Source organism: Spirosoma arcticum (assembly GCF_054779955.1).
The window spans coordinates 229,622-1,012,289 of sequence record NZ_BAAGXG010000001.1 but is presented as its reverse complement, the minus strand read 5'-3'; the positions used below and the strand labels follow the sequence as shown (position 1 = coordinate 1,012,289).

Genomic DNA, 782,668 nt, shown 5'->3' with positions numbered 1-782,668 from the left:
ATGGTTACTCCCGCCTGATTGAGTAAAAGGGCACGGCATTTTTCTCTAAATTCAGGTTTGGGATGGTATTTTGCTCCTTCTTGCAAGGTAATCAGCTTGGCTTCAACAAGATCAATATGCTTTTCTTTGCGGCTCATGCCGCTAAAATAGTTGATCTATTCTAAATTTGCCTAATTACTTATAAACGCAAATTATATTAGTCTGAGCCCTAAACACAGACTTTCAGCTATTGATCGGAGCCGTACTTCGATATTCCCATTCCAAGACAGTGCCATCTTCTTGATCCCAAATAGTACCGACACACTCAAAACCGTTTTTCTTCAAAATACGCGTTGAATAATTTTCTTGCTCTAATGTTCGGGCTGTAATCTTGATTGCCGGATTGGTTTGTAAGGCAATTACTACCAATCGTCTACACATTTCGCTGCCTAAACCTTGTCGTTGATACTGAGGAAATGTGCTGTAGGCAACTTCTACTTTACCCTCTTTGGGTTCACTTTTAAAACCAGCACTCCCTACTAATTTATTGTCAATTTGGGCAAAATACCCTATCCATGGTGGTTTATAACCAATTTTATCGAAGTAATCTATAGTCAAAGAAAGACCGACCTGACAGTCGGGATGATCAGCGAATCGCTCATTTTCATTGATGGTTGCCCCAATTGGTAGTAGCTCCATGATTTTATTTTGTAATCAGAGTAATGTAAGCTTATGTGGGGGTGGCCCGATGAAACATATCGTACGAATGTGGGCCACCACCCTGTTTTATTCCACTAATTATCAACTTGGACTGGATTACGTCCCGATTGTAGAGTACTACCCACCGGGAACCTATTCAGCTTCTCAACTTAAGAAGCAATTCAAGCTTAAAGACCCACAAATCAAGTCAAGGTCATAGCACCGCTTGCCTATTTTTAGGTATACCCCATGTTCGCCCCCAAACCGGTCGAGGTAGCCGTGCGGCTCACCCGTCCGGGCGGCCGCATCGTGATGGACAACTGGATTCCCGGCGACCCCACCCTTACAAATTCACGAATTAAAACCGTACGATGCCGAAGTGATTCTTAAGTTTCTGGCGAGATGACAGCCTCAACTAACCCTCAGCACCCGCTCTACGTCTTTTTGATACAATCGGCCAATAGGTAGCTCCTGACCCGCTACCTCGACGTGGCGGGGTGTATAGGTTGTGACATGGGAAGCAGCCGCGATGAATGACCGATGCACCCGCACAAACTGATCGGCAGGCAGCATGGCTTCGAGGGCGCTGATAGTTTGCTTCACTACCAGTGGCTTGCCGGTTACCGTTATAATTCGGACGTAGTCTTTCAGGCTCTCCACGTACAGAATGTCGCTGGTGAGTACCTTCACTAACTTGCGGTCAGCCCGAAAAAACAGAAAACCAGCTTCCGAATGACGGGAAGGTCCTTTCTCTGGCAGGGAGACGGGCAGTGTACTGTCAGATGTTTTCAGCACTTTGCCCACGGCCCGCAAAAACCGGTCGAAGGGAATGGGTTTGAGCAGGTAATCCACTACGTCTAACTCGTAGCCATCGAGGGCGTACTCGCGATAGGCGGTGGTAATGATAACCGGGGGCGGACTCCGCAGCGTCCGCAGAAAATCGGTCCCGATCAATTTCGGCATCGTAATATCCAGAAACATCAGGTCGATGGGTTGCTGTTGCAATACCTGAAAAGCTTGCAGGGCATTTTCGCAACGGGCAGCTACGGCAAGTCCCGCTACGGACTCGATGTAGAGTTCCAGCACATCTAAAGCCGGTGGCTCGTCGTCAACGATTAAGCAGCGTAGGGTCATAGTCAGGTGAGGAGTGAGGATTTACCAATCGACTGGCTGGCGATTCGGCTGATAGAATGAATGGCAGGGTCAGCGTAACGATATAAGCGTCCGGTTCTGGGTATACCTGGAGATCATAGCTATCGGCGTAGTGAAAGTATAATTGTTTCTGAATATCAGCAAGTTGATTTGAGTTATCGGCCCGGTTATTCATCTGCCCGTCAATGACTTTCAGCGTTAATTGTGTTTCGGTTATAGCCAGATCAATGCTTACCCAATCGGGTTCGTCAGTGTATGGATTATCCCGTTCAGCAGGGAGATCGCGAAAGGCATGTTCGACGAGTTGAAACAGTAATAGGGATCCCACCGTCCGATTACTCAGATTTCCCCGAACAGAAAACGATACATCCAGTCCCGCCGGATGAATAGATCGCTGTAGTGATACGTAGTTTTCAATAATTTCTATTTCTCTGAGCAGAGGCATTCTATCGCTCTGGCTTTCGTAGAGGACGTAGCGCAGAAAATGGGCGAGTTTCAGCACGACTTCGGGAGCCAGTGTAGACTGTTGCTGGATAAGCCTGTGTAAGGCATGCAGGGAGCCGAACAGGAAATCGGGATTTAATTTCAGTTTGAGCAGTTGGAGTTCATTCTGTAGTTTTTCGCGTTCGAGCCGTTGGCTTTCCTGCTGTTTCTGCCGCCATTGGTCGAATAATTTAATACCGGCCATTAAGCCGGCAACTAAGTTGCTTTCAATGAAAATAGGACTTAAAAATGGATTAGTAAACTCAATTGCATTCACAAAACGGGATGAGTCGTAACCTATCCAATGCTGGAAGAATTGCTGTACATATCCCAGAGCATCGTACAACATCGGAGCCATTATATTCAGACCCAATAAACCCACCGCAAACCAACCATATGCTCCCCTAAATAACAGAGGCAATAAACCATAGATCAGTATGTAGGTATAGAACAATAAGGTTAATAGACTGGCAAAAAATAGTTCGACCAAAAAAGGAATGGGATTAAAGGGATAGACTTCCGGCTGAGTGAAAAAGCCGATGAAAAAGAAAAGGTTCACTCCTGCCCAGAACCGCAAGTGTCGAATGAATCGGTTGATAGGTCGTCGCTGCACCATGTTTTAATAGGGAGAGCTTATGGCTGATCGGGGCTGTTGAATCAATACAGCTTTTTGATCGAGTTGAATCGTTAGCTCAACAACAAACCGCTCCCTTTCGGGGCGAATGAGCAATTTGTGCGCGTCGGGATAAAGCAGCATTAGTCGCTTCTGAACATTAGCCAGGCCAATACTTCCTGTGTTTTGCCAGGTGTGGGATACTGTTTTTTCATCTTTACTATTTTCAACTCTAAACAGCATTTCACGGCCAGTCATAACCAGTACTACCTCGATGTGGGCCTGACCAGTTTGCTGGGCCGATCCGTGTTTAAACGCATTTTCTACAAATGGAATGAGCAATAAGGGGGCAATTAGGTTTGTACTGATCTCACCCGTAACAGTCATCGAAACGATTAACCGAGGGCCATAGCGTAGCTTTTCGAGCTCAATATAGTTTTCCAGAAAAAGCACTTCCTTCGCCAGTGGTACGTCCGGCCTATTACAATCATGAATCATGTAGTGCAACATGCCTGACAATTTCAGAACCATATTGGGAGCTTGGGGCGAGTGTTTGAGTATCAGCGAATACAAATTGTTGAGGGTGTTAAACAAAAAATGGGGATGAATCTGCGCCTTCAGCACCTGCAATTCTATAATCAGTGTTTCGTGGGCCAACTGCTGGTTAGCCCGCTTCCGATGATACCAGAATCGGTACAGTCTGATTCCTACTGCCACGCCCACGATCACAAGTGCAATGTACCAGTCCAACAGAGCAATAGCTTCCTGGTAGCTCGGGAATAGTCTTAATTTACCCGTTAGGAGTGGAATCACTACGTAGCCACGGTATAGACCCATAAGAATCCAACTCCCAAACACATATATTACCGCCCAACGCACGAACCGATCATGCCGACCCGCTAAAGCCGACGGTAGTACCCAGACTAAAGCCAGGTAGGTAAGCCCCATTGTATAGGGCCACATAATCGCTGTTGCCTGCAGACTCTCCAGCCAGTTACTTTCTGGTCCACGCAGGGCATAAGACAGATACGAATCCCCTACCATCACCACCAGCCAGAACAGCAGATGCCGCCCCAGCCAATGGCGAATCTCCGTTTTAGAAGTTGACATAACCCACTCCATGGTAGCTGGTGGTTTTGACCCAAAAGGTAACAGTCTTTATGTCGGTAATCTATTAATTATCAAGTTTTTAGGCAGACTATTCGTTTTAGGTGATCAATGCCGTTCGTCGGCGACAAACGACAATAAAGGGTACCCAATGTCACTCGACCCGTGTTGCGCACGATGTGTCGATCATGCGTCTGCATCTGACGAATAAGCAAGCGCGAGCCTTGTCGGGCACTATACTTTTGGTTCAGCAAGTCGGCACAAAGCCGGATGATTTAACCAAATTATAGGCAACTACAATCATGAAAACGAACCGCTTTTTTCTGCACAATCTTAGTTATGCTGCCTTCGTATTGCTAATGGATATCGGACTCATTTTGCCAGCCACCCATGCCCAGACGCTTACCGGTCAGGCAAAATTGACCGAATCGCCATCGACTGGTTTTCAGGCTCTTGTGTATCCAGTTGCTACCAAACCGTCAACTATCAGAATTAACTTCGATAACAAAGCACGTGGCTCCGTTCGGGTTCAAATTCGCGATCAGCGGGAAAAAATAGTCTACGACGAATTTGAGTCGTCAGTCTATTATCGCCAGTATTTCGATCTGTCGTCAGTACCCGCCGGCGTCTATACGATTAGTCTGAGCAAACCCTATGCTGTCTATACCCAAACGTTTCGTATCGAACCGCCAACACCTGGTCGTGTGGTTTCCGTTTCAGAACCATCTGCAACGGAAACGCTGATCGTGAAACAATGAAATTTCGGTCGGTTACGTTTATCGAACTGCCGATGTGGTAAGGCCGTTTTCGGGCAAAGGCTTAGGTACTGCGAGGTCGGGTTGCGGTACTGCCGACAACGGCAGCGTCAGCGAAATAATATGGGCATCAACGTCTGACCGCACTTGCAGGTCAAAGCTCTCCTCATAATAAAAGTGGAGCTGTTTTTGAACATCAACCAGCCAGGCGGCTTCGTCGGGCTGGTTGATGGTTTGCCCGTTGATGACTTTCAGGGTCAGGTGCGTTTCGTTAATGGCCAGATCAATGCTCACCCAGGCTGGCTCATCGGGTTGCTCAACCGGTAGTTGCTGAAACGCGTTTTCAACGATGGGGAATAGTGATGAGGGCGCAATAGAGTGGTCCTCAGTATGCCCGCGAACCGTGAATGATACTTCCAGATTGGTCGGGTGTATAATTCGTTGCAGGCAAACGTAGTGTTCAATCATAGCTACTTCCCTCGCCAGTGGCACAAGTTCGGCCTGGCTTTCATACAATACATAACGTAGTAAGCGCGCTAATTTCAGAACCAGTTCGGGGGCCTGCTTCGACTTCTGCCGGATCAGTGTATCTAATTCATTAAGTGAACTGAACACAAAATCAGGGTTGACCTGCGTTTTAATCAGTTGAATTTCGGTGCTTATTTTTTCGCGTTCCAAGCGGTTGGCTTCCTGCTGTTTTTGCCGCCAGTTAGTAAAGAATTTGTAAACAGCCAGAACCAGAATAATGGTGCTGTATTCGTGGATATACACCTGATCGAAGAAATAATCATCAAGATAACGGCTGTCGAACGGGCGGAACGGTTTGCCCTGCAGGAGTGGGTCTATTACGGCCATATGTAATCCTTTGGCGATCCGGGCTACGTAACAAACCACAACCGTGATGAGCAGATATAGCCCAAGGCCGGTTCCATAGCGGCCATTCAGCAAAGGGGGCATAGCCCACCGCAGGAACGCATATGCATAGAGCATACCAACGTCTAACCCATTGAGGAACAGAATAGTCAGAAAATAGGGCGAGTGCTGATAATCGAACGGTCCGCCGTTGCGGTTGACATAGTAATGGGTAACCGTGTCGATGTAATCAGGATAAATCCATTGAGGAATAAAAAAATACGCTGCCACGACCAGCCAGAACAGCCCGTGTCGATAGAAGCGATTTTTGGGTAAAAACGGGAACATAGGCTTAATTCAGCTGAATCGTTAATTCGACTAAATACCGGGTGGTTTCCGAACGAATAGCCAACCGATGCCGGTCCGGGTAGATCAATGCCAGCCGCTTCCTGACATTTGCCAGTCCTAACCCACTGTGTGGCGTTTGTGCCTGGATAAGATCGGTACTTCGGCTATTTTCTACCCTGAAATTCAGTTCATTATTCATCATCAATAAACTGAGTTCAATAGTGGCCTGGTCGGTTTGTTGCGAGGCACCATGCTTAAACGCGTTTTCTACGAACGGAATTAGCAATAGAGGAGCAATCTGTTTACTGGTCAGGTCGCCCCGAACGGTCAGGTCGATAGTCAGGCGATTGCCGTAGCGGATTTGTTCGAGTTGGGTGTAGTTTCGGAGCAGTTCGATTTCTTTACTCAGTGGCACTTCCGGGGCATTGCATTCGCGAAACATGTACCGAAGCAGACCTGATAGTTTCTGCACGATTTCTGATGCGTTGCCGGACTGCTGCAGCGTCAATGAGTAAATGTTGTTGAGCGTATTGAAGAGAAAATGCGGATGAACCTGGGCCTTCAACACCTGCAATTCCATGAGCAGTGTTTCCCGCGCCAGTTGCTGGTTGGCCTGTTCTTTCCGGTACCAATACCGAAACATCTTCATCGAAGCCGCCAGGAATACGAAACAATTATTCATCATAAATCCTGTATCAAACATTATCTGAAACGGATTGTGGGGAAAATCGGTCTGCGATAGGCCCGCCGGGGATTCACCCACGATGAGAAACAGGCGAAACAACAGAAAAGTCAGCATCCAAAGTAACAGCCGCCATAGAAACTGACGGTACTGCTCCCGCATTAATGCCGGTTGAACGAAATAGAGAAAAAGGTACGTGCCCGGCACACATTGAGGGAGACCCATGAACACACCCCGCAGTGCTTCCGGAAAGCTGCTGAACCAGTTGATATTCGCAACCGACAAACCAACCGTAAACACTGTCCAGTACAGGCCGTGCCGCAGGAGCCAGTTCCGGGGCGTATCGTCGGTTTCGAGTAATTGCCTGAACCAGTTCATGCGACGGCTGTTGAGAGAATATCCGAAAACTTCATGAAAAGATAGCGACTAATTCTGTATCTAATTAATTCATTATCAATACCATCGACCGATAATGTCATTTCAGCGATGAATGTCGTTTATCGCCGACGAACGGCATTGGTCTTCGTGACTACGTTATCTGACAAGCCCGTTCTTTGTCTGGTCGAATAAGCCAGCAGGCCCTGTTCATACGTACTACTTTTCGACCAAATCTAAAACCTATCATCCAATGAACCGGTTTACACACCCCCGACGCTTGATGCCGCCCTTACGCTGGCTGCTCGTTTGTTCCCTGCTGATAACTTCCTGCCAGGACCATCAGCAGCCCGTAACGCCCGACGCTTCAGATTACTCCGCCGATGTGGTTACCTCTTGGTTAACCCTGCAACTCAAGCTCACCCAAACCACTCCGGCTGCCGCCTTCCTGATACCCAGGCGGTTTGCCTATGCGGCTATCTCGGCCTACGAATCCATCGTGCCGGGACTGCCTGGTTATCAGTCTATTGCCCCCCAGTTAAACGGGCTGACCAACCTGCCAACCGTTACGCCTGGGCAGAACTACTACTGGCCTGCCTGCGCCAATGCGGCCTTAGCCGCCATGAACCGCAACTATTACCCGACGACGTCAGCCGCCAACAAAACGTCCATAGACTCGCTGGAAACGTTATTCACCAACCAGTTTCTGAAAAACCGCACGGCAGACGAACTGACCCGCTCGGCTGATTTTGGCAAAAAAATAGCGGCCGCAGTCTTCGACTGGTCCAAAACCGACCGATACGATGACGCTACGCCGTATACGGTGCCGGTTGGCGTGGGGCTGTGGGTGCCTACTCCGCCCGCGCTGGCCGCGCCGGTAGGTGTCAACATCGGGAAAGCCCGCCAAATTCTGCTCAACAGCGATGCCGGAGCCGATCAGGGGCCGCCCACGCCGTACTCCGAAAACCCCGCTTCGGCCTACTACGCTCAGGCCAAAGAGGTGTATGACGTATCGCAGAGCCGGACCGCCGGGCAGCAAACGATTGCCCTGTTCTGGGCCGACAATGCCGACGGAAAGAGCTTCATCAGTGGCCACTGGCTGTCGATCCTGAACCAGATACTGCTGGTCCAGCAGCCAAAATTAGACGTGGCCACGACGGCCTTTGTGCAGGCCAGCATCGCCCTGTCCGACGCGCAGATCAGTATTTTCAAGAGCAAGTACCTCTACAACACCGTACGGCCCATCACCTACATCCGGTCCACGCTGAACCAGCCCACCTGGAACGCCCTGTTTGCCACACCCCCGCACCCCGAATACCCCTCGGCCCACGCCGTGCAATCGGGCGCGATGTCCCAAACCCTGACTATGTTTTTTGGGGCCAACTATAAGTTTACTGACAACTCGTATAATCTGGTCGGGTTCAGCCCGCGTTCCTACAATTCGTTCGAGGAGACAGCTACCGAAGCGGCCAACTCGCGGCTTTATGGCAGCATTCACTACCGCAAAACCAACGAGACGAGTTTGTTGCAGGGTAAAGCTATTGCCAATAACGTAGCACAGAAATTGACGTTTAAGAAGTAAGGTATCGGGAGATAGAACGCGCAATCAAACGGCAAATCATTGAGGTGATTCCACCAGTACAGTAAATCGCATCAAAAAAGTCGCGCTCAGATCGAACTGGCGCGACTTCTTTGATAAATGACTTTTTCGGTACACAGGTGTTGCTCTACTGATTTCAATACACTCTACTAATTACGCTACTTTTATCCGAAAACAGTTGTGAATGGTCCGCCGTAGCGGTCGGAAGTTTGCCGGCAGCGGCCGTCCGTCTCTCTGTTTAGTTATGCCTAATAATGAAAGAAAATTCGTGCTGATTCGTATGATCTGTCGGTCCGCCGATACGGTTCCATCCCTTTTCAAAAAGGTAACTTCCCCAAGTCCACGTTGCCGCCCGTCAGGATGATCCCTATTTTTTGTCCGGCGAACTGGTCGGGGTGTTTCAGTACGACTGCCAGCGGCACGGCGCAGGACGGCTCGATGATGATCTTCATCCGCTCCCAAACCAGCCGCATAGCCGCGATGATTTCCGCGTCTGAAACGGTCAGAATATCCGTTACGTGCGCCTGGATAATGGCCAGCGTCCGCTCACTCAGGTTCGTCAGCAGCCCGTCGGCAATGGTGTTGACAAACGGTGCTTTCTCAACCTGCCCGCTCCGAAACGACAGCACGGCATCGGCGGCTCCCTCCGGTTCGCCAGCAATAACGCGGGTCGCGGGCGACAGAAAATGCGTGGTTAAAGCCGTTCCGCTTAGCAGTCCACCCCCACCGACCGGAGCCAGAATTACGGCAAACGGATCGTCGCTACCATAATCTTCGATGAGTTCTTTGGCGGCCGTAGCTTGCCCGGCAATAACGCGGTCGTCGTCGAAGGGGTGTACCAGCACGGCACCGGTCCGGTCGATGACGGCCCGCACGCCGGCTTCGCGGGCATCGAGCGTCGGTTCACATTCGATCACCTCGGCTCCGTAACCGCGAACGGCATCTCTCTTGACCTGCGGGGCCGTGCGCGGCATCACAATATGGGCGGGCAATCCCACTTGCCGGGCCGCAAACGCTACCGCCTGCGCGTGGTTACCCGACGAATGGGTCGTTATACTTGTGCCTTCGCGGTTAGCCGCCACCTGCAGCACGGCGTTCAAACCACCCCGCGCCTTAAACGCCCCGATCTTCTGGAAATTCTCGCACTTAAAAAACAAGCTGGCCCCGGCCCGTTCATCAATCGTCTGATTGGTCAAAACGGCGGTGCGGTGAATATGCGGGCGGATGCGGTCGTGGGCATCACGAATGGTACTGAGTTCGATCATGAGTTTCGGTTTGTTGTTTGTGGTTTGTTGTTCGTAGTTTAGCACCGAACTCGAAAACTACAAACTACAAACTCAAAAACCCACAAACCAACATGACAACCAATCGCCGTTCATTTATAAAACAGGCCACCGGAGCCGCTGCCAGCCTCACGCTGATGCCAGCCGCTTTTGCCGAAACCACTAAGAAAAAGATGTTCTTCGATATTTCATTAGCCGAGTGGTCGCTGCACAAAGCGCTGTTCGCCAAAAAAATTACGAACCTCGATTTTCCCGGTATTGCCCGCAAAGAGTTCGACATCAGCATTGTTGAGTACGTCAATCAGTTTTTTAAAGACAAGGCGCAGGACAAAACGTACCTGAACGATTTGCTGGCCCGCTGCAAAGACAACGGCATTACCAACCACCTCATCATGATCGACGGGGAAGGCAACTTAGGCGCTACTGACGCGGCCGAACGAATGAAAGCAGTCGAAAATCACCACCGCTGGGTCGAATGCGCCAAAGTCCTGGGCTGTAAAACCATCCGGGTCAACGCAGCCGGGCAAGGCACCGCCGAAGAGGTTCAGAAAGCGGCCATCGAAGGACTGGGCAAATTGGGTGAATTCGCTAAAACGATGAACATCAACGTCATCGTCGAAAACCACGGTGGTTACTCGTCCAACGGGCAGTGGCTGTCGGGCGTGATGAAGCAGGTGAATATGAAAAACGTCGGCACCCTGCCCGACTTCGGCAACTTCTGCATTAAACGGGGCGCTGCTGGCTGCGAGGATCAGTACGACCGCTATAAAGGCACGGGCGAACTCATGCCGTTTGCCAAAGGTGTATCGGCCAAAACCTACGACTTCGACGAGGCTGGCAACTGCATCGAAACCGATTACAACCGCATTATGAAAGTTGTAAAAGACGCCGGTTTTAAAGGCATTGCGGGTATCGAATACGAAGGCAATAAGGACGATGAATACACCGGCATCCGCAAAACCAAAGCCCTGCTGGAACGCGTCGGGCCAACGGTGTAACCAGCAAAAACCAATGACTACTCAACGCCAACTCAACGCCAGTTTCGTCGGTAACGAAGCTGTTTCGGGCGAAGCCGATCCGTTTCACGCCTTTGCGCCCGCTCTTGGCGAAGCGCTGCCCGACGAATTCGTCAATGTGTCGGCCGCGCAGGCTGATGAGGCCATTGACAAAGCTGCCGCAGTCTCTTCGACGTATGCCCGGCTTTCGTCGCACCGTCGCGCCGATTTTTTAGACGCCATCGCGGCTGAAATCGACGCAATTGGCACTGACCTGATCGACCGGGCCGTGCTCGAAAGCGGCCTGCCCGTGGGCCGCATCACCGGCGAACGGGGCCGCACCACGGGTCAGCTCCGGCTGTTTGCCAACCTGCTACGCGAAGGCTCGTGGGTGGATGCCCGCATCAACAAAGCGCTCCCTGACCGGACACCCCTGCCCCGCGTCGACCTGCGCCGGATGCTGGTGCCGCTGGGTCCGGTGGTCGTGTTTGGGGCGAGTAACTTTCCGCTGGCGTTTTCGGTAGCGGGGGGCGACACGGCTTCGGCGCTGGCCGCTGGCTGCCCGGTGATCGTGAAGGCGCATCCGGCCCACCCCGGCACGTCGTCATTAGTGGGTCAGGCCATCGTGTCGGCCGCGCAGAGAACCGGGATGCCCGATGGCGTCTTCTCGCTGCTCCACGCCGACAATGAGGTAGCCCAGGCCCTGGTGGCGCACCCGGCCGTAAAAGCCGTTGGCTTCACCGGTTCGCGGGCGGCTGGACTGGCGTTGTCACGAGTGGCTCAGGAACGACCCGAACCCATTCCGGTTTACGCCGAGATGAGTTCGGTGAACCCAGTCGTGATTTTGCCGGGTGCCCTTGCCGACAACTCAGCGAAAGTAGCCGACGGATTAGCGGCTTCCGTCACGCTGGGTGTGGGCCAGTTTTGCACCAATCCCGGCCTGGTTTTCCTGCTCGATTCGCCCAAAACAGCCGATTTCCTAGATGCAGTCGGCGAGAAAATCCGGGCGTCGTCCCCGGCAACGATGCTCAACGCAGGCATTCACAAAGCCTTTCAAAAGGGAATTCAGCAGATCCGGGTCATCCCCGGCGTACACGTGCTGGCCGAGAGCGAAACCGACCCCAACGAGGACCGGACCGAAGGACGCCCCGCTGTGCTGACGACGACCGCCCAGTTGTTTTTGCTCAGTCCCGACCTGAGCCACGAAATCTTCGGACCGAGTTCACTACTTGTCGTCTGCGAAACCGAAGCTGAACTGGCCGAGTGTATCCAATCGCTCGAAGGGCAGTTGACGGCGACGCTTTACGCCACTGAAGCCGAATTAGGTGAATCGGGGTACAACTGGATTGAGCTATTACAACGTAAAGCGGGTCGGGTGCTGTTTGGCGGTTTCCCGACGGGCGTGGAGGTAAGCGAAGCCATGACCCACGGCGGACCTTTCCCGGCCACCTCCGACGGCGGGCGCAGTACGTCGGTCGGAACGGGCGCGATTCTGCGGTTCGTGCGCCCCGTTACGTACCAGAGCTTCCCGGATGCGCTGCTGCCCCCGGCTCTCCAGAACGCCAACCCGCTGGGTATCTGGCGAAACGTAGATGGCGAACTGACAAAAAACTGAGGACTGCCGTTCTGCCGTCATCCGGCACCTGATCATCTCGCCGATGTTGGCCCGCTAACGGCCGTATATAGACTCAACTGGTCTGTTCATGATACTATTCTCAGAACGGGGGCTATGTGCTGACCAAGTAACTCAATGGATTTCAGCAGCTTGGCCTGCGGTAACAAAGCAGTGTCCATCTGAAACATAACCCGGTCGATGCCGCCCAGGGCTTCACTGTGATGCTGTATTTTTTCGGCTACTTCCTGCGGGCTACCGATTAAAAAAGCACCTTCCGGGGCGGTCTGATAGTCGAATTGAGGGCGGGTAACGGGTGGGTAGCCCCGCTCGCGGCCAATTTTGGTGAACGACTCGGCGTAACCGGGATAAAACTCGTCGCGGGCCTGCTGACTGGTTTCAGCGACGTACCCCATTGAGTGCAAGCCTACTTTTAGCTGCTCTGGTGGAAAACCGGCCTGTTTGCCTGCTTTCCGGTAAAGATCAACGAGTGGGCGGAACCGGCGCGTTTCACCCCCAATAATCGCCACCATTAGCGGCAAACCCAGCGTACCCGCCCGGACAAACGACTCGGGCGTGCCGCCCACGCCTACCCAAACTGGCAGCGGTGACTGCACGGGTCGCGGATAAACCGCTACGTTATTGAGCGCAGCCCGGAACCGGCCTTTCCACTGCACCACCTCCTGATCGCGAATGGTCAGCAGCAATTCCAGTTTTTCGACAAACAGGTCATCGTAGTCGTGGAGATTCAATCCGAACAGCGGATAGGCTTCGACAAACGAACCCCGGCCCGCCACGATTTCAGCCCGGCCCCGCGAGATGATATCCAGACTGGCAAATTCCTGAAACACCCGCACCGGATCGGCCGCGCTCAGTACGGTCACGGCGCTGGTAAGCCGGATGGTTTTGGTGAGGGCAGCCGCAGCCGACAGAATGGTGATGGGAGCCGAGTCTAAAAACTCCCGCCGGTGGTGCTCGCCGATGCCAAACGCGTCTAAGCCGACCTCATCGGCCCGCTTCATCCGTTCCAGAATGTCGGCCATGGCGGTCATGTTCTGGTCGGGACTGGCCGATTTTCCGGTAAAATTTGAGGCTGCAAAACTATCAATGCCAACTTCCATATCAATTTTTAGGTGATGCGTTTAAACCACTCCGTCACACTGGTAAGCCGGTATGACAGAGTGGTAAGTACGAATTAAGCAGGTGAAACAGACAAACATCGGTCAGCAATGCCCACCGGAAAAAGATCATGGGCACCTGAAAAATTCCGCAAGGATTTCCTGAAGCGTTTTGGGTGTTAGGCGGTTACTCGTTGTTTTAAGCTTCTGCCGATGAAATAAACAAGGACAAACGCCACGACTAAATGCATCACGCAAAGCACCAGCGAGTAACCCATCGTCACATTTACTGGCACCGTGAACGTGCTGAACAGCGACAACACCGCCAGCACAATAGCCAGAATACTGAATATCCGGTAGCCGTTGCTGGTGAATTTCTCGATCAGAAAAAATACGATACTGCCGATCAGGGACGGTACAATGGAGGCCATGATGACCGGCACGATGGTGAGCGGCTGATTGGGCGGCTGTACAAAAACAGTATCAGCGAGAATACCCGTCGCGTGGAAAATGAAAAACAGGATCGCGTTGATAACGGTGGACACGACACCGGCTAAAAGCCCGGCCTGAATGCATTGGACAAAGGTGAGTTTTGAATTCATGACTTTTTATTGTTTTGGTTTATTGAAAAATTGATTACGCTTGCTTTATCAGTCCACTGTTAGAGGAGGGCCTACGATAGACATGCCGTGGGCCTCGAAGAGGTTAACAATCTCTTCTTTGGCAGGCTCTTTTAGTTTGGCCATCGCCACAAAACAGGCTTCGAACGTACCCGCCGGTTGAAGGATAATGGTCATGCGGGCCTGCTCACTGACCTGCGCCCAGGCGTGCGGCACGTTCCGGGGCAAAAACACCGTATCGCCAGCCATAAGCCGCATTTTATCGCCCCCGACGATCAGGGCATATTCGCCCTCCTGCACTATGAAGGTTTCGTCCTGCTGGTGATGGACGTGTAAGGGCGGACCCTGTTTGGGCGTGCGGGTGGTTAAGTCAAACACGGCCAGATTACCACCCGTATCGACACCCGACACTTTCACATCAAGGATATTGGCGTTGGGCCCCCGCTGTTTAATGTGGCCGTGGTAGCGTCCCTCCCCCTTTTTTACACTAAAGGGGTTGGGTGTCGGTTGTCCGGTTGCCGGTTTGGGCTGGCTGGCAGCGGCCAACGGTGCGGCTGCCAGCGTGATTTCGATGAATTTTCGACGTTTCATACCCGTAACATTCAATGGATGAGGCACTTGAATCAACAGCTCAGGCTTCTCTCTGTTAACGGTCCATTTGTGTTCATTTGGATTTGTACTGGTGCAACAAAAGTGTTCCTTATTTCAGTACATTTGTTACTAATTACAAAAAGAATAGCGGTTACAAAAAGGATAGTGAGATGAACAAATTTTTGGAACAACCCTGTAAAGCCAGAAACCGCGCGCTTCAGGATACACTGGAGGTGATCAACGGCAAATGGAAATTAGTCATCATTGCGACGCTGATGGAACGCAAAATGAGATTCACAGAACTGAGCCGGGAGATCGGCATTTCGCCCCGTATCCTATCTAAAGAGTTACAGGAGTTAGAAATAAACCGGTTGGTGAAGCGGACGGTACACGACACCAAACCCGTAGCGGTCGAATATGAAATGACGGAATACAGCCTGACCCTGAGAGAAGTGATCCAGGCTATGATGAATTGGGGCACGAATCACCGGCGTGAGATCACCGGCAAAATTCAGGTGCCAATTCCCCCGATCTTAGCTGAATGATGAAGATAGAGTAGGATTACAGTAGTCACACGGCAACTTGTCCCGGCCGTAGTCAAATTTAGTTCGTTTCCTGCACGAACCGAACCGGACCCAGCAGTCCCGATGGCGTGGGTTTCCACTGCGTGGCGTCGAAGGGACGGTAGCGAATATCGACGATGTTGATGTCGTAGAACTTCTTCCAGTCGGGTAACTGACCGTCCCGCAGCCGCATGTAATTGGCCGACAGGTTAACCACTTCAATCACTAATCGATTGCCGGTTGGCCGCAGTAATTTCGCAGGAATCGTCACTTCGAATGGCAGCGACCAGGCCAGCCCTATTTCCTGCCCATTGAGCCAGACGCGGGCCGTCTCGCGCACGTCGCCGAGCGAAAGCCGGTACGTTGCCGCTGGGTTTACAGGATCAGCCAACCGGAACGTCGTTTCGTAACGGGCAGTACCCGAAAAATAACCCGCCGAATCAGACAGCGTTGTCCAACTGGCTAACGCATTCATCGTAGCCGATGGAAGCCCGGCGGGTTTACCAGAGACAAACGTGAGCGACCAGGGGCCGGTCAGTTCGGTAACAACGGGCGGTGCGCTGGGCGGGACCGGGGCGTTTTGCCCACTAACCGATTGAGCGGGCGGTGCCGATGTCAGAAAACACGACTGCCCCGGCAACAGCCGCAGCCACACCTGCGTGGATGCATTGGCCGTTCGGCGGATGGGCACGGCGGTAGTCTGGTCGGAGAGCGGGTCGTATCGGTACCAGCGCGTACCCGGACTTGCCAGCGAAATCCAGCCCGACTGGAATTGATTGGCCAGGTTCGCGATGAAATAAACGGGTTTACCTCCGGCCTGCCTGCGGATAAACGACAGCCCCAGCGTGGCTATTTGTTCGGCGGGTACGCGCAGCGCAGCCAGCGTCTGCCCCGCATCGGTCGCCACCCGAACGGTCTTCATCCGTTGCATTTCCCCACCCAGTTCCCGAACCTGTGCATTTCGGCGCTCGAACGCGTTGAATCCGGGTGCCTGCTGCGGCAGGGTTTGCTCAAAAACGATGGTTGCGCCCTGTTTCGCCAAATCCCGCAACCGGCGCAGCGTTGTCTCCGGCATGTACTGACAAGCCGGAATCAAAATTACCCGGTAGCGCCCACCCGGTGCCGTTACCCGGCCCGCCGACACCGAAAGCTGGTTCAACTGCTTATCCGACACGTAATCGAAACTGTAGCCCCGTTGCCGCAGCGTGTCGCATAAGCGGCCGAAGGGCAGCGGCAGCAGCCACCGGTCCACGTGGTGAACTTCCAGTTGATGCACCCCGCCCGCCGATTTCGCCCGTGTCGCCCACAGGTCGTGGATGGGGAAATAAACCAGCACGTCGTTGTCGGGACGACTCGCTTGCAGGCGGGTCTGGCAGCGTTCGACGTACCGGTTCAGGGCGGGCAGTTCGTTCCAGAAGTGCGACGAGGGGCCGTAGTTCGTCGATGCGTAGAACAGCCAGCCCGGCCAGAGTTCGCTGCCGGGCGAGTAGGTCGTGCCGTGGTAAAAAATATGGTTAATCCCCGCCGTGAACAACTCGTCCATCTGCGGTTTCAACTGGGCGAGCGACACGTTGAAATGGTTGGCCAACCACGTGCCCGTTTCCGAACTGACCAACCGCTTGCCCGTCAAGTGCGCGGCCGACGAAGCAAACTTCATGGCCAGCGGGTGGGGCGTACCGAACCGGTCCACTTCGTAGCCTTCATCGACGCGCAGGCCCGGAATGGGAAACTGGCTGCTGCCAAACGATTCCGTTTCGGGAATGTCGGCTAAGGCGTACAGGTCGAGCAAATTACCCGGCGATCCGTGCGCCTGATTGCGGGTCAGGTAGCGGTGTTTGGTCGCCCAGCCCGTCCAGGTGGCGGTGAAGCCGTCGGTGAGCAGGTCGGACAGGGTTTCGTGGTAATCCTGCCGGACGCGGATGCTCGCTTCTGTTCGAGTCGTATCCAGAAAAGACCGCAACTGCGAATCCAGCGCGTAGCCCCGGCGTTTGCGGAACTCACCCGGAAAGTCACGGGTCCAGTTGGCTCCGTATAATTCGTAGGAGTCGTTATAGACCGCACGGGGGCGTTCGGGCAGGGTGACCAGCGTCGAATCGAACCGGCGCAGATACTGTTCGGTAGCACTCCGGTCGAAGTAATCGAGGGCGGGTCCGGCCCCACCCGGCGCGGGGCGTTTCACCTGCTGTTTGGTCAGCGCGGTGGTCAACTGAGTACCCGTCAACTGCCACTGGTGAGCGGCCATGTCGGGCGTCACGTTGGGACCGCCAAACGGCCAGCCCGTGCCCGCCGTGAGGTCGACGCCCAACCCGAGCCGGTTTGCTTCCCGAACCGTGTGCGAAAAAACGGCTAACCAGCGTTCGCTCAGGAACGGAATAAACTGATTCTCCTGACCTTTAACGCCGTAAATAGGAATGATGTGAACGCCCCCCAGTCCTGCTTCGGCAAATTGCGTCAGTTGCCGGGTCAGTTCGGTCTCCGTGACGGCGCTGCCCATCCACCACCAGAACGTCCAGGGGCGAGCCGTGTTTACCGGTTTGGCCCGCACAGTCGCGGCCGGTTGAACCGATTGCGCAACAGTTTTCGTACCGCCGTGAGCCAGAAACCAGGCCGCAACCACAAGGCAACGCAGGAGAGGAGAACTATGCATGGGTAATCAGATTAAACGCAAATCGGCAAACCAACCGCTGATGCAGTTCGCGGGGCCATTCGTCCGTAAAGCCAACCGGACGCGCACACTACCCGTTTTCACGGATGTTTCCAGGGGATGTAAGCCAAGTTTGTCGGGCCTGGAAAATGGCGGTGCAAAGCCCTGAATTGCTTACGCAAAGTTCTTACAGGTCTTCTAAAATGGCTATTTTTGTCGATATGCTTAGCCCCCTTCGCTCTTTCCTGAACCGACCCCTTGCCGAAGAATTCAGCCTCAGGAATCACTTGCCGCTGGCGTTGCAGGCCGGTGTGTACGTCTTTCTGTTTGTGTGTTTGTTGAACAGGAGCTTTAACGATCCTGGCAGTATGGGCGTCGTGGCGGGGCTATCGGTGGGTATGATCGTCGTCGTTCTTGTGGCGAATGTGCTTGTTCCTAAACTATGGCCCGCATTCTACGACGAAGACCGCTGGACCGTGGGGCGCCACATTCTCCAAACGCTTTTTGTGTTATTTGGCATCAGTTGCAGCAATCAGCTCATTCTGGAATTGCTCCATGTTGGAGGGCCAACGTTTGGGCAGATGTACCTGCTGGTTACGGCCATCGGCTTTTTCCCCATTATGCTGGGCGTGTTCGTGGCTGAGCAACGGCGGTTGAAACGAAACCTCGCCCATGCCCAGACGCTGAATAATCAGTTAGCCCATCGTGGCGAACCGAGTCAGATGGCGCCAATCCCATCCCAGCCAACTCCGCAGCCCCCGCCGGACGGAGTACCGGCGCAGCGTCTGTTGCTGCTTTCAGAAAATGGCAAAGAGCGGCTGAGTCTGCTGCCCGACCAACTGTTGTACGTGGAGTCGGTCGGGAATTACGTGGACGTGCACTGGCTGAACGTAAACCAGCCGCAAAAGACGGTACTGCGCTCCACACTTAAAGAAGTTGAAACGGCGCTGACCGGCTATCCGCAGTTTTTTCGTTGCCACCGCGCGTTTGTGGTCAACCTGAACATGGTGAGCCATACGGAAGGTAACGCCCGTGGTTACCAGCTAACGCTGACCGGCACGAGCATCACCGTGCCCGTGTCGCGCAGCTACTTAGCCGCCTTCGATGCGCGGCTGGCGGCTGTTCAGTAGGCTTCCCATTCGTCCCCAAAACGGTCCAAACAACCCAGATTCCGCGTTTTTATCCCGTCCGGCTTGTCACTCATCCCACCCTATTGTGGGGGCGAATTTGACCGGCCATGTTTGTCTCAGCAATTCGCCACGACAAACTTGACCGGCCATGAAACGTGTCCATCTTTACCTGCTACCTGCTCTGCTGATTTTACCGCTGACGCTCCTGGCGCAAACCACCCGTGTATCAGGAACCGTTACGTACAACGGCATCCGCCCCCTTGCCAACGCCAGCCTGACGCTCGACGGAACCTACGATGGCGCGACCACGAATGCGAAAGGCGAGTTTTCCTTTGAAACGTCAGAAACCGGTTCGTTCACGCTCACGGCCAATGCGCCCGGCTTCGTCGCCGTTGCCCCGACGGTTGAACTGACCGGCAAGCCGACGCTCAAACTGTCCGTTATTTTCACCACCAAATCGCTCACCCTCGCCGACGTAACGGTCCGGCCGCGCCTGTTCGACCTGACCGACAAGAACAAATACACCGTGCTGAGTCCGCTGGAGGTGCTCACGACCGCTACCGACGGCAATATTACCTCGGCGTTGAAGACCATGCCGGGTGCGCAGGCCATCGGCGAAAGTGGCGATCTGTTTGTGCGGGGCGGCACCGGTACCGAAACGAAAGTATTTATTGATGGGCTGGCTGTGAGCAATTTCACCTACAGCAGCCCGTCGAATATGGCGGCCCGCAGTCGGTTTTCGCCGGGTCTGTTTAAGGGCACGTTTTTCTCGACCGGTGGCTATTCGGCGCAATACGGGCAGGCGCTGTCATCGGCCTTAGTGCTCGAAACCGAGGATATGCCGGTCAAAAGCAGCGCCGAGTTCAGCCTGTCGCCCATTCTGGCGAGTGCCGGGCTGACGCAGGTGAGCCGCGACCGAAAAACCAGTTACGGCGGTGGCGTCAGTCACACGAATCTGGGTTTGTACAACACGCTGGCACCGGGGACGGTCCCGTTTTTGCAGGCACCGCGCCTTTGGGACGGCAACGCCTTCGTCAGGCGGCAGTTTCGCAGCGGTGGTTTGTTGAAGGTATTCGTTAACGGCGGCATTGGTCAGATGACCCTCGACCGCCCAAACCTCAACTATGCAAATGTGACAAACCGCATTGGGCTGCGCAATCAAAATCTGTACAGTAATCTAACCTACAAGCAGTTACTGCCGAACGGCTGGACGTGGAAAGCCGGACTTTCTTACAGTCGCAATGCCGACCAGACCGACGTAGCCGCCCGGTTTGACCAGGAATACCGCCCTGATTCATTAGTGTTTGTGGCTGACAATTCGTCGCTTTATCAGGTCAGGAACGTGTTCTCTAAATTGGTGCTGTCCCGGACGCGGCTACACGTTGGGCAGGAGTTTCAGCGAGTGACGGAGAGCCGCAACACCATGCGGTACGCTGATTCGTTCGGGGCGGTATTCGCCGAAACGGAATCGTACCTAACCGACCGATTGTCGGCGCGGGTGGGTGTGCGGGCGGAGTATTCGTCGCGGCTGAACCGGCTGAATGTGGCTCCCCGGCTGGCCCTGGGCTACAGCGCGGGGGACAACGGGTTGCTGTCGGTGTCGTATGGGCAATTTTATCAGAAACCCGACCGGCCCTACCTGCTTCAATCGGCCCATCTGAACTACACCCGCGCCGATCACTACATTGTCAGCTACCAGCAAACCGCCAACGACCGCACGTTTAGGACGGAAGTCTACGCCAAACGCTACGCGAATCTGATTCGGACGCAGCCCACACTCGAAAGCGGTGGACGGGGCTACGCGCGGGGCTTCGAGTTGTTCTTTCGCGACAAGAAAACGGTGAAGGGTGTGGATTACTGGCTCTCGTATTCTTTTCTGGACACCAAACGGCAGTTTCTGGATTACCCAATGCTGGTGCAGCCCTCGTTTGCGGCCCGGCACACGGCGTCGGTGGTGGTCAAGCGGTTCTTTTCGGGCATCAAAACCAACGTCGGGCTGGCCTACACTGTCGCATCCGGGCGGCCCTATGCGAACCCCAACCGTTCGCGCGACCAGTTCATGACCGACCGTACGCCTGCTTACCACAATTTGGGTTTGAACGTCGCGCACCTGATGAGCATCCGCAAAACGCAGTCGGTACTGGTGCTGACGGTGAGCAACGTGCTGAATAACCGGCAGGTGTTCGGCTACACCTACTCAGCAAGAGACCCGCAGCGCCGGGAAGCCATCGTGCCCAACAATAACCCGTTTGTCTTCGTGGGTTTGTTCGTCAACCTCGGCGTGGACCGGCGGCAGGAAATCATTAACAGTCAATTATAAATTCACCTAAAAACCAGTTTACCATCATGAAAACCCTCATCACCATCATTGGCCTGTTGGCCGTCAGTTCAGTTGGCAATGCGCAGTCGGCCAAGTATGAGAAAGCCATGGAAACCGCCGTCGCGACGTATGACACGGCGCGGTCGGCCGCAACGATTCAATCGCTAATTGGCCAGTTCAGCCGCATCGGGCAGGCGGAAAAATCGCTTTGGCTGCCCCACTATTACGCCGGTATGTGTGCTATGAGTATGGCCAATAAAGAACCGGATAAGGCCCGCGTGGATGGCTGGGCCGATCAGGCCGAAACGTTCGCCCACCGGGCCGATTCGCTTAGTCCGGCCAATTCGGAGGTGTCGTGCCTGATGGCGACGGTCCATTTCGCCCGCATCAACGTCGATTTCATGGGGCGCGGCCCCAAATACTCCGCCCTCGGTGCCGACGCGCTGCAACGGGCCATGCAGCAGAATCCCAACAACCCACGGGCGCTGGTGTTGCTGGCTCAACTCCGCAACTCGGCTCCAGCCGGTTTCGGGGGCGACAAGCCGATGGCCTGCCAATTAGCGATCAAAGCACTGCAACTGTACACCACCGAACCGACAACGGGCATTGAGCCGCACTGGGGCCGCACCAGTGCTGAGCGGATTGTGAGCAAATGCGGGGAAGCGGGGGCTGGGAAGTAAGTAGGAATCAGGTGGTTTTGGGTTCTGTCTCAAACCCCTGAACCACCATGACTCCCCAACCGCAACCGTCTTTACGTTACTCATGGTCCGTTGTTTTCGTGCTGATGCTGGCCTACGTCTCGTCGTTCATCGACCGGCAGATCCTGAGTCTGCTCGTTGGGCCAATCAAGCGTGATATGCACCTCACCGATACGGAAGTGAGTCTGCTGATGGGCCTGAGTTTTGCCTTGTTCTACACCGTGCTGGGCATCCCCATTGGCCGTTTGGCCGACCGCGCCAACCGCCGGAATGTCATCGTGCTGGGTATTGCGGTTTGGAGTTTGATGACGGCACTGGGGGGCATAGTGAAAACCTACACGCAGTTTTTTCTGGTACGGGTGGGCGTTGGGGTGGGGGAGGCCGCGCTTTCGCCCGCTGCTTATTCCATGCTGAGCGATTACTTCCCGAAGGAGAAATTAGCCACCGCTATCAGCGTGTACTCTGCCGGTGTTTACCTGGGTTCGGGCATCGCCGTGCTGATCGGGGCCGCGCTGGTGGGCATGGGCAGCGGCCCCGCCACGGTGACGCTTCCGCTGGTTGGAACGGTCTTTTCGTGGCAACTGATTTTCTTTTACATTGGCCTGCCGGGGCTACTGCTGGCTCTGTTGGTGCGGGTTGTGGTCCGTGAACCGGCCCGTCGGAACCTGCTCACCAACGCAGCCGGACAAACCGAAACGCTGTCCATTGGCGACGTGTTCCGGCTCATCGGACAGAAACGGCGGGCGTTTTTCGGCGTCACGCTCGGCATCACGTTCGTGTCGCTCGTGGCCTACGCCAGCACCGCCTGGATGCCAACGCTGTTCGTGCGCCGGTTCGGCTGGACCAGCGGTCAGATCGGTCTGCTCTACGGACTACTGATTACCGTTTTCTCCACGGCGGGCATCATGACGGGCGGGCGGCTGGCTGACTGGTTCACACGTCGGGGCTATGCCGATGGCAAACTGCGCGTCGGCGTCATTGCGGCTGTGAGTATTCTGCTGAGTTCGGGCATTTGTCTCATCACGAACCCGAACGTAGCGGTGGGACTGCTGGCCATTCCGTGCTTTTTTGTGGCGTTTCCGCTGGGTGCGTCGTCGGCGGCCATTCAGGAAATCATGCCCAATCAGGCGCGGGCGATGGCCTCGGCGGTGTATCTGCTCATCCTGAATATGATCGCGCTGGGCTTCGGCCCGACGCTCGTGGCCCTGCTGACGGACTACGTTTTTCAGGATGAGTTGCAGATTCACAAATCCCTGGCCATCGTCATGGTGGCGGGCAGCACACTGGCGCTGGCGAGTTACGCGTGGGGAATGGGCGCGTTCCGAACGGCAGTACGGGCGGAAGTAGCGGTGTGAGGGACTACTTTGGTCCCGGCACAATTCCGGCTGCGTTCGTTTTGATCCGGCACAGGAACATTTCCGACGCGATGTACAGCGTACGACCATCGTCGCCCCAGGCGCAGTTGGCGACTACTTCGCCCGTGTCAATTCGGCCGAGCAGTTTCCCCGTTGGCGCGATCACCAGCACCCCGCCCCGCCCGGTGGCCCAGAGGTTGCCGCCCTGGTCGGCTTTCAAGCCATCGAACACTTCTTTCGGGCGAAGTTTCGGCAGTGAGGCCCCGTTGAAATAGACGCGTCCCTTGCCCAGCGAACCATCCGCCAGTATGGGAAAAGCCATGATGAGTGGTTTCGTTGAGTCGGACTGCGCTACGTACAGGGTTTTATAGTCCGGCGAAAACGTCAGTCCGTTGGGCAGCAGTACGTCATCCGTCAGCAGCGTCGCCGTGCCCGTGGCCGTCAGCCGATACACGCCGTTGGAGGTCGATTCGCGGGTGGGGTCGTCAGCTTTGAGGGGCAGGCCGTAGGGCGGATCGGTGAAATACAAGCTGCCGTTTGGGTGCGCCACCACGTCGTTGGGGCTGTTGTAGCGTTTCCCGGCCACGTTGTCGGTCAGGGTTTGTTTGCCGCCTTTGCCGCGCAGGGGCATAGCCGCGATGCGCCGGTCGCCGTGGTCGCAGACGATGATCCGCCCCCGCCCATCGACGGTCATGCCGTTGGAGCCGGGTTTCTCACCGTAGGGCAGCCGACCCGTGTAACCGGTATGCTCAACGAATTTCGAGAGGCCCTCCGTGGGCGACCATTTGTAGGTGATCTGCGCTTTGGTGTCGTTGACCAGCAGTAGATTACTGTCTTTTACCCAGACTGGTCCTTCCAGGTGCCCAAAGCCCGACGCGATGATTTCGATCTTCGCGTCGACCAGAATCAGCCGGTTCAGTTGCGGATCGGTACGCACAACCTGACCGATGGTGGCGTATTGGGTGGGTTGGGCAAAGGCCGATGCGCTGACGACGCAAAGTACTAACGAAAGCAGTCGACAAAAACTCAATGGACTCATAACGTTGCAGAGACGGACTAACCGGGTCGGTTCTCCAACCGCGTGACCGACCCGAAGGTTATCAGAACCGGGTAAGATTAGCCAACGGCACTGGCAACGTTCATTAACGCATTTTTCTGAAACCTTGACCGACAGCCGACGTTACATATGGGTTGTTTATCAAGTGCAGTCTACCCATGAAAACCGTCTTATTTGTCAGCATTAGCCTAATGAGCGCATTAACCAGCCCGGCTCAACCTGCCATCTCGCCCAAACTCGAACAAGTTGCCGAGTTTGGCAAGCACCAGCCCATCGGCGTGGGCGTGTCGAAGGAACGGCGCATTTTCATAACCTTCCCCAAAACACCCGAAAACTACGAGTATGGCTTAGCTGAGATTGTTGCTGAGCAGCGACGGCCGTACCCCAACTCCGAATGGAATCAGTGGGATTCGCTGAAGCCGCAGGAACGTTTTGTCAACGTGCAGGCTGCGGTGCTCGATCCGGCCAATCCCGGCGAAGAGCCGCCCATTGTTGCGGGTATCAAGTTGCTGAAAATTAACTTAGCTACGAATCAGGTCGAGAAAGTTTACCGCTTTGAGGATTTGCCCCGCGAACGCACGGGCCTGAACGATGTTCGGGTTGATACGCGCAGGCAGGTGGCGTATTTGTCGGACGCCAAACGCGGGGCTATTGTGGTGCTGGACCTGAACACGGGCAAAAGCCGGAGCGTACTGGAAGGGGATAAATCGACCAAAGCTGCCCCGGAATATAAACTCACAATTGACGGGCAGGAAGTGAAGGATGACAAAGGTAAATCGTTCAGCAGCAACGTTAACGGTATTGCCCTGACCGACGATTTCCGGTATCTCTACTACCGGCCCATTACCCAGACCAAGCTGTTTCGCATTGCAACCGAGCACCTGACTAACCCCGCCCTGTCGCCCGCCGAGGTGTCGTCGCACGTAGAGACGATGGCCGAAACGGGCGTATCGCACGGTATGATTGCGGTTGCGAAGGGGAACGTCTACCTAACCGATTCGCCGACCAAAGCCGTTCGGTACCTCGCGCCGGACCGTCGGCTCGAAACCCTTGTGCGCGACAGCCGCCTGCTCTGGCCCGACAGTTTTGCCGTTGGGGCGGACGGCTACCTATACCTGACGGCCGCGCAGATTCACCGCACCAAAAAATACAACAACGGGCAGGACAAAGTCGATTACCCCTTCCGGCTGTATCGGATAAAACTGCCGTAGCATAATTTGATATACGGCACGAAACCAGTGATTTCACCACGAACAACAACCGGCCTGACGCATTATGGTAGTGGAAGAAACGGCAACGCGCCTTTACACCGTGGACGAATATCTGAAACTCGAACTCACGTCCGAGGAAAAGCACGAGTTCGTTGATGGAATCTTAATTGAAATGCCGGGAGAATCGAAGAAGGAAAATGAGATTGCTGGAAACGTCTATGCTGCTTTGCGTAGAGTTCCGAAAGGAAAATCAGTTAATAGTTTCACTCATAACGTCAAACTGCGCACCGTTCCCGGCCGGAAATACCGCTACTCCGATATCATGGTCGTCCCCGCTGACGACACTGAGCATACGCACGTAGCGAACCGGGCGGTGCTGACTGTCGAAGTAATGTCCGAGAACTCGTCAGGTGTTGATCACGACCAGAAATTTCATGAATACGTTGGCATGCCGTCGGTGGAATGTTACCTGATCGTCTCGCAGGCCGAACCGCTGGTTGAAGTCTATCAGCGCACGGGCACCAAATGGGAATACGCCTTCACCGACCTGAACGACTCGTTTGCGGTGACTTCGCTTGACATTACAATACGCATCAACGAAGGGTACGAAGGCGTTTTCTGACGCAGAAACCTTGCTGGTCCAAGGAAAACGACATACGGGATAGTACTCAAAAAAAGGGGTGATTCATCCCGCACAAATACGGGAATTTCCCTGGTGCTTACCCCGAATTCGTGCGCTTATTTTGGCATTGAAACGGCCTGATCTTGATTTAACGAGGTCAGAATAAACCTTCTTCTGCCATGACAAAAGCTCAATTACTCGAAAAGTTTATCGACAATCTCAGCTTACCCAACTTCCAGGGGGCTGAGTTCACACCGTACTGGTCGAAGGTCAGAGATGGACAGAAAAATTCGGCTCCTCCCGATTCGCTGTGGCTGAACATGGTTCCCACCTTAGTCGTACTCCAGCGGCTCCGTACAGAACTCGGAGCGCCTATATTTATAAACAGCAGCTACCGCTCTCCGGCCTACAATATGGCCATTGGCGGAGCAGCCGCTTCGTTTCACATTAAATTTATGGCTATCGACTTTCATTGCAAATCAGGTACAGCTCAGGATTGGGGTCAAAAACTAAACTCGTATCGAGGAGACGAGTTTAACTTACCCGAAGTTCACGGTTCATTTGCTTTTCGTGGGGGTATTGGTGTTTATCCAACCCAAAACTTTGTCCATCTCGATACGCGGGGTTCCGACGCTGACTGGCTGGAATAAGCAGGTTGCCAAGCTGTAGCCGACTCAGAAAATACCCTCGTACACCTCTCTCTTTCACCGGGACTTCGCTCAGGTAGGAGGGGTGTACGAGGGTGTTTTCTAATGAAGAAACCTTGCCGGTCTCACGGCCTCACTTTACCTTTGCGCCCATGATCTCCAAACGGGCTACCGCTTCCTCCTTCCGACATCGTCGCCATTCTCGCGGCTGCTGAGCCAACGCGAACCGTTTGCCGTCCCGTTTTTCCCGTACTTTTGCCCTGCTTTACTGAACCGTGCTCTGCTTCAATGGTAGACGGCGTTGGTTTCTGTCAGAAAGCGTTAGAACATGTAATGTGTGAGCGCCATCACACCGCACGGGCGCCCCCGATTATACATCATACATTTCCTTCATGTCTTCCCTACTTCGCATTGCCCTTCAAAAATCCGGTCGCCTGAGCGAGGATTCCTACCAGCTTTTTAAAGAATGCGGTATCCGCTTCGACTACGGAACCGGTAAACTCAAATCCGTTTCGTCCAACTTCCCCGCTGAATTTCTGTTCCTGCGCGACGACGATATCCCCGGCTACGTCGAAGATGGCGTGGCCGATTTAGGTATCGTTGGTGAGAACGTGGCTGTGGAAACCGGTCGGCCGCTGGAGACCGTTCATAAACTGGGCTTTTCTAAATGTCGCCTGAGCATTGCCATTCCGCGCGGCATTGAGTGGACTGGTATTCAGGATCTGGAAGGCAAAAACATTGCTACGTCTTACCCGAATCTGCTGGGCAGCTACCTCACCGGGCAGGGCGTCCGTGCCCATATTCACGAGATTAGCGGGTCGGTGGAGATTGCGCCAAGCATCGGGCTGGCCGAAGCTGTTTGCGACATTGTCAGTTCGGGGAGTACGTTGCTCAGCAATGGCCTGAAGGAAGTGGAAACGATTTTCCGGTCGGAAGCCATTCTCATCGCCCGGCCCGAACTGGATACCGACAAACGGGCGTTAGTCGATAAATTGCTGTTCCGAATCAAGTCGGTGCAGGCGGCTAAGAACAACAAATACATTGTGCTGAACGCGCCCAACCACGCCCTCGGTCAGATCACCGCGTTGCTGCCGGGCATGAAAAGCCCGACTGTTACGCCGTTGGCCACGGAAGGCTGGAGTTCGGTGCATTCGGTGCTGAACGAAAACGAATTCTGGGAAAACATTGAAGCCATCCGGGCCGCTGGTGCCGAGGGTATCCTGGTGATCCCGATTGAGAAAATGATTTACTAAAGAATGAATAATGACAACATACGGAGTCATTGTGCATTAACCATTATTCATTCTACATTAGCCATTATTCATTTATGCAAATCATTCCTTTCCCCGACCGCGCTGAGTGGCCCCGTTTGCTGGCCCGCCCTGTGCAGTCGACGCAGCAGATTGAAGCAGTCGTTGCCCCGATTCTGGCTCAGGTTCGGGCCGGGGGCGACGGGGCGCTGGTTGAACTGGCGCAGAAATTTGATAAGATCGAACTGGCCAAGAACCAACTGGAAGTTGGTTCTGACGAACTCGACGCGGCTGAGGACCTGCTGAGCGACGAACTGAAAGCGGCCATCCGGCAGGCGTACCAGAACATTCGCACGTTTCATGAAGCGCAGCGGCAGCCCATCGAAAAGATTGAGACGATGCCGGGCGTCGTGTGCTGGCGGAAGAGCGTGGGCATCGAAAAAGTTGGGTTATATATTCCGGGTGGCACAGCTCCGCTGTTCAGCACGGTGCTGATGCTGGGCGTTCCGGCGCAGTTGGCGGGTTGCCGCGAAGTCGTGTTATGTACGCCCGGTAATCACCCCGCCATTTATTTTGCTGCCCGGCTGGTGGGCGTCACGAAGGTGTTTCGCCTTGGCGGGGCGCAGGCCATCGCAGCAATGGCGTATGGAACGGAGTCGGTGCCGCGCGTTTACAAGATTTTCGGGCCGGGTAACCAATACGTTACGGCGGCTAAGATGCTGGTCGCCAAAGAAGGCATGGCCATCGACATGCCCGCCGGTCCGAGCGAAGTAGCCATCTACGCCGACGATACGGCCGTACCATCCTTCGTGGCGGCTGACTTGCTGTCGCAGGCCGAACACGGAAGTGACAGTCAGGTATTGCTTGTGTCGACCAGCAAACGCCTGATTAATAGTGTTAACCTGACGCTGGACACGCAGTTGAACAAGCTGTCCCGGCGTGACCTGGCGGCTAAAGCACTGGAAAATAGCAAGGCGATTCTGGTTGATACGGCCGCCGACGCGATTGACCTGCTCAACGCCTACGCTGCTGAGCACTTAATCCTGAGCGTCGAAAACGCCGAAGTCGTGGCGGAGCAGATCATCAACGCCGGGTCTATTTTCCTCGGCAACTACACCCCCGAATCGGCGGGTGACTACGCATCCGGCACGAACCACACCCTGCCGACCAACGGGTTTGCACGGGCGTACAGTGGCGTGTCATTGGACAGTTTTGTTAAGAAAATCACTGTGCAGCACATCACGCCAGCCGGTTTGCAGCGGCTCGGACCGGTGGTGGAAGCAATGGCCGAAGCTGAATCGCTCGACGCCCATAAGCGGGCCGTGAGCATCCGGTTAGCGAGTTTGGCGGAGACGGTCGCGGGCTGATTTTTTGTTAACTTGCTGGAAAATAAACTTACGATTATAGTGAGATTACTTATCGAAGTGCCGGATGAGGAAGTTGATCTCTTGCTTGCTCTGCTTCCAAAACTTGGTGCACGGCTCATTTCGAGAACTAATACAACAGTAGGTAAGTCTGAAGGGACAAACATCATCGAGCCTTTTGTGAAATTTGATGGTCAGTATTTCTACGATACTATTGAACTCGACCAAACGAGGTATGACGAACTGAAGGGGAAATATTCGAATGCGATCAATAAGAATAATAGCGATGTTGGAAAAGTAGCGGTCGAAATCGTAGCTGATTATTTGATAGCGAGGATTCCCAACTCAAAAATTAGAGCGGGCATCAAAGGCGCAGATTTGGAGTTAGTGGTTGGTGACAATGTTGAGCCACTTGAAGTAAAAGGAACTACGGCCAGTAATATTTCTTGGCCAAAAATTAAGGTATCAAGCAAAGACTGCCACGACGGATTGGTGAGCGGGATGACGATGGTAAGGGTAGTTAATGCAGATACGAGATTGCCTATATTATATTTTCTAAAACACGGCAGAGATTTTAGGATGGCTCCTGAGGATCGCTGGTCAGTTCATCCCATCAAAGCTGCTCGTTTGAACGAATGACAGTTGTCCTCAATGATTGATCTTGACACGCTCCGCGCCGATACGCCCGGCACCCGGCACGTCGTTCACCTGAACAATGCCGGAGCGTCGCTCATGCCGAAGCCCGTGGTCGACGCCATTATTAACCATATTGCCCTGGAGACCGAACTGGGTGGCTACGAAGCGGCCGAGTTGCGCCAGGCTGCCATCCAGGGATTTTACACCACCACCGCCGATCTGCTTAACACCAAACCCGAAAACATTGCGGCAACGGCCAATGCGACCGATGCCTACGCCCGTGGATTGTCATCCATACCGTTCGAGCGGGGCGACGTTATCCTGACCACCATCAACGATTACGTATCGAATCAGATCGCGTTCCTGTCGCTGCAAAAGCGGTTTGGTATCAAGATCGTGCGGGCAGATGATGATCCCCAAGGTGGCGTTTCGGTCGAGGACATGGCCGCCAGAATCAAGTCGTTGCGGCCCCGGCTGGTGGCCGTTACGCACGTACCGACTAACTCGGGTTTGGTCCAGCCGGTGGAGGCCGTTGGCCCGCTTTGCCGCGAATACGACGTGTTGTATTTGGTCGATGCGTGTCAGTCGGTGGGGCAGTTGCCGGTTGATGTGACTCAAATTCAATGTGATTTTCTGACCGCTACGTGCCGGAAGTTTCTGCGCGGGCCGCGTGGCATGGGCTTTCTGTACGTATCGGATAAAGTCCTCTCGGAAGGATACGCGCCCCTGTTCATCGACCTGCACGGGGCATCGTGGGAGTCGGCAAATGAGTTTCGCTCGGTGCCAACGGCTCTTCGGTTCGAGGATTGGGAGTTTCCGTACGCGCTGGTGCTGGGAGCCGCCGAAGCCCATCGCTACGCCCTGAACGTAGGTTTGGACAACATCCGGGAGCGCAACGCCGAGCTGTGTAACTACCTGCGGGATTCGCTAACCAACCTACCGGGTTTGCGGTTGCTGGACGAGGGCGAACACCTGTCGAGCATCGTTACGCTATTCAGCGACCGCAAACCGGCGGAGGACATCAAAGCTGCCTTGTCAGCCGAGCGCATCAATACGTCGCTCAGTACACACGGAGCCGCTATCTTAGACTACGACCGCAAAGGAATGACCACGAGTGCATTACGAATTTCTCCGCATTACTTCAACACGAATCTGGAAATCAATACGCTGATCGAAACGCTCGAACGGATTTTGGCATGAAACACCTCGCCGATCTATTGCTACTGGGCGACTCGCGCCTGTACGAAACGGGCGAACCCGTGCTGGAGTCGGAACGGCCGCTGGTGCCGGGCTGGGTCGCTGATCTGCACAATGTGATGGAGGAGATCCGGGCCACGTACCAGTTTGGGCGCGGCATTGCGGCCCCACAACTCGGCATTATGAAACGGCTGATTTATATTAACATCGACAAACCCGTCGTCATCATCAATCCTGAATTCACAATCCTCAGCGACGAAACAGCCGAACTTTGGGATGACTGCATGAGCTTTCCCAACTTGCTGGTACGCGTTCGGCGACACCGCAGCCTGACCATGACCTTCCGCGACGAACACTGGCAACCGCACACCTGGAATGTGACGGACTGGAGCCTGTCGGAACTGTTACAGCACGAATACGACCATCTGAACGGCGTTCTCTGCACCATGCGGGCCGTCGATGCACAATCGTTCCGGTGGCGACCAACGCCGGTAATGGATCGGGTGGCAGGATGACTTACCGGTTCTGCCAAAGTTGTGCTGACGAAAAATGTCCGTATATTTGGAGAAATTATTCCATAAAACACAATGACACCCGCAAAAGTGTATCAACGATTAGGTGGTCAACAGTTTATTCCGGTCCGTTCAGGAGTCCAGACTGGAACTGATCTGGCTCATTTGGTGAGTAGTGGTTTGCCAAAGCAAACCATAAAGCGATTGGCTGATTCGTTAGGTGTCGATGAACGTGAGATTATCCAGTTGTTACCCGTGACCCCCCGCAATCTGCAACGTTATAAAGACACCGATAAATTGAGTGAAACCGTTGCTGACCGACTTGTGACACTGGCTTCTCTTTTTGAGTGGGGCGAACACGTACTTGGTAAAGACTATTTTAATGACTGGCTGCACACGCCGAGTCTTCCATTGCACGATAAGCCAATTGGGTTATTAACCTCGAATACGGGTATTCAGGCCGTTAAGGATGAACTCATTCGGATTGCCTATGGTGTGCTGGCCTGATGGAAGTCTACCGCGTTTCAAAACGACAATACCAGCAGGACTTAATCGGAACGGGTGCTTACTTAGCCGGTGGACGCTGGAACACAGCGGGTAATTACATGCTGTATACGGCAGCAAGTCGCTCACTGGCTATTCTGGAAGTTTTAGTGCATATCTCCCGCAATCGACCCATTGATGACTATTCAATTATCGTTCTGTATGTTCCTGATGACCTTTTCATCAACGCGGTCGATCCGGCGGCTTTGTCCAATACCTGGCGGGAGGAATATACGCAAACACAAACTATTGGCGATCAATGGCTTGTTAGTGAATCTTCAATTCTGTTGAAAGTTCCCTCGGCGTTGGTAAAAGCCGAGCATAATTATTTGTTGAATCCCAGTCACGGGACGTTTAAATTGATGAAGGTACTGGACTTTGAACCACTTCATTTCGATGAACGCTTCTTTGGTCATTAATAGCCCATTTGCGTACGTAGTATGTTTCAACTCACTCAACTCCTCCGTCCTCACATCCTGACCTTGACGCCTTACTCCTCCGCCCGCGACGAGTACACCGGCACAGAGGGCGTGTTTCTGGATGCTAATGAAAATCCCCTCGGGTCAACTTCGTCGGAAGGGGATTTCAGCCGCTACCCCGATCCCCACCAATGGGCCATCAAGCAACGGCTGGCTCCGATCAAGGGCGTCCGGGCAAAGCAGATTTTTCTGGGTAACGGTTCCGACGAACCCATCGACCTGCTCGTGCGGGCCACCTGTACGCCCGGCACAGATTCCGAATCGTCGGACCGTATCCTCATCATGCCGCCCACCTACGGCATGTACGAAGTGTCGGCCACGATCAATGACGTGGCCGTGACCAAAGTGCCGTTGACGCCCGATTTTCAGGTCGATGTACCGGCGGTGCTGGCGGCAATCAGTGAAACGACCAAGCTGATCTGGCTTTGTTCGCCCAACAACCCGTCGGGTAATCGACTTCACGATGACGCGATCCGTACAATACTCCAAGCGGCCGATCACTCGTTAGTGATTGTGGATGAGGCTTACATCGACTTCTCGGATGCGCCTTCCTGGACGAGCGAACTCGACAACTATCCCAATTTAGTGGTCCTGCAAACGTTCTCGAAAGCGTGGGGGCTGGCGGGACTGCGGCTGGGCATGTGTTTCGCGAGCGAAGAACTGATTCAGGTAATGAACAAAATCAAGCCACCCTATAACATCTCGGCCCCAACGCAGGCGCTCGCTCTCGAAGCACTCGATCACGAGACCGATAAAGAGATAATGGTGCGTGAAATCTTGATTGAACGGCAACTATTGGCCGATAACCTGCGTACTTTGCCTTCAGTGCTGGCCATTCACCCATCCGACGCCAACTTTCTGTTAGTGCAGTTTACCGATCCTGACCGTACGTTTCACCAGTTGATCGCTCATCAGGTGATTGTGCGGGATCGCTCGAAAGTAACTGGTTGCGCCGGTTGTCTGCGCATCACCGTTGGTACGCAAGCTGAAAACAACCGACTGCTGGATGTGCTTAAACACCCTGATAACGCATCCACGCCAATGGATTTACCACTGGGTACGGGTGAATCTGCGACGAAACCGGAGTTAGTATCGAACGCGTAGTGACTGGAACGTGTGAAAAACGAATAGTAGCGTACTTATGAAAAAGTCGATTCTGTGGTTTACACTGGTCCTGTTGGGCTGGCTCATCGCGCCGAACCGGGCGCAGGCGCAGTACAACAACTGGTCGGTGGGTTTCCGGCTGGGCGAACCAGCGGGGGTGAACATCCGCAAATACTTTGGCAGCAACCACGCCTTCGACCTTAATTTTGGTACGTATGGCGGACTCTACGGCAACCGGCGCAACTACCGCGACGGCGATTACCGAAGCGTCGGCCTGAGTGTTCAGGGTCATTATTTGTGGCATAAAGCCCTGACCAGCAGCGAAAGTCTGCGTGGTTACTATGGATTTGGCGGGCAGGTTAACACACGCCGGTACTACGCCAACCGGCTCAACGGTCAGTACGAAAGTGCCCTGTCGCTGGGCGGCTCCGGAATTGCGGGGCTGGAATTGTTCCCGGCCAGCAAGCCGTATTCGTTCTTTCTGGAAACCGGCCTCTATGTCGAACTTCTTCAGGCTCCGTTTTTCCTGAACCTGAATACGGGGCTGGGGATACGGTATAACTTTTAAGATCCGTCAATCAGTTGGTGAGTTAGTCAGTCGGTGAGTAAGTCAGTTGGAAAGTCGGGCAGTAACTGACGCAACGCTGCTGACTAACCAACTGATTAACTCTCCAACTGACTTACTCACCGACTGTCCAACTCACTGACTGTCCGACTGTTTTCATGTTCAAAGTCTACAGTGCCTCCGCCGGGTCGGGCAAGACGTACACCCTGACAAAGGAGTATCTCAAACTGGCCCTGCGACCCGGCTCAACCGACGATTATTTCCGGCATATTCTGGCAGTCACGTTTACCAATGCGGCTGCCAACGGGATGAAAAACCGGATTCTGGACCGGCTGCGCGACCTCGCCGACCCCGACAAAGACATCCCCCTGCTCAGCGATCTGACCGCAGAACTGTACCAGCATGCGCCCGGCACCGATGCGTTTGCCGTGGCTAAGGGTGAACTGCGCCGGAAAGCCGCATCGGTGTTTAGGACTATTCTGCACAAATACGCCGATTTTTCGGTCACCACCATCGACTCGTTCACGCAGCGAATTGTGATGGCGTTTACCGATGAACTCGGTCTGCCGTATTCCTTCGAGGTCGAACTGGAAACTGACGAAGTGCTCGAATTAGCCATCGACAACCTGATCGAAAAAGCCGGTCTGGAGGAGATGGACGAGATTACCACCATTCTCAGTGATTACTACACCAACACCGCCACCGAAGGCAAAAGCTGGAATCAACTCCCCGAACTGCTCAAAGAATTCGGCCGTAACCTGACCTCCGACCAATTTTACGAAGCCGTCAATGCCGCACAGGAGCTTTCGCCGGGTGCCTTGCGGGCCATCCGTCAGCAACTGATGGCGCACAACCGGCAAGCCGAAACCGATATTGTGTCGCACGGGCAGCGGGCCTGGCAGTTAATTGCCAATGCGGGTTTGTCTGATGCTGACTTCGCTTATGGCGATAAAGGCGTGGGTGGTTTTATACGGGCCATCGCGGAGGGCAATGCGACCAAAGAAGCGGGCGTGCGGGTGCAAAATGCCACTCAGCAAGGCGACTGGTACACCAAAAAAGCGCCCAAACTGGTGCAGGGTATGATTGATGCAATGGCCGACGAACTGTGCGACTGCATCAGTCAGATCAATGCCGTCCGCGACGAACGCGGGCTTCAGGTGGCCCTGTTCGAGTGCCTGCTGCCACATTTGCAGAAATTGGCCCTGCTGAAGCAGATGCGGATCGAGTTCGATGAACTGCTGCGCAAAGACGGGCGCGTTCACATCTCGGAATTCAACAAGAAAATTCTGAGCATCGTGGCCTCGGAGCCGGTGCCGTTCCTCTACGAACGGCTCGGCGTGAAGTACCACCACATCCTGATCGACGAGTTTCAGGATACCTCGAAGCTTCAGTTCGCCAACCTGATGCCACTCCTGGAAAACGCGCTGGCGTCCGATCACTTCAATATGGCCGTGGGCGACGGAAAACAGGCTATCTACCGGTTCCGGGGGGGTGACATGGACCAGATCGTTTCGCTGCACCGTCAGGATCTGGACAGCCTGAAAGTGGCGCACAACCCTAATTCCTTCACTGCCGACCGCATCGACATGCTCACCGGTCAGATCAGTTCCGACACGCTCGATACCAACTGGCGCAGCGCCGAGCCGATTGTCCGGTTCAACAATGAATTTTTTGATTTTGCCGCCCGCAAGTATGAAGCCGATCACGCCAAAATAGCCGACGTGTTCGACGTGGAGCAGGTGTTTCGGCAGAAGACCCAGCCTGCCGCCCGCGCCGAGGGCCACGTGCAGATTGATTTTGTGGCGAAGGAAACCGCCGAGGATGGCAAAGACCTGACGGCGGTGATGCTGGAGAAAACCATCGAACACCTACAGCAGGCACTGGCCGACGGCTATCAGTACGGCGATATTGCGATTTTGTGCCGCAAAAAAGCCCACGCCCGCGCGTTGGCCAACGAACTCAACGCTCGGCGCATCCCGCTGGTCTCGGCCGATTCGCTGTCGCTGGAGTTTTCGGACCCCGTCAAGTGGCTCGTCACGCTCATGCGGGTACTCCAGCAACCCGATCAGAAACTGCTGCGCTACGAACTGCTGTACCTGTATCACCGCGTGGTGCGGGGCGTTTTTCCGAGCGACGCGCTGACCGAACAACTGCGTACCGTGGCCGAGGGCGACAGTATGGGCGTTTATGACTACCTCACCAAGGAAGGCTACCCACTCGATCCTTACGCGCTGGGCCAACTCAATCCCTACGAACTCGCCGAGCGGCTGACGGCCCAATTCAACCTGTTCAGCCAGGCCGACCACAACCCGTTTCTATTCCGATTCTTGGATGAACTGCTGACGTTCAATCAGAAACGGAGCGGTCACCTGAGTGACTTTTTACTGTACTGGGATGGCGTCCGGCAGCGAATTTCGGTAGAGGGTGCGGCCCGTAACGCGGTGAGCATTCAGACCATTCACAAGTCGAAAGGGCTGGAATTTCCGGTCGTAATAATTCCGTTCGCCAACTGGGGCGTTGAGCCGAACCGGAACAGCACCATCTGGCTCGATCTGTCCGGGGTGCCAACCGATATGCTTTCGCACCAGGCCACAACGGGTGAGGTGACACGACTGCTGTCGGCTCCGGCCACCACGAACGGTACCCTGAGCCGAACGCCCAAAGCGGTGGCGGCTCAGTATCAGGAGGAACTGACGCGGACGTTTCTGGAGAATATGAACCTGCTCTACGTAGCGCTTACGCGCCCCACCGACCGGCTCTACATTATCAGCAAATCGTCGGATTTTACGAAGCCGGGGAGTCAGAAAGATATTAGCTACTGGCTCCACGCGTTTCTGCGCGATAGCGACGTGGCCCGGCAGTGCGGCTGCGCATGGCAGGAAGGCGTTTCGTCGTACACGATCAGTCTGTGCGCCGATTCGATTGAGCATCACAAGCCAGACGAAATACCCGACGAGATTTTCCTAGACGACGTCATTAGCGGCCACCGCAAGCAGCAACTCAACCTGCGCCGACAGGCCGACCGGGTGTTCGACGTGGCGACGTTTGAGCGCACCCGCGAACGTGACAGCAAACTGTGTGCGGCCCTGAGCCTGATAAAAGGTCCCGGCTGCATCGACAAAACGCTCCGGCAACTCGTTGGCGAAGGCATGATTCGCACGGCCGAATGCGATGAACTGCTCCAACGCCTGACCCGCATCGTGTCGCACCCGGCGTTGTCGGCCCTGTTTGATGCCTCGCTCCGAATTGATACGGATCGGAGTATATTGAGCAACAAACGAATGCACGGTGCCCCCCACCGGGTAGTGCATCGCTCCAACGGCAGCGTCGTTTTGGTGCAATACGAGTCGGTGGTGCCAGCGAATGGAGCATCGGGAACCACGCCCGATCCGATCAGTGGACTGCGCTATTTCACCGGTTTATACCGCGATATGGGCTTCGCTGAAGTGGAAGGGCGGTTGGTGTACTTAGCCGACGAGTTGGACGTAGTGGTTGTTTAATAGAAATGGGTAATGTAAAAATGAATAATGTAAAATAGATAATGAAGGACTGGCAAGGGGGAGACTTTTGGCAAAAGAAGCGAATAGGTCGGGCAACCGCATTGTTCATTGTTCATTATTCATTATTAATTAACGTTTTTGCCCAGTCGCCCTACGCCTTACGCACGGGCCGGGAACTGGTCATTTTTGGCGTTGGGGCGGCCACGGGCGTATCAGCGCTGGTGCTGGAGAACGGGCTTATTTCACTCACGGAAGCTCAGGTCATTAACCTCGACCGGTTGGGCATAAACCGCTTCGACCGGGGCGCTACGAACCAGTTCAACCCCAACGCCGACCGGCTCAGCGACGTTACACTGGCGGGTAATGCCGCGCTGCTGGGGCTGCTTACGATTGGCACCAAACCCATGCGGCAGGACATCCAAACGGTAGCCGTCATATACCTCGAAACCGTCCTGCTGGCCAACGGCATTCAGCGGTCGATCAAGAACGTGAGTCAACGCACCCGGCCGTTCGTTTACAATCCGGCCGCACCCTTAGCCGAAAAGCTGGACCGGAACGCCCGGCAGTCTTTTTTTTCGGGCCACACTACCAATTCGTTTGCTACGGCGGTGTTCACGGGGGAAGTGTTCCGGCATTATTTCCCCGACTCGAAGTTAAAGCCCGTTGTCTGGGTTAGTTCATTAGGATTAGCCACCGCCACGGCCGTTTTGCGCTACGAAGCAGGCAGGCATTACCCCACCGATTTGCTGGCCGGGGCCGCATTCGGGTCCTTAGTGGGGTGGGGGATTCCGAAACTGCACGAGGTCAAAAATCAGAGGGAACTGGGGCGTCGGCTCGACGTTCAACCGTGGAGCAACGGGCAGGCGAATGGAATTTACGTTCGGTTAGCCGTGTTCTCGCGTTAACTTTGGTATTGCAATTAATCAATCGGGCCATGATTACGGAATACATTAAGGCGGCCTTGCACCGGGCTAAATATGAGATCGAGGATGGTGTCTACTATGCCGAAGTGTTGGAACTGCCCGGCGTTCTGGCATACGGTAGTACGTTAGAAGAGTGCCGCCAGCAGTTAATCGAAGTGATTGAAGGCTGGTTAATTGTCGGTTTTCGTCATGGTGACACGTTGCCTATTCTGGATTCTATTGACTTGAACGCCGTAGCGGAAGCAGCCTGATATGCCACCACTCCGTTCTATTTCCAGAAATGATTTTATACGCATACTTCGATTAGCTGGTTTTGATGGGCCATTTTCGGGTGGTAAACATCAATTTATGCGTAGAGGCAGTTTTAAACTGACAATCCCAAATCCACACCAGGGTCTTATCGACATCAACTTACTTAATCGCTTGCTCAAACAGGCAAATATTAGCCGGGAGGAGTGGAGTATTTTGCTAACCAATGACTAAAATTACCGATCACATCCGTAACGCGAACGGCAAGCCGATTTTTTCCATCGAAGTGATTCCGCCCATCAAAGGCGATAACCTGAAAAGTCTGCTCGACAATATTGAGCCGCTGATGGAGTTTAAGCCGCCGTTTATCGACGTAACCTACCACCGCGAAGAATACATCGAACGGCCGCTGCCCGATGGCACCATTCAAAAGATTGTAACCCGCAAACGGCCCGGCACGGTCGGTATTTGTTCGGCCATTATGCACCGCTTTGGTGTTGACCCCGTGCCGCACGTGCTGTGTGGCGGGTTCAGCCGCGACGAAACCGAAGATTTTCTGATTGACCTGCACTACCTCGGCATCGACAACGCGCTCGTGCTCCGGGGCGACCCGGCTAAGCCGTTCAATACGTTCAAAGCCAAAGAAAACGGGTACGCTTACGCCAGTGATCTTGTGGAGCAGGTGGCCAACATGAACCGGGGCGTCTACCTCCACGAGGAAGATACGGCACTGGCACCCAGCAACTTCTGCATTGGCGTGGCGGCTTATCCCGAAAAACACTTCGAGGCCGAAAACCACGATATTGATTTTGACTATCTTAAACAGAAGGTCGACAAAGGCGCGGACTACATTGTGACGCAAATGTTTTTCGATAACAGCAAGTACTTCGATTTCATCGACCGCTGCCATCAACACGGCATCACTATTCCAATCATTCCGGGTCTGAAGCCGATTAGCACCCGTAAACAACTGCAAATTCTACCCAAACTGTTTCACTTAGAAATACCACAGGATCTGGTCAGTGCGGTAGAAGCCTGCGAAAACGATCAGCAGGTGCGGCAAGTGGGCGTAGAGTGGTGCATTCAGCAATGCCGCGAACTGACCGCCCACGGTGCGCCCGTGCTGCACTTTTACACGATGGGGAAAGCCGACAACGTCATGAAAGTGGCGCGGGACGTATTTTAAATTTCCTCCAAATTTTCCTTGTACCACTGCGCCTGCTTTAGGGTGGCTTCGCGAACGTCGGGTGACATCCGGTCCCAGATTTTGTACATCATGCCGATGCGCGGATTGCGTTCGAGTTTGGCGCGGTGCCGGTCGTAAAAATCCCAGTACAAACTGTTGAACGGGCAGGGCGGCCGACCCGTACCCGGCGCGTCGGGGCCATCGGCTGTTTTCTTATCCTTGTCGTAGTGACAGCTCTTGCAGTAGCTACTCATTTTGTTGATGTAAGCCGCCGACGACACGTAGGGTTTCGTACCGACGATCCCACCGTCGGCGTGCTGACTCATGCCCCGCACGTTGGTAATCTCGACCCACTCAATGGCGTCGATGTACACGCCTAAGTACCACGCATCGACTTCGTCGGGGTGGACGCCCGCCAGCAGCGCAAAATTACCCGCCACCATCAGCCGCTGAATGTGATGGGCGTAGGCGTAGCGGAGCGACTGCCCGATGGCGTGGCTCAGGCAGTTGGCTTTGGTGTTGCCGGTCCAGTAAAAACCGGGCAATTTAGCCGTGTGATCGAAGTAGTTGAGCTGCGCAAAGTCGGGCATTTGACTCCAGTAGATACCCCGCATGTATTCGCGCCAGCCCAGAATCTGCCGCACAAACCCTTCAATCTGCGCGTAGCTGACCCGGTCGCGGTGGTTCAGAAAGTAAGCTACGGCTGCGTTGACGACTTCTTTGGGCGAAATTAGCTTGGTGTTCATGCCGAACGACAGCCGCGAGTGGTATAGCGACCACGCATTAGGCGCGTTCGACATGGCGTCCTGGTACGTGCCGAAGTAAGGCAGACAGTTCTCGCAGAAAAAGTCCAGCATTTCCAGGTACTCGCCCCGCGTCACCGGCCAGATAAAGTGACTCGTGTCCACCGTGCCCATCATAGCGACACCTTGTTTGACGAGCATTCCATGCACATCCTGAATCTCACGTTTGTACAGTTTCGGCGGTAGCAGGGGTAGGTTTTTGGGCAGAGGCTTGCGGTTTTCCTCGTCGTAGTTCCAGCGACCCGTAACCGGCTGAAGCACTGCCCCTGTGCCTTCCATGAGTACGTTGTGTTTTTGGCGTAACGCCCGGTAAAAAAACTCCATAATGAAATTTTTTGAGCCATAATGTTTGGCCAGTTCGTTGCGGGTGGTATAGAAATGCTCGGTATCGTAGGCTTGCGCCGGAATGGGCAGGCTTCCGGCGAAGGTACGGAGTTGGTTGTCGAGCCGGAGTTCGTCGGGTAGCAGGTACTCGAACCGCCCAACCGAGACGCCGTCCCGGTCATGGTCGGCGATCAGGTTCAGCAGGTTTTGGGTCAGGCTCTGCGTATTGGCGGGGTCGTCGAGGTTAATGTAAACGACCGTGTGCCCTTCGGCCCGGCGCTCATCGGCGAAGTGGCGCATGGCCAGAAAAAACGCAATCACTTTCTGAACGTGGTGGTGGGCGTAGTCGGTTTCCTGCCGGATTTCCATCTGCACGTACAGAACATCGTCCGAAACGGTCCGAAACCACGAATGCTGACTGTTCAACTGATCGCCCAGTACTAAACGAAGAATTTTCATGCAGGCAGTACGGGCCGTTGATGCGTTTTGTTCGCTGTAAATGACAAACCTGTAAGGTCTTGGAGACCTTACAGGTTTAGGGAAATAGACGCGAAGGGTCACCGGTCCCGCTCCGGTCGGTGCGCCGGTGCGATACCGGCCGGTGCGGTCTCTACGCCGGAATCAACTGATGCGGGTTGATCACGAACTTCTTGGCGACGCCACTGTCAAACTCGGCGTATCCTTTGGGCGCGTCATCGAGCGAAATGACTTCCACGTTTACCGCTTTGGCAATTTGAATTTTGTCGTACAGAATCGCCATCATCAGTTGGCGGTTGTATTTGATAACTGGTGTTTGGCCCGTAAAAAACGAGTGACTTTTGGCCCAGCCCAGTCCGAACCGGATGGACAGGTTACCCGTTTGCGCGGCCTTCTCTTCGGCACCGGGGTCGGCGGTTACGTAAAGCCCCGGAATACCGATGGCTCCCCCGGCGCGGGCAATCTCCATGAGTGAGTTGAGCACGGCCGCCGGTACTTCCTTGTTTGTCTCACCCCCGTGACCACGGGCCTCGAAGCCTACGCAGTCAACGGCGCAATCGACTTCGGGAACGCCCAGAATCTGCGCAATCTGATCGGCCAGCGTCGCACTTTCGTTCAGATCGACCGTTTCGCAGCCAATGGAGCGGGCGTGGGCCAGCCGCGCTTTGTTCATGTCGCCGACGATCACGACGGCCGCGCCCAGCAGTTGCGACGAGGCCGCAGCCGCCATGCCCACCGGACCGGCCCCGGCAATGTACACCGTTGTGCCGGGACCAACGCCCGCGTTGACGGCCCCGTGGAATCCTGTCGGGAAAATGTCGCTGAGCATAGTGAGGTCGCGGATTTTTTCCATTGCCTGCGCTTTGTCGGGGAAGCGCAGCAGATTAAAATCGGCGTAGGGCACCATCACGTACTCGGCCTGCCCGCCAATCCAGCCGCCCATATCGACGTATCCGTAAGCACCACCTGCCCGCGAATCGTTGACATTCAGGCAGATACCGGTTTTCTGTTCCTTGCAGGTCCGGCACCGCCCACAGGCTACGTTAAACGGCACGGAGACGATGTCACCCACGTTGAGAAACTCCACGTCGGAGCCGATTTCAATGACTTCGCCGGTGATCTCGTGGCCCAGCACCAGCCCGGCCTCGGCCGTTGTCCGGCCACGAACCATGTGCTGATCGGAGCCGCAGATGTTGGTTGAAACCACTTTCAACAACACCCCGTGATTGATTTTTTTACCTTTAGGATTAACCAACTCAGGAAAGTCGATGCTCTGCACCTCCACTTTTCCCGGTTCAATGTACACGACACCACGATTGCTTGCCATACCGATTTACTGGTTTTAAGGGTTAGGAATCAGAAAAAAGTCTCGCTACGCTAAAGCATCCACCCCGGCCTGTGCTACCGTATGGTCGTCGTCGACGGTGCTGCCCGACACGCCGATGGCCCCAATCACCTCGTTGCCATTTAGAATGGGAATGCCGCCCGGAAACGTAATCAGGCCACCGTTAGAGTGCTCAATGTTGAATAACGGACCACCCGGCTGCGACAGTTTTCCCAGTTCACCGGTGGGAATGTCGAAATAGCGGGCGGTTCGGGCTTTCCGCATCGAAATGTCGAGCGAGCCAAGCCATGCTCCATCCATGCGGGCAAAAGCGGTCAGGTTGGCCCCGGCGTCGACCACGGCAATATTCATTTTCAGTCCTAACTCCTGCGCCTTCTGCTTGGCGGCTTTAACGGCGGCTTCGGACTGTTCCAACGTGATACCCATTCGTCTGTGAGGTCGGTGGTTTAAGAGCCGACGTTGCAAAGATTGGCGAATTAGCGGGCAGACTGTAGTGGAATAGTCTCAATAAGTTGCGTAAAAATCTTATGTTGCCCTAAATCAGTATAGTTATAAAATAGAGTAAATGCATATAAAAAAATACTATTAGTAACTAATGTAACTAAAGTTATAATTTTAACACTGCAAAAAATAGCTGAATATTTGCGTATAAATAAAACTATGTATTGCATATTAAAATTTAATCCGTATATTTTATATGTTTTTTATCAACCACCAGTATATCTTGTATGTATTATGAATAGTATTGAAATAAACCTTGAATCGTTGTTGCGATACAGCATAACGCCCAATCAGTACGTTTTTCTGTTTCTGACGCACACGCGCCAATACGCGGCCATGTACAAATTCGGGCAGGAGGGGCCGAGCTTTTCGGCGGAAGAAATCGGTAATCTGGTTGACCGGGGCCTGATCCTGAACCTTAACAAGGCGGGCTACTACTATATGGATTTCTTTGTTCTGACCGATAACTTAGGCCGCGATCTGTTCGATCAGGACCGCGAAAAAGCCGCGCTGGAGTTCTGGAACGCCTACCCAATCCTGCTCCGTGATTCCCGGACGGGCGAAAACTTCTCCCTGCTGACCACCGACAAGCAACAATTTCTGAAAGACTATTATATCCGCGTAGGCCACTCGGAGTCAACGCATCGGCGAGTGATGGAAGCCATCGACTACGCCATTGACAAAGGGCTGATCGACATGACCATCCGGCAATGGTTCGACTCCGAGCAGTGGACCTTACTGCTGGAGCTGAAGGGGCTGGAAGAGGTAGTGTAATCAGCTCACACGTCTGCCTGGCCGGGCATTTTTTCAACATCAAGCCAGTCCAGCGGTTGAAAAGTGCGTCGCTTCCGCTGGTCAATTGGCGTTGACGATTTAATTACCTGTCCTCCATTTCCTAAGGGTTGGTTATTGGGATTAGCGTAATAAATCGCTTTGGCCCGTCGAATCAACTTTAGCGCAGCCGCTAACCGCTCCTGTGGTGTTTTGGCCCACCAGTATTCTTTGTCGTAAGCGGGAATATTGGTGAACGTGCTTGATTTGTGGATTCGGCTCATAGAGGCTGTAGAGCAAAAGTCTAATAGGCATTCTGTGTCCAGTGTCAGCCAAAAAAGTAAGCATCGAGAATTGGTTTTTTGAGCATCTTAGCTATTTGATAGGCGAATACCAGTGCCCAGACGAGATATCCCACTGTAAACGCAGTAGTGTTTCTTTTGGATTTGGTGCGTTCAAGTATACCGAGAATGTTGTCAAGTTCAGCACACTCTTCATCGGTAAGTTCGCCTTGTACATCTTTTCGCTTCAAACTATCTCTACGTTTGAAAATCTCAATTGCACGCGCTTTGGGCTCTGATTGAACAATTGCATAGTAAAACAGCGCGAATAACCCAATAAGACCCACCAAAGAGGGTAAACTGGCACAAGTCAACGCACCTACAATCAACCATCCACCTTTATTATTTAATTCGACATCCCATTCATTCCAAGGTTGTCGTGATCGATACGGGGACTCCTGCAAATTCATGATCTAAACTTATTGTGATAGTAGTTTTCAATGTAACAGTAGATAAAACTCAACAGAAATGCTGATTTTAAATACAAATCGCTACCACTTTTTCTGCTCCTTTGCCCACGCATCTTTCAACGTCACTGTGCGGTTGAACACGGGCCGGTCGGCGGTGGAGTCGGGGTCTAAAATGAAGTAGCCCTTGCGCATGAACTGGAAATTGGTCTGCTCACCGGCGCGGGCGGCTTCGAATAAGGCCGGTTCCACAAACGCCCGTACGACTTCCAGCGAATTTGGGTTTAATAACTCGCGGAACTCAAGCTCGTCGGCGGCTGGGTTCTCGACCGAGAAGAGCCGGTTGTAGAGTCGCACCTCAGCTTCAATGGCGTGGGGCACCGATACCCAGTGAATCGTGCCTTTGACGTTGATACCCGACGTGTCGGAACCGCTCCGACTTTCGGGAACGTACGTACAGCGCAGTTCGGTAATCTCGCCCGCGTCGTCTTTTACGACTTCATCACACTTGATAATGTACGCGCCTTTCAGCCGCACCATGCCGCCCGGAAACAGCCGGAAGAATTTCTTGGGCGGTACTTCCATGAAGTCGTCGCGCTCAATGTAGACCTCGTGGCTGAACGGCACCCGGCGGTAGGTCATTGTTTCTTCTTCGGGGTTGTTCTCCACATTCAACCATTCTTCGCGGCTTGCTTCGTAGTTCGTGATGACGACTTTAAGGGGCTGCTCATCCAGTACGGCCATCACGCGGTGGGTCGTTCGGTTCAGTTCCTCGCGGATACAAAACTCCAGCAAACCCAGATCGATGAGGTTCTCGCGCCGGGCAATACCAATGCGGTCGGCAAACTCGCGGATGCTGGCGGGCGTGTAGCCCCGTCGCCGAATGCCCGCGATGGTCGGCATCCGGGGGTCGTCCCAACCGCTCACGTGTCCTTCCTCCACCAGCTGCTTCAGCTTGCGCTTGCTCATCACCGTGTAGGTCAGGTTGAGCCGCGCAAACTCGATCTGGCGGGACGGGAAGATTTCTAACTGCTGAATGAACCACTCGTACAGCGGCCGGTGCACTTCAAATTCCAGCGTACAGAGCGAGTGGGTGATGTGCTCAATGGCGTCCGACTGCCCGTGGGCGAAGTCGTACATGGGGTAAATGCACCACGCGTCGCCCGTGCGGTGGTGATGCGCATGTTTGATCCGGTAGATGATCGGGTCGCGCAGTTGCATATTAGGCGACGCCATATCGACTTTCGCCCGCAGCACTTTTGCCCCGTCGGGAAACGCCCCGGCCCGCATTCGCCGGAACAGATCGAGGTTTTCGTCCACGCTGCGGCTGCGAAACGGGCTTTCCTGACCCGGCTCGTTGGGCGTTCCTTTCTGGGCCGCAATTTCTTCGGCAGTCGAGTCATCGACGTAGGCTAACCCTTTCTGAATCAGTGTTTCGGCGAAACCGTAGATCTGCTCGAAATAATCAGATGCGTAGAACTCGTTTTCCCACTCGAAACCGAGCCAGCGCACGTCGTTCTTGATTGAATCGACGTATTCGGTGTCTTCGGTGACGGGGTTGGTATCGTCGAAACGGAGGTTGGTTTGTCCGCCGTATTTATCGGCTAATCCGAAATTTAAACAGATGGATTTGGCGTGGCCGATGTGCAGGTAGCCGTTGGGTTCGGGCGGAAAGCGCGTGTGAACACGTCCGCCGTTTTTACCAGCCGCCATATCATCTTCAACAACTTGTTCAATAAAGTTAAGGGAGCTTCCAGCATTGCTGCTGTCTCCGGTGGTATTACTGGCCCGGCGGTGCAGGTCTTCTGCTTCGTTCAGTACTTCGTTCATGGTATTCAGGCGGCTAATCGTAGCCCGAAATTACGGCGATTGGGCGGGTTTGTCAAACTGCGGCCGTGAGGTAGCTTAAAATCAAAAGCCAGCACTGATCAGTGCTGGCTTTTGATTCAATTTATAATCATAAGCTAATCAGCCAAATGCGTTGATGTGCTTCTGGAAGATCGCATCGTATTTATTAGCGGCCGCCGTCTGTTTGGCTTCCTTGCAGGCTTCAACAATGGTTTGCAGGATGTACAGGTCCGCATCGGGGCTGCCAAAGCGACCATTACCGGATTTGTTGTACAGCAGGTTCTGATCGGCGCGGGTTGCCATCGTATCCGCAATTTCCAGGGCCTTCTTCGTATCACCCACTCCGAAATAGAACCGCACGTAGTTCGACGAGATCTGGTCGTAGGGGATGCTCTTGTCGGGGATTACCCGCAGCGAATAATCCAGTACTTCCTTCGCTCTGACGGGCTTGTCTTCCCGGATGAATTGATCGGCTAACCGGAAGAACGCGATCCGGGCCGAAACCACGGGTGGCCCTTTGTAGGTCTCGTCGTAATACACGTCCGGGTTGTTGAACTCGCGCCAGAACGTCTTCTTCGTCATATTAGTGTACATAATGTCGGAGTTCACGTAACCGTCCGTCGCACCGGGTATCGCCACCGGCATCAGGCGGTAAGCGTACCCCTCCAACTGCATATAGTTCTTCAGGCTCAGGTAGTTCTCACTCGCCAGCGTACTCGAAAAATAGATGGGCCGCTTCCAGTTGTTGGTCGCGATCATGTCGAGCATAATGAGGTCGGGCTTGTAGAGGTCCTTCTTGCCGATGGTCCACTGCAGGGTATCCCTCATCAACGGCTTCAGCCCGGCCGGAACGAAGTTGGCCTTGTCAACGGCGGCCCGGTCGATGGGCAGGAAGAGCACCGACGAGGGTAATACGCTCGTCATGTCGCCGTTGGTAAGCGGCACCTGAATGGCGGGGCTGTTGGTTTTGATTAGGTTAATATACTGTACCAGGTCGATCCCATTCTTAACGCCCGGCACTTCATAAAACGGCACAATGTCGTTTTTGCCTTTGTTGAACTGATCGAATTCCAGCGAAATCGGGAGCGCATCCGACTGGTAGGTCCGGCGCTTCATTTGCTGAATGTACCACTCCGTACCGAGCAGACTCAGGTTACACACCCGCACGTCGGTTCGGAAGCCCTCAACCTCCTGCACGTACCAGAGTGGAAACGTGTCGTTGTCGCCACCGGTGAATAGAATGGCGTTCGGTGCGCAGGAATTGAGCAGGTTCTTGGCAAAATCGACCGACTGGTAGCGGTTATCGCGGTTGTGGTTGTCCCAGCTTTTCGCACCCATCATCACCGGCACGAGCAGGCTCAGACCAATGACCAGTCCGTTGCGCGTCGTATCCGACTTCAGGTACGCCCGCAGCCCTTCGGCAATGGCCATCACACCCAGCCCAAGCCAGATGGCGAAGAAATAAAACGAGCCGACGTAGATGTAATCCCGCTCACGCGGCTCGGCCGGGGGCGAGTTCAGGAAAATTTGCAGGGCTATACCCGTAAACAGGAACAGTAGCCCCACAATCAGGAAGTCACGCCGACGGCGGGAATACTGAAACACGATGCCGAACAGGCCCAGCGCAAACGGCAGCATGTAAAAGTTGTCGCGGGCTTTGTTGGACTTCAGCAGGTCGGGTGCTCCTTCATTCGACGACCACGGCAGGAGATAACCCGCGCCTTCTTCGTCACTCTCGCGGCCCGCAAAGTTCCACATTAGGTAGCGCCACCACATGTGACCCAACTGGTGGCTAAACAAAAACTTTAAGTTGTCGCCCATTGTGGGTTTCTGCCCTTCGGCTAAGCCGAGCATCTGACGGTACAACTGCGGGTGATTTTGCTGACTGCTGTAGACGCGGGGAAACAGCATCTCGTCGCCAGGGGCGTAGATATACTCCGGCTGGTAATCGAAAATAACGTACCGGCTGCCTTCTTTTTTCCACACCGCTGCACCCTGCTTCTGGTCGACGGGGCGGGCCGTGAAGACGGGTCCGTAGAGCAGCGACCGGCTGCCGTACTGCTCCCGGCGCAGGTACGACAGGAAGTTCAGCGCGTCGTCGGGTTTGTTTTCGTTGATGGGTGGGTTAAAATCGGCCCGCACCAGCACCTGCATGTACGATGCGTAACCGATCAGTACAAACGCCAGGGCCAGCATGGCCGTGTTCAGAATAGGCTGCTTCCGCCGGGCCGACCAGATGATGCCGTACGCCACGGCTGCCAGGAAAATGACCGTAAAGAACGTCATGCCCGAATTAAACGGCAGTCCAAGCGTATTGACGAAGAACCGCTCCACGAAGAAAGCCATGCCCGGCAGACCCGGAATAATACCCGAGTTGATGATGCCGAGAATAACCAGTCCAATGCCAAAGGCCGTTGCACCACCCCAGAACGTGGGTTTAGGGTATTTCTTGAAATAATAAATCAGCGCCAGTGCGGGCAGCGTCACCAAGTTCAGCAAGTGAACGCCGATGGACAAGCCCGTCAGATAGGCAATGAAAATGAGCCAGCGGTTGGCGGCTGCCTCGTCCTCGATGCGCTCCCATTTGAACGCGGCCCAGACGACAATGGCCGTGAAGAACGACGACATGCCGTACACTTCGGCTTCAACGGCCGAGAACCAGAACGTATCGGAGAAGGTGTAGGCGAGCGCACCCACGGCTCCCGTGCCAATGACCAGCAGCGTGTCGGCAGTGCTGTAATCACTTTCCGGCCGACCAAGCAGTTTCTGGGCCAGCATGGTGATCGTCCAGAACAGGAACGCAATGGTAAATGCACTCGCCAGCACCGATCCCATATTGACCCAGTAGGCCACGCTGGTCAGGTCGCCGAAGGAAAACATCGAGAAAATTCGCCCCAGCAGTAGGAAAAACGGCGCACCGGGCGGGTGAGGCACCTGAAGTTTAAACGAACAGGCAATGAACTCGCCACAATCCCAGAAACTGGCGGTGCGTTCGACGGTGCTTGCGTAGGTAAACAGCGCAACGGCAAAACCGAACCAGCCCGTGAGGATATTCAGGCGTTTGAATGAGGGCATACGAATTGAGTTTTACAAACGGCTTTTGTGTAAGTAATAGCCCAAAATTACGCAAAAAGAGAGCAACGCCGGGTTCGGAAGGGTTGTTAAAGTTTGTTAAGCTATGAACGAGAGGGCTCTCAGACTGGGACGCGTAGTCCTTATAGGTATCCATACACCTCACCCCGCGCGGCCTTCAGCGTATTCTGCATCAGCGAACAGATCGTCATCAGGCCGACGCCACCGGGCACGGGTGTAATGAAACTCGTTTTAGGAGCCACCTCGTCGAACTTCACGTCGCCCTTGAGTGAGAAGCCGCTTTTCTTGCTGGCGTCCGGCACCCGCTCCAGCCCTACGTCAATAACCACGGCCCCTTCCTTAACCATGTCGGCCGTGATGAACTCCGGTCGGCCGAGAGCCGCGATCAGGATGTCGGCTGAATGGCAGATTTCGGGTAAGTTTTGCGTCCGGCTGTGGGTCAGTGTGACGGTGCAGTTGCCGGGATACGTGTTGCGCTGCATCAGAATCGACATGGGCAGGCCCACAATCTGGCTCCGGCCCACCACGACGCAGTGCTTCCCGGCGGTTTTGATGTCGTAGCGTTTAATCATTTCCAAAACGCCCTGCGGAGTCGCCGACACGTAGGCGGGTAATCCTTTGGCCATCCGGCCGATGTTGATGGGGTGGAAACCGTCTACGTCTTTAGCCGGGTCGATGGTTTCCATCACGCGGTTCGGGTCGATGTGGTCGGGCAGGGGAAGCTGCACGATCAGACCGTCCATGTCGGGGTTGTTGTTGACGGTGCGGACGGCGTCGAGCAGTTCGGCTTCGGTTACGGTCGGCTCGAAGCGAATCAGCGTGGACGCCATCCCGACTTCTTCGCAGTTCTTCATTTTGGAGGCTACGTAGGTTTCCGACGCGCCTTTGGTGCCAACCAGAATGGCAACGAGATGGGGAATCTTGCCGCCCTGTTCGCGAATTTGCGCGACCTCAGCCGCAATTTCGAGTTTAATTTGTGCTGAAAGAATCTTACCGTCAAGGAGTTGCATAATCTTTGGGAATCGCTGTGTGTTCCGTCCATCGCTGGATAAAAAAGCAGTTCGTGCCGGAGGAGTGCAAAGATACACTGCAATGACAGACCGGGCGATGCATCTCTATTCCCGCCATTCTCTTTTCCCGTTGCCTGCCCATCACACCGTCCCAATCGATGCAGCCGCGCAAAACCCATCACGCCACATCGGTTTTTGCCGAATAATAAATTGTACGATACGCTCCGTAAATAGTGTCGGAGTCGGTTTGCGTCAGCGCGGTAACTTCCGACGAATAGCGAAAGCCAACTACAGCCTCCATCAATTGCATAAACGCCCCCGTCATGCCAACATCCATTCGCAGCAATGCCGTACGAACAGTTTTAGAGAATGCAGCCACCCCTCAGCAAAAGAGTGTCGTCGTTGGGGACCGCACCGTTGCGATAACTACCCCCTTTGCCTCTCCACCAGACTGGCGCGACGTATCCATTTACTTCCTGCTCCTCGACCGCTTCAACAACCCCCTTGCTCCGCCCCGTCACCTGCCCTTCGATGGGCAGCACGGGACTTTCCAGGGCGGCACGTTCAACGGCGTTCGCGAGCAGCTTGATTACCTCCGGGAACTCGGCGTTGGCGCCATCTGGCTGTCGCCCGTTACCAAAAACTGCCAGTATGAAGATACAACGTTTCATGGCTACGGCTTTCAGGATTTTTTGCAGGTGGAACCGCGCTTCGCGTCTGATCCACTGGCGGCCAAAGCGAATCCGCAACTGGCCGAAGATGAGTTAAGGGCCCTGATTGATGCTGCCCACGCCCGCAACATCTACATCATATTCAATATAGTGTTAAATCACGCCGGTAATGTGTTTGGGTACGTTGTCAATGGCAACGACAACGCGGCCAGTGCCGCAGGACGCAACGAAGTGTACCCGATTCGCTGGCACGACGAGCAGGGAAACCCCGCCTTCGCTGATTTTGCCAGTGCCCCGGCCCCAATTGCCGATGATGCGGCCGTGTGGCCGGTAGAGCTACAGCGCAACGAACTGTTCCGGCGGAAGGGGAAAGGAGCCGAAGCTGGTGGTGATTTCGAATCATTGAAAGAAGTAGTGACCGATTTCATTGAAACCGATAGCTTAGGCCGGTCGTTTCCGGTGCGCGAAACCCTGATTCTGGCGTATCAATACCTGATTGCCAAGTTCGATATCGATGGCTATCGCATTGACACCCTGAAGTTTATCGAAGCTGATTTTGCCCGGACGTTTGGGAATGCCATGCGCGAATTTGCCCTGAGCATTGGCAAGCGGGACTTTTTCACGTTTGGGGAGGTCTTTGACGAAGAAGAGAAAATTAATGAGTTCATTGGCCGCACGACGAGTCAGGGCGACGAGCCGATTGGGGTGGATGCAGCCCTCGATTTCCCCTTATTTTTCCGGCTTCCGTCCGTTACGAAGGGTCTGTCGGCGCCCGCGTCGATCAAGGATATGTACGTCCGGCGCAAACGAGTGCAGAGCAACATTCTCAGTACGCACGGCGATGCAACCAGTTTCTTCGTGACGTTTTTGGATAACCACGACATGAAGCAACGCTTCTACTTCCGGGATGCTGCTGACCCGCACCGCTTCGACCGGCAGGTGACGCTGGGGATTGCCTGCCTGTTTACGTTGCAGGGCATCCCGTGCCTTTATTATGGAACCGAGCAGGGCCTGCACGGCATTGGAAACAGTGATGCCGCCGTGCGCGAGGCCCTGTGGGGCAAACCTGATGCGTTTGATGCGCAACATCCGTTCTACGAAGCCATTAAGCGGATAAACGAAGTCCGACGGACCCAGCCCGCCCTTCGGTACGGACGCCAGTATTTCCGGCCACTCTCCGGCGATGGCGTGAACTTTGGTATATCGCCCTTCAGTCCGGGTGTGTTGGCTTTTTCGCGGGTGTTGAACGACCAGGAAGTGGTGATAGTCGCCAACACGCAAACCAATGGTGATTTTGCTGGTGAGGTGATTGTTGATGCTCGGCTGAACCCGGATCAGGCCCCTTACACCATTCTGTTCAGTAACCACGACCAACCTCAGCCACCGGGACTGGTTGCCACAAAAACGGGCGGCAGCGTCACCATTAACGAAGCCGATGGCAAACAGACGAATGGCCCGGCGCGGGTGCTGCCCGTGCGGTTGCACCCAATGGAAGTCCAGATTTTACGTCGACGAAAGTCGTAACGTACCGTTTTACCGATCACCCGTACCTGGCCTGCCAATCTTTTTTCAGCTTTTTGTACTCTTCGTCTTCCCGCGCTTCCAGGTATTTGGCGTAGAAAATTCGGGCGGATTCGGCTTTGATGGGGTCTTCATCGCGGGGCAGTTGGTCGCGGCCATGGGCACCCGATTGCCCTTTTTTATCGTCGGGCACGGGGCCGTCGTATTTTTGGCCGCTGGCGTGATTGGCGTACCGCCTGGCTCTGGTGTAGCCCATTTGCAGAAACTTCCGGGCCATGTCCATGCCAATGAAGTCGCCGTTGGCTTTGTAGTTGAGAAAAAGCTGGTAGATTTTCTCGGATGACTCGCGGGCGATGTCCGGCGTTTTGAACCGCCAATGAGGGAGAATCTCTGACTTATACGGCATTGCTGTCAGGACGCCCATTTCCCCGACGCTTACTTTGTATTTCTCAGGGTGTTCCCTAAAATCGATTCCATAGTAATCAGAATTTGGCTTCGTCGTCGCCATATTGACTCAGTATAGTTTTTGCCCAGCTAATTAGATCGCTCACACGTTGTCCACTGGGATGGGATTTGGACCATAACTCTAAATTCTCTGAACGGTTATCTTCTCTATCTCCATTTCTGTGATGCACAAACTCTCTTGTTGTTAATAATCGGCCTATAACCTGCTCCATAACGTATCTGTGTTCTCTGACCCATTTTCCGCGGTTTTTGATGCCTTTCACATATACGAGAACATAGCCAGTTTTATCCACCGTCTGACTGCCAAGGTTTGCTTTTTTACGCTCTACACCACAGGTAGGATCTTTGTATAGTTTGAATTTTTGGTAATGCTTCTCACATAAGCCCAAGGCTTTCTTTTCTTCATAACAACCTGCTACTCTACATTCTTTAGTGGTGAAATCACGCAACGGAATATGAGCTTGTACATTCCCTGTCTGAAGCCACCGTTTATGGTGAGCATCACAATTTCCGTTTGCTTTTGTCTTTCTGCCACATCCCTCAACGTGACATGTGACTTTTGTGATTGCTTTCTTTTTGACTGGAATATGGCTTAAAGGGTCTGCGTGCTTTTTGAATCGCTCGTAATGAGCGTAGCAGAAGCCATGACCTATATGTTTACCAGTGCAGCCCTCAACGGTGCAGTGGGTACGCTTTTCAATAACGTTGATTGGCGTTAGTGATTTGTCTTTTGCGTACTTAAAGCGGTGATAGTGGGTGTTACAATAACCTTTTGCTACAACTTGCCTATCGCAAGCTTCTATTGCACATGTGCCTTTCATCAGGCTAATTAATCGTGTTTACTGATTAAATGCAATTTATACTTAATCGCCTATTTCCCCTTTGCCAACGCGGTAGAGTTCGGGCTGTTCGCGCAGGTTGAGGATGCAGTAGTCAAGGTCGTAATTAAACGCGCGGTCGTTGGCTGGCATCGGTAATCCGTCTGTTGGTTAGGAGCCATACTAACAAACGACTCCCGACGACTGTTTGGCCAGAAGCAAGTCAGCGGGTCAAACGCGGGTCGAACGAATAGGGTAGGTTGTCGGTGGTGCGGACGTCCGAAAAGCGGGAATGGGCCGGGTTGAGCAGGAGGTTGAACTCGCCCGCTACAACCGCTGACGGGACTTTGAGCACTAAAAATTTGTTTTCTGCGACCCACATCTCAGTTATATCTTTGATGGCGGGCGGTGGGGCCAGACCATTCCAGCCATCGGGCAACTGGTCGAGCGGAACGGTCTGCATTGAATCTTCGGGAATGCGTATGGTAACCATTCGGTAATAGTCCGGTACGTACGACAACGGGCTATGAACCAACACCTCCAGCGTGGCTAATGCTCTTGAACTGGCTGTGTACAGCACGGGTGTCCCTATATAATTCCATCGACCACCTCCTATTTTAGAGCCAGTCCCGGTCAGGTCATCAGCCCGGCGGGCGTTAGACAAACGATATACGTCCATCAGGCCAGTACACCGTAGTCGATGCGCACCAATTCATCCTGAACGGCCTGGAATCCAAATCGTGAATCCAAAAGCTCTATTGGTCTTTTACCCCCAAAAATTGGACTTGGATGATTCATCCATCCTTTAAACTTCTCCGAATTGCCAAATACTCCTTCCCCGTGTGTGTATAAAGTTGCTAGTTGCAACGCGTTTGCCGTCACCTCCTGCGGTAATAGTTTATCGCTGGAGTAACGCTGCCACGTTCGGACCGAGATGTGGAGAATGACGAACAAATCGGCCAGCGGAATCGACAGGTGCCGGGCCATGTTGGCCACCGCTTTTTTGGAAAGCCCCGTACGGCTAACCTCAATAAGATCAAACACCGAGCGGAGGGGAGGGGCGTTCTTTTCGCCAAAATAAGTGGCAAGTGCGGCCGTGTTCATACGTGGAAAGCGTTAGTTGTCGTAAATATAACGACAATTGACGCTCATTGATTCTCACCCTAAGCGAGTCAGGTGGTAAACTTTTTCAGGGCCAATCGGCTTGCCTACCAATAAACAGTTCCAACTGCATGACTATCGGACAGCCCAACAATCCCCTCCATGGCAAGACCCTGGAAACCATCCTGCTGCATTTAGTAGACAACTACGGCTGGGATGAACTCGGCGACCGTATTCCCATCAACTGCTTTCGCCATGATCCGAGTATTAAATCGAGCCTGGCGTTTTTACGCAAAACACCCTGGGCAAGGCAAAAAGTAGAGGAACTGTACGTGAATTCAATCGCTATCTAAAAAGATTTGCGAATTTTGTCCTTTCATTCCGAGCCAGTCATCTGTGCTGACCAAACCCAATCGAATTCATGATGAAAACGTCCTTAGGTCTACTACTTAGTTTGTTGCTTAACTCCATCACCTACGGGCAATACGGTCAGTATGGGGGCGGAATGGGTCGGCAGGGTATGGGCAACAGTCAGTATCAGCAGATGCCCAGCACGCCCCCCTCCGCGTTCAGCAACATGCCCGGCGTGCTGGCCGACCGCGAAACCAAATGGCTCAGAGACAGCCTGTCGCTGACGAAAGACCAAACCAAAGCCGTCAAAAAACTCAACAACGAGTTCGCCAAGCAACAGCAGGACGCCATCAAAGACATCGTTGGCACGGGAACCGGGCGTCCGTCGCCGGAAACGATGGAGCAGGTTCGCGAAACAATGCTGATGATTAATGAAGAAAAGGAGGATAATCTTCGGCCACTACTCACCCCGGAACAATGGACGCTGTACCAGGGCAAGCGGGAGAGTATGCGAAAGAGTACTGGCGGTTTTCAACCAAAAGTGGCCACCAAGGCACCGTAGAGAAGTGTACAGATGTATGAGTGCTTTAGTGTTTAGGTGTTTGCCCGTCAGAAACATAAACACTCAAATACCCACACACTTCGCTTATGGGGCCAGCCACGTCAGTTTTCGTTCTGGTTCGTACTGAAACCGCGCCCGCGTTTGCCCACCGCGACTGAGGTGCAGGTAGTCCATCGACAACACGCGGCACTCAATAACGGCGAAGTTTTTGCGCCCGGCTTCACTCTCGGCTTCGGTAGGCAAGCCCTCGCCCAACTCCACCGGAAAACCGGGATACGGGTCGGGTTGCTCGCTGCCGGGTACGCGCTCGGAGAGGTACGTTTTGCGGCCACCCACCCATAAATTTTCCCACTGTTCATCCGCTATGTAATCGTCGGTGTGAAGCCGGGTTTCGGCCGTCAGGCGAAGCTGCACCTGGCTCTTTTCGTCCCAAAAAAGCAGCGTAGCATTCGGAAACGCTTCGAGCTGCATCACCTTACTGGCGCGGGCGTCGGTATGAAACCAGATGTACCGGCGCACCGAATCAACCTGCCGAAGCACCACCGTTCGGGCATCGGCCCCGTCGGCGGTGTTGGTGGCAACCGTCAGGGTCTTGAAGTTTGGTCCGGCACCCCGGTCTGATTCCTGTTCGGGAGCCGAAACGAGCTGTTGCCAGCTATCGCGTTCGAGATTGGACAACGTGTGGAAAATGTCATTGGGTAAAGGGGGTGGGGCTACGGGCTGGTTCATGAACAAATAACGGGGAGATCGGTCTATTGGAAGACGTTTGGCATAACCGGATGCGCCGTTCGTTTGTTTAACTGTTGAACCTGGCAGTCGCTCACTGCCTGAGACTCACTTGCCATGTGCTACCATAAATCACTTGCCGTTGCGGCCCCTGAACTTGAAGCCCGCTACGAGGCCGTTATGCCCGATGCGGCTAATTTCGGGCCTGTTTACCACGCCAATGCATACAATTTTCCGGCCTGGCCCATTGTGACGCGGCAGGAACCGAATAAGCTACAACTGATTAACTGGGGACTGATTCCGCGCTGGGCGAAAACCGCCGATGCTGCGGCCGACATTCGGGCCAAAACCATCAACGCCCGTTCCGAAACCATCTACGAAAAACCCTCATACCGAACGGCCGCCCAAAAAGGGCAGCGCTGCCTGATTCCAGTAACGGGTTTTTACGAATGGCATACGGTTGGCAGCAAAAAATTCCCATTCTACATCAACACCACCGACCAGAAAATTACATCCGTCGCGGGGCTGTGGGACGAGTGGCCTGACCCTGATACCGGCGAACTGATTCCGACGTACACGCTGCTCACCACTGACGCAAATTCATTGCTGGCAGCTATTCATAATACAAAAGAGCGAATGCCCTGCCTGCTGACGGCAGAGGCCGAACGGGCGTGGCTGCGCGATGATTTGAGCGAGGCCGACGCGCTGGCCCTGCTGTCGGCACCTTACCCGGCCAACCGCATGCACAGCTACAGCATCAGCAAACGAATCACGTCGCGAACTGAGCCGAGTGACGTGCCGGACGTGATGGCCCCGGCTACCTACCCGGAACTGAGCAAAAACCCTCAATTGTTCGCCTGAGTACTGCCGCCCATCTGTCCCAGTAGTAAACCGTTTATGTAAAATTCTGGGGAATACCCTACATTAACTAAAGCCACGCCGAAGAAAATTGTCTTTTTCCGTGAACAAACGTATTCGTAGTCTGTTCATAAAAAATAGTATTGCTATTCTGCAACCTGATTATGAAATCAACAATACCTTATCTTTTCGTCGGTTTTTTCCTTCTCAACAGCGTAGCGCAGGCGCAGGTACCATCGCTGCCCGGCGGGGGTGAACCGCGACCGGCCGCAGCCCTGCCCGGCGCATCGACTACCGACATACCACGGGGCAACGCCAAGTTAACGGGCGTTGTGATAGATTCGGCCAGCGGCAAACCCGTCGAATTTGCCTCGGTAGCGCTCGTCAATACGCAAACTAAAAAGCCGATTGACGGAACTGTAGCGGACGATAAGGGCCGGTTTACACTCAATAAGCTGCCGCAGGGCGACTTCCAGCTCCTGATTTCGTTCGTTGGTTACCGCAACAAAACCGTGTCGAGCGTGAAACTCGACCGCCGGGGCGACGTGGCGCTGGGCACTGTTAAACTCGCGCCGGACGTGCGTACGCTCAACGAAGTACAGGTGGTTGGTCAGCAGGCCATGATTGAAGAAAAAGTGGACCGCATCGTCTACAATGCGGATAAAGACCTGACGGCCAAAGGGGGTGACGCTACTGATGTGATGCGTAAGGTGCCGCTGCTGTCGGTTGACCTGGACGGTAACGTGAGTTTGCGCGGCAGCAGTAACGTGCGGGTGCTGATTAACAATAAACCGAGTACCATTGTAGCCAGTAGCGTGGCCGATGCGCTGAAGCAGATTCCGGCCGACATGATTAAAACGGTGGAGGTTATCACCTCGCCCTCGGCCAAGTACGACGCGGAAGGATCGGCGGGTATTATCAACATCATCACCAAAAAAACCACGTTGCAGGGCTTGACGCTGAATGTCGATTCGGGGGTGGGCAACCGGGGCAGCAACCTCGGCCTGAACGGGAACCTGCGGACGGGTAAAATGGGTTTCAGCCTGAGTGGCTTCGGGCGGGCCAACTACAACGTTCGGGGTGCATTTGCCAATACCCAACAGATTTTCGGGGGCAGCGGCACCACCACCACTGAGCAGTCGGCCAGCACCCGCAACCAGGGGGTGTTTGGAAATTATCAGGTAGGCTGGGACTACGACATCTCCAAAACCAGTGCCATTACGGCCAGCCTGCGCTACGGTGCCCGCAACAATACCGTATTTCAGGACAACTTCCTGACCAGAACGAGTGGTATGTATTTTCCCATTTACAACGCCCGCAACGTCAAGACCGACGATTTATCGGGTACGGTGGATGCCAACGTCGATTATGTCCGCACGTTTAAACCCCAGCAGGAACTGACCCTGTCGGGGCAGTACAGCCGCAACGACCGCAACAACGATTTTGTCGCCGACATTCTCAGTTCGGCCGACTTCGCCACCATCATTGCCCGCCAGCAGAACCTGAACGACAGTCAAAACCAGGAGTCGACGATCCAATTAGATTACGAAACGCCGATTGGCAAGAACCAGGAAATTGAGTTTGGCGGGAAAGGTATTTATCGGCAGGCCGAAAGCAGCTTCCGCTACAATTTCGCAACGGGACCCACCGGCGGGTTTCAAACCGACGCCGACCGCCCAGGCAACACACTGAACTACGACCAGACCATTGGGGCCGCTTATGTGTCGTACACGATTACGACCAAAAACAAGTTTACCATCAAGGCCGGTACGCGGTACGAGTTTACCAATATCAACGCCAATTATTCCCGTACGCAGCCCGGTGAGCAGGGTGGAGCCGCCGGTGAGGATCTGGGGATTCCGAGTTACGGCAATCTGGTGCCGAGCCTGAACATTTCGAAGTCGCTGGCCAATGGCCGAACTATGAAACTGGCGTATAACCGCCGGTTGCAGCGGCCCGGCATCCGGTTTCTGAATCCAAACGTCAACGTGGCTAACCCCACCAACATCACGCAGGGAAACCCGTTGCTGGCGCCCGAACTGACCGACAATTTTGAGTTCAGCAACAGTGCGTATGTCAAAAACGTGTACATAAACGCGACCTTGTTCTACCGGCGCACGAACAACGAAATCACGAGCGTTCGCGACACAATTACCGATAGTATAGGCGAGGTGACCAACCCCACGCTGCCCCGGCCCATCCGCACCACCTACCTGAATATTGGTCGGCAACAGGCGTATGGCATCAACCTGTTCGGCAACATAACCTTATTCTCGAAGTGGCAGATTGGCGGGGGCGTCGACGCCTACTACGCCTACCTGACCAACAACGGGGCGCAGGCCATTTACCGGGCCAGCAATGCCGGGTGGGTCGTTAGTGGTCGCTTCAATACGAGTCTGAACATTAAGAACGGCTGGGGTGTGCAGGGATTCGGATTTATTCGGGGCCGCGACGTTCAGTTGCAGGGGTACCAGGGTGGGTTTGCGTTTTATAGTTTCGGCGTCAAGAAAGACCTGAAAGACAAACGCGGCAGCTTCGGTATTGCGGGCGAGAACTTCTTCAATAATCCGTTTACCATTCGCTCCGAATCGTCGTCGCCCATCTTCACCCAGAGCAGCCTGACGAGTCTCTACAACGCCGGGGTACGCGCCAACTTCAGCTATAAATTCGGCAAGCTAAGTTTCGACCAGCCGCAGCGTCGGCGGGGCCGGGGCGGTAATGATGATGTCAAAGACGGTGGCGAGGGCGGTGGTGAAGGCGGTGGCGGTCAGCAACCCGCTCCCGCAGCCCCGGCGGGTGGAGCGCCCGCTGGCAACCGGGGCGGTGGGCGGCCGAGGTAAATAGTCGCAGCAAGGGGTGAGGGCACACGGAAGCAACTTGTGTGCCTTACCCCTTGCCGCGTTTTCGACCTACGCCTTTGCCAATCAACAACTTTAGCTATCGTTCGCTATCATTAATTATGAGATTTATACTGGTTCTGTTGATTGCAACAGTGACGTTTCCTTATTCCGTACGGGGCCAAAATAATCAAACGCAGATTATGCTGGTGGGCTGTGATCATTTGCAGCAAGTTTATAAAAAAGACAATCCTAATACGGACGCGTTCACGCCGGAAAAGCAGAAAGAACTGGCTGATATAGTGACTCGCATTGAGAAATACCGGCCAGATTTAATTGTTGTAGAGCGGCTACCCGAAAATCAGCAAAAACTGGATAGTATTTATACTCTTTTTGTAAATGACAAGCTCAAGCTTAGTGATCTTCGGGATGGTCGGGGAGAAGAGTATCAGCTTGCTTTCGTTTTGGGTAAACGACTCGGCCTGAAGAACATAGTCGGGGTTAACGCACCAGGGGGCACTTCGCAAAGTATTCTCAGCAACGGGCAGAACATTGAGTTGTATAAAGCAGAAGGGCTTCAAGTGCGGAGCATAGCTACTGCTAAATACGAACAGATTCAGAATGGAAGTTTATCATTTAGTGAGTACATCAAGTTTTTGAATCAACCGGAGATGATTCAAAAGATTTACCATCTACGCTATATAACCCCCGCACGCGTGACGAACGGTCGGTTTACTAACCCGGACAAAATGGTAGATACTACATTTATTAATCCTAAGTACATTGGAGCAGAACTCACATCAGTTTTTAAAAACAGGGATTACAAAATTTACTCAAATATTGTTACCACTCAATTAGCGCAACAGGCTAAAAAAATAGTAGTTATCATTGGGTTGGCGCACGTTGGCTCGCTGCAAAGCATTTTTCGGGATGATCCGGCCTATAAACTCGTTGATGCCGCTTCCTATTTAAAGTAACGGTAGAATCTGCTTGTTCCCTGATTCCCGTTTACACCGTTGTGTGGAGCAGGTTGAGATTGGCGAATGTTGAAGCTGCCCAGCGTAGTATCAGTACGGATAAGCTCATAGTATAAAAGTAGCAATGGCCTGCCCACTGACAGGATCAACTAATCAGCCTATTAGCCGTATAATGTATTGATTTGTAGCGAAAAACAGGTAGGTTTACCCCATATCGCTCCTTCATACTTCCTGATTATACGCTATGACTACGCGCAGAACCTTCTTCCGGCAGGCCGCAGCCGCTGGCGCACTAACCTTACCCACGTTTACGCCCGAAACGTACGCTAACCCGTTTCCACTGGCCGATACCGCCCTGAAGTCGCCGACGGAGTGGGCACGGGACGAGGATTTCTGGGCGTGGGTAAAATCAGAATACACGGTGTCGCCCAATCTGCTTAATCTCAACAACGGCGGAGTCTGTCCGCAGCCGAAAGTCGTGCAGGACGCCCACATCCGGTTCTATCAGTATGCCAACGAAGCACCATCCTATTATATGTGGCGCATTCTGGATCAGGGCCGCGAAGCCCTGCGCAGCAAACTGGCGGACCTGGCGGGTTGCTCGTCGGAAGAAATCGCCATCAACCGTAATGCCACTGAAGGACTGAACACGGTCATCTTTGGACTAAATCTGAAAGCGGGTGATGAGGTCGTGCTGACCAAGCAGGATTACCCGAATATGCTCAACGCCTGGAAGCAGCGCGAAAAGCGCGACGGCGTCAAATTGGTTTATCTGAACCTGGAGTTGCCCACCGAGGACGACGACGCCATTGTGGCGCAGTACGTGAAGGCGTTCACGGCCAAAACGAAGGTGGTTCATGTTACGCACTTAGTCAACTGGGTGGGGCAGGTGCTGCCGGTCCGTAAAATTGCCGACGAAGCCCACAAGCGCGGCATCGAAGTGATTGCCGACGGTGCGCATTCGTTCGCGCTGTTCGACTTTAAAATTCCTGATCTCGGCGCTGATTATTACGCCACCAGCCTGCACAAGTGGCTGTGTGCACCTTTCGGCAGCGGAATGCTGTACATCCGGCAACCCAAAATTCGCAACGTATGGGCCTTGCTATCGAACAACGAACCCGACGGTCCCGATATTCGTAAATTCGAGAGTTTGGGAACGCGGTCGTTTGCCTCGGAAATGGCCATTGGCACGGCGGTTGATTTTCACAACAGCATTGGCACGGCCCGCAAATTTGCCCGGGCGCACTACCTCAAAAACTACTGGGCCGAGCGCGTTCGTGATTTGCCGGGGGTGAGAATTCATACGTCGCTTAAACCCGAATACGCCGGAGCCGTCGCCCTGTTCTCCATCGACGGTATGAAACCCGCCGAGATCGATGGCCAACTGTATAATCAGCACAAGATTCACACCGTCGCCATTGATTGGGAGAACATTCACGGCATCCGGGTAACGCCCCACATCTACCATTCGCCCAAGGACCTCGACCGGCTCGTGACGGCCATCACGGCAATGGCCGAGAAACAAACGGTAGCCGGTAAGCAGAAGAAGAGCTGATATGGATCAGGTGAACTGGGGTATTATTGGTTGCGGGGACGTGACCGAAGTGAAAAGTGGCCCGGCTTTTTCGAAAGTGACCCATTCCCGTTTGGTGGCGGTTATGCGCAGGGATGCCACGAAAGCCGCCGATTATGCCCAACGACATAATGTACCCACGTGGTACGATGATGCCGATGCACTGATTAACGATCCGGCCGTGAACGCGGTCTACGTGGCTACCCCACCCGATATGCACGCGGACTATGCCATTCGGGCAATGCGGGCCGGGAAACCCGTGTACGTGGAAAAGCCAATGGCGTTGAATGCGGCCGAATGCGCGGCCATGAATCAGGTGAGCCGGGAAACTGGGGTGCCGCTTTTTGTGGCGTTTTACCGCCGGGCGCTCCCATATTTTGTAAAGGTAAAAGAGCTGATCGACCAGCACGTAATCGGCGATATCCGGCATGTTCGAGTTGAACTGAACTGGCAACCTGATGACCGGGAGGTTGGTGCACAACCGAACTGGCGGGTGTCGCCCGCAATTTCGGGGGGCGGGCTTTTCCACGATTACGCAGCGCACCAGTTCGATTTTCTGGAATACGCCCTCGGACCAATAAAAAACGCTACCGGCATCGCCCGGAATCAGGCTGGCTTGTATGCCGCCGACGACATTGTTGTGGCCACGTTTGAATTCGAGTCGGGCGTGCTGGGAACCGGGAGTTGGTGCTACACGGCAAATAGGGGGCAGCGCGTTGAGCAAACGCAGCTCATTGGTTCAAGGGGGAAGATTACGTTTTCTTTCTTTGAGAAATTCATCATCCGGGTAGAAACCGAAACGGGTTCGGATGAGTACACAATTCCGTTCCCGGAACACGTGCAGCAGCCATTGATCGAGCTAATTGTGGCTGAATTACGCGGTGGACCAAAAAGCCCCAGTACGGGTGAAACCGGGGCGCGGTCCAGCGCCATCCTTGACCTGATAACCGCGCGGTAAACATCCTCATTCGAGTAGAAAGGCTTTCCGGTAGTTACAGAAACTACCGGATAATAAATACGCTCCCCAATGAATTGCACATTATCCGGGAAGAGCGACTTTTACCGATAATTCACTCACTTACAAATCGTTAAAATGCCGCTTCTCCACGCATTCATCAAAAATATGAGAAATCTGCGTCGTACTTATCTGCTGTATGCGGCTATTTTGATCTCGTTAGTCGTTGGCATGGCTACGGCGCAACCCAGTCCGAAGAAAATGAAAATACTCGTCCACGTCACCCACGGTCCGGCCGACGCCACTCGGGCAGCCCTGGCTTTTTTGGTCGCCAAAACCGCCCTCGACGAAGGGCATACCGTTTCGCTCTTTCTGGCGGGCGACGCGGCCGTGCTCCTGCGCGATGCCGAGTTGAACGCTGTAACCGGACTTGGCACGGGCAAACTGCGCGAACACTACGACGCTATTGTGAAAGCAGGTGGTAAGTTTTATGTGTCAGGCATGTCGGCCAAAGCGCGAAACGTGACCGACGCCGATATCGCTGGAAAACCCGCCGAGTTTGCCCTGCCAACCGTATTGGTCCGACTATCTATCGACAGTGACCGGATGTTTACGTACTGATTTGCCTTGTTAAACCACCCTTAGCATGAAACCGCATTCACGACGTTCGTTTCTGAAACAAGGCACTGTTGCCTGTGCTCTTTCCCCATTTCTGGTAACAGCACTACCTACCCTCTCTCAGGACGATGAATTCACTCCCAAAGAGGTTCAACTGTTGCAGGATATGGCCGCTTGGGAGTATAAGTCGCTTTGGGGGAATCTGAAAGGAATTACGGAAAAGGAAGCTGACTGGAAGCCCAATCCTGAGTCAAATCCTGTTCGCTGGGTACTTGGGCATATCTGCTGGTATGAGGAGTGGATGGCCGATGCCATCGAAAACAAAGGCCGCTACCTGACCGATAAAAATCCCATGTCGGTTCAGGAACCTACCATTGAAGCCATGAAAGCGCGTTTCGATGCGGCTCGTACCCGGTCAATAAGCGTTATTAACGGCTTAACGCCCGATATGTTAGCGAAGAAGGTCATCTTCGTGGGTCGGGTAGAGACCCCTATCTACAATTTGCTTAAAACCCAGACGACCCATATGTCCGGGCACCGGTATCAGATCCGCTACATTCGCGGAACGTACAGCCGGGTTTATCACATCACCAGCAAAGCCGATTTCGACCCGTGGTGAGCTTTACCAGACTTATATGCCTGTTATTGGCTATTCTATTTCCTGTTACCAGTAGCCTGGGTCAGGCCAAGCCTTATACGGCTTCTTTTGTGGGGAAATTAGGCCCTGATACGGGCTTTGTAGAGACCTACACTATGGTAAATAATCACCTCTACGGCAAGGTTTTGTTTCGCATGTTCGACCCCTACATTGGAGAATTTACCATCCATTTTTACCCGAATGGAACCATAAGGGAATTTAGCATGGCTGCTATGGATCCAGTAAACAGTTCTATTCCTCTCCAGCCTATTGTTGGCTGGCGGTTTCCATTCTGTCGAACAATGAGTTGCTCAGCCGATACGTGTACGTTCTATATTTCCAGTAAAGATAATTCAACTGAAATTGTCCGAAAGCAGGCCGTGGCCGGTATGGATTTCTATGGTGGTACGAATCCATTATTTTCACTCGTCGAATGGAACTGTATACGATTGGCTAAGTCGGGTAAACAAATGCTCGGGCCGTTGAACATGACGAATAGTGGAACGGCAAGCAAAATCAGTGTTCGTTACACCGGCGAAGACACTATGGTTTTTGGCGGACCATTTATCGAATACACGAAGGTACAGGCTACTGCCGAAGGCCGTGTAATCAGTACGGATGGTATCGGAACCCCTTATAACTTTTTGGTAACCAAACACCCGCCGATTGATATTGACCAGCTTGCTAAACGGATGGCGAAGTCGCCTGCTATTGGCTTTCCATCTCCCCGAGATACCCTGCAGGCAACCATTCAGAAAAACCGGGTGAAAGTTGACTACGGTAGACCCTATAGGCGCGGCAGAAAAATATTTGGCGGTGTAGTACCTTATGATTCACTATGGCGAACAGGAGCCAATAATGCCACCATTTTAACGCTCCCGTACGACATTCAGATCGGAAAATCTATTATCCCAAAGGGTCAATACAGTCTTTATACAATTCCCCGACCCACCAATTGGCTCCTGATCTTTAATACCGACACAACGACATGGCCTACTGATCCGGATAGACGTAAAGATTTTGCCCAGGTTGCTCTCCAGGTGAAAAGACTGGACACGCCTAAAGATCAGTTTACAATTGACATTCAGGAGACAAAAACAGGCGGAGTGCTAAAATTTCAATGGGATGATGTCGAAGCGTTCACAGATTTTAAAGAAATAAAAAAGTAGCCTTCTATCAATCAATTACGTTAAACTCCAGGAACCATGAAAACCCTTAACTGCCGCGACGCCGGTTTCGACTGCGACGCTCAAATTAAAGCCAGTACGGACGAAGAAGTACTGGCGCAGGTTGCCGACCACGCCAGTAGTGTCCATGGCGTCACGGTGACGCCCGAACTGGCTGAGAGCCTGAAACCGCTGATTCACGAAAGTGTGAACTAACGGGTCTTTCACGTCTGACAACCGGGATGTTCGATCCAGTTGAGCGGTTGCCAATCGACTCGTTACTTAGCGTCCCGCTACAAGCAGGGCGCTTTTCTTTTGACCGCTACTCCAATGGATCCCAGCCAGCCAACTGCGCCCCACACTACCAACGGCAGGCCAAACATGATCGACAGCAAGCCAATAATGAAGCCCCAGAATACCGCTGTTTGCCAGCGATCCGGCGACACATCGCGCCCGTAGGCCAGTCCGTGCAATAGCAGCAGCCAGCCCCAGCCGGTCAGCCAGAGGCTGCCGACGTAAGCGAATTGAATTTCTGATGGACAGTTGCGCAGCAGGATGAGTAATTCGGGAAGCCAGATCAGGCCGTAGATCAGCGCGTACCGGCCGAAGCGTTGCCCAACGGACAGCGGCAGGTTGGGTAATAGCAGCAAGTAACGCTGCTCGAACGCACTGAACTGCCGCCCCACCTGCGAATGCGTAATGACGGCCAGCATCAGGCCAATCAACAAGAGCCGCTGGTCGTAGTCGTCGGTGGGGTAGAGCCGACAAACGCCCACCAGCAGCCCACCCGATAGTAGTTTTGTCAGCAGCAGCGACAGCGGTTCGTGGCGGAGCCAGTACGTTGGAAAAAACAGCGGATAAGGCAGGCGGAAGCGTAGGCGAGGGAGTCGAATGGCGTCCGGGGCGTGGTGCCGCAGCCGGTAGTCAGCCGCCTGCACACCCGCTATAATCAGGCCCAACACTGCCAGCACAATTACTACGAGCGGTCCCCACGTTTGGTAATGAACGGCCCGCGCACCCATCCAGCCCGCGTACAAAATCACGGGTGATAGTAACTGGATGAACAGAATCCCCCAGAGCATGCGCCGGAGTTGCGTCGGTATGAGCCGGAATGTTTGCAGAAACAGGTTTTCCGGCGCGGCCAGCTGCCCCCGAACAAACCCAACCGTCCTCACTGCATACAGCACCCATACTAACCCGAACAGCCCCAGCAAAAATGGCGAGCCAAGTGCGGCCGTAATCAGCGCTTCGTGGTCCATTGGCCGCATGAACCCAAACGCGAAGTAAAACCCAACCGCAAACGTACCGGCGTTGCGGACGAAAAACGGCAGGACCAGCAGACGATATAGCGTAGTCAGCATAGCCGCGTCAGGGTAGAGGCTTGATAAGGCCGTCGCTCACTTGATAAATGCCGGTCAGGGTGAGACCGGGCCGCGAATGGCCTGTGAGGCTAACGTCCTGGTGCGAAGTAAGCCAGAACGACACGTCCTGCTCGGTACGGAGCTGCCGCACCAGGTCAAATAGTCGGTCGGCCGTCGCTACGTCCAGCGTCGTTAGCGGTTCATCAAACAGCACCAGGCAGGGCGTTCCCAGCAGGGCCAGCAGCAGCGACAACTTCTTAAGCATCCCGCTCGAAAACTGACCCGTCGGCTGCGTCCAGAACGCGGTTACGCCGAGCGTTTCCGCCAGCGCATCGACCTGACCCGCTGGTGCCTGCTTGGCCCGACCCACGAACCCGGCGAGGTCGCGGGCGGTTAGAAAATTGGGGTAGAGTGGTTCCGCTTCGGCGTAGTTGACCCGCATCCGGTAGGCCACCGGGTCACGGTTGATTTCATACTGACCATCGAGCGTAATCTGCCCGCTAAATGGCAACAGCCCCGCCACCGTACGAAAAAACGTGGTCTTGCCCGACCCATTGCCCCCCCGGAAGTAATGAATACCGGGGGGTAGCTGCAGCGACGGCACGGTCAGTACGGTGTGGCCGTTGTAAGCCTTTGTGAGATTGGCGACGGTGAGCAAGGGAATTACAGTTTTTTTGGCTGGCTGGTAAATCCAGATCGGATCAAAAGAATTGTGATGAGCCAGAAGAAGGCGGGTACTATGACAAGCCAATAATCAGGCCCGTAGTTGATTGACATAAAATCATTGACGGACTCGTTGTAGTAAGCCTTCAGCGTGTCGTTGGGCTTTACCGTCTCAAAGTCAGCCTCGCTGATGGGAATCGCGCGTTCCTGCGCCTGATATTGTATCGTAGCTTCGTAGCGATACCAGTGCGTTCTGCGGGAGCCCCTTCCTCGCCCAACTGACCACCGGTTGGTATCCATAACCCGAACGGCTACCTCCCGACCGTCTATTTTCAGGCGCTGGTAATACTGATAATAATGGTAGGTGTCATACGTGAAGAAAGCGGCCCCGACCGCGACGGCAGCAACGAGCATAAGCCGGGCTATGTCCTGAAGGAATGGTATGGGAACAATGGTTACGATGACCCCGGAAATAAGGAAAAAAGAAGCCGCAGAAAGAATCAGACAAAGCAACAACAGCCGATTTTCGTCCGTAAACGACCGGATGGTCGTCCACCCGATCAGGCGGGATTTGCGGATGGACTGATCAAACCGAACGTCGTTGCGGGGTTGCCGTAACGCGTTGTATGCCGGGTGATACAACAACTGAATGCGGTCGCCGTCGCTGACGTAGGTGCTGTCCGTCACGAACCGGCTTGTGTAGGCCTTTCCCTTATATCGAAAAGTCAGGTAGGCGCTGTTACCCAATATATCCCGCCACGTTCGTTGGTCGTGCTCGGCCCGGTCAACCGTCACCGAAAGAAGCTGCCCTTCCTTCGCAAACTCACCCTGCAGCCGCGCATCCTGATAAAGCCCCCAAAACGCCCAGGTCGTAACCCCGAGAATGGCTGCTACGATCAGCGACATAACAAAGGAATACACGCGGCCTAACCTCGTGAATAACTTCTGGATCATGAGGTCTGGTTGATGTTTGGTGAGGTTAGCGGAAAATCTACCACTTCATACTTACCCGCACACCGCCCACAAAATTCCGGGTTGGGGCCGCGTTGTAATAGCGGTTGGCGATGGCGTTCAGGTCGTAACCTAACGAGTACGTCCGGTTCAGCAGATTGTCGCCACTGAGGTAGCCGTCGAGGGTCCAGTGCTGTCCCAGCGTCCGGCGGAAACCGAGCGTTGCCTGCAACAACTGGATGGGGGAGGACTGGACGGTGTTGGCGTCGTTGAGCGGAAACGGGTTCAGAAACTGGTACGTCCCGTGAGCGTATAAGCCCGGTCGAGTCTCGGCATCTATCCCCGTAACGAACGTAGTTGGCGCTACGCCCGGCAGGCGGTTGTTGGAGAGGTCGGCGGTGCCCTGCTGGTAGTCGCGGAACCGGTAATCTGTCAGGGTCAGGCTGTTCCACGAACGGAGCAGTGAGAAAAAGCCCACATTGCCGGATGACGGGGCAATGAAATCATAAGACAGTTGCGCTTCCAATCCGCGCTGGTCGGTGCGGCCCGCGTTCACGAAGAACTCCGCCCCGGCTGCGTCGGACCGCCGAACGATGGTTTCGCGCAGTTCAAACTCATACACCGTTACGTCGAATCGCAGCTTGCTTTGCAGCGCTGATCCGCGCAGCCCGGCTTCGTAGCTCGTGCCGCGTTCGGAGTTGAGCGTGCTGTTGAAGCCGCCCGCCGAAGGCCGCACCTCCTGACTCGACGGGGCCGAGTAGCCCGTACTGATACTGACAAACCCCGATACATTCTGACCAAAAGTGCGTTGGAGCGCCACACGCGGTAACCAGACCGGCGTAAGATTGCGGGCTATGACCTGGGCGGGCAGCGCGTTGAGTGCCCGCGTCGGGAACCGCTGGAAGTCGTAACGAACGTCGTTGCGGCTCAGACCCGCCGTCAGCCGGAAACGGGCAGGCAACTCGGTTTCGGCCTGGGCAAACAGCGTCGACTGCCGGGCGGTCAGTTCTTCGTCGGTCTGAATAGTGTCGGCAATGCCGCGCCGGTTGCCGAAATTGCGGTCGACGGTGAACGTGCGGAGCAGTTCCGCCCCAACCGTAAACGTCGTCGGCAGCGGGCCGTTGGTTAATCTGATTTGCGTGACGGTCCGGCCACCGATGCCCTGATCGGCGCGTTTTTCGTAGTTGGTGATGAACGGGTTTGCAAAATCGGTAGTCGAGCCGTAGATGACCGTCGTATTTTGAATCCGGTCGCTCCAGCGATATTCGTGCGAGAGACCGAGGTAGCCAACTTTCTGGTATATACCGGCTTGTTGCTCGGCGCTGCCGGGCAGGGTTCGGGTGGCGGGGCGCGATGCCCTCGGATTGGCCCGGAACTGCGCGTCGGTCAGGCCACCGGGCGTCTGGTAATGCAGATCGGAATACAGGCCCAGCACCGAGATAGTCCGCTTGTCGCTCACGGCGAAGGACCCAATCAGGCTGACGTTATCGCGCACCAACGCGCTGTGATCGCGGTACCCGTCCGATTGTAAGTGATTGTAGCTAAGCGAGATGGCCGAATTATTCTTACCCGTTTGCACCGACACGCCGTTGCCATACAGTCCGTAGCTGCCGCCCAGCCCGGAGACTTCAACGTTCGTCTGATTTGCCGGAACGGCCAGCCCGCTGAACAGAATCGTGCCACCTGTTCCGGCCCCGTACAAACTACCCGACGGTCCTTTGATAACTTCGATCCGACCCAAAGCCCGCACGTCGAGCGCGTTGAGGGGCGTGTTGCCGCCCGCGTCGGTGAGGGGCAGCTCGTTCCAGTAGGCCTTTACGTTGCGCACCCCGAACGGCGACCGGATGGCACTGCCCCGGATGGCCAGCCGGTAACTCCCCGGCGACCGTTCGTCGGCCCGCACACCCGGCAGCGTGTTGAGCGCGGGAACGAGGGTGGGCGTGCCAAACCGCTGATTCAGGTCCCGGCGCGTAAGCAGCCCAATGGAAGCCGGAGTTTCGAGCAGCCGCCGGTTGGTGGCGTAGCCCCGCACGACAACTTCATTAAGCTGGAGCGTATCGTCGAGCGAGGACGACGCGGGCGACGACGTGGACTGGGCGAGGGCACCCGTCAACGGGACAAAGCAAAGAATAACCGCAATTCGGGCAGACACAGGTAGCATCGGGCAAAGTTAGGTCCGTTTGACCCGAAACAAGTATACAGGCGGTCTGGTTTGCTGGGTGTGTACCGGCCTGGCCGGGAATGGCACTTTATCCAGCCGCCACCTATGACCAACGCAAGTGACGATTTACACGGTAATGCGCCCGATTCCGCGCCGGTTGCCCTGCTAATTATTGACATGATTAATGATTTGGAATTTCCGGAAGGCCCGGATTTTCTGGAACCCACGCTCAGGGCAGCCGACTGCATTGCCGACCTTAAACAACGGGCCAAAGCCGAAGGAATTCCGGTTATTTATGCCAACGACAATTTCGGGCGCTGGCGGTCCGATTTCAACGAAGTTCTCGCACACTGCCTGAACGACGGCGTACGGGGTCAGCCTTTAGCCGAACGCCTGCATCCCGACCCCGACGATTACTCGGTGCTGAAACCCAAAAACTCGGCTTTTTACGCCACCACACTCGACACGCTGCTGGTGTATCTGAACGTCAAAACGTTAATTCTGACCGGCATCAGCGCCGATGCCTGCGTGTTATTCACCGCCAACGACGCGTACGTCCGCGACTATGAACTTTACGTTCCATCCGACTGCGTGGTAGCGGCATTGCCCACGTATACCCACGATGCGCTGGCGTACATGAAACGCGTACTCAAAGCCGACACGACGCCTGCCGCCGACCTCGATTTAGCGCAGTTGAAGGCGGATAGCTGACCCGTCTGTTTCTGGGAGATGCTACATTCATCGCTCAGCAGCAAGGTAATTCTAACAAGGTGACTGTCTGTTTGTATTCAATAGCAGACTTATTCTATAGAAATGGGCCGGTTAAAAACATTTGCACAATTTTATTAGTGAACATATTGCATTCATGTCATATTGATTCATTTTTGGCGCTATCAGTTGGCTACCGATACGTTGCTGATGCACACGCTTTGCTTCTTATCGGCTGGTCGACTGCTGCTATTTTTCATATCAATACCGGTAAACAAAATTTACCTTAACTAACCCATGTATGTTTAAACAAGTACGTTCCTGGCTTGCCAGCTCGGTGCTGGCATCATTACTGTTATGCGGGCCTTTGGTGGGCCTGGCTCAATCGCCCAAAGTAGTGCCCGATCTGCTTCGGGTGCTGCAAACAAACGGAGCGCCTGCTCAGTCGCCCGTCAGGGGACTGGAAGCGGATACCCGTATCCAGTTTAGTAACGGTCTGGTTGCCATTGAAGCCGTTGTTACGGCCGGTGAAAACAGTGCTACGCTACTTCAGCAATTGCAGGCACTGGGTTTGCGCAATGGCGTTGCCTACCGGCAGATGGTGGGTGGATACCTGCCCATCGACAAAATTAACGACCTTCAGAACGTGGGTGCGCTTCGATTTGCCCGCCCCGTCTACGAACCAATTCACAATGTCGGCCGGGTGACTTCGCAGGGCGACCGGGCCATGCGATCTGACATTGCCCGTCAGGTGAGCAGCCTGACAGGGGCAGGGTCTAAAGTTGGTGTCCTTTCGGATACGTACAACGCACTGGGGGGCGCGGCTGCGGGTGTCACATCGGACGACCTACCCGCTAATGTGCAGGTGCTGGACGACCTGCCAACGGGCAGCGACGAAGGCCGGGCTATGGCCGAGATCGTGCACGACGTAGCGCCGGGAGCCGCCATTGCTTTTCATACGGCTTTTCGAAGCCAGGCGTCGTTTGCGCAGGGTATTCGCAGCTTAGCGGCAGCGGGTTGTAATATTATCGTGGACGATATTATTTACTTCGCCGAACCCTTTTTTCAGGACGGCGCCATTGCCCAGGCCGTTGATGATGTGACGGCCAATGGCAGCGTTACGTACTTCTCCTCGGCAACTAACAATGGTCGCTCGTCCTACCAGAGCACCTTCAACAGTGCCGGTGAGCAGGTCCTGCCGGGTTATGGCGTGGGAACGCCCCATAACTTCGGCGGGGGGGATATCTACCAGCGGTTTACGCTGCCACCTAACAGCACGGTCCGCATTGGCTTCCAGTGGGACGATCCGTTTGCGTCCGTGAGTGGGGGCAATGGTGCCCGGACAAACATGGACTTCCTGGTGTATTTTGAAGGCGAATACCTGGGGTTCCTCTCATCGTTGACCGATAATATTGGGGGTGACCCATTTGAATTTATTGGTATCCGCAATTCAAACGCTACCCCACTCGACATCGACCTGGTGCTGGTTAAGAAGGCGGGTCCAGACCCAAATCTGGTGAAGTGGATATTCTACGGCAATGGCCTGACGACGAGTTATGAGTACGATACCCGCAGTTCAACCGTATTTGGTCACCCCAACTCCGACCGGGTGGTGTCGGTGGCGGCTGCCCGCTATGACCGTACGCCAGTGTTCAATGCCAACCTGACCACTGCCGTTGCCGAAGGGTTCACAGCGCTCGGCGGCACGCCCATCCTGTTCACAACGACGGGTGAGCGCATCAACGGCGCAACGGGCATCGTCCGCCGGAAACCCGACATAACCGGTCCTGACGGTGGTGATAACACGTTTTTTGGCGGCAACGATTTCGATGGTACCGGCTTCCCTAATTTCTTTGGAACGTCGGCATCCGCCCCGCACGTGGCAGCGGTGGGTGCCCTGATGCAGCAAAAGTCGGGGAACGGACTGGCCCCCAGCAGTGTGCTGAGTCTGATGCAGCAAAACGCCTTGGACATGGATGATCCCGTTACGCCGGGTTTCGACACGGGATTCGACTTCTTGACGGGCTACGGCTTTCTCCAGGCCGACCGGGCCATTGCCGCCGTTGGTCAGCCGCTGGCCTTAGTGCAGCCCGAATACAACTGCGCCACGGGTCAGATTACCTTCCAGACCACCGGGGGCGATGGTACACTGATCGAGTACCGGGGCATTGGCATCACCGACTGGAGTGCCAACCCGGTGCAATTTATCGACGCGGCCGTGCGGGCTGATCCCAACTCGACGACCGTCTACTTAGTGGCGCGTCAGAGCGGACGGGAGGTGACCTACACGTTCAATTTCCGGGCTTATTGCCAGGGCAGCAACGGCAACCAGCCGCCCGTGCTCAACACGCCCATTCCGACGCAGTTTGCCCGTCAGGGTCAGTTTTTTGATTTCCAGTTTCCGACCGGCACGTTCTCCGACCCCAATAACGACGCCCTGACGTATTCGATTGTGGGGTTGCCCGATGGCCTGACCTTCGATGCCGCCAATCGCCGGATTTCGGGTACGCCCACCCAGGCGGGTACGTTCCCGGTCGTGATCACCGCGACGGACCCCGGCAATTTGTCGGCCCGCGCCCTGTTCAACCTCGTCGTGTCGCCAACCGGCAGTACGCAGCCGCTGGCGCTGATTGCTCCTTTGTACGACTGCTCGACCGGAACCATCACCTTCCGCACGATCAACGGCGACGGCACGCCCATTACCTTTACGGCCATTGGCGTACGACGCAATGCTGAAACGGATGTTACGGGCATTGTAGAAGCCGAACTGCGGGCAGACCCCAAGCCGATCGTCATCACGGCAACGCAGAGTGGCGTGTCGGTAACCTTCGTTTTCGACCTGCCCAGCGCCTGTGGGGGCGGAACTCCGCCCGCCGGAACGTTTGTGCTGATTTCTCCTGCCTACGACTGTGCCACCGGCGTTTTTACATTCCAAATAGCCAATGCAGCACCGGGCAAAACGGTTGAGTATTACGCCGTGCCGGGCATTACCGACTGGACCACTAATCCCACGCATCAGTTCAACAACGACCTGCGGACGGCGGGCGACGTGAAGCCATTCACGCTGCGGGCACGCTACGTGGGTGAGCCAGGTTTGGAGGTGACGCTGGAGTGGGTACGGCCCGCGCCCTGTTCGCCGGGTGCACGGTTGGCCGCCCGTGAGTTGAAGAGTGAGCTGCGGGTAACGGTGCTGGGCAACCCGGCCCGCGACGAGCAGGTTGAGATCGACGTGACGGGGGCTACAGGTAAGTCGCTGCAACTGCGCGTCAGCAATGGCCGAGGTGAGTGGGTCAGCGAACAGACCGTTGAGATGAGCGGAGCCACCCAGCGCCAGCGCGTTTCGATTGGCCGTTCGCTGGGGATCTACCTGCTGCAGGTCGGCACGGACCGTGAACGTAAAACGGTGAAAATCGTCCGTCAGTAACCGATTGCATTCTTTCCTAATAAACAGCAAAAGCCCCGACATTCGGGGCTTTTGCTGTTTTGTGTATCCTGGTGGTGTATCCTGGACGGCCACGTCCGGGCGTACGGTTCTTTTCTATAAGTTCAGTACTCAGATTTCACGCCCGGGCGTGGCCGTCCAGGATACACCATCAGGATATCTTACTCTAATTTCGTCACGATCTTGCTGTATTTCTCCCGCTGGTGTTTCCATCGCTTGTGCGACCAAAGCCAGTCGGCGGGGTAGCGTCGGATGGTTTCTTCCAGCAAATCGCGATACCGTTCCAGAATCAGGCCGGGCGGCACGGCCTCGTAGGGCGGCTCGGCAATCAGCGTAAACGTAGCTTCGTAATAACCTCGGCGCAACCGCACCAACTGCAAGTAAAACACGGCGAATTTCCGGCTGCGGGCCAGCCGCTCGGTGCCGGGATAAAATGGCGTGTCGCGGTGCAGGAAGTTGGTCCAGTAGGCGTGTTCCGGCGCGCCGGGCATCTGGTCGGACACGAGCGCGATGATGCGCGGCACGTCTTTGCGAACCACCAACTGGCGGGGCAGGCTGGTCATGGGCGTAGGCACCGCTCCGAAGCTCGACCGGACGGTGCGCATGATTTCCTCAAAAAACGCATTGTTCAGCGGTTTATAAACGCTGTCGACCGGCATATCGTTGAGCACCGACGCTGACGGTATCCACTCCCAGTTGCCTTGGTGCGACGCCATGCCGATTACCGTTTGCCCGGCCCGCAGCCGGGTTTGCACCAGTTCGGCGTTGGTGAACCGGACACGCTGCCGCAGCTCATCGGGCGATAGGGCGGGCATCTTGATTGTTTCGACAATCAAGTCAGTGAGGTTGCGGTAAAACCCCCTCGCAACGGCCTGAATTTCGGCCGCTGTCTTTTCAGGGAACGACGAGCGCAGGTTTTCCAGCACCACCCGTCGCCGATAGCGCACGACGTACAGCAACAAAAAGTACAAGAAATTTGAAATAATGTAGAGGAAACGAAGCGGCAGGCGCGACAGCAATCGGAAAAACAGCATGCGGTAAGGAGGGCGTGTCAGAGAGCAAAACGACGCTTTCTGTCTATTGATACCCCAACATTAAAAATTTCTAAAATTGGTAGGAGGTATTGATTTTTTGCCTTACTTGTGAACGGATACCATTGTTGTTATTGGAAAAGTACCAACCGAAGCCTGTTCTGGCCGGGCCACAACTGGTCGGGACACCAAAGGCCGAACTACTGATCGAACTGCATTATTTACCCTGTTTGGATTATGTATCGGGGTTATTGCAGTTTGACCGGGTATGGATTGAAGCATACGAACAGTACCAAAAGCAAAGTTACAGAAATCGGTGTTACGTGCTGACGGCAAACAAGGTAGATGTGTTGACGGTGCCGGTGCAGCGGGGAACGCACCATCCGCCCATCCGCAGCCTCAGAATTGACAACGGGCAGTCGTGGCAAATGCACCATTGGCGCTGTTTGCGGGCCGCCTACGCCAAAGCGCCGTTTTACGACTACTATGCGCCTGAGTTTGAGCCGGTGTACCGGAAAAACTGGTCGTTTCTGTTCGATTTGAATTGGGAACTGCTGACAATTTGTCTGAAAACGTTGGGGGTGAAGACACCGGTCGGCCTGACAGAATGGTATGAGAAAGAGCTGGTTTCCGGCCGATTTGACGCCCGCTCGACGGTAAATCCGCGAAACACATCGGGAGCGTATGTATTCCATCAACCGGTGCCATACGGACAGAACTTTGGCCTTGATTTTGTACCAAACCTGAGTATCATCGATTTATTATTCTGCCAGGGACCAGCGGCAAAACAGTTTTTGACTACCGTTCCGCGTGTTGATTTAGCCGTTTTAAACCGGCAACTGACCACCTGATACCGTGTACTCAATCCCCTGGCGTGAGTGAACAAATCCCGCAAACGCTGCGTTAAACCAGTATTACGCTTACCTAAGGAGACTCAAAGCGAATGGAAGCAAAATTCTCAAATCGCGTAAAGGAAGTTATCTCGCTGAGCCGGGAAGAAGCCTTACGCTTAGGCCACGACTACATCGGAACGGAGCACCTGCTGCTTGGCATGATCCGCGAGGGTGAGGGTGTGGCGGTCGGGCTGCTGAAGAAACTCGGCATATCGCTTGACGAACTCCGGGTCACTATCGAACAGGCAACGAAGGGAACGGCTACCAACAACGTAAAAAACCTGGCGAATATCCCGCTGACCCGTCAGTCAGAGAAAACGCTGAAGATTACGTATCTGGAAGCCAAGATCTTCAAAAGTCCGCTCATAGGGACCGAGCACTTGTTGCTGTCGATTCTGCGCGATGAAGATAACGTCGCCACGCAGATCTTAAACAAATTCAACGTTAACTACGAAGTCATTAAGGAAATGCTGGAATATCAATCAACGGGAAGTCGCCCGACGATGGCGAGCGAGACCGACGATGACGACAACGACCGGGGCATGTTTGGCGGCAGCGGCAGCGCTGGTACCGGCAAAGATCCCAAAGGGTCCGAGAAGTCGCGGACGCCGGTGCTCGACAACTTCGGCCGGGACCTGACTAAGTTCGCCGAGATCGGCAAGCTCGATCCGATTGTTGGTCGGGAGAAGGAAATTGAACGCGTGGCCCAAATTCTGAGCCGCCGGAAGAAAAACAACCCAATCCTGATCGGTGAGCCGGGCGTTGGTAAAACGGCCATCGCCGAAGGTCTGGCCCTGCGCATTGTGCAGAAGAAAGTATCGCGGGTGCTGTTTGGCAAGCGCGTCGTCACCCTGGATTTAGCCTCGCTGGTAGCTGGTACAAAATACCGGGGTCAGTTCGAGGAGCGGATGAAGGCCGTGATGAACGAGTTGGAGAAGTCGCCCGAGGTGATTCTGTTCATCGACGAGTTACACACGATCGTTGGGGCGGGTGGTGCATCAGGTTCCCTCGATGCGTCTAATATGTTCAAACCGGCTTTGGCGCGGGGCGACATTCAATGCATCGGCGCCACGACATTAGATGAGTACCGCCAGTACATTGAGAAAGACGGTGCTTTGGCCCGTCGTTTCCAGATGGTCATGGTCGATGCTACGTCCATTGACGAAACCATTGAAATCCTGAATAACATCAAGGATAAGTACGAAGATCACCACCACGTCAACTACACGAAAGAGGCCATTGAAGCCGCCGTGAAGCTGTCGGAGCGCTACATCTCGGACCGGTTCCTGCCCGACAAAGCCATCGACGTGATGGACGAAGTAGGTGCCCGGGTTCACATCCTGAACATCACGGTGCCCGACGATATTCTCAAGCTTGAAGAGCAGATTGAGAATATTAAGAAAGAGAAGAATCAGGTTGTTAAGAGCCAGAAATACGAAGAAGCCGCTCAACTCCGCGACAAGGAAAAGCGCCTGATCGACCAGCTCGACCGCGCCAAGCAGGCGTGGGAGGAGGACACCAAGAAGCGTCGCTACACGGTCAACGAAGAAAGCGTAGCCGAAGTAGTCGCGATGATGACGGGCATTCCGGTCACGAGCGTCTCGAACGACGAAGGCAAGAAACTCGTCAATATGGGCGGGGAACTGAAAGGTAAAGTAATTGGACAGGCCTCAGCCATTGAGAAATTGGTGAAAGCCATTCAGCGTACGCGCGTCGGCCTGAAAGATCCCAAGAAACCCATTGGTTCGTTTATCTTCCTCGGCCCGACGGGCGTGGGTAAAACCGAATTAGCCAAAGTGCTGGCCACGTATCTCTTCGACAAAGACGACGCCTTAGTGCGGATTGACATGTCGGAGTACATGGAAAAGTTTAGCGTCAGCCGGTTGGTTGGTGCCCCTCCGGGCTACGTCGGTTACGAAGAAGGTGGTCAACTGACCGAGAAGATTCGCCGGAAACCGTACAGCGTCGTGTTGCTTGACGAGATTGAAAAAGCGCACCCGGACGTGTTTAATATCCTGCTTCAGGTGCTCGATGACGGTATCCTGACCGACGGTTTAGGTCGCCGGGTGGACTTCCGCAACACAATCATCATCATGACCTCGAACATTGGGGTGCGTGACCTGAAGGACTTCGGTGCTGGTATCGGTTTTGCGACCAAGAAGTCGGAGAATCAGGATGAGCTGATGAAGAGTACGATTCAGAGTGCGTTGCGGAAGGCATTCTCGCCGGAGTTCCTTAACCGTCTGGACGATGTGATTGTGTTCAACTCGCTGCTGCGTGAAGACATCCACAAGATCATCGACTTGATGCTGGGCAAACTGCTCGGCCGCGTTACCAACCTCGGTTACCACGTCGAACTTACGGAGAAGGCGAAAGATTTCTTAGCTGAGAAAGGCTACGACCCACAGTACGGTGCCCGCCCGCTGAGCCGAGCCATTCAGCGCTACCTCGAAGACCCCGTTGCTGAAGAAATTCTGAAGGGCGAACTCAAAGAAGGCGACGTGATCCAGGCCGACTTCGGTGGCGAAGGCGAACTACTGACGATCTCAGTAAAGAAGCCCGAAGCGGTTGTTGAGTAATCGATTATAGAATTTTTACAAAAAAGACCGGGCAGAAATGCCCGGTCTTTTTTGTTGCGATCAGGCTTGTGCAGTAAGACCCGTTAAGAGTTCGTTAAGCTACTTTTGCTCAGGTTCATCTATCACAAACTCTTTTGCTTCACCTGTTCAATCAAATACTCACTCGTGCGCATGGAAGCGGCCAGAATGGTCCAGGTCACGTTTTTGTCGCCCTGCGAAACGAACGGCGCGGCATCGACAACGAACAGGTTTTTCACGTCGTGGGCTTGCTGGTATTTGTTGAGCGCTGATTTCTGCGGGTCGTTGCCCATGCGGACCGTGCCCACTTCGTGGATGATCCGGCCGGGAGCGGCTAAGCCGTAGCCGTGGGCGGTATTGGGACCGGGTTTGGGGCCGAGGGCAATGCCGCCCAATGCGTGAATGATCTCCTCGAAGGTATCCTGCATGTGTTTGGCCTGCTTCACCTCGTAGTCCGACCATTTGTAGTGAAAACGCAGCACTGGAACACCGTACTTATCGACCGCGTTCGGGTCAATTTCGCAATAGTTGCTTTCAAGGGGTACCGGCTCGCCCCGGCCCGACATGCCGATGTAAGCACCGTAGAAGCGCCGGTAATCATCCTTCAGGCCCGCGCCATAACCACCGCCGGGCTTCATCTTGCCGTCGCGGCCGGGGACAGCACCGTGCATCGCTTCGATACCACTACCAAAGCCGTAACCCGGCATCCCCATGCCCCCCCCGTATTCGATGTGGTAGCCGCGCGGAAAATCCAACTTCTTGTTGTCGAGCCACCAGGGTGTGAACACGTGCATCCCGCCGACACCGTCTTCGTTGTAGCGTTTGCGGTCCATCAGGGCTGGTATAAAACCGGACCGGCTGGCACCCGTCGAATCGTTGAGGTACTTGCCCACCACGCCACTGCTGTTGGCTAATCCGTTGGGGAAACGGGCTGACTTGGAGTTCAATAAAATCCGGGCCGACTCGCACGTACTCGCCCCCAGCATGACGGCTTTGGCCCGCACGGTGATTTCCTGCATGGTGCGGGTGTCCACATAACTCACGCCCGTGGCTAAGCCGGTTTGCGCGTCTGTCAGGACTTCGCGGGCCATCGCCCCGTTGATGAGCGTTACGTTGCCGGTTTTGATGGCCGGAATACACAGCACCGACGACGCGGAGAAGTCGGCGTAGGCTAAGCAACCCCGCCCGCACTGATGGCAGTAGAAACAGGAACCTCGTTCTTTGTTGATGGGCTTGGTCAGAATGCTCAACCGCGAGGGTACGACCGGTACGCCGATGCTTTTGCCCGCCTTTCGGAGCATCAGTTCGTGCAGCCGGGGTTTGGGTGGGGGCAGGAAATAACCGTCTGGTTCGTTGGGGAAATCGGGCAGGTTGGTGCCAAATATCCCAATGAGCTTGTCGGTTTTGTCGTAATACGGCTTCATCTCGTCGTAGCCGATGGGCCAGTCGTCGCCGACGCCGGTGATCGAACCGCGCCGAAAATCATCGGGGCCGAACCGGAGCGAAATGCGCCCCCAGTGGTTGGTGCGACCGCCCAGCATTCGGGACCGGAACCAGTGGAATTCGGTCCCGTCTTTGGCCGAATACGGTTCGCCGTCAATGTCCCAGCCACCCCAGGCCGCGTCAAAGTCACCACCCGAACGAGCAGCCGTGGCAGCACCCCGCCGGGGCGACTCATAGGGCCATTTTAGTTGCGTGATGTATTTAGGATCGGCCGGGTCGTAGTAACCACCCGCTTCGAGCAGCACGACTTTGGCACCTGCTTTGGCGAGCATGTAAGCCGCCATACCGCCCCCCGCACCGGAGCCAACAATGGCAACGTCGTACACGAGTGGGGCCTTCCTGAGTTGTGGGATATCCATCCGATAAACGGGTTAGGGGAGGAGATGAAGGTTAGGAATCTATAAGGTGGGTATTGACAAGGTTTACTGATAGACGACAGACGAGCCTTTATTTTTCGGGTGGTAAAAACCGTCGATCATAACCAGGTCAGGGTCAGGCAGCAGCAACCGTTGCAAAAGCGGGTTCCCGACTGTTCTCCGCCAACACCGGCTCCACGGTGATGACCACAAACTTCGAGGTTGGCGTATTGCTGACGTAAGCGACGCTGGCTACCGGCACGAGCGGGTTGGCTTCGGGGTAATAAGCCGCCGTGTTTCCCTTCGGAATGTCGTACGGGATGGCAATGAACTTCTCCAGTCGGCGTTGCTGGCCTTCAAAGTGGCTGGTGATGTCGACCAACTGCCGGTCCGTAATGTTCCGGTCGGTCATGTCCTGCGGGTTCATGAAAATAACGCGCCGTTCGTTGTACACCCCCCGGTAGCGGTCGTTATAGTCGTAAATAGTGGTGTTGAACTGATCGTGGCTGCGGATGGTCATCAGCACTAACTGGTCAGGGGCGATGTCGTGCATCACCATATCGGTTACCGAGAAGTTAGCCCGGCCGTTTTCGGTCGTGAAATTGCGTTCGCGGGGGCCGTTGGGCAGGTAGAAACCGCCGGGTTTGCGAATTTTCTCGTTAAACTGCTCAAAGCCCGGAATTACCCGGCTGATGGCATCGCGGATGCGGTCGTAGTTTTCGGTAAAGCCCACCCAGTCGACCGTTGAGCGCTGGCCGAGGGTTGTCAGTGCAATGCCTGAAATAATAGCCACTTCGCTCAGCATTTCGCCTTCTAACGGCCGCAATACGCCTTTGTTCAGGCTGACGACGCCCATCGAGTTTTCGCAGGATGTAAACTGCGGACCGGACTTTTGCCTGTCAATGTCCACGTGAGTCAGGCATGGCAGAATCAGCGAGGTGCGACCGGTGACTAAGTGGCCCCGGTTGAGTTTGGTGCTCACAAACGCCGTCAGGCTTTGTTTGCGCAGCCCTTCGGCCACGAATTCGGTATCGGGCGCGGCTGACAGGAAATTGCCGCCCAAGCTGAAGAACACCTTTGTTTTCCCTTCGTACATGGCCTTGATAGCCTCCACCGTGTCGAAACCGTGTTCGCGGGGCGGGGCGAAGCCAAACTCGTTCTGGAGGGCGTCCAGAAACTCGTTGTGGGGGCGTTCCCAGATACCCATCGTGCGGTCGCCCTGAACGTTGGAGTGGCCGCGCACCGGGCAGGTACCCGCGCCGGGCTTGCCGATGGCTCCTTTGAGCAGGTGCAGGTTCACGATCTCCTGAATGCTCATGACGCCGTTTTTCTGCTGCGTCAGGCCCATGGCCCAGCACGTTATGATTTTCTGCTTCGGCGCAATCAGGTCGGCGGCTTCCCGGAGTTGCTCACGGGTCAGACCACTCATCTGCTCAATGGCGGCCCAGTCGGTGTTGCGGATATTTTCCAGAAACGCGTCGTAACCGGCAGTGTATTCCTTGATGAATGCGTGGTCAACGACCTTGCCAGGATTAACTTCGTCGGCTGCCAGCAGGTGCTTCATAATACCCCGCAGCACAGCCATGTCGCCGTTGACCTTTACCTGCAAAAATAGGTCGGTAATGGGCGTGCCTCCGCCCAACAGCGTCCCCACGGCCCGGAAGGGATTCAGGAAATCCTGCGGGTTTTTGAAGTGGCTCAGTCCCACTTCGCGCAACGGATTGACGGCGATGATCTTGGCTCCGTTGCGCTTAGCTATTTGCAAAGCGGTCAGCATCCGGGGGTGGTTGGTGCCGGGGTTCTGCCCCATGATGAGGATCACTTCCGCTTCGTGGATGTCGTTGAGCGTCACCGAGCCTTTGCCCAAACCCAGCGTTGGGCTGAGGGCCGACCCCGAACTCTCGTGGCACATGTTCGAGCAGTCGGGCAGGTTGTTGGTGCCAAACTGCCGCACGAACAACTGATACAGAAAGGCCGGTTCGTTAGGTACCTTACCCGACGTATAAAAGAGCGCTTCGTTGGGCGACGGCAGCGCGTTCAGCTCATCGGCCACTAATTGAAACGCGTCGGGCCACGAAATGGGCGTGTAGTGCGTGGCACCGGGGCGCAGCACCAGCGGGTGCGTCAGGCGACCGGCGTTGTTGAGGTCGCGGTCGGTCATGCGCGACAGATCGACTAAGCTGTGTTTGGCGAAAAATTCGGGGTCAGCCCGTTCCGAGTCGGCATCGGATGCCGTTGCTTTGGCGCCGTTCTCGCAGAATTCGACGATGGAACGGTGGCCGTCGGGATCGGGCCAGGCGCAGGACGAGCAGTCGAAACCGTCTTTCTGATTCAGTTTCAGCAGTGCCTGTGTACCGCGCCCTACCCCCGCTTCGCCCCATGAAAACGCCATCGACTTCAGCACGGCCGTTACGCCAGCGGCCACCGTAGCGGGCTTACCCAGCGTAAGCCCCGTGAACGCTTCGGGTGGTTGTGCCAGCACGGGATTCCGGTCTTTCGCACCGATATTGTCAGGGGCTGGGAATATGCGCTTATCTGAGTCGGGCTTGCCCTGCGGATCGTAATGATCGGCGGCTGGCAGCGTACCCTCGCTGGGGCGGTCACCACTTTGGGGCCGATTGGTAGCGGCCAATTGTCCGGCCGGGTCAACCGGCTGCTGATTATTTTGATTGGGTGTCTTCTCCATAAACGTTGAGAATGCTGAATGACCAGGTTAGGATACGAATAAACCGCCACTAATTGGCTGAATTTAACACCGTCGTCGAATTTACCCCCGACAACCCAACTTAGCGTAGGAATGCCGTTGCTTCCGTCACTTTGTCGGTATTAATAATGTCGACGCCGATCTTTTTCAGTTGCTTCCAGGCGTTGGGTGTGTCGGGAATGGACCAGAATCGGATGGGTTTATTATCGCCGTGGGCGCGTTTGATGACACGTTTCAGTTTCTCCCGGTCAAGGTCGGGTAGGTCGCCGGTGCCATCCCAGCGCGAATAGGAGCGGAAATTATCGCTGATGAGCGCTACCCGTTTGAGCGTTTCGTCGTCGTAGACCTCACTCGGCCGCCCGTCGAACTGAAGCAGGAGGGGATAATCGAGGTAGGTGTCGATTTTTGGCCGGTTGCCACTGATGATGATTTGCACCGCCTTTGGGTTTGCCGACCGGTTGAACGCCGTCAACCGCTCCTGCAAGGACGTAATCAGCTTAGGCAGTACTTCGGCGGGACTGTCTTTTACGTCAATTACTAAGCTAAACGTATAGTCCCGCGCCGGACTCACTTTGTCGGTGTACTGACTGAATAAGTTGACAATCGGTTTGAGGTACAGCGAATCGAGCGTGGGCGCCCCCGCCTGCGGTTTGTTGTGCGATACCACCAATACGCCGTCCTGCAACCAAACATCCGCTTCGATGAAGTCGGTCCGCTGTTCATAGGCATTGGCAAAGGGGCGGGGCTGGGCGTAGTCGTTGTGGGCGTGAATTTTCTGGGCCGACAGGTTGGCTGAGACCAACCAGCCGAGGACGAGGAGACTGTAGCGGATCATAGGTGGAAAATCAATTGGAGTGATCGGATGGAAAGTTAAGCAACTGCGCCCGATTGTCGACGGGTACAGCGTGGGAGTTTTAACATTTTTTGAACCGAAACGCTGTTCGACGCATGACTGAAATGATTTACTCTTCGGCGTACAACGCAACCACCAACCAGAATGATTAAACGACTATGTACGCTGGTAAGTTTGCTCCTGACTACCATTGCCGGAGTGCGACACAGAAGGGGAACGGGTTGATTGCTGGACATCGACCGGCTGACGCCCTACACCTGGCCGAGTGTTGCGTATGTTATTTTGAGCGATAAGCTCACAAGTAGCCAGAGTAGCACCAAGTCCGATCCGTACTAACGCGGCTCAACTGACCTTGCCGTTTGCCCCTAAACCGCTATTTTTGCCAAACTTCGTAGAGAATGAATAATGGTCAGTGGATAATGTAGAATGGATGATGACCCATACGGAGACACATTATCCATTAATTTTCAAGAATGGATTTACTCAAAGGGAAAGTCGTATTGATTACCGGCGCGTCGCGCGGAATTGGCCGGGCCATGGCGCATAAGTTTGCCCAGGAAGGCGCGTCCGTCGCGTTCACGTATCTGTCGAGCGTTGAAAAAGGACAGGCGCTCGAGGAAGAACTTCGGGCGTTTGGCGGGCAGGTGAACGGCTACCGTTCGGACGCGTCGGATCACAAAGCTGCCGAAGAACTTGTTAGTCAGGTTATTGCTGATTTCGGTAAACTCGATGTCCTGGTCAACAATGCGGGCATCACCAAAGATGGGCTGCTGATGCGGATGACCGAAGAGCAATGGGACAGCGTAATTGCCGTTAACTTAAAGTCGGTCTTTAACCTGACCAAAGCGGCCATTAAACCGATGATGAAGGCTAAAGTTGGTTCCATCATCAACCTGACGTCGGTGGTGGGTATCCGGGGCAACGCCGGGCAGGCCAACTACGCGGCCTCCAAGGCAGGAATCATCGGCTTCACCAAATCGGTCGCGCTGGAACTGGGGTCGCGCAATATTCGCTCCAACGCCATTGCACCCGGCTTCATCGAGACTGAGATGACCGGCGAAATCAACGAGAAAGCCGTGGAAGAATGGAAGCAGCAAATCCCACTGAAACGCGGTGGCCAACCCGAAGAAGTGGCCGACTGCGCCGTTTTCTTAGCCTCTGACCTGTCTCGCTACATCACCGGGCAAGTGCTGCAGGTGGACGGGGGAATGTTAACCTAAATAGTCGGTTAGTCAATCAGTTAATGAGTTGGTGAGCATTATGCGCCAGCTACTGAGAGACTGACCGACTCAACGACTTACTGACTTTCTTTTCATGCGTTCTGACGTTATTTTTCAATCCTCCCCGTGGTGGATTTTAGTGTGTCTGCTGGTTGGGGCGGTTTATGCCGTTGCCATGTACCAGCCGCTGCCACCTTTGGCCGGGTCGGTTCCGACCGGGTCACGGGTTGCGGGCAGCGGTGGGGCGGTGGGTGGCTTCGACAAACGGACAACCTACGGGCTGTCCGCCCTGCGGTTTGTGGTGGTGAGCCTGTTGTGTTTTCTCCTGCTCAACCCCCTCATCCGCAGCCTGCGAACGCTGACCGAAAAACCAAAAGTCGTGCTGGCCGTCGACAATTCGGAGTCGGTGGCGGCAGCGGGGCGGCCCGCGCTCAACCGGGCATTAGCGGGTTTGCAGGCCATTCGGCAGCAACTGACGGCCAAAGGCCTTGATGTGTCGGTCCGCACCTTTGGCGATACGGTGGCCAACGACGGCGGGGCCGATCTTACCCAAATTCCGTTTACCTGGCGCACGACCGATCTGTCGGGGTTGCTGTCGGGCATTCGTTCGGACTACGAGGGTCGTAATCTGACGGACGTGGTGCTGGTGTCGGACGGTATTTTTAATCAGGGCGTATCGCCCACTTTCGGGCAGTATCCCTTCGCGGTGCAGACGGTGGGGCTGGGCGACACGATTCCCAAACGCGATGTTCAACTGAAGGGCGTGGTTGCCAACCGGATTGCGTACCTCGGCAACCAGTTTCCGGTGCAGGCCGAAGTGGTTAGCAACGGGTTTTCGGGACGAAGCGCGACGGTAGTCCTGCGCCAGAATGGACGCGAGCTGGGTCGGCAGTCGATTAGTTTCAAAGGTAATGACTCCTTTAATCAACTGACGTTCCAGACGACGGCTACCCAAAAAGGTGTTCAGCATTATGTGGTAGAGGTATTGCCGCAGCCGGGGGAATTTAGCACCCGTAACAACCGGCAGGACGTTTATTTAGACGTGATCGACGGCAAAGAAAAAGTGCTGCTGCTGGCTCTGACGCCCCACCCGGACGTGAAAGCCATTCGTAACCTGCTGGAGAAGAACCAGAATTACGAAGTCGATGTCCGCATCCTGACGGGCACGACAGACCCAAATCCACCCGCCGATAAGACGTATGATCTCCTGATTTTGCACCAGATTCCCGACAATGCCGGGTATGGTAACGACTTGGTTCGGCGGTTTTTAGCCACAAATACGCCGGTGTTGTTCGTGCTGGGTGGGCAGTCGGCACTGGGTTCGTTCAACACGTTGAATCCGGTGATGCAGGTAAGCGCTCAATCGAACCAAAGCGACAGGGTAACGGGGTTTTTTAATCCGGAATTCAAGCAACTCAACCTCGACCCGGCCCGGCTCGATCTGTTGAGCAAATTGCCACCGATGGCCGTTCCCTACGGCGATTTCAAGCTACAGGCTGGCAGCGAGGTAGTGCTGTGGCAGCAGGTTGGCAGTGTGCGCACCACCAAGCCGTTGCTGGCCATTAACGTGGCGGGGGGGACATCGGACCGGGCACGCAAATCGGCCGTGCTGGCGGGCGAAGGCCTGTGGGCGTGGCGGCTCGAAGAATACGCCCTGACCGACAAGCAGGAGGTGGTGGATGAGTTGGTGCAGAAAGTGATTCAACTCATTTCGGTGAAGGAAGACCGGCGCAAACTCCGCGTGTACCCTATCCGCAACGAGTTTGTCGCGGGCGAGAAGGTCATATTCGAGACTGAACTTTACAACGACATCTACGAGCGGCTGTACGACAAACCCGTCCGGCTCGAAATCGTTGATGAGAAAAGTGTCACTCGGTCGTACAATTACACACCCACGGCCGCCAACAGCCGGTTCGAGATCAGCCGCCTGCCGCAGGGGGCGTACCGGTTTCGGGCCAGTGTGAGCGTCAACGGCAAAACCGAGCAGTCGGCGGGTCAGTTCGTCGTGCGTGATCTGCAACTCGAAGCCCTCAACACCACCGCCGACCACGGTTTGCTCCGGCAGTTGGCCCAGCAGACGGGCGGACAATTCTACGGACCCACCCGCATCGACGACCTCGTGCGCAACCTAACCGCCAGCCCGCGCCCCGCCCGCCTGACGAGCACTGAAGAGATGAACGAGATCATCAACTGGCGGTGGCTGTTCTTCGTCGTCCTGACGCTGGCCACCGTGGAGTGGGGGCTGCGCAAGTTCTACGGTGGGTACTAAACCGCCAGCGCGTCCATCTGCTCAGCGAGTTGCTGCCGTTTCTGGGCAAAGTAAATCTCCCAGTTCGTTAACTGACTGATCGTTTGATACGTCTCCGATTGGTGGAGCGTTTGCACGTCGGTTCGGAGTTGAGCCGCGAGGAATTGCAACCGGTTTCGCTCGTTTTTAAGCAGTGCTTTCCCGGTGATGGATTCCGAGCGGGGCACGAAGGTGTCACCCTGTTCGAGCGTTTGGTGAATCTCCGACACGCGTTTCAGGTCGTTGCGGTCGTTGGCCATTTTGAGTTCGGCGAACAGACTTTCGGCCTGGCTTTTGAGCGCTTCGGCTACGACGTCGGGGTGGCAGAGTTGGGCAGCTTTACGGAAGTTACGTTTGAGGTCGCGCTGCTCATCGTCCGATAGTGCAAAGCGGAGTTGCTGGCGGGTTTCGGTGTATTGCCGGTTGTATTGATCGTAATCCGCGTTGGCTTCAGTGCGTTCAGCGTCGGTAATGGCCTGCGCCCGGCGGAGTTCGAGCAGTTTCAGAATCAGGTCGCCGAGCCGGAGCGAATGCTGTACGCTGAACTCGTGGAGCGTCTTTTCGATGTCGGCTTTTTCGGCTTCCAGCGCCTGCACCTGCAATTCCAGAATGCGAATCTCGATTTTTAACGCGCTCAGTTCAACATCGACGTAGGCCACGAGCGTGGTATGCTGCTTCCCAAACTGGTCAATCTGACCGACGGCTTCGGCGTATTGCCCGCGATGCAGCAGGCTAACAATCTGTTCTAACTCGTCGGTGAGGTGTTGCTGCGATAGCTTGTCGAGGTGCGGGGCGAGTTCGTCGGGCTCGTCTAAGGCGATGAGCGTTTTGATGAGGTCGAGCCGTTTGAGCACCTTGCCCAGATCGAGCGGAGCTTTATCGGGAGCAGGGGCGTAGCGGTCGCGCAACTGCCGGAACTCGGTCGTGAACTGCCCGGCGAGTCGCCCGGCCTCGGTCGGGATCGTGGTGTTTTCGTGATTCTGCCGCGCTTTGTAGCTCCAGTTGAACGAGCCGGTGATGACTGTTTGCCCGTCGATAACGCAGAACTTGTTGTGCATGAAGTTTTTCTTCTCACCACCGACGATGTCAACATTACCTCCAAACCGTTTCAGTTCATCAAAATCCAGTCCGTTATCACGGAAATTTGTCTTACCACTTGAAATGAGCAGGTTAACTAATACACCCCGACTGGCTAAGTTGCAAAGTTTTTGAAAGATTTCCCGGTCCGTAAACCACGCCACCGCTATATACACACTTTGCTGGGCTTTCTGCAACTCGGCGATGATGTTTTCGTGGATATGGTCGAAGTGGGCGGTACTTTGCATAGAGTTGGATCACAATTCACCGTACAAGTGAGCATACTGATTCGTGGGCATCAAACTGATCAAATCTTTTATCGTCAACATAATATTTAGCAGCACTGTATAGCCCCATTAGCATTCTGAAAGAAGAAGCATTGAGTTGGACATGGGTGCATTTCTCGAAATCATTTGTTAAGCTCGAAAAACTGTATTTATCTGTTTCAAGCCAATCGTTCACGTAGTGGCAACAAATCCCTAAAAGCTCTTTGCCTGAATCAGAGGCTATTGAGTAGTTTGTAAATATTCTTAAACCGTTCTCGCGTTTACTCAACAATTTTTGTGTTAGCTCTAACTGTGCTTTAGCACATATCAAAGCAGTGTTTTTATCAATTATAGATATTTCGTTCGTTTTCATTATCTCAATCTTCCCAATACTCAGTGCCTTCTTTATCAACATAGCCATAATAAGAGGTTGCAGGTATCGGTATTAATTCTAATCCAGCAGCCCAATATTGTTTCTCATAAAACTCCGTCCAGCCAAAATCTGAATCAGAAAATTTTCTTACAACTTCGTCTGACTTGTTGATAATAAGCCATGAATCATTATACATCACTCCGGCGCAACCGCCTTCAAAACAAAAAGAAGTGGCGTTCTCATAAACGATTGAAATTACTACTTGGCCTTTTTTGTCAATATGGCCATAACGATCATTTTTGACTACTACTGCTAACCCTTCTTCAAACGGTTCTACCAAAAAATACACACAATCAATTACAATATTCTTATTCCGATCACAAAATCCCCATTTATCACCCTTTCGGTACGGAATTAAAAACGGTTCTTCGGGTTTGGTCAGCAGTTTATCCGTCAGGGCGAGTTGGTTGGAGACGCGGGCTAAGGCGGGAGATTGGGCGGTTTTGACGAGGGCGGTGGTGGGGTTTTCGGGCATGGTCAGTTAATGGCTTCTATCTTGTTTTTGAACACAGTTACCAACTTGTAGTCATTGCTCAAGGCTTTTACCTCGTCCCAGATGCTCCCAACAATCCGATGGAAGTCGCGCATGGATACGTTGCCCACCCGCACATGGATAACGGGCGGGGGCGGATTGCTGAAGAGGATACGATCTGAGAAATCCGAATCTTTCGTGACAACCGTCATGCTTCGCTCTCTGGCATACTGCCAGATCTCGTAATCCTCCGAGTCATTCTGGATATCCAACTGATGCAGGTAGTCAGGATTATTCCACGGACTGAAGTAGTATGGCAGATTGACATCAATTAGATAGGTAGCCATCTATCAGGCAGCGGCTTTGATGTCCCGGATGACATACTTCCGGTCCATAAGTTCAATGGTAAACTGTAAACAGGCGTCAAAATCTTCCGGCTCCAGCATGGGGTATTGGTGCAACAGTTCCTCACGGGGCGTTCCGGCAAACAGAAATTCGAGTACCGTCTGCACCGTTATACGCATACCGCGAATGATGGGTCTGCCGTTGCAGATATCCGGGTTAATGGCGATTCTCTCAGCAATGTACGTTGTCATGCGGTTGTGGTTATAGTGGCAGGAGATAGGAAGTATGAAGAAGCGCAAATGTGTAAATTCCTTCAACTGCGTTTCAGCTTTTCCCGGCGATGTTCGAGACTTTGAATAGTCAGTTCGTTTGCAATCGATGGTTGACGTTGCTGACTTTCACGAGCTTTGGCAATCACCTCGTCGGTTTGGCGTATCCGTTCGGTTGCCAGCCCTTCAAACCGTTTTTTGATTTTGCTCGGTGACATAGTAAAATTAATTCATCGCTTTTCGCCCGTCATTTGAGTTTAAAAAAGCGTTGCGTCGTGTATCGCCGTGTTGCCGACAATTTCTTTATTTCCCGAACTGTTCCGTCTAATGTTACTTCTACTACGCTGTTGCCGAGTGTGATAGCGACCGGAAAGTCCGATTGCAACGCCCGTTCGTAAGCCTCGCGGGTGGCGAGTTCAGCTAAGGCTGGAATCTGCTCCTTGAAGCGTTCATAGTCTTCGTCGGTGAGGGGGACTTTGGGGAGATCGTTCATACCCAAAGTTAACAAAACTTCCGGGGATGTTTCTTTCTCATCACGCTTCCTCCGCCCGCATCGCGTTGTAGACGAACCGGATTTCGCTGTACGTAACGTCGTCACCCAGAGCGTGTTTGGCTTCGCCCAGCGTTTGGGATTTATTCTCGGTCAAGTAGGAGCGAATGGCCGACGCTTTGGCCGGTGGGAGCAGGGCGTCGATAGTCAACTCGCCCGAACTGATGGCCTGCGCTAAGTGCGACTCGACCGTCGAAACGGCCAAGCTGCGTTCTTCGGCGATGTCGGCGATGCTTTTGCCGGACCGGAAATAAGCCAGCGTGACGGCGGGGGAGAAGCCTTTCGGGTCTTTATCCTTCTTCGATCTTGGCGAACTTTGCGCTTCTGTAGACACATCCGCCGACCGGCCTGCTTTGCTGCCACCCGCGTATTCCTGAATGATGGCCAGCACTTCGTGACCAATCTGCTTGACTTTGGTTTTGCCGAAACCCTTGATGGTCAGCAGTTCGGCCACGGTGGTTGGGCGGACGCGGGACAGTTCGATAATGGTTTTCTGGGGCATCACCATGTAGGCCGTCGCGCCGTGTTCGCCCGCTTTGTCATTGCGCCACTTCATCAGCGCGTTGTACAACCCGTTACCGCGCGAATCATTACCCGATGTGTTCACTTCACCTTTCCGGCGTTCGGGGCGGAAGTCGAGTTCGGCGAGGTTGCGCGTTTGCAGGTACGCCAGCGCGTCGAACCCGTTGCCCAGCCCGGCGAAACAGCGTGACTTGCTGAACAATTCTTTTTCCAGTTCGTCCATTACCTCCAGCAGCGATTCGCGCACCTGCTTGTTGTCGGAGTCGGTGGGGCAGCGTTGCAGCAACGGCAGCAGTTCGTCGGTCAGCAGCGCTTTAAAATAGGGGCCCGATTTGCGGACGCGCTCCTGCAACGGCTCGTTGGCTTCGGGCAGGGCTTCGTTGTTGAAGTACGTGGGCAGTTGCCCAACGAACCGGCGCGACACGTCACGTGCCCTGGTTTGCAGGGCGTCGGTGAGTTGGGTGAGCAGCGGCATCAACTCCTCGGACAGGCTGCCCGCATGTTCGTTGGCCACCCGGCGGCAGCGGTACGCGAGCGAATGCGCCTGCTCAAACGAGAACAATTCCTGTAACAGACTTTCCTGGTTGGCGCGTTTCGAATCGTGCAGGTGCTGTTCGGTGGGGGTTTGCTGCTGCACCTGCTCGTGAAAATCTTCCAGCGTCTGCTCGGTTTTGATGCTGTGCGACGGAATGGGCGTTCGGAGCACCAGCCCGCCGAGGGTTTTGCAGCGGCTGAGGGCCACATACACCTGCCCATGTGCAAAAGCCGCCGACGCGTCGATGATTGCTTTCTCAAACGTCAGACCCTGGCTTTTGTGGATCGTGATGGCCCAGGCGAGTTTCAGCGGGTACTGCGTGAACCGGCCGATTACCTCGTTTTTGATTTCTTTCGTGGCCGGGTCGATGGTGTAGCGGATGTTTTCCCAGTCGACGCGGCTGGCGTAAATCATCTGCCCGTCCGAGGTGGCTTTAACGTGGATTACTTCTTCGTCAATCGCCGTGATCCGCCCGATTTTGCCGTTGTAATACAGTTTCTCGCGCGAAATATCGTTTTTGATAAACATCACCTGCGCCCCCACTTTTAGTTCTAATTTGGCTTCGGTGGGGTACATGTGTTCGGGAAATTCACCTTCGGTCGTGGCCGTGAACGTGCGCACTTTCGGCTTCAGCGCCTGTAGTTTCTGACTATTGATCTGCTGGGCGGTGTTGTTGTGCGTCGACAGCGTGATGTAGCCTTCATCGTCGGCGGGCGAAAAATCGGGGACGTAGCGCTGGTTGAGTTCAGCAAACTGGTCGGCCGTGATGGTCTTCTCCCGGACGCCGTTGAGCAGGTCGATGAAGCGCTGGTCCGATTGCCGGTAAATGTGCGTTAGCTCAATGGATACGTAGGGAACCTGACGCAGGGCGCGGCTGCCGAAAAAGTAGCCCGTGTCGTAGTAGGGGCGGAGCATCGCCCAGTCCTCGTCGCGGATCACGGGCGGCAACTGCTGCATGTCGCCGATGAGCAGCAACTGCACCCCGCCAAATGGTTGCCCATTGCCCCGGTAGCGACGCAGCACATCGTCAATACCATCGAGTACGTCGGCGCGGACCATGCTGATTTCATCGATCACAAGCAGGTCGAGGGTGCGCAGCAGGTTGATTTTTTCCCGGCTAAACCGACGCGCTTCTTTCTGAGCCGCACCCGGCACGATGGGTCCGAACGGGAGTTGGAACAGCGAGTGAATCGTGACGCCCCCGGCGTTAATGGCCGCTACGCCCGTTGGCGCGACCACGGCGAGTCGTTTGGCGTTCGACTGCCTGATCTGGTGCAGAAACGTGGTCTTGCCGGTTCCGGCCTTACCCGTCAGAAAAATGTTCCGGTTCGTGTGGAGGACAAAATTATGGGCGAGGTGAAGTTTCTCGTTGACGGGAGTGGACATCGGAACGGTGGTTTTCAGGCTGGACAAAGCTAATCGTTGTACATTTGAAAACCCATACGTTTGGTTTGTGGTTCGTAGTTGATGGTTTGTAGTTAGCCGACGCGAACCCTACCGGCGTCAGCTAACTGCAAACCATCAACTACGAACCACAAACCACAAATCGAAAAAATGAACATTGGCGATAAAGTCCGGCTATTGCGGGCGAAAGAACAGGGCGTCATCTCGCGGTTTCTACCCGGCGACATGATTGAAATTGAGATTGAAGACGGTTTCCGAATTCCCGTGATGCGCTCCGAATTGGTGGCGGTTTCGCCCTTAGAGGCCGAACGACTGCTGAAAACAAGTTCGTTCGCTCCCCAAAAACCAATGGCCGCAACGGCCCCGGCCATCCTGTCGAATCAGGGTATTTATCTGGCGTTTGTGCCCGTCAACGACCGGGAGTACACCCTGCACCTGATTAACAACACCGACTGGGAGTTTCCCTACATGCTGGGCGAAGAATCGGCCCCTGCGGGTAGTGGCGTGCAGTTTCGGGGCATCGGCAGTGGCGTGTTGAAACCTAAATCGCAGCAGAAAATGAACGACCACTACGAACACGCCAAATTTGATGAGTGGCCCACGTTTGTGGTGCAGGGATTGTGGTTCCGGGCCGGGAAGTCGTCGCTACGGGCACCACTCATCAAGCGATTTAAAGGCCGGGCCGCTACGTTTTTCAACAAGAAAACCACTGTTCCTATCCTGAATCAACCCGGTTTCCTGACCCAGTTGGACGCAGAAGGTACCGAAACCGGCCCGCCGACGCCGACCAGCAACCGGCCCAAACCCGTAACGATCCGGCCCGATGAGTTGAAGGCCGAAATGTTGAAGCCTAAATCCGATCCCGTTGAGGTTTCCGTCGAGCGGCCAACGTCGGTGGTGGATTTGCACACGGAAGCGTTGCTGCCTAACGGGACGGGTAATCGCACGCCATCTGATCTGCTGACGCTGCAACTGCACATTTTTGAGAAAAGCCTTGAAAACGCCATTGCCAGCAGCATGAGCGACATTACGTTTATTCACGGCGTCGGGAGCGGTGCCCTGCGGACGGAGTTGCACCGCCGGTTGGGTCAGCACCCGAACGTTAAATTTTTTGAAGACGCGCAAAAACAGAAGTTTGGCTATGGTGCCACGAAGGTCACGATTAAGTAAGATTTTGAGTGACTATTATCGCATCGGCCGGTACGCCCGAGCGGGACCGACAGAGATGCCCAGACCAACACGGAGATACACGGAGTTTTTCCATACCACTTGGTGTATCTCCGTGTTGGTCTGGGCATCTCTGTGCAACAGCTTCTTAATCTCTTGCCAGCCAGATAACCGCCTGAATCCGAAGGCGCCCAAAGAAGCCTATACTACAACCACCATGGAAGTCCGTAACGACCGCTTTTTGTCCACCGTGCACGTTCCCGTTTCCATTGCGATGGCCGACGTAGAACGGCAGATCAATGCACAGGTCAATGGGCTGATTTACGAGGATAGCAGCTTAGACGACAATAACAAGGACAACTTCATGGCTAAGGTCTGGAAGCGTGGAACAATCATCGTCGATGCGCAGGATAGTCTGTTTCATTTCACGGTGCCACTGCGGATCTGGGCCAAAGCGGGCGTGTCGGTGCTGGGCTTTACGCAGTACAAAGAGACGGAGTTTGAAATTGACCTACGCTTCAAAACCAAGTTTGACCTCGACCGTGACTGGTCAGTCAACACCCAGACGCAGGCCGACGGTTACGCCTGGGTACGTCGCCCCACGATCAGCGTGGTAGGGTTCAACGTGCCCATAACGAACTTCGTTAGCCGGATGATCGACAAAAATTTAGGTACGATTACCAAAACGCTGGATCAGCAGATTCGCCGGAATGTGGACCTGCGAACACCCGTTCTGAACGTTTGGAACACGTTGCGCGACCCGTATCTGCTTTCCGATAAGTACAGGACTTATTTGCAGGTTGTGCCGAAGCGGGTGCTCATCACGCCCCTGCGCTTCGAGGGCCGCACCGTTCGCGCGACCATTGGCATTGAAGGCTTCACGCTCACCACCACCGGCGCCAAGCCCGACGTTCGCCCGGCGGTGTCGCTGCCCGATCTGACGGTGGTGAACCGGGTGAAAGACGATTTTCAGATTGGTTTACTGAGCGAAATCAGCTATTCTGAAGCGGCAAAATTAGCGGCCGACGAGTTTGTTGGTAAAACGTTTACCTTCAGTAATGACCGCTATACCATAACCCTGACGAGCATGGATCTGTATGGCCAGAACGACAATCTGATCATCAAAGCGGGTCTGAAAGGCACCATCTCCGGCGACATCTACCTGCGTGGCCGACCGTATTACGACGCACAGTTGCAGACAATTTCGCTCAAAAATCTCACTTACGATCTGGACACGAAAAACGTGCTTCAGCGATCGGCAAGCTGGCTGCTGCAGGGTACATTCACCCGGACACTGGAACAGCAATTGACCATTCCGGTTGGCTCCTACATCGCCGACATGCAAAAATTAGTGCAGGAACGACTCAAAAACAATCAGTTAGCCAAGGGCGTAACCATCAACGGCCGCATCGACGAAATCCGCCCTGACCAGGTATACCTGACGCCTACCGCCCTGCTGGCCGTTGTCAACGCACGGGGCCGCATCGACGTGACCGTAGCCGGACTATAGTCGTTCCCGTCGGCCTAACGGAAATAGCCGTACCTTTGCCCTCCCCAACCAATCCAGACTGGCTTATCGCGTCCCGCCCCCGGCGGGATGAGGAAAGTCCGGGCAGCACAGAGCACCTTACTTCCTAACGGGAAGGCGGACGGCTGGGAACGGCCGTTCGACAGCCAGTGTCACAGAAAACAAACCGCCGAAAGGTAAGGGTGAAAAGGTGGGGTAAGAGCCTACCGCCCGTCGGGCGACCGATGGGGCAGGATAAACCTTAAGGGCTGAAAGACCAAATAAGCGTCGGACGCGCGGCTGCTCGTCGCCAGCGGCCCGAAAGGGTCAACACCGACGCGGGTAGGTCGAACGAGGTGACCGGGTGACCGGCATCCCAGATAAATGATAAGCCATTCGGAAACGGAGGACAGAACCCGGCTTACAGGTCTGGATTGGATTGGGGAATTTTTAAACGATGGGCGAAATCAGTGAACGTAACGACCAGCGCTTTAACCAAAAAGGGACCCGGAGAAGCTTCTCCGGGTCCCTTTTTGGTTAAAGCGCTGGTCTCAACAAGTCAACGGCGCTACTTTTTTAGCGTTAGTAGAAGCTCGTCCAACCCTTCCATTGCCATTGTTAATCCTTCTTTGAAGCCCATTTGAAGTGTCGTTTCCAGTTGAGCCAGATCATCATAGGTAATCAGGTGTTCGACAAGGGTTACCTCTCCCTGGTCGGCAAATGATACGTTCCATCTTGATTGTGGCAAATCCTGATTGACAACACCTTCCGCATCAGCGAACCCGTCAAGCCCGGTAAAGCTTTTTTGGGGTTGAATAGTTTTATAATTGGCTACTGCCCAATGTTCTTCGCCGTCTGGTCCAACCATAGCGTAATGCCATGAGCCGCCTTCCCGAAAATCCATTGTTTTGGTCCGGGCCTTCCAGGGTTTGGGTGCCCACCATTGGTCAAGTAATTCGCTTTTTGTGTACGCGTCCCAGACCAAAGCGCGTTCGGCCGCAAATTCGCGCTTTACTACGATTGTTTTATTTTCCTTATCCACGGAAAAGTCAAACGCTAAGGTGTTACTCATTTTTTATTGGATTTGAGGGTTGATAATACGTTGTCAAGTTCGTTGAAACGACTTTCCCATATCGTTCTGAACTGGTCAAGCCATTGATCAATTTCCTGCATTTTGGGTACGTCAAGCAGGTAATAAATCTCCCGTCCCTGTTGGTCCTGCTTCACGAGTTGGCACTCGATCAACACATGCAGATGCTTTGAAACAGCTTGTCGGCTGGTGTCAAAATGTTCAGCAATCGCGTTCGGTGTCATTGCCTGTAAAGCAATTAGTCCAATAATGGCTCTGCGGGTTGGGTCGGCAATTGCCTGAAAAATATCGCGTCTCATTGTAACTCGTTTACTTGCTGCCAATCAGTTGCAAATGTAATCGCAACTATTCGGTTGCGCAAATTTTCTTAATTATTTTTTGAGATAAAATTTATGCGCAGGCACATCTTGTCAATGGCTCAAAAAGGAAATTGATTGTGGTGTTTGGTAAATACATAGTGAACCAGGACATCCCATGAAGCCAGCTGGTAGAATCTAAGCCATTTTTCCGTACCTTTGCGGCCACGTTTTACGAGGGAGTTCGTCTCCCGTCAAAACTAACCAAGCACAAATGGCTGTTAAAATTAGATTAGCGCGTCGTGGACGCAAAAAAATGGCGATGTACGACATCGTAATCGCGGAATCTACTTCCCCCCGCGATGGCCGGTTTATCGAGAAAATCGGTTCGTACAACCCCAACACCGACCCATCGACGGTCGTATTAAAGTCGGAGCGGGCCGTGTATTGGCTCATGGTGGGTGCCCAGCCGACCGATACCGCGCGTTCGGTATTGTCGCATGAGGGCATCATGTATCGCAAGCACCTCCAGGTTGGCGTCAACAAAGGAGCCATCACGCAGGAGCAGGCCGATGAGAAGTACACAACCTGGAAAGATGAGAAGCAGAATCGCAGAGACAACGCTGCCGACACCAAAACCCAGACCAAAGAGCAGGCACGTGCGGCCCGTTTAGAGACGGAGAAGAAGGTGAACGAAGCCCGCGCCGAAGCCATTGTTAAGAAAAACAAGGTAGAAGAGCCTGAGCCGGTAGTGGCTACCGTTGCTCCCACTGTTGAGGAAGCCCCGGTTGCTGAGGCTGCTGCTGTCGAAGAAACGCCGGTTGCCGAAGCCGCTCCGGTTGTTGAGGAGACTCCAGTAGCTGCGGTACCTGTCGCTGAGGAAATACCCACAGTGGACGCTGCCGCAGTGGATGCTGCCGCAGTGGATGCTGCCGCAGTGGACGCTACGGTTGCTGAAACCGAAGCTGCTCCCGTTGCTGAAACTCCGGCCCCCGAAGCAACTGCCACTGAAACGCAAACGCCCGATGGAGAAACGGCGGCCGTTCAAACCATAGCGGAAGCGGCTCCCGAAGCGGCTGCGACCCTGGATGAAACGCCTGCTGCTGAGACTCCCGCCGTGGACACGGATGAAACGAAAACGGCGGAATAATTTCCCAATCAAATCTGTTATAAAAGAGCCTGTTCGTGTTTGGACAGGCTCTTTTTATTCCTTCTCCATTTCTCCATACTGTGACTAAAGACGATTGCTACCAACTGGGCCACATCACCAAAACGCACGCCGTCAGTGGTGAATTGGTACTTTATTTAGACGTCGACGACCCCAAAGAGTACGCCGATCTGGAATCGGTGCTGCTGGAAGTGAAGGGTGAGTTGATTCCGTATTTCATCGAATCCATTGCCATCGTGAAGGGCAGCCGCGCCATTGTGGCCTTTGAGGATGTCGACACCATTGAGCAGGCCGAGCGGCTGATTAACTGCCCGGCTTACCTGCCATTGGACGAACTCGAACCCATCACCGACGAAACCCGGTTTTACTTCCACGAAATCGTAGGGTATCAGGTTGTCGATGCCGAAGTGGGTGAGCTGGGCGCGGTGCGGGGCGTGTATGCCATGAACGCCCAGGATCTGATCGCGATGGATTACCAGGGCAAAGAAGTGCTGATTCCTATCAACAGTGACATTGTGCGGACGGTGGACCGGGCCAATCAGAAATTGAACGTTGTCCTGCCCGACGGTTTGCTGGACATTTACATGGCCGAGGACGATAAAACGGATCGCAGCGCAAGCAATGGTAGTGAAGTAGAAGGCCACGCGGAGAACACGGATGAGGATTGATATTATCACCTGCCTGCCCCGCCTGTTGGACAGCTTTTTTGCGCACTCGATCCTACAGCGGGCGCAGACGGGCGGCTACGTGACGGTGGTTGTGCATGACCTGCGCGACTACACCGCCGACAAGCACCGGCGCGTGGACGATTACGCCTTTGGCGGAGGTGCGGGCATGGTCATGCAAATCGAACCCATTGCCCGCTGCATCCGCGCGTTGCAGGCCGAACGCACCTACGATGACGTTATTTATATGACGCCCGACGGCGAACGACTCAATCAGCAAACGGCCAACACGCTGTCACTGCGGCAGAATCTGATTATTCTCTGCGGTCACTACAAGGGTGTCGATGAGCGGGTTCGTACTTTATTCGTTACCAAAGAAATCAGCATCGGCGACTACGTGCTCAGCGGGGGTGAACTGGCGGCCTGTGTCCTCGCCGACGCCCTGATCCGGTTGCTGCCGGGCGTGTTGAACGATGAGACGTCGGCCCTCACCGACTCCTTCCAGGATAACCTGCTGGCCCCGCCGGTATATACACGTCCGGCTGAGTTTGAAGGGCATCGGGTTCCCGATATTCTGCTGTCGGGCCACGAAGCGAAGATTGACGACTGGCGGCACGAACAGGCACTGGAGCGAACCCGCCTGCGTCGGCCGGATCTGCTGGAACCGGGGCACTAACGGTGCCTCATCGTTTAAACTAACTGCACAACTGCACAGTTTGCCGGTATGTATGTATATGCCTACCATGAACCAACTGATTCTGTGAAGGATACACTGTACATTCTGTTGGTCGAGGACGATCAGGACGACATAGAACTGTTCCGCTATGCACTAAAACTGAATGGAATAGCCTGTCACCTGAGCGTGCTGATGACGGGCGATGAAGTAGCCCCGTACCTGCTCACTGTGCCTACGCTGCCGGATGTAATCGTGCTGGATTTGAGCCTGCCCAAGGTGAACGGCCGCGACGTGCTGCGGCAGATTAAGGCCAGTCCGGGCTTCAAGGTTATTCCAATGGTGGTGCTGACTACCTCGTCGGCGCGGGAGGATCGGGACTATTGCCTGGCGCTGGGTGTTAACCAATTCCTGACCAAACCCACCACGGCTACGGCCTTCACGGCTACGGCCGCCACCATCGTTGGTCTTGCGTTGATGAACAAACACGGCTGACTGCTCCGCGTTACGCTGACCCGTTCGTTGGGTCGCTACTCTCCTGTACTTCTTTTTCTTCGCGCTCCCGGCGCTTTTGTTCGCGTCGTTCCTGACGCAGTTGTCGGCGGGTTTTGACGGTGTCGGCGGGAGCCACTTCGCCCGGAATGGCGTCGGGCCGGTTGGGGCTGCGCCGGTCCGGCTGGGTCGATGGCTGGGTACCATCGTTGCGGTTTTCGTCCGTTTTGTTGCCTTTGAAGAGTCGCCGGAAAAAATTGTCGAGACCATCCCCGCTTTCCTCATCAATCTGTTCTCCCATCGGGTCGGTCAGCAGACTATCGCCCTCAAACAACGTGTCGACCGGGACCACTGGTCGGCGCAGACCCTCGCGCAGCCGGACGTCGTAGAACCCGTAAGCGCCTGAATCGGGCGTTGTCAGGCCGCGCCGGGCCATGATGCGGCCAATGAGCTTGAAGTACCCCCGCACGTTGCGAACCTGTAGCAGGCCACCAGGTACGAACCAGTTCAGAGCCGCTTTGGGACGCGGTACTACAAAGGCCAGAAAAATACTTTCGCCCAGGTTCAGATCGGCCGGGCTTTTGGCGAAGTAATAGCGGGCCGCTTCGCCAATGCCGTAGATATTGCGCCCCCACTCAATGATGTTCAGGTACACCTCATACATCCGGTCTTTGGGAACGATGTGTTCGTTTTCGATCAGCCAGACGATCAGGATCTCTTCGATCTTGCGCGAAATGGTTTTGTTGCGATTGAGAAACGCGTTTTTAACTAATTGCATCGACACCGTACTGGCCCCGCGCTTAAAGGATTTCTCCTTGAAATTCGTGGCTATCGACACCCGAAAGGCCTTTTCGTTAAATCCTTTATGGGTGAAAAACGTGTAATCTTCCGACGTCAGCAGGGCATTGCGCAAATCGGGCGAGATCTGGTTCAGGGGCGTGAAATCGGAATTCTGGGGGCCAACCGTGATGGACCGGACGGGCTTTCCTTTTTCATAGGGCGTATATACGAACGGCCGGTTAATGGCCCCAAAATCGGTGTGGCCCATCTTCAGAATCCGGAAGCCGTCCTGCGTCAGGCCGGAGTCAAACCGGACCGAGTCGGGCAGCGACGTGTCCAACTGAAACGCCAGATCGTACTTAAGTTTACCCGCCACCTTCATGCCTTCGAGCGACTCGAACAGGCCTTGGGGAAACGAATTAAACAGCGCCTGCGCGTCGAGTTGATCCGTGTGGAGTTGCAGTTCGTAGATTTTGCCCGGTTGTTTCGTGCGGTCCCCGTCGGCCGGGTTAGCCGCAGCGAGCGTGTATTTAACGAACGGCCGGGCACTTACCGTCCCCAGATGCAGCGTCGAGGAACTGTCGACGCCCACGTAATTCTCGCCCACGAATACGTTAGCCTCCATCGACGCCGTGGGCACCAGCACGTCGGTGCGGGCAATGGCGGGGTGATTGATGCGCAGGTTACGGACCGAGCCAGCGCCTTCGAGCCGGAATTCACCCCCGTCGCGGTCCACGTCGCGGAGTTCGACCCGGATCGTGTCGGCCTGTAGTTTGAGGTCAAATTTCTGCTGGATATACTTCAGTTCGAGGGGTTTGGGTCGTCCATCTTCGCCATCGGCGTAGAACGCCAGATCATACTCGCGGTCGGCGGGGTCGGCCGTACCCGCAATGTGCCAGGTGGCTTCGCTGCCGTTGAGTTTAAGCGTCGACATCACGACTTCATTCTTGATGTATGCCGTTTGCGTCAGCAGGCTGATGGTATCAGCATCGTCCATGCCCTTAAACTCTAAGTTTCTGACGTTGAGGTCGTCGGGAATTTTCGACAGGATGTTATCAATTAGGTTTTCGGCGACGTTGGCGAGGTTGGCCCGGCGGGTCGTTTCGACGGGCTGATTGGCGGTGCGGGTTGAGTCCCGCTGTTTGCGACGAATTAGGAAGTCGATGTTCGTCAGCGAGTCGCGCCGGATAACCTGTACCAATCCGTTTTCCAGCGTCATCCCCGACAGGGCAATCTGACCAGCCAGGAGTGGCCAGAACCGGACACCAACCTCCACGCGTTCAATGCGGGCTAAGCTGTCCCGATCTTGCGGAACTACCGAAACGTTGGTAAAGGCAATCGAGTTAATGCCGGTAAAACGCGCTGAGCCAATGCGGACGTCGAGGTTATAGTCCCGTTTTGCTTTGCGAACGGCCCGATTCAGTGCGGTTTTCAGCAGACTCTCGCGTTTGGAATAGGCATAACTGCCACCGATGGCCGCGATGATAAAAAAGATTAATACGGCCCAGCCGGTGATGCGTAAGGCGCTGCGTTGACGATCCGTCATGCTCAATTACAAAGTCCAGGAAGCGCAAATATAGGGAAAAGGGGAGGAAAGGGAAGAGAAGGAGGAAAGGGACGAAAGGGATTAGTAGTTCCTTTATTACCTGACTTCCCCCTCGTCCCCGTCCCTTTCCGCAACGTCGCACCGCTCTAAAAATCTAAATGACAGTTCGTCCAGCCGTTGTCGAAGCGGGTGCCGAACTGCTGATAGAAGCCGATGGCCGGTTCGTTCCAGTCCAGCACCTGCCACATCATGCCCGTGCATCCCGTTTCCTTCGCCATATCAATGGTTGCGTCCAGCAGCAGTTTGCCAATGCCGTAGCCCCGAAACGCTTCCGTCACGACAATATCTTCGAGATACAGCCGCTTGCCTTTCCAGGTCGAATAGCGAAAGTAATACAACGCCATACCTACTATTTTCTGCCCGTCAGAATCTTCGGCGACGAGCATCCCGAAGACTGGATTTGGACCGAAACCGTCTTCGGCCATCTGGTCGGCGGTGTTGGAAACCTGATCGGCGGCTTTCTCGTAAACAGCTAATTCGGTCACTAAATCAAAAGCCTGCGGAATGTCGGCGCGGGCACCGGGGCGGATGGCGATCATGGGTGGGAAGGTCAATGGATTATTCGTCCTTTTTTATCAATTTCTGCCACTTCTCCAGCGCGGCCCGAAAGTCATCCGGCAGGGGCTGCTCAAACTGAAGCCACGCGCGGGAGCGGGGGTGGGTGAACCCCAGCGACTTGGCGTGCAGGGCCTGCCGGGGAATGAGTTTAAAGGCGTTTTCGACGAATGTTTTGTAGGTTCCGTTGGGCATGCCGCGCACGATCCGGTCCCCGCCGTACATGGCATCGTTGAACAGCGGGTGGCCAATATGTTTGAAATGCGCCCGAATCTGGTGGGTCCGTCCGGTTTCCAAGTTGCACTGCACCAGCGACACGTAGCGCATCGGTTCCAGCGTTTTGTAGTGCGTGATGGCCCATTTACCCTTGGCTTCGTCGTCGTAGATGGCCTGTACTTTGCGGTCTTTCAGCGCCCGGCCAATGTATCCGGTGATGGTGCCGTCGGTGGGTTCGGGAACGCCCCAGACGAGCGCATTATACGTTCGTTCGATGGTGTGGTCGAAAAACTGCCGGGCTAAGTGCGTCATGGCGAACTCAGTCTTGGCAATTACCATCAGTCCCGACGTGTCCTTGTCGATCCGGTGAACCAGGCCGGGTCGCGCTTCGCCGTTGCGGCCCGTGGGCAGGTTCTGAAAGTGATACACCAGTGCGTTGAGCAGCGTACCGTCCCAGTTGCCGTGGGCGGGGTGGACGACCATGCCGGGCGGTTTGTTGAGCACCAGCAGATCGGCGTCTTCAAAAACAATGTCGAGCGGAATGTTTTCGGGCTTAATGTCGGTGTCGCGGGGCGGGTGCGGCAGCGACACCGTAATCACATCCAGCGGCCTGATTTTATAGCTGGCCTTAGTCGGGGTGTCGTTCACCCGCACCGACTCCGATTCGATACCGGCCTGAATTTTGGTGCGCGTGGCGTTTTGCAGCCGGTCCATCAGGAACCGGTCGATCCGCAGCGGGCTTTGCCCTTTATCGACCACAATGCGGTGGTGTTCGTATAATTCGTCGTCTTCCTCTAAAATTTCGTCGCGTTCGTCCGTCACGTATTGCCCTGATTAACGCAGATTTAGGCCGTCAACCAAGTCACGAAGATAACACATGCCCGACATAACGCAGCAATTGGCCCAGTTTGCGGTTCAGTCACCGGTCCAGTTTTTACCCGATCCATTTCCGGACCGAGTACCCATCCGGTTGTATCTGAAGCGCGACGACCTGCTCCACCCGCTGGTGTCGGGCAACAAATGGCGCAAGCTCAAGTACAACCTGCTGGCGGCTCAGCAGCAGGGGCATCACACCCTGCTGACGTTCGGCGGGGCGTATTCTAATCATTTGTACGCGACGGCCGCAGCCGGTCCGGTCTTTGGCTTCAGCACCATTGGCGTTGTGCGGGGTGAGGAACTGGCCAACGCGCCCCTGAATTCAACACTGACGTTTTGCCGGTCGCAGGGAATGCGATTACGGTTCGTGAGCCGGGCCGATTACCGGCGCAAAGACGACCCGACGTTTTTGACCCAACTAATCGACCAGTTTGGGGCCTGTTACATCATCCCCGAAGGCGGCACCAACGAATTGGCCATTCACGGTACCGCCGAAATCATGCCGGAGATCATCGAACAGTTGGGACGCGCCCCGGACTATGTTTGCTGTTCCGTCGGGACGGGCGGTACGGTGGTGGGACTGGCCCAAACGGCTCCGCCCCACACCACCGTCCTGGGGTTTCTGGCCCTGAAAGCGGCCCACTTTCAACTGCCTCAACCAGTCAGGTGCCGTTTAGAAACGGCATATCACTTCGGCGGTTATGCCAAAACTACGCCCCAACTGCTCGATTTCATCCGGTTGTTCGAGCAGAAAACCGCCGTGCTGATCGAGCCGGTGTACACGGGCAAACTGCTGTACGGTATCTACGACCTGGCCCGGCAGGGTTATTTTCCGGAGGGCGCGACGGTGGTGGCGTTGCATACGGGCGGCCTGCAGGGGCGGGGTGGGGCGTAACTCCGGAATTGGTAGACAAAATTCCATCGGAACCGTTCGTCTTTGATCCACGCATCAAAATCGAACCGGGTTCGTAGGGGAGGGGTGTGCTGATTATTTCCTCAATGGGTCTATACGTTTTGGTTGAAATAGAATTGTATTTGATTTAGATGATAGTGGTTTGGTACAGACATCGGTTTAGTGGTCGTTGGCGACCGGTTTTTTCAGGTCAGTATGGGCTATACGGTGTATTTGCGGCATTATTTCCTTTTTCTCCCAAAAATTTGTATATTTGTCTATACAGCGGTTTACGCATCAAGTGTGAATCGAAATAGTAATTTTCTGCGAAACTCCAAGTAAACATGGCGGACGAAACTCCCGACCTCGAACCAGTCAGTAACATTATTCCCATCAACATTGAGGACGAAATGCGCGGGGCATACATCGACTATTCGATGTCGGTTATCATTTCCCGCGCCTTGCCCGACGTTCGGGACGGCCTGAAGCCGGTGCACCGCCGGGTCTTGTTTGGCATGGCCGAACTGGGGGTCAATTACAACAAACCACACAAGAAATCAGCCCGTATTGTCGGAGAGGTGCTCGGTAAGTACCACCCCCACGGCGACTCGTCGGTGTATGACACTATGGTCCGCATGGCCCAGGATTGGTCACTGCGCTACCCGCTCGTGGACGGTCAGGGTAACTTCGGCTCCATTGACGGCGATTCACCGGCGGCCATGCGGTACACCGAGGCCCGCCTGAAGCGCATTGCCGACGAACTGCTGTCGGACATTTACAAGGAGACGGTCGATTTTCAGCCCAACTTCGACGATTCGCTCGAAGAGCCGAGCGTGATGCCGGCCAAGCTGCCCAACCTGCTGCTCAACGGCTCTTCGGGCATTGCGGTAGGCATGGCCACCAACATGGCTCCCCACAACCTAACCGAAATTGTGGACGGCATCATGGCGTACTTAGACAACTACGACATTACGGTGGAGGAGTTGATGCAGCACGTTAAAGCGCCCGATTTTCCAACCGGCGCGACCATCTACGGTATGGAGGGCGTGAAATCAGCGTTTATGACCGGCCGGGGGCGCGTGGTGATGCGGGCCAATGCGACAATTGAAGAGAATAAAGGCAAAACCCAGATCATCGTATCGGCTATTCCGTACATGGTCAACAAAGCGGTAATGCTCGAAAAAACGGCGGATATCATCAACGAAAAGAAGATCGACGCGTTGTCGGGCATTATGGCGTTCCGTGATGAATCGGATCGCGACGGGATGCGGGTAGTGTATGATCTGCGCAGGGATGCTATTCCGAACGTCGTGCTCAACAACCTGTACAAGCACACCGCCCTGCAGTCGTCGTTCAGCATCAACAACGTGGCCTTAGTGAAGGGTCGGCCGATGGTGCTGAACCTCAAAGACATGATCCGGTATTACGTCGAGCACCGGTTTGAGGTGATCACGCGCCGGACGCAGTACGAACTGCGGGAAGCCGAAAAGCGGGCGCACATCTTGGAAGGTTTGCTGATTGCGCTCGACAACATCGACGCCGTTATCAACCTGATCCGGTCGTCGCGCGATCCTGAAGTGGCCCGGACGGGCCTGATGGAGCAGTTCTCGCTGAGCGATTTGCAGGCCAAAGCCATTCTGGAGATGCGCTTGCAGCGGTTGACCGGTCTGGAGCGCGACAAACTTCAGGCGGAGTACGACGAGCTGATGATCGAAATCAACGGTCTGAAGGAAATACTGGCCAGTGAGGAGCGCAAGCGGCAGGTGATTAAAGAAGAACTGACCGACATCCGCGCCCGCTACGGTGACGCCCGCCGGACGCAGATTAATCCGCTCGGAGACGGCAACATCAGCGACTTGTCGCTCATTGCCGACGAAGATATGGTGATCACCATATCGCACGAAGGTTATATCAAGCGGACGCCAACTACGGAGTACCGGTCGCAAAGTCGGGGTGGAGTGGGCGCAAAGGCCGCCGGGTCCAAAGAAGAAGACTTCACGGAGCACCTCTTCACGGCGACCATGCACAACACCCTGCTGGCGTTCACCCAGAAAGGGCGGTTGTACTGGCTTCCCGTTTATGAACTGCCCGAAGGCTCCCGGACCTCGAAGGGTCGGCCGCTGGCGAATTTCATCAATATCGAGTCGGACGACAAGGTGCGGGCCGTCATCAACGTGACCGACCTGAAGAACGAGGATTACATCAACAATAATTACATTGTGATGTGTACCCGTAAAGGAACGATCAAGAAGACGATGCTGGAAGCCTACTCCCGGCCGCGTCAGAACGGTATCATCGCCATCACCATTGATGAAGACGATCAATTGATTGGCGTGTGTATGACCAATGGCGATAACCACATCGTGATTGCGTCGAGTGCGGGCAAAGCGGTTCGTTTTCACGAAAGCCGCACCCGCCCGATGGGTCGCACGGCGGCTGGCGTACGGGGCATATCGCTCGACGAGGACGACCCGACCGACCATGTCGTCGGTATGGTTTGCATTAATTCCGTTGATGCCCAGTTGCTGGTTGTATCCGAAAAAGGCTACGGCAAACGGTCGGACATTGAAGGTTACCGCATAACGAACCGGGGTGCAAAAGGCGTTGGTACGCTGAAAGTAACCGAGAAAGTAGGGCGGTTGGTGGCCATACTCGACGTGGCGGATAATGACGATCTGATGATTATCAACAAATCGGGCATTGCGATTCGTACCCCGGTGGATGAAATCAGCGTGATCGGCCGTAACACGCAGGGTGTGCGCCTGATTAACCTGCGCGATGGCGATGCCATTTCGTCCGTCACTAAAATCAAGCGCGAAGAAGGGGAGGAGGTGGCTCCGGTTGAGTCAATTGAGCCGGTTGACACGCTCGATTGATAAACGATTGATTGTACGTTCGTTGAGCCACCCGTTCTGCTGTTTTTGTCAGGCGGGTGGCTCAAACAATTTAGGGCGAACCATGCTTATACGGATTGATTCCGTAATTTCGTTCTTGAAAACAAAAACACACAACCCCAATTTACTCATGAAAGCAATCATTTTAATGTTGCTATGCTGCTCGTTATTTATAGATGGGTATGCCCAGCAGGCGCAGGGAACAGCGAATACGTTGGATGCTGCGATGGCCGAGTCTATGAAAAAAGACAAGGAGAAAAGTGACAAGGACATTACGGATGGCAAAGCGTCAACAAAGGCAAGTACTTGGATGGACCGGGCCAAGACCTACCAGAATATTGCCATTCAGAACATTAAGCTCGACTCGAACGCGGCCATGGTTGCCATGGAGGCTTACAACAAAGTGGTTGAGCTGGACAAAGACAAAAAAGGGGGACCGGGTAAATTAGCTAAAGAAGCGACCGAAACGCTGAAAAGCAAGGACATGTATAATGCGATCATGCAGCAGGGCGTGGCTAAGTTCCAGAGTAAAAACTACCCCGAAGCCGTCAAACTAATGTCAATGGCTGGCGATATACTACCCCAGGACACCTTAGCTCCGCTTTATACGGCCATCGGTGCGCAGCAGATTAAAGACAACGCCACCGCCAAAACGCAGTTAGAAAAGTACGTGACCAACGGCGGTAAAGATGCTTCAATTTACGGATCGCTGGCTATGCTCTACCGCAATGACAAAGAGATTGATAAAGCGCTGGCGGCACTCGACAAGGGAATTGCCATGGCCCCGACCAACAAAGATTTGTCGAACGAGCGGATTAACATCATGCTGGCGTCTAACCGCATGGACGAAGCAATTTCCGGTATGAAGCAATTGGTTGATAAAGAGCCGAACAACGTACAGAATATTGTTAACCTGGCTATTCTGTACGATAACGGTGCCTCTAAAATGGGTGAGGAAATTCGTAAATTAGGGGGGGATGCCAAGCAGGGTAATAACTCGGCGAAAAAACTGGCGGCTGAGAAAGACGCGCTGAGCGCCATCACCGGGGAGGTTGCCCGCCTAAATGCAGCTATTAAGAAGAAGCCTACTCCAGAATTGAAACGGCAGTTGGCCGAAGTGCAGAATCGTCAAAAGGCTGCTACAGCCAGTGTAGCTCAATTGGAAACGCAGGCTAAGGAAGCAGCCAGCACGGCTGGGGCAGCGGGTGAGAATGCAACCAAGGTGGCTGACTTACAGAAGAAGCAGACAGAGCAGCGCGATTTAGCTAAGCAGTATTACACTAAAGCCTTAGCGGTTGATCCGGCTAACTACGACGCCAACTACAACATGGGCGTGTTCTTTTTCAATGATGCCGTTGAGATGAAGAAGGCCGTCGATAACATGGATATGGCTGAGTATAACAAGCGGGGTAAGGAAGTTGACGGGCAGGTGTGCGGTAAATTCAAGCAGGCCTTGCCGTACTTTACGAAAGCTAAGAGTGTGAAGGAGGAAGCAGATCTAACGGAGAACCTGACAAACTTACAGAACATCCTCAAGCAGTATGAGGAGCGTAAGGTTGTATGTGTGGAGAGCAACTAACAAGTGACGCATTCTAATCAATAGGGCTGGCTTATTCATGCCAGCCCTATTGATTAGGTTTTCTACTTAACATAATATAAATTATACAACAAATTGAATTGCCCTGAAATAGCTTGACAGTAACCGTACAAAACCCGTCTGCCGCTGAGGTATAAGTAGTTAATCCACGTGGAACACTAACGTACTGCTTTACAGGGAGTTACGTAAAACACCCTAAAATAGGCCTGTACGCATCCGTATGGCCCTTTTGCAGCTAAATCATTGAAGCAGAAGTGGAATAGGAAATCAACAATAAAGCATAGAGAATTGCCGTAACTGGTAGGCAGATTCACGGTCAGGCCGAGGGGCTGTATTCACGAAAAGAGCCGTCAGTATAAAATATAAGAATCCGTTCTACTTTCTTTTCCGTGACGGCTACCGGTGTCGATTCAGTAGTAAAAGCTATATCTACGGGAGAAGCAATTCCTTGCTGTGATATTGGTGGTATCTCATTCCGTTGATTTCTATTGCTCACTGGTGAAGCTGATACCGGAGAAAAGGATGGCTGGTTGGTGAACCGGTCACGCCGATCGATTGGTGAAGGCTGTACGTTTCTCTGCACACCATAATTAACCTGACCTGTCTGGTTGTTCAACTGAGCATCTTCCTCCATTATCCACTCGTAACCCAACTCGGGAAAACGGCGAATTATTTTTTGTATAATATCAAAACTGGGCCTGTTCCGACCAGATAATATGTGAGATATACTGGAGCGTTGTACACCAATCTCGTCCGCGAAATAAGACGGCGTTAAATTCTTATCAATAAGTATATGTTTAATTTTGTCATTGATATTCATGTCTTTTTACAAAAGTGATTATACAAATATACGTAAATAGTACGACAATAATACAATTTACATTAATACTGTTAAATTACAGTTGTTATTGATTGATGTAGTTTAATTATATTAATGTAAATTGTATGAATATACAAATAATATTGTTAATTAATTAACAAGTTAAACTGATAGGTTATTATCCCGGAGAGCCTCATTCAGCGAGGTCTTTAAATCAGTCGATGATTTGCGTTGCCCAATGATTATGGCGCAAGGCACTTGGTAGTTTCCCGACGGAAACTCCTTAGCATAACTCCCTGGAATAACAACCGAGTTAGCAGGTACGTACCCTTTGTACTCAATTGGTGTAGGACCCGTTACATCAATTATTTTCGAGGACCCGGTTATGGTAACCCCCGCTCCCAGCACAGCCCGTTTACCAATTCGTGCGCCTTCTACAACAATACAGCGTGAACCAATAAATGCGCCATCTTCAATAATTACCGGAGCAGCTTGTGGTGGTTCGAGCACCCCTCCTATTCCAACTCCACCGCTTAGGTGAACGTCTTTCCCAACTTGAGCGCAACTACCAACCGTCGCCCATGTGTCGACCATTGTGCGCTCATCAATGTAAGCGCCTATATTAACGTAGGATGGCATTAGTATGACACCAGCCGCCTGGTACGATCCGTACCGTGCAACGGCGGGAGGAACTACCCGTACATTAGCTTCGGCGAAATTGTTTTTGAGCGGAATTTTGTCATTGTAGGTAAAGATGCCTACTTGGTCGGGTTTCATTTGCCGGGTCACGAAGTAAAGCAGAATTGCTTTCTTTACCCACTCATTCACTAACCACTCGTCACTTCCGTGCACGGGTGGATTGGCCACCCGCAATTCCCCTTTATCTAATTGATTTATAACGTTCTCGATGAGTTGCCTATTTTCAGAATGAGCCAACATTGTATGGTCATTCCACAAACTGTCGATTGTATCAATCATTTTTATTAAAGTAATAGATGACTAAACGATGATTAATGTGCTCATTGTGAGCATGTTGTAATTTATCCAAAATTATATGTTGTATATTGATGAAATACAAAGATTCGGTAAATGCAAGTTGATCAAAGGTAATACCGGGCATGTATAGTTGAAACATAGGCAGGAAATATTTTTTAGATGGCTTATATGGGCAGTCAATCCCGTGGTGTACATCAGCACCGGTATTGTATAATGCCAAGAAGGTTCATGGAAGCGACTGACATTGTTTTATATGAATTTACGAGACCGGGGATGTGTTAGACCAAGCTTTAGGAGCAACTCACAGTGGGTATTAAATTATCAAGTAGTAGCCGCTCCTGACTTAATAAGACACTGGGTACCAGAATTAGGTGGTCGGGTTTTGCCAGACAGTACTATCCCTTATTTTGAGTCTCGAACTGCATCGGCCTACGGTAGCCTAAAGATGAGTGCAATCGAATCGTATTGTAATAATTGTCAATATACTCCCCGATTTCAAGACGAGCATCTGGTAAGCTCAGGATGCGCCGTTTTCTATCAACTCAGCCTTCAAGCGGCTCCACAACGACTCGGCAAATGCATTATCGTAAGCATCATCAGCCCGGCTCATACCAACACGCTAAATATGTCCATCGGCCCTCGGCCAGCATAATGTAGGGGATGTCACTCACCTATACTTGGTCACGTCCGGTGGGCATCTGTTTGGTAAGCAGCAGATTCGGAAACCCCACCGTATGCCGACTGTCGGTGGTACGGGGCACAAAGCTCTGCGGCTGAATCGCTGACAACCCAGTGTGCCCTGTACTACTTTACGAACCTTCCTATTACACTGCAATACGAAAGAGATCATTGGCAATAATTATCGTATTAGAACATATGCTATCTGCTATTTGCTAAATACATACAATTTAGTAATTCATCCTCCCCCACCATAAAATTAGTAATGTTGAATAAATTTAGCATAACTTTTAGTATATTACAATAATTAAGCTAAAATGTGCTAATTTTTGTAGCATTATAGCGCTCTTTTGCTAAAATACATGCTAAAATTTTGTATTTACTAAATTGGTATGATCTGCTTTACTAAAATATGACTTATTCGCTTACAGCTTGGATTCCGTATATTTGGGGCGAAAACAAACCTAATACTGTTCATGGAAAAAATACGCATTGCTATCAACGGTTTTGGTCGCATTGGGCGCTTATCGTTCAGAAGACTGCTCGAAAAAGAAAACATTGAAGTCGTTGCCATAAACGACCTAACGGATAATGCCACGTTAGCACACCTGCTTAAATACGATTCAGTTCATGGCAAATTTAGTGGTGACGTCAGTTCAGATGGCGAAAGTTTAACCGTTAATGGTAAACGTATCAATGCCTACGCTGAGCGGGATCCTAAAAACCTTCCCTGGAAGCAACTAAATATCGACGTTGTTCTTGAATCAACCGGTCGTTTTGTCGACGAAGCCGGTGCCGGTTTGCATATTCAGGCTGGTTGTAAGAAAGTAGTCATTTCAGCACCCGCCAAAGGAAACATACCAACAGTAGTGCTGGGCGTCAACGATGATACCCTGACTGGTCAGGAAACAATCGTCTCGAACGCTTCCTGTACTACTAATTGCCTTGCCCCGATGGCTAAAATCCTTGACGACGTTTTTGGCATCGAAAAAGGATACATGACAACCATCCACGCCTACACTGCTGACCAGAATTTGCAGGATGCTCCTCACTCCGACCTGCGCCGGGCACGAGCGGCTGCGCTGTCCATTGTTCCCACCTCGACCGGGGCAGCAAAAGCAGTTGGTCTGGTGTTGCCTCAGTTGAAAGGAAAACTGGACGGAAATGCGCTGCGCGTTCCCACACCGGACGGCTCGCTGACTGACCTCACTGTTATACTAAAGCGGGAAACGACCGTTGACGAAATTAATGCGGTAATGAAGCAGGCATCAGAGGGAGCCATGCAGGGAATCATCGAATATTGTGTCGATCCCATCGTCTCGATTGATATCGTCGGTAATCCTCACTCCTGCATTTTCGATTCACAATTGACAGCCGTGAATGGCAATCTCGCTAAAGTGGTGGGCTGGTACGACAACGAATATGGGTACTCAAGCCGCGTCGCTGATCTGATGTCAAAGTTATTTTAACGAATGAGCTTCAGTCACTTATGTAAGTGATTATGTAAATTTACATAAGTACATAACTAATAATATTTAACTAAGACAACGGGTGTGATACATTAAGTCACACCCGTTTTACATTGTAAATAGTTTATTGTAAATCCCTTATCAAAGAACAATTGTTCGTACTTGGTTTTGATACCAAGGTGTATATCGTTCAATGGTGAATTGTACAAATCGGTTGTACATTGTAAATCCGTAAAATTCTTCTCCTTAATTTTCTCAATACTGTAGGCGAACAGTTCAGGATTGTCGGTCTTCAGATGGAATGTCCCGCCGGGCCTTAACAGGCGTTCATAGACGGCCAGAAATCGGGGATGAGTCAGGCGATGCTTTTCCTGCTTAGGACGTGGCTGTGGATCAGGGAACGTGACCCAGAGTTCATTTACCTCACACACGTCAAAAAACTCGGTTAGGAAGTTGATGTCCGTGCGCAGGAATGCTACATTGGTCAACCTGAGTGCCTGAGCCACTTGTGAACCACGCGCAATCCGATCCCCCTTTATATCGACACCAATGAAATTAGTCCGTGGAAACGCCTGCGCTAAACCAACAGTATACTCGCCTTTACCGCAAGCCAATTCGAGGACAATCGGGTGATCATTACCAAAATAATCCGTTCGCCAGCGTCCTTTTATGGTTTTGTAGTGCGGTTTACCAACTTCAATCACATTTGCACTGTCCGCATTTTGTAGGAAACGGTGTTGTTTTCGGCGAGTCACGGTCTATAAATCGGTTAATTCAGCAATGATGTAATTACTCCCCGTTATCAGAATCAGATCGTTAGGTGATGATTGGTGGAGTGCGGCTGTTAGAGCTGTATCGACATCCGCATAGGCAAGACCCGTTAAACCGGCCTGCGCAGCTTCCACCCGTAAGGTTTCGGTAGGTAGCGAACGGGGCGTATGGGCCTGACAAAAGTAATAAACGGCTTGCTGAGGCAGGCAGGCGAGCACCTGCGCCCGGTCTTTATCGGCTACTAAACCCAGAATCACCCGCAGGGTTGTGTGGGCGTAAACGGATATCGTGTCGAACAACGCCAGCAGGCCCGGTGGATTGTGAGCCGTGTCGGCAATTACCAGCGGTGATTGACGCATCACCTGGAAACGCCCTTTTAAGCCGGTCGATGACACGACTGTTTTCAAGCCGGCTTTCCGGGCTGCGTCCGAAACGGGCAGTATCGGCTGGAGTTGGGCGATAGTTGCCAGCACGCCCGACACGTTGCGGAGTTGATACCGGCCCAGTAGATCGAGTTCATACGGAACGGGCGGCAGAACGCCCTCAGCGACAAGTAGCTGCCGCAAACCGTCACTGATTCCTCGATCCTCGACTAAATACTGTTGATCAGCGAACAGGATTGGGGTATTTGCTAAAGCAGCCGTCTCCCGAAAAACGGGTTCCGTTTCTGGCTGAGTTTCGCCGACGACAACGGGTACGCCGGGCTTAATAATCCCCGCTTTTTCATGAGCGATCTGCGCTAACGTATCACCCAATATATCGGTATGGTCGAGACCAATATTGGTAATGACTGAGATCAGAGGGGTAATGACGTTGGTGGAGTCTAAGCGTCCGCCTAAGCCAACTTCGATGACGGTAATATCAACTGCTTGCCGGGCAAAAAAATCAAACGCCATGGCGACCGTCACCTCGAAAAAAGAAGGTTCGACGGCTTCGATTGACGCCCGCTGTTCCGTCACAAACCGGGCCACCTCCTCCTCAGCGATGGGTTGCCCATTTAAGCGGATGCGCTCAGTAAAAGATTTTAAATGGGGCGACGTGTACAAGCCAACTCGGTACCCAGCTGCCTGATACACCGAGGCCAGCATGTGTGAGGTGCTGCCTTTGCCATTCGTGCCCGCTACGTGAATGCTCCGGAACCGATGCTGGGGGTTTCCTAAAGCCTCGCACAGTTTAAGGGTATTGCCCAGGCCAGGTTTTAATGCTTTGGGGCCAATCCGGTGAAAAACGGGGAGCCGACTGTACAAATAGCCGAGCGCTTCCGAATACTGCATTAATTTTAGTCTTTGGCCTTGATGATAAACGTGATGGTACCCGTCGCCGTTGGGGGCGTAGCGCCCCCTTTGGGCCGGAGCCGGAGCCGACTAACCGCCCGCCGGTACAACTCGCTCACCGACGGACTGACCGTGCTTTGTAGCTGACGAACGCTGGTGATTTCCCCACTGCCATCAACCCGGATCTGAAACACGATCTTACCCGTCTCGTCGGAGTCATCGCTTACACTCGGTCGGCTGGCCATCGCCCAGCCCGATACGTCGAACGCTACCCCTGACGATGACCCACCGGGCGTTCCGTAAAACTCTTTAGCATTGATTTTACCGTTCGGGTTCCCTTTGTCACCCACCCCACTGGCGTCGTCGCCGTTGTTGTTGCCCCCCGTTCCGGCCACCTTTCCGACGGTGCCGTTTGAACCTCCGCCACCCGACGATTTCTTGAAAAGTGCGTCATTATTAACGGTTTCCACTTTCTTCGGGGGTGCCGGAGGAGCGGGGCGTTCTACCGGAGCGGTCGGTTTGGGCGACTCAACCCGCTTGGGTTCCGGCCGTTCGGCTTCCGTAACCGGGCTTTCGGTCTTGCTGGTGATAACGGGTTTTTCGCTTGGCGCTTTGGCCACCTTCACGTTCTCAACCTTCGGCACGGGCGTAGGCGTCGACTTTTCTAAACGAGGAGTTGTGTTTACTTTTGGATTAGGCCGTTTCTCAGCGGCTTTGACATCGATGGGGTTCGGCGAATCCGACGCTTTGTTATACGTCTGAATTTTGCCGCTGCCCCGCGCATCAGTTCCAAAGTTAACTTCGATAAACTCAATCGGTGGCGGGTCCGGCATGGTCTGCTTCAGGTGAATAAACAACAGAACAAACAAGAGCAGCAAATTAATAGCAGCAGCCCCGGCGAAGGACTTTACCCGGATCTCTTTCTCGTTATCGAAGATGATGCGATTCATAGCTACAAGCAATTTCGGTAGTATAACGTAGCTTTCGGCTGCTTCGTTTATCCAGCGTTGGGCAAATCGGACGGGTTGTTCTAAACAAAGTAACGTAAAATCGTGGATACCGCCGGGTAAACAGAATAAATTTGCCTCCTGATTTGACTGATCGAGCATCGACCCTCTTCAACAGAATGCCATGAAACAGTTGCTCGTGTACGTAGCCCTGGTTGGTTTATTATGTTCGTTTCACCCCAACCAACTTACGTGGGTAGCCATCGGTGACTCCATTACCTATCTAAATGAGCATCTGGACGAAACGGGCAATCGGGTTAGCAAAGGCTATATGACCAGGGTGGTTGAGCAATTACCTTATGTGCAGTACATCAACCAGGGTCATAATGGGTGGACGGCGGGCCGTATTGCCCAGCAGATCGACACGTTAGGCTTAGTGAAGGCCGATCTGTATTCGGTCTTTCTGGGTACCAACGACTGGTGGGCTGGCCGACCCCTGGGCCAGTTGACCGATTACCAGAACAACACCGGCAACACCACCGTGTACGGCTCGTTCCGGCTCATTATCGCCAAACTACGCAGCCTGAATCCCCAGGCCTCCATTATTCTCATTACCCCCATGCAGCGGGCGGACTTTGTGTATCTGTCTAACGCCAAAAATAATGCGCATGGATCCTACAAAGCGAAGAATGGGCAGACGCTGGAAGCCTTTGCGAAGGCAGTCGATTCAATTGGTCGCTACGAAAAGCTGCCCGTCGTGGACCTTTACACGATGCAGGGTCTACGGCTAACGAAGTTAGTCCGGTACAAACGACTGAAAAATCCAAAAACCGGGGTGTATACCCGGTATCGGTATCCGAAGTTTATTGCTGTTCCATTTAATCCGCAAACGGATGAGTATCCCTATCCACCAGAGGCCATCGACCGAACGTATGATGGCCTGCATCCTTCTGATAAAGGCTACGCGCTGATTAGCAAAGAATTAGTCAAAATCATAAAAAAGTATTGAAACCATTACGTTTTACATCATACTATGCCCATTCTACAACCTATCGTCAACATCGCCGAACTTCTCTACCAAAAAGGCATTACTGACGTTGTTGTCAGCCCCGGTTCGCGGTCGGCCCCCCTCACGCTGGCCGTAGCCCGGCACCCCCAACTGCGGGTCCGGGTGATGGCCGATGAACGGTCGGCGGGGTTCGTAGCCCTCGGGATGGCCCAGCAAAGCCGACGGACGGTAGCGGTGATCTGCACCTCGGGCAGCGCGGTTTATAACCTGGCCCCCGCCGTGGCCGAAGCTTATTTTCAGCAGGTGCCGCTCCTGCTCCTCACCGCCGACCGCCCCCACGAATGGCTCCACCAGCAGGACGGGCAGACGATGGACCAGATCGGCGTTTTTGGCGGGCAGGTCAAACGGGGCTATGACCTGCCCGCCGACTACACCCACGCCGACGCCCGCTGGACCATCGAACGGACCGTCAACGAAGCCATCAACCTGAGCCAACTGAGTCCGACCGGACCCGTTCACATTAACGTACCCCTGCGCGAACCGTTCTACCCCACCGCCGACGAAACGGTTCACTACCAACCGGTGCGAGTAATCACTGTACTTCCTGCGCAGCCAGCCCTGCCCGCCGATACCTGGCATAACCTGCTGTCGACTTGGGATGGGAGCAACCGAACGCTGATTGCCGTTGGCCAATTACCCCGCAATCCGGCTTTGCTGGCTGTGCTCCGAAAATTCAGCGAAGAACTCGGAGTACCCATCGTCGGCGAAATTACCGGAAATATACCAGCCAATGAGGTGTTCATTACCAAAGCGGATACCTTCCTGTCCGGGTTGACGGAGCAGGCGGGCAATGCCCTCCGGCCAGACCTGCTGGTTACGATTGGCAACTCATTCCTGACGCGCAATCTGAAAACCTTTTTTCGCACGTACCCTGCCCGGCAACACTGGCACGTTCAGCCAATCGCCGACCGGATCAGCGATCCGTTCCAGAGCCTGACCACGCTTATCCCGGCCGAGCCACTGGCCTTTTTAGAAAAACTGTTTGCCGATCTGGATTACCAGCGGTTTTTGCAGGGCGACGATGACGACGAAACCGACGGATTCCTTTCGCAATGGCAAACCGCCGACCGGCAAGCCGCTAAGCTCGTTACGCAAACCCTCTCCAATGCGACGCAGCCCCTGACCGACTGGTCGGTGGTGGAGCGTGTACTGGAGCAGTTGCCCGATGGATCGGTTCTGCAGTTAGCCAACAGTATGCCCGTTCGGTACGCTAACCTGTGCGGGGTCGATGAGCGGCAGCAGATCAGCGTGTGGGGCAACCGGGGTGTCAGCGGCATCGACGGTTGTTTAAGCACGGCCGTGGGCGCGGCCCTGATGACCGATCAGATCGTGACGCTGCTCATCGGCGACGTGGCGTTTTTCTACGACCGCAACGCGCTGTGGTCGGCCCCGGTCCCACCCAACCTGCGGATTGTGCTGCTCAACAACGACAGCGGGCACATCTTCCGAATGATCGACGGTCCGAGCCGCCAGCCCGAACTGGAAATGTACTTCGAGACACCCCACGGCTACACCGCCCAACGCACGGCTGAAGATGCCTCAATAAACTACCAGGTGGGAGACTCGATTGAATCGCTCCGATCCCTCCTACCCGACTTCTTCCAGCCGGGACAACGAGCGATGCTGCTTGAGGTGACGACGGACAAGCTGGCCAATCAGGCCCAGTTTGCTACCTATAAAGAGCGGATCAAAACCGAAGCGACCAACAAACTAAACCGATAGTTATAGTTATTCGGTCAATTATTTACCCTCTGAGCAAGATGAGGGGTCCAATTGGAATAAGAATTACTTTTCTCTCGACGGTCAGGCTTTCCAAGGCACCATGTCTATCTAACTGTAGTGGGCTATTTCGGGTTGAATCAGCCCACTGCACGCTATCTAATCCGTTCAAGAAGTAGTGTTAACGAATTAGATACTCCTTCGTATCAATCTACAGCCGGGCGGCCAGTGCCGACGAGGTCGACTGTTACGCGTACGCCCGACAACGCAGCGTTGCCCGTCAGTTCGTCCATCAGCGTTTCGTCGGTCAGGTCATTAATGCTCACGCCCGCGTGCTGCTCAGCGATGGCCAAACGGGTACCCCGCCGGTTGTGTCCGTAACCGTGCGGCATACACACCACCCCCGGCATCATGTCGGGCGTTACCTCGGCGGGCAAGTTCACTTCGCCCACCCGTGAGCGAACCCGCACAAGCTCCCCTGTTTTTATACCGAATTGCGCGGCATCGTCCGGGTTGATTTGCAGGGTGCAGCGATTTGGGCCTTTCACTAAGCGATGCGCGTTGTGCATCCACGAGTTATTGTCCCGCAGGTGACGGCGGCTAATCAGCATCAAATTACCATCGGTTGGTCTGGTTATCAGAAAACTAGCCCGAACGCGGTCGAGGTCGTGCAGGAACGGAGCCGGAGTCAGGTTAATGCGCCCGTTTTCGGTCATCAGCCGACCCGGCAACTGCGTCAGTAAGGGGCCGAGGTCAATGCCGTGCGGATGATCGAGCAGGGTTTGCAGCGACAGCTTAAAATCGGTGGCATTGGCAGCACGATCCTGTCCATACGGGCCAGCACGCAGTCCTTTGTCCAGTTTGGCGACCGGGTCCTGGAGACTGGGAGCCGTTGCCTGATCGTAGGTGTCGGTCTCCAGCCGCAGCCGAAGTTCCTCGAAAATCTCCCAGTCGTACTTAGCCCCGGGCGCTTTGTCGATCATCGGCACCGAATACCGGGTGGTATTGCGGATGGCCAAGGCATGAAAAGTGAGGTCGTAATGCGCCGTTTCGAGGCCCGTCGCCGGGGGCAGAATGTAATCAGCGTGGCGGGTGGTTTCGTTGAGAAATATGTCGATGGAGACCATGAAGTCGAGCGTATCAAAAGCCTCGTCTAACCGGCGGCCGTTGGGCGTCGACAGCACCGGGTTGCCGCAACTCGTCACCATCGCCCGAATGCGGGGCCACCCAGTCCAGGGTGGCCCCGCTCCTACTTCTTCCCCGGCCGATTCGGTCAGGATTTCTTCGGCTAAGCACGACACGGGCAGTTCGCCCATGAACTCGGGCCGGTTGCTCACCCGGCTCCGAAACCGGTCGTAGCGTTGGTAAGGTTTCTTCGTCGTTCCGGTACTGGCACCGGCGACTAAGGCGTCAATGGCCGGGGAGGTAAACATCATTCCACCGGGTTCATCGAGGTTTCCCGTCAGTAGATTCAGTACGTTGATAAGCCATAAACAAAGTCCACCAAATTCCTGCACCGATACGCCCACCCGGCCGTAGCAGGCCGCCCGTTCGGCCCCGGCAAATGCCCGCGTCAGTTGCCGGATCGTTTCCGCCGGTATACCCGTCAGCAGGGCAGATTCGTCGGGGGTGAATTCGGCGACGGCCTCCCGCAGCGTCTCGAAGCCATCCGTAAAGGCCGCCAGCCGACCCGGCCGCACTAAGTTCTCCGCAAACAGGGTCTGCACCATCGCCAGCAGCAGGTATACGTCGGTGCCGGGCCGGATGAAGTGGTGTTCGTCGGCGCGATTGGCGGTTTCGGTCCGGCGCGGGTCAATGACAATCACTTTACCCCCGCGTTGCTGAATGGCCTTCAGCCGGTTGGCCACGTCGGGCGCGGTCATAATGCTGCCATTGGACGCAATGGGGTTGCCGCCGATGATAAGCCAGTAGTCGGTTCGGTCAATATCGGGGACGGGCATCAGCAGCGGATGACCAAACAGTTGCCAGGCCGCGAAGTGGTGCGGAAACTGATCAACCGACGAGGCCGAAAACAGATTGCGGGTGCCAAGGGCCTTAATGAATCCCGGCGCGGCCATGAACGTACCCGAATTATGCACCGACGGATTACCCGCGTACACCCCAATGGCACTGGGACCGTGCTCCGCGCGAATTTGCCGGAGCCGGGCCGTCACCTCATCGAAGGCCTGCTCCCACCCAATTTGCTGCCAGCCAACGGTGCCGTCGTCGGCAACCGTGCGTTTGAGCGGGTGCTTGAGCCGGTTCGGGTCTTCGTAAATATCCTTAAGCGCTACCGCTTTGGGACAGATGTGCCCCCGGCTAAACGGGTCTTCCTTATCGCCCGTGATGCTGACTATTTCCGTCCCGCCCGGACCCGTTCGGTACGTGATGGCCAGCCCGCAAATGGCTTCGCACAGGTTACAGGCACGGTAGTGGGTTTGGAGTTCCATGAAAATAAAAGGGGTAAGGGGTGGAAACAGGGATAAGGAGTAAAGGATGGCGAGGCTATCCCCTACCCCCTTTAGGCCTTACCCCTGTTTGCCACACCGTTGCTGGTAAGCCTCTTTAGCCCGTTCGTCGCCCGCTGAACGTCCGCGTTGCCAGGCCGTGCAGGCACCCGCCCGGTTGCCCGTGGCCAATTCAGCCATTCCAATGTAATAATACAATTCATCGACCGACGCATCGAGCTTCTCGGCCTGCCGAAATTCGGGCAGAGCGTTGGCGGGTTGTCGTTGGTTCAGGTAGTAGATACCCAGCGTCCGGTGTGCCCATGCATTTTGACTATCCAGCCGCAGCGATTGCTGAACCAGCGGCAGAGCCTCGGCCGGTCGGTTGAGCATGAGCAGCAGGTACGCCCGGTTGTTCAGGTAATACGGTTGCGTGGGCTGAATGGCTAACGCCCGCTCCACGTACAGCAGGGCGTCGGCGTAGCGGCCAGTGCGGGCCAGTAGTAGGCTCTGGTTGTTCAGAGCCGCATCCTGCTTTGGGTTCAGTTGCAGTGCCCGCTGAATGTCCGCTTCGGCCTGCTCGTAGGCTTTTTGGCTGTAGTACAACGCGCCCCGGTTCGTGAGCGCTTCGACATTGTTGGGAGCGAGTTGCAACGCCCGGTCGTAGGCGGCCTGCGCCTGGGACGGGTTATTGAGCCGAACGTAGGTATCGCCAAGCCGGGTCTGGTAGCCCGTTGAATCCCGGTATTCTTTCTCAATGCGTTGCAGATCGGACAGACTCCCGGCCGCGTCGCCCGTCTCCAGCCGTACCTCGGCCCGGTTTAGGTAAGCCGCCCCAAAAGTCTCATCCGTCTCAATGGCGCGGGTGTAATCCACCAGCGCTCCGTCCCGGTCGTCATCGCGGAATTTAGCTAATCCGCGATTGTTGTAGGCATCAGCAAAGTCCGGTTTCTTCTCCAGCGCTTCCGAATAATACCGAATGGCCTCGCGGTACTCGCGCTTTTGAAGCTGCACATTCCCCCGCAAAAAAAACTGAGCTGCTTCCTCCGTCCGGTCGTTGGTGCAGCTTTGAATGATGAATGATGAATGATAAACGATAAATGCCCACACTACCAGACGACGGGCTGCGTAGCCTATCTTTGCAAAAACACAGTTGGCTTTCTGAAAATCATTCATCGTTCATCATTTATCATTCCCTCACGTGCGTTTCGTTCACGACATCCCGCATCCTCAGTTCCGCATCGGGCTTTACGCTTGGAATGGCAAATATATCGTCAAAATCGAAGCCGGTCCGTATGAGCAGACGTATAAAGTGAGTGAGATGGATGTAGCGGAAGCCGACAGTGTACAGGCAATGCTCGACGAACCGTTTCTGGCGGGGGTCGCCCGGCGCTTTCAGGAGATGGACGCCGACTGGCAGGAGACCGGTGAGCGGAATGATGCGTTTTGAAAAACACAAAACCATCGAAAAGCATAATCGGTGCTTCCCGATGGTTTTGGCAGTTGTGATTCACCCGAATCAATCCGGCAGCTTGTAGGCCCGCTTCACGGCCGCGTAATCGGAGCAGTTAATGGCAGCCGCCCGACCGCCAGGTGTGCTGCCGTTGACAACCACAATGCGGTACTGCGGCAGGTCTTTCACCATATCCCGGAAAAACTGGGCGTCTTTACCCACCAACTCGGCAACGGGGATCATCTTGTTCTGCGCCTGGTCGTACTGCTGGGTGTACAAACGCAGGTTGAAGCGCAGGTAGTTTACGCCTAAGTAATCATGGCTCACGCTATATCCGGCAAAATCCTCGTACGTGCTGGTTGTACGGCCCGGTATTTTAACCTGCCCGTAGGCGTTGCTGGCCTGAATCCGTTCGACTAAAGAAAAAGCCCCCGAGGCATTGTCGTACAACGCCTGACCAAATTTAAAATAAACGTAGACCAGCGATTTGTTCATGACATCGGTCGTCAGCAGCGCGTTGGCCGTTTTTTGGTCATTCCCTAAATCAAGTTCGAGATTGGTGGGATACCGGTAGTAATTACCGCTCAGGTCAACGGCTTTCCACGCGGTATACACGACGTTGGCATTACCCATGGCCCCGGCAACGCCACTCACACCCGCCGGGCCGGTGGCCCCCGTTGCCCCACTTACGCCCGTGGGGCCGGTGGTTCCCGCCAATCCAGGCGTACCCTGGGGACCGGCGGGTCCTTCCGGCCCTTTGCACGAACTAACAACCATGAACAGCAGGGCCACGAAGCCTGTACCGATGTGGAGAAAAAGCGAAAAACGTGTTTTCATGTGTGTACTAAGTTTGATTGGATAGACGAACACTAAAAAAAGTAAAACTGGGTGTGGATAGAAACGGAACACCCCGGCTGCGACCACGTCTGAACCGCTTCTAATCGAATTCAAAATTGGGGTGCCCCCCGCCGGGAAACCATCCCCCAATTGGGGGATTTTTTTGGGCCAATCGCTTGATTACCTTTGACTAAATCGTTGAGGGTTCAGGTATGCGACGGATGCTGATTGGGGGTCTGCTGTTGATTGCCCTCGTCGGACGGGGGCAGCCGGACGCGCGGGCCGTGCGGGTGGATCGTTCCTTCACGAACTCGGCGCTGTCCGGTTGCCTGCGGCTGTTTACCGACTCCACCAACCGGCTGTCGGTTCAGGACGTCCGCACGAAGCGGTTCCGGCCGTTGACCGACAAGCAGCCTAATCTGGGAAGCAGCGCCCTGGTTCACTGGGTGAGTTTTCGCTGTAGCAATGCCGACGATCAGCCGAAACACGTTGTAGTGGACCTGGACAACATCTTTTTCGATGAAACCAGCTTTTACGCCATGGACAACGGACGGCTCCTCCAAAAATTTGAGCATGTGAGCTGGCACACCGCCCCCCGGCACCGCCCCGTTGCCTCCCGCTATTATGCCTTTCCCCTGACGCTGGCAGCTAAGCAGTCGGTGCGGGTGTTTGTCCGAATGCAGTACAAAGGCGGCATTTTCGTTTGTCCCATTACCCTTTGGGAGCGCAGCCACTACCAGCAGCAGTACCAGTTGTACACCCTTATTTACGTCGTCCCGATTTCGGTACTGGCCATCCTTACACTCCTGAGTCTACTGTTCTGGGTGGCTTACCGAAAACGGATTCTGCTCTATTACGCGCTCTACACGGGTGGTATTCTTGGCTTTTCCTTGAATATCGAAGGGTTTGTAGTCCAGTATGCCGCCTGGCCAGTCGCCGGTCCCCAGGGGTGGGTCGTCTGCACCAGTCTGGCCTGGATTGGCAACCTGCTGTTTACCGAACACTACGTGTTTCGCCAGTACACCCTACCCCACACGGCCTGGCGTCGGTACAGTTTTGGCGCGGTCCTGTGGTTCATCAGTACCGTGCTGGGCATCACCCTGCTCGTTCCGTTTACGGGTGCCCTGGCGTTCACCGCCGTAGTCATCAACTGCCTGGCGCCCCTGTTTGTCTTCGGCTGGCTCCTGCTTGGATTGCGCTACCGCCTGCCCGAAGCCCGGATTTACGTCGTGGCGGTTCTCCCGGTTATGCTGTGCGTGACGCTCATTGCCCTGGGGGGCGAGGGCGTTTTACCCAGTGGCGATAAGTTATACGTATCGCTGTATTACGCCCCGCCCGTCGAAATCATTATTCTGGGCTTTGGCGTCATTCGTCAGTTCTTCCGCGAACGCGAAACGCTCCTGCTCACGGTGCAATCGGCCCAGGATGAGTTGATCAACGCCCAGGAAGACGAACGGCGTCGGCTGGCTGCCGACCTGCACGACGATGTGGGTACGTCGCTCGTGGCGCTGCGGGGCAAACTGACCAACAACCAGGATGCCGAACAACTCTTGGACAAAATCATCGGCGATGTCCGCACTGTTTCGCACAACCTCATGCCCATCGAACTTCACGATCTGGGTCTCGCCGACGCCCTCAGTGAAGTGGCCCGGCGGCTGGAAACAATGTCGGGTATTCAATTCCTGTTCATCCGCTCGGGCGAACCGGTCGCGCTGGGACCGTCCGCCGACCTGATCCTGTACCGATTAGTGCAGGAACTGCTGCACAACATTGTTCGACACAGTCAGGCGACCTCGGCGGTGGTGCAGCTGGTGTATCACCAGACAAACCTCAATATCACCGTTGAAGACAATGGCACCGGCTTTGACCACCGTTCACTAAACTCAGCCCCCGGTATTGGCCTGAAAAACGTACATTCCAGGATGGAATGGCTGGGGGGACAGCTTGCCGTCGATTCGGGACCGGCCGGCACCACCGTTCGCTTAGACATTCCGTATCCACCCCACACCCCATCGTGATGAGTCTCACCCAAAAAATTCGCGTGCTGCTGGCCGACGACCATACCCTGTTCAGCGACGGGCTGGCCATGCAGCTTACCGTTGAAAACTCGCCCGTGGAGGTGGTTGGGCAGGTATTCCGGGGCAACGATGTGCTGCCCGCCATCCAGCAACACGCCCCCCACGTCATCCTGTTAGACATTAATTTGCCCCAGCAAACGGGCATCGTCTGCGCCCAGCAGGCCATGCTGGCGTTTCCCGAGCTGCACGTGGTGATGCTGACGATGTATGGCTATCGGAAATTCGTGGATCAGTGCCGCAGCATCGGGGTGGCGGGGTATCTGCTCAAACACGAACGGGCCGAGGTGATTATTCATACCTTGAAACAGGTTCAGGCCGGGCAGCGCTGTTTTCCCACTGACCCGACCAGCAACCGCCACGAAGCCGATTTCTTTGTGCGGCAGTTTAAATTAACACCCACTGAACTCAAAATTATTGGCCTCATTCGGACGGGGCTATCCAGCCAGCAGATTGCCGACCGGCTGTTTATCAGTTTTGAAACCGTGCGCTCGCACCGCAAGAATATCTACCGGAAATTAGACATTACCCACCTGTCCGAGCTGCTAAATTTTGCCAGCGAATACGCCCTGTAAGTAATCCTTATTCATAACCTGTCGTTATCCACCATAAGCAATAGCTATGGGCTGAATGAACCGGATGAGACTAAATTTGGGTTAATCTTGTAGGCACAAACGACCACCCGACGCCGGTACTACCCGGCGTTTCGCATTAAGAAATAGCCTTTAAATCCCATAGAATTTATACCTTATGTCGATTCAACTCACCGATTCCGTTAGCGCAGCCGCCCGGCGGGATATTCTGGACCTCGACCACAAGATCAGTTCGTTCCGGTCGGGCGACATTGCCGATGAATCGTTTCGTAAGTTCCGGCTCACGCGCGGGGTGTACGGTCAGCGGCAGCCGGGCGTACAGATGATTCGCATTAAGCTACCCTACGGACGCATCACGGCCAATCAGCTCATTCGTATTGCCGACCTGTCGGACAAGTTTGCCACGGGGAATCTCCACGCCACCACCCGGCAGGACATCCAGCTTCACTTCGTCAGGCTCGAAGACTCGCCCCAGCTCTGGGCCGACCTCGAAGATGCGGGCATTACGCTCAAGGAAGCCTGCGGCAACACGGTCAGGAACGTGACGGGATCGGCCCGGGCGGGTATTGACCCCGACGAACCGTTCGACATTAGCCCCTACGCGTTTAGCATTTTCGATTATTTTCTGCGTAATCCTATTTCGCAGGATATGGGTCGCAAGTTCAAGATTTCGCTTTCATCGAGTGAAAAAGATTCGGCCTACGGATTCATGCACGATGTTGGGTTGATACCCCGTATTCAGGATGGGAAACGCGGCTTCAAGGTCATGCTCGGCGGTGGTCTGGGGGCGCAGCCGTTCCCGGCCCAAACGGCCTTCGAGTTTCTGGCCGAAGACAAAGCGATTCCGTTTATCGAGGGGGTTATCCGGGTGTTTGACCGGTATGGGGAGCGCGTTAAACGCCACAAAGCCCGCATGAAGTACCTGCTTAACGACATTGGTCTGGACGAACTGCTCCGGCGCGTTGATGAAGAAACCCCGGCGCTGCGGAACCGGACGCTTGCCGTCGACACCACCGAATCTCCGGTTGTCTGGTCGCCTGAGTCGGTGGTCAGCCACAAACCCGCGCCCACCGACAGCCGCTACCAGGCCTGGCTCAAAACTAACGTGTTCGAGCAGAAACAGGCAGGTTGGTATGCCGTGCAACTGCGGGTGCTGCTGGGCGACATGCAGTCGGACACGGCGCGGGCGCTGGCACAGATTGTCAATTCGTACGCGGCCGACGACATCCGGGTGACGGTAAACCAGGGCTACCTGCTGCGGTACGTCCGGCCCGAAAATTTACCGGCGATCTACGAATCGTTAAACGCGCTGGGATTAGCCGAACCGGGCTTTGACACCACCGCCGACATCACCACCTGCCCCGGCACCGATACGTGCAACTTAGCCATTTCGAGCAGTTACGGCATCACGCGGGCGCTGGAGCAATTGATGCGCGATGAATTTCCGGACATTGTGTTCAACGACGACATCAAGATCAAGATTTCGGGTTGCATGAACGGCTGCGGGCAGCATTCGGTGGCCAATATCGGCTATCATGGCTCATCCTTGAAAAACGGAGCTTACGTCCTGCCTGCGCTACAGGTGCTGTTGGGCGGGGGCTTCAACGGCAAGGGCGAAGGGCTGATTGCTGATAAAGTCATCAAACTACCGAGCAAACGCGGACCCGATTCGCTGCGGGTGTTGCTGCGCGACTACGAAGCGGCCGGGTTCGACGGTGAGTATTATTCGGACTACTACGCCCGGCAGGGTAAGAATTATTTCTACCAGTTACTGAAACCCCTTGCCGACCTGAAGACCCTCGTCGACAGCGATTACATCGACTGGGACCATACCGAACAGTACGTCACGGAAGTGGGCGTGGGTGAGTGCGCCAGTGTGCTCATCGACCTTGTAGCCACTACGCTAACCGAGGCTGAGGAAAAACTAAGCTGGGCGCGGGAAAGCCTGGCCGAAGGCCGCTGGGCCGATGCCATTTACCACGCCTACAACACCTTCATCACGGGAGCCAGAGCGGCCCTGATGAGCCGCGACATCCCGACCAACACGCAGCATGGCATCGTCAGCGACTTTGACCGGACGTTCGCCGGTGAGCCGGATTTTCATCAAACGGAGGGTGACTTTAAAGCGTTGGTGTTCGGCATTAACAAGCAGGAACCATCGGAAGAATTTGCCCGCCGGTTTGCAGCTCAGGCCGAAGCATTTCTACCCGCCATTCAGGCGTACCGCGAAACCCAGATTGAACGGGAAGGCGCCCCGCATTTGCAGGAGTTGAGCCAGGCCCACGACAGCTAAATTAATGAGCAAATGAGTGAGTTAGTGAATGAGCGAATTTAGCTGCTCACAAACATTCACTAATTCGCTCATTCACTAACTCACTCATTAGAAAATGAAACTTACCCTCGTAGGAGCCGGTCCCGGCGACCCCGATTTGATCACGCTAAAGGGCGTTCGTGCCCTGCAACAGGCCGACGTAGTCATGTACGACGCGCTCGTACACCCCGACCTGCTCGACCATTGCCGTCCCGACGCACTTAAAGTTTACGTGGGCAAACGCCGGGGTGCCTACTCCTGTATGCAGGAAGATATCAACCCGCTGATTGTGCATTACGCCCGGCAGTACGGCCACGTTGTGCGCCTGAAAGGGGGCGATTCATTCGTGTTCGGGCGGGGTTACGAGGAGATTGAGTTCGCCCGGCAGCACGGCATCGAAACGGCCGTTGTGCCGGGTTTATCGAGCAGCTACGCCGTGCCGGCATCAGCCGGAATTCCGCTCACCACGCGCGGTGTTTCGGAGAGTTTCTGGGTTGTAACGGGGACGACCAAAGCGGGGCAGCTCTCCGCCGACTTGCAGTTGGCGGCTCAGTCATCAGCGACGGTGGTGGTACTGATGGGGATGCACAAGCTCACCGAGATCATGGCCGTCTTTGCCGGTCAGGACAAGGCCGATACGCCCGTCGCCATTATTCAGAATGGTACGCTGCCCGAGGAACGCATTGTAATGGGGCGGGTGCATGACATTCAGCAGAAAGTTACCGAATCGGGTCGGTTCGGCGCTCCGGTAGCTAACCCAGCCATCATTGTCATCGGCGAAGTGGCTGCACTAACCGCCGGGGAGCGACACGCAGAATTAGTCGGGATTGTCGCTACGCATACTGTTTAATTTATTCATTTTGTAAAGGCCTGGTTAGCTCACCATCCCCACCACCTCAGTAGCGGTTAGTTTCCTCTGCTCGCCCGTCACCATGTTTTTGAGGGAAAGCATACCTGTTTGTACCTCCTCCGAACCGATCAGTACGACATAGGGAATCTGTTTAGCATTGGCGTAATCGAGCATTTTTTTCACTTTCGTCAGGTCGGGATACACTTCAGCCGCAACGCCCGCCCCCCGCAGTTGACTCAGTAACGGCAGAGCGACTGCGCGGGCCTCACTGTCGAAGGGCACAATAAGTACCCGTGTCCCCTGCCCTGCTCCGACCGGAAACAGCTTCAGTTCGTCCATCACGTCGTAAATCCGGTCGACGCCGAACGAGATGCCCACACCCGATAGCCCCGGCAGGCCGAACGCGCCTGTCAGGTTGTCGTAACGACCGCCCCCGCTGACGCTGCCGATTTGTACATTATTGACTTTTACTTCAAAAATGGCACCGGTATAGTAGGACAAGCCCCTTGCCAGCGTCGGGTCGATCTGTACGCGCGGTTCTGCCACGCCGTACTGGTCGACCAGACGGAGCATTTCATCTAATTCAGCAATGCCCGTTTGGGCTAATTCAGACGAAACCAGCCAGCTTTTCAACCGCGCTATGGTTCCGGCTACGTCGGTCGCTTTGTCAAACAGCGGGTCGAGTTGGGCAATAGCCGTATTGGTAAAGCCGCGTTCGCGCAGTTCGTCCAGCACTTTCTCCCGGCCAATTTTATCTAATTTGTCAATCGCCACGCTCAGCGTTCCTTCCCCACCCGGTGCGCCAATCACCTCGGCGATACCTGCCAAAATCTTGCGGTTGTTGATTTTCAACGTGAAATCAGTAATGCCCAGATTGCCGAACACTTCGTGGATCATCAGGACAATTTCGGCTTCGCACAGCAGCGAATCCGTGCCCACCACGTCGGCGTCGCACTGGTAAAACTCGCGGTAGCGGCCTTTTTGGGGGCGGTCGGCCCGCCAGACGGGCTGCATCTGGTAGCGTTTGAAGGGCATCGTCAGGTTGTTGCGGTTCATGACCACGTAGCGGGCGAAGGGCACCGTCAGGTCGTACCGCAAGCCCTTTTCGGCGATTTTTGGGGTGAGCTTTTTCGATCCCGAGGCAATATCGAGTTCGGTCAGGTCGGCCGCGTAATCACCGGAATTTAGAATCTTGTACAGAAGTTGGTCGCCTTCATCGCCGTACTTGCCCGTCAGCGTCGACAGGTTTTCCATGGATGGTGTTTCGAGGGGCTGGAAACCGAACCGCCGGAAGGTTTGCCGAATGGTATCAAAAATAAAAAGCCGGTTGCGCATCTGCTCCGGCCCAAAATCACGGGTGCCTTTGGGTAAGGTGGGTTTTTGCATAGGGCGAAATTAATAGATGCGGGCAGAATAAGGTAGCGGTGAGTTGCTGCCTTTATCGTTCCAGCCCGTTGACTCAAGCGAAGTTTCGCCAAAAATTTGCTGCTTGCGCCAACCTGTTTCGCCAATAATGGGTCTTACCAACATCCACTTGCTCCAAACGAATCGCATACTATGAAATCTGTACATATCGCATTACTTAGTGGTCTGACGTTCTTACACGCTTGTAGCCCAAAAGATCCGGAAGCCAATTTATTGATTGGTTCATGGAATCAGATTGAATCAAAATCACCCACTGACCCAGCGTGGCAAAAGACCGATCCAACTCGAAAAATTAACGTGATTTTTAAGCGTAATGGCACAGTAAGTACTGAAAACTCAATGCCATTTTATGGCGGCTGGTGCAATCACGCTGAACGGTACACGGTCGCGGATAAAACCATACAGTTTGACTATGGTAAGCCAAACTGTATTCCCTTCATAGATCCGCAAGTTCAGTCAGCAGCAAAAATACTCGACATCACCGCTCAGAGCTTACTCATCGATTATGGTGGATATTTATTAAAGTTTAGGCGAAAATAAACCGCAACTCCCCCTAAGCAATGGTAACAATCGGTCGCCTGACCGCTAATTTTAGGGAATCGGTTACTAAGTATGGGCTCCTACTATCCGTGACAATAAAGCTTTTAAGTAAACTATAGCGAAAAGCAGCCCTTTTTGACCAAAAATTTCTTATTTTTGCGGCTCAAAAAGTGAAACGACACGTTAATAGATACCACGACAATGGGAGTAACAGAATTAAAGCGCAAAGCTCGCCGGAACCGGGCCATTGCCACCAATAAGGTTAGCGCCATCAAACAATTGCTGCGAAAGCCCACCATTAAAAATGTGGACGTAGACGCGATTAAGGCTTCTTTCGCCGAGAAAAAAACTGCGTAATGAGCACTTCGTTCAGTCAGCCAGTCGGTCAGTAATGAGTGTCAGTCCACTGACTGTCAGACTGAATACTGACCGACTCAGTTAACCCCGCCCTTATCCGGCGGGGTTTTTCGTTTCCAGCGTTCCCACTCGCGGTCCCTTTTTTTGAGTTCCCGGCGCACAAACCGCCGATAGTCCAACTGCGCCCGGAAGCGCACCGCCTGTCCAAACAGTGACAATCCGCCGTTGACTAAAATCAGGCTATAGGTCCCCCACAAAAACCACTGCCGGAACGGAGCACCGGTATGCTTGGCGTGGGCCGCTTCGGTCAGTACGCACAATCCCGCTCCAATCAGTACCAGGCTCAGCGGAGCCAGAATTAGCCACTTCGTACGGGTGCTCATCCGGTTAACCAGCCGACGACCGGGGGGTTGGGCCATTTTCGCCATGCTTCGTCTATGGTTTATGGATTTAATAGCCTAACGGCGGGCCAACCGACTTTGTTAATATTTACTTAACATTTGGGTAACATTAGGACGGATACTCCATTGCCGCGCCCGTTTCGCGGAAACCGCCTGGTTCGCGCAGTCGTTTCCATCCTTCGCTTAAAAAACCCACGCCGTAGCCAGTCAGTTGCACAAAAGCCGCCACTACGCTCAATAAACCAACGGTTAAGCTCTTTTCTTTCCGGGTCGCATCAAACAAAATCAATGCCGAGAATAGGATTAGCGCACTAACCGCCAACCCGAAGAGCACCGGACTGACCAGCGCCCAAACTGGCACCGAAATCAAGAACAGGGTGAACAGGGCCGGAAAGGCGTGAACGGGTTTTAGTTCTTTTGGATAATAGCGCGAAATGTTGATTCGGGCGCGGCCAAAGAATCGCAGTTGCCGGAAAAACTGCCCAAAGTTTGTTCGGCGCTTATGATAGATAAATGCGTCGGGAATCAGGGCGGTGGTGAAACCGTTTTCGATAATGCGGATGGCAAATTCGATGTCCTCCCCCATCCGGCTGAGTTTGTAGCCACCGATTTTCTCCCACACCTGGCGCGACAGGCCCATGTTGAAACTGCGCGGATGGTAGGTTCCGCCGAGGTTTTTCTGATTGCCCCGGATGCCGCCCGTCGTGAAGACCGACGTCATGGAGTAGCTGATGGCCTTCTGAACGGGGGTGAAATTGGGATGGGCCGCGTCGGGACCGCCATATGCATCGAGCCACTGGGTTGACAGGTGCTCGTTTACGGTGCCGAAGTAATGCGGGGGAATGAGTGCGTCGGAGTCGAAAATCACGAAAAAGTCGCCCGTTGCCCGCTCAAACCCACAATTGCGCGTGAAGCCCTGCCCGGAGTTCTCTTTGTAGACGTATTGAATGGTCAGGTTGCCGGAAAACTCAGCCACCACCCCATCAGCTTTATTTTTCGACCCGTCCTCGATGACCAGCACCTCAAAATTTTGGTACGTCTGCTGCGTCAGACTCACCAGCAGTTCACGCAGTTCGTCGGGACGGTTGAAGACGGGGATGATAATAGAGAAACGCATCAGCTTTTTTGACGAAGTAGTTCAATGCCTTCCGCCCGAAGTCGCATTCCCCACCAGTTGGGGAAAGTGCGGTTTATGAAGCCAACAAAAAGGCCATACAGCACGCAGGCTATAAAAACGGGCCAAATCCATAGTAATATATTGACGGCGTAAATCAAATAGCAAATTGCCCCGTAAAAGCCACCATCGAAGAGATAGTGCCATCTTTTTGTGAAAAAATAGCTCGTCAGGCCAAATAAAATGCCGGGGATAATTGCCAGACCAATACCAACAACAGGGCCATACACCAACAAAACAAAAAACTTACCTATGTCATCAGGCTTTACCAATAAACTGGGCATAACAAATAGCCCAGCTACACAAAACCCGGCAAACGCACCGGCTACCACCCCACACACTACACCGAATAATACCAACAGAAAAAAGCCGTTCACTTTAGAATTGACGAACATGCCGGGAGTGTTAAGTAAACACTGATTATCAGGACAACCGACCCAGTAACCATTCTCTGAATGCAACGACCGACTCAAATAGCGCATCCGGCTTCATAGCGACTAATGCGTCAGGTTCGGCAGTACTGGCCCAGGCCGCGGCCGCAATCGGCACGCCCGCCTGTCGGCAGGCGACAATGTCGCTCGGGGCGTCACCAACGTACAGGACCTCATCGGGCAACAGGCCCCAATCGGCGACGATCCGGTTGATGTTGCGCGTTTTGCTATTAATTTCCAGATCGCCGTAGCCAAACGCGCTGAAATACGGCGTTAACTGGTAAAACGTTAGCGAGAGCACGGCGCTACGCTCCCCTTTGCCCGTTACCAATGCCAGCCTGACATGTTTGGCTTGCAGTTCGGTCAGCAATGGCTGAATACCCGGAAACAGTTCGGGATAGTCGACGTGGTACTGCTCATAATGCGTCAGGTAGGCCGCAACGCCAGCGTCATACTGGTTCGGTATCAACGCCTTGATCGTGCCTTCCTCAGCGGGACCGAACGTCGCGATGATTTCTGCGTCGCTGACAGATCGGCCCAGGTGCGGTTCGATGGACGAGCGAAACGCCCGGATGCAGAGCGGCAGCGTATCGGCTAAGGTGCCATCGAAATCAAAGATAACGCCGTTGATCGTCATGCCGGTACGAGTGCTTCCGCCAGGCTTTCTTCATTCGCCCGGATCACCTGCTCAATCAACGCATCGGTCAACGCGACCGACACGAACAGGCTCTCAAACTGCGACGGAGCCAAATACACCCCCCGGTCCAGCATGGCGTGGAAATACCGCCCGAACAGGGGCAGGTCGCAGGATTTGGCCCCGGCGAAGTTGGTCACGGGCCGCTCGGTCATGAACAGGGTGAACATCGAACTAAGCTGATTGATTGTGTAGTTCAGGCCCAATTTCGTCAGGCTATCGCGAAAGCCAGTGTGCAGTTTCTCGCCAATCTCGTCTAAGCGCGTGTACACCTCAGGATGGTCGTTGAGGTGGTGGAGCATAGCCAGACCCGCCGACATGGCAATTGGGTTGCCCGACAGGGTTCCGGCCTGATAGACGGGCCCGGCGGGCGACACCACGTTCATGATGTCGGCCCGGCCTCCGTAAGCGCCGACGGGCATGCCGCCCCCGATGATTTTGCCCAGCGTGGTCAGGTCGGGCGTGATGCCGAAGCGTTCCTGCGCCCCGCCCTTCGCCAGCCGGAAACCCGTCATCACCTCGTCGAAAATCAGTATGGCTCCGTGTTTGGTGCACAGATCGCGCAGTCCGGCCAGAAAACCAGGTTCCGGCAATACGCAGCCCATGTTGCCCACCACCGGCTCCAGAATCAGAGCCGCAATCTGGTTAGCGTTATTGTCGAAGAGTTGCTCCACAGCCGCCAGATCGTTGTAAGGCGCGGTGAGCGTATCGGCAGCGGTGGCTTTGGTGACGCCGGGCGAGTCGGGAACGCCCATCGTCATGGCCCCGCTCCCGGCCGCAATCAGGAACGAGTCGCCGTGGCCGTGGTAGCACCCTTCAAATTTAATCATCTTGTCGCGGCCGGTGAAGCCCCGCGCCACCCGAATGGCCGCCATGGTCGCTTCGGTGCCGGAGTTAACCATCCGCACTTTCTCCACCGACGGCACCATGCTCACGATCAGTTCGGCCATTTCAACCTCTTTTCGGGTCGGTGCCCCGAACGAGAACGAGTGCTGAATGGCATCGCGCACGGCCTTCTCGACCGGCTCAAACGCGTGACCCAGAATCATTGGCCCCCACGAGTTAATCAGTTCGATGTACTGTCGGCCGTCCTCGTCGTAGACGTACGGCCCTTTGGCCGACTTAATAAAAACGGGGGTGCCCCCCACGGCCCGAAACGCCCGCACCGGCGAATTAACCCCACCGGGAATTAACGTCTTGGCTTTTTCGAAGAGTTGTTCGCTAGTTGTCATAAGTTAGTTGTACGTAGAGACCGCACAGGAGACGCAAAGTGTTGCCGGTCCGCCGGTGCGGTCTCTACTAATTAATCTTCACAAACCGCCCCCCATCGTATTTCACGATGGGAACGATCTGGTTGTCGTTCGTTTGTGAGTAATCGAAGCCCGACAGCACGTAATCGTCGTCCGTATCGGAGCCGGAGCGCAGGTTGGTTCTACTACGGAATGGTACGCCATTTCTGGCCATCTGCCGCCCAAAAAACAGCATCAGGTCGTAGCCTTCGTGGGCAAACACCGACGGAATGGTATTGCGTTTAGTCACGTACTCCTCCTGAAACGCGACGACCGGTTCGCGAGTGGTGTCGATGTAGTCGGGATACAGCAGGTACAAGTTCCGGCGGGTAAATGTTGACATCGAATTTCGGTAATAGTCAAAAGCCCCGGCGGTGGCAATCAGCGGACCGGACACGTGCCGACGGCTCAGCGCGTCGAGCATCCGGGGACCGTCGTCGTCGTTGCTGCTGGCGAAGAAAACGTGACTCACGGTAATGGCCGTCAGGGCCGTTGGGGGTGTGGTGGTACTAACGGGCCGGTTTGCCGTTGATGCACCGGAAAACCGCATGGCATCAGCCATGGCCTGGGCTGGGCCGCTTACCTTCTGAAAGTCGACAATCTGGTAATTCTGCCGCAGCAGTTCGGCCTGGTAGGCGGAAGCTACCAGTGAATCCTTGCGCGACGTACCGAAATAGATGGCCGCCCGACGCACGCCGACGCCACCAGCTATGGTTCGCGCCTGTTCAGCGGCTTTCTGGGCCTGCCGGTTTACCGACGGCTGCGCCAGAAACGACATGGGCTGATTAGTGACCAACTCGCTGCTGGTTGCAATGGGATTCACCAGCAGAATGTTATTCTGATTTGCGTAGGCCGACGCAATTCGGTTTGGCTCCACGTAAAGCGGGCCAATAATGAGGTCCGTCTGGGCAAAAGTAGGGCTGTTGACCAATTCCAGCGTTTTGTTGGCGTCGTTCTCTACGTCGTAAGCAAACAGGTTCACGGTAATCCCTTCTTCCTGTAATTTCGCTCTGGCCATTTTGATGCCGTCGTACAGATCATACACGTACTGGTTGGTACGCACCCGCTTGTCAGCGTCGAACTCGTCTAACCGAAACGGAAACATCACCGCCACGTTATAGTATCCCTTAGCCCGGTTCGGCCGCGTCACCACCGCTGTCGGGCGATTGACGGGCGTTCCGGTGGTCGTTGGCGGGGCGGGCGTTGGCGGACGGGTCGTTGCCCGGCCCGGTACGCCAAAGCGGTTGGTTAGCCGGTCCGACAGTTCCAGATCGTCTTTATCAGTGGCCATCCGCTGAATCAGGTCAATCAACGCCAAACCGACGATCCGGTCATCGGGAAACTCCCGGTTTAGCTGCTTCAGTTGGTTCAGGTCCGTAAGGCGACCAATGAAGTTCTGCTTTAGTTTAACAGCATCCGCCTGAATAACCGGGTCGCCAATGCGCTGCAGGGCCGTCAGTCCGTCCTCATACTGGCCGGTTTCCATGCAAACGGCCGCCAGCAGATAGTGCGCGTCGTCCATCTTTCGCCAGTCGGGAAAGCGGGTCATCAACTGCTTCAGCATCAGCCGCGACTGGCTATAGTTTTTCTGCCGGAAAACGGCCAGCGCGTAATAGTAATTTGCGTACGGGGCCAGCGGTCCGCCCCGCTGAATAAAGCCATTCAGGTCCGCCTTAGCCCGCTCGTAATCGCCGGTTTGCACCAGCCGAACGGCAGCTTTATATCGTTTTTGGGCATCCGGCGACACCTGCGCCGTAGCCGGTAGCCAACAAGCCACCAACAGCCAGCCAGCGAAAAGAAATCGGTACCAACTCAACGTTGCGTTCATACTTATTGAATTAATGGATAATGTAAAATGTGTAATGGATAGTGGCTGCCAACCCCATTATCCATTACACATTTTACATTATCCATTAACCTTTATTTCTTCTGTTTGGCTTTCCGGCTGGCTTCGTCGGCCTGTTTGCGGGCTTCATCGGCGGCCGCTAATTGTTTTTGCAGCATTGCCTGGAAACCACCGGGCTTCTTGCCCTGACCCGATGCGTTTTTGCGCCGGTTTTCGTCGAGCACGGCTTTGAGCTTGTCTTCGTCCACGAACCGGCGGATGATCTGCTGCTGCGCAATGGTCACCACGTTCGAGACGAAATAGTAAAACGTCAGGCCCGCCGGGTACGAATTCAGCACGAACATAAACATCAGCGGGAACACGTAACTCAGCGCTTTCATGTTCACCGGTCCGGGCTGGGTCGGCGTCGTCTGGTTGTTGTAATACGCAAACGCAATGGAGGAAGCCGTCATCAGCACGGTGAACAGGCTCAGGTGACTACCGACAAACGGGATGGCCGGAAAGGTGATGAAGGCGTCGTAGGTGGAGAGGTCACTGGCCCACAAAAAGGGCTTCTGCCGCAGTTCGATCAGGTTCGGAAACAGCATGAACAGAGCGAACAGAATCGGCATTGTCGCCAGCACGGGTATACAGCCGTTCAGCGGACTCACGCCCACCTCCTGGTAGATTTTCATTTGCTCGGACTGCTGCTTGGCCATGTCGTCGCCAACGCGCTCCTTCATCTCGTTCAGTTCCGGCTGCAGCACCCGCATCTTGGCCATACTCACGTAGGACTTGTAAGTTAACGGTGTTAGCACCAGCTTGACGAACACGACCAGCGCAATAATCAGCAGGCCATAGTTGCTGATGAACTTCTCCAGGAAGTTGAAAACCGGCACGAAAAAATACTTGTTGATCGGCTTCAGCACGGAGTAGCCTAAGTATACGTTCTGGTCAAACTCCGGCGCTACGTCGCCCAGCAACTGGAAATCGTTGGGTCCATAATAGAACTGGTAGCTGCCCTTTCCGGCTTTCACGTCGGCCATCGGCAGCATCACGTCGGCGAGGGCCGTTTTAACGACGCTCGAATCGGCGGGGTCCACGAGGGCTTTGAAACTGGCCCGTTGCAGCGGAGCGTTCTTCGCCACGAAACCCGACAAAAAGTACTTATGCTTGATGGTGAACCACTTCACCGGTTCCTCCAGCGTGGCTTCTTCACTGGCTTCGCTTTCCTTTAACTGGTCGAAGTTCTCGTCGGCGGTGAGGTAGTTGACCGTAGCCGCCCGCCGGTTGTTAGCTAAGTCGTTTTCGTACTGCCGCATCTTATCTTGCCACAAAAACCGGATATTGTCGTTGGTGACAAGGGTGTTCAGCCCGTTAAGTTTGAGATCGTAGCCCAGCACGTAGCCTTCGGCGGGTACGGCATAAACCTGCTCCACTGACTGCCCCGGCCCAACTTCCGCCCGAAAGACAATCCGTTGCGGCTGACCGCTGACCGCGCCGTTCTGCGCCGTTGTCTGGTAATACAGTTTGTGCAGATCGACCTTAGCCCGGCCCGTTGGCAGTTCCAGCGACGTCTGGCTGCTCGTCTCATCAATCAGCACTAAGGGTTTCTGGTCGTAGGTTTTGTACTTCTTCAGCACAACCTTTTTCACCCGCCCCCCCAACGTGCTGAACGTCACGGTCAATTCGTTGTTTTCGATGACGATGTCGCGGGCCTGCCCCGTGGCAACCGTGGCAAATTCGCCGTATGCTGCGGTGGCTGCCGCCGTGGATTCGGCCGAGTCGAGCGGCTGTACCGCCGTAGCCGAGCCGGGGCGGCTTACCAACGTACCAGTCCCGGAGGTTGCGGTCGGTTTAGTCGTCTGCGTAGTTTGGGCGGGTTCTTTCTCCGGCGCGGGCTTTGGCACCAGTAACTGGTAGCCAACCAGCATCGCCATGATCAAGACAATGCCAATAATTTGATTACGATCCATTTGGTAGGTTTGTGGTTTGTAGTTTGTGGTTTGTGGTTGGCTGACGCGTAAACACGGGCGCGTCAGCCAACCACAAACCACAAACTACAACCCGAATTTTGGGCAAAATTACGCCAATCCAGCCGCTTAACCAACCACCTCAGCGGTTTCTACATGGGCGGCACTTTCGCGTTTTTGCTGGTTATGACTAAGGGCAGCGTGCACAAACGCCACAAATAGGGGATGCGGGTTCATCACGGTGCTTTTGAGTTCAGGATGAAATTGCACCCCCACGAACCAGGGATGGCCGGCCAGTTCAACGATCTCGACTAAGCCCGTTTCGGGGTTGATACCCGTTGGCCGCAGCCCCGCCCGCTCAAAGGCGTCTAAGTAATCGTTATTGAATTCGTAGCGGTGGCGGTGGCGTTCGCTGATCTGCCCCTTCCCGTAAATCTGGTGCGCCTTCGAGTCGCGTTTGAGCTTACAGGCGTAGGCCCCCAGCCGCATGGTACCCCCCATGTCGGTCACGGCCTTCTGGGCCTCCATCATGCTGATAACCGGGTTGGGCGTGTGCGGCTCCATCTCGGTCGAGTGGGCGTCGTCAATGCCCATCACGTTACGGGCGTACTCGATTACGGCCATCTGCATTCCCAGGCAAATGCCCAGAAACGGGATGCCGTGCTCCCGGACGTAGCGCACGGCGTTAATTTTTCCCTCAATGCCGCGCTCGCCAAAACCCGGTGCGACTAAAACGCCGTCCAGCTTACGCAGGACATCGGCGCAGTGGTGCTCATCAACCAGCGTCTCAGACTGAATCCACTCAAGTTTCACTTTGCATTCGTTGCTGGCTCCGGCGTGAATAAACGACTCGGCAATGGATTTATAGGCGTCGCGCAACTCAACATACTTGCCCACTAAGCCAATGGTGACCGTATCGCCCGGATTCTTAAGCCGCCCCAGAAAGCTCTTCCAGGCGTCTAAGTCGGCATCTTTGTCGTTGTAAATGTCGAGCATGTAGAGCGCCCGCTGATCGAGCCGCTCTTTTTGCATCAGCAGCGGCACGTCGTAAATCGTTTCGGCGTCGATGGCTTCGATCACCGACGCCACCTGCACGTTGCAGAACTGCGCGATTTTCCGGCGGATGTCCTGCGGCAGCGGGTGCTCGGTGCGGCAGGCGATGATGTCGGGCTGCACGCCGTTTTCGAGCAGCATCCTGACCGAGTGCTGGGTAGGCTTGGTTTTCAACTCCCCCGCCGACTGCAGGTACGGGATCAGCGTCAGGTGAATAACGAGCGTATCCTTCTCGCCGAGTTCAAATTTCAACTGCCGCACGGCCTCCACAAACGGCAGCGATTCGATGTCGCCCACGCAGCCCCCGATTTCGGTGATCACAATGTCGTACTCGCCCGTATCGCCCAGCAGCCGGATGTTGCGTTTGATTTCGTCGGTGATGTGGGGCACCACCTGCACGGTTTTCCCCAGGAAATCGCCCCGTCGTTCGCGGGTGATGACGTTGTTGTAGATGCGCCCGGTGGTGATGTTGTTGGCCTGCGAGGTGGGGCGGTTCAGGAATCGCTCGTAGTGGCCGAGGTCGAGGTCGGTTTCGGCCCCGTCGTCGGTGACGTAGCATTCACCGTGCTCGTAGGGGTTGAGCGTACCGGGGTCGATGTTGATGTACGGGTCGAATTTCTGAATCGTTACCGTAAGTCCCCGTGCCTGGAGGAGTTTGGCTAATGAGGAGGCAATGATGCCCTTGCCGAGTGATGAGGTAACTCCGCCGGTGACGAAGATATATTTTGCTGATTTGGGTCCCGTAGCTGCCATGACTGAAACCTGTTTAGGTCGTTACGGGGAATAAAGGTACGCAAGTTTTGGGTGGAACGGGGTTGTGCAGGCCGGAAAAAGTTACGGCGGTACAGTATCCGGCTGGGGTTCAGTCGTTCGACGGGCTTAGCCGTGTACGATTCTGAACACGCGCGGCCCGCTTCACGGGCGTTGTACCGATATACCCGGTTAAAGTCGATAAAGCCCGCTTGCCGAACGGTAAGCCCATGCTATTTTTGTCTTTCTGCGGTAACTACCCAAGCCCCGTTGTTGCATGCCCACGTCTACCCTTCGTCTTTGTCTGGCGATTGCCCTGCTGTTGCTGCCTGGCCGGTTGCTGGCCACGCACCAGGTGGGCGGTCAACTGGAGATGCGGGCCGTGGGCGACCGGCCAGGCCATTACCGAATCATCGTTACCAACTATTTCGAGGCCGGTCCCCGCGCCGACCAGCAGGTTGGAGGGCAACTGGGCATTTTTCGCCTTCGCGACAACGTTCAGATGCGCACGTTCCAGGTTCGGGAAACCGGTCAGCGCCAGAACGTTATCTACGCCAATGAATTCTGCGCCGAACTGCGCAACCTGAAGTTCATTGTCGCCACCTTCGAGGCCGATCTGCAACTCGACCCGGCCACCTACGCCGATCCGCAGGGGTACTACATCTCCTACCAGACCCGCAACCGCAATGCCGGGATCGACAATATCGTCAACCCGGTTCAGACGGGGTTTACCTTTTACTTGGAATTTCCAGCCCTGCAAAAGGCCGGAATCAACGTACCGTATTCATCGCCCCGCTTCCCGCTCATCAACGGCGAATACGTTTGCATCGGCGAACCGTTTACGTTTCCCTTCGGCGGCACCGACCCCGACGGCGACGAACTTCGCTACTCGATGGTGACGCCCCTCAGCCCCAGAAATGCGGGGCAGAATCAGGCACCCTCGCCGGGACCGTATCCCGACGTAAGCTGGCGGTCGGGCTTCGGGGCCACCAGTGCCATTCCGGGTAGTCCGGCGCTGAACGTCGACGCCCAAACCGGGCAACTGTCGGTGACGGCTAATCAGTTGGGTTTGTTCGTCTTTGCCGTTAAGGTAGAGGAATTCCGGGCGGGGGTTAAAATCGGCGAGGTCCGGCGCGATTTCCAGTTTTTGGTGGTGGACTGCCCGCCCGCTACGACGCCCAACCCGGCCGTTCAGGTCATGAACCGGCCACTGGGCCTGCGAAACGTCTCGCTTTGTCAGGGCGATTCGGCCCGGATGCAGGCCACCTTCGATTCAACCTGGAATTACCAGTGGCGCCGGGATGGCATCAACCTGCCCAACGCAACCGGCTCATCCCTGACGGTGCGCGAAGCGGGCGACTACACTGTTCTGGTATCGCCCAAACGGGCGTGCAGCAAGGTCGGCAATTCGGAAACGATAACGGTTCGGGTCGTTGGGAAAGAAGCCAGTTTGCGGGAAACCGGGCACCTGTGCGCGGCCACTGGCTCAGTCGATCTGACAGTGACGAGCGACACCGGCGTTGTCTACCAATGGTACCGAAACGACCAGCTTCTGGCGGGCCGGGTTACCGATTCGGCCCGTATTGAGCAGGAAGGCCGCTACCGGGCCGTACTGACCTACACCACGCTGGGCTGTACCGTCCCGTCCAACACGCTGTCCATCAACCGGTCGGCGGCTGTGCGGCCAACCATTACGTCGGCAACGGGGCGGAACCGGCTTTGTCCGCAGGATTCGCTGGCCCTCGAAAGCAATGGTGGCATCCGGTACGTCTGGCAGCGGGACGGGCAGGTGCTTCCGGGAGCTGCCACCGCCCGCTACCGCGCCCGAACCACCGGAAATTATGTGGTGACGGCCATCGACAGCTTCGGTTGTCAGGGCGTTTCAACGCCATTTGTGGTCGTAGCGGTGCCGCCCGTAACGGTGCGCTTCGACTCGATACCGGGCGTATGCGGCCCCAACGTACCGGCTTACGCACTTCAGGGCAGTCCGGCCGGGGGCGAGTTTGCCGGGCCGGGCGTAATCGACGATACGTTTAGTCCCCAGCAGGCCGGGGTGGGCAATCATCCCCTCACCTACACCGTCAGGCCCGCGCCCGAATGCGCCGGGGTGATGGCCAGTCGCACGGCCGTGGTTGCGCCCATTCCGACCATTCAACTGCCCGACAGCCTCGTTACCTACCGGGGCAGTACCGTTCCGCTTACCCCCGTCTACAGCGGCAACCCGGTCACGTTTCAATGGTCGCCACCCACGTATTTGGATAATGCGTCGGCTGGTAGTCCATCGGCGGTGGGCCTTGTGGGTGATATTACCTATACGCTGGCGGTGGCCAATGCAACCGGCTGCATCGCCCGCGACACGATACATATGACGGTGTACGAGCAGGTCTGGGTACCCGACGCTTTCTCGCCCAACGGCGATGGCCTGAACGATGTGTGGGTATTATTGGGCATTGGGGCCTTTCCCGACGCCAGGGTGACAATTTTCAACCGCTGGGGCGAAGTTATTTACCGGTCGGACAAGGGCTATCGGGAACCCTTCGACGGAACAGCGGGCGGGACGAATTTACCCGCCGGTATGTACCCTTACACCCTGCACACCGTTCCCGAGCGGCCCATGCTGCGCGGCAGCGTCGTTATCGTGCGATAGCGAACCGGGCGTATGGTCGTCGCGATTCATTCTACGCGGCTGAATACGACACGATGCTCAGGTTCTCCTGCATTGCCACCATGAACGTATCTACCCCATCTGTAGCATTTCGCCCGTCGTCGGCCGCCAGCAGCAGATAATGGCCAACGGTGCCGAGCCAGGTCAGCGTGGCGGTCAGGTAGGTCAGGGCGACGCGGTGTTTGGTTCGGTCGGTGATGTCGGAGTCGAGCAGGGCAAACTGGTGTTCGGTGAACGCGACGGGCTGCCCCAGCGCATCGATCAAACCGGGAATCTGCCCGTTCAACTCACCGACGTATAACCCAACGGCGAAGCCAACCCGGATGGACAGCGTTGGGTCGGAGGAAGGGACGGCCGCGCGGACCTGCTGCCAGGCCGTAAACTGGTTATCAGCGTTGTAGCTCTGAATCTGCACCCGAAATTCGTGGTACGAATCGGCAAAGACGGCCTTCTCGAAGTCGGTGTGGACGGTATGGGAGTCAATTACCTGCCGGAAGGCGAGCCGGATACGGGCGGGAGTCATAGCGGACGGACTAATTCAGTGGGTATGCTTTCCAACGGGAGGTTTCGGCTCTTCGGATGCGCAAAGAAGTAGCCGCACGCCACCGAGGACGGATCATCGACATCGTCGGAACCACCATCGACCGCCCAATCCGCAACATTCAGCAACTGAAGCAGTTTGGCTTGTCCGGTCCGGTCGGGGCCGTCCAGCCCGGAGCCATCCAGCCCGGTGCACTCGCGTCCCCCAATGTCAACCCGGATTCCCTGGTGCAATCCCGTGAGCACTTCCTCGTTGCTCAGATCGTCGTCGTCGCAGTAGGCCCAGACAAATCGCCGGAGCCGGTAGTGCAGGTAATCGACCACGGCCGAGCGGTAGAGGTTGCGCAGATCAGCAGCTAACAGGGACCGGTACTCGTCCGCAACGAAGGGCCCAATCGGTTCCCCAATATCCTCACGCAGCCGAACGGCGTAGCCCCCCAAGTAATCCGACTCACCCACTTTCAGTGCAGCCGCTGGCTTAATAAAATCGGCCGCGCAGTATGTCGATGCATTTGGTAAGGGCAGGCGCGGAAACGACAACCGAACCGCCTGGCTACCCAATGCCGCATCACCCGGCCGAACCACAACCTGACCACCCTCGGCGCTGGCTTGCCAGATCCCAAACACAACCTCGGCCCGGAGTTTCCCCTGAGCCAGCCAACCGGTCAGCAGGATGTTGGCGTCATGGAATAAATTCCGGGCCGCGTCGCCCCAGTCGGCATCATCCAGCGCATCGGGGAACGGAACGGGTATGTCCCACGTCCGAAACAGCACAGCCCAATTCAGGTACGTCCTGACCCGGTCGGAATCCGACGCATCGAACGACGAAACACCCAGAAAATGGCTCGGAAACGGCTTAAAACCGGCCCAGTCGATGGCCGGTGGACCGGACGTGGCGGGCGATTCGGACGGAGCGGATGGTGCTGGAGTCATCAGGCCTTTACCTTCAGGGTGTGCGTCAGCGTGTAGCCGCCCGTCGCGCTGTTAGCCACGACCGTTGCCAGTTCGTTGTCCAGCGAATCTCGCAGGATGTTGTCGCCGGAGTTTTTCAGTGAATTCTGCCCGTGCGCTTTGTACAGGTCGGTATTGTAAACCGCCGTGTTGATGGCTTCGGGAAAGGCAATCTGCGAGGTCAGTTTCAGCGTGTTGTCCAGGTAAACCTGCACGTGCAGGTGCGTGGCGCGGCCCTGGTACCAGCCGGGGTAGATGCCCGTAAATTTCACCTGTCCGGCCGCATCGGCGTACTGTAGCCCCCGCAGAAACGTCTTAGTCGTGTTGTTCTGCGTACCGAAGTAGCCCGAATTGCTGTAACCCGAGTAGTAGCCGTCCTTGTCGCAATACCAGATGTCGACGCGGGCGTTGGGCAGCACCGCGCAACTGTTGTTGACGTTTTGCACCGTAATGGTCATGTCGAGTTGCAGGCCGGTTTTACCTTCCCGAATATCGACCCGTTGCAGGGCCGATCCACGGGCATTGTAAAGTGGATACGGTCCGTCGGTCTCCGTATCGGTTACCACACAACTGCCACTCGTCGTACTGGTCGTCGTAGTGCTGCCCGGTGTCGTCGTGCCGCCGGTGGTCGTTGACGGCGTAATATCGGTGTCGTCGGACGAGCAGGCCTGCATGACCACCGGCGTCAGGACGGTGCCCGCTATGGCTCTGCGGAGAAAATCTAATCGGGAAATGGGTTTGCTGGTCGCCATGATAAATAAAATAGGACAGGTTCTTTCTTGTGTTCTCTGTCTATAATACGCGGCATAGGGGCAATTCGTTGCGGGGGTACGGGGGTGTGTAGAGCAAACGCGCAGATGTGTCGACAACCGAACGCACGTCGCTTCTTGACCCAAAAACGGGGTGGATAGGCCCCAAAACAAATCGCCCCGTGCTTAGCCATTAACAGGCACAGGCACGGGGCGATTACGACGCAAAACGTTTACTTCTTATCCGCTACGGACCCATCCTGCTTAGCGAATTCGCCGTTCACGTTGATGGCAATCTCTTCGCTGACCACGGCTCCCCCGGCCTTGCCAACGCCGAAATCCACCCGATTCAAGGTGCCCGTAACTTTAAGACCGGCTTTCTCCTGCTTGCCTTTAGGATTTTCCTGCGTGATCGGGCCGTTCAGCGTCACGTCGAGCGTTACCGGCTTGGTCACGCCGTGCATGGTCAGGTCGCCGACAGCCTTGTATTTTTTGCCTTCTACTTTCTTGAACGACGTGCTTTTAAACGTCACCGTCGGGTATTTGGCCGCATCGAACCAGTCGGGGCTTTTCAGGTGCCCGTCGCGTCGTTCGTTTTCGGTGTTGATGCTGTTGACGTCGGCGGTCATTTCCATAACCGCATCGGACAGATCGGGTTTGGCCGAGGTGATTTTGGCGTCGAACGTTTTGAAGTTACCATCCACTTCCGACAGCAGCAGGTGGGTAATGGTGAAGCCAACTTTGGAGTGGGCCTTATCAACCGTCCAGGTTTGGGCGTAGGTGGCCAGTGAGCCAAGGACAACGGCAATGGTCAATGTTAAACGTTTCATTGGTTTCGAGATTTTTAAGGTAAGACAAGTGAACTCTCGTGGATAAAGATACCAACCCGTACCTGCCAACCAAAACGGATGAGGTCGAATGCCGATTTTTACCGGGTGAGTTCCCGTTTACGAACGCTCAGTGGGACGGACCACCACCGGGTAAACGTAGTGGCATGTCAGCGCGTTTAACGGTGCTTACCAGTGCAGCGTTTTTAAAGTCTTGACCATGCGTGCTCCACCCGCTTTGCGCTGGATAGACGACCCCAGCGACGAGAGTGGATTGGCGTTGGTAGCGCCAATCCTGCCCGTTGCTGCATTACCCGAAATCTGACCCAAAGCCGCACGCAGCAGCGCTTCGTTCGTGTCGCCGAGGGGCAACAGGCTTAGCGGTTCTTCGACTTCTACGTTGGGCGCGAAACCGGTTGCGTAATCCGACTGACCGGCGCTGTTGAATGATTTAAACACGATAGGCTGGATACCCCACTTGATCTGACCCGTATCGTCGGTGATGGTGATGGAGCCGACGTTTTTGCCGTAGGTCGTGGTGCCAATGGTCGTGACGGTCATGTACGGCCGCAGCCCGTTGATCATCAATTCACTGGCCGAGGCCGTGTAGTCGGTCGTCAGCACGAACAGCCGCGTGAGGTTGCCACCGATGTTCTGGGCTTTGGTCAGAAAATTCTGCACGAAGAAGCTGTCGCCGTATTCCCTACGCAGGCTCGGCGTGATTGTCGCGTTCCATTCTTCGCGGAAGAAAAGCTTGCTGGCGTTGACGCCTTTGCCGATCAGACTGGCTAAGTTCGCCGATGAAGACGTGTAGCCGCCGGGATTGTAGCGCAGGTCGAGCACGAGTTCGTTGACGCCTTTGGCTTTGAAATCGCTGAAAATAGCGTCTAACTGCGCATCATACTCGTTGGCGTCGCTGTTGTTAGCCCCCGGCACGAACTGGTTGTAGACTAAATAACCGACGGTCTTGCCGCCAACGGTATAGATGGAATCTAAGAACACCGGGTTTTCCTGAAACACCGTCGCCGTCACGGTCTTGCTCACGTCGCTATCGACAATGGTGCCGTTGCTCACGCTGGCCAGCCCGAAGCTGAACGTCGTGCTGCTGCCAAACAGCAGGTCGGCGTAGTTGCTGCGGCTGAGCACTTGCCCGTTGACTTTGCTGATAATGTCGCCCCGCCGGATGCCCGCCCGCTGAGCCGGAGAGCCGGGCAGCACGTAGAACACCTGCGCAATCACATCCTCGGAACCCGCCGAACGCAGAAACAGGCCGTATTCCATACCGGTGGTGGTGGTTTCGCCACTCAGGCTGGCTTCCAGTTCTTCGGCACTTTCCTCGATCCACGAAAAGCGGTCCCCGTCAGGATTGGTCGTGGCGTTATAGCTGTACAGAATCGAATCGAAAAAGTCCGACGGACTTCGCGTTTTGTCGGGATTGGCCGGAATTTTATCGTTCCAGTAATACAGGTCCTGCATATTCTCCAGAATCCAGTCGTTGACCTCTTCATTTTCGGCGGTCGACGTTGTCGCTTGCGGAGTTACCTCATCGGCTTCTTTGTTGCAGGCCGCCAGCGACACAACAATTCCGGTCAGCAGCAACCACCGCAGTGGCCGTAGTGTAGCGCCCAGCGGGCGAATAAGATTCAGACGGCCGTTGTTCATAACGTTATTTTTCATTTTGATCTGTTGATTAGACGGTAGAGTGATTTGTTTACTCCCCGATACGAGCGTCGCTGACCAACTGTTGCACACGGAAAGGAGAATTTCCCGGCGTTAAAGCCGATTGGGCGGTTTGTGCCGACGTAGCCGTCGGAGGTGTAGATGATTCGTTAGAAGCGGTAATTCATTGCGCGGGTAGTCATCATGTCGACCGAAAGCAGCCATACGTCGGCAGATGGTCATCAGTATGGCTGTCGTTCCGGGCAACCTGCGTATTTTGCTTCCGCCATGAACTTCTTCCAACGTTATCAAGGGGGGCTGCACGCCATTGGCTGGGCCGTTTTCGTCAGTTTGCCGTTGTTGACGCTACCCGATTTCCTGCGTAACCGGCAGGATTTAATTAGCCTCGGCATGGCACAACTGCTGACGAGCGTACTGATGATTACCTTTTTCTATGTCAACCTGCGGGTGCTGACGCCAAGGCTGCTCCGTCGGCAGAACACCCGGCAATTCATGCTGGCAGTGGGGCTGATGGCGCTGAGCGTTGTGGGGGTTAAGGTGGTCAGTTTCTACGCATTTCCGCCTGCCCGCCCCGACTTCTCCGCGCAGTCCCCACCCCCACCGGGGGGCAGTCCGGGCCAGCGACTACCCGGCCCCGGCATGGGTCGTGGACCAGGACCCGGCCCGCGCAGCCCCTGGCCGGGGGTGCCGGGCACGGTGATTTCGCTGGGCGTTGCCCTGTTGGTCAGTTCGATGATGGCGCTGTTTCGCTACCACACCCGTTCGCAGGAAGTTCAACAGCGGATGGCACTGGAGAAAATATCGGCCGAGCTGGCCATGCTCAAGCTGCAGGTTAGTCCGCATTTTCTGTTCAACACGCTCAACAACATCCGCTGGCTGGCGCGGCAGAAATCCGACCAAACCGAAGCGGCCGTGGTGACACTGGCCCAATTGCTGCGGTACATGATTTACCAGGCCCAGCAGGACAGCGTACCGCTACGTAAGGAGGTTCAGCACCTACAGGACTACATCGACCTGCAAAAAATGCGGCTCACCGACCGCAATACCGTTAGCTTCCGCTGCACGGGCGACATCGACGCCCACCAGATTGAGCCGCTGCTATTCATTCCATTCGTCGAAAATGCCTTCAAGTATGGTGTTCACAGCCAGCAGCCCGGCCACATTGACATCTCTCTGGACGTGACGGATGATACGCTAACCTTCAGCACGGAGAATCCGACGTTTGACTCACCAACTGGACAACCAAACGGCACGGCCATCACCGACTCAGGTCAGACCAATCCAGGCGGGACTGCGTCAGGGATTGGTATTGCCAACGTCGAAAAAAGATTAGTACTGCACTATCCCGAACGGCACGAACTGCGTTTGACGAACGAGCAGAACCAGTTCCGCGTCGTTTTAACGTTACACCTGCACCATGACACCGTTGCGCTGCCTCGCCATTGACGATGAGCCGTTTGCGCTGGAAATCCTCGCCGACGACATCCGTAAAGTACCGTTTCTGGAATTAGTTGGCCAGCTTGCCAGTCCGTTCGATGCGTCGGCGGTGCTCCGGCAAGAACCAGTTGATTTGCTGTTTCTGGATATTCAGATGCCCACGCAGACGGGCATTCAGTTTCTACGAACGCTCTCTCAGCCGCCGATGGTGATTTTCACGACGGCTTACGAGGAATACGCGCTGGAAGGGTATGAACTGGCGGTGGTCGATTATTTGCTCAAACCCATTCCGTTCGAGCGGTTTCTGATGGCGGCCAATAAAGCCTATGACCTGTTTACGCTTCGCCAGGCTGCGGCCGATCAGGCCACAGCGGTCAGCCCGGCACCGCCCGCATCAGCCGGGCGCGGTTATCTATTCATCTTCTCGGAGTACCGCGAGATCAAAATCTTCCACGACGAAATTCTGTACGTGGAGGGGCTGAAGGACTACGTCAAAATTTTTACGACGCAGCAATCCCGGCCGTTCCTGAGCCGCCTGACGCTGAAAGCCATCGAAGCCAAACTTCCGGACGACTTCTGCCGGGTGCACAAGTCGTTCATCGTCCCGCTGGCCCGGATCAGTTCGTTCCAACGCACGAAGCTCTTCGTGGGTAAGCAGGAAATCCCAGTCGGCAGCAGCTACGTGGACGCGTTTGAGCGAAAGTATGGTGTCGGTTAGTGAGTCAGCCAGCCACTGACCGACTCACTAACCGACCGACTAACTTATTTCCCCTGTGTCATTTCGCGTTCTTCGTAGGCGAGGCCGTACTGCTTAAGCACGTCCTCCGGTACACCGTCCCACTGGTTGGGGACGTTGCCGACGTAGCCGATGTCTTTGATGCCCATGGCACTGGTGTAGAAGCCCGTGGCGGTCATGTTGCGCATCATACTGAAAAACGAAGCGCCTTGGGTCATGTCGGGTTTGGCCAGCTTGGGATACGCAATCTGCTCAACCATGTCGATCTGCTGAGCTTTGGTGCATTGCACGAACTGCTTGCCGTAGCGTTTCATGCAGGTGTTGTCGAGCCAGCGAATACCCCCGCGCATGGGCGTCTGGTTGCGGGGCTGGTCTTTCATCATAAACTCGATGAAAGCCGGAACGCCCGCCTGCGACGCACTACCCGACCGTTCGTCGGCGGGAATAATAATGTCCGACAGCACCGTCACCGTTTGCAGTTCGTGGGGCGTGAAGAACTTCTCGCTCATGAGTTTGGCGTCGCGCTCAGCCTCAAACTTCTGCCGCCCGCCCGGTACTTTGAGCGGCTTGGTATCGGGTGGGGCAGGAACGGCGGCTTCGGCGGGCGACACGGCCAGGCCAAAACCGGTGAGGGACAAGGCTTTTAGGGAGTCTCTGCGTTTCATAGTCCGTTATATATTCTTCTTCTTCACCTCATCAATCAAATATTCACTCGTGCGCATGGAACTGGCCAGAATCGTCCAGGTTACGTTTTTGTCGCCCTGCGAGGGAAACGCAGCCGCGTCGACGACGAATAGGTTCTTCACGTCGTGGGCCTGCTGATACTTGTTCAGGGGTGACGTTTTAGGGTCGCTGCCCATGCGGACCGTGCCCACTTCGTGGATGATCTTACCCGGCTCGGCCAGGCCGTAGTCGTTGCTGGCGTCCGGCTTTTTGCCGAGGGCGATGCCGCCCATCGAGTGGATGATTTCCTCGAAGGTGTCCTGCATGTGCTTGGCCTGCTTCACCTCGTAGTCGCCCCATTTGTAGTTGAAGCGCAGCACCGGAATGCCGTATTTGTCGACCACATTGGGGTCAATTTCGCAGTAGTTGCTTTCGAGGGGCACCGGCTCACCCCGACCGGCCATGCCCACGTAAGCCCCGTAGAACCGGCGCAGGTCGTCTTTCACCTTAGCGCCGTAGCCACCGCCCGCGTTTTTACTGCCGTCGCGGGCCGCAATCATGCCGTTCATGGCTTCGATGCCCCAGCCGAATCCGTAGGACGGCATGCCCATGCCGCCCGAATATTCGATGTGGTAGCCGCGCGGGAAATCTAATTTCTTGTTGTCGAGCCACCAGGGCGTAAACACGTGCATCCCACCAACGCCGTCTTCGTTGTAGCGTTTGCGGTCCATCAGGGCCGGGATGAACGCCGACCGGCTGGCCCCCGTCGAGTCGTTAATGTACTTGCCGACGACCCCGCTGGAGTTGGCTAATCCGGTTGGAAAGCGGCTGGATTTGGAGTTGAGCAGCAGCCGCGCCGTTTCGCCGGTGCTGGCGGCCAACACTACCGTTTTGCCTTTCACGGTCACTTCCTGCATCGTGCGGGTATCCACGTAACTCACGCCGGTGGCTAAGCCCGTAGCCGGATCGGTGAGTACTTCACGAACCATAGCGCCGTTAATGAGCGTTACGTTGCCGGTTTTCATGGCGGGCTTTACCAGCACCGACGACGACGAGAAGTCGGCGTAGGCCTGGCATCCCCGGCTGCACTGACTACAGTAGAAACACGCCCCGCGCTCCTCGTTAATGGGTTTGGTCAGGATGGACAGCCGCGAGGGAATTACCGGGATGCCAATACTTTTGGCTCCTTTCCGGATCATCAGCTCGTGCAGGCGCGGCTTGGGTGGCGGCAGAAAAATACCGTCCGGTTCGTTGGGAAAATTCTCAACCGAGCCAAAGACGCCGATCAGTTTGTCGACCCGGTCGTAGAACGGCTTGATGTCGTCGTAGCTAATGGGCCAGTCTTCACCAACGCCGGTCATGGTTTTGCGCCGAAAATCGTCGGGGCCGAAGCGCAGCGAAATGCGCCCCCAGTGGTTGGTGCGTCCGCCGAGCATCCGGGACCGAAACCAGTGAAATTCGGTGCCGGGCGCGGTGGTATATGGTTCGCCGTCAATGTCCCAGCCGCCCCAGGCCGCGTCGTTATCCCCAAACGCACGGGTCGTTCCCGCCCCACGCCGGGGCGACTCCCACGGCCATTTCAGTTGGGTAATGTATTTTGGGTCGGCGGGGTCATAATAGCCACCCGCTTCCAGCAGCAGCACTTTAGCTCCGCCTTTGGCCAGCGTGTAGGCCGCCATGCCGCCCCCGGCTCCCGAACCGACAATGACCACGTCGTACTGAGTCGGGGCTTTCTGAATCTGAAACAAGTCCATGCTGAATGTTCGGTTATTGGTAATACTCAAGAAATAATCAAGAACTGCTACCTACTTTTTTAAGCCATTACTTATGGTCAGGGCAATTCTTCCAGGTTAATGCCCTTGTAGGCCGCTTCGGCTTTGCCGCCCCCGTGAATTTGCAGACCAATGAGGCCCGACTGCGCGATGGCCGGATCTGTCTCTACGTAATCGACGGTGGGCTGGTCGTTCAGCCAAATCCTGATTCGGGACCCTTCGCACCGGATTTTATAGTCGTTCCAGTCGTTGACGCGTACTGTGCGTTTAACCAGACCGGAATCGGGTTGAACCAATGTTTTGTTCCGGCGCGATTCGTCGTATAAGCTGCCCCAGTAGCCATTTCCCAAATCAGCCTGATACCCAATCATTTCGTAGGCCGGGTTGGTCAGGCGTTGGCTGCGAAACTGCACCCCCGCGTTCACAAATCCCGTACCGATCAATTTCCAGCGCAGCGTCAGTTCAAAATTAGTATACGGGCGGGTTGTACAGATAAAATCATTGTGTAGCACTGTTTTGTTTAACGCCCCCCCCATCAGCGCCCCCTCACGAATCCGCCACAGCCCCGACGTATCGCCTTCCCACCCCCGAAACGTTCGCCCGTCGAACAAGGGCGTTGACGCGGTTGACGAATTAACGGGTTTGCCGAAGAAACTGAGTAAACCCAGCACGAGTAGGATGAGTGAGCCGTTTGGCATTGCATTTACGCGGGAAGTGATGACCGTATAAGTCGTAAACCGGTTGATTTTACCCGAAACGCAAAATCAATCGAAGAGATACCAGTCGACGCCAAAGGAAAAGCCCCGGCGCATCTGCAAAAAGTCGGGAGCAACGAAATACCCCGGCGAAAGCACGCCCGCTACCTGCCCGATGTTGGCACTGGTCAGTTTAATGAACAGCCGCGTTCGGTTCACCCGCAGGTTGGCGTACAGGTCGGCCAACACGTTGCCTTCCACTTTTTGGCGGTTTTGCAGATAAAACTGCTGCGTAACGGGCATGTAAGCATCGGCGAAGTAGGCCGACTTGTAATGCAGATCGACGCCCACCTGAATGTAGAGCACTTTGGCGTACAGTAACTCGTATTGGAAGCGGGCGTTCATCAAAAACGGTGGGGTCCGCAGAATGTCCGTCCGCGACTGTACCGTATAATAGGCCTGCCCCGCCAATAGCAGTTTACCCACGCCCAACTGATAGCCTAATCCCGTCCTGAGTACACTAAACGAGCCGGACGCCTGCCGGGCAATGGCATTGGTGTCGAAATAAGTATAGTTACTAAGCAACTGATAATCGAGGCCCGGCTCTAAGCGAAGCTTCTTGTAGCGCAGGTTTAATTTACCATACGCGTGGTTGTAGCCGCGCAGCCGGAAATTATTGCGCCAGAAGAAAACCGTGCTCTGGTAGCGTTCCTGGAGGAGGGTCGGGTCAACGAGCATCGTGGTGTAGCCCGCCGTCAGAAACCGGCTTTCCAACTGCCCCTGCAACCGAAACCCGCCCCCAACCTGGTATTCGGCTTCGGCGGTGATGCGCGACAGGCTATCGGGCAGGTAGTAACCTAACCAGCCGCCAAGGAACGTTTCATTTCGGCGGGTTTCGTATTCATTGAAGCGGGTGCCGGACGTGGCATAGCGGGTGTATTGCCCGTAAATCCGGCTGCGCAGGTAGGCCCGGTAGTTGAACGCCGAGCCGCGACGCTCGTAGATGCCTTTCAGCCCAACCAGGTTCTCGACCAACCGAAAGCGGGCGTCCTGCTCAATGCGCGACGAGTCGCCCAGCGCGGTCAGGTTAAGTTCAGTGGGTCCGGACGGGGATGGGTAAAACCCGTTGGGGAAGCCCGGCACTGGCTGCTGGTTCAGGTTCGGCGTATTGTCCTGGTAAAAGTTCTTCTGCCGCCGGTAATCGAACCGGTGAAAGAGCTGGATACCCTGATCTAATATGTACTGATGATATATGTGCCAGTCATTGCGAATTTCGCGCCCGTTTGGTCCCTGAAGTGGGCGTTGTGGAGGGCCGCCCCCCGTCAGCCGGGCGTCGCCTTCGTAATTGTAGACAACAGCCAGTGTATCGCCCTCCGAATCGACCCGTTGCCCCCGCAATACGCCCCCCTGCTCGTCGAGGCTGTGGTTCATGTTGATAAAATGCAGCAGCAGCGTGTATTTATCGTTTTTGGATCGGTAGTTTGTGTGGCCCAGAAAGCCCCAGTCCTGCGCCAGCAGTTTAAACGGGTCGTTGGAACCGCTGGTGCCAAACTGTTTCTGCGACGTGAACCGCTGCACGTTGAAACCGGCGTTCAGGCGGGGGGTAATGTTCTGCGTGAATTCGAACCGCAGGATGTTCTGGTTGCGCCCACCGAGCGCTAAGTACATGTCGGAAAACGGCGACTTGGTGTCGAAATACCGTACGCCCATCGTCTGGAATGCATACGGTGTAAACACGTAATAGCCCGTCTGGGCACCAAGTTGCTGGGGCACCTGCACGAAGATTGGCCGCATAGGCGTACCCAGATTCCCCAGATCCTGGTACTGATTCTGGCTGCGCTGCACGTAGGTAAACCGGTGAACGTCGTCCATCGTCGTATCGACGGTGTAGCGCCGGGTGCGGTTGTTAAAAATATCGTCTTCGAGCGTATAGCGGGTGGTGGTGGGACCATAAATAACCCGCGTCGAATCGTCGATGCCCGCCCCGCTGCCCGTACTGCTACTACCGCCCTGACGCCCCTGCTGCCCGCCAAAGCCACCCGGAAAACCGTTGGGCAGTTGGCTCCCGCCCGGAAACTGCTGCGCCTGGGCAGCGAAGGAAAGCACGATAAATAAAAGAAGTATCCTAAAACGTCGGTTCATTGGGGCAAAAGTACGCCAAATCGCCGGACAGCCCGAACAATGCCTGTCTGGTTAACGAAATTTAAGGGTGCGTTATTCAGGGTTCCCAACGCTAAAGCGGTGGGCTGATACAGGGTTCGCGTTTCACAGCTGCGAATTCCGTATCAGCCCACCGCTTTAGCGTTGGGAACACGCGATAGTCAAAAAGCGGTTGAAGCTGTCTTCATCTTCACCCAAAAACACCATCTGAACGGGCAGGTAGAACAAGGGCAATGCCGTGCGTTCGCCGGGCGTCACCAAGGCGTCGAGTTTAACCCAGTCCTTCTCGGTTGTCAGCAGACTCACACCCGGTGTCAACTTGGTCAGGAGTTGATCGAGGTCAGTGCGGGTATAGGCACGGTGATCGGGAAACCGGTCGTGCTGTTGCATCGAGAACGCCTGCATAACATACTGTTCCAGCGAATCAGCATTGGCTAAACCCGACACCAGCAGGACGTCGCGCAGGTTGTTAGCGGGTTGCTGCGTAGCGAAGGAGATGGGTTGATCGTACTGCAATCCGGCAAAAAAAACGGGTGTTCCCAGCCGGGTGTACCGGCTTATTTTCTCGCTAATTGCTTGCTGTTCAGCTATTGACAAGTTAGTGGGACATTTGGTAACGATAACGGCGTCGGCGCGGTGGGCACCGTGTCGGCGTTCGCGCAGCCGCCCGGCTGGGAATGGATGATCAGCGTAGAACGGCCGGTTATAATCCATGAGCAGCAGATTCAGGTGCGGTCGGACGGCCCGGTGTTGAAAGGCGTCGTCGAGCAGAATCCGGCCCGTTGCGGGGTAACGCGCCTGAATGGTCTGGATGGCGTCGGCCCGGCGTTCGCCCACGCATACCCGCACGGTCCCGTGCACCGGTGGATTCGGGTGCCGTCCGAATTTGCGGTAAAGCTGTAGCGGTTCGTCACCAATCGTGTCAGCGGTATCTGAATCGTTGGCGAGCCGGAACCCGGTTGTTTGCCGACCGTACCCCCGGCTCAGCGTGACGATCTCGGGCGGTGGCCCGGCCGGTGATGTCGACAGCCGTTTAATCAAATATTCAATCATGGGCGTCTTCCCCGTGCCGCCCACGGTTAGGTTTCCTACGCTGATGGTGAAAACAGCGGGACGATATTCAGTTAATAAGCCGTTGCTGAACAGCCAATTACGAACATCAGCAATAACTCCATATACTCTACTGAGCGGCAATAGTAGCCAGGTGAGGAGGGATGAGTTCACTAATAATTTGATAACATTGGCTTTTTTGAGCGTTCAAAAGTAGTACTTTTAGGACTGTGAACGCCCGCCATCACTTACCGGTCCGATGAGTTTAAAAGCCGACTATCTGAAACACACCCTGCATTTTCGCTTTAGGGCGGGTACGTCGCGCGGCACCCTCACGGAAAAAACAACGTACCTCATCCGGCTCTTCGACGACGACAATCTGTCCGTTGTTGGCTACGGTGAGTGCGGCCCGCTCAAGGGGCTGAGCTACGACGATCAGCCTGATTTTGAGGCTCATCTGGACCAGTTCTGCCGGGATTTCACGACAATGGATCTTGAGTTGTTTAGCTGGAATCTGCCCATTATTCTCAACCAGGTGATTGGCCAGGAGTTTCCCAGCATTCAGTTTGGCTTCGAGACGGCCATGCTCGATTTTCTGGCGGGTGGCCGACGGATTCTTTGGGAAACCGACTTCAGCAACGGTCATCGGAGTATTCCCATCAACGGCCTGATCTGGATGGGTAGTCCGGCCTTTATGCAGCAGCAAATTGAGGAAAAGCTGCAAGCGGGCTTCAAAACCCTTAAATTGAAAATTGGGGCCATCGACTTTGAGCAGGAATGCGCCCTGCTGGCCCAGGTTCGCGACCGGTTCACCCCGGAGCAGATCACCCTGCGGGTCGATGCGAACGGCGCCTTTCAGCCCAACGAGGCTATGGCTAAACTCGAACGGCTGGCAACCTATGGCCTGCACTCCATCGAGCAGCCCATCCGGGCTGGTCAGCCCGACCTGCTGGCCGACCTGTGCCGCCACACCCCCCTGCCCATTGCTCTCGACGAAGAGTTGATTGGCCCGATGGAATACGTCCATAAATTCCGGCTGCTCAAAAAAATTCAACCGCAGTTCATCGTTCTCAAACCGACGCTGTTGGGCGGCATGGGCCACTGCGATGAGTGGATTGAACTGGCCGGACGGCTCAACATCGGCTGGTGGGTGACCTCGGCGCTGGAATCGAACATTGGCCTGAGCGCCATTGCGCAGTACACGGCTCAGTTCAAGAACCTACTGCCCCAGGGATTAGGTACAGGACAGCTCTACACCAATAACTTCGACAGCCCACTCCTGATTCAGGATGGGCAACTGCGCTACAACCCCGCCGAACCCTGGGACCTAAGCCAGTTTACGATGGGGAATAGGCAACCCAAATAAGTCAGTGAGTCAATAAGTTGGTGAGTCAGTGAGTATGGTTAGTCCCGGCGGGGAACCGCACTCATCGACTAACCAACTGACCAACTCGTTGACTGTTTTACCACTCCACCCCCTTCCTGAGCAACGCCAGCGTTTGAGCCTCGGGGCTGTTGGGTTCGGGCTGAAAATCGTAGGTCCAGTTGGCCTGCGGGGGCATACTCATCAAAATCGACTCGGTGCGGCCGTTGGTTTCCAGCCCAAACTTGGTGCCCCGGTCCCAGACTAAGTTGAACTCCACGTACCGGCCCCGGCGCAGCAACTGCCAGTTTTTTTCGCGTTCGGTAAATGGCAGATCCCGGTTTTTGTGCATGAAATGCGTATAAATCGGCGCAAAGGCATTCCCCACGTCCTGCACGAAAGCGAACAGATGGGCTTTGTGGGCCGCGTCAGCTGGTTTGAGGTAATCAAAGAAAATTCCGCCGATGCCGCGCGTCTCCTGCCGGTGGGGAATGAAAAAATAATCGTCGGCCCACGGTTTAAATTTCGGGTGATAAGCCGGGTCGTGGCGGTCGCAGACGGTTTTCAGGTACTGATGGAACCAGCGGGCATCATCGTCCGCGACGTAATGGGGCGTTAGGTCGATACCCCCGCCGAACCAGTTGTGACCCCCAACGGATCGGTCCGCCGAAGCGGTTGCCGTGCTCACCTCGAAATACCGGACGTTCATGTGAATAATCGGCACCATCGGGTTGCGCGGATGCAGCACAATCGACACGCCCGTCGCGTAGAATTCCGCTGGTTCGGTGAGGTTCAGTGAACGCAGCGTGGCTTCGGTGGCTTCGCCATGCACGACGGAGTAGCCCACGCCCCCTTTCTCGATCACGGCCCCGTCGACCAGCGTTCGGGAGCGCCCTCCTCCCCCACCCGGCCGCTCCCAGGCATCTTCGCGAAAGGTGCCCACGCCGTCGGCTTCTTCCAGCGCCCGGCAGATGCGGTCCTGCAAATCGGCGAAAAACGCGGTGATAATTTCTTTGGTAATGGTTTGTTCAGACGTCATAACGGGGTAAAGGTCGGGAAGACTAACCAACTTACTTACTCTACTCCGTCAGTTTCAGGGCGTAGCGCACCGGCCGTTGTTTGTCGATCAGCAGCAACAAGCCCTTCTCGGCGAGTTCGCGCAGGATTTTACCCGCCCGGTAGTCCGATACGTTGATGAGTTTGGCAAATTTATCAGCGGTGATGTGGTCAGTTTTGCGCAAATATTGAATCAGCAGCCGCGTTGTCGGTTGTTTCAGCAGGTCGCCGTCCGGAGATTCGGGCGTTATAATGAGTTTGCTGGTTGGCACCGATTTGTCTTTCGCCCGGACGTAGATGGTGCGCTTCCCCGTCTCGTCCAGCGCATAATGCGGCTTCTCAACGCTCTCTGCAACGTTGACGATCAGCACTTTCCGGCCATCGGGCGATATAGTCTCGTAAGTAACCGACAATGCCGGGTCAGATAGTCGGTCGGTGGCTTCCTCGATCCGGTACATCTCGCGACTTTCCGACGCCACCCCCGCAATAGTGCCGTCGTCGGCTACCCCAATCAGCAGCGTCCCACCCGTTGTGTTGGCGAAGGCCACCAGCGTCCGGGCGATGCGGTGAGCCGCCGAAATCGAGCGTTTGAACTCTAATCGAGCACCTTCACCCTGCGCAATCAGATCATCGAGTTGGTTACGGGACATAGTCTTAAAACAATGACAGCCCCGATTGACATATCAATCGGGGCTGTACAAATATATCACTACGTTGATGAGTGATTTCAAAACTTATTTGTGGACTGTTTCGCCCTTATTCGGTTGACAGTAATCAACTAATTTTTCACGCTGTACCTCGGCCCAATATCCAATTACGAAGCCAACAAGCAATCCGCCAATCGCTCCGGCTACCCCAAACAGGGCTGCTCCTATTGAGCCAATTCCTATGGCACCAGCCAGCAACGAACTTGACTGAATGTGTTGTCGGTTAATTTTCACAAGGCACTTTTATATTTTGTTCAAATCTACGTCATACCCCGCATTCTTCAACTCCTTTCCAAGTTGGTATTTCCAAGCACCACCGTTGTCAAGCGGAGTGTATACAATTCCGGCCAAGTCACTTGGTAGCTCAACTCCTTCTTCATAAAGTGGTACAACTTTTTCTCGGCCAAGTTTACCGATAAAATAGCCAAGTTCTAATATTACATTCTGACGTGAACGTGCTTTATATTCTGTTTCGGCTTTTGCTTTTCCATCATCGTCATTTGTCAAAATCACTACTGCAAAACCCACATCAGCGGAGTTGCTCTCAAATTTTTCTATAACAGTTTTTCCGCCGTTTGCTTGTTCATGAAGTATTATTGCTTTCAAGCCAAATTGTTCAATAGTTCTCGCTACAGATACTTTTGCCAAATCAGCGTGTCCGTGAACAATGAATACTTTCGTTTTATCAACAATTTTATTTAAGGAGTTTGTTTGCGGAGTAACAACCGAAACTGTGCTCTGGAGTAAGTCTGTTTGATCAACTAACTGCTCAAGTTTTCTCAACTTTTCATCAAATATGTCGAGAATTGTCTCATATTCTTTCTGTGGATTATCTGAGCCAAAGCCGAAAAAACCGATGTAGCTGGTGTCATAATCGGTTTTGTAGTAGCTATTCGGGTTATCAAATGCATTTGTCAATAATACGGAATTATATGAATCCCACTTATAATATCCTCTATTCAAGGATTCGATATCACTTACAGTAGTGACGGTTATACCCACCAGCTCTTGACCCCTCGCTATACATTTTTCGAGTTTGGTTTTAAATTCCTCTTTCGATATAATTAGTTTAGTATGTTCAGGTGTATCTGAGTTTTTAGCCTTTCTTGTAGCCATCAAAAATATAAAATATAGTAAATTACAATAGCATCATATTTTAAAAAGCAACAAGTTTCTCAAAAAGAGAAACTTGTTGCTTTTCGTGGAGACGGAGAGATTCGAACTCTCGTCCAGTCAAGGAACCCGTCGTGCCTTCTACATGCTTAGCCGCGATTGGGATTGTCGGGAATCGGGCAGGCTCGCGGCCCGCCAACCCTCATCCGTAGATGCTTTTGTCTCGTCTGTTGTCAACATCATTATCCAGACCAGCGCTGCGAGTCGATGCCTCCTGATCCAGCCAGCAGCACGTAGGCCGGGGAGACAATGGCTATTGCTTAATCCTCCGGATTAGGCAGCCATGGCGTAGTTATATTCGCCAGTTATTGTTTTGACGATTTGTTTGGGCGGGAAATACCGTCAACTCCCGGCATGCTTACACGCGACCTCTACAAGCTGTCAATTCCGGTCGTCCCCAGAACGACGTCTTATCCGACGCGCTTTTAATAAACCCAAATCAACCCGTTTTGGTTCGGTAATCGCTGGCACTGCGAGTCGGCGCTATGAGTTGATTCGGTCAAACCAATTCGGTCTGAATTAGTTATGCCGTCATTCAACACGGCTACTTTTTTGTGTCATGCCCCTACCACAATGACGCTCACACCCTTTGAAACGAACCTGTATTACCGCCTGACGCCGTTCTTCACCAGGCACCAGTACGCGTTGCTGCCCGAACGCAGGCAGTACCGGCGCATGACCAGCTCCGGGTTTCAGAACGTGATTCTGTCCCCGGCGTTCTATGGCGACGAAACCATGCTGGACGTTAATTTCGGGTGCCGCAATGAGCAGGTCGAGCAGATTGCCCAGCAGTTCCTCAATAACCTGACCGACTATCGCCCCGACGCCAACACGCTCATTATCTCCATCGGCAAGTTCAACGGCCTCCAGTATTTCCGGTATAAAATTCACTCCGACGACGAATTGGCCGACGCCTGCGGGCAAATCGAGGATTTCTTTATAGACAAAGGATTTGATTTCCTCGAAGCCTCCTGTGCACTGCCCGCCCTCGATCAGCTGTTAAACGAACACCCCGGCACACCCAGCCTCTACGTATATAATCAGACGCACCGCTGCTACAAAGGACTGATTGCCGCGCGGTTGAATCACAATCCCCATTTCGACGGCCTCATCGACAGTTACCGGCATCTACTCATCCGTCAGACGCAGAATCCTTACGAGCAACTGCATTTCGAGCGGCTGATTACGTATTTGCAGCACTACTCGCCGAACTGATGACAGCACGAACCGCCGGTTAATGGCATCTACTTCTTTTTTTCGATAACGCTGACGTTACCACTACCCTCCAGATAACACAGCCTCACGTCGGTCGGATCGGCGATGCCGCTTTCGCGCAGGAGACCCCGCAGTTCTTCTTCCGACATTAGTTCACGCTTCATTGTTTGCTTCTGCAACACGCCATCCTTAATCAACAGGGCGGGTTCGGGCGAGTTCAGACGCTCGAAAAGAACCGACCGGTAGCCTAACCAGCTCAGGGCGAAATCCCAGAAAACCAGCACACCTACCAGCACGGCACCCTCCGTCACCGATTCGTACGTACCCGCCATGGCGTTTTGGGCCGCGTCGGAGATGAGCGTGATGAGCAGTACATCGCTGATGCTAAGCTGGCCCGAGCTTCGGCGGAAAAACCGGATGTAGAGGAAACAAAACCAGTAGGTGATGGTCCCCCGAACGATCATTTCGGCAACCGAACTGCTGGGAACGAACATCGCTTCCCAGTCGATTTCAATTAATTTGTCCATTGTTTGTGTAGCTATGTCTGTTTCTTTCAACGCAATTTAGACCTTTGAATTTTGATTGAGCAGTACAGTCTACTGCACTTCATTCACCTTATGCACGATTTACATCAGCTCAGCCCGTTAGAAAATCGCCTTCGTCACCGCATCGATAACAAAACCAAGCCGCTCGGCGCGCTGGGTCGCTTAGAAGAACTGGCCCTGCAAATTGCTCTGATTCAGCAAACCGAAACGCCCGTTCTCACCAACCCGCACCTGATCGTGTTTGCCGCCGATCACGGACTGGCGGCCGAGGGCGTCAGCGCGTATCCGGCTACCGTAACCCACAGCATGGTTAACAACTTCCTGGCAGGCGGGGCCGCCATCAACGTCTTCTGCCGACAAAATGGACTTCAGTTACTGATCTGCGACGTAGGCGTAAATGGCACGTTCGAGCAGAACTCAGCGAGCTTGGTTAAATATAAAATCAGGCCCGGTACCCGTAACATGCGCCATGAACCAGCCATGACCGTAGACGAGTGCAAAGCGGCCTTAGATGCCGGAAAAACGCTGGTTAACGGTGTTAAGTACCGCAATTGCAACGTCGTCGGCTTTGGCGAGATGGGAATCGGCAACACGTCCGCAGCCGCGCTGCTCATGCATCGGCTGATGGGGCTGCCACTAACTCAGTGCGTAGGGCGGGGCACCGGTCTGGACGACGAGGGGCTGGCCCGCAAACTTGCCGTATTACAGGCCGTCGCCGACCGGTATGCCCATCTGAACGATCCATTGACCCTGTTAGCGGCAATGGGCGGTCTGGAAATTGCTGCCATTGTGGGCGGAATGGGGCAAGCCGTCGAAGATGGGATGATTATCTTAGTTGATGGATTTATCGCTACTTCTGCATTATTGGTCGCCCACGCCTTGAACCCCAGCGTATTAGCTAACTGTATTTTCTGCCACCAATCCAATGAAGCGGGCCACTGGCTGATGCTGGATATTCTTCAAGTTAAAGCTTTACTTTACTTAGAACTACGGCTGGGTGAAGGCACCGGCTGCGCCCTCGCCTATCCACTCATCCAGGCCGCCGTCGCGATGTTGAACGAAATGGCGACGATGGATAGTTTGTGAGTTTATATGCGTCTCTTCTACACCGCCCTCATGTTTTACACCCGCCTGCCGGTGCCGAAGCACATCGACCACTCGGCCGACGCGCTCAACCGGGCAACGGTGTATTTTCCACTCATTGGCTGGATCGTCGGCGGCATCGGCATTGGTACCTACTGGCTCGGTACGGTGCTGTTCCCCCCCGCCTATCTGCCCGTTCTGTTCAGCATGGTGGCGACGGTCTGGGCAACGGGGGCGTTCCACGAAGACGGGTTTGCCGACGTTTGCGATGGCTTTGGGGGCGGCTGGAACAAGGCCCAGATTCTGACCATTATGAAAGACAGTCGGCTGGGAACCTATGGCACTATTGGGCTGGGGCTGTTGCTGGCGATGAAGTTTTTTGCCTTGCAGGCCATGCTCGGCGTTGAAGCGTTTGGCTGGGCGGTGGCTCTGAAGTACATTTCGGCGCACAGCCTGAGCCGCCTGACGGCCGCAACGGTCATCCGTGCCCTCCCCTACGCCCGCGAGGATCTGGACGCCAAAGCCAAACCCATTGCGCAGGGCATCACATCCGGGCAATTGTCCATTGCTGCGCTGCTGGGCCTACTGCCGCTGCTGGCCTTGGTTGCCCACACCGGTTTGTGGATTTATTTAACCTTCCTGATTCCACTGGCGTTGATTTGTTGGCGGCTGATCGGTTTCTTTAGAAAATGGCTCGGCGGCTACACCGGCGACTGCCTCGGCGCAACCCAGCAACTCGCCGAAGTCATTGTCTATCTATCATTCGTCTCGTTATTGTGGATTTCAATTTAATTCATGGACATTTACCTTATTCGCCATACCGAAGTTGCCGTGGGGCGGAGTATAGCCTACGGCCAATCGGATGTTGACCTGGCCGATAATTACGACGAACAACTTGAGCGGTTACGGGCACATTTGCCCGATGATCCATCGGCTATCTTTTCCTCACCCCTGAGTCGTTGCCGCCGGTTGGCCGACGACTTAGCCTCAACGCTGGCTGCGGGTAGTCAGATCGAAGTGGGCGGTCCGTCGCTACGGCCGGGGCAAACGGCCGGGGTCGATGCGCACCGGCCGGTGGTGCAGTTCGACGACCGGCTGAAGGAGTTTCACTTCGGCGATTGGGAGATGGTTCCCTGGGCTGACATCGGTCGCGACGCGCTGGACCCGTGGATGGCCGATTTTGTGAACGTCTCGACGCCCAACGGCGAGAACTTTCGGAGCGTGTTTGACCGGGTCGGCGCGTTTTGGCATGAGCAAATCGGGTCAATGGCCGAACAAGCGCATGGGCAACCGGTGTTCATCGTTTCGCACGGGGGCATTATTCGGGCTTTGCTGTGTCTGTTTCTGGATTTATCTTTGCAGAATGCTTACCGCATCAACCTCGACTACGGGGCCGTCACTAAACTAACCCTGACGGGCCAGTCGTACACGATTCAATACATCAACCGCTGATTTACCCAATGAAGTCGCTCCCCATTCGCCTGATTACCCTGATCACCATCATCCTGACTGCGGCTTTGTTTCGGCTGGTGCCGCACTGGCCAAACTTCACGCCCATCGCGGCCCTCGCACTGTTTGGTGCCGCCACCTTCGAGCGTAAATGGCTGGGGCTGGTAGCGCCCCTGGGAGCCATGCTCCTGAGCGACGCTCTGATTGGTTTCCACGGCAGCATGGCTGCGGTGTATCTGAGTTTCGGACTGACGTGGTTGCTGGGCGTATGGGCGCTTACGGGTCGGGGTTCCGGAAAGCTAACGGCTGGTCGCATTGCGGCAGCTTCAGTTACGGCCTCTGTCGTGTTTTTTTTGATCACCAATTTTGCCGTCTGGTACGGCAGCTCGTTCTACCCGCAGAATCTGCCGGGCCTGATCACCTGCTACGTGTCCGGCCTGGCGTTTTACAATGGCACGTCGTTCTTCCTGAACGGGCTTCTGGGCGATCTCTTCTACAGCGCGATTCTGTTTGGTGGCTATCACCTGCTGCAACTACGGTTCGGTGAACTGAGGCCGGTGCGGGTGCGGAAGTAGTAGCATTGAACCCAACGCCTGATTTACAGCAACACCCCCGCCAGCAAACCGCCCAAAATGAGCAGGTAGGGCGGTGTTCGGGTGTATAGCAGTAAGACCATCGTTGACAGCACCACCACCACCGACGGCCAGTGGGGGGCCATTGGTTGAAAGAGAATAATGGAGGCTGCGGCCGTCAGGCCCGTACTGGCCGCGTTGATTCCCTCCAGCGAGGCTCGAACGACCCGGTAGCGTTTAAGCTGCTCCCAAAACCGGTATACAAAGAAGATCAGGAACGTGCCGGGCAGAAATATACCGGCCGTCGATACGAAACTACCCCAAAGCTGGCCGCTGACCCCCTCGTGGCGCATCGACAGCGTTCCAATGTAGGACGCAAACGAGAATACCGGCCCCGGCACGGCTTGCACTAAACCCAGTCCCGACAGAAACTCCTCGCGGCTGAGGTAGTGCTTAAAAGCCACAAACTCGTTGTAGAGCATGGGCGTCAGCACCTGTCCCCCGCCAAAGACCAGACTGCCGTTGCGGTAAAAGTTTTCAAAGAGCCGCACGGGCAGCGACTGCGTCAGCGCACCCAGCCCGGCAGCGGCCATAAGGACGCCAAACCACAAAAAAAAGTTAGCCCACTGCACCTGCAAAGGCTTTTTATCCATGCGCTCCTGCTTCGCGTAGGTGAGCGCAGTGGTGAGGCCACCAACGGCAATGACTAAGGGCGTCATGACCGGCGATCTGAAAAAGTAAGCAATCAGCGTCGCAATCAGCGTTAGGGCTAAACTGACCTTGTTTTTGATTACTTTCTGACCAATTCGGTATCCCGCCACGACCAGAAACCCCACCGCCATCGGCTGAATGAACCTGGCAAAATCCAGCGACAGGTTGCGCTGCTCCAAGTAATACATACCCATTCCGGCGGCCGTCATGATGGAGACGCCGGGTAAAATCCAGATCAGCAGCGTGATGTAAGCGAGGTTGGGACCGCCGATTTTGTACCCAACGGCCGTGATGGTCTGCGTGGAAGTTGGCCCCGGCAGCACCTGACAGAGGGCATTGAGTTCCATCAGTTCGTCCTCCGTCAGGTACCGGCGCTTCTGCACAAACCGCTCAAACAGCATGGCCAGGTGCACCTGCGGTCCGCCAAACGTCGTCAGCGCCAGAATCAGCACGTCCTTCAAAAAGATGACGTAGCGTATTCTACGAACCGGCTGAATGTGGGGCAGGGTTGGGCGCATCATGGGGTGGACTGAAACGGGCACTCGAATAACACTAATTACGCTACCAGCCACACCAGCGTAGTCCGGCGCAAGTAATTACCCCTCCAGACAATCATTCGCGCCGGACGGTCGGCTGCGGCCGCTTCATCCTGGTGTAGCCAGCAGCTAATTAGCAATGACTACTTCTTCAGTCCCAGTTCCATCAGCCGCTCATTAAGAAAATCACCGGCGGTCATGTCGACATAAATTTTCGGGTGCTGCTGATCGATGCAGTTGTCGAGGCTGCTCAGGTTCATGTCGGCGCGGGGATGCATAAAAAACGGAATCGAGTAGCGCGACTGGTTCATTCGCTCGCGGGGTGGGTTCACCACCTGGTGAATAGTTGACTTCAGCTTGTGGTTCGTCAGCCGGTCGAGCATGTCGCCCACGTTCACAATCACCTGATCGGGTAGGGCCGTGATGCCAATCCATTTGCCGTCGCGCCGGAGCACTTCCAGCCCATCCGCCGAAGCACCCATCAGCAGCGTAATCAGGTTGATGTCGCCGTGGGCCGCGGCCCGCACGGCACCGTCGGGGGTGGTGTCGGGGTCGAGCGGAAAATAATGCAATGCCCGCAGGATGCTGTCGCCGTTCTGAACTTTGTCATCGAAATAGTTTTCGGGAAGATCCAGGTACAGCGCAATGGCTCGTAACAGCATTTTCCCGGCGTTTTCCAGCGTCTGGTAAGCCGTCAGGGCGGCATTGCTAAACTCGGGGTGTTCGGCAGGCAGCACGTTGGCGGGCATGTCGCCCACGGGTTCGGGCTGGCCGATGTGGTAAAACTCTTTCAGGTCGGCTACTTTAAATCCTTTGGCGGTCTCCTTGCCCTTGCCAATGTAGCCCCGCTGCCCGTTGAGTTCGGGGTGTTCATACTGTTGTTTGATGGCGTCGGGGGCGGAGAAAAACGCCTGAGCCGAGTCGTACAGGCGTTTGGTGAGGTCCTCGGTCAGGCCGTGATTACGAATGGCAACGAAACCGATCTGGTTGAAGGCCCGACCCAGATCCTGCACAAAACGGGCTTTCCGGTCGGCATCGCCCGCCGTGAAATCGGCTAAATCCAACGAGGGAATCTCGTCGTACAATTCTTGTGATTGCATAGACTATACTGTTTTTACAAAAGTATAAAAGATTGGCGAACGGACGGTGTTGGTTCGTTCGCCCAACCATTGCCTGCATACGGTGTTTAGTAAAAAAACAGTATCTTCCCCTTCAATTTATAGGTTCTCCAACGACTAACTGTTCTAACCCAGCGCACCAATGCCCGTATTTACCCTCGGTATCGAAGAAGAGTTTCAGACGATTGACCCCCAATCGGGGGAGTTGCGCTCTCACATGTCGAAAATCGTTGAAGGCGGCAAAATTGTCCTCCAGGAGCGCGTAAAAGCCGAAATGCACCAGGCGGTGGTGGAGGTCGGCACCGACATCTGCAACAATATTCAGGACGCCCGCAATGAGGTGACGTACCTGCGCAAGATGATTATTGAACTGGCCGATCAGCAGAACCTGAAAATTGCGGCCGCCGGAACCCACCCCTTCTCCGACTGGCAGCAGCAACTCATCACGCCCAACGAACGCTACGATCAACTCATCGACGAACTGCGCGACGTGGCCCGCTCCAACCTGATTTTCGGACTGCACGTGCACGTGGGTATCGAAAGCCGCAACGAAGGCATCCAGATTATGAACGCCGTGCGGTATTTCCTACCCCACATTTACGCCCTCTCGACCAATTCGCCGTTTTGGCGGGGTCGCAATACGGGGTTCAAATCGTACCGCTCCAAGGTATTTGACAAATTTCCCCGCACGGGCATCCCCGATTATTTCTCGTCGGCGGCCGAATACGACGAATATTTGGCACTGTTAGTGAAGACCGGCTGCATCGACAATGGCAAGAAAATATGGTGGGACATCCGCCTGCATCCCTTCTTCGACACCATCGAGTTCCGCATCTGCGATGTACCGATGCGCGTGGACGAAACGATTTGTTTAGCGGCCATTATGCAGGCATTGGTGGCTAAAATCTACAAGCTGCACAAGCAAAACCTGAATTTCCGGCCCTACCGGCGGATTCTCATCAACGAGAACAAGTGGCGGGCGGCTCGTTATGGTATTGAAGGCAAGCTCATCGACTTTGGCAAGCAGGAAGAAGTGCCAACCCACGAGTTGATCCACGAACTGCTCAATTTCATCGACGACGTGGTGGACGAACTGGGTAGCCGGGCGGAGTGCGAATACGTGCTGAAAATTCTTGAAATGGGCACCGGGGCCGACCGGCAGCTCGCTGTTTTTCAGCAGCATAACGACCTTAAACGCGTGGTGGATTATATCGTTGACGAAACTTGTTTCGGCATCAGGTAGTTGATAATAAGGCGGCTGGAAGGTCGCTATTACTATAATTCATCCGCGTGGCGTTTCATCAGGCCCGCGTTTCACCGGGCTGGCGTTCCAGCCGTTTTACCGTTTATGAAGCTTACAAAAATTGCCGTTCTGGACATGAACAACAACCACGCCAACGAAGGTATGCGTTGTATTCTGCAAGCCATTCGGAACGTACAGGGAAACGACTGGCAGGCAGACCTGCACGCTCAGCTCGCGTTCGATGTGTTCAACGTCCGGGGCAGCAACGAAATCCCCGATCTGAACTACGACGTCTACATCTCATCCGGCGGGCCAGGTAGCCCAATGGCGACTGACGAAGCCTGGGAGAAGCCCTATTTCGACCTGATCGATCAACTCTTCGACTGGAATCGGCGTCATGAGCAGAAAAAATTCGTGTTCCTGATCTGCCATTCGTTTCAGTTGGTGGTGCGGCACCTGGCGCTCGGCACGCTGAGCAGACGCCGGTCAACTTCGTTTGGCATTTTTCCGATTTATAAAGTTGGCGAGGGCTATACCGACCCGCTGCTGGCGGACCTGTCCGACCCGTTCTATGCCGTCGATTCGCGCGACTACCAGATCACCGCGCCCGACCAACCGCGCATGAACGCCATAGGGGCCACGACGCTTTGTTTAGAAAAACCCCGTCCCCACGTACCGCTCGACCGGGCCGTGATGGCCATCCGCTTCTCCGATGAAATCGTTGGTACGCAGTTCCACCCCGAAGCTGACAACGAAGGAATGCTGCGGTACTTTATGACCGACGTAAAACGCAATCAGGTGGTCGCTAATTTCGGCCAGCAGAAATATGACGAGATGGTCGCTTATTTGCAGGACCCCGACAAAATTGCCCTGACCGAGTCGGTTATTCTGCCGGGCTTTTTGCGGCAGGCAATTGGGTCGTTTTCGCCGGAGCTTGTTATTGGATAAAGTTAAATGAACGGATGGAAAGCGGATTAATCGCCGTTCCATCCGTTCTTCATTTCCTGGTTATCAGATGATTCAGTCCTTACGTCAAGCGTATAACGAAGCTTTTAGTCCGGAGAAGTACCGGGCATTTCTGGATACAATCGACCACGACCTCCCCGGTCAGTTGGATTTCCGCGTGGCCGAAACGCCAGTATTCGTGCCTAAAGTGCTGACCGACAAACTCCTTGAAGCCTGTAATGATATAGTTACCGTTATTACGCGGGACGATTTTAAAGAACTGACGGAACGGGCCATTCCGGCCGAACAGCGGGTGCCGAACGAACCGCCCGATAGCCATACGGAGTTTCTGGCCGTGGATTTTGCCGTTTGCCGGGACGAAACCAACGGTGAACTGATTCCGCAACTGATCGAGTTACAGGGGTTCCCCTCGCTCTCGGCATTTCAGCCGTACCTGGCCGATCAGTTCCGTGCTCATTTTCCGATTCCCGATACGCTGTCGCCTTTGTTTCACTCGGTCGATACGGCGGGTTACATTGCCGAATTAAGGCGGCTGATCGTTGGTGATTGTGATCCTGAGGAAGTGATTCTGCTGGAAATATACCCCAAAGGCCAGAAAACCCGCATTGACTTTGCCCTGACGGAGAAATACATCGGCGTGGCAGCGGTTAGCCTGACGGACATCAAAAAAGACGGGCGGCAGTTGTTCTACGAGAAAGGCGGGCGGCTGATTCGCATCAAACGTATCTACAACCGGCTGATTTTCGACGACCTACAGAATTTCCCCGGTCTGCAAACGGAGTTCCACCTCACCGACGACGTCGACGTGGAGTGGATTGGCCACCCGAACTGGTTTTTCCGCATCAGCAAGTACACGCTGCCGCTGCTGAAAAGCCCATACGTACCGGCCAGCTACTACCTGTCGGACCTGACCGAGTACCCCGCCGACCTCAACAACTACGTACTCAAACCGCTGTTTTCCTTCGCGGGCAGTGGCGTTAAACTGCACATAACCTCCGCCGACCTCGACGCGATCCCGGCCGAGCAGCGCAATGGCTACCTGATTCAGCGCAAGGTCCGGTATGAACCAGTGGTGCAGGCCCCCGACGGCTTGATTAAGTGCGAAATCAGGATGCTGTTTACCTGGCCCAAAGGCGATGATAAACCCACGCTCGTAACCAACCTCGGCCGCTTAAGCCGGGGCGAAATGATCGGCGTCCGCTTCAATAAAGATTTCGACTGGGTGGGCGGCACGGTGGGCTTTTTCGAGAAATAAACCCTTACTATGGAAACCCAACCCAGTTTAACTACCGAGAAAGCCGTATTTGACCTTACCGGCAAGGTCGCCGTCATTACCGGAGCCAGCAAGGGCATCGGCGAAGACATTGCCCGGCTGTTCGCCCGCTTCGGCGCTAAAGTCGTAGTGAGCAGCCGCCGACAGGAAACACTCGATCAACTCGCCGACGATATTAAAGCACAGGGTGGAGAAGCCACCGGCATCGCGGCCCACACCGGCGACATGGAGCAGATTCGGCAGTTGGTCGACAAAACCATTGCCGTCTACGGCGGCATTGACATTCTGGTGAACAACGCAGCGACGAACCCCGTCTACGGCCCCTCCCTCGACTGCGACGCGTCGGCCTTCGACAAGATCATGGGCGTCAACGTGAAGTCGCCGTTTGAGCTGAGCAAGCTGTGTTATCCCAGCATGAAAGCGCGGGGCGGGGGCAGCATTATTATGATGAGCAGCATTGCCGGGCACACGCCCGATCCCGGCTTGGGCATGTACAGCGTGAGCAAAGCCAGTATGAATATGCTCACCAAAGTACTGGCCAAAGAGTGGGGACCAGACGGCATTCGAGTCAACGCCATCTGCCCCGGCCTGATCAAAACCAAATTTAGCCAGGCGCTTTGGCAGGACGAAAAAACGCTGGCGCACTTCACCAAACGAATTCCCATTGCCCGCATGGGCACCACCGACGAAATCAGCCCACTGGCTCTGTTCCTGGCCTCGGATGCGTCATCCTACAGCACCGGTAGCCTGTTTTACGCCGATGGCGGCACGGTAATCTGAGCAGCCGTTTATTCCTGGGTTAGTTGCTAAAAACAAAGAAGTGGCGATGTTCGTTAGTACGAAAAAAGCCGTTTCTATGAATGTCTATTCGATTTTCCTGTCGTTGGCCTTAACAGTCGGCCAAACAATGGCTCAAATACGGGGTATTCAAGTTGGAGGACCTATTACCGTTTATGGGGTTGACATTAAAGAAGGTGATACACTGCATTTGGGGTTTGGAACGCTACCAAACGGAGGCTTCAAGTTTATTCAGCAACCATCTAATGGTCTTACCGGTGCTCCGAGACGGGTGCTGGGACCTGATTTCAGCAACCTTGTTTTAGTTGTTAAACACTTTAAAGAATTCGAGAATCGGAAAGTTGGGAAGAAACTTTACGCGGTTGCCAGTCCTCGACAGGGAGCACTGAATGTAGCGGTTGATCTGCCGCTGGCTGTTGACGTTGGCGAAGTCACGGGAGTTAACAGTTTGTCTTTTGACAAAAAACCAGTTGGTCAGCAACCGGTGCCATCCGTAGCGGATGAGCTATTGAAACTGAAACAACTATTGGATACTGGTGCTATCACCCAAAAAGAATATGATACCCAGAAGGGAAAGCTACTGAACTGATAAGCTCAGTGTTTCTCCGATACCATGCCGATTTCTACACCATCCGAAATTCCCGAAGTGTGGCTGCGCGGTCCGCTGCCCGACGTGCCGCCCCTGCTCCAACCGGTTGCTCATGCGCTGATGCAGGCCCGCGAAGAAGTGACTGCACTGATGGGTGGCTTTCCCGACGAGCGGCTTTGGGAGCGCCCGCACCGGCGGACCGCAGCAAATCGGTCCGGTCAGTCCGCCAATGCAGTCACGGTCGCATCGGTTGGGTTTCATTTGCAGCACCTGACCGGGGTGCTCGACCGGCTTTTTACCTACGCACGGGGAGAAGCGCTCTCTGCCAACCAGTTAACCGCGCTGGCGCAGGAGGGAAAGGACAACGCCGAATCACCAGTAACCGTTGCCGGGTTAGTACGGCGATTTGATGCGCAAGTGGACACTGCCCTCGCCCAGCTTCGCCGGACCGACGAGCGGACCCTGACGGACGTACGGATGGTGGGGCGGGCGCAAGTACCCTCGACCGTAATGGGTTTGCTGGTTCACTCCGCCGAGCACACCACGCGACACGTTGGCCAGTTGCTGGTAACAGCACGGTGGGTAGGTGAATACGGAATGGATAATGCAGAATGAACGGTCAGGCTGTGCGAAGCCGCGTCTCGGGGATATGGAGCCGAAAGAGTACTCCGTTTTGCTGGATGAACTCGAACTGACCCTCTAACTGGTCACTCAGCGAAGCAATCAGCCGCTTACCGAACGACGGCCGGCCACCCCGTTGCTGCCAGTTGGTTTGGTCGATGCCGGGTCCGTTGTCCTGCACTTCCAGCGTGAGGCCGTCGCGGGTGTGCAGCCCAATCCGCAGCCGGGGGTGCTGAGCGCCCGTGTAGGCGTACTTAAACGCATTAGTAATCAACTCGTTGGCGATCAGGCCGAGCGGTATGGCCACGTCGACATCCAGTTCCTGCTCTTCGGCGTCAATGACAAGGTCGAAGTCTGCGGCCGCGTATCCGTAAGCGTGCAGGAGACTGTTGGCCAGGTCGGTCAGGTATTCCTGAATGTTGATGGTGGTAACCCGGTCGGTTTGGTAGAGCCGCTGGTGAATCAGCGACATGGCTTCGACCCGCTGTTGCCCCACCCGAACGGCCTGAATCGCTTTTTCGTCCCGTAAGCCGCTGGCCTGCAGGCTCAACAAACTGGATACGATGGCCAGGTTGTTTTTCACCCGGTGGTGCAGTTCTTTCATCAGCGTACGTAACTGCTCCGACTGACCAACAAGCTGCTGACTGCTGGCCGTAATGATCTGGTTCTGCGCGGAGAGCTGGCCGTTCCTCCGCCGAATAATGGTGTACTGCCCAACTAAACTACTCAGCAAAATCAGCAGCGTTCCCAAGCCCCCCACCAGGTACTCGATCTGCCGGGAACGCTGTTTATTCCGCTGGTCGAGCGTGGCAATTTGCTGCACGTTACGCTGGGTTTCGTACTTCGTTTGCAACTCCGCCACCGCCCGCGCTTTCTCAATGTCGGCGGTGGCTTTGATCTGAGCCACCCGGCGGTTCTCTTCCGCCTGAATAGCTGCTATTTCTTTCACTTTCCGGGCTTCAACCTCGGCCACAGCCCGCGTTTTGGCCAGTTCCAGATTTGCCCGGACGGTTGCCAGTTCATTCGCCTGCTGCACCGCATACTGGCCCTGCAACTGCGCAATGGTGCGGGTTTTGGCTAAGCTCATCAGCGAATCGTCCATCCGTTTGTGTTCCGTTACGGCTGCGTACGCTTTGTCGTACTGCCCGGCCGACGCGTAGATTTTGGCCAGCACCCGGTACACTGAATTGGCCAGCGAAGCATCCCGGCACAGTTTGACCTGCTCCACGGCTTTGTCGGCGTAGAAGAGGGCTTTGTCGGTTTGCCCCAATCCCCCGTAGGACGTGGCTAAGTTTCGGTAGTTATGAACGAGGCTGCTGACGCGGTTGAGCGCCCGGTTGATGGTCAGTGATTTGTTCAGGTAAAAAATGGCCTGCTCGTACTGACCGGCTACGTTGTAGTTTTTACCGAGGTTGTTATAAATTATCCGGGCATCTTCGGTCGATGCAGGCACGGGGTCGGTGACAGTCAGCGCCTTCAAAAAACACGACCGGCCAAGCCCAAACTCCCCTAAATCTTCGTAGAGAATACCCAGGTTGATGTAATTACCGCTCAACAGCGAAACGGCCTTCAGGCGCTGATTGATGGCGATGGCCTGCTGCATGTAAATTACTCCCTGCCGGGTGTAGGCCAGCACGTGCTGGCTGTCGCCCATCATTTTGTAAAGCAGGCCCAGGTTGTGGTAGACCTTCCCCACAGACTTCAATTCATTCGCTTTAGTGTATTGGTTAATGGCCGTCTGATAGAATTTCAGCGCGTCGCCAAACAGGCCCTGGTGCGCACAAATAACGCCGTTGAGCCGGTTGTAATCCCCCAAACCAGCGACGTAGTTGACCCGCAGACACACGGGGGGCATTGCTTTCAGGTAGTATCGGGACGAGTCGAACTGACTTTGCTTAAAGAACGCGTTGGCTACGTCGTAGTAGGTATTGGCGCGGGTCGTATCCGGCAGTTTCTGGTTTAACGTCGTTTTCAGACTATCGATAAGCCCGCGCTGACCCAGCACGGGCTTACAGAACACGGTGAACAGCACGGCAATACTGACAGCTAACCAGGGATAAGTTTTCATAACGTAGATCAATCGCGTTGCGCTACCGGTAGCTGAACTGCTGTAGAAAATAGTCTTTATAGCCCCGGCTTAGTGGCAGAAGCTGCGCCCCAATGCTCAGTTCGGCATCGTTGAAGGAGTCTACCTGGTGAATGTTGACGGCGTAGGAGCGATGAACGCGCACGATTCCCGGCCGGTTGATGCGCTCCAGAATACCGCTCAGCGTCAGGCGCAGCACGTATTTACGAGTGGCCGTTACCAGCGTCGTGTACACGTCGTCCGCTTCTAAATACAACAGATCACTCAGGCTGACTTTCACAAACTGGTAGTTCTGCTTGATGAAAACGTCGTCGCCAATCTGTAGAATCGTTTCCCGGCTCAGGTGGTCGCGCTCGGCCGGGGCGGGCACGGCTACCGGTGTGGTGCGGCCCGTGAAGTTATGAATGGCCAGTTCAATGGCCATCCGCAGGCTGTGAACCTGATACGGTTTGTTGAGGTAAGCCGCCGGGTAGGTTTGCTTGGCTCGCTCCAGCGTGTCCCGATCCGAATAAGCAGTCAGGTAGATAACCGGCACGGGCCGCACGGCCGTCAGGTGGCGAACCGTTTCGATGCCGTCCCAATCCCCTTTGATAACAACGTCGCACAGTAGCAGGTCCACCCGCTGACGCCGGAACTGGTCGAGCGCCCGGCGCCCGTTGTTGGCTACGCCCACGACGTAGTATCCTTCGTTTTCCAAGCGATCACTCAACTCCATCGCCAGGATCGCTTCATCCTCCACAATCAGGATGTGAACGTGTTCTTCGGTACTGTTCATCGGTTCAGTTTGAGGAAAGTCAACCGGTTGTCTGGCTGCTCAACAAGCCGAAGTCCGTCCGTACTGACCCCTGACAACGGGATTCAGCAGGAACTGGCTTTTGGTTGTGAATTTTTATATTCGCCAACATCAGGTCCTTAAAAATAAGAGATTCACTGGTGTCCTTTAACCACGCAGACTCGTTAATTAACGTTTATTTATTAGTCGGTATATCCTACTGAATGGGTAGTTTGCACTTCACCGATCAAACTAAGTCATTCACCCCGTCCCCCTGACGACTGGCCTACATTACCGCCACGCTTTCGACAGATGAGCTACTTTTGATTCGATCATTGACGCTCGCTGATCGAATTAACCATCCTCTTTTTCACTAAAAATTCCTCGCTACTCATGTCGCAAACCCTTACCTCCTTCCGCACGGCCAGCCTGAAACGGGCCGTTGGCGATGCCGCCGTCAGCGCGGTGCAAATTGACTTGTATGCCACGGCCGTTACGGCTCAGTCCACGTTCAACATCGACGGTCTGCCCGAACTGGACACCCACCTCACCAACGCCCAGAAACACGCCAACTACTGGACGGGAACACTGACGCAGGAGTTGAAGAACTCATTTGCCGATGTCATCGGCTTCGGGCAGACGTTCACTACCTATTATGACCAGTTGAGCGTTCAGGCCGGTCGAATGGCGACTGACCCGGACGCCCGGACTACGTTTCTGGACGGTATGAAAGACCTCAAAAATCAGATTCAGGCCCGGTTGTACGGGCACGCCAACGCTAATGTTACGTACGTCGGCATTTATGGGCTGCTGGCCGACCTGAAAGATTTCCAAAACAACCTGAATACGGACTACGCGGCTTTTCAGGCGGATAACAACCGGCTGGCGGCCCTGATCCAGGCCAGCCCCGACGTTCAGGCGCAACTCGATCAATTAGCCATCGACCGCCGGACCGCCGTGGCCAAGATAACCGTTGACTGCGTTGTCATTGGGGCGGGCGTTGCGTTGATCATCATTGGCGCGGTGGCCACCATTCCCACCGCTGGGGTAGGTGCGGGCTTGATTGTCACGGGGGCTACCCTGGTGCTGGGTGGCGCGGGCGGGGTCGTTGCAGATGGCGTTGGGCTGGCCGACATCGACAAGCAGTACGGCGTTTTGATAAAAAAGCTGGCCGAACAAAACGACCGCAAGGCGGCCCTGGCCCATACCCAGACCATCATCACTGATTTCGTTACCAAAGCGGGTGACGCCCAGGAGGCCATCAGCAATGTCATTGCGGGTTGGGAAGCCATCTCCGACGACATCGACCAGGTAATCACCGCGTTGAACGAAGCGAAAGATGATGTCCGGGGCGGCCTCTACAGCCAGATTCAGAGTGACCTCGACAATGCCCGCGACGAGTGGAATGAGCTGATTACCTTCGCCACCGACCTGCAAACCCGCACGAAGCTGAACGTAACCTCCTCAACTCCAGCCTAACCCGCTCTATGCCAGCCACCGCCATCCAGTTCAGCATCGACCCGGCGTTTGTGTCGATGCTGAACCAGCAGCCCGCCAGCCGTTCGTCGCTCCAGTCGGCGCTGCAGAACACCCGAACCGTCTTCGCGCAGCAGGAGGATGCCCTGCGCAGCGGCAATGACATCGGCGTTCCCGTGCTGCCGACCGTTGAGCAAACCGACCATATCTTGGCTAATCTGCAAACCAATACCCGCCAGTGGGATGATCGCCTGCTGGCCGGACTGACCAGCCTCGTGGCGGACTTTGGCGCATTTTGCCAGTCGATTGATCAGCAGGCCGACGCGTCGACCATTCAGGCCAACTGGCGCACCAGCGTGACTACCGCCCGCACGGTGAGCGATGAACTGGGTACGCTGAGCGGACAGGTAACGGATACCTACCTGCAACTGCCCGATCAGGTGCGTCAGCTAAACGCCTTAACCCAGGCCGTTACCAGTCAGCTTAACGCGAGCCGCGCCCAGATTGAGCAGACCCGGCAGGACATCGACGCGCAGCAGCGCCAGATCGACAAAGTCAAACACAACGAAGAAATCGCCGGTTGGTTCGTTGGGTCAACCATCGCCAACTCACTGGGCGATCTGTTCACGGGCATGGCCGACAAGCAGAATATCCTGAACAGGCTGTATCAGCAGGCCGGTAACCAGGAGCGGGTAGCCAATGGCCTCAATCAGTACGCAACCGCCCTGAGCAGCCTGACCAGCAATCTGCAAACGTTCACCCAGCACTACGCCGACATCAGCAACCAGTGGACCGCGCTGGGTGTCGATCTGGACAACTTCGACGAAGGTCTGGCCGACCGAATTCACACCGACGGTCCCTTTTTCAAGTCACAGGTGCGGGCGGCTGCCGACAACCTAAACACCGTGTTGCGTCTTTTTGCCAGTTGACTGCTAGTGTGTGGGTATGTTGAGTGTTTAGGTGTGTACGTGCTGGCTACCAGCGCAACTAAAGCACATATACACTTAAGCACCCCAAAACGCACACACTCAAAAACGCACACACCCAAACCCCTCAATGTAACTATTTTCTTCCTCTTTTTTAACCAATAAACTCAAACCAAAATGACTACGGAAGCTAATCCTTCTACGGCCACCGACGCACCCGGCTCGGCTCAGGTCGACACGGCCATGCGGCAGGTGTCCAGCAGTTCAATTGTCGTGCAGACCTGTATGCAGACCATCCTCAACCAGCCCGACATCGTGCTGACGGAACTGCCCTCGCTGCCTGGCCACCAGCAAACGGCCCGTCAGCATGCCGATAACTGGTTTAAAGACATCAATCCGTCGATTATTAAAATCACTGCCGACATTGTCGACTTTGGCAACAACTGGCAGGAATACTCCGACCCGCTGTTTGCGCTGGCTGACCAACTGCACACCGACCCAACCGCCAAAGATCAGATCAACGATGGGCTGAATGACCTGCTTAACCTGATCAACCAAAAGCAACAGGGCGCTACGGCCGTCGTCAATCAACTCGATACCTTCCGGCAGGGACTTGAAGAAGACGGCCGGAATTTTACGGCCGACCAGCAAACGGCCGAGCGGGATATCCTCGGTGACAAAGGAACGCTGGCGCGGATGAACGAAGACCTGAAAACCTACCAAAGCAACCGCAGCAAAGCCATCGGTGAAATTGCGGGCGGATCGGCTATGGAAGTGGTCGGTGGGCTGATGGTCGTGGTGGGAGTCGTGGCCGAAATTGCGACGGCGGGTGCCAGTACGGCTTTGGTCGTTGGGGGACTGGCCGTGGCGGGCGGGGGCGTTGCCCTGACGGTGATCGGGGCCAAAGCTCTCAAACAGTCCGAGTCCGACATCGCCAGTGCCATGCAACAGATCAGCCAGATCAACGAAAGCGTCACTGCCCTAACCCACGTGGATGGGCAGATCAAGGATTTGTCCGCTGCGGTGGCGACGGCACTGGAATCGGTCCGGGCGATGGAAAAAGGCTGGCAGGTGCTGAACGCCGACTTCAACGAATTGCTTCAGGACGTGGCCGACACCGAAAGGGCCAGTTGGGTAAAGGTCAAGCTGCAGGCAACGGGCAAAGCCTGGGCCAAGATGCTGACGGACGCTACCGCGCTCCAAACCTACGGCCGACTCGACGTTCAGGTGTCCACCGACGTGTCGAACCGGCAGAACTAATAGTTCTACAATTCTCATCCAGCCCGTCACAATCGCCCTCTCCTCATGAACTCGCTAACGATTGAACTGAAACTAAACTCGATTGAGTTGAACCACGTCCGGAAGGAGCGAAATCTTTACTTCGTTCTGGCGGCTACCAGCGCCGAAAATCCGGGCAGTCTGGCCGTAACGCACCTGCCCGACACGGGATCACTAACGCTGGGCAAACACCAGACCGAATACGATTTTGCCCCGCCGGGCGACGCCGGGGGCGGGCTGTTTCTACTTTCCATGCCGATGCCCGCCAGCCAGACGCTTTACGTCCGGGTGTGGGTGATGGAGTCGATGGACAAGCGCAAAGACATAGGTAAGGTGCTGGCGGGGGTCGCTGATTTCGTGGGTACAACGGTGGAAAAAAGCGGGATCGTTCAGGTTATTGGTGGTATCAATCCATTGGTTATCACGGGCCTGAAAACAGCGAACGACGGCCTGTCTAAGCTGGGGGGTGCCCTGTCCCAATCGGGCGACCGGCAGGTAGGGTTCGTTTCGATGGACCAGTCGTTCGACGCCGTAACGCTGCCCCTGACCTGCACCCAGGTGATGATGTCGGGTGAGGGCAAGCTGAGCTGGAGCTGGTTAGCCCGCCCCGCCAGCCAGCCCGTCACCGAACAGCCGCAAACCGAACCCGTTCAGCAGACAGCCTGACCGGTGCCCTATCCATTTCCTCAATTCTGGTTTCGCATGACCCTCGGACAAGCCAAAGAAGCAACGGGCGCGGCCCTATCCTGCGCCGAGAAGTTTTTGCCTTACCTCAGCGATACCTGCGTCCGGTACGCGATTGATACGCCCGCGCGTCAACTGTGTTTTTTTGCGCAGGTTGGTCACGAAAGCGGTGGGCTGTACTACACCGAAGAACTGGCCAGTGGCCAGGCCTACGAGGGCCGGGTGGGGCTGGGCAACACCCAGCCCGGCGACGGAGTGCGCTTTAAGGGGCGGGGCCTGATTCAGATAACGGGCCGCGCCAACTACTACGCGCTGAGCACCGCCCTGACCATTGACCTGCTGGCCAACCCGACGCTGCTGGGCGGCAAAAATGTGGAGCACTGCACCCCGGACCAACTCCGGTACGCGGCCCTGAGCGCGGGCTGGTTCTGGAGCAAAAATGGACTCAATGCCTTAGCCGACAAGATTCTGCTGACGCACCCCATCGACGAAGGACCCAACTTAGACTATTTCAAGCAGATAACCCGCCGGATCAACGGGGGCTACAATGGTCTCCCCGACCGGCTGTTTCGCTTCAAAAATGGGGCAAAGCATTTTCTGGACATCTGAACAGACCTCAATTTCTTCCTTTTCCACCGATGCCTACCGCGTACTACCTGCTTCAGATGCCGCCGGTACTGCTGCTCTTCCTGCTGATCGGCCTGTTTATCGGCATCAGCACTGGCAGCACGCTGTTGTTCCGAAGGTACGTTCGGCTGACGACCCGCCACGCCGAAAACCAGGGCGTTGGCGACGTGTTTGCCCTGGTAGGCGGCCTGTATGCCCTGCTGCTTGGCTTCGTGGTGTTTTTGGTCTGGGACTCGTTCAACGAAGCGCAGACCAACGCCGACCGGGAAGGCAGCTTAGCCAGGGGACTCTACCGCACCATCCGCTACTACCCGGACTCGGCTAAAGTGGCTCCGCTGATGAGCGCCTACCTGACCTACGTGCGGCACGTGACCCGCCACGAGTTTCCGCACATGGAAACCATGCAGCCCTTTACCAAAGAAGACCGGCAGGCGTTCAACGGGGTGTTTCGTCGGCTGGAAGCCATGAACACCGGCGACTTGCGGACGGATCAGATGTTCCGCCACCTGAATGACCTCGCTACCTACCGGAATCTGCGGCAATTAGACACGGTCAGCGGCATTCCGGGACCCATCTGGATGGCGCTCATCATCGGGGGTGTCGTCCTGCTGTTGTTTGCCATGCTCCTGGACATCGCCAGTCTGCGCCTGCACCTGATCGTCAACAGTGTGCTCAGCACGTTCATTGGTCTGGTCGTTTACATCATTCTAATACTGGATCACCCGTTTACGGGCCAGATAAAGATTGAACCCGAAGCCTACCGCCAAATCCTGACGATGGCTGACGAAGACCGGTGATGTTCCCCGGTCCGTAACGCACAGCCTATCCCGTAGCGGATCCATCAACGCCATTAATCGTCCCAAACCACGCTATGCCCACACTCGGAACCATTCAACCAACCCGCAAACTGTTAGCCCTCGACGGGGGCGGCATCCGGGGTACGATTACCATCGAGATTCTGGCCAAAATGGAACGGCTCCTCCAGCAGCAACTGCAACGGGACGATACGTTCGTGCTGGCGGATTATTTCGATTACATCAGCGGTACCAGTACGGGGGCCATCATCGCCACCTGCCTGTCGCTGGGAATGCGAATCGACACCATCCGGGATTTCTACCAGGCCAGCGGATCAGCCATGTTCGACAAAGCCAGTTTGCTGGATCGGTTCCGGTATAAGTACCACGACGAGAAGTTAGCCGAAAAGCTGAAAACCGTCATCGGTGCGGACACGACCCTGGGAAGTCCCAAACTCAAGACCCTGCTGTTGCTGATTATGCGGAATGCCACCACCGATTCGCCGTGGCCGGTCTCCAGCAATCCCCGCGCCGAGTATAACCAGCCAACGCGCCCGGACTGTAACCTTCACTTCCCGCTCTGGCAATTGGTGCGGGCCAGCACGGCTGCACCCACCTACTTCCCGCCCGAAACGATAACCATTGGTCAGCACCATGTCATTTTTGTGGATGGGGGCGTTACGATGTACAACAATCCCGCCTTCCAGCTTTTTCTGATGGCCACTATCCCCGCCTACCGGCTGGAGTGGCCCACTGGCGAGGACCGGCTACTGCTGGTTTCGGTCGGCACCGGCTCCGCAGCCAACGCCAATGCCAACCTCGCTCCCCACGAAATGAACCTGCTCTACAACGCCGGTTCCATTCCGTCGGCGCTGATGTACGCAGCCGCCAATGAGCAGGATTTTCTGTGCCGCGTGTTTGGCCACTGTCGCTACGGGGCCGTGCTGGACCGGGAGGTGGGCGACCTGTGCGCCGTAAAAGGGCCGGGCGATACGAAGCTGTTTTCTTACGTGCGCTACAACGCCGACCTGTCGGAGCGTGGTCTCGCCAAGCTGGGACTGCCCCACATCCGGCCCGAACACGTTCAGCAGATGGACTCCGTGGCCTACACCGGCGACCTGCAAACGGTGGGCCGGGCGGTTGCTGACCGGGACGTGGACGCGGGCCATTTCTCGCGGTTTATCGGGTAAACAAGCGTCTATTTATGTACGTCTTCATTGTGCGTCCGTTCGGGATAAAGCAGGACATCGACTTCGACCGGATCGAGAAAGAGTTGATTCAGCCTGCGTTGCGGGCGATTGGCATAGCGGGCGAAACAACGGTGGCCATCACCGAAGCGGGCAACATCCGCGAGGATATGTTTGCCAAACTGCTCACCGCCGATCTGGTCATTGCCGACATATCGGTTCACAACGCCAATGTGTTTTATGAATTAGGCATCCGCCACGCCCTACGCGACAAAAAAACGCTGCTTCTGCGCTGCTCCGACGACCGCATACCCGACGTTCCCTTCGACCTCAAAACGGACCGTTACCTGAGTTACACCCTGCCGACGCTGAAAACGGACAGCCTGCGACTCAAACAGGCGCTGCTGGAAACGCTGCACTCGGACCGGAAAGACAGCCCCATTTTTTCGCTGCTGCCCCACCTCAAAGCGCAGGACCCCGAACAGTTTCTGGTGGCACCGGCCGGGTTCTGCCGGGAAGTGGCGGAGGCCCGGCTCAACAGGCACGAAGGGAAGCTGGCCCTGCTGGCGGCCGAAACCGCCAACTTTCCGTGGGAACTGAGCGGCCTGCGGCTGGTGGGCGAAATTCAGTTCGAGATGAATTCGCTCACGGGTGCCCGCCTGACCTGGGAACGAATCAGCGCCCTCGCGCCCGACGACGAGCTGGCCAATGACCGGCTCAGTACCATCTACCAACTGCTGTCCGAGCAGTACGCCCCTACCCTGGCCGACGCCAACTCGCCCTGTCTGCCGTTGCTGGCCCTGTCGGACCAGGCCATCGGTCGGTTGCTGGCCAGCAGCGAGTTGAGCGCGGGCAAGCGGGCCGAAGCGTATTCGCTCAAGGGCCGCAACGATAAATTCCGGTGGGTAAACGAATGGCAGTTTGCCCCGCCCGCCGAGTTTCGGCAGCGGGCGCTGGAGTCCAGCTACCTCTTACGCGCCTACGAAGCCTACGCCCAGGCCTTCACCGAAGACCTGAACCACTTTATCTCCGGCATCAACGCGTTAGGCTTGCTGACAATCATCCTGAACCTGGCCGAGACCCAAAAACCGACCTGGGAAGAGCATTTTGATGATGCCGGGGAGGCCGAACTGGCACTGCAGGTGATGCAGCGGAAATACCCGGAGATGGTAACCGTGGTAGGGGCATCGCTCGACGCGGCCCGGCACCGGAAATACAGCCACGGGGAGCGGGACCGCTGGCTGGAGTTGACGGTGGCGGATCTGCGCTGTTTGACGCTGGACAAGCCCCGACGCATCCTGCGGCTTTACCAGGACGTAATGAGTAGTGCCGACCCGTTGTTCGCCCACGCCACCCGGCGTCAACTGGAACTCTATCACAAACTACAGATACGCGCCGACATTGTTGACCCTATTTTGGCACAATTAGCCCCGGCCACGGCTCCACTGGTCGACGTAGAACCCGGCTTTGTCGTCTTTACGGGCCACATGATTGACCGGGACGGCCACGCTCCCCGGTTTCCGGCGCATCAGGAAGAGCGGGCGAAGGAAGAGATACGCCGGAAACTGCGGGCCATCCGTAACCGCGTCAACGGTCCACTGATCGGCGTGGCGGGTGGTGCCTGCGGGGGCGATATTCTGTTTCATGAGGTTTGCCAGGAGGACGATATCAACATACCGACCCGGTTGTTTCTGGCGGTTCCCAAACAACAGTACAGCAAGGAATCGGTCGCTTTTGCGGGCCAGCCGTGGGTCGACCGGTTCGAGCAGCTTTATCGAAATCACAGTCAGGCCGATGATTACCGGCTGCGCATATTGTCGGCGAATCGAAAAATGCCGTTCTGGCTGGGGCCGAAGAAAAATTACTGCATCTGGGAACGAACGAATTTATGGATGCTTTATCACGCGCTGGCCTACGGGGGCGAGGGCGTAACGCTACTCGCACTTTGGGACGGCAAGAGCGGCAACGGCCCCGGCGGTACGCAGGATATGGTTCGTAAAATGGAAGAGTCCAATGCTGATTTAGTGCTGATCAACACAACAACGCTGTTTGATCTGTAACACCGTTAACTTAGCCAATGCGTCAAATCAATGCCCCGATGAACAGCCAACCTGGGCTGGTTCACAGCCGTTTGTCTGTTGGGATGTGGACGATGTACCGCTGTGAATCAATGGCAGGTATGTCCACGATTTCGATCCGACGGGTAATCATCTGCCGACCGTCACTCACTTCGACTACGTAGACCCCCGGTTCGGACCCCTCAAAATCGAATCTTCGCCAGTAGCCTCTCGATCCCCTGCTGACAATTTCACGGTAGAGTACCGTATTGTCAGAATTCCGGATGATGATCGTGATTCGAACGGGCCGGGAAATATCCATCATCAGATTCAGCTTCCACTGAGGCCCCAGATACGTGTTCACCTCGAACGATGTCACTTTTGCTACCGGATCGCCCGGTTCGGCGCTGGCAGCTAATGCACCGCTCATGGCTGTGGTTAAAAGCAGGCTCACCATTAAAGCGTTGACGGTTAATTGTGCGGTTGTTTTCATGGTTTATGTTGTCCCCTGGTACAAGGACCATTTAGTAGGTGGATCAAAGGTGAGGTAATTGGATATATTAGTAAAGCGAATTATTTTTGTCGAAATCATGAATACTATTCATCATGGAATTACGACATCTTCAGATGGTGCAGGAAGTAGCCGCCACCGGCAATCTGACCAGAGCCGCCGACCGGCTGTTTCTAACCCAGTCCGCGTTGAGCCACCAGTTGAAGGAGTTGGAGAGTGACCTCAATACACAGCTTTTCATCCGCGACAAAAAACAGATGCTGCTCACTCAGTCGGGGGAGGTCGTGTTATTAGCAGCCGGGAAAATTCTACAGGAAGTGGCCGACACGCGGGCTAAAGTCCGCTGCCTGACCGATAGCGAAGCGGGTCAGGTGCGGCTCTGCACCCAGTGTTATACGTCCTACCACTGGCTGGCCGGTTTTTTACGAACGTTTCAGCGGCTTTATCCGAAGGTAGACATCAACGTGGAGTTGGAGGCTGTTACTCAGGATGCGGACCAGTATTTATTAACCAATAAGATTGACGTGGCGATTACGGAAGGGGACGAAAATCCGAAGTTTGCGTATACCCCGCTTTTTCAGGATGAATTTATGGCGGTCGTTGCCCCCGACCATGCCTGGGCGGCCCGTTCGTGGGTTGAGATTGATGAATTTGCCGACCAGAATTACATCATGTACAATATCCCGGATGAAGAAAGCCAAAACTTCATGATGCTTTTCAAGCACCGACGCCCCGCGAAAGTCTATAAAATCACGCTGACCGAAGCTATTGTGGAGATGGTTAAGGCGGGGCTGGGCGTTGCGGTATTGCCGAATTGGATCATAAAGCCTTATGTACAGTCCGGTCAATTAGCGGCAATCCGGCTTACAGAACAGGCGTTCCGGCGAACGTGGTACGCAGCTACGCTAAAAACCAAACAGCTCCCCCCGTACACAATCGCGTTCATTGAGCAGTTGGCGTTGTACATGCAGTCAAATGAAAAGTGGTCAGTCGGTCAGTTAGTAAGTCGGTCAGTGACTGGCGCGAGTAACACTCATGCGCCAGTCACTGACCGACTTACTAACTGACCGACTTCTATTGCACCGCCACAACCTTAAACTCGGTTCGGCGATTCTGCTGGTGCTGTTCTTCATTGCAGTTCACCCCGTCGTCGCAGCCATTGACGATTTCGGTTTCGCCGTATCCACGAGCCACAATCCGGCCCGCCTGAACACCGCGCGACACTAAATAATCTAAAGCGGCCCGGGCGCGGTTCTCCGACAGCCGGATGTTGTACATATCCGTGGCGCGGGCGTCGGTATGCGACCGCAGCTCAATCTGCATCTGCGGGTACTCCTTCAAAACCGTCAATACCCGGTCGAGTTCGCGGGCGGCATCGGCCCGGATGAAAAATTTATTCAGGTCGTAGTAAATGTTTTTTAGCTGAAACACGTCGCCAACGCCGTACAGGCCTATCGAGTCCGTGACAGCTTTACCATTATTCCGCTTGGCCTTACCAAACTGCGCTTTTTTGGTTGCATACCGCTCTTTTTGGGCTGTAATAGTGTAAGGCGCGTTGGGCTTCGTATTGAACTCGTAGCCGCCATCGGGGCCGGTGATGACGGTCTGCTCCGATTTGTCTTTTTCGTTGCGCAGGGTCACCTTCACGCCCGTTGCGGGCTTCTGGTTGACTTCCGTTTTCACCACCCCTTTCACCAAGGTATTTTCCGTCCGTTCGAGATAAATCGACACGTTCAGAATTGGTTTCGGCGACTGGGTGAGGGTCGAAAAGCGGACGCTGTTCAGGGCAAACCCTTCTTTAATTACTTTGAACTCGTACTCCGTATTGGCATCCACGCACAAATCGGCCCGGCCCGCCACGTTCGTCAGGCGCAGGTCCTGATTGGCCCCGTTGCGCAGGATACGAACGTCAGCGCTTTCGAGTGGCGTACCCGTTTTGGCGTCGTAAACAAAGATGTTAAGTTGTCGGCACGACCGCCGAAACGAATAAATGTCATCGTCGCTGACGCCTTTTTTACGGTTGCTGCTGAAATAACCACTCGTCCGGCTGCGGTCGGTGATGAAGCCAAAATCGTCTTTTTCGGAGTTGATCGGTGCGCCCGCGTTCTCCACGCCTTTGTAGGCCACGCCATCCCGCAACTCGGCAAAGAAAATGTCTAACCCACCCAAGCCTTCGTGACCATCTGAGGAGAAGTGCAGGTTTCCGCTCTCATCCGCAAAGGGAAACATTTCGTTGCCTTCGGTATTGATTTCTTTACCCATGTTAACGGGCGTACCCCACTGACCACCCGCGTACTCAACGACGTAAATGTCGGTGCCCCCGTAGCCGCCGGGCATATCCGACACAAAATACAGTTTGGTATTGTCGGGCGAGAAAGCCGGGTGCCCCACCGAATACTCGTTGCTGTTGAACGGCACCTCCTGAATATCGACCCATTTCCCGTCCTTATTTACGGACGTATACAGTTTCAGTTTCTTGATTCCGTCGGCGCTTTTGCCCGATTTACCTTTGCTGGAGTTGTTCCGGGTGAACACGATGAAGTTCTCATCCTTCGTGAACGTCATGGGTCCCTCGTGGTATTTGGTGTTCAGCGTCCGGCTGAAAATTTCGGCTTTGGTAAGCGGCTGGGTCTCGGCCACGACCTCGGCTACCTCCGTTTTTTCGGGGCCACCCCCACCCAGCACAGCCGCGCTGACCGGCCGGGCCGACTCCCCACCGGGTGCCCGCAGTTGGGCCGTGTCGGGGTGAAAATACAGATCCAGAAACGGCGTTTGGTTCCAGTTGAACACGCGCTTCACCACCCCGGATTCGTCGCGGGCGGACACGAACACCAGCCCTTTTTTGAAATACATTGGGCTAAAATCGGCCTGCCGCGAGTTGAGGGCCAGCGGCTGAACGCGGTAAGATGAGGAATCCTGATAGAACCGGTTCATGTCCATGTACGAAACCGTGAACCGGCGCCCCCGCAGGTCCTGCGCCTGTTTTTCGCCGTACTGGCTGTACTGTTTCTGCGATTCGCGGTAGCGGCCATTGGACGCCAGCGACTGCGCGTAGTATAAATACACTTCACTGTCTAAATCGGGGTACGCCTTCACTAATTCACCATAAACCCGTTCGGCGTTGCGGCTGTCCTGCAATTTCCGGTAGCTGTAACCCAGTTTGGTCATGGCCTCACGGGTTTCGACGGGGTCTTTTTTCTTGTCGGCCCTTATAAACTCTTCGTAAGCCCGCACCGCGCTGACGTAGCTAAGGTTGTCGAATTGCTTGTTGGCTGCCCGCAACCGGCTGCTTTGCGCCTGCGCAATCTGGCACCCCAACGCCATTCCTGCAATGAGCAAAACCTGTATAATTCGATTCATGATGGAAAAGTAAAATAAAAGACTGTCAGTCTATGGCTACTTGCATCAAATTAAGTGCCAAAAATACCTAAATCAATGCATCTGTTGGTCCCATCCGTAAACAACCACCCCTACCAACTCCTGGTTAAGGCGGCTAAGGCGGCCCAACAAATTCAGCAACGTGACCGGGTATTTAGCGGTTGCTCCCCGGTAGACAACTTGTTTTTTTTGGCCTTCAGCCGCCTTGCGCCCAGTGCTGGTAAGGCCGTGAGCGTCAGTACGTTTCTACAGGACGAGCTTCAATCAGGATTGTTCATATAGCCAACTTTCATGCATACTATTGATAATCAACAAACTAAACCGTTTACTCAAAACGTTAGCCAGTCTTACCATCTACTTTATGTCTTGCTCAAACGTGTTGGATTCTCTTTGTTAATGACCGCCATTCGGCCGGCCGTTACGGTTGCCGCCCGGCTGACGGCCACTCCCCTGTCTCAATTTAGTCAATCGGGCATCAATGCCATCGTTACCCCCGACGCTACCCAGTCTGGGACGGCCCGACGTTCCGGGTTTCGTTTTGACTTGGACTTGACAACGGCCCAATTATCAGGTGTTGTCAACAACGCCCCCGATCTGCCCCTGCTCGACGTTGATTTTTGCGGGGAGTGCCTGCCCCTCGACCAAACCCACGTTGCCGACCGCTGGAAACGCGTATTCACCCTGTTTCGGTCCCACGCCAGCGACCTCGGCGACCTACAGCGACGGGCCGATTCGTTCTTCCCCATCATCGACCCAATTCTAAAAAAACACGATATTCCCGCCGATTTTCGGTACGTACCGTTAGCCGAGAGCGGGTTGCGGCCCAAAGCCGTTTCGCGGGCCGGAGCGGCCGGTTACTGGCAACTGATGCCCGGCACCGCCCGTTCGCTGGGCCTGAAAGTAAGTGGCAAAACCGACGAACGGTTCAACGTCCGCAAGGCTACCGAAGCCGCCTGCCGCTATCTGCGGGCGCTCTATACTCAGTTGGGGTCGTGGTCATTGGTGGCGGCCGCCTACAACGTGGGGCCGGGCTACATTGCCGGGCAGTTGAAACGGCAAACCCACCGCGACTATTACCGGATGCGGCTCCCCCGCGAAACGCAGTACTACCTGTTTCGGGTGCTGCTCTACAAAGAAGTGATGTCGCGCCCCGACGATTACTCGTCTTTTCTATCGCCCGCCCCCGCCTGGCAATCGTGAAAGGGTGAATGAGTGGATGAGCGAATTGAACGGAACGCTCATTCACTCATTCACCCTTTGTAAAACCCTATTCTCCTAAATCAGTTTATAGACTACACCACAGCCGGGGGCGCATCCGGCTGGCACCACCATTACATCCCGCGTTTGAATGCAGTCTGACACGATAAAGCCCCCCAACCGTGTACCCGACCGGCCCGTTGTTACCCGGCGGCTCGACCGATTTTTCCTGAATTTAGCCGACGTAGCCTCGTTTATCGGTCGTTTTTTTCGGGAGTTGTTCCTGCCACCTTATGAGTTCAAAGAGATCATCCGGCAGTGTTACGAAGTTGGCTATCGGTCGCTGCTGCTGATTTCGACCACGGGTTTCATCGTCGGAATCGTCTTTACGAATCAGTCGCGGCCGTCGCTCGCCGAGTTTGGCGCGGCCTCGTGGTTGCCCTCGCTGATCGCCATCGCCATTGTGCGGGCGCTGGGGCCGCTCGTTACGGCCATTATTGCGGCTGGTAAGGTGGGGTCGAGCATTGGGGCCGAGCTGGGGTCGATGAACGTGACCGAGCAGATCGACGCCATGGAAGTGTCGGGCACCAACCCTTTCAAGTTCTTAGTCGTGAGCCGGGTATTAGCCACGTCGATTACAATTCCGCTGCTCACGATGTACACGATTTTTGTGGCCCTCATTGGCGCCTACATCAACGTCAACCAGAACGAACAAACCAGTTTCACATCCTATATTCAGGAAGTCTTCGGAGCCATTACGTACGTAGATATCTTTGCGTCGCTGCTCAAATCCATGGTGTTCGGCTTCACCATCGGCATGGTCGGCTGCTATAAAGGGTATTATTCGTCCAAGGGCACAGAGGGCGTTGGTAAAGCAGCCAATGCGGCCGTTGTTACCTCCACATTTTTGGTATTTATCGAAGAACTGATTTCGCTTCAGATTGTCAGCGCAATACGAGGCAGTTGACCAAAGGGTGAAAGGCGAAAGAGTGAATAACCGGGCTGGCACGGTCCGCTATTGCGGCTCCAGCGAAACAAAACGCGTCAGATAGAATGGCGGACCACACTCTTTCGCTCTTTTCATTCTTTCACTCTTTAATTTTATGACCGACTCCATCATCACCATCCGGGGCTTAACGAAATCCTTTGGCGATCTGCACGTGCTGCGGGGCGTCGATCTGGACGTGTACCGGGGCGAGAACGTGGTTGTGCTGGGCCGTTCGGGAACGGGCAAGTCGGTGCTGATCAAGATTATTGTCGGCCTGCTCAAACCCGACGCGGGCCATGTTACGGTGCTGGGGCAGCAGGTTGACACGTTGCGCAGTCGGGAATTGGACGCCTTTCGGCAGCAGGTGGGTTTTTCGTTCCAGAGCAGTGCGCTCTACGACAGCATGAGCATCCGCGAGAATCTGGAGTTTCCCCTCGTGCGGAACGTGCGCAACCTGAGCCGGTCCGACGTCGACCGCGCCGTTGAAGAAGCCCTCGACGACGTGGGCCTGTCGCAGACCATCAATCAGATGCCGTCGGAACTGTCGGGCGGGCAGCGCAAACGCATTGGCATTGCCCGGACGCTGATTCTGAAACCCGAGATTATGCTGTATGACGAACCCACGGCCGGGCTGGACCCGATTACGAGTATCGAGATCAATAAATTAATCAACGAAGTTCGGGAACGCTACCGGGCGACGTCCATCATCATCACCCACGATTTGACCTGTGCCAAAACCACCGGCGACCGCGTGGCGATGCTGCTGGATGGTCGATTTGAGCGCGTTGGTACGTTCGATGAAGTTTTTGCCGATCCCGACGAACGGGTTCAGCAGTTTTATAATTACAATTTTGTAAACTGAATAGAGTTTGTGGTTTGTAGTTTGTGAGTTTGTAGTTGGCTGACGCCCGAAGGCTATCGCGTCAGCCAACTACAAACTTACAGACCACAAAATCTCAATTGACACGCTACACTCAATGAGCACCGAATCCAATAAACGCTCCGTCGTCGTCGGCATATTCGTCCTGATGGGCATTCTTATTTTCTTAGCCGGGGTGTTCGTCCTGGGCGGTCAGCAAAAGCGCTTCACTAAGAGCGTTCGCATCATTGCTGTTTTCAATGACGTGGCCGGCCTCAAAGCGGGCAACAACGTTTGGTTTTCGGGCGTCAAAATCGGCACCATCAAGCGGGTTAAATTCTTTGGTACGGCACAGGTCGAAGTCGACATAGACATTGAGCAGAGCGCTCAGGCTTACATCCGAAAAGATGCTCAGGCAACCATCAGTTCCGACGGGCTGATTGGCAATAAGATCGTTCAGATTTTTGGCGGCACGCCCAAATCGGAACCCGTTGAGGAAGGCGACCGGCTTAAAACGATGGAAGCGCTGAGTTCGGATAAGGTGCTGGAAACCCTGCAGGAGAACAACCAGAACCTGCTCCGCGTCACCAACGATTTCAAAGCGCTGGTGGGCAACATCCGGAGGGGCAAAGGCACGGTGGGCGCGGTGCTGACGGATTCGGTCGTGGCCGACAATTTTAAGCGGGCGATGGAAAACTTGCAGAAGGCGTCTCAGAATACCGTTAAAGTAACCGGTTCAGTATCCGCGTTTGCGGCCAAGCTAAACACGAAGGGATCGCTCGCCAACGAATTAGTGACCGACACAACGGTGTTCCGGCGACTGAGCCGGTCGGCATCGAAGCTCGAAGGGGTGGCCAATTCGGCGGGTGAGGTCGTTGGCAACCTCAATAAGACGTCGGAGAACGTGAACCGGGCGTCGGAGAAGCTCAACAACACCAACAGTCCACTGGGCGTGTTGCTCACCGACCAGGAAACGGCCACCAACCTGCGCACGACCCTGCGTAACCTCAACCGGGGCACCGAACTGCTGAACGAAGACCTCAAAGCCGCTCAGGGCAACATTCTGCTGCGGGGCTATTTCAAGAAGCAGGCAAAGGAAAAAGCAAAGCAGAAGGTGGATAGTACGGTGGTGGTGCAACCGTAACATCACAGCAGTTCCTGCCACGAAATAAGCCCGATGGCCAGCACGGCCAGCGCCAGTCCGATTTTGTTGGCCGCCGAGAGCCGTTCGCGAAAGAACAGCGCGGCCATGCCTGCGGCCAGCAGGATGACACCGATGTTGTAGAGCGGATACACAAATGCGCCGTTACCCCCAAAGGCCGACAGCGCCAGCAACAGCGTATAAAAGCTCAGGAAGTTTGGTACACCTAGCGTAATAGCCCCCACCAGACTCTTCGGCTGGAACGTCTCTTTTCCCTGCACCAGCCTCACGGCCAGCATCAGCAGCCCGGCCGCAACGGCCCCGACGACCATCGTGAGCGTGACCTGCACGGTTTTGTCGGCCGAAGGAATGTAGCGCAGGTTCATGTAATTAATCAGGGTGTTGGTAGCGCCATAGAACAGAAACACGGCCACCGGCAACAGCACGTTTGCCCCCACCCGACGGGATTTCGCGTTCGCTGGGGCCTGTGTCTCCCTTTCTTCCCGCTCGTCCCTTTCCTCCCTCTTTTTATACGTACTCAATCCCACGGCTACCACCGCCAGCCCTAAGCCGAGGTAGTTGAGCACGTCGAAACCGTTGCCGACTTTGGTGCCCGCGTTGAATACGAACAAACTAAAGCAAACCGGGATCACCAGCGAGAGGTTGTTAGCCAGCGACGTGGCCGTAATACCCATTCGCTGGGTACTGGCCCCCGACAACAAAAACGTCAGAACAAAGCCCACGCCTAACCCAAAGGCCAGCCACGTCCAGGTTTGGGTAAAATCAATCGAGAACGACTGGCCCGCTGGCAGCAGCAACAGGCCCGTCAGGAAACAAATGGGGTAGTTGAACACGATAGCCTGGAACGTATTGACGTCGTAACGGGGAAACAGGCGAAAGTTCAGCAGCAGCAAAACCGACAGGGCAATACTCAGAATGAGAAACAGCATGATGGGTGATACCGATAAATTTGGGCGAAACTACACGTTGCCGCTTACAATGCAGCTTATCGTCATCGTGTCAACACTCTCATTCGGTGTTAATGAGTTGGGGGAGCGAGCAACTGTACCGCAAACGCGTCGATCAGGTGGATCAAGTCCTGCCGGGTCTGCAGGTCAATAGTTTCAGCCCCTACCTTGTTTCGGGCGGTCTGAATGAGTAGCTGCGTCTGCGGGTCAAAACGAGCGCCTATCGTGTTCATGAGCAGGGCTAACTGTTCACTTGCTTTTTTGCCCAACGTAGACGCGGTAATCAGCGCGACGGGTTTATCGGAGAAAACGGTCGTAGAAACGGTCCATTCCAACGCATTTTTCAACACACCGGGTATACTGAACACATATTCAGGTGTGCAAATGAGTACCCCATCGGCCTCGTCTATTTCGCGTCGGAGTTGGGCAACCGAGTCAGGCAGTTGCTCATTGTCCAGGTCAGGATTAAAATGAGGGAGTTGATCGATTGGCGTGCATAGCTCAATGTCGAATTGAGCAGGAGCCAGTTTCCTGATCCACGCCAGTAGGTAGGTGTTCGTTGACTGCAGGCGTGTGCTGCCCGAAATAGCCAGGATTCGCTTCCTGTTCATTTCCATAGTAGGTGTCGTTCTTTGCTGATACACGTTTCACGCAGACACCGTTCCCGCAGCCGATACTGAAACAGCCCGTGAACCGTTTTACCCAACGTACGTCGCGACGCCCGCATCTGATTACGACTGATCCGTTTGCTCCTGACCAACCATGACGAATTCCTTTTTTCGCCGACTCTGCTTTGGGCTGCTGTTACCCGCATCGGGGTTAGCCCAGCAATCAGCCGACTCTAATCAATTGACTGGGGTAGCGAAAACGGTTGACTCGGTATTTGCCGACTGGAATAACCCACATACGCCTGGAGGAGCCATAGCGGTCCTCTATCAGGGCAATGTGGTGTTCAAAAAAGGGTATGGGATGGCCAATGTTAGCCGGAAAATACCAATCTCAACGACCCATCTGTTCAACATAGCCTCAACGGCTAAACAGTTCACCGCCACCTGCATTGCGCTATTAGAGCAAGAGGGAAAACTATCGTTCGACGACGATATCAAGCGCTACTTCCCCCTGTTTCAATTGACAAAGACGGTCACAATCCGGCACCTGCTTAGTCATACCAGCGGCTTGCGGGAGGGGTATGTACTGGCGGCACTATCGGGGAAAGTGAATCTGAAAGGGCAAGTAAAAAGGAAGTATAAAACAACACATAGCCTGCTCACGGTAATGGCCAAGCAACGGGACCTTAATTTCAGTCCGGGCGAGGAATTTGCGTACACCAATATCAATTATATTCTGCTGGGCGAAATTGTTCGTCAGGTGAGCGGACTCAGCCTCCGGGACTACGCGGATCAGGTGCTGTTCAAGCCTCTGGGAATGAGCCATACGTATTTTAACGATCTGGATGCTGCCCCAAACCCCAATCGGGCCATCCCGTACCAGTATGCAGACAATGACAAACAAACATTCAGGCGTAAACCGATCAAAAACGATCAGGGCGTTGTCGGTGACAACAACCTGATTACCAGCGTGGATGATCTGATTTTGTGGATTAAAAACTTCGACAACAACCGATTGGGAACCGGCAAGTCCTCCTTGTTGAAAACGCTGCAAACCCGACACGTGCTCAACAACGGGGATACGACCCACTACGCGTTTGGTCTGAACATTACCCCCTACAAAAACACCGTATCCGTTGGCCATGGGGGTGACGATTACCGATACACCTCCTTCATGGTCCGTTTTCCCGATCAACAGATTGCTATTATTTGCTTATCAAACCAATCGCGCTACGAGAATACGCAGAGCAAGGTGTTTGCGGTTGCCAACGCGTTGTTACGCGTACCCGCATCCCCGGCCAACATAACCGGTCGGCCCGGTACCGTTCCGTTTAGGGCGGATAGTTTAGGGAAGAAATTGGGGCGATATATGGGCAACAGTTCCAAGAATCGCTACAGTTTCCGGGAGCTATTTATCAGGAATAATAAGCCCTATCTCTCGTTTCAACCCCAACCGGCCAAAAACGCCTTTGAACTTGTACCAATTACGCACGGCCACTATCTGTTCAAGGTCGAAGAGCCAGCCGTGTACGTCGAACTATGGATTGAAAAATCGAAGCAATCAGCTAACTATCAAATAGTTGAACGGTTTAAGCAAGATACCCTCCGTTTTGATAAAACGGTAAGCAACTCATTACCCGCCAAGTGGCTCATGGATTACGCGGGAACGTATACGAGCCAGGAACTGGACGGTCAGCTTAAGGTCAAGGTCGGACGGGATGGTTTGAGGGTGGTTCGGGGGGTGATCAAAATCAGGACAATACCGGTCCACGAAGACACTTTTTATGCCCCTGAGAATAGAACCTTATTTTACTTCAAACGGAACGAGTCCGGTTCAGTTAAGGCGCTTTCGATCAACGCAGTTGATTTCCGAAACGTACTGTTCAGTAAATGAAGCGTACTGCCACCAGTGTTAAAGATTGGCTCCGGCTAACGAATACCTCATGCCGGGAGGCCAGAAGCAGGTCCAGTTTTAGTTTGCCCGCCGAGTAGGTATGGAGGGCGAAGCGTAAGCCGATGGTCATGAGTACCCAACCCAACCACTCATGACCATCGGCTTAGTACGTATGCACGATTCCCTGCTTCAGCGCATCGTCGTAAGTTTCCTTCTCAAACTGGTATAGGTAGGGCGAACGGTGCGGTCCAATGGCCCGTTGTTCGTCTAACTTTTTAATCAGACCCAGGGCCGTGAGCTTTTTAGAAAAATTACGCCCATCCAGCTTTTTGCCCAGAATCGTTTCATACAGCGTGTGGATTTCGGGCAGGGTGAATTTTTCGGGCAGTAGATTATAGCCAATCGGCTGATGATAGATCTGGTGCCGCAGGGTTACCAGAGCCTTTTCCACGACTTCATTCTGGTCGAATAAAAGCGGGGGAATGTCATTCACGTCGCACCACTGGTAGTCTTCCGTGAAAAAGTCCGTTCTGACGGTAACTTGGGAGTAATCCACCAACGCGAAGTAGCTAATCGACAAGGTACGCTCGAATAGCCAGCTATTTGGGTCTACTTCACGACCGTGGGTTTCGCTAAGTTTACGGGCACTTTGACCTTGTCCCTCAAGCCGATAGGGCGAATCGCCAAACGTGTGGAATTGCTGAAGAAATATATCGGTTAAGCTTGTTCGCTCCTGAAGAATCCGGTGGGCCGCCTGGCTCAGGGGTTCTTTCCGCCTGATAAACCCACCGGGTAGCCCCCAGCCCTTATACCCGATCCATTTGAGGAGTAAAATTTTGAGCTGTTGATCGTGGTAGCCGAAAATGACCGGGTCAATGGTCACGTGGGGCAGGTACTGCACATGACCGTTTTTGACAAAGTCCGCTACTTCTTCCTCCAAGTTCATACGACAAAGATAAAAAATACTATTCTGTAAATTTTACGAATTAATAAAAACCAATTACCTTTATTCCGTAAAATTTACTTATTAGGGGTTGCTTCCATTTTATTCGGCTAACAATCAGTCCGACATGAATGAGGCAACTCTCCCGGTTCACTTTCTAAACAATTCAAATCATGAAAAAAGTAAGCTTGTTTCTGTTCGTATTTCTCGTCGGCATCGCCTTTAACGGCTTTTCACAAACAACAACGTCGACAACCACTACGCCGACAACGACGACAACGTCAACCGACTTTTTTGCCGGAAAATGGGAGATCACCATAACGGGTACACCCAACGGAGACGCTAAAATGGTTACTGACCTGATCCGCAAAGACGGCAAACTAACCGGCGAATTGAAGGACCCAACCGGCACCAACCCTGTTACCCTAATTACGAAAGTGGAAGAAGAACCGGGCAAAAAAATCACAATCTACTTTGATACGGCCCAGGCTGGCGAGATTGGGGTTGAGCTGGCTAAAGTGGATGATGATCATTTGAAAGGGCAACTGATGAATATGTTCGACTCAACAGCGGTGCGGATTAAATAATAGGGTTGTCTGACAATTTTTGCGAACACAGGCCGGGGATGTGGACGACGCTTCGTCCACACCTTCGCCAAACCAGGTACGTACTTCCCCACCCTGCGGGCAACAGCGCAACGGCAGGGTGATGCTAAAACCCTACGCCCGCATTCAGAATCTCGGCTGGGTGCGGGTAGTGGTCAAATAGAACTTCACGATCCATGAAACGAGTACATCCCTTCATCACCCTGCTGTGCTCGTTCCTGGCGATTGGCACGTATGGACAGGCATCCCGAACGGTATCGTTTGACAGCGTTGGCGGTTCAAAAAGGATAGCAATATCCAGGCTGAAAGCCCAACGTATAACGATACCGGTTGGCGAGAACTGAACATACCCCACGACTGGAGCATCGAAGACTTGCCGGTTCAGATCCCGGATAGTCTGGTCGGGCCTTTCTCGAAAGGAGCCGTATCGGGGCGGGATGGCGGTTTTCTGGTCGGCGGAACGGCCTGGTATCGCAAGCACTTTACGCTGGACAAGGGGTCGGCAGCTAAGAAAATCTTTATTCAGTTTGACGCCGTCTACATGAATGCCGACGTGTGGATCAACGGACATCATTTGGGCAATCACCCGAATGGATACACCTCCTTTTCGTATGAATTAACGCCATACCTGCTGCCACCAGGACAGGCCAATGTCATCGCCGTTCAGGTAAAAAATGAGGGAGTTAACAGTCGGTGGTATTCGGGTTCGGGTATTTACCGGCATGTCTGGTTAACCACGGTCAACCCGCTGCACATCGACTTGTGGGGCACGTACATCACCACGCCGTTGGTAACGGATCAGGCAGCTACGGTTTCCGTTGAGACTACGGTTCAGACTCCTGCCCCTAAATCCTCATACACCGTACTGACCCAACTGTATACGCCTGCTGGTAAACTGGCCGGAACGGATATACAGCGTATTTCGGCTTCTAAAGACCTCATTAACCCGATTACACAAACCATTTTGGTTGCCAAACCAGCTTTGTGGTCTATAGAAAAGCCCCAGTTGTACCGGGCAACTGTGCAAATCATCCAGCAGGGTAAACGCATAGATGAGACGACCACGCCGTTTGGCATTCGCACCATTCACATTGACGCCCAAACCGGTTTTACGTTAAATGGCAAGCCGATCAAGCTCAAAGGGGGCTGCATTCACCACGACAACGGCCCGCTGGGGGCCGTTGCCATTGACCGGGCGGAGGAGCGTAAAATTGAACTGCTCAAACAGCAGGGCTACAATGCCGTGCGAATGAGCCACAACCCGCCGTCACCCCATTTGCTGAATGTTTGTGACCGGCTGGGCATACTGGTCATTGACGAAGCGTTCGATATGTGGGTGCGCCCGAAAACTCCGCAGGATTATCACCTGTACTTCAAGCAGTGGTGGCAGAAGGATCTGGAGTCAATGGTACGCCGGGACCGCAATCACCCGTCGATCATTATGTGGAGCATCGGCAATGAGATTGCTGAGTCGGCTGATTCGCCGGGCTATGCCATCGGCAAACAGCTTTCCGATGCGGTACGTCAGCTGGATGCCACCCGACCCGTTACCCTGGCCATACCACTGTTTATCACCTATTTTAACAAAGGTAAAAAATGGGAGGATACGGCCCCCTCGTTTGCCAATGTGGACGTAGCGGGCTATAACTATGCCGATTCTAAGTATGAAAGTGATCACTCGACGTTTCCCAACCGGGTAATGTATGCGTCGGAATACTTCCCGACCAGAGGTATTGATAACTGGCTGAAGGTAGAAAAGCTGCCGTATGTCATCGGGACCTTCAGTTGGACGGCTATGGATTACTTGGGCGAAGCCGGTCTGGGCGCACCGAGAGTAGTGAAACAGGAAACTCAGAAAAGCACAGGGGGCGGTTTATTGGGTGGCTCCGGTTCGGATCTGTTTCTGAATCCTGCCTGGCCCATTTTTAATGCCTATACGGGTGAGTTGGACTTGATTGGCAACAAAAAGGTAAATTCGTACTACCTGGATGTGGTCTGGAAACGAAGTGCCGTCGAAATGTTGGTGCATACGTCTCTACCGGACGGATACAAAGAAGCGAACTTCTACTACAACTTTCCAGACCAGTTGAAAAGCTGGAGCTTTCCGGGCCAGGACAGGAAAACGATGCAGGTGTTCGTCTATTCAAGAGCGCAGAAGGTAACCCTCGAACTGAACGGGAAGGTAATCGGCGAACAAACCCTGCCGCCCAATAGCATTACCGCCACCTTCGATGTACCTTATGAGCCGGGTAGGTTAGTAGCCAGAAGTTACACGGAGGGTAGACAGACCGGAGCCGATACCCTGCGGACGGTTGGCAAACCGGTTGCCATTCGGCTGATAGCCGACCGGAAAACCATCCGGGTCAATGCCAATGACTTGTCGTATGTGAATGTCGAGGTCGTTGATGCAGCCGGGAATGTGGTACCCTATGTGGACGACCTGCTCGTTAACTACCAGGTTTCGGGAAGCGGTCGGATTGCCGGAGTCGGTACTGGTAATCCTGCTGACGCTTCCAGTTTCCAGCGACCCCAAAAAAAGGTATTTCATGGGCGGGGCTTAGTAATTGTACAGCCTAAGGGCATACCGGGAACGGTTACGATGACCGCAACGGCCAATGGCTTGAAAGCGGCACAAGTGCAAATCACCCTGAAATAAAATGCGTACGTACGAATACCCCCTGCTGAAAGCTGACATCCGGCAACATTTTCACCTGGGTGATGCGATTCAGTAATAATACCATGCCTGCCAGGTGCTTACCGCTTCACGCCGACAGCAGGGTCTGGTTATCGGCCAGCAACCGCATCCGGTAGGCGTTCATGGCGGTGCGGCCAAGTTGGTTGACGAGCCGGTAATTGACCACAATACCCACGGCCGCCCCAATGCCGGGAATCAACTGCGCCATCTTGGCTAAGTCGATGTAATCGCGGTATTCCTGCTGGAACGTCTGCCAGTCGAACTGGTTGATGTCGTCGGGTAGCTGGCGGCTGTGTTCCGCCCAGTCGGCCACGTTCCGGTACACAGTCTGGCGACGCTCCTGACTCGAAAACGCCAGTTGAAATACGTACAGGATGAAGACCCGTTCGCGGTAGTCACTGACGGGGAACCCGTACAAAGCCGCAATCTCGAACAGCATTTTCAACTTCAGCGTGAGCAGTGCCGGGAAGTCAGCCAGGGCCAGCACGAAGCCCCCCGCCCCGGCAACGCCCCCCTCGGCCGCACCCGCTTTTCGGTAAAAGTTGATGCGCCCGGCTACGGCGGCATCGCGCTCGGTCAGCCCCAGCCCCAGGGCAGGCTCTTTGGTCAGGAATTCGGCCCCAAACAGCACCGCCCGCGTCATCTGCTTGATGGTGGCCGTGACAATGTCGTGAATCCGCTGCGGAATGACGCGGTTGATCCGGCGCTGTAGGCGGGTAGCCAGTTTTCCGAAGGGCGACGGCGCTTGCTGCATGGCCCCCTGCCAGCGGGTTAGTTCGGCACGGACGGCTTTCTCGTAGGGTGTCATGATCTGAATTTTTGGCAAAAAGCATTACTTTTAACGAATTAAAAAACAAGCTCCACCGTTTTTTCCGTAACCTTCCGACAACACCCGTTCGCCGTATGAAGAGATTATGCCTTCTGCTGATTGCCCTGCTGAACATCGCCAGCACCAGTCCCGACGCTCCCCGACTCACCGATAATCTCCTCAGCAGTACCAGCAAAAAGTCGGTTCCAACTCACTCAGTTGACGATTCCACCCTCTACGATCAGCTTAACCTGGGCCAGTTTGGTCTACAGCGCGACGTGTTTGACTACGCCCTGCGCGGCTGGCAAAAAATGCGCACCACCAAACCCGTGCTATCCATTGTGGACCTGAGTCAACCATCAACAAAAAAACGGCTGTACGTGGTCGACCTGTTGAACAAAAAAGTGCTTTTCAACACCTACGTATCCCACGGTCAAAAGTCTGGGGGCTTGATTGCCACCTCGTTTTCTAACGTCAACTCCTCGTTCCAGACCAGTCTGGGATTTTACAAGACGCTCAACACGTACATGGGCAAGCATGGCCTGTCGCTGCAGTTGAAGGGGCTGGAGAAAGGCTTTAACGACCAGGTGCAAAACCGCAACATCGTCCTCCACGGGGCCGATTACGTTTGCGAGGAATTCATCCGCAAAACGGGTCGGCTGGGTCGCAGTCAGGGATGCCCCGCCGTGCCCTACGCCGAATCAAAGAAGATTATTCAGGTCGTCAAAGGCGGCACCTGCCTGTTCGTTTACTCCCCTAACACCGACTACCTGACCAAATCAGCTTACCTCGCCGAACCCGTAGGGGCGCTGTAAATGATTTGGATTGATGAGAAAAGTACAATACCCGGTCTACTGCTACAAGTAGACCGGGTATTGTACTTTAGAAAGATTTATTTTACAAGCATCCTTATAGTAAGAAAACTATACCAAGATGCTCGTAGCAGCCCACCATGTATTTAGCGTCATCATGTTTACGGCTCAGCTAAACCAGTTGTGTTGTGTTTCGTTTTGCCTGTGCGATATGCCGTTCCGTATGAACCACCATGAATTCTAAAATGTCGCCCAATGGGAGTCTCACCCAAGCGGCAATGGACAGAGGAACCCGAACGGTGTTCAAATCTGCTTTTCGGGCTATTCTGAGCAGACGGAGTAGTTCTTCTTGCTGGTCAATGAATTCCGCAACTACCTGATGTGGAAATAAGGTATCGGCTGGTAGGTGACGTTTAGCCGCTTTAAGTTTCCTACTATTCGCTTTCGAGTCCATGAGCTTCGTAAGATACGCGCCCAGCCATGAACTGACGAATGTATCGGCTGGGTGCCTACCCGGCTGCTGTTTTTGCAGCCCTTGTTTCAAGCGGGGCAGATAATAGTGACCGTAGGTAATCAAATGGGCTAAACACTGTGCAATACTCCAGCCACCGGTTGGCGAGGGATTGTGCAGTGTGTTTTCATCCAAATTTTGAAAATGCTGCACCGCTTCCTGAATTTGCCCTTCGACCTGTTGTTCCAGTGAAGCCAGCCAAGATGTCTTATCAATAGTCTTCATATCAGGGGATTTAATACGATGCAAAATTGATTGGTCTTCGGGTATTGATTATTGGTATTTACCAAGATTTCAGGACTTGATGCGGTTAATGAACTTACTAAAATTAGTGGGATCGACCCCAATGTAATTCGCTAAATATTTGTGAGGCACCACCTGTAAAATGTGGGGACTGCGCTGGAGTAGCTTTCTGAATTTATCGGCCGAAGAGTAGCATTGTAACTCAACCAATCGTTCCAGGACTCCCGACAGCGCCTGCGTGATGCCCAACCGAATCGTAGTTTCAATTACTGGCCTGCGTTGCATAACCGCCTGTAAATCGTGAAAGGAAGCCCGCAGAAAAACGGAGGGGGTCAAGGTTTCATAATAGTAGCGGGAGGGCTGCTGTAGCATCAGCGAATCGACCACGCCCCCAAAAGAGGGAGCATACGAGAAGACCAGCGTGGCCTCACGGTCCTGTTCGTCCAGATAGTACACGCGCTGAACGCCTTCTGCAACAAAATATATGTAGTTTTCTATCTCGCCCGCTACCGTTAAGAGGGACTTTCGCTCGGCTGAAACTGGCCGCCAAATGATAGAAAAGTCATCCCAGTCCGGTCCAGAAATGGGATGGATAGCTTGTATAAGCTGTTTTAATTGATGAAAAGGCATACCGTCTGAAGGGATAGAGCAATGAACTATTGATTGACAACTAAACATCTATTAGAGTTTGTTCATTGTGTAGTTTACTTGCTACGTTCACCCTAACACCGACTACCTGACTAAATCAGCCTACCTTTCCGAAACTATAGGTTCGCTGTAATGTATCTGTAATTCATAAAAAAGGCGTCGTTCTGAGAGAACGACGCCTTTTTTATGAATTACAGATACATTACCGTGTTACTTTTTCCAGGCTACCTGATTTACCCGGCGGCCAATGACGTACCCCATCCGCAAACCTTCTTCGCAGTCCATCCGGTAATGAACACCCAACACAACCCGCGAGTAGGCATTCTCCTGGGCCATTTCGTAGAAGTTATTAAAATTGCGGGGGGCACCATTGAACTCCGTGCGGTCTTTGTGACAATTGTCGGTCATGGCGTACGTGGCGCCGTAGATGTCGGTCAGAATTTCCGCAGCCACGGCTCCGAAACAGGAATGCCCGGACGGGTAAGCGGGGAAAGGTGGTGTAACGCCTTCCTGAATGGCAATGGGGTTATTCAGCCGGGTACGCCAGGTCGGATCAATAGTCCGTCGAATGTAGGTAATGGGGCGCTCAATGTTATACAAATACTTGGAGTTCCAGCACGCTACGCCCGTATCGCTCAGGCCAATACCCAGTTTAGCATAGGTGTAAACGGCCTTGTCCAGCGGGACATTTTCTTTACGAACGACCTGTTGAGCAATTGCCAGCCAGCGCCCCGCCGGTTCAAACGTCAGTTTGTAGATGTCATCGCTCCAGAACTCGCCAATCCATTGCTGCTCCTTCGAGAGTGGCGTCGTTGCCGAATAAATTTCCAGCCCCTGGGCAAACAGAGTTGATGTTACGTTGGTGTTGTACGAGAGCGGGGCCTTGGCTACTTTGTCTGCTTCGGTGGCGATGAACGTCCTGACCTTACCCCAGTAGGGCAGCAGTGCCCGGCTGAAGTCAGGAGCGGTGGGTTGCCACTTACCAAGGCCTTTGGGCGGCACATAATCGGCCGGTTGATTGCGCAGGTAACCGGCATCACCGGCAACGTCGGTCTTCGAGTAAGCAAATACGGCCGCTGCCATAGCCTGACCAAACGCTTTCGAGCGCGTCCGTTCATCCGCCGAACCGACGCTGGTGGTCAGGTCGGCGTACAACCGCTCGATCTTCACCTTGTCGGCATCGACCACGTGCGGGAAGAAACTTTTCATCAGGGCGTAGTACGTCTCGTTAACGGCCACATCCCAGCGGTATGATTTACCCGTTTCAGTTTTAGGCACCGTCAGGCCCGCAAACCGGGGCGCTACCGACTGGTAGTCCATTGAGCCGGGGACGACTGTTTCGTACGCCCCCAAACTAATGTAGCCCAGCGTTCGGGCGGCAACCGGGGGGCGGTAGCCGGGCGCGTACCGCTCAATATCCAGGAACAGATCCATCCACTGGATTGCCACTGCCGCGTCGGTTGTGGCCGCGCCGGGGCTTGGCGTTACGGTATCGTTCGTGGGCTGGCAGGCGGCCAGAACCCATAAAGAAGCGACGAATAGAGTGACTTGTAAACGCCGGGATCGGATAGTGAGATTGACCGTACGGATAAGTGCGTGCATATTTTTGCTGAATTGCGGTGGTCACGGTCGAGCGTCTTTTTGCCCCAAATGAGTACTGCAATTCAAACAAAATTGATGCCAACCCGCCAAATCAGTAGTGCCTGAATTGTTCGGCAAAAGCCTGCCCGCCTTACTTATCCAGCGCGTACACGTCGCGGTAGAACCGCAATTTTCCGGCTGCATCTACATCCGCCGTATTGTAAGCGATGAACACCGGAACGGGTTTAGGAATGACCAGCGTCTTCGGCTTCTGGTCGACTAAGCAGCGATTCATGAACCCGGCGTCGAAGGTCGGCTTACCCAGCACTAAGTTGGCTAACTCGACGGGTTTCTGCACCCGAACGCAGCCGTGACTCCGCCAGCGGTTGGCGGTGAGCGTGAACAAATCGCGGCTGTTGGTGTCGTGCAGGTAGATCGCCAGCGGGTTTTCTAATTCAAACTTGATCAATCCCAGCGAATTGTCGCAGCCCGACGCCTGCCGGACGCGGTACGGAAAATTGGTCGTGGACAGGCCTTGCCAGTCGATTTCTTCGGGGTCTACTTCCTGATCGCGCTCATCCAGAATTTGCAGGTTCTGGTTGTAGATGTACGACAGGTCGCGCTGCATCCGGGGCAGCATCTCCTCCAGGGCAATGCCCCGCGGTACGTTCCAGTACGGGTATGCCACAATGCCTTTGATGTAGGTGGTCATGCAGGGTGTCCGCTTGTCGGCTTTTCCGGCAATCACCTGCATCGGCAGCAGTCGTTTCCCGCTTTGGTCGAACACGTTCAGTTCGCCCGCCGGGATGTTGACGACCACGAATTTATCGGCGGCAAACCGGTTGGTGTAGCGGTAAAAATTGAGCGTTTGCCGAATCAGCCGGAGCGAATCGGCAATGGCGGGATTTGGGTTAGCCCGGTTGCGCAGGCGGTTGTAATGCCCAACCAATTGATTGTAAGGCGCGAACGACGAAACGTTTTGGAGCAGAGCCGGTGAGAATGCACTGTCTGTTTTCGCGGCCCAGGCCGGGTCAATGGTTTCTTTCAACCCGGTGTAGGCCAGCCGCGAGGGTTTCTTACCGTACCGCACTTCGATGAGCAGACGCGCTAATTTATCGCTCAACATCGCTTCCGAATCGGTGGGTTTTGTGGCGTAGCGGCTCGTGTCGATCCCGACCGAATCCGCGTAGCGGCACACCTGATGCAACGTCAGGCGTTCCTGTTTTATGGTTTTCTCCGCTCGTTCAGCCTGTTGGCGGGCGGGGGAAACGGTGGTTTTACCAAGGAAGGTGCGGCCAATAAAGAAAACAAGCAGCAGTCCGGCGAGTATGGCTACGCCGATTAATAGATTCCGATTATTCCTGTTCATTTGTCGAGTGAATGGTAGTTACTAAACGTCGGCGGGCGGGGAAAATTAGCGGTAGCGATCCACGAATCAGACAGGCGTCTCTTCGGGGGATGCCTGTCTGATTCGTGAATTCTTAACTGTACGACGGTTTATCGAGATCGACTTTACCGTCGCGGTTTCGGTTCGGATGGGTTGTGGGCACATCGTCCTCTTCGGCATCATCGGCCGGGGTGGTGTCCAGGCCACTAACGGGCGTGTCCTCGGGCGAGTCGTTGCCTGGCAGCGTCGTTGCTTTGTCGGAGCGGTCGCCTAAGCCAGCGGGTGAGATCGCCTGTTTAGCCCGGACGATGGCTTCTTTGTCTTCTTCTTGATTTTCCATAACGGTGCCCAATCGAGCGTTTAGGTTGATTCGTTAAGCTTATTTGCTTTACGTTAACTGTCCGTCATTTGTATTGTTTGCCGACAAACCGGTTGCCGCCCGCTCGGTCGATAGTGGGCCTGCCGACCTGAGAAGCGCAGATCAGGCAAGGTAATTTCAGAACGTGATGCGCCAATTAATAGAATATCCCCGATCTGTATTCTCACAGATCGGGGAGTGCTGGCAAAAAAGAGGAAGGTAAAGGTGTGGATAGAAGCCAACGCGCCTACCGTTTCGCCAGTCCGTCGAGGGCGATATCCTGACTGCCGTCGGCGTTGGCACGGATGCTGTAGCGTATGGGTTAGTAGTCAACAGTTCAATTTTAAGCGCGTGTCCTGTAACTTATCCCGTGTCCGTTTCAGGCGCATCTTCACCGCGCTTACCGACAGTCCGTATCGCTCACTAATTGTTTGAACGGTTAAGCCCTGCTCATACTTGAGTTGCAGCAGCGTTAATTCGTCTTCAGGCAATGTGCGCAGAATGGCCTCCCGGACCTGCATCTGCCGTTCCAGCAGTTCAGCCGAGCTGCTATCCGGAATCCGGTCGGCTAATTGGTCGTCAATCAGGTCATCGGCCAGCGGCTCCAGTTGCAGCCGTTTATTGATCCGGATTTGATCCAGACAATAGTGATAAGAGATGGAATAGAGCCAGGTAGAGAACGAAGACCGGCTCTGAAACGAATCCAGCCGATTGAATACTTTGATGAAAATATCCTGGGTATAGTCCTGAGCCGCGACCGAGTCCTTTGTCATCGTGAGGCAGGTTTGATACACTTTACTGGCGTATCGGTTGTAAAGCACCTCGAAGCTGTTGTCAGAATTCGTATTTAGAAAGCGGCTTATCAATTGTTCGTCGGCAGGTCCGGTTTTTTTCATAGGGGTAGACGAGTAGTGATTCGGTTGTCAGGTTACCCCAACGGCTTATGGGTTGTCAATAAGTGGGCAAGTAGCACCACCGCCCGTTGATCCGCTAACACCCTCGTTGCATTCATTAACACGCTCGTTGCATGGCCCAAAAAAAGCCCGTCTCAGCGGGCTTTTTCAAACAGATTATTCAGCTAATTCAGGAAACCGGCGTTTCGGATTTGCCATACTGGGAGGGCAGTACACCGTGCTGCTCCTGAAATACTTTGGCGAAATACGACAGGTTATCGTACCCAACGGCGTAGGCCACCTGCGTCACACTTTCGTCTCCCCGGCGCAGCAGTTCGGCCGCCTTTGCCAGCCGGAGGTCCCGGATAAAGTTGGTCGCCGACGTGTTGGTGAGGGCTTTTAGCTTGCGGTGCAGTTGGGTCCGGCTCATGTGGACGCCTTCGGCCAGAGCCTCGACCGTGAAATCGGCATTGTCGATCTGCTGCGTCACCACCCCCGTAAGCCGGTCCAGAAACTGCTGTTCGGCCCTCAGCAGGGGGGGGTCGGACGGCCCGGCAGCGGGCGCGTGGCCGTTCAGCGTCCGGCTGGTGGCAAAACGCTGGTAGAGTCGTTCGCGCTGTTCCACCAGATTCCGCACCCGCGCCCGCAGCTCAGCCCGGTTAAAGGGTTTGGTCAGGTAGTCGTCGGCCCCCAGCTCAAAACCTTCGATGCGGTCACCAACGGTCGCTTTGGCCGTGAGCATCACCACCGGAATGTGGCTGGTGGCGTCCTGCGTCTTCAGCGCCCGGCAAAAGCCAAACCCGTCCAGCCGGGGCATCATCAGGTCACAGATAACCACGTCGGGCAGTATAGCCGTAGCCTGTTCCAGTCCCTGCTGCCCATCGGCGGCTTCGATAATCTGGTAATCAGCCCCGAAGATGCTGCGCACGTAAGCCCGGATGTCGGCGTTGTCGTCGATGACGAGCAGGATGCTGTTGGCCGGAGCTATGCCAATCGGGCCACCGGGTACGTGAAGTAGTTCGGTGGCCGTTGAGGCCATTGGCCAGTCGACGGGTGGGTCGATGTCGGCCAACGCAGGGGCCGGTGAGGATACGGGGGCCAGGGCAGGCTTGTCGACGTTCACGAAGGGAAGCGTCACCGTAAACGTCGTTCCCTGACCCACCGTGCTGGTTACCCCCACCCGACCGTCGAGTACCCGAACCAGTTCGTGCACCAGGGCCAGCCCAATGCCGGTGCCCTCGTGCGGCCGGTTGGTCGGCCCGTCGGCCGCATCGGTGGTCCGCTGATAAAATCGCTCAAAAATGTGGGTCAGGTGTTCCGGCGCAATCCCAATACCCGTATCGGCAATGGTGAGGTGCAGTTGCTGGGCTTCGTCCGGCTCCGGGTAGCGAACGGTCATGCGCACGTCGTTGCCCGGCGGGGTAAATTTGACGGCATTAGCCAGCAGATTAGTCACGATTTTTTCGATCTTATCGGCGTCGAAGTCGGTCCAGCATTCAGCTTTATTCTGCGCAAACGTGAATTCAAGCTGCTGGCTCGCGGCCAGCGATGTAAAGGAACTGGCCAGTGTGCGCAGGAAAGCCGCAATATCGCCCCGTTTGGGTTCGGGCCGGAGCTGACCCGCTTCGAGTTTGCTCAGGTCGAGCAACTGGTTGATCAGACTCAGCAGCCGCCGGGCATTGCGCTGAATCAGCGGAAAGCGGCTGTCGTGAGCGTATTCTGTCACCACATCCTCAACCGGCCCCAGAATCAGCGTCAGCGGGGTGCGAAGTTCGTGGGAGATATTGGTGAAAAACTGCGTTTTGAGCCTGTCCAGCTCGGCGAGCCGACCCGCTTCCTGCTGCTCGAACGCTACCCGTTGCTGCAACAGCAGCCGCCCCCGCTGAAACCGGTACAGTTGCCAGGCGATGGCGCCAATCGCCAGGGCGTAGAGTAGATAGGCCCACCAGGTGCGGTAGACCGGCGGGCGAATCTGAATCTGCAGCGTAGCGGGTTTGCTCCATACTTCGCCATCGGCCGAGCCGATCATCTGAAAGGTATAGTCACCAGCGGGCAGTTGGGCGTAGTTGGCAAATCGGTTCGTACCCGCTTCTACCCAGTCCCGGTCAATACCGTTCAGTCGGTAGCGGTAACGGTTTTTGGCCGAATTCGTGTAATCCATCACGCCGAATTCAAGCGTCAGCCCGTTTTGGGTGTGCGCCAGATCGAGCCGTTGGGTGTGTTCAATGCGTTCGGGCAGAATGCCGTCGCTCCCCCCAGCCCCCACCGGTTCGTTGTTGACCTTCAGCCCGATGATGTGCGCCTGAGGGGCGGGACCGGTCCGGCCCACCACTGCCCCGGACCGGAAGGCCGTCAGCCCGTTGACACCCCCAAAGAGTAGTTCGCCCGAAGCCGTTTTAAAGTAGGAACCCGTATTAAATTCATTGTCCTGCAGGCCGTCGCCATCGGTGTAATTGCGGAACTTACGGCTGCGGGGGTCGTACTGCGCCAGTCCCCGGTTGGTGCTTAGCCAAAGGTTTTTGAACTCATCGACCAGGATGCCATATACCACGTTGTTGGGCAGGCCCTGGGCCTCGGTTACGTGTTCAAACTGGCCCGTTTGTTTGTCCAATCGCTCCAGCCCACCGCCTTTGGTGCCTGCCCAAAGGTAACGGGCGGGTTGGTCGGGATCGTCAATCAGGCTCGACACGACGTCGTAGCTTAAACTTCGGCGGTTTGTCCGGTCGTTTTTATAGCACGTGAAGGTGGGCGTTGTCTGGTGATGATCGGCCCGAATCAAACCGGCCTGGGTACCGATCCAGAGCGTTCCTCCCTGGTCGAAATACAGCGCGTACGTTGCAATTTCGGCTTCGCCCTGCGGAAGCAGCGCCTGGTAATCAAACACCGTGAAGGCTTCGGTTCCCGGATCGAACCGGAGGAGCTTTCCATTGATGCCGCCAATCCAGAGCCGACCGGCCTGATCTTCAACGGTCTGATTCACAAAAAACCCAAACGACGTGTTGGCGGGCATGGGGTACTTTTTGAGCAGTTGCCAGTTGGACGAGAACTTGAACAAATGCTGCACGTGCGTCTGGAAGTGCACGTTGGAGGCCCAGAAATTGCCCGCCCGATCCTGCATCAGAAAGCGTTGCCGTTTGTCGGCGGCTGGCAGGGTGTTGCTCAGGAAGGGTTCCATCCGGTTAGTGGCCCGGTTCAGCCGCCCGTACGCAAACTCGTGCCGCACGTAGGTGTTGCCCTGCCGGTCGGCAAACAGGTACGAGAGCGTCGTGTTGGGCAGATAGGCCCCAAACTGTTTGACCCTGGGATTGAACTTGCGCAGCCCGTAGCCGCTGGTGCCTACCCAGATGCTGCCGGTTCGATCCTTGATCAGGTCGGTGGTGGCATAAACATGTTCCGGCAGGGTGGCAAACGCATTGCGGCTCGTCAGGCTGTCCTGGCGCATGAGTTCATCGGGCGACATCATCCAGAGGTAGTCGGACGTGGCAACGACCACTGTATGTTCATCGAGTAACCGCAACGTGGTCGCGGCATACTCCTTTTTCGGCAGGGCAATGGTTTTCCGGATGCCGCGTTGCCAGCAGATGATGTATCCCATGGTGACGGCCGCCCGGAAATCCTGCTTCGCATCGCCGTAAAACGCATATACCAGGTCAGGTACATTGGCCGTTGACTCGTTCAGCCTCGTGGATTTAGCGGGCCGACGCCAGTTGATGCCAAACAGGCCGACGGTGCTCCCAACAACCGCCTGACCGTCGGGCCGGAACCGGATGTGCTGGACAGTGCTGCTGATTCCGGCCTTCGTCTCCACGAGAGAAACCGGGTCGAGCCGCACCTGATCCGTAAAATCAGGCTGGTCGGGAAAGCCCGTCTTAATGGATTCGGGCAGGCGGATTCTAAACAACCTGCCTTTGTCGGTGCCCACCCAGATGTCGCCATCGGGGTCCTGGGCGAGACACTGAATTTCGTAATTGCCCGCATTGGGTGCCGTCCGGTCGGTAATGTTGAGGTGATAGAACCGCCCGCTGCGGTCATTGAACAGGTTTAATCCCTGATTGAGCGTTCCAATCCAAAGCCGTCCGTTCCGGTCGGTCATCAGGGCCGAGCAGGTATTGTCAGAAATACTGAAGGCGTTGTAGGGATCGTGGGTAAAAACGGTGAAGTTATGACCATCGTAGCGGTTCAGTCCGTCTTTGGTGGCTACCCAGATAAATCCGTTGCGGTCCTGCTCCAGATCGAAGATCATCCCCTGCGACAGCCCGTCGGAGATGGTCAGCTCCTGCCAGCCTTTGGCAGTCCTGTGGCTGGCTGACTGAGCGAACAGGGCGAATGGAATCAGAAGGAGCAGGAAAAGAAGGCGCATCTCGGCGGGAGTTAACCACTACATACGAAAATAAGGATATTTTCGATTGACTGGTAACCACAGCTAAATGTAACGTTACTCTCTACGCATAGTCAACCCAAATTTGATTACAATCGCGCGGTTGATTAGACACCGTTCGTGCCCTGAATTCCGGCCTCCACGCGTGTTTTTCATCAGAAGGTCCTCTCTATTCATGCAAAAAGACCGGACATGATCCGGTCTTCTTTGAATACTAATCAAAATTAAATTCAGGTAGACAACCAGCCGCCTACACACCTAAAAACCTACTTTCCACCGGCCGCCATGAGCACCGCATCGACCGAGTGAACAACGCCGTTGGTGGCTTCGATATCTGCTTGGTTAACCGTTGCGCTGTTGCCCGCCCCGTCGACTATCGTCACCGTGTCGCCCTGTTTGTTTACCGTCAGCGTACCGCCCGTCACGGTTTTCAGTTTCTGGCCGTCCTGCAGGTCAGCGGCCTTGAGTTTACCCTTCACCACGTGATAGGACAGCACCTTCACTAATTTGGCCCTCGCGGCTGGTTTCAGCAGTTCGTCGAGCGTACCGGCTGGGAGTTTATCGAAAGCCTCGTTGGTGGGGGCAAACACGGTATAAGGACCTTTGGCGCTGGACTGATCGGTCAGGCCCGATACCCGCAGCGCCCGAAACAGGGTTGTGTGACTGGCCGACTTAGCCGCGCTGATGGTTAAATCCTTGCCCGTCATGCCACCTGGTTTCATGGTGCTTTCGGGCATGGTGGTCGTCGACGTTGTGGTGGGCTGAGCCGTCGTATTCTGATTCTGAGCGACCACGGTCGCCGAGGTTCCTGCGAGAAAGGCAACCGAAAGTGCCCATGAGAAACACGAATTTTTAATCATGTTGGGTATAGTTTGAACAAAAAACTGGATCACCCAATTGGGCAACCACGGAGCAACGCACCCCGATTTGTTGATTAAACGGTGGATGTATGACGGCAGATTGCGTTGACGATGATAAATTGAGCGAGTGGGCCAACCCCGGCTTAGCGCATCAGGGTCACTTTCCCCCGATATGTCGTGTTTAGCAACCCTTGACCAGTTGAAATGTGGTAGGTGTAAACGCCCGCCCCAACCGGCTCCTGCCGGTAGGTGCCGTCCCACGGCTGAGCGTACCCTTTGGAGAAGAAAACCAGTTCGCCCCAGCGGTTGTACACGGCCACTTCGCAGAGCGGAAACGATGCGACGTTCGGAATCAGCCACGCGTCGTTCAGGCCGTCAGCGTTAGGGGTAAACCCAGAAGGAATGTAAATTGATTCGATCACCTCCACCCGCACCGACAGCGTACCCAAACAACCGGCTGCGCTCACGGCGGTGAGCTGGTAGGACGTCGTTCGGGCCGGACTGGCCAGGGGGCTGGCCACGTCGGCGCGGCTCAGGTCGGCGGGCGGGTCCCACTGGTAGCGGCCAACCGGCTCGGTAGTCTGGGTCTGAAGCCGGACGCTGTCGCCCTGCACGATCTGGTACAGCGTGGGTCCCGTCAGGGTTGGCCCCACCGTCACTGTAACCGACCCCAACTGCTCCGTCCGGCATCCGTTGGGGTCGGTTACACTATAGATTAGCTGGTGCTGCCCCGTTCCCGCCACCGACGGGCTGAAGCGGTCGCCCGTCACGCCCGGCCCGGCAAACACCCCACCAGTCGGCTCACCGCGCAGCAGCACTGAGGGGCCGATGGTGCCGCAAATCGGCGCAATGGAATCTAATCGCACGGTGATCGGCTCGTAGCGGATCATAGCCAGCCCCTCCGAAATAGCCGTGCAGCCCGCCGGATTAGTTACTGTAACCTGGTAGATACCCGACTGCCGTACGATCAGGCGATTGGTCGTATCCGAAAGCCGGGTGCCATCACGTTGCCAAACGTACCGGTCGCCGGGACTCTCGGATGCCCGTAGCTGCGCCGACCCATCGGGGCAGAAGGTGGTCGCTGAAGCGGTTAGTTTGGCCACCGGCCGGGCATTAACTGTAACCTGCACCGTATCTTTCCCCTCGCAGGCGGCCGCAGCGGGCCGGGCCAGCACCACGTACTGACCCGGCCCGCTGACGCGGAGCGTGGCCTGCCTTTCGCCCACGATATCCTGCCCGTCGCGACGCCAGCGGTAGACGTACCCGGCCTGCCCCCCCGCCCGGAGCGTAACAGTATCGCCCGCGCAATAAGGCGGCTGACTGACTAGCGACAGGGTAACGGAAGGGGGCGTGGTAATCGTGACCTGAACCCCCGGCGAGATAGTCTCGTTACTGCACACGTTGGTTTGTATCGTCGCGACGGTATAGCGCCCGGATTCCTTTACACTTAGGGTGGGCAGGGTGTCGCCCCGCAGGTTCGCCCCGTCTTTCTGCCATTGGTAAGCGTAGCGCGGATCGGGGGTAACGGCCAGCGTCAATGGCTCACCAGGGCACGACACAACGTTGGTTTGCGGAACGTTATCGACTCTCACCACGGCGGGCGGGGGTGTTTGCAGCACGCAGTCGATGACGGGTAGCTGGAAATCTTGGCGCACCAGCCCAATGCGCTGCCCATTCCTGAACTCCTCACACTGCACGGCAAACAGAAAAAGTCCCTGTTGGGTGGCCTGCACCCGTAGCTGACCCGTGGCCGGGTTGATGCTCAGGGCTGGATTACCCGGTATGATATTGGTCAGGCCAATGCCCGGTGCCCAGGTGATAGTGGGGTAGCTCGCTTTGACCGACCGGTTACCTATCGTCGTTGTGTTGCTGGTATTGCCGTTGAGGGGCGTCACGAGCGAGTAACGGAGTTGATCGCCGTCGGCGTCGGTAGCCCCCACGTCGAAGGTAAAGAGTTTGTTGATGCAGATGTAGTCCCCGTTGGGCAGGCCAAAATCGGGCGACGAGTTGACGAACGGCTGGCTGCTGACCTGCATAGGAGGAAACTCCAGATAGAACACCAGTCCCGCGCCCGCCGTCCCACTACTGACGATGTTCGTGAGGGCATCGTTGCGGCAGCAGCGCTCCCATACCATGTAATAACCGCCCGGATCGGCGTACCGGGCCGGATCGAACTGATACGTTCGGACGTATTGCCCCCCGGTAAAATTCGTGTTGAGTCGTTTGGCGCAGGCCGATTCGTTGACTATGAGGGGAATGACAGCCTGCAAATCAATCGTGAGCGAATCGATCAGTGCCGGATTCTGCCTACGGTAAATAAATACGGTTACGGTAGGGTCGCGGTTGGCCACACCCGTCTTCATTTCGTCCCAGTACTGATTGAGCTGAATGCGAAACAGGCCTGGCGTAGTACCAACGGCCCGCATACTGATGTCGCCCCCAATGATGTGATTAGCGCGAAGACTGGTCGATATCAGCAGCAGAACGGCGGCCCAACTGATCCATAGTGGCAACCGGCGCAGCATTTTACTGATATTTCCCATGATAAAAGCGTAGCGGGTTCTGGAACGAGCGCAGCAACGGTGAATACAGATCACGACCGAAGCCGAAGTTCATTACCCGAAAACAGCTACCTGTAGTAATCCTCGGCTTACTTACGTTCAGTTGGTATGGGTAGATTTACGCCCACAGAATTACTACAGCGATGCGGGAAGTAATCAGCCGCCGGTCGGGCACAGCGAAGCAGATGGTAAGGATACGTTAGCTGGCCGACCGGGAAACGAGCAAAAGAACCACGAGCGACTCAGTGAATTACGGTCACTTTTCCCCGGTAGGTGGTACGGAACACGCTCGAACCAGTCGAGACGTGGTAGGTGTAGACGCCCGCCCCAACAAGCTCCTGCCGGTAGGTGCCGTCCCACGGCTGGGCGTATCCTTTGGAGAAGAAAACCAGTTCGCCCCAGCGGTTGTACACGGCCACTTCGCAGAGCGGAAACGACGTAATGTTTGGAATCAGCCAGGCGTCGTTCAGCCCGTCCCCATTGGGCGTGAAAGCCGAGGGGATATAGATCGTCTCCATCACGTCGACTTGCACCGACAGGGTGGACAGGCACCCGGTTGCGCCCACGGCGGTGAGCTGATAGCGCGTTGTTTGGGTCGGGTTCGCCACGGGGCTGGCCACGTCGGTGCGGCTAAGATTGGCGGGCGGGTCCCACTGGTAGCGGCTGATGGGTTCGCTGGCCTGCGTCTGGAGCCGAACGCTGTCGCCCTTCACGAGTTGATACAGCGTCGATCCGGTCAGGGCCGGACCCGGCGTCACCAACACCGACCGGGATTGTTCCGTCGGGCACCCGTTCGGGTCGGTCACGGTGTAGGTTAGCTGGTGCCGCCCCACACCCGCCACCGACGGGCTGAACTGATCACCCGTTACGCCCGGCCCGGCATACACGCCCCCGCCCGGCTGACCACGCAACGGCACCACGGGGCTACTGCCACAAACCGGCGCAATGGAGTCGAACTGCACCGCAGGCGGCTCATACCGGGTTAAGGCTAAGGTCGCCGATGCTGCCGTGCAGCCCGCCGGGTTCGTCACCCTCACCTGGTACTTGCCCGACTGCCGCACGGTCAGACGAATGGTCGTATCGGGAAGCCGGGACCCGTTGCGTTGCCAGACGTACTGATCGCCGGGGCTGGTCTGCGCCGTCAGCTGCGCCGACGCATCGGCGCAGAATGCAGTCGCCGATGCGGTTACGCTCACCACCGGACGCGCTCCGATGAGGACCTGCACCGTATCGGCTCCGTCGCAGACGGCCGAAGCAGGCCGGGCCAGCACCACATACTGACCTGACTGGCTCACCCGGAGTGTGGCCTGCCGTTCGCCCACGAGGTCCCTCCCATCGCGACGCCAGCGGTACACGTACCCGGCCTGCCCCCCAGCCCGGAGCGTAACAGTATCGCCCGCGCAGTAGGGCGGCTGATTCACCGCCGACAGCGAAACGGATGGGGGCGTGGCAATGGTTACCTGTACTCCCTGCGAAACCGTGTCATTGCTGCACACGCTGGCCTGGCTCGTCACGACCGTGTAGCGCCCCGATACCTCAACGTTGAGCGTAGGCAGGGTGTCGCCCCGCAGGTTTGCCCCGTCCCGTTGCCATTGGTACGCATAAAGCGGGTTCGGCGTGATGGCCAGCGTCAGGGTCTGACCGGGGCACGAGACGACGTTCGTTTGCGCGATCTTATCGACTGTCACGACGGCGGGCGGGGGCGTATTTGGGGAGCAGTCGATGACGGGCAGTTGAAAATCCCGACGCACGAGACCAATGCGTTGCCCATTTCTAAACTCTTCGCACTGCACCGTGAACAGAAAAAGCCCCTGTTGGCTGGCCTGCACCCGTAGCTGCCCGGTTGCCGGGTTGATCGTCAGGGGCGGATTCCCCGGTATGACATTGGTCAGGCCAATGCCCGGTGCCCAGGTAATAGGTGGGTAGTCGGCTTTGACGGATTTGTCGCCGAGGGTCGTTGTGCGGTCAGTGTAGCCGTTGAGGGGCGTCACGAGTGAGTACCGGAGCTGGTCGCCGTCGGCGTCGGTAGCCCCCACGTTGAACGTAAAGGGCTTGTTGACGCAGATGTAATCGCCGTTTGGAATGCCGAAGTCGGGCGACGAGTTGATGAGCGGCCGGTTGCTGACCTGCATGGGCGGAAACTCAAGGTAGAACACCATGGCAACGCCCGCCATCCCAACGCTGACAGCGTTGGTCAGCGCGTCGTTGCGGCAGCAGCGCTCCCACACCATGTAGTACCCACCGGGGTCGGTGTAAAGCGCCGGATCGAACTGGTACGTCGCAAAATACCGGGCTTCGGTAAAATTAAGTGCAAGGGATTTGGCGCAGGATGCGTTGTTGAACGTGAGCGGCAGCGCTTCCTGAAGGTTGAGCCGCAGGGTATCAATCAGCCGGGGATTCTGCTTCCGGTAAATCAGCAGCGTCACAAACGGGTCGCGGTTGCCCGTACCCGTCTTTGTCTCGTCCCAGTACTGGTTGAGCTGAATGCGAAACAGGCCCGGCGTAGTGCCAACGGCCCGCATACTGATGTCGCCCCCAATAACGTGCGTCGCGCGAAGATCGGCCGACGTCAGCAGGAGCAAAACGACGGTCCACCCAATCCACAAGTGCACCTTGCCAAGAGCTTCTCTGCCGTCTCTCATGCTAACATCACCCGTTTGTCAGATCGCTTCAAGGATCGCTCCAAAAATAGACACTGGTTGTACCGTTCCATTTACACCGACAGAATTCCCTTGGCAATCAGGTATGGAATCAGCAGCCACAGGAGTCCTTTGATCAGGAAGAAAAAGAACCCTAACCAGCCTACACGTTTAAGCCACACTTTGAAGCGCTCATTCATACAGCGAAGATAGCAAACAGGTTCAATAAGATGTCCAGCGGGCGGCAGGAAATCGGAAACGGGCCAGCGCATGGGAGTGGCGTGTTTGTTACCACTAACCTGTTCATCGGGTAGTGGGGCACATTTTTGTTCTCCCGGCTACCAACCGCGTCCAGACACGCCCGTTGCCCGGCAGCCCCGCACGAACGGCGTCCAGGTTGACACAGGATTTACAGCGCCGTTACCGGTTCGTGTTCGTGTAACTGATTAGCGTGGGCCAGGTGGCTGGGAGTGACTGGAGCGGGCACCGGCTGGCCAAGCAACTTCAGGATTTTGTAGTGAGAAACCAGCGCGGAGGCAAAGGTTGGATTTTCTAAGTAAGGCAGGTCGAACTCGTGAGCCGTTTGCTTAACGATGGCGGCAATGGCCGGGTAATGGATATGGCACACTTTGGGAAACAGGTGGTGTTCGATCTGGCGGTTCAGCCCTCCGCACAGAAAGGAGGCTAACCAACTGCGGGGTGAAAAATTAGCCGTTGTCCGGACCTGATGAATGGCCCAGGCTTCTTCAATGGTGTTGTGCTCGGTTGGTACCGGAAACGTGGTTCCTTCAACCACGTGCGCCAACTGGAAAACAAGGCCAAGCACCAGCCCTTCGACCGCGTGCATCAGCACAAAGCCCAGAATCAACTGCCCCAGAGTTATATCCAGCACCACATAAGGCAACACTAAGAAGAGGATATAATACACAAATTTGGAAGCGAACAGCGTCACGTATTCCCGGCGGGGGTGCACATTTTCGCACTGACCAATCTTGCGCTTAAAAAACTTCAGGTAGTCCTTCCGGAGCACCCACGAGAGAGACGCCAGGCCATACAGCGGGAACGCATACCACTGCTGGTAACGCTGCCAGGGGCGCCACGCTTCGTCCGAGTCTAAGCGAATCAAACCGGGAGCCACCTCAATATCCTCGTCGTGGCCGGGAATATTGGTGTAGGTATGGTGAACGATGTTGTGGGTAATTTTCCAGACGTAAGGGCTGGCACCGAGGATGTAAAAGCTACTCCCGAACAGGTTGTTGACCCAGGCCTGCTTCGAAAGTGACCCGTGCAGGGCGTCGTGCGATACGTTAAACCCAATGAATGAAGCAAACATGCCCAGCACCATAGCCATGCCCAGCATCGTCCAGAGTCCGAATTGATTGGACATAATCAGGCCATACAGCACGACGTAGCCCGTCAGAAAAAAAGCAACTTTGGCCCACATGGCCCCATTGGCATTCGGGGAAAGATTATTTTCTTTGAAATAAGCATCAACGCGCTTCCGGGTAGTGACAAAAAATTGGGAACGGCCGGTGTTAGTGAATTTCAGGGGAGTCAGCATTAATAAAGTTTTGTTAAACATACGCCCAATCCTCCAAATATAGATTCAGGATTGGCTAATTTGTCCATTCCAGGTAAGAATATGCTATGTAACGGGAATCGCCCGGAGGCAAAGGATGAAGTTAATGCAAAAAGAATTTTACAAAGTCAAACTCCTCATGCGAAGCGGTCAGACGCGGTCATCAAATAAGTTCTCACGTTAGGCCTGTTACTACTCACTTAACGAAATTATACAGAAGTTTCGTTTGGCCAAATTTAATTTTGTCAACTTATTCTGAGAAGCCCATATAATCCATTTTCCCTTACAAGATTTGTGTACCGAATCTACATTAAGTCAACATACCGAGCCGATCGTAGTTCACCAATTTAGTTTACTTCATGTATGAAACAATTGTTTTGGCGGAACGACTATTTATTCGTAGCCAAATGAGTTTGCCAGTTGTTGTGGTAAGAAAGAAGCATACAACCGAAACAGCGTTATGGACATTACAAAACACAAAGTAGCGGCTATCCACTACACCCTGCGCGACAGCAACGGCACCGTGCTCGACTCCAGCGAAGGCCAGGACCCACTCTATTATTTACACGGTGAAAACAACCTGATTCCGGGCATGGAAGAAGGATTGGAGGGGCGCACCGTTGGCGACAAACTGCACCTCGACGTTACTCCGGAGAAAGGCTATGGCCGCCGGGACCCGCAACTGGTTGAGGACATACCCCGCCGGGCCTTCGGCAGTCAGACTATCGACGTTGGGATGCAGTTCGAAGCGAACGACGGGCAGATTATTACGGTCACGGCCGTGAAACCGGATACGATCACGGTAGACGCCAATCACCCGCTGGCCGATCAGCACCTGCATTTCGACATCGAAGTACTCAACGTTCGAGAGGCCACCCCCGACGAACTCGCCCACGGTCACGTCCACGGGCCGGGCGGGCATCATTAAAGGTTTGTAGTTTGTAGTTGGCTGACGCATCAAGCATATGCGTCAGCCAACTACAAACCGCTCCGGCGGCACGGCACAAACTACAAACCAAGCCCCTATCTTTGCCGCACACAATGGCACAGATTGGGACAGATATAAGGGCGGCAAGGACTTACTTAGAGGCAGGAAGCGTCGTTGGCATTCCTACCGAAACGGTGTATGGGCTGGCGGGCAACGCCCTGGATCCTGACGCCGTGCTAACAATTTTCCGGGTTAAGAACCGACCAGCGTTCGACCCGCTTATTATCCACACCGATTCGCTCGGAAAGATCGAGCAGTTCGTTACGGCCATTCCTGATACGGCCCGGCGGCTGGCCGAGGTGGGCTGGCCCGGTCCGCTCACCCTGCTCCTGCCCAAACGCGACCTGATTCCTGACCTCGTCACGTCGGGCTTGCCCACAGTTGCCGTCCGCATTCCGGCTCATCCGTTAACGCTGTCACTGCTGGAGTCGCTTAACTTTCCACTGGCGGCCCCAAGTGCCAATCCGTTTGGTTACATCAGCCCAACCACCGCCCGGCACGTGGCCGATCAATTAGGTGACCAGGTACCGTATATTCTGGACGGTGGCCCGGCCCAGGTAGGGCTGGAGTCGACGATTGTTGGGTTCGAAAACGCGGTTCCCGTCATCTACCGGCTCGGCGGCATGGCCCCGGAACAAATTGAGCGGTTGATTGGACCAGTAACAATACGCACGTATTCCACATCCAACCCGCAGGCACCGGGTATGCTCAGCAGCCACTACGCCCCGCGGAAACCTCTGCTGTTACTGGCCCCCGGCACCACGCCACCACCCGGCGAACGAACGGGGGCGCTGGCGTTCCGGGAACAGTTCGGCGGCCTGCGCTACGAAAACCAGCGCGTCCTCTCCCCCACCGGCAACCTCGCCGAAGCCGCCAAAAATCTGTTCGCTCACCTGCGGGCGCTCGACACCCTCGACCTCGACGTGCTCTACGCCGAACCATTGCCCAACACGGGTTTGGGACAGGCCATGAACGACCGATTACGCCGGGCGAGTGTGCGCTAAGACCGCGTATCTACGAACGGCTCATCCAGCAGTTAGTAGATTGAGCGACTTTATGCACTTACTGCACGGCTTTCCAAACCTCCAGCGGCCGGTCGGTGCTCATCACGTCGGCCCCGTTTTCGGCGAATGTACGGTACACCTGATCGCCTTTGGCAGCGGCCTGTTTGTCTAAGTTGCCAAGCGTACCCAGAATGCAGGCAATCCCTTTCTGATGCAGAAACTGGTACAATTCCCGATCCGGCTCCTTGACGCCCACGAAAGCAATCATGCGGTTATCGGGCAGGCCGAGGTCGTGCAGCCGGTCGTATTCGGCGCGGTTCCGAATCGTGACCGAGATCATCAGGGCGGGGTCGAGCCGGTGGACAAGGATCGCGTCCGGCGCGTTGTAGGTGATTAGGGCCGCGTAATCGCCCGCACCGGTTTTGTGAATCATGTCCACTACCTTCGCAAACGACACGTTACGCTTCACGTCGAGGGTGAACGTCACCCGGTTTTTACCCCAGCGCAGTACGGCCTCCAGCGTCGGAATCTGGTAGTTGGTCACGTTACCGGCGTTGTCTTCTAAGCGGTACTGCTGGGTTTCGGCGTAGGTTTTGTCGATGAGCTTACCGGTGCCGGTGGTCGTCCGGTCGAGGGTGGCGTCGTGCATCATCACCATCACGCTGTCGCGGGTCAGGTCGATGTCGCACTCGATAATAACGGGCAGATTTTTGGCTAAATACGCAAACGACTCGATGCAGTTTTCGGGATAGCCTGCCAGGTCTCCCCCGCCCCGGTGCGCCGATATTTTGGCGATGGCCCGCTTATTCGGTTGACTGGGTTGGTATCGAAAGAAATCGTACGCCCCGTTAGCCGGAACGCGGGTATACGTTCTGGGCGAACAGGCTGCGAGAAAAACACTCAGACTAAGCAGCACAATTTGTTTTTGAATCATAGCAATGTTTGATTGTCGGTGGCGGGCAGCCGGGGCACATGCAGGAACCGTTCTGACAGGCAACCTTGTTGATATTTTGTTCCCAGCGCTAAAGCGGTGGGCTGATACAAATCAGTCGATGCAATTAGACTGATGGTCCGGCAGGCTCGGCAGGTTGCCGGACTATCAGCCCACCGCTTTAGCGTTGGGACCTTCGTTAGTCGTTTATACCGCAAAAATAGATCAACCAACCGTACCAACGTATTATGATTCCCTTTTCAATTCTGGATTTATCGCCCATTGTGGAAGGCAATTCGGCTACCCAAGCGTTGCATAATACCTTAAACCTGGCTCAACACGCCGAACGGTTGGAGTATCACCGCTATTGGTTAGCCGAACATCATAACATGCCGGGCATTGCCAGTGCCGCCACGTCGGTGGTGATTGGCTACGTAGCGGGTGGTACCCAAACGATTCGGGTCGGTTCCGGCGGCATCATGCTGCCGAACCATTCGCCCCTGCTGATTGCCGAACAGTTTGGTACGCTGGAGTCGCTCTACCCCGGCCGGATCGACCTGGGACTGGGCCGGGCACCCGGCTCCGACCAGGCAACGGCACGGGCGATTCGTCGCGATGCCAACGGACCCGATACGTTTCCGCAGGACGTGGTTGAGTTGCAGCGTTATTTCCAGCCCGACGAGTCGAATCAGTTCGTGCAGGCCGTGCCCGGCAATGGCCTGAACATCCCCATCTGGATTTTGGGGTCGAGCCTGTTTGGGGCGCAATTGGCCGCGATGCTGGGGTTGCCATACGCCTTTGCGTCGCATTTTGCTCCGGCAGAGTTAATGAGGGCGCTGCACGTGTACCGGACGCAATTCAAGCCGTCGGCGCAGTTGAACAAACCGTACGCGATGGTGGCGGTTAATGTGGTTGCCGCCGACACGGACCGGGAAGCGGAGCGTTTGTTCACGTCCGTGCAGCAGCAGTTTCTGTACATCCGGCGCGGAAAAGCCCGCCAGATGCAGCCGCCGGTCGATGACCTCCCGTCACTATGGCCGGATTACGAACTGGCAGGTATCGAGCGCGTATTAGGTTGCTCGACGGTGGGTTCGCCGGAGACGGTGCAGCGCGGGCTGGCCAGCCTCATCGACCAGACGCAGGCTGACGAGTTAATCATTTCAGCCCCCATTTTCGACCATCAGGCCCGGAAGTATTCGCTCTCACTTACTGCGCAGGTACGCGATGCGCTGGCAATTCAGCAGTCGGAAACAGTGGCGGCATAATGCGATCAGGGGCCGAATGGCAGTAGCCCGTGGGATTGTCCCGTTTTCTTAAAAACCAATTGCATCCCGCCCCCGGATGCTGTATTCATCCTTCGGAAACAGGTCGGTATTGATTTCGGCCGACGCAGTGGTGCCAGCGGGCAGTAGTCTCAAGTTCGGTCGGTACCGGGTTAACAACGCCTGAACATCCACCCCCGACCGGCCGTAATGACGCTGGCTGAACGCACTACCGGCCCGCTGATTTATCTTCGTCCAGTCGAGTTGAATGGGTTGATTACTGCCGATCAGGACTAACTTATCGCAGTAGGCCACGTAGGGAAACACTGTTCGGAACGTATTCAGCACCCGGGCCGTGGGGCACCAGGTCACGGCCAATCCATTCGGTTTGAGCCGCGAACGGATCAGTTGAAAATATTCCTGAGAGTAGACATTGCCCGAATAGGCTGAAGTGGGGCGCAGGGCATCGGCTTCAATAACGTCGTAGTAGACATCCCGGTTGCGAATAGCGTAGCGCCCATCCCGAAAAAGCAGGCGCAGACGCGGGTCGCTCAGCACCGCACCAACGGCCGTATCACCAGCCTGGGCTGCGTAGTCGGCCAGTACCAGTGCCTGATTGCTGGCAATCTCGAAACAATCAATCTGTCGCGTTTCGGCCCGCCCGCCGATGCCGTTGACCGTTCCCGCCGATCCTAAACCAATAACGGCGACGCGTTCGGGATTCGGATGAATCATCACCGGCAAAGCGCCCAGCAACGTATGCACCTCGTCGTGGTGATACGGCATTCCGCTCTGACCCAGACCGTTGACAAACACGATGCCGGTTTTCCGGTCGGCACCCATTTTGATCACCGAGAGGGCCGACTCATTTTCGTCGAAGAGAAACGTGTCGGCCCGTTCCAGTCCGTTGAGCAACTGCCAGAAACGGGCGTTACCCGGAATGGACAGCAGCGCCACCAGCAACGCCACCGCTACCCCCACCGTGGGCAGCACCGACCAGTGCCGCCGGACGAACAGGATGATCAGGTACCCAAAACTCAGCGCTGCGATGCCTTTAAGCAGGGCGGCCGTGCCGAAAAGAGGAAATCCAATCCACGTAATGGCCCACGCGCCCAGTGCCGAGCCGACAATATTGACGAACTGCAACCAGCCTATTTTGCGGCCTACCTCGTCGTATTTATCCTGAATGAGCGACTGGGACAACGCAAAGCTGAGGCCCATCAGGAACGTGGGCACGAACAGCAGGAACAGCGGCACCGCTCCGTAGATGTACACCCCAAAACGGGGCGTTAAGTTAGGATCGTAGCTGCCGAAATAATCCCACAGAAACCGCAGCGACGGAACCTCCCCAATGATGTTGACGAACACGGCAATCGACAGGGCCGTGTAGCCGTAGAGGGCGGTTTGCGCTACCAGAAACGCCCGCTCTCGCCAGGCTACCGTTCGTATAGTATCGGGCCTGCATAAATACGTACCGAACGCGGTGCCAACCGCCATCGACCCTAAATAGATGGCCAGCAGAACGGCAAACGTCAGCGAAACCGATTTAATCAGCGTTTCGAGGATGCGAAACCAAATCAGTTCCAGCGACAGGGCCGCAAAGCCCGACACGGCATACTGAACAGACCAGGTACTGAGGGCAGGCGTGAATTTCAGCGGGCCAGCGACAACAGTCCCGGTTCCTGTTGCTTCGGCGGACTGCGTTAGCCAGCGACGCCCCAGCAACAGGGCCGAAACCGCGCAGATACCGTTGCATACCGCACCTACCCAGATCGCTTTGTCATAGCCTACCTGGCGCACCAGAAAGAAGCCCGTCAGCAGTGCTCCAAACGACGCGCCGAGCGTGTTTACGAAGTAAAGCAGGCTAATGTAGCGGGCCTGCTCGCTGATGTCGCCGAACCGAAACGCCCGCGACAACACGGGTAGCGATACCCCCATCAGAAACGTCGGGATCAGCAGCACCGCGAATACGATGCCGTAAAGAATCAGCGGCACATCGCCAAACGGCGGAGCAGACGCATACAGAAGGTCGTACAGGATAAACTTGCTGAAGGCGGCAAACACCATGATGCCCAGTTCCGCCCCGACGAAGTACCGCAGGTTAACCCCCGGCGATGATCGGTCAGCCAGACGCCCGCCGACGAGGTAGCCGACGCCGAGACCGGTCATGAACGCCGTTACAATCAGGCTGATGCTGACGGTATCCGAACCAGTATAGAAAACCAGCAACCGCTGCCAGATGACCTGGTACAGCAGAGCCGCAAAGCCGGACAGGAAGAAAAGAGCCAACAGGCCAACGATGGGTAACGACAAACGGGGCCGGGTAACGGGTAGCTGTTCAATCATATTCGTGTCAAGCGTCTATCAGGCGAATTATTGGGACATAGAGTCTAAATTTTTCGTCTGATGAAATGACCGCAACCTTTTCTACCAACGCCGTGGCCAATAGCAGCCGGTCAAAGGGATCGCGGTGGTCATCAAAAAGGGGAATCTGCTCGTAGGCAGCAATGTGCTTTCTATCGACAGGTAATAGGTAAAACCCATCCGTGAGTAACTGGGTGGCCAGTTCATCCACCGATAAAGACAGTCCGGGTAGACGGCCGATCTTTTGCTTGACCGCGATTTCAATCAGGCTTATCTCACTAACCACGATCGAATTTTCCTGAAGAATCAACTGGACAGATGGTTTAATTTTCGACGGACTGACAACGCTCCAGATAGCAACCTGCGTATCGGCCAAGTAGAACTCTGCCATCACATATACTCATTAAGATCATCCAATGGCGCGTTGAAATCATCAGGAATGCGGTATTTACCGGCCAAACTTCCTAAACGCACACCGGGTCCTGTGGCTATAGAATCGGCCGCCGGTTCATCCAGAAACAGAATCACAACTTTCGTCCGGCGGGTTGTTGGTGGGCGCTCCGTCAGCGTCAACTGGCCATTTTCATAAATACCATTTATTGCAGTGTACATCACAGCGTCTGTTTACAGAGTCAAATCTACCGCATTTCCAATAATCTAAGTCACGACATTAACAATCCGTTTCGGTACGACGACCACTTTCTTCGGCGCTTTGCCCTCTAACCATTTTTGCACGATTTCATCAGCCAGCACCTCGCGCTCGATTTCGGTCGGGGCGCGGTCGATGGCGAAACTGATCGTGGTGCGCACTTTGCCGTTGATCTGAATCGGGTACTCGAACGCGTCCTCGACCAGAAAATTCGGGTTGAACTTGGGAAACTCCGCTTGCGAAACCGTCCCCGGCTCATTGCCCAGTGCGGCCCAGAGTTCTTCGGCGATGTGGGGCGCGTAGGGCGACAGCAGCAGCAACAAATCCTGCAACACCGCCCGCTTGTGGCAGTTGAGCGTGGCTAATTCGTTGACGCAAATCATGAACGCGCTTACCGACGTATTGAACGAGTACGTTTCGATATCGTCCTCTGACTTTTTAATAGTCCGGTGCAGCACTTTCAGCTCAGCGGGCGTGGGCTGCTCGTCGGTAACAATCCACTGACTTATTCCGTCGGCATTATCTTTGTAAAACAGCCGGTAGAACTTGCGGATGAATCGGTAAACGCCGTCGATACCGTTAGTATTCCACGGTTTGGCCTGTTCGAGCGGTCCAAGAAACATTTCGTACAACCGCAGCACGTCGGCCCCGTACTTCGTCACGATATCATCGGGATTCACCACGTTGTACTTCGACTTCGACATTTTCTCAACTTCCGCCCCAACGATGTAGCGCCCGTCTTCTTCAAGAATAAACTCGGCTCCTTCGGTCAGATCTGGCCGTGCTTTCCTAAAAGTGTTAATGTCTAACACGTCGTTTTCTACGATGTTGACATCAACATGAAGGGGCGTCACCTCATGACCGTTTAACTGGTTCAACGATACAAACACGGCCGGTCGGCTTTCTGTACCGGTGCCGGTTACACGATATACAAAGTTGCTTCGCCCCTGAATCATGCCCTGATTGATAAGCTTTTTGAACGGCTCATCCTGCGGCACATAGCCCCGGTCGTGCATGAACTTGTTCCAGAAACGGCTGTAGAGCAGGTGTCCCGTCGCGTGTTCGGTGCCGCCGATGTACAGGTCCACGTTCTGCCAGTAGTCAACGACTTCCTTGCTGGCAAACTCATGGTCATTCTGCGGATCCATGTAGCGGTACCAGTACCACGACGACCCCGCCCAGCCCGGCATAGTGCTCAGTTCGTAGTCATATTCCCCTTTATACCGCCACCCCTCCGCCCGGCCCAGCGGGGGTTCGCCAGTTTCGGTCGGCAGGTATTTGTCAACGGCGGGCAACTCCAGGGGCAAATCGGCTTCGTCGATCAGGTACGGCAATCGTCCTGATCGACCGTCTTTGAAATAGACCGGCACAGGTTCGCCCCAGTAGCGCTGTCGGCTGAATACCGCGTCGCGCATCCGATAGTTGATTTTACCCCGGCCCAGGTTGCCGTGCGACGGACCGTGCTCCTCCAGCCAGCTAATAAGCGTATCAGTCGCTTCTTTATAGGTCAGGCCATTGATGATGCCCGAGTTAATATAACGTCCTTCTTTGGTGTTGTCAGCCTGCTTGTCAATGTCTTTCTGCCCGTCTAAGATCGGGACGATAGGCAGGTTGAAATGCGTCGCAAAGGTCCAGTCGCGCTGATCGCCGGAGGGCACGGCCATTACCGCACCGGTGCCATAACCCGCCAGCACGTAATCGGCTAAGTAGATCGGCACCGGCTGCTCAGTCAGCGGATTGGTGCAGTAACTGCCCGTAAATACGCCCGAAACGGCTTTTGTGTCGGCCATGCGGTCGCGTTCGGAGCGCAGCTTGGCCGCGTTCACATAGGCATCCACCGCGTCGCGCTGTTCGGGTGTAGTCAGTTGCGATACCAGTTCGTGCTCAGGAGCCAGCACCATAAACGTTACGCCGTAAATGGTATCGACACGGGTGGTGAAAACTTCAATGAACTGCTTGCCGTCAACCGTCAGTGGAAACTTAACGCTCGCCCCCACACTCTTGCCGATCCAGTTGCGTTGCTGCTCTTTAATGGATTCGGTCCAGTCGATTGTGTCTAAGCCGGTTAGCAGGCGGTCAGCGTAGGCGGTGATGCGCATCATCCACTGGCGCATGAGTTTCTGCTCCACGGGGTAACCGCCCCGCTCCGATACGCCGTCCTTCACCTCGTCGTTGGCCAGCACCGTACCCAGCGCCGGGCACCAGTTCACAACCGCGTCGGCGAGGTAGGTCAGCCGATACTGAAGCGTGATGGCGTACTGCTGCGTTTCGGATAGGGCGTTCCACTCGTCGGCCGTAAACCGGGGTGTAGTGTCGTCGCAGACGGCCTGAACGCCGTGGGTGCCATTGGCCGTGAATTTAGCCAGCAGGGTTTCAATGGGTTCGGCTTTATCAGTTTCTTTGTTATACCACGACCGGAATAACTCCATGAATATCCACTGCGTCCACTTGTAGTACGATGGGTCGGAGGTGCGAACTTCTCTCTGCCAATCGTAGCTAAACCCAATGTTCTTCAACTGCTCGATGTAGCGGGTGAGGTTGGCTTCGGTCGTTACGGCGGGGTGCTGCCCGGTTTGGATGGCGTACTGCTCAGCGGGCAGACCGAACGAGTCGAAGCCCATCGGGTGCAACACGTTGTAACCCTTCAGCCGTTTGTAGCGGGCCACAATGTCCGACGCGATGTAGCCCAGCGGGTGACCCACGTGCAGCCCCGCCCCCGACGGATAGGGAAACATGTCGAGAACATAGTACTTTGGTCGGGCCGCGTCCGGCTTATTTGTTTTAGTCCCGGTACGGTACGTCTGGTTGTCCTCCCAGAAATCCTGCCACTTCTTTTCAGTATCGCGGTGGTTGTATTCAGCCATATGTCAGTCGGACCGCCGAAGCGGTTGTAATGGATCGTTTAGCCCGTTTTGATGCTTCGTTGTCAGTCCGGCAAGTTGGCCTGTTGGCCCGCCGGGTTGGGACACCCAGCGTACGGACTTGCAAAAATAGCCGTTTACGGAGACTTTTGCCCGCCTACCCGTCACGCATCACCCGAAATTGCGCATGAATCGCCCCCACCCGCTCACTACTTCACCCGTTCAATCCGCTTTTTACGTAGCGATCTGGTTCTGGGCGGTCACGCTGGCACTACTAACGGCCGCCCTGACCGTCGCCATTGTGGGCGATTTTCGGCACCCGCTCTCCGACGGCAACGACACCGATCAGTACGAGTACGTAGGCTATTTTTTCAGTAAAAATCTGTCCTTCCAGCCGTTTCCGCACCTGAATCTGCTCAACAACCAGACATTTTATCCCTACGGTCTGAATCAGGTGTTTTTGGACTGGGGTTTCGAGCGGGATTATTGGTACGCAGGCTGTTACTGGCTGTTCGGTGGCGCCGGGCCTTACATACAGTTTTATTACGTATACAGCTTAGTAATCACGGCCGTGGGTACGTTTGCGCTGCTGCAATCCCGGTTTGGTCTACCTAAAGCGTTCATCGCCGGGCTGATTGTTTCGGTGTTCAATTTTTACGCGATTTACAAATTTCCCGTCCACCTGAACGTCTGCGTGGGGCACTGGACAACGCTGTGCATCGTGGCCACGTACCGGCTGCTGTATGACGTGATCCACAAGAACTCCGTTTCGCTGCCGTACGTGCTACTATGGATCTGGTTTCACGTTCAGATTCTGGGACAGGAACTGGCCTACGTAGCCGGATTCGCGCTGACCTTCACCACCCTCGCGCTGCCCGTGCTGGCGGTCGTGATGTACCGTCAATATGCACCGGTTGGTACGTGGCCAGCCTTATTGACCAACTACGTTCGGGAACAGTACGCTCAGCACCGTGGCCGGGTTATGTTGGGAGGCCTCCTGATTGGCGTGAGTTTGTACCTGTTTCTGCCCCTGACGCTGCAAATCGCATTCACGGCCTGGCAGTTTAACTTCGGCGCGGTGCCCGAGCTGCGGGCCTGGTCGCACCCGGCGCGGCTACTGATTCCGTACCTGCCGGGCCTCGACACCGACGCCATTCCGTACGGGCGATTTTTGCGCGATACGTTCGAGAGTTACGGGCAGGGCAGTCCGGGCTTGTACCTAAGCATCGGGGCGGGCGTTGGCCTGTGGCAAACCCGGCGTCGGGTGGCGCTGTGGCTACCCATCGTGGCCATGCTGCTGTTGTGCCTGCTCTACCACCCGGTGCTGTTTCCGACCCTCAAATTGTTCCCATGGTTTACGTTTAACCGGCACGGGGGCCGGGCCAGTTTGGTGTATCCGGTGCTGCTGGTGCTGCTGGCATTACCTATTCGGGGTTCCCCGACTGGAGGGTCATCCAGTCGGGTTGGGATTATAGCCGTGTGCGGACTGGCGCTGCTAATGATGAGCGAATGGACCCACGCGCTTCGGTTACGGATCAGTTTACCCGTTAACGTGGCCTCCGCCGACCTGCTGCGCTACTGCGCCGTTGTCCGGCAGCAACCCGGTGCGGCCGTGCTCGACTTTCCGTTCTGCACCGTGGGAGCCGACGGTGTAGGGATGCAGGAAGGCCTTTGCCCCTACTACAAGCAGCAGAACGCGGTATTCACGTTCCGGCGGTTCTACGACAAGAGTGTCGTTGGGCAGTATTTCGGGCGGCTTCACCCCGACCAGATTAAGCCGTTCCTGCGCGACGGCTGGCCCCGGCTGCTGACGCCGGGCCGGGCGTTTACCGCTCAGGACTGGCAATTTCTGGACACGTTTCTGCGGAAAAACAACTTCGCCGGGATCAACGTATACCCTGACCTGCTGACAGCCAAACAAACGGCCGGATTTTACCAGCGATATGGCTCACCCATTGCCGAAACCCGGTTCCCGGCTGCGGGGCGGGTCGTGTTTATTCCCCTTCATCCCAAAAAATAGGTTGACAATGTAAGAGATGCAACAGCTACTTCGTTTTCAACGTATAGTTACTAAACGCACTCCCCCGATCAGCACATGGTGTAACGTTCTACGATTTACCATTTTCATCTATTGTTTCTCGTACCCACGTTATGCGTCAATTTATTCCGTTCGCCACGCTTACGAACGTCGCTATTATCGGATTTAGTTTATTCGGTTGTCAGGCCGACCGCGACGTACTGCCCACCAGTCTTGCCGCCGACTGTTTGGTCAAAGCATCGGCTAATAACGGCCAGACCATTGCCGGTGCTTACATTGTTACCTACCAGCCGACGTCACCAGCGACAGCATCGCCCACTGGTCGGGTTGCTGCGGCCGAAACTGCAATCGCGCAGTTGCTGACGCGCCACCGCATCACCGACGACCAGGCCGAACTACTCGCTACCGACGAACAGACCAGTTTCCTCGCACACCTAACCGCCGGGCAAGCTGCCGAACTGCAGCAGGACCCCGCCGTGGCGATGGTCGAACCCGACCGGGTGATGTCGATCTGTAGCTGCGTCGATGTGGCAACGTCGGGTACGCTGCTCTGGAATATTAAGCAGACGGGCTTTGGCCGGGGCGATCTGCAAACCACAAAAACCGCCTGGGTTATCGACACGGGCGTCGACACCGACCACCCCGACCTGAATGTCGATACGCAGCGCAGCCGTTCATTCGTCAGCGGCCAGACCTCGGTGGAGGATGAGAATGGTCATGGAACGCACGTGGCGGGCATTATCGGCGCAAGAAATAACACGGTCGGCGTGACGGGCGTGGCATCCGGGGCGCGGTTGGTAGCGCTGAAAGTGTTGAATCAGTTGGGCGAAGGTCGGCTATCTGGTATTATTCAGGCGGTGAATTACGTAGTGCAGAACGGCCGTGCGGGCGACGTGGTAAACCTGAGTTTGGGCGGTGAGGGTACTTCGGCTACGCTGGACCGGGTTATCCGGCAGGCGGCCGACGCGGGTATTCTGTTCGCCATTGCGGCTGGAAACGAAGGCGAAAACAGCGACAATTACTCCCCGGCGCGGGTGAACCACCCAAACGTGTTTACCGTCTCGGCCATGGACCGTACCAATCAGTTTGCCAGTTTCTCTAATTTCGGCTCCAGCGTCGACGTGGCCGCTTACGGCGTACGCATCTCATCTACCTATAAAGATGGCCGGTACGCCACGCTGAGCGGCACCAGCATGGCGGCACCCCACGTGGCCGGGTTGTTGCTAATTCGGGGCAGCAATCTCCCCACGCGCGGCTTCGTCACCGGCGACCCCGATGGCAAAGCCGACCCGGTGGCGGGGGAATAACGTTGCGTCAATCAACTTTGGTAATGTTTTAAACGTTGCCGAACTTGGTTGCCGGAAGATGTCCTACTGATGAAAAACCCGCTCGCCGACTTCCCGCTTTTGTACTTTATAATACCTGGCAGCGTGATCGTTAACCTGATCACGCTACGTTTGGCGTGTCTCGTGTTAAAAAGTAAAAGAAAGGGGCTGATCATCTGGGGGAGCGTTATATTAGTACAGTTAGTAGTGATAGTCTACGTGTATTACTTTATCTGGTAATGCGGAGCCAGTTATTTCAAATAAAAAAGGTGCGGATCAAGTCCGCACCTTTTTTATTTGAAACCAGTGATAAATCTACGGATTAAAGGTATCCCAGTTCACTTCGGCAAGCGGGGGTTCGAGTTGCTCCAGCACTTTCATGCCGGCGGGGACCACGATTTCGCCCAGTTTGCTGTACCGACGCATATCAACCCAGCGGTGGCCTTCGTAGAACAGCGAAAAACTCCGCTCTTTCAGGATGGCGTTGACGAGCGCGTCTTTCGTGGTGGCACCCGCATAATTCGGTAAGCCAGCCGCCGTCCGGACGATGTTGATATTCCGGGTTGCTTCGGCCGCGTTGCCCTGCTGGGCCGCAATCTCAGCTGCAATCAGGACCAGTTCTTCGTTCCGAATAATGGGCACCGGATCATTCGCCAGCCTGTAGATGTTGGTTAGGTACGGCGAACTGTACGTTATGCCCGACGTGTAATTAAGTGGCGCTGCCTGCTTTGTTACTTTCGACAGACGCCGGTCGCCCGCTTCGGCGGTATCCCACAACTCTTTCGCGCCTACAATCTGGCTTGATGATGTGTTCAGCAACGAGTTAGGGCGGTCGGGGGGCGTTGCGCTGAAGGTGTGACGCGGACCAACAGCCAGATCACCGGCAGCGTTGTAGAACGTCTGAGGCAGCAACGTAGCCGCTTTAGCCCAGTCGGCCTGGTAGATCGCCACGCGCAGGGCAATGGCCCGGTTAAACCGCTTGAATGCAGCGGGCGTGTTGAAACCGGCAAAGCCGCTCGGCAGCGTATAGGGAAACTCGGCACCGGCCTGGTCTAACTGCGCGGCTCCGTCATCCAGAAACTTGGCAATACCCGCCAGCGACTCGGCGTAGCCGACCGCTTTGCTGGGTTTGAACGGGTCTTCCACATTCAGCCGGACGCCGTTTTTTCCCTGTACATTAAGCATATACAGGTATGACAGGGCTTTCATAGTGTTGGCAATGCCTCGGTAGCCGTTCTTTTGTGCGTCCGTCACCGAAGAGGTGTTGTCTAAGGACGCCAGCGTGATGTTCGCCTGACGCACCGGCAAGCCGAATGCCGTGGTCGCGCCGTTGTAGAAAGCCGAGTTGTCAATCGGGCGTACGCCGTTTAACTCCGTCATCCAGCGCGATTCGGTGCCGTTGAAGTTGAACAGTTCTTTCCCGACCGTGCCCGTTACCCACAGATACGTTTGAATTCCGTCGCGAATAAGCGAAAACTGACCGATGGAAAGGGCATCCAACTGCGATTTGGAGGCATTGTTGGTAACCGCACCCACACTCGGAAAGTTAGGGTCAATGACCTCTTCCGTTTGTAACGGATTACAGGCCGTAAAGCCACCCACCAGCAGGCTGGTGAGCAAAATTTGGGTATGTTTTTTCATGTTTTTCATCTCTATACTAACGATAGAACAAAACGACAAGTGTCTTAACAAGTTAAAAATCAACGGCTACGTGGAACATCATCCGGCGAACGGCCGGCGTCGAGCCAAGGTCGACGCCACCACCCAGAGCCAGCGAACCAAAGTTCGAGTTTTCGGGGTCGTAACCCGCCGTATAATCGGTCCAGCGCAGCACGTTATTACCTGACACGCCCACCCGGATGCTGCTCACCACGTTACGGAACGCGCTCTTGGTCACAGCCGCTGGAAGGCGGTAATACAACGACACCTCGCGCAGTTTCAGGAAGCTGTAGATGCCGGGGTTTACGCCCGGCTTGGGAGTGCCTAACTTGTCTTCTCCATCCCGACCGTTTGCGCCCTGCCGGTATACACCGTTGGGCTTTGTACCGTCGTTCCCTAAATCGTCGGTTTCGCTCCAGTCAGATGTGTTGCCACCCTCGTCCCACAGTAGCCGCGTCAGTGATACCACTGTGAACCGGTGCCGGTAGTTGAGGAGGGCCGAAAACTCAAAGTTTTTCAGGAACGTGATCCGGTTATTAAGCGATAACTCGTACCGTGGCTGCGCGTCGCCGTAAGTGGTCCAAGAAGTAGCAAAACCGGGGTCGGTGGCTGGCAGCGTCCGGGGCTGACCCACAATTTGGGTTGGTGAGAAACCTTCTTTGACGCGCCACTGGCCAAAGGTAGCACCGAAGCCGCCCACCAGCCGCTCTGGAATGGCTAACCGGGTGATTTCCGAGCGGTTAAACCAGAAAATTGGCTGCACAAACCAGTTGAAGTTACTGCTCCGTATCACGTCAGCCCCAAGCGAAAGCTCGACGCCCCGGTTGGTGAGGTCAGCCGCGTTAATCTGCGTGGAGGTTACGCCCGTAGTGGGGGCCGTTGTCAGCGGCTGAATCAGGTCGAATACCTTTTTGTTGTAGATCGTAAATTCGCCCGACACCCGCCCGTTGAATAAGCCGAAATCAAGGCCGTATTCGAGTTCAGTAGCCCGTTCAGGCCCGATGGCTGCATTACCCAGAATAGTCGACGGAACCAGACCACCCAAACCGCCAACGGCTTCGACCTGTAACTGTGAGTAGGTAGTGCCAAACGTGGGCAGACCCGCCGTTTGTCCGTAGGCCACGCGAAATTTCAGTTGGCTGAAGGTGTTACCGGCCCAGGAGCCAAACTTGGCCGCGTTAACGGCCAGTGAAGCACGGGGGAATGCGTAGAACTTATCGAAGTCAGAATTCAGCGTCGATTTGTCGAAACGAATGCCCACCGAGCCAATAATTTTATCTTCGTAGTTAGCGTCCTGCTGAGCAAACACACCCACGTCAGTGTTGCGCTGGAACTCGCTGAAGCCGTCTTCCACCCGAGCACGCGACGGGTTCGATACGCCCGCTGGCAGACCTGTACCGCGCACGTAATTCGCCCGCAGGTACTTGTACAGGCGAACTGCACCCACAGAACTGGTCAGATTCAGACGACCATCCAGAGCCGCTTGGGTGTAAATGGCCGATACCTGCACGTTTGAATTAAATACTTCCGTGCGGGTATCCTGGGCAAAACCGGGGTTGGGTTCAGCCTGCTGCGATTGCAGGTCATCGGGCAGGTAGATCAGGGCAAAGCCATTTTGATAATCAAGCCCACCGTTGACCCGGAATGTCAGCGACGATTTGGCCGTGTTGAGGGCGCGGGCATTCACCGTAAAACCCTGCAAAACCCGGTTGTTTTTCTGGTTGTTGATGGCCCGGTCGCGAATAGCCAGCGGGTTTTCGCCCACACCGGAACCGTTGTTGGGGTAGCGCCCCTGTGCATCGGGATACAGGTTGATATACGGCTTCGTGTAGGGCAGTGAGTAGCCGTAGTTAACGTATGAGTTGTCGTTACCCGTCCAGCCCCGGTCGTTGTTGCTGACGATATAGTTCGAGCTAATGCCGAAGTCGAGCCAGTTGGTGAGTTTATGGTCAATGTTGGCCCGAACCGAATACCGCTGAAAACCCGTGTTTTTGATGATACCCGTCTCGTCCGAAATACTGCCGTTGACGTAAAATTTCGTCCGCTCGTTGCCGCCCGTCACGCCGAGCCGCGTATTCTTAATAGCGCCCGTGCCGCCGTAAATAACCCGCTCCCAATTGGTATAGGTGCCGTTGGCTCTGGCGGCCTGCAGCAATGGGATATCAGCCGCCGAGAAATAATCGGTTAGTTTCTGCTCCGTCCAGTCGGCTCCGCCGAAGTAGCTCAGCGCTTTGCTGAAACCAACATCCTGCCCGAACGAGACCGTTGTTTTGCCGCCTTTGCCGCGCTTGGTCGTGATAATGACAACCCCGGCGTTGGCGCGGGTTCCGTAGATAGCGGCCGCCGACGAGCCTTTCAGTACTTCGAGGCTTTCGATGTCGTCGGGGTTGAGGTCGGCTAAGCGGTTGGCATTGTTATCCTGGGAACTGGCAGCCGAACCGGCCGCTGCTTTATTAGCTGCCGAACGGCCGTTGGAATACTGACCATTGTCGATGTAGACGCCATCGACAATAAACAGCGGCTGCGAAGCCGACGCGCCCAGCGTCGAAACGCCCCGGAACTGAAGGTTGAAGCCACCACCCGGCACCGAACTGTTCGAGACAATGTTGGCACCGGCAATTTTTCCCTGCAGGGCACCATCCGTCGTCACGGGGCTGGTTACGCCGGTCAAATCCTTCGCGTCGAGCCGGGTTACGGCATTGGCGAGGTTGGAGCGCTTAACCGTCGTTGCCAAACCTGACACGACGACTTCTTCCAACTGCCGGGTATCTTCAGCCAGTGTAACATTGACCGTGGTCTGGTTGCCCACGGCAACTTCCCGGCTCAGGAAACCGATGAAGCTAAAGCCTAACCGCGCATTGGCCAGGGCCGATATCTGATAATTCCCGCTGGCATCCGTTGTGGCCCCCTGGTTCGTTCCCCGAACAACGACCGAAACGCCCGGCAACGGCGTGCCGCTGGCATCTGTCACTTTACCCGTCAGGGTTTGAGTTTGTGCGGCCACTGTGCCCACAAGGCCGATCAGTAGACAGAAGCACATGAGTAATTTTTTGTTCATTTGCGTTTAAGTGAGTTAAATTTTATAATTCAATTTGCCACAAATTAAACGTTTGTTTCGCAGATAACCAGAAAGCCTCTATAGTATTTTAGTATTTTACCCGGAAGCTCCATATTATTTTGGACCAATAACCTGCTTAGCAGCTTCTTAATGAAGTTTTACTTTTGATTTCATAGTGTATTTCCAGCATTTTAGGTTTCTCTTGTGTCAATAGTGCTGTTCATCGTTTGCGTCCATTGTCTCAACGTGGTTATTAAGAAGTGCCCCTCCAGAGAACTGGACTCTGCTCATCGTGTGTTAAAAATTCTGGCAACGGCGCTGTCGTTTGGCACTGCGGCCCTTCGTGCTGCTAAACTGAAATAACGAGTCGAGGCCGTACCAGATACTGAGTTCGTGCGCTCCGCCGGTGGCATAGCGCAGGGCCGAAACGGTGATGTCGTAACTGTACTCGACCAGAAACCGGTCGAACTGGAACGCCACAATGCCGATCAGGGCATCGTTCTGGAACGTTTTGTCGAATCGGCGAATGGGAATACCCCGGTACCACAGCCCCACCATCACGGGCGAGTAGGTCAGGTTGAGTCCCGTGTCCAACTGAAGACTGTTGCCCTGCTGCTGGAGCAGGCCCGTTAGCCCGATGGACTGATCGCGGTTTTGCTGATGGGCCAGCCCGTTGTTCCACAGCCCCCCCTCAAACGGTAACCGGACACCCGCCATCGCGCTGATGCGCTGCCCCAGCCAGTCGCCCCGGACCTGCGACCGGTAGATGTGGTGAACGGCAACCCCGGCCCAGTATTTGGCCAAATTGTCGCCGAGGTCATGCTCAAACAGCATTCCACCCGAAAAATCGATGCTGTTGCGGGACAGCGACCCGCCCGTGGCCAGCGGATCGCCGGTGGTTTGGCTCACGAGGCCGCCCACGTTGAACTGGTCGGCAAAGGTCATCCCACCGGGGGTAAACTGGCTGCCGATGTAGGCCGCCTGCAAACCAAAAATAAACCGGGCTTCCCGGTCGGCGTCCTGCATCAATGCAGTATGTACGACGCCTGACCGCTGAACTGCGTGGTGCGGAAGGCGTTGCCCTGCCAGTCGCCAACGACCTGCGCCCCCAGCCCCAGGCGCGTGTCTTCCTTCCGAAACGGCACCTGCCCGCTCACGCCCGACATGAAGTTCCTATGGACGTTTGGCGACGGCACAACGTCGGCCAGCCCCTCGCCATCGCACACCTTCCCCACGACCCAACCCGCCTATACCGTCACGCTGAGCGCCACCAATACCTGCGGCACCGACTCGAAACAGGTCTCCGTACCCATCAAAAAAACGCCCGTCGCCAATTATACCACTACGGGTTACACCATCACCAATCAGGATACCGTCGTTTGCCTGAACAATGGCGGTACGCTTACGCTCGACGGCACAATTTCGCTCGATGAATCCCGCTACCGATGGACAATTTCGCCCGGCACCTATAAATTCATCGGCAACACCAACAGCAGTTCATCCGTCGTCAAAATCCAGTTTGAGCAGAGTACCGACTACACTATCACGTTAGTGGCCCTCAACGACTGCGGCACGTCGGCCCCGATGATTTGTAAGCACCGCGTTGTCAATGTGCCATCCGTACTGATTATGCCCCGGCTGGATGCCTGCGAAGCGACAACCTATACGCTGACCAATCCAACGCCGAATGCCATTTATACGCTCAATAATGGCCCCAACAGCCAGACGCTCGTTCCGAACCAGCCGGTTGCGGTGCCGGTATCGGCCAGCCCCTACGTTGTCCGGGGCGATTTGAGCAACCAGTGTGGGCCTGCCCAAGCCCGGCCCGACACGTTTTATGTACAGGCCCCGGCGACCGTGCAGATCATGACCCCCGCCCGGCAGTCCGCGTTATGCGTGGCCACGGCGCGGGTTCCCTTAACGACTAACTTGCCGGGCGGTTCGTGGGAGGGTTCAGGAAAAGCGCTGATTGAAACGCAGAATGGCAACTCGTTTTTCAACCCGAAGACGGTCGGTCAGTACGAGTTGATTTACGTCCGGGGAACGGGCGTATGCCGACGCGCGGATACGGTTCGCATCACCGTCGATGGGGGGCAGGTGACGGCGCAGAGCGTGAGTAGCTGCGACAAAACCGGGTTCGTCAAACTACAGGGAAGCCCGGCAGGGGGTACCTGGAGCAGTGCCGCCTTCCCCGGTGCCGTTCGCCGGGACACGCTTTTTCTGGCGGGTATCACGGCCGCGCAGGTCGAGCTGACGTACGAATTAAATTTTGGTACGGCGGGCTGCCCGGCCAAAACCACGGCCACCGTCACCATCGGGCGACCCAAAGCCGCGTTCACCGTTGCCGATGCCTGCGCCGGAACGCCCCTGACGCTCGCCAATCAGTCCACCGGGGCGGGTGCGTTTCAGTGGTTCGTGAACAACGTGGCCACCTCGGCTGAGCGGGAACCGAAACTGACACCTACGACCGGTGAAGTTCAAATTAAGCTGGTGGCCCTGTCGGGCGGCTGCGCGGACACCCTCAGCCGGTCGGTGACTATCACCGCCACGCCCGTTTCACCAACGGTAACGCCCAACACCATCGCGGGCTGCGCTCCCCTCAACGTTACGTTCGGTGTGGCGGGCCTGGGGCAGCGGGGCGTTACCTACCGCTGGGATTATGGCGACGGCAGTACGGCGCTCCCCGCTCCAGCCAGCCAGCACACCTACCTCAACCCCGGCCGGGTTACCCGTACCTACACCGCTACCCTGACCGCTTTTAACAGTTGCGGCACCACCGCCCAGTCAACTATCCTCACGGTTCGACCGTCGGCTTTTGCCGAAATTGGCGTCGACTCCACCAATGTCCGATGTACCCCGGCCACGATTCGCTTTTCGAACCGCTCCGTGGGCGAAGGCCAGACAAGCCAGTGGAATTTTGGCGATGGCACGACCCGGCAAACGCAGCAGGACACCCTACTGCACCGTTTCTCGGCCACCGATTCGGCCCGAACGTTCCGGGTTAGTCTGGTTGTGGAAAACAGTTGCGGGCGCGATACCGACGCCGTCAGCATCCGGGTGTATCCCAACCTCGTCCGACCGTTGTTTAACCTGACCAACGCCCGGCCCTGCGCGGGTGAACTCGTGCAGTTCACCGACGCCACCGTGCCACGCCCAACGGCCTGGGTGTGGCAGTTCAGCGATGGCACCACCGAAACCACGCCTAACCCACAGCACCGTTTTGCGGAACCCAACAAAGTGTATTCCGTAACACTGACGGCCTACACGCCCTGCGGCTATAGTTCGCTGCCCCGCAGCCTGACCACGACCAGCCCCCCACCCGTTTCGTTCAGTATTTCGGCACCGTTTATCTGTACCGGACAAGCGGCTACGCTCGTCAACCGCAGTAATCCGGCTAATCAGTTCCGCTGGAATTTTGGGGATGGCTCACCCATCGACTCGGTTAATTTTTCGCCCCGGCACGTTTTTGTGGGTAATTCGCCAAGTTCCATCGTGAGCCTGACCGTTATTGGCGCCACGCCCGGCTGCTCATCGACGCTGGCCCAGCCCGTTAGCATCCGTCCGGTTCCGAAACCCGATTTCACCATCGAGGGGGGCGTAGAGGTGTGCGCCCCCGGCCCGGTCCGACTCGTGGCGACCGACGCCAGCGCCAGTCAGTTTCGCTGGGCACTGAGCAATGGGCGTGTGTTTACCGCACCTAAACCGGAAGTAGCCTTGCCGCCCGGCCAGTATGATGTAAAACTAACCGTCAGTTATGAGCAGGGCGTTTGTGCCGATTCCAGCAGCCGTGCCAATGCGTTCCGGGTGCTCTCGTGCCAGGCCGTCACCCCGGAAGCGTTTACGCCCAACGGCGACGCATTGGGTGACACCTGGACGCTCTTCGGTGAGGCAGGAATCGGGCGGGTAGCGCGGCTGCGCATCTGGAACCGCTGGGGCGAAGTTATTTTTGAAGCGTATGACATACCGCTCAACAGCAAAAATCCGGGCGAATGCTGGGATGGCACCAACCGGGGCGTTCCGATGCCCGCCGGGCAATATACCTACGAAGCCGACGTGCTGTTGCAGGCCGACCGGCACCAGAAACAGTCGGGTAGCATTGCCCTGATTCGGTAAGTATGGGTGCCCTCAGGAAACGAATTTGCATATGCAGCCCTTCCTGCCGTACCTTTGTCCGGTTCAGAACCGGTAACCGGGCAAAATAGGCGGCACTTGACTGTGCCGCTTTTCGTACAAAAAATAATCCATTAAGTCGATATACTATAAACACTATGCAAGTAGATGAGGGCGTTTCAACCGGTTCGGTGGCGAAAGTTCCGCTACAAACACCCTTCCCTTTCGACCTGAACGGGTTGACGATCAGCTTACCCGGCGATGAGACTCAGGCTACCGAGAAGGCTGCGGCCATTCGGGCGGCTTTCCCGCACGTCAACATCATCACCCCCGACATTAAGAAGGCAAACCCGCTGCTCCGGCGTCGCACCCGCACCGAAATTGCCATCTACGTCTTCGCATCGCTGGCGCTGATGGTGGTGGGGCACCTGTTGTTTAGCTATTTTACGCTGGACCGACTGACCCTGATGGCCAGTTCTGTAGATATCACACCTGACATTTTTTACTTTATCATGGCCGGTTTCGTGGCCCAGTTAATCGACGGGGCGCTGGGCATGGCGTATGGCGTAACGGCCACCACGTTTCTGACGAGCGTGGGCATCAGCCCGCTGTTTGCTACGGCCAGCGTTCATAGTTCCGAGATCTTCACGTCGGGCGTGTCGGGGTATATGCACCTTAAGTTTGGTAACATCAACAGCCGACTCTTTAAAGCGGTGTTGATACCCGGCGTTATTGGAGCCGCGCTGGGGGCGTTTCTGATCACCAAATTAGCCGATCTGGATATCGTAGCAACGTATATGTCTCCGGCAATTTCGGTTTATACGGCTATTCTGGGAATTTTGATTCTTAAAAAAGCCTTAACTAAACGGATCAAGAAACGGCCCGTCCGCCGAATTGGCCTGCTGGCGTGGTTTGGCGGCTTTGTCGATGCTATCGGCGGGGGCGGCTGGGGACCTATCGTCAACTCAACACTGATTGCTGCTGGTCGGCATCCGCGTTACACCATTGGGTCGGTCAACTTGGCCGAGTTCTTTGTATCGTTTGCGTCGTCGGTGGTGTTCGCTTTGTTTGCCGGATTGGGCAATTACGGCTTAGTCATTCTGGGCCTGATTCTGGGCGGTATGATTGCCGCCCCGATTGCCGCCCACCTGGCACAACGGCTACCCGTTAAAACGATGATGGTGCTGGTCGGCATCGTTGTCATTGCAGTGAGTTTGAGGAAGATAATCTTGTTTTTGTAATGCCGAACCGCACAGGCGCTCCGGGTTCGGCGATGGTACTATTCATTTCAGTAGCCTGACGGCTCGCCCGAACCCGCAGGTTCGGCTCTATAGCATGAAAAAACAAACAAAAGCCATTCGCATCCAGGCCGACCGGTCGCAGAACCGGGAGCACTCCGTACCGCTGTACCTAACGTCGAGTTTCGCCTTCGACAGCGCCGAGCAGGGCAAAGCACTGTTTGAGGAAACCGAAGACGGCAATATCTACTCGCGCTTTTCGAACCCCAACGTGACGGAGTTTGTCGAGAAGGTATGTATGCTGGAAGGAGCCGAAGACGGCATCGCAACAGGTACGGGTATGGCGGCCGTGTTTGCCAGCATGGCCGCGCTGCTAAAATCGGGCGATCACCTCGTGGCCTGCCGCGCCTTGTTTGGGTCGGCCCACCAGATCATCACCCAGATTCTGCCCAAGTGGGGAATCACCCACACCTACGTCGACGCTACCGCCACCGAAGCCGAATGGGAAGCCGCCATGCAGCCCAACACCCGCATGGTGTATTTGGAAACGCCCTCTAACCCCGGCCTCGAACTGGTCGATCTGGCGATGCTCGGTCGGTTGAAGGAAAAGTACGGCTTCATTCTGAACGTCGACAACTGCTTCGCCACGCCGATTTTGCAAACGCCAATTGATTTTGGCGCTGATTTATCCGTTCACTCGGCTACCAAATTCATGGACGGTCAGGGGCGCGTGCTGGGGGGCGTTGTTGTGGGCCGGGCCGACCTGATTCAGCCGATCCGATTCTTCGCCCGGCACACGGGACCGTCACTGTCGCCGTTCAACGCGTGGGTATTGTCGAAGAGCCTGGAAACGCTCGACCTGCGCATGGAACGCCACTGCCGCAACGCGCTGGCGCTAGCTGAAGCCTTAGAAGCGCACGAGGACGTAGCGCGGGTGCTGTACCCGTTCCTGCCCTCCCACCCGCAGTATGACTTGGCTAAGGCGCAGATGTCGGCGGGCGGGGCCATTGTCACGATTGAACTGGAAGGCGGTTTTGAGCGGATCAGCGCGTTTTTCGATGCGTTGCAAATTGCGACGCTGTCGTCTAACCTCGGCGACTCGCGCACCATCGTCACCAACCCAAACACCACGACTCACGCCAAACTCAAACCCGACGAAAAAGCCGCGCTCGGCATTACGCCCGGACTGGTGCGCATTTCGGTCGGTCTGGAAGCCGTCGAGGATCTGATTGACGATTTTACGCGGGCAATAACAGTAAGTGCGGAGCTATTGAAGGAACGCGTTTGAATGAATTGATGAGTTGAATGGTTTTACATTAAAATCAGACCGCCATGAAAACGCTGACCATCAACCTACCCGATAACCTCGACATTGAGGAGTTCGAGGCCAAAATGCTTTTCGCGGGTCAACTGCACGCGAAAGGAAAAATCACGCTTGGGCAGGCCGCCGACATTGTCGGCATCAGCAAGCGGGCGTTTATGGAAATCATGGGTCGGTTCGGGTTCTCGGTGTTTAATTACTCGGTAGAAGACTTAGAACATGACATTAGAGTCGCTCTTGGAAATTGACGCCGTCATTTCTGACACGTCCTGTTTTATTCTGCTTGAGAAAATAGACGAACTGGCTTTATTAAAGGAATGCTTCCGAGCTGTTTATACCACGCCTACCGTAGCTGCCGAGTTTGGCATTAGTTTACCGGATTGGGTTCAGGTCCGGGAGGTGATCGACAAAGCATATTTGAGGGGCATATCAACTTTAGCTGACCCCGGTGAGATTAGTGTGATTGCGTTGGCAGGCGAGTTACCAGACTGTTTGCTCATTCTGGATGATGACAAGGCGCGTAAAGTAGCCGAATCGTTTAACCTGCGATTTACCGGAACATTAGGTGTACTTGTTCGGGCAAAAGCATTGGGGAAAATAGCGGAAGTAGCTCCCATTGTCGCTAAGATTAGAGAAACCGACTTTCGCGCCAGTGAATCCTTACTGACTAAAATACTCAAAAGCGTTGGCGAATAAGATGCGTGTCCACCCAATTTTTGTTGTAGTACTCCTTCTGTTAATCATTGCTCATGTCAGAGGAGGTTCAGCCCAAACTGCCCAAAAGCCGCTTCGGGTGGGCGTAGTGGGGCTGGTACATACGCACGTTCACGGCATTCTCAGGAAGACCTATAAAGAAGCGGGGCAGAAAGATATCGACATTGTGGGCATTGCCGAGCCAAACCGCCCCCTCGCCGAACGATACGCCAAACAGTATGGCTTTCCGATGAGCTTAGTCTACCCAACCATCGCCGAGATGCTGGAGAAGACCAAGCCCGAAGCCGTTACCGATTTCGGCCGCATTGTGGATCACCTGCAAACGGTGAAGGCCTGCGCCCCGCGTGGCATTCACGTCATGGTTGAGAAACCGCTGGCCATTAGTTTTGAGCAGGCGAAGCAGATGGAAGCGCTGGCTAAGAAGCACAGCGTTCAACTACTGACGAACTATGAAACAACTTGGTATGGCAGCAACCATAAGGCTTACGCGCTGGCTAATGATGACAAAGCCATTGGCGATCTGCGCAAGATTGTCGTTCATGATGGGCACGAGGGTCCGAAAGAAATTGGCGTGACGGACGAATTTCTAAGCTGGCTCACCGACCCTGTCACCAACGGCGCGGGTGCCCTCTTCGACTTTGGCTGCTATGGGGCCAACCTCTCAACCTGGCTCCTGAATAACCAGCGGCCAACCTCGGTGCTCGCCGTAACCCAGCAGATCAAACCCGATGTGTACCCAAAGGTAGATGACGAAGCCACGATTATATTGACGTACCCCAAAACGCAGACCATCATCCAGGCGTCGTGGAACTGGCCGTTCTCCCGTAAAGACATGGAAGTGTACGGCCAAACCGGCTACGTACACACCATCGACGGCACGCGGATGCGTCTTCGGCTGAAGGGCGATAAAACCGAACGCACCGACAATGCAACGCCCGCCGACGCCCCCGCCACCGACCCATTTGCGTACTTTGCCCGGCTGCTGCGCAAGGAAACGAAACCCGACGCGCTGACGTCATTGGAAAATAACATGATTGTCATGGAAATCTTAGACGCGGCCCGCCAGTCGGCAAAGACGGGTAAGGCCGTATTGTTGAAACAAAAGCTATGATTGCCGAACCTACTTCACACACCCTCGCGTCGCTTGCCGAACGGTTGCGCAATTTGAACAACGTAGATGCCCTGCGGACGCTGGCCGACCTGTTTCCCGGCGAAGTCATCTTCTCAACCAGTCTGGGCTACGAAGATCAGGTAATTACCGACCTGATTCTGGCCAATGACGTCCCCATTCGCATTTTCACGCTCGATACGGGACGGATGTTCGCGGAGACGTATTCGGTCTGGAAAAAGACGAACGACCGCTATGATACGAAGCTCGAAGCGTTTTTCCCGGACAGGGCAGCCGAAGAAAGCCTGATGACTGGCAAGGGACCGTACAGCATGTATGACTCCGTCGAAAACCGGAAAGAGTGCTGCTTCATCCGCAAGATGGAGCCACTAAACCGGGCGTTGGCGGGTCAGAAGGTTTGGATTACGGGTATCCGTGCCGAGCAGTCGCCCAACCGCCAGACCATGACCCAGCTCGAATGGGACGACGCGCACAGCCTGTTCAAGTTCCACCCGCTGATGGACTGGACGTTCGACGACGTGAAGCAGTACGTTCGTGATAACAACGTGCCGTATAACCCGCTCCACGACCGGGGTTTCGTCAGCATCGGTTGCCAGCCCTGCACCCGCGCCATTCAGCCGGGTGAGGATTTCCGCGCCGGGCGCTGGTGGTGGGAAGACAACTCGAATAAAGAGTGCGGATTGCACAGCCACGAGGAAGTATTTAAACCATGATGAGCGAATGTTCTGGACCCCCCTTTATTCACTCATTCGCTCCGGTCCGGCGTTCCGGTTCGCTCTTTCACTCATTACCAAATGAAACTCGATTATTTAGATCAGCTCGAATCCGAAGCCATCCACATTATGCGGGAGGTAGCCGGGCAGTTTGAGCGGCCCGCGCTGCTGTTCTCGGGCGGCAAAGACTCCATTACGCTCGTGCATCTGGCCCTGAAAGCGTTCCGGCCGGGCAAATTTCCATTTCCACTCGTGCATATCGACACGGGCCACAACTTTCAGGAAGCCCTTGATTACCGGGATGATCTGGCAGAACGGATCGGCGAAAAGCTCATCGTTCGCTACGTTGAAGACACCATTCGCGAGAAGAAGCTGAAGGAACCAACCGGCCGCAACGCCACCCGCAACGGCCTGCAAACGTTTACCCTGCTCGACGCCATCGAAGAGTTCGAGTTTGACGCCTGCATTGGCGGGGCACGGCGCGATGAGGAAAAAGCACGGGCCAAAGAGCGGGTGTTTTCGGTACGCGACGAGTTTGGCTCGTGGGACCCCAAACGCCAGCGTCCCGAACTCTGGAACCTCTACAACGGCCGGATTCACAAGGGCGAAAACGTGCGCGTGTTCCCCATCTCGAACTGGACCGAACTCGACGTGTGGAACTACATCCGGCGCGAGAAAATCGCCCTGCCCAGCATTTATTTTGCCCACGACCGCGAACTGATCGTGCGCGACGGCAAGCTAATGGCCACCGCCGGGGGCGTTATCAAACCCGAAGCCGACGACCACATCGTGACGCGCCGGGTCCGGTTTCGAACCGTTGGTGACATTTCCTGCACGGCCGCGTCGGAGTCGCAGGCGGACACGCTCGATGATGTTATTGGTGAGATTCAGGCCACGCGCATCTCCGAACGGGGGGAAACCCGCATGGACGATCAGCTCAGCGAAGCGGCCATGGAAGACCGGAAGAAGGGCGGGTATTTTTGATCAGTTTTTGAGTACGTTTGCGGCAGCTCATCCGTAACTACTCAGAACGTAATGCCGGTTATTGCCTTGCTCGATGGTCTCAAAATCGAGATGTATTTCAACGACCATGCACCTCCTCATATTCACGCCAAACACGCTGAACACGAAGTGTTGATAACGATTCAAGAGTTCGCCGTGTTTGCGGGGTATCTACCAGCCAGGCAATTAAAGCAAGTGCAGCAATACGTGACCACTAATCAGGAAAAACTCTTAGCCCGATGGAAACAATACAACCCAAAATGATCCGTGTTCGTGAGGTGCTGGACGTTCAACCTTTCCGTATAATCTGTCGATGGTCGAACGGAGAAATCCGGGTCAATGATTTCACGCAGGAAATTATCCGCTGGCAAAAACATAGCAACAAAGAATTAGCTCAGTTAGCTAATCCAGAGAAATTCAAATCAGTATTTGCCCAAAGTGGCACAGTTGCCTTCGCGGGTATCTTAATTGACATGGGTGATATGGGATGGCAACCGTTGGACCTGGACCCAGACGTGTTATTTGCTACGAGCAAAGAGTTAGTACAAACTATAAATGAACCCGTTTCGTAAATTAAATTGGACATTCTTCGATTTATAACCGCCGGTTCGGTTGACGACGGCAAGAGCACGCTCATCGGGCGGCTGCTCTACGACTCTAAATCCATTCTGGCCGATCAGCTCGAAGCCATCGAACGCGCCACCAAAGGCCGGGAGGATGGTATGGTTGACCTCGCCCTGCTGACCGACGGTCTCCGTTCCGAACGGGAGCAGGGCATCACCATCGACGTGGCGTACCGGTACTTTCAGACGCCCGCCCGCAAATTCATTATTGTCGATGCGCCGGGGCACATTCAATACACCCGCAACATGGTCACGGGCGCGTCGAACTGCCAGTTGGCGGTCGTGCTGGTCGATGCGCGGCATGGCGTGGTGGAGCAAACCCGGCGGCACTCGCTCATTGCCAGTTTGCTGGGTATTCCGCACATTGTGGTAGCGGTTAATAAAATGGACCTGATGGGCTATTCGCAGGACGTATTCTCAGACATTTGTATTCAGTACGCTGAACTCGCCAAAAACCTGAACGTTCCCAATGTGACGTATATTCCGCTCAGTGCGCTCAACGGCGACAATGTGGTCGACCGGTCCGGTGCAATGCCGTGGTACGACGGCCCCACGTTGCTGGAGCATTTAGAGACCGTAGAAATTACGGATATTGTTGCGGACGGGGGACGCTTTCCGGTGCAGTACGTCATTCGTCCGCAAACGGCCGACCGGCCCGATTACCGGGGCTACGCGGGCAAAATTACCAGTGGTACATTTCGCAAAGGCGACGCGGTAACGGTGCTGCCCTCCGGTGAAACCTCGACCATCGACGCCATTGAAATTGCCGATCAGCACTACGACGAAGCCACCGCGCCGATGTCGGTCGTGCTTCACCTCGCCGACGACCGCGACATCAGCCGGGGCGACCTGGTTGTGCGCTCCGACAGCCTGCCAGTCATGGGGCAAACCGTGGAAGCGATGCTGTGCTGGATGGACGCGAAGGAGTTTAAAGTTGGCAACAAATACGTGTTGCAGGTCGGCACGGCCCGAACGCGCTGCTCGGTACGGAAAATCACCTACCAACTGAACGTAAATACCTACGAACACACCGAGGGCGTTGAGAATCTGAAGCTAAACGACCTGGCGAAAGTGGTGTTGCGCACGGCCCAGCCCGTCAGTTTTGATCCGTACACGTACAACCGCGCAACCGGCGGGGCCATCCTGATTGACGAAACCTCGAACGTAACGGTTGGGGCACTAATGCTAATTGGGGAAGCATAGATGCCGCTTTTTCGTAACTTTGGGTAAATACTTTGGAATGAATGTCCATGACTGAATTAGCCGCCCAACTGCTCGAATCACCGAAAGCCCCGCAGATTATTCAGCAGGTGCAGGCCATTCTGAACGACGAAAAGAACCGACGTCAGGCTTTCTACGAATGGATGGACGGCGACATGAAAGCCGAATTCATTAACGGCGAAATTGTTGTACATTCACCGGCTTTGGAGAAACATAATGCCGTGGTTCTTCGCCTTGGTACACTGCTAAGTGTGTTTGTAGACGCACGAGAGTTGGGAATAGTTCGGGTGGAGAAAGCGCTGGTTGAACTGACACGTAACAGCTACGAACCAGACATCTGCTACTTCGGTCCTGCCAAAGCCGCAACAATTCAGCCTGAGTTGCTGTATTATCCCGCGCCTGATCTGATCGTAGAAGTGCTGTCAAAAAGCACCCAGAAAAACGACCGGGAAGTAAAGTTTGAGGACTACGCAGCCCACAACGTAGCCGAATACTGGATCATTGACCCCACCCGCCAAACTGTTGAAGTGTTTGCCCTCGACGCCGACACGGAAGCCTATGCGCTGCTTGGCCTTTTTCGCGTGGGACAAACCGTTGGCAGTCAGCAGTTAGCGGGCTTCACCATTCCCATCAAAGCGGTTTTTGACGCAGGTGCGAACGTAGCCGCCCTGCGGACATTGCTGGTGGAGTAAATTCCCACTACAACAGCCGATCCAACCGAATGGGCAGGTCGTGGACCCGCTTGCCGGTGGCGTGAAAAATAGCGTTGGCGATGGCGGCTGGCATGGCAACCAGTCCAATCTCACCCACTCCCTTCACGCCTAACGGATTTACAATATCGTCGTGCTCGTCCGTAAAAATCACGTCCAGATCGTGAACATCGGCGAATACGGGGACGTGATACTCGGCTAAATTATGGTTCATGAAGCGGCCGAAGCGATGGTCCATGGCGCTCTCTTCCTGCAAGGCGTGACCGATGCCCCATGCCATGCCACCGATGACCTGACTGCGGGCCGTGCGCGGGTTGAGAATACGCCCGGCCGCAACGGCACTAACGGCCCGCGTCACTTTAACCGTGCCTAAATCCTCATCAACCTGAACCTCCACGAACGCAGCGGCATGGGCATTGCGCGATTACTGCTTGTTTTTCAGCATATTAGGAATCGACGTAGCCGTTTCGCTAACGGCCCGCCCCCCGTTCTGCTCCACGATAGTCAACAGGGAAACGCGCATCGACGGATCGACTTTAAGCTGGATAAAGCCGTCGCTAAACAGCACATCATCGCGCTTTACCTTCGCCACTGGTGAGCCGGGCATTTTCTTAGCCATTGCCAGGAGTTTGTCACCCAACGCGTCGCAGACAGCTTTTACCGCCACCCCACCGTCGAAGCCGCCCTGAATTGGAGCGAGCGGCATGTCGGTGTCACCCAGCCGAAATACAACATCTTCAATGGGCATTCCCAATGTTTCGGCAGCGATTTGGGTCATAGTCGTGTAGGTGCCGGTACCAATGTCGGCGGTGGCACTGCTAACGCGCAACTTGCCGTTGACGGTTAGCAGCGCTTCGGCACGGGCGGGCATGTGACTGGCGTCCCAAATGCCGGTCACATGCCATATCCAATAAGGTTATGCCCTTCGCCCCGCATTGAACGGGGAGCGGGGCTGCGCTTGCTCCAGCCAAACCGTTCGGCTCCCTGCCGGTAGCATTCGCGCAGTTCCTTGCTCGAAAAAGGCTTATCGTTTTCGGCCTGATCGCGTTCGGCGTAATTGCGCAGCCGCAGTTCGAGCGGGTCGATACCGAGTTCATACCACAACTCATCCATCACACATTCAATGGCGTGGACTCCTGTTACGCCCCCCGGTGCCCGCATGTCGAGGGGCGTGTAAAGGTCCAGCGATTTGAGTTTATACGTCAGCGCCGTGTTGTCGCAAGGATACAGTTTATTTGACCAGTTCACCACCGTTTCCATATAATCTTCAAACTGCGAGGTGGCGGCAATCGCTTCGTGGTTCATAGCGGTCAGTTTCCCATCCGGCGACGCGCCTAAGCGGACGTTCTGCACCGTAGCCGGGCGGTGGCCAAATGTACACATCTGCTGCCGGGTGAGCGTCACGCGCACCGAGCGTTTGAGTTCACGGGCGGCCATCACGGCCAGAAACAACTGGTATTGCGGCCGCAGCCCGGACCCAAACCCGCCACCCACGTAGGGCGAAACAACGCGCACGTCGCTGAATGGCATATTAAAAGTTTGGGTGATGTACAACTGGCTATTGAGTGCGCCTTGCGTCTTATCATAGATCGTCGGTTTGCCACCCCTATTATCATATTCCACCGTGGTGCCAAACATTTCAATTGGGTTGTGGTGCTGCGCCCCGTGGACGTACTGCGCCGACATCCGCGCCGGAGCCTCGGCTCATGCTTTCCGGGCATCACCACGCGGCTTGGGAGGCAACGGCTTCAGCGGGTTCATGATGTCGGGGTCGCGGGCTTCGGACAGACGCGCTTCCAGATCCGTTTTGTGTGGTTCCTCCTCGTAGGCAACCCGCACCAGCGAAGCTGCATACCGGATCATTTCAAACGTTTCGGCCACAACCAGTGCAACGGGCTGACCGCTGTACCTGATCGTTTCGTCGTGCAAAGGTCGAAACGGCGAACCGGGTGGGGCATCCTGGTCTTTGTAGCTAATGTCGAATCAGGCCGTGTGGGGGCGATTTTCGTGCGTAAACACCTGCAAAACACCGTCGAGCGCGAGTGCGTCGGCCGCATCGATGTTCGTGATTTTCCCCTTGGCAATACTGTTCGACACCACATAGCCGTACGTGAGGTCCGGCACGTTGAACTCGGCAGCATACTTCGCGGCTCCCGTTACTTTTTCGGGACTATCGACGCGGGGATGGGTTTTTCCAATGACGTTATTCATGATGTATGATATATGGTAGAGGGCATAGGTGAATCTACACCCTATATCATAGCGCACGGGCAGCCCCGATCATATATCTTTAGGGCTACCTGACCCAAGGCGCGGATGATGGCGCGGTGTGCCAGTTCAATTTTGAACGTGTTGTTGCCGTAGCCGATGGCACCTTCCAACAGGTTGTCGGCAACGGGCCGGAAGTTCTCTTTGGTGGCCGTTTTCCCCACAAGTAACGCTTTGGCGTCGGGCTTACGCCACGGCTTGTGAGCCACCCCGCCGAGCGCGATTCGGACATCTTTTATCGTATCGCCGTCCAGTTCTAACCCCACCGCGGCCGACACCACCGCGAAGGCGTAGGAAGCCCGGTCGCTGAGATGGAATGTTTAGCTGCCGCTACCGGATCGAGTTGAGTGAGCATAAAGATATCAGGCGATACGGTTCCTGTCGTTCAAACTCGATTTGTCCCTCAAGAAAAGAGGGTAACTTATTTTGCGGTTCGTGCAGGATGGCAAATCAATAAACAAAAATGACCGCCTACTACTAAGCGGTCATTTTTATAGAGTAGGTTCTCGGCAAGACATATCGTCTCACGAAGCAAGCAGTTATCACCTTATTTCAGCGTTCCCATGCCCCCGTCGACGCCAATAATCTGGCCCGTAATCCACGCAGCCTGATCGGAAAGTAAGTAAGCGGCCATACCGGCGATGTCCTGCGGGGAGCCGTAGCGGCTGAGCGGATGGCGTTTGTTGGCCGCGTCGCGCTTGGTGTCGTCGGCGAGCAGAAACTGCGCCATTGGCGTATCTGTCAGCGAGGGAGCAACGGCGTTAACGCGCACGTTGAACGGGGCCAGTTCGGCCGCGAGCGATTTAGTCAGACCTTCAACCGCCGACTTCGCCACCGACACCGACGAGTGCATTCCCATGCCTAATTTGGCGGCTACGGTACTGAATAGCACAATGCTCCCGGCTTTTGATTTCTTGATGGCCGCGTAACAGGCATGAATCGTAGCAACCGCACCCAACACATTAATTTCCAGATCGTTGCGGTAATCGTCGACCGTGAGTCGCTGGAAAGGTTTGAGGTTGATGGTACCGGGGCAATAGACAATGCCGTGCAGCATATCGGGCAGTTGAGTAAGCACATCGACGGCGGGCGTCCGCGTAACGTCCCACATCATGTGGGTCGATTGAATGCCTTCGGGCTGGGTGCGGCCTGCGGTGAATAAGGTGGCACCCTGTGCCTGAAGTGACTCAGCCAGCGCGTGACCAATGCCCGAACTCGCCCCAACGATGAGAATATTCTTGCCTTGCATGAGATTGGTTTGTGGTTTGTAAGTTTGTGGTTATCGCAGCCGAAGGAACCGCAACGGCCGGTACGCCGGTGCGGGACCGTCACAAACTCACAAACCACAAACTCCTTATATGGTTACGTCCGACGAGGAAATGTAGCGCAGTAGTTCCTGCCGGGTGGCATCGTTTTCAAACTTGCCGCCGTAGGACGAGGTAACGGTGGCGCTGTTGATGTCGTGAACACCCCGCATCGAAACGCACAAGTGCTTGGCGTCGATGATGACGGCCACGTCTTCGGTTTCGAGCACTTTTTTCAACTCCTCAGCGATCTGCACCGTCAGGCGTTCCTGCACTTGCGGCCGCTTGGCGAAATAGTCGACAATCCGGTTCAGTTTCGACAAGCCAATGACTTTACCGCTGGAGATGTAGGCCACGTGCGCCTTGCCAATGATGGGGACAAAGTGATGCTCGCAGTAGGTCTGAACGGTGATGTCTTTCTCCACCAGCATTTCGTTGTACCGAAACTTGTTGTCGAACAACGTAGCCGACGGTTTGCTGTCGGGATTCAGACCTCGAAAAATTTCTTTTACGTACATCTTGGCCACGCGCCGGGGCGATCCTTTCAGGCTGTCATCGGTCAGGTCGAGACCTAAAACGTTCATAATTTCCCGAAAATGCTCTTCGATCAGGTCAATCTTGAGGTCGTCGTCCAGGTCGAACGCGTCGGGGCGCATGGGCGTGTCGATGGACGAGGTGTGGTGGTCATCGCCCATTTCGTCGATTAGCAAGTGGTCCACGTTCGTGCCGTTATGATCTTTGCCGTTAGGCGGGGCGTCGTTAGACGGGATATTCGACGAAGTTCCGTTCAGTTTCATACAGTTTTACTTTGAGATCTAAGGCGGGGCTTAGCTGATTGCGTAGAATATTGTGAATAACGATGGCAATGTTTTCGGCCGAAGGGTTCAGATCCGCAAACTCATCGGTGTCGAGGTTCAGATTTTTGTGGTCGAAGCGGTTCGTGACGTGTTCCTTGATGATGTCGCCAAGGTACTTCATGTCAATAACGTAACCCGTTTCGGGATCAACTGGACCGGTTATCTGAACAATCAGGTCGTAGTTATGGCCGTGGTAATTCGGGTTGTTACACTTACCGTAGACGCGGGTGTTTTTTTCGTCGGACCAGTTCGGATTGTTTAATCGATGTGCCGCATTGAAATGTTCTTTACGAAATACGGCCACGCGTGGTGCGTCGGGCGGGGAAAGATCCACTCCGGGAGCATCCACTCTGGGAGTATTCATCATACAGTGGGGAATCGAAAAAGGGTTCGATCAACCTGTCGTTACAAAGTTTGTGTACAACACAGGCAGACGGAAGAGCGTGGAGCTTAAGCGCTCATTCGTGTGCGATTGTGGATTGAATAACCTCAATCCAGCTCAGTTTGTTCAACTTTATCCACATAATTGTTAAACAGACTTTACGGTATTAACTGATAGAACGTCCAGCCCTTTGGGTTGGTTCCGCGCCGAAGGAACCGGATATACCGACCCGTAGTTTGCCAGGTATGAAGTTTTTAAAACGACTGATGATCACCACCGTACTTATCCTGTTGACGCTCGCTTTTCTGACTTATTTATTTTTGCAGCAGGGTGTTTTTGGAGCTAATCCAGCGACTACCCGCCTGGCCCAAATTACTCAGTCGAAAAACTATCGGGACGGATCGTTCCAGAACCTGTCGCCGACGGAAGTAACCCGCCCCGGTGTATCACCGGTCAAGATGATGCGCGACTACGTGAACAAATCGCCCGCCAACGTCCCGTCCGCTCCCCTTCCGTCCGTACGAACTGATTTGCTCGCCCTGCCCGATGACAAACTTACAGTTGTGTGGTTTGGCCACTCATCCCACCTCATTAAGTCGAAAGGCGTCACGGTGCTGGTGGACCCGGTATTCAGTGGCAACGCATCACCCGTAACGTTTTTTGGCAAGTCGTTCCCGGGTTCAGATGTCTATAGCGCAGCCGACATGCCAGCGATCGACCTGCTCATTCTCTCGCACGACCACTACGACCATCTTGACTACAAGACGATTACGCAGCTCATTCCCAAGGTAAAGAAGTTCTACACGGCCCTCGGTGTCGGTGCCCACCTCGAACGCTGGGGCGTCCCGCCCGACCGAATTGTGGAGTTCGACTGGTGGGAAAGCCAGCCTGTTAGCGACAGTATCCGCCTGACGGCCACGCCCGCACGGCACTTTTCGGGCCGCAGTTTCGCGCGGGGCAAAACGCTCTGGGCCTCCTTCGTGCTCAACATTCACGGTTATACGCTGTACCTCGGTGGTGACTCGGGTTACGACACGCATTTTGCCGAGATCGGAGCCAAATACGGCCCTTTCGATCTGGCGATTCTCGAATGCGGGCAATACGGCGATGACTGGCCGCTAATTCACATGTTTCCCGAACAAGTCGTTACGGCTGCACAGGACCTGCGGGCCAAAGCCCTTTTGCCTGTGCACTGGGGTAAATTTGCGCTGGCCTACCACGCCTGGAACGAACCCATTCAACGGCTTGTAGAAAGCGCAGCAACGGAAGAACTGCTGGTAACGACGCCAAAAATTGGTGAGCCGGTCGTGATTGGAACAGCTTACCCACGGGCGGTGTGGTGGGGTTCTGAAACAAAAACCGGCCAAAAGGTCTTATCGGAAAAGTAATCAGTAACCCGTTTAAGTAACGTTAACAACCCAACAATCATGGCAGGAATCAAGCGTACGTCCGAAGCTGTCTGGAACGGCACGGGCATGGAAGGCAGTGGCACTCTCTCCTCAACGAGCGGTGTGCTGAGTCAGACTCCGTATTCATTCAAGGCCCGTTTTCAGAACGAAGACGGTAAAGCAGGCACTAATCCCGAAGAACTGATTGCAGCCGCCCACGCCGGTTGCTTCGCGATGCAACTGAGCTTTATGCTCACCGGCGCGGGCTTCGCGCCTACGTCGCTCAACGCGAAATCATCCGTCGAGATGGAGCAGGCGGGCGCTGGTTTTAAAATTTCGGGCATCAAATTAGTGGTCGAAGGCAATGTTCCGGGCATTTCGGCCGAGCAGTTTGACCAACTCGCCAACGAAGCTAAAACGGTCTGCCCCGTGTCGCAGGCGCTATCGGCGCTGCCCATCACGCTCGAAGCGAAACTGGCATAAGCGGACCAGCTTAAGTTGGTGTGTGCATGTGTTTGGGTGTTTTGGTGCGTTAGTTACCCTGTCAGTCAAACACGTAGGAACAAAAAACGTACAAGCGAATAGTTGATTTTAAACAACGGACCGGAGGCATCTGCTTCCGGTCCGTTGTTTTTTGCGCTATATTGTCGTCCAAATTCCAGCACTGCTATGAGTCATCCTACCCGACGTCGATTTATCCGTACGGCCGCCCTCACCGGCGCGGCAACGTCTGTTTTTCCCAAGTTTCTGACGAATGCTCAGCCTGCCGACCCGAACGTTCGCTTAGGGTTCATCGGCGTGGGTGAGCGGGGGCGCAGCCACGTTCGGCAGGCGCTCTACCGCGACGATGTCGTGATTCCCGCCATTTGCGACGTGTCGGCCGACAGCATTGCCAAAACCAACGCGCTGATTCAGAAAGCGGGCCACAAACTGCCCGAAGCATACGCCAACGGCGACGAAGCATTTTTGCAGATGCTGAAGCGCGACGATCTCGACGGCGTGGTTATTTCTACGCCCTGGGAGTGGCACGTGCCCATGGCCGTAGCCACCATGAAAGCGGGTAAATACGCGGCCGTGGAAGTTTCGGCGACGGTCAAGCTGCAGGAATCCTGGGACTTGGTTAATACCTCGGAAAAAACCAAAATGCCGTGCATGATTCTGGAAAACGTGTGCTACCGGCGCGACGTGCTGGCGGTGCTGAATATGGTGCGGCAGGGTCTGTTCGGCGAGATGACCTACGCCCACTGCGGCTACCAGCACGACCTGCGCGAAGTGAAGTTCAACAGCGGCAGCCAAACCTACGGAGGGGGTGTCGAATTCGGCGCGAAAGGCCAATCCGAAGCCCGGTGGCGGACGCAGCACTCCGTCGACCGCAACGGTGATCTGTATCCGACGCACGGCCTCGGCCCGGTGGCGCACTGGCTCAACATCAACCGGGGCAATCAGTTCGTGCGGCTCACCAGCATGGCCACTAAAAGCCGGGGCCTGCACAAATACGTCGTGGACAAAGGCGGGGCCGACCACCCGAATGCGAAGGTCAACTTCAAACTTGGCGACGTAGTGACGACTATGATCGAGTGTGCGAACGGGGAGAACATAATGATTATCCACGATACCAACTCGCCCCGCCCCTACTCGCTGGGATTCCGGGCGCAGGGCACGGAAGGAATCTGGATGGATGACAATGATATGATTTACTTGGAAGGCAAGTCCGCCAAACCACACACGTGGGAGCCGTTTGCCGCGTATCAGGACAAGTACGACCACCCGCTCTGGAAACGGCACGTTCAAACGGCCGAAAATGCCGGTCACGGCGGCATCGACTTTTTCGTGCTGCGGGGCTTTATCGAAGCGGTCAAAGCCAAAGGCCCCGTGCCCATCGACGTGTATGACGCGGCCGCGTGGAGCGCCATCAGTCCCCTGTCTGAGCAGAGCATTGCGGGCAACAGCAAGGCTATTGACATTCCCGATTTCACTCGGGGCAAGTGGAAGACGAACAAGCCTATTTTCGGACTGAACGACGTTTATTAATGGATAATGTACCGCGCGGGCGGCCCTGAATGAAAAATGCATACAGTGCCCGCTTTTCAGCTATTTGCGTTATCCCTAACTACCCTCGTGAGTCCATTATTCATTGTACATCAGCCATTATTCATTAACCAAACATGGTCTCCGCCCCTCCCAAAACCCGCTCCTATACTGGCCCGCTGCTCATTATCGGTGCGCTTTTCTTTGTTTTTGGCTTCGTTACGTGGGTCAACAGCGTGCTGATCGCTTTTTTCAAGCAGGCCTTCAACCTGAGTACCGTCGGGTCCAACTTAGTCGCTTTTGCGTTCTTCATCTCGTACACGATGATGGCCATCCCGTCGTCGGCGCTGCTGAAGCGGACGGGCTTTAAAAATGGGATGTCAATGGGTTTGCTCGTGATGGCAGTCGGCACGATTATTTTTGTACCCGCGGCCAGGGCACTTTCTTACCCGCTCTTCCTGGTGGGTCTGTTCCTGATCGGCATTGGCCTGACGGTGTTGCAAACAGCCTCGAATCCCTACGCCACCATCCTCGGCCCCCGAGAGAGTGCCGCCCAGCGCATTAGTTTCCTGGGAGTAGCCAACAAATTGGCGGGCATCATTAGTCAGTTCATTTTTGGCGGCCTGCTGCTGACGGGTGCCAATGCGGTTTCGGGCACCGCCACGCTGGAAAAAGTGGTAACGCCCTATCTGATTCTGACCGGTGTGCTGGTGGTGCTGGCGGTCCTGATCCGGTTCTCGAACTTGCCCGAAGTGTCCGAAGAGCAGGACGACGTACCCGCCGGGGCAACCCTGCGCACCAGCGTCTGGCAGTTCCCAAACCTTGTGCTGGGGGTTGTGGCGCTGTTCTGCTACGTTGGGGCGGAAGTCATTGCGGGCGACACAATCATCAACTACGGCAGGGCTATTGGCTTCACCAACGACGAATCCAAATACTTCACAACCTACACACTCTACGGTCTGCTGGCAGGGTACATACTCGGTATCATCGCCATTCCCCGATTTATCTCGCAGCAGATGGCCCTGCGGGTCGGGTCAATTCTGGCGCTGGTGCTAACGGTAGGCGCTATCCTAACCGACGGCTTTGCGTCCATCCTGTGCGTGGCATTGCTGGGTTTTGCCATTTCGCCCATGTGGCCTGCCGTGTGGCCACTGGCGCTGAACCGGCTCGGCAAATTCACCAAAATAGGCTCGGCGCTGCTCATTATGGGTATTTCGGGCGGTGCCCTGCTCCCGCTGCTACACGGCTACCTGACCGATACCGTTAGCCCCAAAATAGCATACGCCCTGTTGCTCCCCCTGTTCGCGTTTATCCTTTATTACGCGGTGTCGGGCCACAAAAAGACGGACTGGTAATGGTGTAAAGCAACAATGAACCACTTTATAGCTTTCGCTCATATTACCAAACAAATTCCTTCCATTTCGCTATTTACTACGTGGTATCAACGTTAATCATAACGAACGAATGGAAGGACAAGAATTTCGGCCAACAGCCGACCAACTCAAAACGGACGTACAGGAGTTTCCGGCGATTCAAGCCAAAATGACGCCCGAACCCGACAGCGATCTGTCAAATTACAAGGCGGCTGGTAAGCTAACCGACAAAGTAGCCATCGTCACCGGTGGCGATTCGGGCATTGGCCGGGCGGTAGCCGTCGCCTTTGCCAAAGAAGGCGCTAACGTCGCCATTGTATATTTGGCGGAGGAAGAAGAGGACGCGCAGGAAACCAAACGGCTGGCGGAGCAGTTTGGCACCCGTTGCCTGACGATTCCGTCGGATGTACGGCAACCGGAAAAGTGCCGCGAAGCCGTTGAACAGACGGTTGCCGAGTTCGGGAAATTGAATATCCTAGTCAACAACGCGGCTTATCAGCACATTCAGCAGAAGATTGAGGACATCACCGAGGAGCAGTTGCGCCGGACGTTCGAGACCAACATTTACGGATACTTTTTCATGGTTCAGGCCGCCCTGCCGCACCTGCACGAAGGCGACTCCATCATCAACACGGGCAGTATTGTGGGCAAGATGGGGGCACCCATCCTGGTCGACTACGCGTCCACCAAAGGGGCCAATCACGCCTTTACCCTGTCGCTGGCGGCTCAGCTTGGCGAACGCAAAATCCGGGTGAATGCCGTGCTGCCGGGGCCCATTTACACGCCGTTCCTGCCGGGAGCCGGTATGGAACCCGAAGGCGTTGAGCAGGCAGCCGCTAAAACGATTCTGCAACGCCCCGGTCAGCCCGAAGAACTGGCTCCGGCCTACGTGCTGCTGGCCTCCACGGATGGCAGCTACATTACGGGTAGTTTGCTGGACGTAAACGGGGGGAATGCCTGATCGTTCCGAGTTCAGTCTACGGCACGGAACGCTGGTACGAAAATGCCGTTCCGTGCCGTAGACTGAACCATTTGGTTTGCTATACTTGCCCGCTTTTAGCCGCTCGCTGCGCCGGAAGCCACGATGTCAGGATGGTAATCAGAATGACCAGAACGCCCGTCAGTACAATATCCCGGCTGGACAAACGAACTGGGTAAGCGTCGATGATGGAGCTGACCGTGCCCATTCGGATAAAGCCATACCGCTCCTGCGCCACGCAAATTACGATGCCCAGTACCAAACCCGCAACGGCCCCCGTCAGAGCGATAATGGCGCCTTCGGTCAGGAAAATCCGGCGCACCAGGCCCGTTGTGGCACCCATCGCAAACAGGATCTTGATGTCTTCCTTCTTTTCGATCACCAGCATCGACAGCGAGAAGAAAATATTGATGGACGCAATCAGGATAATGAACCCCAGCGTCAGCGCCACGAAGAGTTTCTCAACCCGAATGGCCCGGTACAGGTCGGTGTTCAGGTCGTCGCGGCTTTGCACCAGCAGTTGATCGCCCGCTGCGGTTTGCAAGGCCCTTTTGGCCGCGTCTTCGTCGGTGCCGGGCCGGAGCTGTAGCTCTAAACTCGTTACCTCGTTGGCTTCGTAACCAAACAGTTCCCGCGCCGTGGCCAGCGGTGCCAGCACAAAATTGTCGTAGCGCGACTCAATGAAAAAGACACCCGCTACCGTCAGCGACTCACTGCTGAACGCATCGGGATTGAGCACACTAAACGACTTCCCGCTTTGGGGGTAGAGAACTTGCAGCGGGGTCAGAATGTCGATCAGCGAGATGGTCAGGTCACTGCGGATGCCATCGGCCACCATCGCGTAGTTGACGCCATCCCGGCGCAACAGCAGCTTGCCTTCGAGCAGGGCGGAGTCGAGTTGCTGGCGCTGTAGGTAGTTATCATCCACGCCTTTGAGCCGCACCACTGTTTGCCGGTCGTCGTATTTGGCCAGCGCATTGTCCTGCGCGATGGCCGTCAGCAACGACACGCCGGGCGTCTGGCGCAGGCGCGACAGCAACTCAGGCGAGGCCATAAACCGTTTTCCCTGCTTCGGGGAAATAGTCATGTCGGACTCGAACGTCTTGAAAATCTGCCGGTTCAACTCTTCCATCCCGTTGAACACCGACAGCACAACAACCAGCGCCATCGTGCCCACGCCCACGCCGAGCATGGACAGGATCGACAGCCAACTGATGAAACTGCGCTTCTTCTTCGAAAAAAAATACCGACGGGCAATCCAGGTGGGGAGGTTCATGTCTTAATGAGTGAATGACTGAATGATTGAATTAGCGAATGGTCGACAGCTACTTTGTTGGCTATTCGCTCATTCACCCATTCACTAATTATCCTCTTCGTCCTCGGCCGGGGCGGGCGGAATGTCCAGACCGTGGAAAAGCTTATCCATCTTGTCGGCATATTCGACCGTATCGTCCAAATAGAAGCTCACATCCGGCACAATCCGGAGTTGGTGCCGGACGCGGTCACCGAGGTGCTGGCGGATCACTTTGCTTTTTTCCTGGATGCTTTCCAGCAACATATCCTTGTTCTTGGTCGCCAGAAAACTCAGGTATACGCGGGCTACGCTCAAATCGGGCGAAATGCGTACGCTGGTGACGGTGATGAACGCACCACCAAACAAGTGCGGCACCTCGCGCTGAAAAATTTCACTCAGGTCTTTCTGTAGCTGCCGGGCTACTTTCTGCTGTCGTTTCGATTCCATAATAGCTGTCTGTGGCTGAGTGTCACCGGTAAAGTCCCCGCCGGTTAACGCGTTGTTAGGGGTAACCGGCTCCCGGCGGTCACGGCCCTATGTGCAAATATCCGTACCTTTTTCCGTTCTGCCGAAATTGACCGTAATTTTGGCAAACAGTGAACAGTTAGCAACCAACAGCCAGCAGTGGTCTCGGTTAAATAAACTGCTGGCTGTTGGTTGCTAACTGTTCACTGAGTTTTGCTTAGTTTTTTTCGCTCTTACTTTCCGTATCAGTACATCAGTCTGCTGGCCCTGTTGCTGCTCATCCGGCTACCGCTGCTCCTGCACCCAATGCCGCTGCTGATTCCTGAACTAAACTGGCTGCTGGTTGGGGAGCAGATGAGCCGGGGAAATTTGCTGTACCGCGATGTCTGGGACAGCGTCAGCCCACTGTCGGGTCTGATCTACTGGGGACTGAATCTTGTGTTTGGCCGGTCGTTGCTGGCCCTGCACGGGGCGGCTACCCTTGTATCAATTTTTCAGATTGTCTATTTCAATTACCTGACCAACAACCGCGACGTGTACTCGGACCGCACGTTCTGGCCGGGTTTAATTTATATGCTGTTCCTGCACCTTTCGTTCGACTGCCTGACGCTGTCGCCGGTGCTGATGTCAACGAGTTTTTTGCTGCTGGCGTTCGGAACGCTCATCAAACAGATGGAACGCCGGGGTGCCACCGACGAAGTATTTGAAGTAGGCTTTTACATCGGCATCGCGGCTTTGTTCTACCTGCCGTCGGCGCTGTTCATCCTGTGGGCGGCCCTGTCGCTGCTGCTCTACACGGGCGCTACATTCCGGCAGCATTCGCTGTCATTGTTCGGGTTTCTGTTTCCCGTTGCCGTTACGGTCCTGTTTTATTACCTCAACGACAGCCTCGACGATTTCAACCGAAACCTGCTGGCGTCGGTATTTCGGGTGCGGCAATATTCGCTATCCGACTTTCAGTCGCTGATTGCGGCCCTGCTGATTCCGCTGGGGCTGGGCGTTTTAGGATTTTTGAGTTTGTTCAACACCACGAGCCGATACGTCAATTTCCAACAGCGCATCCAGCAGATTATGATGCTTTGGTTCGGAACGGCCGTGCTGACCATTGCGCTGATGCCGTTTCTGGCCCCGATGGCGTTTCTCAGCTTTGTGCCGCCGATGGCTTATTTCAGCGTCTATTACTTCGAGAATACCAAAAAAGAGTGGCTGGCCGAAGCCGGCTTTTCGGTGGCGTTTGGACTGATGTTGCTGCTATTTTACCAGGGTGCGGTCGGGCTGATTCCCCGGGCGGAGCTGGGACGCCTGAGCAGCCTACAGGTAAAGACATCACCCCTGCCCACCGACATCCGAAACCGGCACATCCTGATTATCGGTGAGGATTTGAGTGCCTACCGACACAATTACCCCGCCACACCCTACCTGAACTGGGATCTGGCTAAGTATGATCTCGATAACTTAGACAATTACGAGGCCGTTATCAACGTGTTCGACCATTTCCGACAGGACCCACCCGACTACATCGTTGACCACGAAAACGTTGTTGAGAAGCTGTTTCAGCGTGCCCCCGCCTTAGCCGTCCGCTACGAAAAAACCGCTGTGGCGGGGGTGTATAAACGGAAATGAGCGTTTGAGTTTTTAGGTGTGTGGGTGTTTAAGTACCTTCCCCGGTTCAAACACATGCACACCTAAAAACTCAATAACCAAGCACTTTTTATCATGCCCGCCCACGCCTTTACCAACAAACGCACCAGCCTCTACGTCTTCCTGAGTGCTGTATTCCTGACCAACGCGCTGATTGCCGAGATTATCGGGGTGAAAATCTTTTCGGTCGAAACGCTGCTCGGCACCCAACCCGCCCAGATTCACCTCTTCAGCGACTTTGTGTTGGATTTTAACCTGACGGCGGGGGCGGTGATCTGGCCGTTCGTGTTTATCACCTCCGACATCATCAACGAGTATTACGGCAAGGCGGGTGTCCGGCGCATTTCGTTTCTGACGGCCGGATTTGTGGCGTATAGTTTTCTGATTATCTACGCCGTTACCACGTTGCCTCCCGCGCAGTTCTGGCTCGATGTCAACGCCAAAGACGCGGCCGGTAACGCCATCAACATCAACAATGCGTTCGGCATGATTTTCCGGCAGGGACTCGGCATTATCATCGGCTCACTAACGGCGTTTCTGATTGGGCAGATTCTGGATGCGTCGGTGTTTCAGTACCTGCGCAAAATCACCGGTAGTCGCAAGATCTGGCTGCGGGCTACGGGGTCGACGCTCATTTCGCAGTTAGTCGATTCGTTCGTGGTGCTGGGCATCGCCTTCTACGTTTTCGGTAACTGGTCGCTGGCGCAGGTATTGGCCGTTGGTATTATCAATTACCTGTACAAAGCGACGACAGCCGTACTGCTAACTCCGGTGCTGTATGCAGCCCACTATTTCATTGACCGGTATCTGGGCAAAGAACACGCCGAAGAACTGGCTAATGAGTCAGCCATGAGTTCATTTATGTGAAGGGAAATGCCCTCCGCCAGTTGTCCAGCAGCACAGCCGTAGCAATACCCACATTCAACGACTCGGCATTTCCATAGCGCGGTATCGTGACCCGTTGCGTAACATATTGTTCCACCACCGGGCTGATGCCGTTCGACTCGTTACCCATCACTAAATAGCCCGACGGCTCAAACGACAGCGTGTGTACGTCGGCCCCATCTAAAAACGCACCGTATACCGGAACCCGACTTGCCAACTGACTGACCGACCGACTCAAAAACTCACCTACGTCACCATACCACCACTGCACCCGCGTGAACGAGCCTTTGCTGGCCGAAATGACTTTCGGGTTATACACGTCGGCTGTGGTTTCGGAGCAAAGAATTGTGCGGATACCGTACCAGTCGGCGATGCGGAGGATGGTGCCGAGGTTGCCCGGATCGCGGATATCGTCCAGGATCAGGGCTATTTCGCCCGGACCGGCCACTAAAGGGCAGTTTTCTTTCGTTCTGACCACAGCGAGGGCCGCGTTATTGCTGTCGAGCGTACCGATGCGTTCGAGGTCGGCCACTGACGCGATTTCGACCGGTGTTCGTTGGGGATCTGTCAGCCGACTGTTTTCTTTGTAGAACGCGTCGGTCGCCACGACCAACTCCGTCTGGAAGTCGGATTGGAGCACCTCCTGAACGCTCTTGGCTCCTTCGACTAAAAACGCGCCGTGCTGCTGCCGGTATTTTTTCTGGTGCAGCGACTGAATGTATTTGACCTGATTTTTGGAAAGCATGAAGATACTATATGATATACGATGTATGATGTATGATAATCTTACCGGTTATATACTATACATCATCCATCATACATGGGTCAAATGTGTCGCCATTGCGCTATTACTTTCCTCATCCGGTTGTCTAACCTCGCAACGCCTGCAACCCGTTGATCCGATCCTAACGGCGCAGGTTATTCGGGGAAACCGGACCATTACGACCGCAGAACTTGAAAGCCTGATTCCGCAAAAACCCAACAGCCGATTTTTGGGCCTGCCCATCACACCTAAGCTCTGGTGGTATCAGGTGGGAGCACGCCGGTTTGACCGGGATGCGGCCGTTCGTGAATTGGCGGCTAAAACTAATGAATTCGAGCAGCAAAGTCAGCAACTCGCCAATCAGCCCAAAGCCCTCAAACAACTGAACCGACGCTTCGCCCGCCGGGCCAAACGGCTGCGCCTGGAGATAGAGGAGGGCAATGGGACGATGCGTAACCTGGGCGAACCCCCGGCTTATTTTTCCGAACAGGACGCCCGCACCAACGCAGCTAAAATGCAGCGTTACCTGTCGGATAAGGGTTTTTTTAACGCACAAACGGCCTACACGCTCGATACACTGAGAAATAACCAGATTCGGGTTAGCTACATCATCACCGAAAATGCGGGGTTTTACCTGCGAACCATCGCCTACGAAATCAACGATCCGCGCATCGACTCGCTCGTGCGGCAGTCACTGTCCCAGTCGACGCTGACTGCCGGTGACCGGTATGATTCCCAAAAAATAGCCGCCGAAAAAGTGCGGATCGAAACTGCTTTGCGCGACAAGGGTTATTATGCGTTCTCGCGGCAGTACATACCCAACCCGGATGTGGACACAAGCCGCCGAAGCAGCGAGCGTCAGTTAACAACCGACTCCCTCCGCCGACCGGTCGATTTATACCTGGCCATCAGAAACCCACCCGGCCGGGCCGCGCACCCACTTTATCGAATCGGTGACGTAGAAGTGCGCGTTACCGCCGATGAACCGCAGCCAACAGCAGTAGCAACCGGGGTGGACACCGTGCGTCGCAATGGCGTGATGTACCTGCTGGGTGGCCGTAGTATATCCTCGCGGCTGCTGGACGGCAAGATCACCCTGCGACCGGGTGCGCTGTACAGCCAAACGAATTACCGCGACACGCAACGCCAGTTATTCCTGCTCAATCAATTCAAGTTCGTTAACCTAAACTTTATCGATACGACCAACCGGCAACTCCGAACACTCATTACGGCTACGCCCTTAGACAAATACGAAGCTACGGCGGAAGGGGGTCTTACAGGTTTGCTCTACGAAGGCAAACCTTTCCCCGGCGGTTTTGGCAGTCTCATTTTTCGAATGAGAAACATGTTTGGGGGTCTGGAAACGTTTGAGATTTCAGGGCGCTACGGCTTGGAAGCCCAAACTGGTTTTGCCAACAGTGCCAATACGAACAAGTACGTTTACACATCTCAGGAACTGGGTATCATCAGTTCGATTACTTTTCCCCAAATTCTCTTTCCGGGACGTTTTCGTTTCAACTTCAACCGCTACAATCCCCGTACCCAAATTAGTGTAAGCTTTAATAATACATTCCGACCCGATTTCCGCCGATCATTACTGCGGGCAACAATGGCCTACAATTGGCAAACTACTCCTGCGAAACAATTTAGTTTCCTCATTGCTGATGTTAACCTGATTAACGCCAATTTCGACACGGAACTTGGCGCTCTTTTCAAACGGCAATTAGATTCGCTGACTAATTTAGGCAACACAATTGGACTTAGTTTCAGGCGGTCGTTTGCTTCAGGTGTTAGTTTCGCTTATACATACAATACCAACCTGATCGGACAAAATCGCCGGGCCAATTTTTTCCGAACAGTAGTTGAGTCGGGCGGAACAACGCTGAATTTGTTCTCAGAGTCGCAATTGCGCCAATTCTTTCGTTCAGCCGATCCAACCGGGCTACAGTATTACAAATACCTTCGATTCAACATCGACTATCGGCATTACGTCCCAATTCGGACATATGCTACGCTTGCTTTTCGAGTCAATACTGGGTTAGTATACAGCTACGGACAGAACCGAACGGCTCCTTATGAAAAGCTTTTCTTTGCGGGTGGCAGCAACAGCATTCGGGCTTGGCTACCACGTCGGTTAGGCCCCGGCGCCGATTATCCCCAACCGTCATCAACAAATCCCAGTGGGCCAGCATTTAATACCGACCCGACCCGGGCGGAACAATTCCTGTATACGTTTGAGAAGCCCGGCGACTTTCTGCTGGAAGGTTCAATTGAATTGCGTGGCCGACTGTTTCACCTGCTGACTGACGTGAATGGAGCCATTTTTGTTGATGCAGGCAACGTATGGCGACTACCTTACAGCGCAAGTAGTACAAAAAGTACGTTCCGGTTCGATTCGTTTGTGTCTCAAATCGCCGTTGGAACGGGCGTTGGGCTACGGCTCGATTTCTCGTTCATCCTGATTCGGCTTGACGGTGGTATTAAAGTTTGGGACCCCGCCCATCGGTATGTACGTGAACAGGACGGCCAGATAGTTGATGACCGATTCATTCTACCCCAGTTTTCACTGCGTCGACTATCGCGCGGACCTAATCCAATGGTTGTCAACTTTGGCATTGGTTACCCATTCTGACAAAAATACGCTGGAATTAGCAACGCGGTTTAAGAGAATTTAACGACCGCATTCCTGCCAAAATGACAGCATTCTTGCCCTTTCTTCGTAAATTTGCATCTTATAAAAAGCGGAATGATGAACAGGTTATGACGGAGACATTCGTTATAACCTGTTCATCACCCGTTGTTTACCGTCATTATTTATGGAACGCTTCGCCGAATTAACGATACTCCAACCCGCTGATAAGGAACAGATTGAATTGCCGCGCACTTCGGAAGATGAGGTAGCCGTGGGCAAGAAGCGACTTTATATTGAAAGTTACGGTTGCCAGATGAACTTCGCCGACAGCGAGATCGTCGCGGCTGTGATGCGCAATGCAGGCTTTGCTACCACGGCCACTGCCGAAGATGCCGACCTTATTTTTCTTAACACCTGCGCCATTCGCGACAATGCCGAGCAGAAAGTCCGTCACCGGCTTAAGCACCTTGCCGGTCTCAAACGCCTGAAACCCGGTCTGCTGGTTGGGATGCTTGGTTGCATGGCCGAACGCCTGAAAACGCAATTGCTGGAGGAGGAGAAAGTGGTTGACATTGTGGCGGGTCCTGACGCCTATCGCGACATTCCAAAATTGGTGGAAGAAGCCGAATCCGGGCAGAAAGCGGTGAACGTGTTTCTGTCGCGGGAGGAAACCTACGCCGACATTTCGCCCATCCGCCTGCATTCCAACGGCGTTACGGCGCTGGTGTCCATCATGCGGGGCTGCGACAACATGTGCAGTTTCTGCGTCGTGCCGTTCACGCGCGGCCGGGAGCGCAGCCGCGACCCGCACAGCATCATCCGCGAAGCGCAGGACCTCTTCGACCGGGGCTACCGAGAAGTCACGCTGCTCGGGCAAAATGTGGATAGTTATAACTGGCGGTCCGACGGGTCGGAAGCGATCACCTTCGCCCATCTCCTCGAACAGGTTGCTCAAATCCATCCCAACCTTAGGGTGCGGTTCTCAACCTCGCACCCTAAGGACATTACGGACGACGTGCTTCACACAATGGCCCGGTACGACAACATCTGCAAGTATATTCACCTGCCTGCTCAAAGCGGCAATAGTCGGGTGCTGAAATTGATGAACCGGACGTATGACCGGCCGTGGTACATCGAGAAAATCAACAGCATCCGCCGAATCTTAGGCGATAACTGCGGTATATCGACCGACCTGATTTCGGGGTTCTGCTCCGAAACCGAGGACGAACACCAGGATTCGCTGTCGCTGATGGATTTCGTGCGTTACGATTACGCCTACATGTTTGCCTACTCGGAACGCCCCGGTACGCTGGCAGCTAAAAAATATGCCGACGACATTCCGGAAGCCACCAAAAAACGGCGGCTGGCCGAAATCATCGACCGGCAATTAGCCTACTCCGCTGAGCGTAATCAACGCCACGTCGGGCAGGTGCAACGGGTGTTAATCGAAGGTCCCTCCAAACGCTCCGCCGACTTCCTCAGCGGCCGAAATGACCAGAACAAAATGGTCGTGTTTCCGAAAGGGAACCTGCAAAAAGGGCAGTACGTCAACGTGTTAGTCACTAACTGCTCATCGGCCACGCTACGGGGAGAGGTAGTCAGTGAACCAATAACAGTCCCAGCGGGGAACTGCAACAGATAACAGTGAGTAACCTACAGTGAATAGTTGACCTGTTCGTTGTTGGCTGCTCACTGCTCACTGAAATTATGAACAACCAGGAAATACTCAGCGTTAAGCAGCGCTTCGGCATAATCGGGAACGCGCCCGCCCTCAACTACGCCATCAACGTAGCCATGCAAGTGGCCGCTACCGACCTCACCGTACTCATCACGGGTGAAAGCGGCAGTGGTAAGGAATCATTTTCCAAGATTATTCACAGCCTGAGCGCCCGCAAACACGGACAGTTTATTGCCATTAACTGCGGGGCCATTCCCGAAGGCACCATCGACTCCGAACTGTTCGGCCATGAGAAAGGCTCGTTTACGGGGGCCGTCGATTCCCGCAAGGGCTATTTCGAGACGACCAACGGCGGTACGATATTCTTAGACGAGATCGGCGAAATGCCGCTCGGCACCCAGGCCCGGTTACTGCGGGTACTGGAAAACGGCGAGTTTATCCGCGTTGGCTCCTCCAAAACGCAGAAAACCGATGTGCGCGTTGTGGCCGCTACCAACGTCAACCTGATGGACGCCGTTGATAAGGGCAAATTTCGGGAAGACCTGTATTACCGGCTCAACACGGTACCGATTTTTGTGCCGCCCCTGCGCGAACGCGGCACCGACATTGAACTGCTGTTTCGCAAGTTCACGACCGATTTCGCCGAACGATACCGCATTAAGCCGCTCCAACTCACCGAGGGCGCTAAAGAACTGCTGATTAGTTTTCCATTTCCGGGCAACATCCGGCAGTTGAAGAACATCGCCGAGCAAATATCCATTCTCGAATCGGAGCAGAATAAGCCTCTCGAAGCCGATACGCTGGCCAAATACCTGCCGCAATCGCAGCAGCCCAATCGGTCGCTGGCGCTTTTTCCGCAGGCACACGGCCCCGGTGCCGAGAATTTCTCGGAACGTGAACTGCTCTATAAAGTGCTGTTCGACATGCGCCGGGACATGAACGACCTCAAAAAACTCGTTCGCGATGTGCTGGGCAATGAGCAGGACGGTCGGCAGATTCTCAATAATCACAAAGACCTGTTCGACTCCATGCCACCCGACGGGGAGGTTCGTCAGCCGGGCGATGGCAGCGTAACGCGTTTTCTGCCGCCTGCTAACGGCGTTCCCCACCCGGAAGCCCGAACAGCCGTATCACCGGCTACTGAAACGTACGGTAGTCACCCACCGGTTCAAATTTATGACGATGTAGATGGCGACGTGAACGAGGTGACCGTGGAAGATGTGACCCACGAAACCGAAGACGACGATTCATTGTCACTCGAACGGCAGGAGAAAGAAATGATTCTGAAGGCGCTCCGGCGCAACAACAATAAACGCAAATATGCCGCTCAGGCACTCGGCATCTCCGAGCGGACGTTATACCGAAAGATCAAACAGTATGAAATTGATGAAGAATAGATTTCGGTTAACAGCTAACAATGAGCAGCCAACAGTAAGCTGGTTGTCAACTCGAAACTGGATGAGTTTACTCATAGCTGTTGGCTGCTCACTGCTCACTGTTAGCTGTGGAGTGTACTCCTTCACCGGCACAACCCTGTCGCCGGATATTAAAACCGTAACGGTCAATAACTTTACACTGGCAACGGCCGGTGGCCCGGCTAACCTGCCGCTGACGTTCAACGAGAAGCTAAAGGAATATTACCAGCGTTATACGAGCCTGAAGGTCGTTCCAAACAACGGCGACATGGTGATCGAGGGCAACATTACCGGCTACGACCTGTTGGCCGTTGCGCCCACGGCGTCCGATCAGGCGGGGGTTAACCGGCTGCAAATCACGGTGCTGGCCCGCTTTTACAATAATAAAGACGAGACCAAGAACTTTGAACAGTCGTTTTCGTTCTACCAGGATTTTCCGCAGAATCAAACACTCAGCCAGAACGAAAGCCGGTTAGTCCCGAAAATCCTGGATCAGATTGTGCTGGATTTATTTAACAAAACAGCCGCCGACTGGTGATTTCAGTGAGCAGTTATCAGCCAACAGCGAACAGTAATCCGGCTTATTTTTTACTTTTGGGTTTGCAAACCAACTGCTGCGGTTCCCCGCCGGGACTGTTGGCTGATAACTGTTCACTGATATGCAGGCTCTCGACAAAGAAACGTTTTCCTACTGGGTCACCCATCCTGACGACCTAAGTGCTACTGACTTCGTGCAGTTGCAGGAAAGTCTGCAAACGTATCCGTACTGCCAGGCCCTGCATACATTGACGGCTAAAGCGGCTTCGGTACACCTCAAAAGCCAGACGGTGCCGTTTGTGCGGCAGGCAGCGGCTCACGCCCTGAGCCGTAACGCCCTGCGCAAGCTGATCGACAACGAATTTCAATGGTCAGAAAACCTGCTGATCAAACTCAACGAACTTTCGGCTAAGCACGTGCCTATTCCCGACGATTACCAACAGGAGAGCTACGCGCTCTTTAAGTTGAAAGCAGGGGTTGGCAGCAGTTTTCCGAGGCTATCGCTGCTGGGTCTGCCCGGTCAGGCACCGGTTAGGTTAAAATCGGCCGAAACCGTTCCGACGCCCGAAGACCCTACCCTGTCCGAAACCAACCTGCGAAACGATCTGGCGCAAATTGCCGAAACTATGCCACCAGTGCTGTCCCCAGCCGACTTGGAACGACAGCGCCAACTGGACCTGATCGACAGCTTCATCAAAAAGGAGCCACGCATTCCGCCGGTGCAGGCCAAACCCGGCGAACCGCTTCAACAGGAGGACCTCACAAAGCGCAACAAACCGACTGGGGGTGGTTTCGCGACGGAAAGCTTCGCCAAGATCCTGGCTAAACAGGGTAAGGTTGACAAGGCCCGTGAGATTTATGAGAAATTGATGGCAAAAAATCCCGATAAAAAGGCGTACTTTGCGGCAAAAATCAGTGAATTAACAGGCGGTCAGCGTTCAACACCTGAATGATTCAGGTTTCTCTCCCTCCTAAAAACGCATTAATCGAACATTTAGAAACTTCCCTATGGTAACGACAGTAATTGTCCTTATTTGCATTCTCACCGTCCTCTTGATTCTGGTTGTGCTCATTCAAAACTCCAAAGGCGGAGGGCTGACGGGCGAATTTGGTGGATTAGGTTCCAATCAACTCATGGGCGTCAAGAAAACGACCGATCTGCTGGAACAGATCACCTGGGGTCTGGGCATCGGCATTATGGTACTCTCACTGACATCCTACATTCTAATCGACCGCAATCAGGCCACCGGTATTAACAGCGCTAACGTTGACCGGGCGCAGACCCAAACGCTGCCCGGTGCGGCTGCTCCGGCTCCAGTACCGGGTGCGGCTACTCCGGCCGGAACACCGGGAACACCAGTGCCCAGCGCAACAAACGGGGCCGCACCGAGTCAGGCCGCTCCAAGTGCTGCTACATCCGGCGTTTCGACATCGGCGTTAACACCCCAGCGGTAAGCAACTATATTAGGATAAAAAAAGGCTCTGACATCGTATCAGAGCCTTTTTTATACTCAGGTTGATGTTAGTCCCGTAAGGACGTGACAGCGAAGCGTCGGTAGGAAAACGTGCCCATTCCTATTCCATCGTTCCGTAGGGACATGACAGCGAAGCGTCGGTGAATGAATGCTGTTATGTCCCCCATCCCCTACGCCACGGCCTGCGCCAGCAACTGCCGGGCAATGGGCAGCAGCGTTTCCTGAACGGGGTACGTTCGCGTTGTTTCTAACCGATACGTAGCCGGGTTTGGCAACTGGCGGTGCCGACGAATAAGGTCGAGTTTGATGTTCTCGAACGTGTTGACCAAACTCGTGCGCACTGCTTCCACGTAGCGAAGCTGCACCATCCGACCGCCCGGCTCCTGATCGGAATAAAGCGTAAGTGAAAACTGATACACCTGCGCTTCGGACTGATTGGTTACGTACAACAGCAAATAGCCTTCTTCGGGGCGCAGCGGCATCAGCCCTACCGGCGCGAGTGTCAGCGATCCGGCAATGTCGGCCCAGCGTTGTTGACCCTCCGTGAGCATTTTCTGAAAACGGGGCAGGGCAAAATCCATGATGGCATCCATTTCGGTCATAAACGCCGGGTCGGTTACCTCCGGCTGGTACTCAATCCGGGGTGGCGGCCCGGCAATCCTGCTCACGCGCTTGGGGAAAGCAGCATTTAACGTACCTTTGCCCCTCGAAAAACGAACACCGTCGGCATAATGACTGCGCAGATCGGGCAAGTCAGGGCAAAGTTTATCAGCCGTAAAGTTCTGCTGAACGGCCTGTAAGTATGCCATCAAGACATATTTTTGATACTCAGCGTCGAGCCAGTTTTGCGTAAACCAATCAGACTGCAATTTTTTCATAACTCAGGCAAGCCACTTTAACTGCGTTTAACAGGATCAACTTAATGAACGCCGGGCAATCTGCCAAATTATGTTATGCAGGGACGCATAATTACCCGAACGGAGTGGTGGAAACTTGTCGAACGGCAGTATGTCAGGTAAAAGCCGGAAATTTTGACAGTCCGGCGCGTTGGCACAGTAATTGGCGGGCGGTTCGTTGTCGTGTAATGCATTACACAAGTAAATGTTAACCTTAATCATCTCATTATCATGGTAGCAGAAACGGAAAGCGTTAAAGTGAACGTGAAACCGATTGCCGACCGCGTGTTGGTCGAAGCCGCTCCGGCTGAAGAAAAAACCTCATTTGGCATCATCATCCCCGATACGGCCAAAGAAAAGCCGCAACGCGGGACGGTTATTGCCGTTGGCAGTGGCAAAAAAGATGAACCAATGACGGTTCAGGTCGGCGATACGGTATTGTATGGCAAGTACGCCGGCACCGAGATTACCGTCGAAGGTAAAGAGTATCTTATCATGCGCGAATCAGACATTTTCGCAATCCTGTAAAGCTTTTGTGTTTTCGAGTGCTTTTGTCTTTGCGTTGCAATTACCGAACCACTTAAAAACGAATCACCCAACAACTTTAAAAACCAAGCTACAATGGCTAAGAAAATATTTTTCGATACCGAAGCGCGGGAGCGCATCAAGAAAGGCGTTGACACCCTTGCCGACGCCGTTAAAGTAACGCTCGGACCTAAAGGCCGGAACGTTATTCTGGACAAGAAATTCGGCTCGCCGGTGATCACCAAAGATGGTGTGACGGTAGCTAAAGAAATTGAACTGAAAGACGCCATGGAAAACATGGGCGCTCAGTTGGTGAAAGAAGTGGCGTCGAAAACGGCCGATTCGGCAGGTGACGGCACCACGACGGCAACAGTATTAGCGCAGGCGATCTACTCGATTGGTGCAAAAAACGTAGCCGCTGGTGCTAACCCGATGGACCTGAAGCGGGGCATCGACAAAGCCGTATTAGCCGTGACGGCTAATCTGGCCGAGCAGGCGCAGACCGTTGGCGACGACTTCAGCAAAATCACGCAGATTGCTACCATTTCGGCCAACTACGACGAGGAAATTGGTACTATGATCGCCGAAGCCATGCAGAAAGTAGGCAAAGAAGGCGTCATCACAGTGGAAGAAGCCCGCGGAACCGAAACGGAAGTGAAAACCGTGGAAGGGATGCAGTTCGACCGGGGTTACCTGTCGCCGTATTTCGTGACGAACACCGAGAAGATGGAAGTTGAACTGGAGCGCCCGTTCATCCTGATTTCGGAGAAGAAAGTGTCGTCGATGAAAGAACTGCTGCCGGTGCTGGAGCAAGTGGCTCAAACGGGCCGTCCGCTGCTGATCATCGCCGAAGACGTTGATGGCGAAGCCTTGGCTACGCTGGTGGTGAACAAGATCCGGGGTGCCCTGAAAGTAGCCGCCGTGAAAGCGCCGGGCTTTGGCGATCGCCGGAAAGCGATGCTGGAAGACATTGCAACCCTGACGGGTGGCCAGGTTATTTCGGAAGAGCGCGGGTTCAAACTCGAAAACGCCACGGTTGATTACTTAGGCCAGGCCGAGAAAATTCTGATCGACAAAGACAACACGACGGTTGTGAACGGCGTCGGCGAGAAAGAGGACATCACAGGCCGCGTGAACCAGATCAAAGCGCAAATTGAAAACACGACATCAGACTACGACCGCGAGAAATTGCAGGAGCGTCTGGCTAAGTTGTCGGGTGGCGTTGCCATTCTCTACATCGGTGCAGCTACCGAAGTAGAAATGAAAGAAAAGAAAGACCGCGTTGACGACGCCCTGCACGCAACCCGTGCGGCTGTGGAAGAAGGCATCGTAACCGGTGGTGGCATTGCCCTGATCCGCGCCATTTCGTCGCTGGACGGCATCAACGCCCTCAACGAAGACGAGAAAACGGGTATTAACATCATCCGGCAGGCGCTGGAGTCGCCCCTGCGGACGATTGTTGCCAACGCCGGTGGCGAAGGTTCAGTGGTGGTGAACAAGGTAAAAGAAGGTACGGGCGGTTATGGCTACAACGCCAAAAACGACACCTACGAAGACCTGTTTGCAGCCGGTGTCATTGACCCGAAAAAAGTAACGCGTCTGGCGCTGGAAAACGCAGCCTCAATTGCGGGTATGTTGCTGACTACCGAGTGCGTCATTGCCGACGAGCCGGAAGAAGCATCAGCCGGTGGCGGTGGTATGCACGGCGGTGGTGGCGGTATGGGTGGCATGATGTAAGATCAGGTCAGCTTACAAGTTACCCACAAGTAGTATACGGCCCGGTTTCGAAAGAGACCGGGCCGTTTTTGTTATATTTAACTAAAAAGCAACTCGATGGAAGCAATCGAAGAACCGTCTGTAATGGCCTGGAACACCTTCTCCGACGAGGAGTTCTACGCCTTCTGCCAGCGCAATCCCGACCTCCGTTTTGAACGCGAACCCGACGGGAAACTAACCGTCGTGCCCAATACAGGCGGTAAGACTGGAAAACCAATTTTAAGCCTTATAGCTTGTTCTTTCCTTGGCTGGAAGAAAGTCAGAGTGGTAAAATGTTCGATTCATCAACGGCATTCCGGCTCCCGGACAGCAGTACCCGTTCGCCCGACGTAGCCTGGGTACGGCTTGACCGCTGGAACGCCCTCACCGAACGGCAACAGGAGCAGTTTCCGCCCCTTTGCCCTGATTTTGTAATTGAGTTGCTCTCGGCAACCGACGCGCTCAAAACGGTTAAGGCAAAAATGCTCGACGTGTGGATGCAGAACGGCTGTCGGTTAGCGTGGCTCATTGACCCTAAGTCACAAACAACCCATATCTTCCGCGCCAACGGAGAAATTCAAATCGTTGAAGGTTTCGACAAAACACTCTCAGACGAGGACGTTTTGGCAGGGTTTACAATGCTGCTGAGTCGGTTGTTGTAAGGGAGGCATGTTTGTTTCAAACAGCGTGAGGTAAGGATAAGCTACTACTATACAGCACTTTATAAAAATCTTTAGAAACCTTCGCAGTTGAATAACGTATGGAAACCGAAAAACGTAAACGCGGGAAACTCAGTCGGCAGGTTCCAGCTCGCATCGCGCCCCAACAACGTGCCCGTACCTTGAACCAAATGTCCATAGCCGACGCCTTGGAAGCTAAAGGCTGGAGCAAGAGCGAGTTTGCCTCCCGCATGAATCAGCGGCTTAGCGGTACGCAAAACTTCACCATCGACACACTATCTGACATTGAGGAAACGCTGGGCGTTCAATTGCTCGTGACGGATTGCAAACCAGCCGCTGACGCATCGGGGACTGGTGGTGCTTGAAGCATCAATCCGCCGGGTATTTGGGATAATGTGAGTCAGGCCCGGCGAATCGCCGGGCCTGTTGTGTTTCTCTACTTGATATACAACCACCGCTTATACAACGCCTTCTGCGCTTCGGTTTGGGTAGACAGCGGTTCCAGCCGGTAGCTGACTAATGGATTTTGCGTGAGTTTGACGGGCAATTCGCGGAGTTGGCCCGAACGGTTGATGAGCAGATTAACCACGTCGCCCACGCGCCGACCGCTGATAAACCGCAGCAGATCGTCGCCGACGCGGAAGCCGTTGACCGAAATAATCTCGTCGCCCACGTTCAGCCCATCGGTGTAGGCGGCTGAGCCACGCCGGACGCCCGCAACGGTCACTTTGCCGTTGACGACACTCGTAGCAGCGCCGAGGTAACCATCCTGCGCTTTAGCGGCCACGTTGATCAATTGAAGACCTACCGGCTCAAAGTAAGCGTTGTAGTTGATTGGGTCGGCGGTGTTGAGCGCAGTGGTGAAGAAGTCGGTCAGGGGGCGACCCGCAATTTGCTCGGCCGCCCGCCGGAACTCGTCATCGGTGAAACCGCGCTTCTGTTTCTTGTAATATTCCGCATACAAATACCGCATCAGGTCGTCCATGCTGCGTTCGCCGTTGCTACCCGCCAGAATCGCGAGGTTCAGCAGGCTACCGAGCACACTGCCCTTGCTGTAGTACGAAATCGTGGTGTTGGATGAGTTCTCGTTCGGGCGATACGCCTTTATCCACGCGTCCCAGCTCGATTCGGTTACCGGCTGAACACGGTTGCCGGGCTGATTTTCGATCTGCGTGATGTCGTTAGCTACGATGCCGAGGTAGGCGTCGGGCGTGTGAAAACCAGCCCGACGCAGAATATAATCTTCATAAAACGACGTGCAGCCCTCCGACAGCCAGAGCATGTGCGTGTAGTTTTCAGTCTCGTAATCGAACGGACCGAGGGCGATAGGCCGGATGCGCTTCACGTTCCAGAGATGGAAATACTCGTGCGCCACCAGCGTCAGAAAACCCTTGTAGTTCGATTCGGAGATGTAGGCTAAGCGGTTGGTTTCGAGCGTGGTCGAGTTGAGGTGTTCCAGCCCGCCCCCACCCGGCGGAATGTGGTGGACAATAAACGTATAATCGGTGCAGGGATGTTCACCGACGACCGTAGCCGCCGTTTCGCACACACGTTTGTAGTCAGCCGACAGGCGCTGCTCATTATACTCCACGTCGCCGTACATCGCCACGGTGTGCGGCACGTTAGCGGCCGTGAACGTAAACGTCTTATGGTTCCCAATCTCGATGGGCGAATCGACCAGAATGTCGTAGTCCGGCGCTTCGTACGTATAACCGGACCCGGCAACGGGTTTGAGACCGGTGGCGACGGCCTTCCAGGTTTTGTAAGGCTGCACTACTACCCGATGCGGCCCGTTTTTGAGCGCATCGACGTACATAAACACCCCGGCGGGCGTCACGTAGCCGTGGTCAACGTCTACAAAACTCGTGCGCACGGTCAGTTCGTTGGCGTAGACCCGGTAGCGAATCGTGAGGTCATTGTCGGCTGAATACACGCGCCAGGCATTTTTACGGATTTTGTCGCTCACGACGGGTTTGCCCGCAGCGGTGGCCGTAAAGCCTTCCACGTTTTTGGCGTATTCCCGAATCAGGTACGAACCCGGTGTCCAAACCGGCATTTTAATATCGACGTACCCTGGATTCTTTTTAGCATTGGCGGCAGCACTGTTTTTGATCTGCATTTCTACCTCAAAGTAGTGCGTTTGCGGCTCCGGCATCGAGAGTACGTACGTCACGCCGGACGACGGAGCCGGGGGTGTATCGTCGTCGGGTGGGATGGTAGCAGCGGGCGAGCGGTGGGGGGCAAAAAGTGTCCAGACAGTAAGTAAATACAGGAGCCGGGCGTTTTTTTTCATACGGAAACGTAAATAACTTCGTTTTTTGTCCAGATTTGACGTGGAATCTGCCAATTAGTCGGCGAAACTACGACGCATTCCAAGCATTCACAACCCTTGATTTCGTTTATGCCTCATTCTCAATCCCAGCCGGATCGACACCCATCAGGACAGTGCCCGTTACTTTCTTTTTTGGCTAACCAGTTGCTGTGCGTACTGATCCTTGGGTTGCTGTTTTCGCGGTCCGCTTTAGCCCAGCGGACGTTGAGTTACTCCGAACCCGATTACCACTACCGCAACGGCCTTGAATTGTTCGAGAAAGCCAATTACGCAGCCGCCCGCTACGAGTTTCGGCAGTACCTCGAACCCCGCCGGGGCGACGGCTCCCGAACATTGCTCAACACCACCGATCAGAACGCCGTAGAAGCCGAATACTACGTGGCCCTCACGAGCCTGTACATCGACGAGCCGGGGGCCGAACTGCTGGTCGACCGTTTCGTTAAAAACAACAGCCAGCACCCCAAAGCCGGGCAGTTGTACGGCGATCTGGGTACGTACTATTACACCCGTCAGGATTACGCCAAAGCGATTGACTTCTTAGAGAAAGCGGTGGCACAGGGCGGCAGTAACACGCGCCAGACAACGTACAAATACCAATTAGCCATCGCGTATTACAGCACCCAGGATTTGCAGAAGGCGCTTCCGCTGCTGAACGAGGTTAAAACAGACCCTAATTCGACGGATGCACCAGCCGCGTCGTACTACGCGGGCGTCATCAACTTCCGTAATAAGAACTACAACGAAGCGGTGGCTGACTTCCGGCGCGTGGCGACCAATCCGATCTACCAGAACCAGGTGCCCAACTGGATTGCGCAGGCGTTATACCGGCAGGGACGTTACGACGAATTGCTGGCGTACACGGAACCACTGCTCAAACGAAACAACGGTGCGAGTTTGGGCGAAGTGGCGCTGTTTACGGCTGAGGTGTTCTACGGGCAGAACCAGTTCGCCAAAGCGATTCCGTATTATAAACAGTATATCAGTTCGGGCAGTGCCAAAGCGCCCAACGCCGTGAAGTTCCGCTACGGGCAGTCACTGTTCAGGACCGGAGCCTACGCCGACGCCATCACGCAGTTAAAACCATTAGCGGGCGGCAAAGACACCACGGCCCAGTACGCAGCCTACACCCTGGGAGTCAGCTATTTGCAAACGCAAAACCCGACCTACGCCCTGACGGCGTTTGATCAGGCGGGACGGCTGTCGTTCAACCGGGCCATTCAGGAGGAAGCGCAGTTTAACCACGCCAAACTACAGGTCGACCAGAACAACGGGGCCGAGGCCGTGCGCGAACTGACGACTTTCCTGAAGCAATATCCCGACAGTAAATTTGAGAACGAAGCCAACGAGCTGGTTGGTGAAGCGTATTTCGCGTCGAACAACTACCCGGCGGCTATTGCCTACATTGAAGGATTAAAACGTCGGACGCCTAAGATCAACGCGACCTATCAACGGCTGACGTATAACCAGGGCGTCAACGATTTCAACGCCGAACGGTATCCGCAGGCGGTGGCCAATCTGGACAAGTCGCTGCGGTTTCCGGTCGACAACACCCTGCAACAGGCGGCCCAGTTCTGGAAAGCGGAGTCGTACTCAGCGGGCAAACAGTATGATACGGCCATTCCGCTCTACGCCAGCATCTCCAAAAGTAGTTCGCCGGAGTACGCCAACAAAAGCCTTTACGCACTTGGCTATGCGTATTACAATAAAAAAGACTACGCCCGCGCCCTCCCCTATTTCCGCGATTTTGTGAGTCGCGGGGGTGACGATACGGACGATGTAGCGCAGGTCCAGGATGCCACGATCCGGCTGGCCGACGCCTATTTTGCCGGTAAGCAGTACGAGAATGCCATGCGCTACTACGATCAGGCGATTGCCCGGAACGCGCCCGATAAGGATTATGCATCGTATCAGAAAGCTGTTATTCTGAGTTACGTCGGGCGCGATGTGGAAGCCAAAGCGCAGTTTGATCAGGTGCAGCGGCAGTATCCGAACTCGCGGTTCGTGGACGAATCCATATTTCAGACGGCCAATGTCGATTTTGAGAAGGGCGCGTATCCAGTCGCCATCCGGGGATTCACGCGCTTGATTCAGGACAAACCGAACAGTTCGCTCGTCCCGGCCGCGCTGCTGAAACGAGCTATTGCCTACGGAAACCTGCAGCAGTACGACCCCGCCGTAGCCGACTACAAACGCATTCTTGACGACTTTGGCGATTCGGAGCAGGCAAAAAGTGCCCTGTTAGGTATTCAGAACACGCTGAACGATGCCGGTCGGCCGGAAGAGTTCTCGCAGGTACTGGGTGAATACAAAAAGGAAAACCCGGGCAGCACCGACGTGCAGCGGGTTCAGTTCGAGAACGCCAGAAACATTTATTTCAGCCAGAAATACCCCCAGGCCATTCAGTCGCTGCTGGCGTTTATGCGGGAGTACCCCAGCAGTCCGGGCACGAACGAAGCACGGTATTACCTCGGCGAATCGTACCGGCAAACCAACGACCCGGCCAATGCCCTGCGTTACTACAACCTGGTCGTAGCCGACAACCGGTCCGACTTTTTGGTGCGGGCGGCTACCCGGGCGGCAGAACTGGAGTCGAAGCAGAAAAACTACCCCCGCGCCATCCAAAACTATGGAGTTATTCTGAGCAAGGCGGATGACAAAGCCGAGCAGGTGGCGGCTCAGTTGGGCTTGATGGATACGTATTTCGTCTACCCGAAACCCGATTCGGCGGCTGCCTTAGCTCGCGAGGTGCTGGCCGCTGGCAACGTGGTGCCGGGCGCTCAGAACCGGGCGCAGTTGATGCTGGGCAAAGTGGCGTTCGGGAAGGCCGATTACAAAACTGCCCAGACCGAACTGGAAAAAACCATCGCGCTGGCTAAGGATGTGAACGGAGCCGAAGCGCAGTATTATCTCGGCGACATCTTGTTCCGACAGAAAAAATACAAGGAGTCGGTCGCTACACTACTCAAATTTAATGAGTTATTCGCCGACTTCGAGTACTGGAAAGGTAAAGCGTTTATTCTCGTCGCCGATAATAATGTGGCTTTAGACGAACTGGCGCAGGCTAAAGCCGTGCTTAACTCAATCATCGAAAACTCATCCGACCAGACCGTCGTCGCCGAAGCAAAGCAGAAGCTGGCGGGGTTGGTGGCTAAAAATTAAATGATGAATGATGAACAGGTAGGTGATTTGGGCTGATGCCAGCCAATCACTCATCCGCACAGGCGGCCCCGATTCATAATTCATCATTAGAAATTCGTCCTACATCCACTATGATTGTACGTCCCCTAACCACCCTATCCCTTCTCATCTTTTCCACATCCCTCCTTGCCCAGCAACAGCCGCGCCCGGTGAAAGAAGGTGAAGTCGATAATCAGGAAATCACGGTTGAGAAAAGCCGGAAAATCGAACTGCCGCCCGCCAACCGGCTGTTCAACAAGATTCCGTCGGTTAAACCGTCGGCCGAGCAGCGCAAACTGACCTACGAATTTGAGGATCGGAAGCTGACCATCGGTGATCCACGAATCAACACGACGGTGCTGTCTCCCGCCACAACCCAACCCGACGAAACACCCGCCTATACTAATTACGTAAAGCTGGGCGCGGGCAATTACAGCTCATTTTTTGGTGAAGGATTCGTGGGCTACAACGCCCTGTCGAATGTGGCGCTGGAAGGTTCGCTGCGGCATTTGTCGTCGGGAATCGGCCCAGTCGACGGAAAAAATTCGGCCCAGAGCGACACGCGGGCGCGGGTAACGGGCAAGTACTTAACCGACGCGTTTAAGTTTCAGGCCGATCTGGGTTTCGACCGCAACGCCTACCGGTTCTACGGCTACAGCCGGGCATTTTCGGAACGGCCGGGTTTTAATCCAGAGTCGATCAAGCAGCGACTGAACACGGTCAACTTCCGGCTCGGCATCGAGAACGCCAACAGCGACAACGCCATCGACTACTCACTCCGCACTGGCATCACGAACCTGCGCGACCTCTTCAACGCATCCGAAACCGACTGGGGCACCAACTTCGCCGGGTCCCTGAGTATCACCGACAACGTGTTCGCGCTGATAGCTGCCGACGCCTACGTGACGCAACGGTCCGACGGTCCGCTGGTGGATAATCGTAACCTGTTTCGGGTAAAGCCAACGTTCAAGTACGTGTCGCCCAAGCTAACGGTCACGGCGGGTTTAAATGCGGTGAACGAGACCGACAAACGGCGGGGTGTCAACAGCACCCGCGCCTTTCCGGTGGTTGATATTGACGTGGCCCCGGTGGCCAATGTTCACTTTTTCGCGGGCGTTGATGGCGACATTAACCGGAACACACTGCGCTCGTTTCTGACTGACAACAAGTGGCTTGCACCCGAAATACAATTGCGTAACACCGTTAAGTCGCTGGATATTTACGGCGGCTCGAAGGGCGCGCTGGGGGGCGGCTTTTCCTACGAAGGCAAAGTATCCTACGCCACCTACCGGAACTTCTCGACCTTTAATAACGGCATTCCCGACACCACAAAATTCGCGATCCTTTACGACGGCGGCACCTCGCGGGTGCTGACCATTTCGGCCCAGTTGGCGTACGCCCAGAAAGACAAATTCCGGTCGACGCTCAAAGGCGACTTTTTCCGCTATGGTCTCGACCTCCTTCCCGAAGCCTGGGGGCGCCCGCGTTTGGCCGGAACCTGGACCAATTCATACATGCTGAACAAAAAATTGTTCGTCACGGCTGATTTGTATTTTTACGAGGGTATCAAAAACCGAAACCTGGTTTCCAACCGCACCTACACCCTGAAACCTATCTACGACGCCAATCTAAAAATTGACTATTTCTTAGGGAAGCAAGTATCGGCTTTCGTGTCGATCAACAACATCTTTGGCCAGAATTACCAGCGGTATTTGTATTATCAGCAGCAGGGGCTTAACTTTCTCGGAGGAATCAGTTATTCGTTCTGATCACCCACCCCTAACCGCCTGCTGCGATGGCTTCCGTAAAAGACTACCTCAAAAAACTGCTGTACCAGTATGACTGCGTCGTTGTACCTGAATTAGGTGCTTTCCTGACCAACTACCAGTCGGCCTCGTTTACGGAATCGAGCGGTCTGTTTTTGCCCCCCCGCAAACGCGTTGCGTTTAACGAAGCACTGCGGCTGGACGACGGCATTCTGGCCAATTACATCATGCTCCATGAGCCAGTTACCCGCGAGGGCGCTCAACAGCACATCAGCCAGTTTGTGGCTGAACTTCGTCAGCAGGTAACGGAAGCGGGCCGGTTTGACCTCGACGGCATTGGTACGTTCACGGGCAACGAGGAAGGAAAATTGCAGTTCGATCCCAGCCTGCGGCATAACTTTTTTGGGGAAGCCTACGGCATGAGCGCCATTTCGGCCCAATCGCTAACGACGCAGGCGCTCGACGCGGTCGTTGTTTCAGCGTCGACGGCGGTGGGACCGGTTCTGGTACAGGACGATGCAACCACACTAACACCACTGCCCCGGTCACGGCCTTATTGGTATGCAGCGGCTGCTATTTTGCTGGTTGGATCGCTGGGCCTGATCAGCTATTTTTCGGTAATTAAGCCGGGGCAACCATCGCAAAGCAGCCTCGATCCGGGAACGCTGCTCCGTGCACCGTCTTCGTTCTTCGAGCGTTCGGCTGGCGCACCAAAAGCGGTTAAGCCGGTCAAGCCATCTACAGCGACAGCCGACAGGAAGCCGACACCGGTGGCAAAAGTTCCGGAATCAGTCATTGTTGCCTCTGTTCCCAAACCAACGGCACCGGCGACCGCAGCCCCAGTACCAGTGGTCACCACGGTCAACCAAAAACCGGTTGAGGTTACTCCGGCTGCCGTTGCCAAATCGACGCGGACAACGCCCTATTTCACGGTCATTGCCGGTAGTTTTTCGAGCAAACGTAACGCCCTCCGGCTAAAGCGTCAATTGCAAAAGGCGGGTTACGCGGACGCCTTTATCCTTGTACCCAGTCAGAAAGGTCAACTGTATAAAGTAGCCGCAGCGGGTTCAGCCAATCGGGAAGAAGCGATGGCCGGTGTCAGCGCTGTCAGCGGAATCGCGGGTACGGCAGCCTGGATTTATAAGAATTAGTCAATAGCATCAAACGCACCACGTAAAAAGGCCAGCCGGTTCGGCTGGCCTTTTTACGTGGTGCGTTTGTACTGATTCGATTACAGCTTCAGTAGTTTCACCTCCTGCCGCTGGGTTGCCGTGCTTACGTTCAGCAGGAACAATCCGGTGCCATTGCCGATGGGCACCCTAACTCGCTCGGCCGATCCGGCCTGATTGATAAAATGCCGGTGGAGCACTCGCCCCTGAAGGTCGATGAGGTCAACTTGCACGGCCTGATTAACGGCACCCCTGATTTCGATTTCAGCCGAGTTACCTTCTACGGGATTGCCCAGCACGGAGACGCTCAACCTGGCTTCCCGCTCACCGGCCCCTAGCCGGGCCTGACTCCGCCCGCAGGCCGCTTTCAGGTCCCACTCGTAGCTCACCATCACCCCGTTCTGGCGGGCCATCAAGGTGAAGGGCTTCACGTCGTTGGCCGTGCGGCTATCCTTGTCGACAAACTGGTTGGGGTTGCTCGTCCAGTCGGTGATGCCCGGTACGGCCCGGTACTCGATGGAGGAGCCGTTGCCCCCGCTGGTGCGGAAGGTGAACGCACCACTGACACAGTCGTAGGTGGGGGCCAGCAGCGTTAGCGCAGCACCCGTGGGTGGAGTGGGTGGGTTGACCGGGGGCGGGGTGCCCGTGCAGAACGCCCCAAAGTCAAAGGTGTAGCTGACGGTCTGTCCGCTTTGGGTGGCGGTGATGAGGATGGGCTTGGGGTCACCCCGCAGGCCCGGCTCCACGGTGCCGCTGTTGCTGGTGGCCGACGAGCGCATGATGCCGGGGGCATTATACGTAATGGTTGACCCATCGCCCCCGGTAGTGTTAAAGGTGATGGCTCCGGTCTGGCAGTTGTAGGTGGGCTGGGTCAGCGCCAGCGTACCACCCGTGGGGGGCGTGGGTGGAGTTGGCGGATCAATCGGGGGCGGGGTACCACTACAGAACGCTTTCAGGTCGAAGCTGTAGGTAACGGTGATACCATTTTGAGTAGCGGTGATGGGAATCACCTTGGGGTCACCCCGCAGGCCCGGCTCCACGGTACCGCTGTTGCTGGTAGCCGACGAGCGACTGATGCCAGGGGCACTGTACGTGATAGTTGACCCGTCGCCCCCGGTAGTGTTGAAGGTAATAGCTCCGGTTTGGCAGTTGTAGGTGGGCTGGGTCAGGGCAAGGCCGGTAGCAGTTTTGGCTAATTTGACCACCCAGGTCGCCAGCGCATTTCCTTGTTTGCCCTGCACGTCACCATCGGTCGAATTAGTCGTTCCCACCAACAGGTAGCCGTCCCCGGTGGCGAGAACAGTTTGGGGCGAGTCGGTGCCGGAGCCACCCAGCCTTCGCGTCCAGACCACCTGGTTCTGTTGATCGTAGCCCCTCAGGAGAAAGTCACTATTTGAAGTAAACGCAGTAGCTAAGGTTACGAAAAACGGCTGGCCCGTGCCGTCGCTGGCCATGATCGGCGTTGGCGGAAAGTGGGGCGCAGGAGAAAACTGGGGACCAACCAGCGTACTTACTAAGTCACCATTCGGCAAAATAAGCGCAAATCTATCGCCATCACCGGTAGTAACAATGAACGAACCACTTCCGTCCGGGTTAGAAATAATGTCACGAAAGATAGTCGTAGAATACCTCCTGGCGGTTACCACGTTTCCCTGAGCGTCAAGTCGGGTCATGGTGGCCGAGGAAGAGAAATTTCCCGGACTGAGATTATCAGTGGCTCCAATCTGTATAAATCCACCATCGGGCAGGGCAAGACGCCGGTAGGTTGGATTGTTAGCCGGAGGCAAACCATTTATTGAAGGTGAGCCTAATGCTCCCAGGAACCGTATCCAGACAAAATTACCGTCCTGATCGAGTTTGACCGCTACCATGTAGCCTCTGCCATCCAATTCAGAATAGCCAATGGACGATACATAACCTCCATCGGCTGTTTGAATCAAGTCCAGCCCGTTGAGTCCCGGCCTTGCTCCCGCAATAATGGGATTTATAACCTTACTCCATACCCGGTTTCCGTTTGCGTCTTTCTTAATCAAATACAGGTTAGCTTCATCATTGGCCTGCACCAGAAAACTACCATCCGGCGTTGCAATCAGACCCGACGTGCGCAGTGCCGTTGAATACGTCAGTGGGGTGGTAGACAGCACAACCGATCCTTCGATAAGTCCCGACCCTTTCACGGCTCCCGACGCGGTCAGGCGGGTTAGCGTGGTTCCGGTCAATACGCCAAACTCACCCGTAGTGGACTTAGCTGCGTAGATAGTCGAATTAAAATTGACATCACCTTCAAGCGCCCGCTGCCACTGGAGCACCGGGGGCGTCGTTGTTTGAGCCGGGGCGGAGAGCGTCAGGCTCAGCAGCCATACTACGGCTAACCCCCATCGGATAGCCATTCCTGTATACTTATTTTTCATGTGCATGATACGTTAAAAAAAGTGAGGACAGAATACCCGTCGCTGCCTGTCGACTTCCAGAAATAGAATGAAGGGTGAAAAGGTCATTGTCCCGAAGGCCAAAACAAAACATGACGTAGCATCAGGAAAAGCAGATCACAACGACCCGCCTTTCCTGATGCTACGCAATTGATCTACTGCTTGAGAATCTTAACCGTTTTGGTCTGAGTGCCGCTGGTGGCCCGCAGCAGCAACACGCCTGGCCCTTGTTGAGGCAGTTCAAAGCGCTGCTGCTCGACCACTCCGGCCTGCTCCACCGACCGGCTCTCCACCAACCGGCCCCGTAGATCAACCAAACCCAGCACCAAGGGCTGGCCCTCGGCTCCCCGAATCTCTACCGTAACCGCGTCACGCACGGGGTTGCCCAGTACCAGAACGCTCAACGTAGCTTCCCGCTCACCGGCAACACCTAACCGGGCCTGAGTCCGCCCGCAGGCCGCTTTCAGGTCCCACTCGTAGCTCACCACCACCCCGTTCTGGCGGGCCATCAAGCTGAAGGGCTTCACGTCGTTGGCCGTGCGGCTGTCCCGATCCACAAACTGGTTGGGGTTGCTCGTCCAGCCCGTGATGCCGATAGCCATGTACTCGATGGTGGAGCCGTTGCCACCGCTGGTGCGAAAGGTGAACGCACCACTGGCACAGTCGTAGGTGGGGGGCAGCAACGTCAGCGTTCCGCCGGGGGGGGGCGTAGGTGGATTGACCGGCGGGGTAACCGGTGGCGGGGTGCCGGTGCAGAAGGCCCCGAAGTCAAAGGTGTAGCTGGCAGTCTGTCCGCTCTGGGTGGCGGTGATGGTGAGGGGCTTGGGATCACCCCGCAGGCCCGGCTCCACCGTACCGCTGTTGCTGGTCGCCGACGAGCGGCTGACGCCGGGCGCATTGTAGGTGATGGGCGAGCCGTCGCCCCCGGTGGTGTTGAAGGTGATGGCCCCACTCTGGCAGTTGTAGGTGGGCTGGGTCAGGGCCAGCGAGCCGGGCGGGGTAACGGGCGGGGTGGGGGGATTGACCGGTGGCGGGGTAACGGGTGGTTGTCCATTCGGCGTCACAGTGATTGTGAAGGTCGTCCGAATGGGGTAGTCGCGATACCCTGCCGTACTGGCCGTAATGGTCACCGTGTAGAGACCTGCTGTGCGTGGATTTCCCAGGATCCGTATGTTAGGAACGCCGAAGGGAAAAAAGCCGTAATCCAGTCGCAGGCCATCTGGCAGCCCTTCCACGTTAAATACCCAACCCGGATTGTAATTCGGACTGGTACTTGTTGGGTCAAAAATGTAAGGACTTAACAGAAGTTCTACCGACTGACCAACTGTATAGGACTGACTTGGGATAGGATAACTCACGGGCGGCTTGGTGCCGGGTATACTGCTACAGGCTGCTTTTAGGTCGAAATCATACGTGGCACTGATGCCGTTTTGGGTAGCTGTGATTGGAATAATTTTGGGGTCATTGCGCAGCCCCTGCTCCACCGTACCGGTGTTACTGCTGGCCGAGGATCGTATGATGCCGGGAGCGTTGTAGGTGATAGTTGACCCATCGCCCCCAATGGTGTTGAAGGTGATAGCCCCGGTCTGACAGCTATAGGTGGGTTCAATGAGTGCAATGATTTGCGGCAGGAGTTTAACCACTTGATTTCCAGTACTGGCGAACACCAGACCACCATCACCCGCTACGCCAATGGCGACTAAATTACCATCGTCTGGCCCATTGAATGTTCGCCGGGCAGCAACGTTAAATAATGCGGGATCACTCAGGGGTAAACTTGCCGGGTCGATTAGTAAAATTTGTGGGTCAACCCCGTTTTGCAGGGATGAATTACCCACTGCGTAGTACTTTTTGACACCGCTGCCCGTGTAGGTTGTGATAAAGGACTCGGTAGGTGGCTCCCCGGTTGATCTGGCCCTTTTGAAACTTCCATCAAGATTCAATTCGAGGATGGCTCCTCTGGTGGGGCCAACAGCCATGGCACTGGGGCCAATAGCGGTTCCAACCAGCGCATAGCCATTCCCATCGGCCGCCACTATAACATCAGTAACGGAGCGCATTTGTATGATTGATCCCGGAGGAGGGCCATTGATATTCATCGAAAGAGGTAAACCGTTCAGTAGTTTTTGCCAGGCCACATTCCCCTGCCCATCGAGTTTGGCAACCCAGCCTGCTTCACCCCCGCTATTGCCGCTTGCGTTAAAATACCCCGCGATGAGATAGCCGCCGTCCGGTGTATTGATTACTGATTTTCCTTTCGTTAAACTCTGGTCCGGCGTAGTGGGGTTGGGCGTTGGATAGGCTATTTCTCTCGTCCAGGCAACGCTGACGTCGGCGTTATACTTTCGAATGGACACCGTGGTCTTGCCGCCGTTTGATGCATTGGTAGCCAGTAGCAGAAATCCCCCGTCAGGTGTGCCGATTAAGTCATCGAAGCCACCGGAAAACCCAACGCCATCACTGTCCGACCATCGTCTGGCGACACCCGCTGCGCTGATTTTAGTTACCACATTTACGTTTCTGAGCGATGTTCTTCCCACTACGGCCACGCCACCGTCTGAGAGGGCCGCTATATGAGAAACCTGAATTACCTCATAATTATACCCCTGTATCTGTCCACCGATGTAGTTACCTCCCTGAATGGGTCCCGTACTCCAGATCAAATCTCCTTGGGTCGAGTATTTTGAAACAGTACTTCCTGTTCGCGAAGGCCCATTGAAGGGATTGGGTTCGGTAACCAGCCGGGTTGTTACAATGCCGCCGTCGGTGGTGATGGCCAGCGTTGTGCCGAGCCGCGCAAATTGACTGTCGGGAACCGACTGCGCCCTACCCGTTTGACTTATTAGGCCCGCCCAGAGCAGAACCAGCCAAACCCGTTGTATTCCGTGTACACAGTGATTTTTCATCCGAATAAAGTAAAAAAGTGTGAATAGAAGACTCGTCGATAACTGTCGACCTCTGTGAATAGGACGAACCTCGATAAGGTCAGTGGCCAGAAGGCAAAATCAGGACGTAGCACCGGGGAAAGTGGATTACGATAGCCCACCTTTCCCGGTGCTACGTGTCAGGTTACTGCTTAAGGATCTTAACCGTTTGGATTTGGGTGCCGCTGCCGACCCGCAGCAACAACAGGCCCGGCCCCTGCTGAGCCACATCGAAAATCTGTTGCTCAGCCGCTCCGGCCTGCTTCACGAACCGGCTCTCCACCAGCCGCCCTCTCATATCCAGCAAGCGTAGGGTTAAGGGTTGACTTTCTGCCCCCCGAATCTCTACCGTAACAGCGTCACTGACCGGGTTACCCAGCACCGAGACGCTCAACCTGGCTTTCCGCTCACCGGCAACACCCAACCGGGCCTGGCTCCGCCCGCAGGCCACTTTCAAATCCCACTCGTAGCTCACCACCACCCCGTTCTGGCGGGCCATCAAGGTGAAGGGCTTCACGTCGTTGGCCGTGCGGCTGTCCCGATCCACAAACTGGTTGGGGTTGCTCGTCCAGCCCGTGATGCCCACAGCCATGTACTCGATGGAGGAGCCGTTGCCCCCGCTGGTGCGGAAGGTGAACGCACCACTGACACAGTCGTAGGTGGGGGCCAGCAGCGCCAGCGTTCCGCCGGGGGGGGGCGCAGGTGGATTAACCGGCGGGTTAACGGGTGGGGGAGTACCCGTGCAGAAGGCCCCGAAGTCAAAAGTGTAGCTGGCAGTCTGCCCGCTCTGGGTGGCGGTGATGACGAGGGGCTTGGGATCACCCCGCAGGCCCGGCTCCACAGTGCCGCTGTTGCTGGTGGCCGACGAGCGGCTGACGCCGGGGGCGTTGTAGGTGATGGGTGAGCCGTCGCCCCCGGTAGTGTTAAAGACAATGGCTCCCGTCTGGCAATTGTAGGTGGGCTGGGTCAGGGCCAGCGTACCGCCCGTGGGGGGCGTGGGCGGAGTTGGTGGGGGGTTGACTGGTGGGGTAACGGGGGGCGGGGTGCCCGTGCAGAAGGCCCCGAAGTCAAAGGTGTAGCTGACGGTCTGTCCGTTCTGGGTGGCGGTGATGGTGATGGGCTTAGGATCACCCCGCAGGCCCGGCTCCACGGTGCCGCTGTTGCTGGTAGCTGACGAGCGCATAACACCGGGAGCATTATACGTAATGGGCGAACCGTTGCCCCCCGTGGTGTTGAAGGTGATGGCTCCGGTCTGGCAGTTGTACGTAGGCTGGATTAAGGCCAGCGTACCAGTCGGAGGGGGTGGGGTAGCCGTTTCCGGAGCGAGTTTAACCACTTGATTGCCCGAACTGGCGAATATCAGACCACCGTCACCCGCTACGCCGATGGCGAGTAGCGTACCGTCGTCCGGCCCGTCGAACGTTCGTCGGGCTTCAATCTTAAATAAATCCAGATCAGTCAGCGGCAGCGGTGCCGGATTGATGAGCGAAATCTCGGGATTGACACTATTTTGTGACCGGCTCCCGACCGCATAGTATCTCCGGCCACCACTGCCGGTATATAACGTCACAAACGACTCGGCGGTTGTCCCCAAAATTGTTCTGGCCCGTTTGAAGCTGCCATCCGTATTTAATTCTACAATACTCCTGGTGATGGGCGTGAACCGGGTACTGGCCGGGTAACCGGCTCCCACGAGCGCATACCCGTTTCCGTCGGCGGCCAGCGTAGCGTCGGTAGCGGTGAGCATACGGTCGACTGATACGTTATAGGCGAGGTCGTTAGGCCCCGGCGCAATGGGCAGGTTAGTCAGCAGCTTCTGCCAGCTTACGTTGCCCTGCCCATCGAGTTTGGCCACCCAGGCTGTATTGCGGGTCAGGCTCTGCCGGAGCAGATCATCGAGGGATTCAATTGTGTTGTTATACTCGGGTATGTACAGGCCCGCTACCAGAAAGCCGCCATCGGGCGTGTTGATGAGGGTTTCCCCCTTTGTCAGGCTCCGGTCCGGCGTAGCGGGGTTGGGTGTTGGGTACGCTATTTCTTTCGTCCAGGCAACGCTGACATCAGCGTTGTACTTCCGTAGGTATACCGTCGTTTGGGCACCGTACGTCGCCCGGGTAGCCAGCAGTAAAAATCCCCCGTCGGGTGTGCCGACTAAATCGTCGAAGGTAATGCCATCCGGGAACTTGAAAAGGTCAGTCTCCTCCCACCGTCTGGGGACACCCGTTGCGCTGATTTTTGTCACTACTTCTTCCCCTCTGAGCGATGTTCTCCCGACTACCGCCACGCCACCGTCTGTGGTTGGGGCGATCAGGCTGGCCTGAATTACTTCATAACTATACCCCGGTATTCTTCCACCGATGAAGAAACCTCCCTCCAAAAATCCCGTCTGCCAGCGTCGGTCGCCCTGCACGGAATATTTAATGACATTACTTCCTGACCGCGTAGGGCCAATGGTGGGATTGGAAATTATTTCGGTTGTTACGAAGCCGCCATCGGTAGTGATGGCCAGCGTTGTGCCGAGCCGCGCAAATTGACTGTCGGGCACCGACTGTGCCCAGGTCGTTTGGCTGAGCAGGCCTGTCCAGAGCAGGACCAGCCAAGTCCATTGTGTAACCGGTAGGTAGTAGTTTTTCATAGTTGTAAATCGTAACAGGTGGTTTGTTTTTACGTGAGAGTCCGGCCAGTCTGACCACGCGCCTAAGGTAGCGTACTGGGGCAACAGGTACCTTACCGTATACCATATTGTCCCCTAACTGACAGGAATAGTCCCAGATCTGACAGCAATTCGGATCATGAATAGTAGTCAGGGGTAATCCGTTTAGGCTTTACTTAAGCCACCGGCGGCAAACTCAGTTGGCGTTTTGTGGTAAAACTCTTTGAAAACCAGTGTGAAATATGAAGGCGTTTTGAAGCCCGTCAGATGGGCCGTTTGGGATGGGGTGTGGCCCGCCCGCAACAGGTCGGCGGCTTTGCGCAGCCGGTAGTGACGAATTAACTCGTGCGGGTTCAGTTGCACGAGACTGTGCACTTTTCGGTACAGAGTTTTACGACTCATGGCCAGTTCATCGGCCAGCCAGTCGACGGTAAGTAACGGGTCGTTGAGGTGGCTCTCCAGGAGTTCATAGACCCGGCGCAGAAACACATCGTCTACCCGGTTTATCGGGCTGGGCATATCGGGCTGAGTAAACTGCTGGCGATACTGATCGCGCAGGTTCTGCTGCCGGATCATCAGATTTCGTAATCGCAGGTGTAGCTCGTCCAGATGAAAGGGTTTCGGTATATAATCGTCAGCACCTTCCTGTAGGCCTTCAATGCGGCTGCTGTGAGCGGCTTTAGCCGACAGTATAATCACCGCAATATGGTCGGTATCAGAATGGTTTTTGATACGATGCGTTAGTTCATACCCATCCATGCGGGGCATCATCACATCAGAAACAACGATATCCGGCAGTTCCGTTTGTGTCAGATGCCATCCCGCTTCACCATCAGCCGCCTGCAAAACCCGGTAAGTAGCCGAGAGTGAGTCTGCCAGAAAATCCCTTAGTTCAGCATTATCTTCTACAATGAGGAGCAGGGGCGTTTGCCCATTTTCAATGGGCTGATTACCCGACAGGTCCAAGGCAGGTAATTGCGTTAGTAGGGCAGATTTTTTGCCGGACAAGACCACTTTTGGTGATTCGGTATTGACCGACGCGGGCTGAACGGGCAGCGTCGCGACAAACGTACTGCCAACGCCCGGCTGACTGTCAACGCTGATGGCACCGCCAACCAGATCAATCAATTCCTTTACCAGCGCCAGTCCAATACCCGTGCCTTCATAAGCGCGGGTATGGGACGTGTCTACCTGATAGAACCGATTAAAAATATGAGGAAGGTCTTCGGGGGTAATGCCAATGCCGGAATCAGCAATACGAATGCTTACGCTAAAACCATCGCTGACCGCGGGGGCAGGATCGACGGTGAGTGTGACGGTTACGTGCCCACCACTGCCCGTAAATTTCAGGGCGTTCGACAGGAGATTCGTCAGAATTTTCTCCCATTTGTCGGCATCAAATAAATATTCATGCGCCGAACCCTCCCCTATATACGTATACGTCAGGCGTACTCCTTTCTGCTCAGCTAATTGATGAAATGACTCAACCAAGTGGCTCACGAATTCGGTTACCCCACCCCGCATCAGCGATACGAGCATGTGGTTTGCCTCCAGTTTAGAAAGGTCCAGTAATTGATTAATCAGGCGAAGTAGCTGGTCAGCGTTGCGCTGCACTAAGGCCAGCGTCCGGCGGGTCGGCCCGTTGACCTGGTTTTCCTGAAGCAGTTTCTCAACCGGCGATATAATTAGTGATAAGGGCGTCCGAAATTCATGGGTTATGTTAGAGAAAAAACGGGTTTTCAGTTCATCAACCGCTTTAAGTTGCTGGGCTTCCCGCCGATTGAGTTCCAGGGCCTGCTGCTGCCGGACCCGATTGGTATAAACCCGAATGTAGCCCCAAATGGCTCCGCCAACCAACAGCGCATAGAGACTGTAAGCCCACCAGGTTGCCCACCACGGCGGCTGAATCAGTAACTGGACAGCGGTTTCTTTTTCATTCCAGACACCATCGCTGTTTGCCGCCTTGACCCGGAACGTGTAGGTGCCCGGCGACAAGTCGGTGTAGCTAACAAATTGGCGTGTTCCGCTGTAGACCCAGTTCTTATCCACCCCAACGAGCTGATGCGCATACTGATTCTTTTCGGGTGACTGGTAGGAAAGGGCGACAAATTCGAACGCTATAAAATTCTCGTCATGCCGGAGTTTGAGTCGGTCGGCAGTCAGTGGACGGTTCTGGTCGAGTACGCTGAACTTTGAAATATAAACCGGGAATGCAGCCCTGCTGTAAATGCGGTCGGGATGCACAATGGCGACCCCATTCAGGCTACCGAACAGAAGGTCGCCATTACGCCCGTGGCAGGCTCGGCTCCTGAACCAGTTATGAGGCAGGCCGTCATCGGTGGTATAATTATGGAATGTTTTCGTCTTCCGGTTAAACCGACAGATGCCACGCGTGGTGCTTATCCACAAATGGCCGTGCCGGTCGTTAATGATAGCCGAAACGTGATTGTCGGGCAGACCGTGCCGGGTGGTCAGGGCCGCGAACCGGCCGGTAGCCGGATCATACCAATTTAAGCCGCTTTTATTGGTACCAATCCATACCACGCCGTCGGTATCCTCGTAAAAAGCCGTCACGTACGTCTCATTCAACTGACCGGCTGGTGCCGGTAGAACAGGGTGGTGTCGGGTGAACCGACCCGTTTTGGGCTGTAGCCGACTGATTCCTATCCCCCTGATGGCCATCCATACATGGCCAGCCCGGCTAACCATCAGGTGCTCCACAGAGCCGCGCCGGTCGGTTGTGTCTTTGGGATGATAAAAATGATACCTGAACTGCCCGGTTTTAGGGTTAAGCCGGGCAATTCCACCCTCTCCGCCCAGCCAGAGCAGGCCGGATGGGTCTTCGGCGATGGAACGTATTCGGCGAATGCGGGTAGAATACCGGACAAAAGCGCCGGTTACGCGGTCCATGCGCAGCAGGCCACCCAGTGTACCAACCCACAACTGTCCGGTACGATCTTCGTATATCGTTTCAACTTGATGCTGTTCGGCCAGACTCTCCGGGTTTGCCGGGTCAACAGGAATAAAGGTTATCCGCCCCTGTTTGGGGTCATATCGGTAGAGCTTTCTGTAGTTGGAGCCAATCCAGATGATTCCTGTACGGTCCTCAAGCAGAGCCGTTACGATGTTCTCAACCGGCGGGTCCGCGCCAGAAGCGGATACGACCTGAACCGTGTTAAATAGGGCTGATGTACCGACTTGCTTATTGACACCCTGATCCGTTCCGAGCCAGAGCGTGCCGGACCGGTCGTGATAGACCACCCGCACCTGGTCGTTGCTTAGTCCCGAGAGTAACCCCGGATTGGACTGGTACGTAATTACCTCACCGGTTCGGGTATCAACCTGTTGCAGCCCTTCGGCTGTTCCAAGCAACAAGTGTCCATCCTGACTCTCAAGGATAGCTTTCGTGAAGATGTGGCGATTGATCGGCTTCCTGGCAGCATACCGAAAAAGGCCGACCGGTTTGCCTCTGGGATTAATCTGTAGCAGGCCATCCTTATTGGTGCCTGCCCACAGATTACCCGCTTTATCCTGATACAGGGTACTGACCCAGGGCTGATAACCGGCCGGAGCGGATTGAAGTGGAACCAGCGTAAACCGTCCCGACCGGCGATCAAATCGGTAAAGGCCCTTCTTACCGCCAACCCAAAACTGATTTTGCGTATCCTCAAGAATACAGATAACCTCCGCGTTTATTTGGGGAAACGGATATAACACATACCGCCCCGTTTTTGGATTATACCGCATCAAACCGGCCCATGATCCAATCCATAAAATACCCTGACGATCTTCATGAATAACTAATGTCTGGGTCCACTCGACCGAGGGGACCTTTATCCCCACCGGCGTAGCGATACCCGTCCGTTTATTCACCTGGTGCAGGCCCCCTCCCCCACCCATTATGCCGCTCACGGTCGTTACCCAAAGTTTACCCGAGCGATCTTCATGCAGGTCTAAAACGTGATTACTGTGAAGGGAAGAATCGGGGCTGTTCGGATCATGTTGAAGAATGGTAACCGTATGCCCATCGTATTTATTGAGACCGTCGGTGGTGCCGATCCACATAAACCCTTCGCGGTCCTGCAAGATGCACGTGACTGAATTATTGGATAGACCGTTCTTTACAGACAGGTACTCAAATTGATTGGTGATCGGCTGGTCGTTCACTGCCGAGCGATTGGGAAATGGGTACGGTTGTGCGACTCCCTGCGTCAGGGAGGTTATCAGAAGTAACAACAAACATGCACGTACCATATCGAAATGGTCTGTATCAACTAATAGGAAACCCATCCGTACGAATTAAGAATAGCTGTGCTCTATGCATTAGCCGACCATCAACTGTAAATAGTTATTATTACTCATAAGCTACTACGTATTATTGACTATAAGACAAATATAAGGCAAGCAGGCAATTACTCTACTGTAGCCACTAACAAAAACGGCTTCTACTTTCGCAGGAGCCGTTTTTGTTGCAGACAAACAGAGTCAACTTGTTAGCCTAAGTACGTCTTGAGCGCCTTCGACCGGGAGGTATGGCGCAGCCGACGAATGGCTTTCTCTTTGATCTGCCGAACCCGTTCGCGGGTCAGGTTAAATTTCTCACCGATCTCTTCGAGCGTCATGGCATGTTCGCCGTTCAAACCAAAGTACAATGTGATCACGTCGGCCTCACGCTGGGTCAGTGTCGAGAGCGCCCGTTGTACTTCTTTCCGCAGCGAGTCGTTAATCAAACCCGAATCCGGCTTGTCTTCACCGTCGTTCTCAAGCACGTCGAGCAGGCTGTTTTCTTCACCCTGCACAAACGGTGCGTCCATCGACACGTGCCGACCCGAAATTTTCAGCGTGTCGACTACTTCAGCGGCCGAAATTTCCAGCACAGCCGCCAGCTCTTCCGGCGACGGCTCCCGCTCGAACTTCTGCTCAAGGTCGGAGAACGTCTTGGAAATCTTGTTCAGCGAACCAACCCGGTTGAGTGGCAGGCGCACGATTCGGGATTGCTCGGCGAGCGCCTGCAAAATCGACTGACGAATCCACCATACCGCGTAGGAGATGAACTTAAAGCCCCGCGTTTCATCAAACCGCTGGGCCGCTTTAATCAAACCGAGATTTCCTTCGTTGATCAGATCACCCAGCGAGAGTCCCTGATTCTGATATTGCTTAGCCACCGACACCACAAAGCGCAGGTTAGCTTTTGTCAGGCGTTCCAGGGAGAGTTGGTCGCCCTCCCGAATTTTCTGGGCCAGCGTTACCTCTTCATCGGGGGTAAGCAGATCCACTTTACCAATTTCCTGCAAGTACTTGTCTAACGACTGGCTCTCGCGGTTGGTAATTTGTTTCGATATTTTTAGCTGTCTCATGATCCGTTTTGCCGGTGGAGTAATTGTATAACGCTCAGGTATGACGTTGCATTACACAAAAAAGTAACAATGCCCTATGCAGTTTTGTTCTCCGGCTTTAGCAGCAGAACTTTACGTGACAAGCGGTACTTTCCCGTCTTTTTATCCACATCCACCAACTTAACCGTTATTTCTTCACCCACCTGTAATACCCCGTCCATCGTTTCCAGCCGCTCCCACTTAATCTCGGAAATGTGCAAAAGTCCGTCTTTACCCGGCATGAACTCAACGAACGCGCCAAAGGGCTGAATCGTCTTCACTTTGCCCACGTACACTTCACCCACTTCGGGCACGGCTACGATGCCTTTCACGCGCGACACGGCCTTATCCATGCTTTCTTTGCTGGTCGCAAAAATGCTGACCCAACCCGCGTTGTCGTGTTCGTCGATGTTGACCACGGCACCCGAATCCTTCTGGATGTCCTGCACAACTTTACCGCCGGGCCCGATAACGGCGCCAATCTGATTGGTGTCGATGCGGATAACGACGGCGCGGGGGGCGTGTGGTTTCAGGTCACTGCGTACCTCAGCAATGCCCTTTTTCATCTCACCCAGAATGTGCAGCCGACCCGCCCGGGCCTGCTCAAGCGCCTGCGCCAGCACGTCGTACGATAAGCCTTCGACTTTCAGGTCCATCTGGCAGGCAACAATGCCTTTCTCAGTACCCGTCACTTTGAAGTCCATGTCGCCGAGGTGATCTTCGTCGCCCAGAATGTCCGACAGCACGGCAAACTTGGCACCGTCCGCGTCCGAGATCAGACCCATCGCAATACCGGCCACGGGTGCCTTAATTTTGATACCAGCGTCCATCAGAGCCATCGTACCGGCGCAGACCGTCGCCATCGACGATGAGCCGTTCGACTCTAGAATGTCCGACACGATCCGAATGGTGTACGGATTATCCTCGCCCGACGGCAACACCTTCTTGAGCGACCGGTGGGCTAAGTTCCCGTGACCAATCTCGCGCCGACCGGCTCCCCGGTTGGGCTTCACCTCGCCCGTCGAAAAGCCGGGAAAGTTATAGTGCAGCAAAAATTTGCTGTAGCCCTGATACATCGTCTGATCCACAATCTGCTCGTCGGTTTTGGTGCCGAGCGTTACGGTCGTCAGCGACTGGGTTTCGCCCCGCGTGAACAGCGCCGACCCGTGCGGACCGGGCAAATAACCCGCTTCGGCCAAGATGGGACGGATCTCATCCAGCGCCCGACCGTCCAGACGGGCACGCTCGTCGAGCACCAGCCGACGCGACGCTTCTGACTGCAAATCGTGAAAATACGTTTTAATCAAGCCAACATTCACGCCGGAACCTTCGGGGAACGTGGCGATGTACTCATCGCGAATGGCTTTGAAAGCGTCCGATCTTCCTTTTTTATTGGGGTTCTGGCGACGGGCTACTTCGTAAATTTTATCGTAGCAGTACGCCCGAACGGCCGCCCGCAGTTCTTCATCGTGCGTTTCGTGGCTGTACTGGCGCTTTTCAGTCTTTCCTACGTTAGCTTCGAGTTCTTTTTGCGCCCGGCACTGCACCTTGATGGCTTCGTGGGCTATCTTGAGCGCTTCAAGCATTTCGCTCTCCTGGCATTCACTCATTTCGCCTTCCACCATGCAAATATCTTTCTCAGTCGCGGCTACAATCAGATCGAGCGTGGCGCGTTCGAGTTCCGACGTTTTCGGGTTGATCTTATACTGCCCGTCGATTTTAGCCACGCGCACTTCCGAAATCGGCCCGTTGAACGGAATGTTCGATACGGCGATTGCCGACGAAGCGGCTAAGGCAGCCAGGGCGTCGGGCTGCACCTCAGGATCAGCCGAGATGAGTGTAATCATCACCTGCGTGTCGGCGTGGTAATCATTGGGGAAAATGGGCCGCAGCGCACGGTCGACCAAACGACTGATCAGGATTTCGTGGTCGCCCAACCGACCTTCGCGCCGTTGGAAACTACCGGGAATGCGACCGGCCGACGCGAACTTCTCTTGGTAATCAACTGATAAGGGAAGAAAATCGACGCCTTCCTTTGCGTCTTTACTCGATACGACGGTGGCCAACAGCATGGTGTCGCCCAACCGTACAACCACCGCTCCGTCGGCCTGACGGGCCAGTTTGCCGGTTTCGATGGTAATTTCCCGCCCGTCGGGCAGCGCAACGGATTGCGTGGTAATTTCAAACATACAGTAGATTATTAGATACGCCCTCGTACAGCTTTAAAACAGCAAAAATCCCCTCGTCTACCGCTCTTACCGCAGCAATCACCGTTTCAGCAAGGAAACCACAAAAATGAGGGAATCTACCCGGCCTGAACTGGCAGATTGGCAGATTCCCTTCGTGTAACCGGTCAATTATTTCCGTAATCCAAGCGCGGCCAAAATAGCTCGGTACCGCATGATGTCGGTCTTGAGCAGGTAATTCAGCAAACGCCGACGCTTACCAACTAATTTTAATAATCCCAACTGAGTGCCGTAGTCGTGCTTGTGAACTTTGAGGTGCTCAGTCAGGTGACTGATCCGGTAGGTAAACAGCGCGATCTGGGATTCGGCCGACCCGGTGTCCGTTGCGCTTTTGGCGTGGCCCGAGGTGGAGAATATCTCCTGCTTCTTTTCGGTCGTTAGATACATCTTCAGACAGCTTAATTTAATGAAAAAATGAATTTGGGTGCAAAGATAAGGAAAAAAGTGGATAAGTAAGGGAAGGGAGTCGTAAGTCGTAAGTGGCTGACGCGTAAGCGTAGGATGCGTCAGCCACTTACGACTTACGACTCCCTTCCCTTACTTACCACTTTTTTCTTCCACCGCTCCCACGCGATGATGTACACGTCTTTGTCGAACAGCCGCGAATCGTGACGGGCGCGTTGCATGAGGAACAAGCCAACCGGAAACAGTACGATGTTGGCCAACCACGCACCAATTGGCACCCACAGTACGCCATCCTTCGCATATTTGTCGCCCGCGATGGTCAGGACATACAGAAAAATAAAGAATACAATGGCAATCAGCACCGGCAAACCAAATCCCCCCTTCTTGATAATGGCCCCCATGGACGCGCCAATCAGGAACATGACAAAAATGGCAATCGCCTGCGTAAACTTGTGGTGTGTTTCCAACTGGTATTTCCACACGTTTTTTTCCTTCTCCGTCAAATACGACACGTTAGAGGTAGCGTAAGAGAGAATACCCTGCGCCTGACTCAGGGCCGCCTGGGTCAGGTCCGGCCGGTTCACCTCCTGTTTTTTCAATACGGCATCGATCCATTTTCCATCCGTCACCTTCTTTTGGGAAACCGCAAGGTCAGCCTTGAACTGGTAATTGTAGTACTGCCGCGACGTACTGGCCACGCTGAGGCTGGTGTTTTTATAATCTTTACGCAGGGAGTCAGTCAGCGTAGATAGCTCCGTCAGGTTCTTCATATACTCATGGTACTCGAACTGATTTTCGTCGGTGCGCTTCAGCCCAAACGACTCTAAGCTGATAACCAACCGGTAGTCTTTAAACCCATTACGCATGAACTGAGAACTCCGTTGCTGCCCTCCGCTGCTGGCGTAACTGGTGCTGCCGTTGTCCGAGTATTCCTGGTAATCGTTGCCGTTAAAAAGCTCGAAGACCAGGTAGCTGCGATCCTTGCTGGTGTACATCCGCCCGGAGTCGGCCAGGATAATTTCACGGTTGCCCGTTTCGATACCACTCGTCGGGTGTTTGTAGATGACTAATCCTTTGAGCAGGTCACCCGTTACGCTGCCTTCGGCGGCCTTTACTTTCCGGTCGACCTTGATGCTATAGCCCGGCAGATCGTTATAAAAGATACCTTCTTTCAAGTTCAGGGTGGCCTTAGCCGTTTTTATGTCATACAGCAGGCTGTATCCTTTGAGGTTAGCCCAGGGCGAAACGTTGTTGTTGAACCAAAACGAAAAGGCACTGATAAACACCGCGACGATCAGCAGCGGACGCATGGCACGGGTAAGCGAGATACCGGCGCTTTTGAGAGCGGTCAGCTCAAAAAACTCACCGAGGTTACCAAACGTCATCAATGACGACAGCAGCACGGCCAGCGGCAGCGCGGTTGGAACGGTGAGCAGGGCGAAGTAAAAGAGAAGGCGGCCGAACGTGGCCAGGTCAAGGTCTTTGGAAACGAACTCGTCGATGTAGAACATCAACAGCCGCATCAGGAAGATAAAGATAACGACGCCAAGTGTCAGAAAAAACGGCCCCCAGAACGAGCCAAGTACTAATTTGTCAATTTTCTTCATTACAATGTATAATGGCTAATGACCAATGTATAATGAGTGTGCACGCTGCTATAACGTTCGCTCCCTTATTCATTCTTCATTGGGCATTATTCATTAACCTTTTTTAACTGCCAACGATCTCCTTGAGCTTATCCATTAAACCGTCCCAGAGGTCTTTGAGTTCGTCTTCGTCGCTGGTGGAGGAGTAGTCCGTAACGCGCAGGTAGGTAGACTGGGTAAGCTCAGACTGGTCGACGCGGAACTCGACGTAGTTGTTGTCGTGGCCATTTTCGGCCGTGTCTAAAAACTCGAACCGGACCCCCTTATTTTGCCGCATAGAGACCTGCCGGGCCACGTGGCTTTCATTGTCCCACTGAAAGTCGAACCGCTGTTCGGGCATGGTATTGACCTTACTGGCGAACCACTGCGACAGCCCGGATGCGGTGCTGATGTACGGAAAGAGCATTTTTGGAGACGCCCGCAGTTCGTATTCAGCAACAAATTTTAGTTTCTCCATAGCGATTCTGGTGGCAAAGGGTCATGGGCAAAGGTAAACGAAAATTTTTGCGAATGTCAACGCACTTTTTTGCGCCGGGTCAATTTTTGCGTACTTTTGTGGCATCGACCCGGCGGGGTAGCTCAGATGGTTAGAGCGTAGGATTCATAACCCTAAGGTCGGCAGTTCGATCCTGCTCCCCGCTACCCGTATCCACAGCCAATATACTACTAATCAGTGTATTGGCTGTTTTGCGTCAGAACCTATAAACTGCGTACTCAGGTATGAATGCTAATCTTAATGAAGAACAGGTGGCTAAGCAGGTGGCCGAGGAGTACACCCAGGCGCTGAACCGCAAGATTGAAGAGCGCTTTCGGGCCGCTCTGTTCACGGTTGATCCGGGCCTGGAAATGGATCAGGTAACGGTCATCAGCAACGTCGACAATGACAACGAGCTGATCGTGGATGGGGTGGATGATGAGACGATTGACCAGGCAATGGCCATCTTTGAGCAGGAGCAGTAACATTCCAACGAATCCGAATCTGCCGGTATGAACGCGAAGGCGTTATTCTTGATCTATCAGGCAAAGAAAACCAGTGCCCGGCCGTTCAGTCAGCCGGGCACTGGTTTTTACAGTAAGATACTGAGCCTAATCAAGTTCAGCCAGCTACTGACTGCAAACTACGTCAGCCGCCCAGTCGGGCGGCTGACAGGAATAATCGGACTACCCATTGAACAAATTGCAGGCGGCTTACAGCGGCCAATTACCGCCGGGTTCTTGCCTGCACAAACGTGCCGTCGGCGGCAAACAGCAGTTCGACGTGTCGGCCCGTGGTGGGCTGCACAATTACTTTAAACTGCCCGGTGGCGTTGGTGCCAGCCGCCCGGATGGTAGCTCCGGCGTAGTTGGTCGTGATATAGCTGGTGATGGCGGCTGGTAATGCACTGGCCGCTACCGCCGTGTAGTTTCCTTTCAGGGCCCGCACAATCGCCTGGTTAAATGTACCGTCGGCGTTGAACAACAGCGTTTGCCGCTGGCTGTTCTGCGTAATCATGACGAAGTAGCCGCGCGTGGCGTCCAGGGCCGCTGCCGTAATGGTCGCGCTGGCGTAGTTGGTCGTGATGTAGCTCGTGATGGCCGCTGGCAAGTTAGCCACGGCTATGACCGTCAGGCTGTCCCGGCCGCCCCGGTGTCCATGACCGCCACCGTGCCCTTTACCACCTCCGCGCAACGACAACTCCCGATTAAAGGTACCGTCGGCGTTAAACAGCAACGCTTTCCGCTGGCTGTTCTGCGTAATGGCAACCAGGAAGTTGCCCGCATCGTCCTTAGCAGCGTAGTTGACAGTGGCACCGGCGTAGCTCGTCGAAATATAGCTGGTCACGGTAGCGGGTAACGTGGCAACATCAATTCTCGTCAGGCTGTCGCGGCAGAAAAAGCCGGTCGTGTCGGAACCCAGCCGGGCCGCATTGATGGTAGAATCAGCATCGACAGAGACGGCTTCATTTTGATTGCAACTCCATAGGCCAGCGCCAAACAAGGCGATCAGGCCCGCTAAAATTAATTTTTTCATGGTTGTTTTGTTTTTATACTCATTACGCTAATCCTGCCCGGCCTGTTGCAAACACCTCTGTCAAATTCCTGTTTTCAGGGTGTTCACCCTTGACGGACTGGGTTTTAGCTGGTCATTCAGGGACAAATGCTTAGCTTTGTGGTCAGGTTAGTCATTGATTAACGCACATTTATCCCCCATGCCCCTATCGACGCAACGACTACTTTCCCTTTCCTGTTGGCTTCTTTTATCCCCATCGGTGTGGGCGCAGTTGAGCGTATCCTATCCCCTGCCGCACATGGTTATCCAGCGTGACCGGCAAAATCAGGCTCCCCTTTACATTGCGGGTTTCTTTTCATTACCCGTTGACCGGGTGGAAGCCCGGTTGGTGCGCTTATCGTCGGTCCCCAACCAGGCGGCCGACAATCGCCCGGCCGACTGGATGCTGGTGCAGGACCGCCCGAGAAATGGACAGTTTCGGGGGGTGCTGACGGCCCCGGCGGGTTTCTTTCGCTTAGACGTGCGGGGCGTGCGCGACAATCAGACCGTCAGCACGACGTCGGTGACGCAGGTGGGTGTGGGCGAGGTGTTTCTGGTGGCCGGACAGTCCAATGCCATGGGTATTCCTAAACTGGGAGCCAAAAGTGCTACCGACCGGGTCGTGTCGTTTAACGCCTGGAACCGCTTCTGGAACAAAAATGACGTGTTTGAATCGTCGGACAACCCATTTCCTCATCCCACCTTTTCGCCCTTAGCGGCTACCAACCTGATGTTTCCGACCGGCGAAACGGCCTGGTGCTGGGGTGAACTGGGCGATCACATAGCCGACCGCTACAACGTGCCGGTGGCTTTTTTCAACGTGGCTATGCCCGCAACGGTGGCCGAAAACTGGAGCAGCACCGCGAATGGCAAGACCGCCGTCAACATCTTTGTCAGCAAGCCCTGGCCGTTCCTCCAGCCCTACTCGAACCTGCGCAACGCGCTTCAGTATTACCACAATCTGTTCGGTATCCGGGCCGTGTTGTGGCACCACGGCGAATCGGACGCGGTGCCACTCCGCACCGAGCAGGCAGATTATCGTCGGTATGTGCAGGAGACCATCGACCATAGCCGGGCCGATTTTGGCCGCAATCTGACGTGGGTAGTAGCGCAGTGTTCCATCTCGCCCAAAGGTCCCGTTTCCAGCATGGCCGTTGTGGGTGCGCAGGTGCAACTCGCCCAGTTGCCCGGCAACAACGTGTGGCTCGGCCCCAACACCGATGTTATCCAGTCGCCCCGACCCGAACACGGCCACTTCGAGAACATCGCTGGGGGTATTCAGGGCATCTCCACCGTTGCCGACGCCTGGAATCGCAACCTGACCAGCGCGTTCTTCGAGCAGTCGCAGCCTCACCAACCCCGCCAGTTTATCCAGACCGGACTGGTGCCCAGCGAAATTCCGGTGGGTACGGAAGTCGCCGTTCCCTTTGAAACACTTGGTTTCACGGCCCCGTCGCCGGTTGTTATCCAATTACTTAACGAACGGGGCTGGTACGTCTCCGAGGTAGGAAAAGGCTGGACTAACGCCCCCCTGCGGGTCAAACTTCCCGATACGCTATCGACAGGACTGTATCGGCTGCGCGTTGTGGCGACAGCGCCAGTGCTGGCGGGTGTGCCGTCGTTACCGTTTCGGGCAACGGCGTCGTGGCGCGACATCCGGCCCTTTATCGACGTGCAGAGTGAACGCATCGACTCCACCGTGCAGGTCTACTGGCTGTCGGCTCAGGAGCCGCCTAATTCGCGCTTCAGTATCGAACGGCGTGACGACGCGGGCAATTTCCAGCCGGTCGGCAGTTTAGTCGCCCCCACGGATGGCCAGTTGTCGCACCTGTACGCCTTCAAAGACCCCGTGGCCCGCTCTGGCGAGAATGTGTACCGGATTCGGCTGGAGTCGCCAAACGGCCGGGTTCAGTTCAGCAACGACAACGCCCTGATACTGGCCCTGCCAAATGAACCGGTCCCGGCACCGGTCATCTACCCCAACCCCAATGACGGCCGCTCGCTAACGGTGCGACTGCCCCGCTCTGGCGTCTGGAATTATCAACTACGGGACCTAACCGGACGGCTTGTGTGGCAGCAAACCGTTTCGGCAACCGCCAATCAACCCCAGACAACGCCCCTACCCCCCACGCTGACCAATGGTTTGTACATGCTGCACCTGCTGCGCGACGGTCAGCACCACGCTCAGCGGCTCCTGATCAAAAAGAATTGACGTAGCGCCTTTGATCCCTGCCGAAGCCGCGAAAAAATCCTTTCCGACCGTTCCAACGGTTTGCCCATTAACAGGATCTACTTAGCGGAGAAAAGCTATCGTTTAATCAGTAGATCATGAAAATTTCTAAAACCCTGCTCCAGACCATTGCCGTGGCGGTGGCGGTCACAACGGTCAGTTCGTCGTGCAGTAGTCTCGATGTGATTAAACCCAAGAAAAAGGAACCCGAAAAAGACCAGCAGCCGTACAGTTGTCCGGGTTGTGGTATGGGCTGATAACGCACCGAACCTATGGCTTCTATTCGCTCGTCGGTGGCCTGCAACGCCGACCCGAACAGTATGCGGGCCTGTTTGCCCCTGTTTGAGTCCGAAGAGATACAGGCCATCGAATGGGCTTTCGATTCGCTCTTTACCCACCAGGAGCTTCCCGGCTGGTTTGACGAACTGTTGCGAACATTCGGCGAAGCGGGTCGGCTGATCGGCCACGGTGTGTTCTTCTCGCTCTTTTCGGGCCGGTGGACGCCCGATCAGCAGGCGTGGCTACGTCAGTTGACATCGCTGTCGTCCACCTATCAGTTCGACCACATTACCGAGCATTTCGGTTTCATGACCGGGGCCGATTTCCACACGGGTGCTCCCCTGAGCATTCCCCTCACCCAGTCCACGTTGGCCATTGGTCAGGACCGGTTGGCGCGTATTCAGGAAGCGTGTCGCTGTCCGGTTGGATTGGAGAATCTGGCCTTCGCTTACTCGCTCGATGACGTAAAGCGGCAGGGCGATTTTCTGCATCAGCTATTAGAGCCAGTCAACGGCTTTATCATTCTGGATCTGCACAACCTATACTGTCAGAGCCAGAATTTCGACCTGAGTGGGGATGACTTACTGGCCATGTACCCACTGAACCGGGTCCGCGAAATGCACGTATCCGGGGGAAGCTGGAGTTCGTCGGTCAGCACACCAACCCGGACAATCCGGCGGGATACGCACGATGATGCCGTACCTGCCGATGTGTTTGCGTGGTTACCGAGCGCCATAGACCGCTGTCCAAATCTAAAATACGTAGTGCTGGAGCAGTTAGGAAGTGGGCTGACAACGGAAGAGGACCAACGCGCATTTGGCGCCGATTTTCTGACGATGGACGGTATTGTACAGGCTAAAAATGGGGCATTGCCAACCCACCTGCCTAACCCGTTTGAACCGCCAGCGTCTTTGTTGCCCAACTCCTGTCCGCCGGAAGACGCTCATCTTTATAGCCAGCAGCGGGAGCTTTCGATTATTCTGGAAACGGCCAGCGACTACAAGCAGGCACAAACCCGGCTGGCAGCGTCCAGTTTAGCCCATTCGGCCTGGAACGTTGAGCATTGGGAATCCGCCATGCTGGAAACGGCGGTGGCCATTGCCCAAAAGTGGCAGCGTGGTTTTACCCCTACGGCCCTTTAATATTGATTTACGCCGTCGGCCGGGACCCATTTCTGCCGCCTGCTGACGATTCACTTCCGTCCAGAAGGTTTCGGCTGGCCCTTCCTTTCCCAACGCTTCGCCCCCGGCACTCCGACGTTTCGCCCCCGAACGACTTTGGTTGCGCTCATTCATCCGCCAGTTTTGATTCGTCAACGGATAAAAACAGTTCAATCAAACGGCATACACATCATGAGAAACACAATTACCCTCGTCGCCCTCGTGGCCATCAGCGCTGGTTCAGCCGCATTCGCGCAGGATCAGCCCACCCGCCGGACGGAGTTCCCGTATTCCAACCGTTTTACGCTCGGCGGGGGCATTAGTCAACTGCTACTGGGCGGCTTCAACGTGCAGGCCGAATACACCACCCGGCGACTGGTGTTCGATTATTCGCACGGGTTCAACATCAACCTGAACGGGCAAACTGCGTCGCTGACCGCTCAGGATCAGCAGCTTAACGAGAAGTTAGTATCAACGTTGGGAATCGGCTTTGGCTACCGCATCACACCCGCGTTTGACATTCGGGTTGAACCCAAACTTCACTTTTACGAGGTGAACTACAATGGGCAGACCGAGGCTGGAACCAGTCGGCTCACGAGCTACCGAACCGCGACCCTTGGGCTGGGCGCTTACTACCGCTACTACCCGTTCCGCAAAGCGAACAATGGGCTGGCGGGTATTTTGATTCTGCCGAGTGTGCGCTTCTGGCCCAACGTGTGGAGTTCGCTGGAGAATGACAAACTGACCTACCTTAACAAAGCGACGAACCGCAGGGAGACGTACAAAGCTGCCCCGCAGGGTTTTCCGGGCACCAATGGTCTGCTGGCCAACGTAACGATTGGCTACACGTTTGGCTGGCGCAAAGATTGAGCAATACCCCCGGAAAGTGGTATCTTTCAGTGCCAGCCCACTCAAACGCTTTATTACCTGAACCAATGGACGCTACGCCCTACACACTCAACGACAGCCGGATTCGGCTGATTGGGATACCGCTACTCAGCATTGTGATCCCGGCCACGATGCATTTCGACGACTTCCGGCAGTTTAACACGGCGTTCGCCACCAACTGGCTCATCGGCCTGTGCACGACGCTTATTGTGTGGGAAGGCAACCGGTACGTCATTCTCAAAATGCGCCGGTCACTGCCCGCTTATAATCAAACTACCCGACGTCTGGTCTATCAAACGGCGCTTGGCTTCTTATACACGTTCGTGGCTACCTACATACTGGATGAAGTGATTTGTAAGGCTATTCTTGGCAAGAACCTGGCTCTGTTCACGGGATTTCGCATCAGCATCATTCCCATGATCGTCGTTTACCTGGTGTACGAAGCCGTGTATTTCTTCGAGGCCTGGAAAATGAACGTCCGCAAAACCGAGTCGCTGGCCCGCGAGAGTGTGCAGTCGCAGTTGGATGTGCTCAAAAACCAGCTCGATCCGCATTTTTTGTTCAACAGCATGAACACGCTGGCGGCCCTGATCGACGATGAGAACAACGATGCCCAGCAATACCTCGAACGCCTGTCGGACGTGTACCGCTACGTGCTCGTCAGCCGCAGCAAGAACACGGTGCCGCTGGAGGAAGAAATTGCGTTTCTGGATGCCTACGTGTACTTAAACAAAATCCGGTTCCGCGATAATCTGCAGGTCGAAACGAAGCTTTCGCCGGATGCCTACCGCCAGTACGTCACTCCGTTGAGTTTGCAAATGCTCATCGAAAACGCCATCAAGCACAACGTTGTCTCGAAGGAAAATCCGCTGAAAATTAAGATTCATCAGCAGGACAACGGGTATTTAGTGATCGAAAATAACATTCAGGAGAAAACGATTCTGGAAAAGTCGACGCGGGTGGGTTTGCAGAACATTATCAACCGCTACAGCCTGCTCACCGACCGGCAGGTAGAGGTTATCCGCAACGCCGATTTATTTACCGTTAAGATTCCACTCTTACTTAATTAGTGAATGGCGAATAGTGAAACCGGGCCGCCGGTGCGGAGCGAAAGCAAGCACTCCTCACCCTTCACTCCTCACCCTTCACTCTTCGCTCTTCACCCTTCACCCATGAAAGCCCTCATCATCGAAGACGAGTATCCGGCGGCTGAGCGGCTCGAAAAGCTCATCCGCAAGCTCGACCCCCGCGTTGAAATTGCCGGAGTGCTCGAAAGCGTGGAGTCGGCCAAGCGGTGGTTTGCCACGGGCCAGTCGGTTGACCTGATCTTTTCGGACATTCAACTCTCCGACGGGTTGAGCTTTCAGATTTTTGAAGCCTTCCCGGCCCACAGCCCCATCATTTTTACCACTTCATACGATGAATATGCCATCAAAGCATTCCGGGTCAAAAGCATCGACTACCTCCTGAAACCCATAAAATTGCCCGAACTGGCTGACGCTATCCGAAAGTACCAGGAACTGAAGCAGGAGTTTTCGCCCCAGGTATACGCCCGTAAAATAGAGTCGCTGTTAGACAGTCTGGAGATGAGCCGCCGGACGCACAAAACCCGTTTTTTGGTTAAAAACGGCGAACAGCTCATTCCCATCGGGCAGGATCAGGTGGCTTATTTCTACACGGCCAACGAATTAGCCTGCTTAGTCGGACGCGACGGACGGCAGTACTTAGTCGACTACACGCTGGAGGAGTTGGAGTCGCTGGTGGACCCGCTCCATTTCTTCCGGCTCAACCGGCAGTTCATCGCCCAGGTAACGGCCATTCAAAAGATCCATACGTATTTTAACGGCAAGCTCAAAGTCGAACTCCGCCCCGAAACGACCCAGGAAGTGCTCGTCAGCCGCGAAAAAGCCCCGGCTTTTAAAGCCTGGTTAGACGGGTAGGTTAATTACCCCACCCAACATCTTACTGAAACACACTTCGCAGGCGGCTCAACGCGCTGTTTGGGATTGCTCGTGCCCTGTTTAATCAACTATTCTGATGAAAACGATTTTCCTTTTCTTTCTTCTTGTAGCCACCGGAGTACCGGTGATGGCTCAGCAACCGCTCAGGAACGCGCGGTCCGCCGTTGCGGTCTGGGTGGATGGGTTGGTGAACCCGCAACTGCCGAAGTCCAGCTTTTATTTGCTGGGAACGGGTCTGCGGGCTGAAGTGAGCAAGCCACTGCGCCACTCCCGCAATGCGCTGTTCGCGCAGCTTGGGTACGGCCGATTTTTTCAGAAAACGACCAGTGCCTTCGTCGCTGACATCGGTCTGGTGAACGTCGGCTACCGCTACCAGTCGCGCAGGGCGTTCACGGCATCGGTGGGCGTCGGGGCGCAGTACTGGCGCGAACGAATGCAGGTTCGCTTCCCGGATTATACCTTCAACGAGACGTTTAATAACCTCATTCCCAGTGCGACCGTCGGCGTTGGCGTTCGCCTGAAGCCGCGCTACGCCCTTGGCTTTGAGTACCGGGGACTGTTTAAGCCCGAGAACGGCACAGTTGTCCTGCGCAATACCCTCGCTCTTTCCGTCGGGTACACCTTTTAATTCAATCGTCATGAAATCACCCAAACTATACGCCCTGTTCGCCAGCATCCTCGTGTTCGGGCTGACGGTCTATGCCTGCCAGCCGACGGATTTGGACGTGAACCCAGCCGAGAATTTTGGGGCCTTACCCCAAACCGTGATCGACCCGGCCGACAACCCCCGTACGCCGGAAAAAGTGGCCCTGGGCAAACTGCTGTTCTACGACCCGGTGCTGTCGGGTAACAAAGACGTAGCCTGCGCCACCTGCCACCACCCTACCTTCGGCTATACCGACGGCCTGGACCTACCTATCGGCGTGGGGGGCGAAGGGCAAGGCATTAACCGACGCTTCCGGCCGACGAACAATGGTACACTGACCAACCGCAATGCCCCTACCCTGCTCAATGTGGCATTCAACGGCATCGACGTACACGGCAGCTATAACCCAGCCACCGCCCCCATGTTCTACGATTTGCGGGCAAAATCGCTGGAAGCCCAGTCGCTGATGCCCATTGCCCAGTTTGAGGAAATGCGGGGCGACGTGTTCTCGGAAGCCAATGCCATCGACAGCGTGCTGGCCCGGCTACGCGCCATTCCAGCGTACCGAACTCAGTTTAGCCAAATTTTTGGTGGAGCGAACGCCGTGACGGCCCAGAATCTGGGGAAAACTATCGCGGCTTACGAGCGGACGCTGCTGGCCAACAACGCCCCCTTCGACCGCTACCGGCGGGGCGACAAATCGGCGATGACCGAAGCGCAGAAACGCGGCATGGTGCTGTTCATTCAAAACGGCTGCGCTACCTGCCACAACGGCCCCATGTTCAGCGACTACAAAACGCACGTGCTGGGCGTGGTGGATAACGAGAAACTAAGTTCCACCGACAAAGGAGAAAAAGGCAAGTACGCCTTCCGAACACCTACGCTGCGAAACATCGAATTGACCGCGCCGTATATGCACAGCGGCAAGCAGCAGTCGCTGGCTGATGTGCTGAATTTCTACGATGTCGTAAAAGACGGCGACCAACTCAACCCGAATGTATCCGTCAGCCAATTGGATTCGCTGCTGCGGCCCCGCGTAACCCAGAGTAATGACTTAGTGCAGTTTCTACACGCCCTCACCGACGAGAGCTTCGACAAATCCGTCTCGACCAGCGTACCCAGTGGCCTGGCGGCTGGCGGAAAACTCAGCCGCGACTGACGGGCAGGCAAAACAGTGAAGCGATGCTACGCAGCAACTCACCGGATCAGCAGCACGGAACCTTTCAGGGACGGGCTGTTGGGCGCTGGATGCAATACATAGGGATACGTGCCCATTGGTAGCGACTTTCCGCTGTTGGTACCATCGAACGGGCGGTCGTATCCCACCGACTGGTACACAGCCTGCCCCCATCGGTTATAGACGATTAGCCGGGCCTGCGGATACGCTTCAATGCCGGTCAGTTGCCAGGTGTCGTTTAGCCCGTCGCCATTGGGGCTGAACGCGTCCGGCACCCAAAGGCGCTGGAACACCCGAACCCGTACCGAATCCATGCCCCGGCAACCGGCTTCGTCGGTGGCGGTCAACGTGTACAGGACATCAGTGTCCACGCTGACCGCCCGAACAGCAGGCTGGTCAGAAGCGGTCAGGTAAATGGCTGGCTCCCACAAAAAACGCACCGGCTGACCGGTCATCGTAGGTTGCAGGTCCACACTGCCCCCTTTGTCAACCGTCAGTTCGGCGGGTAACTCAACGATTGGTGCTGATCCGATTACAGCCCGGCGCTGAGCCCTTCCACTGTAGCACTGATTCGCGGTACTTTGCAGGGTATAGGCTAATTCATGCGTACCCACGCCCGCCACGTCCGGGTAAAACAGGTCGCCCTCGATACCCTTACCCGAAAATACACCACCGGCGGGGGTTCCTTTCAGTTGGACCGGTGGCTGATCGGCACCACAAAACCGGGGGATTGAGTCGAAGGTTATTGGGGTGCTCGCTGACGCGTCATTGATGCGCACGTTCCCCGAACGCAGCCGTTGACTGCACCCGCTTGCCAACGCTACGGTTACGCCATACTCGCCCGGTTCGAGTACACTCAATTCAGAATTAGTCGCCCTGTTGATCGGAATACCGTTTTTATCCCATTGATACGTCCAGTCCGCGTTGGCCGTGGTTTGCAGCATAACCGGTTTGCCCGCGCACAACAGGGCTTCGGTGGTGCCAACGGGTTGATTTTGGATCTGAATAATTGGCGTCGATAACGCAGTGGTGGGGCAGTCAATAACCAGCAGTTGAAGATCGCGCCGAACCTCGCCAATTTTCACCCCATTGCGCAACTCCTCCACCCGCACCGAGAACGCAAATAACCCCTGTTGGCTGGCCTTCACCGAAAGCAAGCCGGTGCGGGCGTCTATTGCCAGGGCCGGGTTGCCCGGTATTGCCTGCTGCGCGTTGAAGCCCGCCCGCCAGTTAACCGCTGGGTAAGGGGCTGGCTTTATGACTGCCGTATTGGCGGTGAATGTTCCCGCCAGTGGCGATACCAACGAATAACGCAGCGCATCGCCATCCGCATCGCGGGCAGCGGTCGAGAACGTGAAGGGACTCCCCACGCATATATAATCGCCGGTGAGAGGCAGAAAAACGGGCGATGAATTAACAACGACCTGACCCGTAATGAGCAAGGCGGGAAATTCGAGATAAAATAAAAACGGGGTAGTCTGCGGATTAATCAGGTTAGCAATGGTTGCATTCCGGCAGCAGTTTTGTTGAATTAAGTAATACCCCTGCGGATCGGTGTACTCATTGGGGTCAAGTTGAATGTCGGCTTTATAGACCACCTGACTAACCTGCAGGTTATTTTGCCGGGCGCAGTCTGGATTAGTAAAAGCAACGGCTGGTCGATTGGTCAGGGTCGTGTTGGGCAGCGTAAACTGAGCCATTTGCTTCCCGTCCGATTTACGAAAAATCACGACGTCACTACTGGCTAAGGGCCGATTGGCGGTCTGCGCTTCGTTGTAATAATAGGTCATGATAACGCTGAAATGACCGGGCTTATCGCTAACCGCAACCATCTCAAGCTGCCCCCCGACGATGTGCGTAGCCAGCGCAAACGTCGGTACGATTGACCATAATAAAGTGTATGCTAAACCTCGAACGAATGGATTAAAATGATCTGTCATCACAGCTAATTCAGTAAATTAGACGTCAGTGAAGATTTTAATTTTTAGTGCTGTTGGTAGTATATTTTAAATAGGTAGTGAAAAAATAATTTTATTAACAGCCGTTAATTACTATAAATTCAGGCTAAATTATTTCATATAAACCTTATTATTCTTTAATCAATTATGGCCTATTTAAGTAGATTTTTCAAAAAATGAAAGTACGTCCATTTCACTACAAATCTACAGTTGATAGCAAGGTTAAGCAGAAAAATCAGATTGGAGAAATTAATTTATTAACGAGCCGACTTAGGTAGTGTATGCTATCCTGAGACAATTATTATTGCTTAGTAAACCGTCCCGACAGAACTTTTGAATTAGCCGTAACCACCCGAATCAGGTACGCTCCAGTGGCTATGTGGCTGGTTTGCAGCGTAACGCCACGCGTAGAAAGCGGGGGGGTAACGTGCAGCAACCGGACCCCTTGCAGGGTGTAAATTCCAACTTCCGAAATACCCGAATCATCCCCAATCCTAATCGACAAGTTATCGGTGCAGGGCGAGGGAAACGAATGAAGTCCAATCAGGTCAGCTTCGTCGCCACCAGTAACCGGATCAATAGTCCAACTGGTCCCGCTGTCTGCTGGTGCGGCCGAGCGGGCGTTACCCCATGATTGATACTCGTAGGCCCCGATATCCATACCACCTCCCTGAGGACGCGATTTACCCTGAAGATCGGCATTAATCCGCCAGTACTGATTAACCATTCCCCGATCAACCAACGGTGATCCGGGTAGAGGTTTATACGCAGCATCAATGACTTTATTGGTCAACGCATTGCCGAGCCAATCGTGGTAATAATTTGCTTCCTGAGTAACCTGCATGCCCGGAAAATGACGTACCAGTTTCCCCGTACCCGCCTGAATGACAGCGTTATTCGTCAGCGTGATTACGTCGGGGTCATTGTACAAAACAAATCCATCCGAACCACAATTGACGATTGTATTATTGGTAAAAATAATCGTGTTGCCACGGGGCGTTCGGGGGCGATCATCACACAGTATACCGGCTTCTCCTACATTGGTAATCAGGTTGTTATAGATCAGATTTGAACCTGAGTGACCCATAATAATGATCCCACTACCGGGAACGTGCTGAATCATGTTATTATACAGGCGGCCACTTACGTTACCCGACGCCTGAATGCCATTGTTCTGGTAAATGTCAAAGGGTGAAACGCCCGAAAATTTAACAACGTTATTGTACACTTCAGCCTCCGGAGCGCAGGCGTACTGAATACCTTCGCAGCCTGTGCGCTCCGTCCTGTTATTGTATATTTTTAAGCCGTATATAGTATGTGGATAGACTTTGGTGGCCGCGCCCTGACAGATAAGCGTCATTCCGTTGTTCCAAAATGAACTGCCAATGTATATTCCTTCGCCACCGGTATCGTGCGCGTAATTATCGTGAACCAGTATATTATGCATAGCAAACGCATGTTGCCAGGTGGCCGGGTCACAATTGGGATCCTGTTTAATTAATATACCGGCAAAACCGGTTCCCGAAACCTCTACTTTTTCAATGTCAAAATCGGTACTGAAGCCCGTCACTACTATACCCGAATGATTGGCTGGTGTTTTGTTAACCCTAAAACCGTATTTGTATCGACTATCCCCACTACCAGTTAATTGTACGTATTTACAGTCGTTAAATCGAATTCCATTTTGTCCGGTTTCCGTGCCTACCGTTACTTGCCCACCACAATTAATTAGTTTAATGGGCTGGGCAACTGCGGCTACAATATTTTTAAAATACAGGTATTTATAATTGCCTGCTTTTATACAAATCGTTTGCCCGGCTTTCCAGCCTAAATAAGTGCCATCGTAGATACCCTCTTTTGTTATAGTGACATTACAATTGCAGGATTGAGCGAAAACGTTAACTGTTAAAAGGGAGGATAAAGCAAGAAGCACATGTATTCTCATTACGCAGATCATTGGTCAGGCAAACCTATTCCATTTGATCGTCAGAAAAGGAGCATACTACTTGAGCAACCTTATATAAGCCAGTAATTTATTTCACAACATGGTAATACTGACGTTTTATAGAACATAATTTAGAAATTGTTAAAATCAAGCTTTTTAATCAGACGTGCGTCGGCTCGTGTCGGTTCATGCATCAGTACAACTGCTTTCGGAACAAACCTCACTAAATCGTGACCTCAGCTACATTTATTGCCTGCCCAAACTGGTCAACGGCTTCAGCCATTTCGTTACCCCGTTCCAGCGCACCCATGTGACCACTGGGCTGGAGAACAATTAGTTGAGCGTTTGGTACGTGCTGAGCAATGTACTCGCTGGCCTCCCGTTTGGTAAGCCGGTCCTGAGCAGCAGCAATAACCAGTACCGGTACGTTGATCGTCGGCAGCACGGCCGTGGCGTCGTAGTCGAACATGGCTAGCATACCCCGGGCAATAACGCCCACCGGACTACTGGCGCTCAACCGCGACACGTGATCCAGCTGCCCCCGCGTTTCCGTACCAGCAAAACCGGTGAAGTGATTCGTCAAGTGCTGGGAGCCGTTCAGGTATTTCATGTAGTTACTGATTTGCACCAGCGGGGCAAACCAGATGAGTAACCGGCACAACGGCCGCAGAACGGGCCGCTCCAACGCCGTCAGCAGGCCGCTTAGTATGGACGTTTTGACCGGGTTGGTGAACGTCGTATGAACCAGAACTAAGCCCGCCACCCGATCTGACAACCGGGCACTCAACTGCTTGCAGTACGTAAGAATGGTCATGCCGCCAATGCTGTGACCCAGCACAATTGGCTTGCGGGAGCCAGCCAGATCAATGACCGCATCGAGGTCGCGGGCAAACTTATCGAGCGAGTAATCCTTGTTTTCGGGTTTCCCCGACTTGCCCAGACCCGGCAGGTCCATCAGCATAAGCCGGTAGGATTGAGACAGCCGCTTTTTAAGGTAATACCACTGCGTACTGTCGCTGCTCCAGCCGTGAATCAAAATGAGGGGCTGCGCATCTTTGGGACCCGCGAATTCGATAAACAGCTTGTGGCCTTCCGGCCGGTCGAGTGTGGTTGTTTCCTCACTTCGTTCCATAGTCGGCTCGTCGGAACCGGACTTACCTAACAAAAACTTAATAATGAATCCGCCCAGAAGAGCGAGCACAACCAAGCCGATAGCCCAGATCAGATACCGCTGAGCGTCGTCGCGGGCGTAGTCATACGGACTGTCTTTGAGCCGGTACCATTCCCGAAATAAATAAACATCGGTGCCCAGCAGCGCCAGCGTAAACAGGTTTGACAGGACTCCAATCAATAAATGAACAGGTTGCATGAGTGCATAAGTTGAGTAAAAAAGCCTTTGTTCGGGACAGGTTACGAATTGAATTACCGTCGCCTGCCTATAAAAATAACCACCGTCATGGTGCACCGTCCGCACTCTGTTCGTGAGCTGATCGGGATATTTATTAAACGGGATCCGGTGAAAAGGCAGCTAACAATTCCGTAATGCCACTCACTCAATATGCTGAACAATCGTTACCGCATGCCGTTGAATTACCGTCCTCCGACTACACGGATGGCCTATTAATTTTTAACTCAAACCAACAAAACCATGGCAGAGTACACAGATCAATCCTCCACTAACACAACGTCAGCAGGTCAATCTCAACGGATTATGACCACGATGTACAACGACCGCGATAGTGCCGAGCGTGGTTACTCAACCCTGCAGGGCCGGGGATACACCGACAAAGACATTAACCTGCTCATGTCCGACGAAACGCGTGACAAGCATTTTGCTCGTCAGCACGACAGCGACGACACGGAGTTGGGCAATAAGGCAATGGAAAAAGCGGGCATTGGCTCGGCCATTGGCGGTACGGTAGGTGCCGTGGCAGCCGCTATTGCGGCTATTGGCTCCAACCTGATCCTGCCGGGCTTAGGATTGGTGGTGGCCGGTCCGCTGGCAGCGGGCTTGGCCGGTGCGGGTGCAGGCGGGCTGACGGGTGGCCTGATCGGTGCGCTGGTCGGTTCTGGCATACCCGATGAACACGCGAAGGAATATGAATCGGGCATCAAACAGGGCGGCATTGTGATGGGTGTGCAGCCCCGCGATGAGGAAGATGCCCGGCACCTGCAGCAGCAGGGTTTCCGGTAGGCATGGCCACCTGAATAAACCAACAGAGCCAGAATACACCGTGTATTCTGGCTCTGTTGGTTTATTCAGGTGGTTAACCGGTTAGTCACCACCCTCTGATTAACTTACTACTTTGTCGGGCTGCGCCTGGAGATTTCTCTTTTGTTTGCGCCGGTTCAGCAGCACATTCCGCAGTTCATACTTGATACCCTGCACCTCAGCGATTTCTTTGTAGTCGTGCAGCATATTGTAAATGTCGTGGTCGATGAACCGGGCTTTCGACCCGTCGACGATGACCTCATCGCCGGGCTGGAGCGTTCCGAGGGCTTCTTTCAACTGAGGTTTGCTCAGGAAAAACAAATCTTTTTCAAACTCAATCGTCACTAAGCGGCCATCGCGGACCATGCGAAACGTGGTTTGGAAATTTGTGTACAGCACGTAAATAATACCGATTACAGTTCCCAGTACAATACCTTTCAGCAGGTCGGTGAAAATGATGCCCAGCACCGTCACAATGAACGGCACGAACTGATCCCAGCCGTCTTTGTATATTTTTTTGAAGATGCTCGGTTTAGCTAATTTGTAGCCCACCATAATCAGCACAGCCGCCAGACACGAAAGCGGAATCAGGTTTAGCAGCGGTCCACCAAGGAAAACGGCCACCAGCAGGAGCACACCGTGGGCAACCGCCGATACCCGCGTTTTGGCCCCGCCATACACATTCGCCGATGTCCGCACCACGACCGAGGTGATGGGCAAACCACCAATCAGGCCGGAGAGCGTGTTGCCCACACCCTGCGCAATCAGTTCCTGATTGGTCGACGACACCCGCTTGCCGGAATCGAGCCGGTCAGACGCTTCGAGGTTTAACAGCGTTTCTAAGCTGGCTACGATGGCGATGGTAGCGGCAATGACGTAAATCTGCGGGTTGTTGAGGACGCTGAAATTCGGGAAGTCGAAAATCGAAAACAGACTCTTGCCGGGGGCAATCGTCGGCACCTGAACCATGTGCTGATTGGCCGTGTCGCCCAGATAAAAGGCCGGTACGCTGACCCGGAAAAATTCGTTTAAGGCGATTCCGATAAGGACGACGACCAGCGCACCCGGAAAATTTTTGAAGAAGGCGCGGGTACTGCGCCCCGCCGTGCGCTCCCAGATGATGAGAAACGCCAGCGACACGGCGCTGATAATAACCGCCCCGGTACTGGCCGTTTCGACAGCCCGGTAAATTTCAGAAATTGTATTCTCACCGTCGGCTAACTGCTGAAATTCAAACTCACCTTCGTAATCATTATCGCGGCCGAGGGCGTGCGGAATCTGCTTCAGGATGATAACCAGACCAATGGCCACCAGCATTCCCTTAATGACGCTGTCGGGGAAAAAACTGCTGAACCGGCCCGCTTTGATCAGGCCCAGAATCAACTGCATGATACCCGCCAGCACGACCGCTACCAGAAATGCCTCATACGACCCTATTTTTGCGATGGCGTCGGCCACGATCACGGCTAAACCAGCCGCCGGGCCACTCACGCTGACTTCGGAACCAGATAGCAGCCCGACAACAATACCACCGATTATGCCGGCCACCAAGCCCGAAAACAAGGGTGCTCCCGACGCAAGCGCGATGCCTAAGCAGAGGGGCAACGCTACCAGAAAGACGGATAGACCGGCCGGGATGTCCTGACGAAGCCAGGCAGCTTTGTAAGAAGCAAGGGTTTGAAGCGGGTTAACTCGTTGCATAAAAGGGTGTTTTCTTGGCGGTTATACAGGTTTGACAACGTAAAAGTGAGGTGTTGCGTTGCGTAAAAATAGTGAAGACTGTGAAAACAAATTAATAGCCATCACCTTGATTTTGCTCACGCCAACCGAAAAGCAGTTTATTCAGGACCACCTGACCGACGACGTGCGTCAGGTGGTCCTGCGCACTCACCCCGCCGGAATCGACGTCCGAAAGCTGGCGGGTCAGCTCGTAGCCCGCCAGAAAGCCCGCGACAAACTCCCCTCTTGGTACGCGAATGAGCACGTGCTGTTCCCGCCCGCGCTGTCGGTGGAGCAGGCGTCGTCGGAGTGGACGGCCCACTACAAAGCGGCCCTGGTCAGTGGTCAGCGGCTTTTCGACCTCACGGGGGGCATGGGCGTTGATGTGTGGGCGTTTGCGCAGCGCGTGGAGCAGGTGATGTACGTAGAGCACCAGCCCGACTTAGCAGAACTGGCCACCCATAACCTCCCGGCCATGGGCGTCGCCAACGTAACAGTTCGGGCGGGGGATGGCTTAGCCGTAGTGGAAGAACTGACGCAGCCCACCGACTGGATTTACCTCGATCCACACCGGCGCGACGGGCAGGGCAGTAAAGTTGTGCGGCTGGAAGATTGCGAGCCGAACGTGCTGGACGTTCTACCCGTGCTGACCCAGAAAAGCCGACACCTGCTGCTGAAGGTATCGCCCATGATCGACCTGAAGCAGGTAGGTCGGCTGCTGAACCCGGCGCAGATTCACGTGGTAGCCGTTCAGGGTGAGGTGAAAGAGGTACTGGTCGTGCTGAACGCTGACCGGACGCCCGAACAGCAAACTGAATTTACCGCCGTCAATATACTCCCTGATCGGGAAGACCGGTTTGCGTTTACCGGGACGGATGAACAAGCCGCCAACGCGCCGTTTGGCGATCCGCAGCGGTACCTCTACGAACCTAACGCAGCCGTGCTGAAAGCGGGCGCATTTCGGCTGGTCGGTAGTCGGTTTGGGCTGACCAAACTCGCGCCGAACAGTCATCTGTACACCAGCAACGCGCTGCGGTCAGACTTTCCGGGCCGGATTTTCGTTTGTGAGAATAGTCTCAAACCGGACCGTAAAACGGTGCAGTCGCTCCTGCCCACGATGAAAGCGAACCTAACCGTGCGTAACTTTCCGCAGTCGGTGGCCGAGTTGCGGAAAAAGCTGGGCCTACAGGACGGGGGCGACTGCTACCTGTTTGCCACAACCTTACTGAACGGCGACAAACGCCTGTTGATTTGCCGCAAAACGGATACCCCGTAAGCTTGCCATTAAGTGGTAAAACCCATGAAGTCTATGAGAAACGTGAAACACCTTACAGTCCTGATTTGCCTAATTGGGCTAACCAGCGCAGCGCACGCCCAAACCGTTTACGCGGGCGAGAACACCATCGAAAAAACCAAAATGCCGGGTCTCTATCTGACAATCCAGGGCGACGGAAAACAAATTGAAAAAGACTGGGAAGCGCAACTCAAAACGTACGGTCGGTTAACCGCGTCGCGCGGTCTTTACCGGGTGCCCAATGCGAACATTCAAGCCATTTCACCGGAGCCGATCAACGTTGCCAGCACCGTGAAATCGTCGCGCAACTCGGCCACAATCTTCGCGGGCTTCGATCTGGGCAGCGGCAATTTTATAACGCCGGGCGGCACGGGCTACTCTGCAGCCGAGCAGATGCTGAAAGATTTCGCCAACAAAAGTCTGTTCGGGCAGGAAGTACGCACCGCCGAGGGTGGTTTTGAGGACGCCCAGAAAAAACACCAGCGGATGGTGAAAACGGGGGAGCGCCTTCGGCAGGAGATTGAGCAGAACGCCAAAGAAAAAGAGCGCCTGCTGAAACGCATTGAAGACAACGGAAAGGAACTGGAGAAGCTCGAAAAAGACCTCGAAGCCAACAAAACCGACCAGGCCAACGCCCTCACCGAATTGGAAAACCGCAAAGCCAACGTCGAAGCGGTGAAGACGAAGAAAGAGTAAGGCAGTCGGTGAGTTAGTCAGTTCCCTTCCTTAAAAAACACCCGCTTCACCCGTTCGCTGACGCCGGTTAGGATTTCGTAGGGAATGGTGCCCATCTGCTGGGCCAGTTCGGTGATGGGTAGTTCGGGGCCGAAGATGATGACGTCATCCCCTTCCGCAGCCGATGCCCCCGTCACGTCGACCATCGTCATGTCCATGCACACGCTGCCGACGGTGGGGCAGCGTGTTCCGTTGACCCAAACCTGACCGACGCCGTTGCCGAGTCGCCGGTCGAAGCCATCTGCATAGCCAATGGCCAGCGTGGCAATGCGGGCATCATGGTCGAGCAGACCCCGGCGGCTGTAGCCCACCGATTCGCCCGCCGGTACGGTTTTGAGCTGGCTGATGATGGTTCTGAGTGTTCCCACGGGCTGCACGGCGGCTTTGTCGATCCGGCTCGGCTCCACGCCATACAGCCCAATGCCCAGCCGGACCATATCTAATCTGTAGTCCGGGAAGCGCACGATACCGGCTGAGTTGAGCAGGTGACGCGTCGGCCGGTAGCCCAAACCCGCTTCGAGCACGGCCGTACTCCTCAGGAACGTCTGGTATTGCTGCTGCGAGAAATTGTTGAACTGCGCTTCGTCGGCCCCCACCAAATGGCTGAACACGGTGGCCACGCGCAGGTTCGGGTGATCGTTAAGGTAGGCAATCACGTCGGGCAGTTCACTTTCCAAAAATCCCAGCCGGTGCATCCCCGTGTCAATTTTGAGGTGGATCTGGCAAGGAAGATGTTGCTCCTCCTCTCCTCTCTCGTCTAAAAACCGCCCCCATTCCCGCAGGATCTTCAGGCTGTAGAGTTCCGGTTCTAAGCCGTATTCGAGCAGCGTGGCAAACGTTTCCTGGGCCGGGTTCATGACCATTATGGGCAGCGTAATACCATTTTGGCGCAACGATACGCCCTCGTCGGCGTAAGCGACGGCGAGGTAGTCTACCCGGTGGAACTGGAGTAGCTGGGCCACTTCCGCGCTTCCGCTGCCATACGCGAACGCTTTTACCATGACCATAATTTTCGTTTGCGGCCCCACTTTTTCGCGGTAGTAATTCAGATTGTTGGTCAGCGCGTCGAGGTTAATTTCGAGAACCGTACCGTGGGCTTTCCGCTGTAGTCGGCTCACAATACGCTCGAACGAGAACGACCGGGCACCCTTCACCAGCACGGCCGCATCGCGCAGGTCAGCAACCGGAAACTGGGTCAAAAACGCGTTGGTGTTGGGGTAGAACTGACTGTCGCTGGCGAAGAACCGGGCGTTTCGGCTCACCACCGGGCCAATACCAACAAACTGAGCCACCCGCCCCGAACGCATCAGATCGGCCACCTGCCCATAGAGTTCGTCTTCGCGCTGACCCGACTGCAACACGTCGGACAGAATGACAACCGTCCGGGTACGCGTGGTTTGCTGATTCAGAAAACCAAGGGCGAGTTGCAGCCCCGCCACGTCGTTGTTGTACGAATCGTCGATCAGGACGCAGTTATTAATGCCTTCTTTCAGTTCGAGCCGCATCGACACCGGCCGAAGTCGATTCAGGCTGTTTTGCACCGCTCGAACATTGGGTGTCGTCAGGGTTTTAACCGCAATCAGGCAATGAATCAGGTTTTCGACCGAGGCTGCATCATCAAACGGCAGTTTGTATGTTTCAATTACTGCCTTTTCCTGGCCCGTTTTTATCTGTAAAAAAGTGCCATTTCGCTCAATTTGGTACTCGGCATCCCGGCCTTTCGTGCGGTGCCCCGCCGGGACCCGACCCGTCAGCGACCAGGTAATGAGCCGTAGGGCGGGGTTAACGGCGGGCAGCAGCAGCCGGGCCTCCTCATCAATATCGGCGTAATCGGCGCAGTAGATAAGCGCATCGGCGTGGGTGAAGAGCCGGAGTTTTTCGGCAATTTTCTGTTTTCGGCTCCGGAATCCTTCGTCGTGGGCGGTGCCAATGTTGGTAAAAATGCCGAGCGTTGGGCGAATAACGGCCTCCAGCGCGGCCATCTCGCCCGGTTTGGAAATACCGGCCTCAAAAATTCCCAGCGTATGCTGCTCACTCAGTTCATGCACCGACAGCGGCACGCCCAGTTGCGAGTTGTAGCTTTTGGGGCTTTTGGCGATCACGAATTCATCCGACAGCAACTGTGCCAGCCACTCTTTCACGATGGTTTTGCCATTGCTGCCCGTAATACCCACCACCGGAATCGAAAACTGCTGCCGGTGCTGAGCAGCCAGGGTTTGCAGGGCTTGCAGGCTGCTGTCAACATCAATAAACCGCGCGTCGGCCGGTGCGGCATTGGCCCGTGCGGGTCCGGTGAGGGCGTCCCGTTCGACCACAAATTGCCGAACGCCTTTCCGGTACAATTCACCGATAAAGGCGTGACCGTCGTGGTGTTCACCTTTAATGGCGAAGAATACACTGTTAGCTGCCTGTTCGGCAGAGAGCGTTTGCCGGGAGTCGGTCAGCCACCGCAAATTAGCCATTAGCTGTTGGGGGTTGGTCATGGCATCACATCCAGCCGCGTCGCTTGAAATAGATGATCTCGCCAACGGCAATGGCAGCCATCGCGCCCAACGTCCAGAAGTACCCGGTTGGGGTGCGCAGTTCGGGCATGTTATCGAAGTTCATGCCGTAGATACCGGCGATAAACGTCAGCGGAATAAAAATGGCCGATATGATAGTCAACGTTTTCATAACGGAGTTCATCCGGTTGTTGACGATAGAGTAATACACATCCATCAGCCCGGCAATGAGTTCGCGCTGTGAATCGAGGGTTTCGATAATTTGGTTGATGTGGTCGGCCAGGTCGCGCAGGTAAGGCACCGTCGTTTTCTGAATCAGGTCGGATTCTTCGCGCAGCAACGTGCCCACCACGTCGCGCAGGGGGTTAACCATTCGTCGGATGGTCGCCAGTTCGCGCTTCAGGATGTAGAGGACGGCGAGCGTTTGCTGATTGGCCCGCTGCTGAACGATCTGCTCCTCCAGTTCGTCTGCCTTTTCGCCAATCCGTTCGGCAATCACAAAGTAATGGTCAACGATCACGTCCATCAGCGCATACATGAGGTAATCGGGTCCGTTGCGCCGGGTTTTACCCGCCGACGCTTTGATGCGCTCGATCACCGGCTCGAAAATATCTTTCGTCCGCTCCTCCTGAAACGAAATCAGGTAGTTTTCGCCCAGCACTAAGCTAACGTGTTCTGGATCAATTTCCTGGCGCTGTCGGCTGTGGTGCAGCATCTTAAGGGTCACATACACCACCGGCTCGGTCTTACCGACGGGATAATTCGTACTGACACCATTACCGTTGGCAGATTCGACGGGTGGCGTCGGCGTATCGTCATACAGGTCAATTTTAGGTTTCTGCCCGGTGTTCATTACGTCTTCCAGCAGCAGGGGGTGCAGGTGGTATTGCTGCCCCAATGCGGCTATCACTTTCGGATCGTGAATACCGTCGACATTGAGCCAGTTGACATAGGGTGTTCCGGCGTGAGGCAACTGGCAGGCGCTCAGTTTGCTGCTCTCATCGACGTGGTAGTCGGTAACGTTGTATTCGATGCGTTTGATTTTGATCGCGTGTTCAATTTCCTCACCCACGTAGGTAAGCGTTCCGGGCGAGGTACCGAGGTTTTTCTCGGCCGAACGATAACGTTGCTTTTTTGACATGCGGATCACAAAAAAAGAAGTAGTCAAAGATAAACGGAATACCACGTTCGTTGTCGAATGTTCAGAAATTCGTATCTTATCAGCGCTTTCCTGATGGGTATTAATAGGGCTGGCAACCGTAGTGCATATGCCTGTTGAGCGCTTAAAACCGGTATCACCATGATCCGCTTCCTTCTTTTCATCAACCTCCCCGTGCTGCTGCTAACGGCGTGCAGCAGCGGCAAAACCGCCCTCATGCAGGGTAATTATGACGTAGCCGTAAAAAAAGCCGCCGAGCGCCTTAACCAGCCCCCCGGCCTGTCGAAACGCGGCCATGGCACGGCCTCTTGGGTGTTGCAGCGGGCGTTTGTTCGGGGCTACGAGCAGCATCAGGCCAGCATCCGGCGGCTGTCGGCGACCACCAACCCGCTGCCGTTCCGGTGGGAAGCCGTTCACGCTGAGTACCAAGCGCTGCAAACCCTGACCGACGATGCCCTGAAGTGCCCCACCTGCGCCGATTGGTTAGCCCCTTACCCAATCTCCTACCACGACCGCCAGCGCGACACCCGCGAACTGGCCGCTGCCGACCGCTACGAAGCGGCCGAACTGGCCTTTCCGTACCGCGAAACCGACCGGCTGGCGGCTAAAGACGCCTACCTGAACTACCGAAAGGCCGCCGAATGGATCCCTAACTACCGGCAGACCCTCGCCAAGTCGGAAGACGCCCTGCCGTTTGCCATCCTGCGCGTGGTGGTGGAGCCACTCGGCCCAACGGGGCAGATCAGCCCCGAAGATAATATCCAGTTGGAAGGGCTGATTCTGCAACACATTGGCCGAAACCCGGCACCGTCGGCGTTCGTGCGGCTCTATGCCCCCACCGAAGACGCGGGTGATGGCTATCCCCTTCACCAGGCCATTCAGATGCAGGTCACGGACTACGACTCCTACAACGATCACACGTCATCGTCCAGCACGTCGGTCGAAAGCAGTCAGGAATATAAAGTCGGCGAGAAGAAGATCAATGATTCCACCAAAGTGGACATTATGGAAAAAGCAAAGGGAACGCTGACGACCTACCGCCGGGAAATCAGCGCCAGTCTGACCCTGCGGATGCACGCCGTCGACATTCAGAGTGGGCGCGAGTTGTGGAACGACAGCGTTTGGGAGCGCGAAAGCTGGACGACTGAGTGGCAAACGTTCAGTGGCGACGACCGCGCTCTGAATGGCAGCAGCCTGAAATCGGCCGATATGTTCCCGCCCTCGCGCTGGTCACTCTACACCAGTATGCGCGACGACCTGGCCAGCGACGTAGGTCGGCGATTACGAAAGCGGTACGAGCGGGATTGATGATGGTCGTTTATCAATCGATCTTCTTTATACTTTAGTGATTCAAAACCGCCTGGCAATCATGCAGCTCGGACTCGATGACACGATTATCAACAGTACCGGCCTGACGGATGACCAACTCCGACTGGCGCTGGCCGTGCAACTTTATGCCACTGGACAGCTAACCAAAGCACAGGCCCGGCTACTTACGAATCTGGATCGTATTGCCTTCGCCAACGAACTTGGCGAGCGGGGCTTAGGGCAGGAGTACACCGTCGAGATGCTTGAAGAAGATCTTAAAACGCTTGTGTTGACATGATTGTCGTCAGTGACACATCATCGCTCAACGCCCTTCACAAGATTGGTCAAATTGCCCTGCTGCCCGCTTTATTTCGGCAAGTGTTGGTCCCGGAGCGGGTACGTGACGAAATGCTGCGCGATCCGTTCATGCGCAATTGGCTGGAAAACTTTCCCAACTGGCTCGTAGTGCGGTCGATACAGGACCGTCAGCGGTATCTGGATATGCTTGTTTTCATGGACGAAGGCGAAGCGGAAGCCATTGTGCTGATGCTGGAAACGGGAGCGGATAAACTACTGATGGATGACCAGGAAGGGCGTTCCAAAGCGTCGAATTACAGTTACCAGTCATTGGAACGTTGGATATTCTGCTCATAGCCAAGCAACTGGGTCTGCTGGAAGTAATAAAGACGCAGGTGGAAGCCTTAATCACTACCACGAAATTCAGAATCGGTTCATCCTTATTCAATCACGTATTGACCCTCGCCGGAGAATCGTAGCATTTGGTAAGTAATATGCCCCATCCACCCGGCGATGTGAGAGTGCATCATCCGGCAGAGTAAAGATTCAAATGCAGTTATGTATCCAGCCGAGTAAGATTTAATACTGTCTATAGAATCATCGAATAGTATATCATCTCCGAGTTAGCGACCGTTTCTTGACAAATGGGGAATTGAATTCCTAAATTGTCAAGAAAAAGCACCGTGACTGACCGTCAGTTAACCGAGCTTCCGAATTGCTCAAAAAATACTCGCTCATTACCATTACAGGACCACGTCAGTCGAGGAAAACTACGCTGGCAAAGCTGCTCCGCCCCACTTACCGGTATGTCGGCCTGGAAAGCCCGGTCGAGCGGAATTTTACCCGGCAAGACCCTAAGGATTTCTGGAAACTTACCAGCATGGCGTCATTTCGGATGAAGTGCAATACGTGCCTGAACTATTCTCATACCTACAGGTGGTAACCGACGAGCGGCAGCGTACCGGCGAATACATCCTGACCGGTTCGCAGAATTTTCTGCTCATGGAACAGATCACCCAATCGCTGGCCGGACGGGTAGCCGTGTTCAATTTGCTGCCCCTGTCGTGGGCTGAGTTACGCGGAACAGCCTACGTGCCAACAGCTTGGGAAACTCATTTAGTGGGTGGAAGCTACCCGCGCCGAATCGTGCAGGACATTGATCCAACGGGTTTTTACGACAGCTATCTGCAAACCTACGTGGAGCGCGACGTGCGTCAGGTGAAGAACATTCTGAACCTGGGCCTGCTTCAGCGATTCATCCAGTTACTGGCGGGGCGGATTGGGCAGTTGTTCAATCAGCAGAGTCTGGCCGTTGAGTTGGGCGTCGATAACAAGACCGTGAATGCCTGGTTATCGGTCCTCGAAACGTCGTTTATTGCGTACCGGTTACCGCCTTACTACCAGAATTTCAGCAAGCGGATTGTGAAAACGCCGAAAGTTTATTTTTACGATACGGGTTTGGCAACTTATTTACTGGGCATTCGGTCGGTGGCTGATCTGGCCGTTCATTTTGCGCGGGGATCGCTGTTCGAGAACCTGATGATTAACGAGTTGACTAAGAACTGGCTGAACCGGGGGTCAGCGACCGCCGTTTTATTTCTGGTCGGATCAGTCGAACCACGAAGTCGATTTACTCATCGACCGGGGAACGAGCCTGACCGCCGTAGAAATCAAATCGAGTAAAACTATCCAAACCGACTTTTTTAAAGGGCTTCAGTATTTTGGCAAATTAGCCCCAGCAACCGCACTGACGTTACTCTACGGCGGAGACAGCCCGCAGTACCGGATGGGAGTTAGCGTATTGACCATGAATGAGTTGGAGGAGTTGAATTGAAAGACAGCTAAAAGAATATACGAATTAGTGTCGTGGACAGTACCCATGCACACGCTCCCTCACAACCGCTCCAGCTTTCGGTTCAGCAATTTTTTTTCGGCCGTGGATGGGGTCAGGTGCCACGCCTGCTCATAATGCTGCCGGGCGGAGTCGGGCTGGTGATTTCGTTCGTACAGATCACCCAGGATGGCGTGGTAATAGTGATTTTTGTCTAATCCGGGCAGGTTCGTTACCGCTACGATGGCCGTTAACGGACCGTCCACCTCCGCCAGCGCTACCGCCCGGTGCAGAGCCACCACAGCCGAAGACTTTTGGGCCAGCAGCAGGTCGTAATACAGCAGCACGGTCGGCCAGTCGGTGGCCGCGTGGGTTGGCGCAAGGCAGTGGAGCCGGGCGATACCCGCTTCGAGGTGGTATTCACTCAGGGCATCGCCCCCGGCCGAGCGGTTCAGGTAATCATGCCCTTTCTGGATCAGGTCGGGGTTCCAGCGGCTGCGGTCCTGATCGGCCAGCAGGACAATGGCCCCGCTCTCATCGATGCGGGCGTCGAAACGGGCCGACTGAAAGCACATCAGCGCCAGCAGGGCATCGACGGCGGGGGCCTGCGTGCGGGGCGTCTGGGTTAGCAACAACGCCAGCCGAATGGCTTCTTCGCACAAATCGCGCCGGATGAGCGTGTCGGGATGCAGCGAATTATACCCTTCGTTAAAGAGCAGGTAAATGCTTTTTAGTACGCCGTCTAAGCGACTGAACAGGTGCGGACCACCCGGCACTTCGAGCAGGATGCCGTCCTGCCTGATTTTCTCCTTCGCCCGGTAGAGCCGCTTCGTAATCGTTTCTTCGCTGGTCAGAAATGCCCCGGCAATCTCGCGAACGCTTAGACCGCACAGAATCTTGAGGCACATCGCCATCTGCGACTCCGGCGCAATGGCCGGGTGGCAGATGGCGAATAGCATCCGTAACTGACTGTCGGTGATGTCCTCGTCGAAGAAAAGTGACTGATTCATCGCGTCGGTTGCCTCCTGCTGATGCAGATAATCGGCGTCTGAACTAATTTGCCGAAACCGGTTTTCGCGCCGGACCACATCCAGCGCCTTATTTTTGGCTACCCGGTAGAGCCAGGCCTGGGGGTTATCGGGAATACCCTGAAACGGCCAGCTTTGCAGCGCCTGCACCATCGCATCGTGGACGATGTCTTCGGCCAGATCGAGCCGGTCGAAACCCAGCATACAAGTCAGCACCGACGCCATCCGGCCCGCTTCGTGGCGGAACAGGTGGTTAACTAAGTGGTTGGATTCATTCGGAGCAGGCATAAAAGCTCCCTCCGGCGAGCCGGAGGGAATGCGGATGGTTTACCCAAAGTTAACAATTGGCCGGACTTCCACCGACCCATTCATAGCGAAAATGGGGCATCCGTTAGCCAGCTCAACCGCTTCATCAAGATGAGCCGCACTGACAAGGGCGTAGCCGCCGATAATCTCTTTTCCCTCCGTGTAGGGTCCATCCGTAACGACCTCCCCGCCTTTGCTCATGATTTTACCAAACGGCATGAGCGCTTCCGTACCGAGCATTTTGCTCTGGGCCGCAATGCCGCCGATCCAGTGGTTCCACTTTTGCATTTCAGCCTGTATTTCTTCGGGCGATTGTAGATAAGCCGTTCCCTGATCCTGGGTTGAGTGAAAAATGAGCATGAACTTTTCCATGATGATTGATTTGGTTTACGTGATAAATTAACTGATTTGCCATTAAGACGAATGAGTTTCCGTAAACCGGACAGAGCATTGAAAAAAAACAGGAAATTGTTCTTCCGATACCGTACGCTCTAGATCAAAGAGATCAATTATGGTCAGAACATGGCTTTATTTATACTGAAGTGACACCTTATGCAGGGCGTCCAACACCAGTGCGAAGTCCTTCACTTTATCCTGATTGGTAAGAATTGTCAGGCATACTCCCGATTGCGGATCGTAGGCATTATCGTTGACACTACCGGGGACATAGCCGTTGTGCGAAAACACCGTTCGGCCATTGTATTTATTAACCTGTTGCAACAGACATAATCCGTAGCTTTCATTCGGAAAGCCCGTCGGCATAAACTGTTTCATCAACGCCAGCGAATTCCGATTTATAATCCGGCCCTGCATTAAACCATCCCAGAAACGGACGTTTTCTTCGGCCGTACTAACCATACCGCCTGCCGCATTATCGGCACTGCAAAATGCCCTTCTTGAATAGCCATACGTTGCATCTAAGTCTTCCAGTTTTCCGGCATCGTTGTAATCCGCTGACCAGGAATGAGGCATAATCAGCGATGTATTCTCAAAAGGATAGTAAACGGTATTATTGAGGGCCAATGGTTTAAGCACTAAATCGCGAAGCGAAGCCTCAACGGGTTTGTTGGTGGCTGCCCTGATGACCAAACCAGCCAACACCGTATTCTGGTCGGAGTACGCATAGCTGCTGCCCGGTGTTGAGAAGGTAGGCGGAGCGAAAAACTGGTACATCTCTTCGGCCTGCCACACCCGGTTGAAATCGCCTTTGATGGCCTCAATAAAGGCGGGGTTGAAGCTAAAATCACCGAAGCCACTGGTGTGATTCAGGAGTTGTCTGATCGTGACTTTCCCATTGACGTAGGGCTTGTTTTTGAGCCACGTACCAATGGTATCATTCAGGCTTAAAACGCCATTTTCCTGAAGTTTGAGCATAAGCGTAGCCACGTACGTTTTCGTATTGCTGCCGATGGTAAAGGCCATATCGGTGGCAATCGGCACGCCCTGGTGCGAAACGCCGTAAGCCCTTTTCCAAAGGCCAACGTTGGGCACCAGCACAGCCGCCACCGCCCCCTTCAACTGTAATTGTTGACAGGTACTGTCGAAGACAACATTCAGCCGGTTTGTGTAGGCAGCCGACAACGAACTGGTCATGCTGTCAGACGGGACAGTAGATTCCTGCCGACAAGCGAAAAAGAAGACCAGCAAAAACAGGGAACAAAATAGTGTTTTCATGACAGTACAGCGATTAGTTTTAAAATCTGCTGCAATGTTCGCGCCCCTCGACCGAAGCCGCGTTCTGACTTATCCAGCCGAACAACTACGCTGAAAAAGGCCGTTCGTGTTTATAAAGTCGGGCAAAAACGATCCGTTCAGGCAGGAGACACAGGAGCCAACGGCTTGGTTTTGAATCCGGAAGGCGACAATCCGGTCATTTTTTTGAACGTGGTGTTGAAGACGGTTTTGGAGTTGAACCCGGCTTCGTAGGCAATGCCTTCCATGCTTAAATGGCTCTTTTTGGGGTCACTGAGGAGACTTTTTGCCTCCTCGATTCGGAAGCCGTTGACGAACTGGTAAAAATTCAGACCGAAATCGTTGTTGAGCAGATACGATAATTTGTGGATGCTCAACTGAGTCACTTCGGCTAATTTCGGCAGCGTTAACTCATTGTCTAAGTAACGTTTGTCGGTGAGCATCGCTGCCATCAGGCGTTCTTTAGCTTCGTGCCGTTCGTGGGGGAGCAACAACGCCTTTTTTGTCTCTTCATTGGCCGATGGATTCGTGGCTTCGGCAAGTACGTCGGCAATCGCCATTTTTTCAACCTCCGAGAACGGAAATAGCTCGCGCTGATTCAGGGCAAAATAAGCTAAGTAAAATACCCCGGCGAAATAAAAGACGGACATGTAGCCAGTGAGCAGCGGAAAAAACAACGTTATAAGCCACACGCCCACGAAGAAACACACGCCAAAGAGAAAATAGCGTAGCCACAACAGATCTACCAACTCAGGAGACGAAACAAAGGCAGTTAGCGTTTGCCGGTGTTTATTGAGTAAGCGAAGGCATGAAAAGCAATACACGATGAGCTGACCCACGTTGAACGTCAGCATCAACAGGGTAACCAGATCTCCACCAATGGTACTCAACTGCGTTTTCAGGAAGGTTAGCTGATCCTCCACAAATACAAGGGAGACAATAAGCATGCTGAGGATCAGGAATGGTAAAAAATGAAAAAAAGCAGCCCGGAGTCGGATGGGTTGTGGGTGCGTAAACGAACGCACACTTAAGTAGAAGGTAGGCCCAACGATTAACATGAACAGACCCAGAAACTCGGACGAGAATGGAATCTCCTGAGTAAGATGCAGAATACTGAAGCCTTCATCTAAAAAAACGGCACTCAGTGACCACAGAAAAACAGCGAGCCAGCGGTTAGCGTACCGGTTCGTGTAACGCGGTTTGGCGAACAATAGGAAAGCGGTTAGGACCAAGCTGCCGGTCGTCAGCAAATGGATGAGATCAGCCATTCGGGAAATCTGTAGGGTATTGCACAAATATATCCAAAATACCAGCCCTCGACAAAGCAGCCCATCGGCCCCTGTTTCTACGCTCTGTGTGCTCACAGGAAGGCTCACCTTTTTGAAGCGGCCATCTATGCAGAATACTCGGCGCAATGGCATCGCTCGATCCGGGTAGTTTCTGGCAGAGTTGCGAAATTCCCTTCTTTTCCAGTCCGTTCGGCTGTCGGCCCAACTCGTCAACGGCCTGCAATCCGTTCTGCCCGTACCGACCGGCAACCCCGTTGGTCGGAGAGTACTGTTCGCGCAGTTTTCGGCACGCCCCTGGAAAGTTCCGGCCCCGGTGGCCCTCCAAGAACTACGGACGGGCAGTACTCGGCGTGAACGAACAGTTGGCAACAACGATTACGTACCTTCGCGCCATGCAACCCGCCGACTCCAATCTTTCCCACGCCCTTGTTCACCTCGCTCAGGACCCCGTGATGGCCCGCCTGATTGCCGAAACGCCTAATCCTAAAATTTTCACCGATTACGAGAATGACGTGTATCTGGCCCTGCTCGAAAGCATCGTGTCGCAGCAGATTTCGGTGAAAGCGGCCGATGCCATTTTCGCCCGGCTGTGCGGCCTGTTCCCCAATAACTACCCCAAACCCGATGCGCTGCTGGCCCTGTCCTTCGATGAGTTGCGGGGCGCGGGGCTGTCGGGTCAGAAAGTGAAATACGTGCAGAGCGTTGCCGATTTTTCGCTGACCCACCGGCTCGACAGACCGTTCTTCGACCCGATGACCGACGAAGAAATCGTTCAGTACCTGATTCCGATCAAAGGCGTTGGCCGCTGGACGGTGGAAATGCTGCTGATGTTCGTGCTCGACCGGCCCGACGTGTTTCCCATCGACGATCTGGTAATCCGCCAGCGCATGATGCTCGCCTATCCCGACCGAACCAACAATCTGACCGGCAAAGCCTTATATAACGTGTTACAGGAGATTGCCGATACCTGGCGGCCCTACCGCACCACCGCCAGCCGGTATTTGTGGCGGTGGAAGCCAGTTTAAATTTGTGGTTTTTGAGTTTATGGTTTGTAGTTTCGGTTCCCCGCCGGGACTGACGCATCTGGCTTGCGTGCGTCAGTCCCGGCGGGGAACCGAAACTACAAACCATAAACTCAAAAACCACAAACTTTTTTCATAACCGCTTAACGGCCAAATCGACTTTCGATTCTACTTTGATGAGGATCTCGATGCCTTCGGGTCGGACCACGATCCGCAGGGGTACCAACCGAAACGCGTCGACGTCGAGGGCGGTTTTTTTACCGGCTTTTCCCCGCGCAAACGCCGATTCAATCTTTTCGGGCAGTGTGTCGACCTCGTAGCGCAGCGGCACCACCAGCACCGACTGAAGCGTGTCGCGGAGGTGATCGTGGAGGAGCCAGTCAGCCGTGGCAAACAGGCGCTCTTTGGTCACCACGTCGAAATCGACGTTCTGAACGCGCAGGGTGTTGGTAAGCGTGTCGTAGGTCGGCAATCCCCGGAAATAGAGCGTCCCATTGACCGACCCGCCCACGTCGGCTTTCAACACTAATGACCGCCCGCCCCCGTACACCGTCGCGTTTTTGATGCGGATGGTTCCTCCTGCCAAATCGAGTTTTTGCTGGTTAAGCTGCCGGGCCAGCACCCGGTTCAGGTCGGCGTAGGGTACGCGGGCCAGCACCTGCAAGCGCGATGCATCGGGCAACCGGTCGCGACGAAGCAGGCGGGGCAACCGCTCAATACGCTCCACAACCGGCATTGCTCCAAATCGGGTATCGACCCGAAAGGCAACCTGAATGGGTAGCGTGATGCGCCGGGCGTTGCCATAAACGGGAGCTACCGCCACACTGAATGGACGGGGAATCAGCCAGATCTCTTCAGGTGTTTTGTTCAGGCGCAGGGGCTTCTGCATGTCCCGCCAGATACGGCGCACCTCGGTGTCGAGCCGCAGTTCCTCATGCACCGCTTTGTCAATGGCCAGCTCAATATCGGCCCGCCGTTTATCGAGGAGGTTCTCCGCCATTTTTTTCACGCTGATCTTCAGTCCAATCAGCCGAACGGTTGGCTCCTTTATCCAGCGATAATCCTGTAGGCTAACCCGTGTTGTAAGCCGCCAGTTGGCAGCAACACTCAGGGGACTAACGAAGTTAACGGCGAGGGCACAGAGGGGGCGGCTCTTTTTGTCTTTGCGCAGGCCAATTGGATTGCTATACCACACTTGCAACGGCGCGGAAAACGATACTTTTCGGTTCGCATACCGAACGCGCACGGGTCCGGTACGTTCGACCCGCAACCGCCAGGCCTCGCCTTTTTTCCCCTCGAACGTTTCTTCCGTAACGAGCACCGGATTCAGGGCTTTGTTGATCTTATGCTCCAGATCCCGGATGTTGAAGGTAACGTCGGCCGACACAAACGACACGGGGTCGGCAATGGCCGGGTCAAAACTCTGCGTAGCGGGCGTCTCCGTTTTGACGCGCTGGCAACTGACGGCACCGGTCAGGGCCGCGAGAAAAAACAAAAAACCGGTGATTTGTTGCGCGTTCACTGCTAAACTAACGACCGGATTGGCAAAATGTTAGCCTACTTAACTTATAGGTTTTTTATTATCGGCAGTTTTGCCGCCTTAGAATCGGCCTCACAACCACAGCCTTTTCCACACCCGGCCTCTTTCTTCGAGAAGCTCCGGTAAGCCCGATTGCCGAGGTAAGCAACCGCAAGGGCGAAAACCAGCAGTATGATTAGTTCCTGCATGACGTAGAGAATGTATAATGGTTAATGAAGAATGGGGTTCCCGATTGAGTATCCATTATTCATTCTTCATTAATCATTATACATTATTCATTAACCATCCGTTCCGCCCGGCAAGCCGGTAGATGTGCTGGTAGTGGTGTTCGCCATGCCAGGCGTAGTGGGCCACGTGCTCGGCAAGCGTAAACGTGCGCCCACTGCCGGGATGTAGGAATGTACGTTGCAAATCACTCTCGGTAAGCGAGTTGAGCACGACCACCCAGCGCTGGTGCAGGTTACGCAGGATCACTAATGACGGGGCCACGTCAAGCTGGGAGTCGGGCAGGTTAGCCCACTCGCCTTCTTCGTAGGGTTTTATGCTCGGGTTGTCTTCGGTCAGGGCCAGTTTGGTGCGGACGTAGCCGTTCAGGTGGCTGTCGGCCACGTGATGCACCAACTGCCGGACCGTCCAGCCTTCGGGACGGTACGGCGTATCGAGCCGGTCGTCGCCCCACTTGCCAACGAGTTCGGTGAGCTTAATGGGAAACTCGTCGATGGCTACAATGTGCTGTTTGGTGTCGGCAATCGAAAATGACTGATCGAAATTGAAGTTGCCGAGCGGATACCGGAGAATATCGAGGTCTTGCATGGGTTAGACTGGTTTGTAGTTTAAGGGTTTGTGGTTAGCTGACGCTTCCAGGTTGAAGCCGGTCCGCCGGTGCGGTCAGCCAACTACAAACTGACCAACTCACTGACTCATCAACTTTTTTGTCCAGTATTCCTGAATCACCCGAATCAGTTCGGGATGGACGCCACAACCGGCAATCACGTCGCCCCGGAACAGAAATTCGTCGCCCCCCGTGAAATCGGTAACGATGCCGCCCGCTTCGCGAACGAGCAGCACCCCGGCAGCCATGTCCCACGAGTGGAGGTTGTACTCGTAAAAGGCCTCGAACCGCCCGGCCGCCACGTAGGCCAAGTCGATAGCCGCCGACCCCATCCGGCGCAGGCCGTGGGTCTGCTGCATGAGCGACTCCAGGATGCGCAGATACTGGGGCATCTGCTCAAAGGTGTAGTAGGGAAAGCCCGTTGCAATCAGGCTCTCGCCCAACTGGGTGGCGGGCGATACCCGAATGCGGTCGCCGTTGCAGTAGGCTCCCCCACCCTGCCAGGCCGAAAAGCACTCGTTGCGGTTAGGGTCATACACCACGCCAGCGATAGGTGTTTTGCCCTGCGCTAAGCCGATACTCACCGAAAAGACGGGCAGGTTGTGGATGAAATTTGCCGTTCCATCGAGCGGGTCGATGATCCAGTTGAGGGCGGTGGGGTCGGCTTCGGTTCCGGTGGTGCCTTCTTCGGTGATGAAACCGGCTTCGGAAAGCAGTTTACCCAGCCGCTCGACCAACTGCTTCTCGGTTTCTTTATCGACGTAGGAAACAAGATTATTCAGGCCCTTATATTCGATGGCGTCACGCCGAAAGCGGCTGCGTTCTTGGAGCAGAAACGCCCCGGCATCGGTGGCGATGGCAGCAATTTCGCGGGTAAGGGCGGATAGGTTTTGAGTCATATGTCAGGCCATTATTTTTCCCAGTGCGTTGTCATACAGATCTTTAGCCTCATCCGTTGTCAGAACTGAAACGCCGTCCACGACAAAGTCAGACGCCGTTACGGTGCCCAAGTGTGCGAACGGAGTGCCTTCTGTCAGGTACGACTCAACCTCGTTGCGATACGCGTCCGCTACCGAAATGACGACCCGGCTCTGGCTCTCACCGAATAAAAACGCGTCCGCGCGGTAGCGGTCATCGGGTACAATCGAAAATCCTTTATCACCCGCCATCGCCGATTCAGCCAGCGTCACAAACAGCCCCCCGTCCGACACGTCGTGCGCCGACTGGAGCCAGCCGTTGCGGATCATGGTTTTGATACACTCCTGCACGTGCCATTCGGTCTCAAAATCGTAGTTCGGCGCGGGCGATGCCTTGATGCCCCGGTACGAATACAGGTACTCCGACGAAGCAATATCATTAGTCGACGGGCCAATCAGATAAATCGCGTCGCCTTCGGCTTTGAAATTGAGCGTCATGCAGTGGTCCGGGTTTTCCATCAGCCCCAGCATCCCAATAGTCGGCGTGGGAAACACCGGCCCGTCGTCGGACGACTGATTATAAAAGCTTACGTTGCCACCCGTAACGGGTGTACTGAATTTGAGACAAGCCTCACCCATGCCCTGCACGGCCTCCACAAACTGCCAGTACACCTCCGGCACGTAGGGATTACCAAAATTGAGGTTGTTGGTAACGGCAATCGGTTCGCCCCCGGAGCAGACGATGTTACGGGCAGCTTCGGCCACGGCAATCATTGCCCCCTGGCGCGGGTTAGCGTTCACGTAGCGGCCGTTGCAGTCGACCGTAATCACGATGGATTTGTCAGTAGCGGGCATACCAATTCCCGGCGCTTTCACCCGCACCACAGCCGCGTCGGAGGGCGCGTTGGTGCTGCGGTTTGCCGTGCCCACCATCGAATCGTATTGTTCATAGACCCACCGCCGGGAACAGATGTTGGGGTGCGCCAGCAGGTGTTGCGCTACTTTCCTAACCTCATTTATGTCAAGATCGTCTACGTCCGACGGGTCGAATTTGGCGTATTCCTTAATATAGGCCGGTTCGCGATACTCGCGGTGGTACTGAGGGGCACCCCCGCCCAGCACGAGATCGTAAGCGGGCACGTCGGCCACGAGCTGGCCGTAGCGGTAGAAATGCAGACGGCCCAGATCGTTTTTGCCCCCTGCCGTCACCTCGCCGATCTGGGCGCAGTTCAGGTCCCACTTATCAAAAATCCCCTGAATAATGTGTTCCTTACCTTTCTCAATGACAACCAGCATCCGCTCCTGCGATTCCGACAGCAGAATCTCGAACGGAGCCATGTTGGGTTGGCGGGTCGGCACTTTGTCGAGGTCGATAATCATGCCGTGCTCTCCTTTGGCGCTCATTTCTGAAGTGGAGCAGATGATGCCTGCCGCGCCCATGTCTTGAATGCCAATGACGTAACCCGTGGCGATGATTTCCAGCGTTGCTTCGAGCAGCAGTTTCTCCATGAACGGGTCACCCACCTGCACGGCGGGGAGTTTATCGGTCGAAGCCGCTGAGATATCTTCCGACGCGAACGTGGCCCCGTGGATACCGTCTTTGCCCGTTGCCGAACCAACGATGAACACCGGATTACCCACGCCGTAGCTGGTTGCTTTGGCCACTTTGCCCACCTCCACAATCCCCGCCGAGAAGGCATTCACGAGCGGGTTGGTATTGTAACTTTCATCGAAATAGAGCTCGCCACCCACGGTTGGAATACCAAACGCGTTGCCGTAGTCGCCAATCCCTTTCACAACGCCCCGGAGCAGCCGCTTCGTTTTGGGCAGATCGAGACTACCGAAACGCAGTGAATTAAGCTGGGCAATGGGCCGGGCACCCATCGTGAAAATGTCGCGGTTAATACCACCAACGCCCGTTGCCGCACCCTGATACGGCTCCAGCGCGGACGGGTGGTTGTGAGATTCAATTTTGAACGAGCACGCCAGCCCATCGCCGATATCGACCAAACCCGCGTTTTCATCGCCTGCTTTAGCCAGCATCCGGTCCGAATCGCGGGGCAGGGTTTTGAGCCAGACGATGGAGTTTTTGTAGGAGCAGTGCTCCGACCACATCACCGAGAAAATGCTCAGTTCGGTAAAGTTGGGCTGTCGACCCAGAATCTGACCAATTCGGTCGAATTCGTCAGGCAGCAGGCCCAATTTCTGGGCAGTTTCAAGCGTAGGGAGAGATTCGAGCGTATCCATAAGGAGCGAGAAGGGCGAATTGTGAATGAGCGACGGTCCGGCGTTCCGTTGAGCGACGGTCCGGCGTTCCGGTGAGGGGTAGAGTCAATTCGTCTGTTCGCTCACCGGAACGCCGGACCGTCGCTCATTCACAGTTCACTCATTCACCCATTGATTATAGCGCAAAACTACGGTTTTTGGCCTAAACTGGCCCGGCGTGGGTTGACAAATCTCCAAACGCTCGTATATTTGCACCATCAAGAGAGCTGGCAGAGTGGTCGATTGCGTCGGTCTTGAAAACCGAAGACTGTAACAGGTCCGGGGGTTCGAATCCCTCGCTCTCTGCAAAAAAGAAAGCCCTCAGGACACAATGTCCTGAGGGCTTTCTTTTTTATACTCGTGGTGCTATATTCGATAGTTTATCTATACTCTTACTTTATTTTATTATTTCTGGCGATCCTAGTAGACGAACTACGACGACGATGTACAATTCTGTTTTGTGCCTTATTCAGTACCTTCATAAAGTTTTATGTTTTTAGGGATAATTTAGCTGCGCTTTATTCTTCCTGCCATTAACCTCTATTTATTCTATAGACAATTAAAGAAACAATTAAACCCTGCTTCATGCCAACTACTTGTCGTATTCGTTTGTAAAAATAAACGGTATGAAATTATTGGTGAGAAAAAAAACAAAATTTATAGTATAGATTTGCATTGTTTACCAACATCTATAATTTCTATATCATGAAAGCAACATCACTCCGTTTTTTTTCTCCTCAGGATAATAGTGAACAAAAGGCGAAAAGTGCGCCGAAATCCGTAACGCTCACGGGTTATCTGTCACCAGCCGGTAAATTAGTATTTCCGGCCAAGACAGTAAGCCAACTGGATTTCAATCCCGACACAACGCGCTTTAAAATTGGCACGCAGGAAGGTAAGCGAAAGATAAAATCGCTATACTTAGTTCCCGCCGATGACGATTCGGCGGAGACGTTCGAGATGGTGAAAGCCGCCAAAAGTTATACCATTTCACTGGCCCTTATTCTACAGAAAAGCGGCATTGATTACGCCAAAGCGAAATACATGTTCACCATCAAACCGTTTACGTATGAGGATGGTGTATCGGGCTACGAGCTGCAATTGAACGATTCGGCTCCTAAGCCTGCCTATACGGGAAAACCGCGCGGACGCAAACCCAAAACCAATGAGATTGGGGCGTAACGTATGAAGCATTTTCGGTGAACTTTTGCTTAAAACAGTATTGAATAAGTGAAAAAACACGGGTGAAAGACCGCATAATAGCACAACATAGCCGTTGTTGCACTGGCTTATAATTTCCTTCATTTGACTCTTCCTGCCGATCATATTCGCCTGCTGTTTGGTCTGAAACTTCGCCAGTTACGACTCGATAAAGGCTTGTCCGTTAGCGAACTCGCTCAGCAGTCGGGCCTGTCTGTTTCGTACGTTACGGAAATCGAAAAAGGGCGAAAATACCCCAAAGCCGATAAAATATCGGCTTTGGCTAATGCCATGCAAGTCGATTACGACTCATTGGTATCGCTGAAATTGAGCAAGAAATTAGAGCCTATTTCTGACTTCCTACGCTCTAAATTTCTGACTGAAATTCCCCTCGAACTTTTCGGCATTGATCCGTCCGATCTGCTCGAATTGTTAGTTGAAGCACCGGCTAAAGTGAGCGCCATGCTCCGAACGTTCATGGACATTGCGCTTACTTACAACATGAGTGTGGAGCGATTGTACCTGACAATGCTACGGTCGTATCAGGAAATGCACGACAATTATTTTCCTGATATTGAAGCTGACGCCGACCGGTTTCTGGACGAGTTTGCCGGACAAAAACAAGTGGTGAACGAGAGTTTATTAACGAATCTTCTTAAAACGCGTTACGATGTCCGCATCGAGTCGTTTGATCCCCTCACCCAACCCGAACTGACGGCGCTGCGCTCGGTGTATCGGCTGGGGAAGAAGACGCTGCACCTGAACGCCGGGCTGTCGGCCGAGCAGCGGTCGTTTATCCTGGCCCGCGAAGTGGGTTTCCAGTTTATGAGTCTCAAGAATCGGCCTTACACCTATTCATGGGTCGAGGCTGAGTCGTTCGAGCAGATTCTTAATAATTACAAGGCGTCTTACTTTGCCGGGGCTATCCTGATCCGGCGCGACGACTTAGTGGCCAAACTGACCGAGCTGTTCGCCCGTCCTACCTGGAGTAACGACGCGTTTCTGAATCTGGTTACGGCCTTTGAGGCCACCCCCGAACGGTTCTTTTACCGGCTGAGTAACGTGCTGCCCAGTCAGTTCGGCATTGACCAGTTATTCTTTTACCGATTTAATCACACCGCCGGGCAAACCACTTTTCAGTTGACGAAGGAAATGCACCTGTCGCGGCAGCAGGGGCCTCGCGGCATTGTCGATGAGCATTACTGCCGCCGGTGGATCGCCCTGACGAGTTTGCAGGAACTCCAGTTTTTGCAGCAAAACAAAGGATTTGATGGTGCCCTTTGTCGGGCGCAATTGTCCGAATACGCCGATTCGGGTCAGCAGTACCTGATTATATCAGTGGCCCACCCGTTTCAACCGGCTCTTCAGCAGAACATGAGCGTGTCGATGTGTTTCGCCGTTAATGACGCCCTGCGGAGCAAAATGAAATTTCTCACTACAGCCTCGAATGATGTACCGTTTCGGGTGGTGAACGAAGCGTGTGAACGCTGTGGCATTTTCGACTGCCGTGAACGCGTAGCAGCGCCAACAGTGCTCCAAAAGAAACGGCAGTTTGTGAGCATGAAGCAGGCCATGGACAAACTCAGGTAAGCGCTCCGCCAAACGATCTGTTTACTAACCCAATGCGTGAAAAACTACCTATGACTTTCACGCACTGAATGTACTTATACAACTGACCATATCATGTTACCATATATAAAATAAAGATGAACTAAGTAAACACTTTAACGATACAAGACAATACATAATTACCATATTCTTCCATCGCAAAAATCTTAGACTCAATTAACACGGTACTTATTGTACCCTGTTTGTTACGTCCCTAATATTATAGTGAATAGCCGATTGCCGTGAAATTATACTGACTTATTCTACATTGATCAGGTTAATTGGAGCAACTGGTTTTTCTATTCAATCCGTAATAAAATCTACTTTTCGCTTGTCGAAATACAAGTCAATTGTCACTTAAAAAATAGTTTATAATGCGTCTTTTCACAATACCAGCCTGGGTACGTTCACACAATACCATATTTAAACCGGAGTCTGCTACAAACGCGGATACACTACATTACCTAAAAACAAACTTGCAGCGTTTTAACATACGAAATCCTGAAGTGTCAATTGTTATTCCAGCTTATAATGAAGAAGAAAACATCCTTCGCACGTTATCGTCGATTGCTACGTTAACAACCTCCTATCGCACGGAGCTGATTGTTGCTAATAATAATTCAACCGACCAAACGCAGCACTTGTTGGACCTGTGTGGAGTAAAGTCTGTTTTTGTCGCTGAACAGGGAATAAGTTACGCCCGGCAGGCCGGACTTGAGAAGGCAAAGGGTCGTTATATCGTTAATGCCGACGCCGACAGCCTTTATCCGCCCACCTGGCTCGACGCGCTTGTTGAACCGCTACAGCAAGCAGACGTTTCCTGTTCTTATGGTTTGTACTCATTTATTCCAGGTACGGGAAATAGTCGCTTTACACTAAGTCTGTACGAAATCTCTTCCGAAACATTTAAACGAATCAAGCGTAAAAATCGCGAATGCGTTGATGTTATGGGATTCAACTTTGCGTTTAGACGGGAGGATGCAATAGCAGTCGGTGGCTACCGGCATGACCTGAATCGTAAAGTAACCAGCCGCAGCGAAGATGGCTGGATGGCTTATTGTTTATTGGCGAAAGGACGAATTCAACGAGTTAGCTCTGTTAATGCCCGAGCCTGGACAAGTGATCGACGGTTGATGGAAGCGGGTGGTTTGGCAAAAGCGTATCTAATGCGGGTTAAGAAAGAGTTGAAGCGATTAGATTTATACTTCACTAAAAAGGGAGTTTTGACCCATGTTGAGCAACAAAGTCAGTAGCTAATTTTAGTCGACGGAAGTTAAACATGCTTACACTACCCGACAAATTAGCTTCTTACGCCTGCGAAGATTTATCAATGAAAAGTACCACAATGATTCAATCAAACCTTTTAATCAACTCATGGTCAACGTTTTATAACAAATATTGTTTTTAATAGATTTTGAGACTATCAAGATTAACAATCTACTTCAAAAGCTATTTGTGCTTATGCGCAAGGTAGTTTTAAGTATTACACAGCGAAGCCATTAGAAAATAAATGTTTCTCTTATTTGTGTTGTCTACTGCATTAGCAGGTCCTTACCGAACTACTTAAAATTCTCCGAAAGTTCGTTAAAAAATCGCTCTATTACTCGTCTATAATCGAAAACTACCGGGCGTTGGATAAATAGGCTAATCGTTCCTTAGAGCCACAAAAAGTAAGTATGTATTCACATTCGCCGAAATTAGCGTTCCGATTCGTACCGACCTTGTTCATTCGATATCTTCCGGCGAAAAACTTGTCGATAAAAATGCTATGTCTCTACATAATCAATAATAGTGTAAGATTTATATTTTTCATACTACTTATCCGTTTGGCGTTCACCTACTCAGACGATAAACTATTCAGTCCGTTGGTTGCGTTTAATTTCGCGGTATTGTATACCTGAAAAAGTATTACCACGATACGTATTTATGGAATGATGGCGTCGCTTTTACGCTTTTTATCGCCAGTTTACCCAACAGAAACGCACTGCTTATCCTCTTATGTTTGCTCGGTGCTTATTTTACGGATGAATGGGTTATTTTTGGTGGTCTACTGGTTTACATATATCAGAAAGTAGTCAACATTAATCCAGCTAAACGCTACTCGTCGGTAACCTTTAGCGATTTTCCTTATATTGCATTATTTATACTATATGGTGTAATCATGTTCGCTCTTACCTATCACCTTGGATTAGCAACGCCTTCCGGAAGCCAGAGCGGAGTTGATTTATTTATCCGGTTCAAATGCGGGCATCTATTTTTGATAAATGCAATAGGATTTCTGCTGACTTATAAATTAGCCTGATTTTTAATCATTTTATCAGCGTGGTGGTTACGAAAAACGAAGCTTCTTCTGGCAGTATATAATTTGGGAACACTGGCTATTACAACAATAAGTTTTTCGGTGGAAGACCTGACAAGAAGTTTATCCTACAGCTTCATCTCATTATTAGTGGGCTTTTTTCTATTCTACAGAAATAGCAGCGAAATGACCCAAACCAATCGCAATTATGTTATTTTTAGTTTGCTGCTCCTGAATTTTTGCCTACCCACTGTTTCCATTATGGGCAACATAATCAAGATCCTGCAGCCCATTGATCGGTTAGTTGCCTGCCTTGGTATGAGCTGAACGGCTACTTCGTCAAGTTTAGCTTCGGCATCAACTGTGAATGACTTTGTTAGTCCAAAATAGCTTCCTTTTTCAACAACGAAATAAGTTGATAGCTGCCTTTCACGTTGAGGTGCTGATAATCAGCAAATTGTTCATTACCCTGCACGGCATTTGAGTAGTCGGTGATGGGTAGTCCGGTAGCATTGCTGATCTGTGCCTTCCACGACTCTAAATGAGCTAATTTAGCCACAAAATCCGGTTGGTACGGATTCACGACTAAGTGCACCCGAATACCTTTCGACTGAGCCAGTTTCACCGTTTTCACCAGACTTTGTAATATATCGTTGGAAGCAACTTTCAGGTTGTGCGGTTTTACCGAACCAATCGTATTAATCATAGTCTTCGAAATAGTGCGGTTAACTATCCAGTTTTCATCGGACCGTTTGAGGTGGTACAAAGCCCGTTGAAACACCTCACTGTTGTAGCGAACCAGGTTAACTACCTGGCCAGCAACGCCCATTTTGCGATCATAGGCGTTGATCAGCCGGGTTAGTTCCGGCGAATAAGGCGCGTAGCAGCCGAAGCTTACTACCAGCTCTTTGTTAAGCCGGTTGCACATGGACACTTCAATAATTAGCGTACTCGGGGCGGGATTGCGACGGAGGTAATCCTGAAAAAGGGTATAGCCCAAATCCATCGGCATGGCGTTGTAGCTCAGGTTGAAGCTCGTGCGCCCGGTAAGCTGACGTACGTGAGGCTCGTAAAATGATAGCCCGCGCGAGTTTCCCATGAATACGATGTCAGCCCCAGCCCGGCCATTATACAGCCGTGAATAGCGAAATTGACTGTCGTCGACAACGTGACGAAGGAGCGCCCCGCCTAAGCGGTCGCCGAGCAGGGTAACGCCAATGAGTGCAATAATCCAGAGAGCATGTTTCATAGGATGAGGAAGCGAAGAGACTACGGTTAAAACTGAAAATAAATAAATGAACTCGAGCCAAACGTGCCCATCAGCGCGATGAGCCAGAACAGACAGGCGTAGGCGACAAGTCGCAGAACCGGCCGCTGAACCAGTAGCTGCGCGTAGTGAAACCGGAAATTGGTAACCTCGACCAGCAGTAGGATTCCAATCAGCAAAAAGCCCCGGATGGCAATGAATTTGTTGGTTACGCTCGCCCAGTTAACGTTTTCAAACGATAGCAAGGTGCTGATTACCTGGTTGGCGACGGCAAACGTGGGGCTGCGAAAGAAAATCCAGGCGAAGCAGGTTAGCAAATACACGATGAGTATATCCAGCCCCCGCCCCAAAAACGGGGGAAAGCGCAAAGCCCCGTACATCTGCCGGGCGTAGGGCTGAATCATTCGCTGAACAACCTGGTAGGCCCCGTGCAGAAATCCCCAGAACAGAAACGTCCAGTTGGCCCCGTGCCACAGCCCGCCAATGAGCATGGTCAGCATGATGTTGCGGTACATGCGGAGTTTACTGCCCCGGTTGCCACCCAGTGGAATGTACAGGTAATCGCGCAGCCACGAAGACAGCGAGATGTGCCAGCGCGTCCAGAATTCGGTGAAACTGCGCGAGAAGTAAGGCGTTTGGAAGTTTTCGATGAAGGTGAACCCCAGGATGCGGGCCAGCCCAATGGCGATGTCCGAATAGCCCGAAAAGTCGCAGTAGATCTGAAACGAGTAGAAGAAGATGCCAATGAAAATGTGCAGCGACGAGACCGTGGCGGGCATGGCGAAACAATGTTCAACAAACGGGGCGAGGGAGTCGGCAATGGCTACTTTTTTGAAAAATCCCCACAGCACGCGCGTCAGGCCCGATATGAACCGGTCCCAGTCCCAGGGCTTGTCGCTACGGAACTGGGGCAAAAAATCCCGCGCCCGCACAATCGGCCCGGCCACCAACTGCGGAAACAGCGATACGAACGCGGCAAACCGGACCAGATCCCGTTCGGGTTCGATTTCGCGCCGGTAGATATCGACCGTGTAGCTCATCGACTGGAATGTATAAAACGAAATGCCGATGGGCAGAATGATGTTGAGCGTGGTATCGCTGGGCTGGAAACCCGCCAGTTCCACCATGCTCCGAAATGAATCGGCGAAGAAGTTGAAGTACTTAAAGAACCCCAGAAACAGCAGGTTAATGGTCACGCTAAAGTAAATCAGCCGTTTGCGGTCGCGCTCGTCGGTGGCACGTTCCATCAGGATACCCAGCGAATAATCCATGAGCGTCGTGAGCGCAATAAGTCCCAGAAAACGCCAGTCCCACCACCCGTAGAAAAGATAACTCCCCAGCAAACAAAGCCACAGCCGTGCCCGGCCGTGCAGCGAGAAATACAGCAGTAGAAATACAGTTATGAAAACCAAAAACTCTAAACTATTGAAAATCATTGCACTACGGTTTATGTTGATGATCGGCGTGAGTACCTCACGTTGCCCGGCGCACTTTGTCCCAGATGCCGGTGTCGTTGCCGCGCCGGTAGCGCAGGTAACCCAGCAGGGCGCACCCGTTCATGAAGGAGAAATAGTAGGGTACAAACAGCATTTTGACGCGGATACGGCGGTCTTCGAGGTAGTAACCTAAGAGTGCCGATGCGTAGAACACGACCTGCGCCACCAGCAGGCCCTGGTACAGCCAGGACGGAAACAGACCGGCTCCCGGCAGCAGCAGCAGGGCGTTTAGCAGCAGAATGAGCGGCAGGCAAAACGGGGCCACTGCCCACCGCATGACCCGGTGCGAGGTGTACTGAAAAGACAGCCAGCCGTGGCGAACGATGTTCAGCAGCGGGTGCAGCCGGGCAATGGCCTGGAAGCCGCCGGCCGCAATCCGCACCTTTCGCTTTTTCTCCTCGCTTACCGAAAACGAAGGCCGCTCCAGCGCGTAAGCTTCCGGCTCATACACCACCCGATACCCCTGTTCGGCAATGCGCAGTGAAATCACGAAGTCGTCGAGCAGGGTGTCTTTTTCAACGGGTTCGTAGAGTTCGGTGCGCACGGCAAACAGCTCACCGGCGGCTCCCACCACGCTGTGCAATTCGGTGTCGAGCTTTTTCAGGAACGATTCGTACCGCCAGTACAACCCCTCACCCGACCCGGCAGCCGCTTCGCTGCTTAACACCTGAATGCGTTTTTCACCCGCTACGGCACCAACCTGGGGGTCGGCAAAATGCCGGATAATACGCCGGATAGCTTCGGGGTTCAGCGTCGTGTTGGCATCGGTAAATACCACGAAAGGCGCGTCGATTTGGCGCATCGCCCGGTTCATGGCCTCAATTTTGCCGAGCCGCTGCTGCCCGCCCATCACCAGAATTTGCGGGTTCGCCAGCGCCTGCTGCTGGAGTAGCTCGGTCGTGCCGTCGGTGGACCCTTCGGTTACGAAAAGCAACCGAAGTTTGTCGGATGGGTAGTCGAGCGTGAGCGAATTGCGCAGCTTTTCGGCGATGCAGTCCCGTTCGTTGTAGGCCGGTATAACCAGCATGACCTCGGGCAGAAACGTGGAGTCAGCCGGTTTAGCCCGAACCCGTCCCGTTAGCCGCCGTAGTTTCACCAATCCAAAAATCAGGAGACCGTAGCCGAGGTAGGTGTAAAAAACGGCCAACAATAGGACCCAGAACACGATTTCGATACCAGCTTTCATGACGACGGGCGCAGTGATTTAATAAATTTAGCCGGTACGCCACCCACCATCGTGTACGGAGCCACGTCTTTCGTGACCACGGACCCGGCCGCTACGACGGCCCCTTCGCCAATACGAACGCCTTTCAGCACCGTGCAGCGGGTAGCTAACCAAACGTTATCTTCCACAATAATGGACCCCGGCTTGGCGGCCCGCTGATGATCGGCCGCATCGTGATAGTCCGTGTCCATGAGAATGACCTGATTGGCAATCTGACAGTTACGCCCAATTTGAATCAGTTTACCGGCCGATAGGACGCAGGCGGTATTGATGAACGTGTCGTCCCCAATTTCGATGGAAGCCCCGGACGACGCATAAATTTCGGTCGTGCCGAGGTGCGACCAGATTTTAACGTTTTTACCGATGCTGATTCTTCCCTTTCCGTGCACCCAGGGCCACCCCTTCACCAAGGTCATCGCCCCCACCTGCGCACAACGGCGCAGGACATAGCGGGTAGTCAGGTAGCGGGTGCCGCCATCAAGCAGCCGTTTAAGAAAAGCCAGCAAAACACCCTCATCGGGGCGCTGCTCGCGTATTTTCTGGAGTTCGAGGTACACGGTTTGTTGGATCATGGCATTAAAAAAAGTAGATAAAGCACATCGTCAGGCGGCTGACAACCTGATTGTGTCAGATGATGGATTCAGAACTGTTCCCGTGCGACGTGTGCAAAAACTGCTTACGCGCCCGACGAAAATGGAGGACTGACCGGGAGAAATGAACAAACAACACGGGGATCATCAGCAAAACATCCACCCCGATAAACCGCCGTAGATAGGCGGGCAGCGTAATGGCGAGCGTAACAATTAACAGAAGCAACTGCCCGCCCAGGAACTGAGAAAACCAACCGGAGTGTAGCAGTAGACTTACCCCAAACCCAAGTACTAATGAACCCAGCAATAAAATTCGGGGCAACATAAGCGTCTGAAACACTTTTTCGGCGTAATCAAAATTCCGGTTTAGCAACTGACGGATACCCTGCCGCCAGTGTAGCTGCGCCTGCCTGATCTGCGCTTCGACCCAGCGGGTGCGCTGGTGCTGGAACATGAATGACGTTTGCACTTTTTCGTCGAAGATGTAGGCATGTTCTAAGTAGCCAATCCGCACTTTGTTCAGTAATAATCTCATCTCCAGCTCTTTATCGTATCCACTAATGGTATCAATCGACAGCAGGTGCTTTTTCAACAGGCCAAATTCAAAGGCCATACCCGACCCGATCAGCGCGGCCGAAAAGCCCAGTGCCCGGTGCCCTTTGCGAAACAGATGGTTGTTGATTTCTTCACTGATGGCGTCGAGGATGGCGACAGGGGTATTCATATTTTTAGCCACCCGATGTCCCTGAACCGCCCGCCACCCAACGGTAAAGGCATCATTGACGCGCCTTAGAAAATCGGGCGCCATGTGATTGTCGGCATCCGAAACGATCACTACATCATAAGCCTCATCGGGAAACAACCGCAAACCAGCCTTCAGCGCTTTGCTGACGGTGGAGATAACCCAAGACACTTCGATCACGGTCACGGGTAGCTGATGGAGCTGCTGAATCGTGTCCGGCTTAAAAGAGTCGGCAATCACGGCCAGATCGTACAGATGGCGGGGGTAGTCCTGTTTCAGATTAGCCCGCACCGAGTCGATAATGACCGCATCTTCTTTGTAGGCCGGAATCAGCACCAGAATGCGCCGGAGCACACGCGGTGTTCCAGCGCTGAGTGCGTCGTCCGGCCCAATGGGAGTTTGTACGTCGTCGGCCCGGCCAAACAGGCCCGCAACCGACCACACAAACAGGTACAGCGTATTGATGGCGGTGTATCCCCCGATGAGAAAAGCAATCCAAAAGAATAATTCTGCCATGCGGAGGTTTGGTTTAACCGGTAAAAACTGGTTTAGTGGTTTGGAGTGTGGGTGTGTGATTGTATTGGTAGGTACGTTGCTGATACATAAGCCCTTACGCCTAAACACCCACACACTCATCCACCTTTACGCTCCACAAGCCCGCCCGTACACAGCAGGACGATACTGACGGACATGATGGAGTTGGTTGGAAACTGCCCGAAAACCGGGTTGCCGTAACTGGCCGCCAACACGCCCACATATCCGCACAGGAGCGCCAGCAGCATCGACTGGAGATCCGGGTCGGATACCCGCATAGTTCGGTAAGCGCCTACCCCAAAAAAGTACAGCAGCGAACCGATATGCAACAGTAATCCCACAATGCCGGTTTCGGTCCAGACTTTTACGAACCAGCTATCGGGTGGCGTTTGAGCGAGGAACGAACCCGGCGTGAACCGTTTTGCCAAATCACTGGAACTGCCGATGCCGCAGCCAAAGGGGCGGGTGGCTAAATAATCGGCTAACTTTTTCTGGTTATCCAACCGGACCTGAAACGAACTCTCCTCAGGATTAAGCGCTGAACGCATCCGGTTGATGTCGTAAGAGCCGCTGCCCGCCGACGTGTACTTCAGCAGGCCAAACCCGGCCACCCCAACAAGGACTCCTACGCTCAGAATAAGAAGATTACGCCGTAAGAGCAGGTAGACGGGAAAGCCAACCAGCACGACGAACAACGCACCCCGCGTACCCGACAGGGCGTAGCCCCAAAACACGATGATGCCGATGAGCAGAAAAATGAACTTACGGGTGACCGAACGGTCTTCGAGCACTTTGATGATGCAAAGCAGCGCAGCGTACGCCATCTCGACGCCAAACTGCCCGGCGTCGGAGTAGAACGAAAAGCAGCGCAGGTGCCCGAACAGCACGTGCGTGATGCCAGCCCCCTCATCAAGCCAGGCCTGTTCGCCCCCCGTCAGACCAATGTAGCGCTGTTTGAAGGCCCATACTGCGGCCAGTACCGACCAGATCAGCCACAGGTTGATGAGTTGATTGATGTCCTTTTTTGTTCGGATCAGCAACAGGGTAAGAATGGTAAGCTGAATCCAGTAAAATGACATTAACCGGATACCAAACACCCAGGCCATTGGATAGGCGGCTTCCGGGTTGAACAATTCCAGCAGCGTATACAAGAACCAGAGCAGCACTAAGTAAAAAACGGGGTTGTGCAGCCGCCCCCACTCCGACCGGCGGGCGTTCAGCAAAACGCCCAGCAAAACCAGCACCAACAGCCCGTCGGCCAGCAGCCCGAACGGTGCCTGAACGGGTGAAAAACGGCTGATGCCATTCACCACAAACGAGAACTGCACGTAAATAAACAGGCCCAGTTTGGGTTGATACAGGCAGAGGGCAACCACAACACCGACAATGGGCAGGGTCAGCAGCAAACCAATTCCTTTCATGCCCGAATGCGCAATGATGAACCCGGCCCCAACCGCACTAACGGCTCCCAGCAACGCGAACAGCACCGTTTGCCGGTCAATGGACGCTCTTAACTCCTGGACGTATCCATTCATGACGAAGTCGGTTAAAAAGACCCACAAATTCGATCCACCCAGCCTGAACACTGCCCGTCAGGGACACCGGAACGTGCCGGTTCATCAATCGAAATCCGATAAACATACCGAGCATGAAGGTGACAATACTGACGGTGGCCAGCGCCGTTGTCGATTGGATGGTCACTAAGGCCAGCAGGGACCCCAGCACCTGAACCACGAGCATAACCAGCACTTTGAACAGATTGGCACCGGGCTTTCCAATGGCATCCAGCCCGGCCCCGGAATAGCGGTCGAGGGGCAGAAAAGCGCCGTAGATCATGAAGCAGCGCATGAGGGTAGCCCCGTCGCGGTATTGTCCACCGCCCAACAGCAGCACCAAAGGTTCGGCCAGGACGAACCCAGCAACCGACAACGGCAGCAGCGCCACCCAGAGCAGCCCGGCGCTCCGCTGGAAATAGGGCGTGAAGGCACTGACCTGACCCTGGTTGTGGAGTTTAACCAACTGCGGCATGGCCGTAACAATCACGCTCCGCACGGGCAGGTCGAGGAGTTGCATGAGCCGTCGCGGAATGGCGTACACCGCCACTGCTTCCGGCCCCAGCACCGCGCCCAGCAGCAGCGTGTCGACACTGCGCAGCAGGTTGGACCCCACCAGCGTGCCGATGGTGAATTTACCGAAATGCAGCAGGGCCGACCGTTCGACCACCGTTCCCCGGCGAACGGATTGCCAGCGGCTCCACCCGCTCACCACCGTCCAGGCACTGACGAGGGCGTTGGCGAAGGCATACAACACGTACAGGTTGTAGTCGGGCAGCCGTCCCAGCCAGTGAATCGGCACAATCAGGAACAGGAACAGCGCCTGCGACAGGATGCGCACCCACTGCAGGGGGCCAAAGCGGGACCGGGCGTGCAAAAACCAGGTGGCAATGTTGGCGGGTAACGAAACAAGGCTGATGATCCAGAACCAGACCACCGTCTCGGAACTACCAATCCAGTCGCGGAGGAGGGGAAACCAGTGCACCAACCCAATCAGCAGCGGCCCCACGCCGAGCGTGAAACACAGACCAAGCTGCCAGACGGCCCCTTCCCAGCGGTTCATGGCGGATTCTTTTTCGACGGACCCGGCGGGCAAGTCGGTGGTGTACTGGATGATTCCATTCAGCAGCAAGCCCGAGCGCAGGGTGTCGAAGAGGGTGTAACTGACCAGAAAAAGTATCCAGTTCCCAAACGACTCGCGGGGAATCCAGCGGGCCAGCAGGCCGGTGGTAAGCAGCGACAGGACGGCGGCTACCCCATTACCCACCAGCGACACGGCGGCATTTTTCCGCATAATCGCCTGGAAAATCGTGACAGTTCGATGAAGCATTAGCTAAACAGTTTCTCGGGTGGTGCTGACCGTGGATGCCGCGTTTGGCGCCGTCACCGCCACCGGTGACGGATGGCTGACCGGCTGGCTCACCTCGATCAAACCGGTTGAAACGTGGTTGAGAACGGGCAGAATGGGCGCATTCGTTGCTTTGCGGTAAAGCTGATACAAGTTTTGATCTTGGGGCTTCCAGGTGATTTTAGCACTCGTTATCAGCAACAGGAGATTACTCTGCGCCACTAAATGAGTGGCAATGGGGGTCTCGCCCAGGTCGGGCAGTTCCAGCAGCACGATGTCGTAATCCTCCGGGCTAAACCGGTCGTCAACGAGTTCATCGACCCGTTTGGTGTAGGCAAAATCGCTTCGGATGGCGTAGCCGATGGAGGTTACTTCTTCGGGCAGGGTCAACGCGTTGCCGGTCGGGTGCGGATGCAGGTAAGCGACCCGTTTGCCTGCTAAGCCGTAGCGTTCGGCCAACTGATTGGCTAACCACGTTTTTCCCTGCCGGGGACGCGTGCTCCAGACGGTGATCAACTCATAGGGGCGGTAGGTCGGTACGGGCGTGCTATCGATGGCCGCCGTGCTCCGCAACTGCTCCAGCATGTACTGCGCCACGGCACGCGCCCGGAGGCCCCGCATTCGCCGGGGAACGGTGGGAAACGAAGCCGCCACCGGCAGACCCGTCACGGTCGTGAACCGGGCGGGCGAGTACAGGCGTCCGTCGGCTAAATACCGGATCAACAGCAGCAGCAGGGCCAGTACCAGACCAACGCCCAGCGCCCCGCCAATCAGCAGTCCGCGCTTGGAAGGCAAGGGTTGCTGCGGAAACTCGGGGGCATCGAGGAGCCGGAGCGGGCCGGTCATCTCGGCGTTTTTCTGGCGGGTCTGGGCCTGGTTCAGCGCCGTTAAGTTGGCTAAATAATCTTTCTCGGCCACGCTCACGTCGCGCTTCAACTGGCTGAGGGTGGTGCCCAATGGCGCAAACCGCGCGGCCATTTCGTTGAACTTCTCCAGCCGGTCTTCGTACACGTTCAGCCGCGCAGCCGACTCCTCATACTGCACTAATTTATTGAGCCACTCGTCCAGCAACCGGGTCTGGGGCAGCGACTCCACGCTGTTTCCGGTTTTGTAGTATTTCTGAGCCGCCGTTTTCAGTTCGTCCGACAGCCGGGCCGCTTTGGCGGAAAGCTGCTCGATGTTTTCCCGCGACCGGCCGCGTACCTGCGCCTGCGCTAATTGGTTGGTTGCGGTGGTTAGTTCGGTGCGCTTGGCAATTAGTTCGTCATTGGTCTTCAGCACCGTCATCCGATCTTCTAAGCGTTTGCCCAGCGTCTCCATCGACGCTTTGGCCGCCCGGGACTTCATCAGCTCTTCGTTGTACTGGTTGAGTATGTCCTCTTTTTCAACGGCAATGGCCCGGCTTTCCTCGTCGTAATTAATGATTTTGTTGTCTTCTTCAAACGCCTTTATGCGCATCTCCGCCTGCTGAAGTTTACGCGTTGCCTTCCGATTGGCGTCGTTGTAGTACCGCACCACCGGGTTGGTTTCCGACGATTTAAGGCTGGCGTAGCGATTGCTGAACACCGCAATCAGTTCGGTCAGCGTGGTGTGGGTAATGGCGGCATCCTCCGATTCGTAGCTTAGTTCGAGCATGTCGCTGTCTTTCTTGCGAACGGCCTTCAATCCTTTCTTAATTTTCGCCGGGCCATACCACGAGGCCGGGTTGTTGAGCAGGGTCTTCACGGGATTCGCACCGGCCGCCTGCGCCAGGGCCTCAACGCGCTGATAAACAGCCTGCTCGTTCCGGTCAACCGTCAGGGACCGGCGCAGGTCCGCCGGAATGGCCCGCTGGAGTTGGGCGAACCCCTGACTGCCCAGCACGAGCGAGTCCGGCCGGTTGAGCAGCAGGTGACGACTCAGCAACCGAAGCCCCACCTCGGCAATCGTTTGGCGCGAGGTGACGGTAGAAAGCAGATTCTCGAACGCGTTCGTCACGGCATTATGATCAACCCGGGCGTTTTTGTCGTCGCTCAGGATGGAGTAGCCCGAGGCCAGACCCGTGTATAAAACCGCCGATGACTGGTAGGTGCGGATCTGATTACGCGTGAAGTAAAACGCCGTAGCAGCGGTTAACGCCGGAATCAGGAGCAGCCATAGGCTATTCTGACGAAGCAGGCGAAAGAGGAGTTGCGCGTTCATAGATGAAATCGAGTAATTGGGAAAGAAGGACAAAACCAGTTTCATGTGCCTGGTATCGGTCGGGTTGCGTGCGTTATTATCGTTGTCATTTAATCATCAGCGACTGGAGCGGAACCCCGACCAGGGCTTCCAGATCGTAGAAATTAATCATGAAATCCCCGCGTGCCCGCTCGGCGAAGGTTTTAGACAGCGCGTAACTATTACTGACTAAAGCGAACTGCGACGGATCGGCCTTGCCCTGCTGTAGTTCGACCTCCACGACCTGGTAAGCCGTCAGGGCCACCTGCTCATCGCGCGACCGGGCCAGCATGATGCGCTGGCTAACCACCAGGTTCTGATAAATGACGATGAGTTCGCGCTTCAGGCTCAGGGCAATCACGTCTTTCTGGGCCAGTGTAACCTGGTAATCGGCTTTTGCCTGCTGGGTCAGGTTGCGCCGACCCAGAATGGCCGACAGCGGCACCTGCACGTTGAACCCCCACCGGGTTCCATTGCTCAACTGAAGCGCGTCGCTGGGGTTGGTGCCGGTGGCAATGAGCGTCTGGTTGCCCTGCGCGTAGTTGACGAACGGATAAATATTATCCAGCACCAGCACTTTAGAGTACCGGTACGCTTCCAGCTTGCCAGTAGCCACCGCGTTTTGAACGTGCAGGGCCGGTGAATACTGAAGCGCTGCCTGATAGATAGTCTCGAACGGAACAAGCTGTTCAGTAATGTCCTTATTGAGATCGAAGAAAGCGGTGTCGCTTACTAAGGCACCCACGTTAACGGGTGAACTGGATTTCGGTTGGGGTTTCTGAGCCAGGCCGGGGAGGGCAGCGCAAGCGCTGAGACTGAAAAATCCCCAAAGAATGAGTTGCCTGCGTGCTAAAAGATGCGTCATCAGATTGAAAGTAGTCGAGTTGATTGAGCAGGATGGCCGCTGAACGCAGCCCGTCAGTACGTCAGGGCTTTCTTTAGGCACTGCCCCCCCACGACATTGACGGTGCCACTCCATTTAATATCGTTAGATCCCGTTTCGCGGGCGGTAAACGTGTGTTCGCCCTCGCGCAGGTTATTGGCCTGAACGCACCCATTGGTGCCGCAGTAGGTGACTCCGTTCGGAAAAAAGTTGTAGATCGTTCCCACCCGGTTCTCCCCCATGAACACCTCCACGGTGTTGGAGCCTTTGGGCATCCAGAACATGACCGACCCGCGCACCCCTGTTACACTGAGTGGATTGGTCACGGTGGTGGCTCCCCAGGGTCCGGTGGCTTCGAGTTTCACGGTATAAGTCCCGTTAGCACTGTAGCTGTGGGCGGCATTTTTCTCCGTACTGGTCGAACTGCCATCCCCAAAATCCCAGAGGTAGCTGCTGGCATTCAGCGCTTTGGTGGTGAACCGAACGTAGCCTTTCCCATCTTCGTCGGCCACAAAACTTACTTCGGGCGGGGGCAGGTCCCGCTGACAGCCCATTACTACCATCAGCAGAAGAAAGAGCGATTTTTTCATGTCCTTTCGCGTAGGTACTGTTTTTGAAATAGTGCGTTTAACTTACTTTTTCGAGGGCAGGGGTCGTTTTCACGCGCAGCCACATCTTTTGGTCGGCATCGTACCGTTTGATGATCCGGGCCGGATTACCCGCCACGACCGAATAAGGCGGAACATCTTTGGTGACCACACTACCCCCGGCCACGATGGAGTGCTTGCCAACCCGGACGCCCGCCGTAATGGTGGCATTGGCCCCAATCCAGCATTCGTCCTCAATCACGATAGGCTTGGTGCTGACGGGCTGGAGCCGGATGGGCACGTCGATGTCCTCATAATCGTGGTTCAGGCCCGACATCACCACGTTCTGGGCGATGATGACCTGATCCCCGATATGGGTTGGCCCGATGACGACCGAACCGATACCCACGCGGGCATTGGCCCCGATGATCACGTCGCCCACTCCATTGTTAACCGTGACGTAGTCTTCGATGGTGGCCCCGGCTCCCAGTTTGAACAGCCGGAAGGGCAACACGTCGAGCCGGACCGTTCGGCAGATGACCGACGTTGGGTGGCGGTGATGCACGAACGGATTGACGAACCAGCTTACCCAAAGCCGGGGACGGGCCTGCCGGGGCGGAATGAGCAGATAATGCACCCAACGCTTGAGGGTCGAATGCTGATTGATGAATTGAGAAGCGGTCATAGAAAGAAGCGTTAGATAGGCGTAAAGACTGTGTATTGTTAGTGTAAGGCGGCTTGCCACTCCCGTTCTTCGGGTTTGGACTGGAGCACCTGCTGAATCACTTCCTCAAATTCCAGTGCTCTGCGCACCCAGGAATTTGTTTCGGCGGTCCGGGTAAACTGCTCAATGCGATCCGGGCTAACGGCGGTGCTGGCGGCACGGATACCCGCCACGAACTGGGCGGGGTCGTTGGTAAGCTCAATTAACCCGTCAAAATCAGTCAGGATCGAGAACCGCGTCGAGATGACGGGAATACCGGCCGCCAGATACTCATTGATTTTCAGCGGGTAAATCGTGTACGTATGTTCATTGCATTCAAACGGAATAATTCCGGCCCGCAGCCGGGCCAGTAGTGGCGGCAGTTCATCCGGGGGTACGGGTTTGACAAACTCCACGTTGGCATACGGAGCCAGCCGGTTGGTCACCGCCGGGTCAGTAACCCGGCCAATGAACTGAAAAAGCGTATCGGGCAGGTTTTTCAGACAGTACTCGATCAAATTCAGATCAAGGCGGTTGTCAGCCGTGCCGAGGTAGCCGACAATTTTCTGCTCCCGATCTGCCGTAAGCGCTAATTGACGGGCCTGGTTGAAGAGCGCATAGTTGGCCCCGTTTTTCACGCAAAACGCGTTGGGCTGCAATTGTCCTTTCACGGCCTGCAGCGTTTCGGACGTTGTCACGACCGCATCTACTTTGGGCAGGTAGTCGCGCTCACACCGCCCGCCGTGCCGGGCAATCCACTTCTCAGCCGTAATCTCATCGTAGCAGTAGTAGATGGTGCCCCGCTCGTTGAGCTGCCCCAGCATGGACAGTCCCCAAACGGGATTGAATGAGTTGATGATGAGCGGGCGTTTGGCGTCGGCATCTACCTGGCTCACTGCTTTTCGCAGGCTCTTCAGCAGCCAAGCAGTATTCCACTTCATGAAGTAGTCGTGCCAGGCATCCGGCATCCAGTTAACGACCAAGGCCATTGGCGGCACCCAAACGTGCAGTTCCCCGCCATGGGCCAGCGTCTTTTTGACGAGCGGATTTTTCAGCCGAAGCACCGCCCCCACCGGAATGTCTGCCCGTCCCAGCACACCCAACACCAGATCTTTCACCGTATACTGATAATCGACAAACAACACCTGATGACGGGAAGCCAACTCCGTCATCAACTGGACGACGGCCTTTTGGTATCCCCCATCCCAGGAGGTATGACTTACGCAGATAATGAAATCCTGATTATGCACAAAAGAGGAAGCAAGAGTGATACATTTATTTTTGGCGCGAATAACCGTCACGCCGTAACCGGACTACCGGAGGTAGCGTTTGTGGTCTGCTCAATGGCCTGGTGGATAGCGTCAACGCAGTTTTCCCACGAATGCCCCTGGGCAAACCGGATGCGCTGCTCCGCCGAAGAGGGCATCTGGTTGGTGAGCGCCCGCTCCACGCAATCGACAAACTGCGTGGGCGAATCAGCCAGTAGCACGTGGTCCCGGAACATGGCCATCGCTTCGGTTCGCACCGCCACCACGGGCTTCCCCATCGCGAGGTATTCATCTACTTTGCGCGGGTAATTACCAATCGTTATGGGGTTGACGACCTGCGGGTTAATCAACACGTCGAACGCCCGAACGTAGGCGGGCACGTCGTCGATGGGCTTCGTTCCCAAAAAATGCACGTTGGGCAACTGGTGCAGCCGACTGGCGCGGAACGCGTCATCCTCAGGCCCAACCAGCACCAGATGCCAGTCGGGGCGCTGCCGCGCAACCGATTCGAGCAGGGCGATGTCCAGCCGCATACTGATGATGGCACCCGTGTAGCCAATGCGCGGGTACGGAATAGCCACCAGATCGGCTGGCTCCTCATACGGGGCATCGGCCATGAACTGCGACAGATCGCAGCCCTGACCAATGTCCACGGCGTTGGCGCTGTAGCGAGCCGCCATAGAAGTCAGGTACGCCGAATTGGCGACGGTTAAATCAGATTTCTGAATCAGCATTGGTTCGAGCCGCTCTCCGTGCCGACGCCAGTAGTCAACGGCCAGCGTGTTGTCGCGGATGTAGTAGACATACAGCGCCGGGTTGAGCAGTTCTTTCAGATAAAACCCCCGAAACATTTCGGTGTCGTTGAAGAGTACGTAGTCGTTCATGTTCAGTTGCCGAAGCGCCCATTGGATATCCTGGGCCAGCCGCACGTTGTTACGCTGATTGAGCCAGTCGAACAAGGCGTTGTCGGGCAGCCAGTTGATGGACGTGAGCACGACTCGGGGATAAAACACCCAGATGTTAGGCTCCACCTCAACCAGGCGTTTACCCCCACTCTGGCGGAGACCATCCCGTTGACTATCCGCTTTTTGATTACTCCGTCGCAGTGTTGATACCCAGTCGAGGGGCGGGTCAATGAGTAAGACCCGGCTTTTTCGGGCCAGGGCGCGGGCAATGTCGCGGGAGTTGGTGCCAATGGGCGTCCCCCAGGACTGCACGGTCAAAATCAGATAGTCGTAGTTGATCACTTTATGGGTTGTTTAATTAGGAAGCAATTGAGAGAAGCGACGCGATGTGGTGAAATGGGCGGCTCTTCACCCCTCGTTAATCGCGGTGCGGGTGGTGGTGTGCGGGGTGTTGATGAACCGCTTACCCGCTTCACCAATGCGGGTGATGGAGCGGAGAAATCGAAAAAACAAGGCGGGCACCTGACTGACTTCCTTCCAGGTAAGGCATTTCAGGAGGCTAACCGGAATGGCTACGTAAAAACTAAACAGCAGCATACCGAGTTGAGCACCAATCAGAACTAGCAACTCCGCTGATCCCAGCAGCAGGGCCACCAGCAAACTGATGCTTAAAAACCCCAGCAGGATTACCCGTGGCAGAAACAGGGTCAGAAAAACCTTGTCGAAGTAGTCGAAATTACCCCGCAGCAACTGGCCAATTCCCGACGGCAGGTTCCGGCGCAGGTACTTAAGCTGCGCGGCAATCCAGCGGGTGCGCTGCTTCTCAAACACGGCTAAACTCTGCACTTTCTCGTCGTAGCACAGGGCATCGTCGAGGTAGTCGATCCTGAAGCCGTCGTGGATGAGCCGCATTTCGAGTTCTTTGTCGAAGCCACCCGTCGTGTTGATCTGACTCATGTGGTGTTTGAACAGGCCGAAGTCGAACGCCATCCCCGATCCCATCAGGCTGCCCGACAGCCCCAGCACGCGGTGCCCCCGCCGGAAAATATGCGTGTTTATTTCTTCGCTCACCGCGTCGAGAATGGCGATGCTGGTGTTCGTATTCTTGGCCACCCGGTGCCCCTGTATCACCGTCCAGCCCTGGTCGAAGGCCGCATTGATGCGCGTCAGGAAGTCAGGCGCCATTACGTTGTCCGCGTCGAGCACGACCGCCACGTCGTAGTCTTTTTCAAGGCGGTCTAAGGTGGCGTTGAGCGCTTTGGCTTTGGTGGAGACCTCAAAACTCACCTCCACCACCTGCACGGGCAGTCGGGACAGTTTTTGTAAGGTTGCCGCCTGCAGCGAATCGGCAATGATGATGACATCGTAGAACGCACGCGGGTACGTCTGACCAAGCGCCTGCTGCGCCGAGTCGACGATAACCATATCTTCTTTGTAAGCGGGCACCAGCACCGCCATTCGCCGGAAGTACGGGGAGCGGCTACTGGAGTCGGCGGGCGCAGGCAACCGTCCCAACCGCCCGGCTAAGGCAAAAACAAACAGATAAATTGTTTCGACGGCGGTTATTCCGAAGAAAACCAGTAAGCAGTTGATGACCATGTTCATGGGTAGAATGAGGAGTTAGATAACGATGATTTGTGGGTGACATTCCACAGGAGACCACTCCAGAACGCTTTCAGGTAATCGAAGCGACGGGAGAGCAGAAAAGAAAGCGAATTTTTAGGAACCGAAACCAGCGTGAAGAAGCTCAGGAACAGCAGCCGTTGGGCCAGTGGAAAATTACGGCGCATGAAAAACAGCCGGTTTCGGGTGTGGTAGTACATTTTTAGTGGACTATGCTTACCCGTTGACACGGACTCTTTGTGCCAGACAACCGACTGCGGTACGTACCAGGCCCTGAATCCGTCCCGGTGAGCGCGGGCGCACCAGTCGACTTCCTCGTAGTAGAGAAAGAACCGCTCGTCCATCAGGCCCGTCGTTTCCACCAGTTTGCGGGAGACCAGCATGGCCGCCCCATGCACGAAAGGCGTAAGTGTTGTCTGGTCAAATTGCCCTTCGTCGACCTGCCGATTACCAATAAAATGCCCCCGGCCGGTGTACGGGTTTATGCCGCTTGAACCGGCGTACTGAATGAGGTTCTCCTCGTGGAAAAACTTGATTTTAGGGCTGACCATCCCCGCGTCGGGCTGCGTCTCGAGACAATCCACTAAGGGCTGTAGAAAATCGGGGGCCACCTCAGTATCGTTGTTAAGAAAAAGCAGGTACTTACCCCGGCACTCCCGAACGGCCAGATTGTTGCCGCCCGCAAAACCAAGATTAGTATCACTCTTTAAGAAACGAACTGTGGGAAAATGGCTACTAACAGCATCAATTGTCTGATTCTGACTGCCATTATCAACTACGAATACTTCTATATTCGGGTATTGAATACGTTGCAGCGATTTAAGTAACTCATAGGTTACTTGCGCCTGATCGTAGTTAACGGTGATAATAGAGACCAATGGTGGCATAAGAGTTAGCGTATTGATGCCGGAATAATTTCAGGGGAGAGCACACGATATCACCTACTTTTGCGCGAAATTTTTCGCAGAATTTGCGTGACCATTTTCACACGTTTTCCCGCTGCCAAACAGCCGTTACGGTCTTAAACAGGATGTCTAAATCCGTGCGAAACGAGAAATGCTCGGCGTATTTAATATCGAGTTGAACCCGCTCTGAATCGGATACCACACCCTGCGACTTACCCCGTTTTGTCACCTGCCAGAGTCCCGTTAGCCCGGCTGGTGCCGCAAAGCGCTGCGCACAGGTGGCCATGGTGAGCCGCTCGGCCTCATAAAAGGGCAGCGGACGATTGCCAACCAACGACATGTCGCCCCGCAGAATATTGAAAAGCTGGGGCAGTTCATCAATGCTGCTATTGCGCAAAATGCTCCCTAAACGCGTGATACGGGGGTCATTGCGAAACTTAACGAACACGGCCCCTGCTTTTTTGGCCCGTAAATGCTCACGCTCGCAAATCAGCGTTTCCTGCAGGAACAATGGATTCTGACACGGTATATCCAGGCGCTGGCAATTTTCGCAGCGGGTGTTCGGAGCGATGGCGGGTTCGGCGGAATTGTAAATGTTATGCGCAGCCATTCCCGAAAGTAATTTGTCCGCATTAAGTCGCATACTGCGGAATTTGTACATATTGAATACCTTAAAATCCCGGCCAACTCGTTTTGAACGGTATAAAACCGGACCAGGCGATTCAATGAAGATCAGCATTGCCGCCGTAATTAATACGGGAGAAAGGGCCGTTAAAACAGACAGTGAAACGACCACGTCCAAAAACCGTTTCCAAAAAGGCATTTGTGCTTTCGGTAAATCCAGATCGGCCAGTTGCGTTGCTGAGTTGAAGTATGCTTTTTTCTGAATTAAGTAGTCAACCCGAAACTTGAGTTTTTCGGTATCTGATTCGAGAGAAAAAACCTCAAGTGCCTGTAGGCGGTAAGCACTCTCCTGTAGCTCAGGCGTCACAATTTTAGCAGTCAGGATAACCGGCAGAAAATAAGAACCGCCGTCAGTCTGCATTTTTTCGAGCAGCGCTATTCCTCCCAGACGATTGTTTGCAATTACCAAATCAGCCCAATTACCTGCCTGAATCCATTCTAACGTGTCATCGGTAGTATCAAACAGAATTATGGATGCCTGTTGACCAAAATTGTATACAAACTGAGCGATGAGCGCGGGATTTTGCTCAAGATAAACGATCAGGAATTTAGTAGCTGATAATGGAAGTCCGTAGGTTTTCATAAGGAGAGGATTATAATTCAGCTTTTGTTCAACGTTACCGGGCAGCCACCCACAACGTTGAAGAAGTACTGCACCAATGCAAACTAATTTACAGGCCGGATTGAGAGCGACGAAGTACGGCACGGACTTTTGCTTTCACTTCGAGCGGATTAAATGGTTTAGCCAAATACCCATCGGCTCCACTTTCAAGACACTCAATACGGGTAGTGCTGTCATCATTATCCGATAGAACAATAATTGGTAAATCTTTAAAGAAAGTACTATCCCGAATGAGCCTGATAAGCTTTCGACCATCGAGCTGGGCCATGTTTAACTCCGTGATTATTACATTAGCCGAATTGCCCTGTTCGAGCCAGTGCATGGCTTCTATTCCATTCTGAGCGTGTTTAATTCTGAACTCTGAATTTAGGGTTTGACCCAGAATACGGGCAATAAAATGATCTTCATCAACTAACAACAATGTTTGTAATAGCGACGATTGAGAAGAGAAATAATGTTTCATCTTTCAGGGTGAGTTGATGTGTAAATTTTAATTTTTTGTTAATTAATGACAACTAAAAAATGCTTGTTACTCCTGATCAGCGTTTGGCAAAACGTTTAGAGACGTATCCCGTTGCTGTTTTTGCACGCAGTATATATACACCAGTGGGCAGTGACTGTAGTGATAAATTAAACGCATCGGCAGGTGAGACATTAAATTGAATCAACGTTGTACCCGATAAGTTGAACACGGAGATTTGATCTAACAACTGATTCGACCATACGTAAAGCTGATCATCGCAGGGAGATGGGTACAGTGTGAAAATCTGATCTGTTACGGGATGATATTCGTAGGCACCAATGTCAACGTTTGATCCAATAAGTCGTTGATTACCGTCGAGATCAAATGCAAGCTGGTCGACAAATTGGCCAGAACCTTTGTCTATTAGTGCTGATGTGTTAGCCAGACGAAAATCACCTTTATTACGATCAGCGAATCCCACCGAATCAGTAACAGCGGTCATAAAATTAGCATTTTGCTTAGCCGTAGCGCCCTGACTAAAACTCACAAATTTCCGACCTTTGCCAACAGCCGACATGATATTGTTTGAAATTATATTGTTGTTAATTTCATTATACAGCTTTATTACTTCTTCACCGGAATTAACAATCGTGTTGTTCAGAAATTCCATTGGTGCATTGACAATCGAGCCGGGACGGTCGTCACAAAAAATACCATTTGTGCCGCTGTTTACGACTAAGTTGTTAAACACCTTTGTGTTTCCCAAGTTGCCTATTAATATAATTCCGACGCCCGGTGTATCGAATATCTGGTTGTTGTAGAAACGGCCACTTACCCCTCCTCCTATCTGTATTCCATTGTTCTGAAAAGTGGCAAACGGTGACCGGCCACTCGCCCTGACAATGTTATGGTGTACTTCAGCATCAAAAGCCGCTGCATACTGAATTCCCTCAGCACCAGTACGTTCCGTGATGTTATGATGAATTTTTAACCCGTAGATGTTATGAGGAAGCACCCGCTTATCAACTCCGTTGCATTTCGTTTGGTGGCCTTCATTCCAGAACGCGCTACCCACATACATCCCTTCAGCATCCGTGTCATGAATGTAGTTGTGATGAATGTCCACGTTGCGCATCATGAAGCGGTCACGCCAGGTAGTTGAGTCACACGTTGGGTCAGTTTTGACCATTATTCCGGCAAACCCGGCACCGGCAATTTCTACGTGTTCAATCTCACAGTCTGTACTTTTATTTTCTACACGAAGCGCCTGAGTGCCCGGTGCTGATTTTACGATTAATAATCCATACGTATGTTCGGCTGATCCGGCACCGGAAACAACAAAATTCTTACAACCGTAGAATTGAAGACCTGCCGGAAGTTTATCAGAATTTAGCACTACCTGTCCACCACAGTTCACAAAGCGAATCGGTTTTTTGTCCGTGCCGATGAAATTATTGAAGTATAGATGGGTGTATGTCCCTGCCTGAATGCAGACGGTCTGGCCAGGTTGTATTGCCGTATCTTTTCCCGAATAGATGCCGCTTTTGGTTATTGTCAAATCACAATTACAATTGATCTGACCTTGCCCGTAAACCATCGTCGTAATTTGAACTACGAGATTAACTATGATAATTAAGTGAGTAAAAAACAATTTCATAATCTATTTTTATAACTTAGTTGAGTTTAGCTACAAATTTTAGTTGAAAACTTGTAGCTGCTTTAAAACTGCAAAATTTTCGTTAACGAGTTCTCTTGGGCATTAACGTGAATAGTTAAACGCTACTTGACGATGATAACACTGATGACAAATCAGTCATCCGATTCTATTTCTTTATATCATCTGTTTAACAATCGATTCTCAGGTGTTTTTTAATTGATTTTACAAAAAACCAACTATTCAATCTATCAGCTTTCGATTAGTCGAAATAACCTTGACAGCCCGTCTGAAAGATCAGGTTTGTCTAAAAAGATCCTTGTACGAAATCAGCCTTGTACGCGTTTTGCCTTACTATCAGCATTCAGGTAAAGGCATATTCAGTTTCACGGCAGTTTGGTGAATTCGTTTTCGGGAAACTGACAATATCTGCCCACTGCTCAACCTTACATAATAATCTCTGTATCCTCTACTCTTGAGTTCACCCACGTATTGTGGATTTACTAAGCTTGATTTATGAACCCGCACGAAATCAGGTAATTTACTGGATAAAACTTTCAATGTCCAGGGCAACAACTCAACTCTTCCAGTTGATAAGTGTACACGCGTGTAATTTCCGTCTCCTTCCATCCAGACAATTGAAGGAGTTGACATTGAGAATAGAGCTTTGGGATACATCTCTGTCATCATGAGCGCAATCTTTAAGTTGGATGATTATAATTATTCAACAATAAATTCAATTAACACTTATCTAATAAGTATTAATTTCTCAGTTTAGACAGCTAAACGGTCTGATTCATAGTTGAATACATTGACTATTAATTGATCACACTATTATATAAACGCCTGGTTACTTACACAGCCATTATATCCAATGTGACTATAGTTAGTTTTTTTGAATAGATAATATGGATTAAATCCATTTATCAGGTTATAACCGTATATATAACATACGATTAAAATTAAATTAGTGGCACCATTGTTATTTCCTTTTCAACATAATATTAGAGCTATGCCTGTTTGCGCACAATCTTTAATTGATAAATTGATTTTAGAGTTTTTACTATAAAATTATTTGGTAAATCTAACTATAACTTATTGAACTATATATAGTCTATAATTTTACTTATTATTATATACAGTAACATAAAAAAACTATTATATTTAATAATTTATGGTTTAGTATTATACTACTTTTCATAAGATTATTCACAATTCTGATAGTTGTGTGAATATTTGTCAACATGGAGTCACACAAAATCAGTTTTGATTAACCTAAATTCCATTTGCAGCCTGATTTTAAGCATGATTGGTAGAATTCCTGACTCAGACGATGGCGTTACACAGTTTGGATGCTCTGTAAAGTATTCTGCTTGTGGGTGGCTTCAAATAGGGTTCGCTTGTTGATACTAACTGGTGAAAAACGAAGGGGCTCCCCGAAACAGCCTATTGGCCTGTTTCGGGGAGCCCCTTCAATAGTTATATCCACTCACGCCAAAAATTAGCGATAAGCGCAGCTTTTGATGTTCATGGTCAATTCGAACTGGTAGACAAGGGTATTCAGCGACTGTTGGCCAGCACCAGCGGCCACTTCAGTATGAGCATAACCGTGCGCCCCGGCTCATCGGCGAAATACCGGAAACGATCCAAGTAGTCGCGGTAGGCCCGGTTGAGCAGGTTTGTGCCGGTTAGAATGACGTTCACCGACTGGCGGTTCACTCGCCATGAGAAACCAGTTTCAGCCCCCACAAGGGCATAGGCGGCCGGGGGTGGTGCAAAATCACCCGTAAAGATGATCCGTCCGTTCTCCTGTTGCTGCGCCACAGTTGGCACCCGATTCTGTTGTGCCACATACTGATTCGTCAGGCTAATAAAAAGGCCTGATATGCGCTTTACACCGGTTATCTGCCGGTTACCTAACTCGTAGCGCAGCCCATTATCCGTGCGATTTGGGGGGATGTAGACTAAGTAGTCGCGGTTTGTATGATCGTAAGCGAATAGCAGCGACGTTTTAGAACTGAATGTCAGCCGGTTCGTTAGTTTATAGCGGATTGTGGCATCAACTCCCCGGAAGGTAGCCGCCACCTGGCGGTAGGAATACGCCGGGAATGCCCCCCGCTGCCGCACGATGGGAACCGAATCGGGTTTGAGGTAGATATAATTCTCGATCCGATTGGCGTACAGATTCAAGTCTACATAGAGCCGCTGACTCGTGTATTCAACCGACACGTTCATGTTATACGCTTGTTCGGGTTTCAAATTCGGGTTGCCCCGTTCGTAGGCAACGGCGCTCTGATGCAGCCCATCGGAATACAAATCACTCACGTTGGGAGCCCGCCAGGCGGTGCTGAGATTGCCCGACACGGATAGCTGCGCATTAACTTGATACGTAGCCCCCAGCGAACCCGTCGCGTTGCGCCAGTTGCGGGTGCGGGCGGTTACGGTGTTAGTCGGCTGGTCCAGAAAGAACGCCCGCAGCCAGCGGTAGTCGTATCGAATTCCAGCTTCAACCGTCCACTGGTTACGGATGTACCGCTCAATGGCGAAGAGACCCGCGCCGTAGTTACGGTAGTTTGGGATCAGGAACAGAAACCGCCGGACATTTCCCTGCGTGATGCCATTGAAACCAACACTGCCCGAAAACCGACCAACGTGCCGGGGGTCTCCGTCGGCGGTCTTGACGGGGCTGTGCTCCCACATCAGATCGGCGGTTTGAGTCACTAATTTCAGATACAGCTCCGGGTCGGTCGAGCGGCTAAAGGCCAGCACGTCGTATTCGCGCCGGAGGTTTTGCTGCCGCGCAACGGTAGCCGTCAGCGTTCCCCACCGGTCGAACCGCATAAATGCCCGCACCTTCAGTAAATTATGCTGCACCTGCTGGTAGGGCCGGTTCAGGGCGTAGGAAAAACCCGGCTGACGGAGCGGTTCGGAGCGGGCAATGGCTGCGTAGAAATCAGCCAGACTACCAACCTGCGCCCCGCTGAACAAGCCAACTTTAGTGTAGAACTGCGAATAGAATACCTCAGCGCCAATTCTATGGCGACTGTAGCTGAGCGTACCGGATACGTTGTTCTCGTGGTAACTGCTGTTTTCGAGGTAGTAATTTGGCGTTTTGGCGTAGCCAGCGCGTTTCAGTGTGCCCTGTAACCGCCAGCTCAGGCCCGGTGCGCGTGTCAGCGCCTGCTCAACGTAACCGGACAACGTACCCTGCCGCCCGTTGGTACCACCCACAACGTTCAATTCGCCCCCAAGACCGGGCACCGTCGGCATCGCTTTAGGTTCCACCAGAATTACCCCGCCAATGGCATCGGAGCCGTAGCGGATGCTGGCCGCGCCTTTGATAACCGTCAGCCGCGACGCCAGAAATGGGTCGATTTGCGGGGCGTGTTCGCTGCCCCACTGCTGGTCCTCCTGCCGAACGCCGTTGTTAAGCGTCACGATCCGGTTGCTGTACAGTCCGTGAATGACAGGCTTAGAAATGGACGGCCCCGTTTGAATCGTGTATAAGCCGGGCAGCGTCTTTAGGCTCTCCCCAAGCGACTGCCCGCGCGTGGCGTCGAGCGCGGGGCCGGTTAGGGAAGTTTGCACCTGAAGAAGCTGCTGCGCTTCCGAGCGTCGCTCCGTCACGACGACTTCCTGCAAGGTTTGATTATCCGCAACCAATTGCACGGGAGCCAGGACCATCGCCGAATCGACACCCGGCCGGTCCGCCGGTGCGGTGGATTCGCCAACCGTCACTACCTGAGACGTCGGTTTATAGCCTACAAACTGGTAGTCGACGATGTACTGTCCGGGGCAGAGCGCAGGCAGCCGAAAGTACCCCGCCGTGTCGGCAACGGTACCGGTGGTCAGTCCGCGAATCGAGGCCGTTGCGCCCACGAGCGGTTCGTGGGTATCCCGCGCCACAATCTGGCCGGTCAGGGTCGTTGAGCAGGTCGTTTGCGCCTGACTGTTGTGGCTAATGATGAATGCAATGACCAGGCAGATTTGACCAACAAACACCGCTACTCGTTTCATAACCTACTGCAAAAGCGCACCGTTCAGTGCAACACAGTTGCAAAAATAGTACAAAATGGGATAATTGTCGCGAACGATGGGTTATTTACCAGTACTGACAAGCCCATTGGGTGGCTGTTTGCCTTAACAAACGAAGCCGCCCCAGTTATTGGGAGCGGCTTCGGGCATTCGTTTATCATCGTACGCCTACATATTATGACGCTTGTACCAATCCTTGTTGATTTCGCGGTCGTCCTTCTCAACGCCCCTCAGAAACCACAGAATGATCCCGGCCATTGCCAACAAACCGCTCACACCAACCACCTGACCTATTAGTAACTCATTCATAATTACAACCGGTTAAGATCATCAATCAACCTATAAATTACTCTGTGCTTTCGACGCAAAACGGCAACGATCGCGGCTGAAATTAACGTCCCAATGAGGATGACCAAGCCGTCAAGCCAATTTGTCGTGCTCACAAACCGAACGAAAATAGTGCGTCGTTCCAGACCCAACTAACAAAAACAGGGTGGCTGATTGCTTGAAAAATTCAGTTTCAAACTTCAAACGTTCCTTAATGTAATCGGGCTTATCAACGGTGGGTTCCATCATTGGCCGACAAGGTAACGCATTTTTCGCACCTTCCGTTTAGTGCAGCACCTCGAACACCAACTCGCGCAGAATATCGCCCTCGGTCATGGTGGGGGCGTCGATGCCCTTGCTGCGGGCGTCGGCGATGCGGATGGCGTGAAGAATAGCGGCTACTTTGGGGAGCGGAAACGTGCGGGCCGCCGACAGGTAGTCCTTCACGAAAAACGGGTTCACACCCAGCAGCGGAGCCAGGCCCTTGTCGGTTTGGTCTTTGCTGGCCTGCACCTGCAACACCTTGCTGAAGTACCCGAACAACTGCGCCAGAATTACGACCAGCGGGTTGTCTTTGGCATTCCGGGCGAAATAGTCAATGATACGGTTAGCTTTGAGCACATCGCGCTGGACGAGCGCTTTTTGCAGTTCAAACACGTTATACTCTTTGCTGATACCGACCAGCCGCTCGACCGTAGCAGCCGAAATTTCCTCGCCGACGTGCAGGTTAATCAGGATTTTGTCGATCTCGCTGGCCAACCGCTTGAGGTCGTTGCCGATGTGATCGGCCAGGAGCTGGCAGGCTTTGGGACTGACTTTGGCGCCCTGCTCGCGGCAGTACTCCCCTACCCAATCCGGTATCTTATTGTCGTAGAGTTTTTTGACGCCTAATAGTTTGCCCTTCGCTCCGAAGGCTTTCACCCAGGCCTTGCGTTCGTCCAAAGCCGACTTGCCTTCTTCTTTGGTGAAGCACAGCATCAGAATCGTGCTGGACAGCGGGTTCAGGGCGTAATCTTCGAGCAGCGTCTGAGCCGACTTATCGTTGATGCCGGTCAGTTGCTGGGCTTCTTTAACGAGCACCAACTGCCGCTCAGCCATGAACGGATAGCGCCGGGCGTAGTTCATAACGGCCCCAACGTCGGTGTCCCGTCCAAATAACACAAACTGGTTGAATCCACGCTCAGCTACCGGCACAGCCACTTTTTCGAGTTCGTCGGCAATGCGGTCGAGGTAAAACGGCTCGTCGCCGTGAAGGAGATAAACGGGTTCGATCCGCTTGTTGCGGATGTCTTTGAGCAGGGCGTCGACGGCGGGAATCAAACGAGTACTAATGATTAGTAAGCAGACAGCACAAAATTAAGCCAATTGAAACGTCATGCAGCAGTTCTCGGCCAGGAACTATGCGAAGCCTCGGTTCGCGGGGCAGTTTGTGTCCGGGTTAGCTTGCGAGTGTCCGCACAAAACGTTCATTTCCGAACAATGGCTGTCCGATTTCGTACAAAAAATACAACGCGAAATGTAGCACATTACTGATAATCAACCAGTTGATTTTATGGCACGTCGTTTGGCATAGTAAGGAAGAACAGTAAACAACAAAAAACAACTAAAGCCATGATTAACTTCCTTACCCAAGCCAGTGCGTTAACCGGTTGCAAAAATCTGATCGGTGGACTCTTTATTAGTGCCACCACGCTCTTTGCCAATCCGGAGGCTCCCACCAAACCCACCTCGTTCGATACCAGTGTCTTTGTAACACGGCAGGGAAAAATTAGACTGGCCGTGCAGAAAACTGTTCCCGGCACCGTATCGGTGCAGTTGCTGGATCAAAAGAAACACATTTTGTTCAGCGGTATCGTTGCCAAGAAAGACGACAAAGCGGCCCTGTTGTTCGACATGAGCGAGGTGAACGACGGGATTTACACGCTGGAAATCAAGTCGGCTGAGGGTAGCATTCTGAAGCAAGTTAGTGTGTTTACGCCGAAATCAGTGCGTACCATTGAGTTCAGTGAGTAGTCACATCCCAACAAAGTACAGTTGGTCTGCATTTAGGTTAAGAAAAAGTGATGAAAGCCCCTTCGCCCTGCGGAGTGGCTTTTTTGTTGTCTAATCGTAAATAAACCCGGCCAATCGCCCTCAATGGGTAATCAGCCGGGTTTATACCGTCAGCATTACTAAAGTCACTTACACACTTTGCTTCATCCGGATAATGTTCAGGGCGGCACCCGCTTTGAACCACTCGATCTGACCTTCGTTGTAGGTGTGATTCACCATAAACTCGTCCATGCTGCCATCGGCGTGGTGCAGCACGATTTCGAGCGGGCGGCCCGGCGCGAACTCCGTCAGGCCCTCGATGTCGATGGTATCGTCTTCTTGCACCTTGTCATAGTCGGCGGGGTTGGCAAAGGTGAGGGCCAGCATGCCCTGCTTTTTCAGGTTCGTTTCGTGAATCCGGGCGAACGACCGCACCAGTATGGCCCGAACGCCGAGGAAACGCGGTTCCATGGCCGCGTGTTCGCGGGAGGAACCTTCGCCGTAGTTCTCGTCACCCACCACGACTGATCCAATTCCGGCCGCTTTGTAAGCCCGCTGCACGGCCGGTACTTCGCCATATTCGCCCGTTAGTTGGTTTTTGACGCTATTGGTCTTTTCGGTGTAGTAGTTCACCGCGCCAATCAGCATGTTGTTCGAGATGTTGTCTAAGTGCCCGCGGTACTTCAGCCACGGCCCGGCCATCGAAATATGGTCGGTGGTACACTTGCCCTTGGCTTTGATGAGCAGTTTCAGCCCCGTCAGGTCCGTGCCCTCCCAAACCAGGAATGGGGCCAGTAGTTGAAGCCGGTCGGAGGTGGGCGAAACCAGCACATTCACGCCGGAGCCATCTTCGGCCGGAGCCTGATAGCCCGCATCATCGACGGCGTAGCCTTTCACGGGCTGCTCAATGCCTACCGGCTCGTCGAGCATAACCTGCTCCCCGGCTTCATTGGTCAGCGTGTCGGTCATGGGATTAAACGTCAGGTCACCGGCAATGGCAAAAGCCGTCACGATTTCGGGCGACGCCACGAAGGCATGTGTACTGGCGTTGCCGTCGTTGCGTTTGGCGAAATTGCGGTTGAACGAGGTGATGATGGAGTTTTTACGGGTTGGGTCGTCCATGTGCCGCGCCCACTGTCCAATACAGGGACCACAGGCGTTGGCCAGCACGACTCCTCCCATCTCTTCAAACGTGCCCAGCAGCCCATCGCGCTCAGCGGTGAACCGCACCAGTTCCGAACCGGGTGTTACGGTGAACTCCGACTTCACCTTCAGCCCTTTGCTCGTGGCCTGAGCGGCTATCGACGCCGACCGGGTCAGGTCTTCGTAGCTGGAGTTGGTGCAGGAACCAATCAGACCGACTTCTAATTTCTCGGGCCAATTATTATCGCGAACGGCTTTGGCAAAGTTCGATAGCGGCCACGCCAGGTCAGGCGTGAAGGGACCATTAACGTGCGGCTCCAGTTCGGACAGGTCAATTTCAATGAGTTGGTCATAGTACGTGGCCGGGTCGGAATAGACCTCGTCGTCGGAGCGCAGATGCGCCCGCACCGCATCGGCTGCGTCGGCAATGTCAGCGCGGGAGGTAGCCCGCAGGTAGTCGGCCATCTTCTCATCGTAGCCGAAGATAGAGGTCGTGGCGCCAATTTCAGCGCCCATGTTGCAGATGGTGCCTTTACCGGCCGCCGACAGGGTTTCGGCACCCTCGCCAAAGTACTCCACAATGCAGCCCGTACCACCTTTCACGGTCAGGATACCGGCCACCCGCAGAATCACGTCTTTGGCCGACGACCAGCCGCTCAGCTTACCAATCAGTTTAACGCCGATTAGTTTTGGCATTTTCAACTCCCAGGCCAGCCCCGCCATCACGTCGCAGGCATCGGCCCCACCAACGCCAATGGCAATCATGCCCAAGCCGCCGGCCATGGGTGTGTGCGAATCGGTACCGATCATCATGCCGCCCGGAAAGGCGTAATTTTCCAGCACTACCTGGTGAATGATGCCCCCGCCGGGTTTCCAGAAGCCAATACCGTATTTATTGGATACGGACGCCAGAAAATCATATACTTCCCGGTTTTTGTTCCGGGCAACATCCAGATCCTCAACAGCCCCTACTTCGGCCTGAATCAGATGGTCGCAGTGAACCGTAGAGGGTACCGCCACCTTCGGACGACCGGCCTGCATGAACTGCAACAGGGCCATCTGAGCCGTAGCGTCTTGCATAGCCACCCGGTCGGGCGCGAAATCCACGTAGGCTTTTCCCCGCTCAAAAGCCTGAGTAGGCAGCGCCCGATTCGGCTCACCGGACACGGCGCCACCGCCCCCCGTTGTTTCGGGACCTGCAAAGAGGTGACTATATAAAATCTTTTCCGATAAGGTCAGCGGTTTGCCCACTGCCTGCCGGGCTGCGTCTACGCGTTCGCCGAGATTGGCGTACACACGCTGAATCATATCCAAGTCAAAAGCCATAATAAGAAAGGGATAACGGTTACTGAATGAGGTTATCTACCAAAATAACCCACGAACGGGGAGAATGAATTCCGGTTCGCGGGTCAAAATTAGAAGATTATCACTCGTTTTAGAAGTTCTGTGAACGATGAACCGAAAACGATTCACAAAAACCAGTCTGCCCAAGCAACCATTCTATCACTATTCACGTACATACTGTGTACATTACACAACTTTACGAATTCACAACCTTACCCAATGAGCCAAAAAACTACATTTCTGTCCGTGGCTGCGCTGTTGGCGCTATGCCTGACCCTCACCAGTTGCAACGATCACCAATCGTTTCCGGCTGACGCAAAAATTTCGCTGGTGGCCACCCTGAGCGGGGCCGCTGAGCGACCAACGTCGGTGCCGACGGCCGCGACGGGCTCGTTTGTCGGGGTTATTGACCGGGCTACCCGCGTGTTGAGCTATACCGTGACGTATTCGGGTTTAACGCCCGTTATGGGTCACCTGCACCGGATTACGCCCAACTCAACAGTCGGCAACGGCCCGGTCGAAATACCGTTTGCCAGTTTAGGCTCCCCAATCACCGGCACAACTACCCTGACAACGATGGGCCGGGTGGATAGCCTCATCAATGGGTTCTATTACGCCAACCTGCACACAACAGCGTACCCGGCGGGTGAAATTCGGGGCAATATCCGGGTGAATGGACCGATCAAGTTAACTGCCACTCTGAGCGGGGCCGCCGAACGTCCAATGGCGGTACCCTCATCGGCTACGGGTGCGTTTGTGGGCGTAGTTGACCCGGCCACCCGTGTACTGAGTTACACGGTGACGTATTCGGGTTTGACGCCCGTTATGGGTCACCTGCACCGGATTACGCCCAACTCAACAGTCGGCAACGGCCCGGTTGAAATACCGTTTGCCAGTTTAGCCTCTCCCATTACCGGCACAACTACGTTGACAACGAACGGGCGAGTTGACAGTTTGCTCAACGGCTTCTACTACGCTAATCTGCACACAACGATGTTTCCGGCGGGTGAAATTCGCGGGGACATCAAGTAGCGGACTGCATTGCGTTTCTTGGACCAAACCAAGCCGGGTCATCTCGTAGTGAGATGACCCGGCTTGGTTTGGTCCTCCTGGTGGTTAAGCCCTGCGGAGCTACTTTTTCACGGAATTTCGTCGCCAGCGCGTAACGAGCCAGACCACACCGGCAACGAGTAAACCAAGGGGCAGCAGATAAAATACGTTAACGAACAGGTTACCAACCAACCGAAAGCCATCGGTCAGGTTGTTCACAATCTGCCGGTAAAACGGTTCTTCGGGCTGTAGTGCGGCTTCGGTTTGCTGGTAGTAGGTCAGGTTGACCGTGCTTAGCGCTACCTCATCCTTCAGTTGACGAAGTTCGGCCTCCTGCACTTCGCGCTCCTCCCGAATCTGGCCCAACTGCTCCTCTATCTTCAGCACGTCCTCCACATTGCGGGCCTGTTTAAGCAGTCGCAGGTAGGTTTCTTCCGTCACCTTTTTGCTCCGAATGCGGGCTTCAACATCCACATACCGGCGCGTAACGTCCTCAGCCGTAATGGTTTTCGTATCCTGATAAATAGATTCCTTCAACACAAGGCCAATGAAAGCATCCAATCGGGCGGCCGGTACGCGGATGGTCAGGCTATTTTCAATGGTATTGTCCGACTTGGTTTCGTTGGAGCTGGCAGTCTGCCCACCTACCTGCCGAACGGCCTGGTCGATGGCCCGGCCCGATGCGGCAAAGTCACTCACGCGAATGCGCAGTTGGGCGTTACGAATGATTTTACGGTTGGTGGCTACCGGACCCGGCGGTTGCCCAGACGGTTCAGGAGCCAGTTCGTCCACCGCCGGTGGCGGGGCTTCCTGATCGGGAGCAGCCAGTTTTTGGGTAGCCTGCTCCAGGGTTTGTGCCCCGGTGGTATCATTCGGCTCCGGTTTGGAGCAGGCGGTAAGCAAAAGCCAGCAGACGAGGGTCAGAGTTTTGTTCATAATGCATTGATGCGTGGTCAGAGCAAGTTGCACAGAACCCGTCATTTATTTTTAAAATGCCCGGAATAAAGCGTTTAAACGGTGATTTGCCCGCAGCTTACCGACCACAAAACGAACGTTGCCACGGCATACAGCGTTACTTATACACAAGCAATCCTCCGGTCTTTTCCTGTCGTACGTAGTTTATGCGTTTGCATAAGTCAAGTTGTTTGCGCCTATATTTGGCCCCGCCTGGATTGGCCCGGCCTGAATTAGATAAGCGCAAACTGGTTTCAAATCTGGACGTACGTTACGGTGGAACAAGAGTTCGGATCCCGTATCAACCTGAACACACAACATGTCGAAAAACTTAGTCATTGTAGAGTCGCCGGCGAAGGCAAAGACCATCGAAGGTTACTTGGGCAAAGACTTCACGGTGAAGTCCAGTTTTGGTCACGTTCGCGATTTACCCAAAGACGGGCTGGCCGTTGACGTATCCAATGGATTCCGCCCATCCTACGAAGTGTCGCCGGACAAGAAGAAATTAGTTAGTGAACTTAAAGCACTGGCAAAAGGGGCCGACGAAGTGTGGCTGGCAACGGACGATGACCGCGAGGGTGAAGCTATCTCGTGGCACCTGAAGGAAGCCCTCGGCCTGCGCGACAACACCAAGCGCATTGTTTTCCGGGAGATTACGAAAACAGCCATCCTCAACGCCATCAAATCGCCCCGCACCATCGACGTCGACTTAGTCAACGCGCAGCAGGCCCGGCGCGTGCTTGACCGCTTGGTTGGCTATGAACTTTCGCCGGTGCTGTGGCGCAAAATTAAAGGCGGACAGAGCCTGTCGGCGGGCCGCGTGCAGTCGGTGGCGCTGCGGTTGGTGGTCGAGCGCGAACGCGAAATCGACAGCCACCAGTCGAAGTCGTCGTTTAAAGTAACGGCGCAGTTTATCGTGGACGGCAGCAAAGTGCTCAACGCCGAACTGCCCAAAAACTTCGCGACGTCGGGTGAGGCTCGTGCGTTTTTGGAACAGTGCAAGGGCGCGATTTATACTATTAAAAGTTTAGAGACGAAGCCCGCCAAGAAAACGCCCGCTCCGCCGTTTACGACGTCGACGCTCCAGCAGGAAGCCTCCCGCAAACTCGGCTACTCGGTGGACCGGACCATGCGAATTGCCCAGGGGCTGTACGAAGCCGGTAAGATTTCGTACATGCGGACCGACTCGCTGAACCTCTCGCAGGAAGCCGTTGACAAGGCCGTAGCCGAAATCTCGACCGAATTCGGTGATAAATACATTCAAACCCGACACTTCAAGAATAAGAACGAGTCGGCGCAGGAAGCCCACGAAGCCATCCGCCCAACGAACTTCAACGACCGCAACGCCGGGGGCGACCGCGACCAGAAACGGCTCTACGAACTGATCTGGAAACGCGCCATTGCGTCCCAAATGGCCGATGCCCAGCTCGAACGCACGACGGTCACAATTGGCATTAAGTTCGCGAACGGCAATACGACAACGATTCAGGCAGATGCTTCGGTTGACGATAGCCCATTTGCCGAAATCAACGACAGCCAAAGGCTATCTGAGACAAAGCGCTTCCCCACCGAGCTGATCGCGCAGGGCGAGGTCGTTAAGTTTGACGGTTTTTTACGCGTGTACTTTGAGTCGAAAGACGACGAGGAAGACGAAGATGCGAAAGGAATGCTGCCCCCGCTTAAGATTGGGCAGGATTTGAACCTCGGTCAGATGAAAGCCACCGAGAAATTTACCCGTCCGCAGCCACGCTACGCCGAAGCGTCTTTAGTGAAAAAATTAGAGGAAATGGGCATTGGCCGTCCGTCGACCTACGCGCCAACGATCTCTACGATTATCAACCGGGGTTACGTGGTGAAGCAGGATAAGCCCGGCACCGAGCGCAAATTTGTGGAGTACACGCTGCAACGCGACCAGATCAGCGAGACGAGCGGCAAAGAGAATTTCGGTTCCGAGAAAGCTAAACTCTTCCCGACCAACACGGGTATTGTCGTCAACGATTTTCTGGTCGAGTACTTCCCCGACATCGTCGATTTCAAGTTTACGGCGACGGTGGAGAAGGATTTCGACGAAATTGCCGATGGCAAGATGAACTGGCAGACGATGCTGGAAGGCTTCTACGGCGATTTTCATAAGAACATTGAAGATGTTCAGGGGTCGTCGGGCGTGTCGTTTAAGACGGGTGCCCGCGAGTTGGGACTCGATCCGCGCTCGGGCAAGAAAGTGTCGGCGCGGTTGGGCAAGTACGGGGCCTACGCGCAAATCGGCGAAGCAACCGACGACGAAAAGCCGCAATATGCCAACCTCCGCGACGGGATGCTGATTGAAACCATTTCGCTGGACGATGCGCTGAACCTGTTCTCGCTGCCGCGCGAAGTAGGATTCTTTGAGGATCATGCCATGACCATTGGCATCGGTAAATTCGGGCCATACGTGAAGCACGACAACAAATACGTATCGCTTACGAAGGAAGATGATCCGTATACAATCCCCGCCGAACGCGCCATCGAACTCATTCAGCAGAAGCGGGCCGAGTCGGTGAGTGAAGCGCTGGGTGAGTATGAAGGGACGCTGGTAGCCACCGGTAAGGGTCGTTTTGGACCATATGTAAAGCATAACGACAAGTACATATCCATTCCCCGCAACGAGTCGCTGGCGACGCTCTCGCTCGACCGGGCCATTGAGTTGATTCAGCAAAAGCGGCAGGCTGAAGCCAACAAATACATTAAGGAGTTTCCGGAAAACCCGGCCGTAAAAGTTGTCAATGGACAATACGGGCCGTATCTGGCGGTGGGCAAGCGCAACGTCAAAATCCCGAAGGATACCGACCCCGCCACCCTCACGCTGGAGCAGTGCTTAGAGCTGGCCGGTGGCGAGCCGACTCCGGCAGCGGGGAAAGCACCCGCTAAGAAGGCCGCTCCGGCAAAAGCGAAAGCAGCTACGGCGACCCGGAAGCCCGTGGCAACCGCGAAGAAACCGGCCACGACCGCCAAGAAAGTTGTTGCTAAAAAGAAGTAAATGTACAAGTGAATAATGCCGGTCAACGTTGCCAACGTTGACCGGCATTATTCGTTTAATTGGCCGGGTTCGCGTCCGCATTTTTTGTATCTTTTCCCTATGAAAACACGTCAGAAAGTAGTCGTCCTGTCGGGGGCGGGCATCAGTGCGGAGAGCGGCATTCCCACGTTTCGCGCATCGGACGGACTGTGGGAAAATCACCGCATTGAGGACGTAGCCACGCCCGAAGCCTGGCAGCGCAACCCCGATCTGGTACAGGATTTTTATAACCAGCGCCGGAAACAGGCGCTGAGCGTTCAGCCTAATGCGGGTCACTTAGCCTTAGTGAAATTAGAAGAACAATATGATGTAACGGTGATTACCCAGAACGTCGATAACCTGCACGAAAAAGCAGGGTCGTCCTACGTGATTCACCTCCACGGCGAACTCTTCAAGTCACGCAGCACAACCGACGAATCGTTAGTGTACGACATCGACGGTTGGGAAATCAAAGAAGGCGACTCCTGCGAAAAAGGCTCCCAACTGCGCCCGCACATCGTCTGGTTTGGGGAGGCTGTGCCGATGATGGACGTGGCACTGGAAACCACCAATGAAGCGGACATTCTGATTGTGGTCGGTACGTCGCTGAACGTGTACCCGGCGGCCGGACTTGTTTACGCCGTTCGGGCGGGCGTGCCCATTTACGTCGTTGATCCAAACACCCCGATCATGCACCAGAAAGCGAACGTAACGTTCATTGCCGAACCCGCCACGGTCGGCCTGACGCGATTAGCCGAACAGCTTTTATCGGGTCACGTGTGAGTTCGGGACGAATTTGGATTTGATCTTAGCAGCTCAATGAACTGGTCATATTGAGTTGACCAGTTTATCTCATCCAGGTCAGAACTGCTTTAGATACGTCAGTTTGCCAATCACCTGCTCAGCGCGGTTGAGGTCGGGGCGCAAACCACTGTTCTGGAGTTGTTGCTGGGCGTTGCTGTTGTAGACGATGTACAAAAACGACAACGGCTGAAACTCACACGCCAGCCGCACGTTCCACACGTCGCGCTGGGAGGCCGTATTTTTCTGGTAGAAACCAATCAGTTGCAACCGGGGGTTCAGGGCCAGCCGAATGTTGGGGGTGATGAGTTCCGTGACGCGGTCTTGTTGTTCGATACCCAGCCCGTTGGCGATGTTACGGGTATAATCCAGCGCAAATGAAGCCTGCGGCACGGGCGAATAGCGCACTGACGCCGTATGGGACCGTAACCGGCCGTTGTAATACCCGCCCCACTCGTTGAACAGTTCGTAAGAAAATTTCTTCGATTGGTCGGCCGTGAAATTGAGCTGGTAACGGGTATAGTAATACCGCCCGGCGGCTACGTCGATACCCAGCGGGGCAAAGCCTTCATCGAGCCGCTGCCAAGTGGGAACGACGTAAGCCGATGCCACCCAGCCCGTTACGCCGATCACGTACAGCGGAAAAATCCGTAGTTCGGCCTGCTGAAAAGCCCGGTCGCTGGTGCGGTGGTACATACCAAAGGTGGCACCGGGGTCGGCCTGCCGCACTCCTTTCGGTCGCCAGCGCGGTCGCAGCATCCGGTACCCTTCAAAATAAGTATTAATCAGGTTGGGGGCGTAGATAAAGCCCGCCCCCGGCGTGTAGCGTTCGCTGATGAGCGTCTGATTGTACAACGCCACCCACTGATTATTGGTAAAATTAAGCTGACTTACCGCCGATACCCCATTCTCGGCCCCGTCGCGGCCCGTTGATCCGCTAACCATGTAGCTCCACGACAGCGACTGATTGATGCGCACAAAACCGTCCACCGACGCCGTCAGGTTGGTGCTGGCCGGTTGGTTTTGTTCTGTTACCCCTTCATCAAAGCGGGCCGTGATTAACCCTCCGATCCGGTTCTGTTCGCCGTAGTTGCGGCTGAAGCGGCCCACCGCAAAACTCGCTGCCGGAGTCAGGCCAGTAGCCCGCTGCCGCACCAGCAAGGCTCCCACGTTTTGTTTCAGTGTCCGGCTGACGAGCCGCAACCCAGCATCGAGCGGAATGGGCGTACCGGCATCCGACAATCCAATTCGGCGACTGAAAAATGGCTGAATGGCCCCTTCCTGCCCCACCCCGAACAAACTGGCGTTTTCCAAGAAAAACTGGCGTCGTTCGGGGAAAAACACGGAGAAACGGGTCAGGTTCTGCACCTGCCGGTCAGCATCAGCTTGGGCAAAGTCGGTATTGGCCGTCAGGTCGAGGACGGTCTGGGGCGTAATGGCCCATTTGAGTTCCCCGCCGAATGTAACGCGCGGGTTTTGCGCAAGCGTTGCTCCGTTGCGGAGCGTGCGGTTGTACTCATACAGCACATACGGCTGCACCCGGATGTTGGCCGACGGCGGGGGCGGTGTCAGGCCCGTGAGCAGGCCCGCGTAAGTCATCCGGTACACGGTGTAGGCCCTTGGCACGGGCGACCAGTAGGTTTGCTCGTTAATGCGACGACTGATGCGAACAAAATTAACGCCCCAGCTTTGGGCCGTACTGTCGGGGCGGGGGTAGCGCAGCGTGACCCAGGGCAGTTGCATCTCGGCTACCCAACCGCTGTCGGTGCGGGTGGTGCGCACTTTCCAGAACCCGTCCCAGTCCCGGTCGAAGAGTGCATCATCGGCGCAAAGCAAGTCGCGTTGTGCCCCAAATGGGTTGGTTTGGAAGGCCTGCGCGTTGCGCTGGTCGCGGAACGGGTCGAAGCTCACACCAACGAGGTCGTTGGCGAAGTAGTCAAAATCGCGCCGGAGGTCGGGGACGCGCAAGGCTCTGCGGCCCAGCGAATCGGGGCAGAACGCGCCGATATAGATATTTTTGTTGTCGAACATTACCCGGATTCGGGTGTCGTTGGTGGGTATTTTGCCCTGCTCGGGCTGAGCCTGAAAGAAGCCCGTTGTTGCCGGTGCCCCCTGCCAGTCGGCTTCATTGAGCCGCCCGTCGATGGTCAGCGGCCCGGTGGCCCGCACGGCGTGGATTTGTTTGGGCGGCTGCACCGGCTGGAAGATGGAGGGATCGGGCGTTTGGGCGTGAAGTGCCGAACTTGTTAGCCCAAACCCAACCGTGAAAAATCCCGTTTTCCAGGTATTGATCAACTGCTTCATGTATAGGCTGGTACAGTGCCTCAAGTTTGCCATCTGTTTTCGCTATCGTAGCCGAACCCATCCCATCCCAAACACCACCCCCATTAGCAGCAACAATTTCAATAGCCCCCCGCCCACCGAAAAACCGGGCGCGGTGGACTGAAACCGCCAGGCGGGAAAACGGGGATAATCGCTGGGAGTAAGCAACTCATTTTTAAAAACTTTGGGCAGAAAAAAGTCGTTCCAACGGCCATGAAAAGCCCGAATCTGCCGGATATAATCGCGGTGGGCCGCTGCCGATGTACCCGCCAGCCCGTTAAACAGTTCCAGTGCATTAACGGCGGGTAGCAGCCAGTTCCAGCGCGAGACGGTAGCTTCGCGGGCCGTTACGGCCGCTTCGTATTGCCCAACCAGCGGGGCCAGCGTGAGGTCAACCTGCTCGTTACGGGCGTAGTAGGGGCGTAAGTCAGGTGGTCCGGTCTGCCGGGGCGGTTTGGGCTTATTTTCGGGGAAATAATAGGTCGGATGGCGGGCGTAGTAAGGTTTCAGCACCACCGAATCGGGTTGGTCCTGACTATATTCGTCGCGCACGAGGTTCTCGAACGTCGTCCGGTCGATGGGCTGGCTGACCGTGAGTACCTGTTGCAGGAGTGTGGGTAAGGCCAGCACCAGCACGAGCCAGCAACCCAGCAGGGTCAGCGCGTTGAATGCCGAGGTTTTCTGAAACGATACCACCGCGAAAATGACCGCTCCCCAAAACAGTCCGTAGGCTACCGAAACAAGGAGAAACCGGGCGAGCAATCCGCCGTTTTCGGCCAGATTAGTGCCTAATACCGGCACAGCCAGCAGGGTAATGCCCACCAAAAAGCCCAACACTAACAAAAGCCGAAGCGATAGTTTAGCTAGTACAATCTGCCGGAGTGTGACGGGTTGCGACCGTAGCAGCGCGTAAGTTCCCAGTTCGTTCTCTGATGATAAAAGATTGTATGACAGGGCAATCAGGAGCAGCGGGAGAAGAAAAATGACGACAAACGCCCAGTCAAAGTGCCCAACCGAGAGCTTTTGCGGGTTAGCGATTTCCTGCTGAAATACCTGCCGGAAAATAGCCCGGCCCCACACGTCCTGATAATACGGAAACAAATCGCGCATACCGAGCGAGAGCGGGGTCAGGGCCGACGGTTCGTGCACGGCGAAGCGGTAGCCTTCGGGTACGTTCACCTCGTAGGCGCTGGTAGCTTTAGCCCACTTTTCTTTATTGCCCGCGATGCTCGTATCAAGCCGCGCCCAGGCCGCCAGCGAGTCGAGCCGGGTACGTTCATCCAGCTTCAGTTCGGCGATGGTGGTCTGTTGCCGACGGACAAAGGTTTGGCCGTACACCAGTGCATACAGCCCTGACAGCAGGGCCAGACCCGCGAGTAGTTTCAGCGACCGGCCCCGCAGCAGCAGCAACCAGTCGTTTTTCAGAATTAGTAAAAATACGTTCATGGTAGGGAGGTTAAACAACCGTAATCGTTTTTAAGCCCCGCTGGATGGCCCAGATGAGCACCCCGCCGAACAGCAGCAACGCCAGTATTGACCCTACGTGGCGACGCAACGCCCAGCCCACCGACGGAAGCTGGTAAGCAAAATCAGGCGTTTTGGCCCAGAAATCGCGGGATACGGTTTTCTCCCAATCGCCGGTTTTAGAGAAGGTTTTCATGTGGTTGTTCAACCTTTCCACCAGCTCAAACCGGTACTGTTCGGCCTTGCCCTTGAAGTCCAGATAATGGGCGTAATCAGACCCTGACAGGCCCATCGACAAGTCCCGCACGGCCAGAAACGGATTCACAAACCCAGCAACGGTGGCCAGACTGTTCTGCCGTTGAAACTGATTCTGCAAGGCTCCGAAGTGTTTTTGGTAGACCCTACTGGTGTATTTCTCGCCTTCCTGCATCACAATCCCATCAAAATTAACGGGCAGTTTCGACACCGAATCCACGCCGTATTGGGCCAGAATCTTTTTCTCCAGCTCTTTGGCGCGGGCGTTCGAGGGGTTATGTCCGTCGATGCCTTTTTCCTCATCTTCGTGAATCTGCCGGTTGAAGGCGTAGTTCGAGGGCACGCTGAACAGGCTTTCGCCGAGGTTGGCGGTGGCTTTGGGCAGGATCACGCAGGCCACAATCCACACGCCCAACAGCGTCAGCAAGCTACCCCGCGAACTCGCGCTCCGCGCCGAGACGAACACGCTCCCGGCCACGAACAGAAAGAAATACAGGGCGTAGATGACCGCAAACAACGTCAGCCGCAACACGGTATCGATGGTGGCCTGAAAGCCCGTCTGAGCAAACAGCAGCCCAGCCGCCAGCAACAGGGCCGGACCCACCACTAACCCAACAATCCGACTGTATCCCAGTACTTTACCCCAGTATAAATTCGCCATCGACGCGCCCTGACTAACCAGCAGCTTCAGCGTGTTTTCTTCGCGCTCACGAGTGAACGTGCTGAAACAGAGAAAGATGATAAGCAGCGGAATGAGCAGTTGTAGTACAAACGCCACGGTCATTTCGCCGAACCGAATCAGCACCGTCGCGTCTTCAGCGGCACTGAATCTAGCATCGTTTTGCCGGTGTCCTTCCAGATAGATGCTGGCTCCGGTGTAGGTATCGAGGCCAAAATCCAGAAAGCTCAGGTCCGATTTGGGCCGGAAGGCAAAGGTGCCGTAGTGAGCCGCCGAGTGCGGATTCTTTTCGGGTTGGCCGAGCCAGCCCGCCCGCGCTGTCCGGTTGGCTCTTTCGCGTTTGTCGGCCAGCGACTGGTAGTTGCGGAAGCCCGTCCAGATAGCCACGAACAGCAGCAGCAACACGACCCCACCGGCCATCACAAACCGGCGGTCGCGCAGGGCCTGGGTAAATTCATTGCGGGCGATTATATTTTTCATATTTTTGATAAATAGTCAACTGATTGAGGTTAAGATGAACGCGGTACAAATTCCATTAAGCGAACCGGCAATCGAGCGATTTCAGCAATTGCCCAAGCCCAAGCAGGCGCTCCTGAAAATCAAGGTGGCGGCCCTGCTGGAGCAGGAACTTGGTCTGGCAGCTACCACATCGGAACATCTGACCGCTTTTCAGGAAGCCATGCAGATGACCGATGAGGATATGCTTCTGACGTTTGGGGCTGATTATCTGTCGGCCCGAAACTGGGTTGCCACTCATGCCTAAAACTTACGTTTTAGATACAAATACCCTGATAAGCGCACCCTTCTGGCCGGATTCAATTCCCGCCTTAGCCTTCTCCCGCCTTAGCCTTCCGAAAAGCCCAGGCCGAAACTATTGTCGTCTCTTCCCCCATTCTCGACGAATGGATGGAAGTGATTCACCGATCGAAGTGCGACAAGCTCAAACCACTCGAAGCCCGGTTAGCCTTACTCGAAGCCGCCATTGCCCATTGTCAGCTTATTCCAGTAGAACTATCCATTCGTGTTTGCCGCGACCCAAAAGATGATAAATTCCTTGATGTCGCGAAGGCTGCCAACGTCACACTCATTGTTTCGGGCGATAAAGACCTGCTTGACCTGAATCCGTTTGGGGGCATTCCGATCATCACCGCGCGGGCTTTTATTGAACAGGCCTAATCACACCGTTTGCAGGTAAATCGCTTCGAGTTCGTTGGCCGTCAACTCGGTCGTGGGCAGGGTTTCAACCAACCGCCCCGCCCGCATGATGCCGATTCGGGTACCCACTTCTTTAGCCCGGAAAATGTCGTGCGTGGCCATTAGAATGGCAGCTCCGCCCGCACTCAGCGTCCGCAGAATGTCCGAGAATTCGTTGGCCGCTTTGGGGTCCAGCCCGCTGGTGGGTTCGTCGAGGAGCAGCACCTTCGCCCGTTTGGCCAGGGCAATGGCGATCCCCACTTTTTGGCGCATCCCTTTTGAATAGGCACCCACCCGGTTGCGGTGCGCATCGGCTTGCAGACCGGCTAAGCTCAGGCACTGCACCAGTTCGGTATCATCGTAGCGAAAACCGGCCAGCGACGAGAAAAACCGGAGGTTTTCTAACCCCGTCAGGTTGGGGTAAAGCATGACCGTTTCGGGCAGGTAAGCCAGGAACTTCTTGGTTTCGAGCGGGTGTTCGGCCACGTTCAAGCCATTGATGAGGGCCTGCCCGGAAGTCGGTTTGAGAAAGCCTAAGAATAGATTAATCGTGGTGGTTTTGCCCGCCCCGTTCTGGCCCAGCAGACAGAAAATCTCGCCCGGCTGAACGGTCAGGTTGAGGGTATCGAGAGCGGGTGCGGTCCGGCGATCCGGAACGTCGATGGTTCCGCGTTCAGGCGTGTAGCGTTTGGTCAAATTTTGGGCTTGCAGCATAGCAGTCGTTGGTTTACAGTTGATAGAGAGTTCGGCGCAGCCTGACCCAGCTCATACCGGCAAACAGACCGATGAAGGCTAACAACGGCAGCAGCCGGGCCGCGTAGTCGATGGGCTGGTCGTCGCGGAAGGTGTCGACGGGGAAGTCGGCCCACTTTTCGGCCTTGACGGGCGCGTTGCTGAATATTTTGGGGTAGAAATAAAGCCGTATTTTCTCGTGAAACCGGGTTGTTTCATCCAGAAAGCGTAGCTGATTGCCCAGTCCCGACCGGGCCAGTTCATTGAGTTGGAGCTGGGTGTGCAGCGTGGGAATAAAGTGAGCAATCATACGGCTGGCGGCTTCCCGCTGCCCTAACTTTGCCCGCAGGTCGGCCGACTCCCGCGCCGACTCGTCATCGCCCAATTGCTGCATGGCGTAGTACCACCGCCACTCGGAAGGGGTGTCGGTGGGCGGATTCTGCCGGAACTGTGGGTAATGGGCGTAAAACTTTTCAACCGTTGCTCGCTTGTCCATGTCCCATTTTTCGTGGTAGCCTTTTCGTTGTTTCAGCGTGGTGGCCAGCGCTTCGGGGACGGGGTAGCGGGTAACGATGTAATTGTTGACGGCCGCCGGTAGAATCACGATCAGACCCAGCCAGATAGCAACCAGCAGGATGGCGTTGTCGCTGGAACTCTGCTGCTGCGAAGCCACCCAGAAGCAAACGCTGAACCAGAAAAGCAAATACAGTACCGACGTAGCTATGAAAGCCCAAAAAGCCCCGTCGGGCGGGATGCCCAGCCACGGAATGGCCAGCCCACTGATTACTCCCAAAACGCCCAGTACAACCGCCACCCGAACAGCGAATAGTTGCCGGATATGGGCAACTAAATTGGTACTCTGCACGGCCACGATTCGCCAGGTGCCGTTTTCTCTCTCTTCCGAAATAATATTGTACGTGAAGGCGATAATCAGCAGCGGAAACAGGTAGATCAGGACGAAGCTGAAGTCGAGATTACCCAGTAGCAGATTCGTGGGATTCGTCAGGTCGGCATCGTATTTCTGGGCTTCCAGCGCCCGGATCGTGACGCTCTGAATCGACGGGTTCACGTCGCGCTGACCAATGACTAAGCTGCTGAGCGGCACCGTTTCGTTAACCAGCGAGAATTTCAGGTAATACAAGAGGAGTCCCAGATCGTCGGCATGAACGGCGGCCGTGCGCACAAATTCGTTGCGCTGGACAGCGCGGGCTTCGGTGGCCATTTGTCGCTGACGGTCGATAAATTGTCGGCCCACCAACAGGCTGGCTACCCCGGCCGCCAGCAAAAACAGCAGTCCGATTTTTACCCCGCCGGATCGGACAAAATTGCGGAATACGAGTGCGAACATCTTATGCGGCTTTTAAAGTTTTGGCCAACATCCGAATCCCGAATCCCAACCCCACGAGCCAGAAAACAAACGCCAGCAGCGAAATCCACTCACCGCGCAGCACCGACGAAACGCCCGACGGCTGATACGTAAATTGGGGTACGTCTTCCCAGTGTTTTTTGTCAATCTGATACGGTTTGTCCGTTGGTTCCGGCTTCTGATTTGAGATAAATTCCATCTGCAAGCCGTTCATTTTCTGGGCCATGTCATACCGGTACTGTTCGGCCTGCTGCTGAAAATCAATGTAACTGGCGTAGTCGGTGCCAGACAGGGCCATCGACAGGTTTTTGATGGCCATGAACGGGTTCACAAATGCCATCGCCTTTGAGAAGCTGTTTTGCCGGGCATGAATCGCCAGGACATTCCTAAAATGCCGGTTGTAGATACTCGCGCTGATCCGTTCGCCTTCGGCCATGATGAACCCACTGAAATTGAACGGCAGTTGCTGCACCGAGTTAATTCTGTACGTGGCCAGCACTGAATCCTTGAGGGCTTTGTAATGCGGGTCGCTGGCGTTGTGGCTGTCGCCCGCTTTTAAAATATCGCGTTGAATGTCGGCGAAGAACTTCACCTTCGATGGGGCCGGATACAGATACGACCCCAGTGCCTGCGACGCTCTCGGCAGCACAATCGTCAGCATCAGCCACAGGCCAATCAGCGAGACTAAGGCGGTTTTTGCCGTCCGGCTGACGGCGGAAACAAGCACCGCCAGCACGCAGAAAATGGTCAGATACCCGAAATAAGCCAGCATGAGCAGCAGTAGCCGGGCCGTTTCATTCCCGGTAATGGGTCCGCCCACCACTACCCGGAGCAGGCCGGTAACGAGCACGACCGGCACGAACGAGGTCATCGTCACCGCCAGCAGGCCCGCGCTTTTGCCCACGATCAGTTGTCGCCAGCTTACGCCCTGGCTCAGGATGATTTTCAGCGTTCCGTTCTCGCGGTCGGCGGCAATGGTGCCGAAGCCCAAAAAAAAGATGAGCAGGGGCAGGAGGATTTGCAGCACCATGGCCAGGCTGATTTCGCCAAACCGCAGCAGCCCGGTCGAGAAACCGGCTTCTGAGAAGTTGACCGCGTTCTGCTTGTGGGCTTCTAAGTAAATTGTGCTCCCCAGGAAGCTCTCCATTCCGAAATCGAACAGGCTTAACGGCGATTTGGGCCGGAACGCGAAGTGGCCGTAGTGGGCCATGCGGTGCGGGTGCTTGTCGGGGTTGCCCAGCCAGTCCTGCCGGGCCTGCTGCTGGTAGTTGGCCCGGATTGCGTTTTGCGTTCGGAAGGTTGTCCAGCCCGTGACGGCCGCGTAAGCCAGCAACAGGCCAATGCACCCCGTCAGCCCGAAAACGGCCCGGTTTTGGAAGGCCATTCGTGGCCCGGCTGTTCGCCAGACGTGGCTGGCTAAGAGTCGTTCGGTTCGTAGGCGCATAATTGCGAATCAAAAACGATACGTAAGCGTAAGCATGGTGTTGCGCGGGGCACCCGGAAACAGCCGGAGGTAATTTTGAGCACCCACCCAGTAGGTTTGATTGGTCAGGTTGTTGACGTTCAGGGCCACCTGCACGTTGCTCTGGGCGGGCGTGTAGTACAGGGCCATGTCGAGGGTGGTGTAGGCGGGCACTTCGAAAGCCCGCGTGAACCAGGGAATTTTGCTGCCGCTGTGCTGGAAGCCCAATCCGATGCCCAGATCGGCCAAGGCAGAGTTCGGCGCGAAATTATAGCGCGTCCACAGGTTGGCACTGTTCACGGGCGTGTTCTGCTTTCTGGCACCAATCAGACCCGCTTCGCGGTCGTTGACGATAATCGCATCGATGTAGCTGTACGACGCATTGATCTGCCAGTTGGGCGTCAAGTAGCCAGCCGCGTCAAGCTCGAAGCCCCGGCTGCGTTCGGCCCCGCGCGTCACTAACAGATCGGGGTTAGCCGGGTCATTGGCGTTCATGAGCAGGTTGCGCTGGTTAATTTCGTAGATCGCCGACGTAATGCGGAACCGCCCCCCGAACAGATCCGCTTTCACGCCCACTTCTTTGAGGTCGCTTTCGAGCGGGTCGAACGTGCTGCCCGCCGGGGCCGCTACGGGCAGCAGCGTCACGGTGTTCGACTGGGGCTGGTACCCGCGCAGGTACGTGCCGTAGACGCTAACGTTCTGATTCACGGCGCACGTAATGCCTAAGCGGGGCAGCAGAGCCGACTTATTGACCACGATGGGATTAGGCGCTTCGTAGTTGGTGACGTCTTCAAACCACTCCTGCCGCAAGCCCAGCAGCAGCGTCAGTTTGTTCCATTTCAGTTGTTCCTGCACGTAGATCGCATTCGTCGTGGTCAGGGCTGGTTGCAGGGCGGTACGGACGTTGAGCACGTAGTCGTTGACGTTGCGGATGGTGTAATTCGAGTTCGCTAAGTCGAAATGCGCTACGTTGGGCCGGGGAATCACGACGCCCGCCACCGTCTGAGTCTGGTAGTTGGCCGCGTTGGCCAGCACGAACGTACCCGCCACCGACCCGTCGCGCAGCAAAAAGCCACGGGCGGCATTTTGCCCCCCGCCTTTCCGCTTTTGCCAGCGGTGCAGGTCATACCCCAGCACGAGCTTGTGATTGAGCCGCCCCGTGTTACCGTCAATGTTGAAATAGCTGCTCAGGTTGTCGATGTTCCAGGACTGCTGACGCTGCACAAACTGCATGGCCGCTAATGAGGTCATGGGCTTACCCGTGAGGTCCATTGCGAAGGCATTGGTGGTGCGGTGCTCCTGCAAATCTTCCGTCCAGGTTTGCTTCATGTACGCCGTGTTGAAACGGATGTGGTTAGAGAAACGGTGGGCTACGTTTCCCGTGATGATGAGTTCTTTCGAGCGAAAAAAGTCGTTCGATGCGCCCAGATTCAGGCTAATCGGCGTACTGTTGAGGTCGGTTGCTCCGGCGACGGCCCCAAAAATGGGCTGGCCCCGGTCGAGGTTACCCGCCATGTTGCTCACGATCAGTTCGGCGTTGATGGCGGTTTTGTCGTTGGGGAGATAGGTGAACGAGGGCGAGAACAAAAAAGAGTTGTTGCGCACTAAATCGCGGTAGCTTTTGGCTTCCTGATAGGCCCCGTTCACCCGGTAGAGCAGCGTTTTAGCGTCGTTGAGCGGCCCCGTAAAATCCAGCGTTCCCCGAATCGTACTGAAACTGCCCACACTTAAACCCACTTCCCGCCGGTTGACAGCCAGCGGTTTTTTGGTAACCAAATTGATGCTCCCGCCCGGATCGACCGACGAGAACGAGGCAGTGGCGGGTCCTTTGATGACTTCGACCCGCTCGATGTTGGTGGTCAGCGGTTGCAGGAAATAGTACTGCCGGGTCCGCATTCCGTTGATAATCTGCCCTTCTTCGTTTTGGCTGATGCCCCGGATGGCGTATTGATTGTAGAAGCTCGACGGAATCACGCCACTGACGATTTTTACGGCATCGGCCAACTGAAACGCCTGCCGGTCGGCAATCAGTTCTTTGGTTACCGTGCCGATAGACTGCGGAATGTCTTTGGTCAGGGCAGCAATCTTGGTGGCCGAAAACGAGTATTCGCTGTTATAATCCTTCGCCACCCGGCCTACTACCTCAACGGTCTGTAATTCAGTCGTTTCGGGTATCAGGGTAACGGTCAGGACGCGGGCCTTCGACTTTACGCTGACCGGTTTGTAGCCCAGAAACGACACCCGAACAGTACCCTGACCGTCCAGCGAAAACCGGCCGACCGAGTCGGTGATGGTGCCCCGTTCGCTGTCGAGTAACCGTACCGATGCACCCACGATGGGTTGGCCCGTGTTAGCATCCGATACGTTTCCGGTGATGGTCTGCGCCCGTAAATAGAGCGAACTGAGCAGGAGCAAAATCGTAAATGACTGTTTCATTGACGTTTGATTGTATAAAATTCTCACTAACGCTAACCCCGCTGTTACAAACGTGAGTTAGTTACGGCATTGAGCCGAGCCTGAATCTGGCGAATGCTGTTCAGCGTTTCGCGCTGCAAGTCGCGCATCTGTTCAGCGGGCAGATCCTTCAGGGTGGCATCACTGTGATTATGATGTTGACCCTTGCCGTGGTCCGGCATCCCGGTGCGATGCGAATGGTTGTGCGGCATTCCCGGCACTTCGACTAAGTTCTCTTCCCATACCTCAAAAGCCGTTTTCAAGCTGTCAAGCGTGGTAACAGTGGCCTGAGCAACGGGCGTTTTGCGAGCCAAAAACACCGACTTAAGTGAGTCGATCTGTTCGATTTTCGGCTCTACGACGGTCTGAATTTTGGTAGCTTCGTTATGGTAACGGGCCGCTTCGTTCAGTAACGGATCTTTTTCGTCGGACGATGAACAGGCAAATAACAGGTAGCCGGTCAGCAGAAATGCCTGAGCATGACGAATTGGGGACATGGTAAGCAGAATTAGGTTGCTATTAATGAGCGTGTTGAGTACGGCAGAATGAAATGTTAACAACGTGCGTAACGACCAACCCCAGCGATGCTGCGTAGGCTAAATACTCGAACCCTGCGTGTACGTCTTCGAGTAGCAGCCCAGTGGCAAACAGGATCAGAAAACTCCACAGAGTCATGGCAATCCGGTGGGATGTGTGCCGTGAGGCCGACCAGACCGCTGCGATGTTGACACCGATAAACAGGTAGTCAAGGCTTAGAAAGCTCACCCGGACGGTAGCGTGATTGAGTAGTGTGGAGGTCATTACCAATACAGGTGTAACGAGGCAGTGGATAATACAGAGTACCGAGCCAACGATGCCGACATAATCTGCTTTTTGCTTGAGTTGAGCGATTTTCATACCCTGAATGCAACTCGTTGAACGAGCAGGTGAACGAATGCCGGATGGCTTCAATGCAACTATGTTGCAAATAGTAAAGAATTTTATCGACAACCAAGACTAAATTGATATTTTTGCAACAACGTTGCACGTAACGCCGTTTTAGGCATGAACTCATCTTCCATCAAATCAATCTGAATGCTATGCGCGTATTTAAGCAAAACCTGTGGTTCGTAGTAGCCGTTTCGCTACTGGCCGGAGCCTGTAACAACGATGAAGAAACCCCCGCCCCAACTGAGGAAAACGAAGCTATCACGACGGCTACGCTGACCCTGACAAGCCAAACGACGCCGGTACAGACCGTGACGGCGACCGTTGAGAACCTGAATATGACTGCTGACTTAAGCCGGGCCACCCTAACCCTGCGGGCCAACACAACCTACACGGGCGCGATAACGTTGCTGGATAAAACCAAAACGCCAGCGTTCGACGTGTCGGCGGAGGTGAAGAGCGAAGCCAATGAGCACCTGTTTGTTTATACGTTTACACCCGCGACGGGTTCGCCGACATCCATGACCGTGACGGCAACGGATACAGATACCAACCCCGCGCCGGGGCCGTATCCAATCGGCTTAACCACTCAGGTCAGAACCGGAGCCGCCGGAACGGGTCAATTAAACGTGGTGCTTAAACACCAGCCGAATGCAAAGAACGGTACCGCTTCGCCCGGCACGACCGACCTGGATACCCGATTTACCGTGACGATTCAATAAGACAGCCGCTGCCATAACCGACTGAATATAATGACAGGTTTGACAAGCAAACCTATCATTATATTCAGCAATAAATAGCCAATTTTGTTTACTGAACTAACGTGAATACGGTATCAGTTTGATCGCGTAGGTACGGCACTTAACCACTTGAAAATTAACAAATTTAATTCTGTATTCACGTTAAACTAAGTGGCCATGCAGACGATTAAAATTCTGACAATCACAGCATTGCTGGTTTGGGTAAGTCTATTGGCGCAGGCGCAAACCGATTCCAGACACTTACCCGCCCAGCAGGCTGCGCAGTGGTTAAAGACTGATAAAAACGTTGTTGTGCTGGACGTTCGTACGCCAGCCGAATTCCGGACGGGGCACCTTAAAAATGCGGTTAATATCGATTATACCGCACCTGATTTTGAGCAGCAACTGGCCAAATTGGACAAAGCGAAACCGTATCTGCTGCACTGCGCCGTGGGTGGACGAAGCACAAAAGCCCTGCCCGTGCTGCAAAAACTTGGGTTTCGGGATGTCCGGCATCTGGATGGCGGCCTTCAGGCGTGGCAAAGCGCAAAGCTGCCGGTTGTGAACTAAGCCCAATGGACTACTCCGCAACTTTTTCCGACTATTGAGGTTCAACAGGAACGTTTCCTGTTGGCCGTTGAGCGCGGTCTTTTTTATGAACCCCGCCCCTATTCCCAATTTAGCCGCTAAAACGCTTGACGCCCATGAGCGGCTGAACGAGCACTACGGCGTTCAGGCCATTTACGGCCGCGTTGACCCGATGCACGAACTGATCGGCACGATTCTGTCGCACCGCACCACCCATGCCAACGAAGTAACCGCGTACCGCACCATGCGCGAACGATTTCCAACCTGGGAAGCCGTGCGTGACGCGACCCTCCCCGATTTGATCGACGCCATAAAAACGGCCAACTACCCCGAAGTCAAAGCACCCTACATTCAGAATCTGCTCACGCACCTGATTCGCGAAACCGGCGCGGCCAACATCGACTTTCTGCGTGAGCTGTCGACCGAGGCTGCTATGAAGTGGCTTACCGATTTGCCCGGCATTGGCCTAAAGACGGCAACCTTACTGTTGCTTTTCAACTTTCAGAAACCCGTTTTGCCGGTCGATACGCACGTTCACCGGGTTACCCAGCGCATTGGCGTCATCGGCCCCAGGGTGAGCGCTGAGAAAGCCCACGCCATTCTGCTGGCCTGCTTACCTCCTGACGCAACCGTGTTGTTCAATTTTCACAAGCATTTCTACTGGCACGGGCAGCGAATTTGCACCTGGTATTCACCAAAGTGCGGGGAGTGTGTGCTGCGGGACATGTGCGATTTCTACCAGTCGGGCGGCAAGGCGGTGTTGAGCAGCACACCAAAAAAGCCCACCAATAAATTGGTGGGCTGATACAAAGAGATTTGTGGATACATGATTTTGGATGCGGGTGGTTGTCCGAACTTAGTATTCAGAAGGGAACCCCCAACAGTATCTTTGTATCAGCCCACGAATTTATTCGTGGGTTTCTTAATCACGCTTGCCGTGCTTCTTCTCGTAGAAGACTTTGGCCTGATCGACCCAGTTGTCGCGCTCGATGCGGCCGGGGAAAAACTCAATAATGCTATTTACCTTGTCTACGTCTTCTTTCGTGAAATTGGCAATCTGCCGAAATGTGTAGATACCAAGACTATGGAGTTTACGCTCCAGAAATGGACCTACACCAATAATATCCTTTAGATCGTCGGCTTCAGCGGCCGACGCGTAACCGATCCGGTCAAAATTAATTTCGTTGGCACGGGCCGCAATGCGACTCAGCACGGCCGCTTCCGAATTCCCCACCATCGGCACTTCAGGAGGCACGGGCGAATCTACGGCGGGCGACAGAATCGACGGCACCCCTATCGGTCCGTCGCTATGACCGGGTACCGAATCGTTGGACCGCTCAGCGACCACCGGGTTCATTAGTAATTCATCGGCAACTGGAATCTGGTCAGGCGTATCGTCATGGCTGTAAGCGGGTAACAGCGGATCGGCCGGTACGTAGGCTACAGGCGTCTCAATCACCGGTTCGGAACTGAAGGCGATTGGCGCTATTGGTGTGTTAAGAGCCGGATCGACAGCCGCTTCTGAGTGATTTACGCCCGCCTGAGTCGTTTTCGACCGGCGGCAGTCGTCCAGTTCAGCTTCCTTACCGGCGACCGACGCCCGAAGCGCGTTGATGCGGCCGTTCAGCACCAACCGGCTCAATAACCAGCCCACAAAGGCCGCAAACGCCAGTAGCAACAGCATTTCGGCAATGGCAACGGGCCGACTCAACGGATCCAATCCAAACATGATTTTTAGCGATTTAGAACTACTTATCTTTGGCTAATTCTGCCGCCTGTCCAACCCAGTTTTCGCGTTCGATGCGGCCGGGGAAATACTCAATTACATCATTTACCTGGTCGATGTCGTCCTCGTTGAAGTTTGCAACCTGCCGAAACGTATAAATGCCAATGGCGTGAAGTTTCTTTTCCAGAAACGGACCGACGCCCACGATGTCTTTCAGGTCGTCGGCTTCAGCAGCCGATGCATAACCGATCCGGTCGAAATTCAGTTGGCTGGCACGGCTGGCAACCCGGCTTAACACGGCAGTCTCTTCGTTATTGCCTCCAATTACCACTGGAGTCGCCAACGAGCGGTGGCAGTCGTCCAGTTCGCGGGTGGTGCTGGCCAGATCGCCTTCGAGATGACGGGCGGTTCGCTGACGGGAAACGTAGCCAATGATAAAGCCCAGCGTGCCAGCCACAAACAGCATAATTAACTGCTGTAGCTGAGCATCGGGCAGGTTAAGAGGATTCATGTCGAACATGGTTTCTTACGTTTGTGCCGGGTCGCCGGCGCGGTTTCACTGTACGACTACCGTTACGCGCCGGTTGGCCCGGCGGCCTTCGCGGGTGTTGTTGGGGACTTTCGGAGCGGTTTCACCTTTAGCCTCCACAACGATCTGGTTCTGGCCGATTCCCGACCTGCGGAGTTTGACTTTAACGTCGTTCGCCCGGTCGCGCGAGAGCCGCAGGTTAACGGCATCCGGGCCGGAGTTGTCGGTATGGCCCGTCAAAAGCAGTTTTTTATCGGTGTGGGTGGCTAAATATTTCGTTGCTTCGTCAAAAAATTTCGTCGTCTCCGGCGTTTGGATGTAGTTGGCTTCTCCCAACGGAAAATACAGGTTGATTGGCTCAAAAACCGAGGTGTATCGCTCGGCAGCCGCCAATCCTTCTTCGGTGGCGGGTAGCGGGGTGACGGCTGCTGCTGATTGAGCAACCGTCATGCTGGCCATTGGCGTACCGGCTGCTCCGGCAAAAGCAAAGTCTAAAGCCCCGTAGAGCGAATCCCCTTTCGGGGTGAAGGTCAGGCCGGTGTATTTGGAGCGGACAGCCCCTTTGGTTGTGATCGACGCGACCGGAACACCCTGCTGCACTAAGTATTGCTTTACACCCTCGGCGCGGGCCAGGCCCAGATTAGCGAACGAGGTGCTGTTGGTTTCGTCGGTGGCGTAGTAGCCCGTGATGGTTAGTGTGCGGCCGGGCACCTCCATGCCGGGCACCTTCATGCCGGGCCGTGACGACGGACCGCTGCCTTTCAGATAAGCAGTCAGCGAATCGAGCGACCCCATCAGGGTGTTCATATTGGCGTTGGCACCCGATTGGGCAAAGCTGAAATCACCGGGCAGCGCCAGCCGAAACTCGTTGCCGTCGGTGATGAGCAGTGAAGGCACCTTGCCATCATTCACCGACGAGCTGGTTTGGGGGGTTGCATCGCTACATAGCTGCTTAATCTGGCAAACGTGCCACCAGGTTGCGCCCATCATCCATACCGCCAGCAGGATAATCCAGGGTGTTTTTGAGGAGAACATACCGTATGGAGAAAGTTAAGGGGTTTGACGCGGCCCTGGTGCCCGACCAGCGCAGTTCCGGGCGGTCGAATGGGCGGTCTTCGATTGCCCAAAAATACAAGTATGTCGCATAAATACAAGAACCCCGGCATCTCAGCCTCAGCAACAACGACTACTACGCCCAGCTAAAACCAGTTATCTTCGGCGGATGCTTTGGGAACAAGGGCCGGGCTTATTTATCTTTGTTTTCCGATCATCCTCCGTTACCCCATCCACCACGTTATGCATCGCCACCAGGCAATACGGCCGCTTTTCTACTCCTTCCTGCTGACCAGCGGCCTGCTGACCTGTCAGTACCGGGAAGGGGTCCGGCCAACCATCGATTCACCCACCGCGCCTAAACCTACGCTGCCGACGCTCCCGCCCAGCCGCCAGCCGTTTATTTACCAGGTGCCAACTGCGCAATCGCCCTGGTCGGCCTATAACGGGTATCTCATTCATAACCGGGCAATAGGCGACATATCGGTTCAGGAATCGACCATGCTGCGGATCGAAGTCCGCAAAGAATACGGCGCTTCGATTCAGATTTATGACAAAGCCACCAAACAGTCGCTCTTCAACTTCAACGACCTCGGCAACGAGTCGGGCATGAGTTCGTACGGGGGTCCCCGCAGTTTCGCCGACGATTCGCCCAAGTGGAAAGGCATCGGCTACAATCCGCTGCAGGCGGGCGACGATGGGCACAACCCTTCCCCCATTCTGTTCCACGGCTTCGTCGACGGCTGGATTTACACCAAAGCGCAGTGCCTGTCGTGGGCACACCGGGATGCCCGCCGACTGCCGTTTTTTTATGAGCAGTGGGCACGCGTGGACGGCAACAAAGTACACGTCCACGTTCGGCTGACGCACCAGCGGCCCGACAAGACGTTTTACGAAGCCGAATCGCAGGAATGGCCCATGATGATGGTTAATGGGGCTGGAAAGGTCCATTTTTACAACGGCTCAGCCCCGTTTACCAACGACCCGACGACGGTGACCAACGGCATCGAAGGGACCCGGCCCGATGGTTCCTACGTCCTCCACCAGGGAACGTCGTTTGCGCTGACCGAACCCTGGATTGGAACGGAGATCGGCACCACACCCGCCGGACTGACCAATGCCGGAGAAGCCCGTATGATTGGTTTATACACGCCCGGCTTTTTCAAGACCAATTACAATATGACGGCCATTACGGCGAGCGAAAACTGGGAGGGTGGCGGCACGCATACCTACACCGCCAACCAGCCCATGATTCACTTAGACAGCGACAATACGTGGTACCGGTCCTACACGTACATCGTTGGCTCGGAGCGCGAAGTGCGCGAATACGCCTATGCGCAGGAGCGATCCTCTACCCCCGACTTCATTTTTAATACGTTCAACGGCCGCAACGGCTGGTTCATTCAGGACGGTGGTTTTGATCAGAAAGAGCCATTTGCTACCAATAACTGGCGCGTTACGTTCACGGGCAAAGCCGACAATGGCCCGGTGAATGCCCAGGGCACCAAACTTATTTCACCCTACGGCTGCTGGCCCGCCAGTGGATTCAGGGACATTTACATCCGTATGGCGTATTCGGGACCGCCGGGCACCCCGGCGCAAATGCCGCTGGAATTGGTGTGGCTGCTGAACGGACAGGCCCCCGACGGCACGGACGATAAATACCCCAATCAGAACCGAATTCGGTTTGCCAGAGGTATCCGTAAACAGTCGGAGCAGTCGGTTCCGCTGGTTGTTGCCAACGACGGCAAGCTGCATACGTATAAAATCAGCTTTGCGAATCAGCCGATGTGGAAAGATATTATCCAGCAGTTTGAAATTAAGCACGGGTCCACGTCTACTTACATTGCACCGGGCGAGGTGCTCGAACTCGCCTACTTTGGCATCCGCAATCCGGGAGAATAAATTACCCCTTTTTCATGCTTATCGACCTCCGTAGCGACACCGTTACGCAACCCACGCCCGCCATGCGCGAGGCTATGTTTTCGGCCCCGCTGGGCGACGACGTTCTCGGCGACGACCCAACCGTTAATGCCCTCGAAGCCAAAGCCGCCACGCTGTTCGGGATGGAAGCGTCCTTGTTCTGTGCGTCGGGCACGATGACCAACCAACTCGCCATCCGTACCCACACGCGCCCCGGCGACGATGTGATCTGTGATTACCTCTCGCACGTGTATCAGTACGAAGGCGGAGGCATTTCAGTCAATGCGCTGGCATCGGTAAGTCTGACCCATGGGCAGCGTGGCAAACTCACGCCCGACCTCGTCCGCGAGTTGATTTACCCTCCCGCCGACCCGCACAAACCCCTGTCGCGGCTGGTGGTGCTCGAAAACACGGTGAACAAGGGCGGAGGTTGCTACTATACCGTGCCGGAGATTGCGGCCATCCGGCGCGTATGCGACGAGCACAATCTGATTCTGCACTTAGACGGGGCGCGGCTGTTCAATGCCCTCGTTGAAACCGGCGACCACCCCGAGGCTTACGGGCAACTGTTTGACTCCATCAGCATCTGCCTGTCGAAGGGATTAGGCTGCCCGGTGGGATCGCTGCTGCTGGGCAAAGCGGACATGATTCGGCAGGCCCGGCGCTACCGCAAACTGATGGGTGGAGGCTGGCGGCAGGCGGGTTTTCTGGCGGCTGCGGGCATCTATGCACTCGACCACCACATCGACCGGCTGAAAATGGACCACGCCCGCGCCCGCAAAATCGGTGCCCTCCTCGAACGGTTGCCCGAAGTGGAAGAAATCCTGCCCATCGACACGAACATCGTCATTTTCCGGCTTCCCGAAACCATCTTAGCCGCCGACTACGTTGCTCAGTTAGAAACCAAGGGCATTCGGGGTATTGCATTCGGTAAGCATTTGGTGCGCTTTGTGACGCACTTAGATTTTACGGATGAACACTTAACAAAAATGGAAACTCTTCTGAACCAGGATTTTAAGGTGATTTTGTAGATTAACAGGATTTATAGCGCACAGCAAGTCCCGTTAATCGTCTAAATCACCTTAAAATCCTGGTTCCGACTTATTTATGCATATTCAAACCAGACCATTACAAAAGGACGATTACCATGACCTCAAAGAGGCCATGATTGAGGTGTATAGCGGCATTGGGGGTGATTATTGGGAGAAAAGCAAGATTACTAAACTGCTCAACATCTTTCCCGAAGGTCAGTTCTGCGTGGAGGTCGACGGCAAAGTCGTGGCCTGTGCGCTCGCCATCCGGGTCAAATACGATCAGTTCGGTGACAACCATACGTACTACGAAATCACTGGCGGCTACACGTTTAAAACGCACAACGACGCGGGGGATTACCTCTACGGCATTGAGGTGTTTGTGCATCCCGACTACCGCGACCTGCGGCTCGGTCGGCGGCTCTATGACGCCCGGAAGGAACTCTGCGAAACGCTGAATCTAAAGGGTATTCTGGCGGGCGGGCGCATCCCGAACTACAACAAGTTTGCCGACGACCTGTCGCCCCGCGAGTACATCGCGAAGGTGAAGCAAAAAGAGATCTACGACCCGACGCTGACGTTTCAAATCTCCAACGACTTCCACGTCCGTAAGGTCCTGCGCGGCTATTTACCCGGTGACAGCGAGTCGAAAGAGTACGCCACGCTGCTGGAGTGGATCAACATTTACTACGTTGCCGAAAAGGATAAACGCCCGCATACGGACTCCATCATTCGGCTGGGGGTGATTCAGTGGCAGATGCGTCTGTTCAAGAACTTAGACTCGTTTCTGGATCAGGTCGAGTTCTTCGCCAACGCCGTCAGCGACTACCGGGCCGATTTTATGGTGTTGCCGGAGTTTTTTAACACGCCCCTGATGGCCGACTTCAACGATCTGCCCGAGCCGGTGGCCATTCGTAAATTAGCCGACTTCACCGAGCCGGTCCGTGATAAACTCTGCGAATTAGCCATTTCCTACAATGTCAACATTGTGGGGGGCAGTATGCCACTTGTGGATGAGGACGGTAAACTCTACAACGTGGCGTACCTGTGCCGACGCGACGGCTCCTACGAAGAATACCGCAAGGTTCATATTACGCCGAATGAGGTGCGGCACTACGGCATGGTGGGTGGCAATGAAATCCGGGCGTTCGACACCGACTGCGGCAAGATCGGGATGATGATCTGTTACGACGTTGAATTCCCCGAACTGGGCCGAATTTTAGCCCAGCAGGGCATGCAAATCCTGTTCGTGCCATTCCTGACTGACACCCAAAATGGCTACTCGCGGGTGCGGCACTGCGCCCAGGCCCGCGCTATTGAAAATGAATGTTACGTGGCTATTTCGGGTTGCGTGGGCAACCTGCCGAAGGTGCACAACATGGACATTAACTTCGCGCAGTCGGCGGTGTTCACGCCCTCGGATTTCCAGTTCCCAACCAACGCGGTGAAAGCCGAAGCCACGCCCAATACGGAAATGGTACTCATTGCCGACGTCGACCTGAGCCTGCTCAAGGAACTCCACGAACACGGCTCGGTACAGGTGCTCAAGGACCGCCGGACGGATTTATACGACGTGACGCTGAAAAAAGCGGGCCGCAAAGCCTTCAAACCCAAGAAAGCGTCGGCCGACAACGACCCCGAAGAGGTAGCCCCCCTGATTGTGGTAGCGGATTAGTGTAATCTATCAATGCAGAAATCCGGTCTGTAGCAAGTGGCTACAGACCGGATTTCTGGTATTTACGGATGTGATTACTGCTTCTTTTCTTTATTTCTTGAAAACAATAGATCGAGTGATTCTTGGCTCAGTTTGGCCAAATCTTCATTAGCCTGATCTAATTTCTTCTGAACGACTGGTGAGCGTTGCGAACGAGCGGAGGCAACGGGTTTGCCTTCTACAATTTGGGGATTTTCTTTCAAACTTTCCATATTTTCAACGTTTAAGTGAAATCAAAAATCGTACGTAGTCAGCATTTGGTTTGAAGGGTTCGAGTTGACCATCTTGAAACTCACCGAAGACCATGAACCGTTGCCGAATCGCATTAAGCTCCCGACCGATAACGATTCGATACAGCCGAGTACGTCGCCTATCGCTTCCCCTGACGGTAACAATCTTCTGGGGAAATTTAGTCAGGAAATTGTCGATAATTCGCATGACGGTCGCCAGCACAGTGCGCAAATCATTATTGTCGGTGACGCTTAGGTCGCTCTCGGAGCCATCGTCGAGCAGGTCCAGCAAGGCGAGGTTGAAAACATCCAGCAGGCTTGTTTCGGTCAACCGGACTATCTTTTTAACAAGTTTGGTATCGCTGACACTGTTGAAATCATACCGAACTTCAATCGGTTCAGCAGAAAAAGAAGAAGGGGATTCGTCCATAGCACGGTGGTATTCCGCGCAAATACAACAAAATAAGGCAACCTGGTTACTTCACGGTTTGCCATAGTCAATGTCATCGGCTAAGGTGTACCACCGCAGCGGATTGGTCACCTGCTCGTAGTGATACGTCTGCAAGGGCGTGGCACACCATTCGTCAAGTGCTGATTGGGCAATGTCGTCGGCCCAGTCGAGATAGGTGCGGCATTCGACGGCGGGTTCAGTGGTGTTCCCGCGTGCTGATGTTGGTTCAGGCTGGAGAAACGTACGAAGCGAACCAACCGGCGCAACGTAGCCCGGCGGCTGCCAGAGCGCATTCCGATCATCAAATTGGTAGTACTTGAGCAGTTTCCAGCCGTTGGCGACTACCCACAGCACAGCGTCGACGATGAACTGAAATTCAGTTTCCGGAATAAAGTAGTTGAAATTTAACCGCACCCAGCCCGGTTTACTGCCCACGTTTCCGGTGGCCAGTTCCACCATGTACGCCCGTGACGTTTCCTCGCTCAGCGCCATCAGGTCATGACCATACGGCCCGGCGCAGCTACACCCGCCCCTTGCCTGAATACCAAACAGATCATTGAGTAGAGCGACCACAAAATTATGATGCAGGAAACGACCCGCGCAGCGGACGTGAAAGGCCACGATCCCCAGCCGGGCCACATCGGTGTTGCCCAGGATATACAGGTCAGGCTGCTGCTTAAACTGATTGATGGCCCGGCTGATGTAATCGCTTTCCCGCATTTGAATGTATTCGGTACCAACGGCGTCTTTTAAGCCAAAAACCAGGCCCGCCCGTATGGAATCAACGATGGCCGGCGTACCGCCTTCCTCCCGAACCTCAACAGCTTCGTAATAACACTGCTGAGTTTTAGTAACGAAATGCACGGTTCCTCCACCAGGAGCGGTGGGTACTTTTTCGGTGAAAAGGTGTCGTTTGGCAACTAAGATACCGGGCGTACTTGGCCCCCCAGCTACTTTATGGGCGGACATGAAGATGGCATCCTTGTTGGTATTCCCACCCGGATTCATATCAATTTTCATGTAAGGAGCACCGGCGGCATAGTCCCAGAACGAAAGAGCACCGTATTGGTGAAGCAGGCCCGTGATCAGATTCACCGGCGACATGACGCCCGTTACGTTGGAAGCGGCCGAAAAGCTACCGATCATCGGCCGGGTGTGTTGATACCGGTGAAGGTTCTCTTCCAGAAATGCCACATCAACAAGACCATCCTGCGTTATAGGCACCGCGATGACCTCAAAACCACCCTCCCGCCACGGCAAAATGTTGGAGTGATGCTCGTAAGGACCCAGTAATACCACCGGCCGGTGAGACGGGTGATCACATTGCAGTCGGCGAACTACTTTGTCGATGGCTCCCGTGGAGCCTGACCCGCAAAACACCAGAACGTCATCGGCTCCGGCGTTCACAGATTTTTTAATCAGTTGGCGGGCTTCTTCGCGGTAATGGCCCGTCTGCCGTCCCGTAAAAGACGCTTCGGTATGCGTGTTGGCGTAAGTCGGCAGAACAACCGCCCGAAGGTAGTTTTCAATGAACTTCAGGGGTTGCCCCGAAGCCACATAATCGGCGTAGGTAATCAGGCGCTCACCGAAGGGACCCGGAATCTGATGACCGTGGCAATACTGCTCCCGATAAATTTGGTTCACTAAGTCAGTGTGAGTTACCGTTTCCATACGTTGCGCAGTGTGAGGAGAGAACCACAGAATGAGACACGATGCCAAAACATACTCAGCACCTCTGCCCAACTCTGTTAGTCGGCAAAGTGGTTGAATATCAAGCCCTTTTAACCAATTTCTTCATATGCTTTATTGAACGGTACGCTGAGTAAGTGCTTCGCATCTTTACCAGACTAAGTGTATACAAACGCGATTATGATTGGTGAAGCCTGCTCTTCTGGCAACGCGAAGAATCGAAGACAGGCCGACTGACTAACGAAGCGCTGAGGTCTACTTCTCATTAAATATGTATTCAGCCATGAATCTTTGCGATTAAAAAGAGAAGAGAAAGCTTGGTGATGAACTTCACGTTATTTTTATAGGCAACAGCTTAACACAAACTACATCCCATTTTTATGCGTCATCTACTTGTACTTTTCCTGTGTCTGGGAATGGGGCATTGCCATGTCCATGCTCAGGTAACCACATCGTCCATCGCGGGTATCATCAGCGACGGGAGCGGTAACGGCCTGCCCGGTGCCACCGTATCGGCCATTCACCTGCCCACCGGCACACAGTACGGCGTGTCGACCCGCGCCGAAGGGCAGTTTACCTTGCCGAACCTGCGCGTGGGTGGCCCCTACCGCGTCGTTATCTCGTACGTGGGCTACCAGAGCGAAACCATCGAAAACGTGTTTCTGAGCCTGGGCCAGAAATTACCGCTGAACCGGACGCTGCAAAACGAATCGCAGCAACTGAGTGAGGTGGTCATTCGCTCCAACGCCAACGACGTGCTCAACAACAACCGCACCGGGGCGCAAACCAACATCAGCAGCGAGCAACTGCGCGTGCTGCCGACCATCAAGCGCTCCGTGTTCGACTATACCCGCCTGAACCCGCAGGCCGGTGACGACGGCACGTTCGGCGGACGGTTCAACCGCTTCAACAATTTTTCGCTCAACGGGGCCATCTTTAACAACCCCTTCGGACTGGATGCCAGCACGCCGGGCGGTCAGTCCGATGCGCAGCCGGTTTCATTAGACGCCATTGAGCAGGTGCAGGTGGCGCTGTCGCCCTTCGATGTCACGCAGTCGGGTTTCACCGGGGCAGCCGTCAATGCCGTCACTAAATCGGGCACGAACCAGTTTCACGGTACGGCGTTCGGCTTTTACCGGAATCAGGATCTAACGGGCAAACGTGTAAAAGGCACCGATATTTTCGTGCCGGAGTCGGATCAGACGCAGTTCGGGTTTAGCCTGGGCGGGCCGATCATCAAGAATAAGCTGTTCTTCTTTATCAACGCCGAAGCCGATCTGCGGTCGGAGTTGGGAACCAACGGCTGGGTAGCCCGGCGGAGTGGGCTGGAAGGCGCCAACGTCTCGCGCGTTCAATCGGCCGATCTGGAGCTGGTATCGAACACCCTGAGCAGTCTGTACGGCTACGAAACCGGACCGTACGAAAATTTCACCTACAAAACGCGCAACGCCAAGTCCATCGTCAAGCTCGACTGGAACATTAATCGGGTCCATAAGCTGTCGGTGCTGTATAACTTCTTGGACGCCTTTCGGGATAAGCCCGCCCACCCCTCGGCCATTGGTCGCCGGGGACCGGATTTGCTGACGCTGCAATTTCAAAACTCCGGCTACCGAATTAATAACAAATTACAGGGCGGCATCATCGAGCTGAACTCCAACTTCAACGGCCGTTTCGCCAACAAGCTTCAGGTCGGCTACACGCGGTTCCGCGACACCCGCGACCCGTTTTCGGCTCCGTTCCCGGTCATTAACATCAACCGCGACGGCGTTCGCTACATCGTGGCCGGTCATGAGCCGTTCTCAATCAACAACACGTTGAATCAGGATGTGTACCAGTTTACCGACAATTTCAACATCTACGCGGGCAAGCACACCATCACGCTCGGTACGTCGTTCGAGAAGTTTGATTTTGACAATTCGTTCAACCTCAACGCCTACGGTGGCACGTTCGGGCCGGGCTACGCATCGGTAGCGGATTTCGTGACGGACGCCAGCACACCCGAGTTTAAGGAAGCCGTTGCCAAAGCCCGCGGTACGTACGCAGCCGGAAACTGGGCCCTGGCCGAGACCAACGTGGGGCAGTTGGGTTTCTACGCGCAGGATGAATTTTTAATTACGCCAAAGCTGAATGTGACCGTCGGGGTTAAAGTAGACATGCCGCTTTATTTCGATACGCAGCAAAAGATTGAGGAGAATATTGCCCGCAGCAATGGCGGCTACATGGGTGATATCCAATATTATAACGAAGCGGGAACGCCCGTCAAGCTCGATTCGCGGCAACTACCCACGACGGCACCCCTATTTTCACCCCGCTTTGGTTTCAACTACGACATCACCGGCACGGGCACCCGAAAACTGCGTGGTGGCACGGGCGTGTTCACGGGTCGCTTTCCGTTCGTGTGGGTCGGCAATCAGGTGGCTAATCCAAACTTCTTTTTCTACTGCGTAACGGACCCCGATTTCCGGTTTCCGCAGGTCTGGAAAAGCAGCCTCGGCTACGACCACAAGTTCGCGGGTGGCTGGATTACGTCGCTCGATTTACTGTTCAACAAAGACATTAACGCGATGATGGTGCGGAACTACGGGCTTAAACTCCCTTCGGGCCGCCTGACGGGGGTCGACAACCGGCCGGTGTACACGGCTTCTGACCGCGCAACCGTCTTCGGCGGACCAACCAATGCGTATGTTTTCACCAACGTCAGCTTAGGATACTCGCTCAACGCCAGCGCTCAGGTGCAGCGGACGTTTGCCAATGGTACCTACGTCAGTTTGGCCTATAACTACCTGAACGCCAGGGATGCCTCATCGACGGACTCTGAGATCTCGTCGGACGCCTTCGACCGTCAGCCAACCGTTGGCCACGCGAACACGCCGATACTGGCTCCGTCGCAGTGGGGCAACACGCACCGGGTGGTCGGGTCATTAGCCAAGCGCTTTGCCTACTCGGGCGGGGCCTGGGCCACTACGATTTCGGCCGTGGCAGAGTACGCCAAAGGGGGCCGCTACAGTTACACCTATTCGGGTGATTTGAACAACGACGGCTCGGGCCTGAACGACCTGCTCTTCATTCCAACCGATGCCCAGATCGACCAGATGCGGTTCAGCGGTAACGACGCGGCCCGGACGGCGCAGCGGGCGGGTCTGAAAAGCTACATTGCGCAGGATGATTACCTGAGCAGCCGCCGGGGGCAGTACGCCGAACGGTACGCTTCGTTGTCGCCCTGGTACTCGAACTGGGACGTTCGGGTGTTGCAGGATTACCGGTTAGCCAACAAGCACGTGATTCAGTTTAGCGTTGACCTGCTCAACGCGGGCAACCTGCTCAATTCGAACTGGGGTGTTCGGCAAACGGCTTCCTATAGCGGACTGGCCCAGCCGTTGGGTGTGCAACTGGACGGCGTAGGCGAACCGATCTATAGTTTCGACACGACTCAGCGGTCAACCTTCTTCAATGACACGCAGTTGACCTCACGCTGGCGGATGCAGTTCGGATTGCGGTATTCATTTTAGGGGCTTCGCCCTTCGTGTCGATCTTATCAAAACAGCCGGGCCCTGTATAGTCCGGCTGTTTTGGCAAAATTAAGTACCCACGCACCAGCCGTGGTTAAGCTGTCAATACACGATAATGTTCAGGCTGTTCGCAGGACGTGCAGCTTCTTTTTAATGTTGGCTAACTCGGCCAGCAGTATGGCCTCATAGGCATTACTCAACTCAAAATACTCCTGATCCGATTCCGCATTGGCCATCTTCTCGTTAAAATACTCGTCTACCCGGTTGGGAGCAAAATTTTCCAGATCCTTAACAAATTGTCGACGCAGGTGAGCGATTTCCAGTCGTAAGGATTGGTTGTCGTTACCCGTATCCTCCTGCAATTGGGGGGTAAGTTCATCGATAAGCGAGGTGTAATGCGCGACTACTTCCCGGCTGGAGGTGAACACGGGTTCCTTGGTTTGTTGTACATGTGGCGTCATACTGTGTAGTTTGTAAGTAAGGTAAACAACGTTTTTTAGTATCAGGTGATACCCGGCGGTTGTATTCTCAAGCTTTATAAGTTGTGGGGAGCGTGGAATTTCTGTAGTAAAGACGGGTAACGTTTAACAAACGGGCAGCTTAAAAGACGTTAAATAGATGCTCAGGTATTTAGTGCTGGCCGGAACATCGGGGTAGTGATTCGCTGAATACAGCCGCCACTGAGTGGACTGACCAGGACGCTCTTTTGCGCAGTAACTGATCTCTATGAAATGGCCCTGGGTATAATAAAGCTCCAGTTTAACCGATGACTGAACTACCACAGCTAAAAAGGTAGCTGACGCGGCAGCAAAATCAGCTAATTGATTAGAGGTCAGCCGGTTCAATGTATATTCGGTCATGACTTTACGAATTGACGACACCTTGTTTGGCTATAATACGTGCAACTATCAGGTGTGGATTGAACCAGTAGTATCATTTGTAAAAAAAAAGTTGCATGTATAATAGATAAGCAATAACGATGACAAAATGTATTGTCACTTTCAGCCCCTGATGAATAGAATAGTTGGTCAATTCAATTAAGAATAATTGATAATGGACTTACCTCGCCAGCACCTTCACAAATCGCGTGCCACTCGCTGCCAACGGGTCATCGTTAGTCAGCACAATCAGGTTCGGATGTGCAACAGGCGCAATCTGTTGCGAACGGCCGATGCGCTCTTCAATCTCGGCGGGGGTTTCGCACCCCCGGTCAGTCAGACGTTGGCGGAGTACGTCGGGGCTGACGTCGATCAGCACGACGCGCATGGTGGGGAAGCGTTATGCGCCTGATCGACACCTATTTTTCGTGTGACGTAACCAAAGTAGTTATATAAAGCTGGTCCGCTGCGGTAAGGCTGTTTAGGCCCCTTATGGGCCTTTTTTTATGCAAAGTATTTCGCTGAATAGTTCAGTAAGCCAGAAACAACCTTCTCCATTATACGCTATTGGCCTTATAGCCTGAAAAGACGCACCTCTACCCGAAAATACAAACAAGTTAGTATGGATTCAGCCCTACTCAATCCGCCACCTTTGTCCTACCAAACCAACGCAGCAGCAACCTCCTGAACCACTGCGAACCAATTCGTTAAACCCAACCAATTCGTATGAAAACGACAAAGACAGTAGCAATCATCGGGGCCGGAGTGAGTGGCTTAGTAACGGCCAAAACCATGCGCGAACACGGCTTTTCGGTTGTGATGTTCGAGAAAGAAGCGGAACTGGGTGGTGTCTGGACTACTACCCGGCGCTACCCGAACGTGACCACGCAAAACACCCGCGACACCTACACGTTCTCTGACTTTCCGATGCCCAAACACTATGCCGAGTGGCCCACCGGTCAGCAGGTTCAGGAATACCTCACCAACTACGCCCGTCATTTCGGCATTCTACCCTTCATCCGGTTTAACACCACCGTTGAGCGGGCCGAACCGGTTGATGGTGGACACGGAGGCTGGGTCATTCACACGGCGCAGGATGGCAATACAACTACCCTATCGGTTGATTTTCTGGTGGTCTGCAACGGGGTATTCAGCGAGCCAAACATGCCCCAAATTCAGGGCCGGGATCAGTTTACGGGTCAGGTGATGCACAGCACCCAGTTTCGGCCGGAGCACCTCGAAGCGGCTAAGCACCAGAAAGTGGCCGTCGTGGGGTTTGCCAAGTCAGCCCACGATATTCTGTCGCAGGTGAGCAACGTGTCTGAGAAGCCGGTCTGCATCTATCGAGAAGCCAAGTGGAAGATGCCGCGTATTTTCTGGGGCCTTAATTTTAAGTACCTGCTGCTCCACCGCTTCGGCGAATCGCTGTTTCCGTACCGGACGCTGTTTGGCATCCACAAGTTTCTGCACGGACCGCTGGGCAAACCGGTCACCAATCTGTTAGTGAAAGGGATTGGCAACTTAGTTGCGGCTCAATTAAAGCTCAAAAAAAGCGGATTGCTGCCCGACAAGCCGTTCGACAGCATCGCCAACTGCTCCATTGGCCTAACCTCCGACCAGTTTTATGAGCGGGCAGCCACCGGCGATATCCAGCTTGAAAAAGGCGAAATCGCCCGTTTTGACAGCGATGGTGTGGTGCTGACCAACGGCAAAAAAATAACGGCGGACATCGTTGTTTTTGCAACGGGCTTCCGGCAAACAGTGCCCTTCTTCGACCCCAGCGTTAGCCGTCAACTCCGCAACCCGAAAGGCTGGTTTCAGTTGTACCGCAACGTACTGCCGGTCGATGTTCCTAACTTGTCGTTCGTTGGCTACAATCCGTCGCTGTTTACGCCGTTTACCTCCGAACTGGCCGCGCAGTATTCGGCTCAATACATTAAGGGGCAACTCAACTTACCCAGTGCTGATGACATGAAGGACGAAATCGCCCGCCATCAGGCGTGGCTGCTCAAACGCGCTCCGCACGGCCATTCGTCGGGTACGTGCGTAATTCCCTTCTCGTTCCACCACGCCGATGAGTTGATGCGGGACATGCGCCTGAAGACCCGCCGTACGGGGAATCCGGTAAAAGAATTTATGGCTCCGTTTAATCCGGGCATTTACAAAGGACTCACGCAGGAATTAAACGCGCTGCCCCAGCAACCGGACGCGCAGGGCCAACGGCCAATCCCAGTTGGGTTGGTTTCACCAATGATCCACGAGACGGCGTAAGCGGGCCACCCGCACCGAACTGCTCAGGTAAACAGGTCGCGACTGCAGGGTAAAGAGTTTTTAATGCGGTCTGTCAATTATTACTACGACTTAGCACAAAACGCAAAAAGGGGGGTCAGTTCTGAATTCAGAACTGACCCCCCTTTTTATCTACTTTAACACTCCGGAGAAATTAATACCCAGGATTCTGCGTCAGTACGTCCTTACCCTGGATGTCAATCTGCGTTTGTGGAATTGGCAGGTATTCATCCTGACCTTTCGTGAACTTAGCGCCTAAGAAGCCCGTCGGTAGTTTAGGCGACTCATACGCTAAATACGCGTTAAGCACCGTGTCGGCAATACCCCAGCGAACCAAGTCATAGAACCGGTGGCCTTCGCCCGACAGTTCCAGCTTACGCTCGAAATAAACAGCCGCTCGGGCTGCTTCTTTGCTGGCGAAAGCAGGGTACGGGCTGATGACGTAGTTAGCAGCCGCTTTGCCACCCTGTTGAACGAATCCTGCTGGGTCAGCCGCCCGCGCCCGAACCAAGTTGACATATTCAAGTGCTTTTGCTAAAGTACCTACTTCAACTTCGGCTTCGGCGGCCATTAGCAATACGTCGGCGTAGCGAATAATGTTGTAGTTAATGGCCGAGTAACCATCCGTCCAAGAGCTACCATCGGTCAACACTTTACTCTGCGTTTTGTAGAAGACAAACTTCTTGGGCGCGTAGGGTCCGCCGAAGCCCTGATCCCGAATCCAGTCGAGGCCGGGGTGAGGCTGCCAATCCAAATATTGGATACCCCGGCGACCGATAGAGTGATCCAAACGTGGGTCAACCGGACCAGCATCGGGTGTGAACGCATCGGCGGACTTAACGCCCTGATCCGTCACCAACTGATTGGCGCCTACGTTGTACGAACCGTCCAGCAGCGGCAAGCCACTTGCGCTGGTGCGGAACGAGTTGGCCAATTCAAAGCTGGGCTGGAAGAAACCGCAGCAACCCGCCGGACCGTTTGAACCCGTGTTATACGGAAAGTTCAGAACCAGATCAGGGTTAGCGTTGTCCGAGCTACCGGCGTTTGCCGCAGCCTGAATCGCGAATATCGATTCCTCGTTGTTATCAAACTCAGCGTTAAACAAGTTCGAATACTTTTGCACCAGCGCGTACTTCTTACCGTTCGCAGTTTTTCCACCGGCAATAATCAAGTCGAAAAGGGCTTTTGCTTGGGCAAACTTCTTCTGATACATGTAAGCCTTTGCCAAATACGAAGCAGCGGCCCATTTGTTAGCACGTCCGGCAGCACCCGGCAATTCAGCTAAGTTATCATAAGCGAACTTGAAATCGGCTTCTATCTTAGGCCAGATGTCTGCATTGTTCGCTACTTTGTCAATGCCAGCGCCGTAGTCCACAGTCTCGTCCACGTAAGGAATCATGTTGAAGTCGCGCTTCAACTCAAAGTAGTAGTGTGCCCGCAAAAAACGAGCTTCACCTTCGATGCGCTTCTTGATATCAGCCGAGACGTCAGCACCGGCCGTGGCTAATGTCCGCAAGGTAGAGTTTGCCCGGCTAATACCTTCGTACATAGCTTGCCACTTCCCGTTGACCTGCCCACTGGCAGCTTCAACCTCGTAGCGTTGAAATGGAGTCAGCGCATTGAAGTCACCCGAGTTAGAGCCTTTATTGGCTTCCCCGCCCGAAATACTACCCCGTAGCCAGTTGTTCGAACTGGCCGATTGAGTGAACCCCCTTGCGTTTAGCTGGGAATACGATGAAAGCAGAAGGCCTTCCAGACCAGCCGCCGATGTCAATTGCGAACCGGCTAATTGGCCGGTGGGTTGTACCTCCAGAAACTTGTCTTTACAAGCAAATGTGATACAGGTGAGCACTACAATCAGGCCCGCTCCTTTTTTTATCGTGTTTCTCATTTTTGAAGTTTACGAATTATTAACGAAACCAGAATTAGGTTAGGCGAAGGGGTAATCTATTAATTACCCCTTCGGCCCAACGCTGTTCATTAATTAAAAGCCAATGCTTAAGCCAACGTTATAGCTCCGGGTTACGGGATAGTTACCTACATCGATACCGAAGTTCTGATCAGCAGCACCGCCAACGGCCGGATCTAAACCAGTATAGCCACTGATCGTCAATATGTTGTTTGCCGAAGCCGATACACGAACCCGCTGCAAACCAATAGCACTCAACATATTGGCTGGCAGGTTGTACCCAACCGAGATATTCTGCAAGCGCAGGTACGAACCATTTTCAACGTAATACGAGTTTGCCTGTGTGTTCGTGCTGAAGTTCGAGACACCTTCAAAAATGGGGATGTCCGTGTTCATGTTCGTAGGTGTCCACGAATCTTTCACACGGGCACTAACGGCCGCCCCGGTGAAGGAGGGGTAGAAGTCAGTGAACCATTTCGAGTTATTGAAAATCTTGTTGCCCAACGAGGTGTACGCATAGGTGCTGAAATCGAAGCCCTTATAACGTAGCGTCAAGGTTACGCCACCATTGAATTTCGGAACCGGGCTACCTAAGAACGTACGGTCATCCGCCGAAATTTTTCCGTCGCCATTAATGTCCGCGTAGCGGAAGCGACCTACACCGGCTCCTTCCTGCGTGGGCGCAGCAGCAACTTCTTCTTTGGTGTTAAACAGGCCAAGCACTTTATAGCCGAAGAACGACGAGATCGACTGACCAGGCTGGTTGCGGACAACGTTTGTGCTCAAGCGAGTACCGCCCACGTCAAAATACGGTGAACCAGGGGCCAGCGACTGAATCTTATTTTGCAGGAAGCCGCCCGTGGCATTGAGTTCATACGTCAGATCATTGACGACCTTACCCCGGGTGATGACCTGAATGTCGATCCCCTGGTTACGCATACTGGCGATGTTCACAGCCGGTGCACTGGCCCGCACACCAACTACCCCGGCGAGCGGAACCGTATATAACAGGTCACGGGTATCTTTCCGCCACAGGTCGAAAATAACTTCTAACCGGTTATTCAGGAACGCACCGTCGATACCGAAATTGGTCGTAGTACTGGTTTCCCATTTAGCGTCTACGTTACCAATCCGACTCCGGAAGAAACCAGGGCTGATGGATGTGTTGGCTCCGTTGATATCGTAGCCATTGCCCGGATTGGACGCAAACAGGCTGTACTGGTTGTTGGGGTTAACGTTGTTTGAGTTACCCATCAGGCCATAACCACCCCGAACTTTTAGGTCCGTCACCCACGGCAGATTTTTCATGAAATTCTCCGACGAAAGACGCCAGGCGGCCGAAACGGCCGGGAACACGCCGTACCGGTTGTTAGCGCCAAAACGCGACGAACCATCGCGCCGAACAACCCCCGTCAGAATGTATTTGTCGTTAAAGATGTAGTTGACCCGCCCAAATATGGAATAAAAATTCACTCCATTGAACAAATCGCTGTTCGCCTGACGACCCGTGGTTGCCAGATTGCTAAGCGTTACGTAGGAGATGTCTTCCGAAAATGGATTCGTACCGTTGCCAAATAATTGACGGCCCTTTCCGGTGTTCAACGCTTCTATACCCCCTAACAGGTCGATCTCGTGAATACCAAATTTCTTCTTATACTGCGCCTGATTCGTGAACGTGTATCCCAGGAAATAGCCCGACCCTTCGCTGAAGGTATACGTCGTGTTGTTCTCCGAGTTTTCGTATTGTCTTGGGCCGTAGCTGTTGAAGTAGAAGTTTCCATACTGCAAACCAACATTGCTACGCAGGGTCAGGCCCGGAATCACATCATACTCTAAGTAAAAGTTACCAAAACCCAGCGTGTTGAAGTTGCCGTTGTTTTTTATCCGGTCGCGGTTGGCCACCGGGTTGCGGGGGTTGTTAAAGCCGGGAGCAGCCGTACCCGCATATCCACCAAACTCGTCGTACACCGGAATGATCGGCGGCATCCGGAACGCTTGCAGCACATCGTTCTCATCGCTCGATACGCCCCGGCCACCATCGCCACCCGTTATGCCTTTGTTAGACAGGTAGGTAAGCTGCAAATTCTGACCAAATCGCAGCTTTTTGGTGACGTCGAACTCCGTGTTAACCCGGAAATTGTAGCGCGACTGGCTGTTATTCAACAGGATTCCCTGCAAGTTCTGCATGCCCAGGCTTACATAGTACCGGCTGCTCTCGGTGCCGCCCGAGAAACCGAGCGTCTGCCGGAGAATGGGCGCCACGCGCGTAATGGCATCATACCAGTCGGTGCCCTGCTTGTTGGCCCGCACAACTTGATAAATGGCCCCATTACTTTGATTCGTATTGTACTTAGCCTGCGCAGCCGCCAGATCAATGTTACCCACGATACCACCGACGCCACCGACGTTGATGAAATCCGGTAGAACGGGCGTCTCTCCTTTACCGTACTGACCACCGGCCACGTTGCTGAAGTCAGGGGCAACGCCATTGGCAAGTGCCGTGTTCCGAATTGCCTGCCAGGTATAATCGGCCTGCTCCTGGGGATTCAAAATCGTCTGGCCTTTGCCCGGATCAGTGAAGCCATACAGACCATCGTAGCTAACGCTTAGCTTCTGTGCCCGGCGTTGCCCTTTTTTGGTCGTGATAACAATTACGCCGTTAGCGGCCCGCGCACCATAGATAGAGGCAGCGGCAGCATCTTTGAGTACCGTTGTCGACTCAACATCATCGGGTGCCACGAAATTGATTGCTCCCGTCGGCACGCCATCAACAACGTACAGCGGCTCGTTACCGCCAAAGGCCCCAAAGCCCCGCACCCGGACAATACTGGTTGTGCCAGGCTGACCATTGGTGATAACAGTTACGCCGGATACGCGACCTTGTAACTGCTGTTCTACGTTACCCGATGGGATGGCTGCCAGATCTTTGGCTTTTACCGTCGAGACAGACCCCGTGTTGTCACGCTTTGTGTCGGTGGTATAGCCCGTTACGATAACTTCGTCCAGTGCGGTGGCGTCGTCAGCCAAGGTCACACTGATGGTTGAGCGGTTGCCGACAGTTACTTCCTGCGTCTTGGACCCAATGGCCGAGATAACAAGAACCGGGTTAGCTCCGCGCACATTCAGCGTAAAATCGCCGTTTGCGTCGGTGGAGGTACCCGTGGTGGTGCCTTTCAGCAAGACGTTAGCACCGGGAAGAGGTCCATCGGTACCGATAATTTTACCCGTCACACGACGGTCCTGGGCGGATGCGTTCAGGCTGAACAGCAGCATGAATGCGCCCAGAAAAGCGGTCTGTAAGAACCGGTAGAGCATTGCTTTCATAGGGTGATATAGGTTTTAGAATACAGTAAACGCATCAATATTAAGGGTTTTAAATTATATTTCAAAAAGGAATTTTAATACAAACTTTACTCCATACTTACTTAAAGTGAGATTAATCTAAGAATAATACTGTTTTAACGATTGTTAACACATTGATAATTAATGAATTGACTGGCACTGTTTAATTATTTCGTAGTCAACTCATTCTCCGATAGTTAGCTCATACCATACGTTAAAATTACGATGCATCAACAGTGACTATGAATCAGCGGGTATATTTACCCACGTATGCACACTAATTTTTACTTTCTGCGTCAGCTTGCGCCCGCTCTTGCGAACCGCCTGACGGGCCTCCGGTTCATGGCTTGCTTTAGTCAGGATCGTGACGAAGTCGTGCTGGTGTTTGCTCAGGCAAAAGGTAAACTAAACTACTACAAACCGTTCTACATAAAGGCCCAGCTCCGACCGGACTTTTCGGGCCTGGCGTTTCCCGAAACGGTGCAGCGTGCCCGCGCCAACAGCGTCGACCTGTTCGATGACCTCACGAATCCGGTTGCTCAGGAGGAACATCAGTCAGGTCAAACTGATCCGGTTCAGGACCGGCCGGGCGAATCCACGCTGGGCGAATCCACGCTGGGCGAATCCACGCTGGGCGAATCCACGCTGGGCGAATCCACCGTACCGGCCGGTACGCCGGAGCGGGACCGGCCGGGCCGCGCTGTTGTGGGTGTACGCTCGTTCCTGAATGAACGCTGTCTGGCTATTTTACTGGACGATGAGTGCACCCTGCTATTCAAGTTTTTTGGTAACCGGCCCAACCTGCTGGCGTTCCGGGGCAACACCGTTATTGATCTGTTTAACCATAATCTGACGTCCGACTGGCAACTCGCGCTCAGTGCGCTCGACCGTCCCATCGACCAGTCCTACGAAGCCTTCGAGCAGGCGGGGGCCGACTACCGGAAGCTGTTTCCTACGTTTGGCAAAGTGGTGAACCGGTATCTGGAGGAGCAAAAGGAACCGGACGGGGCGGTAACCTGGGCGCTAATCCAGGATGTGCTGCGCCAACTCGAACAGCCGCGTTATTACCTGACTCGTATCGACCACAAACCTACGCTTAGCCTGTTACCAGTTGAGCAGCCGGAAGGCCCGGACCAACCAGTGCCGATTCGGGAGTTTGACGAGCCAATCGAGGCTGCCAACCGCTTCTTTATCGCCTATAACGGCCTGAGCACATTTGAACACGAAAAAGCTGAATGGCTGCGGCTCCTCGACAAACGCCGAAAGCGGGCACAAGCCCAGATCGAAGGCAACATGCAACGGCTGGTGGCCCGCGATGAAGGAGCCAGCCACGAAGAGATGGGGCATATTCTGATGGCCAATCTGCACAACATTCCCGAAGCGCCGGGTGCTAAGTCGCCCGAACGGGTATCCCTATACGACTTCTACCGGGACCAGCCGATTACGATTAAGCTCAAACCGGATCTGAGTCCTCAGAAAAACGCGGAGAACTATTACCGCAAATCAAAAAACGAGAAGATTGAAGAAGAACACCTGACGAATCAGGTAGCCGCGCGGGAAGCCGAAATTGAGCGGATGAAGCGTCAACGAATGGAACTCGAACCGATTACCACGCTCAAGGAACTTCGTCGGTACGTGAAACAGGCCAATCTGCTTCTGGATGCACCGTCGATGGCGTCGTCAGATGGTACGCAGGCTCAGCTATTTAAGGAAGTGTTGATTGATAACTTCCGGATTCTGATTGGTCGGAATGCAAAAAATAACGATCTACTGACCAAGAAATACACCCACAAAGAAGATTTGTGGCTGCACGCCCGCGACGTAGCCGGTTCGCACGTGGTTGTGAAGTACAAAGCGGGTAAAACATTTCCGAAAAATGTGATTGAACGGGCGGCTGAACTGGCAGCCTGGTATTCCAAGCGCCGGACCGACAGCCTGTGCCCGGTGACGGTGACGCCTAAAAAATTCGTTCGCAAGCCAAAAGGATTAGCCGAAGGGCAGGTTATTGTCGAAAAAGAAGATGTCGTGATGGTGGTGCCGAGAGGAGAATAAATCGATAGTAGTCGTAAGTCGTAGAGTCATAAAAGTCGTAGGCGGCTGACGCGGAAACATCATTCGCGTCAGCTACTTACGACTTTTATGACTCTACGACTTACGACTACTATGAACTACTGTTCAATAGCAAGCCGCATTTGAGCCACCATGAGCCGGTTCATTTCGCTCCAGGTATGATTCCAGGAGTTTTCGGCCAGGAACGCATTGATGGCTGGCCAGTTACTGGGATGGTTGCCGTTCAGCGCCGTCTCAAGGGCTGCTTCAAACTCGTCGGCCGTTGCAGCAATCTGCACAAAATCCTCACTGCCGTACGTACGTACCACATCGCGGATGGGCGTCGATACGACGGGTAAACCAGCCGCTAAGTATTCCGGTGTTTTGGTTGGGCTGATGTATTTCGTTGAGTCGTTCAGCGCGAAGGGAAGAATGGCCGCATCCCAATTGCTGAAATAAGCGGGCAACTCCTTGTAAGCCTTCATGCCTAAGTAATGCACGTTTGGACTGTTTGGCAGCAAAGCGCGGTCTATCTTAACCACCGGGCCAATCATAACAAACTGCCACTCGGGCCGACGCCGGGCTACTTCGCCCAGCAGTTCATAATCGAACCGCTCGTCGATAACGCCACTGAATCCAATGCGCGGGTTAGCAAGACTACGCTGGTCGGCGGGGTCAGGCTGCGGGTTGCGGGCAGCCGAGAAATGGGTGAAATCAATGCTGCTCGGAAAGGCAAACACGTGGGGATGGCGGTTTTGCTTTGCTTCATACAGGCTATAGCCACCCGTGAATACGATCCCGGCCCGATGCATCAACTGCTTTTCCTGCTCTAATAGTTGCCGGGGCGCTCCCCAGAAAGCGGACAACTCATCCATACAATCGTAGACGGTCAGCCGGGGTTTCAGGTGATCGGTAAATTGCAGCGCCATCGGCGTGTAATACCAGGCAATGAAGTCGGTGATGCGCTCACGCTGCAAAAATTCATCAATTAGCTGACGTTGTAAGCGCAGGACATCCTCCGGGCTGGTACCGTGGGGCAGGTGAGGCACCAGCACGGTTAATCCATCCGTTTGCTGGCAAGTAGTCATTCGTAATTCATTGTCCCAAATTGGCTCCTCAATGAACCACACCCGGTACTGCCTGGAAGCCCGGCCGAGCAGATGTTGAGGACGCTGGTAGACGAAGTTCCAGCGCAGGTGCGAAAAACACACCAGGTCATGAACGTCGCCGGTTGAAAAGGACCCGGCTCCGTTCACCGTACTAATCGGTTGGCTAATGGAGCGGGTAGTAACTGTTGAGTTGGGCGTTGAATCGGGCACTTTCATAAATAGTATTAAGAGAGGGTACATAAAAACAGCCCGGTTTTAACTTAACCAGACTGAATCAGCTATACAGTAAAACCCTCTTTTTACTAAAATGTTAAGACCAGTAACCGACAACTGATTGAGTGGCCCCAATGGATTAATGGCTGAGCGCAACAAGGCAGTGCCAGCGCTTCCTGTTTAAGTTGTCTGGTTCCTGATAAGTCATGGTAACGCGTTTGTTTCTCCGTGCTTCACAACGCACCTAATTGCTACCTGTCAGGCCGGTAACGTGCTGATTTAATGCGACAATAACCATTTACGCACCCGGAGATTGAAGTCTCCAATGCACTCCCAGTGAAAGGCGTGTCCGGCGTTCTCATACAAGTGGAGTTCACTGTTCGGAATGGCTCCGGCCACTTCTTCACTCATCCAGACGGGGGTGAAAACATCCTGCCGCCCGCCGACAACGAAGCAAGGCTGCTCAATCTGGGCCAGATCGGTCAGGGTATTGTGCGTAATGCAGGCTTCGGCCTGTCCTTCAAGGCCGTGCAGAGGCTGGGGGTGGGCATCAACGGCCGCCTGCTGCCGACCCGCCAGTAGCCCGGCGAAAATGGCGTCGTCGTCCCAGCTTCGCTTGGCATAAATCAACAGTTGAATATAGTTTGCAAATTCTTCGGGGCGAAGCCGGGCTTTAATGGTGGCCATGTGCCGGAAAATGGCTTCGGCGGTGCGGTCGCAGCGTGCCCACGGACACATCAGCACCATCGAGCGCACTTTGTCAGGATGCCGCAGCGCTAACTGCTGAGCAATGGTACTACCCATCGACACGCCCACCACCCGCACGGTTCTCAACCCAAGTTTGTCGATCAGTCCGGCATAATCGTCGGCCATTTGCGCAGTGGTGTACGGTCCCGCTGGCTTATCGGACTGCCCCACGCCCCGGTTATCGCCCATGATGCAGCGGAAATGATGCTGCCAGTCGTCGGCGTGTTTTTCCCAGACGGAGCCGGGGGCCGTGATGCCCATAATCAACAGCAAGGGTTCTCCCGACCCACACTCATCGTAATACAGGTTGATGCCGTTGGTTTGGACGAATGGCATATTTAAAAGAGTGAATGAGCGAAAGAGTGAATGAGCGAAGTCATCCGGCGGATTTTCGCTCATTCACTCTTTCACCCTTTAAATGAAGGTAATAGTGTTTCGTACACCCAGCGTCCGTCGTGCAGCGTCACACCGTCGGGGTCGTCCATCGCTTCGGGGCCTTCGTCTTCGCAGATGATCCAGCCGCCGTACTGCTGCTCAATCAGCCATTGGGTGATGTTCACAAAATCGACCTTTCCCTTGCCCAGCAGGGCAAATTCAGGCTCCCCGTTCCAGTCTTTAAAATGAACCAGATTAATGAGCGACGCGTACTCTTTCATTTTCGTCAGCGGGTCCATGCCGCCGTTGATGAGGTGGCCCACGTCGGGGGTCCAGCCCGTCACCGACTCGTCGAGCGACTCGATAATCACGCGGTAATCTTCTTCCGTGCGGGTAATGGACGAATGGGGCGAATTCGGGTGAAATGTACACGGCACGCCCTGATCGACCGCCCGGCGCGACACCCGGTTGACGATGTTCACCAGATTTTGTCGGCGCGTTTCGAGATCGTGCCGCCCCGTTGGTTTCTGAACGGTGCAAAGCAGGGCACCCGGAAAGTGTTTGAGCAGCGCAATGCACCGGTCGGCTTCGTAGCGCTCCTGCTCGGTTTCATCGGTGCCGTTCCAGTCTAAAGCGAGCGCAATGGCGGCTAATTCAACGCGCTGTTCGGCCAATTTCTGGGCCAGCGATTCAGCATCGGGCAGGTCGCCCATCCAGTTGTGAATGGGTTCGATACCCGCAAAACCCGCCTGCGCCGTAATGTCGATCATATGCCCCAGCCGATTGGCGTGGGTTTGACCGTTGTTGTTCATGAACCAGGTGTAGGCTTCGGCGCCGAAGCGGAAAGGGAAGGGCATGGGAAACTTAGTTAAACTACAAACTATGTATATTTAGCCTGCATGGCTTTGATGAATTTGAGGCCGTTTTCGGCGATGTCCCAGGGCTTGCTGAACTCACGCCAGACGTTGATGGAGTTGGCGAAGTCAATGTCGTTGCGCGTGAACGCTTCAATCGTCATCCAGCCGTTGTACTTCACCTCGGCCAGCGTTCGGAAGGTGTCGTCCCAGGGAATGTGTCCATCGCCGGGCGTTCCCCGGTCGTTTTCACTAATGTGAACGTGCGCCAGATACGGTGCAATCGTCCTGATCGCATCGGGAAAGCGTTTTTCTTCCATGTTGGCGTGGTGCGTATCGAACATGGCCCGCACGTTTGGGTGATCGGCCCGGCGTACTAAGTCCGACAACTGCACCATCGTGTTGCACAGGTAACACTCAAAACGGTTCAGGGCTTCCAGCGTCACCACAATGCCAGCCTGTTTCGCGTAGTCGCCGACGGCGTGGAGTACTTCGGCGCTGTGGGCGTATTCATCGGGTTGCGGCTCCCGGCGGCTGAACTGAGCAAAGGTGGAGTGAAACGGACCGCAAATTACCGTTGCGCCCATCGCGTGCGCGCGGTCGACGACTCCCTTCAGATGCGTTACCGCCCGTTCACGTACGCTGACCGAATCGCTGGCCGGGTTTTCGTCCGGTCCTACTACCGTAACGCAGGTGCTTTGCAAACCCAACTGGTTAAGATGAGCACCAAACTTCTGATAAACAGCAACATCCTGCGTGTCGATAAAACATTCGACGCCGTCGTAGCCAATTTCTTTAAGACGGTCCGCAATCGGATTCATTTTTTCGGAGATGGCGGCCGTCCAGACTAACAGGTTAAATCCAATAGGCATAAAAACAAGTTTTTTAGTCGGTAAGTCGATGAGTCGGCCAGCTACTGACCAACTCACTGCCTGGCCAACTCACCGACTGATTATCACTTCTCCATTGGATGTTCCTTCAACAACTGTTCGGACGAATAGAGGTCTTTTTTGCTGTCGGTAGCGGCTCTCACTTGCTTAACTTTGTCGGGACGAATCGCCGGGGCCTTGTTGCCAAACGAATTCCTGACGTACGTTAACACGGCGGCTATCTCGTTGTCTTTCAACAAACCGCCGAATGGCGTCATAGGCACTTGGCCGGGGTAGGTCCTGCCTGCCACCTCAATGGGTCCCATGAGTCCTTTTAACGCTAATTTTATCAGCCGATCTTCATTGCCCAACACCCATTTCGTGCCGGTAAGTGGCGGAAACAGCGAAGCAGATAGCCCTTTCCCATCCGATTGATGGCAGGTGGAGCAATACCCTTCACGGGCGTAGATTTCCTTACCCATCGTAAACAGCGCCAGTTCTTCGCCTTTCAACGTCGATTTAACCAGCTCGTCTTTTACCTTCTGCACCGGTACGCCGTTCAAATGGGCAACGGCCGTTTCGTGTGCGTGAATCATCCAGTCGTCCAGGGGTCGGTTCGGCGGTCCGATCTTCTGGGCTTCGGCCAGAATGGGCAGTCCTTTTTCTTTTCCGGTCCAGGATGCGGCTACAATGGCGGCTAACCGAACCCGGCTGTTATCGTCCCGCACCGCCTGCATTAGTAGGGCAGACTGGTCAGGCACTTGATGGCCCGTGTGGCGAACAACGTCAATGGCCGCGGCTCGGGCGTGAAAGTCTTTGGCGTTCAATACCTGCCGGAGCAACTTCTGGTCGACTTTGTTCATCCCCCAACTCACCCACAACCCTTCGAGCAGATGGTGTTCGTAACGGGGATCGTTCTTATCCAGTTTGGCTACCCACGCGTTTAACCCGGCCAGCACCTGATTAGCGTCCCGTCCCCGGAGTTCGCGCCGGGTGCGGTATCGAGTGCGGTATTCGGGCAGTTTGAGGTTATCCAGCAGTTGGTCGATACTGGCACCGTCTATTTTGGCCGGTGTCACCAACGGTCGCGACGGGTACGTAATTCGGTACACCCGGCCGTGCGAATGGTCACGCAGCGGGTCGCGGGCGTTGTGCTGCATGTGGCCGATCAGGATGTTGTGCCAGTCGATCAGGTAGAGCGACCCATCGGGCGCAAACTCCATATCGACCGGCCTGAAGTTCCGGTCCTCACTCACGACGAGGTCCGCCCGGTGCTTGCTTTTGTAGCCGGTGCCGTCGTCAACGAGCGTGTGCTGTTTCATACCCAAAAAACCGATGGTGTTGTTGATCAGGAAATCACCCTGAATCTCGTCGGGGAAGTGGCGGCTCGACACAAACTCCAGCCCGGAGGTAGGCCGTACCCGGTGAGCCTCTTCCACTAACTGAACCGACTTGTGAGTAGCCTCTCCGTACCTCGGCAGTACCGAACCCGGCATCATCCAGCGAACGTCGGGGCTGGATGTCTCGGCAAAAAACGGCTGTCCCCAATCATCAAAAGCAATGCCCCAGGGGTTCGGAATGGACAGTTGCGCGGTGCGCTCCAGCTTTTTACGCTGCGGAGTGTACCGGTAGAATCCGCCGTTGGTGGCCCGGACCGGCCCGTAGGAGGTTTCGACGTTGGTGTGCAGAAAAACGCCCTCGCCCGAATAAATAGCCCCCGACGGATCGACGCAGAACGCGTGGCTGTTGTGGTGCGTATCGTGGTCGTCGTATCCGCTCAGGATAATTTCGCTTTTGTCGGCTTTGTCATCCCCATTCATATCGGTGTATAGCTTCAAGTTAGTGCCCTGCGAGATAAAAACACCCTCGTGCGTAATTTCAAAACCAAGCGGCAGGTGCAGCCCATCAGCAAAAACCGTTTGCTTGTCCGCCTTGCCGTCCCCGTTGGTGTCTTCCAGAATCAGGAGTTTATCGTTGGGTTTGGCATCGCCCGGTTTATAGTGCGGGTAGCTGGGCATCACCGCCACCCACAGCCGCCCTTTGCCATCGAAGGACATCTGCATCGGTTTAGCCAGGTCCGGAAACTCTTCTTCCGACGCAAAAAGCTCGATTTTGTAGCCCTCAGGCACTTTTAACTTGCTTAGTGCTTCCTGACCGAAGAGGTATTTCAGGCTACCGTTTTCCTTCGGGTTAAAGTTGGTTTTCACCGGGGGCAGTTGCCGGGTATTCTTATCTGCAGCGGCAAGGTCCATTTTCTGACCGCTGGTAGCGGCTAACCAAACGGCCTGATCCCTGATGGCGGTCATCTGCCGGATCTTCTCAATCTCAGCCGGGTAGTTGTCCGGTCCGAACGGATTGTACCGACGACCGTAGGCGTGAACCCCATTAGGAATCTTGTAGTCGCTGTGCCACAGCCAGTTTTTCTCCGATACGGCCTCATACACCAACTGCCGGTTGGCCTCCGCTTTGGGTGCCGTTTTGCCGAAAACCTGGTCGGCCAGTAGAACGCCTAATTTCCGGTAGCCGGCGTCGTTGAGTTGGGAGCCGTCGATGGTCAGTGGTTCGTTACTGTCAGCGTACCATTGTTGCGAAGGTGCGTACGCGTCAACAAAGAGTACCGGTTCGGCGCTCCGAGGTACGGCACTCCGGCGGTCGGCGGCTGCGTTGTTTTGCTCAACCACCTCACGCATAGCATTGGTGTACAGGGCAAGGTTCGCGTTTTCGGTTTTGCCATTAGGAAGGTCGTACGTAGCCGACAAATCCTCGAACGCAATGGGCGACACGATGGCTAATTGCGGGGCGGTAGTTCCGTTGTATTTCTGATTCAGCGTGTGTTTAATAAACGCGTCTAATTCGGCCTTGTAATTCGCTAATCCGGCTGGGCCCTGGAACGATTCATTATAGCCGAAGAACGCCACAATCACATCGGTCCTGAGCCGGGTCAACCACTGATCGGGCGTATCGAAATGACCTTCACTGCCGGAATTTGTGGCTAATTCGGTCTGAAATTTTTCCGCACCGGGAAACGCCCAGGGTGAGTTCCGGCTGGCGTGGGGCCGGAATCCGGGCGTATCGCCCCCATCGCACATATTGCGGATAAATAGCGAGTCACCCGGATACCGAACCTGCATTTCAGTCTCGAAGTGGTCATAATTCAACATCCTCGACCCCAGGTTATTACCGACCAGGACGATGTGCGATCCCTTACCAATTTTTAAGGCTTCGGATTTATTAACCCGAAATCCGCTGAATGTGATAGCGACCAGCCCCACTACAGTGAGAAATCCGACGACGCTTTTGTTCTTGGCTGTGAGCGATTTCATACGATTATACTTACTTTACGATGCCCCGGTACGCTACGTTGATGTTCAGTTTAGTGCTGCGGTTTTTGGGGACTGGTTTGCCAAGTTCCCAGTGAATGGCGTTGATAACCAACCGCTGAAACGACTCTACCTGAAAATCTTCAGGATGGCCCAGCGTCGTAAAAAACGTTCGGCCGCCCCACTGATTTTTCCCCGTCCAGGCAACCGGGTTGTCAACGGCTTCTTTGTCAGGATTAACGGATTTACCCATCAGCAGCGGGACTGCCCCTTTAACCGGATAGTCAGGTAACACCCGGTATAGCCACGACGACGCATGAAACGCCGGATCAACGCCCGTCAAAATCGGATGTTTGGCTGCTTCGGGAATAACCGTTACGTCGGTGGTGCTCTTGTGGCCGTAGTGGGTATGTTTAGCCACTCCACCCCAGCCCGGTGGACTACCGAACGCAAACTCACCGAAGGCATTCCAGCGCTTCCGCTCGTCGCCTTCGGGGTAGTTGAAGGCGTGGGTCGTTGTTCGGAAACCCATAACCGGCTTCCCCGATTTCAGATACGCATCAAAGTAGTCAAGCTGATTCTGAGGAAGTAGCCGCCAGCGCAGGAAGAAGACCGCTAAGTCAGCCTCGCGTAGTGCCTCCAGCCCGGGAATGTCTTTCTCCCCGTTTTGGTCCGGCGCAGATTTCAGGACCTTCGTCCGCATTCCGTAGTTCTTTTCCAGTTCAGCGGCAATCAGCGGCAGCGTCAGTTCACCACTATACTCGTGGTCACCGGTGACGAACACCACGTACGGTTTATCCGCTTTTCCGGGGATCAGATTACGTGTCAGCGCTTCGGCCCGGCTTAGGGGACCAAGAGCCAGCAGGGCGGCAACGTATTGCAGAAACGTTCGGCGTTGGGTCTTCATCAGGGGCGGTTGTAGGCGGGCTAATCAGATTTCTAATTTAAGGAAAATGAGCGCTGAATTTACTTGGATTGACGAGTAAATCCGCGTTATCATATGAGTGATTCGGTTCTTACCCAACAAAAATTAGCGTAAAAAAGCCTGACAACATCCGTCATCAGGCTTCTTAAATTTGTCAAATCAGCGCTACTGTAAATTTGCGTCCTCGCGGGTGTTGAACGTGTCGCCCTGGTTGATGTCACCGGTCTGGAATCCTTTTTTAAACCAGTACACGCGCTGGGCTGATGTACCATGCGTGAAAGCATCGGGCACCACACGGCCCTGCGTTGCTTCCTGAATCCGGTCGTCGCCAATGGCGTTGGCGGCCGTGAGCGCTTCTTCGATATCCGACTGATCCATCTGCAAATTCTTGGCGTGGTGCGCCCAAACGCCCGCAAAAAAATCGGCCTGTAGTTCGAGCCGGACGGACAGGCGGTTGTTTTCAACTTTGCTTAACCGGCCACGAGCCTCATCCACCTTGTCCATGACGCCAATCTGTTTTTGCACGTGGTGCGCCACTTCATGGGCAATTACGTAGGCCATAGCCGCGTCGCCGGGTGCACCGAACCGCTTGGCCAGATCGTCGTAGAATGACAGGTCGATGTAGAGTTTCTGATCGCCGGGGCAGTAGAAAGGTCCCGACGCTTCCGACGCCGTGCCGCAACCCGACTGCGTAACTCCCCGAAACAGGACCAGCGTCGGTTTACGGTACTGCCCGTTTTGGGTGGCAAATAATTGCGTCCAGACGTCTTCGGTACTGGCTAATATAACCCGCGTAAATTTGGCGGCTTCGTCGTCGGCCTGTGGGTCGGCCGGTCCCTGGGTGGCTACCTGACTCGTACCGCCCTGATTGAGTATTTCTGACGGATCTCCGCCGAGCAGCATCACAATGACCGCGATGACGACGGTGCCAATACCACCGCCCACGAGGAGTCCGCCCCCTCCGCTACCCCGTCGGTCCTCGACGTTGCCACTTTCCCGTTGTCCTAACCAGCGCATCGGTAGTTCATGATTTAAGGTGAATGATGTGGGTATAACCCCAAATCACGGGAATTGTCTATTGAAAGTTATCAACGCACAGCAGGCTCCTCTAAAAATAATTCGCGGGGCACGTTAAAGTGGGCCAGCAATTCCGGCGACAAATAGAACGCCGTTGGGTCGTCGTCGATCAGGCGCGTCACCTGCGAACGATGAGCTGCAATGGCCCGGTCACGCTGCGCCATCACCGACGCAATCGGTACGCGCCAGACAATCATTTCGTCGCGGACGGGCATATCGGCATCATTGCCCAGTTCCCAAAGCCAGATCAGGTATTCAAGAACGCGCGGCCGAATTGGGCATTGCTGGACCGCTGCGTTCAGTAGCTGCCACGACGCCCGGTGATCGCGGTGGGGGTCGCGTCGCCATGGCACCAGCACAGTCGTCGGGTTAACGGACAAGAGCAATTTTCGGATAAAGGAAACGGCGTCAGCGAAAGCGGGGCTATCCGGCGTGACAACCTGCGTGTCTTTCTGCCGCATAAACGTGACCTCTTCGGGCGGCACGTTCAGAATGCGCAGGGCATCCAATGCTTCCGATTCGCGCAACTGCCGAAGTCGGTCTGCGGGATACGTGGGCGAGTTTGGATGCGACACCGTTCCATCGCTCACGAATAGCACGTGCACGGCGAAACCCCGCTCCCGCAACAGCGCAATGGTGCCGCCACACCCCAACGATTCGTCGTCCGGATGCGGAGCAATGACCAGCACGTTGCCGATTGTGCCGAGTTGATCCGGGTCAATTGTCCGGGCCAGTTCGTCCAGAACAACCGCTTTGTCAACGCCAGAGATCATGGCCATCCGTTTCGTTTTTGAGCACGTACTGGCCAATATCCAGCAGGGTTGCGTCGGGAGCGGGCTGGCGCAGGTAAAAGGTCAAGTCGCGGTGAATCCGCTCGAACGGCAGTGGTCGCATTAGCCCCCGTGCCCCCACTGAGCGTTCGGCGAGTTGCATCACGCGCAGGCATATTTCTTCGATAGCGGTCCGGGTCATGTTAGCATAAGCCACAATTCGGTCGGCTTCGGCACCGCGTTGGCACCACTCGTCGGCTTTCTGTCCAGCCGCGTCGATCCACTGATTTCCCGACTCAATCAAGTACGCCATTTCGGCCAGACGAGTCTTCTGAAATACATCATCAGTACGGTTCATTGACACCAACAGCGCCCGCGTCGCATCGAACAGGGCTTCGGCCCCGCCCAACTGAACGGCCGCAAACCGGATGGCGCCCCCGCTAAAGTACGGTTGCCGAAAGTAATCACCGGGCTGTCCCAATAGGTCATCGTTGCTCAATTCGACGCCCGTAAAATCGAGTTTATAGCTAACCGATGCCCTCATGCCCAACGGTTGCCAGAACCGGGCATCCTGCGGAATGGCTTTCACCCGCTCGGTTGGAATAATGCACATCTGCCAGCCGGTCTGCTCCCCGCCGATCAGTTCGCCGGTGACGAGCGGCCGCCCAATCCAGCCGGAGCCGGAACAGAACGTTTTTGATCCCTCCAGCACGTAGCGGCCGCTCCCCACCCCGTGGATGCGTACCCCATCAGTAGCCTGAGTATTCCAGACGCTGAACAGCCGGTGATGCTGAGCCGCGTCGTTGTACCAGGCCCGTTTCTGGTCGGGCGTGGCGTATAAGCCAATCAGATCCAACGCGTTGATGTGGCCTTCGTAGACTCGTCCAACGGCCAGATTTCCGGCACCAATTCGCTTAAGCAACTGTAACAACCCGCCCGTATTTGGCAATCGGTCGTCCAGATCACCAACAGGCAGCGTCACCGATAGTAAACCAGCCTCGGCTAACCAGCCAAACACCTGTTCGGGAAACGTACCGTCGTCGTCCGTTTTGGGAGCCGCGTCGGCTATTCGGCGAATTAGCGTGTTCATTTTCTCAGAATCCGTCAGCCACGACGAATTCATTTCGGCTTCACCAGCCGACGTTGCTGTCGATATCATAGCTAACAAAATCGGTTGAACCGCAATATTGTTTACGGGTGTCCCAACGCTAAAGCGGTGGGCTGATACGGTTGCCAGAACCGAAGGCGCAGCCACATCAGCTCACCGCTTTAGCAGTGGGGCTGGGAACGACACCATTTTTTCCGTATCTTTGCGGGAAATTTGTCCAGTACCAATGGCTTCGTTCAATCCGGTTAAGATCTTTTCGGGGAGTCAATCCTCCTACTTAGCCGAAAAAATCGCGCATCATTACGGCAAAGAACTTGGCGGCTACACCTGCCGCCGGTTCAGCGACGGCGAGATGTCGCCCAGTTTTGAGGAGTCGGTTCGGGGTTGCGATGTGTTTTTGATTCAGTCGACGCCCCCGCCCGGCGACAACCTGCTGGAACTGTTACTGATGGTGGACGCGGCCCGCCGGGCTTCGGCTCACTACGTTACCGTCGTTATTCCCTACTTTGGCTACGCCCGGCAGGACCGCAAAGACAAGCCCCGCGTGGCCATTGCCGCCAAGTTAGTAGCCAACATGCTGGCCGCGTCCGGGGCCGACCGGTTAATGACGATTGACCTCCACGCCGGGCAAATTCAGGGCTTTTTCGATTTTCCGGTCGATCACCTCGAAGGAACGTCGGTGTTTGTGCCGTACATTAAAAACCTGAATTTAGAAAATTTAGTGGTGGCCTCGCCCGACGTGGGTGGTGCTAACCGCGCCCGCAACTTTGCCCGGCACTTCAACGCCGACATTGTTCTGTGCGATAAACACCGCAAGCGGGCCAACGAGATTGCGTCGATGCAGGTCATTGGTGACGTGGAAGGAGCTAACGTGGTGCTGGTCGACGATTTGATCGACACGGGCGGCACGATGGCCAAAGCGGCTCAGATTATTCTGGAAAAAGGGGCGCTGTCAGTGCGGGCGGTGTGTACGCACCCGGTGATGTCGGGCAAGGCGCACGACAACATTGCGAACTCCGTGCTGGAGGAGTTAGTTGTGGCTGATACACTGCCAATGCAACAAAAGAACGCCAAAATTAAGGTACTGTCGGTGGCGGAGTTGTTTGGCAAAGCCATTGGCCGCATTCGGGATCATGAATCTATTAGTTCGTTGTTTATAAAATACTGAATGAGTGAATTGATGAATGAGCGGATTAGCGAATAGTAGTTCGCGGCTGTCATTCACTAATTCACTCATTCGCTCATTCACCAGTTAAATTTTGTCATGAAAAAAATCGAGATTGTAGGGTATCAACGAGCGAATCTCGGCCGCACGGAATCACAAGCGATTCGGGCCGAGGGCAATGTTCCGTGCGTATTGTATGGCGGTCAGGAGCAGGTGCATTTTTACGCACCGGCGATTTTGTTCCGTGATTTGTTGTACTCGCCCAACATTTACGAAGTAGCCCTGAACATTGAGGGTGATCTGTACCGGGCGATTCTTCAGGAAGCCCAGTTTCACCCCGTGAGCGATGTGCTGTTGCACGCCGACTTTCTGTTGGTTGCCGACGGAAAAGCCATCAAAATTGCCGTTCCCGTTCGTACGGTTGGTACGGCTCCGGGCGTTCAAAAGGGCGGTACGTTAGTGACCCGTGTGCGCAAACTGCGTGTGAAAGGTGTGATCGAGAACATCCCTGATTTCATTGATGTGGATGTATCGGGGCTGGACTTAGGCAAGTCGGTTCGGGTGGGTCAGATTCCGGTATCGGGTATCGAAATGCTCGAAGAAGCCACGAATCCAGTTGCCAGCATCGAGATTCCGCGTGCTTTGCGGGGTACGGTCGCTAAGTAAGCATAGCCGCAAGGCCGGGTTTAGTATAGATAATAGATACAAAGAAGTCCTCCCAACGTTGGGAGGACTTCTTTGTTTTTTGCCACAGTTATAACAGGTTTAACGCAAAAAGCCCACCTCTCCGGGCGGGCTTTTTGCATTCTTGTTAGGTGATCGATACGGGAATCGAACCCGTGTTACCGCCGTGAAAGGGCGGTGTCCTAACCGCTAGACGAATCGACCGTCTTTGTGAAAAGACCCAGCAAATTGGCGGTTAAGCCACTCCGTTGGCGAATCGTGGTGCAAAGGTAAGGCGATGATTCAATAATGCAATAAGTACCGCTAAAATTTTCCAAAGAACCGGTTCCTGTGCGTTTTACTCCTATTTTTGAGTTCCATAGGGCGATGCCTTATGGTATCGATAAAGCCCCTTCAGGGTGGCTACTTTATACCCCAATTTATGAAACACGTTTTGTTGCTGGCGGGTCTGGCCCTTGCGTCGCTGTCGGCGCTGGCTCAGACAACCGCCCCCTCATCGACCACCGTATCGTCCCCGGCTCAGTTCCTGGGTTATAAAATCGGCGACCGCTTCACACCCCATCATCGCGTGCTGGCCTACGCCGAACAAGTTGCCCGGCAGATGCCTAATCGGGTGAAACTTCTCCCCTATGGCACTACCTACGAAGGCCGTCAACTGATGGCGGTTGCGATTGCGTCCGACGCGAACATGAACCGGCTGGACGAGATTCGCACCAATAATCTCCGGCGTATTGGCATGCTGGAGGGCAACCCCGCCACTACCCCCCAGCCCGCTATCGCCTGGCTTAGCTACAATGTCCACGGTAACGAAGCCGTTAGTTCCGAAGCGTTCATGGAGGTGCTTTACCGGCTGGTAAGCGGAACCGATGCCGTCACGCAGAAAGTCCTGAATACCTCTGTCGTCATTCTCGATCCCGGTCTTAACCCCGATGGGCACGACCGCTACGTGAACTGGTACAACCAGATGATGGGCCGTGCGGGCGATCCGACGCCCGCTGCCCGCGAACACAACGAACCCTGGCCGGGTGGTCGCTACACGCACTACCTCTTCGATCCGAACCGTGACTGGGCTTGGCAAACGCAGGAAGTTACGCAGCAGCGCATGGCCCTCTACCAACAATGGATGCCCCATCTGCACGGCGACTTTCACGAGATGGGCGTCGAAAGCCCCTATTATTTTGCGCCTTCGGCCAAGCCGTACCATGAAGACATCACTAAATTTCAGCGCGATTTCCAGCAAACCATTGGGCAGTATTGCAGCCGGTATTTCGACAAAAACGGCTGGCTCTACTACACCCGCGAGCGCTTCGACCTGTTTTATCCCAGCTATGGTGATACGTACCCGACTTACAACGGAGCCATCGGCATGACCTACGAACAGGGCGGCAGCGGCCGGGCGGGGTTAGCCATCGAAAAGGCCGACGGCGACACACTCACCCTCCGTCAGCGCATCGACCACCATGTAGCGGCCAGTATCGCTACGCTCGAATCCGTTGCCGACCGTGCGCCCGACGTAGTAAAAGAGTTTGGTCGATTTTTTGACGACGCCCGTAACAAGCCCATCGGCATCTATAAAAGCTACGTTGTCAAAGCCAACGGCGATGTGGGGCGGATGAAGGCGCTGCAACAGTTGCTCGACCGCAATAAAATCAGCTATGGTTACGCGGGTAAGGCGCAAACGCTGCCCGGCTTCAACTATACAAATCAACAATCGGAGAAAAAAGTATCGGTGGCCGCTGAAGACGTAATTATTAGCGCGTATCAACCCAAGTCGACGCTGTTAAAAATTTTATTCGAGCCAACGTCGGCCCTGGAAGATTCGGCTACGTACGACATCACGGCTTGGTCGTTGCCCTACGCTTTCGGCTTGCAAACCTATGGCCTAACCACACGCCTTACCCCGGCGGCTACCCAGCCCGCCCCAGCTCCACCGGCTTCCACAACCCAGACGGCGGCTTCCAACGCGTATGCGTATTTAGTGAAGTGGCAGTCGATGCCAGCCGTGCAAACACTGGCGTCGCTGTTGAAACAAAAAATTAAGGTGCGGGTGGCCGAGAAACCGTTTGAGCTAAACGGCAACACGTATCCATCGGGTACGCTGATTGTGACGCGGGCGGGCAACGAACGGGTTGGCGACCAGTTCGGCGCGCTGGTCACTCAGGCCGCCACGCAGTCGGGAGCCGAGTTTGTGGCGGTACAGACGGGCTTTGTGACTAAGGGATCTGACTTCGGGTCTGATTTCGTAACGGGCTTGAAAGCGCCCCGTGTGGGTGTTGTCGTTGGCGAGGGGGCATCGGCCCCGGCGGTGGGTGAGGTCTGGCACTACTTCGATCAGGAACTGAACTACCCCGTCTCGCTCATCGACGGCAATACGCTGGGCAACGTTGAATGGAATAGGTTGGACGTGCTGGTGCTGCCGACGAACTACAGCTACGGCCGGTTTCTGAACGACCGCACACTAACGGCCCTCAAAGAATGGATCAGGGCGGGGGGGAAACTCATTGCCATGGAGCGGGCGGCTTCGTTTCTGGCGGGTAAAGATGGATTTGACCTGAAAGAGAAAGAAGCCGACAAGGGCAAAGGTGACGCTGTTAAGAAAGGCAATCCGGCCGACTCGCTCAAACTCTACGGCGACCGCGAGCGGACGGCTATTTCGGACGAGACACCGGGCAGCATTTACCGCGTCAACATCGACACGGGCCACCCGCTGGGCTTTGGTTTAACGGGCGGTTATTACGCGCTGGTTCAAAACGCTTATAACTTCGATTTCCTGAAAGACGGCTGGAACGTCGGGTATCTGAAAGCGGATAATTACGTAGCAGGCTTTTCGGGCAAGAACGCGAAGAACAAATTAAAAAACACCCTGCTGATGGGTGTTCAAAACGTCGGTCGGGGCAGTGTCGTGTATCTGGCCGATGATCCATTGTTCCGGGGATTCTGGTACAACGGCAAACTGCTGTTCGGCAACGCGGTATTCATGGTGGGAAACTAACCCCATATCATCCCATCAACACAGGGCGATGCTCCACCAGACTCATAGGGCGTTGCCCCATGGATTCGTCATGATGAGGCAACGCGTCATGTTTCGTTCGGATAATATAGCAGCAAACCAATCGGCATTTTTCGACAACGGGGTATAAATTTCAAACTATGACTTTTGTCCATAGTGACTTCTACTCATTTTCACCAAGTGCGCCTTTTACTGCTTTTACTCAATTATCTTCTGCTCTGCCTCCCCCTGCTGGGGCAGAAAAAAAACGAAGCCTACCAGCTTAATATCAGCCGCATTGCGTCGCCCGTGGTAGTGGATGGGTTAGTGGATGAAGCTGCGTGGCAAGCCGCTGACGTGGCCGGTGACTTCTGGATGGTGCTGCCGATGGATACCAGCAGGGCAGCCGTTCGCACGGACGTACGAATGACTTACGATGACAAAAACGTGTATTTGAGCGCCGTTTGCCATCACGGGTCTGTGCCGGGTCCATACATCGTTGAGTCGCTCCGGCGTGACTGGAATTTCGGGCGCAACGACAATTTTATTTTCTTTATGGACACCTTCGACGACCAGACCAACGGCTTCACGTTCGGCACCAATGCGGCCGGGGCGCAGTGGGACGGGCTTCTGTACGAAGGCAGCAAGGCGAATCTAAGTTGGGACAACAAGTGGACGTCGGTGGTGCGCAATTATCCCGACCGGTACGTAATTGAACTCGCCATTCCGTTCAAAAGCATTCGTTACAAACAGGGCGTTACGCGGTGGGGCGTCAACTTTGGTCGGCAGGATTTGAAAACGACCGAAAAATCATCTTGGACACCCATACCCCGTCAGTTTCCAACGGCTTCGCTGGCCTACACGGGCGTGCTGGTCTGGGATCAGCCCCCACCCCAACCCGGCCCTAATATCTCGCTGATTCCGTACGCGCTGACGGGTCTGTCGCGGGATTATGCGCGTAGCATTCCTAACAAAAACCGATTCGATGCGGGCCTGGATGCTAAAATTGCCATCACCTCATCGCTCAACTTAGACCTGACCGTCAACTCCGATTTTTCGCAGGTCGACGTCGATCAGCAGGTGACCAACCTCGACCGCTTCGAGCTGTTCTTCCCCGAACGGCGGCAGTTTTTTCTAGAAAACGGTGATCAGTTTACCAACTTCGGCTACACGAATATCCGCCCGTTTTTCAGCCGCCGGATTGGGCTGGGTGGCGTACCGATTCGGTTTGGTGCTCGGCTGAGCGGCAAGCTGAACAAAGACTGGCGCATCGGGCTGATGGATATGCAGACTGGCCGTGTGGATGATCTGGCACTGCCTGCGCAGAACTTTGCGGTTGTTGCCCTACAGCGACGGGTGTTTGCCCGCTCCAACGTCGGCATTCTGTTCGTTAATAAGCAGTCGCTGAACTATGAGCCGGGCGCCACTCCGGCCGTGCCCGAAAAGCCCATCTACTCGCAATACAACCGCAACCTCGGATTTGAGTATAACCTGGCTTCGGCGAATAACTTGTGGACGGGTAAGGCGCTCTATCTCAAATCGTTCAGTTCGATGAGCCAGGCGAACGTATCCACCGCACCGGCGGGCCGGTCAGACGACGCCGTTTATGCCGCTAATTTGCAGTACACCAGCCGCCGGTGGTTACTGGGCGGGCAGCTCGAATCGGTTGGTAAAAACTACACCGCCGAAGCGGGCTATGTGCCGCGCCGGGGCTACCGGCGGGCGCTGGCTACGGCGGGTTACACATTCCTGCCGACGGGCGGTGGAATCCAGAGCCACGGCCCGCTGGTGCAGTCTACCTACTTTTTCGACCCGGCCGGGCGGCAGAGCGACAGCGAGAGCATTCTGAGTTACCTGCTCACCTTCCGCAGCCGGGCCACGTTGCTGGGCTGGGTTGCCACCGACTACGTTCGGCTATTGCAACCCTTCGACCCAACTAACACGGGCCGTCAGACACTATTGGCTGGCACCGAACACCGCTGGCGGGCCTGGGGAACGCAGTTCACCTCGAAACCGCAGAGTCTGTTTACCTACGGATTCTCGTCGCGTTACGGCGGCTATTATGCCAATGGCACCCGCCTAAATCTGACCGCCGATGCGGGCTACCGGTTTCAGCCCTACGTCAGTTTAGCCGTCAGCACGAGTTACAACGACATCCGGTTACCGCAGCCGTGGGGCCGCACGAGGTTTTGGCTCGTTGGCCCGCGCTTCGACGTGACCATGACCAACACGCTCTACCTGACCACGTTTGTGCAGTATAACGAGCAGCAAAAAAACATGAACCTGAACGCCCGGATTCAGTGGCGTTACAAGCCCGCGTCCGACTTATTTCTGGTATACACCGACAACTACCTGCCTTCCTTTAGTTCCCAGATTGGCCAAGATGTTGCAGGCCTGTTGGCGGTCAAAAATCGGGCGCTGGTGCTTAAATGGACGTACTGGTGGAATATCTAAGTGTGGCATCCGTAGAACAAATTGAGACAGAGCGGGTTAATTGGGCAACTACCGAAAATCGGCTGGTTGTTCGCTCCCACAAACCAACTTAATCAACGTTTATGAAAACTTTGCTCCGCTTCTTCCCAATGGCCGTTGTGGCCCTGTTTCTGACGCTGTTCATGACCAGTTGCGAGGCCATTGGCGACATCTTCGCAGCCGGTGCTTACACGGGTATTATCGGTGTCGTTCTGGTGGTTGCCGTTCTGATCTGGTTGGCGTCTAAGTTCCTGGGTGGTGGCCGGAACCGGGGGATATAATCAGCACACAGACAACAAAAAAAGCGGCACCTTTTTGGAAAGTACCGCTTTTTTATCGTCCACATACCTATCTCACGCCACTAATTCCAGCAACCCGTCGCGCTGTAACACGGCCCGCTGACGTTCGCTCAGGTCGTCAGACGCCCGCATCAGCGGCAGGCGCACTTCGGCGGACATCAAGCCCATAATTTCCAATATATTCTTGACACCCACCGGATTACCCTCTTCATAAAGCAGCGAGTCGATGCGCAAAAAATGACCAAGTTCGCGCTGGGCGTGGGTGAAATCACCGTGCAGCGCGGCTTCGATCATCCCGCAGAATTTAGCCGGGAATGCGTTGGCAATCACCGACATGACCCCCACCCCGCCAATGCTGATAATGGGGACGCCCTGCACGTCGTCGCCCGAAATGAGCAGGAAATCGTCGGGCTTGTCGCGGGCAATTTCCATGCACTGCTCGATGACGCAGGAGGCTTCTTTCACGCCGATGATGTTGGGGTGCTGCGCCAGTTCGACAATCGTCTCGGCACTCATATTAATGCCGGTCCTGAACGGAATATTGTATAGAATGACCGGCACGGGACTGGCATCGGCCACGCGGGTAAAATGCTCGATAACACCCCGTTTGCCGGGCTTGTTATAATACGGACAAACCGACAGAATTGCTGAAACACCGGAGAAGTCAATGTCATTCATGCCTGCCACCACATCAGCCGTGGCGTTACCCCCTACCCCATACACGATGGGCAGGTTTTTCGGATTATTTTCCTTCAGGTAGTGTAGCAGTTGCACTTTCTCCCCCTTTGTCACCGTCGGCGATTCGCCCGTAGTGCCTTGTAGAACAATATAGCGAACGCCCCCGTCGGAGACGTGCCGAATGATACGGCCGAAACCGTCGAAATCAATGGAATGATCGGCCTTGAAGGGGGTCACAATGGCAACGCCAACGCCGTGAAATTGAGTACGCATAGTATTCCGTAACGGGGTAGTCGGTCAAAGTTACGGGAATTTGTACGGGAAAACGCGTTCAAGCCGCAGCGGACGTTTGTGAAAAGTCGCGGGGAACGAAGAAAGCTGGGGTCTTCAATTCAAATACTTCATCATGAATAGAGGCAACAAATAGTCCCGCCTTTTGTGCCTCTTCTCGCTGCTCTTTAGAGCCGCTTACGCAGGCGATAATGCCGTATAATTTCTTAGTAGCGTGTTCTGGATGCAAACGTCTAAACCGCTCGATGGTTTTAAGCGTCTGCTCAATGTCTCTTCGTTTCAGATGGCTTTTTACTTCCACAATAACGGCGGCATTGACGTCTCCATTAGCCAGTCCAAGAACATCAATCTCCAGGGTGTCGGAACCAGCTTCGGTCGTAAAATTCGTGGTGACGGTTTTCATACCGAACTGTTTCCGCAACACTTTGTCCATCGACGGAAAGGCCATTCCTTCGGGGAACGAACCAAATTTGTTGCCAATCTCGCCCACTATTTTGGCCACCCGGCTTAACTCCTGCTCGTTGTTACGCTGCTTCTCGGCAATCTCCTTTAAGATTGCCCGAACTTCATCAAAGCTGTTACTCGCTTCCATATTAGGTGGGTTTATACACCCGTAAAGCTAACGAATTTAGAGACAGTACAGTTTTGCCTGTCCGACTCGGCCATATAGACCTAAAATTCTTAACGAAGCGACTCCTCCGCCGTTCGCGCGTAGGCCCTGGCCGGATCAATCGTTTTGACCTGGCTCACGACGAACCGAATACCCTGAAAAAGGTGGTTGACAAATATGGGATCGTCGTAGTCGGTTTTGTCGTGGCCGAGCAGGGTGCACCACGTGTGGCCACCATCGAAATCGTAGTACCAGGCCGCTGGGTAAAGATCAGTGTACGCGCCAGCCGAGGTTCTGACTTTTTCAGCTTCGTTGGGGTTGAGCGATGCCAGTTCACTGGCCAGCACGGCGGTGGGGCCGGGCGACAATTCTTTCAGGAAATAGCACTCGTCGGATTTGGCCCAGACAGTTGGTACATCTTTCATGGATGGGTGTTGCGCAGCCAGGACCCGCAACTGATACGGCTGAAATTTAGCGTGCCAGAGAAACGTGCCGCCCATCAGCCGCTTGAACCAGGTCCAGTTGCGCTCGGTGCCCACCACCGAATGGACGCCCACAAACCCACCGCCCGACTCGATATAACGCCGGAACGCCAGCCGCTGCCCATCAGAGTCGAACACGTCGTTGTTGGTGCTGGCAAAAATCAGGGCGGAATACTGCCGGAGGTTAGCTTCAGTGAAAACGTCCGCACGGGCCGATGTGTCCACGCTGAATCCGTGCTCTTGTCCCAGCCGCTGAAGGCACCGCACGGCCGATGGTATATTATCATGAACGTAGCCCTTGCCGTTCTTGGTGTAAACCAGCACCTTCACCCGTTTCCAGTTAACGTTTGAAGCGCTTTGGTTTGATTGAGATTGGCCCCAGCCCGTTTCTGGCTGGAGCAGCCAAACAAACACAATAGTTAGTCCTGCCTTGATAAGTTGGTTCATTCGGACTACGTCAGTTTGATACGCTGGGCTTGTTTCTGCGCTTTCAGAGCCAGTTCGGTGGCCAAAAAACAGTGCGCCTGTGTCATGGCCGTTTCGGTGCGGTTCAGAATATCGTCAATGAGTTGACCGCCGTACGGGAGGAGTTGCTTGGTACAATCGACGTAACGCGTTTCTTTCTTGTCGACCAGAAACAGGTGGTTGCCTCCCTCGCGCCCGGCGATGTCGACGTTCTTGCGAATCTCGATGTATCCCTCGGTGCCGAGGATCGTCAGGCGTCCGTCGCCCCAAGTGTTCAGGCCGTCGGGCGTGAACCAGTCCACTCGGATGTAGCCCGTGCCTTTATCGCCCCGCACCGTCAGGTCGCCGAAGTCCTCAAAGTTCGGATGTTGCGGGTAATGCACGTTGCCCGTCTGGGAAGCCACCACATCAGCTTTTGTGGAACCCGTGAAAAATAGAAACTGGTCACACTGGTGTGAGCCAATATCCGTAATGATGCCGCCGTAGCGTTTGCGGTCGAAAAACCAGTCCGGGCGCGAACTCAGGCTAATCCGGTGCGGCCCCAGCCCAATGGTCTGAACAACCTGCCCAATGGCCCCGGCTTTCACCAGTTCACCTGCTTTGACGGTCGCCCGGTTCTCGAACCGTTCGCTGTACATGATGGAGTAGATGCGCCCGGTTTCCTTTTGCACCCGACGCACCTCGGCCAACTGATCGAGGGTGGTGATGCCGGGTTTATCGCCCATGAAATCCTTCCCCGCCTTCATCACGCGGATACCGAGTGGCGCACGTTCGTCGGGAATGGCTGCGCTGACAACGAGTTGAATGCTTTTATCGCCCAGAATCTCGTCTTCCGAGCGGGCGAGTTTAGCCTCCGGGTAACGCTTGGTGAAGGCCGCAGCCAGATCCGGTTCTTTCGCGAAGAACGATACCAGCTCACCGCCCCCGCGCACCACCGCTTCGACTTGTCCGTAAATGTGACCGTGGTTGAGCCCAATAGCCGCAAACCGTATCCGGGCGGGCGCTTTGGATTGGGCGTATACGCTCGACGGCAACGCTGATAGCGCGGCTAAGCCGGTGGTTTGCTTAAGAAATATGCGTCGGTTGTTCATAAATTTTTCTTTGCCAGGGCCAATGACTGCGTCGTGGTGTAATATTTTGTCAGCATGTTAGGTACTTCCCAAGCGGGCATCTTCCCCGCTTTCAGGTAGTTGAGGTAGTTCTGCATCACGCGACCGAAATGGGCTTCGTGGCCCTCATTGTAGCGTTCGGGAACGACAACGATCCAACCCGTACCGTTTTGCCGGACCTCGACGCCCGGAAACTCGCGCTGAATGGCGGGCAGCACCGTTTTCAGCGACGCGGCCAGTGTGGTATTACCCGCCACCGGCTCCAAATGAAGCGTGGGCTTGTACTGCTGTTCGGCACCCTGCCGGATGACCAGGTTGGCCTTCGTGCCGCGCATAGTCGACTGATGCGTATCGCCCCCACCGGATGGGGCTGCGTAGGCCCAGATGACCGACACTTTCGCATGAATACCCCGCAGTTGGTAGTTGATTTCGCCGTTGCTGAACACCCGCAGAATGCTGTCCTGCACCACGTCTTTCTTTAGATAATCAGGAAAGGTCGGCAACTTCGTGATGGCTCGAAACTGGCTCAGGCGCATGTCGGTTGGCCAGCGCCGGGCGGAAATCAGCCGGACGTCCTTCCGATAATCGAGCGCTTGTTCGGGGAAACAGGCCCACTGCACAAGGTCGACCAAATGGGTTGTTACGTCCACGATGCCTTCGCCCTGCTGAGCTACGTCCATGAACCAGGCCGGGCGGGTGAGAACACTGCCCGACACATTTTTGTAGAAGTGATGAACGCTTTCCTTCGTTACGGCGGGGTTGTCGGGCGTACCGCGTTCAAGGGTTCCGAACAGAGCGGGCTGCCGCGAGAACGCCCGTTGCAGCATCGTCGTGATCTCGAACCGTTCCGTCATGATGTCGTACAGCAGGACCTTGTTTTTAGCTGCCGTTGCAAACGATTCCTCCAGTTTGCCAAACTCCGGACCGCTGATGACCATCGGCTTATCAGCCAGCACATTGAACCCCGCCCCGACTGCCTGCCGGATGTAGTCCGTTTTCAGGCGATTATTACCCGACATAACGACCACGTTCCCAAGCTTCTGAGTTAACATTTTAGTCAGAAAATCAGGGCCACGATAAACTTCTTCCTGCCACTTCGTTGGGTTGTCGGATCGAGTGTTGTAGGCCTGAATGCGGTCGAGGTGCATCTGTAAATCAGAACCATCAGGCGCGTAGACGTGAACGACCGGATCGACACCTTCGTACATCGTCTTCTGAACCAGAGCCGCGTGGAAATGGCCGGGGTCGAGGGTAATCAGCCGGATTGGGCCGTCAGCTGTTGAGTTGGGTAGTCGCAAGGAAAGCAGCAAAGCTACCACGAGCAGACCAGCCATTGGCAAGTAAAATTTCATGCGTATTCTGCGTGATGGTGTATTCTGTTACTCAACGTCCTTTGCGTGCTTCCATCGCCACAATCGCGTATTCTTTCCGCTGCGGACGCGACAGGAGTTTGGTGGCTTCGGGGTCGTTGATGAACTGCTCCTTATCGGGATTCCAGTACAGTTTTCGATTCAGCTTCATAGCCGCGTGGTGGAGCAGACAAGCTGAGCACGAACGGTGGCCAACCTCGGCGGGCGCAATGGGTTCTTTGCGGCTCACGACGCTCTCTAACCAGTTGCCGTGGTGCTCTTTGCTGACGGTCAGGTGCGTTTCGTTCGGCCCAATTTCGGAAGTCAGGAGCTTCGGATCGCTGGCATCGAGTGCTTTGGCTGCATTTTGTTTGGCGACCGGATCGCTGGCCGTGACGGCGGCATCGCCCCGCGAAACAAAGATCCAGCCGTTGGTTCCCTCGAACCGGATGCCGTTGGGTATTTCGTTGCTGACCACCATACGGACGCCGTTTTTATACAGCGCTTCCGTACGGAAAATACCGTGCACGTCCCACAAACCGCTTTTCGGAAAATCGGCTTTACCCGAAATTTCCACCGGCCCCGTGTGTTCGGTATTCATCGCCCAGTGGGCGCAGTCGATGTGGTGCGATCCCCAGCCGGTAATCATGCCCGCCCCAAACTGCTCGCAGCGCAGCCAGCCCGGCCGGTCGTAGTCTGCCTGCGGATGCACCCGTTTTTCGGTGTAATACATTTCCGGCGTGGTACCGAGCCACATATCGTAGTTCAGGTTCTTGGGGACCGGCATTTCCTTTTCCTCATCGCCCGATGGGTCGCCGGGCAGGCCGACATAAATTGTTTTCAGATCACCAATCCGGCCGTTGCGCACCAGTTCGGCCGCGTAGCGAAACTGCCGCGACGACCGTTGCTGACTGCCCACCTGCACAATGCGGCCGGAGCGTTTCACGGCGTCGGCCATCATCCGGCCTTCGGCAATGGTGAGCGATGCCGGTTTCTGCATGTACACGTCCTTGCCCGCTTCCACGGCGTGAATCACAATCGGCGCATGCCAGTGATCGGGGGTGCTCACCAGCACGGCGTCAATGTCCTTATTGGCCAGCAACTCGCGGTAATCGGTGTACACCTGCACCCCGTCGTACGCCTTGCCCGTTTTCTTAGTGTAGAAATCGTTGACTAATTTTTTGGTGTCGTTGGCACGGTTACTGTCCACGTCACACACGGCTGTAATAAGCGCGTTATCATACTGCCACACGCCGGGAATATCATGCGTTCGCGAGATTCGGCCCGTGCCAATGGCCCCGATGTTGATCCGGTTACTGGGCGCGTTTTTGCCGAATACTGATGCCGGAACGATGGTTGGGAATCCCACCACAACCGCCGTTGCTTTAGCGGAGAGGTCCAGAAAAGTTCTGCGGGAGAATGCCTGGTTTGTCATGATTGTACTGATTAATAATTACCAAACGAGAATCTATTTTAACCCGGCAAGCCGGATCGTTGAATTTTGCGTGCTGGTCCAAATACAAATAGGTACAGCATGGCCCACGCGAGCAGGTAAGCGAAACTGGCAATGTTAAACACAACATTATAGCCCTGAGCCAACTGCCCGATACCTTTGTAATGGTCCAGAATGCGCCCCACAATCAGCGGAAAAATACTGCCGCCAATGGTTCCAGCCATCGTACCAAAGCCCACCACCAAGCTCAAGCTTCGCTTTGGAAACACGTCCGACGCTACCGTAAACACGTTGGCCGACCACGCCTGATGCGCAGCCACCGCCAGACTCAGCACGACGATGACGGGCCAGATTTCACTGAACTGGCTAATGCTGAGCACGGGCACTACACATAAGGCAAACAGCAGCATGGCATACTGTCTGGCTTTGGTGGGTGGCCAGCCCTTACTAATCAGCCGCGACGACAGCCAGCCCCCGCCCAGACTGCCAATGGTTGCAGCTAAGTAGATGATAATGAGTGGCGCACCTAATTTCTTGAGATCGAGGTGATACACATCTGAGAGGTAAGCCGGAAGCCAAAACAGAAAAAACCACCAGATCGGGTCGGTGAACAGCTTCCCAAACATGAATCCCCAGATAGCCCTTTTGCGGAACACCGACCGCCAGCCTTCGGGAGTCGCCGAAGCCAGGTCGTCGGCCGTTTGAGGATCGCTGACAATGTGGGCCAGTTCTGCCGGGTTGACCCGCCGGTGCCGCGCTGGTACGTCGTAATAAAGCCACCAGACAACGATCCAGGCGAAACCAATCAGGCCCGTAATCACGAACGTCATCTGCCAGCCAACGGCCAGCGCTAAGCCCGGCACCACCGCCGGGGCCACCACCGCACCAATATTTGTCCCGGAGTTGAAAAAACCCGTAGCAAAGGCCCGCTCTTTCTTGGGAAACCACTCGGCCACGGTTTTGATCGACGCTGGGAAATTACCCGATTCGCCGATGCCCAACAACGCCCGTGCTACCATGAAACCCGTGGTGCCGCCCGCCAGCGCGTGGGCCATTGCGGCCACGCTCCAAACCGCAATGGACACCATGTAGCCGGTTTTGGTACCGATTCGGTCGATGACGTACCCCGCCAGCAGCGCACTCATGCCGTAGGCTAAGGTAAACGCCGTTACAATGCCCGCGTAATCAGATTCTGTCCAGCTAAACTCGGCGGTCAGCATGGGTTTGAGTAAACTGATTACCTGTCGGTCGAGGTAGTTGATGGTTGTGGCCAAGAACAGCAGCCCGGCAATTACCCAGCGGTAGTTGGTTCGGGTCTGGTTCAGGTCCAGCGCGGGCGAAATTGGAGCGGTATTTAGCATCGATTTTTAAGGAATACGGTGATTACGTTTACAAGTTAAATCCATTCCAGCCTTCGGCCCGGCAGATGCCCAGTTCCAGCCCCCGAAGTTCGGCTAAGCCGCGCAACCGGCCAATGCACGAATAACCCGGATTGGTCCGCTTCTGCAAATCATCGAGCATCTGATGGCCGTGGTCGGGCCGGAACGGAATCGGCTCCGCCACCCGCTGCTGAACGGCCAGTATCTCGCGCATCACGGCGTACATGTCCACGTCGCCGTCCAAATGATCCGATTCGAAAAAGTTGCCGTGCTCATCTTTCCGGACGTTGCGCAGGTGAACAAAGTGAATTCGTTCGCCGAGTAGCCGGACCATTGCGGGCAGGTCGTTGGCGGAGTTCGCCCCCAGCGACCCGGTGCAGAAACACACCCCATTGCTCAGGTTCGGCACGCTGGTCAGCAACTGGTTGTAATCCTCGGCGCGGGACATGATGCGGGGCAGACCGAAAATTGGAAACGGTGGATCGTCGGGATGAATAGCCAGCCGGATACCTACCTCATCGGCTACTGGGGCAACTTCGGCCAGAAAATCAATCAGATTCGCGCGCAGGGCGTCGGCATTGATATCGGCGTAGGTATCGAGTTTGGCCCGCATTCCATCGAGTGTTTGTTTTGCCTCGCCCGGTATGCCAAACATCACAATGTCAGCCAACTGCTCACATTCGGCTGGGCTGTATTTTTCAAAACGTCGTTCGGCTTCCGCCAGCACCTCAGCCGGGTAATCGTCGGCAGCGTTGGGGCGTTTCAACAGATGAATATCAAACACCGCCAGATCGAACCAGTTGAAGTACAACGCTTTCGAGCCGTCGGGCATGGTATAGTTCAAATTCGTGCGCGTCCAGTCGTTGACCGGCATGAAGTTATACGTCACCACCCGCAGTCCGCAGGCAGCTAAATTCCGCAGACTCTGTTTATAATCCTCAATGTTTTGCCGAAATGGCCCCGTCCGGGTTTTGATGGACTCTGAAACGGTAAGGCTTTCGACCACGGCCCAGTGCATCGGGGCACCAGCCGAACCGACCGACTCAATTTCGGCCTGCCGGGTCCGAATGGCGTCCACGGGCCACACTGCCCCGTGCGGGATCTGGTGCAGCGCCGTCACAATACCGGTCGCACCCGTTTGCCGAACATCAGATAATGTCACCGGATCGTCCGGCCCGAACCACCGCCAGGTTTGTAGTAGGTTCATTTTTTGAATGATGAATGATAAACAATGAATGATAAATGGCTTTCGGTGCCCGTGCATCATGTCATCGTTCATCATTCATCGTTTATCATTCATCATTAACTTATACGCCCGAGAAAACATGAAATCCACCATCCACGCACACGACCTCGCCGTTGACGAAGCGCGACGCCCCCGACAGCAGCCAGATTAGGGTGCCGTTTAATTCGCTGGGCTGACCAAACCGCCGGTAGGGTGTGTTGCGGATGACGGCTTCGCCCCGCGTCGTGTGCGAGCCGTCGGGGTTGGTAAGCAGATGCCGGTTCTGCTGGGTGATGAAAAAGCCGGGAGCCAGCGCGTTGATGCGCACCGCGTCGCCGTACCGGTTGGCCAGCTCAACCGCCATCCAGCGCGTGAAATTATCCACGGCCGCCTTCGCCATCGAGTAGCCCAGCACGCGGGTAATGGCCGACTGCGACGCCATCGACGAGATGTTGACGATGCTCCCACCTTGCCGGGCAATGGATGGTCCAAAGGCAAACGTCGGCATCAGTGTACCGTACAAATTCAGGTCGAATGCGGTTTTGATAGCCGCAATGTTCACTGAAAACAGATCCTGATTGGGCTGAATCACGGCTTCGGCGACATTGCCGCCAGCCGCGTTGACCAAATTGTCGATCTGCCCGTATTTGGATAAGACTTCGTCACACGCCTGCTTTATGTCGTCAGCATTAAGTACGTCGGTCGCGATAAAGTGGGCTTCGTAGCCGCTTCGGCGCAGGTCGGCGGCTCGCCTTTCTCCAACGTCCGTGTTCCGGCCGAGGAGTATGACTGTGCCACCCGCCTGCCCGATGGCATCGCAAAAAGCCTCCCCCAACACACCCGTCGCGCCCGTTACGACAGTAACCGTACCCGTTAGATCGAACGGATTGACTTTTGGCGCTGGCGCTTCGGTCACTACCAGGTCGGCTGGTTTATGCGAGTTTTGATTACTTATAGTCATGGTGTTTAATTCATCCTTCCCGTATGCGCAGGCAACTGTTCAGAAGGGCAAATCAGAAAGCCATATCCGTTGGCAGTTTACTGAGTTTGTAATGTTAAGTGCATCAGCCAACCATGAACCAAGCCTTATCAAAAGTAGGTATCAGATCAAAACGCCTTCGTTTATACGAATTTTACACCTGTTTTATGAGAACCATTCTCTTGTCCGTAACGCTGTGTCTGCTAAATATTACTCTCGTTGCCCAGCCGCTCCGGCTTCTCCCCCAAAACCCGCACTATTTCCAGTACCAGAATAAACCCACGGTGCTGGTCGGCTCCGGTGAGCACTACGGCGCGGTACTGAATCTGGATTTCGACTACCAAACGTACCTGGTGGCCCTGCACACCGATAATCTAAATACAACTCGTCTCTTCACAGGAGCCTATGTCGAAAAGTTAGGCGATTTTGGCATCCAGAAAAACACGCTGGCCCCTAAAACTGGGCGGGTTGTACTACCGTGGGCACGAAGCACTCAGGACGGCTACACGCTCGGCGGCAACCGCTTCGATCTGAGGAAATGGGACGACGCGTATTTTACCCGGCTGCGCGATTTCGTGGTCGAAGCTCAGCGGCAGGGCGTCATTGTGGAGATTACACTGTTCTCGTCGCACTACGGCACGGGTTGGCCCTACAGCGCCTTCAACCCGGTCAACAACGTTAACCAGACCGACGACGTCAAGCCACTACTAGTCAATACGTTGCAAAACGGTAACCTGCTGGGCTACCAAGAGCAGTACACCCGCAAGATCGTGCGCGAACTGAATGGGTTTGCCAACCTTTACTTCGAGATTCAAAACGAGCCGTGGGCCGACCAGAAAGACACGATTTTGATCCGCAACGAATACCACACATCGGAAAACGGCAAGCCCGACTTCCGGGCAACGCTCGAAGTAACGAGTCAGGCCGCTAACGACTGGCAGCGACGGGTGTCGTCGTGGATTGTGGACGAAGAGAAACGGCTCCCGCAAAAGCACCTGATCTCGCAGAACATCGGCAACTTCCGCTACCCCGTTGTCAATCCCGATCCGAACGTGTCTATTGTCAATTTTCACTACGCCCTGCCCGAAGCCGTGACCGATAACTACGCGCTGAACCGGGTGGTGGGCTTCAACGAAACAGGCTTTGCGGGACAGTCCGACGTGACATACCGGCGGCAGGCGTGGCGGTTTCTGATGGCGGGTGGTGGCCTGTTCAACCAACTCGACTACTCGTTTGCGGTGGGGGCAGAAGCGGGGCAGGATACGACCTACCGGGGTGGCACCACGCCCGGTGGCGGCAGCCCGGCCCTGCGCAAACAGTTCGGCATCCTGAAGCAATACGTCGAGCGGCTGGATTTAGCGCGACTAACTCCCGATCCAGCCGTGGTGCGGGCTTCGCCGGGGGCTATGACATACGCTCTGCGTAACGGCCCGGTCGGCTGGGTCATCTACGCCGAGCCACTCGCACTCAAGCCATTTACGCTGCAACTCAACCTACCGAAAAGCAACTACCGCGCCGAGTGGACCGACGTCATGACCGGTGTCGTGCTAAAAACCGAATCTGTTGCGCCGGGTGGCGTGCTAACGGCTCCGGTCGGCAAGCGGGACGTGGTGGTGCGGGTAACGGGGAACTAAGGCTTCGTGTTTGAGTATGTATGTGTGTGCGTGTTTACAGTGTGTAGGCACTGACATACCCAAACACTAAAAACTTTCCCCTACTTCGCTCCGGTCAGCACCTTTTGCATCTGCTCGGCCACGAACTGGTTGCCCAAGTCGTTGAGGTGAACCCGGTCGGTGGTGAGGATACCCCGGTCTTTATTGTCTGAGTTATTTCTCAGGTCATGCTCCAAGAACGCCTTCCGCAAATCGACTAACGGCAGGTTCTGGCGCGTGGCCAGATCACGAATAAACTGGCTGTATTGGTTCAGGTCGCCGTCCTGCTGATTGGTCATGTCGGTTTTTTCGCCGATGGCTGCTGGCGTACACAGCACCACGCGGACGTTGGCCGCCTGTAATTTTTTGACCACCGCTTCATAGAACTTCACAAACTTATCGGGGTCGGTACCGGTGCCCGATGTGGCTTTGTGCCAGACATCATTGACGCCCACCCAAATCACGACAACGTCGGGCTTCTGGGCCAGCACGTCGTCGTCCATTCTGAGGAACAGGTCATAAATTTTATTGCCTCCAATGCCCGCGCCAATCAGTTCATACTGCTCAGCGGGGAGCATTGCTTTGAGCCGGTCGATGTAGCCGCCGGGTTTAATGCCCGCCTGGGTGATGGAATCGCCGAAGAAAACGACGCGCGTGGGTTTGGCCGCGCTCATAGCGAGCAAAGCGGCTACTGATAGAAAGAGAAGAAAGCGAGAGAATGTAGTCATGGCTGTAAAAGGAGGAGAGTATTGGCTGTTACTTGTCTGTTTCTACATCTGCGCATAGAGCAAAAGGCCGGGTATAGCCCTAACCACTTCTACTGGCAACCGGAGATACACATCCTAACTTGTTTGAACATCTGACTACCGCTGACGTTGTGTGGTGACTCAACTAAAACTTTGTTCATCAAGTAATACGCCTATGTTAGCCATGAGTTACCGGGGACCCCGACGGGTTCGTATTGAGCACAAACCTGACCCACGGATTGAGCATCCCGAAGATGCCATCGTCCGGGTTACCCGCTCCTGTATCTGCGGGTCTGATTTGCATTTGTACAATGGCAACGTGCCCGACACCCGCGTAGGCATGACGTTTGGGCACGAGTTTACGGGTATAGTAGAAGAAATAGGGCCCGAAGTGCAAAAGCTGAAGGTGGGCGACCACGTGCTGGTGCCTTTCAACGTAGCCTGCGGGAAGTGCGTTTTCTGCAAACAGGGACTTTTCGGAAATTGCCACGAATCGAACACGCAGGCTACGGCCGTCGGCGGTATTTTTGGCTACTCCCACACGGCGGGTGGTTATGACGGCGGACAGGCCGAACGGGTTCGGGTACCCTACGCCGACGTTGGCCCCACGGTTATTCCGCCGGGTATGGACCCGGACGATGCCGTTTTGCTGACCGACGTGGTGCCAACGGGCTACTCGGCTGCCGAGATGGGCGGCATTCAACCCGGCGACACGGTCGTGGTTTTTGGGGCGGGTCCCGTGGGTATCATGGCCGCCAGGTGTTCGTGGCTGTTTGGCGCAGGCCGCGTTATCGTCATCGACAACGTGGATTATCGCCTGGAGTTCGTCCGAAACTACGCGAACTGCGAAGCGTATAACTACAAAGAAATGGACGATGTCGTCCTGTTTCTGAAAAAAGCAACTGACTGGCTGGGGGCCGACGTTTGCATTGATGCCGTTGGAGCCGAGGCAACCGGTAGCGGGCTGCAAACCATCACTGGCCGGAAACTTCTCCTACAGGCGGGTTCGGCCACGGCGCTCCACTGGGCGATCAACTCCGTCCGGAAAGGCGGCATTGTATCGGTTGTGGGGGTCTACGGACCTACCGACAACTTGGTGCCCATTGGTAACGTAGTGAACAAAGGCCTGACCATCCGGGCCAATCAAACCCCGGTGAAGCGGTTGTTGCCGCGCCTGATCGAGCATGTGCAAAACGGTGTTCTCAACCCAAAAGGGCTAATTACACACCGCGTTCCGTTAGACGACGTTTCGGATGCATATTACATGTTCTCCAACAAGCTCGACAACTGCATCAAGACTGTGCTCACCATGCCATCTGCCACCATTTAACCTCGTATTCTCATGGAAAATATAGCAGAAAAGTACGCGCACATAAAAGGCTGGGGTATCGATGCTAATCCGAAGAACGACCCAACCTATCCCATGAAACACCACGTCAGCGACGAACACAATGGCTACACTTGGGAACGGCCTGAGCAGCAACCGGTAACCATCGAGGTGTTGCAATCTACCGAACGCCCGAACGTAAGTGCGGTCTTCGGTACGTCGGTTCCCCCGTCGGGGCTGAGTGGCCAAATCCGGCGCTTTGCCTTTAAATACAGCGAAAACGAATATGGCCACTGGCTTCCATTGCTGATTGCCGACCGTGTCAACGTTGTCGAAGGTATCATTGACGACTTGAGACAGGGGCACGTACCGAATATCTTTGCCGAAAAAGGCTTCGCTGCGGAGTGGAAACACGACCGGGCCGGTTTCGTGCAGCGGGCGCTTGTTACTGCTCTGGTGTCGACAGCAATTTTCAGTCTGTTCTACGGAAGGAGTAAAGCGAAGAGATCGCGCTTAAGATAAACCAAACGTCAGGCAGAAACGGGATAGGGCGGACTAATTAGTCCGCCCTATCCCGTTTCTGCCTGATTTAAACTGTCAGCCCAATCAACATACCCTCAATAGCCACTCTTTTTCGGAGTAGTTCTGACTGACAGCGAATCGTCATATACAGCAATGTCCAGTTGACTGTCAAGCGGATACCCGTTGGTATAATAACCGAACGTTTCGGTCAGTATATCGGGCGAAGCCGCGATCTTGTAGCGTAACCGGTATGAACCATCCGTTTTGTCGACGTTAGCAAATTCAAAATTGAAGGCCAGTGTCTGCTGCTGTTTCAACCCAGGCTTTTGTACGCTTCCCTGCCCCCGATTTGTTGAGAAGGACAGGTATCCAATCTGTTTGCCGCTGCGGTTCACAATCTGAACAGCAACGTTGTTGGCGGGGCTTACCTCCCGGCACCCAACAAACAGTATGACAAGTGTTAGCAACAGCAGTAAGTTAATTTTGCGCATGTGAAAATCGTTAGCGTAGCGACGCATGAATGTCAGTTTAAAGCTACGGAAACTTGGGGAACTTGCTGAAGTCGGGTTTGCGCTTTTCCAGAAACGCATCCTTGCCTTCTTTAGCCTCTTCCGACAGATAATAAAGCAGCGTGGCATCGCCCGCCAATTGCTGAATACCGGCTTGCCCGTCTAACTCGGCGTTTAACGACGCTTTGAGCATTCGGAGGGCAATCGGGCTTTTTTCGAGAATCTTGCGGCACCACTCAATCGTCGTTTCTTCCAGTTTGTCGAGCGGCACGACTTTGTTCACCAAACCCATGTCCAGCGCTTCCTGCGCATCGTACTGATCGCAGAGAAACCAGATTTCACGGGCTTTTTTCTGGCCCACCACCCGCGCCAAATAACTGGCACCAAACCCACCGTCGAACGAGCCGACTTTGGGGCCGGTCTGGCCAAAGCGGGCGTTGTCGGCGGCAATGCTCAGGTCACAGACCACGTGCAACACGTGGCCTCCGCCAATGGCATACCCGGCCACCATCGCGATCACGGGCTTGGGAATGCGCCGAATCTGCATCTGCAGGTCCAGTACGTTCAGGCGTGGCACCTGATCTTCACCCACGTAGCCGCCGTGCCCCCGCACCGACTGGTCACCCCCTGAGCAAAAAGCTTCACCCCCCTCGCCGGTTAGAATGATGACGCCGATGCGCACATCCTGCCGGGCAATCTCCATCGCTTCCGACATTTCCTTGACCGTCTGGGGCGTAAACGCATTGCGCTTGTGGGGGCGATTGATGCTGATTTTGGCGATTCCATCGTAGTAGCTGAACAGAATCTCTTCGTATTCTTTAATCGGTTGCCAGGGGTAGTTGCTCGTCATGAATAAAGAGTGAAAGAGTAAAAAGAGTGAAAGAGCGGAAGCTGATGCACCGGCCAACGTCAGTTACGGCACTCTTTCGCTCTTTCATTCTTTCACTCATTGAATGAAACATCGTGATACTGCACGTCCCAAGTGTGGTCGGCCATCATGCGGACGGTGGCCAGGCAGCGCTCGAAGGGAAATTTGCGGCCCCACTCGGTTGGGCCAATCATCGACAGAACGTCAGTGCTGTTATGACCCTTGCGCTGGTAGAAATAATAGGTGTGGCCCACAACCGGCTCGAAATTCATCTGGGCCGAATAGATACGCTCTGACACTTCGACCCGGTTACGGATGGCGGTGGCCTGCTCGGCCAATAACTGCATTTGCTTATACAACTGCGTCAGTTGCATGTCGGTCTGCTCCCGCATGGCCGACACCGCCCGACCGGTTATTTTTCCCTTGTCTTCGGGCCGGATCACCGCCCCGCCAGCCGTGTGGGCGTAGGCCAGCAGACCCGGTGACTCAGCAACTTTTTCCGGCGAAATCGGATTGATAATGACCTTCGCTTCTTCCATACGTATATGACTGACTGCCCGTGATGAGCCGTCTAAATTAACCCCCCGATGAACGTCTTTGTTTGGTGGGTTGAGGACAACAAAAAAAGGTACATTTACGGTAGAAAACCGGCTTTCAACCGCAAAAGTACGTTAAAACCACTATGGAAACCACCTTCTCGACAACAGACCAGCCGCTGATGAACCGGCACGAATTTTTCCGCTTCGTTGGAATCAGTGTCGGGGCGGTTCTGCTACTGAGCTGCACGTCGGCCTGCGACGGAGCCACCAACCCGGACCTCACCGCAGCGGCTAACCAGCCCCAACCAGCCCGCAAAATCGACTTCACCCTCAACCTCAGCGATAAGGCCAACGAAAGTCTGAAAACGAAAGGCGGCTACGTCATTGTCAACGATGTTATTGTGGCTCAGACCAAAGACGGGGTGTACATTGCAGTGTCGGCCAAATGCACTCACGAGGGTACTCTGTTGGTATACAAGCCAGTCGAAAATCAGTTTTATTGCCCTCTCGACCTGTCACGCTATGATGCGAAGGGCAAAGTGGCTACTGGCCCTGCCACCCAGGCTCTGCAGCAATACCTGATCGTTGCCGAGCCCACGGCCGGTGTGCTTCGAATCAGCAACTGACTCTTGTCATTTACCTGATGGCTACTCAACGGCCTGCCCTATTTCTCGACCCTGCCACACCCCAGCACTGGCCGGTATTCCAAACGCCGTACGAAGCAGAAGCACTCGACTTCTGCCGGGCCTGGATGAGTGGCCAGCCGGAGTTTGTGCTACAAACGTCGGGGTCTACCGGTGTTCCCAAAGCCATTACCCTTACGCGGGCGCAGATGCGGGCCAGTGCGCACCTAACCGGTCAAACGCTGGGCTTAAAACCCGGTGATGCCGCGCTGGTGTGCCTCAACATTCGCTACGTAGCCGGGGTAATGATGCTCGTGCGGGGACTGGAGTTGGGGTTACCCATGACAGTCATCGAACCGTCCGGCAACCCACTGTCAGGCTTTGACGCCGAGCAAACGAGGTTCGCTTTTGCGGCTTTCGTCCCGCTCCAACTTCAGACCATTCTGGAGCAGACACCCGACAAATTGCCCATTCTGAACGCAATGAAGGCTATTCTGGTCGGAGGAGCGGCAACCAGCCCCGCGCTGGAACAGGCACTACAGGTGATCGAATCCCCCGTTTTTGCGACGTATGGCATGACCGAAACCGTGTCGCACGTCGCCCTTCGGCGGCTGAATGGCGCCGACCGTCAGGAGTGGTTCACCGCCCTCGACGGCGTCGACCTCGGCACCGACGAGCGGGGCTGCCTGCATATCACCTCGGCCGCAACCAACTTCGTCCGGGTGCAAACCAACGACGTGGTCGAACTGAATGATCCCGCCCATTTTCGATTGCTGGGCCGGGCCGACCGGATCATCAACAGCGGGGGCGTGAAAGTGCAACCCGAACAAATTGAGCAACTTATTGAACACCTACTGGCCATGTCGGGTATAGCAGCCCGGTTGTTCGTGGCGGGTCTGCCGAGCGAGCGGCTGGGACAGCGGGTGGTGCTTTTTTGCGAAGCATGGACACCCACCGATGAGCAATGGCAACAGATACAAGAGGCAGTCCGGACGCAAATCGGCCCGTATGCCGTACCCAAAGAAGCCATTACGGTAGCGCAGTTTAATGAAACACCCACCGGAAAAATTGATCGGGCACGGACAATCGACCGATACCGCTAATTTTACGTCCCGTTAACCACGCGCTGATGCTTTTCGCCAACCTCAACGTTCGCTATCAAACCGCCCGGTCGCTGCCCGCGCCTTACGCTTATTTCTACACACTTACGGCCAGGCCCACTGGCAACGAAGTTCAGATCGACCTCACCATCACGTATCCCGACCGCGACGACATTGACGACGATGAGTTGATAGCGGAAGGCTTTACGCGCGACGACGATTTCAGTTGGTCGGGGCGGTTGCCCAATGCGTGGCTGCGGGCGTTTGGAGACGTGGCCGACAAAACGCGGCTTCAAGCAGTTGATGAGGAGCAGTTGGGCGAAGATGACGACTTTTGGGACATAACGTTCGATGGTAGCCAAACGGGGAAACCCGCGAACGCCGACGACTGGCAGTACCTGATCCAGGAGTTGATCCAGGCAACCTACGAAGCCGACAAACGCGAACGGTCGTTTGAGTTGACGTTTCTGGACAGTCGCGGGCCGGGCCGTGAACTTGTCCTGACGGCTTCGTTCTTTGACCGGACGGTTATCATCCGGGACCGCAGCCACCGCGACGGCTCCCGAACATTGCCTTGGTCGACCCTGCAACGCGTGATGAGCACCGTCTACAGCGTCGATTTTGACCCTGACACAACCCTCAACCGACGCCCCAAAACCACCGGCCAGTGGCTCAACTTAGGCACCGACGACTGGTATGAAGTCAGCAAGTTTCAGGACCTGACGGCGCTGCTGTCAAACCTGTAAGCCTCCACACCTCCGCCGATACTAATCCGTCAAGCTGTAAACTGCGTTCCTGAAGCGTCAAGTCCATTTCGGCCATTAGGGATTGCCAATCAGCTAACTGGCGCGATTCGATGTTCGCCGTTAGCCGAAAGAACCAAATCATCGTCTGGATCAGCGTCCTTTTACCCCAATCAGTAGTGGGTACAAAATCGGTAACGAGCCATTGACCACCCGGTTTAAGAGCCGTTCGGAGCCGGGGAAGCAGCCGCGTCCGCAACGTTTGCGCGGTGAATAAATCCAGCACGAAAGGCGTGATGATCGTATCGAACTGGTCGGTGGGCGGCAACGTGGCTTCGTCGCCCACCCGAAACTCGACCGTGCCCAGCAGTTGGCGCTTCAGTACCCGCCGACTGGCGAGAGCGACCATCCGGGCCGACGCGTCGAGATACACGATCCGGGCGAGCGGGTTCGTGGCCAAGAGTGGTTCGAGCAGCCAGCCCGTTCCTCCACCCATAATCAGCACTGATGCTCCTGCCGGAATCCGGTTGAGAAACACGGCTTGCGCCCGTTGCAGTGACTGCCCAAACACTATGGACACCAGACTGTCGTATACGGGTGCAATCCAATTAAAATTAGTGGTTGAAGAAGCCACTCGTTGAGTGTATCTATTGATTTGAGAGAAATGTACGGTGCTCAGTCATTATGTATGGACGGAGTTAACTGTACGTTACCTTAGCTTAATTTAAGTCCGTACAGCCAGCCGCGAAACCGATTGATTAGTGGGTGGCTCCTGCCAGCGTTTGCAGATCCGGCCACACGTAGCGCAGCACAATGCCGTGTTCGCCCCGCACCGCTTCCTGATTGATAGCCCCCAGATTGTCATAAAAAGCTCGGGCCGGGTGATTCTGTTCGTACACCCACAGGAAGAAGGGCGAGGACGCATCCTGTTGCTGCACCCACTTGGCGGTCTGCCGGATGAGAGCCTGACCAATGCCCCGGCCTTTGTACGCGCTGGCTACGTGTAGGTTATCCAGTAACGCCCCGTAAACCGGATCGCTGCCCGTGAGCACGCAGGCAAACCCAACGAGTTGCCCCCCGTCTTCGGCCACGATAATCTGCCGGTTGAACGGCTGCTCAGCGAACCGCTCCTGCCAGACGTCCAGCCGCTCGGCCTCGACGTCTTCATCCAGAAACTCGTCGGGCATGATGCCCCGGTAGGATTCCTGCCACGAACGGGCGTGGAGAGCCGCTATCCGATCAACATCGGCAACGGTGGCGGTGCGGTAAGTGATGGGCTGAACCAATGACTGGAACATGACGCAGGCATCGACAAATCCCAGCGTTGCGTGCCGAAACGCACCGGGCAGTTCGCCGATGATCTGAAAGCCCAGCGATTGCCAGAGGTTGATGGCCCGCACGTTGGTTTTGATGACAATGTTGAACTGCATGGCCCGGTAGCCCAGGCGCCGGGCTTCGTCCAGCGAGAACAACCCCATCTGCCGACCAATGCCCTTGCCCGCGTGGGCAGGGTGAACCATATAGCCCGCGTTGGCCACATGCGACCCTAAACCCGGCTGGTTATTTTTCAGAAAAAACGTCCCGATAACCTCACCCGACAGTTCGGCGACGTAGGAGATCACGCCCGGACCGAGCCAGAATGCCAGCATCTCGTCTTTGGGCGTGTCAGGCGCGAAGGCCCAGGTATCGCCCGCGGCAATAATGGGACGAATAATCGCCCAAAGTGGTTCGCGGTCAGCGTCGGTGGCGCGTCGAATGGTCATCATCGGGACGGTCAGACTTAAACGGCTACGGGTGCTTTTACGGTCTGCTGGCTCTCACCGGCCACCGTCACCTCTTCACCGTGCATCAGAATTGTGATGGGCTGGGTCGAAAAGCTTTTCACCGTTACATCCTGCTGCGTGGTTGTCACCTGGAGCAACGCCCCCCGGAAGCGGATTTTGAACGCCAGCGACTGCCAGTTGTCGGGACAGTACGGGCTGAACGAAAGCCCATCTGTGCCAACGCGCATTCCACCAAAACCCTTTACCACAGCCAGCCACGTACCGGCCATGCTCGTAATGTGGCAACCATCTTCGGTGTCATTATTGTAGTCGTCGAGGTCGAGCCGGGCCGTGCGCAGATACATTTCGTAGGCCTTCTCCTTCATACCGAGTTTTGACGCCTGAATGGAGTGAACGCAGGGTGACAGCGACGATTCGTGCACCGTCATTGGCTCGTAAAAATCGAAGTTGTGCCGGAGCGTATCGGTGTCAAATTCATCTTCAAAAAAGTACAGTCCCTGCAACACATCGGCCTGTTTAATGAAGCACGACCGCAAAATCCGGTCCCACGACCAGTTTTGGTTAATGGGCCGCTGCCCCTTCGGAATGTCAGAGACCGGCATCAGGTCCTTGTCTAAGAAACCTTCCTGTTGCAAATACACCCGCCGTTCTTCATCGTAGGGCAGGTACATGTTCTCGATAATATGCGTCGCTTTTTCAATCTCCTTATCCTCGCGAAAGTGAATTCGGTCGATCAGGTCGGCGTATTTATCGGCATCCAGCGCCTTTACTTTGGCGACGGCTTCGATGGTGTAGCGCAGGGTCCAGGCGGCAATGTAGTTCGTGTACCAGTTGTTATTGACGTTATTTTCGTACTCGTTCGGACCCGTCACGCCCAGCATTACGTACTGCTCCTTGGCTTTTGACCAGTTGACGCGCTGACTCCAGAACCGGCTAATGGCGATGAGTACTTCGAGGCCGTAATCGGCTAAGTACTGCTCGTCGCCGGTGTAGCGGACGTAGTCGTAGATGGCGTAGGCAATGGCACCGTTGCGGTGAATTTCCTCGAAGGTGATTTCCCACTCGTTATGGCACTCCTCGCCGTTCATCGTCACCATCGGATAAAGCGCGGCTCCGGCTCGGAAACCGAGTTTCTGCGCGTTTTCGATGGCTTTCCCCAACTGCTTGTAGCGGTATATCAGCAGATTGCGGGCTACTTTCTGGTCGGCGGTGGCGAGGTAGAACGGCAGGCAGTAGGCTTCGGTGTCCCAGTAGGTCGAGCCGCCGTATTTTTCGCCGGTGAACCCTTTCGGGCCAATGTTGAGCCGCTCGTCTTCGCCGGTGTACGTTTGGTTGAGTTGAAAAATGTTGAACCGGATTCCCTGCTGAGCCGCCGTGTCTCCATCAATGATAATGTCATTGGTTTTCCACTTATCAGCCCAGGCCTGTTTCTGCTCGTAGAGCATCTTGTCGAATCCTTTCCGCATGATGGTCTGAATAGCCTTGCGGGCTTCTTTCATCAACTCATCCGAGTCGTAGTTGAGCGATGAGAGATTGACGGCATACTTGAAGATAGCCGTTTCCTGCCCCTGCCGACAGTCGAGCGTAATGCGGTTGGCTACGTATTTTTCGTACTTGATCGGCTGCGACTGATAATCAATCTTCACGCCGTCCTGCTCAATGGCAACGCACATGCCCGTTGCGACGTGGAAGCCGGTTTTGCGGGTCCGCAGTTCGATGTACGCTTCGCCGTAGGCGGTTTCCTTGCGCACTTCATCCCAAAACGTCTCGTCGTAGTTGGCGTCGCGGTTGCGGATGGCCCCGTCAATGTAGGGCGTAATCGTGATTTTGGCGTCGAAATTGAGCGGGGAGACGGCGTAGCGGATGGCTCCGGCTTCATCGTCAACGATGGAGCAGAACCGTTTGGCGTTGACTTTCAACTGCTTGCCGCTTTTCAACGTAGCCACAAACTCGCGTTCGAGGTAGCCTTCCTGCATGTTCAGCACCCGCCGGAAATCGCGCACGGCGCAGGTGTTGAGGTCGAGGGTTTCGTACTCGACGTCGATGTCGATACCGATCCAGTTAGCCGCGTTGAGCACTTTGGCAAAGTACTCCGGGTAGCCGTTTTTCCACCAGCCGACGCGGGTTTTGTCGGGGTAATAAACGCCCGCCACGTAGTTGCCGGGGAGTGTCTTACCCGTGAACTTCTCTTCAAACGAACCGCGCCCGCCGTGTCGGCCATTGCCGAGCGACATCACGCTTTCGGTTACTTCATTGAACTCGGAGTGAAAATCGGTTTCGATGATACACCACGGGTCATGCTGCAAATAGTGTTTCATTCAATTACTTAGATCGTTGCGCGAAATTAAAGCGAACGACGGGCAGTTTTCGCTTTTTTTCGTCGAAACAATCTAAGCAGGTGCTCCAATTCATACCTCCGGCTGATTACTGACCGGGTTTTGCGGCTTCCAACTCATCCAGCAGCCAGGGCTGAGTTCGATGGGCCGTTTCCTGACGCAGCTTAGCGACTTCCTCCGCCTTAATAATCGACAGCGTCCGCCGGGAACCGCCGGGACCCCGTCCCGCCGTGGCCGATGCCGACGAGGGGCCAGCCGCAGCACCCGCTGGTCTGGCGTTCTGAGCCGGTTGCCGGGCCGGAGGTGGGCCAGTAGGTGTACCAAATTCATAACGGACATAATTGGCCACGGAGGCAATCCACTCGTCGTTATTATCGGCCATCGACGGCATAATCGTTGGGTAGCTCTTTCCGTCAATTGGGCCGGATAGTCCCTGCAATAAAATCTTAAGCAGCAACTCATTATCGGCCAAGTGTTTGGAACCTGCAATGGGTGGAGCAACCTCGTTCGCCAATCCTTTTCCGTCGGTGCCGTGGCAGGATGAACAAAGCGACTTGAAAATCTCAGCTCCTCTCAACACGGAATTACGGTCGGCTGCGGCCAGACTGCCCAATTTTCGTCCGTATGTCTTGAAATCAACGTTTTTCTGAATGCTGGCTTCTACAGCCGTCAGTACGGGATGCGCTGCGTTCTGGGCCAGAAACTCCTGAATTACCGCTTTCGCTTTGTCGGCGCTGCTGTAATGCAGGGACTCCAGCAACTGAATCCGCACGTCGTCGCTCGGGTCGTTCCGTAGCTGCGTAACCTGCTGAATCATGGCTTCTTCGTTCTTTTTCAGGTAAGGTTCGCTTAGCCAGATGGCGGTTCGGCGCACCTGCGCATCGTCGTCCCTCAGCGCCCGGCTAATGGTAGCCTGATCCATGGCATCCAGTCCTTCCAGCGTCCACAGGGCATGGATTCTGGCTAACGCGCCGGGCTTTTTAATCGACTTGGTTGGCTCACCAGCCGCCAGTTGCCGCAGCGTGGGCACCACCGATTTATCCCCCAGAACGATTAGTTGTTTCTGAGCATTGTCGCGCCACCAGCCGTTGGGATGGTCTAAATAAGCCACCAACTGCTGGGCCGACTCGTCCAGCATCCGGGGTTTGGGTCCGGGCTTCACCCCGTCCTGAACCAGCCGCCAGATTCGTCCGTGCTGAATTTGCTTATCCAACCCCAACCGCTCAATCTGGGGGCGAATCCAACTGCCTCTGGGCGTCCACTGCGATTCCTGGATGATACCCCGGTTCATATCGACAATGTAGAGATTACCGTCTGGTCCGGTATAGGTATTCACCGGCCGGAAGTGAAAGTCCGACGAGGCAATAAATTCTTGTTCTTTGTAGACGTTAGCTAACTGCGTTTTGCCCTGCTGATTCACCACGTCGGCGCGTCGGACAATGCGGGCTACCGGCTCACAAATGAGGTAATCGCCCACTAAATCGGCGGGTAGTTTATCGCCCCGGTAAATGGATTGTCCGCAGCCCGCCGTAAAATGATTCAGCGTACTGTCGGCCCGTAATCGCTTCCCTCCGCCCTGGGCATCGGGATTCGCGATGATGGACCAAACCGGGCTGAATGTCTGCTCATCATAAGCATCGGCAAATTCGAGCGCACCGTATTTGGGGTTGATCTGGAAGCCGGAACCCGCATTTTCACCGCCCCCCCGGCTGAAAAAGAGCCGCCCGTAATTATCGTGCGTCAGTCCCCACTGACCGTTGGAGCCGCTCGGCAGTGAATCTACGATAACCGTTCCGTTGGTATAACGAAAGCGGACCGGGTCAACCGTCACGTAGATCCAGTTGTCCACGTTCCAGTCCAGCCCGCTGCGCTGGTGTTCCAGATTACCGGTTGCTTTACGGTCAACGTGATAAATCCGCTTTTTATCGTCGGCCACACCGTCCCCGTTGGTGTCTTTATAACTCCACAGGTCATACGTATGCGTTTCGTTGACAATCAGCTCGTGGTTTACGCACAGCAGCATCCGGGGCAGGAGCAGCTTGTCGATGAAGACCGAACTTTTGTCCATTTTTCCGTCTCCATTAGTGTCTTCCAGCAGCATCACCCGGCTCACGGGTTCGTGCTCGCCGGTGGCCTCGGCATCCTGCATGTAGGTGTCCATTTCGGCCACGTACATTCGGGCGTTGCCATCCCAGGCAATGGCAACGGGTTCGTGAATCATGGGGTCGCTGGCCACCAGTTCCATGTGGTATCCTTTGGGAACCCGGAAGGCGTTCAGGCTCTGCGTTGGCGTTAGCTGCGTGGGATTGGCAACGGGATTAACGACGGGCTTTGCGCCAAAATCACCTTCTACCTGAGCAGCCTGCTGGGGAGTCGTTCTGGATGCAGTGCAGGTGACGACTAAAGCAGAAACTACCAGTAAGCTTCCGATCCAGAATTTCTTTTTCATGAGAGACAAACGGTTTAACCGGGAAGACAACAGACGGCCGTTAGCTACTGACTATTCGGCAAAAAATAAGACCATTGGGACTATCAGTGCTCTGGTACTTAATGTGTTTGCGTCAGAGTGCTCATTTCCGCCCGTATGCGCATCGCCTGATTCATATGCCGCTCCGTGTGGGCCACCAGCATCCTGAGGGCATCGCCAAGCCTGATTTTCAGCCAGTTGCCGTACATCGTCATTACTTTCTCCTGATTCCAGTCGAGGTACACGGCTTTGTCGAGCAGGTCGCGCAGGGTGCTCTGCAGGTCAATGAACTGATTGAGCACCTCGGTTGGGTTTAGTTCGCCGGGCCGTCGGGGGCGGGTCATACCGGGAGCGGGCAGTTTGATGTTCATCGCCGGGTCAATGGCGTACAACATCGCTTTACCCAGCCAGTCCGATTCGATGGTCTGGTCAATGGGATTGGTTTGCACTACGCCCAGCGCATCAACCTTGTGCTGAATATTACGGATGTAGAACCGCTCGGCTAAGTTCAGGTGTTGAAGGCACTCCAGAACGCTCCAGCGGTCGGGCGCCGGTTTCCAGCGAAATTGCGGGTCAGACTGCGGTCTGAATTCGCGTTCGGCCGTGACGATTACGGCTGACAGGCGATGTTGAAGATCGTGGGCGGTAGCAAGTTTTTGCATGAGTTGGCTAATAACGTATGCGTATTCTGTTGATTATGTACGTGACCACGCCGTTGATAGATTCACGCCCATTCAGGCTTTACGCTCAATCTACACCCATTATACAAGTGCCTGAGCCTGCGTGAACAGCGCAACGTCGCGTTTAGAATCCAGGTCAATAGCGCCAGCCTCGAAGGGCACTTCAACGCAGTCGCTGCGGTGTTTGACAATTACCCATTTCACGCCTTTGTCCCCTTCCAATTGCAGCAGTTGAGCGATGTAGTCGCGGCTGAATAGGGCCGGCACACTCACCTGCGTGTCGTAGCGGCAAGCGACAATACCGGTACCGTGATCTTTCCAAACGTCCAGCATGTGAATCAGCAAACCTACCGATACCATCGGCTGATCGGTATGCAGCACCAGCACCGCGTCAATGTCTTCTTTACGCGTCAGATACAACGCGGCTAATCCAGTTTTGAGCGACGACGCCTGCCCCGTCGGCCACGCTGGGTTATCGACTAACGTAACGGGCAGACCCGCCAGTTCGGGCACAATCTGGTCGCGGTTAGCACCCAGCACCACAACAACCGGACCACGTTGCAGCGCCAGGGCGGTTTCAGTTACCCGGCGCATTAGCGACTGACCCTTATAGGCCAACAACTGCTTCGGCTCACCACCCATTCGTGAGGAGTCGCCAGCGGCTAATATAATCGTTCCAATTTTCAATAGATGAACGTATAGGTGTATAAGTGTTGGAGTGTACGCGTATTTGGGTGTGTAGGTGTTTAGGGTTTTAAGTGTATATGTGTGTGAGGATGGTGTTTACGGTACTTACACACGCATACACCTACACACCGTTGCTTTCTCCAACAATCTGCGTTCCAGTCAAGTTCTGCCGCTGGCTAAACACATCGGATGGGTACCCGACGGCAACGAGTGACAATCCTTCGGCCGGAGCCGACCGCCCGGCCCGCTGTCGGTCTTTAGCGTCAATGATCTTTTCAAACTCTATTACGCTCAGCCGCCCTTCTCCAACGGACAGCAGCGTACCGACAATGGTCCGCACCATACCCCGCAGAAACCGATCGGCCCGGATATGAAACGTCAGATCGCCGTTGACCTCCGGTTCCCAGTACGCCACGTCGATTCGGCAGTTAAACGTGTTGACGTCGGTTTTGACCTTACTGAAACTTTTAAAATCGCGGTAGCCCAGCAACTGGTTAGCAGCCTCGTTCATGCGTTCCACATCGAGCGGCAGCGTAAACACGTAGGCCAATCCGTCGCGAAACGGATCTTTCCGGCGACTAATCTGGTACCGATACTGCCGGAACGTGGCGGTGAAGCGGGCATGATCGTCGTGCCGAACCGGAAAGCAGTCGTACACGGCAATGTCACCCGGAATCAAACTATTCACTGATCGAATCAGGCTCGACGGCAGTGAGTTTTCTGTTTCAAAATGGGCGAACTGCTGCCCGGCATGAACACCCGTATCGGTCCGTCCGCTGCCAACAAGAGCGACGGGTTCCCGCAGAACGGTCAACAGCGCGGTTTCCAGCACTTCCTGCACACTCACTCCGTTCGGTTGTCGCTGCCAGCCGTGGTAGCGGGTGCCCCGGTAAGCCAGTTCGAGAAAATAGCGCATCGCATGGCAAAGCTACAACGCCCGCCGATATTGCCCTAAAAATAGTGAGGGCTTCAGCTTCGGGAGACTACCCAAACCCAAAGCCCCTACCACCGTGCAAACGTGTTTTGGTGTCTATGTGTGGGTGTCCGAACTGGCATCCACCGCAAAAACGTGTACATCCAAACACTAATATACCCGTTACTGCAACTCGTCACCAAACTTTTCGTTGCGGCCTGTTTTGTCAGTGTCACCGGTAATGGCTCCTTTCGCCATCTCGAACAGTTTTACCATTTTGCCACCCGGCCGGTCCCAGTATTCGCCCCCGTGAATGCTTACTTTAAGCAACCCTACGTTGGGGTCGTCTTTACCGCCGGGAAACCACGTTTTCAGAAAATCCGACCACAACTCGTTGATTTTATCGCGGTCGTTTACTACCTGGGCTGTGCCCTTGGTTGTCACGTACAACTCCGAACCGGGGTCCGAAAACGCTAAGCTGATGCGCTCGTGGTGCTGAATTTCGTCTACCTTATTGGAATCGTTGTACGTGAAAAACCACATTGTCCCGTCTGGTTCCATCTCGTGGGTTGCCATCGGACGCGTGTGAAAATCGCCATCGGCCTCCAGCGTGGTCAGCATGGCGATGCGAATGTCTTTAATTTTGTCTTTGAGCTTCTCCAGCTCGACGGCGTTCAGCGTGTGTTGGGCTTGCATAATTATACGATGATTGCTTATGCAGCATTAACCCCAGCGAAACAATAGAGTTTTGATAACCCACGCTAATTTCGGCAAAGTTGAGCAACTGGCTCACCGCCCTCACTCATAGCCGCTCCACCTCGAACCGCAACTCATCGACCAACTGACGCAGCCGGTCGGTGTTGGGCGCGGGCGCGGGTAGTTGCTGACTCACGAATGCCCTAATTTCCCAAACCTCCAGCACCTCTTTCAGCGCGGCCTCCCGGTTGGGAATGTCGGCCCGGTCGGCCGTGAGCAGCAGCGTCCCCTTTATCTTTACTTGGTTATAAACCCGGCGGCAGCAGACACCGGCGTTTTGCAGTAACAGCACGTACAGTTTTCCATCGGCAATGTCGAACCAGTTACGCGTAAACTGCCCAATGAGCAGCGCCCCCGGAAATGAGAAATCATCACCGGCTTCAAAAGCACGGTATTGACCATCGGGCAGCATCGGCAGGTGCATGGCGGGGAGCCGGTGCAGGAAATCGGCCTGCTGATGGCGTTGGCTATATTCGCCAAACTGGGACTGCATCACCATCGAAATTGTTGGTGCCACCGGTTGCGCGGGCGAATTTTGGTGCGCACTGTCTTCCCGGCCAGCCGTGCCGCGCCCTTCATACACATTATTGAACGTCAGCGGCTCCACCCGGCGAACGGTGACTGGATGGGCGGAGCCGCTGTCTGAAGTGCGGCTATCTGAGGTCCGTGGTCCGGCACTCCGGCTTTCCGGCTGCTGGTCGAAGAGCCGGTCGACGGGCGAACTCGGCTGCACGGGCTGAAACCCTGAAACGTCTGGCCGCTCTGGTGACCGAATAACGGGGACAGACCGGGGCGTGTCGCGGGAATCGTCCTGCGTCCGATAATATTTGCTTAAAACCGACGAGAGGGGTTGAGGCTCCGGCTGAGCCGGGGTTGGCTGCGCAAAAAAATCGGGGAAATCGGGGTGTTGAAACGGGTCGTCGCTGTCATCAGAAACAAGTTTACCATCGGAGCGAAGTGTCGGCTCACCCGGCTGCTCGTGCCGGATTCGGACGTCGGGCGCTTTAGCAGACTGCCCAAGTGGAATACTAAGATTAGGCGTTTCGCGGAGTTTGCGCAGGTCCTGACGGGTGAGCAGTTCAATTGTCGTATTAAAAGCTTTAGCAATTGCCTGGATGTTCTGCTGATTCGGATTGGCCCGAGCCTCTTCATAAGCGCCTAATAGCGAACGTTTTATGTTTATTTTTCGGGAGAACTGCTCCTGCGTCAGGCCGTTCAGCTTGCGCAGGTAGCGGATGTTTTCGCTGACAAGTGTCATCCGGTTAGTGTTTACTAAAGTTTGGGCTAATATAAACCAATCCTGTTTTAAATGCCAACGTCACCGGTTTCGTCCATTATTTTGTACTTTTAGCCTATTCATTTGACTAAATCATTCCCCATCAACAACCGATGAACACAACTTTCCTCGAAACCGACCTCCGTTTAGACCTGCAGGCAGTTTTTGCCGCCCAACGCAAACACGCGCCCCAAATGGCGCTGACAACCGTCGATCAGCGCATCGAACGCATCCGACGCGTTCAAACCTGGATGCTAAGCCACCAGGCTGACTTAGAAAAAGCGATGTACGACGACTTTCGCAAACCTACCGCCGAAGTAGGTCTGGGCGAGTTGATGGCGGTCAACGCCGAGATCAAGCACATTATCAAAAACCTGAAACGGTGGATGAGCCCCCAGCAACTACCCACCCCGCTGAGTTTGGTGGGGACGCGCTCGTCCATCCGTCACGAACCCAAAGGCAACGTGCTCATCTTTTCGGCCTGGAACTACCCGTTTTCGTTGATCGTGAAGCCATTGGTATCAGCCATTGCGGCCGGAAACGTGTGCATCCTGAAGCCGTCGGAGATGACCCCGAACACGGCGCGGTTTATGAGCCGGATGATCAAAGAGCTGTTTCCGGCGGAGGAAATTGCCATTTTCGAAGGCGATGCCACAGTGTCACAAGCCCTGTTAGAACTGCCCTTCAACCACATTTTCTTCACGGGAAGCCCAGCCGTGGGTAAAATCGTGATGGCCGCAGCGGCTAAACACTTAGCATCCGTCACGCTTGAGTTGGGGGGCAAATCGCCGTCCATTGTTGACGATACGGCCAACCTCAAAACAGCGGCCGAGCAAATTGCCTGGGGCAAGTACCTCAACAACGGCCAAACCTGCATTGCCCCCGATTACGTGCTGGTGCATAGTTCGGTGAAGGAGCCGTTTCTGGCCGAGTTCAGGCAGGTTGTCAAGCGGATGTATAACGCCGAAGGGCAGGGCGTCGAAGCCTCCGACAGCTACGCCCGCATGGTGAACAACCGGCACTTTCAGCGCGTCCGTGCGCTGCTGGACGACGCTGTGGAGCAGGGTGCCCGCGTAACGATGGGTGGCCAGATGAACGATGATCAGAACTTCATCGAGCCAACCGTGATTGAAGGAGTTACGGACGATATGCGTATCATGCAGGAAGAGATTTTCGGCCCCGTGCTGCCCGTTATCACCTTCGCGAACCGCGACGAAGCGCTGGCTATCATTAACAGGAAAGAGAAGCCCCTCGCGTTGTACATTCACAGCCGCAGCCGCCGGAACATCGACTACCTCATGGAGCGCACTTCCGCTGGTGATACCATTATCAACGACCTGATGCTGCAATTCGGCAACGTCGAACTACCCTTTGGCGGGGTCAACAACAGCGGCATCGGCAAGTCGAACGGCTTCTTCAGCTTCCAGGAACTTTCCAATCAGCGGGGGGTGATGGAGCGTCGTTTCGGCACCATGAAGTTTCTCTATCCGCCCTACACCGACCGGGTAAAAAAGCTCATTAACTTCGTGATTAAGCATTTGTAGGAGATAGTCGGTGAGTCGGCCAGTAAGTGAGTTGTTCAGTCGTGCGCCAGCCACTGACTAACTCGCTGACTGGCTGACTCACCGACTGTTCAACTGACTTACTTATACGCCGGAATGCCGGTTATCTCCGCGCCCAGAATCAGCAGGTGAATATCGTGGGTGCCTTCGTAGGTACTTACCGATTCGAGGTTCATCAGGTGGCGCATCACGGGAAAGTCGCCGGTGATACCCATTGCGCCCAGAATCTGGCGGGCTTCGCGGGCCGTGCGCAGGGCCATCTCGATGTTGTTGCGCTTCGCTAAGGATATCTGCGCGGTGCTGGCTTTATCTTCGTTTTTGAGCATACCCAGCCGCCAGCACAGCAATTGCGCCTGCGTGATGTCGGTAAGCATTTCGGCTAACTTCTTCTGCACCAGTTGAAAACTCGCAATCGGCTTATCGAACTGAAGGCGTTCGAGGGCGTAGCGTCGGGCCACTTCGTAGCATTCCATGGCGGCTCCGAGCGCACCCCATGCAATGCCGTAGCGGGCCTGGTCGAGACATTTTAAGGCACTTTTTAATCCAAATGCCTCAGGAAGCAGGTTTTCTTTTGGAACGCGCACATCCTGAAAAACCAACTCGCCCGTGGTGCTGGCCCGCAGCGACCATTTGTTCCCAATTTCGTTGGTGGTGAATCCTTCCATGCCGCGCTCCACAATCAGCCCCCGAATTTTACCCTGCTCGTTTCTGGCCCACACAATGGCAATATCGGCAATGGGGCCATTGGTGATCCAGAGTTTGGACCCGTTGAGCAGGTAGTAGTCGCTGCGCTCGATGAAGTTGGTTTCCATACCACCCGGATCGGAGCCATGGTTCGCTTCGGTCAGGCCGAAGCAGCCGAGCAGTTCTCCTTTGGCCAAGCGGGGCAGATATGTTTGCTTTTGCTCTTGTGATCCGAACGCCAGAATCGGGTACATGACCAACGAACTCTGTACCGACACGCACGAACGGCAACCCGAGTCGCCCCGCTCAATTTCCTGGGTCATCAGGCCGTAGCTAATCTGGTCCAGCCCGCCCCCGCCGTACTGAGTCGGGATGGTGGAGCCAAACACACCGATCTGCCCGAATTTTGGCACTAAGTGCGCGGGAAATTCACCCCGCTGGGCGTACTCTTCCACGATGGGCGTAATCTCGCGCTTAACAAAGTTGCGCACCGCTGAGCGAACCAGTTTGTGCTCGGCCGTGAGCAGGTCATCGAGGCAGTAAAAGTCGGGCGACTCGAAGGTGTCGACCTTATTACGGGGCGGAGTTAGGGTTGGGGCTTGCATACGGGTTTAACTCCGAATGGCACTTCTTGTTAGGTGAGTTAGCTTATTTCTCGCATTGGTCGACAACGCAATGTTGACCCCCGAACTATTCGAACGAGTAGTCAATTTCTTTATGAACAAAATTAGTTTTGGTTTACCTGCCGTGAACGTTTCAATTGAGTTCGTATAATTCGACCAAACATTCTGTACCGATAAAATTAGGTTAATCAGCAATAAGGCTGTTGATTTAAAGATGCCAGCAATCTGTTATTCTTAAGCTTATAAGTAGTTGTACCTAAATACAACTTTTGCTATCAAAAAGCTACTTCAGGCACATTATTTGGTACTTATCCGGTAGTTAACCATTTTCAACCCTTCTCAAACTCAATGCACCTATATTCTACCAATAGTACCAATCAGCACTGGTATTGGTCGGCATTCATTACACTGACTGCCTTTGTTACATTCGTCACTCAATTGTCAGCCCAGTCACTCCCACCCGGCTTTGTCAACAGTCAGCTTCAGGGAGGCTACAACACCCCGGTTGGCCTTGTCTTTTCGGCCGATGGGCAACAGTTTTTCGTCTGGGACAAGTCGGGCCGGGTTTGGGTCTCCACCTGGAACGGAACTACCTACACGAAGCAAGCCACGCCCGTTGTCGACATTCACGAGGAAGTTGGCAACTGGGGCGATGGTGGTTTCCTCAGCGTTTGTTTAGACCCTGATTTCAGCCGTACCGGTCTGCTCTATCTGTTTTACGTCGTAGACCGCCATCACCTGCTGTATTATGGCACTCCACAGTACAACCGGGACGCCGACGAGTACAACAGCGCCACCATCAGCCGGGTAACCCGCTATCAGGTTACCAATGCTGGTGGTGTGCTTACGGCCGACGGCAACAGTCGCCGGGTATTACTGGGGGAAACAAAAACCACCGGCATTCCCATGCTGTACCCATCGCACGTAGGCGGCACCCTGCTGTTCGGTCGCGATGGTACGTTACTGGTTTCCACCGGTGACAACGCGTTCTACGACGGGGCCGACGTGGGCAGTAACGGAAACACGTATTACGAGATGGCGCTTAGGGAAGGCATCATGCGGCCGGCCGAAAACGTAGGTGCGCTACGGGCGCAGATGGTAGGCTCCCTGTGTGGCAAAGTGCTGCGTATCAACCCCACCACTGGCGACGGCGTATCAGGCAACCCGTTCTTCGACGCGGCCAATCCCCGGGCGGCCGGGTCGCGGGTGTATACGCTGGGGTTGCGCAACCCCTACCGCATGACCCTCCAGCCCGGCACGGGCAGCACCATCCCCAGCGAAGGCAACCCCGGCACGATACTGATGGGCGATGTGGGCTGGTCGACGGCCGAGGACTTTCACTACATTGACCAGGCCGGGCTGAACTGCGGCTGGCCCCTGTACGAAGGCATGGATCGGGCATCTCAGTATTACGGACAAAACAGGCGTAATGAAGACGAACCGGGCCGACCTACTTTCGAGAGCCTATGCCAACAGCCCACCTCCCCGGCCAACGATGCTGACCCGGCCCGTCGTCGGTTCACTCATTCCCGACCCGCTCTGGACTGGCAACACAACGCCCCGGTGGCCCGAGTACCAGCCTTTGACGGCAGCACCCCCGTAGCCCGCACCATCGGTACGCCCGGCGCTCCGGCCGGAGTACCTTTTAGCGGAAAGGCGTCGATAGGGGGCGCTTACTACGTGGGAACGGGGTTTCCGGCGGCTTATCAAAACTCCTATTTCTTCGCGGATTTCGATCAGAACTGGATTCGTAACCTGGTTCTGCACGACCACGGCGACCATGTGGTGCATGAGGTGCGCGAGTTTGCACCCAGCGGCACCGGCCAGGGCATTGTCGATCTGGAGGTGAACCCACGGGATGGCTCCTTAGTCTACGTTAACGTCAGCGGCCAGATCATGCGCATTAGCTACGGGGGCAATCAACCGCCCGTAGCGCGTCCCTCGGCTAATCCTACGTTCGGCTTCTCGCCCTTAAACGTCAGCTTTTCGGGCAGTTCTTCAACCGATCCCGAAGGCCATTCCCTACGTTTCCACTGGGACTTCGGCGATGGCACTACCTCGGAAGAAGCCAATCCCGAACACACCTTTGTCAGTACCGACGAACGCCAGTTTACCGTTACCCTGACAGTAACCGATGGGGGTCAGTTGACAGATACCAAACAACTGACTATCTCGCTCAACAGCGTAGCACCCACCGTGCGCATCACCAGCCCCGCCGACAACACGCTTTATCCCCTCGACCGGACCAGCTACTACAACCCGACGGCCGAAGTGACCGGCAGCAATCTGACCTACGAATGGCAGGTGTCGCTGCTTCACAACACCCACGAACACCCCGAAGCCATCATCACCGAGATCAGCCCGCAGATACGGATAGCTCCGGTGGGCTGCTCAGGCACCGACTCATACGCCTACCGCGTCAGCCTTAAAGTAACCAACCGGAGCGGGCTGAGCGCCACAACCGCTATCCACCTTTATCCCGACTGCCAGTCGGACAATGGGGCGGTTAGTCAGGTAACGACCGTGCCCGGACCCAATACCGTACGAGTGAACTGGCAGAATCCGGCTATTTCCTTCGATGAGGTGCTGGTAGCCGCTCGGGCCAGTTCGGGCTTTCAGGCTCACCCGACCGGCACCAATTACGTAGCTGATGCTAACTTCACGGGTAATGGAACGCCTTTTGGAGGGGGCAAAGTGGTGTATCGGGGGCAGGGAGGGGAAGTTACCGTGAGCAACCTGAGCGCATCGGTTCCCTACTATTTTCGACTCTACACCCGTGTTGGTGAGACGTGGAACGAAGGTGTCGAGGTAATGGCAATTCCCGATGGGGCAGCCGCCTTTGTCATCACCGGCGTCACCTTGGTGCGCTGCGAGCCGGTCAGTGCTGGTCAGCGCCAGCTCACCTTTGCCCCCCAATACAGCGGACTCAACGGGCAGGCCATCAACTTCTCGGTGGTCAATGAGTTGTCGCCTACGACCAACCCCGGCCCTTACACGCTGAATCTGTATACCGACAACCCCACCATTCGACTGGGGGCGGAGCAGGGCGGTTCGGCGGGGCAGGCCAGCTTTACCTACAACTGGCTTTCGGCCTGCACGGGCACACCCCCACCCCCGCCCACCAACCAGCCGCCAACAACGGCCCAGCCCATCGCTAATCAGCAGGCGGTGGTAGGTCAGCCGTTCCGCTTGGTGGTTCCGGCCAACACCTTCACCGACCCCAACGGCGACGCCCTGACCCTGTCGATGAGTGGGCTGCCCAGTGGGCTGAGCTTTGACGCTAACGCAGCCACCCTCAGTGGCACACCCACAGCAACGGGTCAGACAACGGTTACGCTCCGAGCTACCGATCCGGGCAATCTCTGGGTCAGCACCTCGTTTCTGATTACCGTCAACTCAACGGTTACCCCGCCTGACCCTAACCCGACTAACTTTGCCATCACCGGCGTCACCTTGGTGCGCTGCGAGCCGGTCAGTGCAAACCAGCGCCAGCTCACCTTTGCCCCCCAATACAGCGGACTTAACGGGCAGGCCATCAACTTCTCGGTGGTCAATGAAATGGGGAGCACCACCAGCCCTGGCCCCTATACGCTGAATCTGTACACCGACAACCCCACCATTCGACTGGGGGCTGAGCAGGGCGGTTCGGCGGGACCGGCCAGCTTTGCGTACAACTGGCTCTCAGCCTGCACGGGCACACCCCCACCCCCGCCCACCAACCAGCCCCCCATAACGGCTCAGCCCGTCGCGAATCAGCAGGCGGTGGTGGGTCAGTCCTTCCGCTTGGTGGTTCCGGCCAACACCTTCACCGACCCCAACGGGGATGTCCTGACTTTGTTGATGAGTGGCTTGCCCGGTGGTCTGAGCTTTGACGCTAACGCGGCTACTATCAGCGGTAGCCCCACGGCAGCGGGTCAGACGACGGTTACCCTAACGGCCATCGATCCGGGCAATCTGGCCACCAGCACTTCATTTCTGATTACCGTCAACTCAACAATTACTCCGCCTGACCCTAACCCGACTGGCTTTGCCATCACCGGCGTCACGCTGGTGCGCTGTGAGTCGGTCAGTGAGGGCCAGCGGCAGCTCACCTTTGCGCCCCAGTACGCCGGACTCAACGGACAAGCCATTAGCTTCTGGGTAGCCAACGAAATGGGGAGCACCACCAACCCCGGTCCCTATACGCTCAACCTCTATACTGACAACCCCACCATCCGACTGTGGGCCGAGCAGGTCGGCTCGCCCAATGGAGCCAGTTTTGCCTATAACTGGCTGGCCGCCTGTGCGGGCACTGCTGCCCGGCGGAGCGCGGAGTCAATCAAGCCGTTGACCGTGCGCGTGCTGGGAAACCCCGTTCTCACCGGAACGCTGGAGGTAGAAATTGGGGGGGGAACGGGCCAGTGGCTAAAACTACAAATCTTCGACGGACGGGGGTTACGTACCGGGGAAACGGTTATCCGTCAACCCTCGTCGGTGGAGCGGACGAGGGTGCCACTGAGCGGACCGGCGGGGCTGTATCTGTTGCAGGTAAGCACCCCCACGCAGCAGCACACGGTGAAAGTGGTCAAACCGTGACGCTTACGAACCCAAACCCCCACCTGCCTGTTATTCCACCGGCAGACTTTCACAGTGGATTTTGCCTTTGCCCGGATAAATACCGGGCCACGTTTTGTCATGATTCAACAACTTACGTTAACCCTTGCTCCCGAACAGGCCTACGACGATGCGGCTTTTCGGGAACAGGCATTACGCTCCTTGCACTTACCCCACGACAGCCCCGCCGTGGTGCGCAAACGTCGCCAATCAGTTGACGCGCGGGGGCGGCAGATTCGCGTTCACGTCGAGGCCGAGGTATTCATTGGCGAAACGCCCACGGCCCTGATTCGCTACCAAAAACCAGTACAGGATGTTAGCGGAGCACCAATTGCTATTGTGGTTGGAGCCGGACCGGCGGGTATGTTTGCGGCCCTTCGGCTGATTGAACTGGGAATTAAGCCCATCGTGCTGGAGCGAGGCTCCGACGTGCGCGGCCGGCGTCGCGATTTGGCCGCTATCAACAAAGAGCACATCGTTAACCCCGAATCGAACTATTGCTTTGGCGAGGGCGGGGCGGGTACGTACTCCGACGGAAAGCTCTACACGCGTTCAACCAAACGGGGCGACGTTCGGAGAATTCTCGAAATATTTGCCGCACACGGGGCGACGGAACAGATTTTGGTCGATGCTCACCCGCACATTGGCACCAACAAACTGCCCGCTGTGGTCGCCGATCTCCGCGAAAGTATCCTGAACGCGGGGGGCGAGGTCAGGTTTAACACCAAAGTTACCGACCTGATCTTTAGCAGTCGGACCGCCAGTGGTAACGAGCTATTCCAACCGGGTGAGCTGCGCGGAGTGATTACGAACGCGGGTGAGGAACTGATCGGCATTGGCGTTATTCTGGCGACGGGTCACTCGGCGCGGGATATTTTCCATCTGCTTCGGAACCGCAACGTGCTGATCGAAGCCAAGCCGTTTGCAATGGGCGTTCGGGTGGAGCACCAGCAGTCGCTGATCGACCAGTTCCAGTATCACCTGCCAACCGGGGCCGCGTCCGGCCGTGGTGACCACTTACCGGCTGCATCGTATAGTTTAGTGACTCAAACGCGGTTTAACGGGGTAGAGCGGGGCGTTTTCTCATTTTGTATGTGTCCGGGCGGGTTCATTGTTCCGGCGGCAACAGCCCCCGGCGAACTGGTCGTCAACGGCATGTCGCCCTCGCGCCGGGACTCCAAATACGCCAATTCAGGTTTGGTCGTTTCCATTACAGACAATGACCTGAAACCGTACGCCGATGAAGGGCCACTGGCGGGATTAGCCCTTCAGCAGGACCTCGAACGCTGGGCCTGCCGGGCGGGGGGCAGCACCGACGCGCACCCGTCTCAGACAGCCCCAGCGCAGCGGGTGGCCGATTTTGTAGACGGACGCGTGTCTGATTCGCTACTGCCGACGTCTTACCAGCCGGGTCTGGCATCGGTGGACCTGTACGACGTGCTGCCTGATCACATTGCGCAGCCGTTGCGGCAGGGTCTGCGCGATTTTGGCAAAAAGATGCGTGGTTACCTGAGCAACGACGGACAACTGATTGGTATTGAAAGCCGAACATCGTCGCCGGTGCGGATTCCCCGGAACCGCGACACGTGTGAGCATGTGGCCGTCCGGCGGCTGTTTCCGTGTGGCGAAGGCGCAGGCTACGCGGGCGGAATTGTCTCAGCCGCGATGGACGGCGAACGCTGCGCGGAAGAATTGGTGAAGTTGTATAAACGTTACTGAGTTTGTGGTTTGTGCGGTTCCCCGCCGGGATTTGTAGTTGGTTAGCCGCAAATCCTGGCGGGGAACCGCACAAACCACAAACTACGAACCCAGAACATGATCGACACCTCGTTCCACACCTTTACTGAAGACCTGCGCCAACGGTTGCAGCAACCCCTGCCGGGCGAAAGAGCCCATAGCAAAATGGCGTCGGCGTCGCGCTACCGGCTCGGCATCAAGCCCAACGAACGGACGCGCCGGTCGGCGGTGCTGATCTGTTTTTACCCCTATCAGCACTCCATATACCTGCCGCTCATTCTGCGCCCGCAGTACGATGGCGTTCACGCGGGGCAGATGGCGTTTCCGGGCGGGCGCATGGAGCGCATCGACGAGAACCTAACGCGCACCGCCCTGCGCGAAACGCAGGAAGAAGTTGGTATTCGGGTGTCGGACGTGAAGGTGCTGGGGCTGCTGACGGAGTTATTTATTCCGCCGAGTAATTTCTACGTGCAGCCGGTGGTGGGCGTACTCCCCTACCGACCGGATTTTTACCCGGACCCGCGCGAAGTGGAAGCCGTGGTGGAGGTAGAATTGAACACGCTGCTGGACGAAACCATTGTGGGCGACAGCCAGGTGGAAGTGCGCGGCATGACCGTTGATGCGCCGTATTACCAGATTCAGGATTACCGGGTTTGGGGTGCTACGGCCATGATGATCAGCGAGTTGCTGATGGTGCTGGGGACGTAATATTTACTGCGTTGTCCCGGCCACGAAATAGAGTTCGGCCATGGCTTTCTGGTATTTTGTTTTCAACTCCTCCCCTTTCACCCGTAAGTCGATCAGCTTGGTTTCGCGTGCGTTGATGAGGAACAGCGAACTCTCGCCCAACTCAAATTTTTGCTGTTCAGCCCGAAGCAATAGCTGCTGATTCTCGATTGTCTGCTGTTGAACCGCCACTTGCCGCTCCAGTGCCCGAAGCTGATTGTAAGCCGACTGCACGGTGTTGGCAATGTCGCGGCCCGTTTGCTGCCGTTCCAGCACCACCCGCTGACTTTTGACCTGCACTTCCCGCAGCTTCCCGCGCTCTTTTCGCAGGAACAACGGAAACACCATATCCACGCTGATCTTGTGGTTTTGCGGCCGGAAGGCGTAGTAACTGCTCCAGTCATACTGAACGTCGGGGTTGGGCGTCTCGCTGAGCAGGCTGGCGTTGAGCATGATCTGGGGTTGAATCATAGCCCGCCGGAAGCGTTCTTCGAGCGTCAACTGCGCTGTTTTAGTGGCCAATTTCAACAGTTCGGGGTGCTGACGAGCGGCCTGATCGAGCAGCGTTTGAAACAGAGACTCATCGGGGAGGGTCAGTGAAGGTTGCTGCGGCTGAGCCGTGGCGGGTAGTTCCACCGGCTGGTTAGCGTCATTCCATAAGAACGTGCTGACGAGCAGCCGGGCGTTTTGCTCGGTCACCTCGGCCTGCTGCCGTTGCACGAGCCGGTCCTGCATCGTAATGAGCGCTTCGGTGGTGTCGATACCGGCGGCATCGCCAAGCAGCGCCCGTTCGCGCACGGCCCGAAACCGCCGGTCGGCCAGCTCGTAGCCTTCCGTCAGGAGCCGCCGTTGCTGGTGGGCAAAAAACCACTCCCAGTACGTTTTGGCGGCCTCAAACAAGGTTTTGTTTATGAGTTTGAGTCGGTCGGCTCCGGCTAAATCCCCCGCCAACCGCGCCTGCCGGACGGCGTTGCGCCGGGCGTCGATGAGCAACCCCTGCCCGATGGGCACGCTCAGGCCCACGCCCGTCAGCCCCGACGGTGGGGTGCGTTCTTCGGGATTGATATACCGGCCCTGGTTGCTGTTGCGGTCATACGACACGCTCAAATCGACGCCACCGGGCCAGAGGGGAACCATCAGTTTGCTCTGCCAATGGTCGAAATACAGGTCGCGACCAAACTCTTTGCGGTCATAATACGAGGCTAATTTCGGGTCGAACGCGCCCCGCGCCTGCACCAGCACCTGCCGGGCTTCCTCACCAAATAACCCCGCCTGCTTCACAATAGGGTGATTTTGACGAATCAACTCAAAAAACAATGACGCCGAAAACACAGCGGTATCGGGTGAAGTAACCGTGTCGGTTGAAGTGGTTGTGATCTGTGTCGGCGTGGTCTGTGAGGATCGGATCGCCGACTGCACAGACCATAGCGGACTAAAAACCGATAGAAAAATACCAACAATTACGCTCCTCATTTTTTCACTCCTTTTTCGTCCTTCGGCTCCTGCTGCAGGCTCGGTGGGAAGCCGTTCACCTGCCGCCAGAGTTCATACCAGATTGGTACATCGTCGAGCATTACCCAGCCGTAAGCCCGCGATCCCACCCGAAGCTGCGTTGGCCAAGGCTGGTCTCCTTTGGTGGGTTTGGGCGTTATCAGCAGCCGATACGAGCCGTTGGTGCTGCTCACGGCGTCGATCACGGCTACTTCGCCCCCAAACGTACCAACGGCCACTAATGGCCAGCCCGAAAACTGCACGGCCGGCCAGCCATCAAACTCGATCCGAACGGTACGGCCGCGCTGAATCAGCGGCACGTCCATCGCCCGAACGGCTAAGTCAACCGCCACCTGCGGGTTCTCAGGTTGCAGCGTGACGATGGATTCTCCTTCTTTGATGGTTTCGCCGATACCCGCTTTCAGCGACCGCACCACGTAGCCCGACTGCGGAGCACGCACCACGTATAGTCCCTGTCGCACGGTTACACTGCTGATTTTATTGCGCAGCTTGGCAATTTCACCCTCGGCGTCGGCGCGGTACGACGCGGCCGAGCTACGGTCGGAGCGTGCTTTGGCCGCTTTGTCCAGATAGTCGGCCTGAATCGCGCCGAGGTCGAGCCGGGCGTTGAGAAGTTCCTGCCGGGATCCGTTCAGTTTAGCTTCCTGAGCCACCACCTTCGCTACGTCCTCCTGTAACTTGAGTCGACGGGTTTCGAGGTCGGTCAGCGAGAATAGCCCGTTCCGGTAGCCCTTCTCGAAGCGGTCGAGCCGGTCGACGGCAATTTTATAGTTCCGCTGCACGGCCACCAGATCGGCGCTGTCGCTGCGCACCTTAAATTCACCCTGCCGCACCTTGTTGCGGGCCGATTGCAGCTTGATTCGCAGTCCCGTTTCAAGCGCCGACAATTGCCCATTTAGGGCGGCTATCTTAGCGTCGGTGGCCGTCAGGCTCCCCCGCTTGGCGATAAGCTGTTCGTCCAGCCGCTGTTGTAAGTTCGGGTCGAAATACTCGTCTTTAATGTCGGAAATGACCAGCAGCGTATCGCCTTTTTTAACCAGTTGCCCCTCGCGCACGTTCCAACGCTCAATGCGGCCCGGAATGGCATTCTGAACCGTCTGGGGACGATCCTGCGGGGTCAGGGCGGTTACAACGCCCTCACCGGTGATGTTCTGCTGCCACGGCAAAAACAGAATACCAACCGAAAGCAAGAGTAAAAGCAGTACCCACCGACCCAGTCTCTGCCCGTTGTTGGGCTGTTTCAGGGTCCGTAACGTTCGGAGTGGGTAATGTTCAAACAGCGCTTCGTCGACCCGCTGATTCGATAAGTTGAGCATGAATGATGAATGATGAATGATGAATGATGAATGATGAATGATGAATGATGAATGATTTGCCTTGTAGCGCATTCATCATTCATCATTCATCATTAATTTCATATCCGTAACGGTGCCAATTTTTTCAACGGCGGTGAGCAGATCGAATACCGTGTCGACGCCCGACATCAGTTTATCGACCGAACTGGTAATGAGAACGATCACTAACTCGGCCGCCACAAACTGCCCCAGCGTCATGTCGCGGCCCACCACCAGCACCGTTCCGATGACGAGCAATCCACCGGTCACCACCATTTTGAAGGCAACACCGTAGTACATAATCTGCTTCAGAACGCCGAAGTGCTGTTGCCGGTGTTTCAGATACCCCGCCACCAAGCCGTCCATGTGGTCGATGGTCTCAATTTGATCCCCGCGATGCCGAAAACTGGGTAAATCACGGGCAATATCCTCTAACCAGGCCACCACCCGGTATTTGTCTTTCGACTCACTCAGGCTGGTGCGCAGGCCAGCCGGGCCACTGATGAGCACCACGGCCACAACGGTCAGCAGGGTAACTAAACCGAAAGCCAGAAAAACCGGGTGGTAGAACGACAGCAGGATGATACCGAACAAAATCTGCACCGTAGCCGCCGTCAGGTCGATCAGTAGTTTGGGCAACCCTTTCTGGAGCGTCAGCACGTCGAAAAAGCGGTTCATCAGTTCGGGCGGGTAATAACTCCCGAAAGCGTCGGGTTGAATGCGGGGCACCCGATACGCAAACTCGAAGGCCGCTTTGGCAAAAATACGTTGCTGAAGCACCTCCACCAGCGTTGTTTGCCCGATGAGCAGCAGACCCGTGATGAGCACCCCGACAATGACCAATCCAATCAGCACGTACACCGAGCTGAATACTAACCCACTCGATACTAAATTAAATACGGCCTGAATACCCAGCGGCAGCGACAAACTGATCAGACCCGTCACTATCGCGTACAGGTAAATGTAGCCAATGTCTTTTTTCTCGTTCCCCAGCAAGCGCATGAGCCGCCGTAACGGCGATGGAGGGGGCACATCAACAGCAACCGAAGCCATAGTTTGTCTACTATTATATTTGATAGTTTTACTATCTTATTTGCAAATATAACTTCTAACACTGAAAGTATGTTTACTTTGCAGCGACATTTTGGGATTAACGGTAGGCAGGTGAGACAAATGGACTATTCAGTACACGTCCGCATGAATGAGCGGCTTTTTCTACGCGACCCCGAAGGGTCCGATTTGGGGCGACGGATTGTCCGGCAGGGCATCGTGCTGTTCGATGAAATTGGTTTTGAGGATGCTACGTTCAAAAAACTTGCCGAACGGATGGGTACTAAAGAAGCCAGCATCTACCGGTATTTTGAGAATAAGCACCGGCTGCTGGTGTATCTGATTGCGTGGTACTGGCAATGGCTGGATTTTCAGTTGCTTTTCCAAACGAACAACCTCACCGATCCGCACGATAAACTGGAGCGTTTACTGCACCTGTTGCTGCTCAACGACCCCGACCAGTCGCTGACCGACGGAATTGACCTGCGGGCGCTGCACCGCGTTGTGGTTCGGGAAGCCAGCAAAGCGTACCTCACCCGGCACGTTACGGAAGACAATCGCCAGCAGTTGTTTAAACCCTACAAGGACCTGTGCGCCCGTATCGCCGACATTATTCTCGAACTCCGGCCCGACTACCCCTACGCCCGGTCGCGGGCGAGTTCGCTGATTGAGACGGCGCATTACCAGACGTTTTTCATGCAGAACCTACCCTCGCTCACCGACTTTGGACTGGAACCGGGTTATCAGCACGCCAGCGACCGCAAGCTCCTCAATTTCATGCGGCACCTGCTCTATTCGTCGTTAGATGGACCGGTTGTCGTTGAGGAGTAACGCTTCCTGCAGGTACGTTCGTACAACGTCCTCCTCCGGGTTGCCCACGTTGCGGATTATAAGCGACTTTATCTTTTTTCGGCCCCGGCTTTCCAGCAGACCCGCTTCATCAGGCAGACCGCTGCCCTGCACAAACGCCAGATCAACCTCCATCGGTTCAGAACGCACCACGTTCAGGTAGCACAGGTGCGTTGCGTGGCAGGTATAAAAAGGAACCTTCCAACTTATTCTCTCCCGTATGTCCGAATCCGATGTCAGGATCAGTTGCCGAAGCCAGCGCAAAATTCGCTGGTGATCGGACATTTGCTGGTTGATATAATCGTCAACGGTCATAGCTTTACTGGTTGTAACAAATAACGTCGTTCAGACGTTAAAATCAAGTTCTCCCCTGCAAAATATTAGCCTGTGAAAAGATGGATTGCTATCGGCCTCGTCGTTATGGTACTCGGCGGGATAATTGTGTATAATAAGGTATTACACCCCGCGCCCGGAGCCGGTGGACCCGGTGCGCCCGGTGGCGGAGGAAACGCGGGGGGTGGGGGTGCCAACGCCGGAAAAGGTGGACTTGGCCGGGCGGGTGGCCCGGCACCGGCCGTTGACGGTTTTGTGGTTATATCGAAAAATCTGAAAGAAGACATCGTCTCCAGTGGATCACTGCTGGCGGCTGAGCAGGTCGATATTTATCCTGAAATCTCGGCCCGCATCACCCAGCTTAACATTCAGGAAGGTCGACCGGTTGCCAAAGGGGCCTTGCTGGTTAAGCTCTTTGACGCCGATTTGCGGGCGCAACTTCAGAAACTTCAGGCCCAGGCCGACAACGCCCGGCGCACCGAAGACCGGAACAAGCAGCTTCTGGACCGGGGCGGCATCAGCCAGCAGGAATACGACATTGTGACCACGAATCTGCGGTCGTCGCTGGCCGACATTGAACTGGTCCGGGCAAATTTGCAGCGAACCGAAATCCGGGCACCTTTTTCGGGAATTATTGGTCTGCGCAACGTCAGTTCAGGAGCGGTCGTGTCGCCTAATACGCTGATTGCCCGGCTACAGCAGATCACGTCGCTTAAACTCGACTTCTCGATTCCCGAAAAGTACGGTCAGTCCGTGCGAAATGGCAGCCTGATTTCGTTTTTAGTCGATGGTGCTACTAAACCCAGCCAAGGCGTTGTGTATGCCATTGAGCCGGGGGTGGAAGAGCAAACCCGCAATTTGCGCATCCGGGCGCGGGTCAGCAATACGACGCTGCAGTACCGGCCCGGCACGTTCGCACGGGTAACGCTCACGATCCAGAACGAAAAGAGTTTGGTCGTTCCCACGCAGGCCGTCATTCCTCAGACCCGCACAAATCAGGTGGTGCTGATTAAAAACGGCAAAGCGTTATTTAAAGACGTTCAAACCGGGCTTCGCACGGCCGGCACCATCCAGATTCTGTCGGGTGTGCAAGTAGGCGATACGGTAGCCACAACGGGCCTGCTGTTTCTCAAGCCCGATTCGCCGGTCAAGATTGGCCGGGTCGTAACGCTGCCAGCCAGTGGCGTGAAAGTAGCTTCAAATTGAGTCAATGAGTCAGTGGGTCGATCAGTCAGCTACTAATGAACTGATCGACTCACTGACTGAACAACTATACAACTCAACACACAAATGTCTCTTCCCGAATTAAGCCTCAACCGACCCGTTTTTGCGATGGTGATGTCCATCGTGATTGTGCTATTCGGTGTTATTGGTTTCACGTTCCTTGGCGTTCGTGAGTACCCGGCCATTGACCCGCCAGTGATTTCGGTGCGGACCAACTACACCGGTGCCAATCCCGACATTATTGAGTCGCAGATTACCGAACCCATCGAAAAGTCGCTCAACAGCATCGAAGGCATCCGGACAATCTCCTCGAACAGTTCGCTCGGGGCCAGCACCATTACGGTGGAGTTTAACCTCGATGCTAACTTAGAGCAGGCTGCCAACGACGTGCGCGACAAGGTAGCGCAGGCCCAGCGGCAACTTCCGCAGGACATCGACTCGCCCCCGGTCGTGACCAAAGCCGATGCTAATTCGGAGCCGATTATTTTCATGAACGTGCAAAGCACGACCCGCAATCCGACGCAGTTGTCGGATTACGCCGAAAACGTGCTTCAGGAGCGATTGCAGACGATTCCGGGCGTGAGTCAGGTTCAGATTTACGGCTTGAAACGCCAGGCCATGCGGCTCTGGATTGACCCCATCAAACTGACGGCCTACCGCCTGACGGCCCAGGATATTCAGGCGGCCCTGACGGCGCAGAACGTCGAACTGCCGGGCGGTAAAGTCTACGGCAACAACACCGAACTGACGGTGAAAGCGGTGGGACGGCTCACGACGGAAGAAGATTTCAACAACCTGATTCTCCAGCAGACGGCCAACCAGATTATCCGATTTAAAGATGTGGGTTATGCCACCATCGGAGCCGAAAACGAGGAAACCATCTCGAAGCAAAACGGCGTGGTGGGTGTATCAATGGCCCTGATCCCGCAACCGGGTGCTAACTATGTGAGCATTGCCGATGAGTTTTATAAGCGGTTCGGCCAGATCACAAAAGACTTACCCGCCGACATCATCGTGTACATTGGCGTTGACCGCACAACCTTTATACGGCGGGCCATCGAAGAGGTCGGCGAAACGCTGATTATCTCGTTTATACTGGTGGTGCTGGTCATTTACTTCTTCTTCCGCGACTGGTTAGTTGCGTTCCGGCCCCTGATCGACATTCCGGTATCGCTCATCGGCGCGTTTTTCATCATGTACGTGGCCGATTTCAGCATCAATGTACTCACGCTGCTGGGCATTGTGCTCGCTACGGGCTTGGTGGTCGATGACGGCATTGTGGTGACGGAAAACATCTTTAAGAAAATTGAGCAGGGCATGGACACGAAGCAGGCGGCTAAGGAAGGCTCCAACGAGATTTTCTTCGCCGTCGTCTCCACCTCCATCACGCTGGCAATTGTGTTTCTGCCCATTATTTTCCTCGAAGGCTTTGTGGGTCGGCTGTTCCGCGAATTTGGCATTGTGGTGGCCGGAGCCGTCCTGATTTCGGCCTTTGTATCGCTCACGCTGACCCCGGTGCTGAGCGTAAAAATGACCAGTACCAATCACGGTCGGTCGTGGTTCTACCGAAAAACGGAACCCTTCTTCAACTGGCTCGACCAATCCTACCGGTCATCGTTGACGGGTTTCATGCGTCGCCGGTGGTTGGCATTAAGCATGGTGGGGGCCTGTCTGCTGCTGATTGTTGGGGTCGGCTCACTGCTTAAATCGGAATTGGCTCCCCTCGAAGATCGCGGCCGGAGCCGCATCTCAATCACCTCACCCGAAGGCACCAGCTACGAATCGCAGGCGGCTGTTACCGACCGGGTTATGCAGTTTGTGATGGATTCTATTCCCGAAAATAAGCTGGCCTTCAGCGTGGTAGCGCCTGGATTTACAGGTTCAGGCTCGGTAAACTCGTCGTTTGTGATGGTTAATATGGTGGATGCTTCTGAGCGGAAACGTTCGCAGCAGGAAATCGTGGATTACCTCACCAAAAATCTCCGCCGTTTCAACGAAGCCCGCATGTTTCCCAACCAGGACCAGACTATTCAGGTGGGCCGGGGTGGTGGACAGCCGGTTCAGTTCGTGGTTCAGAACCTGAATTTTGAGAAGCTGCGGGAGCGACTACCCGTTTTCTTGGATGAAGTGCAGAAAGACCCGACCTTCGTCAACCCCGACACCGACCTGAAATTCAACAAGCCCGAACTGAACATCAGCATCGACCGCGAAAAAGCCACTAACCTCGGCATTTCGGTGCAGGATGTGGCCCAGACGCTCCAGTTAGCCCTGAGCAACCGGCGATTAGCTTACTTCCTGATGAACGGCAAACAGTATCAGGTGATTGGGCAGGTGGACCGGCGCGACCGCGATGAACCCGTCGACTTAGCCGCTTTCTACGTCCGTTCAAGTCAGGGTCAACTGATCCAGTTGGATAACTTGGTGAAGTTTCAGGAAGTGAGCAGCCCCCCGCAGGTGTACCACTACAACCGCTTCAAATCGGCCACGGTATCGGCCAGTCTCGCCCCCGGCAAAACTGTTGGCGACGGTGTAGCGGCCATGCAGGCCATTGCCGCCCGCACCTTCGACGAGACGTTTCAGACGGCGCTTTCCGGTCCCTCCCGCGACTACGCCGAGAGTTCGTCGAATACGCTGTTTGCGTTTGGCTTAGCACTGATTTTGATTTATTTAGTGCTGGCCGCGCAGTTCGACTCGTTCATTGATCCGTTCATCATCATGATTACCGTACCACTGGCCCTGGCCGGGGCGGTATTCTCGCTCTGGATGTTCAACCAGACGCTGAACATTTTCAGCCAGATCGGCATCATCATGCTCGTGGGATTGGTGACAAAAAACGGGATCCTGATTGTCGAATTTGCCAACGAACAGCGGCTGACGGGCAAGAACAAGTTTGAAGCCGCTGCCGAATCAGCCGCGCTGCGTTTGCGCCCTATTTTAATGACAACCCTCGTGGCCGCGTTTGGTGCGCTGCCGCTTGCTCTCGCGCTGGGGTCAGCTTCCAAGAGCCGCGTACCGCTCGGTATCGTTATTGTGGGCGGGCTGCTCTTCTCGCTCATCCTGACGCTTTACGTCGTACCCGTTATTTACACGTACCTGAGCCGCCGGAAAGACGTTGAACCAGGTGAGCCGACCAGTTCCGAAAAACGCCCATTACCCCAGCCGGAAGGTCGCCCGACTGGCGATACGACCAAGCCCCAGGAGATGGCGGTGCAGGTGTAAAGCAGGCAGAACAGTGCTGATAAGGAATCGGGATTGAGTTGGAAATATTTCCGGCTCAATCCCGATTTGTGTTTTGTGAGCAATGGCAACTACCACGGTCAGCGTCATAAACAACGGCTACTGTGGTAGTTGCGACGTAGTCAATACCAGAAATCTGCTTTATCGTCGCACTGGTCTATAATCTCTATAGCATAGCAAAAATATAATAGAACAATCATCCTGAACACTTCCTTTCACCTACGTAACAATCCTTAAAACAACCCAGGTATGACTTCTCAAAATCAAGGCGCGTCGGCGTTGATCGACCAAACCGTACAGGCGCTGAATGGCAGCCCTTCGAATGTATCGCCCACGGATGGCACATCGGTTATTGACAGCTGGATCAGTACGCTCGGCTCTGACAGCCCCGTATCGAGCAGCCTGAGCCAACTCAAGCAGGCGCTGCAAAGCAGTTCGCCCGATGGGGATGAGATCTCGTCGATCCTCATGAGCCTGTCGGAGCAGACGGAGTCGGCAGCATCGTCGGCCGATGGCAGTACGCAGTCATCATTACAAGAATTGGCCCAGTCGCTGAAAAGCTTCAGCCAGCAATTGTAAGCCCGATCAGGGCTAATCTGTTCCGTTTTGCCCGCTGCCTAAGCAGCCTTTTCAGGTGTAATAACTATTAAAAATCCCTGGTAAGCTGGCCTTACCGGGGATTTTTTACGCTGTTTGACCAGCACGAATTGTTCATGTTTGTTAACTAATAACAGATTATAATTTACATAACGATGTAAATAGTTTTGCATTCACTACGCTTGTTTCGTTCTAAATTAATTATTTTTAATTTTTCATACAGTTTAGCTTTAATGTTTACTGAGTCAATTAACCGGTCACTATGCCCCCTTCGTCGCACGCCATAGAAGTCAATCGCCTGGAAGCGCTGGATAGTTACGGCATTCTTGACACGCTCCCCGAAGCAGATTACGATACCATTACTCAGATTGCTGCCTACATCTGCCAGACGCCCATATCCTTGATGACGTTGCTGGACGAGCAGCGCCAGTGGTTTAAATCGGCTCATGGGCTGCTCATCCGTCAAACGCCCCGTGAGATAGCCTTTTGTGATTACGCCATTCAAACCCCCGGACAGTTGATGGAAATCAGCGACGCCCAGGCAGATGAGCGCTTTGCGGCTAACCCACTCGTTACGGGAGACCCACACATCGTTTTCTACGCGGGCGTTCCCTTAGTCGATGGCGACGGGCACACGCTGGGCACCTTGTGCGTAATCGATCATCGGGTTCGCCACCTCTCGGCTGAACAGGCAACGGTGCTTAAAGCCTTAGCCCGGCAGATCGTTGTTCAACTTCAGTTACGCCGGAGCCAGGTTCAACTGATCAAAGCAGGGCAAACGCTGCAACGGCTCAATGGCGAACTACACGAACGCAATCGGGTGCTGAAAGCGGTGGTTGACACCTGTCCGGTCGGGATTGTACTCTGGCAGGCCGTTCGGGAAGAAACGACCATCATCGACTTTGAGTATGTGTTCACGAATCCGGTCAAGTCTGTCCTCGCCGGGTTGCCGGGTGAGCCGATGCCGGGAGACTCGCTGAAAAAGTTGTTTCCCGAGGTGGTCAGCAGTGGCTTGTTCGACCGCTTAGTGGACGTAATTAACACCGGCCAGCCCCAGCATTATGAGCAGCCACGTGGTCAGTTGGATCACCCCATTGGGTGGGGCAAGGTGACGCTTTCTCCCTGTGGCGATGGGGTCCTGTTCACGGCTCAGGATATTACGCATCTGAAGGAGACAGAAAACCAGTTACGCATCCACTCCGATACGCTAAATCAACTGGTTGCTGAACGAACCGCCGAAATTTATCAGATATCCGCCCTACAACACGCCATTGTGCACCATGCCGGTATGGCAATTGCGTCCATCGATAGTGCTGGGCTGATTCAAACCATGAATCCAGCGGCTGAGCGGTTAACGGGTTACTCGGCCAGTGAATTGATAGGCACCAGCCCTACGTTGCTGCTCGACTTTCCTGAACCGGAAAACCAGACGCAGGAACTCGCTGACCACGCGGACCAGTTGGTGCGGGATGATTTTAGTTTGTTCAAGCTGCTGGCCGACAGCCAGCCCCACGAATCCATTGTGCGGAATAAAGACGGCCGTCGGATACCAATTCTGTTGATAAGAACTCCCCTGCACGACCAGGCAGGCAACATAATGGGTTATGTAAGCATGGCCATCGACGTAACCACCCAGAAAGAAAGCGAACTGATTCTGGAACAGTCGCTGCAGCGGGAGCAGGACCTGAATAAACGGAAGCTGCAGTTTATCACCACCGCATCGCACGAGTTTCGCACACCATTAACAACGATTCAGTCGAGCGTGGAACTGGTCAGGCTGTACCTGGAACGGCCGTTGGCTGACTCAACACCCGCCGTTCAGCGGCAATTAGACATTATCCAGAAGCAGATTGTCGATTTCAGCGACCTGCTGTCCGATGTGCTGTCGATTGGCAGGATCGAGGCCGGACGCGTTAGCTACAGCCCACAATGGGTTGATATGGTGGCCCTGATTACGGAGGTAGTCGGCACACATTACGCCAACCGGCACGACGGGCGAAGCGTGGAAGTTGCGGTTACGGGACGGCCCCGGCTGGCTTATTTAGACGCCCAGCTAATCACGCACGTACTGATAAATCTACTGTCTAATGCGTTCAAGTTTTCTACCCACAACCCCAGTCTGCGCATCACCTTCGACGCCCGTCAAGTAGTGCTGCACGTCAGCGACAATGGCATTGGCATACCCGCTAATGAGACCGCTCAGTTGTTCGACACGTTCTTTCGGGCCAGTAATGCCGCCAACGTGCCGGGAACGGGGCTGGGCCTGGTCATTGCCCGCCAGTTTGCCGCGCTCCACGGTGGTTCGCTCACGATTGGGAGCGAAGAACACGTTGGAACAACCTGTACCCTGACGCTGCCTGATCCACCGAGCGCGGTCCTGCGCTGATTGGAGACAATCTCCTGCCGAACCCGGAAACGAGCGCATTTGATTCCTTCTCTTTCAACTCCACCAACGTTCCAATGGCTACTCCACTTCTATTGATCGAGGACGATTTACAAATCCGGGAAAACATGGCCGAGCTGTTGACCCTGAAAGGCTACTCCGTCGAAACGGCATCGGACGGTCGGGAAGGTATTGCGCAGGCGATGCTCCACCGGCCCGACCTGATCCTGTGCGATGTAATGATGCCGCACGTTGACGGCTACCAAGTGCTGGAGGCCATTCGCACGAACCGCTCATTGGCCACGGTCCCCTTTATTTTTTTAACGGCCAAAGCCGACCGAACGGACTTACGCCGGGGAATGAATTTAGGAGCCGACGACTACCTGACCAAACCATTCACGAGCAGCGATTTATTAGCTGCCATTGAAAGTCGGCTTGGGCAGGAACAACGGCGGGCCGTGGCCATTCAGGCGCAGGTAGAAAAACACTGGAACCAGTTGACTAAAGTGTCTACTCACGAATACAACACGCCCCTGACCGGTATTATGGGCTTTGCGCATTTGTTGATGGACTACGACGAGAGTTTCGACAAAGCGCAGGTGCAGTCGATGCTGGGCATGATTATTACCAGTTGCTGGCGGCTAAAACGCACCCTCGACAACACCCAGCTAACCCACGAACTCCTGCGTACCCCTCCGGCCACAGCGCCCTCCATAGCAACGGGCAGTTCCTTTTTATCGGCGGAGGTGGTCAACACGATTTTGGTAGATACCGCCAGCCGGTATGAACGGGTCATCGACGACCGGACTGATGTTGTGGAAGCGCACCTGTACATCGGAGAAGAACACCTGCACAAAGTGCTGGAGGAGTTAATTGATAACGCGCTTAAATTTTCACCGGTCACCAGCAGCATCCAAATCAAGGGCCGCCAAACCGCCGGTACCTACCAACTGACCATTACCAATCAGGGACGGGGCATGACGGCGGAAAACGTGGCCAACATAGCGCCCTACACCCAGTTCGACCGGAGCATTCACGAGCAGCAGGGCATTGGGGTGGGCTTGTTCATTGCCCGGAGTCTTATTGAATCAGCCAATGGGCGTTTGTCGATCAGCAGTCAGGTAAACGGACCAACAACGGTAACGGTTGACCTGCTGGCCGTGGCTCAGTGCTCTCGTTAAAAAGCCACGAACCATGCCCACCAAACTATTACTAATCGAAGATCAGGCAACCCTGCGGGAAAACATAGCCGAACTCATCAGCCTGCATGGTTACCAGATTACCACGGCTGGCGATGGTCGGCAAGGCATTACTCAGGCCCTGCTCGACCCACCAGACCTGATCATCTGCGATGTGATGATGCCCCAGTTGAACGGGTATGAAGTGCTGGAAATTGTCCGGGCTACTCCCGTTCTGGTCCGAACGCCGTTTATATTTCTAACGGCCAAAGCCGACCGGACCGACTTGCGGGTAGGCATGAATCTGGGGGCCGACGATTACCTGACCAAACCGTTTTTAATCACCGATCTATTGGCAGCCATCGAAGGTCGGCTCCTGCATAAACACCAGTGGCTGAACTCAGAAAAGCCATTAACCTCTTACCTGACCAGTATCCAGGGCTATAACGACCGGGGCAGTATGATGCTCAGCACCGATGCGTGTTTTTACTTTTTCACCCAAAACCGGAGCTACCACGTACTGCACCCGTTAGGAACCTTTAGAATCAATAAAAACATAGAGAAATTAGTTACGCAACTGAACCCGCTCCAATTTTTTCGAGTCAACCGAAACGCGATCATCCATCGAAGCACGGTTCACTGCTATGCCTACTGGCAGGATGGAAAGTACTGCCTGACTCTATTGGCTGGTAGGCAAAGCAGCGAGGTTATTTTACCCAGAGCGCGGTATCGGTCTTTTCTAACCTGGCTACAATCGGGTGCCGGGAAACCGTAGTTACATTCACAGGCCGGGCAAACTACCGGATCCTAATCATTCATCGTATTTGTAATGGCTGAAAAGGGTAGAAAAAGACCTTATGGGTGCTTATTCAGGCACAGACTAAGCCCTCAAATCCATCCTGAAAATCCTTATGAAGCTGGCATTCATTACCACGGCTATGCTGGGTCTGCTTGGGCAGGCCACGGTGTCATTGGCACAGCAGATCTCCCGGCAGGAACTCCTTTTTATGACACCCGAATGGAAGGGCGAACGTTTTCCCGATGGTCGCCCGAAAGTGCCGGATGCCATTCTCAAACGCATGAAACTCGTGACCCAGGAAGAAGCCTGGTCGGTGCTGAAAGGCGAAAACTACAAGTATCAGTTTACGGGCGACTGGCAAACCATCAACCCCGACAGTGTGCTCGTTGGCCGGGCGCTGACCGCGACATTCATGCCGGGTCGGCCCGATGTTCACCGGGTTACCGACGAGAAAGGCCACAACCAGGACGGGCGGGTGAAATCGCAGAATGCCTGGCCCATTGATATGCTGGTCAAAGGTGACGTGTACGTAGTCGATCAGTTTGGGATGCACGAAGACGGCCCCACCATTGGCGATAACTTAGGCAACTCGATTTATGCCAAAACGGGCAATGGCATCGTCTACGAAGGAGCCGTTCGGGACGTGGCCGGTCTGAAAGAAATTGGTGGTTTCACCTCGTTTTACCGCAGCTATCACCCATCGCACCACAACCCCGAAGGCAATCTGAACACGACGCTGGTAGGAATCAACCGCCCGACCCGCATTGGCAAGGTGATGGTGATGCCGGGCGACGTGGTGCTGGGTCGTGATGGGGGTGTTATTTTCATTCCTCCCCACTTGGCCGAAAAAGTCGTGAAAACGTCCGAGATCGTCCGGCTGCGCGATATGTTCGGCCACCTGCGGCTGAGGGAGCAAAAATACACGCCCGGTCAAATCGACTCCCGCTGGTCAGACGCCATCGAAAAAGACTTCTCGCAGTGGCTCAACGCCCACGTCAGTGAGTTGCCCGTTCCTAAAGAACAGATTCAGGAATTTCTCAAAACCCGAACCTGGTAAATCAGCAGCCTAACCCCCTACCGCCATGAACGTTGCATCCTCCCGCCCTGACCTCGGTCGGCGTTCCTTCCTGACCAAGAGCGCCATTGCCAGTGCGCTGGCCGCAGCTTCACTATCTGGCCCGGCCGCGCTCGGGTTTGGCCAGGGGCTGGAAACGGCCGTTGATCGTGCTCCGCTGTCATCCAGCCCGTCGGACCTGAAAATTACCGACATCAAATGCGGCTACACCCGCAACGGGCACAGCTTATTCGTCAAAGTGCATACCAACCAGGGAATCTGGGGGTGTGGCGAAGCAGTCGATGCATCGGTTGGCACGTATCATCTGGTAAAACTGATGGGCGAACGCATCCGGGGAAAAAGCCCACTCAACGTTAACCGGCTGTTTGAAGACGTCCGGCGATCAGGTTTTTTCGAGGGTGCTCAGGCCGGTATTTATATTTCGGTCCTGTCGGCCATTGAAACAGCCCTCTGGGATTTGGTGGGTAAGACGCTCGGTATGCCGGTGTACCAGTTATTAGGCGGAAAATTCCGGGATCGGGTGCGGGTGTATTGCGACACGGGTGCGTACCGCGAAAAAGATACCAGCCCGGAATCGTTCGGTAAAAGCGCCAAACGGGCGGTCGACATGGGCTTCACGGCCGTGAAATACGACATCGACGAACGCAACGACCCGAACAAATACGATGCCTACAACTGGACCGCCAGCCAGGGCGAACTGGAGCGGATGTACAACCAGATAGCCAGCGTGCGCAAGGCCGTTGGCCCGAAGATCGACATCTGCGTCGACATGCACGGTCGGTACGACGTGACCACTGGCCGACGGGTGGCCAAGATGATGGAACCGCTGAACCTGCTGTTTCTGGAGGAGCCGATCCCCGCCGAAAATCCGGAGGCTTACCAGCAGATTCGGGAGGCATCCAACACGCCGATCTGCGCCGGAGAGAACCATTACATGGCGCACGGATTTCGGAAACTACTCGAAATTGGCGCCGTGGACATTATCATGCCCGATCTCCAGAAAGCCGGGGGATTGGGCGAAGGCCAGCGCATTGCCAACCTCTCCAATCTATACTACGTACCGTTTGCGCCCCACATGGTAGCCTCGTACCTGGGCGCGATGGCGTCGAGTCACGTGTGCGCGTCGGTGCCCAACTTCCTGATTCTGGAGTGGCAGATTTACTTCCACGAGGAACCGATGTTCAAGGAAGTCGTCACCTTCGACGGACCGATGGTGAAGGACGGGTTTATTCCGCTGTCGGAGAAACCAGGCATCGGCGTAGAGATCAACGAAGAAGGAATGCGTAAATACGCGCCCAAAGACGTACCGTTTTTTGTGTAGCAGTGCCTAACTCCTTTCCGTGACTTTCCGCCTACGGCCGCAGTTGTCCGGCTTTTTTCAGGTAGTCGATCACTTTCTGTTTAGGCAATTCATCAACCCGGTGCCCCTGATCGCCGGTCATCGTCGTGGCCGCAAAAAGGGAGTTAATGATGGCCTCCTCCGTCGCTTCAATTGCCGCCATGAACAGGGGCGACACATTATCATTGCGAAGCAACTTTATCTGCTCGAAGGAGTTAGCCGTTTCGTGCGGAATCTGATAGGCAGTTGACACGGCAATTACATAGTCCCCACTCCCATTCGAGGCAATGCCACCCGTTTTGGCCAAACCCATAAACGCCCGTTTGGCCAATCGTTTCAGGTTACGGGCATCCAGCGGGGCATCCGTCAGCACAACCATCATGCACGAACCGTCGAGTTGTTCTTTGAACGCGTACTTGCCTAATTCCACCCCAACGGGCATCCCCGCGATCTGCAATACGCCACCAAAATTCGTTTGCACCAACACCCCAACGGTGTAGCCACCCAACGAAGCGGGCAGTTTCCGCGACGAAGTGCCGATTCCCCCTTTGTAGCCAAAGCAGACCGTACCCGTTCCGGCCCCCACGTTTCCTTCCGCAACCGGCCCGGCTTTAGCGTCCCGAAGCGCGTCCAGCACATGCTGTTTGGTGAGATGTCGCCCACGAATGTCGTTGAGAAAGCCGTCGTTGGTTTCGCCCACGATGGGGTTCACCGACCGGACCTGCTCGTTGCCCGGCTGGCTCAGGGTATAGTCGATGACGGCATCGGCTGCGGTTGGAACGCCAAGCGTATTGGTCAAAATAATGGGCGTTTCGAGCATACCGAGTTCCTCCACCTGACTGTAGCCGGTTAACTTGCCAAAGCCATTACCGATATACATGGCCGCCGGGCTTTTTTGTTGAAATAGATTGCCAGCATGGGGCAGAATCGCGGTGACGCCCGTGCGCACGTTTTGACCCTGCTGGAGCGTCACCTGCCCCACCTGCACCCCGGCCACGTCGGTGATGGCGTTGAGCGGACCCGTCGGCACCACCCCAAACGGAATTCCATACGCACGCGGGCGTTTATTGGATTGAGCCATTGAATCGGGCATGGTAAGGAGCACGAAAGCCATTAGCAAGGGATAAACACGGAAGCAAAATACCATTGGATTGGGCAGTGATGAGATTAGGAAACTATTAAGCAAGAGTACGTATATTTACGAAAGAATAAAAAAATTATACGTATATGAGCAAAGTGAAACTAACGCTCACTGTCGAAGAAAGAGTTGTGATGGACGCCAAACGGCTGGCCCGCAAGAAACAGCAATCGCTATCGGCAATGATTGAGCAATTACTAACCACTGCAAACGTTGATTCCGCTGGAAACGAAGCAGAAACAGTGCCCAATGCTCTGGCCCTGCGGGGAATTGCCAAAGGTTCACTGAGTCGCAAAACCGATAAGCAGATTCGGGATATGATGCACAAAGACCGATACGGGCTATGACCATTTTTCTGGATACAAACGTGGTTCTGGACTGGCTTTTAGATCGCGAGGATACATTTGCTCAGGAAGCAACAGACCTGTTTTTGGCAGCCGAACAAAGTCGAATTACCATTTACGTCTCAGCAGGGTCCCTTTACACCATTGCCTATGTATTGCATCGGGCCGGAAAGCGTGGAGAGGCACTTCGGAACGCGTTGAGCAGCTTTCTGGCGTTGGTAGCAGTGCCCACTGCTAATAGAGACACGTTTGTCAAAGCTAATCAACTAACTGACATCAGCGATTTGGAAGATGCCTTTCAGTACCAGACCGCGTTGAGTAATCCAGCAATTCAATACCTGGTTACGGGGAACACCAAGGATTTCCGATTAACGGATCAATCGCGACTACCCGTGATAACACCAACCGAAATGGTAAAGCTGTTATCTGCGTAATTGGTGCATCTCACTTAAATTACCGTATGCTTCATCTGGCCCCTGTCATAGTTACTTCCCAATGCAGAACTTACTGAAAATCGAATCCAGCAGATCGTCGGTTGTGATTTCGCCGGTTAGCTCACCGAGGTGTTGCAGGGCCACCCGCAGGTCCATCGCCAACCAATCGGGGGTGACGCCGGAGTCTAATCCGGCAAGGGCGCGGGCGAGGGCATCGTCGGTGCCGGTGAGGTGTTCGTAGTGGCGGGCGTTGGTCACGACGGCACTGCCCGTCTGCACGGCGGTATCAGTTCGGACGCGGGCCGACAGCGCGGCTTTCAATTTGTCTAAGTGCGTTTGCTTTGCCGCCGAAATCCAGACGATCTTTTCGTCCGCAACAAATTCCATTTGTTGCCGTTTGGCGTCGTCAATCGCGTCTAATTTATTGCCAACCAACAGATACGGCTTGCCCGATTCGCGCACTTCAGCCACCGCGTTCCGTAATTCATCAGGCGAAATATTTAGCCCGTCGAACAGGTACACGACCAGCGCGGCATCCCGCATTTTCTGCTGCGTCCGCTCAATACCAATCGCTTCGATGGAGTCGGTGGCTTCCCGCAGTCCGGCCGTGTCGATCAGTCGAAAGCGAATACCGTCAATGAACAGTTCGTCTTCGATTACGTCGCGCGTCGTACCGGGAATGTCGGATACGATGGCTTTTTCTTCGTTGAGCAGGGCATTCAGCAGCGTCGATTTACCAGCGTTGGGCTTGCCGACGATAACGGTTGGCACTCCATTCTTGATGACATTCCCCGCCGAGAACGACTCGATCAGCGGATGCAGCACCCGCCGGATGTCTCCCATCAGTTGCCGCAGTTGATCGCGATGGGCAAACTCCACGTCTTCCTCGCCGAAATCCAATTCCAGTTCCACCAGCGCCACAAAGTCAATCAGTTGCTGGCGGAGCACTTTCAGTTGCTTGGAGAAGCCCCCGCGCAGTTGGGTGAGCGCGGCCCGGTGGCTGGCGTCGGAGTCGGACGCGATCAGGTCGGCCACGGCTTCGGCCTGCACCAGATCGAACTGCCCGTTCAGGAATGCCCGCTGCGTAAACTCGCCCGGCCGCGCCAGCCGGACGCCTTCCTGCGTCAGACGACGCAGAATCTGCTGGATAATGAACTCCGAACCGTGGCACGAAACCTCGACGGTATCTTCTTTGGTAAATGACTTTGGCGACCGAAACACCGTTACCAGTACTTCGTCAATAATGCCGTCCTGCTTATTCCGCAACGTACCAAAATGGGCCGTGTGGCTGTCCTGCTTCGTCAGGTCTTTTCCCCGAAACATGCGGTTGGTCAAGTTAATGGCTCCTTCACCCGACACCCGGATAACAGCAATGGCGCCAATACCCGGCGCGGTGGCAAGGGCAGCAATTGGATCTAACTGATACAAATTGAGTTTGTGGTTTGTAGTTTGTAGTTCGCTACTAACACGAAATCACAAACCAGGAATGGTATTCGGAAAAATGGGTAGACGGCTCACGATACCGGCAAGCCGTTTTTCAACGGGTACGGCTGGAATACCGAGCGTGTCGGCGGGAACGTCGCCCAGGAAGAAACGCATCTGAGCCGCTGCGAGGTTCCGCACTGTTTCTGGCCGGTCAGTTGCCGCCCCGCCCACCTCGGCAATAGCGTTGAGCAGCGACCGGGTCAGGCCAATACCCGCTTCCGACGAGCGAAACTGCCGCCGAACAATGGCTCGGTCGAGGTGATAGGCTTCGCGCAGGTTGGTTGGCAGCAGTTCCTCCACGATACCATTCAAATAGCCAATCACGTTGCTGTGATGCAGGTAATCTTCCTCCTCCTGTTCGGTAGCCGTAACGCCCGCTTTACGCAGGCCGCGCAGGACGATGTAGGAAAACGCCAGATTCGTCCCGGCCATGTCCTCCTGATTAACGGGCATTCCCCAGTTCATGTTCCACCGCCCCGACTGTAATCCGAACCACCGTGCCCCCGCATGAATCAGCCGGATTTTGAGGGTGCGGGCGATGGCTTTCGCGGTCCCCTCACCGGGTCGTCGGACCGCCCACTCCTTTGGATTATTGACGCCAAACACCCACTCGCCCGTTTCCTGCAACCGGCGGGCCGTGTCATTCTTGATCCGTTCGGTGAGCCACAGTAGTTGAACGCCGTCGGCACCCATGTAGGTGTAGGGCAGTGAATAGGTGCCCAGTGCCAAACCAATCAGCCCGGCGTGTTTCTTAAAAAATCCCATGCCCCGCTTCATCCAGTCCGGGTCGGCCCAGTTAGGTAGTTTGGCGTAGTCAGCAAAGAAAGTTTGAACAGGCTCGGGCTGTTTGTCGATGGTGAAATCGCTCGTATCGGCCAGCCACTGCATCAACGCGCTGATGCCCTCGCGCCCGGCAGTTTTGGCAATCGTTGCAATGACCGCGTCAGCAGACGAGTCGCCCTGCTGACGGTAGCGGGTCAGAAGTTCATCAGAGAATGTTCGGGAAGGCTTGATTAATGTCGGCATCAGCGTTATGTTCTATGCCGGTAACGTTGGGTGGAAGGGATTGGTTTGGCCCTACAATTTGATCTGCAATCCATCGTAGCCCAGCCGGATGTTGGCTGGCAGTTCGTTTTCCACCTCGCGGTGCAGGCCAAGTTTGTGGCTGATGTGGGTGAAATACGTTTGGTCGGCCCCGATGCGCTGCGCTAACGCGACGGCCTGATCGAGCGTGAAGTGCGAAATATGAGCCGTTCGCTGAAGGGCGTCGAGGATCAAAATTCTAGTGCCGTAGACCTTTTCCAACTCCGCGTCGGCGATGTAGTTTAGGTCGGTGAGGTAGGTGAAATCGCCGATGCGGAAGCCAAAAACGGGTAGTTTATGGTGCATCACTTCGATGGGCGTGAACCGGACGCCCAACACGTCAAACGGCTCATTGACGATTTCGGTGGTCCGCACGTGCGGAACGCCGGGGTACTTGTGTTCGGCGAAAATATAGGAAAACTCGCGTCGTAGCTGCGCCAGCACGGTCGAACGGGCATAAACCGGCATATCCTGCCCCGACCGGAAGTTATAAGCACGAACTTCGTCTAACCCTGCCGTGTGGTCTTTGTGTTCGTGAGTGAACAGAACCGCATCGAGTTGCTTGAGCCGCAGCCGCAACACCTGCTGCCGGAAATCGGGACCGGTATCGACTATAAAGCTCCTGCCGTTGATGGCAATATGGATTGATGACCGGAGCCTTTTGTCGCGGAAATCGACAGACTGGCAAACGGCGCACTCACACCCAACCAGCGGCACCCCCGACGATGTTCCCGTTCCCAGTAGTGTGATGAGCATAAAGAGCGAAAGAGTGAATAAGCGAAAGGGTGAATGAGTGATGCGTCAGCCGGAATGCCGGACCACCGCTCTTTCACTCATTCACCCTTTCGCTTATTCACTCTTTATTTATCCGTAAGTTGATTGACCACCTCTACCAACCGGTCGAAATTGAGGGGTTTTACCAACACGTCGTTGAAACCAGCCGTTTTAAATTCTTCTTCGGTGTAGTTTTTGGCGTTTCCCGTGATTGCCACGATGGGAACGGAGGCTTTTTCTTTTTCCGGCATGGCCCGGACGCGCCGAACGCACTCCATGCCATCCATAACGGGCATGTTAATATCTAACAGGAGGATACTGAAATCTTCTTTCTCCAAGATTTGAATAACCTGTTCGCCATTCTTGACAGCGGTGATATCGTAGTTTTGAAATTCAAGGATTTTGCGGGCCAGATTCTGAATAACGGAACTATCTTCGGCAATCAGGACGCGTTTGGAAGCAGACATAAGGCGTTGGGGATCGTATTTGTTTGACGTGGTGAAATTATAGAGTTAAATCGGCAAACACAAAAAAGAGACAGTCAGTAAGTTGATGAGTCGGTCAGTCAGTGCGTTAACAAGTTAGGCACTCACTGATTGACCGACTCATCAACTTATTGACTGTTTTTAATACCGATCATCGTCGTCCTCTTCCTCGCCGAAGCTGCTGTTCGGGTCGAACATGGAGCCGAGCAGGTCCTTGAACGACTGACCCGTATCCATTGCTTTTTTGCCCACGAGTGAATGTTCAGCCAGACCATGCAGGGCAAATTCCATCATGAACAACTTCTCGGCTTTGGCTAATTTTGGATGATATTGGTCCACCATGTCGTCGAGGCCGTCAATTGTTTTCAGACGGGCTTCGTAGTCCCGGTTGGTCAGATCGTTCAGAATATCCATCGTGTTGCCGTCGCCGAACCAGTCCGTTATTTTCTTATACGGATTACCGCGCTTGTCTTTCTTGGCTTTCTCCGGGTTCGGAAAATATTGCAAAAACTGGTTTCTTATGGCCTTGCCAATCAGGTTTTGCGCCACAATTACCGGCCCTTCCACTTCGCCTTCGTAGACTAACTCAACTTTGCCGCAAATGGCCGGGATAACGCCATACAGGTCAGCAATGCGGACGTAGGTGTCCTTCTCGCCGTTGAGCAGTGTCCGCCGTTCGGCCGAGGACAGCAGATTTTCGTAAGCCGAGATGGTCATCCGGGCCGACACGCCACTCTTGGCATCTACGTATTCACTCTCACGGGCTTCGAGGGCCACCTGCTCAATCAGGTCGGCGGTGAGGTCGTTGGTTTTCACCATGCCCTTCTGCTCGTTTTTGACAACGGCTTCCTGCATCGTAATTTTCTTACCGATTTCGATGGATTTCGGGTAGTGAGTCACAATCTGCGAGTCGATCCGGTCTTTCAACGGCGTCACAATGCTGCCCCGGTTGGTATAATCCTCCGGGTTAGCCGTAAATACGAACTGAATATCGAGCGGCAGGCGTAGTTTGAAACCTCGGATCTGAATGTCGCCTTCCTGCAAAATGTTGAACAGCGACACCTGAATGCGGGCCTGCAAGTCGGGCAGTTCGTTAATAACGAAGATGCAGCGGTGCGAACGCGGAATCAGCCCGAAGTGGATTGTCCGCTCGTCGGAATACGGCAGTTTCAGCGTAGCCGCTTTAATAGGGTCCACGTCGCCGATGAGGTCAGCCACTGACACGTCGGGCGTGGCGAGCTTTTCGGTGTAGCGGTCGTTGCGGTGCAGCCACGAAATAGGCGTTGCATCGCCCTTCTCGGCAATCAGGTCGAGGGCGAAGCGGGACAGCGGTTCCAGCGGATCGTCGTTCAGCTCAGACCCGGCCACCACCGGAATGTACTCGTCCAGGAGGTTGACCATCAGGCGGGCGATCCGGGTTTTGGCCTGCCCGCGCAGCCCCAGCAGGTTGATGTGGTGCATGGACAGTATCGCCCGTTCCACGTCGGGAATTACGGTATCCTCGTAGCCCCAGATGCCGGGGAATACTACTTCTTTTTCCTTAATTCGTTCGATGAGATTTTCCCGCAGTTCCTGCTTAATTGGGCGGGGTATGTATCCGGCGGCTTTGAGTTCGCCAAGGGTGGTAATTTTGACTAAATTCGATGATTTCAGGCTGCGGTAGTTCATTGAGATTTAATGAATAATGGCTAATGAATAGTGAATAATGAATGCGCCTGCGTTGAAGGCCATTTTTCATTGTCCATTCTTCATTGTACATTTCTACTAACAGGCTTTGGAAAGAAATGGTTTTTGGACGCTGAAAATGGCTAATTTTACCAGGCTTTACCAGGTCAGTGCCCGCCTTTGCCGTTTATGAAACCACGTTTGTCGCTTCTCGTTTCGCTCCTGTTCCTACTTATTGTACTGAGTTGCCGCATTCAAAACAATCCACCTGAATTAACCGGCCTGACGCCAAATAAGGCGTTCGTCGGTCAGGAAATTGGCCTGACGGGCTACCAGTTTGGCCCCGATCCAGTCGTCACGGTCGGCATTGGCGCAACGGCGGTAACGGCGGCCATTAAAACGAAAGATGACAATTCGATTCAGGCCGTCGTACCACTCATTGCGCCCGGCAAGATGATTCCGATCCGGGTTAGTAACGACGAAGGCACCTCCGATCCGCTGTTTCTGGATGTTCAGCAACCCGCGCCTACCCTCTCCGACATTACACCCGGCAACGGCCTGCCCGGCACGGCGGTCGTGCTGACGGGCAGCTACCTGAACCAGCTTAAACAAATCCGTTTCGGCGACGCCGTCGCGGTGGTTCGGGACAGTTCGGATCAGAAACTAACCGTTTTAGTGCCCGCTAACCTGCCGCGCGGCCCGCTCATGATTACGGTTGAAACCGTAGGCGGAATTATGTCGGGCAGCTTCATTGTGGCTGGTACACCCCAGATTACCGGCGTTTCGCCCAAAGTGACCCGACCCGGTAGCGAGATTATTATTCAGGGAATCAACCTGACGGACGGCGTCGTGCGCATCAACGACCAGCAGATGGACCGCAGCCGAACGACGATCAAAGATACGGAGATCAGGACAATTATTCCCCAGTTTGCTCAATCAGGCCGCATTACCGTCACCGTTTTCGAGAGGCTGATTGCCACCAGCGCCGATTCGGTGCAGATTGTGCAGCCGCCGTTCATCACGAATCTTGGTGCACAGGATGCCATCGCGGGTGAAAAACTGCCCGTGTTTGGCCGTAACCTGCTCGACGTGTCGGCGGTGTCGCTTGGCAACGTTTTGGTTCCGTTTCGTATTCTGAGCAGCACCCAAATCGAAGCAACCGTCCCGGCATTGCCTACGTCAGGGGCGGTGGCGGTTTCGGTCAGCGGGGTCGGTGGTAGCCACACGGCAACGGACCCACTGTTTTTTTTCCTGATGCCCAGCAATATCACCGTCAACCCAACACGCCAAGGACGCAGCAAGCCCATCAGTATTTCGGGTCAAAATCTGTACCGTATTACCGACGTACGCATCAACGGCCAGTCGGTTCCGGTTACAGAGCGGGTTGAGGGATCTCAGTTGTTCGTAAATATACCGGCCGATGGCACCAGTGGACCTGTTACCATTGTTAACCGGGCCGGTTCGGCTCAGTCGGCCCCGTTGGTGGTGGTTCAGAAACCCGTTGTTACCGATATTATACCGGCGAAAGCCAAGCCCGGTGACCGAATCGTACTGCGGGGTGATTTTCTGCTTAATGCCCAGGTATTTTTTACCGGAACCACAACGACAGCCGCCGAGGCTGGCAAGAACGAGGACCCCGAACGGTGGGTGCTGGTGCCCAATGGCGCACAAACCGGGCCACTGCGCATTGTCAATAGTGCGGGCGAAACAGCCACAGGTTCAGTTACGGTGCTGCGGCTGGTGTCGGGCATTGACTTTTCGCCGAAAACGGCTAAAGTGGGCGATATGATCGTGCTGACGGGCCAGAATCTGACGTCGGTGCAGGAAATTCGCTTTGGCAATGGTACGTCGCCGGGCGGCAAATTTCTCATTGACGGCGCAGGTCAGTTCGTCGTGACGGTACCGACCGGGGCCACCACCGGTCAGATTTGCCTGACCAACGAAGCCGGAACTGCCTGCACGAGTGCGAATTTGACAGTGACGAAATAGAGCTTTTAAGTTTGTAGTTCGTGGTTTGTAGTTGGCTAACGCTTGTGGCTTTGCCGGTCCGCCGGTGCGGTTCCCCCGCACCTACAAATCACGAACTACAAACTTAAAAACTCAACTCTTTCAATTGCCTCACCAGCACCTCATTGATTCGAATGTAGCTTTCGTGGGTCCAGCCCGCCACGTGGGGCGTCAGCACGATCCGGTCCGACTGGCGCAGGAAATCGAAGGTGGTTTGCTGGTCAGGGGTCAGTTTACTTAATTTCTCGTTTTCGAGTACGTCAAGGGCAGCTCCACGGACCTTACCCGTTTGGATGGCCTCACACAGGTCGGCAAGTGACACAATCTCGCCCCGTGCAATATTGAGCAGGTAAAACGGTTTGCTCATTCGACCGATAAAGTCAGCATTAATCATCATCCGCGTTTCTTCCGTTAGTGGCACGTGCAGGCTAATCACATCGGCTTCGGCAATGATTTTCGCCATTGTCGCTTCCTGAGCGGAGTTGTCGCCGTAGTTGGTTAAGAACTTATCGTAGGTCAGTACCCGGCATCCAAAACCACTGAGCCGCCGGGCCGTAGCGCGGCCATTGTTGCCGTAGCCAATAATGCCCACCGTCAAGCTTCCCAGTTCATACCCCCGGTTGCCCTCACGGTCCCAAACACCCCGGCGTACCTCCCGGTCAGCCTTCACACTATTTGTCAGCAGCGCCAGCAACAGGCCAACGGTGTGTTCGGCTACGGCGTCGCGATTTCCTTCGCCCGCGTGGAAAACCCGGATACCGAATTGTTGAGCCGTGTCAAGATCAATCAGGTCCAGCCCCGCCCCAGCCCGGCCGATGAAACGCAGATTTGACGCCCGGCCGAGCAGTTCCGCGTCGACGGTTGTTTTACTGCGAATAACCAGGCCGACAAACGGGGCAATCTGTTCAATCAGCTCCGTTCTGGTGATTTTGGGCTGGTATTCATACGTAAAACCGGCTTCGCGGAGCAGGTCGAAAAGTGACGGGTGCATCTCGTCGGCAATGAGAATGGCGGGCGGAGTCTGGGACATCTGTGGTGTTTTCGTAACTTGCGGGTCGTAATGAATAATGTAAAATGGTTAATGTATAATGCATCCAGCATTCTTAGTAGAGAAGGGCGAAGACTTACCCGGATGCCCATTAAACATTTTACATTCTGCATTTTACATTCATTACCGGCGAAACTAACAAAAGTACATGGAACAACGCCAACCCGACGAATCGAACGAACCCCGTACCAATCCGTCACCTGAGCAACTGTCTGACAGCCAGCCCACCAATACGCAATTATCGGCTGAACAACTACCGACTGAAGATCGGGATGCCGCCCAGCGGGATGCCGCCCAGCGGGATGCCGCCCAGCCAAACCCCGATCAACGAAACGACCGCCAGCAAAACAGCCGTGCCAACGGCGGACCACGCGATGGCGGACCACGTAATGACCGGTCCCGCGACGGCGGACCGCGCGACGGCGGACCAGCACAAAAGGGGCAGAACCAACGGGATGCTGCTCCTCGTGGAGACGCTCAGCGGGACCGGGGCCAGCGGGATGCTGCCCCCCGTAATGAAGGCAATTCCAATACACGCGACCGTACAACCGATGGCCGTGAGCGCGGCCGAAGCGACAGCTCGGAAAACCGCACTCGTGACGACCGGTCCGGCCGTGGCTCCGCACAGCAACGTCCGGCAATCCGGCCCTCCGATGCAGGCCCCGACAGTGTGGATGACTTCCGCGATGCTGATGGTCCCGACAACCAGACGACCGACTCACAGGGACGCGATGAGCGGCTGGTGATCGGCATCTCGCTCGGTGACTACAACGGTATCGGGCCGGAGGTGATCCTGAAAGCGCTGCAGTACAATCGCTTACAAAAACTGTGTACACCCGTCATTTACGGCTCGATGCGCATTCTGAACCGGTACCGGAACCTGCTCGATCTGAAAGACTGGAACCTCAATGGGGCACCAACCGTCGGGCAAATCAGCCACAAACTGACCAACGTCATCACGTGCTGGCCCGACCAGAGCCAGGACATCCAGCCGGGGCAAGTGACACCCGAAGCCGGGCAAGCCGCGCTGGCCTGCTTGCAGCGGGCAGTCGATGACCTGAAAGACGGCAAATTGGATGCGCTCGTCACGGCTCCTATCAATAAGTACAATATCCAGTCGGAAGAATTTCAGTTTCCGGGTCATACCGAATACTTAGCGCAGCAGTTTGGCATCACGGACAACCTCATGTTCATGGTCAGCGACATTCTGCGCGTCGGGGTCGTAACGGGTCACGTACCGCTGGGGCGCGTCCGTCAGAACGTCACCCGCGAACGCATCGCGCAGAAGCTGGCGCTGATGATGCAGTCCCTGAAGCAGGATTTCGGTATTGAGAAACCCAAAATTGCGGTGTTGGGTCTCAACCCCCACGCCGGTGAAGAGGGGCTGCTGGGCAACGAAGAGCAGGACATCATCAAGCCCCTGCTGACTGACTTACGCAACAAAGGTCAGTTGGTGTTTGGCCCCTACCCCGCCGACGGGTTCTTTGGCACCCGGAATTACAAAAATTTCGACGCCGTGCTGGCCATGTATCACGATCAAGGCCTGATTCCATTTAAAGCCATTGCGTTTGAAGAAGGCGTCAATTTCACGGCGGGGATGCCCGTTGTGCGCACCTCGCCCGATCACGGAACGGCCTACGACATTGCGGGCAAAGACCTCGCCGACGAATCGTCCATGCTTCAGGCTATTTACACCGCCATCGACGTAGCCCGTCAACGGAAGGAGTTTATGGAACTGGAAGCGGGAGCACTTAAAAGAGTCAGCAAGTAAGCCAGTTGGTCAGTCAATCAGTGGCTGACGCACGAGAACACGACGGCGGGCCGCCGGTGCGGTCAGCCACTAACTGACTGACCAACATACCGACTAATCATCTCCATAACTATGTTAAAATCAATGACCGGCTTCGGCAACGCAACGGTAGAAGCGGACGGTCTGGCCGTAACGGCCGAAGTAAAAACACTGAACTCTAAGTTCTTAGATATTTACTGCCGAACGCCCCGGCAGTTTTCCGATAAAGAAATCGAACTCCGCGCCTTGCTGACACATAAGTTGGAGCGCGGCAAAGTCGAACTGTCGCTTAACCTCGCCCGGACTAATGCCGTGCGACCCGGCACGACTATCAATCGCCCGCTGGTGGCGGCCTACGTCAACGACCTGAAAGAAACTGCCAACAGTATGCTGATGTCGTTTTCGGACAGCGATGTACTACAATTAGCGCTGCAACAGCCCAATGCCTACCTGACCGAGTCGCCCGATTCGTCCGCCGACGCGTCGGACTGGGTTACGGTTCAGGCGGCCGTGACGGAAGCCATCCGTCGGTGCGACGAGTTCCGGCGTCAGGACGGAGCTGTGCTGGAGAGTAAGTTTCAGGAGTATATTCAGATCATTACCGACCGGCTAACCGACATTGAAGCGCAGGATGTCCGGCGGATTCCGGCCGTGCGCGACCGGATGCGCAACTCGGTGAAAGAGCTTTTGGACAGCGAAACTTTCGACCAGAACCGCTTCGAACAGGAGTTGATGTACTACGTCGAGAAGTTCGATATTTCGGAAGAGAAAGTACGGCTAAAGAACCACCTCAGCTACTTTCTGGAGGTGCTGGCCACGGAGGAAGCCAACGGCAAAAAGCTAAACTTCATCTCGCAGGAAATTGGCCGCGAGATCAACACCATAGGCTCTAAAGCCAACGACGCGGCCATTCAGCGGTTTGTGGTGCAGATGAAAGACGAGTTAGAGAAAATTAAGGAGCAGACGATGAACGTGATTTAATTCTGGGTTCCAACCCTGAAGGGGTGGGCTGATACAAACCGCTCCTTCATTAGACGCTGTTTTACAGACTGAATCTGTTATGCAAAAACTCCCCCTCGACTTCTACCAGCAACATGACACGCTCACCCTCGCCCAACTTCTGCTCGGCTGCGAACTCGTGCATGAGTCAGCGGAGGGGACAACGGCGGGGATTATCGTAGAGACGGAGGGCTACATCACCGGCGACCCGGCCTGCCACGCGTACCGGCGCGAAACCAAACGCAATGCGGCCATGTTCGGCCCGGCCGGAACGCTCTACGTCTACCAGATTTATAACCACTACAACTGTGTGAACGTCGTGATGGGGCCGGAGGGAATTGGAGAAGCGGTGCTGATTCGTGCCCTCGAACCTACGGAAGGCACTAAAATGATGGAAGTTCGACGCAACGAAGCCTTTAAAACGGGCTTTGAACGCTACCGTAACAACACCATTGATGCCCAAACGCCCGATGGGTTAAAGAATCTCGCTAATGGCCCCGGCAAGTTGGTGATCGCACTGGGCATCAGCCGGACGGAACACAATTTCTCGTCACTGACAACGGGTGCTGTTTCTATTCGCGGGCCAGTGCTTCACGACTTCGAGATGATGACGACAACGCGCATTGGTATCAAATTCGGTGCTGATTTGCCGTATCGGTATTATGTGAGGGGAAACCGGTTCATAAGTCGAAAATAATGGGAAGACAGAATGAGCCTGCGTCAATACGTGAATTCAAGCAGATTTAGTAAATTGCAAAAAGAGTAATTTTTATTTAATAACCTCTGCGAAGGAAGTTAATTTAATCTGCGGATTTCCCTCAAACATATGGCGTAATGCTTCCGTGTGTCCAGTTCCGTAGATGATCATAACCCGCTGGTCTGAGATGGTTATACTACTTATAATATTCGAGTAAATCTGTAGATTACGAGTCATGTTGAGATTAGCACTGGTAACGCCGTAATCATAAGCGTTTTTATCCATCAACATTATATTATTTGCGTAGTAATATTTCTTCTGAATTTCCGGCGAATTAAGCATCAATAAAGCTTCTTTAACAGGTAGTTTAGCAACTACATCATTTATCTTTTTAATCTCGGCGATCACCAATCTTGCGTTGTCAGTATACATAGCGTTAAGGTTTGATTCTAACGCTCCATACTGCTTAATGATGGCTTTCCCATAGTCTACGTATAGGTTATCAAACGCGGAATTGTTAGTTGAATCAAATAACTGCCAATCTACGCACACGACCATCTTTGGTAATTTTAACCGTTGAGCCAGTTTAGTGCCAAGTTGGTAAGATTCACTGCTTACCATAACGTCGTTGGATAATAGGCCCTTCTCGCTCAGGACGTATAAGCTATCCCAATACGTTTGTCTGGAAGGAGCACTTTCAATAAATATTTTCGTGGGACGGTACTTCTGTAACAGATCGAGTAATTCGTTTATTTCTTTTTGGCGCTTAGGGAGCAACATGTTGTCCGAGTCAACCTTAATAGCATCGCTGGTTCCTGCCATATGGTACGATCCCACCAAAAGGACCTCAGTTTTTGATTGAGCGGCACAATTGAACGTCATCCCCACGGTGAGAGACAACAGCAATAGGAATAGTCTGTTTTTCACCTGAAATTTCGTTAAGAGTAAATAATGTTGTAGTGCTACGCCTGCTAAGAAATCAACCGTTCTTGTTTTCCATCAACACGGACAGCGGCTCGCTCTATTTTGCCGACCAGAAAAATGTAAGAACAGGCCCCCAGTAAGGCTATTGCGCCGATGAAGACCAGCGCCGGTTTGAAATCACCGTCCTGAACCAGAATTCCGATACCGATTGGGACAACGATGGACGCCAGATTGCCCATAAAGTTGAATATCCCACCAGTTAGTCCGATCAGGTGCTTCGGGGATAAGAGCGATACGAAAACCCAGGTAATAAGCGACATACCAGCGCCGAAAAAGGCCAGCGACATAAATAGAATAATGAGGGTCGGGTCGTCCGTATAATTAGCGCCGACAATGCTTACCGACAACAGCAGCCCGGCGATAATGGGCGTTTTTCTCGCCATGCTCACTGACTTTCCCTGTTTAACCAGCCGGTCAGAAAAGTAACCCGACAGCAACACACCAACAGCAGCCGCCAAGAAAGGCACGGAGGTCGCCCACAGGCTGGATTTGATAAAAATCAATCCCCGGTATTGCACCAAGTAGCTTGGGAACCAGGTCAGAAAAAAGTAAAGCGTGGCATTAACGGCAAACTGCCCGATGTAGACGCCCCACAACGTCCGGCTGGCCAGTACCTGCTTAAGATTATCCCAGTGCCACAGCGAAAGCTGACCGGCTTCGGATTTCCGGCCTTTGGGCGAACCGCCCCCGGTTTCGATATAGTCCAGTTCAGCCGCATTTACCCCTGAATGTGCAAGGGGATCGCGGTAAAAAAAGTACCAGACCACTCCCCAAACTATACCCACCAGGCCAGTAGTGACAAACAATCCCTGCCAGCCTAAGTGCGTCTGAATAATGAACAAAACCGGAGTCAGCAGGCCCAGACCAATGAACTGACCGGATACATAGATGCTAATGGCAAACGCCCGTTCGTGGTCGGGAAACCAACTGGTAACAATCCGGTTGTTGATGGGGTACGAAGGCGCTTCAAACGCACCCGTCGCCAAACGCAGCGCAAACAGTTGGGCAAATCCCCTGGCAAATCCCTGAAACAAGGTAGCGAATGACCAGGCAATCAAACAGATACCGTACAGAATACGAGGCCCAACGCGGTCGGCGAGCAGCCCCCCCGGAATTTGTAAAAAGGCATACGTCCAGCCAAAAGCCGAGAAAATCAGCCCCAGCTCGACCGACGACAAGCCTAAATCTTTGCTAAGTGTGGCACCGGCAACCGACATATTACTGCGGTCTAAGTAGTTGATAACCACATTGACGAATACCAGCGCTAACATGCCGTAGCGTGCACGGGTGGGTTTGACGCTGCCAATTGACTGTTCCATTGAAAGGTTTAGGGTTTGGGAGTTTAGTGTATGGGTTTGTAGTTCTTGAGTTTGTAGTTGGCTGACGTGTGCGTGTTTTTACCGGTCCACGTGTGATGCGCCAGCTAACAACAAACTCAAGAACTACTTTGCCGTCCAGCCGCCGTCGACCGTGAGCATTGAGCCGACCATATAGCTGGCGGCATCGCTGGCCAAGAAAATGGCAGCTCCCTGAATCTCGCGCAGGTGTCCCCAGCGCCCCAGCGCCGTGGCACCAACTACAAATTTCTTACCCTCTTCGGTATCGGCAATGGGCACGTTCATGTCTGTTAGAAACGGCCCCGGACAAATGGCGTTGACGTTGATATTAAACGGGGCCAGTTCCAGCGCCAGCGCGCGGGTCATCTGAACAACGGCTCCTTTACTGGCCGTATACGGCGTCCGGTTGGCTAAGCCGACTAAACCAAGAGTACTGGCTAAATTAATAATCTTACCGCTCTTCGCCTGTTTCATAGATGGCGTTACGGCCCTACAGCAAAGCCAGGTGCCGTGCACATTCACCTCCATCACCTTGCGAAAATCGTCCGGTGTCAGCTCATCTATGGCTCCCCGGATGTTGATGCCAGCGCTGTTGATCAGAATGTCGATTCGCCCAAACCGGGCCAGGGCCTCATTAACCATCGCTTCGGTCTGGGCCGGGTCGCTGATGTCGGCGGGAAACGAGATGGCCTGAACGCCGAAATCGCGGCTCAGTTCTTCGGCGGCTTGAGCGCCTTCGTCAGCATTGCGGTTAACGAGCATCAAACGGGCACCCGCCGAAGCCAGTCCGGCGGCCATCGCTAAACCCAGCCCTTTGGAGCCTCCCGTGATGATGGCGGCTTTGCCACTCAAATTAAACTGGTTGATTCCCGGAAGTAGCTCTTTGCTCATTCGTGCGTACTGACAATCGGCGTGTGGGTCTATTTAAGTCCTAACGTGGCCTGACTATACGTTAAGCAGGCGCGAATATTTTTTTCTTCGGCCGCCAGCCGATCTTCGGCGCTCAACTGAGAAACCCTCGGCAGCGCGATTGCCGATTTCTGCTGCTTAACGGTGCGGAGCATTCGGGCCAGTTCGGCACCGGGTACGCTCCCAAACGTAGCCCAGTAATCCGTTTTCAGACAGGGAATTTCCAGCGGATCACGGGTAATCATCTCCAGATTGAACGTAACCGCCGGGTTGTGTTTCCGGCACAGCGCAACCATAGCGGGCAGGTCCAGCATCCCTTTCCCCAACGGCACCTCCGACAGCAGAAACCCATCCGCGTACTCTTCGACACCCATGTCTTTCACGTGCGTACTGAACACGTACGGAGCCAGGGTTTGAACCACTGCCATGGGGTCTTCGACAAGGGCGATGTTGTTGCCAAAATCGAGCGTTACGCCTACCCACTCGCTGCTGAGTTGTTTCAGCATTTGAGCCAGTTCGGGTGCCCGCCAGTCTTTATGATTCTCGACTCCCAGTTTAACTTTATGCTTCCTGAGGACAGGCTCGGCTAATTTCAGCGAAGTCATTGCCGTTGTCTTCATCTCATTGAAGGCTTCGGACGAGTGCAAATTCTCGTAACGCCGTCCGCTCGAACAAACCGTCCGCAGCACTTGCGCTCCGGCTTCTTTCGACCGGATAACGGTCTGCTGGAAGACCGCAACATCATCCGGTTTTTTGGGTAAACTAATGGACCCTTCCAGATACAGTCCCAACTTCTCCCGCTTGTCGCGCACGTTTTTGGCGAAGTCGGCCGTCCAGCCGTTAACGACTACCTGCGCACCACCCGCATTAATCTGGTGGCAGTGATCGAGCAAATCGAGCGCCGTTGCGAAGCTGGGATAACTGACACTGGCGGTCTTTGAATTCCAGCGATTACCGTAGGAATGAACCACCACACCCATCCGCGATTCGTTGGCAAATCCTGCCATATCAGGCATCGCAAAGGCCAAAGCTCCAGCGGTAGCCCGCTGTATAAATGCACGTCTGTCCATTCGGTTTATGGGTGTAAGTGTCTCTGTGTTTGGTATTTTAGGTTTAGCCGGTCCGCGCAGACCCGTCACTTGCCCCCAGGCTCTTCTTTGGATTCGAGAACGTATTTGTTGAGTTCTTTAGCTGTCCAGGGTATTACCCGCCCCTGCGACGTGATGCGGGTCATCCCCACAACGCGTTTGCCGACGGGGCCGGCCTGATTGCCCCATTCATTGCGGATGTACGTCAGGATAGCGGTAATCGAAGCGTCGTCCATCGTTGAGTGAGCGGGCATAACGGGCAGTATGTCCGGAGCGTTGTAGACCTTGCCCGCCACGTCTACAGGTCCCTCCATGCCGTGCAGGAGAATCAGCGCCAGCCGCTTGCCATCTCCTAACACCCAGTCGGAGCCAATCAGGGGCGGAGCGAACCGGGCCATGCCCGCGCCATCAGTACCGTGGCAACCCGAACAGGTGCTCAGGTAAAGTTGTCGGCCCGAGGCAAACAGTTTCTGGTCGGCTTCGCTCAATGGGGTGGTTTTGAGCGAACTGGCCTGACCAGCGTCCTGTCCTTGTGCAGCCCGGCCCGGCCAGTTGAATAGGGATGTTAGTCCCGCCAGGCGTGATGCGTCGATGGTGCCGTTTGCCGAGGTCAGGATGCGGGGTGCCGACGCGAGTTCAACCGGCTTTTGTTTTCCCGTGCTTCCACCCATCGACATCCCGGTGAGCACCGCCTTTTCGGCCCAGCCTAACGTACCTTTTTGCGTGTCCAGCCTCGTCAGTAGCGCCGTTAATTCAGCCGGATTTCGTTTGTGAACGATGGCGGTAGTCAGCATCTCAACGAAAATCTCCTTGGCTGGCTCCCGCGTTTGCCAATACGGTTTCTGCCACAGTCCCTGTAAAAGGGCAAACTCTTCGTCCTGCAAACTACTCAGAACGGCATCACGAATCAACGGGGAGCTACCGTGCCGTTCCACAATGTCAGCCAGCAGGGCTTGTGAACTGACCGGGTCAAGAACCTGAGCCGTCAGGGCCATTTGAAGGATTTGGTCAATGGGCGCTTGCTTCACGTCATTCAGCAATTGCTTCCCCAGTCTCATCCTGACGACTTTGTCCGCTTTGGCGAACGGTTCCAACAGGCGGATAGCCGCCGTTCGGACGAGTGAGTTTTGGTCCGATAGTGCACGATAAAGAACGTCCGGCTGGCTCCACTTCAGCCCATCCAGCGTCCACAGGGCATGGAACCGACCCAAAGAACTTTCTCCCGTGAGCACTACTTCCGTTAGGGCCTGGCGCGTCGCTTTATCGTTTCGCTCGATCAGCAGCCGCTGGGCCATATCGCGGTGCCAGCCGTCCGGGTGCGATAAACCGCGAACCAGTTCATTAGCCGATGCACTGGAGAGTTTGGCCGGTTTGGACGCCCGCCAGTTTTGGGGAACAACGCGCCAGATGCGGCCCCGGTTAATGGGCTGAACCAGCTTACGGGCCAGCGTTTGCTCCTTCAGGTAGGGCGTTACGTAGGCCGCGTGCTGCACCATACCCCGGTACATATCGGCCACGTAAAGCCCCCCATCGGGACCCGTCGCCAGATGCACCGGCCGGAATCGTTCGTCCGTTGAGGCCAGAAATTCCCGGCCGGGATGGGGGTCCCGTGCCGTCAGCAGGGCTTCGTTTTCGGCCACTACATTGCGTTTGACTAAGTTGCCGGCCGGTTCGCAGACAAAAATATTACCAGCATAATCAGCAGGCAGGGCCGTTGCCCGATAAACCAGTGGCGAACAGGCAGCCGTGAACTCCAGCAGGCGACCCTCTTTATCTAATGTACCCGGTATGTAGCCCCGGTTAACGGCCGGATTGGGCCGAATGGGGTAAATTCGCCGGTCAATGGTTAGCCCATGGTCAATACCCGTGGTTGGTTTGTGGTGTTTGTTACGGGACAGGTAATTGGGCGGAACCAGGTCGGCGTGGAGCTGCGACCAGTTGTAATTGTACACTAAGCGGCCTTTGTCGTCGTGGCTGATGCCCCATTGCCCGCGAAACTCCGTGCTGTCGCGTTGCCAGGTGCCGTCTACCAACCGGTAGCGAAAGCGCGACTTGGCGTTGTAATACCAGTTGTCCATACTCCGCCACAGTCCGTTTCCGGCGTGTTCGGGCAAGGCATTACCGGCATAGTCTTTGTCGATCAGGACTTTAGTATCCGCTTTGAGGTCGCCGTTCGTGTCTTTGGTTAGCCACAACGCGCCGTTTTCGGCAATTAACGCACCACCCGGCACCAGCGCCAGCGCCCTCGGCATAATCAAGCTATCAATGTAAACGGTGCTGACGTCCATCTGCCCGTCGCCATTGCGGTCTTCCAGCACCGACACCCGACCGACCGGCTTGTTTTCGCCTTCGCCGTCAATCGTCGGCATGAATCCCCGCATCTCAACCACCCAAAGCCGACCATCTTCATCAAACGTAATGACGACCGGATCCTGAACCATCGGCTCAGCAGCAACGAGCTGAACGGTCAAGCCCGGTTCAACCTGGAAGGTGGTCAATTCTTCGGCTGGTGTTCGCACGGGCGAGGGGCCATCGTCCAGCGAATTACTGACGTTAACCCGGGAGCCTACTAAGCTCAACAAGCCAACGCCCAGCAGGCAGATGTAATAAGCAGGCTTAATCATACGATACGAGCGGCTTTACTGGATTGAATTAATCACGGGTTGATTACAGCCTAACTATCCAGTAGTACCCATCTGGGTAAAGCCCGGCGGGTTTGGCAAATACTCCTGATAAGTAGGTAAAAATTATAATAATTACAAGATATAATAACGATTTGTTCACCTTTGGATGGATAAAGATTGCATGACTCCACCAATGGAACACGCTAATTTCAGGGCAAACCGATTCATAAATCAGGCAGCAATTATTACGGGTGGGGCTGATGGTATTGGAAAAGGCATTGCCGGACGACTCGCTTCCGAGGGCGCTGCGGTGGCCCTGTTCGACATCAACGGCGTGCTGTTGCAACAGACCGTGACTGAATTTACCCGGCAGGGGCACAACGCAACAGGCTACGTGGTGGACATTGCAGAGGAGGACGCGGTGGAAGAAGCCGTCCGAACGGTGGTAGAATCAGCGGGCCGGTTAGACATTATGGTTAACTCGGCCGGTATTATCGGCCCGAGCAGTACCAAAATAACCGACTACGCCGTGACCGACTACGATGCCGTGTACCGAACCAATCTGCGGGGCGCTTTCCTGATGACTAAGTGGGCGATTAAGGCCATGGAGACCAATGGCTACGGACGAATTCTGCACTTGGCTTCCATTGCGGGCAAAGAAGGAAACCCCTTCATGGCCGGTTACTCGTCGATGAAGGCGGGCGTTATCGGCTTGGTGAAAGGGGTTGGCAAAGAATATGCCGAGACGGGAATCACGGTCAATGGGCTGGCACCGGCGGTTATTAGAACGGCAATGAACGAACACACCGCTCCTGAACAATTAGCGTACATGACAGCCAAAATTCCCATGAAGCGCTTAGGTACGATTGAGGAAGTGGCCGCCCTTGCCGCCTGGATTGTGTCGGAGGAATCGAGTTTCACAACGGGATTCATTTTCGATCTGTCGGGCGGCCGGGCTACCTATTGATTACTTCGTGACCAACTACCGGCTGTCCTTTTTTCGGCGGATGGACGTCCGGGCAGCTACTTCGGACTGAAATTTAATTTTCAACTGCCGATCAAGTTCTTTATCACGGGGCACATAAATACTGGTTTTACCATCCCAAAATTTAAGCATCCAGTACACGTTATCTGTTGTTGGAGGAATTGATGTATAAACGGGTTTTGTCATGATTGGGGTAATAAAATGAAAACTATGAATGAAATGCTCAACGGAAGACGGCGTTTGTGGGTGAGCCAGTGTCTTACACGAGTTTCTTAACGTCAATCGCGTTGGCCCCTTTAGGCGTCATGGTGGTAGAAAAGGTCACCTTATCCTGTTCATTAATTGGATCAATCAGAGCGTTAATATGCACAAAAACGCTTTCCTGACTTTGCAAATCTCTGATAAAACCGTACCCCTTCGAGGTATTGAAGAAGGTCACGATTCCCTGACGAATTACGTCCTCAACGGGGCCACTCTCGTGTTTAGTAGCGCCAAGCTGAATGTCCTCTTCGTTGATTTGTTTCTTTTTTCTGGGGTCGGGGGGAACAGACGAAATGTTGCCATTTTCGTCTACATAAGCCAGCATCTGGTCAAGGGGTTGCCCTTTTTGAGCGTTTGCTTTGCGGTCTTCTTTTTTTTCCTCTTTATCCTTTCTTTTCTTTTGCCTTAATTTCTCTTTTTCCTTCTTACTGTACGTTTCCATAGTTTGTATTTAGTCTCGTGGGCGTATCGGGCGGATGAGCGCACAATTTTAGTTCGAGAATGATGCCCGATTCTGATTGGATGTCCTGATTATGAATACCAATAAATCATCTCTCCATATATTGAACCATAGGTAACCGAAATAAGTTGTTCGTTGCCCATTTATTGCCGCAAACTTCCCGATTTATCCATTACAAAAGCAGAAACGCATACCGGAAAGCATCGCATACGTCTCTATATACTGTACCAACTCATTAATCGACCCGATTCCAGGCAGGGGGTGAACAACGCCCCCCTTACGCCGTGTTCTGAAGCGTATGCGATCCAGTTCTTTGGTGCTTTCCCAAACCCGAACCCTTCGATACGGTACATTTCTGTACCTCTACGTCATGCAGGGCATTCCGTCGGGCTTTGCGCTGACGGCCGTAACCAACTACCTGACCGCTGAAGGCCTGACGCCCCAGGCCTTGGGTACCTTCGGCGCAGTGGTTGGCCTGCCGTGGGCCTTCAAGTTCGTGTGGGGGCCGCTGGTCGACCGTTTTCAGGCGTCGGCGATGGGGCGTCGGCGGCCGTGGGTGCTGATGGCGCAAACAATGGCGTTCATTGCGTCGCTGGGTATTTTACTGACAGACGATCCCGTAGCCAACTTCAGCTACCTCGCCGGAGCCTTTGCGCTGCACGGTGTCTTTGCGTCGTTGCAGGATGTGAGCGTCGATGCGCTGGCCATCACAATAGTACCGTCCGCCGAACGGGGACGCGTCAACGCCTTCATGAAGGGCGGTATGGTCATTGGTCAGGCTGTTGGGGCTGCCGGATTGTCGATTCTGATACGCACGGTGGGTTTTCACCAGGCCGCCCTGACTCAATCGGTTATTTTGCTCACGTTCACCGTCCTTACGTTCTTCATCCGCGAACAGCCCACCGACGCGTTGGTATCCTTCCGCCGACACCCGCCAACCCATTCCGCTCATAATTCCAATCCGCTCCGCCCCGATTGGTCATTTGGGCCGTTGCTCCGCGCGTTGTTCGGAGCCATTATCACGCCACGCAACCTGCTCATTTTTGGTGCAATTGCTCTGGTATTCATCAGTGAGCGGCTCTTTCAGCGCGTGTACTTCATTCATTTGATTCGCAACCTGAACTGGAGCGACACATCGGTTTCCGTGCTGAGCGGCACCTACGGAACGGTGCTGGCGGTCGTTCTGACGCTGGCGGGCGGGCGGCTGTCCGACCGCATTGGGGCGCACCAAATGCTGATTGGTGTGGCGTTCGTCATGGCCGTACTGCACATTGGTTTTTCGTCGGCTGCCCCGCTTTGGGCCAATGAGAACATTGCAACGGCGGGTCTGGTAGTCCGACAAACCCTCGAACCCATCTTCAGCATCTGTGCTCTGCCGGTACTGATGGGTCTGTGTCGCAAAAGCATTGAGGGATCACAATTCGCGTTTTACATGGCAATCAGCAACCAGGCCGACGTAGCGGGTATCCTGCTTTCGGGCCAGTTGCTGCCCTACTTTTCGGCTCCGACCATTGGCGTTGCCTGCGGGGTAACGATGGCGGTTGCGATGGTATTGGCGTGGACGATGTTGCGTCGTGGAGAGGTCAGTACGACCGTTGGACAGGCAGTTTAATTAGTCAATACCAAATACGTAGTCAGCTCCGTAATCGACCTGATCCCCAACTGCCTCGCCTGCTCCCGGCGCATCATCAGCGAGTAGCTGTTGTTGAAGCCCAGCGGCTTGAGCCAGGTTAATTGGTACTGCTTGGTAAACTGCTGACTGACAAACTTATACACTGAATCCGACTGCATGGGCAAGGTCTTGAGCGTGGCGGCTGATGGTTGCAAAATCACGAGTAGGCCCGTACCAGTGTATTCGGGGTAGAAATCGATGGCCCCGGTGCGGAGTGCGTCGAAGCAGATTTGGGTGCCCCCCAGACCCGTGCGACCGACGACGCGCAGGCGGGTTTGCCCTTCGATGAGCTGACGGTAGATTTCGGCCAGGATGTACTGCTCCGTGAACACCTTCGATCCCATCACTACGGTTTCCGTACGGTCACCGGGCGCAGGAACTCTGTACAAACCCACTTTTTCCAGAAAATCACGGGCGATGGTTTCGGGCGATTGGTGCAGATAGTCAGCGCGGTAGTTCAGGTCGGTCATTACCGAATCAGTCAGTTTTCCGGCGATTCGATTCAATGTCGGGCCGAGGTCGGGATAGCGGTTCAGCGTGGCCTGCCGAACGACCGGGGCCGCGCCGTAGGGTGGAAACGCGTGCCGGTTATCAGCCAGTACCAGCAGATCGAACGCCCGGATTCGGCCGTCGGTAGAGTAGCCGCTGATGATGTCGACCTGTTCGCGGTGAATGGCCTCATACATCAGATTCTGGTCGATGAGCCGGGGATTGAGTTGTAGGCCGTACGTTTTCTGCAAACCCGGGTAGCCATCGGCACGGCCGTAGAACTCGTGCGCAAAGCCCGCAGTAAGCTTATCTGAACTTCTGGGAAGCAAATAAAACGCCGACAGAAACGGCACCAGCAATACCAGTGCTACCATACCGACGCGGACATTCCGGCCCGAAAGTTTTTGCAGCCGGGCCAGTCCAAAATCAAAACCAATGGCCAGCAACGCGGCCGGAACAGCCCCTGCCAATATCATGTTGGTGTTGCTGAGGGCGATGCCGCCGAAGATAAACTCCCCTAGCCCACCAGCCGCCACGTAGGCCGCCAGCGTTGCCACGCCCACGTTGATGACCGTTGCCGTGCGAACGCCCGCAAAAATCACCGGCAGGGCCAGCGGCAGTTGAACCTTCGTCAGAATTTGTCGGTCCGTCATACCCACGCCCTTAGCCGCTTCAACCACCGAGGGGCTAACTTCCGTGATGCCGACGAAGGTATTGCGAATGATGGGCAGCAACGCATATAGAAACAGCGCCACCAGCGCCGGGCCGATGCCGATACCCAGCAACGGAATCAGAAACCCCAGCAGGGCCACGCTCGGTACCGTTTGCAGCACACCCGCCACGCCCAAAACGCCACTCGCCAGCCGCGTTTTACGGGCAATCAGGATTCCCAGCGGCAACCCAGTTAGCAACGCCAGCAACAGCGACACAAACGTCAGACCAACGTGCGTGAGCGTTTGCTCCAGGAGTTTATCGGCGTTCTGACGGAGAAATTCGAGCATATTCTTTTAAACCGGACCGCCGGACCGCCCTGTTTGGAGGTTTATTTTATATCCAGAAAATCGTTTACAAACGCATTTACCGGGTGATTCAGTAGTTCGTCGGGTGGGCCGATCTGGACGATGTGACCTTTGTCCATAAGCGCAATCCGGTCGGCCAGCTCGAGCGCTTCGCCTACATCGTGCGTGACGAGCACGACGGTCGTTTCCTGCAATTCGTTCAGGCCAAATAACTCCCGCCGAACGTGCCGACGGGTATACGGGTCGAGCGCACCAAATGGCTCGTCCATCAGCACCACCGGCGGGCGAACCGCCAACGCCCGCGCTAAACCCACGCGCTGCCGCTGCCCTCCGCTGAGTTCGGCGGGGTAGCGGTTTAAAAGAGATTCGGGCAGTTGCAGTTTGGCAATCAGTTCCCGAATACGGTCCTGAATCTGGTTGGGTGACCAGCCAATCAGCTTAGGGACAGTGGCAATGGCCTCAGCAATGGTGTAGTGCGGAAACAGCCCGCCATCCTGAATAACGTAACCAATACGTCGGCGCAGGTCCGGGCCGGGTTGCTGCGAAACGTCGGTGCCGTCCACAGTAATTGAGCCACTACTGGGTTCAATTAATCGGTTAATCATCTTGAGGGTGGTGGTTTTACCGCAGCCGCTCGTCCCCAGTAGCACCAGCGTTTCACCCTTCTCCACGTTCAGCGAAACGTTGTCCACGGCTGTGTGACCGGCAAATCGCTTCACTACGTTTGTGATGGCAATCATCGTTACGCTACGACCTGAACACCTTTCCAGAACGCCACATGGTCTTTAATTTGGCTTGCCGCTGATTTAGGTTCGGGATAATACCAGGCCGCGTCGGGGTTCGTCTTGCCGTCGACGTTCAGCGAGTAATACGACGCCAGACCTTTCCAGGGGCAGGTGGTGTGGGTTGCACTATCCGCCAGAAACTCGGCCTTCACCGACTCCTTCGGAAAATAATGATTGTTCTCAACGACGATTGTATCGTCACTTTCGGCAATGGTTTGACCGTTCCAGATAGCTTTCATAATTGATTTGTTCAGGTGGCCACGCCCGCGTTCAAATCACGGGCGCGTTGTCCATCAAACAACCGCTTTCTGAGCCATTTCGTTTATAATCAGGACTTGTATAAGGAACAAGCCTACTTGAAACGGTTGGCGGCCCGGCGCATCGGCTCAATGAATTTATCGAAGTTTTCAATGACGTAGATGTTCTCCACCAACGGTTTTCCGCGTTGGATACGGCTGAAATACAGGGTCTTTGCAGCCCCCTCGTTGGGGTTGGCGGTGAGCGTTGGCGCAAACTCGGCGTCGGGCGTGTTCAGGTCGGGGCCGAAGTGCTGCGGCTTTGTCCAGCGGCCCTTTACGTTGAAGGAAATGTAGAGATCACTGTCGCCGAAACTGTCGGGTCGGCGCGACGAGAAGATCAGGTAATCTTCCTGCGGGCTGATGCACGGGTTCGATTCGTCGCCGGGCGTATTGATGGCGCTGCCTAAGTTCTCGGGCGTCTGGTACGCGCCATTGCGGTATACCGACCGCCAGATATCGGTAGTACCCAGCCCGCCGGTACGGTTTGAGGTGAAATAGATTGTTTGGTTGGCGGCTGCGGTGGCATAATAATCCGATGAATCAGAGTTGATGACCGGACCGAGATGATACGGCTCACTCCAGCCGCTGCCCGTTTTGCGAATGGCCCAGATATCGAAGTCCGCAGCCGTCAACTTACCGGGCCGGGGGCGGTTCGAGTTGAACAGCAGTACGTTACCGCCGGGCGTAAACGCCGGGTCAATGTCTTTGTGTTTACCCGAGAAGGCGGCTTTACGGGGTTTAGCCCAATGGCCGTCCTGCCAGTCGGTGGTGTAAAGATGCACCGAATCGCGCCCGCCGTAGGACCGGACGAAGTAAGCCCGCTGGCGGTCGGGGGAGACGGTGAAGCCGAACACGTCGCCAGTCGAGATCGTGTCTTTAGCCACCATCGGATGAACAACCTTTGCCATCCGGCTCGTGCCGCCGTCTATCCCTTCACGGTCGGTTTTCTGGGCGAATGTCAGGGTCGACAGGCAGGCTGTCAGCCCTAAAAGTGTGATGCGTAAGCGCATAGCGAATCGTAAGATTGGTTTAGGATAGCAAAGTAGGCCCGCATCTGGCTCGCCGTCAACTTTATTCGACGGTTAGCCCCATCTTTTCGACGCCCGCCCGGTTGAAGCAACGGTCGAAAAAAACGCCCCGCCGGTCGAAAAAGCGAATTTACTTTAGAGCGTTTCGCGCATCTTTGTCGATATGCATAAAACGCGGACGCTACTGATTCAGGCGACGCTCTGGCTGATTTTCGGGCTGTTGCTGCTGACCTATAATCTGCAACGAGCACAGCCCGCCTGGCTGGTTGCCATCCTGAACACGACCGTGGGTGTGGCTTCCTACGCCATGGCAGTCTATGCCAATACGCTTTGGCTCATCCCGCGCTATTTCCACCAGAAACGCTACCGCTACTATGGCTGGTGGGCGGTTGGGCTACTGGGTCTGCTCATTGTTGGGCGGATGGCTCTCGAACGTGAACTGTTCGAGAAACGGCTGCTCTTCCATTCGTTCTACGGCTGGAACGTGGCCCACTTGCTCTACACGGCCGTTACGGTGCTACTGGCCTTTTTGTTCGGGTTTCTGCTCCGCATCGCTTTCGATTATGTGACTTTACTAAGGCAGCAGGAGCAACTTCAGCACCAGCAGGCCACGTCCGAATTAAACCTGCTAAAAGCCCAGGTGCAGCCCCATTTTCTTTTCAATACGCTCAACAACATCTACGCCCTGGCAGTGGCCCGCTCGGCCGATACGCCGGTGATGGTTGCCAAACTATCCGACACGATTCGGTACTTCGTCGACGAAGCCCCCAACGACCGGGTACCGCTCCAGACCGAAGTGGCGTTTTTACGTAATTACGTCGAACTGGAGCAGATTCGGCTGCGCTATCCGTTCCAGTTCGCCATGCAGATCGACGCTCCCAGCCTACCCCACACGCTGCCCCCGATGCTGCTGATTCCGTTCGTTGAAAACGTATTTAAGCACGGCGTGGACCGCAGCCGCCCCGACAACGAAGCCCGTTTGTGCCTGTCGCTGACTAATGAGCAGTTGCAATACACGGTCACGAACCGGGTGTTTAGCCCCACCAACGGCGACTGGCGCGGGCTGGCCAACCTGCAAAAGCGGCTGACGCTGCTGTACCCCGAACGCCATGAATTGCGCACCTACCAGCAAGACGGTTATTTTTACGCCACCCTGCACATCCACCGCCCATGAGTATTTCGTGCCTGATCGTTGATGATGAACCGCTGGCCGGGCAGCTTTTGGCCGGGCATATTGCCCAGACGCCGTTTCTGACGCTGGCCGGAACCTGTTACGATGCGCTGGAAACGCTCACCTGGCTGAAACAACACCGGGCTGACGTTATTTTTTTAGACATCAATCTACCCAATTTGTCGGGTATGCAACTGAAGACACTGCTGCCTGCCGGGCAAAACGTGGTGTTCACAACTGCCTACTCGGCCTATGCGGTGGAGAGCTACGAGCAGAACGCGGTGGACTACCTGCTCAAGCCCATCACGTTCGAGCGGTTTCTGAAGACGGCTCTGAAGGTGCGGCTATTAATCAGCGATGACGAAACCCCGGCCGACCTACCCGCGTCAGCGGATGGGTCCGTTTTTGTAAAATCCGGCAAAGAGTTCGTTAACGTGGCCTTCGATGACATCGAGTACATTGAAGGCCTGAAAGATTACGTGACGCTGGTGACGGCCCACGGCCGCATTATTACGCACAAGCGGCTGAAAGACCTGACGCTGGTGTTGCCAGAGTCATTCAGCCGCGTGCATCTGTCCTATATCGTCAATCGGCACAAGATTCAACGCATTGCCGACAACCAGCTTTGGATTGGCGCGGCCCGGATTCCACTGAGCGATACGTACCGGACCGCATTTATGCAACAGATCGAACAGCGGTTATGGTAGCGGATTACTTCGTTTGAGCAGCGACTACCGGCAGGCGGATTATAAACTCCGTTCCTTCGCCTTCTACGCTCTGCATCCGCATCTCGCCACCGTGTCCTTTGGTCACGATGTCGTAGCTCAGGCTAAGTCCCAGACCCGTTCCTTCGCCGGTGGGTTTGGTTGTAAAAAAAGGCTGAAAAATTTTGTCTTTCACCGCATCGGGAACGCCGGTGCCGTTGTCGCGGACGGAAATAACGGCCCCCAACCCTTTCGTCAGTGCTTTAGTGCTTACCCAAACCGTCGGCCGGTACGCTTTCCCATTATCTGTGCTGCCTGACTCCTTTTGGTGTTGCTGAACGGCGTAAAACGCGTTGTTGAACAGATTGAGCAGCACCCGGCCCATATCCTGCGGTACAATAGTCATCTCGGGCAGGGTAGCGTCGAAATCGGTAAGTAAGGTAGCGTTGAAGCTCTTGTCTTTGGCCCGAAGGCCGTGATAACTCAGCCGCAGGTATTCGTCGCAAAGCGCGTTGAGGTTGGTGGGCTGTCGTTCGCCCGCGCTGGTCCGGGAGTGCTCCAGCATACTGTGAATGATGGCCGACGCACGGCCCCCATGGTGCGTGATTTTCTTGATATTCCGGGCCAGGTCGCCCAGCAGTTCGTCGTGCAGGCTTTCGTCCCGTTCCTCAGCGGCCTTTTTCCGCTCGTCCTGAATTTCCTCAATCATCTCCTGACTGATCTCTGAGAAGTTGTTGACGAAGTTGAGCGGATTTTGAATCTCGTGGGCAATGCCCGCCGTCAGTTCGCCTAAGCTGGCCATTTTCTCTTTCTGAATAAGCTGGTTTTGGGTGGCTAAGAGCTGTTCATTTTTTTCAATAAGGCTGTCAATGGCCCGGTTTTTTTCCTGATTGAACGCCACCGTTATGATGTAGAGCACAACAATGATTCCGATGTTGGCCCCAAACAGGTACATGCTTTTTTTCTGGAGGTCGTAATGTACCGGTAACTGCCCAACGAATTCTTCATAAACGAAGAAGAAGGTCAGGATACCTAAGGCAATAAGAAGCCAGACGGTGGCGCTTCGTTTGCCCGCCAGCAACATGGCAACCGTCGGCAGCAGAAACAACGATGTCGTGGCGGGCGACTCCAGCCCCCCACCCCACCACGACTGCAGAAAGAATCCAACGGCGTGGTAGCTCAGGTTTATGTTGGTACAGGCGACAACGGAAAGGCCCCGTTTAAACAAAATCAGGAGGACAAAATTGAGCAGACCCGATGCGAGTAATATGTACTCGGCTTCGGCATACTGTAGATAAGCGCCGTTAGAAACGGAAATCAGCTCGGCCAGTGCCGCATAAATTAACACCAGCACCAGCAGGCGGGCCGAACGCCGGTCTTCTGGATGGTCGTTGTAATAAGGCGGAATAAAATAATCTGCAATTCCCGATAGCATGGGGTACACCGTTTAGACCAGTTTGCCGTGTCGTCGCCAGAGGAAAAAGATATAGGCGTTGTCCAGAACGAGACAAGACAGGCCCAGCAACTGCACAAACTGGTTTTTGGGGAAAAAGAAAAATAGGGACACCGTAATAAAACCCGTACCCAGCATTTTGCACCACGCCAACGCCATCGAGAACTGGGAGGTATCTTTGGTTTGGAGCAACAGAAAGATGCACTGCAACGACAGAATCACGTTGATGATATAACCAGAGTTTGCCCCATTGAGCGTGTCAAATCCTTCGTCGCGGTAGGTCAGGCAGAACAAAATCCAGAAACCAAAATTAATCAGGCAAAATAGTTTGAAGTACTTCATCATATCCGGATTCATGGGCTGCTTGGTACCATAGCGGAGGGTAGCGTAAAAAATGTAGCAGTCTAAGAAAAAGGCGGCCTGGTAGCTCAGGGCGTAAAGAAGTCCGGTGTTGGGATGGTAAAAAAAACTCCACACTAACTCCCAGCCGATGTTAGCCCCTGCGACGTAGGCAGGCATCTCGACGAATTTCTTCAGTCGGATTTCCCGCACCAGAATCACATAGGCCGCTACCCAGAGCAAACAACCGATACCGTTGAAAATTAAGCCCGTGGTGGAGTAATCGTTGAAATTAATGAGCGGTTGATTCATGGGGCTACGCGGTTTGGGCCGTTGGCCGGGAACCCCCAGTCTTTGGTAAGCGACTCGGGGATGTAGAAATCGAGGACCTCATTTTTGTCCATATAATTGATCTGAGCCTGCAACAGGGGTTTGCTGATTCCCTGAATAAGCATCGCCAGCAGCAACGTGTGGTCCAGCACTTCACCCACTTCGGCGACGAAGCGTACTTTCCTGGCCAGTTTCTCCACGTCCTGCGGGCTGGCGGGGGGCACACCGAGTTTGTCGGCGATGTCGTTGCCCATCGTGAAGCGCATCATGTCGACAGTGGTTTCGGGGGTGATGAACGGGGGAGCGAGTTTGTGCAGAAAATCGAGTAGTGCTCTCATAAGTGATTGCCCCTGCTCACTGGCGGCAATCTGATTGTCCAGAATGGCGTGTCCGAGAGCAAGGGCGTCGGCGGCATTGTTGGGCAGCAAATCATCGTCTAAGCCCATAATATGCCCAATCACCCGCCAGCAGTGCATATACGCTTCCTTTTCGAGGTCAGTCAGGTGAACGTTGAGCAGTTGGAGACCCTCCAGCACCAGCGCCGAAAACGACATCAGCGTACCGGCCATGTCCTCCTGATTGATGGGTTCGTCGTATTGAGCGGCATCCCAGTTCTGCTGGCGCAGGTAATACCGGATGACGCCGTGGATGAGCCGCACTTTCTGGGCCGCCCGGATACCCCGCCCCCTTGGCGACAACCCGCCCGGCGACATGGCGTAGAGCACAAACTGCGCGGTTTCGGCAATGCGTCTGGAGTAGGCATCCATCGAGCCGCTTTGTTCGTTGAGCCGGGCCGTATGAAACAGCACCATTGCCCCCTTGGCGCAGGCGTAGCATTCGGGCAGGGATTTGAACGACAGCAGCAGACTAATCAGCATCCCGTGCCGAATATAAATCTGCTGCCCCATAGCAATCAGGTCTTTGTCGGCCCAGGGTGGCAACTGGGCCGTTTGCTCGAAGTAGTCCCGCACTTCAAGGGGCAAATCGGCGGGCAGCGAGCCATCGTCATCGACAATGATGCTGAACAGCCGGTTGACCTGATCTTTTTGCCCACGGTTGATGATCTTCCTCACCACATCGTCAGCAACGGGGTCGGTGCGGTGCCGTTTGCTTTCGAGAAATTCCGGTGTCCAGTCGTGGAGGGGTGCCTGCTCAACTGGCACCGCTTTCTGGGCAGCCCGGCGTTTCATTCCGTAATACCAAACGGCATAAACAGCAAATACCGCAAGCAATAAGATGAGTAGGAATAGCAGCATATTTCTGGGGAGGAGGTGGCATGTGTATTGAGGACAATAATACGGGGCAAAACAGTCAGTTGCAGTAGTTTGCCTAACATTTATAGGATTAGCAAATTCACCCTAAACAAACCGCAGTTCATTCCCGGCATGAGCGGTGATGGAAGCACCGAGCCGGGAATGAACTGCGCACGAATTCTGACCAGAAGCAGAGCCTGACTACTTCACCAACTGCACCTCAATCACCGAGTTATCATACACCCGGTGGGTGGCTTTCTGAAAATCTTTCTCGTCCGCCTTAAAAATATTGTCGACGTACGTCTGCGGGTTGCGGTCGATGAGCGGAAACCACGTACTCTGCACCTGCACCATCATCCGGTGTCCTTTTTTAAACGTGTGCAGCACATCCTGCAACTGGATGTTCACATCGGTAATTTCGCCGGGTTTGAACGGTTCGGGCTTCTCGAACGAGTTGCGAAACCGCCCCCGCATCACCTCCGACCGCACCATCTGCTGGTAGTTGCCCAGCGTAATGTTTTTGTTCGGCATGTAGGCATGATTCGGTTCGTCAGGCGGGTACACGTCAATCAGTTTCACGACCCAGTCAGCGTCGGTGCCGGTGGTGCTCACCTTCAGCTTCGCCCTAATTTCCCCGCCCAGTGTCAGGTCTTCGGTCAGCACGTCGGTCTGGAACACCAGCACATCGGGTCGGCGACCGGCAAACCGCTGATCTTCCGACATGTAATTGAAGGGCGTGAAACCCTGCGTGGTTGTGATGTCTTCGGTATACGGAACCGGCTTTTTAGGGTCTGATACGAACTCAGAGAAACCGTTACCGCCCGGATTGGCAGACCCCATAATTTTGTTGGTAGCCAGCATTCCGTCCGAATTCAGAAAATATTGCTTTGCCTGAGCGTCGGGCGCGGGCCACTTGTCGAAGGTGCGCCACTCGTTACGGCCCGTATTAAACAGGTACGCTTCGGGCAATCCCGTTTTGCCGTCGCCCACGCCTTTGAGGAAATGGCTGAAGAACTTCGCTTCGATGTTCCGCTGGTAGAACGTCGCGACGCTATCGCCAAAATAAACGTTGCTGTGCAGCGTATGGCCCGTCTCGCGCGACCACCGCCCGTGCCCGAACGGACCCATCACGAGGGTATTGTACGCGCCGATGTTGTTTTTTTCGATGGTCTTGTAAATGTTCAGCGGCCCGTACAAATCCTCCGCATCGAACCACCCGCCCACGGTCATCACGGCGGGCCGAACGTTTTTGAGGTGTGGCAGGATGCTGCGCTTCTGCCAGAACTCGTCATAGTTTGGGTGTTCGACGGTTTCCTGCCAGTAGAAATTGTCTTTGTAGTATTTCTGGGCGTTTTTCAGCGGGCCGAGGTCATACTGAAACTGGAATCCGTCGTTGGAGCCGGTTTTGATAATCGCGTCGTTGTACCACGATTTGGTCGTTGGACCGCCCGTTTGAATGCCGAAAACCGGGTAAGTAAACAGATACGCCTGAATGAACGCGCCATTGTGGTGGAAGTCATCAAAGAAAAAGTCCGACACGGGGGCTTGGGGCGATGCGGCTTTCAGGGCTGGGTGCGCATCGGGTAAAGCTGCCGCTGTGTAGAAACCGGGGTAGCTAATGCCCCACTGTCCCACACGGCCGTTGTTGCTGGGCACGTTTTTGAGCAGCCACTCGATGGTGTCGTAGGTGTCGGAACTTTCATCGATTCCCGTTCCCACCGCTGAAGCGGTGGGTTGAGATTTTTTACGTCTGTTTTTGGCTGGGGTGGCGGGGTCGGGAATGTTGGGCGTCATGTTGGTCCAGGTGCCTTCCGACGCCCAGCGCCCGCGCACATCCTGGTACACAAAAATGTACTTGTCGCGCATGAGGGTTCCCGACGGCCCGATTTGGCCGGGATAGGCATCGGCACCGTAGGGAGCCACGCTATAGCACGTCCGCTGCATTAGAAACGGGTATTTCGTAGTTGCTGAGGCATCTTTCGGCACATAAACGGTCGTGTGCAGTTTGGTGCCGTCGCGCATCGGAACTTTGTACTCGAACTTCTGAAAGCTATCGCGGACGTAGTTTCCGGTGGATTGCGATTGAGCCTGGGCTTGCAGAAACAGGGAAAGAATAAACAGGCAGCAGAGCCAGATTTTCATATTTTCAACAGGTTATAGAATTGGCGATAGTAGTCGTAAAGATAGCGATGCACCCGAAATTGACTGCCAACAGAAAACGCCCGGTTGACGCAGGCGTTTGGATGAAACGTTAGTTTTTCTGAAAAAAGCAAAAGCGTCACAGGTCGCGGGCCTTAACGTGAACAATTTTACCATTACGTTCAATGACCAGTGTATCATCATCACGCTTTGCTTTCTCAACTAACCGCTTGTGGGCCAGCCGAAAACCATCCATAACTTTCTTGAATATATCTTCTTTTTTAGTTACCGTTTCCATATCTGTTCAATAAAGAGTTCCACAAAGCTTGATCCGTCACCGTACTCTGCATGAGTAAACCACCTTTTGCTATTTCAACGGGCTCCTCCCCACTGTTGTTGATTATCAGAAAAGAATCGCAGATCGGCAGGTAGAGCGTAAACAAATTATGTAAGGCCCGTTCGTACCTACGGTAAACGATGTCAGCCGGAATATTGTGCCCGCCCATAGCAACTCGTTTCGCCACCCGATTAACCGCCATTTCTGCTGATGACAAATACACAAAAAGAAGTGTAATAGTATAGCCAGTTTCTTTAGCCCGACGAATCGTTTGTACGTAAGAACGGGTCGACAGGGTCGTCTCAAAAGCAAAGTCAGTACCTTTTCTGAGTAGATAATCAATGCGTTGTAACATTAATCGTCCCGCTTCAAACGCTACGGAATCAACGTTGAACGGTGACAAGCCCCGTGCTATCTCATCCGCATTAACAAATTCAATAACGTCTAAAAACTGAGGCAGCAGTGTGTAGGCGGCAGTTGTCTTGCCCGCCCCGTTTGGTCCGGCCAGAATGTACAAGTTCGGCATGGATGGGCAAACCCATTCGGTTACTGATTTTGGGGCAAGTTAATCAGTTTCCTCCAACTGAAACACCTGCTCCACCGACCGCCCAAACACTCGCGCCAGTTTCAGGGCCAGCATAGTCGACGGTACGTAACGGCCCGTTTCAATCGAGTTGATCGTTTGCCGGCTGACGCCAATACGATCCGCCAAATCAGCCTGCGACAGATTGTGTTCAGCCCGCTCTACTTTCAGCCGGTTCTTCATACCAGCAACAGATTACCGTTGCGATGAATTAGCCACCGGAAACGCAGGATAAACACCAGCAGCACGGTGAACATATTGTAGATCATTATGCTAAAAAAAGCGGTGTCATAAACGGCTACAATAGCAATCGCCAGGACAATGTAATTGGCGTACACGCTCCATTGCAGGGCTTCGAGCCGGAGTTGGCCAATCATCTCATCTTCAACTTTTTCACGCGAGAAGGCAATCAGCAGCAAACCAATGATGACACCAATGGCCGCAAATTCGTCGGTTAGGTTTTGAACCTCATCCAGGTTTGCTACCGATGTGCCTACGTCAATTGTTATTGAACTGTTCAAAACAGTGGCCACAAGCCAGCCAAGCTTAAAATCAATATACATGTTAGCCAGCCCAAGAACAGCCGACGGAACAAAAATGAGCCAACCGATGAATCGGAAGCGATGCGGAAAAAGCCATTTCGTTTTCATAGAAATGTAAAGTTTGTTTGACAACACAAACGTAAAGCTAACTTATCAATATGTCAAGTTTATTTTACATATTATATAAAAAAATTGGTCAGCGTTCGAATGCTGACCAACCGATTCATTTCAACAATGCTCTGTTTCAGATGCTTCAGAGTTCAAACACCTTCTTCATCACCACCCATTTCTGACCGGGTTTGGCGCTGGGCAGGGCTTCCTGATAGCGCCACATGAGCGTTTCCCACTCCCGCACCTTCGGGTTGGCAGCGTCCATCTCAGCTTTGCGGTCGAGGCTGAAATCATCCGCCGTATCCATCACCAGCACCAACCGGTTCTCGACACGGTAGATTTCCATATCGGTGATACCAGCGTTATGCAGGCTTTGCAACACCTCTGGCCAAACGGCCTCGTGGTAGCGTTCGTATTCGGCGATCAGAGCCGGGTCGTCTTTGAGATCAAGAGCAAGGCAGTAGCGCATGGGCTAAAGAGTGAATGAGTGAAAGGGTGAATGAGCGGATAGCTGGCGCTGGATGGTATTCACTCTTTCACTCTTTCACTCACCCGGTAGCCATTCATGGCGTAGTACACGATGAATCCAAAGCAAATGAGGGGTACAATCAGCGCAAAAACGGCTCCGTAAGCAAACAGCGCCCCCGCCACTAATGGCATCAGCGCTCCACCTACAATGCTCATAATGACCAGCGATGACGCTATTTTCGACTCGACTCCTAAACTTTTTGTGGCCAGCGCGAAGATGGTTGGGAACATAATCGACTGGAAGAAATACGTGAAACTAAGCGCGATGACTGCCGTAACGCCCCCTGTCAGCATAGCCAGTATGACCATCGCCACCGATCCGGCCGAAAAAATCGCCAGCACCACATTCGGCCGCATCCGCGTCATCATGGAAGTTCCAATGAAGCGGCCGATCATGAACAGAACCAGCGCAAACGATGCGTGAAAGCCCGCGATCTGCGTCGGCGACAGGTCCGACGGCGATCCGGTCAGTGCGTTGATGGCGTTCATGTAGCCCTCGGCCAGCGCCCAGTGGCCATCGCGGGAGAAGTCGAGTTTAAGATCGACAAAGTAACCCCAAAGCGTAGCTTGTGCCCCCACATTGGAAAACTGCGCAATAACGCCCAGCGTTAGGTGCCGGTGCCGCAACACGCTCAGGATGGGAATATTACCAGCGGCCTGCTCTTCTTCCGCCCCCACTTCGGGCATCTTCGTGATAGCGAACAGCACCGTCATAAACGCAACCATCAGGCCGATGACTACGTACGGTCCCTGCACCGACAGAGCCTCCTGCACCCGGATCGCTTCGGCGGCTGCGGGGGCCATGGCCGTCAGCATTTCGGGCGTGTATTCGGTTTTGGAGAAGATGAACAAAGCACCGATGATTGGCCCCAGAATGATGCTGATGCCGTTGAACGACTGCGAAAAGTTGAGCCGCCACTCCGATTTTGCCGGATCGCCGAGTACCGTTACGTAGAGGTTAGCGGCCGTTTCCAAAAACGCAATGCCGCAGGCCATCGTGAACAGAGCGAACAGGAAAAAGCTATACACCCGCGCTTCGGCGGCCGGGTAAAACAGAAACGCCCCGCCCCCGTAGAGGAGCAACCCAAATAAAATACCGCGTTTATAGCCGAATTTCCGCATGACGTAGCCCGCTGGAAGAGCCATAAAAAAGTAGCCGAGGTAAAACGCAAAATCCACGATTCCGGCCTGAAACCGGTCAAGGTCCAGTGCAATTTGAAACTGCTTGATGAGCGATCCGTTGAGGCTGTTGGCCAGTCCCCACAGGAAAAATAAACTCGTGACGAGCGCAAAGGCAATGCCGTAGTTACCGGCCGAACCGGGCTTAACAATAACGGGGTTGGTTGGGGCTGGAAGCGCCATTCGTTGGTTTGGGTTTAGGAAAGTGAGTTGCTGCGCAAAATAAATCGTTTTCTGTTGATACGCATTTGATCGAATCAATAGAGGTAATTTAATTCATCATACCGGATCTCAATACGTCATAGTTTGTAAAATTTCACCGCGTTCCCACCAAACACCTTCGCCCGCACCTCGTCGCCCCAGGGGTGCACATATTCCTCAATCAGCGTTTTGACCTGGGTGTAATTGGCCGCTACCAGACACACCGGCCAGTCAGAGCCGAACAGCAGCCGGTCGGGGCCAAAGTAATCGAAGACCACGTCCAGATAGGGAAAGAAATCCTTTTTGCTCCAGTTCTGCCAATCGGCTTCGGTCACTAAGCCCGACAGCTTACAGGTGACATTCGGGCATTTCGCCACTTCGGCCATGTAGTTCGACCAGCGGATGATGTCCTGTTTTTTGATGTACGGCTTGGCTAAGTGATCGACCACGAAGTTTACCTCCGGCACAGCCCGCACTAAATGCAGGGCGGCTTTGAGTTGATTCGGATAGATCAGAATATCGTAGGTCAACCCAAATTCGGCCAGCCGACGAATACCCTGCACAACGGCCGGGCGAATCAGAAAATCGATGGGTTCTCCCTGCGCTACGTGCCGGTAGCCTTTTATTTCGGGATGCTCCGCCAAGGCTGTCAACCGCTCGGGCAGCGTGTCGGCCTGTAAATCGACCCAGCCAACCACGCCCTTCACGATGTCGTACGTCTGGGCCATGCTGACCAGAAACAGCGTCTCCGCTTCCGACTGCGCAGCCTGCACCGCCACGCACCCATCAACACCGTTCTGCGCCAGCACTGGCTCCAGATCAGCGGGCAGAAAGTCGCGCCGGAGAGCGGCCATCTCGTCCGTAATCCACGTGTCGCGGTCGGCGTCGAAATGCCAGAAATGCTGGTGCGCGTCGATTGTCATTATCCATTAAAAGAAACCGCCGTCTGTTTCTGCTCACCCAATCCTTCAATGCCCAGCTCGACCACGTCGCCGGGATTCAGATAGCGGGGTGGTTTCAGCCCCAGACCAACGCCTGCCGGGGTGCCGGTCGAGATAACGTCGCCGGGAAGCAGCGTCATAAACTGGCTGATGTAACTAACGAGCGTGGGCACGTCGAAAATCATGTCGTCGGTGTTGGAATCCTGCAACCGTTCGCCGTTGACGCTGAGCCACAGGTGCAGCGCGTTCGGGTTGGGCACTTCGTCCTTTGTGACGAGATACGGCCCCAGCGGTGCAAACGTATCTGCGCTCTTGCCCTTCACCCACTGCCCGCCCCGCTCCAGTTGCCACGCCCGCTCGGAGTAGTCGTTGTGCAACGCGTAGCCTGCCACGTAGTCCATCGCATTGTCTAATTCGACGTAGCTGGCCCGTTTGCCGATGACAATGGCCAGTTCAACCTCCCAGTCCGTTTTCTCAGATCGTTTCGGAATTACTACGTTGTCATTAGGACCACAGAGGGCGGTGGTCGCTTTGAAAAATAGAATCGGCTCAGCGGGGCTGGGCGCTCCGGTTTCGGCCGCGTGTTTGGCGTAGTTCAGCCCGACGCAGATTAGTTTAGACGGACGCTTGACACAGGGGCCGAACCTGACGTCGGATGCTATTTCGGGGCAATGTTGGGCGTGACTTTGCAGCCAGTGTGCGAGTCGTTCTACGCCATTCGTAGCAAAAAAAGATTCGTCATAATCTTCGCCAAAGTGGGTGACGTCGATCTGCTGACCGGTGGAAAGGACGACGCCGGGATGTTCGTGACTGAGTGGGCCAAAGCGGAATAATTTCATGCAGGAGAATCAGGTTTTCATCAAAAGTAAACGCCTGGTTCTATTTAACCATGCCTATTTTTCCGCTTAAAACGGTTTATCATTTTTTTGTTAAATAATAGTACAGTATCAGCAAAACAATTAGCAGTAAGATACCTTTATACTGAACAAGTTAGTGACTCCTCATCTAAATTGCTTTATTTAATGAAAACGTATACATTCCTTCTAATCAGAACGTTCTGTACTTTCTGTGTTCTGCTTATCGCAATGGCTGGCGCGGTGGCTCAGTCGCCCACACCGGTAACCGCTAATGGTCGGCTGAAACTCGTCGGTAAGCAACTCAGCAACGAAGCAGGCAACCCGATTCAACTCCGGGGCATCAGTTCGCACGGTTTGCAATGGTTCGATCAGTGCTACACGCAGGGTTCCGTGCAGGCGCTGGCCACTCAGTGGGGGGCCGACCTATTCCGGGCCGCTATGTACGTCGATGAGGGCGGTTACCTGAACAACCAGAGCGGGCTGCGGGCTAAAATCAACCAGATTGTCGACTGGACCGGGCAGGCGGGCATTTACTGCATCATCGATTGGCACGTGCTCAACCCCGGCAATCCCAACGACCGACTGTCCTACGCCATCGACTTCTTCCGGACGATGGCGCAAACCCACGCCGGTAAAAAGCACGTCATCTACGAGATCTGTAATGAACCCAACGGCGTCGACTGGAACACGATCAAAGCCTACGCTGATCAGGTGATCCCCGTTATCCGGCAGTACGATCCGCAGGCCATTATTCTGGTCGGTACGCCCCAGTGGTGCCAGCGACCGCAGGATGTGCTCGCCAACCCGCTCACCGGCGCGAACGCTTACAACGTGATGTATACGTTCCACTACTACGCCGGGTCGCACTATTTTCAAAACGACATTCGGTCGGTGAGTGGACAACTGCCCTTGTTCGCGTCAGAGTGGGGCACCAGCAGCTACACCGGCGACGGCGGGGGCGATTACAACAACGCCCAGGCATGGGCCGACCTGATGGCGGGGCAGAATCCGGCGGGCCAGAAAATAAGCTGGGTCAACTGGAGTTTTGCCGACAAGGCCGAATCATCAGCGGCTCTGAACCCCGGTGCCTGTAGCAACAGCGCCTGGAACAACACCACATATTCGGGAACGTGGGTGAAGGATCACATGCTAAACCCGGCCGATAGTTGGGCCGGAACAACGCCCCCGCCCACGAACCAGCCGCCAACCGTTTCATTAACCAGCCCAGCCAATAACGCACAGTTCACGGCCCCAGCCAGCGTCAACCTGACCGCTTCGGCCGCCGACGCCAACGGCACGGCCAGCAAAGTGGAATTCTTCAATGGCGCAACGAAATTGGGGGAAGATCTGACCGCACCCTATACGTTTAACTGGACTAACGTCGGCGCAGGCACGTACACACTGACGGCCAAAGCCACCGACAATCAGGGAGCCGCTACGACATCGGTGGCCGTTACCGTCCAGGTTACCAGCGGTACGCCCCCTCCCAGCAACCAGCCGCCAACCGTTTCGCTAACCAGTCCAGCTAACAACGCCCAATTTACGGCTCCGGCCAGCATCAATCTCACCACTTCGGCCGCCGATGCTAACGGCACTGTCAGCAAAGTGGAGTTCTTTAACGGGTCAACTAAATTAGGGGAAGATCTAACTTCACCTTACACGTTTACATGGGCTAACGTTGGCGCGGGTACATACGCGCTAACGGCCAGGGCAACTGACAATCAGGGAGCCACAACCGCTTCGGCAACGGTGACCATCCAGGTCAACGGTACAACGACCCCACCGAACACGGGCGCTGATTTGGTTGGTCCCGACTGCGTGCGGCCCAACGACGTGAAGGTTTATGAAATGAACGCCCGCAATCTGCCCAACGCAACGGCTTTCTCGTGGTGGGTCAACGGCTCAACGCAGAGCATTACACCGACATCGGCGGGCAAAGTCAACATCAACTTCGGAGCGAACTATACGGGTGGCAACGTCTGCGTGGGCGTCAACTACTCGGCTGCTCCGTGGTACGCGCAATACTGCAAAAACGTAACAGTCTGCGCACCCGGTGCCCGCACGGGTGCCAAGGATGTGGCCGATGGTCCCGTGTTCCCCAACCCAACAACGGACCGCTTCTCGTTCGTGGCGGAGCGAGACATTCAAGCGATGAACGTGGTGGATGAACTGGGTCGCGAACGGCTGCGGCTCGGAACGGCGCGGGCTGGTCAGACCGTAACCTTCGGCGAGCGGCTATCGGCCGGAACGTACCTGTTGCACATTCAGTACGAAGTCAATAACCGGCGCGTCGTAAAGTTGCTCAAAGCGGGTAAATAAGCGGTCGATTGCCTTGTGTTCAAACCCCAGCTGGTTCTCCCAAAACTGGCTGGGGTTTGTTATATTTGTCCATAAATGACAGGCCAATGAACGCACTCGATGAACTGCTGCAATCACCCAATTTACGCGAACTCTTAGACGAGGGTGAACGGGCCTGGAACGAAGAGCAGAAACGTCGCCACGAATTCTGGGCCGACGCCGACGAGGGCGTAAAAGCCGAATTCGTTCTGGGCGAAGTTATTTATCACTCACCTATTTACGGTCGGCACTGGATGGCTTCTACTGCTATCTCGCGACGCCTTCTACCCTATGTGTACGACAATAAGTTGGGGATGGTCGGCTACGAGAAGGTAATGATTCGGTTAACGCGTAACGATTACGAACCGGATATCTGCTTTTGGAACACCGAAACAGCCGCCGGTTTCGGCCTGAAACAATCGGCCTTCCCTCCTCCCGACTTTATTATTGAAATTCTGTCCGACAGCACCCAGCACCGGGACTATGGCATCAAAATGACGGACTACGCCCTGCACGGTGTGAAAGAATACTGGATTGTGGACACCAGTCTGGAAACCATCGAGCAATATCTGCCAGACGACAACGGTAATACGTTTTTTCTGGCGCAGAAACTAAAAGACGGCATGTTGGAATCCGAAGCTGTACCGGGTTTTAAGATCGGCGTAAAATCAGTGTTTGCGGAATGACCTTCACTTAATTAGTTGCTTTATGAGACTTATCTGTTTGGTAGCTCTATTCATCTCTCTTAGTACGCTCAACGCTTCTATTGCCCAAAAAAGAATCAACGTCAGCTATAATCGAAACGTCGAAATTCTGAACGCGCTGTCCGTTCAGACCAGTGCAGACTGGCTGAAGGATACCCTGACCAGCCCCTGGTTTATGGAAAACAGCGTCCTGATGCGTCGGTCGTACCGGCATTTTCAGCACGCTCAGCAACACCCTTTTTTCAAAACATACGAGCGCCTGGTCAACAAGATCGGTACGGGTGTTTATCTGTTCAGTTTTTATTATACCGATGCTCCGAATGCCCGGCGCAAAGCCCCGGTCAGTGACATCTTGCTCTGCGAAGTGCACCTGAACCGAGATTCCGCGCAGTACGTGGTTGATCGCTTCATGGGTCAGCTCAACCAGTTCTACAAAGACGTAAACTTTGACAAGTTTCTGGCCGATAACGCGCACATGTACCAAACAGCAACTGCCGAAGTAGCCCGGAATCTCCCGGACGTGTCATTTATTCCGGTTTTAGAAACGTATTACGGAGCTAGGAAACACAGTTACAACATCGTCATCAATCCTTTCTACAAGACGGACTGGGGCATGGGCTGGGAAACGACTTCGCCCGAAGGCATGGACATTTATAACATTTCGGCTCCGCTCTCGAAGGCAACCATCGGTGAAGATCAGCGGGTCATTTCGCCGGGCTTTAATAACCCAACGGAAATCCGCCGACTGTCGGTGCATGAGTTTGGCCACTCTTTCGTCAATCCATTAGCGAATCAAACTACCTACAAACCACAGATCGAACGGTTCAACAACTTATACGAACCGATTGAGGGCGAAGGTCAGTACCAAGATTGGCATACTCAATTCTGCGAATACGTCGTGCGGGCGGGCGAAGTCAGGATTGGGTTAGCGATGAATGACCCGGCTGCTGACAAAGCGACTGAAGCACGCAATTCAAAGTGGCGCTATCTGTCCCACTTCGCAGACCAACTGGCCCACTACGAACAAAACCGAACGAAGTACCCAACGCTTGAAGCGTTCTTCCCGGCCCTGATTGATTCGTTAGCTGATTTAAAAAAATAGCGCTATGTGTTCAGCCGTGTGAAGCCCCCGTCCAGCGGATAGTCGCAGCCCGTGACGAACCCCGCTTCGTCGGAGCACAGGTACAGGGCCAGCGCCCCTACTTCGGACGGCTCGGCCATGCGACCAATGGGCTGCGTTTTCGATAATTTCTCGAACATTTCCGCTTCCTGACCGGGGTAAGTTTTGGCAATGAACCCGTCGACGAATGGCGTATGCACCCGCGCCGGTGAGATGCAGTTGCAGCGAATCTTGTCGTTCAAATAATCTTTCGCCACCGACAGCGTCATGGTCAGCACGGCACCTTTGCTCATCGAATAGGCAAAGCGGTCGGCCAGGCCCAGCGTGGCCGCCACCGACGCCATGTTCAGGATAACGCCCCCACCGACCGCCTTCAGGTGCGGAATTGTGGCGAACAGGCAGTTGTAAACGCCTTTGACGTTGATGCGAAAAATCCGGTCGAAATCGGCTTCGCTCGTCGTTTCGACCGTGCCAATGTGCGACACGCCCGCGTTATTGACCAGGATATGAATCGGCTCTTGGGCGGCAATTCGACCAATCACCTCTACCGTCTGGGGCTGATTCGACACGTCCACAGCGTGGCCCGTAGCATTGCCCCCACCCCGGCGGATATCGCTGGCGACCTGTTCGGCCTGCCCCCCGTTGAGGTCGAGGATGTGGACGTGAGCGCCCGCCCTTGCGAACGTCTGCGCAATGGCCAGCCCGATACCACTGGCTCCCCCGGTGATGAGGGCGGTTCTATTTAGGAGTGAAAACATTGTTGTAATGCCGAATCTCCAGATTCGGCCGTAAATTCGTTGCCCTCACAGCCGAATCTGGAGATTCGGCACTACAAAGAAACCCCCCGTTTCCAGGGAATGAAATCGTCCTGACCCAGTCCTTCGGCTTTGGTGATCTCCTCCCCCGATGCCAGCCGAATGACGTAGTCCAGTAGTGCGTCGGCGTTTTGGTCAATGGTTTGTTCGCCGTCGATGATGGGGCCACTGTCGAAGTCGATTACGTCAGGCATTCGGTTTTTGAGGATCGTGTTGGTCGACACCTTCACAACCGGGCAAACGGGGTTACCGGTAGGTGTGCCAAGGCCCGTTGTGAACAAAATCACGTTGGTGCCCGAACCCGCCATGCCCGTGGTGGCTTCCACGTCGTTACCGGGTGTGCACAGTAGGTTTAAACCGGGCGTGATGGCGGGTTCGGCGTAGTCCAGAACGTCGGCAACGGGAGCCGTACCGCCTTTTTTGGCCGCCCCCGCCGACTTGATGGCGTCGGTAATGAGGCCATCTTTGATGTTGCCCGGCGAGGGATTCATGTCGAAACCCGACCCGGCAGCTACGGCCGAAGCCGAGTAGCCCCCCATGAGGTCGATGAACTTCTGGGCTTTGGCCGTGTCAGCCGTGCGGTTGATGAGTTCCTGCTCTACGCCGTTCAGTTCGGGGAATTCGGCCAGCACGGTTTTGCCGCCCAGCGCCACGACCATGTCTGACAACTGCCCAAGCACCGGATTCGCCGAAATACCCGAAAACCCATCTGAGCCTCCGCATTTCAATCCAACTGTGAGGGCGCTCAGCGGGGCCGGTTGCCGTTCCAGTTCGTTGGCTTTCGCCAGTCCCAAAAACGTTTGAGTCACCGCCTGCGACATCAGCGCGTATTCGGTACCGGCCTGCTGCTCAAACAACAGCAGTGGCTTATCGAACTTTGGATTCTGCCGTTTAATTTCGGCAGCAATCGTATCGACCTGTAAATGCTGGCAACCCAGACTAAGTACCGTGGCGCCCGCGACGTTAGGGTTGTTGATAAACCCGGCCAGCAGCGAACCGAGGTAAGCCGAGTCCTGCCGGGTGCCGCCACAGCCCATCTCATGGGTCAGGAACTTGATGCCGTCGATGTTTTTGAAAGGTTTTTCCAGAGTCTGGTGAGGAAGCGTCTGATTCTGCTCCGGGTCCACGAAGGCCTGCATCTTTTTTATGACGTCCGTTTGGCCCGCCCGGTACAGGCTGAGCAGTTCATGCACCTGTTGACGGTAGGTTTCGGGCTGGGCGTAACCGAGTTCGCGCTCAAACGCATCTTTCAGGATGAGCACATTGCGGTTTTCGCAGAACACCAGCGGCACCACCACCCAGTAGTTGCGTGTACCGACGCTGCCATCGGCGCGGTAGTAGCCCATGAACGTGCGGCCCCGCCAGCGCGAGACGTTGGGGGGTTGCCAGGTAGCATAAGGCTGTTTTTTATCGAGACCGTAGCGGTCGGCGTCGTGTTTGAGGTTGAAGGTCGTGATGGGTTCGCCCCGCCGAATGGGTTGCGTGGCCTTGCCCACCAGCACGCCATACATGTGGATTGGGTCGCCGGGAAAGCGGTCTTCGGTCACGAATTTATGCTTGGCCCCAACGGCGTAGGGCAATTCGTAAATAGTATTGTCAAAATCAATTCGCTCCCCGGCCGACAGATTACGCAGGGCAACAATCACGTTATCGGTGGGGTGAACTTTCAGTACACGGGCGAGCATCGAAAAAGAGCGTTTTTGGGTAAAGAGACCGGTTAATCCGAAATATACCACTCATCACCAAAAACTTTGATCGGCATTGTTGTAAATCTGACCAGCAATGCCAAGTTTTGGCAACCGGAGTTTCACCCTCAGCCATGACTCAGCCACCATCCAACGCTGCCCATAACCCACCGACTCCCGGCCTGACCGCACCGTTGGTGATGCCCGGTGACCGGAACGGTCAATCCGAACCGCCATCTGGCCTAACCCGGCCGGGTCGTCTGGCGTCGATGGATGCGTACCGGGGTTTTGTAATGGTGCTGATGGCCGCCGAAATCCTGCAATTTCACCGGTTGTCGGAGGCCTTTCCCAACAGTGTGATCTGGCGATTCCTGGCCTATCACCAAAGCCACGTTGAGTGGGCGGGCTGTTCGTTGCACGATTTGATTCAGCCGTCGTTTTCGTTTCTGGTTGGGGTGGCCCTGCCCTACTCCATGGCCAGCCGGGCGACCCTGGCGCAGTCCTTTGGTACGCAGTTCGGCCGTGCGCTCCGGCGATCATTGATCCTGATTTTGCTCGGTATTTTTCTGCGGTCCATTCACTCGAATCAAACTTACTTCACGTTTGAAGACACACTGTCACAAATCGGACTGGGCTATCCGTTCTTATTTCTAATCGGTAGTCGCCAACATCCCCGAACGGTTTGGATTGCGCTGGGCATTATTCTGGTTGGCTACTGGCTGGCGTTTGTGCTGTATCCGGTCAATCCAAACTTCGACTACGGTGCGGTTGCGGTTCCAAGTAACTGGCCCGAACACTACACCGGGCTGATGGCGCATTTCAACAAAAACAGCAACCTCGCCTGGGCGTTCGACACATGGTTTCTGAATTTATTTCCGCGCGAGACGCTGTTTCGGTTTAACGAGGGCGGTTACGCCACGCTGAGTTTTATTCCCACCCTGAGCACCATGTTGCTGGGCCTGATAGCGGGTCGCTGGCTACGCATGGACCGGGACCGCACCGGCGGTGATGCGGCAGCCCGACCGGCCGGACCGCTCCCAGTACGCACTATACTAAAACGATTTCTGATTGCTGGAATTGCCGGTATTGCACTCGGCGTATTACTACATGTAACGGGCGTCTGCCCAATCGTCAAGCGCATCTGGACGCCCGCCTGGGTGCTGTTCAGCGGGGGACTGTGTTTCTGGCTGCTGACGCTTTTTCACTATGCGATTGAGGTTGCCAGCCGTGAGCAGTGGAAACGGTGGGCATTCCCGCTGATCGTCGTCGGCATGAACTCCATTGCGATCTATTGCTTAGTGCACCTCATCGACCGATTCATTATCAATTCGTTCTACATCCATTTCGGTCACGGCCCTTTTCTCCTATTCGGCCCGGCCTTTGAACCGCTGCTAACCGGCATGGCTACGCTGGCCGTCTTCTACGCTATACTCTGGTGGATGTACCGCCGGAACCTCTTCATTCGTATCTAATCGGTTATCCTGAACGATTAGCTTCACCCATCATTGCCCTCGCCCGGCAACACTCCTTCTGTATGCCAACTGCCAATATTGTCAATCTCTTCGACCAGACGATCTCGTACGGTACGCTTACCATTGAAAACGGACGGATTGCCCGCATCGAGTACCTCGGCCCGGAGCGCCCTGGTGAACCGTATATGCTGCCTGGTTTTGTGGACGCTCATGTTCACATTGAGAGTTCGCTGCTGACGCCCCCGCAGTTTGCGCGGCTGGCGGTCGTTCATGGCACCGTCGCCACCGTGTCCGACCCGCACGAGATCGGAAACGTACTGGGCGTGACGGGCGTTAGTCAGATGATTTTTGAGGGATCGAGAGTGTCGTTTAAGTTTATGTTCGGTGCGCCCTCCTGCGTCCCCGCTACTACCTTTGAGACGGCCGGTGCCACCATCGACGCGGCTGACGTGCGCTACCTGCTGGCCCGCGACGATGTGGGTTACCTCGCCGAAGTGATGAACTTTCCCGGCGTGCTGAATCACGACCCGGACCTGCTGGCAAAAATCGACCTGGCAAAAGCGGCTGGCAAACCCATCGACGGGCACGCACCCGGCCTGACCGGCTCTGATGCTCAGCGCTACTTCGACGCGGGCATCAGCACCGACCACGAATGTTTCACCTATGAAGAAGGGCTGGACAAAGCCCGGCGCGGCATCAAGATCCTGATTCGCGAGGGTAGTGCGGCCCGCAACTTCGACGCGCTGATTCCGCTGCTGGCCGAGTTTCCAGAACAAATCATGTTCTGCTCCGACGATAAACACCCCGACACGCTCGTAGAAGGTCACATTAACCAGTTGGTAGTGCGGGCATTAACAGCGGGGCATTCGCTCTGGAACGTGCTGCGGGCCGCCTGTCTGAACCCGGTGATGCACTATGCCATGCCGGTGGGATTGCTGCGCGAAGGCGACCCGGCCGATTATATCATAGTCGACAATCTGACCAACTTCCGGGTGCAACAAACAATTATTGACGGCCAGACAGTTGCCCAAGACGGTACGTCGCTTATTTCTGATTTACGCAGTGAACACGTTAACCAGTTCAACTGCTCGGTGAAAGAGGTCGAGGAGTTTGCGGTGACATTAACCCCACCCCCGGTCCCTCTCCTTGAAAAAAGGGGAGGGGTGAATGCTGAGTTCGCACCCCTCCCCTTTTTTCAAGGGGAGGGACCGGGGGTGGGGTCCATCCGCGTCATCGAAGCGCTCGACGGGCAGCTTATCACCAACGAACTGCACCTCGAAGCACGGGTCAAAAACGGTCAGATCGTGGCCGATACTGAACGCGACATTCTGAAATTAGTGGTTGTTAATCGTTACCACGACGAGCCACCGGCCGTCGCCTTCATCAAAAATTTCGGACTCAAACACGGGGCCATTGCCTCGTCGGTTGGGCACGACTCGCATAACATCACTGCCGTTGGCTGCGACGATGAAAGTATCTGCCGGGCCGTCAACCTGGTGATCGAAGCATGGGGCGGGCTATCAGCAGTGGCAGGAACGGTTCCCCACCAACATGACAGCGAGGTGATGAGCCGACGCGCGTTTCTGCACATCACGACTACGCCCGAAACGCAATTACTTTCATTACCCGTTGCCGGACTGATGAGCGACGCCGATGGATATGACGTAGCAGCACAGTACGCCCGGCTCGATCAGTTTGCCAAACAGGAGTTGGGAAGCACCTTGTCGGCTCCGTTTATGACACTCTCCTTTATGGCGTTACTGGTCATTCCATCGCTTAAGCTCAGTAATATGGGCTTATTTGACGGAAAAGTGTTCGATTTTACCCCATTGCGTATCATGTTATAGTCCTACAAAAAATTTTATTTGTCTACCTTTTTAAATTCAATTAAATATCAATATGTTTACACAGTTCAAAACCCATCTCAACCATCTCCTCTCTCGCTTATGGCTCGATCCCGTACGCAAACCGGCCCCGACGACGAAACGCTTTGGAATATGTTTCGCAGTGGCGATGAAAATGCTTTTGCCCGCTTGTATCAAAATTACGTTCAAACACTCTACCATTATTGCGCCCACTTTGCTACCGACCGGGCGCTGATCAAAGACTGCATTCACGACCTGTTTGTTGAACTTTGGAAACACCGCACCACCATTGGCCCTACTACGTCGGTGCGGTTTTACCTGATGGCTTCCATCAAACGCAAGCTTGTTCGCCACCTCACCGCTGAGCAGAAGTTTGTTAGTCAGGATGAGGTCTTGAATGGTCGGCGCATTGGCGATACACTGCCCGGTGCCGATCCGTCCCACGAAAACCGGCTCATAGCCCACGAAGAAGATTCGTTCATGAATGATTGCCTGCATCAGGCGCTCGACAAACTCCCCCGCCGTCAGCGCGAAGCTGTTCATCTGCGGTATTTTCAAAACATGAGCAATGAAGAAATTTCTACGCTGATGCAAATCAACATTCAGTCTGTCTATAACCTGATCTTCGGAGCGATGAGCAATCTCAAGCGCTACGTCACGCCCGAAACAGTATCGTTTTAACCCTGACTACTCCTAAACCTGACCCGCGCCTGATAGCCCTTCAACCGGCCATCAGGCGTTTTTTATGAGTGGCTTACCATCTCATTACCAGTAGCTTACCTGCTTATAAATTATCTACGAATCGGACCTAAACGGCCCGATTTTTTGTTGATAAAGTATGCAGTTTCACACCGAATTTTCGCCCGAACCACTCCCCCATCGCATTGGTCTCCATAGCCGGATTGTGACCATTGGGTCGTGCTTTGCCGAGGTTATGGGGCACCGGCTGGCCGATCATAAACTGACTGTGCTGAACAATCCGTTCGGCACCATTTTCAACCCGGTTTCCATTGCCAAGCTGTTGACGACGGCGCTTAATGGAACCGCTCCCGACGAAAGTCGCTACGTTGAGCGCGATGGCATCTGGTTCCATTACGATTTTCACTCGTCGCTTTGGGCCACTACGCAAGACGACCTGCGCGAAAAACTCACGCGTCGTCTAACGCAAACGGCCGATGCCATCCGTAAAGCCGATTTTTTACTGCTAACCTTTGGCTCAGCCGTCGTGTATCGACACATTGAAACAGGCAAAGTGGTGGCTAACTGCCACAAAATGCCGGGTACGTTGTTCGAGAAATACCTGTATCAGTACGAGTACCTACACGATGACCTGAAATGGTTGATGAAGACGGTACACAAGGCTAATCCGAAGTTGACGTTGTTGCTGACCGTTAGCCCCGTGCGGCACACCCGCGACACGCTTCCGCTCAATCAGGTAAGTAAATCAACCCTGCGGGTAGCGGCCCACGAATTAGCCGTCTGGAACGATTGGGTGCAGTACTTTCCGGCTTATGAGTTGATGGTCGACGACCTGCGCGATTACCGGTTCTACGAAGCTGATTTAGTACATCCTAATGCCCAAGCTCACGACTATATTTTCGGTAAGTTTGCCGATAGTGCATTTGATAGCGACCTTCGTGGTTTTGTTGCCCAATGGGCGCAGGTGCGCAAATCGCTGGCCCACCGCCCGCTCTACGGCGAAAACAGCCCCGCGCATCAACAGTTTCTGGCTAAGCTTCAGACGCAAATAGAAATGTTGTCGAAGCATACGGACGTATCGGCGGAACTGGCCGACGTGCGGGGTCGTTTAAATGAATGTACAGAAAATGCATAATGTAAAATGAATAGTGGAGAATGATGCTCCGTAAGTAGGGCCGGATGGCTCTTTCATTATACATTACCTATTACACATTATTCATTAACCATGTCGGATTACCGATTAAGTAAAGAAACTGTCCTGCGGGCGCTGAGCACCGTTGAAGAGCCGGATTTGAAGCGTGACCTCGTTTCGCTCAATATGGTGAAAGACATCGTGCTGGGGATTGGATCCGTCCGGTTTACGGTTGTGCTCACCACCCCCGCCTGCCCGCTCAAAGAAGTGATCAGGAAGCGGTGCGAAGACGCTATTCACGCGCACATTGGCCCGGACATTACGATTACCATCGATATGACGTCGGACGTGACGTCGACCCGGATGAACGCGCCAACGCTACCGGGGGTGAAGAACATCATTGCCGTATCGTCGGGCAAGGGTGGAGTTGGCAAATCGACTGTCACGGCCAACTTAGCCATTGCTCTGCATAAGTCCGGCGCAAAGGTGGGCATCATCGACGCCGATATTTACGGCCCTTCTATACCAACTATGTTTGGGGCGGAGGACATGCAGCCACGCATTTTTCAAGTCGACGGGCAAACCCGGATGGAGCCGATTCAGCAGTTCGGCATCAAACTCCTCTCAATGGGCTTTCTGGTTGCGCCGGGGCAGGCGGTCATCTGGCGTGGCACGATGGCCGGACGTGCCCTGCAGCAGTTCTTTTCCGATGCCGACTGGGGTGAACTGGACTACCTGCTCATCGACCTGCCTCCGGGCACGGGCGACATTCACCTAACCTTGGTGCAGACCGTACCCGTTACGGGGGCTATCATCGTGACGACGCCCCAACGCGTGGCACTGGCCGATGCTACGAAGGGTCTGGCGATGTTCCGGCAACCGCAGATCAACGTGCCGGTGCTGGGGGTGATCGAAAATATGTCGTATTTCACCCCCGCCGAGTTGCCAAATCATAAGTACTACATTTTTGGCAAGGGCGGTGGACGGCAGTTGGCCGACCAGTTCGACGTGCCGCTGCTGGGTCAGATACCACTCGTGCAGAGTATCCGCGAAGCGGGTGACGAAGGCCGACCGGCCATCAGCATCGGGGAACCCGTGGCGAGTGAAGCCTTTTATTCAACGGCCGAAGCCCTCGCCCAGCAAATCGCGATTCGCAACGCGACCGTCGACCGGACCAAGCGCGTAGAAGTTGCATAAAACTGCGTTATACTGTAAATTTACCGTAAATCAGAAAATTGAATGGAAACGGCAGTCCACAACGATCAGCTTATTGAAAAAATTGAGCGGGCACTCGACAGCATGAGACCGTACTTAGCGGCCGATGGCGGCAACGTGCGCGTACTCGATGTAACGGATGACAAAACGGTCCGGCTTGAGTTGATGGGTTCGTGCGGCTCGTGCCCCATGTCGGCCATGACGTTTAAGGGCGGCCTTGAAGAAGCGATTTTGAAAGCGGTGCCGGAGATCAGGAAGGTTGAAGCAGTCAATATCACACCACTGTTTTAAACGGCACTGGCGTATAAATTCCAGCGATTAGCTGACATCGACCCTCAACTGGCGGACAAAGCGCCAGTTTCCAGAAAATATTCCCAGTGATTTAACTTATGCGTCCCCAGTTGTTGTCGGTTTGCTTGAGGCTATCGACATGATTACGGATGGGCGCGTGCTGGGGCAGCACCAGTTCGGGGTCTTCCAGCAAAATAGCTTGTGCCGACTCGCGGGCGGCTGCCAGAATAGCCCCGTCTTTCGCTAAGTCAGCAATCATCAGGTCCATTACACCACTCTGCTGGGTCCCGGTCAAATCGCCGGGGCCGCGCAGTTGCAGGTCCACGTCGGCAATCTCGAAGCCGTTGTTGGTCCGTACCATCGTGTCTAAGCGGGTGCGGGTGTCGGTGCTGAGTTTATAGCCCGTCATCATCACGCAGTACGACTGGTCGGCACCCCGCCCCACGCGCCCGCGCAACTGATGCAACTGCGCCAAGCCAAACCGCTCGGCGCTCTCAATGACCATCACGCTGGCGTTGGGCACGTTTACGCCTACCTCAATCACGGTCGTAGCGACCAGAATCTGCGTTTCGTTTTTGAGAAACCGCTTCATCTCGTCGTCCTTTTCGTAGGATAGCATCTTGCCGTGCAGAATCCCGATCTCGTATTTAGGTCGCGGAAAAGCCCGCTGCATCCCCTCGAAGCCGTCCATCAGGTCTTTGTAATCCAGCGTCTCCGATTCTTCGATGAGCGGATACACGACGTACACCTGCCGACCGAGTTCGATCTGCTGGCGCATGAAGCCAAACACTTCGGAGCGGTGCTTGTCGTATTTATGAACGGTTTTAATAGGTTTGCGGCCCTTCGGCAGTTCATCGATCACCGACACGTCGAGGTTGCCGTAAAGCGTCATGGCCAGCGTCCGGGGAATGGGCGTAGCCGTCATCACCAGGATGTGCGGGGGTACGACCTCGTTTTTGCGCCAGAGTTTGGCCCGTTGCGCCACGCCGAAGCGGTGCTGCTCGTCGATGATGCACAGGCCGAGGTTTTTGTACTGCACCACGTCCTCCAGCAACGCGTGCGTACCGATCAGGATGTGCATCGTGCCGGTTTGCAGGCTTTCGTGCAGCGTCCGGCGGGCTTTGGTGCGGGTCGAGCCGGTCAGGATACCGATGGACAGGCCAAGTGCATCGGCAAAGGGTTTCAGACCGTTGTAGTGCTGATCGGCTAAGATTTCAGTGGGGGCCATCAGGCAGGCCTGTGCGCCGTTGCCAATGGCCATCAGGCAGGCAATGAACGCCACGATGGTTTTACCGCTGCCCACGTCGCCCTGCAACAGGCGGTTCATTTGCTTGCCCGACAGAAAATCCTGGTAAACCTCCTTCAATACTTTCTGCTGAGCGCCCGTCAGTTCAAACGGCAGACAGTCGCTGTAAAAGTGCTTCACCAAGGCGGTATCCCGGAAAATCTGTCCCGGAAATTCTTCCTTCTGAATGAGTTTGTTCTTGATCAGCCGAAGCTGGTTATAGAACAGTTCTTCAAACTTCAGCCGTCGCTGCGCCTGCTTGAGCCACCCCTGATTCTGGGGCAGGTGAATGTTCCACATCGCTTCGCGCTTGCCAATGAGCCGGTATTGCTGCACGAGCGCGTCGGGTAGGGTTTCGCGGATGTGCGGCCACGACTGTTCCAGCAGTATCCGCATGGCTTTACCAAGGATTTTGCTGTCGAGGTGACGCTTACGAAGTTTTTCGGTGAGGTTATAAACGGGCAAGAAACCCGGCTCATTCTCCGACGCCGTAGCCGTATTTTCCAGTTCGGGATGAACGATGCTGAACTGCCCGCCGAACGACTGGGGCTTGCCATAGGCAATGTACTCACCCTCGCGCCGGAGATTTTTTTCGATATAGGCAACGCCCTGAAACCACACTAAACTCATGGAGCCGGTGCCGTCGGTAAACGTGGCAACCAGGCGTTTTTTAGGACCTTCACCTTCTATATACCAGTCGCGGAGCCGCCCCCGCACCTGCGCCGACGGCATGGAATCCATCAGTTCGCTGATGGTGTAGTAGCGCGTCCGGTCGTCGTAGCGAAAGGGATAATATTGAATCAGGTCGCCGTAGGTGAACAGGTTCAACTCCTTGTTGAGCAGTTCGGTCCGCTGCGGGCCTAAGCCTTTGAGGTAACTAAGAGGTGTATCGAAAAAGGTCGTTCGTTCGGTCATGGCAGACCCGGCAAACCCCGGTTTACGAAATAGTCTGTTACGGGCGGGGTTCGATCAAATTTACGCATTTCTGCCAAAAACAAGTCTGTTACTCTTCCTCCGCGCGTGCCCGGCCAATGCCGAACGCGATTCCGCCGTACACATCCAGGCCGCGTGGTCGGATGCCGACGGTGCTGTTACCAACCAATCCCAGCAGGTTGTCGGTGCCGAGCCAGGCGGGGCCAACCCGCACCGATAAGCCCGCCGTCAATCCCCGATTCAGGTAAGCCAGCGGTACGGCTATACTTAGCCAGCGCGTCTCGTACCGGGGCGTCAGAGCCAGCAGCGTCGGCTGGTGAATGGCCGTTGCTTGCGCCGACCGGATGTCCTGCAAATATGTTACGTTCAGGCCGAAGCCCTGCGGCAGTTGGTAGTCGAGTGTGAGGTTAAGCGAGGTGGGCAAACCAGCGCGGAAACTGCTTCGGTCCGCACTGCGGCCGGTGGTTAGTTTTTGCTGAATACGCCGGGCGATTCCAACGCTGCCGTCAAGATCGTTGAAGTCGCGGCTGGTGAACTGAACAGGATTGTCGCCAATGTCCGAATAGCCGTATTCCTCGCCCCGGTACGTCAGTCCGCCCATGTCGGTTACGGCAAAGCCAAGTTGCAGAGCCGGGCTGTAGCGGTCATACTGACTAATGTAGGTAAATCCAAGATCCAGCCCAACACCCCGGCCGGGCGACGAGGGGCTAACGAGCGTTCGGAGACCAAGCGTTCGGTTTTGCAGAAACGTAGTGTAACCGAGGGTAGCGTCTAAGCGGGTGACTTCCAGAATGGCACTGTTGGGGTTTGTGGAGTCGGCAACGATGCGGTAGTCCAGCCCCCGGTTAATGAGGTGCTGCGCATTATAGCCCAGCAGCACTTTGACGGTGGCCCCCATCAGCAGTTTACGCCCCTCGCCCTCCCACACCGTTCCGGCATAGGTCAGTCCCAGTTCGGCGTAGGTATTGGTGTTGGCGCTGAACTGGTTGTTGGTGCTGGGAATGCCCAGTAAAACGCCCTCGCCCAGCCCCGCCCGCACCGACGACAACACGCCCTCCGACGCTCCGGTCACTTGCCCAACCGCCCGAAACCGGGTTGTTACCCCGATAGCACTCCGGGTGCCGGTGCGCATCAGAATTGCCGGACCGCGTATTTCGCCCGACAGCGTACCACTTTTGGGTTTACCATCCAGCAGTTCTTTGGTGTAGTCAACTTCAAACGCAACCGAGCCGTCGGGTCGCCGGTAGGCATCAGGCACCGTACCACTCAGCAACCGCAATAGCGAAAACGGGGCCTGATACCGCAGAAAGTTGTTGTTGAGGTGGGCGCTGCCCACAAAGCCATTCAGGTAGATAACCTGGGGAGAAGCGGCCGCAAAGGCAGGATTGATGTATAGTCGGTTGGTGCCCCCGTAGCGGCTCGTTGAGATGCCCAGCATATTCTGGGAAACACTGGCTGCGGTCGTTCCCAACAGCGCCCCAAGCAACAGTAAATATTTCATGAAATGGCAGGTTGAATGGTAGATTGTCCTGCAAAGTAAACGCCAATTGTGCGGGGCGGATGGAAAATAAAGCTATTTATTGACTAAGTGGAGACAATACGTACGCATCAAAAAGCGGTGAGCAGTCGGTCGGCCATCTGTCGATACCGTCCGATTACTCACCGCTTTCTACCTGTAAATCAGACAATTTACACGCCTTCGGCCTCTACCAATTTCACTTCGGGAACCAATCGGGTTAATAAGTTTTCGATACCCGCCTTCAGCGTTAATGTCGACGACGGACAGCCGCTGCATGACCCTTGCAACAGCACTTTAACAGTGCCACTTGGCTCATCGAACGAGTAGAAACTGATGGCTCCGCCGTCGGTTTCAACCGCCGGGCGTATGTATTGGTCGAGCACGGCCTTTATCTTCTGAACCGTTTCCGAATCCATATCCACCTTCGTCGTGTTGGCGTCCATGGTCCGCTGGGCAAACACCGGCTTCTGTTCGCCGAAGTATTCTTTCAGGAACAATTTCACCTCGAACAGAACCTCGTCCCAGTCGGTCTCGTCGTCTTTGGTGATCGTGACAAAATTGGCCGAGATGAACACTCGCTGCACAAACTCGAACCCGAACAAGGCCACAACGAGGGGCGACGCTTTACCATCGAGCAGGGCATCGCCCGGCGTGGCATAATCGAAGGACAATCCGGCGGGCACTAATTCAAAATTGACGACGAACTTCATCGAGTTCGGGTTGGGGCTTCCTTCCGTGAAAATGGATACCGGGCGGTTCAAGGTGGAATTCATATCGAATACGTTTATACAGTTCTTTCCTGTTCTGTCTCTCAATTGGATTACTGACTTAACAGTACCATCGTTTTTTTAGTTTTGTCCCCAAAAAAACCCGCCTGGCAATAGTCAGGCGGGTCTGATTCATTCAGCTATAAAACCGGTAACAAACACAGGTTGCTTACTCAGTTGGCTTGTTCTCTGCCGACTCAGCTTCAGCCGGTGCGTCAGTGGCCGGGCTGATAACGTCTTTCACCGTATCTACGGTTGTTACAACGGCGGCTATTACGGCAGCGGCTGCCGTGACAAATGATGATGTCTCGGGCGTTGCTTCCGTAGCCGTTCCGGGCGTTGGTGCTGCCGTTTCCGGGGTCGCTGCGTCAGTTGTCGTTGCGGGTGCCTCTGCCGGAGTAACGGCAACGGCTTCAACGGGCTTCTCCGTTGGGGGCGCTACCGAAGTTGTCGTTACGGTTGCGGGCGCTATGGCGGTTGTTGTCACCGCCGACGGACCTGCCGGGATAATGTCAACGTAGGAGCGGCTATCGCGGCCCGGACGGAACTTAACCGTGCCGTCGACCAAGGCGAACAGCGTATAATCTTTACCCAAGCCAACGTTTTTGCCGGGGTGGTGTTTCGTACCACGCTGGCGGATAATAATATTGCCGGCAATAGCCGACTGGCCACCGAACAGTTTCACGCCCAAGCGTTTACTGTGCGAATCACGGCCGTTTTTGGAACTACCTACACCTTTCTTGTGTGCCATTTTCTTTTAAGTCGTTAGTAGTCAGTCGTCAGTCGCCAGTTTTAGAACACTATCGACTAACGACTATTGACTGATTACTATATAGTGATGTCTTCAATCATGACTTTCGTCAGATACTGACGGTGGCCGTTCTTCTTTTTGTATCCTTTCCGGCGCTTCTTTTTGAAGATAATCACTTTCTCACCTTTGAGGTGTTCCATGATTTTGGCCGATACTGTCGCCCCGGCGACGGTTGGAGCACCAATGCTGATGCTCCCTTCGTTGTCAACAAGGAGAATTTTCACCTTGTCGGAGGCAAGTGCAGCGTCCACGTCGCCCTCTAACCGGTGGGTATAGATGGAGCGACCCTTCTGGATCTTGAATTGCTGCCCTGCGATCTCTACGATTGCGTACATGATTATTTATGAAATTGGAAATGAGGGTGCAAAATTAGTTATAAAAGTTGTAAGTCAAAAGTAGTCAGTTGCTAACGCACGATATATTACTTGGGTGTCAGCAGCTGACTACTTTTGACTTACGACTATTGTAATCGCACCGACGTCTGAATCAGGTTCGTAACGCATTTAGCGATGATTTTCCCGTCGCCCGCGACGATACGCCCTTCGCAGTGAATGATGTTCTTACCAGCCCGTACGACTTCGGCCGTTGCCGTGACGGTTTCACCCAGGCGGGCTGCGTGCAGAAAATCGACATTCAGATTCACAGACGTGAAAGCGAACTCGCGCCCAAGTGTAAACACCATCGCCCCAATCAGGTCGTCTAACATAGCACTTGCCGCACCGCCATGCATGACCCCGGCGGGGTTAGTCAGTTCGTCGCGAACAACGTAGTCGGCAACCAACCGGCCGTAGTCGACGGCTCGAATTATACCATTCAGCCAGCGGCCAAGGGGCGAGATACTGGCGCTCATGTTCTGACCAATCAAAGACCGGAAGAAGTCAAGGCGTGGATTGGGGAGATTGTCCATAATGGGCAAAAATAGTATTAAACCAAGTAAAACCCGTACCAGACGCTATTATTGGTGGACTTTCTTGGGAGGTTATCGGGACTTTATGCTACTTTTGGGCGATTTAAACGCGTTTACACAGTCAGCACGAATGAATTATACGCTTACCCAAATTCCCGAGCGCACGGCTAAACCCCGCCAAAGTGGATTGACAATGGTAATGGATAAGGGGCTGAGTCTGCGTGAAGTGGAAGATTTTTTATCCACATCCGCTCAGTACGCCGACATTATTAAATTAGGATGGGCAACCTCATTTGTTACCCCAAATCTAAAAGAGAAAATTGCCATCTACCACGAGGCCGGTGTTCCGGTTTACTTCGGCGGAACCCTCTTTGAAGCGTTTGTAGTCAGAAATCAGTTCGACGATTACCGGCGAATGCTCGACGAATTCAAGCTCGACTACGCCGAAGTGTCGGATGGTTCAATCGACATGAAGCAGGATGATAAATGCGAGTACATCAGAACGTTAGCCACGCAGGTAACAGTACTTTCAGAAGTTGGGTCTAAGGATGAATCCAAGATTATACCGCCCTACAAGTGGATTCAGTTAATGAAGTCCGAGTTGGAGGCTGGTGCCTGGAAAGTGATCGGTGAAGCGCGTGAGGGCGGTACGGTCGGCCTGTTCCGGGCGAGTGGCGAAGTTCGGCAGGGCCTGGTCGAAGAAATTCTGACGCAGATTCCGGCGGAGGACATTCTGTGGGAAGCTCCGCAAAAAGAGCAGCAGGTATGGTTTGTTAAGTTGCTCGGAGCAAACGTTAACGTCGGCAATATTGCTCCCAATGAAGTAATTCCCTTAGAAACCATCCGGTTAGGGCTGCGGGGCGATACGTTCACGCATTTCCTTGATAAATAACGATTCAAGATTAACAGACGCAATTATGCGTCTCTACACACATGGATGTTATCAAATCATTGCTCGATTTTCTGCTCCATCTTGATACCTACCTTGATGCGTGGGCAAATAACTACGGCGTACTTCTGTACGCGATTCTGTTTTTGATTGTTTTCACCGAGACTGGGCTGATTGTGATGCCCCTGCTGCCCGGCGACTCACTCCTGTTTGCGGCCGGTGCATTAGCCGCCCGCGACACCAATGAATTGAGCGTTTGGGTCATTATCCCCTTGCTCATAGTGGCGGCACTACTGGGCGATAACGTCAACTATTTCGTGGGTAAATTTCTGGGTAGCCGCATTAAGCAGCGTGAACGCATCCTGTTTTTCAAGCGGGAATACATCACCGAAACGGAAAAATTCTACGCCAAACACGGCGGCAAAACTGTTATCATGGCCCGCTTTATTCCCATCGTGCGGACCATTGCGCCGTTCGTAGCTGGGGCAGGCAGCATGAACTACGGAACGTATATCCGCAATTGCATTGCCGGGGCCATTCTGTGGGTGGTGAGTATCACGCTGCTGGGCTACTTCTGCGGGAACATTCCCATTGTGCAGAAAAACTTTGAGTTGGTCGTCTTCGGCATTGTCGGTCTGTCCATCATGCCGGTGCTCGTGCAGCTTCTCAAGAGAAAACTGGCCCGGTCAACCACAGTATAGTATGACCCGCTACGGTCTCATCGGTTTCCCCCTAACGCACTCGTTTTCGCAGCGGTATTTCACCGAAAAATTCGTCCGCGAAGGCATTACCGACAGTCAGTACGACCTGTTTGAACTTCCCGACATTACAGCGCTCCCTGCGCTACTACAGGTTCCGAATCTGCGTGGTCTCAACGTTACCATTCCGCACAAGCAGGCGGTGCTGCCCTACCTCGACCGGCTCGACCAATCGGCCGGGAAAGTGGGTGCCGTAAACGTAATCCGAATTGGGGAGGACGGTTCACGCGTGGGCTTCAACTCGGACTACTACGGTTTCCGGCAGTCGCTAATGGATTGGCTCCTATCGCTCGACCGAACGACGGACGACTTACAGGCGCTGGTACTCGGCACGGGCGGGGCTTCAAGGGCGGTTACGGCTGCGCTCTCGGACCTGGGCATTCCCTATCAGTCGGTGTCTCGTGGTAAAATAGAAAATACCAGTACGTATGAGGAGCTACCCGGACTACTCGCCGATTATGAACTAATCATCAACTGCTCACCCGTCGGTACGTACCCACACTCCGACGAAGCCCCTTCCCTCCGCTACGACCAACTTACCGACCGCCATCTGCTCTACGATCTGGTCTATAATCCCGCCGAAACGCAGTTCATGAAACGGGGCCATGAGCGCGGAGCCGCCACCCACAACGGTCTCCGAATGCTGGAACTGCAAGCCGAAAAAGCGTGGGAAATCTGGCAGGAAAAGAAGTAGAGCGTGGAAGGGGTAAGGGGTTGACGCGAGAACAGTACAAGCGTCAGCCCTTACCCCTTTTTTTACAAGCAAATCTCCCGCATTCGGTTTTCGTCCATTACAAACACGTTGAAATCGACGCGCCCCCGGATGCCCTTTACCCAACCGGTTTGGCTGTGTTGCCAGAGGTAAAGCTTATCGGCGTCGTACCGGCGGAGGTGTTCGGTCGAATAGTCGGCGATCCAGAGCGGATATTCGTCAAGATTGTTTTTGATGTAGCGTCGGTACAGATTGCCGTTGGTGTAGATGATTGGCCGGGCACCGTAGTGCGCTTCTACCGTTTCGAGCCAAAGCCGCAAGCCTTCAATAATGGTGTCGTCGGATTGGCCGTTGACAACTTCAAAATCTACAACTGGCGCAAAATCGCCCTCGCTCAATTCGACGGTTCGGATGAAGTTGGCCGCTTGTTTGAGCGGGTCGCGGGTGGGGTGATAAAAATGGTAGGCTCCCCGTCGCAGAGACGATTTTTTGGCTTCGCGCCAGTTCTTCACGAAGTGCTTATCCGCCAGGGTCGCTCCCTCCGTAGCTTTGACGAATACAAACTGGAGTCGCACCCCGTCGGCTTCCATCTGCCGCACCCGCTTCCAGTCGATGCGGTCGTTGTGGCGCGATACGTCGATGCCGTGAATGCCGTAGCGCATGGGGAGCCGGATACCAAACGCCCGCACAAATCGCCAGTCCATGTCGTCTTTCCGGGACGACCGGGCAACCAGAATCAGGACGAACAACACCAGCAATGCCGAAATCCATAGACCGTATCGTTTAAACAGAAAAATGACCAGAACGCGGGTTTTCATGCAGATGCCTTGCTTTCAATGCTCAAAACTACGGCTTTGCCAGCAAATAGTATACGTACAAAAAAGGCCCTCCTGTCGAAACAGAGGGCCTTTAAGGTGTGTACCAGCAATTTAGTGTCTTGATACTAATCACTGCCTTCGAGCTTAACCAATTTATTATAAAGTCCCAGAATCAGGAAAGGAGCCGCCCACTGCCCAACAAACAGGCTCTTGTCGCGCTCACCCTGAAACTGAAAGTAAAGCGAGGCCGCCATCGATCCCAGCGCCGACCACAGAAAAATGTCGGACGGTAGTTTCGCAGTTTGCTGCTCAATGGCCGTGGCAACTGGCCCTTCACTATGCTCCGGATTCGTATTCTTTTGCTTCGCCATAATGCTGTTTTGATTTAGTTAATTACGAAGCAGTTAACCGCGCAATAAAGTGGTTTGTTTAACCACAAGCGTCGAACCTATTTGTCAGGCTGTGGCGTGGTGCGCAGATACGGCTTCACAAACGTTACACCTTTGGGGAACTTAGCGTCCAACTGATCGTTCGTCACGGCGGGCGTCACAATCACGTCGTCGCCCTGTTGCCAATCGGCCGGGGTAGCTACCTGATAGTTAGCCGTTAATTGCAGCGAGTCGATCACACGAATCAGTTCGTTGAAGTTGCGGCCCGTTGAGGCCGGATACGTCAGCGTCAGTTTGATTTTTTTGTCGGGACCGATCACGAACACTGAGCGCACCGTCGTTTTTTCGCTGGCATTGGGATGGATCATGTCGTAGAGCGTGGCCACGGTGCGGTCGGCGTCAGCAATAATCGGGAAGTTCACTTCCGAACCAGTCACGTCCTTAATGTCGGGCGTCCAGCGGTTGTGCGACTCCAGATCATCGACCGATACGGCAATGACCTTTACATTGCGCTTACCAAACTCATCTTTCAACAGCGCCGTCCGCCCCAGTTCGGTGGTGCATACGGGTGTAAAATCGGCCGGGTGCGAAAATAACATACCCCATGAACCGCTAAGCCATTCATGAAAATGGATGTGGCCCTGGGTGGTGTCGGCCTCAAAATCGGGAGCAATATCGCCTAAACGAAGTGACATGATGAACGGGTTTTTAGTTTATAAACTCTATCTAATAAATATAGTAATCTGAAATTTGAAAACCGGCTCAGCGGCCGGTTTCAGGAGCAAACGTACTGAAGCGTCAGGAAAGTTTCAAATTAATTTATCTTCGACGGCTATCCGTACCAGTTCAGCCGCGTTGCGAACCTGCAACCGGCGCATCATATTGGCGCGGTGGTTGTCGACGGTCCGGACGCTGAGCTGGAGTTTTTCGGCGATCTCGCGGCTACTCATGCCATCGACCAGAAATTGCAGAATCTCCTTTTCCTTATTCGACAATTTCGACGGGCGTTCGGTCCGGGCGTGTTTATCGCCTTTTTTCAACTGCTGCATGTAACCGCTCAAAATGATTGAAGCCACTGGTGAGCTGAAGTATTTTTCCCCGGCGGCAACCGTGCGAATGGCTTTAATCATTTCATCCGACGACGAATCTTTCAGGATATAACCGAATGCACCCGCTTCTACCGACCGCAGGATATAATCTTCATTGTTGTGCATCGACAGCATCAGCACCCGAACACCCTTGTATAATCGGCTGATGACCTGTGTTGTCTGAATACCGGACATACCCGGTAGTGAAATATCCATCAATACCAGATCGGGCAGGGTTTTCGGCTTTCCGGTTGCCGGTGTGTCGATCCGCTCGCTTTGGTGGCTTTTGAGTTTGTCGAGGGCCTCCTCGCCATCATTGGCTTCGTCGATGATCTCTAATCCATCCGCTTGTTCCAGCAGGAGCCGGATGCCGTCGCGTACGATGGAATGGTCGTCCACCAGCATTAGTTTAATAGGTGTCATGATGAGCGGGATGCAGGTGATGGGGAATGCTTACCTGAACTCGGGTGCCTCTCCCCGGCGTTGAGTGAATCTTGAATTTACCGTTGAGCAGTTTTGCCCGTTCCTGCATGTTGTGCAGCCCCTGCGAAGGAGGCCGGTTAGTCGTGATCGCATCGGGAGAAACAGTCTCACTGCTCTTATTCTGCCCATTGGCCAAGTGCCGACGCGGCATTTGAAATCCCCGTCCATTGTCCTTAACCAGCAACTGCAAGGAATTTCCCCGGTCTATTAGCTCGATATGAATGTGTGACGGGTTAGCGTGTCGAACGGCATTGCTGACGGCCTCCTGCGTCACCCGGTACAGCATGATCTCGACGTTTTTGTCCAAACGTGGGTCAGCGGCCGTCAGATTCGTTTCAAACGTAACGTCCACGGTTTCACTACGGTCGTTTTCGGCCAGCATTTTAATGGCCGGGATTACGCCAAAGTCACTTAACACGCTTGGCATTAAGTTGTTGGAAATTGTCCGGGTTTCCTGAATTGTCTGAGTCACCAAATGCTTCAGAATCTTCAAGTTTTGGGGGTACGTTACCTTCCCATCCTGGTCGGTGGGGGTCATGCGGGTCAATCCGATCTCCAGCCCTTCAATTTGTAATTTTATGGCCGTCAGCATCTGCCCCAGCCCGTCATGTAACTCGCGGGATAGCCGCTTGCGCTCTTCTTCCTGACCGGTAATGAGGTATGACGTCTGCATTTTCTGCTCGTCGATCTGCTGCTGATACTGCTCTTTCTGGGCCTCAAATAACTGCTGACGCGTTTTCTTGAGTGATCTATTGAGGCTGAGCAGTTTCTGGTTAGCAGCTGTCGTACGGCTTTCGGCTTCAATCAACTGGGCAACCGTTTCCCGGAGTCGGCGGGCAGCGGGCCTGAAAATCAACAGTCCAATACCAAGCAATACCAGCATCGTGAAGATGTACAAATAAAATTCAACCGCCTGCAACAGTTCGAGTTTAGCCCGTAGCTCGCCCGTATATTCCCGAACAATTCCGTCAATTTTATCCAGAAACGGTTTTTCATTGGCCAGTAGCAGTTCCAGACTCGCCTGTACGTCCGGCCGGGAGATGTCTGTTGATTGCCGGAGGGTCATCAGCCGACGGGCACCCTGCTGGAATGCCATAAATTCAGGACGAATACCCGTATAAAGCCGTTGAACGGTATCGGAGTTGGGAATGGCCACATTATGTTCGTCAACGCGCCCCTCGCGGCCCTGCAAATGATATCGCTCAAACGTGGGAAACACCTGCCGAAGCTCGGCAACGGTAGTCGTGAACTGATCCTGTTCGTCAGCATCGGTGAGTTGCAGCGCCTGTTTCACAATCTGCTGACTCTGATGGCGCTGTAAGGCTGCGTAGCGGATAATCCAGAGTTCATCCTGCACCGCCCGAAGCCGCCACTGCGTCAGCCCCTGCCCCACTGTTAGCAACACAGTCAGGACAAGCAGCAGCGTGGTATAAAGCCGGGTGAATCGAACGGGAATTGCCGGGCCTTCTTTTTTGTTGTGGAGTGTGTCGGACACGATTTGTGTGATCGAAACAAAATGAGTTTATAAAAGTAATCTTTTTTGTAGTTTTACCCTTGGTTCACCCTGTCTATATGTCCAATACGTCCAACGCTATGACTCGTTTGCTGATTACTCTGTTGATTTGTTTCGTTGCTACAGCCTGGACGTATCCGAGCCGGACTCGGCCAGTCGACCCCACTGCCCGCCCGTTGGTATCGGTTCCAAACGAGCCGGTGAAACTGTCGTGGGAGACGCTGCGGGACGTTACCTTCAAGAAGAAATGGTACGCCGAAGAGTCAGTTTATATGCTGTATCCAACCTTTGGCCCCGGTGTTCAGAAGCTGAGTGGCAAAACCGTTGAGTTAACGGGTTACGTCCTGCCGGTTGATCTTGAATCGAACCTCTACGTTTTGTCGGCGTTTCCATTCAGCGCCTGCTTTTTCTGCGGGGGTGCCGGGCCGGAGTCGGTCGTTTCACTCAAGTTCAAGAAAGCCGGTAAGAAGTTTAAAACCGATGAACGCCGGACGTTTCACGGAACGCTTAAACTCAATGCCGATAATATCTACGAGATGAACTACATCCTGGCCGACGCCGAGATGGTTGACCAATAAATTAAAGTAGTCAAAAAACAGCAATCCCCGTCAATGTATTTATTGACGGGGATTGCTGTTTTTTGACGGGCTACGGGCTATTTAACCAAAAAACCACTTCGCAGGCGAAGTGGTTTTTTGCTGTTGTGGAGAATATCGGAGTCGAACCGATGACCTCTTCCATGCCATGGAAGCGCTCTAGCCAGCTGAGCTAATCCCCCAGTAGACGCCGTTAAAGCGTATTGAGGGTGCAAATATGGGTAAAAAAATAGTATGTCCCAAATCACCGTTCTAAATTTTCGCGGTCATCGGCCAAACTATCCACTCGCTCGAACAGGATTTGTTTTCTGTTAACAAAGCTGTAGTTTTGATAATAGTCCCAACATTCCATGCATACTGTCTATATTATTTACAGCCCCTCTGCCGACCGGTATCACGTTGGTCAGACGAAGAATCTGCCTATTACGCTCTGGCAGCACAACGCCAAAACGAACCCCGCTACCGCCGATGGCAAACCGTGGGAAGTGAAGTTCACGCAGCCGTTCGACACCCGGAACGAAGCGCTTAGTCTGGAAATGAAATTAAGAAACAAGAACCGGGCACACATTGAGGAGCTAATCAGCGCGGCTCAGCCAACAACGTAAGTTGGTGTCAACAATGTGTCTGAGTTTTTCAGTGCATACGTTTGTGTGTTCCCGACAGTAGACACGCAGGCACAGAAAAGTAAACAGCACAACTCCTTTTTCCTAAAACGGACGTAGTGCCTTCACAAACCGGCCTTTGAAGTAGTCTGCATACAGATTGTCTTCCCGAACGCCCCGCGACGAAGACGCGTGGATAAACCGAATGTTGTTTTCGCCGTTTACTTCCGTCACAATTCCGGTGTGTGAAACGTAGCCTGCCTGTCCCTTGTCGGGCACGAAGAATATCAGATCGCCGGGCAGTATCTCGTCCACCTCCACTTCATGACCCACCTCCGACTGCTGCCAAGAAATACGGGGCATCTTCAATCCCACGCTGCTGAAAACCGCACAAACTAAGCCTGAGCAGTCAATACCCTCAGCCGTGTTGCCGCCCGTGCGATAGGGTGTTCCGGTGTAGGCACGAGCAATCTTGACCACTTCCGGCACGTAACGAGTCTTGTAGGTACGGGAATCGACTACTTTGCCAACCGATTTAGCGGGAACAGCCGGTGGCCGGGTGGGTGTTTTGCCCGTCGGCGTTCGGCGGGCAACGGGCTTGGCAGTCGTTGGGCGACGGCTTACTGAGTGCGACGGTCCCGACGATTTAAGCGCCGAGCATGAAGTTAACAGGAAGAGCAGGCAGGGGAAAGACAAAATGAGCCATACGGTGGCCCGAAACCAGCGTTGTTGCATACAGGCAGGGTTAGTGAATACGTGCAACCTATTAAATTTTCATTGATAACGCAATCCGTTTGCGGGCCGTATCTACCTCCAGCACTTTGACTTTTACTTTCTGGTTCACACTTACGACGGTTTTAGGGTCCGAGACGTAATGAGTAGCCAGTTGTGAAACATGAACCAGCCCGTCCTGCTTCACGCCAATGTCGACAAACGCCCCAAACGCCGTGATGTTCGTGACAACGCCATTGAGGATCATTCCTTCGTGCAGGTCCTCAACCGACCGGACACGGGCATCATACTCGAAGACAGAAAGCGGGTCGCGGGGGTCGCGGCCGGGCTTTTCGAGTTCGGCCAAAATATCGCGCAATGTCGGCAGGCCAACCGTGCCGGTCACGTAACGTTCGGGACTGATTTGTTTCCTCAGTTCAGTTTTACGCATGAGATCGGCCACGGTACTGCCCGCATCGGCCGCCATGCGCTCCACAACGGCATAGCGTTCGGGATGAACCGCACTGTTGTCTAAGGGATTGGCGGCTCCTTCAATCCGCAAAAAGCCCGCACACTGCTCAAAGGCTTTTGGCCCCAGACGCGGCACTTTTCTGAGCTGATCGCGGGAGGTAAAAGCGCCGTTTTGCGTCCGGTAGTTCACGATACTACCCGCCAATTGCGGTCCCAGCCCCGACACATAGCGCAACAGATACGCACTGGCCGTGTTGAGCGAGACACCCACCTGGTTGACGCAGCTTTCCACGACCGCATCCAAACTGGTTTTCAGATCCGTCTGATCTACGTCGTGCTGGTATTGCCCAACGCCGATGGATTTGGGATCGATCTTTACCAATTCGGCCAGTGGGTCCATCAACCGTCGGCCAATGCTAACGGCTCCACGCACGGTCACATCGCGGTCAGGAAATTCTTCTCGGGCCACGTCCGAAGCGGAATAAATAGATGCGCCCTGCTCACTGACCATAAAAACGGGTTTGCCAATGGTCAGGCTCTGCACAAATTCTTCCGTTTCGCGCCCGGCGGTGCCGTTTCCAATGGCGATAGCGTCAATTTTGTACTGGTCAATGAGTTGCCAGATGGTATGGGCGGCTTGCGTGCGATGGTTCTCTGACTGAGACAAATACAATACTGTATCGGTCAGTAAATTGCCCTGTGCGTCTAAGCAAACAGTTTTGCAGCCCGTTCGGTAGCCGGGATCGATGGCCAGCACCCGTTGCTGACCTAAAGGCGAGCTGAGCAGTAGCTGGCGCAGGTTGTCGGCAAAAATCTGGATGGCTTCTGCATCCGCTTTTTCTTTCGACCGGTTGGCAAATTCGGTTTCGAGAGCGGGCTTGAGCAGTCGTTTGTAACCGTCATGAATGGCCAATTCCAACTGCTGGCGATTGGCGGGTACGTTTGTGCGGATAAACTGCCGGTCGAGCCGGTCGATGGCGGCCTGCTCGTCGGGACCAATGCTAACGGTCAGGAACCCTTCTGCCTCACCCCGGCGCAGGGCCAGCAACCGGTGCGACGGTACGCGCCGGAGTGGTTCGGCAAAATTGAAATAGTCTTTAAATTTCATGCCATCAGCTTCCTTGCTTTTTTTGACCACGGAGCGGATGGTGGCCTCGCGCTCGAACAGGTTGCGAACGCGCTGACGAGCGTCGGAGTCTTCGCTGATGCGCTCGGCCAGAATGTCGCGGGCACCCTGCAAGGCATCGGCTACGGTTGGAACGGCGTCAGTAAGATACCGCCGGGCGGCTTGTTCAATGACCGTTTCGCGCTGGGCAAGCAACAACGCAGCTAATGGTTCAAGGCCCCGCTCGATGGCAACGGTGGCACGGGTTTTGCGCTTTTGCTTGTAAGGAAGATAAAGGTCTTCGAGATCGGTGAGCGAATGGACCGTTTCGAGTTTTCGGCGCAGGTCGGGCGTCAGTTTACCCTGCTCGTCAATGGCTTTCAGAACGGCATCCCGGCGTTTGTCGAGGTCCAGCAGTTTCTGGTGCGTGTCTCTGATCTGAGCGATTTGTACCTCATCCAACGGTACACCGTTGGCCAAAGCGGTGGCTTCTTTTCGGTAGCGGGCGATGAACGGGACGGTGGCTCCGCCTGTCAGGAGTTCAATGGTAGCCAAAACGGACCGGGCATTCAGACCTAAGCGGGTGGCAATGCGTTGAGCAAAGTGGGCAGTGGTGTCTGGTGTAGGTTGAGTCATGCAGTTGAGCGGGGTAATCTGACCGCAAAAATGGCCCGGCGAACCGACAGAGCAAAAAAAAACATGCCGACTGGCATGTTTTTTACAACGGGTGTCTTGGTATATCTTACGATTAAGCCATTTCGACGTTTACGGCGTTTAAGCCTTTCTTACCGCGTTCGACATTGAATTTAACTTTGTCGTTCTCGCGAATTTGATCGATGAGACCGGAAGCGTGTACGAAGATGTCTTCACCACCGTCATCGGGCTTAATGAAACCAAATCCTTTGGTTTCATTAAAGAATTTAACTGTTCCTGTTTGCATTGCTTGTTAAAATTTGAAACAAAGAACGGCGCAATATCTATAACTTCCAAATGTGTTGTAAAAAAAAGTCGGTTTACTGTACAATATACTAAACAGGGGGCGGGCGGAAGTGGCGACCTCGTTGGCAAATGTCCATCAACTAATTTGCGAATAACTAATCAGCCACTTATTTTTGCTACATGACACCAATGTTTTGATTAACCGCCCGGCACCCACCGGTTTCGCCAAGGAACAATACACTGTTCTGTTGGCCATTTTGTCTTCTTCTCAAAGGGGCTAATCAACCACTCATTGGTTTTTTCTCCATTCATGCTCAACAGTTTACGCCGGTTTGCCATGCTGTTTATCGGCATAGGTACGCCCATACTTTCTCATTCCCAATCCCTGCACGTTGCGCCAACCGATTCGCTGATTCGGGTGGATGGTGAGTTAACGGAGTCAATTTGGCAACGGGCCGAAGTAGCAGGCGACTTTATTCAGAACTTTCCCAATGATACGCTCCCGGCTTACAACCGGACCGACGTCCGAATGACGTACGACCGAAATTATCTATATGTGGCCGTCGTATGCTTTGACAAAAACCGTGATAAACGATTCATCGCCAGCTCGCTGAAGCGCGATTGGGAATGGGATTTTAATGACAATTTCACCGTCTACATGGACCCCTTCGGCGACCGCATCAATGGCTTCACCTTTAACATAACCCCTTTGGGCGTAGAACGCGAAGGCCAAATGTTCAACGGGGAGCGGGTTGCCCCGGAGTGGGACAATAAATGGCGGTCGGCGGTGAAATTATTTCCAGACCGGTGGCAGGGTGAGATGATGATTCCGCTCAAAAGCATCCGATACCGGCAGAACACCACCTATTTTTTGATGAACTTCGCCCGGCACGACCTCAAAAATAACCAGCGGACGGCCTGGCGACGGGTGCCGGTTGCCTACAGTATTTCGGCGCTGGCGTTTGCCGATACGGTTCGATTTCAGACGGCGTTACCTGGTGTTGGTCCCAACATTTCGCTGATTCCGTACGTCAGCGGCCGCATGACCGACAATCGCAACGAGGGCGGGCAACAGACCTACAAACCTACGATTGGGTTCGACGCCAAGATCGGCATTACCCCCTCGCTGAACCTGGACCTGACCGTGAACCCTGATTTCTCGCAGGTTGAAGTTGACCAGCAGGTGACGAACTTAGACCGATTCGAGATTTTCTTTCCCGAACGGCGACAGTTTTTCTTAGAAAACAATGACCTCTTCAGCGACTTTGGCTTCATGCGCAACCGACCGTTTTTCAGTCGGCGGATCGGTATCGGACGGGATACGACTACAGGGACCATTATACAAAATCCGATTCTGTACGGAGCGCGGCTGAGCGGAAAGTTAGATAAAAACTGGCGGGTCGGTCTGTTGAATACCCAAACCGCCCGGCAGGTCGACCGGGGCATTGAACCCCAAAATTATACGGTAGGCGTGTTGCAGCGACAGGTATTCGGCCGCTCGAATCTATCGGCCATCATTGTAAACCGGCAGGGTGGCATTGATCCCAACGACCGGTTTACGCGGCTGGCGGGGTTGGAATACAAGCTGCAAACGACTGACAATCGCTGGAGTGGCAAGGCTTTTTTCACGAAACTCTTCCGCCCCCAAACCTTGTCCGACGCCTACACGCACGGGTTAAATCTGGCCTACAGCATTCGAAATCTGACGGTTAGCTGGACGCAGGAGTACGTTGGTGAGAACTACCAGATTAACGACGTTGGTTTTGTGCCCCGGCAGCAGTTTCGCAGCCGTACGGACACTGTTTCGCCCCGGCCGGGCTTTTGGTTGTTCGCACCCGAACTGAAACTAACGTTCTTCGTGAAAGGCGAACGCCAAATCGTGTCGCACGGCCCGTTTGTGGATATGTTGTTTATCCGTAACCTCAACGGTCGGTTGCTGGACCGGGAATTTAATGTGGGCTACGCTTTCCAAGCCCGGAACACAGCCGAGGGAGGCATGGGTTTCTACCGGTATTACAGCTACTTATTTTTCGGGTTCGACCCAACAAACTCCAACGGACCGGAACTGCCCTCGGGATCAGCTTATCCGACGCGGGGCCTGTTTGCGTTCTATAATTCCGACAAGCGAAAGCTGTTCAACGTGCAGATGGAAGGCTATGGCGGTGGGTATTACAACGGCTCGAACCGGAATCTTCAGGCGCTGGTGCAGTATCGGTTTCAACCTTACGGAGCTATCAGCGTCAATGCCGAATACAACGATCTTCGCTTTCCAGCTCCTTACAAATCAGCGCGGTATTTGCTGTTTGGACCACGGGTCGATCTAACGTTTTCGCGTAGCCTGTTTCTGACAACCTTCGCCCAGTTCAATAATCAAACTCGGAACACAAACCTCAACGCGCGGCTTCAATGGCGCTACGCTCCGGTGTCGGACCTATTTGTGGTCTACTCCGAAAACTACATTCTTGGCTCTTTACAAAGCAAGAACCGGGCGCTGGTCCTGAAGTTGTCGTACTGGTTGAACGTATAAGCAAGTCTATGCCAGGTAGGGCAAATACGGTTCCAGTTTGTCGGTATCACGAAAGGCGGTAACCTGATGGAGTTTGTTGTTGTAGGCGTCGTAACGAAGTTCGACGTAAAAGCCATTCAGGTTGTAAAGCAGAAAGATATTTTCGCCCTCGTAACGATTAGCGAGAATGTCGCCGGTGAAGTAAAGGGTGTCGAGTTGCCGCTTGGCGGGGAGCTTGGTGAAATCGGCGAGTTGCATGGCTGACGGGGTTGACAGGCGAAGTAAACGAAATCCCGGCGTCTCGCCAAACTACTAATTCGACTTTATATACTGCAACAAAAACAGCCGTAACATACAACTAAAACAGTCGGAACGTTAATGTGCTACAAAACAGATTAGTTTCGGTCCGGCCAATGAGTTGGCCGGACCGAAACATTTTTCAGACAATCTTCACTTCGCGACCCGTGCGGGCGGCCTGGTAAATGGCTTCCACGATTTTGATGTCGCGCAGTCCCTCCTCGCCCGGCACGAGCATCGGTTTGTTTTTCATGATGGATTCGGCGTCATCGTCCATCTGTTTGGTTTGCTGCCAAGGTGTTTGGTACGGGTGGTCGATTTTGCCGCCCCCTCCACCCATGAACTCGCCTTTGACGCCGTTGTAAGGTGAGTATGGCTCCATCCGTAACGTACCTTTGTTGCCCGTCACGTGCAGGTAATTCATGTTCATGCCGTAGCTGGTTTGCACAGCCGCCCGCGCTCCACTGGGGAAGATGAGTTGAGCCATTGTGGTTTCGTCAAGGCCGTTTTTGTAGACTTCGGGGCGGGATGTAAACTGCTGAGCCGTCACCAAAATTGGCTCCTCGCCGGTGGCCAACCGGGCACCCTGCAACACGTAGACGCCCATGTCGTACATGACGCCCCCGCCCATCTCTTTCTTCTGTTTCCAGTGGTCGGTGCGGCCGTCGTAGTAACCCGCCGAGCAACTGACCAGTTGTATCTTACCGATTTTTCCATCGCGTAGCCCTTTCACGTACTCCTGCGTATTCGGTTCGTGGTGAAGCCGGTAGCCCACCGTGAGCGTGACTTTATTTTTGCGGCAGGTGTCAATCATGTTTTGGCACTCCTTCGCTGTAACCGCCATTGGCTTCTCAACCCAGACGTGCTTGCCCGCTTTGGCCGCCCGCACCACGTATTCCTCGTGCATAGACGGCGGCAGTACTACGTAGACCACGTCGATGTCGGGGTTGTTGGCGATCTGATCGAAGGTCTGGTACGAATAAATGTTTTTGTCGGCGATGTTGTACTGCTTTTTCCACTTCTCGGCTTTGGCGGGCGTACCGGTCACGATGCCGACGAGCGAACAGTTTTTGGTTTGTTGGAGGGCCGGTGCCAGCAAATCGGTACTGTAATAACCCAAGCCGACGAGCGCCACGCCGAGTTTGTCTTTGGCAGGCCGGGTGGCCGACCAGAGCGCATTCGGTAAGATAGTAGTGGCCGCGCCAGTCAGAGCGGCCGTGTGCAGAAAGGTTCGTCGATTGAGCATGAGTTTGTGGGTCTTGAATTCGTTCGTAAGTTACAAGCTATCAACCACTCCCCGAACCCGCCCGCTAAGACTTTTGTTAGAAATAGGCGTTGACAATCCCGAAAGCCCTATTTTTGCCTCATGTCCAAGAACGTCAACATCGGTTTAGTGCAGATGAGTTGTTCGGCTGATGTCGAAACCAACATTCAGAAAGCTATGAATGGCATCCGCGAAGCTGCGCAAGAAGGGGCGCAGATCGTGTGTTTGCAGGAACTGTTCACGTCGCTGTACTTCTGCGATGTTGAAGATCATCATAATTTCAGCTTGGCCGAAGCCATTCCCGGCCCCACAACGGAGCGGTTGGGGGAACTGGCGGGTGAGTTGGGCGTGGTTATCGTAGCGTCGCTGTTCGAGAAACGGGCGCAGGGACTATACCACAACACAACGGCCGTGCTGGATGCCGATGGTGCCTACCTCGGCAAGTATCGTAAGATGCACATTCCCGACGATCCGGGGTATTACGAAAAATTCTACTTTACCCCCGGCGACCTCGGCTATAAAGTGTTCGACACGAAGTTTGCCCGGATTGGGGTGCTCATCTGCTGGGATCAGTGGTATCCCGAAGCGGCCCGCATCACGGCCCTGATGGGTGCGGAGGTGCTTTTTTACCCCACCGCCATCGGCTGGGACACCACTGAGCCGGACCCGAAGCAGAACGAAGAACAATACAACGCCTGGCAGACTATTCAGCGGAGCCACGCCATTGCCAACGGCGTTCACGTGGTGGCGGTAAACCGCGTTGGTGAGGAGAACGGACAGCAGTTTTGGGGTGGGTCGTTCGTTGCCAATCCGTTCGGGTCGCTGCTGTATCTGGCCCCGCACGAGGGCGAAGTCGTTCACGTGCAGACGGTCGATCTGGCGTTGTCGGAGAAATACCGCACCACTTGGCCTTACTTTCGCGACCGGCGCATCGACTCGTATCAGCCCATCACGAAGCGGTACATCGACGACTAACTAAACAGGCTTATCAAAACACAATCCGAGTTATTTATGGCAGCTATCGTATTTAAAGCTCAACTTGTTGATGAAACCGGAAACTACCCGGCAGATTTTGTACGAATACTGTTTGGTGCTGATTCATTAGAAGAAAAAGAAAAGTCTTTCAGGGAAATCTGTAAGCAGAACTACCCTGATTTGACCATTGAAGAACCGATTACTATTGCTACGTCTAAACTCGGCTAACCGGTATTTAGTATTCGTTCGGTCGCCCTACACATTCCGTCCTGTGAAGTCTGGTATGAAACTGATTGCTTTGCTTATAGTAGCCAGCGTGGGTAGCCTGGGAATTTGGTTGGCGCGTCCCTCTGTTCTGCCCGACCCGGTCATTATGCCACTCCAGGGTCCTGTACCTGCCCTTACCCCCCTGTTACCCACACCCCGCGCCCGCTTCACGCCCACGACCCGCAAAGGATACTACAACATCGACGTGGTGGACGATTTCACCCTACCCGCCACCAAGTCGGTTAGCTTCTGCGGGGCCGGTCGCAATCTGCACGTGGAACAGGACTGGAGCAAACTATTCCGGCGGGGCTTTTCGTCCATCGACCAGACGCGGATGATCCCCGATGCCGAACGGTGGATGTCTACCGGCTACCCACCAAAGGGCTGGAAAAGCCGCCTGTCTTTCAACCAGCGGTCAATGATTATCTACCAGAATCATTTTACCGATGCATTTGGCATTAAATGGGCAAAAGACGGCAACCTGGCGGACCAGACTACGTTTCGGGCAAGTCCTGGCTCGCCCAACCGCAGCACTATCTACGAGTCGCTGGTATCACTGGTGGGCGGGTGCGTTGGCTTCGGTGACTGTCCACCAAGTGGCTGGAAGAGTACGTATGGCCTAATTTATTTAGATATTGAGAACGACGGCGTATACAGCGGTAATGAGCAGGAACAGGCCAACATGTATACGTATCTGGCAAAGACACTCAAAGAGAACGTAACCCCGCAAACCCTGATCGGCTCCATCACGCCCGTGCCGCACAACAGCTATGGCAACTCCAAAGCTGAGCACTACACGGCCGGTCCCGACTGGCTTTGGAGCATGCCCGCCAAGCAAACGGCTACCAGTCAGCAACGGGGAATGCCCAATGACATTGTGGGTAAGTCGTTCGCTGACTACGTCGATTTTCAGATGCCAGGCACGTACTTCCTTTACCCTGAATTCGACTATTCGGCCAGTCACACCGCCGATGGTGACCGGCATTGGCTGGCGGCTGTGCTGGGCGAACAGGAAGTGAACATGAAACTGTCGCCTAAAAAGAGGATCGCGTGGCAGTGGGTCTTCAACACCCAAAACGGTGATTACCCCAATAGCGCCAAAGCTGAGCACCCGGCTCCCCCGGCCGTAGCCGAGGGCATGGCTATTTTTTACTGGTTCACGGGTGCCTACGGGGTGCTGTTCTGGGACGACCACAAAGACCTTGTTCCCGATCAGCCTTCTCCCACCGACCCGGCGCTGCAAGGCTTAAACAACGACCGGAATTACGCCTGTTACGAGCATTATATTCATGGTCTATGGCGGCTGTTTCGTCACCACAGCGATCTGTTCAACGGCCGCGAAACGTACCTCAACGAAAACACGGAGTGCTCCTTCGATGGGGGCAAAACGTGGGTCGGTTACAACGCGAACCAGATTAAAACCCGCGACCTGCCGTTTGTTCGGGCCATCGTCAATGGCAATCAGATTCTCATTGCGGCCACGAAAGCGTACGCCCAACCGGAGCAAACGAATACCGTTATGGTGCGGTATGTGAAAGACGGCTACTCGTTTTATACGACAATCGGGCTGAAAGGGGACGCTATCTACCTCGGCCGGGCCACCATGAAACGTGCGGGAAAAGCGCAGCAGGGTTAGAAAAGCGTATGGGTTCGTGTCTACGTGCGCACGTGTTTGTCGCTTACTGATGCGCTTCATAGACGTTAACACCTGAACCTACCTGTTATTCCTATGAACCTTGGCATTGAGATTGGCGGCACGAAACTACAGGTAGTCACGGGTGATGCGTCTGGCCGGATTGTGGAGCGCTATCGCCATCGTATTAATCCGGCAGGGGGTGCAGCGGGTATCCTGGCGCAGCTCGACACTATTCTTGCCCAACTTCCCGAACTACCCAATGCCATTGGCGTAGGGTTTGGTGGGCCGGTTGACTGGCAAACGGGACGTATCGCTATGTCGCATCAGGTTAACGGCTGGGCTGGGTTCGACCTGGCCGGGTGGCTGGGCGAACGTGTACCAGGGGCCGTTGTGCGGGTTGAGAACGACGCCAATGTAGCTGCCCTTGGCGAAGCACGGCAGGGTATAGCTACAGGTTTCCGGCATGTGTTCTACGTTACGCTGGGCAGTGGTGTTGGCGGAGGCATGGTCGTTGATGGGCAACTCTACCACGGCGCATCACCTGGCGAAGCAGAAATTGGGCATCTGTGGCTTGTACCGCCCGATGCCAGCTCACCGGGTCAAACGATTGAGCGCACGGTATCAGGATGGGCCGTTGACCAGCAGATTCGCGATTTACTGCCCCAACTACCGGCAGATTCTATCCTGAAAAGATTGGTGCTGGACGCGCAGGCTACTGAGTTAGCGAGTCAGGAGCGGCCCGCCGGACCGGCAATGTTCTTGCATCCGGCCTACGAACAGGGCGACCCCGTGGCCCGAATGCTGATTGAGCAAATCGGGTCGGTGCTGGCGTTGGGATTGTCGCACATGGTGCACTTATTTCACCCCGATGCTATCGTACTCGGCGGGGGGCTGTCGCTCATTGGCGAACCGTTGCGGGCGGCCGTCCGGCAGGCCCTGCCGCGTTTTGTGATGCCCACTTTTCAACCCGCTCCAATTATCTTATTGGCTAAACTTGGCGAAGACGCTGTGCCGGTGGGGGCGTTAGAACTAATGATGAATGATGAATGATAAATGCGCTACAAGGCTTATCATTTATCGTTCATCATTCATCATTCCTTTACCCATGAACCAACCATACCTTCAAACCTACGTCGACCGGCAGAAAGCCGCTTACGACGCCATTCCGCTCGATCAGGTGGAGCACATCATTAATCTGGTTCACCAATGCTGGGCTGATAACCAGCAGTTGTTCGCCTTCGGCAACGGCGGCAGCGCATCCAACGTGTCGCACTTCATCACCGACCTCGGCAAAAGCGCATCCGACAAAATGGAGAATCAAAGCGACCGGACTGCCGGACCGGGCCGACGTTTTCGGTGTCTGTCGCTAAACGAAAACGTATCGTGGATTACTGCCCTTGGCAATGATTACGCTTACGAAGACATCTATCTGCGGCAACTTCAAAACTACGCCCAGCCCGGCGATCTGGTATTGACGCTGAGCGTCAGCGGCAATTCGCCTAACGTCGTAAAAGCCATCGAATGGGCCAATGACCACGGACTGACGACTATCGCGCTCGTTGGCGGCAAACGCGGCCGGGTTGCCGATCTCGCTCACGAAGTCATTGTCATCGATGACACGCACTACGGCCGGGTCGAAGATGCCCAAATGACCATCTGCCACATGATTTGTTATTCGTTTATTGAGTCAGTCAGTTAATGAGTCGATTAGTCAGTAAGTGGCTAACGGCGTCAGCTACTTACTGACTAATCGACTCGCTGACTCGTAAACTGTCAACTATACCGATCATTCCGCCACGGGTAAGCCGTGTTCGAGTAGCCGCGTTCTTCCCAGAATCCGAGTTGATTTTTGGTTAAAAACTCGATTCGCTTGATCCATTTGGACCCTTTCCAGGCGTAAAGCTGGGGCGTAATCATCCGCAGGGGACCGCCGTGTTCACGGGTTAGTGGCTGACCATCGGCCGTGTGCACCAGCAGCACGTCGGGCTTAAGAGCTTCTTCGAGCGATACGTTGGTTGAGTAGCCGTCGTAGCCGTAGCACATCACATGCGTAGCCGTCCCTTTCGGGTCCACCAGGGCGGCTAAGTCCATAAACCGGACGCCTGCCCAGGGAACGTCCAACCGCGACCAGGTCGTGACGCAGTGAAAATCGCTGGTGTCTTCCACCTGCGGCAGGGCCATCAGGTCATCCCATTTCAGCCGGATGGGATTATTAACTTCCCCATCAATATTAAGCTGCCACTTATCGAGCGGAATACTCGGCTGATAACCCAGATCGAGCACCGGCCACTTATTGGTCACGGTTTGCCCTACTGGCACGGCGGGCATCCCATGGCGGTTAATTAGTCCGGAACCGCGTGGCTTCTCGTCCTGCATGGACGGTGTCTGCGCCATTTTGTCCTCAAACCGACGTTTGAGCTTCATCCGGGCTTCAATAATTTTATCAGTTTTATCGCTGGATTCCATGTCAGTTGTAAGGCCTTGCTGACCTTGTTTCAGTTACTAAACTGTAGATTGTAATTTGTAGTTTTACACAAACGAAAATCAGCCGTTATGGTAGCCGAAAAAGTGTATGCTACGCCCGATGAGTATCTCCGGCGGGAACGGGAAGCTGAATACAAAAGTGAATACGTCAACGGGGAAATTATCCCGATGGGCGACCACTACCCCACCTTAATGGCCGGAGCATCTACCAATCACAATTTGATCAAAGAGAATGTAAGTTTCCACATCAACTCCCGCATCCGCAGAACGGAAAAGGTTGCCGCAGCATGTCCAGCGATCAACGGGTGAACGTACCAACCAATTCTATGTACGCCTATCCGGACATTGTGGTTGTTTGCGGGCCATGCCAGTACCACGACGACGCACTCGACACGATTACGAATTCGATGCTGATTGTGGAAGTGCTATCGCCCGGTACAGCCGCCTTCGACAAAGGAGACAAGTTCGCGCTCTACCGCCACTCCCCCATGTTTGTGGAATACGTACTGATCGACTCCGAAAAAATAGGAGCCGAGGTGTACCGGAAACACGAGCAGGGAAACTGGTTTCTGGCCTCCGAAGCCGACAAATTAGACGAAGCTATCGAATTAACCAGCATCAGTTTATCGCTACCCATGTATACTGTTTACACCGAAACAGAAGGAATTCTGCGTTGATTACGACACCCGCACGTAACTTCCCAGCAACTTTACTTCAGCCGCGTGGTGGTGCAGAATTTCCTGCAAATCGGGGTCGCTGGCATGGCCTTCGCATTCGAGCAGAAACCAGTAGCGAAACGTGGCCCCATCGCGCAGGGGGCGGCTTTCGATCTTAGTCAGGTTGATTTTCCGGCGGTTGAATTCCTGTAAAAACTCCGCCAATACCCCCGGCGACTCAGTGTTAGGCAGGCGGGCGATGAGCGTAGTTTTATCGCGGCCGCTGGGCTGATTCACAAAATCTTTGGCTAAGATCAGGAAACGCGTCCGGTTCAGGTCGGAGTCTTCAATGTTATCGAACAACACCGGCACGTCGAACAGTTTAGCCGCAATGTGCGAACAAAGGGCGGCCGTAAGGGGCTGCTGGGCCGCCAGCTTGGCCGCCTTTGAGGTCGATTCAACGGGCACCAGTTCCGCTTTAAACCCGTCGAATGAATCGCTCAGGAATTTACTGCACTGCCGAAACGCAATGTCTTTTGAGTAGATATGGGTGATGTCGGCGAGATTTTCGGTTTGAGTAGCAAACGTAAAGTGCACCGGAATCTGGGCCTCGGCGGCAATGCGCAGGTCTTTTTCGAAGAGTAAATCAATCGCTTCGCTGACAACGCCTTCCTGATTGTTTTCGATGGGCACGACGCCAAAGCGCACCCGCCCCGTTTCGACACTCTCGAACACCGACCGAATCGTGGGCAGAGCCATGTACGAACTCATTGCCCCAAAACGGCTCTCGGCGGCCTGATGCGTAAAGCTTCCCTCCGGCCCCAGATAGGCCACCCGTTCGGGTAGTTCGAGGTTGCGCGATACGGCAAAAATCTCCAGAAAAATAGCCTCAATGGCCGAGCGGTTCAACAGCCCGGCGTTCTGCACGTGCAGCCGGTCCAGAATCTGCTTTTCACGTTCGGGGCGGTAAATGACGGTGTTGGTCGTGCGTTTGAGTTCACCCACCCGACGCACCAGTTCCATACGCTGGTTGAGCAGCGTCAGGAGTTGATCGTCGAGCAAGTCGATGTCGTTACGGAGGGATTCGAGGGTCATTTTGCAAAAATGAATAATGGCTAATGAATAATGCACAATGCCAGAGAAAATATATCTCACATCCTCAACCCCGACACTCCATTGTGCATTATTCATTAGCCATTCAAACCAAAGCCGCATCTTCCACGTCCTTCTCCACGCGCAGGTTGTCGATGATGAACCGCTGACGGTCGGGTGTGTTCTTGCCCATATAATAACTGAGCAGTTTCGGCACCGACGTTTCTTTCTCCATGATGACCGGTTCCAGCCGCATGTTTTCGCCAATAAACAGGCCAAACTCCTCCGGCGAAATCTCGCCTAAGCCTTTGAAGCGCGTGATCTCAACTTTTTTGCCGCCCTTCGTCAATTTGTTGATTGCTATCTGCTTTTCTTCTTCCGAATAGCAATACGTCGTTTCCTTGTGGTTCTTTGGATTGCGCACCCGGAACAGGGGCGTCTCCAGAATATAGAGGTGGCCGTTGCGCACTAAATCGGGGAAAAATTGAAGAAAGAAGGTCAGCATCAGCAGCCGGATGTGCATGCCATCAACGTCGGCGTCGGTCGCAATTACGATTCGGTTGTAGCGCAGACTTTCCAAACCTTCTTCAATGTCGAGCGCGTGCTGAAGCAGGTTGAACTCTTCATTTTCGTACACCACTTTCTTGGTCAGCCCGAAGCAGTTGAGCGGCTTCCCGCGCAAACTGAACACGGCCTGCAACTGCACGTTGCGCGATTTGGTGATGGAGCCACTGGCCGAATCTCCTTCCGTAATGAACAGCGTCGTCTGGTAGCGGTCGTCGGCCTTCAAATCGGACAGGTGATTGCGGCAGTCACGAAGTTTTTTGTTGTGTAAACTCGCCTTTTTGGCACGATCATTGGCTAATTTCTTGATACCGGCGAGTTCCTTGCGCTCCCGCTCCGACTGCTCAATTCGTTTCTTGAGCGCGTCGCGCACGGCGGGGTTCATGTGCAGAAAATCGTCTAAACGTTCTTTGACGAAATCTTTAACGAACGAGTTAACCGACTGCGCATTCGGCTCGGGCGACATGTTGAGGGAACCTAATTTGGTTTTGGTCTGCGACTCGAACACCGGCTCCTGCACCCGAACGCTGATGGCTGCAATAATGCTGGCCCGGATGTCGGTGGTGTCGTAGTTCTTGTCGAAGTGCTTGCGGAGCGTTTCCACGAGGGCTTCTTTGAGGGCGTTCAGGTGGGTGCCGCCCTGGGTTGTGTTTTGCCCGTTCACGAACGAATAATACTGCTCGCCATACTGGTTGCCGTGGGTCATGGCAATCTCGATGTCATCGCCTTTGAGGTGAATGATTGGATAGCGAAGGGCGTCTTCCTCGGTGCTGTTGCGCAGCAGATCGAGCAAGCCATTCTGCGATATGTACTTCTGCTTGTTGAAAACGATGGTCAGACCCGCGTTGAGGTAGCAGTAGTTCCAGATCATTTTTTCTAAGAACGGCTGTACGTAATGAAAGTGCCGAAAGACCGTCTCGTCCGGCTCGAAGCAGATCAGCGTACCGTTGCGCTCATTGGTGGGTTCGTCGCCTTTCTGTTTAAGGTCGCCCCGGTCAAATTCGGCCCAGACGGTACGCCCCTCGCGGTACGACTGCACCCGAAAATAACCCGACAGGGCGTTGACGGCCTTTGTACCAACGCCGTTCAGTCCCACCGACTTCTGGAACGCCCCGGAATCATATTTGCCACCGGTATTGATTTTGGAAACAACCTCAACCACCTTACCAAGGGGAATACCCCGACCATAATCGCGCACCTCGACGCGGTGATCCGTCACACGAACGTCGATGGTTTTGCCGTTGCCCATCACGTGCTCGTCGATGCAGTTGTCGATGGTTTCTTTGATGAGAACGTATATACCATCGTCGGCGGCTGAGCCATCGCCGAGTTTACCGATGTACATGCCCGGCCGGAGCCGAATGTGTTCGCGCCAGTCGAGCGAACGGATACTGTCTTCGTTGTATTGAACGGGTTGGTTTATTGATTCTGCCATTGCAGTTTTTTGAGTAAAAGGAGTAAAACAGGGTAGAACAGTGGGTTAGCAGCTTGGTCAACACATTGGAAAAATTATACCCTGACAATCAAAGTAGAAAAGTTTCCACAGAATAGGAAACTGTTTAGAATCCGGCAAAAGTTCGTTTACTTTGCCGACTAAAACTACGTCACGTACTACGTAGCTTACAATGTCGTTTACTACTGGTCTCCATTACCATTCTACAGAAGCTGTGCGGTATCTTAAAAATATGCAAAATCTGCGAATTAACCACCACTTCCCACCAAAAAAATTTTATTATCCTGTATCGCCTTTTCTCCGCAGGGCTGGCGTTGGCATGGCTGCGCTTTATCTGCTGTTAACTGGGCTAACGGTGCAGGCGCAGGTTGCTCCATCAACGGGGGGCGCAACCACAGCACCCGCTACCCCGCGCGGAACTCCCACGCAGCCGGGTAACCAGCCGGGCCGGGGTAACGCAGTGCCGGGCAACATAAACCCGGCCACCCTTCCACCTAACGTTCAGCGGGAGATTCAGCGCCGAACAGGGCAGCAGCCCGGTCAGCAGACGCCAACGGGCCGCACCACCGCCCAGCCAACCAACCAGCCAGCTACGGGCAATGGTGTACCCAACAACGGCACAGGTAATCAAACCAATGCCGACGGCACACCGGTTGACCCTAACAACCCCAACGAGCGGCAGATTGAGGAAACAAATCAAAGCTCAGAAGAGGTTATTGAAGAAGGCTACGAAGCCGCCCGCCGTCGCGAACGGGAAGAGATTCGCCGGAAGATTTTCGGCACCACGCTCTTCAACGATCCGGCAGCCGCCAACCCATTCCAGCCGAATATTACGATGGCCACTCCCCGCAATTACATTGTGGGGCCGGGCGATGCATTAAACATCCGGCTGTACGGCTTCTCCGAAAGCGACTTCAGCCAGTCCGTATCGCCGGAAGGGTCCGTTTATTTTGGACAGGCCACGGGCATCGGTCCGGTATCTGTTTCCGGGTTGTCGGTTGAGCAGGCTAAAGACCGAATTACGAATCGTTTAGCCAGCAAGTACGTTGGTCTTCGGTCAGGGCCGTACGGTCCAAAAAACACGTTTCTGGAGATCTCACTGGGCGGCATTCGCAGCATCCGCGTCACGGTAACGGGCGACGCCATTCGGCCAGGCACCTACACGCTTTCGTCGCTCTCAACGGTGATGAACGCCATCTATCAGGCGGGTGGTCCCAACGAACTCGGTTCGTTTCGGAAGGTGCAGCTCATTCGTAACAACCGGGTGGTTGCCACGCTCGATTTGTATGATTACCTGCTCAACGGCACCCAAACTAACGACTTTCGGCTGCAGGATAATGACAACATCCGGTTCACGACGTTCATTCAACGGGTCGAAATAGTAGGAACCGTCAAGCGAAATAATATTTTCGAGATGCTGAAGGGCGAAACGCTCGACCGGCTCCTGTTCTACGCCGGTGACTTCGCGTCCAATGCCTACAAAGGACGGGTTAAGATAACGCGCCTGACCGACCGCGAACGCAAAGTGATCGACGTGACAACGCCCGAATACAAAACGTTTGTGATGCAGGACGGAGACTTAGTTACGGTTGAACAGTTGCTGGACCGTTTTGAGAATCTGCTCACCATTGAAGGAGCCGTGTACCGGCCGGGTCAGTATTCGCTCGATCAGAACAAGACGCTGAGACAGTTGATCGCTTCGGCCGAAAATCTCAAAGGAGACGCCTTCACGGGTCGGGTGAGCATTGTCAGGACGCGCGAGGACTTAGCCATCGAAAACATCACGGTCAACCTGACCAACATCCTGGCCGGGACCGAACCGGATATCACCCTTCAGCGCGAGGACCAGATCATTATTCCATCGCGTTTCGACCTGGCCGAATCGGCGCTGGTATCGGTGCAGGGGGAAGTGAACATCCCTAAGGAAGACATCCCGTTCATGGCCAACATGACGCTTAACGACGCCCTGCTCCGGTCGGGCGGTTTGAAAGAATCGGCGGCTGCCTCGCAGGTGGAGGTCGTTCGCCGGAAAAAAGACGTTGATCCCCGCTCGGCCTCGGCGCAGGTGGCCGAAATCATCCGCTTCAACGTTAACCGCGATCTGTCGATCAATACGGACGAAAATAAGTTTATCCTGGAGCCGTTCGACCAGATTATCGTGCGCCGGTCCCCTAACTACGCGGTACAGACGTATGCCAACGTGGAAGGGGAAGTGATTTTGCCCGGTGCGTATGCCATTCGGAGCAAGGACCAAAAGGTTTCGGACCTGGTTGGCCTGTCGGGCGGACTAACGCCCCAGGCGTATGTAGAAGGCGCTACGCTGATTCGACGCGTTGCTTTGAGCGCGGATGAGATCGCCCGCCAGCAACGGGCCGTTACTGAGTTAGCCGACGATGTCACAAAGGCTACTGTTGACGTCGAAGCCATTTCGCCCGAAAAGCCAGAGTCGATTGGTATCAACCTGAAAAAAATTATGGCTAGTCCGGGTTCTTCGGAAGATATTCTGTTGCAGGAAGGCGACATTCTGCGCATTCCAAAGCTGCTCGAAACGGTCCGTGTCCAAGGGGAGGTGCTGTTGCCAACAACGGTGAAGTACCGGGCCGGGCAAACCTTCCAGGACTACATTGCGCAATCGGGCGGCTTCACCGGCAAGTCGCAGCGGAAACGCTCGTATGTGGTCTACGCCAACGGCTCGGTTGACAGGACGCGCAAGTTTATGTTCTTCAACATTTATCCACGCGTGGCACCGGGTTCGGAGGTTGTGATTCCCCGTCAGACAACGTCTGCACTGTCGCCCCAGCAGATTTTGGGTCAGGCAACCGCGATCACGTCCTCCATCATGACGTTGATTTTGGGGGTGCTGGCCTTCCGCAGCATCCGGTAATGATCTATTTGTTTTGACAATCCATTCAATGCAACCGACTACCCCAACCACGAACCAAACCAATCTGGTTACCCGACCACTGCCCCCCGACCAGATCTCGCCCAAAGCGGTGGTACTGCGCGTATTGGGCATTAAAAACGTGTTTCGGCGCAACTGGAAACTGCTAATCCTGCTAACGGTCCTCGGCGGTGTTATTGGCTACATTTACGATATCACCCACGAGAAAAAACCCATCTATAATGCATTCATAACGTTCAACATTGGCGGAGCCGGGGGCAGTGCTAATTACGGGGGCGATTTGGGAGCGCTGGCGGGTGCCTTCGGGCTGAGTCAGGGAGCCGCCGACGCGAACATCTTCACGGGCGACAACTTTATCATTTACGCCATGTCGCGGTCGGTGATTGAGAAAACGCTGATGAAAACGGATACCATCAACGGCAAAGACACGCTGCTGGCTAATTATTACGTCCGCCACAGTGGCATTCGTGACAAGGAATGGGAGAAAAATGACTCCCTGCGGGCTTTTGCCTTTACGCCCGGCAAGAAAGTGAGTGACTTCAATAGAATGGAGCAGCAGGCGATGTCTGAAATTTACGCCCGCATCAAGTCGGAGATGGGCGTGACGCAGCCCGAACGTAAATCGTCGTTTATGGAACTGCGCTGCGGTATGCAGGATGAGAAACTGGCGGCTTCCCTGCTGGCAACGCACCTGAAAACGATTGAAGACGATTATAAACGAACGCAGACAAAAAAAACCCGGGAGATGTACGAGTTGCTCAACTCCCGTGCCGACTCGCTGCTTCGCGTTCTGACCGGCACCGAAAACCGGCTGGCGCAGTATACCGATCAGAATCAGCAGATTGTGGTTGCGCAGGGGCGGCTCACGGAAACCAAGCTGACGCGCAACTCCGCCTTTCTGACGCAGTTATACTATTCAGCGCTGGGGCAGGCCGACAATATGCGCCTGTCCATGATTCGGGAGGCTCCGCTCTTCAACATTATTGATCCGGTCGCTTTCCCACTTTATAAAGAAGTAAAAACACCGGTAGGCAGGCGTATTGGCATTGCTTTCGGTCTCCTGCTGTCGGTGATCGTCATTTTCCTGCGCGAAACATACCGCTCCGTTATGCGGGAAGAATAAGGTCACAGTCGGTGAGTCAATGAGTCGGTGAGTTAATCAGCAGTCAGGTTTGCGCACTTATCAACTCACTGACTGACCAACTCACCAACTGAACAACTGATTTTGAAAACACACGAGGTAGTTATTCAACCCGGTCGCGCCGAGCGGCATTACTGGCGCGACTTGTGGCGCAACCGCGAGTTGATGTACATTCTGTCCATGCGCGATGTATCGGTGCGCTACAAACAGACGGCACTCGGCATGGCCTGGGGGCTGATTCGGCCGCTAACAACTATGTTGATTATGGTGTTCGTTTTTAGCCGCATTGCCAAGCTGCCCGGTGATCCAGACGTGCCTTATCCGCTCATGGTGCTGGGGGGCATCACCGTCTGGACGTTTTTCGCTACGGCCTTCACCCAAATCAGCAACAGCGTAACGATGAATTCAAACCTCGTCACGAAGGTGTACTTCCCCCGACTCATCATGCCCATCAGCGCGGTAGCCGTCAGCTTCATCGATTTTTTGGTGTCGCTGGGTTTATTCATCCTGCTGGCCATCTGGTACCGGTTCGTGCCCGACTGGCACCTGCTGCTGGTGCCGGCATTTATGGTGCTGGCAGTACTGGCCGCGTTCGCGTTTGGCTTATTTTTTGCCGTCGTTAACGTGCGGTTTCGTGACGTGGGCCAGTTAATTCCGTTTATAGTGCAGGTGGGTTTCTACGCGTGCCCAATTGCCTACAGCAGTCGGTTAGTAGCCGACGACTGGTACTACCAATACTACATTCTGAATCCGATGGTGGGCATCATCGACGGGTTTCGGTGGGCGTTGCTCGGTGGTAAGGCTTACTTCAATCCGCAGAGTTTGCTGATGTCCGTTATCATTATATCAATTTGCCTGAGTATGTCGCTTTACTTTTTTCGGAAACGGGAGAGTACTTTTGTCGACGATATTTAAGATAAAGCAGTAAAGTCATAAGTCGTAGAAGTCGTAAGTGGCGGACCAGCCTACATCAATGACGCGTCAGCCACTTACGACTTATATGACTTACGACTTACTTCCACGACTATAATTAAACTATGTCCGTCATTACCGTCGAAAATATTAGCAAGCAGTACATCATCGACCACCAGAAGGGAAAGGGGTCCAATACCCTGCGTGACGTTATTTCGGCGAATTTCCGGCAACTGTTCAACGGGCAAAAGAACGAGAACACGCTGACAAAAGAAGAGTTCTGGGCCTTGCGCGACGTGAGTTTTTCCATTGAACAGGGCGACCGGGTGGGTATCGTTGGCCACAACGGGGCGGGCAAGTCCACGATGCTCAAGATCCTGAGCAAAATCATTGTGCCAACCACCGGCAGCGTTCGCATCCGGGGTCGGGTAGCGAGTTTGCTGGAAGTTGGAACGGGCTTTCACCCTGAGCTGACCGGCCGCGAAAACATTTACCTCAACGGGTCGCTGCTGGGCATGAGCCGCAGCGAAATCAAAAAGCAGTTCGATGAGATCGTTGCGTTTGCGGGTGTCGAAAAATTTTTAGATACGCCCGTCAAGCGGTATTCGTCCGGGATGTATGTGCGGTTGGGCTTTGCCATCTCGGCCCACCTCGACCCCGAAATCATGATCGTTGACGAGGTGCTGGCCGTGGGCGACGCCGAATTTCAGAAGAAGAGCCTTGGCAAAATGCGCGATAATTCCGCCAGTGGCCGAACCATCATTTTTGTCAGTCATAACCTGACGGCCGTGCAGGCCCTGTGTAACAAGACGCTCTATTTTGAGAAAGGGCAACTGATTGAGCAGGGCGAAACCAACCAGGTCATCGCGTCGTATTTGAGCAAGGTCTCTAAAACCCGGCTCCGGCGTCAGTGGGACACCCCCGAAGACGCCCCCGGCAATGACCTGGTCCGCATCCGGCGCATTGAACTGACGCCCGACTATCAGGACGACCTGACGCACATTGACGTGAGAACGCCCATGAAACTGCGGTTTGAGTTCTGGAACCAGATGGACCGCGCTAACCTAAACCTGAGTATGCACCTCAACTCGCTGACGGGTGAGTGTATTTTCAACGTCGGCACCCAATCGCGGCCGTACGGCAAGGGGCTTATTGCGGGCGAGTGTACGATTCCGGGCTATTTTCTGAACGATGGTTCGTACACAATTTCGGTTATGGTGGTGAAAGACACGGTCACCCCTCTATACACCATGGAAGAAGGCATTACCTTTGACGTAGAAGACTACCGCGAAGGCATTGCCTGGTATGGCAAGTGGCCGGGCTACGTTCGTCCGCAGTTTCCGTTCGAGATTGGGATGCTGGAAGAAGTGATAAAATGAGTTTGTGGTTTGTGAGTTTGTAGTTGGCTAACGCGAAGTGAATGCTGGTCCGCCGGTGCGGTCAGTCCCGGCGGGGAACCGCAACTACAAACTCACAAACCACAAACTCAAAAACTTAATTATGATTAACGTCACCAAGTCCTATTTACCGGATTTCGATGAGTACACCAACTACCTGAGAGGCATCTGGGAGCGGGTTCATCTCACCAACGACGGCCCGTTGCTGCGCGATCTGGAGACTCAGATGAAGCAGTTTCTGGGCGTGAAGCACCTTAAATTCTGTACCAACGGCACCATCGTACTCCAGATGGCCCTCAAAGCCATGGACATTACGAAGGAAGTTATCACGACGCCTTTCTCCTACGTAGCCACCACTAACGCCCTGCTTTGGGAGGGTTGTACGCCCGTTTTCGCCGACATTCGTTCGGACGATTTTTGCCTCGACCCCGATAAAATCGAAGCGCTCATTACCGAAAACACGCAGGCCATCATGGCCACGCACGTGTACGGCAACGCCTGCCAGATTGAGCAGATTCAGGCTATCGCTGAAAAACACGGGTTGAAGGTTATTTACGACGCAGCCCACACGTTCGGAGCGACTTATAACGGTCGTTCGATTCTAAGCTATGGCGACGTCAGCACGTGCAGTTTCCACGCCACCAAAGTGTTTCATACCGTCGAAGGGGGCTGCATCGTGACGGATGACGATGAGCTGGCTCAGAAGCTGCACTTTTACCGGTCGTTCGGACACCGCAACGATGACTATTACAGCATCGGCATAAACGCAAAAAATTCGGAGTTTCACGCGGCAATGGGCTTATGCGTGCTGCCAAAAGTGCCCGCCCTGATTGCCGCCCGCAAACAGGTTTTTGGCTACTATGACGAACGGCTCGACTTCAGCAGAATCACCCGCCCGACGCTAACGCCCGGTGTCGATTACAACTACGCTTATTACCCGGTTGTGTTCGACTCGGAGGAAACGTTGTTGCGGGTGGTCGATTCGCTGCGGGCGCAGGATATTTCGCCCCGGCGCTATTTCTTTCCCTCGCTCAACACCCTGCCGTTCTCGGTTGGGCATCAATCCTGCCCGGTTTCGGAGGATGTGGCGCTGCGCGTGTTGTGCCTGCCGCTCTACCCCGACCTGGCCGAAGACGACGCGGACCGGATTGCCGGAGTCGTTAACGAAGCTGTTGCTTTGGTACACATCGACTGATAAATGACGTTCATCTACCTCCTGTCGTTTTTCGTTTTTCTTTTCTATGTTGGTCGGCTTTCGGCGCGAATCGCTCGTCGGTCACTGACGGAGTGGCTATTGACCACGTTCCTGCTGGGAGCGGGCAGTATCATTCTAACGGGCTTTATTCTGTCGAGCCTTTACCTGACCGCTAATTCGCTGGTTTGGGCCATGGCGGTATTCGTTACGGCAACGGCACTTGGGCTCGTGCTGATCCGCCTGTCCGCAATGACACAAACCACCGATGCCCAATATGACCCCTTCGCGCATCGTCACTTCTCGGTATTGCTGCTCATCCGCGACCGTATCACAACGTTTAGGCAGTGGTTTGGGGGCTTAACCGCTTATTCTAAGTTTCTCTTCTCAACCCTCTTCGTTACGCTGGCAGTCATTGCCGTCACGAACCTGCTGCTGGTGCTGTTCACCGTCCCGAACGAATGGGACAGCATGACCGGCCATCTCAACCGGGTGATGCAATACGTGCAGCGCGGCACCATGCGGCATTTTGGCGGCACAAACTGGAACATGGACACGTATCCCAAAAGTGTCTGTACGTTGCAGATCTATTCATTCCTGATGACGGGCCGCTTCGAAAACGGATTCAAATTTATTCACCACCTGAGTTACTGGACGGCCATTGTCGCCGTGTTTGGGATTGTGCAGCGGATTGGTCAGCTAAGTCGCGGACAAGCTTCGCTCTCGGCCAGTTTCTTCTGCACATTGGCCTACGCCCTGCTGCCCGACTTTTTGATGCAGGCCATCACCACCGAAACCGACATTGTGCTGACGGCTTACCTGAGTGTACTGCTTTACATGCTGTTCACCTACAAGCAAACCGTATCGACGGGCCGCGCCGACGTTCGATATCTGTGGCTGGCGGGTATGGCGTTCGGCATTGCCTTTGGCCACAAAATCACGTTTGCGCTGCTGCTCCCGTCGGTGTTCGTGGTGATGATTTACACAGTGTTCTGGTCAGAATCAGTGGCGGTTTCGTTTGGGCGGATATGGCGGCTGGGTGCGGCTATCGTCGTGGGGGTTTGCCTGTGGACGCTGCCGACTGGCTATTTGAAGAATATTGAGGTGTTCGGCCACCCCATTGGCCCGCCAACGGCCCTCAAACACCAGTCGGTGGAGCGGGCGGGGTCGCTGCCGAATCTGCTTGAACAGGGCAGCCGTAATCTGATTCGCTACGGCTATGACCATGTAAACTTAGACGGTATCCGTAACCTCGAACCCGGTATGGACATCAACCGCGTTATGCGCAAACCGCTGGTGCTGCTCGAAGATATACTGCACCTGCGGTTAGATGAGGAAACCGACTTCTCGATTCAGCCCTTCGCCTTCAACCGGAAGTTTGTGTTCTATAACGCCAATCCGTACTGGGGCGTGTTCGGTTTCGGGCTGATTTTACCGCTGTTGTTTCTGGTGCTGACGGGTATTGTCCGCTCGACACCACATTTATTTTTGGGGCTGGCCTTACTCCTGCATTTTGCGGCTCTGTCTTATTCTGCCCCCTACGACCCTTTCAAAGGACGTTATTTCATCGAAACAGGACTGTTTGGCATTCTATTTTTATCGTTGCTGTTTCTTCACCCCCGCACAACGATGGATGTTTCTGGGGTGGATTCTCCCGGCCGGATAATCGGGAAGAGTTACGTTGGTTTCGTTACGGTGCTGGGCTGCATGTCGGCGGTGCTGTGCGTGTACGGGAACATCCGCGCTCTGCCGTTTAGCTGGACCGCCCCGGATGGGAAAACGTACCCGTCAGCCTTCGCGTCGGGCCGAATTCGGCAAATGGCCGTTGGCCGACCCGATATTTACGTGCCCTACAAACGCTTCGACGAACTCGTACCCGATACGGCAACGGTGGCGCTCGGAACCATTAACGACGACTATGAATACCCACTTTATGGTCCGAAGTTGTCGCGTCGGCTCATCGCCATCAACCCGTTTGAGCAGGGCCTGAAGCCCATACCCGCCGAAGCCGATTACCTGTTTTTTGATAGAAGCGTGATGCAGCCGAAGCCCGGCGACATCCGATTAGGAACCGACACCACGCTTCGCCGGGCGATGATCGTCCCGGCCGAAGATTATTATTTACGAAAACTAAAGTAGAGACCGTACCGGCGGACCGGCAACCCTTTGCGTCTCCTGGACCGGATGGTTTTGCTGACGCATAGAAGACGCAAAGGGTGCCGGTCCGCCGGTGCGGTCTCTACAAATCCGCCCTATGACGCTGGCCATCATGCAGCCTTATTTTCTGCCCTACATCGGCTACATGCAGTTGATGAACGCCGTTGATACGTTCGTGCTCTACGACGACGTGGCTTTCATCAATCGGGGCTGGATTAACCGCAACCGATTGCTGATTAACGGGCAGGAATACCTGTTCACGGTGCCGCTGAAAGACGCCAGTCAGAACAAACGCATCAATGAAGTCAGGCTGGCCGACGATCCCAAGTGGCGCAGCAAACTGCTGAAAACCGTTGAACAGGGTTATCGCAAAGCCCCCTATTACGGAACGGTAATGCCGCTAACCGAAAAAATTGTCAATTTTGCGACCGATTCCATCGCTGATCTGGTGTACAATAGCTTAGTCGAACTGAATCAGTACCTTGGCCTGACAACCCGGTTGGTGGCGTCCTCATCCGTATATGAAAATAGTCACTTTAAGGCGCAGGAACGTATTTTGGATATCTGCCGACAGGAAGGTGCAACGCGCTACATTAACCCCATCGGTGGCCTTGAACTATACGACAAACCAACCTTTGCGCAGGCAGGCATCGAGCTAAATTTTATTCAGGCAAAACGAGTCGATTACCCACAATCAAAGGACAATTTTATACCGTGGCTGTCCGTGCTCGATGCACTGATGTTTTGCGACGTGCCAACGGTCCGGGCAATGCTGGGGGAATATGAACTGATGTAATATTGAATGATGAATGATAAATGATGAATGATTTGCGCCGACAGACATTCATCGTTCATCGTTCATCATTCATCATTCAAGAAAGCATGGCAAAAATTATAATTTTCGGGGTAATGGACACGGCCGAGCTGGCTCATTTCTACCTCACCCACGATTCTGAACACGAGGTAGCCGCGTTCACCGTTAACCGCGAGTACGTAACCGAAGCGGAGTTTCGGGGATTGCCACTGGTGGCATTCGAGGACGTGGAGACGCTGTTTTCCCCGCAGGAATACAAGTTTTTCGCGCCGATGACGGGCCGGAACATGAACCGGAACCGCGAACGAATTTACAACGAAGCCAAAGCTAAAGGCTATGAGTTTATCTCCTACGTCAGTTCCAAAGCGACGCTGTTTGGCAACAAAATTGGCGAGAACTGTTTCATTCTCGAAGACAATACCATTCAGCCCTTCACCACAATTGGCAACAACGTTGTGCTCTGGAGTGGCAATCACATCGGTCACCACGGCCAAATCAAGGACCACGTCTTTTTCACCTCACATGTGGTTATGTCCGGGCATTGCGTGATTGATTCCTACTGCTTCTTTGGCGTCAACAGCACTATTCGCGATTATTTGTACCTCGCTGAAGGTACGCTGGTCGGCATGGCAGCCGCCGTCACCCGCGATACCGAAGCTTGGGGGGTTTACGTAGGCAACCCCGCCATAAAGAAAGGGACAAGGCCCAGCTACGAGGTGTACTAAGGAAGTTGGTTAGTCGATGAGTTAGTCAGTGCGGGTACGCTGGAGCGTCCGGGACTAACTCACCAACTGATCGACTGACCAACTCATTAACTGATAACTCCATAGTTGAAAACGCTCCTTTTCATCGGCCACGACGCCAACCGCGCGGGTGCCCAATACCTGCTGCTTCACCTGCTGACGTACCTGCACGAAACCGGCGTTAAAACGGGGTTAGTACTGGGCGACGGTGGCCCGTTGCTACCCGATTACGAGCGCGTTACGACAGTTTACCGGGCTATTACGCCAATACCCGTCCAGACGGGCAGCCTGACTGGACGGGTGCTGGCAAAGTTGGGCGTTGGCCAGCCCGCCAATGGGCAGCGAACGATCCCGGCCGAAGTGATGCAACGCATCCGGGATGGTCACTATAATGCAATTGTGTCCAATACCATCGCTAACGGCGGCCTGCTTCGACTGCTGGAGCCACTGGAACTACCCTTTGCGCTTTACGTTCACGAACTCGAAAACTCAATTCGGATTTACGCCCGTCCCGATGAGTTGGCCTACGAACTGAGCCGCGTCAGTCACGTGTTCTGTGGTTCGGAAGCCGTTCGGCAAAATCTCATTGCGCACCACGGGCTGACAATCAGCAACACCTCGGTTTTAAACTCCTTGATGCACACTCAGGCCCTGCTGACTAAACTCGCGGCTGTTGACCGGCGGGTGGTGCGCCAGACATTGGGTATTCCGGCCGACGCTATTGTGGTAGGCGGCTGCGGTAATGCCGAATGGCGCAAAGGCGTAGACCTGTTCCTGCTCATAGCCCGGCAAGTGCTCAATACGCATCCCGACACACACTTTATTTGGGTGGGCGTAAACGAGTCAGGTGAAGAAAGTGGGCGGCTGCGTTATGACCTCGACCGGATGGGCATGGCGGATCACGTTCATCTGCTGCCCCCCGGTGGAAATTATTTAGACTACGTAGCCTGCTTCGACCTGTTTACGCTTACCTCCCGCGAAGACCCTTACCCGCTGGTAATTTTGGAAGCGGGCCTGAACCGCATTCCAGTGCTGTGCTTTGCGCAGTCAGGTGGCAGCCCGGACTACGTCGGAACCGACACGGGTTGTTTAGTGCCTTATTTAGACCTGTCGGCGATGGCCGCTGGCATTGGCCGATTAGCCGACGACAGGGCCGAGCGCGACCGGTTGGGGGCTATTTTCTACGAACGGGCTATGCGTCACGACGTCGCCGTGCTGGTTCCTCAACTGCTGACGCGACTCGATTCAGTGCTCGTTCAGCCAACCGCCGATCAGCATGGTAGTCGGTAACGGCATGATTGCCCGGCGGTTTAGCGACTTTGCGGAACGGAACGACGTTGTGATTTTCGCGTCCGGCGTTTCCAATTCCAAAGAAATTCGTCCCGAGCCGTTCGACCGGGAGCGCCGGTTGGTGGAGGAAACGCTGTCGCAGACCATCGGTAGCCTGTTTGTTTATTTCAGCACGGCCAGCGTCGACGACCCCACGGAGCAGGGGTCGCCTTACGTAACTCACAAACTGGAACTGGAACGACTCATTGCCAGCCAGGCCACCAATTACCTGTTGGTCCGGGCGTCTAACGTAGTGGGCGGGCCGGGCAATCCGCACACGATCCTCAATTTTTTCGTGGATCGTGTGCGGCAGCATGAGCCGTTCACAATCTGGCAGCACGCCAGCCGCAATCTGATCGACCTCGACGACGTTTACCGGGTAGTGACCGGCTGCATTGCCGAACCGACAACCTGGAACCGCATCGTTCTGGTTGCCAATCCGCATTCCATCAGCCCACTAACTTTAGTACAGGCGATTGAAACGCATACGGGCCAACGGGCGCGGTATGAACTCGCAGACAAGGGTGTACCATTCGCGCTGTCGGTGGATAGTCTCAGTGACCGATTACAGGTAACTGATTCTAACTGGCAACCGGAGCAGTACGTGGCGCAATTACTCAAGAAATACTACCCATGACCCTTGCTTTTACCATCTGTTCGGTCAACTACTTAGCGCAGGCCCGAACGCTGGGTGACTCGCTCCGCAAAACCAACCCGAACTACCAATACATCATCGGCTTAGTTGATAAGCTCAGTCAGGCTAAGCTGCCCACCGACCTGATGCCGCCTTATCCCATGCTGGAAGTGGATCAGATCGACATTCCCGATTTCGCGGCCATGTGCGACCGCTACGACATCACGGAATTGAACACGGCCGTGAAGCCTTTCTACATCGACTACCTGTACGAAACGTACCCGGACGCTACACAAATCATTTATTTCGACCCGGACATCATCGTTTATCAACCCCTGACCAAGCTGAGTCACGATCTGACAACGTACAGTATGGTGCTGACGCCCCATTGCTGTTCGCCCACGCCGGACTGGGAAACGCCCAATGAGCAGCATCACCTGAATACGGGCATTTATAACCTCGGTTTTATTGGGCTGCGCCGGGATGCTACCGCCCGGCAATTTGTGAACTGGTGGAAAGAGCGGTTGGTGTATGAATGCCGGATCGACCTGTGCGCGGGCCTTTTTGTCGATCAGCACTGGGTTGATTTTGCGCCCATCTACCACGACAACGTGCTGATTGAGCATCATCCCGGCTATAACGTTGCCTATTGGAACCTGCACGAACGGTGGTTCTCGACCGACGAAACCGGGCAGTGGCACGTTGGCCATCAACCCGAACCAGATGCTCCAGTCACGCCATCCGGGCCACTACAGTTTTTTCATTACAGCGGTTACAACCCCTACCGCCCCGATGACATCTCAAAGTACCAGACGCGCTATTCGTTTGACGAACGCTCCGACGTAAAGCCGTTGTTTGAGTTGTACCGGCAGCGGTTATTGGCGAATCACAACGAGCAGTATCGGCAGTATCCATGCGTTTACATCAAACCCCCGGTAGTGCTGCGGTATCAGCGGGTTCGGAAGGCGTTTAAGATGCCGTTTAACCGAATTATTGCCCTGTTAGAATCGTAGGTTAGTGCATTGTCATTTTTTTACCCTGTTAATTAGACACGTATGCGCTCAAAAACGCATACACACGTTTCTTTGGTCATGACGTCGCGCTTCCAGTCACTTTGGACATACCGGTTTCACAAAATCACCCACATTCTGGGTAAGTTCTGGTCGTTTGCCCTGAAATACGGTCAACTGCGCCTGCTAAAACTACGGATTGGTAACCGCCCGCTGGTGGCCATCATTCTGTCGGAGCAGATGGGCGACATTATTGCCTGCGAACCGGTAGCCCGCGAGGTCCGTCGACGGCATCCCAACGGTTACATTATCTGGGTCGTGCGCAAACCGTACATCGAACTGGTCGAACACCACCCAGACCTCGATGGCTATCTGGTGGAAAAATGCCCCAGCGAGCGCGTCTATCTGCTGCGGTCGGGCATTTACGACGTCGTGTACAACATGCATATCTCCCACCGCAAGTGCCGCTACTGTACCGATGATCCCGTTAACCCAACGGCCGACCAGATCGGGCTGACCTTCGACAACTACCTGAACCGGGGCGATCTGCTGTACACCTTCTCGCAGGCTGCCGGACTACCCGCCCTCACCGACGATCCCCGGATTTACATTCCTGACACCGTTCGCCAGCGGGTTGCCGCGCTGAACCTGCCCAAATCGACTATCGTCATCCACTGCCAGTCGAGCTACGTCCCGCGCGACTGGCCCACCGAACACTGGAACCGGCTGGTAAGCTGGTTGGCAGAAACCTACCCCTACTCCATCGTTGAGGTTGGCGTGAACCCCGTTGTGACGCAGGAACACCCGCGCTTTCGGAGCCTGTGCGGGCAACTGAGCCTGTTGGAAACCGCCGACGTAATCCGGCAGGCCCGGCTGTTTATTGGCATCGAAAGTGGCCCGGCCCACATGGCCAACGCGGGGGGCACAACGGGTATAATTTTGCAGGGCCAGCTCTTTAATTTCCGTGACTACCTGACCTATTCGGGTCGTTACAAACGCGGAGAAGGTGTCACCTTTGTAAAAAATCAGGATGGTCCCTGCGTCGACCTGCCCTACGCCACCGTGCAGCGGGTGGTGCAGCAGCAATTGGGCCAGCCCAAGCTCGTATGAAGCACCCTTCCCCCGTGAGCGTTGCGGTCGTTATTCCTGTTTACAAACCGCAACTGACCGATTATGAGCGTATTTCGTTAACCCAGTGCCTGCGCGTATTGGGTAGCTACCCCATTTATTTAGCGGCACCCCACTCGCTTGCTCTTTCGGCCTACCAGGAAATTTCGCCAACGCTACAGGCCCGAACCTTCGACGACTCTTTTTTTACGGACATACAGGCCTACAATCGGCTAATGCTGTCCGGGCAGTTTTACGAAGCCTTCTCCGACGTGGAGTATATGCTGATTTATCAGTTGGATGCGTTCGTCTTTCGCGATGAGCTGGCCGACTGGTGTCGGCAAGGCTATGACTACATTGGCGCTCCCTGGCTCCGGGATCGCGATGTTACGGGTTGGCGCGAACGGGTTGAGTTTCGCATCAGGCAACGCATTGCCACGGTGCTCGCCCTGAAAAAAGAGGATGGTGTGACACCCCGCGAAATTATTAGCCTCAACGGCGTTGGCAATGGGGGGTTGTCGCTCCGGCGCGTTCCGGCCATGCTGCGGTGCCTGCGCCGATTCCGCCGGAAAATCGACGAGTACGAGCGCATTCACCACCATCAATACAACGAAGATGTATTCTGGGGTATTGAAGTGAACCGGTTCTGGCCAATGCTGCAGGTTCCGGCTTACCGCAAAGCGCTCCACTTCTCGGTCGAATTTTATCCGCAGTGGGCCATCGAACATTATAACAACGGCCAGCTACCGTTCGGGTGCCACGCCTGGGATATTCACGAAACGGCATACTGGCGACCAATCTTCGCCCGCTACGGCTACCAAATCTAAGCAGTACATGACCCCACCGGCCCGACTAACCTGCTCAATTGCCCTTTGCACCTACAACGGCGAAGCGTACCTGCCCGCCCAATGGCAGAGCCTGCTCGACCAGCAGCGACGACCGAACGAAGTAATCATCGGCGACGACCAATCCACCGATGGTACGGTTGCGCGGCTGCGTCAGTTAGTAGCCAACGCGCCGTTTCCCGTTCGTATTCTGGAAAACAACCAGCGGCTCGGCTCCACCAAAAACTTTGAGCAGGTGCTGTCGAAATGCACGGGCGACCTGATTTTTATCTGCGATCAGGATGATTACTGGCTTCCAGACAAAATCAGTACGATGACCGGCTACATGGCCGATCACCCGGCTGCTCAACTCGCCTTTTGCGACGCCTGGGTAACTGACGAGCAGTTACAGGGTCGTCGGGGCCGGTTTTGGGAGGAGGTTCGGTTCGATAGCCGGGCGCAGCAGCGCTGGCGGGCGGGTGAGTCGATGGATGTTTTGCTCGACGGTAACCGGGTGATGGGCTGCGCTACCGTAATTCGGCGGTCTTTCCTGCCGACCCTGCTCCCCATTCCCGATCAGATTCCGGGTTACATCTACGACGGCTGGCTGGCGTTAGTCTCGGCGGCCTGCGGAGCCATTCACTTCATCGACCAACCCCTCCAGCTCTACCGAACCCACCCGCAGCAACAGGTGGGCGTGCGTCCGGTAGCGTCCAGCGAGCGCATCCGGGTGCAGGATCGCATTGCCCGCCACCGTGCTCAAAAACTAATTCCGCTCCGCGAAAAACAGGCTCAGTTAACCACTATTGATCAGCTTTTGGCCGACCGCGTACCCGCCGACGCACCCGGTTTGACCCAACTCCACCGGCGAATGGCTCACTTCACCATGCGCAGTCATCTGCCCCATTACCGGGCACAGCGGCTGTTGCCGGTGCTGCAAAGTTTGCAGCGGGGTAACTACAAACGATATGCCGATGCCTCGGCGAACTGGTACGCGCCTTACTTAGCCGCTTTGGGCGATTTGCTCGAATAAATTAGCTTTGTCCCACTGTGTTCGTAACCATCTGTACCATTCGCCAGTTGCCCCAGGCCTTCGCACTGGGTGATAGCCTTTCGCATCACGCCCCCAGCACCGACGGTCAGCCGGAGCCATTCCTGATTGGCTTAGCCGACGACCCGACCCACCTGCCCCCCGATTTCGCATCACCTTATCCGCTGCTGCCCCTCGAAACGGTGCTATCAGCCGATACATTAACGGCGCTCTCGGCAACATACACGCCAACCGAGTTTGCGGCTGCCTGCAAACCGCTGTTCATGGCGGAGGTTTTCCGGCGGTATCCCACTGTGCTCCGGCTGGTCTACGCTGACCCGAACCTGTTGTTTCTGCACCCGCTGACGGCCGTGTGGGACCAGTTTCATGACGCCAACGCCCTGCTGACGCCCCACATTACCAGACACCCCGGTGACAAAGCGTGGCCCGACGAAAAGTTTTTTCAGAACGTTGGTCTGTACAGTGCTGATTTTTTGGCGGTCCGGCGGTCGGCCGAAACCGACCGGCTGCTGGCGTGGTGGCGGGACCGGGTCCAAGAGCGGGCTTATGTCGATTTTTGCGCTGGGCTGTGCACCGACCAACTCTGGCTAATGCATGTGCCCGTGTTTTTTCAGGGCACCCAGATTATCAAAAACCCCGGCTGGCACGTGGCCCTCTGGAACCTGCCCGAGCGAACCCTGCAACCCGACGGAACGGGCTGGCGGGTAACCGGCCCCACGGATGCCAGCCAACCCCTGGTGTTTTTTAATGCCAAAGGTATTTACAACGCCGATGAAGGCTTTTTCCCGCATCAGAACCGGCTGCGGTTGTCGAACCGGCCCGACGTGCGGGCGTTGCTGGCAACGTATCGGCAGGCCGTTGCCGTTCATGCAAACCCGGCGCTAACCAGCCGGGCTACCGCCTATGGTCAGCAGCCGGAGCCGGTTGTGCTGCGGGGCTGGCGCCGGACAACGGTCCGCTCCATGCGAGCCATTATGCGCTTTCTCGATCAGGTGCCGCTGCCTGCCATTCGCTAAACCGGGGCGAACCCCGCTGGCCGATTAACGTAGTTTCATCAAATAAAACTGTATTTTTGCCGACTTATTTCCCAGAAAAATACAAACGCCGGACTGTTTGTAGCTTTCCTTTTATGAAAGTTCTTTACGATCATCAATCATTCACTGGCCTGACCTACGGGGGCGTTTCTCGATACTTTTTTGAGTTGATGCGTTCGTTTTCCAGGCAGCAGAATATTGACTTTGAGTTGTCCTTACGGCTTTCCAACAACGAATACCTCGACCAGGCATCGTTCAGCCGTCATTTGCGCTACCCGCGTTTCGCGCAAGTCCGCCATGTGAACCGCGTAGCGTCCGTGCTGAACCGGCTTTATAGCCTGAGCCGGATTCGGGCGGGACAGTTCGATGTTTTTCATCCGACTTACTACCACCGCTATTTTCTGAATTCGCTCGGCGCTAAACCGTTTGTGCTGACGTTTCACGACGCGGCCAGCGAACGCTTCGGCGACCTATATCCTGATCTGGGCGAGGGACTGTACGAGGTCAAGAAGAAACTGATTGAGCGGTCTGATGCGGTCATTACCGTGTCGGAATTCTCGAAACAGGAGATTCTGACTTATTTCCCGATTAATCCGGAGAAGATAACTGTCGTTCACTTAGGCACGGTATTTGGCACCGAGCTGATGAATGAGACCACCAATTTATCCGTTTCCGCTGAACCTTTTTCGTATGTGTTGTACGTTGGCAAGCGAAGACTGTACAAAAATTTCGACGGATTTTTCCGGGCCATGCAATCGGTACTGCGTCGGCACCCCGACCTGCACATTATCTGCGCCGGGGGTGGGGTGTTTGACCGCATTGAGCAGTCCATGTTCCAGACTGCGCGGCTTAGTGAGCGCGTTCATTACCGACCCGTTACGGATGCCGGGCTGCTGTCGCTTTACCGCAATGCCCGTGCGTTTGTGTTTCCTTCACTAAACGAAGGGTTTGGCATTCCGGTGCTCGAAGCCTTCAGTGGCGGTTGCCCCGTTGTTCTCAGCAACTGTACTTCGCTGCCCGAAGTAGCGGGTGAAGCGGCTGTGTACTTCAATCCCGAAAACGATGATTCTATTGCCGGTGCTGTGGAGCGTGTGCTGACGGACGAGTTACTCCGCAATGATCTGATTCAGAAAGGAACGGAACGGTTGCGCCATTTTTCGTGTGATAAAACCGCCCGGCAAACGCTGGCCGTCTACCAAACGTTATGCTAACGGTCGTCACCCGGCAACCCCGCCGACTGGCAGCAGTGCCGGGGGGACCGGGCGTGTGTCAGCGCATCATCGCCAATAGTTGTCTTAACCGTTAAGTAAGTCAATCAATGAAGAAATTTCTCAGTCTGCTGGAAACGCTCGATTACATGCGAATGGTTGTCGGCATCTGCATATTGGTGGACGGCTACCCACTCATCTTCTTCTTTCGGGAGACGCTCCGGCTGGCCCCCGGCAGTACGGTGTTCACGGCTGCGGCCTTAGCCGTTGGATTAGTGCTGATGGTTCCGTTTACCATTCTACGGCGGTTGTACCGGCCTAATATGACCATGCTGGCGATGGGCGTTGGGTTCTTGTTGTTCTGCATTTTTTACATGTACGTGTACATGGGGGATACGGCATTCAAGGAGTACAACAAGGAAATGATTTATTACACGTATATCCTGCTGTTTCTGTTTCTTCTCATTAACACGCCCAACGAGATCATCCGCGTATTTATTCCGATTGTCGTGCTATTCACGCTGGTATCCAATCTGGGACTTCTTTATTCTCTGCTGACCAACCCAAGCTGGGCTATTGGTATGCGGGCGGCCATCACGATTGGAGGTAACGATGAAGCAACGGGCAACCCGCACTCGTTCTCGCGCAATGCCTTTATGGGTGCAATTGCCTGCGCCATTTGGCTGCTTCATCCCAAAACCAGCATTGTATTCCGGTTACTGGCTTTTTTCGCTGGTATACTCAATGTAGTCGTGCTGGTGCTTACTCAAACGCGGTCGGCAATTCTTGCCCTGATTATAGCTGCCGCCCTGTTCATTTACTTCAACGTCCGCCCGGCCCAGATTCGCCACGCCGTTCGTGGGCTGGTGACACCCGTTCCGCTTATTGTTATGGGCGTTGGATTCATTGGTATCATCTACCTCACGCAACGCTTCAGCTACGGGTACTCCATTCTCTACGGCTATGCCATGAGCTTCATGGAACGCAACTTAGACAATGTGTACGCCCTGCTGGGCTTGAATGCCGCTGGCGCTAACTACCAGGCTACGTTAGACGATTCGGCGGCTTACCGGTCCATAAGCGCCCAGTTCTTCAGTAATGTACTCGAAGGACACGCGCACGAGTTAATTCTGGGCTATGGCTACAAATACATTTATTTAGACGTTCCGATTCTGGAATCGCTGACCGATCAGGGAATCTTTGGCTTCATTCTGTTTGGCGGTCTCAACGCCCTGTGCGTCTACCACGTGGTGGGAATTATGCGACGCAATCCAAACCAACTGAGCATTTTCTTAGCTTATTTTTACATGTTAATTTTGGTTCAGCTACTTACCAACGGGCGTCCGTACGACACGTCGTTCTGGTTTCCACTGGCCCTGATGATTCGGTTTATGGGCGTCGATCACCTGTTTCCGGCTCACCTGTCGGATCACCCGGCCGACCAGCCGAGCGAATCGTTCGAGGTTGTTCCCAATCCATCCTGACCCTGTTTACTCCTAACCTTTGAGGCCCGGCCAGCCTACGCGGCCCAACCCCTGCGGCCTGTCTGATGCGTATTCTGATTGTTCACAACTTCCTCTGGGCGCACTACAAAGCCAGCGTATTCCAGGCCCTCCAGCGGGCGGTCAATCAGCGGCCGGATACGACCCTGAAGGTACTGCAAATTGCCCGCAACGAGCGGTCGCGGGCGAGTCTGGAAACCACCGGTATTAACGCGGCAGTTCCCGTTTATCTATACAACTACGAATTGCTTTTCGACCGTTATATGGAAGACGTCAGCCTGCGCGAACGGGCTGCTGTACTGCTCCAGCGCGTGAGGGCCTTCCGGCCCGATGTTATCAATTTGACCGGCTACTACGACCCGGCGCAGATTCTGGTGCTCCTGTGGGCCAAAGCAACCGGCATTCGGGTAGTGATGCAGGTCGAAAGCACCGCCACCGATCACCAGCGCGGGGGCTGGAAAGAGCAATTCAAACGCTGGGTTTTCGGTCGATGCGACGGTTTTTTCTGTTTCGGTGAACAATCGGCAAACTACCTCATCAACTTAGGCGTTGCGCCAGTCACCATTCTGCTTCGCCGGAACGCCGTCGATAACAACGCCCTCCGAGTCGCATACGACCGGGCGTTGCCAACCCGTGCCCAACAGCAGCAGGCACTGGGTTTACGACCGAATAACTTTGTTTTCGTTGGCCGTTTAATTGCCTTCAAAAACCTGCCAGTGTTGCTCACGTCATTTGCCGAAGCCCGACTACAATCAGCCAACGCAGCCGACTGGAGCCTTATTCTGCTCGGCGACGGTCCTGAAGAACCGGTGCTTCGCCAAAAAGTGGACGAATCAGGACTGGGTGATGTGGTTAGATTTCTGCCGGGTCGACCCTGGTTTCGGGTGCCTGATGTACTGGCCCTGAGCAACGTACTGGTGTTACCGAGCATTTCGGAACCCTGGGGACTGGTGGTCAACGAAGCAATGGCCTGCGGCTTGCCCGTGATTGTCTCGAACCGCTGTGGCTGCGTACCGGATTTAGTGCACCACGGCCAGAACGGTTTCGTCTTTGATTCCAATGAACCCGCCGAACTGACGCTTTATCTGACGCAGTTTATGGACGGCAGCGTCGATATTGAGCAGATGGCCCGGTCGGCGCAGCAGTTGATTGCGCCGTACGCACCTGAGGCCGTTGCGCGGGAAATGCTCGCCGGATTTGTAAAAGTCAATTCATAATTGATTACTTCGCGGCACCTATGCGAATTCTGAACATTTGCGCGTACACCTGGGAGGCTGGTGGGCCGTCGAAAGTAATCTTTGACCACACGCAGGTGGCCCTGCGCTACGGTCATCAGGTGGATATTCTCAGCCCCATCACTAAGGGCGAGAAACCGTATCCGGTGCCAGCGGGAGCCCGGCTGATTCTGTGCCAGCGAACGCCGGTCATCAGCCGGTTCTTCCGCGAGTTTTCGGGCGAGTTGTTCAGCTACCTGCAAAAAAATATCCGGGCGTACGACATCATTCACTGCCACGGTCTATGGCATTTCGGCACGTTAGCCCCATTTTTTATTGACCGCAGTGTTGCCAAAGTAATAACCCCACACGGCGTATTGGACCCCTGGGTTTACGCCCACAATCGCTGGAAAAAGACCCTTATCGACACTCTCGCCCAAAAAACGTACCTGCGCCGGGCCGACTTGGTGCACGTGCTCAGCACCGACGAACGGCGCGATGTGGACAATTATTTAGCGGCTCCTCATCCCAACGTAGTGGTGATTCCGAACGGTATCCGATTGAGCGATTTCGCCCAGCTACCGCCCCGAGGAACGTTTCGCAGTCAAATCGGCCTTGCCGACGACCAGCCGCTGGTCTTGTTTATGAGCAGGCTCAACGTCAAAAAGGGGTTGGGCCTGCTGTTGCCTGCTTTCCGCGATTACGTCCGTACCCATCCCCATAGTGTGCTGGTTTTGGCAGGCCCGAATGATGGCTACGAAGACACGGCCCGCCAATTTATCGACACCCACCAACTGAACGACTCAATCCGATTGGTCGGCATGTTAACCGGCGATACGAAAAAAGCGGCCCTCGCCGAAGCCGACGTATTTGTGCTTCCTTCGTTTTCGGAAGGTTTTTCGATGGCCGTTTTGGAAGCAATGGCCGCCGGTACGGCAACATTAGTATCGGATAAAGTGGGCTTTAGCGACGTTATTCGTCAGCATCAGGCCGCCGGTGTCATCGCTGAATTAACGCCCGACGGCGTCTGGGCGGGGCTGAAAAACCTACTCGACGACGAAACTCTGCGGCAGCGCATCAGCCAGAATGCCACAGCTCTGTTACAGGCGCAGTATGACATTGACGTCGTAGCGAAACGGCTACTGGATGAATATGAAAAGGTTTTAATGAAGAATGGTTAATGTATAATGAACAATGGTGCGTTAAGCAGACGGTCTCTTCATTGTGCATTTTCCATTAATCATTATTCATTAAAATTTCCGTCCGGCTCACTTTATTCCAGTCCACTTGGCGGTCCGCTTCGGTGAGGTCGATGAATGGAAAATCGGTGAGCAGTTGTTTGAGTTTGGGCCAGCATCCCTTCAGTCCGTAGTACGATTTAAACTGCCGCGCCCGGCTCAGACCGGGAATCATGGGTTGTTCGGCGTCAAAGTCGCGGGGGTGAAAATACGTCATCACATAGTCGGACCGGCGCATCAGTTCCCGGATAACGGCGTACGGCAACAGCCGAAAATACCCCCCGCCCGAAAAAATCAGGTCCTGACCCAGCACGGCGGCCGTGTTGATGGGAAATTCTTTTAACAATGTACCACCCACGTTCAGATACCCCGGCTCGAATAGGCCCATAGAGGCATCGCCCCCGTGCGACCGGCGGGCCGAAAACACCGAGCAATCGACTTCAATGCCCTGCTCTACTAAGATTGGGAACACCCAGCGATTGTATTCTTTAATGGAGAAACCCGGTGCCCGGTAGGAGCGGATTTTTTTGCCCGTTATCTCCTGTAAATGGTTGATAGAGCGTGTCAGATCGATCTGAAATTCGGCGGGCGTTTGCTCGTAAGCAAGTTGGTGAGCGTAGGAATGCGTAGCAATTTCGTAACCGGCCGCGTCGATTCGGCGGATCACGTCGGGGTGCTTGTCGGCGACCCAACCCAGGCAGAAGAACGTAGCCCGGCTGTTGGTTTCGTCTAAAAGCTGGAATATACGGTCCATATTCCGGTAAATCCGCGTGTCGTACCGGCCCCACTCGGCTTCGGTCCGCGTCGATGCATTGTCCAGAATATGGAACCACTCTTCAATATCGAACGTCAGGATGTTCATAGAAAGTCGTTAGTCGATAGTCAATGGTAGTAGAAATGTGGGTTGCTGACGACTATTGACTATCGACTTTCATTAATAGAATCGCTTGCCAGCCGCCAGAAAATCCTGCACGTCGGCACGGGTGGGGAATGAGAAATAGGTCATCTGGGCCGCGTCGTTCTCGATCAATTCCGGGTTACCCGCGTGAATTTTTTCGATGGACTCCAGAATAGCATCCATACCCATTTTCTTGGTAACGTCGATTAATTCGGCCTGGGTCATGTTGCCGATTTCGAGTTTGTTCTGCACTAAGATTGGACCGCTGTCGATGCCTTCGTCCACAAAAAAAACGGATACGCCCGTGTGCGTTTCGCCGTTCTTGAGCACCCAGAACGACGGCATCAGCCCGCGATATTTAGGTAGCAGGGCCGTATGGAGGTTGATACAGCCGTGAGTGGCTACGTCCAGCAGTTTGCGTTTAAATATCTGATTTCCCGCAATAGACACCAGCAAATCGGGTTTGTAAGCCCGTAGCTTGGCAATATTCTCGTCCTTATTAATGGTCCCCTCGATCTGAATCAACGGGATGTTTCGGTCGGCCAAGGTCTTGCGGACGTTGTTGCGGCTGTCTAATTTCGACGCCACAAATTTGAACCCGTAGCGCATGAAAAAGGGTAACCCGAAGATGTCGTACGTCTTTTTTATCTTGTCCCGAAAGCTTTCCCGCTTGCCGAAGGGTGACACGTCGAACACCACCGTCGCGACGACTTCGGCGTAGGGAGGCAATTTTTTCAACAGGTAGTCGATGTTGCGGGCGAGGTAGAAAGGATCGTCCTGCGTCAGAATGACAAGGCGCATAAGTAAAAGGGTAAAGAGAACGTTGGTTGCGGGCGCAAAAATACGGAATCCAGCGCAAAGCCAACGCCCACCTCTACCGAACAACAACCTTCTGGCGCAAAATTGGGCCGTCGGCGGTTTGCAGATCTACCACGTATAACCCGGCTTCTACGTTATCCAGCCCGATGGCAATGGTGTTGCGGGCGGTTCCAGCCCACCGTTTCACAGCCCGGCCCAGCAAATCACGCACGACCGCATCGGTAACTGTCATCCGCTCTACGTCGATGTAAAGCATTTGACCGGCCGAAACCGGGTTCGGGTACAGTCGCGCCAACGGCATAATGGGTTCGGCACCCAGCACCAGCGGCTGCGAACGAATGACGTTGCTATACGCTGACTCCGACAGGTCGCTGGCGGTTCGGAGCCGGTAATAGTAGGTACCAACCGGGTTGGGCAGGTTGTCGTCGGTGTAGGTAGTGATGGCACCACCCAGCGTGGCAATGGGCTTGTAGGTAGCGGGCGTTTCGTCGGCGCGTTCGAGGTACTGCACCGTCGCCGTCGCCGACGCGGTCCAGGTTAGCTGAATCTGCTTTTCAGTAACGGGTCGGGCTGCGAGCGTCGTCACAGGAGTGAGGGCGTCGGCAATCGGCACATTATCGAATGAAAAAGCCCGCATTCCCCGCGTATTTTTCAGTACTGGTCCGTCGTAGAATTTCGATTGTGCATCAGAAAAGTACGCGGGCAAATACCGGATAGTTTTAGCCGAAACGGGCTGCCGCAGGGCCAGCGTGACGCGGTTACCAGTAGCTGAACCTACCGAGACCTGGCCTGCCTGACCGTCTAAGTACAGATAATCCGTTTGTTTCCGGCTGTATAGTATGGCGCCCGTGGCAAAACTATAGAACGTAGTATCAGGTCGGTACACCATCTGCATTCCTTCGTCAAAGACCATCGTGATGGAGTCTTTGCGGGTATTGTAAAACACCTTTTTAACATCCGGCGAATTGATTTGCAGCGTGTCCTTCGATCCATAAAAATCGCGGGCAATTTGCCGAAACTGCTCCAATGCTAACTGCTGATGCCCTCGTCCACCGTAGTGAATGCCGTCGTTACCTAAATCGGGGGTTCCAACTGTAGCAATGGCCCCCACGTTGCTGTATATGGACTGCGTCCGTCGCTGAAAGTCGCGCAGCGCAGCCGCCCCTTCCACCCTGTCGCCCAGAATATTAATCTGACCAACGTATATACGTGCGTTACCGTAATCTTCGCGGAACTGAGCATATAATTTACTGAATTTTTCGGCGTAGCCCTCCGGGTTGTTGCCCGCTTCGTCCTCACCTTGCTTCCAGATAATTGCCTTCACGTTTTTGGCCACACCCGCCCACTGCGTCCGAAACAGCAGTTGCCCGTAAAAGGTAGTCAGATTGGCTGGGTTAGCGGCATCGCGGAACGCCAGCGGGCCGATACCCGTGCCCCCCTGTGCGCCATTGATCACAACGGTTGGAATACCGTAGGTTTGCAGAATGAGTCGCTGTAGGGTAAGCCCAAACCCGCCCACACTGCTGAACGGCTGTTTAGCCGGATACCACTGAATCTCGGCCGGGATGTTGGATGAGTTGTAGGGAAATGTACAGTTGCGCAGGTATTTGTCATCAAAATCGAACGAATAGAATTCCTCTAATCCGCCCAAAGCCAGCGCGTTCGACTGCCCGTAGAGGATGTACACGTCACCAGAAACGATTCGGCTGCGCGTTACTATTTCCGTTGAATCATTGTTTTTGTACAATAACACCCGTACCGAATACTCCGCGGGTTCAGCCTTGATCTGAGCCTGAAACTGGAACGCCGTGTTTGTGGATGCCGGGGCAATCGTTTGGCTTAGCTGCTGACTCACCTTCCCTTCCCGCAGCACCTGCACCCCAATTTTAGTCCAGCCCGCCGTGGTCACCTGCCCGCTGATGGGCACCTCAGCCTGATTCGTCGCGTTGCGTGGATAGAGTTGTAAATCGTGGGGCAGTTGATCAAACGTTACCTGCCCGAATGTCGGAAGATAGTACAAAAACAACATGAATGCACTGTAAAGTCTCTTCATCAGCTTTTTCCCGTCTAAAAAAAGTTATAATATTGCGTGATTGATTGACTCCTGAACGGTATTGTAAAAATAAGGTCTTTTTCGACACAAAGAGCGAAAAAACTCTTGTTAAAAGCCATTTTAGTGTGACCACATGAGTGACGTATCCGTCATCATTTTAACGTACAACGAAGAAAAACACATTGCCCGGTGTTTGGAAAGTCTTCTGTTGTTCACGGACAAAATTTTTATTGTCGATTCGTTTTCGTCCGACCGTACCGTCGACATTGCCCAGTCGATGGGGGCTATGGTCGTTCAGAACGCGTGGGTTAACTACGCCACTCAGTTCAACTTCGGCATTGCCCACACGCCTTTCCAGACCACCTGGCTCATGCGGATGGACGCCGATGAGTACGTGCTGCCCGAACTGGCGGCTGAGATTAACGGGCGGCTGGCAACGCTCCCGGCCGATGTGGGGGGGGTGTACGTGAAACGACGGGTCATATTTCTGGACCGCTGGATGCGCCACGGCAGTTACTACCCGATCTGGCTGCTGCGCGTGTGGCGACGGGGTGATGGCTTTTGTGAGCAGGTCTGGCACGATGAGCATATCAAACTAACCAAGGGTCAGCCCATTCGCTTCGACCACGATATTGTTGATCATAACCTGAATAACCTAACGTGGTGGACGCAGAAACACAACCATTATACCATTCTGGAAGCAATTAATCTGCTCAACTACCGCTATCACTTCGACAAAGCAGAAACGGTGCAGGCCCGACTCTTTGGCACGCAGGACCAGCGGATGCGCTTTCTGAAAGAACGGTATGCGTCCTTACCGCTCTTTACCCGGCCCGTGCTGTACTTTATCTACCGGTATTTTGTGCGGTTAGGGTTTCTGGACGGACGTGCGGGTTTTGTCTGGAGTGTGCTACAGGCCCTGTGGTACCGTTTTCTGGTCGACGCCAAGCTAATGGAGGTGATCCTGCGGGCCGGTCGCGACAAAGAGGCAATTATTGATTATTTCCTGAAAGAGTATGGCAAAGATCTCAGACCCGCTCAACCCCGGAAGATTGGTCAGGACTGAACCGGTCCCGTCCGATCAGCCCCGGCCCGAAACCAATGGTCAGACGGATTTCTCCCGCTTCAATATTAGTTGGTATAATCCCGGTCCACGCTGGAAGGTGCTGCTGTGGTTTCTGACGAATTCGTTTTTTTTGAATACCTACCTACCCATCCCAATGACGCTCAAAGTCAGGGTGCTGCGGCTGTTCGGCGCTAAAATTGGCAGCAGTGTGATCATCAAACCAGCGGTTAATATTAAGTACCCCTGGTTACTTCGGGTGGGCAATCACGTCTGGATTGGGGAGCAGGTCTGGATCGACAACCTTAGCGAAGTCGTCATTGGCAACCATGTCTGCCTGTCACAGGGGGCTATGCTACTAACTGGTAATCACGACTACCGGCGATCTACATTCGACCTCACGACCCGGCCTATCACAATCGACAACGGCGTCTGGATTGGGGCTAAATCGGTGGTGGGGCCGGGGGTGCATTGCCAGTCGCACGCGGTATTGGCGGTTAATTCGGTAGCCACTCATTCGCTCAACCCGTATGGCATTTATCAGGGAAACCCGGCCGTTTGGATTCGGCAGCGAAAAATCGATTCGTAAGAGCAACTGATTGCGGATTGTTACTCACATAATTACCCTTGCTCTTATTCACTACTATTACACCTGTTTATAGTGAAAGTTTCCATCATTACGGTTGTCTACAACGGAGCTCAATACATCCGGGATTGCATTGACTCCGTAGTCAATCAAACGTACGCGACCATCGAGTATATTATTATCGACGGGAAGTCGACGGATGGAACCGTGGAGATTGTTCAGTCATACGGCACGAAAGTTGCCCGTTTTATATCGGAATCCGACCAAGGGTTGTACGATGCCATGAATAAAGGCATTCGTTTAGCTACGGGAGACGTTATTGGCTTGTTGAATGCCGATGATTTCTACCGGCACACGGAGGTTGTCGCGAACATGGTTGCTGTTTTTAAGCGAACTGCCAGCGACGCGGTCTACGGTGATATGATCTACGTAGACCGCAACGACACCCAGAAACTGAAACGCTACTGGCGGTCGGGCTGGTACCGAAAAGACGCGTTTAAATGGGGTTGGATGCCTGGCCACCTGTCGTTCTTTGCGAAGCGGGAGTTATACGAAAAATACGGCTCGTTCAGACTTGACATGAAAAGCGCGGCTGACTATGAACTGCTCCTGCGTTTCATTCATAAGAATAAGATTAAACTGGCCTATATGGACGAAGTGACAATCGTGATGCGGGCGGGCGGGATTAGTAATAGTAGCCTGAAAAACCGGCTTCGGGCCAACCGCGATGACCACTTAGCCTGGGAGTTGAATGGCCTGAAACCGTACTTTTTCACGCTTTGGCTGAAGCCACTGCGTAAGCTTAATCAGTATGTGAGCAAGCCGCCTGCCCTTGAAAACCAGTCGTAAACGAATATTGGACGCCGTTAACTCAAATTTTAATTGTAAAACAGGACAAACCAGTCACTTTTACGCCCCTTCTGATGCCACTGCCCGTCCAAGCGGAACTTTAGCAACAGAGCGGCTTTCACCCGCCTTTTCGGCAAACGTACCTGACCGGTGGAATGCCAGATAAACGACCAGCCCTATGAACATTGACCTTTTTATAGCTTACCTCCAGCACAAATTTCAGGATGACCTATTCACCCTGGGTCTGTACCAATGCATTTTATCATTCTTAGTAGCCTGCTTTGTCGCCGTTGTCGCCATTCCGGTCATCATCAAAATTTCGGAATTAAAATCCCTGATGGAGAAACCCGGCGAACGCCGGTCGCATACCACGCCAACACCAACCTTTGGCGGCATCGCCATTTATGCCGCCCTTCTGATTGCGTATTTTTTGTGGCCCAGCATTGACCAGACCGACATTTACCGCACGAACCTGTCGGTTGCGGGCATGACGATTTTGTTTTTTATTGGCATAAAAGACGACCTGGTCGGCATTGACCCTAATAAAAAGATCCTGTTTCAGGTGCTATCTGCGCTGATTTTAATTTTCTTCGGCGACCTGCGCGTCGATTACCTGTATGGCATTATGGGCTTCCACCACATCGAAGAAATTGTCAGTATTCTGCTGACGTGCTTCATTTTCATTGCCCTGACCAACGCGATTAACCTTATTGATGGCATCGACGGGCTGGCGGGGGGAATTGGCACCATTGCCAGTGCTACGTTCGGCGGCTGGTTTTTAATGACCAATCACTTTACCATGGCTTGCTTGGCGTTTACGCTGGCGGGCGCGCTGATTGGTTTTCTGCGGTTCAACTTTTCTCAGACCAGCAAGATATTCATGGGCAACACGGGCTCGTTGATTATTGGCTTCATGCTGGCGTTTTTCGCAGTTCGGTTCGTTAACCTCAACGCATCATTCCGGTACGAAGCAACGGCTTTTTTCAACGCACCAATTGTGGCAATCGTCATCCTGATTATCCCGATTTTCGATACGCTGCGGGTGTTTCTGGTCAGGATTCTGGCTGGCCGGTCCCCTTTTTCAGCCGACCGCAATCACATGCATCATATTCTGCTCGACAGCGGCCTGTCTCACATTCGGGCTACGGCCGTGCTGTGCGGAATCTCCTTAGCGAATACGGTCTTGTTTTTTCTGTTGAACCGCAACATCACCAACACCGAATCACTGCTGATTCTGGCCAGTCTATTCGGTCTCTACATGGTTGTCAGCTTTCTGCTTAAAATGCGCATCATGTACTTGTCAACGCATCCGCGTCGCCGGAGAGCAGTGCTGCGTCGGGAATTACAAAGCGGCTTGTTCGGTCGGCGGCTGGTCGATTACCTGTAACTCAAATCAGCGCTACCAAAAACGGCTTCCCCATGCGTAGGGGAAGCCGTTTTTGGTAGCGCTGATTTGAGTTACTGCAGCCAGTTTTCACAGATGTGATCGACAGATTTACGTATGGCTGATTGATCGGCTGTCTTCGATAAAAAGTAGCTGCTACCCCGCAGGCTGCTTTGCTCAATCTCCTCCTCACTGGCCGAATGCGACCAAATTACTACGGGCACGTCTCTCAGACGGTTGTGGCTACGAATCCAGGCCAGTATGTCCAAACCGTTCGTGGCGGGTAAGCGCAAGTCTAAGAAAATTAAATTGGGGGTCGGCAGGAAGGTGTCAGCGAAGGTAACGGCCTGTTCAAAATGCCTCACCTGATGAACTTTGGCCCGTTTGGTACACTGCTGCAGGACCATTTCCAACAGGATGGACTCATCCTCATCATCGTCGATTAAGAGTATATGGTTCTCCATTGCGCGTAGTCTACTGTCCCCTGATAGCGTATCTTTATGGGTCAACCCAGAAAAGTTACCAGTTGTTTTATAGATAGCGACAATAGTACTATCAGGCGTAAACCATTGACCATCAACAACAAATAAGCCAATCAGATTAAATACTGACTGGCTTATTAACGATGTGACCCCGATTGGATTCGAACCAATGACCGTCTGCTTAGAAGGCGTACGATTTACCCAAATTATAGCTTATTATTACTTATTACTTATCTAATAATCAGACTGTTGTGATATATTAATTTATTGTCCTTTAGTGTGGGTACAACATAACTTGTTATATTTGTTGTACCTAACGTTGTACCCAAAAGTTAGGTACAACAAATGGCACGGACAACGGAACACAAAGAAGGCAAGGCAACTGTAAAGGTCATTTACCGAACCGCTAAAACGCTTGCCGATGGGTCACACCCGTTCTGGTTACGCATTACCAAAGATCGTAAAAGCACGTTTGTAGCTACCGGCTTAAGTCTGTCTCCTAAGTACTGGAATGACAATTATACTGGCTACAAAGAAGCTGTTCGTAAAAGCTACCCCGAACCCTACCGGAACGAACTGATAAAAAAGCTGCACGAATGGGAACAGAAGTACAGCAATGCCGCTGATACGTTGGCCGATGGTGACGAAATGCACGACGCTAAAGCCGTTGCCAGCAAAGCCATTGAAGGCCGCAAGCAAGCCCGTAGGGTCACCTTACTGGCTTACATAGATGAGTTAGTTACCGGAATGGTAGCCGCCCGGCAAAAAGGGAATAGCATCATTTATAGAGACCTTAAAAACCAACTTGCTGACTTCATTCAGGATCACTACCGGAAAGAAGACATATCATTTAGTGAGGTAACGATACGGTTCTGCAACCAGTTGGAAACGTTCTTTCGGGAACGGGGTAACTCAGATACGACCCTGAGCAATCGCTACCGGACACTACGCGCTGTTCTCAACAAAGCTATTGCTGAAGGTGTAGCCAAACCAGACCACTACCCTTTTGCCCGCAACGTAGCCGAAAAGCACAAATTCAGTATCGGCAAGTTCGATACCTCAACGCAAAAGCGGGCAATCGGCCGGGATGAGGTACGTAAGATAGAAGACTTTACCCCTACTGGCAGCTTTACCGGCCCTCATGCCCACTTACGCAATGCCGTTGAAGTCGAACGCCTGACATTGGCAAAGAATGTATTCCTGTTCAGTTTCTACGTTGGCGGTATCAACTTTGTCGATCTGGCTAAACTCCGTTGGCGTAACCTGACTACCGACAGTGAGGGAAATCAGCGGCTCACTTACATACGACAGAAAACAGGCGGTAAGTTCTCTGTTCGGTTGTTGGCCCCCGCCATTACCATTATTGAGCAATACCGCCCCGATACGGGTAACGGGCCTGACGAGTACATATTCCCCATCCTCAACGGGAAACAGCATCAGACACCGACGCAAATTCACAACCGGACGCACAAGGTTTCTGCAATGGTCAACGCCGATCTGAAGACAGTAGGCCAGCGGGCCGGAATTGACACACCCTTAACTACCTACGTTGCCCGGCACTCATTCGCTACGGCCTTACGGCAAAAAGGCACCGCTACGGCCGTAATTAGTCAAATGATGGGCCATAAGACCGAAGCCGTTACCGCTATCTATCTGGATTCTTTTGCATCCGAAACCGTTGATTTAGCTTACGATGCTTTACTTTAGATTAAACTTCACAAATCATGCAAGGCGTATCACTCATCACTGACCAACAGGGGAACCCCCGAATTTTGACCATTGACGTACAGCAACACGACAGCCAGCTAAATCCGTTGATTGCCGGATTATTAGACCTCATTCGCCAACAGGATGAGGACACGGAACGAGCCGATTTTTACGCACAATCAATACAGGGATTAGCCCGCGCCTACGGAGACGATGAACCAGACTACTCGGACGCTGAACTGACCTGGACCAACCCCAACTACAAACCATGAACGAGGGGGATATAATTATTTGCCCGATTGCGTCCGTTACCGGCTCTGCCAAAGTACGGCCCGCGCTTGTGTTACGATCTTTGCCAACCTACAGCGATTTCCTGACGTGTGGTATTTCGTCGCAACTCTGGCAGGAAATATCCGGCTTTGACGAAGTACTAACCCCTGACCGTAGCAACAACCTACGAACCTCATCGGTAATACGGCTTAGTTTTCTGGCAGTGGTAAAACCATCCGACGTTCGGGGCGTAATTGGCCGGGTTCCTGATTCAGTACTCAATACCCTACGACGACGGTTAGCCGACCACTTAACAAAAACCCTGTAGCAATTGAATCGACAACTCTATCAGAGTCGATTTCATCGGAAACTGTTGATTCATCCTGTGGTACTTCGTTGTAACTTTTAATCATACTAAAATGAAATACGTTTTTGATTTAATGAATGAGGATAGTATCAAAAATGGACTTAAAGAGATGTTACAGGAATCCGTTCGCAATGCTGCTTATTATGATGGAGACCCTGAACAAGGTGGAAAAAGAATTACCCGTAACGAATCACCTGTATTCAATGGAATAATTGAGGCAATGGTAGCAGCAACAGGGCTACCCTATGTACCAACTGACGACGCCGAAAAGATGATAGTAGCCCGTCAGGAATTCTATATAAAGCAACTTGCGAAAACGAAAGAACGGCGAAAATGGAATTCAGGAAAGGAAAGTACAGATAGTGATATTAAAGAATATCGCCAGCTATGGTTAAAAGAAGAGTTAGAAAATATTGATCGTTGGAAGACACAAGCCCCGCAGGACAGACCAGAGATTATTATCGAGTTAGATAAGTACAAGAACTATGTATCAAACGAAGTCAACATGATTCAGACTGGTACACCCCCCGAAATCTACAGTCTTTGCACTGCCGAAACATTCAAAACTGATATTGGTGAACTGTGCGATAAATGCCCTTTGCCGGTATACATACGGACTAAAATAAAAGCGCAGATAACATTTCAAGCTCAACAGCAAAGAGAAATCCTAACTAATCTTCAGTTTATTGAATACTGTAATGATGAGATTAAAAACGCACAAAAATCTATGATGGAGACAAGCCTTTTTGTACAACAGGACAAAGATTCGCCGATATTTCGCAATGCCAGAACGCTTGTATTTATCTGGAACAAGGAGCGTATAAAAGAATTAAACAGAGTACAGATAGAGGCCGCTCCTACCTCCATATCCCACCAAACAAGCACCCCAGTCAATTCAACACCAACGATCACCGATGAGCGAAGTAAAGAACGTAAACAGCAATCAGGCACTAAAAAGCGGTATGAGCAATACAAAGCCGACTTTAATAATTTTCAATTATTAGAGAGTAAAGGCACAAGTGAAGCGACGCGACTTGCAGCCAAAAAGCATGGTGTTAGTATTGATACAATAGAGCGGGCATTAGGTTTTAAAAAGTAAATGGTAATGCAACTTGCCTTTTGCCCCGGTGCAACTTGCCTTTTGCCCTCTCATTCTTTGATTTTACCGAAAAGTTTCTAATTTCTTTGTGGCTGAACTTTAAACAAGTCAGCCATGAGCGATTTAACCGATGTAAAGTTTTTTCTGGCTTCTTTGATTCGCCCAATTGTCAAAGAGGCCGTTCGAGAGGAGTTTAGCGCCCTCACTACTACCAGCCACACCGCACCTGATGAAGTTGGCGGTATCGAGTTGGCCCGGCAAGTCACCCGACTGAGTGCCGCCCGTATCTATACGCTCGTATCAGAGCGAAAATTACCCCATAAGAAACGCGGTAACCGGTTGGCGTTCCGTCGTTCTGAACTTTTGAACTGGTTGGATGAGGGCAACCGCGAAACGATAGGAGGGCCGGACGCATGAGCACAGCCCTTGCCCACCTCAACACCCTGGCCGATCAGCATAAGGCGCAGCGATCTCCCAACTTTCCGGCCAAATACATTCCCCGCAGCAAGTACAATGACCGGGACGCCAACGGCCTGACAAAGTGCATTGTCGATTTTTGCAACTTGACAGGCCATTTTGCCACCCGGCTACAATCTACCGGAACGTACCGCGCTGATGTGAATAAGTACATTCCAAGTCAGCAACGGGCCGGACTGCCAGACGTGTTCGCCGTTATCGAGGGCCGCGCTGTATTTGTCGAGGTCAAGCACGGATTCGACCGGCTATCTGAAGTACAAAACGAGACCATTAGCGATCTGCAAAGAGCAGGGGCAAGCGTCTACATAGCTCGTGACTTTCAGAGCTTCTATAACTGGTTTACGGCTCAATTCCTGACCCCGCCCTTTGTATGAATCCATAACTAAAGCAGGCCGATACCCCACAGTATCGGCCTGCTTAACTCATCAATTATATGGCAACTGAACTCCATAAAGATACGCTAACCGCGTCGGATATAACAGCGCAGATCACCGCCGATGCCCACCGGCTTAAACATACGGCCTTTGTCTGCCAGCCACACGCGCAGCTAATGACCAATTTGTTAGAGCAGGTGCAAAGAATTGATTATCGGGAGCGGGCCGGGTTTGAACCTGATGATGAGGACGCGAAACTTAAAAAGCCCCACTATCTCATTATTACCGTTGAGGAAGTGTTAGCCCTGGCCAGCCGCAACCGGTGGGACTTATGCCAGCGTGAAGGCTTTTTCTATTCCTACAACGGGGCATACTGGAAACCGTTCGGGAAAGACGACCTGAAAGCATTCCTACGGCAAGCCGCCGAACGCATGGGCGTTGATAAATTTACGGCCCGATACGTTGAGTTTTCCAAAGACCTGTTCGAGCAGTTCACCGAAACGGCCACCTTACCCGCCCCGCCCGTCAACCGTGAATCTGTCCGTATCAACCTGACCAATGGCACGTTCGAGATCAGCACCGATAGCCAGGATATACGCGCCCCCGCTGCCGCTGACTTTCTGACCCATCAGTTACCCTTTGCCTATGACCCCACAGCGACCGCCCCACAGTTTGAGCAGTTTCTAAACCGGGTACAACCCGATCCCGATTGCCAAAAGCTGTTAGCCGAATATTTAGGCTATGTCTTTATCAGTCCGGCAAAGTTGAAATTGGAAAAGACCCTACTGCTTTACGGTTCAGGGGCAAATGGCAAATCAGTATTTTTTGAGATTGTTACGGCCTTGCTGGGACCGGATAATGTGTCTCATTACTCCCTGCAAAGTTTGACCAATGAACCCGCTTATTGCCGCGCTCATCTGGCTACGAAATTGGTCAACTATGCCAGCGAGATAAACGGCAAGTTAGAAGCTGACACGTTCAAACAGATGGTTTCGGGCGAACCCGTCGAAGCCCGCTTACCCTACGGTCAACCCTTCATTCTGACTAATTACGCCAAACTCATCTTTAACTGTAACGAGTTACCCGCCGATGTGGAACACACACCTGCCTATTTTCGGCGGTTCCTCATCGTACCGTTCGGCGTAACCATTCCTGAACACGAACAGGATAAGCAGTTAGCTAACAAGATTATTGAGTCGGAGCTATCGGGCGTGTTCAACTGGATACTATCGGGTTTACGTCGGCTACTGGCACAGGGCCGCTTTACCGACTGTGAAGCGGTACGGACGCAACTGGAAACCTACAAGCGACAGTCCGACACCGTGCGGCTATTCTTGGATGAGCAAGGATATCAGGTCAGCACCAATCCTATACCCTTGAAAGACTTGTATCGAGAATATAAGGCGTATTGCATTGAGGATGGATACCGACCGGTGAACAACCGCAATTTTCAGAAGCGGCTAAATGCCAACGGTGTACAAACCGAACGCGCCCGGTTTGGCTATGTAGCTTATGTGCATAGAACTGACATGCCGTACTAAAAATAAAAGTTGTTTTCAAGCCTGCACAACCTACACAGCCTACACAGATCAGCCCCTCGTATTTTTTTCTGATACGTGTAGGCTGTGTAAGCAGTGTAGGCATAAACAAACCTTTTTTTCCTATGTCGACACAAACCAAGCCTTACCGCTATCAACTCCCTAAAAAGGCAATCAAAGCTGATTGCCCACAGTGCGGGCCACGTCACCGTAAAACCCTAAGTCGCTATGTGGACAGCCGGACGGGTGAAGCCTTACCCGAACTCTACGGCCGTTGCGACCGGGAAAGCAATTGCGGCTATCAGTTAAGCCCTTATCAGAAAACAGCGTCGGGCATGAGTTACGCCGATGAGGTCAACCAGTATAGCCAGATGCCACCCATACCGAAATTATGGTTTCGTATAGCCGGGAAATGGAAACGCAACGGCTGCGCTCGTGAAGGTGTGGTAAGTGGATTTCAAGACGCTTTGATTGGCGCAACTCCTGAACAGGCCGAAAAAGTAGCAAAATTTATTTTCGATAAAGCTACACGTTCTACACAACCTACACTGACCACCCCCATCTATTGCATTCCTGATGAGGTGTTCAGCCCAACGTTAGGCCACTACCAGCATAACCAGTTTGCCCGCTTACTTAGTAGGCAGTTCGGAAACTCTGAAGCTCTTACGCTATTACAACGGTTCCAGATTGGCACGTCGGCACGTTGGCCGGGTGCATGTGTGTTCTGGCTGAAGGACGAGCAGCACCGCGTTCGAGCGGGGCAAGTCGTGTTGTTTGCTAACGACTGGCATAAGGCTAATTACGCCGATCAGGAAGGCAATCAAAAGGTTTGCATTAGCTCAGTCAGTCATGGTCTGTTACGCCGATATCGTCAGCAGGAACAACCCGCGCCGGACTGGTTGACCGATTACCACAAAAACGCCCCCCGTTGGCCTATCTTGTTTGGTTTGCACCAAATAGCAACTGCCCCGGTAGATCAGCCCGTTGCTATCGTAGAAGCCCCCAAAACGGCCGTTGTGTGTTCGGCCCTAATACCGGATTTTGTCTGGTTGGCTGTTGGTGCATTATCCTACCTCAACGCCGAACGATTAGCCCCCCTTCGTGGCCGCGCCGTAAAACTGTTTCCTGATTTGTCGAAAGATGGGAAAGCGTTTGCCCGTTGGAGTAAGGTTGCGGACGACCTAAACACGAAATGCTATCAGATCAGCGTATCAGATTTGTTGGAGCAAGGGGCTACCAACCAACAGAAAGAGCAGGGGTTAGACCTGGCCGATTTTTTGCTAAACACACCGGTTGTCGTTCATACTTTGGCAGAATGGGCCACGAACCCTGGCAGTATCTGTCGTCCTTACGAATCCCAACTTGAGCGGTTGATTGTTGAGCCATGCGATACGTACCCAGCCGAATGGGATAATTAAAAGCTGTTTTGAAACTATTAATTAACAACATTAAAATGCTTAATTAAGATGTTCATAAAGTTAACTTTTGATCTCTAAATTAAGCAGATCGACTACTAAATCTAAATACGCATTTAGAATTTTCTCATTGGTAATTTCATTTCCGTTAAGCGAATTTTTTAATATAAAATCTTGCAAGTTTTCGGGAATAAGAGTTTTAAGATGAGAATTTTTGACAAAGCTACGAACTTCATCATCACTCATTTTCTGATTATCAGGTTTAAATAAAAGAAGCTTCAAATCGTCGTATTCTTTTCTGTTTCTAAATGGAGAAATTATATAATGCGTTATTGGTTTTAATCTAAAGTTTGGGGTAAATTCATCAAAACTGTTTTCAACTGACAAGTATTTGAAATATTTTTCAATAGGATACATTGAAGTACGCCTTTTTCCATCCGAAAAGTTTTCAAGTAAACCTTTTAAAATTTCCTGTTCCGATAGCTCATTGCATAATACTGGTAAGCCTTTTTGTAAGTTTTCTTCAAAAATCATAACTGAATACAGTGCCTCTTCCGTTTTAAAAATCTTGTAATCCTTAAGATAGAAATTATTTAAAAGCATATAAGAATCAAAATAAAAATTATCCCATAAAACCAAGTCTGCAATGAAATTTTCAATTGCGTGAAAATTTCCAAATGCATCTTTAGTCTTTTCGATAGTATCTGGAAGTAAACTTTTATATTTATGAGTAAACAAAATACTTTTCGAATGAATAAATTCGAACAATTTTACAGGTGACTTGTCTAAATTTGTGCATATTTCTTCCGGCAAAACAGCAAGACCATATATTTCAGCTTTTGAATTTATGGGGATTTTTGCCATTTTAGCCGTAAGTTCAAGATGAAAATATTGAAATGCGATAATTTCATCGAAAGTTTTGCAGTTAGATTCAAATAAATTTATAATCTCACTTAACGTTTTTGGTAGAATATTATTAAGAAAATCATTATCAATCTCTCTTTGTTTTTTTCTAATAAACCCATCTCTTGAAATAGTTAGAATTTTGTCTGATTCTGGACTTTGTAAATTCCACATAATGTTGCAATATGTAAGCTTATAGTAATGCGGAAATTCAACATCTACTTTTATATCTCTAACAAGATATTGATCTTGATAATATTGACCAGGATGTGGATGCCTTTTATTGTTAGTAAAACTATCTAAAAATGCGATCCTAAAGTTTGATCCGACTGCAATTCTTTCGTCTACAATAAAAGAATATCGATGAAACGATAGATGTGGTCGATATAATGTCACCTGATATAAATCAGTGCGAATTTTATCAGAATTGTATAAACTTTTGAAATGATCTCTATCGAGATTAGAGTTTGTTTTTTTGATTTTTTCATTTGAAATAATTATTTCAAGTACATTAACCTGTTTAAATTCTTGCAGGAGAAATTCAATAATTTTGTAGAAATATACTTCACCATATTTATCACTAAATGTATCAAACTGCTCGACAATTGCATTGTTAAAACTTTTTGGAAACAATTCAGAAAAGTTAGATTTAGAAAGAGTAAAAGAAATTTCTGTTCCTCTTGACATAGGAGGATTCGAAGAGGTCACCTTGCAGTATTCTCCGTTTTTTGCAGAATGAAAAATAATCTCTTTTGACGGTTCAGAATCTGTTTTGGTTCGAACTGTAAATTTGTTAGTTACCAAAAACAAAGATTGTAACCCTATACCGAAAGCGCCAGTGGGCTTAAGCCAATATGGCATAGTTTGTTTTATATCTTGGAACGATTTGTCCTTACTTCTACTTTGACCTACTTTATTCGTCATTCTTATTAAATCACTATCTGATATTCCTGTCCCATTATCTTTAACTTTGATAACTACATATTGCTTATTGTCATCAAGCCAATCTATATTTAATTCTATTGGAAAGTTATCCCAAATTTCATTAGGTAAATCTCCAGGAAATAAAATAGAGTTTATTACATCTTGATGAGTTGTGTTACTTTCCATACCTAAATGCTTCTTTATGAGAAAATCGTACACGCCTGACTGTACGAGTCTCCATATCTCAATTTTTGATGCGTCAAAAGCGTTTTGTATCAGTTCCCTAAAAAAAACAAATTCAGCGTTTTGATATATTGCTGATCCTTCGAAAATTTCAAAAACTTTTTCATTTGATATACTAAAACGAAGGTTCATGAAATCCCTTTTTGACTCACTACCCTGAAACAAAACCTTCAGCTTTCCACGTGATATAGTTGGCGCAATACCTATTAATTCTATTGGGGCTATGTACGACCATTCTTTACTTTGATCTTCAACTTCTTTTTGAAGCCAATCAAACCAATCACGTGCAACCCTATATACTCTGTCATCACTACAGTCCGCTGTGATCTCAATGGATTTAGGTGAAATAAGCAAATGCTTTATTGATGAATGCTTCTGGTAATGGTTATCAGACGTTTCAGGTAAGTTTTCATCAATAACTTTACTTTGAAATAAATTAAATCTTTTATCATCTACATCTAATAAATCACCTATTCTTAATAAACAAGCAATAAATCTTGGGTGCATTTTATCGCTTGAATAACCGTCAGATATATATTCTAAATTATCAATTACTTGATAAAAATCAATACCATGTGCAAAAGCAATGTCAGATAACACAACTGAAAATCTATTGGGTATCCCTGTCAAGTTAAATCCATTCATTAAATCATAAAATTCTTTATCCTTACCTAATAGAATATTTTTACTTCTTAAATGGTGATTTTTACGGTAATAGTCAGCAATTATAAGTGTAACAGATTTTCTTATTTTTAAAGGAAGGTTTGAGTTATAATCATTTTCACTTTTCGTATTAGAGCTTATATCTAACAAAAGTATGGCTGATTCTTGTAAATCTTTATCATTACTTAAAATACTAATATCATTCAAGTAAGCTTGAAATTCTTTTTCCTTCCAATTCTGCTCTAAAGTACTGTAAAATACAACCATCCCAAGGTCATGAGTAAAAGCTGACATTAAGATTAGCCATGTATCTGTTGGGCTTAGTTGTTTAATTCTTTCTTCGCCTAATAATGATTCTATATTTTTTATTATAGTTTCTGAATGACTATTATCATGTAAACTATAGTGAGGAAAGTTTATGCTAATTGCATTTTGTGCATTAGGAACAAACTTTTTATTTAATTTCCAAATTGAATTCAATAATTCAACTTGTTGATTTTCATTACTGATAGATAATAAGTGTTTCTCAAGTGTGTACATTGTTGTGACTTTGTTTCTAAATTTAAAAATGACTTTTAGTTTTCGATACTTCTTATTTCCTCATCCGTCAATCCATACAACGCGTAAACCAGTCGGTCTATCTCTGCTTCTAATGCCAACGTATCAGCGATTGAGTTATCAGCTTTAGCAGTCAAAATTTGGTCAACAGCGATTTCAATGGTTTTCTTCTCGACGTTTGTGGCAATGGGAATAGGAATCTGTTCAACGTACTGTCTAAAGAATCTTAAATAGCCGCCACGAATTGCGGTTGACAGATTGATGTAAAAGTATAAAACGGCATTTGAGTTCAACAGAGCTAATAGATATTTATCATCTTTAGGAATGAAGTAAGCCGTATTTACACAGTACGTTCCTACATTATCATACATAGCTTGAACCTTAATCCCAATGTCAGGGAAAGATATTTTATTACCTTCAAACTCTTTATAGTAGGCACATGCCCGAAACTCCCACCAATATTCACCTTTGTCTGAACGAACTTTAGCTTTAGCTTCAAATGGTGCGAGATGTTGGCAAATAGCTGGATAACTACTTTGCAGATGTTGCCATCCTGTTTTTTCATCCACTTTACCGAATTGTTTGCGAGTGCTGCCACTTGGAAAAAGGAGTAGGTATTTATCAACGGTCGGCGTTTGATACCGTTTAATATCCCGACCCGCCAAAAATGGTTTGATTACCTCAGTACTACGTGGGTCTTCAGCAATCAGCTTGTTTTTAGTAGCGGCATCAATAACGAAGGCTTCGTTTAGCCCGGTTAAGACACCCCGATAGATTTTACCGTTTACATATTCGCCCAATGGCTTACCCGCTGCCCGTAGTTTAGCCATTAGTTGCTGAACTGCTTCGTTGGTTAACTGCCAGCCCTCATCCTGCAAATTGGCGGTTGTTACGTCGAACCGATTAGCCTGGATAAGATTGGCTAATCCATCGGCATATTGCAACGTATCAATCTGAACCGCCCGAAAACTCCCGGTAGCCAGTGCCTTACGAATGCTCAGAATGCTGGGATACGTGGTCGCTTCGTCAAAAACGGGCAAATCGCCAAAGTCAGCAATTTGCTCAATAGCCAGCGTTTTTAGCCACCTACGCAGGTTGCCCCCGTAGCTCGCTCTCATCCACTTATTTGGAATGATAAAAACGAACTGACCATTGGGCCGCAAAATTCGTACGCCATGCTCTATGAACATGACGTATAGATCAGCAGTACCCGCGTATGTTTTAGTAAAATCCTTTTTCAGTAACGCTTTCGATTCGCCTAACTCCTCTTGCCGGATATATGGCGGATTGCCAATGATGGCATCAAAGCCGACGTAATTCCCTTGCTCGTTGAGCACTTCGGGAAATTCAAACCGCCATTCAAATGACCCCCGGTATAGGGCGTTATTTTCAACGTTGGCTATTTCCGTTTCAATCAGGTCAATGTACTTATTCGTTCGGATAATTTCAGCAGCGACCAATTTCGGGTCTTTCATCGGGTTGCCGAAAATATCAATGTTGTTATCCAACAGCACCCGCTGCCCGCGTAGGTCGGCTAACTTTTTTCGTTTTGGGTCGCGGTTGGACACCGTTTCGCGGAACTGGCTTTTTATCTCATTAATGAAGCGTTGCAGTTCGGCTTTGGCTTCTTTACTCTTAGCGTCTTTGTAAGCGGCTACTGCGTCTTTGTATGTCCGTAGCGAAAATTTTTGCTTTATGAATACCTCGCTGAGGTCTTCGGTAAGACTAAACTTGCTTAACAGGCTGTTACCCTGTTTGATGTTAATATCAATGTTGGGCAGCGTTTCCAGTTCCACAAAACCGGATTCGTCGGTGTAGTAGGCGTTTTTCAAAAGCTCAATCCAGAGCCGCAACCGGCAAATCTTGACTGAGTTGGGGTTAATGTCTACCCCAAACAGGCAATTTTCAATGATGGTCTGCTTTTCATGGAATAGCGTCTTTTGCACCCGTTGTCGTTCGGCTGTTGGCTTGCCCGTCGCTTGTAGCACGTACTGAAACGGCGTTTCGTCCTCATCCTGTACAATCATTTCATCGTTTAGAATGCTAACCGTATAGTCCTTTATCCGCTTGCCATTCTCATCCTGCCAGATGCCCAAATCTGACTTCACCGCTATTAGTTCGTTGAGAGCCGATACCAGAAAATGCCCCGAACCAACGGCCGGATCACAAATGCGTATTTCGTTGATGAGTGCGTTTGCTTCAGCCCGGTCAAGGTCTTTGTTTTCGAGGGCTGTAAAGTCGGCACAGTTCCATCCTTTGGCATCGTTGAACTTTTGAACAACGGCCTTACGGATGGTTTCCCGGCACATGTATTCGGTAATGAATCCTGGCGTATAGAATGACCCGTCTTTGTAGCCGTTGATTTTCTCAAAGATCAGCCCCAACACACTGGCATTGATGAGCGTCCGGTTTTTCTCCTGAATCGTTTCCCGGCTTTCCGACGCAAAATCATAGGCATCCAAAAACGCGAATAGGTACGACAGGGTAGACAGGTCTTTTGTCATCCGGTAAGCCGGGTTGTCAGTCAGGACGCTGTTACGCAGTACGGGCAACGTTAGACCATTATCTAATTGATTGATGCCGATGGTATCGTTTTCTAACTCCGTCGACTCAAACAATGAACTATTGAGGTAAGGAACCTTGCCAAACTTAGTTTGTATCGACGCTTGCCGTTCGGATGGCTTTTTAGCCAGTACCCGAAAGAACAGTTTGTTGAGTTCGTCAAAGTCAGGTATGATGCCGCTGTTCAGAAAAGAATATTCCTTATTGCCAGCATGGTACTTGACCAACTGCGATTCTAACAGCTTTAGGAACAGTACCCGGTTAACCCACGTAATGCACAGTTCTAATGCTACGCTAAATAGCTGTTCGTCGGCCGTTGCCCCGTACTGTGCCCGGTCGTGCAGTTGGTAGAACTTACCTGACGAGTCGAGCTCGATCAATGCGTTTTCCAATAACGACCCTTCATCCCGCTTGCCCGCTTCCTTGCGTCGAATGACTTTCTTACCCCCGTCTTTTACCTCTTCTAAACCGATCAGGTGCAAAAGCTCGGAATAGAATTTGGGATTAAGCCGGTTGCTATCGGTCGCCGTTGGCAGCTTTAGCAGGTGCGTAGGAGATAGCACCTTATAAAGCGGTAACAGAGCTTTGTCATTGGCCGTATCGTCGTCAGCTACGATTTTCTGAAAGTCCCGTAGGTCGAAATAGGTAAAGGCTATTTCCTCATCTAAGCCCGCCAAAAAGGGTTTCGCGATTTCATTGTAAAACAGTTCGTTATTAGTGCTGACTTTTTGCTTTGATGCCCAGGCTTTGTACTCTTTGGTTAGATGAGCGTCCCGAAAGAACAGCCGATCAATTAGGGCCGCGTCAAAGATGAACCATTCGTAAATATTGGTAATGACGCAGTATCGAATGTCGCTGTTTTGCCCGTCAATGCGTTCGCGGAAATAGTACAACAGCAGTTCGTGAAAGGCTTTAGCATTGAGGTTTTGGCGGCTTATCATTTCGCCTTTGTTGGCGGGTCGTTTCACCTCAAATAGCACCCCGGCTGGAGCAGTTGCGTCTTTACCCGAATGAATTACAAAATCGGTTCTCCCCTTTGGCGCAACCAAGTACAACTCCTTGTAATAGACCTCTTTTAGTAAGTCCATTAAATGCCCTTTTGCGTTTTCCTCACTTTCCCGTTCATTGATGAGACTGAGCAGCTTTGTGTAATTTGTTTTGAAACGGTCAATCTGTTCCCGGTTGCCGGATTGGAGCCGATAGGTTTTTTCAAGGGATTCGGTAGGTGTAAGGGCCGTAAGCAACATTTTTTGTATCTTTAAGAACAGCAAGTAACGAACCGTTTGACAGTCTGACAAATGAATCAGGATAAATACGTTAAGCGGTCGGTATTCTAAAATAGAACAAAAATAGAGCCATGTCATTCGAGAAGGGGAGAGCCAAAACCGGGGGCCGTGAAGCTGGAACACCGAACAAAGCGGTGAAGGAGTTGCGCCAGCAATTGCAGGAAATTGTTCAGACAACCTTAAACGAGTTGCCCCAAACATTGGCCGCAATGGAACCCACCGACCGGGCACGGTTGCTGACAGCTCTACTACCTTATGTGATGCCGAAACTGAACAGCGTCGAACTAAAAGCCGAACAACAGGACGATTTACCAAAGAAGGGGTTACCGCCCTGGCTTAGTCGTCCCTTGCCTACCTCAACTACGGAACTCACTTCTAATTAACTGCAATCATGTCATTCGAGAAAGGACGCGAAAAGACCGGGGGCCGTAAAGCGGGTAGTACTAACCGAACCAGTTCCGAGATAAAGAGTAAGATTGCCGCCCTCATTGACGATCAATTTGATATGATTCAGGCGGACTTAGAGACGTTGGAGCCAAAAGACCGGGTCAGTGCCTATCTGAAATTTATGGAGTACGTGCTACCCAAACAGCGGGAACAGAAAATAGACCTATCGACGCTTACTGATGAGCAGATAGACGACCTGTTAGATAAGGCACTGGCTAAAATTGAGTAATGCTATGAAGCGGGTTGAAAAGTTAAAAGTATTGCAGGATGTTTTGCAAGGCCAAACCAGTCAATTACGCCTGTTGCATCGCCAACAAGGTATGAAGTCTTTGCCATACCTAAGTGTGGCCGGTATTGTGGATATTCGGCAATGCCCCCCGGCTTTATATGAGTTACCTGTTTTATACAGCTACTATCCTACATTAAGCGGATACGAAGAATATTACGAGCCGTTACAAGAGTGTTTACGGCGTTTTGATGAAGTAGACCCTAAACTACGATTTTTGTTCGGTTCGGCTTTTGGCCTGATTTGGCCTACTGACAGACAGTACGATGATGTGCCCTTGCAGTACATTCAGGTGGGGTGCCGAGACTACCAAGAACGCTATGTGCCGGGGGGAACAGTAAGGGACTTACGCCGATATTTCAATCAGTCGACCGACTGCTTTGACGAACGCCCTCATTTGTCAATATTCATTGAAACTAAGTCCGAACAATTTGATTGGTACGTTAAAAGACCTCTTTTGGAGTAGTAGCTATGAGACGAGCACACAACCGCGCCGAAAAGTTGGCTCTACTATCTAAAATTGTCGAGGGTAGACTAACCAATAAAGTCGTTAGCGACATTCGCAAAAGCCGCGAACCAATGTATATAACCCTGGATTTAACAGACGGTGAAAATGTGTTGGAGCCAAACGACCCTACCTACCATATTGAGGTTTTCGACGACTGGAAACACACCCGATGCTACTGGCAATACGCAGACGGACGTATAGAAGAAGCTCAACAGATCAATAACTATTCATGAGCCGCGTTAACCTAAACATCAAACGTCAACTACTTGCAGACTTATTCGAGGGCAAGACGGACAATTTACGGACGTATCAACGTAAACAGGTTATTTCTGCTTTTCTTTTCCGATGGGTCATTGATGCCAGAGCTATAGACGGTACTATTACGACCATTGATAAGCAAGGCAATAAAAGCCTGATGAGTGAACAGGATTTTGAGCAAATACCTACCCGCGCCCCCATTTGGCGAGTTGTCGACCATACAGGCGGGATAAAGACACCCGAAATTGATGAGGAATACTAAGGGCCGTAATTGGCCCTTTTTCATACTTATAAATGAGGAGCAGTAAGTTTGTTGTACCTAATGTTGTACCTCAAAACAAAAAAGCACTCAACATAATTGTTAAGTGCTTGATAATCAATGTGACCCCGATTGGATTCGAACCAATGACCGTCTGCTTAGAAGGCAGATGCTCTATCCAACTGAGCTACGGGACCAAAATAGATTAGGAACTTTCAAAAAACAGAAAACCGCCCTTTTCGATTGAAAAGGGCGGTTTCTGGTGTCGGGGTGGCAGGATTCGAACCTACGACCTCCTGCTCCCAAAGCAGGCGCGATACCGGGCTACGCTACACCCCGAATGTGTTAAGCTTTTCCGCTCAACGGGTGCAAAGGTACGAATAAAAACATCGTAACCGCATGTCCACTGAACTAATTATCTTAACGCTGCGGAGAGAGAGGGATTCGAACCCTCGGTACCGTTACCAGTACGACAGTTTAGCAAACTGTTCCTTTCGGCCACTCAGGCATCTCTCCAAAACCGATTACCCGCTCAACGGTTAATCAGGGCACAAAGATAGAGCGATTCGCTGTTTTCGGCAAGTAGTGTTCTGCAAAATCTTTTGGCATTCGCTACTTTCGCTTTTTCGGTGCCAATCTACGCTTATCAGCCGGGTTAGCATTCGTCCATCTGAGGTTGCTCATGAACTGGCTTTATTCGTTTTCTTCTACCGAATTCATTTTCACCGGCCTGTTCCTGCTGTTCTACGCCCTGTATGTACGGCGTACGTTCCGGCTGGCGCAGCAGCTTAATACGTCAGCCTGGGGCGTCGTTCCAAAGTTTTTTTTGCGCGGGACCTACCTGAGCCTGCTAATTATTGCGCTGCTTGGTCCATCGTTCGGTGAAGCCGACAGCGAACTGGCGACGGCGGGCCGGGATGTGTTTCTGTTGGTCGATGTTTCCCGCTCAATGGACGCCGGGGATGTGGTGCCAACCCGGTTAGAACGGGTAAAGTATGACGTTCAGCAACTCTGTGATACGCTGGCGACCGACCGCTTTGGCCTACTTCTAACATCCTCAGAATCAATTCTTTTGTCGCCCCTGACGGCCGACCATGACGCCCTAAATCAGTTTATACGAAACATTCGCACGAGTGATGCGTCCGTGGGCGGCACCGACCTGTGCACCGCCATTGAGCTGGCCCGCCAGAAACTGCTGGCCGACCCCTCAACCCGGCAACGGGTAAAAGTCATTGTACTGTTTAGCGACGGCGAAAACTTCGGCTCCTGTGAGCGTACCAATCTGGTCAGGCTGCGCACAGCGGGTGTGTCGCTCATTACGGTGGGCGTAGGCACCGAAGCAGGGGCGTCTATCCGCGCGGGGCGTGATTTCATTCGTGATAATGACCGGCAGATCGTTCGCAGCCGACTGAACCGGGGCTTTCTGCAGGGTCTGGTCAGCGACGGGCGTGGCCAATACGTAGAAGCCGATGCCAGCGGCCAGTACGTCAATGAACTGGTCAGCGTTATCCAGTCGATAAAAGGCCGCGTAGTCGACCAGCAGCGAATAGCCGTATCGACCAATAAATATTACTATTTCGTGTTGATTGCCCTGGGACTGATAGCTCTGGATCTGATTGTGACGGTACGAACATTCAGGCTGTGAGTTTGTCTGGCGGTTTCCACTTATTTTTGACCGGTCGTTGAGTACCGTAGCATGATTTATCTGTTCCTTATGGCGTGGCTGTGGTGGACACATCCACTCGCCAATCAGATTTCCCGCAACAATCAAGCTCGTCAGGACGCCGAACGGGCCTATCATGCGGGGCGGTTTAATCAGGCTCTGGCCTTGTACGCCGGGTTAAGCCGGACAACCACAACCATTGACCCGGCTGTGCGCCTGAACTTAGGCCACACGTATTTTCGGTTAGGACAATATGCCAAAGCTAAACCACAGTACGAAACCCTGCTCCGATCCGACCGTCAGGATTTGCGGGCGGTGGCGGCCACGCAACTCGGCGTCATGGCCTGCTTCGACCGCGACAGCGCCACGGCACTCATGCTGTTTCGGCAGGCACTGCTTGAAAACGCCGATAATGAACCTGCCCGGTATAATTTTGAGTTAATAAAGAAGCGTTATTCCGGCAAACCGCTTTCCATAAACCAGCAACCGAAGCGAGCGGCCCGTCAGCCGTTGCTGGTCAATAAATCCCAGCCAGCGGGCGGGCAGGTAGAGCGGTCGGCACGTCAGGACGAACTGCTGCGCCGGTTTGGGCAACTGAACCTGAGTGAAGAACAGGCATTGCAGTTACTCAATGCCATGCAGCAGGATGATCTGCCGTATGCACTGACCCGCTCGGCCCGGCGTTCGGGAGCGAAGCCAGCCGCGAATGCGAACCGCTGGTAAATACACTGAATCAACAGCACGCATGAACGAAGTTGTTATTGTTGCCGCCGTCCGAACGCCCATTGGCTCATTCGGGGGCGTTTTATCTACCCTGTCAGCTACCGACCTGGGCGCAGCCGCCATTCAGGGTGCGTTAGCCCGCGCCGGGGTTCAGCCCGACCAGGTGCAGGAAGTGTACATGGGCAACGTGGTGTCGGCCAATGTTGGTCAGGCCCCCGCCAAACAGGCAGCGCTCAAAGCAGGCCTGCCCGCCAACATTCCCTGCACAACCATCAATAAAGTATGCGCATCGGGCACCAAAGCCATTATGCTGGCGGCTCAGGCCATTCAGTTAGGTCAGGCCGACGTGATTGTAGCGGGTGGCATGGAAAGTATGTCGAACGTGCCTTATTATGTGCCGAAAGCACGATTTGGCTATAAATACGGCAATGCCGAGTTAGTGGACGGTCTCGCCCGCGACGGGTTGGTCGACGTGTACGACCAGTGCTCAATGGGCGTTTTTGCCGACCGAACCGCCGAAAAGTACGCCATTAGCCGCGAAACGCAGGATGCTTATTCGGTGCAGTCGTACCGGCGGGCGGAGGAGAGTACTCAGAGCGGCCGGTTCAGCGCCGAAATTGTACCGGTTGAGGTAGCCGGGCGCAAAGGCAGCGTGACGGTAAGCGAAGACGAGGAGTACAAAAACGTTATTTACGACAAAATTCCGACCCTGAAGCCCGCTTTTGGGGCAGGCGGCACGGTAACGGCCGCCAGTTCGTCACCCATCAGCGACGGGGCATCGGCATTGGTCGTGATGAGCCGCCGGAAAGCCGACGAACTGGGACTGAAACCATTGGCCCGGATTCTGGCCTATGCCGATGCCGAGCAGGAGCCGCAGTGGTTCACCACAGCCCCAACTAAGGCCGTGCCGCTCGCGCTCGAACGCGCCGGACTAACCGCCGATGATATTGATTTCTTCGAGATCAACGAGGCCTTTGCCGTGGTGCCGCTGGCATTCAGCGAGGTGCTGAATGTACCGCAGGAAAAGCTTAACGTTTTTGGCGGAGCCGTGTCCATTGGTCATCCATTGGGCGCGTCGGGTGCGCGGATCGTAACTACACTAACGAACGTGCTCCACCAGAAGGACGGTCGTTACGGGGCCGTTGGTATCTGCAACGGCGGGGGTGGCGCTTCGGCAATTGTATTGGAGAAGTTATAAGATAGTTTGTGGTTTGTAGTTGCAGTTCCCCGCCGGGGCTGACGCCCGAAGGCTCTCGCCGGTCAGCCGGTGCGGTCAGTCCCGGCGGGGAACCGCAACTACAAACTACAAACCACAAACCCTACCCCTGTGCTTATTCAGGAAACCAACTTCCAGTTCCCCGGCCAAACGGCCTTTTATCGCGGTAAAGTCCGGGATGTTTATTCATTCCCAGATAAACTCGTCATGATTGCGTCGGACCGGATTTCGGCGTTCGACGTGGTGCTGCCCCGGCCAATTCCGTTGAAAGGGCAGGTGCTGAACCAAACAGCCGCATACTTTTTAAAAGCGACCGCCGACATTGTGCCTAACTGGCTGCTCGACGTGCCGGACCCCAACGTGAGCATTGGCCTGAAGTGCGACCCATACTCCGTTGAGATGGTGGTGCGGGGCTATCTGGCGGGCCACGCCTGGCGTGAGTACCACGATGGCCACCGGATGCTCTGCGGGGTGGCGTTGCCCGATGGCCTGCGAGAGAACGACCGCCTGTCTCAGCCCATCATTACCCCGAGCACCAAAGCCCACGAAGGCCACGATGAAGACATCAGCCGCGAGGAGATTCTTAGTCAAAACATAGTCAGCGAAAGCGACTATGTTCAGTTGGAACGCTACGCCCTCGCCCTTTTTGAACGGGGCACGGCGATGGCCGCCGAACGCGGGTTAATCCTGGTCGATACCAAATACGAATTTGGCAATCTGGATGGTACGGTTTATCTGATCGACGAGGTGCACACGCCGGATTCATCGCGGTATTTTTACGCCGATGTCTACGAAGCCAACCAGCGGGCCGGGCAGCCGCAGAAACAATTGTCCAAGGAATTCGTTAGAGAATGGCTTATTACAAACGGATTTCAGGGGAAAACAGGCCAAACAGTACCGATAATGTCCGACGAGTGGGTGGCCCAGATTTCGCAACGTTATATCGAACTATTCGAGACCGTTACGGGTCAGTCGTTCCAACCCGCCGATGGGGCCGATCCGCTCAATCGGATTGAAACCAACGTCCTTCGTGCGTTGAGGTAGTAACGCACACTGATTAATTATGACGTATACGATTGAAAAAAACGAGCAGTACGCGCTGATCCGTTTAACCGAAAGCGCCTTCGAGGGTGAAATACCCCAGGAGTTTGAAACCCTCAGCCGGGTTCTGTTCCGGGAAGGATACAGCAACATCATTGTGGATATAGACCCGGTCCAAACGGTTGATCCGGCGGGAGTAAGCACCATCCGAAAGATAAACCGCCAGTGCATCCATGAGGTAGGACTGCTGATTTTGGTTACCAAGAACGATGACTTGATTGAGTTTTTAGATACGGCCAACATCAGCGACCTGACCATTCTACCAACGGTTGAGGAAGCAATAGACGCCGTGTTTATGAATGAACTGGAGAATGATTTTCGAAGCGAGAGCGATGACGAATACGACGCAGGAGGTAGCATCGGCCGCGACGAAGCCTGATAGCACCACTACCCACGACCCGGAGCACCACCGGGCGGCAACCCAGCCCTTTGCGCTCACGATTTTGGGGGCTGGTTCAGCCACGCCCTCACTGCGAATGCACCAGACGGCCCAGTTGCTCACCGTGGGCAACGACTACATGCTGATCGACTGTGGCGAAGGCACTCAACTCCGACTGATTGAACAGAAAATCCGGCCGGGTCGGTTGCGCTATATTTTTATCAGTCACCTGCACGGCGATCATTACTTTGGGTTGGCTCCGCTCCTGTCGACGCTCAATCTGTCGGGCCGGACCGAGGATCTGTACCTGTTCGGGCCACGCGGTCTGGATGAGGTGCTGACCACCATCTTTCGCGTGTCCGATTCGCGGTTGGGCTACAATCTGCATTTTCAGGCCGTTGATCCAGCCACGCCAACCCGGCTGCTCGACCATCCGCAGGTGACGGTTGAGTCGATACCGCTTCAGCACCGAATCGACTGTTCGGGCTACCTGTTTCGCGAGAAGCCGCATAAACCGCATCTACTGCGTGAGAAGCTGCCCGCCGAAGTACCGATCCTCTACTTGAAACAACTCAAAGACGGCCAAGATATCCTGGATGAGACCGGGGATATTCTTTACGCAGCGGCCGACTATACAGTTCCTGGCCAACCGCCCCGCTCCTACGCCTTCTGCTCCGACACGCGCTACGTGGCCGAACTGGTTCCTCAGTTGCAGGGCGTAAATCTGCTGTACCACGAAGCGACGTTTCTGGAAGATAATGCCGAACGGGCCACCGAGGTGTACCATTCAACGGCCCAACAGGCGGCTGCCATTGCCGCCAGCGCCGGAGTCGGCCGGTTGTTGATTGGTCATTTTTCCTCGCGCTACAAACAGTTTGACCCGTTTTTGGCCGAAGCCCGGACGGTGTTTCCCGAAACGTACCTCGCCGTTGAGGGCGAAACGTTCGTTATTTAATCCATCAATCACAAGACAGGCACCCCAACAGGCGTTGTCATTGGTAGATAGTATCCTGCTCCTACCCTGTTCCTTTTCCAGTATGCTTGGTTTTCGCCTGGGTTTCTTAGATGTCGGCTGGCTCGACCTGCTCGACATTCTCTTTGTCACAATTCTTATTTACCAGATTTATAACCTCGTTCGGGGCAGCGTAGCCAGTCGGGTATTCATTGGCTACCTGCTGGTATATCTGGCTTATTTAGTGGTGAAAGCCCTCGGTCTCAACCTGATGACGACCATTCTGGAGTACTTTATCAGCGTGGGTGCACTGGCTTTAATCATCATTTTTCAGCAGGAAATCCGCCGTTTTCTGCTGCTCATCGGTAAGTCCACCAACGTCACGAACAGCCGCTGGATTCGGCGATTATTACTGCGGCAGGCCGACTCAGCCGAATCGCATACCCACCTCAAACCAATCGTGGATGCCTGCAAATCGCTGGGCAGCGAGTTTTCCGGGGGGCTCATTGTTATTCAGAAAAATGATGATTTGGAAAAATTTGCGCTCTCGGGCGAACTCGTCAATGCAGATCTCTCCAAACCGTTGCTACTCGCTATCTTCAGTCAGTACAGTCCTTTGCACGACGGGGCCGTTTTGATCAGCGATGGCCGGATTCGGGCGGCCCGCTGCATCCTGCCCGTTTCGGACGACGATGAACTACCTCCGGCGCTGGGCTTCCGGCACCGGGCCGCGCTGGGTATGAGTGAGGCTACGGACGCGGCCGTAATTGCCGTTTCGGAAGAAAGCGGGCGGATAGCGCTGGCCCTCAACGGTGAGTTATTCACCAGCTTAAACCTGTCGGAGTTGGAAACGCGGTTAGAAAGCTACCTGCGGGAGCCGAAACGATTGAATCAGTTACTGTAAACAAAGTCGTAAGTGAAGAAGTCGTAAGTGGCTGACGCGCGAAAGCAACATGCATGCGTCAGCCACTTACGACTTCTTCACTTACGACTCTTTTTCTAATATTCCAGCATAGGAGGCAGACTTTTTGCCTGCTCAACAAAATCACTTACCTGCTCAACCGAGGGCGGACGCTGGGTGAACTGACGGGTGGTGTTGATTTCGATTAGCTTAGCGTGCAGGTTCGCGGGCGACCGTCGAGCGAGTTCTTTTACCGTATCAACGCCTGCTTCTTCCATAAGATCACTGTAGACCCGGCCAATCCCTTTGATGCGGGCCAGATCGGCGCGATTGGCTAATTCCAGAATGATGGTTGACTCGACCTCAGCCGCCAATGCCAGCGACTTTCGACCCTGGGGCGTTTTGGCCGCTTCGAGCAATGCATCACTGTCGCTCAAGCCCTGGCCTTTCAGGGCAATTAAAACCGCGTCTGTAATACCACGGAGTTCACCTATCGTAACACTCATATCGAAAAGAGTTGGGTTATTGATTACAAGAATCTGACCTTCAGACCGCTAAATATAGAATTAACGAACGAGATACTTTCTCCGAATGTCGTTCAGGAGAAATTTTTTCTGAACGGTGAAGCTCGCCGGACTCATCTGCTCAAACTCGCGTTTCCACTCCGCATACTGCTCTGGGTCGATCTGTTGGAACTGACTCACATCTATTTTCTTCTGTACTAAGTACTCCTCAAATTCCATAATCTACGCTGACTTTTTTACCGATTATATTTTTATTGGTTCTTTAATGGCCACCAATTTTTTCTTTTACCCTACATGTACCGCAAGAATATGACATAATGACGGAAGTCTTCGTTAAAATTCGGGGTAAACAACTATTGGAACAGATCGTGAAGGTGGCTCATTCTTTCGTAAACAATCATACGTATGGATACGTACTTTGTCAATTTTAGTGGGTCGGCCGGGCAGTCCGGACAGCCGGTCAATCAGGATCCAGCGCTGTTGGATGCTTACTCGGGTACAGTTGTAAATGTAGCCAAAAAAGTTAGCCCATCGGTCGTTCAGATCAAGGTCAGCGGCCGGCCGGCGGCTGGTAATACGTCAGCATCAGGACGCCGACGGCCAAACGGCGATGGCGAAGGCACCGGATCGGGATTCATCATCTCAACTGACGGCTACCTCATCACCAACAACCATGTGGTAGCCGGTGCCACCCAAATCGACGTGAATCTACCAGACCGTGGCGACGGACCGGGGCATGAAGTCGACGCCACGCTGATTGGGCGCGATCCGGCGACCGACATTGCCGTGCTAAAGATTGATGCCGACGGGCTGAAGGCCATTCGATTTGCTGACTCTAAGCAGGTGCAGGTGGGTCAGATTGCCATTGCCATTGGAAATCCGTATGGTTTCCAGTATTCGCTGACGGCTGGTGTCGTGAGTGCCCTCGGCCGGACACTGCGTTCGGAGTCGGGGCGACTCATCGACGACGTCATTCAGACCGATGCGGCCCTGAACCCCGGAAATTCAGGTGGGCCATTGCTCAATTCCAACGGCGACGTAATTGGCGTTAACACGGCCGTGATTCTACCCGCGCAGGGCATTTGTTTCGCCGTATCATCAAATTTAGCGGCATTCGTTGCGGGAAAACTTATTCTGGAAGGGCGCGTTCGACGGGGTTATTTAGGCATTGCCGGCCAACTTATTAACCTGACGGAGCGGATTAAACAGTATAACCAGCTATCGGCCAAAACGGGTGTAATGGTGGTCAGCGTCGAGGCCGATGGCGTAGCCGGTAATGGCGAGTTACTACAGGGTGATATCATTGTGGGCTTCAACGGTCAATCTGTCGCTACGGTCGATGATTTGCACCGGCTGCTGACGGACGACACCATTGGCCGACGCGTGCAACTAACCGTGCTACGCGAGAATCGCCAGAAGGGCATAATGGTGACGCCGGGGGAGATTAGGTGAGATTGCTACGCTGGTGCGGCAGATTTTAGTACCTTTCGCGCTTCGTGGAATCATTTGCGTCGCCCGGCCTTTCGTTGTCAGCTACGGATCGGGCGACGTCACCCAATCGCATGAATCAGCAAGCCACCATTGACCTCATTAATCAGCTTGACGCGCCCAAAATCAAGTTTGCTTTCACCGATATCGACGGTGTTTTGCGGGGCAAAGTCATTAGTCGTCAAAAGTTTCTGGACGGGCTGGCCGATGGCTACGGCTTCTGCGACGTGGTTTGGGGATGGGATTCGGCTGATACCCCCTACGACAACGGCCGCACAACCGGCTGGCAGTCAGGCTATCCTGATGCGTCGGTGCGGGTTGATCTGGCCACGTTCCGGCAAATTCCGTGGGAAGACGACATTCCGTTTTTTCTGGCTGAGTTCGACACCGTAGCGGCCTGCCCGCGTTCGCTGCTCAAACGCGTCGCCGAACAGTGCCGCGCCATGGGCTACCACCCAGAATACGCGCAGGAGTTTGAGTGGTTTAACTTTCGCGAAACACCGCATAGTTTACAGGAAAAAGGCTTTCGGCAGTTGGACCCGCTCACGCCCGGCATGTTTGGCTACTCCATTCTGCGGCCCTCGCTCGAAAGCGCTTTTTACCACGATCTGTTCGACCACCTAACTCAGTTCGACATTCCCCTCGAAGGGCTGCACACCGAAACCGGACCGGGTGTTTACGAAGCGGCCATTGCGCACGATGAGGTTGTTCGGGCGGCCGACAAAGCGGCTTTGTTCAAGACGTCGGTTAAAGAAATTGCGTACCGGCACGGGATCGTGGCTACGTTCATGGCCAAATGGAATGCCGACCTGCCGGGGTGCAGCGGCCATATTCACCAGAGCCTATGGAACCCGGAGCAGACGCAAAACCTGTTTTTTGAGACAAACCAGCCAAACCGTATGAGCGATTTGATGCGGCAGTTTATTGCCGGTCAGTTGCATTGCCTGCCCCATATTACGCCCATGTTTGCCCCTACCATCAACAGCTACAAGCGACTGGTGGAAGGTGCGTGGGCACCGACGACACTAACCTGGTCGGTCGATAATCGCACCACGGCGTTGCGGGTGCTTAACCGAAACGAAGCCCTCACCCGCGTGGAGCACCGCGTGTCGGGGGCCGACACGAACCCGTATCTGGCGCTGGCTGCTGCACTGGCGTCGGGGCTATACGGCATTCGGCACCGGCTTACCTTAGAAACTCCGGCGTCGATGGGTAACGGATACGCCGACAAGCAGTACGGGGTGCTGCCCGCCAACTTAGCCGAAGCTACCCGCGCCATGACTGGCTCTGTTATTGCGGCCGAACTGTTCGGTGCGGAATTTGTTGACCACTTCGTTCGCACCCGCGACTGGGAGTGGCGGCAATACGCCCGGCAGGTCAGCGACTGGGAGTTGAAGCGGTATTTTGAAATCATATAAAAACGGTTTGTGGTTTGTAGTTGGCTGACGCCGGAGGAACTACAAATCCCGGCGGGGAACCGCACAAACTCAAAAACCACAAACCCCAACCTCTTTCATGCGTCTCGTCGATTACCCAACCATTATCCGGAAAGCCTGGGCGGGCTTCGATGCGTCCGGGCTTATTCACACCATCGAGGACATCAGCGCTCGTGTTTCGACTAACCACGTGTTCAAAGTTACGTTTGAGGACGGCGACACGATCATTGCTAAGTTGTCGTATTTTGGTAAATACGAACACTTTCTGGAAGACCATCGAATCATTCACGTGCTGGCTAACAATCTGCTGTATCCGTTCGAAAACGTGCTGGCTAAATCATTGGTGCGTGACGGGCAAGTCTATACATATCGCCATCAGGATGGTTTTATTGATGCGTGGGTCGTGTTTTATAATCCCATCCGCATTCAGCAGAAACTGCCCCGCCGGTTAGACGAACACCACATTCGGGAATTAGGCAGGCAGATTGCCCGATTTCACAAAGCCTGCTCACGAGTAAGCCCGGTACTGCCCAAATCATCGAAGACGCTGCGCTCCGACATCTGGGATCTAATTGACCTGTTAGACACCGAAACGGGGCAGTTTGAGCACCGGATGCACACCGACGAACTCAAGCGTCAGTGCGAGCTGTTCCTGACCAACCGTCAGAAACTCGTGGCCGGTACGGTTGAAACAATGCCCGTATTTATGGATTGGAACATCGGCAACTTTTCCGTAACGGATAACCTCGAACTGTATTCGCGCTGGGATTATGACTGGTTCCGCATCAGCTACCGGGTCATGGATTTTTATTTTTTCAGCCGCGTTGTATCGGACCTTGGCGACCGAACCGTGTTTAGCTACGGCATCGGCCCGCTGATGGAAGACCGGTTCATGCTGTTTTTGCAGCAGTACCACCGGGTGTATCCGCTCACGGAAAACGAGATCCGGTTTCTGCCCGAAGCGTTCCGGTTTTTTATTCTCAACTACGTCATCAAATACGGCCGCTATTTTTTTCACCGTACCTACGCCATCAAGCTGCAACAGGAAGCCTACGAAATCTACTTCCCGTCCATCGAGCAGTTCGACGCCGAGAAGATTTTGAAGGCGCTGGGTATTTGATGAATTTCTGTAAGCATCCCTCAGCGGAACGCCGGACCGCCCCGGCCCCTCTCCCATAGGGCGAGACGGTCCGGCGTTCCGCTGAGGGAAATACGTCGAATTAAATCTTACACGAATTTCTATCCGCGTTACCCCATGCAACTCGATGATTTTAAAGCGGTAGCATCTGGCTACAAAGTAATTTTTTTCGATGCGTTTGGCGTACTGAAAAACTACGAAGGATTATTGCCCGGAATTGAAAACACCTTTGCCTGGCTGCGGTCGACGGGGAAAGAATTTTACATCCTGACCAACGATGCTTCGCGCAGCCCGCAGGAACTCGCCGAATCATACCACCGGACGGGTTCCTACGCCATCTCACCCGACCGGATTATTTCGTCGGGAATGCTGGCGCGGGAATACTTAGACCTGAAAGTAAATCACGGTACGGTGGCGTACCTCGGCACGGAAAGCTCGGCCCATTACCTCGAAACGACCGATCTTAAAACACTGCCCATTAGCCAGGTTGACTTGGGTGACGTAGGCGACATCAACGCGCTGGTGCTGTTGGACGACGAAGGTTTCGACTGGAACACCGACCTCAACAAAACCGTGAATCTGCTCCGTAAACGCAACATTCCGGTTATCGTAGCCAACACCGACGAGACGTATCCGGTCTCCAAAACCCGCATTGCCATCGCCATCGGGGCCGTGGCCGAAATGATCGAAACCATCGTGGGTAAGCAGTTTATCCGGTTTGGCAAACCCGACGCGCAACTGTTTATGTTTGCTTACGAACGGCTGGAGCACCTTACCCTCCCCGGCAACGGTTCGGCCAAACCCATAAGCAAACGCGACGTGCTGATGGTGGGCGATACGCTCCGCACCGACATTCTCGGCGGCAACAAATTTGGGTTAGATACGGTGCTGGTGCTCACCGGTAACACCCAGCCGCAGGACGCCGAAATCCAGATTCGTAGCACAGGAATCATTCCAACCTACGTCTGCGAATCGGTGGTTATTTCGGAATGAACTGGCGCAAGGATCTCGGATTCATTTCAGCGGTCAACAACTGACGGGTTTGAACAAGATAACGGTGAGTGTAGTTAAACAGCCCATAACGTCACGTAGGCGTTTACCATTCACAAATAAATCATTCACAGTTATGAAAAACTACCTTGCAGGACTGTTCATGCTGGCCGCGCTGTCGGCTGCCGCTCAGGAGTATAAACCGTTTAAAGTAAACCTATCAGTAGGTGTTGCTAAGCCCCTCAACGCCGGTGTTTCGGGTGGCTTACTGTTGGCAGTGGAGCCTAAGTACGGTATCACTGACAATTTTGATATTGGTCTTCGACTGGAAACGGCTATTGTAGCCCGAGGAATTCAGGTAAGCGGCAACACAACGACCAGTGATGTGGGCGCGTTTAATTCGGCTTTAATCACGGGCAATTACTTGTTTGGGAAAGGAGGTATCCGGCCTTTTCTGGGGGCTGGCATTGGTGTTTACAGCGTCGCGGCCGCTGGTACGGTAGTTGTTGACAATAATGCACAGAATCCTCAAACGGTCAATTTTGTCAGCGATACCAAGTTTGGTGGGATGATCCGGGGCGGTATCAAAGCAGGCCACTTCGTGGCGGCTGTCGAATACAACGCAGCACCCACTACGTCAGCCACATTAGGAACGACGAGAGTAACCAGTGAAAACGCCTACTTAGGCGTTAAAGTTGGCTTTGACATCGGCGGTGGCCGGAAGTAAAGAGTAAAAGGGTCAACGAGTGAAAGAGCGAATGGCACTGACTGGTTTTCGCTCTTTCACTCGTTGACCCTTTCACTCTTTAGATAAAAGCAGTGGATGAAACCGGACGCCTTTTATCCGATTAAACTCCACCGATGGAGCCGGAATTTTGAAGAACTGCGCCGTGCCGATAAACCGCTGTAGTGAGGGAGAGAATGTACCGATGCGTGACAAATCAGCGTCGGGCGAGACAAAGAATTGCCGGTACCGCTCAAATTTAATTTCGTTACCGGCTGCGTCGAACGCTTTAGGATTTTCGTGGCCACCAATCATACCGCTGCCGCTGTAGCCCACATCCAGATTGAGCCAGCGTGGAAATTGGGGGCCAACCGGTAGTACCGACGCCAGATTGACCGATAGCCAATACTGCTGCCCATTGTAATCTTTGAGCATCTGCTGACCTGTTGTTTTACCCAGCAAGTTGGGTCGGTACGGCGGAAAAATCGTTTTTCGAAATCCGTATTTCATGCTCACTATCTGTTGCCCGGCTCCGTACTGCTGCCCCATGAAAAGAGCCGTACCGGCAACGTTGGCCAGCATGTCCCCTTTAGAAAACCCCCATCCTTCGGCGTGGCCGTCGTACACTTCGAGCGTTGTCTGGAACAGCAGTGCCAGCAAACCACCCGTCAGAATACTGGCCCGCTCGTTAACGCCACTCCAGCGCATAAGTTCATAGCCGCCCCGGCTCATGCAGTAAGCCGTAGCCGTGTGACCCACCTTGTCCATCTGCAGCCATTCGCCATTGTCGTTGAAACTATGAAACGGCACCCGCTTTTTGTACCACTGCTTACGAAGCACCAACAATGTAATGGCATAAAAGGCCGCCGTGCCAGCCACTACGCCAATGAATCGCCCCTGCCGAATGCCCGACTGATCGGTTGAGGCAGGTGAGGAAAGCGGTAGCGGCACCGGTTGCGCCCTAACGGACACCATCAGCAACCAGCTAAGCAGGAAGGCATAAAGCCGTTGTTTCATGGGTCAAAAGTACGTCTCATTGTGACCGGTTTTAGGTCTCCCCAGAGTTCATTCTTTCCCCTGAGGATCACGCGGCAGCGAAATAACGAAAGTAGTGCCGACGTTGAGCTGGGATCGAACCGCGATGGAGCCGCCGTGCAGCTTAATAATTTTTTCGGTTAGGGATAGACCAATGCCATTGCCTTTAATAACCTTGGCGTTAGTGGCCCGGTAAAACGGCTGAAAAATATAGTCGAGTTCAGAGACAGCGATACCAATGCCCCGATCTTCAATGGTGGCTTCTACCGTCGCGGGGCTGATTACCAGCCTAATGCGGGCCTGATGGTCGGGCGAGAATTTGCAGCCGTTTTCGATCAGGTTTATGAAAGCCATCGTTAATAATGACGCTTCAGCCCTGATTTGTACTGACGGCAGTGATGCATCCTCATCCTGCAAATCAGTCATAAACGTGACGTTGTAGTCGGGGTGTTTGTGGAGTATAGTGGCCACCGCTTCGTAAAGCACTTCGTCCAGATCAAGCGTTGACCAGGTGACCTGCATGTGTTTTACGTCAAACTGAGCCAGTTCGAGCAAGCCGTTAGACAGCGCATTGAGCTTATCAATATCTTCGAGGATGGACCGCAGCATTTCCCGGTATTCTGCATCCGTTCGGGGTTTGATCAGGGCAACCTCAATTTGATTGGTAATCAGGGTAAGCGGTGTCCGCAGTTCGTGAGATGCGTTCGAGACAAAGCTTCGCTGCATTTCGAAGTTTGAAATCCGGTCGAGCATCTCATTAAAAGTAGCCGCCAGACGGGCCAGTTCATCCCCATTGTTCCGGGAGACCAGGCGGGCTTCCATATTCGACACGCTGATTCGTTCAATCTGCTGAATCATATCGGCGATGGGCTTGATGGACCGCCCGGCGAAAAGCTGGCTCAGCACAATCACAACCAAAAACGCCACCAAAAAAGAAGCTGCCGATACCAAAATAGCCCCCCGGAGTTTATTCCTTCCGTAGTCGTCAATGGCATACGAGACAACTTTGTGGTAATAGCCATTTGGTTGATGCAGTAACAGACCGATTCCCGAACGGGGTCCGTCAGCAATCTGTACCTCTTTCTGCCGGGCAATTTGAGCCAGCAGGGCGGGTGTTATGATGAGGCCAGCCTTACCCTTATGCAGGTTGTTTAACTCACCACTGTCATACAACAACTTGTCGTGCACATCGTATATGGCAACCCGCCGGTTAGAGTACGTCGTGTACGTGTCTTCGTCGATGCGCCGAAGCAGGGACCCACTAAACGCCTTTTTTTCTAACAGAAGATGGGTCATGGTGATACCCCGATTCCTGAGCGTATCGGAAAAATCCTCCTGCATTGAGCGGTAGAAGTAATAGTAGAAATAAGCCAGAAACAGCAGCAGTACGGGTGATACGGCAATGATAAACGTGAGTGCAAGTCGAGTCCTGAGGTTCATACCCGTGTCTTAATCAATAACTTCTTTCATCATAAATCCGATGCCTTTTCGGGTGTGAATCAGCTTGGCCGGGTAGTCTCTGTCAATCTTTTTTCGGAGCGAGTTAATGTACACGTCAATCAGATTTGTCCCGCTATCGAACGGGGTGTCCCACACATTTTCGGCAATCTCACTCCGGCTTAGCACCATTCCGGGATTACGCAAAAAATACTCCAGCAGGGATAACTCGCGCGGTGTCACATTAATGGGTCGCCCCGCCCGACTCACTGTTTTTTCGCGCAGATCAAGCAGCAGATCGGCCATTGTCAGTTGGCTGCTCCCCTCCAGACTGTAGGGTTGCAAACTGCGTTTCCGATTAACCTGGATACGAGCCAGCAACTCACTAAACTCAAAAGGCTTCAGTAGGTAGTCGTCGGCCCCGGCATCGAACCCCGACAGCTTATTTTCAATCGTGCCCAGTGCCGTCAGCATAATAATGGGCACGGGGTTATTGCGGGCACGAATATCCCGGCAAAGATCATAGCCATTAACATCGGGCAAATTCACATCCATAATAATCAGGTTTATCTCACCGAACTCGACGGCTTTTCGGGCAGCGGCACCGTCCAAGGCTACGGATGTTTGGAAGCCGTATTCCTCCAAGCCCCTTTTTAGAGACATCGCCAGCTTAATTTCATCTTCTACCACCAATATCTTCATGATTTGTAACAGCTTGGGAAAGTACCAAAATTAAGGTGGGCTTTTCCGTAAAGAAGTCTCTTTAAGAACTTCTAATCCGGCCTTAAGGATTCCTTAATCCCGGTAAGAGCAGAGAAACATACTTTTGAGGCAGTAAACAGAGCGCGTAAGAGAATATAAATTTAGTACAATTTATTTTTGATTCTACACAATTGGAAGCTGAACTGTTAACCCGCTGGGTCATTTGGTACGGACCCGGACGATTAATTCATCAGCACGGACTCTGCTCATAAACGTACGGACACGGAGTGAAACTGTAGGCAAATCATTTTTTTAACAATAAGACCAGTATGAAAAGAATTCCTATCCTCCTGAGCTTGTGTGCCGTGCTGTACACGACTGGCTGCTCAACAAACGCAGAAGAAAAAAAGGAAGAAGAGGTCAACTATTTGGTTACCAGTCCTTTGAAGAGGGATACGACAATCACTAAGGACTACGTGTGCCAAATTCATGCGATACGCCACATCGAATTAAGAGCGCAGCAACGGGGCTACATCCAGAACATTTTTGTTGATGAGGGCCAGCGCATCAGCCAGGGGCAGCTCATGTTTCAGATCATGCCCAAGCTGTACGAAGCCGAACTGCACAAAGCCCAGGCCGAAGCTAAGTTTGCCGACATCGAATACCAGAACACCAAAAAACTGGCAGACAGCAAGATTGTGGCTCCCAACGAACTGGCCATGTCTGACGCCAAATTAGATAAGGCAAAAGCCGAAGTAGACCTTGCCGAAACGCATCTGGGATTCACCAGAATCAGGGCACCTTTTCCGGGCATGATGGATCACTTTCAGGTTCGGCAGGGAAGCCTCGTCGATGAGGGCGATTTACTGACGACGCTGTCCGACAACAGCAAAATGTGGGTGTATTTCAACGTACCGGAAGCCGAGTACCTCAACTTCAAAACCCACACCCAGAAAGACAACATAACGCACGTAAGCCTGATGATGGCGAATAACGAACTGTTTCCCCATCCCGGCCAGGTGCAAACTATCGAAGCCGACTTCAACAACGAAACCGGCAACATTGCGTTCCGGGCCACGTTTCCCAACCCCAATGGCCTGCTGCGCCACGGCGAAACTGGTAATGTCCGCATGACCGTGCCGCTTAAAAATGCGCTGATTATCCCGCAGAAAGCCACCTTCGAAGTTCTGGAAAAAAAGTATGTGTACGTGGTGGATAAAGACAACGTGATTCGATCGAGGGAGATCACCATAGCCGCCGAAATGCCTCACATTTTTGTCGTTAAATCTGGTCTAAAGAAAGAGGACCGGATTCTGCTCGAAGGCTTACGTCAGGTAAAAGAAAACGAAAAAATACACGTCAAATTTATGCAGCCTGACGCTGTTATCGCTCACTTAAGTCTGTACGCCGAGTAACCAGCTATCCTAAAAAAGAGCAGACATGTTTTCAAAATTCATACGCAGACCAGTATTTGCCATCGTCATATCGATCATGATCGTCTTTGTCGGTACGCTGGCGATCACGAGGTTACCCATCTCGCAATTTCCCGACATTGCCCCCACCACGGTCAATATATTTATTGCCTATCCCGGCTCCAGTGCCGACGTCCTGGTTAAATCCACGTTGATTACCCTGGAACAGGCAATCAACGGCGTTCAGGACATGCGGTACATCGCTACGGATGCTACCAGTGCCGGTGAAGCAACCCTCCGAATTATTTTTGAACCGGGTACGGACCCAAACGTCGCTGTTATTCGGGTAAAAACCAGGGTGGATCAGGTGATGCCGCTCCTGCCCGAATTAGTACAAAGGGAAGGGGTTATTATTTCGCCCGTTCAGCCCAGTATGCTGATGTACGTCAACCTCTACTCCAAGGAAAAGAGCATTGACGAAAAATTCCTGTTCAACTACGCTACCGTTAAAATGATCCCTGAAATTCAGCGGACCAAAGGGGTAGCCAGGGCACAAATATTGGGCAGTCGGCGCTATGCCATGCGCGTTTGGCTAAACCCGGAGCGGATGCGGGCCTATAACATCTCCGTAGACGAAGTGATGAAGGCCATTGGGGAGCAAAGCATTATTGGCCGACCCGGCCGAATTGGTCAAAGCTCTGGCATCGCGGCTCAGTCGCTCGAATATGTGCTCACCTACAAGGGCCGGTATAACAAGCCGGAGGAGTATGAAGGGATCATTATCCGGGCCAATGCCGCTGGCGAAAGCATTCACCTGAAGGATATAGGCCGGGTAGAACTGGGGAGTGAATTCTTCGATATCTATTCCAACTTAGATGGCCATCCGTCGGCCGCCATTGTGTTGCGGCAAAACTATGGCAGTAATGCCAGTGATGTCATTGCCGAAGTAAAAGCAAAGCTCGACGTCATGAAAGCCTCGTTTCCGCCAGGCGTAGACTACAAAATCAGCTACGACGTGTCCAACTTCCTCGATGCGTCAATCGAGCAGGTAATCGATACACTGCGCGATGCGTTTCTGCTGGTTGCCTTAGTTGTTTTTATATTCCTGGGCGACTGGCGTTCGACCCTAATACCGATTTTGGCGGTGCCGGTATCGCTGATCGGGGCGTTTTTCGTGATTCAGTTTTTTGGCATCTCCATCAACCTGATTACGCTCTTTGCCTTAGTGCTGGCCATTGGTATTGTAGTCGATGATGCCATTGTGGTGGTCGAGGCCGTGCACGCCAAGATGGACGAAGAGCCGCATCTAACGCCTTTTGGTGCGGTTAAAAAGGTGCTTGGTGAGATCAGCGGAGCCATCATCGCGATCACGGCCGTCATGGTGTCGGTGTTTCTGCCCATCTCCTTTATGTCGGGTCCGGTTGGTACGTTCTACCGGCAATTCTCCATCACCATGGCCAGTTCCATTGTGATCTCGGCCCTGATCGCCCTCACGCTTACCCCCGTATTGTGCGCCATGCTGTTGAAAAATCATCACGGACACGTTCGGAAGAAAAACGGGCTGGCCAAAGCACTCGACCGGTTCAACCAGGGATTCGATAAAATGACCGGTTGGTACGTGGGTCTGTTAAAATTAATCGTCAGCCGACGCGTCGTTACGTTCGGCGTATTGGTGGCGTTCTGTCTGGGAACCGTATTCGTGAATAAAGTGCTGCCCGCCGGTTTTATTCCCAACGAAGACCAGAGTACGATTTACGCCATTATCCAGACGCCACCGGGTTCTACTTTAGAAAAAACCAACGAGGTTTCCCGACGGCTCCAGAAAATTTGTGAGGAAGTTCCGGGCATCGAATCCGTATCGTCGCTGGCTGGGTATGAGATCATGACCGAAGGCCGGGGGTCCAACGCCGGTACATGTCTGATTAACCTGAAAACCTGGTCGGAACGTGAGCACAACGTGAAGGAGATTATGGAAGAGCTGGAACAGAAATCGAGAAACCTCGGGGCTACCGTCGAATTCTTCGAGCCGCCCGCTATTCCGGGATTTGGTACGTCGGGCGGTTTTTCGATGCGCTTGCTGGACAAAACCTCCGATACGGACTACAGCGAGTTCGATAAGATCAACAAGCAGTTCATGGACAATCTGGGCAAGCGGAAAGAGCTTACCGGCCTGTTTACCTTTTTTGCCGCCAATTATCCACAGTACGACCTGGAGATCGACAATAACTTAGCCATGCAGAAAGGCGTGTCAATCGGCAAAGCGATGGATAACCTCAACATTCTGATTGGCAGTACCTACGAGCAGGGGTTTATCAAGTACAACCAGTTCTTTAAAGTGTACGTGCAGTCCGATCCCAGTTTCAGACGGCTTCCGTCGGATCTGTTGAAGCTTTTTGTCAAAAACGATGCGGGCGAAATGGTGCCCTACTCGGCCTTCATGAAGCTGAAGAAAGGCCAGGGACCCAACGAAATTACCCGGTTCAACCTGTATAATTCAGCCGCTATTCAGGGGCTACCGGCCAAAGGATATACCACGGCCGACGCCATACAGGCCATCCGGGAAGTTTCCGCCAAAACGTTGCCAAGAGGGTACGATATCGCTTTTGAAGGCCTTTCCTACGACGAAGCAGGCCGGGGCAATGAAGCGCTGTATGTGTTCCTGATTGTGCTGGCCTTCGTTTATTTTGTGCTGGCTGCTCAATATGAGAGCTTTATCATTCCGCTGGCGGTGGTGCTCTCGCTGCCGGTTGGGGTATTTGGTTCGTTTCTGTTGCTGAAGCTCATGGGGCTGGAAAACAACATCTACGCCCAGATCGGGCTTATCATGCTGGTCGGGCTGCTGGGTAAAAACGCCGTTCTGATCGTCGAGTTTGCCGTGCAGAAGCGCCAACAGGGAGCCACTATTCTGGACGCAGCCATTGAAGGAGCCAGGGTTCGTTTCCGCCCGATTCTGATGACCTCGTTCGCCTTTGTGGCTGGCCTGATCCCGTTAATCAGTGCAACGGGAGCCGGTGCGATTGGGAACCGGACCATTGGCGCGTCGGCCATGGGGGGTATGTTGTTCGGAACCATTTTTGGGGTCATCATCATCCCTGGCCTGTATTACATCTTTGGCTCGCTGGCCGATGGCCGTCAACTAATTAAGGATGAAGAAGACCATTCGCTGACCGAAGGCCTGGTTCATTCGGTAGACACGTTTTCACAACCTGAAGAAAGTACGAATCATGTTGACAAAATTCATATATAAACGCCTGATCCGCGTCGGTGTACCGATTGCTTGTTTGTCGCTCGCTTTTGCGGCCTGCAAAACCCCGGCGTTGATTCTCCAGAGAGAAAACCGGGAGGTGCCCGGTACGTATGCCAATGCGTCGGCGGATTCGCTCAATTCGGGGAATGTGGCTCGGCAGCAATTTTATGCCGACCCGAACCTGAGAGACCTGATTGAGCTGGCCCTGAAGAACAACCAGGAGCTGAACATCACCACGCAGGAACTCCAGATTGCCCAGAACGAGGTGCTGGCCCGGACGGGAGCGTACCGCCCGTTTGTGGCATTGCAGGGCGGGGCAAGCGTCGATAAAGTGGGGCGTTATACCCTGCCCGGCGCAACGGTAGACGCTACCGAAATCAAGCCGTCTGTGCGCACCCCCGACCCGCTGACGAATTTCATGGTCGGGCCGGTGGCTACGTGGGAGGTAGACATCTGGCGCAAGCTTCGGAACGCCAAAAAAGCGGCCGTCACCCGCTATCAGTCGAGTGCGGAAGGGCGGAATTTTATGGTGACCAATCTGGTGGCCGAGATCGCAACCGCCTACTACGAATTGCTGGGGCTTGATAATGAACTGGCTATCGTTCAGCAGAACATTGGCATTCAAACCAACGCCCTGCAATTGGTACGAACGCAGAAAGAAGCGACCCGCGTTACCGAACTGGCCGTACGCCGGTTTGAGGCCCAGGTGCTGAACACGCAGGGCCTTCAGTACGGTATTCAGCAGCGAATTGTGGAAACCGAGAACCGGATCAATTTTCTGGTGGGTCGGTTTTCACAGCCGCTGCAGCGGAGTTCGCCCGACTTTAGCACGCTGGTTCCTCAGACCATGCTGGCCGGTATTCCGTCGCAGCTATTACTGAATCGGCCCGACGTTCGGCGGGCCGAACTCGACCTGGCAGCCGCGAAATTAGACGTGCAGGTGGCACGGGCCAACTTCTACCCGACGCTCAACATTTCGGCGGGTTTGGGCTTCAGCGCCTATAATCTGATGCTGCTGCTGAAAGCCCCGGAGTCGCTGATTTTCTCGCTGGCTGGTGCGCTGACCGGCCCTTTAGTGAACCGGTACGGCATCACGGCTGAGTACAACAGTGCAACGGCTCGCCAAAAGCAGGCCGTGTTGAACTACGAACGCACGGTGCTGAGTGCCTACGTCGAAGTGGCCAATCAGCTATCCAATATCAGTAACTTAGAAAAAAGTTACGATACCAAAGCGAAGCAGGTAGAAGCCCTTACGCAGTCGGTAACGATCTCCAATACGCTTTTCAACTCGGCCCGGGCCGACTACACGGAAGTCCTGTTTACCCAACGGGATGCGCTGGAGTCCCGATTTCAGCTTATTGAAACCAAAGTGCAGCAGTTGAACGCCATGGTCAGTATGTATCGGGCATTGGGTGGCGGCTGGAAGTAGTTAAGCGATTGACTTAACGAATTGGACCGCAAAACTCTCTTAATCACCGGATCAACTGCGCCAGTTCCGCACTGGATACGGTTAGCAATCCGACTTTGGGTAACCGGCGGGTCAGTTCGCGCCAGTTGGCATCCTGGGCGTAGATACCGCGCAGCATTCCGGCCGCTTTCGGAACCTGCTTCGTGTTTGCCAGCGCAATGGCCGTCCAGTACTGCATTTCGAGATTTTTAGGGAAGAGTTTCATAGCCGCGCCGTACTCCTGCATGGCGGCTTTCATATCGTTGGTTTCCGTTGCCAGATCGCCCCTGTTCATATGCTCGTAGGCCCGGTGAACCCGCAGCAAACGAGTTAGTTCGGTGAGGGGTTGGTCGGCGTCGTCCACGCGCAGGTCCACGAGGTGATTATCGTCCCAGGGCGCACCGGTCGCTTTCCCTTTCACCACCAGCAACACCGCCGACTGCCGACCGCGAATGTCGCCCCCCGCTGCCTGTGCCGCGTTGAGTGCGCTCAGTACCCGCTCCGGCAGGGGCAGGCTGGCGTTCTTCTCGAAGGCTTTGGCCATTGCATCCGGGACGGTGTTGTTCAGCATCATATTAGCCTGGACGCTGTAATTTTTGCCTTTGTGATGCCCGGCAAAGTCAATGCATTTTTTGCCGGTATGCACCGCTACGTTGCCTTTTGCATCGGCGATGGCCACCTGCCGAACGTCGCGGCCTTCGTCGGTACGGAGCAGTTCGTCCAACGCTTGTTGTGCCGTTTTACCCTTTTTCAGCAGTTGCAAGCCGCGAATGCCAAACGATTTGTTGGTAAATGACTGCGTAGCTACGACGCCCACGCCCGCTTCGCCCCACGACACCGACGTGCCCACCGAAAACCAGTGGCTTTGCACACCTACCGCTAAGTCGCCGGTCTTCTCGTCGCGGGCAACGATTGAAAAGGTGTGGGCAAAGGGATCACCCGAGCGCGTATGCTGGGCAAAAACAGACAGTGGGAAAAGCAGAAGGATGAGAAAAAGAGTACGCATGAGGGCTGCTGATTATAGCCGTCAAATGTACGGGTAAGGCGCAATTTCACAAGGGCGTAACCGTCCTCGTGGGCCGGACCACGTAACTTGCGTCCAAATACCGCTCCGCTACACAGCATCATGAACGACCAACAATCGCCCCCGCTCACCCGTGCTCAGGCATCGCGCGTGGCCATCGAACGACTTTATATCACCATGCGGCACCTGTTCAACCGGGGCTTTTATAAACCGTCGGGCATTTCGGGCGAGGAGATTCGCCGGGCCTTGATCACCCTGCAACCGGAAATCTACGGACTCATGGGCGACCCGCAACGCGTTGAATTAGACGGTCTGGTCTACGTCATGGACCGGCTACCGAAGGGCATCGAAGCCTGCCGGGTTATCACACTGGCCTCGCGCGAAGGGTTCGAGCACGCCCATTTTCCGGTGCTCGTACCGGCCAAACGCCGTCGCAACTGCTACCGCATCGACCAGGAGCAAATGGTGATCGAAGTAACCAACGGCCGCAGCGAAATCTACGACATCCTGACCCACCTGACGTTTATGTTCATGGAAGCCGACAAAATTCGGCGCAACGCGTTTCAGGAACGGGGTAGCAAAACCCGCGAATGGGAGAAACTGGAAGCCATTATTCAGTCGGGCGGCACCGTTTCCGACGACGAGCGTGAACTGGCGCTGACGTACCTCAGTTCGATTCTGGGCCGGACGTTTGAGGAAACGCAACGGGTTTACCAGCGCTTCGAGGAAACGGCCGGGACCAACAACGGTCTGTTCCAGATCGTGTACGGTCTGGGCAGCGTGTCGATCAGGGAGGTGCGCGAATCGAATGCCGACCGCGAAATCAATTTTACCCTCATGCTCCGCGAACGCGTTGGGCAGCACCTTTACGGCGAACGCTGGGCCACGCGCATCAAGGAGTACATCTGGGAAAATGGGTTGCAGGATCGGCCACTGCACATCATCAGTGCCAATCCGCACAGCGTCATGAACTGCCTGTATGCCCCGGCCGCCCTCGCCGGACTCACCACCTGGGATAACCTCTACGATCTGGCCATAACCCTGAGCCAGCCGACACAACGCGACCTCCGGCAGCGCGTGGTCAGTTACGCGGCCGAACACGGAATGCACATGCTGAACGACAAAGCCGGAACCAGCCTGTTAGTGCAGTTAATCGACCTGGCGAACTGCGACGTGGCGCGGCTACCCGCCGACCTCAATCCCGATCCTGCGTATATCAACGCCAATCAGCCGCTGTTGTTGGTTATGGACTACGCGTTTGGCGAACAGGCGTTTGAGACAATGGACGAACTCCTGAAACCATTTGACCTGAACGGCGAATCGTTAGCGCTAAAGGTGGCGTCGGTCACGATTATGGGCAAAGCGGGTATTTTGACGGGCGGCAAAGGCGATTTGATGATCCCAACGGCGCACATTTTTGAAGGCACCGCCGACAATTATCCCTTAGACAACGACTTCCGGAAAGAAGATTTTGAGGGCAACGGGCTGGCCGTTTACGAGGGGGCCATGATTACGGTACTCGGCACGTCGTTACAGAACAAAGACATTCTGAGCTACTTCCGCAACTCGTCTTGGAAAGCTGTGGGGCTGGAAATGGAAGGCGCTCATTACCAGAAAGCCATTCAGGCGCACCTGAAAATTCGCAACAGCGTACCGGCTGACGTCAAAGTCCGCTATGCCTACTACGCATCGGACAATCCGCTGCTGACCGGTGCAACATTGGCCTCCGGCAGTCTCGGTACGCAGGGCGTGAAACCGACGTACCTGATTACGATGAAGTGGCTGGAAAAGGTGCTTCGGGAAAATTGATGACCCGCTACGTAATCATAGTATAGCGTTCGTACACCGTTGTGATGACAACCTCTTTTACACCCGCGCTGGTGTACAGACGCCGTTTGTTCACAACCTGAATGGTATCCGTATTTTTATCAACCGTGACGCTTTGGGGAAATACCCACCGAAATGCGTTTTCGGCGGGTGATGGCTGTACCTGAAGTTGACCTAAATCCGGCGAAAATGAGAACGTACGGGTGAGCGCATTGCTCAGATAATTTACAATCAGGCCAGGCTGGTATTCGATGGGTTCGCCTTCCCACCGCTGTGTTTTATTGGTTGGAATAAAGATTTCCTGCTCAGGCCAATACTGCATAAAGTAGAACGCCCTTCTTGAGTTGTTCTTGTTAGGGCCATAAATACGTATCTCAAGCTGCTGACCGTATTCTGGGGCTAACTGAAGAATTTCTTTAGTCATGTCGGTAGAGACTTTGCCGTCCAGATTGACGTCGATTGCTTCGTTGCTGACCGAACTGATTACATTGTACTTACCGTGAAATTTTTCATGGAGCGTCGGTACATCGTCATAAGGCGCGGGGTCCTTGGGGGCGCAACTGGCTAACCACATCCCACCCAGCAAGCAAATAATCCAGTTGATTTTCATAACGTAAACGCGAGTTTTTACAAAATCAGAGAATGCAATTGCTATCAACTACGCTACGTACTCATCGTGTAGCGTTCGTACACGGTTGTGATGACAACTTCTTTCACGCCCGCGCGGGTGTACAGACGCCGTTTGTTCACGACCCGAAGGCGACCGGCTTCTTCTACCGTGACCGACTCAGGCCGCACCCAGCGGAATGGGTTTTCTTTTTCGTCCGGCTGTACGGTGATTTGCTTTAGGTCGGGCGACAACGAAAAATTACGGTAACTGCCCTGGTTGAGGTAAACCACCTTGTAATTGGAGTTATAATCAAGTAGCTGGTTACCGTCCCATTCTTGGCTTCCAAGTCGTATGTACTGCTCAGGCCACCATTGTGTAAATATAAAACTCGGTGTTGAGCTGTACTGAGAAGGACCATAAATACGGAGTTCTGTATAGTACTGCTGACCCGTTACCAACTCAGGTATCTCCAGCATCATATTAGTGGAAGCAATTCCGTCTAAATTAACATCCAATGCTTCACTGCTGATAGACGTTATTACCTTGTACTTACCGTGAAACTGTTGATACAGTGCACTAACGTCTTCGTTTGGCGCAGGCGCCACTACAGAAGCTGGCGCGAGATCTTTGGGTGAACAACCAGCCAGCCATAAACCAGCCATGAGGGTAATGATCCAGTTCTTTTTCATAGTGTGTGAGCGTTTATTTTGTTGACTAAAATTTAGCTATAAATGTTTAAAAAACAAGCACTCCGACCTCTATGAGCCATTTATCACAAAAATACAGAACATCTAACCCATTAAATTTGTAGATAACGGAAGAACTCCCAGCTACGATAATGGCAAGACGTACACATACTACCGAAAAAGGTCCCGACGTCATTCTGATCGGTGCGGGCATCATGAGCGCTACCCTCGGCGTGATGCTCAAAGAACTACAACCCGACCTGACCATCGAGATTTACGAGCGGCTCGATAGTGCAGCCGCCGAAAGCTCCGACGCCTGGAACAACGCCGGAACGGGTCACTCGGCTTTTTGCGAACTCAATTACACGCCCGAACGCGAAGACGGCACCGTTGACGCGGCAAAGGCAGTCAAAATTGCCGAATCGTTCGAGCAGTCCAAGCAGTTCTGGTCGTTTCTGGTCGAGCAGGATTTCCTGAGCGACGCCCCGAACTTCATCCGCTCCATTCCGCACATGAGCTTTGTATGGGGCGAAGAGAACGTGAACTACCTGCACAAACGCTACGACGCGCTTCAGCAGAATTACCTTTTCCACGGGATGCAGTACTCAGAAGATCCGTCGCAATTAGCCGAGTGGATGCCCATCGTGATGGAAAACCGCGACCCGAATCAGCCCGTGGCAGCTACCAAAATGGACATTGGCACCGACGTAAATTTTGGTTCGCTGACCCGCTGTATGTTTAGTCAGTTGCAGAAGATGGATGGCGTCACGATGCACTTCGGCTACGACGTGCGCGATTTGTGGCGGTCGAAAACGCTGGGTGGCTGGAAACTCAAAGTCGAGAACTTGGCCGATGGCCACACACGCGAAGTGCAAACGAGTTTCCTGTTCATTGGGGCCGGGGGCGGTTCGTTGCGGCTCCTCGAAAAGTCGGACATTCCCGAAGCCCGTGGCTACGGCGGCTTCCCCGTGAGCGGGCAGTGGCTTAAATGCCTCAACCGCGACGTGATCGAGCGGCACCACGCCAAAGTATACGGCAAGGCGTCGGTGGGTGCTCCGCCCATGTCGGTGCCGCACCTCGACACGCGCATGATCGACGGCAAGCAGGAACTGCTATTCGGACCCTACGCCGGTTTCTCGACCAAATTCCTGAAAAGTGGTTCGTATTTAGACCTGCCAAAATCAATTCAGTTGGGCAATATGGCCCCGATGCTCATGGCGGGTCTGCACAATATTTCGCTGACCAAATACCTGATTCAGCAGGTGTTACAATCGCCGGAGGACCGACTGGAGGCCCTGCGCGAGTACTTCCCAAACGCCAAAATGGGCGATTGGGAACTGGAGATTGCCGGTCAGCGGGTGCAGGTTATTAAGAAGGATGAGGAAGAAGGGGGCGTACTCGAATTCGGCACGGAAGTCGTGAGCGCAGCCGACGGCAGCATTGCGGCTCTGTTGGGTGCCTCGCCGGGGGCCTCGACCGCCGTATCGATTATGCTTGATTTGCTCAAAAAATGCTTCCCCGAAAAGCTGGCTTCGGCCGAGTGGCAAGAGAAGCTAAAGGAAATGATTCCGTCGTATGGGCAAGTACTGGCCAACAATCCGGAACTTGGTCATCAATTGCGGAAGCACACCAGCGAGGTATTGGGGCTTTCGGTAGAAGAGCAGATGCCGGAAGTGACGCGATAAGGTTTCAGGTGTATGAATTTCTAAGTGTGTACGTTTCGAGACAGACATACTTAGAAACCCATACCCCTGAACACCCCAAACATTACTTAGCGGCCATAGCAGGCGGGGTGTTAGTATTCCAGATGTCGCGGTGAAGTTTCCACTGCCCACCCTCCTGTTTCCAGATCACAATGTACTTACCGGCGTCCATCTGCGCGTCGTTGGCTCCGTAGAGTGTGTAGCGACCTGTTTCAATAACCTGACTACCTGCCATTTCAGCCTCGATGGTTTCGAGTTTGGCCCGCTTTACGCCCGATTCATATCCCCCTTTCCAGTATCCACCAATGGCGGTGTTACCCTGGATGGGTTCGCTGCTGGGCGGCATCAATGTAGCGTTACTCGTGTAGTAGCTGCCCATGGTTGTTGCTCCTTTTTGAAAAGCGTCCATGAATTTTTGGTTGGCCGCCATAATATCGGCTTTCATGTCTTTCTGGGCAAAGACCGACAGGCTCGTAAATAAGAGTAGTACAGATAAGGAAAGTGCGTTGCGCATGGTGGTAAGTGTTTGATTGTGAATCCAAATTTCACCAAATAATGAGCAACCTCATCTCTTTCATGGCTCTGAAGTCAGCCATGTTAGTAAACGGTAGCATCAGTAATCGCTACCGGCTACTAATGGCGGTTTGACTTACTGCTTTTATCAGTTGCTCGCTGGTCTCCCACAAGTCGCGGGCTTTGGCCAAATCGTACGATTCCGGCGACGAGGGCTTTTCGCGCCGGTCGCTGGCGTGGTAAAAATAGAAGTACTTACCCGTTACGGTAGCGAAGGCTGGATCGCTCACCAACTGCGCCAGCAGCGGCCCGGACGTTTGAACGCTACCGACGTTGGGAAACAAACGTAATACAGGAAGGATATTTCGCCAGGCCCACTGCGCCAACGCCGGGGCCTGACGCGCCAAACCGGAGCCGGGCATCAAACCCGGATCGTAGGCATTGACGGTCAGGTCGGTGCGCCCCTGCTTTTCCAACCGGCGAATCAGTTCATACGCAAACAGGAGATTACAGAGCTTCGAGGTCGCGTAGCGCTCGGCACCTACTTTATCTGGCTTTTCGGTCGCAGGTTCCGGGTGCATCAGTTTCCCGGCTGTTGTGTAGGCCGGGGGCGGCACACCCAGCGCTTTTGCAAATGGCTCGTCGGGGTAGTGCGTTCCACTGCTAACGACCACAATGCGGCCATTTTTGGCGAAGTGCGGCAGCAGCAGATTGGTGAGCAGAAAGTGGCCGAGGTGGTTCACCCCGACCGTCATTTCAATGCCATCGACGGTGTATTCCGTTGGACCCACAATCTGCAAACCCGCATTATTGACTAAACCGAACAGGGGCGGCAGATCGGTGCGGGCCGTGAAATTTTGGACAAACTGCCGCACCGATGCCAGCGACGCCAGATCGAGAGGCATGGCGTGGACGTTGCGATTATGGGTCGCTTTACGGATGGTGTCGGCGGCTGCTTCGTTCCTGGGTTGATTGCGGCCCGCCATCACGACGGTGTATTTCTGTTGCGCCAGGGTTTGAGCCGTGTAGTAGCCAAGTCCCTGCGTGGCGCCGGTGATGATGATTGTTTGAGATGCCATGAGTTTGCTGTTTTGTTCAGGCAAACTTCCGGCACTTAGGATTCTCGTTTTTTACCAAATGGCAATTAATGAAATGAATAATGTAGGATGAATGATGGATAAAGGAAACCGGTCTCGTTGTCCATCATTCATCCTACATTATTCATTATTCACTCCATCAGGCATGTTCGACGGACAGTTGCTTGCGAAGTCGGCTCAACGACGGGAGCGTGATGCCGAGGTAGGATGCAATCATACCCAGCGGCACTTGTTGCGCAACTTCGGGTTGTTCAATCAACAGTCGCCGATAGCGGGTCTTGGCATCTTCGTAGAGGAGTCGGCTGCGCTTGTGTACCTTCTCCAGCAATACGCGTTCGGTAATGCGCTGAATCGTGGGGGTCCAGTCCGGAATTTGCTCAGCTAATTGCTGAAATCCGTCATAACTGATCGCCCACGTCTGGCAGTCGGTCACGGCCTGTATGTTGTAGACTGTTGGCTGATGGTGGTTAAAACTCTCGACATCGGCCGCGAACTGTCCCGAACTCACGAAGTAAAACGTATGCTCGACACCATCTTCCGACTCTTCGTAAACACGAACAACGCCTTGCTCAACAAACCAGATGTGGCGATCCGTTTGCCCGGCCTGTAGCAGAAACTCGCCTTTTCGGTACATTTTTGACCCGAACGCGGTGTCAATCCGCTGCCATTCATCAGCGGAGAAACTATGATAAGTGGTTAGGTAAGCGCGGAGTTGGAGCATGGCACAATCAGTTAGTACGCTTTATAATGCAATCGGAACCGCGACCATCGTCGTGTCCCAACCCATATACATGGTGACAGCTCGGGCGTCTTTTTTGGCGAACTGGATCGAAAAGTTCTCGATTACAGTGTCCGATTTCTGAACCGGCACGGTAAGACGGACCACGTCTAACGCTTCGTTATAACTGTAAGCTCCCCACTGGTCAACGTCGGAACTGATAATGATTGTCCATTCTTTCTCTCCCGGAATGGTGAGTAATGCGTAGTTTCCGGCCGGTATTTTTTTACCCCCAATCGTCACGTCCTGATACAGTTTCAGCTCCGGAGCTTCGTTGGCCCCGGCCCGCCAAACTTTGTCGAAAGGAACGAGTTTACCGAAAATTTCCCGGTTGTTTTTAGCTGGCCGATTATACGTTATCCGAATCATAGCCTTGTCAGTACCAATTTTGGCGGGCGCAAATTTACGGTCGTGGGCGTAGTCGTCCGGGTAATAAGCCATGTCCATTGGCGTCTTATCGAGACCTCTAAATGGTTGAGCGTCAGCCCCAGAAAGAGTAAAGAAAAGGAATCCAAAAAGGAGTAGCGTTTTTTTCATGATCTGTTTTGAAAGATGAATGATGACTTCGTCGATAACTAATTTAGTGCGTTGAATGGTTCAGGGTCGTCCCGGTACGGAGCACAACACGGTTGATGGTTTCAGTTGACTACCCGTTTCGGTCAGGCTATAAAAACAACACAACCCACTTGTATGTGACTTTTCACGCCTGCTTTCGCTATCTTGGGAGTCTAATCGTCCCATCTCATGAATAAACCGCTACTCCTTTTTGGCTTTCTGTATTGCTTTTCTCCCCTCTTGCTCGCTCAGGATCGAATTTCGGGAAAACCGTTTGCTACCCGCTCGGTGGTGATGGCCCGCCACGGCATGGCCTGCACATCGCACCCGCTGTCGACGCAGGCCGCCATCGACGTGCTGCGGTCGGGCGGCAACGCCATTGATGCTGCTATTGCCGCCAACGCGATGGAGGGATTAGTGGAGCCGCACGTCAACGGCATTGGGGGTGATCTGTTCGCGATTGTCTGGGACGCCAAAACCAAAAAACTTTACGGCCTCAATGCGTCGGGCCGGTCGCCGTATAGCCTGTCGCTGGCCGAATTTCAGAAGCGGGGACTGACCCACATTCCGCCCGATGGACCGCTGCCCGTGTCGGTGCCGGGCTGCGTGGACGGCTGGTTTGCCCTGCACAAGCGGTTTGGCAAAACGCCCATGCCTAAGCTCCTCTCGCATGCCATTCGCTACGCCCGCGAAGGGTATCCCGTTCACGACGAAGCCGCCATTTCGTGGGCCAGTATGGTACGGCGCTTCGGTAAGTATCCTAATGTCAACGAAACTTACGCGCCCGGTGGAGCCGCCCCAAAACGGGGCGAAATTTTCCGCAATCCGGCATTAGCCAACACCTTAGAGAAAATTGCGACGGGTGGCCGCGATGCCTTCTACAAAGGCGATATTGCCCGGACCATCGACGCCTTCATGAAGAAGGTGGGCGGCTACCTCACCGCAAAGGATTTAGCCGATCATACCTCCAACTGGGTCGAACCCGTATCGACTAATTACCGGGGCTATGATGTGTGGGAGTTGCCGCCCAACAGCCAGGGTATCGCGGCTTTGCAAATGCTGAATCTGCTCGAACCATACGATTTTTCGCAAACGCCCTGGGGTAGCCCGGAGCACATTCACCGGTTTGTTGAAGCGAAGAAGCTGGCCTTTGAAGACCGCGCCAAGTACTACGCTGACCCTGATTTTGCTAAAATTCCCGTTCAGGAGCTAATCAGTAAGGCTTACGCGGCCGAACGCCACAAACTCATCGACCCGGACCGGGCGGCCAGCCGGGTGGAAGCGGGTAACCCCGCCCTGAAGCAGGGCGACACGATTTACCTGACCGTAGCCGACGAGGAAGGCAACATGGTGTCGCTGATCCAAAGCAATTACCGGGGTTTTGGCTCCGGTATGGTACCCGACGGACTGGGCTTCATGTTTCAGGACCGGGGCGAACTCTACAGCCTGACCGATGGGCAAAACAATACCTACGCGCCCCACAAACGACCGTTCCAGACCATTATTCCCGCCTTCGTAACCAAAGACGGGCAGCCGTTTATGAGCTTCGGCGTGATGGGCGGTGGGTTTCAGCCGATGGGTCACGTCCAGATTATCATGAACATGATCGACTTCGGCATGAACCCCCAGGAAGCGGGCGACGCCCCCCGCATTGACCACGACGGATCGTCGGAGCCGACGGGTGAGCGCATGGTTGATTCAGGAGAGATCAGACTTGAGTCGGGTTACCCTTACGAAACCATCCGTGAACTTATGCGCCGGGGCCACAAAGTCGGTTACGGATTGGGTGGATACGGCGGCTACCAGGCCATCATGTACGACGCCAAAAACAAAGTTTACCACGGCGCCACCGAATCCCGTAAAGACGGGCAGGCTGCTGGTTTTTGAGGGAGGTTGACCTACTCAATGTTATGGCTATCTATACACTGGCACCGTAACCAAACCTGTAGTTAGACCCTCTACTCCCAGATGATGTATGCTAAACTACGTATTGACCCGTTCGGGCAGAGAGTTTCGCCCCAAACCCCATTTTTCATGAAGAGAATCCTGCTTGCTATCCTGCTGAGTTCACATCTCTTTGCTCTTGCCCAAACGCCGGTCACGCACACGCTCCGCGTACAAGGCGATACAGTGCGTCATTTCTTCAGTGCCGACGGTTCAACGGACGTCTTTCGATTTTCAAAAATGGACTCGGTCGACAACTTCAACGCCCCCCAGAAGTACGAAGGCAAAGTCAGCTCGTTTACGTTCGCAACGGGTACCCAGCGCCTGGCGGTTGGGCATAAAAACGGTAAATTACTCTCTCAGCGCATTGCTCTGACGGATGGTACAATAACGAAATACATTCAACTTAACTTCTTCGGTGAGTTATCCGCCCGCTTTCCACCCACCTACCAACGACGTTTTCGGGGTACGGTCACCTACGAAATTCCCGAAGCCTATGAACTGGCGAACGTGGCAATGGCCCTGACCGAGGCAGGGCAGAAAGATGAGAACATGGTTGAGCAATCGGGTGCTTACTTCCAGCGGGTAAAGCAGCATTTTGCACCCGTCGCCAAACACCCGCTTATCAAGCGACTCAATGAGCGGTTGAAAAATAATAATTATAATTTTTACTACGGTACGCGCGAGAACGCCTATGCAATGGCACTGGACAAAACTGGCAGGCCCGTTAACCGGGGCGTGTACGGGGCCGTTTGGTCGGGGGCTAACGATTTAGCTGGTCATGACGACGAATGGGCAGACTTTGTGAAGAAGTCCAACTTCCGTAAATTTTATACTGACAACCAAAAGTTTTACCAGGCCGACATCGCCGAAGTAACCCGGCTGTTGCCCGTCAAACAAATGCAGAACTGGCTCGAAGCGCAGTTTCCAGGCATTCGCTATGACGGGCAGCGGGTCGTGTTCTCGCCACTTATCGATGGTGCCCACTCAGCGCAGAAATTCAATGATCAGGGATACCGGGAAAGTTTGATGTTCATCTGCGATGCACGAGGTTACGACCGGACGAAGTATTCAGAAGCTCAAATTGAAGGGTTGTATTCGGGTGTTGTGTTCACCGAGATCGACCACAATTTTGTTAATCCAATCACCGATAAAAATCTACAGGCGGTTAATAACGCCTTCGCCGACCGCGAGAAGTGGGTGCGCAAGGGCGACGCCGACAACTACGGAAACGCCTATGCTGTCTTCAACGAGTATATGACCCATGCCGTACATCTGCTCTACATCAAAGACACCTACCCCCGTGATGTGTACGAACTGGTGCGGGAGGCCCGCGTCAAGCTAAACGGTACGCGACGAGGGTTTTATCGGTTTGAATCATTTGCGGATGAATTGCAACGGCTTTATGACACCCAGAAGCCAAAGCAGACCGTCGCTGATCTATACCCGGCCATATTAAAGTGGGCAAAAGAGGTTTAGTAGACAACTGTTTGTTGACGTCTATTGCCCCACTTCAATACACCCGCTCGTAGTACTCCGCAGCCATGCGGTTCGCGCCGAAATAAGCATTGACGTCGTTCATGCTGCGCAACACCAGCGCCTGCCAGTCGGCGGGGCGGTCGTAGTACATGGGTAGAATTTCAACCTCCAGCAGGTTGAAGAGTTCGTCCCGGTCGTGGGCATCGCGGGCGTAGTAGGGTAACTCAGGGTCAGCCACGGGGACGATGAAGCTGTTTTCGCCCGGTTTGGCAAACTCGCACACCCAGCCGTCGTTAGTCGAAATGTTGACGGACCCGTTCATAGCCGCCGTCATGCCGCTGGTGCCCGATGCTTCGCGGGTCACGATGGGCGTGTTCAGCCAGCCGTCGGACCCATCTTTCAACAGTTTGGATAGCGCCAGTTCGTGCCCCGTCAGCACCGCCATGTTTGGGTACAGGTGACTCAGGTAATATAACCGGTTGAAGACCTCCGTCGCACCACCATCCATCGGGTACGGCTTACCCGCCCAGATCAGTTGTACCGGGTACTTCGTCTGCGTAAGCAAGCGTGCGAAACGTTCCGCGTCCTGCGTCAGCAAGTCAGGGCGTTTGTAGGTTGCAAACCGGCGTGCCCATACCAGCGTCAGCACGTTCGGATCGAAAAGCTTACCGACCTGATCGGCAACGACTTTAAATAATGGCTGCTTCATCTCAATTTTTCGGGCAGCAACGGCTCCGGTATCGCCGGATAGTCGGGCGGCTTCAATAGCCGGGTCCGTCCAGTAGCGCTGGTTTTGGGCGTTGGTCACGTGCGTAATCGGCGCAATATCGTCGTAGTGGCTCCACATCTGCCGGGACACTTCGCCGTGCAGTTTAGAAACCCCGTTCGCCTGCCGACTCAGCCGCAGCGCCACCAGCGAGTGATTAAACGTGTTATCCTGAATACCGCTTATCTCCCGAACTGTCTTTAGCGGTACTTCGCCGAAGAAACCCAGTTCGTTTAGTAAGTTGATGTCGTGCTTTTCGTTACCGGCTTCTTCGGGGGTGTGCGTCGTGAACACCAGCCGCTCACGGACTTTCTCGACGCTGCCCGTTTTCTGATACAGATGAAAAGCGGCTGGCAGCGCATGGGCTTCGTTGAGGTGGTACACGTCCGGTTCGTAGCCGAGGGCATCGACTAATTTGGCGCCCCCTAATCCCAGCAGCATACACTGGGCAATTTTCAGCCGTACGTCGTTGTCGTACAACCGGTAAGAAATCAGCCGATTGGCCGTGTCGTTTCCGTCAATATCGGTGGTCAGGAAAAACAGGGGGACCGTTTGGAAGGTGTTCGGTTCGAGGTAGTACGCCCGCACCCGCACGGGCCGCCCAAACACGTCAATGGTGAATTCAATGCCGGTGTCCTGCAAAAAATGGTACAGCTTCTCCCGAAACTGCACGTCCATACTATTGTCCGTCTTTCGCCCCTGATCGTAGTAGCCATATTTCCACAGGACACCGATGCCAATCAGGTTTTGGCCCAGTTCGTAGGCGCTGCGCATGTGCGATCCGGCCAGAAAGCCCAGACCGCCCGAATACGTTTTGAGCGCCTGATCGACGGCGATCTCCATCGAAAAGTAAGCGACTGATTTTGAGAATTGAGCGTTAACGTCGTAGGGAACGCGAAAGGGTAAGGTAAGTTTGTCGTTCATTGGAGCAGGGTTAGGAGTGTGTTAAAGCAAGATAACCAGGGGAAGTAGTTAGTGGTTTTATGTTTCTACTGACGTTAATTTGTTCTCAACGCGAACTTGTAAACCTTGTCAGCCGCAATACGTGGAGAGACAACGGTTACGGTCAACAAACGAAAACCGTTGGTATTGAGCAGTTCAACCAGTGCATCTTCGGTGTAAAGCAATTTTCCACAACCCCGATGCTTTTGTCCGGGACGCTTGGCAACAAGGTCCTCAATGAATAAATAACCATCCGGTTTCAGATTGGTACGAACGCTCGTTAATAAGTCATTTGGATGCGTTAGTTCATGCAGCGTGTTTTCAATGATGATCTTGTCAAAAAACTGCTGTGGGAGCTGTGTTTCTCGCTCCGTTCCAATGACGGGAATGAATTTAGCGGTGCATATACGTCCGCCTGCGTCGTATAACCGACTCACCGTATTTGTCAGGTTTTCCGGGGTCAAGCAGGTTGGATTAATATCCTGCAGATAGAACGTAATGCTGTCGGCCATCATCGAATAAATGACTTCCTTGCTGCCACTACCCGCTCCTACACTGGCTACTACTTCATTTCGCCGAAAGTCATAAATTGCCTGATAACGCATCAGGGTCTGTTCTAGGTTATCTTTCCGAGTCAGATATTCGTAGACGCACGGGTTCTTGGACCGTTGCGCCAGAGCAGCGGTCGTAACGAACCAAACGAACAGAATTAGCCAACTCAGCTGCATGTTAATATAAAATAGCCCCGCCTTAGTTAAACGGGGCCGTTCATTATGCCCTAACCTCCCGAACCGTCGGGTCGCCCACCATATCGCCCGGCTTCACCCACTCGTCAAAGTCAGCTTCGGCTACGTAGCCGAGTGCCAGAGCGGTTTCTTTGAGCGTTGAGCCGTTTTTGTGGGCAGTCTGGGCAATTTCAGCGGCTTTGTAGTAGCCAATTTTCGTGTTCAGGGCCGTAACCAGCATCAAGGACGAATCGACGTGCTTTTTGATGTTGGCTTCGATGGGTTCGATGCCTTCGGCGCATTTGTCGTTGAACGATACGCACACGTCGCCGATGAGCCGGGCCGAATGCAGGAAGTTGTAGATCATCACCGGCTTGAACACGTTCAGTTCGAAATGGCCGTTCATGCCGCCGATATTAATCGCCACGTCATTACCCATCACCTGCGCGGCTACCATCGTCATGGCCTCGCACTGCGTCGGGTTCACTTTGCCCGGCATAATACTGCTGCCGGGCTCGTTGTCGGGGATGTGCAGCTCGCCGATGCCTGCACGGGGTCCGCTCGACAGCATTCGGATGTCGTTGCCGATTTTCATCAGGCTGGCCGCAACGGTCTTCAGCGCACCGTGCGCTTCCACGATGGCGTCGTGCGCTGCCAGCGCTTCAAACTTATTTTCGGCGGTGATGAAAGGCAGACTCGTCAGGTCAGCAATGTGCTTCGCGACATTTTCGGAATAATTGGGGGGCGTGTTAATGCCGGTTCCAACGGCCGTGCCGCCCAGCGCCAGCTCGCTCAGGTGGGCCAGCGAATTGTTAATGGCCCGCAGGCCGTGGTCGAGTTGCGAAACGTAGCCCGAAAACTCCTGCCCAACGGTCAGCGGTGTAGCATCCATGAAGTGCGTCCGGCCGATTTTGACGACGTGCATAAACGCCTTCGACTTGGCCGCCAGCGTGTCGCGCAGTTTGGTGATACCCGGAATCGTGACGTCAAGCAGGATTTTGTAGGCCGCAATGTGCATTGCCGTTGGAAACGTATCATTGCTCGACTGCGACTTGTTGACGTCATCGTTAGGGTTGAGGTACTTCTTCTCGTCGGTGAGCTGACCACCGTTCAAGACGTGGGCGCGATAAGCCACCACCTCGTTCACGTTCATGTTCGACTGCGTACCTGATCCCGTTTGCCAGACTACCAGCGGAAATTGATCGTCTAATGTACCGGATAGAATCTCGTCGCACACCTGCCCAATGAGGTCGCACTTGTCCTGAGGCAATACGCCCGCGTCGAGGTTGGTCAGCGCGGCTGCTTTTTTGAGGTACGCAAACGCCCGAATAATCTCGCGGGGCATCCGGTTAATATCCTGAGCGATTTTGAAGTTTTCGATGGAACGCTGCGTTTGTGCGCCCCAGTACACATTGGCCGGGACCTGAACCTGGCCCATCGTGTCTTTTTCGATGCGGTAATTCATAAAGAGTGAATGAGTGAAAGAGCGAACAAACAAGCGGGCTAACCACTCATTCGCTCATTCGCTCTTTCACTCTTTTAGTACGGTCGCAAAGGTAGAACGGGGCTTGTGTTTTACCATGCTATTCATCCGTTTTACACCAATCACAAGCCATAGCCGATGGAGCCGCCAAAAGATATTACGCCTGAGATTCTGTACCAGACCGGAATGGAAGTTTTTGAGGATTTCGATGCTTACGCAAACTGGCTTAACAGTAAAATTCCAAACTTGGGCGGACGCAAACCGTCCAGTCTCGTTCATACCGAAGCCGGACGCGGGAGTGTTATCACGTGCTTATGGAAATCTTACATGGGATTTATTTATAATAATTTAACAAGTTAACTTTCTCTTAATTAGGCGGTAAGGTCGTAACGGCCACCTGTACGCCCGACAAAATCCGGCGGGCAGCTATTGCTACCGCAACGCCCGACTCCCCGACCTATATCGGGATATTGTCGACAGGAACACAAACCAGAGCAAATAGTGGTATGGCTGACACCCAAGAAATGCCAACTCAGTAGTAGCGAATGTTCTCGTACAGCCTGCTCTAAATCACGGCCAGGAAAGTTTCAGCATTGATACGCCCTGACGCGGTAAGGTGAAATTCAGTACTGCTTCACCGTTCGCAACCGTCACGGACTCCGGCGGACCAATCAGTTGCAGTTGACCTGCCTTTTCCAGTTTGGCAATTTGCTCAGGCGTGGGACTTTTCGGCGACCCCATCGTTTTCCAGGCTTCGTACGAATTGCTGTGCGTCTGGTCGATGCGGTAGTGCTGAAGCTGCACTTTCTTAGCCGGAACACCTTTAATTCGGACGGTAACGGGTGCATCGGGCGTCGTCAGATTGTCGTCGTGGTAATGCCAGACCATCACCGCAGCTTCTTTTGCGCCTTTAGCCGCCAGCGCATTAATGTCCGGCTCACCCCGAACGCTCTGGTCCCTTATTTTGACGTAATCGTAGGCAAGCTCCTGCTTCACGGCCACCCGGTTGGCGGGCATCATGCCGAACATACGGAACACGTTCAGCACGGGTTTATCGACGCCGTTGGTCGCCAGATCGCGGAACCCGCGAAACCAGGACTGGTCCTCAAATTCAAACGCCCACGTAACGGTCCCGGCCAAATTAACCCCGCGCGATTGAGCCAAGTCGTATTTGCGGGCAAACGACGCGGCTGTGTAACTCGAATACATGGTGCCATTCCGGTAGGCGTTCTGCGGGTGAAGATCTTCCGAACAGGCCGCGCAGCCTTCCGGGTCGGATTCGCCGATGATGATCGGCAGGTTTTTCAGCGTCGGGTACGATGCCACGATTTCAAAGCCCCGGTCGATGTCGCGAAGCTGCGTGCCCATGTTCATCTGCACAACGCCATTGACTAATTTGGGCGCTCCTTTCGCGTGGAACGTGATAAAATCGAGGGGCGTCCCCGTTTTGCCGGTTACGTAGTTTTTGCCACTGACGACGTGATCGAGGAAGGCCCGGAAGAATTTGGCGACCCCTTCCCCACCGGGGCCGGTTACTTCGGGACCACCAATCTTGATGGTGGGCAGTGCCCGCTTAGCCGCATCGGCGGTGTAATCGTAGAGCTTGATGTACTCCTCCGTTGTACCTTTCCAGTAGCTGATATTGGGTTCGTTCCACAGTTCCCAGTACCAGCTTTCGACTTCCTTCTGGCCATACCGTCCGACGGAATGTTTGACCCACTGGTAGACCAATTCGCTCCACTTCGCGTAGTCTTTTGGTGGATAAGCCCAGCCCGTGTAAATGTCATTATAATTGTCGCCGGGTTTCCAGTAGTGCCGATAAGGCTGGGGTTTCGTGGAGAGGGCTTCAGGCATGAACCCAATCTGTGCAATGGGTTTCATGCCCCGTTCAATGTACGTATCGAAAATTTTATCGACAATGGTCCAGTCATAGATTGGCTTTCCGGCTGCGTCTTCGGTGTAGGCGTTCGTTGAACCCCACTTCAGGGCGGCCGTGCCATCGCCGGTAACTAACAGGCTATGCACCCGCACGTTAACCGGCACCCGGCTTAGTTTCGAGATTTCGGTAAGCAGTTTTCGCCCGTCTTTCATGTAGGTGTAGTTCGGTTCGTCGTAGCCAAACCACGCCCAGATTGGCTTCAGCGCACCTTTTTGGTTTGCCAGATCGACCTCAATGACAACAGGTTTAAGAGCGGTATCCTGCGCAGGACTATTCAAAACAGGTAGCCCGGTCATGCCAAGACAAATGGCTGTAGTTCTGAAGAGCAAATTGTTGATCTGTGTAGTCATACAGTGCGATTCGGAATAAGCTGATTTACAGAAATTAATGCATTATACACAGCAATTACTCTTATATGCAAAATTCTGAGGTAATGCGGGTTACCTTTCGTCATTAAAAATATTAAAGTCAGAATTAGTTATACACTCAAAATCCCATAAGAACATGGCCAAATTTGCTTTCCTTATGCTGTCACTGATGGCACTGACCACAGCCTGCTCAAGCACTAAGACCGAAACAACCGATACATCGGCAACCGTAGTCGATTCCACATCAACTATGTCTACGATGAGTACGGACTCAACCTCAACGATGAGCACCGACTCAACGTCGACAATGACCAGCGACAGCACCCGGAGCGATTCGTTGCGGTAGTCTTTTCAAGGTAGTCTATACACAAACAAAGACCCTCGCAGTGAGGGTCTTTGTTTGTGTATAGACTGTTTAGTGAAGGTTGGCAGCGGCTTTTTCATCGACCATCCACACCAGTTCACCGGTTATTGGCTTAATTACCTGCGACGGGTATTTGTCGGGTAGGTACTCGCCTTTGAGCACCTCACGCAGCGGAATCGCTTTCTTCGGACCCGCTACCAGAAATAGTACGCACGACGCCCGGTTCACAACGGGGGCCGTCAGTGTCAGGCGATACATGTTCTGCTGATCCAGAAAATACGCCTTTGTCCAGGCTATTTGTTCGTGAACAACCTCGGTACCAGGGAAGAGCGAAAGCGTGTGGCCGTCGTCGCCCATGCCGAGCAGGACCAGATCAAATGTTGGTTCCGGCCGGTCCCGCTCCGGCGTACCGGCCGGTGCGGTGGATGCGCCCGAGTCGCCAAAATAGTCGTGCAGAATCCGGTCATAGTCGGCAGCGGCAGCGTCGGGTTCGAGGTCAGTGCGCCAAACGTGAATCTGATCTTCGGGCGTGAATACGTGACCAAGGAGCGTATCGTAGGCCATGCCCGCGTTGCTTTGTTCATCGTCGATGGGCACGTAGCGTTCGTCGCCCCAGAATACGTGCAGTTGCAGCCACGGAATCTGTTCGGCATAAGGCGATTTAGCCAGCAGTTCATGCAAGGCTTTAGGTGTGCTGCCCCCCGACAAGGCAATCGTGAACCGGTCCTGCCTTTTTAGCACGTCCTTAATACGTTTGGCAATAAAATCGGCCGCTGCTTTAGCCAGGTCGGCCGGATTTTTTTTGATAATCAGTTGCATAACCCTTCTGGTCTGGAAACAGCCTTACACAAAATCTTCGCGCATGGGCGTGAACACGTCGACCAGTACCCCGGCTTCCTCACAAACCGCCCCGTGCCACACATTCGGTGGGATGTAATAGGCATCGCCCGCCCGCACGGTTCGGGTTTCGTCGGCGATGGTAATGGCAAAAGACCCACTCTCGACGTAGCTCATCTGCGTATGGACGTGATGATGAGCCGCCCCGACACCGCCCGTCTCGAAGGCCACTTTCACCAGCATCAGGTTGGCGTCGTACGTCATAATCTTACGGCTAACCCCGTCGGCAACCAGTTCCCACGGCAGGCTTTGATCGTCCACAAATCGGACACCGGCCTGCGTTTCTGTTTTGTCAGCATTCATAACCACAGGCGTTATTTTGTCATCCACTGAAAGCCGTCTTTCTCAATCAGATTCATAGCCGCTTCGGGTCCCCAGGAGCCGGGCGCGTAGTTCGGAAAATCGGTTGGTGTTTCACTGCCCCAGGCGTCCAAAATCGGCGTGACCACCCGCCAGGCCGCTTCCACCTGATCGGCCCGCATGAACAGCGTCGCGTCGCCGGTCATCACGTCTAAGAGCAGCGTTTCGTAGGCTTCCGGCTCCTGTCCGTCGTAGGCAGTTTTGTAGCTAAACACCATCTCGACCGGGTCGAGGGCCAGCGTCTGACCGGGGCGCTTAGCCTGAAAGCGCAGCCGGATGTCCATCGCAGGCTGAATCCCAATCATGAGCCGGTTCGACTGCCAGGTTTGGGTTGCTTCATCAGGGAAAGCAAAATCAGGCGCCATTTTGAACTGAATCGTAATGACCGTTGCTTTTTCGGGCAGCGACTTACCCGTGCGCAGGTAAAACGGCACGTTCTCCCACCGCCAGTTATCCACGTATAATTTAATGGCCGTAAAGGTTTCCGTCGCCGAATCCGGGGCTACGCCTTCGTCCTGCTTATAACCCGGAATGGGCTTGTCATTCACGGTTCCGGGGCCATACTGTCCACGAACGGCGACCTGCGACACCTGCTCGGGCGTGATCCGGCGGATGGCGTGCAGCACGTCTACTTTCTTATTGCGTACTTCGTTGGCGTCGAAGTTCACCGGCGCTTCCGTTGCAACCATGCACAGCACTTGTAGCAGGTGATTCTGGATCATGTCGCGCAACGCACCCGACCCTTCGTAGTAGCCCCCCCGTCCTTCCAGACCAACCGTTTCTGCGGCCGTGATCTGGATGTGCTCCACATACTGCCGGTTCCAGATTGGCTCGAACAGGGCATTGGCGAAGCGAAGCGCCAGGATATTCTGCACCGTTTCTTTGCCTAAGTAATGGTCGATACGGTAAATTTGTTCCTCGGCAAACAGCCCACCGAGCAGCGCATTCAGTTCTAATGCCGTTTTGAGATCATGTCCGAAGGGTTTCTCCACCACAATCCTGACGCGCGACGCATCGCCACATAATTGTAATTTTCCGAGGTTCTCCGCAATGCCCGGCACGAGTTGGGGAGCCACGGCCAAGTAGAAAATTACATTGGCCTGTTCATGCCATTGCTGCTCTTTATCGGTCACAAACGCCGAGAGTTTGGTGTAAGCTCCCGCATCGTCGGCATCCATCTGAAGGTACGTGATAACCGGGGCAAATGTATCCCACGGCCCATCTTTACGCCGGGAAAATGACTGCACGCCTTCCTGCAACCGGTCGCGGAAGCGGTCGTCAGTGTACTGACTGCGGCCCAGACCAACCACGGCGAAATGATCGGGCAGGTAGTTGTCGATAAATAGATTGTAGAGCGCGGGCGTAAGTTTGCGGAGATTGAGATCTCCGCTGCCGCCGAAAATAAACAGCACCGTAGCCTTGGGCCGCTGGTTGGAGGATGGAATCATTGAGCGTCAGGTTGTCGTCGGACTTAATGTGGCTGCAAGATACCGACACCCTTAGTTTGGAACAAGTTTGGGCGTTTGGGGTTTGGTCATTGACGTTTATGTTTCTATTATGAAAATTGCCATCGGCTCCGACCACGCCGGTTTCCGCTACAAGGAAGCCATCGAAACATTCCTGACTGGCCTCGGCCACGAAGTCATTGACAAGGGTACCTATTCTGAAGCGCCGGTCGATTACCCGCGCTTTATCCGGCCCGTTGCGGAAGCCGTTGCTGCGGGCGAGGTGGATCGGGGCGTTGTGCTGGGCGGTTCAGGAAACGGCGAAGCCATCACCGCCAACCGGACGAAGGGCGTCCGCTGTGCATTGTGCTGGAACGAGGAGTCGGCACGGCTGGGGCGGCAACACAACGACGCTAACGTCATCTCCATTGGTCAGCGCATGATGACCGAAGAAATGGCGCTGCGTATTGTGCAGATCTGGCTCGACACACCGTTTGAGGGTGGACGGCACCTGACCCGAATTCAGCAATTGGACGAGTAGGCTTTATACCAGAAAATATGATTTTTTCGCAAATGAAGATACTGTTATCAATTTATCAACTACACATTATCATTTTCTGTATAAATAGTACTAATTTGTGACAACTTTCATTTGTACAAGCAATGGAGACGCTGTCAATCGACCTGAACGCCCTGTCACGTTACCACATCACCCCAAATCAATACGTTTTTTTGTTTCTCACCCACGCCCGGCAGTACGCATCTATGTACAGATACTGCCAGGAGGGACCCGGTTTCCGCCCGGAGGAAATTGTTGACCTGGAGAATCGGGGTTACCTACTCAACCTTAACCGGGCGGGTCATTACTACCTGGATTTTTTCGTGCTGACCGATGCCATTGGTAGCGATCTGTTCGAGCAGAACCGGGATCAGGCCGGTCTGGCGTTCTGGAATGCGTATCCGATCTACGTGCGTGATTCGGTTACCGGCGAAACGTCACTGCTGATTAACACCGACAAGAAACAGTGGCTCACCGATTACTACCTGTCCGTGGGGCACTCGCCCCAGAAACACAGCCAGGTTATGGACGCTCTGGATTATGCAATGGATAAAGATTTGGTCGACATAGATATCCGGCAATGGCTCGACTCGGAGCAGTGGACACTGATGCTGGAGTTGAAACAACTCGAAGAGCCGGTATAGCAGGTGTATTCCGGCGCATCGAGACGGAAAGTTTGAGACGTTTTCGCACAGAACGTGTTATAAACGCACGATAAACCCACAGTGGCGTGGTGAGCGAAAACGGCGGTAGCGGATGTGAATCGTTGAATTCCGCTACTGAATCAGGTAACCCGGCATGAACAGACGTATCCGGCGAGTAAGTTATTTTCTGTCCAGCCAATATTTCTCCGACGGACTCCGCATTACCGCATCCATCCTGTTGCCTTCGCTCCTGCTGGCTCAGTTTGGTCAGTTGGCAACTGGCATGGCCCTATCCATTGGGGCACTTAGCGTGAGCCTGAGCGATGCCCCCGGCCCGGTGCAACATCAGCGCAACGGTATGGTCGCTACCGTGCTGATTAGCTCCGTAGTGACACTCATAACCGGGTTTGCGCGGATGAATACCATTACCCTCGGGCTTGAGATCGGGGGGTTCGGTTTCTTCTTTTCCATGTTCTCGGTTTATAACAACCGCGCTACGTCGGTTGGTACGGCGGCCCTGCTCATTATGGTACTCATGCTCGACCGCCCCCTCGACGCGCCGGGTGTGGTGCGTGAAAGTGGGCTGATTCTGGCCGGAGGCACCTGGTACATGCTCGTCAGCCTGCTCACGTCGCGGCTCCGGCCCTACCGCCCGGCGCAGCAGGCACTGGGGCAGTGTATTCACGAAACAGCGAAACTGCTGACAATCAAAGCCGATTTCTACGCAACTGACACGCGCTTAGACGATGATTACCGGCGGTTCGTAGCGCAGCAGGTGACCGTGAACGAACGGCAGGATGCCGTGCGGGAATTGCTCTTTAAAAGTCGGCAGTTTATGGCCGAATCCGACAACACGAGTCGCCTGCTGGTACTGACGTTTTCCAGCGTTATGGACCTCTACGAACAAATTGTGGCGATGTACTACGACTACTCCGGCATTCGGGAGCGATTTGGGCAGTCAGACCAGTCCGGCGGATCGGTTCTGGAAACCATAGCCCGATTGATTCGACAAGTAGCCGACGAACTCGACCATCTCGGCCTGTCCATTCAGTCGATAGTACCCGCTCGCTCAACTTTGGATTTAACGCCATCACTAACCCAACTAAAAGACCAGATCGACGCGCTTTCCGATAGTGACGGGAGTACATTGGTCCTCAAAAAAGTGCTGGTTAGTCTCCGCACTATGGGTCAGCGGGTAGCCGCGATCCAAGCTAACCTGACGGCACCCATCGACAGTGCACCGGGCGAAACGCTGGAGTACGGCCGGTTCGTGTCGCACCAAACCATCAACTACCAGTCGTTTCGCGATAACCTGACGCTCAGTTCATCGGCGTTCCGGCATTCGGTGCGGGTGGCGCTGGCCCTTCTCGTGGGCTTTGCGCTAACCAAGTTCCTGCCCTACGCGCAGTACAGCTACTGGGTGCTGCTAACGATTCTGGTTATTCTCAAACCCGCCTTCAGCCTGACCAAACAGCGCAACCAGGAGCGCATCATCGGCACGTTCGTTGGTGGCGTTATTGGCGTATTGATTCTGACATTCATACCCAATCAGACTGTGCATTTCGTCTTTTTAGTCCTGTTTATGATCGGTACATACAGTGCGTTGCGGGTCAATTACATCGTGATGGTTACGTGCTTAACGCCGTTCGTGCTGATCCTTTTCAGTTTCCTCGGCATCGGCTACCTCAGCGTGGCGGGTGAGCGTTTGCTGGATACGCTGCTCGGCGGCACGATTGCGGTGGCGGCCGGGTATCTACTGTTCCCCAACTGGGAGTCGCATCAGATGATCAACCCCATGCGCGACGTACTGAAGGCCAACATCGGGTACGTGCAACTGCTGCTCGATGGACTATCGGGTCGGCGTATCCGCGTGGTGGATTATAAATTAGCCCGGAAAGAAGTGTACGTGACGTCGGCCAACTTGGCGGCTGCTTTCCAGCGGATGCTGTCGGAGCCAAAGCATAAGCAGCGCAATGAGAAAGCCGTTTATGAGTTTGTGGTGCTCAATTACATCCTGTCGGCTAACGTGGCCACCGCAACATCGGCGTTGCTGACGACGGACCCAAAAGCGCACCCGCCCGCGCTGACCCGCCCGGTCAAACGGGCCTTAACGTCCCTAACGGACAGTCTCCGCCACTTGGGCGAGTCGTCCGAAAAATCGGGTGCCGACCTATCGGTGTCGAGCGTAAACCTACCCGATGACAGCGCGCTGCCTCCCGATGATCGGTCACTAAATGAACACCTGAGCTTTATTCAGCAGGTGAGCAAAGATGTGGGCAAAGTAATAACGAAGGTGAACTGGCAGGATGTGCAGGTGTGAATCTGTTGTTACAAAACAACAGTACCGGTATAGTCTTCAGTAGCTCACACCAGCGCAATTCCGTCTTTCTGAAGCACAATCTTCCGGTCTTTGTACAGGGTACCAATCGCCTTCTTGAACGTTTTCTTGCTCATCTCCAGCGCTTCATAAATAGCTTGCGGTTCGCTGTGATCGGTCAGGGGAAGAAAACCCTTATTGGCCCGAAGCGCGTCCAGAATAACCTGAGCACTGGGTTCCACCTTTTGAAAACCAATCTGCTGCAAACTTACGTCAACGTGCCCATCGTCGCGGACATGTTTGATGAAGCCCGGCATTCGGTCGCCAACGGCCACGGGACGGAAAATCTCGTTGTGGTACAGGAGACCTTTGTGGCGGTCGTTGATAATGACGTTAACGCCGAGGTCAGTTATTTCGTAGGCCAGCAGATCGACGGGATCATTTTCGAGCAGGTCCGATACGTCATCATCCAGGAACTTGTTCACCTTAGTAGATGCAACCAGCCGGTTCGTTTCTTCGTCAAGGTACATAAACGCCACGCACCACTCTCCCACGGTCAGCGGACGGCTTTGCTCGCGGTAAGGCACGAGCAGGTGTTTTTCCAGTCCCCATTCCAGAAACGCCCCCACGCTGGAAACGGCCGCCACCGGCAACGGGGCAAACTCGTCGCGCAGGATGTGGGGCGTCAGCGTGGTGGCAATGGGGCGGTCGTCATAATCTTTGTAGACGAACACCTCAATGTCATCGCCAACTGACAAGGAGTCGGGCACGTATTTTTTGGGTAACAGAATATCGTCGGCCGGGTCGCCTGCTTCGGTGGTTGGGTCACCCAGGTAGAACCCAACGCTGGTGATGCGCCGGGCGGTCAGGGTGTTCATGCGGCCAATGTCAATCATGGACTAAAATGGATGCGTTTATGGGTGCAAAAATAGCGATAAATGGGCGGGGTCGGCTCAGATTATGATTTGAGACGGCTCAACTTAAATCTGAGTCGAACCAGTAGGCATCCAGTTGCCACTTTTGACACGATCAATTCATCAATAGAAATCAATCAGCATGAAAACCAACACAATCCTGCTGCTCGTTCTGAGCCTGCTTACGACTACCGTTTCTGCCCAAAACCCGACCCCTGCTAACGGTGAACCGCGCGTCCATCCAGACCGGATCACATTTATGCTGAAAAATACGCTGGGTTATCACCGGATGTTTTTGGTGCAGGGGCCGGGTATTGCGTATGGCTTCACGATGAACAAACGCGAAACCGTCCCCTGCAACTGGCCCGTTGGCTCGAAACTCTATTTTACGCAGGATGGCAAAACCAGCACCGGTCTGATCCTGACCGTAACAGCCACCGACGAAGGTAAAACGCTGACTACCGACACCGGAGCCACTGAAATCACGCCGACTACTACAGAGGTGGCTTCGGTGACCAAAAAAAACGTTACTGTCCGACTGCGTAACCCCAATTTATTGCCCCGAAAAGTCGCGCTCATTAGTTACGAACCCGGTGCAATCGGCAATGGTACGACCATTTTTATGATGGGACCCAAAGGCACAAAGTCGTTCCGGTTTCCGGTCGGCACCAAGCTTTACACGGCCGACAGCGAGCAGGTTGACGTGGTGATGAGCGGCAAACGCATTGATAGTAGCAAACCGTTTCTGACCGTAAAAGTCGAGGACGCGGGTAAAGCGTTTGATGTCAAATAACCAACCAAGCCCATGCGTAATATCCTGCTTTATTGCCTTGCCTGCTCACTGACGATTTCGTCGGCTTTGGCCCAAAAGCTGTTTACCGCCCAGCAACTTCAGGCTGATTTTGCCGTGCTGCGAAAATCGTACGAAACCCTGCATCCGGGCCTGTATAAATATGCTGATAAAACTACCATTGACGGCTATTTCGCCGAATGTCAGCAAGCCCTCAACCACGACCAGTCGCTGACGGACGCATATCTGACGATACTGAAGCTGACCGCCCGGTTCAAATGCGGCCACTCATACCCCAATTTCTACAATCAGGAAGGCGACGTGAAAACCCTGTTCGAGCAGAAAAACTGCCTGCCGTTCTGGTTTCGGCTGGTCGACAACCGGATGGTCGTTACCTGGAGTGCCGATACCGCCGTGCCGGTTGGAGTAGAGATTCAGGCCATCGACGGTGTGCCGGTTCGTAAAATCATCCAGACGATGCTGCCGCTGGTGCGGGCTGACGGCTCGAACGATGGCAAACGACGGGACCTGCTGCAAATTGGTGGACAGAAGTACGAATACTTCGACGTGCTGCTGCCGATGCTGTTTCCGAGTAGTAAACCCACGTTTACGCTAAAAATGAACGATTTGCGAACAAAGAAGTTGGCAATAGTCACCGTAAACGGCGTATTACACACTGACCGAAACGACGAAATCAAACGCAAGTATCCGTCCGCCAACGACACGACGGCTACCTTTGGCTGGCTCGATGCCAACACCGCGCTGATGCGCATCAACACGTTTGCGAACTGGAAAACAGAATTTGACTTTGGTAAATTTTATGACGAATCCATAGCGGAGTTTGTCCAAAAAAACGGCCAGAATCTGATCATTGATAGCCGCAGGAATGAAGGGGGTGATTTTGAAAATGGCAAGAAACTGATTCGGCATCTGATTACAACTCCCGTTGTTCTGGACGAATTGCAGGACTGCTGGGCTTATACCAGCATGGATTCGAGCCTGAGTCCGTACATACAAAACCGTTGGGGTTACGAATGGCGTTACCGCCCGACCAGCAACTTCGACCGATTACCCAGTGGTCAATACCGGGAAAAGGGCAACCGCTCCCCCGAGCCGGTACAACCAGCTACCCCTCACCTGAGTACGCACATTTATCTGCTGACCAGTGCGACGAATAGTTCGGCGGGTTTGCTGTTTGCGAATGCCCTGAAAACGCAAAAATTAGCCACGTTAGTTGGTCAAACGACGGGCGGTAATCAGAAAGGAATTACTGCGGGAGCCTTGTTTTTCATGCAGTTACCCAATTCAGGAATCGAGGTCGACGTACCACTTATCGGCATGGACTACAATGAAGCTGCCAAACGGCCCGACGCGGGCGTTGCGCCGGACGTGTATGTAAAACCCGATGTGATGGACGTGGTAAGCGGCATCGACACGGAGATGAACGTGGTACGAGCGCGAATTTCCCGTCGAAACTGAATTCCCGACTGTATATTACCGAACCATTTTCTGCCCTGACGATGTCCTTTTATTTCAACGCCTATTCAACGCCACTGCTCTTCGGCTTTGTGCAGGCCTGGGTCTACGCCGTGCTGCTGTGGGTGCGCGGTCGGCACGAAGAACGCCTGTCCGACGTGTTGTTGGGCTGGGTGCTGGTTGGCCTGAGCTTCACGATCTGGGAATACATGCTGGGGTTTGGGGGCATCGAAATCCTGTGGCGACAATTGGATTTCTTTCCGCGTGGTCTCGGACTGCTGTTCGCACCCCTGTGTTATTTTTATCTCCGAAGCCAGTTCAACGCCGACTTTCGGTTCAGCCGCCGGGACTGGTGGCACGCCCTACCCTTTCTGATTGATACGGGTTACCACCTTATCGTTTTTTCACTTGGTCGCGATTTTGTAGCAAATTGGCAAAAAACAGTTCATGACCGCTATTATATTCCCGACATCACATTTGTATTTTCAGTAGTTCAAAGCCTGCTTTATCTGTACTTGTCGCAGAAACTTTACCGCGATTACCGAGCCTGGATAAAAACGCAATTTTCGGAGACGGATACGATTAGCTTTCGCTGGTTCCGCAATTTTCTGATTGCGCTAACCATCAGTCTCATACTCAGTTTCGCTATGACGATGCTGGACATTTGGCTTAACCTCTCTTTCTGGGAGGACTGGTGGGATAAGCTGGCGGGAGTAATTCTGATTTATTACGTGAGCATTGCGGGCTACGGGCAGGTGCAGCCGGGCAAACGCCTGACGTTTCAACCAGCGTCCGCCGACCCGTCTGCCTTCCCGGAACTTGCTAACTGGAAAACCAAACTCGTCACGCTGATGGACACGGAGAAACCGTATCTCGAACCCGAATTGTCACTGGCGGATCTGGCCCGACGAATGCAAATCAACCCGGTTTCGCTATCGCAGGTGATTAATGCCGGGGCGGGTAAGAACTTTAACGATTTCGTGAATGGATACCGGGTTGACGAATTCAAGGAGCGGGTGCGCAACCCGGCTAACGGGCACCTGAGTTTTTTGGGTATTGCGCTGGAATGCGGCTTCAATTCTAAAGCTACTTTTAATCGGGCTTTCAGGAAATGCACGGGCCTCTCGCCGAAGGCATACGTCGAAACACAAAAAAGCCCCGGCAGCGTGACTGTCGGGGCTTCGTTGGATAGTTAAGAGTAAAACCGTAAACAGAGACTAATTATTGCACGTTTGGAAAATTATCGAATAGTTTTTCAGTTTATGTTTTAAAATAAATCAGTTAGCATTGGGCCATTATTTATACGTTCAGCCCATGCCTTATTTAGTACTCGACCTCGAAATGACCGGCCCGGAGCCGGACTATAACGAAATTATTCAAATTGGAGCGGTGCTTTTCGATGACAACTGGGTCGAGAAAGGGCAGTACCTGACCAATGTCTATCCCGAAAACAAGGAAGCGTTTTCGTCCTCGTCTGAAAAAATTCACAACCTGTCGCTGGCCGATCTGGAAGACGCGCCGATGATTTACGACGTATTACCCGAACTGGAAGAATGGATTTGTACCCAGCTTGGTCTTCGGGTGCCGAAGGGGCAGTTGGACCGGACGCCCTTTTTGCGCGACGTCATCATATGCGGTCAGAGCGTGATCAACGACATCAATTTTCTGAAGGAAGCCTACCGCTACGAAAAACTAAAGTGGCCCTACTCCCGCGTGTTGCTCGATCTGCACACGCTGGGCTATTTCACGTTCCGGGTGCTGCGGGCCAACGCCGGATCGCCGACCGACCGCAAAATTCCCGACCGGCTGAGTTTAACCGCCATCGCCGGTTATTTCGGCTTCACCCGCGAAGATGGATTTCATAATGCACTGGAAGACGCCGTGCTGACGGCGAAGTGTTTGAAAGAAGTGTTTAAATTAGGGGAGAAAATGAAGATAGCGGGGTAAAGCAAATGCAGATTCGGTTTACGGTTGAGGTAGTACTGGCTTTGGCCATTATTAACGTTGGGTTCTTTTCGGCGGGGCTGCTTTGGTTTTCGGCCCAAAATCGACAGGCCAACCGCTTCCTGGCCGGGCTGATGGCCGCCATTTCGTGCTGGCAGATTGACGGTTTCTTTCGGGTATCGGGGCTGTACGGGCAAAACGCAAATCTGTACTTTCTGCCCATCTTTTACTCATTTGCCTTCGGCCCTCTCATCTACTTTTACGTCAGAAGTTTAACGAACAGTAGTTTTCGTTTTGAGCGAAACCATTGGTGGCATTTCGGACCCGTTGCTATCCAGACGGGGTTATACATCTTTCTGTCACTGTGTTCCTACGAGTTTCGCAACTGGTTCTGGGCCAATGTTCATTACCCGATAACCTACAGCATCGAGTTCGACGGCACCTGGCTTTCGTTGCTGGTATATTTAATTTTGTCGTTGCGGTTGTTGCGCAAATACAGTCGGTATGTGCAGGAGAATTTTTCCGAAACCAGTCGGCTAACCTTACGCTGGCTCCGGGTGCTGCTGCTTATTCTGGCAGTGGTGTGTGGGCAGTGGGCCGTTGAGCTTATCCTGCGCGACATTTTTCACACGTTTTACCAGTATGATTATTCGTATTGGCTGCTGGGTCTGTTCCTAATTGCGCTGGGCGTGGCCGGTTTGCAACAGGGCAATTTAGCTAATGTGCAGTTTCAGAATGAGCCAGCACCCGACGCAACCGATGCACTGCCCACCCCAACAAAAGCGGTAGCCGACGTCAATCCTGACCACGTTGCCCGTATTCGCCGGGCTATGGACGTCGACAAGCTCTATCTCAATCCCACCCTGACGCTGACCGAACTGGCCCAGCATGTTTCGCTGAATCCGAAAATTGTTTCGCAGGTCATCAACGCGGGCATTGGTAAGTCGTTCAATGATTTTGTAAACGACTACCGCGTGAGCGAAGTGAAGCAGCGGCTCCGCACCAACGACATGGCCCGGCTAACGTTGCTGGGCATCGCGTTCGAGTCGGGCTTCAACTCCAAGACGACCTTCAACCGGATTTTTCGCCAGCATACCGGGCAGTCGCCGAGTGAGTTTGCCGAACTCAGCTAAGCCCAAATCATCCGTTGGGACGTCCCAATCCGGTATTGGGGCGATCTGAGGCACTTACTGCCCCACCTTTGTATCGTTCAAACGAATCAAAACCCGTTCAACGATGCGCACATTCTTTCTTATCGCGGCCTGCCTATTCGGCACAATCGCCACCGCCCAAACCCAGACTGGGCAACCTCAAACCAAGCCAAGCGTGGCCCGACCAGCACAAACGGGCTGGTCCGACAAAAGTCGCCTGCTGCCCGACAAACTCCGTTCGTTACCCGTTGGGTTGACGCTCTGGCACACCAACAATCCCTGCGTTCCTGTCTGGGAGGGTGATACGTACGTCTGGAAACATGCAACGATGATTCGCGCCGAAGTGGGCGATCTCGAACTGGTAGAAGCGGGCAGTTTCATCTGGTACGACTCAACCGGCTGGCATCCCAACATGCAGTATGATACGGCACTGTTCGCCGAAAAATTCAACTGCCCCAACGGCAAGCTGACCAGCGGCCAAACCTACACGTTCGGTAAAAACTGGCGGTATGGCAAGCAGCTTTACGGGGGCGATGCGCTCTGGTACATCATTGCCCGCGACCGAGCCGGTAAACTGTACAAAGGCTACGGCCTGATTGAAACCGAAGGCAAACCCAATTCTTAATTATTAACCAACACAAACCAAATAACTCCCATGAAAACGATTCTCATCTCCGCAATTATCCTCCTGACCACAGTGCTGTCCGTGCGGGCGCAAAATCAAGCGTACACCATCGACGCCAACGCCAGTCAACTCACCTGGACGGGCTACGCAGAAGTTGGGTCTTGGGCACCATCGGGTACGCTTCAGTTGGCAAAAGGACAAGTAACGCGCAACGGCAACCAGATTAGCAGTGCCACGATGACGCTGGATATGACAACGATCCGGCACGAGAATGGCCAGTTGCAAACGCACCTCCGCGACGAGGCTTTCTTCGACGTTACCCGCTTCCCAACCGCTACGTTCGTTTTGCGGGCCTTAACCGGCACAACCGCTACGGGGCAACTCACCCTGAAAGGCGTTACCAAGTCCGTCTCGTTTCCGGTCGTTGTTAGTCAGGAGGGTACTGGATTACGCATCAAGGGCCGGGCCGTCGTTGACCGGACGCAGTTCGGTATTCGGTACAACTCGACCAGCTTCTTCTCCGGTCTGGGCGATCAGGCGATCAAAAACGAATTCGCGCTGACGTTCGACGTGATCGCAAAACCGGTTGCGGTCAGCAAGCAGCGTTCTGCCCGTTGACTGGAAGGAAATTGAAGAGCGACGTGGCTAAATGGATTTGTCAAACGGCACGGCTGTGCATACCTGACTGAGCTAAGCGAACTATGTTTGGCGTCAACGTACGATTTCGCTTCCGACGCCACCATAACGCCCCGGCTCCAAGCAACAGCAACGTCCCGCCCGCTACCCAGGCCCATTGAATTGGGCGGCTCAGCGGCTCGGTGTCGCCGATCAGGATCAGACCCGCCCATGCGTTGGGAAGTTGGTCGGCACCACTGGCGGTGCGGAGCCATTCCTGCTTGGCGCGTTGCAGGGCGACGTCTTTCGATAAGCCCTCGTCCAAGTACTTATAGAACAGGTCCGTGATAGCATACGTAGCTTCGTTTTCAACGCTCCAGAGCGTAGTCAGCACGCTGGGAACGCCAAGGGCCGCAAAGCCCCGCGCCAAACTGAACACACCCTCGCCCCGCTGATTGGCACCCACCCCTGTTTTGCAGGCTGCCAGCACAGCTAACTGAGTATGCGTCAACGCACCATCGCCGAGGTCGGAAAGCCGCATCGGCGCATCGGCGAAATACAACAGGGGTTCGCTGTTGGTCGTGTCGGCGGTGGCGTGGGTAAAAAGCTGGATTACGCGGGAATCGGCAGCCTCAGCCACAAACGCCCGACTCGTAGCCTGTGGTCCGGTCAACAGTACTGACGATCCGAAGCGTTCAGCAATGGGCTTCAAAGCTTCGTCAGAACCGGGCAGGGAAACCTGTTTCAGCGCAGCGGCAAACGTTACCGGTGCTATACCCAGGAAGTCGCGTTTGCTGATGCCGGTCACCCGCAACAGATTACCCTTGTTTCGCAACAGCCGACGGGCGGAGTACTCGTAACTAAACGCGTAGTGTTTTATTAAGTAATCCGGTTCACGAGCCGAGCGGCTCAACACCTCGAAGGGAATAGATGACCCATCGGATGAAACAATGACGGAGCCTTCGGGCAAATTGAGCGGAGCCAGCAGTTGCTGATACAGTGTATTGCCTAATTTTAGAAATCGAGCTACGTTTGCCGTCCGGTTCATAGCGACTGGATCAGCCAGCAACGCCATGAATTCTTGGGCTGTCTGGCTATAGCCACGAACTGACTGCCGATGCAGAGTCGTCTCATCACCAGTTACGGCCAGCAAGTAAAGCGCACTATCGCCTACAAAATACGTCATGAACGACGCTTTACGAGCGGCTAAGTGAGATTTAAGATCAGCCAGTTTAGTCGTCGTGGTATCGTATTTAAGGCTGTAATAAGCCGGATTCGACACTTCCAACTGTTTTAGAAATGCATCTAAGCTATCCTGTTTGGTAAATAAGGATGCCTGAGCCTGGGTATAACCAGTATCCTTTGGCCCTAATTTGGCAAGCTCGCTCTGCTGACCACTGACGCGTTCCCGAAGCCGTTGTTCCTCGCTAACTTGTTGCAGAGACAGTTGCTGCCGCGCACCGAGTTCATTGAGTTTGTCGGCCAGCATGACGGCCCGGCTTTTTTCAAAAAACCGGAACGCCTGCCCCGCATCGTTGAGCCGATAGCAGGTTTCGATGGCTCGTTCATACATGCCCCGCGTTTTATTTCGCCAGTTAAGTTTCGATTCCTGACCGGAATGCTCCCAGCGCATGTAGTCAATTATCTGATCGGCGACCCTATACGTTTCGAGCGCATTATGTAAAAACTGATGATTATTTTTCGTAGCCTTAGCGTAATCGAGCCAAGTATCAGCCTTATCTTGTATAATGGTCAATAAGTAACGTTTGCGAGCTGTTTGGCGAACCATATCCACACTCGGTAATCGCCCGATAGCAGCGCTTTGAAACCCGATTGGCATTGTTATCAGCCCCTTCTGGTAGTATTGCAGAGCATTAACAAATTGTTTCTTTCGCCAGTACACAGCACCCAAATTGCCTAATGATAATGCTTTGTCATAGAGATTTACGGTATTTTCAACACTGTACGTGAAGTAATGTGCAGCCTCATCGTACTGACATAAATTGTAAAAATGCATTCCTAATGTCGCAGCATAATTTGATGCGTAGGAGTCTTTGCTATCGCGTAAAATTTCAAAAGCTTGCTTTTCGTATCGAAGTGCCTCCTCTGGTTTTTTCTGATAATCAGCGACAATGCCTAATGTCTGATAGGCGGTTGCAACAACCGCCTGCAGTTTTTTATCACGTCCAATTAACGAAACTACACGTTCAGCCGACTGACGAGCGGCTTCGTAATGTGATAATCGAGTTAATGCTCGTGCTTTCTCTAATAAAGCTTTAGCCATTAATAACCTATCGTCAATTGACTGAGCGATCATCTCTCCGCGCTCAGCATATAATACAGCTTTCTGGAAATCACCAGACAAGGTTGCTTCGAAGCCTAAAAAAACATATGCAGCACTGACCCACTTAGCCGCTGAAGCCATACCCTCTCCTTTCTGTACAGCTTGTTGTAATCTTTTTTGGGCTTCAGCATGGCGATTCTGAAAACTCAGGAGTGATCCCAACCGATAATAAGCTTTGGCCAACTGGTCAGCGGTCGTCACCATTTGCTGGCGCTCACAAAGGAAGACTGCTTTCTCAACGACTTCCGTTGCTACCGACAATTTATTTCGACTGTGCTCCACAGCACCAATTTGCAACAAGCCATTGATGTACGTAGAATCTGGTGCGTATTTACAGCGCTCCCATCGCATCCTCCATCGAATTAATGGCTCATATTGTTGGGATAGATCGGCTTGAATTACTATTTTTTGAAACTCACGGTTTAGCTGAGCGACCGTTGGACATTGTGCATCAACGCGGGTCGCTGACAGCCCGCCGATAAACTCACCAACACATAAAATGTAAGCACATAAACGGTTCATACCCTAAAGGGTTGAGCAGTATAAATTCATAGAGCCTCAGGCAACGCTTGACCGACTTACGCAGGAGTTAGATAGAAACCCCCTTCGACGCCCTGCTCCCCAAGCAGTGTATCAGTGACAGCGATGGCGCCCACTAACCGATTTCGTACATCTTCCTCTGGTGTGCCCCCTGAGATTGGTGTTGTCTTCAGGCTTTTGGCAATCGCAGCTGACACAAATGCACAAGCGTATGAACTACCATCCAACCATCCACCACCGAAAAATGGACTTCTAAAGAACCCGTTCTCGTTACCCAGTACGCCAACATTTACAACGGCATTCGAGTAATTTTCAGCCGCTTGCAGGCCGCCTACACGAAATCTGACCGTTTCATCAGTAATGCCGAATTGTTCAAGAATGATACGACGCTGTCCATCTTCGTTAATAGCTCTTTCAATTTGACTACCGTTAAAGATTGTACTTGGTGCTTGATTATCCTTCGTTGCTATCAGCGTTTGTACAACCGTCGTAACCGTTATCACGTTGAGGCAGTCTATACTGTAACAAGCTGGATATAGAGGCTCTATATCCAAGTTAGGATTATCCGACTGGCCTATGTTTCCTGCCGCTGCGACCACAAACACACCAAGTTGATTGAGTTGCTCAATTTTACCACGGAGTAATGGGTCATTTCGCTTAGTTACCCAACTGGCGTTCACAACCCGTATATCGTCCACTTCCTGACGATGTAGAATGTAATTAAACGCGTTAAGCATGTCGAACAGCGTTCCAAATCCCTGATTGTCGAATGCCTTCACCGGCAGAATCGGCACTTCGGCTTCGTGCTGAATGATGGCGGCTATGGACGTACCATGCCGTCCGTCCAATACCCTGCCGGAACGCTGATCGAGCAGACGCTGATCATCGAAAGGGCTATTAACAATATCCTCTTCTTCACACAGAGGTAGGCCATCAGCCGATAATCGGAAATTCCTGTCTGTTACAAAATCCGCTTGTTTATACCGACAGACCGAACAATAACCAACATGATTGTTATTAAGATTTGCAGATGGGACTATGTTACTTTCCTGAAATGCCAGCACAAAATGGCGAAGATTTCCCTGGGCATCCCGATAGCCATATAATCCATCTGCGGGGTCTTGGTGAGCACCCAGATTTTTAAGATTAAACTTTAAACCAGTATCCAATACAACCACAGTCGGTCCTTTATATCTGTCTTTATATTCGTCCGCTACACAGCGATAATGGTCGATATCATCCCTTGTCAGCGGTTTGAAATCAGACTCGTCCAACAACGTATTTACGGATATCCCACACGTTTGGGGTGGTGGTGGTGGGGACGTAGGATCGTCAGGACTGATAACGATGTTATCGCTTTGTGACCAATAATCAATGATTTGTCGCCCTCCGTTTATGGTGAATTGCAGTTCGGGAGAAGTCGATCCGTTTCGCAGTCTTATGTTGTCGGACCATTCTAATAAAACTGTATGCAACCGTACCGAATCGGTATCCAGTGTATGAGGGCATTCTCCTACTGTATAACGAATAGCCAACGGCACGGTATCAATTTGCTTCCCCCGCCGGGATTTTACGTACTCAACGATCAGTTTACCTTCCTTAAGCGCATGAAGTTGCTCATCATTCAACAAAACTATCTTTTGATTTCTGAGCGCCTGATAAGCACCCGCGCGTTTATCATTAGGGTCGATTAACCGAACCAGTACACGTTTATTAAGATTATTCTCTTTCAGGCAGGCGTTAGCTGCTCGATCAGGGGTGACAGGTCGTACTATAAGCGTTGAGCCATTGTCTCCTGATTGTTCAATGACAACCGGAATTTTTCCGATTCCAGGAACATCAATCGTTAATCGTTCAGAGCGGAGCGGGTTAGGTCTTTGATTCATCGTTATGGGTGTGTTCAGTTTCTACAATTTTTTCGCCAACTTCTCTGCCTCATTTTTTCCTTCTAAGTTCCTGCTAATCACTTCCTCAAGCAATTTTTTCGCCTGGCTTTTATCTATCGGTCGTCCGCGTTGCAAAAGCGCAATCGCTTTGAGGAAGGTGCCGGGGTTGCTGAACAGGTCGGTACGCTGGCTCAGGCGGTGGAAACGGTCGATGGCTTGGTCGTATTTTTGCTGGCGAAGGGCAACAATACCCGCAAACTTCAGGGCGCGGTCGTTGTCAGGTTGCCCAGTCAGTACGCCTTGAAATACGGCTTCGGCTTCCGCAAATTTTTTCTCGTTGTACAACCCGACCCCCTGCTTCAGGCTATCCGTTGGGCCACCGTCCATGGTGGTTGGCAACTGGTCGAAGCTCTTAGTGATGTAGGCCTCGGCGAGTTGGGTAGCATCCGGGGAGCCGGTTGTGTCGCGGAGGAAAAACCAACCCAAACCCAGCATCAGCACAACGCTGGCGGCAGCAACCCACTGCATCGGTGCGGCCCATTGCAGCCGGGCTGGTTGTCGGCGCAGGGCATTGAGTTCGGCCTGCCGTTGCTGCCGTTGCACATGGGCATCGACTTTGGCGGTGTGTTTAGCCAGGGTGTAGAAAGCCAGCGCGTCGGCCACGGCCGGGTCAGTACGGAGTGTGGCCTCGAATTGGGTGCGCTCATCGGCAGAAAGCTGGCCGGTCAGGTAATTTTCGATTGTTTCCAGATCGTTGTTCATAGGGCGTTGCGGTAGCGTTCGCGAAGTTTGTCTAAGCAGCGCAGACGACTGGTCTTGGCCACGGCGGCTGAATTATAAGCCATCGTCAGCGCAATTTCGTCGTCCGAATACCCCTCGCCCCACATCAGAATCATGGTGCGGCACTTGTCACCGATCTCGTTTAGTTGCCGGTGCAGGTTTTCTACGTCGCTTTGTGCAATTAGATCCTGCACGACCGACCGGGCCGCATCGGGCAACTGCATCAGCGAGTCGTCGAGCGAGAAGGCATCGTGGACACTACTTCGATTAGTCGTCTTTTTCCGAATTGCGTCAACACATTTGTTGTTAAATATTTGATACAGGTACGTCTTGAGTTCCGAACGTCCTTCAAAACGATTGCTACTAATATCCTCAAAAACCCTCAGAATAGTGTCAGAATAAGCACTGGCGCAGTCATCGTCGGCTAATCGGTGCTTGCGAACTCCATCGTTGATGAAGTAACTATATTTTTCATATAGCTTATTTTCGCAGAGCCGACGCTGAGCACCACCCGCCCGGATGCCCGCCATCAACTCGGCATCGGTAGATTGCCGGGAAAATAGTCCCATAAGATAATAGAGTGATTACTTGGCGGTAAGGTAGGGAAAAACCGCTTTATGGGCAACCACTGGATATCGAGGACTTTAGGTTAAGAAATCAGGAACGGCTTCGGACTAAAGCACAAAACAAAAATGAGCAGCGCCAGCCAGCCCAGTAGTTTCCGCTGCATATTCAGTGGCTTGTCTAATTCAGTTTCGGGGTGGTAAACGCCCAGGAAACGGCCCAGCACAAACACAAATACCAGAAAGCCGGAGTAGCCTTCCCAGTCAGGTTTCAACCACGAGAACAGCAGTTGCGTAGCTACTACGCTGAGCGTGATGAGCCAGACCGTCGTTCGGTTTTCGTTGATGCGGGAAAAGGCCAGTGAGAGAAAAAAGACGTACAACGCGAAATAACCCAACTGGCTGAAGAACGCTTCGTTCGACGACACGGCAAAGTCGGCTGGTTTGAAGACGCCCAAGCCAGCATAAAACGCAAACACGATGAATAACGCCGGGGCCACCCACCGGAACCGCTCGCGACCGATGAGCGCGTAGAGAATATGTCCCCCGTCTAACTGCCCGATGGGAATTAGGTTGAGCGACGTGAAAAACAGCGCCAAATACCCCGCCAGCAGATACGGGTAATGAATCATCTCGTTCGGGTGCGGCACCCGCGCCGGGTCGGCTACGTAGTTCTTAAAGAAGTTGAACAGCAGGTTATCTCCTACCCCCACCGACCCGCCCGGCGGCAGATTCTGGTAGGCATACCGGCCATAGTCGAGTCCCCATTTCTGATATTCGGGGTGGATGGTGAAGATAAACTCCGGGGGTGGTAGGTGCGTAAACCCATACCAGAGCACCACTAAGGCCAGCACAAACCCTGCCAGCGGCCCGGCAATGCCAATGTCAAAGTATTTTTGGCGGCTACTAATCAGGTCCTTAATTCGGATAAACGCGCCCAGTGTCCCGATGCTTTGTCCAATGCCGAGCCAGAGTGGAATGTAGTACGGCAGCGTTACGCGAACCTGGTTGGCGCGAGCCACAAAGTAATGCCCAAACTCATGCACAGTCAGGATGGCCAGAAACGGCACCGAAAATTGAAATCCGGCTACGAACTCCGACCAGCCGAGAGTTTCCATGCCTTCAATGGGAATAAACAGCCGCCCGAACATCCATTCGGCCCCGGCCATTGTGGTCGTAATCAGGGTAAGCAAAAAAAGACCTCCGTGAAGGAGGTACGTGCGGGTACGTGGATTCATGTATTGTTGATGTATGATGTATTATGTAGGATGTATGTCGTTCGGGCGAAACACATATCATACCTAATACATCACATATCTTTTAAATAGTCTAAAATTGTCAAGGGCGGCTGAACGTGCACCGCCTGAATACCTAACCCGGCAGCGGCCCGGATGTTCGCGGCATTATCATCGAAAAAAGCGGTTTCTTCGGCTACCAGACCCGCTTCGGCCATTACGTACCGGTAAATGTCGGGTGAGGGTTTGGCCATTCGTACTTCGTAGGAGTAAAACACCCGCTCGAATAGTTGTTCCAGCGTTGGCTGGTTTAGCTGCGTCAGTACGTTGTTCACCTGTCGAATGTGAATCGGGCTGGTATTGCTCAGCAGAAACAGCCGGTAGTTGGACTTCAACTCCCTGATGCGCTCAATGCGTTCGACGGGCAGATCGAGCAGCACCGTGTTCCAGGCCGTGTCGATCACTTCATCCGCCCAACTGTCTGAAGCACCAGTTTCGCGTTTCAGCACCCGCCGGACGTGCGTACGGAACGCTTCGTCGTCAATCAAACCTGTTTCGTAGTGATTGATGAAATCGTGTTCTTTCCAGATAGCCCGCACCTCGTCTTCGGGCAGATTGGCCAGCATGGCGAAGTTGCGGATGGGCGCGGTGAGGTCAATTGGGATAATGACGTCGCCGAGGTCGAAGATGAGGTTCTTCATAGTCTGTTAATTCTTACTCCACCACAACGCCCATGTTGCAAAACTTTTCAATTCGCTGTTCGATGCGGGTTTGTGGATCGAGGGCACTGAGTTCGGTGAGGGCGTCGAGGATGACAGTTTTGAGGTGATGTGCCATTTCGAGGTGGTCGTTGTGGGCGCCACCGAGGGGTTCGTCAACGATGCCGTCGACCAGCCCAACTAAGTGCATGTCGCGAGCGGTGAGTTTGAGCGCTTCGGCGGCCTGTTCTTTAAAATCCCAGCTACGCCACAAAATTGACGAACACGATTCGGGCGAGATTACCGAGTACCACGTGTTTTCGAGCATCAACACCCGGTCGCCGATGGCAATGCCGAGCGCTCCACCCGACGCACCCTCACCGATGATGACGCAAATAACCGGCACCGTCAGCATAAACATTTCCTTTAAGTTGCGGGCAATGGCTTCCCCCTGCCCGCGCTCCTCGGCTTCCAGACCCGGAAACGCGCCCGGCGTGTCGATAAGCGTGATGATTGGCTTATTAAATTTCTCGGCTAACTTCATCAACCGTAGGGCTTTGCGGTAGCCTTCGGGATTGGCCATGCCGAAATTACGCTGTTGCCGCTGCTTGGTATTACGCCCTTTTTGCTGACCAATAATCATCACGGTTTGACCGCCGAGTTCGCAAAAGCCACCCACCATTGCCGGGTCGTCGCGGACGGTGCGGTCGCCGTGCAGTTCGATGAACTGATCGCACATCAGCGAAACGTAGTCGAGGGTATAGGGCCGGTCGGGGTGGCGCGACAACTGGACGCGTTGCCAGCGGGTGAGGTTCCTGAATATCTCCTGGCGCAGTTTATCAATGCTCTGCTCCAGAATCGTAACCGCTTCGCTAACATCTACGTTGCTGGTCTGGGCCAATCGCTTGGTTTCTTCCAGCCGCGCTTCGAGGTCGGCAATGGGTTTCTCAAAGTCAAGGTACGTTCTCATAGAATGATGAATAATGGTCAATGAATAATGGTTAATGAATAGACCGTCCGTTACCCGTTTTGGGTCGCCCGTTATTCATTAACCATTATTCATTAACCATTCCTTATAGTTCGAAAGATTCGCCTTTTTTCGGAATGACAACCTGCGGGTATCCAGCTTCGGCCAGCGTCGTTTTGAAGGAATCCATACTCTCATATTCGCCGTGAACGAGGAAGATATTCTTCAGCGTTTCGGACGACTGCATACCCACAAATTCCAGCAGGTCGTTGCGGTCGCCGTGGCCGCTGAACACGTCAATCCGCTCGATATTGGCCAGCACCGCGTGGTCTGTTCCCTTGATACTGAGCGTTGACTGACCGTTGAGTAACCGCCACCCGAGCGTTCCTTCGGCGCAGTAACCAATAATAAGAATAGTCGAATAGGGATTGCTGATGTTTTCGGCCACGTGATACTCAACCCGCCCGCCCTGCACCATACCCGACGACGAGATGATAATGCACGGCTCGCCGTAATTGGAAACGGCTTTGCTGGCTTTCGACGACTCCAGGAACTGGAAGTTCTCAAAGTCGAATAGGGTTTCGTTTTCCTTATAAAACTCCTTGGCTTCACCATTCAGCATTTTCACGTGCTGCATGTAAATTTTGGTACTCTCGAACCCCATCGGGCTATCGGAGAAAACCTTAATTGGCGGAAAATCGCGTTCGGTATACAGCCGGTTGAGGGTGTAGAGCAGCGCCTGTGTCCGCCCAACGCTAAACGAAGGAATAATGAGCCGCCCCGGAATGTCGATGCACGTCCGCTGAATAATGTCAGCCAGTGCGTCTTCGGGCGACATCTGATTTTCGTGGAGCCGGTTGCCGTACGTACTCTCGCAGATCAGGTAATCGACCTTTGGCACGGGTGCGGGGTCGACTAAAAGCGGATAGTTTTTGCGGCCTATGTCGCCCGAAAAACAGATGCTTTTGCGTTCGCCATTCTCTTCCACATTGATAACGATGTGGGCCGCGCCGAGCAGGTGGCCCGCCGGAATAAACGTAACGTCCACTCCGTCGGCCACTCTGAATTTGCGGTTGAAGGCAATCGGCACTACGCTCTCCATCGTTTCCCGAACCTGTTTGTCGAGAAACAGGTCTTTCTGTAGCTGCACCTGACGATCTTTGACGCGCTGTTTCTTACTGGCGTTCAGTTCGTTGATGCGCTTTTGATTCAGCGAGGCCGAATCTTTGAGTAAAACGTTGGTAAGGGCAAATGTCGGTTCGGTACATAGAATCTGCCCTTCATATCCTTCGCGGAACAGGTGGGGCAGATTACCCGAATGATCCATGTGGGCGTGCGTGAGCAGCACTAAGTTGATGCTTGAAGCCTCAAAAGGGAAAAATCCCGGTTGGGGAGTAGTCGTTGGAGCGGTCGTTTGACCATTGACAGGAGAACGTTCCATGTCTGATCCACAATCTATCAGGATGCGGTAATCATCCAGTTCCAACAGGTACATACTACCTGTTACCTGCCGGGCCGCCCCCAGAAACGATAATTTCATGCGTACAGGGTAAGATTCTGAAAAGCGTTTTTTGTTACTTAATCTTGGCACCGCCAACTCAAGTGAGATGGCATGAATTCCGTAGGTTTGCAAAAGTACGAAACTAAGGCTTAATCCCCTAACTGTTCCCAAACGCGCCGTATGCCCACTTTTTTGTCTGTTCTGTTTACACTCTTGCCGCTGCTTTCAACGGGCTGCTCCAGTCCGGCCACCGTCTATGTTAGCGATAAAATCCCCACCGACTCGGTCAGCATTCAACCGTTACTCCGGCAACTCGATACGTTTCAGGCCAGTCCGGCGGCCCGGTTCGGCACCGTTGCGCTGTCGGTTCGGCGCGTGCGCGACGGTCAGGAATTGGTCGGCTACAACGCCCGCCAGAGCCTGCCGTCGGCCTCAACGCTTAAACTAATCACGACCGCCACAGCCCTGATCGTGCTGGGGCCAGACTATACCTACACAACCACACTCGAATACGATGGAACGATCAAGGACAGCGTACTGACGGGTAATCTCTTCATCCGGGGCACGGGCGATCCGTCGCTGGGAACCTGGCGTTACCCCGGATATTACAACATGCCCACGCTGCTCAAAAATTGGTCGGCAGTGGTTAGGGCGGCTGGCATTCGCCGGGTTCAGGGCACCGTCGTGGGCGATGCCAGCCTATATACTGACCTCACCACGCCGGATACCTGGCCCTACGGCGATTTGGGTAATTATTACGGAGCCAGTCTAAGTGCGCTTAACCTTAATGAGAACTTATACCGCGTCTTTTTTAAACCAGGCGGGTCGGTGGGTGCAGCGGCCAGCGTGTCGCGCTTCGACCCTGCCGTACCTTACCTGACGTTCCGCAACACCGTGACGACCGACGCGGCTAACACCGGCGATCAGGTTATCATTTACGGCGCTCCGTTCCAGAATCAGCAATGGCTGACCGGTAAAGTCCCCCTCGGCAACGAATTCAGCGTAAAAGGTGCCCTGCCCGATCCGGCATATTATGCCGCTTACGCGCTCCAGCAGCAACTCCTTCGGGACAACGTGCCCGTTGATAACCCACCCGTGTCGGTGGGCGGAAGCCTGCCATCGACCGTCATTCTATCCAATAAACGTATGCTTTTGGCGCAGTATAAATCACCACCCTTGATTCAGTTGGTGCGGGAAACAAACTTTCAAAGTATCAACCTCTATGCCGAAGCACTACTCCGAACCACCGCGTTACAGCTAAACAATGCCGTGCGCTCGACTGATGCCAGCCTCGACGTACTTACTACGTTCTGGAAAAATAAAGGGATTGATATGGACGGGTTTCGGATTAAGGATGGCAGCGGCCTGTCGGCGGTGGGTGCGCTCACCGCCGACAACATGACCGGTATCCTAAGCGCCGTAGGCCGCGAGAGTAGTTTTCCAGCCTTTTATGCAACAATTCCGGTGGTGGGACAAACGGGTACAGTCCGAAATTTGGCGAGGGGAACGGCCGCAGCGGGAAACATTCGGGCTAAAAGCGGCTCCATCGAAGGGGTACGGGCTTATGCAGGCTATTTCACAGCCGCCGACGGCGAACGCATGAGTTTCTGTCTGCTGATAAACAAATTCACCCCCGGCCAGAATCGCGCCGTAACGGCTCAACTGGAAAAAATTCTTGTAGGGCTGGTGGGACTTAATGGACAGTGAATTTTAATTTGTAGTTTGTGGTTGGCTGACGCATGATCTGGACGCGTCAGCCAACCACAAACTCACAAACTACAAACTAAAACTACTCCTCCCGCTCACACACCGTCACGACGCTGAACCAGTACTGTCCAATTGCTTTTGTCACTTCGCTAAGCCGCTGAAAAGTAGGCGGCTTAGTAATGAAGCTGTTGGCACCGTTGAAGTAAGACGTTTCAATGTCATCCTTGGCGTCGGACGTGGTCAGCACCACAATGGGAATGTGGCGAAACTGGTCGTTCCCTTTAATCTCACGTAACACTTCCCGACCATCTTTGCGGGGCATGTTCAGGTCCAGCAGGATCAACTCAGGCAACGTATGCGCTGCTCCGACGTGGCGTCCCCGGTAATGCAGAAAATCCAACAAATCTTCACCGTCTTCAGCAAACGAGATACGGCTCTTAGGGTAGTGCTGATGAAAGGCTTCACGGGTCAGGTAGCGGTCGTCCTCGTCATCATCAACCAGCAAAATGTGAATGGGTTTCGGTTGAGCTTGATCGGTCATAATCTTGAGATAATTGACTTTGGGGCAGTACAACCATGAAGGTCGTACCCTGATTGGGCATGCTGCGGGCAGTTATGAGACCATGATGGTAAACAACGACCCGCTTACAAATTGCCAGCCCAATGCCCGTACCTTCAAATTCTCCCTTGCCATGCAGCCGTTGAAATACTTTAAAAATATGATCTAAGTATTTTTCGTCGAAGCCAATCCCGTTGTCTTCAACCGTTATCTCGAAATACGAACGTCCTTCGATCAATTCGGCATGGATACGTCCGTCAATGGGCCGGGCCTGAATGCGCAGTAATGGCTGCACACCGGGCCGCAAAAACTTTAGTGCGTTCGAGATTAGATTAGAAAACAAATGCTCTAACTGGCTCGACACTCCCTGAACGACCGGTAGTGAACCAACCTCCACCCGAACGGCCAATCCTTTAATGCGCAGCTCCTGATCGTCCAGAATCCGCTGCACAATGACTTCGAGATCCACCGGCATAAAATTTTCTCGGTTACTCGACATCCGCGAAAAGTTAAGCAGGTCCTTAATGAGTTTCGACATTCGCTCGGCCGAGTGAATAATCTTGTTCATAAACACCTGACTCTCTGTATTGAACAGGTTGCCATAACGGTCCGTCACTAAGGTAGCAAACGACTGGATTTTGCGTAATGGCTCCTGCAAATCATGGCTGGCCACAAAAGCGAATCGTTCCAGTTCCTCATTGGACGCTTCCAACTGCCGGATCTGTTCTCTGAGCCGGGCTTCGTAGCCGCGAAGCTGGTCTTCCGTTTCCTGCCGACGTGCTAACTCCTGTTTCAGTTGACGGTACGAAACGGCCAGTGCCGCAAACGTCAGCAGCGACAACCCAAAGATGATGATGAGCGTATTTCGAAACGAGCGACTTGCCTGCCGGTCACGCACTTCCATTAAGCTCCGCTCGGTCTCAATCATCACGCCAATGTGCTGTCGGACTGCGTCCATTTGTCGTTTGTTTTCCCGAATCAGGCTAAATCCGTCCTCTACCCTCGAAAGAGATCCCACCCGGAATTGTGTGGAGGTCAGTTTTATCCTGATGAGCCGCTCAAGTTCACCCACGCGCTGAGCTTGAGCCTTGTTGTCATTTACCAGCGAGCGAAGCCGGTTTAGTTGAGTTGGCAGCGCGGTCACGGCCACCTGATACGGCACCAAGAACGATGAATCGTTCGTGATCACATAGCCCCGCGAACCAGCCTGAACATCCTTCAACAAAGAGAGCGTGTTGCCAAGCGCATTGATGACTTCGTAGGTGTGGCTGACGCGTTCGGTATCTTTTCCGTACTGGATGTAACTGTAAAGCGATATAGCAAAACCCGACGTAATGAGCACCATCGACGCCAGAAATCCGAGCGCAATACGTCGGTTCATCAGCGTCAACGCCAATCGGTTAACTACGCTCATAACGATGGTTGAAGGAAACTGCAAATGTATAGAAAACAACCCGCAAATGAAGCAGGTTGCGCCCTACTGCCGAAATCCGGGGTTGCTTATCGTTACCTCACAACGTTTCAACCATTAAATTGTGATTTGTGTAAATGCATACATCAGCGGCAATGTGCAGGCTCTCCCGAACCATTTCTTCGGCCGACAAATTCGGCGCGTGCTTTTTTAAGGCAACGGCTGCCGATTGGGCATACATCCCGCCCGAACCGATGGCAGCAACGTCGAAGTCGGGTTCGATTACGTCGCCCGTGCCCGACACCAGCAACAGATCATCGTTGGTCGCCACAATCAGCATCGCTTCTAATTTGCGCAGGTAGCGGTCGGTACGCCAGTCCTTAGCGAGTTCAATGGCCGCCCGCTTCAGGTTGCCCCCGTAGGCATTAAGTTTTTCTTCAAACCGTTCAATCAGTGTGAAAGCGTCGGCGGTGGAACCGGCGAAGCCCGCCAGCACTTTACCACCCATCAGAACGCGTACTTTACGGACGTTACTTTTGGCGACGGTGTTGCCCATTGTAGCCTGACCATCGGCCCCGAGCGCGACGTGGCCATTGTGGCGAATACCGACAACGGTAGTTGCGTGAATTATTGGTTGCATGAATTGGTGTTTGTTGAGTTTGGTAACGTGAAGGATGGGGTTTGTAGTTCGTGGTTTGTGACGGTCCGCCGTAGCGGTTTGTGGTTGGCTGACGCGTAAGCAATGATGCGTCAGCCAACCACAAACCGCTACGGCGGACCGTCACAAACCACGAACTACAAACTATTTTCGGAGAAAGGAATAGGTCGATTCACGCTTTCTTCGAGCGAAATAAATGTTTCGGTCCGCTGAATGCCGCTTACTTTCTGGATTTTGTCGTGCAACACCTCGCGCAGGTGTCCCGTGTCGCGGCAAACAATTTTGGCAAAGATGCTGTAAATACCGGTCGTGTAATGAATATTGACGACCTCCGGGATTCGCTCCAACTGGCGGGCGACTTCTTCGTACAGCGAACTCTTATCCAAATAGATACCCAAAAACGCACTGATGTCCCAGCCGAGTTTGGCGTGATCAATCACTAATTGCGACCCGCGCACAATACCCATCTGTTTGAGCTTGTTCATTCTGACGTGCACTGTACCACCCGACACGAATATCCGCTTGCCAATTTCAGTGTAAGCCATGTTGGCATCCTGCATCAACAGGCTCAGAATTTTCAAATCGGTGTTATCAATTTCTAAATTTTTTTCGGTCATCTTTTAATTACTTTTGACGAGTGTCAACGAAAATACTGTTTTTTTAGATGATTTGTAAATTTCTGCAAAAATTGATGTAAAATTTGCAATGCATCTTCGGTGTGTATTACCTTTGTATTGTCAAGTTGATCGAGCGGGGTCACACGCTGGTCTTCCTGACTCTTATTTCTCACACTGTAGGGTGTCGAAATTGGCAGACGTGCCCTCCTGTCTCGGGGGTGGTGATAAAGGATAAACGCAGCATAATGCCGCCGAAAAGCGACTGGGGTTGACCACCAGATTTGTACTGTAGCTAACTGCACCGTGGGCGGTTCGAGTCCCCCTCCTACAGCTTGGTAGTACCCAATAGATTTTAGTTTGTTGATGAAGTGTAATTGAACACGCCGGACTCCGCGATGAGTCCGGCGTTTGTTTTTTTATGCGTATTTTTGTAGTTTATTCGCAAAGACGTCCCCGTTATTCCAACGTGAAACATATCCGTAATTTTTGCATTATCGCCCACATTGACCACGGCAAAAGTACCCTCGCCGACCGGTTGCTGGAGTTTACCAAAACCGTCGGTGCCCGCGACATGCAGGCCCAATTGTTAGATGATATGGACCTGGAGCGGGAGCGCGGCATCACCATCAAGAGCCACGCCATCCAGATGAATTATACGTATCAGGGCGAAACGTACACCCTTAACCTGATTGACACGCCGGGCCACGTCGACTTCTCCTACGAAGTATCCCGTTCGATTGCCGCCTGCGAAGGTGCCCTTCTCCTAGTAGATGCCTCGCAGGGAATCGAAGCGCAGACGATCTCGAATTTGTATCTGGCCATGAATAATGACCTGGTCATCATTCCCGTCCTGAACAAAATTGACCTGCCAGGGTCCATGCCCGAGGAAGTGAAAGACGAAATGGTCGATTTGCTCGGCTGCGACCGCGACGACATCATTCCGGCCAGCGGTAAAGAAGGCATCGGCGTACCGGAAATATTGGCCGCCATTGTGGAGCGAATTCCGGCCCCGAAAGGCGATCCAACCGGTTCATTGCAGGCCTTGATTTTCGACTCCCACTTCAACTCATACCGGGGTATCGAAGTCATTTTCCGGGTGCAGAACGGCCGCATCCGCAAGGGTGACCGGGTCAAGTTCATGAATACCGGCAAGGAATACAACGCCGACGAGGTGGGCACATTAGGCCTGGTCCAAGTGCCAAAAGACGTGATCGAATGTGGCGACGTAGGCTACCTGATCTCGGGTATTAAAGTGGCTAAAGAGGTTAAAGTCGGCGATACGATTACGACACTCGACCGCCCGGCAACAGGTGCCATTCAGGGATTTGCCGAAGTGAAGCCCATGGTTTTTGCTGGTATTTACCCCGTGGAAACGAGCGAATTCGAGGATTTGCGCGATGCGATGGAGAAACTCCAGCTCAACGACGCAGCTCTCATCTGGGAACCTGAAACGTCGGCAGCGCTGGGCTTCGGCTTCCGTTGCGGTTTTCTGGGCATGTTGCACATGGAAATTGTGCAGGAGCGGCTCGAACGCGAATTCGACATGACCGTTATCACAACGGTACCGTCGGTGCGGTTCGAGGTGATGACGACTAAGGGTGTGAATTTACAGGTGTCGGCCCCGGCCGAGATGCCCGACCCCAGCACCATCGACTGGATTGAAGAGCCGTTTATCAAAGCTCAGATCATTACCAAGTCCGAATACGTCGGGGCCATCATCGGCCTCTGCATGGACAAACGGAGCCTGCTCAAGAACCAAGTGTATTTAACGCAGGACCGCGTCGAATTGCAGTTCGAGATGCCGCTGGCCGAGGTTGTATTCGACTTCTTCGACAAGCTCAAGACGATTTCGCGCGGTTATGCCTCGCTCGACTACGAGTTCATGGGCAACCGCGAATCGACGATGGTGAAATTAGATGTTATGCTCAACGGCGAAGTGGTCGATGCGCTGTCGGCCATCGTTCACCGCGACAAGGCGTACGACTGGGGCAAAAAACTCTGCGAAAAACTCCGCGAGTTACTGCCCCGTCAGCAGTTTGAAATTGCAATTCAGGCCGCCATTGGTCAGAAGATCATCGCCCGCGAAACGGTGAAAGCCCTCCGCAAGGACGTACTGGCCAAGTGTTACGGCGGTGACATTTCCCGCAAGCGCAAACTGCTGGATAAGCAGAAAAAGGGTAAAAAACGGATGCGGCAGGTGGGCAACGTCGAAATCCCGCAGGAAGCGTTTATGGCCGTGTTAAAGATAAATTAACGTGAATACGGGATTAGAAATGGCCGTGTAGCGGTCTAATGTTTGTAGCAAAGTGTCTCTGGGAGTCAACTGGCGTGCCGTAGGTACGCAACCACCAGGCACGCCAGTTGACTCCCAGAGACACTTTGCTACAAACATCCCGTACCTACGGCACTTAACCACCTGAAAAGCAATTGGCTTAATCCCGTATTCACGTTAAATTAAGATTGTTTGAGGGGTCAGCCGGAGCGGTTGACCCCTCTTGGTCTCTGCCAGTGTTGGGTGCCATCTTCGCTCAGTAGATTCCCGTGCATGCGTTCGCCCAGTTCGTGGGTAAGCATGGTAAAGCCCGGATTCCAGCTTACCTCCAGTTCCGCTTCATTAAGAGCTTCAAACTTATCCCACCAGAGCGCCGGGGGGTGGCAGTCGGGGCGGTAAATGTTAGCCGTTTCGGCTACTACCACTTTTTTGTCGGGAAAGAGATTACGTGCGGCCGCCAGCATTTGGGGAATATCGTTCTCGAAGTAGATGTTCAGTCCCACAATGTCGAGCAGCTCAGCATACCCCTGCTGCCAGGTCAGGCAGTTATTTTGGTTAGCCACGGGGTCGGGTTGCCCAAGGATGGTGGCGAAGGGCCGGGCCTGGTCGATGTAGGGCATTGGCCCCCACCCCCAAGGTTCGCTCATGGATGTCAGGCATGTGGGGTCTCCAGCTTTGAGACCACTGGCAATAGCAATGGTGATGGCGCTGGTCTGCTTATAGACGGCCCACCAGTCCCGGTTCCCGAAGGGCCACTGGCGGTTGTTGGGAGCCGCAATCCAATCGGTCCAAATGCCCAGTTCCACGCCTATGTTGTAACTGCGGAATGCGCCCCGGTAGCGGTGGGCAATCTGGCAGGCCAGCTCAAACATAGCCCCGGCCGCAGAGCCGTCCCAGAACATCGTCTCGTCTATCCATTCGGGCAACCCGTAGTGATTAAGCGCCAGTTCGATTTGCCCGTTGCTAACGGCCCGCAGCCGGTCCAGCCAGTGGTAATCGGGGCAGCGGTTGAGTTCATCCCAGAGGACCGTGTCGCGGAAGCGCGTGAGACCCATCTGGCGGGCACGCTCATAATTGAACTCCATTTGCCGGACGTGGCCTGTGGCGCGGGTGTTGGAAAAATGCAGCAGGCGACCATCGTCACCCCGTCCCCGCACTACGCTCCCGTCGAAGCACATTCCATAAATCATTCAGGTACTGGTTGGTGGTTATTCGTTTGGCGCAAACTTCGGTCAAAAGCGCACACATCTTAATTTACCATATTTACAAGTATTTTTGTGATCCAATGCTACCTAATCGGCCTGATTCATCCCATTCTTCTATCATACTCTCCACGATATTATTGTACATAATAGTAAGCGACTTTAGTGTTTGAATCTCCCAGAAATCGACGATATCGCTTGAAGAGTCATTTTCTTCCTTCGCAGTTAATTTGCTGTTTAACAACTCTATAAGGTCATCTCTATAAGACGCGATCCAGTTTTCTTGGCTTTTATCTGTATGTAATCGTTTTATTATTTCTATTAATTGATTATGTTTTTGAAGCTTGTATTGGTTTTCATACAAAAACTTTATTTGTTCTCTCAAATTAACGTTGTAAGAATTAGATACATCTCGTTTATCAATTTCTTCCTGAAGTTGTCGGCAAACGTTTTCTATCCAACTCAGAGCGTTTTGATAACTTATTTTCATAATCCATATTTTAAGAGATTTTCTTCGACAATTTTAGCAATTTTAAGTACAATACCATTAGAGTCAGAAATACTATTATATCTTATACGATTTAATAAATGCTTGTAGTAGCTGGTACCCTCTTCATACGGAAATAACATATCACCTGTAGCATCATCAAAAAAATGCTTCTCTACAGCATAAAAAGTACACCTCCAATCTATATCATTATTAGATTGTTTTTTATGAGCATACTCAGCTATTTTATACAAAGATTTTATCTCAATCCAAGATTTGTCGAGAAGGTGAACAATTACATTGGAAACGTTGAATTCTATAGGAATTAACACTTCCTTAACAGAAGTAGAATACAGTATTCTCTTATCATTCATTTTTATCGCTATTGAGTTTTCATCAAATTCTAAAAAAAGATTTTTCATTTCTTGTAATATTTATGTTATTTATGACTGATAAAGTAAGTATTATTTATAAACTTAGAGCCTGTTTAAAAATGCCTGAGCATTCGATTAATGTTGGATAAATACACGAATGATTCATGGGAGTTGACCCCACATTCATAATCTTTGCTGAGTCGTCTCGACAAGTTCATCCAGCCAAACGTTCGCTCGACCTTCCACCGCATGGGCACCACCTGAAAGCCCGACAACTCGCTTACTTTTACCACTTCTAAGATCAAACCGAACGATTTCTTGAGCCAGCGGGCTAACTTCTTGCCATAGGCACTGTCGGCTAAAATCTTGCTCATTCGCTCGTAGCCTTGCTCGGCTAACCGCGTTAATACCGCTCTGGCTGCTGGACTATCATGCTGATTAGCGGCATGAACCACCACGACCAGCACCAAGCCTAACGTATCGACGACGATATGGCGTTTGCGCCCATTTACCTTTTTGTGGCCATCATATCCTTTGGCTACCACGCCCCATTCGCTACACTTAATACTTTGTGAATCAATGATTCCTACGCTGGGCGAGCCGTTGCGTCCGGCTTTCTGTCGGCGACGTTCAACCAAAACCTTGTTCAGTTTTTCCCACTTACCATCATTGCGCCATTTCCAAAAATAGTAATAGCACAAAGGCCAGGGTGGTAGATCATTGGGTAAAAGTCGCCATTGGCATCCCGTTTTTGTCACATACAGCAACGCATTGAGAATGGCTCGGAGTGAATACTTGCGTTTGCGCTTGTCGGCCAGAATTTCTTCAATAACTTGCCAGCCAGAATCAGTCAGGTCTGTAGGGTACATCTTTGGTCGGATTAACCCACAAGATAGGCTGATTCTACTTTTTTAGGCATTCACCCCCATTTTTAAACAGGCTCTCATACCGTACAGCTTAAATTTTTAAGCAAGCTTTCCTAAAAATTCAAAATCTAAATTTCTCTGGATCTCCATGTACTAATGAATTCATAACACGTTCCTCACTATCATAATCATCACTATCATCTATTTTGTTGTTAATTGCATCATCATCTAAATCGTCAAAATCGTAATCATCTTCGTCTTCAATTACTAAATTCAGAGCAGATATTGGAAATGTAACAGTGGAAAAGTCGGCATCTTTCTCGTTCCACCATTGACATACTATTTGATTTTTATCCTCTGTGATTGCTTCATTATCACCTGCTACAGATTTAGTTCCATAACCAACGATAGTCATGGATGGACTACCGGACCTTAGTTCAACTAAGGCACCAACAATATAATCTAAATTAGTGTAAATAATTGATTCAGTTGCCATATGGATGTACTTACTAATGTTAAGGACCTATAATCTAACTGTGCTTGGCATCAGTCTTGATGCCAAGCACAGTTAGATATAACTTAATACGTTTACACTTCCTTTCACTCAAAATTCTTTTTCTTCTGGCGCAACTCCTTCACTTCGAAGTCGAAGGAGAGTTCGTTCATGCACCGGAAGTGCTTCATGGGGCAGTTGCCGAAGCCCGTTTGCGAACAGGGGCGGCAGGGCAAACCCGTTTTTTCGAGCACTACGTAGGACGTTTTGTATGGGTGATTGCCCAACTGGGGCGTCGAACTGCCCCAGATCGAGTAAACTTTCTTTTTCAGCGCGGCTGCGATGTGCATCAGGCCCGTATCGTGGCTGAACACCACCCGCGCCTGTTGCAACAACGACGCCGACTGATTCAGGTTAAACAGGCCGCAGGCATTGTAAATCAGCCGGTCGCCTATTTCATTAGCAATCGCTTCGCCAGCCGCACGGTCCTGCTTGTCGCCCAGCAGAACGACCGGGTGATTGATCTTCCGGCAGAGTTCAATCATCCGCGCCACGGGCAGTCGCTTGGTCATGTGCCGCCCACCAATGGCAAACGCTACGTAGTCGTGCCGGTGCGTGGGCGGAAGCCAGTCGGCTTCGACCTGGTCTTTGTAGGGAATGAAATAGTCCAGTCCCCTCTCGTCATTTTCGACGCCCAACGGCTGTATAGTTTCCAAGTAACGGTCAACAATGTGCTGCGGGGCGAGGGTGTTGATTTTCCAGCGGAGGTACAGCCACGTACGCAGGCTTGGCTTGTCTATGCTGTAGGTTCGGGTGCCCAGCATTGCCTTTATCAAACGGGCCGTGTAGCCGTTGTGCAGGTCCACAACGTAGTCGTACCGCTCGGCCCGCAACTGGCGAATGAGGTCGACCAAATTGCCCTCCAGAAAATAGCTCCGGTCGATGTGGGGATTATGTTCAACGATGGCTTGGTATGCCCGTTTCGTACAAAAGTGCACGGCAGCACCCGGTAGTTGTTGTTTTAGACAGCGCACAACGGGCGACGTCAGCACAACATCGCCAATGGACGAGAAGCGCAGTACCAGAATTTTGACCGGAGCAGCCATGACGAGGAGATTTATGCAAATCTATCGCATTTGCAGCGCGGGACCAAACCATTTAATAGACCCACCATTGGGGTTTTACGGGCGTTCGATAAATACTATTTTCGCAGGCTACGCAGGGGGCCAAAAGCGGCACCTCTACGGGTAAGTCCATCTCCGGTACGCCCTGCCCCTGACTGCGATCCACATAGAACGGCAGCCGCGAAACACCTGTTGCGCCGAAATAGCCATACACCGTTACGTTGGGATCGCTGATGCAGCGAATGTTACCCTGCACCGTTTGTGGGGCCGCGTCGAACAGCCCGCCCGTGTTATTGACCAACTGCCGGACGCTCTTCCAGAACTGATACGCTCCCCGGCTCAGGGCCTGCTGCTCCACTTCAACGTAATAGGGGGCTGTGGAGGTGTAGGGTGCCCGCATGATAAGCTGTCGGCTGATGGCCTGCCCATTGATGTCGGCGTCGGAGTTGACGCTGATGCAGTTGTAGCACCGGGTAATGTCCCAGCAGGGCGTGCAGCAGTACAAACCCGTGTAGGAGGTGCCCGACCGCAACAACGTTTTCTGGCAAACCGAGATAGCTTCGTAGTGCGTCCATTCCCAGCGGTAGTAATTACCCGTTGTTTCGGGATCTTTCGTGTCCAGGTACACATCCCAGCCCTGTTTTCGGCTGGACGTACCGGAAACCAGTTCGTTGCGGTATTCGGCGTAGAGTTTATCAATGGGCGGGGCCGCCGTTATCACCTCCGGGGCCGACTCGTAGCGAATGCCCGACTTAGTCTGAACAATGAGTTTGTAGCTGCGGCCCACCACGCCCTGAATGCCCCCGACGCGGGTTTGGTAGGTGCCGCCGGGGGCCTGTTCGCGCAGGGTTTCGCGATTGCCCAGGTTATCTTCAATGCTGACCACCGCCCCCGTTTCGAGCAGGTTGATGGCTTTGAAGCTGTAATCGGCGGTGCGGGTGAGCCGGACGGTGTAGGGGCCGGGCTGGTCGGTAATCTGGCCTTCCACCACCAACGCGGGCGACAAACTGACCGTGTCGGGCTGGAACTCCGTTACGCACGACAGCAGCAACGGGAACAAGAGCAAACAAAGAAGGGAGCGAAGCCGGATCATTATCAGAATTTGAAATTGTAGGTCAGCGACGGGAAAGCCGTGCCGAAGATAGCTAATTTGTAGGCGTCCGAACCCGACGCCGGGCTGAGCCGGTAGAAGACTGAATACGCATTTTTGCGGGCGTAGACGTTATAAATGGCGAATACCCAACTGCTCTGGTTGCGCTTTTTCTTGAGCGGATTCTGCTCGAACAACATCGAGAAGTCGAGCCGGTGGTAATTGGGAACGCGCTGCTGATTACGGTCGACGTAAATTGGAACAATCACCCCATTGATGCGGGCGCGAGCGTAGGGCTGCGTGGTTGGTCGGCCGGTGCTGTAGGTAAAATTCAGCGACAGGCTGAACCAGGCCGTTGGGCGGTAGGTCGTCAGCGCGTTGAGCGTATGGGGCTTGTCGTAATTGGCAGGATACGCCCGGCCGTTGTTTACTCGCTCGGGGGCGTAGGGACTGTCCATTGTCAAAAACGTACGGGCGTAAGTGTAACTGGTGAAACCCGTCCAGCGACCCGTATTTTTGCGAAGCAGTCCTTCAAACCCGTAGGCGCGGCCGGTGCCCTGCACAATCTGCGTTTCCACGGCTTCGGCCAGTTGCAGTTCAGCCCCGTCGCGGTAGTCGATGGCGTTTGTCAGCGTTTTATAGTACACTTCCCCCGATGCTTCGATGGCGTTGTTGGTCGTATTGCGGAAGTAGCCCAGCGACCACTGATCGGCGATGGTCGGTTTGGTGTACGTGTCGCTCAGGTGCCAGCGCGATGTGGGCAGCGCGGCCGTGGTGTTGGTCACCTGCTGAATATACTGACGCAATCGGCTGTACCCGGCTTTGATGGAGCGCCCCTCGCCCACCGACCAGCGCACCGCCAGCCGGGGTTCCAGCCCACCCGCCGAGTGATACACATTTCCAATTCCGTAGGTCTGGGCCACACCCACCGACTCCTCCTGACGCGGTAATCCTTCCTGATACGTCCTGACGGTGGCTGGTCCCCGGTTGAGCAGGGCCGAATAGCGAAGCCCCGCCAGCACCGACACCGCCGGGTTTAGTTTCCACTCGTCCTGCACGTAGGCCGCCAGTTCATAGGCCTGTTCGCGGGCCAGATCCACCGCCAACACGTTGGAGAACGGGCCGGGTGTGCGGGTGTTGGGTTGCACGAAGTAATCAATCAGGCTCACGCCCGCCTGCCACTGATGCGTTTCGTTGGGCGTAAACGTCAGGTCAGACTTGAGTTGCCGGTGCGTGACACCCGACCGCAGCCGGAACGCATTGGCCGAGTCGGGCGCGGACAGATCGGCTTGGTAGCGGCTCATAATCAGTGCCGTAGCTACGTTGATTTGCTTGCTAAGAAAGTAATTCCAGCGCAACGTTCCATTAATTGTCTGGTAGTTAAACTGCGTGGAGGATGCATTGATCTCCTGCCCCGACAGCGAATCGGACGCCAGCTTGAACACGTCCGTACTGACGTAGCCCGTCAACGTGATGGTGTGCTTTTCGGAAGGTTGGTATTTGAGTTTGGTCGTCAGGTCGTAGAAGTTGGCCTTGGTGCCGGTCAGGCCCGGTGGAGCCAGCTTAAACAGGAAATCGTTGAACGACGCCCGCGCGGCCGCCAGAAACGACAGTTTGTTTCTAACAATCGGCCCTTCGACACCCAACCGGCTCGAAATCAAGCCAACACCGCCGTTGACACTCCATTTTTCGGCATCCGGCTCCCTGATTTTCACGTCCAACACCGACGACGCCCGCCCACCGTAGGCAGCCGCCACGCCCCCCCTGTTCAGGGTCACGTCGCGCACCACGTCGGGGTTGAACACCGAGAAAAAGCCCATCAGGTGACTCGAATTGAACACCGGCGCATCGTCGAACAGAATCAGGTTCTGATCGGCGCTGCCACCCCGCACATTGAAACCGGGTGCGCCCTCGCCCACCGTCGTCACGCCCGGCAGCAGCAGCAAACTCCGCACCACGTCGACCTCGCCCAGCAGGGGTGGAATGCGCCGGATGCTGCGGATGGTCAACTGCGAAACGCCCATTTCTACCTTGCGCACGTTGCGGTCGGGCGCTTCGCTCGTCACCACGACCTCCTCCAGATCTTTGGAGTCGTCTTCCAGCGTGATTTCACGGAAGAGCAGTTTTTGGAGAGAAATCGTATCCAACCGGGGCCGGTAACCAACGTGCGTAAACTTGAGAACGTAATTTCCGGCGGGCATCGTCACAACGTAGAACCCGTCTTTGGCCGTTACGTAACCCTTCGACACGTTCATCACCACGATGTTAACGCCCTGAACGGGTTGCCCCGTTTTGGCATCACGCACGTAGCCCGTGGCCGAAAATGCCGGTCGACCCTGCGTATCTTTTTGCTGAGCTACTGCTCCATTGAGCACACAAATCAGAAAACCAAGTAAAACTCGAAAACGCATAAAGTGAGCAGGGGTAAGCGCGGGAGTAAGTGAGAGAAAAGGGAATCAGGCGAATAAATCAGCGACCACGAACTGAAAGTCGTCGATGACGGGTGCGGCCGAAAGGGTATCTGTCCCTTTGTAAACCTTGATTTCGTCGGGCGAGGTGTAGACGTAGATTTTTTGTTTGACGGGAACAACGTACCAGACCAACTGCGCTCCACCGTCGAAGTAATCCTGCACTTTGTCGGTCACGCTCTGAAACGACTCTGATTCCGATAGTATCTCAATGGCAAACCGCGTCCGGGCGCGTTCCCCCTGCCGGATGGCTTCCTGTTGGTCGCGGGTAAGATAGGTCAAATCGGGCACCCGTTTACGAGACCCGTCCACGTACGAATCCGTTTCCGGTAATAACGAGTTGCGCTGGCGATACGATTCAGTTTCTGCAAATCGGCGAACTAAAAAGTCAGCAATAAAAACTTGTTCCTGTTTAATGGCGGGTTTGGGAATGATGCGTCCCCGGACAAACTCGTAGCTGCCCTCGGTGACGTACTGCCGCTGCCACTGCTCAAACTCATCGACGGTCTGTAGCGTAGTAGGTAACGGCTCGGCTTGTGACAACGCAGTCATCATGGTAATTTCAGTTTTCAATGAATATCAAATCTACGACAATTGTCTACGTAATCTGGGAGCGAAACGCCCAGTTTATCGGTTGGCCCGCCGATTCTTGAAATAATCCGCCATTTCTGTCAACGTCAACGTGTTGAACGTCATTGTCTTGGTCAGGCCACCCTTGCGTCCAATAGCCACGCCGTAGTGCATGTCCAAGAGTCCGGCGAAGTTGTGGGCATCGGGGTTGATGCTCAGCATCACGCCCTGCTGCATGGCGTAGTCGATCCAGCGCCAGTCGATATCGAGCCGGTAGGGACTGGCGTTGATTTCGATGATGACGTTGTGCTCAACACAGGCGTCGATAATGACTTTGTGGTTGATGGGATAGCCTTCGCGGGCCAGCAGCAACCGCCCCGTTGGGTGGCCCAGGATGGTGGTGTACGGGTTTTCAATGGCCCGCAACAACCGCGTAGTGGCTTTTTCGAGCGACATGGTCAGCGTCTGGTGCACACTCGCCACCACATAGTCAAACGTGGCCAGCGTCTCATCATCGTAGTCTAATGAACCGTCGCCCAGAATGTCGGACTCGATGCCTTTAAAAATACGAAAGTCAGAACCATAACCCGCGTTCAACTGGTCGATTTCGGCCTGCTGCTGCCGGACGCGCTCTGCGTCGAGGCCACCGGCGTAGGAGGCCGTTTGGGAGTGGTCGGCGATGCCGAAGTAGGTCAGGCCCAGTTCGCGGCAATAGTTGGCCATGTCGGCCACAGACTGCTTACCGTCCGACCAGGTGCTGTGGTTGTGCAGGGTGCCGCGCAGGTCGTCCCAGGTCACGAGTTCGTCGGTACGGTGGCGGGCGGCCCAGCGAAACGCAAAATCATCTTCCCGCATTTCAGGAACGATAAACGGCAGACCCGCCCGCTCATAAATAGCCGTTTCGGAACCGTCCTGACCGGTGTATGCCGCCTGCAACAACGATACGCCCCCCGCTCCTACCTGCTGCAAATGCGGTTCAGCGGCCGACTGAATAAATAGCTGCCGGTCCATCTGCCCGGCCGGGTGAAACAGCAGCTCAACGCCCACATCGAAGCCTTCCATCCGGCCCCGCCACGCAAACGGCGACGAGTCTATCTTGTTTTGCTCCAGGTTCGGCAGGCCATTTAGCGTCAGCATGGCCGAGACGGGGTCATTCGTTTGCACCAGCAGTTGTATCGTATCAACTTCCTGCGCTTTCCGCCGAACCTGCCCACTGACCTCCACCCGGTCGAAGTGTTTCGTCAGTTCGTCGTGCAGCAGATTGGCGATCATGGCTCCCTTATCCATCCTGACTTTCCCTTTTTGTTCCTGCAAAAACTCCAGCGCGGCCAGAATTTTGTCTTCGGTGGCTTTGCCGAATCCCTTGATTTTAGCGACCTGCCCCGTTTCGCAGGCCTGTTGCAGGTCGGTTAGGTTGTCGATGCCCGACTCGCGCCAGAGCGTCCCGATTTTCTTGACGCCGAGTCCTTTAATGCGGAACATATCCAGCACCCCCGACGGCGTTTGCGCTAGCAGGTCGTCGAGGTCGGTTAAGTGGCCGGTTTCGGCGATTTCACGGATTTTGTGGGCGACGGACTTACCCACACCCGGCAGTTTTATCAGTTCGTCAACGGGCAGGTTGGCGAGGTCAGCAGTGGATTTGTCGAGGTTGAACGAAGCGGAGGTGAACGCCCGCGTTTTGAAGGTGTCGTACTCGTGAAGTTCCATTAACCGGCCGGTGAGTTCGAGCAGGTCAACGATTTCGGAATTGGTCATTGACAAAAGGGTATTTACTCCGCAAATTAGGCAATTGGTCGGATTTAGCGGGTGTTCGTATTGGGCGATCTTCTATCTTTAATGCATACAACGCAAAGCCATGCTCTCTAAACTCGTTCATTCGTCAACCGGTGCCGTGCACATAACGGCGGCCTTAGCCGCCATGCTGCTGGGCGCGGCAATAATTCTGATGACGAAAGGCTCCACCGCTCACAAACGCGTTGGATACGGGTACGTGGCAGCTATGGTCGTTGTGAACGTGACTGCATTTATGATTTACCACCTGTTCGGCCGGTTTGGACCGTTTCACATTGCGGCCATCGTGAGCGGCACGGGCGTTATTGGCGGTATGGTACCAGTTATTTTCCGGCATCGCATCCGTGGCTGGTACTATTATCACTATTACTTCATGAACTGGTCGGTGGTGGGTTTGTACGCGGCCTTCTGGGCCGAAACGCTCGTGCGGCTCTTTCCCATGAAGCAGTTTTGGCCGGTTGTGGCCATTGCAACGGGCCTGACGGCGTTCATTGGGAGCTACCTTATCAATCGGTATCGGGCGAAATTTTTCGGATTAATGAAGAAAGAACCTGTGGCAAACAACCACTCCATTGCGTAGCAGCACGCATTGATCCCTACAAAGCGATTTTTCTAACCAGTAACCAATACACTAATGGAACTTCAGGAATCCCAGCGCGACCCTTTTCTGTGGAAACAAGCTAAAGCCCGTGTGGGCTTCAAAATGCACCTCCGCTCGTACCTGATTGTGAATGCGGGTCTGTGGCTCATCTGGGGCCTCACCACGTTCTCCTTCCGCGACGGCGACAGCGATGGGCTGGGTTTTCCCTGGCCGCTTTTCCCCATGCTTGGCTGGGGTATCGGCCTTGCTTCGCATTACTTCAGCGTATATAGCCGGTCCGGCAACGAGCGTGATATGGCCGAGCGCGAGTACCAGAAGTTAGTCGACCGGCAACGGTAACTGAAAGCGTCTACATTAAAAAAGCGGGTGGGATTAATCGTATCTATACGGTCAATCCCACCCGCTTTCTGTCGTTTATACCGTCATACAATCAACTATTTCTTGATCTACAGGGCCACTGGACAAAGGCATAAACAGATGTCAAAACATCAATCCTTTTTTCGCGTTAACACAAAAAAATCGCCTTCTACTGATTTTCCTACGGGTCACTAACCGATGTAAGCGCATCCGTGAGGGCAATTACTTTACTCAACAACCATCCTGAATAAGCTAATGGAAAACAGAATTCGACCGACTATTCTGACGGGAATCGTACTGGCGTCCCTCCTGACGGCCTGTGACAAAGACGAAGTGTTCAACGCGCAAATTCCCGAAACCAACAAACAGCCAACGACAGCTCAGGTGCAGGGCAACGTGTTTGAACCAGCCTTAGTGGAAGCACCGATCAACGGGTGGCCCAGCTCAAAGTACCAGCGGGGTTCAGCATTGCCAAATTTGTCGATCAACTTGGTAAGCCCCGGATGCTGGCGGTCAGCGCGTCGGGCAATGTATACGTCACCAGTCGCGAAGCGGGTACCGTTACGCTGCTACGCGACACGAACGCCGACGGCAAGGCCGACCAGAAGCAGGTAGTCGCCAACATTAAGGGCGTTCACGGCATCACCTTGTATGCGGGCAAAATGTATTTAGTGTCCGTTAAGGAAGTGTACCGGTCCGACATCAACGCCGATGGCACACTGGCCCAGCCTCAGCAACTCATCAACAACCTGCCCGACGCGGGTCAGCACCCCAACCGAACTATCGGCCTCGGCCCGGACGGTTTGATGTATCTCACCGTGGGCAGCACCTGCAACGCCTGCGCCGAACCCAACATCGAAAACGCAACCATTCTACGGGCCAATCCCGACGGTACGAACCGGAAAATCTTCGCCAGTGGCCTGCGCAACACGATTGGTTTTGGCTGGCACCCCGAAACCAAAGAACTCTACGGTTTCGACCACGGCATCGACTGGCTTGGCGACGACCAGCAAAAAGAAGAGTTAAATCAGATCAAACAGAACGCTTTTTACGGCTGGCCCTACATTTACGGCAACGGCAACTACAACCCCCACCCCCGACCAATGGGCGACACGACCTACGCGCAGATTCTGGCCAAAACAACGCTGCCAACCGTGTCGTACGACGCCCACGCGGCTCCGCTCGGTATGATCTTCTACAAGGGTACCAGCGCGGCCGCAAGCGGCTTTCCGGCCGAGCACCAGAACGATGCGTTTGTGACGATGCGCGGCTCTTGGAATCGCACCCAACCCTCAGGTTACAAAGTGGTTCGGGCGCATTTTGAGAACGGCAAGCCAACCCGGATTGATGACTTCGTCACAGGCTTTCTGGTCGATAACAACCAGTCGCAGTTTGGGCGGCCGGTGGGCATTGCCACCCTGCCCGATGGCTCGCTGCTGTTCTCCGACGACAACAACGGCGTCATTTACCGAGTCAGTTATAAGAAGTAAGGCTGGTTAATTCATAAAAGGCCGACGCCATAATCTGCATGAACATAGATTATGGCGTCAGCCTTTCTCTTATACTTAAACACCAAAACACGTACACACCTCTACACTGCCACCGGTGCCTTGATAGCCGGGTGCGGGTTGTAGTTTTCGAGCGTGAAATCGTCGTAGGTAAAGTCGAACACTGACTTGACGGCTGGGTTCAGGCGCATCGTTGGCAACGGGCGGAAATCGCGGGCAAGCTGCGTCTCGACCTGCTCCAAATGGTTTACGTACAGGTGCGTATCGCCCCCCGTCCAGACGAACTCGTGCGCTTCGTAGCCGCACTCCTGCGCAATCATCATCGTCAGCAGCGCGTAGGACGCAATGTTGAACGGGACGCCCAGAAACACGTCGGCGCTCCGTTGGTAAAGCTGGCAGGACAGCTTGCCGTCGGCCACATAAAACTGAAAAAGCAGATGACAGGGTGGCAACGCCATAGTTGGAATATCAGCCGGATTCCAGGCCGAAATAATCATCCGGCGCGAATCGGAATTTCGTTTGAGTTGATTCAATACATCCTGCAACTGGTCGATGATGCGCCCGTCCGGGGCAGCCCAACTCCGCCACTGTTTTCCGTAAACCGAACCTAAGTCGCCATTTTCGTCCGCCCATTCATTCCAGATACTCACACCGTTATCGGTGAGGTATTTGATATTCGTGTCGCCCTTGATGAACCACAACAGCTCGTGGATAATCGACTTGGTATGGACTTTTTTGGTCGTCAACAACGGGAAACCGGCTTGCAGATCGAACCGCATCTGGTAGCCAAATACGCTGAAGGTGCCGGTGCCGGTGCGGTCGGTTTTGCGGGTGCCGTTGGCCAGAATGTGGCGCAGCAGGTCGTGGTATTGCTTCATTTACGCGGTTGTTGAATGGTCGCAGCGGGTTTTGTGGATTTGAAGACGGAGGGGTCCTTGACGGCTAAATAAATACCATATCCAGCGCCTATCAGCATAACGAGTGCCATAAACAACACATAACCAATGGCAAACGCGGCTACCGAGCGCAACGCAACGGTTATCAGCCGCAGCTTGTGCCGAAATAATTGATAGTAGGTTACGGTGTTATACCCAATCATGGCCACGAGCGATAAGCCCATAACGACCGAATAAGCCGCAACTGATCCGCCCAGCGCCCAGAACAGAACGACGATGACCAGCGACATCAGCAGGTGAACGTTGGTGATGAACGTTTGCACGACGAGCAGTTCCGGGTAGTTGTAGCGCTGCCGCCGAAACAGCAGCCAGTACCCAAACGCATAGAATGGAATCATCAGAATAGAGATCAGGGTCTGATTGCGTTCTATAAGCTGGAATAATTCCGTCTGGAACGCCTGTGCACGGACCGGTGTATCTTTTACATCAGCGTTCAACATTTCCTGACTAACTTTTACGAAGCTAACCCCCAGGCCGTGCTGAATGAACAGGTAAATCGCGCCAAGCAGGAACAGCAGGGCCAGCGGGCGGTAATGGTTGATGCGCCTGCCTTCCAGAAACTCGCGGATGGTATGGCCGGGGCGAGTCAGGAGCTGGCGCAACGTGTAGGCAATCCCGTGGTCAACGTGCCAGACGCTGTGCGGAATTTCGTGCCAGATGTAGTGCCAGTTTACCGGGTGCGTATCGGCCCGCTGACCGCATTGGCTACAAAAGTGGCCCGCGTATTCGTGATCGCAGTTTTGGCACGTTACCCGGTCGTTTATCGAATGAGCATGGGGTTGAGCAATCGTTGGCGAAGAAGAGTTCATATAAATGAGCGTTTGCCAAAAATAAGCAATATCTAATTTTACCCATGTCTCGTAAAAACAAAAATCCGAATCATCACTGACGATGATTCGGATTTTTGATGTACTCAGTTACCCGTTTACACCTGCGCTTTCTTCATGCAGCAGGCATGACCAGCACTTTTTTCGCATTTCTCCGATTTGGCTTTCACGCGCTTTGCCTTTTTTTCTTTCCGGGTATCAGCCGCGAACGAAACGGTGGTCAGGGTGGTCAGCAGGGCCAGACCAAGCAGGACTTTCTTCATGGTACAAACGGTTTATACGGTTCGTGCGCCTGAATGCGCTTCAGCAGAAATTCTGCAAAAACCGCGCCATCCAAAAAACATTAGGGGTTCAGTTCAAATGAGTACGTTATCTCAGTCGTGGGCCGGAACTGCGCCGTAGCCGAGCAATATTTATCCATCGACAGGTCAATGGCTCGTTTCACCCGACCTTCGTCCAACTGGCCTTTGAGCGTATAGGCAATGTGAATCTTCTGGAACGGCGCGGGCACGGCTCCCTTCTCGCGCAGCCCGTCGACGGTCATTCGGAAGTCTTCGATTACCTGCTTCTGCTTTTGTAAAATCAGGATTACGTCGATGGCGGAGCAACTTGCTAAGCCCATCAGTAACATCTCCATTGGCCGCGCCCCTGCATTGTGCCCACCAATATCCACGGCTCCGTCGATGTGCTGCTTTACACCCGAAAGGCCGACGGCTTCAAAATGGAAGGCGTCATCAACGCGCACGAGTTCAACCTGCATTGTATTAAATTGGGGTACGGTCTCAACCGGTCGTGAATCAAGCATCGTCTTTTTTGCGTTTATAGGGGAGAGTTCGTAGTTTCACCGCACGGCCAGTCCGACGCAATCGGCAGCCTGGCTGCATAAATTTAGATCAATCCATGTCCGAGAAATTCACCGACGATTTATTCGACCTCAAAAACGACCGGCGGCTGAGCGTTTACCTCTACCGGTCGGGCTTCGGCGCGTGGCTGCTGTATATCGTGTCGGGTGCCCGGTTCATGCATTCGGTGAGCACGTATCGAACAGATTTTGGGGTCTTCTCGTTCTTTTTGATGGTTATGGGCCTGTCGGCGTCCATGATTTACGATTACTATCACCACCCCGCCGAGTTCGAGCAAAAAAAGAAATGGCTGGCGTTCAGCTACTTGATTTTAGCCGGGCTAATTTATTTCTTTATCCTGCACAACGAAGCAATTTCCCTGCCCCAGCTAATTGGCAAGGGACTGTTCTGATCATCCTCACTTATGCTCCTCCGCCGTCTTTTATCATCGTCCACCAACTTCGGTTGGGCGGTGCTGTTTTTGCTGACGTTGCCCCTGCTAAGTCCGGCTCAAACGGCACCCGCCAAACAAGACTGGCTTCAACTCTTCAACGGCAAAGACCTGACCGGGTGGGACGTTAAAATCGCGGGGTATCCGCTGAATGACAACGTCGGCAACACGTTCCGGGTAGAGGACGGCATGTTACGCATTGCGTATGATCAGTATGACCGGTTCGACAAGAAATACGGTCATCTTTATTACAAGCAGCCTTTTTCGCACTATATCCTGAAGTTTGAATACCGGTTTACGGGTAATCAGGTGCCGGGGGGCGATGCGTGGAACGTGCGCAACAGCGGGGTTATGATTCACTCGCAGTCGGCGCAGAGTGTGGGATTAAAGCAGGATTTTCCGATCTCGCTGGAGGTGCAGGTACTGGGTGGTCTCGATAAAGGGGAACGCTATACGGCGAACTTATGTACCCCCGGAACGCAGGTATTCATGGACGGTAAACTCAACACGGCTCACTGCATCGACTCAAAGTCCAAAACCTACAATGGCGATCAGTGGGTGGCTGTGGAAGTGGTGGTGCTGGGCGACTCGATCCGGCACCTGATCGACGGTGAAACGGTGCTGGCCTATCAGAAAGCCCAGATTGGTGGGGGCTACGTCAGCAAACAGTACGATTTTAAGCAGGCCAACGTACCCGACCCGCAGGCATGGGCCGCCAAAGACGGGACGCCCCTAACAACGGGCTACATTGCCTTGCAGAGCGAAAGCCACCCGATTGATTTCAGGAACATTGAACTACTGAACCTGAAAGGCTGCATGGACTCCAGGGCGACAAACTACAAGTCCTATTACACCGTTTCGGACAAGTCGCAGTGCGTTTATAAACGGTGAGCTTCGGCCCGATTCGTCCCCATTCCTTCTGACCAGTCAATCCTATTCTCTGATTCTCGGTCAGTGCCAGTTCAGCTATTTCCTTCCCTGCTCCAATCCCGTTGACTCTACGGCTTCCGGTTCGCGTGTTATTTTGTCATTTACACCGCTGACGAGGGTTTTTTGTAGACTGCTATACGGTCCGCTGGCATTTGTACGAGTCTATTACGTACTTGTGTATAACGCAACTTACTGTCAGGCGAGAACCAGTCGAATTTGTTCAATCTAATAACAAATCTATTAAACAAAGAGTCAGCATTATTATATAATGCAAACGGTGAAGTATATACGCATAAATTTTTCATTTTTAATAGTTTATAGGTAAATCAGCTTTAAAATGACACTATGCGCTTTAAATGGCAGGTGAGAAAAAAATTAACGTTTCTCCTGTACGATTAAACAATAGTGTGAACAATTTATCACTACATTGTGCCCAGTTAACTATAGTCAATTGTTCATCCATAAACCTTATTTTTAACAACACTCATGGAAACCTTACACATACCAACGCTGCTGCTGGTAGGCGAACTTCGTCCGGGCGACGTAGTAGGATTCACTTTCTTCACGGGCTACATGGCCATGTTTGCTGCGTCAGTGTTTTTCTTTCTGGAACGCTCACAGGTAGAAGGCCACTGGAAAACATCGCTGACCATTTCGGGCCTGATCACAATGATTGCAGCGGTTCACTATTACTACATGCGCGATCAGTACCTGGCAACCGGTCAGTCGCCAACCGAATTCCGGTACATCGACTGGACGCTGACCGTGCCGCTGATGTGCGTTGAGTTTTACATGATTATCAAGCCCTTTGGCGGCAAGGTAAGCACCATGTGGAAGCTGATTGGGTACTCGGTCTTTATGCTGGTGTTCGGCTACGTGGGCGAATCACTCGACAGAGGCAACAGTATCCTGTGGGGTTCTGTATCAACGCTGGGCTACGTCGGCATTTTGTACGAAATTTACCTCGGCGACGTCAAGAAAATTGCCGATGCCTCCAACGACCGTTCCACGCTTAAGGCGGTGTCGCTGCTGCGCTGGTTCGTGCTGGTAGGCTGGGCCATCTATCCAATTGGGTTCATGTTGTTACCGGGCAACCTGCTGTCAGGACTGAACTTTAATATCGACCTGGTTTATAACATTGCCGACGCCGTCAACAAGATTGGCTTTGGTCTGGTTGTTTATTCTGCCGCCGTTGCTAACTCAAACGCGTTGCACGAAGCGCCGGTCCAGCGGGCTACGCCCAGCGAACGCCGTCAACCGGCTACCATCTGATAGCAGGAGCGAACACGGGAAACCGCATTACCAGTGGGTAGTGCGGTTTCTTTGTTTATACGGCAATCCAGTTAATCCCACTTGCTCCTGCTGGTGAGAAACATTGTCTATTTGGGCGAAACGATGTAGTATTGATACCGCAACTACCCTTACCTGGTTTATGTCCTTCAACCGACGTCATTTTCTGACTTCTCTCACGGCCCTCGGCGGAACTGCTCTGCTGCCCGGCAATTCAGTGGCTTATGCCCGGCCAACGGCAGCCGCATTCCCCCTTTCCTGCAATGCTTACACCTGGAACACGTTCTATGGGCGCGAGAAGAAACAGTGGATGGCCAACCCCGACGCATCATTGTCTGAGTTCGTACAAGCGGGTCTGACCGCCTATGAGCCGTCGTTCAACAATGCGGAGGAAGTCAGGAAGCTGGCTCCGTTCCTGCCTAAATATAAATTGGCGATGCCGTCGCTGTACGTCAACAGCGCTCTGCACCGCGCCGATGAAGCGCAACGATCCATTGATTCGGTGCTGGCCATTGCCGACGCGGCCAAACCACTCGGCGCCCGGATCATTGTCACGAATCCGAATCCAATCAAATGGGGCAGCGAAGACGACAAAACCGACGCGGATCTGACCGAGCAGGCCAAAAACCTGGACCGGCTGGGGGCTGAACTCCGCAAGCGGAGCATGACGCTGGCTTACCACACCCACGCCCCCGAACACCGGCAGGCCGCCCGCGAGTTTCACCACATGCTGCTGGCGTCAGACCCTAAAAACGTATCGCTTTGCTTAGATGCGCACTGGGTTTATCGGGGGTCGGGCAACTCGCAGGTGGCTTTGTTCGACGTGATCAAACTCTACGGCAAACGCATCGTGGAATTGCACATCCGGCAGTCGAAAGGTGGTATCTGGCAAGAAACCCTCACCGACGGCGACATCGACTACCGGCGCTTGGTGAGCGAGTTGAAAGCTCAGAACATCCGGCCGCTGGTCGTGCTGGAGCAGTGTCTGGAAAAGGACTCCCCCAACACGATGGGGGCCGTTGAAGCCCACAAGCAGGACATTAGCTATGCCAAAGCTGTGTTTGCGGGGTTGGTTTAAAAACGCAGGGGTCCACCGCCAACAATTTTGACCGGATCGGGTTATTCCAGTAGTACTTACACACTCATTGTTATGACTACTGATCTGAACAAACCGGAAACTCAGGAAAAGGCCGTTAAAAACATACAGCCTAACATCGGTCTTGAAAAAGACGTACTCAAGAAAGACAACGAACTGCTCAACGCCTACCTGGCCGACCTGCACGTTCTGTACATTAAGACCCGCAAATACCACTGGAATGTGGCCGGGCCGAGCTTCAAAGAATACCATGAGTTCTTTGAAGAACAGTACAAGGAACTTGAAGAGATCATTGACCAGGTTGCCGAGCGCATCAGAACGTTGGGTGGTAAACCTCTGTCGACAATGGCCGACTTCATCGGGGAAACCAGCCTTGAAGAAGACCACAGTGGCGAGGTGAAAACCGTGGATATGTTCCAGCGGCTGCTAAGTGATCACGAGCAAATTACGCGTGAACTGCGCGAAGACGTAGATACCTGCGACGAAGAACTGAAGGACGCTGGCACCGCCGATTTTCTGACGGGCCTGATGGAAGCCCACGAAAAAATGGCCTGGATGCTTCGTAAATATCTTTCGTAGTACGCCGGTCTAATTAGAATCAACGGACGTATTTCTGTCAGCTTGACAGAAATACGTCCGTTTTTGCGTACTTAGCCCAATGCTACCGGCTTTAGAACAACATATCCGCAATCGAATCAGCCTGGCGCGGCCGGGCCGGTCGCAGATTGACCAATTAAGCGCTAAGCCCGATGATGCACAATTGGCCGAAGTGCTATCCCATTTTACGCTAATTAAAGTAAAGCGCAATGAACTGTTGCTGCGCGAAGGCGATGTATGCCGATTATGCTATTTTGTGGTGAAGGGTTGCATTCAGGTATTTACCCATGACAGCAACAGCGAAGAAAGTACCCGCGACATCGTTGTTGAAAACAACTGGGTAACCGAACTCTTCAGCTTTGGCAATCAATATCCGGCCAACGAAAATCTTCGTGCCGTGGAACCGGGTCATCTACTGGCCATTGGTTTCGAGAGCTTCCAGCAATTGGTGCGGACCGTACCGACCTTCGAGCAGATTTACCGGCAGATCATCGAACAGTCGTACGTCAATTCTGTCTTCCGGCTCAACACGTTCGTGGCGATGGACGCCCTCGAACGCATTCGGTGGATGCGCGAATACCAGCCTAAACTGCTCACCCGGCTGTCCAGCAAACTCGTTGCGTCCTACCTCGGCATCTCGGCCGAAACTTACAGCCGCCTGAAAGCAAAGCTGTAAAACCTTGACTTTTGTCAATGGTCAGGTTCAGTCAAACAGTCACCTTTGCATCGTTAATTGATTCGTTAACGCACAAACAATCAACTGATTATGCAAAATTTAAACCAACGAGTTCGTGAACTCAACGACCTGGTAGCGGCCTTTCGCTACCCCGAAGCATTCGACAAGTTTTATGATGAGTCGCTACTTAATTACGAAAACGAGCATCCCCCAATGGTGGGCCTGCAAGCCGAACGGGAAGCCATGGCGCACTTCCTGAATTCGATTACGAACCACTCAGCCGAACTCAAAACGGTGATTGTGGCCGACGACACGTCGGTGAGTGAATGGCTGTACGATTTTACGCACAAGGATTGGGGGCATCGTCGTTACACGCAGATCACCGTGCAGCGCTGGAAAGACGGTAGCGTGGTTCACCAGCGCCACCACTACGCCACTGCCTAATCGGGACCCACATGAAGGAGTTTATGCTTTTGTTCCGAAATATCACCGGCGATGGCCAATACATCTCAACGCCACAGGACATGCAGACCGATATGCCGAAGTGGCAGGAGTGGATGGGCGATATCGCCCGGCAAGGCAAATTAGTGTCCTCGAAACCAATCGACTACGCAGGTGTGGTGGTGCGTAACGAGGGCGTTAGCGAGGGGCCGTACGTTGAGGGGCAGGAGTTAGTGGCGGGCTACCTGATTTGCAAAGCCGAGGGTATGGCGGAAGCCGTCGCTTTCGGCAAAAGCTGCCCAATTTTAAAGTACCCACATGGCAGCGTGGAAGTCCGGTCCATTTTACCATTCGAAGCGTAACCCTATAAACCATATCTAATCATGGACAAACTCATTGGTGCAGGCAAGTGGCTATTTTTGCTATCCTTTTCATTCTATGTATTTCTACACCTGGCGCTTCCGGACGTTGGTGTTCAGAAGTACGTACCGTCGTATCTTCCCTTTGCCTATTTCTGGAACTACCTCACTGGGTTAGCTATGCTGGCTTTCATTGTCAGCGGCAGTATTGGAAAATTCGACAAGCTGGCATCGCTTCTGATGGCCGTGTATCTGCTGCTGGTTACTTTGTTGGTTCACGTCCCCAATGCGGGCAACGATCCAATGGAGATGCTCAACGTTTTCCGCATCACTAACATGATTGGCGGTGCGTTGATGTACGCGGGTGCCTTTGCCCGCGACAAACGGCTGAGTTTTACCGCGCCGATACCTGAACCCGCGTAGCCTGACCCCGATTGTCGTAATCAGTTTATTTGCCGACGACGGCTTTTGTTTTTCGCTAATTTACTGCCGACTGTCACGGACGTAACGGTCAGTTGCCTACCGTTATCAACCCATCATGCCCAAATCCCTCTCCTTCCGTTCCGGTCTCGGCAGTGTTCTGTTTTGGTCAGTCATCTCGGCCGCATTCATTGGGCCGGGTTCCGTGACGGCCTGTGCCATCGCTGGCTCAACCTACGGTTTGCAACTGCTTTGGGTGCTGACCTTCGCCACACTCGGCACCGTCTGGCTGCAAGAAGCAGCCGCCCGCATCACCATCGCTACGGGTTACGATTTGGGGCAGGTTATCACGAAAGCTTACACCGGGCGCCGGGGACGCTGGGTAGCCGGACTGTTATTCGGGGCCATATTCCTGGGCTGCGCGGCCTATCAGGCGGGCAACATTCTCGGTGCCGTAGCGGGACTGGCGCTGCTGACCGACCTGCCGGTGCCCGCTCTGACCGTGGGCGTTGGTATTGTCTGCGCGGCTCTGTTGTGGATCGGTTCCACGCAGGGGCTGGCTAACATGTTGGGTTTAGTCGTTTTTTTGATGGGCGGGGCGTTCGTTTACGTAGCCTTTGGTACTCCGGTCACACCTATCGAACTAACAAAAGCCTTAATCATACCGGCGTTTCCGTCAGGGTCACTGCTGCTCATCAATAGTCTGATTGGTACGACCATTGTCCCTTACAACCTCTTCTTTGGGTCGAGCATTGTGCAAAACCAGTCAATGGGCGAAATGCGGCTGGGCATCTGGGTAGCCGTTGTGCTGGGTGGCATCATTTCGGTCGTGCTGTTGCTGGCCGGGCTACTCATTCCAACCGATTTTTCATACCCGCACATGGCGCAGGTCCTCAGCGAACGGCTCGGTGCCTGGGCGGGTTCGCTGTTTGCGTTTGGACTGTTCGCGGCTGGGTTTGCCTCGTCATTAACGGCTCCACTGGCGGCAGCGGTCACGGCGCAGAGTTTGCTGGGCGTTCGCAAAAACTCCGGTACTTACCGAGCCATCTGGCTCACGGTGCTGGCAACGGGCCTGACGTTTGGCCTGCTGAACGTAACGCCCATTCCAGTCATTGTGGCGGTTCAGGCCATCAACGGCATCCTGCTCCCATTCGTGACGGTATTTCTGTTCATGGCCGTCAACAACCGGACCCTGCTCGGCGATGCGTACTGCAATTCACTATGGCAAAATGTGGCAATGAGCATAGTGGTCGTGGTTACGGCCGTGCTGGGCGGCTGGAATGTGTGGCTGGCGGTGGCTGGGTTGTTTTAGCTTACGTTGTCAGCGCAAACGGACTGCTTCGTAGTTCCCGCCAAGTCCAGAGTGCGAGACCCGTTTCGGCCAGGGCAAACCCAATTAGAGACGGTTTGGCAATGCCCAGACTAACAAATACGATTAAGCCCGCGCAGAAAACGAGCCGCCCGTAAACCGTTGCCCGCACTACATGGTCGTTGCCGTGCCGGGCCATCGCCCTATATAATAGAAGGCCAGCACCAGCATTCCCATCACCCGAATCCAGGGTTCGTTGGTGGGCGGAAAGCCAAACAGCGTCAGCAGCACGTTCGAAATAAACAACAGCGACAGCCCGGAGATCAGGACGTAGACCATCTGGCCGTACATGGATTTGTAAATCTTTTGCATCAGTAGTGAAGGGAAGGGATTAGGGTTGAGATGCAAAGATTATATTGGCGGGTTACTACCGCATGGCTCCATACAAACTCGTTGAGAGTTAGCTATTTACGTATACTAACTGACCTGCATGACAGTAGATGCAATTTTTATAAGCCGGTAGAGACGAACAATACCTATCTGGTAGTAGCCAGATAAGTATTGTCTTCAGGTTCCAAATTTTTCAAAAGTCTCTAACAATATTCTTTTCTGCTCGGGAGAGGCCGCGTCGGTATATGAAGCAAACAGGTAAGCCAACCAGTCACCTAACACGACAATCTTGCATAGTTGATGGACATCCCGAAGTTGTCCTGTATGATCGGGTATCGTCATGATATACCACTGAATGGCGATATCCTTATTAGAGCCAATACTTACATGAGGGTCCCGATATACACCTGTTTTGTTCATTACTTCGTAAAGCTGATTGGCGTAGTCTAATAGAGTAATATTTTCTTTCAATAATGGATTTTCAACCATGCTAAACACCAGCGATCCACGTGCTCCTTTTGGCCCCTTACCTGTCCAAGTTAACAACATATCTTTAAAAGTGTACTGGTCGTGAAAATGGTTGGAAAACCACCTGACGTCAGGTACGCTATGGAGAAATTTCTGAATACCTTCCTTACTAACCTGACCATTCGCTGTGAGGAGACCGATTGGCGTATTAACTTCCTGAACATCCTCGCTAACTTGAGCATTGGTTTCTGCTGGGTATTTGAACCAAGCAACATGAAATAATAAATACAGACCCAGCAAAAGCACTCCAACCATCAAAAAATACCCTTTCGTCTCCCCAGGCACATTTGGTATTTTGAAGTCACCGAAATCAGCACCGGGTAACGCAGAGGCCACGATGAGACCAAGGCTAATGAGCAGGCAATATTTCCCAAGTTCAGAAGGAATTTTATATGATTCACACAGAGAATATCTTCGTTCCTTGGTGAGGTTAGGCTCGGATTGATGCACAGCCGGTAAGAATGGTTCAGAATGCGTTTTCATGTTGGCGAAATTTAGTTTTGGTGTTTGGAACATCATTTTAACTTTTAGAGTAATTAGTACTTATGCCGGTGCATCAGTCGGCGTTTAAGCTACTACGTTCAGGTAAGGCCGCAGGTCCACGCCCAACTGCTCCATGCCCGCAATCCACGTCTCCTCGTCCATCCCCGCTGAGACAATCCAGTCTTCGTCGGAGAGCGATGCCCGCCAGCCCAGGAACGGAATAGCATCTAAACAGATCAGATTGCAGAACGCGGTTTGCTCGCCCGTTGCGATAATTTGAAAATCGGTCGACCATCGAATCTGCTATGTGATATTCTGGCTTGTGGTAAACAGGCCAGAATATCACAGCAATTCATTGAACTATATCAATAAATTCTTTACTACCTAACGAGTGCCCAACTGTAATTGACTCGGTAAGTTCCACCGTGATCCCTAAAGAACATGGACTGTACAGGTGTGGTATCACTGCCACCAAAATCTGATGTCGCATCAGGAATAACAATTATAGACTGGTGTTCGTCTAAGGGTGTAAAGACATCGTCTTGTGATAGACTGACAATCCAAGCAACTAGGGCTCCTAAAATAATTCCTGCTAAAATACCAATAACTGTTCCTATTGGCCCACCAATTGCGGTTCCTAATGTTCCACCAATTTCAGCACCAATAAACGCTCCTGCTGCAGCTCCTAATGCACTCAGTACTACTTGCAATTCATTCCGGATTGCCTCATATGCATCATTTAAAAAAGCACCAAATCCACCGTTATCAATTTCAGCCATAAATAAGTTTACAAAGAAATGTTTAGGCTTTGCGTAATCATCGTCTAATGGAAATTTTCGGAGGATGTTAGGATTAGGTAGATAATCTTTCACAATACCATCACGAAAATCATTTCCTACTCTGAACTCGCTAATTTTTCTCAATTCGCCCTTATCATTAATGGACACACCTCCCATTCCTATCTTATCATTCCCGCCCCATTCCGGGTCCGTTTCATCAATGCACTTAACTTGGTGTAACCTAAACCGTAACTCTTTGATTTTATTAGGAGAAGGTACAGGATTTAAGGGTGGATGTCTTAATGAAGGCGGGTGTATCCACCCAAAATTCGATAGAATTCTATCAACTGTAACCTGATTAACGGTAGCATCATTGATAAAAGCAAAATTACTGACAACGTCAAGTTGGTTTAGTACAGAATCTGTCTTTTTTAGGTCTATACTATTCGTCACTAAATAGTTACGTATTTCAGTTGTAAAAACTTCCTGTGATGTAACCTTTTTTACTACTGCTTCTTTTTTAGATTTAGAAAGTTTTTCGAAGTAATTGGAAAAGACCTCCCCTACACTAACAACAGTATTTATTTTGCTAATCCTTGCAGCATAGTCATTTATATAATTAGGATGATTTCGAAAAGCTGCTGCAGGAAACTCAAGCTTGCTGAAATTATATTTAAAAACATTATTATCGTTCTTAGCATTAATAGCCTGAATTATTGATAATTTCATCAATAATTCTGATTTCTCCTTAAATGCTTTAAAAGTTTTGTCATCTACATAAAGTTTGCTGGTAATTTGTACATCATTCATGATTGTGGAGTTAAAAGTTAACAGATAGGTTTTTATTGCCACAGCTTTCTATTACTAATATCTGTGGTAATTTGGGTGACACTTTAGGGGTCGTCGGCATCCACCAACTACGGTGGTTTTAAAATAATTAACATATTGATTAGTTTGATTGGTTTTTATGGTATTTACCTGCCAATTAAGCTATGAGGATAGCCGTCAATCAGCTAGGCACAATGTTGTTATTCAGGCGGAAGAAGTTTTGTGGGTCGTATTTCGTCTTTAGCGCAACCAGCCGCTCGTAATTTGGCCCATAAGCGGCCCTAACCCGCGTGGCCTCGTCTTCGCCCCCCAAGTGGTTCACGTAAACGCCTTTCGTGTAGGGTTCCACCTGATTCCAGAAGGTTCGTGTCCAGTCGATGTTGACCTGGTTTTCGGCGGGGTCCGTCCATTGTGAGACGATGTCGAAATCCCACTGATCTTCCCGCAGACCAAAAGCCGTTTTTGCCGAATCGACGCGGGCCGCAACGCCTTTCATGTGGAAAAACAAAATGAACGAGTAGGGTGATGGTTGCCGGGCAGCCTGTTCAATAATCACGTCGATCAGGCTGTCTTCGATTTCGGGCAGGTTACCCGATTTCCAGTAGCGGTGTATGCCGTGTGGGGTGGCCGCATCGAACAGGGTCTGGTGTTGGGTGTAGGGAACCTCGGCAATCAAATCGGCCAGCGGGGTGCCGAAGTCGCGCAGGGGTTTCAGGTGCTGCTCCCCTTCGGCAAGCGGCCCGAACCAACCCACAATGAGGGCAATCACCGGCATTCCGTCGGGCGTGTTCAGCAGGGCGGCAAAGATCATCAACTCGTCGGAGGTGTTCCGGGCAAAGTCGCGGTAAAAACGCAGCACTTCTTTGGCCTGACTTTGCGGGTACAGAACCATCCCGCCCAGAATCGTTGGCCCCACGGAGTGGAGTTGGTACGTAAACGAGGTCACGATGCCGAAGTTGCCGCCCCCACCCCGAACGGCCCAGAACAGGTCTTCATGCTGTGTTTCGCTGGCGGTCAGCAACGCGCCGTCAGCGGTTACAATATCGACCGAAAGCAGGTTATCACAGGTCAGTCCGTGCCTGCCCATCAGCCAGCCCAGACCTCCGCCCAGCGTCAGACCCGCGATGCCAGTATGGGAAACGGTGCCGCCCGTTGTGGCTAAACCGTGCTGCTGAGTCGCCTGATCCAGTTCGCTCCACAGGACACCGGCTTCGGCCCGAACGGTTCGGTTGACCACGTCGACGCGGATGGCTTTCATCGGCGACAGGTCGATCATCAGCCCGTCGGCGCACACGGCATTCCCCGCTACGTTGTGCCCCCCCCCGCGCACCGACACCAACAGATGGTGCGTCTGAGCAAACCGTATTGAGCTAACTACGTCGGCAGCATTGGTACAGCGGGCAATCAGGGCGGGGCATTTGTCGATCATGCCGTTCCAGACCGCGCGGGCCTGGTCGTAACCATCCTCGCCGGGGCGGAGCAGGGGGCCGTTAAAGGTGGTGCTCAACGCAGCGATGTCTTCGTGAGTGAGCGAATTGGAGGTAGAAGTGGTTGACAGCGTCATTTTGATAAAGAGTTTAGTGAACTACGAGCGAGTTACCTGCTCATCACAGGTAGTTATCCGTTAAGGAGCGGCAATCCCGACCACGCTTACCAGTTTCCACACGCCCTTTATTTTCTCCAGATAGCGAGCGTCATAGGTCTGGCGTTTTTTATTCCCATCAACCGCATCGGTGATAAACGTAGCCCATGCCGACGTGCCATTGATGTGAATCCGGTAGTCGTGGTTTTTGTAAACATTTTTGTCTGTCGCAGGCAGTTTACCGAGCACGTTCTTCATGGCTTTGCTGATGGTCTCGTAACCCCGAACATAACCCATTCCTTTTTCGGTGTAGGTATGTGATGCGTAAGGCACGTTTGCCCAGTACGACAGCACTTTGTCTGCTTTTCGCTGATGAAAAGCCACCGATTCCTGCTCAACGACGGTTTTAATAGCAGATTCGTCGGCCGACTGGGCGTAGCCAACCATGCTAACAAGCCACAGCGCGGTGGCGGTAAGAGTGCGTAACTGGTTCATGAGAAAATCAGGTTTAGGGGGTGTCTACTCGATTACAGCCGTAAAGTCTACTCCATCGTTAACACGGCTCGGTAACGAACGGTGTTGCGGGCAATTCGGCGCAGGGCGGTGTTGACTTCTGCCAGCGGAAACACCTCAATCTGGGGTTTAATCTGGTGACGGGCCGAGAAATCGAGCATGGCCCGGATTTCCAACCGTGAGCCGATGATGCTGGTGAGTACACTCTTCTGGCCCAGTATCATTTGCAAAGCTGAAAGTTTCAGGTCGGCATCGGGTACGCCAACCATGCACAGCTTTCCACCGGGGCGCAGTACGTTCAGATAGTCGGTCCAGGGCATATCGGCAGTAACGGTCGAGAGCAGGAAATCGCAGGTATTAGCTGCGGTCGCCAGCACGCCTTCGGCACTCGTATTCACAAATCGGTCGGCACCAAACTGCCGGGCTTCTGTTTCTTTATCCGGCGATGACGAAAAAGCCGTTACCTGGCAACCCAGTGCCTTGCCATATTGCAGGGCCAGATGGCCCAGACCACCAATCCCGATCACACCCAATCGGGTAGCCGCCGAGACGTGATGCCGGAGTAACGGGGCAAACACTGTAATACCGGCGCACAGCAGTGGCGCAGCGTACTCGGAGGGCAACGCATCCGGTATCGGGAACGTCAGCCGTGAATCGACCCGAATATACTGGGCATAGCCTCCCTCCCGACCCAGACAGGTTGGCTGGCCATTGACACAGAGATTGTCCTGGCCCGACTGACACTGGTCGCAGGTGAAATCGGCACCGGCCAGCCAGCCTACGCCCACCCGCTGACCGACAGTCAGGTCTGTGACAGCCGCCCCCAGTTGTGACACGATCCCTACGATTTCGTGGCCCGGCACCAGCGGGAAGGCACTGATACCGAAATCGTTATTCACCAAATGCAAATCGGTATGGCACATGCCACAGTGAGTGATCTTAATTTCCACATCTGAGGCACTGAGCGTTTTGGGCGTGTACTGATAAGGTAAGAGCGGTTGCCCGGCTTCGAGAGCCGCATAAGCCGCAACGGCAGCGGGCATGACCACTGTTTTGATCGTTTCCGTAGTTGATTCCATAAGGTTTATTGATTAGGACTATTGAGAATTCCGTGGGCACCATGGCTCTGACTTATTTCGCTACCAGCACCGTCACATTGACGATTTTCCACTCGCCATTGATCCGTTCCAGATAACGCTCTTCCACGCTATGCCGGGTGGTACCATCAGGATACTGGTTGTGCTGGTCGAATACCACAAAGGCCGAGTTGCCGTTCACCCGAACCAGCCAGTTGTCGCGGGTGGCTTTCTCCTGGCTGGGCGTGTGGTTCTGGGCAACCCATTGTTCTACCATCTTCCGGTCTTTGTCGCCCGTCATTTTGGTGACTTTACCGTCCCGGTCCGTTGCCACGCGCGACACGTAGGGTGCATCAACCCAGTAATTGAGGTACGTTTTAAAATCGCGGGCATACATACTGGTAGTCAATCCCTCGACGACCTTTTTGACAGCCGCTTCATCTTCGGACGTTTGGGCAAAACTGGCCGCGCTGGTCAGCAGCAGGGCGAGGAGTAAAAAGGGTGTTTTCATGGGGGTCAAATAGTTTTGTTTAGGTGTCAAAACAGGCGTGTCGAACGAGACTATTTGTGCGCTTCCAGTTCAATCTCGACCAGTAGGCTCGGCAGGGCCAGCCCTTTCACTTCCAGCCACGAACCCGTGGGAAATGCCTTTTTATAGATCGTGCCCCGATAGGCCGAGTGCTTCAGAAACTCTTCCATGTTGGTTGTATACACGTTCTCGGTAACCACATTATCGAAGGTGTACCCGTAGTGTTTGAGCACCTTATCCAGGTCGGCATAGCAGTTTTTGATCTGCCCACTCATGTCACCTTTGGCCGTTGGGCTGCCCGCATCGTCCATGCTGACGGCTCCCGAAATTTTGAGGTCATTACCAATGCGGATGGCGTGCGAGTACCCAAAGGTTTTTTCCGTTTCAGGCCGCAGATTAAAGTACTCCGGGGCTTCGGTCGGAGCGGTAGTTTTCTGTTCAGTAGCTTGCTGACAAGCAGCTAAGACAAGCAGTAAGGATAGGGTAAGAAGTTCTGTCTTCATAGGGCTATAATGACTCATAATCAGTGGTTTAAGTTTTCAGTTGAACATCATTCGATCAGTCCCTGCCGCATGGCTTCCTTCACTAACCCCGCCACGCTCCGCACCCCCGCCTTGCGGAACAAATTGCGCCGGTGCGTCTCGACCGTCGGCACCGACAGGCCCAGCGATTCGGCAATCTGGGCGGTAGTCAGCTCGGTGGCGATCAGCGTTAAAACCTGCTGCTGGCGGAGGGTCAGGTTCATGGGGTCGTGAGAGGAAGTCGAAAAGCTGCACGGCTAATTAACAGGTCAAAAGTGGCTGGTTATCAGAATAGTGTCCCTCATGGTTTCCCCTGATTTTAGCTCATGGAAAACCATGATTTTCGCGTCTGATCCTCAGAACGTAACCTTGCCGCCTTCCTCTTTCCACGATCCCTCGCCCGTTGCGCTCAGAGGAGGTCCTACGTTCGGACTACTGCCTTTAATTTTGGCAAACCGCCCCGTGCCGCCCGTGAATGTGGTCATACCCGTAATGCTGGATTGCCCAACCTGAGTAATCATCGTCGTGTAGAATTTGTCGCCGGTAGTCGTCGTATACGTCGCTTTGTGGGTGGCGGCTCCGGTGGCCAGCACAAAGTCGAACTCATCGGTGAAGGTTACGTTTCCGGCAAACGAATAGGTCCCGGTTCCGTCGATGACGACCCTGACAATATTCTTACCCTCAGCATCTTTTGCAAACTGCTGGCTTTTGGTCTTGAAGGCGAACTGAGCGGTGTAGGGTGCGTTTTCCTGTTCAAACTCCGGCACCGCTTCGTCTTTTTTGCAGGCCGTTGTCAGCGCGAAGACGCTAATGATAAACAAAAGGGAAAGGTTGGGTGTAGTTTTCATGGATTTGTTTGGTTTGTGGTAGACTGGATATACTTATTGGCGCAAACGATCCCCTAATCCCGCCAAAACGGGTATCAGAAAGGGACAGAAAAAAAAGAATTACAGCAATCAGCCGGGGCGATTGAGCAGACCGAGTTGCTCAAACAGCAGCATCTGGTCGCTCATGGGCCAGGCATCCACAATCTTATCGTCGACAATGCGGTACTTCACCATCATGGGGTACTCGACAGCGCGGTGCGTGGGCGGCAGACCGAAAATTTCACCCTTGTGTTCCCCCCGAAAAATGCCATGCACAATTACATCGTCACCCTCAGCGGTCAGGTCTTCAATAAAAATAGTGTAGCCCGGAAAGCCTGCTTCATACATCAGTACCCCATCGATGTACGACTGTTGTGAACTATACCGCCGAATTTTTTCTTCGGTTTTCGGCCCAACGCTCATCATTAGGGCGTATTCCAGAATTACTTTCTTATTTCGTTCGGCCTTGTCCATCGCATTGGTGCAGTTGACTGATACAAAGGTAATTGACTGATTTACGAACCGTTAGCAACGCTGATGCAATGATTTGTGCTATTGTTTCATCGCCTTGTTGCATTTGTGCTATTGTTTCATTTTCGCCCGTTTACGCCAGTCCGACGGGGACTGTCCGAAGGTTTCGGCAAAGGCATGGCTGAAATAACTCAACTCCGTAAAGCCTACCCGCCAGGCTACCTCACCAACGGGCAATACGGTGGTTTCGAGCAAGTCGCGGGCGTTGCAGAGCCGCACCTGCCTGATGTAATTGGCAGTGGCAAAGCCAGTCAGTTTTTTCAGTTTCCTGAACAGTTGCGTCCGGCTCAGTCCCATCTCCCGCTCCAGCGTACCCGAATCGAAGGCCGTATTGCCAAGATTGGCCGCGATGAGTTGCCCGGCGGTGTCTAAAAAACGGGCATCCCGAACAGTAGCCGACGCCCGAACCTTGTCGAGCGTTAGCCCATCCTGCACAAATTGCTTGATCCGATGTTGAGTTGCCGTGGCTAACTTTTCCGATTTCAGAATTTCCGGCAGCTCCTTTATCGTTGGCACGGAGCGTGTTGGTTCCGGTTGCGTATCCAGCGGAAGGTCAATATAAATGATACTGCTATTGGGCTGACTGTTGTCGAGCCGGAGGATTTTGAGCGTATCCGGTAGTAACAGATTCGGATTTATGTAGAGATGCCCCGTCTCGATTTGCAACCGAAGGTACGTTTGCTTTTCCTGCTCCACTTGCCGGGCCATTACCTCGAAGCGCGAACCGGGGGGCAGCAAATACAACAGTTTGATATACAGCGTACTGAACGCGGGCAAGGCCTCCTCAAAAGACGTACTGACCAGAACGGGCGTTGTTGTCCGGTGCGTCACAGGCTTGATGCCCCGCTGCCCGGCAACGGGTGCGAACGCACGGACGAGGTCGTCGATTAGGGCCGTTACGTCGATAGCGGTATTGGTTCGTGTCAGTACAGCGTTGGACATTGGTGCAGAAACGTAGGTAGGTCTACTTGATCGAGCATGAACCGGGCCACATCGGCACGGCTGACCGAGGGCGAATCGAACCCCCGAAATCGCACGTCGGTGCTGGCCCTAAGCAAATCGGTAGCCGGGCCGTTGGTGAGCCGCCCCGGACGAACAATCGTCCAGTTGAGGCCGGGCCACGTTTGGTTGCTGTTCCGAATGTGCCGTTCCTGGATCTCTTTATCGGCATAATATGATCGGAGCAATGTTCTGAACAGAAATTTCTGAAACAAACCTGACCGCCCAAAACTGTCGCCCACGCCCAACGCCGTCTCCACCACGATGGTTGGGACACCCTGCCGGGCCATTTCATTCAACACATGGTGCGTCCCCTCCGAACAGACGGGGTCGCTCACGAAGGGTTTATGGCCCAGCACGCACAGTACCGCATCCTGACCAATCAGGGCCGGGGGCAGGGTATCAGGCTTCAGCACATCCCCCTGAATAAGTCGTAGCCGGTCATGGTGAATGGGCAGGCGGGCCAGGTCGCGCACGAAGGCAGTAACCTGATGGCCCCGGTCGAGTGCCTGTTGGACTAACTCCCGGCCCGTGCCGCCGGTAGCGCCAAAGATGATAATGCGCTTTGGTAGCATGGTTTGGGATAGGCTGTTGGCTGGTTTGACTGCATCAAAGTTGGCGCACAAGTACCAACGAATTTCGCAGATTTTACATCATGGTAAACCATGATTTTTTAGTATAACAACTTGGAAATTAACCTAAAGACCCCCACTTTAACTTCTTAAACCAAACCGTTTTCATCATGCGCATCAGTTACTGGTTTATGCTGTGGCTGAGTGTGGCGACCGTTCACGGGCAGTCGATAGATTCACTGCGCCGGGTTATGGTCCAAACCGAACGACTATCTTCCCCAACCCGGCGCGATTCGGTACTGTACACCATCAGTATGGTATTGGCTCAGCAGTACCGCTGGGGCAGTAGTCAGGCACCCGCCAATATGGATTCGGCCATTTTCTTCGCTAACTATAGCGTTAGACTGGCTACCAGCCAACGGCTTCGCGCCGACGCCCTCCGGTTGCGGGGCGATCTCTACAGCTCCAATGAGTGGGGATTTACGTCGGCCTGGATGGGACTGGACGACCTTAACGAAGCGGGCAGTATCTACGTCACGCTAAAAAACGTGGAAGGATTACACCAGACCTACAACACGCTGTCGGTACTTTATCTAAACCGCTACAGCCTGCGTTCCACGCCCTCGGCCAATATGCTGCGGTATCGAACGCTGGCGTTGAGGGTGCAGTCGAACCCCGCGTTTCAGTTTTCCGACTGGGTAGAGGCTCCGGCTACAGATTCGGCAGCCAGTCCCGCCCTGTTTCGGGAAGCGATTCAGGTAGGCGAGCAGAACTTGGCGTTCTGGCTAAAACGCGGTTCCAAACCGCATCGAATGTGGCGGTTAGAGTATCTGGGGGGGCTGTATCGACAATCTGAACTTAACCCAATCAAGGGCAAGGCGTATCAGCAACAAGCTGCTCAAATAGCCCGTGACTTGCCCGATTATCCTCTTCTGTTTGCCTGCCTAACCAACTTAGCCCAGTGGGAGTTAGACGATGGCAACTATGCAGCTTCGTTGCGCTATGCCCGCGAAGGATTAGCATTAGCCCGGCAGCAACGGTTTAGCTTCCGGCAGGCGGGTTTTCATGATCGGTTGTATTACACCTTCCGAACAATGGGGCAGATGGACAGTGCCTACGCGCACAAAGACGAGGCTATTGCCATTAATGATAGTCTGGCCCGCGTCGGCGATCAGCGGCAGATCGTGTATTTAAAAGAAAAATATACCGCTGAGAAACGCCAGCGCGAACTCGAACAGGAGCTTGGTCAGCAACGTAATCTTCTTTATATACTCGTCAGTGTCGGCTTGCTTCTGGTGGGGGCTGTTGGTCTGTTTATCTGGAGAAACCGTACTTTGATCCGCAAAAACGCCGAGTTACGGGCCGCTCAACTGCAAGGCCAGACCCTTGAACGCCAGCGCGTTGCCGCCGACCTCCACGACAACCTCGGCACCACCCTCTCGGCCCTGCACTGGAACCTCGAAGCAATGGACACAACCAAACTCACCGCCGTTGAACAGGCCTTGTATGCTACCATCAGTCAGCAGGTAAGCCAGGCCTATAACGACGTGCGGTTGATCTCTCACAACCTACTGCCCGACGAATTAGCCAAGCAGGGACTGGCAATGGCTCTCTGTCACTTAGTCGATAAGATGAACCGAAATACCCCCGTGCGCTTCCGGCTGAGCGGTACCAGCGACCTTCCCCGGCTTGACCAGCAGACGGAGTTCGAGTTGTACAGCATCTGCTTAGAATTACTCAACAACATTATCAAACATGCCCACGCTACGGAGGGGTTTATTGACCTGACCCCGGCTAACGGTATCCTCTATATGACGGTCGGCGACAACGGTACGGGGATAGACAACCAGCGGACAGATGGGCGGGGCCTGCACAACGTGGCGGCTCGCGTCGACTCGTTGGCCGGAACCTGGATCGTTGATTCGACGCCGGACGGGGGCGTTCAGAACCGAATTTCGGTGCCGGTCAGGATACAAGCCCGTGTTTCATCGCAAACTTGACCATCATGATACGTTATTTCATCGCCTGAAAGCCCAGAAATACAATTTTCCACCCCACCGGCTCACGCTCCAGCACCCGGATTTCGCGCTGCTTACCCACCACGGTCCCCGTCCCGTCTACTTCTTCCTGCGTGTAGGTAGCCCAAGCGGTCGCGCCCGAAATATGCACGTCGTAATCGCTCATGCGAACGGTATGGCCCGATGGTTTGAGGGTTTTGAAATACGAATTGCTGAAAGCCCGGAGTTTGTCTCCTTTTAGGAACGGCGTACCCAATGGCTCCTGAAAATTGGCTTGTTGCCGCTCGGCATACGGTTTGTTTGTCCATTGAGCCTGGAGCAAATCGCCATTGGCTTCGTGGTAAGCGCGGGTTTCGGTTTCGAGCACTTTTTTAATAGCGTCCTCTTCCAGTTTATTCTGGCCATTTTCGGTACCCACCAGCACCGTGACGTTCACAAGTTTCCACTCGTTATTCATGCGTTCCAGGTAACGTTCTTCCACGCTGTGCCGGGTGGTGCCATCGGGCCGGGCGTTATGCTGGTCGAAGACGACAAAGGCCGAGTTACCGTTGACCCGGATGAGCCAGTTTTCGCGGGTTACTTTGTCCTTGATCGGTTCGCCTGGTTTAGCAATTGTTTCCGTTATTGCTTTCCGGAAATCATCGCCCACCAGCTTAGTGACTTCATTGCCCGGATAAATCCCGACCCGCGAAATATAGGGTGTGTTTGCCAAATGGCTCAGGTACGCTTTCTCGTCGCGGGCATAGCCAGCCGTTGTTTGTGCCTCAATGACTTTTTTGATCGCCGTTTCGTCGGCCGACGATTGGGCGAAAGTGGTTACGGTTACGCTCGCGAATGTCAAAATGAGAACTAAAAAGCTCGTTTTCATTGGTTTATGATTTAAAATGTAGTGTAAATAATGTTCAGTCAGCCTTCAGGGTAGTAGTCGCTCCTGCACCAACCACCGGTAATTATCAGCTATACAAGTACTGATAGGAATGTCTTGTAAGCCAAGCTCCCGTTTGGCTTTCTCGCTCGAAAAATGAAACCCTTTCCGCGACGACATCTCAGCCAGTTCTGGCGTTATGACCGGTTCTTTATTAGTCAGGCTGCCTATGGCTCCCATCAGCCCTCCCACCAACTTAAATACCGATGGACTGGCTACCAACGGAGGTTTCTTGCCAAGCAGCCGGGCGATTTCGTTAAAGAACTCAGGAAAAGAACCATTAATGCCTCCCAGAATATAGTTATGGCCGATTTGCCCTCTCTCGACGGCGGCAATGTGGGCCTTTACTACTTCGTGTACGTGAACAAAGCACGTTCCTCCCGATGGCACAAACGGTAATTCACCTTTTTGAATGAGAAAAAAACTGCGTCCCCAGGTGTTCTTATCATAAGGACCAACCACGCTTCCGGGATTCAGCACCACCACTTTCATACCCTGCTGTGCAGCCTTCAGGACTTCGTGTTCACCGGCCCACTTCGTTTTTTCATAATTCACGAAGGAGGTACCGCCCTGCTGCGGTGTTTCTTCGTTAATTAAGCCCGGCACACGCACCGGCCCCCAGGCACTGATGCTCGACGTATGAATGAAGCACGCTGCCCTTTTTTGCAGGGCTACTTCTACCATGTAGCGGGTGCCGTCAACGTTGGTCTGCCTCTGTCGGACATTGTTTTTCTTCCAGATGTTGGTGTCGCCCGCGATGTGAAAAACAGCGTCCAGGTTCATGGGCATGGTTTTCTCCAGCGAGGCCTTGTGCTCAATTGAGCCTTCGGCTATCTGAATCGGAAACCGTTTCAGGTACGTCGTATCCGAGGTGGGGCGACACAGTGCCGTAACGTCCCATCCATCGGTCACTAATCGTTCGATCAGGTTAATACCCAGAAACCCGGTTCCACCCGTTACGAAAGCTTTCTTGTTCATAACTAACAGCAAATTTGTGAGTAGGACAACGACTTACTGTGGCCGATTTGAGTCAGTAGTGTTACTGCCAACCCAATGGCATGTTTGCGGTTGACACCGGCTTTCTGGTGGTTGTTCAGCGTATGATAATCGGTTTACTTCGCCTTCTGCTCCGGCATCCAGAAATTGCCGATCATTTTCCATTGACCGCCTTCTTTTTCTAAGTAATTGGCTTTGTGCATGGTGCTGACCGTACCATCGGGCTTGGTGTAGGTTTCGCGGTAGGTTACAAAGGCCGTGCTGCCCACGATGCGGTAGCGGTAATCGCTCGTGCTAAGTTTTTCATCACTCTTGGCCATACTTCCAAGCAGTTTCCGGTAGCCGTTAGCCACCACTTCATACCCACGCGGATAACCCGGCGCATCATACGTAACGGCTACGTTGGGCGAGTTAGCAAAATAGCTTACAGCCTTCTCGGCATCTCTATCCATCGACGCCTGGGTGTGGCTTTCCAGCACCGTTTTGATAGCGACTTCGTCAGTACCGGCTGAACCGGGCGAGTTCGCTATGGCCGTTTGCTGGGATGCTACAAACATCCACTTGTTCTGCCTGCGCTGAAACGTATAGGTACAGGCGACCTGCCCTATAACCGGGTTACCGTCCTGTCCGACCCGCTCCACTTTATGAATACCACTCACCACAGCCAAATCGCCCGATTGAAAAATGACCGGCTCGATAAACTCGGTTTTAAGTATTTTTTGAGCATCGCCCTTAATAATATCCTTTCGGGTCTGGTAGACCCCTTTGGTGGTAGTGTACCGGAAATCATCCGATAACCGGCTCGTAAAGAAGGCTTTGGAGTTGGTTTTGTACTCTTCCCCAATCTCATTGAGGGTTGCCAGTGTAAAGGCAGTTTGAGCAAAACTGGCCGCGCTAAACAGCAGTCCGGCGAGAAGTAAAAGGGGAGTTTTCATTCGATTTGGGGATAGGTTACAGTTGATAACTAAAAAATGATTTGGCTACACTCAGAACGGCTTGTGCCGGCACGGGAGACTACGCTCAACACGGGACTACGCCCAACAGGAGAATTCCTGAACGTTCATTTAGTGAATCAGTAGTGCGACCGATGCTGGCAACCGGTTAATTCAGGAAACCGCAACCGACTGTCGATTTGCTTTTGCCAGAAGCCGGGCGTTCAGCCAGCGACGGGCCGGTACTTCGACGAAGCGATAAGTCAGGGCCGACACCGCCAGCACCAGCACCACGTAAATCAGGCAGGTGATGGGGCCTTGCGGTCCATACACGACAGCAGTCGGGCCGGTTTTGGGAGCCGGTGGTTTGGTGAGCTGAACAGCCAGGAACGTGAACATAATTGGAATATGGACCATGTAGATCGAATAGGACCAGTCGCCGAGCCGTTGAAACGGCTTCGTTTTTAGCAGCGTCGCAACCCGGCCCGTGGTATAGGCCGCCCCCAAAATCAGCAGCGGAAACACCCAGATTGTGAGCAGATCGGGCAGCAGAAAATGATAGGCAACGGCCAGCCCCACGCCCAGACCGCCGAATACGATACCGCTTTTCAACTGGCTTTTAGCCCATTGTTGCTGATACAGTTCATGGGTAATCATGCCGAGCAGGAAGCCCGCCAGACACCGAAAAAAACTCTCCGGGAACATGATGTTGTCGATCATCCAGGAAATATGCAGCAACCAGGGCTTGAAAAGTGGCCCGGTGGCAAGTGGTCTGGTGAGGTAGGCGTAAAGACAAGCCACGAGCGCGACCAACACCCACTTGCCCACCATCGGTATCCGCCGAAAAACAGGCATCAGAAACGGAAACAGCAGGTACATCAGCCATTCACTACCAATCGACCAGGCGGGCGTGTTCCAGGTGGCGGTCCAGGCCGTGTTGAACCCGTGCAGCATGAAAACGTGGAGCAGAATGGCTGCCGGATCGAATACCGATTGTGTAACGGTATCCAGTTTTACGCCATTCAGCCCTACAAGCCAGCCATATACCGCTACCAGCCACAGCAACGTAAGCAAATGCAGCGGATAGACGCGGGCAAACCGAGCCGCCATATACCGCCCAAACGAAGCCCCCGACACCCGTTCGGCAAAGCCACTACCATAAACGTAGACCATGATGAAGCCACTCAGCACGAAAAAGAAGTCCACCAGTAGATACCAGCGTCGGTGCAGTTGGGTGATGGCCGGGTTGATGACGGGCATCACCATTAGGTTGAAATGAAACACAACCATCAGCAGGGCTGCAATGCCCCGCAGAGGTGTTAGGGTGGTGAGGTAAACAGGTTTCATACAGGCAGGAATGGTTGTTTTTGAGAAATTGTGTGCCAGTTTCGTCATCACTCAATCAATCTCTGTCTCATGGCTTCCTTCACCAGCCCCGCCACGCTCCGCACCCCCGCCTTGCGGAACAGATTGCGCCGGTGCGTCTCCACCGTTGGCACCGACAACTGTAGTGCTTCGGCGATCTGGGCGGTGGTTTGCTCGGCGGCAATCAAGTCCAGAATTTGCTGTTGGCGGTGAGTCAGCGTCATAAGCGATAGCGTAAAAGAGGTGCTTTGATTAGAATCAGGTTTATGGGCAAAGAGCTGGCAATCAGCAAGTATGACAGAAATACAACCATAGTTGCTATACCAGCACCGCCCCAACTTGAGCCAGCTTAGTTTCGCGGTTATAGAAATAGAGGTAACCCAGCCCCAGCGCCAGCCGGAACAGCGAATCGACCACAAAAAAAGTACTGAATGGTACGTGCAGCAGATACACATGGTAGATACCCAGCACAATGCCCGCCAGCGTTGTTACGGCCAGCGCCAGCAGGGTATTACGGAGGGCAACCGAATTGGGCGCATGGCGGTTTAGCAACGCCAGCAGCCCCAGCCCCATGCTGGAAACACCCAGAAACTGCATAATAGAAATATGGGACAGATCGACCTGGGGCGTACCGTAGCTGATAAGTGACATTTCGGTGGCAAACACCATCGACAGGGAGAGCAGGGTCGTATAGATACCCGTAATCAGCAGAAACAGCGAACGTGACATAAGTAGTTAATTGGGTTTGTGGTTAGGAATTTATTTTCGATATGAAAATGGTGTGGATAGAATAATTGAATCAGCCTCTTCTGATTGATTCGGTTCGTATTGACAAAAGTGATTGTTAGCCAGCTAACCATTACTCATGGTAAACCATGATATCGGGTCATGGTAAACCATGATTTTATAGCGTAGGGCAAGCCATGACCTGGTAGGTTGTAGCGGTTAGGGCTAAAATTATTATTGACCAGCTTGATGGCACCGCTCGATTGGTTACGTTTGTCAGTCAACGTTAGTCGGAAGCACAAGAAAACCTAAACCTGAGTGAGCATGGCTAAATGGCTACTTCTTTTTTTGCTGTTTTACACCCCCCTCCTTACCCTGGCGCAACAGTCGGTTTTTCGCATCGATAGTCTGCCGCCTGCTACCGGTATATTACTGGATAAAGGCTGGAAATTCCACGCGGGCGATAACCCAGACTGGGCTAAACCTGGCTTTGATGATAGTGAATGGGAAAGCATTGACCCAACGAAGGATTTGATGGGTTTGCCCCAAATATCTCGGAATGGACAAATTGGCTGGCTACGTATAAAGATAAAAGTAGATACTAATTTAGTTAATACTGTATTTGGAGCAACTGTCAATCAAGTTGGGGCTTCTGAAATATATATTGATGGTAAACTTTTAATAAAATTTGGAAAAATAAGCTCTAATACAAAGGAAATAGAGGCTTATAACCTGTCAAGTCCTTATAAGAATAATTATATCTATTCAAAATTCGGCAAAAACAAAGAGAATGTAATTGCTGTCCGTTATGCACTCCAGTCAAATATTTTTTATGTTAAAATTATTGATATACCAAACCCTGTATTGAGCATCAGTATAAAAAGTGGAGCGAATCTAAATGAGAACACAATTGAAAGCAGAGGTTATGATGCGACATTATCTGACTACTTTAGATCAGGAATGTTTTTTATTTTAGGAATATTACACCTATTGCTTTATTTCTACAATAGAAAGCAGAAAACAAATTTGTTTACGGCTCTTTATTATATTATTGGCACCATCTTTTTTCTCACTACTATTGCCTTATATCAATATTTCAATAGTATTCAAAGTAGAATGTATATTACTATTCTTTACTACATATTAGCTTTTGGTTTGAATTCATTGACTGTTACGATTGTATATAGTTTATTTCCGTTCAGAAAAAGCATATTCTTTTGGGCGATAATCTTTTTTCCAATTCCTTATTTTTTTTATCTTTTCCAAGAATACAATTGGTCCGGTTTTATTATTCGCACTTTCCCAATCGTAATGAACATAGAAGCAATAAGAATAACCATTCTGGCAATTATAAAAAGGAGAAAAGGAGCTTTGTTAATGCTGATTGCAACCGCTGGATGGACTTTCTTCTACTTGGCATTAACATTTCTTGCGCTGTTTGCTGATTCTCAATCTATAAAAACATTGATAGTAGACAATTTTTTTTATAGCTTATCTTTTCTAATATTCCCTATTTGTGTTACCATCATTCTAGCACAGGATTTTGCCAATACAAGTATATCATTAGAAGTAAAGTTATCAGAAGTCCAACAACTCTCCGAAGAAAAACAGAATACTTTAATCAAGCAAAACGCCGAACTAAAAGCGGCACTTCTGCAAGGACAAACCCTCGAACGTCAGCGCGTGGCCGCCGACCTCCACGATAACCTCGGCACCACCCTCACGGCCCTACACTGGAGCCTCGACGCCATCGACAAAACCAAACTTTCCCCCGCCGAACAGGCCGTTTATGCTACTATCAGCCAGCAACTCGGTCAGGCCTATACCGATGTCAGGCTCCTCTCCCACAACCTGTTGCCTGATAAATTAGCCAAACAGGGGTTGCGGGTGGCGCTCTGCCACTTAATCGATAAGATGAACCGAAATACCCCCGTGCATTTCCAACTAACCGGCAGCGACAACCTGCCCCGGCTCGACCAGCAGACTGAATTCGAGCTATACAGCATCTGCTTAGAATTGCTCAACAACACGATCAAACACGCCCATGCCAGTGAAGGATTTATTGAACTGACTCAGGCTAACGGTATGCTCTATATGACGGTTGGCGACAATGGTACAGGAGTAGCTAATCAGCGAAAAGATGGGCGGGGTTTACAGAACGTAGCGGCCCGTGTTGCCTCTCTGGATGGGACGTGGCACGTTAACTCAACCTCGGAGCAGGGCGTTCAGAACCGGATATCGGTGCCGGTCAGGATACCAACCCGTGCTTCATCGCAAATTTAACCATGATTTTTTTGCTTATGGTTTTCCATGATGAGGGTAGCGTAGGGTGATGTCCTCATCATGGCACTATCCATGCAAGAACAACCTGCCCCTGGTTGTCGTACATATTCAGGTCGTTGCCGTTTAGCTGATACGTATAGCACTCTGTCCCATTGGGCGACGTCAGGCAAAACACGGAGTTGTTGATGGGGTACCAGGTTATGCCCTGCTGTTTCCAGCGTTCAATCACTTCGTCTGGCTCTGGCTGGGGAGCATCGTAGGTGCCCAAAAAAGGGGTGAACGTCATTTTGTAGCCATCGATACGACCGTCGGGCAGTAGCTTTTTAAATCGTTTGGTCAGGAAATTACTGTTCACTTCTTTGGTCATCCAATTCCCTACTGAGTTGGGGTCGTGCCCCCGGTTCTGGGACAGCGGAGCCGCAGCCTGTGGTGCTTCGGGATTTTCTGTCGATTCCAGGCTGGGTTGGCTGCTGCGGTTGAAGACGCTGCTGACCTCCAACCCGTTATTGTTCCAGGTACTGGCCAGCGTCTGGCCAGTCCGCGTGAAGGTAAACCGGGTTGACTGTGAATCAGTGATTTGTCCGGTGGCTCGGTTGCCATCAATGACGCCATTTACCGGGACCAATTTTACTATCGTTTGCCCTTCTTTCAACATCAGGTTTCCCGCAAAGGCAGTCTCTGATAGGGGTATCAGCGTTAGGGTACTTGCATACCCTTTCCCCTCAATGAGGAGCGTACCAGTCCAGCTTCCAGCAAATCCTGTATCAGACAAATCGCTCGAACAACTCAGTAATATCGCAAAAATGATCAGTAACAATAATGGTTTCATGAGACAGTTAGACAGAAAGAACAAAAAAGTCAATCAACTAACAGACAGGCGATTACTTAACATCCAAGAAGAGAACCGAAAGCACAAGCAGAAACACAATGAACACCAGATCGAAGGTCAGTCCCAGCACAGCACAAAGAGTAAGCCGCCACATCAAGCCAGCTTTCGATGAGTAGTGATGTCGGAAGAAATCGAAAAAGACATAATAGTAGAAGCCAGCCGTAGCTATGAGATAGAGCAGGAGCAGATAATCGTCGTCGTCGGTGAGCTTCAGTAACGGCACAAAGGCAACCGCAACCAATGTAGCACCAATAGTAGCCACTGCGTTGATAACGAAATGCTCGCCGAAGTGGAGCTTTTGCTTTTGGAAGAGGAGATACGAAATCAGGCTGGCAAAGAAGATGCTGAACAGAGAGGTATAGTCGGAGGTAGTTTCATAAAATGGCCCAAATGCATCGAGCGTCTGAGCCATCAATTTATCGTCAGCAGTGGCCGTCGACGACAACTTCTTAACTTCCATTGGCGATGAACTCATTAGGCCATAATCGAGTCGTCTGGATATCCAAAACATACTACCAACAGCCACCGCCACCAGCGCAAACGGTGAGCCGTAACGTACGCGCCGGCCGGCCAAGTAATCAGAAATCACCGTTCCGGGCCTAATCAGAATCTCTTTAAGCGTAAACAGCTCCTTATTTTCATAAAGCTTATGTTTGTCGATCAAATGATCTTTTAACTCGCGGAGACTGTATCGGTGGGTACTGGCTTTCTGCCCGCAATTAGGGCAAAAGTCGCCCCTGTAGTAATGAGTACAATTGAGACACTCCATATTGGTCAGTAGTTCCATAAGGCACGTTTGGCAAACAGGCATGTAGGAAGTTTTCATATTCGGACTGGAAAGCCCTGTGTTGAAATTGCCCGCATCAAAAATGGCCGATGGATTCGAAAACTTCCCTCATGGTTTACCTTGATTCCCCCTCATGGTTTACCCTGATTTTTCCCCTCATTGTAAACCCTGACTTTGTGCCGATGGGCTTGGAAATGAGCTGGAAAAAGCGTTTGTTAGAAAACCTAAACCTGAGTGAGCATGGCTAAATGGCTACTTCTTTTTTTGCTGTTGTACACCCCCATCCTTATCCTGGCGCAAAAGTCGGTTTTTCGCATCGATAGTCTGCCGCCTGCTACCGGTATATTACTAGATAAAGGCTGGAAATTCCACGCGGGCGATAAGCCAGACTGGGCCAGGCCCGGTTTTGATGATAGCCAGTGGGCAACCATTAATCCGGTAGAGGATATAATGAGTCTGAAACAACTGGAAAATGCCCCTATTTTCTGGCTGCGGCTGCACCTGAAAGTCGATTCTACGCTGCAGGGTAAAACCTTTGCCCTGTCGGTTAAGCAAACGGGAGCAGCGCAATTCTTTCTGAATGGCAAACTGATTAATGAGGTAGGTCATGTATCGTCGATTCCTGCCGAGGTACATGGGTATGACCCAATGGGTGAGCCTATTGCGTTACCTTTGTCAACGGCACCCGATCAATTTCTGAGTGTCCGATTTACCAAAGCCGACCTATTATTGATTAATCACTTTTATGCCAGAAATGAGCTTTTGCAATTAAAGATTACTCCTATTGAGTCAAGTTTAGGCGTTTATGACAAATCGCACCATACTGATACAGTGGGACTTTATTTAAGCTATTTTAAAGCTGGCCTGTTTTTACTGTTTGCCTTCTTACACCTGTGGTTGTACAACTATTATAAAGATCAAAAATCAAATTTATATTTTAGCATCTGGAGTTTTTTTACGACGATATATTATGTAGTAAGTTCCATTACATTTCATATTAATGATCTGACAATCCGGAATACAGTAACACTGATTTTTGCTCCTCTTGCCCCTATTTTCATGTTATTTTATTATCAAGCAATTATTTACCAATTTAAGATTAAACAGGGTATCTGGCACAAGATTATAGTCGTTATGGCTATTGTTTGTTCGCCCTTGATAATAAGGCCCTATGCCTGGGGGTGGGTACCGGGCATTATAGGATTATCCATTTTAATAGCACTTGAAATTTGCCGTATTACGTGGAATGCCTATAAAAAAGGGGATAAAGCAGCGTTGTTAATCATGTGGGGAGAGATCATCTCGTTGCTATTTTTGATAATCTCACCTTTCGTCATGAACAATTATGTCAGTTTTAGCTATAAATCTATTGTCGTTAATATAATTTATAATATCAGCTTCTTAGCCCGGCCTTTTGCCATTTTGTACTATTTAGCATCTCAATTTGAGACTAACCGAAAATCATTACAGCAAAAACTGGCTGAAGTTCAGCAATTGTCTCAGGAGAAAGAGCAGACACTGCTTGGACAAAACGCCGAACTCAAGGCCGCTCTGTTGCAGGGTCAAACCCTCGAACGGCAGCGCGTAGCCGCCGACCTCCACGATAACCTCGGCACGACGCTCTCAGCCCTGCACTGGAACCTCGAAGCAATGGATACAACGAAACTCTCCGTCGTTGAACAGGCCGTATACGCGACCATCAACCAGCAGGTGAGCCAGGCCTACAACGACGTGCGGCTGATCTCCCACAACCTTCTGCCCGACGAGTTAGCCAAACAGGGACTGGCGGTAGCCCTGCGCGGCTTAGTCGAGAAGATGAACCGCAACACCCCCGTCCGCTTCCGCCTGAGCGGGGCCGACACCCTGCCCCGGCTTGACCGTCAGACCGAATTTGAGCTGTACAGCATCTGTCTGGAACTGCTCAACAACACGATCAAACACGCCCACGCCAGTGAAGGGTTTATTGAACTGACTCAGGCTAACGGTATGCTCTATATGACGGTTGGCGATAACGGAACGGGGGTAACTAACGAGCGGACAGATGGGCGGGGTTTGCAGAACGTAGCGGCCCGCGTCGACTCGTTAGGCGGAACCTGGATCGTTGATTCAACAGCGGGTGGGGGCATTCAGAATCGGATTTCGGTACCGGTCAGGATACCAAGCCGGGTAAGTTGATCGTCGCTCCTGAACCGGACAGATTCTACCGACGTTTTTTGGTATATTCGTCAAAATAACAAACGTCATGGTACAAGCCCCGCCTTCGGTATTTCCTCAGACACTCGATGAATTTCTTGATTGGGAACCGGTCGATGGTTTCAAGTACGAGTGGAATGATGGGGAGCTAATCCGATTTTCTGGTATGAAAAAGAAGCAGTATTACATCTATGATGTACTGAACGTCCTTTTTTTTGAAAAAGGCTACCACAAAATAGGGACATTCATGGCCGAACCGGATGTAATGCTTACGGCTCTACAGATGCGCCGACCTGATATCGCTTATTTTACAAAAGCACAAATACAGCTTGGTCGGCAGGGGGAGGACGTTATTCCAACGTTCGTGATTGAAATTATTTCGGAGAGTGACCAGGCGTACCGGGTCGAAGAAAAGCTAAGTGAGTACTTCAAAGCAGGCGTACAGGTGGTTTGGAACATTCTCCCGGAACATGAAATCGTGTATGTGTACACCTCCCGCAAAAACGTAACGATCTGCCTCGAAGATGACGTTTGCCAGGCGGCACCGGTTTTACCCGATTTCACCATCAGCGTCAGCGCCCTGTTCGCTCCACCGACGGAGTAAAACAACGGTCAGGACACCAGTCCGTGCTTCATCGCAAACTTGACCATCCCGACCACGCTCTTAACGCCTAATTTCTGCATCAGGTGCCGCCGGTGAGTCTCCACCGTTGGGACGCTGATGAACAACTTTTCGGCGATTCGGTGCGACGGGTTTTCGTCGGCAATCAACCGCAGAACGTCCACCTCGCGGTCGGTGAGGGCCGTTAGCGAATCGTGTTCCGCCGTGCCGGTTTCGTCCAGCCGGGCCAACTGCTCCATCACCTCGGGACTGAAATACCGTTGGCCGCGCATCAATGTCGTCACGGCCTTTTCGAGTTCGTCGCGGCCCGCCCGTTTCAGCGCATAACCCGCCACGCCCGCCCGCACGGCCTCACGAATGGTGGGCGTATCTTCGGCCATCGTCAGCAGCAACACCTTCACGGTTGGGTGCGTCCGCCGTAAAAGCATTGTCAGATCAATACCCGATAAATGTGGCATGTGCAGATCGCAGAGCAACACATCGACGCCCGTCGTCGTAAGTGTCTCCGGCACTCGGCGGCTGTCGTTAATCACGCCGACGACCTCAACGCCCGGCATTGACACGAAAAGCGTTTGCAGACTGTCCAGAATCAGTTGGTGATCGTCGACGAGCAACAGGCGGGTAGTAGTCATAGCGTGGATAGATGTATTTCCTTGGACAACGGTGTATGATCGGTAATATACCGAAAGATAAGTATCGCTGAATCAATTGTTTAGCAAGCGGATAAAACAAATGGCAGCACAACTCAAAGCCGTACCGCCATTGTCTGTTTTAATTCAATCCTGCTTAACTGCCTAACTGTTTCACAAAACTGGCATGGTCCCAGTTAATGGTCATATCCTGAATCTGATCGACGTCGTTGAAGCGGAACACGAATACGTGGTCGGAATCGAACCGGCATCCTTTGCTGGCAATGCCCATAAACTCCTTTGCCTGCGTTCCGCCGATGGTCACATTGACCGTGACAGTATCGCCTTCGGCCGACAGACTGTCGACAGTGTTACTGATGTCGGGGAAGCAGTCGATGAGCAGATCCCAGACGACCTTGCCAAACTCCCAGAACGAGCCGCGCCCGTCGTTGCCCAGCGGCAGAAAATGAACAGTAGCATCGGGAGCCGCCAGCCCAATCATGCGGGCGGTATCGAGGTCGTCGTAGGCGGTAAAAAAGGCCAGACACGCGCCTTTGCGGCTTAGTTCGGAGATAGACTCTTGTTGTGCAGTTTGCATGATTTGACGGAGTTTATTTGTTTGTAAGCGTTGCGGATGGATAATTCGGGTGCTGTTTAACCCTGCGAATCTGCCGCAGGTGCCGGTCAACGTGACCCCACTGGTAGATGTACACCTGGTGCATATTGCGTGGAAACTTCGTGGCAGTCAGTTCAAACTGAGCCCGCATATCGGCCTGGGTTGTGTCGGTAAAGGCAATGGCCTGGTCGCGCAGCCGCCGGAAAAACGTCAGGTTATTTTTGCCCTGAATGAAACCCGTTGGGCGCGAAAAATCCGGCGATTTATGAGCTTTGGTTTCCATAATAAAATCCATGTAATAACTGTCGGGGCTGCTGGTGGCAATGAGATCAGGGCGGGGTGTATTACGGATACCCATGCCGATTTCGCGCGCCCAGATGATCTCCCAAAGTGCCAGGTGCTCAACCACTTTGGCAATACTCCACCGGTCAGGCGACTCGTGAAAGTGCCACTGCGAGTCGGTCAGACTTTCCGTTTCGCGGGTCAGTTCGTCGCGGGTGCGTTTGAGGTTATCGACGGTGTATTTCCGGTCGGTTTCGGTCCAGCGTTTCTGAGCATGGCCGACTGGGACAGTTAGCGAGAGAGTGATGAGCAGAACGGTCAGTGTTCGCATGATTACTAATTGGTTGAGGTGGTACAGTCTCATTTTGATGGTGCCGGGGCTTTGGTAAACACTTCGCGCAGTTTGCCGTCCCAGCCCTGCTGCACATACTGACCATTGTTAAGCGAAATTTTAAACGTCTCAGCTTTCCCTTTGCGCTGGCCGTCAGGCTGCCACGACCAGAATTCATTGGTTTCGGTCAGCATTTTTCCGTCGAACTGATACATGGCCCCGCCTGCGCCATCGAACTGTTTGGTGGTGGGATTGTAGTAGGCATAAACAACCATCGGATAACTGAAAATTTTAACGACCTGCATGTTTTTGTAGTTGCCTTCACCCAACCGCTCTGCCCCACCCCACTGTCCTTCTTTCATGAACCAGGCACCCTCTAAGCCCGCATTTTTCAGCGGTTCAGTAGCCTTGATGCGTTCCGCGACTTCGTTGATGGGGTAGTTTTTGTACTGCTCTGAGTTCATCATGCCAAACTGCTCGTACTGCTGCGGGCTGATTTTATAGTCGAACGCGAACGCGTTTCCGACCGCCGTCGAATCCCACGAGTAGAAACCCACCTTCTCGACGTATTTGCCCCCTTTCAGTTCATACGTACCGCCACAGGCCCCGTTGAATGATGCGGGACCCGTGTTCTTTTCATCGTAGCGCCCCCGCCGTTTGTCGTCGTAAAACGCCCCGAACCAGTAGCCATCCCGGAACACTTTAATGACCGTCACCGAATCGCGGGTTTTCCATTCGGTCATGACTCCGTACTTATTTTTCGTCTGGCGAAACGCGCCATTGAGTTTGCCTACCGGCTCGTCGGACTCGAAAGCCAGCACGGGCAGCAGAAAGAGGAAAATCAGGAGTTTCTTCATCATCGTATATCAAAAATGGTGTTGATTTGATGACAAAGCTACCGGGCACGCGGGGCGCAAAATTGTATAAATGCGACATTCAGCGACTACCCTAAACATTCCCTTAAACGGACACAACCCGCATGGGGTACGACTTTTAGCACGGCAAACTCTGCCAGAGCCACTCGAAGTCATTAGCTGGCTGATAGGGTTTTGATAATCGATCCGTCTATTGACTGATCGACCAGCAGATACTGCGTGGGCGAGTAGCCGGTTATTTGCTGGAAGTCTTTGATCACGTGCGACTGATCGTAGTATCCAAACTGATGGATAATGTCGAGCCAGGAGACGCCGGGCGTCGTGAGCAGGTGGTTCATCACGGCCCGGAACCGAATAATCTGGGCGTACTGCTTAGGCGACATACCGACCTGTTCGGTGAATTTGCGGGTGAGTGAGCGGGTGCTGATGCGCTCCCGAACGGAGAGTTCGCCCATTTTGACCCGCCCCTGCGTCTGAATAATGTAATTCCATACGCTATCAATTTCGCCCGGGTGAGCCACTGCGTTTCGGAACAACCGACGTAAAACCGTGTCCAGCAGGTCGATTTGGGCGAACTGACTTCGCTGGGCCACAAGTTGTTCGGCCAGAAACCGGCATTCGGGCAACCGGTCATCAACCCGAATTGTAGTATCCGTCAGCACACTGGCCGATTCGCCCAGCAGGAAAGGCAACGCGGTGGGTTTCAACACAACCATGTAGACCTGCGCGCTGCCGACGTTCATCCATAGCGTGGATGTCGTCTGACCCAACAGAAACACGCCGTTTTGGAGTCGTTCGAGCCGCTCCGGGTAGATGAATTCGATTGGCCCGTCTTCTCCACCCAGCACAATCATCAGGCACGGCACCCCACGTGGAATGATCGGCTGACGCTGAACTTCCGTTGACAGACTCTGCCCATGCAGGTATCCGCTGATGAACGGCCGCAAATCAGATGGCGCAGGAAACGCTTGCAGAATATGGCTCACGCTCGTTTTTTTATGACAAAGTTACAGGCGGGCTGCGGCCGTCACTTGTACAAATGCGACATCTACAGGGCTATCTCTCAACGTTGCCTGACCCGCATCGGCTGCGGTTTCCAGTACGTTAAACTCCGCCAGAGCCACTCGAAGGGGCCAAACCGGAAATAATGCAGCCAGATGGGCGACCCGATCAGTTGAAATATCCACACCGCGCCCACTACGTAATACAGCTCGTAAAAGGCCAGTTTGCCAAAGTAGCCAAATCCGTAGCCGAAGAAAAACAACGTACAGATAATGCTCTGCATCAAGTAGTTGGTGAACGCCATCTGGCCCACGGCAATCAGCGATTTCATGAGCCAGGGAACAATGCCGGAGCGGTAAATGAGTAGCAGCAAACTGGCGTGGCCCAGAGCCAGCAACATCCGGCGGAGGTCGTAGAGGACGTGGGGCGATACCCGGTACGTGTCGAACGTCAGTCCGGGATTCTGGTAAAAATCAGCCGTGAACTTGACAAAGAACCAGCTCAGGGGCAGTCCCAGCCCATAACCCAGCAACAACGTGGTGAGGTAGGTTTGGGTGGAGAGCTTGTTGGTCAGGAAACCCCAGCCGAGCAGTGCCATGCCCAAAAACATCATGGCCAGCATATCCCAGGCCCCGTGGTACGTAAAATAAACGACCCCGCCGACGGTTTCGGGCAGCAATTGCGCAAAAACGGCTGGGTAGTCCCCACGCATGGCCGTCAGCGTTTTAGCGTCGGCTTTGGGATCGGGCTTGCTTCGGGCCTCGAAGCGTTCCCAGTTTGCTTTGGCTTCGAGTTGCTTTTCGGACGGTTTCTGTTTGGCTTTTTCGAGCCGGGTTGCTTCTAAGTAACCCAGCCGGGATTCGCGCACCTGACTTGTCCAGCCGTCGGTTTTGTACAGCGCAATACCCAGGCAAATAACCGCCAGCCCCACCAACCAGACGGGGCCAAGCCGCCGGAACGGAAACAGCAGCATGCCCATCAGGCCGTACATGAACAGAATATCGCCCCGCCAGAGCAGCACGTAGGCATCGAACACGCCAAACAACACCAGCCACAGCAACCGGCGGTAGTAATATTCGGCCACCGTGGGGCCGTTGAGCGAGTCGGTTTTAGTAGTCGCAAACAGAATCATCCCCGCCCCGAACAGCATCGAAAACAAGCCCCGCATGGTGCCCTCGAAAGCCGTTCCGATAAAGGCGAACGCGAAGTAATCCCAACTGCCAGGCTCTTTCGTCACCGCAAATAGCCCTGAATCTAAATAGCCGAAGCCCGGAATATTCATCATCAGAATGCCCAGGAGAGCAAAACCCCGGATAAGGTCGATGGTTGGAATACGCCGGAGCGCCGGACCATCAATGCGGGCCACCGGCCTGACGTGGCCTGCGTCAGGTACATCGATCTCACTAAGTAGGTTGGTGTCGGCCTGAGGTGGACCAGCAACGTGCAGATCGATGACTGTGTCGTCGGGTTGGGTAGTGGGAGACGTAGTTTCCATACGGACAGGTGCGGGTTACGATAAAACAGGAGTTGGTTCGGGATGGCGAATGGATAACCTTCGGCCGTACGTTAATGACTGCCAGAGCCATTCGGCCGGGCCAATCCGAAAATAGCGCAGCCAGATCATGCTGAAAACGACTTGCAGCAACCAGATTTCGGCTACCACAATGTAGAGCGTTTGCAGACGTAGATCACCGAAATACCCGAATCCGTAGCCGTAAAAGAAGACCGCGCAAAGCACGGTTTGCACGAGGTAGTTGGTCAGGGCTAATTGCCCCACGGCTCCAACGACCTGACGCGGCCCGACCCGTCCAAACCAGGCTCCCCGGCTCGCCCGGTGAAGCAGCATTACTACCCCGGCCAACCCAACCGCCGAAAACGCCCGCTCGACTGGTTGCAGCAAATCGGACAGTGGCAATGTATTGGTGCTGATGAGTTTCGTGAAATCGACTAATTTCAGTTCATACGACGGCCACGACAGCCAGGCCAGCGTTTGCCCCACCGCCAGGCCGATTGCTGCTACAGCCGCGTATTGCCCGATTTTAAGTTGGTTTGTAAAGAATCCCCACCGAAACAGGGCCATGCCGAGCAGGACCATCGATATGATTTCCCAGATGCCCAGCCGGTAAAACTGCCCCGCATGACGTGCCTGTAACGGACGCAGCAAAAAATTCCAGGCGATACTGTAGTCGGAACGCAGCGCAATGACATCAGCCCGATCTTTCTTTTTGTCATAGGCTACGCTCTTTATCATACCTTCCCAGGTCGATTTATCGTCTTTCTGTTCATCGGTCAGCTTTACTTTCTTGTTCTTTTTTTCGAGCGCTACCACCTGTTCATACTTAGTGAATTTTGCCCGCTGTTCGGTATAATTCCAGTAGCCTTTCCCGCTGAAAATTAGTCCCGTCACCACCGCCCCAATCAGCAAGGCCCGCGCTGACAGCCGCTGCAACGCAAACAGCAGCAAGCCCACCACCGCGAGTTGAAACAGCCAATCGACGGGCGATAGCAGCACAAACGCGTTGACCACGGCGAACGCCCCCAACCACAGTTGCCGCCGGATGTACAGCTCCTGCCTGTTCACCGGTGCGCGGTCTGCCGGTGTAGTAGCCAAGCTACCCGACGCGTTGGGTGTGGACATAAACAAGAGAATTCCCGCCCCAAACAGCAGCGCTACCAACGCAGGCAACGTATTGTCGAGCAGGATATGCGTCAGTTTCAGCAGCCAGTAGTTGCCCCCGTGCGGTCCCCGAACCAACTGGCTCACCTGCGCCTGCGTCAGCCCAAACGCCCGGATGCTGACCACCAGCAGGCCCAGCACCGCCACGCCCCAGAGAACATTGAGCGCGGTCGGGCGAGTGTCCGGCCCCGCGTCGGTTCGGGTGAGTTCGATGTGGTCAGTTCGCTGATCCTGATCTGAGAAGTGTTCGGCTGGGGAAGCTATTAGTGATTCCATTTAAGGCAGATTTAAGGCGAAGGCGCATCTCGTAAATGTATGAAAAACAAGCATTTACAGATTATAAGTGAGTCAGTTTTGATTAAGCGGCAGTTAATGCTCATTTACAACAGGAGCCATGAGCACAAGTGAGGTATTACGTTGACAGGCTCTATCATTTACAGCCGTTCAGAGTGAAGTCGGTGGCACTGATTATCGAGTTGCTGGTTTTGCTGAAAACTTTGACACTCGTGGGATAACCGTCGGTGCTGTAGGTATAATTGTACTCCAGATCGTCGGTCAGGGTGCGTACTTTCCGGGGGTTACCACCGGCTCCATCGTTTAGCAGGGCACCCTCGGTCATGTAGTCTCCGTAGTACACCAGAAAATCGAATGGCCAGCCTTTGTACAGTTGATGGATGCTTTTTTTGCCATCATAATCGCTCAGTTGCATCTGGAAAACGACGGACTTATCGGCGATTTTTGTCTTGGTCAACCCGGTGATATTCCCGTTCGCATCACGGGTGAGGTCCGTCTGATACCCCTGTGAATCGACCAGGCGGGTAATGCGCTTGCTGGCATCGGTTGTTACGTCGATCTGATAGCCTACGTAAGCTGTTTCGGGTGTTTTGGCAATGGTTATTTTGCTCAATGCCCCGTTTGTGTACGCATACTCCTCAACCGTACCGTCGCTGCCTGAATGGCTGGCAGCCAGACCGCTGCTATAGGAGAAAACACCGGTGTAAGTACCGCCCCTGCTGTCTAAGTAGGTGAGAAGGGTGTTAACGATGAAGCCGTCCGCCGTATACGTATACCCTCTTCTTATGGGTTCTGAACCGCTCCTTTCGGCCATTGTGAGCCGACAGCCCGCAAACGGGACAAAGGTTGTACCGGGCACTGTTGGCGTTACAGGTGCGGCCGTCTCTGGCTTTTTGCACCCGTTGAGGGCTACAATAAGCAGGAGCAGCGCGGAGAATAGGGGTCGTGTTTCCATTTTTTGAAGTTGACCAGCCGGTCGTTCAGTTCCAACAAAAACATCGGAGTCACAAAACGCCCGTCTATTCAAACATAGCAGGGCTGTGGCGTTTGCCACTGGCGGCTGTAGGTTTAGGATGTTTTAGTGAAGCTCAACAAAGGTGCGTTGTCACCCCTATCGGTGCATTGTAAAAATCGGCCATGCCAACCCGTTTGAGTAAACGGTTAGTGAACCGCCGACAATGCTTTGATAAATGTCCGTCGAGGGTCTGATCGAGCGTCAGGTAGTGGCCGGCGAATGACCAGTCATGAATTGGAAGTCTTTAGATCACGTGCGACTGATCGTAGTATCCAAACTGATGGATAATGTCGAGCCAGGAGACGCCGGGCGTCGTGAGCAGGTGGTTCATCGCGGCCCCGCTCACAAACGGCAGTAAATCGGGTGGGGCCGGAAAGGTTTGCAGAATCATAACGCTCGCTCGTTTACGGGTGTGTCCTACGCCAATGGCCGCCCAGAATAGAGAATACGGCTGTTGAGCAGGTTATAGGTTAGTCGGAAAACCAACGGAGCAGGGGAACACGGACATCGAAGCGTTACGTTGGCTAAGGTGTAGGTGTAGGGAAGGATGCGAAAACGGGACGATTAACTTTCTTTTCTAACCCCTCAATAATGATCACATTTTTAAAGGCCACATGATTCGCTTTACGCCATCGGTTCAAAAAAACAAAAAATGAGGTGATGCTTAAAGCAAGAAACAGAAGCGCATAGCCTTTATCAGCGTTATCCTTCACCTGTACCACCCACATAACTCCCCCTAAAAACCAGACAATCACCATACTTCTGAAAAATTTGGCGGTGGCGTAATAACGCTCTACTTCGACAAACATGGCTGGCTCTTCCTTCATCAATCGCCGGAAAGCGTATTGATAGGCGTCAATAATCGGATGATCAGAGCCATCGTACCGGTCGCCTATATGCTCATTCTTGAATTCTACGACCGCCATAATTAACGTATGCGTGTCTTTCAAGTAGGGAAACAGGAACTTAGTAAACCCGTTCTCAACTGGTTTCTCTGTTTTTATACCCAGAACAGACCTTTTTATTCTGTCGTATATCCCGTCGAGTGGCGAACTCACTATATACACCGTATAGCCTAAAAAATAAGCCGACCCAAAAAACGCAACTCCTTTCGCCCAGTCGTGCTGCAAAAAAGTGGGTGTATGATTAGCCAGTAACGATGTATCGAACATCATTAGAAAGAAAGTCAGCACCGTACCCGGTAACAGTACGGCAAGAAGCTCCTGAAGAGAAAGGCTGATAGTTTCGGGGAAAGGTTTCATTGTCGTAGTGTATTGGCTGTGTTTATTATGGCCTGCGGTCTTGGTGTCCTCCGGTAACTGATTACAGCAAAGACCGTATGATGAAGGATAATTGCACAAAATATCCCTATCGATCAGGATAGGTACTGGCTCAACTCAATGTTCGCCTTCACATACAGCGTTGGCCGTTTACCGGTAAACTGCGTGAACTCCCGGATAAAATGCGACTGGTCGTAGTAGCCGCAGTGGTAAATCAGGTCGTGCCAGTCGGTCACCTGCCAGCGCTGCGTGGCCAACTGCGCACATAAATAACCCACGCGCCGGATGCGGGCGTAATATTTAGGACTGACGCCCACCTTCTGCAAAAATTGCCGCTCAAACTGCCGCCGACAAACGTATAAATCATCCACTAACTTGTTCACAGTCAGCACACCGCGTTTATCGACAATTAAATTAGCCGCGTAATCGGTTCGGTCGAAGCAGTCGCCCCGGCGCAGCAGTTGCCGGTTCAGAAACTGCTCCAGCAGGGCCACGCGCCCGGTGGTGGTCTGGCAGGTACAAAGCTGCTCGTGCAGGTCGGTGAGCGACGCCCCCAGCACGTCGGCGAGGGCCACGCGCTCATCGGTAAACTCGTACATCGGCAGTCCAAACAGGGCAGCTATACCCGTTGGCCGGAACACGATGCCGACCATACCAATACGGCCGCTCAGTTCGAGCGTGTAGCTTTGGGTAGCCTGCCCCGTTAGAAACGCGGAGGGCGTCAGTAGCGACGTATGTTTGTCATTACCAACCCGGTACGCATCGCCGTAATTAAACACCATCGACACAAACCCGGTCGGGGGCGATTCAATGCAAAGCGGGGCTGTCAGCACGTCGCTTTTCTCCCAGACGAAATAACACTCAACGAACGGGGCAAGGTGCGGGGCAGGTTTGATTTTCTGGTAGCGCATACGACAAAGTACAGTTGGACTACAGCGTCGGGATCGGCTGTCCGGTGGCTAATTTGTCGAAATTAATACGTTGAATGCGAACACGTTGATATAGTTTTTACTAATCGGTACGTATTACTTGATTCACTACGCTCATTTGGGGTAATCAGCGTAAACAGACCGACAACAATCCGATTATGATTAGCGTGTGTTTCATTGATACAAAGGAATAGCTGGGTTTACTGGCAACTATCTATCCGAAACGAAACGGGGGTGAGATCACCCGTCACATCGCCGTAGCTCCAGCCCGTAGCAATGCCGCTTTGGTTGAACGTCATGTCTTTCAGCGTCCCTTGGCCAAACAGTTCCAGCTTGCCGGTGGAGTCGGGCAGGAAATACGAAATAGTCCCGTTGTTTTTGGGGTAGTTGCTCTCCCAGGGCCGCGCCAGAAGGGGGTCAACGGGCTGCCCGGCTTTGGGCATCAGCGAGAAGGCCGTTTTTATGATTTCGGTCGTCGTGTAGGCTAATCGGGCCTCAAAAATCACCACCGTTCCATCCATCGAGGTCAGCAAGCGTCGGGTCACAACCCCGTTGTTGTCGAACGTGTAGGTCCATTTGGCGTTGTCGGCGGGGTAGTCGGCATATTCGGTCGTAAAGCCGATAAGCTGCCCCGATGTGTTGTAGGTCAGGTTGTTGACTCCCTTCAAGCCAGACTGGTATTCCCACTGATATTGGGTGATGCGTCCGCCGGTCCAGACGTACTTCTCAAAGGCCTCGTCAGTTTTCCGGCCTGCCGAATCAAGGTCTATAATAATCGACTCGCTCAGCAGACCCTGAGCATCGTAGGTGTGTCGGTAATCGAAGGCCACACCGTCGGAGAACGTGCGAACCTGACGGCTTACGCGCCCGGCCGCATCGTACTCGAAGGTCGATTTGATACCATCGATGAACGCGCCGTTGATTTCGGTCAGGCGGCAGGTGGCCGTGGCGGGGTCAACGAGGTGGTCGTTGCAGCTCGCTCCGAACAGGGTCAGGAGCAACAGCGAGAAAAACAGGGTGGTGTGTTTCATGGGATAGTTGACTTGGTACTGGACAGGTAATGGTTATCTAATCGGGTTGGTGAACAGGTGTGGATAGAAAAATAAAAAGAGTTCAAAATAAGAGGGCAGATCAAATCAAGAGCAGCCCAACCACCGCAGCAGCAATGGCCACAAGCGAGATAATCAGCCAGATGCGGGCGGTATGATGGGGGGCTGACCTCATGAGCAGGCAGACTGCTTTTGATTGGCTCAAAGGTGGGGCCAACGGCAGAACGAGTCCATACCAATATCTTGGTATTCGGTTACGTAGAACTACGCAATTGAGGGCAAAAACGGCCGTCAGGCCGTCACCGGAACCGAAATCTCGACGGTAGTCCCCTGATTCTCGGCTGATTGTAGCTGATACGTACCCTTCATCAGGGCCACGCGCTGCTCAATATTAATTAAGCCGTTGCCCGATGCCTGACCGTTCTGCAAAGGAGTGAAGCCGCGCCCGTCGTCGCGGTAGGTGAGTTGGAGCGTATCGTGTTCGTAACGAAGGCAAAGCCAGATCGCGTTGGCACCGGCGTGTTTGACGGCATTCTGCATTAACTCCTGCACCACCCGAAACAGATTAATTTCGAGACTTTCGGGTAATTTCTGCGGAACGTTCTGCGGCTCAAACGTCACGGCTAAGCGGTGACTTTCGTTCATCAGCGCCACCATATCGGCAATAGTCGATGCTAACCCTTCCTCCGAAAGACTACGCGGGTGCATATCGTGAATAATACTGCGGATGTCATCAATGGACGATTTGAGCACCGATAGCGAGCGGGCTTTCAGTTCTTCGACCGCCACGGCAGGCGACCCCAGCGACGACAGGTACATTTTCAGCACGGCTAAGTTAGCCCCCACCCCATCGTGCAGTTCCTTGGAAAACCGCTGTCGTTCCAGCTCCTGCGTTCGGACCGATACGGCCAGCTCGTACGCCTGTCGGCTTTTAAGCTGCGCAATCCGGTACCGATACACGCCGTATATACCGGTCATTAACAAGGAAATCAGCAGCAGCCGAAACCACCAGGTCGCCCAAAAAGGCGGATTAATCGTGACGCGTACCGATGCACCCTGCTCGTTCCAGACGCCATCGTCGTTGCTGCCCTTCACGCGGAATACATACTCGCCCGGCGGCAGTTTGGTGTAATTAACCGTGCGCCGGTGCCCCGCCCGCACCCAGCTGGGGTCAATGCCTTCCAGCCTGTACTGATACTGATTCTTCTGCGCATTGGAAAAGTTGAGAGCCGCAAACGTAAACTCAACGAAATTCTCATCCGCGCTGAGCGTTAGTTGCTCCTGATTGGGATTATAGGCACTATCCAGCACGCTGATTCCCGTAATCCTGACCGGTGGCACGAATGAATTGGACCCCAACTGACTCGGTTTGAAATACGTGATGCCGTTGACCCCACCAAAGAACAGAGTACCATCGGGATGTTTGTAGGCCACGTTGGTGTTAAACTCGTTGCTCTGCAGCCCGTCGGTCACGTCGTAATTTTTGATGACACCCCGAACCGGCGAAAAACGGGTCAGGCCCTGATTACTGCTCAACCAGAGATCGCCGTTGTCGTCGGCTAAGATACCGTAAATTACCTCGTTAGGCAATCCGTCGGCTTTTGTGTAGTGCCGAAAAACCCGCATCGTCGCTAAGTCGATCAGGTACAGCCCACAGTCGGTGCCGACCCAGAGCGTTTGGCCGGTTTGTAACAGCGACCGGATGTTGGCGCAACTCAGGCCGTTGGTCTGGTTGAAAGCCTGCACCGTTTGATTATCCCGATTATACCGGTACAGACCATGACCCAGGGTGCCAATCCATACGTTAGCGTCCTGATCGGCATACAGGAGCCGAACGGTGTAGTTAGCCACGGAGGACAGGGCGGGCAGCGAAGCCCAGGTTATCCAGCGGCCCGACGGCACGTCGAACCGGTGCAGGCCATTGTTACCGCCCGTCCAGACTTCGGTCGTTTGCCCGGCCTGATTGGTGAGAGCGTGGGCGGCATACACGTACAACTGCCGTTGCTGAATCAGGTTGGTAGGGTAATGCCGAACCGTTTGCCGGACCGGGTCGTACCGGGAGAGAGTCTGCCAATTGGCTAACCACAGAGTCCGTTGCGCGTCGGGCGTGATCACCCGCACCTCGTTGCCGACCTGCCCCGGCAACAGACTCGTCAGGCGGTGGGTCGTCAGTGAATACCGGGCCAGGCCGCCCGTCGACATCCCGATAAACAGGTCATTACCCTGAGCAGCCAGCCGAAAAATCATGGCGTCGGGCAACGAATTACCGGGGTTGTCGAGGTCGCGCCTGATGTGCCGAAACGGGAGCTGTCGCGGGTCGTATTTAGCGATACCCTGACCGCTGAAACCGAACCAGAGCGCGCCGTTCGGGTCTTCGAAGAGCGACCAGATGCTATTCTCGGCCAGACTGCGCGGGTCGTTGCGAAGGTGTTGATGGTGGGCGAACGTTTTTCGGACCGGATCGAAAATCGAGATACCTCCCGTGCGCGAACCAATCCAGACCCGCCCGTTGCGGTCGCAGACTAATTCGGTTGTCTCATTGCTGCTCAGTTGGTCGGCTGCATGTCGAAAATGCTGTATCCGGGATTGCCGGGTGGGGCTTTTGACCAAAAAAACGCCGTCGCTGCGGGTGCCAATCCATAGATCACCCGCTTTGTCGAACATGATGTTGCCAATCGGCGACCCGGTTCCCAGTTGATGCTGGGTCAGTACGGTTAGGAATTGATCAGTTGGGGCATCGTACCGGTAAATGGTGTCGTAGGCGGCAATCCACAACCCGCCATCCGGCCCTGTGCAGCCGCTGAACAAGGCATTATTACCCGCAAAATACGTTTTTACCCGCCGGTTCCGGCCGCTGGCCTGCACCCGAAAAAGCCCTTCCCCGTCGGTCATAACCCAGAGGTTGTGCCGACGGTCTTCAATGAGTTTTTTGATGGAGGTGGTATCGAGTTGGTGCCGTTTGCCAAGCCACTCACCAAAGGTGTCGAACTGCTGTGCACCGGTCTGGTAGCGGTTCAGGCCCGCCCCGGTGCCCACCCAAAACTGCCCCCGCGAATCGGCCAGTAGGGTCTGCACAAAACTGTTACTGAGCGCGTGTTGTCCACCCGCCCGGAACACCCGGAAGCCGTAGCCGTCGAACCGGTTTAGCCCGTCCTGGGTGCCAATCCACATGAAGTCGTCGAATTTGGCAATGGCATAACCCGTTCCCTGCGACAAGCCTTCGGTTTGGCCGTAATGCTCGAACGAGAACGACTCGGCCGCGTCGCCCTGCGGGGTACTCACCGACTGCGCCCGCACGAGCAGCGAACACAGTACCAACAGCATACTCCTGATACAACCCATAATCGAATCAGAGTAATTGGTGTTGCCGGGCAAAGTAAGCCAGTTCAACATTAGTATGAATCCCTGCTTTCCGATAAATATTTTTGCGATGCGTTTCCACCGTTCGCGTGCTCAGGAAAAGTTGATCGGCAATTTGTTTCGTGCTGATACCCTGCGCAATGAGTTGAATGATTTCTACCTCACGCTTAGTCAGGTCATTGTAATCGAGGCAATTCTGGCGCACCCGAAGCTGCTCATAATAGGATTCGGGCAGATACGTGTCGCCGTTGGCCACGCGCCGGAGTGCCATTTGCAACTCGTCGTAACCCGCACTTTTAATGCAATACCCGGTAGCACCCGCGGCCATCATGCGGCTGATGGACTGCGTATTGTTGAGCATCGATAGGCCCAGTACATTGGTGTGGGGGTGCAGTTGACGAACAGACCGGGTCACCTCAAACCCCGACTGACCGGGCAGGTCGATGTCCAGAATTAGGATATGAACCGTGTTGTGTATCAAAAAAGGAACAACCTCATTGCCATTGCCAAGAATAGCCGCAATAGTGTATTCACCGGATCGCTCCAGCAAAAACTGAATTCCTTCGGCAAACATCCGGTGATCATCAACAATAAGCAGCGTTTTCACAGCGTGGGTGGCAATAAGTTGATAAACTCGGGCCAGATAACAGTCCTTGGCTAACCGATAACTAATTGGTCGAAATAAACCCAAAAAACGCTATCATCCTATTTCATTTTTCGGGGAGCCGTCCGTAGCGCTCCGTCCGCAAAAACTAATTAGTTCCTTGGTAGCCCCAAATCGACTTCCTGTTTATCTTTACGATTACTTACCAGCCGATAAACGCTGTAAACGTGCGGGTTATGAAAACATTTTTCCACCTGAGAAATACGATATTGATCAGCGGCATCGCGGTCATTGCCCTCACCGGCTGCGCCCCGACCGTTACGACGCTACGGCTCGAACCCACATCGGGCGACATTACTACCATCGACGGCCGGCCGGTAACGAAGACCGAGCACAACGGTATCGGAGTGGTGGCATCGTTTGAGCGGGAAGACATGGAATTCGTTGCGCTCGACATCGAAGTCAAAAATCGCACCGACCATTCCATCGACGTCAACCCGTCCGATTTCAGGTTTGTGGCCCTCGGTGCAGCCCAGGATACCCTCGCCGACCCGCGAAACGCCAGCCGACCGCTCGCCCGCACAGCCGCCAACCCGACCTACGAAGCCGCCCGAATGAGCCTGAAGCGGAAACAGGAAGAGAAGCGATTGAAACGCGCCAAAGTAATTAATACGGTTCTGCTCGTGGCGGCCGTAGTGTCGGATGTTTCGTCGTCGAGTAACAACCGCTCGTATCGCGAGTGGGCCAGCAACCGAATTTCGCACGATTTCGCGTATCAGGCCATTGCTGCCAAACGCGCCATCGACTACGGCACGTTCGCCAACCGAATGCAGCGCTACGACTACGAAGAATACCGCTGGCGTGAACTGGCGCTCAAAACCAATACCGTTGCACCCGGCGAGTCGGTGCGGGGGTTTGTGTATCTGCCCAAGGTACTGAACGCTGATTACTTAGCGCTTAACTATACCGTGCCCGAGCAGGCCCCTGTTCCCCTGTTGTTTAAACAGGAGTTTGTGAAAGAAAAGAGAAAACGTCGGCGTTGAGGTATCACGGACCGGGGCCGAAGCCTTGAGTCCGTATCTAAAAATACGGACTCAAGGCTTCGGCCCCGGTCCGTGATACCTACCAGTCTTCTCCATCCTCGTCAAACGCCTGTTTCGCCCGCTGCAGCTCCAGCAATGTTTTGGCGTTACTCTGCATCCGGGCTAATCCAATTCCCTTTTCGTATAAATCGGCTGCGCGGTCACGTTCGTCCATTTCGGCGTAGAGCGCAGCCGCGTGGTAATACGTCGGCAGGTAGTCGGGATGGTCAGTCAGGAGCTGATCGAAATAAGGCCTTGCCTGCTCAGGCTGACCGTTTATGAATTCCATCGCCAGGGCGTAAACATTGAATGGATCATTGGGTTCTTCCTGTACAAATCGAATTAATTGTTGGATGCGGTCGTTGTTCATGGATGCAGGAAAAATTAGTATGCATGCATACTTTCTATGACACAGTTTGTACTTTTGCGCCGTAAAATTGACGCGGAAACGACCTAATTGCCACAAACCAAAACCACATAACCAATGAAAATTTTAGTGTGTGTGACGAGTGTGCCCGACACCACCACCAAGATCACCTTCACGGACAACAACACCAAGCTCAACAAAGCAGGTGTCACGTTCATTACCGGACCTTACGATGACTACGCCCTGGCGCGGGCCGTTGAACTAAAAGAGAAACTCGGGGCGAGCGTAACGGTGCTGAACGTAGGCGAGGCTGATGCCGAGCCGGTTATTCGTAAATGCTTAGCCATCGGGGCCGACGACGCCATCCGGGTCAACGCCGAACCGTCCGACGCCTATTTCGTGGCCGAACAGATTGCCGCTATTGCTAAAGAAAACAGCTACGACCTGATTCTGATGGGCCGCGAATCCATTGATTACAACGGCGGTCAGGTCCACGGCATCGTGGGCGAAATGCTCGGCATCCCATCCATCTCGCCCGTCATGCTGCTCGACATCGACGGCGACACAGTCAGCATCACGCGCGAGATCGAAGGGGGTAAAGAGACGCTGGAAGCAAAGCTGCCGCTCGTGCTGGGTTGCCAGGAGCCGATTGCTGAGTGGAAAATTCCGAACATGCGCGGCATCATGACCGCCCGGACCAAGCCCCTCAAAATTGTACAGCCTACCGGCACCGACACACTCACCGCCGTTGGCAGCTACGAACTACCCGCCCCGCGCGGTGCCGTCAAAATGATCAAAGCGGAAGACGCCGAAACGCTGATTCACCTCCTCCGCACCGAAGCGAAAATTATTTGATGTATAATGAATAATGGTTAATGCATAATGCGAGACGGACCGACTTCCATTGTACATCAACCATTATTCATTCTTAACTTTTCTATTATGTCCGTTCTCATATTTGTTGAAGTAGACGAGGGTAAACTCAAAAAGTCGTCGCAGGAAGCTATTTTCTACGGGGCTAAAGTCGCCCAGATGATGGGCACGTCGGCCACCGCCATCATTGCTGGTCAGGCTGATGACACCGAACTGGCGTCGGCCGGGCGCTTTGGGGCTACCAAGGTTTTGCACGCTGCGGATGCCAAACTAACCGAGCCAAACGGCATGGCCTACGCAACGGTCGTAGCCGCTGCGGCTCAGCAGGAAAGCAGCAAGGTGATTGTGCTGGCCAAATCGTCGCTGGCCGATGCCATGACGGCCCGTTTAGCGGGTAAGCTGAAAGCGGGCCTTGCCGCTAACGTCATCGAACTGCCGGACCTCTCAACCGGGTTTCGCGTTAAGAGCAGTATTTACACCGGTAAGGCTTTCGCTTACAACGACCTGAAAGCCGACGTAAAAATTCTGGCGATCAAGAAAAACACCATCGTGCCCGAAGAAACCGACGCCACCGCGACGGTTGAAAGCTTTACGCCCACCCTCAGCGACGCCGACTTTGTGGTAAGCGTAAAAAGTACCGAAAAAGCCACCGGCGACATCCTGCTGCCCGAAGCCGATTTGGTTGTTTCGGCGGGTCGTGGCATGAAAGGTCCCGAGAACTGGGGGATTGTCGAGGATTTGGCAAAAGCACTCCATGCTGCTACGGCCTGCTCCAAGCCCGTGTCAGATCTGGACTGGCGCCCGCACCATGAACACGTTGGCCAGACGGGCATTAAAGTCAGTCCCAACCTGTACATCGCAGTCGGTATATCGGGCGCTATTCAACATTTGGCGGGCGTAAACTCCTCGAAGGTAATTGTTGTTATCAACAAAGACCCCGATGCGCCGTTCTTCAAATCGGCGGATTATGGCATCGTCGGCGACGTGTTCGACGTGCTGCCGCGCCTGACGAAAGCGGTACAGGGGTTGTAGAAAAAGTCGTAAGTTTAGAAGTCGCAAGTCGTAAGTGGCTGCGCCTATTTTTCACTTACGACTTGCTGACTTACGACTTACGACTAAATTTGCGCCGTGGATAAAATTAAGCTTGAAATATTAGGTCTGTCGCCCAGCCAGTCGCAATCGGGTTCGTTTGCGCTGGTGTTGGGCGAAGAGTACGGCAACCGTCGGCTACCAATTATCATTGGTATGTTCGAAGCGCAGGCGATTGCCATTGAAATAGAAAAGATCATTCCGAACCGGCCCATGACGCACGATTTGTTTAAGCAGTTTGCTGAGCAGTTCAAGTTTACGGTCCGTGAGATCATGATTTCCGATCTGCGCGAGGGCATATTCTTCGCCAAAATCGTTTGTTTCGACGGCGTTCGCGAATCAGTCATCGACGCCCGGCCGTCCGATGCCATCGCCATTGGTATCCGGTTCGACGTGCCGATTTATACGAATGAGTCGATTCTGTCGGAAGCAGGCATTACCGCCAGCGGGGTCGATGAGGATGATGAGCAGGAAGAATTAGTACGCTCGTCCAATCGTCCCTCGTCGCGGTCGTTCGGCGACCAGTTAAAGAATTCGTCGGCGGAGGAATTGCAAAAGATGCTCGAAGAAGCCCTGGGAAACGAGGAATACGAACGGGCGGCCCGCATCCGTGACGAGATGAGCAAGCGGAATTAGAGGATCAGTTTATTGTATAATAACAAATAACAAAAGCCATCCCTCAAGAATGGCTTTTGTTATTTGTGGCTGATTATTTCTTCTTGCGCACCACCAGTTCCCGATAGCCAAACGTGGGGTCCGGCTCCCGGACGTAACTTAGACTGGGCATCACGCCAACGACAATTTCAGCCGTTGTGTAAATTTTACAACCCGCCAGCAAATGACCGCCAATGGTCCGGCCCGTCGAGTCCGACACCGACAGGTGCAGATGACTACCATTGGTAGACAGCGTTCCGACCAGCGAGACAATCTCGAAATGGCCCTGCCAAACGCCCGGTCCGTCCTGATTGGCCAACCGCAACGTCACGTCGGTCAGGCTGCCGACGCAGGTTAGCATGGCCCCCGCTTCGATGCGCTGCTGGTTGATAAAAACGTCTAATTCACCTTTCAAATCCTGACCCGGCCGGAGCCGGAACGAGTACGTTTGCATGGGCGCAGCCACAACAAAAGGGGCAGGCGCGGGCGGTTGACCGTGAGTATCAAGCGTGTTCATAAACGAGAAAAATAGCGTTAGCAATAAAAGAATGCGCATTCGTGTTATGAGTTCGTGAAACTGGATCGAAGAATGCGAAACTACGTAATCCCGCCTATACTGGCGCTTTTTATCATATTGTTTAATGGAGCCTTGACACCACCAGCCCACACCGGGCGGGAGATTCCGCGCCCGTCCAAATACGTTCAGATCGACTATAGTGCTATTGACAACTACGCCCGCAACGCACCCGCGTCGGCGGCCCGCAACCTGAACACACTCAGCGCCTACCTGACCTCGCCCGCTAAGAGTGATCTGGCCAAAGCCCGCTCCGTTTACGCCTGGATCACCGCGCACATTCGTTACGACGAGCAGGCGTTCAGCGGTCAGAAATACTCATCGGAGGTTGAATACGCCAACCGGTCGCTACGCAGCCGGAAAGCCGTTTGCACGGGTTTCGCGTTGTTGTTCAAGCACCTGCTGAAACCGGCGGGCATCGACGTGGCTAACATCAAAGGATACGCCCGAACCTTCGACAGCGAAGCGGGGCAGCCCATTCAGCGCGTTGATCACGAATGGAACGCCGTTCGGCTCGATGGCGACTGGTACCTGCTGGACATTGCCTGGGCACAAACGACCGCTAAGAAGGGTCCCAGCGGGGAACCGAAGCCCAACGATTACTTTTTCCTGACCGAGCCAATCGAGTTTGCGGCTAATCACTTCCCAACCGATCCGCGCTGGCAATTATTGGAGACAACCATCAGCAAAGCGCAGTTCGACCGCTTCCCGAAACTATATGACGCTTATTTCCGGTTGGGCTTCGACGAGCAATTCCCAGAGACTGGTTTAATTCGTGCCAGTGATGCCCTAACGCTGACACTCAGGAACGACAAAGACGTTGAGTTTATGTGTGCGCTTGGCCGGGTTGGTGGCTCTGAATCGGCAACGATTCCGGTCAGTGTTCAGCGGTCAGGGGAAACGTACCGGCTAACGGTCTCCCTGCCTGAGCGGGGTAATTCTACACTGCTCATTTTTGCTAAGCCCAAAGGGTCCCGTTCCGAACGCGTGAAATCTTACGAGGGCATTGCGTCATTCACGGTGGTTAAAGGTTGATAAATACCAGACCAAAAACATAATACCGTAGCTTGTAATAAGCGTTGTTTAGGATTTACGAAAGTCGCTGAACGACGGTTGATTTTGTCATTCCGACCGGCGGACCGGTCGGAATGACAAAATCACGCTAAAGATGAAATTCTAAACAGCTTCAATGAGAGAATAACACAAAAAAACCGGGAGCTAACGCTCCCGGTTTTTTTGTGTATTCTTCAGTAGTTCCTTACTCTACTCCAAACATGGCGTCCGAACGACGACCGCTGTTACCAGCCCGGCGACGGGGAGCCCGTTTCCGAACAGGGGCCGGAGGAGTCAGCAGTTTGGTACGCTGAGCGTCCGTCAGCGGCTTCAGATCAGTGATCGAGAACGTGTTATCGCTAATCGTCGTGTTGAAGCTGCCAACCGGTTGTTCAGGCTGACCGTTGCAAGGCAGTTTGGTAACGGTGAACACCGCGCGGAAGTACTGCACCTGCGGACGTACCCGGCGACCTCTGAAGCGAATTGCGTTGCCGCTTTCAATTTTCGCTTTCTCGGCCTGTAGCTGCTGAGCCAGACCACCCGGCAGATCGCGCAGGTTGAAGATGACCGTGTTCGTGTCGAACTCGACAGTACTTGTGGCTAAGCGACGGTTCAGGCCACGGAAGCGGAGACGAGTGGTTGTATCACCCACCGACGTAATCGTGCCGTTACAGTAACACACATTAGCCACTTCACGCGTATACGGAGTCCGGTAGAACACTTCTAAGCGCTCCAGTTTGTGCCGGAATTGGCATTCTTTGGGATCTTTACGTTCACGAATGCTGGCAAAACTGGTTGTTGCTACTTCGCTCATGCAGGAACCGCACTTAGCCGTTTGGCGGTTGTGAACCGTTACATAGTAGAAACCGGGGGTTATCTGACCATTCGAGAAGAAGCCCGCCGGGAACGTCAGCGTCGTATCGGTCGTATTCTCTAACTGAGCGATAATCATGTCTCCGCTGCCAGCACCACCCGTAGTACTCGTAAATCCAGTCGCACCCGTTGTTCCGGCAACACCTGTAGTCGCTACGGTATCAGCGCGGTAGTATAAACGGGCCGTGAAGGTTTCATTCTTCGGGTTCGGTGTTGTGCTGCGCCAGCTAATGACCGGAGCTGGTGCGGCCGTGTTCACCGGAGCCGACTGCTGAGCGTTTGTGCTGTCAATATAAGCCAGCGATGCGCCTTTGAGCGATGCATTATTAAACTGCACATTCAACTGGGGAATTGAGTCGCAAACCGGGCAAACGACGGGCGCTTTCGGAATCAGCTTCTTCTGGATGAATCCTTTCCGAACGGCTAAACCTGCGTTGAATCCGCCGTGCTTACGCTTGAACTCATACAATTGATCCTGAATGCCGTTTACAATGATGTAGTTCAACTGAGTATAAAAACCCTGTGCCTGCACACCAATGTTCCAGTTGTTACGCAATGGAAAGAAAACACCCAGCGACAACAGGCCACCGGGATGATAAAGCCGGGTGCTGGGGTTAACCGTTCTGATCAAACCACCACCCTCTACAAACGAACTAACCGGCGGGATGGCGAGCTGCGACGGTACAAAAGCGGCAATGGTGGCGGCTTCGGTACGGAACAGACCACCCCGCAGACCCAATTCGAGAAACGTGGCGGCATCGGGGTTCCGCCGACTGCGGGCGAGCGTGAACTGGATAACGGGTCCAACCGTCAGGAACATATCTTCCGAAGCCCGCTGACGAATTGTAACCTGGTCGCGGCCGATACCACGGGCCGAGGCTAATCCATACAGGTAATCCCGGTAGATGCCGCGCGTAACGTAATTCTGATAACCGAAGGCCGTTCCCAGTCCAAACCGAAGGCGACGGGTAGCTGGGGTCAGGTAGTAATCGACGTTGCCCGTAATGTTAAAGCCCGCCCCATTGTAAAGCGTATTGTCGCGCTGAGTTGGGCCAAACGTATTTTCCCACGTACCGCAATACGCGAAGTTGGGGCCGGCATAAAGACCGATACGCCAGGGTGACAGGCGACGGACCAGAATAAACGTTTGAAAGGTTGTGTCACAGTCGTCAAGTTCAGCAACATCGCTGGCCTGAGCTTTGAAATCATCCCGACGCAACGTGTCGGTGTATACGCCCCGGCCTAAACGATAAATGTTTTCGCGTGAGGTTTCCCGTCTCGTTGCTGGTGCAGTACCTTGTTGAACAGCAGTGGGTTGTTGAACTGTGACGGATTGGACCGTGTCCCGCCGGACCGTATCAGCTTGTTGAGCAAAGCTGACAAAAGGCATTGCAGAACCTAGCAACACGAGTCCAGCCAGCATCCGCATGGGGTGTTGTTGGATAAATGTTCGCATATTTATTGAGTTAATTTGACGCAATGTTTTAAACAAAACTGTAATTCTCTTAAATGCACTCATGGAAACTTAGGGAACGGTCAACTCACTTAACCAGTGAATTTTTTTACTTCCTTAGCCAATTGTCTATGCTATAGGAATCTGCAAGTAATTCGATGAGAATTATTGACTTTTTTACGAGTCATAATTTCTTGGGACTTCCGTGCAAACTTAGCATGAAATTGAATTAAAACGCCCATTCCTACACACACACCGTCGGTTTGATAATCAGCTACACGAGCTATCTCCCCACTTTGTCAACTAACAGACCTCATTTCATGAATTTTTCTGCAATGTTAATGGCGAATTGCAAAAGTTCGCTATCTTATTACTATTTTTTCATGATTCAGGGTTTCGTAACCAATAATGAACGGCATTGTGTGTGTGTTTCATCAACTAAATGGGTGCTCAACATGCATTGCGTTCTCTGATGATTACCGCCTGACTATGTTACTCACTATAGCGCCCGCTGTCGTTTGTCATCAAATGATGGTCAATTATAGTGATTAAACAGGGATTTAAAAACTATTGATATTTGCTCCATTTCAGTGAGTGACCCTTTTCTACGTTTTTCCCAATTATTCCGCGATTTTTTCCATTATTTATCGGCGCTGAATAAGTGACCAACTAACTCCAGTCTCCGCCGAACAACGTGCGAAATAAGAAAAATGGTGTGTCACGAGCGGCCTTTCATAAAATCACCAGCGGCCGATTTAAGCAGGCCTGCGAATGAATTCAGACAGAACAAAACGCCCCGGTCGACTAATGCTTTAGCCTGATCGCCGGTGGCGGCTGTGGTACCAACAATCAGGCCCGCTTTCCTGATCTTTTCAACCACGCCCCCAATTGTTTTCTTAACCTCGTCGTGCCCGGGGCCGTCGTAGTAACCCATGCTCATGGCTAAGTCACGCGGACTAATGACAAAGCCATCGATGCCAGCTACGACCAGCATTTCGTCCAAATTCTCCACGGCGTCCCTGTGATCAATCTGGGGCAAGACCAATACCTGTTCATTGGCAAACTGCACGTACTCGCTCTGGCTCATGGTCCCCAGCAGGTAATCGGCCGACCGCGCCGGACCAACGTTCCGCGACCCCATTGGCGGATACAGCATCGCCTGCACCAGCGCATCGGCATCGTCGGCCGTTTTAATGCCCGGCATCATCAGGCCCATCACGCCCGCATCTAAGTACTGCAGAATCAATGACGAATCGAGACTACGCACACGGGCTAAAGGCGTGATGCCACTCACTTCACAGGCCCGAACAATATCCTGCACCTGCCCCACTGTAACAGCGCTGTGTTCGCCATCGATCATGTAAAAGTCCAGTCCCGAAAAACCGCACAGTTCGGCTACGGTCGGATCAATGCTGTTGGAAATGACGCCCAGAACGGGTTGGGCGTTTAGGAGACGGGTTTTAACGATGTTTTGCTTCATTCAATGGGTGATTGCCGGGACGTAGTGCACCTGAGCCTCGCAATTGGGCGGTAAGATTGTTGATTGAACAGGAAAAAGCAAATAACCGGCACCACCCAATTAACCGGAATTTCCACAAATACCTGATTCAGGGTATTTTAACGGATGTCTTTCCGGGGTAGCTTTAGCCCACTATTCCACTCCACCCGGTCGGCCATGCGTTGCTTGCTGCTATTACTGCTGTTTCCGCTCGGTGCGCAGGCGCAGCGCCCGTTCTCAATCCGCCACCTCACCACCCGCGACGGACTATCGCAGGGGTCATGTTTTTACATCAGGAAAGATTCGCGGGGATTTGTGTGGGCCAGCAGCCAGAACGGCCTCAACCGCTTCGATGGCACGCATTTTACCAACTACCGCTTCGACGAACGCGATACCACCACCATTGGTAAGGGCGAGGTGCGCGGCATTGTGGAAACGCCCAACGGCGATTTATGGGTTGGCACGGAAGAATGCTTAAACCAGTATAGTCGACGTACCGACTCGTTCCGGCGCGTTTTTGCCGTCGACAATCGGGGAAGTCGGCTATCAGCGATCCAGGAGCCTTTCTTTGCCGACGATTCTACCGTCTGGTACGCCAGCAGCCAGGAAGGGCTAATGAAACTGAATTACCGCACTGGTCGGCGAACAAGCATCAATCCGTCGGTAAAACCTAAATTTAGCATCACAACGGAGTGGATTGAGTACCAGCCCGATGCCCAGGCCGTCGTGTATTTGTTGCCGAGCGGGTTTGCCCGCTACAACTACCAGACCCACCAGTTAACAACCTTTATGACGGGTAAGCCAGCGGATCAGCCCCTTGGCTCAATGCCAGTCAGTCAGTCGGGTCGCCCGCAGTTGTTACAGTCCGTCCATCGCTGCCGGATGCCCGGTCGGCATTACGGAAATTTCTGTTTTGCCGGACCGCAGGGCATTTTTGAGTTCGACGCCAGTCTCACGCGCTTAGTATGCCATCATCCGCTGCGAACTGGTATCAGCACGTACCGATTAATCAGTATGGACGAAGATCGGCAGGGGCGGTGGTGGATTGGGGCCGAGGGGGCAGGGGTGTGGCTCTACGACCCGGATCGGATGACGCTGCTGCGGGACATAAAGCCCGGACCCGTTAAGTCAACCTCGCTGCTAACGAACCAAGTTGCCGAAGTATATGTGGACGACCTGGGCTTGGTATGGGTCAACGTCGACCCGCACGGTATCGACGTGATTTATCCGAACGCGTACACTATCGAAACCCTGCCCGATGACCCTGGCGACGTAACCGACCTGAATAACCACCCTATCCGGGGGCTGTGCGAAGATCAACGGGGTCAAATCTGGATCGGCACGGTTGACGGGGGCATTCGACGATACAATCCAGCAACCGGCCTGATGCGGGCCTACACGGCTAAGGAAGGCGTTACGACCGAAGGGAATGTGCGACACATCATACGAACCCGTGACGAACGACTTCTGGTGTCTAATTTACAGGGAATACTACGCTATGATCCCGCGAAAGACCGCTTCATCGACGTACCAAATCCACTCTGCTACGACGCCGACTGCCGCTACGCCAGAGGTTTGTGCGAACTGCCCGACGGTCGGCTTGTATCGGCTACCTACGGGGGTTTAGTTTTGTTAAACGCTGATCTAAAACCGATTAGCCGCACGGATGTTGACGGCACGTATTTTGGATCGCTTTACTTTGATCCGGCCACCAGCCTGCTGTACGCTGGGCGACGAGATCAGGACTTAGTGGTATACGCCTATAAAAACGGCATGCTCACTTCTCAGTATGTTACCCTGCCCGGTCACAACGTTATGGGAATTTATCCCGACCCCGCCCGGCGTTACTTATGGCTCTGCACGGATCGGGGTTTGGTAAAATTCGACCCCACTAACCGGCGGGTTATCCGGACTTACACCGTTCGCGACGGGTTGCCCGACGATGTGATTTATGGGTTGCTGCCTGATATTAAAGGCCGCTACTGGCTCAGCACGAACGATGGTCTGGTTAAGTTTTCTCCCACCGAGGAAACGTTTAGTCCGGTGATCTCGACCAAAAACCGCGAATACAACAGCCACGCGTCATTGATCGGCTCCGACGGCACCTTCTATTTTGGGGGCGTTCACGGGCTGGACCGTTTTGTACCCCAGCAGTTAGAGTCGTATCGCGCCAGGGTACCCGTGCGAATCGTTAATTTTCAGGTGAATGACCAGCCCTATCGAACGCGCGAATCGGTCAGTGAGACTGGCGCAGTGACGCTCAACCACCAACAACGCACGTTCTCGGTTAGTCTGGGCGCGCTGGATTATTTTAACAACGGCAACAGTCAGTTTTTCTACAACCTGTCGGGCGTTGATCGGGGCTGGGTAACGCTCACCAACGCCAACGTCGTGCGCTACGCCGATCTGTCGCCGGGCCGGTACGTATTTCGGGTACGGGCCGTCGACGCCCGGGGTCAGCTCACGCCCGTTACCCGCTTTCGCATCACCATCACCCCTCCGTTCTGGCAGCGCTGGTGGTTCTGGACTGGTTGTCTGCTGCTCCTGATGGGGCTGGTTGCATTTGGGGTCAATAGCTACAACCGGCAGAAATTAGCCCGGCAACGGCGGCTGCTACAAAACACACTCGCGACCCAGGAGGACGAACGCCGACGCATCGCCCGCGACCTGCACGACGACGTTGGCAATACGCTGGCGACGATCAAAGGGGTGCTGGAACGCGCTAAAGAGCGCATTGTGGTGGCAGCCGAGCTTCCCGAAGTCAGCCGGGCGTATGACCTGATCGACAAAGCGGGTAACGACCTGCGGAGTATCACGCACGACCTGATGCCGGTTGAGTTTGAGCAGTATGCCCTGCCCGACGTGGTGGCTCAGTTGGTAGAACGCGTCAACCGGTCGTCGCATACGGTATTTGAGTTTATTCAGTTCGGCCCGGTGCGCCGGTTGAAGCCCGAGCGGGAACTGGTCACGTACCGGATCATTGCCGAACTGATTCAGAACGCCCTTAAACACGGCGGGTCAGGGTTGGCCATTGTTCAGTTGGGGTATCATGCCCGGCAATTGAGTGTACTGGTGGAAACGCCGTTGGATCCCAATCAAACCAACCCACTTTTTTCTGAACAGTCCTCACCAGGAATCGGTCAAAAGAACATATCTTACCGGGCTGAATACTTGGGCGCTGCGCTGTCGGTGGATAGCAACGCCCAGAGCCACACGGTTATGCTCGACGTTCCTTATGACGCAACCCGCTACCCAACCTATCAACGTTCTGGTCATTGACGATCATCGACTCTTTAACGATGGGCTGATTTCTATGCTGGCCGATGCTCCCGACCTGACCATCGTGGGCCAAATTTACCACAGCCGCGAGGCCCTTCAGCAGGTTTTTCAACTCCGCCCCGACGTGCTGGTCATCGATTTCAATATGCCCGACATCAACGGCCTCGACCTGACGAAGGAGTTGATCGCCAAAATGGGACCGCAGCGGATTCTGATCCTGAGCATGTACGGTGAGCGTCGCTACATCGACGACTTCCGGAAAGCCGGTGCACTGGGTTATATGCTCAAAACGTCTACCAAAGATGAACTCCTGACCGCTATCCGGTCGGTGGCGCAGGGCGTTCCCTATTTTGATCCCAAGCTGGCCGACGAAAAACAGTTCAGCAATCATACCGACGATGTTTTCCTGAAACAGTACAAACTGTCGCCCCGAGAAGTCGAAATTATCCGCCACATCAAAGCGGGACTAAGCAGTCCGCAGATTGCTGAAAAACTCAACCTGAGTCCGTACACGATTGACACCCACCGCAAAAACATCCACGCCAAACTCGGCATCAGCACGGTAGCTGAACTGGTGCGGTTTGCCGTTGAGATGGGTTTATAATCTACTTAACAGATGAATATACCTGGATTTAGGTATTGCCTATGTAATTGGTGAGTGACAACTTTGCGTACGCTTCTATTCACACTTTTTACCTGCCCCTATACCCTTACCCAAATCGGTCCCTCTGACTAATCAGAAGGACCGATTTGGTTTATCAGACTACCTCGTGGAAATTTTAGGAAATCGCGCAAAAGACTGACGTTAGTACGTTCAGAACTGAACTGACTGTCGTGTAATTTAGGGGCAAACAATTGAGACAGCCTACTGTTTGCATGGAAGATAGTTTGGCCTGTACTGCCATCCGTAATAATGAGACACTCCTCGACTGGCTTATCAGTTCTTCACGAATTCGACGAGCGTTTACGGCTGATGAATATTCCGGTGGTTGGCCAACCTGTTGACTTCCACCTGATCCGATTGGGCACCTGCACCGACT

687 protein-coding genes, 7 tRNA genes, 2 other RNA genes and 7 pseudogenes (1 of these 703 only partly in view) are annotated in these 782,668 nt (G+C 53.9%); 327 read left to right on the top strand and 376 right to left on the bottom strand.

Annotation, left to right across the window (positions count from 1 at the left end):
- Positions 1 to 222: 222 nt before the first annotated feature.
- Positions 223 to 678, bottom strand: a complete 456-nt coding sequence (locus ACYVHB_RS04520) for a GNAT family N-acetyltransferase (RefSeq protein WP_461049998.1) — start codon at positions 676 to 678, stop codon at positions 223 to 225.
- Positions 679 to 927: 249 nt separating this feature from the next.
- Between ACYVHB_RS04520 and ACYVHB_RS04515 the strand changes: the two genes are divergently transcribed.
- Positions 928 to 1,068, top strand: coding sequence for a hypothetical protein (locus ACYVHB_RS04515; protein WP_461049996.1), 141 nt, complete (start codon positions 928 to 930; stop codon positions 1,066 to 1,068).
- A gap of 21 nt (positions 1,069 to 1,089) precedes the next feature.
- On the opposite strand, the gene ACYVHB_RS04510 is transcribed toward ACYVHB_RS04515, so the two are convergent.
- The 3 genes from ACYVHB_RS04510 to ACYVHB_RS04500 form a co-directional block, all read right to left on the bottom strand.
- Positions 1,090 to 1,812 (bottom strand): LytR/AlgR family response regulator transcription factor, encoded by a 723-nt coding sequence (locus tag ACYVHB_RS04510; RefSeq protein ID WP_461049995.1) that lies wholly within the window; start codon positions 1,810 to 1,812, stop codon positions 1,090 to 1,092.
- Positions 1,787 to 2,518 carry a sensor histidine kinase gene (locus ACYVHB_RS04505; RefSeq protein WP_461049993.1) on the bottom strand — a complete coding sequence of 244 codons (732 nt, stop codon included), beginning with the start codon at positions 2,516 to 2,518 and terminating at the stop codon, positions 1,787 to 1,789. The genes ACYVHB_RS04510 and ACYVHB_RS04505 overlap by 26 nt, the downstream gene beginning before the upstream one ends.
- Positions 2,519 to 2,932: 414 nt before the next feature.
- Positions 2,933 to 4,036, bottom strand: coding sequence for a sensor histidine kinase (locus ACYVHB_RS04500; protein WP_461049991.1), 1,104 nt, complete (start codon positions 4,034 to 4,036; stop codon positions 2,933 to 2,935).
- Between the two features lie 299 nt (positions 4,037 to 4,335).
- Between ACYVHB_RS04500 and ACYVHB_RS04495 the strand changes: the two genes are divergently transcribed.
- Positions 4,336 to 4,791, top strand: coding sequence for a hypothetical protein (locus ACYVHB_RS04495; protein ID WP_461049990.1), 456 nt, complete (start codon positions 4,336 to 4,338; stop codon positions 4,789 to 4,791).
- An 18-nt stretch (positions 4,792 to 4,809) separates the two neighbouring features.
- Here the strand turns inward: ACYVHB_RS04495 and ACYVHB_RS04490 are convergent, their stop codons facing one another.
- Together ACYVHB_RS04490 and ACYVHB_RS04485 are read right to left on the bottom strand one after the other, a co-directional pair.
- Complete coding sequence (locus tag ACYVHB_RS04490; protein ID WP_461049988.1) at positions 4,810 to 5,988, bottom strand: sensor histidine kinase; 1,179 nt, start codon at positions 5,986 to 5,988, stop codon at positions 4,810 to 4,812.
- A 4-nt stretch (positions 5,989 to 5,992) separates the two neighbouring features.
- Positions 5,993 to 7,048, bottom strand: coding sequence for a sensor histidine kinase (locus ACYVHB_RS04485; protein WP_461049987.1), 1,056 nt, complete (start codon positions 7,046 to 7,048; stop codon positions 5,993 to 5,995).
- Between the two features lie 250 nt (positions 7,049 to 7,298).
- On the opposite strand from ACYVHB_RS04485, the gene ACYVHB_RS04480 reads away from it, so the two are divergent.
- A complete protein-coding gene (locus ACYVHB_RS04480; protein ID WP_461049985.1) occupies positions 7,299 to 8,627 on the top strand; it encodes a vanadium-dependent haloperoxidase in 1,329 nt (442 codons plus the stop codon).
- A 335-nt stretch (positions 8,628 to 8,962) separates the two neighbouring features.
- On the opposite strand, the gene ACYVHB_RS04475 is transcribed toward ACYVHB_RS04480, so the two are convergent.
- Complete coding sequence (locus ACYVHB_RS04475; RefSeq protein ID WP_461049983.1) at positions 8,963 to 9,910, bottom strand: threonine ammonia-lyase; 948 nt, start codon at positions 9,908 to 9,910, stop codon at positions 8,963 to 8,965.
- Between the two features lie 92 nt (positions 9,911 to 10,002).
- On the opposite strand from ACYVHB_RS04475, the gene ACYVHB_RS04470 reads away from it, so the two are divergent.
- Positions 10,003 to 10,926 (top strand): sugar phosphate isomerase/epimerase family protein, encoded by a 924-nt coding sequence (locus ACYVHB_RS04470; RefSeq protein WP_461049981.1) that lies wholly within the window; start codon positions 10,003 to 10,005, stop codon positions 10,924 to 10,926.
- A 13-nt stretch (positions 10,927 to 10,939) separates the two neighbouring features.
- The gene (locus ACYVHB_RS04465) at positions 10,940 to 12,538 is read left to right on the top strand and encodes an aldehyde dehydrogenase (NADP(+)) (protein ID WP_461049979.1); all 1,599 of its coding nucleotides are present in this window, start codon (positions 10,940 to 10,942) and stop codon (positions 12,536 to 12,538) included.
- Between the two features lie 86 nt (positions 12,539 to 12,624).
- Here the strand turns inward: ACYVHB_RS04465 and ACYVHB_RS04460 are convergent, their stop codons facing one another.
- The 3 genes from ACYVHB_RS04460 to ACYVHB_RS04450 form a co-directional block, all read right to left on the bottom strand.
- Entirely contained in the window at positions 12,625 to 13,656 is a 1,032-nt protein-coding gene (locus ACYVHB_RS04460; RefSeq protein WP_461049977.1) for an LLM class flavin-dependent oxidoreductase, read from the bottom strand.
- A gap of 176 nt (positions 13,657 to 13,832) precedes the next feature.
- Positions 13,833 to 14,255, bottom strand: a complete 423-nt coding sequence (locus ACYVHB_RS04455) for a DUF6069 family protein (protein WP_461049975.1) — start codon at positions 14,253 to 14,255, stop codon at positions 13,833 to 13,835.
- Between the two features lie 48 nt (positions 14,256 to 14,303).
- Positions 14,304 to 14,864: a cupin domain-containing protein gene (locus ACYVHB_RS04450; protein ID WP_461049973.1), complete on the bottom strand. Its 561-nt coding sequence runs from the start codon at positions 14,862 to 14,864 to the stop codon at positions 14,304 to 14,306.
- A 170-nt stretch (positions 14,865 to 15,034) separates the two neighbouring features.
- Here ACYVHB_RS04450 and ACYVHB_RS04445 point away from each other — a divergent pair, with 170 nt between their 5' ends.
- Complete coding sequence (locus ACYVHB_RS04445) at positions 15,035 to 15,409, top strand: winged helix-turn-helix transcriptional regulator (protein ID WP_461049970.1); 375 nt, start codon at positions 15,035 to 15,037, stop codon at positions 15,407 to 15,409.
- Positions 15,410 to 15,467: 58 nt separating this feature from the next.
- On the opposite strand, the gene ACYVHB_RS04440 is transcribed toward ACYVHB_RS04445, so the two are convergent.
- Positions 15,468 to 18,074 carry a glycosyl hydrolase gene (locus ACYVHB_RS04440; protein ID WP_461049969.1) on the bottom strand — a complete coding sequence of 869 codons (2,607 nt, stop codon included), beginning with the start codon at positions 18,072 to 18,074 and terminating at the stop codon, positions 15,468 to 15,470.
- Between the two features lie 200 nt (positions 18,075 to 18,274).
- On the opposite strand from ACYVHB_RS04440, the gene ACYVHB_RS04435 reads away from it, so the two are divergent.
- The 4 genes from ACYVHB_RS04435 (at position 18,275) to ACYVHB_RS04420 (ending at position 23,574) form a co-directional block, all read left to right on the top strand.
- The gene (locus ACYVHB_RS04435; RefSeq protein WP_461049967.1) at positions 18,275 to 19,201 is read left to right on the top strand and encodes a LytTR family DNA-binding domain-containing protein; all 927 of its coding nucleotides are present in this window, start codon (positions 18,275 to 18,277) and stop codon (positions 19,199 to 19,201) included.
- Between the two features lie 148 nt (positions 19,202 to 19,349).
- Positions 19,350 to 21,521 carry a TonB-dependent receptor gene (locus ACYVHB_RS04430; protein ID WP_461049965.1) on the top strand — a complete coding sequence of 724 codons (2,172 nt, stop codon included), beginning with the start codon at positions 19,350 to 19,352 and terminating at the stop codon, positions 21,519 to 21,521.
- Positions 21,522 to 21,547: 26 nt separating this feature from the next.
- Positions 21,548 to 22,201, top strand: coding sequence for a tetratricopeptide repeat protein (locus tag ACYVHB_RS04425; protein WP_461049963.1), 654 nt, complete (start codon positions 21,548 to 21,550; stop codon positions 22,199 to 22,201).
- 47 nt (positions 22,202 to 22,248) lie between these two features.
- A complete protein-coding gene (locus ACYVHB_RS04420; protein WP_461049961.1) occupies positions 22,249 to 23,574 on the top strand; it encodes a spinster family MFS transporter in 1,326 nt (441 codons plus the stop codon).
- A gap of 4 nt (positions 23,575 to 23,578) precedes the next feature.
- On the opposite strand, the gene ACYVHB_RS04415 is transcribed toward ACYVHB_RS04420, so the two are convergent.
- On the bottom strand, positions 23,579 to 24,613 hold the full coding sequence (locus ACYVHB_RS04415; RefSeq protein WP_461049959.1) for an SMP-30/gluconolactonase/LRE family protein: 1,035 nt from the start codon (positions 24,611 to 24,613) through the stop codon (positions 23,579 to 23,581).
- 176 nt (positions 24,614 to 24,789) lie between these two features.
- Here ACYVHB_RS04415 and ACYVHB_RS04410 point away from each other — a divergent pair, with 176 nt between their 5' ends.
- The 17 genes from ACYVHB_RS04410 to metF all read left to right on the top strand — a co-directional run bounded on the left by ACYVHB_RS04410 (position 24,790) and on the right by metF (position 40,619).
- Positions 24,790 to 25,842 carry an SMP-30/gluconolactonase/LRE family protein gene (locus ACYVHB_RS04410; RefSeq protein WP_461049958.1) on the top strand — a complete coding sequence of 351 codons (1,053 nt, stop codon included), beginning with the start codon at positions 24,790 to 24,792 and terminating at the stop codon, positions 25,840 to 25,842.
- Positions 25,843 to 25,906: 64 nt separating this feature from the next.
- On the top strand, positions 25,907 to 26,464 hold the full coding sequence (locus tag ACYVHB_RS04405; RefSeq protein ID WP_461049956.1) for a Uma2 family endonuclease: 558 nt from the start codon (positions 25,907 to 25,909) through the stop codon (positions 26,462 to 26,464).
- Positions 26,465 to 26,643: 179 nt separating this feature from the next.
- Positions 26,644 to 27,114, top strand: coding sequence for a YcbK family protein (locus tag ACYVHB_RS04400; protein ID WP_461049954.1), 471 nt, complete (start codon positions 26,644 to 26,646; stop codon positions 27,112 to 27,114).
- Positions 27,115 to 27,503: 389 nt separating this feature from the next.
- Positions 27,504 to 28,364 carry an ATP phosphoribosyltransferase gene (hisG, locus tag ACYVHB_RS04395; protein ID WP_461049952.1) on the top strand — a complete coding sequence of 287 codons (861 nt, stop codon included), beginning with the start codon at positions 27,504 to 27,506 and terminating at the stop codon, positions 28,362 to 28,364.
- Positions 28,365 to 28,438: 74 nt separating this feature from the next.
- Positions 28,439 to 29,728 carry a histidinol dehydrogenase gene (hisD, locus tag ACYVHB_RS04390; RefSeq protein WP_461049950.1) on the top strand — a complete coding sequence of 430 codons (1,290 nt, stop codon included), beginning with the start codon at positions 28,439 to 28,441 and terminating at the stop codon, positions 29,726 to 29,728.
- Positions 29,729 to 29,767: 39 nt separating this feature from the next.
- Positions 29,768 to 30,364, top strand: coding sequence for a hypothetical protein (locus ACYVHB_RS04385; protein ID WP_461049948.1), 597 nt, complete (start codon positions 29,768 to 29,770; stop codon positions 30,362 to 30,364).
- A 12-nt stretch (positions 30,365 to 30,376) separates the two neighbouring features.
- Positions 30,377 to 31,561 (top strand): aminotransferase class V-fold PLP-dependent enzyme, encoded by a 1,185-nt coding sequence (locus ACYVHB_RS04380; RefSeq protein ID WP_461049946.1) that lies wholly within the window; start codon positions 30,377 to 30,379, stop codon positions 31,559 to 31,561.
- Positions 31,558 to 32,073 carry a peptide deformylase gene (locus ACYVHB_RS04375; RefSeq protein WP_461049944.1) on the top strand — a complete coding sequence of 172 codons (516 nt, stop codon included), beginning with the start codon at positions 31,558 to 31,560 and terminating at the stop codon, positions 32,071 to 32,073. The genes ACYVHB_RS04380 and ACYVHB_RS04375 overlap by 4 nt, the downstream gene beginning before the upstream one ends.
- Positions 32,074 to 32,145: 72 nt before the next feature.
- Positions 32,146 to 32,577, top strand: a complete 432-nt coding sequence (locus ACYVHB_RS04370; RefSeq protein ID WP_461049942.1) for an antitoxin Xre-like helix-turn-helix domain-containing protein — start codon at positions 32,146 to 32,148, stop codon at positions 32,575 to 32,577.
- Positions 32,577 to 33,032 carry an RES family NAD+ phosphorylase gene (locus ACYVHB_RS04365; RefSeq protein WP_461049940.1) on the top strand — a complete coding sequence of 152 codons (456 nt, stop codon included), beginning with the start codon at positions 32,577 to 32,579 and terminating at the stop codon, positions 33,030 to 33,032. The genes ACYVHB_RS04370 and ACYVHB_RS04365 overlap by 1 nt, the downstream gene beginning before the upstream one ends.
- 21 nt (positions 33,033 to 33,053) lie before the next feature.
- Complete coding sequence (hisC, locus tag ACYVHB_RS04360; RefSeq protein ID WP_461049938.1) at positions 33,054 to 34,196, top strand: histidinol-phosphate transaminase; 1,143 nt, start codon at positions 33,054 to 33,056, stop codon at positions 34,194 to 34,196.
- A 37-nt stretch (positions 34,197 to 34,233) separates the two neighbouring features.
- On the top strand, positions 34,234 to 34,764 hold the full coding sequence (locus tag ACYVHB_RS04355; RefSeq protein ID WP_461049936.1) for a hypothetical protein: 531 nt from the start codon (positions 34,234 to 34,236) through the stop codon (positions 34,762 to 34,764).
- Positions 34,765 to 34,919: 155 nt separating this feature from the next.
- A complete protein-coding gene (locus tag ACYVHB_RS04350; RefSeq protein ID WP_461049934.1) occupies positions 34,920 to 38,261 on the top strand; it encodes a UvrD-helicase domain-containing protein in 3,342 nt (1,113 codons plus the stop codon).
- 41 nt (positions 38,262 to 38,302) lie between these two features.
- A complete protein-coding gene (locus ACYVHB_RS04345) occupies positions 38,303 to 39,166 on the top strand; it encodes a phosphatase PAP2 family protein (protein ID WP_461049932.1) in 864 nt (287 codons plus the stop codon).
- A 29-nt stretch (positions 39,167 to 39,195) separates the two neighbouring features.
- On the top strand, positions 39,196 to 39,435 hold the full coding sequence (locus ACYVHB_RS04340; protein WP_461049930.1) for a type II toxin-antitoxin system HicB family antitoxin: 240 nt from the start codon (positions 39,196 to 39,198) through the stop codon (positions 39,433 to 39,435).
- A gap of 1 nt (position 39,436) precedes the next feature.
- Entirely contained in the window at positions 39,437 to 39,667 is a 231-nt protein-coding gene (locus ACYVHB_RS04335) for a type II toxin-antitoxin system HicA family toxin (RefSeq protein ID WP_461049928.1), read from the top strand.
- Positions 39,660 to 40,619 carry a methylenetetrahydrofolate reductase [NAD(P)H] gene (metF, locus tag ACYVHB_RS04330; protein WP_461049926.1) on the top strand — a complete coding sequence of 320 codons (960 nt, stop codon included), beginning with the start codon at positions 39,660 to 39,662 and terminating at the stop codon, positions 40,617 to 40,619. Before ACYVHB_RS04335 ends, metF begins: the two co-directional genes overlap by 8 nt.
- Here the strand turns inward: metF and ACYVHB_RS04325 are convergent.
- From ACYVHB_RS04325 to ACYVHB_RS04315, 3 genes are all read right to left on the bottom strand, one after another.
- The gene (locus ACYVHB_RS04325; RefSeq protein WP_461049924.1) at positions 40,616 to 42,205 is read right to left on the bottom strand and encodes a cryptochrome/photolyase family protein; all 1,590 of its coding nucleotides are present in this window, start codon (positions 42,203 to 42,205) and stop codon (positions 40,616 to 40,618) included. The genes metF and ACYVHB_RS04325 overlap by 4 nt on opposite strands.
- 151 nt (positions 42,206 to 42,356) lie before the next feature.
- Positions 42,357 to 43,550 (bottom strand): formaldehyde dehydrogenase, glutathione-independent, encoded by a 1,194-nt coding sequence (fdhA, locus tag ACYVHB_RS04320; RefSeq protein WP_461049922.1) that lies wholly within the window; start codon positions 43,548 to 43,550, stop codon positions 42,357 to 42,359.
- Positions 43,551 to 43,595: 45 nt separating this feature from the next.
- Positions 43,596 to 43,994 (bottom strand): GlcG/HbpS family heme-binding protein, encoded by a 399-nt coding sequence (locus ACYVHB_RS04315; RefSeq protein ID WP_461049920.1) that lies wholly within the window; start codon positions 43,992 to 43,994, stop codon positions 43,596 to 43,598.
- A gap of 309 nt (positions 43,995 to 44,303) precedes the next feature.
- Here ACYVHB_RS04315 and ACYVHB_RS04310 point away from each other — a divergent pair, with 309 nt between their 5' ends.
- Positions 44,304 to 44,843: a hypothetical protein gene (locus ACYVHB_RS04310; protein WP_461049919.1), complete on the top strand. Its 540-nt coding sequence runs from the start codon at positions 44,304 to 44,306 to the stop codon at positions 44,841 to 44,843.
- A gap of 5 nt (positions 44,844 to 44,848) precedes the next feature.
- Here ACYVHB_RS04310 and ACYVHB_RS04305 read toward each other — a convergent pair whose 3' ends face one another.
- The 6 genes from ACYVHB_RS04305 to ACYVHB_RS04280 all read right to left on the bottom strand — a co-directional run bounded on the left by ACYVHB_RS04305 (position 44,849) and on the right by ACYVHB_RS04280 (position 51,876).
- Positions 44,849 to 45,124, bottom strand: a complete 276-nt coding sequence (locus ACYVHB_RS04305; protein WP_461049917.1) for a hypothetical protein — start codon at positions 45,122 to 45,124, stop codon at positions 44,849 to 44,851.
- Between the two features lie 44 nt (positions 45,125 to 45,168).
- Positions 45,169 to 45,591 carry a hypothetical protein gene (locus ACYVHB_RS04300; protein WP_461049915.1) on the bottom strand — a complete coding sequence of 141 codons (423 nt, stop codon included), beginning with the start codon at positions 45,589 to 45,591 and terminating at the stop codon, positions 45,169 to 45,171.
- Between the two features lie 81 nt (positions 45,592 to 45,672).
- Positions 45,673 to 47,418 (bottom strand): glutamine--tRNA ligase/YqeY domain fusion protein, encoded by a 1,746-nt coding sequence (locus ACYVHB_RS04295; RefSeq protein WP_461049913.1) that lies wholly within the window; start codon positions 47,416 to 47,418, stop codon positions 45,673 to 45,675.
- Between the two features lie 138 nt (positions 47,419 to 47,556).
- The gene (locus ACYVHB_RS04290) at positions 47,557 to 50,511 is read right to left on the bottom strand and encodes a glycosyltransferase family 117 protein (RefSeq protein ID WP_461049911.1); all 2,955 of its coding nucleotides are present in this window, start codon (positions 50,509 to 50,511) and stop codon (positions 47,557 to 47,559) included.
- 140 nt (positions 50,512 to 50,651) lie between these two features.
- Positions 50,652 to 51,539 carry a bifunctional 5,10-methylenetetrahydrofolate dehydrogenase/5,10-methenyltetrahydrofolate cyclohydrolase gene (locus tag ACYVHB_RS04285; RefSeq protein ID WP_461049909.1) on the bottom strand — a complete coding sequence of 296 codons (888 nt, stop codon included), beginning with the start codon at positions 51,537 to 51,539 and terminating at the stop codon, positions 50,652 to 50,654.
- 178 nt (positions 51,540 to 51,717) lie between these two features.
- Positions 51,718 to 51,876: a hypothetical protein gene (locus ACYVHB_RS04280; protein ID WP_461049908.1), complete on the bottom strand. Its 159-nt coding sequence runs from the start codon at positions 51,874 to 51,876 to the stop codon at positions 51,718 to 51,720.
- Between ACYVHB_RS04280 and ACYVHB_RS04275 the strand changes: the two genes are divergently transcribed.
- Positions 51,863 to 53,734 carry an alpha-amylase family glycosyl hydrolase gene (locus ACYVHB_RS04275; RefSeq protein WP_461049906.1) on the top strand — a complete coding sequence of 624 codons (1,872 nt, stop codon included), beginning with the start codon at positions 51,863 to 51,865 and terminating at the stop codon, positions 53,732 to 53,734. The genes ACYVHB_RS04280 and ACYVHB_RS04275 overlap by 14 nt on opposite strands.
- 16 nt (positions 53,735 to 53,750) lie before the next feature.
- Here ACYVHB_RS04275 and ACYVHB_RS04270 read toward each other — a convergent pair whose 3' ends face one another.
- The 5 genes and pseudogenes from ACYVHB_RS04270 to parS all read right to left on the bottom strand — a co-directional run bounded on the left by ACYVHB_RS04270 (position 53,751) and on the right by parS (position 56,118).
- Positions 53,751 to 54,239, bottom strand: a complete 489-nt coding sequence (locus tag ACYVHB_RS04270) for a DUF4385 domain-containing protein (RefSeq protein WP_461049904.1) — start codon at positions 54,237 to 54,239, stop codon at positions 53,751 to 53,753.
- Positions 54,214 to 55,017 (bottom strand): HNH endonuclease, encoded by an 804-nt coding sequence (locus ACYVHB_RS04265; protein WP_461049903.1) that lies wholly within the window; start codon positions 55,015 to 55,017, stop codon positions 54,214 to 54,216. The genes ACYVHB_RS04270 and ACYVHB_RS04265 overlap by 26 nt, the downstream gene beginning before the upstream one ends.
- Before the next feature lie 48 nt (positions 55,018 to 55,065).
- Positions 55,066 to 55,167 (bottom strand): annotated as a pseudogene (locus tag ACYVHB_RS04260) (DUF4385 domain-containing protein); the annotation flags it as partial.
- 70 nt (positions 55,168 to 55,237) lie between these two features.
- Positions 55,238 to 55,693 carry an RES family NAD+ phosphorylase gene (locus ACYVHB_RS04255; protein WP_461049901.1) on the bottom strand — a complete coding sequence of 152 codons (456 nt, stop codon included), beginning with the start codon at positions 55,691 to 55,693 and terminating at the stop codon, positions 55,238 to 55,240.
- Positions 55,693 to 56,118 carry a type II RES/Xre toxin-antitoxin system antitoxin gene (gene parS, locus ACYVHB_RS04250; protein ID WP_461049899.1) on the bottom strand — a complete coding sequence of 142 codons (426 nt, stop codon included), beginning with the start codon at positions 56,116 to 56,118 and terminating at the stop codon, positions 55,693 to 55,695. The genes ACYVHB_RS04255 and parS overlap by 1 nt, the downstream gene beginning before the upstream one ends.
- A 128-nt stretch (positions 56,119 to 56,246) precedes the next feature.
- Between parS and ACYVHB_RS04245 the strand changes: the two genes are divergently transcribed.
- Both ACYVHB_RS04245 and ACYVHB_RS04240 read left to right on the top strand, forming a co-directional pair.
- On the top strand, positions 56,247 to 56,468 hold the full coding sequence (locus ACYVHB_RS04245; RefSeq protein ID WP_461049898.1) for a VF530 family protein: 222 nt from the start codon (positions 56,247 to 56,249) through the stop codon (positions 56,466 to 56,468).
- A gap of 68 nt (positions 56,469 to 56,536) precedes the next feature.
- Complete coding sequence (locus tag ACYVHB_RS04240; RefSeq protein ID WP_461049896.1) at positions 56,537 to 57,028, top strand: hypothetical protein; 492 nt, start codon at positions 56,537 to 56,539, stop codon at positions 57,026 to 57,028.
- 84 nt (positions 57,029 to 57,112) lie between these two features.
- Here the strand turns inward: ACYVHB_RS04240 and ACYVHB_RS04235 are convergent, their stop codons facing one another.
- On the bottom strand, positions 57,113 to 57,757 hold the full coding sequence (locus ACYVHB_RS04235; RefSeq protein ID WP_461049894.1) for a pyridoxamine 5'-phosphate oxidase family protein: 645 nt from the start codon (positions 57,755 to 57,757) through the stop codon (positions 57,113 to 57,115).
- 114 nt (positions 57,758 to 57,871) lie between these two features.
- Between ACYVHB_RS04235 and ACYVHB_RS04230 the strand changes: the two genes are divergently transcribed.
- The 9 genes from ACYVHB_RS04230 to ACYVHB_RS04190 all read left to right on the top strand — a co-directional run bounded on the left by ACYVHB_RS04230 (position 57,872) and on the right by ACYVHB_RS04190 (position 67,591).
- Positions 57,872 to 58,615: an SOS response-associated peptidase gene (locus ACYVHB_RS04230; protein ID WP_461049892.1), complete on the top strand. Its 744-nt coding sequence runs from the start codon at positions 57,872 to 57,874 to the stop codon at positions 58,613 to 58,615.
- 161 nt (positions 58,616 to 58,776) lie between these two features.
- Positions 58,777 to 61,452, top strand: coding sequence for a TonB-dependent receptor (locus ACYVHB_RS04225; protein WP_461049891.1), 2,676 nt, complete (start codon positions 58,777 to 58,779; stop codon positions 61,450 to 61,452).
- 119 nt (positions 61,453 to 61,571) lie between these two features.
- Positions 61,572 to 62,426: a DUF5694 domain-containing protein gene (locus tag ACYVHB_RS04220; protein WP_461049889.1), complete on the top strand. Its 855-nt coding sequence runs from the start codon at positions 61,572 to 61,574 to the stop codon at positions 62,424 to 62,426.
- Positions 62,427 to 62,670: 244 nt separating this feature from the next.
- Complete coding sequence (locus tag ACYVHB_RS04215; protein ID WP_461049887.1) at positions 62,671 to 63,981, top strand: aminotransferase class V-fold PLP-dependent enzyme; 1,311 nt, start codon at positions 62,671 to 62,673, stop codon at positions 63,979 to 63,981.
- A gap of 1 nt (position 63,982) precedes the next feature.
- Positions 63,983 to 64,957, top strand: a complete 975-nt coding sequence (locus ACYVHB_RS04210) for a Gfo/Idh/MocA family protein (protein ID WP_461049885.1) — start codon at positions 63,983 to 63,985, stop codon at positions 64,955 to 64,957.
- A 165-nt stretch (positions 64,958 to 65,122) separates the two neighbouring features.
- The gene (locus ACYVHB_RS04205) at positions 65,123 to 65,575 is read left to right on the top strand and encodes a DsrE family protein (protein ID WP_461049884.1); all 453 of its coding nucleotides are present in this window, start codon (positions 65,123 to 65,125) and stop codon (positions 65,573 to 65,575) included.
- 25 nt (positions 65,576 to 65,600) lie between these two features.
- Complete coding sequence (locus tag ACYVHB_RS04200; RefSeq protein ID WP_461049882.1) at positions 65,601 to 66,191, top strand: DinB family protein; 591 nt, start codon at positions 65,601 to 65,603, stop codon at positions 66,189 to 66,191.
- Positions 66,192 to 66,217: 26 nt separating this feature from the next.
- Complete coding sequence (locus ACYVHB_RS04195) at positions 66,218 to 67,378, top strand: DUF2911 domain-containing protein (protein WP_461049880.1); 1,161 nt, start codon at positions 66,218 to 66,220, stop codon at positions 67,376 to 67,378.
- A 36-nt stretch (positions 67,379 to 67,414) separates the two neighbouring features.
- Positions 67,415 to 67,591 carry a DUF1059 domain-containing protein gene (locus tag ACYVHB_RS04190; protein ID WP_461049878.1) on the top strand — a complete coding sequence of 59 codons (177 nt, stop codon included), beginning with the start codon at positions 67,415 to 67,417 and terminating at the stop codon, positions 67,589 to 67,591.
- 77 nt (positions 67,592 to 67,668) lie between these two features.
- Here the strand turns inward: ACYVHB_RS04190 and ACYVHB_RS04185 are convergent, their stop codons facing one another.
- Genes ACYVHB_RS04185 through ACYVHB_RS04170 form a run of 4 tightly spaced genes read right to left on the bottom strand, consistent with a single transcriptional unit; the run spans position 67,669 to position 72,511 of the window.
- Positions 67,669 to 68,736 carry a hypothetical protein gene (locus ACYVHB_RS04185; RefSeq protein WP_461049876.1) on the bottom strand — a complete coding sequence of 356 codons (1,068 nt, stop codon included), beginning with the start codon at positions 68,734 to 68,736 and terminating at the stop codon, positions 67,669 to 67,671.
- A gap of 7 nt (positions 68,737 to 68,743) precedes the next feature.
- Positions 68,744 to 69,394, bottom strand: coding sequence for an ABC transporter ATP-binding protein (locus ACYVHB_RS04180; protein ID WP_461049875.1), 651 nt, complete (start codon positions 69,392 to 69,394; stop codon positions 68,744 to 68,746).
- Between the two features lie 5 nt (positions 69,395 to 69,399).
- Positions 69,400 to 70,353 (bottom strand): hypothetical protein, encoded by a 954-nt coding sequence (locus ACYVHB_RS04175; protein WP_461049873.1) that lies wholly within the window; start codon positions 70,351 to 70,353, stop codon positions 69,400 to 69,402.
- A gap of 37 nt (positions 70,354 to 70,390) precedes the next feature.
- Positions 70,391 to 72,511, bottom strand: coding sequence for a TonB-dependent receptor (locus ACYVHB_RS04170; RefSeq protein WP_461049871.1), 2,121 nt, complete (start codon positions 72,509 to 72,511; stop codon positions 70,391 to 70,393).
- A 105-nt stretch (positions 72,512 to 72,616) separates the two neighbouring features.
- Between ACYVHB_RS04170 and ACYVHB_RS04165 the strand changes: the two genes are divergently transcribed.
- Positions 72,617 to 73,222, top strand: a complete 606-nt coding sequence (locus tag ACYVHB_RS04165) for a cysteine hydrolase family protein (protein WP_461049869.1) — start codon at positions 72,617 to 72,619, stop codon at positions 73,220 to 73,222.
- A 298-nt stretch (positions 73,223 to 73,520) separates the two neighbouring features.
- Positions 73,521 to 76,643: a putative Ig domain-containing protein gene (locus ACYVHB_RS04160; RefSeq protein WP_461049867.1), complete on the top strand. Its 3,123-nt coding sequence runs from the start codon at positions 73,521 to 73,523 to the stop codon at positions 76,641 to 76,643.
- 179 nt (positions 76,644 to 76,822) lie between these two features.
- On the opposite strand, the gene ACYVHB_RS04155 is transcribed toward ACYVHB_RS04160, so the two are convergent.
- Entirely contained in the window at positions 76,823 to 77,695 is an 873-nt protein-coding gene (locus ACYVHB_RS04155; protein ID WP_461049865.1) for a lysophospholipid acyltransferase family protein, read from the bottom strand.
- 131 nt (positions 77,696 to 77,826) lie between these two features.
- Between ACYVHB_RS04155 and ACYVHB_RS04150 the strand changes: the two genes are divergently transcribed.
- Both ACYVHB_RS04150 and ACYVHB_RS04145 read left to right on the top strand, forming a co-directional pair.
- Positions 77,827 to 78,543: a WbqC family protein gene (locus ACYVHB_RS04150; RefSeq protein ID WP_461049863.1), complete on the top strand. Its 717-nt coding sequence runs from the start codon at positions 77,827 to 77,829 to the stop codon at positions 78,541 to 78,543.
- A gap of 92 nt (positions 78,544 to 78,635) precedes the next feature.
- Positions 78,636 to 81,164, top strand: coding sequence for an ATP-dependent Clp protease ATP-binding subunit (locus ACYVHB_RS04145; protein ID WP_461049861.1), 2,529 nt, complete (start codon positions 78,636 to 78,638; stop codon positions 81,162 to 81,164).
- A 122-nt stretch (positions 81,165 to 81,286) separates the two neighbouring features.
- Here ACYVHB_RS04145 and ACYVHB_RS04140 read toward each other — a convergent pair whose 3' ends face one another.
- From ACYVHB_RS04140 to ACYVHB_RS04130, 3 genes are all read right to left on the bottom strand, one after another.
- Positions 81,287 to 83,044: a GMC oxidoreductase gene (locus ACYVHB_RS04140; protein ID WP_461049860.1), complete on the bottom strand. Its 1,758-nt coding sequence runs from the start codon at positions 83,042 to 83,044 to the stop codon at positions 81,287 to 81,289.
- Positions 83,045 to 83,177: 133 nt separating this feature from the next.
- A complete protein-coding gene (locus ACYVHB_RS04135) occupies positions 83,178 to 85,727 on the bottom strand; it encodes an FdhF/YdeP family oxidoreductase (RefSeq protein ID WP_461049858.1) in 2,550 nt (849 codons plus the stop codon).
- Between the two features lie 100 nt (positions 85,728 to 85,827).
- Positions 85,828 to 86,580: a phosphatidylinositol-specific phospholipase C/glycerophosphodiester phosphodiesterase family protein gene (locus tag ACYVHB_RS04130; protein ID WP_461049856.1), complete on the bottom strand. Its 753-nt coding sequence runs from the start codon at positions 86,578 to 86,580 to the stop codon at positions 85,828 to 85,830.
- A 491-nt stretch (positions 86,581 to 87,071) separates the two neighbouring features.
- Between ACYVHB_RS04130 and fabG the strand changes: the two genes are divergently transcribed.
- Both fabG and ACYVHB_RS04120 read left to right on the top strand, forming a co-directional pair.
- Complete coding sequence (gene fabG, locus ACYVHB_RS04125; protein WP_461049854.1) at positions 87,072 to 87,818, top strand: 3-oxoacyl-[acyl-carrier-protein] reductase; 747 nt, start codon at positions 87,072 to 87,074, stop codon at positions 87,816 to 87,818.
- Positions 87,819 to 87,912: 94 nt separating this feature from the next.
- Entirely contained in the window at positions 87,913 to 90,087 is a 2,175-nt protein-coding gene (locus tag ACYVHB_RS04120; RefSeq protein ID WP_461049852.1) for a VWA domain-containing protein, read from the top strand.
- Here ACYVHB_RS04120 and ACYVHB_RS04115 read toward each other — a convergent pair.
- From ACYVHB_RS04115 to ACYVHB_RS04080, 8 genes are all read right to left on the bottom strand, one after another.
- Positions 90,084 to 91,430, bottom strand: a complete 1,347-nt coding sequence (locus tag ACYVHB_RS04115; protein WP_461049850.1) for a phospholipase D-like domain-containing protein — start codon at positions 91,428 to 91,430, stop codon at positions 90,084 to 90,086. The genes ACYVHB_RS04120 and ACYVHB_RS04115 overlap by 4 nt on opposite strands.
- Before the next feature lie 16 nt (positions 91,431 to 91,446).
- A complete protein-coding gene (locus tag ACYVHB_RS04110; RefSeq protein ID WP_461049848.1) occupies positions 91,447 to 91,821 on the bottom strand; it encodes a hypothetical protein in 375 nt (124 codons plus the stop codon).
- A 4-nt stretch (positions 91,822 to 91,825) separates the two neighbouring features.
- Complete coding sequence (locus tag ACYVHB_RS04105) at positions 91,826 to 92,356, bottom strand: WG repeat-containing protein (protein WP_461049846.1); 531 nt, start codon at positions 92,354 to 92,356, stop codon at positions 91,826 to 91,828.
- Positions 92,357 to 92,358: 2 nt separating this feature from the next.
- Positions 92,359 to 92,700 (bottom strand): DUF5615 family PIN-like protein, encoded by a 342-nt coding sequence (locus tag ACYVHB_RS04100; RefSeq protein ID WP_461049844.1) that lies wholly within the window; start codon positions 92,698 to 92,700, stop codon positions 92,359 to 92,361.
- Positions 92,701 to 92,703: 3 nt separating this feature from the next.
- Positions 92,704 to 92,949 carry a DUF433 domain-containing protein gene (locus ACYVHB_RS04095; protein ID WP_461049842.1) on the bottom strand — a complete coding sequence of 82 codons (246 nt, stop codon included), beginning with the start codon at positions 92,947 to 92,949 and terminating at the stop codon, positions 92,704 to 92,706.
- 62 nt (positions 92,950 to 93,011) lie between these two features.
- On the bottom strand, positions 93,012 to 93,185 hold the full coding sequence (locus ACYVHB_RS04090; protein WP_461049841.1) for a hypothetical protein: 174 nt from the start codon (positions 93,183 to 93,185) through the stop codon (positions 93,012 to 93,014).
- A 29-nt stretch (positions 93,186 to 93,214) separates the two neighbouring features.
- Positions 93,215 to 93,460, bottom strand: a complete 246-nt coding sequence (locus ACYVHB_RS04085) for a hypothetical protein (RefSeq protein WP_461049839.1) — start codon at positions 93,458 to 93,460, stop codon at positions 93,215 to 93,217.
- A 40-nt stretch (positions 93,461 to 93,500) separates the two neighbouring features.
- Positions 93,501 to 95,960, bottom strand: coding sequence for a helix-turn-helix domain-containing protein (locus ACYVHB_RS04080; protein WP_461049837.1), 2,460 nt, complete (start codon positions 95,958 to 95,960; stop codon positions 93,501 to 93,503).
- Between the two features lie 168 nt (positions 95,961 to 96,128).
- Between ACYVHB_RS04080 and ACYVHB_RS04075 the strand changes: the two genes are divergently transcribed.
- The 3 genes from ACYVHB_RS04075 (at position 96,129) to rnpB (ending at position 99,092) form a co-directional block, all read left to right on the top strand.
- The gene (locus tag ACYVHB_RS04075; protein WP_461049835.1) at positions 96,129 to 97,148 is read left to right on the top strand and encodes a Smr/MutS family protein; all 1,020 of its coding nucleotides are present in this window, start codon (positions 96,129 to 96,131) and stop codon (positions 97,146 to 97,148) included.
- A gap of 214 nt (positions 97,149 to 97,362) precedes the next feature.
- On the top strand, positions 97,363 to 98,655 hold the full coding sequence (locus ACYVHB_RS04070; protein WP_461049833.1) for a DUF4403 family protein: 1,293 nt from the start codon (positions 97,363 to 97,365) through the stop codon (positions 98,653 to 98,655).
- Positions 98,656 to 98,705: 50 nt separating this feature from the next.
- An RNA gene (gene rnpB / locus ACYVHB_RS04065) (RNase P RNA component class A) lies at positions 98,706 to 99,092 on the top strand.
- Between the two features lie 128 nt (positions 99,093 to 99,220).
- Here rnpB and ACYVHB_RS04060 read toward each other — a convergent pair.
- Both ACYVHB_RS04060 and ACYVHB_RS04055 read right to left on the bottom strand, forming a co-directional pair.
- Positions 99,221 to 99,724 carry an SRPBCC family protein gene (locus tag ACYVHB_RS04060; protein WP_461049831.1) on the bottom strand — a complete coding sequence of 168 codons (504 nt, stop codon included), beginning with the start codon at positions 99,722 to 99,724 and terminating at the stop codon, positions 99,221 to 99,223.
- Complete coding sequence (locus tag ACYVHB_RS04055; RefSeq protein WP_461049829.1) at positions 99,721 to 100,041, bottom strand: ArsR/SmtB family transcription factor; 321 nt, start codon at positions 100,039 to 100,041, stop codon at positions 99,721 to 99,723. The genes ACYVHB_RS04060 and ACYVHB_RS04055 overlap by 4 nt, the downstream gene beginning before the upstream one ends.
- A gap of 271 nt (positions 100,042 to 100,312) precedes the next feature.
- Between ACYVHB_RS04055 and ACYVHB_RS04050 the strand changes: the two genes are divergently transcribed.
- The 4 genes from ACYVHB_RS04050 (at position 100,313) to ACYVHB_RS04035 (ending at position 103,039) form a co-directional block, all read left to right on the top strand.
- Positions 100,313 to 101,188 (top strand): 30S ribosomal protein S16, encoded by an 876-nt coding sequence (locus ACYVHB_RS04050; protein ID WP_461049828.1) that lies wholly within the window; start codon positions 100,313 to 100,315, stop codon positions 101,186 to 101,188.
- A gap of 80 nt (positions 101,189 to 101,268) precedes the next feature.
- Complete coding sequence (gene rimM, locus ACYVHB_RS04045) at positions 101,269 to 101,874, top strand: ribosome maturation factor RimM (RefSeq protein ID WP_461049826.1); 606 nt, start codon at positions 101,269 to 101,271, stop codon at positions 101,872 to 101,874.
- Positions 101,864 to 102,547: a tRNA (guanosine(37)-N1)-methyltransferase TrmD gene (gene trmD, locus ACYVHB_RS04040; protein ID WP_461049824.1), complete on the top strand. Its 684-nt coding sequence runs from the start codon at positions 101,864 to 101,866 to the stop codon at positions 102,545 to 102,547. The genes rimM and trmD overlap by 11 nt, the downstream gene beginning before the upstream one ends.
- Positions 102,548 to 102,631: 84 nt before the next feature.
- Entirely contained in the window at positions 102,632 to 103,039 is a 408-nt protein-coding gene (locus ACYVHB_RS04035) for a response regulator (RefSeq protein ID WP_461049822.1), read from the top strand.
- A gap of 10 nt (positions 103,040 to 103,049) precedes the next feature.
- Here the strand turns inward: ACYVHB_RS04035 and ACYVHB_RS04030 are convergent, their stop codons facing one another.
- From ACYVHB_RS04030 to ACYVHB_RS04020, 3 genes are all read right to left on the bottom strand, one after another.
- Positions 103,050 to 105,362, bottom strand: coding sequence for a transglycosylase domain-containing protein (locus tag ACYVHB_RS04030; protein ID WP_461049820.1), 2,313 nt, complete (start codon positions 105,360 to 105,362; stop codon positions 103,050 to 103,052).
- Positions 105,363 to 105,508: 146 nt separating this feature from the next.
- On the bottom strand, positions 105,509 to 105,961 hold the full coding sequence (locus ACYVHB_RS04025; RefSeq protein WP_461049818.1) for a GNAT family N-acetyltransferase: 453 nt from the start codon (positions 105,959 to 105,961) through the stop codon (positions 105,509 to 105,511).
- Between the two features lie 19 nt (positions 105,962 to 105,980).
- On the bottom strand, positions 105,981 to 107,015 hold the full coding sequence (locus ACYVHB_RS04020) for an RluA family pseudouridine synthase (RefSeq protein WP_461049817.1): 1,035 nt from the start codon (positions 107,013 to 107,015) through the stop codon (positions 105,981 to 105,983).
- A 55-nt stretch (positions 107,016 to 107,070) separates the two neighbouring features.
- Here ACYVHB_RS04020 and ACYVHB_RS04015 point away from each other — a divergent pair, with 55 nt between their 5' ends.
- The 3 genes from ACYVHB_RS04015 to ACYVHB_RS04005 all read left to right on the top strand — a co-directional run bounded on the left by ACYVHB_RS04015 (position 107,071) and on the right by ACYVHB_RS04005 (position 112,434).
- A complete protein-coding gene (locus tag ACYVHB_RS04015) occupies positions 107,071 to 107,964 on the top strand; it encodes a 1-aminocyclopropane-1-carboxylate deaminase/D-cysteine desulfhydrase (protein WP_461049815.1) in 894 nt (297 codons plus the stop codon).
- Between the two features lie 341 nt (positions 107,965 to 108,305).
- Entirely contained in the window at positions 108,306 to 110,837 is a 2,532-nt protein-coding gene (gene gyrA / locus ACYVHB_RS04010) for a DNA gyrase subunit A (RefSeq protein WP_461049813.1), read from the top strand.
- A 148-nt stretch (positions 110,838 to 110,985) separates the two neighbouring features.
- Complete coding sequence (locus ACYVHB_RS04005; RefSeq protein WP_461049812.1) at positions 110,986 to 112,434, top strand: tetratricopeptide repeat protein; 1,449 nt, start codon at positions 110,986 to 110,988, stop codon at positions 112,432 to 112,434.
- A 334-nt stretch (positions 112,435 to 112,768) separates the two neighbouring features.
- Here ACYVHB_RS04005 and ACYVHB_RS04000 read toward each other — a convergent pair whose 3' ends face one another.
- From ACYVHB_RS04000 to ACYVHB_RS03990, 3 genes are all read right to left on the bottom strand, one after another.
- Positions 112,769 to 113,272: a helix-turn-helix transcriptional regulator gene (locus ACYVHB_RS04000; RefSeq protein WP_461049810.1), complete on the bottom strand. Its 504-nt coding sequence runs from the start codon at positions 113,270 to 113,272 to the stop codon at positions 112,769 to 112,771.
- A gap of 162 nt (positions 113,273 to 113,434) precedes the next feature.
- Positions 113,435 to 114,250, bottom strand: coding sequence for a 2,3,4,5-tetrahydropyridine-2,6-dicarboxylate N-succinyltransferase (locus ACYVHB_RS03995; protein WP_461049808.1), 816 nt, complete (start codon positions 114,248 to 114,250; stop codon positions 113,435 to 113,437).
- 413 nt (positions 114,251 to 114,663) lie between these two features.
- A complete protein-coding gene (locus ACYVHB_RS03990; RefSeq protein ID WP_461050033.1) occupies positions 114,664 to 114,789 on the bottom strand; it encodes an IS3 family transposase in 126 nt (41 codons plus the stop codon).
- Between the two features lie 633 nt (positions 114,790 to 115,422).
- On the opposite strand from ACYVHB_RS03990, the gene gap reads away from it, so the two are divergent.
- Entirely contained in the window at positions 115,423 to 116,415 is a 993-nt protein-coding gene (gene gap, locus ACYVHB_RS03985; protein WP_461049806.1) for a type I glyceraldehyde-3-phosphate dehydrogenase, read from the top strand.
- Between the two features lie 92 nt (positions 116,416 to 116,507).
- On the opposite strand, the gene trmB is transcribed toward gap, so the two are convergent.
- Genes trmB through ACYVHB_RS03970 form a run of 3 tightly spaced genes read right to left on the bottom strand, consistent with a single transcriptional unit; the run spans position 116,508 to position 119,410 of the window.
- Complete coding sequence (trmB, locus tag ACYVHB_RS03980; protein ID WP_461049804.1) at positions 116,508 to 117,170, bottom strand: tRNA (guanosine(46)-N7)-methyltransferase TrmB; 663 nt, start codon at positions 117,168 to 117,170, stop codon at positions 116,508 to 116,510.
- 3 nt (positions 117,171 to 117,173) lie between these two features.
- On the bottom strand, positions 117,174 to 118,460 hold the full coding sequence (locus ACYVHB_RS03975) for a bifunctional folylpolyglutamate synthase/dihydrofolate synthase (protein ID WP_461049802.1): 1,287 nt from the start codon (positions 118,458 to 118,460) through the stop codon (positions 117,174 to 117,176).
- Between the two features lie 5 nt (positions 118,461 to 118,465).
- Positions 118,466 to 119,410, bottom strand: coding sequence for a hypothetical protein (locus ACYVHB_RS03970; protein WP_461049800.1), 945 nt, complete (start codon positions 119,408 to 119,410; stop codon positions 118,466 to 118,468).
- 181 nt (positions 119,411 to 119,591) lie between these two features.
- Between ACYVHB_RS03970 and ACYVHB_RS03965 the strand changes: the two genes are divergently transcribed.
- On the top strand, positions 119,592 to 120,416 hold the full coding sequence (locus ACYVHB_RS03965; RefSeq protein ID WP_461049798.1) for an SGNH/GDSL hydrolase family protein: 825 nt from the start codon (positions 119,592 to 119,594) through the stop codon (positions 120,414 to 120,416).
- Between the two features lie 24 nt (positions 120,417 to 120,440).
- The gene (gene menD / locus ACYVHB_RS03960) at positions 120,441 to 122,198 is read left to right on the top strand and encodes a 2-succinyl-5-enolpyruvyl-6-hydroxy-3-cyclohexene-1-carboxylic-acid synthase (RefSeq protein WP_461049796.1); all 1,758 of its coding nucleotides are present in this window, start codon (positions 120,441 to 120,443) and stop codon (positions 122,196 to 122,198) included.
- 203 nt (positions 122,199 to 122,401) lie between these two features.
- Here the strand turns inward: menD and ACYVHB_RS03955 are convergent, their stop codons facing one another.
- Together ACYVHB_RS03955 and ACYVHB_RS03950 are read right to left on the bottom strand one after the other, a co-directional pair.
- A complete protein-coding gene (locus ACYVHB_RS03955) occupies positions 122,402 to 124,645 on the bottom strand; it encodes a molybdopterin-dependent oxidoreductase (protein WP_461049794.1) in 2,244 nt (747 codons plus the stop codon).
- A gap of 78 nt (positions 124,646 to 124,723) precedes the next feature.
- Positions 124,724 to 125,818: a tetratricopeptide repeat protein gene (locus ACYVHB_RS03950; RefSeq protein WP_461049792.1), complete on the bottom strand. Its 1,095-nt coding sequence runs from the start codon at positions 125,816 to 125,818 to the stop codon at positions 124,724 to 124,726.
- Between the two features lie 25 nt (positions 125,819 to 125,843).
- Here ACYVHB_RS03950 and ACYVHB_RS03945 point away from each other — a divergent pair, with 25 nt between their 5' ends.
- Positions 125,844 to 126,092: a hypothetical protein gene (locus ACYVHB_RS03945; RefSeq protein WP_461049790.1), complete on the top strand. Its 249-nt coding sequence runs from the start codon at positions 125,844 to 125,846 to the stop codon at positions 126,090 to 126,092.
- Between the two features lie 69 nt (positions 126,093 to 126,161).
- On the opposite strand, the gene ACYVHB_RS03940 is transcribed toward ACYVHB_RS03945, so the two are convergent.
- Positions 126,162 to 126,932: a collagen-like triple helix repeat-containing protein gene (locus tag ACYVHB_RS03940; protein WP_461049788.1), complete on the bottom strand. Its 771-nt coding sequence runs from the start codon at positions 126,930 to 126,932 to the stop codon at positions 126,162 to 126,164.
- Positions 126,933 to 127,144: 212 nt separating this feature from the next.
- Here ACYVHB_RS03940 and ACYVHB_RS03935 point away from each other — a divergent pair, with 212 nt between their 5' ends.
- The 4 genes from ACYVHB_RS03935 to cobA all read left to right on the top strand — a co-directional run bounded on the left by ACYVHB_RS03935 (position 127,145) and on the right by cobA (position 132,761).
- The gene (locus tag ACYVHB_RS03935; protein ID WP_461049786.1) at positions 127,145 to 128,950 is read left to right on the top strand and encodes a sensor histidine kinase; all 1,806 of its coding nucleotides are present in this window, start codon (positions 127,145 to 127,147) and stop codon (positions 128,948 to 128,950) included.
- Entirely contained in the window at positions 128,950 to 129,582 is a 633-nt protein-coding gene (locus tag ACYVHB_RS03930; protein ID WP_461049784.1) for a LuxR C-terminal-related transcriptional regulator, read from the top strand. Before ACYVHB_RS03935 ends, ACYVHB_RS03930 begins: the two co-directional genes overlap by 1 nt.
- A 175-nt stretch (positions 129,583 to 129,757) precedes the next feature.
- Entirely contained in the window at positions 129,758 to 131,893 is a 2,136-nt protein-coding gene (locus ACYVHB_RS03925; protein WP_461049782.1) for a nitrite reductase, read from the top strand.
- 94 nt (positions 131,894 to 131,987) lie between these two features.
- Positions 131,988 to 132,761 (top strand): uroporphyrinogen-III C-methyltransferase, encoded by a 774-nt coding sequence (cobA, locus tag ACYVHB_RS03920; RefSeq protein ID WP_461049780.1) that lies wholly within the window; start codon positions 131,988 to 131,990, stop codon positions 132,759 to 132,761.
- A 24-nt stretch (positions 132,762 to 132,785) separates the two neighbouring features.
- Here the strand turns inward: cobA and hisS are convergent, their stop codons facing one another.
- On the bottom strand, positions 132,786 to 134,147 hold the full coding sequence (gene hisS / locus ACYVHB_RS03915) for a histidine--tRNA ligase (RefSeq protein WP_461049778.1): 1,362 nt from the start codon (positions 134,145 to 134,147) through the stop codon (positions 132,786 to 132,788).
- A 171-nt stretch (positions 134,148 to 134,318) separates the two neighbouring features.
- Here hisS and ACYVHB_RS03910 point away from each other — a divergent pair, with 171 nt between their 5' ends.
- Positions 134,319 to 134,726: a hypothetical protein gene (locus ACYVHB_RS03910; protein WP_461049776.1), complete on the top strand. Its 408-nt coding sequence runs from the start codon at positions 134,319 to 134,321 to the stop codon at positions 134,724 to 134,726.
- A 201-nt stretch (positions 134,727 to 134,927) separates the two neighbouring features.
- Entirely contained in the window at positions 134,928 to 135,083 is a 156-nt protein-coding gene (locus ACYVHB_RS03905) for a hypothetical protein (RefSeq protein ID WP_461049774.1), read from the top strand.
- 77 nt (positions 135,084 to 135,160) lie between these two features.
- Here the strand turns inward: ACYVHB_RS03905 and ACYVHB_RS03900 are convergent, their stop codons facing one another.
- The 8 genes from ACYVHB_RS03900 to ACYVHB_RS03865 form a co-directional block, all read right to left on the bottom strand.
- On the bottom strand, positions 135,161 to 135,511 hold the full coding sequence (locus tag ACYVHB_RS03900) for a hypothetical protein (RefSeq protein ID WP_461049773.1): 351 nt from the start codon (positions 135,509 to 135,511) through the stop codon (positions 135,161 to 135,163).
- Positions 135,512 to 135,593: 82 nt separating this feature from the next.
- Entirely contained in the window at positions 135,594 to 136,601 is a 1,008-nt protein-coding gene (locus tag ACYVHB_RS03895) for a glycosyltransferase family 2 protein (protein ID WP_461049771.1), read from the bottom strand.
- Positions 136,601 to 137,053, bottom strand: coding sequence for a hypothetical protein (locus ACYVHB_RS03890; RefSeq protein WP_461049770.1), 453 nt, complete (start codon positions 137,051 to 137,053; stop codon positions 136,601 to 136,603). The genes ACYVHB_RS03895 and ACYVHB_RS03890 overlap by 1 nt, the downstream gene beginning before the upstream one ends.
- Before the next feature lie 28 nt (positions 137,054 to 137,081).
- Entirely contained in the window at positions 137,082 to 137,726 is a 645-nt protein-coding gene (locus ACYVHB_RS03885) for an HAD family hydrolase (RefSeq protein WP_461049768.1), read from the bottom strand.
- A complete protein-coding gene (hemL, locus tag ACYVHB_RS03880) occupies positions 137,723 to 139,015 on the bottom strand; it encodes a glutamate-1-semialdehyde 2,1-aminomutase (RefSeq protein ID WP_461049766.1) in 1,293 nt (430 codons plus the stop codon). The genes ACYVHB_RS03885 and hemL overlap by 4 nt, the downstream gene beginning before the upstream one ends.
- A 67-nt stretch (positions 139,016 to 139,082) precedes the next feature.
- Positions 139,083 to 140,900: an outer membrane protein assembly factor BamD gene (bamD, locus tag ACYVHB_RS03875; RefSeq protein WP_461049764.1), complete on the bottom strand. Its 1,818-nt coding sequence runs from the start codon at positions 140,898 to 140,900 to the stop codon at positions 139,083 to 139,085.
- Positions 140,901 to 140,992: 92 nt separating this feature from the next.
- The gene (yidC, locus tag ACYVHB_RS03870; RefSeq protein WP_461049763.1) at positions 140,993 to 142,873 is read right to left on the bottom strand and encodes a membrane protein insertase YidC; all 1,881 of its coding nucleotides are present in this window, start codon (positions 142,871 to 142,873) and stop codon (positions 140,993 to 140,995) included.
- Between the two features lie 126 nt (positions 142,874 to 142,999).
- Positions 143,000 to 144,676, bottom strand: a complete 1,677-nt coding sequence (locus tag ACYVHB_RS03865) for a CTP synthase (protein ID WP_461049761.1) — start codon at positions 144,674 to 144,676, stop codon at positions 143,000 to 143,002.
- Between the two features lie 274 nt (positions 144,677 to 144,950).
- On the opposite strand from ACYVHB_RS03865, the gene ACYVHB_RS03860 reads away from it, so the two are divergent.
- On the top strand, positions 144,951 to 147,320 hold the full coding sequence (locus ACYVHB_RS03860; RefSeq protein ID WP_461049759.1) for a gliding motility-associated C-terminal domain-containing protein: 2,370 nt from the start codon (positions 144,951 to 144,953) through the stop codon (positions 147,318 to 147,320).
- 31 nt (positions 147,321 to 147,351) lie between these two features.
- On the opposite strand, the gene ACYVHB_RS03855 is transcribed toward ACYVHB_RS03860, so the two are convergent.
- The 5 genes from ACYVHB_RS03855 to ACYVHB_RS03835 all read right to left on the bottom strand — a co-directional run bounded on the left by ACYVHB_RS03855 (position 147,352) and on the right by ACYVHB_RS03835 (position 152,082).
- Positions 147,352 to 147,861, bottom strand: coding sequence for a hypothetical protein (locus ACYVHB_RS03855; protein WP_461049758.1), 510 nt, complete (start codon positions 147,859 to 147,861; stop codon positions 147,352 to 147,354).
- Entirely contained in the window at positions 147,858 to 148,811 is a 954-nt protein-coding gene (locus tag ACYVHB_RS03850; RefSeq protein ID WP_461049756.1) for a vitamin B12 dependent-methionine synthase activation domain-containing protein, read from the bottom strand. The genes ACYVHB_RS03855 and ACYVHB_RS03850 overlap by 4 nt, the downstream gene beginning before the upstream one ends.
- A complete protein-coding gene (locus ACYVHB_RS03845; protein ID WP_461049755.1) occupies positions 148,811 to 149,581 on the bottom strand; it encodes a dioxygenase family protein in 771 nt (256 codons plus the stop codon). Before ACYVHB_RS03845 ends, ACYVHB_RS03850 begins: the two co-directional genes overlap by 1 nt.
- A 230-nt stretch (positions 149,582 to 149,811) precedes the next feature.
- Complete coding sequence (locus tag ACYVHB_RS03840; protein WP_461049753.1) at positions 149,812 to 150,408, bottom strand: YceI family protein; 597 nt, start codon at positions 150,406 to 150,408, stop codon at positions 149,812 to 149,814.
- 186 nt (positions 150,409 to 150,594) lie between these two features.
- Positions 150,595 to 152,082, bottom strand: a complete 1,488-nt coding sequence (locus ACYVHB_RS03835; RefSeq protein WP_461049751.1) for a S41 family peptidase — start codon at positions 152,080 to 152,082, stop codon at positions 150,595 to 150,597.
- 270 nt (positions 152,083 to 152,352) lie between these two features.
- Here ACYVHB_RS03835 and ACYVHB_RS03830 point away from each other — a divergent pair, with 270 nt between their 5' ends.
- The gene (locus ACYVHB_RS03830; protein ID WP_461049749.1) at positions 152,353 to 153,531 is read left to right on the top strand and encodes a sensor histidine kinase; all 1,179 of its coding nucleotides are present in this window, start codon (positions 152,353 to 152,355) and stop codon (positions 153,529 to 153,531) included.
- Positions 153,503 to 154,240: a LytR/AlgR family response regulator transcription factor gene (locus tag ACYVHB_RS03825; RefSeq protein WP_461049747.1), complete on the top strand. Its 738-nt coding sequence runs from the start codon at positions 153,503 to 153,505 to the stop codon at positions 154,238 to 154,240. The genes ACYVHB_RS03830 and ACYVHB_RS03825 overlap by 29 nt, the downstream gene beginning before the upstream one ends.
- A 44-nt stretch (positions 154,241 to 154,284) precedes the next feature.
- On the opposite strand, the gene ACYVHB_RS03820 is transcribed toward ACYVHB_RS03825, so the two are convergent.
- The 5 genes from ACYVHB_RS03820 to lpxK all read right to left on the bottom strand — a co-directional run bounded on the left by ACYVHB_RS03820 (position 154,285) and on the right by lpxK (position 160,772).
- Entirely contained in the window at positions 154,285 to 154,923 is a 639-nt protein-coding gene (locus ACYVHB_RS03820; protein WP_461049745.1) for a gluconate 2-dehydrogenase subunit 3 family protein, read from the bottom strand.
- A 6-nt stretch (positions 154,924 to 154,929) separates the two neighbouring features.
- Complete coding sequence (locus ACYVHB_RS03815; protein ID WP_461049744.1) at positions 154,930 to 156,675, bottom strand: GMC family oxidoreductase; 1,746 nt, start codon at positions 156,673 to 156,675, stop codon at positions 154,930 to 154,932.
- Between the two features lie 77 nt (positions 156,676 to 156,752).
- Positions 156,753 to 157,391: a 3-keto-disaccharide hydrolase gene (locus tag ACYVHB_RS03810; RefSeq protein ID WP_461049742.1), complete on the bottom strand. Its 639-nt coding sequence runs from the start codon at positions 157,389 to 157,391 to the stop codon at positions 156,753 to 156,755.
- Between the two features lie 66 nt (positions 157,392 to 157,457).
- A complete protein-coding gene (locus ACYVHB_RS03805; protein WP_461049740.1) occupies positions 157,458 to 159,530 on the bottom strand; it encodes a putative porin in 2,073 nt (690 codons plus the stop codon).
- Between the two features lie 156 nt (positions 159,531 to 159,686).
- Complete coding sequence (gene lpxK / locus ACYVHB_RS03800; RefSeq protein WP_461049738.1) at positions 159,687 to 160,772, bottom strand: tetraacyldisaccharide 4'-kinase; 1,086 nt, start codon at positions 160,770 to 160,772, stop codon at positions 159,687 to 159,689.
- 85 nt (positions 160,773 to 160,857) lie between these two features.
- Between lpxK and ACYVHB_RS03795 the strand changes: the two genes are divergently transcribed.
- Positions 160,858 to 161,964 carry an o-succinylbenzoate synthase gene (locus ACYVHB_RS03795; protein ID WP_461049736.1) on the top strand — a complete coding sequence of 369 codons (1,107 nt, stop codon included), beginning with the start codon at positions 160,858 to 160,860 and terminating at the stop codon, positions 161,962 to 161,964.
- Positions 161,965 to 162,061: 97 nt separating this feature from the next.
- Here ACYVHB_RS03795 and hemF read toward each other — a convergent pair whose 3' ends face one another.
- The 4 genes from hemF to ssrA form a co-directional block, all read right to left on the bottom strand.
- Positions 162,062 to 163,000, bottom strand: a complete 939-nt coding sequence (gene hemF, locus ACYVHB_RS03790; protein WP_461049734.1) for an oxygen-dependent coproporphyrinogen oxidase — start codon at positions 162,998 to 163,000, stop codon at positions 162,062 to 162,064.
- Between the two features lie 40 nt (positions 163,001 to 163,040).
- A complete protein-coding gene (locus tag ACYVHB_RS03785; protein WP_461049732.1) occupies positions 163,041 to 163,667 on the bottom strand; it encodes an RNA-binding domain-containing protein in 627 nt (208 codons plus the stop codon).
- 300 nt (positions 163,668 to 163,967) lie between these two features.
- Positions 163,968 to 164,840 (bottom strand): TIR domain-containing protein, encoded by an 873-nt coding sequence (locus ACYVHB_RS03780; RefSeq protein WP_461049730.1) that lies wholly within the window; start codon positions 164,838 to 164,840, stop codon positions 163,968 to 163,970.
- A gap of 83 nt (positions 164,841 to 164,923) precedes the next feature.
- Positions 164,924 to 165,296: a transfer-messenger RNA gene (gene ssrA / locus ACYVHB_RS03775) on the bottom strand.
- A 174-nt stretch (positions 165,297 to 165,470) separates the two neighbouring features.
- On the opposite strand from ssrA, the gene ACYVHB_RS03770 reads away from it, so the two are divergent.
- On the top strand, positions 165,471 to 166,112 hold the full coding sequence (locus tag ACYVHB_RS03770; protein WP_461049728.1) for a hypothetical protein: 642 nt from the start codon (positions 165,471 to 165,473) through the stop codon (positions 166,110 to 166,112).
- A gap of 29 nt (positions 166,113 to 166,141) precedes the next feature.
- Here ACYVHB_RS03770 and ACYVHB_RS03765 read toward each other — a convergent pair whose 3' ends face one another.
- Positions 166,142 to 166,639, bottom strand: a complete 498-nt coding sequence (locus ACYVHB_RS03765; protein WP_461049726.1) for a DUF421 domain-containing protein — start codon at positions 166,637 to 166,639, stop codon at positions 166,142 to 166,144.
- 90 nt (positions 166,640 to 166,729) lie between these two features.
- Here ACYVHB_RS03765 and cobT point away from each other — a divergent pair, with 90 nt between their 5' ends.
- The 4 genes from cobT to ACYVHB_RS03745 are packed head-to-tail and all read left to right on the top strand — an operon-like array spanning position 166,730 to position 169,764.
- Positions 166,730 to 167,743 (top strand): nicotinate-nucleotide--dimethylbenzimidazole phosphoribosyltransferase, encoded by a 1,014-nt coding sequence (gene cobT / locus ACYVHB_RS03760; RefSeq protein WP_461049725.1) that lies wholly within the window; start codon positions 166,730 to 166,732, stop codon positions 167,741 to 167,743.
- 6 nt (positions 167,744 to 167,749) lie between these two features.
- Positions 167,750 to 168,532 carry an adenosylcobinamide-GDP ribazoletransferase gene (locus tag ACYVHB_RS03755; RefSeq protein ID WP_461049723.1) on the top strand — a complete coding sequence of 261 codons (783 nt, stop codon included), beginning with the start codon at positions 167,750 to 167,752 and terminating at the stop codon, positions 168,530 to 168,532.
- A gap of 3 nt (positions 168,533 to 168,535) precedes the next feature.
- Positions 168,536 to 169,192 (top strand): histidine phosphatase family protein, encoded by a 657-nt coding sequence (locus tag ACYVHB_RS03750; protein ID WP_461049721.1) that lies wholly within the window; start codon positions 168,536 to 168,538, stop codon positions 169,190 to 169,192.
- An 8-nt stretch (positions 169,193 to 169,200) separates the two neighbouring features.
- Positions 169,201 to 169,764 (top strand): DUF6580 family putative transport protein, encoded by a 564-nt coding sequence (locus tag ACYVHB_RS03745; RefSeq protein WP_461049719.1) that lies wholly within the window; start codon positions 169,201 to 169,203, stop codon positions 169,762 to 169,764.
- 23 nt (positions 169,765 to 169,787) lie between these two features.
- Here the strand turns inward: ACYVHB_RS03745 and chrA are convergent, their stop codons facing one another.
- Positions 169,788 to 170,990 (bottom strand): chromate efflux transporter, encoded by a 1,203-nt coding sequence (gene chrA, locus ACYVHB_RS03740; protein ID WP_461050031.1) that lies wholly within the window; start codon positions 170,988 to 170,990, stop codon positions 169,788 to 169,790.
- Positions 170,991 to 171,151: 161 nt separating this feature from the next.
- Entirely contained in the window at positions 171,152 to 172,108 is a 957-nt protein-coding gene (locus ACYVHB_RS03735) for an isopenicillin N synthase family dioxygenase (RefSeq protein ID WP_461049717.1), read from the bottom strand.
- 160 nt (positions 172,109 to 172,268) lie between these two features.
- Here ACYVHB_RS03735 and ACYVHB_RS03730 point away from each other — a divergent pair, with 160 nt between their 5' ends.
- The 6 genes from ACYVHB_RS03730 (at position 172,269) to ACYVHB_RS03705 (ending at position 177,610) form a co-directional block, all read left to right on the top strand.
- Positions 172,269 to 173,369, top strand: coding sequence for a carboxylate-amine ligase (locus tag ACYVHB_RS03730; protein ID WP_461049716.1), 1,101 nt, complete (start codon positions 172,269 to 172,271; stop codon positions 173,367 to 173,369).
- A 105-nt stretch (positions 173,370 to 173,474) separates the two neighbouring features.
- On the top strand, positions 173,475 to 174,317 hold the full coding sequence (locus ACYVHB_RS03725) for a type 1 glutamine amidotransferase (protein WP_461049714.1): 843 nt from the start codon (positions 173,475 to 173,477) through the stop codon (positions 174,315 to 174,317).
- A gap of 67 nt (positions 174,318 to 174,384) precedes the next feature.
- Complete coding sequence (locus ACYVHB_RS03720; RefSeq protein ID WP_461049712.1) at positions 174,385 to 175,590, top strand: hypothetical protein; 1,206 nt, start codon at positions 174,385 to 174,387, stop codon at positions 175,588 to 175,590.
- 9 nt (positions 175,591 to 175,599) lie between these two features.
- Positions 175,600 to 176,388, top strand: a complete 789-nt coding sequence (locus ACYVHB_RS03715; RefSeq protein WP_461049711.1) for an SDR family NAD(P)-dependent oxidoreductase — start codon at positions 175,600 to 175,602, stop codon at positions 176,386 to 176,388.
- A gap of 76 nt (positions 176,389 to 176,464) precedes the next feature.
- A complete protein-coding gene (locus tag ACYVHB_RS03710) occupies positions 176,465 to 176,995 on the top strand; it encodes an SHOCT domain-containing protein (protein WP_461049709.1) in 531 nt (176 codons plus the stop codon).
- 24 nt (positions 176,996 to 177,019) lie between these two features.
- The gene (locus tag ACYVHB_RS03705) at positions 177,020 to 177,610 is read left to right on the top strand and encodes a DinB family protein (protein ID WP_461049707.1); all 591 of its coding nucleotides are present in this window, start codon (positions 177,020 to 177,022) and stop codon (positions 177,608 to 177,610) included.
- 4 nt (positions 177,611 to 177,614) lie between these two features.
- Here ACYVHB_RS03705 and ACYVHB_RS03700 read toward each other — a convergent pair whose 3' ends face one another.
- On the bottom strand, positions 177,615 to 179,684 hold the full coding sequence (locus ACYVHB_RS03700) for a sensor histidine kinase (RefSeq protein ID WP_461049705.1): 2,070 nt from the start codon (positions 179,682 to 179,684) through the stop codon (positions 177,615 to 177,617).
- A gap of 22 nt (positions 179,685 to 179,706) precedes the next feature.
- Entirely contained in the window at positions 179,707 to 180,477 is a 771-nt protein-coding gene (locus tag ACYVHB_RS03695; protein ID WP_461049703.1) for a response regulator, read from the bottom strand.
- A gap of 390 nt (positions 180,478 to 180,867) precedes the next feature.
- Here ACYVHB_RS03695 and ACYVHB_RS03690 point away from each other — a divergent pair, with 390 nt between their 5' ends.
- From ACYVHB_RS03690 to ACYVHB_RS03655, 8 genes are all read left to right on the top strand, one after another.
- A complete protein-coding gene (locus ACYVHB_RS03690) occupies positions 180,868 to 181,953 on the top strand; it encodes an HBL/NHE enterotoxin family protein (protein ID WP_461049702.1) in 1,086 nt (361 codons plus the stop codon).
- An 8-nt stretch (positions 181,954 to 181,961) separates the two neighbouring features.
- Complete coding sequence (locus tag ACYVHB_RS03685) at positions 181,962 to 182,879, top strand: hypothetical protein (RefSeq protein WP_461049700.1); 918 nt, start codon at positions 181,962 to 181,964, stop codon at positions 182,877 to 182,879.
- A gap of 174 nt (positions 182,880 to 183,053) precedes the next feature.
- Positions 183,054 to 184,136 (top strand): HBL/NHE enterotoxin family protein, encoded by a 1,083-nt coding sequence (locus tag ACYVHB_RS03680; protein ID WP_461049698.1) that lies wholly within the window; start codon positions 183,054 to 183,056, stop codon positions 184,134 to 184,136.
- A 45-nt stretch (positions 184,137 to 184,181) separates the two neighbouring features.
- Positions 184,182 to 184,820: a hypothetical protein gene (locus ACYVHB_RS03675; protein ID WP_461049696.1), complete on the top strand. Its 639-nt coding sequence runs from the start codon at positions 184,182 to 184,184 to the stop codon at positions 184,818 to 184,820.
- A gap of 36 nt (positions 184,821 to 184,856) precedes the next feature.
- Positions 184,857 to 185,447: a glycoside hydrolase family 19 protein gene (locus ACYVHB_RS03670; RefSeq protein ID WP_461049694.1), complete on the top strand. Its 591-nt coding sequence runs from the start codon at positions 184,857 to 184,859 to the stop codon at positions 185,445 to 185,447.
- A 29-nt stretch (positions 185,448 to 185,476) separates the two neighbouring features.
- Positions 185,477 to 186,262 (top strand): bestrophin-like domain, encoded by a 786-nt coding sequence (locus tag ACYVHB_RS03665; protein ID WP_461049693.1) that lies wholly within the window; start codon positions 185,477 to 185,479, stop codon positions 186,260 to 186,262.
- 74 nt (positions 186,263 to 186,336) lie between these two features.
- Entirely contained in the window at positions 186,337 to 187,449 is a 1,113-nt protein-coding gene (locus ACYVHB_RS03660) for a patatin-like phospholipase family protein (RefSeq protein ID WP_461049691.1), read from the top strand.
- Between the two features lie 14 nt (positions 187,450 to 187,463).
- Complete coding sequence (locus ACYVHB_RS03655) at positions 187,464 to 189,506, top strand: tetratricopeptide repeat-containing protein (protein WP_461049689.1); 2,043 nt, start codon at positions 187,464 to 187,466, stop codon at positions 189,504 to 189,506.
- A gap of 61 nt (positions 189,507 to 189,567) precedes the next feature.
- Here the strand turns inward: ACYVHB_RS03655 and ACYVHB_RS03650 are convergent, their stop codons facing one another.
- Positions 189,568 to 189,996, bottom strand: coding sequence for a hypothetical protein (locus ACYVHB_RS03650; protein WP_461049687.1), 429 nt, complete (start codon positions 189,994 to 189,996; stop codon positions 189,568 to 189,570).
- 113 nt (positions 189,997 to 190,109) lie between these two features.
- On the opposite strand from ACYVHB_RS03650, the gene ACYVHB_RS03645 reads away from it, so the two are divergent.
- Positions 190,110 to 191,081, top strand: a complete 972-nt coding sequence (locus ACYVHB_RS03645) for a LysR family transcriptional regulator (RefSeq protein ID WP_461049685.1) — start codon at positions 190,110 to 190,112, stop codon at positions 191,079 to 191,081.
- 7 nt (positions 191,082 to 191,088) lie between these two features.
- Here ACYVHB_RS03645 and ACYVHB_RS03640 read toward each other — a convergent pair whose 3' ends face one another.
- Positions 191,089 to 193,374, bottom strand: a complete 2,286-nt coding sequence (locus ACYVHB_RS03640; protein ID WP_461049684.1) for an OmpA family protein — start codon at positions 193,372 to 193,374, stop codon at positions 191,089 to 191,091.
- Between the two features lie 75 nt (positions 193,375 to 193,449).
- On the opposite strand from ACYVHB_RS03640, the gene ACYVHB_RS03635 reads away from it, so the two are divergent.
- From ACYVHB_RS03635 to ACYVHB_RS03615, 5 genes are all read left to right on the top strand, one after another.
- Positions 193,450 to 193,674 (top strand): hypothetical protein, encoded by a 225-nt coding sequence (locus tag ACYVHB_RS03635; protein WP_461049682.1) that lies wholly within the window; start codon positions 193,450 to 193,452, stop codon positions 193,672 to 193,674.
- A gap of 114 nt (positions 193,675 to 193,788) precedes the next feature.
- Entirely contained in the window at positions 193,789 to 194,592 is an 804-nt protein-coding gene (locus ACYVHB_RS03630; RefSeq protein WP_461049680.1) for a lytic transglycosylase domain-containing protein, read from the top strand.
- A 148-nt stretch (positions 194,593 to 194,740) separates the two neighbouring features.
- The gene (locus ACYVHB_RS03625) at positions 194,741 to 195,556 is read left to right on the top strand and encodes an MlaE family ABC transporter permease (RefSeq protein WP_461049678.1); all 816 of its coding nucleotides are present in this window, start codon (positions 194,741 to 194,743) and stop codon (positions 195,554 to 195,556) included.
- Between the two features lie 136 nt (positions 195,557 to 195,692).
- On the top strand, positions 195,693 to 196,439 hold the full coding sequence (locus ACYVHB_RS03620; protein WP_461049676.1) for an ABC transporter ATP-binding protein: 747 nt from the start codon (positions 195,693 to 195,695) through the stop codon (positions 196,437 to 196,439).
- A 115-nt stretch (positions 196,440 to 196,554) separates the two neighbouring features.
- Positions 196,555 to 197,580 carry an MlaD family protein gene (locus ACYVHB_RS03615; protein ID WP_461049674.1) on the top strand — a complete coding sequence of 342 codons (1,026 nt, stop codon included), beginning with the start codon at positions 196,555 to 196,557 and terminating at the stop codon, positions 197,578 to 197,580.
- A gap of 2 nt (positions 197,581 to 197,582) precedes the next feature.
- Here ACYVHB_RS03615 and ACYVHB_RS03610 read toward each other — a convergent pair whose 3' ends face one another.
- On the bottom strand, positions 197,583 to 198,527 hold the full coding sequence (locus ACYVHB_RS03610; RefSeq protein WP_461049673.1) for an EamA/RhaT family transporter: 945 nt from the start codon (positions 198,525 to 198,527) through the stop codon (positions 197,583 to 197,585).
- An 89-nt stretch (positions 198,528 to 198,616) separates the two neighbouring features.
- Positions 198,617 to 199,162, bottom strand: coding sequence for an NADPH-dependent FMN reductase (locus tag ACYVHB_RS03605; protein ID WP_461049672.1), 546 nt, complete (start codon positions 199,160 to 199,162; stop codon positions 198,617 to 198,619).
- A 145-nt stretch (positions 199,163 to 199,307) separates the two neighbouring features.
- On the opposite strand from ACYVHB_RS03605, the gene ACYVHB_RS03600 reads away from it, so the two are divergent.
- Complete coding sequence (locus tag ACYVHB_RS03600) at positions 199,308 to 201,047, top strand: serine hydrolase domain-containing protein (RefSeq protein WP_461049670.1); 1,740 nt, start codon at positions 199,308 to 199,310, stop codon at positions 201,045 to 201,047.
- 163 nt (positions 201,048 to 201,210) lie between these two features.
- Here ACYVHB_RS03600 and ACYVHB_RS03595 read toward each other — a convergent pair whose 3' ends face one another.
- Positions 201,211 to 201,993, bottom strand: a complete 783-nt coding sequence (locus ACYVHB_RS03595; protein WP_461049668.1) for an NUDIX hydrolase — start codon at positions 201,991 to 201,993, stop codon at positions 201,211 to 201,213.
- A gap of 170 nt (positions 201,994 to 202,163) precedes the next feature.
- On the opposite strand from ACYVHB_RS03595, the gene ACYVHB_RS03590 reads away from it, so the two are divergent.
- From ACYVHB_RS03590 to ACYVHB_RS03575, 4 genes and pseudogenes are all read left to right on the top strand, one after another.
- Positions 202,164 to 202,577, top strand: a complete 414-nt coding sequence (locus tag ACYVHB_RS03590) for a hypothetical protein (RefSeq protein WP_461049666.1) — start codon at positions 202,164 to 202,166, stop codon at positions 202,575 to 202,577.
- A 19-nt stretch (positions 202,578 to 202,596) separates the two neighbouring features.
- Positions 202,597 to 202,758, top strand: a complete 162-nt coding sequence (locus tag ACYVHB_RS03585; protein WP_461049664.1) for a hypothetical protein — start codon at positions 202,597 to 202,599, stop codon at positions 202,756 to 202,758.
- A 120-nt stretch (positions 202,759 to 202,878) separates the two neighbouring features.
- Positions 202,879 to 204,138, top strand: a pseudogene (locus ACYVHB_RS03580) (glycoside hydrolase family 2 TIM barrel-domain containing protein); the annotation flags it as partial.
- A gap of 156 nt (positions 204,139 to 204,294) precedes the next feature.
- Positions 204,295 to 205,251, top strand: coding sequence for a DUF4982 domain-containing protein (locus ACYVHB_RS03575; RefSeq protein WP_461050029.1), 957 nt, complete (start codon positions 204,295 to 204,297; stop codon positions 205,249 to 205,251).
- A gap of 106 nt (positions 205,252 to 205,357) precedes the next feature.
- Here the strand turns inward: ACYVHB_RS03575 and ACYVHB_RS03570 are convergent, their stop codons facing one another.
- Entirely contained in the window at positions 205,358 to 206,098 is a 741-nt protein-coding gene (locus ACYVHB_RS03570) for an EcsC family protein (RefSeq protein WP_461049662.1), read from the bottom strand.
- Between the two features lie 95 nt (positions 206,099 to 206,193).
- Here ACYVHB_RS03570 and ACYVHB_RS03565 point away from each other — a divergent pair, with 95 nt between their 5' ends.
- Positions 206,194 to 206,913 (top strand): murein L,D-transpeptidase catalytic domain family protein, encoded by a 720-nt coding sequence (locus tag ACYVHB_RS03565; RefSeq protein ID WP_461049660.1) that lies wholly within the window; start codon positions 206,194 to 206,196, stop codon positions 206,911 to 206,913.
- Between the two features lie 169 nt (positions 206,914 to 207,082).
- Here the strand turns inward: ACYVHB_RS03565 and ACYVHB_RS03560 are convergent, their stop codons facing one another.
- From ACYVHB_RS03560 to ACYVHB_RS03505, 12 genes are all read right to left on the bottom strand, one after another.
- Positions 207,083 to 207,646, bottom strand: a complete 564-nt coding sequence (locus ACYVHB_RS03560) for a DinB family protein (protein WP_461049658.1) — start codon at positions 207,644 to 207,646, stop codon at positions 207,083 to 207,085.
- Between the two features lie 69 nt (positions 207,647 to 207,715).
- Entirely contained in the window at positions 207,716 to 208,294 is a 579-nt protein-coding gene (locus ACYVHB_RS03555; RefSeq protein ID WP_461049656.1) for a Crp/Fnr family transcriptional regulator, read from the bottom strand.
- Between the two features lie 228 nt (positions 208,295 to 208,522).
- Positions 208,523 to 209,914, bottom strand: a complete 1,392-nt coding sequence (locus tag ACYVHB_RS03550) for a vanadium-dependent haloperoxidase (RefSeq protein ID WP_461049655.1) — start codon at positions 209,912 to 209,914, stop codon at positions 208,523 to 208,525.
- Positions 209,915 to 210,044: 130 nt separating this feature from the next.
- A complete protein-coding gene (locus tag ACYVHB_RS03545; RefSeq protein WP_461049653.1) occupies positions 210,045 to 211,262 on the bottom strand; it encodes a L,D-transpeptidase family protein in 1,218 nt (405 codons plus the stop codon).
- Positions 211,263 to 211,374: 112 nt separating this feature from the next.
- The gene (locus tag ACYVHB_RS03540) at positions 211,375 to 211,620 is read right to left on the bottom strand and encodes a hypothetical protein (protein ID WP_461049651.1); all 246 of its coding nucleotides are present in this window, start codon (positions 211,618 to 211,620) and stop codon (positions 211,375 to 211,377) included.
- 347 nt (positions 211,621 to 211,967) lie between these two features.
- Positions 211,968 to 212,534 carry an RNA polymerase sigma factor gene (locus tag ACYVHB_RS03535; protein WP_461049650.1) on the bottom strand — a complete coding sequence of 189 codons (567 nt, stop codon included), beginning with the start codon at positions 212,532 to 212,534 and terminating at the stop codon, positions 211,968 to 211,970.
- Positions 212,535 to 212,721: 187 nt separating this feature from the next.
- Entirely contained in the window at positions 212,722 to 216,891 is a 4,170-nt protein-coding gene (locus ACYVHB_RS03530) for a hybrid sensor histidine kinase/response regulator transcription factor (protein WP_461049648.1), read from the bottom strand.
- A gap of 284 nt (positions 216,892 to 217,175) precedes the next feature.
- On the bottom strand, positions 217,176 to 217,769 hold the full coding sequence (locus tag ACYVHB_RS03525) for a fasciclin domain-containing protein (RefSeq protein ID WP_461049646.1): 594 nt from the start codon (positions 217,767 to 217,769) through the stop codon (positions 217,176 to 217,178).
- Positions 217,770 to 217,912: 143 nt separating this feature from the next.
- The gene (locus ACYVHB_RS03520; protein WP_461049644.1) at positions 217,913 to 220,312 is read right to left on the bottom strand and encodes a T9SS type B sorting domain-containing protein; all 2,400 of its coding nucleotides are present in this window, start codon (positions 220,310 to 220,312) and stop codon (positions 217,913 to 217,915) included.
- Positions 220,313 to 220,572: 260 nt separating this feature from the next.
- Complete coding sequence (locus tag ACYVHB_RS03515; protein ID WP_461049642.1) at positions 220,573 to 222,972, bottom strand: T9SS type B sorting domain-containing protein; 2,400 nt, start codon at positions 222,970 to 222,972, stop codon at positions 220,573 to 220,575.
- Positions 222,973 to 223,043: 71 nt separating this feature from the next.
- Positions 223,044 to 223,241 (bottom strand): hypothetical protein, encoded by a 198-nt coding sequence (locus tag ACYVHB_RS03510; protein WP_461050036.1) that lies wholly within the window; start codon positions 223,239 to 223,241, stop codon positions 223,044 to 223,046.
- Positions 223,242 to 223,378: 137 nt separating this feature from the next.
- Positions 223,379 to 224,530 carry a fatty acid desaturase family protein gene (locus tag ACYVHB_RS03505; RefSeq protein WP_461049640.1) on the bottom strand — a complete coding sequence of 384 codons (1,152 nt, stop codon included), beginning with the start codon at positions 224,528 to 224,530 and terminating at the stop codon, positions 223,379 to 223,381.
- A gap of 478 nt (positions 224,531 to 225,008) precedes the next feature.
- Here ACYVHB_RS03505 and ACYVHB_RS03500 point away from each other — a divergent pair, with 478 nt between their 5' ends.
- Positions 225,009 to 225,476: an FKBP-type peptidyl-prolyl cis-trans isomerase gene (locus ACYVHB_RS03500; RefSeq protein WP_461049638.1), complete on the top strand. Its 468-nt coding sequence runs from the start codon at positions 225,009 to 225,011 to the stop codon at positions 225,474 to 225,476.
- A gap of 113 nt (positions 225,477 to 225,589) precedes the next feature.
- Entirely contained in the window at positions 225,590 to 226,540 is a 951-nt protein-coding gene (locus ACYVHB_RS03495) for an L-threonylcarbamoyladenylate synthase (RefSeq protein WP_461050027.1), read from the top strand.
- Positions 226,541 to 226,598: 58 nt separating this feature from the next.
- On the opposite strand, the gene ACYVHB_RS03490 is transcribed toward ACYVHB_RS03495, so the two are convergent.
- Positions 226,599 to 227,474 (bottom strand): glycerophosphodiester phosphodiesterase family protein, encoded by an 876-nt coding sequence (locus ACYVHB_RS03490; protein ID WP_461049636.1) that lies wholly within the window; start codon positions 227,472 to 227,474, stop codon positions 226,599 to 226,601.
- A 245-nt stretch (positions 227,475 to 227,719) separates the two neighbouring features.
- Between ACYVHB_RS03490 and ACYVHB_RS03485 the strand changes: the two genes are divergently transcribed.
- Positions 227,720 to 228,736 (top strand): LLM class flavin-dependent oxidoreductase, encoded by a 1,017-nt coding sequence (locus tag ACYVHB_RS03485; protein WP_461049634.1) that lies wholly within the window; start codon positions 227,720 to 227,722, stop codon positions 228,734 to 228,736.
- Positions 228,737 to 228,784: 48 nt separating this feature from the next.
- Here ACYVHB_RS03485 and ACYVHB_RS03480 read toward each other — a convergent pair whose 3' ends face one another.
- From ACYVHB_RS03480 to leuS, 4 genes are read right to left on the bottom strand one after another with little or no spacing between them, the layout of a single operon-like run.
- Positions 228,785 to 231,079 carry a fused MFS/spermidine synthase gene (locus tag ACYVHB_RS03480; RefSeq protein WP_461049632.1) on the bottom strand — a complete coding sequence of 765 codons (2,295 nt, stop codon included), beginning with the start codon at positions 231,077 to 231,079 and terminating at the stop codon, positions 228,785 to 228,787.
- A gap of 7 nt (positions 231,080 to 231,086) precedes the next feature.
- Positions 231,087 to 231,488 (bottom strand): type II toxin-antitoxin system VapC family toxin, encoded by a 402-nt coding sequence (locus tag ACYVHB_RS03475; RefSeq protein ID WP_461049630.1) that lies wholly within the window; start codon positions 231,486 to 231,488, stop codon positions 231,087 to 231,089.
- Positions 231,488 to 231,709: a hypothetical protein gene (locus tag ACYVHB_RS03470; RefSeq protein WP_461049628.1), complete on the bottom strand. Its 222-nt coding sequence runs from the start codon at positions 231,707 to 231,709 to the stop codon at positions 231,488 to 231,490. The genes ACYVHB_RS03475 and ACYVHB_RS03470 overlap by 1 nt, the downstream gene beginning before the upstream one ends.
- Positions 231,710 to 231,754: 45 nt before the next feature.
- Complete coding sequence (gene leuS / locus ACYVHB_RS03465; protein WP_461049626.1) at positions 231,755 to 234,610, bottom strand: leucine--tRNA ligase; 2,856 nt, start codon at positions 234,608 to 234,610, stop codon at positions 231,755 to 231,757.
- Positions 234,611 to 234,794: 184 nt separating this feature from the next.
- Between leuS and ACYVHB_RS03460 the strand changes: the two genes are divergently transcribed.
- Together ACYVHB_RS03460 and ACYVHB_RS03455 are read left to right on the top strand one after the other, a co-directional pair.
- Positions 234,795 to 236,627, top strand: coding sequence for a hypothetical protein (locus ACYVHB_RS03460; protein ID WP_461049625.1), 1,833 nt, complete (start codon positions 234,795 to 234,797; stop codon positions 236,625 to 236,627).
- A gap of 131 nt (positions 236,628 to 236,758) precedes the next feature.
- A complete protein-coding gene (locus tag ACYVHB_RS03455; protein WP_461049623.1) occupies positions 236,759 to 237,952 on the top strand; it encodes a S8 family peptidase in 1,194 nt (397 codons plus the stop codon).
- 333 nt (positions 237,953 to 238,285) lie between these two features.
- Here the strand turns inward: ACYVHB_RS03455 and ACYVHB_RS03450 are convergent, their stop codons facing one another.
- The 4 genes from ACYVHB_RS03450 to ACYVHB_RS03435 form a co-directional block, all read right to left on the bottom strand.
- Positions 238,286 to 239,611 carry a RagB/SusD family nutrient uptake outer membrane protein gene (locus tag ACYVHB_RS03450; protein ID WP_461049621.1) on the bottom strand — a complete coding sequence of 442 codons (1,326 nt, stop codon included), beginning with the start codon at positions 239,609 to 239,611 and terminating at the stop codon, positions 238,286 to 238,288.
- A 52-nt stretch (positions 239,612 to 239,663) separates the two neighbouring features.
- Positions 239,664 to 242,687 carry a SusC/RagA family TonB-linked outer membrane protein gene (locus tag ACYVHB_RS03445; protein WP_461049619.1) on the bottom strand — a complete coding sequence of 1,008 codons (3,024 nt, stop codon included), beginning with the start codon at positions 242,685 to 242,687 and terminating at the stop codon, positions 239,664 to 239,666.
- A 297-nt stretch (positions 242,688 to 242,984) separates the two neighbouring features.
- Positions 242,985 to 243,713 carry a type IX secretion system membrane protein PorP/SprF gene (locus ACYVHB_RS03440; RefSeq protein WP_461049618.1) on the bottom strand — a complete coding sequence of 243 codons (729 nt, stop codon included), beginning with the start codon at positions 243,711 to 243,713 and terminating at the stop codon, positions 242,985 to 242,987.
- The gene (locus ACYVHB_RS03435) at positions 243,713 to 243,853 is read right to left on the bottom strand and encodes a hypothetical protein (protein ID WP_461049616.1); all 141 of its coding nucleotides are present in this window, start codon (positions 243,851 to 243,853) and stop codon (positions 243,713 to 243,715) included. Before ACYVHB_RS03435 ends, ACYVHB_RS03440 begins: the two co-directional genes overlap by 1 nt.
- Between ACYVHB_RS03435 and ACYVHB_RS03430 the strand changes: the two genes are divergently transcribed.
- The 12 genes from ACYVHB_RS03430 to ACYVHB_RS03375 all read left to right on the top strand — a co-directional run bounded on the left by ACYVHB_RS03430 (position 243,852) and on the right by ACYVHB_RS03375 (position 255,450).
- Positions 243,852 to 246,800 (top strand): PKD domain-containing protein, encoded by a 2,949-nt coding sequence (locus ACYVHB_RS03430; protein WP_461049614.1) that lies wholly within the window; start codon positions 243,852 to 243,854, stop codon positions 246,798 to 246,800. The two genes, ACYVHB_RS03435 and ACYVHB_RS03430, sit on opposite strands and share 2 nt — an antisense overlap.
- 155 nt (positions 246,801 to 246,955) lie before the next feature.
- A complete protein-coding gene (locus ACYVHB_RS03425; protein WP_461049612.1) occupies positions 246,956 to 248,038 on the top strand; it encodes a sulfite exporter TauE/SafE family protein in 1,083 nt (360 codons plus the stop codon).
- Between the two features lie 94 nt (positions 248,039 to 248,132).
- Complete coding sequence (locus ACYVHB_RS03420) at positions 248,133 to 249,323, top strand: trans-sulfuration enzyme family protein (protein ID WP_461049610.1); 1,191 nt, start codon at positions 248,133 to 248,135, stop codon at positions 249,321 to 249,323.
- Positions 249,324 to 249,367: 44 nt separating this feature from the next.
- Entirely contained in the window at positions 249,368 to 249,604 is a 237-nt protein-coding gene (locus tag ACYVHB_RS03415; protein WP_461049608.1) for a UPF0175 family protein, read from the top strand.
- A complete protein-coding gene (locus ACYVHB_RS03410) occupies positions 249,594 to 250,052 on the top strand; it encodes a DUF3368 domain-containing protein (RefSeq protein WP_461049606.1) in 459 nt (152 codons plus the stop codon). Before ACYVHB_RS03415 ends, ACYVHB_RS03410 begins: the two co-directional genes overlap by 11 nt.
- Position 250,053: 1 nt before the next feature.
- Positions 250,054 to 251,181: a Gfo/Idh/MocA family protein gene (locus ACYVHB_RS03405; RefSeq protein WP_461049605.1), complete on the top strand. Its 1,128-nt coding sequence runs from the start codon at positions 250,054 to 250,056 to the stop codon at positions 251,179 to 251,181.
- Positions 251,178 to 251,912, top strand: coding sequence for a phosphoadenylyl-sulfate reductase (locus tag ACYVHB_RS03400; protein ID WP_461049603.1), 735 nt, complete (start codon positions 251,178 to 251,180; stop codon positions 251,910 to 251,912). The genes ACYVHB_RS03405 and ACYVHB_RS03400 overlap by 4 nt, the downstream gene beginning before the upstream one ends.
- Positions 251,913 to 251,993: 81 nt before the next feature.
- Entirely contained in the window at positions 251,994 to 252,896 is a 903-nt protein-coding gene (gene cysD / locus ACYVHB_RS03395; protein WP_461049601.1) for a sulfate adenylyltransferase subunit CysD, read from the top strand.
- Positions 252,897 to 252,947: 51 nt separating this feature from the next.
- Positions 252,948 to 253,178 (top strand): DUF4160 domain-containing protein, encoded by a 231-nt coding sequence (locus ACYVHB_RS03390; protein WP_461049600.1) that lies wholly within the window; start codon positions 252,948 to 252,950, stop codon positions 253,176 to 253,178.
- Positions 253,154 to 253,486: a hypothetical protein gene (locus ACYVHB_RS03385; protein WP_461049598.1), complete on the top strand. Its 333-nt coding sequence runs from the start codon at positions 253,154 to 253,156 to the stop codon at positions 253,484 to 253,486. Before ACYVHB_RS03390 ends, ACYVHB_RS03385 begins: the two co-directional genes overlap by 25 nt.
- Before the next feature lie 6 nt (positions 253,487 to 253,492).
- On the top strand, positions 253,493 to 254,740 hold the full coding sequence (locus ACYVHB_RS03380) for a sulfate adenylyltransferase subunit 1 (RefSeq protein WP_461049596.1): 1,248 nt from the start codon (positions 253,493 to 253,495) through the stop codon (positions 254,738 to 254,740).
- Between the two features lie 41 nt (positions 254,741 to 254,781).
- Positions 254,782 to 255,450 (top strand): Uma2 family endonuclease, encoded by a 669-nt coding sequence (locus tag ACYVHB_RS03375; RefSeq protein WP_461049594.1) that lies wholly within the window; start codon positions 254,782 to 254,784, stop codon positions 255,448 to 255,450.
- Between the two features lie 7 nt (positions 255,451 to 255,457).
- Here the strand turns inward: ACYVHB_RS03375 and ACYVHB_RS03370 are convergent.
- The 5 genes and pseudogenes from ACYVHB_RS03370 to ACYVHB_RS03350 all read right to left on the bottom strand — a co-directional run bounded on the left by ACYVHB_RS03370 (position 255,458) and on the right by ACYVHB_RS03350 (position 260,261).
- A pseudogene (locus ACYVHB_RS03370) lies at positions 255,458 to 257,679 on the bottom strand (xanthine dehydrogenase family protein molybdopterin-binding subunit).
- Positions 257,680 to 257,720: 41 nt separating this feature from the next.
- Positions 257,721 to 258,047: pseudogene (locus tag ACYVHB_RS03365) on the bottom strand (FAD binding domain-containing protein); the annotation flags it as partial.
- Between the two features lie 236 nt (positions 258,048 to 258,283).
- Positions 258,284 to 258,985, bottom strand: a complete 702-nt coding sequence (locus ACYVHB_RS03360; RefSeq protein ID WP_461049592.1) for an SDR family NAD(P)-dependent oxidoreductase — start codon at positions 258,983 to 258,985, stop codon at positions 258,284 to 258,286.
- Positions 258,986 to 259,090: 105 nt separating this feature from the next.
- Positions 259,091 to 259,837, bottom strand: coding sequence for a GTP cyclohydrolase I FolE (folE, locus tag ACYVHB_RS03355; RefSeq protein WP_461049590.1), 747 nt, complete (start codon positions 259,835 to 259,837; stop codon positions 259,091 to 259,093).
- Positions 259,800 to 260,261 (bottom strand): 6-pyruvoyl trahydropterin synthase family protein, encoded by a 462-nt coding sequence (locus tag ACYVHB_RS03350; protein WP_461050026.1) that lies wholly within the window; start codon positions 260,259 to 260,261, stop codon positions 259,800 to 259,802. The genes folE and ACYVHB_RS03350 overlap by 38 nt, the downstream gene beginning before the upstream one ends.
- Positions 260,262 to 260,545: 284 nt before the next feature.
- On the opposite strand from ACYVHB_RS03350, the gene ACYVHB_RS03345 reads away from it, so the two are divergent.
- From ACYVHB_RS03345 to ACYVHB_RS03325, 5 genes are all read left to right on the top strand, one after another.
- Positions 260,546 to 261,667, top strand: a complete 1,122-nt coding sequence (locus ACYVHB_RS03345) for an MBL fold metallo-hydrolase (protein ID WP_461049588.1) — start codon at positions 260,546 to 260,548, stop codon at positions 261,665 to 261,667.
- Between the two features lie 39 nt (positions 261,668 to 261,706).
- Positions 261,707 to 262,150 carry an OsmC family protein gene (locus ACYVHB_RS03340; protein ID WP_461049586.1) on the top strand — a complete coding sequence of 148 codons (444 nt, stop codon included), beginning with the start codon at positions 261,707 to 261,709 and terminating at the stop codon, positions 262,148 to 262,150.
- Positions 262,151 to 262,336: 186 nt separating this feature from the next.
- Positions 262,337 to 263,698 carry a Gfo/Idh/MocA family protein gene (locus ACYVHB_RS03335; RefSeq protein ID WP_461049584.1) on the top strand — a complete coding sequence of 454 codons (1,362 nt, stop codon included), beginning with the start codon at positions 262,337 to 262,339 and terminating at the stop codon, positions 263,696 to 263,698.
- Positions 263,699 to 263,832: 134 nt separating this feature from the next.
- Complete coding sequence (locus ACYVHB_RS03330; RefSeq protein WP_461049582.1) at positions 263,833 to 265,050, top strand: sugar MFS transporter; 1,218 nt, start codon at positions 263,833 to 263,835, stop codon at positions 265,048 to 265,050.
- A gap of 109 nt (positions 265,051 to 265,159) precedes the next feature.
- Positions 265,160 to 266,029 (top strand): SDR family oxidoreductase, encoded by an 870-nt coding sequence (locus tag ACYVHB_RS03325; protein WP_461049580.1) that lies wholly within the window; start codon positions 265,160 to 265,162, stop codon positions 266,027 to 266,029.
- A 79-nt stretch (positions 266,030 to 266,108) separates the two neighbouring features.
- On the opposite strand, the gene ACYVHB_RS03320 is transcribed toward ACYVHB_RS03325, so the two are convergent.
- Together ACYVHB_RS03320 and rbfA are read right to left on the bottom strand one after the other, a co-directional pair.
- Positions 266,109 to 267,323 carry an ABC transporter permease gene (locus ACYVHB_RS03320; protein ID WP_461049578.1) on the bottom strand — a complete coding sequence of 405 codons (1,215 nt, stop codon included), beginning with the start codon at positions 267,321 to 267,323 and terminating at the stop codon, positions 266,109 to 266,111.
- A gap of 84 nt (positions 267,324 to 267,407) precedes the next feature.
- Positions 267,408 to 267,788: a 30S ribosome-binding factor RbfA gene (gene rbfA, locus ACYVHB_RS03315; RefSeq protein WP_461049577.1), complete on the bottom strand. Its 381-nt coding sequence runs from the start codon at positions 267,786 to 267,788 to the stop codon at positions 267,408 to 267,410.
- 231 nt (positions 267,789 to 268,019) lie between these two features.
- Between rbfA and ACYVHB_RS03310 the strand changes: the two genes are divergently transcribed.
- Positions 268,020 to 269,429: a hypothetical protein gene (locus ACYVHB_RS03310; RefSeq protein ID WP_461049575.1), complete on the top strand. Its 1,410-nt coding sequence runs from the start codon at positions 268,020 to 268,022 to the stop codon at positions 269,427 to 269,429.
- A gap of 93 nt (positions 269,430 to 269,522) precedes the next feature.
- On the top strand, positions 269,523 to 270,314 hold the full coding sequence (locus tag ACYVHB_RS03305; protein ID WP_461049573.1) for a queuosine precursor transporter: 792 nt from the start codon (positions 269,523 to 269,525) through the stop codon (positions 270,312 to 270,314).
- On the opposite strand, the gene ACYVHB_RS03300 is transcribed toward ACYVHB_RS03305, so the two are convergent.
- Entirely contained in the window at positions 270,307 to 271,077 is a 771-nt protein-coding gene (locus tag ACYVHB_RS03300; protein WP_461049571.1) for a TrmH family RNA methyltransferase, read from the bottom strand. The two genes, ACYVHB_RS03305 and ACYVHB_RS03300, sit on opposite strands and share 8 nt — an antisense overlap.
- Positions 271,078 to 271,102: 25 nt before the next feature.
- Here ACYVHB_RS03300 and tamL point away from each other — a divergent pair, with 25 nt between their 5' ends.
- The 6 genes from tamL (at position 271,103) to secG (ending at position 278,812) form a co-directional block, all read left to right on the top strand.
- Positions 271,103 to 273,727, top strand: a complete 2,625-nt coding sequence (gene tamL, locus ACYVHB_RS03295; protein ID WP_461049569.1) for a translocation and assembly module lipoprotein TamL — start codon at positions 271,103 to 271,105, stop codon at positions 273,725 to 273,727.
- 184 nt (positions 273,728 to 273,911) lie between these two features.
- Positions 273,912 to 275,369: a tRNA (N6-isopentenyl adenosine(37)-C2)-methylthiotransferase MiaB gene (gene miaB, locus ACYVHB_RS03290; protein WP_461049568.1), complete on the top strand. Its 1,458-nt coding sequence runs from the start codon at positions 273,912 to 273,914 to the stop codon at positions 275,367 to 275,369.
- Positions 275,370 to 275,434: 65 nt separating this feature from the next.
- Positions 275,435 to 276,802: a sigma-54 interaction domain-containing protein gene (locus tag ACYVHB_RS03285; protein ID WP_461049566.1), complete on the top strand. Its 1,368-nt coding sequence runs from the start codon at positions 275,435 to 275,437 to the stop codon at positions 276,800 to 276,802.
- Between the two features lie 61 nt (positions 276,803 to 276,863).
- A complete protein-coding gene (lptE, locus tag ACYVHB_RS03280; RefSeq protein WP_461049564.1) occupies positions 276,864 to 277,358 on the top strand; it encodes an LPS assembly lipoprotein LptE in 495 nt (164 codons plus the stop codon).
- 121 nt (positions 277,359 to 277,479) lie between these two features.
- Complete coding sequence (locus ACYVHB_RS03275) at positions 277,480 to 278,310, top strand: hypothetical protein (protein ID WP_461049562.1); 831 nt, start codon at positions 277,480 to 277,482, stop codon at positions 278,308 to 278,310.
- 55 nt (positions 278,311 to 278,365) lie between these two features.
- Positions 278,366 to 278,812 (top strand): preprotein translocase subunit SecG, encoded by a 447-nt coding sequence (gene secG, locus ACYVHB_RS03270; protein ID WP_461049560.1) that lies wholly within the window; start codon positions 278,366 to 278,368, stop codon positions 278,810 to 278,812.
- Between the two features lie 190 nt (positions 278,813 to 279,002).
- Here secG and ACYVHB_RS03265 read toward each other — a convergent pair whose 3' ends face one another.
- Positions 279,003 to 279,710, bottom strand: coding sequence for a hypothetical protein (locus ACYVHB_RS03265; protein ID WP_461049558.1), 708 nt, complete (start codon positions 279,708 to 279,710; stop codon positions 279,003 to 279,005).
- Positions 279,711 to 279,959: 249 nt separating this feature from the next.
- On the opposite strand from ACYVHB_RS03265, the gene ACYVHB_RS03260 reads away from it, so the two are divergent.
- The 4 genes from ACYVHB_RS03260 (at position 279,960) to ACYVHB_RS03245 (ending at position 283,053) form a co-directional block, all read left to right on the top strand.
- A complete protein-coding gene (locus ACYVHB_RS03260; protein ID WP_080240116.1) occupies positions 279,960 to 280,256 on the top strand; it encodes a co-chaperone GroES in 297 nt (98 codons plus the stop codon).
- A 93-nt stretch (positions 280,257 to 280,349) separates the two neighbouring features.
- Positions 280,350 to 281,990 carry a chaperonin GroEL gene (gene groL / locus ACYVHB_RS03255; RefSeq protein WP_461049556.1) on the top strand — a complete coding sequence of 547 codons (1,641 nt, stop codon included), beginning with the start codon at positions 280,350 to 280,352 and terminating at the stop codon, positions 281,988 to 281,990.
- A 311-nt stretch (positions 281,991 to 282,301) separates the two neighbouring features.
- Complete coding sequence (locus ACYVHB_RS03250) at positions 282,302 to 282,670, top strand: Uma2 family endonuclease (RefSeq protein WP_461049554.1); 369 nt, start codon at positions 282,302 to 282,304, stop codon at positions 282,668 to 282,670.
- 98 nt (positions 282,671 to 282,768) lie between these two features.
- Entirely contained in the window at positions 282,769 to 283,053 is a 285-nt protein-coding gene (locus tag ACYVHB_RS03245; RefSeq protein ID WP_461049552.1) for a helix-turn-helix domain-containing protein, read from the top strand.
- A 71-nt stretch (positions 283,054 to 283,124) separates the two neighbouring features.
- Here ACYVHB_RS03245 and ACYVHB_RS03240 read toward each other — a convergent pair whose 3' ends face one another.
- The gene (locus tag ACYVHB_RS03240) at positions 283,125 to 284,981 is read right to left on the bottom strand and encodes a M61 family metallopeptidase (protein ID WP_461049550.1); all 1,857 of its coding nucleotides are present in this window, start codon (positions 284,979 to 284,981) and stop codon (positions 283,125 to 283,127) included.
- Positions 284,982 to 285,089: 108 nt separating this feature from the next.
- Here ACYVHB_RS03240 and ACYVHB_RS03235 point away from each other — a divergent pair, with 108 nt between their 5' ends.
- From ACYVHB_RS03235 to ACYVHB_RS03225, 3 genes are all read left to right on the top strand, one after another.
- A complete protein-coding gene (locus tag ACYVHB_RS03235) occupies positions 285,090 to 288,179 on the top strand; it encodes a tetratricopeptide repeat protein (RefSeq protein WP_461049548.1) in 3,090 nt (1,029 codons plus the stop codon).
- A 110-nt stretch (positions 288,180 to 288,289) separates the two neighbouring features.
- Positions 288,290 to 289,966: a TonB-dependent receptor gene (locus ACYVHB_RS03230; protein WP_461049546.1), complete on the top strand. Its 1,677-nt coding sequence runs from the start codon at positions 288,290 to 288,292 to the stop codon at positions 289,964 to 289,966.
- Between the two features lie 26 nt (positions 289,967 to 289,992).
- A complete protein-coding gene (locus ACYVHB_RS03225; RefSeq protein WP_461049544.1) occupies positions 289,993 to 291,114 on the top strand; it encodes an HU domain-containing protein in 1,122 nt (373 codons plus the stop codon).
- A gap of 80 nt (positions 291,115 to 291,194) precedes the next feature.
- On the opposite strand, the gene ACYVHB_RS03220 is transcribed toward ACYVHB_RS03225, so the two are convergent.
- From ACYVHB_RS03220 to ACYVHB_RS03180, 9 genes are all read right to left on the bottom strand, one after another.
- Positions 291,195 to 293,543 (bottom strand): T9SS type A sorting domain-containing protein, encoded by a 2,349-nt coding sequence (locus tag ACYVHB_RS03220; protein ID WP_461049542.1) that lies wholly within the window; start codon positions 293,541 to 293,543, stop codon positions 291,195 to 291,197.
- 173 nt (positions 293,544 to 293,716) lie between these two features.
- Positions 293,717 to 296,467 carry an Ig domain-containing protein gene (locus ACYVHB_RS03215; RefSeq protein ID WP_461049540.1) on the bottom strand — a complete coding sequence of 917 codons (2,751 nt, stop codon included), beginning with the start codon at positions 296,465 to 296,467 and terminating at the stop codon, positions 293,717 to 293,719.
- A 163-nt stretch (positions 296,468 to 296,630) separates the two neighbouring features.
- Positions 296,631 to 299,120: a T9SS type A sorting domain-containing protein gene (locus ACYVHB_RS03210; RefSeq protein WP_461049538.1), complete on the bottom strand. Its 2,490-nt coding sequence runs from the start codon at positions 299,118 to 299,120 to the stop codon at positions 296,631 to 296,633.
- A 183-nt stretch (positions 299,121 to 299,303) separates the two neighbouring features.
- Positions 299,304 to 303,392: a hybrid sensor histidine kinase/response regulator transcription factor gene (locus ACYVHB_RS03205; protein WP_461049536.1), complete on the bottom strand. Its 4,089-nt coding sequence runs from the start codon at positions 303,390 to 303,392 to the stop codon at positions 299,304 to 299,306.
- A gap of 239 nt (positions 303,393 to 303,631) precedes the next feature.
- Positions 303,632 to 304,495, bottom strand: coding sequence for a sigma-70 family RNA polymerase sigma factor (locus ACYVHB_RS03200; RefSeq protein ID WP_009282104.1), 864 nt, complete (start codon positions 304,493 to 304,495; stop codon positions 303,632 to 303,634).
- A gap of 74 nt (positions 304,496 to 304,569) precedes the next feature.
- The gene (locus tag ACYVHB_RS03195; RefSeq protein WP_461049534.1) at positions 304,570 to 306,702 is read right to left on the bottom strand and encodes a polyribonucleotide nucleotidyltransferase; all 2,133 of its coding nucleotides are present in this window, start codon (positions 306,700 to 306,702) and stop codon (positions 304,570 to 304,572) included.
- A 168-nt stretch (positions 306,703 to 306,870) separates the two neighbouring features.
- Positions 306,871 to 307,146 (bottom strand): 30S ribosomal protein S15, encoded by a 276-nt coding sequence (gene rpsO, locus ACYVHB_RS03190; RefSeq protein WP_461049533.1) that lies wholly within the window; start codon positions 307,144 to 307,146, stop codon positions 306,871 to 306,873.
- A gap of 134 nt (positions 307,147 to 307,280) precedes the next feature.
- Entirely contained in the window at positions 307,281 to 308,771 is a 1,491-nt protein-coding gene (locus ACYVHB_RS03185) for an LptF/LptG family permease (protein ID WP_461049531.1), read from the bottom strand.
- A 103-nt stretch (positions 308,772 to 308,874) separates the two neighbouring features.
- Entirely contained in the window at positions 308,875 to 309,267 is a 393-nt protein-coding gene (locus tag ACYVHB_RS03180) for an START-like domain-containing protein (RefSeq protein ID WP_461049529.1), read from the bottom strand.
- 111 nt (positions 309,268 to 309,378) lie between these two features.
- Here ACYVHB_RS03180 and ACYVHB_RS03175 point away from each other — a divergent pair.
- A tRNA-Met gene (locus ACYVHB_RS03175) sits at positions 309,379 to 309,452 on the top strand.
- 78 nt (positions 309,453 to 309,530) lie between these two features.
- Complete coding sequence (locus tag ACYVHB_RS03170) at positions 309,531 to 309,770, top strand: hypothetical protein (RefSeq protein ID WP_461049527.1); 240 nt, start codon at positions 309,531 to 309,533, stop codon at positions 309,768 to 309,770.
- Positions 309,771 to 310,011: 241 nt separating this feature from the next.
- Here ACYVHB_RS03170 and ACYVHB_RS03165 read toward each other — a convergent pair whose 3' ends face one another.
- Entirely contained in the window at positions 310,012 to 310,821 is an 810-nt protein-coding gene (locus ACYVHB_RS03165; protein WP_461049525.1) for a PepSY-like domain-containing protein, read from the bottom strand.
- Positions 310,822 to 310,999: 178 nt separating this feature from the next.
- On the opposite strand from ACYVHB_RS03165, the gene ACYVHB_RS03160 reads away from it, so the two are divergent.
- The 8 genes from ACYVHB_RS03160 to ACYVHB_RS03125 all read left to right on the top strand — a co-directional run bounded on the left by ACYVHB_RS03160 (position 311,000) and on the right by ACYVHB_RS03125 (position 319,162).
- The gene (locus ACYVHB_RS03160) at positions 311,000 to 313,051 is read left to right on the top strand and encodes a sialate O-acetylesterase (RefSeq protein ID WP_461049523.1); all 2,052 of its coding nucleotides are present in this window, start codon (positions 311,000 to 311,002) and stop codon (positions 313,049 to 313,051) included.
- 116 nt (positions 313,052 to 313,167) lie between these two features.
- Positions 313,168 to 313,326 carry a chryseobasin-related MNIO class RiPP peptide gene (locus ACYVHB_RS03155; RefSeq protein WP_461049521.1) on the top strand — a complete coding sequence of 53 codons (159 nt, stop codon included), beginning with the start codon at positions 313,168 to 313,170 and terminating at the stop codon, positions 313,324 to 313,326.
- A gap of 15 nt (positions 313,327 to 313,341) precedes the next feature.
- Positions 313,342 to 314,490, top strand: coding sequence for a multinuclear nonheme iron-dependent oxidase (locus ACYVHB_RS03150; protein WP_461049519.1), 1,149 nt, complete (start codon positions 313,342 to 313,344; stop codon positions 314,488 to 314,490).
- A 210-nt stretch (positions 314,491 to 314,700) separates the two neighbouring features.
- Positions 314,701 to 315,378 carry a hypothetical protein gene (locus tag ACYVHB_RS03145; RefSeq protein WP_461049518.1) on the top strand — a complete coding sequence of 226 codons (678 nt, stop codon included), beginning with the start codon at positions 314,701 to 314,703 and terminating at the stop codon, positions 315,376 to 315,378.
- A 65-nt stretch (positions 315,379 to 315,443) separates the two neighbouring features.
- Entirely contained in the window at positions 315,444 to 316,466 is a 1,023-nt protein-coding gene (locus ACYVHB_RS03140; protein ID WP_461049516.1) for a sensor histidine kinase, read from the top strand.
- Positions 316,467 to 316,469: 3 nt separating this feature from the next.
- Positions 316,470 to 317,336, top strand: a complete 867-nt coding sequence (locus tag ACYVHB_RS03135) for a LytR/AlgR family response regulator transcription factor (RefSeq protein WP_461049514.1) — start codon at positions 316,470 to 316,472, stop codon at positions 317,334 to 317,336.
- Between the two features lie 97 nt (positions 317,337 to 317,433).
- The gene (locus ACYVHB_RS03130; RefSeq protein ID WP_461049512.1) at positions 317,434 to 317,985 is read left to right on the top strand and encodes a hypothetical protein; all 552 of its coding nucleotides are present in this window, start codon (positions 317,434 to 317,436) and stop codon (positions 317,983 to 317,985) included.
- 10 nt (positions 317,986 to 317,995) lie between these two features.
- Entirely contained in the window at positions 317,996 to 319,162 is a 1,167-nt protein-coding gene (locus tag ACYVHB_RS03125; RefSeq protein ID WP_461049510.1) for a cytochrome-c peroxidase, read from the top strand.
- A 38-nt stretch (positions 319,163 to 319,200) separates the two neighbouring features.
- Here the strand turns inward: ACYVHB_RS03125 and ACYVHB_RS03120 are convergent, their stop codons facing one another.
- From ACYVHB_RS03120 to ACYVHB_RS03110, 3 genes are all read right to left on the bottom strand, one after another.
- The gene (locus ACYVHB_RS03120) at positions 319,201 to 321,120 is read right to left on the bottom strand and encodes a gliding motility-associated C-terminal domain-containing protein (RefSeq protein WP_461049508.1); all 1,920 of its coding nucleotides are present in this window, start codon (positions 321,118 to 321,120) and stop codon (positions 319,201 to 319,203) included.
- 319 nt (positions 321,121 to 321,439) lie between these two features.
- Positions 321,440 to 322,585 carry a right-handed parallel beta-helix repeat-containing protein gene (locus ACYVHB_RS03115; RefSeq protein WP_461049506.1) on the bottom strand — a complete coding sequence of 382 codons (1,146 nt, stop codon included), beginning with the start codon at positions 322,583 to 322,585 and terminating at the stop codon, positions 321,440 to 321,442.
- Positions 322,586 to 323,306: 721 nt separating this feature from the next.
- On the bottom strand, positions 323,307 to 324,452 hold the full coding sequence (locus ACYVHB_RS03110; RefSeq protein ID WP_461049504.1) for an alpha/beta fold hydrolase: 1,146 nt from the start codon (positions 324,450 to 324,452) through the stop codon (positions 323,307 to 323,309).
- A 351-nt stretch (positions 324,453 to 324,803) separates the two neighbouring features.
- Between ACYVHB_RS03110 and ACYVHB_RS03105 the strand changes: the two genes are divergently transcribed.
- Positions 324,804 to 325,277, top strand: a complete 474-nt coding sequence (locus ACYVHB_RS03105) for a hypothetical protein (RefSeq protein ID WP_461050024.1) — start codon at positions 324,804 to 324,806, stop codon at positions 325,275 to 325,277.
- Between the two features lie 99 nt (positions 325,278 to 325,376).
- On the opposite strand, the gene ACYVHB_RS03100 is transcribed toward ACYVHB_RS03105, so the two are convergent.
- On the bottom strand, positions 325,377 to 326,996 hold the full coding sequence (locus ACYVHB_RS03100; RefSeq protein WP_461049502.1) for a SulP family inorganic anion transporter: 1,620 nt from the start codon (positions 326,994 to 326,996) through the stop codon (positions 325,377 to 325,379).
- A gap of 112 nt (positions 326,997 to 327,108) precedes the next feature.
- Between ACYVHB_RS03100 and ACYVHB_RS03095 the strand changes: the two genes are divergently transcribed.
- Together ACYVHB_RS03095 and ACYVHB_RS03090 are read left to right on the top strand one after the other, a co-directional pair.
- On the top strand, positions 327,109 to 328,290 hold the full coding sequence (locus tag ACYVHB_RS03095) for a THUMP-like domain-containing protein (RefSeq protein WP_461049500.1): 1,182 nt from the start codon (positions 327,109 to 327,111) through the stop codon (positions 328,288 to 328,290).
- Positions 328,291 to 328,323: 33 nt separating this feature from the next.
- Positions 328,324 to 329,004, top strand: a complete 681-nt coding sequence (locus ACYVHB_RS03090) for a hypothetical protein (protein ID WP_461049499.1) — start codon at positions 328,324 to 328,326, stop codon at positions 329,002 to 329,004.
- Between the two features lie 17 nt (positions 329,005 to 329,021).
- Here the strand turns inward: ACYVHB_RS03090 and ACYVHB_RS03085 are convergent, their stop codons facing one another.
- Positions 329,022 to 331,526 carry a bifunctional UDP-N-acetylmuramoyl-tripeptide:D-alanyl-D-alanine ligase/alanine racemase gene (locus tag ACYVHB_RS03085; protein ID WP_461049497.1) on the bottom strand — a complete coding sequence of 835 codons (2,505 nt, stop codon included), beginning with the start codon at positions 331,524 to 331,526 and terminating at the stop codon, positions 329,022 to 329,024.
- 4 nt (positions 331,527 to 331,530) lie between these two features.
- Complete coding sequence (gene corA, locus ACYVHB_RS03080) at positions 331,531 to 332,685, bottom strand: magnesium/cobalt transporter CorA (protein ID WP_461049495.1); 1,155 nt, start codon at positions 332,683 to 332,685, stop codon at positions 331,531 to 331,533.
- A 159-nt stretch (positions 332,686 to 332,844) separates the two neighbouring features.
- Here corA and ACYVHB_RS03075 point away from each other — a divergent pair, with 159 nt between their 5' ends.
- From ACYVHB_RS03075 to ACYVHB_RS03050, 6 genes and pseudogenes are all read left to right on the top strand, one after another.
- Positions 332,845 to 334,011, top strand: a complete 1,167-nt coding sequence (locus ACYVHB_RS03075; RefSeq protein WP_461049493.1) for a hypothetical protein — start codon at positions 332,845 to 332,847, stop codon at positions 334,009 to 334,011.
- 61 nt (positions 334,012 to 334,072) lie between these two features.
- A complete protein-coding gene (locus ACYVHB_RS03070; RefSeq protein ID WP_461049491.1) occupies positions 334,073 to 334,309 on the top strand; it encodes a UPF0175 family protein in 237 nt (78 codons plus the stop codon).
- Positions 334,306 to 334,665 carry a hypothetical protein gene (locus tag ACYVHB_RS03065; protein WP_461049489.1) on the top strand — a complete coding sequence of 120 codons (360 nt, stop codon included), beginning with the start codon at positions 334,306 to 334,308 and terminating at the stop codon, positions 334,663 to 334,665. The genes ACYVHB_RS03070 and ACYVHB_RS03065 overlap by 4 nt, the downstream gene beginning before the upstream one ends.
- Positions 334,647 to 334,787: a DUF3368 domain-containing protein gene (locus tag ACYVHB_RS03060; RefSeq protein WP_461049487.1), complete on the top strand. Its 141-nt coding sequence runs from the start codon at positions 334,647 to 334,649 to the stop codon at positions 334,785 to 334,787. Before ACYVHB_RS03065 ends, ACYVHB_RS03060 begins: the two co-directional genes overlap by 19 nt.
- 385 nt (positions 334,788 to 335,172) lie before the next feature.
- A complete protein-coding gene (locus ACYVHB_RS03055; protein WP_461050022.1) occupies positions 335,173 to 335,991 on the top strand; it encodes an ATP-binding protein in 819 nt (272 codons plus the stop codon).
- Positions 335,936 to 336,142: pseudogene (locus ACYVHB_RS03050) on the top strand (hypothetical protein); the annotation flags it as partial. The gene ACYVHB_RS03055 and the pseudogene ACYVHB_RS03050, both read left to right, overlap by 56 nt.
- Positions 336,143 to 336,201: 59 nt before the next feature.
- Here ACYVHB_RS03050 and ACYVHB_RS03045 read toward each other — a convergent pair.
- The 4 genes from ACYVHB_RS03045 to ACYVHB_RS03030 all read right to left on the bottom strand — a co-directional run bounded on the left by ACYVHB_RS03045 (position 336,202) and on the right by ACYVHB_RS03030 (position 340,433).
- Positions 336,202 to 337,455: an RNA polymerase sigma factor gene (locus ACYVHB_RS03045; RefSeq protein WP_461049485.1), complete on the bottom strand. Its 1,254-nt coding sequence runs from the start codon at positions 337,453 to 337,455 to the stop codon at positions 336,202 to 336,204.
- 39 nt (positions 337,456 to 337,494) lie between these two features.
- Positions 337,495 to 337,845 carry a YciI family protein gene (locus tag ACYVHB_RS03040; protein ID WP_461049483.1) on the bottom strand — a complete coding sequence of 117 codons (351 nt, stop codon included), beginning with the start codon at positions 337,843 to 337,845 and terminating at the stop codon, positions 337,495 to 337,497.
- 156 nt (positions 337,846 to 338,001) lie between these two features.
- Positions 338,002 to 339,147, bottom strand: a complete 1,146-nt coding sequence (locus tag ACYVHB_RS03035) for a serine hydrolase domain-containing protein (RefSeq protein ID WP_461049481.1) — start codon at positions 339,145 to 339,147, stop codon at positions 338,002 to 338,004.
- A 137-nt stretch (positions 339,148 to 339,284) separates the two neighbouring features.
- Positions 339,285 to 340,433, bottom strand: a complete 1,149-nt coding sequence (locus ACYVHB_RS03030; protein WP_461049479.1) for a helix-turn-helix domain-containing protein — start codon at positions 340,431 to 340,433, stop codon at positions 339,285 to 339,287.
- A gap of 413 nt (positions 340,434 to 340,846) precedes the next feature.
- On the opposite strand from ACYVHB_RS03030, the gene ACYVHB_RS03025 reads away from it, so the two are divergent.
- Complete coding sequence (locus tag ACYVHB_RS03025; RefSeq protein WP_461050020.1) at positions 340,847 to 341,479, top strand: DNA-3-methyladenine glycosylase family protein; 633 nt, start codon at positions 340,847 to 340,849, stop codon at positions 341,477 to 341,479.
- 130 nt (positions 341,480 to 341,609) lie between these two features.
- Here the strand turns inward: ACYVHB_RS03025 and ACYVHB_RS03020 are convergent, their stop codons facing one another.
- From ACYVHB_RS03020 to purL, 5 genes are all read right to left on the bottom strand, one after another.
- Positions 341,610 to 342,998, bottom strand: coding sequence for a DUF4403 family protein (locus ACYVHB_RS03020; RefSeq protein WP_461049477.1), 1,389 nt, complete (start codon positions 342,996 to 342,998; stop codon positions 341,610 to 341,612).
- Between the two features lie 44 nt (positions 342,999 to 343,042).
- Positions 343,043 to 343,204, bottom strand: coding sequence for a FeoB-associated Cys-rich membrane protein (locus ACYVHB_RS03015; RefSeq protein WP_461049475.1), 162 nt, complete (start codon positions 343,202 to 343,204; stop codon positions 343,043 to 343,045).
- A gap of 76 nt (positions 343,205 to 343,280) precedes the next feature.
- Positions 343,281 to 343,829 (bottom strand): YfiT family bacillithiol transferase, encoded by a 549-nt coding sequence (locus ACYVHB_RS03010; protein ID WP_461049473.1) that lies wholly within the window; start codon positions 343,827 to 343,829, stop codon positions 343,281 to 343,283.
- A gap of 99 nt (positions 343,830 to 343,928) precedes the next feature.
- Positions 343,929 to 344,747, bottom strand: coding sequence for an inositol monophosphatase family protein (locus tag ACYVHB_RS03005; RefSeq protein WP_461049471.1), 819 nt, complete (start codon positions 344,745 to 344,747; stop codon positions 343,929 to 343,931).
- A 3-nt stretch (positions 344,748 to 344,750) separates the two neighbouring features.
- Positions 344,751 to 347,012, bottom strand: a complete 2,262-nt coding sequence (gene purL / locus ACYVHB_RS03000) for a phosphoribosylformylglycinamidine synthase subunit PurL (protein WP_461049469.1) — start codon at positions 347,010 to 347,012, stop codon at positions 344,751 to 344,753.
- Between the two features lie 239 nt (positions 347,013 to 347,251).
- On the opposite strand from purL, the gene ACYVHB_RS02995 reads away from it, so the two are divergent.
- From ACYVHB_RS02995 to ACYVHB_RS02980, 4 genes are all read left to right on the top strand, one after another.
- Positions 347,252 to 347,336: transfer RNA gene (locus tag ACYVHB_RS02995), tRNA-Ser, on the top strand.
- A gap of 399 nt (positions 347,337 to 347,735) precedes the next feature.
- On the top strand, positions 347,736 to 348,212 hold the full coding sequence (locus ACYVHB_RS02990; RefSeq protein WP_461049467.1) for a hypothetical protein: 477 nt from the start codon (positions 347,736 to 347,738) through the stop codon (positions 348,210 to 348,212).
- A 123-nt stretch (positions 348,213 to 348,335) separates the two neighbouring features.
- Complete coding sequence (locus ACYVHB_RS02985; protein ID WP_461049465.1) at positions 348,336 to 349,820, top strand: helix-turn-helix domain-containing protein; 1,485 nt, start codon at positions 348,336 to 348,338, stop codon at positions 349,818 to 349,820.
- Between the two features lie 494 nt (positions 349,821 to 350,314).
- Positions 350,315 to 351,091, top strand: a complete 777-nt coding sequence (locus ACYVHB_RS02980) for a glycosyltransferase family 2 protein (RefSeq protein WP_461049463.1) — start codon at positions 350,315 to 350,317, stop codon at positions 351,089 to 351,091.
- A gap of 1,422 nt (positions 351,092 to 352,513) precedes the next feature.
- On the opposite strand, the gene ACYVHB_RS02975 is transcribed toward ACYVHB_RS02980, so the two are convergent.
- The 22 genes from ACYVHB_RS02975 to holA all read right to left on the bottom strand — a co-directional run bounded on the left by ACYVHB_RS02975 (position 352,514) and on the right by holA (position 379,070).
- Positions 352,514 to 353,386 (bottom strand): hypothetical protein, encoded by an 873-nt coding sequence (locus ACYVHB_RS02975; protein ID WP_461049462.1) that lies wholly within the window; start codon positions 353,384 to 353,386, stop codon positions 352,514 to 352,516.
- A gap of 26 nt (positions 353,387 to 353,412) precedes the next feature.
- Positions 353,413 to 354,840 (bottom strand): MBOAT family O-acyltransferase, encoded by a 1,428-nt coding sequence (locus tag ACYVHB_RS02970; protein WP_461049460.1) that lies wholly within the window; start codon positions 354,838 to 354,840, stop codon positions 353,413 to 353,415.
- A gap of 37 nt (positions 354,841 to 354,877) precedes the next feature.
- Complete coding sequence (locus ACYVHB_RS02965; protein WP_461049458.1) at positions 354,878 to 356,086, bottom strand: glycosyltransferase family 2 protein; 1,209 nt, start codon at positions 356,084 to 356,086, stop codon at positions 354,878 to 354,880.
- Positions 356,083 to 356,697: an acyltransferase gene (locus ACYVHB_RS02960; RefSeq protein ID WP_461049457.1), complete on the bottom strand. Its 615-nt coding sequence runs from the start codon at positions 356,695 to 356,697 to the stop codon at positions 356,083 to 356,085. The genes ACYVHB_RS02965 and ACYVHB_RS02960 overlap by 4 nt, the downstream gene beginning before the upstream one ends.
- 55 nt (positions 356,698 to 356,752) lie before the next feature.
- Entirely contained in the window at positions 356,753 to 357,973 is a 1,221-nt protein-coding gene (locus ACYVHB_RS02955; protein ID WP_461049456.1) for a glycosyltransferase family 2 protein, read from the bottom strand.
- Positions 357,974 to 358,089: 116 nt separating this feature from the next.
- Complete coding sequence (locus tag ACYVHB_RS02950; RefSeq protein WP_461049454.1) at positions 358,090 to 359,526, bottom strand: O-antigen ligase family protein; 1,437 nt, start codon at positions 359,524 to 359,526, stop codon at positions 358,090 to 358,092.
- Positions 359,489 to 360,874: a lipopolysaccharide biosynthesis protein gene (locus ACYVHB_RS02945; protein ID WP_461049452.1), complete on the bottom strand. Its 1,386-nt coding sequence runs from the start codon at positions 360,872 to 360,874 to the stop codon at positions 359,489 to 359,491. The genes ACYVHB_RS02950 and ACYVHB_RS02945 overlap by 38 nt, the downstream gene beginning before the upstream one ends.
- 3 nt (positions 360,875 to 360,877) lie before the next feature.
- On the bottom strand, positions 360,878 to 363,073 hold the full coding sequence (locus tag ACYVHB_RS02940) for a GumC family protein (protein ID WP_461049450.1): 2,196 nt from the start codon (positions 363,071 to 363,073) through the stop codon (positions 360,878 to 360,880).
- Between the two features lie 85 nt (positions 363,074 to 363,158).
- Positions 363,159 to 363,956, bottom strand: a complete 798-nt coding sequence (locus tag ACYVHB_RS02935; protein ID WP_461049449.1) for a TolC family protein — start codon at positions 363,954 to 363,956, stop codon at positions 363,159 to 363,161.
- A gap of 53 nt (positions 363,957 to 364,009) precedes the next feature.
- On the bottom strand, positions 364,010 to 364,564 hold the full coding sequence (locus ACYVHB_RS02930; RefSeq protein ID WP_461049447.1) for a PKD domain-containing protein: 555 nt from the start codon (positions 364,562 to 364,564) through the stop codon (positions 364,010 to 364,012).
- 37 nt (positions 364,565 to 364,601) lie between these two features.
- A complete protein-coding gene (locus ACYVHB_RS02925) occupies positions 364,602 to 365,246 on the bottom strand; it encodes an acyltransferase (RefSeq protein WP_461049446.1) in 645 nt (214 codons plus the stop codon).
- Positions 365,247 to 365,284: 38 nt separating this feature from the next.
- Positions 365,285 to 366,514: a glycosyltransferase gene (locus ACYVHB_RS02920; protein ID WP_461049444.1), complete on the bottom strand. Its 1,230-nt coding sequence runs from the start codon at positions 366,512 to 366,514 to the stop codon at positions 365,285 to 365,287.
- A 47-nt stretch (positions 366,515 to 366,561) separates the two neighbouring features.
- Positions 366,562 to 367,779 (bottom strand): glycosyltransferase, encoded by a 1,218-nt coding sequence (locus ACYVHB_RS02915; protein ID WP_461049442.1) that lies wholly within the window; start codon positions 367,777 to 367,779, stop codon positions 366,562 to 366,564.
- A 66-nt stretch (positions 367,780 to 367,845) separates the two neighbouring features.
- A complete protein-coding gene (locus ACYVHB_RS02910) occupies positions 367,846 to 369,042 on the bottom strand; it encodes a glycosyltransferase family 2 protein (protein WP_461049440.1) in 1,197 nt (398 codons plus the stop codon).
- The gene (locus ACYVHB_RS02905; protein WP_461049438.1) at positions 369,039 to 369,947 is read right to left on the bottom strand and encodes a glycosyltransferase family 2 protein; all 909 of its coding nucleotides are present in this window, start codon (positions 369,945 to 369,947) and stop codon (positions 369,039 to 369,041) included. Before ACYVHB_RS02905 ends, ACYVHB_RS02910 begins: the two co-directional genes overlap by 4 nt.
- A 97-nt stretch (positions 369,948 to 370,044) precedes the next feature.
- On the bottom strand, positions 370,045 to 371,232 hold the full coding sequence (locus tag ACYVHB_RS02900; RefSeq protein ID WP_461049437.1) for a sugar transferase: 1,188 nt from the start codon (positions 371,230 to 371,232) through the stop codon (positions 370,045 to 370,047).
- 88 nt (positions 371,233 to 371,320) lie between these two features.
- A complete protein-coding gene (locus ACYVHB_RS02895) occupies positions 371,321 to 371,734 on the bottom strand; it encodes a response regulator transcription factor (RefSeq protein ID WP_461049435.1) in 414 nt (137 codons plus the stop codon).
- A gap of 76 nt (positions 371,735 to 371,810) precedes the next feature.
- Positions 371,811 to 373,391: a T9SS type A sorting domain-containing protein gene (locus tag ACYVHB_RS02890; RefSeq protein WP_461049433.1), complete on the bottom strand. Its 1,581-nt coding sequence runs from the start codon at positions 373,389 to 373,391 to the stop codon at positions 371,811 to 371,813.
- A gap of 354 nt (positions 373,392 to 373,745) precedes the next feature.
- Positions 373,746 to 374,042 (bottom strand): LytR/AlgR family response regulator transcription factor, encoded by a 297-nt coding sequence (locus ACYVHB_RS02885; RefSeq protein WP_461050018.1) that lies wholly within the window; start codon positions 374,040 to 374,042, stop codon positions 373,746 to 373,748.
- 906 nt (positions 374,043 to 374,948) lie between these two features.
- Positions 374,949 to 377,405: a TonB-dependent receptor gene (locus tag ACYVHB_RS02880; protein WP_461049432.1), complete on the bottom strand. Its 2,457-nt coding sequence runs from the start codon at positions 377,403 to 377,405 to the stop codon at positions 374,949 to 374,951.
- A 186-nt stretch (positions 377,406 to 377,591) separates the two neighbouring features.
- A complete protein-coding gene (locus ACYVHB_RS02875) occupies positions 377,592 to 377,732 on the bottom strand; it encodes a hypothetical protein (protein WP_461049431.1) in 141 nt (46 codons plus the stop codon).
- Positions 377,733 to 378,035: 303 nt separating this feature from the next.
- Positions 378,036 to 379,070, bottom strand: coding sequence for a DNA polymerase III subunit delta (gene holA, locus ACYVHB_RS02870; RefSeq protein ID WP_461049429.1), 1,035 nt, complete (start codon positions 379,068 to 379,070; stop codon positions 378,036 to 378,038).
- 291 nt (positions 379,071 to 379,361) lie between these two features.
- Here holA and ACYVHB_RS02865 point away from each other — a divergent pair, with 291 nt between their 5' ends.
- Entirely contained in the window at positions 379,362 to 379,763 is a 402-nt protein-coding gene (locus ACYVHB_RS02865) for a hypothetical protein (protein WP_461049428.1), read from the top strand.
- A 168-nt stretch (positions 379,764 to 379,931) separates the two neighbouring features.
- Here ACYVHB_RS02865 and ACYVHB_RS02860 read toward each other — a convergent pair whose 3' ends face one another.
- On the bottom strand, positions 379,932 to 382,250 hold the full coding sequence (locus tag ACYVHB_RS02860) for an aconitate hydratase (RefSeq protein ID WP_461049426.1): 2,319 nt from the start codon (positions 382,248 to 382,250) through the stop codon (positions 379,932 to 379,934).
- 237 nt (positions 382,251 to 382,487) lie between these two features.
- Here ACYVHB_RS02860 and ACYVHB_RS02855 point away from each other — a divergent pair, with 237 nt between their 5' ends.
- On the top strand, positions 382,488 to 383,300 hold the full coding sequence (locus ACYVHB_RS02855; RefSeq protein ID WP_461049424.1) for a CHRD domain-containing protein: 813 nt from the start codon (positions 382,488 to 382,490) through the stop codon (positions 383,298 to 383,300).
- A gap of 99 nt (positions 383,301 to 383,399) precedes the next feature.
- Here ACYVHB_RS02855 and ACYVHB_RS02850 read toward each other — a convergent pair whose 3' ends face one another.
- Entirely contained in the window at positions 383,400 to 384,254 is an 855-nt protein-coding gene (locus ACYVHB_RS02850) for a DUF4349 domain-containing protein (protein ID WP_461049422.1), read from the bottom strand.
- 337 nt (positions 384,255 to 384,591) lie between these two features.
- Between ACYVHB_RS02850 and topA the strand changes: the two genes are divergently transcribed.
- Entirely contained in the window at positions 384,592 to 387,288 is a 2,697-nt protein-coding gene (gene topA, locus ACYVHB_RS02845; RefSeq protein WP_461049420.1) for a type I DNA topoisomerase, read from the top strand.
- A 99-nt stretch (positions 387,289 to 387,387) separates the two neighbouring features.
- Positions 387,388 to 388,089 (top strand): SIR2 family NAD-dependent protein deacylase, encoded by a 702-nt coding sequence (locus ACYVHB_RS02840; protein WP_461049418.1) that lies wholly within the window; start codon positions 387,388 to 387,390, stop codon positions 388,087 to 388,089.
- Between the two features lie 78 nt (positions 388,090 to 388,167).
- Here the strand turns inward: ACYVHB_RS02840 and ACYVHB_RS02835 are convergent, their stop codons facing one another.
- From ACYVHB_RS02835 to ACYVHB_RS02825, 3 genes are read right to left on the bottom strand one after another with little or no spacing between them, the layout of a single operon-like run.
- On the bottom strand, positions 388,168 to 390,411 hold the full coding sequence (locus tag ACYVHB_RS02835) for a carbohydrate binding family 9 domain-containing protein (RefSeq protein ID WP_461049416.1): 2,244 nt from the start codon (positions 390,409 to 390,411) through the stop codon (positions 388,168 to 388,170).
- Positions 390,412 to 390,453: 42 nt separating this feature from the next.
- Positions 390,454 to 391,875 carry a DUF3526 domain-containing protein gene (locus ACYVHB_RS02830; RefSeq protein WP_461049414.1) on the bottom strand — a complete coding sequence of 474 codons (1,422 nt, stop codon included), beginning with the start codon at positions 391,873 to 391,875 and terminating at the stop codon, positions 390,454 to 390,456.
- Positions 391,876 to 391,885: 10 nt separating this feature from the next.
- Positions 391,886 to 393,307 carry a DUF3526 domain-containing protein gene (locus ACYVHB_RS02825; RefSeq protein ID WP_461049413.1) on the bottom strand — a complete coding sequence of 474 codons (1,422 nt, stop codon included), beginning with the start codon at positions 393,305 to 393,307 and terminating at the stop codon, positions 391,886 to 391,888.
- A gap of 34 nt (positions 393,308 to 393,341) precedes the next feature.
- On the opposite strand from ACYVHB_RS02825, the gene ACYVHB_RS02820 reads away from it, so the two are divergent.
- The gene (locus tag ACYVHB_RS02820) at positions 393,342 to 393,590 is read left to right on the top strand and encodes a hypothetical protein (protein ID WP_461049411.1); all 249 of its coding nucleotides are present in this window, start codon (positions 393,342 to 393,344) and stop codon (positions 393,588 to 393,590) included.
- Positions 393,591 to 393,700: 110 nt separating this feature from the next.
- Positions 393,701 to 394,003 (top strand): putative toxin-antitoxin system toxin component, PIN family, encoded by a 303-nt coding sequence (locus tag ACYVHB_RS02815; RefSeq protein ID WP_461050016.1) that lies wholly within the window; start codon positions 393,701 to 393,703, stop codon positions 394,001 to 394,003.
- Here ACYVHB_RS02815 and ACYVHB_RS02810 read toward each other — a convergent pair whose 3' ends face one another.
- From ACYVHB_RS02810 to ACYVHB_RS02785, 6 genes are read right to left on the bottom strand one after another with little or no spacing between them, the layout of a single operon-like run.
- On the bottom strand, positions 394,004 to 394,735 hold the full coding sequence (locus ACYVHB_RS02810) for an ABC transporter ATP-binding protein (protein WP_461049410.1): 732 nt from the start codon (positions 394,733 to 394,735) through the stop codon (positions 394,004 to 394,006). It lies immediately after the preceding gene.
- Between the two features lie 13 nt (positions 394,736 to 394,748).
- On the bottom strand, positions 394,749 to 396,101 hold the full coding sequence (locus ACYVHB_RS02805) for a DUF3526 domain-containing protein (RefSeq protein WP_461049409.1): 1,353 nt from the start codon (positions 396,099 to 396,101) through the stop codon (positions 394,749 to 394,751).
- A 1-nt stretch (position 396,102) separates the two neighbouring features.
- Positions 396,103 to 397,563 (bottom strand): ABC transporter permease, encoded by a 1,461-nt coding sequence (locus ACYVHB_RS02800; RefSeq protein ID WP_461049408.1) that lies wholly within the window; start codon positions 397,561 to 397,563, stop codon positions 396,103 to 396,105.
- Between the two features lie 9 nt (positions 397,564 to 397,572).
- Positions 397,573 to 400,017: a TonB-dependent receptor plug domain-containing protein gene (locus ACYVHB_RS02795; protein WP_461049407.1), complete on the bottom strand. Its 2,445-nt coding sequence runs from the start codon at positions 400,015 to 400,017 to the stop codon at positions 397,573 to 397,575.
- 44 nt (positions 400,018 to 400,061) lie between these two features.
- Positions 400,062 to 400,532 (bottom strand): hypothetical protein, encoded by a 471-nt coding sequence (locus tag ACYVHB_RS02790; RefSeq protein ID WP_461049405.1) that lies wholly within the window; start codon positions 400,530 to 400,532, stop codon positions 400,062 to 400,064.
- 22 nt (positions 400,533 to 400,554) lie between these two features.
- Entirely contained in the window at positions 400,555 to 400,932 is a 378-nt protein-coding gene (locus ACYVHB_RS02785) for a MerC domain-containing protein (protein ID WP_461049403.1), read from the bottom strand.
- A 182-nt stretch (positions 400,933 to 401,114) separates the two neighbouring features.
- Here ACYVHB_RS02785 and ACYVHB_RS02780 point away from each other — a divergent pair, with 182 nt between their 5' ends.
- The 3 genes from ACYVHB_RS02780 (at position 401,115) to ACYVHB_RS02770 (ending at position 403,095) form a co-directional block, all read left to right on the top strand.
- Positions 401,115 to 401,684: a hypothetical protein gene (locus ACYVHB_RS02780; RefSeq protein ID WP_461049401.1), complete on the top strand. Its 570-nt coding sequence runs from the start codon at positions 401,115 to 401,117 to the stop codon at positions 401,682 to 401,684.
- A 195-nt stretch (positions 401,685 to 401,879) separates the two neighbouring features.
- Positions 401,880 to 402,272 carry a rhodanese-like domain-containing protein gene (locus ACYVHB_RS02775; RefSeq protein WP_461049399.1) on the top strand — a complete coding sequence of 131 codons (393 nt, stop codon included), beginning with the start codon at positions 401,880 to 401,882 and terminating at the stop codon, positions 402,270 to 402,272.
- A gap of 85 nt (positions 402,273 to 402,357) precedes the next feature.
- Positions 402,358 to 403,095, top strand: coding sequence for an endonuclease III domain-containing protein (locus tag ACYVHB_RS02770; RefSeq protein ID WP_461049397.1), 738 nt, complete (start codon positions 402,358 to 402,360; stop codon positions 403,093 to 403,095).
- A 117-nt stretch (positions 403,096 to 403,212) separates the two neighbouring features.
- Here ACYVHB_RS02770 and ACYVHB_RS02765 read toward each other — a convergent pair whose 3' ends face one another.
- The 3 genes from ACYVHB_RS02765 to ACYVHB_RS02755 are packed head-to-tail and all read right to left on the bottom strand — an operon-like array spanning position 403,213 to position 405,580.
- On the bottom strand, positions 403,213 to 404,019 hold the full coding sequence (locus ACYVHB_RS02765) for a hypothetical protein (RefSeq protein ID WP_461049395.1): 807 nt from the start codon (positions 404,017 to 404,019) through the stop codon (positions 403,213 to 403,215).
- A 19-nt stretch (positions 404,020 to 404,038) separates the two neighbouring features.
- Positions 404,039 to 404,536: a hypothetical protein gene (locus ACYVHB_RS02760; RefSeq protein WP_461049393.1), complete on the bottom strand. Its 498-nt coding sequence runs from the start codon at positions 404,534 to 404,536 to the stop codon at positions 404,039 to 404,041.
- Between the two features lie 36 nt (positions 404,537 to 404,572).
- Positions 404,573 to 405,580, bottom strand: a complete 1,008-nt coding sequence (locus ACYVHB_RS02755) for an OmpA family protein (protein WP_461049391.1) — start codon at positions 405,578 to 405,580, stop codon at positions 404,573 to 404,575.
- 261 nt (positions 405,581 to 405,841) lie between these two features.
- Between ACYVHB_RS02755 and ACYVHB_RS02750 the strand changes: the two genes are divergently transcribed.
- The 3 genes from ACYVHB_RS02750 (at position 405,842) to ACYVHB_RS02740 (ending at position 410,227) form a co-directional block, all read left to right on the top strand.
- The gene (locus ACYVHB_RS02750) at positions 405,842 to 407,503 is read left to right on the top strand and encodes a hypothetical protein (protein WP_461049390.1); all 1,662 of its coding nucleotides are present in this window, start codon (positions 405,842 to 405,844) and stop codon (positions 407,501 to 407,503) included.
- 14 nt (positions 407,504 to 407,517) lie between these two features.
- Positions 407,518 to 408,552 (top strand): threonine aldolase family protein, encoded by a 1,035-nt coding sequence (locus tag ACYVHB_RS02745; protein ID WP_461049388.1) that lies wholly within the window; start codon positions 407,518 to 407,520, stop codon positions 408,550 to 408,552.
- 76 nt (positions 408,553 to 408,628) lie between these two features.
- Complete coding sequence (locus ACYVHB_RS02740) at positions 408,629 to 410,227, top strand: GNAT family N-acetyltransferase (RefSeq protein ID WP_461049386.1); 1,599 nt, start codon at positions 408,629 to 408,631, stop codon at positions 410,225 to 410,227.
- Between the two features lie 74 nt (positions 410,228 to 410,301).
- Here the strand turns inward: ACYVHB_RS02740 and ACYVHB_RS02735 are convergent, their stop codons facing one another.
- Genes ACYVHB_RS02735 through ACYVHB_RS02725 form a run of 3 tightly spaced genes read right to left on the bottom strand, consistent with a single transcriptional unit; the run spans position 410,302 to position 412,618 of the window.
- A complete protein-coding gene (locus tag ACYVHB_RS02735; protein ID WP_461049384.1) occupies positions 410,302 to 410,478 on the bottom strand; it encodes a hypothetical protein in 177 nt (58 codons plus the stop codon).
- Positions 410,479 to 410,482: 4 nt separating this feature from the next.
- Entirely contained in the window at positions 410,483 to 410,926 is a 444-nt protein-coding gene (locus tag ACYVHB_RS02730; protein WP_461049383.1) for a DUF6934 family protein, read from the bottom strand.
- 51 nt (positions 410,927 to 410,977) lie between these two features.
- Positions 410,978 to 412,618 carry an aminotransferase class V-fold PLP-dependent enzyme gene (locus ACYVHB_RS02725; RefSeq protein WP_461049381.1) on the bottom strand — a complete coding sequence of 547 codons (1,641 nt, stop codon included), beginning with the start codon at positions 412,616 to 412,618 and terminating at the stop codon, positions 410,978 to 410,980.
- A 398-nt stretch (positions 412,619 to 413,016) separates the two neighbouring features.
- Between ACYVHB_RS02725 and ACYVHB_RS02720 the strand changes: the two genes are divergently transcribed.
- The gene (locus tag ACYVHB_RS02720) at positions 413,017 to 416,145 is read left to right on the top strand and encodes a TonB-dependent receptor (RefSeq protein ID WP_461049379.1); all 3,129 of its coding nucleotides are present in this window, start codon (positions 413,017 to 413,019) and stop codon (positions 416,143 to 416,145) included.
- Positions 416,146 to 416,264: 119 nt separating this feature from the next.
- Here the strand turns inward: ACYVHB_RS02720 and ACYVHB_RS02715 are convergent, their stop codons facing one another.
- On the bottom strand, positions 416,265 to 416,606 hold the full coding sequence (locus ACYVHB_RS02715; protein WP_461049377.1) for a hypothetical protein: 342 nt from the start codon (positions 416,604 to 416,606) through the stop codon (positions 416,265 to 416,267).
- A gap of 598 nt (positions 416,607 to 417,204) precedes the next feature.
- Positions 417,205 to 417,411, bottom strand: a complete 207-nt coding sequence (locus ACYVHB_RS02710; protein ID WP_461049375.1) for a hypothetical protein — start codon at positions 417,409 to 417,411, stop codon at positions 417,205 to 417,207.
- A 338-nt stretch (positions 417,412 to 417,749) separates the two neighbouring features.
- Between ACYVHB_RS02710 and ACYVHB_RS02705 the strand changes: the two genes are divergently transcribed.
- Positions 417,750 to 419,294, top strand: coding sequence for a flavin-containing monooxygenase (locus ACYVHB_RS02705; protein ID WP_461049373.1), 1,545 nt, complete (start codon positions 417,750 to 417,752; stop codon positions 419,292 to 419,294).
- 172 nt (positions 419,295 to 419,466) lie between these two features.
- Here ACYVHB_RS02705 and ACYVHB_RS02700 read toward each other — a convergent pair whose 3' ends face one another.
- Entirely contained in the window at positions 419,467 to 421,203 is a 1,737-nt protein-coding gene (locus ACYVHB_RS02700) for a RagB/SusD family nutrient uptake outer membrane protein (protein WP_461049371.1), read from the bottom strand.
- Between the two features lie 93 nt (positions 421,204 to 421,296).
- The gene (locus ACYVHB_RS02695; RefSeq protein ID WP_461049369.1) at positions 421,297 to 424,545 is read right to left on the bottom strand and encodes a SusC/RagA family TonB-linked outer membrane protein; all 3,249 of its coding nucleotides are present in this window, start codon (positions 424,543 to 424,545) and stop codon (positions 421,297 to 421,299) included.
- 288 nt (positions 424,546 to 424,833) lie between these two features.
- Between ACYVHB_RS02695 and ACYVHB_RS02690 the strand changes: the two genes are divergently transcribed.
- Complete coding sequence (locus ACYVHB_RS02690) at positions 424,834 to 426,615, top strand: NFACT RNA binding domain-containing protein (protein WP_461049367.1); 1,782 nt, start codon at positions 424,834 to 424,836, stop codon at positions 426,613 to 426,615.
- Positions 426,616 to 426,731: 116 nt separating this feature from the next.
- On the opposite strand, the gene ACYVHB_RS02685 is transcribed toward ACYVHB_RS02690, so the two are convergent.
- The 9 genes from ACYVHB_RS02685 to ACYVHB_RS02645 form a co-directional block, all read right to left on the bottom strand.
- Positions 426,732 to 427,937 (bottom strand): glycosyltransferase family 1 protein, encoded by a 1,206-nt coding sequence (locus ACYVHB_RS02685; RefSeq protein ID WP_461050014.1) that lies wholly within the window; start codon positions 427,935 to 427,937, stop codon positions 426,732 to 426,734.
- A gap of 276 nt (positions 427,938 to 428,213) precedes the next feature.
- Positions 428,214 to 429,017, bottom strand: coding sequence for an alpha/beta fold hydrolase (locus tag ACYVHB_RS02680; protein ID WP_461049365.1), 804 nt, complete (start codon positions 429,015 to 429,017; stop codon positions 428,214 to 428,216).
- A 71-nt stretch (positions 429,018 to 429,088) separates the two neighbouring features.
- Positions 429,089 to 429,913, bottom strand: a complete 825-nt coding sequence (locus ACYVHB_RS02675; RefSeq protein ID WP_461049363.1) for a sugar phosphate isomerase/epimerase family protein — start codon at positions 429,911 to 429,913, stop codon at positions 429,089 to 429,091.
- A gap of 23 nt (positions 429,914 to 429,936) precedes the next feature.
- The gene (locus ACYVHB_RS02670; protein ID WP_461049361.1) at positions 429,937 to 430,782 is read right to left on the bottom strand and encodes a sugar phosphate isomerase/epimerase family protein; all 846 of its coding nucleotides are present in this window, start codon (positions 430,780 to 430,782) and stop codon (positions 429,937 to 429,939) included.
- Positions 430,783 to 430,865: 83 nt separating this feature from the next.
- Positions 430,866 to 434,102, bottom strand: a complete 3,237-nt coding sequence (locus ACYVHB_RS02665) for a PVC-type heme-binding CxxCH protein (RefSeq protein ID WP_461049360.1) — start codon at positions 434,100 to 434,102, stop codon at positions 430,866 to 430,868.
- A 10-nt stretch (positions 434,103 to 434,112) separates the two neighbouring features.
- Complete coding sequence (locus ACYVHB_RS02660; protein WP_461049358.1) at positions 434,113 to 435,006, bottom strand: ThuA domain-containing protein; 894 nt, start codon at positions 435,004 to 435,006, stop codon at positions 434,113 to 434,115.
- 183 nt (positions 435,007 to 435,189) lie between these two features.
- Entirely contained in the window at positions 435,190 to 436,041 is an 852-nt protein-coding gene (gene ypfJ, locus ACYVHB_RS02655) for a KPN_02809 family neutral zinc metallopeptidase (protein WP_461049356.1), read from the bottom strand.
- Between the two features lie 71 nt (positions 436,042 to 436,112).
- Positions 436,113 to 436,874 carry a PIG-L deacetylase family protein gene (locus tag ACYVHB_RS02650; protein ID WP_461049354.1) on the bottom strand — a complete coding sequence of 254 codons (762 nt, stop codon included), beginning with the start codon at positions 436,872 to 436,874 and terminating at the stop codon, positions 436,113 to 436,115.
- Positions 436,858 to 438,030 carry an acyl-CoA dehydrogenase family protein gene (locus ACYVHB_RS02645; RefSeq protein WP_461049353.1) on the bottom strand — a complete coding sequence of 391 codons (1,173 nt, stop codon included), beginning with the start codon at positions 438,028 to 438,030 and terminating at the stop codon, positions 436,858 to 436,860. The genes ACYVHB_RS02650 and ACYVHB_RS02645 overlap by 17 nt, the downstream gene beginning before the upstream one ends.
- Positions 438,031 to 438,205: 175 nt before the next feature.
- Between ACYVHB_RS02645 and ACYVHB_RS02640 the strand changes: the two genes are divergently transcribed.
- Complete coding sequence (locus ACYVHB_RS02640; protein WP_461049351.1) at positions 438,206 to 439,147, top strand: ribose-phosphate pyrophosphokinase; 942 nt, start codon at positions 438,206 to 438,208, stop codon at positions 439,145 to 439,147.
- Between the two features lie 96 nt (positions 439,148 to 439,243).
- The gene (locus ACYVHB_RS02635; protein ID WP_461049349.1) at positions 439,244 to 439,810 is read left to right on the top strand and encodes a 50S ribosomal protein L25/general stress protein Ctc; all 567 of its coding nucleotides are present in this window, start codon (positions 439,244 to 439,246) and stop codon (positions 439,808 to 439,810) included.
- 150 nt (positions 439,811 to 439,960) lie between these two features.
- Here the strand turns inward: ACYVHB_RS02635 and ACYVHB_RS02630 are convergent.
- Positions 439,961 to 440,032: transfer RNA gene (locus ACYVHB_RS02630), tRNA-Glu, on the bottom strand.
- A 217-nt stretch (positions 440,033 to 440,249) separates the two neighbouring features.
- Here ACYVHB_RS02630 and ACYVHB_RS02625 point away from each other — a divergent pair.
- The 3 genes from ACYVHB_RS02625 (at position 440,250) to ACYVHB_RS02615 (ending at position 445,570) form a co-directional block, all read left to right on the top strand.
- Positions 440,250 to 442,820, top strand: coding sequence for a M14 family metallopeptidase (locus ACYVHB_RS02625; RefSeq protein WP_461049347.1), 2,571 nt, complete (start codon positions 440,250 to 440,252; stop codon positions 442,818 to 442,820).
- A 198-nt stretch (positions 442,821 to 443,018) separates the two neighbouring features.
- Entirely contained in the window at positions 443,019 to 445,271 is a 2,253-nt protein-coding gene (locus tag ACYVHB_RS02620) for a carbohydrate binding family 9 domain-containing protein (RefSeq protein WP_461049346.1), read from the top strand.
- Positions 445,272 to 445,372: 101 nt separating this feature from the next.
- A complete protein-coding gene (locus ACYVHB_RS02615) occupies positions 445,373 to 445,570 on the top strand; it encodes a hypothetical protein (protein WP_461049344.1) in 198 nt (65 codons plus the stop codon).
- Between the two features lie 72 nt (positions 445,571 to 445,642).
- On the opposite strand, the gene dapA is transcribed toward ACYVHB_RS02615, so the two are convergent.
- From dapA to ACYVHB_RS02570, 9 genes are all read right to left on the bottom strand, one after another.
- Complete coding sequence (gene dapA, locus ACYVHB_RS02610; RefSeq protein ID WP_461049342.1) at positions 445,643 to 446,539, bottom strand: 4-hydroxy-tetrahydrodipicolinate synthase; 897 nt, start codon at positions 446,537 to 446,539, stop codon at positions 445,643 to 445,645.
- Between the two features lie 58 nt (positions 446,540 to 446,597).
- Entirely contained in the window at positions 446,598 to 447,149 is a 552-nt protein-coding gene (locus tag ACYVHB_RS02605; RefSeq protein ID WP_461049341.1) for a hypothetical protein, read from the bottom strand.
- Positions 447,150 to 447,238: 89 nt separating this feature from the next.
- Positions 447,239 to 448,096, bottom strand: a complete 858-nt coding sequence (locus tag ACYVHB_RS02600) for a ThuA domain-containing protein (RefSeq protein WP_461049339.1) — start codon at positions 448,094 to 448,096, stop codon at positions 447,239 to 447,241.
- 5 nt (positions 448,097 to 448,101) lie between these two features.
- Positions 448,102 to 449,205, bottom strand: a complete 1,104-nt coding sequence (locus tag ACYVHB_RS02595) for a Gfo/Idh/MocA family protein (RefSeq protein ID WP_461049337.1) — start codon at positions 449,203 to 449,205, stop codon at positions 448,102 to 448,104.
- On the bottom strand, positions 449,202 to 450,575 hold the full coding sequence (locus ACYVHB_RS02590; RefSeq protein ID WP_461049335.1) for a putative oxidoreductase C-terminal domain-containing protein: 1,374 nt from the start codon (positions 450,573 to 450,575) through the stop codon (positions 449,202 to 449,204). The genes ACYVHB_RS02595 and ACYVHB_RS02590 overlap by 4 nt, the downstream gene beginning before the upstream one ends.
- 31 nt (positions 450,576 to 450,606) lie before the next feature.
- Positions 450,607 to 452,007 (bottom strand): Gfo/Idh/MocA family protein, encoded by a 1,401-nt coding sequence (locus ACYVHB_RS02585; RefSeq protein ID WP_461049334.1) that lies wholly within the window; start codon positions 452,005 to 452,007, stop codon positions 450,607 to 450,609.
- A gap of 38 nt (positions 452,008 to 452,045) precedes the next feature.
- On the bottom strand, positions 452,046 to 453,386 hold the full coding sequence (locus ACYVHB_RS02580) for an MFS transporter (protein WP_461049332.1): 1,341 nt from the start codon (positions 453,384 to 453,386) through the stop codon (positions 452,046 to 452,048).
- Between the two features lie 28 nt (positions 453,387 to 453,414).
- Positions 453,415 to 454,611 carry a mannonate dehydratase gene (gene uxuA, locus ACYVHB_RS02575; protein WP_461049330.1) on the bottom strand — a complete coding sequence of 399 codons (1,197 nt, stop codon included), beginning with the start codon at positions 454,609 to 454,611 and terminating at the stop codon, positions 453,415 to 453,417.
- Positions 454,612 to 454,711: 100 nt separating this feature from the next.
- Complete coding sequence (locus ACYVHB_RS02570; RefSeq protein ID WP_461049328.1) at positions 454,712 to 455,590, bottom strand: SDR family oxidoreductase; 879 nt, start codon at positions 455,588 to 455,590, stop codon at positions 454,712 to 454,714.
- A 185-nt stretch (positions 455,591 to 455,775) separates the two neighbouring features.
- On the opposite strand from ACYVHB_RS02570, the gene ACYVHB_RS02565 reads away from it, so the two are divergent.
- The gene (locus tag ACYVHB_RS02565; RefSeq protein ID WP_461049326.1) at positions 455,776 to 457,242 is read left to right on the top strand and encodes a hypothetical protein; all 1,467 of its coding nucleotides are present in this window, start codon (positions 455,776 to 455,778) and stop codon (positions 457,240 to 457,242) included.
- A gap of 80 nt (positions 457,243 to 457,322) precedes the next feature.
- Here ACYVHB_RS02565 and ACYVHB_RS02560 read toward each other — a convergent pair whose 3' ends face one another.
- Positions 457,323 to 457,988, bottom strand: a complete 666-nt coding sequence (locus ACYVHB_RS02560; RefSeq protein WP_461049324.1) for an SGNH/GDSL hydrolase family protein — start codon at positions 457,986 to 457,988, stop codon at positions 457,323 to 457,325.
- 193 nt (positions 457,989 to 458,181) lie between these two features.
- On the opposite strand from ACYVHB_RS02560, the gene ACYVHB_RS02555 reads away from it, so the two are divergent.
- Positions 458,182 to 459,336, top strand: a complete 1,155-nt coding sequence (locus ACYVHB_RS02555; protein ID WP_461049322.1) for a zinc-dependent alcohol dehydrogenase — start codon at positions 458,182 to 458,184, stop codon at positions 459,334 to 459,336.
- Positions 459,337 to 459,348: 12 nt separating this feature from the next.
- Entirely contained in the window at positions 459,349 to 459,855 is a 507-nt protein-coding gene (locus tag ACYVHB_RS02550; protein ID WP_461049320.1) for a hypothetical protein, read from the top strand.
- A gap of 95 nt (positions 459,856 to 459,950) precedes the next feature.
- Here the strand turns inward: ACYVHB_RS02550 and ACYVHB_RS02545 are convergent, their stop codons facing one another.
- The 3 genes from ACYVHB_RS02545 to ACYVHB_RS02535 form a co-directional block, all read right to left on the bottom strand.
- Complete coding sequence (locus tag ACYVHB_RS02545; RefSeq protein WP_461049319.1) at positions 459,951 to 460,373, bottom strand: hypothetical protein; 423 nt, start codon at positions 460,371 to 460,373, stop codon at positions 459,951 to 459,953.
- A 16-nt stretch (positions 460,374 to 460,389) separates the two neighbouring features.
- Positions 460,390 to 461,214 (bottom strand): 1,4-dihydroxy-2-naphthoyl-CoA synthase, encoded by an 825-nt coding sequence (gene menB, locus ACYVHB_RS02540; protein ID WP_461049317.1) that lies wholly within the window; start codon positions 461,212 to 461,214, stop codon positions 460,390 to 460,392.
- 92 nt (positions 461,215 to 461,306) lie between these two features.
- Positions 461,307 to 461,771 (bottom strand): DUF2452 domain-containing protein, encoded by a 465-nt coding sequence (locus tag ACYVHB_RS02535; RefSeq protein WP_461049315.1) that lies wholly within the window; start codon positions 461,769 to 461,771, stop codon positions 461,307 to 461,309.
- Positions 461,772 to 461,914: 143 nt separating this feature from the next.
- Between ACYVHB_RS02535 and ACYVHB_RS02530 the strand changes: the two genes are divergently transcribed.
- Genes ACYVHB_RS02530 through ACYVHB_RS02520 form a run of 3 tightly spaced genes read left to right on the top strand, consistent with a single transcriptional unit; the run spans position 461,915 to position 464,240 of the window.
- Entirely contained in the window at positions 461,915 to 462,397 is a 483-nt protein-coding gene (locus ACYVHB_RS02530) for a Rieske 2Fe-2S domain-containing protein (RefSeq protein WP_461049313.1), read from the top strand.
- 17 nt (positions 462,398 to 462,414) lie between these two features.
- Positions 462,415 to 463,497 (top strand): AMP-binding protein, encoded by a 1,083-nt coding sequence (locus ACYVHB_RS02525; protein WP_461049311.1) that lies wholly within the window; start codon positions 462,415 to 462,417, stop codon positions 463,495 to 463,497.
- Between the two features lie 26 nt (positions 463,498 to 463,523).
- Positions 463,524 to 464,240, top strand: coding sequence for a hypothetical protein (locus tag ACYVHB_RS02520; RefSeq protein ID WP_461049309.1), 717 nt, complete (start codon positions 463,524 to 463,526; stop codon positions 464,238 to 464,240).
- Here ACYVHB_RS02520 and ACYVHB_RS02515 read toward each other — a convergent pair.
- The 9 genes from ACYVHB_RS02515 to ACYVHB_RS02475 form a co-directional block, all read right to left on the bottom strand.
- Entirely contained in the window at positions 464,197 to 464,871 is a 675-nt protein-coding gene (locus tag ACYVHB_RS02515; RefSeq protein WP_461049308.1) for a class I SAM-dependent methyltransferase, read from the bottom strand. The two genes, ACYVHB_RS02520 and ACYVHB_RS02515, sit on opposite strands and share 44 nt — an antisense overlap.
- Before the next feature lie 124 nt (positions 464,872 to 464,995).
- Complete coding sequence (locus ACYVHB_RS02510) at positions 464,996 to 466,003, bottom strand: GNAT family N-acetyltransferase (RefSeq protein ID WP_461049306.1); 1,008 nt, start codon at positions 466,001 to 466,003, stop codon at positions 464,996 to 464,998.
- 14 nt (positions 466,004 to 466,017) lie between these two features.
- Positions 466,018 to 468,339 (bottom strand): glycoside hydrolase family 65 protein, encoded by a 2,322-nt coding sequence (locus ACYVHB_RS02505; protein ID WP_461049304.1) that lies wholly within the window; start codon positions 468,337 to 468,339, stop codon positions 466,018 to 466,020.
- A 106-nt stretch (positions 468,340 to 468,445) separates the two neighbouring features.
- A complete protein-coding gene (locus ACYVHB_RS02500) occupies positions 468,446 to 470,806 on the bottom strand; it encodes a DUF7133 domain-containing protein (protein ID WP_461049302.1) in 2,361 nt (786 codons plus the stop codon).
- Between the two features lie 98 nt (positions 470,807 to 470,904).
- A complete protein-coding gene (locus tag ACYVHB_RS02495) occupies positions 470,905 to 471,486 on the bottom strand; it encodes a DinB family protein (RefSeq protein ID WP_461049300.1) in 582 nt (193 codons plus the stop codon).
- 99 nt (positions 471,487 to 471,585) lie between these two features.
- A complete protein-coding gene (locus ACYVHB_RS02490; RefSeq protein WP_461049298.1) occupies positions 471,586 to 472,191 on the bottom strand; it encodes a nucleotidyltransferase family protein in 606 nt (201 codons plus the stop codon).
- Positions 472,192 to 472,312: 121 nt separating this feature from the next.
- Positions 472,313 to 473,107, bottom strand: coding sequence for a tRNA pseudouridine(38-40) synthase TruA (gene truA, locus ACYVHB_RS02485; RefSeq protein ID WP_461049296.1), 795 nt, complete (start codon positions 473,105 to 473,107; stop codon positions 472,313 to 472,315).
- Positions 473,108 to 473,287: 180 nt separating this feature from the next.
- Positions 473,288 to 473,800, bottom strand: a complete 513-nt coding sequence (locus tag ACYVHB_RS02480; protein WP_461049294.1) for a pyridoxamine 5'-phosphate oxidase family protein — start codon at positions 473,798 to 473,800, stop codon at positions 473,288 to 473,290.
- Between the two features lie 106 nt (positions 473,801 to 473,906).
- On the bottom strand, positions 473,907 to 475,118 hold the full coding sequence (locus ACYVHB_RS02475; RefSeq protein WP_461049292.1) for a helix-turn-helix domain-containing protein: 1,212 nt from the start codon (positions 475,116 to 475,118) through the stop codon (positions 473,907 to 473,909).
- 131 nt (positions 475,119 to 475,249) lie between these two features.
- On the opposite strand from ACYVHB_RS02475, the gene ACYVHB_RS02470 reads away from it, so the two are divergent.
- Positions 475,250 to 476,680, top strand: a complete 1,431-nt coding sequence (locus ACYVHB_RS02470) for an aldehyde dehydrogenase family protein (protein WP_461049291.1) — start codon at positions 475,250 to 475,252, stop codon at positions 476,678 to 476,680.
- 98 nt (positions 476,681 to 476,778) lie between these two features.
- Here ACYVHB_RS02470 and ACYVHB_RS02465 read toward each other — a convergent pair whose 3' ends face one another.
- Entirely contained in the window at positions 476,779 to 477,987 is a 1,209-nt protein-coding gene (locus ACYVHB_RS02465; protein WP_461049289.1) for an acyl-CoA dehydrogenase family protein, read from the bottom strand.
- 366 nt (positions 477,988 to 478,353) lie between these two features.
- Here ACYVHB_RS02465 and ACYVHB_RS02460 point away from each other — a divergent pair, with 366 nt between their 5' ends.
- From ACYVHB_RS02460 to ACYVHB_RS02450, 3 genes are all read left to right on the top strand, one after another.
- Positions 478,354 to 482,580: a putative Ig domain-containing protein gene (locus ACYVHB_RS02460; RefSeq protein WP_461049287.1), complete on the top strand. Its 4,227-nt coding sequence runs from the start codon at positions 478,354 to 478,356 to the stop codon at positions 482,578 to 482,580.
- Positions 482,581 to 482,679: 99 nt separating this feature from the next.
- Entirely contained in the window at positions 482,680 to 484,317 is a 1,638-nt protein-coding gene (locus ACYVHB_RS02455) for an NAD(P)/FAD-dependent oxidoreductase (protein WP_461049285.1), read from the top strand.
- Between the two features lie 96 nt (positions 484,318 to 484,413).
- A complete protein-coding gene (locus ACYVHB_RS02450; RefSeq protein ID WP_461049284.1) occupies positions 484,414 to 485,043 on the top strand; it encodes an NUDIX hydrolase in 630 nt (209 codons plus the stop codon).
- Between the two features lie 3 nt (positions 485,044 to 485,046).
- Here ACYVHB_RS02450 and ACYVHB_RS02445 read toward each other — a convergent pair whose 3' ends face one another.
- The 3 genes from ACYVHB_RS02445 to ACYVHB_RS02435 all read right to left on the bottom strand — a co-directional run bounded on the left by ACYVHB_RS02445 (position 485,047) and on the right by ACYVHB_RS02435 (position 488,960).
- Positions 485,047 to 486,534 carry a TolC family protein gene (locus ACYVHB_RS02445; protein WP_461049282.1) on the bottom strand — a complete coding sequence of 496 codons (1,488 nt, stop codon included), beginning with the start codon at positions 486,532 to 486,534 and terminating at the stop codon, positions 485,047 to 485,049.
- The gene (locus ACYVHB_RS02440) at positions 486,531 to 487,889 is read right to left on the bottom strand and encodes an HlyD family secretion protein (protein WP_461049281.1); all 1,359 of its coding nucleotides are present in this window, start codon (positions 487,887 to 487,889) and stop codon (positions 486,531 to 486,533) included. The genes ACYVHB_RS02445 and ACYVHB_RS02440 overlap by 4 nt, the downstream gene beginning before the upstream one ends.
- 75 nt (positions 487,890 to 487,964) lie before the next feature.
- Positions 487,965 to 488,960 (bottom strand): ATP-binding cassette domain-containing protein, encoded by a 996-nt coding sequence (locus ACYVHB_RS02435; RefSeq protein WP_461049279.1) that lies wholly within the window; start codon positions 488,958 to 488,960, stop codon positions 487,965 to 487,967.
- 120 nt (positions 488,961 to 489,080) lie between these two features.
- On the opposite strand from ACYVHB_RS02435, the gene ACYVHB_RS02430 reads away from it, so the two are divergent.
- Positions 489,081 to 489,788: a TetR/AcrR family transcriptional regulator gene (locus ACYVHB_RS02430; protein WP_461049277.1), complete on the top strand. Its 708-nt coding sequence runs from the start codon at positions 489,081 to 489,083 to the stop codon at positions 489,786 to 489,788.
- Here the strand turns inward: ACYVHB_RS02430 and ACYVHB_RS02425 are convergent.
- Positions 489,759 to 490,121 (bottom strand): DUF1801 domain-containing protein, encoded by a 363-nt coding sequence (locus ACYVHB_RS02425; RefSeq protein ID WP_461049275.1) that lies wholly within the window; start codon positions 490,119 to 490,121, stop codon positions 489,759 to 489,761. The two genes, ACYVHB_RS02430 and ACYVHB_RS02425, sit on opposite strands and share 30 nt — an antisense overlap.
- Before the next feature lie 72 nt (positions 490,122 to 490,193).
- Between ACYVHB_RS02425 and ACYVHB_RS02420 the strand changes: the two genes are divergently transcribed.
- From ACYVHB_RS02420 to ACYVHB_RS02385, 8 genes are all read left to right on the top strand, one after another.
- The gene (locus tag ACYVHB_RS02420) at positions 490,194 to 491,345 is read left to right on the top strand and encodes an efflux RND transporter periplasmic adaptor subunit (RefSeq protein ID WP_461049273.1); all 1,152 of its coding nucleotides are present in this window, start codon (positions 490,194 to 490,196) and stop codon (positions 491,343 to 491,345) included.
- A gap of 84 nt (positions 491,346 to 491,429) precedes the next feature.
- Complete coding sequence (locus ACYVHB_RS02415) at positions 491,430 to 494,582, top strand: efflux RND transporter permease subunit (protein ID WP_461049271.1); 3,153 nt, start codon at positions 491,430 to 491,432, stop codon at positions 494,580 to 494,582.
- A 267-nt stretch (positions 494,583 to 494,849) separates the two neighbouring features.
- Positions 494,850 to 495,179 (top strand): hypothetical protein, encoded by a 330-nt coding sequence (locus ACYVHB_RS02410; RefSeq protein ID WP_461049269.1) that lies wholly within the window; start codon positions 494,850 to 494,852, stop codon positions 495,177 to 495,179.
- A 280-nt stretch (positions 495,180 to 495,459) separates the two neighbouring features.
- The gene (locus ACYVHB_RS02405; RefSeq protein WP_461049267.1) at positions 495,460 to 497,583 is read left to right on the top strand and encodes a sensor histidine kinase; all 2,124 of its coding nucleotides are present in this window, start codon (positions 495,460 to 495,462) and stop codon (positions 497,581 to 497,583) included.
- Positions 497,584 to 497,657: 74 nt separating this feature from the next.
- On the top strand, positions 497,658 to 498,761 hold the full coding sequence (locus ACYVHB_RS02400; protein ID WP_461049265.1) for a hybrid sensor histidine kinase/response regulator: 1,104 nt from the start codon (positions 497,658 to 497,660) through the stop codon (positions 498,759 to 498,761).
- A gap of 13 nt (positions 498,762 to 498,774) precedes the next feature.
- A complete protein-coding gene (locus tag ACYVHB_RS02395; protein WP_461049262.1) occupies positions 498,775 to 499,533 on the top strand; it encodes a response regulator in 759 nt (252 codons plus the stop codon).
- A gap of 136 nt (positions 499,534 to 499,669) precedes the next feature.
- Positions 499,670 to 500,614: an RraA family protein gene (locus tag ACYVHB_RS02390; protein WP_461049260.1), complete on the top strand. Its 945-nt coding sequence runs from the start codon at positions 499,670 to 499,672 to the stop codon at positions 500,612 to 500,614.
- Between the two features lie 25 nt (positions 500,615 to 500,639).
- On the top strand, positions 500,640 to 501,953 hold the full coding sequence (locus tag ACYVHB_RS02385) for a mandelate racemase/muconate lactonizing enzyme family protein (protein WP_461049258.1): 1,314 nt from the start codon (positions 500,640 to 500,642) through the stop codon (positions 501,951 to 501,953).
- A gap of 31 nt (positions 501,954 to 501,984) precedes the next feature.
- Here the strand turns inward: ACYVHB_RS02385 and ACYVHB_RS02380 are convergent, their stop codons facing one another.
- The gene (locus ACYVHB_RS02380; protein ID WP_461049256.1) at positions 501,985 to 503,085 is read right to left on the bottom strand and encodes a DmpA family aminopeptidase; all 1,101 of its coding nucleotides are present in this window, start codon (positions 503,083 to 503,085) and stop codon (positions 501,985 to 501,987) included.
- 113 nt (positions 503,086 to 503,198) lie between these two features.
- Here ACYVHB_RS02380 and ACYVHB_RS02375 point away from each other — a divergent pair, with 113 nt between their 5' ends.
- Positions 503,199 to 503,456 (top strand): DUF6364 family protein, encoded by a 258-nt coding sequence (locus tag ACYVHB_RS02375; RefSeq protein WP_461049254.1) that lies wholly within the window; start codon positions 503,199 to 503,201, stop codon positions 503,454 to 503,456.
- Positions 503,453 to 503,887 carry a type II toxin-antitoxin system VapC family toxin gene (locus ACYVHB_RS02370; protein WP_461049253.1) on the top strand — a complete coding sequence of 145 codons (435 nt, stop codon included), beginning with the start codon at positions 503,453 to 503,455 and terminating at the stop codon, positions 503,885 to 503,887. Before ACYVHB_RS02375 ends, ACYVHB_RS02370 begins: the two co-directional genes overlap by 4 nt.
- 51 nt (positions 503,888 to 503,938) lie before the next feature.
- Here the strand turns inward: ACYVHB_RS02370 and mnmE are convergent, their stop codons facing one another.
- The 5 genes from mnmE to ACYVHB_RS02345 form a co-directional block, all read right to left on the bottom strand.
- A complete protein-coding gene (mnmE, locus tag ACYVHB_RS02365) occupies positions 503,939 to 505,315 on the bottom strand; it encodes a tRNA uridine-5-carboxymethylaminomethyl(34) synthesis GTPase MnmE (RefSeq protein ID WP_461049251.1) in 1,377 nt (458 codons plus the stop codon).
- A 45-nt stretch (positions 505,316 to 505,360) separates the two neighbouring features.
- Positions 505,361 to 506,398 carry an oxygenase MpaB family protein gene (locus ACYVHB_RS02360; protein ID WP_461049249.1) on the bottom strand — a complete coding sequence of 346 codons (1,038 nt, stop codon included), beginning with the start codon at positions 506,396 to 506,398 and terminating at the stop codon, positions 505,361 to 505,363.
- Positions 506,399 to 506,449: 51 nt separating this feature from the next.
- Complete coding sequence (locus ACYVHB_RS02355) at positions 506,450 to 507,211, bottom strand: MBL fold metallo-hydrolase (RefSeq protein ID WP_461049247.1); 762 nt, start codon at positions 507,209 to 507,211, stop codon at positions 506,450 to 506,452.
- 104 nt (positions 507,212 to 507,315) lie between these two features.
- The gene (locus ACYVHB_RS02350; protein ID WP_461049245.1) at positions 507,316 to 507,696 is read right to left on the bottom strand and encodes a response regulator; all 381 of its coding nucleotides are present in this window, start codon (positions 507,694 to 507,696) and stop codon (positions 507,316 to 507,318) included.
- Positions 507,697 to 507,855: 159 nt separating this feature from the next.
- Positions 507,856 to 509,382: a P-loop NTPase family protein gene (locus ACYVHB_RS02345; protein ID WP_461049244.1), complete on the bottom strand. Its 1,527-nt coding sequence runs from the start codon at positions 509,380 to 509,382 to the stop codon at positions 507,856 to 507,858.
- A 186-nt stretch (positions 509,383 to 509,568) separates the two neighbouring features.
- Here ACYVHB_RS02345 and ACYVHB_RS02340 point away from each other — a divergent pair, with 186 nt between their 5' ends.
- The gene (locus ACYVHB_RS02340; RefSeq protein WP_461049242.1) at positions 509,569 to 511,368 is read left to right on the top strand and encodes an IPT/TIG domain-containing protein; all 1,800 of its coding nucleotides are present in this window, start codon (positions 509,569 to 509,571) and stop codon (positions 511,366 to 511,368) included.
- Between the two features lie 103 nt (positions 511,369 to 511,471).
- Here ACYVHB_RS02340 and ACYVHB_RS02335 read toward each other — a convergent pair whose 3' ends face one another.
- Positions 511,472 to 512,416 carry an NAD(P)-dependent oxidoreductase gene (locus tag ACYVHB_RS02335; protein WP_461049241.1) on the bottom strand — a complete coding sequence of 315 codons (945 nt, stop codon included), beginning with the start codon at positions 512,414 to 512,416 and terminating at the stop codon, positions 511,472 to 511,474.
- Positions 512,417 to 512,582: 166 nt separating this feature from the next.
- On the opposite strand from ACYVHB_RS02335, the gene pdxA reads away from it, so the two are divergent.
- The 3 genes from pdxA (at position 512,583) to ACYVHB_RS02320 (ending at position 515,919) form a co-directional block, all read left to right on the top strand.
- Positions 512,583 to 514,205: a 4-hydroxythreonine-4-phosphate dehydrogenase PdxA gene (gene pdxA, locus ACYVHB_RS02330; protein ID WP_461049239.1), complete on the top strand. Its 1,623-nt coding sequence runs from the start codon at positions 512,583 to 512,585 to the stop codon at positions 514,203 to 514,205.
- A 111-nt stretch (positions 514,206 to 514,316) separates the two neighbouring features.
- A complete protein-coding gene (locus ACYVHB_RS02325; protein ID WP_461049237.1) occupies positions 514,317 to 515,204 on the top strand; it encodes a YicC/YloC family endoribonuclease in 888 nt (295 codons plus the stop codon).
- Positions 515,205 to 515,283: 79 nt separating this feature from the next.
- Positions 515,284 to 515,919: a DNA-3-methyladenine glycosylase gene (locus ACYVHB_RS02320; protein ID WP_461049235.1), complete on the top strand. Its 636-nt coding sequence runs from the start codon at positions 515,284 to 515,286 to the stop codon at positions 515,917 to 515,919.
- A gap of 72 nt (positions 515,920 to 515,991) precedes the next feature.
- On the opposite strand, the gene ACYVHB_RS02315 is transcribed toward ACYVHB_RS02320, so the two are convergent.
- The 5 genes from ACYVHB_RS02315 to ACYVHB_RS02295 all read right to left on the bottom strand — a co-directional run bounded on the left by ACYVHB_RS02315 (position 515,992) and on the right by ACYVHB_RS02295 (position 522,861).
- On the bottom strand, positions 515,992 to 516,741 hold the full coding sequence (locus ACYVHB_RS02315; RefSeq protein ID WP_461049233.1) for a DUF5694 domain-containing protein: 750 nt from the start codon (positions 516,739 to 516,741) through the stop codon (positions 515,992 to 515,994).
- A 149-nt stretch (positions 516,742 to 516,890) separates the two neighbouring features.
- Complete coding sequence (locus ACYVHB_RS02310) at positions 516,891 to 518,222, bottom strand: MFS transporter (RefSeq protein ID WP_461049232.1); 1,332 nt, start codon at positions 518,220 to 518,222, stop codon at positions 516,891 to 516,893.
- Positions 518,223 to 518,345: 123 nt separating this feature from the next.
- Positions 518,346 to 519,131, bottom strand: coding sequence for an SDR family NAD(P)-dependent oxidoreductase (locus ACYVHB_RS02305; protein ID WP_461049230.1), 786 nt, complete (start codon positions 519,129 to 519,131; stop codon positions 518,346 to 518,348).
- A 29-nt stretch (positions 519,132 to 519,160) separates the two neighbouring features.
- Positions 519,161 to 520,219 (bottom strand): sugar phosphate isomerase/epimerase family protein, encoded by a 1,059-nt coding sequence (locus ACYVHB_RS02300; protein WP_461049228.1) that lies wholly within the window; start codon positions 520,217 to 520,219, stop codon positions 519,161 to 519,163.
- A 65-nt stretch (positions 520,220 to 520,284) separates the two neighbouring features.
- Positions 520,285 to 522,861: a DUF7133 domain-containing protein gene (locus ACYVHB_RS02295; protein WP_461049226.1), complete on the bottom strand. Its 2,577-nt coding sequence runs from the start codon at positions 522,859 to 522,861 to the stop codon at positions 520,285 to 520,287.
- Positions 522,862 to 523,054: 193 nt separating this feature from the next.
- On the opposite strand from ACYVHB_RS02295, the gene ACYVHB_RS02290 reads away from it, so the two are divergent.
- Positions 523,055 to 523,828, top strand: coding sequence for an SDR family NAD(P)-dependent oxidoreductase (locus ACYVHB_RS02290; RefSeq protein ID WP_461049224.1), 774 nt, complete (start codon positions 523,055 to 523,057; stop codon positions 523,826 to 523,828).
- A 15-nt stretch (positions 523,829 to 523,843) separates the two neighbouring features.
- On the opposite strand, the gene ACYVHB_RS02285 is transcribed toward ACYVHB_RS02290, so the two are convergent.
- Both ACYVHB_RS02285 and ACYVHB_RS02280 read right to left on the bottom strand, forming a co-directional pair.
- Positions 523,844 to 524,032 (bottom strand): hypothetical protein, encoded by a 189-nt coding sequence (locus tag ACYVHB_RS02285; protein WP_461049222.1) that lies wholly within the window; start codon positions 524,030 to 524,032, stop codon positions 523,844 to 523,846.
- Between the two features lie 73 nt (positions 524,033 to 524,105).
- Entirely contained in the window at positions 524,106 to 524,549 is a 444-nt protein-coding gene (locus tag ACYVHB_RS02280) for a cold-shock protein (RefSeq protein WP_461049221.1), read from the bottom strand.
- A 316-nt stretch (positions 524,550 to 524,865) separates the two neighbouring features.
- Between ACYVHB_RS02280 and ACYVHB_RS02275 the strand changes: the two genes are divergently transcribed.
- A complete protein-coding gene (locus ACYVHB_RS02275) occupies positions 524,866 to 526,179 on the top strand; it encodes an MFS transporter (RefSeq protein WP_461049220.1) in 1,314 nt (437 codons plus the stop codon).
- Here the strand turns inward: ACYVHB_RS02275 and ACYVHB_RS02270 are convergent.
- From ACYVHB_RS02270 to ACYVHB_RS02255, 4 genes are all read right to left on the bottom strand, one after another.
- Positions 526,176 to 527,729, bottom strand: coding sequence for an ABC transporter permease/substrate-binding protein (locus ACYVHB_RS02270; protein ID WP_461049218.1), 1,554 nt, complete (start codon positions 527,727 to 527,729; stop codon positions 526,176 to 526,178). The two genes, ACYVHB_RS02275 and ACYVHB_RS02270, sit on opposite strands and share 4 nt — an antisense overlap.
- Positions 527,730 to 527,770: 41 nt before the next feature.
- Positions 527,771 to 528,487, bottom strand: coding sequence for an ABC transporter ATP-binding protein (locus tag ACYVHB_RS02265; protein ID WP_461049216.1), 717 nt, complete (start codon positions 528,485 to 528,487; stop codon positions 527,771 to 527,773).
- A gap of 2 nt (positions 528,488 to 528,489) precedes the next feature.
- The gene (locus tag ACYVHB_RS02260; RefSeq protein ID WP_461049214.1) at positions 528,490 to 528,771 is read right to left on the bottom strand and encodes a DUF427 domain-containing protein; all 282 of its coding nucleotides are present in this window, start codon (positions 528,769 to 528,771) and stop codon (positions 528,490 to 528,492) included.
- A gap of 113 nt (positions 528,772 to 528,884) precedes the next feature.
- The gene (locus tag ACYVHB_RS02255; protein WP_461049212.1) at positions 528,885 to 529,841 is read right to left on the bottom strand and encodes a TolB family protein; all 957 of its coding nucleotides are present in this window, start codon (positions 529,839 to 529,841) and stop codon (positions 528,885 to 528,887) included.
- Positions 529,842 to 530,022: 181 nt separating this feature from the next.
- On the opposite strand from ACYVHB_RS02255, the gene ACYVHB_RS02250 reads away from it, so the two are divergent.
- Together ACYVHB_RS02250 and ACYVHB_RS02245 are read left to right on the top strand one after the other, a co-directional pair.
- Complete coding sequence (locus ACYVHB_RS02250; RefSeq protein WP_461049210.1) at positions 530,023 to 531,033, top strand: sensor histidine kinase; 1,011 nt, start codon at positions 530,023 to 530,025, stop codon at positions 531,031 to 531,033.
- The gene (locus ACYVHB_RS02245) at positions 531,030 to 531,737 is read left to right on the top strand and encodes a LytR/AlgR family response regulator transcription factor (RefSeq protein WP_461049208.1); all 708 of its coding nucleotides are present in this window, start codon (positions 531,030 to 531,032) and stop codon (positions 531,735 to 531,737) included. The genes ACYVHB_RS02250 and ACYVHB_RS02245 overlap by 4 nt, the downstream gene beginning before the upstream one ends.
- Before the next feature lie 4 nt (positions 531,738 to 531,741).
- Here ACYVHB_RS02245 and ACYVHB_RS02240 read toward each other — a convergent pair whose 3' ends face one another.
- The 12 genes from ACYVHB_RS02240 to ACYVHB_RS02185 all read right to left on the bottom strand — a co-directional run bounded on the left by ACYVHB_RS02240 (position 531,742) and on the right by ACYVHB_RS02185 (position 542,509).
- Positions 531,742 to 533,169, bottom strand: coding sequence for a sensor histidine kinase (locus tag ACYVHB_RS02240; protein ID WP_461049207.1), 1,428 nt, complete (start codon positions 533,167 to 533,169; stop codon positions 531,742 to 531,744).
- Positions 533,170 to 533,181: 12 nt separating this feature from the next.
- Positions 533,182 to 533,838: a transmembrane-type terpene cyclase gene (locus ACYVHB_RS02235; protein ID WP_461049205.1), complete on the bottom strand. Its 657-nt coding sequence runs from the start codon at positions 533,836 to 533,838 to the stop codon at positions 533,182 to 533,184.
- Positions 533,835 to 535,112, bottom strand: coding sequence for an oxygenase MpaB family protein (locus tag ACYVHB_RS02230; protein ID WP_461049203.1), 1,278 nt, complete (start codon positions 535,110 to 535,112; stop codon positions 533,835 to 533,837). Before ACYVHB_RS02230 ends, ACYVHB_RS02235 begins: the two co-directional genes overlap by 4 nt.
- Before the next feature lie 198 nt (positions 535,113 to 535,310).
- Positions 535,311 to 537,251: a CocE/NonD family hydrolase gene (locus ACYVHB_RS02225; protein WP_461049201.1), complete on the bottom strand. Its 1,941-nt coding sequence runs from the start codon at positions 537,249 to 537,251 to the stop codon at positions 535,311 to 535,313.
- 136 nt (positions 537,252 to 537,387) lie between these two features.
- A complete protein-coding gene (locus tag ACYVHB_RS02220) occupies positions 537,388 to 537,546 on the bottom strand; it encodes a hypothetical protein (protein WP_461049199.1) in 159 nt (52 codons plus the stop codon).
- Complete coding sequence (locus tag ACYVHB_RS02215; protein WP_461049197.1) at positions 537,530 to 538,111, bottom strand: zeta toxin family protein; 582 nt, start codon at positions 538,109 to 538,111, stop codon at positions 537,530 to 537,532. The genes ACYVHB_RS02220 and ACYVHB_RS02215 overlap by 17 nt, the downstream gene beginning before the upstream one ends.
- Positions 538,112 to 538,150: 39 nt before the next feature.
- Positions 538,151 to 538,351: a helix-turn-helix transcriptional regulator gene (locus tag ACYVHB_RS02210; protein ID WP_461049195.1), complete on the bottom strand. Its 201-nt coding sequence runs from the start codon at positions 538,349 to 538,351 to the stop codon at positions 538,151 to 538,153.
- Entirely contained in the window at positions 538,348 to 538,818 is a 471-nt protein-coding gene (locus ACYVHB_RS02205) for a hypothetical protein (protein WP_461049193.1), read from the bottom strand. The genes ACYVHB_RS02210 and ACYVHB_RS02205 overlap by 4 nt, the downstream gene beginning before the upstream one ends.
- Positions 538,819 to 538,963: 145 nt before the next feature.
- Complete coding sequence (locus ACYVHB_RS02200) at positions 538,964 to 539,290, bottom strand: L-rhamnose mutarotase (protein WP_461049191.1); 327 nt, start codon at positions 539,288 to 539,290, stop codon at positions 538,964 to 538,966.
- Between the two features lie 59 nt (positions 539,291 to 539,349).
- A complete protein-coding gene (gene fucP, locus ACYVHB_RS02195) occupies positions 539,350 to 540,711 on the bottom strand; it encodes an L-fucose:H+ symporter permease (protein WP_461049190.1) in 1,362 nt (453 codons plus the stop codon).
- Positions 540,712 to 540,827: 116 nt separating this feature from the next.
- On the bottom strand, positions 540,828 to 541,652 hold the full coding sequence (locus ACYVHB_RS02190; RefSeq protein WP_461049189.1) for an amidohydrolase family protein: 825 nt from the start codon (positions 541,650 to 541,652) through the stop codon (positions 540,828 to 540,830).
- Positions 541,652 to 542,509: a fumarylacetoacetate hydrolase family protein gene (locus tag ACYVHB_RS02185; RefSeq protein ID WP_461049187.1), complete on the bottom strand. Its 858-nt coding sequence runs from the start codon at positions 542,507 to 542,509 to the stop codon at positions 541,652 to 541,654. The genes ACYVHB_RS02190 and ACYVHB_RS02185 overlap by 1 nt, the downstream gene beginning before the upstream one ends.
- Before the next feature lie 183 nt (positions 542,510 to 542,692).
- Between ACYVHB_RS02185 and ACYVHB_RS02180 the strand changes: the two genes are divergently transcribed.
- The 3 genes from ACYVHB_RS02180 (at position 542,693) to ACYVHB_RS02170 (ending at position 546,670) form a co-directional block, all read left to right on the top strand.
- On the top strand, positions 542,693 to 544,846 hold the full coding sequence (locus ACYVHB_RS02180) for a cellulase family glycosylhydrolase (RefSeq protein ID WP_461049185.1): 2,154 nt from the start codon (positions 542,693 to 542,695) through the stop codon (positions 544,844 to 544,846).
- Between the two features lie 86 nt (positions 544,847 to 544,932).
- Positions 544,933 to 545,550, top strand: a complete 618-nt coding sequence (locus tag ACYVHB_RS02175; protein WP_461049183.1) for a Uma2 family endonuclease — start codon at positions 544,933 to 544,935, stop codon at positions 545,548 to 545,550.
- A gap of 22 nt (positions 545,551 to 545,572) precedes the next feature.
- A complete protein-coding gene (locus ACYVHB_RS02170) occupies positions 545,573 to 546,670 on the top strand; it encodes a DUF4932 domain-containing protein (protein ID WP_461049181.1) in 1,098 nt (365 codons plus the stop codon).
- Positions 546,671 to 546,672: 2 nt separating this feature from the next.
- On the opposite strand, the gene ACYVHB_RS02165 is transcribed toward ACYVHB_RS02170, so the two are convergent.
- Positions 546,673 to 547,446, bottom strand: coding sequence for an SDR family NAD(P)-dependent oxidoreductase (locus tag ACYVHB_RS02165; RefSeq protein ID WP_461049180.1), 774 nt, complete (start codon positions 547,444 to 547,446; stop codon positions 546,673 to 546,675).
- A 71-nt stretch (positions 547,447 to 547,517) separates the two neighbouring features.
- On the bottom strand, positions 547,518 to 549,188 hold the full coding sequence (locus tag ACYVHB_RS02160) for a UxaA family hydrolase (RefSeq protein ID WP_461049179.1): 1,671 nt from the start codon (positions 549,186 to 549,188) through the stop codon (positions 547,518 to 547,520).
- A 269-nt stretch (positions 549,189 to 549,457) separates the two neighbouring features.
- Between ACYVHB_RS02160 and ACYVHB_RS02155 the strand changes: the two genes are divergently transcribed.
- The 6 genes from ACYVHB_RS02155 to ACYVHB_RS02130 all read left to right on the top strand — a co-directional run bounded on the left by ACYVHB_RS02155 (position 549,458) and on the right by ACYVHB_RS02130 (position 555,862).
- On the top strand, positions 549,458 to 550,660 hold the full coding sequence (locus ACYVHB_RS02155; protein ID WP_461050012.1) for an acyltransferase family protein: 1,203 nt from the start codon (positions 549,458 to 549,460) through the stop codon (positions 550,658 to 550,660).
- 62 nt (positions 550,661 to 550,722) lie between these two features.
- Complete coding sequence (locus ACYVHB_RS02150; RefSeq protein ID WP_461049177.1) at positions 550,723 to 552,507, top strand: adenine deaminase; 1,785 nt, start codon at positions 550,723 to 550,725, stop codon at positions 552,505 to 552,507.
- Between the two features lie 99 nt (positions 552,508 to 552,606).
- Positions 552,607 to 553,206, top strand: a complete 600-nt coding sequence (locus ACYVHB_RS02145; RefSeq protein ID WP_461049176.1) for an RNA polymerase sigma factor — start codon at positions 552,607 to 552,609, stop codon at positions 553,204 to 553,206.
- Between the two features lie 157 nt (positions 553,207 to 553,363).
- Entirely contained in the window at positions 553,364 to 554,359 is a 996-nt protein-coding gene (locus ACYVHB_RS02140) for a GSCFA domain-containing protein (protein ID WP_461049174.1), read from the top strand.
- A 90-nt stretch (positions 554,360 to 554,449) separates the two neighbouring features.
- Positions 554,450 to 555,553: an Mrp/NBP35 family ATP-binding protein gene (locus ACYVHB_RS02135; protein ID WP_461049172.1), complete on the top strand. Its 1,104-nt coding sequence runs from the start codon at positions 554,450 to 554,452 to the stop codon at positions 555,551 to 555,553.
- A gap of 42 nt (positions 555,554 to 555,595) precedes the next feature.
- Positions 555,596 to 555,862 carry a NifU family protein gene (locus ACYVHB_RS02130; RefSeq protein WP_461049170.1) on the top strand — a complete coding sequence of 89 codons (267 nt, stop codon included), beginning with the start codon at positions 555,596 to 555,598 and terminating at the stop codon, positions 555,860 to 555,862.
- Between the two features lie 91 nt (positions 555,863 to 555,953).
- Here ACYVHB_RS02130 and recG read toward each other — a convergent pair whose 3' ends face one another.
- From recG to ACYVHB_RS02100, 6 genes and pseudogenes are all read right to left on the bottom strand, one after another.
- Complete coding sequence (gene recG, locus ACYVHB_RS02125) at positions 555,954 to 558,062, bottom strand: ATP-dependent DNA helicase RecG (RefSeq protein WP_461049169.1); 2,109 nt, start codon at positions 558,060 to 558,062, stop codon at positions 555,954 to 555,956.
- An 88-nt stretch (positions 558,063 to 558,150) separates the two neighbouring features.
- Positions 558,151 to 559,581 carry a DUF5723 family protein gene (locus ACYVHB_RS02120; RefSeq protein ID WP_461049167.1) on the bottom strand — a complete coding sequence of 477 codons (1,431 nt, stop codon included), beginning with the start codon at positions 559,579 to 559,581 and terminating at the stop codon, positions 558,151 to 558,153.
- A 188-nt stretch (positions 559,582 to 559,769) separates the two neighbouring features.
- Positions 559,770 to 560,372 carry a NifU family protein gene (locus ACYVHB_RS02115; protein ID WP_461049165.1) on the bottom strand — a complete coding sequence of 201 codons (603 nt, stop codon included), beginning with the start codon at positions 560,370 to 560,372 and terminating at the stop codon, positions 559,770 to 559,772.
- Positions 560,373 to 560,850: 478 nt separating this feature from the next.
- Positions 560,851 to 561,117, bottom strand: a pseudogene (rpmA, locus tag ACYVHB_RS02110) (50S ribosomal protein L27); the annotation flags it as partial.
- A 77-nt stretch (positions 561,118 to 561,194) separates the two neighbouring features.
- Entirely contained in the window at positions 561,195 to 561,512 is a 318-nt protein-coding gene (gene rplU / locus ACYVHB_RS02105; RefSeq protein ID WP_461049163.1) for a 50S ribosomal protein L21, read from the bottom strand.
- A 125-nt stretch (positions 561,513 to 561,637) separates the two neighbouring features.
- On the bottom strand, positions 561,638 to 562,084 hold the full coding sequence (locus ACYVHB_RS02100; RefSeq protein WP_461049161.1) for a PaaI family thioesterase: 447 nt from the start codon (positions 562,082 to 562,084) through the stop codon (positions 561,638 to 561,640).
- Between the two features lie 130 nt (positions 562,085 to 562,214).
- Between ACYVHB_RS02100 and ACYVHB_RS02095 the strand changes: the two genes are divergently transcribed.
- From ACYVHB_RS02095 to ACYVHB_RS02085, 3 genes are read left to right on the top strand one after another with little or no spacing between them, the layout of a single operon-like run.
- Positions 562,215 to 562,976 carry a phosphosulfolactate synthase gene (locus ACYVHB_RS02095; protein ID WP_461049159.1) on the top strand — a complete coding sequence of 254 codons (762 nt, stop codon included), beginning with the start codon at positions 562,215 to 562,217 and terminating at the stop codon, positions 562,974 to 562,976.
- Between the two features lie 41 nt (positions 562,977 to 563,017).
- Positions 563,018 to 563,674: a DedA family protein gene (locus ACYVHB_RS02090; RefSeq protein WP_461049157.1), complete on the top strand. Its 657-nt coding sequence runs from the start codon at positions 563,018 to 563,020 to the stop codon at positions 563,672 to 563,674.
- 1 nt (position 563,675) lies between these two features.
- On the top strand, positions 563,676 to 564,425 hold the full coding sequence (locus ACYVHB_RS02085; protein ID WP_461049155.1) for a shikimate dehydrogenase family protein: 750 nt from the start codon (positions 563,676 to 563,678) through the stop codon (positions 564,423 to 564,425).
- Positions 564,426 to 564,487: 62 nt separating this feature from the next.
- Here the strand turns inward: ACYVHB_RS02085 and ACYVHB_RS02080 are convergent, their stop codons facing one another.
- The 5 genes from ACYVHB_RS02080 to ACYVHB_RS02060 form a co-directional block, all read right to left on the bottom strand.
- Positions 564,488 to 565,261, bottom strand: a complete 774-nt coding sequence (locus tag ACYVHB_RS02080) for a glycoside hydrolase family 25 protein (protein WP_461049153.1) — start codon at positions 565,259 to 565,261, stop codon at positions 564,488 to 564,490.
- Positions 565,262 to 565,386: 125 nt separating this feature from the next.
- Positions 565,387 to 565,632 carry a hypothetical protein gene (locus tag ACYVHB_RS02075; protein ID WP_461049151.1) on the bottom strand — a complete coding sequence of 82 codons (246 nt, stop codon included), beginning with the start codon at positions 565,630 to 565,632 and terminating at the stop codon, positions 565,387 to 565,389.
- Positions 565,633 to 565,709: 77 nt separating this feature from the next.
- Positions 565,710 to 566,345 carry a peroxiredoxin gene (locus tag ACYVHB_RS02070; RefSeq protein ID WP_461049150.1) on the bottom strand — a complete coding sequence of 212 codons (636 nt, stop codon included), beginning with the start codon at positions 566,343 to 566,345 and terminating at the stop codon, positions 565,710 to 565,712.
- 114 nt (positions 566,346 to 566,459) lie between these two features.
- Positions 566,460 to 567,143: a response regulator transcription factor gene (locus tag ACYVHB_RS02065; RefSeq protein ID WP_461050010.1), complete on the bottom strand. Its 684-nt coding sequence runs from the start codon at positions 567,141 to 567,143 to the stop codon at positions 566,460 to 566,462.
- Positions 567,144 to 567,147: 4 nt separating this feature from the next.
- Positions 567,148 to 568,716, bottom strand: coding sequence for a sensor histidine kinase (locus ACYVHB_RS02060; RefSeq protein ID WP_461049148.1), 1,569 nt, complete (start codon positions 568,714 to 568,716; stop codon positions 567,148 to 567,150).
- 98 nt (positions 568,717 to 568,814) lie between these two features.
- On the opposite strand from ACYVHB_RS02060, the gene ACYVHB_RS02055 reads away from it, so the two are divergent.
- Positions 568,815 to 569,312 (top strand): DUF3299 domain-containing protein, encoded by a 498-nt coding sequence (locus ACYVHB_RS02055; RefSeq protein WP_461049146.1) that lies wholly within the window; start codon positions 568,815 to 568,817, stop codon positions 569,310 to 569,312.
- A 126-nt stretch (positions 569,313 to 569,438) separates the two neighbouring features.
- On the opposite strand, the gene ACYVHB_RS02050 is transcribed toward ACYVHB_RS02055, so the two are convergent.
- Positions 569,439 to 569,512 (bottom strand) — tRNA-Ala (locus tag ACYVHB_RS02050).
- A 168-nt stretch (positions 569,513 to 569,680) separates the two neighbouring features.
- Here ACYVHB_RS02050 and ACYVHB_RS02045 point away from each other — a divergent pair.
- A complete protein-coding gene (locus tag ACYVHB_RS02045) occupies positions 569,681 to 569,935 on the top strand; it encodes a GIY-YIG nuclease family protein (protein ID WP_461049144.1) in 255 nt (84 codons plus the stop codon).
- A gap of 102 nt (positions 569,936 to 570,037) precedes the next feature.
- On the opposite strand, the gene ACYVHB_RS02040 is transcribed toward ACYVHB_RS02045, so the two are convergent.
- From ACYVHB_RS02040 to ACYVHB_RS02030, 3 genes are all read right to left on the bottom strand, one after another.
- Entirely contained in the window at positions 570,038 to 570,667 is a 630-nt protein-coding gene (locus ACYVHB_RS02040) for a C40 family peptidase (RefSeq protein WP_461049142.1), read from the bottom strand.
- Positions 570,668 to 570,698: 31 nt separating this feature from the next.
- Complete coding sequence (locus ACYVHB_RS02035) at positions 570,699 to 572,855, bottom strand: Tex family protein (protein ID WP_461049140.1); 2,157 nt, start codon at positions 572,853 to 572,855, stop codon at positions 570,699 to 570,701.
- A 112-nt stretch (positions 572,856 to 572,967) separates the two neighbouring features.
- Positions 572,968 to 573,159 (bottom strand): cold-shock protein, encoded by a 192-nt coding sequence (locus ACYVHB_RS02030; protein WP_012925283.1) that lies wholly within the window; start codon positions 573,157 to 573,159, stop codon positions 572,968 to 572,970.
- A 309-nt stretch (positions 573,160 to 573,468) separates the two neighbouring features.
- On the opposite strand from ACYVHB_RS02030, the gene ACYVHB_RS02025 reads away from it, so the two are divergent.
- A complete protein-coding gene (locus tag ACYVHB_RS02025; RefSeq protein ID WP_461049138.1) occupies positions 573,469 to 575,685 on the top strand; it encodes a DUF5916 domain-containing protein in 2,217 nt (738 codons plus the stop codon).
- Between the two features lie 6 nt (positions 575,686 to 575,691).
- Here the strand turns inward: ACYVHB_RS02025 and ACYVHB_RS02020 are convergent, their stop codons facing one another.
- Positions 575,692 to 575,922 (bottom strand): hypothetical protein, encoded by a 231-nt coding sequence (locus tag ACYVHB_RS02020; protein ID WP_461049136.1) that lies wholly within the window; start codon positions 575,920 to 575,922, stop codon positions 575,692 to 575,694.
- Between the two features lie 181 nt (positions 575,923 to 576,103).
- Positions 576,104 to 577,207 carry a Gfo/Idh/MocA family protein gene (locus tag ACYVHB_RS02015; RefSeq protein WP_461049134.1) on the bottom strand — a complete coding sequence of 368 codons (1,104 nt, stop codon included), beginning with the start codon at positions 577,205 to 577,207 and terminating at the stop codon, positions 576,104 to 576,106.
- A gap of 120 nt (positions 577,208 to 577,327) precedes the next feature.
- Between ACYVHB_RS02015 and ACYVHB_RS02010 the strand changes: the two genes are divergently transcribed.
- The 5 genes from ACYVHB_RS02010 (at position 577,328) to ACYVHB_RS01990 (ending at position 581,802) form a co-directional block, all read left to right on the top strand.
- Positions 577,328 to 578,200: a carbon-nitrogen hydrolase gene (locus ACYVHB_RS02010; RefSeq protein WP_461049132.1), complete on the top strand. Its 873-nt coding sequence runs from the start codon at positions 577,328 to 577,330 to the stop codon at positions 578,198 to 578,200.
- 36 nt (positions 578,201 to 578,236) lie between these two features.
- A complete protein-coding gene (locus ACYVHB_RS02005) occupies positions 578,237 to 578,428 on the top strand; it encodes a hypothetical protein (protein ID WP_461049130.1) in 192 nt (63 codons plus the stop codon).
- A gap of 55 nt (positions 578,429 to 578,483) precedes the next feature.
- The gene (locus tag ACYVHB_RS02000) at positions 578,484 to 580,103 is read left to right on the top strand and encodes a hypothetical protein (protein WP_461049128.1); all 1,620 of its coding nucleotides are present in this window, start codon (positions 578,484 to 578,486) and stop codon (positions 580,101 to 580,103) included.
- A gap of 93 nt (positions 580,104 to 580,196) precedes the next feature.
- The gene (locus ACYVHB_RS01995; protein WP_461049126.1) at positions 580,197 to 581,153 is read left to right on the top strand and encodes an ROK family protein; all 957 of its coding nucleotides are present in this window, start codon (positions 580,197 to 580,199) and stop codon (positions 581,151 to 581,153) included.
- Between the two features lie 55 nt (positions 581,154 to 581,208).
- Entirely contained in the window at positions 581,209 to 581,802 is a 594-nt protein-coding gene (locus ACYVHB_RS01990) for a D-sedoheptulose-7-phosphate isomerase (RefSeq protein WP_461049124.1), read from the top strand.
- A gap of 74 nt (positions 581,803 to 581,876) precedes the next feature.
- On the opposite strand, the gene ACYVHB_RS01985 is transcribed toward ACYVHB_RS01990, so the two are convergent.
- A complete protein-coding gene (locus ACYVHB_RS01985) occupies positions 581,877 to 582,569 on the bottom strand; it encodes a sulfite oxidase-like oxidoreductase (RefSeq protein ID WP_461049122.1) in 693 nt (230 codons plus the stop codon).
- An 87-nt stretch (positions 582,570 to 582,656) separates the two neighbouring features.
- On the opposite strand from ACYVHB_RS01985, the gene ACYVHB_RS01980 reads away from it, so the two are divergent.
- On the top strand, positions 582,657 to 582,896 hold the full coding sequence (locus ACYVHB_RS01980; protein ID WP_461049120.1) for a hypothetical protein: 240 nt from the start codon (positions 582,657 to 582,659) through the stop codon (positions 582,894 to 582,896).
- Positions 582,875 to 583,264 (top strand): Uma2 family endonuclease, encoded by a 390-nt coding sequence (locus ACYVHB_RS01975; protein ID WP_461049118.1) that lies wholly within the window; start codon positions 582,875 to 582,877, stop codon positions 583,262 to 583,264. The genes ACYVHB_RS01980 and ACYVHB_RS01975 overlap by 22 nt, the downstream gene beginning before the upstream one ends.
- Here ACYVHB_RS01975 and pheA read toward each other — a convergent pair whose 3' ends face one another.
- Positions 583,265 to 584,338: a prephenate dehydratase gene (pheA, locus tag ACYVHB_RS01970; protein ID WP_461049116.1), complete on the bottom strand. Its 1,074-nt coding sequence runs from the start codon at positions 584,336 to 584,338 to the stop codon at positions 583,265 to 583,267.
- Between the two features lie 103 nt (positions 584,339 to 584,441).
- Positions 584,442 to 586,334 (bottom strand): DNA topoisomerase IV subunit B, encoded by a 1,893-nt coding sequence (locus ACYVHB_RS01965; RefSeq protein ID WP_461049114.1) that lies wholly within the window; start codon positions 586,332 to 586,334, stop codon positions 584,442 to 584,444.
- A 250-nt stretch (positions 586,335 to 586,584) separates the two neighbouring features.
- On the opposite strand from ACYVHB_RS01965, the gene ACYVHB_RS01960 reads away from it, so the two are divergent.
- The 19 genes from ACYVHB_RS01960 (at position 586,585) to ACYVHB_RS01870 (ending at position 609,704) form a co-directional block, all read left to right on the top strand.
- Positions 586,585 to 589,236 (top strand): polysaccharide biosynthesis/export family protein, encoded by a 2,652-nt coding sequence (locus tag ACYVHB_RS01960; RefSeq protein WP_461049112.1) that lies wholly within the window; start codon positions 586,585 to 586,587, stop codon positions 589,234 to 589,236.
- Positions 589,237 to 589,264: 28 nt separating this feature from the next.
- Positions 589,265 to 590,377 (top strand): hypothetical protein, encoded by a 1,113-nt coding sequence (locus ACYVHB_RS01955; RefSeq protein ID WP_461049111.1) that lies wholly within the window; start codon positions 589,265 to 589,267, stop codon positions 590,375 to 590,377.
- A 102-nt stretch (positions 590,378 to 590,479) separates the two neighbouring features.
- Positions 590,480 to 591,310, top strand: a complete 831-nt coding sequence (locus tag ACYVHB_RS01950; protein WP_461049109.1) for an ABC transporter permease — start codon at positions 590,480 to 590,482, stop codon at positions 591,308 to 591,310.
- A 122-nt stretch (positions 591,311 to 591,432) separates the two neighbouring features.
- Complete coding sequence (locus ACYVHB_RS01945; protein ID WP_461049107.1) at positions 591,433 to 592,686, top strand: ABC transporter ATP-binding protein; 1,254 nt, start codon at positions 591,433 to 591,435, stop codon at positions 592,684 to 592,686.
- 121 nt (positions 592,687 to 592,807) lie between these two features.
- Positions 592,808 to 593,899 carry a DegT/DnrJ/EryC1/StrS family aminotransferase gene (locus ACYVHB_RS01940; RefSeq protein ID WP_461049105.1) on the top strand — a complete coding sequence of 364 codons (1,092 nt, stop codon included), beginning with the start codon at positions 592,808 to 592,810 and terminating at the stop codon, positions 593,897 to 593,899.
- A 3-nt stretch (positions 593,900 to 593,902) separates the two neighbouring features.
- Positions 593,903 to 596,035, top strand: a complete 2,133-nt coding sequence (locus tag ACYVHB_RS01935; protein WP_461049104.1) for a hypothetical protein — start codon at positions 593,903 to 593,905, stop codon at positions 596,033 to 596,035.
- 115 nt (positions 596,036 to 596,150) lie between these two features.
- Positions 596,151 to 596,849, top strand: a complete 699-nt coding sequence (locus tag ACYVHB_RS01930) for a WbqC family protein (protein ID WP_461049102.1) — start codon at positions 596,151 to 596,153, stop codon at positions 596,847 to 596,849.
- Positions 596,850 to 596,935: 86 nt separating this feature from the next.
- A complete protein-coding gene (locus ACYVHB_RS01925; protein ID WP_461049100.1) occupies positions 596,936 to 597,592 on the top strand; it encodes an acetyltransferase in 657 nt (218 codons plus the stop codon).
- 105 nt (positions 597,593 to 597,697) lie between these two features.
- Positions 597,698 to 598,900 carry a glycosyltransferase family 4 protein gene (locus tag ACYVHB_RS01920; protein ID WP_461049098.1) on the top strand — a complete coding sequence of 401 codons (1,203 nt, stop codon included), beginning with the start codon at positions 597,698 to 597,700 and terminating at the stop codon, positions 598,898 to 598,900.
- Positions 598,887 to 599,576 carry an NAD-dependent epimerase/dehydratase family protein gene (locus tag ACYVHB_RS01915; protein ID WP_461049096.1) on the top strand — a complete coding sequence of 230 codons (690 nt, stop codon included), beginning with the start codon at positions 598,887 to 598,889 and terminating at the stop codon, positions 599,574 to 599,576. The genes ACYVHB_RS01920 and ACYVHB_RS01915 overlap by 14 nt, the downstream gene beginning before the upstream one ends.
- On the top strand, positions 599,573 to 600,586 hold the full coding sequence (locus ACYVHB_RS01910) for a glycosyltransferase family protein (RefSeq protein ID WP_461049094.1): 1,014 nt from the start codon (positions 599,573 to 599,575) through the stop codon (positions 600,584 to 600,586). The genes ACYVHB_RS01915 and ACYVHB_RS01910 overlap by 4 nt, the downstream gene beginning before the upstream one ends.
- Before the next feature lie 78 nt (positions 600,587 to 600,664).
- Positions 600,665 to 601,693, top strand: coding sequence for a glycosyltransferase family 9 protein (locus ACYVHB_RS01905; protein WP_461049092.1), 1,029 nt, complete (start codon positions 600,665 to 600,667; stop codon positions 601,691 to 601,693).
- Positions 601,690 to 602,517, top strand: coding sequence for a DUF5672 family protein (locus tag ACYVHB_RS01900; RefSeq protein WP_461049090.1), 828 nt, complete (start codon positions 601,690 to 601,692; stop codon positions 602,515 to 602,517). The genes ACYVHB_RS01905 and ACYVHB_RS01900 overlap by 4 nt, the downstream gene beginning before the upstream one ends.
- A 7-nt stretch (positions 602,518 to 602,524) precedes the next feature.
- A complete protein-coding gene (locus ACYVHB_RS01895) occupies positions 602,525 to 603,547 on the top strand; it encodes a glycosyltransferase family 2 protein (protein WP_461049088.1) in 1,023 nt (340 codons plus the stop codon).
- 17 nt (positions 603,548 to 603,564) lie between these two features.
- Positions 603,565 to 604,581 carry a hypothetical protein gene (locus ACYVHB_RS01890; RefSeq protein ID WP_461049086.1) on the top strand — a complete coding sequence of 339 codons (1,017 nt, stop codon included), beginning with the start codon at positions 603,565 to 603,567 and terminating at the stop codon, positions 604,579 to 604,581.
- Between the two features lie 113 nt (positions 604,582 to 604,694).
- Entirely contained in the window at positions 604,695 to 605,810 is a 1,116-nt protein-coding gene (locus tag ACYVHB_RS01885; protein ID WP_461049084.1) for a glycosyltransferase family 4 protein, read from the top strand.
- A 107-nt stretch (positions 605,811 to 605,917) separates the two neighbouring features.
- Positions 605,918 to 607,291 carry a hypothetical protein gene (locus ACYVHB_RS01880; protein WP_461049082.1) on the top strand — a complete coding sequence of 458 codons (1,374 nt, stop codon included), beginning with the start codon at positions 605,918 to 605,920 and terminating at the stop codon, positions 607,289 to 607,291.
- A gap of 65 nt (positions 607,292 to 607,356) precedes the next feature.
- Positions 607,357 to 608,526, top strand: coding sequence for a glycosyltransferase family 4 protein (locus ACYVHB_RS01875; RefSeq protein WP_461049080.1), 1,170 nt, complete (start codon positions 607,357 to 607,359; stop codon positions 608,524 to 608,526).
- A gap of 20 nt (positions 608,527 to 608,546) precedes the next feature.
- A complete protein-coding gene (locus ACYVHB_RS01870) occupies positions 608,547 to 609,704 on the top strand; it encodes a glycosyltransferase (protein ID WP_461049078.1) in 1,158 nt (385 codons plus the stop codon).
- Between the two features lie 55 nt (positions 609,705 to 609,759).
- Here the strand turns inward: ACYVHB_RS01870 and ACYVHB_RS01865 are convergent, their stop codons facing one another.
- The 3 genes from ACYVHB_RS01865 to ACYVHB_RS01855 form a co-directional block, all read right to left on the bottom strand.
- Positions 609,760 to 610,623 carry a polysaccharide deacetylase family protein gene (locus ACYVHB_RS01865; RefSeq protein WP_461049076.1) on the bottom strand — a complete coding sequence of 288 codons (864 nt, stop codon included), beginning with the start codon at positions 610,621 to 610,623 and terminating at the stop codon, positions 609,760 to 609,762.
- A 72-nt stretch (positions 610,624 to 610,695) separates the two neighbouring features.
- The gene (locus tag ACYVHB_RS01860) at positions 610,696 to 611,460 is read right to left on the bottom strand and encodes a methionyl-tRNA formyltransferase (protein ID WP_461049074.1); all 765 of its coding nucleotides are present in this window, start codon (positions 611,458 to 611,460) and stop codon (positions 610,696 to 610,698) included.
- A 73-nt stretch (positions 611,461 to 611,533) separates the two neighbouring features.
- Positions 611,534 to 613,531, bottom strand: coding sequence for a sialate O-acetylesterase (locus tag ACYVHB_RS01855; RefSeq protein ID WP_461049072.1), 1,998 nt, complete (start codon positions 613,529 to 613,531; stop codon positions 611,534 to 611,536).
- A gap of 133 nt (positions 613,532 to 613,664) precedes the next feature.
- Between ACYVHB_RS01855 and ACYVHB_RS01850 the strand changes: the two genes are divergently transcribed.
- The 4 genes from ACYVHB_RS01850 (at position 613,665) to ACYVHB_RS01835 (ending at position 617,416) form a co-directional block, all read left to right on the top strand.
- The gene (locus ACYVHB_RS01850) at positions 613,665 to 614,597 is read left to right on the top strand and encodes a glycosyltransferase family 2 protein (RefSeq protein ID WP_461049070.1); all 933 of its coding nucleotides are present in this window, start codon (positions 613,665 to 613,667) and stop codon (positions 614,595 to 614,597) included.
- The gene (locus tag ACYVHB_RS01845) at positions 614,548 to 615,183 is read left to right on the top strand and encodes a WcaF family extracellular polysaccharide biosynthesis acetyltransferase (protein WP_461049068.1); all 636 of its coding nucleotides are present in this window, start codon (positions 614,548 to 614,550) and stop codon (positions 615,181 to 615,183) included. Before ACYVHB_RS01850 ends, ACYVHB_RS01845 begins: the two co-directional genes overlap by 50 nt.
- A gap of 72 nt (positions 615,184 to 615,255) precedes the next feature.
- Entirely contained in the window at positions 615,256 to 616,029 is a 774-nt protein-coding gene (locus ACYVHB_RS01840; RefSeq protein WP_461049066.1) for a glycosyltransferase family 2 protein, read from the top strand.
- 178 nt (positions 616,030 to 616,207) lie between these two features.
- Positions 616,208 to 617,416 carry a glycosyltransferase family 4 protein gene (locus ACYVHB_RS01835; protein WP_461049064.1) on the top strand — a complete coding sequence of 403 codons (1,209 nt, stop codon included), beginning with the start codon at positions 616,208 to 616,210 and terminating at the stop codon, positions 617,414 to 617,416.
- 71 nt (positions 617,417 to 617,487) lie between these two features.
- On the opposite strand, the gene ACYVHB_RS01830 is transcribed toward ACYVHB_RS01835, so the two are convergent.
- On the bottom strand, positions 617,488 to 617,877 hold the full coding sequence (locus ACYVHB_RS01830) for a response regulator (protein ID WP_461049062.1): 390 nt from the start codon (positions 617,875 to 617,877) through the stop codon (positions 617,488 to 617,490).
- A gap of 363 nt (positions 617,878 to 618,240) precedes the next feature.
- Here ACYVHB_RS01830 and ACYVHB_RS01825 point away from each other — a divergent pair, with 363 nt between their 5' ends.
- The 8 genes from ACYVHB_RS01825 (at position 618,241) to ACYVHB_RS01790 (ending at position 625,145) form a co-directional block, all read left to right on the top strand.
- Complete coding sequence (locus tag ACYVHB_RS01825; RefSeq protein ID WP_461049060.1) at positions 618,241 to 619,602, top strand: site-specific integrase; 1,362 nt, start codon at positions 618,241 to 618,243, stop codon at positions 619,600 to 619,602.
- A gap of 17 nt (positions 619,603 to 619,619) precedes the next feature.
- Positions 619,620 to 619,874, top strand: coding sequence for a hypothetical protein (locus ACYVHB_RS01820; protein WP_461049058.1), 255 nt, complete (start codon positions 619,620 to 619,622; stop codon positions 619,872 to 619,874).
- Positions 619,871 to 620,200 carry a type II toxin-antitoxin system PemK/MazF family toxin gene (locus ACYVHB_RS01815; RefSeq protein ID WP_461049056.1) on the top strand — a complete coding sequence of 110 codons (330 nt, stop codon included), beginning with the start codon at positions 619,871 to 619,873 and terminating at the stop codon, positions 620,198 to 620,200. Before ACYVHB_RS01820 ends, ACYVHB_RS01815 begins: the two co-directional genes overlap by 4 nt.
- Before the next feature lie 91 nt (positions 620,201 to 620,291).
- Complete coding sequence (locus tag ACYVHB_RS01810) at positions 620,292 to 621,338, top strand: hypothetical protein (RefSeq protein WP_461049054.1); 1,047 nt, start codon at positions 620,292 to 620,294, stop codon at positions 621,336 to 621,338.
- A gap of 114 nt (positions 621,339 to 621,452) precedes the next feature.
- A complete protein-coding gene (locus ACYVHB_RS01805; protein ID WP_461049052.1) occupies positions 621,453 to 621,755 on the top strand; it encodes a helix-turn-helix domain-containing protein in 303 nt (100 codons plus the stop codon).
- The gene (locus ACYVHB_RS01800; RefSeq protein WP_461049050.1) at positions 621,752 to 622,189 is read left to right on the top strand and encodes a VRR-NUC domain-containing protein; all 438 of its coding nucleotides are present in this window, start codon (positions 621,752 to 621,754) and stop codon (positions 622,187 to 622,189) included. Before ACYVHB_RS01805 ends, ACYVHB_RS01800 begins: the two co-directional genes overlap by 4 nt.
- A gap of 59 nt (positions 622,190 to 622,248) precedes the next feature.
- Complete coding sequence (locus ACYVHB_RS01795; RefSeq protein ID WP_461049048.1) at positions 622,249 to 623,730, top strand: DNA primase family protein; 1,482 nt, start codon at positions 622,249 to 622,251, stop codon at positions 623,728 to 623,730.
- Positions 623,731 to 623,852: 122 nt separating this feature from the next.
- A complete protein-coding gene (locus tag ACYVHB_RS01790; protein ID WP_461049046.1) occupies positions 623,853 to 625,145 on the top strand; it encodes a DUF6371 domain-containing protein in 1,293 nt (430 codons plus the stop codon).
- Positions 625,146 to 625,205: 60 nt separating this feature from the next.
- On the opposite strand, the gene ACYVHB_RS01785 is transcribed toward ACYVHB_RS01790, so the two are convergent.
- Together ACYVHB_RS01785 and ACYVHB_RS01780 are read right to left on the bottom strand one after the other, a co-directional pair.
- Positions 625,206 to 628,415, bottom strand: a complete 3,210-nt coding sequence (locus tag ACYVHB_RS01785; RefSeq protein ID WP_461049044.1) for an HD domain-containing protein — start codon at positions 628,413 to 628,415, stop codon at positions 625,206 to 625,208.
- A 35-nt stretch (positions 628,416 to 628,450) separates the two neighbouring features.
- On the bottom strand, positions 628,451 to 632,242 hold the full coding sequence (locus ACYVHB_RS01780) for a class I SAM-dependent DNA methyltransferase (protein WP_461049042.1): 3,792 nt from the start codon (positions 632,240 to 632,242) through the stop codon (positions 628,451 to 628,453).
- Between the two features lie 110 nt (positions 632,243 to 632,352).
- On the opposite strand from ACYVHB_RS01780, the gene ACYVHB_RS01775 reads away from it, so the two are divergent.
- The 5 genes from ACYVHB_RS01775 to ACYVHB_RS01755 are packed head-to-tail and all read left to right on the top strand — an operon-like array spanning position 632,353 to position 634,042.
- Positions 632,353 to 632,664, top strand: coding sequence for a hypothetical protein (locus tag ACYVHB_RS01775; RefSeq protein WP_461049040.1), 312 nt, complete (start codon positions 632,353 to 632,355; stop codon positions 632,662 to 632,664).
- Between the two features lie 8 nt (positions 632,665 to 632,672).
- A complete protein-coding gene (locus ACYVHB_RS01770) occupies positions 632,673 to 632,957 on the top strand; it encodes a hypothetical protein (protein ID WP_461049038.1) in 285 nt (94 codons plus the stop codon).
- Between the two features lie 4 nt (positions 632,958 to 632,961).
- Complete coding sequence (locus ACYVHB_RS01765) at positions 632,962 to 633,480, top strand: hypothetical protein (RefSeq protein ID WP_461049036.1); 519 nt, start codon at positions 632,962 to 632,964, stop codon at positions 633,478 to 633,480.
- A 5-nt stretch (positions 633,481 to 633,485) separates the two neighbouring features.
- Positions 633,486 to 633,755 carry a hypothetical protein gene (locus ACYVHB_RS01760; protein WP_461049034.1) on the top strand — a complete coding sequence of 90 codons (270 nt, stop codon included), beginning with the start codon at positions 633,486 to 633,488 and terminating at the stop codon, positions 633,753 to 633,755.
- A complete protein-coding gene (locus ACYVHB_RS01755; RefSeq protein ID WP_461049032.1) occupies positions 633,752 to 634,042 on the top strand; it encodes a hypothetical protein in 291 nt (96 codons plus the stop codon). The genes ACYVHB_RS01760 and ACYVHB_RS01755 overlap by 4 nt, the downstream gene beginning before the upstream one ends.
- A 120-nt stretch (positions 634,043 to 634,162) precedes the next feature.
- On the opposite strand, the gene ACYVHB_RS01750 is transcribed toward ACYVHB_RS01755, so the two are convergent.
- From ACYVHB_RS01750 to ACYVHB_RS01740, 3 genes are all read right to left on the bottom strand, one after another.
- Positions 634,163 to 634,236 (bottom strand) — tRNA-Arg (locus tag ACYVHB_RS01750).
- A 68-nt stretch (positions 634,237 to 634,304) separates the two neighbouring features.
- Positions 634,305 to 634,378: transfer RNA gene (locus ACYVHB_RS01745), tRNA-Pro, on the bottom strand.
- A 90-nt stretch (positions 634,379 to 634,468) separates the two neighbouring features.
- Positions 634,469 to 634,555, bottom strand: a tRNA-Ser gene (locus ACYVHB_RS01740).
- A gap of 166 nt (positions 634,556 to 634,721) precedes the next feature.
- Here ACYVHB_RS01740 and ACYVHB_RS01735 point away from each other — a divergent pair.
- The 7 genes from ACYVHB_RS01735 to cdaA all read left to right on the top strand — a co-directional run bounded on the left by ACYVHB_RS01735 (position 634,722) and on the right by cdaA (position 640,977).
- A complete protein-coding gene (locus tag ACYVHB_RS01735; protein WP_461049030.1) occupies positions 634,722 to 635,684 on the top strand; it encodes a vWA domain-containing protein in 963 nt (320 codons plus the stop codon).
- Between the two features lie 51 nt (positions 635,685 to 635,735).
- Entirely contained in the window at positions 635,736 to 636,425 is a 690-nt protein-coding gene (locus ACYVHB_RS01730) for a tetratricopeptide repeat protein (RefSeq protein WP_461049028.1), read from the top strand.
- 22 nt (positions 636,426 to 636,447) lie between these two features.
- Positions 636,448 to 637,623, top strand: a complete 1,176-nt coding sequence (locus ACYVHB_RS01725; RefSeq protein ID WP_461049026.1) for an acetyl-CoA C-acyltransferase — start codon at positions 636,448 to 636,450, stop codon at positions 637,621 to 637,623.
- 129 nt (positions 637,624 to 637,752) lie between these two features.
- The gene (locus ACYVHB_RS01720; protein WP_461049024.1) at positions 637,753 to 638,685 is read left to right on the top strand and encodes a phosphoribosylaminoimidazolesuccinocarboxamide synthase; all 933 of its coding nucleotides are present in this window, start codon (positions 637,753 to 637,755) and stop codon (positions 638,683 to 638,685) included.
- A gap of 19 nt (positions 638,686 to 638,704) precedes the next feature.
- Positions 638,705 to 639,121 (top strand): STAS domain-containing protein, encoded by a 417-nt coding sequence (locus ACYVHB_RS01715; protein WP_461049022.1) that lies wholly within the window; start codon positions 638,705 to 638,707, stop codon positions 639,119 to 639,121.
- Positions 639,054 to 640,076 (top strand): ribonuclease Z, encoded by a 1,023-nt coding sequence (locus ACYVHB_RS01710; protein ID WP_461049020.1) that lies wholly within the window; start codon positions 639,054 to 639,056, stop codon positions 640,074 to 640,076. The genes ACYVHB_RS01715 and ACYVHB_RS01710 overlap by 68 nt, the downstream gene beginning before the upstream one ends.
- Positions 640,077 to 640,158: 82 nt before the next feature.
- A complete protein-coding gene (gene cdaA / locus ACYVHB_RS01705) occupies positions 640,159 to 640,977 on the top strand; it encodes a diadenylate cyclase CdaA (RefSeq protein WP_461049018.1) in 819 nt (272 codons plus the stop codon).
- Positions 640,978 to 641,072: 95 nt separating this feature from the next.
- Here the strand turns inward: cdaA and ACYVHB_RS01700 are convergent, their stop codons facing one another.
- A complete protein-coding gene (locus ACYVHB_RS01700) occupies positions 641,073 to 641,480 on the bottom strand; it encodes a DUF4332 domain-containing protein (RefSeq protein ID WP_461049016.1) in 408 nt (135 codons plus the stop codon).
- A gap of 60 nt (positions 641,481 to 641,540) precedes the next feature.
- Positions 641,541 to 641,717: a hypothetical protein gene (locus ACYVHB_RS01695; RefSeq protein WP_461049014.1), complete on the bottom strand. Its 177-nt coding sequence runs from the start codon at positions 641,715 to 641,717 to the stop codon at positions 641,541 to 641,543.
- 186 nt (positions 641,718 to 641,903) lie between these two features.
- Between ACYVHB_RS01695 and ACYVHB_RS01690 the strand changes: the two genes are divergently transcribed.
- The 5 genes from ACYVHB_RS01690 to ACYVHB_RS01670 all read left to right on the top strand — a co-directional run bounded on the left by ACYVHB_RS01690 (position 641,904) and on the right by ACYVHB_RS01670 (position 647,277).
- On the top strand, positions 641,904 to 642,950 hold the full coding sequence (locus ACYVHB_RS01690; RefSeq protein WP_461049012.1) for a S1C family serine protease: 1,047 nt from the start codon (positions 641,904 to 641,906) through the stop codon (positions 642,948 to 642,950).
- A gap of 110 nt (positions 642,951 to 643,060) precedes the next feature.
- Positions 643,061 to 644,404, top strand: coding sequence for a glutamine synthetase family protein (locus ACYVHB_RS01685; protein ID WP_461049010.1), 1,344 nt, complete (start codon positions 643,061 to 643,063; stop codon positions 644,402 to 644,404).
- Positions 644,405 to 644,501: 97 nt separating this feature from the next.
- Positions 644,502 to 645,542, top strand: coding sequence for an aminoglycoside phosphotransferase/kinase family protein (locus tag ACYVHB_RS01680; RefSeq protein ID WP_461049008.1), 1,041 nt, complete (start codon positions 644,502 to 644,504; stop codon positions 645,540 to 645,542).
- A 135-nt stretch (positions 645,543 to 645,677) separates the two neighbouring features.
- Positions 645,678 to 646,553, top strand: coding sequence for an HAD-IIA family hydrolase (locus tag ACYVHB_RS01675; protein ID WP_461049006.1), 876 nt, complete (start codon positions 645,678 to 645,680; stop codon positions 646,551 to 646,553).
- 133 nt (positions 646,554 to 646,686) lie between these two features.
- Positions 646,687 to 647,277: a hypothetical protein gene (locus ACYVHB_RS01670; protein ID WP_461049004.1), complete on the top strand. Its 591-nt coding sequence runs from the start codon at positions 646,687 to 646,689 to the stop codon at positions 647,275 to 647,277.
- 72 nt (positions 647,278 to 647,349) lie between these two features.
- On the opposite strand, the gene ACYVHB_RS01665 is transcribed toward ACYVHB_RS01670, so the two are convergent.
- Genes ACYVHB_RS01665 through ACYVHB_RS01655 form a run of 3 tightly spaced genes read right to left on the bottom strand, consistent with a single transcriptional unit; the run spans position 647,350 to position 650,448 of the window.
- Positions 647,350 to 648,291 (bottom strand): DUF2279 domain-containing protein, encoded by a 942-nt coding sequence (locus ACYVHB_RS01665; protein WP_461049002.1) that lies wholly within the window; start codon positions 648,289 to 648,291, stop codon positions 647,350 to 647,352.
- Between the two features lie 48 nt (positions 648,292 to 648,339).
- Positions 648,340 to 649,749: a sensor histidine kinase gene (locus ACYVHB_RS01660; RefSeq protein WP_461049000.1), complete on the bottom strand. Its 1,410-nt coding sequence runs from the start codon at positions 649,747 to 649,749 to the stop codon at positions 648,340 to 648,342.
- 9 nt (positions 649,750 to 649,758) lie between these two features.
- Positions 649,759 to 650,448, bottom strand: coding sequence for a response regulator transcription factor (locus ACYVHB_RS01655; RefSeq protein ID WP_461048999.1), 690 nt, complete (start codon positions 650,446 to 650,448; stop codon positions 649,759 to 649,761).
- 329 nt (positions 650,449 to 650,777) lie between these two features.
- On the opposite strand from ACYVHB_RS01655, the gene ACYVHB_RS01650 reads away from it, so the two are divergent.
- From ACYVHB_RS01650 to ACYVHB_RS01640, 3 genes are read left to right on the top strand one after another with little or no spacing between them, the layout of a single operon-like run.
- The gene (locus tag ACYVHB_RS01650) at positions 650,778 to 651,863 is read left to right on the top strand and encodes an efflux RND transporter periplasmic adaptor subunit (RefSeq protein WP_461048997.1); all 1,086 of its coding nucleotides are present in this window, start codon (positions 650,778 to 650,780) and stop codon (positions 651,861 to 651,863) included.
- Positions 651,864 to 651,888: 25 nt separating this feature from the next.
- Positions 651,889 to 655,107 (top strand): efflux RND transporter permease subunit, encoded by a 3,219-nt coding sequence (locus ACYVHB_RS01645; RefSeq protein ID WP_461048996.1) that lies wholly within the window; start codon positions 651,889 to 651,891, stop codon positions 655,105 to 655,107.
- A complete protein-coding gene (locus tag ACYVHB_RS01640; protein WP_461048994.1) occupies positions 655,085 to 656,536 on the top strand; it encodes a TolC family protein in 1,452 nt (483 codons plus the stop codon). The genes ACYVHB_RS01645 and ACYVHB_RS01640 overlap by 23 nt, the downstream gene beginning before the upstream one ends.
- Before the next feature lie 43 nt (positions 656,537 to 656,579).
- On the opposite strand, the gene ACYVHB_RS01635 is transcribed toward ACYVHB_RS01640, so the two are convergent.
- Entirely contained in the window at positions 656,580 to 657,560 is a 981-nt protein-coding gene (locus ACYVHB_RS01635; protein WP_461048992.1) for a DUF1028 domain-containing protein, read from the bottom strand.
- 120 nt (positions 657,561 to 657,680) lie between these two features.
- On the opposite strand from ACYVHB_RS01635, the gene ACYVHB_RS01630 reads away from it, so the two are divergent.
- Positions 657,681 to 659,387 (top strand): DUF6909 family protein, encoded by a 1,707-nt coding sequence (locus ACYVHB_RS01630; protein ID WP_461048990.1) that lies wholly within the window; start codon positions 657,681 to 657,683, stop codon positions 659,385 to 659,387.
- Between the two features lie 7 nt (positions 659,388 to 659,394).
- Here ACYVHB_RS01630 and ACYVHB_RS01625 read toward each other — a convergent pair whose 3' ends face one another.
- Together ACYVHB_RS01625 and ACYVHB_RS01620 are read right to left on the bottom strand one after the other, a co-directional pair.
- Positions 659,395 to 660,015 carry a hypothetical protein gene (locus ACYVHB_RS01625; protein ID WP_461048988.1) on the bottom strand — a complete coding sequence of 207 codons (621 nt, stop codon included), beginning with the start codon at positions 660,013 to 660,015 and terminating at the stop codon, positions 659,395 to 659,397.
- Between the two features lie 53 nt (positions 660,016 to 660,068).
- Complete coding sequence (locus ACYVHB_RS01620; protein WP_461048986.1) at positions 660,069 to 660,704, bottom strand: hypothetical protein; 636 nt, start codon at positions 660,702 to 660,704, stop codon at positions 660,069 to 660,071.
- A 149-nt stretch (positions 660,705 to 660,853) separates the two neighbouring features.
- Between ACYVHB_RS01620 and ACYVHB_RS01615 the strand changes: the two genes are divergently transcribed.
- On the top strand, positions 660,854 to 662,386 hold the full coding sequence (locus ACYVHB_RS01615; protein WP_461048985.1) for a malate:quinone oxidoreductase: 1,533 nt from the start codon (positions 660,854 to 660,856) through the stop codon (positions 662,384 to 662,386).
- A gap of 82 nt (positions 662,387 to 662,468) precedes the next feature.
- Here the strand turns inward: ACYVHB_RS01615 and ACYVHB_RS01610 are convergent, their stop codons facing one another.
- The 4 genes from ACYVHB_RS01610 to ACYVHB_RS01595 all read right to left on the bottom strand — a co-directional run bounded on the left by ACYVHB_RS01610 (position 662,469) and on the right by ACYVHB_RS01595 (position 665,329).
- Positions 662,469 to 662,918, bottom strand: a complete 450-nt coding sequence (locus ACYVHB_RS01610; protein WP_461048983.1) for a YybH family protein — start codon at positions 662,916 to 662,918, stop codon at positions 662,469 to 662,471.
- Positions 662,919 to 663,027: 109 nt separating this feature from the next.
- A complete protein-coding gene (locus tag ACYVHB_RS01605; protein ID WP_461048981.1) occupies positions 663,028 to 663,996 on the bottom strand; it encodes an SDR family NAD(P)-dependent oxidoreductase in 969 nt (322 codons plus the stop codon).
- A 157-nt stretch (positions 663,997 to 664,153) separates the two neighbouring features.
- Positions 664,154 to 664,735, bottom strand: coding sequence for a Crp/Fnr family transcriptional regulator (locus tag ACYVHB_RS01600; protein ID WP_461048979.1), 582 nt, complete (start codon positions 664,733 to 664,735; stop codon positions 664,154 to 664,156).
- A 21-nt stretch (positions 664,736 to 664,756) separates the two neighbouring features.
- Positions 664,757 to 665,329 carry a DUF2911 domain-containing protein gene (locus ACYVHB_RS01595; protein ID WP_461048977.1) on the bottom strand — a complete coding sequence of 191 codons (573 nt, stop codon included), beginning with the start codon at positions 665,327 to 665,329 and terminating at the stop codon, positions 664,757 to 664,759.
- Between the two features lie 207 nt (positions 665,330 to 665,536).
- On the opposite strand from ACYVHB_RS01595, the gene ggt reads away from it, so the two are divergent.
- Both ggt and ACYVHB_RS01585 read left to right on the top strand, forming a co-directional pair.
- Positions 665,537 to 667,234: a gamma-glutamyltransferase gene (gene ggt / locus ACYVHB_RS01590; RefSeq protein ID WP_461048975.1), complete on the top strand. Its 1,698-nt coding sequence runs from the start codon at positions 665,537 to 665,539 to the stop codon at positions 667,232 to 667,234.
- Positions 667,235 to 667,381: 147 nt separating this feature from the next.
- Positions 667,382 to 668,770 (top strand): DUF4932 domain-containing protein, encoded by a 1,389-nt coding sequence (locus ACYVHB_RS01585; protein ID WP_461048973.1) that lies wholly within the window; start codon positions 667,382 to 667,384, stop codon positions 668,768 to 668,770.
- Positions 668,771 to 668,804: 34 nt separating this feature from the next.
- On the opposite strand, the gene glgP is transcribed toward ACYVHB_RS01585, so the two are convergent.
- From glgP to fumC, 3 genes are all read right to left on the bottom strand, one after another.
- The gene (glgP, locus tag ACYVHB_RS01580) at positions 668,805 to 670,460 is read right to left on the bottom strand and encodes an alpha-glucan family phosphorylase (RefSeq protein ID WP_461048971.1); all 1,656 of its coding nucleotides are present in this window, start codon (positions 670,458 to 670,460) and stop codon (positions 668,805 to 668,807) included.
- A gap of 74 nt (positions 670,461 to 670,534) precedes the next feature.
- A complete protein-coding gene (locus tag ACYVHB_RS01575) occupies positions 670,535 to 671,083 on the bottom strand; it encodes a class I SAM-dependent methyltransferase (RefSeq protein WP_461048970.1) in 549 nt (182 codons plus the stop codon).
- A 166-nt stretch (positions 671,084 to 671,249) separates the two neighbouring features.
- Positions 671,250 to 672,668, bottom strand: a complete 1,419-nt coding sequence (gene fumC / locus ACYVHB_RS01570; protein WP_461048968.1) for a class II fumarate hydratase — start codon at positions 672,666 to 672,668, stop codon at positions 671,250 to 671,252.
- A 156-nt stretch (positions 672,669 to 672,824) separates the two neighbouring features.
- On the opposite strand from fumC, the gene ACYVHB_RS01565 reads away from it, so the two are divergent.
- Complete coding sequence (locus tag ACYVHB_RS01565) at positions 672,825 to 673,046, top strand: antitoxin Xre/MbcA/ParS toxin-binding domain-containing protein (protein ID WP_461048966.1); 222 nt, start codon at positions 672,825 to 672,827, stop codon at positions 673,044 to 673,046.
- Positions 673,047 to 673,256: 210 nt separating this feature from the next.
- On the opposite strand, the gene ACYVHB_RS01560 is transcribed toward ACYVHB_RS01565, so the two are convergent.
- The gene (locus ACYVHB_RS01560; protein WP_461050008.1) at positions 673,257 to 674,921 is read right to left on the bottom strand and encodes a GH39 family glycosyl hydrolase; all 1,665 of its coding nucleotides are present in this window, start codon (positions 674,919 to 674,921) and stop codon (positions 673,257 to 673,259) included.
- A gap of 208 nt (positions 674,922 to 675,129) precedes the next feature.
- On the opposite strand from ACYVHB_RS01560, the gene ACYVHB_RS01555 reads away from it, so the two are divergent.
- Positions 675,130 to 675,339 carry a hypothetical protein gene (locus ACYVHB_RS01555; RefSeq protein WP_461048964.1) on the top strand — a complete coding sequence of 70 codons (210 nt, stop codon included), beginning with the start codon at positions 675,130 to 675,132 and terminating at the stop codon, positions 675,337 to 675,339.
- Positions 675,340 to 675,408: 69 nt separating this feature from the next.
- Here ACYVHB_RS01555 and pgl read toward each other — a convergent pair whose 3' ends face one another.
- From pgl to zwf, 3 genes are read right to left on the bottom strand one after another with little or no spacing between them, the layout of a single operon-like run.
- Entirely contained in the window at positions 675,409 to 676,176 is a 768-nt protein-coding gene (gene pgl, locus ACYVHB_RS01550) for a 6-phosphogluconolactonase (protein WP_461048962.1), read from the bottom strand.
- 24 nt (positions 676,177 to 676,200) lie between these two features.
- Positions 676,201 to 676,557, bottom strand: coding sequence for a cupin domain-containing protein (locus tag ACYVHB_RS01545; protein WP_461048960.1), 357 nt, complete (start codon positions 676,555 to 676,557; stop codon positions 676,201 to 676,203).
- 11 nt (positions 676,558 to 676,568) lie between these two features.
- Positions 676,569 to 678,062 (bottom strand): glucose-6-phosphate dehydrogenase, encoded by a 1,494-nt coding sequence (gene zwf / locus ACYVHB_RS01540; protein WP_461048958.1) that lies wholly within the window; start codon positions 678,060 to 678,062, stop codon positions 676,569 to 676,571.
- Between the two features lie 109 nt (positions 678,063 to 678,171).
- Here zwf and rpiB point away from each other — a divergent pair, with 109 nt between their 5' ends.
- From rpiB to ACYVHB_RS01525, 3 genes are all read left to right on the top strand, one after another.
- Positions 678,172 to 678,600 (top strand): ribose 5-phosphate isomerase B, encoded by a 429-nt coding sequence (gene rpiB, locus ACYVHB_RS01535; RefSeq protein WP_461048956.1) that lies wholly within the window; start codon positions 678,172 to 678,174, stop codon positions 678,598 to 678,600.
- 122 nt (positions 678,601 to 678,722) lie between these two features.
- The gene (locus ACYVHB_RS01530; protein ID WP_461048955.1) at positions 678,723 to 679,262 is read left to right on the top strand and encodes a hypothetical protein; all 540 of its coding nucleotides are present in this window, start codon (positions 678,723 to 678,725) and stop codon (positions 679,260 to 679,262) included.
- 154 nt (positions 679,263 to 679,416) lie between these two features.
- A complete protein-coding gene (locus tag ACYVHB_RS01525; RefSeq protein ID WP_461048953.1) occupies positions 679,417 to 681,582 on the top strand; it encodes an FUSC family protein in 2,166 nt (721 codons plus the stop codon).
- A gap of 44 nt (positions 681,583 to 681,626) precedes the next feature.
- On the opposite strand, the gene ACYVHB_RS01520 is transcribed toward ACYVHB_RS01525, so the two are convergent.
- Entirely contained in the window at positions 681,627 to 682,475 is an 849-nt protein-coding gene (locus ACYVHB_RS01520; RefSeq protein WP_461048952.1) for a CvfB family protein, read from the bottom strand.
- 160 nt (positions 682,476 to 682,635) lie between these two features.
- On the opposite strand from ACYVHB_RS01520, the gene ACYVHB_RS01515 reads away from it, so the two are divergent.
- From ACYVHB_RS01515 to ACYVHB_RS01485, 7 genes are all read left to right on the top strand, one after another.
- The gene (locus ACYVHB_RS01515) at positions 682,636 to 683,286 is read left to right on the top strand and encodes a hypothetical protein (protein ID WP_461048950.1); all 651 of its coding nucleotides are present in this window, start codon (positions 682,636 to 682,638) and stop codon (positions 683,284 to 683,286) included.
- Between the two features lie 12 nt (positions 683,287 to 683,298).
- Positions 683,299 to 684,762: a S41 family peptidase gene (locus ACYVHB_RS01510; RefSeq protein ID WP_461048948.1), complete on the top strand. Its 1,464-nt coding sequence runs from the start codon at positions 683,299 to 683,301 to the stop codon at positions 684,760 to 684,762.
- A 41-nt stretch (positions 684,763 to 684,803) separates the two neighbouring features.
- Positions 684,804 to 685,955 carry a helix-turn-helix domain-containing protein gene (locus tag ACYVHB_RS01505; RefSeq protein WP_461048946.1) on the top strand — a complete coding sequence of 384 codons (1,152 nt, stop codon included), beginning with the start codon at positions 684,804 to 684,806 and terminating at the stop codon, positions 685,953 to 685,955.
- A 118-nt stretch (positions 685,956 to 686,073) separates the two neighbouring features.
- Complete coding sequence (locus ACYVHB_RS01500; RefSeq protein ID WP_461048944.1) at positions 686,074 to 686,706, top strand: 3'-5' exonuclease; 633 nt, start codon at positions 686,074 to 686,076, stop codon at positions 686,704 to 686,706.
- Between the two features lie 5 nt (positions 686,707 to 686,711).
- Positions 686,712 to 687,836 (top strand): helix-turn-helix domain-containing protein, encoded by a 1,125-nt coding sequence (locus tag ACYVHB_RS01495; protein WP_461048942.1) that lies wholly within the window; start codon positions 686,712 to 686,714, stop codon positions 687,834 to 687,836.
- Positions 687,837 to 687,939: 103 nt separating this feature from the next.
- Positions 687,940 to 688,479: a hypothetical protein gene (locus ACYVHB_RS01490; protein ID WP_461048940.1), complete on the top strand. Its 540-nt coding sequence runs from the start codon at positions 687,940 to 687,942 to the stop codon at positions 688,477 to 688,479.
- Positions 688,480 to 688,509: 30 nt separating this feature from the next.
- The gene (locus ACYVHB_RS01485) at positions 688,510 to 689,097 is read left to right on the top strand and encodes a YceI family protein (RefSeq protein WP_461048939.1); all 588 of its coding nucleotides are present in this window, start codon (positions 688,510 to 688,512) and stop codon (positions 689,095 to 689,097) included.
- A gap of 40 nt (positions 689,098 to 689,137) precedes the next feature.
- On the opposite strand, the gene ACYVHB_RS01480 is transcribed toward ACYVHB_RS01485, so the two are convergent.
- The 8 genes from ACYVHB_RS01480 to ACYVHB_RS01445 form a co-directional block, all read right to left on the bottom strand.
- Entirely contained in the window at positions 689,138 to 690,850 is a 1,713-nt protein-coding gene (locus tag ACYVHB_RS01480; RefSeq protein ID WP_461048937.1) for a CHAT domain-containing protein, read from the bottom strand.
- A gap of 1,166 nt (positions 690,851 to 692,016) precedes the next feature.
- Positions 692,017 to 693,864 (bottom strand): S8 family serine peptidase, encoded by a 1,848-nt coding sequence (locus ACYVHB_RS01475; RefSeq protein ID WP_461048935.1) that lies wholly within the window; start codon positions 693,862 to 693,864, stop codon positions 692,017 to 692,019.
- Positions 693,865 to 693,885: 21 nt separating this feature from the next.
- A complete protein-coding gene (locus ACYVHB_RS01470; RefSeq protein ID WP_461048933.1) occupies positions 693,886 to 694,626 on the bottom strand; it encodes a hypothetical protein in 741 nt (246 codons plus the stop codon).
- Positions 694,623 to 695,213: an RNA polymerase sigma factor gene (locus tag ACYVHB_RS01465; protein ID WP_461048931.1), complete on the bottom strand. Its 591-nt coding sequence runs from the start codon at positions 695,211 to 695,213 to the stop codon at positions 694,623 to 694,625. Before ACYVHB_RS01465 ends, ACYVHB_RS01470 begins: the two co-directional genes overlap by 4 nt.
- An 80-nt stretch (positions 695,214 to 695,293) precedes the next feature.
- A complete protein-coding gene (locus tag ACYVHB_RS01460; RefSeq protein ID WP_461048930.1) occupies positions 695,294 to 696,445 on the bottom strand; it encodes a site-2 protease family protein in 1,152 nt (383 codons plus the stop codon).
- A 71-nt stretch (positions 696,446 to 696,516) separates the two neighbouring features.
- The gene (locus ACYVHB_RS01455) at positions 696,517 to 697,143 is read right to left on the bottom strand and encodes an HAD family hydrolase (RefSeq protein ID WP_461048928.1); all 627 of its coding nucleotides are present in this window, start codon (positions 697,141 to 697,143) and stop codon (positions 696,517 to 696,519) included.
- Positions 697,144 to 697,156: 13 nt separating this feature from the next.
- Positions 697,157 to 698,110 (bottom strand): acetyl-CoA carboxylase carboxyltransferase subunit alpha, encoded by a 954-nt coding sequence (locus ACYVHB_RS01450; protein WP_461048926.1) that lies wholly within the window; start codon positions 698,108 to 698,110, stop codon positions 697,157 to 697,159.
- Positions 698,111 to 698,213: 103 nt separating this feature from the next.
- Positions 698,214 to 699,647, bottom strand: a complete 1,434-nt coding sequence (locus ACYVHB_RS01445) for an MBL fold metallo-hydrolase RNA specificity domain-containing protein (protein WP_461048924.1) — start codon at positions 699,645 to 699,647, stop codon at positions 698,214 to 698,216.
- Positions 699,648 to 699,788: 141 nt separating this feature from the next.
- Between ACYVHB_RS01445 and dacB the strand changes: the two genes are divergently transcribed.
- Positions 699,789 to 701,315: a D-alanyl-D-alanine carboxypeptidase/D-alanyl-D-alanine endopeptidase gene (dacB, locus tag ACYVHB_RS01440; RefSeq protein ID WP_461048922.1), complete on the top strand. Its 1,527-nt coding sequence runs from the start codon at positions 699,789 to 699,791 to the stop codon at positions 701,313 to 701,315.
- Between the two features lie 82 nt (positions 701,316 to 701,397).
- On the opposite strand, the gene ACYVHB_RS01435 is transcribed toward dacB, so the two are convergent.
- The 4 genes from ACYVHB_RS01435 to ACYVHB_RS01420 all read right to left on the bottom strand — a co-directional run bounded on the left by ACYVHB_RS01435 (position 701,398) and on the right by ACYVHB_RS01420 (position 704,560).
- A complete protein-coding gene (locus tag ACYVHB_RS01435; RefSeq protein WP_461048920.1) occupies positions 701,398 to 701,856 on the bottom strand; it encodes a response regulator in 459 nt (152 codons plus the stop codon).
- A complete protein-coding gene (locus ACYVHB_RS01430) occupies positions 701,810 to 703,288 on the bottom strand; it encodes a sensor histidine kinase (protein ID WP_461048918.1) in 1,479 nt (492 codons plus the stop codon). The genes ACYVHB_RS01435 and ACYVHB_RS01430 overlap by 47 nt, the downstream gene beginning before the upstream one ends.
- A gap of 97 nt (positions 703,289 to 703,385) precedes the next feature.
- Complete coding sequence (hslV, locus tag ACYVHB_RS01425) at positions 703,386 to 703,925, bottom strand: ATP-dependent protease subunit HslV (protein WP_461048916.1); 540 nt, start codon at positions 703,923 to 703,925, stop codon at positions 703,386 to 703,388.
- 155 nt (positions 703,926 to 704,080) lie between these two features.
- On the bottom strand, positions 704,081 to 704,560 hold the full coding sequence (locus ACYVHB_RS01420; protein ID WP_461048914.1) for an Lrp/AsnC ligand binding domain-containing protein: 480 nt from the start codon (positions 704,558 to 704,560) through the stop codon (positions 704,081 to 704,083).
- A gap of 466 nt (positions 704,561 to 705,026) precedes the next feature.
- Between ACYVHB_RS01420 and lepA the strand changes: the two genes are divergently transcribed.
- On the top strand, positions 705,027 to 706,814 hold the full coding sequence (gene lepA, locus ACYVHB_RS01415) for a translation elongation factor 4 (RefSeq protein ID WP_461048912.1): 1,788 nt from the start codon (positions 705,027 to 705,029) through the stop codon (positions 706,812 to 706,814).
- Positions 706,815 to 707,032: 218 nt separating this feature from the next.
- Here the strand turns inward: lepA and ACYVHB_RS01410 are convergent, their stop codons facing one another.
- The 10 genes from ACYVHB_RS01410 to ACYVHB_RS01365 form a co-directional block, all read right to left on the bottom strand.
- Positions 707,033 to 708,022, bottom strand: coding sequence for a hypothetical protein (locus ACYVHB_RS01410; RefSeq protein ID WP_461048910.1), 990 nt, complete (start codon positions 708,020 to 708,022; stop codon positions 707,033 to 707,035).
- Positions 708,023 to 708,095: 73 nt separating this feature from the next.
- Entirely contained in the window at positions 708,096 to 708,524 is a 429-nt protein-coding gene (locus tag ACYVHB_RS01405) for a hypothetical protein (RefSeq protein ID WP_461048908.1), read from the bottom strand.
- A complete protein-coding gene (locus tag ACYVHB_RS01400; RefSeq protein ID WP_461048906.1) occupies positions 708,521 to 708,943 on the bottom strand; it encodes a hypothetical protein in 423 nt (140 codons plus the stop codon). The genes ACYVHB_RS01405 and ACYVHB_RS01400 overlap by 4 nt, the downstream gene beginning before the upstream one ends.
- A 65-nt stretch (positions 708,944 to 709,008) precedes the next feature.
- Positions 709,009 to 709,764 (bottom strand): IS5 family transposase, encoded by a 756-nt coding sequence (locus tag ACYVHB_RS01395; protein ID WP_461048904.1) that lies wholly within the window; start codon positions 709,762 to 709,764, stop codon positions 709,009 to 709,011.
- Between the two features lie 118 nt (positions 709,765 to 709,882).
- The gene (locus ACYVHB_RS01390) at positions 709,883 to 710,257 is read right to left on the bottom strand and encodes a DUF2158 domain-containing protein (protein WP_461048902.1); all 375 of its coding nucleotides are present in this window, start codon (positions 710,255 to 710,257) and stop codon (positions 709,883 to 709,885) included.
- 104 nt (positions 710,258 to 710,361) lie between these two features.
- On the bottom strand, positions 710,362 to 711,360 hold the full coding sequence (locus ACYVHB_RS01385; RefSeq protein ID WP_461048900.1) for a glycosyltransferase family 9 protein: 999 nt from the start codon (positions 711,358 to 711,360) through the stop codon (positions 710,362 to 710,364).
- A 52-nt stretch (positions 711,361 to 711,412) separates the two neighbouring features.
- Positions 711,413 to 712,471 (bottom strand): DUF4249 domain-containing protein, encoded by a 1,059-nt coding sequence (locus tag ACYVHB_RS01380; RefSeq protein WP_461048898.1) that lies wholly within the window; start codon positions 712,469 to 712,471, stop codon positions 711,413 to 711,415.
- A 2-nt stretch (positions 712,472 to 712,473) separates the two neighbouring features.
- Positions 712,474 to 714,879 (bottom strand): TonB-dependent receptor, encoded by a 2,406-nt coding sequence (locus ACYVHB_RS01375; protein WP_461048896.1) that lies wholly within the window; start codon positions 714,877 to 714,879, stop codon positions 712,474 to 712,476.
- 45 nt (positions 714,880 to 714,924) lie between these two features.
- Positions 714,925 to 715,491 (bottom strand): Uma2 family endonuclease, encoded by a 567-nt coding sequence (locus tag ACYVHB_RS01370; RefSeq protein ID WP_461048894.1) that lies wholly within the window; start codon positions 715,489 to 715,491, stop codon positions 714,925 to 714,927.
- Positions 715,492 to 715,563: 72 nt separating this feature from the next.
- Positions 715,564 to 717,261 (bottom strand): helix-hairpin-helix domain-containing protein, encoded by a 1,698-nt coding sequence (locus ACYVHB_RS01365; protein WP_461048892.1) that lies wholly within the window; start codon positions 717,259 to 717,261, stop codon positions 715,564 to 715,566.
- 100 nt (positions 717,262 to 717,361) lie between these two features.
- On the opposite strand from ACYVHB_RS01365, the gene ACYVHB_RS01360 reads away from it, so the two are divergent.
- The 3 genes from ACYVHB_RS01360 (at position 717,362) to ACYVHB_RS01350 (ending at position 719,745) form a co-directional block, all read left to right on the top strand.
- Positions 717,362 to 717,877, top strand: a complete 516-nt coding sequence (locus ACYVHB_RS01360) for a DUF2306 domain-containing protein (protein WP_461048890.1) — start codon at positions 717,362 to 717,364, stop codon at positions 717,875 to 717,877.
- Positions 717,878 to 717,931: 54 nt separating this feature from the next.
- Complete coding sequence (locus ACYVHB_RS01355) at positions 717,932 to 718,237, top strand: 2TM domain-containing protein (protein WP_461048888.1); 306 nt, start codon at positions 717,932 to 717,934, stop codon at positions 718,235 to 718,237.
- 452 nt (positions 718,238 to 718,689) lie between these two features.
- Positions 718,690 to 719,745, top strand: coding sequence for a PQQ-dependent sugar dehydrogenase (locus ACYVHB_RS01350; protein ID WP_461048886.1), 1,056 nt, complete (start codon positions 718,690 to 718,692; stop codon positions 719,743 to 719,745).
- 101 nt (positions 719,746 to 719,846) lie between these two features.
- Here the strand turns inward: ACYVHB_RS01350 and ACYVHB_RS01345 are convergent, their stop codons facing one another.
- From ACYVHB_RS01345 to ACYVHB_RS01330, 4 genes are all read right to left on the bottom strand, one after another.
- On the bottom strand, positions 719,847 to 720,641 hold the full coding sequence (locus ACYVHB_RS01345) for a thymidylate synthase (protein ID WP_461048884.1): 795 nt from the start codon (positions 720,639 to 720,641) through the stop codon (positions 719,847 to 719,849).
- Positions 720,638 to 721,528 (bottom strand): DUF3667 domain-containing protein, encoded by an 891-nt coding sequence (locus tag ACYVHB_RS01340; protein ID WP_461048882.1) that lies wholly within the window; start codon positions 721,526 to 721,528, stop codon positions 720,638 to 720,640. Before ACYVHB_RS01340 ends, ACYVHB_RS01345 begins: the two co-directional genes overlap by 4 nt.
- 116 nt (positions 721,529 to 721,644) lie before the next feature.
- Positions 721,645 to 721,809, bottom strand: a complete 165-nt coding sequence (locus ACYVHB_RS01335; RefSeq protein WP_461048880.1) for a hypothetical protein — start codon at positions 721,807 to 721,809, stop codon at positions 721,645 to 721,647.
- A gap of 80 nt (positions 721,810 to 721,889) precedes the next feature.
- The gene (locus tag ACYVHB_RS01330; RefSeq protein ID WP_461048878.1) at positions 721,890 to 722,351 is read right to left on the bottom strand and encodes an OsmC family protein; all 462 of its coding nucleotides are present in this window, start codon (positions 722,349 to 722,351) and stop codon (positions 721,890 to 721,892) included.
- Positions 722,352 to 722,446: 95 nt separating this feature from the next.
- Between ACYVHB_RS01330 and ACYVHB_RS01325 the strand changes: the two genes are divergently transcribed.
- From ACYVHB_RS01325 to ACYVHB_RS01280, 10 genes are all read left to right on the top strand, one after another.
- A complete protein-coding gene (locus ACYVHB_RS01325) occupies positions 722,447 to 722,800 on the top strand; it encodes a hypothetical protein (RefSeq protein ID WP_461048876.1) in 354 nt (117 codons plus the stop codon).
- Between the two features lie 12 nt (positions 722,801 to 722,812).
- On the top strand, positions 722,813 to 723,730 hold the full coding sequence (locus ACYVHB_RS01320) for a 3-keto-disaccharide hydrolase (RefSeq protein WP_461048874.1): 918 nt from the start codon (positions 722,813 to 722,815) through the stop codon (positions 723,728 to 723,730).
- A gap of 525 nt (positions 723,731 to 724,255) precedes the next feature.
- Positions 724,256 to 725,041 carry a bacteriorhodopsin-like gene (locus ACYVHB_RS01315; RefSeq protein ID WP_461048872.1) on the top strand — a complete coding sequence of 262 codons (786 nt, stop codon included), beginning with the start codon at positions 724,256 to 724,258 and terminating at the stop codon, positions 725,039 to 725,041.
- Positions 725,042 to 725,201: 160 nt separating this feature from the next.
- Positions 725,202 to 726,137 carry a sugar phosphate isomerase/epimerase family protein gene (locus ACYVHB_RS01310; protein WP_461048870.1) on the top strand — a complete coding sequence of 312 codons (936 nt, stop codon included), beginning with the start codon at positions 725,202 to 725,204 and terminating at the stop codon, positions 726,135 to 726,137.
- Between the two features lie 72 nt (positions 726,138 to 726,209).
- A complete protein-coding gene (locus ACYVHB_RS01305; protein ID WP_461048868.1) occupies positions 726,210 to 726,734 on the top strand; it encodes a Dps family protein in 525 nt (174 codons plus the stop codon).
- A 79-nt stretch (positions 726,735 to 726,813) separates the two neighbouring features.
- The gene (locus ACYVHB_RS01300; RefSeq protein WP_461048866.1) at positions 726,814 to 727,428 is read left to right on the top strand and encodes a Crp/Fnr family transcriptional regulator; all 615 of its coding nucleotides are present in this window, start codon (positions 726,814 to 726,816) and stop codon (positions 727,426 to 727,428) included.
- 90 nt (positions 727,429 to 727,518) lie between these two features.
- Positions 727,519 to 727,872 carry an ester cyclase gene (locus tag ACYVHB_RS01295; RefSeq protein ID WP_461048864.1) on the top strand — a complete coding sequence of 118 codons (354 nt, stop codon included), beginning with the start codon at positions 727,519 to 727,521 and terminating at the stop codon, positions 727,870 to 727,872.
- 11 nt (positions 727,873 to 727,883) lie between these two features.
- The gene (locus ACYVHB_RS01290; protein WP_461048862.1) at positions 727,884 to 728,231 is read left to right on the top strand and encodes a YciI family protein; all 348 of its coding nucleotides are present in this window, start codon (positions 727,884 to 727,886) and stop codon (positions 728,229 to 728,231) included.
- 21 nt (positions 728,232 to 728,252) lie between these two features.
- Positions 728,253 to 728,651, top strand: a complete 399-nt coding sequence (locus tag ACYVHB_RS01285; RefSeq protein WP_461048860.1) for a hypothetical protein — start codon at positions 728,253 to 728,255, stop codon at positions 728,649 to 728,651.
- 115 nt (positions 728,652 to 728,766) lie between these two features.
- Positions 728,767 to 729,960: an NRAMP family divalent metal transporter gene (locus ACYVHB_RS01280; protein ID WP_461048858.1), complete on the top strand. Its 1,194-nt coding sequence runs from the start codon at positions 728,767 to 728,769 to the stop codon at positions 729,958 to 729,960.
- Position 729,961: 1 nt separating this feature from the next.
- Here the strand turns inward: ACYVHB_RS01280 and ACYVHB_RS01275 are convergent, their stop codons facing one another.
- The 14 genes from ACYVHB_RS01275 to ACYVHB_RS01210 all read right to left on the bottom strand — a co-directional run bounded on the left by ACYVHB_RS01275 (position 729,962) and on the right by ACYVHB_RS01210 (position 740,157).
- The gene (locus ACYVHB_RS01275) at positions 729,962 to 730,156 is read right to left on the bottom strand and encodes a hypothetical protein (RefSeq protein WP_461048856.1); all 195 of its coding nucleotides are present in this window, start codon (positions 730,154 to 730,156) and stop codon (positions 729,962 to 729,964) included.
- Positions 730,129 to 730,329, bottom strand: a complete 201-nt coding sequence (locus ACYVHB_RS01270; protein WP_461048854.1) for a hypothetical protein — start codon at positions 730,327 to 730,329, stop codon at positions 730,129 to 730,131. The genes ACYVHB_RS01275 and ACYVHB_RS01270 overlap by 28 nt, the downstream gene beginning before the upstream one ends.
- A 195-nt stretch (positions 730,330 to 730,524) precedes the next feature.
- A complete protein-coding gene (locus ACYVHB_RS01265; protein ID WP_461048852.1) occupies positions 730,525 to 731,358 on the bottom strand; it encodes a hypothetical protein in 834 nt (277 codons plus the stop codon).
- A gap of 380 nt (positions 731,359 to 731,738) precedes the next feature.
- Positions 731,739 to 732,947, bottom strand: a complete 1,209-nt coding sequence (locus tag ACYVHB_RS01260) for a hypothetical protein (protein ID WP_461048850.1) — start codon at positions 732,945 to 732,947, stop codon at positions 731,739 to 731,741.
- 199 nt (positions 732,948 to 733,146) lie between these two features.
- Positions 733,147 to 734,529, bottom strand: a complete 1,383-nt coding sequence (locus ACYVHB_RS01255; RefSeq protein ID WP_461048848.1) for an FAD-binding oxidoreductase — start codon at positions 734,527 to 734,529, stop codon at positions 733,147 to 733,149.
- A 60-nt stretch (positions 734,530 to 734,589) separates the two neighbouring features.
- A complete protein-coding gene (locus ACYVHB_RS01250) occupies positions 734,590 to 735,042 on the bottom strand; it encodes a nuclear transport factor 2 family protein (protein WP_461048846.1) in 453 nt (150 codons plus the stop codon).
- Positions 735,043 to 735,089: 47 nt separating this feature from the next.
- Positions 735,090 to 736,139 (bottom strand): NAD(P)-dependent alcohol dehydrogenase, encoded by a 1,050-nt coding sequence (locus tag ACYVHB_RS01245; RefSeq protein WP_461048844.1) that lies wholly within the window; start codon positions 736,137 to 736,139, stop codon positions 735,090 to 735,092.
- 52 nt (positions 736,140 to 736,191) lie between these two features.
- Positions 736,192 to 736,647 carry a nuclear transport factor 2 family protein gene (locus ACYVHB_RS01240; protein ID WP_461048842.1) on the bottom strand — a complete coding sequence of 152 codons (456 nt, stop codon included), beginning with the start codon at positions 736,645 to 736,647 and terminating at the stop codon, positions 736,192 to 736,194.
- Positions 736,648 to 736,697: 50 nt separating this feature from the next.
- Positions 736,698 to 737,168, bottom strand: a complete 471-nt coding sequence (locus ACYVHB_RS01235) for a RidA family protein (protein ID WP_461048840.1) — start codon at positions 737,166 to 737,168, stop codon at positions 736,698 to 736,700.
- 47 nt (positions 737,169 to 737,215) lie between these two features.
- On the bottom strand, positions 737,216 to 737,410 hold the full coding sequence (locus ACYVHB_RS01230) for a response regulator transcription factor (RefSeq protein WP_461048838.1): 195 nt from the start codon (positions 737,408 to 737,410) through the stop codon (positions 737,216 to 737,218).
- Positions 737,411 to 737,542: 132 nt separating this feature from the next.
- A complete protein-coding gene (locus ACYVHB_RS01225) occupies positions 737,543 to 738,034 on the bottom strand; it encodes a hypothetical protein (RefSeq protein ID WP_461048836.1) in 492 nt (163 codons plus the stop codon).
- A 108-nt stretch (positions 738,035 to 738,142) separates the two neighbouring features.
- Positions 738,143 to 738,526, bottom strand: coding sequence for an ester cyclase (locus ACYVHB_RS01220; protein WP_461048834.1), 384 nt, complete (start codon positions 738,524 to 738,526; stop codon positions 738,143 to 738,145).
- A gap of 108 nt (positions 738,527 to 738,634) precedes the next feature.
- Complete coding sequence (locus ACYVHB_RS01215; protein WP_461048832.1) at positions 738,635 to 739,525, bottom strand: AraC family transcriptional regulator; 891 nt, start codon at positions 739,523 to 739,525, stop codon at positions 738,635 to 738,637.
- Complete coding sequence (locus ACYVHB_RS01210; RefSeq protein ID WP_461048831.1) at positions 739,507 to 740,157, bottom strand: NAD(P)-dependent oxidoreductase; 651 nt, start codon at positions 740,155 to 740,157, stop codon at positions 739,507 to 739,509. The genes ACYVHB_RS01215 and ACYVHB_RS01210 overlap by 19 nt, the downstream gene beginning before the upstream one ends.
- A gap of 167 nt (positions 740,158 to 740,324) precedes the next feature.
- Between ACYVHB_RS01210 and ACYVHB_RS01205 the strand changes: the two genes are divergently transcribed.
- A complete protein-coding gene (locus ACYVHB_RS01205) occupies positions 740,325 to 742,154 on the top strand; it encodes a sensor histidine kinase (protein ID WP_461048829.1) in 1,830 nt (609 codons plus the stop codon).
- Between the two features lie 13 nt (positions 742,155 to 742,167).
- Here ACYVHB_RS01205 and ACYVHB_RS01200 read toward each other — a convergent pair whose 3' ends face one another.
- The 6 genes from ACYVHB_RS01200 to ACYVHB_RS01175 all read right to left on the bottom strand — a co-directional run bounded on the left by ACYVHB_RS01200 (position 742,168) and on the right by ACYVHB_RS01175 (position 747,119).
- Positions 742,168 to 743,040: a Cif family virulence factor gene (locus ACYVHB_RS01200; RefSeq protein ID WP_461048827.1), complete on the bottom strand. Its 873-nt coding sequence runs from the start codon at positions 743,038 to 743,040 to the stop codon at positions 742,168 to 742,170.
- 45 nt (positions 743,041 to 743,085) lie between these two features.
- Entirely contained in the window at positions 743,086 to 744,075 is a 990-nt protein-coding gene (locus ACYVHB_RS01195; RefSeq protein ID WP_461048825.1) for an SDR family oxidoreductase, read from the bottom strand.
- Positions 744,076 to 744,209: 134 nt separating this feature from the next.
- The gene (locus ACYVHB_RS01190) at positions 744,210 to 745,028 is read right to left on the bottom strand and encodes a DUF4440 domain-containing protein (protein WP_461048823.1); all 819 of its coding nucleotides are present in this window, start codon (positions 745,026 to 745,028) and stop codon (positions 744,210 to 744,212) included.
- A 171-nt stretch (positions 745,029 to 745,199) separates the two neighbouring features.
- Complete coding sequence (locus tag ACYVHB_RS01185; protein ID WP_461048821.1) at positions 745,200 to 746,372, bottom strand: acyltransferase family protein; 1,173 nt, start codon at positions 746,370 to 746,372, stop codon at positions 745,200 to 745,202.
- A gap of 47 nt (positions 746,373 to 746,419) precedes the next feature.
- The gene (locus ACYVHB_RS01180; RefSeq protein ID WP_461048819.1) at positions 746,420 to 746,614 is read right to left on the bottom strand and encodes a response regulator transcription factor; all 195 of its coding nucleotides are present in this window, start codon (positions 746,612 to 746,614) and stop codon (positions 746,420 to 746,422) included.
- A gap of 94 nt (positions 746,615 to 746,708) precedes the next feature.
- Positions 746,709 to 747,119: a hypothetical protein gene (locus tag ACYVHB_RS01175; protein ID WP_461048817.1), complete on the bottom strand. Its 411-nt coding sequence runs from the start codon at positions 747,117 to 747,119 to the stop codon at positions 746,709 to 746,711.
- Positions 747,120 to 747,440: 321 nt separating this feature from the next.
- On the opposite strand from ACYVHB_RS01175, the gene ACYVHB_RS01170 reads away from it, so the two are divergent.
- On the top strand, positions 747,441 to 749,399 hold the full coding sequence (locus tag ACYVHB_RS01170; RefSeq protein WP_461048816.1) for a sensor histidine kinase: 1,959 nt from the start codon (positions 747,441 to 747,443) through the stop codon (positions 749,397 to 749,399).
- Between the two features lie 58 nt (positions 749,400 to 749,457).
- On the opposite strand, the gene ACYVHB_RS01165 is transcribed toward ACYVHB_RS01170, so the two are convergent.
- The 4 genes and pseudogenes from ACYVHB_RS01165 to ACYVHB_RS01150 all read right to left on the bottom strand — a co-directional run bounded on the left by ACYVHB_RS01165 (position 749,458) and on the right by ACYVHB_RS01150 (position 751,684).
- On the bottom strand, positions 749,458 to 750,228 hold the full coding sequence (locus ACYVHB_RS01165) for a hypothetical protein (protein ID WP_461048814.1): 771 nt from the start codon (positions 750,226 to 750,228) through the stop codon (positions 749,458 to 749,460).
- Positions 750,229 to 750,280: 52 nt separating this feature from the next.
- A complete protein-coding gene (locus tag ACYVHB_RS01160; RefSeq protein WP_461050034.1) occupies positions 750,281 to 750,748 on the bottom strand; it encodes a hypothetical protein in 468 nt (155 codons plus the stop codon).
- A 60-nt stretch (positions 750,749 to 750,808) separates the two neighbouring features.
- Positions 750,809 to 751,057 (bottom strand): annotated as a pseudogene (locus tag ACYVHB_RS01155) (DUF3667 domain-containing protein); the annotation flags it as partial.
- Positions 751,058 to 751,423: 366 nt separating this feature from the next.
- Complete coding sequence (locus tag ACYVHB_RS01150; RefSeq protein ID WP_461048813.1) at positions 751,424 to 751,684, bottom strand: hypothetical protein; 261 nt, start codon at positions 751,682 to 751,684, stop codon at positions 751,424 to 751,426.
- A gap of 726 nt (positions 751,685 to 752,410) precedes the next feature.
- On the opposite strand from ACYVHB_RS01150, the gene ACYVHB_RS01145 reads away from it, so the two are divergent.
- Both ACYVHB_RS01145 and ACYVHB_RS01140 read left to right on the top strand, forming a co-directional pair.
- Positions 752,411 to 753,250, top strand: coding sequence for a sensor histidine kinase (locus ACYVHB_RS01145; protein WP_461048811.1), 840 nt, complete (start codon positions 752,411 to 752,413; stop codon positions 753,248 to 753,250).
- A 67-nt stretch (positions 753,251 to 753,317) separates the two neighbouring features.
- On the top strand, positions 753,318 to 753,872 hold the full coding sequence (locus ACYVHB_RS01140) for a Uma2 family endonuclease (protein WP_461048809.1): 555 nt from the start codon (positions 753,318 to 753,320) through the stop codon (positions 753,870 to 753,872).
- 8 nt (positions 753,873 to 753,880) lie between these two features.
- On the opposite strand, the gene ACYVHB_RS01135 is transcribed toward ACYVHB_RS01140, so the two are convergent.
- The 14 genes from ACYVHB_RS01135 to ACYVHB_RS01070 all read right to left on the bottom strand — a co-directional run bounded on the left by ACYVHB_RS01135 (position 753,881) and on the right by ACYVHB_RS01070 (position 768,836).
- Entirely contained in the window at positions 753,881 to 754,522 is a 642-nt protein-coding gene (locus ACYVHB_RS01135; RefSeq protein ID WP_461048808.1) for a response regulator, read from the bottom strand.
- Between the two features lie 154 nt (positions 754,523 to 754,676).
- Positions 754,677 to 755,117 carry an ester cyclase gene (locus ACYVHB_RS01130; protein ID WP_461048807.1) on the bottom strand — a complete coding sequence of 147 codons (441 nt, stop codon included), beginning with the start codon at positions 755,115 to 755,117 and terminating at the stop codon, positions 754,677 to 754,679.
- A gap of 13 nt (positions 755,118 to 755,130) precedes the next feature.
- On the bottom strand, positions 755,131 to 755,748 hold the full coding sequence (locus ACYVHB_RS01125) for a DinB family protein (protein WP_461048806.1): 618 nt from the start codon (positions 755,746 to 755,748) through the stop codon (positions 755,131 to 755,133).
- 29 nt (positions 755,749 to 755,777) lie between these two features.
- A complete protein-coding gene (locus tag ACYVHB_RS01120; RefSeq protein ID WP_461048804.1) occupies positions 755,778 to 756,608 on the bottom strand; it encodes a hypothetical protein in 831 nt (276 codons plus the stop codon).
- 170 nt (positions 756,609 to 756,778) lie between these two features.
- Positions 756,779 to 757,609 carry a helix-turn-helix domain-containing protein gene (locus ACYVHB_RS01115; protein ID WP_461048802.1) on the bottom strand — a complete coding sequence of 277 codons (831 nt, stop codon included), beginning with the start codon at positions 757,607 to 757,609 and terminating at the stop codon, positions 756,779 to 756,781.
- A 77-nt stretch (positions 757,610 to 757,686) separates the two neighbouring features.
- Positions 757,687 to 759,120, bottom strand: coding sequence for a DUF418 domain-containing protein (locus ACYVHB_RS01110; RefSeq protein ID WP_461048800.1), 1,434 nt, complete (start codon positions 759,118 to 759,120; stop codon positions 757,687 to 757,689).
- Between the two features lie 15 nt (positions 759,121 to 759,135).
- Positions 759,136 to 760,578 carry a DUF418 domain-containing protein gene (locus ACYVHB_RS01105; RefSeq protein ID WP_461048798.1) on the bottom strand — a complete coding sequence of 481 codons (1,443 nt, stop codon included), beginning with the start codon at positions 760,576 to 760,578 and terminating at the stop codon, positions 759,136 to 759,138.
- A 154-nt stretch (positions 760,579 to 760,732) separates the two neighbouring features.
- Positions 760,733 to 761,551, bottom strand: a complete 819-nt coding sequence (locus tag ACYVHB_RS01100; protein ID WP_461048796.1) for a hypothetical protein — start codon at positions 761,549 to 761,551, stop codon at positions 760,733 to 760,735.
- A gap of 304 nt (positions 761,552 to 761,855) precedes the next feature.
- Entirely contained in the window at positions 761,856 to 762,002 is a 147-nt protein-coding gene (locus tag ACYVHB_RS01095; RefSeq protein ID WP_461048794.1) for a hypothetical protein, read from the bottom strand.
- A gap of 133 nt (positions 762,003 to 762,135) precedes the next feature.
- Positions 762,136 to 762,873: a hypothetical protein gene (locus ACYVHB_RS01090; protein WP_461048792.1), complete on the bottom strand. Its 738-nt coding sequence runs from the start codon at positions 762,871 to 762,873 to the stop codon at positions 762,136 to 762,138.
- Positions 762,874 to 762,986: 113 nt separating this feature from the next.
- Positions 762,987 to 763,802: a DUF6597 domain-containing transcriptional factor gene (locus ACYVHB_RS01085; protein WP_461048790.1), complete on the bottom strand. Its 816-nt coding sequence runs from the start codon at positions 763,800 to 763,802 to the stop codon at positions 762,987 to 762,989.
- A 218-nt stretch (positions 763,803 to 764,020) separates the two neighbouring features.
- Complete coding sequence (locus tag ACYVHB_RS01080) at positions 764,021 to 764,851, bottom strand: hypothetical protein (RefSeq protein ID WP_461048789.1); 831 nt, start codon at positions 764,849 to 764,851, stop codon at positions 764,021 to 764,023.
- A gap of 309 nt (positions 764,852 to 765,160) precedes the next feature.
- Positions 765,161 to 768,193, bottom strand: coding sequence for a sensor histidine kinase (locus tag ACYVHB_RS01075; protein WP_461048787.1), 3,033 nt, complete (start codon positions 768,191 to 768,193; stop codon positions 765,161 to 765,163).
- A 25-nt stretch (positions 768,194 to 768,218) separates the two neighbouring features.
- The gene (locus ACYVHB_RS01070; protein ID WP_461048785.1) at positions 768,219 to 768,836 is read right to left on the bottom strand and encodes a LuxR C-terminal-related transcriptional regulator; all 618 of its coding nucleotides are present in this window, start codon (positions 768,834 to 768,836) and stop codon (positions 768,219 to 768,221) included.
- Between the two features lie 233 nt (positions 768,837 to 769,069).
- Between ACYVHB_RS01070 and ACYVHB_RS01065 the strand changes: the two genes are divergently transcribed.
- Positions 769,070 to 769,876 carry a hypothetical protein gene (locus ACYVHB_RS01065; protein WP_461048784.1) on the top strand — a complete coding sequence of 269 codons (807 nt, stop codon included), beginning with the start codon at positions 769,070 to 769,072 and terminating at the stop codon, positions 769,874 to 769,876.
- A gap of 79 nt (positions 769,877 to 769,955) precedes the next feature.
- Here ACYVHB_RS01065 and ACYVHB_RS01060 read toward each other — a convergent pair whose 3' ends face one another.
- Positions 769,956 to 770,285 (bottom strand): tetratricopeptide repeat protein, encoded by a 330-nt coding sequence (locus ACYVHB_RS01060; RefSeq protein WP_461048782.1) that lies wholly within the window; start codon positions 770,283 to 770,285, stop codon positions 769,956 to 769,958.
- A gap of 114 nt (positions 770,286 to 770,399) precedes the next feature.
- Here ACYVHB_RS01060 and ACYVHB_RS01055 point away from each other — a divergent pair, with 114 nt between their 5' ends.
- The 3 genes from ACYVHB_RS01055 (at position 770,400) to ACYVHB_RS01045 (ending at position 772,880) form a co-directional block, all read left to right on the top strand.
- Positions 770,400 to 771,137, top strand: a complete 738-nt coding sequence (locus tag ACYVHB_RS01055) for an electron transfer flavoprotein subunit beta/FixA family protein (protein ID WP_461048780.1) — start codon at positions 770,400 to 770,402, stop codon at positions 771,135 to 771,137.
- Between the two features lie 87 nt (positions 771,138 to 771,224).
- A complete protein-coding gene (locus ACYVHB_RS01050) occupies positions 771,225 to 772,187 on the top strand; it encodes an electron transfer flavoprotein subunit alpha/FixB family protein (protein ID WP_461048778.1) in 963 nt (320 codons plus the stop codon).
- A 96-nt stretch (positions 772,188 to 772,283) separates the two neighbouring features.
- Positions 772,284 to 772,880 (top strand): bifunctional nuclease family protein, encoded by a 597-nt coding sequence (locus tag ACYVHB_RS01045; protein WP_461048776.1) that lies wholly within the window; start codon positions 772,284 to 772,286, stop codon positions 772,878 to 772,880.
- A 73-nt stretch (positions 772,881 to 772,953) separates the two neighbouring features.
- Here ACYVHB_RS01045 and ACYVHB_RS01040 read toward each other — a convergent pair whose 3' ends face one another.
- Entirely contained in the window at positions 772,954 to 773,454 is a 501-nt protein-coding gene (locus tag ACYVHB_RS01040; RefSeq protein WP_461048774.1) for a PPC domain-containing DNA-binding protein, read from the bottom strand.
- A gap of 33 nt (positions 773,455 to 773,487) precedes the next feature.
- On the opposite strand from ACYVHB_RS01040, the gene ACYVHB_RS01035 reads away from it, so the two are divergent.
- A complete protein-coding gene (locus ACYVHB_RS01035; protein ID WP_461048772.1) occupies positions 773,488 to 774,507 on the top strand; it encodes a transglutaminase domain-containing protein in 1,020 nt (339 codons plus the stop codon).
- A 223-nt stretch (positions 774,508 to 774,730) separates the two neighbouring features.
- Here the strand turns inward: ACYVHB_RS01035 and ACYVHB_RS01030 are convergent, their stop codons facing one another.
- Together ACYVHB_RS01030 and ACYVHB_RS01025 are read right to left on the bottom strand one after the other, a co-directional pair.
- Positions 774,731 to 776,821 carry a hypothetical protein gene (locus ACYVHB_RS01030; RefSeq protein WP_461050006.1) on the bottom strand — a complete coding sequence of 697 codons (2,091 nt, stop codon included), beginning with the start codon at positions 776,819 to 776,821 and terminating at the stop codon, positions 774,731 to 774,733.
- A 748-nt stretch (positions 776,822 to 777,569) separates the two neighbouring features.
- Complete coding sequence (locus tag ACYVHB_RS01025; RefSeq protein ID WP_461048770.1) at positions 777,570 to 778,331, bottom strand: HpcH/HpaI aldolase family protein; 762 nt, start codon at positions 778,329 to 778,331, stop codon at positions 777,570 to 777,572.
- 195 nt (positions 778,332 to 778,526) lie between these two features.
- Between ACYVHB_RS01025 and ACYVHB_RS01020 the strand changes: the two genes are divergently transcribed.
- From ACYVHB_RS01020 to ACYVHB_RS01010, 3 genes are all read left to right on the top strand, one after another.
- Positions 778,527 to 781,628: a ligand-binding sensor domain-containing protein gene (locus ACYVHB_RS01020; RefSeq protein WP_461048768.1), complete on the top strand. Its 3,102-nt coding sequence runs from the start codon at positions 778,527 to 778,529 to the stop codon at positions 781,626 to 781,628.
- Positions 781,585 to 782,232 carry a response regulator gene (locus tag ACYVHB_RS01015; RefSeq protein WP_461048766.1) on the top strand — a complete coding sequence of 216 codons (648 nt, stop codon included), beginning with the start codon at positions 781,585 to 781,587 and terminating at the stop codon, positions 782,230 to 782,232. The genes ACYVHB_RS01020 and ACYVHB_RS01015 overlap by 44 nt, the downstream gene beginning before the upstream one ends.
- A 309-nt stretch (positions 782,233 to 782,541) precedes the next feature.
- Positions 782,542 to 782,668, top strand: partial view of a helix-turn-helix domain-containing protein gene (locus ACYVHB_RS01010; protein ID WP_461048764.1) — the start only. It continues 776 nt past the right edge of the window; the window shows 127 of its 903 coding nt (coding positions 1-127); its start codon is at positions 782,542 to 782,544; the stop codon falls past the right edge of the window.

Bases quoted from the DNA above. Each gene is read 5' to 3' on its own strand.
- ACYVHB_RS02220 (WP_461049199.1), bottom strand. From the start codon at position 537,546: ATGGAAACGGTAACTAAAAAAGAAGATATATTCAAGAAAGTTATGGAT.
- ACYVHB_RS02910 (WP_461049440.1), bottom strand. From the start codon at position 369,042: ATGAACATGGTCATCAACTGCTTACTGGTTTTCTTCGGAATAACCGCC.
- ACYVHB_RS02155 (WP_461050012.1), top strand. From the start codon at position 549,458: ATGGATGCGTACCGGGGTTTTGTAATGGTGCTGATGGCCGCCGAAATC.
- ACYVHB_RS02750 (WP_461049390.1), top strand. From the start codon at position 405,842: ATGCATCGCCACCAGGCAATACGGCCGCTTTTCTACTCCTTCCTGCTG.
- ACYVHB_RS02850 (WP_461049422.1), bottom strand. From the start codon at position 384,254: ATGAACAAAACTCTGACCCTCGTCTGCTGGCTTTTGCTTACCGCCTGC.
- ACYVHB_RS03785 (WP_461049732.1), bottom strand. From the start codon at position 163,667: ATGTCCCGTAACCAACTCGATGATCTGATTGCGCAGGGTGAAGGTGCT.
- ACYVHB_RS02475 (WP_461049292.1), bottom strand. From the start codon at position 475,118: ATGACACTTGTCAGCGAAAACATCCGCTACCTGCGCAAGCTGAACGGC.
- ACYVHB_RS03470 (WP_461049628.1), bottom strand. From the start codon at position 231,709: ATGTACACTGCAATAAATGGTATTTATGAAAATGGCCAGTTGACGCTG.
- ACYVHB_RS04375 (WP_461049944.1), top strand. From the start codon at position 31,558: ATGAAACACCTCGCCGATCTATTGCTACTGGGCGACTCGCGCCTGTAC.
- ACYVHB_RS03030 (WP_461049479.1), bottom strand. From the start codon at position 340,433: ATGGCTGATCTCATCCATTTGCTGACGACCGGCAGCTTGGTCCTAACC.
- ACYVHB_RS02165 (WP_461049180.1), bottom strand. From the start codon at position 547,446: ATGTTTTCACTCCTAAATAGAACCGCCCTCATCACCGGGGGAGCCAGT.
- ACYVHB_RS02385 (WP_461049258.1), top strand. From the start codon at position 500,640: ATGAACGTTGCATCCTCCCGCCCTGACCTCGGTCGGCGTTCCTTCCTG.
- ACYVHB_RS01150 (WP_461048813.1), bottom strand. From the start codon at position 751,684: ATGACCTACCTCATTAATCAGTTTGCCATTCAGAAAGAATTGCGCTGC.
- ACYVHB_RS01730 (WP_461049028.1), top strand. From the start codon at position 635,736: ATGATTTATCTGTTCCTTATGGCGTGGCTGTGGTGGACACATCCACTC.
- ACYVHB_RS02375 (WP_461049254.1), top strand. From the start codon at position 503,199: ATGAGCAAAGTGAAACTAACGCTCACTGTCGAAGAAAGAGTTGTGATG.
- ACYVHB_RS01110 (WP_461048800.1), bottom strand. From the start codon at position 759,120: ATGGAAACTACGTCTCCCACTACCCAACCCGACGACACAGTCATCGAT.
- ACYVHB_RS04130 (WP_461049856.1), bottom strand. From the start codon at position 86,580: ATGATCCGCTACAGTCTCCTCGTCCTCGGCTGGTTGGTCTCAGCCAAC.
- rbfA (WP_461049577.1), bottom strand. From the start codon at position 267,788: ATGGAATCGAAACGACAGCAGAAAGTAGCCCGGCAGCTACAGAAAGAC.
- ACYVHB_RS01375 (WP_461048896.1), bottom strand. From the start codon at position 714,879: ATGCGTTTTCGAGTTTTACTTGGTTTTCTGATTTGTGTGCTCAATGGA.
- ACYVHB_RS01245 (WP_461048844.1), bottom strand. From the start codon at position 736,139: ATGGAATCAACTACGGAAACGATCAAAACAGTGGTCATGCCCGCTGCC.
- ACYVHB_RS04405 (WP_461049956.1), top strand. From the start codon at position 25,907: ATGGTAGTGGAAGAAACGGCAACGCGCCTTTACACCGTGGACGAATAT.
- ACYVHB_RS03930 (WP_461049784.1), top strand. From the start codon at position 128,950: ATGAGTCTCACCCAAAAAATTCGCGTGCTGCTGGCCGACGACCATACC.
- miaB (WP_461049568.1), top strand. From the start codon at position 273,912: ATGGAACGCTTCGCCGAATTAACGATACTCCAACCCGCTGATAAGGAA.
- ACYVHB_RS01820 (WP_461049058.1), top strand. From the start codon at position 619,620: ATGCAAGGCGTATCACTCATCACTGACCAACAGGGGAACCCCCGAATT.
- ACYVHB_RS04515 (WP_461049996.1), top strand. From the start codon at position 928: ATGTTCGCCCCCAAACCGGTCGAGGTAGCCGTGCGGCTCACCCGTCCG.
- ACYVHB_RS03025 (WP_461050020.1), top strand. From the start codon at position 340,847: ATGCAACCCGCCGACTCCAATCTTTCCCACGCCCTTGTTCACCTCGCT.
- ACYVHB_RS02525 (WP_461049311.1), top strand. From the start codon at position 462,415: ATGGCTACTCAACGGCCTGCCCTATTTCTCGACCCTGCCACACCCCAG.
- ACYVHB_RS02260 (WP_461049214.1), bottom strand. From the start codon at position 528,771: ATGAAAGCTATCTGGAACGGTCAAACCATTGCCGAAAGTGACGATACA.
- ACYVHB_RS02745 (WP_461049388.1), top strand. From the start codon at position 407,518: ATGCTTATCGACCTCCGTAGCGACACCGTTACGCAACCCACGCCCGCC.
- ACYVHB_RS03245 (WP_461049552.1), top strand. From the start codon at position 282,769: ATGGAAACCGAAAAACGTAAACGCGGGAAACTCAGTCGGCAGGTTCCA.
- tamL (WP_461049569.1), top strand. From the start codon at position 271,103: ATGATGTATGATAATCTTACCGGTTATATACTATACATCATCCATCAT.
- ACYVHB_RS01460 (WP_461048930.1), bottom strand. From the start codon at position 696,445: ATGAATCCACGTACCCGCACGTACCTCCTTCACGGAGGTCTTTTTTTG.
- hisC (WP_461049938.1), top strand. From the start codon at position 33,054: ATGTTTCAACTCACTCAACTCCTCCGTCCTCACATCCTGACCTTGACG.
- ACYVHB_RS02545 (WP_461049319.1), bottom strand. From the start codon at position 460,373: ATGCGTCGCTACGCTAACGATTTTCACATGCGCAAAATTAACTTACTG.
- ACYVHB_RS01355 (WP_461048888.1), top strand. From the start codon at position 717,932: ATGGAACTTCAGGAATCCCAGCGCGACCCTTTTCTGTGGAAACAAGCT.
- metF (WP_461049926.1), top strand. From the start codon at position 39,660: ATGACTAAAATTACCGATCACATCCGTAACGCGAACGGCAAGCCGATT.
- ACYVHB_RS01360 (WP_461048890.1), top strand. From the start codon at position 717,362: ATGCTCTCTAAACTCGTTCATTCGTCAACCGGTGCCGTGCACATAACG.
- cdaA (WP_461049018.1), top strand. From the start codon at position 640,159: ATGCTTGGTTTTCGCCTGGGTTTCTTAGATGTCGGCTGGCTCGACCTG.
- ACYVHB_RS01830 (WP_461049062.1), bottom strand. From the start codon at position 617,877: ATGGAGAACCATATACTCTTAATCGACGATGATGAGGATGAGTCCATC.
- ACYVHB_RS02710 (WP_461049375.1), bottom strand. From the start codon at position 417,411: ATGCGCGTCGTGCTGATCGACGTCAGCCCCGACGTACTCCGCCAACGT.
- ACYVHB_RS03400 (WP_461049603.1), top strand. From the start codon at position 251,178: ATGATTGCCGAACCTACTTCACACACCCTCGCGTCGCTTGCCGAACGG.
- ACYVHB_RS04340 (WP_461049930.1), top strand. From the start codon at position 39,196: ATGATTACGGAATACATTAAGGCGGCCTTGCACCGGGCTAAATATGAG.
- ACYVHB_RS01240 (WP_461048842.1), bottom strand. From the start codon at position 736,647: ATGAAAACACCCTTTTTACTCCTCGCCCTGCTGCTGACCAGCGCGGCC.
- ACYVHB_RS01795 (WP_461049048.1), top strand. From the start codon at position 622,249: ATGGCAACTGAACTCCATAAAGATACGCTAACCGCGTCGGATATAACA.
- ACYVHB_RS01370 (WP_461048894.1), bottom strand. From the start codon at position 715,491: ATGATGACTGCGTTGTCACAAGCCGAGCCGTTACCTACTACGCTACAG.
- truA (WP_461049296.1), bottom strand. From the start codon at position 473,107: ATGCGCTATTTTCTCGAACTGGCTTACCGGGGCACCCGCTACCACGGC.
- ACYVHB_RS01275 (WP_461048856.1), bottom strand. From the start codon at position 730,156: ATGGCCCGGCACGGCAACGACCATGTAGTGCGGGCAACGGTTTACGGG.
- ACYVHB_RS01715 (WP_461049022.1), top strand. From the start codon at position 638,705: ATGACGTATACGATTGAAAAAAACGAGCAGTACGCGCTGATCCGTTTA.
- ACYVHB_RS02480 (WP_461049294.1), bottom strand. From the start codon at position 473,800: ATGCAAGCCCAACACACGCTGAACGCCGTCGAGCTGGAGAAGCTCAAA.
- ACYVHB_RS02020 (WP_461049136.1), bottom strand. From the start codon at position 575,922: ATGCAACTCGCCGATTTCACCAAGCTCCCCGCCAAGCGGCAACTCGAC.
- ACYVHB_RS03035 (WP_461049481.1), bottom strand. From the start codon at position 339,147: ATGAAAACACTATTTTGTTCCCTGTTTTTGCTGGTCTTCTTTTTCGCT.
- fdhA (WP_461049922.1), bottom strand. From the start codon at position 43,550: ATGGCAAGCAATCGTGGTGTCGTGTACATTGAACCGGGAAAAGTGGAG.
- ACYVHB_RS02795 (WP_461049407.1), bottom strand. From the start codon at position 400,017: ATGAAACAGTCATTTACGATTTTGCTCCTGCTCAGTTCGCTCTATTTA.
- hisS (WP_461049778.1), bottom strand. From the start codon at position 134,147: ATGCAAAAACCCACCTTACCCAAAGGCACCCGTGATTTTGGGCCGGAG.
- ACYVHB_RS03435 (WP_461049616.1), bottom strand. From the start codon at position 243,853: ATGTCGGGCGTGAGCGGGCAGGTGCCGTTTCGGAAGGAAGACACGCGC.
- ACYVHB_RS02830 (WP_461049414.1), bottom strand. From the start codon at position 391,875: ATGAACGTATTTTTACTAATTCTGAAAAACGACTGGTTGCTGCTGCTG.
- ACYVHB_RS02700 (WP_461049371.1), bottom strand. From the start codon at position 421,203: ATGAGAAACACGATAAAAAAAGGAGCGGGCCTGATTGTAGTGCTCACC.
- ACYVHB_RS03155 (WP_461049521.1), top strand. From the start codon at position 313,168: ATGAAAATTTCTAAAACCCTGCTCCAGACCATTGCCGTGGCGGTGGCG.
- ACYVHB_RS04005 (WP_461049812.1), top strand. From the start codon at position 110,986: ATGAAAGCAATCATTTTAATGTTGCTATGCTGCTCGTTATTTATAGAT.
- ACYVHB_RS03120 (WP_461049508.1), bottom strand. From the start codon at position 321,120: ATGACAGATCATTTTAATCCATTCGTTCGAGGTTTAGCATACACTTTA.
- ACYVHB_RS04435 (WP_461049967.1), top strand. From the start codon at position 18,275: ATGGCTATTTTTGTCGATATGCTTAGCCCCCTTCGCTCTTTCCTGAAC.
- ACYVHB_RS01510 (WP_461048948.1), top strand. From the start codon at position 683,299: ATGCGTAATATCCTGCTTTATTGCCTTGCCTGCTCACTGACGATTTCG.
- ACYVHB_RS03680 (WP_461049698.1), top strand. From the start codon at position 183,054: ATGACTACGGAAGCTAATCCTTCTACGGCCACCGACGCACCCGGCTCG.
- ACYVHB_RS02760 (WP_461049393.1), bottom strand. From the start codon at position 404,536: ATGTTCGACATGAATCCTCTTAACCTGCCCGATGCTCAGCTACAGCAG.
- ACYVHB_RS02150 (WP_461049177.1), top strand. From the start codon at position 550,723: ATGCCAACTGCCAATATTGTCAATCTCTTCGACCAGACGATCTCGTAC.
- ACYVHB_RS02315 (WP_461049233.1), bottom strand. From the start codon at position 516,741: ATGGCAGGAACCAGCGATGCTATTAAGGTTGACTCGGACAACATGTTG.
- rpsO (WP_461049533.1), bottom strand. From the start codon at position 307,146: ATGTATCTAACGACCGAAAAGAAGCAGGAGATATTCTCCACCTCGGGC.
- ACYVHB_RS03215 (WP_461049540.1), bottom strand. From the start codon at position 296,467: ATGAAAAATCACTGTGTACACGGAATACAACGGGTTTGGCTGGTTCTG.
- ACYVHB_RS01835 (WP_461049064.1), top strand. From the start codon at position 616,208: ATGAACATTGACCTTTTTATAGCTTACCTCCAGCACAAATTTCAGGAT.
- ACYVHB_RS01210 (WP_461048831.1), bottom strand. From the start codon at position 740,157: ATGCTACCAAAGCGCATTATCATCTTTGGCGCTACCGGCGGCACGGGC.
- ACYVHB_RS02730 (WP_461049383.1), bottom strand. From the start codon at position 410,926: ATGGACGAATCCCCTTCTTCTTTTTCTGCTGAACCGATTGAAGTTCGG.
- ACYVHB_RS03865 (WP_461049761.1), bottom strand. From the start codon at position 144,676: ATGGCAGCTACGGGACCCAAATCAGCAAAATATATCTTCGTCACCGGC.
- ACYVHB_RS03935 (WP_461049786.1), top strand. From the start codon at position 127,145: ATGCGACGGATGCTGATTGGGGGTCTGCTGTTGATTGCCCTCGTCGGA.
- ACYVHB_RS03805 (WP_461049740.1), bottom strand. From the start codon at position 159,530: ATGAACCGACGTTTTAGGATACTTCTTTTATTTATCGTGCTTTCCTTC.
- ACYVHB_RS03815 (WP_461049744.1), bottom strand. From the start codon at position 156,675: ATGGACTTGTTTCAGATTCAGAAAGCCCCGACTCAGTACGACGTGGTC.
- secG (WP_461049560.1), top strand. From the start codon at position 278,366: ATGGTAACGACAGTAATTGTCCTTATTTGCATTCTCACCGTCCTCTTG.
- ACYVHB_RS04265 (WP_461049903.1), bottom strand. From the start codon at position 55,017: ATGAAAGGCACATGTGCAATAGAAGCTTGCGATAGGCAAGTTGTAGCA.
- ACYVHB_RS04290 (WP_461049911.1), bottom strand. From the start codon at position 50,511: ATGCCCTCATTCAAACGCCTGAATATCCTCACGGGCTGGTTCGGTTTT.
- ACYVHB_RS02090 (WP_461049157.1), top strand. From the start codon at position 563,018: ATGGATGTTATCAAATCATTGCTCGATTTTCTGCTCCATCTTGATACC.
- ACYVHB_RS02940 (WP_461049450.1), bottom strand. From the start codon at position 363,073: ATGAACGCGCAACTCCTCTTTCGCCTGCTTCGTCAGAATAGCCTATGG.
- ACYVHB_RS01520 (WP_461048952.1), bottom strand. From the start codon at position 682,475: ATGATTGACATTGGCCGCATGAACACCCTGACCGCCCGGCGCATCACC.
- ACYVHB_RS01340 (WP_461048882.1), bottom strand. From the start codon at position 721,528: ATGAACTCTTCTTCGCCAACGATTGCTCAACCCCATGCTCATTCGATA.
- ACYVHB_RS02725 (WP_461049381.1), bottom strand. From the start codon at position 412,618: ATGGAAACGGTAACTCACACTGACTTAGTGAACCAAATTTATCGGGAG.
- ACYVHB_RS02305 (WP_461049230.1), bottom strand. From the start codon at position 519,131: ATGAGCAAAGAGCTACTTCCGGGAATCAACCAGTTTAATTTGAGTGGC.
- ACYVHB_RS04240 (WP_461049896.1), top strand. From the start codon at position 56,537: ATGATGAAAACGTCCTTAGGTCTACTACTTAGTTTGTTGCTTAACTCC.
- ACYVHB_RS01230 (WP_461048838.1), bottom strand. From the start codon at position 737,410: ATGAACCTGACCCTCCGCCAGCAGCAGGTTTTAACGCTGATCGCCACC.
- ACYVHB_RS03070 (WP_461049491.1), top strand. From the start codon at position 334,073: ATGCAGCTCGGACTCGATGACACGATTATCAACAGTACCGGCCTGACG.
- ACYVHB_RS01880 (WP_461049082.1), top strand. From the start codon at position 605,918: ATGAAGAAATTTCTCAGTCTGCTGGAAACGCTCGATTACATGCGAATG.
- ACYVHB_RS02455 (WP_461049285.1), top strand. From the start codon at position 482,680: ATGATTCAACAACTTACGTTAACCCTTGCTCCCGAACAGGCCTACGAC.
- ACYVHB_RS04120 (WP_461049852.1), top strand. From the start codon at position 87,913: ATGCGTTCTGACGTTATTTTTCAATCCTCCCCGTGGTGGATTTTAGTG.
- ACYVHB_RS01205 (WP_461048829.1), top strand. From the start codon at position 740,325: ATGCGCATCAGTTACTGGTTTATGCTGTGGCTGAGTGTGGCGACCGTT.
- ACYVHB_RS03455 (WP_461049623.1), top strand. From the start codon at position 236,759: ATGCGTCAATTTATTCCGTTCGCCACGCTTACGAACGTCGCTATTATC.
- ACYVHB_RS03495 (WP_461050027.1), top strand. From the start codon at position 225,590: ATGGCACAGATTGGGACAGATATAAGGGCGGCAAGGACTTACTTAGAG.
- ACYVHB_RS03830 (WP_461049749.1), top strand. From the start codon at position 152,353: ATGAACTTCTTCCAACGTTATCAAGGGGGGCTGCACGCCATTGGCTGG.
- ACYVHB_RS02755 (WP_461049391.1), bottom strand. From the start codon at position 405,580: ATGTTCTCCTCAAAAACACCCTGGATTATCCTGCTGGCGGTATGGATG.
- ACYVHB_RS02140 (WP_461049174.1), top strand. From the start codon at position 553,364: ATGCAGTTTCACACCGAATTTTCGCCCGAACCACTCCCCCATCGCATT.
- ACYVHB_RS03700 (WP_461049705.1), bottom strand. From the start codon at position 179,684: ATGAAAACTTATCCCTGGTTAGCTGTCAGTATTGCCGTGCTGTTCACC.
- ACYVHB_RS03265 (WP_461049558.1), bottom strand. From the start codon at position 279,710: ATGAAAAAATTGCAGTCTGATTGGTTTACGCAAAACTGGCTCGACGCT.
- ACYVHB_RS02000 (WP_461049128.1), top strand. From the start codon at position 578,484: ATGAAACTGATTGCTTTGCTTATAGTAGCCAGCGTGGGTAGCCTGGGA.
- ACYVHB_RS01180 (WP_461048819.1), bottom strand. From the start codon at position 746,614: ATGACGCTGACTCACCGCCAACAGCAAATTCTGGACTTGATTGCCGCC.
- ACYVHB_RS02035 (WP_461049140.1), bottom strand. From the start codon at position 572,855: ATGACTCAACCTACACCAGACACCACTGCCCACTTTGCTCAACGCATT.
- ACYVHB_RS03745 (WP_461049719.1), top strand. From the start codon at position 169,201: ATGAAGTCGCTCCCCATTCGCCTGATTACCCTGATCACCATCATCCTG.
- ACYVHB_RS03825 (WP_461049747.1), top strand. From the start codon at position 153,503: ATGACACCGTTGCGCTGCCTCGCCATTGACGATGAGCCGTTTGCGCTG.
- ACYVHB_RS01470 (WP_461048933.1), bottom strand. From the start codon at position 694,626: ATGAACAACGATCTGGAAACAATCGAAAATTACCTGACCGGCCAGCTT.
- ACYVHB_RS03635 (WP_461049682.1), top strand. From the start codon at position 193,450: ATGCATCTGTTGGTCCCATCCGTAAACAACCACCCCTACCAACTCCTG.
- ACYVHB_RS01575 (WP_461048970.1), bottom strand. From the start codon at position 671,083: ATGCGTTATCAGGCAATTTATGACTTTCGGCGAAATGAAGTAGTAGCC.
- ACYVHB_RS02560 (WP_461049324.1), bottom strand. From the start codon at position 457,988: ATGACTACATTCTCTCGCTTTCTTCTCTTTCTATCAGTAGCCGCTTTG.
- ACYVHB_RS02085 (WP_461049155.1), top strand. From the start codon at position 563,676: ATGACCCGCTACGGTCTCATCGGTTTCCCCCTAACGCACTCGTTTTCG.
- ACYVHB_RS03250 (WP_461049554.1), top strand. From the start codon at position 282,302: ATGTTCGATTCATCAACGGCATTCCGGCTCCCGGACAGCAGTACCCGT.
- ACYVHB_RS03550 (WP_461049655.1), bottom strand. From the start codon at position 209,914: ATGCACGCACTTATCCGTACGGTCAATCTCACTATCCGATCCCGGCGT.
- ACYVHB_RS03890 (WP_461049770.1), bottom strand. From the start codon at position 137,053: ATGTTCGTCAATTCTAAAGTGAACGGCTTTTTTCTGTTGGTATTATTC.
- ACYVHB_RS02255 (WP_461049212.1), bottom strand. From the start codon at position 529,841: ATGCGCTTACGCATCACACTTTTAGGGCTGACAGCCTGCCTGTCGACC.
- hemL (WP_461049766.1), bottom strand. From the start codon at position 139,015: ATGACAACTAGCGAACAACTCTTCGAAAAAGCCAAGACGTTAATTCCC.
- ACYVHB_RS04345 (WP_461049932.1), top strand. From the start codon at position 38,303: ATGAAGGACTGGCAAGGGGGAGACTTTTGGCAAAAGAAGCGAATAGGT.
- ACYVHB_RS02635 (WP_461049349.1), top strand. From the start codon at position 439,244: ATGAAAAAAATCGAGATTGTAGGGTATCAACGAGCGAATCTCGGCCGC.
- hisD (WP_461049950.1), top strand. From the start codon at position 28,439: ATGCAAATCATTCCTTTCCCCGACCGCGCTGAGTGGCCCCGTTTGCTG.
- ACYVHB_RS03575 (WP_461050029.1), top strand. From the start codon at position 204,295: ATGTATGCGTCGGAATACTTCCCGACCAGAGGTATTGATAACTGGCTG.
- topA (WP_461049420.1), top strand. From the start codon at position 384,592: ATGTCGAAAAACTTAGTCATTGTAGAGTCGCCGGCGAAGGCAAAGACC.
- ACYVHB_RS03705 (WP_461049707.1), top strand. From the start codon at position 177,020: ATGCCGATTTCTACACCATCCGAAATTCCCGAAGTGTGGCTGCGCGGT.
- ACYVHB_RS01850 (WP_461049070.1), top strand. From the start codon at position 613,665: ATGAGTGACGTATCCGTCATCATTTTAACGTACAACGAAGAAAAACAC.
- ACYVHB_RS03085 (WP_461049497.1), bottom strand. From the start codon at position 331,526: ATGACCAACCCCCAACAGCTAATGGCTAATTTGCGGTGGCTGACCGAC.
- ACYVHB_RS02130 (WP_461049170.1), top strand. From the start codon at position 555,596: ATGGAAACGGCAGTCCACAACGATCAGCTTATTGAAAAAATTGAGCGG.
- ACYVHB_RS01640 (WP_461048994.1), top strand. From the start codon at position 655,085: ATGTTGACAAAATTCATATATAAACGCCTGATCCGCGTCGGTGTACCG.
- ACYVHB_RS02905 (WP_461049438.1), bottom strand. From the start codon at position 369,947: ATGCCACCATTGGTCTCTATTATCACCGTTAACTACGATCAGGCGCAA.
- ACYVHB_RS03910 (WP_461049776.1), top strand. From the start codon at position 134,319: ATGAAATCTGTACATATCGCATTACTTAGTGGTCTGACGTTCTTACAC.
- ACYVHB_RS03135 (WP_461049514.1), top strand. From the start codon at position 316,470: ATGGCGAATAGTGAAACCGGGCCGCCGGTGCGGAGCGAAAGCAAGCAC.
- ACYVHB_RS04100 (WP_461049844.1), bottom strand. From the start codon at position 92,700: ATGGCTACCTATCTAATTGATGTCAATCTGCCATACTACTTCAGTCCG.
- ACYVHB_RS01665 (WP_461049002.1), bottom strand. From the start codon at position 648,291: ATGAAACAACGGCTTTATGCCTTCCTGCTTAGCTGGTTGCTGATGGTG.
- ACYVHB_RS03545 (WP_461049653.1), bottom strand. From the start codon at position 211,262: ATGAACAGGAATAATCGGAATCTATTAATCGGCGTAGCCATACTCGCC.
- ACYVHB_RS03090 (WP_461049499.1), top strand. From the start codon at position 328,324: ATGAGAAACGTGAAACACCTTACAGTCCTGATTTGCCTAATTGGGCTA.
- ACYVHB_RS04430 (WP_461049965.1), top strand. From the start codon at position 19,350: ATGAAACGTGTCCATCTTTACCTGCTACCTGCTCTGCTGATTTTACCG.
- ACYVHB_RS02075 (WP_461049151.1), bottom strand. From the start codon at position 565,632: ATGGCGAAGCAAAAGAATACGAATCCGGAGCATAGTGAAGGGCCAGTT.
- ACYVHB_RS04085 (WP_461049839.1), bottom strand. From the start codon at position 93,460: ATGAACGATCTCCCCAAAGTCCCCCTCACCGACGAAGACTATGAACGC.
- ACYVHB_RS02430 (WP_461049277.1), top strand. From the start codon at position 489,081: ATGGACTATTCAGTACACGTCCGCATGAATGAGCGGCTTTTTCTACGC.
- ACYVHB_RS04355 (WP_461049936.1), top strand. From the start codon at position 34,234: ATGAAAAAGTCGATTCTGTGGTTTACACTGGTCCTGTTGGGCTGGCTC.
- ACYVHB_RS03600 (WP_461049670.1), top strand. From the start codon at position 199,308: ATGACGAATTCCTTTTTTCGCCGACTCTGCTTTGGGCTGCTGTTACCC.
- ACYVHB_RS02070 (WP_461049150.1), bottom strand. From the start codon at position 566,345: ATGTCACTTCGTTTAGGCGATATTGCTCCCGATTTTGAGGCCGACACC.
- ACYVHB_RS03755 (WP_461049723.1), top strand. From the start codon at position 167,750: ATGCGTCTCTTCTACACCGCCCTCATGTTTTACACCCGCCTGCCGGTG.
- ACYVHB_RS03345 (WP_461049588.1), top strand. From the start codon at position 260,546: ATGATCACCACCGTACTTATCCTGTTGACGCTCGCTTTTCTGACTTAT.
- ACYVHB_RS02945 (WP_461049452.1), bottom strand. From the start codon at position 360,874: ATGCTTCATCGAACTGTCACGATTTTCCAGGCGATTATGCGGAAAAAT.
- ACYVHB_RS03475 (WP_461049630.1), bottom strand. From the start codon at position 231,488: ATGGCAGAGTTCTACTTGGCCGATACGCAGGTTGCTATCTGGAGCGTT.
- ACYVHB_RS04450 (WP_461049973.1), bottom strand. From the start codon at position 14,864: ATGAAACGTCGAAAATTCATCGAAATCACGCTGGCAGCCGCACCGTTG.
- ACYVHB_RS01695 (WP_461049014.1), bottom strand. From the start codon at position 641,717: ATGGAATTTGAGGAGTACTTAGTACAGAAGAAAATAGATGTGAGTCAG.
- ACYVHB_RS03160 (WP_461049523.1), top strand. From the start codon at position 311,000: ATGCCCCTATCGACGCAACGACTACTTTCCCTTTCCTGTTGGCTTCTT.
- ACYVHB_RS01105 (WP_461048798.1), bottom strand. From the start codon at position 760,578: ATGGAATCACTAATAGCTTCCCCAGCCGAACACTTCTCAGATCAGGAT.
- dacB (WP_461048922.1), top strand. From the start codon at position 699,789: ATGCCCACTTTTTTGTCTGTTCTGTTTACACTCTTGCCGCTGCTTTCA.
- ACYVHB_RS03810 (WP_461049742.1), bottom strand. From the start codon at position 157,391: ATGCCAAACGGCTCACTCATCCTACTCGTGCTGGGTTTACTCAGTTTC.
- ACYVHB_RS01325 (WP_461048876.1), top strand. From the start codon at position 722,447: ATGTCCGAGAAATTCACCGACGATTTATTCGACCTCAAAAACGACCGG.
- ACYVHB_RS02010 (WP_461049132.1), top strand. From the start codon at position 577,328: ATGTCCAAGAACGTCAACATCGGTTTAGTGCAGATGAGTTGTTCGGCT.
- ACYVHB_RS02160 (WP_461049179.1), bottom strand. From the start codon at position 549,188: ATGCTCGCCCGTGTACTGAAAGTTCACCCCACCGATAACGTGATTGTT.
- ACYVHB_RS01505 (WP_461048946.1), top strand. From the start codon at position 684,804: ATGTCCTTTTATTTCAACGCCTATTCAACGCCACTGCTCTTCGGCTTT.
- ACYVHB_RS02650 (WP_461049354.1), bottom strand. From the start codon at position 436,874: ATGATCTCTGGCGTTGACAAAGCGGTTGTTCTGGACGAACTGGCCCGG.
- fabG (WP_461049854.1), top strand. From the start codon at position 87,072: ATGGATTTACTCAAAGGGAAAGTCGTATTGATTACCGGCGCGTCGCGC.
- ACYVHB_RS04200 (WP_461049882.1), top strand. From the start codon at position 65,601: ATGAAACCGCATTCACGACGTTCGTTTCTGAAACAAGGCACTGTTGCC.
- ACYVHB_RS04090 (WP_461049841.1), bottom strand. From the start codon at position 93,185: ATGTCACCGAGCAAAATCAAAAAACGGTTTGAAGGGCTGGCAACCGAA.
- zwf (WP_461048958.1), bottom strand. From the start codon at position 678,062: ATGATTCCATCCTCCAACCAGCGGCCCAAGGCTACGGTGCTGTTTATT.
- ACYVHB_RS01545 (WP_461048960.1), bottom strand. From the start codon at position 676,557: ATGAATGCTGACAAAACAGAAACGCAGGCCGGTGTCCGATTTGTGGAC.
- ACYVHB_RS03615 (WP_461049674.1), top strand. From the start codon at position 196,555: ATGAGCACCGAATCCAATAAACGCTCCGTCGTCGTCGGCATATTCGTC.
- ACYVHB_RS04310 (WP_461049919.1), top strand. From the start codon at position 44,304: ATGAATAGTATTGAAATAAACCTTGAATCGTTGTTGCGATACAGCATA.
- ACYVHB_RS04055 (WP_461049829.1), bottom strand. From the start codon at position 100,041: ATGAGACGCGATATTTTTCAGGCAATTGCCGACCCAACCCGCAGAGCC.
- ACYVHB_RS01040 (WP_461048774.1), bottom strand. From the start codon at position 773,454: ATGCGCATTCTTTTATTGCTAACGCTATTTTTCTCGTTTATGAACACG.
- ACYVHB_RS02275 (WP_461049220.1), top strand. From the start codon at position 524,866: ATGCGATCCAGTTCTTTGGTGCTTTCCCAAACCCGAACCCTTCGATAC.
- ACYVHB_RS01295 (WP_461048864.1), top strand. From the start codon at position 727,519: ATGCAAAATTTAAACCAACGAGTTCGTGAACTCAACGACCTGGTAGCG.
- ACYVHB_RS03505 (WP_461049640.1), bottom strand. From the start codon at position 224,530: ATGCTGACTCCCCTGAAATTCACTAACACCGGCCGTTCCCAATTTTTT.
- ACYVHB_RS01620 (WP_461048986.1), bottom strand. From the start codon at position 660,704: ATGAAAAAGAACTGGATCATTACCCTCATGGCTGGTTTATGGCTGGCT.
- ACYVHB_RS01215 (WP_461048832.1), bottom strand. From the start codon at position 739,525: ATGTCCAACGCTGTACTGACACGAACCAATACCGCTATCGACGTAACG.
- ACYVHB_RS04455 (WP_461049975.1), bottom strand. From the start codon at position 14,255: ATGAATTCAAAACTCACCTTTGTCCAATGCATTCAGGCCGGGCTTTTA.
- ACYVHB_RS03555 (WP_461049656.1), bottom strand. From the start codon at position 208,294: ATGCCTTTTCATCAATTAAAACAGCTTATACAAGCTATCCATCCCATT.
- ACYVHB_RS03690 (WP_461049702.1), top strand. From the start codon at position 180,868: ATGTCGCAAACCCTTACCTCCTTCCGCACGGCCAGCCTGAAACGGGCC.
- ACYVHB_RS03670 (WP_461049694.1), top strand. From the start codon at position 184,857: ATGACCCTCGGACAAGCCAAAGAAGCAACGGGCGCGGCCCTATCCTGC.
- ACYVHB_RS03275 (WP_461049562.1), top strand. From the start codon at position 277,480: ATGCAGGCTCTCGACAAAGAAACGTTTTCCTACTGGGTCACCCATCCT.
- ACYVHB_RS01165 (WP_461048814.1), bottom strand. From the start codon at position 750,228: ATGAAACCATTATTGTTACTGATCATTTTTGCGATATTACTGAGTTGT.
- ACYVHB_RS01955 (WP_461049111.1), top strand. From the start codon at position 589,265: ATGCAACCGACTACCCCAACCACGAACCAAACCAATCTGGTTACCCGA.
- ACYVHB_RS02865 (WP_461049428.1), top strand. From the start codon at position 379,362: ATGATTAACTTCCTTACCCAAGCCAGTGCGTTAACCGGTTGCAAAAAT.
- ACYVHB_RS03610 (WP_461049673.1), bottom strand. From the start codon at position 198,527: ATGCTGTTTCTCATTCTGAGTATTGCCCTGTCGGTTTTGCTGCTGCTG.
- ACYVHB_RS03885 (WP_461049768.1), bottom strand. From the start codon at position 137,726: ATGACGATCAACGGCGTTATCTTTGATTTCGATGGCACCTTAGCCGAT.
- ACYVHB_RS02040 (WP_461049142.1), bottom strand. From the start codon at position 570,667: ATGCAACAACGCTGGTTTCGGGCCACCGTATGGCTCATTTTGTCTTTC.
- ACYVHB_RS01090 (WP_461048792.1), bottom strand. From the start codon at position 762,873: ATGAAACCTTTCCCCGAAACTATCAGCCTTTCTCTTCAGGAGCTTCTT.
- ACYVHB_RS01330 (WP_461048878.1), bottom strand. From the start codon at position 722,351: ATGCTTGATTCACGACCGGTTGAGACCGTACCCCAATTTAATACAATG.
- ACYVHB_RS02345 (WP_461049244.1), bottom strand. From the start codon at position 509,382: ATGAACTACCGCAGCCTGAAATCATCGAATTTAGTCAAAATTACCACC.
- ACYVHB_RS04070 (WP_461049833.1), top strand. From the start codon at position 97,363: ATGGAAGTCCGTAACGACCGCTTTTTGTCCACCGTGCACGTTCCCGTT.
- ACYVHB_RS01365 (WP_461048892.1), bottom strand. From the start codon at position 717,261: ATGACCAATTCCGAAATCGTTGACCTGCTCGAACTCACCGGCCGGTTA.
- menB (WP_461049317.1), bottom strand. From the start codon at position 461,214: ATGACGAGCAACTACCCCTGGCAACCGATTAAAGAATACGAAGAGATT.
- ACYVHB_RS03100 (WP_461049502.1), bottom strand. From the start codon at position 326,996: ATGCAACGAGTTAACCCGCTTCAAACCCTTGCTTCTTACAAAGCTGCC.
- ACYVHB_RS01515 (WP_461048950.1), top strand. From the start codon at position 682,636: ATGAAAACCAACACAATCCTGCTGCTCGTTCTGAGCCTGCTTACGACT.
- ACYVHB_RS04185 (WP_461049876.1), bottom strand. From the start codon at position 68,736: ATGCTGACTACGCTATATCGTCTGCTGGTCCTGCCGTTTTTCGTCCGC.
- ACYVHB_RS01065 (WP_461048784.1), top strand. From the start codon at position 769,070: ATGAAAACATTTTTCCACCTGAGAAATACGATATTGATCAGCGGCATC.
- ACYVHB_RS01725 (WP_461049026.1), top strand. From the start codon at position 636,448: ATGAACGAAGTTGTTATTGTTGCCGCCGTCCGAACGCCCATTGGCTCA.
- ACYVHB_RS03075 (WP_461049493.1), top strand. From the start codon at position 332,845: ATGATCCGCTTCCTTCTTTTCATCAACCTCCCCGTGCTGCTGCTAACG.
- ACYVHB_RS02245 (WP_461049208.1), top strand. From the start codon at position 531,030: ATGAGTATTTCGTGCCTGATCGTTGATGATGAACCGCTGGCCGGGCAG.
- ACYVHB_RS03925 (WP_461049782.1), top strand. From the start codon at position 129,758: ATGTCGATTCAACTCACCGATTCCGTTAGCGCAGCCGCCCGGCGGGAT.
- ACYVHB_RS02875 (WP_461049431.1), bottom strand. From the start codon at position 377,732: ATGAATGAGTTACTAATAGGTCAGGTGGTTGGTGTGAGCGGTTTGTTG.
- hisG (WP_461049952.1), top strand. From the start codon at position 27,504: ATGTCTTCCCTACTTCGCATTGCCCTTCAAAAATCCGGTCGCCTGAGC.
- ACYVHB_RS03630 (WP_461049680.1), top strand. From the start codon at position 193,789: ATGACCGCCATTCGGCCGGCCGTTACGGTTGCCGCCCGGCTGACGGCC.
- ACYVHB_RS01430 (WP_461048918.1), bottom strand. From the start codon at position 703,288: ATGAGCGTAGTTAACCGATTGGCGTTGACGCTGATGAACCGACGTATT.
- ACYVHB_RS01075 (WP_461048787.1), bottom strand. From the start codon at position 768,193: ATGCTGTTGGTACTGTGTTCGCTGCTCGTGCGGGCGCAGTCGGTGAGT.
- ACYVHB_RS01250 (WP_461048846.1), bottom strand. From the start codon at position 735,042: ATGAACCAGTTACGCACTCTTACCGCCACCGCGCTGTGGCTTGTTAGC.
- ACYVHB_RS01560 (WP_461050008.1), bottom strand. From the start codon at position 674,921: ATGACCGGGCTACCTGTTTTGAATAGTCCTGCGCAGGATACCGCTCTT.
- ACYVHB_RS04500 (WP_461049991.1), bottom strand. From the start codon at position 4,036: ATGTCAACTTCTAAAACGGAGATTCGCCATTGGCTGGGGCGGCATCTG.
- ACYVHB_RS04275 (WP_461049906.1), top strand. From the start codon at position 51,863: ATGCCAACATCCATTCGCAGCAATGCCGTACGAACAGTTTTAGAGAAT.
- ACYVHB_RS01025 (WP_461048770.1), bottom strand. From the start codon at position 778,331: ATGAAGCAAAACATCGTTAAAACCCGTCTCCTAAACGCCCAACCCGTT.
- ACYVHB_RS03955 (WP_461049794.1), bottom strand. From the start codon at position 124,645: ATGGAACTCCAAACCCACTACCGTGCCTGTAACCTGTGCGAAGCCATT.
- ACYVHB_RS04075 (WP_461049835.1), top strand. From the start codon at position 96,129: ATGAACATTGGCGATAAAGTCCGGCTATTGCGGGCGAAAGAACAGGGC.
- ACYVHB_RS03765 (WP_461049726.1), bottom strand. From the start codon at position 166,639: ATGGACAAATTAATTGAAATCGACTGGGAAGCGATGTTCGTTCCCAGC.
- ACYVHB_RS03665 (WP_461049693.1), top strand. From the start codon at position 185,477: ATGCCTACCGCGTACTACCTGCTTCAGATGCCGCCGGTACTGCTGCTC.
- ACYVHB_RS01875 (WP_461049080.1), top strand. From the start codon at position 607,357: ATGCGTATTCTGATTGTTCACAACTTCCTCTGGGCGCACTACAAAGCC.
- ACYVHB_RS02835 (WP_461049416.1), bottom strand. From the start codon at position 390,411: ATGAAGCAGTTGATCAATACCTGGAAAACGGGATTTTTCACGGTTGGG.
- ACYVHB_RS02205 (WP_461049193.1), bottom strand. From the start codon at position 538,818: ATGAAAACGAAATGGCTTTTTCCGCATCGCTTCCGATTCATCGGTTGG.
- ACYVHB_RS03165 (WP_461049525.1), bottom strand. From the start codon at position 310,821: ATGAAAAAATTAATTTTAGCGGGCCTGATCGCCTTGTTTGGCGCTGGC.
- ACYVHB_RS01680 (WP_461049008.1), top strand. From the start codon at position 644,502: ATGCGTCTCGTCGATTACCCAACCATTATCCGGAAAGCCTGGGCGGGC.
- ACYVHB_RS02975 (WP_461049462.1), bottom strand. From the start codon at position 353,386: ATGAAACATGCTCTCTGGATTATTGCACTCATTGGCGTTACCCTGCTC.
- ACYVHB_RS04160 (WP_461049867.1), top strand. From the start codon at position 73,521: ATGTTTAAACAAGTACGTTCCTGGCTTGCCAGCTCGGTGCTGGCATCA.
- ACYVHB_RS01960 (WP_461049112.1), top strand. From the start codon at position 586,585: ATGCAAAATCTGCGAATTAACCACCACTTCCCACCAAAAAAATTTTAT.
- ACYVHB_RS03625 (WP_461049678.1), top strand. From the start codon at position 194,741: ATGCAGTCTGACACGATAAAGCCCCCCAACCGTGTACCCGACCGGCCC.
- ACYVHB_RS02115 (WP_461049165.1), bottom strand. From the start codon at position 560,372: ATGAATTCCACCTTGAACCGCCCGGTATCCATTTTCACGGAAGGAAGC.
- ACYVHB_RS02965 (WP_461049458.1), bottom strand. From the start codon at position 356,086: ATGAAAGCTGGTATCGAAATCGTGTTCTGGGTCCTATTGTTGGCCGTT.
- ACYVHB_RS01860 (WP_461049074.1), bottom strand. From the start codon at position 611,460: ATGCGCCTTGTCATTCTGACGCAGGACGATCCTTTCTACCTCGCCCGC.
- ACYVHB_RS01825 (WP_461049060.1), top strand. From the start codon at position 618,241: ATGGCACGGACAACGGAACACAAAGAAGGCAAGGCAACTGTAAAGGTC.
- ACYVHB_RS02505 (WP_461049304.1), bottom strand. From the start codon at position 468,339: ATGAAACACTATTTGCAGCATGACCCGTGGTGTATCATCGAAACCGAT.
- ACYVHB_RS03515 (WP_461049642.1), bottom strand. From the start codon at position 222,972: ATGAGAGACGGCAGAGAAGCTCTTGGCAAGGTGCACTTGTGGATTGGG.
- ACYVHB_RS01380 (WP_461048898.1), bottom strand. From the start codon at position 712,471: ATGATCCGGCTTCGCTCCCTTCTTTGTTTGCTCTTGTTCCCGTTGCTG.
- ACYVHB_RS02340 (WP_461049242.1), top strand. From the start codon at position 509,569: ATGAAACCACGTTTGTCGCTTCTCGTTTCGCTCCTGTTCCTACTTATT.
- recG (WP_461049169.1), bottom strand. From the start codon at position 558,062: ATGACCGAACGAACGACCTTTTTCGATACACCTCTTAGTTACCTCAAA.
- ACYVHB_RS03995 (WP_461049808.1), bottom strand. From the start codon at position 114,250: ATGATTGATACAATCGACAGTTTGTGGAATGACCATACAATGTTGGCT.
- ACYVHB_RS03260 (WP_080240116.1), top strand. From the start codon at position 279,960: ATGGTAGCAGAAACGGAAAGCGTTAAAGTGAACGTGAAACCGATTGCC.
- ACYVHB_RS03655 (WP_461049689.1), top strand. From the start codon at position 187,464: ATGTACGTCTTCATTGTGCGTCCGTTCGGGATAAAGCAGGACATCGAC.
- ACYVHB_RS02780 (WP_461049401.1), top strand. From the start codon at position 401,115: ATGCGCGTATTTAAGCAAAACCTGTGGTTCGTAGTAGCCGTTTCGCTA.
- ACYVHB_RS04050 (WP_461049828.1), top strand. From the start codon at position 100,313: ATGGCTGTTAAAATTAGATTAGCGCGTCGTGGACGCAAAAAAATGGCG.
- ACYVHB_RS03150 (WP_461049519.1), top strand. From the start codon at position 313,342: ATGGCTTCTATTCGCTCGTCGGTGGCCTGCAACGCCGACCCGAACAGT.
- ACYVHB_RS03855 (WP_461049758.1), bottom strand. From the start codon at position 147,861: ATGACTCCCGCCCGTATCCGGCTCGCCTTCCGGCAGGTAATTGACTCC.
- ACYVHB_RS01700 (WP_461049016.1), bottom strand. From the start codon at position 641,480: ATGAGTGTTACGATAGGTGAACTCCGTGGTATTACAGACGCGGTTTTA.
- ACYVHB_RS04380 (WP_461049946.1), top strand. From the start codon at position 30,377: ATGATTGATCTTGACACGCTCCGCGCCGATACGCCCGGCACCCGGCAC.
- ACYVHB_RS02580 (WP_461049332.1), bottom strand. From the start codon at position 453,386: ATGCTAAATACCGCTCCAATTTCGCCCGCGCTGGACCTGAACCAGACC.
- ACYVHB_RS02605 (WP_461049341.1), bottom strand. From the start codon at position 447,149: ATGGAAGCGAGTAACAGCTTTGATGAAGTTCGGGCAATCTTAAAGGAG.
- ACYVHB_RS02380 (WP_461049256.1), bottom strand. From the start codon at position 503,085: ATGGCTTTCGTGCTCCTTACCATGCCCGATTCAATGGCTCAATCCAAT.
- ACYVHB_RS02765 (WP_461049395.1), bottom strand. From the start codon at position 404,019: ATGTTTGGATTGGATCCGTTGAGTCGGCCCGTTGCCATTGCCGAAATG.
- ACYVHB_RS02740 (WP_461049386.1), top strand. From the start codon at position 408,629: ATGCATATTCAAACCAGACCATTACAAAAGGACGATTACCATGACCTC.
- ACYVHB_RS01345 (WP_461048884.1), bottom strand. From the start codon at position 720,641: ATGAAGCAATACCACGACCTGCTGCGCCACATTCTGGCCAACGGCACC.
- ACYVHB_RS01300 (WP_461048866.1), top strand. From the start codon at position 726,814: ATGCTACCGGCTTTAGAACAACATATCCGCAATCGAATCAGCCTGGCG.
- ACYVHB_RS01455 (WP_461048928.1), bottom strand. From the start codon at position 697,143: ATGAAGAACCTCATCTTCGACCTCGGCGACGTCATTATCCCAATTGAC.
- ACYVHB_RS01195 (WP_461048825.1), bottom strand. From the start codon at position 744,075: ATGAACAAGAAAGCTTTCGTAACGGGTGGAACCGGGTTTCTGGGTATT.
- ACYVHB_RS02520 (WP_461049309.1), top strand. From the start codon at position 463,524: ATGCTTTTCGCCAACCTCAACGTTCGCTATCAAACCGCCCGGTCGCTG.
- ACYVHB_RS04300 (WP_461049915.1), bottom strand. From the start codon at position 45,591: ATGAATTTGCAGGAGTCCCCGTATCGATCACGACAACCTTGGAATGAA.
- ACYVHB_RS03180 (WP_461049529.1), bottom strand. From the start codon at position 309,267: ATGGAGAAACTAAAATTTGTTGCTGAATACGAACTGCGGGCGTCTCCA.
- ACYVHB_RS03185 (WP_461049531.1), bottom strand. From the start codon at position 308,771: ATGAAGAAAATTGACAAATTAGTACTTGGCTCGTTCTGGGGGCCGTTT.
- ACYVHB_RS02185 (WP_461049187.1), bottom strand. From the start codon at position 542,509: ATGAAATTATTCCGCTTTGGCCCACTCAGTCACGAACATCCCGGCGTC.
- ACYVHB_RS03540 (WP_461049651.1), bottom strand. From the start codon at position 211,620: ATGGAAAATCAAGAAGAAGACAAAGAAGCCATCGTCCGGGCTAAACAG.
- ACYVHB_RS03895 (WP_461049771.1), bottom strand. From the start codon at position 136,601: ATGCGTTTCTCTATTATCATCCCCGTCTTCAACCGTCCCGACGAACTG.
- leuS (WP_461049626.1), bottom strand. From the start codon at position 234,610: ATGGCTGAATACAACCACCGCGATACTGAAAAGAAGTGGCAGGATTTC.
- gyrA (WP_461049813.1), top strand. From the start codon at position 108,306: ATGGCGGACGAAACTCCCGACCTCGAACCAGTCAGTAACATTATTCCC.
- menD (WP_461049796.1), top strand. From the start codon at position 120,441: ATGCCCATTCTACAACCTATCGTCAACATCGCCGAACTTCTCTACCAA.
- ACYVHB_RS01170 (WP_461048816.1), top strand. From the start codon at position 747,441: ATGGCTAAATGGCTACTTCTTTTTTTGCTGTTTTACACCCCCCTCCTT.
- ACYVHB_RS01810 (WP_461049054.1), top strand. From the start codon at position 620,292: ATGAAATACGTTTTTGATTTAATGAATGAGGATAGTATCAAAAATGGA.
- ACYVHB_RS01645 (WP_461048996.1), top strand. From the start codon at position 651,889: ATGTTTTCAAAATTCATACGCAGACCAGTATTTGCCATCGTCATATCG.
- ACYVHB_RS01185 (WP_461048821.1), bottom strand. From the start codon at position 746,372: ATGAAACCTGTTTACCTCACCACCCTAACACCTCTGCGGGGCATTGCA.
- ACYVHB_RS01020 (WP_461048768.1), top strand. From the start codon at position 778,527: ATGCGTTGCTTGCTGCTATTACTGCTGTTTCCGCTCGGTGCGCAGGCG.
- ACYVHB_RS02585 (WP_461049334.1), bottom strand. From the start codon at position 452,007: ATGACAAACCAGGCATTCTCCCGCAGAACTTTTCTGGACCTCTCCGCT.
- ACYVHB_RS03565 (WP_461049660.1), top strand. From the start codon at position 206,194: ATGAAGAGATTATGCCTTCTGCTGATTGCCCTGCTGAACATCGCCAGC.
- ACYVHB_RS04425 (WP_461049963.1), top strand. From the start codon at position 21,548: ATGAAAACCCTCATCACCATCATTGGCCTGTTGGCCGTCAGTTCAGTT.
- ACYVHB_RS04110 (WP_461049848.1), bottom strand. From the start codon at position 91,821: ATGAAAACGAACGAAATATCTATAATTGATAAAAACACTGCTTTGATA.
- ACYVHB_RS03560 (WP_461049658.1), bottom strand. From the start codon at position 207,646: ATGAAGACTATTGATAAGACATCTTGGCTGGCTTCACTGGAACAACAG.
- ACYVHB_RS01410 (WP_461048910.1), bottom strand. From the start codon at position 708,022: ATGATTTATGGAATGTGCTTCGACGGGAGCGTAGTGCGGGGACGGGGT.
- ACYVHB_RS04270 (WP_461049904.1), bottom strand. From the start codon at position 54,239: ATGGCGACGACGAAGCCAAATTCTGATTACTATGGAATCGATTTTAGG.
- ACYVHB_RS02555 (WP_461049322.1), top strand. From the start codon at position 458,182: ATGTTAGCCATGAGTTACCGGGGACCCCGACGGGTTCGTATTGAGCAC.
- ACYVHB_RS01190 (WP_461048823.1), bottom strand. From the start codon at position 745,028: ATGAAAACTCCCCTTTTACTTCTCGCCGGACTGCTGTTTAGCGCGGCC.
- ACYVHB_RS04230 (WP_461049892.1), top strand. From the start codon at position 57,872: ATGTGCTACCATAAATCACTTGCCGTTGCGGCCCCTGAACTTGAAGCC.
- rplU (WP_461049163.1), bottom strand. From the start codon at position 561,512: ATGTACGCAATCGTAGAGATCGCAGGGCAGCAATTCAAGATCCAGAAG.
- ACYVHB_RS04060 (WP_461049831.1), bottom strand. From the start codon at position 99,724: ATGAGTAACACCTTAGCGTTTGACTTTTCCGTGGATAAGGAAAATAAA.
- glgP (WP_461048971.1), bottom strand. From the start codon at position 670,460: ATGAACGACAAACTTACCTTACCCTTTCGCGTTCCCTACGACGTTAAC.
- ACYVHB_RS04280 (WP_461049908.1), bottom strand. From the start codon at position 51,876: ATGGATGTTGGCATGACGGGGGCGTTTATGCAATTGATGGAGGCTGTA.
- ACYVHB_RS01200 (WP_461048827.1), bottom strand. From the start codon at position 743,040: ATGAAAACGAGCTTTTTAGTTCTCATTTTGACATTCGCGAGCGTAACC.
- ACYVHB_RS04140 (WP_461049860.1), bottom strand. From the start codon at position 83,044: ATGGATATCCCACAACTCAGGAAGGCCCCACTCGTGTACGACGTTGCC.
- ACYVHB_RS02120 (WP_461049167.1), bottom strand. From the start codon at position 559,581: ATGAAATATTTACTGTTGCTTGGGGCGCTGTTGGGAACGACCGCAGCC.
- pgl (WP_461048962.1), bottom strand. From the start codon at position 676,176: ATGCAACTGATTATCAAAAAAAATCCGGCCGACCTGGCTAAAGCAGCG.
- ACYVHB_RS01585 (WP_461048973.1), top strand. From the start codon at position 667,382: ATGAAGAGAATCCTGCTTGCTATCCTGCTGAGTTCACATCTCTTTGCT.
- ACYVHB_RS03330 (WP_461049582.1), top strand. From the start codon at position 263,833: ATGGTCTCCGCCCCTCCCAAAACCCGCTCCTATACTGGCCCGCTGCTC.
- ACYVHB_RS02095 (WP_461049159.1), top strand. From the start codon at position 562,215: ATGAATTATACGCTTACCCAAATTCCCGAGCGCACGGCTAAACCCCGC.
- rpiB (WP_461048956.1), top strand. From the start codon at position 678,172: ATGAAAATTGCCATCGGCTCCGACCACGCCGGTTTCCGCTACAAGGAA.
- ACYVHB_RS02595 (WP_461049337.1), bottom strand. From the start codon at position 449,205: ATGAACAACCGACGCATATTTCTTAAGCAAACCACCGGCTTAGCCGCG.
- ACYVHB_RS01305 (WP_461048868.1), top strand. From the start codon at position 726,210: ATGACTACTGATCTGAACAAACCGGAAACTCAGGAAAAGGCCGTTAAA.
- ACYVHB_RS02825 (WP_461049413.1), bottom strand. From the start codon at position 393,307: ATGAAAAATATAATCGCCCGCAATGAATTTACCCAGGCCCTGCGCGAC.
- ACYVHB_RS04235 (WP_461049894.1), bottom strand. From the start codon at position 57,757: ATGAACCAGCCCGTAGCCCCACCCCCTTTACCCAATGACATTTTCCAC.
- ACYVHB_RS01940 (WP_461049105.1), top strand. From the start codon at position 592,808: ATGATTAACGTCACCAAGTCCTATTTACCGGATTTCGATGAGTACACC.
- ACYVHB_RS02855 (WP_461049424.1), top strand. From the start codon at position 382,488: ATGAGCCAAAAAACTACATTTCTGTCCGTGGCTGCGCTGTTGGCGCTA.
- ACYVHB_RS02840 (WP_461049418.1), top strand. From the start codon at position 387,388: ATGAAAACACGTCAGAAAGTAGTCGTCCTGTCGGGGGCGGGCATCAGT.
- ACYVHB_RS02645 (WP_461049353.1), bottom strand. From the start codon at position 438,030: ATGATATCGACAGCAACGTCGGCTGGTGAAGCCGAAATGAATTCGTCG.
- groL (WP_461049556.1), top strand. From the start codon at position 280,350: ATGGCTAAGAAAATATTTTTCGATACCGAAGCGCGGGAGCGCATCAAG.
- ACYVHB_RS02885 (WP_461050018.1), bottom strand. From the start codon at position 374,042: ATGTCAACTCCTTCAATTGTCTGGATGGAAGGAGACGGAAATTACACG.
- ACYVHB_RS02895 (WP_461049435.1), bottom strand. From the start codon at position 371,734: ATGAAACATTATTTCTCTTCTCAATCGTCGCTATTACAAACATTGTTG.
- ACYVHB_RS04285 (WP_461049909.1), bottom strand. From the start codon at position 51,539: ATGCAACTCCTTGACGGTAAGATTCTTTCAGCACAAATTAAACTCGAA.
- ACYVHB_RS03735 (WP_461049717.1), bottom strand. From the start codon at position 172,108: ATGCAATCACAAGAATTGTACGACGAGATTCCCTCGTTGGATTTAGCC.
- ACYVHB_RS02640 (WP_461049351.1), top strand. From the start codon at position 438,206: ATGGCTTCGTTCAATCCGGTTAAGATCTTTTCGGGGAGTCAATCCTCC.
- ACYVHB_RS04400 (WP_461049954.1), top strand. From the start codon at position 26,644: ATGACAAAAGCTCAATTACTCGAAAAGTTTATCGACAATCTCAGCTTA.
- ACYVHB_RS02470 (WP_461049291.1), top strand. From the start codon at position 475,250: ATGAACACAACTTTCCTCGAAACCGACCTCCGTTTAGACCTGCAGGCA.
- ACYVHB_RS03840 (WP_461049753.1), bottom strand. From the start codon at position 150,408: ATGAAACGTTTAACATTGACCATTGCCGTTGTCCTTGGCTCACTGGCC.
- ACYVHB_RS01910 (WP_461049094.1), top strand. From the start codon at position 599,573: ATGACCCTTGCTTTTACCATCTGTTCGGTCAACTACTTAGCGCAGGCC.
- ACYVHB_RS02775 (WP_461049399.1), top strand. From the start codon at position 401,880: ATGCAGACGATTAAAATTCTGACAATCACAGCATTGCTGGTTTGGGTA.
- parS (WP_461049899.1), bottom strand. From the start codon at position 56,118: ATGAACACGGCCGCACTTGCCACTTATTTTGGCGAAAAGAACGCCCCT.
- ACYVHB_RS03420 (WP_461049610.1), top strand. From the start codon at position 248,133: ATGAAAAAACAAACAAAAGCCATTCGCATCCAGGCCGACCGGTCGCAG.
- ACYVHB_RS02970 (WP_461049460.1), bottom strand. From the start codon at position 354,840: ATGATTTTCAATAGTTTAGAGTTTTTGGTTTTCATAACTGTATTTCTA.
- ACYVHB_RS04215 (WP_461049887.1), top strand. From the start codon at position 62,671: ATGACTACGCGCAGAACCTTCTTCCGGCAGGCCGCAGCCGCTGGCGCA.
- ACYVHB_RS03490 (WP_461049636.1), bottom strand. From the start codon at position 227,474: ATGATTCAAAAACAAATTGTGCTGCTTAGTCTGAGTGTTTTTCTCGCA.
- ACYVHB_RS01485 (WP_461048939.1), top strand. From the start codon at position 688,510: ATGAAAACGATTCTCATCTCCGCAATTATCCTCCTGACCACAGTGCTG.
- ACYVHB_RS03510 (WP_461050036.1), bottom strand. From the start codon at position 223,241: ATGCGCTGGCCCGTTTCCGATTTCCTGCCGCCCGCTGGACATCTTATT.
- ACYVHB_RS04520 (WP_461049998.1), bottom strand. From the start codon at position 678: ATGGAGCTACTACCAATTGGGGCAACCATCAATGAAAATGAGCGATTC.
- ACYVHB_RS02860 (WP_461049426.1), bottom strand. From the start codon at position 382,250: ATGGCTTTTGACTTGGATATGATTCAGCGTGTGTACGCCAATCTCGGC.
- ACYVHB_RS01235 (WP_461048840.1), bottom strand. From the start codon at position 737,168: ATGAAGACAGAACTTCTTACCCTATCCTTACTGCTTGTCTTAGCTGCT.
- purL (WP_461049469.1), bottom strand. From the start codon at position 347,012: ATGGATACGCTCGAATCTCTCCCTACGCTTGAAACTGCCCAGAAATTG.
- ACYVHB_RS01030 (WP_461050006.1), bottom strand. From the start codon at position 776,821: ATGCTGGCTGGACTCGTGTTGCTAGGTTCTGCAATGCCTTTTGTCAGC.
- ACYVHB_RS02950 (WP_461049454.1), bottom strand. From the start codon at position 359,526: ATGAATGGATACGTCCAGGAGTTAAGAGCGTCCATTGACCGGCAAACG.
- ACYVHB_RS01035 (WP_461048772.1), top strand. From the start codon at position 773,488: ATGCGAAACTACGTAATCCCGCCTATACTGGCGCTTTTTATCATATTG.
- ACYVHB_RS03320 (WP_461049578.1), bottom strand. From the start codon at position 267,323: ATGAACCTCCCCACCTGGATTGCCCGTCGGTATTTTTTTTCGAAGAAG.
- ggt (WP_461048975.1), top strand. From the start codon at position 665,537: ATGAATAAACCGCTACTCCTTTTTGGCTTTCTGTATTGCTTTTCTCCC.
- ACYVHB_RS01765 (WP_461049036.1), top strand. From the start codon at position 632,962: ATGAAGCGGGTTGAAAAGTTAAAAGTATTGCAGGATGTTTTGCAAGGC.
- ACYVHB_RS03225 (WP_461049544.1), top strand. From the start codon at position 289,993: ATGGCTTCCGTAAAAGACTACCTCAAAAAACTGCTGTACCAGTATGAC.
- ACYVHB_RS03485 (WP_461049634.1), top strand. From the start codon at position 227,720: ATGATTCCCTTTTCAATTCTGGATTTATCGCCCATTGTGGAAGGCAAT.
- ACYVHB_RS01255 (WP_461048848.1), bottom strand. From the start codon at position 734,529: ATGACGCTGTCAACCACTTCTACCTCCAATTCGCTCACTCACGAAGAC.
- fumC (WP_461048968.1), bottom strand. From the start codon at position 672,668: ATGAATTACCGCATCGAAAAAGACACGATGGGCCAGGTTCAGGTCCCG.
- ACYVHB_RS03170 (WP_461049527.1), top strand. From the start codon at position 309,531: ATGAATGCTAATCTTAATGAAGAACAGGTGGCTAAGCAGGTGGCCGAG.
- ACYVHB_RS02435 (WP_461049279.1), bottom strand. From the start codon at position 488,960: ATGGCTTCGGTTGCTGTTGATGTGCCCCCTCCATCGCCGTTACGGCGG.
- ACYVHB_RS03850 (WP_461049756.1), bottom strand. From the start codon at position 148,811: ATGACTCCAGCACCATCCGCTCCGTCCGAATCGCCCGCCACGTCCGGT.
- ACYVHB_RS03835 (WP_461049751.1), bottom strand. From the start codon at position 152,082: ATGAAAAATAACGTTATGAACAACGGCCGTCTGAATCTTATTCGCCCG.
- ACYVHB_RS01085 (WP_461048790.1), bottom strand. From the start codon at position 763,802: ATGCGCTACCAGAAAATCAAACCTGCCCCGCACCTTGCCCCGTTCGTT.
- ACYVHB_RS03105 (WP_461050024.1), top strand. From the start codon at position 324,804: ATGTACAACGACCGCGATAGTGCCGAGCGTGGTTACTCAACCCTGCAG.
- ACYVHB_RS03325 (WP_461049580.1), top strand. From the start codon at position 265,160: ATGGAAGGACAAGAATTTCGGCCAACAGCCGACCAACTCAAAACGGAC.
- ACYVHB_RS02425 (WP_461049275.1), bottom strand. From the start codon at position 490,121: ATGACCGTTGACGATTATATCAACCAGCAAATGTCCGATCACCAGCGA.
- ACYVHB_RS02550 (WP_461049320.1), top strand. From the start codon at position 459,349: ATGGAAAATATAGCAGAAAAGTACGCGCACATAAAAGGCTGGGGTATC.
- ACYVHB_RS01610 (WP_461048983.1), bottom strand. From the start codon at position 662,918: ATGCGCAACGCACTTTCCTTATCTGTACTACTCTTATTTACGAGCCTG.
- ACYVHB_RS01405 (WP_461048908.1), bottom strand. From the start codon at position 708,524: ATGAAAATAAGTTATCAAAACGCTCTGAGTTGGATAGAAAACGTTTGC.
- ACYVHB_RS04445 (WP_461049970.1), top strand. From the start codon at position 15,035: ATGAACAAATTTTTGGAACAACCCTGTAAAGCCAGAAACCGCGCGCTT.
- ACYVHB_RS01760 (WP_461049034.1), top strand. From the start codon at position 633,486: ATGAGACGAGCACACAACCGCGCCGAAAAGTTGGCTCTACTATCTAAA.
- ACYVHB_RS03675 (WP_461049696.1), top strand. From the start codon at position 184,182: ATGAACTCGCTAACGATTGAACTGAAACTAAACTCGATTGAGTTGAAC.
- ACYVHB_RS04175 (WP_461049873.1), bottom strand. From the start codon at position 70,353: ATGATCCAGAAGTTATTCACGAGGTTAGGCCGCGTGTATTCCTTTGTT.
- lptE (WP_461049564.1), top strand. From the start codon at position 276,864: ATGAGTTTACTCATAGCTGTTGGCTGCTCACTGCTCACTGTTAGCTGT.
- ACYVHB_RS01310 (WP_461048870.1), top strand. From the start codon at position 725,202: ATGTCCTTCAACCGACGTCATTTTCTGACTTCTCTCACGGCCCTCGGC.
- ACYVHB_RS01615 (WP_461048985.1), top strand. From the start codon at position 660,854: ATGGCAAGACGTACACATACTACCGAAAAAGGTCCCGACGTCATTCTG.
- hslV (WP_461048916.1), bottom strand. From the start codon at position 703,925: ATGCAACCAATAATTCACGCAACTACCGTTGTCGGTATTCGCCACAAT.
- ACYVHB_RS03715 (WP_461049711.1), top strand. From the start codon at position 175,600: ATGGAAACCCAACCCAGTTTAACTACCGAGAAAGCCGTATTTGACCTT.
- ACYVHB_RS02670 (WP_461049361.1), bottom strand. From the start codon at position 430,782: ATGCCTATTGGATTTAACCTGTTAGTCTGGACGGCCGCCATCTCCGAA.
- ACYVHB_RS03195 (WP_461049534.1), bottom strand. From the start codon at position 306,702: ATGTTTGAAATTACCACGCAATCCGTTGCGCTGCCCGACGGGCGGGAA.
- ACYVHB_RS03780 (WP_461049730.1), bottom strand. From the start codon at position 164,840: ATGGCTACAAGAAAGGCTAAAAACTCAGATACACCTGAACATACTAAA.
- ACYVHB_RS03820 (WP_461049745.1), bottom strand. From the start codon at position 154,923: ATGAAACGCAGAGACTCCCTAAAAGCCTTGTCCCTCACCGGTTTTGGC.
- ACYVHB_RS04490 (WP_461049988.1), bottom strand. From the start codon at position 5,988: ATGTTCCCGTTTTTACCCAAAAATCGCTTCTATCGACACGGGCTGTTC.
- ACYVHB_RS02510 (WP_461049306.1), bottom strand. From the start codon at position 466,003: ATGATGACCATTCGACGCGCCACCGACGCTGACCGCGAACCACTTTGG.
- ACYVHB_RS02015 (WP_461049134.1), bottom strand. From the start codon at position 577,207: ATGCTCAATCGACGAACCTTTCTGCACACGGCCGCTCTGACTGGCGCG.
- ACYVHB_RS01125 (WP_461048806.1), bottom strand. From the start codon at position 755,748: ATGCGAACACTGACCGTTCTGCTCATCACTCTCTCGCTAACTGTCCCA.
- ACYVHB_RS01905 (WP_461049092.1), top strand. From the start codon at position 600,665: ATGACGTCGCGCTTCCAGTCACTTTGGACATACCGGTTTCACAAAATC.
- ACYVHB_RS02145 (WP_461049176.1), top strand. From the start codon at position 552,607: ATGGCTCGATCCCGTACGCAAACCGGCCCCGACGACGAAACGCTTTGG.
- ACYVHB_RS01670 (WP_461049004.1), top strand. From the start codon at position 646,687: ATGAAAAACTACCTTGCAGGACTGTTCATGCTGGCCGCGCTGTCGGCT.
- ACYVHB_RS04370 (WP_461049942.1), top strand. From the start codon at position 32,146: ATGACACCCGCAAAAGTGTATCAACGATTAGGTGGTCAACAGTTTATT.
- ACYVHB_RS04315 (WP_461049920.1), bottom strand. From the start codon at position 43,994: ATGGGTATCACGTTGGAACAGTCCGAAGCCGCCGTTAAAGCCGCCAAG.
- ACYVHB_RS02270 (WP_461049218.1), bottom strand. From the start codon at position 527,729: ATGCTCGAATTTCTCCGTCAGAACGCCGATAAACTCCTGGAGCAAACG.
- ACYVHB_RS02495 (WP_461049300.1), bottom strand. From the start codon at position 471,486: ATGCAAAAACTTGCTACCGCCCACGATCTTCAACATCGCCTGTCAGCC.
- ACYVHB_RS04495 (WP_461049990.1), top strand. From the start codon at position 4,336: ATGAAAACGAACCGCTTTTTTCTGCACAATCTTAGTTATGCTGCCTTC.
- ACYVHB_RS02720 (WP_461049379.1), top strand. From the start codon at position 413,017: ATGCGTCATCTACTTGTACTTTTCCTGTGTCTGGGAATGGGGCATTGC.
- ACYVHB_RS03640 (WP_461049684.1), bottom strand. From the start codon at position 193,374: ATGAATCGAATTATACAGGTTTTGCTCATTGCAGGAATGGCGTTGGGG.
- ACYVHB_RS02990 (WP_461049467.1), top strand. From the start codon at position 347,736: ATGAAAGCAACATCACTCCGTTTTTTTTCTCCTCAGGATAATAGTGAA.
- ACYVHB_RS04305 (WP_461049917.1), bottom strand. From the start codon at position 45,124: ATGAGCCGAATCCACAAATCAAGCACGTTCACCAATATTCCCGCTTAC.
- ACYVHB_RS01555 (WP_461048964.1), top strand. From the start codon at position 675,130: ATGGCCAAATTTGCTTTCCTTATGCTGTCACTGATGGCACTGACCACA.
- ACYVHB_RS01800 (WP_461049050.1), top strand. From the start codon at position 621,752: ATGAGCACAGCCCTTGCCCACCTCAACACCCTGGCCGATCAGCATAAG.
- ACYVHB_RS01130 (WP_461048807.1), bottom strand. From the start codon at position 755,117: ATGCAAACTGCACAACAAGAGTCTATCTCCGAACTAAGCCGCAAAGGC.
- ACYVHB_RS02320 (WP_461049235.1), top strand. From the start codon at position 515,284: ATGCAAAAACTCCCCCTCGACTTCTACCAGCAACATGACACGCTCACC.
- ACYVHB_RS03685 (WP_461049700.1), top strand. From the start codon at position 181,962: ATGCCAGCCACCGCCATCCAGTTCAGCATCGACCCGGCGTTTGTGTCG.
- ACYVHB_RS01995 (WP_461049126.1), top strand. From the start codon at position 580,197: ATGAACCTTGGCATTGAGATTGGCGGCACGAAACTACAGGTAGTCACG.
- ACYVHB_RS03045 (WP_461049485.1), bottom strand. From the start codon at position 337,455: ATGCCTGCTCCGAATGAATCCAACCACTTAGTTAACCACCTGTTCCGC.
- ACYVHB_RS02135 (WP_461049172.1), top strand. From the start codon at position 554,450: ATGTCGGATTACCGATTAAGTAAAGAAACTGTCCTGCGGGCGCTGAGC.
- ACYVHB_RS04165 (WP_461049869.1), top strand. From the start codon at position 72,617: ATGACCAACGCAAGTGACGATTTACACGGTAATGCGCCCGATTCCGCG.
- ACYVHB_RS02685 (WP_461050014.1), bottom strand. From the start codon at position 427,937: ATGAAAGTGCCCGATTCAACGCCCAACTCAACAGTTACTACCCGCTCC.
- ACYVHB_RS03235 (WP_461049548.1), top strand. From the start codon at position 285,090: ATGCCTCATTCTCAATCCCAGCCGGATCGACACCCATCAGGACAGTGC.
- ACYVHB_RS01865 (WP_461049076.1), bottom strand. From the start codon at position 610,623: ATGAACATCCTGACGTTCGATATTGAAGAGTGGTTCCATATTCTGGAC.
- ACYVHB_RS02180 (WP_461049185.1), top strand. From the start codon at position 542,693: ATGAAAACGTATACATTCCTTCTAATCAGAACGTTCTGTACTTTCTGT.
- ACYVHB_RS03530 (WP_461049648.1), bottom strand. From the start codon at position 216,891: ATGCGCCTTCTTTTCCTGCTCCTTCTGATTCCATTCGCCCTGTTCGCT.
- ACYVHB_RS02955 (WP_461049456.1), bottom strand. From the start codon at position 357,973: ATGGCAGAATTATTCTTTTGGATTGCTTTTCTCATCGGGGGATACACC.
- ACYVHB_RS04460 (WP_461049977.1), bottom strand. From the start codon at position 13,656: ATGGAAGTTGGCATTGATAGTTTTGCAGCCTCAAATTTTACCGGAAAA.
- ACYVHB_RS04415 (WP_461049959.1), bottom strand. From the start codon at position 24,613: ATGAGTCCATTGAGTTTTTGTCGACTGCTTTCGTTAGTACTTTGCGTC.
- ACYVHB_RS04410 (WP_461049958.1), top strand. From the start codon at position 24,790: ATGAAAACCGTCTTATTTGTCAGCATTAGCCTAATGAGCGCATTAACC.
- ACYVHB_RS02925 (WP_461049446.1), bottom strand. From the start codon at position 365,246: ATGACCGCTTCTCAATTCATCAATCAGCATTCGACCCTCAAGCGTTGG.
- ACYVHB_RS01395 (WP_461048904.1), bottom strand. From the start codon at position 709,764: ATGTACCCTACAGACCTGACTGATTCTGGCTGGCAAGTTATTGAAGAA.
- ACYVHB_RS04480 (WP_461049985.1), top strand. From the start codon at position 7,299: ATGAACCGGTTTACACACCCCCGACGCTTGATGCCGCCCTTACGCTGG.
- ACYVHB_RS03125 (WP_461049510.1), top strand. From the start codon at position 317,996: ATGAAATCACCCAAACTATACGCCCTGTTCGCCAGCATCCTCGTGTTC.
- ACYVHB_RS01435 (WP_461048920.1), bottom strand. From the start codon at position 701,856: ATGACCGATCAAGCTCAACCGAAACCCATTCACATTTTGCTGGTTGAT.
- ACYVHB_RS01770 (WP_461049038.1), top strand. From the start codon at position 632,673: ATGTCATTCGAGAAAGGACGCGAAAAGACCGGGGGCCGTAAAGCGGGT.
- ACYVHB_RS03440 (WP_461049618.1), bottom strand. From the start codon at position 243,713: ATGCAGGACGCCGACCGGGAAGCCCGGTTTATTTTTGGTTTGCAGGCG.
- ACYVHB_RS02450 (WP_461049284.1), top strand. From the start codon at position 484,414: ATGATCGACACCTCGTTCCACACCTTTACTGAAGACCTGCGCCAACGG.
- ACYVHB_RS03940 (WP_461049788.1), bottom strand. From the start codon at position 126,932: ATGAAAACACGTTTTTCGCTTTTTCTCCACATCGGTACAGGCTTCGTG.
- ACYVHB_RS01600 (WP_461048979.1), bottom strand. From the start codon at position 664,735: ATGCTCCAACTCCGCGCTTACCTAACCACTTATCATAGTTTCTCCGCT.
- ACYVHB_RS01140 (WP_461048809.1), top strand. From the start codon at position 753,318: ATGGTACAAGCCCCGCCTTCGGTATTTCCTCAGACACTCGATGAATTT.
- ACYVHB_RS04295 (WP_461049913.1), bottom strand. From the start codon at position 47,418: ATGAACGAAGTACTGAACGAAGCAGAAGACCTGCACCGCCGGGCCAGT.
- ACYVHB_RS02735 (WP_461049384.1), bottom strand. From the start codon at position 410,478: ATGGAAAGTTTGAAAGAAAATCCCCAAATTGTAGAAGGCAAACCCGTT.
- ACYVHB_RS03430 (WP_461049614.1), top strand. From the start codon at position 243,852: ATGAAGTTCCTATGGACGTTTGGCGACGGCACAACGTCGGCCAGCCCC.
- ACYVHB_RS04365 (WP_461049940.1), top strand. From the start codon at position 32,577: ATGGAAGTCTACCGCGTTTCAAAACGACAATACCAGCAGGACTTAATC.
- ACYVHB_RS02665 (WP_461049360.1), bottom strand. From the start codon at position 434,102: ATGAAATCGCTCACAGCCAAGAACAAAAGCGTCGTCGGATTTCTCACT.
- ACYVHB_RS01675 (WP_461049006.1), top strand. From the start codon at position 645,678: ATGCAACTCGATGATTTTAAAGCGGTAGCATCTGGCTACAAAGTAATT.
- ACYVHB_RS04025 (WP_461049818.1), bottom strand. From the start codon at position 105,961: ATGATCGCCATCCGCCCCGGTGCCCGCGCCGACATTCCGCAGGCTTTT.
- dapA (WP_461049342.1), bottom strand. From the start codon at position 446,539: ATGCGTACTCAATTTCACGGCGTTGGCGTTGCCATTGTGACCCCCTTC.
- ACYVHB_RS04210 (WP_461049885.1), top strand. From the start codon at position 63,983: ATGGATCAGGTGAACTGGGGTATTATTGGTTGCGGGGACGTGACCGAA.
- ACYVHB_RS01400 (WP_461048906.1), bottom strand. From the start codon at position 708,943: ATGAAAAATCTTTTTTTAGAATTTGATGAAAACTCAATAGCGATAAAA.
- ACYVHB_RS01775 (WP_461049040.1), top strand. From the start codon at position 632,353: ATGTCATTCGAGAAGGGGAGAGCCAAAACCGGGGGCCGTGAAGCTGGA.
- ACYVHB_RS02405 (WP_461049267.1), top strand. From the start codon at position 495,460: ATGCCCCCTTCGTCGCACGCCATAGAAGTCAATCGCCTGGAAGCGCTG.
- ACYVHB_RS04485 (WP_461049987.1), bottom strand. From the start codon at position 7,048: ATGAACTGGTTCAGGCAATTACTCGAAACCGACGATACGCCCCGGAAC.
- ACYVHB_RS03385 (WP_461049598.1), top strand. From the start codon at position 253,154: ATGGAAACAATACAACCCAAAATGATCCGTGTTCGTGAGGTGCTGGAC.
- ACYVHB_RS04220 (WP_461049889.1), top strand. From the start codon at position 61,572: ATGAGATTTATACTGGTTCTGTTGATTGCAACAGTGACGTTTCCTTAT.
- ACYVHB_RS01945 (WP_461049107.1), top strand. From the start codon at position 591,433: ATGTCCGTCATTACCGTCGAAAATATTAGCAAGCAGTACATCATCGAC.
- ACYVHB_RS03405 (WP_461049605.1), top strand. From the start codon at position 250,054: ATGCGTGTCCACCCAATTTTTGTTGTAGTACTCCTTCTGTTAATCATT.
- ACYVHB_RS03770 (WP_461049728.1), top strand. From the start codon at position 165,471: ATGACGCTCACACCCTTTGAAACGAACCTGTATTACCGCCTGACGCCG.
- ACYVHB_RS01755 (WP_461049032.1), top strand. From the start codon at position 633,752: ATGAGCCGCGTTAACCTAAACATCAAACGTCAACTACTTGCAGACTTA.
- ACYVHB_RS04440 (WP_461049969.1), bottom strand. From the start codon at position 18,074: ATGCATAGTTCTCCTCTCCTGCGTTGCCTTGTGGTTGCGGCCTGGTTT.
- ACYVHB_RS03300 (WP_461049571.1), bottom strand. From the start codon at position 271,077: ATGCTTTCCAAAAATCAGGTCAAATACATTCAGTCGCTGCACCAGAAA.
- ACYVHB_RS03015 (WP_461049475.1), bottom strand. From the start codon at position 343,204: ATGCAGGAACTAATCATACTGCTGGTTTTCGCCCTTGCGGTTGCTTAC.
- ACYVHB_RS03535 (WP_461049650.1), bottom strand. From the start codon at position 212,534: ATGAAAAAAACCGGACCTGCCGACGAACAATTGATAAGCCGCTTTCTA.
- ACYVHB_RS04465 (WP_461049979.1), top strand. From the start codon at position 10,940: ATGACTACTCAACGCCAACTCAACGCCAGTTTCGTCGGTAACGAAGCT.
- bamD (WP_461049764.1), bottom strand. From the start codon at position 140,900: ATGAACGCAACGTTGAGTTGGTACCGATTTCTTTTCGCTGGCTGGCTG.
- ACYVHB_RS02415 (WP_461049271.1), top strand. From the start codon at position 491,430: ATGTCTCTTCCCGAATTAAGCCTCAACCGACCCGTTTTTGCGATGGTG.
- ACYVHB_RS02715 (WP_461049377.1), bottom strand. From the start codon at position 416,606: ATGACGCCACATGTACAACAAACCAAGGAACCCGTGTTCACCTCCAGC.
- ACYVHB_RS02570 (WP_461049328.1), bottom strand. From the start codon at position 455,590: ATGACTATAAGTAATCAAAACTCGCATAAACCAGCCGACCTGGTAGTG.
- ACYVHB_RS03590 (WP_461049666.1), top strand. From the start codon at position 202,164: ATGAAAAAAGTAAGCTTGTTTCTGTTCGTATTTCTCGTCGGCATCGCC.
- ACYVHB_RS01445 (WP_461048924.1), bottom strand. From the start codon at position 699,647: ATGAAATTATCGTTTCTGGGGGCGGCCCGGCAGGTAACAGGTAGTATG.
- ACYVHB_RS04155 (WP_461049865.1), bottom strand. From the start codon at position 77,695: ATGCTGTTTTTCCGATTGCTGTCGCGCCTGCCGCTTCGTTTCCTCTAC.
- ACYVHB_RS02210 (WP_461049195.1), bottom strand. From the start codon at position 538,351: ATGAAGAACCGGCTGAAAGTAGAGCGGGCTGAACACAATCTGTCGCAG.
- ACYVHB_RS02820 (WP_461049411.1), top strand. From the start codon at position 393,342: ATGAACGCGGTACAAATTCCATTAAGCGAACCGGCAATCGAGCGATTT.
- ACYVHB_RS02440 (WP_461049281.1), bottom strand. From the start codon at position 487,889: ATGCTCAACTTATCGAATCAGCGGGTCGACGAAGCGCTGTTTGAACAT.
- ACYVHB_RS03500 (WP_461049638.1), top strand. From the start codon at position 225,009: ATGGACATTACAAAACACAAAGTAGCGGCTATCCACTACACCCTGCGC.
- ACYVHB_RS02445 (WP_461049282.1), bottom strand. From the start codon at position 486,534: ATGAGGAGCGTAATTGTTGGTATTTTTCTATCGGTTTTTAGTCCGCTA.
- ACYVHB_RS03730 (WP_461049716.1), top strand. From the start codon at position 172,269: ATGCCCGTATTTACCCTCGGTATCGAAGAAGAGTTTCAGACGATTGAC.
- ACYVHB_RS01055 (WP_461048780.1), top strand. From the start codon at position 770,400: ATGAAAATTTTAGTGTGTGTGACGAGTGTGCCCGACACCACCACCAAG.
- ACYVHB_RS01595 (WP_461048977.1), bottom strand. From the start codon at position 665,329: ATGAAAAAAACGCTACTCCTTTTTGGATTCCTTTTCTTTACTCTTTCT.
- ACYVHB_RS02890 (WP_461049433.1), bottom strand. From the start codon at position 373,391: ATGAAATTGTTTTTTACTCACTTAATTATCATAGTTAATCTCGTAGTT.
- ACYVHB_RS02285 (WP_461049222.1), bottom strand. From the start codon at position 524,032: ATGACAAAACCCGTTTATACATCAATTCCTCCAACAACAGATAACGTG.
- ACYVHB_RS04135 (WP_461049858.1), bottom strand. From the start codon at position 85,727: ATGGAGAAGACACCCAATCAAAATAATCAGCAGCCGGTTGACCCGGCC.
- ACYVHB_RS04510 (WP_461049995.1), bottom strand. From the start codon at position 1,812: ATGACCCTACGCTGCTTAATCGTTGACGACGAGCCACCGGCTTTAGAT.
- ACYVHB_RS01320 (WP_461048874.1), top strand. From the start codon at position 722,813: ATGCTCCTCCGCCGTCTTTTATCATCGTCCACCAACTTCGGTTGGGCG.
- uxuA (WP_461049330.1), bottom strand. From the start codon at position 454,611: ATGAACCTACTACAAACCTGGCGGTGGTTCGGGCCGGACGATCCGGTG.
- ACYVHB_RS02800 (WP_461049408.1), bottom strand. From the start codon at position 397,563: ATGCGCCTACGAACCGAACGACTCTTAGCCAGCCACGTCTGGCGAACA.
- ACYVHB_RS04190 (WP_461049878.1), top strand. From the start codon at position 67,415: ATGAAAACCCTTAACTGCCGCGACGCCGGTTTCGACTGCGACGCTCAA.
- ACYVHB_RS01475 (WP_461048935.1), bottom strand. From the start codon at position 693,864: ATGAATCAAAGACCTAACCCGCTCCGCTCTGAACGATTAACGATTGAT.
- ACYVHB_RS01605 (WP_461048981.1), bottom strand. From the start codon at position 663,996: ATGGCATCTCAAACAATCATCATCACCGGCGCCACGCAGGGACTTGGC.
- ACYVHB_RS01815 (WP_461049056.1), top strand. From the start codon at position 619,871: ATGAACGAGGGGGATATAATTATTTGCCCGATTGCGTCCGTTACCGGC.
- ACYVHB_RS04225 (WP_461049891.1), top strand. From the start codon at position 58,777: ATGAAATCAACAATACCTTATCTTTTCGTCGGTTTTTTCCTTCTCAAC.
- ACYVHB_RS02335 (WP_461049241.1), bottom strand. From the start codon at position 512,416: ATGTCCCAGACTCCGCCCGCCATTCTCATTGCCGACGAGATGCACCCG.
- ACYVHB_RS04475 (WP_461049983.1), bottom strand. From the start codon at position 9,910: ATGATCGAACTCAGTACCATTCGTGATGCCCACGACCGCATCCGCCCG.
- ACYVHB_RS03065 (WP_461049489.1), top strand. From the start codon at position 334,306: ATGATTGTCGTCAGTGACACATCATCGCTCAACGCCCTTCACAAGATT.
- ACYVHB_RS02660 (WP_461049358.1), bottom strand. From the start codon at position 435,006: ATGAAGACCCAACGCCGAACGTTTCTGCAATACGTTGCCGCCCTGCTG.
- ACYVHB_RS03905 (WP_461049774.1), top strand. From the start codon at position 134,928: ATGGGAGTAACAGAATTAAAGCGCAAAGCTCGCCGGAACCGGGCCATT.
- ACYVHB_RS01565 (WP_461048966.1), top strand. From the start codon at position 672,825: ATGGAGCCGCCAAAAGATATTACGCCTGAGATTCTGTACCAGACCGGA.
- ACYVHB_RS01685 (WP_461049010.1), top strand. From the start codon at position 643,061: ATGAATCAGCAAGCCACCATTGACCTCATTAATCAGCTTGACGCGCCC.
- ACYVHB_RS03710 (WP_461049709.1), top strand. From the start codon at position 176,465: ATGAATGTCTATTCGATTTTCCTGTCGTTGGCCTTAACAGTCGGCCAA.
- ACYVHB_RS02535 (WP_461049315.1), bottom strand. From the start codon at position 461,771: ATGGAAGAAGCGAAGGTCATTATCAATCCGATTTCGCCGGAAAAAGTT.
- trmD (WP_461049824.1), top strand. From the start codon at position 101,864: ATGAGGATTGATATTATCACCTGCCTGCCCCGCCTGTTGGACAGCTTT.
- ACYVHB_RS01990 (WP_461049124.1), top strand. From the start codon at position 581,209: ATGAACCAACCATACCTTCAAACCTACGTCGACCGGCAGAAAGCCGCT.
- ACYVHB_RS01420 (WP_461048914.1), bottom strand. From the start codon at position 704,560: ATGACCGAAAAAAATTTAGAAATTGATAACACCGATTTGAAAATTCTG.
- ACYVHB_RS02045 (WP_461049144.1), top strand. From the start codon at position 569,681: ATGCATACTGTCTATATTATTTACAGCCCCTCTGCCGACCGGTATCAC.
- ACYVHB_RS04170 (WP_461049871.1), bottom strand. From the start codon at position 72,511: ATGCTACCTGTGTCTGCCCGAATTGCGGTTATTCTTTGCTTTGTCCCG.
- ACYVHB_RS01225 (WP_461048836.1), bottom strand. From the start codon at position 738,034: ATGAAAACTACACCCAACCTTTCCCTTTTGTTTATCATTAGCGTCTTC.
- ACYVHB_RS02705 (WP_461049373.1), top strand. From the start codon at position 417,750: ATGAAAACGACAAAGACAGTAGCAATCATCGGGGCCGGAGTGAGTGGC.
- ACYVHB_RS01735 (WP_461049030.1), top strand. From the start codon at position 634,722: ATGAACTGGCTTTATTCGTTTTCTTCTACCGAATTCATTTTCACCGGC.
- ACYVHB_RS01935 (WP_461049104.1), top strand. From the start codon at position 593,903: ATGACGTTCATCTACCTCCTGTCGTTTTTCGTTTTTCTTTTCTATGTT.
- ACYVHB_RS03145 (WP_461049518.1), top strand. From the start codon at position 314,701: ATGAGAAACACAATTACCCTCGTCGCCCTCGTGGCCATCAGCGCTGGT.
- ACYVHB_RS03210 (WP_461049538.1), bottom strand. From the start codon at position 299,120: ATGAAAAACTACTACCTACCGGTTACACAATGGACTTGGCTGGTCCTG.
- ACYVHB_RS02005 (WP_461049130.1), top strand. From the start codon at position 578,237: ATGGCAGCTATCGTATTTAAAGCTCAACTTGTTGATGAAACCGGAAAC.
- ACYVHB_RS03205 (WP_461049536.1), bottom strand. From the start codon at position 303,392: ATGGTACGTGCATGTTTGTTGTTACTTCTGATAACCTCCCTGACGCAG.
- ACYVHB_RS03460 (WP_461049625.1), top strand. From the start codon at position 234,795: ATGAATCGCCCCCACCCGCTCACTACTTCACCCGTTCAATCCGCTTTT.
- ACYVHB_RS02960 (WP_461049457.1), bottom strand. From the start codon at position 356,697: ATGATCCAACAAACCGTGTACCTCGAACTCCAGAAAATACGCGAGCAG.
- ACYVHB_RS03425 (WP_461049612.1), top strand. From the start codon at position 246,956: ATGCAAGTAGATGAGGGCGTTTCAACCGGTTCGGTGGCGAAAGTTCCG.
- ACYVHB_RS02065 (WP_461050010.1), bottom strand. From the start codon at position 567,143: ATGCTGGTGGACGACCATTCCATCGTACGCGACGGCATCCGGCTCCTG.
- ACYVHB_RS04255 (WP_461049901.1), bottom strand. From the start codon at position 55,693: ATGGACGTATATCGTTTGTCTAACGCCCGCCGGGCTGATGACCTGACC.
- ACYVHB_RS04115 (WP_461049850.1), bottom strand. From the start codon at position 91,430: ATGCAAAGTACCGCCCACTTCGACCATATCCACGAAAACATCATCGCC.
- ACYVHB_RS02300 (WP_461049228.1), bottom strand. From the start codon at position 520,219: ATGGACAGACGTGCATTTATACAGCGGGCTACCGCTGGAGCTTTGGCC.
- ACYVHB_RS03480 (WP_461049632.1), bottom strand. From the start codon at position 231,079: ATGATTGAACAGCTACCCGTTACCCGGCCCCGTTTGTCGTTACCCATC.
- pdxA (WP_461049239.1), top strand. From the start codon at position 512,583: ATGGAACAACGCCAACCCGACGAATCGAACGAACCCCGTACCAATCCG.
- ACYVHB_RS03845 (WP_461049755.1), bottom strand. From the start codon at position 149,581: ATGGCGACCAGCAAACCCATTTCCCGATTAGATTTTCTCCGCAGAGCC.
- ACYVHB_RS04145 (WP_461049861.1), top strand. From the start codon at position 78,636: ATGGAAGCAAAATTCTCAAATCGCGTAAAGGAAGTTATCTCGCTGAGC.
- ACYVHB_RS02695 (WP_461049369.1), bottom strand. From the start codon at position 424,545: ATGAAAGCAATGCTCTACCGGTTCTTACAGACCGCTTTTCTGGGCGCA.
- ACYVHB_RS01785 (WP_461049044.1), bottom strand. From the start codon at position 628,415: ATGTACACACTTGAGAAACACTTATTATCTATCAGTAATGAAAATCAA.
- ACYVHB_RS01690 (WP_461049012.1), top strand. From the start codon at position 641,904: ATGGATACGTACTTTGTCAATTTTAGTGGGTCGGCCGGGCAGTCCGGA.
- ACYVHB_RS02250 (WP_461049210.1), top strand. From the start codon at position 530,023: ATGCATAAAACGCGGACGCTACTGATTCAGGCGACGCTCTGGCTGATT.
- ACYVHB_RS03415 (WP_461049608.1), top strand. From the start codon at position 249,368: ATGAAAACGCTGACCATCAACCTACCCGATAACCTCGACATTGAGGAG.
- ACYVHB_RS04325 (WP_461049924.1), bottom strand. From the start codon at position 42,205: ATGAAAATTCTTCGTTTAGTACTGGGCGATCAGTTGAACAGTCAGCAT.
- ACYVHB_RS02790 (WP_461049405.1), bottom strand. From the start codon at position 400,532: ATGTCCCCAATTCGTCATGCTCAGGCATTTCTGCTGACCGGCTACCTG.
- ACYVHB_RS02680 (WP_461049365.1), bottom strand. From the start codon at position 429,017: ATGCCATTCGTCCAAACCAACGGCATCAACCTGTATTACGATGAGTGT.
- ACYVHB_RS01280 (WP_461048858.1), top strand. From the start codon at position 728,767: ATGCCCAAATCCCTCTCCTTCCGTTCCGGTCTCGGCAGTGTTCTGTTT.
- ACYVHB_RS01805 (WP_461049052.1), top strand. From the start codon at position 621,453: ATGAGCGATTTAACCGATGTAAAGTTTTTTCTGGCTTCTTTGATTCGC.
- ACYVHB_RS01160 (WP_461050034.1), bottom strand. From the start codon at position 750,748: ATGGAAGTTAAGAAGTTGTCGTCGACGGCCACTGCTGACGATAAATTG.
- ACYVHB_RS03725 (WP_461049714.1), top strand. From the start codon at position 173,475: ATGAAGCTTACAAAAATTGCCGTTCTGGACATGAACAACAACCACGCC.
- ACYVHB_RS01500 (WP_461048944.1), top strand. From the start codon at position 686,074: ATGCCTTATTTAGTACTCGACCTCGAAATGACCGGCCCGGAGCCGGAC.
- ACYVHB_RS03695 (WP_461049703.1), bottom strand. From the start codon at position 180,477: ATGAACAGTACCGAAGAACACGTTCACATCCTGATTGTGGAGGATGAA.
- ACYVHB_RS03450 (WP_461049621.1), bottom strand. From the start codon at position 239,611: ATGAAAAAACATACCCAAATTTTGCTCACCAGCCTGCTGGTGGGTGGC.
- ACYVHB_RS03110 (WP_461049504.1), bottom strand. From the start codon at position 324,452: ATGCAACCTGTTCATTTATTGATTGGAGTCCTGTCAAACCTGTTTACG.
- ACYVHB_RS01120 (WP_461048804.1), bottom strand. From the start codon at position 756,608: ATGATGAAGAAACTCCTGATTTTCCTCTTTCTGCTGCCCGTGCTGGCT.
- ACYVHB_RS04030 (WP_461049820.1), bottom strand. From the start codon at position 105,362: ATGACGGATCGTCAACGCAGCGCCTTACGCATCACCGGCTGGGCCGTA.
- ACYVHB_RS03720 (WP_461049712.1), top strand. From the start codon at position 174,385: ATGATTCAGTCCTTACGTCAAGCGTATAACGAAGCTTTTAGTCCGGAG.
- pheA (WP_461049116.1), bottom strand. From the start codon at position 584,338: ATGACCCTCGAATCCCTCCGTAACGACATCGACTTGCTCGACGATCAA.
- ACYVHB_RS02460 (WP_461049287.1), top strand. From the start codon at position 478,354: ATGCACCTATATTCTACCAATAGTACCAATCAGCACTGGTATTGGTCG.
- ACYVHB_RS03335 (WP_461049584.1), top strand. From the start codon at position 262,337: ATGAGTCATCCTACCCGACGTCGATTTATCCGTACGGCCGCCCTCACC.
- ACYVHB_RS02465 (WP_461049289.1), bottom strand. From the start codon at position 477,987: ATGCAAGCCCCAACCCTAACTCCGCCCCGTAATAAGGTCGACACCTTC.
- ACYVHB_RS03200 (WP_009282104.1), bottom strand. From the start codon at position 304,495: ATGAGACAGCTAAAAATATCGAAACAAATTACCAACCGCGAGAGCCAG.
- ACYVHB_RS04095 (WP_461049842.1), bottom strand. From the start codon at position 92,949: ATGACAACGTACATTGCTGAGAGAATCGCCATTAACCCGGATATCTGC.
- ACYVHB_RS02390 (WP_461049260.1), top strand. From the start codon at position 499,670: ATGAAGCTGGCATTCATTACCACGGCTATGCTGGGTCTGCTTGGGCAG.
- ACYVHB_RS03660 (WP_461049691.1), top strand. From the start codon at position 186,337: ATGCCCACACTCGGAACCATTCAACCAACCCGCAAACTGTTAGCCCTC.
- fucP (WP_461049190.1), bottom strand. From the start codon at position 540,711: ATGGCGCTTCCAGCCCCAACCAACCCCGTTATTGTTAAGCCCGGTTCG.
- ACYVHB_RS01270 (WP_461048854.1), bottom strand. From the start codon at position 730,329: ATGCAAAAGATTTACAAATCCATGTACGGCCAGATGGTCTACGTCCTG.
- ACYVHB_RS03965 (WP_461049798.1), top strand. From the start codon at position 119,592: ATGAAACAGTTGCTCGTGTACGTAGCCCTGGTTGGTTTATTATGTTCG.
- ACYVHB_RS02080 (WP_461049153.1), bottom strand. From the start codon at position 565,261: ATGAAAACCCGCGTTCTGGTCATTTTTCTGTTTAAACGATACGGTCTA.
- ACYVHB_RS01175 (WP_461048817.1), bottom strand. From the start codon at position 747,119: ATGTCACGTTCGCTGTTTCTGCTGATTACGGGTATCTATACGACCCTG.
- ACYVHB_RS02615 (WP_461049344.1), top strand. From the start codon at position 445,373: ATGAAAACTTTGCTCCGCTTCTTCCCAATGGCCGTTGTGGCCCTGTTT.
- chrA (WP_461050031.1), bottom strand. From the start codon at position 170,990: ATGCGCCCAACCCTGCCCCACATTCAGCCGGTTCGTAGAATACGCTAC.
- ACYVHB_RS02295 (WP_461049226.1), bottom strand. From the start codon at position 522,861: ATGATTAAGCCTGCTTATTACATCTGCCTGCTGGGCGTTGGCTTGTTG.
- ACYVHB_RS01450 (WP_461048926.1), bottom strand. From the start codon at position 698,110: ATGAGAACGTACCTTGACTTTGAGAAACCCATTGCCGACCTCGAAGCG.
- ACYVHB_RS03140 (WP_461049516.1), top strand. From the start codon at position 315,444: ATGGACGCTACGCCCTACACACTCAACGACAGCCGGATTCGGCTGATT.
- ACYVHB_RS03900 (WP_461049773.1), bottom strand. From the start codon at position 135,511: ATGGCGAAAATGGCCCAACCCCCCGGTCGTCGGCTGGTTAACCGGATG.
- ACYVHB_RS03445 (WP_461049619.1), bottom strand. From the start codon at position 242,687: ATGAACAAAAAATTACTCATGTGCTTCTGTCTACTGATCGGCCTTGTG.
- ACYVHB_RS02600 (WP_461049339.1), bottom strand. From the start codon at position 448,096: ATGAACCAACTTATCAAGGCAGGACTAACTATTGTGTTTGTTTGGCTG.
- ACYVHB_RS02215 (WP_461049197.1), bottom strand. From the start codon at position 538,111: ATGCCGAACTTGTACATTCTGGCCGGACCAAACGGGGCGGGCAAGACA.
- ACYVHB_RS01790 (WP_461049046.1), top strand. From the start codon at position 623,853: ATGTCGACACAAACCAAGCCTTACCGCTATCAACTCCCTAAAAAGGCA.
- ACYVHB_RS01490 (WP_461048940.1), top strand. From the start codon at position 687,940: ATGCGCACATTCTTTCTTATCGCGGCCTGCCTATTCGGCACAATCGCC.
- ACYVHB_RS04470 (WP_461049981.1), top strand. From the start codon at position 10,003: ATGACAACCAATCGCCGTTCATTTATAAAACAGGCCACCGGAGCCGCT.
- ACYVHB_RS01265 (WP_461048852.1), bottom strand. From the start codon at position 731,358: ATGAAAACGCATTCTGAACCATTCTTACCGGCTGTGCATCAATCCGAG.
- ACYVHB_RS01885 (WP_461049084.1), top strand. From the start codon at position 604,695: ATGAAAGTTCTTTACGATCATCAATCATTCACTGGCCTGACCTACGGG.
- ACYVHB_RS02240 (WP_461049207.1), bottom strand. From the start codon at position 533,169: ATGCTATCGGGAATTGCAGATTATTTTATTCCGCCTTATTACAACGAC.
- ACYVHB_RS02675 (WP_461049363.1), bottom strand. From the start codon at position 429,913: ATGCCCTTCCCTTTCCGCTTCGGCGCCGAAGCCTACACCTGGTTCATG.
- ACYVHB_RS02310 (WP_461049232.1), bottom strand. From the start codon at position 518,222: ATGGAACAGTCAATTGGCAGCGTCAAACCCACCCGTGCACGCTACGGC.
- ACYVHB_RS04350 (WP_461049934.1), top strand. From the start codon at position 34,920: ATGTTCAAAGTCTACAGTGCCTCCGCCGGGTCGGGCAAGACGTACACC.
- ACYVHB_RS01930 (WP_461049102.1), top strand. From the start codon at position 596,151: ATGACGCTGGCCATCATGCAGCCTTATTTTCTGCCCTACATCGGCTAC.
- ACYVHB_RS03970 (WP_461049800.1), bottom strand. From the start codon at position 119,410: ATGAATCGCATCATCTTCGATAACGAGAAAGAGATCCGGGTAAAGTCC.
- ACYVHB_RS01895 (WP_461049088.1), top strand. From the start codon at position 602,525: ATGACCCCACCGGCCCGACTAACCTGCTCAATTGCCCTTTGCACCTAC.
- ACYVHB_RS02355 (WP_461049247.1), bottom strand. From the start codon at position 507,211: ATGCTCATCACACTACTGGGAACGGGAACATCGTCGGGGGTGCCGCTG.
- ACYVHB_RS02230 (WP_461049203.1), bottom strand. From the start codon at position 535,112: ATGCTGCTATTCCTACTCATCTTATTGCTTGCGGTATTTGCTGTTTAT.
- ACYVHB_RS02370 (WP_461049253.1), top strand. From the start codon at position 503,453: ATGACCATTTTTCTGGATACAAACGTGGTTCTGGACTGGCTTTTAGAT.
- ACYVHB_RS01525 (WP_461048953.1), top strand. From the start codon at position 679,417: ATGAACAGACGTATCCGGCGAGTAAGTTATTTTCTGTCCAGCCAATAT.
- ACYVHB_RS01315 (WP_461048872.1), top strand. From the start codon at position 724,256: ATGGAAACCTTACACATACCAACGCTGCTGCTGGTAGGCGAACTTCGT.
- ACYVHB_RS01145 (WP_461048811.1), top strand. From the start codon at position 752,411: ATGAACAATTATGTCAGTTTTAGCTATAAATCTATTGTCGTTAATATA.
- hemF (WP_461049734.1), bottom strand. From the start codon at position 163,000: ATGACGTCTGAACAAACCATTACCAAAGAAATTATCACCGCGTTTTTC.
- ACYVHB_RS01260 (WP_461048850.1), bottom strand. From the start codon at position 732,947: ATGAATGATGTACAAATTACCAGCAAACTTTATGTAGATGACAAAACT.
- ypfJ (WP_461049356.1), bottom strand. From the start codon at position 436,041: ATGCGCTGGTTAGGACAACGGGAAAGTGGCAACGTCGAGGACCGACGG.
- ACYVHB_RS04245 (WP_461049898.1), top strand. From the start codon at position 56,247: ATGACTATCGGACAGCCCAACAATCCCCTCCATGGCAAGACCCTGGAA.
- ACYVHB_RS02325 (WP_461049237.1), top strand. From the start codon at position 514,317: ATGTTAAAATCAATGACCGGCTTCGGCAACGCAACGGTAGAAGCGGAC.
- ACYVHB_RS01390 (WP_461048902.1), bottom strand. From the start codon at position 710,257: ATGGCAACTGAATCAATTATTTACACTAATTTAGATTATATTGTTGGT.
- ACYVHB_RS01650 (WP_461048997.1), top strand. From the start codon at position 650,778: ATGAAAAGAATTCCTATCCTCCTGAGCTTGTGTGCCGTGCTGTACACG.
- ACYVHB_RS01135 (WP_461048808.1), bottom strand. From the start codon at position 754,522: ATGACTACTACCCGCCTGTTGCTCGTCGACGATCACCAACTGATTCTG.
- ACYVHB_RS02625 (WP_461049347.1), top strand. From the start codon at position 440,250: ATGAAACACGTTTTGTTGCTGGCGGGTCTGGCCCTTGCGTCGCTGTCG.
- ACYVHB_RS03570 (WP_461049662.1), bottom strand. From the start codon at position 206,098: ATGACACCCTACGAGAAAGCCGTCCGTGCCGAACTAACCCGCTGGCAG.
- ACYVHB_RS03340 (WP_461049586.1), top strand. From the start codon at position 261,707: ATGGCAGGAATCAAGCGTACGTCCGAAGCTGTCTGGAACGGCACGGGC.
- ACYVHB_RS03620 (WP_461049676.1), top strand. From the start codon at position 195,693: ATGACCGACTCCATCATCACCATCCGGGGCTTAACGAAATCCTTTGGC.
- ACYVHB_RS02410 (WP_461049269.1), top strand. From the start codon at position 494,850: ATGACTTCTCAAAATCAAGGCGCGTCGGCGTTGATCGACCAAACCGTA.
- ACYVHB_RS03375 (WP_461049594.1), top strand. From the start codon at position 254,782: ATGTCCATGACTGAATTAGCCGCCCAACTGCTCGAATCACCGAAAGCC.
- ACYVHB_RS01465 (WP_461048931.1), bottom strand. From the start codon at position 695,213: ATGGGACTATTTTCCCGGCAATCTACCGATGCCGAGTTGATGGCGGGC.
- ACYVHB_RS02785 (WP_461049403.1), bottom strand. From the start codon at position 400,932: ATGAAAATCGCTCAACTCAAGCAAAAAGCAGATTATGTCGGCATCGTT.
- ACYVHB_RS01015 (WP_461048766.1), top strand. From the start codon at position 781,585: ATGACGCAACCCGCTACCCAACCTATCAACGTTCTGGTCATTGACGAT.
- ACYVHB_RS03230 (WP_461049546.1), top strand. From the start codon at position 288,290: ATGATTGTACGTCCCCTAACCACCCTATCCCTTCTCATCTTTTCCACA.
- ACYVHB_RS01290 (WP_461048862.1), top strand. From the start codon at position 727,884: ATGAAGGAGTTTATGCTTTTGTTCCGAAATATCACCGGCGATGGCCAA.
- ACYVHB_RS02030 (WP_012925283.1), bottom strand. From the start codon at position 573,159: ATGCAAACAGGAACAGTTAAATTCTTTAATGAAACCAAAGGATTTGGT.
- ACYVHB_RS03795 (WP_461049736.1), top strand. From the start codon at position 160,858: ATGAGTTTAAAAGCCGACTATCTGAAACACACCCTGCATTTTCGCTTT.
- ACYVHB_RS04205 (WP_461049884.1), top strand. From the start codon at position 65,123: ATGAGAAATCTGCGTCGTACTTATCTGCTGTATGCGGCTATTTTGATC.
- ACYVHB_RS02805 (WP_461049409.1), bottom strand. From the start codon at position 396,101: ATGTTCGCACTCGTATTCCGCAATTTTGTCCGATCCGGCGGGGTAAAA.
- ACYVHB_RS02400 (WP_461049265.1), top strand. From the start codon at position 497,658: ATGGCTACTCCACTTCTATTGATCGAGGACGATTTACAAATCCGGGAA.
- ACYVHB_RS02530 (WP_461049313.1), top strand. From the start codon at position 461,915: ATGGAAACCACCTTCTCGACAACAGACCAGCCGCTGATGAACCGGCAC.
- ACYVHB_RS01780 (WP_461049042.1), bottom strand. From the start codon at position 632,242: ATGTTGCTTACGGCCCTTACACCTACCGAATCCCTTGAAAAAACCTAT.
- ACYVHB_RS01285 (WP_461048860.1), top strand. From the start codon at position 728,253: ATGGACAAACTCATTGGTGCAGGCAAGTGGCTATTTTTGCTATCCTTT.
- ACYVHB_RS01220 (WP_461048834.1), bottom strand. From the start codon at position 738,526: ATGGACAAGGCCGAACGAAATAAGAAAGTAATTCTGGAATACGCCCTA.
- ACYVHB_RS03860 (WP_461049759.1), top strand. From the start codon at position 144,951: ATGCCCACGTCTACCCTTCGTCTTTGTCTGGCGATTGCCCTGCTGTTG.
- ACYVHB_RS01630 (WP_461048990.1), top strand. From the start codon at position 657,681: ATGAACGACCAACAATCGCCCCCGCTCACCCGTGCTCAGGCATCGCGC.
- ACYVHB_RS01385 (WP_461048900.1), bottom strand. From the start codon at position 711,360: ATGGCTGCTCCGGTCAAAATTCTGGTACTGCGCTTCTCGTCCATTGGC.
- ACYVHB_RS01635 (WP_461048992.1), bottom strand. From the start codon at position 657,560: ATGCGTACTCTTTTTCTCATCCTTCTGCTTTTCCCACTGTCTGTTTTT.
- ACYVHB_RS02190 (WP_461049189.1), bottom strand. From the start codon at position 541,652: ATGACAATCGACGCGCACCAGCATTTCTGGCATTTCGACGCCGACCGC.
- ACYVHB_RS01925 (WP_461049100.1), top strand. From the start codon at position 596,936: ATGGCAAAAATTATAATTTTCGGGGTAATGGACACGGCCGAGCTGGCT.
- ACYVHB_RS01965 (WP_461049114.1), bottom strand. From the start codon at position 586,334: ATGGCAGAATCAATAAACCAACCCGTTCAATACAACGAAGACAGTATC.
- ACYVHB_RS02225 (WP_461049201.1), bottom strand. From the start codon at position 537,251: ATGAAAATCTGGCTCTGCTGCCTGTTTATTCTTTCCCTGTTTCTGCAA.
- ACYVHB_RS01655 (WP_461048999.1), bottom strand. From the start codon at position 650,448: ATGAAGATATTGGTGGTAGAAGATGAAATTAAGCTGGCGATGTCTCTA.
- ACYVHB_RS02770 (WP_461049397.1), top strand. From the start codon at position 402,358: ATGAACCCCGCCCCTATTCCCAATTTAGCCGCTAAAACGCTTGACGCC.
- ACYVHB_RS02170 (WP_461049181.1), top strand. From the start codon at position 545,573: ATGAGACTTATCTGTTTGGTAGCTCTATTCATCTCTCTTAGTACGCTC.
- ACYVHB_RS01660 (WP_461049000.1), bottom strand. From the start codon at position 649,749: ATGAACCTCAGGACTCGACTTGCACTCACGTTTATCATTGCCGTATCA.
- ACYVHB_RS03005 (WP_461049471.1), bottom strand. From the start codon at position 344,747: ATGACTCAAAACCTATCCGCCCTTACCCGCGAAATTGCTGCCATCGCC.
- ACYVHB_RS02055 (WP_461049146.1), top strand. From the start codon at position 568,815: ATGACTCGTTTGCTGATTACTCTGTTGATTTGTTTCGTTGCTACAGCC.
- gap (WP_461049806.1), top strand. From the start codon at position 115,423: ATGGAAAAAATACGCATTGCTATCAACGGTTTTGGTCGCATTGGGCGC.
- ACYVHB_RS03950 (WP_461049792.1), bottom strand. From the start codon at position 125,818: ATGAATGATTTTCAGAAAGCCAACTGTGTTTTTGCAAAGATAGGCTAC.
- ACYVHB_RS03130 (WP_461049512.1), top strand. From the start codon at position 317,434: ATGAAAACGATTTTCCTTTTCTTTCTTCTTGTAGCCACCGGAGTACCG.
- ACYVHB_RS03595 (WP_461049668.1), bottom strand. From the start codon at position 201,993: ATGAACTTGGAGGAAGAAGTAGCGGACTTTGTCAAAAACGGTCATGTG.
- ACYVHB_RS01975 (WP_461049118.1), top strand. From the start codon at position 582,875: ATGTCCAGCGATCAACGGGTGAACGTACCAACCAATTCTATGTACGCC.
- cysD (WP_461049601.1), top strand. From the start codon at position 251,994: ATGAAACTCGATTATTTAGATCAGCTCGAATCCGAAGCCATCCACATT.
- ACYVHB_RS02100 (WP_461049161.1), bottom strand. From the start codon at position 562,084: ATGGACAATCTCCCCAATCCACGCCTTGACTTCTTCCGGTCTTTGATT.
- ACYVHB_RS04000 (WP_461049810.1), bottom strand. From the start codon at position 113,272: ATGAATATCAATGACAAAATTAAACATATACTTATTGATAAGAATTTA.
- ACYVHB_RS03305 (WP_461049573.1), top strand. From the start codon at position 269,523: ATGCCCGCCCACGCCTTTACCAACAAACGCACCAGCCTCTACGTCTTC.
- ACYVHB_RS03285 (WP_461049566.1), top strand. From the start codon at position 275,435: ATGAACAACCAGGAAATACTCAGCGTTAAGCAGCGCTTCGGCATAATC.
- ACYVHB_RS02265 (WP_461049216.1), bottom strand. From the start codon at position 528,487: ATGATTGCCATCACAAACGTAGTGAAGCGATTTGCCGGTCACACAGCC.
- ACYVHB_RS03390 (WP_461049600.1), top strand. From the start codon at position 252,948: ATGCCGGTTATTGCCTTGCTCGATGGTCTCAAAATCGAGATGTATTTC.
- ACYVHB_RS01495 (WP_461048942.1), top strand. From the start codon at position 686,712: ATGCAGATTCGGTTTACGGTTGAGGTAGTACTGGCTTTGGCCATTATT.
- ACYVHB_RS02200 (WP_461049191.1), bottom strand. From the start codon at position 539,290: ATGCGCTACTGCCTTGCTCTTGATCTCAAAGACGACCCGGCTCTGATC.
- ACYVHB_RS03010 (WP_461049473.1), bottom strand. From the start codon at position 343,829: ATGCAAGACCTCGATATTCTCCGGTATCCGCTCGGCAACTTCAATTTC.
- cobA (WP_461049780.1), top strand. From the start codon at position 131,988: ATGAAACTTACCCTCGTAGGAGCCGGTCCCGGCGACCCCGATTTGATC.
- ACYVHB_RS01095 (WP_461048794.1), bottom strand. From the start codon at position 762,002: ATGATTCTGCAAACCTTTCCGGCCCCACCCGATTTACTGCCGTTTGTG.
- ACYVHB_RS01855 (WP_461049072.1), bottom strand. From the start codon at position 613,531: ATGAAGAGACTTTACAGTGCATTCATGTTGTTTTTGTACTATCTTCCG.
- ACYVHB_RS02235 (WP_461049205.1), bottom strand. From the start codon at position 533,838: ATGAATCAACCGCTCATTAATTTCAACGATTACTCCACCACGGGCTTA.
- ACYVHB_RS01625 (WP_461048988.1), bottom strand. From the start codon at position 660,015: ATGAAAATCAACTGGATTATTTGCTTGCTGGGTGGGATGTGGTTAGCC.
- ACYVHB_RS02690 (WP_461049367.1), top strand. From the start codon at position 424,834: ATGCACACTAATTTTTACTTTCTGCGTCAGCTTGCGCCCGCTCTTGCG.
- ACYVHB_RS01870 (WP_461049078.1), top strand. From the start codon at position 608,547: ATGCGAATTCTGAACATTTGCGCGTACACCTGGGAGGCTGGTGGGCCG.
- ACYVHB_RS02025 (WP_461049138.1), top strand. From the start codon at position 573,469: ATGCTCAACAGTTTACGCCGGTTTGCCATGCTGTTTATCGGCATAGGT.
- ACYVHB_RS02350 (WP_461049245.1), bottom strand. From the start codon at position 507,696: ATGTCTGCTTCCAAACGCGTCCTGATTGCCGAAGATAGTTCCGTTATT.
- ACYVHB_RS02290 (WP_461049224.1), top strand. From the start codon at position 523,055: ATGGAACACGCTAATTTCAGGGCAAACCGATTCATAAATCAGGCAGCA.
- ACYVHB_RS02565 (WP_461049326.1), top strand. From the start codon at position 455,776: ATGAGAACCATTCTCTTGTCCGTAACGCTGTGTCTGCTAAATATTACT.
- ACYVHB_RS03750 (WP_461049721.1), top strand. From the start codon at position 168,536: ATGGACATTTACCTTATTCGCCATACCGAAGTTGCCGTGGGGCGGAGT.
- ACYVHB_RS02280 (WP_461049221.1), bottom strand. From the start codon at position 524,549: ATGGAAACGTACAGTAAGAAGGAAAAAGAGAAATTAAGGCAAAAGAAA.
- ACYVHB_RS01915 (WP_461049096.1), top strand. From the start codon at position 598,887: ATGGTAGTCGGTAACGGCATGATTGCCCGGCGGTTTAGCGACTTTGCG.
- ACYVHB_RS04080 (WP_461049837.1), bottom strand. From the start codon at position 95,960: ATGTCCACTCCCGTCAACGAGAAACTTCACCTCGCCCATAATTTTGTC.
- ACYVHB_RS03605 (WP_461049672.1), bottom strand. From the start codon at position 199,162: ATGGAAATGAACAGGAAGCGAATCCTGGCTATTTCGGGCAGCACACGC.
- ACYVHB_RS03525 (WP_461049646.1), bottom strand. From the start codon at position 217,769: ATGATTAAAAATTCGTGTTTCTCATGGGCACTTTCGGTTGCCTTTCTC.
- ACYVHB_RS01980 (WP_461049120.1), top strand. From the start codon at position 582,657: ATGGTAGCCGAAAAAGTGTATGCTACGCCCGATGAGTATCTCCGGCGG.
- ACYVHB_RS01100 (WP_461048796.1), bottom strand. From the start codon at position 761,551: ATGGAAACACGACCCCTATTCTCCGCGCTGCTCCTGCTTATTGTAGCC.
- ACYVHB_RS02360 (WP_461049249.1), bottom strand. From the start codon at position 506,398: ATGCCGACATTAATCAAGCCTTCCCGAACATTCTCTGATGAACTTCTG.
- ACYVHB_RS03520 (WP_461049644.1), bottom strand. From the start codon at position 220,312: ATGGGAAATATCAGTAAAATGCTGCGCCGGTTGCCACTATGGATCAGT.
- ACYVHB_RS03645 (WP_461049685.1), top strand. From the start codon at position 190,110: ATGGAATTACGACATCTTCAGATGGTGCAGGAAGTAGCCGCCACCGGC.
- ACYVHB_RS01985 (WP_461049122.1), bottom strand. From the start codon at position 582,569: ATGGAATCCAGCGATAAAACTGATAAAATTATTGAAGCCCGGATGAAG.
- ACYVHB_RS01900 (WP_461049090.1), top strand. From the start codon at position 601,690: ATGAAGCACCCTTCCCCCGTGAGCGTTGCGGTCGTTATTCCTGTTTAC.
- ACYVHB_RS03650 (WP_461049687.1), bottom strand. From the start codon at position 189,996: ATGAAAACAACCGCACAATTAACCGTCAACGCTTTAATGGTGAGCCTG.
- ACYVHB_RS01845 (WP_461049068.1), top strand. From the start codon at position 614,548: ATGGCAAAGATCTCAGACCCGCTCAACCCCGGAAGATTGGTCAGGACT.
- yidC (WP_461049763.1), bottom strand. From the start codon at position 142,873: ATGGATCGTAATCAAATTATTGGCATTGTCTTGATCATGGCGATGCTG.
- ACYVHB_RS03350 (WP_461050026.1), bottom strand. From the start codon at position 260,261: ATGAATACTCCCAGAGTGGATGCTCCCGGAGTGGATCTTTCCCCGCCC.
- ACYVHB_RS02930 (WP_461049447.1), bottom strand. From the start codon at position 364,564: ATGAAAAAATCGCTCTTTCTTCTGCTGATGGTAGTAATGGGCTGTCAG.
- ACYVHB_RS01050 (WP_461048778.1), top strand. From the start codon at position 771,225: ATGTCCGTTCTCATATTTGTTGAAGTAGACGAGGGTAAACTCAAAAAG.
- ACYVHB_RS03975 (WP_461049802.1), bottom strand. From the start codon at position 118,460: ATGCAGTATTCGGAAGCGCTCGGCTATTTGTACAGTCGGCTCCCCGTT.
- ACYVHB_RS03240 (WP_461049550.1), bottom strand. From the start codon at position 284,981: ATGAAAAAAAACGCCCGGCTCCTGTATTTACTTACTGTCTGGACACTT.
- ACYVHB_RS04505 (WP_461049993.1), bottom strand. From the start codon at position 2,518: ATGGCCGGTATTAAATTATTCGACCAATGGCGGCAGAAACAGCAGGAA.
- ACYVHB_RS04335 (WP_461049928.1), top strand. From the start codon at position 39,437: ATGCCACCACTCCGTTCTATTTCCAGAAATGATTTTATACGCATACTT.
- ACYVHB_RS03115 (WP_461049506.1), bottom strand. From the start codon at position 322,585: ATGCATAATATACTGGTTCACGATAATTACGCGCACGATACCGGTGGC.
- ACYVHB_RS01060 (WP_461048782.1), bottom strand. From the start codon at position 770,285: ATGAACAACGACCGCATCCAACAATTAATTCGATTTGTACAGGAAGAA.
- ACYVHB_RS03360 (WP_461049592.1), bottom strand. From the start codon at position 258,985: ATGCAAGGCAAGAATATTCTCATCGTTGGGGCGAGTTCGGGCATTGGT.
- ACYVHB_RS02810 (WP_461049410.1), bottom strand. From the start codon at position 394,735: ATGCTGCAAGCCCAAAATTTGACCAAACGCTACACGCCTGAACGCGGA.
- ACYVHB_RS02900 (WP_461049437.1), bottom strand. From the start codon at position 371,232: ATGAAAACCTACGGACTTCCATTATCAGCTACTAAATTCCTGATCGTT.
- ACYVHB_RS03220 (WP_461049542.1), bottom strand. From the start codon at position 293,543: ATGAAAAATAAGTATACAGGAATGGCTATCCGATGGGGGTTAGCCGTA.
- ACYVHB_RS01710 (WP_461049020.1), top strand. From the start codon at position 639,054: ATGATTTTCGAAGCGAGAGCGATGACGAATACGACGCAGGAGGTAGCA.
- ACYVHB_RS02395 (WP_461049262.1), top strand. From the start codon at position 498,775: ATGCCCACCAAACTATTACTAATCGAAGATCAGGCAACCCTGCGGGAA.
- ACYVHB_RS01080 (WP_461048789.1), bottom strand. From the start codon at position 764,851: ATGAAACACACCACCCTGTTTTTCTCGCTGTTGCTCCTGACCCTGTTC.
- folE (WP_461049590.1), bottom strand. From the start codon at position 259,837: ATGAAACTGAACGGAACTTCGTCGAATATCCCGTCTAACGACGCCCCG.
- ACYVHB_RS04105 (WP_461049846.1), bottom strand. From the start codon at position 92,356: ATGCCCGAAAACCCCACCACCGCCCTCGTCAAAACCGCCCAATCTCCC.
- ACYVHB_RS02175 (WP_461049183.1), top strand. From the start codon at position 544,933: ATGAACGCACTCGATGAACTGCTGCAATCACCCAATTTACGCGAACTC.
- ACYVHB_RS01335 (WP_461048880.1), bottom strand. From the start codon at position 721,809: ATGAAGAAAGTCCTGCTTGGTCTGGCCCTGCTGACCACCCTGACCACC.
- ACYVHB_RS01530 (WP_461048955.1), top strand. From the start codon at position 678,723: ATGGAGACGCTGTCAATCGACCTGAACGCCCTGTCACGTTACCACATC.
- ACYVHB_RS02880 (WP_461049432.1), bottom strand. From the start codon at position 377,405: ATGAAACGAGTAGCGGTGTTTGTTGGTCAAATCTGCCTGGTCATTGCA.
- ACYVHB_RS04015 (WP_461049815.1), top strand. From the start codon at position 107,071: ATGCCCGACATAACGCAGCAATTGGCCCAGTTTGCGGTTCAGTCACCG.
- ACYVHB_RS04420 (WP_461049961.1), top strand. From the start codon at position 22,249: ATGACTCCCCAACCGCAACCGTCTTTACGTTACTCATGGTCCGTTGTT.
- ACYVHB_RS02590 (WP_461049335.1), bottom strand. From the start codon at position 450,575: ATGAAATTTTACTTGCCAATGGCTGGTCTGCTCGTGGTAGCTTTGCTG.
- ACYVHB_RS03040 (WP_461049483.1), bottom strand. From the start codon at position 337,845: ATGGAAAAGTTCATGCTCATTTTTCACTCAACCCAGGATCAGGGAACG.
- ACYVHB_RS02500 (WP_461049302.1), bottom strand. From the start codon at position 470,806: ATGAAAAAGAAATTCTGGATCGGAAGCTTACTGGTAGTTTCTGCTTTA.
- corA (WP_461049495.1), bottom strand. From the start codon at position 332,685: ATGTCAAAAAAGCAACGTTATCGTTCGGCCGAGAAAAACCTCGGTACC.
- cobT (WP_461049725.1), top strand. From the start codon at position 166,730: ATGCACGATTTACATCAGCTCAGCCCGTTAGAAAATCGCCTTCGTCAC.
- ACYVHB_RS02935 (WP_461049449.1), bottom strand. From the start codon at position 363,956: ATGACGCATCTTTTAGCACGCAGGCAACTCATTCTTTGGGGATTTTTC.